Origin of the sequence: Vibrio inusitatus (assembly GCA_024346935.1) — a bacterium.
In the GTDB taxonomy this organism is placed as follows: Bacteria; Pseudomonadota; Gammaproteobacteria; order Enterobacterales; family Vibrionaceae; genus Vibrio; species Vibrio inusitatus.
The window spans coordinates 1,095,439-2,018,184 of record AP024878.1 but is presented as its reverse complement, the minus strand read 5'-3'; the positions used below and the strand labels follow the sequence as shown (position 1 = coordinate 2,018,184).

General features: G+C 42.9%; 823 protein-coding genes, 18 tRNA genes, 1 other RNA gene, 4 pseudogenes, 4 riboswitches and 1 other annotated feature (2 of these 851 cut by a window edge). Of the genes and pseudogenes, 409 read left to right on the top strand and 437 right to left on the bottom strand.

From position 1 onward, the window contains the following. The 10 genes from OCU48_RS19720 to OCU48_RS09230 form a co-directional block, all read left to right on the top strand. On the top strand, nucleotides 1–554 hold the 3' portion of the coding sequence (locus OCU48_RS19720; protein ID WP_371859114.1) for an EamA family transporter. 238 nt of this gene lie to the left of the window's left edge; only the last 554 of its 792 coding nucleotides appear in the window; its start codon lies off the left edge, out of view; its stop codon occupies nucleotides 552–554. A gap of 249 nt (nucleotides 555–803) precedes the next feature. Further along, the gene (locus OCU48_RS09270) at nucleotides 804–2,135 is read left to right on the top strand and encodes an amidohydrolase family protein (RefSeq protein ID WP_208727160.1); all 1,332 of its coding nucleotides are present in this window, start codon (nucleotides 804–806) and stop codon (nucleotides 2,133–2,135) included. A 256-nt stretch (nucleotides 2,136–2,391) separates the two neighbouring features. After that, nucleotides 2,392–3,372, top strand: coding sequence for a Bug family tripartite tricarboxylate transporter substrate binding protein (locus OCU48_RS09265; RefSeq protein ID WP_141346112.1), 981 nt, complete (start codon nucleotides 2,392–2,394; stop codon nucleotides 3,370–3,372). A 97-nt stretch (nucleotides 3,373–3,469) separates the two neighbouring features. Next, entirely contained in the window at nucleotides 3,470–3,925 is a 456-nt protein-coding gene (locus tag OCU48_RS09260) for a tripartite tricarboxylate transporter TctB family protein (protein WP_141346113.1), read from the top strand. 15 nt (nucleotides 3,926–3,940) lie between these two features. Further along, nucleotides 3,941–5,443 carry a tripartite tricarboxylate transporter permease gene (locus tag OCU48_RS09255; protein WP_141346114.1) on the top strand — a complete coding sequence of 501 codons (1,503 nt, stop codon included), beginning with the start codon at nucleotides 3,941–3,943 and terminating at the stop codon, nucleotides 5,441–5,443. A 59-nt stretch (nucleotides 5,444–5,502) separates the two neighbouring features. Beyond that, nucleotides 5,503–6,786: a hypothetical protein gene (locus OCU48_RS09250; RefSeq protein WP_141346115.1), complete on the top strand. Its 1,284-nt coding sequence runs from the start codon at nucleotides 5,503–5,505 to the stop codon at nucleotides 6,784–6,786. 211 nt (nucleotides 6,787–6,997) lie between these two features. After that, the gene (locus tag OCU48_RS09245) at nucleotides 6,998–7,678 is read left to right on the top strand and encodes a GntR family transcriptional regulator (protein WP_208727162.1); all 681 of its coding nucleotides are present in this window, start codon (nucleotides 6,998–7,000) and stop codon (nucleotides 7,676–7,678) included. A 105-nt stretch (nucleotides 7,679–7,783) separates the two neighbouring features. Beyond that, the gene (locus tag OCU48_RS09240; protein WP_141346116.1) at nucleotides 7,784–8,542 is read left to right on the top strand and encodes a TSUP family transporter; all 759 of its coding nucleotides are present in this window, start codon (nucleotides 7,784–7,786) and stop codon (nucleotides 8,540–8,542) included. Nucleotides 8,543–8,809: 267 nt separating this feature from the next. Beyond that, nucleotides 8,810–9,499, top strand: a complete 690-nt coding sequence (locus tag OCU48_RS09235) for a zinc metallopeptidase (RefSeq protein WP_141346117.1) — start codon at nucleotides 8,810–8,812, stop codon at nucleotides 9,497–9,499. A gap of 474 nt (nucleotides 9,500–9,973) precedes the next feature. Next, complete coding sequence (locus OCU48_RS09230; protein WP_141346118.1) at nucleotides 9,974–10,570, top strand: tyrosine-type recombinase/integrase; 597 nt, start codon at nucleotides 9,974–9,976, stop codon at nucleotides 10,568–10,570. Between the two features lie 183 nt (nucleotides 10,571–10,753). Here the strand turns inward: OCU48_RS09230 and OCU48_RS09225 are convergent, their stop codons facing one another. After that, complete coding sequence (locus tag OCU48_RS09225) at nucleotides 10,754–11,077, bottom strand: hypothetical protein (RefSeq protein WP_141346119.1); 324 nt, start codon at nucleotides 11,075–11,077, stop codon at nucleotides 10,754–10,756. Nucleotides 11,078–11,836: 759 nt separating this feature from the next. Here OCU48_RS09225 and OCU48_RS09220 point away from each other — a divergent pair. Together OCU48_RS09220 and OCU48_RS09215 are read left to right on the top strand one after the other, a co-directional pair. Then, nucleotides 11,837–12,133, top strand: coding sequence for a hypothetical protein (locus OCU48_RS09220; protein ID WP_141345740.1), 297 nt, complete (start codon nucleotides 11,837–11,839; stop codon nucleotides 12,131–12,133). After that, on the top strand, nucleotides 12,108–13,046 hold the full coding sequence (locus OCU48_RS09215; protein WP_141346120.1) for a tyrosine-type recombinase/integrase: 939 nt from the start codon (nucleotides 12,108–12,110) through the stop codon (nucleotides 13,044–13,046). The genes OCU48_RS09220 and OCU48_RS09215 overlap by 26 nt, the downstream gene beginning before the upstream one ends. A 311-nt stretch (nucleotides 13,047–13,357) precedes the next feature. On the opposite strand, the gene OCU48_RS09210 is transcribed toward OCU48_RS09215, so the two are convergent. Then, nucleotides 13,358–13,669, bottom strand: coding sequence for a hypothetical protein (locus tag OCU48_RS09210; protein WP_141346121.1), 312 nt, complete (start codon nucleotides 13,667–13,669; stop codon nucleotides 13,358–13,360). A gap of 208 nt (nucleotides 13,670–13,877) precedes the next feature. On the opposite strand from OCU48_RS09210, the gene OCU48_RS09205 reads away from it, so the two are divergent. Continuing rightward, nucleotides 13,878–14,036: a hypothetical protein gene (locus OCU48_RS09205; protein WP_167496198.1), complete on the top strand. Its 159-nt coding sequence runs from the start codon at nucleotides 13,878–13,880 to the stop codon at nucleotides 14,034–14,036. 38 nt (nucleotides 14,037–14,074) lie between these two features. Here OCU48_RS09205 and OCU48_RS09200 read toward each other — a convergent pair whose 3' ends face one another. The 8 genes from OCU48_RS09200 to OCU48_RS09165 all read right to left on the bottom strand — a co-directional run bounded on the left by OCU48_RS09200 (nucleotide 14,075) and on the right by OCU48_RS09165 (nucleotide 19,692). Next, on the bottom strand, nucleotides 14,075–15,187 hold the full coding sequence (locus tag OCU48_RS09200; protein ID WP_167496199.1) for a tyrosine-type recombinase/integrase: 1,113 nt from the start codon (nucleotides 15,185–15,187) through the stop codon (nucleotides 14,075–14,077). 106 nt (nucleotides 15,188–15,293) lie between these two features. Next, complete coding sequence (locus OCU48_RS09195) at nucleotides 15,294–16,586, bottom strand: site-specific integrase (protein WP_141346123.1); 1,293 nt, start codon at nucleotides 16,584–16,586, stop codon at nucleotides 15,294–15,296. An 80-nt stretch (nucleotides 16,587–16,666) separates the two neighbouring features. Beyond that, nucleotides 16,667–16,757 (bottom strand) — tRNA-Ser (locus OCU48_RS09190). A gap of 89 nt (nucleotides 16,758–16,846) precedes the next feature. Next, the gene (locus OCU48_RS09185) at nucleotides 16,847–17,125 is read right to left on the bottom strand and encodes a hypothetical protein (RefSeq protein ID WP_141346124.1); all 279 of its coding nucleotides are present in this window, start codon (nucleotides 17,123–17,125) and stop codon (nucleotides 16,847–16,849) included. Nucleotides 17,126–17,169: 44 nt separating this feature from the next. Continuing rightward, nucleotides 17,170–17,421, bottom strand: a complete 252-nt coding sequence (locus OCU48_RS09180) for a prepilin-type N-terminal cleavage/methylation domain-containing protein (protein WP_141346125.1) — start codon at nucleotides 17,419–17,421, stop codon at nucleotides 17,170–17,172. A 151-nt stretch (nucleotides 17,422–17,572) separates the two neighbouring features. Continuing rightward, nucleotides 17,573–17,649, bottom strand: a tRNA-Pro gene (locus OCU48_RS09175). Between the two features lie 2 nt (nucleotides 17,650–17,651). Beyond that, nucleotides 17,652–19,451: a DUF3413 domain-containing protein gene (locus OCU48_RS09170; protein WP_141346126.1), complete on the bottom strand. Its 1,800-nt coding sequence runs from the start codon at nucleotides 19,449–19,451 to the stop codon at nucleotides 17,652–17,654. A gap of 25 nt (nucleotides 19,452–19,476) precedes the next feature. Beyond that, nucleotides 19,477–19,692: a YejL family protein gene (locus tag OCU48_RS09165; protein WP_102334684.1), complete on the bottom strand. Its 216-nt coding sequence runs from the start codon at nucleotides 19,690–19,692 to the stop codon at nucleotides 19,477–19,479. An 84-nt stretch (nucleotides 19,693–19,776) separates the two neighbouring features. On the opposite strand from OCU48_RS09165, the gene yejK reads away from it, so the two are divergent. Both yejK and asd read left to right on the top strand, forming a co-directional pair. Next, on the top strand, nucleotides 19,777–20,778 hold the full coding sequence (gene yejK / locus OCU48_RS09160; RefSeq protein WP_141346127.1) for a nucleoid-associated protein YejK: 1,002 nt from the start codon (nucleotides 19,777–19,779) through the stop codon (nucleotides 20,776–20,778). Between the two features lie 179 nt (nucleotides 20,779–20,957). Continuing rightward, nucleotides 20,958–22,076, top strand: coding sequence for an aspartate-semialdehyde dehydrogenase (asd, locus tag OCU48_RS09155; RefSeq protein ID WP_141346147.1), 1,119 nt, complete (start codon nucleotides 20,958–20,960; stop codon nucleotides 22,074–22,076). Between the two features lie 272 nt (nucleotides 22,077–22,348). Here the strand turns inward: asd and OCU48_RS09150 are convergent, their stop codons facing one another. Then, a complete protein-coding gene (locus OCU48_RS09150) occupies nucleotides 22,349–23,236 on the bottom strand; it encodes an ion transporter (RefSeq protein WP_208727164.1) in 888 nt (295 codons plus the stop codon). 155 nt (nucleotides 23,237–23,391) lie between these two features. Beyond that, nucleotides 23,392–24,033 (bottom strand): YchE family NAAT transporter, encoded by a 642-nt coding sequence (locus tag OCU48_RS09145; protein WP_141346128.1) that lies wholly within the window; start codon nucleotides 24,031–24,033, stop codon nucleotides 23,392–23,394. Between the two features lie 604 nt (nucleotides 24,034–24,637). Here OCU48_RS09145 and adhE point away from each other — a divergent pair. Further along, nucleotides 24,638–27,310 (top strand): bifunctional acetaldehyde-CoA/alcohol dehydrogenase, encoded by a 2,673-nt coding sequence (gene adhE, locus OCU48_RS09140; protein WP_141346129.1) that lies wholly within the window; start codon nucleotides 24,638–24,640, stop codon nucleotides 27,308–27,310. A gap of 192 nt (nucleotides 27,311–27,502) precedes the next feature. Here adhE and OCU48_RS09135 read toward each other — a convergent pair whose 3' ends face one another. Next, complete coding sequence (locus OCU48_RS09135) at nucleotides 27,503–28,180, bottom strand: SDR family oxidoreductase (RefSeq protein ID WP_141346130.1); 678 nt, start codon at nucleotides 28,178–28,180, stop codon at nucleotides 27,503–27,505. 357 nt (nucleotides 28,181–28,537) lie between these two features. Further along, on the bottom strand, nucleotides 28,538–29,122 hold the full coding sequence (gene sodB / locus OCU48_RS09130) for a superoxide dismutase [Fe] (RefSeq protein ID WP_141273421.1): 585 nt from the start codon (nucleotides 29,120–29,122) through the stop codon (nucleotides 28,538–28,540). 341 nt (nucleotides 29,123–29,463) lie between these two features. Here sodB and grxD point away from each other — a divergent pair, with 341 nt between their 5' ends. Then, entirely contained in the window at nucleotides 29,464–29,793 is a 330-nt protein-coding gene (grxD, locus tag OCU48_RS09125; RefSeq protein ID WP_017027025.1) for a Grx4 family monothiol glutaredoxin, read from the top strand. A gap of 83 nt (nucleotides 29,794–29,876) precedes the next feature. Here the strand turns inward: grxD and OCU48_RS09120 are convergent, their stop codons facing one another. The 11 genes from OCU48_RS09120 to OCU48_RS09070 form a co-directional block, all read right to left on the bottom strand. Next, nucleotides 29,877–31,202 carry a Na+/H+ antiporter family protein gene (locus OCU48_RS09120; protein ID WP_141346131.1) on the bottom strand — a complete coding sequence of 442 codons (1,326 nt, stop codon included), beginning with the start codon at nucleotides 31,200–31,202 and terminating at the stop codon, nucleotides 29,877–29,879. 27 nt (nucleotides 31,203–31,229) lie between these two features. Next, nucleotides 31,230–31,874: a ribonuclease T gene (gene rnt, locus OCU48_RS09115; protein ID WP_141346132.1), complete on the bottom strand. Its 645-nt coding sequence runs from the start codon at nucleotides 31,872–31,874 to the stop codon at nucleotides 31,230–31,232. A gap of 160 nt (nucleotides 31,875–32,034) precedes the next feature. After that, nucleotides 32,035–32,451, bottom strand: a complete 417-nt coding sequence (gene gloA / locus OCU48_RS09110) for a lactoylglutathione lyase (RefSeq protein WP_141346133.1) — start codon at nucleotides 32,449–32,451, stop codon at nucleotides 32,035–32,037. Nucleotides 32,452–32,487: 36 nt separating this feature from the next. Further along, complete coding sequence (gene nth, locus OCU48_RS09105) at nucleotides 32,488–33,123, bottom strand: endonuclease III (RefSeq protein ID WP_141346134.1); 636 nt, start codon at nucleotides 33,121–33,123, stop codon at nucleotides 32,488–32,490. A gap of 21 nt (nucleotides 33,124–33,144) precedes the next feature. After that, nucleotides 33,145–33,837 (bottom strand): electron transport complex subunit E, encoded by a 693-nt coding sequence (locus OCU48_RS09100; RefSeq protein ID WP_141346135.1) that lies wholly within the window; start codon nucleotides 33,835–33,837, stop codon nucleotides 33,145–33,147. Next, nucleotides 33,837–34,466 (bottom strand): electron transport complex subunit RsxG, encoded by a 630-nt coding sequence (rsxG, locus tag OCU48_RS09095; protein WP_141346136.1) that lies wholly within the window; start codon nucleotides 34,464–34,466, stop codon nucleotides 33,837–33,839. Before rsxG ends, OCU48_RS09100 begins: the two co-directional genes overlap by 1 nt. Nucleotides 34,467–34,470: 4 nt before the next feature. After that, entirely contained in the window at nucleotides 34,471–35,520 is a 1,050-nt protein-coding gene (rsxD, locus tag OCU48_RS09090) for an electron transport complex subunit RsxD (RefSeq protein ID WP_141346137.1), read from the bottom strand. Further along, nucleotides 35,520–37,985 (bottom strand): electron transport complex subunit RsxC, encoded by a 2,466-nt coding sequence (gene rsxC, locus OCU48_RS09085; protein ID WP_141346138.1) that lies wholly within the window; start codon nucleotides 37,983–37,985, stop codon nucleotides 35,520–35,522. The genes rsxD and rsxC overlap by 1 nt, the downstream gene beginning before the upstream one ends. A 6-nt stretch (nucleotides 37,986–37,991) precedes the next feature. Further along, complete coding sequence (rsxB, locus tag OCU48_RS09080; protein WP_141346139.1) at nucleotides 37,992–38,579, bottom strand: electron transport complex subunit RsxB; 588 nt, start codon at nucleotides 38,577–38,579, stop codon at nucleotides 37,992–37,994. After that, nucleotides 38,579–39,160 carry an electron transport complex subunit RsxA gene (rsxA, locus tag OCU48_RS09075; RefSeq protein WP_065209629.1) on the bottom strand — a complete coding sequence of 194 codons (582 nt, stop codon included), beginning with the start codon at nucleotides 39,158–39,160 and terminating at the stop codon, nucleotides 38,579–38,581. Before rsxA ends, rsxB begins: the two co-directional genes overlap by 1 nt. A gap of 1,330 nt (nucleotides 39,161–40,490) precedes the next feature. Next, nucleotides 40,491–40,566: transfer RNA gene (locus tag OCU48_RS09070), tRNA-Asn, on the bottom strand. A 498-nt stretch (nucleotides 40,567–41,064) separates the two neighbouring features. Between OCU48_RS09070 and uvrB the strand changes: the two genes are divergently transcribed. From uvrB to OCU48_RS09055, 3 genes are read left to right on the top strand one after another with little or no spacing between them, the layout of a single operon-like run. Beyond that, nucleotides 41,065–43,110 (top strand): excinuclease ABC subunit UvrB, encoded by a 2,046-nt coding sequence (gene uvrB / locus OCU48_RS09065; protein WP_141347343.1) that lies wholly within the window; start codon nucleotides 41,065–41,067, stop codon nucleotides 43,108–43,110. Nucleotides 43,111–43,129: 19 nt separating this feature from the next. Beyond that, nucleotides 43,130–44,533, top strand: a complete 1,404-nt coding sequence (gene luxO, locus OCU48_RS09060; RefSeq protein ID WP_141347344.1) for a quorum-sensing sigma-54 dependent transcriptional regulator LuxO — start codon at nucleotides 43,130–43,132, stop codon at nucleotides 44,531–44,533. After that, nucleotides 44,526–44,885, top strand: coding sequence for an Hpt domain-containing protein (locus OCU48_RS09055; protein WP_141347345.1), 360 nt, complete (start codon nucleotides 44,526–44,528; stop codon nucleotides 44,883–44,885). Before luxO ends, OCU48_RS09055 begins: the two co-directional genes overlap by 8 nt. Here OCU48_RS09055 and yvcK read toward each other — a convergent pair whose 3' ends face one another. Then, a complete protein-coding gene (gene yvcK / locus OCU48_RS09050) occupies nucleotides 44,886–45,770 on the bottom strand; it encodes a uridine diphosphate-N-acetylglucosamine-binding protein YvcK (RefSeq protein ID WP_141347346.1) in 885 nt (294 codons plus the stop codon). Nucleotides 45,771–45,943: 173 nt separating this feature from the next. Further along, a riboswitch (molybdenum cofactor riboswitch) is annotated at nucleotides 45,944–46,111 on the top strand. On the opposite strand from yvcK, the gene moaA reads away from it, so the two are divergent. From moaA to OCU48_RS08985, 13 genes and pseudogenes are all read left to right on the top strand, one after another. Beyond that, nucleotides 46,100–47,089, top strand: coding sequence for a GTP 3',8-cyclase MoaA (gene moaA, locus OCU48_RS09045; protein WP_141347347.1), 990 nt, complete (start codon nucleotides 46,100–46,102; stop codon nucleotides 47,087–47,089). (Overlaps the previous riboswitch by 12 nt.) 55 nt (nucleotides 47,090–47,144) lie before the next feature. Beyond that, nucleotides 47,145–47,657, top strand: a complete 513-nt coding sequence (moaB, locus tag OCU48_RS09040) for a molybdenum cofactor biosynthesis protein B (protein ID WP_141347348.1) — start codon at nucleotides 47,145–47,147, stop codon at nucleotides 47,655–47,657. Between the two features lie 6 nt (nucleotides 47,658–47,663). Next, on the top strand, nucleotides 47,664–48,143 hold the full coding sequence (moaC, locus tag OCU48_RS09035; RefSeq protein ID WP_141347349.1) for a cyclic pyranopterin monophosphate synthase MoaC: 480 nt from the start codon (nucleotides 47,664–47,666) through the stop codon (nucleotides 48,141–48,143). Beyond that, complete coding sequence (gene moaD, locus OCU48_RS09030) at nucleotides 48,140–48,385, top strand: molybdopterin synthase sulfur carrier subunit (RefSeq protein WP_141347350.1); 246 nt, start codon at nucleotides 48,140–48,142, stop codon at nucleotides 48,383–48,385. Before moaC ends, moaD begins: the two co-directional genes overlap by 4 nt. Before the next feature lies 1 nt (nucleotide 48,386). Next, a complete protein-coding gene (gene moaE / locus OCU48_RS09025) occupies nucleotides 48,387–48,836 on the top strand; it encodes a molybdopterin synthase catalytic subunit MoaE (RefSeq protein WP_141347351.1) in 450 nt (149 codons plus the stop codon). Nucleotides 48,837–49,362: 526 nt separating this feature from the next. Then, the gene (locus tag OCU48_RS09020) at nucleotides 49,363–50,991 is read left to right on the top strand and encodes an ABC transporter substrate-binding protein (protein ID WP_141347352.1); all 1,629 of its coding nucleotides are present in this window, start codon (nucleotides 49,363–49,365) and stop codon (nucleotides 50,989–50,991) included. 93 nt (nucleotides 50,992–51,084) lie between these two features. After that, nucleotides 51,085–52,005, top strand: coding sequence for an oligopeptide ABC transporter permease OppB (gene oppB / locus OCU48_RS09015; protein WP_141347353.1), 921 nt, complete (start codon nucleotides 51,085–51,087; stop codon nucleotides 52,003–52,005). Between the two features lie 14 nt (nucleotides 52,006–52,019). Then, on the top strand, nucleotides 52,020–52,922 hold the full coding sequence (gene oppC / locus OCU48_RS09010; protein WP_141347354.1) for an oligopeptide ABC transporter permease OppC: 903 nt from the start codon (nucleotides 52,020–52,022) through the stop codon (nucleotides 52,920–52,922). Nucleotides 52,923–52,942: 20 nt separating this feature from the next. Beyond that, nucleotides 52,943–53,920, top strand: coding sequence for an ABC transporter ATP-binding protein (oppD, locus tag OCU48_RS09005; protein ID WP_141347355.1), 978 nt, complete (start codon nucleotides 52,943–52,945; stop codon nucleotides 53,918–53,920). Next, nucleotides 53,917–54,918, top strand: a complete 1,002-nt coding sequence (oppF, locus tag OCU48_RS09000; protein ID WP_141347356.1) for a murein tripeptide/oligopeptide ABC transporter ATP binding protein OppF — start codon at nucleotides 53,917–53,919, stop codon at nucleotides 54,916–54,918. Before oppD ends, oppF begins: the two co-directional genes overlap by 4 nt. Before the next feature lie 928 nt (nucleotides 54,919–55,846). Beyond that, nucleotides 55,847–56,113, top strand: coding sequence for a hypothetical protein (locus OCU48_RS08995; RefSeq protein WP_141347357.1), 267 nt, complete (start codon nucleotides 55,847–55,849; stop codon nucleotides 56,111–56,113). 346 nt (nucleotides 56,114–56,459) lie between these two features. After that, nucleotides 56,460–57,404 (top strand): glutathione S-transferase family protein, encoded by a 945-nt coding sequence (locus OCU48_RS08990; protein WP_141347358.1) that lies wholly within the window; start codon nucleotides 56,460–56,462, stop codon nucleotides 57,402–57,404. Nucleotides 57,405–57,551: 147 nt separating this feature from the next. Continuing rightward, a pseudogene (locus tag OCU48_RS08985) lies at nucleotides 57,552–57,712 on the top strand (ABC transporter ATP-binding protein); the annotation flags it as partial. A 100-nt stretch (nucleotides 57,713–57,812) separates the two neighbouring features. Here the strand turns inward: OCU48_RS08985 and OCU48_RS08980 are convergent. From OCU48_RS08980 to OCU48_RS08955, 6 genes are all read right to left on the bottom strand, one after another. Further along, nucleotides 57,813–58,967: a BamA/TamA family outer membrane protein gene (locus OCU48_RS08980; RefSeq protein WP_244312393.1), complete on the bottom strand. Its 1,155-nt coding sequence runs from the start codon at nucleotides 58,965–58,967 to the stop codon at nucleotides 57,813–57,815. Nucleotides 58,968–59,421: 454 nt separating this feature from the next. Continuing rightward, a tRNA-Tyr gene (locus OCU48_RS08975) sits at nucleotides 59,422–59,506 on the bottom strand. Between the two features lie 80 nt (nucleotides 59,507–59,586). Then, nucleotides 59,587–59,671 (bottom strand) — tRNA-Tyr (locus OCU48_RS08970). A 79-nt stretch (nucleotides 59,672–59,750) separates the two neighbouring features. After that, a tRNA-Tyr gene (locus tag OCU48_RS08965) sits at nucleotides 59,751–59,835 on the bottom strand. Between the two features lie 80 nt (nucleotides 59,836–59,915). Next, nucleotides 59,916–60,000, bottom strand: a tRNA-Tyr gene (locus tag OCU48_RS08960). Nucleotides 60,001–60,080: 80 nt separating this feature from the next. Continuing rightward, nucleotides 60,081–60,165 (bottom strand) — tRNA-Tyr (locus OCU48_RS08955). Between the two features lie 318 nt (nucleotides 60,166–60,483). Here OCU48_RS08955 and OCU48_RS08950 point away from each other — a divergent pair. Beyond that, nucleotides 60,484–61,548 carry an efflux RND transporter periplasmic adaptor subunit gene (locus OCU48_RS08950; RefSeq protein ID WP_141347377.1) on the top strand — a complete coding sequence of 355 codons (1,065 nt, stop codon included), beginning with the start codon at nucleotides 60,484–60,486 and terminating at the stop codon, nucleotides 61,546–61,548. Continuing rightward, the gene (locus tag OCU48_RS08945; RefSeq protein ID WP_141347378.1) at nucleotides 61,548–64,658 is read left to right on the top strand and encodes a multidrug efflux RND transporter permease subunit; all 3,111 of its coding nucleotides are present in this window, start codon (nucleotides 61,548–61,550) and stop codon (nucleotides 64,656–64,658) included. The genes OCU48_RS08950 and OCU48_RS08945 overlap by 1 nt, the downstream gene beginning before the upstream one ends. A 55-nt stretch (nucleotides 64,659–64,713) precedes the next feature. Here OCU48_RS08945 and OCU48_RS08940 read toward each other — a convergent pair whose 3' ends face one another. Further along, nucleotides 64,714–65,517 (bottom strand): DNA-3-methyladenine glycosylase family protein, encoded by an 804-nt coding sequence (locus OCU48_RS08940; RefSeq protein ID WP_244312397.1) that lies wholly within the window; start codon nucleotides 65,515–65,517, stop codon nucleotides 64,714–64,716. 26 nt (nucleotides 65,518–65,543) lie between these two features. Beyond that, nucleotides 65,544–66,101, bottom strand: coding sequence for an outer membrane beta-barrel protein (locus tag OCU48_RS08935; RefSeq protein WP_141347379.1), 558 nt, complete (start codon nucleotides 66,099–66,101; stop codon nucleotides 65,544–65,546). Nucleotides 66,102–66,265: 164 nt separating this feature from the next. Here OCU48_RS08935 and OCU48_RS08930 point away from each other — a divergent pair, with 164 nt between their 5' ends. After that, nucleotides 66,266–66,583 (top strand): DUF1244 domain-containing protein, encoded by a 318-nt coding sequence (locus tag OCU48_RS08930; protein WP_141347380.1) that lies wholly within the window; start codon nucleotides 66,266–66,268, stop codon nucleotides 66,581–66,583. A gap of 41 nt (nucleotides 66,584–66,624) precedes the next feature. Here the strand turns inward: OCU48_RS08930 and OCU48_RS08925 are convergent, their stop codons facing one another. Both OCU48_RS08925 and OCU48_RS08920 read right to left on the bottom strand, forming a co-directional pair. Then, complete coding sequence (locus tag OCU48_RS08925) at nucleotides 66,625–68,271, bottom strand: VRR-NUC domain-containing protein (RefSeq protein ID WP_244312399.1); 1,647 nt, start codon at nucleotides 68,269–68,271, stop codon at nucleotides 66,625–66,627. A gap of 132 nt (nucleotides 68,272–68,403) precedes the next feature. Further along, nucleotides 68,404–69,468 carry a PLP-dependent cysteine synthase family protein gene (locus OCU48_RS08920; RefSeq protein WP_141347381.1) on the bottom strand — a complete coding sequence of 355 codons (1,065 nt, stop codon included), beginning with the start codon at nucleotides 69,466–69,468 and terminating at the stop codon, nucleotides 68,404–68,406. A 129-nt stretch (nucleotides 69,469–69,597) separates the two neighbouring features. Here OCU48_RS08920 and OCU48_RS08915 point away from each other — a divergent pair, with 129 nt between their 5' ends. After that, nucleotides 69,598–70,065, top strand: a complete 468-nt coding sequence (locus OCU48_RS08915) for an Lrp/AsnC family transcriptional regulator (RefSeq protein ID WP_141347382.1) — start codon at nucleotides 69,598–69,600, stop codon at nucleotides 70,063–70,065. 70 nt (nucleotides 70,066–70,135) lie between these two features. Here OCU48_RS08915 and putP read toward each other — a convergent pair whose 3' ends face one another. Together putP and tesB are read right to left on the bottom strand one after the other, a co-directional pair. Beyond that, nucleotides 70,136–71,569, bottom strand: coding sequence for a sodium/proline symporter PutP (gene putP / locus OCU48_RS08910; protein WP_141347383.1), 1,434 nt, complete (start codon nucleotides 71,567–71,569; stop codon nucleotides 70,136–70,138). A gap of 250 nt (nucleotides 71,570–71,819) precedes the next feature. Continuing rightward, nucleotides 71,820–72,677, bottom strand: a complete 858-nt coding sequence (tesB, locus tag OCU48_RS08905; RefSeq protein ID WP_141347384.1) for an acyl-CoA thioesterase II — start codon at nucleotides 72,675–72,677, stop codon at nucleotides 71,820–71,822. A gap of 163 nt (nucleotides 72,678–72,840) precedes the next feature. Here tesB and OCU48_RS08900 point away from each other — a divergent pair, with 163 nt between their 5' ends. After that, nucleotides 72,841–73,287, top strand: a complete 447-nt coding sequence (locus OCU48_RS08900) for a YbaY family lipoprotein (protein WP_141347385.1) — start codon at nucleotides 72,841–72,843, stop codon at nucleotides 73,285–73,287. A 53-nt stretch (nucleotides 73,288–73,340) separates the two neighbouring features. Here OCU48_RS08900 and OCU48_RS08895 read toward each other — a convergent pair whose 3' ends face one another. Beyond that, nucleotides 73,341–73,643, bottom strand: coding sequence for an MGMT family protein (locus OCU48_RS08895; RefSeq protein WP_141347386.1), 303 nt, complete (start codon nucleotides 73,641–73,643; stop codon nucleotides 73,341–73,343). Between the two features lie 59 nt (nucleotides 73,644–73,702). Between OCU48_RS08895 and OCU48_RS08890 the strand changes: the two genes are divergently transcribed. The 3 genes from OCU48_RS08890 to OCU48_RS08880 all read left to right on the top strand — a co-directional run bounded on the left by OCU48_RS08890 (nucleotide 73,703) and on the right by OCU48_RS08880 (nucleotide 76,155). Continuing rightward, nucleotides 73,703–74,437 (top strand): VP0952 family biofilm-associated protein, encoded by a 735-nt coding sequence (locus OCU48_RS08890; protein ID WP_141347390.1) that lies wholly within the window; start codon nucleotides 73,703–73,705, stop codon nucleotides 74,435–74,437. 113 nt (nucleotides 74,438–74,550) lie between these two features. After that, nucleotides 74,551–74,647: signal recognition particle sRNA small type (gene ffs / locus OCU48_RS08885), an RNA gene on the top strand. Nucleotides 74,648–74,739: 92 nt separating this feature from the next. Continuing rightward, a complete protein-coding gene (locus OCU48_RS08880) occupies nucleotides 74,740–76,155 on the top strand; it encodes a site-specific integrase (protein ID WP_141347387.1) in 1,416 nt (471 codons plus the stop codon). 309 nt (nucleotides 76,156–76,464) lie between these two features. Here the strand turns inward: OCU48_RS08880 and OCU48_RS08875 are convergent, their stop codons facing one another. Continuing rightward, nucleotides 76,465–77,496, bottom strand: coding sequence for an IS110 family RNA-guided transposase (locus tag OCU48_RS08875; protein ID WP_141347421.1), 1,032 nt, complete (start codon nucleotides 77,494–77,496; stop codon nucleotides 76,465–76,467). A 563-nt stretch (nucleotides 77,497–78,059) separates the two neighbouring features. On the opposite strand from OCU48_RS08875, the gene OCU48_RS08870 reads away from it, so the two are divergent. Then, nucleotides 78,060–78,545, top strand: a complete 486-nt coding sequence (locus OCU48_RS08870; RefSeq protein ID WP_141344240.1) for a GNAT family N-acetyltransferase — start codon at nucleotides 78,060–78,062, stop codon at nucleotides 78,543–78,545. A 145-nt stretch (nucleotides 78,546–78,690) separates the two neighbouring features. Here OCU48_RS08870 and OCU48_RS08865 read toward each other — a convergent pair whose 3' ends face one another. Next, the gene (locus OCU48_RS08865; protein ID WP_141344239.1) at nucleotides 78,691–79,020 is read right to left on the bottom strand and encodes a hypothetical protein; all 330 of its coding nucleotides are present in this window, start codon (nucleotides 79,018–79,020) and stop codon (nucleotides 78,691–78,693) included. Between the two features lie 416 nt (nucleotides 79,021–79,436). Then, nucleotides 79,437–79,976 carry a hypothetical protein gene (locus OCU48_RS08860; RefSeq protein ID WP_141344237.1) on the bottom strand — a complete coding sequence of 180 codons (540 nt, stop codon included), beginning with the start codon at nucleotides 79,974–79,976 and terminating at the stop codon, nucleotides 79,437–79,439. A gap of 81 nt (nucleotides 79,977–80,057) precedes the next feature. Here OCU48_RS08860 and OCU48_RS08855 point away from each other — a divergent pair, with 81 nt between their 5' ends. Then, nucleotides 80,058–80,378: a hypothetical protein gene (locus OCU48_RS08855; protein WP_141344236.1), complete on the top strand. Its 321-nt coding sequence runs from the start codon at nucleotides 80,058–80,060 to the stop codon at nucleotides 80,376–80,378. 315 nt (nucleotides 80,379–80,693) lie between these two features. On the opposite strand, the gene OCU48_RS08850 is transcribed toward OCU48_RS08855, so the two are convergent. From OCU48_RS08850 to OCU48_RS08835, 4 genes and pseudogenes are all read right to left on the bottom strand, one after another. Next, nucleotides 80,694–82,553 carry an acyltransferase family protein gene (locus OCU48_RS08850; RefSeq protein WP_141344251.1) on the bottom strand — a complete coding sequence of 620 codons (1,860 nt, stop codon included), beginning with the start codon at nucleotides 82,551–82,553 and terminating at the stop codon, nucleotides 80,694–80,696. 79 nt (nucleotides 82,554–82,632) lie between these two features. Then, nucleotides 82,633–83,667 (bottom strand): annotated as a pseudogene (locus OCU48_RS08845) (IS630 family transposase). 45 nt (nucleotides 83,668–83,712) lie between these two features. Next, the gene (locus OCU48_RS08840; protein WP_141344235.1) at nucleotides 83,713–84,225 is read right to left on the bottom strand and encodes a hypothetical protein; all 513 of its coding nucleotides are present in this window, start codon (nucleotides 84,223–84,225) and stop codon (nucleotides 83,713–83,715) included. Between the two features lie 430 nt (nucleotides 84,226–84,655). Then, a complete protein-coding gene (locus tag OCU48_RS08835; RefSeq protein ID WP_141344234.1) occupies nucleotides 84,656–85,783 on the bottom strand; it encodes a LacI family DNA-binding transcriptional regulator in 1,128 nt (375 codons plus the stop codon). Nucleotides 85,784–85,966: 183 nt separating this feature from the next. Between OCU48_RS08835 and OCU48_RS08830 the strand changes: the two genes are divergently transcribed. From OCU48_RS08830 to OCU48_RS08775, 12 genes are all read left to right on the top strand, one after another. Beyond that, nucleotides 85,967–87,145: a glycoside hydrolase family 88 protein gene (locus tag OCU48_RS08830; protein WP_141344233.1), complete on the top strand. Its 1,179-nt coding sequence runs from the start codon at nucleotides 85,967–85,969 to the stop codon at nucleotides 87,143–87,145. Between the two features lie 8 nt (nucleotides 87,146–87,153). Continuing rightward, complete coding sequence (locus OCU48_RS08825) at nucleotides 87,154–88,887, top strand: DUF2264 domain-containing protein (protein WP_141344232.1); 1,734 nt, start codon at nucleotides 87,154–87,156, stop codon at nucleotides 88,885–88,887. Between the two features lie 81 nt (nucleotides 88,888–88,968). Beyond that, a complete protein-coding gene (locus OCU48_RS08820; protein ID WP_141344231.1) occupies nucleotides 88,969–89,958 on the top strand; it encodes an ABC transporter permease in 990 nt (329 codons plus the stop codon). 12 nt (nucleotides 89,959–89,970) lie between these two features. Next, nucleotides 89,971–90,912: an ABC transporter permease gene (locus OCU48_RS08815; RefSeq protein WP_141344230.1), complete on the top strand. Its 942-nt coding sequence runs from the start codon at nucleotides 89,971–89,973 to the stop codon at nucleotides 90,910–90,912. A gap of 1 nt (nucleotide 90,913) precedes the next feature. Next, a complete protein-coding gene (locus OCU48_RS08810; protein ID WP_141344229.1) occupies nucleotides 90,914–91,915 on the top strand; it encodes an ABC transporter ATP-binding protein in 1,002 nt (333 codons plus the stop codon). Then, the gene (locus OCU48_RS08805; protein ID WP_141344228.1) at nucleotides 91,908–92,903 is read left to right on the top strand and encodes an ABC transporter ATP-binding protein; all 996 of its coding nucleotides are present in this window, start codon (nucleotides 91,908–91,910) and stop codon (nucleotides 92,901–92,903) included. Before OCU48_RS08810 ends, OCU48_RS08805 begins: the two co-directional genes overlap by 8 nt. A gap of 173 nt (nucleotides 92,904–93,076) precedes the next feature. Next, entirely contained in the window at nucleotides 93,077–94,270 is a 1,194-nt protein-coding gene (locus tag OCU48_RS08800) for a carbohydrate porin (protein WP_141344227.1), read from the top strand. A gap of 223 nt (nucleotides 94,271–94,493) precedes the next feature. Continuing rightward, complete coding sequence (locus OCU48_RS08795; protein WP_141344226.1) at nucleotides 94,494–96,137, top strand: ABC transporter substrate-binding protein; 1,644 nt, start codon at nucleotides 94,494–94,496, stop codon at nucleotides 96,135–96,137. Between the two features lie 80 nt (nucleotides 96,138–96,217). Next, on the top strand, nucleotides 96,218–98,503 hold the full coding sequence (locus OCU48_RS08790) for a glycoside hydrolase family 9 protein (RefSeq protein WP_141344225.1): 2,286 nt from the start codon (nucleotides 96,218–96,220) through the stop codon (nucleotides 98,501–98,503). Nucleotides 98,504–98,556: 53 nt separating this feature from the next. Beyond that, nucleotides 98,557–99,714 (top strand): endo-1,4-beta-xylanase, encoded by a 1,158-nt coding sequence (locus OCU48_RS08785; protein ID WP_141344224.1) that lies wholly within the window; start codon nucleotides 98,557–98,559, stop codon nucleotides 99,712–99,714. 220 nt (nucleotides 99,715–99,934) lie between these two features. Next, the gene (locus OCU48_RS08780) at nucleotides 99,935–101,614 is read left to right on the top strand and encodes a hypothetical protein (RefSeq protein WP_141344223.1); all 1,680 of its coding nucleotides are present in this window, start codon (nucleotides 99,935–99,937) and stop codon (nucleotides 101,612–101,614) included. Nucleotides 101,615–101,703: 89 nt separating this feature from the next. Beyond that, complete coding sequence (locus OCU48_RS08775) at nucleotides 101,704–103,962, top strand: GH36-type glycosyl hydrolase domain-containing protein (RefSeq protein WP_141344222.1); 2,259 nt, start codon at nucleotides 101,704–101,706, stop codon at nucleotides 103,960–103,962. 718 nt (nucleotides 103,963–104,680) lie between these two features. Here the strand turns inward: OCU48_RS08775 and OCU48_RS08770 are convergent. Beyond that, a complete protein-coding gene (locus OCU48_RS08770) occupies nucleotides 104,681–105,898 on the bottom strand; it encodes a serine hydrolase domain-containing protein (protein ID WP_141344221.1) in 1,218 nt (405 codons plus the stop codon). Between the two features lie 244 nt (nucleotides 105,899–106,142). On the opposite strand from OCU48_RS08770, the gene OCU48_RS08765 reads away from it, so the two are divergent. From OCU48_RS08765 to OCU48_RS08755, 3 genes are all read left to right on the top strand, one after another. After that, entirely contained in the window at nucleotides 106,143–106,715 is a 573-nt protein-coding gene (locus OCU48_RS08765) for a LysR substrate-binding domain-containing protein (RefSeq protein ID WP_371859070.1), read from the top strand. A gap of 164 nt (nucleotides 106,716–106,879) precedes the next feature. Then, nucleotides 106,880–107,284, top strand: a complete 405-nt coding sequence (locus OCU48_RS08760) for a YgiW/YdeI family stress tolerance OB fold protein (protein ID WP_141344219.1) — start codon at nucleotides 106,880–106,882, stop codon at nucleotides 107,282–107,284. Nucleotides 107,285–107,828: 544 nt separating this feature from the next. After that, a complete protein-coding gene (locus tag OCU48_RS08755) occupies nucleotides 107,829–108,713 on the top strand; it encodes a LysR family transcriptional regulator (RefSeq protein WP_141344218.1) in 885 nt (294 codons plus the stop codon). Nucleotides 108,714–108,950: 237 nt separating this feature from the next. On the opposite strand, the gene OCU48_RS08750 is transcribed toward OCU48_RS08755, so the two are convergent. From OCU48_RS08750 to OCU48_RS08740, 3 genes are all read right to left on the bottom strand, one after another. Then, the gene (locus tag OCU48_RS08750) at nucleotides 108,951–109,679 is read right to left on the bottom strand and encodes an SDR family NAD(P)-dependent oxidoreductase (protein WP_167496153.1); all 729 of its coding nucleotides are present in this window, start codon (nucleotides 109,677–109,679) and stop codon (nucleotides 108,951–108,953) included. 65 nt (nucleotides 109,680–109,744) lie between these two features. Continuing rightward, nucleotides 109,745–111,007, bottom strand: coding sequence for a serine hydrolase domain-containing protein (locus OCU48_RS08745; RefSeq protein WP_141344216.1), 1,263 nt, complete (start codon nucleotides 111,005–111,007; stop codon nucleotides 109,745–109,747). Between the two features lie 110 nt (nucleotides 111,008–111,117). After that, complete coding sequence (locus OCU48_RS08740) at nucleotides 111,118–112,386, bottom strand: serine hydrolase domain-containing protein (protein ID WP_141344215.1); 1,269 nt, start codon at nucleotides 112,384–112,386, stop codon at nucleotides 111,118–111,120. Nucleotides 112,387–112,904: 518 nt separating this feature from the next. Here OCU48_RS08740 and OCU48_RS08735 point away from each other — a divergent pair. The 4 genes from OCU48_RS08735 to OCU48_RS08720 all read left to right on the top strand — a co-directional run bounded on the left by OCU48_RS08735 (nucleotide 112,905) and on the right by OCU48_RS08720 (nucleotide 116,260). Next, nucleotides 112,905–113,243 carry a DUF1840 domain-containing protein gene (locus OCU48_RS08735; RefSeq protein ID WP_141344214.1) on the top strand — a complete coding sequence of 113 codons (339 nt, stop codon included), beginning with the start codon at nucleotides 112,905–112,907 and terminating at the stop codon, nucleotides 113,241–113,243. Nucleotides 113,244–113,787: 544 nt separating this feature from the next. Then, on the top strand, nucleotides 113,788–113,955 hold the full coding sequence (locus OCU48_RS08730; protein ID WP_141344213.1) for a CCGSCS motif protein: 168 nt from the start codon (nucleotides 113,788–113,790) through the stop codon (nucleotides 113,953–113,955). 48 nt (nucleotides 113,956–114,003) lie between these two features. Continuing rightward, a complete protein-coding gene (locus OCU48_RS08725) occupies nucleotides 114,004–114,339 on the top strand; it encodes a TehB family protein (RefSeq protein ID WP_141344212.1) in 336 nt (111 codons plus the stop codon). Nucleotides 114,340–115,318: 979 nt separating this feature from the next. Beyond that, nucleotides 115,319–116,260, top strand: coding sequence for a YeiH family protein (locus OCU48_RS08720; RefSeq protein ID WP_141344211.1), 942 nt, complete (start codon nucleotides 115,319–115,321; stop codon nucleotides 116,258–116,260). Nucleotides 116,261–116,536: 276 nt separating this feature from the next. On the opposite strand, the gene OCU48_RS08715 is transcribed toward OCU48_RS08720, so the two are convergent. The 6 genes from OCU48_RS08715 to OCU48_RS08690 all read right to left on the bottom strand — a co-directional run bounded on the left by OCU48_RS08715 (nucleotide 116,537) and on the right by OCU48_RS08690 (nucleotide 124,461). Then, nucleotides 116,537–117,826: a sensor histidine kinase gene (locus tag OCU48_RS08715; RefSeq protein WP_141344210.1), complete on the bottom strand. Its 1,290-nt coding sequence runs from the start codon at nucleotides 117,824–117,826 to the stop codon at nucleotides 116,537–116,539. After that, nucleotides 117,823–118,512, bottom strand: coding sequence for a response regulator transcription factor (locus OCU48_RS08710; protein ID WP_141344209.1), 690 nt, complete (start codon nucleotides 118,510–118,512; stop codon nucleotides 117,823–117,825). Before OCU48_RS08710 ends, OCU48_RS08715 begins: the two co-directional genes overlap by 4 nt. Nucleotides 118,513–118,678: 166 nt before the next feature. Continuing rightward, nucleotides 118,679–119,239, bottom strand: a complete 561-nt coding sequence (locus tag OCU48_RS08705; protein ID WP_141344208.1) for a hypothetical protein — start codon at nucleotides 119,237–119,239, stop codon at nucleotides 118,679–118,681. A gap of 115 nt (nucleotides 119,240–119,354) precedes the next feature. After that, nucleotides 119,355–120,095: a DUF1499 domain-containing protein gene (locus OCU48_RS08700; RefSeq protein WP_141344207.1), complete on the bottom strand. Its 741-nt coding sequence runs from the start codon at nucleotides 120,093–120,095 to the stop codon at nucleotides 119,355–119,357. Between the two features lie 70 nt (nucleotides 120,096–120,165). Continuing rightward, nucleotides 120,166–123,294 carry an efflux RND transporter permease subunit gene (locus tag OCU48_RS08695; protein WP_141344206.1) on the bottom strand — a complete coding sequence of 1,043 codons (3,129 nt, stop codon included), beginning with the start codon at nucleotides 123,292–123,294 and terminating at the stop codon, nucleotides 120,166–120,168. A 3-nt stretch (nucleotides 123,295–123,297) separates the two neighbouring features. Then, entirely contained in the window at nucleotides 123,298–124,461 is a 1,164-nt protein-coding gene (locus OCU48_RS08690; RefSeq protein WP_141344205.1) for an efflux RND transporter periplasmic adaptor subunit, read from the bottom strand. Nucleotides 124,462–125,173: 712 nt separating this feature from the next. Here OCU48_RS08690 and OCU48_RS08685 point away from each other — a divergent pair. After that, nucleotides 125,174–126,787: a BCCT family transporter gene (locus OCU48_RS08685; RefSeq protein ID WP_208727092.1), complete on the top strand. Its 1,614-nt coding sequence runs from the start codon at nucleotides 125,174–125,176 to the stop codon at nucleotides 126,785–126,787. 69 nt (nucleotides 126,788–126,856) lie between these two features. Here OCU48_RS08685 and OCU48_RS08680 read toward each other — a convergent pair whose 3' ends face one another. Further along, complete coding sequence (locus tag OCU48_RS08680; protein ID WP_141344203.1) at nucleotides 126,857–128,011, bottom strand: amino acid permease; 1,155 nt, start codon at nucleotides 128,009–128,011, stop codon at nucleotides 126,857–126,859. Nucleotides 128,012–128,621: 610 nt separating this feature from the next. Between OCU48_RS08680 and OCU48_RS08675 the strand changes: the two genes are divergently transcribed. After that, nucleotides 128,622–129,212: a murein L,D-transpeptidase catalytic domain family protein gene (locus tag OCU48_RS08675; protein WP_141344250.1), complete on the top strand. Its 591-nt coding sequence runs from the start codon at nucleotides 128,622–128,624 to the stop codon at nucleotides 129,210–129,212. 244 nt (nucleotides 129,213–129,456) lie between these two features. Further along, a complete protein-coding gene (locus tag OCU48_RS08670; RefSeq protein WP_141344202.1) occupies nucleotides 129,457–130,671 on the top strand; it encodes a peptidoglycan DD-metalloendopeptidase family protein in 1,215 nt (404 codons plus the stop codon). A 191-nt stretch (nucleotides 130,672–130,862) separates the two neighbouring features. Here the strand turns inward: OCU48_RS08670 and OCU48_RS08665 are convergent, their stop codons facing one another. After that, on the bottom strand, nucleotides 130,863–131,447 hold the full coding sequence (locus OCU48_RS08665) for a hypothetical protein (protein ID WP_141344201.1): 585 nt from the start codon (nucleotides 131,445–131,447) through the stop codon (nucleotides 130,863–130,865). A gap of 328 nt (nucleotides 131,448–131,775) precedes the next feature. Between OCU48_RS08665 and OCU48_RS08660 the strand changes: the two genes are divergently transcribed. After that, nucleotides 131,776–132,996 carry a multidrug effflux MFS transporter gene (locus OCU48_RS08660; protein ID WP_244312228.1) on the top strand — a complete coding sequence of 407 codons (1,221 nt, stop codon included), beginning with the start codon at nucleotides 131,776–131,778 and terminating at the stop codon, nucleotides 132,994–132,996. Nucleotides 132,997–133,060: 64 nt separating this feature from the next. On the opposite strand, the gene OCU48_RS08655 is transcribed toward OCU48_RS08660, so the two are convergent. Beyond that, nucleotides 133,061–134,059 carry a TerC/Alx family metal homeostasis membrane protein gene (locus OCU48_RS08655; RefSeq protein WP_141344200.1) on the bottom strand — a complete coding sequence of 333 codons (999 nt, stop codon included), beginning with the start codon at nucleotides 134,057–134,059 and terminating at the stop codon, nucleotides 133,061–133,063. Nucleotides 134,060–134,504: 445 nt separating this feature from the next. Here OCU48_RS08655 and OCU48_RS08650 point away from each other — a divergent pair, with 445 nt between their 5' ends. From OCU48_RS08650 to OCU48_RS08640, 3 genes are all read left to right on the top strand, one after another. Further along, entirely contained in the window at nucleotides 134,505–134,984 is a 480-nt protein-coding gene (locus OCU48_RS08650) for a hypothetical protein (RefSeq protein ID WP_141344199.1), read from the top strand. A gap of 136 nt (nucleotides 134,985–135,120) precedes the next feature. After that, nucleotides 135,121–136,146: a LacI family DNA-binding transcriptional regulator gene (locus OCU48_RS08645; protein WP_141344198.1), complete on the top strand. Its 1,026-nt coding sequence runs from the start codon at nucleotides 135,121–135,123 to the stop codon at nucleotides 136,144–136,146. 325 nt (nucleotides 136,147–136,471) lie between these two features. Next, entirely contained in the window at nucleotides 136,472–137,299 is an 828-nt protein-coding gene (locus OCU48_RS08640; protein WP_141344197.1) for a family 16 glycosylhydrolase, read from the top strand. Between the two features lie 73 nt (nucleotides 137,300–137,372). On the opposite strand, the gene OCU48_RS08635 is transcribed toward OCU48_RS08640, so the two are convergent. Then, complete coding sequence (locus tag OCU48_RS08635; RefSeq protein WP_337983890.1) at nucleotides 137,373–138,416, bottom strand: substrate-binding domain-containing protein; 1,044 nt, start codon at nucleotides 138,414–138,416, stop codon at nucleotides 137,373–137,375. A gap of 533 nt (nucleotides 138,417–138,949) precedes the next feature. On the opposite strand from OCU48_RS08635, the gene OCU48_RS08630 reads away from it, so the two are divergent. Beyond that, on the top strand, nucleotides 138,950–139,423 hold the full coding sequence (locus OCU48_RS08630) for a transcriptional repressor (RefSeq protein ID WP_141344195.1): 474 nt from the start codon (nucleotides 138,950–138,952) through the stop codon (nucleotides 139,421–139,423). Nucleotides 139,424–139,493: 70 nt separating this feature from the next. Here the strand turns inward: OCU48_RS08630 and OCU48_RS08625 are convergent, their stop codons facing one another. The 6 genes from OCU48_RS08625 to OCU48_RS08600 form a co-directional block, all read right to left on the bottom strand. Then, the gene (locus tag OCU48_RS08625) at nucleotides 139,494–139,817 is read right to left on the bottom strand and encodes a hypothetical protein (protein ID WP_141344194.1); all 324 of its coding nucleotides are present in this window, start codon (nucleotides 139,815–139,817) and stop codon (nucleotides 139,494–139,496) included. Nucleotides 139,818–139,975: 158 nt separating this feature from the next. After that, nucleotides 139,976–141,199, bottom strand: coding sequence for a dipeptidase (locus OCU48_RS08620; RefSeq protein WP_141344193.1), 1,224 nt, complete (start codon nucleotides 141,197–141,199; stop codon nucleotides 139,976–139,978). Between the two features lie 364 nt (nucleotides 141,200–141,563). After that, nucleotides 141,564–142,061 (bottom strand): nucleotide exchange factor GrpE, encoded by a 498-nt coding sequence (locus tag OCU48_RS08615; RefSeq protein WP_141344192.1) that lies wholly within the window; start codon nucleotides 142,059–142,061, stop codon nucleotides 141,564–141,566. Between the two features lie 14 nt (nucleotides 142,062–142,075). Then, on the bottom strand, nucleotides 142,076–142,975 hold the full coding sequence (locus OCU48_RS08610) for a DnaJ C-terminal domain-containing protein (protein ID WP_141344191.1): 900 nt from the start codon (nucleotides 142,973–142,975) through the stop codon (nucleotides 142,076–142,078). Between the two features lie 265 nt (nucleotides 142,976–143,240). Then, a complete protein-coding gene (gene dnaK, locus OCU48_RS08605) occupies nucleotides 143,241–145,127 on the bottom strand; it encodes a molecular chaperone DnaK (protein ID WP_141344190.1) in 1,887 nt (628 codons plus the stop codon). 507 nt (nucleotides 145,128–145,634) lie between these two features. Then, nucleotides 145,635–146,300 carry a glutathione S-transferase gene (locus OCU48_RS08600; protein WP_167496152.1) on the bottom strand — a complete coding sequence of 222 codons (666 nt, stop codon included), beginning with the start codon at nucleotides 146,298–146,300 and terminating at the stop codon, nucleotides 145,635–145,637. A gap of 364 nt (nucleotides 146,301–146,664) precedes the next feature. Between OCU48_RS08600 and OCU48_RS08595 the strand changes: the two genes are divergently transcribed. The 4 genes from OCU48_RS08595 to OCU48_RS08580 all read left to right on the top strand — a co-directional run bounded on the left by OCU48_RS08595 (nucleotide 146,665) and on the right by OCU48_RS08580 (nucleotide 152,879). Then, nucleotides 146,665–148,233 (top strand): ABC-F family ATP-binding cassette domain-containing protein, encoded by a 1,569-nt coding sequence (locus OCU48_RS08595; RefSeq protein WP_141344189.1) that lies wholly within the window; start codon nucleotides 146,665–146,667, stop codon nucleotides 148,231–148,233. Nucleotides 148,234–148,642: 409 nt separating this feature from the next. Beyond that, nucleotides 148,643–149,734, top strand: coding sequence for a NapC/NirT family cytochrome c (locus tag OCU48_RS08590; RefSeq protein ID WP_141344188.1), 1,092 nt, complete (start codon nucleotides 148,643–148,645; stop codon nucleotides 149,732–149,734). A gap of 13 nt (nucleotides 149,735–149,747) precedes the next feature. Beyond that, nucleotides 149,748–152,198 carry a molybdopterin guanine dinucleotide-containing S/N-oxide reductase gene (locus tag OCU48_RS08585; RefSeq protein WP_141344187.1) on the top strand — a complete coding sequence of 817 codons (2,451 nt, stop codon included), beginning with the start codon at nucleotides 149,748–149,750 and terminating at the stop codon, nucleotides 152,196–152,198. A 141-nt stretch (nucleotides 152,199–152,339) separates the two neighbouring features. Further along, nucleotides 152,340–152,879, top strand: coding sequence for an isochorismatase family protein (locus OCU48_RS08580; protein WP_141344186.1), 540 nt, complete (start codon nucleotides 152,340–152,342; stop codon nucleotides 152,877–152,879). Between the two features lie 96 nt (nucleotides 152,880–152,975). On the opposite strand, the gene OCU48_RS08575 is transcribed toward OCU48_RS08580, so the two are convergent. Then, nucleotides 152,976–153,461: a VOC family protein gene (locus OCU48_RS08575; protein WP_141344185.1), complete on the bottom strand. Its 486-nt coding sequence runs from the start codon at nucleotides 153,459–153,461 to the stop codon at nucleotides 152,976–152,978. A 254-nt stretch (nucleotides 153,462–153,715) separates the two neighbouring features. Here OCU48_RS08575 and mrcB point away from each other — a divergent pair, with 254 nt between their 5' ends. The 3 genes from mrcB to OCU48_RS08560 all read left to right on the top strand — a co-directional run bounded on the left by mrcB (nucleotide 153,716) and on the right by OCU48_RS08560 (nucleotide 158,645). Further along, nucleotides 153,716–155,995 carry a penicillin-binding protein 1B gene (gene mrcB, locus OCU48_RS08570; protein ID WP_141344184.1) on the top strand — a complete coding sequence of 760 codons (2,280 nt, stop codon included), beginning with the start codon at nucleotides 153,716–153,718 and terminating at the stop codon, nucleotides 155,993–155,995. A 214-nt stretch (nucleotides 155,996–156,209) separates the two neighbouring features. Then, complete coding sequence (locus OCU48_RS08565) at nucleotides 156,210–156,620, top strand: hypothetical protein (protein ID WP_141344183.1); 411 nt, start codon at nucleotides 156,210–156,212, stop codon at nucleotides 156,618–156,620. A 117-nt stretch (nucleotides 156,621–156,737) separates the two neighbouring features. Further along, nucleotides 156,738–158,645, top strand: coding sequence for a BCCT family transporter (locus tag OCU48_RS08560; protein WP_141344182.1), 1,908 nt, complete (start codon nucleotides 156,738–156,740; stop codon nucleotides 158,643–158,645). A 76-nt stretch (nucleotides 158,646–158,721) separates the two neighbouring features. Here OCU48_RS08560 and OCU48_RS08555 read toward each other — a convergent pair whose 3' ends face one another. From OCU48_RS08555 to OCU48_RS08540, 4 genes are all read right to left on the bottom strand, one after another. Continuing rightward, nucleotides 158,722–160,161 (bottom strand): DUF1254 domain-containing protein, encoded by a 1,440-nt coding sequence (locus OCU48_RS08555; protein WP_141344181.1) that lies wholly within the window; start codon nucleotides 160,159–160,161, stop codon nucleotides 158,722–158,724. A gap of 102 nt (nucleotides 160,162–160,263) precedes the next feature. Further along, a complete protein-coding gene (locus OCU48_RS08550; RefSeq protein WP_141344180.1) occupies nucleotides 160,264–160,893 on the bottom strand; it encodes a Crp/Fnr family transcriptional regulator in 630 nt (209 codons plus the stop codon). Continuing rightward, nucleotides 160,890–161,918: a metal-dependent hydrolase gene (locus tag OCU48_RS08545; protein ID WP_141344179.1), complete on the bottom strand. Its 1,029-nt coding sequence runs from the start codon at nucleotides 161,916–161,918 to the stop codon at nucleotides 160,890–160,892. The genes OCU48_RS08550 and OCU48_RS08545 overlap by 4 nt, the downstream gene beginning before the upstream one ends. Nucleotides 161,919–161,985: 67 nt before the next feature. Further along, nucleotides 161,986–162,891, bottom strand: coding sequence for a LysR family transcriptional regulator (locus OCU48_RS08540; protein WP_141344178.1), 906 nt, complete (start codon nucleotides 162,889–162,891; stop codon nucleotides 161,986–161,988). A gap of 103 nt (nucleotides 162,892–162,994) precedes the next feature. Between OCU48_RS08540 and OCU48_RS08535 the strand changes: the two genes are divergently transcribed. After that, nucleotides 162,995–163,390, top strand: coding sequence for a CidA/LrgA family protein (locus tag OCU48_RS08535; RefSeq protein WP_141344177.1), 396 nt, complete (start codon nucleotides 162,995–162,997; stop codon nucleotides 163,388–163,390). Then, nucleotides 163,387–164,073, top strand: a complete 687-nt coding sequence (locus OCU48_RS08530) for an LrgB family protein (RefSeq protein ID WP_208727096.1) — start codon at nucleotides 163,387–163,389, stop codon at nucleotides 164,071–164,073. The genes OCU48_RS08535 and OCU48_RS08530 overlap by 4 nt, the downstream gene beginning before the upstream one ends. A gap of 136 nt (nucleotides 164,074–164,209) precedes the next feature. On the opposite strand, the gene OCU48_RS08525 is transcribed toward OCU48_RS08530, so the two are convergent. The 3 genes from OCU48_RS08525 to OCU48_RS08515 all read right to left on the bottom strand — a co-directional run bounded on the left by OCU48_RS08525 (nucleotide 164,210) and on the right by OCU48_RS08515 (nucleotide 167,166). Further along, a complete protein-coding gene (locus OCU48_RS08525) occupies nucleotides 164,210–165,241 on the bottom strand; it encodes a porin (RefSeq protein ID WP_141344175.1) in 1,032 nt (343 codons plus the stop codon). Between the two features lie 372 nt (nucleotides 165,242–165,613). Next, on the bottom strand, nucleotides 165,614–166,867 hold the full coding sequence (yjeH, locus tag OCU48_RS08520) for an L-methionine/branched-chain amino acid transporter (protein ID WP_141344174.1): 1,254 nt from the start codon (nucleotides 166,865–166,867) through the stop codon (nucleotides 165,614–165,616). Between the two features lie 47 nt (nucleotides 166,868–166,914). Further along, complete coding sequence (locus tag OCU48_RS08515; RefSeq protein ID WP_141344173.1) at nucleotides 166,915–167,166, bottom strand: hypothetical protein; 252 nt, start codon at nucleotides 167,164–167,166, stop codon at nucleotides 166,915–166,917. 222 nt (nucleotides 167,167–167,388) lie between these two features. Here OCU48_RS08515 and OCU48_RS08510 point away from each other — a divergent pair, with 222 nt between their 5' ends. Further along, nucleotides 167,389–167,775, top strand: coding sequence for a hypothetical protein (locus tag OCU48_RS08510; protein ID WP_141344172.1), 387 nt, complete (start codon nucleotides 167,389–167,391; stop codon nucleotides 167,773–167,775). Between the two features lie 531 nt (nucleotides 167,776–168,306). Here the strand turns inward: OCU48_RS08510 and OCU48_RS08505 are convergent. The 5 genes from OCU48_RS08505 to ugpB are packed head-to-tail and all read right to left on the bottom strand — an operon-like array spanning nucleotide 168,307 to nucleotide 173,336. Continuing rightward, nucleotides 168,307–169,146, bottom strand: a complete 840-nt coding sequence (locus OCU48_RS08505) for an HAD-IIB family hydrolase (RefSeq protein ID WP_141344171.1) — start codon at nucleotides 169,144–169,146, stop codon at nucleotides 168,307–168,309. Then, a complete protein-coding gene (locus OCU48_RS08500; RefSeq protein ID WP_141344170.1) occupies nucleotides 169,139–170,245 on the bottom strand; it encodes a sn-glycerol-3-phosphate import ATP-binding protein UgpC in 1,107 nt (368 codons plus the stop codon). The genes OCU48_RS08505 and OCU48_RS08500 overlap by 8 nt, the downstream gene beginning before the upstream one ends. A gap of 3 nt (nucleotides 170,246–170,248) precedes the next feature. Further along, nucleotides 170,249–171,097, bottom strand: a complete 849-nt coding sequence (gene ugpE, locus OCU48_RS08495; protein WP_141344169.1) for a sn-glycerol-3-phosphate ABC transporter permease UgpE — start codon at nucleotides 171,095–171,097, stop codon at nucleotides 170,249–170,251. Continuing rightward, nucleotides 171,097–171,978, bottom strand: a complete 882-nt coding sequence (gene ugpA, locus OCU48_RS08490; protein ID WP_141344168.1) for a sn-glycerol-3-phosphate ABC transporter permease UgpA — start codon at nucleotides 171,976–171,978, stop codon at nucleotides 171,097–171,099. Before ugpA ends, ugpE begins: the two co-directional genes overlap by 1 nt. A 50-nt stretch (nucleotides 171,979–172,028) precedes the next feature. Beyond that, nucleotides 172,029–173,336, bottom strand: coding sequence for a sn-glycerol-3-phosphate ABC transporter substrate-binding protein UgpB (ugpB, locus tag OCU48_RS08485; RefSeq protein WP_141344167.1), 1,308 nt, complete (start codon nucleotides 173,334–173,336; stop codon nucleotides 172,029–172,031). A gap of 219 nt (nucleotides 173,337–173,555) precedes the next feature. Here ugpB and OCU48_RS08480 point away from each other — a divergent pair, with 219 nt between their 5' ends. Continuing rightward, entirely contained in the window at nucleotides 173,556–174,278 is a 723-nt protein-coding gene (locus tag OCU48_RS08480; RefSeq protein ID WP_141344166.1) for a glycerophosphoryl diester phosphodiesterase, read from the top strand. Between the two features lie 25 nt (nucleotides 174,279–174,303). Then, nucleotides 174,304–175,059 carry a DeoR/GlpR family DNA-binding transcription regulator gene (locus OCU48_RS08475; RefSeq protein ID WP_141344246.1) on the top strand — a complete coding sequence of 252 codons (756 nt, stop codon included), beginning with the start codon at nucleotides 174,304–174,306 and terminating at the stop codon, nucleotides 175,057–175,059. A 31-nt stretch (nucleotides 175,060–175,090) separates the two neighbouring features. Here the strand turns inward: OCU48_RS08475 and OCU48_RS08470 are convergent, their stop codons facing one another. After that, nucleotides 175,091–176,203 (bottom strand): OmpP1/FadL family transporter, encoded by a 1,113-nt coding sequence (locus tag OCU48_RS08470; RefSeq protein ID WP_141344165.1) that lies wholly within the window; start codon nucleotides 176,201–176,203, stop codon nucleotides 175,091–175,093. Nucleotides 176,204–176,304: 101 nt separating this feature from the next. Beyond that, nucleotides 176,305–176,535: a hypothetical protein gene (locus tag OCU48_RS08465; RefSeq protein WP_141344164.1), complete on the bottom strand. Its 231-nt coding sequence runs from the start codon at nucleotides 176,533–176,535 to the stop codon at nucleotides 176,305–176,307. 161 nt (nucleotides 176,536–176,696) lie between these two features. Between OCU48_RS08465 and OCU48_RS08460 the strand changes: the two genes are divergently transcribed. The 5 genes from OCU48_RS08460 to OCU48_RS08440 are packed head-to-tail and all read left to right on the top strand — an operon-like array spanning nucleotide 176,697 to nucleotide 182,896. Then, nucleotides 176,697–178,004 (top strand): MATE family efflux transporter, encoded by a 1,308-nt coding sequence (locus OCU48_RS08460; protein ID WP_141344163.1) that lies wholly within the window; start codon nucleotides 176,697–176,699, stop codon nucleotides 178,002–178,004. A 57-nt stretch (nucleotides 178,005–178,061) separates the two neighbouring features. Continuing rightward, complete coding sequence (locus OCU48_RS08455) at nucleotides 178,062–178,826, top strand: ATP-binding cassette domain-containing protein (RefSeq protein ID WP_141344162.1); 765 nt, start codon at nucleotides 178,062–178,064, stop codon at nucleotides 178,824–178,826. A gap of 3 nt (nucleotides 178,827–178,829) precedes the next feature. Continuing rightward, nucleotides 178,830–179,636 carry an ABC transporter ATP-binding protein gene (locus OCU48_RS08450; protein ID WP_141344161.1) on the top strand — a complete coding sequence of 269 codons (807 nt, stop codon included), beginning with the start codon at nucleotides 178,830–178,832 and terminating at the stop codon, nucleotides 179,634–179,636. 12 nt (nucleotides 179,637–179,648) lie between these two features. Further along, on the top strand, nucleotides 179,649–181,154 hold the full coding sequence (locus OCU48_RS08445; RefSeq protein ID WP_141344160.1) for an ABC transporter substrate-binding protein: 1,506 nt from the start codon (nucleotides 179,649–179,651) through the stop codon (nucleotides 181,152–181,154). A gap of 5 nt (nucleotides 181,155–181,159) precedes the next feature. Then, nucleotides 181,160–182,896 (top strand): ABC transporter permease subunit, encoded by a 1,737-nt coding sequence (locus tag OCU48_RS08440; RefSeq protein ID WP_141344159.1) that lies wholly within the window; start codon nucleotides 181,160–181,162, stop codon nucleotides 182,894–182,896. 581 nt (nucleotides 182,897–183,477) lie between these two features. Here the strand turns inward: OCU48_RS08440 and OCU48_RS08435 are convergent. After that, nucleotides 183,478–184,494: a LacI family DNA-binding transcriptional regulator gene (locus OCU48_RS08435; RefSeq protein ID WP_141344158.1), complete on the bottom strand. Its 1,017-nt coding sequence runs from the start codon at nucleotides 184,492–184,494 to the stop codon at nucleotides 183,478–183,480. 153 nt (nucleotides 184,495–184,647) lie between these two features. Between OCU48_RS08435 and manD the strand changes: the two genes are divergently transcribed. The 4 genes from manD to fdhF all read left to right on the top strand — a co-directional run bounded on the left by manD (nucleotide 184,648) and on the right by fdhF (nucleotide 193,936). After that, nucleotides 184,648–185,865 carry a D-mannonate dehydratase ManD gene (gene manD, locus OCU48_RS08430; protein ID WP_141344157.1) on the top strand — a complete coding sequence of 406 codons (1,218 nt, stop codon included), beginning with the start codon at nucleotides 184,648–184,650 and terminating at the stop codon, nucleotides 185,863–185,865. A 47-nt stretch (nucleotides 185,866–185,912) separates the two neighbouring features. Then, complete coding sequence (locus OCU48_RS08425; protein ID WP_141344156.1) at nucleotides 185,913–187,046, top strand: Gfo/Idh/MocA family protein; 1,134 nt, start codon at nucleotides 185,913–185,915, stop codon at nucleotides 187,044–187,046. A gap of 188 nt (nucleotides 187,047–187,234) precedes the next feature. Next, nucleotides 187,235–189,517, top strand: coding sequence for a 5-methyltetrahydropteroyltriglutamate--homocysteine S-methyltransferase (gene metE / locus OCU48_RS08420; protein ID WP_141344155.1), 2,283 nt, complete (start codon nucleotides 187,235–187,237; stop codon nucleotides 189,515–189,517). A 219-nt stretch (nucleotides 189,518–189,736) separates the two neighbouring features. Then, the gene (gene fdhF, locus OCU48_RS08415; protein WP_141344154.1) at nucleotides 189,737–193,936 is read left to right on the top strand and encodes a formate dehydrogenase subunit alpha; all 4,200 of its coding nucleotides are present in this window, start codon (nucleotides 189,737–189,739) and stop codon (nucleotides 193,934–193,936) included. A gap of 289 nt (nucleotides 193,937–194,225) precedes the next feature. Here the strand turns inward: fdhF and OCU48_RS08410 are convergent, their stop codons facing one another. Next, nucleotides 194,226–194,621 carry a glycine zipper family protein gene (locus OCU48_RS08410; protein WP_141344245.1) on the bottom strand — a complete coding sequence of 132 codons (396 nt, stop codon included), beginning with the start codon at nucleotides 194,619–194,621 and terminating at the stop codon, nucleotides 194,226–194,228. Nucleotides 194,622–194,812: 191 nt separating this feature from the next. Here OCU48_RS08410 and OCU48_RS08405 point away from each other — a divergent pair, with 191 nt between their 5' ends. Continuing rightward, the gene (locus OCU48_RS08405) at nucleotides 194,813–196,360 is read left to right on the top strand and encodes a cryptochrome/photolyase family protein (RefSeq protein ID WP_141344153.1); all 1,548 of its coding nucleotides are present in this window, start codon (nucleotides 194,813–194,815) and stop codon (nucleotides 196,358–196,360) included. A gap of 241 nt (nucleotides 196,361–196,601) precedes the next feature. Here the strand turns inward: OCU48_RS08405 and kdgR are convergent, their stop codons facing one another. Continuing rightward, on the bottom strand, nucleotides 196,602–197,387 hold the full coding sequence (gene kdgR, locus OCU48_RS08400; RefSeq protein ID WP_141344152.1) for a DNA-binding transcriptional regulator KdgR: 786 nt from the start codon (nucleotides 197,385–197,387) through the stop codon (nucleotides 196,602–196,604). Between the two features lie 215 nt (nucleotides 197,388–197,602). Between kdgR and OCU48_RS08395 the strand changes: the two genes are divergently transcribed. Together OCU48_RS08395 and OCU48_RS08390 are read left to right on the top strand one after the other, a co-directional pair. Beyond that, nucleotides 197,603–198,130, top strand: coding sequence for a YgjV family protein (locus OCU48_RS08395; RefSeq protein ID WP_141344151.1), 528 nt, complete (start codon nucleotides 197,603–197,605; stop codon nucleotides 198,128–198,130). Between the two features lie 66 nt (nucleotides 198,131–198,196). Continuing rightward, the gene (locus OCU48_RS08390; RefSeq protein ID WP_141344150.1) at nucleotides 198,197–198,874 is read left to right on the top strand and encodes a DUF3047 domain-containing protein; all 678 of its coding nucleotides are present in this window, start codon (nucleotides 198,197–198,199) and stop codon (nucleotides 198,872–198,874) included. Here OCU48_RS08390 and OCU48_RS08385 read toward each other — a convergent pair. The 4 genes from OCU48_RS08385 to OCU48_RS08370 all read right to left on the bottom strand — a co-directional run bounded on the left by OCU48_RS08385 (nucleotide 198,866) and on the right by OCU48_RS08370 (nucleotide 202,374). Then, the gene (locus OCU48_RS08385) at nucleotides 198,866–199,690 is read right to left on the bottom strand and encodes an FTR1 family iron permease (protein WP_141344149.1); all 825 of its coding nucleotides are present in this window, start codon (nucleotides 199,688–199,690) and stop codon (nucleotides 198,866–198,868) included. The genes OCU48_RS08390 and OCU48_RS08385 overlap by 9 nt on opposite strands. Before the next feature lie 175 nt (nucleotides 199,691–199,865). Continuing rightward, a complete protein-coding gene (locus tag OCU48_RS08380; RefSeq protein ID WP_141344148.1) occupies nucleotides 199,866–201,320 on the bottom strand; it encodes a vWA domain-containing protein in 1,455 nt (484 codons plus the stop codon). 11 nt (nucleotides 201,321–201,331) lie between these two features. Beyond that, complete coding sequence (locus OCU48_RS08375; protein ID WP_141344147.1) at nucleotides 201,332–201,883, bottom strand: TadE/TadG family type IV pilus assembly protein; 552 nt, start codon at nucleotides 201,881–201,883, stop codon at nucleotides 201,332–201,334. A gap of 2 nt (nucleotides 201,884–201,885) precedes the next feature. Further along, entirely contained in the window at nucleotides 201,886–202,374 is a 489-nt protein-coding gene (locus OCU48_RS08370; RefSeq protein ID WP_141344146.1) for a TadE/TadG family type IV pilus assembly protein, read from the bottom strand. 536 nt (nucleotides 202,375–202,910) lie between these two features. Between OCU48_RS08370 and OCU48_RS08365 the strand changes: the two genes are divergently transcribed. From OCU48_RS08365 to OCU48_RS08350, 4 genes are all read left to right on the top strand, one after another. After that, complete coding sequence (locus OCU48_RS08365; protein WP_167496150.1) at nucleotides 202,911–203,066, top strand: hypothetical protein; 156 nt, start codon at nucleotides 202,911–202,913, stop codon at nucleotides 203,064–203,066. Nucleotides 203,067–203,267: 201 nt separating this feature from the next. Beyond that, nucleotides 203,268–204,149: a LysR substrate-binding domain-containing protein gene (locus tag OCU48_RS08360; RefSeq protein ID WP_141344145.1), complete on the top strand. Its 882-nt coding sequence runs from the start codon at nucleotides 203,268–203,270 to the stop codon at nucleotides 204,147–204,149. 137 nt (nucleotides 204,150–204,286) lie between these two features. Next, entirely contained in the window at nucleotides 204,287–205,180 is an 894-nt protein-coding gene (locus tag OCU48_RS08355; protein WP_141344144.1) for an acyltransferase, read from the top strand. 224 nt (nucleotides 205,181–205,404) lie between these two features. Continuing rightward, entirely contained in the window at nucleotides 205,405–205,965 is a 561-nt protein-coding gene (locus tag OCU48_RS08350) for a sugar O-acetyltransferase (protein ID WP_141344143.1), read from the top strand. A 57-nt stretch (nucleotides 205,966–206,022) separates the two neighbouring features. On the opposite strand, the gene OCU48_RS08345 is transcribed toward OCU48_RS08350, so the two are convergent. The 5 genes from OCU48_RS08345 to OCU48_RS08325 all read right to left on the bottom strand — a co-directional run bounded on the left by OCU48_RS08345 (nucleotide 206,023) and on the right by OCU48_RS08325 (nucleotide 211,107). Then, on the bottom strand, nucleotides 206,023–207,204 hold the full coding sequence (locus OCU48_RS08345; RefSeq protein ID WP_141344142.1) for a multidrug effflux MFS transporter: 1,182 nt from the start codon (nucleotides 207,202–207,204) through the stop codon (nucleotides 206,023–206,025). Nucleotides 207,205–207,315: 111 nt separating this feature from the next. After that, nucleotides 207,316–208,704, bottom strand: coding sequence for a sensor histidine kinase (locus OCU48_RS08340; RefSeq protein WP_141344141.1), 1,389 nt, complete (start codon nucleotides 208,702–208,704; stop codon nucleotides 207,316–207,318). Beyond that, a complete protein-coding gene (locus tag OCU48_RS08335) occupies nucleotides 208,701–209,387 on the bottom strand; it encodes a response regulator transcription factor (RefSeq protein ID WP_141344140.1) in 687 nt (228 codons plus the stop codon). Before OCU48_RS08335 ends, OCU48_RS08340 begins: the two co-directional genes overlap by 4 nt. 12 nt (nucleotides 209,388–209,399) lie before the next feature. Further along, a complete protein-coding gene (locus tag OCU48_RS08330; protein WP_141344139.1) occupies nucleotides 209,400–209,975 on the bottom strand; it encodes a PepSY domain-containing protein in 576 nt (191 codons plus the stop codon). A gap of 229 nt (nucleotides 209,976–210,204) precedes the next feature. After that, nucleotides 210,205–211,107, bottom strand: coding sequence for a 1,4-dihydroxy-2-naphthoyl-CoA synthase (locus tag OCU48_RS08325; RefSeq protein ID WP_141344138.1), 903 nt, complete (start codon nucleotides 211,105–211,107; stop codon nucleotides 210,205–210,207). 221 nt (nucleotides 211,108–211,328) lie between these two features. Between OCU48_RS08325 and OCU48_RS08320 the strand changes: the two genes are divergently transcribed. Further along, nucleotides 211,329–212,765, top strand: coding sequence for a M48 family metalloprotease (locus tag OCU48_RS08320; protein ID WP_244312226.1), 1,437 nt, complete (start codon nucleotides 211,329–211,331; stop codon nucleotides 212,763–212,765). A 62-nt stretch (nucleotides 212,766–212,827) separates the two neighbouring features. Here the strand turns inward: OCU48_RS08320 and OCU48_RS08315 are convergent, their stop codons facing one another. From OCU48_RS08315 to OCU48_RS08300, 4 genes are all read right to left on the bottom strand, one after another. Beyond that, complete coding sequence (locus OCU48_RS08315; RefSeq protein WP_141344136.1) at nucleotides 212,828–213,880, bottom strand: DUF2955 domain-containing protein; 1,053 nt, start codon at nucleotides 213,878–213,880, stop codon at nucleotides 212,828–212,830. Further along, nucleotides 213,870–215,057 carry an HlyD family secretion protein gene (locus OCU48_RS08310; RefSeq protein ID WP_141344135.1) on the bottom strand — a complete coding sequence of 396 codons (1,188 nt, stop codon included), beginning with the start codon at nucleotides 215,055–215,057 and terminating at the stop codon, nucleotides 213,870–213,872. The genes OCU48_RS08315 and OCU48_RS08310 overlap by 11 nt, the downstream gene beginning before the upstream one ends. 97 nt (nucleotides 215,058–215,154) lie before the next feature. Further along, the gene (locus OCU48_RS08305) at nucleotides 215,155–216,291 is read right to left on the bottom strand and encodes a DUF481 domain-containing protein (protein ID WP_141344134.1); all 1,137 of its coding nucleotides are present in this window, start codon (nucleotides 216,289–216,291) and stop codon (nucleotides 215,155–215,157) included. A 97-nt stretch (nucleotides 216,292–216,388) separates the two neighbouring features. Next, a complete protein-coding gene (locus tag OCU48_RS08300) occupies nucleotides 216,389–216,658 on the bottom strand; it encodes a hypothetical protein (RefSeq protein WP_141344133.1) in 270 nt (89 codons plus the stop codon). A gap of 206 nt (nucleotides 216,659–216,864) precedes the next feature. Here OCU48_RS08300 and OCU48_RS08295 point away from each other — a divergent pair, with 206 nt between their 5' ends. Continuing rightward, nucleotides 216,865–217,281, top strand: coding sequence for a CBS domain-containing protein (locus OCU48_RS08295; RefSeq protein ID WP_141344132.1), 417 nt, complete (start codon nucleotides 216,865–216,867; stop codon nucleotides 217,279–217,281). 218 nt (nucleotides 217,282–217,499) lie between these two features. After that, nucleotides 217,500–218,270, top strand: coding sequence for a uridine phosphorylase (gene udp, locus OCU48_RS08290; RefSeq protein WP_141268497.1), 771 nt, complete (start codon nucleotides 217,500–217,502; stop codon nucleotides 218,268–218,270). Between the two features lie 61 nt (nucleotides 218,271–218,331). Here udp and OCU48_RS08285 read toward each other — a convergent pair whose 3' ends face one another. After that, entirely contained in the window at nucleotides 218,332–219,492 is a 1,161-nt protein-coding gene (locus OCU48_RS08285) for a Card1-like endonuclease domain-containing protein (RefSeq protein WP_141344131.1), read from the bottom strand. 224 nt (nucleotides 219,493–219,716) lie between these two features. Here OCU48_RS08285 and hinT point away from each other — a divergent pair, with 224 nt between their 5' ends. From hinT to OCU48_RS08250, 7 genes are all read left to right on the top strand, one after another. Continuing rightward, a complete protein-coding gene (hinT, locus tag OCU48_RS08280) occupies nucleotides 219,717–220,067 on the top strand; it encodes a purine nucleoside phosphoramidase (RefSeq protein WP_141344130.1) in 351 nt (116 codons plus the stop codon). Nucleotides 220,068–220,075: 8 nt separating this feature from the next. Then, complete coding sequence (locus OCU48_RS08275) at nucleotides 220,076–221,470, top strand: COG3014 family protein (protein WP_371859069.1); 1,395 nt, start codon at nucleotides 220,076–220,078, stop codon at nucleotides 221,468–221,470. Continuing rightward, a complete protein-coding gene (locus tag OCU48_RS08270; protein WP_141344128.1) occupies nucleotides 221,470–221,859 on the top strand; it encodes a YcfL family putative periplasmic lipoprotein in 390 nt (129 codons plus the stop codon). Before OCU48_RS08275 ends, OCU48_RS08270 begins: the two co-directional genes overlap by 1 nt. Nucleotides 221,860–221,868: 9 nt before the next feature. Next, nucleotides 221,869–222,459, top strand: coding sequence for a penicillin-binding protein activator LpoB (gene lpoB / locus OCU48_RS08265; RefSeq protein WP_141344127.1), 591 nt, complete (start codon nucleotides 221,869–221,871; stop codon nucleotides 222,457–222,459). Nucleotides 222,460–222,695: 236 nt separating this feature from the next. Continuing rightward, on the top strand, nucleotides 222,696–223,235 hold the full coding sequence (ycfP, locus tag OCU48_RS08260; RefSeq protein ID WP_141344126.1) for an alpha/beta hydrolase YcfP: 540 nt from the start codon (nucleotides 222,696–222,698) through the stop codon (nucleotides 223,233–223,235). Nucleotides 223,236–223,633: 398 nt separating this feature from the next. Continuing rightward, nucleotides 223,634–224,923 (top strand): NAD(P)/FAD-dependent oxidoreductase, encoded by a 1,290-nt coding sequence (locus OCU48_RS08255; RefSeq protein ID WP_141344125.1) that lies wholly within the window; start codon nucleotides 223,634–223,636, stop codon nucleotides 224,921–224,923. 206 nt (nucleotides 224,924–225,129) lie between these two features. After that, nucleotides 225,130–226,008, top strand: coding sequence for an amidohydrolase family protein (locus tag OCU48_RS08250; protein ID WP_141344124.1), 879 nt, complete (start codon nucleotides 225,130–225,132; stop codon nucleotides 226,006–226,008). Between the two features lie 73 nt (nucleotides 226,009–226,081). Here OCU48_RS08250 and OCU48_RS08245 read toward each other — a convergent pair whose 3' ends face one another. Together OCU48_RS08245 and mfd are read right to left on the bottom strand one after the other, a co-directional pair. Next, on the bottom strand, nucleotides 226,082–226,891 hold the full coding sequence (locus OCU48_RS08245) for a peptidoglycan binding protein CsiV (RefSeq protein WP_141344123.1): 810 nt from the start codon (nucleotides 226,889–226,891) through the stop codon (nucleotides 226,082–226,084). A 154-nt stretch (nucleotides 226,892–227,045) separates the two neighbouring features. Then, nucleotides 227,046–230,501: a transcription-repair coupling factor gene (gene mfd / locus OCU48_RS08240; RefSeq protein WP_141344122.1), complete on the bottom strand. Its 3,456-nt coding sequence runs from the start codon at nucleotides 230,499–230,501 to the stop codon at nucleotides 227,046–227,048. Nucleotides 230,502–230,728: 227 nt separating this feature from the next. Between mfd and lolC the strand changes: the two genes are divergently transcribed. Genes lolC through lolE form a run of 3 tightly spaced genes read left to right on the top strand, consistent with a single transcriptional unit; the run spans nucleotide 230,729 to nucleotide 233,866 of the window. Next, nucleotides 230,729–231,937: a lipoprotein-releasing ABC transporter permease subunit LolC gene (gene lolC / locus OCU48_RS08235; RefSeq protein ID WP_141344121.1), complete on the top strand. Its 1,209-nt coding sequence runs from the start codon at nucleotides 230,729–230,731 to the stop codon at nucleotides 231,935–231,937. Further along, on the top strand, nucleotides 231,930–232,625 hold the full coding sequence (lolD, locus tag OCU48_RS08230) for a lipoprotein-releasing ABC transporter ATP-binding protein LolD (protein ID WP_141344120.1): 696 nt from the start codon (nucleotides 231,930–231,932) through the stop codon (nucleotides 232,623–232,625). Before lolC ends, lolD begins: the two co-directional genes overlap by 8 nt. Then, nucleotides 232,622–233,866: a lipoprotein-releasing ABC transporter permease subunit LolE gene (gene lolE, locus OCU48_RS08225; RefSeq protein WP_141344119.1), complete on the top strand. Its 1,245-nt coding sequence runs from the start codon at nucleotides 232,622–232,624 to the stop codon at nucleotides 233,864–233,866. The genes lolD and lolE overlap by 4 nt, the downstream gene beginning before the upstream one ends. Before the next feature lie 89 nt (nucleotides 233,867–233,955). On the opposite strand, the gene OCU48_RS08220 is transcribed toward lolE, so the two are convergent. Next, nucleotides 233,956–234,501: a DUF2062 domain-containing protein gene (locus OCU48_RS08220; RefSeq protein ID WP_141344118.1), complete on the bottom strand. Its 546-nt coding sequence runs from the start codon at nucleotides 234,499–234,501 to the stop codon at nucleotides 233,956–233,958. A gap of 8 nt (nucleotides 234,502–234,509) precedes the next feature. On the opposite strand from OCU48_RS08220, the gene OCU48_RS08215 reads away from it, so the two are divergent. The 5 genes from OCU48_RS08215 to kdsB are packed head-to-tail and all read left to right on the top strand — an operon-like array spanning nucleotide 234,510 to nucleotide 240,477. After that, entirely contained in the window at nucleotides 234,510–236,777 is a 2,268-nt protein-coding gene (locus tag OCU48_RS08215) for a DNA internalization-related competence protein ComEC/Rec2 (RefSeq protein WP_244312225.1), read from the top strand. A gap of 32 nt (nucleotides 236,778–236,809) precedes the next feature. After that, nucleotides 236,810–238,558 (top strand): lipid A ABC transporter ATP-binding protein/permease MsbA, encoded by a 1,749-nt coding sequence (gene msbA / locus OCU48_RS08210; protein ID WP_141344117.1) that lies wholly within the window; start codon nucleotides 236,810–236,812, stop codon nucleotides 238,556–238,558. A 3-nt stretch (nucleotides 238,559–238,561) separates the two neighbouring features. Beyond that, nucleotides 238,562–239,560, top strand: coding sequence for a tetraacyldisaccharide 4'-kinase (gene lpxK, locus OCU48_RS08205; protein WP_141344116.1), 999 nt, complete (start codon nucleotides 238,562–238,564; stop codon nucleotides 239,558–239,560). Next, on the top strand, nucleotides 239,550–239,729 hold the full coding sequence (locus tag OCU48_RS08200; protein ID WP_141268443.1) for a Trm112 family protein: 180 nt from the start codon (nucleotides 239,550–239,552) through the stop codon (nucleotides 239,727–239,729). Before lpxK ends, OCU48_RS08200 begins: the two co-directional genes overlap by 11 nt. A 1-nt stretch (nucleotide 239,730) precedes the next feature. Then, nucleotides 239,731–240,477: a 3-deoxy-manno-octulosonate cytidylyltransferase gene (gene kdsB, locus OCU48_RS08195; protein WP_141344115.1), complete on the top strand. Its 747-nt coding sequence runs from the start codon at nucleotides 239,731–239,733 to the stop codon at nucleotides 240,475–240,477. A gap of 70 nt (nucleotides 240,478–240,547) precedes the next feature. Here the strand turns inward: kdsB and OCU48_RS08190 are convergent, their stop codons facing one another. From OCU48_RS08190 to OCU48_RS08180, 3 genes are all read right to left on the bottom strand, one after another. Next, nucleotides 240,548–242,074, bottom strand: coding sequence for a SpoVR family protein (locus OCU48_RS08190; protein WP_141344114.1), 1,527 nt, complete (start codon nucleotides 242,072–242,074; stop codon nucleotides 240,548–240,550). A gap of 23 nt (nucleotides 242,075–242,097) precedes the next feature. Beyond that, the gene (locus OCU48_RS08185; RefSeq protein ID WP_141344113.1) at nucleotides 242,098–243,369 is read right to left on the bottom strand and encodes a YeaH/YhbH family protein; all 1,272 of its coding nucleotides are present in this window, start codon (nucleotides 243,367–243,369) and stop codon (nucleotides 242,098–242,100) included. Between the two features lie 188 nt (nucleotides 243,370–243,557). Then, nucleotides 243,558–245,492: a PrkA family serine protein kinase gene (locus OCU48_RS08180; RefSeq protein ID WP_141344112.1), complete on the bottom strand. Its 1,935-nt coding sequence runs from the start codon at nucleotides 245,490–245,492 to the stop codon at nucleotides 243,558–243,560. Nucleotides 245,493–245,697: 205 nt separating this feature from the next. Between OCU48_RS08180 and OCU48_RS08175 the strand changes: the two genes are divergently transcribed. Continuing rightward, nucleotides 245,698–246,441 (top strand): MipA/OmpV family protein, encoded by a 744-nt coding sequence (locus OCU48_RS08175; protein ID WP_141344111.1) that lies wholly within the window; start codon nucleotides 245,698–245,700, stop codon nucleotides 246,439–246,441. A 45-nt stretch (nucleotides 246,442–246,486) separates the two neighbouring features. Here the strand turns inward: OCU48_RS08175 and OCU48_RS08170 are convergent, their stop codons facing one another. The 5 genes from OCU48_RS08170 to OCU48_RS08150 all read right to left on the bottom strand — a co-directional run bounded on the left by OCU48_RS08170 (nucleotide 246,487) and on the right by OCU48_RS08150 (nucleotide 253,279). After that, nucleotides 246,487–246,987 carry a YfbU family protein gene (locus OCU48_RS08170; protein WP_141344110.1) on the bottom strand — a complete coding sequence of 167 codons (501 nt, stop codon included), beginning with the start codon at nucleotides 246,985–246,987 and terminating at the stop codon, nucleotides 246,487–246,489. Nucleotides 246,988–247,049: 62 nt separating this feature from the next. Continuing rightward, nucleotides 247,050–247,784, bottom strand: coding sequence for a pyruvate formate lyase 1-activating protein (pflA, locus tag OCU48_RS08165; protein WP_141344109.1), 735 nt, complete (start codon nucleotides 247,782–247,784; stop codon nucleotides 247,050–247,052). Between the two features lie 130 nt (nucleotides 247,785–247,914). Continuing rightward, nucleotides 247,915–248,919 (bottom strand): lipid A deacylase LpxR family protein, encoded by a 1,005-nt coding sequence (locus tag OCU48_RS08160; RefSeq protein WP_141344108.1) that lies wholly within the window; start codon nucleotides 248,917–248,919, stop codon nucleotides 247,915–247,917. Between the two features lie 186 nt (nucleotides 248,920–249,105). Further along, nucleotides 249,106–251,382: a formate C-acetyltransferase gene (pflB, locus tag OCU48_RS08155; RefSeq protein WP_141344107.1), complete on the bottom strand. Its 2,277-nt coding sequence runs from the start codon at nucleotides 251,380–251,382 to the stop codon at nucleotides 249,106–249,108. A 355-nt stretch (nucleotides 251,383–251,737) separates the two neighbouring features. After that, a complete protein-coding gene (locus OCU48_RS08150) occupies nucleotides 251,738–253,279 on the bottom strand; it encodes a DUF3360 family protein (RefSeq protein WP_141344106.1) in 1,542 nt (513 codons plus the stop codon). A gap of 611 nt (nucleotides 253,280–253,890) precedes the next feature. Here OCU48_RS08150 and OCU48_RS08145 point away from each other — a divergent pair. From OCU48_RS08145 to OCU48_RS08125, 5 genes are all read left to right on the top strand, one after another. Then, nucleotides 253,891–254,661, top strand: coding sequence for an ABC transporter ATP-binding protein (locus OCU48_RS08145; protein ID WP_141344105.1), 771 nt, complete (start codon nucleotides 253,891–253,893; stop codon nucleotides 254,659–254,661). Between the two features lie 65 nt (nucleotides 254,662–254,726). Further along, a complete protein-coding gene (locus OCU48_RS08140) occupies nucleotides 254,727–255,503 on the top strand; it encodes an ABC transporter substrate-binding protein (protein WP_307722272.1) in 777 nt (258 codons plus the stop codon). Nucleotides 255,504–255,673: 170 nt separating this feature from the next. Continuing rightward, entirely contained in the window at nucleotides 255,674–256,414 is a 741-nt protein-coding gene (locus OCU48_RS08135) for an ABC transporter permease (RefSeq protein ID WP_141344103.1), read from the top strand. A gap of 3 nt (nucleotides 256,415–256,417) precedes the next feature. Next, nucleotides 256,418–257,101, top strand: coding sequence for an ABC transporter permease (locus tag OCU48_RS08130; protein ID WP_141344102.1), 684 nt, complete (start codon nucleotides 256,418–256,420; stop codon nucleotides 257,099–257,101). Between the two features lie 189 nt (nucleotides 257,102–257,290). Continuing rightward, nucleotides 257,291–257,443: a hypothetical protein gene (locus OCU48_RS08125; protein ID WP_167496149.1), complete on the top strand. Its 153-nt coding sequence runs from the start codon at nucleotides 257,291–257,293 to the stop codon at nucleotides 257,441–257,443. 51 nt (nucleotides 257,444–257,494) lie between these two features. Here OCU48_RS08125 and xthA read toward each other — a convergent pair whose 3' ends face one another. Genes xthA through dinG form a run of 5 tightly spaced genes read right to left on the bottom strand, consistent with a single transcriptional unit; the run spans nucleotide 257,495 to nucleotide 261,932 of the window. Next, nucleotides 257,495–258,301 carry an exodeoxyribonuclease III gene (gene xthA, locus OCU48_RS08120; RefSeq protein ID WP_141344101.1) on the bottom strand — a complete coding sequence of 269 codons (807 nt, stop codon included), beginning with the start codon at nucleotides 258,299–258,301 and terminating at the stop codon, nucleotides 257,495–257,497. A 42-nt stretch (nucleotides 258,302–258,343) separates the two neighbouring features. Further along, complete coding sequence (gene rsmS / locus OCU48_RS08115; protein ID WP_141344100.1) at nucleotides 258,344–258,508, bottom strand: pleiotropic regulatory protein RsmS; 165 nt, start codon at nucleotides 258,506–258,508, stop codon at nucleotides 258,344–258,346. Continuing rightward, entirely contained in the window at nucleotides 258,508–259,056 is a 549-nt protein-coding gene (locus OCU48_RS08110; RefSeq protein WP_141344099.1) for a primosomal replication protein, read from the bottom strand. The genes rsmS and OCU48_RS08110 overlap by 1 nt, the downstream gene beginning before the upstream one ends. Nucleotides 259,057–259,065: 9 nt before the next feature. Next, complete coding sequence (locus tag OCU48_RS08105; protein ID WP_141344098.1) at nucleotides 259,066–259,845, bottom strand: sulfite exporter TauE/SafE family protein; 780 nt, start codon at nucleotides 259,843–259,845, stop codon at nucleotides 259,066–259,068. Between the two features lie 17 nt (nucleotides 259,846–259,862). Then, on the bottom strand, nucleotides 259,863–261,932 hold the full coding sequence (gene dinG, locus OCU48_RS08100) for an ATP-dependent DNA helicase DinG (RefSeq protein WP_141344097.1): 2,070 nt from the start codon (nucleotides 261,930–261,932) through the stop codon (nucleotides 259,863–259,865). Nucleotides 261,933–262,466: 534 nt separating this feature from the next. Between dinG and OCU48_RS08095 the strand changes: the two genes are divergently transcribed. After that, the gene (locus OCU48_RS08095; RefSeq protein ID WP_141344096.1) at nucleotides 262,467–263,492 is read left to right on the top strand and encodes a porin; all 1,026 of its coding nucleotides are present in this window, start codon (nucleotides 262,467–262,469) and stop codon (nucleotides 263,490–263,492) included. 320 nt (nucleotides 263,493–263,812) lie between these two features. After that, nucleotides 263,813–265,261: a glycogen synthase GlgA gene (gene glgA, locus OCU48_RS08090; protein ID WP_141344095.1), complete on the top strand. Its 1,449-nt coding sequence runs from the start codon at nucleotides 263,813–263,815 to the stop codon at nucleotides 265,259–265,261. Between the two features lie 275 nt (nucleotides 265,262–265,536). Here the strand turns inward: glgA and purB are convergent, their stop codons facing one another. The 3 genes from purB to mnmA all read right to left on the bottom strand — a co-directional run bounded on the left by purB (nucleotide 265,537) and on the right by mnmA (nucleotide 268,814). Beyond that, a complete protein-coding gene (gene purB / locus OCU48_RS08085) occupies nucleotides 265,537–266,907 on the bottom strand; it encodes an adenylosuccinate lyase (protein WP_141344094.1) in 1,371 nt (456 codons plus the stop codon). Nucleotides 266,908–267,048: 141 nt separating this feature from the next. Beyond that, entirely contained in the window at nucleotides 267,049–267,666 is a 618-nt protein-coding gene (gene hflD / locus OCU48_RS08080) for a high frequency lysogenization protein HflD (protein ID WP_141344093.1), read from the bottom strand. Nucleotides 267,667–267,683: 17 nt separating this feature from the next. Beyond that, nucleotides 267,684–268,814: a tRNA 2-thiouridine(34) synthase MnmA gene (gene mnmA, locus OCU48_RS08075; protein ID WP_141344092.1), complete on the bottom strand. Its 1,131-nt coding sequence runs from the start codon at nucleotides 268,812–268,814 to the stop codon at nucleotides 267,684–267,686. A gap of 165 nt (nucleotides 268,815–268,979) precedes the next feature. On the opposite strand from mnmA, the gene OCU48_RS08070 reads away from it, so the two are divergent. Further along, on the top strand, nucleotides 268,980–269,243 hold the full coding sequence (locus OCU48_RS08070; protein ID WP_017030351.1) for a hypothetical protein: 264 nt from the start codon (nucleotides 268,980–268,982) through the stop codon (nucleotides 269,241–269,243). Nucleotides 269,244–269,351: 108 nt separating this feature from the next. Here the strand turns inward: OCU48_RS08070 and OCU48_RS08065 are convergent, their stop codons facing one another. After that, nucleotides 269,352–270,029, bottom strand: coding sequence for a pseudouridine synthase (locus OCU48_RS08065; RefSeq protein ID WP_141344091.1), 678 nt, complete (start codon nucleotides 270,027–270,029; stop codon nucleotides 269,352–269,354). A gap of 288 nt (nucleotides 270,030–270,317) precedes the next feature. Between OCU48_RS08065 and OCU48_RS08060 the strand changes: the two genes are divergently transcribed. After that, nucleotides 270,318–272,546, top strand: a complete 2,229-nt coding sequence (locus OCU48_RS08060; RefSeq protein WP_141344090.1) for an NADP-dependent isocitrate dehydrogenase — start codon at nucleotides 270,318–270,320, stop codon at nucleotides 272,544–272,546. Between the two features lie 78 nt (nucleotides 272,547–272,624). On the opposite strand, the gene OCU48_RS08055 is transcribed toward OCU48_RS08060, so the two are convergent. Continuing rightward, a complete protein-coding gene (locus tag OCU48_RS08055; RefSeq protein WP_141344089.1) occupies nucleotides 272,625–274,049 on the bottom strand; it encodes a basic amino acid/polyamine antiporter in 1,425 nt (474 codons plus the stop codon). A gap of 293 nt (nucleotides 274,050–274,342) precedes the next feature. On the opposite strand from OCU48_RS08055, the gene OCU48_RS08050 reads away from it, so the two are divergent. Further along, nucleotides 274,343–274,633 (top strand): putative quinol monooxygenase, encoded by a 291-nt coding sequence (locus OCU48_RS08050; protein ID WP_141344088.1) that lies wholly within the window; start codon nucleotides 274,343–274,345, stop codon nucleotides 274,631–274,633. A gap of 93 nt (nucleotides 274,634–274,726) precedes the next feature. After that, entirely contained in the window at nucleotides 274,727–275,509 is a 783-nt protein-coding gene (locus OCU48_RS08045; protein ID WP_141344087.1) for an esterase/lipase family protein, read from the top strand. A gap of 78 nt (nucleotides 275,510–275,587) precedes the next feature. Here OCU48_RS08045 and OCU48_RS08040 read toward each other — a convergent pair whose 3' ends face one another. Beyond that, nucleotides 275,588–276,244 carry an NAD(P)H-dependent oxidoreductase gene (locus OCU48_RS08040; RefSeq protein WP_141344086.1) on the bottom strand — a complete coding sequence of 219 codons (657 nt, stop codon included), beginning with the start codon at nucleotides 276,242–276,244 and terminating at the stop codon, nucleotides 275,588–275,590. Nucleotides 276,245–276,552: 308 nt separating this feature from the next. On the opposite strand from OCU48_RS08040, the gene OCU48_RS08035 reads away from it, so the two are divergent. Continuing rightward, nucleotides 276,553–276,783 carry a glutaredoxin family protein gene (locus tag OCU48_RS08035; protein ID WP_141344085.1) on the top strand — a complete coding sequence of 77 codons (231 nt, stop codon included), beginning with the start codon at nucleotides 276,553–276,555 and terminating at the stop codon, nucleotides 276,781–276,783. A 57-nt stretch (nucleotides 276,784–276,840) separates the two neighbouring features. Here the strand turns inward: OCU48_RS08035 and cspD are convergent, their stop codons facing one another. Beyond that, nucleotides 276,841–277,062, bottom strand: coding sequence for a cold shock domain-containing protein CspD (gene cspD, locus OCU48_RS08030; protein ID WP_141344084.1), 222 nt, complete (start codon nucleotides 277,060–277,062; stop codon nucleotides 276,841–276,843). Nucleotides 277,063–277,505: 443 nt separating this feature from the next. Between cspD and clpS the strand changes: the two genes are divergently transcribed. After that, nucleotides 277,506–277,826: an ATP-dependent Clp protease adapter ClpS gene (gene clpS / locus OCU48_RS08025; RefSeq protein ID WP_141344083.1), complete on the top strand. Its 321-nt coding sequence runs from the start codon at nucleotides 277,506–277,508 to the stop codon at nucleotides 277,824–277,826. A 56-nt stretch (nucleotides 277,827–277,882) separates the two neighbouring features. Beyond that, the gene (gene clpA, locus OCU48_RS08020; RefSeq protein WP_141344082.1) at nucleotides 277,883–280,147 is read left to right on the top strand and encodes an ATP-dependent Clp protease ATP-binding subunit ClpA; all 2,265 of its coding nucleotides are present in this window, start codon (nucleotides 277,883–277,885) and stop codon (nucleotides 280,145–280,147) included. Nucleotides 280,148–280,279: 132 nt separating this feature from the next. Here clpA and infA read toward each other — a convergent pair whose 3' ends face one another. The 3 genes from infA to aat form a co-directional block, all read right to left on the bottom strand. Next, entirely contained in the window at nucleotides 280,280–280,498 is a 219-nt protein-coding gene (gene infA / locus OCU48_RS08015) for a translation initiation factor IF-1 (RefSeq protein WP_001040192.1), read from the bottom strand. A 70-nt stretch (nucleotides 280,499–280,568) separates the two neighbouring features. Further along, on the bottom strand, nucleotides 280,569–281,267 hold the full coding sequence (locus OCU48_RS08010) for an arginyltransferase (RefSeq protein ID WP_141344081.1): 699 nt from the start codon (nucleotides 281,265–281,267) through the stop codon (nucleotides 280,569–280,571). A 46-nt stretch (nucleotides 281,268–281,313) separates the two neighbouring features. Beyond that, nucleotides 281,314–282,021, bottom strand: a complete 708-nt coding sequence (aat, locus tag OCU48_RS08005) for a leucyl/phenylalanyl-tRNA--protein transferase (protein ID WP_141344080.1) — start codon at nucleotides 282,019–282,021, stop codon at nucleotides 281,314–281,316. Between the two features lie 6 nt (nucleotides 282,022–282,027). Between aat and OCU48_RS08000 the strand changes: the two genes are divergently transcribed. Both OCU48_RS08000 and aroA read left to right on the top strand, forming a co-directional pair. Further along, on the top strand, nucleotides 282,028–282,483 hold the full coding sequence (locus OCU48_RS08000) for an outer membrane lipoprotein (protein ID WP_141344079.1): 456 nt from the start codon (nucleotides 282,028–282,030) through the stop codon (nucleotides 282,481–282,483). Between the two features lie 119 nt (nucleotides 282,484–282,602). Continuing rightward, nucleotides 282,603–283,886 carry a 3-phosphoshikimate 1-carboxyvinyltransferase gene (gene aroA / locus OCU48_RS07995; protein ID WP_141344078.1) on the top strand — a complete coding sequence of 428 codons (1,284 nt, stop codon included), beginning with the start codon at nucleotides 282,603–282,605 and terminating at the stop codon, nucleotides 283,884–283,886. A gap of 68 nt (nucleotides 283,887–283,954) precedes the next feature. Here the strand turns inward: aroA and OCU48_RS07990 are convergent, their stop codons facing one another. After that, nucleotides 283,955–284,758, bottom strand: coding sequence for a glucosaminidase domain-containing protein (locus tag OCU48_RS07990; RefSeq protein ID WP_141344077.1), 804 nt, complete (start codon nucleotides 284,756–284,758; stop codon nucleotides 283,955–283,957). A gap of 170 nt (nucleotides 284,759–284,928) precedes the next feature. After that, complete coding sequence (locus OCU48_RS07985) at nucleotides 284,929–285,174, bottom strand: YciN family protein (protein WP_141344076.1); 246 nt, start codon at nucleotides 285,172–285,174, stop codon at nucleotides 284,929–284,931. A 245-nt stretch (nucleotides 285,175–285,419) separates the two neighbouring features. On the opposite strand from OCU48_RS07985, the gene topA reads away from it, so the two are divergent. Both topA and OCU48_RS07975 read left to right on the top strand, forming a co-directional pair. Further along, nucleotides 285,420–288,053: a type I DNA topoisomerase gene (gene topA / locus OCU48_RS07980; protein ID WP_141344075.1), complete on the top strand. Its 2,634-nt coding sequence runs from the start codon at nucleotides 285,420–285,422 to the stop codon at nucleotides 288,051–288,053. A 180-nt stretch (nucleotides 288,054–288,233) separates the two neighbouring features. Beyond that, nucleotides 288,234–289,538, top strand: coding sequence for an inosine/guanosine kinase (locus OCU48_RS07975; RefSeq protein ID WP_141344074.1), 1,305 nt, complete (start codon nucleotides 288,234–288,236; stop codon nucleotides 289,536–289,538). A gap of 296 nt (nucleotides 289,539–289,834) precedes the next feature. Here the strand turns inward: OCU48_RS07975 and OCU48_RS07970 are convergent, their stop codons facing one another. Beyond that, nucleotides 289,835–290,257, bottom strand: a complete 423-nt coding sequence (locus OCU48_RS07970; protein ID WP_141344073.1) for an H-NS family histone-like protein — start codon at nucleotides 290,255–290,257, stop codon at nucleotides 289,835–289,837. Between the two features lie 457 nt (nucleotides 290,258–290,714). Next, nucleotides 290,715–290,899: riboswitch (Lysine riboswitch) on the top strand. A 90-nt stretch (nucleotides 290,900–290,989) separates the two neighbouring features. Between OCU48_RS07970 and OCU48_RS07965 the strand changes: the two genes are divergently transcribed. The 9 genes from OCU48_RS07965 to hisIE all read left to right on the top strand — a co-directional run bounded on the left by OCU48_RS07965 (nucleotide 290,990) and on the right by hisIE (nucleotide 300,158). Continuing rightward, nucleotides 290,990–292,585, top strand: a complete 1,596-nt coding sequence (locus OCU48_RS07965) for a Na+/H+ antiporter NhaC family protein (RefSeq protein ID WP_141344072.1) — start codon at nucleotides 290,990–290,992, stop codon at nucleotides 292,583–292,585. Nucleotides 292,586–292,801: 216 nt separating this feature from the next. Further along, nucleotides 292,802–292,929 (top strand) — a sequence feature (His leader region). A 44-nt stretch (nucleotides 292,930–292,973) separates the two neighbouring features. Beyond that, nucleotides 292,974–293,870, top strand: coding sequence for an ATP phosphoribosyltransferase (gene hisG / locus OCU48_RS07960; protein ID WP_017030846.1), 897 nt, complete (start codon nucleotides 292,974–292,976; stop codon nucleotides 293,868–293,870). Nucleotides 293,871–293,873: 3 nt separating this feature from the next. Then, complete coding sequence (gene hisD, locus OCU48_RS07955) at nucleotides 293,874–295,169, top strand: histidinol dehydrogenase (protein ID WP_141344071.1); 1,296 nt, start codon at nucleotides 293,874–293,876, stop codon at nucleotides 295,167–295,169. 13 nt (nucleotides 295,170–295,182) lie between these two features. Continuing rightward, nucleotides 295,183–296,226, top strand: coding sequence for a histidinol-phosphate transaminase (gene hisC / locus OCU48_RS07950; protein ID WP_141344070.1), 1,044 nt, complete (start codon nucleotides 295,183–295,185; stop codon nucleotides 296,224–296,226). Between the two features lie 26 nt (nucleotides 296,227–296,252). Further along, a complete protein-coding gene (hisB, locus tag OCU48_RS07945; RefSeq protein ID WP_141344069.1) occupies nucleotides 296,253–297,326 on the top strand; it encodes a bifunctional histidinol-phosphatase/imidazoleglycerol-phosphate dehydratase HisB in 1,074 nt (357 codons plus the stop codon). Nucleotides 297,327–297,329: 3 nt separating this feature from the next. Beyond that, on the top strand, nucleotides 297,330–297,956 hold the full coding sequence (gene hisH / locus OCU48_RS07940) for an imidazole glycerol phosphate synthase subunit HisH (RefSeq protein ID WP_141344068.1): 627 nt from the start codon (nucleotides 297,330–297,332) through the stop codon (nucleotides 297,954–297,956). A 32-nt stretch (nucleotides 297,957–297,988) separates the two neighbouring features. Continuing rightward, nucleotides 297,989–298,726: a 1-(5-phosphoribosyl)-5-[(5-phosphoribosylamino)methylideneamino]imidazole-4-carboxamide isomerase gene (hisA, locus tag OCU48_RS07935; protein ID WP_141344067.1), complete on the top strand. Its 738-nt coding sequence runs from the start codon at nucleotides 297,989–297,991 to the stop codon at nucleotides 298,724–298,726. A 26-nt stretch (nucleotides 298,727–298,752) separates the two neighbouring features. Next, entirely contained in the window at nucleotides 298,753–299,526 is a 774-nt protein-coding gene (gene hisF, locus OCU48_RS07930) for an imidazole glycerol phosphate synthase subunit HisF (RefSeq protein ID WP_141344066.1), read from the top strand. Continuing rightward, a complete protein-coding gene (hisIE, locus tag OCU48_RS07925; RefSeq protein ID WP_141344065.1) occupies nucleotides 299,523–300,158 on the top strand; it encodes a bifunctional phosphoribosyl-AMP cyclohydrolase/phosphoribosyl-ATP diphosphatase HisIE in 636 nt (211 codons plus the stop codon). Before hisF ends, hisIE begins: the two co-directional genes overlap by 4 nt. A gap of 44 nt (nucleotides 300,159–300,202) precedes the next feature. On the opposite strand, the gene OCU48_RS07920 is transcribed toward hisIE, so the two are convergent. The 4 genes from OCU48_RS07920 to OCU48_RS07905 form a co-directional block, all read right to left on the bottom strand. Continuing rightward, a complete protein-coding gene (locus OCU48_RS07920; RefSeq protein ID WP_141344064.1) occupies nucleotides 300,203–300,697 on the bottom strand; it encodes a YchJ family protein in 495 nt (164 codons plus the stop codon). A gap of 52 nt (nucleotides 300,698–300,749) precedes the next feature. Continuing rightward, on the bottom strand, nucleotides 300,750–301,520 hold the full coding sequence (locus OCU48_RS07915) for an EAL and HDOD domain-containing protein (protein WP_244312224.1): 771 nt from the start codon (nucleotides 301,518–301,520) through the stop codon (nucleotides 300,750–300,752). 110 nt (nucleotides 301,521–301,630) lie between these two features. Continuing rightward, nucleotides 301,631–302,350, bottom strand: coding sequence for a UDP-2,3-diacylglucosamine diphosphatase (gene lpxH / locus OCU48_RS07910; protein WP_141344063.1), 720 nt, complete (start codon nucleotides 302,348–302,350; stop codon nucleotides 301,631–301,633). 63 nt (nucleotides 302,351–302,413) lie between these two features. Next, nucleotides 302,414–302,908 (bottom strand): peptidylprolyl isomerase, encoded by a 495-nt coding sequence (locus tag OCU48_RS07905; protein WP_141344062.1) that lies wholly within the window; start codon nucleotides 302,906–302,908, stop codon nucleotides 302,414–302,416. A gap of 155 nt (nucleotides 302,909–303,063) precedes the next feature. On the opposite strand from OCU48_RS07905, the gene cysS reads away from it, so the two are divergent. Together cysS and OCU48_RS07895 are read left to right on the top strand one after the other, a co-directional pair. Continuing rightward, nucleotides 303,064–304,443, top strand: a complete 1,380-nt coding sequence (cysS, locus tag OCU48_RS07900) for a cysteine--tRNA ligase (RefSeq protein WP_141344242.1) — start codon at nucleotides 303,064–303,066, stop codon at nucleotides 304,441–304,443. An 80-nt stretch (nucleotides 304,444–304,523) separates the two neighbouring features. Next, nucleotides 304,524–305,102, top strand: coding sequence for a thymidine kinase (locus OCU48_RS07895; RefSeq protein WP_141344061.1), 579 nt, complete (start codon nucleotides 304,524–304,526; stop codon nucleotides 305,100–305,102). 270 nt (nucleotides 305,103–305,372) lie between these two features. Here the strand turns inward: OCU48_RS07895 and OCU48_RS07890 are convergent, their stop codons facing one another. The 4 genes from OCU48_RS07890 to cmoB all read right to left on the bottom strand — a co-directional run bounded on the left by OCU48_RS07890 (nucleotide 305,373) and on the right by cmoB (nucleotide 309,797). Next, nucleotides 305,373–306,350 (bottom strand): alpha-L-glutamate ligase-like protein, encoded by a 978-nt coding sequence (locus OCU48_RS07890; protein WP_141344060.1) that lies wholly within the window; start codon nucleotides 306,348–306,350, stop codon nucleotides 305,373–305,375. Nucleotides 306,351–306,354: 4 nt separating this feature from the next. Beyond that, a complete protein-coding gene (locus tag OCU48_RS07885; protein ID WP_141344059.1) occupies nucleotides 306,355–307,860 on the bottom strand; it encodes an inactive transglutaminase family protein in 1,506 nt (501 codons plus the stop codon). A gap of 32 nt (nucleotides 307,861–307,892) precedes the next feature. Then, nucleotides 307,893–308,645 carry an ATP-dependent zinc protease family protein gene (locus tag OCU48_RS07880; protein ID WP_141344058.1) on the bottom strand — a complete coding sequence of 251 codons (753 nt, stop codon included), beginning with the start codon at nucleotides 308,643–308,645 and terminating at the stop codon, nucleotides 307,893–307,895. A 177-nt stretch (nucleotides 308,646–308,822) separates the two neighbouring features. Continuing rightward, entirely contained in the window at nucleotides 308,823–309,797 is a 975-nt protein-coding gene (gene cmoB, locus OCU48_RS07875) for a tRNA 5-methoxyuridine(34)/uridine 5-oxyacetic acid(34) synthase CmoB (RefSeq protein ID WP_141344057.1), read from the bottom strand. Nucleotides 309,798–310,134: 337 nt separating this feature from the next. Between cmoB and OCU48_RS07870 the strand changes: the two genes are divergently transcribed. Then, nucleotides 310,135–311,040, top strand: a complete 906-nt coding sequence (locus OCU48_RS07870; protein WP_141344056.1) for a manganese-dependent inorganic pyrophosphatase — start codon at nucleotides 310,135–310,137, stop codon at nucleotides 311,038–311,040. A gap of 87 nt (nucleotides 311,041–311,127) precedes the next feature. Here OCU48_RS07870 and OCU48_RS07865 read toward each other — a convergent pair whose 3' ends face one another. From OCU48_RS07865 to pspF, 6 genes are all read right to left on the bottom strand, one after another. Continuing rightward, nucleotides 311,128–311,916, bottom strand: coding sequence for a peptide ABC transporter ATP-binding protein (locus OCU48_RS07865; RefSeq protein ID WP_141344055.1), 789 nt, complete (start codon nucleotides 311,914–311,916; stop codon nucleotides 311,128–311,130). After that, entirely contained in the window at nucleotides 311,913–312,914 is a 1,002-nt protein-coding gene (locus OCU48_RS07860; protein ID WP_141344054.1) for a peptide ABC transporter ATP-binding protein, read from the bottom strand. The genes OCU48_RS07865 and OCU48_RS07860 overlap by 4 nt, the downstream gene beginning before the upstream one ends. After that, nucleotides 312,914–313,801: an ABC transporter permease subunit gene (locus OCU48_RS07855; protein ID WP_141344053.1), complete on the bottom strand. Its 888-nt coding sequence runs from the start codon at nucleotides 313,799–313,801 to the stop codon at nucleotides 312,914–312,916. The genes OCU48_RS07860 and OCU48_RS07855 overlap by 1 nt, the downstream gene beginning before the upstream one ends. Continuing rightward, entirely contained in the window at nucleotides 313,788–314,750 is a 963-nt protein-coding gene (locus OCU48_RS07850) for an ABC transporter permease (RefSeq protein ID WP_141344052.1), read from the bottom strand. The genes OCU48_RS07855 and OCU48_RS07850 overlap by 14 nt, the downstream gene beginning before the upstream one ends. Beyond that, nucleotides 314,750–316,381: an ABC transporter substrate-binding protein gene (locus OCU48_RS07845; protein ID WP_141344051.1), complete on the bottom strand. Its 1,632-nt coding sequence runs from the start codon at nucleotides 316,379–316,381 to the stop codon at nucleotides 314,750–314,752. Before OCU48_RS07845 ends, OCU48_RS07850 begins: the two co-directional genes overlap by 1 nt. 89 nt (nucleotides 316,382–316,470) lie before the next feature. Continuing rightward, a complete protein-coding gene (gene pspF / locus OCU48_RS07840; RefSeq protein WP_141344050.1) occupies nucleotides 316,471–317,460 on the bottom strand; it encodes a phage shock protein operon transcriptional activator in 990 nt (329 codons plus the stop codon). Nucleotides 317,461–317,736: 276 nt separating this feature from the next. On the opposite strand from pspF, the gene pspA reads away from it, so the two are divergent. Genes pspA through pspC form a run of 3 tightly spaced genes read left to right on the top strand, consistent with a single transcriptional unit; the run spans nucleotide 317,737 to nucleotide 319,022 of the window. Next, the gene (gene pspA / locus OCU48_RS07835) at nucleotides 317,737–318,399 is read left to right on the top strand and encodes a phage shock protein PspA (RefSeq protein WP_141344049.1); all 663 of its coding nucleotides are present in this window, start codon (nucleotides 317,737–317,739) and stop codon (nucleotides 318,397–318,399) included. Nucleotides 318,400–318,411: 12 nt separating this feature from the next. Continuing rightward, complete coding sequence (gene pspB / locus OCU48_RS07830; RefSeq protein ID WP_141344048.1) at nucleotides 318,412–318,639, top strand: envelope stress response membrane protein PspB; 228 nt, start codon at nucleotides 318,412–318,414, stop codon at nucleotides 318,637–318,639. Continuing rightward, complete coding sequence (gene pspC, locus OCU48_RS07825) at nucleotides 318,639–319,022, top strand: envelope stress response membrane protein PspC (RefSeq protein WP_141344047.1); 384 nt, start codon at nucleotides 318,639–318,641, stop codon at nucleotides 319,020–319,022. The genes pspB and pspC overlap by 1 nt, the downstream gene beginning before the upstream one ends. Before the next feature lie 72 nt (nucleotides 319,023–319,094). On the opposite strand, the gene OCU48_RS07820 is transcribed toward pspC, so the two are convergent. Beyond that, nucleotides 319,095–319,757 carry a hypothetical protein gene (locus OCU48_RS07820; RefSeq protein ID WP_141344046.1) on the bottom strand — a complete coding sequence of 221 codons (663 nt, stop codon included), beginning with the start codon at nucleotides 319,755–319,757 and terminating at the stop codon, nucleotides 319,095–319,097. A 509-nt stretch (nucleotides 319,758–320,266) separates the two neighbouring features. Between OCU48_RS07820 and OCU48_RS07815 the strand changes: the two genes are divergently transcribed. The 11 genes from OCU48_RS07815 (at nucleotide 320,267) to OCU48_RS07765 (ending at nucleotide 332,764) form a co-directional block, all read left to right on the top strand. Further along, entirely contained in the window at nucleotides 320,267–320,968 is a 702-nt protein-coding gene (locus OCU48_RS07815) for a VC0807 family protein (protein ID WP_141344045.1), read from the top strand. Nucleotides 320,969–321,168: 200 nt separating this feature from the next. Further along, entirely contained in the window at nucleotides 321,169–322,203 is a 1,035-nt protein-coding gene (locus tag OCU48_RS07810) for an efflux RND transporter periplasmic adaptor subunit (RefSeq protein ID WP_141344044.1), read from the top strand. Further along, nucleotides 322,200–323,294, top strand: coding sequence for an efflux RND transporter periplasmic adaptor subunit (locus OCU48_RS07805; protein ID WP_141344043.1), 1,095 nt, complete (start codon nucleotides 322,200–322,202; stop codon nucleotides 323,292–323,294). Before OCU48_RS07810 ends, OCU48_RS07805 begins: the two co-directional genes overlap by 4 nt. Beyond that, on the top strand, nucleotides 323,291–326,395 hold the full coding sequence (locus OCU48_RS07800; protein WP_141344042.1) for an efflux RND transporter permease subunit: 3,105 nt from the start codon (nucleotides 323,291–323,293) through the stop codon (nucleotides 326,393–326,395). Before OCU48_RS07805 ends, OCU48_RS07800 begins: the two co-directional genes overlap by 4 nt. A gap of 146 nt (nucleotides 326,396–326,541) precedes the next feature. Beyond that, nucleotides 326,542–327,696, top strand: a complete 1,155-nt coding sequence (gene traF / locus OCU48_RS07795) for a conjugal transfer protein TraF (protein ID WP_141344041.1) — start codon at nucleotides 326,542–326,544, stop codon at nucleotides 327,694–327,696. A gap of 110 nt (nucleotides 327,697–327,806) precedes the next feature. Further along, complete coding sequence (locus tag OCU48_RS07790; protein ID WP_141344040.1) at nucleotides 327,807–328,361, top strand: DNA-3-methyladenine glycosylase I; 555 nt, start codon at nucleotides 327,807–327,809, stop codon at nucleotides 328,359–328,361. 321 nt (nucleotides 328,362–328,682) lie between these two features. Next, nucleotides 328,683–329,684, top strand: a complete 1,002-nt coding sequence (locus OCU48_RS07785) for a WD40/YVTN/BNR-like repeat-containing protein (RefSeq protein ID WP_141344039.1) — start codon at nucleotides 328,683–328,685, stop codon at nucleotides 329,682–329,684. Nucleotides 329,685–329,833: 149 nt separating this feature from the next. Further along, nucleotides 329,834–330,073, top strand: coding sequence for a hypothetical protein (locus tag OCU48_RS07780; protein ID WP_244312223.1), 240 nt, complete (start codon nucleotides 329,834–329,836; stop codon nucleotides 330,071–330,073). Nucleotides 330,074–330,079: 6 nt separating this feature from the next. Then, the gene (locus tag OCU48_RS07775) at nucleotides 330,080–330,259 is read left to right on the top strand and encodes a hypothetical protein (protein WP_244312222.1); all 180 of its coding nucleotides are present in this window, start codon (nucleotides 330,080–330,082) and stop codon (nucleotides 330,257–330,259) included. Nucleotides 330,260–330,698: 439 nt separating this feature from the next. Then, nucleotides 330,699–331,682 (top strand): DUF1254 domain-containing protein, encoded by a 984-nt coding sequence (locus OCU48_RS07770; protein WP_141344038.1) that lies wholly within the window; start codon nucleotides 330,699–330,701, stop codon nucleotides 331,680–331,682. A gap of 257 nt (nucleotides 331,683–331,939) precedes the next feature. Continuing rightward, nucleotides 331,940–332,764 (top strand): LysR family transcriptional regulator, encoded by an 825-nt coding sequence (locus tag OCU48_RS07765; protein WP_141344037.1) that lies wholly within the window; start codon nucleotides 331,940–331,942, stop codon nucleotides 332,762–332,764. Between the two features lie 550 nt (nucleotides 332,765–333,314). On the opposite strand, the gene OCU48_RS07760 is transcribed toward OCU48_RS07765, so the two are convergent. Next, a complete protein-coding gene (locus OCU48_RS07760) occupies nucleotides 333,315–334,352 on the bottom strand; it encodes an AI-2E family transporter (RefSeq protein ID WP_141344036.1) in 1,038 nt (345 codons plus the stop codon). Nucleotides 334,353–334,525: 173 nt separating this feature from the next. On the opposite strand from OCU48_RS07760, the gene OCU48_RS07755 reads away from it, so the two are divergent. The 6 genes from OCU48_RS07755 to OCU48_RS07730 all read left to right on the top strand — a co-directional run bounded on the left by OCU48_RS07755 (nucleotide 334,526) and on the right by OCU48_RS07730 (nucleotide 343,277). Continuing rightward, entirely contained in the window at nucleotides 334,526–335,977 is a 1,452-nt protein-coding gene (locus tag OCU48_RS07755; protein ID WP_141344035.1) for a TolC family protein, read from the top strand. Then, on the top strand, nucleotides 335,977–337,170 hold the full coding sequence (locus OCU48_RS07750; RefSeq protein WP_141344034.1) for an efflux RND transporter periplasmic adaptor subunit: 1,194 nt from the start codon (nucleotides 335,977–335,979) through the stop codon (nucleotides 337,168–337,170). Before OCU48_RS07755 ends, OCU48_RS07750 begins: the two co-directional genes overlap by 1 nt. Nucleotides 337,171–337,175: 5 nt before the next feature. Continuing rightward, nucleotides 337,176–340,283, top strand: coding sequence for an efflux RND transporter permease subunit (locus tag OCU48_RS07745; RefSeq protein ID WP_141344033.1), 3,108 nt, complete (start codon nucleotides 337,176–337,178; stop codon nucleotides 340,281–340,283). After that, complete coding sequence (locus OCU48_RS07740) at nucleotides 340,276–340,989, top strand: response regulator (protein WP_141344032.1); 714 nt, start codon at nucleotides 340,276–340,278, stop codon at nucleotides 340,987–340,989. The genes OCU48_RS07745 and OCU48_RS07740 overlap by 8 nt, the downstream gene beginning before the upstream one ends. Further along, complete coding sequence (locus tag OCU48_RS07735; RefSeq protein WP_141344031.1) at nucleotides 340,989–342,395, top strand: ATP-binding protein; 1,407 nt, start codon at nucleotides 340,989–340,991, stop codon at nucleotides 342,393–342,395. Before OCU48_RS07740 ends, OCU48_RS07735 begins: the two co-directional genes overlap by 1 nt. Nucleotides 342,396–342,866: 471 nt before the next feature. Then, a complete protein-coding gene (locus OCU48_RS07730) occupies nucleotides 342,867–343,277 on the top strand; it encodes a hypothetical protein (RefSeq protein ID WP_141344030.1) in 411 nt (136 codons plus the stop codon). 631 nt (nucleotides 343,278–343,908) lie between these two features. On the opposite strand, the gene OCU48_RS07725 is transcribed toward OCU48_RS07730, so the two are convergent. Both OCU48_RS07725 and norR read right to left on the bottom strand, forming a co-directional pair. After that, nucleotides 343,909–344,934, bottom strand: a complete 1,026-nt coding sequence (locus tag OCU48_RS07725; protein ID WP_167496148.1) for a DUF1254 domain-containing protein — start codon at nucleotides 344,932–344,934, stop codon at nucleotides 343,909–343,911. 599 nt (nucleotides 344,935–345,533) lie between these two features. Beyond that, nucleotides 345,534–347,084 (bottom strand): nitric oxide reductase transcriptional regulator NorR, encoded by a 1,551-nt coding sequence (norR, locus tag OCU48_RS07720; RefSeq protein ID WP_141344028.1) that lies wholly within the window; start codon nucleotides 347,082–347,084, stop codon nucleotides 345,534–345,536. A gap of 204 nt (nucleotides 347,085–347,288) precedes the next feature. Here norR and OCU48_RS07715 point away from each other — a divergent pair, with 204 nt between their 5' ends. The 3 genes from OCU48_RS07715 (at nucleotide 347,289) to norW (ending at nucleotide 350,933) form a co-directional block, all read left to right on the top strand. Next, nucleotides 347,289–348,059: a ferredoxin--NADP reductase gene (locus tag OCU48_RS07715; RefSeq protein WP_141344027.1), complete on the top strand. Its 771-nt coding sequence runs from the start codon at nucleotides 347,289–347,291 to the stop codon at nucleotides 348,057–348,059. 259 nt (nucleotides 348,060–348,318) lie between these two features. Continuing rightward, the gene (gene norV, locus OCU48_RS07710) at nucleotides 348,319–349,794 is read left to right on the top strand and encodes an anaerobic nitric oxide reductase flavorubredoxin (RefSeq protein WP_141344026.1); all 1,476 of its coding nucleotides are present in this window, start codon (nucleotides 348,319–348,321) and stop codon (nucleotides 349,792–349,794) included. After that, nucleotides 349,794–350,933 carry an NADH:flavorubredoxin reductase NorW gene (gene norW / locus OCU48_RS07705; protein WP_141344025.1) on the top strand — a complete coding sequence of 380 codons (1,140 nt, stop codon included), beginning with the start codon at nucleotides 349,794–349,796 and terminating at the stop codon, nucleotides 350,931–350,933. The genes norV and norW overlap by 1 nt, the downstream gene beginning before the upstream one ends. A 132-nt stretch (nucleotides 350,934–351,065) precedes the next feature. On the opposite strand, the gene OCU48_RS07700 is transcribed toward norW, so the two are convergent. Both OCU48_RS07700 and OCU48_RS07695 read right to left on the bottom strand, forming a co-directional pair. Then, entirely contained in the window at nucleotides 351,066–351,305 is a 240-nt protein-coding gene (locus tag OCU48_RS07700; protein WP_141344024.1) for an RNA recognition motif domain-containing protein, read from the bottom strand. A 62-nt stretch (nucleotides 351,306–351,367) separates the two neighbouring features. After that, nucleotides 351,368–351,865, bottom strand: coding sequence for a hypothetical protein (locus OCU48_RS07695; RefSeq protein WP_141344023.1), 498 nt, complete (start codon nucleotides 351,863–351,865; stop codon nucleotides 351,368–351,370). Nucleotides 351,866–352,002: 137 nt separating this feature from the next. Here OCU48_RS07695 and OCU48_RS07690 point away from each other — a divergent pair, with 137 nt between their 5' ends. The 3 genes from OCU48_RS07690 (at nucleotide 352,003) to OCU48_RS07680 (ending at nucleotide 352,971) form a co-directional block, all read left to right on the top strand. Then, nucleotides 352,003–352,221 carry a VF530 family protein gene (locus tag OCU48_RS07690; RefSeq protein ID WP_141344022.1) on the top strand — a complete coding sequence of 73 codons (219 nt, stop codon included), beginning with the start codon at nucleotides 352,003–352,005 and terminating at the stop codon, nucleotides 352,219–352,221. Between the two features lie 69 nt (nucleotides 352,222–352,290). Continuing rightward, on the top strand, nucleotides 352,291–352,506 hold the full coding sequence (locus OCU48_RS07685) for a TIGR02450 family Trp-rich protein (RefSeq protein ID WP_141344021.1): 216 nt from the start codon (nucleotides 352,291–352,293) through the stop codon (nucleotides 352,504–352,506). Nucleotides 352,507–352,572: 66 nt separating this feature from the next. Further along, a complete protein-coding gene (locus OCU48_RS07680) occupies nucleotides 352,573–352,971 on the top strand; it encodes a ribosome recycling factor family protein (protein ID WP_244312221.1) in 399 nt (132 codons plus the stop codon). Between the two features lie 231 nt (nucleotides 352,972–353,202). Here the strand turns inward: OCU48_RS07680 and OCU48_RS07675 are convergent, their stop codons facing one another. From OCU48_RS07675 to cls, 5 genes are all read right to left on the bottom strand, one after another. After that, a complete protein-coding gene (locus tag OCU48_RS07675) occupies nucleotides 353,203–353,493 on the bottom strand; it encodes a putative quinol monooxygenase (RefSeq protein ID WP_141344019.1) in 291 nt (96 codons plus the stop codon). Nucleotides 353,494–353,702: 209 nt separating this feature from the next. Next, on the bottom strand, nucleotides 353,703–354,848 hold the full coding sequence (locus OCU48_RS07670; protein ID WP_141344018.1) for a ribosomal protein uL16 3-hydroxylase: 1,146 nt from the start codon (nucleotides 354,846–354,848) through the stop codon (nucleotides 353,703–353,705). Nucleotides 354,849–355,114: 266 nt separating this feature from the next. Next, nucleotides 355,115–355,621, bottom strand: a complete 507-nt coding sequence (locus OCU48_RS07665; RefSeq protein ID WP_141344017.1) for an RNA methyltransferase — start codon at nucleotides 355,619–355,621, stop codon at nucleotides 355,115–355,117. Nucleotides 355,622–355,758: 137 nt separating this feature from the next. Next, on the bottom strand, nucleotides 355,759–356,982 hold the full coding sequence (locus OCU48_RS07660; RefSeq protein WP_141344016.1) for a cystathionine beta-lyase: 1,224 nt from the start codon (nucleotides 356,980–356,982) through the stop codon (nucleotides 355,759–355,761). A 95-nt stretch (nucleotides 356,983–357,077) separates the two neighbouring features. Further along, entirely contained in the window at nucleotides 357,078–358,532 is a 1,455-nt protein-coding gene (gene cls / locus OCU48_RS07655; RefSeq protein WP_141344015.1) for a cardiolipin synthase, read from the bottom strand. 265 nt (nucleotides 358,533–358,797) lie between these two features. On the opposite strand from cls, the gene OCU48_RS07650 reads away from it, so the two are divergent. Both OCU48_RS07650 and OCU48_RS07645 read left to right on the top strand, forming a co-directional pair. Continuing rightward, nucleotides 358,798–359,487, top strand: a complete 690-nt coding sequence (locus OCU48_RS07650; RefSeq protein ID WP_141344014.1) for a TIGR01621 family pseudouridine synthase — start codon at nucleotides 358,798–358,800, stop codon at nucleotides 359,485–359,487. 17 nt (nucleotides 359,488–359,504) lie between these two features. Beyond that, a complete protein-coding gene (locus OCU48_RS07645) occupies nucleotides 359,505–360,434 on the top strand; it encodes a class I SAM-dependent methyltransferase (protein WP_141344241.1) in 930 nt (309 codons plus the stop codon). A gap of 73 nt (nucleotides 360,435–360,507) precedes the next feature. On the opposite strand, the gene OCU48_RS07640 is transcribed toward OCU48_RS07645, so the two are convergent. Genes OCU48_RS07640 through OCU48_RS07625 form a run of 4 tightly spaced genes read right to left on the bottom strand, consistent with a single transcriptional unit; the run spans nucleotide 360,508 to nucleotide 362,180 of the window. Further along, nucleotides 360,508–360,921 carry a GspS/AspS pilotin family protein gene (locus OCU48_RS07640; protein WP_141344013.1) on the bottom strand — a complete coding sequence of 138 codons (414 nt, stop codon included), beginning with the start codon at nucleotides 360,919–360,921 and terminating at the stop codon, nucleotides 360,508–360,510. A gap of 2 nt (nucleotides 360,922–360,923) precedes the next feature. Next, nucleotides 360,924–361,220, bottom strand: coding sequence for a YciI family protein (locus tag OCU48_RS07635; RefSeq protein WP_141344012.1), 297 nt, complete (start codon nucleotides 361,218–361,220; stop codon nucleotides 360,924–360,926). Between the two features lie 11 nt (nucleotides 361,221–361,231). Beyond that, a complete protein-coding gene (yciA, locus tag OCU48_RS07630) occupies nucleotides 361,232–361,642 on the bottom strand; it encodes an acyl-CoA thioester hydrolase YciA (protein WP_141344011.1) in 411 nt (136 codons plus the stop codon). A gap of 4 nt (nucleotides 361,643–361,646) precedes the next feature. Continuing rightward, nucleotides 361,647–362,180, bottom strand: coding sequence for a septation protein A (locus tag OCU48_RS07625; protein WP_141344010.1), 534 nt, complete (start codon nucleotides 362,178–362,180; stop codon nucleotides 361,647–361,649). Between the two features lie 214 nt (nucleotides 362,181–362,394). Here OCU48_RS07625 and OCU48_RS07620 point away from each other — a divergent pair, with 214 nt between their 5' ends. The 5 genes from OCU48_RS07620 (at nucleotide 362,395) to OCU48_RS07600 (ending at nucleotide 365,613) form a co-directional block, all read left to right on the top strand. Further along, nucleotides 362,395–362,904, top strand: a complete 510-nt coding sequence (locus OCU48_RS07620; RefSeq protein WP_141344009.1) for a TetR/AcrR family transcriptional regulator — start codon at nucleotides 362,395–362,397, stop codon at nucleotides 362,902–362,904. Next, nucleotides 362,901–363,944 (top strand): alcohol dehydrogenase family protein, encoded by a 1,044-nt coding sequence (locus OCU48_RS07615; protein WP_141344008.1) that lies wholly within the window; start codon nucleotides 362,901–362,903, stop codon nucleotides 363,942–363,944. The genes OCU48_RS07620 and OCU48_RS07615 overlap by 4 nt, the downstream gene beginning before the upstream one ends. A 64-nt stretch (nucleotides 363,945–364,008) precedes the next feature. Continuing rightward, entirely contained in the window at nucleotides 364,009–364,635 is a 627-nt protein-coding gene (locus OCU48_RS07610; protein WP_141344007.1) for a DsbA family protein, read from the top strand. Nucleotides 364,636–364,721: 86 nt separating this feature from the next. Further along, the gene (locus tag OCU48_RS07605; RefSeq protein ID WP_141344006.1) at nucleotides 364,722–364,967 is read left to right on the top strand and encodes an HP1242/YdcH family protein; all 246 of its coding nucleotides are present in this window, start codon (nucleotides 364,722–364,724) and stop codon (nucleotides 364,965–364,967) included. 148 nt (nucleotides 364,968–365,115) lie between these two features. After that, complete coding sequence (locus tag OCU48_RS07600; RefSeq protein WP_141344005.1) at nucleotides 365,116–365,613, top strand: hypothetical protein; 498 nt, start codon at nucleotides 365,116–365,118, stop codon at nucleotides 365,611–365,613. A gap of 47 nt (nucleotides 365,614–365,660) precedes the next feature. On the opposite strand, the gene OCU48_RS07595 is transcribed toward OCU48_RS07600, so the two are convergent. The 8 genes from OCU48_RS07595 to OCU48_RS07560 all read right to left on the bottom strand — a co-directional run bounded on the left by OCU48_RS07595 (nucleotide 365,661) and on the right by OCU48_RS07560 (nucleotide 375,349). After that, nucleotides 365,661–366,467: an SDR family NAD(P)-dependent oxidoreductase gene (locus OCU48_RS07595; protein ID WP_141344004.1), complete on the bottom strand. Its 807-nt coding sequence runs from the start codon at nucleotides 366,465–366,467 to the stop codon at nucleotides 365,661–365,663. 507 nt (nucleotides 366,468–366,974) lie between these two features. Then, on the bottom strand, nucleotides 366,975–368,249 hold the full coding sequence (locus OCU48_RS07590; RefSeq protein ID WP_208727094.1) for a dicarboxylate/amino acid:cation symporter: 1,275 nt from the start codon (nucleotides 368,247–368,249) through the stop codon (nucleotides 366,975–366,977). A gap of 430 nt (nucleotides 368,250–368,679) precedes the next feature. Further along, nucleotides 368,680–369,486: a tryptophan synthase subunit alpha gene (trpA, locus tag OCU48_RS07585; protein WP_141344002.1), complete on the bottom strand. Its 807-nt coding sequence runs from the start codon at nucleotides 369,484–369,486 to the stop codon at nucleotides 368,680–368,682. Further along, the gene (trpB, locus tag OCU48_RS07580) at nucleotides 369,486–370,676 is read right to left on the bottom strand and encodes a tryptophan synthase subunit beta (RefSeq protein WP_141344001.1); all 1,191 of its coding nucleotides are present in this window, start codon (nucleotides 370,674–370,676) and stop codon (nucleotides 369,486–369,488) included. The genes trpA and trpB overlap by 1 nt, the downstream gene beginning before the upstream one ends. 62 nt (nucleotides 370,677–370,738) lie before the next feature. Continuing rightward, nucleotides 370,739–372,130: a bifunctional indole-3-glycerol-phosphate synthase TrpC/phosphoribosylanthranilate isomerase TrpF gene (gene trpCF / locus OCU48_RS07575; RefSeq protein ID WP_141344000.1), complete on the bottom strand. Its 1,392-nt coding sequence runs from the start codon at nucleotides 372,128–372,130 to the stop codon at nucleotides 370,739–370,741. Between the two features lie 2 nt (nucleotides 372,131–372,132). Continuing rightward, entirely contained in the window at nucleotides 372,133–373,131 is a 999-nt protein-coding gene (gene trpD, locus OCU48_RS07570; RefSeq protein WP_141343999.1) for an anthranilate phosphoribosyltransferase, read from the bottom strand. A 12-nt stretch (nucleotides 373,132–373,143) separates the two neighbouring features. Beyond that, complete coding sequence (locus tag OCU48_RS07565; RefSeq protein ID WP_141343998.1) at nucleotides 373,144–373,746, bottom strand: aminodeoxychorismate/anthranilate synthase component II; 603 nt, start codon at nucleotides 373,744–373,746, stop codon at nucleotides 373,144–373,146. Further along, on the bottom strand, nucleotides 373,739–375,349 hold the full coding sequence (locus OCU48_RS07560; protein WP_141343997.1) for an anthranilate synthase component 1: 1,611 nt from the start codon (nucleotides 375,347–375,349) through the stop codon (nucleotides 373,739–373,741). Before OCU48_RS07560 ends, OCU48_RS07565 begins: the two co-directional genes overlap by 8 nt. Before the next feature lie 381 nt (nucleotides 375,350–375,730). On the opposite strand from OCU48_RS07560, the gene rnm reads away from it, so the two are divergent. The 4 genes from rnm to OCU48_RS07540 all read left to right on the top strand — a co-directional run bounded on the left by rnm (nucleotide 375,731) and on the right by OCU48_RS07540 (nucleotide 378,743). Next, nucleotides 375,731–376,591, top strand: a complete 861-nt coding sequence (rnm, locus tag OCU48_RS07555; RefSeq protein ID WP_141343996.1) for an RNase RNM — start codon at nucleotides 375,731–375,733, stop codon at nucleotides 376,589–376,591. A 23-nt stretch (nucleotides 376,592–376,614) separates the two neighbouring features. After that, the gene (locus tag OCU48_RS07550) at nucleotides 376,615–377,235 is read left to right on the top strand and encodes an L-threonylcarbamoyladenylate synthase (RefSeq protein WP_141343995.1); all 621 of its coding nucleotides are present in this window, start codon (nucleotides 376,615–376,617) and stop codon (nucleotides 377,233–377,235) included. A 156-nt stretch (nucleotides 377,236–377,391) separates the two neighbouring features. Beyond that, nucleotides 377,392–378,282 carry a 23S rRNA pseudouridine(2605) synthase RluB gene (gene rluB, locus OCU48_RS07545; protein ID WP_141343994.1) on the top strand — a complete coding sequence of 297 codons (891 nt, stop codon included), beginning with the start codon at nucleotides 377,392–377,394 and terminating at the stop codon, nucleotides 378,280–378,282. A 119-nt stretch (nucleotides 378,283–378,401) separates the two neighbouring features. Then, on the top strand, nucleotides 378,402–378,743 hold the full coding sequence (locus tag OCU48_RS07540; RefSeq protein ID WP_141343993.1) for a thioredoxin family protein: 342 nt from the start codon (nucleotides 378,402–378,404) through the stop codon (nucleotides 378,741–378,743). Nucleotides 378,744–378,762: 19 nt separating this feature from the next. On the opposite strand, the gene OCU48_RS07535 is transcribed toward OCU48_RS07540, so the two are convergent. Then, nucleotides 378,763–380,682, bottom strand: coding sequence for a hypothetical protein (locus OCU48_RS07535; RefSeq protein ID WP_141343992.1), 1,920 nt, complete (start codon nucleotides 380,680–380,682; stop codon nucleotides 378,763–378,765). A 385-nt stretch (nucleotides 380,683–381,067) separates the two neighbouring features. Continuing rightward, nucleotides 381,068–381,730: an NADPH-dependent FMN reductase gene (locus tag OCU48_RS07530; protein WP_141343991.1), complete on the bottom strand. Its 663-nt coding sequence runs from the start codon at nucleotides 381,728–381,730 to the stop codon at nucleotides 381,068–381,070. Nucleotides 381,731–381,882: 152 nt separating this feature from the next. Between OCU48_RS07530 and OCU48_RS07525 the strand changes: the two genes are divergently transcribed. Beyond that, nucleotides 381,883–382,140: an HP1242/YdcH family protein gene (locus OCU48_RS07525; RefSeq protein WP_141343990.1), complete on the top strand. Its 258-nt coding sequence runs from the start codon at nucleotides 381,883–381,885 to the stop codon at nucleotides 382,138–382,140. Between the two features lie 91 nt (nucleotides 382,141–382,231). Here the strand turns inward: OCU48_RS07525 and OCU48_RS07520 are convergent, their stop codons facing one another. Further along, nucleotides 382,232–382,438, bottom strand: a complete 207-nt coding sequence (locus OCU48_RS07520; RefSeq protein ID WP_141343989.1) for a hypothetical protein — start codon at nucleotides 382,436–382,438, stop codon at nucleotides 382,232–382,234. Nucleotides 382,439–382,525: 87 nt separating this feature from the next. Then, on the bottom strand, nucleotides 382,526–383,128 hold the full coding sequence (locus OCU48_RS07515) for a GTP-binding protein (protein WP_141343988.1): 603 nt from the start codon (nucleotides 383,126–383,128) through the stop codon (nucleotides 382,526–382,528). A gap of 354 nt (nucleotides 383,129–383,482) precedes the next feature. Between OCU48_RS07515 and OCU48_RS07510 the strand changes: the two genes are divergently transcribed. Then, nucleotides 383,483–384,283 carry a PhzF family phenazine biosynthesis protein gene (locus OCU48_RS07510; protein ID WP_141343987.1) on the top strand — a complete coding sequence of 267 codons (801 nt, stop codon included), beginning with the start codon at nucleotides 383,483–383,485 and terminating at the stop codon, nucleotides 384,281–384,283. Between the two features lie 131 nt (nucleotides 384,284–384,414). Beyond that, nucleotides 384,415–385,404 carry a 2-hydroxyacid dehydrogenase gene (locus OCU48_RS07505; protein WP_141343986.1) on the top strand — a complete coding sequence of 330 codons (990 nt, stop codon included), beginning with the start codon at nucleotides 384,415–384,417 and terminating at the stop codon, nucleotides 385,402–385,404. A 50-nt stretch (nucleotides 385,405–385,454) separates the two neighbouring features. On the opposite strand, the gene OCU48_RS07500 is transcribed toward OCU48_RS07505, so the two are convergent. Further along, the gene (locus tag OCU48_RS07500) at nucleotides 385,455–386,579 is read right to left on the bottom strand and encodes an acyl-CoA desaturase (protein ID WP_141343985.1); all 1,125 of its coding nucleotides are present in this window, start codon (nucleotides 386,577–386,579) and stop codon (nucleotides 385,455–385,457) included. A 936-nt stretch (nucleotides 386,580–387,515) separates the two neighbouring features. Between OCU48_RS07500 and OCU48_RS07495 the strand changes: the two genes are divergently transcribed. After that, nucleotides 387,516–388,229 (top strand): YrhK family protein, encoded by a 714-nt coding sequence (locus OCU48_RS07495; RefSeq protein ID WP_141343984.1) that lies wholly within the window; start codon nucleotides 387,516–387,518, stop codon nucleotides 388,227–388,229. A gap of 64 nt (nucleotides 388,230–388,293) precedes the next feature. Here OCU48_RS07495 and OCU48_RS07490 read toward each other — a convergent pair whose 3' ends face one another. Continuing rightward, nucleotides 388,294–388,614: a YqfO family protein gene (locus OCU48_RS07490; protein ID WP_141343983.1), complete on the bottom strand. Its 321-nt coding sequence runs from the start codon at nucleotides 388,612–388,614 to the stop codon at nucleotides 388,294–388,296. Between the two features lie 204 nt (nucleotides 388,615–388,818). Further along, nucleotides 388,819–389,952 carry an SMP-30/gluconolactonase/LRE family protein gene (locus tag OCU48_RS07485; RefSeq protein WP_141343982.1) on the bottom strand — a complete coding sequence of 378 codons (1,134 nt, stop codon included), beginning with the start codon at nucleotides 389,950–389,952 and terminating at the stop codon, nucleotides 388,819–388,821. A 175-nt stretch (nucleotides 389,953–390,127) separates the two neighbouring features. Between OCU48_RS07485 and OCU48_RS07480 the strand changes: the two genes are divergently transcribed. Together OCU48_RS07480 and OCU48_RS07475 are read left to right on the top strand one after the other, a co-directional pair. After that, on the top strand, nucleotides 390,128–391,066 hold the full coding sequence (locus tag OCU48_RS07480) for a LysR family transcriptional regulator (protein ID WP_208727088.1): 939 nt from the start codon (nucleotides 390,128–390,130) through the stop codon (nucleotides 391,064–391,066). Between the two features lie 155 nt (nucleotides 391,067–391,221). Next, nucleotides 391,222–391,578 carry a MaoP family protein gene (locus tag OCU48_RS07475; protein WP_141343980.1) on the top strand — a complete coding sequence of 119 codons (357 nt, stop codon included), beginning with the start codon at nucleotides 391,222–391,224 and terminating at the stop codon, nucleotides 391,576–391,578. Nucleotides 391,579–391,651: 73 nt separating this feature from the next. Here OCU48_RS07475 and OCU48_RS07470 read toward each other — a convergent pair whose 3' ends face one another. Next, complete coding sequence (locus tag OCU48_RS07470; protein ID WP_141343979.1) at nucleotides 391,652–392,191, bottom strand: cytochrome b; 540 nt, start codon at nucleotides 392,189–392,191, stop codon at nucleotides 391,652–391,654. Nucleotides 392,192–392,305: 114 nt separating this feature from the next. On the opposite strand from OCU48_RS07470, the gene OCU48_RS07465 reads away from it, so the two are divergent. Beyond that, nucleotides 392,306–394,123, top strand: coding sequence for an ABC transporter ATP-binding protein/permease (locus OCU48_RS07465; protein WP_141343978.1), 1,818 nt, complete (start codon nucleotides 392,306–392,308; stop codon nucleotides 394,121–394,123). Between the two features lie 118 nt (nucleotides 394,124–394,241). After that, nucleotides 394,242–394,874 carry an SGNH/GDSL hydrolase family protein gene (locus OCU48_RS07460; protein ID WP_141343977.1) on the top strand — a complete coding sequence of 211 codons (633 nt, stop codon included), beginning with the start codon at nucleotides 394,242–394,244 and terminating at the stop codon, nucleotides 394,872–394,874. Between the two features lie 237 nt (nucleotides 394,875–395,111). Here the strand turns inward: OCU48_RS07460 and OCU48_RS07455 are convergent, their stop codons facing one another. After that, nucleotides 395,112–396,287 (bottom strand): MerR family transcriptional regulator, encoded by a 1,176-nt coding sequence (locus OCU48_RS07455; RefSeq protein ID WP_141343976.1) that lies wholly within the window; start codon nucleotides 396,285–396,287, stop codon nucleotides 395,112–395,114. 884 nt (nucleotides 396,288–397,171) lie between these two features. Here OCU48_RS07455 and OCU48_RS07450 point away from each other — a divergent pair. The 4 genes from OCU48_RS07450 (at nucleotide 397,172) to OCU48_RS07435 (ending at nucleotide 403,877) form a co-directional block, all read left to right on the top strand. Next, nucleotides 397,172–398,131, top strand: coding sequence for an efflux RND transporter periplasmic adaptor subunit (locus OCU48_RS07450; protein WP_244312220.1), 960 nt, complete (start codon nucleotides 397,172–397,174; stop codon nucleotides 398,129–398,131). Continuing rightward, nucleotides 398,128–399,222: an efflux RND transporter periplasmic adaptor subunit gene (locus OCU48_RS07445; protein WP_141343974.1), complete on the top strand. Its 1,095-nt coding sequence runs from the start codon at nucleotides 398,128–398,130 to the stop codon at nucleotides 399,220–399,222. Before OCU48_RS07450 ends, OCU48_RS07445 begins: the two co-directional genes overlap by 4 nt. Next, nucleotides 399,219–402,359, top strand: coding sequence for an efflux RND transporter permease subunit (locus OCU48_RS07440; protein WP_141343973.1), 3,141 nt, complete (start codon nucleotides 399,219–399,221; stop codon nucleotides 402,357–402,359). The genes OCU48_RS07445 and OCU48_RS07440 overlap by 4 nt, the downstream gene beginning before the upstream one ends. A 354-nt stretch (nucleotides 402,360–402,713) precedes the next feature. After that, complete coding sequence (locus tag OCU48_RS07435) at nucleotides 402,714–403,877, top strand: MFS transporter (RefSeq protein ID WP_167496147.1); 1,164 nt, start codon at nucleotides 402,714–402,716, stop codon at nucleotides 403,875–403,877. Between the two features lie 90 nt (nucleotides 403,878–403,967). On the opposite strand, the gene OCU48_RS07430 is transcribed toward OCU48_RS07435, so the two are convergent. Together OCU48_RS07430 and OCU48_RS07425 are read right to left on the bottom strand one after the other, a co-directional pair. Continuing rightward, nucleotides 403,968–404,288, bottom strand: a complete 321-nt coding sequence (locus OCU48_RS07430) for an HI1450 family dsDNA-mimic protein (RefSeq protein ID WP_119010333.1) — start codon at nucleotides 404,286–404,288, stop codon at nucleotides 403,968–403,970. Nucleotides 404,289–404,441: 153 nt separating this feature from the next. Beyond that, nucleotides 404,442–406,805 carry a DNA polymerase II gene (locus OCU48_RS07425; protein WP_141343971.1) on the bottom strand — a complete coding sequence of 788 codons (2,364 nt, stop codon included), beginning with the start codon at nucleotides 406,803–406,805 and terminating at the stop codon, nucleotides 404,442–404,444. Nucleotides 406,806–407,178: 373 nt separating this feature from the next. Here OCU48_RS07425 and uvrY point away from each other — a divergent pair, with 373 nt between their 5' ends. The 16 genes from uvrY to OCU48_RS07345 all read left to right on the top strand — a co-directional run bounded on the left by uvrY (nucleotide 407,179) and on the right by OCU48_RS07345 (nucleotide 420,641). Next, a complete protein-coding gene (uvrY, locus tag OCU48_RS07420; RefSeq protein ID WP_119010335.1) occupies nucleotides 407,179–407,823 on the top strand; it encodes a UvrY/SirA/GacA family response regulator transcription factor in 645 nt (214 codons plus the stop codon). Next, complete coding sequence (uvrC, locus tag OCU48_RS07415) at nucleotides 407,823–409,655, top strand: excinuclease ABC subunit UvrC (protein WP_141343970.1); 1,833 nt, start codon at nucleotides 407,823–407,825, stop codon at nucleotides 409,653–409,655. The genes uvrY and uvrC overlap by 1 nt, the downstream gene beginning before the upstream one ends. Before the next feature lie 77 nt (nucleotides 409,656–409,732). Further along, the gene (pgsA, locus tag OCU48_RS07410; protein ID WP_141343969.1) at nucleotides 409,733–410,287 is read left to right on the top strand and encodes a CDP-diacylglycerol--glycerol-3-phosphate 3-phosphatidyltransferase; all 555 of its coding nucleotides are present in this window, start codon (nucleotides 409,733–409,735) and stop codon (nucleotides 410,285–410,287) included. Between the two features lie 303 nt (nucleotides 410,288–410,590). Next, nucleotides 410,591–410,664, top strand: a tRNA-Cys gene (locus OCU48_RS07405). Nucleotides 410,665–410,711: 47 nt separating this feature from the next. Next, a tRNA-Gly gene (locus OCU48_RS07400) sits at nucleotides 410,712–410,787 on the top strand. Between the two features lie 92 nt (nucleotides 410,788–410,879). Further along, a tRNA-Leu gene (locus OCU48_RS07395) sits at nucleotides 410,880–410,966 on the top strand. A 40-nt stretch (nucleotides 410,967–411,006) separates the two neighbouring features. Beyond that, nucleotides 411,007–411,082: transfer RNA gene (locus OCU48_RS07390), tRNA-Gly, on the top strand. Between the two features lie 44 nt (nucleotides 411,083–411,126). Next, a tRNA-Cys gene (locus OCU48_RS07385) sits at nucleotides 411,127–411,200 on the top strand. Between the two features lie 92 nt (nucleotides 411,201–411,292). Continuing rightward, nucleotides 411,293–411,379: transfer RNA gene (locus OCU48_RS07380), tRNA-Leu, on the top strand. A 40-nt stretch (nucleotides 411,380–411,419) separates the two neighbouring features. Further along, nucleotides 411,420–411,495: transfer RNA gene (locus OCU48_RS07375), tRNA-Gly, on the top strand. Between the two features lie 373 nt (nucleotides 411,496–411,868). Then, on the top strand, nucleotides 411,869–412,714 hold the full coding sequence (locus OCU48_RS07370; RefSeq protein ID WP_141345358.1) for a mechanosensitive ion channel family protein: 846 nt from the start codon (nucleotides 411,869–411,871) through the stop codon (nucleotides 412,712–412,714). A 519-nt stretch (nucleotides 412,715–413,233) separates the two neighbouring features. Further along, nucleotides 413,234–416,125, top strand: a complete 2,892-nt coding sequence (locus tag OCU48_RS07365) for a pyridoxal phosphate-dependent class III aminotransferase (RefSeq protein ID WP_141345357.1) — start codon at nucleotides 413,234–413,236, stop codon at nucleotides 416,123–416,125. 13 nt (nucleotides 416,126–416,138) lie between these two features. Beyond that, nucleotides 416,139–417,386, top strand: coding sequence for a carboxynorspermidine synthase (locus tag OCU48_RS07360; protein ID WP_141345356.1), 1,248 nt, complete (start codon nucleotides 416,139–416,141; stop codon nucleotides 417,384–417,386). 71 nt (nucleotides 417,387–417,457) lie between these two features. Further along, on the top strand, nucleotides 417,458–418,588 hold the full coding sequence (gene nspC / locus OCU48_RS07355) for a carboxynorspermidine decarboxylase (protein WP_141345355.1): 1,131 nt from the start codon (nucleotides 417,458–417,460) through the stop codon (nucleotides 418,586–418,588). Nucleotides 418,589–418,742: 154 nt separating this feature from the next. Beyond that, a complete protein-coding gene (locus OCU48_RS07350; protein WP_141345354.1) occupies nucleotides 418,743–419,129 on the top strand; it encodes a DUF4345 domain-containing protein in 387 nt (128 codons plus the stop codon). A 9-nt stretch (nucleotides 419,130–419,138) separates the two neighbouring features. Continuing rightward, on the top strand, nucleotides 419,139–420,641 hold the full coding sequence (locus OCU48_RS07345) for an arylsulfatase (RefSeq protein ID WP_141345353.1): 1,503 nt from the start codon (nucleotides 419,139–419,141) through the stop codon (nucleotides 420,639–420,641). Between the two features lie 172 nt (nucleotides 420,642–420,813). Here the strand turns inward: OCU48_RS07345 and OCU48_RS07340 are convergent, their stop codons facing one another. After that, the gene (locus OCU48_RS07340) at nucleotides 420,814–421,632 is read right to left on the bottom strand and encodes a hypothetical protein (RefSeq protein ID WP_141345352.1); all 819 of its coding nucleotides are present in this window, start codon (nucleotides 421,630–421,632) and stop codon (nucleotides 420,814–420,816) included. Nucleotides 421,633–421,913: 281 nt separating this feature from the next. Here OCU48_RS07340 and OCU48_RS07335 point away from each other — a divergent pair, with 281 nt between their 5' ends. The 4 genes from OCU48_RS07335 (at nucleotide 421,914) to OCU48_RS07320 (ending at nucleotide 426,580) form a co-directional block, all read left to right on the top strand. Then, complete coding sequence (locus OCU48_RS07335) at nucleotides 421,914–422,570, top strand: winged helix-turn-helix domain-containing protein (RefSeq protein ID WP_141345351.1); 657 nt, start codon at nucleotides 421,914–421,916, stop codon at nucleotides 422,568–422,570. Beyond that, nucleotides 422,555–423,040, top strand: a complete 486-nt coding sequence (locus OCU48_RS07330) for a hypothetical protein (protein WP_141345350.1) — start codon at nucleotides 422,555–422,557, stop codon at nucleotides 423,038–423,040. The genes OCU48_RS07335 and OCU48_RS07330 overlap by 16 nt, the downstream gene beginning before the upstream one ends. Before the next feature lie 228 nt (nucleotides 423,041–423,268). Further along, nucleotides 423,269–424,891 carry an MFS transporter gene (locus OCU48_RS07325; RefSeq protein ID WP_141345349.1) on the top strand — a complete coding sequence of 541 codons (1,623 nt, stop codon included), beginning with the start codon at nucleotides 423,269–423,271 and terminating at the stop codon, nucleotides 424,889–424,891. Between the two features lie 75 nt (nucleotides 424,892–424,966). Then, complete coding sequence (locus OCU48_RS07320; RefSeq protein WP_141345348.1) at nucleotides 424,967–426,580, top strand: MFS transporter; 1,614 nt, start codon at nucleotides 424,967–424,969, stop codon at nucleotides 426,578–426,580. A gap of 42 nt (nucleotides 426,581–426,622) precedes the next feature. On the opposite strand, the gene OCU48_RS07315 is transcribed toward OCU48_RS07320, so the two are convergent. The 4 genes from OCU48_RS07315 to OCU48_RS07300 all read right to left on the bottom strand — a co-directional run bounded on the left by OCU48_RS07315 (nucleotide 426,623) and on the right by OCU48_RS07300 (nucleotide 430,098). Beyond that, complete coding sequence (locus OCU48_RS07315) at nucleotides 426,623–427,039, bottom strand: hypothetical protein (RefSeq protein WP_141345347.1); 417 nt, start codon at nucleotides 427,037–427,039, stop codon at nucleotides 426,623–426,625. 61 nt (nucleotides 427,040–427,100) lie between these two features. Next, on the bottom strand, nucleotides 427,101–428,831 hold the full coding sequence (locus OCU48_RS07310) for an amidohydrolase (protein WP_141345346.1): 1,731 nt from the start codon (nucleotides 428,829–428,831) through the stop codon (nucleotides 427,101–427,103). Nucleotides 428,832–429,021: 190 nt separating this feature from the next. Then, the gene (locus OCU48_RS07305; protein ID WP_167496178.1) at nucleotides 429,022–429,198 is read right to left on the bottom strand and encodes a hypothetical protein; all 177 of its coding nucleotides are present in this window, start codon (nucleotides 429,196–429,198) and stop codon (nucleotides 429,022–429,024) included. A 387-nt stretch (nucleotides 429,199–429,585) separates the two neighbouring features. Next, nucleotides 429,586–430,098 carry a glycine cleavage system transcriptional repressor gene (locus OCU48_RS07300; RefSeq protein WP_141345345.1) on the bottom strand — a complete coding sequence of 171 codons (513 nt, stop codon included), beginning with the start codon at nucleotides 430,096–430,098 and terminating at the stop codon, nucleotides 429,586–429,588. A 271-nt stretch (nucleotides 430,099–430,369) separates the two neighbouring features. Between OCU48_RS07300 and fabV the strand changes: the two genes are divergently transcribed. The 3 genes from fabV to OCU48_RS07285 all read left to right on the top strand — a co-directional run bounded on the left by fabV (nucleotide 430,370) and on the right by OCU48_RS07285 (nucleotide 433,093). After that, nucleotides 430,370–431,572 (top strand): enoyl-ACP reductase FabV, encoded by a 1,203-nt coding sequence (fabV, locus tag OCU48_RS07295; protein WP_141345344.1) that lies wholly within the window; start codon nucleotides 430,370–430,372, stop codon nucleotides 431,570–431,572. A gap of 208 nt (nucleotides 431,573–431,780) precedes the next feature. Then, nucleotides 431,781–432,731: a carbon-nitrogen hydrolase family protein gene (locus tag OCU48_RS07290; protein WP_141345343.1), complete on the top strand. Its 951-nt coding sequence runs from the start codon at nucleotides 431,781–431,783 to the stop codon at nucleotides 432,729–432,731. A 215-nt stretch (nucleotides 432,732–432,946) separates the two neighbouring features. Then, nucleotides 432,947–433,093, top strand: coding sequence for a DUF1059 domain-containing protein (locus OCU48_RS07285; protein ID WP_244312291.1), 147 nt, complete (start codon nucleotides 432,947–432,949; stop codon nucleotides 433,091–433,093). Nucleotides 433,094–433,205: 112 nt separating this feature from the next. Here OCU48_RS07285 and aspT read toward each other — a convergent pair whose 3' ends face one another. Continuing rightward, entirely contained in the window at nucleotides 433,206–435,038 is a 1,833-nt protein-coding gene (gene aspT / locus OCU48_RS07280; protein WP_244312290.1) for an aspartate-alanine antiporter, read from the bottom strand. A gap of 191 nt (nucleotides 435,039–435,229) precedes the next feature. After that, the gene (gad, locus tag OCU48_RS07275; RefSeq protein ID WP_141345341.1) at nucleotides 435,230–436,615 is read right to left on the bottom strand and encodes a glutamate decarboxylase; all 1,386 of its coding nucleotides are present in this window, start codon (nucleotides 436,613–436,615) and stop codon (nucleotides 435,230–435,232) included. A 931-nt stretch (nucleotides 436,616–437,546) separates the two neighbouring features. Here gad and OCU48_RS07270 point away from each other — a divergent pair. The 4 genes from OCU48_RS07270 (at nucleotide 437,547) to pdxY (ending at nucleotide 442,589) form a co-directional block, all read left to right on the top strand. Next, the gene (locus OCU48_RS07270; RefSeq protein WP_141345339.1) at nucleotides 437,547–438,398 is read left to right on the top strand and encodes an efflux RND transporter periplasmic adaptor subunit; all 852 of its coding nucleotides are present in this window, start codon (nucleotides 437,547–437,549) and stop codon (nucleotides 438,396–438,398) included. Nucleotides 438,399–438,403: 5 nt separating this feature from the next. Then, nucleotides 438,404–440,215, top strand: a complete 1,812-nt coding sequence (locus tag OCU48_RS07265; protein ID WP_244312289.1) for an FUSC family protein — start codon at nucleotides 438,404–438,406, stop codon at nucleotides 440,213–440,215. Between the two features lie 478 nt (nucleotides 440,216–440,693). Next, nucleotides 440,694–441,704, top strand: a complete 1,011-nt coding sequence (locus OCU48_RS07260) for a phospholipase A (RefSeq protein WP_141345337.1) — start codon at nucleotides 440,694–440,696, stop codon at nucleotides 441,702–441,704. Nucleotides 441,705–441,731: 27 nt separating this feature from the next. Beyond that, a complete protein-coding gene (gene pdxY, locus OCU48_RS07255; RefSeq protein ID WP_141345336.1) occupies nucleotides 441,732–442,589 on the top strand; it encodes a pyridoxal kinase PdxY in 858 nt (285 codons plus the stop codon). 1,059 nt (nucleotides 442,590–443,648) lie between these two features. Here the strand turns inward: pdxY and OCU48_RS07250 are convergent. Continuing rightward, entirely contained in the window at nucleotides 443,649–444,053 is a 405-nt protein-coding gene (locus tag OCU48_RS07250) for a glycine zipper family protein (RefSeq protein ID WP_141345335.1), read from the bottom strand. A 289-nt stretch (nucleotides 444,054–444,342) separates the two neighbouring features. Here OCU48_RS07250 and OCU48_RS07245 point away from each other — a divergent pair, with 289 nt between their 5' ends. The 3 genes from OCU48_RS07245 to OCU48_RS07235 all read left to right on the top strand — a co-directional run bounded on the left by OCU48_RS07245 (nucleotide 444,343) and on the right by OCU48_RS07235 (nucleotide 446,626). After that, the gene (locus tag OCU48_RS07245; RefSeq protein ID WP_141345334.1) at nucleotides 444,343–444,834 is read left to right on the top strand and encodes a sigma factor-like helix-turn-helix DNA-binding protein; all 492 of its coding nucleotides are present in this window, start codon (nucleotides 444,343–444,345) and stop codon (nucleotides 444,832–444,834) included. Between the two features lie 20 nt (nucleotides 444,835–444,854). After that, nucleotides 444,855–446,177: an outer membrane channel protein TolC gene (gene tolC / locus OCU48_RS07240; RefSeq protein WP_141345333.1), complete on the top strand. Its 1,323-nt coding sequence runs from the start codon at nucleotides 444,855–444,857 to the stop codon at nucleotides 446,175–446,177. Between the two features lie 89 nt (nucleotides 446,178–446,266). Next, nucleotides 446,267–446,626 (top strand): HPF/RaiA family ribosome-associated protein, encoded by a 360-nt coding sequence (locus OCU48_RS07235; protein WP_141345332.1) that lies wholly within the window; start codon nucleotides 446,267–446,269, stop codon nucleotides 446,624–446,626. A 277-nt stretch (nucleotides 446,627–446,903) separates the two neighbouring features. On the opposite strand, the gene OCU48_RS07230 is transcribed toward OCU48_RS07235, so the two are convergent. Then, entirely contained in the window at nucleotides 446,904–447,167 is a 264-nt protein-coding gene (locus tag OCU48_RS07230) for a GrxA family glutaredoxin (RefSeq protein WP_141345331.1), read from the bottom strand. A gap of 266 nt (nucleotides 447,168–447,433) precedes the next feature. Here OCU48_RS07230 and OCU48_RS07225 point away from each other — a divergent pair, with 266 nt between their 5' ends. Further along, on the top strand, nucleotides 447,434–448,636 hold the full coding sequence (locus tag OCU48_RS07225) for an iron-containing alcohol dehydrogenase (RefSeq protein WP_141345330.1): 1,203 nt from the start codon (nucleotides 447,434–447,436) through the stop codon (nucleotides 448,634–448,636). A 137-nt stretch (nucleotides 448,637–448,773) separates the two neighbouring features. On the opposite strand, the gene OCU48_RS07220 is transcribed toward OCU48_RS07225, so the two are convergent. The 4 genes from OCU48_RS07220 to OCU48_RS07205 all read right to left on the bottom strand — a co-directional run bounded on the left by OCU48_RS07220 (nucleotide 448,774) and on the right by OCU48_RS07205 (nucleotide 453,156). After that, the gene (locus tag OCU48_RS07220; protein WP_141345329.1) at nucleotides 448,774–449,628 is read right to left on the bottom strand and encodes a MurR/RpiR family transcriptional regulator; all 855 of its coding nucleotides are present in this window, start codon (nucleotides 449,626–449,628) and stop codon (nucleotides 448,774–448,776) included. Nucleotides 449,629–449,865: 237 nt separating this feature from the next. After that, the gene (gene panP, locus OCU48_RS07215; protein WP_141345328.1) at nucleotides 449,866–451,515 is read right to left on the bottom strand and encodes a pyridoxal-dependent aspartate 1-decarboxylase PanP; all 1,650 of its coding nucleotides are present in this window, start codon (nucleotides 451,513–451,515) and stop codon (nucleotides 449,866–449,868) included. A 109-nt stretch (nucleotides 451,516–451,624) separates the two neighbouring features. After that, nucleotides 451,625–452,137, bottom strand: a complete 513-nt coding sequence (locus tag OCU48_RS07210) for a hypothetical protein (RefSeq protein ID WP_141345327.1) — start codon at nucleotides 452,135–452,137, stop codon at nucleotides 451,625–451,627. A 113-nt stretch (nucleotides 452,138–452,250) separates the two neighbouring features. After that, on the bottom strand, nucleotides 452,251–453,156 hold the full coding sequence (locus OCU48_RS07205; protein ID WP_141345326.1) for a LysO family transporter: 906 nt from the start codon (nucleotides 453,154–453,156) through the stop codon (nucleotides 452,251–452,253). Nucleotides 453,157–453,487: 331 nt separating this feature from the next. Between OCU48_RS07205 and OCU48_RS07200 the strand changes: the two genes are divergently transcribed. Further along, nucleotides 453,488–454,093, top strand: coding sequence for a TfoX/Sxy family DNA transformation protein (locus OCU48_RS07200; RefSeq protein WP_244312287.1), 606 nt, complete (start codon nucleotides 453,488–453,490; stop codon nucleotides 454,091–454,093). A gap of 106 nt (nucleotides 454,094–454,199) precedes the next feature. On the opposite strand, the gene OCU48_RS07195 is transcribed toward OCU48_RS07200, so the two are convergent. The 4 genes from OCU48_RS07195 to OCU48_RS07180 all read right to left on the bottom strand — a co-directional run bounded on the left by OCU48_RS07195 (nucleotide 454,200) and on the right by OCU48_RS07180 (nucleotide 456,997). Further along, nucleotides 454,200–455,303, bottom strand: a complete 1,104-nt coding sequence (locus OCU48_RS07195; protein ID WP_141345324.1) for a phosphoribosylaminoimidazolesuccinocarboxamide synthase — start codon at nucleotides 455,301–455,303, stop codon at nucleotides 454,200–454,202. Nucleotides 455,304–455,442: 139 nt separating this feature from the next. Beyond that, entirely contained in the window at nucleotides 455,443–455,817 is a 375-nt protein-coding gene (locus OCU48_RS07190) for a hypothetical protein (RefSeq protein WP_141345323.1), read from the bottom strand. A gap of 131 nt (nucleotides 455,818–455,948) precedes the next feature. Continuing rightward, nucleotides 455,949–456,140, bottom strand: coding sequence for a hypothetical protein (locus OCU48_RS07185; protein ID WP_141345322.1), 192 nt, complete (start codon nucleotides 456,138–456,140; stop codon nucleotides 455,949–455,951). A gap of 173 nt (nucleotides 456,141–456,313) precedes the next feature. Continuing rightward, complete coding sequence (locus OCU48_RS07180) at nucleotides 456,314–456,997, bottom strand: DUF2786 domain-containing protein (protein WP_141345362.1); 684 nt, start codon at nucleotides 456,995–456,997, stop codon at nucleotides 456,314–456,316. A gap of 191 nt (nucleotides 456,998–457,188) precedes the next feature. Here OCU48_RS07180 and ydiJ point away from each other — a divergent pair, with 191 nt between their 5' ends. Then, nucleotides 457,189–460,218, top strand: coding sequence for a D-2-hydroxyglutarate dehydrogenase YdiJ (gene ydiJ / locus OCU48_RS07175; RefSeq protein WP_167496179.1), 3,030 nt, complete (start codon nucleotides 457,189–457,191; stop codon nucleotides 460,216–460,218). A gap of 265 nt (nucleotides 460,219–460,483) precedes the next feature. Here the strand turns inward: ydiJ and OCU48_RS07170 are convergent, their stop codons facing one another. The 4 genes and pseudogenes from OCU48_RS07170 to OCU48_RS07150 form a co-directional block, all read right to left on the bottom strand. After that, nucleotides 460,484–461,485, bottom strand: a complete 1,002-nt coding sequence (locus tag OCU48_RS07170; RefSeq protein ID WP_141345320.1) for a metal-dependent hydrolase — start codon at nucleotides 461,483–461,485, stop codon at nucleotides 460,484–460,486. Between the two features lie 721 nt (nucleotides 461,486–462,206). Beyond that, the gene (locus OCU48_RS07165; protein WP_141345361.1) at nucleotides 462,207–462,413 is read right to left on the bottom strand and encodes a hypothetical protein; all 207 of its coding nucleotides are present in this window, start codon (nucleotides 462,411–462,413) and stop codon (nucleotides 462,207–462,209) included. 695 nt (nucleotides 462,414–463,108) lie between these two features. After that, nucleotides 463,109–463,549, bottom strand: a complete 441-nt coding sequence (locus OCU48_RS07155) for a hypothetical protein (protein ID WP_141345318.1) — start codon at nucleotides 463,547–463,549, stop codon at nucleotides 463,109–463,111. 512 nt (nucleotides 463,550–464,061) lie between these two features. Then, nucleotides 464,062–464,383, bottom strand: a pseudogene (locus OCU48_RS07150) (DUF4144 family protein). Between the two features lie 166 nt (nucleotides 464,384–464,549). On the opposite strand from OCU48_RS07150, the gene OCU48_RS07145 reads away from it, so the two are divergent. Continuing rightward, nucleotides 464,550–465,206 (top strand): HAD family hydrolase, encoded by a 657-nt coding sequence (locus OCU48_RS07145; RefSeq protein WP_141345317.1) that lies wholly within the window; start codon nucleotides 464,550–464,552, stop codon nucleotides 465,204–465,206. A 115-nt stretch (nucleotides 465,207–465,321) separates the two neighbouring features. Here the strand turns inward: OCU48_RS07145 and OCU48_RS07140 are convergent, their stop codons facing one another. Further along, complete coding sequence (locus OCU48_RS07140; protein ID WP_141345316.1) at nucleotides 465,322–466,029, bottom strand: DUF3581 family protein; 708 nt, start codon at nucleotides 466,027–466,029, stop codon at nucleotides 465,322–465,324. Nucleotides 466,030–466,366: 337 nt separating this feature from the next. Here OCU48_RS07140 and thrS point away from each other — a divergent pair, with 337 nt between their 5' ends. From thrS to rplT, 4 genes are all read left to right on the top strand, one after another. Beyond that, nucleotides 466,367–468,295 (top strand): threonine--tRNA ligase, encoded by a 1,929-nt coding sequence (gene thrS / locus OCU48_RS07135; RefSeq protein WP_141345315.1) that lies wholly within the window; start codon nucleotides 466,367–466,369, stop codon nucleotides 468,293–468,295. 3 nt (nucleotides 468,296–468,298) lie between these two features. Continuing rightward, complete coding sequence (gene infC / locus OCU48_RS07130; protein ID WP_082957085.1) at nucleotides 468,299–468,853, top strand: translation initiation factor IF-3; 555 nt, start codon at nucleotides 468,299–468,301, stop codon at nucleotides 468,851–468,853. A 104-nt stretch (nucleotides 468,854–468,957) separates the two neighbouring features. Beyond that, nucleotides 468,958–469,152, top strand: a complete 195-nt coding sequence (gene rpmI, locus OCU48_RS07125; protein ID WP_017027530.1) for a 50S ribosomal protein L35 — start codon at nucleotides 468,958–468,960, stop codon at nucleotides 469,150–469,152. A gap of 41 nt (nucleotides 469,153–469,193) precedes the next feature. After that, nucleotides 469,194–469,547, top strand: a complete 354-nt coding sequence (gene rplT / locus OCU48_RS07120; protein ID WP_004401084.1) for a 50S ribosomal protein L20 — start codon at nucleotides 469,194–469,196, stop codon at nucleotides 469,545–469,547. A gap of 82 nt (nucleotides 469,548–469,629) precedes the next feature. On the opposite strand, the gene OCU48_RS07115 is transcribed toward rplT, so the two are convergent. After that, nucleotides 469,630–470,118 carry a GNAT family N-acetyltransferase gene (locus OCU48_RS07115; protein ID WP_141345314.1) on the bottom strand — a complete coding sequence of 163 codons (489 nt, stop codon included), beginning with the start codon at nucleotides 470,116–470,118 and terminating at the stop codon, nucleotides 469,630–469,632. A 368-nt stretch (nucleotides 470,119–470,486) separates the two neighbouring features. Then, nucleotides 470,487–471,347, bottom strand: a complete 861-nt coding sequence (locus tag OCU48_RS07110; RefSeq protein ID WP_141345313.1) for a LysR family transcriptional regulator — start codon at nucleotides 471,345–471,347, stop codon at nucleotides 470,487–470,489. A gap of 97 nt (nucleotides 471,348–471,444) precedes the next feature. Here OCU48_RS07110 and OCU48_RS07105 point away from each other — a divergent pair, with 97 nt between their 5' ends. The 4 genes from OCU48_RS07105 (at nucleotide 471,445) to OCU48_RS07090 (ending at nucleotide 475,699) form a co-directional block, all read left to right on the top strand. Beyond that, complete coding sequence (locus OCU48_RS07105; protein ID WP_141345312.1) at nucleotides 471,445–472,509, top strand: HlyD family secretion protein; 1,065 nt, start codon at nucleotides 471,445–471,447, stop codon at nucleotides 472,507–472,509. A 9-nt stretch (nucleotides 472,510–472,518) separates the two neighbouring features. Continuing rightward, nucleotides 472,519–473,520 (top strand): DUF2955 domain-containing protein, encoded by a 1,002-nt coding sequence (locus OCU48_RS07100; RefSeq protein ID WP_141345311.1) that lies wholly within the window; start codon nucleotides 472,519–472,521, stop codon nucleotides 473,518–473,520. After that, on the top strand, nucleotides 473,508–474,749 hold the full coding sequence (locus OCU48_RS07095; RefSeq protein ID WP_141345310.1) for a patatin-like phospholipase family protein: 1,242 nt from the start codon (nucleotides 473,508–473,510) through the stop codon (nucleotides 474,747–474,749). The genes OCU48_RS07100 and OCU48_RS07095 overlap by 13 nt, the downstream gene beginning before the upstream one ends. Nucleotides 474,750–474,859: 110 nt before the next feature. Then, nucleotides 474,860–475,699 carry a sulfurtransferase gene (locus OCU48_RS07090; RefSeq protein WP_141345309.1) on the top strand — a complete coding sequence of 280 codons (840 nt, stop codon included), beginning with the start codon at nucleotides 474,860–474,862 and terminating at the stop codon, nucleotides 475,697–475,699. Here the strand turns inward: OCU48_RS07090 and OCU48_RS07085 are convergent. Further along, entirely contained in the window at nucleotides 475,688–476,773 is a 1,086-nt protein-coding gene (locus OCU48_RS07085) for a PQQ-dependent sugar dehydrogenase (RefSeq protein WP_141345308.1), read from the bottom strand. The genes OCU48_RS07090 and OCU48_RS07085 overlap by 12 nt on opposite strands. Nucleotides 476,774–476,785: 12 nt before the next feature. Then, a complete protein-coding gene (locus tag OCU48_RS07080; RefSeq protein WP_244312285.1) occupies nucleotides 476,786–477,793 on the bottom strand; it encodes a DUF3080 family protein in 1,008 nt (335 codons plus the stop codon). Nucleotides 477,794–478,458: 665 nt separating this feature from the next. Here OCU48_RS07080 and pheS point away from each other — a divergent pair. From pheS to OCU48_RS07055, 5 genes are all read left to right on the top strand, one after another. Further along, nucleotides 478,459–479,442: a phenylalanine--tRNA ligase subunit alpha gene (gene pheS, locus OCU48_RS07075; RefSeq protein ID WP_141345307.1), complete on the top strand. Its 984-nt coding sequence runs from the start codon at nucleotides 478,459–478,461 to the stop codon at nucleotides 479,440–479,442. Nucleotides 479,443–479,459: 17 nt separating this feature from the next. Continuing rightward, nucleotides 479,460–481,847 (top strand): phenylalanine--tRNA ligase subunit beta, encoded by a 2,388-nt coding sequence (gene pheT, locus OCU48_RS07070; RefSeq protein ID WP_141345306.1) that lies wholly within the window; start codon nucleotides 479,460–479,462, stop codon nucleotides 481,845–481,847. Nucleotides 481,848–482,033: 186 nt separating this feature from the next. Then, nucleotides 482,034–483,329 carry a DEAD/DEAH box helicase gene (locus OCU48_RS07065; protein WP_141345305.1) on the top strand — a complete coding sequence of 432 codons (1,296 nt, stop codon included), beginning with the start codon at nucleotides 482,034–482,036 and terminating at the stop codon, nucleotides 483,327–483,329. Between the two features lie 89 nt (nucleotides 483,330–483,418). After that, nucleotides 483,419–483,610 carry a YwbE family protein gene (locus OCU48_RS07060; protein ID WP_141345304.1) on the top strand — a complete coding sequence of 64 codons (192 nt, stop codon included), beginning with the start codon at nucleotides 483,419–483,421 and terminating at the stop codon, nucleotides 483,608–483,610. 232 nt (nucleotides 483,611–483,842) lie between these two features. Beyond that, nucleotides 483,843–484,124 carry a hypothetical protein gene (locus tag OCU48_RS07055; RefSeq protein WP_141345303.1) on the top strand — a complete coding sequence of 94 codons (282 nt, stop codon included), beginning with the start codon at nucleotides 483,843–483,845 and terminating at the stop codon, nucleotides 484,122–484,124. 129 nt (nucleotides 484,125–484,253) lie between these two features. Here the strand turns inward: OCU48_RS07055 and OCU48_RS07050 are convergent, their stop codons facing one another. After that, entirely contained in the window at nucleotides 484,254–484,643 is a 390-nt protein-coding gene (locus tag OCU48_RS07050) for a YkgJ family cysteine cluster protein (protein WP_141345302.1), read from the bottom strand. Nucleotides 484,644–484,821: 178 nt separating this feature from the next. On the opposite strand from OCU48_RS07050, the gene OCU48_RS07045 reads away from it, so the two are divergent. The 7 genes from OCU48_RS07045 (at nucleotide 484,822) to OCU48_RS07015 (ending at nucleotide 488,664) form a co-directional block, all read left to right on the top strand. After that, nucleotides 484,822–484,983 (top strand): hypothetical protein, encoded by a 162-nt coding sequence (locus OCU48_RS07045; protein WP_167496177.1) that lies wholly within the window; start codon nucleotides 484,822–484,824, stop codon nucleotides 484,981–484,983. Between the two features lie 36 nt (nucleotides 484,984–485,019). Further along, nucleotides 485,020–485,493 (top strand): GNAT family N-acetyltransferase, encoded by a 474-nt coding sequence (locus OCU48_RS07040; RefSeq protein ID WP_141345301.1) that lies wholly within the window; start codon nucleotides 485,020–485,022, stop codon nucleotides 485,491–485,493. A 78-nt stretch (nucleotides 485,494–485,571) separates the two neighbouring features. Beyond that, complete coding sequence (locus tag OCU48_RS07035; RefSeq protein WP_141345300.1) at nucleotides 485,572–486,174, top strand: flavin reductase family protein; 603 nt, start codon at nucleotides 485,572–485,574, stop codon at nucleotides 486,172–486,174. Nucleotides 486,175–486,233: 59 nt separating this feature from the next. Continuing rightward, nucleotides 486,234–487,019, top strand: coding sequence for a PhzF family phenazine biosynthesis protein (locus OCU48_RS07030; protein ID WP_141345299.1), 786 nt, complete (start codon nucleotides 486,234–486,236; stop codon nucleotides 487,017–487,019). A 29-nt stretch (nucleotides 487,020–487,048) separates the two neighbouring features. After that, entirely contained in the window at nucleotides 487,049–487,519 is a 471-nt protein-coding gene (locus OCU48_RS07025; protein ID WP_141345359.1) for an ASCH domain-containing protein, read from the top strand. After that, on the top strand, nucleotides 487,509–488,192 hold the full coding sequence (locus tag OCU48_RS07020; RefSeq protein WP_141345298.1) for a pseudouridine synthase: 684 nt from the start codon (nucleotides 487,509–487,511) through the stop codon (nucleotides 488,190–488,192). Before OCU48_RS07025 ends, OCU48_RS07020 begins: the two co-directional genes overlap by 11 nt. Before the next feature lie 16 nt (nucleotides 488,193–488,208). Then, nucleotides 488,209–488,664: an NUDIX hydrolase gene (locus OCU48_RS07015; protein WP_141345297.1), complete on the top strand. Its 456-nt coding sequence runs from the start codon at nucleotides 488,209–488,211 to the stop codon at nucleotides 488,662–488,664. 90 nt (nucleotides 488,665–488,754) lie between these two features. Here OCU48_RS07015 and OCU48_RS07010 read toward each other — a convergent pair whose 3' ends face one another. The 3 genes from OCU48_RS07010 to pulA form a co-directional block, all read right to left on the bottom strand. After that, nucleotides 488,755–488,982, bottom strand: a complete 228-nt coding sequence (locus tag OCU48_RS07010; RefSeq protein WP_141345296.1) for a hypothetical protein — start codon at nucleotides 488,980–488,982, stop codon at nucleotides 488,755–488,757. A gap of 404 nt (nucleotides 488,983–489,386) precedes the next feature. Then, on the bottom strand, nucleotides 489,387–489,812 hold the full coding sequence (locus OCU48_RS07005) for a hypothetical protein (protein WP_141345295.1): 426 nt from the start codon (nucleotides 489,810–489,812) through the stop codon (nucleotides 489,387–489,389). Between the two features lie 975 nt (nucleotides 489,813–490,787). Then, nucleotides 490,788–493,985: a pullulanase-type alpha-1,6-glucosidase gene (gene pulA, locus OCU48_RS07000; RefSeq protein WP_141345294.1), complete on the bottom strand. Its 3,198-nt coding sequence runs from the start codon at nucleotides 493,983–493,985 to the stop codon at nucleotides 490,788–490,790. Between the two features lie 414 nt (nucleotides 493,986–494,399). On the opposite strand from pulA, the gene ihfA reads away from it, so the two are divergent. Further along, a complete protein-coding gene (gene ihfA / locus OCU48_RS06995) occupies nucleotides 494,400–494,702 on the top strand; it encodes an integration host factor subunit alpha (RefSeq protein WP_017027221.1) in 303 nt (100 codons plus the stop codon). A 104-nt stretch (nucleotides 494,703–494,806) separates the two neighbouring features. On the opposite strand, the gene purT is transcribed toward ihfA, so the two are convergent. From purT to OCU48_RS06960, 7 genes and pseudogenes are all read right to left on the bottom strand, one after another. Beyond that, complete coding sequence (gene purT / locus OCU48_RS06990) at nucleotides 494,807–495,982, bottom strand: formate-dependent phosphoribosylglycinamide formyltransferase (protein ID WP_141345293.1); 1,176 nt, start codon at nucleotides 495,980–495,982, stop codon at nucleotides 494,807–494,809. 150 nt (nucleotides 495,983–496,132) lie between these two features. Continuing rightward, nucleotides 496,133–497,026: a cytidine deaminase gene (cdd, locus tag OCU48_RS06985; RefSeq protein ID WP_141345292.1), complete on the bottom strand. Its 894-nt coding sequence runs from the start codon at nucleotides 497,024–497,026 to the stop codon at nucleotides 496,133–496,135. A 147-nt stretch (nucleotides 497,027–497,173) separates the two neighbouring features. Then, nucleotides 497,174–497,851 carry a CidB/LrgB family autolysis modulator gene (locus tag OCU48_RS06980; protein ID WP_141345291.1) on the bottom strand — a complete coding sequence of 226 codons (678 nt, stop codon included), beginning with the start codon at nucleotides 497,849–497,851 and terminating at the stop codon, nucleotides 497,174–497,176. A gap of 1 nt (nucleotide 497,852) precedes the next feature. Beyond that, nucleotides 497,853–498,215 carry a CidA/LrgA family protein gene (locus tag OCU48_RS06975; protein WP_141345290.1) on the bottom strand — a complete coding sequence of 121 codons (363 nt, stop codon included), beginning with the start codon at nucleotides 498,213–498,215 and terminating at the stop codon, nucleotides 497,853–497,855. Nucleotides 498,216–498,218: 3 nt separating this feature from the next. Then, nucleotides 498,219–499,634 (bottom strand): exodeoxyribonuclease I, encoded by a 1,416-nt coding sequence (gene sbcB / locus OCU48_RS06970; RefSeq protein WP_141345289.1) that lies wholly within the window; start codon nucleotides 499,632–499,634, stop codon nucleotides 498,219–498,221. 434 nt (nucleotides 499,635–500,068) lie between these two features. After that, nucleotides 500,069–501,438 (bottom strand): annotated as a pseudogene (locus OCU48_RS06965) (L-cystine transporter). Between the two features lie 146 nt (nucleotides 501,439–501,584). Then, entirely contained in the window at nucleotides 501,585–502,244 is a 660-nt protein-coding gene (locus OCU48_RS06960; protein ID WP_141345288.1) for a Rossmann-fold NAD(P)-binding domain-containing protein, read from the bottom strand. A gap of 97 nt (nucleotides 502,245–502,341) precedes the next feature. Here OCU48_RS06960 and OCU48_RS06955 point away from each other — a divergent pair, with 97 nt between their 5' ends. Continuing rightward, nucleotides 502,342–503,367, top strand: coding sequence for a succinylglutamate desuccinylase (locus tag OCU48_RS06955; RefSeq protein WP_141345287.1), 1,026 nt, complete (start codon nucleotides 502,342–502,344; stop codon nucleotides 503,365–503,367). Here OCU48_RS06955 and OCU48_RS06950 read toward each other — a convergent pair. Beyond that, the gene (locus OCU48_RS06950) at nucleotides 503,364–504,536 is read right to left on the bottom strand and encodes an alpha/beta hydrolase (RefSeq protein ID WP_141345286.1); all 1,173 of its coding nucleotides are present in this window, start codon (nucleotides 504,534–504,536) and stop codon (nucleotides 503,364–503,366) included. The two genes, OCU48_RS06955 and OCU48_RS06950, sit on opposite strands and share 4 nt — an antisense overlap. 521 nt (nucleotides 504,537–505,057) lie before the next feature. Between OCU48_RS06950 and glgC the strand changes: the two genes are divergently transcribed. Then, nucleotides 505,058–506,317 (top strand): glucose-1-phosphate adenylyltransferase, encoded by a 1,260-nt coding sequence (gene glgC, locus OCU48_RS06945; RefSeq protein WP_141345285.1) that lies wholly within the window; start codon nucleotides 505,058–505,060, stop codon nucleotides 506,315–506,317. A gap of 27 nt (nucleotides 506,318–506,344) precedes the next feature. Here the strand turns inward: glgC and OCU48_RS06940 are convergent, their stop codons facing one another. The 6 genes from OCU48_RS06940 to OCU48_RS06915 all read right to left on the bottom strand — a co-directional run bounded on the left by OCU48_RS06940 (nucleotide 506,345) and on the right by OCU48_RS06915 (nucleotide 512,526). Then, nucleotides 506,345–507,670, bottom strand: coding sequence for an MATE family efflux transporter (locus OCU48_RS06940; protein WP_141345284.1), 1,326 nt, complete (start codon nucleotides 507,668–507,670; stop codon nucleotides 506,345–506,347). Nucleotides 507,671–507,757: 87 nt separating this feature from the next. Continuing rightward, the gene (locus tag OCU48_RS06935) at nucleotides 507,758–508,834 is read right to left on the bottom strand and encodes a DUF4056 domain-containing protein (RefSeq protein WP_141345283.1); all 1,077 of its coding nucleotides are present in this window, start codon (nucleotides 508,832–508,834) and stop codon (nucleotides 507,758–507,760) included. A 19-nt stretch (nucleotides 508,835–508,853) separates the two neighbouring features. After that, nucleotides 508,854–509,987, bottom strand: coding sequence for a BamA/TamA family outer membrane protein (locus OCU48_RS06930; RefSeq protein WP_141345282.1), 1,134 nt, complete (start codon nucleotides 509,985–509,987; stop codon nucleotides 508,854–508,856). A 43-nt stretch (nucleotides 509,988–510,030) separates the two neighbouring features. Further along, the gene (locus OCU48_RS06925) at nucleotides 510,031–510,993 is read right to left on the bottom strand and encodes a hypothetical protein (protein WP_141345281.1); all 963 of its coding nucleotides are present in this window, start codon (nucleotides 510,991–510,993) and stop codon (nucleotides 510,031–510,033) included. Nucleotides 510,994–511,083: 90 nt separating this feature from the next. Further along, nucleotides 511,084–512,058 carry a Gfo/Idh/MocA family protein gene (locus OCU48_RS06920; RefSeq protein WP_141345280.1) on the bottom strand — a complete coding sequence of 325 codons (975 nt, stop codon included), beginning with the start codon at nucleotides 512,056–512,058 and terminating at the stop codon, nucleotides 511,084–511,086. A 15-nt stretch (nucleotides 512,059–512,073) separates the two neighbouring features. Continuing rightward, the gene (locus OCU48_RS06915) at nucleotides 512,074–512,526 is read right to left on the bottom strand and encodes a dCMP deaminase family protein (protein WP_141345279.1); all 453 of its coding nucleotides are present in this window, start codon (nucleotides 512,524–512,526) and stop codon (nucleotides 512,074–512,076) included. A 224-nt stretch (nucleotides 512,527–512,750) separates the two neighbouring features. Between OCU48_RS06915 and OCU48_RS06910 the strand changes: the two genes are divergently transcribed. After that, the gene (locus OCU48_RS06910) at nucleotides 512,751–513,173 is read left to right on the top strand and encodes a P-loop nucleotide/nucleoside kinase family protein (protein WP_141345278.1); all 423 of its coding nucleotides are present in this window, start codon (nucleotides 512,751–512,753) and stop codon (nucleotides 513,171–513,173) included. 18 nt (nucleotides 513,174–513,191) lie between these two features. Further along, complete coding sequence (locus tag OCU48_RS06905; protein ID WP_141345277.1) at nucleotides 513,192–514,202, top strand: adenosine deaminase; 1,011 nt, start codon at nucleotides 513,192–513,194, stop codon at nucleotides 514,200–514,202. Here the strand turns inward: OCU48_RS06905 and OCU48_RS06900 are convergent, their stop codons facing one another. Next, nucleotides 514,203–515,207, bottom strand: coding sequence for a helix-turn-helix transcriptional regulator (locus tag OCU48_RS06900; protein WP_141345276.1), 1,005 nt, complete (start codon nucleotides 515,205–515,207; stop codon nucleotides 514,203–514,205). A gap of 109 nt (nucleotides 515,208–515,316) precedes the next feature. On the opposite strand from OCU48_RS06900, the gene OCU48_RS06895 reads away from it, so the two are divergent. The 4 genes from OCU48_RS06895 (at nucleotide 515,317) to OCU48_RS06880 (ending at nucleotide 518,621) form a co-directional block, all read left to right on the top strand. Continuing rightward, nucleotides 515,317–515,667, top strand: a complete 351-nt coding sequence (locus OCU48_RS06895; protein WP_141345275.1) for a hypothetical protein — start codon at nucleotides 515,317–515,319, stop codon at nucleotides 515,665–515,667. 12 nt (nucleotides 515,668–515,679) lie between these two features. After that, complete coding sequence (locus OCU48_RS06890; RefSeq protein WP_141345274.1) at nucleotides 515,680–517,281, top strand: DNA recombination protein RmuC; 1,602 nt, start codon at nucleotides 515,680–515,682, stop codon at nucleotides 517,279–517,281. Nucleotides 517,282–517,381: 100 nt separating this feature from the next. Further along, a complete protein-coding gene (gene ssb / locus OCU48_RS06885) occupies nucleotides 517,382–517,855 on the top strand; it encodes a single-stranded DNA-binding protein (protein WP_141345273.1) in 474 nt (157 codons plus the stop codon). Between the two features lie 355 nt (nucleotides 517,856–518,210). Beyond that, a complete protein-coding gene (locus OCU48_RS06880; protein ID WP_244312283.1) occupies nucleotides 518,211–518,621 on the top strand; it encodes an SH3 domain-containing protein in 411 nt (136 codons plus the stop codon). 67 nt (nucleotides 518,622–518,688) lie between these two features. On the opposite strand, the gene OCU48_RS06875 is transcribed toward OCU48_RS06880, so the two are convergent. From OCU48_RS06875 to OCU48_RS06865, 3 genes are all read right to left on the bottom strand, one after another. Further along, nucleotides 518,689–519,765 carry a threonine aldolase family protein gene (locus OCU48_RS06875; protein WP_141345272.1) on the bottom strand — a complete coding sequence of 359 codons (1,077 nt, stop codon included), beginning with the start codon at nucleotides 519,763–519,765 and terminating at the stop codon, nucleotides 518,689–518,691. A 217-nt stretch (nucleotides 519,766–519,982) separates the two neighbouring features. After that, nucleotides 519,983–521,626 (bottom strand): SgrR family transcriptional regulator, encoded by a 1,644-nt coding sequence (locus OCU48_RS06870; protein WP_141345271.1) that lies wholly within the window; start codon nucleotides 521,624–521,626, stop codon nucleotides 519,983–519,985. 118 nt (nucleotides 521,627–521,744) lie between these two features. Next, nucleotides 521,745–522,434, bottom strand: coding sequence for a VV20781 family protein (locus OCU48_RS06865; protein ID WP_141345270.1), 690 nt, complete (start codon nucleotides 522,432–522,434; stop codon nucleotides 521,745–521,747). A 496-nt stretch (nucleotides 522,435–522,930) separates the two neighbouring features. On the opposite strand from OCU48_RS06865, the gene OCU48_RS06860 reads away from it, so the two are divergent. The 6 genes from OCU48_RS06860 to OCU48_RS06835 all read left to right on the top strand — a co-directional run bounded on the left by OCU48_RS06860 (nucleotide 522,931) and on the right by OCU48_RS06835 (nucleotide 530,139). Continuing rightward, a complete protein-coding gene (locus OCU48_RS06860; RefSeq protein ID WP_141345269.1) occupies nucleotides 522,931–523,482 on the top strand; it encodes an outer membrane beta-barrel protein in 552 nt (183 codons plus the stop codon). Nucleotides 523,483–523,843: 361 nt separating this feature from the next. Beyond that, nucleotides 523,844–525,070: an exonuclease subunit SbcD gene (sbcD, locus tag OCU48_RS06855; protein WP_141345268.1), complete on the top strand. Its 1,227-nt coding sequence runs from the start codon at nucleotides 523,844–523,846 to the stop codon at nucleotides 525,068–525,070. Next, entirely contained in the window at nucleotides 525,070–528,741 is a 3,672-nt protein-coding gene (locus OCU48_RS06850) for an AAA family ATPase (protein WP_141345267.1), read from the top strand. Before sbcD ends, OCU48_RS06850 begins: the two co-directional genes overlap by 1 nt. Before the next feature lie 102 nt (nucleotides 528,742–528,843). Then, nucleotides 528,844–529,038, top strand: coding sequence for a hypothetical protein (locus tag OCU48_RS06845; protein ID WP_141345266.1), 195 nt, complete (start codon nucleotides 528,844–528,846; stop codon nucleotides 529,036–529,038). A gap of 23 nt (nucleotides 529,039–529,061) precedes the next feature. Further along, nucleotides 529,062–529,424 (top strand): MmcQ/YjbR family DNA-binding protein, encoded by a 363-nt coding sequence (locus OCU48_RS06840; protein WP_141345265.1) that lies wholly within the window; start codon nucleotides 529,062–529,064, stop codon nucleotides 529,422–529,424. 148 nt (nucleotides 529,425–529,572) lie between these two features. Continuing rightward, nucleotides 529,573–530,139, top strand: coding sequence for an acyl-CoA thioesterase (locus tag OCU48_RS06835; protein WP_141345264.1), 567 nt, complete (start codon nucleotides 529,573–529,575; stop codon nucleotides 530,137–530,139). Between the two features lie 53 nt (nucleotides 530,140–530,192). On the opposite strand, the gene OCU48_RS06830 is transcribed toward OCU48_RS06835, so the two are convergent. Then, nucleotides 530,193–530,969: a hypothetical protein gene (locus OCU48_RS06830; protein ID WP_141345263.1), complete on the bottom strand. Its 777-nt coding sequence runs from the start codon at nucleotides 530,967–530,969 to the stop codon at nucleotides 530,193–530,195. 277 nt (nucleotides 530,970–531,246) lie between these two features. On the opposite strand from OCU48_RS06830, the gene OCU48_RS06825 reads away from it, so the two are divergent. Next, nucleotides 531,247–532,029 (top strand): SH3 domain-containing protein, encoded by a 783-nt coding sequence (locus OCU48_RS06825; RefSeq protein WP_141345262.1) that lies wholly within the window; start codon nucleotides 531,247–531,249, stop codon nucleotides 532,027–532,029. 98 nt (nucleotides 532,030–532,127) lie between these two features. On the opposite strand, the gene OCU48_RS06820 is transcribed toward OCU48_RS06825, so the two are convergent. Next, nucleotides 532,128–532,204 (bottom strand) — tRNA-Val (locus OCU48_RS06820). Between the two features lie 41 nt (nucleotides 532,205–532,245). Continuing rightward, nucleotides 532,246–532,322 (bottom strand) — tRNA-Val (locus OCU48_RS06815). A 241-nt stretch (nucleotides 532,323–532,563) separates the two neighbouring features. On the opposite strand from OCU48_RS06815, the gene OCU48_RS06810 reads away from it, so the two are divergent. From OCU48_RS06810 to OCU48_RS06785, 6 genes are all read left to right on the top strand, one after another. Next, nucleotides 532,564–533,586 (top strand): helix-turn-helix transcriptional regulator, encoded by a 1,023-nt coding sequence (locus OCU48_RS06810; protein WP_141345261.1) that lies wholly within the window; start codon nucleotides 532,564–532,566, stop codon nucleotides 533,584–533,586. 230 nt (nucleotides 533,587–533,816) lie between these two features. Further along, entirely contained in the window at nucleotides 533,817–535,190 is a 1,374-nt protein-coding gene (locus tag OCU48_RS06805; RefSeq protein WP_141345260.1) for a metal-dependent hydrolase family protein, read from the top strand. A gap of 71 nt (nucleotides 535,191–535,261) precedes the next feature. After that, nucleotides 535,262–535,927, top strand: a complete 666-nt coding sequence (locus OCU48_RS06800; protein WP_141345259.1) for a DUF3299 domain-containing protein — start codon at nucleotides 535,262–535,264, stop codon at nucleotides 535,925–535,927. Between the two features lie 85 nt (nucleotides 535,928–536,012). Beyond that, on the top strand, nucleotides 536,013–537,266 hold the full coding sequence (locus OCU48_RS06795; RefSeq protein WP_141345258.1) for a carbohydrate porin: 1,254 nt from the start codon (nucleotides 536,013–536,015) through the stop codon (nucleotides 537,264–537,266). Between the two features lie 130 nt (nucleotides 537,267–537,396). Beyond that, nucleotides 537,397–537,912 (top strand): GNAT family N-acetyltransferase, encoded by a 516-nt coding sequence (locus OCU48_RS06790; RefSeq protein ID WP_141345257.1) that lies wholly within the window; start codon nucleotides 537,397–537,399, stop codon nucleotides 537,910–537,912. Between the two features lie 63 nt (nucleotides 537,913–537,975). Beyond that, nucleotides 537,976–538,443, top strand: a complete 468-nt coding sequence (locus OCU48_RS06785) for an OsmC family protein (protein WP_141345256.1) — start codon at nucleotides 537,976–537,978, stop codon at nucleotides 538,441–538,443. A 175-nt stretch (nucleotides 538,444–538,618) separates the two neighbouring features. Here OCU48_RS06785 and OCU48_RS06780 read toward each other — a convergent pair whose 3' ends face one another. Next, the gene (locus tag OCU48_RS06780; RefSeq protein WP_141345255.1) at nucleotides 538,619–539,791 is read right to left on the bottom strand and encodes a multidrug effflux MFS transporter; all 1,173 of its coding nucleotides are present in this window, start codon (nucleotides 539,789–539,791) and stop codon (nucleotides 538,619–538,621) included. 102 nt (nucleotides 539,792–539,893) lie between these two features. On the opposite strand from OCU48_RS06780, the gene OCU48_RS06775 reads away from it, so the two are divergent. Next, nucleotides 539,894–540,838 (top strand): LysR family transcriptional regulator, encoded by a 945-nt coding sequence (locus tag OCU48_RS06775; protein ID WP_141345254.1) that lies wholly within the window; start codon nucleotides 539,894–539,896, stop codon nucleotides 540,836–540,838. A gap of 834 nt (nucleotides 540,839–541,672) precedes the next feature. On the opposite strand, the gene OCU48_RS06770 is transcribed toward OCU48_RS06775, so the two are convergent. Then, nucleotides 541,673–542,446, bottom strand: a complete 774-nt coding sequence (locus OCU48_RS06770; protein WP_141345253.1) for an SDR family NAD(P)-dependent oxidoreductase — start codon at nucleotides 542,444–542,446, stop codon at nucleotides 541,673–541,675. A 222-nt stretch (nucleotides 542,447–542,668) separates the two neighbouring features. Between OCU48_RS06770 and gcvA the strand changes: the two genes are divergently transcribed. Continuing rightward, the gene (gene gcvA, locus OCU48_RS06765; protein ID WP_141345252.1) at nucleotides 542,669–543,589 is read left to right on the top strand and encodes a transcriptional regulator GcvA; all 921 of its coding nucleotides are present in this window, start codon (nucleotides 542,669–542,671) and stop codon (nucleotides 543,587–543,589) included. Between the two features lie 93 nt (nucleotides 543,590–543,682). Here the strand turns inward: gcvA and OCU48_RS06760 are convergent, their stop codons facing one another. After that, nucleotides 543,683–544,252: a TetR/AcrR family transcriptional regulator gene (locus tag OCU48_RS06760; RefSeq protein ID WP_141345251.1), complete on the bottom strand. Its 570-nt coding sequence runs from the start codon at nucleotides 544,250–544,252 to the stop codon at nucleotides 543,683–543,685. A gap of 144 nt (nucleotides 544,253–544,396) precedes the next feature. Here OCU48_RS06760 and OCU48_RS06755 point away from each other — a divergent pair, with 144 nt between their 5' ends. The 5 genes from OCU48_RS06755 to OCU48_RS06735 all read left to right on the top strand — a co-directional run bounded on the left by OCU48_RS06755 (nucleotide 544,397) and on the right by OCU48_RS06735 (nucleotide 548,266). Then, on the top strand, nucleotides 544,397–545,011 hold the full coding sequence (locus OCU48_RS06755) for a glutathione S-transferase family protein (protein WP_141345250.1): 615 nt from the start codon (nucleotides 544,397–544,399) through the stop codon (nucleotides 545,009–545,011). A 221-nt stretch (nucleotides 545,012–545,232) separates the two neighbouring features. Further along, nucleotides 545,233–545,724: a carboxymuconolactone decarboxylase family protein gene (locus OCU48_RS06750; protein WP_141345249.1), complete on the top strand. Its 492-nt coding sequence runs from the start codon at nucleotides 545,233–545,235 to the stop codon at nucleotides 545,722–545,724. A gap of 17 nt (nucleotides 545,725–545,741) precedes the next feature. Next, entirely contained in the window at nucleotides 545,742–546,587 is an 846-nt protein-coding gene (locus OCU48_RS06745; RefSeq protein WP_141345248.1) for an EamA family transporter, read from the top strand. Next, a complete protein-coding gene (locus tag OCU48_RS06740) occupies nucleotides 546,574–547,146 on the top strand; it encodes a rhodanese-like domain-containing protein (RefSeq protein ID WP_141345247.1) in 573 nt (190 codons plus the stop codon). Before OCU48_RS06745 ends, OCU48_RS06740 begins: the two co-directional genes overlap by 14 nt. A gap of 262 nt (nucleotides 547,147–547,408) precedes the next feature. Continuing rightward, nucleotides 547,409–548,266 (top strand): DNA ligase, encoded by an 858-nt coding sequence (locus OCU48_RS06735; RefSeq protein WP_141345246.1) that lies wholly within the window; start codon nucleotides 547,409–547,411, stop codon nucleotides 548,264–548,266. Between the two features lie 22 nt (nucleotides 548,267–548,288). Here the strand turns inward: OCU48_RS06735 and OCU48_RS06730 are convergent, their stop codons facing one another. Next, complete coding sequence (locus OCU48_RS06730; RefSeq protein ID WP_141345245.1) at nucleotides 548,289–549,659, bottom strand: MATE family efflux transporter; 1,371 nt, start codon at nucleotides 549,657–549,659, stop codon at nucleotides 548,289–548,291. A 187-nt stretch (nucleotides 549,660–549,846) separates the two neighbouring features. Here OCU48_RS06730 and OCU48_RS06725 point away from each other — a divergent pair, with 187 nt between their 5' ends. Further along, nucleotides 549,847–550,458 carry a riboflavin synthase subunit alpha gene (locus OCU48_RS06725; protein ID WP_141345244.1) on the top strand — a complete coding sequence of 204 codons (612 nt, stop codon included), beginning with the start codon at nucleotides 549,847–549,849 and terminating at the stop codon, nucleotides 550,456–550,458. On the opposite strand, the gene OCU48_RS06720 is transcribed toward OCU48_RS06725, so the two are convergent. The 4 genes from OCU48_RS06720 to OCU48_RS06705 form a co-directional block, all read right to left on the bottom strand. Further along, nucleotides 550,455–550,658 (bottom strand): CPXCG motif-containing cysteine-rich protein, encoded by a 204-nt coding sequence (locus tag OCU48_RS06720; RefSeq protein ID WP_102321835.1) that lies wholly within the window; start codon nucleotides 550,656–550,658, stop codon nucleotides 550,455–550,457. The two genes, OCU48_RS06725 and OCU48_RS06720, sit on opposite strands and share 4 nt — an antisense overlap. 29 nt (nucleotides 550,659–550,687) lie before the next feature. Then, nucleotides 550,688–551,560, bottom strand: coding sequence for a fructosamine kinase family protein (locus OCU48_RS06715; protein ID WP_141345243.1), 873 nt, complete (start codon nucleotides 551,558–551,560; stop codon nucleotides 550,688–550,690). 111 nt (nucleotides 551,561–551,671) lie between these two features. Next, entirely contained in the window at nucleotides 551,672–552,181 is a 510-nt protein-coding gene (locus tag OCU48_RS06710) for a C40 family peptidase (protein WP_141345242.1), read from the bottom strand. After that, nucleotides 552,181–552,966: a sterol desaturase family protein gene (locus tag OCU48_RS06705; RefSeq protein WP_141345241.1), complete on the bottom strand. Its 786-nt coding sequence runs from the start codon at nucleotides 552,964–552,966 to the stop codon at nucleotides 552,181–552,183. The genes OCU48_RS06710 and OCU48_RS06705 overlap by 1 nt, the downstream gene beginning before the upstream one ends. Before the next feature lie 78 nt (nucleotides 552,967–553,044). On the opposite strand from OCU48_RS06705, the gene OCU48_RS06700 reads away from it, so the two are divergent. The 3 genes from OCU48_RS06700 to OCU48_RS06690 all read left to right on the top strand — a co-directional run bounded on the left by OCU48_RS06700 (nucleotide 553,045) and on the right by OCU48_RS06690 (nucleotide 555,444). Beyond that, the gene (locus tag OCU48_RS06700) at nucleotides 553,045–553,764 is read left to right on the top strand and encodes a tRNA-uridine aminocarboxypropyltransferase (RefSeq protein WP_244312281.1); all 720 of its coding nucleotides are present in this window, start codon (nucleotides 553,045–553,047) and stop codon (nucleotides 553,762–553,764) included. 149 nt (nucleotides 553,765–553,913) lie between these two features. Then, the gene (nagK, locus tag OCU48_RS06695; protein ID WP_141345239.1) at nucleotides 553,914–554,822 is read left to right on the top strand and encodes an N-acetylglucosamine kinase; all 909 of its coding nucleotides are present in this window, start codon (nucleotides 553,914–553,916) and stop codon (nucleotides 554,820–554,822) included. 241 nt (nucleotides 554,823–555,063) lie between these two features. Then, a complete protein-coding gene (locus tag OCU48_RS06690; protein WP_141345238.1) occupies nucleotides 555,064–555,444 on the top strand; it encodes a MarR family transcriptional regulator in 381 nt (126 codons plus the stop codon). Between the two features lie 166 nt (nucleotides 555,445–555,610). On the opposite strand, the gene OCU48_RS06685 is transcribed toward OCU48_RS06690, so the two are convergent. From OCU48_RS06685 to OCU48_RS06675, 3 genes are read right to left on the bottom strand one after another with little or no spacing between them, the layout of a single operon-like run. After that, on the bottom strand, nucleotides 555,611–555,871 hold the full coding sequence (locus OCU48_RS06685; RefSeq protein ID WP_141345237.1) for a DUF2960 family protein: 261 nt from the start codon (nucleotides 555,869–555,871) through the stop codon (nucleotides 555,611–555,613). 26 nt (nucleotides 555,872–555,897) lie between these two features. Further along, the gene (locus OCU48_RS06680; RefSeq protein WP_371859095.1) at nucleotides 555,898–556,725 is read right to left on the bottom strand and encodes a mechanosensitive ion channel family protein; all 828 of its coding nucleotides are present in this window, start codon (nucleotides 556,723–556,725) and stop codon (nucleotides 555,898–555,900) included. Between the two features lie 58 nt (nucleotides 556,726–556,783). Continuing rightward, nucleotides 556,784–559,129, bottom strand: coding sequence for an ATP-binding protein (locus OCU48_RS06675; protein WP_141345235.1), 2,346 nt, complete (start codon nucleotides 559,127–559,129; stop codon nucleotides 556,784–556,786). Nucleotides 559,130–559,323: 194 nt separating this feature from the next. Between OCU48_RS06675 and cobB the strand changes: the two genes are divergently transcribed. Next, the gene (cobB, locus tag OCU48_RS06670; RefSeq protein WP_141345234.1) at nucleotides 559,324–560,034 is read left to right on the top strand and encodes a Sir2 family NAD+-dependent deacetylase; all 711 of its coding nucleotides are present in this window, start codon (nucleotides 559,324–559,326) and stop codon (nucleotides 560,032–560,034) included. An 11-nt stretch (nucleotides 560,035–560,045) separates the two neighbouring features. On the opposite strand, the gene OCU48_RS06665 is transcribed toward cobB, so the two are convergent. Beyond that, entirely contained in the window at nucleotides 560,046–561,098 is a 1,053-nt protein-coding gene (locus tag OCU48_RS06665; RefSeq protein WP_244312279.1) for an ABC transporter substrate-binding protein, read from the bottom strand. Between the two features lie 279 nt (nucleotides 561,099–561,377). On the opposite strand from OCU48_RS06665, the gene OCU48_RS06660 reads away from it, so the two are divergent. Both OCU48_RS06660 and OCU48_RS06655 read left to right on the top strand, forming a co-directional pair. Next, nucleotides 561,378–562,241, top strand: a complete 864-nt coding sequence (locus OCU48_RS06660) for a DUF2189 domain-containing protein (protein ID WP_141345232.1) — start codon at nucleotides 561,378–561,380, stop codon at nucleotides 562,239–562,241. Between the two features lie 14 nt (nucleotides 562,242–562,255). Further along, nucleotides 562,256–562,903 carry a DUF2987 domain-containing protein gene (locus OCU48_RS06655; RefSeq protein ID WP_141345231.1) on the top strand — a complete coding sequence of 216 codons (648 nt, stop codon included), beginning with the start codon at nucleotides 562,256–562,258 and terminating at the stop codon, nucleotides 562,901–562,903. 124 nt (nucleotides 562,904–563,027) lie between these two features. Here the strand turns inward: OCU48_RS06655 and ttcA are convergent, their stop codons facing one another. From ttcA to ccoN, 11 genes are all read right to left on the bottom strand, one after another. Beyond that, nucleotides 563,028–563,897 (bottom strand): tRNA 2-thiocytidine(32) synthetase TtcA, encoded by an 870-nt coding sequence (gene ttcA, locus OCU48_RS06650; protein ID WP_141345230.1) that lies wholly within the window; start codon nucleotides 563,895–563,897, stop codon nucleotides 563,028–563,030. Nucleotides 563,898–564,213: 316 nt separating this feature from the next. Next, nucleotides 564,214–565,161: a universal stress protein UspE gene (gene uspE / locus OCU48_RS06645; protein ID WP_141345229.1), complete on the bottom strand. Its 948-nt coding sequence runs from the start codon at nucleotides 565,159–565,161 to the stop codon at nucleotides 564,214–564,216. A gap of 170 nt (nucleotides 565,162–565,331) precedes the next feature. Next, nucleotides 565,332–566,081: an FNR family transcription factor gene (locus OCU48_RS06640; RefSeq protein ID WP_119010484.1), complete on the bottom strand. Its 750-nt coding sequence runs from the start codon at nucleotides 566,079–566,081 to the stop codon at nucleotides 565,332–565,334. 111 nt (nucleotides 566,082–566,192) lie between these two features. After that, entirely contained in the window at nucleotides 566,193–566,852 is a 660-nt protein-coding gene (locus OCU48_RS06635) for a sulfite exporter TauE/SafE family protein (RefSeq protein WP_141345228.1), read from the bottom strand. After that, nucleotides 566,849–567,022 carry a cbb3-type cytochrome oxidase assembly protein CcoS gene (gene ccoS / locus OCU48_RS06630; RefSeq protein ID WP_141345227.1) on the bottom strand — a complete coding sequence of 58 codons (174 nt, stop codon included), beginning with the start codon at nucleotides 567,020–567,022 and terminating at the stop codon, nucleotides 566,849–566,851. The genes OCU48_RS06635 and ccoS overlap by 4 nt, the downstream gene beginning before the upstream one ends. Next, a complete protein-coding gene (locus OCU48_RS06625; RefSeq protein WP_141345226.1) occupies nucleotides 566,943–569,384 on the bottom strand; it encodes a heavy metal translocating P-type ATPase in 2,442 nt (813 codons plus the stop codon). The genes ccoS and OCU48_RS06625 overlap by 80 nt, the downstream gene beginning before the upstream one ends. 5 nt (nucleotides 569,385–569,389) lie before the next feature. Next, nucleotides 569,390–569,869 carry a FixH family protein gene (locus OCU48_RS06620; protein ID WP_141345225.1) on the bottom strand — a complete coding sequence of 160 codons (480 nt, stop codon included), beginning with the start codon at nucleotides 569,867–569,869 and terminating at the stop codon, nucleotides 569,390–569,392. An 84-nt stretch (nucleotides 569,870–569,953) separates the two neighbouring features. Then, the gene (gene ccoP / locus OCU48_RS06615) at nucleotides 569,954–570,931 is read right to left on the bottom strand and encodes a cytochrome-c oxidase, cbb3-type subunit III (protein WP_141345224.1); all 978 of its coding nucleotides are present in this window, start codon (nucleotides 570,929–570,931) and stop codon (nucleotides 569,954–569,956) included. Further along, nucleotides 570,931–571,104, bottom strand: a complete 174-nt coding sequence (locus OCU48_RS06610) for a cbb3-type cytochrome oxidase subunit 3 (protein WP_141345223.1) — start codon at nucleotides 571,102–571,104, stop codon at nucleotides 570,931–570,933. Before OCU48_RS06610 ends, ccoP begins: the two co-directional genes overlap by 1 nt. 9 nt (nucleotides 571,105–571,113) lie before the next feature. Continuing rightward, complete coding sequence (gene ccoO, locus OCU48_RS06605; protein ID WP_141345222.1) at nucleotides 571,114–571,734, bottom strand: cytochrome-c oxidase, cbb3-type subunit II; 621 nt, start codon at nucleotides 571,732–571,734, stop codon at nucleotides 571,114–571,116. A gap of 11 nt (nucleotides 571,735–571,745) precedes the next feature. Next, nucleotides 571,746–573,176: a cytochrome-c oxidase, cbb3-type subunit I gene (gene ccoN / locus OCU48_RS06600; RefSeq protein ID WP_167496176.1), complete on the bottom strand. Its 1,431-nt coding sequence runs from the start codon at nucleotides 573,174–573,176 to the stop codon at nucleotides 571,746–571,748. 256 nt (nucleotides 573,177–573,432) lie between these two features. Here ccoN and OCU48_RS06595 point away from each other — a divergent pair, with 256 nt between their 5' ends. Beyond that, nucleotides 573,433–573,801, top strand: coding sequence for a hypothetical protein (locus OCU48_RS06595; RefSeq protein WP_141345220.1), 369 nt, complete (start codon nucleotides 573,433–573,435; stop codon nucleotides 573,799–573,801). A gap of 15 nt (nucleotides 573,802–573,816) precedes the next feature. On the opposite strand, the gene OCU48_RS06590 is transcribed toward OCU48_RS06595, so the two are convergent. Further along, the gene (locus tag OCU48_RS06590; protein ID WP_371859094.1) at nucleotides 573,817–575,004 is read right to left on the bottom strand and encodes an MFS transporter; all 1,188 of its coding nucleotides are present in this window, start codon (nucleotides 575,002–575,004) and stop codon (nucleotides 573,817–573,819) included. A 370-nt stretch (nucleotides 575,005–575,374) separates the two neighbouring features. Between OCU48_RS06590 and OCU48_RS06585 the strand changes: the two genes are divergently transcribed. Then, the gene (locus OCU48_RS06585) at nucleotides 575,375–576,358 is read left to right on the top strand and encodes a polysaccharide lyase family protein (protein WP_141345218.1); all 984 of its coding nucleotides are present in this window, start codon (nucleotides 575,375–575,377) and stop codon (nucleotides 576,356–576,358) included. A gap of 336 nt (nucleotides 576,359–576,694) precedes the next feature. Here the strand turns inward: OCU48_RS06585 and OCU48_RS06580 are convergent, their stop codons facing one another. Together OCU48_RS06580 and matP are read right to left on the bottom strand one after the other, a co-directional pair. Beyond that, nucleotides 576,695–576,994 (bottom strand): DUF3634 family protein, encoded by a 300-nt coding sequence (locus tag OCU48_RS06580; protein ID WP_141345217.1) that lies wholly within the window; start codon nucleotides 576,992–576,994, stop codon nucleotides 576,695–576,697. A gap of 29 nt (nucleotides 576,995–577,023) precedes the next feature. Then, the gene (gene matP, locus OCU48_RS06575; RefSeq protein WP_141345216.1) at nucleotides 577,024–577,473 is read right to left on the bottom strand and encodes a macrodomain Ter protein MatP; all 450 of its coding nucleotides are present in this window, start codon (nucleotides 577,471–577,473) and stop codon (nucleotides 577,024–577,026) included. A gap of 222 nt (nucleotides 577,474–577,695) precedes the next feature. Between matP and OCU48_RS06570 the strand changes: the two genes are divergently transcribed. Continuing rightward, nucleotides 577,696–579,339 carry a S16 family serine protease gene (locus OCU48_RS06570; RefSeq protein ID WP_141345215.1) on the top strand — a complete coding sequence of 548 codons (1,644 nt, stop codon included), beginning with the start codon at nucleotides 577,696–577,698 and terminating at the stop codon, nucleotides 579,337–579,339. Nucleotides 579,340–579,406: 67 nt separating this feature from the next. Then, nucleotides 579,407–579,937, top strand: a complete 531-nt coding sequence (fabA, locus tag OCU48_RS06565) for a bifunctional 3-hydroxydecanoyl-ACP dehydratase/trans-2-decenoyl-ACP isomerase (protein WP_017028980.1) — start codon at nucleotides 579,407–579,409, stop codon at nucleotides 579,935–579,937. Nucleotides 579,938–580,131: 194 nt separating this feature from the next. Here the strand turns inward: fabA and rmf are convergent, their stop codons facing one another. The 13 genes from rmf to OCU48_RS06500 all read right to left on the bottom strand — a co-directional run bounded on the left by rmf (nucleotide 580,132) and on the right by OCU48_RS06500 (nucleotide 601,040). Beyond that, complete coding sequence (rmf, locus tag OCU48_RS06560; RefSeq protein WP_026012689.1) at nucleotides 580,132–580,305, bottom strand: ribosome modulation factor; 174 nt, start codon at nucleotides 580,303–580,305, stop codon at nucleotides 580,132–580,134. Nucleotides 580,306–580,548: 243 nt separating this feature from the next. Further along, the gene (locus OCU48_RS06555) at nucleotides 580,549–582,465 is read right to left on the bottom strand and encodes a DUF3466 family protein (protein WP_141345214.1); all 1,917 of its coding nucleotides are present in this window, start codon (nucleotides 582,463–582,465) and stop codon (nucleotides 580,549–580,551) included. A 6-nt stretch (nucleotides 582,466–582,471) separates the two neighbouring features. Beyond that, nucleotides 582,472–584,385: an ABC transporter ATP-binding protein gene (locus tag OCU48_RS06550; RefSeq protein ID WP_141345213.1), complete on the bottom strand. Its 1,914-nt coding sequence runs from the start codon at nucleotides 584,383–584,385 to the stop codon at nucleotides 582,472–582,474. Beyond that, nucleotides 584,363–584,602: a glutaredoxin family protein gene (locus tag OCU48_RS06545; protein ID WP_141345212.1), complete on the bottom strand. Its 240-nt coding sequence runs from the start codon at nucleotides 584,600–584,602 to the stop codon at nucleotides 584,363–584,365. The genes OCU48_RS06550 and OCU48_RS06545 overlap by 23 nt, the downstream gene beginning before the upstream one ends. Beyond that, the gene (gene rlmKL / locus OCU48_RS06540) at nucleotides 584,602–586,731 is read right to left on the bottom strand and encodes a bifunctional 23S rRNA (guanine(2069)-N(7))-methyltransferase RlmK/23S rRNA (guanine(2445)-N(2))-methyltransferase RlmL (RefSeq protein ID WP_141345211.1); all 2,130 of its coding nucleotides are present in this window, start codon (nucleotides 586,729–586,731) and stop codon (nucleotides 584,602–584,604) included. The genes OCU48_RS06545 and rlmKL overlap by 1 nt, the downstream gene beginning before the upstream one ends. A gap of 533 nt (nucleotides 586,732–587,264) precedes the next feature. Further along, nucleotides 587,265–587,807 (bottom strand): cell division protein ZapC, encoded by a 543-nt coding sequence (locus tag OCU48_RS06535; RefSeq protein WP_141345210.1) that lies wholly within the window; start codon nucleotides 587,805–587,807, stop codon nucleotides 587,265–587,267. Nucleotides 587,808–587,967: 160 nt separating this feature from the next. After that, nucleotides 587,968–588,978, bottom strand: coding sequence for a quinone-dependent dihydroorotate dehydrogenase (gene pyrD / locus OCU48_RS06530; protein ID WP_141345209.1), 1,011 nt, complete (start codon nucleotides 588,976–588,978; stop codon nucleotides 587,968–587,970). A 46-nt stretch (nucleotides 588,979–589,024) separates the two neighbouring features. Beyond that, nucleotides 589,025–593,869 (bottom strand): NAD-glutamate dehydrogenase, encoded by a 4,845-nt coding sequence (locus OCU48_RS06525; RefSeq protein WP_141345208.1) that lies wholly within the window; start codon nucleotides 593,867–593,869, stop codon nucleotides 589,025–589,027. 262 nt (nucleotides 593,870–594,131) lie between these two features. After that, nucleotides 594,132–596,735, bottom strand: a complete 2,604-nt coding sequence (gene pepN / locus OCU48_RS06520) for an aminopeptidase N (protein ID WP_141345207.1) — start codon at nucleotides 596,733–596,735, stop codon at nucleotides 594,132–594,134. Between the two features lie 242 nt (nucleotides 596,736–596,977). Continuing rightward, entirely contained in the window at nucleotides 596,978–597,637 is a 660-nt protein-coding gene (locus tag OCU48_RS06515) for a hypothetical protein (RefSeq protein WP_141345206.1), read from the bottom strand. 175 nt (nucleotides 597,638–597,812) lie between these two features. Beyond that, nucleotides 597,813–599,819, bottom strand: coding sequence for a carboxy terminal-processing peptidase (gene prc / locus OCU48_RS06510; protein ID WP_141345205.1), 2,007 nt, complete (start codon nucleotides 599,817–599,819; stop codon nucleotides 597,813–597,815). Nucleotides 599,820–599,837: 18 nt separating this feature from the next. Next, a complete protein-coding gene (gene proQ / locus OCU48_RS06505; protein ID WP_141345204.1) occupies nucleotides 599,838–600,467 on the bottom strand; it encodes an RNA chaperone ProQ in 630 nt (209 codons plus the stop codon). 99 nt (nucleotides 600,468–600,566) lie between these two features. Beyond that, entirely contained in the window at nucleotides 600,567–601,040 is a 474-nt protein-coding gene (locus tag OCU48_RS06500) for a GAF domain-containing protein (protein ID WP_141345203.1), read from the bottom strand. 178 nt (nucleotides 601,041–601,218) lie between these two features. Here OCU48_RS06500 and OCU48_RS06495 point away from each other — a divergent pair, with 178 nt between their 5' ends. The 3 genes from OCU48_RS06495 to rsmF all read left to right on the top strand — a co-directional run bounded on the left by OCU48_RS06495 (nucleotide 601,219) and on the right by rsmF (nucleotide 606,688). Further along, the gene (locus OCU48_RS06495; protein ID WP_141345202.1) at nucleotides 601,219–602,493 is read left to right on the top strand and encodes a paraquat-inducible protein A; all 1,275 of its coding nucleotides are present in this window, start codon (nucleotides 601,219–601,221) and stop codon (nucleotides 602,491–602,493) included. Further along, complete coding sequence (locus OCU48_RS06490) at nucleotides 602,490–605,132, top strand: MlaD family protein (RefSeq protein ID WP_141345201.1); 2,643 nt, start codon at nucleotides 602,490–602,492, stop codon at nucleotides 605,130–605,132. The genes OCU48_RS06495 and OCU48_RS06490 overlap by 4 nt, the downstream gene beginning before the upstream one ends. A 125-nt stretch (nucleotides 605,133–605,257) precedes the next feature. Continuing rightward, on the top strand, nucleotides 605,258–606,688 hold the full coding sequence (gene rsmF, locus OCU48_RS06485) for a 16S rRNA (cytosine(1407)-C(5))-methyltransferase RsmF (protein ID WP_141345200.1): 1,431 nt from the start codon (nucleotides 605,258–605,260) through the stop codon (nucleotides 606,686–606,688). A 180-nt stretch (nucleotides 606,689–606,868) separates the two neighbouring features. On the opposite strand, the gene OCU48_RS06480 is transcribed toward rsmF, so the two are convergent. After that, entirely contained in the window at nucleotides 606,869–607,705 is an 837-nt protein-coding gene (locus tag OCU48_RS06480) for a CvfB family protein (RefSeq protein WP_141345199.1), read from the bottom strand. A gap of 98 nt (nucleotides 607,706–607,803) precedes the next feature. Beyond that, the gene (locus tag OCU48_RS06475) at nucleotides 607,804–608,673 is read right to left on the bottom strand and encodes a putative PEP-binding protein (RefSeq protein WP_141345198.1); all 870 of its coding nucleotides are present in this window, start codon (nucleotides 608,671–608,673) and stop codon (nucleotides 607,804–607,806) included. 274 nt (nucleotides 608,674–608,947) lie between these two features. Here OCU48_RS06475 and OCU48_RS06470 point away from each other — a divergent pair, with 274 nt between their 5' ends. Beyond that, nucleotides 608,948–610,000 (top strand): 3-deoxy-7-phosphoheptulonate synthase, encoded by a 1,053-nt coding sequence (locus OCU48_RS06470; protein WP_141345197.1) that lies wholly within the window; start codon nucleotides 608,948–608,950, stop codon nucleotides 609,998–610,000. 13 nt (nucleotides 610,001–610,013) lie between these two features. After that, entirely contained in the window at nucleotides 610,014–610,496 is a 483-nt protein-coding gene (locus OCU48_RS06465; protein WP_141345196.1) for a YajQ family cyclic di-GMP-binding protein, read from the top strand. Between the two features lie 52 nt (nucleotides 610,497–610,548). Here OCU48_RS06465 and OCU48_RS06460 read toward each other — a convergent pair whose 3' ends face one another. From OCU48_RS06460 to OCU48_RS06450, 3 genes are all read right to left on the bottom strand, one after another. Then, on the bottom strand, nucleotides 610,549–611,706 hold the full coding sequence (locus OCU48_RS06460; protein WP_141345195.1) for an MFS transporter: 1,158 nt from the start codon (nucleotides 611,704–611,706) through the stop codon (nucleotides 610,549–610,551). Between the two features lie 164 nt (nucleotides 611,707–611,870). Continuing rightward, nucleotides 611,871–612,305, bottom strand: coding sequence for a thioredoxin TrxC (gene trxC, locus OCU48_RS06455; protein WP_141345194.1), 435 nt, complete (start codon nucleotides 612,303–612,305; stop codon nucleotides 611,871–611,873). A gap of 92 nt (nucleotides 612,306–612,397) precedes the next feature. After that, nucleotides 612,398–613,342: a precorrin-2 dehydrogenase/sirohydrochlorin ferrochelatase family protein gene (locus tag OCU48_RS06450; RefSeq protein ID WP_141345193.1), complete on the bottom strand. Its 945-nt coding sequence runs from the start codon at nucleotides 613,340–613,342 to the stop codon at nucleotides 612,398–612,400. A gap of 446 nt (nucleotides 613,343–613,788) precedes the next feature. Between OCU48_RS06450 and OCU48_RS06445 the strand changes: the two genes are divergently transcribed. The 6 genes from OCU48_RS06445 to OCU48_RS06420 all read left to right on the top strand — a co-directional run bounded on the left by OCU48_RS06445 (nucleotide 613,789) and on the right by OCU48_RS06420 (nucleotide 619,254). Continuing rightward, nucleotides 613,789–614,817 (top strand): amino acid ABC transporter substrate-binding protein, encoded by a 1,029-nt coding sequence (locus OCU48_RS06445; RefSeq protein ID WP_141345192.1) that lies wholly within the window; start codon nucleotides 613,789–613,791, stop codon nucleotides 614,815–614,817. Nucleotides 614,818–614,888: 71 nt separating this feature from the next. Further along, nucleotides 614,889–616,091 (top strand): amino acid ABC transporter permease, encoded by a 1,203-nt coding sequence (locus OCU48_RS06440; RefSeq protein ID WP_141345191.1) that lies wholly within the window; start codon nucleotides 614,889–614,891, stop codon nucleotides 616,089–616,091. A gap of 1 nt (nucleotide 616,092) precedes the next feature. Beyond that, entirely contained in the window at nucleotides 616,093–617,190 is a 1,098-nt protein-coding gene (locus tag OCU48_RS06435; protein WP_141345190.1) for an amino acid ABC transporter permease, read from the top strand. Nucleotides 617,191–617,206: 16 nt separating this feature from the next. Further along, nucleotides 617,207–617,956: an amino acid ABC transporter ATP-binding protein gene (locus tag OCU48_RS06430; protein WP_017029007.1), complete on the top strand. Its 750-nt coding sequence runs from the start codon at nucleotides 617,207–617,209 to the stop codon at nucleotides 617,954–617,956. Between the two features lie 208 nt (nucleotides 617,957–618,164). After that, entirely contained in the window at nucleotides 618,165–618,827 is a 663-nt protein-coding gene (locus OCU48_RS06425; protein WP_141345189.1) for a Bax inhibitor-1 family protein, read from the top strand. Nucleotides 618,828–618,924: 97 nt separating this feature from the next. Continuing rightward, on the top strand, nucleotides 618,925–619,254 hold the full coding sequence (locus tag OCU48_RS06420) for a TusE/DsrC/DsvC family sulfur relay protein (RefSeq protein ID WP_141345188.1): 330 nt from the start codon (nucleotides 618,925–618,927) through the stop codon (nucleotides 619,252–619,254). Between the two features lie 183 nt (nucleotides 619,255–619,437). Here the strand turns inward: OCU48_RS06420 and yccX are convergent, their stop codons facing one another. Then, nucleotides 619,438–619,710 carry an acylphosphatase gene (gene yccX, locus OCU48_RS06415; RefSeq protein ID WP_141345187.1) on the bottom strand — a complete coding sequence of 91 codons (273 nt, stop codon included), beginning with the start codon at nucleotides 619,708–619,710 and terminating at the stop codon, nucleotides 619,438–619,440. 129 nt (nucleotides 619,711–619,839) lie between these two features. On the opposite strand from yccX, the gene OCU48_RS06410 reads away from it, so the two are divergent. Next, nucleotides 619,840–621,027 (top strand): class I SAM-dependent methyltransferase, encoded by a 1,188-nt coding sequence (locus OCU48_RS06410; protein WP_141345186.1) that lies wholly within the window; start codon nucleotides 619,840–619,842, stop codon nucleotides 621,025–621,027. 64 nt (nucleotides 621,028–621,091) lie between these two features. Here OCU48_RS06410 and OCU48_RS06405 read toward each other — a convergent pair whose 3' ends face one another. Next, entirely contained in the window at nucleotides 621,092–626,263 is a 5,172-nt protein-coding gene (locus OCU48_RS06405) for a beta strand repeat-containing protein (RefSeq protein ID WP_337983904.1), read from the bottom strand. A gap of 274 nt (nucleotides 626,264–626,537) precedes the next feature. On the opposite strand from OCU48_RS06405, the gene OCU48_RS06400 reads away from it, so the two are divergent. The 4 genes from OCU48_RS06400 to OCU48_RS06385 all read left to right on the top strand — a co-directional run bounded on the left by OCU48_RS06400 (nucleotide 626,538) and on the right by OCU48_RS06385 (nucleotide 629,797). Further along, nucleotides 626,538–627,845, top strand: a complete 1,308-nt coding sequence (locus tag OCU48_RS06400) for a TolC family outer membrane protein (protein WP_141344566.1) — start codon at nucleotides 626,538–626,540, stop codon at nucleotides 627,843–627,845. A gap of 1 nt (nucleotide 627,846) precedes the next feature. Next, nucleotides 627,847–628,443, top strand: a complete 597-nt coding sequence (locus OCU48_RS06395) for an OmpA family protein (protein ID WP_141344565.1) — start codon at nucleotides 627,847–627,849, stop codon at nucleotides 628,441–628,443. A gap of 130 nt (nucleotides 628,444–628,573) precedes the next feature. Beyond that, nucleotides 628,574–628,924 carry a DUF2750 domain-containing protein gene (locus tag OCU48_RS06390; RefSeq protein ID WP_141344564.1) on the top strand — a complete coding sequence of 117 codons (351 nt, stop codon included), beginning with the start codon at nucleotides 628,574–628,576 and terminating at the stop codon, nucleotides 628,922–628,924. Between the two features lie 66 nt (nucleotides 628,925–628,990). Then, complete coding sequence (locus tag OCU48_RS06385; RefSeq protein WP_141344563.1) at nucleotides 628,991–629,797, top strand: Cof-type HAD-IIB family hydrolase; 807 nt, start codon at nucleotides 628,991–628,993, stop codon at nucleotides 629,795–629,797. Here the strand turns inward: OCU48_RS06385 and OCU48_RS06380 are convergent. From OCU48_RS06380 to OCU48_RS06365, 4 genes are all read right to left on the bottom strand, one after another. Beyond that, on the bottom strand, nucleotides 629,794–630,276 hold the full coding sequence (locus OCU48_RS06380) for a GNAT family N-acetyltransferase (protein WP_141344562.1): 483 nt from the start codon (nucleotides 630,274–630,276) through the stop codon (nucleotides 629,794–629,796). The two genes, OCU48_RS06385 and OCU48_RS06380, sit on opposite strands and share 4 nt — an antisense overlap. Next, complete coding sequence (locus OCU48_RS06375; RefSeq protein ID WP_141344561.1) at nucleotides 630,260–630,886, bottom strand: LysE family translocator; 627 nt, start codon at nucleotides 630,884–630,886, stop codon at nucleotides 630,260–630,262. The genes OCU48_RS06380 and OCU48_RS06375 overlap by 17 nt, the downstream gene beginning before the upstream one ends. A gap of 61 nt (nucleotides 630,887–630,947) precedes the next feature. Next, complete coding sequence (locus OCU48_RS06370; RefSeq protein WP_244312240.1) at nucleotides 630,948–631,691, bottom strand: hypothetical protein; 744 nt, start codon at nucleotides 631,689–631,691, stop codon at nucleotides 630,948–630,950. Nucleotides 631,692–631,702: 11 nt separating this feature from the next. Further along, on the bottom strand, nucleotides 631,703–631,861 hold the full coding sequence (locus tag OCU48_RS06365) for a hypothetical protein (RefSeq protein WP_167496159.1): 159 nt from the start codon (nucleotides 631,859–631,861) through the stop codon (nucleotides 631,703–631,705). A gap of 285 nt (nucleotides 631,862–632,146) precedes the next feature. Then, nucleotides 632,147–632,253: riboswitch (glycine riboswitch) on the top strand. An 85-nt stretch (nucleotides 632,254–632,338) separates the two neighbouring features. Here OCU48_RS06365 and OCU48_RS06360 point away from each other — a divergent pair. Beyond that, nucleotides 632,339–633,718 carry an alanine/glycine:cation symporter family protein gene (locus OCU48_RS06360; RefSeq protein WP_141344559.1) on the top strand — a complete coding sequence of 460 codons (1,380 nt, stop codon included), beginning with the start codon at nucleotides 632,339–632,341 and terminating at the stop codon, nucleotides 633,716–633,718. 61 nt (nucleotides 633,719–633,779) lie between these two features. Here OCU48_RS06360 and OCU48_RS06355 read toward each other — a convergent pair whose 3' ends face one another. The 3 genes from OCU48_RS06355 to OCU48_RS06345 are packed head-to-tail and all read right to left on the bottom strand — an operon-like array spanning nucleotide 633,780 to nucleotide 636,501. After that, nucleotides 633,780–634,559, bottom strand: a complete 780-nt coding sequence (locus OCU48_RS06355) for an ABC transporter ATP-binding protein (RefSeq protein ID WP_141344558.1) — start codon at nucleotides 634,557–634,559, stop codon at nucleotides 633,780–633,782. Then, nucleotides 634,556–635,605, bottom strand: coding sequence for a FecCD family ABC transporter permease (locus OCU48_RS06350; protein WP_141344557.1), 1,050 nt, complete (start codon nucleotides 635,603–635,605; stop codon nucleotides 634,556–634,558). Before OCU48_RS06350 ends, OCU48_RS06355 begins: the two co-directional genes overlap by 4 nt. Further along, complete coding sequence (locus OCU48_RS06345) at nucleotides 635,602–636,501, bottom strand: ABC transporter substrate-binding protein (RefSeq protein ID WP_141344556.1); 900 nt, start codon at nucleotides 636,499–636,501, stop codon at nucleotides 635,602–635,604. The genes OCU48_RS06350 and OCU48_RS06345 overlap by 4 nt, the downstream gene beginning before the upstream one ends. A gap of 232 nt (nucleotides 636,502–636,733) precedes the next feature. Between OCU48_RS06345 and OCU48_RS06340 the strand changes: the two genes are divergently transcribed. Then, nucleotides 636,734–637,267: an ATP:cob(I)alamin adenosyltransferase gene (locus OCU48_RS06340; RefSeq protein WP_141344555.1), complete on the top strand. Its 534-nt coding sequence runs from the start codon at nucleotides 636,734–636,736 to the stop codon at nucleotides 637,265–637,267. A 9-nt stretch (nucleotides 637,268–637,276) separates the two neighbouring features. Here OCU48_RS06340 and OCU48_RS06335 read toward each other — a convergent pair whose 3' ends face one another. Continuing rightward, a complete protein-coding gene (locus tag OCU48_RS06335; protein WP_141344554.1) occupies nucleotides 637,277–637,906 on the bottom strand; it encodes a LysE family translocator in 630 nt (209 codons plus the stop codon). A gap of 78 nt (nucleotides 637,907–637,984) precedes the next feature. On the opposite strand from OCU48_RS06335, the gene OCU48_RS06330 reads away from it, so the two are divergent. Next, a complete protein-coding gene (locus OCU48_RS06330; protein WP_141344553.1) occupies nucleotides 637,985–639,466 on the top strand; it encodes a carboxypeptidase M32 in 1,482 nt (493 codons plus the stop codon). A 100-nt stretch (nucleotides 639,467–639,566) separates the two neighbouring features. Here OCU48_RS06330 and OCU48_RS06325 read toward each other — a convergent pair whose 3' ends face one another. Both OCU48_RS06325 and OCU48_RS06320 read right to left on the bottom strand, forming a co-directional pair. Further along, entirely contained in the window at nucleotides 639,567–640,415 is an 849-nt protein-coding gene (locus OCU48_RS06325) for a GGDEF domain-containing protein (protein WP_141344552.1), read from the bottom strand. Nucleotides 640,416–640,797: 382 nt separating this feature from the next. Then, complete coding sequence (locus tag OCU48_RS06320; protein WP_141344551.1) at nucleotides 640,798–641,265, bottom strand: MarR family transcriptional regulator; 468 nt, start codon at nucleotides 641,263–641,265, stop codon at nucleotides 640,798–640,800. A 291-nt stretch (nucleotides 641,266–641,556) separates the two neighbouring features. On the opposite strand from OCU48_RS06320, the gene OCU48_RS06315 reads away from it, so the two are divergent. The 4 genes from OCU48_RS06315 (at nucleotide 641,557) to OCU48_RS06300 (ending at nucleotide 644,629) form a co-directional block, all read left to right on the top strand. Continuing rightward, on the top strand, nucleotides 641,557–642,642 hold the full coding sequence (locus OCU48_RS06315; RefSeq protein WP_141344550.1) for a DUF3179 domain-containing (seleno)protein: 1,086 nt from the start codon (nucleotides 641,557–641,559) through the stop codon (nucleotides 642,640–642,642). 190 nt (nucleotides 642,643–642,832) lie between these two features. Continuing rightward, nucleotides 642,833–643,408: a hypothetical protein gene (locus tag OCU48_RS06310; RefSeq protein ID WP_244312238.1), complete on the top strand. Its 576-nt coding sequence runs from the start codon at nucleotides 642,833–642,835 to the stop codon at nucleotides 643,406–643,408. Nucleotides 643,409–643,559: 151 nt separating this feature from the next. Further along, nucleotides 643,560–644,171 carry a DUF3157 family protein gene (locus OCU48_RS06305; RefSeq protein WP_141344549.1) on the top strand — a complete coding sequence of 204 codons (612 nt, stop codon included), beginning with the start codon at nucleotides 643,560–643,562 and terminating at the stop codon, nucleotides 644,169–644,171. Nucleotides 644,172–644,278: 107 nt separating this feature from the next. Further along, entirely contained in the window at nucleotides 644,279–644,629 is a 351-nt protein-coding gene (locus OCU48_RS06300; protein WP_141344548.1) for an EF-hand domain-containing protein, read from the top strand. Nucleotides 644,630–644,922: 293 nt separating this feature from the next. On the opposite strand, the gene OCU48_RS06295 is transcribed toward OCU48_RS06300, so the two are convergent. The 3 genes from OCU48_RS06295 to OCU48_RS06285 are packed head-to-tail and all read right to left on the bottom strand — an operon-like array spanning nucleotide 644,923 to nucleotide 648,846. Beyond that, nucleotides 644,923–645,768, bottom strand: coding sequence for a dimethyl sulfoxide reductase anchor subunit family protein (locus OCU48_RS06295; protein ID WP_141344547.1), 846 nt, complete (start codon nucleotides 645,766–645,768; stop codon nucleotides 644,923–644,925). 1 nt (nucleotide 645,769) lies between these two features. Continuing rightward, entirely contained in the window at nucleotides 645,770–646,390 is a 621-nt protein-coding gene (locus OCU48_RS06290) for a DMSO/selenate family reductase complex B subunit (protein ID WP_141344546.1), read from the bottom strand. Nucleotides 646,391–646,401: 11 nt separating this feature from the next. Next, entirely contained in the window at nucleotides 646,402–648,846 is a 2,445-nt protein-coding gene (locus tag OCU48_RS06285) for a DmsA/YnfE/YnfF family dimethyl sulfoxide reductase (protein ID WP_141344545.1), read from the bottom strand. 199 nt (nucleotides 648,847–649,045) lie between these two features. On the opposite strand from OCU48_RS06285, the gene OCU48_RS06280 reads away from it, so the two are divergent. Both OCU48_RS06280 and napF read left to right on the top strand, forming a co-directional pair. Then, nucleotides 649,046–649,612 carry a molecular chaperone TorD family protein gene (locus tag OCU48_RS06280; RefSeq protein ID WP_141344580.1) on the top strand — a complete coding sequence of 189 codons (567 nt, stop codon included), beginning with the start codon at nucleotides 649,046–649,048 and terminating at the stop codon, nucleotides 649,610–649,612. A 2-nt stretch (nucleotides 649,613–649,614) separates the two neighbouring features. Then, nucleotides 649,615–650,124, top strand: coding sequence for a ferredoxin-type protein NapF (gene napF, locus OCU48_RS06275; RefSeq protein ID WP_141344544.1), 510 nt, complete (start codon nucleotides 649,615–649,617; stop codon nucleotides 650,122–650,124). Nucleotides 650,125–650,181: 57 nt separating this feature from the next. Here the strand turns inward: napF and OCU48_RS06270 are convergent, their stop codons facing one another. Together OCU48_RS06270 and hrpA are read right to left on the bottom strand one after the other, a co-directional pair. Continuing rightward, a complete protein-coding gene (locus tag OCU48_RS06270) occupies nucleotides 650,182–650,673 on the bottom strand; it encodes an outer membrane beta-barrel protein (protein WP_141344543.1) in 492 nt (163 codons plus the stop codon). A 74-nt stretch (nucleotides 650,674–650,747) separates the two neighbouring features. Continuing rightward, a complete protein-coding gene (hrpA, locus tag OCU48_RS06265; protein ID WP_141344542.1) occupies nucleotides 650,748–654,653 on the bottom strand; it encodes an ATP-dependent RNA helicase HrpA in 3,906 nt (1,301 codons plus the stop codon). A 160-nt stretch (nucleotides 654,654–654,813) separates the two neighbouring features. Here hrpA and OCU48_RS06260 point away from each other — a divergent pair, with 160 nt between their 5' ends. Next, a complete protein-coding gene (locus OCU48_RS06260; RefSeq protein ID WP_141344541.1) occupies nucleotides 654,814–655,065 on the top strand; it encodes a DUF6482 family protein in 252 nt (83 codons plus the stop codon). Between the two features lie 80 nt (nucleotides 655,066–655,145). Here the strand turns inward: OCU48_RS06260 and OCU48_RS06255 are convergent, their stop codons facing one another. Both OCU48_RS06255 and OCU48_RS06250 read right to left on the bottom strand, forming a co-directional pair. Then, the gene (locus OCU48_RS06255) at nucleotides 655,146–656,516 is read right to left on the bottom strand and encodes a MipA/OmpV family protein (protein ID WP_141344540.1); all 1,371 of its coding nucleotides are present in this window, start codon (nucleotides 656,514–656,516) and stop codon (nucleotides 655,146–655,148) included. A gap of 109 nt (nucleotides 656,517–656,625) precedes the next feature. Further along, nucleotides 656,626–657,315, bottom strand: a complete 690-nt coding sequence (locus OCU48_RS06250) for a sulfite exporter TauE/SafE family protein (RefSeq protein WP_141344579.1) — start codon at nucleotides 657,313–657,315, stop codon at nucleotides 656,626–656,628. Between the two features lie 140 nt (nucleotides 657,316–657,455). On the opposite strand from OCU48_RS06250, the gene OCU48_RS06245 reads away from it, so the two are divergent. Beyond that, on the top strand, nucleotides 657,456–657,905 hold the full coding sequence (locus OCU48_RS06245; protein WP_141344539.1) for a tellurite resistance TerB family protein: 450 nt from the start codon (nucleotides 657,456–657,458) through the stop codon (nucleotides 657,903–657,905). On the opposite strand, the gene OCU48_RS06240 is transcribed toward OCU48_RS06245, so the two are convergent. Next, nucleotides 657,902–658,432: a 3'-5' exonuclease gene (locus tag OCU48_RS06240; RefSeq protein WP_141344538.1), complete on the bottom strand. Its 531-nt coding sequence runs from the start codon at nucleotides 658,430–658,432 to the stop codon at nucleotides 657,902–657,904. The genes OCU48_RS06245 and OCU48_RS06240 overlap by 4 nt on opposite strands. A 151-nt stretch (nucleotides 658,433–658,583) precedes the next feature. Here OCU48_RS06240 and OCU48_RS06235 point away from each other — a divergent pair, with 151 nt between their 5' ends. The 4 genes from OCU48_RS06235 to msrB all read left to right on the top strand — a co-directional run bounded on the left by OCU48_RS06235 (nucleotide 658,584) and on the right by msrB (nucleotide 665,289). Beyond that, nucleotides 658,584–659,216, top strand: a complete 633-nt coding sequence (locus OCU48_RS06235; RefSeq protein ID WP_141344537.1) for a DUF2760 domain-containing protein — start codon at nucleotides 658,584–658,586, stop codon at nucleotides 659,214–659,216. Further along, nucleotides 659,216–661,060, top strand: a complete 1,845-nt coding sequence (locus OCU48_RS06230; RefSeq protein ID WP_141344536.1) for an Hsp70 family protein — start codon at nucleotides 659,216–659,218, stop codon at nucleotides 661,058–661,060. Before OCU48_RS06235 ends, OCU48_RS06230 begins: the two co-directional genes overlap by 1 nt. 78 nt (nucleotides 661,061–661,138) lie before the next feature. Then, nucleotides 661,139–663,964, top strand: a complete 2,826-nt coding sequence (locus OCU48_RS06225; protein ID WP_141344535.1) for an Hsp70 family protein — start codon at nucleotides 661,139–661,141, stop codon at nucleotides 663,962–663,964. A gap of 197 nt (nucleotides 663,965–664,161) precedes the next feature. Further along, a complete protein-coding gene (gene msrB, locus OCU48_RS06220) occupies nucleotides 664,162–665,289 on the top strand; it encodes a peptide-methionine (R)-S-oxide reductase MsrB (protein ID WP_141344534.1) in 1,128 nt (375 codons plus the stop codon). An 83-nt stretch (nucleotides 665,290–665,372) separates the two neighbouring features. Here the strand turns inward: msrB and OCU48_RS06215 are convergent, their stop codons facing one another. The 9 genes from OCU48_RS06215 to OCU48_RS06175 form a co-directional block, all read right to left on the bottom strand. Continuing rightward, nucleotides 665,373–666,320: an alpha/beta fold hydrolase gene (locus tag OCU48_RS06215; RefSeq protein ID WP_141344533.1), complete on the bottom strand. Its 948-nt coding sequence runs from the start codon at nucleotides 666,318–666,320 to the stop codon at nucleotides 665,373–665,375. 17 nt (nucleotides 666,321–666,337) lie between these two features. Beyond that, nucleotides 666,338–666,811, bottom strand: coding sequence for a DUF2947 domain-containing protein (locus OCU48_RS06210; RefSeq protein WP_141344532.1), 474 nt, complete (start codon nucleotides 666,809–666,811; stop codon nucleotides 666,338–666,340). 1 nt (nucleotide 666,812) lies between these two features. Then, nucleotides 666,813–667,403 carry an HD domain-containing protein gene (locus OCU48_RS06205; RefSeq protein WP_141344531.1) on the bottom strand — a complete coding sequence of 197 codons (591 nt, stop codon included), beginning with the start codon at nucleotides 667,401–667,403 and terminating at the stop codon, nucleotides 666,813–666,815. After that, nucleotides 667,391–667,984 (bottom strand): ribosomal protein S5-alanine N-acetyltransferase, encoded by a 594-nt coding sequence (gene rimJ / locus OCU48_RS06200; protein WP_141344530.1) that lies wholly within the window; start codon nucleotides 667,982–667,984, stop codon nucleotides 667,391–667,393. Before rimJ ends, OCU48_RS06205 begins: the two co-directional genes overlap by 13 nt. An 8-nt stretch (nucleotides 667,985–667,992) precedes the next feature. Further along, complete coding sequence (gene tyrR / locus OCU48_RS06195; RefSeq protein WP_141344529.1) at nucleotides 667,993–669,537, bottom strand: transcriptional regulator TyrR; 1,545 nt, start codon at nucleotides 669,535–669,537, stop codon at nucleotides 667,993–667,995. A gap of 86 nt (nucleotides 669,538–669,623) precedes the next feature. Then, a complete protein-coding gene (locus OCU48_RS06190; protein ID WP_141344528.1) occupies nucleotides 669,624–670,700 on the bottom strand; it encodes a YcjF family protein in 1,077 nt (358 codons plus the stop codon). 4 nt (nucleotides 670,701–670,704) lie between these two features. Next, nucleotides 670,705–672,075, bottom strand: coding sequence for a YcjX family GTP-binding protein (locus tag OCU48_RS06185; protein WP_141344527.1), 1,371 nt, complete (start codon nucleotides 672,073–672,075; stop codon nucleotides 670,705–670,707). Nucleotides 672,076–672,147: 72 nt separating this feature from the next. Then, nucleotides 672,148–672,333 carry a hypothetical protein gene (locus OCU48_RS06180; RefSeq protein ID WP_119010571.1) on the bottom strand — a complete coding sequence of 62 codons (186 nt, stop codon included), beginning with the start codon at nucleotides 672,331–672,333 and terminating at the stop codon, nucleotides 672,148–672,150. A gap of 110 nt (nucleotides 672,334–672,443) precedes the next feature. Then, entirely contained in the window at nucleotides 672,444–673,958 is a 1,515-nt protein-coding gene (locus tag OCU48_RS06175; RefSeq protein WP_141344526.1) for a fumarate hydratase, read from the bottom strand. A 160-nt stretch (nucleotides 673,959–674,118) separates the two neighbouring features. Here OCU48_RS06175 and pabB point away from each other — a divergent pair, with 160 nt between their 5' ends. From pabB to OCU48_RS06155, 4 genes are all read left to right on the top strand, one after another. Then, nucleotides 674,119–675,480 carry an aminodeoxychorismate synthase component I gene (gene pabB / locus OCU48_RS06170; RefSeq protein ID WP_141344525.1) on the top strand — a complete coding sequence of 454 codons (1,362 nt, stop codon included), beginning with the start codon at nucleotides 674,119–674,121 and terminating at the stop codon, nucleotides 675,478–675,480. 22 nt (nucleotides 675,481–675,502) lie between these two features. Next, entirely contained in the window at nucleotides 675,503–676,102 is a 600-nt protein-coding gene (locus tag OCU48_RS06165) for a CoA pyrophosphatase (protein ID WP_141344524.1), read from the top strand. A 128-nt stretch (nucleotides 676,103–676,230) separates the two neighbouring features. Continuing rightward, nucleotides 676,231–677,631 carry an asparagine--tRNA ligase gene (asnS, locus tag OCU48_RS06160; protein ID WP_141344523.1) on the top strand — a complete coding sequence of 467 codons (1,401 nt, stop codon included), beginning with the start codon at nucleotides 676,231–676,233 and terminating at the stop codon, nucleotides 677,629–677,631. A gap of 191 nt (nucleotides 677,632–677,822) precedes the next feature. Beyond that, nucleotides 677,823–679,013: an amino acid aminotransferase gene (locus tag OCU48_RS06155; RefSeq protein WP_141344522.1), complete on the top strand. Its 1,191-nt coding sequence runs from the start codon at nucleotides 677,823–677,825 to the stop codon at nucleotides 679,011–679,013. Nucleotides 679,014–679,079: 66 nt separating this feature from the next. Here the strand turns inward: OCU48_RS06155 and OCU48_RS06150 are convergent, their stop codons facing one another. After that, nucleotides 679,080–679,724 carry a hypothetical protein gene (locus OCU48_RS06150; RefSeq protein ID WP_141344521.1) on the bottom strand — a complete coding sequence of 215 codons (645 nt, stop codon included), beginning with the start codon at nucleotides 679,722–679,724 and terminating at the stop codon, nucleotides 679,080–679,082. Between the two features lie 175 nt (nucleotides 679,725–679,899). Here OCU48_RS06150 and OCU48_RS06145 point away from each other — a divergent pair, with 175 nt between their 5' ends. Next, nucleotides 679,900–681,768, top strand: a complete 1,869-nt coding sequence (locus OCU48_RS06145; protein ID WP_141344520.1) for a putative nucleotidyltransferase substrate binding domain-containing protein — start codon at nucleotides 679,900–679,902, stop codon at nucleotides 681,766–681,768. Between the two features lie 4 nt (nucleotides 681,769–681,772). Continuing rightward, on the top strand, nucleotides 681,773–682,507 hold the full coding sequence (locus tag OCU48_RS06140) for a 3'-5' exonuclease (protein ID WP_141344519.1): 735 nt from the start codon (nucleotides 681,773–681,775) through the stop codon (nucleotides 682,505–682,507). 650 nt (nucleotides 682,508–683,157) lie between these two features. On the opposite strand, the gene OCU48_RS06135 is transcribed toward OCU48_RS06140, so the two are convergent. The 7 genes from OCU48_RS06135 to OCU48_RS06105 all read right to left on the bottom strand — a co-directional run bounded on the left by OCU48_RS06135 (nucleotide 683,158) and on the right by OCU48_RS06105 (nucleotide 689,765). After that, nucleotides 683,158–684,063, bottom strand: a complete 906-nt coding sequence (locus OCU48_RS06135) for a SphA family protein (RefSeq protein WP_141344518.1) — start codon at nucleotides 684,061–684,063, stop codon at nucleotides 683,158–683,160. A 234-nt stretch (nucleotides 684,064–684,297) separates the two neighbouring features. Beyond that, nucleotides 684,298–684,714: a GNAT family N-acetyltransferase gene (locus OCU48_RS06130; protein ID WP_141344517.1), complete on the bottom strand. Its 417-nt coding sequence runs from the start codon at nucleotides 684,712–684,714 to the stop codon at nucleotides 684,298–684,300. A 3-nt stretch (nucleotides 684,715–684,717) separates the two neighbouring features. After that, the gene (gene yqfB, locus OCU48_RS06125; RefSeq protein WP_208727102.1) at nucleotides 684,718–685,017 is read right to left on the bottom strand and encodes a N(4)-acetylcytidine aminohydrolase; all 300 of its coding nucleotides are present in this window, start codon (nucleotides 685,015–685,017) and stop codon (nucleotides 684,718–684,720) included. A 94-nt stretch (nucleotides 685,018–685,111) separates the two neighbouring features. Next, nucleotides 685,112–686,683, bottom strand: coding sequence for a BCCT family transporter (locus OCU48_RS06120; protein WP_141344515.1), 1,572 nt, complete (start codon nucleotides 686,681–686,683; stop codon nucleotides 685,112–685,114). Between the two features lie 109 nt (nucleotides 686,684–686,792). Then, the gene (locus tag OCU48_RS06115) at nucleotides 686,793–688,082 is read right to left on the bottom strand and encodes a TRAP transporter large permease (protein ID WP_141344514.1); all 1,290 of its coding nucleotides are present in this window, start codon (nucleotides 688,080–688,082) and stop codon (nucleotides 686,793–686,795) included. Further along, nucleotides 688,079–688,603, bottom strand: coding sequence for a TRAP transporter small permease subunit (locus OCU48_RS06110; RefSeq protein WP_141344513.1), 525 nt, complete (start codon nucleotides 688,601–688,603; stop codon nucleotides 688,079–688,081). The genes OCU48_RS06115 and OCU48_RS06110 overlap by 4 nt, the downstream gene beginning before the upstream one ends. Before the next feature lie 67 nt (nucleotides 688,604–688,670). Continuing rightward, nucleotides 688,671–689,765, bottom strand: a complete 1,095-nt coding sequence (locus OCU48_RS06105; RefSeq protein WP_141344512.1) for a TRAP transporter substrate-binding protein — start codon at nucleotides 689,763–689,765, stop codon at nucleotides 688,671–688,673. Nucleotides 689,766–689,971: 206 nt separating this feature from the next. On the opposite strand from OCU48_RS06105, the gene OCU48_RS06100 reads away from it, so the two are divergent. Beyond that, nucleotides 689,972–690,643 (top strand): DUF2982 domain-containing protein, encoded by a 672-nt coding sequence (locus OCU48_RS06100; protein ID WP_141344511.1) that lies wholly within the window; start codon nucleotides 689,972–689,974, stop codon nucleotides 690,641–690,643. 60 nt (nucleotides 690,644–690,703) lie between these two features. Here the strand turns inward: OCU48_RS06100 and OCU48_RS06095 are convergent, their stop codons facing one another. The 4 genes from OCU48_RS06095 to gyrA all read right to left on the bottom strand — a co-directional run bounded on the left by OCU48_RS06095 (nucleotide 690,704) and on the right by gyrA (nucleotide 696,626). Then, entirely contained in the window at nucleotides 690,704–691,357 is a 654-nt protein-coding gene (locus tag OCU48_RS06095; RefSeq protein WP_141344510.1) for an MBL fold metallo-hydrolase, read from the bottom strand. Nucleotides 691,358–691,512: 155 nt separating this feature from the next. Then, nucleotides 691,513–693,096 (bottom strand): L,D-transpeptidase family protein, encoded by a 1,584-nt coding sequence (locus OCU48_RS06090; RefSeq protein WP_141344509.1) that lies wholly within the window; start codon nucleotides 693,094–693,096, stop codon nucleotides 691,513–691,515. Nucleotides 693,097–693,179: 83 nt separating this feature from the next. After that, nucleotides 693,180–693,776 (bottom strand): GTP cyclohydrolase II, encoded by a 597-nt coding sequence (locus OCU48_RS06085; RefSeq protein WP_141344508.1) that lies wholly within the window; start codon nucleotides 693,774–693,776, stop codon nucleotides 693,180–693,182. A 210-nt stretch (nucleotides 693,777–693,986) separates the two neighbouring features. Continuing rightward, nucleotides 693,987–696,626 carry a DNA gyrase subunit A gene (gene gyrA / locus OCU48_RS06080; RefSeq protein ID WP_141344507.1) on the bottom strand — a complete coding sequence of 880 codons (2,640 nt, stop codon included), beginning with the start codon at nucleotides 696,624–696,626 and terminating at the stop codon, nucleotides 693,987–693,989. A 285-nt stretch (nucleotides 696,627–696,911) separates the two neighbouring features. Here gyrA and ubiG point away from each other — a divergent pair, with 285 nt between their 5' ends. The 4 genes from ubiG (at nucleotide 696,912) to yfaE (ending at nucleotide 701,897) form a co-directional block, all read left to right on the top strand. Continuing rightward, nucleotides 696,912–697,628: a bifunctional 2-polyprenyl-6-hydroxyphenol methylase/3-demethylubiquinol 3-O-methyltransferase UbiG gene (gene ubiG / locus OCU48_RS06075; RefSeq protein WP_141344578.1), complete on the top strand. Its 717-nt coding sequence runs from the start codon at nucleotides 696,912–696,914 to the stop codon at nucleotides 697,626–697,628. Between the two features lie 481 nt (nucleotides 697,629–698,109). Then, complete coding sequence (nrdA, locus tag OCU48_RS06070) at nucleotides 698,110–700,392, top strand: class 1a ribonucleoside-diphosphate reductase subunit alpha (protein WP_141344506.1); 2,283 nt, start codon at nucleotides 698,110–698,112, stop codon at nucleotides 700,390–700,392. 70 nt (nucleotides 700,393–700,462) lie between these two features. Beyond that, nucleotides 700,463–701,596, top strand: coding sequence for a class Ia ribonucleoside-diphosphate reductase subunit beta (gene nrdB, locus OCU48_RS06065; RefSeq protein ID WP_141344505.1), 1,134 nt, complete (start codon nucleotides 700,463–700,465; stop codon nucleotides 701,594–701,596). A 19-nt stretch (nucleotides 701,597–701,615) separates the two neighbouring features. Continuing rightward, on the top strand, nucleotides 701,616–701,897 hold the full coding sequence (gene yfaE, locus OCU48_RS06060) for a class I ribonucleotide reductase maintenance protein YfaE (protein WP_141344504.1): 282 nt from the start codon (nucleotides 701,616–701,618) through the stop codon (nucleotides 701,895–701,897). A 91-nt stretch (nucleotides 701,898–701,988) separates the two neighbouring features. Here the strand turns inward: yfaE and OCU48_RS06055 are convergent, their stop codons facing one another. Together OCU48_RS06055 and OCU48_RS06050 are read right to left on the bottom strand one after the other, a co-directional pair. Then, nucleotides 701,989–702,324, bottom strand: coding sequence for a hypothetical protein (locus OCU48_RS06055; protein WP_141344503.1), 336 nt, complete (start codon nucleotides 702,322–702,324; stop codon nucleotides 701,989–701,991). A gap of 218 nt (nucleotides 702,325–702,542) precedes the next feature. Beyond that, nucleotides 702,543–703,802 carry a molybdopterin-binding protein gene (locus tag OCU48_RS06050; RefSeq protein WP_141344502.1) on the bottom strand — a complete coding sequence of 420 codons (1,260 nt, stop codon included), beginning with the start codon at nucleotides 703,800–703,802 and terminating at the stop codon, nucleotides 702,543–702,545. A 213-nt stretch (nucleotides 703,803–704,015) separates the two neighbouring features. Between OCU48_RS06050 and OCU48_RS06045 the strand changes: the two genes are divergently transcribed. Further along, the gene (locus OCU48_RS06045; protein WP_208727100.1) at nucleotides 704,016–704,885 is read left to right on the top strand and encodes a DUF3943 domain-containing protein; all 870 of its coding nucleotides are present in this window, start codon (nucleotides 704,016–704,018) and stop codon (nucleotides 704,883–704,885) included. Between the two features lie 54 nt (nucleotides 704,886–704,939). Here the strand turns inward: OCU48_RS06045 and OCU48_RS06040 are convergent, their stop codons facing one another. The 6 genes from OCU48_RS06040 to OCU48_RS06015 form a co-directional block, all read right to left on the bottom strand. Then, entirely contained in the window at nucleotides 704,940–707,228 is a 2,289-nt protein-coding gene (locus OCU48_RS06040) for an acyl-CoA dehydrogenase (RefSeq protein WP_141344500.1), read from the bottom strand. A gap of 29 nt (nucleotides 707,229–707,257) precedes the next feature. Continuing rightward, entirely contained in the window at nucleotides 707,258–707,884 is a 627-nt protein-coding gene (gene psrA, locus OCU48_RS06035; RefSeq protein ID WP_141344499.1) for a TetR family transcriptional repressor PsrA, read from the bottom strand. A 422-nt stretch (nucleotides 707,885–708,306) separates the two neighbouring features. Continuing rightward, on the bottom strand, nucleotides 708,307–709,491 hold the full coding sequence (gene nhaA / locus OCU48_RS06030) for a Na+/H+ antiporter NhaA (protein WP_141344498.1): 1,185 nt from the start codon (nucleotides 709,489–709,491) through the stop codon (nucleotides 708,307–708,309). 252 nt (nucleotides 709,492–709,743) lie between these two features. Then, entirely contained in the window at nucleotides 709,744–710,859 is a 1,116-nt protein-coding gene (locus OCU48_RS06025) for a lipocalin-like domain-containing protein (protein WP_141344497.1), read from the bottom strand. A 9-nt stretch (nucleotides 710,860–710,868) separates the two neighbouring features. Then, nucleotides 710,869–713,322 carry an ABC transporter permease gene (locus tag OCU48_RS06020; RefSeq protein WP_141344496.1) on the bottom strand — a complete coding sequence of 818 codons (2,454 nt, stop codon included), beginning with the start codon at nucleotides 713,320–713,322 and terminating at the stop codon, nucleotides 710,869–710,871. After that, a complete protein-coding gene (locus tag OCU48_RS06015; protein WP_141344495.1) occupies nucleotides 713,303–713,974 on the bottom strand; it encodes an ABC transporter ATP-binding protein in 672 nt (223 codons plus the stop codon). The genes OCU48_RS06020 and OCU48_RS06015 overlap by 20 nt, the downstream gene beginning before the upstream one ends. A gap of 167 nt (nucleotides 713,975–714,141) precedes the next feature. Between OCU48_RS06015 and OCU48_RS06010 the strand changes: the two genes are divergently transcribed. Next, the gene (locus OCU48_RS06010) at nucleotides 714,142–715,578 is read left to right on the top strand and encodes a DUF2867 domain-containing protein (RefSeq protein ID WP_141344494.1); all 1,437 of its coding nucleotides are present in this window, start codon (nucleotides 714,142–714,144) and stop codon (nucleotides 715,576–715,578) included. Nucleotides 715,579–715,712: 134 nt separating this feature from the next. Here OCU48_RS06010 and OCU48_RS06005 read toward each other — a convergent pair whose 3' ends face one another. Genes OCU48_RS06005 through rsuA form a run of 3 tightly spaced genes read right to left on the bottom strand, consistent with a single transcriptional unit; the run spans nucleotide 715,713 to nucleotide 718,310 of the window. After that, a complete protein-coding gene (locus OCU48_RS06005; RefSeq protein WP_141344493.1) occupies nucleotides 715,713–716,402 on the bottom strand; it encodes a DUF2913 family protein in 690 nt (229 codons plus the stop codon). After that, entirely contained in the window at nucleotides 716,399–717,592 is a 1,194-nt protein-coding gene (locus OCU48_RS06000; RefSeq protein WP_141344492.1) for a Bcr/CflA family multidrug efflux MFS transporter, read from the bottom strand. The genes OCU48_RS06005 and OCU48_RS06000 overlap by 4 nt, the downstream gene beginning before the upstream one ends. 19 nt (nucleotides 717,593–717,611) lie before the next feature. Then, the gene (gene rsuA, locus OCU48_RS05995; protein WP_141344491.1) at nucleotides 717,612–718,310 is read right to left on the bottom strand and encodes a 16S rRNA pseudouridine(516) synthase RsuA; all 699 of its coding nucleotides are present in this window, start codon (nucleotides 718,308–718,310) and stop codon (nucleotides 717,612–717,614) included. A 192-nt stretch (nucleotides 718,311–718,502) separates the two neighbouring features. Here rsuA and radD point away from each other — a divergent pair, with 192 nt between their 5' ends. Both radD and rplY read left to right on the top strand, forming a co-directional pair. Next, nucleotides 718,503–720,239 carry a DNA repair helicase RadD gene (radD, locus tag OCU48_RS05990; protein ID WP_141344490.1) on the top strand — a complete coding sequence of 579 codons (1,737 nt, stop codon included), beginning with the start codon at nucleotides 718,503–718,505 and terminating at the stop codon, nucleotides 720,237–720,239. Nucleotides 720,240–720,416: 177 nt separating this feature from the next. Then, nucleotides 720,417–720,695 carry a 50S ribosomal protein L25 gene (gene rplY / locus OCU48_RS05985; RefSeq protein WP_141344489.1) on the top strand — a complete coding sequence of 93 codons (279 nt, stop codon included), beginning with the start codon at nucleotides 720,417–720,419 and terminating at the stop codon, nucleotides 720,693–720,695. 235 nt (nucleotides 720,696–720,930) lie between these two features. On the opposite strand, the gene iadA is transcribed toward rplY, so the two are convergent. The 6 genes from iadA to OCU48_RS05955 all read right to left on the bottom strand — a co-directional run bounded on the left by iadA (nucleotide 720,931) and on the right by OCU48_RS05955 (nucleotide 727,823). Continuing rightward, nucleotides 720,931–722,103, bottom strand: coding sequence for a beta-aspartyl-peptidase (iadA, locus tag OCU48_RS05980; RefSeq protein WP_141344488.1), 1,173 nt, complete (start codon nucleotides 722,101–722,103; stop codon nucleotides 720,931–720,933). 9 nt (nucleotides 722,104–722,112) lie between these two features. Further along, complete coding sequence (locus OCU48_RS05975; RefSeq protein WP_141344487.1) at nucleotides 722,113–722,976, bottom strand: ABC transporter permease; 864 nt, start codon at nucleotides 722,974–722,976, stop codon at nucleotides 722,113–722,115. A 5-nt stretch (nucleotides 722,977–722,981) separates the two neighbouring features. Beyond that, the gene (locus OCU48_RS05970; protein ID WP_141344486.1) at nucleotides 722,982–723,899 is read right to left on the bottom strand and encodes an ABC transporter permease; all 918 of its coding nucleotides are present in this window, start codon (nucleotides 723,897–723,899) and stop codon (nucleotides 722,982–722,984) included. 6 nt (nucleotides 723,900–723,905) lie between these two features. Further along, nucleotides 723,906–725,411, bottom strand: a complete 1,506-nt coding sequence (locus OCU48_RS05965; protein WP_141344485.1) for an ABC transporter substrate-binding protein — start codon at nucleotides 725,409–725,411, stop codon at nucleotides 723,906–723,908. A gap of 16 nt (nucleotides 725,412–725,427) precedes the next feature. Continuing rightward, the gene (locus tag OCU48_RS05960; RefSeq protein ID WP_141344484.1) at nucleotides 725,428–727,266 is read right to left on the bottom strand and encodes an ABC transporter ATP-binding protein; all 1,839 of its coding nucleotides are present in this window, start codon (nucleotides 727,264–727,266) and stop codon (nucleotides 725,428–725,430) included. 302 nt (nucleotides 727,267–727,568) lie between these two features. Continuing rightward, nucleotides 727,569–727,823: a DUF1289 domain-containing protein gene (locus OCU48_RS05955; protein ID WP_141344483.1), complete on the bottom strand. Its 255-nt coding sequence runs from the start codon at nucleotides 727,821–727,823 to the stop codon at nucleotides 727,569–727,571. 161 nt (nucleotides 727,824–727,984) lie between these two features. Here OCU48_RS05955 and OCU48_RS05950 point away from each other — a divergent pair, with 161 nt between their 5' ends. After that, nucleotides 727,985–728,473, top strand: coding sequence for an META domain-containing protein (locus OCU48_RS05950; RefSeq protein WP_141344482.1), 489 nt, complete (start codon nucleotides 727,985–727,987; stop codon nucleotides 728,471–728,473). A gap of 30 nt (nucleotides 728,474–728,503) precedes the next feature. On the opposite strand, the gene OCU48_RS05945 is transcribed toward OCU48_RS05950, so the two are convergent. After that, nucleotides 728,504–728,890: a hypothetical protein gene (locus tag OCU48_RS05945; RefSeq protein WP_141344481.1), complete on the bottom strand. Its 387-nt coding sequence runs from the start codon at nucleotides 728,888–728,890 to the stop codon at nucleotides 728,504–728,506. A gap of 298 nt (nucleotides 728,891–729,188) precedes the next feature. Here OCU48_RS05945 and OCU48_RS05940 point away from each other — a divergent pair, with 298 nt between their 5' ends. From OCU48_RS05940 to cydC, 5 genes are all read left to right on the top strand, one after another. Then, nucleotides 729,189–730,877: an NAD-dependent malic enzyme gene (locus OCU48_RS05940; protein ID WP_141344480.1), complete on the top strand. Its 1,689-nt coding sequence runs from the start codon at nucleotides 729,189–729,191 to the stop codon at nucleotides 730,875–730,877. 8 nt (nucleotides 730,878–730,885) lie between these two features. Further along, on the top strand, nucleotides 730,886–731,665 hold the full coding sequence (locus OCU48_RS05935) for a SanA/YdcF family protein (RefSeq protein WP_390223115.1): 780 nt from the start codon (nucleotides 730,886–730,888) through the stop codon (nucleotides 731,663–731,665). 360 nt (nucleotides 731,666–732,025) lie between these two features. Next, nucleotides 732,026–732,982 carry a thioredoxin-disulfide reductase gene (gene trxB / locus OCU48_RS05930; RefSeq protein WP_141344478.1) on the top strand — a complete coding sequence of 319 codons (957 nt, stop codon included), beginning with the start codon at nucleotides 732,026–732,028 and terminating at the stop codon, nucleotides 732,980–732,982. A gap of 111 nt (nucleotides 732,983–733,093) precedes the next feature. Further along, nucleotides 733,094–734,866 carry a heme ABC transporter permease/ATP-binding protein CydD gene (cydD, locus tag OCU48_RS05925; protein ID WP_141344477.1) on the top strand — a complete coding sequence of 591 codons (1,773 nt, stop codon included), beginning with the start codon at nucleotides 733,094–733,096 and terminating at the stop codon, nucleotides 734,864–734,866. Further along, the gene (gene cydC / locus OCU48_RS05920) at nucleotides 734,859–736,592 is read left to right on the top strand and encodes a heme ABC transporter ATP-binding protein/permease CydC (protein WP_141344476.1); all 1,734 of its coding nucleotides are present in this window, start codon (nucleotides 734,859–734,861) and stop codon (nucleotides 736,590–736,592) included. The genes cydD and cydC overlap by 8 nt, the downstream gene beginning before the upstream one ends. A gap of 75 nt (nucleotides 736,593–736,667) precedes the next feature. On the opposite strand, the gene OCU48_RS05915 is transcribed toward cydC, so the two are convergent. Then, a complete protein-coding gene (locus OCU48_RS05915) occupies nucleotides 736,668–737,669 on the bottom strand; it encodes a zinc-binding alcohol dehydrogenase family protein (protein WP_141344475.1) in 1,002 nt (333 codons plus the stop codon). A 104-nt stretch (nucleotides 737,670–737,773) separates the two neighbouring features. Between OCU48_RS05915 and OCU48_RS05910 the strand changes: the two genes are divergently transcribed. Further along, nucleotides 737,774–738,676 carry a LysR family transcriptional regulator gene (locus OCU48_RS05910; RefSeq protein ID WP_141344474.1) on the top strand — a complete coding sequence of 301 codons (903 nt, stop codon included), beginning with the start codon at nucleotides 737,774–737,776 and terminating at the stop codon, nucleotides 738,674–738,676. A 19-nt stretch (nucleotides 738,677–738,695) separates the two neighbouring features. On the opposite strand, the gene serC is transcribed toward OCU48_RS05910, so the two are convergent. Together serC and OCU48_RS05900 are read right to left on the bottom strand one after the other, a co-directional pair. Continuing rightward, the gene (serC, locus tag OCU48_RS05905) at nucleotides 738,696–739,778 is read right to left on the bottom strand and encodes a 3-phosphoserine/phosphohydroxythreonine transaminase (protein WP_141344473.1); all 1,083 of its coding nucleotides are present in this window, start codon (nucleotides 739,776–739,778) and stop codon (nucleotides 738,696–738,698) included. A 147-nt stretch (nucleotides 739,779–739,925) separates the two neighbouring features. Next, a complete protein-coding gene (locus OCU48_RS05900) occupies nucleotides 739,926–741,194 on the bottom strand; it encodes a DUF945 family protein (protein WP_141344472.1) in 1,269 nt (422 codons plus the stop codon). A gap of 164 nt (nucleotides 741,195–741,358) precedes the next feature. On the opposite strand from OCU48_RS05900, the gene OCU48_RS05895 reads away from it, so the two are divergent. The 3 genes from OCU48_RS05895 to OCU48_RS05885 all read left to right on the top strand — a co-directional run bounded on the left by OCU48_RS05895 (nucleotide 741,359) and on the right by OCU48_RS05885 (nucleotide 744,522). Next, nucleotides 741,359–743,266 carry an ATP-binding protein gene (locus tag OCU48_RS05895; protein WP_141344470.1) on the top strand — a complete coding sequence of 636 codons (1,908 nt, stop codon included), beginning with the start codon at nucleotides 741,359–741,361 and terminating at the stop codon, nucleotides 743,264–743,266. Between the two features lie 15 nt (nucleotides 743,267–743,281). Continuing rightward, nucleotides 743,282–743,779, top strand: coding sequence for a response regulator (locus tag OCU48_RS05890; RefSeq protein ID WP_141344468.1), 498 nt, complete (start codon nucleotides 743,282–743,284; stop codon nucleotides 743,777–743,779). A gap of 203 nt (nucleotides 743,780–743,982) precedes the next feature. After that, a complete protein-coding gene (locus tag OCU48_RS05885) occupies nucleotides 743,983–744,522 on the top strand; it encodes a hypothetical protein (protein ID WP_141344466.1) in 540 nt (179 codons plus the stop codon). Between the two features lie 58 nt (nucleotides 744,523–744,580). Here OCU48_RS05885 and OCU48_RS05880 read toward each other — a convergent pair whose 3' ends face one another. The 3 genes from OCU48_RS05880 to OCU48_RS05870 form a co-directional block, all read right to left on the bottom strand. Further along, complete coding sequence (locus tag OCU48_RS05880; RefSeq protein WP_141344464.1) at nucleotides 744,581–744,781, bottom strand: DUF4250 domain-containing protein; 201 nt, start codon at nucleotides 744,779–744,781, stop codon at nucleotides 744,581–744,583. Between the two features lie 82 nt (nucleotides 744,782–744,863). Further along, a complete protein-coding gene (locus OCU48_RS05875) occupies nucleotides 744,864–745,556 on the bottom strand; it encodes a hypothetical protein (RefSeq protein ID WP_141344463.1) in 693 nt (230 codons plus the stop codon). Between the two features lie 54 nt (nucleotides 745,557–745,610). Beyond that, nucleotides 745,611–746,801: a BamA/TamA family outer membrane protein gene (locus OCU48_RS05870; protein ID WP_141344461.1), complete on the bottom strand. Its 1,191-nt coding sequence runs from the start codon at nucleotides 746,799–746,801 to the stop codon at nucleotides 745,611–745,613. A gap of 126 nt (nucleotides 746,802–746,927) precedes the next feature. Between OCU48_RS05870 and OCU48_RS05865 the strand changes: the two genes are divergently transcribed. Further along, nucleotides 746,928–749,264 carry a YgiQ family radical SAM protein gene (locus OCU48_RS05865; RefSeq protein ID WP_141344459.1) on the top strand — a complete coding sequence of 779 codons (2,337 nt, stop codon included), beginning with the start codon at nucleotides 746,928–746,930 and terminating at the stop codon, nucleotides 749,262–749,264. Nucleotides 749,265–749,782: 518 nt separating this feature from the next. Here the strand turns inward: OCU48_RS05865 and OCU48_RS05860 are convergent. Beyond that, the gene (locus OCU48_RS05860; protein WP_141344457.1) at nucleotides 749,783–752,236 is read right to left on the bottom strand and encodes an MMPL family transporter; all 2,454 of its coding nucleotides are present in this window, start codon (nucleotides 752,234–752,236) and stop codon (nucleotides 749,783–749,785) included. A 174-nt stretch (nucleotides 752,237–752,410) separates the two neighbouring features. Here OCU48_RS05860 and OCU48_RS05855 point away from each other — a divergent pair, with 174 nt between their 5' ends. From OCU48_RS05855 to OCU48_RS05845, 3 genes are read left to right on the top strand one after another with little or no spacing between them, the layout of a single operon-like run. Then, nucleotides 752,411–753,199: a lipase family protein gene (locus OCU48_RS05855; RefSeq protein ID WP_167496158.1), complete on the top strand. Its 789-nt coding sequence runs from the start codon at nucleotides 752,411–752,413 to the stop codon at nucleotides 753,197–753,199. Nucleotides 753,200–753,258: 59 nt separating this feature from the next. After that, on the top strand, nucleotides 753,259–754,536 hold the full coding sequence (locus OCU48_RS05850; RefSeq protein WP_141344455.1) for a DASH family cryptochrome: 1,278 nt from the start codon (nucleotides 753,259–753,261) through the stop codon (nucleotides 754,534–754,536). Beyond that, nucleotides 754,527–755,243, top strand: a complete 717-nt coding sequence (locus tag OCU48_RS05845; RefSeq protein ID WP_141344453.1) for an SDR family oxidoreductase — start codon at nucleotides 754,527–754,529, stop codon at nucleotides 755,241–755,243. The genes OCU48_RS05850 and OCU48_RS05845 overlap by 10 nt, the downstream gene beginning before the upstream one ends. A gap of 168 nt (nucleotides 755,244–755,411) precedes the next feature. Here OCU48_RS05845 and OCU48_RS05840 read toward each other — a convergent pair whose 3' ends face one another. From OCU48_RS05840 to OCU48_RS05830, 3 genes are all read right to left on the bottom strand, one after another. Next, on the bottom strand, nucleotides 755,412–755,561 hold the full coding sequence (locus OCU48_RS05840; RefSeq protein ID WP_141344576.1) for a DUF2256 domain-containing protein: 150 nt from the start codon (nucleotides 755,559–755,561) through the stop codon (nucleotides 755,412–755,414). 8 nt (nucleotides 755,562–755,569) lie between these two features. Then, nucleotides 755,570–757,195 (bottom strand): peptide ABC transporter substrate-binding protein, encoded by a 1,626-nt coding sequence (locus tag OCU48_RS05835; protein WP_141344451.1) that lies wholly within the window; start codon nucleotides 757,193–757,195, stop codon nucleotides 755,570–755,572. 96 nt (nucleotides 757,196–757,291) lie between these two features. After that, nucleotides 757,292–757,897, bottom strand: coding sequence for a TetR/AcrR family transcriptional regulator (locus OCU48_RS05830; protein ID WP_141344449.1), 606 nt, complete (start codon nucleotides 757,895–757,897; stop codon nucleotides 757,292–757,294). A gap of 111 nt (nucleotides 757,898–758,008) precedes the next feature. Between OCU48_RS05830 and OCU48_RS05825 the strand changes: the two genes are divergently transcribed. The 4 genes from OCU48_RS05825 to OCU48_RS05810 all read left to right on the top strand — a co-directional run bounded on the left by OCU48_RS05825 (nucleotide 758,009) and on the right by OCU48_RS05810 (nucleotide 765,522). Then, nucleotides 758,009–759,088, top strand: a complete 1,080-nt coding sequence (locus OCU48_RS05825; protein WP_141344447.1) for an efflux RND transporter periplasmic adaptor subunit — start codon at nucleotides 758,009–758,011, stop codon at nucleotides 759,086–759,088. Nucleotides 759,089–759,097: 9 nt separating this feature from the next. After that, on the top strand, nucleotides 759,098–762,175 hold the full coding sequence (locus OCU48_RS05820; RefSeq protein WP_141344445.1) for an efflux RND transporter permease subunit: 3,078 nt from the start codon (nucleotides 759,098–759,100) through the stop codon (nucleotides 762,173–762,175). A 413-nt stretch (nucleotides 762,176–762,588) separates the two neighbouring features. Then, nucleotides 762,589–763,806, top strand: a complete 1,218-nt coding sequence (gene sstT, locus OCU48_RS05815) for a serine/threonine transporter SstT (protein ID WP_337983903.1) — start codon at nucleotides 762,589–762,591, stop codon at nucleotides 763,804–763,806. Between the two features lie 324 nt (nucleotides 763,807–764,130). Beyond that, nucleotides 764,131–765,522, top strand: a complete 1,392-nt coding sequence (locus OCU48_RS05810) for a peptide MFS transporter (RefSeq protein WP_141344441.1) — start codon at nucleotides 764,131–764,133, stop codon at nucleotides 765,520–765,522. A 36-nt stretch (nucleotides 765,523–765,558) separates the two neighbouring features. Here the strand turns inward: OCU48_RS05810 and OCU48_RS05805 are convergent, their stop codons facing one another. Further along, nucleotides 765,559–765,939 carry a GtrA family protein gene (locus tag OCU48_RS05805; RefSeq protein WP_141344439.1) on the bottom strand — a complete coding sequence of 127 codons (381 nt, stop codon included), beginning with the start codon at nucleotides 765,937–765,939 and terminating at the stop codon, nucleotides 765,559–765,561. 123 nt (nucleotides 765,940–766,062) lie between these two features. Here OCU48_RS05805 and OCU48_RS05800 point away from each other — a divergent pair, with 123 nt between their 5' ends. Together OCU48_RS05800 and cpdB are read left to right on the top strand one after the other, a co-directional pair. Beyond that, nucleotides 766,063–766,989 carry a 1-aminocyclopropane-1-carboxylate deaminase/D-cysteine desulfhydrase gene (locus OCU48_RS05800; RefSeq protein ID WP_141344437.1) on the top strand — a complete coding sequence of 309 codons (927 nt, stop codon included), beginning with the start codon at nucleotides 766,063–766,065 and terminating at the stop codon, nucleotides 766,987–766,989. Between the two features lie 108 nt (nucleotides 766,990–767,097). Further along, nucleotides 767,098–769,059 carry a 2',3'-cyclic-nucleotide 2'-phosphodiesterase gene (cpdB, locus tag OCU48_RS05795; RefSeq protein WP_141344435.1) on the top strand — a complete coding sequence of 654 codons (1,962 nt, stop codon included), beginning with the start codon at nucleotides 767,098–767,100 and terminating at the stop codon, nucleotides 769,057–769,059. Between the two features lie 260 nt (nucleotides 769,060–769,319). Here cpdB and OCU48_RS05790 read toward each other — a convergent pair whose 3' ends face one another. The 5 genes from OCU48_RS05790 to OCU48_RS05770 form a co-directional block, all read right to left on the bottom strand. Beyond that, a complete protein-coding gene (locus OCU48_RS05790; protein ID WP_141344433.1) occupies nucleotides 769,320–771,197 on the bottom strand; it encodes a propionyl-CoA synthetase in 1,878 nt (625 codons plus the stop codon). A 13-nt stretch (nucleotides 771,198–771,210) separates the two neighbouring features. After that, nucleotides 771,211–772,662, bottom strand: coding sequence for a bifunctional 2-methylcitrate dehydratase/aconitate hydratase (locus OCU48_RS05785; RefSeq protein ID WP_141344431.1), 1,452 nt, complete (start codon nucleotides 772,660–772,662; stop codon nucleotides 771,211–771,213). 12 nt (nucleotides 772,663–772,674) lie between these two features. Then, nucleotides 772,675–773,814 (bottom strand): bifunctional 2-methylcitrate synthase/citrate synthase, encoded by a 1,140-nt coding sequence (gene prpC / locus OCU48_RS05780; RefSeq protein ID WP_141344429.1) that lies wholly within the window; start codon nucleotides 773,812–773,814, stop codon nucleotides 772,675–772,677. Between the two features lie 77 nt (nucleotides 773,815–773,891). Next, entirely contained in the window at nucleotides 773,892–774,779 is an 888-nt protein-coding gene (prpB, locus tag OCU48_RS05775) for a methylisocitrate lyase (RefSeq protein ID WP_141344427.1), read from the bottom strand. An 18-nt stretch (nucleotides 774,780–774,797) separates the two neighbouring features. Beyond that, complete coding sequence (locus OCU48_RS05770; protein ID WP_141344425.1) at nucleotides 774,798–775,463, bottom strand: GntR family transcriptional regulator; 666 nt, start codon at nucleotides 775,461–775,463, stop codon at nucleotides 774,798–774,800. Between the two features lie 347 nt (nucleotides 775,464–775,810). Between OCU48_RS05770 and pepT the strand changes: the two genes are divergently transcribed. From pepT to arfB (OCU48_RS05735), 7 genes are all read left to right on the top strand, one after another. Continuing rightward, on the top strand, nucleotides 775,811–777,040 hold the full coding sequence (gene pepT / locus OCU48_RS05765) for a peptidase T (protein WP_141344423.1): 1,230 nt from the start codon (nucleotides 775,811–775,813) through the stop codon (nucleotides 777,038–777,040). 120 nt (nucleotides 777,041–777,160) lie between these two features. Further along, complete coding sequence (locus OCU48_RS05760; RefSeq protein WP_141344421.1) at nucleotides 777,161–777,709, top strand: hypothetical protein; 549 nt, start codon at nucleotides 777,161–777,163, stop codon at nucleotides 777,707–777,709. Nucleotides 777,710–777,839: 130 nt separating this feature from the next. Next, nucleotides 777,840–778,106 carry a hypothetical protein gene (locus OCU48_RS05755; RefSeq protein ID WP_141344419.1) on the top strand — a complete coding sequence of 89 codons (267 nt, stop codon included), beginning with the start codon at nucleotides 777,840–777,842 and terminating at the stop codon, nucleotides 778,104–778,106. A 145-nt stretch (nucleotides 778,107–778,251) separates the two neighbouring features. Then, on the top strand, nucleotides 778,252–778,842 hold the full coding sequence (locus OCU48_RS05750) for a class I SAM-dependent methyltransferase (RefSeq protein WP_141344417.1): 591 nt from the start codon (nucleotides 778,252–778,254) through the stop codon (nucleotides 778,840–778,842). 3 nt (nucleotides 778,843–778,845) lie between these two features. Then, nucleotides 778,846–781,308 carry a DEAD/DEAH box helicase family protein gene (locus OCU48_RS05745; protein ID WP_141344415.1) on the top strand — a complete coding sequence of 821 codons (2,463 nt, stop codon included), beginning with the start codon at nucleotides 778,846–778,848 and terminating at the stop codon, nucleotides 781,306–781,308. Nucleotides 781,309–781,324: 16 nt separating this feature from the next. Continuing rightward, complete coding sequence (locus OCU48_RS05740; RefSeq protein WP_371859071.1) at nucleotides 781,325–781,462, top strand: hypothetical protein; 138 nt, start codon at nucleotides 781,325–781,327, stop codon at nucleotides 781,460–781,462. Further along, on the top strand, nucleotides 781,455–781,865 hold the full coding sequence (arfB, locus tag OCU48_RS05735) for an alternative ribosome rescue aminoacyl-tRNA hydrolase ArfB (RefSeq protein WP_141344414.1): 411 nt from the start codon (nucleotides 781,455–781,457) through the stop codon (nucleotides 781,863–781,865). The genes OCU48_RS05740 and arfB (OCU48_RS05735) overlap by 8 nt, the downstream gene beginning before the upstream one ends. 101 nt (nucleotides 781,866–781,966) lie before the next feature. On the opposite strand, the gene OCU48_RS05730 is transcribed toward arfB (OCU48_RS05735), so the two are convergent. From OCU48_RS05730 to OCU48_RS05715, 4 genes are all read right to left on the bottom strand, one after another. Further along, nucleotides 781,967–782,389: a hypothetical protein gene (locus OCU48_RS05730; RefSeq protein WP_141344412.1), complete on the bottom strand. Its 423-nt coding sequence runs from the start codon at nucleotides 782,387–782,389 to the stop codon at nucleotides 781,967–781,969. Nucleotides 782,390–782,605: 216 nt separating this feature from the next. Further along, a complete protein-coding gene (locus OCU48_RS05725; RefSeq protein ID WP_141344410.1) occupies nucleotides 782,606–782,902 on the bottom strand; it encodes a hypothetical protein in 297 nt (98 codons plus the stop codon). Nucleotides 782,903–783,070: 168 nt separating this feature from the next. Next, a complete protein-coding gene (locus OCU48_RS05720; RefSeq protein ID WP_141344408.1) occupies nucleotides 783,071–783,883 on the bottom strand; it encodes a hypothetical protein in 813 nt (270 codons plus the stop codon). 634 nt (nucleotides 783,884–784,517) lie between these two features. After that, complete coding sequence (locus OCU48_RS05715; RefSeq protein WP_141344406.1) at nucleotides 784,518–785,147, bottom strand: hypothetical protein; 630 nt, start codon at nucleotides 785,145–785,147, stop codon at nucleotides 784,518–784,520. 264 nt (nucleotides 785,148–785,411) lie between these two features. On the opposite strand from OCU48_RS05715, the gene OCU48_RS05710 reads away from it, so the two are divergent. Further along, a complete protein-coding gene (locus tag OCU48_RS05710; RefSeq protein ID WP_141344404.1) occupies nucleotides 785,412–785,960 on the top strand; it encodes a recombinase family protein in 549 nt (182 codons plus the stop codon). Here OCU48_RS05710 and OCU48_RS05705 read toward each other — a convergent pair. The 4 genes from OCU48_RS05705 to OCU48_RS05690 form a co-directional block, all read right to left on the bottom strand. Then, on the bottom strand, nucleotides 785,950–787,581 hold the full coding sequence (locus OCU48_RS05705; protein WP_244312234.1) for a KAP family NTPase: 1,632 nt from the start codon (nucleotides 787,579–787,581) through the stop codon (nucleotides 785,950–785,952). The genes OCU48_RS05710 and OCU48_RS05705 overlap by 11 nt on opposite strands. Before the next feature lie 140 nt (nucleotides 787,582–787,721). After that, nucleotides 787,722–787,922 (bottom strand): hypothetical protein, encoded by a 201-nt coding sequence (locus OCU48_RS05700; protein ID WP_141344402.1) that lies wholly within the window; start codon nucleotides 787,920–787,922, stop codon nucleotides 787,722–787,724. Then, nucleotides 787,919–788,482, bottom strand: a complete 564-nt coding sequence (locus tag OCU48_RS05695; protein WP_141344400.1) for a hypothetical protein — start codon at nucleotides 788,480–788,482, stop codon at nucleotides 787,919–787,921. The genes OCU48_RS05700 and OCU48_RS05695 overlap by 4 nt, the downstream gene beginning before the upstream one ends. A 104-nt stretch (nucleotides 788,483–788,586) precedes the next feature. Then, nucleotides 788,587–790,236: a recombinase family protein gene (locus tag OCU48_RS05690; RefSeq protein ID WP_167496157.1), complete on the bottom strand. Its 1,650-nt coding sequence runs from the start codon at nucleotides 790,234–790,236 to the stop codon at nucleotides 788,587–788,589. A gap of 60 nt (nucleotides 790,237–790,296) precedes the next feature. Here OCU48_RS05690 and arfB (OCU48_RS05685) point away from each other — a divergent pair, with 60 nt between their 5' ends. Then, on the top strand, nucleotides 790,297–790,659 hold the full coding sequence (arfB, locus tag OCU48_RS05685) for an alternative ribosome rescue aminoacyl-tRNA hydrolase ArfB (protein WP_141344574.1): 363 nt from the start codon (nucleotides 790,297–790,299) through the stop codon (nucleotides 790,657–790,659). Between the two features lie 63 nt (nucleotides 790,660–790,722). Here arfB (OCU48_RS05685) and OCU48_RS05680 read toward each other — a convergent pair whose 3' ends face one another. The 6 genes from OCU48_RS05680 to trhA all read right to left on the bottom strand — a co-directional run bounded on the left by OCU48_RS05680 (nucleotide 790,723) and on the right by trhA (nucleotide 796,392). Next, nucleotides 790,723–791,796, bottom strand: coding sequence for a saccharopine dehydrogenase (locus OCU48_RS05680; RefSeq protein ID WP_141344397.1), 1,074 nt, complete (start codon nucleotides 791,794–791,796; stop codon nucleotides 790,723–790,725). 16 nt (nucleotides 791,797–791,812) lie between these two features. Then, on the bottom strand, nucleotides 791,813–793,312 hold the full coding sequence (locus OCU48_RS05675) for a Na+/H+ antiporter NhaC family protein (RefSeq protein ID WP_141344395.1): 1,500 nt from the start codon (nucleotides 793,310–793,312) through the stop codon (nucleotides 791,813–791,815). Between the two features lie 111 nt (nucleotides 793,313–793,423). Then, a riboswitch (Lysine riboswitch) is annotated at nucleotides 793,424–793,602 on the bottom strand. 269 nt (nucleotides 793,603–793,871) lie between these two features. After that, nucleotides 793,872–794,282, bottom strand: a complete 411-nt coding sequence (locus OCU48_RS05670) for a VF530 family protein (protein WP_141344393.1) — start codon at nucleotides 794,280–794,282, stop codon at nucleotides 793,872–793,874. A 144-nt stretch (nucleotides 794,283–794,426) separates the two neighbouring features. After that, nucleotides 794,427–794,981: a DUF2301 domain-containing membrane protein gene (locus OCU48_RS05665; RefSeq protein WP_141344392.1), complete on the bottom strand. Its 555-nt coding sequence runs from the start codon at nucleotides 794,979–794,981 to the stop codon at nucleotides 794,427–794,429. Between the two features lie 18 nt (nucleotides 794,982–794,999). Next, entirely contained in the window at nucleotides 795,000–795,677 is a 678-nt protein-coding gene (locus OCU48_RS05660; RefSeq protein WP_141344390.1) for a hypothetical protein, read from the bottom strand. 61 nt (nucleotides 795,678–795,738) lie between these two features. Continuing rightward, nucleotides 795,739–796,392, bottom strand: a complete 654-nt coding sequence (gene trhA / locus OCU48_RS05655) for a PAQR family membrane homeostasis protein TrhA (RefSeq protein WP_141344388.1) — start codon at nucleotides 796,390–796,392, stop codon at nucleotides 795,739–795,741. 525 nt (nucleotides 796,393–796,917) lie between these two features. Between trhA and OCU48_RS05650 the strand changes: the two genes are divergently transcribed. After that, complete coding sequence (locus OCU48_RS05650) at nucleotides 796,918–797,079, top strand: hypothetical protein (RefSeq protein WP_167496156.1); 162 nt, start codon at nucleotides 796,918–796,920, stop codon at nucleotides 797,077–797,079. Between the two features lie 62 nt (nucleotides 797,080–797,141). Here the strand turns inward: OCU48_RS05650 and phnE (OCU48_RS05645) are convergent, their stop codons facing one another. The 4 genes from phnE (OCU48_RS05645) to phnD all read right to left on the bottom strand — a co-directional run bounded on the left by phnE (OCU48_RS05645) (nucleotide 797,142) and on the right by phnD (nucleotide 800,608). Then, a complete protein-coding gene (gene phnE / locus OCU48_RS05645; RefSeq protein WP_141344386.1) occupies nucleotides 797,142–797,954 on the bottom strand; it encodes a phosphonate ABC transporter, permease protein PhnE in 813 nt (270 codons plus the stop codon). 11 nt (nucleotides 797,955–797,965) lie between these two features. After that, nucleotides 797,966–798,766, bottom strand: coding sequence for a phosphonate ABC transporter, permease protein PhnE (phnE, locus tag OCU48_RS05640; RefSeq protein WP_141344384.1), 801 nt, complete (start codon nucleotides 798,764–798,766; stop codon nucleotides 797,966–797,968). After that, complete coding sequence (gene phnC, locus OCU48_RS05635; RefSeq protein WP_141344382.1) at nucleotides 798,763–799,578, bottom strand: phosphonate ABC transporter ATP-binding protein; 816 nt, start codon at nucleotides 799,576–799,578, stop codon at nucleotides 798,763–798,765. Before phnC ends, phnE (OCU48_RS05640) begins: the two co-directional genes overlap by 4 nt. A gap of 91 nt (nucleotides 799,579–799,669) precedes the next feature. Further along, on the bottom strand, nucleotides 799,670–800,608 hold the full coding sequence (gene phnD, locus OCU48_RS05630) for a phosphate/phosphite/phosphonate ABC transporter substrate-binding protein (protein ID WP_141344380.1): 939 nt from the start codon (nucleotides 800,606–800,608) through the stop codon (nucleotides 799,670–799,672). 669 nt (nucleotides 800,609–801,277) lie between these two features. Here phnD and OCU48_RS05625 point away from each other — a divergent pair. Next, a complete protein-coding gene (locus OCU48_RS05625; protein WP_141344378.1) occupies nucleotides 801,278–801,796 on the top strand; it encodes an opioid growth factor receptor-related protein in 519 nt (172 codons plus the stop codon). Here the strand turns inward: OCU48_RS05625 and OCU48_RS05620 are convergent. Both OCU48_RS05620 and OCU48_RS05615 read right to left on the bottom strand, forming a co-directional pair. Further along, nucleotides 801,786–802,790: a succinylglutamate desuccinylase/aspartoacylase family protein gene (locus OCU48_RS05620; RefSeq protein WP_141344376.1), complete on the bottom strand. Its 1,005-nt coding sequence runs from the start codon at nucleotides 802,788–802,790 to the stop codon at nucleotides 801,786–801,788. The two genes, OCU48_RS05625 and OCU48_RS05620, sit on opposite strands and share 11 nt — an antisense overlap. A gap of 29 nt (nucleotides 802,791–802,819) precedes the next feature. After that, nucleotides 802,820–804,547 (bottom strand): SgrR family transcriptional regulator, encoded by a 1,728-nt coding sequence (locus OCU48_RS05615; protein WP_141344374.1) that lies wholly within the window; start codon nucleotides 804,545–804,547, stop codon nucleotides 802,820–802,822. A 596-nt stretch (nucleotides 804,548–805,143) separates the two neighbouring features. Between OCU48_RS05615 and ptsG the strand changes: the two genes are divergently transcribed. The 3 genes from ptsG (at nucleotide 805,144) to OCU48_RS05600 (ending at nucleotide 809,786) form a co-directional block, all read left to right on the top strand. Continuing rightward, nucleotides 805,144–806,553 (top strand): PTS glucose transporter subunit IIBC, encoded by a 1,410-nt coding sequence (gene ptsG, locus OCU48_RS05610; RefSeq protein ID WP_141344373.1) that lies wholly within the window; start codon nucleotides 805,144–805,146, stop codon nucleotides 806,551–806,553. Nucleotides 806,554–806,893: 340 nt separating this feature from the next. Next, nucleotides 806,894–808,282, top strand: coding sequence for an SLC13 family permease (locus OCU48_RS05605; protein WP_141344371.1), 1,389 nt, complete (start codon nucleotides 806,894–806,896; stop codon nucleotides 808,280–808,282). A 160-nt stretch (nucleotides 808,283–808,442) separates the two neighbouring features. Next, entirely contained in the window at nucleotides 808,443–809,786 is a 1,344-nt protein-coding gene (locus tag OCU48_RS05600) for a BamA/TamA family outer membrane protein (RefSeq protein ID WP_141344369.1), read from the top strand. Here OCU48_RS05600 and OCU48_RS05595 read toward each other — a convergent pair. The 4 genes from OCU48_RS05595 to OCU48_RS05580 form a co-directional block, all read right to left on the bottom strand. Then, nucleotides 809,770–810,216 (bottom strand): hypothetical protein, encoded by a 447-nt coding sequence (locus tag OCU48_RS05595; RefSeq protein WP_141344368.1) that lies wholly within the window; start codon nucleotides 810,214–810,216, stop codon nucleotides 809,770–809,772. The two genes, OCU48_RS05600 and OCU48_RS05595, sit on opposite strands and share 17 nt — an antisense overlap. A 10-nt stretch (nucleotides 810,217–810,226) precedes the next feature. Then, complete coding sequence (locus OCU48_RS05590) at nucleotides 810,227–811,567, bottom strand: hypothetical protein (protein WP_141344366.1); 1,341 nt, start codon at nucleotides 811,565–811,567, stop codon at nucleotides 810,227–810,229. A 210-nt stretch (nucleotides 811,568–811,777) separates the two neighbouring features. Next, nucleotides 811,778–814,501 carry a heavy metal translocating P-type ATPase gene (locus tag OCU48_RS05585; protein WP_141344364.1) on the bottom strand — a complete coding sequence of 908 codons (2,724 nt, stop codon included), beginning with the start codon at nucleotides 814,499–814,501 and terminating at the stop codon, nucleotides 811,778–811,780. Next, on the bottom strand, nucleotides 814,501–814,914 hold the full coding sequence (locus OCU48_RS05580) for a MerR family DNA-binding protein (RefSeq protein ID WP_141344362.1): 414 nt from the start codon (nucleotides 814,912–814,914) through the stop codon (nucleotides 814,501–814,503). The genes OCU48_RS05585 and OCU48_RS05580 overlap by 1 nt, the downstream gene beginning before the upstream one ends. Nucleotides 814,915–815,283: 369 nt before the next feature. On the opposite strand from OCU48_RS05580, the gene OCU48_RS05575 reads away from it, so the two are divergent. After that, nucleotides 815,284–815,634: a hypothetical protein gene (locus OCU48_RS05575; RefSeq protein WP_141344361.1), complete on the top strand. Its 351-nt coding sequence runs from the start codon at nucleotides 815,284–815,286 to the stop codon at nucleotides 815,632–815,634. A 97-nt stretch (nucleotides 815,635–815,731) separates the two neighbouring features. After that, nucleotides 815,732–816,172 carry a DUF411 domain-containing protein gene (locus tag OCU48_RS05570; RefSeq protein WP_141344359.1) on the top strand — a complete coding sequence of 147 codons (441 nt, stop codon included), beginning with the start codon at nucleotides 815,732–815,734 and terminating at the stop codon, nucleotides 816,170–816,172. Between the two features lie 667 nt (nucleotides 816,173–816,839). Here the strand turns inward: OCU48_RS05570 and OCU48_RS05565 are convergent. After that, entirely contained in the window at nucleotides 816,840–817,760 is a 921-nt protein-coding gene (locus OCU48_RS05565) for a ParB/Srx family N-terminal domain-containing protein (protein WP_141344357.1), read from the bottom strand. Nucleotides 817,761–818,030: 270 nt separating this feature from the next. On the opposite strand from OCU48_RS05565, the gene OCU48_RS05560 reads away from it, so the two are divergent. The 6 genes from OCU48_RS05560 (at nucleotide 818,031) to OCU48_RS05535 (ending at nucleotide 824,088) form a co-directional block, all read left to right on the top strand. Further along, nucleotides 818,031–818,333: a hypothetical protein gene (locus OCU48_RS05560; RefSeq protein WP_244312233.1), complete on the top strand. Its 303-nt coding sequence runs from the start codon at nucleotides 818,031–818,033 to the stop codon at nucleotides 818,331–818,333. A gap of 49 nt (nucleotides 818,334–818,382) precedes the next feature. After that, entirely contained in the window at nucleotides 818,383–820,494 is a 2,112-nt protein-coding gene (locus OCU48_RS05555) for a protein-disulfide reductase DsbD family protein (RefSeq protein ID WP_141344355.1), read from the top strand. Next, a complete protein-coding gene (locus OCU48_RS05550; RefSeq protein WP_141344353.1) occupies nucleotides 820,494–820,988 on the top strand; it encodes a protein disulfide oxidoreductase in 495 nt (164 codons plus the stop codon). Before OCU48_RS05555 ends, OCU48_RS05550 begins: the two co-directional genes overlap by 1 nt. 8 nt (nucleotides 820,989–820,996) lie before the next feature. After that, a complete protein-coding gene (locus tag OCU48_RS05545) occupies nucleotides 820,997–821,722 on the top strand; it encodes a DsbA family protein (RefSeq protein WP_141344351.1) in 726 nt (241 codons plus the stop codon). Nucleotides 821,723–821,792: 70 nt separating this feature from the next. Further along, entirely contained in the window at nucleotides 821,793–822,647 is an 855-nt protein-coding gene (locus OCU48_RS05540; RefSeq protein ID WP_141344350.1) for a DMT family transporter, read from the top strand. A gap of 172 nt (nucleotides 822,648–822,819) precedes the next feature. Beyond that, nucleotides 822,820–824,088, top strand: coding sequence for an NRAMP family divalent metal transporter (locus OCU48_RS05535; RefSeq protein ID WP_141344348.1), 1,269 nt, complete (start codon nucleotides 822,820–822,822; stop codon nucleotides 824,086–824,088). Between the two features lie 55 nt (nucleotides 824,089–824,143). Here OCU48_RS05535 and OCU48_RS05530 read toward each other — a convergent pair whose 3' ends face one another. Further along, the gene (locus OCU48_RS05530; protein ID WP_141344346.1) at nucleotides 824,144–824,476 is read right to left on the bottom strand and encodes a DOPA 4,5-dioxygenase family protein; all 333 of its coding nucleotides are present in this window, start codon (nucleotides 824,474–824,476) and stop codon (nucleotides 824,144–824,146) included. Nucleotides 824,477–824,520: 44 nt separating this feature from the next. Beyond that, nucleotides 824,521–826,518, bottom strand: a complete 1,998-nt coding sequence (locus tag OCU48_RS05525; protein ID WP_141344344.1) for a U32 family peptidase — start codon at nucleotides 826,516–826,518, stop codon at nucleotides 824,521–824,523. 227 nt (nucleotides 826,519–826,745) lie between these two features. On the opposite strand from OCU48_RS05525, the gene OCU48_RS05520 reads away from it, so the two are divergent. Beyond that, nucleotides 826,746–827,702: an AEC family transporter gene (locus tag OCU48_RS05520; protein WP_141344343.1), complete on the top strand. Its 957-nt coding sequence runs from the start codon at nucleotides 826,746–826,748 to the stop codon at nucleotides 827,700–827,702. A gap of 562 nt (nucleotides 827,703–828,264) precedes the next feature. Here OCU48_RS05520 and OCU48_RS05515 read toward each other — a convergent pair. The 5 genes from OCU48_RS05515 to OCU48_RS05495 all read right to left on the bottom strand — a co-directional run bounded on the left by OCU48_RS05515 (nucleotide 828,265) and on the right by OCU48_RS05495 (nucleotide 832,738). After that, complete coding sequence (locus OCU48_RS05515; protein WP_141344341.1) at nucleotides 828,265–828,570, bottom strand: DUF3861 domain-containing protein; 306 nt, start codon at nucleotides 828,568–828,570, stop codon at nucleotides 828,265–828,267. Nucleotides 828,571–828,600: 30 nt separating this feature from the next. Further along, on the bottom strand, nucleotides 828,601–829,092 hold the full coding sequence (locus OCU48_RS05510; protein WP_141344339.1) for a DUF2798 domain-containing protein: 492 nt from the start codon (nucleotides 829,090–829,092) through the stop codon (nucleotides 828,601–828,603). Between the two features lie 145 nt (nucleotides 829,093–829,237). Then, nucleotides 829,238–831,148, bottom strand: a complete 1,911-nt coding sequence (locus tag OCU48_RS05505) for a TRAP transporter permease (protein ID WP_141344337.1) — start codon at nucleotides 831,146–831,148, stop codon at nucleotides 829,238–829,240. 82 nt (nucleotides 831,149–831,230) lie between these two features. After that, nucleotides 831,231–832,163, bottom strand: coding sequence for a TAXI family TRAP transporter solute-binding subunit (locus OCU48_RS05500; RefSeq protein ID WP_141344335.1), 933 nt, complete (start codon nucleotides 832,161–832,163; stop codon nucleotides 831,231–831,233). 161 nt (nucleotides 832,164–832,324) lie between these two features. Further along, nucleotides 832,325–832,738, bottom strand: coding sequence for a GNAT family N-acetyltransferase (locus OCU48_RS05495; protein ID WP_141344334.1), 414 nt, complete (start codon nucleotides 832,736–832,738; stop codon nucleotides 832,325–832,327). 156 nt (nucleotides 832,739–832,894) lie between these two features. Between OCU48_RS05495 and OCU48_RS05490 the strand changes: the two genes are divergently transcribed. Next, nucleotides 832,895–833,371, top strand: a complete 477-nt coding sequence (locus OCU48_RS05490; RefSeq protein WP_141344332.1) for a YehS family protein — start codon at nucleotides 832,895–832,897, stop codon at nucleotides 833,369–833,371. Between the two features lie 2 nt (nucleotides 833,372–833,373). Beyond that, nucleotides 833,374–834,603, top strand: coding sequence for a DEAD/DEAH box helicase (locus OCU48_RS05485; RefSeq protein ID WP_141344331.1), 1,230 nt, complete (start codon nucleotides 833,374–833,376; stop codon nucleotides 834,601–834,603). Nucleotides 834,604–834,866: 263 nt separating this feature from the next. On the opposite strand, the gene OCU48_RS05480 is transcribed toward OCU48_RS05485, so the two are convergent. From OCU48_RS05480 to OCU48_RS05440, 9 genes are all read right to left on the bottom strand, one after another. Further along, complete coding sequence (locus OCU48_RS05480) at nucleotides 834,867–835,295, bottom strand: hypothetical protein (protein WP_141344330.1); 429 nt, start codon at nucleotides 835,293–835,295, stop codon at nucleotides 834,867–834,869. Then, nucleotides 835,288–836,268: a formate dehydrogenase subunit gamma gene (locus tag OCU48_RS05475; protein ID WP_244312242.1), complete on the bottom strand. Its 981-nt coding sequence runs from the start codon at nucleotides 836,266–836,268 to the stop codon at nucleotides 835,288–835,290. The genes OCU48_RS05480 and OCU48_RS05475 overlap by 8 nt, the downstream gene beginning before the upstream one ends. Before the next feature lie 74 nt (nucleotides 836,269–836,342). Next, nucleotides 836,343–836,951, bottom strand: coding sequence for a formate dehydrogenase FDH3 subunit beta (gene fdh3B / locus OCU48_RS05470; RefSeq protein ID WP_017027593.1), 609 nt, complete (start codon nucleotides 836,949–836,951; stop codon nucleotides 836,343–836,345). A 13-nt stretch (nucleotides 836,952–836,964) separates the two neighbouring features. Then, nucleotides 836,965–839,820 carry a formate dehydrogenase subunit alpha gene (locus OCU48_RS05465; protein ID WP_141344328.1) on the bottom strand — a complete coding sequence of 952 codons (2,856 nt, stop codon included), beginning with the start codon at nucleotides 839,818–839,820 and terminating at the stop codon, nucleotides 836,965–836,967. A gap of 12 nt (nucleotides 839,821–839,832) precedes the next feature. After that, nucleotides 839,833–840,033 (bottom strand): hypothetical protein, encoded by a 201-nt coding sequence (locus OCU48_RS05460; protein ID WP_141344327.1) that lies wholly within the window; start codon nucleotides 840,031–840,033, stop codon nucleotides 839,833–839,835. A 15-nt stretch (nucleotides 840,034–840,048) separates the two neighbouring features. Continuing rightward, nucleotides 840,049–840,648, bottom strand: coding sequence for a TorD/DmsD family molecular chaperone (locus tag OCU48_RS05455; RefSeq protein WP_141344326.1), 600 nt, complete (start codon nucleotides 840,646–840,648; stop codon nucleotides 840,049–840,051). 8 nt (nucleotides 840,649–840,656) lie between these two features. Then, on the bottom strand, nucleotides 840,657–842,327 hold the full coding sequence (locus OCU48_RS05450) for a 4Fe-4S dicluster domain-containing protein (protein WP_141344325.1): 1,671 nt from the start codon (nucleotides 842,325–842,327) through the stop codon (nucleotides 840,657–840,659). Nucleotides 842,328–842,469: 142 nt separating this feature from the next. Then, entirely contained in the window at nucleotides 842,470–843,111 is a 642-nt protein-coding gene (locus tag OCU48_RS05445) for a DUF3306 domain-containing protein (protein ID WP_141344324.1), read from the bottom strand. Between the two features lie 21 nt (nucleotides 843,112–843,132). Beyond that, nucleotides 843,133–843,558 (bottom strand): DUF3305 domain-containing protein, encoded by a 426-nt coding sequence (locus tag OCU48_RS05440; RefSeq protein WP_141344323.1) that lies wholly within the window; start codon nucleotides 843,556–843,558, stop codon nucleotides 843,133–843,135. A gap of 131 nt (nucleotides 843,559–843,689) precedes the next feature. Here OCU48_RS05440 and OCU48_RS05435 point away from each other — a divergent pair, with 131 nt between their 5' ends. The 9 genes from OCU48_RS05435 (at nucleotide 843,690) to OCU48_RS05395 (ending at nucleotide 851,818) form a co-directional block, all read left to right on the top strand. Beyond that, complete coding sequence (locus tag OCU48_RS05435) at nucleotides 843,690–844,541, top strand: formate dehydrogenase accessory sulfurtransferase FdhD (protein ID WP_141344322.1); 852 nt, start codon at nucleotides 843,690–843,692, stop codon at nucleotides 844,539–844,541. A 5-nt stretch (nucleotides 844,542–844,546) separates the two neighbouring features. Next, the gene (locus OCU48_RS05430) at nucleotides 844,547–845,404 is read left to right on the top strand and encodes an ABC transporter substrate-binding protein (protein WP_141344321.1); all 858 of its coding nucleotides are present in this window, start codon (nucleotides 844,547–844,549) and stop codon (nucleotides 845,402–845,404) included. Next, nucleotides 845,404–846,102, top strand: a complete 699-nt coding sequence (locus OCU48_RS05425) for an ABC transporter permease (RefSeq protein WP_141344320.1) — start codon at nucleotides 845,404–845,406, stop codon at nucleotides 846,100–846,102. Before OCU48_RS05430 ends, OCU48_RS05425 begins: the two co-directional genes overlap by 1 nt. A gap of 12 nt (nucleotides 846,103–846,114) precedes the next feature. After that, nucleotides 846,115–846,837: an ABC transporter ATP-binding protein gene (locus tag OCU48_RS05420; RefSeq protein ID WP_141344319.1), complete on the top strand. Its 723-nt coding sequence runs from the start codon at nucleotides 846,115–846,117 to the stop codon at nucleotides 846,835–846,837. 1 nt (nucleotide 846,838) lies between these two features. Beyond that, nucleotides 846,839–847,408: a molybdenum cofactor guanylyltransferase MobA gene (mobA, locus tag OCU48_RS05415; protein WP_141344318.1), complete on the top strand. Its 570-nt coding sequence runs from the start codon at nucleotides 846,839–846,841 to the stop codon at nucleotides 847,406–847,408. A gap of 3 nt (nucleotides 847,409–847,411) precedes the next feature. After that, the gene (locus OCU48_RS05410; protein ID WP_141344317.1) at nucleotides 847,412–849,202 is read left to right on the top strand and encodes a bifunctional molybdopterin-guanine dinucleotide biosynthesis adaptor protein MobB/molybdopterin molybdotransferase MoeA; all 1,791 of its coding nucleotides are present in this window, start codon (nucleotides 847,412–847,414) and stop codon (nucleotides 849,200–849,202) included. 186 nt (nucleotides 849,203–849,388) lie between these two features. Then, nucleotides 849,389–849,772, top strand: coding sequence for a lactoylglutathione lyase (gene gloA / locus OCU48_RS05405; protein WP_141344316.1), 384 nt, complete (start codon nucleotides 849,389–849,391; stop codon nucleotides 849,770–849,772). A 17-nt stretch (nucleotides 849,773–849,789) separates the two neighbouring features. Further along, nucleotides 849,790–850,887, top strand: a complete 1,098-nt coding sequence (locus OCU48_RS05400) for an alkene reductase (protein WP_141344315.1) — start codon at nucleotides 849,790–849,792, stop codon at nucleotides 850,885–850,887. A gap of 67 nt (nucleotides 850,888–850,954) precedes the next feature. After that, complete coding sequence (locus OCU48_RS05395) at nucleotides 850,955–851,818, top strand: DMT family transporter (RefSeq protein ID WP_141344314.1); 864 nt, start codon at nucleotides 850,955–850,957, stop codon at nucleotides 851,816–851,818. Nucleotides 851,819–852,034: 216 nt separating this feature from the next. Here the strand turns inward: OCU48_RS05395 and OCU48_RS05390 are convergent, their stop codons facing one another. After that, nucleotides 852,035–852,838 carry a crotonase/enoyl-CoA hydratase family protein gene (locus tag OCU48_RS05390; RefSeq protein WP_141344313.1) on the bottom strand — a complete coding sequence of 268 codons (804 nt, stop codon included), beginning with the start codon at nucleotides 852,836–852,838 and terminating at the stop codon, nucleotides 852,035–852,037. A 325-nt stretch (nucleotides 852,839–853,163) separates the two neighbouring features. Here OCU48_RS05390 and OCU48_RS05385 point away from each other — a divergent pair, with 325 nt between their 5' ends. Both OCU48_RS05385 and OCU48_RS05380 read left to right on the top strand, forming a co-directional pair. Continuing rightward, a complete protein-coding gene (locus OCU48_RS05385) occupies nucleotides 853,164–854,492 on the top strand; it encodes an anaerobic C4-dicarboxylate transporter (RefSeq protein WP_141344312.1) in 1,329 nt (442 codons plus the stop codon). A gap of 10 nt (nucleotides 854,493–854,502) precedes the next feature. Beyond that, nucleotides 854,503–854,754 carry a hypothetical protein gene (locus OCU48_RS05380; RefSeq protein ID WP_141344311.1) on the top strand — a complete coding sequence of 84 codons (252 nt, stop codon included), beginning with the start codon at nucleotides 854,503–854,505 and terminating at the stop codon, nucleotides 854,752–854,754. A gap of 41 nt (nucleotides 854,755–854,795) precedes the next feature. Here the strand turns inward: OCU48_RS05380 and OCU48_RS05375 are convergent, their stop codons facing one another. Further along, complete coding sequence (locus OCU48_RS05375; RefSeq protein ID WP_141344310.1) at nucleotides 854,796–855,827, bottom strand: HlyD family secretion protein; 1,032 nt, start codon at nucleotides 855,825–855,827, stop codon at nucleotides 854,796–854,798. Beyond that, complete coding sequence (locus tag OCU48_RS05370; RefSeq protein ID WP_141344309.1) at nucleotides 855,827–856,291, bottom strand: magnesium transporter; 465 nt, start codon at nucleotides 856,289–856,291, stop codon at nucleotides 855,827–855,829. Before OCU48_RS05370 ends, OCU48_RS05375 begins: the two co-directional genes overlap by 1 nt. Before the next feature lie 292 nt (nucleotides 856,292–856,583). Here OCU48_RS05370 and OCU48_RS05365 point away from each other — a divergent pair, with 292 nt between their 5' ends. Continuing rightward, entirely contained in the window at nucleotides 856,584–858,281 is a 1,698-nt protein-coding gene (locus OCU48_RS05365; RefSeq protein ID WP_141344308.1) for an RluA family pseudouridine synthase, read from the top strand. A 2-nt stretch (nucleotides 858,282–858,283) separates the two neighbouring features. On the opposite strand, the gene recQ is transcribed toward OCU48_RS05365, so the two are convergent. The 5 genes from recQ to OCU48_RS05340 all read right to left on the bottom strand — a co-directional run bounded on the left by recQ (nucleotide 858,284) and on the right by OCU48_RS05340 (nucleotide 863,757). After that, nucleotides 858,284–860,446: a DNA helicase RecQ gene (gene recQ / locus OCU48_RS05360; RefSeq protein WP_141344307.1), complete on the bottom strand. Its 2,163-nt coding sequence runs from the start codon at nucleotides 860,444–860,446 to the stop codon at nucleotides 858,284–858,286. A gap of 85 nt (nucleotides 860,447–860,531) precedes the next feature. Next, nucleotides 860,532–860,903 carry a rhodanese-like domain-containing protein gene (locus tag OCU48_RS05355; RefSeq protein ID WP_141344306.1) on the bottom strand — a complete coding sequence of 124 codons (372 nt, stop codon included), beginning with the start codon at nucleotides 860,901–860,903 and terminating at the stop codon, nucleotides 860,532–860,534. 72 nt (nucleotides 860,904–860,975) lie between these two features. Next, complete coding sequence (locus tag OCU48_RS05350) at nucleotides 860,976–861,269, bottom strand: hypothetical protein (protein ID WP_141344305.1); 294 nt, start codon at nucleotides 861,267–861,269, stop codon at nucleotides 860,976–860,978. 273 nt (nucleotides 861,270–861,542) lie between these two features. Further along, on the bottom strand, nucleotides 861,543–862,757 hold the full coding sequence (gltS, locus tag OCU48_RS05345; protein ID WP_141344304.1) for a sodium/glutamate symporter: 1,215 nt from the start codon (nucleotides 862,755–862,757) through the stop codon (nucleotides 861,543–861,545). 109 nt (nucleotides 862,758–862,866) lie between these two features. Continuing rightward, a complete protein-coding gene (locus OCU48_RS05340; RefSeq protein ID WP_244312232.1) occupies nucleotides 862,867–863,757 on the bottom strand; it encodes a YeeE/YedE thiosulfate transporter family protein in 891 nt (296 codons plus the stop codon). A 499-nt stretch (nucleotides 863,758–864,256) separates the two neighbouring features. On the opposite strand from OCU48_RS05340, the gene OCU48_RS05335 reads away from it, so the two are divergent. Both OCU48_RS05335 and OCU48_RS05330 read left to right on the top strand, forming a co-directional pair. Further along, nucleotides 864,257–864,607 (top strand): hypothetical protein, encoded by a 351-nt coding sequence (locus tag OCU48_RS05335; RefSeq protein WP_141344303.1) that lies wholly within the window; start codon nucleotides 864,257–864,259, stop codon nucleotides 864,605–864,607. Nucleotides 864,608–864,685: 78 nt separating this feature from the next. Further along, nucleotides 864,686–865,276: a hypothetical protein gene (locus OCU48_RS05330; protein WP_141344302.1), complete on the top strand. Its 591-nt coding sequence runs from the start codon at nucleotides 864,686–864,688 to the stop codon at nucleotides 865,274–865,276. 121 nt (nucleotides 865,277–865,397) lie between these two features. On the opposite strand, the gene OCU48_RS05325 is transcribed toward OCU48_RS05330, so the two are convergent. Further along, a tRNA-Ser gene (locus OCU48_RS05325) sits at nucleotides 865,398–865,485 on the bottom strand. Between the two features lie 217 nt (nucleotides 865,486–865,702). On the opposite strand from OCU48_RS05325, the gene OCU48_RS05320 reads away from it, so the two are divergent. Next, the gene (locus tag OCU48_RS05320; protein ID WP_141344301.1) at nucleotides 865,703–866,272 is read left to right on the top strand and encodes a UPF0149 family protein; all 570 of its coding nucleotides are present in this window, start codon (nucleotides 865,703–865,705) and stop codon (nucleotides 866,270–866,272) included. A 94-nt stretch (nucleotides 866,273–866,366) separates the two neighbouring features. On the opposite strand, the gene nadA is transcribed toward OCU48_RS05320, so the two are convergent. The 15 genes from nadA to aspS all read right to left on the bottom strand — a co-directional run bounded on the left by nadA (nucleotide 866,367) and on the right by aspS (nucleotide 880,832). Further along, on the bottom strand, nucleotides 866,367–867,428 hold the full coding sequence (gene nadA, locus OCU48_RS05315; RefSeq protein ID WP_141344570.1) for a quinolinate synthase NadA: 1,062 nt from the start codon (nucleotides 867,426–867,428) through the stop codon (nucleotides 866,367–866,369). Nucleotides 867,429–867,544: 116 nt separating this feature from the next. Further along, entirely contained in the window at nucleotides 867,545–868,324 is a 780-nt protein-coding gene (gene ybgF / locus OCU48_RS05310) for a tol-pal system protein YbgF (RefSeq protein ID WP_141344300.1), read from the bottom strand. A 15-nt stretch (nucleotides 868,325–868,339) separates the two neighbouring features. Beyond that, entirely contained in the window at nucleotides 868,340–868,888 is a 549-nt protein-coding gene (pal, locus tag OCU48_RS05305; protein WP_017027635.1) for a peptidoglycan-associated lipoprotein Pal, read from the bottom strand. 35 nt (nucleotides 868,889–868,923) lie between these two features. Continuing rightward, a complete protein-coding gene (gene tolB, locus OCU48_RS05300) occupies nucleotides 868,924–870,273 on the bottom strand; it encodes a Tol-Pal system beta propeller repeat protein TolB (protein ID WP_141344299.1) in 1,350 nt (449 codons plus the stop codon). A 13-nt stretch (nucleotides 870,274–870,286) separates the two neighbouring features. Next, on the bottom strand, nucleotides 870,287–871,318 hold the full coding sequence (gene tolA / locus OCU48_RS05295) for a cell envelope integrity protein TolA (RefSeq protein WP_141344298.1): 1,032 nt from the start codon (nucleotides 871,316–871,318) through the stop codon (nucleotides 870,287–870,289). Nucleotides 871,319–871,331: 13 nt separating this feature from the next. Next, the gene (locus tag OCU48_RS05290; protein WP_141344297.1) at nucleotides 871,332–871,775 is read right to left on the bottom strand and encodes an ExbD/TolR family protein; all 444 of its coding nucleotides are present in this window, start codon (nucleotides 871,773–871,775) and stop codon (nucleotides 871,332–871,334) included. Nucleotides 871,776–871,778: 3 nt separating this feature from the next. After that, the gene (gene tolQ / locus OCU48_RS05285; protein WP_141344296.1) at nucleotides 871,779–872,462 is read right to left on the bottom strand and encodes a protein TolQ; all 684 of its coding nucleotides are present in this window, start codon (nucleotides 872,460–872,462) and stop codon (nucleotides 871,779–871,781) included. 1 nt (nucleotide 872,463) lies between these two features. Next, complete coding sequence (ybgC, locus tag OCU48_RS05280; RefSeq protein WP_017027640.1) at nucleotides 872,464–872,874, bottom strand: tol-pal system-associated acyl-CoA thioesterase; 411 nt, start codon at nucleotides 872,872–872,874, stop codon at nucleotides 872,464–872,466. Nucleotides 872,875–873,176: 302 nt separating this feature from the next. After that, on the bottom strand, nucleotides 873,177–873,287 hold the full coding sequence (gene cydX, locus OCU48_RS05275) for a cytochrome bd-I oxidase subunit CydX (protein ID WP_141344295.1): 111 nt from the start codon (nucleotides 873,285–873,287) through the stop codon (nucleotides 873,177–873,179). Nucleotides 873,288–873,300: 13 nt separating this feature from the next. Then, nucleotides 873,301–874,437, bottom strand: coding sequence for a cytochrome d ubiquinol oxidase subunit II (gene cydB / locus OCU48_RS05270; protein WP_141344294.1), 1,137 nt, complete (start codon nucleotides 874,435–874,437; stop codon nucleotides 873,301–873,303). 14 nt (nucleotides 874,438–874,451) lie between these two features. Then, a complete protein-coding gene (gene cydA / locus OCU48_RS05265; protein WP_141344293.1) occupies nucleotides 874,452–876,041 on the bottom strand; it encodes a cytochrome ubiquinol oxidase subunit I in 1,590 nt (529 codons plus the stop codon). A gap of 342 nt (nucleotides 876,042–876,383) precedes the next feature. Next, nucleotides 876,384–877,394: a Holliday junction branch migration DNA helicase RuvB gene (gene ruvB, locus OCU48_RS05260; RefSeq protein WP_141344292.1), complete on the bottom strand. Its 1,011-nt coding sequence runs from the start codon at nucleotides 877,392–877,394 to the stop codon at nucleotides 876,384–876,386. A 3-nt stretch (nucleotides 877,395–877,397) separates the two neighbouring features. Beyond that, nucleotides 877,398–878,012, bottom strand: a complete 615-nt coding sequence (ruvA, locus tag OCU48_RS05255; protein WP_017027645.1) for a Holliday junction branch migration protein RuvA — start codon at nucleotides 878,010–878,012, stop codon at nucleotides 877,398–877,400. 451 nt (nucleotides 878,013–878,463) lie between these two features. Beyond that, entirely contained in the window at nucleotides 878,464–878,985 is a 522-nt protein-coding gene (gene ruvC / locus OCU48_RS05250; RefSeq protein ID WP_141344291.1) for a crossover junction endodeoxyribonuclease RuvC, read from the bottom strand. Between the two features lie 71 nt (nucleotides 878,986–879,056). Continuing rightward, nucleotides 879,057–880,832 carry an aspartate--tRNA ligase gene (aspS, locus tag OCU48_RS05245; protein WP_141344290.1) on the bottom strand — a complete coding sequence of 592 codons (1,776 nt, stop codon included), beginning with the start codon at nucleotides 880,830–880,832 and terminating at the stop codon, nucleotides 879,057–879,059. 267 nt (nucleotides 880,833–881,099) lie between these two features. On the opposite strand from aspS, the gene cmoA reads away from it, so the two are divergent. Then, entirely contained in the window at nucleotides 881,100–881,825 is a 726-nt protein-coding gene (cmoA, locus tag OCU48_RS05240; RefSeq protein ID WP_141344289.1) for a carboxy-S-adenosyl-L-methionine synthase CmoA, read from the top strand. A 61-nt stretch (nucleotides 881,826–881,886) separates the two neighbouring features. Then, a complete protein-coding gene (locus tag OCU48_RS05235; RefSeq protein WP_141344288.1) occupies nucleotides 881,887–882,882 on the top strand; it encodes a ligand-gated ion channel in 996 nt (331 codons plus the stop codon). Nucleotides 882,883–883,298: 416 nt separating this feature from the next. Here the strand turns inward: OCU48_RS05235 and OCU48_RS05230 are convergent, their stop codons facing one another. The 4 genes from OCU48_RS05230 to torE form a co-directional block, all read right to left on the bottom strand. After that, the gene (locus OCU48_RS05230) at nucleotides 883,299–883,727 is read right to left on the bottom strand and encodes a glycine zipper domain-containing protein (RefSeq protein WP_141344287.1); all 429 of its coding nucleotides are present in this window, start codon (nucleotides 883,725–883,727) and stop codon (nucleotides 883,299–883,301) included. Between the two features lie 282 nt (nucleotides 883,728–884,009). After that, nucleotides 884,010–886,475: a trimethylamine-N-oxide reductase TorA gene (torA, locus tag OCU48_RS05225; RefSeq protein ID WP_141344286.1), complete on the bottom strand. Its 2,466-nt coding sequence runs from the start codon at nucleotides 886,473–886,475 to the stop codon at nucleotides 884,010–884,012. 19 nt (nucleotides 886,476–886,494) lie between these two features. Then, nucleotides 886,495–887,679, bottom strand: coding sequence for a pentaheme c-type cytochrome TorC (torC, locus tag OCU48_RS05220; RefSeq protein WP_141344285.1), 1,185 nt, complete (start codon nucleotides 887,677–887,679; stop codon nucleotides 886,495–886,497). Between the two features lie 42 nt (nucleotides 887,680–887,721). Next, nucleotides 887,722–887,898, bottom strand: a complete 177-nt coding sequence (gene torE / locus OCU48_RS05215) for a trimethylamine N-oxide reductase system protein TorE (protein ID WP_141344284.1) — start codon at nucleotides 887,896–887,898, stop codon at nucleotides 887,722–887,724. Nucleotides 887,899–888,427: 529 nt separating this feature from the next. Between torE and OCU48_RS05210 the strand changes: the two genes are divergently transcribed. Together OCU48_RS05210 and OCU48_RS05205 are read left to right on the top strand one after the other, a co-directional pair. Further along, complete coding sequence (locus OCU48_RS05210; RefSeq protein WP_141344283.1) at nucleotides 888,428–888,661, top strand: TIGR02647 family protein; 234 nt, start codon at nucleotides 888,428–888,430, stop codon at nucleotides 888,659–888,661. Nucleotides 888,662–888,663: 2 nt separating this feature from the next. Then, nucleotides 888,664–889,497 carry an NAD-dependent epimerase/dehydratase family protein gene (locus tag OCU48_RS05205; protein ID WP_141344282.1) on the top strand — a complete coding sequence of 278 codons (834 nt, stop codon included), beginning with the start codon at nucleotides 888,664–888,666 and terminating at the stop codon, nucleotides 889,495–889,497. 165 nt (nucleotides 889,498–889,662) lie between these two features. Here OCU48_RS05205 and mukB read toward each other — a convergent pair whose 3' ends face one another. The 4 genes from mukB to cmoM are packed head-to-tail and all read right to left on the bottom strand — an operon-like array spanning nucleotide 889,663 to nucleotide 896,933. Continuing rightward, on the bottom strand, nucleotides 889,663–894,117 hold the full coding sequence (gene mukB, locus OCU48_RS05200) for a chromosome partition protein MukB (RefSeq protein ID WP_141344281.1): 4,455 nt from the start codon (nucleotides 894,115–894,117) through the stop codon (nucleotides 889,663–889,665). Beyond that, nucleotides 894,114–894,806, bottom strand: coding sequence for a chromosome partition protein MukE (gene mukE, locus OCU48_RS05195; RefSeq protein ID WP_141344280.1), 693 nt, complete (start codon nucleotides 894,804–894,806; stop codon nucleotides 894,114–894,116). Before mukE ends, mukB begins: the two co-directional genes overlap by 4 nt. Beyond that, nucleotides 894,787–896,139, bottom strand: a complete 1,353-nt coding sequence (gene mukF / locus OCU48_RS05190; RefSeq protein WP_167496155.1) for a chromosome partition protein MukF — start codon at nucleotides 896,137–896,139, stop codon at nucleotides 894,787–894,789. The genes mukE and mukF overlap by 20 nt, the downstream gene beginning before the upstream one ends. A gap of 8 nt (nucleotides 896,140–896,147) precedes the next feature. Beyond that, nucleotides 896,148–896,933 carry a tRNA uridine 5-oxyacetic acid(34) methyltransferase CmoM gene (cmoM, locus tag OCU48_RS05185; protein ID WP_141344278.1) on the bottom strand — a complete coding sequence of 262 codons (786 nt, stop codon included), beginning with the start codon at nucleotides 896,931–896,933 and terminating at the stop codon, nucleotides 896,148–896,150. A 179-nt stretch (nucleotides 896,934–897,112) separates the two neighbouring features. On the opposite strand from cmoM, the gene elyC reads away from it, so the two are divergent. The 6 genes from elyC (at nucleotide 897,113) to OCU48_RS05155 (ending at nucleotide 901,207) form a co-directional block, all read left to right on the top strand. Further along, a complete protein-coding gene (gene elyC, locus OCU48_RS05180; RefSeq protein ID WP_141344277.1) occupies nucleotides 897,113–897,880 on the top strand; it encodes an envelope biogenesis factor ElyC in 768 nt (255 codons plus the stop codon). Nucleotides 897,881–897,968: 88 nt separating this feature from the next. Continuing rightward, the gene (torD, locus tag OCU48_RS05175) at nucleotides 897,969–898,619 is read left to right on the top strand and encodes a molecular chaperone TorD (RefSeq protein ID WP_141344276.1); all 651 of its coding nucleotides are present in this window, start codon (nucleotides 897,969–897,971) and stop codon (nucleotides 898,617–898,619) included. Between the two features lie 148 nt (nucleotides 898,620–898,767). Continuing rightward, on the top strand, nucleotides 898,768–899,784 hold the full coding sequence (purR, locus tag OCU48_RS05170) for an HTH-type transcriptional repressor PurR (protein WP_141344275.1): 1,017 nt from the start codon (nucleotides 898,768–898,770) through the stop codon (nucleotides 899,782–899,784). A gap of 72 nt (nucleotides 899,785–899,856) precedes the next feature. Further along, a complete protein-coding gene (locus OCU48_RS05165; RefSeq protein ID WP_141344274.1) occupies nucleotides 899,857–900,063 on the top strand; it encodes a hypothetical protein in 207 nt (68 codons plus the stop codon). Nucleotides 900,064–900,193: 130 nt separating this feature from the next. Then, nucleotides 900,194–900,880, top strand: coding sequence for a TVP38/TMEM64 family protein (locus OCU48_RS05160; protein ID WP_141344273.1), 687 nt, complete (start codon nucleotides 900,194–900,196; stop codon nucleotides 900,878–900,880). A gap of 12 nt (nucleotides 900,881–900,892) precedes the next feature. After that, nucleotides 900,893–901,207: a putative signal transducing protein gene (locus OCU48_RS05155; RefSeq protein WP_141344272.1), complete on the top strand. Its 315-nt coding sequence runs from the start codon at nucleotides 900,893–900,895 to the stop codon at nucleotides 901,205–901,207. A gap of 9 nt (nucleotides 901,208–901,216) precedes the next feature. On the opposite strand, the gene OCU48_RS05150 is transcribed toward OCU48_RS05155, so the two are convergent. From OCU48_RS05150 to htpX, 10 genes are all read right to left on the bottom strand, one after another. Next, nucleotides 901,217–902,041, bottom strand: coding sequence for an alpha/beta fold hydrolase (locus tag OCU48_RS05150; protein WP_141344271.1), 825 nt, complete (start codon nucleotides 902,039–902,041; stop codon nucleotides 901,217–901,219). A gap of 115 nt (nucleotides 902,042–902,156) precedes the next feature. After that, nucleotides 902,157–902,693: a DUF3833 domain-containing protein gene (locus tag OCU48_RS05145; RefSeq protein WP_141344270.1), complete on the bottom strand. Its 537-nt coding sequence runs from the start codon at nucleotides 902,691–902,693 to the stop codon at nucleotides 902,157–902,159. Beyond that, the gene (locus OCU48_RS05140) at nucleotides 902,690–903,259 is read right to left on the bottom strand and encodes a chalcone isomerase family protein (protein WP_141344269.1); all 570 of its coding nucleotides are present in this window, start codon (nucleotides 903,257–903,259) and stop codon (nucleotides 902,690–902,692) included. Before OCU48_RS05140 ends, OCU48_RS05145 begins: the two co-directional genes overlap by 4 nt. After that, nucleotides 903,240–903,773 (bottom strand): DUF2878 domain-containing protein, encoded by a 534-nt coding sequence (locus OCU48_RS05135; protein ID WP_337983902.1) that lies wholly within the window; start codon nucleotides 903,771–903,773, stop codon nucleotides 903,240–903,242. The genes OCU48_RS05140 and OCU48_RS05135 overlap by 20 nt, the downstream gene beginning before the upstream one ends. A gap of 3 nt (nucleotides 903,774–903,776) precedes the next feature. Beyond that, on the bottom strand, nucleotides 903,777–905,021 hold the full coding sequence (locus tag OCU48_RS05130; protein WP_141344267.1) for an SAM-dependent methyltransferase: 1,245 nt from the start codon (nucleotides 905,019–905,021) through the stop codon (nucleotides 903,777–903,779). 24 nt (nucleotides 905,022–905,045) lie between these two features. Then, entirely contained in the window at nucleotides 905,046–905,780 is a 735-nt protein-coding gene (locus OCU48_RS05125; protein WP_141344266.1) for a DUF1365 domain-containing protein, read from the bottom strand. Beyond that, on the bottom strand, nucleotides 905,777–907,060 hold the full coding sequence (locus tag OCU48_RS05120; protein ID WP_141344265.1) for an NAD(P)/FAD-dependent oxidoreductase: 1,284 nt from the start codon (nucleotides 907,058–907,060) through the stop codon (nucleotides 905,777–905,779). Before OCU48_RS05120 ends, OCU48_RS05125 begins: the two co-directional genes overlap by 4 nt. Then, on the bottom strand, nucleotides 907,060–907,791 hold the full coding sequence (locus OCU48_RS05115) for an SDR family NAD(P)-dependent oxidoreductase (RefSeq protein WP_141344264.1): 732 nt from the start codon (nucleotides 907,789–907,791) through the stop codon (nucleotides 907,060–907,062). Before OCU48_RS05115 ends, OCU48_RS05120 begins: the two co-directional genes overlap by 1 nt. Then, a complete protein-coding gene (locus OCU48_RS05110) occupies nucleotides 907,788–908,210 on the bottom strand; it encodes a nuclear transport factor 2 family protein (RefSeq protein WP_141272194.1) in 423 nt (140 codons plus the stop codon). The genes OCU48_RS05115 and OCU48_RS05110 overlap by 4 nt, the downstream gene beginning before the upstream one ends. Nucleotides 908,211–908,410: 200 nt before the next feature. Beyond that, the gene (gene htpX / locus OCU48_RS05105; protein WP_141344263.1) at nucleotides 908,411–909,286 is read right to left on the bottom strand and encodes a protease HtpX; all 876 of its coding nucleotides are present in this window, start codon (nucleotides 909,284–909,286) and stop codon (nucleotides 908,411–908,413) included. Nucleotides 909,287–909,597: 311 nt separating this feature from the next. Between htpX and OCU48_RS05100 the strand changes: the two genes are divergently transcribed. Continuing rightward, nucleotides 909,598–909,759, top strand: a complete 162-nt coding sequence (locus tag OCU48_RS05100) for a hypothetical protein (protein WP_167496154.1) — start codon at nucleotides 909,598–909,600, stop codon at nucleotides 909,757–909,759. Nucleotides 909,760–909,831: 72 nt separating this feature from the next. Here the strand turns inward: OCU48_RS05100 and bioD are convergent, their stop codons facing one another. From bioD to bioB, 4 genes are read right to left on the bottom strand one after another with little or no spacing between them, the layout of a single operon-like run. Continuing rightward, a complete protein-coding gene (gene bioD / locus OCU48_RS05095; RefSeq protein ID WP_141344262.1) occupies nucleotides 909,832–910,509 on the bottom strand; it encodes a dethiobiotin synthase in 678 nt (225 codons plus the stop codon). Further along, a complete protein-coding gene (gene bioC / locus OCU48_RS05090; RefSeq protein ID WP_141344569.1) occupies nucleotides 910,506–911,300 on the bottom strand; it encodes a malonyl-ACP O-methyltransferase BioC in 795 nt (264 codons plus the stop codon). Before bioC ends, bioD begins: the two co-directional genes overlap by 4 nt. Nucleotides 911,301–911,302: 2 nt before the next feature. After that, nucleotides 911,303–912,469: an 8-amino-7-oxononanoate synthase gene (locus OCU48_RS05085; RefSeq protein WP_141344568.1), complete on the bottom strand. Its 1,167-nt coding sequence runs from the start codon at nucleotides 912,467–912,469 to the stop codon at nucleotides 911,303–911,305. Beyond that, nucleotides 912,456–913,508 (bottom strand): biotin synthase BioB, encoded by a 1,053-nt coding sequence (gene bioB, locus OCU48_RS05080; protein ID WP_141344261.1) that lies wholly within the window; start codon nucleotides 913,506–913,508, stop codon nucleotides 912,456–912,458. The genes OCU48_RS05085 and bioB overlap by 14 nt, the downstream gene beginning before the upstream one ends. 149 nt (nucleotides 913,509–913,657) lie before the next feature. Between bioB and bioA the strand changes: the two genes are divergently transcribed. Beyond that, the gene (bioA, locus tag OCU48_RS05075; protein ID WP_141344260.1) at nucleotides 913,658–914,941 is read left to right on the top strand and encodes an adenosylmethionine--8-amino-7-oxononanoate transaminase; all 1,284 of its coding nucleotides are present in this window, start codon (nucleotides 913,658–913,660) and stop codon (nucleotides 914,939–914,941) included. Nucleotides 914,942–915,030: 89 nt separating this feature from the next. Here bioA and serS read toward each other — a convergent pair whose 3' ends face one another. The 5 genes from serS to lrp all read right to left on the bottom strand — a co-directional run bounded on the left by serS (nucleotide 915,031) and on the right by lrp (nucleotide 921,914). Next, complete coding sequence (serS, locus tag OCU48_RS05070) at nucleotides 915,031–916,338, bottom strand: serine--tRNA ligase (RefSeq protein ID WP_141344259.1); 1,308 nt, start codon at nucleotides 916,336–916,338, stop codon at nucleotides 915,031–915,033. Between the two features lie 84 nt (nucleotides 916,339–916,422). Beyond that, nucleotides 916,423–917,769, bottom strand: coding sequence for a replication-associated recombination protein A (locus tag OCU48_RS05065; RefSeq protein WP_141344258.1), 1,347 nt, complete (start codon nucleotides 917,767–917,769; stop codon nucleotides 916,423–916,425). Between the two features lie 9 nt (nucleotides 917,770–917,778). Then, nucleotides 917,779–918,381, bottom strand: a complete 603-nt coding sequence (gene lolA / locus OCU48_RS05060; protein ID WP_141344257.1) for an outer membrane lipoprotein periplasmic chaperone LolA — start codon at nucleotides 918,379–918,381, stop codon at nucleotides 917,779–917,781. A 32-nt stretch (nucleotides 918,382–918,413) separates the two neighbouring features. Beyond that, a complete protein-coding gene (locus OCU48_RS05055; protein WP_141344256.1) occupies nucleotides 918,414–921,308 on the bottom strand; it encodes a DNA translocase FtsK 4TM domain-containing protein in 2,895 nt (964 codons plus the stop codon). Between the two features lie 114 nt (nucleotides 921,309–921,422). Beyond that, nucleotides 921,423–921,914, bottom strand: a complete 492-nt coding sequence (gene lrp, locus OCU48_RS05050; RefSeq protein ID WP_017027685.1) for a leucine-responsive transcriptional regulator Lrp — start codon at nucleotides 921,912–921,914, stop codon at nucleotides 921,423–921,425. A 157-nt stretch (nucleotides 921,915–922,071) separates the two neighbouring features. Here lrp and ald point away from each other — a divergent pair, with 157 nt between their 5' ends. Then, nucleotides 922,072–922,746, top strand: partial view of an alanine dehydrogenase gene (gene ald, locus OCU48_RS05045; protein ID WP_141344255.1) — the 5' portion only. Its footprint extends 450 nt past the window's final position; 675 of the gene's 1,125 nt are visible here — the first part of the coding sequence; it begins with the start codon at nucleotides 922,072–922,074; its stop codon lies beyond the right edge, outside the window.

Genomic DNA, 922,746 nt, shown 5'->3' with positions numbered 1-922,746 from the left:
TATGCTTTGTTCCTGTATTCCAGCTAGTTTTAAACTTTGTTTTTTACAATGAAGTCCCTTCCTTGTTTGGATTCATAGGAATAATTTCTGCGATCTTTTTTATATTTTATGGTGAGAGTTTAAACCTAATAAGCATAATAAAAGATAAAGCGGTAAACAGCATGATATGTGTCGTTCTGCTTTGGTCACTTAGCTCAATCATTCATAAAGATGGTTCTGGCCAGATTGGAGCTGTTAATTGGACGGCGCACATATGCTTAGTCATGTTCTTATATTATTTGCCTTTTCTGCTCAGAATACAGGCATCGACTATAAGTTTAAGTGACTTTACTTCTTTAATTGTCCCCGCTCTGGCTCACCTACTAACTTTACTGACATTTTATCAAGCTGCTTCGATAGGCAACGTTGCTTTTGTATCTTCGCTAAGGCGATTCTCGACTGTGTTTTCAATTTTGATTGGTTGGTATAAGTACAATGAGACTGTAACAAAGAGACTCTGCATATCGATATTTTGGCTAATAGTGTCAGCTTTAACCATTACACTTTTCGGTTAATCGTATGACAACTATCGGGGAGTTGGTTCTAGGTTGCGGATATCGCTCCTCTAAGATGTATCATTAATGTTTGAAACGCCTAACTCACAATTGTCCAATTTTTTCTAACACAGTTATCTAGATATTACTTACCCAAGTACGGCAGACATCATAATTACTAACAAACCCAATTGTAACAAAAGGTTAGGTGTTGGGTGGATGGCATTAAATTTGCTTTAGATGAAGTATCTAACTAAAACTGAGGCATTTATGAAACTTTCCCTGGGCAAATTACTTATCCCTGCCACTATGTTCATACCAGTAGTGCAAGCTGCACCAATTTTGATCAAAGACGCTTCCGTTATCATGACAATGGAACAAGATGAGGCTGGTAAAACTGGCCTGATTTCGAACAAGGACATCTTGATTGAAGATGGAAAGATAGCCAAAATTGCTCAGAACATTACATATGATGATGCACAAATCATTGATGCTTCGGGTAAAATTGTTATGCCAGGTCTTGTCGATGTGCATAATCATTTATGGCAATCAACTATCCGAGGATGTGGTGCCGATAAGACTGTAACTGACTGGTTAGCTCCTTGTGTGTTTAACAGTCGCTTTTCTGAAGAAGAAGCCTACAACGCTGTTCGTTTTAGCACCTTTGATTTGATTGCCTCTGGGGTAACCACTGTAGTTGATTGGTCACACGCTTTTACTCCCCCTTTTGTTGATGGAAATGTTGCAGCCCTTCAGGACTCTAGAATGCGTTATGTCTATAGCTATAACGTGAACCCAATTTACAGTGACCATATTAGAAAAACTAAAGAAGTGGTTGATGCGGACGAACTGGGAACATTTCAATTGGCATCTCGTCTATCTATGAGCTTTACCGACACACTGACAAAAGTAGTAGCCTTGTCGAAGGAGCTCAATGCAGAGTTGAATCTCCATTATCTTGAAAATGCGAAAGACAGAGATATAGAACAGACACAATCGTTGATTGAATCCGGTGCCATCTCAGTGAGTTTGTTACTCAATCATACTGTTGTAGTCAATGATGAAGAAATCGACATGATGGCTAAAGCAAATGCCAAGATTGCATACAACCCAATGAGTAATATGCGATTGGCATCAGGCATTGCACCAGTTGGAAAGATGCATGAAAAAGGCATTGAGATTGGTCTGGGATTGGATGGGGCTGTTAATGACAATTCTAACTATTTTTCGTTAATGCGTGCTGCGACAGGTTTGCAACGTGTTAAACATCAAGACGCGACAGTATTCCCTACTGTTGAAGACACTCTATATTTAGCTACACAGGGGGGTGCAAGAGTTCTTGGTCTTCAGGATAAGATCGGTTCTATCAAAGAAGGGAAGCAAGCTGACATTATTGTCATCAATCCGAAAACTACAAATATGGGTGCTACGCATGATATTGCCTCTCAGATAGTTTTTACCGCCGAGCCAGAAAATGTGGAATGGGTATTGGTCAATGGTGAAGTATTGAAGCGTGATGGGAAACTAAATTTGCCGGACGAAGAATTACAACGTTTGATCCAATCGAACACGGCTGTTATTGCAAAACAAAAAGCACTTTAATGGACAAGCAGATAACTTGCACCTAATTTGCCCCTGATGGCGGTCATTTGTATTTCTTTACATTATTCCGAATTGATTGGTAGTTGTGTGACCGGTCCTTCAAAGTTTACGCGATACAAAAAATCCTAGTTGCATAAAATGTTCTCAAATGTATACAATCAAGAAAAGTTAAATGTATGTTAAATAAAAAACAGGTAATAGAAAGGAATATCAATTACTTAACGAATTGGTTAGACGTATTTAAGGAGAAAGACACATGATCAAAAAACTAAAATTTGCAGGGTTATCTATCGCTGCTGTATTAGCAGGTTCAATGACCCTAGCAAATGTTGCAGTTGCTGATGACAACTTCCCTCGTAAGCCAGTTTCAATGGTTGTTGCATATTCTGCGGGTGGTGGTACGGATACTGCAGCTAGAGTTATAGCAAAGCACGTTGAACCACATTTAGGTCAACGTCTTGTGATCCAAAATAAACCTGGAGCAGGCGGTCAAATCGGTTTTTCTGACCTAGCTCGCTCAAAGAATGATGGTTACAAAATCGGCTTTATCAATTTACCTTCGCTCTACATGGTGAAGATGCTACGAAACAAGGTCCCATATGAATTCTCTGATTTTGAAGCCATTGCGAACATTCAAATTGATCCAGTAGTACTCGCTGTAAACGCAGACAGCCCGTACAGCTCATTTGAAGAGTTCTTAGCTGCCGCAAAAGCAAACCCTGGCAAGATCAACATTGGTGGTGACGGACCACAATCTAACAACCAACTTCAATTGGTTATCGCACAGAAAAAACTAGGTGCTGAATTTAACTTTGTTGCGTTCAGTGGTTCTGGTCCAGCAGTAACGGCAACCCTAGGTAATCAGGTAGATGCATCTATCCCTTCAGCAACTTCTGTAGCAAATCATGCTCGCAATGGCCGTTTGAAAGTTCTGGCGGTATTTGCAGATGAGCGCTTCGCTTACCTACCAAATGTCCCTACAGTTAAAGAGGTCACTGGTATTGAAGTTCCTGCTGTAGGCGCGTCAATGCGAGGAGTCGCTGTACCAAAAGGCACTCCAGAGGCAAGAAAGAAATCTCTTGAGCTTGCATTTAAGAAAGTAATGGAAGACAAAGAGTTCCTATCTTATGCGGAAGAAGTGGGTATGCCACTGAACTACATGAGCGCTCAAGACTTTGATGAGTACTTAGCGAAAACAGCAGCTTCTGTAGAGCAGTACATAGACCTACTCAAATAATCACTTAAACGTTATCTGGTTAACCAAAGTATTACCTTAATTGGCCGACCAGATAACCCCCAAAATCCCCAAAAACCTGCAGTTCTAGGAGACCTAAATGCCGACACTTAGCCGGGATAAGCTCACAGCATTCGGTGGTGTATTTATTGCCACAATGGTAATTATTGCAACTAAACAATACTCATTTGAGTCGTCTTATTTTCCTATTTCCCTTAGCGTTGCAATCTTAGCTTTATCGACGTTGCTACTTTTGAGAAGAAGCAAGCCAACATCAGACCATAGCCCAGAGCAATCACGATTTTCTGGTGAAGAAGTCATTCAGATCAAATCGGCGATTGGAGTATTCGTTGGCATCATTGCCTACTCTGTGACACTTCGATTGGTTAATTATGAAATTGCTACAGTACTGTTTCTTGGCATCGCGATCTGGACTCTTGGCTATCGAAAAATTGTTCCAGTACTTCTTATTGCACTAGGGCTCAGTGCAGGATTGCACTTTGTGTTCTTCGAACTTCTCTCTGTCAGTAGGCCAGAAAGCCTATTTTTCTACTAAATTTTGGGCACGACTATGTTTGATAACTTAATGTTAGGCTTCGGAGCCTTAATGGATGTCTATATGTTGGCAGCGATCGCTGTTGGCGTGATAGGCGGTGTAATGATCGGTCTATTACCGGGACTAACCAGTACAATGGCTGTTGCACTTTTGATTCCCGTTACATTTTCAATGCCGCCGCAGGTAGGTTTGGGCATGTTGGGAGGTATCTATGTTGCTTCCACCTACAGTGGGGCAATCAGTGCAATACTACTCAACATTCCGGGTACATCTGCTGCGGTGGCAACACTGCTCGACGGGCACCCAATGTCAAAAAGTGGCCAATCAACACGGGCATTGGCTCTCGCCACATTTGCTTCCTGTATTGGTGGCTTTGTTAGCGTTGGAGCGCTTCTGCTTATCGCTCCATCGTTAGCGGAGCTGTCACTGATGTTTGGACCAACCGAATACTTTTTACTAGCAGTTTTTGGTATTACAGTTATCGCCTCTCTTTCTGCTGGCGCAATCGAAAAAGGCTTGATTGCTGGTGCGTGTGGTTTGCTTATGGCAACCGTTGGTGTCCACCCACTAACTGGTGAAATGCGCTTTACGTTTGACTCTCCTGCTTTATATGACGGTATTCCACTCATCGTGTCACTAATAGGCCTCTATTCCATTCCAGAGGTGATCAACATTATTGCGCGCCGTAAGCATCAGTCATCGATGCAAAGCTCTATGGGTAAACGTAATCCATTTGCATACTTGCCTGAGATGCTAAAACAAAAGTTTAACTTGGTTCGTTCAAGCATCATCGGGGTTATTGTCGGTATTATCCCTGGGGTTGGATGTAGTGTTGGGGGGATTTTGTCCTACGATGCAGCAAAACGTGCCTCCAAAACACCTGAGAAATTTGGTAAGGGCTCATCTGAAGGATTAGTTGCTAGTGAAACAGCCAACAATGCTGTGACTGGCGGTACCTTGATTCCACTTCTTACACTTGGTATTCCAGGTAATCCAGTTACTGCGGTTTTACTAGGTGGGTTGATGATCCATGGCCTTCGGCCTGGCGCTGAATTGTTCACTATTAACGCAGACATCACTTATGGGTTTATCTTAAGTCTTTTTGTTGCCAACTTGCTGTTTGTGCCTGTCGGCTTGTTTGTCGCCAAATATTGTTCGCGAGTTATCCATTTGCCACATTCAATCCTTGCAGCTGCAATCTTAGCACTTGCAGTTGTAGGTTCGTACTCCATTCGAGGAGCCATAGAAGATATCTACATTATGCTGTTTGTAGGTGGAGTAGGCTTCTTAATGCAGATCATGCATATTCCTCGAGCACCTATGGTACTTGGCTTAGTGCTGGGCACTATGGCAGAAGGTGAGCTTGCCCGTTCACTGGCACTAGTACACAACGATGTTGGTGCATTTGCGACCCAGATGGTGACTAGACCTATCTCCATTATCATTATTATGCTGTGTGTTTACTCACTATACCAGGGAATAAAACAACATCGAAACGCCACAAAAGCGCTTGAGTAATAAGCTCTTAGAAGCCTTTATAGAAATACAAAATAGAATTTACAATAAGAGAGTAAAATATGAGTGATATACCAGCGGTTAACTTTCCATGCCCGGTACGTAGAGTCGGCAATGGCGATAAGCATTATTTCTTCGGATATTACAACAAGAACGTCTGGGATCGTAGTGGGCGCTACTTTTTGTCCAATCGTGTGGAGATGCTGACAAAAGATCTAAATGGCTCAGAAATTGCTCAGGTTGGCTACTTTGACTTAGATAACAACGATGAATACCATGCAATTGGTGAGACCACCACTTGGAACTGGCAAATGGGCTGCCAATTACAATGGCTTGAAGGTAAAGAAGAGCGTGAAATCATCTATAACGTTCGCTCAACCAATGGCGAAGGAACCATTTATCCTGACTTTTGCTCAAAGATTTACAATGTAGAAACGGGTGAGGAGAGAGCGTTGCCATTGCCCGTTTACGTTGTCGCACCAAACAGCAAATACGCGCTGTGTGTAAACTACTCACGCTTCGAAGTCACTCACAAAACGATAGGTTACCGTGCAACGGATAACGAACCTGAGCTTGAACTGGCACCAGCCGATGATGGCATTCATTACATGGATATCGAAACGGGTGAGTCACATTTGATTGTTAACTTACAGCAGTTAAAAGAATTCAACCACGTACCGTCAATGGAAAAAGCTATCCACTGGGTGACTCACCTTGAAATTAATCCTGGTTCTAGCCGTCTACTATTCCTACACCGTTGGACAGAACGAGTCGAAGATGAAACTTGTTTTCTCCACCGCTTGTTTTCCGTTAACCCTGATGGCTCTGATTTGAGATTATTGGAATGTACGGATCACCCACTGCCTCAGTTAGCAGATGATTTTGACATTCATTCTGTCGGTACATTTGATTATGAGAAGTCTGAGTATCAAATATCACATCCGGTATGGCGCAATGACATTTCTATCATGGTTTGGGGGCCTCATAATGGCAGCATCCATTATCATTTGTATGATGATTTGACTGTTGAAGCTACAGTCGTTGGTCGAGAGTGTCTCACTGAAAATGGTCACATGAGCTATTCAGACGATGACCGCTGGCTATTAAGCGATACTTATCCAGATGCCGAAACTAATGAGCGTTTCCTGATCATTTACGATGCAGAAAAAGACATTCGTTATAATATAGGGAGCTTCTATACATCCCCAGATTTGGGCAAACACAACCGCTGTGACTTGCACCCTCGATTTAGCCCTTGCTACACCAAAGTATGTATGGACTCTGTACATGAAAACATCAGACAACGCTACATCATAGATATTGCAGAACTACTACAACAGGGATAAGCAAGTCTTGTCTTATTTGGAACTACGTCGTAGCAGAACTACCTCACCATATATTTACAGGTGCTTTGTTAAGCGGTACTTAGTGTGCAAGAATTAACCGATAAGCGTAGAGTCCATGCATGTTGTGAATTTATCAGCTACAAGTATTAGAGCTCAAGCGCGACATGTGTACAATAAGACTTAAAAGGACAGGGCTAACAAGGAAACAAATATGAATGAAGTAGCGAATGGTAAAGGTGCTAACGATTCATTGATTAAGGGGGGCTCTCTTAGTGAGACAGTGTATCACTACGTGCTTAGTGAAATTAGGGAAGGCCACTATCACCCAGGAGAGCGGGTTCGGGAATCTGAGATATGTAACTCATTAAACGTAAGTCGCACTCCAGTTAGAGAAGCGTTTCGCCGTTTACAGTCTGAAGGTCGCCTCATTGTTGAACCTCAACGAGGAGCGATAGTTGCTGAGCTCGATCATCAAGAAGTTGCCGAACTTTATGCATTGCGACAAGAACTGGAATCTGTCGCAGCAAAGTTTGCAGCTCAGTTCGCATCAGAATCAGAACTTGCCACGATGGAATACATTCTTCAGCAAAGCGAGAAAGTGAAAGACGACCCTAGAGCACTCAACCAGATTAACTGGGAGTTACATAACGCCATTTACAATGCAGCGCACAATCGATTTTTGACTAAAGTATTTCAGTCACTTTCAGACTCGATGGCGTTACTCCGCGGCACAAAATACATTCCAGATGGTAGGCCGGAAGCGTTAATCGAAGAGCACAGACAGTTAGTTGAGGCAATTAAATCACGTGATGGTGAAAGTGCGGCCACCGCAGCCCGAAATCACGTAAAAAAGTCATTTCAGATTCACTTGGAAGCCAAGTTGAATATCTAGTTGGCTTTTACGGAAGAAATAGATCTGAATCAGGCAATGTGACTTTCACTAAAATGCATCAGGAGAAAAATAAAGTCTGCATTATGCAGTCTCTATCGCTCGATTATGGAAATTTCATTAGAGATTCTGTTAGCACTTTTTGCGGTTGCAGCAGCAGCAGGCTTTATTGATGCAATGGCAGGTGGCGGTGGTTTGCTCACCCTACCTGCATTGTTGGCAGCTGGGTTGCCACCTCTCGAAGCTCTAGCGACCAACAAGCTTCAAGGATCGTTTAGCAGTTTTTCAGCTAGTTGGTATTTTGTCCGGAATGGCATCGTTGACCTGAGAAAAATGAAGCTAGCGATTGTTTGTACCATAGCAGGGTCTGCATTAGGAGCCACACTGGCCCAGTATATTGCCCCAGAGGTGCTAACTAACTTAATCCCTCTTTTACTCATAGCCATTTCGATTTACTTTTTTCTATTACCTAGTTCAATGCCTAATCACAGCCAAGAGTCGAACTCTGAAGCAATGCTTTCATTTTTCATTGGCGGGGGCGTTGGTTTCTATTGCGGTTTTTTTGGTCCGGGTACGGGTTCAATTTTTACCTTTCTATTTGTTTCCTTTGGTGGTCTTTGCCTAGTTAATGCTACGGCACGAACAAAAGTCCTCAACTTTACAGCAAACTTCATTGCTCTAGTCGTTTTTATCCTAGCAGGCCTTCCCATATGGAAAATTGGATTAACAATGGCGGTGGGTGGATTTATTGGAGCTCAGTTTGGCGCAAAGGTTGTGGTAAAGCGGGGACAACGTTGGATAAAGCCACTTGTGATTTTAATGTCAATTCTAATCGCATTGAAGTTACTATGGGATGCGTACCTCTAGCGGGGGTTGCTAATCCGGTAAAGCTAACCCCAGTCTCTAGCATCACCGATATAGGCCCTGCGTTTCTGGTTCGTAGCAGTAATGGTGAACGCTTTATTAAGTGACTTTTAAATACCAAAAGTTCTCAGCTTTTTTCTAATTTAAGTGATTGCTCTAAGAAGGTTTTGTCCATAATCGAGTCAGCTTATTATCGGCAAGCATCTGCTGCTCATTTTTATGCGTATAATGCTTAGTAATCACACAATTCCTCATGGCATACTGATTTAAATGTTTTGGATAGTAATATTACTCATAATCGCGATATGCGTCTTCCTGCCAGGCCTGTGGGTCAAGCATGTGATGGAAAAGTACAAACAACCGGCTGATCGCTACCGCAAGCAGGGAAATGGTGGTGAGCTTGCTCGCCACTTGTTGGACAGCTTCGGCTTGGGTAATGTCGATGTAGAGGAAACCTCTGCCGGTGATCACTATGACCCAGTGGCTAAGGCTGTGCGGCTGACCCCGGATAACTACTCAGGATACTCACTAACAGCAGTGACTGTGGCTGCTCATGAAGTGGGGCATGCCATTCAGGATTCACGTGGAGAGCCCTTATTCCTAGCGCGGCAGAAGCTCGTAAAGACTGCCATGATTGGCGAGCGTATTGCCGGAATGATGTTAGTGGCTGCTCCACTTGTTCTACTGCTAACCCGCTTGCCGCAAGCGGGAGCGATAACGATAGTGATTGGTATTTTTTCAATGGCACTAAGTACCATGGTGCACTTGTTAACTCTTCCAGTTGAGTTCGATGCTAGTTACGGTAAGGCTCTGCCGATTCTACAGAAAGGCGGCTACCTGCATGATGGTGATCTAGAGCATGCGGAGAAAATTCTCAAGGCGGCGGCACTGACTTATGTCGCAGCCTCGTTGACCAGCTTATTAAACTTGGGCCGATGGGTTGCGGTACTCCGCCGGTAGTGGTTGTTTGATGTCCGAGGTTTAGCGAGTACTAAGTCATTGAGTAGGGGGGAACAACTAGTCCTTCGATACAGCCGCTTACCACCCCCCTGAATTTGGCACCGGTATACAACTGACTCCGATGTATTATTTCTAGCATAAAACCTTTTTTGGAGGTGGCCCGAAGGCTCAACGGCGCTATTCGCCGATTGAGATCTAGTCACTGGCCCAAGCGCTAAAATTACATTATCGCCAGCCCATTGTATCAGTAGTAACTCCCGTGAATAGGTCGCAACGCACTAACTATTCGCTTTAGGGGACGCGTAAAAGCCTCGCAGCGTTCGGCACAACTTTTTGTGCCACCCTTGAGCTCAAACGTTATTTTTCCATACCTCATATTATTCGTTCTCTTCTAAATTATTAAAGTGTCCAATACGGAATTGTCCATTTCTCTCTAACTACAATCGTGATGGCCAATTAAATATGGAGGCCATTATGATAATTTTTAACAAGGTAAAACGAAGTGGTGTAAAAAAACCTTTTCGGCTTGAAGAAGTATGGGGAATCAGAACCAGACTTGAGATAGAAAATAATTTGATGCAACTTGCATTATTAAACTTAGCTATCGATAGCAAGCTCAGGGCTAGTGACCTGCTTCCACTTAAAGTTTGCGATGTATCTTCTCAAGATAGAATATTTAACCGTGTAAAGCACATACAGCAAAAAACAAACACTGAAGTTCAGTTTGAAATAACTACAAGAACACAACAAAGTCTAATGAAGTGGATTGTGCTTGCATCTCTAAATTCAAATGACTTTCTGTTTCCAAGCCAAAGACGAAAGCAGAAACCGATTAGTTATTCTTACTATAGATGCCTTGTCAGAAGGTGGGCATTAAATCTTGGATTAGATCCAAATCTGTATGGCACACACTCGATGAGGCGAACCAAAGCAACTTTAGTTTATGCAAAAACTAAAAATATCAGAGCGGTGCAGCTTTTACTCGGGCATACAAAGGTAGACAACACGATCCGTTACCTTGGTGTTGAATTAGAAGATGCATTGCTGCTTTCTGAAAGTATTGATTGTTAGTTGAAAGGAACCCAGATTTCTAGGGTTCCCATTTATTGATACTCAGACATGTTTGCCCAATTATGTGTTTCATAGCTTCAGTGCTCACTGAAGCTAAATTTAAAGAGCCCTCCCAATCGTCATTGCATGCTCCGTATATGGAACATGAAGCGCTCACTCAATCGTGTGAGTGCTTCATGTTCTTTATTTAGGCTGCTTGCGTGACTCCACAACGTCTAACTTCCATAGCCCAAACACTCGATAGCTCATGTCTATATGAGAAATCTCTATAGTTATGACAACAAGTCTCCATTTTTCATTGAATCCATTGTTCTTGAGCCACAGAGCATTGTTGGCTTCGTCTAACGCAATCAGGGGTTTATTCATGGTGTTGGCACTGTTTAATAGCACGTCGCACAGGCTCTCTGGCTGCTTATCGTTCGGTGTTGATGCTGGCAGCAGCATCACAGGATGTCCTTCAATCTGACTCAGGTCAGATAGGAGGATAAGAATGGTTGTTGTGTTCATAATGACTTCCTCTGTTCAAACTATTGAATGGGTTTCGCTGCAACTGTGTTTAACCTATCAAACCCTTTTCCCAGCGAAATAGCCTAGAGGGGACTTTCCTCTATTTTTTTTCGTTCGATATTTCCCTCGCTCGAATACTTCAACTTCGTTATCCCACAGCCATTAAATGCTTTCTCGAGTTAAACCACTTAAAAAACATCACATCGTTTTGAATGCGGATTCGATGGCATATCACAAGCAACCTCGTTGAAGAACGGGCGGATTAAAAGAGGGAACCCCCCTCATGCGCAGATATGCACTTTATGGTGACAACATCACTCAAAGACAGCCCTGACTCACGTCAGACTCGCTGTATCACTTTTTTGGAAATGTCTTCCAAAACTAACTGGACCCTACAGGTAACCAGGGACTGTGTCATGAGCAGACAATCATGAACTTCAAAGCCCAGACTGACATCAGGAACCCGCTTTGACCTGAACTCAACAGGCCACATGAGGTGTGTAATGAGCACGGAATCATCGCTTCTCGCTGTAGTGGAATACCTCGGCATAGGGGAAGCAGAACACCCGATAAGCAACAGAACAGAACTGTATAAATTGGCGTATTTGTCGCATACAAATGGAATAAACCACCTGAAGGTTAATTGTGCTTATCCAGCACGTTGGCGTTAACGCTACTTTCATGAGAAGTCGGAGAGTAGTGAGTCATCAATTGCACGAGTGGGTGTGAAGGCTTGCAACGACAAAAGAGGTAGAAGTGATGGCGAAGAAATTAACGCTGGATGAGCTTTACAAAGTACGAAGACGAGGAAAATTAGAGTTTGGAGACGCGAAGGAAGAGCTTATCGAAGTACGTAAAGCCAAAACCATTCGTCATAAGACGTTAGTGCATATATCAAAACTGGACAAGTATGCGTTTCAGTTGAGGTCACTGATTAAAGTGGGCGCAAGCGTGACTGAACTTCATTTTTGGTTACAGGCGCAGGGCGTTGAATGTGCACGCTCTACCGTCTATCGATGGAGAAAAAAACATGAAAAAAAAGACGAAGAACAATAAGGGCTACCAAGCCAAAAAGAATCGCACGCCCGAGGAAAAACAAAAGCAGCAGGCCATCAATGTGGTCTATCAGCTGAAAAATCGCGGAGATGTAAAATCGGATGGGACCGCACGCAACTATACTGGAGCGCTTAAGCTGTTCGCCGAGTATGTCAATGAGAAGGGAGTGGCATTGAAACACGCCACTAAACAAGATGCCATCGAATACCTAACTGACCGCTCAGTGCTGGTGGGTAATAGCGCTTTGAATACGTTTCGCGAAGTGGCGAATAAGATGTTGGTGATGACCAAAGCCATGCCTAAAGATGAAACGCTGCCCACAGACATCAAATCAGAAAAGATAGAGCTGCTTTCTTCACGAGCGTACTCACCAGAGCAAGTAGAGTTACTTCAGTCTCATCAGGGAGAGAAGAACGCCTTGTCGACATCTCTAGCACTCAGTTGCGGACTGAGGGCACATGAACTGTATACCTTAAGACGACGTGATGAACTAGAGCCAGACGATAGACCCATCTCAGAGGTTAAGTTTTCAGGCTTAGACCTTCAAAACAACCATAAGATGTATGTTGTGAAGGGTAAAGGTGGGTTAAAGCGGGAGGTGGCTATACCGAATGAGTTGGCGGCTTCACTAGAAGCAAGACGCCTTGATAAGCCCAGACGTGTGAAAGACCGTACGGTTGTGTACAAGTCTTATTATGATGTGGGCGGTGGTCAAAGTTGGAGCCAGTCGTTTTCACGCGCATCCAATGTAGGACTTGGCTGGAGTCATGGCGCGCACGGCTTACGTCATAGCTTTGCCCAGAGACGTATGGAAGAACTGAAATGGCATCACGACTACAATGACGCACTAGAAGCGGTATCTCAAGAGTTGGGACACTTCAGACGGTCCATTACACTGGTGTACCTACGATAGACACAACGAAAATCGTCCTTAGATGATTTTCGTTTTTTTGCATTATGTTGTTGCGGGCTGTTTGTGCGCGATAGCGTGAGAGGGCCGGTGTGCTCTAGGCGCTCGCTGTGTCAGATACCCTGACACAGCGAGCGAAGCGGGAAAATTTTTGAGTCACATTTATGTGGCGAGAAGATTTTAAGGCAGCCCAAATTTCGGCAATGACGGAATTTGAGTTAGACAAAACCGTCATTGCCGGAATATCGGAGTACCCGATATCCGGCTTCGAGAAAAGGCTAATAGAACGCTTATTGGTAGGCTTTCCTACTCATCTAGTGAATCTGTCTTTCACTTTTACAAAACAAAAACACGAAGTCACATTCATGTTCGTTATGTACCTCTACGTCCATTAGTGTCCACCATTCAGTTTCACCTTGTTTGTACAGGGCTATAGAAACGCTCTCTACATCGGCTAAGCCAAAATTCATGAATCTCGTCGATTGTTGCAATGAATCGATACAACTGACAAGAAGTTCAGGGATGTATTGGTATTCATATTGACGTATTGTTTTCACACGCACTCGCATAAGAGTTGCCTGACTAAAGTCAATCTCGGTTGGATTAGTTGAGTTACGATTATCCATAGTAATGTCCTTATTGGTGATGTGATAAGCAAGGGTGCTATCACGTAACTCCTACCGTATCAGGAACGAATCCCAGCGAAAGTCCCCCGATAATTGCAGTGCCTTTAGTATGGTACAACGATGTTAGAAGGGAGGTGCGTCCATCACATCACCTGATGACAGGATTTACGAGTATTCCAAAAACTAGACAGCATCAGGTTACTGTCGTATGACACTAGATGATCCTAGCAGTGGTGATTACTGGTTTATGACGGTATACAACGAGAAAGATAATTTGTTCCAGTATTTTTTAGATTACACTTGGGGCAGAGAAGAGCTTGAGCGGACAGTTAGAGAACCTGCTCCAGCTATAGAAAGAGCAAGCTAGGTACAATACCCTAATTTGCTCTTTGTTTTGCGGAGCACCTACGCCTCAAAAGTATGGGTGGGGGCAGATTTACGATTAAATTTGTTTATAAAAGCGTTGATTGCAAACGGTAGGAAGCCGACTGGTGCAGGCTTTGGCAAGGGAACTATTGTGTCAGGCTCATTGATGGTATCAGCATCAAATGCTAATGCTTTGCTTAACTGAGTCCGAGTATCTTCATCTGAAATGGGCAACCACTTCGCATAATGCATCTCTGTTACTTTGGTATCTGCGTGTCCCATCACCACAGAAACTAACTTCACTGGAACTCCTCCACTGATTGCAATGGATGCAAATGAGTGTCTCAGTTGTGACGGACCACTGTGTTTGAGTTGAGCAGATTTTAGAAATGCAGTGAAAAATCGATATGCATAGTCCTTGCTATTCATGAAAGGTTTACCTGTTAAATCATCGATAAATACCGGACGAAATTGGTGAGTAGACTGTGATTTAAAGCTAGAACCTCGAATTTTAACCGGTGTAGGAGGTTGGTTTCCGGTTCTTTGAAATTGATCCAGAAGAAGCTCCATTGGCTCGTCAAATAAGTCTAGAGTTCGCTTTGATTGCTTTGTCTTAGGAACTGTAAACCGCTTCAAGGCACGTGCTCTTCGAATGGTCAGTTTTCGGTTCTTAAAATCAATGTCACTCCAACACAAGGCTACAATTTCTTCCATGCGTAAACCTAACAAGCCCCCTAAAAGTGCTAAAGCTTTTCCCGATGGTTGCTTAGTATCTGTCGCTTTCATAGTTTGGAAGTCTGCCTTGGAGAACGGCTCTTTTTCCTCAACGGCTACGTCAACTTTCAAGTTTGTGATTTTGAGGCAAGGGTCTTTTGACAAATAGCCATCCTCATAAGCCATTTTGGTAAGGTTTCGTAAGACTATCAATCTGTTGTTAATCGTGTGATGTGCGTATTCGTCTTGCCATTTTGTGATCATAGAGATTACGTCGCTATATTTGAGAGAATCAAAGTCGTAGTTTTCTTCAATTTCTTGACATACTTTACGTAGGGATGATTTGTACCCTGCATACGTTGACTCAGATAAACAACGAGCGTAGCTATCTAGCAAGATTGCTGTGTAGTTTTCTAGTTGTGAAACAGGCTTACTCATGAGTATATACTCCATTTGCAGCAACCTTGTGTTGCTGCTTCGGAGCGGGGTAAGCCAACTAAATTGATTAAATTACGGTGTATCTACAGAAAAAAAACGCGACCTATTACGTTTGTGTTTCTGGTGAGAATTCTTCGAGGGAAAATTGCTCTATTACCCCTCTAAGCTTGAAAATAGTTAATTTCTTTCCATACCGTCCATAAGTCATATTGTGATTTGCATGTCCAACGACTTCGGCCACTTGATACTCTTCGATGCCTTTTTGTTTGAGATCATCAATGAATGTATGACGTAACCCGTAAGCGGTAGGCCGCTCACCTGATTGCATGTTAATAGCAGTTTGGATCTTGCCAAACTGAGTGCGAAAGCGCTTTGTCCAGTCGTTGTCAGCACCACTTGGTTTCCAATCAAATAGTTGGAGCTTTTTGTGTTGCTTTTGCTTTCTGACAAAGTCAATGAACCCTAGGTCAATGAGCGTTTTATGAATAGGAAGAGTTCTCAGTGAATGCGAGTTTTTCAGTTTCTGAGAGTCTCCCTTGTCGGTGATAGTCAATGTGAATAGCCCCTGATTAGGTTGAATATCTTTAATCTTGAGCTGACAGACTTCCGAAGGCCGTAATCCCATATAAATCAAAAGTAACGTTGACCACTTCAACGAAGGAGAGGCTTCTCGAAAAAGATGGGATGAGAGTAGGTTGTGTATTTGTTTTTTTGACCATTTCTCTCTTTGTTCAGAAGCGAATTTTTCTGAGCGAAATGTCATGGTTAAGCCTTCAAATGGGTTACGGAGGAGCCGTTCTTTTTGTGTCAGCCATTTAATGAATTGCTTTGCCGCTGACCAGTAGTCTTTTTTCGTTTTTGCGCTCTTATCCCAACTTTGAAGGTGATTCCCATAATCCAGTAAAACAGAGGCACTGATTTTATCTATTGGCGTTTTCTTAGTTTTAAAGTAATTGAGGAAATAGGTGGTTCTAGTGTCCAACTGATGAACCGTCAAGTGAGTAACTTTTGATTTTCGCTTTGTATCAATGAATTCTTTTTGCCACTGAAAGCCTTGAGCGTAATTTTGTCGGGCTTTGGTACTTGACGAGGGGGTAGATTCTGTTGCCAACGGAACAGAATTTATATCAATTCCCGAGTCATTGAACGCATTTCTTAGCACTTCAATGGCCCGAGTGATTTCTGCTTTAGTTTCTCTAACACAATCCCTAGCAGAGTCGATATTATCTAGGGATTTTTGAATCTGCATAATCAGGGGGTGGCTGCGCCTGATTGCTACGGATCGCGACTTTGTTCTTAGGCTGAATTTAAAATCGAACGGGAAGCCTTGCTTAACAAGGGCTTTTGGCGTGCAGACTCGCACGAAATAGACGCTGAAGCGGTTTTTGAATAGATACATTGACTCACCTGATTGACTCACCAGAGCGTTTTCAGGGATTCAGAAATGGAAAAAGCCCTGATAAATCAGGGCTTTAAATGTGGCGGAGAGATAGGGATTTGAACCCTAGAACCGCTATTAACGGTTGCCGGTTTTCAAGACCGGTGCTTTCGACCACTCAGCCATCTCTCCGTGTGGGCGCTATAATATAAAGCTTTTGCTGAGTTGTAAAGTCTATGGAGAATCGTTTGATTGCTTTTTAATCAGAAGTGGCAAAACTCTTAACAGCCGGCAGTTTCTGTTGTGATTAGATATGCTTTACTGTCGGTATTGCTTGTGCCTTCGGCTTCGATATATCGAACATAACACCTAGAGTCGATATTTGCTTCGTCGGTCATGTTGTATCCTACGTGAACATAACTGCTCGTATTACTTTCAGACTTACAGGTTTCGCTGTAACAAATATCAAGTTCATCTTGGTCAATTGTAGTTAGTTCGATAATTCCTAAGCGAGGAATGCTATTAGTTTCGCTATCAAATTTTTCGTCAGTGGATAACATGGCTTCTGGATAGCCATATTTTAATTCTAGATAACCAAGATTAGTCAGTACAGGATCTCCATCATTATCATTACCGTCGGCAGAAGAGCGGGCGGCCCTTCTACGCCTTCGATAGCCGCTTTGGTGTAAGCTAAACCTGCTGCCTCATGCATGGCTGCTTTGACGCTCATGATGGTAGATATACGTGCATCGCGTTGTAGATTAAGAAAGCGAGGCGCTGCCGTTACCGCAAGGATACCAACGATGACAATGACTACTACAAGTTCTATGAGAGTGAAGCCGCGCTGTTTAGCCATTATTGTGCGTCCAAAAATTCAGAACGGAAACAATAGCAAGACATTGCCGATATCTAGTGACCAATTGATGCCAATCGATGATTTATTGGTATGGAGTGATAAGTAAAAAGGCCCTAAACAGTTAATCTCTGTTTAGAGCCTTTTATAAGGTTGGTCGGACTGACAGGATTTGAACCTGCGACCCTCCGCCCCCCAGGCGGATGCGCTACCAAGCTGCGCTACAGTCCGAGTTATTGCTGTTCGTAGAAACGCTTAGTTTCTGACAAACCCTGCATAATAACGGACAGTTTTGGTTTTACATCACGTTGTCTACGGTAATTGTGGTCAAACACTTTGTAGTTGCCATAGCGGTCTAAGACAGTAATTTCATTAGGAGAAATCAATGCAAATTCACGAGCGTCTCCAGCCATCGTCCAACGGCGTTTTTTGTCATTAAACAAGTTTTGACCGCTACTGAAATCTGCTGGGTTGGACGTTACACCAAGTAGATCTTGCATCAAAGTTACTGACAAATCAAAGTGGCTTGATACATGCGTCCATTCTTTTGCGCGTTTATTTGGCCAATGTATCACCATTGGTACCTGCAACTGATACTTGCTGTAATTACTGTTTGAACCCCAACTGTTGGTGTTGGTTTCGTTAAATTCCCAGCCATGATCTGAAGTAATCACGACAATAGTGTTGTTTAGTAATTCTTTATCTTGCAGCGCAGTAAGTACCTGTTCGATTGAGGTGTCAATTTTGCTAGCGGTGGTGTTGTAAGCCTGGCGTAGCACTGCCTCTGCATTTTTTCCAGAGACATCACTTACGTGATCTTCAAACTGTTGCATCTGTGTGAGATGAAGAAGGCTAAACCAGTTTTTGTTACCTTCGTTATCAAGCCACTGTTGCCAGTTGGCCACAGCGGCTTTATCCGACTTGCTGATCTGTTCAGTAAGGTTATCGTCTAAACCGCTTAAGATAACATCGTCATAGATATTCGATGAGAAGTCGTTGCCACTAAAGAAAGCCATATCGTAGTTACGATACTGAAGTTGCTCTACGAATAAGGGTTGAGTCTCGTGATGACGAACATTGGCGGAATATGTCGCAGGGATACCATAAAATAAACCAAACGAGGCGTAATTGTCGTTACCAGAGCTGTAATGATGGCTGAAGTTTTGGTTCTGAGTGGCAAATTCACTCAGTGCTGGCATGGTTTCAGGAGTCATGCTGTCTGAGCGTAAATCTTCAACCACAATCATCATAAGATTGTAGTTCTTACTCTTACTCTTACTTACCTTCAAGGTTTCTAGAGGGTAAGTAAGTACTTCGGTATTTGCTTCACCGCGCTCAACACGCTGCTGATATTCTTCTCTATCGAACCAGCCTTGGCGTTCTAAAAAGGTTTTAGCCGTCATTGGGTACGACAACGGGAAGTTAGCACGTTGATTAGTAATTGGATTGTAGAAGGTAGCGTCAGCCCAGATATAGACTAAGTGACTGAAAATAAAGCTCACAAAGAACACAACAGCAATAGGGCGGCCAATGCGTTTATGTGACAGTTTTCTTTGTTTGCGCCACACCCACTCAGCTAGAGCGAGTTGCACAAAGAAAATGATGGGTACAAGAACGAACAGCGTTTGCCATTTTGCATTAATGGCATTCTTATCATCACTTAACAGCAGCTCCCAAACGATAGGGTTTAGATGCAGGTTAAGCTCTTGATACGCTTGTGTATCAAGTAACAAAACGGTCAGCCCAACTGTGCTCGCGAGCACACCTACTATCCTGAACAGTTTAAAGTTCGGGACAACAAAGGTTATAGGGAACAGGCAGAGTACATAGAGTCCAAATACCAAGAAGCCAAAATGGCCTACCCAAGATGAGAATAAGTACAGTTGCCCAAGTAGGGTTTCTGGCCAAGGGGATTCAGCTATGTATCGCGTACCAATGAGCATTGCAACGATGACATTGAAAAAACTAAACCAATGTCCCCAGCTGACAAGCCTTGATACTCGTTCTGCGTAAGAATTACCGCTATCTACCATGAATGTTCGTTCTTGTTATTAGTTGTTAGTCTTCAACAGATGCGATTAATGCATCTGAAAAAGTTTTGGCGATGGCCTTCCTTTGTCCCTTTGCCACGTTCTGGTTAAGAACGTTTGTCGCGATATTGCCAACCAACATCAAGCTCAGTTCTGGAGTCGATTGGTGTTTTTCAAGGACTGTAGCTATTTCAGCTAACATGGTTTCGACTTTTTCGTCACTGTATTTCGATGTAATAGGCATAGTTACTCTGCTAATGATAGTGGAAACGGCTTATGATAACCTACTATGAATAACAACTGAAATCACAAGAGATAGAAATCTCCTATGAGTTTACAATTATCTAATGTCATTTTGCATCAATTAGTTAAAGATTCTGAGCAACAGCTAACGGTTAACTACCGTGAATCAGCACTAACTAATGACGCATCTACTGAAAGTTTAGTCGCTGAATTGCATCGAGTGTTCAATGCAAAAGCAGGAAAAGGCTTTGGAACCTTCTCAGATGAGAGCGAGTTCAAGGTTTGGTTAGACGACACGTTAGCCGATGCTCTCGACTTTTACACTTTCTCACAAAATAGTGCCAAGCGACTGATCTCTGAGATCAGCAAATACCCTTTTGCTGAAGAAGGCTTCTTAGTGCTAGCTCACTATCAGTCTTTAGCCACTGATTATTTGTTTATTGCGCTTATCCCATCTAACGAAAGTCTTAAAGTTACCGAAGGGCTAGATATTAGTGCTACGGATTACTTAGATATCTCTAAGATGGATATAGCGGCACGTATTGATCTTTCTACTTATCAAACAGACAGGGATTCAAACCGCTCGCTTACTTTTATCAAGGGGCGAGTAGGGCGTAAGGTTTCTGATTTCTTCTTGGATTTTCTGCAAGCGGAAACTGGCTTGGATACCAAACAGCAAAATTTGGTGTTGATGCAAGCCGTGGATGACTTTGTTGCTGATGCTAAGTTAGAGAAAGATGACGCAAATTCTTATCGCAAACAGGTTGCCGATTACTGTAACGAGCAGATCAAAGCAGGTGATGAGGTTGAAGTTCGTGAGTTATCACAAGAGCTACCAAAAAGCGATGACGGCACGAGCTTTTCTGATTTTACTCAAGAGCAAGGCTATGAGCTGGAAGAGAGCTTTCCGGGCGATAGAGCAGCTGTACGCAAGCTAACTAAGTTCGTTGGCGCAGGTGGCGGCCTGAATATCAGCTTTGATTCTATGTTAATGGGTGAGCGTGTTTTCTATGATCCAGAGACTGACACCTTAACAATCAAAGGTTGCCCACCAAATCTACGAGATCAGCTCACTCGAAAGGGTTAACCCTTAAAAACAAGTAGTTAAGATAACGCAACCTTTGAGGTTGCGTTTTTTTTACACTTTATGGATAAAATTTCTTGTCATTCGGCTCAACTTTTTTAAATATGAAGGACAGTAAAAAATTTGATTAGCACTGACGATGATTTCAGTGCATTCCCAAAATTACATGGAGTATAGAGATGATGCGAGTAGGTTTAGTTGGCTGGCGCGGTATGGTTGGCTCAGTTTTAATGCAAAGAATGGTAGAAGAAAACGACTTTGATCTAATCGATCCGGTCTTCTATAGCACCTCTCAGGTCGGTATTCCGGCTCCTGTCTATGCAGGAAAAGAAGCGGGTATGCTACAGGATGCTTTTGATATCGAAAGTCTGAAGCAATTAGATGCCATTGTGACCTGTCAGGGCGGTAGTTATACTGAGAAAGTGTATCCTGCACTGAAACAAGCGGGTTGGAAAGGCTACTGGATTGATGCTGCTTCTACACTGCGTATGGATAAAGACTCCATCATTACTCTTGATCCTGTGAACCTGGCTCAAATTCAGCAAGGCATTCATTCAGGTACTTCTACCTTTGTAGGTGGTAACTGCACAGTAAGCTTGATGCTAATGGCGCTCGGCGGGCTCTATGAGAAAGGTCTTGTTGAGTGGATGAGTGCTATGACTTATCAAGCGGCTTCTGGCGCTGGTGCGAAAAACATGCGTGAGCTGATTGCTCAAATGGGTGTTGTGCAGCAATCAGTTGCGGCTGAGCTTGCCGATCCAGCGACCTCTATTTTAGATATCGATCGTAAAGTTGCAGAAACTATTCGCTCTGATGCTTTCCCTACCGATCAGTTTGGCGCACCTCTAGCAGGCTCTCTTATCCCTTGGATTGACGTTAAACGCGAAAATGGCCAGAGCAAAGAAGAGTGGAAAGCGGGCGTTGAAGCGAACAAGATTCTGGGCTTAGATGGAAACCCAATTGCCATTGATGGTACCTGTGTTCGTATCGGCGCAATGCGTTGTCACGCACAAGCACTGACCATCAAGCTGAAGCAAAACGTACCTATGGACGAAATCGAAGAGATCATTGGAACGCATAACGATTGGGTTAAAGTTATTCCAAATGAGCGTGATATTACAGCTCAAGAGCTTACTCCAGCGAAGGTGACGGGTACTATGTCTGTTCCTGTTGGTCGTCTGCGTAAGATGGCCATGGGCGATGACTTTTTAAATGCCTTTACTGTGGGCGATCAGCTCCTATGGGGGGCTGCAGAGCCACTGCGTCGTACTCTACGTATTATTCTGGCTGAGAAGTCTTAATAGTAGCTTTAAGTGCTTAGTTGATTTGAAGGCGCCCTATGGGCGCTTTTTTTGTTTTTAGAGTGGGGAGGACTCGATCTTTCTAAGATTTAGGATAGCAACCCTGTTGCTTCCTGAATGACGACATAATTTAGTGCAGACAGAGAGCGAACGTCCGATTTTACCGTCATTCCAGCCTTGAGCTGGAATCTTAGGTGGTTCTTGACCTGAGTATGTGCACTCTAAGATACTGGCATTCGCCAGTATGACAACTTCTCACTATGGCAGCTTGGCTAATCATAATCACTAGTGCTACTGGTGATCTTCACGACACGTTCTTCATGATCTGGCAACTCACTGCCACAGTGTTTGCAATGAAACGCATCAGGTTCATGGTCATTCTTCATGCAATTTGGACACATCACTAGATCTCTATGGTCTCGATAGATTTTCTTCTGTTGCTTAACTTCTTGGCTCATCTCTGCGGTGATAATTCCTGTGGGTACAGCCAGAATTGAATAACCCAATAGCATAGTCAGTGACGCTATTGCTCTACCTAGTGTGGTAACAGGGGATATGTCGCCGTAGCCGACCGTGGTGATGGTGACTATAGCCCAATAAATACTGGTTGGAATGCTAGTAAAGCCGTTCTCTGGACCTTCAATAATGTATAGCAGCGCCCCAAAGATGGTCACGAGTATGGCCACCATACTAAAGAAGATAAAAATCTTGCGTCTAGAGTTCCATAGGGAGCGCATGATGACATTGGAATCTTGAATGTATTGAACCAATTTCAGTATTCTGAAGATACGCATTACACGTAGCAGTCTTACCACTCCCAGAAAGTGTGCATTTGGTACTAGTAGCGCTATATAGAAAGGCAAGATGGCCATAAGGTCTACAAAGCCATAGAAGCTCTTCGCGTAAGCCCAAGGCTTAGGTGAGCAATATAGGCGCAATAAGTACTCGATAGTAAAGAGGGCTGTGAATAGAACTTCAAGATAACCTAGCTGTGTTGCCCACTTTTCATTTACTGATTCTACAGAACCCATAATCAAAACCAGCAAAGAGCTGATGATGGAAGCAATCAAGCAGATATCGAACCAACGACCTAGTGGCGTATCGGTACGAAAAATGATCACATAAAGTCGGTATCTAAGAGTATGTTCTGGGTGTGGCATATCAAATTAACTTAAATCAGTAATAACAATAGGATAGCACGTAGATATAAGGTGACCCGAAAAAGAAACCTAAGCACACGTTTTTCAGATTAGAACGAAAAAAGCACCTAAGAGGTGCTTTTTTGTACGGATGTGGATGTGTTTTCTGGTGTCAACTAGCTCATCAACCCAGGGAATAGCGCGCCAATTCCGCTGGCAATAAATTCAATGCCGAGTGCACCCAATATCAAACCCATAATACGAGTGATAACGTTGATCCCTGTTTGCCCTAAAAAACGTACGATGAAAGGTGCAGAGCGGAACAACACCCAGCAACAAAAAGAGAATATGATTACGGTAACCGTGACTGCTACATAATCCATTGGACCCGTGTGATTTGAGCCAAACACGATGGTTGAACTGATAGCACCAGGACCCGCCATCAACGGCATAGCTAGTGGTACTACGCCCACTTGCTCTTTACTAATACTCTCTGCTTTTTCTTGCTTGTTTTGTTTTTGCTCACCTAATTGGCCGTTCATCATGGCAAATGCAATGCTAACTAAAAGTAAGCCACCTGCAATACGAAACGAATCAAGAGAGATACTAAACACATCAAGCAGCATCTGGCCTGCAAACAAGGAAACGATCAAAATTACCGCAACAGCAATATTTGCTGTTGAGGCTGTTTTAATACGTTCTTCTGGGGATAGATGATTCGTCAATGACACGAAAATCGGCATGATGCCCACAGGGTTAACAATGGCAAATAAGCCAACAAAAAACTGTAGATATACAGCAACGTCCATACCTTGCATTAGCGAGCCTTAATAAGAAAAACGGGGTGTAATAAATTTCCGCGCTACTTTAATCAAGGACGAGAATTTACGCCAGTGAAACTTTCAAGTATTCGCCTGAAGTTTTCTAAATGATAATCAATTATGCATTAGAAAAACTAATGCGTAAATCCCAAGGCGCTGAAGAAGAGAATTCGACATATTTCGTATGCCTGACACTAAGAGTAGTACTAGATTACAAAGAGACATCAAAAGTAAATAACTGCGCAAAATTTCTCGTTGTCCTATACAAAACAATGGTTATACTAGGGTCTGGCACGTTTTATATGGCCTACAGGATTTGAAAATTTATGACGTAATGGAATTTTTATTACGTAGTAAAAGGGCTACTTTCATGGATGAGATCAGCATCACAGATTGCACTATTTGTAATACAATATGGCATTTAGAATAAGCTCAGCTAATAACCATTTGGTGGTAGTTCTTTCAAACTAAGTGATCTGAGTCAATTTTATTCGCAGAGTGAAATAATATACTCGTCTGTGAAAGCTATTTACTAAGCTGTGTGGTTTAACTAACAAACCTTACTAAAAAGTTTTTAATTTAAAATATCTAGGAGATAATTATGCCTGTAACTAATATGGCTGAACTGGACGCTCTAGTAGCTCGCGTTAAAGCGGCTCAAGAAGAGTTTGCAACGTTTTCGCAAGAGCAAGTAGACACGATCTTCCGTGCAGCTTCTCTAGCAGCCAACCAAGCACGTATTCCTCTAGCACAGCAAGCTGTAGCGGAATCTGGCATGGGCATCGTAGAAGACAAGGTAATCAAAAACCACTTTGCATCTGAGTTTATCTACAACAAATATAAAGATGAGAAAACCTGTGGCATCTTAGAAGAAGATGACAACCTAGGCACAATGACCATTGCAGAACCTGTTGGTATCATCTGTGGTATCGTTCCAACGACTAACCCTACATCTACTGCAATCTTCAAATCTCTAATCTCACTTAAAACACGTAACGGCATCATCTTCTCGCCACACCCACGTGCTAAGAACTCTACTAATGATGCAGCTAAGCTAGTTCTAGATGCAGCAGTAGCAGCGGGTGCTCCAAAAGACATCATCGGTTGGATCGACCAACCTTCTGTTGAGCTATCTAATGGCCTGATGAAACACGACGGTATCGCTCTTATCCTTGCAACTGGTGGTCCAGGCATGGTTAAAGCTGCTTACTCTTCTGGTAAGCCAGCAATCGGTGTTGGTGCGGGTAACGTTCCAGTAGTAATCGACGAAACTGCAGACATCAAACGTGCTGTAGCTTCTATTCTTATGTCTAAAACGTTCGATAACGGCGTAGTATGTGCTTCTGAGCAAGCGGCTATCGTAGTTGATGAAGTGTATGACGAAGTTAAAGCTCGTTTTGCTTCTCACAAAGCACACGTACTAAGCAAAGCTGACGCGAATAAAGTACGTAAAGTACTTCTAATTGATGGCAACCTAAATGCTAAGATCGTTGGTCAACCTGCTCCAGCAATCGCTGAAATGGCTGGCGTTAAAGTTCCTGCTGACACTAAAGTGCTAGTGGGTGAAGGTCTTGGTAAAGTATCTTACGATGACGAATTTGCTCATGAGAAACTATCTCCAACTCTAGGTCTATTCCGCGCTGACAACTTCGAAGATGCTGTTGCTCAAGCAGTAACTATGGTTGAAATCGGTGGTATCGGTCACACATCTGGTCTGTATACAGATCAAGACACAAACACTGACCGCATTCGTTACTTCGGCGACAAGTTGAAGACGGCTCGTATTCTTGTAAACATCCCTTCTACTCATGGTGGTATCGGTGATCTTTACAACTTTAACGTTGCACCTTCTCTAACTTTAGGTTGTGGTTCTTGGGGTGGTAACTCTATCTCTGAGAACGTGGGTCCTAAGCACCTTATCAACAAGAAAACTGTAGCGAAGCGAGCTGAAAATATGTTGTGGCACAAACTACCTAAGTCTATCTATTTCCGTCGTGGTAGCCTTCCAATCGCTCTTGGCGACCTAGAAGGTAAGAAACGCGCATTCCTAGTAACTGACCGTTTCTTATTTAACAACGGTTACGCAGACAGCGTAGTTAGCCTTCTTAAAGCTCAAGGCATTGAAGTTCAAACATTCTTCGATGTAGAAGCAGATCCAACACTATCTGTTGTTGAGAAAGGCGCTGCAGCAATGCAAAGCTTCCAACCTGATGTAATCCTAGCGCTTGGTGGTGGTTCACCAATGGATGCAGCTAAGATCATGTGGGTAATGTACGAGCACCCAGAAACTCACTTTGAAGAACTAGCAATGCGCTTTATGGATATCCGTAAACGTATCTACAAGTTCCCTAAAATGGGTGAGAAAGCTGAACTAGTATGTATTACTACAACTTCTGGTACAGGTTCAGAAGTAACTCCATTTGCTGTTGTTACAGACGACAAAACAGGTGCTAAATACCCACTAGCAGATTACGAGCTAACGCCTAACATGGCTATTGTTGATGCTAACCTAGTAATGAACATGCCTAAGTCTCTAACAGCGTTCGGTGGTTACGATGCAGTAACTCACGCACTAGAAGCATACGTATCTGTTCTTGCTAACGAATACTCGGATGGCCAGGCTCTTCAAGCACTTAAGATGCTAAAAGAATACCTACCAGCGAGCTACAAGCACGGTGCAGCAGACCCAATCGCTCGTGAGAAAGTACACAATGCGGCAACTATCGCTGGTATTGCATTTGCACAGTCTTTCCTAGGAGTGTGTCACTCAATTGCTCACAAAATCGGTGCTGAGTTCCACTTACCGCACGGTCTTGCAAACGCATTGATGATTTCTAACGTTGTACGTTACAACGCGAACGATAACCCAACTAAGCAAACGGCATTCTCTCAATACGACCGTCCGCAAGCACGTCGTCGTTACGCTGAAGTTGCAGACCACCTAGGCCTAAGCCAAGCTGGTGACCGCACTGCTCAGAAGATTGAACGTCTACTAACATGGTTAGAAGAGCTGAAGAAAGATTTGGATATTCCTTTATCTATTCAAGAAGCGGGTGTTAATGAAGCAGACTTCATCGCTAAACTAGATGAGCTATCTGTTGAAGCATTCGATGATCAGTGTACAGGTGCTAACCCACGTTACCCTCTAATCACTGAGCTTAAAGAAGTACTAACAACGTCTTACTACGGTAAGCCATACGTTGAAGGTGAAACTTTCGAAGGCACTACAGTAATCAAGAAAAAAGCAGACCAAAAAGTTGCTAAAGCGAAGTAATTCGACTCTTGATTAGTGGGCTTGAAAGAGTCCACACCGAATAGAAAAATCCCAGCGCTGAAAGGTGCTGGGATTTTTTATTTTTGATGCTTGGAACATGAACGATGTACGTTCTATCCACAAAGTTATCTGAACTTGTGGGACCATCCATGAGGTTATCCAATAGAAAGATGCTAGCAATTCACTACTGAACTACCATGACATTACTCGCCCGTTAAACGAGTCGTTTGAGACAATGTATTCCGTATTTCTTATCAGTTCTTCGCGAATGTTAGCAAAGCTGTTTTGATAGTCATCATGGCGAGAGTGATGCACGCTAGGCAAGATACCTCCAACACGAATATCAAACGGGTTGAGCTCCTTAGCCCAACTCTTTGTTAGACCACTGACCATAGAACTCGTGCTTTCGGTACCAAGAATAGATTCAGAGCGTTCATTTGTAAGGATATTCACAATCACACCTTGCTGGTGGTTCTTACGCATTTGCTCTGCGCAAGCGTGACCGCAGCTAAACAGTGATTGAACAAGGTGAGAGAATTGCTCGCTAAATTCCTCCGCTGGAGTAGGGCTTACCAAAGTCGGCAGTGGATGGTTTTCCCAATTATTGATCAGAATATCAACGCCACGGTCATAGAAGTTCTCAATATAGTTAAACATATCATCGACATTATGTTGGGTGTCATCAGGTAGCGCATAGGTGCACACATTAAAACCAGATTCTATACATTCTCTGTATGTGCCTTTAAGGAGCGATGAGTTTTTGTCCGTGATGACAACCTTGGCTCCAAGAGAGGCAAAGTGAAGGGCGAGAGTCCTCCCAAGTATTGTTCCTGCCGAGGTAATTAATACCACGGAATTGTGAATAACCATTGTTGACCACCTGATTTTTCTAGAGCTTAAAGAAAACTACTGATCACCGCAGTGACAAATAGAGGGCTTAATAGCCCTCTATAAATGAATCCGCTAGTTGGATCTAAGAGCCATATCTGACTCATAGTTATACGATCGAATATAGTGAATAAGATGTGAACAAGATGGTGATTTCTTGTGTTTATGATATGCAATTACTTGAACTAAGGAGTAGCTCACAGTTTGTATGATAGAGGTAGCAATAACTAAGGAAAATTTGTATGGAATATCATTCCTAATCAACAAGACTGCATAACCATCCGCAAACGACAAAAAAGGCTGCCTAAATAGGCAGCCTTTTCATTATAAATCAGCTAATTATTTAGCTAAGTTTTGTGCAACGAAGTCCCAGTTAACTAGAGCCCAGAAGCCATTCATGTAGTCTGGACGAACGTTACGGTAATCGATGTAGTAAGCGTGTTCCCAAAGGTCAACAGTTAGAAGAGGAGTTACACCTTCTTCTGTTAGAGGAGTCGCTGCGTTTGAAGTGTTAACGATTGCTAGTGAACCGTCTGCATTCTTAACAAGCCAAGTCCAAGAAGAACCGAAGTTGTTGATTGCAGAATCAGTGAATTTAGCTTTGAACTCTTCAAAAGAACCAAATGCTGCGTTGATTGCGTCAGCAACAGCGCCCGTTGGTTCGCCGCCTGCGTTTGGCGCTAGGCAGTGCCAGTAGAACGTGTGGTTCCAAATTTGTGCTGCGTTGTTGAATACACCACCGGTAGAAGTCTTAACGATTTCTTCTAGTGTTTTGCCTTCAAACTCAGTACCAGGGATTAGGCCATTTAGTTTAACAACGTAAGTGTTGTGGTGTTTACCGTGGTGAAAATCTAGAGTCTCAGCAGAGATATGTGGTTCTAGCGCGTCTTTTGCGTAAGGAAGAGCTGGTAGTTCAAATGCCATTTGCTCGGTTCTCCATTTATGAGGGCTAAGCCCTAAGCTTCCAATGTAATAACAAATTACACTCGATGAGAGATTTCTCATCAAATGCATGTGACAGGGTAGGTAGTACTACGAACCGCTGTGCAAATTAGTTCTCTAACTTCGTTTGCATTCTATCAATTTTTTATACTAATAAAAGGTTAGGCAACAAATTTATAATATTTGGTAACCAACAGAGTGCGGTTACGCCAACTTTTGTCTATTTTCGCAACAATAACCATAGTTAGTTTATGGTTTTTATTCTAAGCTAGTAAGGTAAAATAACGGAATACTATATAGCGTACATGGATCCGAGGAACGCAATGGAAACCCTAGACAAAATCAAACAGCAGATCGAACAAAACACTATCCTTCTTTACATGAAAGGTTCACCTAAGCTTCCTAGCTGTGGATTTTCTTCTCAAGCGTCTCAAGCTTTGATGGCGTGTGGTGAAAAGTTTGCATACGTTGATATCCTGCAAAACCCTGATATCCGTGCTGAGCTTCCAGCTTATGCACAATGGCCAACTTTCCCACAACTATGGATCGAAGGTGAGCTAATCGGCGGTTGTGACATCATTATAGAGATGTTCCAAAAAGGCGAACTTCAGCCTCTTATTAAGCAGGCCGCTCAACGTTCAGCTAGCGAATAATCTTCGCAGAGCACTGAGCTCTTATAGAGTGCAGATATTAAAAAGGCTTCCAACTGGAAGCCTTTTTCTATTTTTGAGCGAGGTTAAAGAACCATAGCTGCCACCCAACCGAAAATGATCAGTGGGATGTTGTAGTGGATGAAAGTTGGAACCACTGTTTGCCAGATGTGCTCGTGCTGTCCATCTGCGTTAAGACCAGATGTTGGACCAAGGGTTGAATCTGAAGCCGGAGAGCCTGCATCACCTAGTGCTGCTGCTGTACCTACCAAAGCAACGATAGCCATTGGAGAGAAACCAAAAGCTGTTGCTAGTGGTACATAGATGGTTGCGATAATTGGGATAGTTGAGAATGAAGAGCCAATACCCATAGTCACTAGAAGACCAACAATCAGCATCAATAGCGCCGCAAGAGGCTTATTGTCACCAATAGAAGTAGACAGAGCTTCAACAAGTGTCTCTACACCACCAGTAGCTTTCATCACCGCTGCAAAACCAGCTGCTGCAATCATAATAAAACCAATCATCGCCATCATATGAACGCCACGAGTAAATACATCGTGGGTTTCTTTCCATGCGATCACACCACCAAAGGTGAACACCATGAAACCGGCGAGTGCACCGATAATCATTGATCCTGTGTACAGCTGTACTGATAGTGCAGCGATGATAGCGCCTACGGCAACAATAATGTGTTTTTTATTGATGTGACTAGGCTCTGCATCTACATGCGTGATTTCTGTTTCTTTGTAAGTGCGAGGTTTACGGTAGCTAATAAAGATAGCCACAAGCAGACCTGTGATCATGCCCAGCGCAGGGAGTAACATCGCCATCGGTACATCAGATGCAACGATGTTGTGCAGGCCGTTGTCGTTGAGGTTTTTCAGCAATATGTTGTTCAGGAAAATGCCACCAAAGCCAATTGGCAGAATCATATAAGGAGTAACAAGACCAAAAGTAAGTACACAGGCAATCATACGACGGTCAATGTTTAGTTTTGAGAACACTGCAAGTAGAGGCGGAATAAGAATGGGAATGAATGCAATGTGAACAGGAATAACGTTCTGCGATGACATAGTGATTAAGATAAGAGCAACCAGTACAGCGTATTTAAGACCAGTAGATGCAGTGTCACTCTCTTGGCCATTAATGCGTTTAATGACGCTTTGTGCCAATAGGTCGGTAATACCTGACTTTGAGATAGCAACCGCAAACGTACCCAGCATGGCGTAGCTAAGAGCGATGGTTGCACCACCACCTAATCCACCTTCAAAGGCAGCAATGGTGTCGGTAATGTTCATGCCAGCGGTAAGTCCACCAACAATAGCACTAAAAGTTAACGCAACAACGACGTTAACGCGCATCAATGCTAATAGCAGCATGATACAAACGGAAATGACAACGGGATTCATTATACTTCTCTAATTGTTTAGTTGTGTTTATTCTTCGTCAAGCATTGGCCAGCCACCTAAGGCTTTCCATTTATTGACAATTTTACAAAATAATTCAGCGGTCTTTTGTGTATCGTAAAGCGCTGAGTGTGCCTCTTTATTGTCGAACTCTATCTGCGCTGCTTTACATGCTTTGGCTAAAACGGTTTGACCATAAGCTAAGCCGCTAAGAGTCGCGGTATCGAAAGTGGCAAAAGGGTGGAACGGTACACGTTTCAACTTGGAACGTTCGCTAGCCTGAGAGACAAAGCCATGATCAAAGGCAGCATTATGCGCCACGATGATCGCTCGGCTACAACCGGCTAGCTTTTGTTCTTTGCGAACCAGTTTATAGATCTCTTTCAATGCTTCTGATTCGGGGATAGCGCCACGCAATGGGCTGAAAGGGTCACGCATTCCGATAAATTCGAGTGCTTCCTTCTCTAAATTTGCTCCTTCAAATGGTTCTACTTGGAAAGTCAGGGTGCTTGCTGGATGCAAGTCTCCGTTTTCATCCATAGCCAGAGTTACTGCGCATATTTCAAGCAACGCGTCAGTTGAGGCATTAAAACCAGCGGTTTCTACGTCGATAACCACAGGGAAATACCCTCTAAATCGTTTTTTTAGCGTCAAAGCTTCATTTTCTACAGTCATAACAAGTAAAGCGTATGGATTAAGGCGAGCATTATTACAGATTCATAAGGTTTTCTAAACCCATACATTAATTTTCCTGAGTCTAAATATGACAAAAGGGCTGTAATTATCTTTAGACAATTACAGCCCTAGTAAACGTGTTTACTTATCTGTGAATTGATTAGCCGTTCAAACCAGACGAGGCATTTTCTCGCTGAATAAGTTCTATCTTGTAACCATCAGGGTCAGTGACAAAAGCAATATGTGTTGAGCCCCCTTTAACTGGGCCTGGCTCGCGAGTTACGTTTCCACCAACTGCCTTGATAGCATCACAAGTAGCATAGATATCCTCATACCCAATAGCGACGTGGCCAAAAGCATCGCCAAGATCGTACTCTGTTGTGCCCCAGTTGTAGGTCAGTTCAATGACTGCACCTTGTGATTCGTCGCCAAAGCCGACAAAGGCAAGAGTGTATTGGTATTCTTTGTTTTCGTTCTTACGCAATAGTTCCATACCCATTACTTTGGTATAGAACTCGATAGACTTATCTAAATCACCCACGCGAAGCATGGTGTGTAATACGCGGCCTTGAGACATGATTGATCCTTATTATTTGTGAAATGGAGAGTAGTTTTAATCGATATCCTTATCTTTGTACTCGCACAAGTCTTCTATCATGCAACTGCCACAACGTGGGTTGCGAGCAATACAGGTGTAACGACCGTGGAGAATTAGCCAATGATGCACATCTAGCTTGAACTCTTTTGGCACAACCTTGAGTAGCTTTTGTTCAACATCATCTACGGTTTTACCCATGGCAAACTTGGTGCGATTCGAAACCCGGTAGATATGTGTATCAACCGCAATAGTCGGCCAACCAAATGCAGTATTGAGAACCACATTAGCTGTCTTTCTTCCGACGCCCGGTAGGGCTTCAAGAGCTTCTCTATTTTCAGGGACTTCACCACCATGTTGTTCAAGTAATATCTTACAGGTCTTGATGGTGTTTTCTGCCTTTGAATTGAACAAACCAATAGTCTTTATGTATTCCTTTAAGCCATCAACACCTAAATCTAGTATGCCTTGCGGGGTATTGGCGACAGGATACAGCTTGTCGGTTGCCTTATTAACACTGACATCGGTTGCTTGAGCCGATAATAATACCGCTATCAGTAATTCAAAAGGGGAGCTCCAGTTGAGTTCCGTTTCTGGGTGAGGGTTTTCCTCACGCAATCTCTCAAGTATGAGTCGACGCTTATCTTTATTCATTGAGTCCGTTTTTAAATAAGATTAGTTGTTAGTAACACGAGCCCGTTCAATCTGCTGTTTCTCATGCTTCGGTGCTTGTTGCGCTCGGTAGTTGTCTATCCAGTTCTTACCAGCAATTAAGAAACCCACACCGATAAAAGCACCGGGTGGTAGCATCGCAAGTAGGAAGTTACTGTCAACCTGATACACTTGAATGCGCAATACGCTTGCCCAATCACCCAGTAGCAAATCAGCGCCATCGAAAAGTGTACCATTACCGAGAATTTCTCGAATTGCACCAAGAACCACGAGTACGGCAGTCATTCCTAATCCCATCCAAAGACCATCTAATACAGCCAGTGCAGGTGTATTCTTCGAGGCATAGGCTTCGGCTCGACCAATGATAATGCAGTTGGTTACGATCAAAGGGATGAAAATGCCTAAAGACAGGTATAAGCCATAGGCGTAGGCGTTCATTAATAGTTGAACGCAGGTTACCAGAGCTGCAATGATCATCACAAAGATAGGCAAACGGATCTCTTGAGGTACATGATTGCGAATAAGAGATACGGTTAGATTTGATCCCACTAATACTAACAAAGTAGCTATGCCGAGACCTAATGCGTTGGTCACGGTTGCTGATACGGCTAGTAGTGGACAGAGGCCAAGCAGTTGGACAAGGGCAGGATTGTTATCCCAAAGACCATTCTTTAATAACAGTTTCTTCTCTGACATTATTTCACCTCACATTGTGGTGAGTTACTCAAGATATCTTCCTGATTTTGCGTAAAGTATAGTCCTGTGTTGTAGATGGCTTTCACTACAGCTCGAGGAGTAATCGTTGCACCGGTAAACTGGTCAAATTGCCCGCCATCCTTACGTACTTTCCAGTTGTCTTGATTGTCTGCAGTAATTTCTTGATTAGTGAATGACAAGATCCAATCCGATACACGTAAATCAATTTTATCGCCAAGCCCAGGAGTTTCTTGATGCGACAGTACTCGGGCACCTAACACCTTGCCTTGCAGGTCGACACCCACCAATACACGAATCGAACCGTTGTAACCATCAGGTGCGATAGTTTCAATTGCAACTGAAGTTGGCGTACCGTCGATAGTAGCAATATAAGCAGGCATAATTTCGTGAGTGCCTAAAACTTCATTTTGTAAGTCGATGCAGTTGGCGTAAAGTTCGTTGTCATGCAAATTTGTAGGGATAACTTGATTTAGCTGCCCTTGCAGCTGAGCGATTTGCTGCGCTTTGATCGTATCCTCAGTCAATAGATGGGTGATAGAGACCACACCTGTTGTGATGCAAGCGAACATGGCGAGAACTAAACCGTTTTGTCGTATGGTTTTTAACATGATATTACTTGTGACCGTAGGTTCTAGGTTGTGTGTAGTAGTCGATCAGCGGTACACACATGTTGGCTATAATAACCGCAAAAGCAACGCCGTCAGGAAAGCCGCCAAAGGAGCGGATAATGACGATCAGTGCGCCGATTAACCCACCAAAAATCACTCGTCCTTTAATCGTTGTCGCAGCGGAGACAGGGTCTGTTGCGATAAAGAAAGCGCCGAGCATGGTTGCCCCCGAAAATAACTGGAACAGTGGTGATCCTAGTGTACCTGGGGCGATAATGTACAGTATCAGGCTGGTAAGGAATACGCCGCTAAGCACACCTACAGGGATGTACCATTGAATCACGCGAAGCTTAAGCATTATCAATCCACCAATAAGGAATAAGACATTAATCCATTCCCATCCGTAGCCTGCGATACCTGAAAATAAAGGGCTATTATTGATTTCAGAAAGCGTTTGACCATTACCAAGACCGGTTTTTACGGTATCGAGTGGCGTTGCCATGGTGATCCCATCAACTCCGGTGCGGATCTGCTGTAGTGACATACCATCAAGGTTGTAACCGCTAAAAATAAGCGATAGGGCATCGGTCGCACCCACAGGTGATGATGAGATTTGTGCTGGAGTTAACCAGCTGGTCATCTGTACTGGGAACGAAATGAGCAAAACTACGTAAGCGACCATTGCCGGGTTAAATAGGTTCTGTCCTACTCCACCGTAGAGGTGCTTTGCAACGACAATAGCAAAAAATAAACCTATGACGGTGATCCACCAAGGGGAAAGCGGGGGGATCGCAATGGCGAGTAATACAGCGGTGACGAGCGCAGTATTGTCACGGAGCGCTTGTATTGGAGAACGCCCTCTAGCCAGCATGATGAGAGACTCATATGTCCAAGCCACTAAGATAGCAAACAGTACTTGAATTAGAGTGCCAAAACCAAAGAAGTAGGTTTGCGCCAAAATACCTGGAATAGCACACAGTGCGACCAGAAGCATCATAGTCGATAAAGAGCGACGCTTTTGAGTATGGGGTGAACTGGCGATAAAAAATGCCACTAGTTATTCTCCTTAGAGTCAGTGCTATCGGCTTGTTGAGCCGCCTTTCTTGCTTTTGCTCGGGCTATAGCAGAAGCGACGGCTGCTTTTTTTGGGTCGTCTGACTCTACAGATTCGCTAGTTTGAGGCTCAGTGTCAGCGGTTTGTTGTTGCTGAGCTTTGCGTGCTTTTGCTCGGGCTATAGCAGCAGCGACGGCGGCTTTTTTCGGGTCGTCTGATTCTGCAGACTCGCTAGTTTGAGGCTCAGTGTCAGCGGTTTGCTGTTGCTGTGCTTTACGTGCTTTGGCTCGTGCAATTGCAGCAGCGACGGCTGCTTTTTTCGGGTCGTCTGACTCTGCAGGCTCGCTAGTTTGAGGCTCAGTGTCAGCAGTTTGTTGTTGCTGAGCTTTACGTGCTTTTGCTCGTGCTATAGCAGCAGCGACGGCGGATTTTTTCGGGTCATCCGATTCTGCAGGCTCGCTAGTTTGAGGCTCAGTGTCAGCGGTTTGTTGTTGCTGAGCTTTACGTGCTTTGGCTCTTGCAATTGCAGCAGCGACAGCAGATTTCTTCGAATCATCAGACTCTGTGGTGTTGCTAGTTTGAGGCTCTATATTTGCTTGCGCGGCTTTGCGTGCTTTAGCTCTTTCTATAGCTGCTTTCACGGCATCTTGCTTTTCAGTTTTCGCATCGACATCTGTCGAATTTGTTGATGATACTTGTTCTTTTTTAGCTTTTGCGCGAGCAATAGCAGCCGCAACAGCATCACTTTTCGTCCCTGCTGCTTTTGGTTGATTTTCTGCTTTTTGTTCGCGACGTAGACGCGCTTCTTCCTTGCGTTGTTCACGCAATTTTCGCATCTCAGAATTGTCAGGTTCAGTAGCGTTGTCTGGTTGTGCTTCAGCTTGCTTTGCTTTGGCTCTGGCAATCGCGGCCGCAACTGCCGGTTTAGGACCTTCAGTCTTTTTCTGTTTAACTCTTTCTATCGCAGCAGCAATAGCATCGTCACCGCCTTCAGTTTTCATTTGACTGCGACGTTTTTCTGCGGCTATTTTGTACTTCTGCTCGCGCTCGATTTTATCGCGCTCTAGGCGCTCTTTACGTTGTTCAAAACGAACCTTAGCGCGTTCAGCAGCTTCGGCTTCGGCTGCTTGAATTTTGATTTCTGTTTTCGATTGACGAAAGTAGTTAACTAACGGGATGTTACTAGGGCACACATAGGCACAAGCACCACATTCGATACAGTCTTTAACTTTGTACTCTTCGCACTTTTCGAGGTCTTTATCTTTCGAGTACCAATACATTTGTTGCGGCAGTAGTGAAGCAGGACAAGCCGCTGCACATTGACCACAACGAATGCAGGCCATTTCATCAGCAGTGAACTCTAACTCTTTCTTCGCAGGAGCTAATATACAGTTACTGGTTTTAGTGATAGGAACCTCGGTGTGAGGCAAGGTAAAGCCCATCATTGGCCCGCCCATAATAACGGATTGTTTTTTCCAAGGAGAAAAGTGTGCTTGCTCAAGTAAAGATTGTACTGGAGTCCCGATAGGCACCCACAGATTTTGCGCTTGGCTGACACTGCGGCCTGTCATAGTGACTACACGCTCAACCAAAGGCTCGCCATCTATGACAGCTCGCTTCACAGCAAAAGCAGAACCGACGTTTTGCACCATGATTCCTATGTCTGCAGGCAGTCCGCTTGAAGGCACTTCTTTATTGGTTAAAACTTTGATTAATTGGCGCTCACCGCCCGATGGATACTTAGTTGGAATGACACGAATGACAATATCATGATTCTCTCCAGCCTTACTTAGGGCTTGGATTGCTTCAGGCTTGTTATCTTCAATGCCAATAATGCACAGCTTAGGCTTTAATATGTGGCTTAAGATGTCTATACCTTGGATAACTTGCTCTGCATATTCACGCATTAGGCTGTCATCGGCAGTAATGTACGGCTCACACTCAGCGGCATTAATGATCAATATATCTGTGCGGCCAAAACCCGACTGGAGTTTTCTTGCCGTTGGGAAGCCTGCGCCCCCCATACCTGATATACCAGATTGACGGATGATATTGACCAAATCTTCGGCGTTTAGGTCTTGATAATTGGGAGTGCCACTGTGTTCAATCCACGTATCTTTATTATCTGGTTTGATAACAATGGAAAGCTCTGGCAACCCAGATGGATGGCAGCCTGTTCTTGGCTCAATAGCAGTGACGATACCAGAGGTGGATGCATGTACTGGCAAGCTTAAACTGGTGTGGTACTGAGTGAGAGGTTGGCCTTTTAATACCAAGTCTCCAACTTTGACCAGTAGATCGCCTTCTTTACCAATGTGTTGTTTGACTGGGATGACTATCTCATTCGCAATATTAGCTCGCCCAATTTTATGGGTCAGAGATTGTGCTTTATGTTCTGGCGGATGAATGCCTCCAGGGAAATCCCAGAGATGGCCAGAGCGAATTTGTTCAATAAGTGACAGCATTGGCGGTTATGAATTCTCAGTCGTTGTGCTTGGCACATTGGTATCGATATTAACTACTGGGATGGTGTCGAGTTGCCATTTCCAAGTATCCGGAGTGGTTTTTACCGGAATCATCTCAATGCATTCAGTTGGGCAGGGTGAAACACAGAGATCACAGCCCGTACATTGGTCCGCAATGATGGTATGCATGGCCTTTGTTCCCCCGACAATGGCATCAACGGGACAAGCTTGAATACATTTAGTGCAGCCGATACACATGTCTTCGTGTATAAACGCGACTTTTTTAACATTATCGGAAAGATCGTGTGCTGAGTCGGGTACATCAACTCCCATAAGGTCAGCCAGTTTTTGTATAGTGGCTTCTCCACCAGGAGGGCATTTGTTGATCTCATCACCGTTAGCAATAGCCTCTGCATAAGGGCGACAGCCTGGGTAACCACACTGACCACATTGTGTCTGTGGCAAGATAGAGTCAATTTGTTCAACGATCGGGTCAGCTTCTACTTTGAAGCGGATAGATGCAAAACCAAGTAACCCGCCAAATAGAGCAGCAAGAGCCACGAGGGCGACAACGGCGATAAGAATAGCTTCCATTAGATCTTCACCAAACCTGTAAAGCCCATAAATGCTAGAGCCATTAAGCCTGCAGTGATCATTGCAATAGAGGCGCCTCTAAAAGGCACTGGAACATCGGAAGCTGCAATGCGTTCGCGCATTGATGCAAATAGAATAAGCACCATCGAGAAGCCAACGGCTGCACCAAACCCATAGATGATGGACTCTACGAAACTGTGATTTTCATTAACATTAAGCAAAGCTACGCCCAGCACTGCACAGTTTGTGGTGATCAGTGGGATGAAAATCCCGAGCAGTCGATATAACGTAGGGCTAGTTTTGTGCACCACCATCTCAGTAAACTGAACTACGACAGCAATAACCAGAATGAAACTCATGGTTCGTAGGTATTCGATGCCAAGCGGTTGCAGTAGATAGGTTTCTACTAAATACGCACACACTGATGCCAAGGTCAGAACAAAGGTTGTCGCTAGCCCCATACCTATAGCCGTCTCTAATTTTTTAGAGACTCCCATAAATGGACACAAGCCCAAGAATTTAACTAGCACAAAGTTGTTGACCAGTACGGTACCAATCAACAACAAAAGATATTCGGTCATACCAATTTTTTACTCACCCAGATCGAGCTGAACATTATCCTAATTTGTCAGGTATATAACAACACAACATCTGTAGGGATTTAGAACATTTGTAGAAAATATAGTCGTTTATACGCAGTTCTTTTCAAATAAAGTACATAAAATTGAGGTGTTAGGTGCCATAACGTCGTTTAGTTTTAAATTTGATGACTATTTGTGGAGACTTAGGTTACCCATTTGGGCGGACGAATGGTGTGTAGATTGTACGTTTTTGTAATGCAAGTCTTTATATTATGACGCAAATTTAAGTTAATGCGTTCCCAGATTCCCGCTAAAAGCATGCGGGAATGACATTTCTTATAGCTATCAGCTGACAGCTTAAAGCTCTAAGTTTAAATGCAGTCATTGCCGAAGTGTTTTTTAGGCAATCTTTGGGCGAGTGTGTTGCAAGATTCCCGCTAAAGGCATGCGAGAATGACATTTCTTACAGCTATCAGCTGACAGCTTAAAGCTCCAAGTTCAAACACCGTCATTGCCGAGGTGTTTTATCGGCAGTCTTGGGCGAGTGCGTTGCGAGATTCCTGCTAAAAGTATGCGGGAAGGACATTTTTTACAGCTATCAGCTGACAGCTTAAAGCTCCAAGTTCAAACACCGTCATTGCCGAAGTGTTTTATCGGCAATCTTAGGGCGAGTGCGTTCCCAGATTCCCGTTAAAAGCATGCGAGAATGACATTTCTTACAGCTATCAGCTGACAGCTTAAAGCTCCAAGTTCAAACACCGTCATTGCCGAGGTGTTTTATCGGCAATCTTTGGGCGAGTGCGTTCCTAGATTCCCGTTAAAAGCATGCGGGAATGATATTTCTTAGAGCTATTAGCTGACAGCTTGAAGCTCTAAGTTCAAACACAGTCATTGCCGAGGTGTTTTATCGGCAATCTTTGGGCGAGTGCGTTCCTAGATTCCCGCTAAAAACATGCGGGAATGACATTTCTTACAGCTATCAACTGACAGCTTAAAGCTCCAAGTTCAAATGCAGTCATTGCTGAAGTGTTTTATCGGCAATCTTTGGGCGAGTGCGTTCCTAGATTCCCGTTAGAAGCATGCGGGAATGATATTTCTTAGAGCTATTAGCTGACAGCTTGAAGCTCTAAGTTCAAACACAGTCATTACCGAGGCGTTTTATCGGTAATCTTAGGGGAGTGCGTTGCGAGATTCCCACTAAAAGCATGTGGGAATGACAATTCTTACAGCTATCAGCTATCAGCTGACAGCTTGAAGCTATTTACCCAAACACAAAGTCCAAACGAAAAAAAACCGCATCACTTTCATGATACGGTTTTTTAAAAAAATTTGGCTCCCCCTGCAAGACTTGAACTTGCGACATACGGATTAACAGTCCGCCGTTCTACCAACTGAACTAAGGGGGAATTGCTCTAAAGCGAGGCGAATATTACTGACAAGGCTTCTATCTGTCAATATTAAATCTGAAGATTTCTAGGAAAAATTATACAGAAAGTGCTGTGGGTAATGTTGAGACCAATTGCATTAAGGCTTGGTGACAGTTATCCACTGATTTTGTGGATAAGTATGTTGATGAGTTTGGGGAAACTTTATTTTATTAACATACCGATAACTTTACTTGGTGTAATTGTTTATTGTAAGTACATGCAATACAAGGAGTTGTGTGAAAAATGCGTGCTTCAACAAGATGTGATAGGTGTTTCAGGTATGTTCAAAAAATAATCTAAAAATTAACCATTGACTAAATTCTGGGGAAAAGCTGTGAGTTAATTAGATGTTACAATAGAGAGGGTTTTCTTTCAGGGGAGAAGAATATAGCAAATGTTAAAATCGAGTGCTAGCACTATTGGTGATAAAATTGATATAAATACTCATGAAAATATTTCAAGCGAAGGTAACGCATTGTGGATGAAGAAAAAAGCACCAAAACGTTTGATTTGGTTTCGAGTTATCAACCTTCGGGCGACCAGCCTACTGCGATTAAACAATTGCTTGATGGATTGGACAGTGGTCTAGCCCATCAAACCTTATTGGGCGTGACAGGTTCAGGGAAAACCTTTTCGTTGGCAAATGTTATTGCACAGGCACAGCGACCAGCCATCATTTTGGCGCCGAATAAAACCTTGGCTGCTCAATTATATGGAGAGATGAAAGCATTCTTTCCTAATAATTCCGTAGAGTACTTTGTTTCTTACTACGATTATTATCAACCTGAAGCATACGTTCCCACAACTGACACCTTTATTGAGAAAGACTCTTCGGTGAATGCTCATATTGAACAAATGAGGTTGTCAGCGACAAAGGCGCTACTAGAGCGCAAAGATGCCATCATTGTTGCTTCGGTTTCTGCTATCTACGGTTTAGGTGATCCTGAGTCTTATCTTAAAATGATGTTACACGTTAGACGTGGCGATGTAATGGATCAAAGAGATATCCTACGCCGACTAGCAGAATTGCAGTATTCAAGAAATGATGTGGCGTTTGAGCGTGGGCAGTTTCGTGTACGAGGTGAGGTGATTGATATTTATCCTGCTGAATCTGAACATGATGCAGTACGAATTGAAATGTTTGACGATGAAATAGACTGTATCAGTATTTTTGATCCACTGACGGGCTCTGTTACCCAAAGAGATCTACCCAGATTTACCATCTATCCTAAAACGCACTACGTTACACCGCGTGATCGAATGCTGGAAGCGATTGAGAAGATTAAAGATGAGCTTGTTGATCGCAAGAAACATTTGCTTGATAACAATAAATTACTGGAAGAGCAGCGCATAAGTCAGCGTACTCAATTCGATATAGAAATGATGAATGAACTCGGATTTTGCTCTGGAGTAGAAAACTATTCAAGGCATCTCAGTGGTCGTGAAGAGGGCGAGCCGCCTCCGACCTTGTTTGATTATCTTCCGGCGGACGGTTTGTTGGTTATTGATGAGTCACACGTCACCGTTCCGCAGATTGGTGCTATGTATAAAGGCGACCGTTCTCGTAAAGAGACTCTAGTCGAATTTGGTTTTCGTTTACCGTCAGCTCTCGATAATCGCCCACTAAAATTTGACGAGTTCGAAGCTTTAGCGCCTCAAACCATCTTTGTTTCGGCAACGCCTAGTGACTATGAAAAAGAGATGTCCGGCGACGATATTGCAGAGCAGGTTGTTCGCCCAACGGGTTTACTCGATCCAGAAATTGAGGTGCGCCCCGTAGGTACTCAAGTCGATGACTTATTGTCGGAGATACGCATTCGAAGCGTCAAAGATGAAAGAGTGTTGGTGACCACATTAACCAAGCGTATGGCCGAGGATTTAACGGAATACCTGACCGAACATGATGTGAAGGTTCGTTATTTGCATTCGGATGTGGACACTGTAGAACGGGTCGAAATAATTCGTGACCTACGTTTGGGTGAATTTGATGTGTTAGTGGGTATTAACTTACTTCGTGAAGGTTTGGACATGCCAGAAGTGTCGCTGGTGGCCATTCTCGATGCCGATAAAGAAGGCTTCCTTCGTTCAGAGCGTTCGTTGATTCAGACTATAGGTCGCGCCGCACGAAACCTTGAAGGTAAGGCTATCTTGTATGGAGATCGTATTACTAAATCGATGGCCAAAGCGATAGGTGAAACAGAACGTCGACGCTTGAAGCAGCAACAGTACAATGAAGACAATGGAATTACACCGCAAGCTCTTAAGAAAAGTGTCAAAGATATTATGGAACTCGGAAGTGTTGCCAAAGCGGGCGGCAATAAGAAGTCCAAAGCTGTGCCATTATCTAAGGTAGCGGAAAGCGATGAGCAATATAAGACATTGCCACCGCAAGAGTTGGAGAAGCTTATACTCAAACTAGAGAATGAGATGTACCAACATGCACAGAATCTTGAGTTTGAAGAAGCGGCTGCCAAACGAGATCAAATGGAAGAATACCGAAGGCAATTCATCGCCAATAGCTAGGGGTTAGGTTGTATAGCGAATGTCAAAAAATAAAATAGCAAACAAGCAGTTGAGATTGTTGATGGTAGAGGACACGCTTTCAGTAGCCACCTTATACCAGACATATCTTTCAACACTGAATTTAGATATTCAAATAGTCTCTAGTGGTGAGGCTGCATTGGAACATCTTGAACAGCAGTCGATTGATCTTATGCTGTTGGATCTGCGCCTGCCCGATATGACGGGGATGGACGTATTGAAAAAGGTGCGAGCAAGAGCGCCTAAAGTCCCTGTTATCTTCATGACAGCACATGGTTCTATCGAGGTTGCAGTTGAGGCGATGAGAGCCGGGGCACATGACTTTTTGATTAAACCCTGTGAGGCAGATCAGCTCCGCATAACAGTATCTAAAGCGATACACCAAACCCAAAATGGTAAGCAAGATGTTCTGGGAGAAATAAATCAATATCAAGGCTTTATTGGCTCAAGTTCTAGTATGCAAAAGGTCTATAAAACCATTGATTCGGCAGCATCGAGTAAGGCGAGTATCTTTATTACTGGTGAGAGCGGAACGGGTAAAGAAGTGTGTGCTGAGGCCATTCACTCTGTCAGTAATCGAAGTCCTGAGCCCTTTATTGCATTGAATTGTGCTGCTATCCCTAAAGACCTCATTGAAAGTGAACTGTTTGGCCATGTAAAAGGTGCATTTACCGGCGCTGCAACAGATCGAAAAGGCGCCGCTGAATTGGCTGATGGCGGAACTCTATTTTTAGACGAATTATGTGAGATGGATTTGGATTTACAAACCAAATTATTACGCTTTATTCAGACCGGTACTTATCAAAAAGTAGGCTCATCAAAGCTCAGTGCAGTTGATGTGCGCTTTGTGTGTGCGACCAACAAAGATCCATGGCAAGAAGTGAAGAGAGGTCGTTTTCGAGAGGATCTTTATTACCGCCTTTATGTTATCCCACTGCATTTGCCACCATTAAGAGACCGAGGCGATGACATTGTTGAGATTGCGTACTCTTTACTCGGTTTTACCTCTCTTGAAGAGAACAAACAATTTGGCAAATTTAACCAGGAGGTACTTCGTCATTTCGTCGCTTATCCTTGGCCGGGTAACGTACGCCAGTTACAAAATGTGATTCGTAATATTGTCGTTCTCAATGAAGGCGAAGAAGTGAAAATGGACATGTTACCGGCTCCCTTAGATCGATTTAAGGTCGCTTCATATTCCGAAGACGTTATCGATCAGTTCATAGACCCTGAACAAAATGACGACAGCAAAAAGATCGTGCCGTTGGCTTTGGTCGAACGCAGAACGATAGAAAGAGCCATCGAACTGTGTGGTGGCAGTATACCTGCCGCTGCCACTGAACTGGATGTCAGTGCATCAACACTCTATAGGAAACTAGAAAAATGGGAGAAAGGGCGTGGATGAACTAAATCTGTTGCAAAGCGATAAAATTACTAGCTTGCGTGCACAGGTGGGTGTGGAGGCTATGCCAGCCTTGCTCGATATTTTTAAACAAGAGCTTCAGCAGTACATTGGTCAAATAGAGGGAGTGGCAGTGAGTGCAGAGAGTAGAGAGATGATTGCTCGTACTTGCCATGCGATAAAAGGTAGCGCTCCTAGTTTTGGTGCTACTTTACTTGCAGAAAAGGCCTCTGAAATGGATGCCTTTTACAAGCAGCAACAACTAACCGACTTTGATAAACAATGTGACGAGCTGATTTCACTTTTGCGACGAACAGTGTTTAAGTTGGAGCAATTACAAGACCAACTCCAGTAATTACAGCTGTTCTAAAATGGCTAGGCGCAGTTTCTCGCGGTCGTGGCGCCAGCCTCTGTTTATTGAGGCGAGATCGCGGGTGACTATGTTCCATTTATCTTCCAATTCTGGATGAGGAACACCACCTAATACCACGTCAATTTTTCGCCCGTGGCAAGCACGCTCTATCCAGCTTAGTTTCTGTCTTAAATCCATCCGACCAGCCGGACCAAATTCAGGACTGAGATTTTCGATTAGCAAGACTTTTGCGTTGGTATTGGCCTTAATGGCCCTGCCAATTTCGGGTAATAAAAGAGGAGGCATGATACTGGTTAAGAAGCTACCTGGCCCTAAAATGATGGCATCTGCTAGCTTGATAGCATCGACCGATTCGCAAATAGCAGGAACCTCAGGATCCAGATCAAGCCTTAGCAAATCTTCTTCCATTTCATCAACGTTGGTTTCACCTTTTACCCAACTCCCCTTAGTTGATAAGGCGCGCAGGTCTGAAGGGTGCTCAGTCATCGGCAAGATGTTAACGTCTACTTTAAGTAACTCACGAACCAAGTTGATGGCTTCAAGTGGCCTAACCGATAAATTATCCATTGCGGTGAGGATTAGATTACCTAGATTATGGCCGTCGAGTTCGCCTGCACCTCGAAAGCGATATTCAAACATCATCGAGCTGATCGAGGGCTCTGTAATCAACTGATTAATACAGTTACGAGTATCCCCCCACGCAATTCCACCTTGGCAATAACGAATACGACCGGTAGAACCTCCGTTATCTGTGGTGGTTACAATTCCAGTTGCGTTGCTACCAAAATCTTTTAAAGCCGCCAAAATACGACCAAGACCGTGACCGCCGCCGATGGCAACTACCTTTTTTGATGAGTAAATTTCCACGCTAATCGCTTATTTTTCTTAGAAATACTAGGCAAATGTACCTGAATCTTTAGATTAGACCAAATTTGCCGCGAATGAATTTGATTAAACACGCCTTTTGTAACATTCATCTTGGCAAAAGTTCCTGCATTCCTTTAGGCTTTAGCATTAGCCTACGGAAAATGGTTTATACTGTAGGTGTAAAACTCCGAGTCTCCTTCACTAAGTTTGACGCTATGTTCCAGAAAATGAACGTTTGAGCAGAACAATATGTGATTTAGGCCGTGGCATTTCGCCACCAGGGTTGCTCTAGAAATGGAGTTGCCTCCCGTATTTAGGAAAGGTGTTTTGTGACGCAACAATTCGAAGATAGTTTTCATCGCAAGTTTTATTACTTGCGACTTTCAGTTACCGACGTGTGTAACTTTAAGTGCAATTATTGCTTGCCAGATGGGTATCACCCTGAGGCGAGTAAACGCCCCCCTTTTATCACTCTTCCTGAGATACAGCGTGTGGTGCGAGCGTTTGCCCATTGTGGTACGACTAAAGTTCGTATCACAGGTGGTGAACCCACCCTGCGCAGAGATTTTACGGATATTGTGCATAGCGTTGCCGAGACTCCGGGCATTGAAAAAATAGCCACCACTACCAACGGTTATCGCATGGCTAAACAAGTGTCCGATTGGAAAGAGGCAGGGCTTACTCATATTAACGTCAGTCTAGACAGTCTCGATCCGAAACAATTTCATCAAATTACAGGACAGAACCGATTTCATGATGTCATGGCGGGTATCGATCGTGCCTTTGAAGTGGGTTATGAGCAGGTTAAGGTTAATGTGGTTTTACTTAAAGATCTTAACAGCCAACAACTGCCGCAATTTTTAAACTGGATCAAAGATAAACCTATTCAACTTCGTTTTATCGAGTTGATGAAGACAGGTGAAATGGATGAGCTGTTTGATAAGCGACATGTTTCCGGGGTAGCAATCCGAAATCAACTGATTGCCAACGGTTGGATATTAAAGCTGCGAGAAGTGAATGATGGACCGGCTCAGGTATTTATCCACCCAGAGTACAAGGGTGAGATAGGTCTAATCATGCCATACGAAAAAGGTTTTTGTTCGACTTGTAATCGACTGCGTGTATCCGCAATGGGTAAATTACATCTTTGCCTCTTTGGTGAAGAGGGCTTAGAGCTTCGCGATCTGATGCAAAAAGATGAGCAAGAAGAGGCTTTGATTGCCCGCATATCGCAAGGTCTAAAAACCAAAGACGTTAGCCATCACCTTGATCAAAATAACCCAGGTGCGACACCGCACCTGGCATCGATCGGCGGCTAAACTTCGTCACACTATTATTTATTTTACAACAAACAGTACATAGGAATTGAGAGAAATGGGACACGCTCATAATGATTTTACGCCGGCAAGCATTGCCGTATTGACTGTATCAGATACTAGAACTGAAGAAACCGATACAAGTGGCGGTTACTTAGCAGACCAGGTACAAGAGGCAGGCCATAAACTAGCGGACAAACAAATCGTTATTGATGATGTTTATAAGATTCGCGCGATCGTCTCTAAATGGATTGCCGATGAAAATGTTGATGCCATTTTAGTTACGGGTGGCACAGGATTTACTGCTCGAGATTTTACTCCTGAGGCTCTAGGTCCACTCTTTGATAAGAAAGTTGAAGGGTTTGGTGAGTTATTTCGCGCAGTATCGTACGAAGAAATCGGTACTTCTACTATTCAATCACGTGCCTTGGGTGGTTTTGCGAACCGTACAGTAATTTTGGCAATGCCAGGCTCAACCGGTGCTTGTAGAACAGCATGGACTCGCATCATCAAAGATCAACTAGATTCTCGCCATAAGCCATGTAATTTCATGCCGCATATTGGGATGTAAGAATAGATGAGTGAATTAACCCATATAAACCAGAGCGGTGAAGCGAATATGGTCGATGTGTCTGCTAAAGCAGACACAGTGCGTGAGGCGAGGGCAGAGGCTATCGTCACCATGTCAGAGCAAACGCTCGCATTGATTTTAAGTGGCGATCACCATAAAGGTGATGTGTTTGCTACCGCGCGCATCGCTGGTATTCAAGCAGCAAAGAAAACATGGGACCTGATCCCTCTTTGCCATCCTCTATTGCTCTCCAAGGTAGAGGTTCAATTAACGCCAATAAAAGAAAGCAATCAGGTTCGTATTGAATCAACCTGTAAGCTAGCCGGTAAGACAGGTGTTGAAATGGAAGCTCTAACTGCGGCCTCTGTTGCTGCCTTAACTATCTACGATATGTGTAAAGCGGTACAAAAAGACATCGTGATTTCTCAAGTTCGATTGCTTGAAAAGACGGGTGGTAAATCAGGTCATTTTGAGGCGACGTTATGATCAAAGTGGTTTTTTTTGCACAGGTTCGAGAGCTTGTTGGTGAAGACGAAGTTACTATCGAGAGCTCTAGTAGTACGGTAGACACTATTAGACAACAGCTTATTGAACGTGGTGATAAGTGGGCTTTAGCATTAGAGTCGGGCAAGTTGCTTGCGGCAGTCAATCACACTATGGTTCCATTAGACACGACTGTAAAATCAGGCGATGAAGTGGCCTTTTTCCCTCCGGTAACGGGAGGATAATATGAACAAAGTAGTTGTTCAAAAGCAGGATTTTGATTTGGGTGACGAGTATGTCTTGTTGTCAGAGTCCTCATCTATTGGCGCAGTAGTTACATTTGTTGGAAAAGTACGAGATTTTAACCTCGGTGATGACGTTATAGGACTTAACTTACAACATTATCCAGTGATGACGGAAAAGGCGTTGCACGAGATTTGTGGTGAAGCACGCAATCGCTGGCCTTTGGATAAGGTCACCATCATACACCGCGTTGGTGACCTTGATATCGCTGATCAAATTGTGTTTGTGGGAGTGTCTAGTGCACATCGCGATGCTGCATTTGCTGGCTGTGAATTCATTATGGACTTTTTGAAAACCAAGGCACCATTTTGGAAAAAAGAACGCTTAAATGACTCTTCAAGATGGTTAGATGCGAGAGAATCTGATCAAGCTTCTATGAAACGTTGGTCATAATCGTACAAACCCAGTATCGTGACGTAGATCACAAAAATAATGGAAGCTAAAGCCCCTTGTTATCGAGGGGCTTTTTTGATCTAGATCATAAGTGTTTAGTTGTTTTTATATCTTTATGATTTTCAATGACTAAGTCAAAAGTGAAGCATTTAAAATAACAGTTGGCTTTAGGTGTGACTTAAGTTGCTGATTTGTTAAGGCTGGCTCTTTGAGTTGTGATGCAGGTCACTATTTGGTGATAAATCATGTAACGAAATGTATTGCTTTAATAAAGTGCAGGTTAGATCACTGAATTTTTCTGGTAAAGCCAAATTTAGTTCTAGATTATTGACCTAGGCAGGAATTTAGCAATTGCGTGAATACATTTTTATGGCAAAAACTTTCAAGGATGGTAACTTTGTTTCCAATCTTTATGGTCTTTTAGCTTTTTAAGTTTCTTTCTGGATACAAAGTAACTTAAAAACAACGGCTTCAAGTCAGAATAAAGAGTTCATGGATGCAACGATAAAAAACTGGAGTTTATTGCATGTACAAAAATAAGATCACCCAAGCTCTAATCCTTGGAGCGGGCCTAGCTGCGGCAACCACCTCTTTCACCACTCTTGCTGCAAATGTTCCTGCAGGTACCGAGCTTGCTCCCGTACAGGAATTGGTTCGTGGTAACGGTACAGAGGTTGCTTCGATCGACCCGCATAAAACTGAAGGTGTTCCAGAGTCTCACGTTATTCGTGACCTACTTGAAGGCCTAGTAAACCAAGATGCAGACGGCAACACAATCCCTGGTGTAGCTGAGTCTTGGGAAACGACAGACAACAAAACTTTCATTTTCAAACTTCGCAAAGATGCTAAATGGTCAAATGGCGACCCTGTAACAGCTGAAGACTTCGTTTACAGCTTCAAACGTGCCGTCGATCCAAACACTGCTTCTCCGTACTCTTGGTACTTAGAGATGACCACAATGGTTAATGCAGATGAGATCATTGCTGGTAAGAAAGATAAAGAAACTCTAGGTGTTAAAGCTCTCGATGAGCACACACTAGAGATTCAACTTGAACAAGCTGTTCCATATTTCGTTAAGATGATGGGTCATACAACCGTTAAGCCAGTTCACCGTGGAACTGTTGAAAAGTTTGGTGATCAATGGACTAAGCCTGAAAACTTCGTTGGTAACGGTGCATTCGTTATGGACAGATGGGTAGTGAACGAGCGTATCGAATTAGTTCGTAATACTAACTACTGGGACAACGAGAACACAGTTCTTAACAAGGTAACTTTCTTACCAGTTGAGAACCAAGTTGCTGAAATGAACCGTTTCCTATCTGGCGAGATTCAAATCACCAATGAACTGCCTATCGAGCACTTCAAGCGTCTTAAGCAACAACACCCAGAGTCTGTAGATGTTAAGGGCAACCTATGTTCTTACTACTACGGCTTTAACAACCAAAAAGCACCGTTTGACGATGTTCGAGTGCGTGAGGCATTGTCTTACACTATCGACCGTGAAGTCATCGCGAATCTAATTCTAGGTCAAGGTCAGAAACCAGCTTATTTCCTTACTCCAGAGATCACTGCGGGCTTTAACCCTGAGCTTCCTGAATACGGTAAGTTGACTCAAAAAGAACGTAATGCTAAAGCAAAAGAGCTTTTAGCTGAAGCGGGCTTTGATAAGAGTAACCCTCTAACGTTCACGCTACTTTACAACACATCAGAAAACCACAAGAAGATTGCTACAGCAGTGCAATCTATGTGGGCTAAAGATCTTGGTGTAAAAGTAACGCTTGAGAACCAAGAGTGGAAAACATACCTAGATACACGCCGTCAAGGTGACTTTGACGTGACTCGTGCTGGTTGGTGTGGCGATTACAACGAAGCATCAAGCTTCCTATCGCTAATGCAATCGAATAACAGCTCGAACGATCCTAAGTATCACAGTGAAACTTACGATGCACTTATGGCTAAAGCAATGGCAGCAACTAGCGACGCTGAGCGCGAAGCAATTTACGTTGAAGCTGAAAAACAACTTGCTAAAGACATGCCTATCGCACCTATCTATCAGTACGTTACTTCTCGTCTAGTTTCTGAAAAAGTAGGCGGCTACCCGAGCAACAACGCAGAAGACAAGTTGTTCTCTAAAGATATGTACATCATTAAGTAATTTCTACTTAAAACAATAATAACTATGAAAGACACTGCATGTGGAAACACATGCAGCGTCTAATTTTTTGTCACAGACTGGATGGATGAGTTTATGCTTAAATTCATTATGAAACGGATTTTTGAAGCAATACCAACCTTGTTAGTATTGATCACCGTGTCTTTCTTCCTGATGCGCTTTGCGCCAGGTAACCCATTTTCAAGTGAGCGCCCACTTCCACCGGAAGTTATGGCGAACATTAATGCTAAATACGGTTTAGATAAGCCTGTATTTGAACAATACACGACTTACTTGACCAACATTTTATCGGGTGACTTTGGCCCGTCATTCAAATACAAAGATTTCACCGTAAATGAACTCGTTGCTAACGCACTACCTGTATCGGCTAAAGTGGGCTTTCTTGCCTTTATCTTTACCGTAATCATGGGTGTCACTGTCGGCACCATAGCAGCATTGCGGCAGAACAGTTGGCTTGATTATGGAATAATGGCCACCGCCATGCTCGGGGTGGTAATGCCATCCTTCGTGTTGGCACCCGTATTGATTTACCTATTCTCTATCAACCTTGGCTGGCTTCCCGCTGGTGGTTGGAACGATGGCTCATTCCAGTATATGGCACTGCCAATCATCGGCATGTCGCTACTATACGTGGCGACCTTTGCGCGTATTACTCGTGGCTCAATGATCGAGACCCTTAACAGTAACTTCATTCGTACTGCGCGTGCGAAAGGCCTTAGCTACCGTTATATCGTTATTAAGCACGCACTCAAGCCAGCACTGCTACCAGTGGTTTCATACATGGGGCCTGCGTTCGTAGGTATCATCACTGGCTCGGTTGTTATCGAAACCATCTTTGGTCTACCGGGTATTGGTAAGCTGTTTGTTAACGCCGCATTTAACCGCGATTACTCTCTAGTAATGGGTATCACCATTTTGATTGGTTTCTTGTTCATTCTGTTTAACGCCGTGGTCGATATCTTGCTTGCAGTTATTGATCCTAAGATTCGCTACTAACAAGGACTAACAACATGTTGATTAAAAAAGAAAACCTTGATGCGATCGAAAAGATGTCTGAGAACCTTGAAATTGAAGGTCGCTCATTATGGCAAGATGCTCGTGTGCGCTTTATGCGAAATAAAGCGGCGATGGTCAGCCTAGTTATTTTGGTTCTAATTACCTTATCGGTAATCTTCCTGCCAATGATGGCGGAGTTTGCCTATGACGATACCGATTGGTACGCACTGCACTCTGCGCCATCGGCTACTCACTGGTTTGGTACTGATAGCTTAGGTCGAGATCTTTACGTTCGTACTCTGATTGGCGGTCGCATCTCTCTAATGGTAGGTGTACTTGGTGCATTGGTCGCAGTATTGATTGGTACCTTATACGGTGCAACATCAGGCTTTATCGGTGGTCGTACAGACCGCATCATGATGCGTATCCTAGAGATCCTATACGCGGTTCCATTTATGTTCCTAGTTATCGTACTAGTGACTTTCTTTGGTCGTAACATTGTCCTTATCTTTGTTGCTATCGGTGCTATTGCTTGGCTTGATATGGCGCGTATCGTACGTGGTCAGACATTGAGTCTGCGTAGTAAAGAATTCATTGAAGCTGCGCACGTAAGTGGTGTAAGTAACTGGAAGATCATTACTCGCCATATTGTACCAAACGTTCTAGGTATCGTAGCGGTTTACTCAACGCTGCTAGTACCAAGTATGATCCTTACTGAGTCGTTCCTGTCGTTTCTTGGTCTTGGTGTTCAAGAGCCAATGACAAGCTGGGGTGCACTACTGCAAGAAGGTGCTAACACAATGGAAGTTGCTATATGGCAATTGATGTTCCCTGCAGCCTTTATGGTAGTGACTCTGTTCTGCTTTAACTACGTTGGCGATGGCCTTCGTGACGCGCTTGATCCTAAAGACAGATAAGAATAATAAGGAATAGGATAATGACGAATAAATTATTAGACGTAAAAGACCTGAGAGTAGAGTTTACTACTCAAGATGGCATCGTTACTGCGGTTAACGATCTTAACTTCTCATTAGAGCCGGGCGAAACGCTAGGCATTGTGGGTGAGTCTGGTTCAGGCAAATCACAAACCGTATTTGCCATCATGGGCCTACTGGCAAAGAACGGCATCATCTCAGGTAGTGCTAAATTTGAAGGTCGTGAGATCTTAAACTTGCCAGAGAAGGAACTCAACAAGGTTCGCGCTGAACAAATCGCGATGATCTTCCAAGACCCAATGACTTCTCTGAACCCTTACATGAAGGTAAGCGATCAGTTGATGGAAGTGCTTATGTTGCACAAAGGCATGGGCAAGGCACAGGCGTTTGAAGAATCAGTACGCATGCTTGAAGCGGTGAAAATCCCAGAAGCACGCAAGCGTATTACTATGTATCCGCACGAATTCTCTGGCGGTATGCGCCAGCGTGTAATGATTGCGATGGCATTGCTGTGTCGTCCAAAACTGCTGATTGCAGATGAGCCGACAACGGCATTGGACGTAACTGTTCAGGCTCAGATCATGGATTTACTTAACGAGCTGAAGTCAGAATTTGATACCTCAATCATCATGATCACCCATGACCTTGGGGTTGTTGCAGGTTCATGTGACAAAGTATTGGTAATGTATGCTGGTCGTACAATGGAGTATGGCACGGTTGATGAGATTTTCTATGAGCCAAGCCACCCGTACGCTGAAGGTTTGTTGAAAGCGATCCCTCGTTTGGATACAGAAGGTGATATCTTACCGACTATCCCTGGTAATCCACCAAACTTGCTTAAATTGCCACCAGGTTGTCCTTACCAAGAGCGTTGCCACCGTGTGACGGATCGCTGTATGAGCGAAACGCCAATCCTTACGCCATTTGGCACAGACCGCCAACGCGCATGTTTTTCTGACCACGAGGCTTGGATACGATGAACGCCCCTTTTATTGAAGACAAAAAATTGATGCTGGATGTGAAAGATTTAAAAGTTCATTTCCAGATTGCTTCCAAATCAGCATGGCCTTGGAGCAAACCTACACCACTGAAAGCGGTAGACGGCGTGAACGTACGTTTATACGAAGGTGAAACGCTGGGTGTAGTAGGTGAGTCGGGTTGTGGTAAATCGACTTTTGCTCGTGCTGTTATCGGTTTGGTTGAAGCGACTGAAGGCGAAGTGGTTTGGTTGGGTCAAGACCTAACCAAGATGCAAGACGTTCAGCGCCGCGAAACACGTAAAGATATTCAGATGATCTTTCAGGATCCTCTGGCATCGCTAAACCCGCGTATGACAGTTGGTGACATCATTGCAGAGCCTTTGCAGACCTTCTATCCGAAGTTAAGTAAAGATGAAGTGAAGCTAGAAGTTAAAAAGATGATGGACAAGGTTGGTCTTCTACCTAACGTTATCAACCGCTACCCACATGAGTTCTCTGGTGGTCAATGTCAGCGTATTGGTATTGCCCGTGCATTGATTCTTAAGCCTAAGATGATCATTTGTGATGAGCCTGTATCGGCACTAGATGTATCTATCCAGGCGCAGGTAGTAAATCTTCTTAAAGAGCTTCAGAAAGAATTTGGCTTGAGCTTAGTGTTTATCGCACACGACCTTTCTGTTGTTAAACACATCTCAGACCGCGTTCTAGTTATGTACCTAGGCAACGCAGTAGAATTGGGTGAATCTAAGGCATTGTTCGCGCATCCTAAGCACCCTTATACACGCGCTTTGATGTCAGCAGTACCTATTCCTGATCCTAAGCTAGAGCGTGCTAAGAAGATTGAGATGCTAGAAGGTGACTTACCGTCACCAATGAATCCGCCATCAGGTTGTGTGTTTAGAACTCGTTGTCCAGTTGCGACAGAAGAGTGTGCTAAGAAGAAACCAGTATTAGAAGGTGATGATGTGCACGCAGTATCGTGTTTTCATTCCTACTAGAGAGTTTTAGCCTGTGACTGGCTCGGGCGTGTTGTGTAAACAGCATGCCCTTTTTTATGTCTGATCGAAGTAGACTTGCTTTTGGCGATATAAAAAAGCCAGCATATAAATGCTGGCTGAAATGTAACAAATACATAGAGCAGTCTAGTGATACTCTATTAAAACGAGATAAACAATATAATTATGACTGAAATAACTTAATTGCTAATCTCGTTGTTATTGCTGGTTTAATATTAAACCAAAACAATTAAATAGTACGATATGAATAAAATCACGTACTTGGATAGACTATTCTTATATTATAAGTCGAGTCTGACTATTAGCGGTTTTTCTTTGTAGAAGTAGCTTTAACTTGCGTTACTCTAGTTACTTAATCATCTTTAAAGTCAACAGTAGCGACCTTTGCAATAAGCGTGTTGGCATTTTGACAACATGCAGAAGATTAAATAGCTGTATTTAAAATTAATAATGTAATATTAACTATTCTTGTTGCTGGTAACCTCTTGTTTGTATTGAAATAAGTGACTGGTGCTATTCTGCTTCACCTTGAGTTATGGGCTTGGCTAGTGTTAAGTGTCTGAATTATCAATAAGTCGCTCAATTGCAATTATCATAATATCTGTTTAGGTTAATAATCGAGGAAATTCAATATTTCCATAAAGGAAATTGACTAAAATTAAAGTGATACGAAGTTCACTGTCTAAGATAATATGTTTTTAATGCCAGTTTCATGTTGGTGAATTTTAAATGTGAAGGAACTTGTTGATAAAATTTGTAATATCGCTTATTCCATAATGGTCAATATATTGATGTAATCTAAATAAGTACCTACCAAACGCCTACAAAATGCAGTGTATTAAAATATTTAGAAATAATGTAGATAGTTTGGAACACAGTTTCTATTAGTTGGAATCCAAGAGGTGTTATGATGAAAAATATTATTTTGTTATCTTTATCCACTGTAATGTTTGGATGTGCCATGAGCTCTCCAAGCTCCATTGAAGAAGAAAAAACGGTTCGCTTATGTCAGCAATTTCATCAAGAACTTGGCGCGCATTCACAACATGAACTGTCTATGGAGTTGACTAATCGAGGTATTAACCCTGATGGTCGGGCGTGTATTGACGCCGCCGATAAAGCATTAAAATACGATGAAAGTCGTGAGGATACCGTATTTGCATGGTCTGGTGACTAACAAGATCGCAACTAGAGATGTTAGCTAAGTTTGATTAAACTATCGTGGACCGTAATTGAAGTAATCTCATAAGACGTTCTGGTTACTTGTCATTAGAATTACAGCCGTAAGAGTTCTAGCTTACGGCTTTTGTCTGTGTCACATATCTGATACCACTACTAGTATGATTTTTCTCGGTCAATGTCAGCGAACCGTAGCCTCGTGCATTGAACCAGCATTGTACTCATTGAGTCTTTGGAGGCCATTTTCTTCTTCAACATTTTCGACCAAGATCCTCAACGAGCTTTCCTGTTCATTCTCTCTTCGCCACTTATACTGATTACAAATTAATAGAAAGGATTTAACGATGGGTAAGCTAGTCGAAGGTGTATGGCATGATGTGTGGTACGACACTAAATCCAATAACGGTAAGTTTGTGCGTGAAGATGCAGGGTTCAGACATTGGATAGAAAATGACGACAATGCAGAGTTTAAGCCCGAATCTGGTCGTTATCACCTTTATGTCTCTTTGGCTTGTCCTTGGGCGCACAGAACTCTGATCTTTAGATCTATTAAAGGATTAGAAGAACATATATCGGTGAGTATTGTCAGCCCAGACATGCTGTCCGAAGGGTGGGAGTTTGATACACCTGAGCTTTTGTTCGGACATACCAAGATGCATCAAGTTTATACTCAGGCAAAATCGGATTACACCGGTCGAGTTACTGTGCCAGTGTTATGGGACAAGCAAACTCAGACTATAGTCAGCAACGAGTCGTCTGAAATCATTCGTATGTTCAACAGTGAATTCAATGAGCTTACGGGCAATCACGACGATTATTATCCATTGGCATTGCGCAGCGATATTGACGAATGGAATGACTATATCTATCCGAATATCAACAACGGTGTGTATCGCTGTGGGTTTGCCACAACTCAAGAGGCTTATGATGAGGCATTTGATGCCTTGTTTACGGCTTTAGATAAAGTCGATGAGCATCTAGCAGAGAATCGCTACTTAACGGGATCACAATTAACGGAAGCGGATTGGCGCCTGTTTACTACCTTAGTACGCTTTGATGCGGTGTATGTGGGGCATTTTAAATGCAATAAGAAACGCATTAGTGATTACCGACGAATTCAAGGGTATCTAAAAGAGTTGTATCAGATATCAGGTGTTGCTGAGACAACGGACATTGCGCAGATCAAACGCCATTATTATTTCAGCCACAAGGGGATTAACCCAACTCAGGTTATTCCGAAGGGGCCGGAGCTGGAGCTTGAGTCAGAGCACAATAGAGATTTGATATAGACAAGCAGGGTTACTTTTTACAAAAGGTGCAAGGTTCTTCACACAGTAAAAAGTAGTACATACAAAAAGACCCGCTCAATGAGCGGGTCTTTTTGTATATATGGTGGTGGGAGATGGATTCGAACCATCGAAGGTAAAGCTGTGTAGTTAGGCGAAGCAGAAGCCCTGTTTGCTGAACTAAAACACCCATATACACGAGCTTTGATGTCAGCGCTACCTATCCCAGATCTTAGACTAGAACGCGCTAGAAGAAACCAGTATTAGAAGGTGATGATGTGCACGCAGTGTCGTGTTTTCATTCCTACTAGAGAGTTTTAGCCTGTGACTGGCTCTGGCGTGTTGTGTAAACAGCATGCCCTTTTTATTTTAGAGAAGTTATCTAATTAGTAATTTTTCCATCAATTCGCTTTACCAAGCGCCACCAAATTGAATGTAAGTAGTCGTCTCTTCTGGTCCAACGGCAACATCGAGACCGGCAGTTAATCCTAGTTGACGTGCGATTAGGTAGCGAAAACCCGCGCCTTGTACATTGCGTAGTGTAGCGTCAGACACTTTCTGGTCTTCGTTTACAGCAACACCTGAGCCAACAAACCCCAATACAGTCCAACGGTCATCAATGTCGTAGCTAAGCTCCGCTTCAACAAGACCTGTGCTATCACCTTGATAACGCATCATGGCAATACCCCGCATATCAATCGATGGAGGAGCATAAAATGGATAAGGAGTATCTCCGGTTATTGTTTTAGCATCAGCTCGTAGTCCCAATCCCCACTTATTTGATAAACGAGTGTGATGCATAGCGAAAGCATGCCAGAGTTGATAATCAAATTGCGCTCCGAAGGCTTTATTGTGATTGTTATATTCGATGCCCGCTTTTGTTCCTACCGTTGGAGCAAACTGATTATTTCTATTATCAAACGTTAACTTTAGACCCAAAGCACCATCTCTAAGCTCTGCTGGATTAGTAGGTCCAATTTCAGGGATTATTTTTGACAAATCAAAAGACGTGTCTGAGTCGGTGTAGGCATAGTTAGCACCAATAAAGAAGTTAGACTGCCCAATACGAAAATCAATATCTTGAAAGAAATGAATGGCTTTAGATTTGAACTTGATTGCATCATTCTGATCATAGAACTTCATGTTTATTTCAGCACCAAACAAGCCACCTAGATAACGTATTCTATCGTTATACCAATTGCCGGAATGGAAGCCACCCAGAATTTTTGTTCCATTGCTTGTTGCTACACCAACGACACCGGAAACACTGGTAGGGATGTCCGCTACCAATTCACCGGATAAACGCTTTTGTTTACGATCTTCTGATTCATGAAAAAACAGTAAAGCCGCACCACCGCCAGCGCCAATAGCAGGATCATTAATGATAACAGGTACGGGCAGAAATCCCGTCGCATTATCAAGAATGTATTGGCTTGCATCTAACTTGCCATCTTTTGGATCTGTAAATTGGTCCATAGCACCAGCGTGTGAGAGCAAGGGTAACCCACACATGACGATGAGTGACCACTTCCAGGGAAGCCTCTGTTTTAGCCGTAAATTGCGCATTCTAAGTCTCATTGATTTCGTGAATGCGAAATATAGCGAGTGGGAGTAATGGTAACCAATGAGTATCTATAGGTTTTTTAGATAGATGAGGAAAGGTGGGATTGCACATCACGAGCATAAAATGAATAACGTTACTGCGCCAACGTAATACTGGAAAGTACGGGGTATCTATCCAATATTTTATGAAGCACGAAATCCAGATATGTGCTCACTCAGGTCCTGCTGGGTAGGCATTCCGGTTTTCATCAGGATGAAGATGTCGCTATTCAAGATTTTCGACCAAGATCCTCAACTCACTTTCCTGTTCATTCTTTGTTCACCACTTATACTGATTACAAATTAATAGAAAGGATTTAACGATGGGTAAGCTAGTCGAAGGTGCAAGGCTCTTTCGGACAGTAAAAAGTAGCACATACAAAAAGACCCGCTCAATGAGCGGGTCTTTTTGTATATATGGTGGTGGGAGATGGATTCGAACCATCGAAGGCAGTGCCGTCAGATTTACAGTCTGATCCCTTTGGCCACTCGGGAACCCCACCAGGGTATTTTTATACTTAATTAATGATTTCCCAACCCGTTAATCAAGTTTTTCTCAATTGATAAATCAATCAAGAGAATGTGGTGGTGGGAGATGGATTCGAACCATCGAAGGCAGTGCCGTCAGATTTACAGTCTGATCCCTTTGGCCACTCGGGAACCCCACCAGGGTATTTTTATACTTAATTAAAGGTTTCCCAACCCGTTAATCAAGTTTTCTCAATTGATAAATCAACTCAGAGAATGTGGTGGTGGGAGATGGATTCGAACCATCGAAGGCAGTGCCGTCAGATTTACAGTCTGATCCCTTTGGCCACTCGGGAACCCCACCAGGGTATTTTTATACTTAATTAAAGGTTTCCCAACCCGTTAATCAAGTTTTTCTCAATTGATAAATCAACTCAGAGAATGTGGTGGTGGGAGATGGATTCGAACCATCGAAGGCAGTGCCGTCAGATTTACAGTCTGATCCCTTTGGCCACTCGGGAACCCCACCAGGGTATTTTTATACTTAATTAAAGGTTTCCCAACCCATTAATCAAGTTTGCCTTAACTGATAAATCAATCAAGAGAATGTGGTGGTGGGAGATGGATTCGAACCATCGAAGGCAGTGCCGTCAGATTTACAGTCTGATCCCTTTGGCCACTCGGGAACCCCACCAGGGTGTTTTATACTTAAGTACAGATTTCCCAACACTGTTCTCAAGTTCGGAGCGCATAATATCCAGAGCAGGATTTTCTGTAAAGTGTTTTCTTAAAAAATCAGTCTGTATGCCCGATTTTTGCACGCAATGGCTAAAAAGCGTCATTTCCGTTGGTCAATTGTACGTAAAGCTTAGCTTTATAGGCGATCGTATAACCACCTCAAAACGTATTAATGCTTCTAAATCCCAATACTTTACATTGATTGACGTTATAAGCGCATCGAGCTGATAAAATGAAGAAAGAATAGGAAAATCAACTAACGATCATGAAGATTATGACTCAACAAATGGCTAAACCCCTCTCTATCGCGTCAACACTTTTGCTCAGTGCATTACTTATTGCACCTTCATTTGCAAATGGGCCTCGTGGGCCTTCTCAAGTTGCTGTTACCACACAAGAAGTGGGAGTGCATCAGATCTCTCAAAGTTTAGCATTGGTTGGTAAACTTAAAGCATCACAATCGGTCATTATTGCCCCTGAAGTCAGTGGCACGATAGAGCGCATTGCTGTTAGAACGAATCAGAACGTAAAGACGGGTCAAGTGCTCGTTAAACTCAGTGATGACAAAGCAAAAGCATCGGTTGCAGAAGCGCAAGCTTACCTGAACGACGAACAACGAAAGCTTAATGAATATGAGCGTTTGAGAAAGAGTGCAGCAATCACCTTGACTGAGATTGAAGGGCAAAAATCTAGCGTGGATATTGCAAAAGCTCGTCTAGACGCAGCAAAAGCTGAGTTACAAGACAGAACGCTTAAAGCCCCGTTTACAGGGCAGATTGGTTTCATTGATTTTAGCTTGGGTAAATTGGTCAGTGCGGGCACAGAGTTGCTAACGCTCGATAACCTAGAAAAAATGGAATTGGATCTTCAGGTACCGGAACGATACCTACCATTGCTATCTACAGGCATGTCGGTTTCTGCTATCTCCAATGCATGGGGCGACCAAGCGTTTGAGGGCACGTTAGTAGGCATCGACTCGCGTGTAAACCCTGATACCTTGAACCTTCGCGTGCGTATCGATATTGATAATGACACCGAAAAATTGAAGCCTGGTATGCTGGTTCAAGCGACGATGAAATTTCCACCGATAGAAGCGGCAATTATTCCTGTACAAGCTCTTGAGTACATGGGAACTAAGCGATTCGTGTATGTGGTTGAAGAAGGCAATAAAGCGGTACGTCGCGAGGTCTTTCTCGGCACTCGTGTAGAGAACGAAGTTGTTATTGAAAAAGGCTTAGAAGTGGGGGAAACCATTGTAGTTCAAGGCGTAGTAAATATGCGTGGTGGCGCTTTAGTTAAAGTGGTTGGTGAGGAAGAGAGCAGTGAGGTTGGCCAGTAATGCTGTTATCTGACATTTCGGTTAAACGCCCTGTTGCCGCTATAGTTCTGAGCTTATTGCTGTGTGTGTTTGGTATTGTCTCATTTTCAAAGCTTGCTGTACGAGAGATGCCAGATATTGAAAGCTCTGTAGTTTCTATTAACACTCGCTACGATGGTGCCTCAGCAACCATTATTGAAAGCCAGATAACCTCTGTTATTGAAGATCAATTATCAGGCATCAGTGGTATCGACGAAATTACCTCCACCACTCGAAATGGTTTCTCACGTATTACCGTGGTGTTTGATTTAGGGTATGACCTCAACACGGGAGTCAGTGACGTACGTGATGCAGTGGCAAGGGCTCAAAATCAGCTACCAGATGAGTCTGATACACCGACCGTTTACAAAAATAATGGCAGTGGTGAAGCCTCTATCTACATCAATTTAAGTTCCGACTTTTTAGATAGGACCGAGCTTACCGACTATGTTGACCGCGTCTTACTCGACCGCTTTAGCCTTATCTCCGGCGTCAGTTCGGTGCAGGTTTCAGGCGGTTTGTATAAGGTGATGTACGTTAAGCTCAAGCCCGTCCTAATGGCAGGTAGAGCGGTGACGACAGCGGATATTACCTCGGCATTGCGCTCTGAAAATATTGAAAGTCCGGGTGGTCAAGTACGAAACGATGCCATCGTTATGTCGGTGCGAACCGATCGTACTTATAACAGCGCGGAAGATTTTGATTATTTGGTCGTAAGAAGGGCTGCAGACGGCACTCCAATCTATCTAAAAGATGTTGCGGACGTTTACCTCGGCGCTAAAAACGAAGACTCCACCTTTAGAAGTGATGGTGTGGTTAACGTGAGTTTGGGGATCGTACCTCAATCGGATGCCAACCCTTTGGATGTGGCGACAGCGGTTCACAAACAGGTCGATGACATTCAAAAGTTCTTACCTGAGGGGACGCGCTTGGCGGTAGATTACGACTCGACAGTGTTTATCGATCGTTCTATTTCCGAGGTTTACAATACCTTGTTTATCACTGGCGGCCTTGTGGTGCTGGTGCTGTATATCTTTATCGGTCAAGCAAGAGCGACGTTGATCCCAGCGGTAACGGTGCCGGTATCGCTAATCTCTTCATTTATTGCCGCTTATTACTTTGGTTTTAGTATTAACCTTATCACGCTAATGGCGTTGATCTTATCCATTGGTTTGGTGGTAGATGATGCCATTGTAGTTGTTGAAAATATCTTCCACCATATTGAGCGCGGTGAAACGCCTTTACTTGCGGCCTATAAAGGTACGCGAGAGGTAGGCTTTGCCGTTGTTGCAACTACACTAGTGTTGGTGATGGTATTCCTGCCGATTTCCTTCATGGACGGCATGGTGGGCTTGCTGTTCACTGAGTTCTCAGTTCTGTTAGCAATGTCTGTCATATTCTCTTCACTGATTGCTTTGACCTTGACACCAGTACTCGGCAGTAAAATTCTATCCGCTAATGTGAAACCAAATCGATTCAATCGCGGTGTAGAGTTTTTATTTAAGAAGCTCGAACGAGGCTATCGACGTGTACTTATCGTAGCGTTAAAGCTTAGATGGGCTGCGCCTGTTGTTATCCTTGCCTGTGTAGGCGGTTCATATCAACTTATGAATCATGTGCCAGCACAATTAACACCACAAGAAGATCGCGGTGTGATCTTTGCCTTTGCCCGAGGCGCAGACGCGACAAGTTATAACCGCATGGCAGTCAATATGGACATCATTGAGACTCGCCTGTTACCTCTACTGGGGCAAGGATTGCTTAAATCATTCTCAATTCAATCACCCGCTTTTGGCGGGAATGCAGGCGACCAAACGGGCTTTGTCATCATGATCTTAGAGGATTGGGAAGAACGAGACCAATCCGCAAATGAAGCATTGGGGGTTGTACGAAAAGCCCTTGGCGATATTGCGGATGTACGTATCTACCCATTCTTGCCTGGCTTTAGAGGCGGTTCTAGTGAACCGGTGCAGTTCGTTCTTGGCGGTCCTGATTATAGTGAGCTGGAGAAATGGGCGGAAATCTTAAAGAATGAAGCGGACGACAGCCCGTTTATGGATGGCGCGAGCACCGACTACTCTGAAAAAACACCAGAGCTTGTGGTATCTATTGACAAAGATCGTGCTGCGGAGCTTGGTATTACTCAAAGCGATATTTCCGATACTTTGGAGATCATGCTAGGGGGCAAAACTGAGACAACGTATGTTGACCGCGGTGAAGAATATGATGTCTATCTACGCGGTGATGAGAATCGCTTTAATAACATCACAGATCTGAGTCAGATTTATATGCGCACGGGTAGCGGTGAGTTGGTGACCTTAGATTCCATTACTAAGGTGGAAGAGATTGCCTCCGCCATTCGTTTGTCGCACTACAACAAACAGAAGTCCATCACCGTTAAAGCTAACCTAAAAGAGGGGGCGACTTTAGGTGACGCATTGGACTTTTTAGATCAGAAAGCTATTGAAGTTTTGCCTAGTGACATTTCGATTAACTATTCGGGTGAGTCCAAAGATTTCAAAGAGAACCAATCTTCTATCTTGATTGTGTTTGCGTTAGCACTGCTGGTGGCGTACTTGGTATTAGCCGCTCAGTTTGAGAGTTTCATCAACCCGTTAGTGGTAATGTTCACTGTGCCTATGGGTATCTTTGGTGGCTTCCTTGGGTTAGTGATCATGTCTCAAGGGCTAAATGTATACAGTCAAATTGGCATGATCATGCTGATTGGTATGGTGACCAAGAACGGTATCTTGATTGTAGAGTTTGCTAACCAACTTAGAGATAAAGGAGTTGAGTTTGAGCAAGCGATCATCGATGCCTCGGCGCGCCGTTTAAGACCTATCATGATGACGGCCTTTACTACTCTTGCCGGTGCAATCCCATTGATTTTATCAACGGGTGCTGGCTACGAGAGTCGTATCGCGGTGGGTACCGTTATCTTCTTTGGTATGGCGTTTGCAAGTTTAGTGACCTTGTTTGTTATCCCTGCAATGTACCGACTTCTGTCGATAAAAACTCAGTCACCTGGTCATGTAGAAGAGATGCTAAATCAAGATCTTGAACACGATACCAAGGGACGTATTAGCCACTAAATAATTGAATTTATGACTTAACTAACTAAGCCAGATCCAGAACCTCGGGTCTGGCTTATTGATTCCATAGATGAAAAGTGGCGTAACTCCCGTAGGGGTGTACTGCATCTTCATCAAGCCTAGAAAAATTAGCTAATGCCTTTTTCACCACTAAGTCGCCACTGAGGAAGCAGTCTCGCTCTGACAGTCCACGTAGTTGAACATATTGCACAGTCCAGGGACCAATACCTTTAATTGACAGCCATTCATTGGGCGATACACTTGGATGGTCAACTACGAATTGGGCAAGGGAACTAAGAGAATCTTTCCGACGTTGAGGCATCTTTAAAAAAGATAGGTCTGCACTTGCGACTAATTCGGGACTAGGGAAATGTGCAAAGCCGGTCAGTTGTTTGGTTAATCTGTTTAAGTGAGTAATGGCGGCAGTGACAGAGACTTGCTGCCCAAGTACAGCCCTAACTCCAGCTTCCCATGAACTCCAAACTCCAGGTATGCGAATGCCTGTTTTTTTGACAAGACTAGGCTCAAGAGCATTAAGGTGAGCTTCAATCACGTCGATATCCGCATCAAGATCAAACATCCTCCTCAGCTTGGTAACAAGAGGTTGAAGCTGCGTATCAGTAGCAATATCGTACTCTAGAGTGAGGGATTGAGGATGATTCTGAGTAAGTCGAAACCAAATAGGTTGGTTGTTTATCAAGGCATGCCGAGAGTAGTGGTTCTCATCAATTATCTCGATATGCTCAATGGTTCTTCTTTGGTAAAACCCCAGCATAAAGGGCCAGTCTAAAGGCCCTTTATACTCAAGCTCTATAGTGGGGAGAGGTGTTGAGTTAGGTGGTCTTGGGTCGGTCATCATTTCGCTACTCTTTAGATGCCATATCGCTAAAAATCGAGTCCAAGGCTTATTTGTAAACCATCATAGTCTGCATCGTATTTGCCAACACCAGAATTTGCGTAACCATAAATGTATTCTGCACGTAGCCAGTAATCAGTGTTGATATTCCACTGCAATCCCGCACCAACTGTAAACACACCACCGGTAGTATCGCCAATATCTTCTCTGGACCCATTACTCGTATCATGACCTTGGATGTTGGTCGCAATGGCACTAGTACGGCCAAAGATCTCCAGTGGCGTATCGCCTAATTCGCCGGTTGATAGCAATAAGGATAATCCTAACTCGTAGTAATTAATCTCATAGGTCTCTGCATCATCAGAGGCTTCGGAATAGCGAAAGAAGCCTTCCATGCTGAGGTGCTCGTTGAAGGATTGTCCCCCGCCGATAATAAAGCTTGGACTGGAGAAGCTATCGGTTGAATCACCGTCTGGAGAGAAGCCAACATCTCCGACACCGAGAAAAAATGAATTATTACCCGCAGCGGAAGCAGACAGTGAAAGTAGGGTTGCGGGTATTAAGCTAAAGAGGCGTAGCTTGTTCATAGTCATCCTTGATTACGTGTTAGTATTAACATTATCGATACTTAGCTTAGATAAATAACAAACTGTTCGAAAGTGTATTTACATCATAAGCTTAACAGTTATATTACAACTAGGTTTCTATAAATATCAAAAACGTTATCTAGTGTTGTTTAAGGAGAAGAACATTGACTCAGGTAAAACATCAACAACTGTCTCAAGAAGAGCAGGACAAACTGGATGCTGCAGTATTTCGTCGTCTACTGGCTCATTTAGACAACAATAAGGATGTGCAGAACATCGATTTAATGATTCTGGCTGGGTTTTGCCGTAACTGTTTCAGCAAGTGGTATGTCGCTGAAGCAAAAGATAGTGGCTTAGACCTTGATATCGATGATGCTCGCATGCGAGTGTACGGTATGACTTATAATGAGTGGAAGCAGAATCATCAGTTGCCTGCTACACCAGAGCAACTTGCCGCATTCGAGGCGAAAGACAAGAAATAACAATGCTCATTAGCTCTCTTAGGTAAGGTAGCGTTAGAGAGCTAATGATTTACATAACAAACCTCTGCTTTGATACCGAGTCTTGTAAACTGCTTAAACCAGCGAATTTGGTTGTCTTGCAACTTATCTCCCGGCCCTTTTACTTCAATCCAGCGATAGTCACTGTCTTTAAAAGCAATGAGGTCAGGCATGCCGGTTCTAAAGCTTCGAATATCACCCAGTATTACCTCAAATAACCCTAGTAACTGTTCCATACTAAAACAGAGCTTCACGTGTTGAATTACCTCCATATCAAACATTGACCAATGTACAAAGGGGTTAGTGAGACCTAGCTTATCTTGATAGACTCTTTCTAGCTCAATAAAACCTAACTGCTGTAATTCCTTCATCCGAGTCTTAATTAGGTGCTGCCGTTTTTCGATAAATTGAGGTGTGTAAAGATCCTTTGGCCCAACCTGATAGGCATTTAAAAAGGCACCTTCAATTGGCGCATATATCACGTCCCAAAACGCGAGACCAAACAAGCCTGTTAGAAAGGTATTTTCAAGAAAGTAGGGTTGCCAGCCGGCCTGCTCTAGACTTTGAGCTACAGCGGATTCAACCCTCATGGCGGTGAGATCGAGCTGAATATGGTATGACGCAATGGTTGGTTTAGGAGGCGCTGTCGTCTTGATGCCGAGTTTACGTTTTATCTGTTGATGCAATCGCAGTGCTACCTCATGCTCGGGCTCATCTAGAGGCGTTTCTAGCATTTGCTCTACAAGCTTTTTAGCCTCATTTAACATGTCACGTTTAATTAGCATACGTACTCTACGCTCTCTTGAAGGGGAGAGATTGGTTTGCTCAAATAATGGCAGTGCTTTGTCGTAGTCTTGTAAGCGCTCAAAATCACGAGCAAGGCTATTGGTTAATCGTTGATATTGCCTAACTACATAAGAATGCTCTAGTTCTGTTGGCATAGCGTCAAGTAGTCCCGACAAAAATTCAAGCTTTTGCGCCCTAGAAGCTGACTTGTCTATTTGATAGTAGCGATCGCTAATTTGTGCCAGCGATAGCAATTGTTCGACCTCAACTCGGTGATTAAAAAAGCGCAGTTCTTTGCTTAGGTTGTACTGCTCAAATTGATGAAGCCCTAGGTCGCTAAGAACAAATTGACTTAAATCCTGCCGTGCATTGGCAAAAAACAGTGTGGTTAATGTGCGAAGGAAGACGCTGTGCTCTAGGTGTATCAAGGTAAAATCAAGCGGGTGGGTGGTAAATTCAGTACATTCTTCACAGGCTTGTTTTACAAGGTTTGGTTTAGGTAAGGATTTGCTTAGTTGTGGAAATAACCTAAGAAGCTCTGGCTTTGTGAGTACGGAGTGACACAGAATTTCGGTATTTATGACATCTGGGATGGAGATAAAGCTATGGTTTGCAAGCTTCTCTATAGCTGAGTTTAAATCTGGGATTTCTGCGTAGTTTAATTTGTCACTGCGAAACCATTCTCCCTTTCTTGAATACAAACGAACGAGTAATCGCTGTGCCTCTATATCGAGAGAATAATAATCCTTTATCCACTGCTGCTCTTCAGAGTGCAACAAATCAGGATAGTGTTCTTTGGCATGCTCAATTAGGGTATTGAAATTGTGATGGTAATAACCTTCAGGAAGCTCAATTTGCAGCATTGTACCTTTAGATAAACTCAAGTGTTTGAATCATGGTTTAAGGATACAACAAAAGGATAGGAGCTTATCTATTTCTAGTTAAAATCCTATCCTTTTTGTTCAGGCTTTGTTGCATATAATCTGATATCAGTGGGCTAATGCAAACTGATGAGGTTACGCCAGTAGTGTGAGCAGATGATCACGACTGATGCTGATGTCGCCAATGGTCTCTTTAACCCATTGCGGATTGTAGTAAGTATCCAGATATCGCTCTCCACTGTCACACAATAGAGTGACAATAGAACCGGTTTCACCATTATCTTGCATCTTTCTTGCTAGCTGGAAAACGCCGTACAAATTAGTACCAGTAGACGGTCCGACTTTGCGACCAAGTTTTTCTTCTAGCCATTGCATAGTAACTATAGAGTGTGCATCAGGCACTTTGAACATTTCATCAACCACACCAGGAATAAAGCTTGGTTCGACACGAGGGCGACCAATACCTTCAATGTTGCTGCCACGATCTAAGGTAATCTTCGCATCCCGTGATAGGTAGTAATCGTAGAAAACCGAATGCTCAGGGTCTACAACACAAAGTTTTGTCTCGCATTGCTGATAGCGAATGAAGCGACCAATGGTTGCCGAGGTGCCACCCGTACCCGGGCTCATTACAATCCACTTTGGAATTGGGTGCTGTTCCATTTTCATTTGACCGAAGATAGAGTTGGCGATGTTGTTGTTACCTCGCCAGTCAGTAGCACGCTCTGCATAGGTAAACTGATCCATATAGTGACCGCCTAACTCATTAGCTAAACGATGTGATTCTGCATAGATCTCATCAGAGCGTTCAACAAGGTGAGCCTTACCGCCGTAGAATTCAATTTGCTCAATCTTTTTCTTTGCTGTGCCTTTTGGCATAACCGCAATAAACGGTAGACCTAGTAAGCGTGCGAAATAAGCCTCAGATACCGCAGTGCTTCCTGAAGAAGACTCAATGATTGGTGTTTTAGGACCAATCCAACCGTTACATAGTGCATACAAGAATAGTGAACGGGCAAGACGATGCTTAAGAGAACCGGTTGGGTGCGTACTTTCATCCTTCAGGTAGATATCAATACCGGGAAACTCTTCGACGTCGAGTTTAATAAGGTGAGTGTCGGCAGAGCGTTGATAGTCAGATTCAATGATTTGAATAGCGCGATTGATCCAACTGTTATTACAAGTAGATTCAGTGTTCATGATGAGATTCCTGATGCTTTTGAGCGAATGCAGTTAATTTACCCCTTACTGATGAGAAAAACTTACCCATTAATGCAGCGTTTAATCTAAAATGTAGAAAAATTTTCTCTTTAAGTGGAGTTTAATGAAATGAGTCTGGATAGAATAGACAAAACGTTACTGGCGATGCTGCAAAAAGACGCCACTGTGTCGCTCGCAGATCTTGCCGAAGCGGTAAATTTGACCACAACGCCATGCTGGAAAAGACTCAAACGACTGGAACAAGATGGGGTTATTCAAAATAGAGTGGCACTTCTAGATCCTGAAAAATTGGGGCTCTCCTTTACCGCCTTTGTATTAATAAAAACGAGTGACCACTCTCATGAGTGGTATCAGCAGTTTGTGGATACGGTTTCTGAGTTTGAACAGGTGATGGAGTTCTATCGAATGGCTGGAGACTATGACTATATGCTTAAGGTATTGGCAAAGGATATGCAGAGCTTTGATAATTTCTACAAGACCTTGGTGAATTCGGTCGCAGGAATATCCAATGTGACCTCAACCTTTGCGATGGAATCTATTAAGTACACGACTGAGCTGCCTTTAAGTGGTGTTTAGAACAAAGATTGTTGGTCGCACATAAAAAAAGCGAGACTATTTCAGCCTCGCTTTTTGAGTTTTATTTAGACTAGATTTTCAATTTTTCTAGTGTTTCTTCAGAAGGTGCTGTGGTCATTTTACTGACAGCAATAATGGAGATGAAAGATAGAATAAACGCTGGCAATAGCTCATAGAAATACTCGCCTTCGATTGAGATGTAGTTCTTAACGACGAAGATACTAACTGCACCTACAATCATACCGGTTACTGCACCTGCTTTAGTCGTTCCTTTCCAGCATAGAGATAAGATCATCAATGGACCAAACGCCGCTCCAAATCCACCCCAAGCATAGCCAACCATAGCAAGAATAGAGCCATCATCGTTCGCTGCGATGATTAATGCGAATACAGCAAATCCAACAACACCCATACGGCTGATCCATTCTTTCTTCTTCTCGTCCATCTTGCTAATGAAGCCAATATCTTCTGTTAGCGAAGAGGTCAGGACAAGCAGTTGTGAATCGGCTGTAGACATTACAGCTGCTAATACAGCCGCTAAAATAAAGCCAGCAAATACAGGATGGAATAAAGCATCAGTCAACGCTAAGAAGATACGTTCGCTGTTGCCACCTTCTCCAGTCACAGTTGCCAATGGATGAGCTGCGTCGTAACCAATACCGATAAGACCAATCGATACAGACAATATTAGAGTTAGCACCATCCAAGTGATACCAATTCGACGGGCTTTGCCAATGTTCTCCACTTTATCAATACCAATGAAGCGAGCAAGGATATGTGGTTGACCAAAGTAGCCTAAGCCCCAAGCAACCAGAGAGGCACCAGTAATAAAGCTGGTGGAAAACTTAAATGCTTCAGGTCTCACGTCCGTGATGACAACGCTTGAATCAGAAATTGCCATATAGCCGAGCAACATACAGAAGAACAAGGCTGCAAGCATCAAGATGCCTTGAATAAGGTCAGTCCAACATACCGCCATGTAACCGCCAAGAAAGGTATAGGAAATGACTACGAATGCTGTTACATACAGTGCAACTTCCTCGGTCGCACCAAAGCTATGAGCAAAGAGAAGAGTGCCCCCTTTCAAACCCGAAGCCACGTATAAAGTGAAGAAGAAAAGGATAACGAGGGTTGAAACAGTTTTGATTAGACCAGAGTTGTCTTCAAATCGTTTTGATAAGAAGCTAGGCAGAGTAACGGTATCACTTGCCTCTGTTGCAATGCGAAGACGCGGAGCCACAATAAGCCAGTTTAGGTAAGCACCCATAGTAAGACCAAAGCCAATCCAAACGCCTTCAACCAAGCCGCTTGCGAATACTGCACCTGGCAGGCCCAATAGCAGCCAGCCACTCATATCAGATGCACCCGCACTAACAGCGGAAGTCACAGGTCCTAGTGAACGACCACCAATAATGAAGTCTTGGTTGTCGTGTGTTTTTCTCATGGAGTAATAGCCTATCCCTAGCATAAGAACTAGGTAGAGGCCGAATTGTAAATAAATCATGTTCTGCCTTTACATCTGAGGGAGAAAAGAAATGGAGGATTTGCAATATCAATTGCTAAAAGGATGTTAACAGTGGTGTTGTGAATGTTAACCTAAACAGCCGTTTATAGTCGGCCAGCTCACAAAATCAGCAAGTAATTCTGATGTTTAGGATAGTTATGCGGATAACAAACGGATTAGATCACCATATGTGTAGAAACCTAAAAAGCACACCCAATATGAGTGTGCTTTGCTATGTTTACGACGATGTTTATTTAAAGCGCATTACACCTTCTTGAACCGCACTTGCCACCATGTTACCTGCGCGGTCGAAGATTTCTCCACGCACTAAGCCTCTAGAGTTCGCCGCAGTAGGGCTTTCAATAGCATACAACAGCCAATCATCCATCTTAAATGGGCGGTGGAACCACATGGAGTGGTCGATGGTGGCGACTTGAAACTTAGGAGTGAATAGGCTCACTTCATGTGGATGAAGTGCGGTTACCAAGAAACCCCAGTCTGATGCATAGGCTAAAATATATTGATGGATTAATTGGCTCTCAGGAAGTTCGCCATTCGCTTTTATCCAAAGATATTGTTTAGGTTCTTCTTTATGAGGCTTGAGTGGGTTAACTACTGTAACAGGGCGAACCTCAATAGCTTTCTCACCACAGAAGGTTTGACGAATTGCCTCTGGCAAAAACTCGGCAATCTTAGAAGCGAGTTCACCCTCTGAAGCAAAATTCTCAGGTCCTGGGATGTCTGGAATAGAATTTTGATGCTCAAATCCTGGCTGTTCACCATGATAAGACGCAGTGAGATAGAAAATGGGGCGACCATTCTGAATTGCCTTTACACGTCGAGTGCTAAAACTTCTTCCGTCTCTAAGATTCTCTACATCATAGATGATGCTTTTATTGGGATCGCCAGGGTGTAAGAAGTAGCTATGAAAAGAGTGGACGCTACGATCACTTGGGACTGTATAACGAGAAGCAGAAAGAGCTTGTCCTAGTACCTGACCACCGTAAACTTGCGGCAATCCGAGATGTTCGCTCTCACCACGGAACAAACCAAGTTCTAGTTGCTCTAACTGTAAAAGTGTTAATAGTTTATTTAGTGGTTTACTCATCCGACCTCCGATTCATATGCAACCCGAAAATACCTGTTAACGACCTATTAAACAAGTGCTATTTATGACGGTTCGCTCGCTTTATATTGAGTTACATCAGTAAGTAAGCGTAGGATAGACATGACAAACTAAGCAGAAATAATCCAACAATAAGAGAGAATCAATGACCATGAACTTACGAAATTGGATGTTGGCATCAGCAGTAGGCGTGTTGCTAGTGGGATGTGCGCAAACAGAGAACGAAGCAGTGAAAGAAAACATGGCACAAAGCGCAGATATGGTAGAGGTCACAGGGACTCTTGCCTACAGGGAAAGAATAGCTCTACCGGATAATGCCGAGGTTACTGTGACTCTTGAAGATACCTCCCTAGCAGATGCAAAAGCTGTCGTTCTAGATACTCAAACCTTTACGACAGAAGGCAAGCAGGTGCCGTTTAGCTTTAGCTTAAGCTACAACAGTGCCGATATTGATCCTCGCCACACCTACAATGTTCGTGCTCAAATTCGAGTGGATGGAAAACTTAGGTTCACAACAGATACCGCAGTAAGAGTCATTACTGATATCGAACAGACCCATGAGGTAGCGATTCGATTAGTCGGAGTTCGTTAAATTTTTACATTTATGTAACATTTCAAGAAAAGTGGTTGTCCTGAGCTTTTGGCCTAGGGCTGCCAGCGAAACTGCTTTAACTTCACTTTTCCAGCTGCGCTAAAGGCAATACCTTCTTCAACTAGCCGTGACTTCTGGCGTTGCAGGTTTTCCCCCTTAAGTGAAATTTCACCTTTACTGTTGATTACTCTATGCCATGGAAGGGCTGAGCCATCGGGTAAATTACTTAAAATGGCGCCTACCTGCCTTGCATAACCTGGATAGCCTGAAAATTTAGCAATATCGCCATAGGTACTGACCGTTCCTAGTGGAATTTGGTGAACTAACGCAAAGACTTTGTATTTTAATTGGTGCATAATGTTATCGACTGTTAAATAAATTGAGGAATAAAAACAGTAATCGCAAGGAGGCGAGTCTGATGTTTTCTACAGTTCAGTTCTTTATTACCACGTTGTTGGCCATTATATGTGCTCAGTCCATTGATGTCAGTCAGGGAAATGTTCCCGTTCTGGCTTTGGCTATTCCAGCACTATGGATTATCTCACGTTCGCGCGCATCAGGTATTTTTCTACTTGTTGGTCTTTGCCTATATGGCTTCACACTCTCATATCAACCTACAGCACTCTCGGTATCGATGTGGATCTTATTCCCTCTATTGATGGTAGCGTTTTCTAAGCGTTGCAATATTGGTGCTCGCCTTGGTGTGTTTTCGTTTTTCTTGTTCATGCAATCAGGGATTATATATTCGCAAATCATTGGTGCGCTGAGCGGCGAGGCCATCTACACACTATTGCAAATAGTCAGCGTTGCGATGATATGGTTAGCAGCGGTATCTTGGAAAACTTCGTCTAAGCATGGCTGGTGGGCTCTATTTTTAGTACTCCCTCTACTTGTGGCTGATATGGCTCATGCCGCTCTTATCTCTTTGACGATTGTTGGCATCATGTTCTCTATGGAAAGCATGGTCAAAAGTAAATCGAAGCTTCTTAAATTGCAATGTTGGACATTACCAACAGCAGCGTTTGCTTCATTGGTTGCAATGCCAAGCGGGAATGTACAAGGAATCGTACTACTGGTTTGGCTACTAATTCTGGGTGCAATCTGGATGACAGATTACATCTTGCGCATAAATGAAGAAATTGGCGACTAAACTTTCAACGGTTAGCACCAAAGCAATAAAAAGCGCTTGTATAAACTGTGGGGATGTTGAATAATTCCCTCACTTCTTCGGTAAAGCTATTTATTGAAGTTGAACTATGGAGGCTCTGGTCCTCTCGCAACAATAGTTCGTGAACTCGGTCAGATCCGGAAGGAAGCAGCCGCAGCGAATGACTTGTGTGCCGGGATGTGGCTGGGGCTTCCACCCAACTACTGCTTTATTCTTTATTTTCAACAACTTAATTTCCTTCATATCGCTAAAAAGCAAATTGGTACTAAACACTGGTACTAAACATGCGCTATCTCAGCCGTAAATCATCCGGAATTTGGTACTTTCGTTATCAGATCCCAAAAGCATTTCAAGCCCAATTCTACAACCGAACTGAATTCAAAAGATCCTTGTACACCAGAGATTACCAGCGTGCTGTTTTACTTGCTCTGAAGTTAGAACTTGAACTTAGGCAAAAGATTGCTGAACCCGAAAATCAATTTGACTCCACACATACCAATGTCGAACCTGTATTAGAATCGGTTACGACTAAATCTAGATTACAAAAATCGAAGAGTTCTACAGGTGATCTAAAAGGGTTTGTCTATGAAGATACCAAACAGCCAAGCATTGAGTTAGAAGATGTCTTAGCAAGCTATGCAAAGGAAAAGCGTGCCAAAAATGTTGGTGAGTCGAGTATTAAAGACGTAGCTTCAAATGTGAGATTAGTACATGCTCTCATTGGCACGACAAATCTTATTGAGGTATCCCGTGATGATGTGATGGATGCCATTGAGCTTTTGCGCTCCCTTCCAAAAGATCTAAATAATCCAAGAAATAAAAAATACTTTGGTGACATGACGGTACTTCAAGCCATTGAGAATAATAAAGAGTTTGGGTTTCCTACAATCATTGATGTTACTGCTGCGAGATATATACAAAGGTGTTCCAGTTTATATAGCTGGGCGTGTAGGCACTTGGAACTATCAAAAAATCCATTCGCAGATTTATCGACTTCAATTAAAAATAACGACACTAGAGAAGAAAAAGACCGCAAAAAGCCTTTCTCATTAATAGATTTGAAAGAAATCTTTTCACATGAAGTATTTACCCTCAGTAAGTTAGGTTCTAAGCCCCGTAGTCGGCAGAAGCTGAACTACCAGTACTGGGTTCCACTTATTTGCCTATTCTCTTCCATGCGTCCAAACGAGTGCTGTCAGTTGCGAAATGTCGATGTCCAAACTATTGATGGCGTATTGTGCTTTGTTTTGTCAAACGATCACTCTTCTCAAAGTCTTAAGAACAAAACAGCTAAACGAACTATTCCTGTACACAAACAACTTATTATTCTGGGCTTTGAGCAGTATTTGAACTCAGTGAAGGCTGAAGAGTGGCTTTTTCCTGAGCTTACATACACTGAGAGGGCTAAGTTCTACGGCAAGGTAGATAGTTGGTTCCGTCGTCAATTCACCGAAAAAATGGCGCTGACGAAGCAAGCTAAGTCGTTTTACAGTTTCCGTCATACCTTCATCGACTTTTTCGTAAAGAACGGTGGTATCCATCCTATTCATAGGCAACTGGTAGGACACCTTAATGGTGATATCACTAATGATGTATATGGAAGTAAATTTAGTGTTTTAGAGCTTAAAAAAGAGATAGACCGAGTGAGTTTTGAGCAAGCTATTAAGCATATCAGGCGTTGGAAACATATTTCAGCTTAGAGTAGGGAATGTCTAAGGTCTTTAGAAGCGCTGAGTAATCATAGCTTATTCGTTGCTTCCTAGCTTGAAAGTGCCCCAAAGTGTATATGGAATCCACGTATTTACAAAGCGACGAACCATAAAAGTTAAGATGCGGTCGTATATTCGGTTTCTGTTGGGGGAGCTACCCCCTAACCTTTGATGTTTGCGCACCTACTGACCTATTCAGTTAGGCAGTTTTTGAAAACATTACACTTCGGTCAGGTTCTCAGTAGGTTGGTCTTACCTATTATGCATCATCATTTTGTAAAATTTGGTACTGCGTTACACTTAAACTGTTGCTGGTATTGATTGATATTTTGTCTCATAGCGGAGCATTGCCCACGCGGTTCTAACCGTCTTATTTGCTAATGCAATACAGGCTCGTTTAAAGCCAATCCTCTTGACCAGTTCAATTAACCATGCCTGTTTCTGGGTAGTAGGAACTTCAGGAAGTCTAGCAAGGTAGGACATCGCACCTAAATAGAGTAATGAGCGTAGATCTTTTACTCCACCAGTTTTGTTAATCCCAAGCATTATAGTTTTACCACCAGAGCTATGTTGTTTTGGGGTTAAGCCAACGAACGCTGAGGCTTGCCGGCCATTTTTAAACTGATCGCCATTGCCTAATGTGACATACAGCATTGACGCTGTTGTTTCGGCTATCCCTTCTAACTCCATTAATCTACGACATGGTTCAATCTGTCGAGTAAGAGCGTTTTTGGTTTTTTCTAACTGCTTCAACTCTGATTTTAGATTGAGGTATTGTTGCCACATCATTGTAATCGTCGTAACCAATGGTGTTGGCATTTCGGACTGTCCATCAAGAACTGAGGTAACCGATTTTTTTAGACCGATTTCTCCTTTAGCATTAACAACACCATACTCAAGAATGGTCGCACGAATATGCTGGCCTATGGAAACCATAGAACGAGTTAATAACTGACGACTGGTTTCAAGAGAATGAAGTCCTTGCTGGTCAACTGTTTTGGGCTTACTGTACTTAAGACCAATTTGTAATGCGGCATTCGCTACAGCTAACGCATCATTCGCGTCAGTTTTGTGACCTTCAAGATAGCCTTTAACTTTCTTTGGGTTAATGATTCGTACATCGTGACTAAACTGTTCAGCGAAACGTCCCCAATAATGGCAGCTAGCACATCCTTCAACAGCCACAATAGAAGGTTTAGCCATTGCCAAAAACTCTTTAAGTTTTTGCCTGCTCATAGCTTTGTTACTCAGTAGTTCTCCATGGATACTGATATGACAAACTTGAAAGACATTTTTCGCTAGGTCTATACCGATCACGTTACTATTTAGCATGCTGGAAGCCTCATTATTGAAAACCTTGGCTAAAGTGTAGTTAGCCGCGGAGAGAGTGGATTCCATACATCAGTCAGAGCTAAGTTGAAGTTGAACGAAAGGGTCGCAATTTGACTTAAATTTCCTCATGCAAAGAACTCTAACCAAGTGGCTAAACTTTTCAGTCAACTAAAACCCTCGCATTCCCATATGTCATTGAATTTTGTTCTGAAAAATTGTTAGTTATCTTCAACTTCTACCGCTGTATATTTAAACAGATAATTGGAGTTGAAATCAATTTGAGTATGAAAAATGGCTTTTTTTGTCGAGGGTCTAGTCTCGTTTATTTGATAGAAGCTTGTATAAGCTACTGTTAATCAAAGAGTTAACACTGTTCTTCTTGAGATAACAGGCATTGTTAAAAAGTGATAACACGCGCGCTCGTTTTTACGTAAAGACAGAACTCAAAGTGTGATGTATATGCGTTATATTTCAGTGGTTTATGGTAGTTTGAATGAAAGATAGGCAAGCAGAAAAACGAGCAGGCCTGTTATTAAGAATGTTATGTTCTCGGGAGGGATTTCATGATTAGGGAAATTACAAAGTTAGATTTTGAGTCATTTTGGTCAACATTTTCTATGGTGATCCAAGCTCAAGAAACTTACGCGTTTGAACCAAATATGACACAGGAAGATGCTTATTTTTTGTGGTGTGAAATGCCATTAAAAGCTTATGTGTTTGTTGAAAATGACGTTGTTCTCGGAACTTATTACATTAAGCCAAATGCTATGGGTCCAAGTGGTCATATTTGTAACTGTGGCTATATGGTATCAAGTGAAGCAAGAGGCAAAGGTATTGCTCGCCTTATGTGTGAGCACTCACAAAAGAAAGCAGTTGAATTTGGCTTTGATGCTATGCAATTTAATAGTGTGGTGTCGACTAATAAAGTAGCGGTTAAGCTTTGGGAAAAGCTCGGTTTCTCTATTATTGGCACAATACCCAAGGCATACAATCATGGTCAGCTAGGATTGGTTGATAGCTACATCATGTACAAATGGCTACGAACATAACAAGCAATTTAAGAGTGATCCCCCACGCTTGGCATTTTTGGTTTGGGCCTAGTTCAGTGTTTACGGCATCCAAATTGAGTGCAGTGGTAGTGTGACTCACACCTTGATTGGGCGTTAGTTGGCTCAAAACATTATAAATGATAATTCACTCACATTCGTCAGCATACATCCCTAGAGCATGGTTGCGTTGTGCGGTTGATCTGAGATCTCCATCAGTGAAATGCCCTGAAGCTTGCATCCAGCCTCTAATGCGCCCGGCTTCATGTACGACTTCTTTTTTTGCAAACTCACCTCCGTGAGCTTGAATGGCAAGAACTTCATCAGCTACACCTTTGTTTAAATAGGATTGCATACCATGTTCAAAAATTAGGTACTGAGCTAAGCCAGAGCACATTGCTAATTGATCCCAAGTTTTTTCACTATTTGCATAACTTGAAAGCGGGAGTAGTGCCAAAAGAATAATGTGTTTTTTCATGAAAAGACCACTAATAAATTTTTTAGGTGGCCAATCATGGCAAAAACAAACGGACTAAATGTAATAACGTAAATTCCATTTTGATGATGCCTAAACTATGCAACAATCCAAGTAACAATAAATTTCAGCAGATTCGCAATGCTTGGCATTATTGGTTTGAATCTACTTTAGTGTTTACGGCACAATGGTTTAGGCCATGCGGTGGCGTTGCTCACTACTTAATTTGGCGTTACTTTCCCATAGTTCAGCTAATCCGTTATATCCTAATTTAGAAATAAAGCTAACAAAGTTCTGCCCCTTTATGAGTTTTGGAAGGTATTACCCTCCAATTTAAGCTTTTGTTATTTGGTTTACTTCTCCTAATCATTAGAACTCTAACAATGTGGTCAAATTTGCTGAACCACTACAGCAACCGATTAGTGGGGTAAGTTTTTGTCAATTTCAGCGCATTCTTTAGTATTCGCGTTACAGTATTCAAGATATTTACTGTTTCTCTGTTCAATGACACTTAAAGTCACAAAAGGGTTGTAAGTGTCGTATTTTTTCTTCGACTCATATGACATGTAAAGAATGTAAGCTAATAAAGTTACCACAATACATAAAAGTACGAGTGCTATAGCTCTGTTAGTTAGTTTTGATACCTTAGTAGCAATCTTCTTAGTTCCGATAATTGGGACTGATTCATCTTCAATCTTCAACTCATCTGTTAACGGTTGTATTTTTTTGTAATTGGGCAACTTTGTTTGGTTTTCATCTGAGTTAGAAAGCCACTTACTTAAATTACCTTCACTTATACTCAGTATTCCTGCAATCTCCTTTTGATTAACGTTCAAGTGTTTCTTAGCTAACTCTACAATTTCATTTAAATTATCAACTTTATCACCAGGTAACCTTAACTTAATGTTTCCTATGTATTTTTCTGGTTTTCTATGAGGTGGGTTTCCATTAGTTTCCATTAATTTCCAATCGTTTCCTAGTACTGAAAATTCAAATTACATATAGTGGCATAGACGTTATCAACATAAAAGGAATGACTGATGGATAATGCAAAGAATCCAATAAATAGAGATGTAACTTGCTTGGAAAATACTTATTTTGTTAAATACGGAAAAGGGGGGGTTCTGGTAAGGCTAGAAAGTAGTGAATTGGAGGACGCAGCCAATGAGTTCAACTCAAAGAACGACTACCAATCGTATATTTCAACTAACTTAATTCCTGTAGCAAGCGTGCAGACGACCGAATCTGACGTAAAAGTTACTCTAGTTCAAGAGAATGTACTAATTACTCGGGTCATGCCGACCAGTGAAGTAACGCTAGAAACTTATCAGACAGTAGGGGAAGAAAGTATTAATAGGTGACAATGAGTTTGTCTTCTAAGGATAAGCAAATCATTGTTGATATCCGACAACTATTTTATAAGTTACTTTATATAAAATATATTAGTATTGAGCATTGTCTGTAGTGGCTGACTGAATTTGGCCACTAGATTAAAAGCTTGCCAATACCTAAAGTATTCAGTTAAATGCTAATTTAGCAACACATATAACACGGAAATGTCCAGATCCTTTCTGGTTGGGTTACTTAACCCAGAATTGCCCCGAAATGCGACAGAACAACCAAAAAGAGGCTGATGATCAGCCTCTAGTTCTTGGTGCGTACAACGAGATTTATGTTCAATTTCTACCAACAGATGAATCAAATACTGACTTAAACCCTTTCTTAAATACAAAATCCCAACCGTAAACCGTTGGATGATTGTCATCCTTATACAAAAAATTATCTTTTTCATAAACAACAACATTATCCTGAACAAAAAAGAATGGTGATGATTCAATGAAGTTAACCTTCTTAGAGGATAAGCTTTTTATGAACTCATCAGTATCAGATTGAAACTCTTTATGTTCGTAGAAACTAAGCTTTTGCTCGGGTTGGTCAATCCCTCTTTTAGTTAAGATAGGGTTGCCTAAAAAGATGATTATTTTCTTATTATTTAGAGAGTTAACGGTTTTCTTAAGGTTTCTCTTCATTACATTAAATGAATCATCACGTTCAATATCCAACTCACAATTATCACTACATAGAAAGTGCGTTGCTTTTTGAAGTTTCCCATTCCTTATCCAACCATATCGATACAAAGACCACCGACCAATCATAATTACCTGATCTGAAGCATTGGACTCCTTAATTTTGTTAAAGATGATATCATTTTTCTTCTGGTTACAATTGCCAGCATTACCCATACCGTCATGACGACGAACTCCTTGTATAGGAGGGCAGCCACTAGTTTTAAATACTACAAAATTATAACCCTCATTAGCTAAGTAGTGACTTAATGCTATTGAATGAGAGTCACCCCATAAAAAAAAGTCCACCTTCCCATCTTTACCATAATATGTGCAATGTTTTTCAATGCCATCGCAAAATTCATAACCCTTACCACTAACGTTTAGCTTCAAGGTTTTCTCTTCTATACTATGTTCTTGATATTGATATAATGATGCCGTAATAATCATTAGAGATAATGATACTAGAAGAGTAAATATAACATTTACTTTTTTAGACCTTTTCTCCACAAAAGAAAAAGAAGCAAATGATAGAGTTAAAGTAATGAAAACATATACCGCAAAGTTAATATTTAATTCATATATAAAACAATAAACAAGAATAGGCCAATGCCATAAATAGATAGAGTAAGACCACTTACCAAATATCTGGAATGCTAGATTATTTGTGATTTTGCTATTTTGACGATTAGCCACGATTACAAAGTAGGCGCCTAAAACAGGAATCAACGCTAGATACCCTGGCCAAAGATTTTCTTCAGAAAGGAAAGCGTATGATGACAACACCAAAGCAATCCCTATAAACGCTATAGCCCTTTTATTATTGCATGAGCATTTCCAAGGATATAAGTAGGCAATACCGCCTAACATCATCTCCCAAGCTCTTGTAGGAAGAAGGTAGTAGGAAGAAGTTGGCCACTTGATTGTAGCGACAACGTTTAGAAAAAAACCTAAAACAGTTCCAATAACTATTAACCGCTTTAAATTATCTAAAGACAATATTTTCTTAAACACCAACAAAATCATTGGGTATAAAATATAAAATTGCCATTCAACTGAAAGCGACCATGTATGCAAGAGCCATTTTTCTTTTGATAATTCATCAAAATATCCCGACTCTTTCCAGAAGATAAAGTTAGAAGAAAAAGACAGACTCGATGCTATATGCTTATAAAGAATCGTGGATTTATACTCACCAATAACCAAAAAAGCTAACATTAAGAGCATCAAACACATAGTTATAAGCATTGGTATAATGCGCTTTACTCTGGAAGAATAGAATTTCAGCAGATTAAAATTATCGTTCTCCAATCCCCTAAAAATTATCCCAGTCATTAAAAAACCAGAGATAACAAAAAACACATCGACACCCGCAAAGCCTCCAGGAACCCAAGCAGGGTTGAAGTGGAATAGAACAACACCTATTACTGCTATTGCCCTCAATCCATTAATGTCGTATCTAAAATTCATCACAATTACTCAAAATTTAAACTGCAGGTATTGTAAAGGCAAAGCAAGCCAAGGCAAGAAATTATACCAATCTGGAGAATTAACTGGTCAGGTCTATCCACTCTCTCGTGCACATTTTGGTAACCCTTGTTTTGCACTCTAGAAATTGATTCCAGGCAGCACAAACTTTAAAAACAATGTCGTCGTAACCCTCAAAACATTGGTTGGTAAGATAGTGTTGTCTCAGCCAACTCCATGCCTATTCAATTGGATTCAACTCGGGTGAATATGGTGGTAGTTTGATGATGCTGACGTTCTCAAATTCATTGGCAATGTCTTCAGTATGCCAACCTGCACCATCCATAATGACAACAGCATGTCGCCCTTTGTCGGTCGCAGATGAGATTTGCTTCAAGTGATCTATCATTATCTCTTTATTGACCCAAAGCTCGACCATCGCTTCACCAATACCTCTGGCTGGACAGACTGAACCAAATAGATATGCATAGTCAAATGCTGCTGTTTTACTGCCCTCGGGCGCGTTCCACGCTCAGTCCAAAGGCAAGTTGTTGTGTTCTGTTGACCGAATCGAGCTTCGTCTTGAAACCAGACATCAACATGCTTTAGGTTTATATGACCAGGGATCCTAAGGATCGTTTCTAATTTGAATTTTTTTAAAATCGTCTTGAACTTCAGCAGATTGTTTTGGATGCTTGGAGCGTGAAGTTATCCATGAGAATCCCATGTGGTCGAGTAGATAATAGATGGAATAAGGGTGGTAGTGCTTGCCAAACTCTTTCGATTTATAGGAGTGGATATCAGCACCGGTAAGCCGCCCCCCTTCTGAATTATGGGCTTTATCTTTAATGTATCTGCTTAGATGTTCTCTTTGAGCGGGAATTAAGAATGGTGGTCGGCCGGTTCTTGGCTTTTCCTGCAGCCCTTCTAAGCCTTCTTCAAGAAAGGCTTGAACCCACTTATTAACGCTGGTTCTGCTTACCTTAAGAAACTTGGCAATCTGAGTGCGAGACTGTCGGTCTTTGAAATGAGCAAGAGCCAGCAATCTCATTTTCATCTGGATGGATTTTTGCTGGCTCGCAAGCTTTTTGAAGTCGATGTCGTTAAGGCCTTCCATAGCGTGTTAGTTCTGATTATGATTGACCTTAATTAGATCATATTTTCACTTAGATTGGTATAAGTTCGCAGGGTTGACTTGATCGAGAGTGAGCTTTTTCTTTTTGAGGTAATCAAGAAAATAGAGCGTTCTCTGATTTAGTTGGTGAACCGTAAGGTGAGTGATTTGGGCTTTTTGTTTGGCTTGGATGAATTCTTCTTGCCAGCGATAACCTTGCGCGTAGCTTTTTCGAGCAACTCTCTTAGTCCGGACTTTATTCTTTGTTTCTTGAGAGACCAAATCAAAGTTGATGCCTGTTTCGGAAAAGACACTTCGTAGATGTGCCACAGAGGCTGAGATTTCGGCCTGAATAGTTAGGGAATTTGCTTTGTCTGGTTCGAAAGTATCTAGGGATTTTAGAACTTCCATAACGATTGGCGCACTTCGCCTGATCGCAACAGGCCGAGATTTTGTGTGGAGACTAAATTTGAAATCGAACGGAAAGCCTTGCTCGACAAGGGCTTTGGGAGTGCAGACTCTTACGAAGTACACACAATAGCGGTTTTTGAATAGATACATTGACTCACCTGATTGACTCACCAGAGCGTTTTCAGGGACTCAGAAACGAAAAAAACCCTGATAAATCAGGGTTTTAAATGTGGCGGAGAGATAGGGATTTGAACCCTAGAACCGCTCATCAAAATAATTTTAATACACTGATTTTATTAGACTAAATTATCTCTGAGCCAAGGTGGGCTCTGGGGTTGACTCACCGTATTGATTAATTTAGCAACCCTATCTCTGCCCGTCAATTATTGATGTTAACTATCTAGGGACTATTGGGGCATTCTAGCCACTTTAGATATAATTGGCTCAAAATCCCTAGGTATAAAAGGCGTATTTATCTTTTAAAAAATTAATGTATTAGATTTTTTAGAAGTTTCGCGACACTCCTTGTCGCTATGAAATTTATCCTTAAACTTCATGATCAGTTTTTTCAGGAATTACTTTACAGATAATTACGATTGGCGAAATCACCTAGCGTTACATCTGATTTGTCATCAGCTTCTATCGATTTATTTGGAATGACAGTATTTCGTTCCATTAACTGCATGCGTAATGAAATTCGCTTGCTTTCGGTTGTAGGATCAGCCGCTTCGTGCACGAGTTGGTGCATGCCGCATCGCATAAGTTGTGAGAATTGGCAGTCTATGGTTGTTAGCGGAGGGTAGAAATGCTCTGCGTGCGGTACATTGTCGAATCCAAGTACGGATATTTCATTGGGTACGGAAATTCCACGATCTTCGAGCGCGTGGATTAGTGAAAATGCCATAGCATCACAGCCACAAAAGACAGCGGTAATGTTTTCAAATACACCATGGTCTATCATGTGCGGTACTATTAGACTGGCATTGAAGTCTATATCCCATGATTTTCCGTTGCAGCTTCGTCTTAAATTGGTATCGACGCTATCTTTACCGTACTTAAATATATCGATAAGCTCAAAATCTTCGATTCCATTTTGTTTCATGGCACGCTCAAATCCACGCGCTCTATGGGTAAAAGACAACCTTGTCTCGGCAAAAATCATTTTTATGCGTTTATGCCCTTGTTGGACGAGATAGTTCCCTGCTAACAATCCGCCGAGTTCGTAATCAGGACAAACACTAGAAAATGTCATACTTTCGTCTATTGCGTTGATAAGTACGCAAGGTGTTTTCTCTTTTTTGATTAAATCAAGCAATGCCTTATCGTACTGGCCGACAATAATGACGGCATTAACTGAATTGAGATCTTTTAACAACCGTGACTGTGTATATCGTCGCTTAAGATCGATAATTTTGGTTTGTATTCCGATTTTGTTCGCGACTGTATTTAGGTGAGTGATAACCTCTGCATAGTAATTACCTGGGCTGTCTACAAATTCAGAAGTTAGGATGCCTACACTATTGAGGTTGACCTGAAAATCCAGTTTCGGTTGTTTTCGTTTATAGCCTAACTTGCTGATAGCCGCTTCTACAGCCCTTTTAGCTTCCATACTTACGTTATGGTTCTTAAGTGCTCGCCCAACTGTACTTCTTGGTACTCCGGATTCTTTAGCTAGATCATCAATGGTAATGCGTTTCTTTGTGCCCATTTCTAACTCCCATACGATTTAAATCTCACTTTTTAACAATACTAAGTGAGATATCTCAATCCTCATAGGATATCTCACTTAGTGTGGGAAATCTCGCATTATTTTCAACGTAAAGAGTAATAATGGATATAGAAATGAGGCAGTTAATGTCTTGAAAATGAATCTTACATTTGGAATCAAATAATGACTGAAGTGCTAGCTGTTAAAACAATCAAGGCAGATATTGTCGAGTCAATTCAACGCAATGTATCAAGAATTGGCACTCGTAATCCTATGGTGGGAGACGATGGTCCAGACTTTGAGTATTTATATCCGGAAGATTACTTTTGGACTGACAGTTTCTGGACGGGACAACTTTGGCTGGCATACGGGCTAACGGGTGATGAATCGCTTAAAAACTCAGCACGAACTCGCAATGCTCATTTGGAAACAATCTTAAATACGCCATTATGGATTGATCATGACCTAGGTTTTCTTTTTAGTTTATCTGTTGTCGCGGATTACAAACTTACGGGTTGTGAAAAAGCGAAGTCATTAGGTCTACGGGCCGCCGATGCTCTGCGTAACAGGTTTAACTATTGCGGGAATTATATTCAAGCTTGGAATGCATCATCTGATGACCCCGAGAAAATGTCGATGGCGATGGGCAAGATTATCATCGACTGTATGCAAAACCTAGGCTTGATGCTTTGGGCATATAAGGAAACCGGTATTGAGTCATATCGTGAAGTTGCCTTAGCTCAGGCAGAAACTAGTGCCCAATATCTAGTACGTGAAGATTACAGTACTTATCACACTTTCGACTTTGATCCTAAGACTGGCAAACCTGTAGGAGGGAAAACTCATCAAGGTTTTGCTGACGAGAGTTGCTGGAGTCGCGGGCACTCATGGGCTGTTCATGGGTTTGCAAAACTTGCCGAAACAACGGGTGACATGAAATATGCCGAGCTAAGTGCAAAGTTAGCTGATTATGTAATAGAGAATATCACCCCTGACGGTGTTCCGGTATGGGACTACAGACTTCCATTGGATGAGGTCCAATACAAGGATACATCCGCAGGTGCGGTTACTGCTGCCGGTCTATTCATACTTGCGAATGTGCTTATTAAAGCAGGTCAAGTTTCGCGTGGTACTCGATATCATGATTTTGCATTGAAAATGCTTAAGGGCCTTCGAGACGAATACGATTTGACAGGGATGTCAGATGCACAAGGCTTACTTCGTGGGGCAGCTCAGTTTGTAAAAGAAGGACAAAGAGAAAACAAGCCTCACTTAATTCAAGGCATGTTGCCTTATGGTGATTATTACTATTTTGAAGCAGTACTTCTAGCTTGCGGTCATACCGATTTTTTCTGGGAGTAAGAGAAAATATGCAAAATCCATTTAGCAATAATCCTCTAGAGAGTCGCGCTGATTATCAGCGACTTGTCAATGACATGTACGAACCATTAGTTCCTTACTACGAAAAGCAAGGTGCTAGCATTGACTTTGGTGATGGCAGCGCTCTATTTGATATGAAAGCAAGTTCTCTGGAGGGGGTCGCTCGTCCACTATGGGGGGTAATTCCTTTGGTAGTTGGCGGTGGGGAATTTAAATACTGGCCTTTGGTTCGCGAGATGATTACACAGGGTGTGGATTCTGAGTCGCCTCACTATTGGGGCGCGACTTCTGACATTGATCAACGCAGTGTGGAAATGGCTGTATTTGGATTGCTTCTGGCGTTAATTCCCTCTGAGGGTTGGGAGCCTTTGGATGCGGAAACAAAGGAGAAATTTGCTGTTTGGCTTGCGAGTATTCAGCAATGCATGATGGCGCAAAATAATTGGTTGTTCTTCACATTACTGGTTCAAGCTGGGCTTCGTAATGTAGGTAGAGATGATTTGGTCGATGATGCACTCGAGCAAACATATCTAGATCGTCTTGCGAGCTTTTATAGAGGCGATGGCTGGTACAGCGACGGTGGTTGGGGTGCAATAGATCACTATGGTGGTTTTGCAATGCATTTCTATAGTTTAATCTATGCCACCCTTTTAAAAAATGTAGATGGACAGTATGCAGACTTGTTCAGGGAGCGTAGTAATAGCTTCTTGGAACCATTTGCGTACTGGTTTGCTGAAAATGGCGAATGTATTGCTGTTGGTCGATCGCTTATCTATCGTTTCGCGACAGCAAGTTTTTGGGGAATGGCTGCAGTTGCAGGGCTTGACGAATTGCCTATGTCTAAAATTAAAGGGCTTTGGGCAAGACAGATACGTTGCTGGAAAGACAAGCCAATCTTTTCTAGCAATGGGCTGTTAACTCGTGGTTATGACTATCCAAATGTTGCTGTTGCAGAAGCATACAACTCTCCAACCTCTCCATACTGGGCGATGAAGGCGTTCATTCCCTTATTATTACCAGAGACACATGAGTTTTGGCAGGCCGATGCGGCGCCTTTAAATTTGAACAAGCGTATTTATCCAATGCCAGCAGCGGATTCGATTGTACAACGTGTTGGAGGCCACTCTGTACTCCACTACGGTGCGCACATTATTACTCAGTGGCAACCGGATAAGTACAACAAATTTGCCTACTCGACGAATTTTGGTATGGACGTAAACTCTCTGCAATACAGTCACTCACTTAGCTTTGGGGATAACATTTTAGCCTTTAGTTTCGATCAGGGAACAAACTGGCAGATGCGATTAAGTAATGAAGGGTGCACAGTTTCAGATGATGGTTTAGAGATTCTTTGGAATTCAGGTTCGGTAGATGTTACAACCAATATTATTATATTGAACGGCGGACGGTTTGTTCGTCGACATAAATTTACACTCGAGCAATCTGCATGGGTTGTTGAAAGTGGCTTTGCGATAGATACCTGGCGAGTGGAACATCAAGTTTTAAATCAAACTAATGGTTCGGAATCTGTTATCGATATTTTAGGTAGCAATGGACGTTCAATAATTCGAAGTCTTGACGGATATCAAAAGAGTGCTCAAGTTATTAACCGAATACACACCAATATTCAATCACCAAGAACACAAGTCCCTTATTTACTGTCCAAGTTAGATGCAGGTGAATATGAGCTAATTAGTGAGTTTGAGGTGAACCCTAAAGAATAGAAAAATACAATTAGCAACAATAAACACCCCTTTAATTAGTAAATTATTAATCTCTATTTAATTTAAAATAGGAAATAGACAATGAATTATATTTTGAAGCGAGGCGCATTTTATTTTATTGCGTTTATATTCGCAGTCACGATTAATTTCTTCTTGCCAAGAATGATGCCAGGTGATCCAATTCAATCATTTATTGCACGATTGGCTCAAAATGGTGGCCAGGTTTCAGCCGAAACAGTTATGGCGCTTGAAGCACTGTATGGTTACTCCACTAGTACACCATTATATGTCCAATTCTTCGGTTATTTAAAAAGCATATTAACTCTGGATTGGGGGATGTCGACACGATTCTTTCAACCTGTAGCTGAAGTGCTAGGTAGAGGCGTTGCTTGGACAACACTTCTGGTTGGTGTGCAATTGGTGATTACATATTCCATTTGCACCTTTGGTGGTATCTATGTGGCGTGGAAGCGAGGTACTAAGACAGATAGTTTCATTACGGTTGGTGCTGTTGTGATCTCATCAGTGCCAGGTGTTGTAATGGCTCTTCTTCTTTACTTTGTTTTTGCATCTCATCTAGGTTGGTTTCCGACGGGTTACGCTTATTCTCCTTCACTTGATCCCGGTTTTAACTGGGAGTGGATCAAGAGTGTTATGTACCACATGGTGCTCCCTTTGACTGCGATGGTTTTGCTTAGTCTAGGCAATATTATGGGCATGCGTTCGAACATGATCAACCAACTAGGTGAAGATTTTATTGTCATGGGGTGGGCAAAAGGCGTTCCGGATAAAAAGGTGATGCTTGCCTATGGTGCGCGCAATGCTGTTCTTCCTATGATTACCTCTTTTGCTATGTCTATTGGCATGATATTCGCGGGCTCACTGATTATTGAGATTATTTTTAACTACCCGGGTCTAGGGCAGGTTATGTATCAGGCCATGATGGCTCGGGATTATCCTTTGCTTCAAGGCTATCTGCTTATGATGACTCTTATGGTTCTAATAGCGAACTTTATTGCTGACGTCCTGCTATTTAAGTTGGACCCACGACTTCGTACTGACATGGAATAAGAGAGACTAGGTATGAAAAACAAATTAAACGCGATTAAAGAATTCATGTTTGACAACCCAAAAGCTTTCTCAGGGATTTCTATGGTGTTGCTGCTTTGTGTATTGAGCTTTGGAGCGAACCTGTTTACCAGTTATGAGCCAAATGCCCGTGTAGCAAGGCCACATCAAGAGCCGTCCGTAGACCATATTATGGGGACGACTCGTATGGGGCGCGATGTTTGGTCACAGACGCTATACGGGGGTCGAACCTCTATTATGGTCGGTTTCACTGCAGGCGCTTTCGTGATTTTCATGGCTGTAGTGGTCGGGGTGAGTGCAGGTTACTTTGGTGGAATTGTGGATAACACATTATCCTTTTTCACTAACCTTGTGATGGTTATTCCAAGCCTTCCTCTTATGTTGGTTTTAGCAGCTTTCTTAGACCAGGTTTCACCTTTGGTTATTGCCGTGATTATAGGAGCCACCTCATGGCCATGGGGTGCTCGAGTAATCAGAGCGCAAACGCTATCTATTCGAAACAAAGACTTTGTTCATGCAGCACAAGTAATGGGTGAGAGCAAGCATCGCATGGTCTTCTGTGAAGTACTACCCAACATGCTTTCAATACTGGCTTCAAGTTTTATTGGGACGGTTATCTACGCAATCATGACTCAAGCAACACTTGAATTTATAGGCCTTGGGGACCCGTTATCAAACACTTGGGGCGCGATGTTGTATAACGCGCAGCAGACATCTGCGATTCGTATTGGAGCATGGTGGGAGATCTTGGCCCCTAGTGTCGCGCTAGCAGTATTAGCAATTGGATTAGCGCTGGTTAACTTCTCAATCGATGAAATCTCGAACCCGAAACTGCGTGCCCAGCGAATTATGAGCAAATATAATCGTGAGCAAAAAAAGATGAATAAGCTTCGTCAAGCTCAAGAAACGCAAGTGCCACCGTTAAAAGAGGCTTAGTATGAAAAATCTATTAGAAGTCAAAAATCTGTGTGTTGACTACATCACTTTTACTGGTGCGATTCGTGCTGTAGACGACGTGAGTTTTTGTATCCCAGAGAATAGTATCTTTGGGCTGGCAGGAGAGTCAGGGTGTGGAAAAAGTACCATTGCGTACGCGATGATGCGTCTACATCGCCCGCCTGCAATTATTAGCGGTGGGAACATTTTGTTTGAGGGAAAAGATGTTATTGATTTTTCCGATGAGGAGTTGCGAAAGTTCCGCTGGAAGGATACATCGATGGTCTTTCAGTCAGCAATGAACTGTTTGAACCCAGTTAAAACTATCGAATATCAATTTTGGGATATCTTCCAGGCACATAATGCTGTATCGAGTCGAGAAGAGTCGATTGAGAAGAGCCAGGAACTACTGAGAATTGTCGATATCCCAATAGAAAGATTATTTGATTATCCACATCAGTTTTCTGGCGGTATGCGTCAACGTGTTGTGATTGCAATGGCACTGGCCCTTAAACCAAAATTATTGATTATGGATGAGCCTACCACTGCATTGGACGTTGTTGTACAACGTGAGATTCTGCAAAAAGTATACGACTTGAAAGAACTGTTTGGCTTTTCGGTCTTATTTATTACACATGACTTGTCTTTGATGGTGGAGTTTTGTGACCAAATTGGCGTGATGTACTCAGGAAAACTAGTAGAAGTGGCAAATGCCAAAACTATATTGCGTGAGCCTAAGCACCCTTATACCTATGGTCTAGGTAATTCTTTCCCTACATTGCGTGGTGAAATGCAAGAGATGAAAGGCATTCCAGGTACACCTGTTGATTTATCAAATCTGCCTAATGGTTGTCGGTTCGCTGAGCGTTGCTTTAAGTCCAGTGAGCTCTGCAAGAAACAAGAGCCAGCTTTGAAGCAGCAACAGGATAATACGTTTACGGCTTGTCATATGCCAATGAATACAAGTAGTGAAGAAGACCATAAAGAGGTGGCACATGTATAGCCCAGATTTACAAGATGTGACCATTGAAGCAAAGGATATTACCATCGACTTCAGAAAGAAGAAGACATCGATATTCGGTCCTCGAAACTATATGCGAGCAGTTAACGGTGTCAGTTTTCAGATGCGTACAGGGCGTTGTTTAGCTGTCGTGGGTGAGTCAGGCTGTGGTAAGAGCACAGTAGCAAGATCGATTGCGAAAATTCATGCCCCGAGTGGTGGTCAGATTCTATATAAAGAACGTGATATCCAAACGTTTGATGGGAGTAAAGATTTAGCTCAATATCGCAATGATGTACAAATGGTTTTTCAAGACCCATTTGGTTCACTAAATCCACTTCATACTATTCGGTATCATTTAACTCGCCCGCTAAAGATTTACCATGGGTTAGAAGGAAAGGCATTAGAAGAGAAACTGTGTGAGTTACTTATCCAAGTTGGATTAAACCCTCCATCAGAAGTACTTAAAAAGTTTCCACATCAATTGTCAGGTGGTCAAAGGCAACGTGTATTCCTTGCTAAAACTTTAGCAATAGGTGCCAATGTCGTTCTTGCGGATGAACCGACGTCAATGCTTGATGTTTCTATTCGAATCGGTGTGCTTAATTTAATGAATGAAATGAAGCACGATATGAAGAAATCGTTCATGTATATCACGCACGATATAGCGACAGCTCGTTATTTCGCTGAAGATACTATGGTGCTGTATTGTGGTCACATGGTGGAATGGGGTGATACAGAAGAAATTACCCAAAACCCTCAACATCCATATACACAATTATTGTTAGCCGCAGTGCCTGATACCAGTCGTAGCATTCACGAAAAATTGCCAACGCACAGATCCATGGAAACGCCGATGTGGACTCCGGAAAAGGTTGGATGTCCATATTCAGCACGTTGCCCGAATGCGACACAGGTTTGCAGTGAGGTATTGCCAGAAACCAAAGAGGTGGCACCCAATCATTTTATTAGGTGTCATCTATTTCTCTAAATAAATAAAAATCGAAAATAAAAGATAGCAGATTGTGGGAATTATTTTTCGGAATCTGCTCACCTGTAGATTCTTATATCTCTATTTTTTAGGCTTGCCTTTAATGTCGAAGCTTTGTAAGTGATATGGAATAAATAATATAAACAGCCACTTTTTGTTAAATGGATTAATATATGAAAAGCAAAAAAATACTTCTGTGCTCTGCTATTTTATCTGGAGCAATAAGTCCAGGGATACTAGCTGATGATGCGTTAGTTTTTAATGGATATGCGCGTTGGGGGTTTCATTCACAACTGAATAATCCGAAGTTGGAGAGCCAAGTTGGGCACGAGTACAAATTTGTTGAAACTGATAGTGACTTTGGCAGTTCAGTTGGTCGTTTGGGAAATGAAACAAATGGTGGTGAAATTCAACTGACAAAGTATTTAACTTCAAGCTCTGGTGCTAAATGGGATGTTGGCTTCATGCTTGAGCAGTATTCTGACTCTAGTGAAGAGTGGGATCCTAATATTAAGAAATTATATGCTGGCGTTCGCAATATTATCCCATCGCAGCCAAATGCTTATTTTTGGGGGGGATTGAATCACAACATGCGTTATCAAACCTATCTGACTAACTACTTTATTTATGAAACAGATGGTCAGGGTGGGGGAGTCCGGGATTTGGATGTTGGCATAGCTGATTTAGATTTGAGCGTTGTTGCTGCTGCAAGTTATACCGGCGCCCATGACCGAGATGGTTTGATGGCAGCAACATCAGATTTACATGGTATCCACCTTAATGCAGATTTTTATCTGGATTTATTCATGAATTACGGTTTTGACACAACTGAAACAACGGCGGATACCCATATTCAAGCTCAACAATATGGCTTGCGTCTTCATCATGAAGGGTGGGATTGGAACAACCGTGTTACGGCTATGTATTCGACCAACAATGTCAATTCAGTATTCAAAAAAGCTGAAGAAGTGGATGCGGTACAAGTTTACTTCGAAGGTGATTACACTTTTACCCCAAGTATTGCTCTGGCATACCTTGCTGCATATCACAATGTTGAGAACACAGGCACTAATACTGATGAGCATTTTGCATCTCGTACATCAGGAAATGTAGTGCTTCGACCTATGTTTTTCTGGAATGAAGACCACTCAACTTGGTTTGAAACTGGTTATGAGAACGTTGATTACGACGGTAACGGAGAAGATACAGCATGGAAGATTACGGTTTCTCAAAATATTTCGTTTGGAGCTAGAAGCAAGGCTCGTCCGATGTTGCGTGCTTATGTGACTTATGGACAGGTTGATAAGCGATTAGAAGCAAAATATGACGTGGCTTCTGCGGGCATTATGTTTGAAGGGTGGTGGTAGATACGGTAGGGAGAATTCTGTCCTTCTATAAAACCAATTATCAATTTTTTCGAATTTTAGCATGTCAAATTCTATCTATACGGTTAAGTGAATTATTGGCATGCGAATATATTATGGCGGTTTAAATCCATATTTCCGATTTTTACTGCCTAGATGGTAAGTGATTTGGCTATCAATTTATTGTTTGGAATAAAGAGAGCCGCCATATGAAATGGAGAGCACAATGAAAAAAACAATGTTCGCTGCAGTTATGATGATAGGAGCTACATTCGTACAGGCTGCCGAAACACCAAACTTAAAAGTACTCACAGAATCAACTACAGGATGGGTGCGTAATTTTAATCCTTGGATTGGAGGTCGTTCGGATTGGGCCTATGAGTCGCTCATGGTGTTTGATTTACTAGACAGTTCGAAAGAGCACCCTTGGCTTGCAAGGGGTTATGAACTAGCTGATGACATGATGAGCATTCGAGTTGATTTGCGAAAAGAAGTGAAATGGTCTGATGGGGAAGACTTTTCGGCAGATGACGTAGTGTTTACTATTGAGTACGTTCTTAAGCACCCTGAAGTAGATGTTTCAGGTTTGACAAGTCGTGTTGATTCAGTAACAAAAATTGATGACTATGCGGTACGAATTTATCTAAAAGAGCCAAATGCTTTTGCTGCTTACGATATATTGGGAGAGTCACTTCGTATTGTGCCTGAGCATATTTGGTCAAAAATCGATAGCCCTGCACAAGCTTCAAACATCAATCCAGTCGGTACGGGTCCTTTTACTGAAATCCAAAGATTTAACCCTCAAGTATATATCCAGTGTCGCAATCCATATTATTGGAATAAGAATCTAAAAGTGGATTGTTTGGAGTTTCCTCAGTATTCGAGCAACGATGCGGCTCTTGAGTTACTTGCAAAAGGAGAGATTGATTGGGCGGGAGTTTTTGTTCCAAGTATCGAGCGAACTTATGAAAGAAAGCATCCTAATAACAAATACTGGTTTCCATCTAATAGCGCAGTAAAGATAGCACTGAATTACGATACTAAAAATGAAGGGGCTAGAAAAGCGTTTCATAGTCGTGATTTCAGACAAGCGTTCAATTTAGCCATGGATCGTGATGGAATGATCATGATAGGTGCTTATAACTACGTTGATGGAGGAAATCCAGCTAGTGCTCTTCCAAAGGCATTGTGGAACTGGCGTGACGAAGTTGCTGATTCTGTTTGGAATGAGACTTTTCAGTATGATCTTGATAAGGCTAGAGCAATTCTAAAGTCAGCGGGATTTATTGATGTCACTGGTGATGGATATGTCGAGAATCCAGATGGTTCACGTCTTCGTTTTCGCATTCAAGTACCTAGCGGTTGGACTGACTGGGTGAATAACGCATCTATTGCTGTAGAAGGTCTACGTGAAGTCGGTATTGACGCTACGGTGGTCACCCCTGAAGTGAATGCTTATGCACAAAATTGGCAAACCTCTGATTTTGATGCCACATTTTCATCGGGTTCACTTCAAGCCTCAGTCTGGCGTTTTTATGACTATACAATGCATTCACGTCATGCAAATAGCGGCGCTTGGTGGTCAACCTCTATGCATAACTACAAAAACGCTGAAATTGACGAGCTTATCGATACTCTATCGATAACCTTAGATCCTGAAAAGCAACGCCAGTTGACCAATAAGATTGAACGTATTTACGCCGAGGAAGCGGTACAAGTACCTCTTTATAATAATGGTGTTTGGTATCTCTACAACGACTCTCGTTTCATGGGTTTTGCTAACGCGGACAATCCAATTATATTCCCTGCGCCATTTGAAGGGATGAGCCGAATTGTGCATCTCATGAATATTGAGCCACGCACTAAATAGTTCTACAAATTAGACCCACGGTAACGTGGGTCTAGCCTCTTGTTCTTTACAATAAAAATAACTTTACGTGAGACATAAATATGAAAGAAAAATTTGCATGTTTGGCGATGGCGGTCCTTTCCACTACCGCATTGGCAAATAATCAGATGGTTCGAAATGGTAGTTTTGAAAATGAGCTAAATGGTTGGTGGAGTTCAGGTAATCGCGCGGTAGTAGAAGATGGTGAAGCCTGCATTGATATTAATGAAAGTACTTCAAACCCTTGGGATATTGTTTTTGGTCAAGGTGGGTTTGGCTTAGAGCAAGGTGAGCGTTATCAAATCGAGTTTACTGTACGAGCAGATCAAAACACTCGAATTAGAGCTGTTCTTCAGCATGATGGTGCACCTTATACGACCTATGTTGGTGAAGATGTGCGAGTGTCGAAGAGTGCGAGACGTAACAAGGTTCGCCTCACCCAAAAGCATACTAGTGATGACAATGTAACATTGCAATTTCAAATGGGTGGGCAGAAGCAAACCAAGGTATGTATTAGCGATGTTTCTATTCTTGGAAAGCAATACGTAAAGAAAGAGTTTATCCAGCCAGTTCGAGTAAACCAGACCGGTTACTTGCCCAATGCCAATAAGATAGCAGTAATTCAAACCCATGAATCAAAGCCTATTGCTTGGAAAGTGAAAGATGCAACAGGTCAGGTACTTGCTTCTGGTAAGACAACGGTGTTTGGTGACAATAAAGCCTCCAATGAACATGTTCATCAAGTCGACTTCAGTAACTTGAAAGAAGAGGATACAAATTTAGTGTTGTCTGTTGATGGGAAAGACAGTTTCCCATTTGCTATATCCAGCGATATATATGAGCAATTGACAGAAGATGCGTTCTTGTACTTTTACCACAACCGAAGTGCTATCGATGTTTTAGAACAATATGTCCAAAGACAAGATTTAGCTCGTCCTGCGGGACATGCAAGCGATGTAGTCACGTGCTTTGATAAACGAGACAAAGAAGGCAACATGTGGCCGGGTTGTGACTTTGAGATTGATGTGTCGGGCGGATGGTATGACGCCGGTGATCACGGTAAGTATGTTGTGAATGGCGGCATTTCTACCTGGACATTGCTAAATCTTTACGAGCGTTTCAAGCATATCGAGTCAATAGGTCTTCCCCTAGAGCGCAAGAATAATTTAATTCCTGAGTCAGAAAGTGGTGTTAACAATGTATTAAGTGAGGCTCGTTGGAATCTTGAATTCATGCTGGCGATGCAAATACCGGAAGGCAAAAAAGTGTATGCACCAGTGGGTGACCAAAGTGCGGAAATAGATAATCTTCAACTAACCGAGATTGACGCTGGTGGTCTTGCCTTTCATAAAGTGGCAGATGAACGTTGGGCCAAGATGCCTTACCCTCCACACCTAAGTGATATAAAGCGTTATGTGGGCCAACCTTCTACAGCAGCAACGTTAAATCTTTCGGCAGTAGCGGCACAAGGTGCACGTATCTGGCGTGATATAGATGAAGAGTTTGCGGATCGTTGTCTCCAATCTGCAGAAAGAGCTTGGAATGCGGCACTGAATCATCCAGAAATCTATGCTTATAACAATTTCAATGGTTCAGGCCCTTATGGTGATCTGAAAATATCTGATGAACTTTATTGGGCAGCTGCAGAGCTCTATATAACTACAGGTGAAGACAAATACAAACAGTTTGTAGAATCATCAAATCACTTCTTAGAGACTCCCGTAGGAGATAAAGATTCATCTGGTGATTTTTATTGGCGAGAGATGGCACCTGCAGGCACTATTAGTTTGGCTGTAGTCCCAAATAACTTGGGTGAAGATAAGATTCAAGCTGCGCGCGATAATTTGATAAAAACGGCTAGGGCATACAATGACCAAGCAAAAAGTGAAGGGTATAACCTTACCTATAACCCAGAGAATTACCCTTGGGGTTCTAACTCAAATGTAGTAAACCGCAGTATATTTCTTATCTATGGCTATGACTTTTCAGGAAGTGTGGATCTATTAAAGTCTGCAGCAAGTAATATGGATTATGTGCTTGGTACTAACCCTTTAAATCTTTCTTATGTAACAGGTTATGGAAGTAAGTTCGTTCATAATCCTCACCATAGATTTTGGGCGCACCAAAATGACAACAACTCTCCTCGTCCCGCTCCTGGTGCACTTTCAGGTGGTCCGAACTCCATCAGCTTTAGCGATCCAATTGCCTCTGCGATGAGTCAATACTGTCATCCTCAAACTTGCTTCAAGGATGATATTGGTGCGTGGACACTAAATGAAATTACCATTAACTGGAACTCTCCTTTGGTATGGGTCTCATCTTCGCTCAATCATAGTGAGCTCAAGTAACGTTATAGTGGCGTTGAATATTTATTCGACGCCACAATTCTGAGGTTTAGTATATGTCGGCTATAAAAAAAAGTGCGTTGGCCTTAGTGATACTCTCACTTGTTTCGGGCTGTAACACTCGATATGTCAATTCTGGTAATGATGATACAGGTAGTGATCCTAGTTGTAGTATTGAGTTACCAAGTGAAGAGGTAGCAAGTCTAAAAGCAGTAAATGAAGGGTTAGCATTAGGTGTCGCACTACCAGCAGGTCAGGCCAGCAATAGTATCTTTAAACGTCCAGATCTAGAAACAGTGACAGTTCAGCATTTTAATCAAATTACCGCAGAAAACATTATGAAACCGAGCTATATGCAACCTGAGCAGGATGTATATGAGTTTGATGACACAGACAGATTTGTTGCTTTCGCTGAGCAAAATGGGATGTCAGTACACGGCCATATGTTGGTATGGCACAAACGTATCGCTGATTTTAAACAAAACTGCTCAGGGAGCATTCAGTGCAGTCAATACATGACGGACCATATTGCAACAGTAGTCGGTCACTATGAAGATCGAATTGTCAGTTGGGATGTTGTAAATGAAGCATTTACGGATGACTACGGCTCAGGCTCTGACTATCGAAATTATGATAACCCCGCTCATGGTGTTGAAGGGAGCGTATGGTATCGAGAAATCGGGAAAGACTACATACCCATCGCATTTTTAGCTGCGAATGCGGCTGACCCTAATGCTCTGCTTTACTACAACGATTACCAGCTAGAACGCGACAATGATAAGTTGAGAATCACCTTGGAGATGATAAACGAACTGCAAGTCGAAGATGTTCCTATCCACGGTATCGGTTTTCAAATGCATATCACCCATGATGTACCATCTTCCTCTCAGCTTCGTAGCGCCTTACAGCAAGCGGTTGATACCGGTCTGCTCGTAAAAATCACAGAAATGGATGTTCGCATGAATGAGTATGGAAACGTCAGTTGTTATAACACCACTGTTGCTCAAGCACAGCAAAAAAGGTACCAGGAAGTTGTTACAACTTATTTGGAAATTGTTCCTGAAGGACAAAGAGGTGGTATTTCATTTTGGGGTGTGACTGATGAAGACAGCTGGATCCCTGATTTTTACGAGGTTCCAGATTGGCCTTTGCTTTTTGATGAAAGCTTAAACCAAAAGCATGCTTTAGTAGGGGTCGCCAATGCGCTTAAGTGAGTACAGAATCCATATTTAAATAAAATGGTCTTACTTTCGAAATGATGAATTTCTCAATTCAAATAGAATCAAATGAGATATCTCACCAGTGGTGAGATATCTTTATTAGTGCGGGTCAATTCACATTTCGACTTAGTAACAAATGCATAATGAATTCGTAATTAAAATGAAATCGGCTTCTCTAACTTCTCGAAATGAGACAAAGGGCAAAGGATTAACTATGTTGAAAAATATGCCAAACAAGGTGTTTTGGGCCACGGGTGCTTGCTTGACAGCAACAGTATTGATCGGTTGTGGGACAGATTTTACTAGTGGTAATGACAATACCGGCGGTGGTGATAAACCAACCGACCCGATGATCGTGTTTGACGGCAACTTAAATTCGAACTGGGAATACTATGACTGCTGTGGTGGCGGAAGCATCGTCACCACGTCTGACTCAATGAAAGGTAATGTTCTTAAATTTAGTATTATCGATGGTGAAACAACCGTAGGGCTTGAAGCAGGAAGTGTCGTAGATCATTCGGAAATCGAATCTGAAGGTACTATTGATTTTTCGATGAAAATTGAACGCATGCCTACAGAAAGCGATGATTATAAGTGGTCTTTCACTTTACGTAGTCTGGGCGATGAACAAGTGATGATCTCAATTGAACAGTCCGATATGGATGCGACTGGAGTTTGGTATGACTTCAGCTTCCCACTTAGTGAGCTTGCCAATGAAGGTTTGAATACTTCTACAATAGACCGTATCTCGATGACTCCTTCATGGGGCAAAGGGACGGGAGCCGTATATTATATGACAGATATCATCTTTACTGATGGCTCGGGCAGTTCTGAGCCTGGAGATGAAGATGATCATGCGTTATTAACAATTAGTGATGAGTCAAATGGTTGGTCAGTCTATACCTCCTCTGAAAATGGTCGTGCGTTCTTTGAAGATAGCGGTGATCTCGGTTACGCCAATGCTGTGAAGTACGAAATTTCTGGTGCTGAAAATGCCGGCATGATTGCTCAAGGCATTGAGTATTTTGACGGCTCTGAGCATGTAGATGAAGGTGTATTATCATTTGATCTAAAGGTTCTAACTGAAGCTGTGGACCCTGAATCACTATGGGAAATGAAGGTTCGTAGTAATGCTGATTCGGCTGAAGAAGTAGTCTATGTGAATCTGATAGATATGAGCAAAGATCAAGCGGAACCAGTGGTAGGCGAATGGGTTAATTATACTTTTAATCTATCGGATCTTGGTGACGAAGGTGTTGATCTAAGTGCAATCGACCGAGTTGCTATCTATCCAACTTACGGTAAAGGCGATGGCGCGGTTTATTATGTTGCCAATGTTAGCTTTTATGCAGAAGGAGCTTTCGTTCATGACCCTATAGATCCAGACCCTGCGCCAGAGTTGGTGCATAAAATAACTGATGGGGACGACGCAAATATATTTGCTATCGATGGCAATTCATACTATTGGAGTGAGGAAACAGTTCGCTTTCTATTGACCGGTACAGGTGCTCAAGCTGTATTTAAAATTCCTGACGCACCTTTAGATGTTTCAGCTATTAACAATGAAGGTGTTTTAACCTTTGATCTTCGCTTAAGAGTGGATTCTACGGCATTATCAGATCCAAGTGACTGGGTGATACGCTTTGATCCTACCTCTGGCTGGGAAGATGCAGTTGTGTTGTCGTTGTTGGATTCAGATGAGGGAAGCCTGCCAGTTCGCGATGAATGGGTATCATATACAATCGATCTATCTAAATTTGAATCGGCAGGTCTTGATTTGAGCGATTTATCCCGATTCTACGTTTACCCTGTAGCAGGAGAAGCAGCAGGTATCAATTACGATATATCCTACGTTCACTTCTACGACTCAAAAGTATTGATTAATAACAATTAATTCTATTTTATTCGCACCGTGGTATTGGAAGTACTGCGGTGCTTTGCAGTTCTACCATCGATATTTCGACGGTAATCAGAGGAATAAGCATGCACATTGGCGAATTTGCTAATCTTGGTTCGACTTACCGTATACACACTCCTGATACACCTTCTCAATGGTCTAACCCACTCTATAACGATGAGTATCTTTTAGAGATTGATCAGCGTTTACAAGGAACGAGCTATTACGTCGAGAGCTATAATCGACATCTTTTGTCTCATCAGTATCGTTACTTTTACATAATAGATAACCAGAATAATGTGGTCATTGATGTTAATCATCTGTCATCTGAAAAGGACTTCGATCTTTATCAATGTGACCACTCCATTGCAGGTACAACATTAACGATAGAGAAGTGTGCGATAAGAGTTAAGATCCAGTCTTTTGTTCCTATCGAAGGGAAGCAAGAACATTGGACTATCACCCTATCTGATTTATCAGGTAAAAGGGATTCATTAACCATCATTTCTGCGTTTGGTCTTTATGATCATGGTGTCATGGGGGGCAGTTGTGATTATGATAAGGGTATACAGTCAATAATTAAGTATGCGCATCCCTACCACACTATGTATCATGAAAAAGCCGAAGTTGCGGATCAACCTTCTCACGTTTATTTGATGTCGGATCAGACTCCTTCGAGTGTGGATATGAGTCAAAGGCGCTTCTTTGGCGGAGATAATTTGAATAAATTGCCTGTCGCGGTCAAGCGAGGGCAATGCAGTGGCATTGTAGGGGAAGCAGAAGACTTTATTGCGGCTATGAGTCATCAGGTTTCTGTAAGTGAAGGTAATAGTTCAACAATTCATTTGCAACTTGGCATTGCTAAATCATATGCAGAAATTGAAGCTAAACGTAGCTCTATGACTAGTGATAGGATTGAACAATCGTACAAAGATACGCAGGATTACTGGTTAAAAGAATTTGATCGATTCAGTATCACAACACCTGACGTCAATTTAAACTACCTAACGAATTATTGGTTAAAGAAACAAGTAACTCTTCTATGCCGACAAAATCGCGGTACTACTTATTGCCCTGTTCGAAATCAACTTCAGGATGCAATGGGTTACGCTTTGATTGACCCGTATAAAGCGGAATCCTTTATGCTCGACGTATTGCGGGAGCAACAAAGCGATGGTTTTATTCAACAATGGCACTTTACCGATGATACTTCACCTCGAGGTCTCTGCCTTCTTCATCATACCGATGGTCCTCTTTGGTTAGTGATCTGCTTGATTAAGTTGATCAAGCAACAAGGTGAAATTTCGCTTTTTGAGCATAAAGAATTGAATGTAAGTAAGCGCCTGAACGATGCAATTACTTATATGTATAACCATCGCGGTGATCATGGATTATGCTTGATAGGGGATGGGGATTGGAACGATCCTATTAATGGTGTAGGCCGTGAAGGGAAAGGCGAGTCAACATGGTCAACGATGGCGTTGGTTTATAGCATAAATGAGTATCTCAGCTTAGTTTCTGACAATAAAAACTTTAAAGCTGAAATTGAGTCTTTACTCACAATGCGAGAAGAGTTAGTTAACTGCATTAATCAGCATTGTTGGGATGAGCAATGGTACGTGGCAGGCTTCGATGATAATGGTGTTGCATATGGCAGCCGAGATGACAATAATCGCCTGTTTTTAAATGCTCAAACATGGTCTGTGATTTCTGGTGTAGTTCCGGAAGAGCGATTACCAATCATGAATAAATCGCTTGAGAGACTCGATACACCGTTTGGCCCACTGTTGTTGGATCCTGCTTTTGATGACTGGGATGAGCGTTGGGGTCGTGTAAGTGTTAAAAAATCAGGTACGACGGAAAATGGTTCAATCTATTGCCATGCTTCTATGTTTAAAGCGTTTGCTGATTCAATGGAGCACAACGGTGATGCATTATATGAGGTGATTGCAAAGACACTGCCAACCAATCCACACAATCCGGTTTCGCAATCTTTACAGTTGCCACTGTATATCTCTAACTATTACTACGGCTTAAAAGATTCACCAAACTATGGACGCTCTAGTATGCATTACGGTACGGGTACCTCTGCGTGGATGCTACTAGTGGTGATCGAAGGGTTGCTGGGTGTGAAGTCTGAAATTGAGGGGTTAACGATAGATCCTTGCCTTCCATCAGATTGGGACCAAGCTTCATGTTTTCGTCAGTATCGTGATGCTACTTATAACATTCAATTTACTCGCGGTAATACTCCTTCTATAAACATTAATGGTACGAGAATAGATACAGCTGTTCTTCCTTATGAAGCACACAAACACTATGAGGTAGAGGTCTCGTTTGTTTAAAACTGTAAAACTCTCGTATACCAGTTGGAACTGGGGATCCATAGCTCATTGATTATTTCCCCAATTCCGACAGTAATTGAGTTAGAAAGTATTACTCTTTGGCTCACAAGTGGATAGGTGTTTGAACTCTAATAATTTGTGTAGGCAATATTTTAGTGCACGATTTTCTTAGACTTACATTCTCTATGAGCTCAATAGAGCTTTGGGGGTCGTTTACCTTATTGGGTAAGTTGCCTAGCCCTTAAAATTTATAGTTTTCTTTGTCTAGGGACTGCTGAGGTACTCATGCTTTAAGTGGTGCAGTAAGTTCAAATACAGAGGGCGAAAAGCACTTACACTAGCGTGTGAGTGCTTTGTTTTTTCTGTCTATTATATTTACGAGATTGAACAAGTGGTAACTTCCATAACCCAAACAATCGTTAGCTTCTGCCTATATGTGTAGTGGCACAGTTAATTTGGCCAGCTCATAAGTATTTTTTAGTCCTTGTTCTGCCACTGACCACGACAAACTTCTGTTCAGAACCTTCACAGTTGGCACTTAGTAACTCGAAAGTGCCCCAAAACGAGTTGCAAGCGGTATCAGAGCGCACAGTAGAATTCTGATTTTGGAATACGTAAGCTAATGGTGAGCAAAAGGTGAGACCGGCCCCTGAAGAGCGGGCGATAGAATTACAATTATAACCATCGCCCGATGCGGGCGATGGCTTTTAACTAATGGTTATTGTTGAGCTCGTAGCTCATTAATAATGTCTACCGCATTAATTAATTGCTTTTGTAGGCTTGGTACATCTGTATTAGTGTACCAATCCGATAGATACACTACAGAATAACCAGATTCTATGTCAGCCAAACCAGTTTGGCCAAATGAACCATGAGAATAAATGATGTTTTCAGCTTCCATCGTGTAAGATTGCATGTCATACGTTGTTGGACTTGCTGCAGCAAATACATCTTTAATTGAAGGTGTAACGTTAAGTACATCGTTAGATGAGTCTTTTAATTCTGCATAAAAAGATTTGCCCGCTTTACCTTGCGCAATATAGTTAGTGAACAAAGCATAATCGTATGCACTGGTGTTGATACCATATGATGGTGATGTTGTGCCATCAGATGTTTTTGCGATTTGAATTTCATTATTACCACCGTAGCTATTGTGTAGCTCAGCAAGTAATTGCTCAAATGGCTTACCTTCAACTTTAGCAATGATAAGAGCTAGGGTGTCAGAGTTTTGGTCTGTGTAATCCCAGTTAGTACCACGCTCGTATGGTGTCGCCTTAGCGGCCTTGATTGCATTTAAGTGACCAATTGGCTCACCTGCGTTTTGTAGGCCTATCTCTTTTTCCCACTCGTAACCGTTAGATCCAGGGGTATGATAATCGCTTAGCGGTTCAATGCCTGAGTTCATTGTAGCCATTTCGCTGATAGTGGCCTCACCAATAATAGAACCTTCTAGCTCTGGCAAATAAGTTTTCGCTTTCTTATTAAGAGAAACCTTGCCTGAATCAACCGCGTGGCTTAATAAAACACCAACGTAAGACTTCGCTGCTGATTGCAAGTTATTTAGCATACCGGGCTTAAAGCCATTGTCGAAGTGCTCAGCTAGTACCTTGCCATCCTTCATCACTACGAATGCTTTTACCTGTGTATCGATGAGGTCTTTACGTAGTTCAGGTGAAACTTCAAATCCGCCAACGCGCTCAACTTTAACAGGGTTTACTGATGCAGGTAGTTTGTGCACACCATAACGTAGGAATTGTTCAATATGCGCTGATGCATATGTGTAGTAAGGCCATTGTTGGAATCCGTCAGCTGGGATTTCCGCTACTGTGTAGCCTTCATAAAACTTAGATAGAGGCACTTCATCTGCTGCCGATGCCGATGTGATAGAGCCTATAGTTGTCGCTAATAGAATTGTGGCTAAGATTGATTTTTTCATTGTAAATACTCTTTGGTTGTATAGGCAGCCTGATGTACAGCCTCTGAATTAAGTTGTTTGTGTTGACGTGTTCTATAATCACACCATAATGAGATAGCCCATAGTACGAAGTGACCCATATTTGGAGTGGTTGTATTGCTATGGGAAACCGAGAGAACGAAACAGTGCTAACATTTTCAAGTCACAACCGTGAGTACTTTATCGTCGCTGCTGAAATGGGAACATTTAACAAAGCAGCTCGTAAATTGGGCAATTCTTCGTCTACAGTGACTCTACACCACTTAAATTAGCGATCAGTTTTGGTGAGTTAATAGATGGGAAAGGTATTGCCGATGTGATTAGTCGGTTGAAAACATCATGGCCTAACCTACAGATCTCGCTTAAAAATGTGGATATGACCCATACTCAGTTGGCTCTTGATAACAAACTCGTCGATTTTGCACTTGGTATTGTTGCTGATTCCATTTATCCAAACGTGGGTGGAGCACCGGTTAGTGAAGAAATTACGACTTTGATTGCGCACCCCAATAATCCCTTGTGTGGCGAGTCGAACGTACAATTGGATATGCTGTTGTCGCAAACTTCTATTTGGTCTTCTCCTTATAAACAAACCCATCAATACGATACAGCCTTATTCAAAAGTCTAGAGATGGTCGAGTGTAGTGATGCTAATACAGTGGTGTCACTTAATTTTCATAAAAGAGAAATCGATCCATCATTTCAGCTGATGCTGTACTACAGATTGGACTATCCCCACCGAGAAGTTATTGAAGAGATCGTTCTTGTCCTAAGGAATTGGTTTGGTTACGAGAAATAGCTGAATTACAGTTTTTATCGTATGTAACGTTTTTTATGACTTATTAATTTTTTGAATATGTTCTAATTTAAAAAACTGTTACAGAATTTATTAAGGTAGACCTACATCGCAACTTTCAGGGTATGAAGTGAGTTCATATCTATTTAAATTGAATAAGGTTTATCATGAAAAATAAATTATTGCTTTCAAGTGTGTTAACTCTAGTAACGCTAACCAGTGCTGGTTCATTTGCGCAGGGTGGGTTTTCTTCGGGTCAGGCGAATGTATCTAATCAGCCATCATCGGTTGGTTTTAACGGCAATATTGCTAATCCGGATACGGTTAACGCTGCTTCTGAAGCAAGAGACGATACTTATGTGACTCTTACTGGCAACATCACAGAACAAATTGGTCATGAACTATATACGTTTAGTGATGAGACGGGCCAAATTGTTGTGGAAATAGAAAACGAAGATTGGCACGGTATTAATGTGACAGCAGATACTAAACTTATTGTTCAAGGTGAAGTAGACCAAGATTGGACAACAGTAAAAGTCGACGTAGACCGCATCAGAGTAGTAACTCAGTAATTACCTTCTTTGAATCTATCGATTTCAACGTTGAATTGTTGTGGATATGTAAATTGTCCACAACTTCGTATGCTGTTTATAATAGCTGACATTATTGGAGTTCACTCAGCCCCTAAAAATTTTTTAACAAGTTTTGTCCAGAAGTTTCTCAGGACGGTCATCGTTAGCCCCACTTATAGACAAAAACACTAAACCATTACACATGTGGTCACCAAGCAATTCTGTCGTACTTCAATTGCCAAGCGACGGCGTAATTACACTATCTACCAAGGGAAACTGACGGACTAAACCGGGCACTTGTTTGACCATTTATAGTAAATTCGTGCTTTTGTCTTGCCTGATGATAGCTAGTTCCGATGATGCTTCTTCCAATCTATTTCGCAATTGCACGAAGAATTAAGGATGAAGCGATCGCCCAAGTGGTCGACGAGAGTTTTAAGTAAGCGTTTTTCAAGTTGATGAGAAGTATATATCCAGAATTTCTGTGTGATAACATGTAGCTTATATTGGTGTTACCTATGGGCTTGATAAACAGGGATTCTCTATGATTAATCATGAACTTTTACGCAGTTTTATTGCTGCTGCAGATAGTGGGTCATTTAGTGCGGCTGGTCGCCTATTAGGAAAACATCAAGCAACCATTAGCGGTAATATTGCTCGTCTTGAGGATGAGTTAAACATTCTTCTTTTTGACCGGGTTGGTAAATATCCCCAATTAACAGAGTACGGGCTAGCCCTTTACGACAGTGCGAAGGTGGTGGTTGACAGTAGCGAGCGCTTTAACGCTAATGCGCTTCAACTTGCTAATGGCGCTCCTGTAGCAATTCGCGTGGGTTTTGACCATCATCTTGATATCAATGACTTTGTTAATGTCTTTCAAGTGCTGTATAAGCACTATCCGCTCATTAAAGTTAGTATTATTAATTGTTCTAGTAGTCAATTAATCGAACAAACAAAAGCTGGTAGCTTGGATTTTGCATTGTGCCCCGCACTTGAAGGGCACAGCCAACACTATGAGTTTTGTAATGTGGGTCGATGGCCGATCCGATTTGTCTGTGGTAAAGAACATCCTCTCGCCAATAAAAAGCAAATAAGCAATGATGAATTGCTTGCACATACTCAAATCATGGCATTGCATGACGATCATGAAAATATTCAGTATCAAGGGGAGCGAATGTCACCTTATACCTGGGAATGTCAGGATTATAATACGAGCCTTTCATTGATTCGTGCGAATATTGGGTGGGGTTTTTTATACTCAGCTCAGAAACCATTATCTACTGACCTTGTTGAACTTTTTCCTGAATTTGCCCTCAGTCACATATCTATTGCTTACGATATTATTTGGCCAAAAAGCCAAAGCTTATCGACGGTAAGTAAACTATTAATTGAAGCCGTTCGAGAATGTTTTCTTCAAGTGAAAGTATGATAGGTGCGGTGATAAATTGGGTGTAGATATTTTGCATTAGCTGGCTCGTTTGGCCATTTATTTGAGTTCTATTTACATCTTTAAGGATACAGTAAGCTGAATAGTTATGACGACTTAGCTTACTGTTTACTCACTAGATAACCAGTGATTTATAGGCCACAAGGCTGTGCGGCAGCGACTTCAATTGTTGCACCTGAGACATAGCTCGACTGCGACGAGGCAAGGAAGGTAACCACATCACCAATTTCCATGGGGTTTGCATCCTCTTTTAAGAGCGTTTCGGCTAGCTAATAGGTCATGCGCGGCCTCTACAGTGATACTTTCTGCATCAGCAATAATGCCACATTCAACATCGCACATTTCAGTAAGCACCATGCCTGGGCATACTGCGTTTACACGAATATTTTGCTCTCCAAGCTCGATTGCTAAAGTTTTCGTCATTGCAACGACAGCATGCTTAGACATGCTATAAGCAGAAATGTGTGACTCACAGCCAATGCCTGCGACAGATGCATTATTGATAATGCTACCACCGCCACGTTTCAGCATTTCTTTTACCGCGACCTGAGTGGTGTGAAATGCACCAACAACGTTGATATTCCAAGCTTTATTAAGTTGTTCAAGAGACATATCCATGAATAATTCGCCAAAGCAAATACCTGCATTATTGAACAGAATATCCAAACCACCTAGCTTAGTAACGATATTAGCGATGCCTTGTTCAACTTGCAGACGATCCGTTATATCCATTGAAATGGTGATGCATCGAACACCAAACTCTTCAGCAATGCTTTTGCCTAGTGCGTGAAACTCCGTAAAAGAATCAGCATCAGCAGAGTTAAAAATATCAGCAATTGCAACATCGGCCCCTGCTTTTGCTAGTTGGCGTGCTGATGCGTAACCAATTCCACGTGGAGATCGCGCACCAGTAACTAGTGCGATTTTGTTTTTTAGCGTATTGGACATGATTGTTACCATTTTAGTTAGTGCTAATGGTTATGGAGTCAGTTTATTGACTCCATAGCAAAAGCTTATTTCGTTTCTTTGTCCATCGCACGATGGTAATTAACAACTTCGTGTGATGCGCTTAATAAGCTATTTGCAAACTCTGAGTCTGCTGGATTAGGCCCTTGTAAGCCTGCAAAAATAGCGACAACGGTGTCAGACTCAGGGTCTGCAAAAATCCACTGTCCACCCCAACCTGGGTGCCCAAAACCAAGTGAACTTGTGTAAGAGCTATTGTAATAAGACCAAGACTCCACACCGATTGGAACGCTGCCATTGGTCATCGTATCTTTCATCCATGCTGTACCACCGCCAACAATTTCGCCATTTACGCCGATTCCGCCATTTGCCAATAGCATTCCGTAACGTGCCCAATCACGAGGTGTCATGATTAAACCACCCCCCGTAATAGGAACACCGGTTTTGTCGGTGGATATATAAGTGGTATTTTCACCGCCAATGGCATGCAGAATATTACGCATTGCTGTTTGAGTCGGTATACCAGTGGCACGCTCTACTATCCACGCACCTAGATCTGTATTAGCTGTGGTGTAGAAGTAATGACCGGTTTTATTTATATTTGAGCCATTTTCATGACCGGCTTCGAACGTAGCAATGAACTCTCTACGATTCATGTCAGTATGACTTGAAGGCTCCCAACCTAGGGTCGCTTCTTCAACGTCTAGCATTTTGCGAAGGCGAGTACCCTGCTTAGCGGTATAAGCTGTAAACTCATCAAATTCATGATAAACATCCATTGAAAGGATTTCAGAAACGGTACGTCCACGGTAGCCTGCACCGATCTCAGGAATGTACTTTTCAACTTTATCACTCATATTCAATTTGCCGTCGGCAACTGCTTTTCCGGCCAGTAGGTTTACAGTCGTCTTTGATGCACTCATAGCCATATGAGGTGTGCGCGGTGTTACACCATTGGCATACTTTTCAAAAACAATTTTATCACCACGCAGAATAACGAAAGAGTCAATTGCTCTGTGATTCGCCAATGCTTTAACAATGGGTAACTCGTCAATTACGTAGTCGCTTTCTATTTTCAGTTCACGTACTTTTTCTGCATTTGCAGAAATTAGGTCTCGTGTGATGTGTTGAAAATTTCTTAGGCCGTAACCACGGTTTTGCTGCCAGTTTTCGAGGGTAACACCTGCCGTCACATCAGATTGTAAAGGGTGGTCGATAAGGCTTTGTTCAGCAAATGCGGATGCAACACCGCCTGTTAGTGTTGTGATTATGCCTACAGCAACAAGTTGTTTAGATAGATAATTTTTCACATTGTTTTCCTAATTAAATTAATATCCTAATATATGAGCTGAATGCTCTACAGGGGATAAAAATCTACGGTAAGCAGATGTGCTTACCGTAATATGGAATAGCTTAATGACTATTTAGAGGTGGCTTGTGTTTCTGCTTTAAATTTTTCAGCAATTGCTCGTGCGTACATCCAAGTGTCGTAGCCTTCAACCGTTGCATAACCCGCGACGACTAAGTCAGCCTCTGGCGAAACATACAGTGTCTGTCCATGGTAACCGGCTTTAGCAAAGTCACCATCAGTGGTTACGATATCCCATTGGTAAGCCGATGAGTGCGCATTACCTAGTACGTAGTTGTTCATCACGGGAAATAGCATGCCTGCTTCGTAAGCGGTAGTGTTGCCACCCTGTGAAACCTTTTTAATGTGGCTTTCAGGGATTGCTTTGCTTGGTGCACTCGGGGTAAACATCATGCCGTAACGACCAAGATCACGAAGCGTTGAGCTGATTGCGCCGCTTGCGCCTGGTGCGCCAATATCAGAAACTTGAACTTGACCATTGAACTCTGCACCCATGTGTTTCCAGATACGGTCTTCAAACACTTTGTTGTATGGCTTGTCTTCCATTTTCTCAACTAACCAAGCAAGTACGAATGTATTAACCGATGTGTACTCATGCTTAGTATTAGCGGGTTTCTGTTTCACCAAGGTCTTCATATAATCATACGTTGAGTCCATGGTTTGCTCTGTTTTACCAGTAAAACCAAGGCTTGATTCATACAGTGCATAAGGAGAGTGCATGTTTGTATATGCTTCAGGGTCATCAGCTTCTAAGCCGTTCATCCCAGATGCCATTTCAAGAATGCTTGAAACAGTGATGCCTTCCCAACCTGAGCCTTTAAGTTCAGGTAAGTAAGTTTCAATGTTTTTAGTAATATCAACTTTACCTTCTGCTTCAAGTATACCGACTAACGTCCCCACGGCTGATTTAGAGACAGACCACCAAATGTGCTTATCATCTTCTTCCATACGAGGATATTTCTCGTATACAACGTTACCTTTGTGGATAACAATAACAGCGTCTAAGTGACCTTCTGTCCATTGATCAAGCGATTTCTTACCCGCATGTGTTTCAGCTTCAATTAAACCAAGCTCAGGCTGAATATTCGTCGGCAGTACATGAGTGTTACCGCCTTTTTTGATATCGGCGTGTTTGAAGTATTCAGATGCGTGAGTATAAATGTAGCGTGTTGCATCAACATCTTTACCTAGTTGCCAAGTTTCCATATCAAAACTTGCTTTCATCTCGTGTATTTCAGTCGGTGAGTAGTTAGGAGCATCAGCAAAAACTGACATTGATAAAACACTTAATAATGACATTGCTATTATAGATTTTTTCATAATAACCTCTATTTGGTAGTAAATTTGTTTACGATAGAGAGATTAAATCACGAAAAACTTTGTGGTTGTATGTAGTTTCTATGGGTGAGACCAATAGGTGAGGTAGCCTATACCTTCCCTCTGTAGTGGCACAGTGAATTAGGCCAATCGATTAGAGGCTTTGCTATACTTTAGCTAATCCTAAGATTGAGAACCTAGAAAAACCTCTAGCTCACTTTTATTCAGAAGGAAGTGAATAGTCTGTCTTTGCTCAAAAGATCTTCCGAAAATTGCGAGCGCTATGTTGTGGGTTAGTAAACTCCTTTGAGGCCATAACAGAAAAATTATCATCTGCATATGAGTTGAAACTATATTTAACAGCTCAAGTGGCATAATATCTGCGCCCTTATTGGTTGCCCTTTTGGTAACCGAAATCACATTACTATTTGCGGCTTAAAGATATGCGTCACCGATCAAATACGAGCCTGACAAACTGAGCTATCATCGTTTAAAATCCATAATGAAAGAATCTCATTACTATGTTGATTACATTCAAATGTAAAGCTTATGCTAACGTCATTTTATTTGGTGATATTGGATTAGAATTGCTAAAAATGATGGGGCACTCTAGTACGAACAATGGAGCCATATTGGCTTCGGATGTCCCTGCCGCTCTTAACAGATTAAAAGCTGCTATCGAAATAGAAAGAAGCAGCCCAATTATTGAAGAGCGGGAAGATGACAATGACGAACAGGCGGTGGTTGACCAACCTGTCAGCCTAGTCCATCGAGCTCTGCCATTGATTGAGCTCTTGAGTGCTGCTGAAAAGCAAGCATGCAATGTGATATGGGAAGCAACGGGTGACATTGCTCCTTAGTTTTTTATTTCCTTGTTAGACAAAGGTATGCGATTAGATTATGAAAGTGCAGGTTTAAGACGTTCTTTCTCAATTTATGTTCAGTTGTTGTACATCAGTTCAATATATCGAGAGTTATAACTAGCTTACCATTTAACTCGCTTTACAACTTAAAGCCCAACCCCGTCACTAATTAACGGGTTTGGGCTTTGACCATCGTTTCATACGAAAATAGGGGGCTAATGAAATGTTTAACCCTATCTGTTTCCAGTAATTTATAACAAGACATATCGAATTCTGAATCAGCATGTCACTACTGATGGATTATCTCCTCAAGTTTTTCATCGCATTTAGGTAAGGGATAAGTAGGTAAGTTATTGTTATATAGAGACTAAAATAGATTAAGTTCAATTAGTGCTTACCAAAACGGGCTAAATAAAGCTTGAACTGACATAAATATCATATAACATGCATCTCAAATGCACCTTTTGGTGTTGTAGCATTAACATTCCCTATCGCCACCTTGCGTAATGAATGAAAACCAATCAAAGAAGGGTACCGACTTATGACATTTTCAGTAAAGAATCTATTTGGAAAAAAAGATGATCAATCAACAAACGCTGCACTACGAACGCAACAAAACTCAAATCTAAAAACAGAAGAGAGCATTGAAAAGAAGGCGACTAAGAAAAAGCATGGTGAACCAGGTGTTTGTTGCGGTTCTTGTTCATAATTATTAGCTAGCAACTATTTCTGTAATTGATCTGAATTGGTGACTGGTATGTCGATTCCAAATGATTTTATAAACTATAAAAAAACGGATGTTTTCACAAAAGAAACCATTCCTAAGTTGTTTTTATTCGAACACAATACAAAAGCAGGTGTATACGGAAAAATTAAAGTAATTTCAGGGACATTGCAGTTTACTGGGTTTAAAGGCCGCAGAGGTGAAGTCGATATTCAGAGTTTAATTCAAGCAGATGAATATCTCATTTCCCCGCCGGAATACTGGCATAAAGTTGAGTTCATGACCGAAGATACTCAATTTTATGTTGAGTTCTATGCTCAAAAAGACTCAGAGATCGTGAAACAAAATCTCAGTGAACGAAATGATTAATTGTTAAATCGTAATCTAGATGTAATGAGTCGTAGTTGCTTGGTGCTTTGAAGGAGTAAACCAAAGTCATTGAGCTTTGGTTTACTCCCCAATCTAGATACTACCAATACTCTATTCACTACCATCATAATAAGCCCTCATCTACCAGATATACCCCTTACTTCTATTCGTAAATGACGACTTCTCTCATTAGGCTATCTAAAAACTCCGATGAATTCTTTGATTTGAGAAGGCCGATTTTTTAATTGATGTTGAATATAACAAGATAGAGAAGCGGCTTGCTTGAGAACGAAGTATGATGGATATCTTCATTGCTCTTCCAAGAAATGATGGACAAGCAACGCTCAAATTAGGGCGGTACAACTGATAAGATTTAAACTCAAAATCAGTCAATCAATCAACTATCTACGCCAGGGTAATTTGTAGGTTTGGGGCGACTTTGTTGCGTAAATCGAGTGAACTAAATCAGAATCGTACGATCAGACCAAAGACATTCTCTTATTAACCACGATTTCATGCCCAAACCGCACTACAAAGCGCAAGTCGGTGGAACTTACGCCATGATCAAAGCGTTAAAAAACTTACGAATCTAGGCATGTCTGAAATTCAGTATTTTGTTTAGAAAACACTCGATTTCAAGCCATCTAGTTTCTTTCTGAGTCACGCAAAATAGCTTTACACCAGGATAACTAGCTGGGTTCAAGACATTTATCATGCTCAGATTATCCCAAATAGGCTAGGTCTATGCGACTAAATACATTGAATTATTCAGGCTAACCTTTTGATACGCATCACTTTCTTTAAATATACTTTTGATATGAATCCGAGCGTGCGTTCAGTTTTACTAAACGCTCATTTGAAATGTTTTAATATCGCTTAAATAAAAGCCCTTTTATAGTGTTTGAACATCACGTTCATTCTGAAATTTAATACCAAGGATGAAGTGGCAATCTAATGGTATTAATCTTCAGAGGTAAAAATGATACGTATCGTCAACAAAGGTTCAATCGCTAGCAAACTTATTTTAGCTATTGCAATTTGTTTATGTTTTACACCGCAGGTAAATTCCCCTACTGCATTGCTAATGGGGCTCATTTTATCCAGCTTGAATATTTTACCTCATGGTTTTCATCCAGAGAAATGGACAAAAAAATTACTCGCTTATTCCATTGTGGGCCTTGGTTTTGGTATTAATGGTAAAGAAGCCCTTGCCGTTACTGGGGATGGCATCGAATTAATCATCTCAAGTATTGCTTTTACACTTATAGCCGGCACTCTACTGACTCGGTTTATGAAGCTAGATAAAGTAACGGGTTATCTAATTACGGTCGGAACCGCTATCTGCGGGGGAAGCGCAATTGCTGCTGTTGCTCCGGCAATTAAAGCGAAGGACAAACAAATTGGTCTTGCTCTGGCAACAGTATTCATTCTTAATTCACTGGCGTTATTTATCTTCCCTGTCGTTGGACATGCATTATCACTAGATCAGGTGACATTTGGGCAATGGGCCGCTATCGCGATACATGATACATCGTCTGTAGTGGGTGCTTCACAAGCTTATGGTAGTATCGCACTGACCACTGCGACTACACTTAAGTTATCTAGAGCTTTGTGGATTATTCCAGTCGCTTTGATGAGTGCATTTTTCTTTAAGAGCGAAAGTAAAAAACCTAAAGTTCCTCTGTTCATCGTCTTCTATATCCTTGCCATCATCGCCAGTGATATGTTGCCGCAATTTGATTTCGCATTTAATTCGGTATTTGAACTGTCCAAACAGACAATGGTTTTATGCTTGTTCCTGATTGGTAGCTCTTTATCTTTTGAGCGTCTTAGAGAGTCAGGGCCTAAACCTATTATTCTAGGCGTAGCTCTGTGGGTGATGATTTCAGTAGGCTCGTTGGCATGGTTGCTTATGATGTAACAACTTATTGAACTAAGTATTATGAAATAGACACTTTGTGATTTTAGAGTTTTACGGATGACTTGAAACACCGAAAGAATTGATGCAAAAACGCCCAAAGCGACTAGCCTTGGGCGTATCCTCTAGCAAACTTAGTTGTGTGTTGTGGATAAGTGAATTTGGCCTCTACATTAGAGGTTTTTCTCTACTTCAGTAATGCATTAAATGCTAATTTAGCCGTATATAAAACACGATTTTACTCATAATCGAGTTAGCTAGCATCTGGTTAGCTCAACCTTATCCATTTGGATTACGATCAATAGCTTCTTGATATCTAAAGTCTATCAATACATTTCTCCCTGAAGGTTTTAGAGTGTTTTCATAATACCAACCATATTGCTTGATCAAACGTTCAGTTAACTCGAGTCCTAAACCAAAACCTAATTCCTGCTTTGATTCATTTTCTGAAAGATTGTAATTATCAATTTGTAGTTCTGTTCCAATTTGCTTTATCAAGACTTCACCGTGAGTAGTGTGTTGGAAAGCATTTCGAATTAAATTGGTAATTACTATTCTACATAGACCTAGTGGAAGCTCTAGCTTGGTCTCATCAGATTCGATATAAACGTTAACTTTCTTACCATGCAGAATATAAAGCAGCTCGTGTTTGATCTGTGCCACCAGATCACCAAGTGTGATAGTTGAAATAGGCAAACTTTTGTCTTCTTGACGATTGAGCCATAGCAAGGTCTCTGTTAAATCGGTCATGGTAAAAACAGCACGCTCTATTCGCTCGAGCACCTCTTCTTGTTTGGCTTTATCCACTTCTTTACTGATCATTTTTCTCAGTAATTCTGTGTTTGTACGAGTAACAGCAATTGGCGTTCTTAATTCATGACTGGCGTAACCAAGAAATTGTTTCTCACGACCTAGGCTATCTTGTACTGAACTCAAGCTGGATTGAACAATACTTGCCAACGAATTTAACTCACTGTACTTAAAGTTTGGGATCGGCTGTTCTAGTTTCTCTTTATTCAAAGACTTAGCCCATTCACGAAGGTTCTCAATTGGCTCAGATACGATTCGCAAAATACCAAACAGTGCAGCGCAGAAAAGGCAAAGAGCCCCAAGTGCTGTAAAAATGATATAGAAGTAGTGTGGGGTTTCGTCATTGCGAAAGTGTTTATCGTTTTTTGTATTGGGAAATACAACGCTGACATAAACAACGTTATCTTTATCTATAACCTTCATAACAAAGTAACCCGCTTTTGGCGGAGGCACTAAAGGAATGCCTTCTATGTGTTTTTTCAGTTCGTTCGGAGCTAAGTCAGTTTCTTTAAATAAATCTTGAATAGCTTGAGGCAGATCTTCCCAGCGAGATGCTACTGTCATTTCACCAAGTTTGATCGGGTGGCTATCAGATGGCTTGAACTGAAGGGCTTGAGTACGCATTGAGCCTCTCATTACGGTATCCATACCCGAGAAGAAATAACTTATCGCGACACCTGACATAATAGCGATCGTCATAGTGCCAACAAAGAACATCACGGCTAGAAAGTACAGTCTAAGACTATGCCTGATCTTCACAATTTGCCCTCACGTTTAAAAGCAAAACCTCGCCCGATAATGGTATGAATGAGCTTGCTGTCTGTACTGTTGTCTACTGCTTTACGCAAATTGTGCATGTGAACTTTCAAACTATTGCTGTCTGGCAGTTCGTCCCCCCATACACTTTTCATCAATTTTTCTCGGGATACCGTATTTGGGCTTTCTCGCATTAATATGTTCAATAGTTTAATTGCTATTGGCGTTATCTTAAGTTCAGTGCCGTCTCGAATGACCTTTTGTGCCTTGAGATCCAATTCTACGCCTTCAATTTTAAGGCAAGTTACTTGTCCGCTTCTCCGACGAGATAACGCTTGTGCACGAACTATCAACTCTTCCATTGCAAATGGCTTCACTAAATAATCGTCTGCACCTTTGGAAAAACCCGCCACTTTGTCATCTAAGGTGTCACAAGCTGTAAGCATCAATACAGGAACATCAATGCCTAAAAAGCGCAACTTCTCACAGACTTCTAATCCATTCATTTTTGGCAAATTCAAATCTAATATCACGGCATCGTAAGGGTTTTGAGCAATGAGGTTGAAACCGGCCACGCCATTTGCAGCGTGATCGCATTGAATGTCTTCGAGTTCAAGGTAATCAATAACGGCTGTGGCTAAATCTAAATCATCTTCAACTAACAGCAGTTGCAGCTTTTCTGTGTTCATTCTTACCTCTAGCGGTTCCACATATTCATCTGAGCAAATATGAATATGTGGAACGAGATTTTGCATTCATAAAAATTAAGATTATTGCAAACGTTATGGTTTAGGTGACGCAGGTGAGCCGGTACTTCTCACAACAGTAGCTCTCCTGCCTCATTTGATAATTAATTTATAGAGAAACGACTGTCCACTGCGTGAGTTTCGCTTCTGCTTCGTTACACTGAATCAGTTCGAGTGGTCGTTTCACCCACGGACCGGCTTCTTGAGTGACTGAAGTAACTGCCAAACAATAGCTTGTATCAGCCTTAAGCCTGAATGTTTGATCTTTTTCTTCATAAGCAAAACCTTGATGCTTCGCATCACTACATTCTAGTAGTGCTAACTCGCTCTTTCCTTTCGCCAAAAGCCCCTGCATGCAGAGCCCCTCAAACGCATAAGATTGAATCTTGTTCGTTTCGCTGTTGTATTCAAACCTGACATCATGCCCTGAATAGTCGCGAGGAGAACCTTCTGGGCCTTTAGGTTTGCAAGAGTGTGTTTGCATTAATTCTGATTGACCTGGACCATAGGTATCTATACAGAATCCATAGCCATTTGGCTCATCTAGATTGTCACTTAAAACAATATAAGGTGGCTCTGTAGGTACATTTGGCTCTGCTGCAATGAGTAGTGTAGGTGAAAGAATCAAGCTAGAAGCGATGATAAGCTTGGTGATATTAGTTGGATTCATATTAATTCCTTTTAATAGTAATGGTTGTTGATTTGTAACGTAGTAAAGTCATGGTTGATGGCCTTATATTATAATAGGCTCATCTTGTATCGATGGCGTTAGTTAGTGGTTTCGGTTAGTTGTTAAAAGCTTCTGTGAATTCCACAATCCGCGCAGCATTAACCCCTTTGTCACTGCGGCCGATTCGAGATACGCTGCGAATATCGATGCGACTTCCGTTACTTATCGATGTAACTTCAATGACGACGTCGTCCATAAATCCAAAAAAAACGGTTTGAGCCGTAGCTTCAAAACGTAATGCTTTAGGGTCTTCAGCAACAATGTCCCAACTTGTATCCTTTGCAATATCTAGCGCTCTTGCATACGCATCTTTGGCAGAAAGACTCGACTGGATAGGTTTAATGTATGGGTAGTATTTTTTCTGCATCGTCGCGACGTTCTCGCCAGCATAAATTAAGGAATTTTTAGCACCCGCACGCGTATCATCGAGCACTAAGAATTCAGGCGGATTAGCCGTGTTAGTTGTAATGTCATGTATTGCAGGCGCACGTTTCGTTGGTTGAATGATGCCGTGGATCATTGGTGCAACGAGGCCAAGTCCTATTAATGTCGCAACCAAAGATTTAATTGCTCCAATACGATTACGAGTAACCCATTGAGATATAAATCCTAACGTGCCGAGGCCCAGTAAAGATAAGCCGATTGGATTGAGATAGCTTCGAATATAACCAAAGCCGACAATGGGATCCCAAAAGCTCAAACGGGCACCAAAGATCATCACTGCAACCACTAGTAAAGCGGCAACCGTGATGACCAATAATAATGTTCCAAAGTAAGATGTACGGTTGGTCGTCATTTTCCCTCCTTTGAAAGTTATCAGAGAGCAGTGATGAACCAGAGTTAGGTTCACCATTACTCCTATTTTGTTATTCGGTGCTTTTTTCTGTTAGGGCTTTTTCATCTGACTTAAACAGTTTGCAGATCAAGACAAAAAATAGTGGCGCGAAGTAAATCACTAATAGAGTTGCTCCCATCATGCCACCTAATACGGACGTACCAATAGCATTACGAGCATTGGCACCTGCACCGGTACTAAGAACTAGAGGTAACACGCCTAGCCCAAATGCCAATGACGTCATGATGATTGGGCGCAGTCGCATCTCACAAGCCTGCACTGTTGCATCAATAATGTTGACGCCTTTCTCATAAAGTTCTTTAGCAAATTCAACGATCAAAATTGCGTTTTTGGCGGTTAAACCGATGGTAGTTAATACACCAACTTGGAAGTAAACATCGTTCTCTAGACCTCGTAGCATAATCGCAGCTAGTGCTCCGAGTATCCCCAATGGAACGACTAGAATGATCGCAATTGGGATACTCCAGCTTTCATACAAAGCGGCTAAACAGAGGAATACCATCAAGATGGATATCGCGTATAGGATAGGGGCTTGGTCACCAGCCTCAATTTCTTGATATGACATTCCCGTCCAGCTAACCTGTACATCGTTTGAGATCTCAGCAGCCAATCTATCGATTTCAGCCATCGCTTCACCGGTACTGTAACCCGAAGCGGCTTCGCCAACGATTTCTACCGCTGGATTGCCATTGTAACGTTGTAACTGTGGAGACCCTTGCCCCCAGTGGTAGGTACTGAAAGCCGAAATTGGCACCATTTCACCCTTGTTATTACGTACAAACCATAAGTTAAGGTCTTCTGGAGTCATGCGATATTGAGCGTCAGCTTGAATGTAAACTTTTTTAGAACGACCACGATCGATAAAGTCATTCACGTATGACGATGCCCAAGCAATGGATAGTGACTGGTTAATGTCATTAATCTCTAAACCTAGCACTTTGGCTTTTTCATAGTCGACATCAAGGAACAGTTGCGCCGTATCCTCCAGGCCATTTGGTCGTGTACTTTGCAGTAATGGACTTTGCGCTGCTGCCCCTAGTAACTGATTCCTTATCTCAATCAGTTTGTCATGACCGACAGCCCCAACGTCTTCTAAGTAGAAGTTAAAGCCTGTAGATGTACCAAGTTCTCGAATCGCAGGGCTACTAAAAGCAAAAATCTGTGCATCTTTGTAACTTGAAAACCTTCCCATAACACGACCGATGATGGAATCAACATCGGTACCGGGCTCAGTCCTTTGTGACCAATCTTTCAGACCGATGAATGCCATCGCCGCATTTTGTCCAGAGCCTGAAAAATTGAATCCAGAAACGGTAAACACATGATCTACGGTATTCGACTCGTTCTCCTCAAAGTAGTCCTTTATATCCAGCATCACCTCTTGTGTTTTCTGTAAAGTGGTACCTGTTGGTGTCGTTACCATTACCATGAAGTCACCTTGATCTTCATTGGGTAAAAATGAGCTTGGTAGTACGTTGTATAGATAAGCGGTGCCTGCAAATAGCATTAGGTAAACAAAAACAAAACGCAATGGACGTTGCAATGTGTGCTTAACGGAGCCTCGGTATTTCGCGGATAACTTATCAAATGCTTTGTTAAATAATGCAAATACCTTGATGCTAGATTCTTTGTCGATAGGCTTTAGCAAGGTGGCACAAAGTACAGGGGTCAGCATTAACGCAACCACAACGGATAGAACCATTGCCGACACAATCGTTAGCGAGAACTGTTGGTATATCATGCCGGTTGAACCAGACATAAAGGCCATTGGAATAAATACAACGGATAGCACCATAGTAATGCCGATCAAAGCACTAGTAATTTGCCCCATTGATTTCTTAGTCGCTTCGAGAGGAGAGAGACTCTCTTCGTGCATCAAACGCTCAACATTTTCAACTACAACAATAGCATCATCAACCAGCAGACCGATGGCCAACACTAAGCCAAACATAGTCAGTGTGTTGATTGAGAAACCCAACAATGACATCACACCAAAAGTACCCAGTAGCACAACTGGAACGGCGATGGTTGGAATAAGGGTTGCACGAAGATTTTGCAAAAATAGCAGCATGACAACAAAAACAAGACCAACGGCTTCAAAGAGTGTTTTGATTACTTCGGTGATAGAAAGGCGAATGAATAAGTTGTTATCGGTTGTTTTGACGAGTGCTAGTCCATCAGGAAAACCTTTTGAAAGTTGTTCAAGTTTTGCATCAACTGCATTTTGTGTGTCTAACGAGTTCGCCCCTGTAGCAAGGGTGATCGCAATACCTGAAGAGTCCTTACCCATATAGGTGGGTATGGATGAAGATTCTTCACTGGCTAACTCTACACGCGCTACATCTTTTAGCTTAATCTGAGAACCGTCACTAGCGACTTTGATTAAGATATCCTCAAACTCTTCAACGCTAGTTAATAGGCTTTGTGCTGTGATACTGGCATTAATTAACTGAGAATCAATGGCTGGCGTGCCACCTAGTTGCCCAACTGTCACTTGACTATTTTGAACTGATACAGCGTTAGAAACGTCAACGGGCGTTAAGCTATAACTGTTTAATTTAGCTGGGTCTAACCAGATACGCATAGCATAGGATGGGCCGAAAATGGTTACCTCTCCCACACCGTTGACACGGCTCAGGATGTCTTTGATGCTTGAGTTTGCGTAATCTTGAATATCACCTGCGCTCATGCTGTCATCAGGAGAGTATAAGTTGGTTACTGACATAAAACCTGAGGTGCTTTTAGTCACAGAGGTCCCCTGATTTTGAACCGCTGTAGGCAAGCGATTACTCACTTGCTGCAAGCTATTTTGCACTTGTACCTGAGCGATGTCGGGATCAGTATCGGCACTAAAAGTTAATGTGATACTAGCTTTACCAGAAGAGTCACTTTTAGAGGCCATATAAAGTAGGTTATCTAACCCGGTCATGCCTTGTTCGATGACCTGAGTCACGCTGTCTTCAATTGTTTTTGCTGAAGCACCTGGGTATGACGTTGAGATAGTCACAGCAGGTGGTGCAATTGTTGGATATTGTGCGACAGGCAAGGAGACGATTGCCGCAATGCCTGAAAGCATAATGACAATTGAAATTACCCAAGCAAAAATGGGTCTGTTAATAAAAAAATTCGATAAAGACATAGTTTATTCCTCGCTCGTCAAAGCAGGAGTTGTATTGTCTGTGCTGCTATCGACAACAACGGTAATATCATTTTTCATGTTGATGATATTGTTGATGACAACTTGCTCACCACTAATAAGTCCTTCTTTTACCACCCAGCCGTTACCAACTTCATTACCAAGTACCACTGGTTTTCTCAGTGTTTTATTATTTTGGTTAACCACAAATACCGAAGGTTCCCCAGATTGGCTTCTTACTACAGCAGATTGTGGAACAACGAGATAACCTCGCGCTTCTGGCATAGAGATGTGGGCGCGTACGTACATACCGGTTAGCAATATGTTGTCAGGATTTGGAATAATAGCGCGCAGTGTAATCGTACCTGTTGAGTCTGAAACAAGGGTGTCGGAAAACTCTAAATGGCCCGCTTCCTCATAAATACTCCCGTCTTCTAGTGTGATCGAAACTGGGATCTCAGCATTTTTGTCCTTAAAAGTAGAAAACTCTTTTCTGATTTTCGTTATCGCCAATGAGGATTGTTGCATATCCACATAGACGTTTGCGGTTTGCACAATCGTCGTAAGGTAAGAGGATTGTTCGGCGGTCAATAAAGATCCTTCAGACACCAAAGACAGTCCTGCTTGGCCTGAAATAGGCGCTTTGATTTTGGTATAAGAGAGTTCAATATTGGCATAGTTTAATTCTGCTTGGCGGATCGCAACTTCCGCTTGAGCCTCTTTGTAAGCGGCGTCGGCATCATCAAAAATCTGTTGGCTAGTTAACTTTCTCTTGAGGAGTTGCTGATAACGAACCGTAGTTTTTCTATTTGTTTCTTCACTCGTTAAAGCTTTTGCTAACTGAGCCTGTGCACTATTAACGTTTGATTGATAAGTGGTTGGGTCAATTTCGTAAAGTACATCGCCGGCTTTTACTTGAGAGCCTTCTTTGTATAAACGGCTTTTGAGAATACCCGTCACTTGTGGTCTAACTTCAGCCTGCTTGAAAGCAGCAATGCGTCCTGGCAACTCTGTGGTTAAGCGTAACGTTGTCGGGGTTAAATTTAGGACATCGACATGAATTGGGCCGGGGGCAGGTCGTTGTTCAACAGTTTGTTCGCCACAGCCTAATAATAAAGAACTAGACAGAAGTAAGCCCAAAGGCAATCTTAACGAGTTGAGTAGAGACATTATGGAACCTTATCCTAGAAGCACAATTGCAGATATAGCTATAAGAATAATGGTGCAGTGGTTAAGACAGGGTTAAGGCTCATGGTCACTATTTCAATAACCGAAATTCAAACGTTATATTTACTTGTTTTGTGAATTTTCATGCGTTTCGAACTAGTACTAACCCCTAGTATTAATTCCAACTATTTCTTCTTCGTTCCATTTTAAATTATCTCTTCAGCTATTCGCTTTCTGTTTACCAATCTAATCTCGCTCAGAGAAGCGTTATTAAGGTTATATATGAGCAACGTGAGGAGATACTCCCCAGGCAATACGGTTTTGTTACGTATTTCTTTAGATGCAAATCAAGAGTAGAGATTTTAGTGGGTGACATTCACTTGGCACCGAAGGAACATAATTAAATATCTTTAAAAAACAACTATCTGAAAGTGTTTTGGCTAAGCTTTATTACACTTACTTGCTTGGGGATTTGTTACTTCCGTAATTCTCACTTTTACGTCGAAAAGTGAGCGACTAGGTGCGAAAGCCTCATAAATAACCCTTTTGTGTTATCATGCCGCGGTAGGGGATGAGTTCAGAGCTTATATTTGCGGGCAATTGACAACTATTTTTAATGCTATCAACGCACTTATATGACTCTGCTTATCAAATTATTACTAACATGGAGTTAGTCGTTTTTTATCGTGTTTACGGTAACTAAACCTCATTATTTATGAGTTCAAATTCAAAAAAATATAGTATTGAATCCACCGACTATCAGGTCGGTCAAGATAACGTAACGAAATGGGGCATGGATATCCATAACACCGTTTTTATGGGCTCACTTGCGTTATCACTTCTTTTCATTGTTACACTGCTAGTTCTTTCACCTGCTGAGGCTAAAGCCGCGATTGATTCGGTGAAAGGTGCTGTGCTTTCATACTTTGACTTCCTATTTATGTGGGGAGCAAATCTCTTCTTAATCTTTGCCGTCGTTATCGCTTTTTCACCTTTAGGTAAAATTCGTTTAGGTGGTGATAGCGCAACTACCGACTACTCTACGTTTTCTTGGATAACGATGCTCTTTGCAGCAGGTATGGGTATTGGCTTAATTTTCTGGGGTGTTGCAGAGCCGACTGCGTTCTATACGGGTTGGTATGGTACGCCATTGAACGTTGAGTCGCACACCATGGAAGCTCGCGAGCTTGCTTTAGGTGCAGCGACGTTCCACTGGGGTTTACATGCATGGGCTATTTATGGTGTTACGGCACTTTGTCTGGCTTACTTTGTGTATAACAAAGGCTTACCACTTGCGATGCGTTCTGTGTTCTACCCGTTATTAGGGGACAGAGTGTGGGGGAAAACCGGTGATGTTATCGATATACTCACGGTTCTGGTTACGTTATTTGGTTTGGCGACCTCACTTGGCTTAGGTGGTACTCAGGCAGCGAGCGGTATCAGCCATGTGTTTGGTCTTGAGAATAGCTTACTTCTTCAGCAGTCTATCATCGTACTGATTATGGGCCTTGCTATTATCTCTGTACTGCGTGGTATGGATGGTGGTGTGAAGCTCCTTAGTAATGTGAATATGGCGATTGCTATCCTGTTTCTTGGCTTGATGGCTGTGCTGAATTTCACTACCGTATTTGATTCATTCACAACTGCAGTTGTGGGTTATGTGAAAAATGCATATGCATTGAGTCAAACATCGGGGCGTGAAGACACCACCTTCCTACATGGTTGGACAGTGTTCTACTGGGCTTGGTGGGTTGCATATGCACCTTTCTTCGGGATGTTTGTAGCACGTATCTCGAAAGGGCGTACGGTTCGCCAGTTCCTTGTTTATGTATTGATCATTCCAACGTTAGTCACCACCGCATGGATGTCTACATTTGGCGGTATTGCTATTCAGCAAATGATTGATAATGTGGGCATATTGGGTGCCAAACAAGCACTTAGTGACGTCTCTTTGAGTCTCTTTTATATGCTTGAAGCCTATCCGATAGGTGACATATTGTCAGTAGTAGCAGTGGTACTGATCGTCATTTTCTTCGTGACGACTTTAGATTCAGGCTCGATTGTTATTGATAGCATGACTGCTGGCGGGAAAATGGATGTACCGGTGAAGCAAAAAATCATTTGGGCACTAATCTCAGGCACAATAGCTATGGTCATGCTGTGGATTGGCGGTACTGAGTCGATACAGGCTCTGCAGTCGATTACGATTATTGCAGCGATGCCATTTACTATCATTCTACTGATTGGTTGCTTTAGTTTGGTGAAGGGTTTGTTGACTGAAGTAGGCGCTTCAAAAGAAAGTGCTGACTATGCTGAAGTCAAAAAATAGTTCCTTTCAATAAAGTGAACCAGAAAATAGGCGCCTTAGGCGCCTATTTTGATCTTGTCGCCTGCGAGTTTATACCATCTGGGACATCAGTAAAAAACTGCCAAATATAAGTCCGAACAGCATCATACTATCGCCACCTTCCGCGGCGTAACTATCGCTTAAGGTATTAGCCTTGCGCAGTTTGTACACCATGACTAGAGGAATAAATACGGCGAGGAATACTAAGATTACTCCAGCGTAAGCTAGTACAGATAAGAATTGATCCGCTGCCAAGATCGCACCAACTAGAGGGAATACGAAGGTAAGAACATAGGTGATTACGCGGTTTTGCTTAAAGGTGTCACTATTTTGATTAAACAGCGACATAGCTACGCCGAAAAAAGAGGTAAGCAATGCAAGACCTGTGAAGAGCGACAGTACAGTGCCAATCCAAGGTGCTCCATGTTCAAATCCCGTCATCAACTCGGAAACACTAGAGAACTGCTTTAGTTGCTCTGGTGGCAAATTACCGACTACCGCGAACAACCAACATAAGTAACAGAACAATGGGATTAGAGAGCCGACAATAACCATATTGCGTAGCTGTTTGTCGGTCGCATCGCTGTTGTAGTTGACCAAGCTTGGGATCACTACCATAAAACCAAAACTGGTGAAGAGCACAGCGCTGGTTTTGATAAGCTCAAAATGGTCATGATTACTTACTTGCGCTAGATTTTTAGCTGAAAACTCTGGCAACAGCGCAAACAGAGTCAAGACTAGGCTCGCAATCATGATTAAGAAAAGTGCGCGGTTCAGTTTATCAATGACACCAGTGCCACAGGCTACGATAGCGCCAGCGACTAAGGTGAATAGAACCTGGCTTTGAATGAAACTGATGGAGAACCCCAAAGCGGCTGCGCCTTGTGATAGAAGATCTGCTGCACCCAAAATATAGGCCATTAGTAAGCAGATGAGTAAAGCGTAAAGTAGGCCATTAGTAACCAGTTGCCCACCCTTGCCTAGAGATGCTCTGGCGACTGAATTAAGGCCTAAACTGCCACCGGATTTAATCGTTGCTTCAAGAAGAAGCAATGCAGAGTAGGTAGTGCCGAACCAAATAAAAGCCATTAATAGTGTGCCATACACTAGGCCAAATTGAGCTAATACCATAGGAATTGCAAGCATGCCAGCGCCAAGAGCGGTGCCGGAGACAATAAGGGCGCTACCCAGAAGTTTTGTATTCATTTTCTATAAAACCGTAAATATTAATTAAATTTTGAATTCATGCGCGTGCGCGCAGAGGTATTGATAAGTTAGTGGGAATCAATACGAAAAATAAAATCGAGAAAATGAATATGACGACAAGAGAGTGTTGCAAGCGCAAGGGAGAGCAAAAGGGGATAGGTGATCTTTTGGAGAATGAATTGCTTGGTGTGGTGACCCTTCAGTGGGCTCCATAATGGGTGCTGTGATTTTGAAAATCATAAAGATGTCCTGAATAAAAAGACAGTCCTTTGAAACAAACATAGTAAATCCTGAACTATGCGATCTCGAATTGAGATAGCTTCATCTTATAGAGGAAGATAAGGATTGCAAAGGGCAGGCTGTTGACTGGTCAAATAGTCACCGTAATAACCTCGATCTACGATGTAAACAATGTTTTCACGCCAAGAACAGAGGCTGACATAATTATGACTTGAATTGCTGGTTATTTTATATACAATATCGGTCTAAAAATTAGCCTTGCATATGACGGGAATGAATAACCGAAAGTCATAAGCAAATGATCATACATCTTTATTGGCGAGTAATATAATTGACAGTTAAATCATTATTTGTATTTTTGTCGGCACTCATGTTGTCGAGCGCAGTAACCGCTAAAACAGTCGAAGAATCATCTCAAATTAATAAGATTGAAGACAAGTATCATACCATCGGCTTAGAAGGTGTGATGGACTTTGATTTGTTTAAAGATGCTTATGAAGCCTATAAATCAACAGATACCGCTAAAAAACCAGTACTGACTATTATCGATTACAAGCGTCCGTCAACGGAAAAACGTTTCTTTGTTATCGATCTTGAAAAAGAAGAACTAGCCTTTGAAACTTATGTTGCCCACGGCGTAAACAGCGGTGGCAAAACAGCGACAGAGTTTTCTAATATAATGAGCTCTCGACAAACTTCGTTAGGTGTTTTCGTCACTAATGAAACCTATTACGGTAATCATGGTTACTCTTTGCGCCTTGATGGCGTTAGTGATGGGTTGAATGATAAAGCAAGAGACCGTCATATTGTTGTACATGCAGCAGATTATGCGACCAAAGAGTTCATCAATAAGCATGGTTATCTTGGACGCAGTTGGGGATGCCCTGCACTTTCTCCAGAGGTGAATAAAGAAGTCATTGATATGATCAAGGGTGGCAGTGTTATTTACGCTAGTGCGTAATCACGTTCTCTGAGATACAGCCCTAGATGTGTAAGCCTGTCGATTCTGTCGGCGGGCTTTGTGTTTCTTAGGGTTCTGAATCGGTATTGACACTATGGTTCGATCTAATTGGTGTCTATTTTTTCAGCATAAAATGAGTTTACGAGCAGTTTTAATTCACTTGTTCAATCGAGCTCATAATCAGGCTTTTTAAGTTGATTGTTATGTTATAACATTTTGGCAATTCTACTATGCACGATATTTCATGAAACACTTTAGACTCATTGCTTTGGCTATTGCTATAGTCGCTTTTACCGTTGCGTTCTTATTGCCTGAATCTCTGCAGCAAGAACCCAATAACAGTCAACAGATCGACATATTGATAACGCCAGCACCTGAGAATCTGGCGGAACCAACGCCTATCCGTGTTCATTATTTTGTTAAAGTCGGAGATACTCTCAGTGACATCTTCTCTGCATGGGAATTGCCCTATAGCAACTTGCAGCAGGTGCTATCGGCTGATGAGATCCCACTGCAACTCGATACGATAAAGCCAGGGGATCATCTTGAGTTTGTCATTGATAGTACAACAAGACAGATTTTAACACTGACCTATCATATCAGCTTGGTTGAGCGCGCGGCTTATACTCAAATAGAAAGTGGTGAGTTTGATTACAACTTTATTGAGGAGCAAGGTGAGTGGAGAGAAACCCTATACTCTGGCACTGTTGAGGGTAGCTTTTCTTTATCTGCTCATAAGATCGGTTTGAGCTCCAATCAGATAGCTAATATCACTAGAGTCCTGCACGATAAAATTAACTTTGCTCGAGAGCTTCGAGCGGGTGACCGATTTGATGTACTGATTGACACACAATATCTAGATGGTCATCCAACAGGGAATAGTGAAATTAAGGGGATTTCTTTTAAGTTAGCGAGAAAAGAGGTTGCAGCCTTTTTAGCTAATGATGGTCGTTTCTACGATCGTGAAGGGAATAGCTTGGAGAGGGCTTTTAATCGCTATCCTGTTGATCCACAGTTTCGCAGGATTACTTCGTCATTTAATCCCAAACGAAAACATCCTGTGACGGGTCGTATTAGCCCTCACAACGGAACAGATTTTGCTACACCTATTGGGGCTGCAGTATATTCGACCGGTGATGGTAGGGTTATAGGGGTAAGAAATCATCCTTATGCAGGAAAGTACCTTGTTATTGAGCATAACAGTGTTTATACCACTCGCTATCTTCACCTTGACCGATTCTTAGTCAAGAGAGGTGACTATGTTGAGCGAGGACAGAAGATCGCCATTGCAGGAGCAACTGGAAGGCTAACGGGTCCCCATCTGCATTTTGAAGTGCTCGTGCGAAACCGCGCAGTTGATCCAATGAAAGCTAATTTACCAATGGCGAGCTCGATTTCAAAACAAGACAAATCATCGTTCACTGCACGCATTTCTAGGTTTGATAAGTTAGCTATTTAGTTCACTAGAATATTCAAGTTGTAGAGTAAGGGTTAGCTTTTTAGTTAACCCTTATTTTTTATGATCTGTTCTATCAAAGTTTGATTTCCCTTGATCTAAATCTCTGTCTCACAACATATAAAAAGCAATCGTTAAGAAAGTAAGTAAAACGATTGTTTAAGTAACAAAGTACAGTTTCGAGTATTGAAGATTTAGGATTGATTAACAAAAAGCATTTTTAGCTTGTAAAGCTCTTTTCCTGTTTTTGCTCGGGCATCAGTAGTTAAGTGAGGATATTTATTCATTACTGTACTTTTATCGTAATTTTTGGCGCTATCAAATTCAGTACTTTCTATATCTTCCTCTTCAGGCTGATCTTTATACGAGACGTTATATAGGTTTTCATTTTCCATTTTTTGCAAAATTAATGTGCGATTACCTGTTTTTTGCCCCGTATATTCTACGTAGAACCAATCATCTTCGTTGTGTTGATGCTCGATGGCCTTCGAGTAGTAAGCATGTTTCTCATTGCCATCTTTGAAGGTACTACGAAACGCAATACCATCATTATTCAAGTTTATATACAGCTGACCAGTTCCAGAATCGCAGTAGTCATCAGAGATTTGAAACCAACCTTGCTTTAGGGTTCCTCTGAAGATTTTAGCGATATTAATGTGCTCCCACTGCTGAAAAGATTCCATAGCACATACAAACTCCAAGGAATCATCGTCATCGTCATCAAGTAAGTTGCAAGCCGTAAGCGATAAAGCAACAATCGGTGTTATCCAAAATTTCATTTCTATTTGTATGATTAATCAAATTTGCTACTGATAATGAAGACAGACGCTTAGTATCACAAGCATGTTGGTCTGATAATTGGTACTAGATCAAATCAGTATGAAAGTGCGTTATATGCAAATAATTTCTTTGTTGTATCTATTAATCCATGGGGTTAAAGATCGTAACGAACCACATTCAGCGAGACATCTAGAGAAGCTAAAAATATTAGTATGGAGATTACGATATGATTTTCTTTAGATATGACCCTCGTAAATAAGCGAACACTAGTGCATTTGATGGATTCGATCATACATAAGTGATTAATCAAGATTTGAAGGCTCAGTTATGATCCCACTACCTTCAAACATGTATGTAGATCGCTTAATGGCTGAACTATCAATGACACAGAGGCGCTCAGCCCCGTCAACACTGACCCTAGTGTTGTTGACAGGGTTAGCTGCAATGGCAATAAGTATCTTTTTGCCATCACTGCCACATATGGCGGAGTACTATGGCGTCGAATACCCAATAATTCAGGTCTCTATTTCGGGTTACATTGCTTTGACAGCTGTAGTTCAGCTTTTGGCTGGTCCTTTATCAGATAGATATGGACGTCGACCTGTTGTGCTAGGTGCTATCGTTGCGTTTTCATTAGCAACAGTCGGCTGCCTATTATCCGAAAATATCTGGCTATTCATGCTATTTAGAATGCTTCAAGCCGTGATTGTTACGGTGTCTATTGTTGCGCGTACGGTAGTGCGAGATGTTGACTCTGGTCCACAAGCAACTCGCAGACTGAGCTATATCATGATGGGAATGTCTCTCGTCCCCATGATTTCTCCAACCCTAGGGGGTTTTCTAAGCGAATTATTTGATTGGCATGCCGTTTTTCTTTTGCTGTTGGCATTTGCGATGATTGTTGGTGTATTGGCGTATTTCGACATGGGAGAAACCGCACAACAAATAAACCCTTTCCCCAAGACTCGAAATCAAGGTTTTAGAGTTCTTATTAAGGATAAGCACTTTATTAGCAACACACTGATTTCCATGTTATCCAATGGTGCGTTTCTGATCTTCCTATCTGCTGGGCCATTAATTGCGACTCAGCACTACGGTTTATCACCATCTACTTTTGGTTTGTATTTCGCTCTGACGCCTGCAGGTTATCTGTTAGGAAATTATCTAACAAGTCGTTTAAGTCATACCTATTGTTCAAAAACGTTGATTAAGGTGGGGAGTGTAATTGCTGTTCTTGGTCTAGCGAGCATCATCTTTGTAGTCAATTGTGGCGCAGACATGCCTAGTGTTTTCTTTGGTCTAATGCTTTTCGTTGGGTTGGGGAATGGTCTGATTATTCCTAATGCGACTGTACGTATGTTGAATGTTACTCCGGCACTAATTGGTTCAGCTTCGGGCTTGGGCGGGGCAATTATGACCGCTGGCGGTGCTTTGCTGTCTCTTTCATCAGACATAGCGGTATATCCAGATTCAGGCATATTACCGATAACGAGCGTATTATTAGTCTGTTTTATCGGTGTTCCGTTCATATTATCTATGCAAGATTAATTAAACAAAAGGCTAGCGAGCGGCTAGCCTTTTGTTTGACATGAGTGAGTGTTCGTTTTGCTGGCTATGAATTTGATAATTCGCTCATGCGGTTTTTATACATAGATGCCAGAACCGCACAGCTCATGATGGTCACTAAAAATCCTAAAGACCAAGTTGTCGCAATTGCGTAATCGGTTCCCACTAACACCATCTTTATGCCAATAAAGATCATGATGATCGAAAGCGCGGGCTTGAGATAAATAAACTTATCTAACATTGCTTGTAATACAAAGTACAGGGAGCGCAATCCAAGAAGCGCAAACACGTTTGCAGCCAGTACTAAGAATGGTTGTTGGGTTACAGCAAAGATTGCAGGGATCGAGTCCAAAGCAAACATGACATCCATTACCGCGATGACCCCAACGACAATTAACATTGGGGTCGCAATCCATTTTCCTACTTGTTTGAATATCAAGCGGTTGCCTTGATAGTCATCCGATACAGGTAGGAACTTACGAATGAATTGCTCCGGATAAGGGTTTACTTCTTCCTCTTCTCCCTTGTCGCGCGCTAGTTGAATGCCTGTCCAAATGAGGAATGCCGCAAATAGGTACAAAACCCAGTGATACTCTGCTAGCAATTTAGCGCCGATAACAATCATAACCGCGCGCAATATTAGTGCACCAATAACCCCCCATAACAGAGCTCTAGGGCGCAGATGTTCCGGCACCTTGTATTGGGTAAAGATGATTGCGAATACAAATAGGTTATCAACGCTTAATGACTTTTCTAACAGATAGCCAGTTAAAAAGGCAATCGTTGCTTTCTCTGAAGAGTAGATACTATGTGGTGCATAGAAATCCCAGAAATAGTAGATAGAGACTGCAAACACAAAGGCCAACACAAACCAAAACACACTCCAACCAAGCGCTTTCTTAATTGATACCGCGCCACCGCGCGTTTGATAAATATCTAGCGCAACCAACACAAGGGTCAATAGACCAAAGACGCTATACATGACTAGCGACTCATGCATTAGTACAGATGAACTTAATTGGGTGGAATTTTGAATAGGGGACATACTTCCTCCTGAGCAGAAGGACAGTGTTTAGGTGACCTTCCGCAAAACATAAAAACCAACAGGCATACGGGTATGCTGCTGATCAATGAATGCGTTGGTCTCGTTGGAGTGATCGGATAACAACCAATCACCTTTACTTACCGGTTAAACATGCGCTTAACGGGATGACGATAAGTAAACTTGCGCTAACTACTCCCCAAAACAGGGTCATCATAGGCTTGTTTTGGTCGATAGCCAACAAAAAGTATTAATTGAAGTGATATAAAAATCTATAGCGTGATGCTTCTCAACATTAGCATTGTAGTCATAGCAATCTCAAGAATGATGTTTTATTTGGGGGTAATAAGGTTTGATTACGTGTCACTAAATGGCAATTTCTTGAGGGTCTTAACCGCTAAGATGTCCATTAAGTCGAGGGCACTTAGCCAAATTGAGAGAGTCATGTATGTCTAATGTAGAGAAAAATTATGGTTTCAACACACAGCAACGTTTATTTGTTGGATACACACTCGCGGTATTAGTCGATCTAGTGGTGTTAAACCTATTTGATGAGTACTGGGGGTTTGTCAGTATTGAGTCTTTTACTATTTCACTGACTGCTGCATTACTGCTTCAATTGCTACTAAAACTTTCAATTGGACTGGAACATAAGATTGCTAATCACTTTAAATCTAAATCGGGTAAAGCTCCAAAGGTATACCGAGCAATTTCGACGTATATCATTTTAGTTGGATCGAAGTTCATTATGTTGGAAGCAATTAACCTGTTGTTTGGCGAGAAAGTACAGTTCACTGGCCCATGGAATGGTGTGGTCGCTTTCTTTGGTGTGGTATTCGCTATCTTGATTGCTGAAATGGTCGTATCGAAGATCTACTTTTCATTAGATGATACTGAGAAACAATCAGTGGCAAAAGCCGTAGCTTAGTAAAAGAAATGAACCGCCACTTTATTGATAAGTGGCTTTTTTCTTGTTGTATTAGCCGTAGTTTTAGATCTAGTTAACTGTACCAATCAGAATAATGGGTATAATTTTTTCTCCCTGCTGCAGCACAAAGTCTTGAATGAAAACACCTACCGCAAAAGATGTTTCAGATGTCGCTAATGTTTCTATGAGCACAGTGTCACGCTATCTCAATCGAACAGCACCGGTTGCCAAGAAGAAAATTATTGCCATTGAACAGGCAATATCAGATCTAGGGTTCATTCCTTTGAACGCTAAGCCGCAAGGTATCAGGACGAAAGAGAAACTGATTGGTTTAATGATCCCAACATTTGATAGCTCCTTCATTAGCAGTACTTTAGATGGAATGGATCCAGAGATTCAAAATAGTGTGTATCGTCTTGTTATCGAAACGAGCCATTGGGATAAAACCAGCGAAATAAATGTGATTCAGCGAATGGTAAAGCAAGGGATAGAAGGGCTTATTGTTCTTGTTAATAGCCTGTCGGAAGCAGAAATAAAAGCCATTGTCGGTGAGTTACCAGTATTGGTTGTTGCTGGTGTGAGCGAAGGTATTTACTCACATATAAGCATTGATAATATTGCTGGTGGACGCTTGGCTACCGAGCACCTTATAGGGCTTGGTCATAGAAATATTGTGCACCTTTATAGCAGTGAATTAGGTAATAAAGACTCATTGCAGCGCAGTCAAGGCTATCGCGAAAGTCTTGAAAGAGCAGGAATAAATTATAACGAGAAACTCAGTTTAGACGGTGGTTATCGAGCTACCTGCGCGTCGCGAGCAATGCAATCATTGATTGAGCAAGGTATCGAATTTACGGCGGTTTTTGCAGCCAACGATCTTAGTGCTCTTGGGGCAATTAAAACCTTACTGCAAAATGGTATCAAGGTACCCGATCAGGTGTCAGTTGTTGGCTTTGATGATTCGCCTGCCGCGTCCGTATTCTTACCCAAATTGACCACGATAAAGCAACCCTTACAGAAAATGGGAAGTATCGCCATACAGCAGATGGTGGTCATGATTGCAGGAAAAACCGTGAGCTTACCTTCTTTAGAACTCGAGCTTATTGTTAGAGGAAGTACCGATAAGGTAGTCTTTATAGGTGAGCAATCCTCTCCTTGTTAGCCAGTCTCCGGCGTTAAATTACTGTATATCGACCCTAACCACAAACTCACATCACCCCATGAAACAAATTCCAGCAATTATCAGGTAAAGCATTGTTTTATAAGTATTTATTTCTTGAAAATCGTTAATTGTCATACCTCTCACTATTAATAGCATTCTGCACAAATATTCTTGCAGATAAATATAATGATTTCAGTTAATTAGGATACCTACTGTTAAAACTCTGCATTGTGAGTAGAGCTGAAGCATATTGAAAATAGTGGTCTATTTCATACGGCGGAGTTGCGTGGGCTAGATAATCTTGATGGTTTTAAAGGAAGATACTATGAATCGAGTGGCTAAACTGGGTAGTGCTTTACTAATGAGCTCTGTTCTTATGGGGTGTACATTAGGTAGCAGTGCTACTGCTGAAAATCAAAATATCAATCAAGATACTATGGGGGCGTCGGGTAAGCTAAATACTTCTGAGGTGCCTTTGTATGGCGCTGAAGTTTATAGCAAGGATAAAGTGAAGTTTGGCAAATTTGTCGTTCGAATGAAGATGGTGTCAAACTCAGGAGTGGTTTCATCGTTCTTTACTTATGACAATGAATCTTGGCAGGGTGGCATACCTTGGCGTGAGATTGATATTGAAGTGATAGGTAAGAACCCTAATCAATTCCAAACCAACTTGATTACCGGCGACTCAGCAAATCGAGTCCACTCTGAAAATATTCATCAGTTAGCAAATATGGATGAGTTTCATGAGTTTACCGTTATTTGGACACCAGATATGATCAGTTGGTTGGTCGACGGTAAGGAGGTTTATACAGAGCGTGCTGAGGATTCTCAGCAGGTCATTGATATGCGTTCGTCTCCGCAAAGCTACCGCATGAACCTATGGATTTCAGAGGCAGCAGAGTGGGTTGGTAAGTTTAATAAAGAAGACCTACCGCTTTATCAATACGTTGATTGGATTGAATATCATAGCTACGAGAACGGTGAATTTGAGCTAGATTGGCGCGATGATTTTACCGCCTTTGACAGTGAGCGTTGGGGTAAGGGAGATTGGGGCTTTGATTCGAACTTAGTTACCTTTGCACCAGAGAATGTAATTATCAAAGATGACATGCTAATACTTGGTTTAACGGCAGGTAGCAAGGGCATTAAATAGCGCTGAATCACAACGGTTTATTTAGGTCTATTGAACACCGCTTTGCCCCGTTGGCTAAGCGGTTTTTTTGTACTTAATTGACCGCTTTGGATGTGCTGCCTCTGATAATGAGCTCTACGGGTGGAATAAACGGCGTATCGGCATTGTTGCTCATTATGTCGCATATATGATCCAGTGCTATCGTACCTATGTCATATAATGGCTGACGTATCGTAGTTAAGGCTGGTGTGAATATTGCTGAGGTATAGAGGTCGTCAAAACCGATAACAGATATTTGCTGTGGAACATTAATATTATGTTCTTTTAGAGCTTGAATCACACCATAAGCACTTAAATCATTGGCAGCAAATACAGCACTGAATGGAATATCATCTTTGATAAGCTGAATAACTGCATTGCAGGAAGGCTCGGTATAGTACCCTCCATCGACAATGAGTCTTGGATCAATTTGTAATCCGGCTTCTAGCAAGCTCTGTTTGTATCCCTCAAGCCGGTCCTTGGCATCTGGTCCTTCGTTCAAACGGCCATATGCATGAACAATTTTGGTGTGCCCTAGCTGTATTAAATGATTTGTAGCAATCTTTCCTGCAATCACATTGTCAATCTTGAGTATCGGCAGAGAGCCTTTATCTGAGCCTGCGACAATGAGTATGGGAAGATGCCCGACTAATCGCTTTATTTCATCTTCATTGAGCAAGCTGACCACCAGTACAAGAGCATCTACATCTAAATCGAGCATTTGTTTAATGATCTTCTGCTCTCGGATTTTGCTAAAGCGTGAGCTCTCAATTCGCAAGCTGTAGGCACTGCCTTGAGCGCAATGACTCATGCCGTTTAAGATGCTCGCAAAGTATGAATTATCGAAGGTGGGCACTATCACTCCGATCTTCATGCTACGAGCCTTGTTTCCGTGGTGCTTGGTTGTTTTTGCATTAAAGCCGAGTGCTGAGATGGCTTGTTCTATAGCTTGGACTTTTTCTCTTGTGATATATCCCGTTTGGTTGTTGAAGCGAGAAACTGTGCTTACGGAAACGCCTGCATGACGTGCAATATCATAAACGGTAGGCTTTTTCATACAGATAGATAGGTTGTGGAGATTGAATTGATAGTGACGCAATAATGTATCTTATTACAGAATAGAAAGTCTTTGATTTCGTAGGTTTTTGTCTTATTTGCGAAGCTCGTTCGATCTACTAGTGCAGATAAAGAGCACCAGAGAATTTTCTCTAGTGCTGTGCTGATAATGAATAGATGTCTCATCAAAATCAGTGACCGTATTATCTCGGTCAACACTCCCAAGAGAATTGGTTTCATAACAATAGAAGGTTGGGGCGGGATTTTCCGCTTTGTCGTCGTCCAAGTCATTTTGCAAGATCGGAGCCTCACTGGTCACACTTAATGGAAATTGAATACTATTCTAGCATGGTCAATTCCACGCATTTTTGGTGTGTTCAGCCTTGTTCTCAAGTGTTTTTCCAACGCTATTTCTGACTATTTACTTACTATGATTGTTATAAGTTGATAGACCTTGAATGGTATGTGTATTTTTTTGGAGAGTGCAGTGTCGATGTAAAGAGCGAGAAAATGGTTGGGTTTTAGAGTAAACTAACCAACCATATGTACGCTAAATAAGCAGATCTTAAGATATCTATGCAAGACCCTCACGAAAGTTCTAACACGAAAGCCATCATTGAACATGCGACTACAAAGTGTAAGCAAAATGGTGGACAGTTGACTGAAAAACGAAAGAAGATTCTTCTATGTCTAATTGGAACACCTAAAGCATTATCGGCTTATGAGGTCGTTGATTTATATAAAGAGCGGTTTGGTCAAAGCATGTCGGCGATGTCGGTTTATCGCATATTGGATTTTCTGCAAGAACAAGGGTTAGTGCATAGGCTGCAAATTGCTAATAAATACATCTCATGCATGCACATTACCTGTGCTCATAGCCATGAAACAGCGCAGTTTTTGATTTGCTCTAATTGCTTTAAGGTAAAAGAAGTAAGTATTGATTCAGCGCTTATCAATGAGCTAAGACAAAATGTCGCTGATGCTGGCTTTGTCTTTGCCAGCGAGCAATTGGAAGTCAATTGTCTTTGCGAGGATTGCAAAGAGCAATAAAGGTCGGTTCAACCGTTTTAAGTCCTGATATTGACCGACGTGTCGATATTGTCCCTTAATGTTGAATAAACTATTCGCAGTGGATGCTATCTTTTACGCCAGAGGGTACAGACAAGTTGTCACACTTAGGAATTGAGCGTGTGTTGCTTTCTTGTGTATTGTTAGTCTCGATGTAGTGGTCCACATCGCCAGTACCTTCTAGTTCAATTAGAGCTTGGTTGTGTTCTACTGCGTTGATGGTAGCTTGCTGATCAGAAGAGACAGTTGCTACGTGTGCTTCGCTTCTCATTACGTCTGTTGATTCTACAACATCCTTGGCATTAACTGCCGCTGCACCAGCGATAAGTGCAGAAGTAATGATGCTCAGTTGAATAGTTTTGATGATCTTATTCATGGTTTCTCCTAGTTAAACTTCAACCGCCTGGCAAATGATTTGCAGCGTATTGGTATTCACAGAAGATTACCCGGTTGCTCATAAATAAGTTAATCGTTGACGTAGGATACCATCCTACAAAAAACGGCCCGAAGGCCGTTTAGTTGTTGCTATTTTGATTATTTCCACGTTTGCTGATAAACACGAATTAGGTTTCCACCAAATAACTTACGCAGATCTTCGTCCGTATAACCCATTTTCCACAACTCATCGACCGTCGCCGCTAGGTGTTTAGAAAGTTCTGCACATCCTGTAGCGCCTTGATCGAATGCGTAAATCATATAACCGTTGTCGGTATATTTATCCGCATGCTTTTTGGCAAATGCGACTACTTTTTCTGTCTTCATCATATCGTCGGTAGCAATACCAACATGATCAATACCTACTACTTTTACTGCACCATCGATCATTTCGGCATATTGTTTTGGTGTAATGTCCTCTGGCCAAACACCGTCCATCATCCACTCTGTACCAGTGACGGATATGACACCTCCCATATCGGCCACTGCTTTAGCTTGCTCATCCGATATTAGGCGATAACAAGGTGCAAGGCGGTAGTCCTCATCACCTTTCTTCAATCCATTGCTTGCCATGCGTTCTTGAGTTTCAGGTACAGTTTCATGAGGCTCACAACCATAGGTAGAGGCTAACGGTGAATGTGAATAAATAGCGGGGATACCCTTATGATATTTCTTCATATAGTCGGTGATGTCTTTGGTTGTTTGATTCGATGTATGTGACAGGTCAACAGTGATGCCGTGTTCTACCATCTCATCGATAACCTTCTTACCAAAATCAGTCAAACCTGATTTGTCCCCGCCCATGCTAGAAATTACACCTACACCGGTTTGTTCTTTACCGTTATAAACAAGCTGCATGGTTTTGATGCCCATGTTCTCCAGTTCTTTTACCTTGTTGGCATCACCCTCAAGCATCATGGTAGTTTGGGAGTTCCACATGATAGCGTATTCACCATTCTTGTGTGCTAGCTCGAAGTCTTCAGGTGCATTGATTATACGGACTTTGCTGTCTGCTGCTTTTATTGCATGATTCCACTTTTGATATTCCGACTGGAATGCAATCCATGTTGGAGTGTGTGGTGCGCCTAAGGTAATAGAAGCGCCAGTGATACCTCTCTGATGTGCTAAGTCGATGTACTGAGCAACTTCTGAATCTTTATCCCAACCAGTTTGGAAAGGGGATGCGTAAAAATCGATAGCGATATTATCTATGACAAACTGCTGAGCTTTAGGTGTCGCTTGATCGTGCCAGTCCTTGGTTTCTATGGACGCGAATGCAGAGGTTGATGCCAAGATGAGGGATGCAAGAAGTAGTTTTTTCATATCTGAGTACACCTATTTAATTGGGCTGCAATGTCGTGTTGATGTGGTTACTATAAAGGCTTAGTGATCGTCGGATGCCCATTTTGCGCCATCCGTAAAGGTTTATAATCAACAGATGAAAAAGCGCTTATAGCACCAACTAACTTGATGATTTTTAATAGATTAGACTATATTGTTGTTTTAATGAACTAGGCTGTTCATTTATTTACATTGATTAGCATCAATGGGCATTAAATTGTATTTGCGCTCAGAGCGTGGCCGTCAATGCCAGCAGAACTGGCAGCGATTATCTGGCCTTTATTTATATAAGTGATTGATATTTAATGAATGCATGATCTCTACACAACGAGATCTTGTTGAACAGCTAGTGGGTGACAATCACTAAGGCGGGACGAATAACCCGATCGTTCAATAGGTATCCTTTTTGAAGGACATTTTTCACAATATGTTTCCCATTGCTAGAGTGGCCTGATTCGGTCGCTATAGCGTCATGATATTTAGGGTCAAACGGTTCGCCCAAAGGGTTGATACTCACCAGGCCAAACTTTGCTACTGTAGTAATTAACATGTCATAGGTTATCTCTAAGCCTTGATAATTATAATCATTTTCCTCAGATAGATTGGATAATGCTAGTTCTAAACTATCAATTACTGGAATTAATGCCTCGTTGTACTTAGTCAGAGAGTATAAGCGCACCTTTTCAAGCTCTTTTTCTGAACGCCTACGGGTATTTTCTAGATTTGCCTTGGCTCTCAATATGTCTGTCTGTTGTTCTCTATTTTTTAATTCCAATGCTAGAATTTCATTTTTCAACATGGCTATATTTTCAGTGACAGTTGCTTCTAACTCATTGTCTTGCATAACGTTCTCTTAATTTAAATGCTATTTTTTAACGCGGTTAGCGCTGATAATTGTTCTGTAGATGAACATTTAGGAATGTGAATATTCACTTTTATATAGAGATCACCACCTTCAATGCCTTTGCTTTTTAGCTTAAATAACTTTCCATTTTGAGTACCAGCAGGAATAGTTATTTTATAAGCTTGATCAAGTGGCTTAACATTGATTACACCACCGCCCATCGCAGTAAATATATCAATGGTTTCTAAGTAGGTTAGATCATTCCCATTAATGCGTAATTGTTCATCTTCTATAGTGTGAATGTGAATAATTAGGTCGCCATTTTGCCCGCCACTAGCACTAGTCTGCCCTTTACCGGCATACCGGATTTTCCTTCCGGACCTAGTGCCAGAAGGTATTTTTACCTTTATCTTTTTGTTTTCATTTCCTATTGGAAGATGAATGATTTTTTCTGTCCCAAGGAGTGCGTCCTTGAGTTCAACTTGCAGTGTGAACTCAAGATTTTCGCCGGCTATTGGACCTCTATTTCCTCGCGTTCCTGAGAAGATATCCTCGAAGTTGAAATCGCTGGTTCGATTTTGAGAAAACATACCTTCAAAACCGCCAAACCCTTGATGTGTCCCGGAACTATGAGCAAAACCTGAGCGATTAGGGTCGCGTTGATACTGTTGCTGTCGAGAATGAAATGAGTCATCAAATGCAGCATGGCCATATTGATCATATTGAGCTCGTTTATCCTGATCAGACAGAGTCTCATAGGCTTCTTTTACCGCTTTAAATTTTTCGCTCGCGGAAGGGGCTTGATTTTTGTCGGGATGATATCGACTTGCTAGCTTCTTATATGCTTTTTTTATCTCTTTTTTTGAGCTTCCTTTGCCCACGCCAAGGATGTCATAAAAATCTCTTTTAGCCATGTTGTGTTTACTTCTATTGTTATCTTCTAGATATTAAGCTTACTTTTGAGCACTAGGTTTCTTTATAGTAGTGATGTGTTTTAGTTTGTTCGCCATGCTTTTATAAAGGGATTGCTTGTGTATTTGCTTAAATAAAAAAAGATCCCAGAAAACTACAGCAATTAACAATAAAACAGCACTCGATACGATGAATAGGTCATACATGTTATTGATCCATATTAATAATTTAAGATAGGCGCCATTGCGCCTATCTTAGTGATTGCTATTATTCGACTTCTTCAAAATCAGCATCAACGACATCTTGGTCGTCTTTAGCTTTGTTCGATGAAGTTGCATCTGGTGATTCACTATTACGTTGCGCTAGGTTTTGCGATTGCTGTAACAGGGCTTGGGTTGCTGTTTCAATTTCAGATTTATTATCTGTATCTTTAACGGCTTCAAGCGCGACAATGAGTTTGTCGGTGGTTTGCTTCTCTTCTTCTGAGAGCACACTTGCAGAATCTTCCATTTGTTTTTGAACAGTGTGGATTAGGTGATCAGCTTGATTTCGCAATTGAACTAACTCTGCGAACTGCTTGTCAGCATCTTTATTCATTTCTGCTTGTTGAACCATTTCCTCAACTTCATCACTACTCAGACCAGAAGAGGCTTGAATGGTGATTTTCTGCTCTTTACCGGTTTGCTTATCTTTTGCCGATACGTTCAAAATACCATCGGCATCAAGATCAAAAGTTACCTCGATCTGAGCAAGGCCGCGTGGTGCTGGTTGAATACCTTCTAGATTAAATTGACCAAGAGATTTATTAAATTGCGCCTGTTTACGTTCACCTTGAAGCACATGGATGGTTACTGCGCTTTGGTTGTCTTCAGCGGTGGAAAACACTTGATTGGCGTTGGTTGGGATAGTGGTGTTTTTTTCAACAACGGTTGTCATTACGCCACCCATGGTTTCAATACCCAGAGATAGAGGAGTAACGTCGAGCAAAAGTACGTCTTTGATGTCACCAGAAAGGACAGCGCCTTGAACTGCAGCACCCATAGCAACGGCTTCATCAGGATTAACATCCTTACGTGCTTCTTTGCCAAAGAACTCAGCTACTTTTGCTTGTACAAGTGGCATACGAGTTTGACCACCAACCAAGATAACGTCAGTAATGTCTTTTGCTGCGAGTCCAGCATCCTCAAGTGCAATTTTTAAAGGCTCAATAGAGCGTTCAACTAGGTCTTCAACAAGGGCTTCTAGTTTAGCTCGGGTGATCTTAATGTTTAGGTGCATTGGCCCTGTCGCATCGGCGGTGATATAAGGAAGGTTTACATCAGTTTGCTGAGCCGAAGAGAGTTCTATTTTTGCCTTCTCTGCAGCCTCTTTAACGCGCTGCATTGCCAAAGGATCCTTGGTAAGATCGATACCTTGCGATTTTTTGAATTCATCAGACAAGTAATTAATTAGGCGGTTGTCAAAGTCTTCACCACCTAGATGGGTATCCCCATTTGTAGAAAGAACTTCAAAGGTTTTTTCGCCCTCCACCTCATCGATTTCAATGATAGAGATGTCAAAAGTACCGCCGCCAAGATCGTAAACGGCCACTGTTTTATCTTTGCTGTTTTTATCAAGACCGTAAGCAAGAGCTGCAGCTGTAGGCTCATTGATAATGCGTTGAATATTTAGACCGGCAATTTTACCTGCGTCTTTAGTTGCTTGACGCTGCGCATCGTTGAAATAAGCTGGAACCGTGACAACAGCATCAGTGACTTTGTGACCTAGGTAATCTTCAGCCGTTTTCTTCATTTTTTTTAGGATTTCAGCAGAAACTTGAGGTGGTGCCATTTCTTTGTCTTTTGCTTCAATCCATGCGTCACCATTGTTTGCTTTGATAATCTTGTAAGGCATGATGTTAAGGTCGTGCTGTACTTCCTTATCTTCAAATCGACGGCCAATCAATCGCTTGATTGCGAACAAAGTATTTTGAGGATTGGTAACTGCCTGACGTCGTGCAGGCTGTCCAACCAAGGTATCTGTGTCTGTATATGCCACAATAGAAGGTGTTGTACGGTCGCCTTCTGCATTTTCAAGAACGATAGGCTTATCGTTTTCTACTACTGATACGCAAGAGTTAGTTGTGCCTAAATCGATACCGATGACTTTATTCATTTTCATTTCCTGATTTGTAATATTGAAGACCAATCTTCCAAAGAAAAGCCAGCAACTAAGGACCGGGCGAAACACTTTATGTGTCAAAAAGCATGTTCTTTGGAATGTTAATCTTGAGATTACAGCGATACAGAGCACTCAATTAAGTAGATAGAGTGAGACGATAGGTGAAAAAACACCATGGCTATAAAGTTGAATCTCGTTAGTGATATTCAGGTTAAGAAAAATTAGAAACAAAGAAATCAATCAATGCTAAAGAAGGAATAAAAAAGCCATAAACAAAGTGATAAAGAAAATATAAGCATTTATATATCAGTGAGTTATTGATTTTCCTTTGGAGAGGGATTCATTTGCTTAGTGTAACTATTGAGAATATTTTTCGTTTTTTTGCGTGCTTTATTGAAAGTAATACCCATTGCTTTTTAGCTAATTCTAGTTGGGATAATATCGCCTTACTTGTTAGCCAATTTCAAGTGCTGAATGACATTGCCAATGTATGTTTGTCTATTATTCAAAATAACAGTCTTTTCGATCGTCGAGCCAGAGTTCGTGGTGTCGCATGACCTTAGAAAAGAAAGTACTTTGTAGATAACTATCTAGCCATTGTCGTAGATTAGGGTAGGGGTTCTGTCGAAAGCGTTGTTTTTCAACTTTGGCGAATTTTCGTATAAAAGGCAACAACGCAATATCCACTAGACTTTCATTTTCTGAAAACAAATAGTTGTGCTTGTTCAGCCTTTCCTCAAGTGAATTTAAATAGTCTTCACAAGCCTGACGGCATTGAGGAAGGTTGTCGTTGTGATAGCGTTTAGCACAGCTATACGCGTTAAATAAAGGAATGAAACAGTCTTCAAACTCGGCAATGAAAGCCATCATCAAAGGTAATGTATGAGGGGTTGCGTGGTGCAATAAATTATCAGGATCATCTAGCGTTAAAGCCCACACCATTATCTCTAAGCTTTCCTCTAAGACGACTATTTGGTCTGTCTCGTTATTTGATAGAACCAATACCGGTACACTGCCTTTAGGGGAGGCGAGTAGCATCTCTTCAGGCTTGTTGTCGAGCTTAATTGCTCGAATGAGAACCCTCTGGTTAGCTTTAATAAGGGCGCTTCTAGCTCTCATAGCATAGGGGCAGTGTTGCAATGAATAGAGTATTGGTATTTTTTTCATATGTTTAAGCTTAGTAAGTAAATTCCTCAAGCTACCTTTGGTGGTAACCTTTTGGCTTTGTTTTGAATGCAGAGGAAATTCTCCAGCAAGAGAACTTGACTAACTATTCGCCAGTTCGTTATTATTGCCGCTTCATTTCTTTCGGAGCTTACGCCAATATGAATAACTAAACCTGTCATCCATTTCTCATTTTATTTTTGGATTTACAGGGTTAGTAGGCGTAGCTCACTTATCGATATTTCGTTGCATCAGACTTTATTCCGTCTCTTAGCGCTTTGCGTGTGTTGGCATCGATCTCATCTCAAAACTGCATTTATTATTGCACTTGCTACGGCTGTTGTCCCTGTCATACAGGAGGCAAATTATGCCAGTATTACAGGCTTACGATATTAGCCATCAATTTGATAACGGCGATATACCGTTTCAGCACATCTCTTGCTCTATGAACCAGCGCCGAGTTGGATTAGTCGGTCGAAATGGCGTCGGAAAATCGTTGTTTGCTTCTATATTAAGTGGTGAGGTAGTGCCATCTGATGGCAATATTATCTTACCCTCTTCATTAGCAGTTTATCGCCAGCAACCTTCAGAGTTACTGCTGAGTGGCAGCACTATCGCGCAATTTTTGGGTAAAGATAAAGTGCTTGAAGCACTTGGCAAGATTGAAGCAGGTGATAGCTCAGAGCACTGGTTCGAACTTGCTGCAGATCAGTGGGATCTTGCTATTCGACTGCAGAGCCAGTTGCAAGAGATAGGTTTGCCCCCTCGGGCGGATGCACTTTGCTCTGATCTCAGTGGAGGGCAACTGGCGCGATTACAGCTTTGGCAATTGTTTGAGCAAGATGTTGAGCTGCTCATTCTCGACGAACCCTCAAATCACCTCGATGCAAATGCCAAACAATGGTTGATTGAATCTATGCGCTCTTTTAATGGGGCTATTCTACTCATTAGTCACGACCGTGAATTGCTTCGTGAAATGGAGGAAATCTGGGAGCTATCTGGCCTAGGTCTTACCGTGTTTGGTGGTAATTATGACCACTATGCTGAGCAAAAACGCACGGAGTTAAAGGCTGTAGAGCGTCATCTAGCGAACGTGCACAAGCAAACTAAGCGTCTAGAGGAACAAGCGCAGCGCAATAGAGAGAAGGCAGAACAACGCGCGGCGCAAGGCAATAAACAGCGTAAAGAGGGGAGTCAGTCAAAGATCTTGCTAGATGCGAAAAAGGATCAAGCAAGCGCACGAGCCTCAAGTCGCAGTAAGAATGAGCAGCTAAGGCAAGCTCACTTGCACGATAAAACACAAACATTGAAATTGAGAAAAGAGCAACTGGAGAGTCAAAGGTTATACCTTGCCGATAGACAAAGTGGCTCACGGAAGGTGATTTCGCTGCTTGATGGAATACTGCCATTTGGTTGTGAAAAGCCTATTACACTGCAGATTTGTGCAGATGATAAGGTTCATCTCATGGGGGGGAATGGAAGTGGTAAGTCGACATTATTGAAGACATTGCTTGGTGATTTAGCACTTAAACAAGGAGAGCTGCAGATTAATACGCCTGTGTATTATCTCGACCAGCACTTTGGTGGTATTGATGTCGAACTTTCTATATTTGACAACTTAATGCAGCAATGTGCGGGTATGCAGGAAAGCGATGCTAGAACCTTACTGGCAGGTATTGGGTTTCGCCGTGATAGCGTATTTCGCTTGGGCAAGTTGCTTAGTGGTGGTGAGAAGATGAAGCTTGCTATGCTGATTGTGAGTCACCAACCAACGCAACCGTTGCTCTTACTTGATGAGCCTGATAACCACCTAGATCTTGATTCCAAGGTGATGCTAGCTACCGCACTACAGGGTTATAACGGAGGGTTTATTTTGGTCAGTCATGACCAAGACTTCTCTAAAGAGTCTGGGATAACTCGGCAGATCCGCCTTTAAGAAACGATAAATATAAGTTTATCTGATGGTGAGCCAGCGAGAACAACGCTGGCTCACTTATATATCATAGGTGTCACTATTTCATGCTTCCAAACACAATTAAAATGGTTTAACGCAATCGACTTCATCCCAAGAAATTGTTCTAGGTTATCAATACTTTAACTGCTAAATATTCTTACCAAATAACATCTTTAATTCACATTCTTATTTTCATTTCTTTGATACAACGTAATTCACCTACTAGAGTTGTGGGAATTACGTGCCCTACTGCTAAATAGAACGTTTATTTGGTGATTAGAGGTCAAAGTGGCGCTCATACACTTAGTTGTAGAAATATTCACTCATGCCGATGGTTTAGTTTCGGTCTTTTAGAATGTGCAAAAAGTACCGCTAAACAAAGGAAACTACTATGAAGAAACGTTATATCGCTTTGATTGCACTAATCGGTGTCGGTATTGGTTGGCTGAGCCTAGGTGGTACAGCTGCAATACTGCACTATACCTCTAGCACTGAATTTTGTGTGTCCTGCCATACAATGGAAAAACCTTTTTTAGAGTACCAAGGCTCTGTGCATTTTAGTAACCCCAAAGGGATTCGCGCAGAATGTGCTGACTGCCATATCCCTGAAGAACCATTGGATTACTTGATTACTAAAATTCGTGCCTCGAAAGACGTTTACCACGAGTTTGTTACTGGCAAAATTGATACCGAAGAAAAGTATGAGCAACATCGTTTAGGCATGGCTGAAATGGTGTGGGAACAGATGCGTGAAAACGATTCAGCGACCTGTCGTTCTTGTCATAGCTGGGAAGCAATGGAAACCTATGACCAATCTGCAAGTGCGCAAGATATGCACGCTTATGCACAAACAAGTGGTGAAACTTGTATTGATTGTCACAAAGGGGTTGCTCATTTCCCGCCACAAATGGAGCTCGATACTTCAGAGTTTGATCATCTATTTGACCTAGCTAAAAATACTCAGCCAAGCGCTGAAAATGTTTATCCGATTGAAAGAATTCAAATGGGTGAGCTTGCGACTATTAACCCAACGGTTAAATTGGCAACTGTTGAGAGTGATGGTGACAAGCGCACTGTTAAAGTCTCTGGCTATCAAATGAAAGGTGCTGAGACGGTCATTTATATGGGTGAAGGGCAACGTGCAATTCTGGCGACACTAACAGATCAAGGCATTGGGGCTCTTAAACTGGGTGAACCTAAAACAGATGCATACGGCAATGAGTGGCGCAGTGCTGAGCTTACGGGCTCCATTGAGGCTCCTGTGCTGGATTCTGCAGAACCACTTTGGGCATACGCCGAACAGTTAGACAATGTTTATTGTGCAACCTGTCACGCCAAGATTGCACCACATCACTTTACTGTTAACTCATGGGGACCCGTTGCTAAGAGCATGGGAGACAGAACTGATATTTCTGAATTAAACCTTGAGATCTTAACTAAATTCTTCCAAAACCACGCTAAAGACGTGGCAAATCATGAATAAGGACGATGTGACTATGACTAATATTTCTCGTCGCGGTTTTTTGAAAGGTGCAGGTGCCTCTGCAGGTGCGCTGGCAATTTCATCGATTGCCCCGTTGCCTGTTAGCGCAGCGACTGGTCGTTCTGACGCATTGATTCTAACCGCCAGTCGAATGGGACCATTATTGTGTGAAGTAAAAGATGGTCAGTTGGTTTCCACCAAAAGTGGCTTAGCTCAGACTGTTCCAAATAGTTTGCAGCTTACAGGACCATCACAGGTGCATACCAAAGCACGTGTTAAATACCCAATGGTTCGTAAAGGCTACCTAGAAAGTCCGAATAATCCGAAGGGCGTTCGTGGTCGTGATGAATTTGTACAGGTATCTTGGGATAATGCTTACAAGTTAATTCATGAACAACACATGCGTATTCGCAAGCAGTATGGACCAGCATCCGTTTTTGCGGGCTCTTACGGCTGGCGATCAAGTGGCATTTTGCATAAAGCACAGACTTTGTTGCAACGTTACATGAGTATGGCTGGGGGTTACTCTGGTCACCTAGGTGATTACTCTACTGGGGCTGCTCAGGTGATCATGCCTCACGTTGTTGGCTCTATCGAAGTGTATGAACAACAAACTACTTACCCTGTGATTTTAGAAAGTAGTGAAGTTGTGGTGCTTTGGGGGCTTAACCCTCTTAACACTCTTAAAATTGCTTGGTCTTCTACTGATGGACAAGGGCTCGAGTTCTTTCATCAACTGAAAAAGTCGGGCAAAACTATCATTATTATTGACCCAATGCGCTCAGAAACGGCTGAGTTCTTTGGTGATGCGGCTCAATGGATTGCTCCTAACCCTCAATCTGATGTTGCATTGATGATGGGCGTGGCATATCAACTGATAGCCAATAAACAACACGATACCGAGTTCCTTGATAAATACACCGTAGGCTTTGATAAGTTCGAAGCGTATTTGATGGGCAAAGAGGACGGCGTCAAGAAAACACCGCAGTGGGCTGCTGAAATCAGTGGTGTATCGGTGAAACAGATTGAGCTACTGGCTAAAATCTTTAAAGAAAACCGCACCATGCTTATGGGTGGCTGGGGAATGCAGCGTCAACAATATGGTGAGCAGCGCCATTGGATGCTTACTACATTAGCCTCAATGCTAGGGCAAGTAGGTTTACCTGGTGGAGGCTTTGGTTATTCTTATCATTACTCGAATGGGGGTAACCCGACGCGCGATGCAGGCGTACTACCTGCAATATCACCTACATTAGGCGGGGCATCTGCTGGTGGTAATGACTGGGCTGTTCAGGGCTCGGTGACTGCATTTCCTGTAGCTCGCATTGTCGAGTGTCTCGAGCGTCCTGGAGCTCAGTATCAACATAATGGTCATACACTTACATTCCCAGAAGTGAAGATGATTTGGTGGGCAGGTGGTGCCAACTTTACTCATCACCAAGACACCAATCGTTTGATTAAGGCATGGCAAAAGCCCGAATTAATCGTTATCTCTGAACCGTATTGGACGGCTGCGGCTAAACATGCAGATATTGTTCTGCCAATTACGACATCGTTTGAGCGTAATGATTTAACCATGACCGGAGACTATTCAAATCAGCACTTGGTTCCTATGAAGCAAGCAGTTGCGCCACAGTTTGAGGCTCGTAGTGACCTAGATGTCTTCTCTGATATGGCTGAATATCTAAGACCAGGCGGTAAAAATGTCTATATGGACAATAAAACAGAAATGGAGTGGTTGCGTGACTTCTATAAATCGGCTCAGCAAGGTGGACGTAATGCCCGTGTACCTATGATGAACTTCTCCAAATTCTGGGAAGCGAATGAGTTGATAGAGATGAAATGGAATGAGAAAAATGCACAATTTGTTCGTTTTGGTGATTTTCGCGAAGATCCGGTGATGAACCCATTGGGTACACCAAGCGGCAAGATAGAGATTTTCTCTAAAACCATTGAGGGCTACAAATTAGAAGATTGTCCTCCCCATCCAACATGGATAGAGCCTACTGAATGGGCAGCCAACTATAAACAGGGTGAGTTGCAGTTAATGACTTCGCACGCGGCGCATCGTCTGCATAGCCAGTTTAATTACGCTGACATTCGTAAGGAGTATGCGATACAAAATCGCGAACCTATTACTATTCACCCAGAAGATGCGAAAGCCAGAGGGATAAGTGATGGCGATCTTGTTCGTGCCTTCAATGACCGAGGACAGGTGCTTGTAGGTGCTCATGTTTCCGATGGAATTAAACAGGGTAGTGTGTGCATACACGAGGGCGCATGGCCTGATCTAGATCCTAAAACCGGTATGTGTAAAAACGGTGGGCCGAATGTGCTAACTATGGATATTCCAACCTCTCGTCTTGCTAATGGTAACTGCGGTAATTCTGGGGTGGTGAAAATTGAAAAGTTTGTCGGTGAAGCGCCAACGCTAACGGCATTTACACCACCTAAGAATGGGTAATTCAGCTCTAAAGTAGAGTGCTAGTAATGATAGAGGCAGCAGGAAATGTTGCCTCTTTTTTATTGGCTCTTACATTTACCTAAAGGAACGATTTTCCGTAGTGGTAGTTAATAGGATTGGCAATCTAAGCAGAGGGTGCGCATGCTAAAAAAGGACAATACAGGGCTTATCGTCGTTGATGTTCAGGGGAAACTAGCTCGGCTGGTACATGATAGTGAAGCTTTGATTTCTCATTGCATGAAGTTAATCAAAGGTGCGCAGATATTAGGTTTACCCATAATAGTCTTAGAGCAAAATGCTAAGAAGTTAGGCCCTACTGTGGATGAAATTGCGTCACTTATTGATGACCTAAAGCCCATAGAAAAGTGTACTTTTAATGGCTGTGGATCAATTCGCTTTATGGATGCAATTAAAGCTAATAACGTAACGACATGGTTGGTTTGCGGTGTTGAAGCGCATATTTGTGTGTATCAAACAGCAACAGGGTTGGCAGGGCTTGGTTATAACGTTGAACTAGTTGGTGATTGCGTGTCTTCCCGCACTCTAGAGAATAAGCAATTAGGGATAGCTCGGACAAAAGAGAGTGGTATTACAATTACAGGGTTAGAGATGTGTTTGTATGAACTCGTTGGTGATTGTAGAGCGTCAGAGTTTAAGGCAATCTTGGACCTGATTCGTTAGTTGCGCCCCTTCACAGTCGAGTTACGTCAGTATTCATTAGACATGCAAAAAGGATTGGCCGAAGCCAATCCTTTAATATTCAACTTATGCTTTAGATTAAGAGTAATCAGACGCGTAAGTTTCTTCATAAGTGTGTGAGTAAAGCTCAAACAAGTTACCAAACGGGTCTTCTAGGTACACCATTTTTTGAGGCTTGTTATCGTCTTCTGGGTGGTAGCGCATGATGTCCATACGCACCTTACCGCCGTACTGTTCTGTGCGAGCGATAGCGCCTGCAAAGTCATCAGTTTGTAGACAGAAGTGGAAGATGCCTAGGCGAGAGAAGTCAACTTCGTGACGCTCTTGACGCTCTTTCATTTCAAACATCTCAACGCCGATACCATCTGAAGTCACTAGATGCGCGATGTTAAAGCCTTTAAAGCCTTCGCCGAATACAGCGATACACATACGACCGATAGCGGTTTCGCGCTCTTCAATAACTTTAGTGTTGTTCATAACGATTTTTAGGCCTAGCGCTTTGGTGTAAAATTCAACCGCTTTGTCCATATCGCCAACCATGATACCTACGTGATTCATTTTCATAATCTGCTCCAATCTCTTAGTAATTAGTTTCGTGTTTTGCGTCGATGGAGAGAGTATATGGAGAAACTGTAATTAATTAAAATTATCAAAAATTATGCTTATGATAACGTTTCATTTGAGGTGTTTTTCTGCGATGAGTTGCTGATCGTTAAAAGTAATAAATAAAGCGAAACAGAGGGTTTTAACTCCATTCTGACATTCCTTTTTGTAGGGTAAGTATGTTGCGCCGAGACTGAAATCGATAGCATAGAAACATGACCAACACTGCCTCCAACAAGGATAGAAAGCGCTTGTCACCCAAAAAACTTATTGGGTGTGTTTTATTTTTAATAGTAATCAGCTGGGGGATATTTCACTACAGCGTTTCTTCAATGGTAGAGCAACGCTTTTCTGGTCCCTTATTTGAATTACCGACTGTGGTCTATGCTCGACCAATGACTCTCAATATTGACTTGGCGATGAAACACAAAGAAGTCGTCGATGAACTCAAAACCCTTAACTATCAATTAGTGAAGAAGCCGACACACAGTGGTGAATATAGTGTTGCAGGGAATAGCATTACTCTGGTGCGCCGTCCATTTGAATTCGCTGATGGTTTTCGCGATCTGCAACGGGTGAAGCTGACGTTTAGTCGTTCACATATTCAATCGATGATTGATGTTGATAGCGGTATGGGATTAGGTGTGTTTCAACTTGAACCTAAGATGATGGGTTTAATAGGGGAGGATGGTAATCAACATCGACTCTATCAATCTTGGAAAGATATGCCTGAAGGTGTGGTGAAAGCACTACTTTTAACAGAGGATAGGGCGTTTTTCGAGCATGATGGTATCTCAGTCACAGCCATAGCTAGGGCATTTTTTACTAACATTAAAGCGGGACGAACCGTGCAAGGTGGTAGCACTTTGACTCAACAATTGACTAAGAATCTGTTTCTTAGCAGTGAGCGCAGTTGGAGTCGAAAAATACGAGAAGCCTATATGGCAGTGCTTATAGATTCTCGTTATACCAAAGATGATATTCTTGACGGCTATGTGAATCAGATTTACCTAGGTCAACAAGGGCGAGATGCGATTCATGGCTTTGAATTAGGTGCCCAGTTTTATTTCAATCGACCTCTACAGGAACTAAGAATAGATCAGCAAGCCTTGCTGGTGGCTTTGATAAAAGGCCCTTCTTATTATAACCCGTGGCGGTTCCCTGAGCGCGCTAAAGCAAGGCGTGATACCGTGCTTAAGTTATTGGCTGATGACGGACATTTAGAGCAAAGTGAATATGAAGCTGCGATTGTACGGGAGCTTGATATTCAAGTGCGCGGTCATATTACCTTAAGTCGCCCAGCTTATTTTGATCACGTTTCCTACGAATTAGAAGCGCGGCTACCCAGTCACAACATTAAAGGCTCACGTATATTCACGACCCTTGACCCAGTATCTCAAGCAAAAGCCGAAAGCAGTCTTTTATCAACACTGCCAGCATTAGATGCTAAAGCGGGTGTCGAATTGGAGGCGGCGTTTATTAGTCTGGATTACAGTGACGGGGCGATTCGCGCGATCGTAGGTAATCGTAATCCTAGTTTTGCAGGTTTTAACTATGTGCGCCACGGTAAACGACAGGTGGGCTCAGTGATAAAACCTGCAGTAACTATGGCAGCACTCCGCACTCCCGAGAAATATAACCTCGCCAGTGTTCTAGAAGATAAGCCACTTACCATTACGCAATCCAACGGAGATAAATGGCAACCTCGCAATTACAGCCGAGAATTTTGGGGAGAAGTGTCCCTGTACTCTTCTCTTGCTCACTCCCTTAATGTTCCCATCGTTAACCTAGGTGTAGACTTGGGATTGGAGAATGTAGCTGATTTTATTAACCAGCTGGGTGGGCTGGATAGTGAGGTGACGCCTCTTCCGTCCATGTTGCTTGGGGCTTTTGAGATGACGCCGCTCGAGGTAGGAGCGCTATATCAACCTATCGCAAACCACGGTAAGCGGCAACAGACGTATCTTATTAACACGGTCGTTGATGCAAAGAGCAAGTTATTGTATCAGCACGAACTTACTCCAGTGCAGGTTACAGCTGAGCAAGCTGCGGATTTGACGGTGGCAGCAATGCAGGGCGTTGTCCAAGAAGGTACGGCTAAATCTTTGGGTTCTTTAGGCACTCAGTATCAGCTTGCAGGGAAAACAGGAACCACTAATAACAACCGAGATAGTTGGTATGTGGGCGTCGATGGGCGTGAGCTCGTCACTATTTGGCTTGGAAGAGGGGATAATGGCAATACAAAGCTTACCGGTGCAACAGGGGCGTTGTCGGTATATCAACATTACATCACACAGCGTGGCGCGATAAAAATTAGCCCTCATTTTTCTGATGATGTAGAGATGGTTAATTTTAGCCGCCGAGGGAAAGGTAAGTTGTCGGCAAGTTGCGGTCGTGGCTCAGTCAGTTTGCCTATATGGGGCGCCAGTCAATATACTTCTTCTGGATGTGTTGGGGATGAAATAACAAACTTTTTCAAGAACTTGTTTAACTAGCTCTGATATCTATAGCTTTTAAAAAAACGAAGTAAAGAAGCGATGTTTGACCGAAGTAATGTCATGCACCATATCAAAAGTGAATAGTTGTTATTGTGTAAAATAATTCTCATGAATACCAAGGTTGCCCTATAGTTATCTTTAAATCAGAGACCATTTACTTACTGTGATTGGTACAAGCATTCTCGTTAAATTAATGTAGAGGTATGAATAAATGAAAGTTGTATCAATAGTGACTTATCTTTTTAGCTTGGTGTTTATTGCTGGTGAAACCCTACGCCGAGGAATAGGATATTTTTCTATCAATGCTACTACTATGATTGAAGATTATGTGTGCGGGGTATTATTACTTGTGGCTGCACTCTTGTGGTCAAAGAGAAGCAAGAATGCCTACAAGTTTATGGTTGGTGCATGGGGGTATGCCGCAGGCGGAATGCTTGTCCCTTTTTTTGCTCACTTAGAGGCTTACCTGCGCGGCGTACAAATTCGCTCAGACCACCCTGTAGATGATTTAAATTCGGTGATTCTAAAGGGGGTAGTCTGGAGTGTCTGTGTCATTTGTTTTATCGTGACGCTTAAGACAAAGCAACACCTTAACTTTAATGAGAAAAATGTACCTGCCTAATCCTAGCCTTTGTGTTTAAGCTCAATCAAGAGACTTAATCGTCACGACAAATAGCCTGAATTGTTAAAAATCAAAGGGCAAGAGACTATGCCCTTTGATTTTATTAGGGTATTTGCAATGCAAAAGTCGTTCTCTCTTATCGATAAGCCAACTTTCTTTGGCGCTTTATTTTTACTGTTGAGTGTGGTTGTTCCTCTCATACTGTTTCCTGTTCAAGGTGCGGACTGGATAGCGTGTGCCAAGTCATTTATGACAGATAAGCTTGGTGTTTTATACCTTGCGCTTGGTATAGCCGCTATGTGCTTTATGATCTACACCATCTTTAGTGATCTTGGGCAGATAAAACTCGGGGACGCTGATGAGTTGCCCGAATTTAGCAATGCGTCTTGGGCTGCAATGCTATTTTGCGGTGGTATTGGTGCTAGCATTCTATATTGGGGCTGTATTGAATGGGCTTATTACTATCAAACGCCTCCTTTTCAACTTCAAGCAGGAAGCGAAGAAGCTATACGCTGGGCGGCTACTTATGGTCTTTTTCACTGGGGACCCATTGCATGGTCTATCTATCTTATTCCTGCTCTGCCGATTGCCTACTTCTACTACGTTCGCAAGCAACCAGTATTAAAGATTTCTAGCGCTTTGATGCCAGTATTAGGCGAAAAGCGAGCTAATGGCAGTATCGGTAAGTTCATCGATGTGTTGTTTATCTTTGGCATGCTCGGCGGTGCTGCCACAACTTTAGGTTTAGCTGCACCGCTTATTAATGGTGGTTTACATCATATCTTTGGTATTCCTAATAATACGCTAAGCCAGGTAGCTGTTTTACTTTTGTGTACCGCTATTTTTGGTTACTCAGCTTACGCAGGACTGGAGAAAGGCATTAAGTTTTTGAGCAACATTAATTTCTGGGGTGCAATGGGACTACTTCTGTTTGTGTTAGTCGCAGGGCCTACTGTGTTCATCTTGGAAACAGGCTTAGATTCTATTGGTCGAATGCTATCGAACTTCTTTATGATGGCTTCTTGGGCGGAACCTTTTGGTGGTTATGGTGAATTTACTGACACTCACTTTCCGCAAGACTGGACTATTTTCTACTGGGCTTGGTGGTTAGTGTTTGCGCCTTGCATGGGGTTGTTCATTGCACGCATCTCTCGCGGCAGAACGATCAAGCAAATGGTAGTAGGTTCTATTTTTTATGGTTCTTTGGGCTGCTTCCTATTCTTTATCGTTCTGGGTAACTATGGATTATCTTTGCAGCTTACTGGTGAGCTTGATGTGGTCAGTATCCTCAATGATTCAGGTGCTCCAGCGGCGATCTTTGCAACTTTAGACACTTTACCCATGGGTACCATGGTTATTGGGGTTTTTACGTTGCTGTGCATCGTCTTTACTGCTACCTCATTTGATTCTATCTCTTATATCCTAGCGTCTGTGGTGCAAAATAATGTGACTGAAGAGCCAATGCGTTGGAACCGTTTGTTTTGGGCTTTTACTTTGTCATTCCTACCGACTGTGTTGATGTTTATGGGCGGTTTATCGACCCTGCAAACTGCCGCCATTGTCGGTGGTCTACCACTATTGGCTATCTCTGTTATGTTAATGGTTTCTTTTGTACGCGCAGCGACACTAGATATCAGACATCAGCCAGAGTATGAAGAACCCACTATCAATATCGAAGATCTTCCCGAAATTGATCCATGGTCAGCAGAAGGTATGGCACTGGCCCAATTTGAGCGCTTCAAAGATTTAGCTCAACAAGCGGCAGAAGGAGAACGTGAGGCGATGACTAGCTTGATGAGTATGCGCAAGCAGATTCGTGCTTATGCATTGGAGCATCACAGCAATGCTCATTGTGCAGCAAACTCTCTACCTCTAGAGATGCAAGCTGAATTGCAGCGACTGATGGACGACCTGGTAGCGGCAAAAGAGAAGAAGCTAGCCATGTCAGAGCAAGCTCAAGAATCAAGGATGACGTTTAATGCGATCATCTCGGAAGATATATCTGCAAATATGGCAACTTCCTAGGCACTGTGCAGATGTTAGAAAGCCGAGTCATAAGACTCGGCTTTTTTTTAAGCACCTAGCCAGTGCATTGTTTTTATTAGTTAATACGCTCAATTGACGGTGGTACAAATGTGTACCACTGTTCACTTGGACCGTACATGCGGAATAATGAGAACCATTCTTCACCTGCATTGAGTGGCATGCAATTGGTCATTGTTTCAGTACAGTTTGCTGACCAGTGAATATCAACAGAACCATCTGGGTTAATTTGAAAATCAGATTGATTTGATGCAATACCAATTTCGGTACCCGTGCCCTTTAAGTAAGCGCCTGTTTCCATTGAATAGGTCAAGAATGAGTAGAATCGTTCAGCGGGCACCTCACTCGAATCTCTAATGTGTATTTTATAGTCATGATCACCAGAGAGTGGCTGACCTTTGCTATCTAAAACACCTTTGATGTAGGTCGTTGATTTAGACTCAGCAAGTGACGCTGGCGGTGCAAAGTAATAAGTAAACGTAGTTCCTCGACCGGAGTAATCGTTCCAATTGGCATCTACATAAGTAGCATTAGTGGTCATCATCTCTTGGTTTACAGGGATGGTCCACTGAGAAGCTTCACCCCATAGACGCGGTGCATAATAGGTAAAGTCATGCTTCATCTCATCTTTTAGTTCAACAATTGCAGCATTTAACATGATGATTTGGTCAGTCGTTGGCTCGAACGCTTTTCCTTTTTCGAAACCGATCATTTTCATCATTCCGTAGAAAGCTTTTTCATCAGCCTTGATACGCTCTTCTTGAATCGCTTTATTGGCCGATTCCCAGAATGACATATCCCACTTAATATGACCGTCATATTGAACATTGTCTAAAGTAACAAACTCTGTAGTTGGCTCTGAATTTAGAGGATAGATCTTCATTTTTTGGACGTACTCAGAGTGACCTTTCATGTCTTTTTCTGATGTGGTTTCTGTTAGTGAGCGAATAGAGATATAACCACGATCGGTCGGTTGCTCAACCACTATATAACCGTCGGTATTGCCTTCATAACCTTCAGGGACAATCAAATATTTTCCACCATTACCTTTGTCTTCTCCGCCTGGACCCACATCCAAAATCGGCTGGTGCCAAGACGTCAGAAAAGTACCAAAGAATGCGTTGCTATCTGTTGCCGGTGGGATCTCTACCACAACAGGGCCATCAGCAATGTTGTGATAAGTATGAACATAAGGAGAGTTGTTGTTTCCCGTTACCATAGCGGCTTCAGCAGTCATTGGACGTTCGTAGTAGTAGATAGTGTTGTTGCGTTTGTCTTCGTTACCAAAAGTATCAAAAGCCACTTGTGCCATTCGCTCATACATCACCTGAGGCATTATCCAGATTCCTGCTTCAAGAGCGCGTCGGTTAAAACGTTTTTCATCCACATTAATGGCTTGTGTTTCTGTCTGAGGTGCAGATGAAGTTGAAGCGATAGCAGTAAAGCTAACTGTAGAGAAAATAGCAGAGATAGTGAGCGATAATACAGTGTGTTTCATTTGCGATACCTTGATTACTAAACGAATAATGAGACGCCGTTGCTAACAACGAGGCGCTATAGTAACCGTCACAAATAACTAAGATTTCGCATAGTGCGAAATCTAGCGAATTATTTTTACTTTTCGATAGCTTTGCTTAATCACACCTTGTTGATCAAGTGCTTTCATCGCACGTGATACCTTGTGGCGGCTGACTCCCAAGTAAGAAGCAAGGTCATCGTGAGATATTTGCACTATTTGGTCGTTGCCACTCAGTTGTTTTATTCGGTCGATGAGACGTTCGCTTAATGGGCGTGTGGCGAGATTATCAAACTTGCCATACATAATTCGTAAACGAGCAACAATGGAGTGGGCAACAAACCGATAAACTTCGTTAAGAAGGTACGGCTCCGTTCGTATATGGGAATGAGGAATACCGATAACACTGACATCTGTCAGTGCGACTGCTGAATAAGGAAGGGCTCCACCATCCACAAAAGCGGCATCCCCAAACCAAAAACCGGCAGAACATTTCTCAATGATCACATAGTTGCCTTCTTCATCGATATAAGAGACTTCGACCTCACCGGTGATTGACAGAGCTAGTTGATTGGGAATGTCACCTTGTCGAAACAAATGTTGTCCTGCTTCTAGTGAGTAGGTTTTAGCCTTGGCAAATACGTTATATAGATGCGGGTATTCTTCGTGATTAATAAACGACTCTATAAGTAACGCAGAATTAGTTTTAGTCATCGATTGTAACCTAGCGTCTGCTTCGTCAGATTTGCATCGATAGATTGGTCACCCATTAGTCGCTCCCACAAGGTATTTAGATGCTCAAATCCTCTCGGACTGGGGAAGCGTTTCGGCGCATCGATCAATACCCAATCTCCAGAGTCATCACGTTTGGCATAGATAAACTCAAACGCAAGGTTGTTGGCCATGCCAAGTCGTAAGTCTGAAACAATTAACTCATCGTTCTCTTCACGGTAGTTTAAATAATTATGAGAGAACGCTTTGAGCCCTCTTAATGTGTCTGGCTTTTCTTCCAGAGGCCATGCGCCTTTCGGGCGTGCAATAAACTCTATGTCCTTATCTTCGTCTAGCAATGACGCCAATCCTTCCCAATAGTAGTGCTCATCCATAACTACAATTCGCCAAAGAACGGTGTTGAAGGGAGTAGGAGTGATCATGACCTGCTTGTTTGGTAGTCCTTGCTGGGCTAGGTTTTGGTCTACTCGGTTTGCAATGTATTGCTGCGCGGTAAAACCCCAACCTAGGTATAGTGTGGAGAGTACCAACACGCTTTGACACCACTTGGCACCGTTTGCATTTGAAAATAGAGCAACAATAATGGCAATCAAGAGAGGCACGGTATAGAGCGGGTCGATGATGAAGATATTGCGAAGTTCAAAGTAACCTTCGAACGGCCAAATAAGCTGTGTCCCATAAGTGGTCATAGCGTCTAGGAGTGTGTGAGTAACCAGTACACTCAGGGTGAGCACAGATACTCGTTTGAAATTCCAGAAAGCATCGGGACGAAATCGACAATAAAGCCAAGACAATAACAGCGCAAAAGGAGGTAGCAGTAACAGTGAATGCGAGAACCCGCGATGTTTGATGGTGTTGCTTACAGCGTCCCCATAATCGAGCACTACATCAAGATCAGGCAGTGTGCCAAGGGCTGCGCCAACCAGTAGTACCTTTGCGTTACATTGTTTGCCTGCAACAGCGCCAGCAATGGTTGCGCCTAGCGCAGCCTGAGTAATGGAATCCATTGATATCCTTTTTATAGTTAAAACATGTTTGCTGTGTTGAATTGTACTCTAAAGAACGGCACTAAGATCAAGCAGAAACATTGGGTGAGTTTGTGCCTAATTTGTTGGTGTTGCGAATAACGTTCAACATAGCTTCACTGGCTTTAGACACGTAATGTTCTTTGCTCCAGATGGCCGCGAGCTCCCATCGAATATTTTGTTTTATAGGAACAAAACAATAATCTTGGTTGTTTAATCGCCTACAGATAGGCTCTGGCATAAAACTGACGCCCATTCCACTTTTTACCATAGCGGCAAGAAAGTCCCATTGACTGCTTCTTACACCAATCTTAGGCGAGAACCCATGCTCGAGACACATCTCAGTAATCACCTCCGAAATAATAAACTCGGGATTATAGAGATAAAACGGTAACTCCTTGAGTTCAACAATATCGAGTTCCTTTCTATCGCTCCATTGCTGAGTGTTAGGCAGTACAGCAAGGATGGGATAGTTGCCAATTGGCCAGCTATTAAATCGAGAATCGGGTTTGGTTAACATGGTGATTGAAATATCAATCTTTCCCTCTAATACAGCACCTTCTAGCTTGCGACTGCCATTTTCTACAATAGACACTTCAATGTTTGGATATTGAAGGGAGAATTCTTGAATGAGGTGAGTATATAAATGACCCACCATTGGCGGGATACCTAAAGTGATCTTGCCCTGCTTTAGCTGTTGCAAGTCGCTGAGTCGCACCTCTAGCTCTTTTTGTTGAAAGAGTATCGACTGCGCATACTGGAATACGATTTCACCGGCATCCGTTAAGGTTAACTCCCTGCCGTTGCGATAGATCAGCGCTTGTGCATATGCACTCTCTAGAGACTTGAGAGCCTTGCTAATGGTCGGCTGAGTAACAAAAAGCTGCTCTGAGGCCTTAGTAAAGCTTTTAGTGTGAACAAGAGTGACAAAGTACTGAAGCTCTTTCATTGTCATTTCTACATTCCTTTTTGGAATACTTTGTTGGTATTTTATTCATTGGAGTTTAGTTGAGTAATCTTTGATAATTCAACTAACAAAAGAGATTAAGTATTTTGCAATGAACATTTTAAAACTAAAACACATTGGTATCACTATCGGGCAAGTTATGATCTTGTGCTTTATCTGGCTATTTTCTGATTGGTTTGTAACGGCTTGGCATATTCCTTTGCCATCGAATGTGTTTGGAATGTTCTTTCTATTACTGTTGCTGTTTACCAAAGTGGTTAAGGTGCAGTGGCTCAAAGCGGGTTCGAACTGGTTGATTGCCGAAATGCTGCTGTTTTTCATTCCAGCGGTTATCGCTATTGTCAATTATCGAAGTCTATTTCAGCACCAAGGGTTGAAGATTGCGCTGGTCATTGGTGTGAGTACTATTTTTGTTCTTTCGGTGACGGCAATAGTGGTTGATGTTGTTTATCGTTATGAACTTAAAAAATTAAGAGGAAATCGATAATGCACACCTATCTCGCTATCTTCTGCTTTATTTTCACGGTACTTGGGTACTACTGCACAAAATCATTGCATGGTCGATTCAAAAAGGTGTGGCTAATTCCTTTGGTCTCTGTACCTGTGTTGATTGTTGCGATGCTTTTAATAGTGGATATCAGTTATCAAGACTACATTCAAGAATCCCATTGGTTAATTTGGATGTTAGGGCCTGCCACTGTCGCCTTTGCTATTCCAGTGTATGAAAACAAAAGATTGATCAAACATCATTGGCTATCGATTTCTATAGGTGTTGTTGTTGCCGTTGTTGCGGCATTGCTCAGCACCATATTGTTGAGCAAAGGGTTACATCTTTCTGAATTGCTTCAGAAAAGCCTTGCGGTTCGTTCAATTACTACGCCTTTCGCGGTGGTGGCTTCTAAAGCGATAGGTGGTCAACCTGACCTCACGGCAATTTTTGTCGTTATGACCGGTATTGTGGGTATTGTGGTAGGAGAGAGCATGTTGAGCTTGTTTCGAGTTCGCTCACGTCATGGTAAAGGAGCGGGGCTTGGTGCTTGTGCTCATGGTTCTGGTACGGCGATTGCCTACGGTATCCATTCTAAAGCAGGCACCATCGCAAGTTTAATTATGTTGTTTTCAGGTGTCGCAACGGTCCTTATGTCACCGGTTATTGCTTTGATAGTGTAGAGTTTTTAATTTAATCGAAATGAATTTTAGGGTCATTGCATATTAAGGATAGAGTGAAAGAGTGATTCGGAAGTGTTGCTTTCGTTAAGTGATGGGAAGAGCCTTACATATTTTGTAGGGCTCTTCGCAAAGCCACTTAGAAGCTGTAACGCATACCTAGCATTACTTCATCTTGGTCGTTGTCACCGATGCCACCTTGACCTTCGTCAAGTAGATTGATCTTGTAGCTACCGAAAAAGGCTACATCACCCATGTAACGTGCGTATTCGATACCAACGAAATTAATATCAAGATCTTTGGTATCTTCTGCATGGAAGTAGCTGTAAGTTAGATTCACGTTGTTTTCGCCAAATGCATAACCTAAGTAAGCATCTGCAGCATTGTAATCAGAGCCTTTGACAAACTGATTATTTGTTGTGGCTGTAGAAATAGTACCGCCTTGATATAGCGCAGCTACCCAAAGGCCGTTTTCATGGGTGTATTTTGCTGCTGCCATAAACGCATCGGTGGTATCAGTATCATTGCCGTTACCGTACGTCTCATCACTTGCGGCGTAACCTACACCAATATCTAGACCAAAAGGTAGCGCATAGGCAACAACAGCGCCGTAACCATTACTTTTTGCAGATTCGCTGTCTGAATTAAAGTTACCGTCTACTTGTACTGTCAGACCTGAGCTTGTCGTCCACTCATAGCGTAGTACGTTTTTAGCTCTATCTGCTGTAGCGACAGTATATTCGTTAATGTAGCCACTGTAGGTTTCTGCAGCATCGGTCCAATCCGTTAGGTATGTCACTGCGTTGTTCTGATGTCCGTAGTAGAAGTTACCCATGTTGGTTTCTACACCGGCATATAAGAAACGAGTGTTAACAGCTACATCGTCTTTAAGGCCATCGTCATTTTCAGTCAGTTCGAATTCATATTTACCAAAAAAAGCGATATCTTCATTTAGCTTTTGAGTACCATCAACACTAAGACGAACGCGAGACGCATCAGAATAGGCACGACCGTTGTCGTCGGTTTTGTTGGCATCAGAGAAGTTGCCTCTAACTTCAGCGCGGCCGCCAAAGTTTAAAATAGTATCATCGCTCTGATAAACGGTGGCTGCTGAAGCGAAAGTGGAGGCGAAGATGCTAGACACTGCGATAACTGATAGTTTTAATTTCATAATAAAACCAATATTTCCTTTTCGTAAAAACACTCATGTAATATTCATGGGAGTCATTCATTATTATTTTCAAATAGCGTTAACTATTTATTTTTATAGGACTTTTAAATCTTGTTGAACGTTAAAAGTACGAAGCGGATTTTTTAATAATGAAGCGGATTAGTACAATCGCGTTTGAAGGACTTAATCCTCATATCTTGGTCTACATAAGGGAAATAAAGGGGAGCTGGGTGGTTTGGTTAACGGAATGAATCAAAGTGGACAAGCGAAATCGCGCTAGATGGTAAGAGCCTGATCAGCTATTTACTTTGTTCTAATTAATCGCTGTGGCATTGACCTGTAAGGCACATAAGAGATCTGTGAATAGAGGCGTTAACCTGTGATATTTTTGCTCTTAAATTTTGGTATTAATAGCCAGATTAATACTAAAAGAATAATGGCATAGCTCATGGCAAGCCCTATAGAAAATAATACAAGGACACACAAAAGAGTCGAAAATATCGCGAGAGCTCGACCTTTACCTTGCAGTAGTTTTACAGCACTGAGCATAGCGAATAGGTAAATCACTACAAAGATGCCATTGGCCAAGGTCAAAAACACTTCAATATCGATATTTGAAAGCTCGCCAAAAACACACGATATTGCCAATGTTACCCCAACAATAATGGTGGCAGTGCTAGGTATACCTTTAGTGGATATACGAGCAATAGGGCTAGATGGTTTATATTCTCGAGCCAATGACCAAAGCATCCTAGCCAAGCTCTGTGTATAAAGATTAATGGTGGCAAAGCAGGCCAAAAAGCCAGTTAAACTGATCAGCCAAGTGAGTCCCGGTCCAAACAGTAAGTTGGAAAGATAAGGGACTGAGGTGGTATTGAGCTCTTGTGTTCCAAACGCTTGATGCTTGAGTACAACAATCGAAAATAGGTAGTAGACGGTTCCTGCGATGAGGCAACCCACCAAGATAGCGATAGGGTAGTCTCGTTCCGGTCGCTTAAATTCTTCGCCCATGTGTGCAAAGGCTTCGATTCCGACAAAACACCAAAACATGACGGCAACGGCACTTCCAAGCTCGGGGAGCTTATCTAGTGGTGACGAGGTAGGAATACCATCACTAATGGAAATATCACCAAACCATACAAAAAGGCCGACCAGTACCAATATGCCAAGGGCAATACCAGTTTGAAATTGGCTGGATATTTTACTCCCTGAAAAGTTAACTATCATCAGAAGTACGACAACCAGTAGTTGAGCGATGATGGGCTGTGCTAGGACGTTAGGAAGGAATTGTTGAGCAAACCCTCCTGCAATGGCAATGGCAGCAGGTACACCTACGGGAATAACACTGATAAACAGTAGAGCAATGGCTTTTTCTAGGCGAGAGCCGAAAGCTTGTTTTACGAAGTAAGATGCGCCTCCCGCATTAGGATAACGTTTACCTAGAGCTGCAAAGGTGAAGGCAATAGGGCACACCGCAAAGATAAGTAACCACCAAGCCCAAAGCATATCTTGCCCGGCAATACTGGCGGCGATAGCTGGTACCATAAAAAGTCCAGTACCAAGCAGGGTGGTGGACATCTGACCTATGCCACCAATCAATGTGATCTCTCGTTTTAACCCTGACATAGTCATCCTTGATATGCATTTCTAGAGCTTAAAATAGAACAATAGTCCTAGTGTATAGCGTTGACACGATCAAGTAGCATACCTTGCGTGTAGTCTTCCGCTACTTTACCTTCCGCAATTAAATCAAGCACCTGATAATCACTAAGATCAGAGAATTCTTTGTTCAGATAGTCTCGAAAAGCCTGCTCGTTGGGCCACTTACCGCGAACGATATAGCCATCATCCTTATCAAAATCTTCCGTCTCAAAAAACGAAAAATCTGTCATACCAATGTTGTGGCAATACAATACTAGATACACAGTGAATCCTTTAGAAAAGCTTGCTAGGACCTGTATTTAAAGTGAATAGGTCCTGATTTGCAAGAGCTTCTAAGGTTCTTGAGTTTTGGATTGTCCGGCTTATGTCTCAACTAGAATAAATCCTAAACAGAACTGTAAGAGAACCGTGAATTTTCTTTGTCATTAACAACTTACACATTTTGAAGATTTACTATCCCTGCAAATTGTTGCAGTGGAAGTAGTATGAAAAAATTAGTAAGTCTTTTGTTGGCAGTGGGTCTGTGTGCGTCATTGGGTGTTAAAGCTGAAACTGGGATTGGTGTATCGGTTGGTAAGCCTTTTTGGGGTTTGGATGTAGCGCACAATGGCTTTCGAATGAATGTGAGTTTAGATGACCAATTTGGTATTGGAGCGAACAAGACCTTTGCTGTCTCAGGCACGCCAATGTATTTTTTCATTGGAGGCCAGTATGTGGATAGGGATAGACATTATATTGCGGTGACTCCAGGTATTGGTGCGGAGTTTAGAGTTAAACCTGTTGGCTTTTATATAGATTTGACTCCCGCAATCTACTTGGATGAGATGGATCTTGAGTTAGAAGCAAGGGCTGGGATTAAGGTATATTTCTAACGGAGTCTTACTTTATCCTTGGGCTAATTTGAACTTAAGTATGGGTATAACGTAACAGTTGTCATTGTCGCTTCGAGGAAATAATGATGAGAACTGTTATTTTAACCGCTTTGTTGAGCCTTTGTTTTGTTTCAACTTCGTTTGCTGGCACAACACCTTGGCTGCCCTGTTATGTCAATGGCGAGTATATTGGGAACATTATGATCACGAAGTGCCGCAAACAAAACGGAAAGATTTATAAAAACGAAAAGTAGCTAAACTGCAAGAATCTAGAGCATTCCTCGCTCTAGACTCTTGTGTTTATCACATCAATGCATATCAGATGTCAGCCTAAGTCATTGGTCTAGACAGGCATACTTCGGCATCCTCTATAGTCACTCATAAACTGGGATATGCGGCTTTGAGCTTACTGGTTGTCGTATTATTACTATTGCTTTGGTCTCCAACGCGACATTTCCTTATTGGTTTCTTTTCGCCGATCATCTTCATGATCGTGTTATGCCTAGTTGTTTTGTTGTTTGACTAAAAACCTCAAGCGGAGCGATATAAATGCTCTTCAATGTGGCTTTGTTTTGCTTCAATAATAGTGCGCGCAAGTTGTGCAAAACCAAATCCCCCGTCTTTATCCAACAGTACGCTTGGTTTGTGCGTCAGTTGAGGCAACACTTTTTGAATGTTACGTACGCCAAATGTTGTGGGTAACCAAGCGAACATGGCTTCATCATTTTGAGAGTCACCGATATAAATCAGCTTATCTAGGTCGATATTACGACAAGAAGAATGAGCCTTAACGTAGGCTTCACTTGTTATGCGTTTACTGTGTTCACCGATCCATACATTAAGATGAATAGAGCTAAGAGACGCATTGACATTGTGACCATCGATAACCAAAGCCTTCGCTCTTGTGAGTAACTCCTTCGCTAAGTGTTCACTAACTGGTTCTCTGTCTTGGCTGAGATTAATAGCGACATCGCAAAAACGAAAGGGTTGATCTGTTGCAAACTCAATACCGTCATACTCTTCCAATATGTTGGCGAGAGCCACTTTGAGTTCACCTTGCAGAGCATGCATTTGAGGTAGAGGGACCTTAGAGGTCGTCTCGAAGCCAGATTCGTTTTGGCTCATCCAAAATGCGCCATTTTCTCCAATAGCACCATGAACGGGCCAGACTTTCGCGATTTGATCGCACCATCCGGCGCACGCTCCAGTGACCGCAACCACTTTAATGCCGACATCCTGTAGATCGTAGAGAGCTTTTAGGGTGACATCAGGAAGTTGCCCTTCCCACGTTAAGGTATCGTCTACGTCAGTGAGTAGCCACTCGATGTTCGCCAACTGCTGCAACTTAATGGAGTGTAGTGAATTAAGCATTAACCACCTCTTTTATACACTCTCGAAGAGAGGGGGACTCTAGGCGTTTTTCACTGGTTGAATCAAATAGATGCAAGTTCTGGTGGCTAAACGTGAGGCCTAATACATCGCCTGGCTTAATGTCTTCGTGACCATCAACTCGAACGACGAGTCTTTGTTCATTGCCATCTAACGTGTTGCAGTAAAGTAAGAGATCGGCGCCCAATGCCTCTATAAGTTCGACCTTAACGGAGAACTTCGGATTATCTTGCTCAACCAATAGATGCTCGGGACGCAGCCCAACTTTAACGTGTCCTAACGCGAGATTTTCAGTTGCTATAGTCGTCAGTGAGTCGGCAACATGCATACCAAATTCGCTGATCTGCCCGTCTAAGATATTCATGGCGGGAGAGCCCATAAAGGTCGCCACAAATAAAGAGGCAGGGGCATCATAAATCTCTAATGGAGAGCCAACCTGCTCAATATTGCCTTTGTTCAATACAACCAGTTTATCAGCTAGAGTCATGGCTTCTACTTGATCATGGGTAACGTAGACAGAAGTTGTATTGAGACTTCTTTGTAAACGTTTGATCTCTAAGCGCATTTGAACACGCAATTTAGCATCTAAGTTAGATAGGGGTTCATCAAACAGGAACACTTTAGGCTTGCGAACAATCGCACGGCCCATTGCTACGCGCTGCCGTTGTCCACCAGAAAGCTGTTTAGGCTTACGGTCTAGTAAATGAGCAAGCTCAAGCATCTCTGCCGCTTGGGTAACTAACTCATGGATTTCCTTCTTGGGTGTTTTTCGGTTTCGCAGTCCATAAGCCATGTTGTCGTAGACCGACATATGGGGATACAGTGCGTAGTTTTGAAAGACCATTGCAATATCACGCTCGCCAGGCTCTCTGTCATTGACCACCTTGTCATCAATGCTGAGCTCGCCACTTGAGATTTCTTCAAGGCCGGCGAGCATGCGAAGCAGGGTAGATTTACCACAGCCACTTGGACCTACGAGCACAACCATTTCACCATCATCAATAGATAGGTTAAGGCTATGGATTGCTTGATATCCGTTTGGATAACACTTTGCGATATTTGAAAGAGTTAGGGTAGACATAATTTATTTCTCCGAGTCCACTAGGCCTTTAACAAAGGCTTTTTGCATCGCAATAACAACGATAACAGGGGGTAGCATGGCAATAATGGTGGTGGCCATGATCTTGTTCCATTCAATCACGCCATCGACGACGCCAAGCATCTGCTTGATACCCATAACAATGGTGTAATAGCTAGCGTCAGTCGTGATGAGCAATGGCCATAGATATTGGTTCCAGCCATAGATGAAGGTAATCACAAACAGAGCTGCGATATTGGTTCGCGACAATGGCAGTAAGATGTCAAAAAAGAATTTGATAGGACCTGCACCGTCAATGCGGGCAGCTTCTACTAGTTCTTTAGGTACAGTGAGGAAAAACTGCCTAAACAAAAACGTGGCGGTTGCACTGGCAATCAATGGAATGGTCAGTCCGTAGAAGGAATTGAGCATGTTGAGATTGGTCACTACCTCAAAGGTAGGCATGATTCTCACTTCTACAGGCAACATTAGGGTGAAGAAAATCATCCAGAATGCGAGCATTCTTCCTGGAAAGCGAAAGAACACCACAGCGTAGGCTGATAAAATTGAAATAGTCAGCTTGCCAATGGTAATGCACATTGCCATCACAAAAGAGTTCAGCAGCATTTGTGGAATAGGCAGGGTACTGTTGTTGTATGCCTCTTTGCCTGACAATAGGTCTGTGAATACACTGAAACCTAGATCTCCAAACCACAGTGGTGTGCCGGTTGCAAACGCGGTATTGCTATGTGTCGTCGCCACCAGTGCAATCCATACCGGCAGGGCGATGGAAATGATGCCGAGAATTAAGACTAAGTGACAAAAGAGTTTGAATAGCGGTCGTCTTTCTACCATTAGTAAGCCACCTTCTTTTCTACATATTTAAATTGAATCACAGTCAGCAGGGCAACAAGTGCCATCAATATCACAGACTGCGCTGCAGATGAGCCTAGATCTAGGCCAATGAAACCATCGTTATAGACCTTATAAACCAGCGTTGAGGTGCTGTTACTTGGTCCCCCTTGCGTCATAGCATGAATGACGGCAAAGGTGTCGAAGAAGGCGTATACGAAATTAACCACTAGCAAGAAGAAGCTGGTGGGTGAAATAAGGGGAAAGCTGATACTAGTGAAGCGCTTGATCGGTCCGCTTCCATCAATTGCAGCGGCTTCGTGTAGCGATTTAGGCACAGACTGCAACGCAGCTAAGAAAAATAAAAAGTTGTAGCTGATCTGCTTCCAAGTAGACGTAATCACTACCATCCACATTGCATGATTTCCATTTAGAGTCGGATTCCAATTCACTCCCAAAGCTTTTAATACCTCAGTGATGACGCCGATCGTAGGATCAAAGAGAAACAGCCATAGGGAACCTGCGACAACGGGCGCGACAGCGTACGGCCAGATCAGAAACGTTCTATAAAAAGTCGCACCACGAAGAATTTGCTCTGCAAATGCCGCTAGCACCAGTGCTGATACTAAAGCCAGTACAGCAACAGATACGCTAAACATAATGGTGGTCGAAAAAGAGTCCCAATACAGTTGATCACTGAATAATCTAATAAAGTTTTCCAAGCCCACAAACTCGCGACTGATGCCAAAGGCATCTTCGAGTTGAGTGGATTGGAAAACCGCCTGCCCTGCAGGCCAGATAAAAAACACTAAAGTGATAATCAGCTGCGGAGCGATCAAGGCTACGGGTAGCCACTTGTGTTTAAACACAACTTGAGATGACATAGTGGTAAATCCAAGAGGCGCCACCCGCGTTAGGGTGGCGCAGTACTAAATTATTTCTGTGTACGCTCGAAACGACGCAGTTGCTGATCGCCACGTTCAACAGCGGTGTTCAAAGCGGTTTTTGCTGATTTTCTACCAGCCCAAACTGCTTCTAGTTCTTCGTTGATGATGTCGCGAGTTTGTAGGAAGTTACCAAAGCGAATACCCTTAGAGTTTACAGTTGGCTCACTTGAGGTCATTTGTAATACAGCAACATCCGTGCCTGGATTATTGGTGTAGAACCCTTGTTCTTTTGTTAGCTCGTACGCTTCTTTTGTGATGGGTAGGTAGCCAGTAAACTGATGCCAATCAGCCTGAATCTCTGGACTAGATAGGTAATTAAAGAACTTAGCTACACCTTTATATTCTGCATCTGAGTGACCGCGCATTACCCATAAAGAGGCTCCGCCAATAATGGTGTTTTGTGGCTCGGAGACGAGAGTGTCGTCGTAAGGAAGCTCAGCGACACCGATGTTAGTGTCTTGCATGTTTTCTTGGATTCCAGCTAGACCGGCTGAAGAGCCCATAGTCATGGCACATTCGCCAGTGTAAAACAGCGGCATTCCGTCAGACTGGCGACCACCATATTTGAAGATGCCTTCTTCCGACCATTTCCCTAATTGTTCAATGTGCTTAACAAATGGTTCTGAGTTAAAGCGATAGTCAGTATCAAAGCCATCGAAGCCATTATTATTGGTCGCAACAGGGATGTTGTTACGAGCGCCAAAGTTTTCGACCTGCACCCAAGATTGCCATGTCGTCGTAAAGCCACATTTTTCACCTGAAGCGATCAACTTGCGAGAGACGGCTTCCATCTCTTTCCATGTTTTTGGTGCTTCTTTGATGCCAGCTTTCTCAAACATATCTTGGTTGTAATACATCACAGGAGTAGAGCTGTTAAATGGCATTGACAGCATTTTGCCATCATTAGAAGTGTAATAACCTGTCACAGATGGCAAGTAGTCATCTGCATCAAAAGGTTCTTTTGTATCTTCCATTAATTGGTAAACAGGGTAGATGGCTTGTTGTGCGCCCATCATAGTGGCAGTGCCTACCTCAAAAACCTGCACAATAGCAGGTTGCTCTTTTGCCCGAAAAGCCGCAATAGCCCCCGTCATGGTTTCAGCATAGCTGCCTTTGAATACAGGCTTAATTTCATAATCAGATTGGCTAGCATTAAAGTCAGCGGCAATCTCGTTTACCTTTTGACCTAAAGCGCCACCCATGGCATGCCACCATTCAACTTCTGTTTTAGCTTGAGCATGAGCACTTACTAGTGCAGTTGCGAGCATAGCGCCGGTTAGGTGCTTGATAGACATAACGTTTCCCTTTTTCGTTGGCTGAAAGAAAGCGAATGTTCGATTTGGTTCATATCCGCTTTTTCGTGTTCAAGTGAAAACTAAACGAGATAAATGACGCTTCAGTGACAGAAAAATGAACTTAATTGAAACGTGCTAAGTTAAAAAAAATGACATATTTCAGTCATAAAGCACTGACACTCTGCAAGTGAATAAATATGAACAATAGAGTGAACTCAGATGAAAAAAGAATACAAAACGACCGCCCATCGTGGTGTTTCTCGCCTAGCTCCCGAGAACACAATGGCGGCTTTTAAACTAGCGAAGGAACATGGAAGTCAGTGGATTGAAATCGACGTGCAATTATCGGCAGATGGAGTACCTATGGTTATCCATGACAATACGGTAAATCGTTGCACTAACGGGCGTGGCAAGGTCGGTGAGATGAGCTTGTCACAACTAAAGATCTTGGATGCTGGTGGGTGGTTTGACGACACTTTTGTTGGTGAACGCATACCTACGCTAAGAGAGACACTTTTGTATGTTAAAGAGGCAGGAATTTATCTTAATATCGAACTTAAGGTGTACCCTGAGGATAATGTGTTCGCTCTATGCGATAAAGTGAAAGAGGTCATTGAAGAATCAGGAATAGTGCTTTCACAAATTTTGTTTTCGAGCTTTGACAGTCAGGCGCTATATCAGATGAAACGCACATTGCCTTTAGTGCGAAGGGGGCAGTTGTGGCAGAAAATCCCAGATGATGCATCTCAGATACTAAATAACATCGACGCCTACAGTGTTCATTGCGATTATCGTTTTTTGGTCAAGCAAGAGGCAAAGTGGATAAAAGAAGCGGGTTATCAGCTGTATTGTTACACGCCCAATTTCCCTGAATTAGTAGAAAAGCATTGGCAATGGGGTGTAGATATGATGATAACAGACGATCCCAAAGCCTATGCGTGAACGATGGAGAGTTGATATTACTGATATGCAGAATTTGAGCTTGCGCCAACGACAAATGATAGAAATGATCTCCTCTGAAGAATACTGTGGTGTGGAGGCGCTCTCAGAGCACTTTTCTGTCACGACTCAAACCATTCGTCGAGATATTAACGAGCTTTGCGCCTTGGGATATGCACAGCGCCATCACGGTGGAGTAGGTTTGCCTGTGACGCTTGCAAACCGCAGTTATATGTCGAGAGTGAGCACCAACAAAGATGAAAAACGAGCAATCGCTCGTGAGGTGGTCCAAAGAATCCCTGATGGTAGTACTGTATTTCTTGGAATAGGTACAACCATCGCAGCCATTGCTGAGCAACTACTTAATCATAATCAACTGCGCGTAGTAACCAATAACTTTCAAGCAGCTCATATCCTCTCGCAATACGATCACATTGAAACGTGGATGCCCGGTGGAAGATTACGCAGCACCGATGGAGATGTTGTCGGTGAAGATGTCAGTCGATTCTTTGAACAGTTTGTTGCCGATATAGGGATAGTGAGCTGCGCATCTGTATCTCGCGTGAGAGCACTCTCTGGTACTAATTCGACGAATGAAAGTGACATTGCAATGGAGCATGAGCTTCGTGAAGCGCTGGTTAGTCAAGCGATCTTGGCCAACGCCCAGCAGAGATGGCTAGTAGCGAATAGCAGTAAATGGCACAGAAAGGCCACTGCCCGCGTAGCCGAATTCCATTATTTTGACCATGTGTTTGGTGATAGAACTCAGAGTGAGTCGTCGTAATGCTAATCTCATTTACTGACTGTGGTTGATATTAGAAGGTATAGGTCAGGCCTAAACCCGCAGCGAATCCTTCATTTTGTACCGCAACAAGCGCGTCACCAGCACTCGTATTGTATTCTTTTCGTGCGTAATCTTCGAATACAAAGCTGATGTCGGTACGCCAGTTCGTATTGAACTGGTAACCAGCGCCCACTCTATATCGAATATCATTGCCACCAAAGGCATCAATAGCTTCGTCTAGGCTTAAACCGACTCTTAAATCCCAACTCGCAATGTGATAGTTCAATGATGTTGCGAATCTTTGACTGTCAGATGCTCCCACTAAGAGTCCAATAACATCATTGTAATCGGTATATCTGATGCCTTTACCTTGCCATTGGGTGTAACTGTAACTGGTGTGCCAGTCAAGATTCTTAAGAGGAGACCATGTGGTATAAAGTGATGTAATGTCAGGTAAGTCGAATTCGATATTGGCATCAGAGTATTGGCTAGCAAGCCTATGCGTCGCGGCAATGGCAAAGGTTGGGGAAGCTTGCCATGTCGCACTTATTGCGCCACTCCAACCGGATGTTGTGCCTTCAATCTTGTTGTCCCGACAGCGTATTGTGCAAACCTCCTGCTCCAAGAGATATTGAGATTGTAGCGACTCAACCGTCAACCCGATGCTCACATCATTCCAGCGATATGCCAGTGTAGGTGCTATAGAGACTGTAATTGGTCTTACTCTGGTTTCTGGAGAGAGAACTATCTGCGGCACACTAATATCAGCAGCGGTTCGGCTATATATGGCAAGACCGAGATACCAGTTATCACTAACGGGCATGGAGAAGAAACCGGCTGGAATAGGGTCTGCTTGTTTATAATCTGTTTCTGAACCAAACAAGTAATAGTCTGTTGATACCTGATAATAGGTAACATTAGCGGTTACTGTAGGGTTATCTAGTTGAGTAATGCTTGAAGGCGCCAGTGCAAGTACTGATGCATCAGATGCTTTTGCCCCATTGGCAGATGCTAGGGCAGAGTTACTTGATGAAGACTCCCAAAAGTTCAAGCCTGTCGCTTGAGCAGACAAAGACAATGCAGATAGAAAAAACGGAAAAACAAACGGTGTTACTTTGTTTGAGTGTTGCTTAATTTTATGCATCTACACTTCGTTGTTCGCAAAAGTTGGAGCGCCGATTCTAATGAGAGCAGTAATATATTGACAGATAAAGATGTGACAAAAAGATAGTACTGTGTAACAAATTAATAATGTCCGGTTGTTTGCCAAATAGTTAGGTGACTGTCTTCTTCTTTCTGACAATGAAGTTTACACATCTTTTTTCCACAAATATTAAGGCACATTTGCCAGATTTTTTGCTTTGATTCGCTGTTTAAGCAGTTGATATGAGCTGCGCATAGATGGCCGTCTAATATCAATCTTTCCAGAAGTTCAGCACTGATCTCTACTTGCACTGTGTTTTGATTTTGATCCATAATACGCGCTTATGTTTAATGATAATCATTCTCAACTGTATCATAATAATTAGTAGTGAAAAACCATCGAATTATTAATGAAAAGAAAATGCTCACTTTGAGTGTTTGCATCGGTTTTGGTTGTTACTTCTCAGATGTTATGTTTCGTGGATTTTAGCTAGATGAACCTGTCCCACAAAGATTATTTAAAGATTGCTTTTCCTTTTATTGTTTCAACAGTTACTCAACCCCTGCTAGGCGCTGTGGATACAGCAGTAGTAGGGCAGATGGGAATTACGGAACTCATCGGTGGCGTTGCTATCGGCACCGTGATCATGAATACCTTGTATTGGTTATTTGGTTTTTTCAGAGTCAGTACCACAGGTCAAAGTGCCATTGCTCTGGGTAAAAATGATGATCGCGAGTTGGCTAGCAGTTTACTACGACCATTTACGCTCGCATTGATTGTTGGTTTGACTTTTATTCTGCTTCAACCCTTGATATGGAACGGGGCAATGTGGGTGATCTTACCTGATGCAGAAGTAGCGATGCACGCCAAAACCTATTTTAGCATCATGATATTTGGCGCACCTTTTGTGCTGTTAAACTATGTGCTCATTGGCTGGTTGATGGGACAAGCAAAAGCCAAGGCTACCTTGTTTACTCAGGTATTTGGCAACGTATTGAACATTGTCTTGGACATAGTGTTTGTCTATTACTTTGATCTTGGTGTTGCAGGAGTGGCGTACGCCAGTCTAATTGCACAAATTACTACGTTCGCGATTGGCGGTTACCTAGTATTGGCAACTTCGAAAGTGTCTCTATTAAGTCAACTTTCTTTAGTCAAAATGTCACGTATTGATCTCAAAGTAATAGTTAGCTCCAATATGGATCTGCTGCTGCGCACAATATGTATTTTGATTTTTTTCAATATGATGGCCCGTGTAGGCTCGCAGTTAGGAACAGATGAACTGGCAGCTAATGCGATTATGATGCAGGTGACCTTTCTTGTCAGTTACATGTTTGATGGCGTTGCCAATGCCTCCAGTGTATTTGCAGGCAAAGCGGTAGGCAGAAAAGACATTCGATTGCTAGATGATGTTTTAAGGCTCAATATGCAGTGGACAACGGGCTTTATTGTTGTATTAAGCCTGCTGACCTTATTGTTTAAATATGAAATTGTGATGTTATTTACCGACATACCTAACGTGGTGAGTATCTATCAAGATATGTCGGTTTGGTTGATCATTTTCCCTTTAGTTGCGGGCTATGGTTTAACTATTTACGGGATTTTCACTGGTACAGGTACTACGAGGCCGGTACGAAATTCGAGCTTCATTACCCTACTGGTGTTCCTAGTGGTTCAGTTTATTGCAGTGAAACTTTGGGGTAATCATGGGTTGTGGTTGGCATTCACTTTATTCTACGTTGGACGATTTGCTTTTCTGTATCCGTATATCGGACAAATTAGAGTTAGATGTTTTAAATGATATGTTATATCATCCGCGAATATTTCGAGACCTAATAACCTTGCTAGCTAAAACACAATGAATAATGACTTACCTCTACTTGAGGTCAAAAACCTCACGATTGGTGATTCAACAAGAGCTATCTTTGAGGATTTGAGCTTTGCCATTGACCCTGGACATACCTTAGCGGTTATGGGGCCATCGGGTATAGGGAAGTCTATGTTATCTAAGGCCATAGCGGGTTTTACGCCCACTGACATTAAGGTCTCGGGCAGCATAAAAGTCGGAGGGGTAGAGGTATCTTCGTTACCATTGTTGGCACGACAGGCGCCTCAAAGGCCAGCGGTTATCTTCCAAGATGCACTGCAGGCGTTAAATCCTTTGGCCAAAGTAGGTGCGCAACTTAGCCTAGCACTGAGTTCGACAAGCACTAAAGCTAACCCTCAACAGCTTCAACAAATAATCCAACTTTTACAAAGCCTAGGTTTCGATTACCCAAAAGAAACACTTGCCAGTTATCCGAGTCAACTTTCAGGCGGGCAAAGGCAAAGGATCTGTATTGCGATCGCACTATTGGGGGATGCTAGCGTTCTCATCGCAGATGAACCTACCAGTGCTCTTGACCCTGTCTCTGAGAATGAAATCCTAAGTTTGTATCGTCAAGCGATTAGGCAAGAACAGCTGGCCGGTATTTTGATTACCCATGATCTTCAAGCTGCATTGGCTTGCGATAAACTTCTTGTTATTGATGATGGAAAGATGATTGCCTACGGCCAACCTTATAAAGCATTACATGAAAGTGAGCACAGGTTTTGTTCCCAAGTACGAGAGTTGATGGCATAACGTATGACACATCAACATAACTTATCGGCACAAATCCAGTTTGATGGGGTTTGTGTTCATTACACGGCTTCTAAATGGTTCAAGAAAGCTCCTTTTCGTGCGCTTCATGGTCTAGATTTGACTATTGGCACAGAAAACCTGGCTGTAGTGGGACCGTCAGGAGCAGGGAAATCCACGCTGATTGAGCTGTTGTTTGGGCTTCGAATGCCAACTTATGGCGAAGTGACTATTTGTGGTTTACCGCTTTCTACGTCATCAAAAAAACAAAGAATGGAACTGTGCAAGCACATTCAACTCATTCCTCAAGAGCCGCACACTAGCCTGAACCCATATTATACCGTACGCAAGATCTTACTCGAGCCTATGAAAAATGTAGGCATCCTTGATGATCAAGAAAAGCGAATGGTAAAGGCTTTGACTGCTGTGGGTTTAGAAATCAAGCATCTGGACTATCTGCCAAAACAACTGTCTACCGGGCAAGCCCAGCGAGTAGCCATTGCTCGAGCATTGGTGGTCGAACCTTGTGTGCTGGTAGCAGATGAGCCAACAAGTAGCCTGGACCCTATTAGCCGAAAGCAGGTTCTCGATTTGTTGAGGCATCTTCAGCAGACACGCCATATGCGACTTATCCTTGTTACCCATGACTTACAGGCCGCTCAAGCGCTGTGCAGTCATGTATTGGTATTAAGCAAGGGTAGGGTGGCCGAATATGGTGTGCTTGATAGTGTACTTACTGCTCCTAAGCATACGACGACACAAGCCCTTATTCAGGCACAACACGTTTCTACAACGACACAACCATTTTATTAAAAGAGTAATTCCATGCGCTTAAATATGAGTAAAATTGCGGCATCAATCGCTTTGATTCTTCCCCTTTCAGGATGCTTTGATTCAGGTTCAGAACAAGCGACAGCAACTGAGTCCAAGGGCGAGGCAACTGAGCTACATGTGGCTATGATGCAGCCTCCAAGAACGGGCCTTTCGCCATTATCAGATGATGCATTTAAGCTTTCTCGTTGGAGCACAGCAGAGACCTTGATTAACCTGAACGACCAATCTATTGCAGAGCCAATGCTTGCAACAAATTGGGAGCAAGTAGACCCTATGACTTGGCATTTTACTTTGCGTAAAGGAGTCAAGTTTCATGATGGTTCGGAACTGAATGCAGATATGGTGGTGAACTCTCTAGAGCGTGCATTACAAGCAGCGCCTAAACCTCGAATACTAGATAGTATTGACTGGGAAGTGAGTAAGCTGGCGGACGATAAGGTTGAGATAAAAACAAACTTCAATGATCCATTGCTCCCAAGTCGTCTTTCGAGCCCTCAATTGTCAATCCTTTCTGCTAGTGCTTATTTGGATAATGGACGTGTAGACCCAACTCGCGCGGGTTCTGGTCCGTTTGTTTTGACGAATATCAATGGTACAACTAGCGCAAACTTAGAACGCTTCGATGGTTATTGGGGAGAGAAGGCTAAGGTTGAGAAAGTATATGCAGAATATGTTCCTGATGGTTTTGCACGAGCAGCTGCACTACGTACAGGTAAAGCAGACATTGTCGAAGCAGTGCCTGTTTCACAAATCGCAATGATCGATGCTGAGCTTCTTCATGAAGTCGCAATGCCGCGTACTAACACGCTGTACCTAAACAGCAAATCACCTGTGTTCAAAGATATTGAAATGCGTAAGATTGCCTCGAGTGCCGTTGACCGAGACCAAATCATCAACATGGTTTATGAGAATCATGCTGATAAAGCGCAAGGTCTGCTTGGACCTGCATTGGCATGGGCTGCACCAATTCGAGGTGAGGCCGCACCTATTGACAGCACATTGAAAGCTAATGGCGAGACCATCACTATTGGTACTTTTACTGATCGTGCTGAGCTTCCTGAGGTTGCTGCATTATTGAAACAGCAACTTGAGGCCTCTGGGTTCCAAGTAGAGCTTGATATTCGTGAGTACGCACAAATTGAGAATGATGCCTTAGCGGGCAAATTCGATGCCTTCTTACTGTCGCGCGCAACCGTTTTGGATTCTGGTGATCCAGTAGCCTATATGCAGAGCGATTTTAGTTGTGAGGGTTCGTTTAATCTTGGTTTGTTCTGTTCAGAAGCCGTTGATCAAGCCATTGAACATGCAGATCTTCAACAACTTGGAGAGCCTCGTCAGCAAGCGATTATTGATGCAGAGAAACAAATTTTAGCTGAATATGCTGCGATTCCATTGTTGCACGAGCGTGTCATTCAAGGTGAAAGTATCCGAGTGAAACATGCACAGCGTGATCCTCGCGAGCGCCGTCTCGTTGATCAGCAAACAGAGGTAAATTAAACACTATGCTGTCTGCTGTAGGGGGGCGTATAAGTCTAGAACAAGCGATGCCTTGGGTATCTCGTGTCTTCTTCTTGGCTTTTGTGGTTGTATTAGTGGGACTGATGCCAGAGTTCGCTGGCATCGATCCAAGCCAATCAATCCTCCGCGCTCGTTCAGGTCATCAACAGTTGCTTACTGCAGAGGCATTGCAATCTATTCGTGATGAGTTGCAGTTGGATCGCTCTAGTGGTGAGCGTCTTTGGGACTGGTTATCAAATGCGATGCACGGCGATCTCGGAACCTCATGGGTTGATGGTTCGCCGGTTGTTGATGGAATATGGCACACAGCTTCAACTTCATTTACATTAATGGCAAGCGCATTGGCGCTCACTGTCATCTTTTGTTCAATAGCGTTTTTGTACACGATTTTAAGTTGGCGTCGCGGACGATTGGCATCCTCACATAATAGTTTGAGTTCGGTATTGGTGGCCTTACCTGAGTATGTGATTGCATCGATGCTTATCTTAGTGTTTGCCATCTGGCTTCAGTGGTTACCCCCTTATGGCTGGGTAGAATGGAAAAACCTTTGGCTACCCAGTCTAGCCCTTGCATTGCCCGCTAGTGGTCTTCTTAGCCGTTTACTTAGTGATAGTCTAAAACGCGTCCTCAATGAACCTTGGGTGATCACTTGGCTCAGTGCGAACGTCTCTATTTATCAGATCACATTGTTCGCTCTAAAGAGAGCAATGAGCAATTTGATCCCGCAGTTCTCGATGGTGATTATTGGCTTAACCGGCGGCGCGGTTGCCGTTGAAATGATCTTTTCCATTCCGGGGATTGGGCGACTGCTGTTAGGTGCAACTAAATCACAAGACCTTCCTGTTTTGCAGGGTGGATTGTTAGTACTTTTGGTATTTTCAATTGCTATTAGCTGTATAGGAATATTGCTGCAGAAAATAGTGTTGGGTAAGGCACTTTCTAGTGGCAAACTTATTAGTTCACAATCATCGTTTCGCTTTACTCGAAATAAGTGGAAACGACTGGGCAGTGTTTCTATTTTCTTGTTTATTATTGTCTTTGTTGGACTTGCAACACTCTATGATCCGTATACCAGTCAGTTTGGGCGCTTAGTATCGCCAAGTTTGGGCATTCCTCTTGGCTCCGATGCCATCGGGCGAGACCTTTTTGCTCGCGTGGGAACCGGGATGCTATCAACACTGCAGGGGGGCATACTGGCCACAGTACTGAGTTTATTGGTAGGTATTGCATTAGGTTTATACACTCGATATAGCCAGGGCCTAATAGAGATTACTAAAGGCTTGCCTTATATTATCGTGGGTCTATTGGTCGCGGGTTTAACTGGTATGAGCCCTCATAGTGCATTGATTGCAATTGTAGTAACTTCTTGGGCTCCGCTGGCCGCTCATTGCTCAAGTTTGTTGTTAGAAGCCAAAGCTCAGCCATATGTTCATCTTGCTCCTACATGGGGAGTAAGATCTTGGGATATGTACAGGCATTACTTGCTTCCGTACGTATTACCCCCTTTGCTTCGACATGCGCTACTTCGCCTACCTGTAATCACTTTGAGTCTTACGTCGTTGAGCTTTATTGGTTTAGGTGTCAAACCACCTGAGCCGGAGTGGGGGCTTTTGATAGCAGAAAACCTGCCCTATATTGAGCGTTCTCCTTTTGGCGTTATTGCACCTATTTTAGGATTAGTGTTACTCGGGATTGCTGTAAATTTGATGTTTGATGATTAACTGAGAGCGGATAGTTGCGAGCTTAAAGACTGATTTTTATACACAAGTTAGATGAAATCGGATGTTAGGTTCTGGGTAAGCATTGAATACCTATACCAAACAAATCGTCGTCCGCGAAAGCTTTTATCAGGGACCTCTCGATTGTGTTGTTTAGAAAAAGATTCCCGATAAAAACACTCGGGAATGACGCATACCGCAGAGCCTGACTTTCATACATAAACTAGATGAAATCGGATGTTAGGTTCTTGGTAAGTATTGAATATCTATACGAAACAAATCGTCGTCCGTGAAAGCTTTTATCGGAGACCTCTCGATTATATTGTTTAGAAAAAGATTCCCGATAAAAACATTCGGAAAAGACGCATACCACAGAGCCTGACTTTCATACACAAATTAGATTAAATCGGATGTTAGGTTCCTGGTAAGTATTGAATACCTATACCAAACAAATCGTCGTCCCCGAAAGCTTTTATCGGGGATCTCTCGGTTGTATTGTTTAGAAAAAGATTCCCGATAAAAACACTCGGGAATGACGCATACCGCACAGCTTGACTTGTAAGCAAGAGCTAGGCTTAAAGCTTTCAGCTGTCAGATATTTGGCGTACAGAGTCTCTTTTAATCAATGTGCTAGGGACAATCACTCGTTGAAATTCTTTATGTTTACCCATTATCGACTCTATGGACAGCTTGGCGGATTCTACGCCAATCTGATAGGCATCCTGACGAACAACTGAGACTGGCACTTTAAACAGTTCCACCATAGGTATTTCATCAAAGCCAAGCACAGATGCCTGCTCTGGTACTTGAATATTGGCGGCATTAAACGCCTGCAATAGCTCTGCAGTAATCGCTAAATGTTGCGTGAAGAAAGCGGTAGGTGCTGTCTTCATATCTAACAACTCAATAGGGCTTCTTTCAAACCCTTGTTCTCGATCCCAGTAGAGAACAAAATCTGAATTCGTTTCGATTTTGTGCTTCTCAAGTGCGTCGACATACCCTTGATAGCGCGCTTGACGAGACTGACTCTTTGAAAATTCTTGAGCGACAAAACAGATATTGCGATGTCCCATTTCAATCAAGTGTTCCGTAGCTTGAAAAGCCGCCTGTTGATAATCGGAAACCACTAAGTGGCTATAACAATCTGGATAGTCCAATTGGAATTGCACTATAGGCATGCCACCCTCAATAAATTGATTGATGAGCTCAGAGTTTTGTCCTGATGAAGTAATGATGATGCCATCGACACACATTTGTTGTAGTGATAATAATGCACCTTTCTCGGCTTCTGCATCAAAATCACTGTTGTAAATCATCACATTGTAATTATGTTTTTTGCAGTAATCGTCTATGCCTCGCATCACTCGACTGGTATTGAAACCTGCAATATCACGCACAACTACGCCGATGGTTTTGGTTTTCTCTACCTTGAGACTACGTGCTATAGGGTTTGGTACGTAATTGAGGTCTTTGATCGCCGACTCTATCTTTAACTTGGTTTGTGGTGACATATGGCCAAAGCGACCATTTAGATATTGGGAGACAGTGCTCTTTGATACACTTGCCTGTGCCGCTACATCGACAATTCTTACTTTTTTCATATTTGCTTTTAAATTGTTAACCACGTCAAGCGGGAGAGTTGACATTCTATTCTGAGATCTAGATGATAGCAAGTAAACCGATTTACTAAACCCGGTAAGGTAAACCGATTTACTTAAATTGAAAATCGAATAATAACTGAATGAGAGATTAAGATGATAATCCAAGATGTAAAAGTATTTGTAACCAACCCAGGAAGAAACTTTGTCACCGTTAAGGTGGTTACCGATGAAGGTGTGTATGGGTTGGGTGATGCGACAGTTAATGGCCGTGAGATGGCCGTGGCGGCTTATCTGGAAGAACATGTAAAACCGTGTTTAATCGGGCGTGACCCGCATATGATTGAGGATATTTGGCAATATCTATACATGGGCGTGTACTGGAGACGTGGTCCAATTACCATGGCTGCAATTGCTGCGATTGACATGGCGCTTTGGGACATTAAGGGTAAGGTTGCAGGCTTACCTGTTTATCAATTACTCGGCGGTAAATGCCGTAACGGTGTAAAGCTATACGCTCATGCAAATGGCGAAACTATTGAAGATACATTAGACAAAGCAGAGCAATGTATCGAGCAGGGGTTCAAAGCGGTACGTCTGCAATCGGCTATCCCAGGGTTGTCAGAAACCTATGGCGTTCTTGGGGACAAGAAAGATTACTTCGAATTACAAGGCAATCGCCCATTACCACCAGAACAAGATTGGTCTACGAGTAAGTACTTTAAACTGGTACCAGAGCTATTTGAAAAAGCCAAGGAGCGCTTCGGTGACCAAGCAGAATTCCTGCATGATACACACAGTCGCCTAACGCCAATTGAGTCGGCAAAACTGGGCAAGATGCTAGAACCGTACAACCTTTTGTTCTTGGAAGATGCCTCTATTGCTGAAAACCAAGAAAACTATAAGTTGATTCGTCATCACACCACAACGCCTCTTGCTTTGGGCGAAACCTACAACACCATTTGGGACTGTAAGGACTTGATTCAGAATCAGTGGATCGATTACATCCGTACCGCAGCAACCCATGCTGGTGGCATTACAGGGATGAAGAAGATTTCAGATTTTGCCGCTGTTTACAATGTAAGAACAGCGCCTCACGGTGCGCCAGATCTATCGCCAATCTGTTTTGCTGCTCATATGCATCTTAATATCTCTACTCACAACTTTGGTATTCAAGAGTTTGTTGGCTTTGGCAACGAAGTGTGTCAGACCATCTTCAAGCATGATATGAAGCTAGATAACGGAATGATTTTGGTCAGCGATGCGCCAGGATTAGGAGTGGAGTTTGATGCAGAAGAAGCTGCGAAATATGAATACAAACGCTCATACTTGCCAGTAAGTCGACTAGAAGACGGCACTCTTTGGCATTGGTAATGCCTCGTACCATTTAGCATTTATTACACAAGATTATTGGAGAAGAAATGAATCAGAAAGTATTGGTATTCGGTACGGGGTTTGCAGGTCAAGGACATGCCAAAGCATTTAGAGATGCTGGCGCAGATGTGGTCGGCATTGTTGGTCGTACTGAACATGTCGTAACTCAGGTAGCCGCAGATCTTGCTATTCCGTATTCAGGAACAAATTGGGCGTTAGCATTAGAGATGTGCAAGCCTGATATCGTTTCTATTGCCACGCCAGGTGGGGCGCATGTAGAGGCTATTAAAGAAGCAATTTCATTTGGTTGTCATATTTTATGTGACAAGCCGCTTACCGAAAGTGGTGAAACAGCATTAGAAATTTACCATCTGGCAAAAGAGAAAGGCGTTAAGACGGCATTCGCATCAAGTTTTCGCTACATGCCTGAGATCATGCACGCCAAGCAATTAGTTGCAGAAGGTGCGATTGGAGAGCCGACCGAAGTTGAGTGTATTTCTCATTTCAATCTAGATAGGAATATTCCATTTGGTTGGTCACACCGTACAGAGGCAGGTGGCGGTCGCTTAAACAACAACTTTACACACTTGCTGTCAATTGTCACTTCTGTTGTCGGCGACAACATCCTATCTATTAACGGTGAGGTGCGTAACGATATGCCAAAAGCACCTGTCGTTGAAGGTGTGCATAATTTTACTGAGCGTCGAAACTTTATCCCTAAAGATATTAACGATCCAAATCTTGAATGGCGTGACTGTGATGTAGAGTGGTCCTATACGGTAATGGCTCAAATTGAAAGCCGTATACCTGCGACCAACCCTGTATCTGTGTTGTTTAAGCACGGTGGCCTAACGCCTCGTTTTAACGAAGATCATATCGTGTTCCATGGCAGTCAGGGCTCTATCTATATCAAGGGACACTATGGTGATGGGCCTTTGTACTTGTGGAAAGAAGGGCAGTGGCAAGAGGTTCCGTTACCTACCGATATTACTGAACAGCTTCCTGCGATAGAGTGCGAAACGCAACGCAGCTGGACGCATCTCGCTACGCAGTTGGTGAAGGATGTGAGTGGTATAGAAGTGGAGCCGTACCAGACATTTGAAGACGGTTGCAGATATCAGCTGATCATTGATTTGATTCGCAAGAACGATCGTTGGGTGGATGTGAAAGATCTACTTTAATCGATTGATTAATTTGTACTATTTCTAACGCAGAGCAGGCTTGCTCTGCGTTTTTTCATTCTACGTTACGTGAATTAACGCAATTTCTATACTGAAATTTCTTCATACCCTATATGAAGCATTCGGTGTTGTTTCCTACGGTCATCTAAGAGATATTTTAGACGTCCAGACATCTCACGAGGAGCAACATCATGACAACAACACACATTCTTGGCTACCCACGAGTTGGCGAAAAACGCGAACTTAAATTTGCACTAGAACAATATTGGAATGGAAAATCCGACGTTAAAGCACTGCAAGACGTTGCTTCGGATATCCGTAAAAACAACTGGGCACTTCAGCAAGATAATCAATTGTCGTTTGCTACAGCGGGCGATTTTGCATGGTACGACCATGTATTGGGTACTAGTTTATTGCTTGGTCATGTGCCAAAGCGTCATCGTAATGGCTTTCCGGATCTTGATACGCTATTTCGCATTGGTCGAGGTCAATCTCAAGCAAGTTGCGGCTGTTCTGGAGAAGCCGCATCTGATATGACTAAATGGTTTAACACTAATTATCATTATATTGTTCCTGAGTTCTCAGCTGATGATAAATTTGAGCTAAGTTGGACTCAGTTGTTTGATGAGATTAATGAGGCGCAAAAGCAAGGTCACAAGGTTAAGCCTGTCTTATTAGGACCTTTGAGTTACCTTTATTTAGGTAAAGAGACAAAAGAAGGCTTTGACCGTCTTACGCTTTTACCTAGATTGCTTTCGGCTTATCAAGCCATCTTTGCAAAGTTAGAAAAACTCAATGTTGAATGGGTTCAAATCGATGAGCCAATCCTATCTCTAGAGTTGGATACAAAGTGGCTTGGTAGCTTTAAGCTGGCATACCAAGTCATAAGAAGTGACGTTAAAGTGCTTCTGACTACTTACTTTGATTCTGTTGTAGACGCTCTGCCTACTATAACTGAGCTTGCTATTGATGGGCTACACGTTGATTTAGCCAGTTCACCTGACCAACTAGCAGAGGTAGTTGAAGCGTTACCTGAAAACTGGATACTTTCGGCGGGAGCTATTAATGGCCGAAATGTATGGCGAGCTAATCTTGTAGAAAAGATCGAGAGCCTAACACCGGTAAAAGAGAAGTTGGGAGACCGCTTGTGGGTCGCGACCTCTTGTTCGCTACTGCATAGCCCTGTTGATCTTGAACTAGAGACAGGATTGTCCAACGAAACTCAGTCTTGGTTTGCGTTTGCCAAACAAAAAGTGGCGGAGGTGAACTGGCTTGCTAAAGCATTGGATGGCGATACGGCAGCGATAGAGTATTGTGAAAGATACAGTCAACCTATCATCGAGCGTCAACAATCGACGTCGGTAAACAAGGCCAGTGTTCAAAAACGCTTGGCGAATTTAACGCTCGCAGATGCCGAGCGTAGTGCAAAATATGCTGAGCGCGCGCACCACCAAAAAGAAGTCATTAAGCTTCCATTACTGCCAACCACCACCATTGGGTCATTTCCACAGACAAGTGAAGTAAGAAAAACCCGAGCAGCCTTTAAACGAGGTGAATTGACTCAAAGCCAGTACCGCGAAATTATTCAGGGTTTTATAAAAGATACGGTTGAGCGTCAGCAGGAGATTGGCCTAGATGTGTTGGTGCATGGTGAAGCAGAGCGTAACGACATGGTCGAATACTTTGCTGAAAACCTCGCGGGCTTTCAAACCACACAGTTTGGCTGGGTGCAAAGTTATGGATCTCGTTGTGTGAAACCTGCCATTGTGGTGGCGGATATTGAGCGAGAACAACCGATCACCGTAGACTGGACTCAATATGCGCAATCCCTTACTGATAAGCCGATGAAAGGCATGCTCACCGGGCCTGTGACTATTCTTTGTTGGACCTTTCCTCGTGAGGATATTCCGCGTGAGACGATCACCAATCAGTTGGCGTTCGCTTTGCAAGATGAGGTTGCGGACCTGCAATCGGCAGGCATTAATATTATTCAGATTGATGAGCCAGCAATACGTGAAGGATTACCGCTAAAGAGTAGGGATCATCAAGAGTATCTCAACTGGGCTGTGAATGCGTTTAAGGTGTCAGCAGCAAGCGCTAAACCTGAGACACAGATTCATACACACATGTGTTACAGCGAGTTCAATGAGATTATTGACTCGGTGGCAGCATTAGATGCGGATGTGATCACCATAGAAACCTCGCGCTCAAACATGGAACTTCTGAACGCATTTGAAGAGTTTAATTATCCCAATGAGATCGGCCCTGGAGTTTATGATATTCACTCACCAAACGTGCCAAGCGTTGAATGGATAGAGCAGTTGATTGAAAAGGCAGCAACACGTATTCCTGTAGAGCGTTTATGGGTAAACCCAGACTGTGGGCTCAAAACGCGCAACTGGCAAGAAACAGAGCAGTCGCTCAAGAACTTAGTTGAAGCGACTCACCGCCTGAGAGAGAAACTTGCTTAGGTAACTTTTGCAACTAATTTAAATCTAGGGTTGGCTTCGGCTAACCCTTTTTTGTTACACGTCAAATCCTCCTACCAGTCACATTATTTGTATGACAAATAGCCAATTGGAGTAATTTCATAGTAAGATGAGGAAATAAATAACCCTGTCTTATGAGTGGTTATTCATATTTTAATAATAAAATTCCCGCGAGATGGGGTGAGTGCTTAGGAGTTGGCTATGGTTCAGATTGTCATTGATGGAAAGTATCGAGTAGTAGAGCAGGGGATGACTTTGCTTGAGGCTGCGAATGTGTGTGGTGTGGAGATACCCTCATTATGTGGTGCTAACAAAAGTGGCGAGAAGGTACCTTGTGACTTATGTGTGGTCGAAGTGGAAAGCGGTGGAGTACAGCGCTCATGTGAGCTAGAGGTGTACAATGGACTTAATGTCGTCACCCAATCTGAGCATTTGAGTGAACATCGTCGCCAAGCCCTCAACCGCATCATGACTGACCACTATGCTGACTGTGAAGCGCCGTGCAAAACAGCTTGCCCAGCGGGTGTGGATATCCAATCTTATCTGTATCACATTGCACAAAATGATCATCAAAAAGCCATAGAGGTGATCAAGCGTACTTTGCCTATGCCTCTTTCTATTGGGCGTGTTTGCCCTGCATTTTGTGAAACAGAGTGTCGCCGTGGTTTAGTGGATGACTCTATAGCAATCCGCCAATTGAAGCGACATGCAGCTGATGCGGACCTTGAGGCTCAAGAGGCCTATATTCCGCCTAAAAAAGACGATAAAAATAAGCGCATTGCTGTTGTAGGCAGTGGCCCTGGCGGCCTCACCGCTGGATACTACTTATCAAACGAGGGTTATGAAGTTACCGTATTTGAATCAATGCCCCATGCGGGTGGTTGGCTTCGCTATGGTATCCCTGAGTATCGACTGCCTAAAGATATCCTAGACAAAGAAATTGAACTGATGTGCCGTAATGGCATGTCAGTAGAGTGTGGTAAGAAATTGGGTGAAGACTTTACTTTGTCGTCATTGAGTGAAGAATACGACGCGGTCTGCCTTGCTGTGGGAGCGTCTAAAGCGGTTGAGATGCATTATACGGGTAGCGAACTTGAAGGTTGCTATCTAGGTGTTGACTACCTAAAGGACTATGTCACCGAGCAAAACTACGCCACAGGGCAAAAAGTAGCCGTTATTGGTGGGGGTAATACCGCTATAGATTGTGCAAGAACTGCTGTGCGTGATGGTGCCGATACGACTTTGATCTATCGTCGTACTCGAGCCGAAATGCCAGCCGAAGACTACGAGATAGAAGAAGCCGAACACGAAGGTGTGAAGTTCCACTTTCTGACTAATCCAGCAGAAAACATTGCGGGTGAAGATGGCCGAGTGAGCGCCATTCGCCTTGAAAAAATGGCACTAGGTCCAGCAGATGCATCGGGTCGTCGCAGTCCTAAAGCGACCGGTGAATTCTTCACTGAAGGTTTTGATACGGTTATTGCTGCGGTTTCTCAAAAGCCAGATCTAAGCTTTATGGACGATGAGCAACTCGAGATCCCATTGACTCGCTGGAACACAGCAGATGTGAATCCAGAGACTATGCATACAGGTACGGGAAATATCTTTAGTATTGGTGACTTTCGCCGTGGCCCTGCGACAGCAGTAGAGGCTGTAGCGGATGGGCGCATTGTTGCAGCGGCCATAGATCGCTTCTTTGAAGGGGATATGGATAACGTTCCGGCTGCACCCTTTAACTCTCGTAAGGGTAAAGCCGTTAAACAGGTTGACCCTCTACATTTTCAAAATATCCAGAAAGTTGCTCGCAGCATTATGCCAGAGCTGACCAACTCTCAACGTGAACAGAGCTTTGCAGAGGTAGAGCTAGGTTTTGATAATGCAGAAGCGATGGCGGAAGCGGCTCGCTGCCTTGAGTGTGGCTGTCAGGCAAATACTGACTGCGATCTTCGTGACTACTCGACAGAATATGGCGCAGAGCAGTCATTTAAAGGCATTGTAGAGATTAAGTCTGACGCTGATTGGCAGTCAATGCGTAGCAGTGACAGCCGTAGTAAATTTTGTGTTGATAATAGCTCCGAGTTTATCGTTTTTGATGCCAACCGTTGTATCAGTTGTGGTCAATGTGTTCAGGCATGTCGTGAGCAGTCGGTGCACGGCGTCCTTAGTTTTATGACGAATCAAGATGGTCGGCCAGCGGCACGTCCTGAATGTCGTCCAAATTTCGGTCCGAATCAAACATTAATGGGTGATTCTGCCTGCGTTCAATGTGGTGCATGTATTCAGGTGTGCCCAACGGGTGCAATGATGGATGGGCGAGACCGAGCTCAAGGTCGGATAGAACATCTTAAGGTTGTTGATACCATCTGTACCTATTGCGGTGTTGGTTGTAAGGTCAGCATGCATGTCGATGAAGAAGCCAATACTATTCGCTATGTTAAGGGCGGCGATTCGCCTGTTAACGAAGGAATGTTGTGTGTGAAAGGCCGTTTTGGCTTTGACTTTGTAGGCAGTGATGCCCGCCTAACTACACCATTGATTCGTAAAGATGGGTGGCTACAACCTGCGACTTGGGATGAAGCAATAGAGCTGATTGCAAGCAAGTTTGGCTCGATTAAACAGACCTTTGGTGGCAATGCATTGGCTGGGTTTTCTTCGGCAAAAACCACCAACGAAGACAACTACGCCTTCCAGAAATTAATCCGTCGTGAGTTTGGCACTAATAATGTGGATCACTGTGCACGCTTATGCCATGCCTCAACAGTTACGGGCTTAGAAGCTTCACTGGGCAGTGGTGCGATGACCAATGACATTCCGAGTATTAAACACTCCGATGTTATCTTTGTTATTGGATCAGATACGACCGCTGCGCACCCTATTATTGCCTCCCACATTAAACAAGCAATTAGACACAACGGTGCTCGCTTGATCGTTGCTGACCCTAAGCGCATTGGACTTGCTGATCATGCAGAGCTCTACTTAGCACAACGTCCTGGTACAGATGTGATGCTTCTTAACGGAGTGATGCAACAGATCATCAAGAACGGCTGGTACGATATGGACTATATCGAAGACCGCGTTGATGGCTTTGATACCTTGTTGCAAGAGGTGATGTCTCCAAACTATGCCTTAGACAAGGTGGAGTTGGTGACCGGTATCAAGGCTGAGGATGTCTACGCTATGGCCCGCACCATAGGCACAGCAAAACGTACCGCTGTTTATTACGCTATGGGTATTACTCAGCACACAACAGGACATGAAAATGTACGCTCTATTGCTAACCTGCAATTGTTGTGTGGCAACATCGGTATAGAAGGTGGCGGTATTAACCCGTTGCGCGGACAATCTAATGTTCAAGGCGCGTGTGATATGGGTGCTCTACCAAACAACTTCCCAGGCTATCAAAAGGTGTATAACCCGCTTGTTCATCAAAAGTTCGCGATTGAGTGGAATGCGCCTAATCTACCTACTGAAGCAGGTTTAACTCTAACAGAGATCATCGATGCGGCCTGTAAGCGTGAGGTTCGCGGCTTATATGTCATGGGCGAAAACCCAGTATTGAGTGATCCAGATCAGGCTCACGTACTTGAAGGACTAGAGGCGCTAGATTTCTTAGTAGTACAAGATATCTTCTTAACCGAGACTGCAGAATATGCTGATGTGGTGTTGCCATCGTGCTCGTTTGCTGAAAAGTCAGGTCATTTTACCAACACTGAGCGACGCGTTCAGCGCTTGAATCCAGTGGTAAATCCACCTGGAGAAGCGCGTGAAGACTGGGTAATCATTCAAGATATTGCCAATGCTATGGGTGGAGCTTGGGACTATAAACACGTCAGTGATATCACCTATGAAATCACTCGAGTGACACCGCAATATGCAGGGCTAGGTTGGGATGCAATCCCTGCAGTAGGCAAGCATTGGCCTAGCAACAAGAACAACCCTCAGGGAACTCGTATCATGCACAAAGAGCAATTTACGCGTGGTAGAGGGCAGATGGAGGCAATTCCATTTAGGTATGCTGCAGAGCTTCCTGACGAGGATTATCCTCTTATTCTGACAACTGGTCGTATTTTAGAGCAGTTCCATACTGGCACCATGACACGTAAGACCAAGGGATTGGACAACCTAGCCGGTCCAAGAGCGATGATCAGTGTGGCAGATGCAGAAGAGATGGGGATAGGCAACGGTGAGATGCTAAGTGTCTCTACCCGTCGTGGCACCATTGATATTGCCGCTTTTGTGACTAAGCGTATTCAAAAAGGAGTGGTGTTTATTCCATTCCATTTTGCCGAGTCACCTGTTAACCGCTTAACCAATACAGCAAAAGATCCCCACTCAAAAATCCCAGAGTTTAAGGTGGCTGCAGTGAAAGTGGTTAAGAAGAGTGAAGCAGCCGTAAGCTGATAACGAGCGATGGTTTAAAGTCGGTTTCTTGAGCACAAGTCGAGCCCTTTGAGTATGTCATCGGGCTCGATTAATCGCATGGGCTGTGACCGCCTATTTTATAGTGCATCTAAAGGTTTTATAGGTAAGCCAAGGAAAACCCGAAGGTTTAGTCGTGCTTTAACGGGAATCTATTTTTTACGCAATACGATTGATAAGATCGCCGATCAAAAACTACGGGGACGACGGTTTAACTAAGGCATTAATGCATTTCATTAATCTCAATTACAATGAGTAACTATCGGTTGAATTAGTTAAGTACCGTATATCCTCGACCCATCATGCAGTTTCGCATAATGTCACGCTCGGCAAGTTCGTGTTGTTCTGCATTATATTTCTTCTCTGCACTATGGGATAACGCACCGCCTATAATACCAATACCAGCGCCAACCTTCGCTCCCTTGGAACCACTCCCTCCGGAAATAGCACCACCTGCAGCCCCCAATGCTGCCCCTTTAGCCGTTGAACTCACTAGGTCATGGCCGAGCGAGTCGGTTTTTTTTTGTTCGGCTTGCTGGCTATAGGTTTGGCATTCGTATAAATCGGCATGGTATTTTTCTTGATCTACGTCTTTGGTGTCGACGATGATATTTGCATAGGTCGCTAGTGGTAGAGTCGCTAGGAGCATTGTCGCCACTTTTGTTATTCGCTTCACATTAACTGTCTCGATTAAAACTGATGTGTATAGGTTAAGTGCGGATAAGCGCTTTTATAAATCGTCATTGATGGACTTAATCATGCAAACCTAAGGGTTGAGGTGCTATTTTTACTGTGATCAATTAGTGACGTATGTGAGTATCTAATTTGATAGGGAAATAATCAGATAAGGAAATATGGATGAAATATGGCTGCGTGCGACTGATACTTGGTGATCAATTGAATATCCAGCACTCTTGGTATGAGCAAATCGATGACGATATTTTGTATGTGATTGCTGAGCATCAACAAGAAGCGACGTACGTTCATCACCATATTCAAAAGGCTTGTGCTTTCTTTTCAGCAATGGCGGTCTTTGCAAAAACATTGCGCGACAAAGGTCATCACGTTTTGTACCTGACACTTGATGACACAATGGATTTCTTAACATTCAGTGAACTACTTACTCACCACATCAACGAGGTGCAGGCGTCTCGTTTTGAATTTCAAAGACCTGACGAGTACCGTCTTCTTTCGCAATTACTTGCACTAAGATTGCCCAACTGCGTTAGCAAGATGGTGGAGAGCGAGCATTTCTTGCTACCTTTTGATGACATTGCTGATCAGTTTCCTGAAGGTAAGCATGTACTGATGGAGCACTTCTACCGCCGTATGCGTAAGCGTTTTAATGTTTTGATGGAAGAGGGGAAACCGGCAGGAGGGCAGTGGAATTTTGATAAAGAGAACCGTAAAAAACTGACCGCGAAAGACGTGGTTCAGGTACCTGAGCCTTTGATGTTTGCAACAGATGTTCGGGATATTGTGCAGCGTTTAGAAAGGCACAGAGTAGCGACCATTGGGCATTTGCAAGGGGAATTGCTGTGGCCAGTTTCTCGAGAGCAAAGCCTGCAATTACTGGCTTATTTTTGTCAAAGGTGTCTACCTAACTTTGGACGTTTTCAAGACGCAATGACTGAAAAAACAGATCATGCTTGGAGTCTTTATCACAGCCGCCTTTCTTTTTCTATCAATTGTAAATTGCTCTCACCCTCAGAGGTCATTAATGCTTCGATAGAGGCGTTCTCACAATCTAGGGGAGAGATCGATATAGCTCAGGTAGAAGGCTTTGTACGCCAAATACTAGGGTGGCGTGAGTATATTCGCGGAGTGTATTGGGGCAATATGCCAAACTATTCGAAGAAGAATGCTTTGAGCGCAAATAGTACCTTGCCTGATTATTTTTGGACGGGGGAAACACGACTGTCTTGTCTTCGAAGCAGCATTACCCAGTCTTTAGATTATGCATACGCACACCATATTCAACGTTTGATGGTTACTGGGAATTTTTGCCTGCTTACGGAGATAGACCCAGACCAAGTAGACCAATGGTACTTAGGAATATACGTCGATGCTATTGAGTGGGTTGAGATGCCAAATACTCGGGGAATGGCACTGTTTGCCGATGATGGGGTCGTAGCGACCAAACCATATGCTGCGAGTGGCGCTTACATTAACAAGATGAGTGACCACTGTAAGGATTGCTACTATGATGTCAAAATCAAAGTAGGGGAGCGAGGTTGTCCGTTAAACAGTTTGTATTGGCGCTTCATGAATAAGCACAAAGATAAATTGTCTAAGAATCCACGTACACGCATGATTTTCAGCTCGTGGGAGCGAATGGATAATGAGCTAAAACAGCAAACTTTACAGCAGGCAGAAACCTATCTTAATCAACTTGAAGATCTGTAAGTATGGCTCTAACCCTTCCTCAACTTATGGACTAATGGTTTAGCTCGTGGAGCGTTTTACAATCTCAGGACTATAAGAGCCATCTTAATTGAGAAGAATAATTAAGATGGCACAGTAGTATTTTACAGCGATCTGTTAGGCTTTTTATGCACACCACTTGCAACACGCCATTGTCGAGGTCTTTTATCGGCAATCTTTTAGTGGTGAAGATCCCCGATAAGACCGGGGATGATGCGAACCACTAGGCAAGTGGATAGTCGTGGTAACCCAGCTGTTCTGAGATTCGCTTACCTGCATTTTGCAACATCTTCACGTACTCAGGCTTGCGGTTAATATCGAAACGAATAGTAGGGAAAGACACCGATACCGAAGCAATAATATTGCCAAAACGATCATAGATAGGCGCAGCAAAACAGCGTAACCCTGGCTCTTGTTCTTCGTTATCTTCACCAAAGTGTTGCTTAGCAACAAGCTCCACTTCACTCATCAACTGTTGCGCATTTTCATGAGTTTTGTCGGTATGCTTAATGAACTCTACATTTTCTAGAATAGCTAATGCTTCTTCATGACTTTTACCCGCTAATAACACCTTGCCTATGGCTGTACTGTAAAGAGGGTTACGTCGACCGACACGAGAATGCATACGCAGATTGTAGCTAGAGTCTATTTTATGAAGGTAAATGATTGCGCCTTCATCCAGAGCACCAAGGTGAACCGTTTCGTTGGTTTGATTGGATATCTCACGCATCTCTTTGTCAGCAATATCAATCAAATCAACGTACTCTAGAGCTTTCGCGCCAAGTTCAAATAACTTGAGCGTCAGTGCGTATTTGTCAGCCTCTCCTTCCTGGGAGACAAAACCAAGCATCTTCATCGTTTGCAAGAATCGATAGGTGGTTGCTTTTGACATCATTAAGCGTTGTGAAAGCTCAGATACACCAATCTCTTTTTGCTCAGCTAGAGCTTGTAAAATATTGAACACCTTAAGTACCGATGAGACGGCTTCAGGCTGAGTGGATTTTTCCATCCTAGTCCTTGTTTTTTGTTACTGCATTTTTCGCAAAGTATACAGATAAAAATTGGTTGAGTCAGTTATTTCAAAAATGCTTTTCATTATTTTGAAACCGAACGGATTTGCAGTGATTTTTGTGTGACCTATTAGTAATAACTTGATGAAACGCCGTTTTAAAAATGTATAATATTGAGCAGTTAGATTTATTTATAGTGTTGGTAAGAGAGTCGATGTCAGAACTTCATTTTTGGGGGCAAGTATTAGGGTTTGTGAGTTACGCCATTGGTGTGTCGACGTTTTATCAGAAAGACGATAAGCGTTTGAAGATCATGATGATGGTATTCAACATCAATCACCTATTTCACTATTTGCTGCTGGGGTCAATGATGTCAGCTCTAAGTGCCTTGCTCTCTGCGATGAGAACAACGACGGCGCTTTTTACCTCTTCAAAGCTAGTCGCGTTTATCTTTATCTTCGCTTCAGGTTTGCTTGGTTACACACTCGCTGATAGTTGGGCGGATGTTTGGCCAATCTTAGGAACGGCTATCGGCACTTATTCAGTATTTGTCCTCAAGGGGATTCCTATGCGTATCGGATTCTTGTTGGGGGCATGCTGTTGGTTGACTAACAATATCATCATTGGCTCAATTGGCGGAACGCTATTAGAAATGACCCTGATTGGCTTTAATCTGTTTACTATGTTTCGTCTGTATAAAGAGGCGCGGGTATCGAGTACCGCAGTAGAGCAAGTTCAATAGACTCGAGTCTTAAACATCGATATAGTCGATGAAAAGGAAATAACCTATGGCCTCTTGGGAATAGTAATGAAAATTAGTAGCTTGTTTGCAATTGTATTCGTCGGCAGCATGCTAATTAGCCCCACTGCACTTGCACAGCTAAACATTACTGATATTGCTCAAGGCGGAATGGAGGCATGGAAAACCAAAGATATTGCCACGCCTACTCGTTACAATGTCACTGATTATCAAAATAGACCTGCAATTCATGCCCGCAGTGATAATGCTGCTTCAGGTCTTGTCCTTAACAAGCGTATCGACCTCCTTGATACTCCCTATATGAACTGGTCTTGGCTGGTAAAGCAGTCTCTACCTGAGCTTCAAGAAACCACCAAGCAAGGCGATGATTTTGCAGCGCGAGTTTACGTCGTAATCGATGGTGGAATGAGATTTTGGAACACAAAATCAATAAGCTATGTTTGGTCGAGTTCTCCTATAAGCGATAAGGTTTGGGATAACCCCTTCGCCGGCGCTAACGTAAAAATGCTCGCCGCCCGAGGTAGCGAGTCAATTTCTAAGCAATGGTATGACGAGAAACGCAATATCTATCAAGATCTGATTGATTACTTTGGTGACAAGGGAAGCGATAAAGCCAATCAAAAAAGCTATCGCTACATTGATATGGTAGCGATTATGACTGATACCGATAATAGTGGTACACATGCAGAGTCTTATTATGGTGATATCGTTTTCTCATCACGATGATTGGGTTGTCATCTGCAGTTGGCTGTTCACTTTTTTGCTCAGAGAAAATATGATTACCAGCGTAGAGGTGTAGACGATCAACTGCATTAAGCTTGGTTTCTCGGTATAGCCAAACACTACATGCATGACCAACGCTAGCCAATTGCTATGGTGGTCAAAGTAGGGGGTCGTATTCCAAACTTGTGGAATGAGTGAAGGAACCAGACCGATTGAAGATAGCTTTGATACGGCATTTGCTGCCATACCGGCTGATAAAAAGGTCATGATCACAGCAAAGACATCAAATACTTTCCCAATATTGACCTGAATAAGGCCAAAGTACATCAACACACCTATGACAATAGCCTCAAGTGCACCAAATGCACTCCCCAGCACTATAGAGTGAACAGAGACGGACGATTGGCTTACCAACCCTAGTAAAAAAAGCACAACCTCACTGCCTTCTCGAACTACAGTCAGAAATGCCACCAAAGAAAGAGAAAACAAAGGTGAGGTAGCGTCGGAGACATCAATATTAGAGATTCTTTGACCTATCTTTTTACCCTCAGACTTCATCCAAATGACAGTCCAAGCGATAAGCAAACAAGCAAGAATAAGGATGATGGCGCCTGTAAGTTTTGCTTTTAGTAGTGAAGCAATAAAAGGGTTGAACAGAGCTACACTCGCAAGTAAGACAGAGAAACAGACGCCTCCAATACTCCCTAAGAGTATCCATTTACTTGCGCCCTTTATTTGATTTGTTGCCGCTAAAAGTAAGGTAATGATGAGAACCATCTCGAAACCTTCCCTCGAGACTATCGCCATACTGGCAAACATAACAACTCCGTTTATTAATGAAATGTGTTCTCATTATCAACACAATGAGTGTTAAGTTATAGATGGAAAAAATAGAACTAAGATGCAGATTTTGAATAGAGAAAATAGTCGATGAAAACAAGATAAAGAAAAAGCACCGAATTGCAGATTCGGTGCTTGAGGGATATAGAAAGGGTTAAAGAGTCAATCGAATGATGACCTCGAGCATTTTATCGAAACAGGGACCCAAATCATCTTCAGTTTCAGCAAAGCAATAAACACCTTGCTTTTGGTCTGGATCAAAGTCAGCGGCTAATGGTGTTCCTGATTCACCGGGAAAAGTCGCCGTCAGCATAGCTGGGTCGTTAGCCATTCGGTAGAGCAAATATTCTCCTCTTTCATCATCATCCTTCCCTGACTCTTCCTGTAGTGCATCCCCTAGACCTAAGGTGAACACAAATATATTATTTGAGCGAGCTGTCGATGCCATCTGTTCGGGTAAGTTTCGCGATGCCTGCTGAATATTCCCCCACAAAATGCTACTGTTATCGTCGCTTGGGCCATCAAAATTGGTGAGAGACCTTTTTACTGGAGTAACCTCATCAACCTCGAATAAATTAACGTTCCCGTGATTTAGGCCTGTGCTGTTTCCTAAAGTGCTAGTCATGGTTATTTTGCTTTCTATATTTCCACCCTCATAGTAATCACCATCACTATTATCTAGTTGTGCATATACTTTATCGGGGTCCCAAAGCCCGTGAGCGCCACTACCCCCTGAGATACGCAATACCCCTTCAACGAGCTCATCTGTTGCACTAGAACCGGAACCTGTTCTATAGCCAACTTCTGCAGTCATTGCAGTTGGCGTTCCATCCGTAAAAAATACGATTACTTGTAAGTCGGCAGGTGTATCGACATTAGATATTTGCGAGTAGCCTTTGTAAAAACCTTCTGCTGTGTTGGTATATTGCCCACTGCTAATGTCGAAATTATCAATTTCATCTATGACGCCATTGCTACCATTCGTTAGCGTAAATCCACGACTGTCGCTAAAAGGTACAGGTACTTCCGCCCCGTTTGCGTATTTGACAATGGATACTCTGTCAAAGCTTTCACTAAAGTTGGAGACGAAAGATTTGGATCTTGCGATCACAGTATCCGCTTCGTCAGAGAGCGAACCACTGTTATCAACGATTAAAACGATATCAACAGGTCTTCGTATTGCTTCGGCTTGCGCACCAACGGCCCAGGTATCAAACCCCAATAGACCAATAAAAGCGGTTGGCATATTTGCAGTCGCAGATAGACTTATAGAGATATATCCGGTTCCTCCTGACCCATCATCAACTTGGGTAATGACAGGAGTTCCTAATATAGGGCTAGCCGTTTTTAGTGCTTCAGAGAGATTCACATCAAAGTATTTTTGTGCTGCATCTTCTGCAGCAGTCTCACCCTGTGCCACTGCTCTTGCTGCCGCAATAGCGGCCGCATCAACTGCGGAAAAAAGCTTGGCTTGCATACTGTATGCGCGTCCCGAGTCAATCGCTAAGCCTGCCATAATAAGCAGAAATGGTAGCGCAATCACCGTAAGCAACACCGCTAGTCCTTGTGACTCTTTCGTGTTGCGATGGAATTTTTGAGTCATATCCATATAGACCCCCCTTATAAATAAGTTAGTTCCTTGATGGTGAAATCACTATCAAAGATATATGTAGAAATGGGGGAATAACGATAGATCACTTCGACAACGTAAACGGCTTCCCCTTCGTCTAAATCCAGTGGGAAGTTATTTAGCTCGGGTTCGGATTCGGGAAGGTCACATTCACCATTTGAGTCCCAAGTATCGCATCCATTCCAAGTGCTGCTGTCAGCGGAGTAGCCGAAATTGGTCCAGCGATACTGCTCAAGCAACTGAGGATTCTCACCTTCAGCACGACCATAAACAAGATTGACGTAGATTATCCCATCGGTTTTTAAATCCAGTGGATCTGCTGTGGAAGCCACAGTATCCATGACCTGCTCTGGAGTTTGAGTCGTGTTGCGTGAAATAAGGTTCGCCCCTTCACGACTGATACTAATGATGATGTTATTCGCTTGAATAACCTGAGTTAATTCGAAAATACCCATCATAATAATCAGAAGGATCGGTACAATCACAGTCATCTCGACTGAGGCGAGTCCATTGTCTTTCTTTAGAGAGATGAAGTGCTTCATTATTAAAACGCCTCATTTTTCATTGCTGTTTTAACTGTAAACGTGTATTTACCGTCGGTGAGTAGAGGGTAAATGATTGGACTTACTGTCGGCCATTCGCAGGCAACCTCTAATACAATAGCCTCTCCTGAAGCTCCAAAAGTTCCATCATTGATGTAGGTACCGTTTGAACTGACTTTTATGCCGTCTTGGATAACAACTTTTGAAAGTAGACCATCCGATGACTGATCTATTTTCTGTAAGATGGCTTTTGCTCGCTCTTTAGTCCCATCTTCATCTTCATCAGGGTCTAGGTCGCTGCGCCCAGTGATGGCATATCTCGCACCCTCTCGAACAGCATGCTGCATAGTTAATTTTACATAACCAAACATAGCGAAATCTACGATTGTAAAGAGCAACGCGAATAACAGAGTCGCAACGATTGAAAACTCAATTAAAGCGACACCTTTTTGTCTTTTTCGAAGATACTTGCACTTTGTTTTTTTCAACATAATCGCTGATTCCCAACTAGGGACTGCCCACAAGCATTTGCTGCAAAATTTAGAGACATAAACCTCAAGTGATGACTTTTTTTGAGCAACAATTTCCAACATCGCATTGTAATTTGATAAGCGTCCATTGCTTTGTCCTCAGATACTAAACCCCTATATTGAGAACAATCCAATCCCATCATAAGGTTAAAATATATACAATCCTGAGGTAGGGATAGTTGAAAGCAAGTGGTAATTCAAGTCTTCGGAACGATATTCTGTAAACTGTGGGAAGGTGTTTCTAGAAAACACTATTAACTACAAAAGGTTACTAGCTTATGATTTCTGATTCATATTGCACCTTTATTAATAACATTTCCGTATAAGTATCGCCCCAAGTGATTGGGCTTATAAATGATATTTTTCTGATTTTTTAGAAACTATGAAGCGTTACTTATTTTAGTCGTTAAGGGTGACTTACATCGCTGTTATTGAATCATTGTTAATGTATTGTAACTTATAATGTTTAAGGCTATTACGGATAAAAAGGATGTACCATGATGGTGATTAAAGAGAACTTCAAGAATGATAGTAAGAATCAAAGTCTTTCTAAGTCGACAGGTAAGGAAGGAACCCTACCTAAATTTCTTGCGTTTTATGCTTTGCTAATAGGTTGGTGTTCACTCGTTATCTACTCGATGGCGACGAGTTAATATCAATTTTGTTAATACAAAGGAGCGAAAGCTCCTTTTTTGATTCTGCTTGCTATATTTGCCTCTCTTCCTCTCTCACATGTTTATTTACAGTTTAATATTCTCGTTTTCATTCCGCTGCTGATGATTTTAGCCATCTAGACGTTTACACACCATTACTAGGTGAGTATGTTAGTAGGATAGAAATGGTTAGGATGGATGATGTTAGAGCTAAAACATTTAAGGACAATGCAGGGACTCGCGAAATTTGGCTCTATTGCCAGTTGCGCCGAAAATTTGCACATTACTCAGTCAGCGATTTCCCATCAACTTAAAGAGCTTGAGGTAAGAGTTGGCGGGCAACTGTTCTATCGCAAGACAAAGCCGATACGTTTTACGGCCCAAGGGCAGGTTATTATTGAGTTGGCAAATCAAGTTTTGCCACAGATCTTGGCGACGGAACAGAAGTTGAGCCAGCCACAAGAAAATACACGGTTTACTTTAGCCATTGATTGTCACTCCTGTTTTCAGTGGCTATTACCGACAATTAAGCGCTTCCAAAACCAATATACAGAATTGGACGTAGATCTTGAGTCTGGGTTTCATCAGCACCCGCAAGAGCGGTTGTTAGCGGGCGAGATCGATCTTATGATTACCTCTGATATAGAAACTCGCGGCGATATCCATTTTCTGCCACTGTTCGGTTATGACTTGCAATTAGTGATGAGCCACGATCATCCGTTGAATAGTAAACGGTTTATTGAACCTACCGACCTTGCCTCTGAAGTGTTGCTAACTTATCCAGTAGATAAGCGCCGTATGGACGTTTACAATCTATTCCTTAAGCCTCAGCAATGTGAGCCACTTAAGTGGAAGAAGGTAGATAATACATCCACATTATTGCAGATGGTTTCAGGTGGCTTTGGGGTTGCGGCGTTACCTGATTGGGCAGTGCGCACCTTTGAAAATCAAGATCTTATTATGACTAAGCCATTAGGTGATGGAATACGACGTCACTTATATGCTGGGGTACGTGTAGCGGATAGTAAGCTTGAACATATTCAAGAATTTACCGAAATGACCCAGGCACACCATTCTAACTAAAGCTGATCGGAGGTGTTTCTGTTTTACCCCTATTTATGTGCGATGTTTAGTATTGATTAAAGAAAATGTACTTTTGAGATTAATCTGCAGTTAATTCTGATATATGATGACGCCTTCACATGCTACGGACTCAGCAAATGCTTAAAAATCTTCAGATGATCATGAATATTTTCTTGGTCATGTTAAATACTGCTTACACCTCACTTGTAGTTAGTATTCTGGCAATTATTAAAATCGTCTTACCATTCGCTGGTGTTAAAGTCTCAATGAGCAAACTGGCAAACAAGCAGATGTGGTTGTGGGCAACAATTAACCTCTGGCTACTCAACGTAAATAACAAGATTGATTGGCAGATCGAAGGCGGAGAAAATCTTTCCACCGAGCAATGGTATTTGTTGATCTCTAATCATCTTAGTTGGGCTGATATCGTTGTCTTATCCTCGGTGATGAAAGATAAGATTCCTATGGGCAAGTTCTTGCTTAAGCACAGTCTTTTATACGTTCCCTTTGTTGGTTTAGCTTGCTGGGGGCTGGACATGCCGTTTATGCGTCGCCACTCTCATGAGTTTTTGGTGCGCAACCCTGAACGTCGTAACGATGATTTTGATGCAATTAACAAGGCCTGTGAGAAATTTCGACGGGTACCTACCACTATGATCAGTTTTGCTGAAGGTACGCGTGCTAGCCAAGAAAAAATGGCGACGGCGAAGACACCATATCAACATTTATTGAAACCGAAAACTGGCGGAGTAGCCTTTACGCTCAACGCTATGAATGAGTTACTCGATGGAGTAGTAGACGTTACTCTTGCTTATCCTGAGAATCGTGAAGACCCATTTAACGATCTATTGAAGGGACGCTTAACTAAGGTAGTAGTCAATATTCGAGTATACGATATTGATGAGAATCTTCGCGGCGATTATTTTAACGACAAAGTGTTTAAACGCGGCTTTCATCGGTGGTTAAACACTGTTTGGCAAGAGAAGGATGAATACTTAAAGGGTGTTTATTCAACAAATAAAGACCAATAGTAAGAGGCAGCATTAGCTGCCTTTTTTGCGCTGCTTTATCCTAATTGTTTAAATACCTTATCCATGCTCGCCATCCTTCCTATTATTCTTGAATGTCCACATTTGTAGCTTCACAGTTCATAACGACGGAGCGTGACCTTGTTCGTTTTTTTGTCATTCTAGTCTCGCATTCATAGCCTACTTTTTGCATATTGCTGATCCGAACTATTTCATCGGTAGTAGTAATGAAAACTGAAAAAGAAAAGATGCTGGCTGGAGAACCTTATGAAGCATGGGATGAGGTTCTGCTTGCAGAAAGAACCCATTGTCGTAAGGCTGTGAAAAAATTTAATGAGACTCTGCCAGGAACGCCAAACTGGCGCGCCACAATGGAGGATATGATTCCAGGTAGTGGTAATGCGTATATTGAGCCGTCGTTTCGTTGTGACTATGGTTCTAACATCAAATTAGGCAAGAATTTCTACGCTAACTTCAACTGTGTGATTCTAGATGTTAATACTGTCGAGATCGGCGATAACGTTATGTTTGCACCTAACGTTCAAATTTACACTGCGGGTCACCCGGTTGATCCGGTCGAGCGCATTGAAGTCGGAATCGAATTTGGATTGCCGATTAAGATTGGTGACAACGTATGGCTTGGGGGGGGGGTGATTGTTTGCCCAGGTGTGACTATTGGCGAAAATACGGTTATTGGTGCAGGAAGTGTGGTCGTGAAAGATATTCCGGCTAACGTAGTTGCAGCGGGTAATCCGTGTAAAGTGATTCGTTCGATTGACGTAAAATAACTACTGCGCATTGAGTGCAATACAAAGAGGCGCTTTTAGCGCCTCTTTTGTTAACCATTAACCGTTGGGTACTTCGCTCTTAAAGCCTCGGTGGATGTTGGCATAGGTGATTATCGAAAACAGAGCAATAACACAGCCCAGTTGCCATGCTTGACTCAAGCCTATCGCCATTAGTCCCATACTGACAACGGAAGAGATTATCATCTGTCCGCCACCAGACATTGCAGCCGCCACTCCGGCTTTACGTCCATAGGGTTGCATGATCATTGCTTGTGCACATGGTAGTGCTAAACCATTGCCCAGCACCATGAATAGTTGACCAATCATCAACCACAATGGTTCCACTGGGCAGAACATTAACCAAATAGCTCCGATCATCTGTAAGAAAGGAGTGATCCTTAGTGTTTTATGAATACCTATTGTCGGGCGTAATCGATTACTTAACGTGGTGCCAATCAACATGCCCGCGGTTGGAATCAAAGCCCACAATGCGTATTGATCTGAGGTCATGCCAATCTCATCTTGCATGATGAAAGGCATTAGTGAAACTGTGGTGACCACCAAACTAAAGTTGAGCCATGAAATACTTGAAAAGCTAATGAAATAGCGCGAGTTGAGAAGCTCTTTATACTGCCCCAGCATAGTACTGACAGTAGGGAGTTTACGCTTATCTAGCATGGTTTCTTTGAAATTCATCATCAGCACAAGCCACGCGACTGCAACGTAACAAAGCAAAGAAATAAAGACCATTCCCCAGCCAAAGTAATGGTTAATAAAGCCGCCTATAACTGGAGCGACTAGTGGGGTGAGTGAAGCCACCATCGCGATATAAGATAGCGCAGTAGGAAGCTGAGAACCGGTATAGCTATCTCGTGTGGAGGCCCTAGCGAGAACCGCGCAACATCCAGTGCCTAGACCTTGCAGGAAACGACCTAAGACCATAGCTTGGAACGAATCCGAGTAGAGGATGATCGCTCCAAGCCCCATCATGGCAATTAATAGTCCACATAGCAGTACTTTCTTTCTACCTAGTGCATCTGAAATAGGGCCGTAGATGAACTGTGAAGGGCCAAATCCAAGTAAGTAAATACCCACTAGTAGCTGTGCCTGATCCAAAGTAATGGAGAAGTCTTTAGCAATCCAAGGAAGAGATGGAAAAACGAGGCCCATACTCAACTGACCAATACTGATGATCAAACAGGCAAGAAAAATAGGCTTTTTACGAAATAGTTGAGTCATGGGTGTCCAGCTTGGTGTACGCGATAAGCGGCAAAAGGAGAGTTATCGCGCTAAGTTAGAAATTGAACCATTGGTTCATCTGCCAGTATATCAAGCTTGTATGACTTTTTCTCAGCCTTTTGGTTTGGGGAGATGTAAGGTGATCTTAAAACCCGTTTCTTGCTCTAGTTGACTGAACCCCACATCAATACTCATGTCATGCAATTTTGCTACAACCGCAACCAACGCCAGTCCTAGCCCATGTCCGGGTGTGTTTCGCGATTTATCGGCACGATATAGCCGTTGCATGATTTTCTGTTGCTGATTCTTAGGTACACCAGGACCATTGTCTTCAATAATTAGCGTATTTTGCGATAGTTGGATCTTTACTTTGGCATGCTCAGGGCAGTACTTATAAGCATTGTCCAACAGGTTATAGATCAAACGAAACAATAAAGAAGGTTCACCTCTCATAGTCACAGGTGAAACATCTATAGACAGTGTTTGTTGCTTTTCTTCTAGTTGTGCCTCGGCAAGTTCAGCAGCATCTTGAATGATACGCGACAGGTCTAAATCAACAAATTGAGTCTTATCACCAATATTCTCAAGCTTACTGAGCTCTAGCATGGCATTGAAGGTTTGCAGCAGATCATCAAAATCTTGTTGGATCTGGGCAATTTGATCATTAGTTTGCTGTGTGTTTTCAGTTGCATTTTCTAGAATCGAAATTCGATTTTTAATGCGAGTCAGTGGCGTTCTTAGATCGTGAGCAATAGCGTCCGTTACGCCTTGTATCTGAGTGATTGATGACTCTATCTCATCTAGCATAGCATTGATGTAGTGAGCAATATTGTCCCACTCATCATGAGAATTATTAGTTTGAATTCTGCTGTCAAAACGGCCTTGCTCTATCTGAGAAACCACAGAGTGAATTCCCGATAATTGTGACTTCATCTTACGGCGAACTATCCAGCTTGGGATAAGAGCAATGAAAAAGGTACAAATCAGTACAACGATAGCTGCGTTTTCAAAGTTTTCGCGTACTTGCCATAGGTATTCGCTATCGGTCGCAACAAGGACAGAATATCCGTCCATTTCAAACTGACAGCCTTCTAATAAAGAAAGGTTGGCGCTATTTCCACGAACTACAGGAAACGGCTTGAGTTCGGGACACAAGGGCAAAGTGCTTGGAAATTGATTAAGGGAGCCATAGATCTCCCCTGCGTTGCTTCGCAGTACTGTGAGAATACCTTGTGGGTCGTAAAGGGTGTCATCAAGAATCTCGGGAAGAGCACTAGAGGCATTGGTTTCACTGGCGCTTTGTAAATGCTGAGCGTGCTGTAGCAGGATTTGCTGACGCGACTGTATCAGAGGTTGTATGCTCAATTGGTAAATAGTAAAAAGTGCTACTGCTACGGCAAGCCAAAGCATTACGGCTACAGACAAAGACAGCCGCCACAGAGAGTGACGACGCCATGTGCTGGTCAAAAGTGCCTTGCCTTGAGTTAGCAGATTGCTCATGTTGCTTTTACCATCCGATAGCCAGCACCGCGCACCGTTTCAATGAGATTAGGTTGCCCCTCAACCTCTAGTTTTTTTCTAAGGCGTGCAATATGCACGTCGATAACATTGGTTTGCGGGTCAAAATTGTAATCCCAAACCGCTTCAAACAGCAGTGAACGAGTCACTACTTGACCTGCATGTTCTATTAAGTAGCGCAGTAACTTAAATTCTTTTGCTTGTAGATTGATTTTTTGCGATGCAACGTAGACCTCTTGAGATAGGAGATCTAATTGAATATGGCCATTTCGAAGTTGGCTTTGCATTGAAGGTGTGGTTGAAGCTGATCCACGGCTTGCCAAAATTTCAACACGAGCAATTAACTCAGCTAAAGCAAAAGGCTTGGTGAGATAATCATCCCCACCTTGTTTTAGTCCTTTCACTCTTTCATCGACACTGTCTAGTGCGCTCAAAATGAGTACACGAGCCGCCGTATTGGCTGCTCGCAATGTTGAAAGTACAGTGAGGCCATCAATGGAAGGCAGCATGCGGTCGAGTATGATCACTTGATAGTCTCCCTCTAAAGCGAGAAACAAACCGTCTTGCCCATTATCTGCGCTGTCTATCTCATAGCCTTGCTGTTTGAGTGACTGACAAAGATACTCACGGGTATCTTTGTCGTCTTCGATCACCAGTACTTTCACTTAGACTCAACCTTATTTATGTTTCTTATTCTTCATCACAGGGATCTCTTCGCCCGTTGCGACATTAATCAACAGCTTTTGCTTGCCTTGTTCGGTGCTGACAAGTTCAACCTCGTAAAAGACGATGCCTTTTTTGCTGTCAAGTTCTACCTCTAGTGCCTTGGCGGAGTATTTGTCTTCAAGTACAGTTAACTTTGCCAAAATATCGAAGTTGGCTTTCTGTACTTGCTCAATAGCATATCGTTCATCGTCGTCTAAATCGCTGAAACCAAAGGTAGTTAAGCTCTCTGATTGGTGTTCTAGTAGCGCACCATCTTGAACAGAGTAGCTCATTTTGTGCTTGTAGCCCTCAGTTAAATCCACCACCTTAAATTCATAAGCAAATAGGGTGTCTTTGTAATCATCAAGCTCAACTTCGGTAATAACACCAGTAGATATACTGCGAATCTCGGGAGCTAAATTAACTAAGCTGGCTGACCCAGAGTTAATCGCCATTAGGCTTAGAGCTGCATCGTGTTGGTCGTCTGCGTGTACAAATGGAACAACAGCAAGCAGGCTGGCAATGAGTCCTGTTTTAAGTAGTTTCATGTTTGTTTCCTCGGCTAAGTCGTGATTGGAAAATAATGAGCAAGAGCATGGGTAATGGAAAATAAAAACGCATAAGCCGTTGCACATACTAATAGTCCGCGCTTGTTCTTGTGTTTCACTTTCTTTTTACTCCCTGTCTCTCGATATGCAGTTACTATAAAGTGCCGAGATAAAGCCAAGATGGAGAGAAGATTAAATTTAATTAATCTTCTCTAAAGATTAACCGGCTCTAGTAGTGCCAAGGGAACTTGGTGAAATCTTTGGCGCGTTTCTCTAAGAACGCATCGCGACCTTCTTGCGCTTCGTCTGTGCCGTAGGCTAAGCGAGTGGCTTCACCAGCAAATAGCTGTTGCCCAACCAAGCCATCATCAGGCAGGTTGAAACCGTATTTAAGCATACGCATAGCGGTTGGCGACTTACTGTTGATTTCGCTAGCCCAGCGCAATGCTTCAGTTTCAAGATCAATATGATCGACAACCTTGTTTACCATGCCCATGTCATAGGCTTCTTTAGCCGTGTAATCAAAGCCACAGAAGAAGATCTCTCGAGCGCGCTTTTGCCCAATCATTTTAGCGAGATAAGCTGAGCCATAACCAGAGTCAAAGGAAGCAACATCTGGGTCAGTTTGCTTAAAGACGGCGTGTTCTTTTGAGGCAAGTGTAAGGTCACAAACCACATGCAGACTATGCCCTCCACCCACGGCCCATCCTGGAACGACTGCAATCACTACTTTGGGCATAAAGCGTATTAAGCGCTGAACCTCTAGGATATGCAGGCGACCCATGCGAGCAACGTCCGCTACATTCTCGCCATCCCCCTCATATTTATAGCCATCTTTGCCACGAATACGTTGATCACCGCCCGATGAGAACGACCATTGTCCTTTTTTAGAAGGACCGTTACCGGTCAATAAAACACAGCCTATATCTGACCACTGTCTTGCGTGATCAAGAGCTGTATACAGTTCGTCTACCGTTCTTGGGCGAAAAGCATTCAGGCAATCGGGGCGGTCAAAGGCAATGCGGACTGTGCCTTGGCCCTTACTTCTGTGATAGGTAATATCTTCAAAGTCAAAACCGGGTACTGTTTCCCAAAGCTCGGGATTAAAAATAGGTGAATTGATGTCAGTCATGATAATTCTCACTGGATGTTTCTATTAGGCTAGGAATTTGCTCGGTGTCAGTCAACATGAGTCTATGATTTGTTTGAATTTTTTCGTTACCTGCGTGGTTAATTTCAGCAATATCATGATATTTCGGCCATGGATTTAGAAATAGTGTATTGAACCGCTATCTTGATGATGAAGTTTTGTTATTATCAAGAGATATGAAACAAAATGTAAGCAAGGAAGATATGAATATTTTTGTAGAGAAGAATGTAGCCAGAACATTCATAGTTTCAGCTGTCGCTCTTGGTTTAGCTGCATGCAGTGTCAGCACTGATTATGACAAGCAGGTTGGCGCACAAAATGCTGTTGCAGTAGAAATGCAGATGGGCGTTTATGATAAAAACCAGATGGAAGCTTATGTTCAACAAGTCGGTGCTCGTCTTGTTAGCCACATTGAAAACCCTGAGTTTGAATTCCAGTTTAAAATTGTTGATGATGCCATTCCCAATGCGTTTGCGCTTCCTGGGGGATACATCTTTGTCTCACGTGGCTTGCTTAGCCTAGTGAACAACGAAGATGAGCTAGCCTGTGTCATGGCTCACGAAATTATTCACGTTACTGAGCGTCACTCGGTGCAGCAGATGCAATCGAGTGTGTTGCCTGGCTTAGTGGAGTTGCCGGGCAATATCGTTGGAGGAGTGATCAACGAAGATCTGGGTAATCTCATTAATGCGCCAATTTCTACCGGTAACAGCCTACTTATGGCGGGCTACAGTCGCGGGCATGAGAGTGAGGCAGACAAGCTTGGCATTCAACTTGCCGCTAAGGCGGGTTATGACCCTCTTGCAATGAACAGCATCTTGAGTCGCTTGAATAGGTCGGTGGAGATTAAAACCAAGCAAGAATCAGAAAGAAGCTATTTTGATTCTCATCCATACACACCTGATCGGGTTTCGGATGTGACAGAAGAAGCTAAGAACCTGAATGTGGCAGTGCTCGCACCCATTCATAAAGATTTTATTGCTCAAATAGATGGACTTTTGGTGGGACAAAATCCTGGCAAGGGATTATTTAGAGAGCAAACATTCCTGCAACCTGATATGAAGTTTGTGATCGACTTTCCAGAAGAGTGGCAAACCGTTAATCAACCCACTGCAGTTGCAGCGATAGATAAAGAACAAGATGCTGCTGTCGTATTAAGCATTGCGTCAAATGAGTTCAGTGCAAAAGAGCACGCACTTCGTTTCCAGAACGAATTGAAACGTCGCTATGGTATGGAGCTAGACGTTGATGAGAAGAAGCTCAATTGGGATAGTTCTTTGTACAGTATTACGCTGTCAAACAAGGACAAAAAAGGCACCAGTTACATGACCCGAGGGTGGGTGAATATGGGCATCGATACCTATCAGATTGTGACTATTTCTACTGAGAATAAGCAAAAGACAGCGAATGATAGCGCGGCTACTTTCCGCCCGATGACGGATAAGGAACTGGCATCTATTACTCAATTAGAGCTCAAGGTTATTGAAGCTAACCAAGGTGAGACCATCGATTTGATATCTAAAGAAACGCACAGTAAGGGTTCAGCTGAGTTCTTGGCGGTAATGAATGCAGTCGATGAAACCGAGGCGCTTAAAGCGGGTGAAAAAGTGAAAGTGATTGTCGAAGCACCATATAAGTAATGGGCACTCTATAATCAAACGAAGGGAGGCGAAATGCTTCCCTTTTTTAGTTTGGCTCTAGTTTATAGTGGTTTGTTTTTGTTAAATACAAAGGCATCGAGTACTCGAAGTGCCACAACAATGTAAAGAATTGCCAATGAAATAAAGAAAATCCGAGAAATTAAAGCACTGACAAAGTCCGAGTCAGCCCCCATATTACCGTTAATTAACACTATGATGCAGGTCATTGCTGAGCCGTAGTACTTGGCGTTTGGGTTACTGGAGTAGATATTCACTCCCACATACAGAGCAATACCAAACATCAATATAATAAAGAACGAGAACAGCGGAATAGCTACCAGCGCCCAATAAAAAACAAAGGCAATTAGTCCACCTAGCACGGTAGAGATAAGGGAATTTCTTCCCGCTTCCTTGCCTGCACTTAGTTCAGGTTTAAGTGTAAACATAGCGGCAAAAATCATGGTCAGCAGCAAATCAACTCGCGCAAAGGTTATGCAATAAGCCACGATAGGAAAGGCAACGAGAGTACTTTTAAGAGCAAGTTGCGCGGCAACTGGAGAATAGACATTTTTAAACGGCGGTGGTGACGGTAGTGTGATCTTTTCGGTATCAGGCAGTATGAAGTAAATGAGATAGACGAATATCATTGCTGCCCACGCCGACGCTACAAACCCCAATGAGAAACCAATAGCCAGTCCATCTGACATATAGGAAAGCATTGGCAGTATCAAAGTGGAAAGCATGGTCATTAATGTCAACCAAAATGATCCGCCTCGATTTAAGTAATAGTAAATATTAAACAGTGCAACAAACATCAAGATCAAAAAGATCGGTGGGAACTTTAATAAGGCTAATGAAAAAATTAACCCAAAACAGAACCCCTTTACAGTGTTTAGTAACCCTCTTGCCAATTGTTTTGGCGTCATTTGAGGCACTGGCATCGACAGAAGCAAGGTGGTAAAAATAGGGAATAAAAATGATAGTGACCAATTGAAGATATAAGCGATGGCCGCTGATATAGCGACCCCAACGCCAAATCTGAGCTGTCTTACCATCATGGCATCTTGCAGTGCAGATTTTATGTAAAGTGTGTAGGTGCGTCTGTTAGTAGACATAGGAGATCCAACTCAACAGACGAATATAAGCCTTAGCAATGCCATTAAGAATAAAGTTGTCACTGGTATAGAACTGCACGTCTGCTTGCCCACCAACGCGACGAAGTCCTGGAGCAATAGGCTCATCAAATGAGATGATAACAGGGAATCTTTGAGGCTCTCGTAACCAACCAGTACTGGATTTAACCGTCACTAAACCACCTACGGCATCATTTGAACCACTTGCTACAGCAAAGCCTATGCTGCGTACGCTCCCTTTATAAATCTTTCCTGGAGTAATATCGAGTGAGATATCAACGGGGTCGCCAACCTTTAGGTTTGCAAGGTTGTTTTCTTTTAGGTTAGCCTCAATCCAGACATCATCGGCATCAACAAATGTCATCACAGGTGCCCCAAGGTTTGCATAGTAGCCTACGTCAACTTGCAAGTTTGTTATCCCGCCTGACGTTGGCGCTACAACGGTAGTACGACTGAGGTCTAGCTGAGCTTGTTTTAGCTTTGCCATTGCTGTTCTTATTCGCGGATTCGATTCTCCTTGAGGCCCTAAAGATTGCTTAGCTTTATCGAGGTTCGCTTCAGCGCTGCGAACCTGAGCTTTAGCTTGCTTTATGGCAGCGCGAGCTTTGTCACCATCAGATTTGGAGTAGAGTTTTCTTTGTTCTAATTCGAATACTCGCGCACTTTGCACATTGACATGCTCAAGGTTGGTTTGTGCTTCAACGAGACCGGCTTGTGCCGTCACCACACTCGCCATACCCGCGCCAATCTCTTGCCCTGCAATTTCGAGCTCGGACTCTGCGAGTTCAATATTCAACTCATAGTCAGCAGGATCAATTTGAAACAATTCGTCGCCGCGCTCAATTGCACCATCTTGAACTACGTTGACGCTCATTATCTTGCCAGAAACTTGAGGGATAATAGGGATCACATAGGCTTGAACTCGAGCCTCATCGGTCCATGGTGTATGTCTGTCAGCGACCAAATACCAAACAAATATGAGAGCAACGACAATGAATACGTTACGGGTGATTTTTTTTACGGGATCAGGCTGAGATTGAGAATCTTGACTGTTAGCGTTTTCAGCCGCAGTGTCCTTTTCTGCTTCTATTTGCTGTGCAGGTTGTGAGTCATTTTCAGAGGCTTCTGTTTTAGGTGTATTTTCTTTGTTATCGCTCATGTGTTACCTCAGACATCCATTTTTGGGTAATTATTATGTTGCTAGTCAGTAAATATCTTTACATTTTATATACTTATGACCTGAGTGTATAGCTAGATCAAAATTCATATTCGATACCCACCGTAAATACAATATCGGTGGACTCAGGTTGAACACCATCTTCATCAGCAATGGGATTAACAGTATTATCAATTACCGTAATAAGCTCTAAGTCAAAATCATCAATTAATTCGATATCAAAACCGGTTTCAATGCGTTGAATAAACTGTCCAGATTCCTCGTTTACAATCTTGGCATCGTAGATTAAGAAGTACTCAATGTCCGAGGTGATGTCGTATTCAAAATCAAGACCAAATGCCAGTGCAGGGGAGAGAACCTTGTTCTCTTCACCAGGCTCTACGTTAACAAACTCTGTGTGCTGAGCACTTGGGCCAGCATACACTTCAAGGTCCATGCCTTTTATGTCGATAACCTCATAACCTACGGCAACACCCAATGAGGTTTGATGTTGAATGTTTCGAAACTTATCAATAATTAAGTCGTAGCTTGGCAGAGTGAAATACAACTTGTGTGAATAAAAGTAGTCGTATTTGGCGGTGAATCTGTGATTGTCCTCGGTGGTGACAGTGCTACCCGTCGCGGTTTCTCGGACTTCTTCATAAACACCTCGATAGCTAACCGTAAAGCGCCCCGTAGTAATGAGATAGCGAAGATCCAAATTGGCGTAATAATCAAAACTCTCCGTGTTACCGGATTTAAAATTCAATCCAGCACTTATTTCACCGATCCAAAGGCTTTCGCCACTTTTTTCAGAAGGCGTAATAGACAGAATGTTTTCTCTAGGGTAAGTCACTGAAGGGAGCTCCATCAGGTAAACACTGTCTTCATCAATGACAATGTGTCCCTCAATAATAGAGCCATCAAGAAAGCGCAACTGCATAATGTCTTTGGTACGCAGCTCTTTGATATCTTTCATTTTAACTTTATGAACGCCCACTTCATCACTATCAAATTCAACACGTTCATCGTACATTGCAATGATATCACCGCCGAGTAACTCGCCTTTATTCACTAGCAACCAGTCAAATTTGCTTGGTACGGACGGTATTTCAACAAACCATGCGGGGGCGGTGAGTTCGGGACTTTCTGTACCTGACTCAGCATCGCAGGTAAAAGAGATAGCAATGGCGCAGAAAGCGACGCAAATTTCCTGTTTTTTAGACGTCATTGTCATAATGAAACCAAATCCTTGTGTTCCATTAAAATTAGACTATTTCTCGTTAAAAAACAGTGAGTTTGTTAAATAGATTAAAGCAATTGTGTGAGGGTGGTTATTTTACTCTCATTAGTTGATGCTCAGCATGTGAGAGCTTAAAAACGCGAACTTGTGAGGGCTTCATTTTATCAACAGATTCAAGCATCTCTGTTGTGTACTCTCTGCGCTTCATCCATTCGAGGTCTTGGGTAAAGTTATCCTCGTTTATGACAAAAGACTCGTCCTTAAAACGGCTTTCCTTCACGTGAACAACCCAAACTCTCGATTGAAATTCGCTGAGTTCTGAAAACCATTGCTTAACGGAAGAAAAGAGGTGATTCAACATGATATAAAACCTAAGGAAATAGACTAGCACAATAACAGATTGCGCCTGTGTGAACACTGAGATCTGTGAAACCTTATACGCTAAGTGATTGTCGTATTTCCTGAAAGGTATGAGTTATTACTGAAATAGGTAAAAACAATTTAGTAAATTCTCAAATTTGGTCGACACTTAACAGGTAGCGTGACGTTGTGTGGAAGGAGTCCAGAATGCAGTCATTAAAAGTTAAAGATTATATGAGCCATCAAGCAGTTACATTTACCCCAGGTATGTCATTGTCTGCAGCACTGGAAAAAGTTTTGCGCTCCGAGCATGTCGGGGGCCCTGTGATTAATGAACAGGAAGAAGTCGTGGGATTCTTGTCGGAGCAAGATTTGCTCGATAAGTTGATAAAGGTGAGTTACCACTGCCAAGACACGCATATTGTTAGTGATTGTATGTACAAAGAAGTCCTATCAGTGACCCCTGAAACCTCAATCATCGATTTAGCGTCAATGATGCAAGTAGGCAAACCGAAAGTGTATCCAGTGATTGATAGTGGAAAATTGGTCGGTATTATTTCACGTAGCGATGTTCTTAAAGCCGTAGGGGCATCTATTGATTTGTGCTTTAAAAATCCGATTTAGCTTTTGACGTTATTAGTGGAAATCAGATAAGCCTCGATTGTTCGAGGCTTTTTGAGTTTTAGGATATTGTTTTTCGTAATCTAGAATGTGATAGCAACCGTTTAACCTTGAAACCACTCCAATAAGGTAATTAATAATCGTGACCATAGTCACAATCGGTCGTGATTATATTGTCTAGAGTGGTCGCTAAATAATGACCACATTAGAAGGGTATTGTGATGACTACTGAACAAAACGTGTTTCACTTGGGTGTAAATAAGAATGATCTGCAGGGCGCAACATTAGCTATTATTCCGGGTGATCCGGATCGTGTTAAGCGTATTGCTGAATGTATGGACAATCCAGTGTTTCTTGCCAGTCATCGAGAATACACCGTTTATCTAGCGGACCTTGCAGGTAAAAAAGTGGTTGTGTGCTCTACGGGTATTGGCGGGCCATCAACCTCTATTGCGGTAGAAGAGTTGGCTCAACTTGGCGTAGATACGTTTTTGCGAGTAGGAACAACGGGTGCAATTCAACCCCATGTCAATGTGGGTGATATGATTGTGACCACCGGGTCTGTGCGTTTAGATGGTGCTAGTTTGCATTTCGCCCCAATGGAGTTTCCTGCAGTAGCCGATTTCAATATTGCTCTAGCGATGAAGGAAGCTGCACTTAGCGAGAAAGCGACTGTGCATACCGGCGTAACTGCATCGAGTGATACATTTTATCCAGGCCAGGAACGCTATGATACTTTTAGTGGCCGCGTTGTTAAGCGATTCCAAGGTTCAATGCAGGAATGGCAGGATATGGGGGTTCTAAACTTTGAGATGGAATCTGCAACTTTACTTACTATGTGTGCAAGTTCGGGGCTACGAGCAGGCTGTGTTGCTGGGGTTATTATCAATCGAACGCAACAAGAGATCCCTGATCAATCGAAGATGAAAGAGATTGAAGGCTTATCAATTCGTACCGTAGTCGAAGCTGCTCGGCGTGTATTAGAGTCTTAGTTCTGAGATTTGACTGATAAAAAAGGCCTGATTTAATCAGGCCTTTTACTTTTAAGGAAGATTAGATCAGGTCTGTTCCACCTGCTTTGATTAACCATTCTCGCAAATGGGTTCTCAAATCTTTTAGTTCTTCAGGGCCAATCAAACCCAGTCCAAGATCCATCGCACGGGTAATGTCGTTGTAGCGTAGCGGCCTGAAACTGACTAGCATCGCTCGAGCTTGCAGTCCGCCAAGTAGGTCACGTAAGGATTCGAGCTTATAGAGTGTATCGTCACCATCATCACGCATACCTTTGGTTTTACACTCAATGATATGCAGTTTGTTATTCACAACAGTTGCGACGTCCAGTTCATTGCGAACTTCTTTTTCGCCAATCTTGCGCGTGACTTGAACATTCAAAGAACAGTCTTGAATGGTTGTCAATTCTTGTTGTACAGACTTTACCTGCCTATGAACATATGACTCCAACCACTCACCATTTGAGAAACGCCTTGCCTGCTCTGAACGGAAGGTCAATACACCGTTGCTGTATGCTGCCAATTCTGAGTCAACCAAATCTTGAAGCAGGATATTGAGCTCTCGGTAACCTTGCTGCTTCTCTGACAATGACACATCGAGCTTTTGCTCCTTGCGGCAGGTGGTAGCCAAGAAATTGAGAGTGGCAAGGCCAGGGCCAAGTTCCAGAGCGTTACTTGCCCACTTTTCACAAATTTTAAGCAGCGTATCGTCAATTTGAATAGCGTCATTGGGATCGGGGAAGTCCGCATGAGCACCAAAAATCGTCAGATAATCGGCAATCGTAATATGGTCTTGCACTTGTGCGTCTTGAAGGTCGTCAGGGTATAACCAACTAAGACTATCAGTATTAGGCTCAACGACGAAAATAGGCCATTTATAACTACGCACAACTTCATAGACTGAGAGTAAACGGTGGCGAAGTCCGCAGCTTGCATTAAGTTTGATTTCTTCACCGGTGAGCTTGAGACGCTCAGCTAACTGGATGATTTCTTTTTTTATGATGGCAGTGTTGGAGACGTTGGGGATTTCAAAAAACTCACTCTTAATGCCGCGCATACCAAGTACAACGCTCAGTTTATCGAACATAGGTTTTTGAGTTGAATCGCCTATAAAGATCGTGTGACGACTTGAGGCTCTATCATCGAGTAAAGGGGTGACCAGTCTGATCGGGTCTTTATCGATAATACCAATTTGAATTGGCATAAGGGGTCCTTCTTTTAATTGTTATAAGATTCGTCGGAACGAATGCAACCGACATCTTATCTCTATAGATAGCGAGGATGTCTAAAAATTACAATTGCTTACAATAATATTAGTTTCCAAATTTGAAAAGACACGCCTTTATTATTTTACGCTTAAGGAAGTTTGCATTTAGCTAGGTAATGATACAATCTTGATATAACTACGGAACAGGCTAGAGACATACCATGGCTGAAGAAACTATTTTTAGTAAAATCATACGTCAAGAGATACAAACCGACCTCATTTATCAAGATGAGTTGGTTAGCGCTTTCCGCGATATTAACCCGCGTGCTCCTTCGCACATTTTGATTGTTCCAAATCATGTTATCCCAACCGTAAACGATGCTACAGAAGAAGACGAACGCGCGTTAGGTCGACTGTTCACCGTTGCTGCAAAGATCGCTAAAGAAGAAGGCATAGCAAAAGATGGTTATCGCCTCATTGTTAACTGTAATTCGTTCGGCGGCCAAGAGGTTTATCATATCCATATGCACCTTGTAGGTGGCAAGCCACTAGGTCCTATGTTGGTTGGTTAATGTTGGCGTTGAATAAATCAATTCGTTTTTGTTTGATTATGATGAGCAGCGCAGTGATCACTGCCTGTTCTTCGTTTTCTGCAGGCAACTTGTTCAGTCATTATACCGCTCAAAACAAATCCGTTTATCAAGCGATTCAGTCCGGTGATTATGTAACAGCGCAGGAAAAACTGCCTGACTATCGAGCGGGCGACATCTTAGATAATATGGAAAAAGGTCGCGTAAATTTCTTGGCCTCCACGTACCCTGCAAGTAAAGCTTCTTTTGAATTGAGCGATAGAGCTGTTCGTGAATGGCAAGACCAGGCGGTAATTTCTATCGGTGACACTGCAACCAGTGTTGGGGCTTTGGCTGTCAATGACAACATCACCAATTATGAACCTGCGGACTACGAACTGGGCTTTTTGCATTTGTATCTGGGGTTAAATTACATCCAGATTAATAGCCTTGAAGGGGCATTGGTTGAAATGCGCCGTGCCAACCAAGTGCAAGAACGGGCAAAACGACAAAGAGAATCCGATCTTAAGTCAGCGGAAGCGGACATGAAGAAAAACGGCTTGAGTCCGAACTTAGGAAGTGTTTTGTCACGCTACCCTGATGCAGGGGACAAATTAAAAGCGGTCCAAAATGGCTATTTGCTGTATTTGTCAGCATTGTTATATGAAACGCAAGGTGATCCTAACAGTGCTTATGTTGATTACCGTCGTGCTCTGGCAGTGGCGCCGGATAATAGACAAGTGATTGACGGAGCGTTAAGAGTTGCGACCTTGTTGGGGATGCGACAAGATTTAGAACTGCTAACCAAACAATATGGCCCGTATCAGCCCCTACCTAAGGGGGAAGGGCGCGTGATCATTCTCGATGAGCGAGGGGTGGTCAAAGCCATGGATGACTGGCGAATCACCATTCCTGTTAAAGACAGTCGTGGTGATGTTGGCTTCTACTCGGTAGCACTGCCGTATTACAATAATAACTCGAGTCAAAGATTTGGCACATTACAACTAGATGGTAAAGGGCTTGATGGTGATGAATTGGTCGATGTGAATCTCATGGCCAGCAATCAACTGACGGAGCAAATGCCTAAGATACTGTTGCGTCAGGTTTTACGCACAGTAACAAAAGATAGGTTGCGTAAAGAAGCGGCAAACGGTGATGATGTAACCAATGTTTTGTTTAACGTTTTTAATACCCTAACGGAGCAGCCGGACACTCGCAGTTGGCAGTCGTTACCAGCAAAGGTGTATAGTTCAGGTGCTACACTAGAAGTAGGTTTTCACCAGTTAACAGTGGCAGGGACGAGTCACGAGTTTTCTGTACGAGAAGGAGAGACTACCTTAGTATGGCTATCAAGACAGGGTAGTAACGTGACAATATGGCACAAACAATTGGGAGCGATACAATAATGAAAAAACTGGCGCTACTATTCGTAGCTCTTGTAGCACTAGCGGGCTGTTCTCAAAACACGGCAGGCTTAAGAGTGGATGGAAAGAGTCAAAAGGTGCTCTTCGGCGATAACGTATTGGGCAGTCGACTTATCGTTGATGATATTGCGACGGTAGAGAAAGAAGGCCGCACTAGAGGCATAGTGACGGTAAGCAGTGCTTATAAGGCTGATTTGCGTATCCAGTATCGCTTTTATTGGTACGACGACAATGGGCTAGAAGTAAATACCAAGCCTTCGGCTTGGAGACAAGATGTAGTGAGAGGTTTTGAAACACGAACTTTCTCTGAGATTTCAATCCATCCGGAAGGGACTCAGTTTAGAGTACAAATCCGCGAGTCGGACAACTAAGGAAATAAGATGAAAAAAAGTGTAGTTGTATTATTAGGCCTAGCTGTCATTCTTGGTGGCTGTTCAAACAAGGTAAACTATGGTGACGCGCAAGCTGTTGAAACAACCACGGTTGATTTTGGGTCTACTGATTTGCAAAAAATTGCCGCTGAAATGGTAGATAGCATGCTTAACTCAGGTTCAGTAGCGGCGATTACTAAAGACCAACGCCCAATTGTGTTTGTAGAGCGTATTAAAAACAAAACCAGCGAGCATATTGACACAGAATCTATCACCGATTCAGTGAGCACTAAAATGTTGAATTCTGGTAAGTTCCGCTTTGTGGACATGGATCGTGTTGAATCTGTACGCAAGCAGCTTAACTTCCAAAACAATGATGAGCTTGTTGATCAAAGTAGTGCGATTCAATTTGGTAAAATGGTGGGCGCACAGTACATGCTTTATGGCAACCTATCGAGTATCGTAAAAGATGCGGGTAGCGACAAAGATGTCTACTACAAAATGACGATGCGTTTGATGGATCTTGAAACGGGCTTGATTGAATGGGCTGACGAAACTGAGATTCGTAAACAGCAATCTAAGAGCTTGTTCGGACTGTAATTTAAGTTCAAGTGTTAGAGGCCAGCAATTTGCTGGCCTTTTTTATTTTTCTCAGCTTGGTTTGTTGTTATCAATAATTTCTTCAATACTTGATGTGGCTCAAGAAATGACAGCAACAATTTCTATTCGATAACTTCTTATTGTCTGAATACGTGTTAGATTTAAATGAGTAGTGACTATTTTCGGCAGCTAATATTTCTCAACCAGTGGCTGTCAGCATTTACAAGGAAGGCTCCATGATTATCTATCTTCACGGCTTTGATTCAACTAGCCCGGGTAACCACGAGAAGGTACTGCAACTTCAGTTTATCGATGAAGACGTACGCTTTATAAACTACAGTACGTTGCATCCTAAGCATGATATGGCTCACCTTCTAAAAGAGGTGCACAAAGCCATTGAATCATCGGATGATAAGAACCCTATTATCTGTGGTGTTGGTCTAGGTGGATTTTGGTCTGAACGCATTGGCTTCTTATGTGGCATTAAACAAGTGATATTTAATCCTAATTTGCATCCAGAGCGTACGATGCAAGGTCGAATTGACCGACCAGAAGAATATGATGATATTGCGACTAAATGTGTAGAGCAGTATCGAATCAAAAATAAAGATCGCTGTATGGTAATTCTGTCGAAACATGATGAAATTCATGACAACTCAGTGACCGCTGATGCGCTGGAAGATTACTACCAAATTGTTTGGGATGAGCATCAGACGCATAAATTCCAAAAGATCTCTCAGCACCTACAAACGATTAAAGCGTTTAAAAATGTTTAGTGGTAGAAGCTGCTAAGTATACATTTTGACAAGGCCTGCTTATGCAGGCCTTTTTTATTCTGGCAGTGTTTAATATCAATCGACTATTTTTCTTGCGCTATCTCTGAATATTTACTGAGTGTGATTGGTATAAATCGCGTGCTTTTAAGCAAGATAATGTCAATTTCATTACAGAAATTAAGGTTATATGGAGATTGTTGGTTGCTCAGTTAGTTGATTTGGATATAATGCGATTAAAAATAAATTGATTTAGATCAAAAAAAATTGAGAGGCGAAAATAGAATCGCCCCATAAAACTTAACGTGAACAACAGTGTCTATTGATACTCAGCCAAATTCTAACAGGTACGCATTAGCGGACTTGAAATCAAAAATTATCATGTATCAAGGAGTGTTGAAATGACACGAATCATTATTGTAGGCGGTGGCGCTGGTGGATTAGAGCTAGCAACCAAGATGGGTCACAAGTTTAAACGCAATGAAAGTACTAGCGTAACCCTAGTGGATCGTAAGGCGAGTCACCTTTGGAAGCCTCTTCTGCACGAAGTTGCAACAGGCTCTCTGGATGCGGGTGTAGATGCCTTGAGCTACCGTGCTCACGCTAAGAATCACGGTTTCGATTTCCAGATGGGCAGCCTTTGTGATATCGATCGTGAACGTAAGGTGATCATTCTTGATGAACTAAAAGATGCCCACGGGGAGTTATTGATTCCTAAACGTGAACTTGAGTACGACTACCTCGTCATGGCGATTGGCTCTACTTCTAATGACTTTAATACTCCAGGCGTGCGTGACAATTGCATCTTCCTAGATAGCCCTGAACAAGCGCATCGTTTCCGTGAAGAAATGAACAATCAGTTCCTTAAGTTACACGCACAGTCTGGTCAAGGTCAGGTCGATATCGCTATCGTTGGTGCGGGTGCTACAGGCGTTGAGTTGTCAGCTGAACTGCACAATGCGGTGAAAGAACTACGTAACTATGGTTTCGGTGATTTAGACTCAAGTAAGCTAAACGTAAGCCTTGTAGAAGCAGGGGAGCGCATCTTGCCAGCTCTTCCTCCACGTATCTCTCAATCGGCTCACCAAGAGCTGACTAAGCTTGGTGTTAATGTTCGTACTGCCACTATGGTGACGCTGGCAGATGAAACTGGCCTAACGACTAAAGATGGCGAAAAGATCCCTGCACAAATTATGGTGTGGGCGGCAGGTATCAAGGCTCCTGATTTTATCAAAGATATTGCAGGCCTAGAAACAAACCGCATTAACCAACTAGTAGTTAAAGATACGCTGCAAACTACGCGTGATGACCATATTTTTGTCATTGGTGATTTAGCCCAGTGCACGCAAAAAGACGGTAAGTTTGTGCCCCCTCGCGCTCAAGCCGCTCACCAAATGTCTAGCCATGCATTCCGTAATATCTTGGCGATGATGAACAATAAATCGCTGTCTGCGTATGAATATAAAGACCATGGTTCATTGGTATCACTGAGCCGTTTTTCTACTGTAGGTAGTTTGATGGGGAACCTGACTAAGGGTTCGATGATGGTTGAAGGTCGTATTGCTCGTGTTGTGTACATTTCTCTGTATCGCATGCACCAAATGGCGTTGCACGGTATCTTCAAAACGGGCTTGATGATGCTAGTAGGTAGAATTAACCGAGCATTGCGTCCAAACTTGAAACTCCACTAAGTTGATTACTCAATAATAAGAATAGGGGGACTTGATGTTCCCCTTTTTTATGCCTCCGAATAGGTTGATTTTTGACCATGCAGATTTGCCGTTGCCTCATTTTGATAAAAGTAAGTGTACACTTTGTTTGTTGGCATTGATGTCAGTCGATTTGGACGCTGCAATGTCTCTATCTATGGATTTAGATTAATGGAGGTTTATCCGACATGACCCATACCATCCCTGCGCAAATTCCTTTTTCAGCAGGTAGAAACCGACCGCAAATTTCAGTCCCAGAAGGAGCTTGTGATTCGCATCATCATATCTTTGACCCGGTAAAATTTGAGTATAAGAAAAGCGATACGACTAATATCCCGCCCGCGACGGTAGCGTGCTATCGGATGCTGAAGAAACGCTTCGGATTTGAGCGAAATGTGATTGTTACTCCTTCTGCTTATGGGTGTGATAATCAGTGTACTTTAGATGCCCTCGCGCATATGGGCGAAAGTGCTAGGGCGGTTATCGCCTTAGAACAGTTGCCATCAAGACCGGAGCTCAAGGTGATGCATAACCTCGGCGTACGTGGTGTGCGCTTTGCGGTTACAGCTGCTAAGGATTTTGATGAAATCTTTATTCGACTTTGCGCCAAAGAACTGGCCTCAATGGGTTGGCACATCTGTTTTTGGATCAGCGCTGACTTGATTGTGAAATTTAAATCCGTTTTTGAATCATTAGAGTGTCAGGTCGTTTTCGACCACAGAGGACAATTGCCAGCGCAAGCGGGAGTTGAACATCCTGCATTTGAGATTATGAAGCAGTTAATGCAACAGGGTAAAGGCTGGGTGAAAATTTCCTCTGCGTACCAAGGTTCTTTAAGTGGTGCTCCACATTATAGGGATAATATTGCCATTGGTCGGGCGTTAGTCGAAGCCTGTTCAGAGCGAATACTATGGGGTTCTGATTGGCCTCATCCTAGCGAGTATATTAATAAGCGAGATATGCCCAATGATGTTGCAGTGCTTGATCTTTTGGCTGAGCAGGCGAGCTCACAACGGGTCATTGATCAAATACTGGTGGATAATCCTGCTCGATTGTACGGTTTCTAGCTTTTGCACTCCAAGCAAAAAAAATGGCTTCCAGAGAGAAGCCATTTTTATGTTTGAATATAGCTAGAGGCGTTTAGTCTTCAACCCTTCTTACCTGAATAATCATACCCATAAGAGGGTGGTCTAGGTAATGAGTCTCGCTACTGCGCATGCGACGCTTTTGTTCCATGCGGTAGCTCTTTAAGAATTGCTCTTCTACTTTTTCTGGAGACACTTCTTGCAGGTTACCCGCCTGTACATTGTCATTCCCAGTTTCAGTATCGGCTAGTACAGCAAAGTTTTCGCTGTCTTTGAGTTCCTCTGGTGTTTTTTCTGTAAAGGTAACGTTACGAACACTAGGCTCACGAAGATCCAATTCGGTCTCCACAAATAGGTAGTGCTGAACATAAACCTGAATAGCTCCGTCTAATTCATACAAAGGCTGCGCGATGGTTTTCTCTTGAATATCATCGCCCAAATCGACATCACTGCTTTGAGAGCCTATCTTTGAACCGTCAGGATTAAAGGTTTTTGAATAATCTTTGCCTGCTTGAATATGGAACTTAGGAGCACTTGCTCGACCTTGATCACCTTGACGCCATGCTGTGTGCAGTAGAACTTCAAAACCGGCGTGTTTCTTTAGTACATCACGTTCTTTAAGGAGCTTATAGCTGTCGTAAGAAAGCATTTGTGCACCTTTCTTTTGACGATAAGCGTGATTATTGAAAGGCTCTACCCCCTCCATATCAATTTGGGTTAGCTCATTTGGCCATGATTCCGTTGTTTTTTCAGGATCGATCGAACGCTTGAATATCAGGACTTCAATGTCAAATTCTCTCTGTTGTGCTTGTGCGAGTGTAGGAATCAGCAGCAGCATCATCAATAGAGGAATAATTTTTTTCATTCTGGCTCCATGGCTTATCAAAAGGCCGTTTATCTTTATGAATACTTTGAGATTATTTAAATTAGAGTGTGCGTATTTTTAGCACGAAAGGGCAGTTTACCCTAGTTTTAGGCAGTATAGCAGATCTCATGTGAATGCTTTTACTGCCTAACACTTATGCGACTCTATTTTTTGCGAAATCTTCAATTAATTGCTTAACATAGGAGACGCGATCTCGTCGGTCTACTAGGCTCTGGGTAAATTTAATCTTGGTCGGCCCATCCATAGCAAATTTGTTAGGCTGTGACTGTAATAGCTTAACTAAATACATTGGATTTATGTCAGCATCGGGATAAAACTCGATGTAACCGCCTTTATCATGAGCTTCGACTTTGTCGACTTTGATAGCCGCGGCAGCAAGCTTAATTTCTGAAACTTGCAGTAGATTCTTGGTGGCATCCGGAAGCGGGCCGAAACGGTCAATGAGCTCTACCTTCATTTCGGTAAGCTGATCATCGTTAGCCACACTCGCGATACGCTTATACAGAGACAACCGCGTATTGATATCAGGGATGTAATCGTCAGGCAAGAGTGCAGGAAGACGCAATTCCACCTCAGTTTGTTCACGCAACAAGTCATCCAAAGAGGGCTCTTTACCTTCTTTTAAGGCTTCAACGGCTTGTTCGAGCATCTCCATGTATAGAGTGAAGCCAATAGAGTGGATTTGACCACTTTGCTCATCGCCTAATAACTCTCCTGCGCCACGTATTTCAAGATCGTGTGTGGCGAGCGTAAAGCCAGCCCCAAGGTCTTCTAGAGATGCAATAGCTTCTAGTCGCTTAGCGGCATCTTTAGAGATAGCTTTAGGATGTGGAGTGAGCAAATACGCATAAGCTTGGTGATGAGAACGACCAACACGACCACGCAATTGGTGAAGCTGCGCTAAACCAAAGTTGTCTGCTCGGTTCATAATGATGGTATTCGCGGTGGGTACGTCGATACCCGTTTCTATGATGGTGGTACACACTAATAGGTTGAAGCGTTGGTGATAGAAGTCGTTCATCACCGATTCTAACTCTCGTTCTCGCATTTGTCCGTGGGCGGTTGTTATACGAGCCTCTGGTATCAGTTTTTCGAGATCTTGCGCCACCTTATGGATGGTATCAACTTGGTTATGTAAGAAGTAAACCTGCCCACCACGCATGATTTCACGCAATACAGCTTCCCGAACAATGGCATCATCACTTTGACGAACAAAGGTCTTGATCGCTAAGCGACGAGCTGGAGGAGTGGCGATAATTGATAGATCTCGCATTCCACTCATTGCCATGTTTAGCGTTCGAGGTATTGGTGTTGCGGTAAGCGTGAGGATATCAACGTCCGCACGCATTGCTTTCATCTTCTCTTTTTGTCTTACGCCAAATCTGTGTTCTTCATCGACGATCAGTAGACCAAGATCAGCAAACTTGATGTCGTCTTGCAGAAGTTTGTGTGTACCGACAATAATATCAATCTTACCCTCAGCCACATCAGCCAGAATTTGTTTCTGCTCTTTCGCACTCTTGAATCGGGATAACACCTCAACGCGTACCGGTAAGTTGGCAAAGCGGTCACGGAAGTTTTCAAAATGTTGCTGAGCGAGTAGGGTGGTTGGCACAAGCACTGCAACTTGCTTAGCATTATCAGTGGATACAAACGCGGCGCGCATAGCGACTTCGGTTTTACCAAATCCAACATCGCCACAGACCAGTCTATCCATAGCTTTTGCTTGGCACATATCTGAGAGTACCGCATTGATTGCTTGGCTTTGATCATCGGTTTCTTCAAATGGGAAACCAGCTTTAAATTGAGCGTATTGCTCTCTGTCTAGCTTAAATTTATAGCCAGGTTTAAGCTCACGTTTTGCATAGACATCAAGGAGTTCAGCGGCCACATCGCGTACTCGCTCGGCGGCCTTACGGCGAGCTTTACCCCATGATTCGCTCCCAAGCTTATGCAGCGGGGCGGACTCTTCCGCACCGCCAGAGTATCGGCTAATGAGGTTGAGTGAAGAAACGGGAACATACAGTTTGGACTCATTGAGGTATTCAAGAGTCACGTATTCGGTTTTGATGCCTCCCGCTTCTAGGGTTTGCAGACCAATATAGCGACCAATACCATGGTCTAGATGCACAACGGGTTGACCGGGTTTTAGCTCCGCTAGATGGCGGATAACAGTGTCACTGTTGACCGCTCGTTTATCTTTTTTACGCCTTTGAATAACACGATCGCCGAGTAAATCACTTTCACAGATCAGCGCAAAATCAGGGCTAGTATTGATAAACCCATGCTCTGAAGCACCAAGGATGAAAGTAAACTTATCATTATTTGCTAAAGCATCCTCAAGACTAGGCATCGCTTTTGGTGCAATTTTAACTGGACTTAATAACTCTAGCAGAGCCTCGCGTCGACCTTCAGACTCTACAGAGAACACTATTTTACCGGTATAGCCTTCGCTGAACTGACGTAGCGCCGACATTGGCTCTTTGGTTTGTGGGGCTGCTGCCAATGCCGGTAATGGTTCTATGCTTAGGTTGAAGCGACCAGCTTTAGTCTCAGTACTTTCTTTATTCAGCTTTACCTGTGGCCATTGCTTTATCGCGGCAAATAACTCGTCTTTCTTCATCCAAAGCTCAGAGGGCTCGAGTAGTGGACGTAAAGGGTCTACACGTCGCTGATCAAAACGATAATCAACGTCAGTAAGGAATGTGTCGATAGCCGGCTCTATTTCGCCTACCGAGAGTAGTAAGGTGTTTTGTGGGAGATAATCAAACAGGGTCTCTGTGTTCTCAAAAAACAAGGGCTGCCAATATTCGATCCCCGCAGGCCAAGTGCCCTTTGATACTTGCATATAAACTGACTCAGGTTCGCGTCTTGCATCGAACTTTTGTCTCCAACGAATACGAAAGTCTTCGATTGCTTCTTCATTGGTTGGGAATTCATGGGCAGGCAGCAGCCTAATCTCATCGATGTCGGTGATAGAGCGCTGATTTTCAGGGTCAAAGGTACGAATGGTATCGATCTCGTCATCGAAGAAGTCAACACGATATGGGTCAGAGCTTCCCATTGGGAATAAATCTAATATAGAGCCACGACTGGCATATTCGCCAGGTCCAAATACTTGATCAACGTTGCGATAGCCTGACTTTTCAAGTTGCATCCTGAGCTTTTCTAGAGAGAAAAGATCGCCGGCTTTGACCATTAAAGTGTGTTGTAGGAGAAACTCTCGAGGAGATTGCCTCTGCAGCAGAGTGCTAATCGGAACAATAATGATGCCTTGGTCAAGTGTCGGCAATTGATAAAGTGTTGAGATGCGATCGGAAATAATATCTTGGTGAGGAGAAAAGCTGTCGTAGGGCAATGTTTCCCAATCTGGAAATAACGAAACAGGTACTGAACTAAATTGCTCTAATTCCATCTGCAACTTTAGCGCTGTCTGCGGATCACTCACGATTAACAGTGTTGGTCCTTGGTGTTGTTTGTTCAACTGAGCTACTGCGATAGCTAAAGATGCACCTTGCAGGTTGCCTAGCTGTTTTCTATCACCAGCGGTGGACGCAATCGGTAGAGCAAAAAGCGAGAGGTTATCCATAAGAGTGTGAGTTTCCAAGATAAATTGATCAGCATGTAATGTATCTGATTATCGTAAACCCAGGCGGGTTTATCTATCAATAAGTGCTCAAAATTGGCTGATTGATGATGTGATTGCTCAATTATTGACGTTTTATGGAGATTTCCAAATAAAAACAGAGGCAAACACTACTCGAAAAGCCGATTAGTGGTTACATTAGGGGCATTGTTATCATTTTTCGGTTGGTTATGTTTCGACCCGTTTCGCTTTATATTGGCCTGCGTTATCTCAGAGGACGTTCAGGCGATCGATTTAGTCGTTTTGTGTCCTATATGTCTACTGCAGGCATCACCATAGGCGTGTTGTCTCTCGTCACAGTTATGTCAGTGATGAACGGTTTTGAAAGTCAGTTGAAGGGACGTATTCTCGGAGTGCTACCTCAAGCTATTGTCGGTGATGCTTCTGGAACAACCGCCTTAACTGAACAACCTCCACAGTTCATATCTTCTCTTCCTCATGTCATCGAAAGTGTTCCGATTGTATCCAGTGAGGCTGTGTTGCAAAGTCCGGCGCAACTTACGGCCGGTCAACTTATTGGTATAGAGGGCAGTGTGGACGAGCCTTTGCGTCAATTTATGCTGTCAGGAAGTGTTGATTCTTTGCAGCAAGGAAAATACCGAATCATTATTGGTCACACCCTAGCGCGCAAGCTCAAGGTGAATCAAGGCGATAAAGTTCGACTTATGGTTACTAGTGCCAGCCAATATTCTCCTCTTGGACGAATTCCTAGCCAAAGAAACTTTACCGTATCCGGGATCTTTAATACGGGCTCTGATGTCGACGCTCAGCTTATGGTAACCAATATCGAAGATGCCGGTCGCTTATTGAGAATGAACAAGGAGCAAATATCTGGGTGGAGACTGTACCTAGACGACCCCTTTGCCGTGAGTACTCTCGCTGCAATTCCGTTGGAAGATGGTTGGGCTTGGCAAGATTGGCGTGCACAACGAGGTGAACTGTTTCAAGCAGTTAAAATGGAAAAGAACATGATGGGCCTTATGCTCGGTCTCATCGTCGGTGTAGCCGCATTTAACATTATCTCTGCGCTGATTATGGTGGTCATGGAGAAGCAATCTGAAGTGGCTATTCTAAAAACACAAGGAATGACCAAGCAACAAGTGATGGCGTTGTTTGTGGTTCAGGGCGCAAGTAGTGGTGTGGTTGGCGCTGTATTTGGTGGCTTGCTCGGAGTGTTGCTGTCAAATAATCTAAATTTAATACTGCAAGCTATGGGGGCTTCTCTCTATGCCTATGGTGGTCAATTACCTGTATCAATAGAATACGGGCAAGTACTCCTTGTGGTTGGATTAGCGGTGTGTTTGAGCGTCGTCGCAACCCTATACCCTTCCTACAGAGCTGCATCCGTTAAACCCGCTGAGGCGTTAAGATATGAGTAATTTACTAGAGTGTCAGAACCTAAAAAAAACCTACACAGAGGGCAGTGTTGAAACACAGGTTCTCAGAGGTGTGAGCTTTACGGTAGGACATGGAGAGCTTGTCTCTATTATCGGTAGTTCAGGTTCTGGTAAGAGTACCTTGTTGCATATATTAGGGGCGTTGGATGATGCAACTGTGGGCGATGTACAGTTCAATGGACAAGATTTAGGCGCCCTATCAAGCAATCAGCAAGCAAAACTGCGCAATCAACACCTAGGCTTTGTATATCAGTTTCATCACCTGCTAGCCGACTTCTCTGCGGTAGAAAATGTGGCAATGCCTTTATTGATCGGTGGCGAAAAGCCAGCAAAGGCGAAACAAGCCGCGAAAGAATTATTGACTCGTGTTGGATTAGACCACCGTTTGGAGCATCGTCCATCCGAACTATCAGGAGGAGAGCGCCAGCGTGTGGCCATCGCTCGAGCTTTGGTCAATAACCCTTCGTTAGTTTTAGCCGATGAGCCTACAGGTAACTTAGATCATACTACCGCTCTAGGTATTTATGATTTGATGCGTGAGTTGAACCAGAAATCAGGTACGGCCTTTTTAGTCGTTACCCATGACGGTGAATTGGCTGCAAAAATGGACAGGAAGATGCACATGCAAGACGGCCTTTTGGTTCAAGTAGCAGAAGAGGTTACCCAGTGATCAACTCGTTATCACTGTTTATTGGTGGACGCTTTAGTCGCGCTAAGCAACGGAACAAGATGGTGTCCTTCATCTCGCTTTCATCAACCTTGGGGATCATGGTGGGTGTTGCAGTGATCATCATCGGTCTTTCAGCGATGAACGGCTTTGAAAGAGAGCTGGAAAATAGAGTGTTGTCGGTTGTGCCCCATGGTGACTTTTCAGCGGTGAACAAACCTATTCAAGATTGGCCTCAGTTGGTAGAGCATATTAATAAGCAACCACAAGCAGTGGCAGCTGCGCCTTTTGTTAAATTCACCGCATTGGCAGAGCGTGGTACACACCTCAAGGCAATACAAGTCAAAGGTGTTGATGCCACATTAGAAAGTGAGGTTTCGAGCTTATCTCAGTTTGTAGAAGGGGATGCGTGGCAACACTTTGCACCTGGATCAAATCAGGTAGTGTTAGGCAAAGGAGTGGCAGATCAGTTGGGCGTCGAAGTCGGAGATGGCATTTCTCTAATGATTCCTGTCGCTTCAAAAAATGGCCGTACACAAGCACCAAAACGTGTTCGCTTAAAAGTCAGTGGCGTTTTTTCTTTAGGCGGACAATTAGATCATGGCTTGGCGATGATCCCACTTGAAGATGCTCAGTCTTATCTTGGACTTGGTGATACGGTTAATGGTATTTCGGTAAAGACAACCAGTGTGTTTGAAGCTCCAGACTTGATGAGAACACTGGGTAGTAGCTTACCAATTTATGTGTATATCAATAGCTGGAAACAGGAATTTGGCTTTATTCATCGAGATATTCAGATGGTTCGAACCATTATGTATTTGGTGATGGTATTGGTGATTGGGGTTGCTTGCTTCAACATTGTTTCAACCTTGATGATGGCAGTGAAAGACCGTTCTGCTGAAGTCGCTATTTTGCGCACTATGGGGGCTCAAGACTCCCTGATCAAAGCGATTTTTATGTGGCAAGGTGTATTGTCGGGCGTTATGGGTGCCGTAGCCGGCAGTGTACTTGGGTTGCTTGTCGCGCTAAATCTGACTGCTCTGATCCAACTGGTTGAAAGGATTATTGGGCACAAGTTTTTATCTGGAGATGTCTATTTCGTAAATTTCTTGCCATCTCAAGTAAATCCGATGGATGTGCTTATTGTATCGGGGACAGCAATTCTATTGAGCTTGGTTGCGACTTGGTTTCCTGCAAGTAAGGCGAGTAAATTGAATCCAGCAACGGTGTTGAGTGCTAAATAGCGTTCTATCGGTATGAATAAAGAATTAAAAAAGCGTCGCTCAATGAGCAACGCTTTTTTTATGTCTAGGATTTTTGTGCTGGGCTTAGTTTAGCTCGCGTCTTTCTTGGCAAATGGGTTTAGCTTGAGTTTCAGCTTCCTCTTTTGCCAACTGCGTACTACAGAATATCGCCATAGAGCGCGAATACCGAAGTAGCCCATTGCAGAAAAGGCGACCGCACAGATGGCACAACCGAGTAGGAATGGAGGACCAATCGTCGACATTTGAGACAGTAAATAGTCCCAAGAGAGTTCAAAATGAAAAGCTTGTGCAGGCAACTGCATAACCCAAGCGCCAAGTTTATAGGCTAGGTAAAACATGATTGGCATAGTTACGGGGTTGCTGATCCATACCAAGGCTACCGAGAGTGGCAGGTTGACTCCAAACATGATGGCGAGCCCCGCAGCCATAATCATTTGGCTAGGAAGGGGAACAAAACACATGAAAAGACCTACAGCAAAAGCTCCTGATGCGGAGCGTCGATTCAATACCCACAAGTTTGGGTTGTAGAGAACATTTCCAAATATTCTAAGCGCTTTTTGACGTTTGATCAGTTCATGGTCCGGCATGAAGCGTTGAATAAATTTTCTAGGCATAAGGGAATATGGCTCTCTTACTAGGTAACTGGAATCTTATTTCATTCTCAGCGACGATTGTCGCAGCAATGTATTGGCACACTCTTCCTAATTTAGGCTGGCTTGTCCCGATACTTGCCATAGTGTTGCTCTGTTGCCGATTTAAAGTGCTAAGGATAGCACTTGGGGTCTTATTGGCATCAGTGGTTAGTCTAGTACAGAGTCATGTTTTTGTAAGAGACGTCAACACCTTATTCAATTGTGCTGAGAATATTACCATAAATGTTGAGTTGAACAGCACATTTAGATCAAATCTTTATTTTTCAAATTCGATAGTGAGTGCTCGTCATATTGTTGGTTGTGACGCCGACTTTTCAGGTTCGCTACTGCTAAAAGTGCCGTTGGAAATGGCACAACAGATGACGCTGGGCGAAGTGTGGCAAGTTTCAGTCAAGATCCAACCTATTGTTGGGCTATTCAATGAGGCTGGTTTTGATGCTGAGCGATTCTATTTTGGACAAAATGTCATCGCCGAAGCAAAGGTTAATAAAGTTTTGCATCGGGTTGATGAGGCTAACCTCAGAGGACGTTGGTACTCAGCAGTTCATGAGCAAACAGAATCACTGATTTCTCAACCAATAATGTTGGCGTTATTGTTTGGTGAGCGTTCTTTAATCAATCCCCAGCAATGGAGCGGCCTTAAACAAACGGGCCTGGCACATCTTATCGCTATTTCAGGTTTACATATTGGACTAGCGTATATGCTAGGTTGGTGGATAGGCCATAGCATTCGTATTGTTGTGCCTCGATGGATATGGGCGCCTATCATTGTCGCTGTGGCTTTGGCGTTATTTTATGCATGGCTAGCGGGATTTAGTTTACCCACACAGCGCGCACTAATTATGTGTCTAATCACCTCTATTGCCTTACTTATCGGTATTCGACTCAGTCGATGGCGAATACTGTGGCTGACGTTAGCTTTAGTGCTTGTTTTTTCCCCTATGTCAGCCGTTTCTGCGAGCCTTTGGCTCAGTGTTGGGGCTGTCATTATTATTTTTCTTGCGCTTGCAAAAAAGAACCTAGAAAACGAAGAGCAGGGCATAACAATTCAGGGTAGTCAGTTGAGATGGCCTATGTGGTTAAGAATCCAGGTTTATCTTAGTCTTGGGCTAGCGCCAATTTCAGCATGGGTATTAGGTGGTGTTGCTTGGCTATCTATCGCATTTAATACCATTGCAATACCTATGATTTCTATGTTTGTTGTCCCGGCATTACTCGCGGGTATCATGATCCATCCTCTGTCTGAGTCCATGAGTTATGCACTCTTCCACTTGGCTGATATCGGATTAAGATTGCTGTTACGTTTGATATCAGAAGCTCAGCACTATCCTGACTTATGGTTTCAGGCCTCCGTAGGGCAGATATTGGGTATGGTTGGAATTTTTTGCTTGGTGTGCCTTCGTAACTACTGGCGAATAGTGACGCTTTGCATTTCCGCCGGTCTTTCCTTGTTTTTGTGTCTCAGCAATGACAATACAAAGTGGCGTATAGATGTCATGGATGTTGGACATGGCTTGGCTGTGTTAGTGGAGTCAAATAACAGAGTGGTTCTTTACGATACTGGGGCTAATTGGGGCGAGGGAAGCATTGCTCAAATGGTGATCGAACCATTGATTGTACGTCGCGGGGCGAGCCTTGATGCTTTGTTCATTAGCCATTGGGACAATGACCATCAAGGTGGAATGGATTACTTAGTCTCCCGTTTTTTGCCGAAGCACGTATTCACGCCTCAACAGAACGGAAAAACACTACCTTGTATGCAAGGACAATTTTGGTGGTGGCAAGGGCTTAAGTTTGAAATAATCTGGCCACCACGAAGGGTCTACCGTGCGTACAACCCGCACTCTTGTGTCATTAGGATCTCTGATGACCAATATTCCGTTTTGCTGACCGGCGATATTGATGCGTTAGCGGAGTATCAAATGACGGGTGCTATTCGTAAATCGGATGTGATTATTGTCCCTCACCATGGCAGTAATACTTCTTCAACAGGGCCACTTGTCGATAAAGTTAATGCAAAGGTCGCTATTGCTTCTGTGGCAAACAAAGGGCGTTGGTTACTTCCTAGCCAAGACGTTGTCAAACGCTACCGTGAATCGGGAGCTCAATGGCTAGATACCGGGTCTAATGGGCAGGTATCTGTACATTTTTTGAGTGATGAGGTGAAGGTTATGACTCTGCGCAACCCACAAACTGCTGCTTGGTATAGGCAGATTTTGCGTAAGGGAGTAGAATAACTATTAACTGAATAAAAAATAAAGCATTTCTTATGTCACAACTTGAAGATGAGTCTACGTGGAAAACCTTTAAACGCCTGTGGAAATACATTCGTTTATACAAACTAGGACTCTTCGTCGCAGCATTCGCCCTGATCATCAATGCTGCTGCCGATACCTACATGATCTCGCTACTAAAACCATTGCTTGATGAAGGTTTTGGCGATGTAGAATCCAATTTCCTGAAGATTTTACCTATGATAATCCTAGGTATGATTGTGGTGCGTGGCCTCTCTGGCTTTGTCTCTACCTATTGCTTAAGCTGGGTTTCAGGCAATGTGGTTATGCTAATGCGACGTGCTATCTTTAATCATTTCATGCATATGCCTGTGCCGTTCTTTGATAGAGAATCTACGGGGGGATTGCTGTCTCGTATTACCTACGACAGTGAACAGGTGGCAGCAGCCACTAGTAAAGCACTGGTCAATCTGGTCAGAGAGGGTGCAAGTATCATTGGCTTGCTTACCTTGATGTTCTGGAATAGTTGGCAACTGTCTTTAGTTCTTCTTGTTGTCGCTCCCGTTGTAGCATTTGCTATTCGCGTAGTGTCAAAACGCTTTCGTAAGATAAGTAAAAATATGCAAACCGCGATGGGTCAGGTGACCTCGTCTGCGGAGCAGATGCTTAAAGGTCATAAAGTCGTATTGAGCTATGGTGGTCAAGACGTAGAAAGTGGCCGTTTTGATCAAGTCAGCAATACGATGCGCCAACAAACCATGAAGATGGTGACGGCGCAAGCGGCGGCTAACCCCATAGTACAATTGATTGCCTCTTTTGCCTTAGTCACAGTGCTCTACTTAGCAAGCTTTGAGCAAGTAAGAGCCGATCTTACTCCGGGTGCATTTACGGTAATCTTCTCTGCCATGTTTGGTATGTTGAGACCGCTTAAATCACTAACTAATGTTACCTCTGAATTCCAACGTGGTATGGCCGCAGCGCATACGTTGTTTACTTTGATGGATTTAGATACAGAGAAAGATACGGGTGAGAAAGAGATTAAGCGCGCTAAAGGTGTGGTTGAAGTAAAAGATGTGACATTTACTTACCACGGCAAAGATAAGCCAGCACTCTCTCACGTTGATTTCACGATCCCACAGGGTAAAACCGTTGCTCTTGTTGGGCGTTCGGGATCAGGAAAAAGTACTATTGCTAATTTATTTACCCGTTTTTATGAGGTAGATAATGGCGAAATTTGCCTTGATGGTGAGAATATTAACGATTACAAGCTTACTAATTTGCGAGAGCAATTTGGCCTTGTTTCGCAAAATGTACACCTGTTTAACGATACTATTGCCAATAACATAGCGTATGCAGCTGAGGGTGAATACACTCGCGAGCAAATAGAGCATGCAGCGAAACTCGCTCACGCAATTGAGTTCACTAAGAATATGCCAGATGGCTTAGATACTATTATCGGTGAAAACGGTGCGAGTCTATCGGGTGGTCAACGCCAAAGGGTGGCTATAGCTCGCGCGCTATTGCGTGACGCTCCTGTATTGATTCTAGATGAAGCAACCTCCGCTCTTGATACAGAGTCAGAAAGAGCGATTCAGGCGGCGCTAGATGAGTTACAGAAGGATAAAACGGTTCTCGTGATTGCACATCGTTTGTCTACGATTGAGAACGCGGATGAGATCTTAGTTGTGGATGACGGCGAGATTATTGAGCGTGGTACACATGCTGAGTTGATCGCGAAGGGCGAAGCCTATGCACAACTGCATAAAATACAGTTTGGTGACTAGCTGGTGATACATCTACTCTGGTTTAGCACCAATCCTCTACGATGGTTGTTTTGGCCACTGCTGTGGCCTTTAAGTCAGCTTTTTAAGGTGATTAGCCAAGGGCGTAGGAGTGATTACCTGCAAGGGAAGAAACAAAGTTACCGCGCCCCTGTTCCTGTCGTTGTGGTGGGCAACATCACAGCGGGCGGCAATGGGAAAACGCCTGTTGTGGTTTGGTTGGTTGAAAACTTGCAAGCGCAAGGTTTAACCGTGGGTGTGGTTTCTCGAGGGTATGGAGCTAGGGCCCCATACTATCCTCTATTGGTAGGTCAAGATACACCAACCAAACATTGTGGTGATGAGCCGAAACTTATTGCTCAACGCACTGGTGCGATCGTTGTCGTTGATCCGGTACGCGCGAATGCAGTTAAGCATTTGCTACAGCACAATGTTGATATTGTGGTGACAGATGACGGATTGCAACACTACGCTCTGCAGCGGGATATAGAGTTTATTGTAATTGATGGTAAGCGACGATTTGGTAATGAGCACTTGATTCCTCTAGGTCCCCTTAGAGAGAAAATGAGCCGCTTACAAACGGTGGATTTTCGCATTACCAATGGCGGAGAGGCACAATCAGACGAAATTGGCATGACCCTGCAACCCTCGCTGGCAGTCAATCTCGTTACTGGAGAGAAAAAAGCCGTTGATCAGTTGGGAGCATTGACCGCGATAGCTGGTATAGGTCACCCTCCACGGTTCTTTGATACTTTAGAAGCGATGAACGCTAACGTAATTACAACTAAGGGCTTTGCAGATCATAAGGCTTTGTTAAAGGCGGATATAATGCCGCTAATTGCTGATGGCCAGCAACTCATAATGACAGAAAAAGATGCGGTTAAGTGTCATGATTTTGCAAATGATAATTGGTGGTATCTACCGGTTTCCGCAAAGATTAGCGACGATAACCGCCACAAAATAATGAATAGAATTCAAGAGGTTTTAAAGGAATATGGATCATAGATTGTTAGAGATCGTTGCATGCCCAGTATGCAAAGGAAAGCTGACTTTTGATAAAGACAAGCAAGAACTAGTATGTAAATTAGATCGTCTTGCTTATCCAATCAAAGAGGGGATTCCTGTACTCCTTGAGCCCGAAGCTCGTTCAATCTCTATGGATGAGGGACGTTAATATGTCATTTTCGGTCATTATTCCTGCTCGGTATCAGTCAACTCGTCTGCCAGGCAAGCCACTGGCGGATATCTGTGGAAAGCCAATGATTGAGCACGTGTACCGACAAGCGATTCAAGCCGGTGCTGATCAAGTGATTATTGCTACCGATGACCAGCGTGTTGCCGATGTAGCTGCAGAATTTGGTGGCACGGTATGCATGACTTCACCTGATCACGAATCCGGTACAGAACGCCTAGCAGAAGTAGTAGAGAAAATGGGCATTGCACCTGACCATATTGTGGTTAATGTGCAAGGGGACGAGCCATTGATTCCACCCGTCGTGATTGCTCAGGTTGCAGATAATCTTGCGGCTTCTACAGCGCCAATGGCCACGCTTGGTGTTGCTATCGAGAATGCAGAAGAAGCATTCAACCCCAATGCGGTGAAGGTGGTAACAGACAGTCAAGGCTATGCACTCTACTTTAGCCGTGCAACCATACCTTGGGATAGAGATCAGTTTGCTGTAGATAAGACTCAGCTCAAGCAACCTCTAATGCGTCATATTGGTATCTACGCTTATCGTGCAGGTTTTATTAGTAAGTATATCAATTGGGCGCCTTCTGCCCTTGAAAAGATAGAAAGCCTAGAGCAGTTGCGAGTACTTTGGTACGGAGAGAAAATCCATGTGGCTTTGGCTAAACAAACCCCTCCACCGGGTGTTGATACGCCAGAAGACCTAGAGGCAGTTAGAGCGCTGTTAAGTTAGGTTCTAGGGAGTCTAAAAAAGGGAAACAGCTGGCTGTTTCCCTTTTACATTTTACTGGAGTCAATAGGCTCTAGATACTCTTACCAAAATCAGTGCGTTTAGGGCAAGTGGCGAGCACATCTCTATGACCGGATTCCTTTAGCTCTTCTAGAATGACATCAAAACCCCATAATCGATAGAGGTGCTTCATAACATCATCATAGCTCTTATCTAACGGAATACGTTGATGGGGGACGTGCTGTAAGGTTAAGGAGCGATCACCGCGTACATCGACATTCCATACCTGAATATTAGGTTCCAGATTACTTAGGTTGTACTGGGCGGCTAACTTTTCTCTAATTTCCTTGTATCCCATTTCATCATGTATGGCATCAATCTCGATATAGTTCTTTCGATCATCGTCTTTTATGGCAAAAAACTTAAATTCTCTGATTAGCTTTGGAGATAAATACTGGCTGATAAAGCTCTCATCTTTAAAGTTCTGCATCGCAAAATGCACAGCCTCAAGCCAGTCACTGCCAGCTAAATCTGGGAACCATTCCTTATCTTCATCGGTGGGTTCTTCACAAATACGACGAATGTCCTGGAACATTGCAAAACCCAAAGCATAGGGATTAATACCACTAAAGTACGGGCTATTGTAAGCAGGCTGAGCAACAACGCTGGTATGGCTATGCAAAAACTCCAGCATAAACTTGTCGGAGACTAACCCTTCATCGTACAGGTGATTGAGAATGCTGTAGTGCCAGAAAGTTGCCCAACCTTCATTCATGACTTGTGTTTGTTTCTGCGGATAGAAGTATTGGCTTACCTTACGCACAATACGCACTATTTCTCGTTGCCAGGATTCAAGTAGCGGTGCGTGTTTCTCTATAAAGTACAGGATGTTCTCTTGAGGTTCGGAGGGGAAGCGCTTCTTTTCAATTGCAGCACTATCGGTGGATTTTGGAACGGTCCTCCACAGTTCATTGACTTGTGATTGTAAGTACTGCTCACGCTCTTGTTGTCGGATAGTCTCTTCTGCGATGGAGATCTTTTCAGGACGTTTATATCTATCAACACCGTAATTCATCAATGCATGGCAAGAGTCGAGTAGTTTTTCTACTTCATCAACGCCGTATTTTTCTTCACAATTACTGATGTAGTTTCGAGCAAATATAAGATAATCGATGATTGAACTTGCATCTGTCCATGTTTTAAACAGGTAGTTACCCTTGAAAAAAGAGTTGTGGCCGTAGCTTGCGTGAGCCATAACCAACGCCTGCATCGTGACAGTATTCTCTTCCATCAAGTAGGCAATACAAGGGTCTGAGTTGATGACGATCTCGTAAGCAAGCCCCATCTGGCCATGTTTATAGTTTTGTTCAGTTTGAATGAATTTCTTTCCGAACGACCAGTGATGGTAGTTAATTGGCATGCCTATGCTGGAGTAGGCATCCATCATCTGCTCTGCGGTGATGACCTCAATTTGATTGGGGTAGGTGTCTAGCTTGTAGTGCTTAGCGACACGCTTGATATGCTGGTGGTATTCTTCCAGCAAGTTGAAGGTCCAATCTGGACCATCGGGTAATGTCTTGGATTTAACGTCTGCTGTCATTGGGTATCCTTACTCGTATTCCCTTAGCTATGTTCCTTTTGGAACAGCTCCCTAAATACAGGGAAGATATCTTCCACCGCTCGGATATTTTTCATAGCAAAATTGTCAAATTCAGATTCAAGCTTCTCATACTCATGCCACAGCGTTTGGTGGCTTCTACGAGTGATCTCGATATATGAATAGTATTGGCAAATCGGCAATAATGCTTCGGTGAGTAATTTCTTACATCTTGGAGAATCATCAGCCCAGTTATCGCCATCGGAGGCTTGTGCTGCATAGATATTCCATTGATTAGTGGGGTAGCGATCTTTGACAATTTCATCCATGAGTTTCAATGCGCTGGAGACTATGGTTCCACCGGTTTCTTGTGAATAGAAAAACTCGTGCTCATCAACTTCTTTAGCTTGAGTATGATGACGTATAAACACCACTTCTACATTTTCGTAAGTGCGATTTAAAAACATATACAACAATACATAAAAGCGTTTCGCTATATCTTTGGTCGCTTGATCCATTGAACCGGATACATCCATTAAACAAAACATTACTGCCTGACTCGAAGGGATGGGGCGCTTTTCGTAGTTTTTGAAACGCAGATCGAAAGTGTCAATGAACGGAACTCGCTTCATTTGAGCGCGAATTTCTTCGATTTCTTGCTTAATGCTTTTTTCTTGTAATGGTTTGGCAGGTTCACTGTTTCTCAGCGACGTCAGTTCTTCTTCTAACTCTCGTAGTTTGCGTTTCTTACCCGCGGACATAGCAGTGCGTCGTGCTAGAGATTGCTGTAGTGAACGAACAACCGCTATATTGGAGGGAATGCCTGCAGTCTGATAGCCTGAACGATGTGTTTTCCATTCAGTGATACGATTAACTTGATTTTTCTTGAGGTTAGGAAGCGCGAGATCCTCGAATAGAATGTCTAAATACTCGTCTTTCGAGATCTGGAATATAAATTCATCTTGCCCTTCACCGTCAGGGCTAGCATCTCCCTCACCTGAGCCACCTTGCCCCCCTCCACTTGGAGGACGCTCTACCTTATCTCCTCTAATAAATTGGTCATTACCGGGGTGAACGCGCTCACGATGCCCGCCTTGACCTTGATGAAAGGCAGGTTCCGTAATGTCACTTTTCGGAAGTGTAATATCCTCGCCGTTATCTGTGTCTGTAATCGAGCGACGATTTACCGCGTCAGATACCGCTTCCTTTATTTTTTGCTTATGTCGGCGAATAAAACGCTGTCGATTAACGGTGCTTTTATTCTTGCCATTCAACCTTCGGTCAATAAATTGAGCCATGCGCCACCTCAATCAGTCCTACAGAGTGATACTCATATAACTCACCTGTTGAGTGGTGATGACTTATAGAGTCATACGAGTAAAATCCTTGCGCCGCAACCTAAGTTGCATCAATGCCCTCAACTGCTATTACGCAAGAAAGAGGGCATAGTGTCCAGCGAGTGACGGGGTTAGCGCCACTCGGTTTACTAAGAGGACTTACGTACTCGCAAATACCATTCAGAGAGTAAGCGAACCTGTTTCTCTGTATAGCCTTTTTCCATCATGCGATTAACAAAGTCATCGTGTTTCTTTTGATCATCAGTAGAGGTTTTCGCGTTAAACGAGATAACAGGCAGCAGTTCTTCTGTATTAGAGAACATTTTCTTCTCGATAACAGTGCGAAGTTTTTCGTAGCTTGTCCAAACAGGGTTTGTGCCGCCATTGTTAGCGCGCGCCCTAAGAACAAAGTTAACAATCTCGTTTCGGAAGTCTTTCGGGTTACTGATACCTGCCGTTTTCTCGATTTTTTCTAACTCTCCATTGAGTGATGAACGGTCAAACAATTGTCCTGTTTCAGGATCGCGATACTCTTGATCTTGAATCCAGAAGTCAGCGTACGTGACATAGCGGTCAAAGATATTTTGACCATATTCAGAGTACGACTCTAGGTAAGCGGTTTGAATCTCTTTACCGATAAACTCTACATATCTAGGGACTAAGAAACCTTTCAAAAACTCTAGATAACGCTCGGCCTGTTCTTGTGGGAACTGTTCTCTCTCTACCTGCTGTTCTATGACATAGAATAAGTGCACAGGGTTGGCTGCGACCTCAGTTTGGTCAAAGTTAAATACTCGAGACAGGATCTTAAAGGCAAAACGGGTTGAGAGCCCTGACATCCCCTCATCGACACCAGCAAAGTCTTTGTACTCTTGATGGCTCTTGGCTTTCGGATCGGTATCTTTTAGAGTTTCACCGTCATAGACGCGCATCTTACTAAATACAGAAGAGTTCTCTGGATCCTTCAAACGTGAAAGGATGCTAAATTGTGCCAGCATATCTAGAGTGCTTGGTGCACAAGGTGCGTTAGTTAACTCACTGTTTTCCAGTAACTTTTCGTAGATCTTAACTTCTTCAGACACTCTCAAGCAGTATGGGACCTTAACGATATATACACGGTCTAGGAACGCTTCATTGTTTTTGTTGTTGCGGAATGTTGTCCATTCAGATTCATTGGAGTGAGCCAAAATCATGCCATCAAATGGCAACGCAGATAGCCCCTCAGTACCGTTAAAGTTTCCTTCTTGCGTTGCTGTGAGAAGTGGATGCAACACCTTAATCGGTGCCTTGAACATCTCAACAAATTCCATCAAACCTTGGTTTGCTTTACACAATGCACCGGAGTAACTGTAGGCATCTGGGTCATCTTGAGAAAAATGCTCAAGCTTGCGAATATCAACCTTACCTACAAGGGAAGAGATATCTTGGTTGTTCTCATCACCGGGTTCGGTTTTGGCGACACCAACTTGGTCTAAAATTGAAGGACGTAACTTGATGACTTTAAATTTTGATATATCGCCACCAAACTCGTGCAGACGTTTCGCCGCCCAAGGTGACATGATGGATCGTAGATAGCGTTTATCGATGCCATATTCACTACGCAGTATTTCGGCGTCTTCTGATGGGTCGAATAGGCAAAACGGGTGATCGTTGACTGGGCTGCGCTCGCCGTCGGCGGACAACACGTAAATAGGCGCATGCTGCATAAGCGCTTTTAGCTTCTCGGCCAGAGATGACTTACCACCACCCACAGGGCCAAGTAGGTACAAGATTTGTTTTTTCTCTTCTAAGCCTTGCGCCGCATGCTTTAGATAAGAAACGATCTGTTCAATAGCATCTTCCATGCCATAAAAGTCTTTAAAGGTTTTATACCTTGCTATGACGCGGTTTGAAAAAATGCGACTTAAGCGCGGATCCAGAGCTGTATCAATGAGTTCTGGTTCACCTATAGCATGCAAAAGACGCTCAGCAGAGTTGGCATACGCCATCTTGTCTTCGCGACACAATGACAAAAACTCTTGAATCGAGAGCTCTTCTTCCTTTGCAGCTTCGTATCTGTGCTGAAAATGTTCAAAAATACTCATAACAAAAATCCCCTTTAAAATGTTACAAGACCCAAGCCAATCGTTACGCTTATCCCAACCTTAAGCCTAGACACGAAAGAATAGATTTGCTTGAAATATAATAACTTTTTCATCATTTATCACTAAACCGACTATCAAAATACGTGTATTATAAGACCCGCAAATAAGTAACAAAATTACAACATTGACGCAAAAGGATTTGCCTTTGAAAAGGATTGGATTTTCGGCAGCGCTGCTCATTCTGTCATCTAGCCCTGCAGTAGCAGGGTGGTCTTTGGGTGTGGGTGCATCCTATTCTCCTGCAGTTTATAAGGATACCCCCTCAAATCAGGTAGTGATCCCTATCATTGGTTATGAAGGTGAGCATTTGTATCTACGTGGTTTTACGGCTGGATATCGAATCTGGGAGCGTCGCTCACCACACAACATTATTTTTCGACTCGCTTACGATCCCCGCACGCTACAACCTTCGGATTCTGATGACCCTATTATTCGTCAAGTCGATAAGCGAAAGAGCACCGGGCTAGGTGGTGTCACTTATCAGTATGCGAATCGATCTATAGGACAATTTCAGGTGACATTTGCAGGTGATATTGCTGGAGTGCATGATGGAATGTATGCCGAGACTGTATACAGCGTACCTATTCGAACGAAAAAATGGATGCTGACACCGTCCATAGGCTATTCATGGAATTCTTCGAAGTTGAATAATCATTTGTACGGAGTTTCTGCAGAGGAAGCAGCGCGTATCAGTGGTTTGGATGAATTTACTCCAGACGGAGATGGACAATTCTTCTTAGGATTAAGAGGTTTATATAAGTTTACTGATCATATCTTGGCAACGGCGGGCGTGCGCTATACAAATTTGGAAGGCGATTTGGAAGACAGTCCGTTGCTTGAAAAAACTGACTCGTTCGGTGTGAATATAGGCTTGGTGTACGCTTTTTAAAGTCTGACAGCTGAAAGCTTAGTGCTTTCAGCTGTCAGTTTATATTTATGCGTTAAAGATCTGAGTGATCTCAGTAGCACATAAGTGGTATTGACGTGGGCAGTTACGCCACGTTGTCAGCATGCGACGATACTTTTCTAGCATCGGCATTTGGCTGTTAAAGTGGTGGTCCGCTTTATCGAATTGAGGGTACAGACCCTCTGATTCAGTTAGAAAGCGTACGTAGTTTACTATGCTAGCTTCAGTAGCAATATCGAAGCCTAAGAACATTAGGCGACGCTTGTCCACGTTTGCTTGCTCAGCAGTAGCAAGCATATTGAACGACTCTTGCATCGCGTGGTACATCTCCATAATGTCGATGACTTCACGACATTCGCTCTCACTGATTGCACCAAAGTCTTTGTCTAGTTCACGCATTTGCAGACCGTAGCCACGCTCAACGATTTTTTGTAGACGCTCGTACTTGTCTTTGTTTTCAGGAGAAAGCTTAGACATTAGGTAATATTGGTTCGAAAGGATCAAACGCTGTGCGTTGGTCATTTCCATAGATAGGTTTCCTTAATTATCGCTAAATGTACTCTAGTGCCACTTATTGGCTGAGTACGAAGTTAGTATTTAACGTTGTCGTTGTATTGGCTAAGAATACCGACAATCTTGTCCATTGTTTCTTTCGATGGTGGCTGTGTTCCCTCTAGAGGGTAATCATAACCGAGCGCTTCCCACTTGTGGGCACCGAGTTTGTGGTAGGGTAGTAGTTCTACCTTCTCGATGTTGTCCATATCTTTAATAAATTCGCCCAGCATGTGTGCAGATTCATCATCGTCCGTGTAACCAGGAACAATAACGTAACGAATCCAAGTTGTTTGACCAATTTTATGCAAGTAGCGAGCGAAATCTAGAGTACGTTTGTTGGATACACCAATAAAATCCTGATGGATTTCATCTTTCATATGCTTCAGGTCGAGCATTACAAGATCGGTCGCTTCTAATACTTCATCGACTACATCTGTGTGTTTGCGGATATAACCATTGGTATCTAGACAGGTGTGGATGCCTTCAGCTTGCGCTCTGCGGAAAAAGTCACGAACAAACTCAGGTTGAAGCATCGCTTCGCCACCGGAACAGGTGATGCCGCCGCCAGATGCGTTCATAAAGTGGCGGTATGAAACTGCCTCTGTGATCAGGTCATCGACTGAGACCTCTTTACCATCATGAGTGTCCCATGTATCACGGTTGTGACAATACATGCAACGCATCAAGCAACCTTGCAAGAATACGATAAAGCGAATGCCTGGGCCGTCTACAGTACCACAAGACTCAAATGAGTGAATTCTGCCTTTCATAGATGTTCTCAATTCTGATCATTTTGCGAATGTGATAAGTGTATTACAAACAAGGATCATTACCTAGACCAGAGACTAGATAAAGCCGTGAATATTCATAGATTTTTACTTATTACACCCAAGGCTTAATTTAGAACAACAAGAACAGAGCAAGTGAACCGTTGGTGTGCACACCTTTATCATCTTCTTTGTAATCTCGGCTCTTAGTCGACAAGGACAAACTTGCGCCCCAACCTCGATAATAACCTGTAATACCGACACTTGCAGTACCTTGTAAATGTTCTACTTCGTTGGCTGTAATCCCGTCATCTGGACGATCACCATCAATAGTAATATCGTTGAAGCGAACTCGTCCCTCAACACCACCGAACATGTACCAACCAGTGTTAGTTCTTACTATTAGACTAGGGTCTATCGTTGATTCGTTGTTTACTTTAGCACTGCCGAAGCTTCGATTAAGATCGGTACCCCAGCGCCACATTAAACCGGAAGCGATTTCACTTTTATAGTTACCCACAAGCACTCGACTAGGGATACTAAACTCGTGAGTTGTTGAGCCACTAAGTTCTGTTTGATGCCATTTGTCGGTTCTGTTATAACCAAAATTCATGACAAATTGATTATCGATTTGGTTATCCCAACCTTGCGGGTCGTCGGATTTTATAATGCTGTGAACATATTTTTGTGTTTCTTCTGCATAGGCATTTGGACCAACAGTGCCCATCATTAAACTATAAGAGTTAATGGTTTCAGGTGAGATGGAATATAAGGTCGAGGATAGGTATAACAACCCAGCATATGGACGTTCGTCAGCAATGGGATCTGGATTTTCTATGTCTTCTGGTGTCCACATTTTCTGACCCAATTCCAAACTATATTTGTGTCGGGTATTACCCGTCGGGTCTGAACTAAAATGTGTGCCGGGTAAAGAATCAAAAAAACCATTAGGTTCAACAGTAAATTCACTAGAGTAAACGAAAAATAATCCATTACTGTAGTCTTTATCTGTGGTGACAATACTATCGTTATCGATACCGATATAAAAAGAACTATCAGGCTCTTCTGAAGCGAAAGAGGGTATAGCGGTAAGTGAGGCAGTAATTAAAATACTGGCCATCTTTGGGTAATGGGACATACAACTCCGTGTTTTAATCAACATCCTGTCTCGTTTATCTCTACAAAGTGTCTTTATTGTTCTATTTGATTAGAACGACAACTTATACAGACCCTCCGGAAATTTTATTACAATTTTAGGTAATAAAAAACCCCGCCAAGGCGGGGTTTTCGTTATAACTTGCGACTCAGTCTAAAGTTTTAAAACTTATAGCGACTCAGTGAAAGTACGAGCGATAACGTCTTTCTGCTGTTCTGCAGTCAGAGAGTTAAAACGCACAGCGTAACCCGATACACGGATAGTTAGCTGAGGGTACTTCTCTGGGTGCTTAACTGCGTCTTCTAGAGTTTCGCGGTTAAGAACGTTAACGTTAAGGTGTTGACCACCTTCAATGTCAGACTCATGGTGGAAGTAACCATCCATTAGGCCTGCAAGGTTAGCGCGTTGGCTGCTTTCTTCTTTACCTAGTGCATTAGGTACGATAGAGAAAGTGTAAGAGATACCGTCTTGTGCATCAGCAAATGGTAGTTTACCTACTGAAGTTAGAGACGCTACCGCACCTTTTTCATCGCGACCGTGCATTGGGTTAGCACCAGGAGCAAAAGGAGCACCTGCTTGACGACCGTCTGGAGTGTTACCCGTCTTCTTGCCGTATACCACGTTTGAAGTGATAGTTAGGATAGACTGAGTAGGACGTGCATTACGGTAAGTCTTAAGCTTACGGATCTTGTTCATGAATACAGAAACAATTTCACAAGCAATGTCATCTACGCGAGCGTCGTTGTTACCGAATTTAGGGTAGTCGCCTTCGATGTTGAAGTCGATAGCAATACCATCTTCGTCACGAACTGGGCTTACTTTAGCGTACTTAATAGCAGCTAGTGAGTCAGCAGCAACAGATAGACCAGCAATACCACAAGCCATTGTACGAGCAACGTCACGGTCGTGCAGCGCCATAAGAGCAGCTTCGTAGCTGTACTTATCGTGAGAGTAGTGGATAGCGTTTAGAGCAGTCACGTATTGCGTAGCTAGCCAATCCATGAAGTGATCCATCTTGTCCCACACGTCTGCGTAGTCTAGAACTTCGTCAGTGATCTTAGGCATCTTAGGACCCACTTGGATCTTAAGTTTCTCATCCACACCACCGTTGATTACGTAAAGTAGTGTTTTAGCAAGGTTTGCACGAGCACCAAAGAACTGCATTTGCTTACCAACAATCATTGGAGATACACAACATGCAATTGCGTAGTCGTCAGATTCTAGGTCAGGACGCATTAGGTCATCGTTTTCGTACTGGATAGAAGAAGTATCGATAGATACCTTCGCACAGAAACGCTTAAAGCCGTCAGGTAGTTGCTCAGACCAAAGAACAGTGATGTTTGGCTCTGGGCTTGGACCCATAGTGTATAGGCTGTTTAGGAAACGGAAGTTAGAACGAGTAACTAGCGTACGTCCATCAATACCCATACCACCCATTGATTCTGTTGCCCAGATTGGGTCACCAGAGAACAACTCATCGTATTCAGGAGTACGTAGGAAACGAACCATACGTAGCTTCATTACGAAGTGGTCAATCATTTCTTGAGCTTCTACTTCAGTGATTTTGCCTGCAGCAATATCACGCTCGATGAAGATATCAAGGAAAGATGAAGTACGACCAAGAGACATAGCCGCGCCGTTTTGAGATTTAACAGCTGCTAGGTAACCGAAGTAAGTCCACTGGATAGCTTCTTGAGCAGTTTGAGCTGGCTCAGAGATATCACAGCCGTACGTAGCTGCCATTTCTTTCATTTGACCAAGTGCACGGTACTGCTCTTGCAGTTCTTCACGCAGTTGCATGGTCAATTGTAGATCTTCACCGCTTTCCAGTTTCTCTTGAGTAGAGTGGAACTGTGCTGCTTTGTTCTTCAATAGGAAATCAATTCCGTAAAGAGCAACGCGACGGTAATCACCAATGATACGACCACGGCCGTATGCATCAGGAAGACCAGTTAGAACACCAGACTTACGACATTTTAGGATGTCAGGAGTGTAAACATCGAAAACACCAGCGTTGTGTGTTTTACGGTATTCAGAGTAAATCTTCTTAACTTCTGGATCTAGTTCGCGATCGTAAGCTTTGCACGAACCTTCAACCATACGGATACCACCGTTAGGGATAAGTGCGCGCTTAAGTGGTGCTTCAGTTTGAAGACCAACGATAGTTTCAAGATCTTTGTTGATGTAACCAGCGTCATGAGACGTGATGGTAGAGATAACAGAAGTATCGAAATCTACAGGAGCGTGGGTGCTGTTCTCTTGCTTGATACCTTCCATAACTTTAGCCCAAAGCGCGTCAGTCGCTTCAGTACCTTCAGTTACTAGGAAAGACTCATCGCCTTCATATGGCGTGTAGTTCTTTTGAATGAAATCACGAACGTTTACGTCGTTTTGCCAGTCACCTGCCGCAAAACCTTCCCAAGCTTTAGCAAATTGCTCTGCCATGATGTACCTACCTTATTAGTAGCAAAAACACGTGCCGTCACACTGCCCAAAATTGAACAGCTAAGTGTCGCAAGCGACACAGCACACTTAAGATTAATAACAATATGGATAAGTTTAGTATCAACCTAATACTTATTCATATTGGTACGAACCAAACAACAAACAAGTTAACTCTCAAAAATAATTATAAGTTTTAAACTAAATTAATAAAAGCGTTTTTTTGCAATCTTTGAACTCAGTTTCACATTGTTGACATTATTCAAAAGTACTAAAGATTTTTAGACGACTTTTACTCAGTAATCAAACTCTAATTTGCAACAAAGGGTAGCGCGTTAGCACTACCCTTGAATATGCATTATAGGAACGCTTTCAAACCGTATTGTGATTCAAGCATACCTACAGCTAACATCGCCACTAGACATACTACGAATACGCCAACAGGGATGATAATTTTATCTGCGAACGAAAGACGTGAAGAACGCTCTTTGTCACCGATAAGGCCGTTGTTATCCAAGAACATAGTGAGAGCCCAAGCAAGAACTGGGTTTGTCACTACAGCAGCGAAGATACAGATACCTGCAGCTTGTGAGTCTTTGGTTTCTCTAACCATTTGCATCCCAGCTTCAAGAAGCGGTAGGAATACACCTACAAGCAACGCGATACGCATCACTGGAGGCCATACCGCAACATCCATTGGGAAACCAAGGATCGCAACGATAATACACATAACACCTAGCAAGATTGCGCCGCCTGGAATAGGACGTTTAGCAATCGCGGCTGGAATCATGTATGTCCCCCAAGATGAAGTGATGTTACCACCACCTACAGCTGTACCTACAATCTGACGAACAGAACACATAGTCATTGTGTCATCAACATCCATCAGTACTTTTTCAGTCTTTCTAGGGTAGTTTAGTTCTTGGAAGATACGGTGACCTAGGAAGTCAGGTGACCACATCGCTACTGCAAGAATTGCAAACGGTAGAGACGCTACAAAGTGAGAAACATTAGGAAGGCCTAGTTGCCAACCTTGTTCTGTGCTGCCCCACCAATATACAGGGTTTAGATTCGGGATACCCATCTGTGTTTCGAACGTAAGGTCAAAACCTGCGCCTAAGCCAAGTGCAATAATAAGGCCTGCGATAGCACAAACAGGGATAGCCAACCAACGCATACCAATCTTAGCTAGGTAAGCATAGATAGCGATGTTGATACCCAGTACGACAAGACCAATGTAACCAAGGCTACCCGCTGCAACGTCAGCAGACTGAAGACCTACAGCCCATGATTGGATATCGCCAATCTGACTCATGGTTCCGGTAAAGCCAAGGAAAATCAATAGACCGCCGGCGGTACCCTCTGAGGTGAGATTAACGAGTTTCGATCCCCCCTTAAAGAAGCTTAGTAATAAGCCGAAGATACCAAGAAGAATAGCTAACGCTAGAGGGTGGGCACCAGCAAGTGCAATAGAACCGATGAGAGGAATCATTGGGCCGTGGTTACCGGCCAAGTTTGCTCTAGGGTTAAAGAAGCCAGACGCAAGAATACAGAATAGAAGCGCAGGGATAAGCATTTCTACACGAGCTACTTCGATAGCGAACTCTTTGCCTAGGTTAACGTGGTCCCATGCTTGAGTTAGACCATCAGCCCACGACATCATTACTGCAGAGTACATAGCAATAATGCCGATAGTACCTGCTAGAGCTGGAACTAAATCTTCTAGTTCAAAGCGAAAATCACGACCGGGAAGGTTCAAACGGAAGCGGCGAGGCTTCATGATTTGGAGTTCATGATCTAGGTAATCAGAACGGCTTGCGAATTCAGAGGCTGGTTTATGCAGTTCTGAATAACTTTTTTCTTCAGCTTCAGACTGCTTGTTGTTGACAGCGTCGGACATAAAATCCTCGTTAACTTAAAGGTAGAAATAAATCTGGGTTAATTTGACACGTTCGCGTTAATTTTTTTGCGACGGCGTAATTTCTCATATTTAATAAAATGTAGCACGTCGTTTCCGAATAATCTTAGGCGAAAATTTGAAAAATACTCGTCAAATTTGAATTAGTTGGCCGGAGTGTAACAAGGTCGCAACTTAGAACAATTGATCTTGATCAGTTAAAGAAAATTACTGAAATAAAAGTACACAAAGGGATTTGGGCTGATAACCATGATAAAAGTGTGGTAATTACACTTACATTTACAGGGGTGGAGTTACTTTTGGTTACATAATGTCCAGGTTTGTGCAAAATATGCTCAAAGCCACAAAGTTGTTGCTAATTTGTAAAAATGTGTGGTTTTTTTGCCTGTTTCATTTACATTTATAACCCGATAACGTGCTGTTGTTAGTGCGTATATTCGCCAATTATAACGTCATTTGTATATATAGGCGGTAAATGTGACTAAATATCCTAGAAATTCACTATTGTTGAACCATTGCTAATCGTTTGCGCAAATGGTACCTTTCTTTCATCAACATAGCCTGACATTAGGATTACAGGGAGAAACAAGCGCATGACGGATGTACCCGCGCTAAGAATTAATAATCTGCATAAAACCTTTGGACAGAACGAAGTACTTAAAGGCATCTCGCTTGATGCACATAAAGGCGACGTGATTTCTATCATTGGTAGTTCAGGCTCAGGTAAAAGCACATTTCTTCGTTGTATTAACCTTTTAGAGACGCCAACAGCCGGTGAAATCTGGGTCAATGGAGAGTTAATCGAGATGAAAAATAATCGTCTTGGTGAGTCTCTACCATCAAATGCAAAGCAAGTTCAAAGAATTCGTTCGAGACTGGCAATGGTATTCCAAGGATTTAACCTTTGGTCACACATGACGGTTTTAGAAAATGTGATTGAAGCTCCTATACATGTATTGGGTGTCCCAAAGGCTCAAGCTATCGAAAATGCGAAACAAATTTTGCAAAAGGTTGGCTTGTATGAGCGTAAAGATTATTACCCAGGGCACCTTTCGGGAGGCCAACAACAGCGAGCAGCGATTGCACGTGCCTTAGCCGTCGATCCTGAAGTCATGTTATTTGACGAACCAACATCCGCTTTGGATCCAGAGTTGGTAGGCGAAGTGCTTGGCGTGATGCGAGATCTTGCTGAAGAAGGTCGTACCATGTTGGTAGTGACGCACGAAATGGCATTTGCTCGCGATGTGTCCAATCACGTTATGTTCTTACATCAGGGTTTAGTAGAAGAGCAGGGTAATCCAGCTACGTTATTTACTAATCCAGAATCAGAACGACTACAACAATTTATCTCATCAATTTATTAAACGAAGTGCTTTAAAGCGCTCACTTAAACACAACAAAAAAACACTTAAATCACAGGAGTATGGATATGAAAAAGTGGTTATTGGCTGCAACACTAGCAGCAACAGCACTTTCTGGCGTAGCACAAGCGAAAGAATGGAAACAAGTTCGCTTTGGTATTGAGGGTGCGTACCCTCCATTTAGTAAAACAGAAGCTGATGGCTCATTAACTGGTTTTGATGTTGATATGGCTAATGCACTTTGTGAAGAAATGCAGGTCAAGTGTGTACTCGTAGCGCAAGATTGGGATGGCATTATTCCTTCTCTACTAGCGCGTAAGTACGATGCGATTATCGCAGCAATGTCTATTACGGAAGAGCGCAAGAAGAGTATTGATTTTACTGGTAAATACGCTTTAATCCCGAACAAGTTTATCGCTAAAAAAGGCGCTGACATCGATTTCTCTAAAGCGGGCTTAAAAGACGTTAAGATTGGTGTTCAACGTGCAACAACCCATGACAAATACCTTTCAGACAACTATGGCAAAGATGTAGAGATCGTTCGTTACGGTTCGTTTGATGAAGCTTACCTTGACCTTGCAAACGGCCGTATTGCAGCAGTATTAGGTGATGCATCAGCGCTTGAAGAAGGTTTACTTAACTCTGCGCAAGGTGACCAGTATGAATTTGTTGGTCCTTCTCTAACTGATCCTCAGTGGTTCGGTGAAGGTTTTGGTATTGCGACTCGCAAGCAAGATAAAGATCTAACAGCGAAACTAGACGCTGCAATCCTTGCTCTACGTGAGAAAGGTGTTTACGACGAGATTGCTGCTAAATACTTCAACTACGACGTATACGGCGAGTAAGTCGCTAGGCAATGCTTATGGCCCGAGAATAGAGTCACTATTTTCGGGCTATTTTTCACCGCCTCATCAGATGTTCTTTGATGAACGCATCAACGGTTTGACCTGTTGTAAACAGGCAACTGTCATCAACAAGGACGCCAACATAGCCGTAATAGTGTTGGAAGATAATTATGTTAGATTTACAGGGATATGAAGCCTCGATTCTCAGTGGAGCGTGGCTGACATTACAGGTAGCGGTGCTGTCACTGCTTTTAGCTGTCATCCTCGGCATGTTAGGCGCATTAGCAAAACTATCGTCTAACCGTGTGGCTCGAGGAGTTGCAACTCTTTATACCACCATTATTCGTGGTATCCCGGACTTAGTTCTTATGATGCTGATCTTCTTCGGAGGCCAGATCTTACTCAATAACAGCTTGTACGGAATTAATGAGTGGTTAAATAACTACTTTACGTCTAGCGATCCTGGCCATGAGTGGACCACATACGTTCCAGATTATATTGATGTTAGCCCATTCGTGGCTGGCATTCTTACCATAGGATTTATTTTCGGTGCATACATGGCCGAGACTTTCCGCGGCGCAATCTTAGCGGTAGACGCAGGAGAGTTAGAAGCGGGAAAGGCTTACGGTATGAGCCCAGTACTTGCTTTTAGACGCATCCTTTTACCACAGATGATCCGACATGCACTGCCTGGCTTTGGCAACAACTGGTTGGTACTGCTAAAAACCACCGCGTTAGTGTCCATTATCGGTTTAGAAGATATGGTACGTGTAAGCGCAATGGCAGCTGGAACAACAAAAATGCCATTCACTTTTTACATGGCGGTTTCGATCATTTTCTTATTGTTTACTGCGGTATCGACTGGCTTACTAAAGCTTGTTGAACGTAAATTCAGTATCCAAGCGAGGTAGATCATGGACTTTTCAATCATCCTCGACAGCTTTGATGTCTATCTGGAAGGTTTATACACCACCGTCTGGTTAGTCGGCTTAGCGCTTATTATTGGCTTGTGTATTGCCATTCCATTGGCGATAGCACGTAATAGCAAAAATTGGCTATTGATTGCGCCAACGTGGTCATTTATCTATTTCTTCCGCGGTACACCATTGCTGGTGCAGCTGTATCTGATTTATTACGGCATGGATCAATTCTACCCAGTAAAAGATACTATGTGGGAGAATGCGTGGTTTTGTGCTTTGGTCGCCTTTATCCTGAATACTTCAGCGTACACCTCTGAAATCATTCGTGGTGCAATAAATGGCTTACCTAAGGGTGAGGTAGAAGCAGCAAAGGCGTATGGCATGAGTCCGTTTGCTACTTATCGTCGCGTCATTTTGCCAAGTGCTCTTCGACGTGCGTTACCGGCATACAGTAATGAAGTCATTTTCATGTTGCATGGTTCGGCTGTGGCAGGCATCGTCACTATACTCGACTTAACGGGCGCTGCACGTCTGGTAAACTCTCGTTATTATGCACCGTTTGAATCCTTTTTAGCGGCAGGCATGTTCTACATGTGTTTGACCTTCATTATCTTGTTTGTATTCAAACATGCCGAGAAACGATTCTTAGCTTATCTAAGACCTTTAGAGTCAAAATAAACGACCGTTAAAATGAAGCCGGCTTATGTCGGCTTTTTTATCTGCGCTATTAACTTACTGTGACTAGTCTTTACCTCGATAAAATTTCTTCATCCTTACGATAACTAACTTGATTAGTTAATCCTATGGCTATCTGATTCAATACGACCCAAGAACATTATCTGTTCTACTTATCAATTGGGTGTATAAATGTTCAATATTGAAGATGTGGTTGTAGCAAATAAAGGCATTGATTTAGGGCAAATGGTAGTTACAGGTTTGAGTGCTGGTGGTTACTATGTTCACGTTTTAGTGGATGGAATGGTGCTTACTTATCCAGCGCGTGATTTAAGAAAAGCATAATGTGAAAAAGGTAGCCTTAAGGCTACCTTTTTATTGTCAATTCGTTTGTAGCTATTTAAACGTCGCCCAAATAGGCGCGTGGTCAGAGGGTTTCTCGATGCCACGCAATTCGTAATCTACTTCCGATTCCACACACTTTGCAGCAAGTGCAGGTGTTGCCAATACGACATCAATACGTAAGCCTCGGTTATCAGGGAAGCCTTTTGAGCGATAGTCGAACCAAGAAAAACGGTCGTTAATTTCTGGCTGCAACTTGCGGAACGTATCCTCGAAGCCCCAATCCATTAAGGTTTTTAACCACTCTCGCTCTTCTGGCTGAAAAGAGCATTTTCCGGTCTTGAGCCAGCGTTTACGATTAGGTTCACCAATGCCAATGTCCGCATCGATAGGGCTGATATTAATGTCTCCCATCACGATTAACTGCTCATCACTTGTGTGGTGATCATTTAGATAGGTCATTAGGTCTTTATAGAACTGGCGCTTATAAGGGTACTTAGTTTCGTGGGCGATATTGTCGCCTTGTGGGAAGTAGCCGTTGAGAACTGTCACCGGTTGACCGTGTTCATCTTCGACAGTCACCATGATCATGCGCTTTTGATGTTCATCATTATCCGTTGGGAAGCCTTTTTGTACTGAAATAGGCTCTTTCTTACAAAGCATGGCTACACCATAATGGGCTTTTTGCCCGTGGTGATAGACTTTATATCCCATAGCTTCAACATCTTCGATAGGGAAAGCTTCGTCGTGAACTTTGATTTCTTGTAATCCGATAACGTCTGGTTGATGTTTATCTATGATGGCTTGCAGTTGATGAAGACGAGCACGAAGGCCGTTTATATTGAAACTAATTACTTTCATTATTCAATTCCGTTGATTGAGCAGAGTTAGGGCCAATAAGCCTTAGTCTTGTTGCTTCTTTTTACTGATAAGATCGCTTTTAACAATCTCTAGGGCAGAGAGTGCAGTATCGATATCAACCTTGTTTGATTCAAAGAGATAAATAAGGTCGACGGCGAGCTTTATATCATCTGGTGCATTATCTAAGGGTGATTTAGGCTCACTCATTATTGATGTTGCTCCCTAAAGGTTATCTGTTTTTCGATTTTGATAATGGCATCTTTACAACGTTGCAGACGCTGCTCCGCAGTAATTAACGCTTTTTGTGCGTGGCTTTGATTAAAACCTACCGCCGTGTCTAGCGCGCGCTGCTTGTCCATCACCATCTCCATGAGTTGGCGTTCCCATTCTTTGTGTTTAGCGAGATCTTGATAGATCGCGTTGATAGGTTTTCGGTAATAGCTTTTATGTTTAGGCTCATTCTTTCGAAAATAAGCAGTGGAAAGCTCGCGTGTTATAGCGCTTATCTGTGCTAGTAGTCGTTCCGTTAAATACTCGGCGCGCTCCGCAGTCAGCAAACCATGCTGCTTTTCGCGGTTGATGGCTTCGTAGGTATTGGTGGCTTCTTTTACACAAGGTAGCAATATTTTTGCACGGCAATTAAACAAACTGCTGTCAAACAATGGCAAATGATGCTCGCCACGTTGCTTATCTAGTTGCTCTGCGCTGTACGCCATTTGTGTTAGCTTTTCTTTTATCTGTGAAAATTGACTCATCAAAGTTCCTTACAAAGTGACGAACCAAGCGTCATAAGCAAGCTTAGCAGCGAGAATAGTCACTACAGTGACAAACACTGGGCGGATGAATTTCGCGCCAAATCGAATCGCAGAATGCGCACCAAAATAAGCCCCAAGCATTAGGCAGAAGCCCATAGTGAGACCTAATAGCCAATCGATATGCCCTAAAATGGCAAAGGTAATTAAGGAGGTGAAATTACTGGTGAAGTTCATTGCCTTCGCAAGACCTGACGCGAGCAGTATATTTAGGCGATAGAGCGCCATACTGCTTACGGTCCAAAACGCGCCGGTTCCAGGGCCTGCAACACCATCATAAAAACCGAGACTAAAACCTTGCGTGACTTGGGTAATGTTGTGCTTTCTACCCGGCTCTGGCATCAGGTTTTTATTAGCATCGGGGGTTTTATGGATGATGGTATAAAGAGCTGCCGCCAAGATGACCAAAGGAAGTACCTTTTCTAACCACTGCGTAGAAATCGAATCTACGAACAGGGTGCCACACGTTGCGCCAATTAAAGTGGCAATGAACGTAGGCAACCATAACCTTGGTTTAAACAGTTTCTTTTTGTAATAGGTAAACGCCGCAGTGGAAGAGGCAAATGAGGCGGCTAATTTATTGGTACCCAAAGCAATGTGAGGAGGTAAGCCAATAGAAAGCAACGCTGGGACAGTCAGCATTCCACCGCCGCCAGCCACCGCATCAATAAAGCCTGCTACAAAGGCAACGAGCGCCAAAATGAGCAGCATACTTGGTTCTATGTATTCCATTGAGTAGTGAATTAATCCTAATCGATGCGACGTTTAAAAGGTGGTAAAGAGTCTAATAGTGCTTTGCCGTAGCGCTTGGTCACAATACGGCGGTCGAAGATGATTACTCTACCAGAATCTTGTTCCTTACGCAGTAATCTCCCTACAGATTGGATAAGCTTTTTGCTCGCCTCTGGGACTGCAATTTGCATGAATGGGTTACCACCACGGCTTTCTATATATTCTGCATGAGCTTCTTCGACAGGAGAGGTTGGCACAGCAAATGGGATCTTGGTGATCACAAGGTTTTCTAATAGGTTCCCTGGCAAATCTAAACCCTCCGAAAAGCTACCAGTGCCAAATAATATGCTGGTTTTGCCTTTTTTTATGGCGGATTTATGATTTTTTATGATTTCAATGCGAGAACTGTCACCTTGAACCTGCAGTTGCCAGCCTTTTTTGGTCAGATCCTTTTGCATTGCATCGGCTACTTGATTCATCTGCCAGTATGAAGCAAACAAAACAAGATTTGCCTTATCCGGTACCAACCAATTAATCAGCTCCTCGCTTAGATAGTCGGTAAATTGCGGTACTTGAGGCTCATACTTTGTTTTAGGCACTATTAATTCAGCATTGTTTTGATAGTCGAACGGCGAGGCTAGGGCTAAAAATTGCGTTCCTTCCTCTTTATCATAACTAACGCCACTTTGTTGGCAGAAGAACTGGAACGAGTTAAGTGCTCTTAGTGTGGCCGAGGTTAATACTGCGCCAACACATTTGCTCCAAAGCTTCTGATCGAGAGACCAACCCACCTCTAAAGGTGAAACACTGACGATGAAGTCTAGCTCTCGCTCTGGGTTAGTTTCTATCCAGCGAGCGAGGGGAGCACCTTTATCTCGTGATGGTTCAGCCATTAATTGCCAAACCTTGGCGAGGTTTTCGAGACGCTGCAAAAAGAAACCAGCTTCAGCCAATGCAGGTTCTGCCAAGCGAGGGGAAACCTCTCCGTCTTTAACGCGTTCACTAATAAGGTCTGTTATCTTGGCCAGAGCTTGTGCTGCTTTATTGCAGACTGTTTTTAGCTCTTTACTTTGCTCTACTAGCCAATGAGGCAATTCGCCATGCTCAAATCTCAATCTATTTTCTTTAAAGCCTGCAGGGTCGAGCTGACGTGCAACATTGTTAAGGCTTGGGATAATCTCGGAGATAGAGTTTTGTAACTCAGTAAGAAAGCGATCGACTCGTTTAGCATCACCGAGAGAGGATATCTTGCTACTGCTTTTATTTAGGGTTTCTAGCCATGCCGCTGCGCCTTTTAAGCTCGCGGAAGCAGAAGAATGATCTCGAGCCACTTTTGGTAAATGGTGCGCCTCATCGAACACATAGATGGTATTTTCCGGTTCGGAAAGAATAACGCCACCGCCTAAGTCTAAATCAGCCATAACCAAGCTGTGGTTAGCAATCACTACATCGGCTTTATCTAGCTCTGAGCGTGCCTTTTGGAAGGGGCAGCTTCTATGAGCAGGAAGCCCGTTATTGCAGCTGTGCTTGTCACTAACGATGCTTTGCCACACCTCATCCTTAATAGGCTTCGGCCAAGAGTCTCGATCACCATCCCATTTATTCTCGGACAATGCTTTGTGCATTCTCTCCAGTAAATCGATGTCTGACTTTTTCGGTTTTGATTCGAACATCGCAATCTGAGAATCATCGGCGCCGGTGGCGGCTGCGAGTTTTTCGGCGCAGCAATAGCGCTGCCTTCCCTTAGCCAATATAAAAGAGAACTCAAAATCCACGAGGCGACGATATAGAGGAAGGTCTTTATTGATCAACTGTTCTTGCAGGGCGACAGTGGCAGTCGAAATCACCACCTTTCGGCTATTAAACTTTGCAACTGGAATTGCTGCCATCAAATAGGCCAATGACTTACCAATGCCTGTTCCAGCTTCTGCCACGATCAAGCGATTTGACTTATGGTAATCACCGCACAAGGTCTTGGTAATCTCGGCGACAAGGTAATTTTGGGCACGACGAGGAATAAAGTTATCCAGCTGATGATGCAGGTTTTTATAGCTGTGGCGTATCGCGTCTTGGATTTTTCTATTCATTTCTTTTCAAACAGTTAGATGCTTCGTTCATGATAACACACCTAATCAGCACAAAGAGTTTCTCGGAAAATCTTATTAATCTAAAGTTTTTTGTGATCACCCTCTCATAATGCTCATTGCGCTCTCTAAGTCACTGAAACTTCTCTATCAATCCATTGTCGCGAGCACTTGGTTAATTATTTTAAAAGTGCTTTTAGAATGTTGAGTGTCAATAAATTAAATCCTAAATGTTAAATTAAAATCAGTGAATAACTCTGCATAATCGCCACTTTGCAAAACTGTTAATTGGTGGTGAAATTCCTGTAAAAAGTGTGATCTGCGCATTTGAATCTCAATAAGTTATTGATATTAATCGTTTTTTATATCTTTATTTGTAAATTTTAGATGGTTTGACACTGCTTTATAAAAATTGCAATGTATCACCAACCTCAGGAGAACGTAGATGTAGAAGCATTTTCGCCTGATGATTATAAAAATAAAACTATTTCAGAACCGACATAGGGTTCGAGTTAAAAGAAAAGGACGTAAATTAACATGAAAAAGACACTATTAGCGCTAGCAGTAGCATCTGTAGCTGCAACTTCTGTAAACGCAGCAGAAATCTACAAGTCAGAAGACGGTTCAGTTGAGTTTTATGGTCAACTACGTCAAGAACTTAAATTTCTAGACAATAACGACCATGATGCAACATTGAGTTCTGGTTCGTCTCGTACAGGTGTTAAAGGTCAATACGCAATCTCAGATAGCGTAGACGTATTAGGCCTTGTTGAGCTAGGTATTCGCGACAACACTGACGTGAATGTTCGTCAGCACTATGTTGGTTTCGCTGGTGACTTCGGTACAATCAAATTTGGTAAGCAGTGGACGACTTCGGATGACGTGTACGGCGCTGATTACTCTTACTTCTTCGGTGGTTCAGCACTTCGTTACTCAACGCTTAACGGTGCTCAACACGAATCTCAAATCAAATACACTATCGACTTCGACAACCTTTGGGTTAAAGCAGGTTGGGGTCTAAACGATTCTGACACTGAAAACGATCTATATGAACTATACGTTGGTGGTAACGTTGGTGACTTAGCTCTACATGGTGGTGTAGGTTACACTGGTGAAACAGCGGGCACTGCGACTGGTGGCTTTGAGCTAGAAAACACATACGCAGAGTTCACAGCAGAATACGGTATCGGTGCTCATCTAATTGGTTTCACTTACTACTGGGCTGAACTAGCTAATCAAAATGGTTCAGAGAAGATTGATGAAAACGGTATCTCGATTGCTGGTATTTTCCAAATGATGGAAAAAACTGCGCTTTACGGTGGTTACGAATACACAAAGCAAGACGCTAGCGGATTCGCATTTGGTAACGGTGATGAAGACGGTACGGTTATTTATGTTGGTGTAGAGCATAAGTTTAACTCTTGGGCGCGTGTATATGGTGAATACGGCTACGGTGACGGTACAACTCTAGGCTACAACAACCAAGGTTCTGACTCTCAGGTTGATCCCCAAATGGCAGATGCTGAAAGCAACTTCGCAGTTGGTGCACGTTTCTACTGGTAATATCTAGTTAAAATAGATTATTCAATGCCCAGCCCCAGTGCTGGGCATTTTTGTATCTGAAACAACAGATTCAAGATGTAAATTCCTACTTTATCTTTTTTGATATTCGGCTTAGTTTAACAAAATCAGATGGTTATGGTTTTATCATGGCTTTTGGGGTACCAACGGTGTGAACACAGAGTGTGTATGAGACCCTAGTCCCCTGACACTAGCGCAATCGTTTGTTTTTTATGTTAATATTGCGCAGAAATGACGCGAGTCAAATCTATCAAAAACAGAAGCTGTCAACAGCTCTAATGAAAAACAGGATTTCCCCAAAAATGTCACAATTAAAAGTTTGGTTTACAGTTTCCGAAGCTGAAGGACTAGTGAAAAGCGGAGGTTTAGCTGACGTTGGTAAGGCGTTACCTAAAGCGATGCAAAACCTTGGCACTAACATTGCGATCGCAATTCCAGGCTATACAAAGTTACCTAACTTTGAGCAAAGCCCAGTTGTTCTATCTACTACTTTAGACCATCACCCCCACACTCCGTATCAAGTTCGTAAGTTAGAGCTTGATGGTGTACCGGTATACGCATTCGAATGTGCGCAATACTTTGATCGCCCAGAACTTTATGCTGAGCGCAACCAAGCATACGCGGATAACGGCGAACGTTTCGCTTTCTTTGCTGCTGCAAGTTTGGATGCACTGCCAAAGCTTAACTTTAAGCCGGATGTAGTTCATGCGAATGATTGGCACACTGGCTTGGTGCCTTTCTTGTTGAAGACTCGATTTGCAAATAACGACTTCTATAAAGATATCAAAAGCGCACTGACCATTCACAATGCACTGTTTAAGGGTATCTACCCATACAATGAAGTGAGCATCATTCCAGAGCTAACTCAAGTAGAAGCAAGCACTGTGAACTATGGTCATGACTGCATCAGTATGCTTCGCGCTGGCATCCAGTACGCGGATAAACTGAACGCAGTAAGCCCTAACTACGCTGAAGAGCTAAAAACACCGCTGGGCTCTCATGGTCTGGTCAATGACTTTGTTTCTCGCTCTGTGGATTTCTCAGGCATTGTTAATGGCTGTGATTACAGCGAGTGGGATCCAGCGACGGATAAATACCTAGTTAAGAAGTTCAAGCCAACTAAAGCGAGCTTTAAAGCAGGAAAATCAGCAAACAAAACAGCGCTTCAGCAAGAATTTAATTTGCCTGTCGCTAAGCTGCCTATGTTTGGCATGGTGTGTCGTCTGACCCATCAAAAAGGTTTCCACTATATCTTGCCGATCCTAGACCGTTTCTTGAAGAACGATGTACAGCTCGTGATCATTGGCACAGGTGATCCTGATATAGCCGCGCAATTGCGTGAAGTATCAGAGCAATACGGCGATAAGTTTGCCTTTGTCGAAGCTTACGATAACCGTCTGGCTCACCTTGTAGAAGCAGGCTCAGATTTCTTCCTAATGCCTTCAGAATTTGAAGCGTGTGGTTTGAATCAGCTTTACTCTATGGCTTACGGCACTCTTCCAATCGTTCGTGATGTAGGTGGCTTGAAAGATACTGTGAATGATTATGATACAGACCCAAGCGTGGGTACTGGTTTCTCATTCCACGACCCAATCCCAGACGAGTTACTGGTATGCATGCAACGAGCGTTGATTTTATATCTTCAGCAACCAACAGAGTTTGCTGAAGTTCAGCTTCGTGCGATGAAGCAAGACTTTGGCTGGAACGTAGCAGCAGAGAAGTACCTAGAGATGTTTAAGAGCGCGATGTAGGGCAGAGCCAACGAACTCAAATTGAGTTCGAGGTTAATATAACGCACCGTCGTCATCCTAGAAAGTTCGAAGAACTTATCTAGGACCTTGGAGGGTGCGTTAGCTCGATATTGGTACTCTCTAAGATCCTGACTTTCGTCAGGATGACGAGCATAAAAAAAGCCTGAATCTTTCGATTCAGGCTTTTTAATATCTAGCTTGTAGCTTGTAGCTTGTAGCTTGTAGCTTGTAGCTTGTAGCTTGTAGCTTGTAGCTTGTAGCTTGTAGCTTGTAGCTTATAGCTTATCAGTCAACTCAATCGCTTGACCGATGTAGTTCGCTGGAGTCATTTCTTTCAGGCGAGCTTTCTCGTCTTCTGGAAGCTCAAGGCCATCGATGAAGTTGCGCATAGCTTCGCCATCAACACGTTTACCGCGTGTTAGCTCTTTTAGCTTCTCGTAAGGTTTCTCGATGCCGTAGCGACGCATTACTGTTTGTACTGGTTCAGCCAATACTTCCCAGTTTTGGTCTAGTTCTTTAAGTAACGCTTCACGGTTCACTTCTAGCTTGCTAATACCTTTAAGAGTCGAAGTATAAGCAATGATTGCGTAGCCTACACCGACACCAAGGTTACGAAGAACCGTTGAGTCAGTCAGGTCACGCTGCCAGCGAGAGATAGGCAGTTTCTGTGCTAAGTGACCGAATATAGCGTTAGCTAGACCTAGGTTACCTTCAGAGTTTTCAAAATCGATTGGGTTTACTTTATGCGGCATGGTTGAAGAACCAATCTCGCCAGCAATCGTTTTTTGTTTGAAGTGACCTAATGCGATGTAACCCCAAATATCACGATCGAAGTCGATCAAGATAGTGTTGAAACGCGCAACCGCGTCAAAAAGCTCAGCGATGTAATCGTGTGGCTCGATTTGAGTGGTGTAAGGGTTCCAAGTTACGCCAAGAGATTCAGTGATGAACTCTTCAGCAAACTGGTGCCAGTTTACTTCAGGGTAAGCGGATAGGTGAGCGTTGTAGTTACCTACTGCACCGTTAACTTTACCTAGAATCTCAACACTTTCGATCTGCTTGTATTGACGTTCCATACGGTACACCACGTTTGCCATTTCTTTACCCATCGTTGATGGAGAAGCAGGCTGGCCGTGCGTACGAGATAGAAGTGGAATGTCACGGTACTCGACAGAAAGTGCTTTTAGAGCATCAATGATGTTCTTGATTTCTGGAAGAATCACAGTTTCACGCGCTTCTTTAAGCATTAGCGCGTGAGAAGTGTTGTTGATGTCTTCTGAAGTACATGCAAAGTGGATGAACTCGTTAACCGCGTGAAGCTCTGGTACGCCAGCAACTTTCTCTTTTAGGAAGTACTCAACCGCTTTTACGTCGTGGTTAGTCGTGCGCTCAATGTCTTTGATACGTTGTGCGTCTTCTTCACTGAAGTTAGCCGCTACGTTATCAAGAAATTGGTTTGCTTCAGCGCTAAACGCCGGTACTTCTGCGATTGCATCTGTTGCTGCAAGCTTTTGTAGCCAGCGGATTTCAACGATAGTGCGGTACTTTAGGAGGCCATACTCACTAAAGATGCTACGAAGTGCAGTGGTTTTGCTACCGTAACGGCCGTCTACTGGTGAAACAGCAGTCAATGCTGACAGTTCCATGTTGTTCTCCCGAGTTGAGTTTCTTAAATTTTGTGAGGTTTATACCAGTAACAAGAGTAATTGTCACTAGTGTTGCGCAAACGATTGCGTTAATTTTCTGTGCGCAAAAAAATTAGCTCGCGACAATGCGCGAGCCAATATTTAAATTCGTGCTAAAAGTATCTCAGCCTGTTCAATCATTTTCTTGCGGCCAAAGATTAAGTGACGGCGTTTACCACCGACCTGACGCCACAGTACGGCACTACGAATACCAGAGAGGAGTAGGGCTCGTACCTTGCTTTGTACTGAGGTTTGCTGAAGCATCGCTGGATTACCGGTTACTTGAATGCGAGGGCCAATAGGGCTGACCACATCAAGATAAACGCTAGCAAGGTTACTGATCATTTGCTCTTCAAACAGATCAAAATGCTCAGTTTGGCGTTCAATTTGCTGAAGGCGATCGCCCAGTTGTGCCATAGAGTCGCGGCGCTGGCTTAACTTGCGTTCAAGTGCCATTAAGCTGATCACGTAGCGAGTTAATTCATTGCCCGTCGCTGAACTATCAATGCCTCGAGATAGGCACTCAAGACCAATTTTAAGGTCACGTTCATTACCAAAGACGCTAATAGTATCAGCAGGATTGGTATTGATAATTGCGGCAACTGAGGTTTCAAACGCGGCAGAATTACAATGTCCGTCTTTTGCCACTTGTTGAACTAAAGCGACAGCCTGGCAAATGCCAGCAAAAGCAATGGTACGGTCATAATTGGTATTTGCCACGTAAGAACTCCTTTGTATTAAGCTTTGATTCGTTTTTCGATGATTCCGCCACCCAAGCATACTTCGTCTTTATAGAAGACCGCAGATTGACCAGGGGTAACGGCGACTTGTGGTTCGTCGAAGATCACTTTGATGTTCTCGTCGTCCACGGGAATAATGGTACATGGAATATCGGTTTGGCGATATCTTGTTTTCACTGTGCAAGTCATTGGCTCACGAATAGGATTACGGTCGACCCAGTGTAATTGAGCCGCAAGCAAGCCTTCAGACTTAAGTAATGGATGATCTGCACCTTGAACCGCAATCAATACGTTGCGCTTCAAGTCTTTTTCCGCAACATACCATGGGTCTTCGTTACCACCGCCACCTTTTTGGCCACCAATATGTAGGCCTTTACGTTGACCAAGGGTGTGGTACATCAAGCCCATATGCTCGCCAATTTCTTGACCTTCAGGGGTTTCAATTTTACCCGGTTGAGCAGGCAAATAGCGAGAAAGAAAATCTGTAAACTTGCGCTCACCGATAAAACAAATACCCGTTGAGTCTTTTTTCTTCGCTGTGATTAAGCCTTGCTCTTCAGCAATGCGGCGAACTTCTGGCTTTTCGATATCGCCCACAGGGAATAAGCTACGGCCGACTTGTTCATGGCTTAGCGTGTACAAGAAGTAGCTTTGATCTTTATTGCCATCTAGACCGCGAAGCATGCGAGGCTTTTCACCTGCAGCAATTTCTTCTGCACTAGGGAATGTACGGCGTACGTAGTGACCCATTGCGATGTAATCGGCGTCCAGAACTTCGTCAGCGAATTCTAAAAAGGCTTTGAATTTGATTTCTTTGTTGCAAAGGATATCAGGGTTTGGCGTACGACCTGCTTTGTACTCCTGGAGGAAGTACTCAAATACGTTGTCCCAATATTCTGCAGCAAAATTTATCGTGTGCAAATGAATGCCCAGCTTGTCACAGACCGCTTGCGCATCGGCAAGGTCTTCTGCAGCTGTACAATACTCTTCGTTGTCGTCTTCTTCCCAGTTCTTCATAAACAGGCCTTCAACTTGATAGCCTTGTTGTTGAAGCAGGTACGCAGAGACCGAGGAATCAACCCCACCGGACATGCCGACGATGACTTTCTTTTGGCTGTTGTCAGACATTCAAAATTACCACTAGATAAACACGGTCGCAGATTCTAACAGAAACAAACCCAGTGTGACAGATCCATGAGATGAATCACACTTTCAAATTGACTGAAAAGTGTAAACATTTTCTGTCATACTATGTGCCACTATTTCGTTGCTCCCACAATAGGGTTAAAGACCATGCAAGACCAACAAGAAGTTCAAGACCAACTGATCGAAATCGTTGAAAATCAGATTGAATCAGGCAACCCAAAGAAAGTAAAAGAAACGCTGATGCGCTTGATGATGACAGGCAATAGCCGCGACGATGCTATCGCTATGATTGGCTGTGCGGTAGCGATTGAAGTGTTTGATGTTGTGAACAACGGTGCAGAATTCAACGAAAAGCGTTACGCAGAGCACCTTGATCGACTTCCAGACCTAGGGTTTATGGAAGGCGAGTAGCCAAATTCCCAATAAGTGTTGAGCCTTGCTCGGAAAGACCACCGTCATCCCGGAATTTGCGCGAGCAAATATCCGGGATCTTAGAAAGCTCAGAGCAGGCTCAGTACACTAAACCTCTTTCCATTCTCCATTTGGCAAATCGCCTAAGCTGTATTGACCAATGGAATAGCGGATTAGGCGCAAAGTGGGGTAGCCAATATTGGCGGTCATTCGGCGTACTTGTCTGTTGCGGCCTTCTATGATGGTAATTGCTAGCCAAGTGGTTGGGATGGCTGCACGAAAGCGCACGGGTGGGTTTCTGTCCCATACTGTTGGCTCTGGCATGATCTCTACTGTTGCGGGTAGCGTTATACCGTCTTTTAGTTCTACACCCTTACGCAGCTTATCTAAATCGTGCTCTGATGGCGCGCCTTCCACCTGTACCCAATAGGTCTTTGGCGATTTTGAATCAGGCTGGGTCAATTTAGCTTGTAAAATACCATCATTCGTCAGTAATAATAGTCCTTCACTATCTCTATCGAGCCTTCCTGCGGCATACACCTCTTTTACTTTAATGAAGTCCGCCAGAGTTTGTCTGCCGTCACCGTCAGTAAACTGGCTTAATACATCAAAAGGTTTGTTAAACAGCAGTACTCTTCGTTCTTCGGCAGAAACGCGTTTAACGGTGCGCACAGGGTTCCTCCTATTGGAAGAGCTAGAGTGCTTTTGGTTGAATCTGTTGTCGGGCTTCGAAGAAGATTGAGAAGTTCGAGCCTTATTTTGAGGTCGGCGGTTGCCGCTAGACATGTTAACTACCTTGCATTTTTGTAAACAAACTGTATGAGTTCATTCTCAGGAAACAACATTTGCTTTATGATACGCGCAGCAAACGGGGTAGGTTAATCATAACACGATTGCTAACAGAGCCGATTATTTGATAGGTTAAACAGTAACGCCTTGTATGACTTATGGCGTTTTAGGCTATTTAGAGCCAAGAATTGGTAAAACCCAAGACACAACATCAATTGCTATAAAATCGACTGACACTAGAGCTGAATATAGCCAGTGAACAAATAATAACGATAGGGAAATTTCATGTCTGCACAAAAGCCCACCATTATTTACACCATTACCGATGAAGCTCCAGCGCTGGCAACATACTCGTTTTTGCCAATGGTACAAGCATTCACTGCATCATCTGATATTGCAGTTGAAACTCGCGACATTTCATTAGCGGGTCGTATTATCGCTAACTTCGCTGAGTACTTGAAACCAGAGCAACGTATTGGTGATGCACTATTAGAGTTAGGTGAGTTGGCGAAAACACCAGAAGCGAACATTATTAAGCTTCCAAACATCTCAGCGTCAATCCCACAGCTAAAAGCGGCAATCAAAGAGCTACAAGCAAAGGGCTATGCTCTACCTGATTACCCAGCAGAGGCAAAAACTGACGAAGAGAAAGCCATTCAATCTATCTATGACAAGATCAAAGGCAGTGCGGTAAACCCAGTATTGCGCGAGGGTAACTCAGATCGCCGTGCTCCTGCTTCTGTAAAGAACTATGCTAAGAAAAACCCGCATTCAATGGGTGCATGGTCTAAAGAATCAAAGTCACACGTAGCGAGCATGGACGGAAATGACTTCTTTGGTAGCGAAAAATCGGTCACCATTGATGGTGCAACTGAGGTTCGTATTGAACTGCGTGGTGATGACGGTAGCGTTAACACATTGAAGTCAGCTTTCGCACTAAAAGACCAAGAAATCATTGATACTTCTGTGTTGAATAAGAACGCATTGGTTGCTTTCTTTGAGAAAGAAATCGAATCTGCGAAAGAGCAAGATGTACTGCTTTCATTGCATATGAAAGCGACCATGATGAAGGTTTCAGACCCAGTTATCTTTGGTCATGCGGTTAAGGTGTACTACAAAGACGTATTCGAGAAATACGGTTCTTTGTTTGACGAGTTAGGTGTAGACGTAAACAACGGTATTGGTGACGTTTACGCTAAGATCGAATCTTTACCTGAAGCACAGAAGCAAGAAATTGTTGCCGCTCTTAACGCGGTTTATGAAACTCGTCCAGAACTTGCGATGGTAGATTCGGACCGTGGTATCACTAACCTTCATGTTCCATCTGACGTCATCGTTGATGCTTCTATGCCAGCAATGATCCGCACCTCTGGTCAAATGTGGGGTCCAGATGGTAAGCCGAAAGATTCGAAGGCGATGATTCCAGATCGTTGCTACGCTGGGGTTTACCAAGCTGTCATCGATTTCTGTAAGCAGCATGGCGCGTTTGATCCTACGACTATGGGTAGTGTGCCAAACGTGGGTTTGATGGCGCAAAAAGCAGAAGAATATGGCTCTCACGATAAGACATTCATCTTGTCTCAATCAGGCAAAGTATGTGTTGTTGATGCTAACGAGAAGGTACTTCTGGAGCAATCGGTTGAAGAAGGCGACATCTTCCGTATGTGTCAGGTAAAAGATGCACCAATCCAAGATTGGGTAAAACTTGCCGTTAACCGTTCACGCTTATCTGCTACTCCTGCAGTATTTTGGTTGGATTCAAATCGCGCACACGATGCAGAGCTTATCAAGAAAGTTGAAGCCTACCTGCCTCAGCACAATACTGAGGGCTTAGATATTCGCGTATTGTCTCCAGTAGAAGCGACCTTATTTACGTTAGAACGCATTGCTAAGGGCGAAGATACGATCTCTGTCACAGGTAACGTACTGCGTGACTACCTAACAGACTTGTTCCCAATCCTAGAACTGGGTACTTCAGCGAAGATGTTGTCTATCGTTCCTCTAATGAATGGTGGTGGTTTGTTTGAAACGGGTGCTGGTGGTTCTGCGCCGAAGCACGTTCAGCAGGTGGAAAAAGAAAACCATCTTCGTTGGGATTCTTTAGGTGAGTTCCTAGCACTAGCGGCATCCCTTGAGCACCTGAGTGAAGTGACGGGTAATGAAAAGGCACGTGTACTTGCTGAAACATTAGATGCGGCAACCGGTAAATTCCTTGACGAGAACAAATCCCCATCACGTCGTGTAGGTGAACTTGATAACCGTGGTAGTCACTACTTTCTGGCTCGTTTCTGGGCAGAAGCATTGGCAAACCAAAACAAGAATGCTGAACTCGCTGAGCAATTTACTGCGGTAGCGAAGTCTCTTGCGTCTAATGAAGATAATATCGTTAATGAACTTAACAGTGTGCAAGGCGTGGTAGGTGAGTTGGGTGGTTATTACTCCCCAGTAGATGCGATTGCCTCTGAACTCATGCGTCCAAGTGCAACGCTAAATCAGATTATCGACAACGTATAATGTAATCTAGATATTAAAACCCCGAGCTAAGTGATTAGTTCGGGGTTTTTTATGCTTTGAGTATTCGCTGGTTTTCGATTATGCGTGAAGATAGCCAGTAAACATCAGATAAACAGAAAGTCCTGCCAACGCAATCAGTGCCCGTTCTATCCAAGTATCCATTACTGAATACACTTTTTCACCCGCCTTGATTCGAGATGCGTGGGTATATCGGAAGAATGGAATACCAATGGTGTATAAAATCGTCGCCATTAATTGATACTCCAGTCCTGCCGCAGCAATTAACCAAGCACAAAATAACGCCGCACTTGCTGCTAAAGCGATGTGTCCGTAATTGCGTTTATTTAAGCCAACCGACTTAGGATCTAGCGAGATTTTTAGAAGAAAGAGACAGCTGAGCAAATAACAAGGCAGAACCATTACCGATGCGATGTTAATCGCTGCCAGATACACATTCTCAAACATCACTACCAGCAAGACACACAGTTGCATGAATAATGTAGACATATTTAATGCATTAATTGGTGCTTCATTTTTGTTGGTATGGCTGAAGAAACGAGGAAACTCACCGACTTTTCCAGCCTCATACGGCACTTCTGCAACCAACATAGTCCATGCGACTAGGGCTCCAAATACTGAAACCAGCACGCAGATGTTCACGAGTATACGGCCATAAGGACCAATGGCGGCTTCGAGAAGAGAGGCTGCAGATGGGTTTGCCAGTTGTGATAATTCTTGCTGAGGTAAGATGCCGAATGCCAAGATAGAGATCAGGCTGTACATACTAATCGCGACTAAAAAGCCAATTAATGTTGCTTTACCCACATCGGATTTCTTTTTGGCTCTGCCTGATAGTACGACTGCGCCTTCAATACCGACAAAACACCAAAGGGTGACCATCATAGTACTTTGGATTTGAGAGACCACTGAGCCTAGCTGTTGCTCTTCTCCCCATACATCGAGAGAGAGGTTCGCAGGTTCAAAGCTGTACATGATGATCGCGATAATAATAATCAAGCCGATCAACTTACCTACTGTAGAGATAAGATTAATAAATGATGAACTGGCAGTGCCTCGCAATGCAATGGCATTCATCCCCCAGAGCAATGCTGAGCATAGGAATACAGTCTCGACACCATGCTGCAATAATACAGGAAAGAACAATCCTAAAGAGTCATTGATCATAACGGCAAGGGCGACGTTACCCATACAGGTCATTAACCAATAACCCCAAGCAGACTGGAAGCCAATATATTCGCCAAATCCTGCTTTTGCGTATGAGAAAATACCAGAATTAAGGTTCGGCTTTTTTTCGGCTAGTACCCTGAAGGTTTGCACCAAAAGAAGCATGCCGATACCAGTGATCAGCCAAGCGAGGGACACAGCACCAATAGAAGCTTGCTCTGCCATGTTTTGCGGAATACTAAAGATACCGCTACCGATCATTGAACCAAATACGATGGCGATCAAGCCAACTAAGCCCACAGAATTCTTATTGCTCATTACATGCTCTAGACTGCTTCAGTGGTCATCCCAAAAGTGAGATAACCAAAATTATGTGAAGTAAATTGATAAGTGAGTGTTAATTAACCACCACTCATCATAAGGGGGAGGGATTATACTGATTGATGTGTTGAATAAATAGAGCTAATCGTAACGAGAGATTAAAACTATTATTCCACCGATGATCGGTGCTCTTTAGGCGATGTAAGGCAGAGACTTCAAACGCAGTTTATTATTTAGATAGCGCATTGAGTGACACATTTATTTACAAAATAGAATGGAGGGATTTAAGAATGACGAAGCTAACTATAGTAGCCAATATTGTTGCCAAACAAGACAAGACGGAACTGGTAAAGTCGGAGCTGAAAAAACTCATTGCGACAACACGTGCTGAAGAAGGGTGTGTGAACTACGATCTTCATCAAGACAATGATAATCCAGCACATTTTCTGTTCTTTGAGAATTGGGAAACACGCGAGTTATGGCAAAAGCACATGGAAAATGATCATTTAGCGTCTTATATAGCGGCAACCGAAGGGGCGGTAGAGTCTTTCGTTGTGCATGAAATGACTCAGATAGGTTAGCCTGCATATCGATGTGAACTTGAACAAAATTTGGTGAGAGTTTGATTCCTGTTTGATATTGTAGTGATAGTCGAAATAGGAGTCATTTAGTCAATGAGAAAAAGCCTGATCACTGTCGTTTTTGGTGTGTTAGCCACGGGTTGTAGCCAATCTGAAGCACCCAAAGAGAGCAGCGATTATCATTCCCATGAAAACCAACAAGTGATCATTGTTCATGGTCTTGCTCGCAGTGCGTCTTCAATGGAGGAGATGTCAGAAAGGGTAGAGCAACATGGTTATCAAGTTTGTGTGGTGGATTATCCAACTGTCGGTAGAGAGCTAGATTACACATTATATAAAAGCGGTTTGCAGATAGATGAGTGTGTTTATCAGTTTGATCGTGAACTGTCTCAAAGTCGCGGTAGTAAAATACATTTTGTTGGGCACTCTCTAGGAGGGTTGGTTATTCGTGATTATCTTGCTAAAAAACCAGCAATGACGTATTCCCAGCACTTAGGCGAGGTGGTGTTTTTGGGCACCCCAAACCATGGCAGTGATGTAGCAGATTTTTTCTCTAGTCTTTGGTTACTGCCACTTGCGGGTGGTACAGCCGCCTCATTGACGACTGATCCACAAAGCTTACCTAATTCATTGCCACAACCGAACTATCCTTTTGGAGTCATAGCTGGGACAGATACATATCCGGTCTTAAGGCACATGTTCGAGAACTCGAACGATGGTCTAGTCTCGGTAGAGTCTGCGCAATTAGAGGGTATGCAAGATTTTATTGCTGTAGATATCAAACACGACAGTTTGAGAAGCGATCCTATGGTAACGGACTTGGTACTCAATTATCTTAGTCATAGACGCTTTGCTGTTGCAGAAACAATGCAATAAACAGAAATAAAACGGCTGACTTATTAAATGAGAATTAATGAGTCAGCCGTTTTGGTTTTTAGGAAGGCTTTGCTTGTACTACAGAATCTTTACGACCTTATCGAGGTCTAGGCGAGATTTAGGAAGATTGGCATTGTAATCTTCTTCTTTGTGATGGTAGCCGATGGCTAGAGCAACGTTACATACGTAGCCGTCTAGTTCTTCAGCAAAGACTTCACCAATCAATTCACTGTCCACCCCTTCCATCGTTGTTGAATCGATACCAAGTCTAGCAATGACGTGCAGAGCGTTACCTAAGGCTAGATAGGTTTGTGATTTCGTCCAAGTCGAAGTATCCCCATTTTCGTCGGTATTTAGCTCAACAAATGCAAATGCCCCAAACGCCGCATCGCGCTGCTCTTTTGATGTACGACCATCTTCGATGCCTTTGTCCACGACTTTTGCATAATCTTCTTTCGTGTACTTAGGATTGTGCGCGAATAAGATTACATGAGAAGCTGACTTTATATGGGGTTGGTTAAATTGGTGCTTAATTGCAAACGTATCATGCATACGCTGCTTGGCTTCATCGCTTTCAATTACGATGAATTTCCAGGGTTGTGAGTTGATAGACGATGCGGATAGGCGAAGCGCCTCGTAGATCACATCTAAATCTTGTTGTGGTATACGCTTTGATGGATCGTAGCGTTTTGCGGTGTAACGATTTTCTAGGTCAGTGATGATTGGATGAGCCATGGCTGAGTCCTTCGATAGTTGGAGTAAGGTGGCAGGTGAACGCGACCAATAAAGAGTAAGTACTGTGAATAAATCTAGCCTATTTGATTGTGTGTCACGAATAAACAGCAATCCATGCAAATTACTTTTAAATACTATTCAATAATCATAGTGACTCAATGAGTCTTAACTTTTGCTGTTGTTCATCCTAACTGATTGAATATAAAGAACATGCAATGTTAGGTCACAAAAAAACGTTGTTCCAACTATTTGCGATTTTATCTGTGATCTCGCATAATCGGCACAAATATCATTGCTAGGTTTTACGCATGAAGAGATTAGTTCTATACGTGAAGGATAAATGCGCACATTGCAAAGATGCCCAGCGCTATCTTGACTCTAAGGGGTATAAATACCGCTTAACCAACGCTAAGATGCAAAGAGGACGCAAGGAACTTGATGCGATCGGAGCTCGGTCTTTACCTGTCCTGAAGATTGGCGATCAGATCATGATTGGTTGGAATCCAAAGAACTTCGAGCGAATGTACAACAGCGATTAAGCTGGTGATTAAAACGAAAAAAGAGGCTCAATGGCCTCTTTTTGCTATCCAGTAACGTTATTTTGCAGCATCAGTTTCTATGGGTACCACAGCGCTAGCATGGGAGCCTTTTGGCCCAGCTTCTACTTCGTAGGTGACAGTTTGACCCGCTTTTAATGTTCTGTAACCATCCATTTGGATAGTTGAATAGTGAGCGAATACATCGCCATCTTCTCCTTCTGGGCATATAAACCCAAACCCTTTGGCGTTGTTAAACCACTTAACTGTACCTGTTGCCATGCTTTACTTCCTTATGCATTTATTACTTATTGTGCGCTGTGTTGCAATAGTCTGAATGATCAAATTACTTCAGTTAAACCAACATCCTCAGCCTACTTTGTTTGATTAGAAAATCTGAAATGATAATTTTCTAATCAAACAATAGAATAATTTAGACAAAGAATCATCATGATCAATACATTTCATTCGATTATTTAACAGAATAATAACGATTGCTTTGAGATTAAACAACGCGGATCACTGAATATGTGGTGTAAGGTCAAGGTATGAGCAACATGTTGTAATAAATAGCGGGATTCGTGGCAAAAGTAGGCGAAAAAACCCTCGTCCGATACTGATAGCAATCTTTTATTTGCAGGGATACAATTGCTCTATTAGTCTCTAAAGTAGCTGGAAAAAATTCTGCTACAAGAGTGATTGTTTTTTCTACTAAAGACGTAAAAATGAGTAAATTTTTTGAATGGGTGACTCCAGACTCTGACTTGCTGGAGAAAGAAAAAACCGAGGTAAAACCACCACCTATGTATCACGTTATTTTGAATAACGATGACTACACCCCTATGGATTTCGTTATTGAGATCCTTGAGCGCTTCTTTGGTATGGATGCCGACAAAGCGACTCAGACCATGCTTCAGGTGCATTACCAGGGGAAGGCACGTTGTGGAACGTACACAGCTGAAGTTGCAGAAACAAAGGTTGCTCAAGTTACAGTCTACTCTAAAGAGCAAGAGCACCCTTTGTTGTGCACCATGGAAAGAGCATAACCACATCGCGGTCAAACAGGACTAAGTGGTTGTTTTGAAGTTTTGGGGAGGCCTGTATGCTTAACAAGGAATTAGAAACGAGTTTGAATGGCGCTTTTTCTCAAGCGCGAGATAAACGGCACGAGTTTATGACAGTAGAGCATCTACTGTTGGCGCTTCTGGATAACCAATCTGCTCAAGAAGCTCTCAAGGCTTGCGGGGCAAACATTGACACTATTCGTCAAGAGCTTGATACCTTTATTGAGCAAACCACACCATTGATTGCCGTTGACGATGCCACGCGAGAAACTCAACCCACTCTGAGCTTCCAGCGAGTATTGCAACGAGCGGTTTTCCATGTGCAATCTTCGGGCCGTAATGAGGTTTCTGGTGCAAACGTACTAGTCGCCATCTTTAGTGAGCAAGAATCTCACGCAGCCTACCTTCTGAAAAAGAATGACGTGAGCCGACTTGATATCGTTAACTTTATCTCCCACGGCATCACGAAAACACAAAAAGATGAACCCTCTGAACTGTTTGGCAGTACCGAGACAACGGAAGAAGTTGCGCAAGAAGATCAGTTAGAAAATTTTGCAACCAACCTTAATATTGTCGCTCGTAATGGCAATATCGATCCGCTTATTGGTCGTGACCAAGAACTTGAACGCACCATTCAGGTATTGTGTCGTCGTCGCAAAAACAATCCGCTACTTGTAGGTGAAGCAGGTGTAGGTAAAACCGCAATTGCTGAAGGCCTGGCGTGGAGAATTGTTGAAGGTGACGTCCCTGAGGTGATTGCAAACTCTGTTATCTACTCGTTAGATATTGGCTCTCTACTTGCGGGAACCAAATATCGCGGTGATTTTGAGAAACGTTTTAAGAACATACTCAAACAGCTTGAGAAAGAAGATGACGCTATTTTATTCATTGATGAGATTCATACCATCATTGGCGCAGGCGCTGCATCCGGTGGCCAGGTCGATGCTGCCAACTTGATCAAGCCGCTATTAAGCAGTGGTAAATTGCGTTGCATTGGTTCAACAACCTATCAAGAATACAGCACAATCTTTGAAAAAGAGCGTGCGCTTTCTCGTCGTTTCCAAAAGATTGATGTCGTAGAACCCTCTTTAGATGATACCACTAAGATTTTAATGGGGCTTAAATCGAAATACGAAGAGCATCATGAGGTTCGTTATACCAATAAAGCCCTTCGTGCTGCGGTAGAGCTTTCTGCGAAATACATCAACGAACGTCATTTGCCTGATAAAGCCATCGACGTTATTGATGAAGCAGGAGCCAAAAGTCGATTGGTCCCTAGCAGTCGTCGTAAGAAGACGGTAGGCGTGGGTGATATCGAAGCTATGGTAGCGAAGATGGCACGTATTCCTGAGAAGTCGGTTTCTTCTTCGGATAAAGACATTCTTCTAAATCTAGACAAGAAAATGAAGATGTTAGTGTTCGGACAAGACGAAGCTATCGATGTATTGAGCCAGTCTATCAAATTGTCTCGCGCTGGTTTAGGCGCAGAGAACAAGCCTGTAGGTTCCTTCTTGTTTGCGGGCCCTACAGGGGTGGGTAAAACAGAAGTTACCGCACAGCTTTCTAAATTAATGGGTATTGAACTGCTTCGCTTTGATATGTCTGAATATGGTGAGCGTCATTCTATCAGCCGCTTGATTGGTGCACCTCCTGGTTACGTTGGGTACGATCAAGGGGGTCTATTAACGGACGCCGTCATCAAACAGCCTCACTCTGTGGTACTTCTTGATGAGATTGAGAAAGCACATCCAGATATCTTTAACTTGCTTCTGCAAGTAATGGATAACGGGACGCTAACGGACAATAACGGCCGTAAAGCAGATTTCCGCAATATCATTTTGGTTATGACTACCAATGCCGGTGTCGTTGAGACAGAAAAGCAATCAATTGGCTTGATCCAACAAGATCACGCTCCTGATGCAATGGCAATTATTAAGCGTGTGTTTACTCCAGAGTTTCGTAACCGCTTAGACAACATCATTTGGTTCAATAGCCTAGACGAAGTGGTTATTCATCAAGTGGTTGATAAGTTCATTGTTGAACTTCAGGCGCAACTTGATACACGCGGCGTGTCGCTAGAGGTTGCAGATAGTGCTCGCCAATGGTTGGCAGTGAAAGGCTATGACAAGTCGATGGGCGCAAGACCTATGTCTAGAGCAATTCAAGAGAACTTGAAGAAGCCACTGGCTAATGAGCTGTTATTCGGTGTATTGGTGAATGGTGGTACTGTGACGGTTGATCTTAAGAATGACGAGTTGCAATTCCACTATGCGAATACAGAGGAAGAAGCGGTTCATCATTAATGAGTGAAGAGTGGGTTCTTAAAGAGCCCAACTTAACGCCAGCGAAGATTATTTCAATTAGACTAAATTAATCTTCAGCCAACAAAAAACGGAGCATAAGCTCCGTTTTTTTATGCATAGTTAATAGAGATATTAACGAGCACGGAAGACGATGCGGCCTTTACTTAGGTCGTATGGAGTCATCTCTACAGTCACTTTATCGCCAGTTAGGATACGGATGTAGTTTTTGCGCATCTTACCAGAGATATGTGCAGTCACAACGTGACCGTTTTCTAGTTCTACACGGAACATAGTGTTTGGCAGAGTGTCCAGGACAGTGCCTTGCATCTCAATTACGTCTTCTTTAGCCATTTAATCCTCGAATCAGAATAAGGGTAATATTGGTAACCCATTTAGTTACCTATTAACATTGGGCGATATTCTACCCTTGCCACCGGTGATTTACTAGCTTTTGATGCGAATCAAATCGGACTTTATAATTCATGGCTGGACATTCATCGATTTGATAGCCCAGATAGAGCCACTTTTTGCCTTGCGAACGGGTGTATTGGATTTGGTAGAGCACCGACAGTGTACCCAATGAAATAGGGTGCTCCGGGTCGTAAAAGGTATAAAAAGCACTGTTCGCATCGTTCACTTGATCTGTAACGGCCACCGATACCAATTGCTCTTGATAATAAATTTGTAAAAAGGTGGTTGGAATCGTACTTGAGCCGATAAATCTGGCAAAGTCGTCCTGCTTTGGAGGGTACATACTGCCTTCAAAATGCCGTGCTTCGATATATTTCTCGTAAATATTAAACCAATTTGGGTTAATTTTCGTGGTGACTTCCCACGTATAGTGTTTACCTTTGTTGAGCAGGCGCTTCTGACTTTTTGAGGGTTTGCTGTGCTCAACATCTACTCGAATGGCGATACATTTACTGCACCCTTCACAATGAGGCCGGTAAATTGTATCTCCACTGCGCCTAAATCCATTAGCTAACAACAGTTCATAGCCTTGCAAGCTTTGCAGATGATTATCTAATGCAATCGCGACACGCTCTTGCTTGTCCTTCAAATAGCTACATTGATGGCTTTGGGTGAAGCCCACTCGAATTTGTTGTAACTCGGGATTCATTTACAGATAGATTCCTTTTTAATATGGATTGAATAGTAGACAGTCGTTAGGAGATGAACAATTGCTGACTGTCGTAACAGCTAGAAACCATCGACGCATCTCGACTCTCTAAAAGATAGTCTTGAAAGGTGGTTCTTGGTATCTCTATTGCGCCTAAAGAGGCCAAATGAGGGTTCATAATCTGGCAATCAATCAGTTTCCCTCCATGGCTGATAAAGTGTTGGCAAAAATACCACAATGCTATTTTCGAAGCGTTTGGCTTAACACTGACCATAGATTCTCCGCAAAATATCTGACCAACAGCGACGCCGTACAGGCCACCCACCAGATCTTCGCCATCCCACACTTCTACAGAGTGGCACGAGCCGGCTTGAGCTAAAGATTTATATGCCGAAAGCATTTGCTTTGTTATCCATGTTTCTTCATTTGGGCGAGTGTCCGCACACAACTGAATAAGCGTTTCAGTCGCGTGGTTGAGAGTGACCTTATAATTATGTTTTCGTTGAAATTTCACTAAACTTTTTGCTGGTTTGAAAGTCTCAGGGATAAATACCGCTCTTGGTGATGGACTCCACCATAAAATGGGTTCACCATAGCTATACCAAGGGAATATACCTTGTCTGTAGGCGCTTCGCAGCCTGTCTACGGAGAGATCCCCTCCAAATGCCAACAGCCCATTAGGTTCAGCCAGTGCTAAACTAGGGTTAGGAAATTGGGTATTACTGAGACTGAGTTCTGGAAGATATAAGGTCATTATTAAATGAGAGTTCTGATTACATTTTTGCTACTGATTCCATTTTTAGCACAAGCGGCTTATCAAAGAAATACTGCTCGTCCAGTTAATGAGGTGGTTTATGGTCAAGTCGAGACTGTTCGTTATATTTCTCAGCAACAAATTGTGGAGTCCGAAGCTAAGGGATGGCAAACCTTATTAGGTGCTGTTGTGGGTGGCGTGATTGGTAATCAATTTGGCGATGGCACAGGTAAAGAAGTGGCGACTGCACTTGGGGCAGTTGCGGGTGCAGGTGTTGTTCAGCACTATGGCAATCAGCAGTACCGTGTCGAACATAAGCTGGTGGAGATACTGATCAAGACCGATGACAATCGATTGATTGATGTCATTCAGGATATCGATAGAAACATGCTTTTCTCTGCTGGGGACACGGTTCGTATCTTGTATTTTGACAATGGTGTGCGAGTAGATTTGCATCAATAAAACAAAATTCTCATATTTAGTGTCAATTGAGCCTGTTTTTCTTGGCGCAATTTAGATAGTCTGAAATCATCTTCATTATCACGACTTAGCATCAAATTGCTTTCAAGGAAAAGACGTCAATGGAAAGCTTAACTCTACAACCTATCTCTAAGGTCAGCGGCCAAGTTAACTTGCCGGGTTCTAAGAGCGTATCAAACCGCGCATTATTGCTTGCAGCTCTTGCAAATGGCACTACTCGTTTAACTAATCTCCTCGACAGTGACGATATTCGTCATATGCTGAAGGCACTTGAGCAACTAGGCGTAAAATATCGCCTTTCTCAAGATAAAACAGTGTGTGAAGTTGAAGGCCTCGGTGGTGTATTCAATGCGCCTAAAGCCCTTGAACTGTTTTTAGGCAATGCAGGTACAGCGATGCGCCCGTTGGCTGCGGCACTTTGTGCTAGCCAAGGAGAATTCGTACTAACGGGTGAACCACGCATGAAAGAACGTCCAATCGGTCACTTAGTTGATGCTCTGCGTGAGGCAGGTGCCGAGGTTACGTATCTTGAAAACGACGGCTTTCCACCACTTAAAATCCAAGGCACAGGGCTAACTTCTGGTGAAGTGTCTATTGATGGGTCAATTTCTAGTCAGTTCTTAACGGCATTTTTGATGACGGCACCTTTAGCCGATGGCGATATCACTATCAATATCGAAGGTGACTTGGTGTCTAAGCCATACATTGATATTACATTGCATATCATGGAGCAGTTCGGTGTTAGTGTAGAAAACTACGACTATCAACGATTCATCGTACGTTCTGGCCAAAGTTATGTAGCCCCAGGAGATTTCTTGGTAGAAGGTGACGCATCGTCCGCATCATACTTCTTAGCTGCAGCAGCAGTGGGTGGGGGTGAAATCAAGGTCACGGGTATTGGTAAAGACAGTATCCAAGGTGATATCCAATTTGCTGACGCACTGCAGGCTATGGGCGCGGAAATCGAGTGGGGCAGTGATTACATCATTGCTCGCAAAGGAAACTTGAAAGCTGTCGATATGGACTTCAACCATATTCCAGATGCGGCCATGACGATTGCGACTGCTGCACTATTTGCAGAGGGCACAACCGCCATTCGCAACGTATATAACTGGCGTGTGAAAGAGACAGACCGTCTAACGGCCATGGCAACTGAATTGCGTAAAGTGGGAGCAACGGTTGAAGAGGGTGAAGACTATATTATTATCACTCCGCCGCAGCAGCTAATTCATGCTGCGATCGATACCTATGACGATCACCGTATGGCGATGTGTTTTTCGATTGTTGCATTGAGCGATACTCCAGTAACGATAAATGACCCTAAGTGCACGTCAAAAACTTTCCCTGACTACTTTGATAAGCTTCAAGGTCTAGTTGTAAGCTAGGTTGACGTATTAGCAGTGAAATAAAAAACGGGCTCCCTATAGGGAGCCCGTTTTAGTTGTAGTGAGTCTTAGTTGACTTGAGAGGAGTGTTCAAGGAGTTCCTTGTTATGACGCAACATAGCCAAGATATCATTAATGTAGTCATCAGAGCGTTCAGAGTAGCTCCCTAGACCATGAATGAGTTGTTCTGCAGTTGGCGTTTTATGTTGTGCGCGAATATTCGCACGAAGCTCTCTAAAGCTGCTGTAGGCCTGGTTGGTGTTTAGGTTGTCAACGTAGGCAGACACTGAGTCTCCTACAGAATCAAATTTAGCCACTTCGTGAGTCATTCCTTCTTTACGTTGGTTTGGCACAACGCCACAGCCTTTTGTAAAACACCACTGCCCAAAGAAGTTATTGGCTTCTTTAGCAAAACGAGATGTTCCCCAACCACTTTCATTAGCCGCTTGGATCAACACCAACTGCTCTGGAATTACATCGACATGCACAAGCAGTGCATCGACTTCATTTAGACTGAAATCTTTTACTTCAACACGATACTGACTGGCAATTTGAGTTAGTGTGTTTTGCTCTGCTTCAGACAATACTTGACCATTGACAAGCGCGCTTTGCAGCGTTACTAAAGTCTGACGTTGCTGCTGTACAAAGGCATTTTTCTTTTGAACGTACGGCTTTATGAAGGCAAAAAATTCACTCTTTTTCTGATTTACGTCGCTTATGGCAGCGAAATCGGGCACCGATGTTTTCTCAAATTGTAGAGAGTTTTGGTCATTAGCCATACCTAGATGGTAATAGATTGAAGCCATCAATATAATAGCCATGCTACCTATAATAATAGCGCCATTTGTTGGTATATATCTGCGTAAACTCACCGTAATTCCTTGTCTCTATCGATTGAAAAATGTGAAGTTGGGCATTATATGTGAGAGTGAAGCGCTTGGATACACGCGTAACCTTATGTTTCGTGTTTTATATGGCATCTAAGGGAAAGGGGCGGTAAAGGGACGTAAAAAAAGCTCCTAGATAGGAGCTATTTTTAAAATTAACGAACCGTAAATTCTTTTGAAAGGTGGTGCGCTAAGTATTTGAACATGTTGAAAACAGCGGTAGTGTTAGGCGTGGGTATACCATTGTCATCAAGGAAGTATTCGCCCTTGAAAATCAATACTTCATCCTTTTCAACAACTGAGGTTGCGCGCATCCCCTCTATATAGTCATCGTGTTCTTGGATAATGTTGTTTGCAATCATCAGCAACTCAAGCTCTGAGATAGGCTTCTTATCACTCATCTTGTTACCTATAGTTCAATTAAATTTTAGCGCTAAGTGTACCGTTAATAACAAACAAAACAAAAGCAGATTCGTGTAAATCCGTCTATGGTCTATTCTGACTAGACTGGTCATTAAGCGCACAATTAGCACTAAAAGAGCAGAAATGGGTTGATTTTGAAAAAATATCGCTCAATAGTAAAAAAAGAATCAAAATTAGAGTTCGCACGTTTGCGGGCCAAAAACATAGGACAGAATGTTCAGTTATGGGTAAGTCTCTCGTTATAGTGGAGTCACCAGCTAAGGCAAAAACGATCAATAAATACCTTGGCAAAGACTTCATTGTTAAATCTAGTGTTGGTCACGTACGTGATCTACCTACTGCGGGTCAATCCAGCGGTAAAAAGGCTACGCCTGTATCCACCAAAGGATTGAGCGCGGAAGAAAAAGCGCGCATTAAGAAAGAAAAAGATAAGAAATCACTGATTAAAAAGATGGGCATTGACCCATACCATGGTTGGGAAGCTAATTATCAAATCCTTCCAGGTAAAGAGAAAGTGGTTTCTGAACTACAAAAACTCGCTAAAGACGCTGACTACGTTTATCTCGCAACCGATTTGGACCGCGAAGGAGAAGCTATCGCATGGCACCTTCGTGAGATCATCGGTGGCGATGAACAGCGATACAAGCGTGTAGTGTTTAACGAGATTACTAAAAATGCTATCCAGCAGGCGTTCGAGACTCCAGGTGAGTTGAACATGGATGGTGTTAATGCTCAGCAAGCGCGTCGATTTATGGATCGCGTGGTGGGCTTTATGGTTTCACCACTACTTTGGAAAAAAGTGGCTCGTGGTCTATCTGCGGGTCGTGTGCAATCCGTTGCGACTAAGCTTGTGGTTGAGCGTGAACGTGAGATTAAGGCATTCATACCTGAAGAGTTTTGGGATATTCATGCTAATACGCTAACTAAGAATAGCGATGACTTCCGTTTAATGGTTGCTCAACGTGACGGACAGGCGTTCAAGCCAAGAAATGAAGCAGACACTAAAACCGCTCTTAACGTTTTAGACAAAGCAGAATACGAGGTCTGTAAGCGAGAAGATCGCCCAACGAAGAGCAAACCTTCCGCGCCTTACATCACATCAACGCTACAGCAAGCTGCAAGTACTCGTTTGGGTTACGGCGTTAAGAAAACCATGATGCTGGCTCAACGCTTGTATGAAGCGGGTTACATTACCTATATGCGTACCGACTCGACTAACTTGAGTAGCGAAGCGGTTGAAAACCTGCGTAGCTACATCGGTAGCGAATATGGTGATAAGTATCTACCAGCAAAGCCTATTACCTATGGCAGTAAAGAGGGCGCGCAAGAGGCGCATGAGGCCATACGTCCTTCTAGCGTAGAAGTGAGGGTCGACGACCTAGCAGGTGTTGATGCTGATGCTCACAAGCTGTATGCACTTATTTGGAATCAGTTTGTAGCGTGTCAGATGACACCTGCGCAATATGACTCTACAACCATTAGCGTGAAAGCAGCAGAATTTACGTTAAAGGCGAAAGGTCGAATCCTTAAGTTTGATGGTTGGACTCGCGTTCAGCGCCCTATGGGCAAAAACGAAGACCAGATCCTTCCAGAGGTTAAATTAGGCGATAAACTTGCGCTGAAAGAGCTAGAACCAAAACAACACTTTACCAAGCCACCGGCACGCTTTACTGAAGCCGCTTTGGTTAAAGAGCTTGAAAAACGAGGCATTGGTCGCCCATCAACGTACGCATCAATCATCTCAACGATCCAAGACCGTGGTTATGTGAAGGTAGAACAGCGCCGCTTCTTTGCAGAGAAAATGGGTGAGATTGTTTCTGATCGTTTGGATAAGAGCTTCTTAGACTTGATGAACTACGATTTCACTGCTCGCATGGAGCAAAAGCTCGATCAAATTGCGGAGGGTGATGCAACTTGGACTCAGGTTTTAGATAGTTTCTTCAAAGACTTCTCTTCAGAGCTGGAAACCGCAGAGCTTGATGCAGACGAAGGTGGTATGGAGCAAAACCATATCGTAATGACTGACATTGAGTGTCCGACTTGTTCTCGTCCTATGGGGATAAGAACGGCATCAACGGGTGTTTTCTTAGGTTGTTCAGGCTATGCCTTACCACCGAAAGAGCGTTGCAAAACGACGATTAACCTTGGTGACGAAGATGGGGTCATCAACGTTCTTGAAGAAGATCCAGAAACGGCAGCACTGCGTGCTAAACGTCGTTGCCCGATCTGTGAAACTGCGATGGATGCTTATCTAATTGATGATAAGCGTAAGCTTCATGTGTGTGGTAACAATCCAAACTGTGAAGGTTACGAGATCGAAAACGGCGAATTTAAGGTCAAGGGCTATGATGGTCCCGTTGTTGAGTGTGATAAATGTGGTTCTGATATGGTGTTGAAAAACGGCCGTTTTGGTAAATACATGGATTGCACAAGCGAAACCTGTAAAAACACCCGTAAGATTCTGCGTAATGGCGAAGTCGCTCCACCAAAAGAAGATCCAGTACATCTCCCTGAGCTACCTTGTACTCAGTCGGATGCGTATTTTGTTCTTCGTGATGGTGCTTCTGGTCTATTTATGGCAGCAAGTAACTTCCCTAAATCTAGAGAGACTCGAGCTCCGTTAGTAGAAGAACTCGCTCGCTTTAAAGATCGTCTCTCCCCTAAATTCCAGTACTTGGCGGATGCTCCAGTTCAAGATCCAGATGGAAGACCAACAGTGGTTCGCTTTAGCCGTAAGAGCAAAGAGAATTATGTTCGAACTGAAATCGATGGCAAGCCTTCTGGGTGGACGGGCTTATTCATTGACGGTAAGTGGGAAATTACTGACAAGCGTAAGAAACCAAAGGCGGAGAGTTAATCGTTTGAAGCCTGAATGAAAAGAGCCAGTGCCGTTAATCGTGCGCTGGCTTTTTTGTATAAAAATTGACCGAACGAGTAATTTAATTCTGAGTTAACCGTTTGCGTTTTCATAGTGTGTTGAAGGTCACATTTCTAGCGTCTACAATTTGCAGTTCTATTCCCTTAACATAGAACTCGAATGAAATTTCCAGGCCAACGCAAATCTAAGCACTACTTTCCAGTTAACACCTCTGATCCATTAGTTCCGAAAACGCAAGCTGATGAGGGGGCTCATAGCACCTATGTTGTGGGAATCGATCAGACGTTAGTAGATATAGAAGCCACGGTTTCTGATGACTTCATTAGTAAGTTCAATCTTAGTAAGGGGCATTCTTTGGTCATTGACGACCAAACAGCAGAGTCTTTATATAACGAGCTTAAACAGCAACAACTGATCACTAACGAATATGCAGGTGGTACCATAGGTAACACCCTACATAACTACTCAGTATTGGCAGATGATAAATCGATCTTGCTAGGTGTGATGAGTGCTGATATCAAAATCGGTAGTTATGGTTTTCGTTATTTGTGTAATACCTCTAGTCGAATGGACCTTAACTACCTACAAGGTGTGGATGGCGCTATTGGGCGTTGCTTCACCCTTATTTCTGATGGCGGAGAACGTACGTTTGCAATTAGCGAAGGTCAGATGAACCAACTTCGTGCAGAGAGTATCCCTGAGTCTATTTTCCCTGATGCAGCTGCTCTTGTATTGACCTCATATCTCGTTCGTTGCAAAGAAGGTGACCCAATGCCGAAAGCAACGATGAAGGCAGTTGAGTATGCGAAGAAGCACAATGTACCTGTTGTGTTAACCCTTGGCACAAAGTTCGTTATTCAGGATGACCCACAATTCTGGGTTGATTTTATTTCTGAAAACGTTTCTGTTGTGGCAATGAATGAAGAAGAAGCGGAAGCACTGACAGGCTTAAGTGACCCTCTGCTCGCTGCTGATAAAGTCTTGGACTGGGCTGACTTAGTTCTATGTACTGCAGGCCCTGTAGGGTTGTTTATGGCAGGTTATACTGAAGAGAGCGCTAAACGTGAAACCTCACTGCCACTGCTACCTGGTGAAATTGCAGAATTTAACCGTTATGAATTCAGTCGCCCGGCTTTAAAAGCGACGTGTACTACCCCTATTAAGGTTTATTCACACATTGCGCCATATATGGGCGGGCCAGAGAAGATTAAGAATACAAATGGGGCAGGTGATGCCGCTTTATCTGCTTTATTGCATGATTTGTCCGCAAATAGATTCCATAGGCAGAATATTCCTAATTCTAGTAAACACGAGTATGAATATTTGACTTACTCTTCTTTCTCGCAGGTTTGTAAATACTCTAATCGTGCCAGTTATGAAGTTTTAGCGCAGCATTCACCTCGTTTATCTCGAGGGTTGCCAGAGCGAGAAGATAGCTTAGAAGAGGCATACTGGGAAAGATAATACCCTACAGTTAAATAAAGGCTCCTATGGGAGTCTTTTTTACATTGGACTGACAATTAGTTCTATTTGTTCTTATAAGACCTAACGTTAAAAATACCTAAAGGCATAGACTAGAACAAAAGCGTACAAAACGAACGACTTTGTAGGCGACATAGATTTGTCTAATAACGCTATATTAGGCTTTTATAGGGTGTTATTTTTTGTGCCAAAGATTGCATATATTGGTTTAACTAACAGCATAAAAAAAGCTCCCTGCTTGGGAGCTTAATTCAATCTAATGCAAATCTAGTATTTAATTATGCTTTGATTAGGAAAGAGTCTAGAGACTTACCTGCATCAAGTTGTGTTTGGATTGCAGAAGGCGTGCGGCCTTGACCAGTCCAAGTTTTAGTTGCGCCACTTTCATTTACGTATTCATATTTAGCCGGACGTGGAGCACGTTTAGATTTTGCTTTACCACTTTTAGCTGAAGAATCACCAGCAACTGCTGCTACTAGATCTTCGATATCAATTCCTTCTTTAAGAAGTTGTTGAGCATATTCTGCTAGTTTCTTTTCTTTTTCTTCACGTGCTGCGATTTCTTCAGCTTCGTTTTCACGACGCTCTTCTACAACAGTTGTTAATTTATCTAACGCTTCTTCTAGTTGCTCTAGAGTTAGTTCACGAGAGAAAGCGCGAAGGCTGCGGATATTAAGAAGTGTTTTAGTGATTTCAGACATTTTATGATCCCATCAGATTTATACAGCAATCAAATATTGCTTAAGTAAGGTGCACAATTGTGCTACAGAATAAGCCAATTATATAAGAGCTTTTCTAATAGTTAAATATAAAATAAATAAAATTCCGAAAATAATAAGAAACAAAACATAAGAAAATAAAAGGAACTTTATACTTTCTTAAATTATTTGCTTCTACTCAAAATAAACGAGCCCAACTTAAATTCCTTTATAGAGTATTCACGCTATTCATTGCATAGCAATGATTCTCTTGCTAACTAACTGATCTTCAAAGCTAAATCATGATAGCTAGGGGTAATCAAACAGATTATTTATGCTTGAATACTGTTTATGAATCTAGTGCTGCCACTTTATGTTGCAATTTCGGTTTAACTCAGTAGAATGCGTCGCTCCTAGATCATCTAGTAGCATATTACATTTTGTAAATTGCCTAACTAGGGGATGAGGTAGAGGCGCAGATACTATCAGTAGCTAACAATAGAGTGATGTCGTTGTAATTGTTAGTGAAAGGAGTACCTGCCGAAATGAGTAATCCAATCAAGATTGCTTGTTGGGGTTATTTCCGAAAGGAGTAACACTGCCATAGTCTATTGTGTTGTTAAACTATGGAGCGCTACTGTGGAGTAACCTGTCGCCTGATGGGTTGCTTATTCAACATCATGTCGAATACCTATCTACAGTAGATCTCTTACCAAATTTGGTATTAAGAAGATCATGAATTTAATGGATTTTGCTACATCGCCTGTTTCTTTATTGCCGCCATTATTGGCTTTAGGACTGGCTATTATTACTCGTCGCGTACTACTGTCTTTGGGTACCGGTATCGTCCTTGGCGGTTTCCTTTTAGCTGATTACTCCGTAACTGGAGCAGCAGGTTACATTTTTGACACCGTGTATGGCGTATTCATCGAAGACGGCAGTATCAACTCATGGAACATGAGTATTGTTGGATTTCTGTTACTCCTAGGTATGATGACAGCATTGCTGACCTTGTCTGGTGGTACTCGTGCATTTGCCGAGTGGGCTCAGACTCGCGTTAAAAGCAAACGTGGTTCTAAGCTTCTTGCCGCTTTCTTAGGTGTGTTCATCTTTATTGATGATTACTTCAACAGCCTTGCTGTTGGTGCGGTTGCTCGTCCTGTGACGGATCGTTTTTACGTTTCAAGAGCTAAGCTTGCCTACATTCTTGACTCCACAGCTGCACCTATGTGCGTGTTAATGCCAGCATCTAGCTGGGGTGCATACATCATGACGATCATTGGTGGCATTCTTGTTAGCCACAACATGACCGAATATTCAGCGCTTGGTGCTTACGTTCGTCTAATCCCAATGAACTTCTATGCAGTATTTGCACTACTTATGGTCTTCGCAGTCGCCTGGTTTAAGATTGATGTGGGTGCAATGCGTCGTCATGAAATTGAAGCATCTCAAGGTCGTGGCTTCGAAAAAGACGAAGAGACTGAAGGTTCGCATTTAATTGATGAAGAACTGGACATTGAGCAAAGCTCTCGCGGTTCAGTAGCCGATCTTATCCTTCCTATCGTTACTTTGATTGTAGCGACAGTCGCTGCAATGATGTATACCGGTGGCTTGGCTCTAGCCGAAGATGGTATTGCGTTCAATATACTAGGTGCGTTCGAGAACACCGATGTGGGCACCTCTCTAATCTACGGTGGTCTAGTGGGTATTGTTGTTGCTCTTGCAACGGTATTACGCCAAGGCTTGCCAGTCGTTGATATTAGTCGTGCGTTGTGGATTGGTGCTAAATCTATGTTTGGCGCAATTCTAATCTTAGTTTTTGCATGGTCTATTGGTAGCGTTATTGGCGATATGAAGACGGGGTCTTACTTATCATCTATGGCTCAGCAAGCGAATATCAATGCGGGCTGGTTGCCAGTAATTCTATTCTTGCTAGCGGGTGTGATGGCATTTTCTACCGGTACGTCTTGGGGTACATTCGGTATTATGCTTCCAATCGCAGGTGATATGGCTGGGGCGACCGATCTGGCATTAATGCTTCCTATGTTAGGTGCAGTACTTGCAGGTTCAGTATTTGGCGACCACTGTTCACCTATTTCGGATACGACAATTCTGTCATCAACGGGTGCGCGTTGTAATCACATCGACCACGTTTCAACTCAGTTGCCGTATGCGCTATCTGTAGCGCTCATTTCTTGTGTGGGCTTTATTACATTAGGTATGACCACTTCAGTGGCGATATCGTTTGCAGCGTCAAGTGTGACGTTTGTGGGGGTATGCTTTGTGCTTTCAGCATTGTCTCGCTCTAAGATGGCGTGTCAAAAGGCATAGTACATCTATTTCTATCTTGAAATGATGATTAAAAAGGAAGCATTGCTTCCTTTTTTTGTAAAGGGTGTTTTACGTTTAGGCCTCACTGTGAGTAAATTTGGCCTGAAAACGAATTTTTCATAACGAAACGGTTGCAAAGTTTGATCTGCTTAGTTAGTGTGTTTGTAAGCCAATTGAATAAGCCTTTAAGAACATGCGCCGACAAGATATGAACATTCATCATCACCATCACCCACACTAGTCTTTCGGGCGAGTTGCGCGTATCCGGGAGACAATGCTCTCGGAGGTTGAATCAAGAATTCAGATTTAAACCCTTGGGAGCCTAGCCCCGAGGGTTTTTTCATTTTATACGATTAACAAATTAGAATATCAGCACAGGGAATCTGCAATGCAAACACAACGTCTAAGAATTGCTATTCAAAAGAAAGGTCGACTTAGCAAAGAATGTCAGGAATTGCTCAAGAAGAGTGGCGTTAAATTCAACATTATGGGAGAGCGTCTAGTCGCTCATTCGTTAAACACACCAATCGACCTTCTGTTGGTGCGTGATGACGATATCCCAGGTCTTATCATGGATGGAGTTGTTGATTTAGGATTCATTGGTGAGAACGAATTAGAAGAGGTTCGTCTTGATCGTAAAGCTCAAGGACAACCTAGTACATTTAAGACTCTGCGTCGCCTAGACTTTGGCGGTTGTCGTTTATCTATCGCTGTAGATAAAGAGATGGAATATGCAGGCCCTCAAGACCTAGCAGGTAAACGCATTGCAACAAGCTACCCACACTTGCTAAAAGCGTATATGGATACGCAAGGTATCGATTTTAGTACCTGTATGCTCACAGGTTCTGTAGAAGTTGCTCCTCGCGCAGGTCTAGCGGACGGTATTGCTGATTTGGTGTCCACAGGCGCTACGTTGGAAGCAAACGGGCTAAAAGAAGCTGAAGTTATCTTCCGCTCAAAAGCGACGCTTATCCAGCGTGATGGTGAGTTTGACCAAGAAAAACTAGACCTAATCGACAAGTTGCTGACTCGCATGCAAGGTGTACAGCAAGCGAAAGAATCTAAATACATCATGCTTCACGCACCACTTGATCGCTTAGAAGAAGTCACCGCGTTACTTCCTGGTGCGGAAGACCCAACAGTGTTGCCGTTATCTAACGATAAATCTAAAGCCGCTATCCACTTGGTAAGCTCTGAAAACCTGTTTTGGGAAACCATGGAGCAGCTAAAAGAGTTGGGCGCGAGCTCAATCCTAGTGCTACCTATTGAGAAAATGATGGAGTAGGTGATGAGAACGGTTACTTGGCAATCATTAAGTGAAGAACAACAAGCGGCAGTCCTTCAACGCCCCGCTATTGCAGAGGGTGCAAATATTACCGCTGCAGTATCTGCGGTAGTAGATAGCGTTAAAAAAGACGGTGACAAAGCACTGTTGGAACTGACTGAGAAATTTGATGGCGTTCGTCCTAACTCTATTCGAGTATCTAACGAAGACATCGATGCGGCCTCAGAGCGTTTGTCTGAAGAGATGAAGGCGGCGCTTAATCAAGCGTATAAAAATATCGCAAAGTTTCATCAAGCTCAAAAGCCTGTGCCACTTAAGGTAGAAACTCAGCCGGGTGTTGTATGTGAGCAGGTCACGCGTCCAATTAATACCGTTGGCTTATATATTCCGGGTGGCAGTGCGCCATTACCCTCTACGGTGTTGATGCTTGGTGTTCCAGCACAAATCGCAGGTTGCAACAAGGTCGTACTGTGTTCACCTCCGCCGATTGCTGATGAAATCTTGTATGTCGCTAAGCTGTGTAATATCGATGAAGTCTATAACCTAGGTGGCGGACAAGCGATTGCTGCTATGGCCTACGGTACTGATACGGTGGCTAAGGTTGATAAGATTTTTGGTCCGGGCAATGCGTACGTAACCGAAGCTAAACGTCAAGTGAGCAATGATTTTCGCGGTGCAGGGATTGATATGCCTGCAGGACCGTCAGAGGTATTGGTGATTGCAGATGAAACGGCTGATGCTGATTTTATTGCTGCGGATTTATTGAGCCAAGCTGAACACGGCCCAGACTCTCAAGTTGTTCTCGTGACGCCTTCAGTGCTGATTGCCGATCAAGTGACCGATGCGGTTCAGCGCCAGCTTCAACAACTCTCTCGTAAAGATATTGCTCAGCAAGCTCTAGCTTCTAGCTTAATCATTATTGCGGAATCAGTAACACAGGCTATTGCTATCTCGAACTACTACGGCCCAGAACACTTGATTGTTCAGACTAAAAATCCTCGTGAATTAGTGCCGCTTCTTGATAATGCAGGCTCTATCTTTCTAGGTGACTGGTCTCCAGAATCTGTAGGTGACTACGCATCAGGCACCAACCATGTATTACCAACGTATGGCTATACGCGCACTTATTCTAGCCTTGGTTTGGCAGATTTCAGTAAGCGTATGACTGTACAAGAGCTAAGTGCAGATGGCCTACGAATACTAGCACCAACGGTTGTCACTATGGCAGATGCGGAAGGCCTTGATGCCCACAAACGCGCTGTGACAATACGTATAGAAAAACTGCAATCGGCTGAGTAAGGAAAGGTTGAACATGGAAAAGTTAGCTCGTAAACAAATTCAGGCTCTTACACCATACCTCTCTGCCCGCCGTATTGGCGGCTCTGGTGATGTGTGGCTAAATGCTAATGAATCACCATTTGATAACGCTTATACGTTAGAAGCCTCTCGCTTGAATCGTTATAGCGAGTGTCAACCGCCACAGTTGATTGAGGCGTATGCCGCCTATGCGGGAGTTTCACCACAGCAAGTATTGACCTCTCGCGGTGCCGATGAAGGTATTGAGCTTCTTATCCGAGCTTTTTGTGAGCCGGGTGAGGATGCGATTCTATATTGTCCACCAACCTATGGTATGTATGCGATTAGCGCTGAGACTATTGGGGTCGAACGTAAAACAGTGCCGCTCACTGAACAATGGCAGCTAAACCTTGAAACCATCGAGCAAAACCTCGATGCGGTAAAATTGGTCTTTGTTTGCTCTCCTAATAATCCAACGGGTAACTTAATCAACCGTGAGGATATTGTCTCTCTGCTTGAAATGACAAAAGACAAAGCGATTGTCGTGATGGATGAAGCATATATCGATTTCTGTCCAGAGGCCTCTACCGTTGATCTTCTTAGCCAATATCCAAATCTTGCCATTTTGCGTACCATGTCTAAAGCCTTTGCTCTTGCGGGTTTGCGCTGTGGATTTACGTTGGCAAATGAGGAGTTGATACAAGTATTATTGAAGGTGATTGCGCCATATCCAGTGCCCGTGCCGGTGGCGGATATTGCCTCATCTGCCTTGTCCAAAGAAGGGCTAGAGCGCGCCATGACGCAAATTGCAACACTGAATGACAATCGTACTTTCTTGGAAGTTGGCCTAAAGACGTTATCAGGTGTCACTGTGTTTGCCGGATTCGGTAACTATTTACTAGTACGTTTTAACGATGGCGATGCCTTATTTAAAGCCGCTTGGGATGCAGGTATTATCTTGCGTAATTCCCCAATTAAAGATTGTGTGCGTATTAGCGTTGGCAGTCGTGAAGAGTGCGAAAAGACTCTGAATTTTATTAAGCAACAATTGGCAGCGTAGGACGCTCGATTAAAAAAGGAACCATAATGAGCAACTCCCAAAAGATTTTATTTATCGACCGTGACGGCACCTTAATTGTTGAGCCACCGGTAGATTTTCAAGTAGACCGCCTAGATAAACTAAAGTTTGAACCTTTGGTGATCCCAAGCCTTTTAACTCTGCAAGATGCAGGATACCGCCTTGTTATGGTAACCAATCAAGATGGTTTAGGCACGGATAGCTATCCTCAGGCTGATTTTGATGCGCCACACGATTTGATGATGCATCTTTTTGAGTCTCAGGGTGTGCTGTTTGATGATGTCCTTATCTGTCCGCATTTTGAAGAAGATAATTGCTCTTGCCGCAAGCCAAAGCTTGGTATGGTGAAAGAGTACCTACAATCCGGCAAGGTTGATTTCAAGACATCTGCTGTGATTGGCGATCGTATGACTGATCTTCAACTTGCCGAAAATATGGCGATCAAAGGTATTCAATACAACCCAGAAACTCTAGGTTGGCCGGCTATCGTGAAAATGTTGACGACTAATCCTCGCATCGCAGAAGTCGTTCGCACCACCAAAGAAACGGACATTCGCGTTAAAGTAAACCTTGATGAAGCGGGTGGTAACAAGATTGAGACAGGTCTTGGTTTTTTTGACCACATGCTAGATCAAATTGCCACACACGGCGGGTTCCAACTTAAATTATCGGTTGATGGTGACCTTCACATTGACGATCACCACACCGTTGAAGATACCGCCCTAGCGCTAGGCCAAGCTATTAAAGAGGCTTTGGGCGATAAGCGTGGTATCGGTCGTTTTGGCTTTAGCCTACCAATGGATGAGTGTTTGGCTCAGTGTAGTTTAGATCTTTCCGGTCGCGCCTATCTGAAGTTTGATGCCAAATTTAGTCGCGAAGAGGTGGGTGGTTTCTCAACTGAGATGGTTGTTCACTTCTTCCGTTCTCTGGCTGATGGTATGGCGTGTACCTTACACTTGTCGTCAACGGGTGATAATGACCATCACATCATTGAGAGCCTGTTTAAAGCATTTGGGCGTACTTTACGCCAAGCGATCAAGGTTGAAGGTACAGAGTTACCAAGTAGCAAAGGGATGTTGTAAAAGATGAGTGTGGAAAATCAATCGCAAGCTGTTGTGATCATTGATACCGGTTGTGCCAACGTATCTTCAGTGCGCTTTGCTATCGAACGTTTGGGTTTTGATGTGTCAGTGTCAAAAGATCCAGACGTAGTGTTAGGGGCTGACAAACTGTTTTTGCCTGGAGTTGGTACAGCCAGTGAAGCGATGCAAAACCTTAAACAGCGCAATTTAATTGAGTTGGTTAAGCAGGTGGAAAAACCGATGCTAGGCATCTGTTTAGGTATGCAACTCCTTGGAAAACTCTCTGAAGAGAAAGGTCAGAAAGCTGACGAAATTGTACCGTGCCTTGGCCTTTGTGAAGGCGAAGTCCGTAAGCTCGACAGTAAAGATTTACCACTGCCACATATGGGATGGAACACTGTCTCTGCGACAGAAGGACACCCTTTATTCAAAGGGATTGAGTCCGGCGAATACTTCTACTTTGTGCACAGCTTCGCGATGCCAGTAGGGGGCTACACCATCGGTAGTTGTGATTACGGCACTCGCTTTAGTGCCGCTATACAAAGCGGTAATTACTATGGTGTTCAATTTCATCCAGAGCGCTCTTCAAAGGCTGGCTCACAATTGATTAAAAACTTTTTAGAGCTGTAAGGCTTTAACTATTTCGACTTTAGGGACTAGAAGTGATTATTCCAGCATTAGACTTAATTGAAGGTCAGGTAGTCAGATTATACCAAGGTGACTACGGACAAGTAACAGAGTACAAGGTAGACCCAGCAGAGCAGTTCAACCTTTATCACCAAGCTGGAGCCAATTGGTTACATTTGGTCGATTTAACAGGTGCAAAGGATACCAATGCACGTCAGCTTGATCTTATCGGTCGACTTCTGAAAAGCACTCCTGCCAAGATTCAAATCGGCGGTGGCGTTCGTACAGAGCAAGACGTGATTGATTTGTTAGATGCCGGCGCAGAGCGTGTTGTTGTAGGTTCAACTGCGGTCAAGCAGCCTGAGCTAGTTAAAGGCTGGATGGCAAAATATGGCCCTGAGCATATTGTTCTCGCTCTTGATGTAAACATCGATACAGAGGGTAACCGTAAGGTTGCGGTATCAGGGTGGCAGGAAGATTCAGGTGTGACAATAGAAGCGCTTATTGAAGACTTCCTAACGGTTGGCTTAAAACATGTACTTTGCACTGATATCTCAAAAGATGGCACGCTTACTGGCTCCAACGTAGAGCTATATGTAGACCTTTGTAAGCTGTATCCACAGGTGCACTTTCAATCATCCGGCGGTATCGGAAGCCTTGCGGATATCGAAGCATTGAAGGATACCGGTGTACGAGGTGTTATCGTGGGACGTGCCTTGCTTGATGGCAAGTTTACGGCTGAACAAGCATTTGCAAGCTGGGAAACAGCCTAGTCATTTTAAAAAGGATTACAGGTATTATGTTAGCGAAGCGAATAATTCCTTGTTTAGATGTCCGTGACGGACAAGTTGTAAAGGGTGTTCAATTTAGAAACCATGAAATCATCGGAGACATTGTTCCTTTGGCTCAGCGCTATGCTGAAGAGGGTGCTGATGAATTGGTGTTCTATGATATTACCGCCTCTAGTGATGGTCGTGTAGTCGACAAGAGCTGGGTTGCTCGTGTTGCTGAGGTGATTGATATTCCATTTTGTGTGGCTGGTGGCATAAAGTCTGCAGAAGATGCGTCTCGAATTTTGGAGTTTGGTGCCGACAAGGTCTCAATTAACTCTCCAGCGCTGGCTAATCCAGAATTAATTACCCACTTGGCAGATAAATTTGGCGTGCAGTGTATTGTTGTCGGTATTGACTCTTACTTTGATAAAGACACGGGTAAGTATCAGGTATATCAATTCACCGGTGACGAAGCTAGAACTAAGGCAACCAAATGGGAAACCAAAGATTGGGTGCAAGAGGTTCAAAAGCGTGGTGCGGGTGAAATCGTGTTGAACATGATGAATCAAGATGGCGTTCGAAATGGCTACGATGTCACTCAGCTGAACATGATGCGTGAAGTCTGTAAAGTACCTTTGATTGCATCAGGTGGAGCAGGCGCTATGGACCACTTTGCAGAAGCTTTCAATAAAACCAATGTGGATGGTGCGTTAGCCGCTTCTGTATTCCACAAACAAATCATCAATATTGGTGAATTAAAACAATATCTTAAGACCCAATCAGTAGAGGTGAGAATATGAGTTTTGCAGCAGCTGAAGTAACGACATTAGCTGAAAGAATTGACTGGGATAAGGTTGATGGTTTAGTGCCTGCCATTGTTCAGGACTTCACTTCTAGCCAAGTTTTGATGATGGGTTACATGACTCCTGAGGCATTACAAAAAACCGGCGAAACAGGTCAGGTCACCTTCTTCTCACGTACTAAGCAACGCTTGTGGACCAAGGGTGAAACTTCTGGCAACGTACTGCAACTTAAAAACATTGCGCTAGATTGTGACAATGACACTTTGTTGGTAAAAGTAGCCCCAATCGGTCCTACTTGTCATACTGGCACAACGACCTGCTGGGATGCGGATTCTCAAGAAGAATCGCAAATGGTGTGGCTTCATCAGCTCGAGACTCTATTGGCCGAGCGCAAATCAGCCGATCCTGACTCTTCCTACACCGCCAGCTTATATGCCCGTGGCACCAAGCGTATTTCGCAAAAAGTGGGCGAAGAAGGCGTTGAAGTTGCGCTTGCGGCGACGTCGGGCGATAAGGCGGAATTAGTCTGTGAATCTGCTGATCTGATTTATCACTTAATTGTGTTGCTTCAAGACCAAGGCTTATCGCTAAATGATGTGGTAAATAAGCTTAAAGAGCGCCATAAATAGTCATTTTCAGTTAAAAGGCCATCTCAAACGAGATGGCCTTTTATTTAACTGCCGCAGCACTTTTTATATTTCTTACCACTACCGCAGGTACAAGGGTCATTACGACCTATCTCTCTTTTCTTAACTGGAAGCGGGTAGTCATACATTTCACCATCTATATAAAACCACTGGTCATCTTCTCTAACGAAGCGTGACTTTTCAGTGAAACTATATTGACGTTTATCTTCGATAAAATACGCGTTAAAGGTGACGTAGCCTTCATTGTCATCTTTACCTGGCTCTGTGCTTACAACCTCTAGCTTTTTCCATTCACCATGTACAGATTCAGCAATAGCATCAGCTTCTGTTATAGCGTTGCAACTGGAATGGTAGGTATGCACCACAAAGTCCACCAGTCTTAATTCATGAGCACAATAGCGAGCGCGCATGAGTTGTTCAGGCGTAAGGGCACACTTGGGATCAGTATGGATAGGTTTGCAACAGTCTTGATAAGCCTTTTGGCTATGACAACGGCAAAGGGAAGTGGCTAATTCGCTCATTAAATCTTCATAATTGATATGTTTGTAGCAATTATAACACCGTTACTTGAGATTATTTATTGCTGACTGACGAAGGTTTATCCGTAAACGCAATAAATTGATGTTGCGGATTTTGCAGTGCTTCATTGGCCGCAATCGTGTTCGGCAATTCATAATATCTTGCTGAGCTAAGGGCTTTATGATTCAGTTCATCATATATCTGACTATACCTAATTGGATAATATTCATCCAATATGTGCTTCTCAAACATCTCAGGCATTGCGAGATAATAACCTTGAAATAGATCGAAACCGGCATTTAATGCCTGTAAGTACTGATGTTCATGTTCAATTTTTTCGGCAACGAATTGTATATTAAGATGGCTGTGTGCTTGAATAAATAGGTGAGAATCAAGCAGTGAGTATTGCTTTATATCTATTTTGATAATGGATACAAATGGAATAACTGCATTCCACTCTTCAGATGGGACAAAGTCATCTAACGCGATTTGATAACCTTTTGAGTGTAGGTCTTTAATAGCTTCGATTAGCTCAACACTTGGAAGATCTCCTTCTAATACTTCGATAACAATATTTTCGGGCGGAAGACAGAGTGGAAGACCATTTACTATACAATCATGACTAAAGTTAATATAACCCGTGACATTGTTCAGCAGTAACCGAGAGTGATCCAATAAAAGATCAACCATTATGGATCGAGTTGCATAATTGGCGTTGACGTTTGGATAACGATTTAAATGGCTCTTCCTGTACAGCAGCTCGTAGGCTACTGTATTACCATCACGGTCAGAAATAGATTGTCGAGCAATAAATGAACTGTACACAAATAATTATCAGCTATCACAAAAATGTCTATATAGATAATAGACATAAATTATAACTTTAAAATTACTTCGAGCCAAAAATGCTTGTTTGGCGGTACTAATAATTCAGTTTATAGAGGTTGATTGAATAAATGAAGGTTATTCGGGGTCACTTCTAGGATAGAGTTTTCGGCAAACCAGTCCCCAAGAACAATGCGCTTTTTATTTTCACCGACGTCGAGTTCATGGATATCTTGACGATGAGTATGACCATGAATCAGCCATTGTGCTTTGTGGCGTTGCATCGCATCAATAACGGCTTGTTGATTTACATCCATAATGTCATAGGATTTGGACTGCTTGTCATCATTGGCGTTATTTTGCACTTTCTTCACGAGCTTTCGACGCCAAGACAAAGGTGTTCTGTTGTAAATCCACTGCAACCATTTTAAATGCATCTTCTTGCGAAACTCTTGGTACTTGACATCATCAGTACAAAGGGTATCGCCATGCATTATTAAGGTTGGCGTACCATAGAGGTCAATTAAGGTTTCATCGCCTAGCAGCTTAGCACCACTTTTACGTTCAAATCTTTTGCCTACCAAGAAATCACGGTTGCCTTGTACAAAAAAACATGGGGTTCCTGAGTCAACAAGCGTTTTTATCTCATTAGTTACTGTGTTGTTTAGAGGAGACTCATCATCATCTCCAACCCAGAATTCAAAAAGATCACCTAGTATATAAACCCCATCTGAGTTAGGCGCTTCTTCACGCATAAATCGTACGAAAGCGTCCGTCATATCATTACGATTAGGGGTAAGGTGTAGATCTGAGATAAAGAGTGTGCGCATTGGGAGAGGGTTCCATTAGAGAGAATAAACCGCCTAAGAGGTGCTTAGGCGGTTTGAAAACTATTACTCAGCGATAGTAGTGCCAGTAATAATAACTTCTTCTAGAGGAACATCTTGGTGCATGCCCATGCTACCAGTGCTCACGCCTTTGATTTTGTTTACGATATCCATGCCTTCGGTTACTTTACCAAATACACAGTAACCCCAACCGTTCATGTCTTCTGATTTGAAGTCCAAGAAAGTGTTGTTGTTAATGTTGATAAAGAACTGCGAGCTAGCAGAATGCGGTTCCATAGTACGCGCCATTGCAATCGTACCAACAGCGTTACTTAGACCGTTGTTTGCTTCGTTCTTGATAGTGTCGCGAGTTGGTTTTTCACGCAAGCCAGAAGTCATACCGCCGCCTTGGATCATAAAACCATCGATTACACGGTGGAAAAGAGTGTTGTCGTAAAAACCATCTTTACAATACTGAGCGAAGTTTGCCGCCGTAGCAGGTGCAGCTTCGTGGTTCAGTTCTAGAGTGATGTCACCGTGATTGGTGTGAAGGGTGATCATAAGAGCGTCCTTAACGTTTATTTAGTAGATAAATCGAATCAAATTCTAACCAAACTCTCAGCACAATCAACTGCTATCGGACTTTTATGTTACTTAACGGGTTATGTGTTGGTATACTAACCGCATTATTGCCACCAAGAAGTAAATCAGAAGAAATGCTCAAGATATACAATACACTGACGCGCCAAAAAGAAGAATTCAAACCTATCACTGCTGGTAAAATAGGCATGTATGTATGTGGGGTGACCATTTATGACTTGTGTCATATTGGGCATGGCCGCACTTTTGTTTCTTTTGACGTAGTGTCTCGTTACCTTAGGTATCTTGGTTACGACTTGAATTTTGTACGCAACATTACTGATATTGATGACAAAATCATCAAGCGTGCGGCAGAAAATGCTGAAAGCTGTGAGTCTTTGACAGAGCGCCTTATTGCAGAAATGCATGCTGACTTTGATGCACTCAATATGAAGCGCCCTGATGTTGAACCTCGTGCAACCGAATTTATTGATGAGATTATCGAGCTTGTTGAAAAGCTAATTGAACGTGGCTTTGCGTATGTTGCAAGCAACGGTGATGTTATGTTTGAAGTGAGCAAATTTGATGAATACGGACGACTATCAAAGCAAGATCTAGAGCAACTTCAAGCGGGTGCTCGAGTGGACGTAGAAACGGCAAAACGAAGCCCACTGGATTTCGTTCTTTGGAAAATGTCCAAACCAGGTGAGCCAACATGGGAATCACCATGGGGTGCAGGTCGTCCGGGTTGGCACATTGAATGCTCAGCAATGAACTCGTCTATTTTAGGTAATCACTTTGATATTCACGGCGGTGGTTCGGATCTACAATTCCCTCACCATGAGAATGAAATTGCTCAGTCTTGCTGCGCCCACGGCACCCAGTATGTAAATACTTGGATGCATAGTGGCATGGTAATGATCGATCAAGAGAAAATGTCTAAGTCTTTGGGCAACTTTTTCACTATCCGTGACGTGTTAGCTCATTATGACTCTGAGACCGTTCGTTATTTCCTAATGTCGGGGCACTATCGCAGTCAGCTAAACTACAGTGAGGACAATCTCAACCAAGCTCGTGCTTCTCTTGAGCGTTTATACACTGCGCTTCGTGGCTTGGATGCTTCTGCTACGCCAGCGGGCGGCGAAGACTACGTGTCTCGTTATACTGCGGCAATGAATGATGACTTCAATACCCCTGAAGCTTACGCTGTGCTGTTTGATATGGCCCGTGAAGTTAACCGTTTGAAGGGTTCTGAGCTGGAAAAAGCGAGTCAACTGGGTGCTTTGATGCGTGAATTAGCAGATGTGATTGGTATTCTTTATCAAGACCCTGATGCTTTCTTGAAAGGTGATCAAGAAGATAGTGAAGTCGCAGAGATTGAAGCGTTGATTAAGCTTCGTAATGACTCTCGCGCTTCTAAAGATTGGGCAAATGCCGATCTTGCTCGCGACAAGCTCAATGAACTGGGCATTATCTTAGAGGATGGCGCTCAAGGCACCACTTGGCGTCGCAAGTAACCCTCAACCTTTGAATAATTAGGGCTGATTTTATCGGCCCTTTTCTTTATGTAACTTAGAACGATAATAAAGGCTTTAACGTGGCTCAGATGTACTTCTATTACTCAGCGATGAACGCGGGTAAATCCACCACACTTCTACAATCCTCTTTTAACTATCAAGAAAGAGGTATGAACCCACTTATTTTTACTGCTGCACTCGATGATCGCTATGGTGAAGGGAAGGTGACGTCTCGAATTGGTCTACAAGCGGATGCGCATCTGTTCCATAAAGAGACTGATCTGTTCAAAAAAATGAGTGAGCTCAATCAACAAACACAACACCACTGTGTGTTAGTGGATGAATGCCAGTTCTTATCCAAAGAGCAGGTCTACCAACTGACGGAAATCGTTGATAAGTTGCATATCCCAGTGTTGTGTTACGGTTTGCGCACCGATTTCTTAGGTGAATTATTTGAAGGTAGCCTTCATTTACTTGCGTGGGCCGACAAATTGGTTGAGCTAAAAACTATTTGTCATTGTGGTCGCAAAGCAAACATGGTGATCCGTACTGATGAGGAAGGTAATCCTATCGCAGAAGGGGATCAGGTGGCGATTGGCGGTAATGACAAGTATGTGTCGGTGTGTCGAGTACACTATAAAGAAGCCTTAGGGCGATAAGGGTAAAGTCCTCAGCTTTGTTTCTTTCGTTCACAAGGCAGCAAGAAGTTTCGGTCATGCCCGAATGCTTTTATCGAGCATCTGCTCCTATAACAGGTCCTCGATAAAACCACTCGGGGACGACGATACGTGATAGCAAAGCATTAACTAGTGAACTATTTGCTAGAGTTCACTTAGGTGAATTATCAAAATTTCCAGAACCCAGTATCCTTTCCCCCAGACACAAAAAAGCCCTCATTCGAGGGCTTTGTTATTTCTAGCAGGTAGAAACTATTTTTTCACGTTATCCAAGTGTGCTGCAAATTGCTTAGCGGCATAAGCTACGCGCTCTGCAGGTCTAGGATACTCAGCGGTTTCGCCAAGGTTTTCAATGTGCTGCAGTCTCGGAAGTAGACCAGTACCGTTAGCGATCTGAATCGCTAGACCTGGACGGGCGTTAAGTTCTAACACCATTGGGCCTTCTTCACTATCAAGTACCATGTCGGTGCCCATATAACCAAGACCTGTCATTTCCCAAGCACTTGATGCTAGGGTCAGCAAACGTTCCCAGTGAGGAACCTGAAGCTGCATAAGGTCTTTGCCTGTATCAGGATGGTGTGTTACGGGTAAATCGTATTGAACAGCACGCACAGCCTTGCCCGTTGCTATATCAACACCCACACCCACGGCACCTTGGTGCAAGTTTGCCTTTCCGTCAGAGTTAGACGTTGATAGACGCATCATTGCCATAACCGGGTAACCTTTAAATACGATGATGCGTACATCGGGTACGCCCTCGTAACTGTAACCCTCAAAGCAACTGTCGAACTTAATTAAGTTCTCTACGACTGCAACGTCGTTCTTACCACCGAGTGAAAACAACCCCGCCAATGTGTTACTGATATGGCGCTCAACATCTTGCTCGTTAACGGTATCGCCAGACGGCTTAGTGTATACGCCGTCTTTGTGCGAAATGATGACCAAGATACCTTTACCACCACTACCTTGAGCAGGTTTGATACAGAATCCCGGCCATTCTTTAACCATTTTATGGATGCGTTTTACTTCAGCTTGTTGACCAATAACACCAATTAGCGCTGGCGTTGTTGCACCGTGAAGCTCTGCAATCTTTTTGGTTTTTAGCTTGTCATCCACAAGAGGGAATTTACTACGGTCATTGTATTTACCAATGTAACTGTGGTTACGCTGGTTCATGCCCATAATCCCTTTTGAGCGAATCTTAAATGGCGAAGTAAACTGACTCAACATAGGCTTAGTCCTCCGCCAGTGGCTTGAAGCGACGTAGCTCAGTTAAGCGATATCCAGTGTAGTTACCTAACATTAGAATCAGCGCCAAGATAATTAGCTGAACACCGATAAAGTTGAAAGTTAGGTGCTGGATGTACATGTTGGTCATCGCTAGGTAAACCAATACTGCAGTCAATAGCGAACCGCCACCTTGTAGAACGACTTCTTTCGCGCCTTCTTCTTCCCAAAGAATCGACATACGTTCGATAGTCCAAGATAGAATAATCATAGGGAAGAAGGTGATAGATAGACCTTCTACTAAGCCGATATTAAAGGCAACGATAGTGAATACAGAAATAATCAATATAACGGTGATGATAACCGCGGATATCCTGGCAACCAGTAACAGGTTGAGCTTGGATAGATAGCTACGAATGACCAAACCTGTACCGACTATGAGTAGGAAACCGACGATACCTGTCACTAATTGCGTTTGCACAAAGGCTACAGCAATAAGCACTGGCATGAAGGTACCGGACGTCTTAAGACCAATAATAATTCGCAAGAACACTACGATTAGCGCACCGATAGGAATAAGCATGATGGTTTTGAACATCGATTGCTCTTCTAGAGGTAAGCTGTGAATCGAGAAGTTCAGTAGGTCATCAGCATCCACTTTACTTGCGGTTGCAGCGCGAGGCGTAATGTCCTGCGCAATCATAGAAAACAGGACTTGACTGTTTCTGCCTCCGGTAACGTCAAGCAGAGAAACATTTGACTGGTCCCAGATAAGCGTATTTTCACTTCTACCTTGGGTGCCGGTTTCAGCGTCAAACAATAGCCAATCCTTTCCGTCCCAAACTTGGACCGTTGGATTGATAGATTGACGGCGGCGACCATCTTCTAGCTGAACAACACCTACCGTTTTATTAGGCACTTTGGCATAAGAGAGCAGGGCAGAAAGCGCTTCTTGTTTGGTAAATTGATTTAAAAGTAGTGCCGCGTTTTGGCTGTTGCTATCGTTTAGCTTGCGAACGATTTCACGTGCGAGCGTCTCGTCGTTTGCACTTCGCTTAGTCGCTTCATCCACAATAGCTTGAGCTGCTGCTTCTTGAGGACCATCAAACGTTGGAGCTTCAATTTCACCTTGGGGTGGAACTGATTCGACTTTGGCATACGGATCTACAAGGAATTGAGCCTTGTAGTAGATGGTTTGTGGCCCCTCAGCATAGCGGATCGTCCATTCCGCGCGTCGACCAATATCAGAATTCACATAAGCTACGCCATACCCAGGCGATGATGTAGATTCGTCAACTAGGGTGTAACCGTTTTGAGTCCCTGGTGCTGCAAGAGAAACCGTTACAGGTTCACCTTGTGCAACAAGCTCAACTCGAGCTTCAATATCCCAAAGCTCTCGGCTTTCACCTGGTGTCCAAGGTACCCCGTAGGAGTCATGGCGCAGTATAGATAACGCTGCGCCAGCAACTATGAGCAGGGCAATAAAAATATAAAAAGGCACTCGTGAAGTCATAACAATCCTTATTATTGAGGCGACCTAATCTGTCACTGCTGTTTGTCTGTTTGAATGTATTCTTTACTCACATCTACTAGGGCTATGTCCTTGATGAACTCTCTGCCTAGTAGTACTGGGTGCGTCATGTGAGAGCGATCGGCTAGCGTGAACTGCGCCTTTTCTCTCACGTCACCTAAGCTAATCCACAGTTCAATGACTGCGCGTCGGTGCGTTTTCGTTGTATTAGATTGACGAACCTTTGCATATCGAATTAAAGGAGCTTCAATCCATGTTGGTTCAGCATCTTCGGCTTTATCAGTGGATAAGTTAAATTTAACCCATGTATTGCCGTTTCGTTCGAATTCTTGAATATTAATTGCATTAAGTGACGATGTTGCGGCACCTGTATCAATTCTTGCTTCAAACGTTTGATTTATCTGTTCAAATTTGACTGTTTCGATTGAACCTAAAACAATCAGATCACCATTTGATGCAACAGTCTTAGGTTTAGGTTGTTGTTGCTCCGCTTGAGGAGCAAGTAAAACTCGAGCGTTTTGCTTAGCCAGATTATCCACACGATTCGACATGATAGTCAGTTGCCCTTCTAAGCTAGCAATATAATCATTTTGATTATCAATTGAAAGCTTTAGGGTATTGATCTGATTAGATAAATTCTCTTCAGAAGATTTTACTGCTTGCATAGATTCCGTTCTATATTGTCTCGTTTCTTCTTGAGTTGCTTGAGACGTAGCACACCCGGATAAAAGTACCGCTCCGGATAAAGCGACAATAAGCTTGAGCATCTTAGACCTATTATTATTTGTACTTAGCTCGACAATCTACTTCAACTAGTCAGATTCACAATGCTAAGTGTAGAACACATATTCCATATTTACGGTAGTTAAATAAAAAAACATTGATAATTTTCAATGTTTTAACTGATGTTCATTAAGTGACCAAACTTACATCAGTGAATCCAGTTAACTTGGATTTTTTGCAACCAATATTGCTCTGCGAGGAGCAGGATAGCCTTCGATAGTTTTCGTCGGATCTTCTGGATCAAGATACTCAGGTAGCGAGTTGTGTTTCATCCATTCTGTTGATCTTTGTTCACCAACTGAAGTACAGTTTTCGTCAACGATTCTTACATCCACTAACCCGCATTTTTCCATCCATACCTTAAGAGCTTTCGCTGAAGGGAAAAAGTACACATTGCGCATTTGGGCATAACGATCAGCAGGCACTAAAACCGCATTCTCATCACCTTCAATGACCAAGGTCTCTAAGATCAACTCTCCACCCGGAAGAAGTTGATTTTTCAACTGTAAGATATGATCTAAAGGAGAACGTCTATGGTAGAGAACGCCCATACTGAAGACTGTGTCAAAAGCTTTTAGTTCAGGTAGTTGTTCAATTCCAAGTGGTAGAAGGTGGATTCGCTGGTCATTGTTCATCAACTTGCGCACGGCTTCAAACTGCACAAGGAAAAGATGTGATGGATCTATCCCTACGCACAATCGTGCACCTTCTCCAAGCATGCGCCACATGTGGTATCCATTGCCACAACCAACATCCAGCACAGAACGGTTTTTTAAAGGGGAGATGTGCGGAAGTAAGCGATCCCATTTCCAGTCTGAACGCCACTCGGTATCAATGTGAATGTCGTGTAGGGTAAATGGGCCTTTTCGCCATGGGTGGAACGTTTTTAGAAGGCTTTCTAGTTTTTTCTTTTCACCGTCAATGAGCGGGTGAGAATTAGAAACACTGACTTCATACTGCAATTCGATGTTGTCCGGCGCTAGCGCAGGTATCTTATTGAGAGCTCGTAACCAGCGGTCAAAATCACCGTGTTCGGCGCCTTGCCAGTCAGCAAGCTGTTTAGGTAGAGTCTCTAGCCACGGCTGTAAGCGCGTGTCTTGAGCGATTAATTGATAAAAATTGGCAAAATTAAACATGCAATTCAACTTGTTACTGGACATTGTTTTGAGCGAGCGAAACGATACACTGCATCAATAAAAATTGATAGCTTTTATCCGGCAATCGTGTCAAATCTAAGTTAAATGACGGTTGTTTGTGCCTTTGTTAACAACCATTAAAAATTGCTTAGAGCGGATGTTGAGTAAAGCCCTTAAAACACGCAAGGTTTTCACATAGGACTAACGCACTTCCAAGCGAGACGGATAACAGTTTAACCCAAGTAGATAACTAGAAACTTGAAACTGATTGGGTATAATGTTCGCACTATAACGTCTAATAGTAGACGTAACATTGGATAACATTATAGGAACAGTGATGATTTTAGTTGTTGGTCATAAAAACCCAGATAGCGATAGTATTTGTTCAGCTTTAGCAGCTACTGAACTTCTTAAGGCTCGCGGTCTAGACGCTAAGCCAATTCGTCAGGGAGAAATTAACCGTGAGACTCAACACATTCTTAATGTAGCGGGTCTAGAGCAACCAGAATTTTGTGATTCAGTTGCAGGTGAAAAAGTATGGCTAGTTGATTACAGTGATCTGGCGCAAGCACCTGATGATGTGAATGAAGCAGAGATCGTTGGTATCGTTGATCACCACCGTTTGGGTGACGTGATGACAATCAATCCACTTGAAGCGTGGATCTGGCCTGTAGGCTGTACTTGTACGGTTCTTTTCAACATGTTCAAGATTGAAGGTGCCGAGATTGCTCCAGAAATCGCTAAGCTAATGATGTCAGCTATCTTATCTGACACAGTAGGCTTCGCTTCTCCTACATGTACTCAAAAAGATAAAGACGCAGTACAAGAGCTAGCAAAAATTGCCGGTGTTGAAGACATTGATGCTTTCATCAAAGCGCTTCTAATTGCCAAAACAGATATCGAAGGTCTATCTCCAGCACAACTAGTAGAAAAAGATCTAAAAGCATACCCATTCAATGGTCGCGATGTGGTTGTTGGTCAGATTGAACTTGCAACGCTTGAGCAAGTTGATGGTCAGATTGATGCTCTTGAGCAAGACCTTGTGCGTCGTTGTGATGAAGAAGGTCTGGCGTTTGCAGCGGTTATGCTAACAGACATTACTTCAGCAACAACTCGTCTTCTTTACAAAGGTGAGTGGGCTGAGAAGCTAGACAAGCACGCAGACAACGGTGTTCTGATGATGGAAAACACGCTAAGCCGTAAGAAGCAAGGCTGGCCTTGGCTACAAGCTGAGCTAGTTTAATCTTATAAGGTTAAGACAAAATAATAAGGGCAGGATGAGTAATCATCCTGCCCTTATTCGTGATGGGTGCTAAACCTGCATCACATGCTACTTAGAGTAATTTGGCGCTTTGTAAAAGTGGTTATCAACTAACTTCTGCGTAATCGAGTGCTGAGGATCTGACAATACTGTTTGCGTATCGCCTGCTTCTACTACTTCGCCGTGGGACATCACCATGACTTTATCTGAAATGTGCTTAACGATCCCAATTTGCTGAGATACATAGATAAAAGACAAGCCCATTTCATCTTGCAACTCTAACAAGAGATTTATGATCTGAGATCTCATTGCCATATCTAGACCATTGAGCGCCTCGTCAGCAATGATTATGGAGGGTTGCAGTATCAGTGCTCTTGCAATACAGACTCTTTGTTTCTGCCCAGCAGCCAACATTTGAGGATAGAAATAAGCATGCTCTGGAAGCAACCCCACACGTTTAAGCGTATCAATGACACGTCGCTTACGAGCCTCAGGTGGCATTGCCGTATTTCTTTTTAGCGGACCTTCTAAAATTCGACCAATTTGAATACGTGGATTCAAGGATGAGTTAGGGTCTTGGAAGATCACGCGAATTAATTTACAGCGAGTTGCATAGTCTTTGTGCTCTAGCTTTTCACCATTAACAAATATCTCTCCTGAGCTTGGCTCAATGACCCCTGCTAGCATCTTTGCCAAAGTTGATTTGCCAGAAGAGTTCTGCCCAATCAGTGCTAATGTTTGGCCCGGCTCGAGGGTAAAGCTGACAGGTTTTACAGCATCAAAATACTGCTTTCTAAAGAGTCCGTAACGATTAACGAAGGTTTTGCCTAGGTCCTTAACCTCTAGTAATGAGCTCATTCACTAACCTTAACCTTGGTGTTGAGAGGGAAATGACAATTGTATTTATGGCCTTTTTCTTTTTTAGAGTAGGGAGCCTTTACACATTTGTGTTGTGCATAGGGACAACGAGGTCCGAGGCGGCAACCAATCGGCAAGTGTTGGAGCGGAGGAATGCTTCCTGGTAGTGACTGCAGTTTTTGTTTATGCGGAAGCCAACCACTAAAGTCGGGGAGGGCTTCGAGCAGTGCTTGCGTGTAGGGGTGTTTTGGTGCTGCCATCAATTTTTCTGTTGGTGCAGACTCAACACTTTGTCCGCAATACATCACAGTGATCTTATTGGCCCACTGAGTAATAGCAGCAAGGTCGTGTCCAATAAGCAAAATAGTGGTGTTATTGAGCTGATTCATTTTACTCAATAATCGTAATATTTGAGTCTGAGTGATGGGGTCAAGGTCGTTAGTAGGCTCATCCGCAATTAAGATCTTCGGCTTAGCCGCAATCGCCATAGCGATCATCACCTTTTGGCACTCTCCGTCTGTGAGTTCGTAGGGATAGCTGCGCATAATTCGAGTGTGGTCTTTGATACCCACTTTATGAAGCAGTGCAATCGAGGTCTTTTTCCGCCAGCCCCAGCGCTGCCACAATTTGCCTTGAAATGTTCGAGAGGGAATGGATTCGGCAAGTTGGCGACCGACGCGTTCACTCGGGTCTAAGCAGGTGGATGGTTCTTGGAAAATCATGGCAATCTCTCGCGCAATGATTTTTCTTCGTTCTTTAGGCTTAAGTGCCAGTAAGTCAACATCTCCGAGGCGCATTCGGTCTGCGGTGATCTTCCAATTTTCTTTTTCCAGTCCAACAATGGCCTTTGCCAATAAACTTTTACCTGAGCCTGATTCGCCTACTAGCCCACGGATTTCCCCTTCGTTGATGGTCAAGCTCATACGGTCAACCGCTTTTACCATCCCTTGAGGGGTATCAATCTCTATCGTGACATGTCTAAAGTCCAATACAGGCATTATTCAACTCCTGCATTAAGAGCATCACGAACACCTTCGCCAACCAGGTTCATGGTGATTACGCTATACATGATGGCAAGTCCCGGCAGGACGACGGTCCACGGGGCGAGATAGATAAGTTCAACGGAGTCTCCCAAGATTGCTCCCCATTCGGGACTAGGCGCTTGTGCTCCCAGACCAAGAAAACCAAGAGCGGTAATATCTAGCAGCGCTATGGTTAAGGCGAAGGTAAATTCGGCGGCAATAGGCGCCAACACGTTAGGTAATATTGAGACGGTGAGTAGATACCATTTGTCAGCACCATCAAGCTTTGCCGACATAATGTAGTCTTTCTCAACTTCCGCGTGAATGGTTTGATAGACACTACGGATAAATCGAGGGATCAAGGCAAGACAAATAGCCATCATAATCGATGTCATACCTGTGCCTAAAAATGCGACAAAAATAAGTGCAAGTAACAACGACGGAATCGACATTACCGTATCGAGTAAGTGGTTCAGAATGCTCGATAATAAGCCTTTAGTCATACCGGCAAGCGCGCCAATGATACAGCCAATGAATGCCGCAATTAGGGTAATAAAAATTGCTGAGCCGATGGTAATCTGCGAACCACTTAACAGGCGTGACAATATGTCTCTGCCTAGATCGTCTGTTCCCAAAAAATAATCGATACTGCCTTCTTTTACCCATGACGGTGGCTGGAGCAGTACTGATGATTGTGCAAGAGGGTCATGTGGTGCAATTAGCGGAGAAATCAATGTGATAATGAGAATAACACCGAGATTCCATAGGCCAAACATCGCTAAATTGTTGCTACGAAAATGTCGCCAAAAGCGTTCGCGTTGAGTGGGTATACTCTCTTCGAGGTAGACACTAGTATTTAGCATACCATTCCTTCCTTGCTAATGGGTTAATCAAAGTGCCGACAAGTTCTGATAAGATCTGTGTTGCCAATACAAAAGTAGCAACCACCATGACTCCTGCTTGAATAGAAACGTAATCACGATTGCTAACGGCATCAAGTAGCCAACGTCCTATCCCTGGCCAATTAAAGATGGACTCGGTAATGATGGCAAAAGTCAGCATACTCGAGAGCTGTACTCCGATAAGTGGAATGATCGGTGGAATTGCGTTACGCAACACGTGCTCGAAAATAATCTCGACTTTTGATAGACCCTTGATTTTCGCCACACGGATGTAGTTATTTCCTATCACGTCAGCCACAGAAGCGCGCATTAGTCTGATGAAATGTGTGGTAGGGGCAAGTGCCAGTACTAAAGAGGGTAATATGAGATGCATCACTACGCTGGTAAAAGCTTCTTCTCGATTTGGACTGTCACTTAGCCAAGCGTCAATCATTGCAAAGCCGGTGATCTGCGGAATATCGTACAGCAGGTTATAGCGACCAGAGATAGGCAGCCACTCAAGTCGCAATGAGAATAGCATTACTAATAATAGGGCGACCCAAAATAGCGGCGCTGAATATCCTGCCATAGAAAAGAATGAGATCAATCGATCTGACCATTTGTTCTGGCGCATTCCTGCAAGCGTACCTAAAGGAAGACCGATACACAAAGCGAGAATAAAGGCAAAAAAGCACAGCTCTAGTGTGGCGGTAAAGACGACCTTAACTTCGTCAAAAACGGGAGTACCTTGAGCGGTAGAACCGAAATCAAGCTGACTAATTTCGTGAAGGTACTGCATCCACCCTTGCCAAAAATCAGATATGGCCCAAGGTGAGGTTGGATCTAACCGAAGGATACTGTAGCCCACTAAGGTCAAGATCATCAGTGTAATGACGAATAGATTGAAACGTCGAATGGCGTATATAAACACTATTTGCTCCTCTCAACGTTTTCAAAGCTCAAGGTGTTAAACGGACTAGCATCGAATCCTTGCAGAGACTTATGCTTGGCCTGAAATTGCATACCGTGAGCAATGGGAATGATGGGTACTTCTTCGTTGAGCAGGTTTTGTGCTTGGCGATATAAGTTAAAGCGATGACGCTTTTGGTTTGTTTCTTTGGCGATATCAATTAAGGCATCAAAATCTGGGTTACACCAAGAAGCAATGTTCAATCCAGCTCGATCCGCTCCGCAAGACAGCAATGGACGAAAGAAGTTATCTGGATCACTGGTATCGGCATTCCATCCAGTCAAAATCATGTCTGCTTCCGCAACACTTTGGAAGGTTGAGCGAGATAAGCGTTCATCAAGATAGATGTTCAGTTTTACCCCAATATCGGCAAAGTTTGATTGTAGCAGTTCAGCCACTTTTCTCGGGCTTGGATTATACGCTGTAGGCTCTAAGGCTACCCACAAAGACAGTTCCAGCCCAGTGCCATAACCAGCTTCACGAATTAGTGCTCTTGCGTAATTACGGTCGTAACGTACCTGACTAGAGTCATTTTGATAAGCCCATGATTCTGGGGGTAATATCGAATATGCTGAAGTCCCATATCCGTAGTAAACCGAATCGATAATCGCGTCACGATTAATGGCTAGATTTAGCGCCTTTCGCACTCGGGCATCGTTGAGTGCAGGGTTTAGCGTACGAAGCGCTATAAAGGCAACGTTCATACTTGGGTATGCCTGCAACACTAAATCTGGATGTGCCTGAATTGTCGGGATCTGGCTAGAACGAGGCGAGAATAAAACGTCACATTCACTGCGCAGAAGCTTTGCTAAGGTACCTGTACCACGGGAAGTAATGTCGAGCACGACTTGCTCCATTTTAGCCGGGGTACCCCAAAAGTCCGGATTGCGGCGCAAACGAATGTAATCGTTGACGCTAAATTGGTCTAAATAAAACGGTCCTGTACCGACTGGGAATTGGTCAATGTCTTGCTTCTGATCTCGTGCTACTAACTGATTGGCATATTCAGATGAGTGTATGCTTGAATAAGTCGTAGAAAGGTTAGTTAGAAATGTATTGTCTGGCTTAAAGAGTTCAAACTGAACCGTATGTTCATCTATTGCTTTAACCTGTTTTAAGATTCGTTTGAATCCAATAGCCTCAAACCAAGGATAAGTCCCTCCACTCACATAGTGAAATGGATGGCGACTATCGATAATCCGCTCAAAGGTAAAGACGACGTCTTGTGCACTTAGTTGTCGGGTTGGGGTAAACCAGTCTGTAGTTTGAAAAGAGACATCTCTACGAAGGTCAAATTGATAAATAGTCCCTGACTCATCCACGGTCCACTTGGTAGCTAGCATAGGTTCTAGCTCCAAATCTTTATTGGATAAATGCACTAAGGTATTGAAGATCTGTGGACCTAAGGCTTCTGCCGCGATGTCGTTGTCGACTAATTGAGGATTAAAGGAACTGGGTGTTCCTTGACCACAAAAGATAAACCCATCTTGTTTGATCTGGTCCGAGACTTCAATATCACCACAACCGGATAGTATGAGGGTAAACAGACCCACAAATCCGAGTTGAAGAGTTCTCCAGGTGTTCGCCTTCATAGATTAAGGCACCATTGATTGTTTCTTTAGAATGATCTGCATAATCTAACACTTATCGCCTTTAAGCTCCATTGGGTTAATCATTGATCCTAAACCATTTTATACTTTCTAAGCATTCCTCTAAATTGGTGATAACTCAATCCTAGCAGACCTGCGGCTTTCTTCTGATTATGTTGTGCTTCTTGTAGAGCTCTATTGAGCAATTCAATATCTTGATCATGCTGCCACTTCTTATAATTAAGGGGCAAAGACGCGATGGGTGTTTCGGCGGCTTGTTGTACGGGTGATTTGTCTACTGGTTCATTGGTTAGGTTAGGTTTAGCAAAGGGGTCAAACACCAATTCTTGGATAGGTGCGTCTTGTTCAGGGTTGAGATAGATGGCTCGTTCAACAACGTTTTTTAGTTCCCTGACATTACCGGGCCAAGTATAGTCTAATAGTTGCTGCTGACATTGACCGCTGAAACCACTGAACAATGGTAGACCTAGTTCTTGGCACATGCGCATAGCGAAATGTTCAGCCAATAACGGGATATCGTCTTGTCGGTCTTTTAAATTTGGCAGTAACACTACATCGAATGCCAACCTGTCTAATAGATCCGCGCGAAATTTTTGTTGCCCAGCAAGCTGAGGAAGATCGGCATTGGTGGCGCATATTAACCTCACATCGGATTGTAAGATGCGGCTGCCGCCGACACGTTCATATTCACCATATTCTATGACCCTTAATAGCTTCTCTTGCACTGATAGAGGAGTTGTCGCCAGTTCGTCCAAAAATAAACTGCCACCTTCAGCACGCTCAAAGCGACCTTGATGTTTGCCTGTCGCGCCAGAAAAAGATCCTGCTTCGTGACCAAACAATTCAGAATCGACAACACCTTCACTTAATGCTGCACAATTTAGATTGATTAAGGGCTTATCCCATCGCTTAGAGAGGTAATGTAAACGCTGAGCAATTAATTCTTTACCGGTTCCTCGTTCACCAATAATCAATACAGGACGCTCTATAGGTGCAAGTCGAGAGACCTTATCTAATACAGCAAGGAATGGACTAGATTGACCGATCAGTGTCTGTTGCATGATATTCCAGTTGGTATTTTTAACCGATTAGTGGTTAATAATTTACTATTCACAGTTAATGTCAAACATTTTGACGGTTTGAAATCGACTTCATATCACTAATCGTGACTACAAATAACAGCGTGGACATTCTTAACTTATTGTTTATAAATGCAATTGTTATTTTAATTTCTCTAGGTGAGATTGACTACGCAAGTTTGGCATGTAATTTGGATAACACTAGCAAGTAGGCGCGAAATACGCGGCCACAAACAATACCGATACAGGAGAAATCAAATGGGTATTTTTTCTCGATTTGCTGACATAGTGAACTCAAACATTAATTCGTTGCTGGATAAGGCAGAAGATCCAGAGAAAATGATCCGACTTATTATCCAAGAAATGGAAGACACATTAGTCGAAGTGCGCACTAGTTCTGCTAAAGCTTTGGCTGAACGAAAAGAACTTCAGCGCAAAGTGGCTCAGGTTGAAGAGCAGGTAGAAGACTGGCAACAAAAAGCGTCACTCGCATTAAGCCGTGGTAGAGAAGAGTTAGCTCGTGCAGCCTTGATAGAAAAACAACGTATTACTAAGGTGATGAAATCGTTACATACTGAGCAAACCTTGGTTGAAGAAACCATCACTAAGCTGAGCGACGAGGTAGGTAAATTAGAGAGCAAGATTAACGAAACTCGAGCTCGCCAATCGGCATTAGCAATGCGCCAAGATGCGGCTAAAAGTCGAAAAGATGTTCAGCAACACCTGCACAACAGCCGTACCAAAGATACGCTGGCTAAATTTGAGCAATATGAACAGAAAATTGATCGATTAGAAGCCGACGCAGACAGTTATCAAGTTGGTAAAGAGGCAAGTTTAGATGATCAGTTTGCCGAGTTGCAGGCCGATGATGAAATAGAACAAGAGCTGCAAAAAATGAAAACTACGATGAATAAAGACTAATAAGGGGGCGAAATGTCTACAGCATTGATCACGGTACCACTCAGTGTTTTCTTAATCTTTGTTGCCCCGTTATGGTTGATTCTGCATTACAGAAGTAAGCGTAAACTAGGGCAGGGGTTATCTGGAAATGAGAGGGAGCAACTTCAGCAACTTTCAGCGAAAGCGGTGCAGATGAAGCAACGAATAGAGACATTGGAAAAGATTTTGGATGCGGAGTCACCAAATTGGAGGTCTAGTTAATGAGAGGCTTATATCGAGACACGCACAATGGAAAGCTGACAGGTGTGTGTGCAGGTATTGCGGCACGCTTCGGCATTGAAGTCTGGGTGGTTAGAATCTTGTTTGTGTCGGCAGCTTTACTAGGTGGCGGTTTTGTTATGGTGTTGGCGTATTTTGCTGCAAGCTTGATGCTTGAAAAACAATCGCCTCAAATCTTTCAGACTAGACAGCAGCAGTTTGACCATCAAATGAAACAAAAACCGTGGCAGTCGGGCAAGGCACCGAAAGAATTGCTTACCGTGATGGAACAAGACTTTGAAGAAATGGAAATAAATCTCAGGAAAATGGAAGCTTATGTGACCTCGGATACGCGAAAAACAAACACAGCGTTTCGAAATCTGTAGTGTTTATTGAGGTTCATAAAAAATGCCGCTCATACATCATGATCGGCATTTTTTTGAATCGTCTTTACAGCATTACTTTTTAGTTAAAGAGAATGCATCAACGCGAATTTCAGTTTCTTTACCGATATCGCCACTGATCGCAGAAGCATCGTCTATTTTCAGTTTAGCGAAAATAGTCGCTGTAGTATTGCTACCAGAGTTGAACTCTACTGCTACCTGACGGAAAGACTTTCTGTCTGCCTGAGGTGCATTAGTCATGCTCGCTACATGGAAAGTTTGTTCTACTAATTCTTTACCTGTTGCGTCTGTCGCACCAACAACCACTGATGTTGGAGAAGCTGCACCTTTCTTGTCTTCAACATAAAGAGACAAGGTGTAATCTGTGTTTGCCTGTAAGCCGTTTACTTGTTGGCTAAGACCTGGCATAGCTGAGAAGTCATCTGAAGACGCTACAAAGCGGATGCGCACAGAACCTTCATCTTCAAATGCAGATACCTTTGAGCTACCTACATCACCTAGACCATTGTTTTTGTCTGCAAGCTTGTTCCAAACATCGCTTGTACCGCTATTAGCGCGAAACTCAACAATATTTGGATCTGCTATTAGGTTGCCTGTAGCAACGGCCATAACTTTGCCGGTTTCTTTTGCTTCTGGAGTTGTAGTTGCATTATCACTTGGTGCCGCACAACCTGCTAGTAAGCCAGCAACAACTAGACCTAGATACATCTTTTTCATAATCTTTTTTCCCACGTTAAATTAGTTTGTATTCCTTTGTAGAATGAGGAAGAGCATACAATAGTATTGTATTATTTAACGTGATTGGTTAGACAGTTTTGTTGGTTCAGGTTAACGGAATGTTGATCAGTCACTCACTTTTGAATCAACGCCCCATTAACTCATCAAATTCAGCGTCTCGATAGATGTTTATGCTAACAAAGCAACTTCTACTAGTTTCATAATCTTGTTCGTGTTTGTTCTCTAGTTACAATCATTTATCAATGTATCGCCGTTACAGCGCATTCTTGCGTCATTTTTTATGCGACTTTCTAATTGGTAATTGAGAGATGTGTTGAGGAATGAATGTCTTGACGTAAAAAATCAAAGGTGGTGTTCATTAAGGCATTAGATGTGATTTTGAACTCTCTTGTCATGATTGCTAAACTATAAGGACTTTACATTTTGCGTTTCGCAAGGAACAATCCCCATCCAATAAAGACAAATATAGCGCGTAATACTGGAATACTATGAGTAACACCACTACCAAGAAAACCAACCCTCTGTTTGAGATACTGTTCAACGTATTTATCCCTTCACTCATTTTGATGAAGTTTAGTGGGGATGAGCATCTGGGCACAGTACTGTCTTTGGTTGTCGCTCTGTCTTTTCCGGTCGCTTATGGTGGTCTTGAGCTGATTCGCCATAAAAAATTCAATTTTATTGCTGCGCTGGGTTTTGTCAGTGTGCTTCTAACTGGCGGTATCGGCTTACTAGAATTAGATACTCGTTGGTTAGCTTTAAAAGAAGCGCTGATTCCGGGCCTGATTGGTATTGTGGTATTGGGGTCAACGTTTACCCGTCATCCATTGATGCAAAAACTTATCTTCAATAAAACCGTCTTAAACTTGTCTCTAATTGAAGAACGCTTGAAAGAAAGTGGTAATGAGAAAGCTTTTGATCGCTGTCTTATGAATTCAAATTATTTATTTGCAAGTACGTTTGCATTCTCTTCAGCTATGAATTACGCCTTAGCCACCTATATTGTGACGAGTCCTGCAGGCACCGCAGCGTTTAACGAAGAGTTAGGTAAAATGACGCTGTATAGTTATCCAGTCATTGCTATACCAAGTATGCTAATGATGCTCGGTATCTTTTACTATGTGTGGCGTCAAATTCGTTCTATGACGTCTTTAGAGACTGAGCAAATATTTCACCTCAAAGAGTCTTAGAATCATAATACTCGTCAGGTTTTTTACTTTCAAAGGGCAGCGTAGGCTGCTCTTTTTTGTGCCTAAAATTATGTTGAGTAAGATATTGGTTTATTAAATGACCGCCAACAAGAAAGCGCGCTAAAAATACCAGATTAACGTGGCTATAACATCTTGAAACATCTATGATTAATCCTAAAGTCGCTGAATAAGGATATCATATGCGTACTCATTGGTTTGTTGTGCTTTTCGCAACACTCGGCTTAACAGCTTGTGGTGAGAAGCAAGCAACCGTTTCTGAACCTGAATCTCGTCCAGCAAAATTCCTGACGGTTTCAGTTGGAGACAAAAGCTTTGAGCGAGTTTTCCCTGCAGGATCTGCTGCAGGTGATAGAGCAGTACTCGCTTTTCGAGTCCCAGGCGAGCTGTTAGAGCTTCCAGCCACTGCGGGACTTGCTGTAAAAAAAGGAGATCTTCTTGCTGTTCTTGATGATCAAGAATATAAGTTATTGCGCTCTCAAGCCAAGGCCAATTTTGATTTAGCGGCAGTACAATTTAACCGTAGTAAAAAGCTGATTGCGGATAAGGTTGTCTCAGAACAAGACTTTGATCAGGCAAGAGCAAAGCATAAATCTGCAAGAGCTGAATACGATCAAGCACTGGCAAACTACAGCTATACAAAATTACTCGCACCATTTGATGGCACCATTTCGCTCGTCAATATTGATAATTTTGAGTACGTTCAAGCCAAACAAGGCGTAATGAACATACAGTCCAATGAATTACTAAAAGTTATCTTTCCGCTTCCTGACTCACTGCTCAACCGCTTTCGTGGTTATGATGCGGTAGAATCCTATATGGTATTTGATTCTTTTCCTGATCATCAATTCCCACTGACCTTTCAAGAAATAGATACCGAGTCGGACAACTCAACCGGTAGCTACAAAGTTACTATGGTCATGCAACGCCCTGAAGACTTAGGCATTTTACCAGGTATGTCCGGTAATATTCATATCAAACTTCCAAGATCTGAGCCAACTAAATTACCTAAGACCGCTCTTTTTAAGTGCGATAGCGGTTCGTGTGTGTGGAGAGTAAAAGAAGATTTTACCGTAGAGCAGGTAACTATTGAGCTTAGTAACTTGAATGAAGTCAGTTCGGGTCTTGATGACGGAGACCAGATTATTGTATCCGGTGTACAAGAGTTAGCAGCAGGGATGAAGGTAAGAGAATGGATCAAGGAGAGAGGTCTATGATGTTGACTATGAAGCAGCTCTCCCGCTGCGTATTGTTATTCGGGCTTACAACGCTAATTACGGGTTGCGAAAGGCCAGTTGTTGAGCCTACGGAACATATTTCTAAAGTAGAAGTATTGCAGCTAGGTGAACCAGAAATTACAGACAGAATCTTTTTTCCGGCCGTTGCACAAGCCGCTCTTCGCTCTCATCTTAGTTTTAGGGTTGCGGGTGAAGTCACTGAACTCGTGGTCAATGAAGGGGACCGAGTGAAGAAAGGTGATCTTCTTGCTCAGCTTGATACACGTGACTTTAAGATTGCCGTAGACAATGCGAGAGCAAGCTACGCTGCGATTAACAGTCAATATAAACGTTCGGCGCCGTTAGTGAAAAAAGGGCTACTGGCTCAATCGCAATTTGATGAAATTGCAGCGCAAAGAAGCATTGCGCTTGTGGATCTGCGATTAGCCGAGTTATACCTGAAGTTCACTACATTAACCGCCCCAGCGGACGGCATTATTTCTCGTGTAAATGTGGATAGATTTGAAAATATCCAAGTAGGACAACAAATCGTCAATATTCACAGTACTGAATCCGTTGAAGTACTCATTCAAGTGCCTGATCGTTTGTTTATTCATCAACCGAGTGATCTTGATTTGCGCCGAATTGTTGCCAAGGTAAAAGTAGACAGTGGCAATATTTATGATGCGAAGATAAAAGAGTTTACAACAGAGCCAGATCCAGCCACTGGAACTTATAACGTCACCCTAATTATGCCAATGCCTGAAACTGAAGTGATTTTGGATGGTATGGCTCTTGAGGTAACAGCAAAGAGCAGTGAGACTGGTTTAAATGTAAGTTCTGGAACTAATATTCCTCTCAGCGCTGTGATTAACGCCGATGGCGATACGCTCGATAAAGGGGAGACGTACGTTTGGATTCTAGAAGGCGATAAGGTACGAAAGCGCCTGATTGTTTTAGGGAAAATGTACAGCAAAACGATCAAAGTAATCAGTGGTCTAGAAAGTGCAGAAACGATAGTAACTAAAGGCTTGTCGCAACTGCGAGAGGGAGCTCAAGTGGAAGTAATTAAGAAGGAGGCTGTTCAATGAGTAAGGAAAATCAAGAGCAGCAAAATGATGACGGCACAACTGGAATTGCTGCCTATTTCATCAAAAATAAAGTAATCAGTTGGATGATTGCACTGATCTTCTTTATCGGTGGTACCGCTTCGTTTTTCGAATTAGGTCGACTAGAAGATCCCGCTTTCACGATTAAAGATGCGATGGTGGTGACCAGTTATCCGGGAGCAACACCGCAACAAGTCGAAGAGGAAGTGACCTATCCCCTCGAAAAGGCTATCCAACAACTTACCTACGTAGACGAAGTTAATTCGATTTCAAGTCGTGGTTTATCACAGATAACCGTTACGATGAAAAACAATTATGGCCCGGATGATCTGCCACAAATTTGGGATGAATTGCGCAGAAAGGTGACGGATCTAGAAGGTACGCTTCCTCCGGGGGTCAATACACCTGCTGTCATAGACGACTTTGGTGATGTATATGGAGTGCTACTTGCTGTTACAGGTGAGGGCTACACCTACAAAGAGCTTCTTGATTATGTCGATTATTTGCGTCGAGATCTCGAGTTGATTGATGGGATTAGTAAAGTTGCGGTCTCCGGTGATCAGCAAGAGCAAGTCTTTATTGAAATGTCGATGAAGCGCTTAAACACCTTAGGCATTTCTCCTTCAACTGTTGCAGACCTTCTTAATACACAAAACATTATTTCTCCTGCAGGGGCTGTTCGATTTGGTGACGAATACATTCGTATACATCCAACGGGTGAGTTTCAGGATGTTGAACAATTAGGTGATTTAATCATCACCGATTCCGCCAAACAGGATTCAGGTTTAATTTATTTGCGTGATGTAGCTGAAGTTAAACGCGGATACATTGACGTGCCAACCAACCTTATTAATTACAACGGCAACTTTGCGTTGAATGTAGGTATTTCATTTAACGCAGGTGTGAACGTTGTCAGTGTTGGGAAAAAACTTGATCAACGCTTAGCTGAGTTGAAATATCAACAACCAGTAGGCGTAACAATTTCAGAAATTTACAGTCAACCAAAAGAAGTCGACAAGTCAGTCAGTGGCTTTGTCATCAGTCTTGGACAAGCGGTAGCGATCGTAATCGTTGTACTACTGTTCTTCATGGGGCTTCGTTCTGGTCTGTTAATTGGTTTAATCTTACTAGTGACAGTTTTGGGCACGTTTGTGTTCATGAAATATCTAGCCATCGATTTACAGCGCATCTCTCTTGGTGCTCTGGTCATCGCGCTTGGTATGTTGGTAGATAACGCCATTGTGGTCGTTGAAGGTATACTCGTTGGGACCCAAAAGGGACGGACGAGAATGCAAGCTGCGACCGATATCGTAACCCAGACTAAGTGGCCGCTGTTAGGTGCTACCGTTATCGCTGTTACTGCGTTTGCGCCTATCGGTTTGTCTGAAGATTCGACAGGTGAATACTGTGCAACGCTGTTCTCGGTATTGCTTATATCGTTAATGTTGTCTTGGTTTACTGCAATATCTCTAACGCCATTTTTTGCAAATATGTTCTTTAAAGGACAAAAATTTAAAGGTGATGCGGATGCGGACCCATACAACGGTTTTGTCTTTGTTACCTATAAAAAGTTCTTAGAATTTTGCATGCGTAATGCTTGGGGAACGGTTGTCGTTCTTGTTGTAGCGCTTGGCGTTAGCATGTACGGTTTTACCTTCATCAAACAAGCCTTCTTCCCATCATCGACAACGCCAATATTTATGTCCGACATATGGTTGCCGGAAGGTAGCGATATTCGTGTTACTAATACCAAAATGCAGGCGATTGAAAGCTGGCTTCTTGAACAAGACGGTGTTGAAGCTGTAACGACTACTGCGGGTAAGGGGCTAGAGCGCTTTATGCTGACCTATACTCCGGAGAAAAGTTATGCTGCTTATGGAGAGATAGTGACTAGGGTGGAGAGCTATGAAGTGCTTCACGACATCATGGACAAATACCGAAAATATGTCTCAACGCACTTTCCTGAAATTGATTATAAATTAAAGCAGATCGAACTTGGTCCTGGTGGTGGAGCGAAGATTGAAGCAAGGATTATTGGCTCTGATCCTACTATTCTTCGTGGCATAGCCTCTCAGGTTGTCGATATTTTGAATGCTGATCCCGGCGCAACAGGTGTTAGACATGACTGGCGTGAGCGAACAAAAGTAGTTGAGCCGCAATTTAATGAGAGTCAAGCACGCCGATACGGTATCAGTAAAAATGACATGGATGATTTCTTACAAATGTCATTCTCTGGATTAACAGTTGGTGTGTATCGAGATGGTACGACTTTAATGCCAATTGTGACCCGCTTGACGGAAGAGGAACGTGTTGATTTTCGAAATATCGAAGGTATGAAGATCTGGAGCCCTGTGCTGAATGACTACATTCCACTGCAACAGATTACTTTAGGCAATGAGGTACGTTGGGAAGATCCTCTTATTGTTCGTAAAAACAGAAAACGTATGCTTACTGTGTTTGCCGATCCTGATCTGCTAGGTGAAGAGACCGCAGCAACACTGCAAGCACGTATACAAAGTAAAGTCGAAGCTATTGAGATGCCACCGGGTTACAGCTTAGAGTGGGGTGGTGAATATGAGTCTTCTAACGATGCTAAAGGTTCTTTGTTCGCCAGCATGCCTATGGGCTATTTATTCATGTTCTTGATCACTGTATTCCTGTTTAATTCCGTGAAAGAACCATTGATAGTATGGCTAACTGTGCCTCTTGCTCTTATTGGTGTTACCAGTGGATTGTTACTGCTCAACACACCATTTGGTTTTATGGCGTTACTTGGTTTCTTGAGTCTATCCGGAATGCTGTTGAAAAATGGTATCGTATTGATCGATCAGATTGAATTGGAAATACGTTCTGGTAAGGAACCTTATACTGCGGTTGTAGAAGCGGCATTGAGTCGTGTTAGACCTGTGTGTATGGCGGCAATTACGACTATTTTGGGTATGATTCCACTATTGCCCGATATTTTCTTTAAGCCAATGGCGGTAACCATCATGTTTGGTCTGGGCTTCGCTACAGTACTGACTTTGATAGTGGTGCCTGTTCTCTATCGCCTTTTCCATAGAATTGACGTGCGCGCGGCGTAATTGTTGAAGTAGCACCTGCAACACGGTGCTATTTTAATATATGTAACTAAATGTAACACTTCTAACTTATTGAGTTACTTTAACTTTTATTGAAATATTTCACATATAGAATGACGTTTTGTTAATTGAGGCAATAAGGATACGTCATGCATTCAATCAAAAAGGCTGCCATTGTGTGCAGCCTTTCTTTTACTACTCTCTCATTTCACAGTCATGCTCACAGTGACGCACGTGGTATTGCCATGGCAGGCACTGGTGTGGCTTCTTCTAATTTTGTTAGTGCGAGTTTTTACAATCCTGCTCTAGCGGCATCAGGAGAATCTAAACACAGTTTCGGCATGATTTTGCCAGTAGTGACGGCGGGTGTTCATGATGGGCAGGGCGTTCTAGATAAGCTCGATGTGTATTTTGATGCTGAAGATGACTGGCTTGATAATCCAGCCAGTGGTGAAGCTCAAGAAGCGTGGAAAGCAGCGCTTAGAGATCTTTCTAATGGTGATATCGCCGCGAACGCCTCAGCAGGTATGGTATTTGCGGTTCCAAATAGCTTCATCAATACCAATTTCTTTGTTTCTACTCACGCAACAGCATTAGCGACAATGGATATTGATGACCGAGATTTTGATAATACAAGTCCTGATGACGAAGTGCGATCAACCGTCACTGGTTTAATCGGTGGTACGCTGGATATTGGTTTCACGTTTGCTCAAAACTATGAAGTTTATGATAGAAACCTCAGCGTTGGTTTCTCACCTAAAGTTCAACAAATCTACACGACCTATTTCCAAGAAAGGTTGAATGAAGATGAACTAGATGATGCTGAATTCTTTGATGATCTTGAAGAAAAAACAGCATTTAACCTAGATATTGGTGCCAGCTATGAACTTATCGAACACTTAAATATTGCCTTCGTAGCTAAAAACATCTTGTCTCATAGCTTAGAAACTAACGTTCAGATGGGGAAAACAGCAACCTTTGTTGTTGAACCTGAATATAAATTAGGCAGTGCGTATTCAACCAACTGGTATACCCTGACCGCTGATATCGACTTGAACTCAACACGTTATTTTGAAGAGCAAAGCTACAAAACTCAGTTTACTCGAGTTGGCGGAGAGGTAGATCTTTGGAAGTGGGCTCAGTTTAGAGCGGGCTATATGCATAGCATGACTGATTATGCTGAAAACATGGTTACCGCAGGTTTTGGGTTTAGACCATACGGCGTGTTTGGCTTTGATCTGGCCGCTCAATATGGTGATGATGACAACTATGTGGTTTCCGCTCAATTAACCATGATCATCTAGCATCAGCTTCACTTTAACACGGTACTTTTCTATCAATTGATGATGGGTCTGCTATTCTGACTATCACGTTATGCAGATAGAAGAGTGCTGTGAGCACTGAAGGTATAAAGATGAAGCGATGCAACTGGCTTGATGTTAGCAAACCAGATTATGTGGAATATCATGATAAAGAATGGGGCGTACCAGTTCATGACGACAAGGTGTTCTTTGAGTTTCTAATCCTTGAATCAGCGCAAGCTGGCCTAAGTTGGTACACCATCCTTAAGCGACGAGAAGGTTATCGCCGTGCCTTTGCGAACTTTGACCCTGTTGCTGTTTCTAAGTTTGATGCAGATAGGGTAGAAGAGTTGATGCAAGATGCGTCAATTATCCGTAATAGAGCAAAGATTGAAGCAGCGATTAATAATGCCAAGTTGTTTTTACAGATCCAATCTGAATACGGCAGTTTTGATTCATTCATCTGGGCTTATGTTGATAACACACCACTCGACAACAGAGAAAAAGGCGACTACCCAGTGGCAACGACAGAACTCTCTGATCGCCTTGCCAAAGATCTAAAGAAACTCGGCTTTAAATTTCTAGGCAGTACAACCTTATATGCATTTCTGCAAGCGACCGGTTTAGTTAACGATCATGATTTGGATTGTATTTGTAGAGTCCCATAAGCTTGCTAGTAGAGAGCTATCTACGTTTTTTTTGCAAAAAAATGAAGGAGTCCCAGTGGGCTTCTTTATTTTATTGCGCATTAACTTAGTATTTAAGTTAATGATTGAACTGTGACTCTGAGTACTTTGGCATGTGCTAACGATAAACTTGTTATATCTATAGGTTGAAAGTAGGTATTAGTGTTATTGCCACGTTGCTGCACTACTATCTAAATCGTAATTCATTACATTTTTAAACAATAACCATCTGATTTATAAGCTATTCTCCTGTTTATTAGTAGAGCGGAAATCTCTGTAGTACTAACAAATTTGAGGTAAAGAGTGAAAACGAGAAGTTTATTGTTACTTGCTATGGCAACAACGCTGTTAGTCGGATGTGATGATGATGGTGATGAAAATTCCTATCATCGATATAAGGACTGGAACACGGTTAGAGGTGTAAACCTAGAGCATGCATCAGAGTTCAAATTTAACTACGATGTAGAAAATGACTATATGTACGTGATCTCTGAAACCCCACTAACCATAGGCTCTTACCTAAACCGCGAGGAAACTTACTATACCTCAGAAGGAGCAATAGGTTTCACTTCAGATAATGTACATCAGGATTGCGACTGGTCTGAGGGGAGTTGCAATGGAAGAGAACGATTTGAGTTAGCGAAAACTAATGGTGATATGATTATTGCCTATCACAGCGCTAGTTTAGACGGTGGACAAAGTTGGTTTAGAGACCCACTTCATACCGATGCATTTGGTGATGAGCAGTATGTTGTTGCAGGAACGAAATATGAGAGTCGCGACTTTGGTCAAACATGGCAAACAATGCCAATGGCTCTAGATACTAACTACCGTTTTTTTAATGGTAGAGATGTTTATGCAGGGACAGTGACAACTCAAGACTCCACTTCTTTTTGGATCACAACAGATAAAGGTAATAACTGGGAAGAGCACACAGAAGTATCAGGGGTGCTATCAATGCATCCTCTAGGCGATCTTGTCGCCCTGTATGATGAGAATGAGTCTGTGATTCACTATAGCGAGGACCTAGGTACAACTTGGCATTCTATAGATGCTAGTGACATTGAGCTAAAATCTTTGTGGACTGATGGTAGCAAATTGTATTTCCTAGGTGAAAATAATGTTCGATATGCATCCATTCAAGATGATGGCACATTAAGCGATTTGGTTCAGCTTGGAAGTACGTTTGACCGCTTCACAGGCATTCAAGATGCACCAATCGAAACCAAGTCTATGGAATTTATGAAGCATATGACTTTTGTTACATTCGCCAATACAAGGGTGGGGATAGTTAATCCAAACTAGAAGTTTGGGACGCTAATACTAAGTCGGTGTCATCATCCCTTAATTAGCGTCCCTCAAGCTAGGTATCAACTTGCAATTATATAGTGAGCCTAAACCTGGCACGGGTAACACGTCTTTGCCCCAAAATGAGCTACGGACAGAATTTTTGCTTGGCGTCACTTGCTAGTTTTGAGATACAAAAAGTATTGACTGGCATAAAGCAAGACCTGACCCCACTGCCGCTGACTCTGTATGACACGCGAAACTTTGTTGAGAACACTGAAAAAGGCACATTGCTCCATGCGGATTTTGGTGCCTACGCAATGCGTGGTTATATTCTAGGGCGTCATAGAGATGAACAGATGGCAATGGCTCAACTTGAATACCGCTTACCTATCTATCGTCGTTGAGGCAGTGTGTTCTGGGGTGGTGTTGGGTCTATTGGTGAAGATGCCAGTGAACTGACTGATGATTTGCTAACAACTTTTGGCGCAGGCCTACGATACCGATTAAAAGGGCGCATAACCTTACGCGCCGATCTTGGTTTTAGTGAAGATGAAACCCTGCTTTATTTTAATGTGAATGAAGTCTTCTAACTCAACCTCTATTGACCTCAATGCTGTTTCATTGGTGTGGTTAAAATAGATCCCACACTAATGAAATGGCGATAAATGCCATGGTAAATCCAACCACAAACTCCAAAATATTCCACGCTTTAGGATTAGCAAAAAATGCTGCTAATAGTTTTGACGCGTAACCCAAAGAGAAAAAGAACAAAAGAGAGTTAGTTAATAATAGAAATTATATCTTCGCATTATTTCTATATCAGCGTGAATGAAAATTAAGAGTTCTTAAGCTTTGTGGCGGGTGATACTTATAATTATCCATTTCAAAATGCATTATCTACAACTCTTTCAAATTGCCAATACATCACTGCTAGTGATGTTTTTTATCATTGATAGTCTATATTTTCCTCTCTAGATTCTAGCCATACTAACGGGGTACCTAAAATCCTAAACTAAGTTGAGACTACTTATGAAAAAATCTATCCTTGTTACCTTGATGTCATTGGTATCAGCATCTGTTTTGGCAACTGAAGTGACCAAAGACAACTATGTTGAAGCTGAAACAGATTGGTACTTCTCTGGTGTTCAAGAAAAGTCGGGCGTAAACAGTTGGATGCACGATGCTCCGGTGAGTATTGAAAATCAACAAGTAATTCGCTCAAATCGTGATGTTGTCTACTCAATCGCTATTGTCGATGTTTCAGAGGGAGCGACATTCACAGTGCCTGAGTCTGAGCACTATCAACTCATCCATATAATGGATGAGTTGCACCTTTCTCATCAAGTTGTCTCACGTGGTGAATCATTAACTATCAGTGCTAATGATATTAATGGTGAGTATGTTTATGTCCTTGCTCGTACAAAAATTGCAGGAGATGATACGGCGCAACGTCAACAGCAGCTTAAAATAGTGGCCAATGCTGCTCGTCCATACCCCTCAAAAGGTTTTGCTGAGGATGATGTGAAAGCCTTGCGTCAAGCGTTGGTAATGGAGTTCATTGAAGGCAAAGCGAAGATCTTAGAGCACAAGTCTTTTGTAAAAGAGCTTGAGCAAGCTGATCCTATCTCTTATCTATACGCCACTGCTGTTGGTTACGGTGGTCTTCCTTCTTACGAAGCTCAATACCTACCTTACGTTGTAGGCGGTGGGTCTGCAAAAGAGTGTCAAACATTCAACATGCCTAAACCAGAGTTAGACTATGAAAATGGTGGCTTTTTCTCTCTCACTACGTACGACACGGCTGGCTGGATTGTCGAAGATAACTTTTACATCGGGCATGAAAATATGAAGGATAACGGCGAAACGTTCGAAGTGGTGTTCAACTGCCCAGACGTTGCACACTCTGTGGATGTTCAAGAAGGCTGGACTGGCGTTTGGCGCTTCTACAAACCCAGTAACGAGATGGCATTTATCGAATTCATTGACAGTATCCGTGGTGTAAGTGTGCAGTAAGCACATACCTACTATTGTTTTTTCTTAACTTAGGTTTCTATCTGCATCTTTGATGTTGATTAGTTGATACAAATTAGGTGGCCAAATTCGCTACTAAAAGTACGTGGTGTGTTAATGACGGGTTTTAATGCGCTACCAGATACGTACGTTTGGTTAGTAAAGGTCGGCTCGGTTTAATAACTAGTGCTTCACTATCCTAAGGTGGCATATTAAGATTATCCTCCTACTTTGTTAGGAGGTTTTTTTAAGGAGAGTGAATGGACTATAACCTAATAAAAGTGTTTGTCGTATTAAGCCAAACTTGTTCATTGACGAAAGCGGCAGAAGTACTTGGCATGACTCAACCTGGAATTAGCATGGCATTAAAAAAGCTCAAAGCAGAAGTTGGTTATGAGCTCTATGCGCGTAAAGGTAGGGGAGTTGAGTTGACTGCCGAAGGTTTGTATTTGGCGGAGCGCTTTGCGCAGGCTGAGTCTCTGTTGGATATTACTCGAACCAATGTTAAGCCTGTCATTCATTGTAGCGAGTCGTTACTATATCAGCTTGAAGGGAAGATAGATGCTCATTTTTTAGAATCACCTTTAAGCGATGAACAATTGGTAGGGGACTTAACCTCTAGAAAAGTCAATTTGGTTATTGATCATTTACCGCGGCAGTCGACCGCACTGATTTCAGAAGAAATATATCAAGACCAAATGGTGGTTGTGTGTCGGAAAGACCATCCCAGAATTCACTATACTTTGACGGCAGAACAATATTATTCTGAACAACATATAGCACTTAAAATGAAGCGACAGAGTATGTCTGCCTTTGAGTACTTACAAGTAGGGCAAAGTGCACAGCGAAATGTCGTGGTTGAAACCGGTTCGATTGCTAGCATGATGTTGTTGGCATCAGAAGGAGATAAACTAGGAAGCGTATCTCGAAGTATGTTTGATCGGTGGGGAAATAAGCTCGGTTTAACGTGCTTTGATTTTCCATTTAAATTTAGCCCTGTTGAGTATCATTTAATTTATCATCGTCGTTATCTAAACGATCCCGTACACCGTGAACTGCGCTCCAAGGTGAAAGCTTGCTTTTAAAACTGTAGCAGCTATATCTCAGCTAATACGTGACATGGCAAAACTGATAGTTATATTTTCTATAAATATTAAGGGGCTCTTCGACGTTTTGTGTGGATTTGAGTTAAAATATGGACCTCCTAAATAGACTCCAATATAAGGTCCAGTCACGTTGAATTCTTCTGATATTTTTATACTCGGATTGGGGCTACAAGCAGGGTGACCGCATGAGTGATCTGTCCCAGTGATACTGGACATTCACGTAAGCGACTTTTACTATACTCTTAATAATTCATGCTTTGCTAAAACGGAAATGTCCAGATCCTTGCTGGTAGGGTGGCGTAACACGAAAATGCCCCTTTCCTTGTTAGAGTAAATACTCATATCCATTCTGTTAATGCTAGCTACCCATAAGAGCACTTATCCGAGATAAGATCGTCGAATTGTATCGAGATTATGGTTTACCTTTTAATTGCAATATCTTGAGGTTAAAGATAGACGAAGTTTACCCCAAAACTGTGTCAGGCTTCGCTAAGTTGAAATGACCTCTGTCATTCACTTTAACTATCCTTTACCCCATAACCTCTGAAAGGTGTTGATAGTGACTCGAACTCTCAAAGCAGATTTTCACCGCCATCGTTAATGGAACGGAAAGAATCAAACCTACCGGTCCTAATAGCCAACCCCAGAATAGTAATGACAAGAATACGATAAGTGGCGATAGCCCTAGCTTACTTCCCAATAGTTTCGGTTCGACAAAGTTACCAACAACAAAGTTGATGCCAAAATAGAGCGATATAATCACTAGGGTTTCGTTAATCCCTGTCTGCAGTAACACACATACCGTAAGCGGTGCTGCTGCCAATAGTGGACCAATGTTCGGGATAAAATTAAGTAAGAACACCAACACAGCAATGAGCACGTAATACTCAACCTCAAAGCCCCATAAGATCCCACCGACTAGCACTGCTTTACCTAAGCTAATCGTAGATTTAGCAAGCAAGTAGCGGTTCATTGAGTGCACAAACTTATCAATACTGACTAACATTTTTTCTGAGTGTATATGGCGATGCAGCTTGCGGTGAAGAACGGGCGCTTCTGTCACAATAAATCCAGTCGTCACCAATATAATCATAAAGTTACTCATGGTGTTGCCAGCTTTGGAGGCCACATTGAGCATTGATTGTTCCGTAGTGGCAAATAACGACTCAATATTCACCAAGCTTAGGTCGATGGGTAAGCCAACACGGTTGGCGTAAAGGTTTATGCGGCTAAGCGTCTTTTGCAAGCTTAATTGGTAACTGTCGATATTAACCAAAATGTCACTGGTTGAATTCCCCAATACGCCACCTAACGTGCCAAGCTCTGCCAAGAAAAACAGCATAACAAGTAAAGAGGCTGCGACATGTGGAATTTTCACACGCTTAACCAAAGTAATCACAGGGTAAACCGCAAACGCGATAAAAACCGAAACAAGCAGTGGAGCCAGTACCCCATCAAAAAACTTCACAGCTGTTAATACGATGGTTATTGCTGCAATATTTACCCATGTCAGGGATTGTGGGTCCACATTGATGCTGTGTGATGGGTTAGGCTGACTCAAAGGCATGGGGTTACTCAGTGATTAAATTGAGCCAATATCGTGGCACAAAATTGAGTAAAAAAACGGCTTTGATACAAACCTCGACAATTTAGCGAAATTGATACAATTTGCGACAAACTGGTGATTGCTTGGCAAAAAATATCAAGGCTTGAGTCGTATAGTGGCGACACTGTTTATCAATGAGCCCACCACCTATGCAGCGTTCATCCATTTTAATTGCGAGTTTAAGTACGATATTGGCAGGCTGTGCCTCGAAGTCGATGCCTACTGAACCAATGCCTGTTTTGACGGAGTCACTTCCTCAGCAATTTACTGCGAAGACAACTCAAAATAGTCATAGTGAAGCTAATCGCAGTGAAATGGCGACAGAGTGGTGGGCATCATTCAATGACCCGCAGCTAGAGAGTTTAATCTCCCAAGCTTTAAGCAATAACTTTAGCTTTCAGGCGGCAATTAATCGTTTACAACAGTCGGCAGCAAAAGCAACGCAAGCGGGCGCGAATTCGTCACTAACGCTTGATGCAACCTTCGATGCTGACCGCACGATGCAATCTTCTGATTCCACTAGTACATTTCAATTTGGTGTGATGGCGAGCTATGAGATCGATTTATGGTCGCGCTTGTCTGCAACCAAGCAAGCTGCGGAATTTGATTACCTTGCAAGCCAGCAAGAACTGGATGTCATAGCGATTACATTGAGCTCTGAGATTGCGCTTAACTGGTATCAAGCCGTCACTCTGAACGGGTTGATCGAGTTATATTCACAGCAATTAACCGTGCTTGATAAACAGCTAGAGATGCTGACGCTCCATCACCAATATGGACAAAACAATATTGAAGATATCTGGCAGCAGCAACAGTTACAGCGAGCGCAACAAGCTAAGTTACTGACGGCTCAAAGTGAGTTAAAAGTGATCGAGCAGCAGATCAAGGTACTTACTGGCGATCTCTCTTTTACTCTAAAAGACTTACCTCCTTTATCAAGGTTACCTTTGATGCCAAACATTGGTGTTCCTGCGCAGTTACTCAATCAAAGACCTGACTTGAAGCAAGCGTGGTTTGCGGTGCAAAGTCAGCAACAAAACGTTGTGGTGGCAGAGGCGGATCGTTACCCACAAATTCAAATTACCGCTTCACTGCTTTCAAACTCAAACAACATTTCGAACTTAATGAGTGATTGGGTAAGCCAGTTAGCAGGCTCAATTTTAGTACCGATCATTGATGGTGGGGCACGAACTGCTGTGATTGAAGAGCAACAAGCTGTGTTGAATGAGAGTCTAAATAACTACACCCAAAAAGTCATTCAAGTCGTCAGCGAAGTCGAAACCGCGTTAACCCAAGAGCAGAGCGAACACGTTCAGTTAAATAATATTGAACAGCGTTTAGCGCTAGCTTCAAAAACGGCGCAAATCAAACAACTTCGCTATCAAAACGGCAGCGTGGACTTTCTGCAAGTGCTCATCGCGCAGCAATCGCAGCTTGATTTACAGCAGAGTCAAGTTGAGAGCCAGGGAAACCTGTTTGCTTTGCGTATCGCGTTGCACCGTTCGATTGCGGGCAATCTAAATACATTTGAACCAAACCCAGCAGATAACCAAACCACCCAATCAGTAGCACAGGACATGGACTAATGAAAATCACCACCCCCGCACTTAAAAAAGTTGTTACACCCATTCTTGTTCTGTCACTTGCAGGAGGTGGTGCGTGGCATTTGATGGCATCGACGCCAAAAAGTCAGCGCGCAAAACCAGTGAAAGTTGAGCGATTGGTTGATACCTACCTTGTTGAAAAAAACACAGTCAATATTGAGTTGAATGCATTGGCTACCGTGAGTGCCGATAAGATGATTTCGATATACCCTGAGGTTGATGGTCAAGTGATTGCAATCAAACCAAACCTTGTTGCGGGGAGTCAGATCAAGCACCACGAAAATTTAATTGAGCTGGATAATGCCGAGTATTTGATTACGTGCCACGAGATGAAAGCGGCTGTGGTTGAAGCTGAATCTGAGTTAAAACTCGAACTTGGGCGTCAAAGCATTGCTAAGAAAGAGTACCAACTTACGGGTCATAAACTTACGGAAAATGAGCGCGCTTTAGTGATGCGTTTACCACAACTAGAAGCGGCAAAAGCCAACCTAAATCGTGCCAAAGCGAATCTTGCGAAAGCCGAATTAAACCTTGCTCGCACCAAAATTCGAGCACCATTTTCTGGGCAGGTAATCCAAAGCAACGTTCATATCGGCAGTCGAGTGTCTACCAGTAGCGACTTACTCCAGTTAGTCTCTACTGACCGTTTTCTATTGACGGTTGAATTGTCAGAAGCTGGTGGACAGTGGCTTGAGTATGCCAATCAAAGTGGTAAAGGCAGTTCGGTTTCAATCACCAGCTCACACTGGAATGGCCAAACTCGCAGTGGTGAAGTGCTCTCGATTGCACCAAATATGGATAGCCAGTCTCGTATGGTTTCAGTGGTGGTTGCGATTGCCGATCCATTGGCGCTGTTACCTGAAAACCAAGGCAAACCGCGCGTAATGATCAACGACTTGCTCGATACCACCCTTAAGGGAAAGGCGTTAGATAACGTGAGTGTGCTACCGGATGAACTGATGCGAAGTGATAACCACGTCTGGATCATGAATCAAGCCAACAAGCTTGAACTGCGCAGTGTAAAGCCCGTGTTCAGAAATGCCACCTTTGCCTATATTGGCGATGAGCTAAAAGCAGGGGAGCGAGTGGTGAGCTCTTACCTTGGCTCTCCTGTTTCGGGTATGCCACTGAGAACAACGATTAAAACTATCCAGAATTCCCAACAAGAGAACTAAGCCTGATGAGAAGTCCAATTGCATGGATGGCCAAAGATAAGGTGACGCCAAACTTATTGATGTTAATGCTTATCTTTGGCGGTTTGCTCGTGAGCTGGAATATCAAAAAAGAGATCACTCCGGCATTTGATCTAGATGAAGTTATCGTTGATGTTGAGTATTCAGGTGCAGCGCCAGATGAAATCGATTTGAGCGTTGTGCTTCCTATTGAGAATGCGATTCGCAGTTTAGAAGGGATTGATGAACTGACGTCGACATCAAAATCAGGTAAAGCGTCTGTCTCAATGACGGTGATTGATGGCTTTGATGTCAATTACTTGCTGCAAGAAGTGGAGCAAGCGATCAACCGCTTATCGACTTTGCCCCTAGAAGCCGAAAAGCCGCGTGTTTACATTAAGAGTCGCAAAAAAGATGTGATGGAGATTGTTTTGCATGGCAATGTCGATAAGAGAGCTTTGCACACTTTGACGGAAGATGTACGTCAGCGCTTATTGCAAGAGTCGGGCATTACCCAAATCGATCTAGAGCAAGACCTCGATCATGAGATTCAGGTCAACGTCGATCATCAACAGTTGCAAAAGCTTAACCTCACGTTAAACGACATCTCAAACGCCATTAAAACACACGCATTTGACTTTGGTGCTGGTGAAATTGAAACCGTGTCGGGTGATATTAGCGTGCGAGTGCATGGACGTTTAGAGACCGCGCAAGACTTTGTCGCTATTCCGGTTAAGTCGACACAAAGCGGTAGCACTGTGCGCTTAGGCTCTGTTGCGACGGTTGAAGATGGACTGAATGATGATGATCACCAGATGCGTTATAACGGTGAGCCTGCGTCAGGGTTAACGGTATATCGAGTGGGTCAGCAAACGCCAGTTGGGGTTTCTCAAGCAGTACGTGACGTGTTGCCTGAAATCGAGACGAACCTGCCTCCGGGTGTGAGCATCGTGATTGCCGATGATGACTCTATCAACTACTACAACCAGATGAGCATCCTACTAAAGAACGCGTTCTTAGGCTTGGTGCTTGTGTTGGTGATGCTGAGTATTTTCTTGGAGTATCGCCTCGCATTTTGGGTGACGATGGGTATCCCAACCTCGTTCCTTGGCGCAATGCTACTGCTACCAGGTATGGATGTCTCTATCAACACCGTATCTATGTTCGCCTTTATTATGGCTTTGGGTATTGTGGTTGATGACTCGATCGTTGCGGGTGAAAATATCTATCACCGTCGCCAGCAAGGGATGAGCTTTATGAAAGCGGCGATCCTTGGTGCGAAAGATGTTGCCGTGCCTCTGACCTTTAGCATCTTAACCAACATGGTGGCGTTTTTGCCGATCCTGACACTGCCGGGGCAAATTGGCAAACTTCAAGCGGCAACACCTTTAGTCGTAATTAGTGTGTTTGCCATCTCATGGGTTGAAGCGCTGTTTATTCTGCCTGCTCATTTAGGTCGAATGAAAGACAAACCAAAAGGAGAAATCGGTCAGAAACTCGATAGTTGGCAGGGTTCGGTGGATAGACGACTGCAACATTTCATCCACCAAATGTACAAGCCAACACTACAATCGGTGATTAATCGTAAGTATCTATCACTCTCTGTGGCGATTGCCGTGATGGTGTTAGTCGGTGCATGGCTAGCCAGTGGTCGTTTAGGGTTCTACCTCATGCCTCGCTTTGAAGTGAATGGGGTACGTGTGGTGGCAACCATGCCTTATGGAACCGCAGAGTCACGCATGGAAGAGGTTGCAAAACTATTAGAGCAGAGCGCTGAACGTATCGTTGAACAAAATGGTGGTGAGGAGTTTGCAACGGGGTTAACCACGTCGATAAAAGGCACGACACTGAGAGTTTCACTTTACTTAGGCGATCCTAGCCTGCGTGCACTCAGCACAAGAGATATCGCAAAACTGTGGCGCGCAGAAAACAGTGATATTACTGGTGTAGAGAGCATGCGCTATACGACATCGGGAGGTGGTCCCGGTGGTGGCCCTGCATTAACGGTGCAAATGAACCACTCAAATACCCAAATTTTGCGTGAAGCGAGTCAGCTATTAACCTCTGAGCTGCACGCTTTTTCGGGCGTAAGTGAAATCTCAAGCAGTTTTTCTAGTGGTAACAGCCAGTTAGACGTCAGCATTAGTTCGGTTGGTTTGGCGATGGGGCTTACCGCTGATGATATTTCGCAGCAACTAAGGCATGCCTTTTTTGGTGCAACAGCACTGAAACAGCAGCAAGGTATCCATGAGGTTGCAGTGAAAGTTCAGCTCGATGAGCAGTATCGGCAGAGTGAGTTGGATTTATACAATTTAATGATTCAAATACCGAATGGTCAGTATGTACCGCTTTCTCGTGTGGCAAATGTAGCGCACAGTGTTGCACCTTCTGAAGTGACTCGCCGTGATGGTCGTCGCTCTGTTGAAGTGACCGCAGATGTCGCTGACCGAAGTAAGACACCACAACTAGTGGCATCATTACAGCAAGGGATTTTTACTGAACTTGAGCATCGCTACCCAAGCCTCAAAATCAGCTTAGGTGGCCAGCAAAAAAATGCCGCGAATAGTTTGAGTGCTCTAAGCAAGTCCAGCTTGCTTGCGTTGATTGTGATTTATGCGCTATTAGCAATACCGTTTCAGAGCTACACCCAGCCACTGCTTGTGATGGCGGCGATTCCATTTAGTGTAGTGGGTGCGGTTTTAGGGCATATGATTCTTGGTCATCCGCTGAGCATCATCAGTATTCTTGGGGTGATTGCGCTCTGTGGTGTGGTTGTGAACGACAGCTTGATGTTGATTACCACTTACAACCGCAACCGAGCTAAGGGAGAAACGTGGCGCGAGGCGATCGTTAATGCGGCAACAAGGCGTTTCAGACCGATTTTTCTAACCACCGCGACCACGTTTTGTGGATTGGCACCGATGATTTTTGAAACATCGAAAGAGGGACAACTGATGATCCCAATGGCAATTTCGCTTGGGTTTGGCATTTTGTTTGCGACAGTGATTACCCTTGTCATCATTCCTTGTATGCTTGGGGTTGGACAAGACATAAAGCAGTGGTTATCGCCACTTTCAACAGGCGCGATAACAAACCAAAGAGTGTGCAATGAATAAACAGATACTGGTGGTTGATGATCACGACGATATTCGAACCCTATTGGGGCGTTACCTCTCTCAACATGATTACACCGTAGTTGAAGCCAATGGCGGTGATGAAATGAGAGCCGCGATTGCCAAGCAAAAGTTTGACTTGGTGATCCTCGATATCATGATGCCTGGTGATGACGGTTTAACCCTGTGTAAAGAACTGCAAGAGAAAAAGAGCACGCCTTTTATCTTCTTAACCGCCATGAGTGAAGATGCAGATACCGTGGTTGGCTTGGAGTTAGGTGCAGATGATTACCTCACTAAGCCGTTTAGCCCTCGGGTGCTATTAGCTCGTGTGAAAGCTGTACTGAGACGGGTAGAAAAAAGTGCCGATGTTGAAATGCCAAAGCAGCAGAGTTCCATGATTAAGTTTGCCGGGTGGCAACTTGATATTCATCAGCATCAGTTAACCCGTGATGATGGCTTGCTGGTGGCGTTAAGCGCAGCAGAATTTCGTTTGTTAAAAGCGTTCTTAGCCCATGAAAGACAAGTTCTCAGCCGAGATCAGCTCATGGACTTAACCAAAGGCGCAGAAGCAAACCCGTTTGATCGTAGCATTGATAACCAAATCAGTCGCTTACGTAAGAAAGTAGAATTAGATCCGAAGAGCCCGACGTTAATAAAAACCGTTTGGGGTGGTGGATACATGTTTACCGAGAAGGTCGAGTCTTAATGTTAAACCCTGCTAAAAATCTTGTCCTAAATTTAATCAGTCGCCTTAGCCAAAAGGTAGGGCGTAGCCTGTTTTCTCAAATGCTGCTTGCAATACTCAGTGTGCTGTTACTCGCTCAAATTGTTACCTTTGGCATTTTGAGCGAGATCTATAGCGGTGCAATTTCCGAAGTTAATGAGAGCCAGCAGATAGAAAAGTTTGTCACGGTTGTAGAGACAGTTGAGCAAGTGGAAGGAGAACAAGACTTTGGCTCGATTCTCAACCCGCTCAATAATGATTATGCTCGCCACAGCATTCAAAAGCGTATGGATTTAAGTAGCGTGACCATGAATGGTTCTGAACAGGCTGTAGTCAACAAAATTACGGCTGAACTTGGTCAAAGCTATCAAGGTCGGGTGTGGGTCAAGCAAGAGCGTCAGCCTATGTTAATGTCTAGCGCACCCCAGAACGTTAATGAGCGCAACGATAAGGCATTAACAGAATTAAGAGTTGTCGTGCATCTACAAAACGATCGCTGGCTACAGCTCACTGCCACTTCTTCAACGCTGAGTGCAATTGCAATAAAGCAGGGGATGACCTTTTTTGCCCTTGCAACACTGCTGACACTGGTTTGTATTGCGGTGATGATTAAAAAAATCACCACGCCATTACAGCTCTTGTCTCAGGCATCTCAACAATTAGGGCGAGGTGAAGTGGTTGAGCCTATCGCAGAGCAAGGAACAGATGACATCACCGAGACGATTCGTGCCTTTAACCAAATGAACCAACGAGTACAGCGCTTTGCTGAAGATAGAGCGAGATTACTTGCCGCACTATCTCATGACTTACGCACACCTATTACCAGTATGCTGCTGCGTGTAGAGATGATGCCAGAAAGTGATGACCGTGATGCACTGCTAAAAACACTCGAAGAGATGCAGTTAATGTCGGAGTCAACACTTTCGTTTATGAAGCTATCCTCAGATACCGAAGTGACAAAGCCCGTTGAGGTGAATGCCTTTTTAGGCAGCTTATGTGAAGACCTAGTCGAAGTCGGTTACTCTGTTGAATTTAATGAATCTGACTTAGTGACACTAGCATGCCGCCCGGTAAGCCTTAAGCGTGCATTAAGAAACCTGATTGAAAACGGTGCTAAGTATGGTTCTCACGCCGAGGTGTCATTCTCGACGCCTGCTCAAAGTTCGTTGGTTATCGAAATTCAAGACAGTGGCGATGGCATATCAGAAGATAAGTTTGAACAAGTATTTGAACCGTTTTATCGTTTAGAAACCTCACGCAACAGAGAAACAGGCGGAACAGGTTTAGGAATGGCGATAGCTCGAAACATCATCCGCAGTCATGGTGGCAATGTTGAGTTAAGCAATCAACAAACGGGGTTGTTAGTGCGGGTTGAGTTGCCGACATAAGCCTATAACAGTGGGGCTCATCGTTATAGGCTTAAGCTAAGGTTGTTAGTGTAGTGGCTGTGTAAATTATGTCACTGCACTAGAGGTCTTGTAATACCAAAAATAATCCATTAAATGCTAATTTAGGAAAGGCGCTGATACGTTTTTGTCCAAAACCGTTACAGCAGGGCAATTCTTAACCCAGTGCCGATGCCTACGCATTATAGTAATGAGCACTAAAGCGCTGCGAGGTGCTGAGCATCGCGCAAAACAATGGCCGCAAGTCAAAAGAATAGGTCAAATTCGACGGCGAGCTCTTCGAGTTTGTGCGCAACAGGTATGCTGAAAAATAGGTTTAGCAGGATTTTTAATGCTCGCGCATCACACATTTAGCAAGTATACCTCGCCTATATGAAACTAAGCCAGTTTCTAGGGATATTCGCCTTTGTTAGCATGCTTCGACTCAATCAAGGCAACAACAAAGGCAAAAAAGTGAAAAAACTATTAATAGGAGTCGCCATCACGGTTAGCATTAGCGCATCAGTATCAGCCCAAGTGCCTGACCACGCTGCAAAAGCTGAATTTTGTACTAGCTTCAGTGAATTGGCCCGCGACGCCATGCGAGCCCGCCAAGACGGCAAGCCAATGAGCCAAGCGCTCAAGCCCATGCTTGCTGATAACGCAAACGCACTAAACGAATTAGATGCCCTAGCGGCAGAGACCCCCGAAGCTGCAGAATTTGCCCACCTTGCGGCTGACCTAATGCGGAGGATGCGCGACTACACTGTCGAGGTTTATGCCGAAGCTTATCGCAAGCCTGTGGGCTACTCTGACAACCTAAAGGCACAATATGTTAATGATTTTGAAAATGCTGTATTTTCAGAGTGTATCACTGATTACTAATCCGCGAGAGTTTGTGAGAGCCGTCCAGGTTATGCGGTTTTTTTGTGCTCAAATGCTTGAGGTTTTAAGTAGATGGGAGGCGAACTTATGACAATTATTTTTGACTGTGAGATAAGAGCAAGGGCAATCAACCACCCATGCGTACGAACCTGAGGCCATCAAGCGGCAAAGAAAGAGAGAGAACCATACTGATAGTATGGGATATTAAAGCTCAAAGACATGGCCACTATAGAATGGCGCCACGACAGATGCCACAGGCCTCACGAGGGTACTTTTCTGGTAGGAGCAAAGTTGAGAGCAAGCAAAAGCGAGAGGGGGTAATACTTGTTACCAACAATGATTAGCATTTCGTTAAAGCAACGTAACCGTTGAATCAGTGAGCTTGATCTTGCTACCTTTGGAGTTTTTTCAATACTATAAGTAATCCGTTAATTGCTATTTTAGTAAAACAATTAACAAGCTTTTGTCCAGAACCTTCACAGTTAGTTGGCTATAACTTGGAAGCGGCCTTGTGTGAAATTGAACTTGATTTGAATTTCCGCAATTAGACTTACTCCAACTACCTATTACTACCTAGAATGGTTTTTCCACAAGGAGTAATTCTATTGCCTTGATTCAGAGTTTAAGATCTTTAGGCGATATTCATCTCGCAGAAAGTCTCCTTTGCTTTAAAATATATCCACACCATGGCAGTATTCATTGGTATCCATGAGGTCACCACCCAAGCAGTAGCCTTACGTAGTCTGCTAATTTTACAAGCTTTCATTTTCTCAAACACAAACGGGTTGCGGTGCTCACTGGAAAGGCTTTTAACCTTCGATTCGATGCTGTAACTGCGTATCAAAACGTTCCATCTGTCTGTATTTAAGCCTACTAGAGAGAGGTTGTTTCTCTGGTGTTTAGTATCTTCACAACCAAAGCTTAGGGTGAAGGTTCCATCTTCGTTTTTTACCGCGTTGTTACTACTGATATAAGCATCGTCGTTAAAGAGCATTCCGTCTTGGTTGTAGACGGTAGCCGACCAATAACCACTATGGTTCGGCGCTTTCATGGTTACCGTGCGGCACATAGACGCGTCAAAGTCTTGAGAGTATTGGTATACTCTATCTTGGTATGGAGCGCCGCCCCATCCATACACAGAGCCAAACAATCTTTGTTCGCTACTAGTAGCATCTTCAGCGCCGAAAATATGCTCAATATTCCTGAAGTTCTTTGGCGTTACTTCGTTCAGAACCTCTTGTCTCCACAATTTCAAATGAACATCAGAACCATTGAACTCGGAATGAGAATAGGTTTTATAGGAGTCACTAGAACTGGCTTGAATTACAAATTTATCTTGCAGATGATTCACATCATTTAACCCCATCTTGTCCACTTGAGCAGGGTGAAAGATACGAACAAGGACAAAGCTATATTTAGTCGTTTGCGGGACATCAACCACGTTTTGCCCGCTAGTTAAATGGGAAAGGCGCTGGGTTTGATGGTTCTCATCGATGAACTGCACAGTGACATCACGGTTACCAAAATCGGGAAAAGTGATAGTGGCTCCACCTTCAGTATCAATCACTGCTGTTGAATAGATAGTATCGCGGTCCATACGCAGAAATGGTTGGTGATCCGAAGTTGGAGCTAAACGGAAATGTTGCCATGAATTCACGCTGTGATCAGTTGAATTATTTATTGTTTGTAAAAAATAATGTGAGGTCTCAGCTCTTATAAAAAACCTAGGTTCGACTTCACTCTCTGCAAAAGAATAAACAGAAAAGATAGAACAGAAAGTTAATATTATTAGTAACTTTAATATTGTGAAATTTTGAAAATGCATGAAAATAAACCAACCATGAAATACAACCTAAGTGCTCATTAAATGAGCAGAGGTTATTTTATTCATTACTAGTTAAGTTTCTAATGAGTTAGCTCTATAGTTGGTATCCACTTCATGCATATCAACCAGGTGGTTAAATGCCTCGTGGTTATGATGGCAAATATGTACCTCTATGCCTAACCCTCATTGGTATGTCGTGGATAAGAGAATTTGACCAGCCACATTTAAGTTTCCTGCTTCGTTACGATACTAGGAGTAATGCAAACAATCAGAGTGCTTAATGGATCGTAACTCGGAATTGTCCAGAACCTTCTTAGCGCGATAATCGCTAACAACTCCAGATTGTAGTTACAAAGAACAAACTCTTGTTCCTGAAAAACTGCTCCAATAGAGCGAGATAATTGGGTTCTAAAGCCGCATATGTATTCTTATCATTTCAGTCCCAAGCGCTTCATCAATCGATGTAAGTTACCAGGATTGAGCCCTAGCTGTTTTGCTGTGGTGCTGAGTTTTTTGTCGTTATTTAAGTAAACGGATTGTATAAGCTCGATTTGAAATTGTTCAGTGGCCTCTTTTAAGCCTAGGTCTTGCCAGTGCACGATAGAGTGGTGTGCGTTAGATGGTTCTGGATTAGCGGCCTTATTTGTATCGGGCATTTCCGTATGGGTAAACTGGAAGTGGCTTGGTTTTAATACAAGATGTGTGGCGTTGCTTTGTGCTTTGGCGATGACACTGGCTCGGTTTATGGCATGCTCAAGTTCTCGTACGTTCCCTTCCCAAGGGTTGTTTTGGAGTAGGGTTAGTACCTCAGCATCCAGAGTGATGCTAGATACATTGAGTTTATGCTGGCACTGCTCTGCAAAAAATCCCGCCAATAGAATAACGTCTTTGCCTCGCTCTCGAAGTGGCGGAACAAATAAGGGGAACACGCTTAGCCTGTGGTAGAGATCGGAGCGAAAATGGCCTTTTATCACCTCTTCGTGCATTACTCGGTTTGTTGCGGCAATAATGCGAACATCTACCTTGATATTACTATCATCTCCTACGCGCTGTATGTCGCCGTATTGTAGTGCTCGCAGCAGTTTAGCTTGCAAAGCTAGCGACAGTTCGCCAACTTCATCAAGAAAGAGTGTGCCGTGATTGGCCAGTTCAAACTTACCTTTTCGGTCGCTGATTGCGCCGGTGAAAGCCCCCTTGATATGCCCAAAAAGCTCACTTTCTGCTACCGACTCGGGTAGGGCAGCACAATTTAGGTACACAAAGGATTTATCTTTGCGGTCAGATTGAGCGTAGATGGCATGTGCAACAAGCTCTTTACCGACCCCTGTTTCTCCCATGATCAGCACGGACAGATCCGTATGTGCGACCGCTGAAATGTGAGATTTAAGCTCAGTGATTCCTGGAGATTGGCCGATAAAATCTAACTGATTGTAATTAGTACGCTTGGAGTTTGATGTGCTCGACACGCCTACATTTTTTTCAAGCTTTGCCACTAATAGAGCAGTATGCAAACTATTAGCTGCTAGCGCGCTGATCAATCTAAAGTCGTCATCGGCAAAACCATCAAATAGGGTAGGGTCAAAGGCATCAATGGTTACTGCACCAATCAGGTGATCTTCTTGAAATAGAGGAAGCCCAATACAAGAGTGAACCTCTAGTTTTTGATCATGGTTGGGGATCAGCGCATCGTAGGGGTCGGGAAGATCACTGTCAGAGGGAAAGCGAACAATATCGCCAGCTCTGGCAATGGCCTCAAGACGAGGGTGCTGCTCAATGTTAAAGCGACGGCCCAATACATCCTCGCTCAGGCCATTGATTGCGAGTGGAATGAAGTTTTGCTGTTGGAATAGCAGTAGCGCAGCCGCATCACAATGCAGCATGTTTCGAATTGTGGTGAGTAGTCGTTGAAAACGATCTTGTTCGGAGATACCCGATGTAATGTCTCGAGCAACCTGTATCCACTCTCCCTTATACTTTTTCATAAACTGCTCACTATCAATTGATACTTTTGTCAGTGTAACAAAGCTTTGTCATAAAGATATGAAATCTGACTTTGTCGTAATGATAATATCCAGTGATTACTATGCTATAAGGATCTGAATTATAATAAATAATTGCTATTGGCATGCCCATTGCATTTAATTGAACTAAATTAAATGTATTGGCAAATTAAGAGGTTGAGCGATATGACTCCGCATGTTGGGTTTGTTTGTGGTTTAGTAATTTCTAGGGTTGATTGGACTGATATTTTATTTTCTATAAGAGTAAAGGTGCCGGATATTTCATTTACCGCCGGCCAGTTTACTAAGTTAGGTTTGTACAACGCTGAGGGTGACTTTCTACGTAAGGCTTATTCAATAGTGAATTCCCCAGAGGATTATCAGGAAACGGGAGAGTTGGAGTTTTTAATTATCTCAGATCCTGATGGAGCGCTATCGCCTAACCTGCATACCCTGCATCCAGATGATGAAGTCATGGTGGGAGAGCAGTGCGCTGGGTTTATGACGTTAGATGAAATCCCAGACAATGCGACAGAGTTGTGGATGATGGGAACAGGAACAGGTATTGGCCCGTACCTATCCATTCTGCAATCAGAATCGTTTCCTGAGCACTATACCGATATCATTTTGGTACATGCGGTGCGCTTTAAACAAGATCTTGTGTATAGCGATTTGATTGAAAGCTTTCAGGAGAAATTTGGCAACAGGTTTAAATACGTTCCTATAGTGTCTAGAGAAGAAGTACCAGGGAGCCTCTCTGGTCGAGTGCCACAACTCATAGAAAAGAGAGTGCTAGAGTCTCATACTGGTGTGCGTCTTGATATGGAGAAAACATTTGTTTACTTGTGTGGTAATCCCTCCATGGTTCGCGAGAGTGGGCTGACTCTGACCCAAAGAGGCTATCACAAACATCTGAGGCGAAAGCCCGGTCATTATAGCTCTGAGAATTATTGGTAAGATCTCACAAACGTCTTTTGCCAACAACGCAGCATCCTGAGGTAATTTCAGAATGCTGCGTTTTAGTTTGAGGGCGCATGATTTTTGTTTTATCTATATGACAAAATTGTCTTTGTGATTATGAATTGACGTTATCATATTCACAATATCAATGAATCTATTTACCTAACTTCCTTTTAAAACAGTCGGTTAAAAAGTTGGCACGCTTGATGCTATGCAAGAGGTAATTCTTATTTGCACAAGTAGTAAAGGCAATACAATGACGATTCATGTTAAAAACAATATTCACTGGGTAGGACAACGCGATTGGGAAGTTCAAGATTTCCACGGTACAGAATTCAAAATGACAAAGGGCACAAGCTACAACAGCTACCTTATCCGTGAAGAAAAGACGGTACTTATTGATACCGTTGACCATAGATTTAGCCATCAGTTCTTACAAAACCTAGAAATGGAAATCGACCTTAAAAGCATCGATTACATTGTCGTAAACCACGCCGAAGAAGATCATTCAGGCGCTTTAGCGGCTCTGCTTGAGCGTATTCCGAACACACCAATCTATTGTACTGAAGCCGCCATTGACTCAATTGTTGGTCATCACCATCATCCAGAATGGAACTTTAAGACAGTTAAAACCGGTGACAGCTTAGATATTGGTAACGATAAGCAATTGGTGTTTGTTGAAGCACCTATGTTGCATTGGCCAGATAGCATGATGACCTATTTGACCGGAGATGCTGTGCTGTTTAGCAACGATGCCTTTGGCCAGCACTACTGTGATGAGCATTTGTTCAATGATGAAGTTGATCAAACAGAACTTATGGATCAGTGCCTTCGTTATTACTCAAATATTCTGACGCCATTTAGCAACCTAGTAACGGCAAAAATCAAAGAAGTACTCAGCTTCAACTTGCCTGTAGATATGATTGCGACTTCACACGGCATTGTGTGGCGCGACAACCCAGCACAAATTATTGAGAAATACCTAGAGTGGGCCGACGATTATCAAGAAGACCGCATCACTATTTTCTATGACTCTATGTCTAACAATACTCGAATGATGGCAGATGCTATTGCTCAAGGTATTTACGATGTTGACCCTGCTGTTGCGGTTAAAGTATTCAACGTATCGCGTCAGGATAAGAATGAGATTCTTTCGAATGTATTTCGCTCTAAAGGTGTGCTCGTAGGCTCGTCGACCATGAACAATGTGATGATGCCTAAAGTCGCGGGTATGCTAGAAGAAATCACTGGGCTGCGTTTTAAACAGAAAAAAGCCGGTGCCTTTGGCAGTTACGGTTGGAACGGAGGTGCTGTAGACCGAATTCACTCTCGTTTAACCGATGCTGGCTTTGAAACTGTAGCTGGCCTAAAAACGAAATGGCGCCCTGACGGTAAGGCAATGAGGATCTGCCGTGCTCACGGTCAGCAGATCGCCAAGCAATGGGCTTTGCATGAATTGAATGTTCAACCTTTTCAAGTAGTGGAAGCAGAGGCTGCTCCGGCTCTGTCGGTTGCGGTTCCAGAAAAGCAAAAACCACAAGCTCACGGGGCGGACTGTGATTGCATGATCTGTACCGTGTGCAACTGGGTATACGATCCAGAAATAGGCGAACCTAACCAAGGTGTTGAACCTGGAACTGTATGGGGCGACGTGCCTGACTACTTCTTATGTCCAGAATGTAATCTTGGTAAGGATGTATTCGCAGTACACACTCGTTGCGAGGTAGCGTAATGAATCCAGTGACAATTATTGGTAGTGGCTTTGCTGCTTACCAACTGGTTAAAACCTTGCGCAGAATGGATCAGCAGGTGCCTATTCGTGTTATTACCGCTGACAGAGGGCATGACTACAATAAGCCGGATCTCAGTCATGTAGTATCACGACAACAAACTTCACAACAGCTGATATCTACCGCCGCTGAGATATTTGCCAGCGAACAAAACATAGAGCTGTGCACAGAACATAGGGTAGAAGACATTGATTTAGATAAGAAAGCTGTGTTCGCCAATGAACAGCGCTTTGATTATTCAAACCTTGTTTTGGCAACAGGCGCTATGCCTTTCATTCCTCCTATACAAGGCTTGAGAGAGAGCGGTCCCATCACTCTCAATAGCCTCAAAGAGTTTGATGCGTTTAGTGAACGTCTTACTAAAGCTAATTCGATATTGGTGATTGGTGGTGGCTTGATTGGGGTTGAGATCAGTATGGATCTTGCTTTAGCAAACAAGCAAGTAACCGTTATTGAGGCCGGTCAGCGCCTCATGGGAAACCAGTTGCCAGAGCTAGTAGCGCTAAAGTTAGAGCAATCTTTTGATCAGCTAAATATTGATACTCGCTCGGGAGAAACCGTCACTAAGGTCAGCCCATCTGAAAGCGGTTACCAAGTTAAGCTTGGTAATGGTGAACAGTTGAATGTTGATGAAGTGTTGGTTTGTGCTGGCTTAGTTCCTAACACTACCTTAGCAAAGCATACAGGTCTTGCTGTAAACCGTGGCATTTGTGTTGATGAATCAATGCAGACGTCAGAGAACAATATTTATGCTTTAGGTGATTGTGCTGAGTTTGGTGGTCAAGTGAGAGCCTATCTTCAACCTACAGTTGTGAGTGCGTCGGCATTGGCTAAGACCTTATTGGGCGAGCTTACCGCAGTGGTGCTACCGAAAATGATGGTGAAGGTTAAAACGCCCAAGTATCCTATTCAGATCGCAGGCACTACCTCAGACAGTCAAGTGCATCGTTGGAATCTGGATATCCAATCTGACGGCATAGTTGCTAAGGCCTATAACAAACAAGAAGTGATGATTGGTTTTGTTGCGACACAGGATAAAACCAAGCAAGCCTTTCCTTTACTACGAGAGTTATCCGCTTAAGGTTTGGAAATTAAATTTCCTGCATTTACCTTATGTAAGCGCTGCCTGCTTACGAGTAAATGAAACTGTCAATAAATAACAGTATAGAAACAACGAAGCCAGCTCAATGAGTTGCTGGCTTCTTAGTATTGGCTAGCTCTTAGCTAGTTTTACTCGTATCTTGCTTTTTTGCACATCAGCTTGATCTAATGCAGAGATGGCGGCTTTCGCTTCAGTTGTGTTTGGCATTTCAACAAAAGCAAAGCCCTTAGATAGGCCTGTCTCTTGGTCTAGCACTAGGTTACACACCGTAACGTCACCGTGCTCAGAGAAAAGAACACGAATCTCATGTTCAGTCATTTTGCGTGAAAGGTTGCGAACTAAAAGTTTCATCTTTGACCTTGATAGATAAATTCGGGGCTAATTGTCGCAGTTTAGGCTCCCAATACCAAGCATTAAAATCCACCCGCCCATGTGTCATAGTCATCAATCGTTTGTTTCTCCTCTTTTGTAAGAGGGGCTGGGTAATAAGGAAGAGCCAGTAATTTTTCCGAAGGGAGCAGTTCCCAATCAGGCGTGATTCTATAGCGATGTAATTCTTCAGCTATACGCACATACATATAATAACCATCGGCGTGAGTATTGGCATAGCTGGCTATAGTTGCGATATCGCCTGAAGGTATCTTAACCTTGCGACCAAGCGGATAGAGTTGATGTAAGGCGAAGCTCACGGTGGCATCTTGCAAGATACCTTGTTTAAACCTTTCCAAACCTATGGCGGTTGAAGTAGAACGGTGGGTCCAACCTGTAAGATACAACCCCGTTAGTGAATCTTTGAATGGCTTGCCCTTACGAATGCCTTCATTTGAGATGAATTGCACGCTAAGCACATCGCCTTGCTGGTCTAGAATCTCTAGAAATTGCTCGCCGGTTTTATCTGCTAGGAGTCTCATGTTTTTTTCTTAAAGTAGAATGATTCATACTGCGAATTGGTCACAAAAACTAAATAATGCGCGAATTTGTTTGCATCATCTTTGATTTAGAGTCACATTGAGCACAATTTTTGTCAATTCATAAGTAGAAGTAAGTTATGACTCAACAGCAACCCAATAATCCTTTACACGGTCTCTCTTTAGAGAAGATCTTAACGCGTTTGGTGGAGCATTATGGTTGGAGCGGTCTGCATGCTGAAATTCGAGTGAACTGTTTTAATAGTGACCCTTCTATTAAATCATCATTAAAGTTTTTAAGAAAAACGCAGTGGGCAAGAGATAAAGTGGAAGCGCTTTATATCAGCACCTTCAGTTAAAATAAGTAAGTTAGCACAAATTGATGGTTGTTCTCGTACAAAGCAGGGTGTTTATAGCGAGGTACAACAATGAATCAAATTAATCCCAAAAAATTGCTACGAAGTAAATGGACGGCCGTAAACTGTCATAATAAAGAGAAGCACTTTATTGTCACAGAAGTAGAATTCGATGAAGAAGGGCTGGTTGAGCTCTGTATTATAGAGCCTATCGTCACCAAGCGAGCTCGCTCTATTGATTGGATGGTATTGAAAGATCCAAAACAGTGGCTACATGGATGGAAGTAGTTAGTGTGCATCAATCATCGTTCACTAACTATTAACCTAGTTACACCGTAACTCAATGAAATAAAAATGGACCAAAGTATCACCGTCGCATTGCCTTCTTTAATTCATAGAGTAGGTAAAGAAACCGTACAGTCGGTAAAGCAACTTGCACTCAAACATGAGTGTGAGCTAAAGAGAGTACGCCGAAGTCGACACTGGCAAGTGTCAGGAAATGCATTGAATGTCCAGGCGCTCTGCTTGGCATTAACGCAAGAACCAAAGGATGTGTTATTTATTCTCAAAAAGCTGGATCTCGCCCTGCAACTTCATCAAGATAAACTAGAGTTACCTGCGGATCGCTTGAAGCGTTTACTGATTGAAAATCCGAACATGACTTTGTCAGAGTTGATGGAAATGACACGCTGCTCTGTTGCTGAGGCGAGAAGAGCACGATTCGAAGTAGACGGGTTTGAATCTTTAGATTAACCCTTATAGATTTAAAGACACCTTAATATTGGGTTCATTGCTTTTTAAAACCGCTCACTCTGTTTTTGTATGCCGATATGCGTATCAAATTATGGTGCTGATTTCTTTGTGTCACTCCAGAAATATGTCGCTCAATGTTACTTTAGATAACCACTCAAATGCTCAATACCTTTTAGACGAAAAGCCCCAACAACGGTGGCGTTGTTGGGGCTTTAAAAAAGGGTAGTTGCGTTAAGCGATTTGTGTCATTTCATTAAGGATGAATTGATCAACCGCACCCTCTGTCGCTACCATATAATCAGCTAGGTGTTGGTTACCCATATGCGTCTGCCATAGTTCGCGAGATACCCAGTTTTCATAAAACATAAAGTGCGCAGGATTTTCATTGTCTTGGTGCAGGTCGTAGTTGATACAACCCTCCTCTACACGAGTCACATCGATGAGTTTAAGTAACTCAGCTTTTACCAATTCAATTTTGTCGTCTTTAGCAATGATGTTCGCAACGATTGTTAGCTTAGTCATGTGATGTTCCCCTTGGAATGTATTTGCGTTGATGGGGGAATAATAGTCCGATATTACTCACATATAAACAGCGATATATTTGATTTATTCTCAAATTTAAATTGATAAAAGAAGCAGGAAATAGTCTACCGTGTTTGGTGAGCAAAAAAATGGCTCCAATAAGGAGCCATAGAAAACTATCGTCAACGGGTATTAGTAATCGAGGTTATTTATTCGGTATCGATATACCAGTAACCTTTGTTGATTAATTCGCACAGTAGCGATACGTTTGCCGCGGCAATACCACTTGGGAAATCATCAACGCTAAGCTGTTGTTTTCCGCAAAGTAGCTTGATGATTGAGTTGTCTTCTTCGGAGACTTTTATAACTTCTCCGTTTATATAGGCAATGCATTCATCTTGCTCATGATATAGGGCGCGCAAGCCTGATACTTTTTCTATGCTACCGCCGGAGAGTAGGTGGTTAGCGACTTCTTCACTTTCCCATAAAGGCTCAGGAGTTATGATGTTCAATTGATGGCGTGATTGACTCAGTAAACACCCCATAAAGTCATTCACGCGATGCTCATCTTCCATCGATGACAAGAGCATCTCTGTTAAAGAATTTAGGTCGCTAGTGCTAATCTGACCAAAATTATCCTGTGTCTTCATTTTTGGTTTATGCAGGTGAACATCACCAACATCATTGGCCAAGATGTAGTCTGCAAAATTACTGATTAATTCTTGCTCTTTCGGAGAACGAAAGCCAATTGAGAAGCTCATGGACGGCTCAAGTGCGAATCCATCATGAGGAAATCCTGGTGGAATATATAAGATGTCACCCGGTTCAAGAACTTGATCAATGATAGCCTCAAAGCCTTCGATTTGACGCAAGGCACTGTGTTGGTTGGTTTCAACATATTGCCCCTCATCTTTTGCGCCTACACGCCAATGACGTTTACCACTGCCTTGTACAATAAAGACGTCGTATTGGTCAATGTGCGGACCCACACCACCATCCTTAACTGAGTAGCTGATCATTAAGTCATCGAATAACCACTGCGGCATAGCTTTAAATGGTTCAACAAGCTCCGCTGCACCTTGATGCCAGTGGTTTGCAGCTTGAACGATGATAGACCAGTTAGTCTCTTCTAGTGAGGCATATTTTTCCTCAGTAAAAGGCCCATGCTCAGCAATCCACTTGCCATCTTTATTAGAGACATAACGCGAGTCGACTTCTTCTTCCATTGTCAGTCCAGCAAGTTCTTCGGCTGTGATAGGGTCTTGGAAGTTTGCAAAACCACCCTTAATAATAGTGGGTTTCTTTTGCCAGAATTCAGTTAAAAACTGTTCCAGTGAAATCGTTAATTGATACATGTTAAACCTTGATATTGTAAGCCAAACTTGTGTTTGGCTATGGGTATAAATTTGGTGGTTTGTTTGGGCTCTAGATTCCCGCTAACGGCATGCGGGAATGACAGTGTTTTAACCACGCCAGAAGTGACAAGATCCCCGCCATGCGCGAAGCAACAAGGCCTTCGTCATGTACGAAGTGACAGGTTTTTTTGTCATGTGCGAAATGATATGATCCTCGTCATGCCCGAAGTCTTTTATCGGGCATCCCAACACAATAACGAATAAAGCTAAACCTTGAGGCGATTGTTCACATCTCGGCTTTGGATAACGCGCTCGGCATGGTCAATCTCTTGATTAGACTTTGCTAGGCGATCATAAAGAAGCACGTTAACCGTTGCTGCAAGGTTCATACATCCTATCGTTGGCACGTAGACAACCGCATCCGCTTTGTCGACAACTTGTTGTGGGATAGAACCGTCTTCAGGTCCAAATATGTATATGGCTTTCTCTGGATGCTGAAATTGAGGTAACGGCGTTGCACCTTCTGCAAGTTCAACACAGACAATCTTTGTGTCTTGGTCGAGTTCTCCAGTAAGAGATTCCATCTGTCTTAAATCTATTTTACCTGCCATATCCTTAGTGTCGGTATGGTACTTGGCCGCTTGCGCAAAGCGAGTTCCGGTAAAGCGGACTTCACTTGCTTGGTAACATCCTGCTGCACGCATAACTGCGCCGACATTGGTTGGACTTTTAGGGTTACATAGGCCAATCATGGAAATAGAATTTTTAGACATTGTTGCTCCGCGCTGCTGAATGTTCGCCAAAAATGGCCGAACCTGCTGTTTACTGCGGGCAGTATATAGGTCTAGCGAAGAAATAGAAGAGTAAAAATAATAGACCTCCCTCGAGTGGGGAGGTCTAACAATAAAAATTAGCTGACCGCGCTTTCTTCGGCTTGAAGAACAGCATTGTAGCGAGCAAAGCCAACTTCGAGATCCTTGATAAGGTCGTCTACGTTCTCAAGACCGATATGAAGTCGGAATAGAGTACCAGTGAAGTTAGGATTTGCTACCGTTCTTAGGCTATTGAAACTTCTCGGCTCGTTGGCCAGAATCAAGCTTTCATAACCCCCCCAAGAGTAACCCATACCAAACAGTTCCATTCCATCGAGCAGAGCTGTGGTTGCTTTGATGTTTTGACTTTTCATTACAAATGAGAACAAGCCATTGCCACCGGTAAAGTCTCGTTTGAAGTATTGGTGACCAGGGCAGGTTTCAAGTTCTGGATGACGAACATGATCAACTTCTGCTCTAGTTGCTAGCCAGTTAGCGACCTTTAAGCTGTTTTGTTGATGCTGTTTGAGGCGCAGATCTAGGGTGCGAATGCCGCGTAGGCCCAGATAAGCATCATCAGGTGACACGCATTGTCCCATCAGGTAGCTATTTTCGCGTAATTGATCCCAATATTTTTCGGTAGCGATTGCGGTACCTAGCATGACATCAGAGTGTCCCACTATGTATTTAGTCGCAGCTTGTATGGAAATATCGACGCCAAACTCAAACGGTGAAAAGTGCAGACCTGCGGCCCAAGTATTATCCAACATAACGATCATATCGTTTTGATGTGCAATTTTTGCAAGTAGAGGTACGTTTTGCACTTCCATGGTAACGGAACCAGGAGACTCTAAGAAAAGAAGCTTGGTATTTGGCTGGATAAGATCTTGTATATCTTCGCCAATGGTTGGTGTGTAGTAGGTGGTTTCAACCCCAAGGCGCTTTAACATAGTGTTGCAGAAATCACGTGTGGGTTCGTAGCAGGTATCCACCATTAGAATGTGATCGCCTGTTTCTACAAAAGATAAGATTGCGTTTGAGATAGCGGCAGTGCCACAGGGATAAAGAGCGCAACCAAAACCACCTTCAAGCTCAACCATTGCATCTTGGAATGCAAAGTGAGTTTGGGTGCCACGGCGACCATAAAAAAGAGCTTTGTTGGTTCGGTTTATGGTCGCTTGGTTTTTCTCAGCGACGGTATCAAACAAGATAGTTGATGCGCGCTGTACGGGTGGGTTGACCACGCCATGGGTGTACTTTTTATCTCTACCCGCACTGATAAGTTGCGTAGTCTTTGTCACTGGAGATTTACTCTTTGCCATCGGCCTTCCCTGATGTAATTGCTATAAGGTTATTTAAACCATGAGCAGGGCAGGCAGTGCAAGGAAAATTACGTTTAATCAAGTAAATCGAATGTTTATAGAACCGGGCTAAATAAGTAAAAAGTACGTTCTAAGAAACGATGTAACATACTTCGCTCACGCCAACGCTCTTCGTCTACCGTTGTTGATTGTTGTATGTAGGTTTGTTGTAACCAATAAAGTTGCTGAGTAAACTCGGCATCATCTACCACTAATGTTACTTCGAAATTAAGCCATAAACTCCTTACATCAAGGTTTACTGTTCCTATCAGGCAGTATTGCTGGTCTATGACGACTGACTTGGTATGTAGCAGCCCACCTTCAAACTCATGAATAATGACTCCTGCAGACAACAGTTCTGCATAGAAGGCTTTGGATGCCCAACCTACCATAATAGAGTCGTTTTTCTTGGGAATAATGAGCTCTACTTTAACGCCACGTTGTGCCGTAGTACGAAGTGTTTGTAGCAGTTCTTCGCTTGGAACAAAGTAGGGTGTTGTAATGGTGACAGACTTACAGGCACGACTAATTGAAATAGTCAGTACTTGCTGGATAAGGTTCTCAGGCATGCCTGGACCAGATGGAACAACCTGTATTGGGTGTAATAGATTATCTTGGTCAATATGACACTCTGGCGACGCAGGGAAAGAACGCTCACCTGTTTCAACTTCCCAATCCCAGCAATGAATAGCAGAAAGAACATTCACTGTTGGACCTGTTATACGCACCATGACATCGACCCACATTCCAACCCCTGCATTCTGCTTAAAATACGCAGGGTCGACAAGGTTCATTGAGCCGGTGTAGGCGATGTTATCATCGATAACGATAATTTTTCTATGTTGCCTAAGATCAAGGCGACGCAGGAACATACGCCATGGATTGACTTGTAGTGCTTGAACAACCTCGACACCCGCATCAAGCATCATTTTGCACCAGGAAGAGGCGAAGAATTTCCGGCTACCTGCGGCATCAATGAGGATTTGACATCGCACACCTCGTTGAGAGGCTTTAATCACAGCTGAAGACACAGCATTAGCTAAGCCGCCTTCATTCCATATGTAGAACTCCATCCGAATAATACTTTGCGCCTGCTCAATATCTTCAACAATCGACTTTAAAATTTTCTCTGGAGTATCTTGTAGAGACAATGTGTTACCACAAAGGGCTGGGATACCCATGCGGTTGGTACATAAATCATCGATATGGGTAATGTGTGTTGGCGTTTTTTCTGGAAGATGGGCATTACAATCGAGTAGCTTTAAAAACCAAGCTTCATAGGGATTAAACATCGCTTTTGCGCGTTCAGCTCGTTTTTTGCCTAGATTCAACTCTCCAAACAGGAAGTAACAGATTACGCCTATTATTGGCAGAATATAGATAATCATTAGCCAAGCTAAAGAGACGCTAACAGAACGCCTTTTGATGACCACCCGAATAGTGACACCTGCTACTATTATCCAATACAACGCGATCCCGATAAGGGTCAGCGCCTGATAAAATTCTTCCATTTCTCTCAGTTAATAATCAATCACTTATAGTTGTAGTGTATACGCAAAAAGCCTCTTTGTACGTCTTTTACTAAAGAGTGTCGTAATGGGCTTAGTTTTAAGGCGAGTTATTGCTGATGGGTAATCGAAGTGTGAATAAAGTGTATGAAAACACATTGGCTTAATGGTCTCAATACGTCAATAGTGACAAAGATAGGATTCACCCAGCGCACACGATATACTTAGGCTTCAATCTCAGTTACCAATCATTCATCTAGAGCCGTTCATGTTTGACATAGTAGATAATCAACCCGATTTCATTCTGATCAACAAGCACCCAGGCGTTAGTGTCCATAAAGATGACAACGATACGGCCTTATTACAAGAAGTCCAAAACACTATCGATAGTGCGCCTCTTTATCTTATCCATAGACTCGATAAGATGACCTCTGGACTGCTATTGCTGGGAAAAAATCAACAGACGGCAAGTGAACTTTCTCAAGCGTTCGCCAAGCGTGAAGTAGAGAAATTTTATCTCGCAATCTCAGATAAAAAGCCAAAGAAGAAGCAGGGGTTAATAAAGGGCGATATGGCAAAGAGTCGCCGCTCTATGTGGAAGCTTATACTAAGTAATGAAAACCCAGCTATTACTCAATTTTTCTCAGCATCTGCTGACGGTTATCGAGTTTTTATATGCAAGCCTCGTACCGGAAAGACCCACCAAATACGTGTAGCATTAAAGTCGGTGGGTAGCCCTATTGTGGGTGATCCAATTTATACGCCGACTAGCAAAAGTGATAGGGGCTACCTACATGCGTTTGCCCTCGCTTTTGAATTTAATGGCAAATCCTACCGTTATCAACTTGACCCTAGCAATGACACAAAGCTTGGTGATTTATGGCAACGACCCGCTATCAAACAACAGATTACAGACTGGCAACAACCACAATTACTGAACTGGCCTAAAATAAAATGACAGAAATACCCCAACCAATGAACCCACAAGCGCTTTTTGTATTCTTTTCTAAATTAAAGGAAGGGCTAGTTTTAGCACCCACCGAGGTAAGACGACTGTTCCACGGACGAGGTCGCACCTATGAGGGGCTTGAGCAGATCACTTGTGATTGGATTGGCCAGCATCTGGTAGTGCAATTATTTAGGCCCGTAACGGATGAATTTCTTGCTGAGCTAACCAAAGGCTTAGAATCACTGGCCTCTGAGCCTGATTACGTATCTATTCGTTCCATCTCAATTCAGCATCGTTATGAGCAGGGTGCCCCAACACAGTTTCTTCTAGGTGAGCAACCAGACAAGGTTGAGGTGGTTGAGTCTGGTCTTAAGTACTGGATGAATATCTCATCCAACCAAAACTCTGGTTTGTTCTTGGACATGCGCCTAGGGCGAGATTGGGTCAGAGCAAACGCTAAGGGCAAGAATGTTCTTAATTTATTTGCTTACACCTGTGGGTTCTCTGTTGCGGCAATTGCTGGTGGAGCGACTCAGGTGGTGAATGTAGATATGGCGAGTTCTTCGCTCAATCGAGGTCGTGATAACCATCACTTGAATAACCAAGAGGTGAGTCGAGTTAAGTTTCTTGCCCATGATATCTTTAAATCTTGGGGGAAAATAAAACGCATGGGGCCTTACGACTTAATCATCTCTGATCCACCTTCATTCCAAAAGGGCAGTTTTGCACTGACTAAGGACTATCAGAAGATCCTGCGTCGTCTGCCCGATTTACTAACTGAAAATGGCCAAGTATTAGCTTGTGTAAACTCGCCATCGGTCACTTCGGATTTTGTCATTGAAGGAATGGCTGAGCACGCCCCAACGCTCAATTACTTACAACGTTTGGACAATCCACCAGAATTTGCAGACGTGGATTCAGAAGCCAGTTTAAAGGTTCAATTGTTTAGCCGTTAGCGTAAAGCTGAAAGCAACAAAAAAGGCCAAATTAGAGTATTCTATTTTGGCCTTTTTTTATCTGAATAAGCAGTTATTCAGTCGATTTTTCTTCACTCGAAGAGCAAGTTTTAGAGGTGATCATTTCTTCAACAACTATTTGACCTCTATTATTGCGAACCTTTATTAGATAGCCGATACCTTCATCCATGGTCGCTTTAACATCTTCTGAGCTGCAATAATAGTTTTTCGCGCTTGCTACTAATTGATCGGCAGGTTTGCTGCCCGATTGATTATATAGCATTTCAATGATGACAATATTTCCTTTTGATGACGCTCTGGTGATGGTCAACGGGCCATATTCTATTGGAAGACTGGAGGCCAATATCCCTGCACGACGGTCTGCTTTGAGTTCTAGTTCTCGTTGTTTGTCACCATTTGATGAACAACCGGCAAGAATAAGCGTGGTCAGTGTTGCGATAAACAGTGTTTTAAGTGATGAATGCATAGTTAGAATACTTTTTTAAAGGGTTTGACGATAACGTTTTGATAAACACCAGCTTCGATGTATGGATCGGCATCAGCCCACGCCTTGGCATCTTGCAAGGATTCAAATTGTGCGATGACGGTAGAACCAGTGAACCCGGCTTCACCAGGATTATCACTATCGATAGCTGGCATTGGACCTGCGGTAAGCAAACGTCCTTGGTCTTGTAAACTTTGCAAACGTTCTAGGTGCTGCTCTCGCACACTAAGGCGTTTTTGCAATGAATCTTCGACATCCTGAGAAAAAATAACATACCACATAGTCAGTCCTTTTACTTTTCAATTGTGCGAGGGCGCCCATTTTCATCAATTGCAACATAATGGAAGGTAGCTTCGCAAACAAGATCGCGCTCACCTGTGCGCTCTCCCATAACTTTTTTGTTCCATACTTGTAATTCAATAGACATTGATGAGTTACCAATGCGACTGCACTCTCCATGACAGCATACTATATCTCCCACAGAAACAGGGCGTTTAAAGGTGATACTTGATACAGATACTGTCGCAATACGTCCTTTTGAGATCTCTTTAGCAAGAATACCTCCTGCCAAATCGAGTTGAGACATAATCCAACCACCAAAGATATCACCATTCGCATTAGTATCTGCTGGCATAGCGAGGGTTCTAAGTAGCATCTCGCCTCTAGGGGTGATTTGGTTTGGTTGAGATGATGGGGAAGTCATTACGTTATTCACTCTCTTTTTGCATATGTTTGTAAATATAAATACCGGTCAACAAGGTGAAAATTAGTGTTGCAGCAAGCAAACCGAAGACCTTGAAGTTAACCCAAGTATCAAGGGGTAAATTGAAAGCGATGTAAATATTAAGGACTGCACATCCGGTAAAAAACAGTACCCAAGCCCAGTTAATCTTACTCCATGCACTATCAGGCAAAGTTATCTCTTTGCCAAGCATCCCCTTAATAACCGGTTTTCCGATTAACTGTGTCACGATGAGTCCTACTGCAAATACAGTATAAACTAGGGTCACCTTCCATTTTATGAAATTGTCATCATGTAGAAATAGGGTCATGCCACCAAAAAAGGTGACCATAATGAAAGTGATGATCTGCATCTTTTCAACTTTTTTGTACATTACATACGTCACAATGAGTTGAAGTGCAGTGGCAACTATTAATGCCCCTGTCGCGGTATAGATGTCGTACGTTTTGTACAACACAAAAAATATTATTAGGGGAATAAAATCGAGTAATTGCTTCATTTTTCTGATTGAAATTAGCGTTTGAATCAGTCTACCTAATTGAACACATGAAATATAGCGTTGACCACCGTTACACGCCTATTAGTCCCCTTTAAATGCTTTTTGTCATAACAATTTTATTTCAGACGATGCCTAATTATTCGAAAATGATTGACCTAGGTAGAATGTTTGCTCTACCATTCAGGTAGAGTAAGCATTCTACCTAGGGGATATTATGGTAAAAGATGAAATTGCGGGTCGTTTAGAGATCGCGTTCAGCCAACACGGTTTTGCACAAATGAGTGTCGCTGAACTTAAAGTCGCCTCTGGAGTGAGTTTAAGAACTCTGTATCGCTACTACCCATCTAAAGAATCTATGGTTATCGGTGCATTAGAGCATCGCCACCAACGCTATCTCTCTTTATTAGATGAAGAGCAATCTTCAAACCCAATGGACTCTGTTATTGCTATTTTTGATGGCCTAGGCCAATGGATGGAAAATAACGCGCCTAAGGGGTGCCTATCAATGAATGCGTTAGCCGCGTTCCCTCACAATGAAGAGGTGAATGAAGCGGTGCAAGAACATAAACAACAAATAGTTCAACTCTTAGCGCGAAGAAGTGCAAGCCCTGAATTGGCGATGGAGTTGTTTTTAATACACGAAGGCGCTTCGCTGGCATGGCCTACTATGGGTGATCAAGCAATCGTGGCAGCCAAAAATGTGGTAAGGAAAATTTTGGAATGAACAAGCAAACGATGTATGGCGTACAGATGACGGGCCATGGTGATTTTGACCAATTGCAATACAGTACAGATATTGAACTGCCTCTCCTTTGCAGAGGTGATGTATTAATTAAAGTATCTGCCGCAGGGGTTAATAATACCGATATTAATACTCGAATAGGCTGGTATTCAAAGAATGATGCAGACGGCGATGATGCCTCTTGGTCCGGTGAAGCTTTGCGCTTTCCTCGTATTCAAGGTGCCGACGTTTGTGGGGTTATTGTTGCAACAGGCGAGGGTGTCGATGAATCGAGAGTAGGGCAACGAGTCATTATCGAACCGTGCTTGAACGAAGCCAATGGTGAGCAACTTTCAAGCCCGTGGTATTTCGGCTCTGAGTGTGACGGTGGGTTTGCTGAATTTACTAAGGTAGCATCACGTTACGCTCATCATCTATCTACACCGCTTTCGGATGTGGAGCTTGCGTCATTTCCTTGTTCTTACTCAACCGCAGAAAATATGCTCACTCGCGCCAAAGTAGGTCCATCCGATACAGTTTTGGTGACAGGGGCAACGGGGGGTGTAGGGTCGGCCGCTATTCAGTTAGCAAAGGCACGCGGCGCTAAAGTGATTGGTGTAACAAGCCCTTCTAAAGAAGCGCTCTTAAAGAGCATAGGAACAGATGAAGTCGTTTTTCGAGATGAAGATCTAGGATCTCGCTTAGGGTTCAATAGCGTTGATGTAGTGATAGATTTGGTGGGTGGCAAGAGCTGGCCTACATTGCTTGATGTGATGAAGCCCAAAGGTCGTTATGCAGTTTCAGGAGCCATTGCGGGCGCGGATGTAACATTGGATCTTCGCACCTTGTATTTAAAAGATTTAAGCTTCTTTGGTTGTACAATTATCGAGCCAGAGGTCTTTCCAAATTTAGTGAAGCGTATTGAAAGCGGGCAGATAAAGCCTCTTGTTGCTATGACATTTCCATTACAACAAATCGAGCAAGCACAGCGGGCATTTATGGAGAAAAATCACTTAGGAAAGATAGTACTAACTCTTGATTAGCCCCTTGCGCTAATCTTGTCATGATGATTAACTGACTAAATAAATCAGTGCGTTAGGAGTGACAATGAGTAAGGATACAATGCGACTTTATCACGTGTATGACCCTATGTGTGCATGGTGTTGGGGCTATAAACCAACATGGCTTCAATTAGAGTCAGCACTAAAAGGCAGACTTGAAATAGTGTATCTAGTCGGTGGGCTAGCCCCAGATACAGATGTGTCTATGCCAATGGAGATGCGTCATCAAATTGCCTCTTATTGGAACAAAATTGAGTCCTTACTGGGGACTCAGTTTAACCACGACTTTTGGTCTTCGAACACGCCCCGTCGTTCCACCTATCCCGCCTGTAGAGCTATGCTTTGTGCAAGACTACAAGGTGCTGAAAAAGAGATGCTTTCCGCAGTTCAACAGGCTTATTATCTTCAAGCTAGAAACCCAAGTGACTTATCTACGCTCATTGAACTTGCAGGTGAGATTGGACTTAATACAGAACAATTTGAGAGAGACTTAGGTTCGTCCGAAATAGAACAAACATTGATGCAAGAACTCAGATTTGCTCGTTCCATAGGGGGTAATAGCTTTCCCTCACTATTTATTGTTAAAGGGGAATCGATTATCGAGCTACCGATAGACTATAAAGATGCCGATGCTACTCTTAGTCAGATAGAACAAGTTTTAGGAAAATTTTAAAGTAATTTTTAGGGAAACAGCGAGTACGTCAAAATAGCATGCTACATTTATTGTGAATCCAACGGCAACTTTATAAAGGAGTAACTATGTTAGGTGAGAAACACTCTCTTGAGAATGACTTTCCGGAGTTACAAGATGTTATTAAGCAATTGGTTGAAAGCAATGAAACCTTTGCTCAGGACAACAAGACCTATACAGCATTAGATAAAGAAATTCGTGTGCTAGAGTTGAACGGTGATCCCATTACCGATGAAGAAATGCATAAGATGAAACACGATAGAGCAGTGTTAAAAGACTCCCTATACCAACGCCTAGTTGTCGCTAAAAGCTAATTTCAAGATCTCTAGATAAGGCCACCATTTCAGTGGCCTCTATTGTTGCGTTGATTACATATTGGGTTACAAACATTCCACATTTTCGCGCCTTAGTGGCTTCTCGCAATTAATGGTTAGGTAAGAGTTAATTGTTTAAAGGAGAGTTATGTCTGCTGCTTACTCGAGTTTTCTCAATTCATTGACAGCATTACAAACAAGCTTAGAAAAACACTCCAATGAATCCGATAAGATTTTGGTGTCTGCGTTGGTTGCATGGGATTGCTACGTTAAGGTTTTAGCACAAGAAGTGTTAGTAGAAAAATATGGAGAAGTACTTTCAACGGACCTTGGCTCAGTAATGCAAACTCGATTGAATAACGACCTCGCAGACTATGACTTCTTTGATTCACAAACGGCACAAGTGCTCTTCAACAATTATTTTTCGGTAGACATCACTCAGCATTGGTCAATCGTTGGTGTTAAAGATGTCGAAGAAGCCTGTCAAAAACTAGACCGATATCAATTCGAACGCTATCAGGTTGAGCATTGCTCGGAATGCACCATTACATCACTACACGGCTTTACAGATAATCCCTTGTGTGTGCTGTTATTGATTAAAAACCTAGGGAAAGCGACGCAAGAGTTCGTTGAACATTGCAGATAAAAAAAGTCCCACTGGGTTGTTTCAGCAGGACTTATACATCGCTTGATCTAGCTATATTTCTCAAGCATTTTATCTAATGTAGAGACAACAGCATGGCACTTGTCGCTGTTGAGTGCATCGCGATGAGGGTCATTAAAACGACCAATATCATTGTCAAAATACTTTCCCGATACGTCAGAAAACTCTTCTGATAACGCAGCATGAACTAGGATATCGGCACCTATCGAGAGGTCACCTCCCGCAACTCCATACGCATCTTTGACCATTTTGCTACCAAGAAATGAGGCCGGATTTACCGCTATGATAGCAGGTCCGTCAGCGCCAAGGGATTGAGCGAGTGTTCTTGTCCACATGGTAATCGCAAGCTTGCTCTGCGCGTATGCTTCACCTTCAGAAAGTGATTTCTCACCTAGTAGCGCGTTGGTATCAACAGTAGACTGAGCTGCTGAAGATAAGTTAACCACACGACTTTCACTGTTCATTAGTGGGAGTAACTTTTGCGTGAGCAAGTAGGGTGCAAGCGTATTTACCACAAAGCGCACATCTAGATTATCGGCTGTTATTGCGTTTGGCACACTGTAAACACCCGCATTATTGATTAATGCATCAAGGTATGAATGATTTTGAGCAATTTTACCCGCTAGCGTTTTAACATCAGATAAACGAGAAACGTCAGATTCGTAGGTCTCGATTTTACTTGCACCCGGAAGCTTAGAAAGCTCATCTTGTACTTTTTGAAGCTTGTGAGGATTACGACCGTGAATTAATAAGTGGTGCCCTTGCTTGGCAAGTGTTTTGGCAGTCTCAAGGCCAATACCATCGGTAGCGCCAGTGATGAGTATGGTTTTCTGCATGGTGACTATCCTCGAATTAAGCGGTGTTACTTATGATAAGTTAGGTATCGGTTGTTAGATCAACAAGATAACACCTTGAATCAGCATTTTAATTAGCTGCACTCACGAAACAGTTTAAAGAATTCATTAATAATTAGTGCAGATCTCCGAGGGAAAGATTTTCTTCGACCGGCGAGGTGATCTCAATAATCTTCAAAAGAGACATTGGAGGATATAAATTGAGCACTTTAGCGAAGTAAATATTTGCGGTATAGGCAAAGTCTTCCACCTGCAGGACGGGCAGTTGCACTGGCTACCATCTTGCGTTGAAAACTCACCACAAATCACCGAACGTTGATGGAGCGAGCGATACTTTTTACGACGAGTACGCGAGAAAAATGAGCTGGTTAATTTTTGAGCACTAACGAAGGTTAGTTCGCAATAAGAATAGAAACAAGTCTTGGATACATTTGAAATAAAAAAGCTGGGTGTTATAGCCCAGCTTGATATAGAGTTTTTCAGTTTTGGTTACGCTTGTTGTTTCTGAAGCTCAACTTGCGCTTCTTCTTCAACTAAAGCATCAACGATTACGGCACATGCTGCATCACCTGTAATGTTCAGCGCTGTACGAATCATGTCAAAGATACGGTCTAGAGCGAACAGTAGCGGTAGACCTTCAATTGGAATCCCTGCCGCTAATAGTACAGCAACCACAAGGAACGACGGTCCTGGTACACCCGCTTGACCAACAGCACCCAATGTAGACGTCGCGATGATAGCGATGTATGCACCTAGGCTTAGATCGATACCGAACATTTGTGCGAAGAAAATAGCAACCAAGCCGTAGTAGATTGCATTACCTGACATGTTAATGGTCGCACCAAGAGGCAATACGAAAGAAGCAGTCGAATTCTTGACACCAAGCTCATTCTCTACGGTATTCATCGTCACAGGAAGTGTCGCCATTGAAGAAGCTGTTGATAGAGCAACGGCTTGAGGCTTCTTCATAGCCATAAGGAACTTCTTCGCAGAAGTCTTAGTGAATACGTGAACTAAAACAGGGTAAACGACGAAACCGAAGATCAAAATAGCCGCAACGTATACAAGGAACAGTTTAAACACTACCATCAGTGCGCCAAAACCGAATGAACCAACCGCGTCCGCCATTAGGCCAAATACGCCTAAAGGAGCGATCAGCATCACCTTGTTGATCATCCAAACCATTGCATCAACGATAGCATTTACGCCATTGATTAGAGGGTCGCGACGCTCTTTTTCAAGACTAGAAACAGCAATACCAAAGAAAAGACAGAACACTAAGATTTGCAGTATGTTTGCTTCGTTCAAAGACTGGAAGAAGTTTGTTGGAATCATGCCTGTAACAGTATCCCAGAAACCTGGAAGTACGCCTTGGGCTTCGTATTCTGCAGAAAACATGCTTTCTACAGAGGCAACATCGATGCCAGTACCAGGTTGGAATAGGTTACCCATTACCAAAGCTAGTGCTACAGCTAGCGCAGAAGTTAATCCGAAAAATCCAAGCGTTGTAAGGCCAACTTTACCTGCGTTAGAGCTGTTACCTAAGCCGGCAGCACCAGAAATTAGAGCAACTGCGACTAGAGGGATAACCAACATCTTGATTAAATTGATGAAGATAGTACCTAGGGGAGCGAACACTGTTGCGCTCTCACCCATCATTGCACCCACAAGGGTACCGACAATCATAGCAATAACAACTTGCACACCAATATTGCCGAGTAAACTTTTATCTTTTAACACTTCCTTTACCTTTTGTGCTGACAGTTTTAAGTATTACCGAATATAAGAACTTATATATGGCTCAATGCCCTATATTTAAGGGCGCTTATTTGTACTTTTATCTGACCGTATGTGGCAGGGGTAGCGATAATAAATGTGATGTAGATCACGCTAGTTTTAGGGCTATTGATAAAAACAGGAAATTGAACGTGTCGCTTATTATCTTTTTGTATAAATATTGCACAAGGCAAACGTTTGCGCAGTGTGATATTTATACAGATGTTAGGCTCGATTATGACTGCAGTTGTAATGAGTATGTTGCATATAGGATTAGGTAATTGGGCAAGTGACGCCCAACGTCTAATTTTTCCAAGTTAACTATTGGCACTTTCGAATACGAATCACTGAGTACCGATCAAAAAAAACCACACTCTATTTTCATAAAGTGTGGCTCTATCTATTCATTAAAACAGATTTATTTTTGAGTTGCTGCCTTCATGTTTGTTACGAAGGTCGCCAGTTCGCTAAGCATCTGCTGGGCATTATCAACATTGTTCTCAATGATTTTTACTACCGCTGAACCAGAAATTGCGCCTGCAGCACCTGCTTCAATCGCTGTTTTTACTTGTTCAGGTTGGGAGATACCAAAGCCTAATAGTGCTGGTGGAGCGTCAAATTTGGCTAATCGTTCAAGCATGTGATCAACTGGCATGTTTGCTTTAGTCTCAGCACCAGTTACACCTGCGCGAGAAAGTAGGTAAGTGTAGCCACCGCCTAGCTCAGATACTTGCTTAAGTGTTTCATCGGTTGCGGTTGGCGGAGCGATGAAGATGGCATGTACACCTGCTTTTTTAGCCGCAATGTTGAACTCTTCGCTTTCACCGGTTGGTACATCAGCAATCAGCACAGAATCAACGCCTGCTTTCGCACAGGCTTGATAGAAGTAGTCAATGCCATTAGCAAACACTAGGTTTGCATAAACCAGAAGACCGATTGGAAGATCTGGATGTTGTTCACGAATTTGAGCGATCAATTCAAAACAGATAGTCGGAGTTGTCTTTGAATCTAGGGCCCGAATATTTGCGCCTTGGATTGTTGGGCCATCTGCCAATGGATCTGAGAATGGAATACCGAGTTCAAGGGCATCAGCACCAGAGTTGGCTAAGGTTTGCATAATTTGCAAAGACAATTCTGGATTAGGATCGCCAATGGTAACGAAAGGAACAAATGCACCTTGTTTTTTAGCTTCTAAACGCTCAAATAGCGCAGCGTAACGATCCATTACATCTCTCCCTTTTCTTTCAAAATATCGTGCACAGTAAAGATATCTTTATCACCGCGACCTGATAGGTTAACCACAAACAGTTGTTCTTTTTCTGGCTCTTCAAATGCCAACTTCAATGCATAAGCAAGTGCGTGTGCAGACTCTAGAGCAGGGATAATACCTTCTTTACGAGCCAAAATTTGGAAAGCGTCTAATGCTTCATCATCAGTAATTGCGCCGTATTCTGCGCGACCTGTCGCGTTAAGGTGAGCGTGCTGTGGGCCCACTGATGGGAAATCAAGACCTGCTGATACAGAGTAAGACTCTTCAATCTGACCGTGAGTATCTTGCATCAATGGTGCTTTCATACCAAAGAAGATACCCAGCTTACCGTGTTTTAGTGGTGCGCCGTGCATGTCTGTATCCAGACCTTTACCCGCAGGCTCTACGCCAATAAGACGAACGTCAGATTCTTCGATGAAGTCAGAGAACATTCCAATAGCGTTTGAACCGCCACCAACACAAGCGATAACAGCGTCAGGTAAACGGCCTTCGCGAGCCATAATCTGATGCTTAGTTTCCTCACCAATCATATGCTGGAATTCACGTACGATAGTTGGGAATGGGTGAGGACCTGCAGCTGTACCTAGTAGGTAGTGCGCATCTTCGTAGCTTGCAGACCAATCACGCAAGGCTTCGTTACATGCATCTTTCAATGTTGCAGAGCCAGAGTGCACCGGGATAACTTCTGCGCCCATTAAACGCATACGGAAAACATTAGGGCTTTGACGTTCTACGTCTTTAGCGCCCATATAAACGCGGCACTTAAGACCAAGAAGTGCACATGCTAGTGCTGATGCAACGCCGTGTTGGCCTGCACCAGTTTCTGCGATGATCTCTTTCTTACCCATGCGTTTAGCAAGAAGTGCTTGGCCCAACACTTGGTTGGTTTTATGCGCACCACCGTGAAGTAAGTCTTCACGTTTTAGGTATAACTTGGTTTTCGTGCCTGTTGTCAGGTTACGAGTTAGAGTTAATGCGGTTGGGCGACCTGCGTATTCTTGCAGTAATTGCATGAATTCAGCGTGGAACTCTGGGTCTTCTTGCGCGTCAATAAAAGCTTGCTCAAGTTGGTCAAGCGCTGGAACGAGGATCTGTGGAACGTATTGTCCTCCAAACTCTCCAAAGTAGGCGTCTAGTTTTGCCATCGTAATATCCTTAAATTCGGTATCGCTATCTCAGTACATACTCAGTGAGATAGGCGTTGTAATCAATAATTTCTGATCGTGGCAAAAGCTTGTTCTAGCTTTTCACGAGATTTCTTACCAGGTTCAATTTCTACGCCGGAGTTCAAATCAAGACCCAAACAGCCAAGCTGTGCTGCCTCGGCAATATTTTCTGCATTCAAACCACCTGCCAGCATTACATTAGGATTGTCTATTTTTGACCAATCAAATGCTTTACCAGTACCACCGCTTTGAGTGCCTACTTTTGAATCGAGAAGGTGACGGTCAACGTTTCCTACAAAAGAAGGCACTTCGTCCATTACGCCGTAGGCTTTCCAGATTTCAGTATCATCATCGAGTTGATCACGCAGATCAGCGACAAAGGCCTCGTCTTCATCACCATGCAATTGAATCGCATTTAACTCTAAGGATTTTGCCATCTCGCAGATGTAATCTGTGCTTTGGTTCTGGAAAACACCTACATAGCGAAGAGGAGCACCACTCATGGTAAGGCGTGCGCTTTCTTCATTTACCTTACGTTTTGACTTGTCGGCAAAGATAAGCCCGCCATAAACAGCACCTGCATTATAAGCCTTTGCTGCATCATCGGCATGAGTCAAACCGCAAACCTTGTTTTCACCCAGCAATACCTTACGTACTGCTAGTTCAATGTTGTCTTCTGACATCAATGAACTGCCAATCAAGAAGCCATTTGCGAACTTAGCGAGATCACGTACTTGTTGATGGTTGTAGATACCCGATTCAGATATTACCGTGGTGCCTTCTGGTAATTTTGGTGCCAGTTGTTTGGTTCGGTTTAGATCAATAGTAAGGTCGCGCAAATTGCGATTGTTGATGCCAACCACTTTTGCTTTCAACTCGATAGCACGTTCAAGTTCTTCTTCATTGCTGACTTCGGTAAGAACGCCCATATCTAATGAGTGCGCAACTGTTGCAAGTTCGCGATATTCGTCGTCATTAAGAACAGACAGCATTAACAAGATTGCATCCGCTTGATAATGGCGAGCCAGGTAGACCTGATACGGCGAAATCATGAAGTCTTTACATAAAATAGGCTGCTTGGTTTGTTTCTTTATCTGAGGTAAGAAATCAAAGCTACCTTGAAAGTATTTCTCGTCCGTCAGTACCGAAATGGCACTTGCGTGGTTGTTATATACCGAGGCAATGTAATCGAGATCGAAGTCTTCACGAATCAACCCCTTTGATGGAGAAGCCTTTTTGCACTCAAGGATAAACGCGGTGTTGTCTCCAGAAAGCGCATCATAAAAACTGCGGTCAGATTGAGTCAGCGACGACTGAAATGACTCCAGTGGTTGCACGTTTTCGCGCTCTTCCACCCAGATTGCTTTGTCGGCAACAATCTTAGCCAGTACTTGCGCCATGTCTTTGTTTTTCTGAGAAATATGCTCTGACATGATTAACCTCTAGCTGCCAGTTGTTCTACAAGTTGGTATGCCTTTCCACTGCGCATCGCAGCAATTGCCTGCTGTGCATTAGCTTTAAGGTCTTCGTGACCAAACAGTTTCATTAACAGTGCAACGTTAGCCGCTACCGCTGATTCTTGTGCTTCTGTGCCTTTTCCGGTTAAGAGATTGGTCACAATAGCGCGGTTCTCTTCGGGTGTACCACCTTTTAGCGCCTCTAACGGATGCGGGTTAAGGCCAAAGTCTTCTGCCGTTAGGGTGTAATGTTCTATTTTGCCGTCTTTGATTTCAGCAACGGTTGTTGTGCCGTGAATTGCTACCTCATCAAGACCACTACCATGGACAACCGCCGCTCTCTTCATGTCCATCTGTTGCATGGTTTCAGCAATAGGCGCGACTAAGCTTTCATCGTAAACACCCATTAGTTCGATGTTCGGGCGAGCAGGGTTAATCAGAGGGCCAAGAATATTGAAGATAGTGCGTGTCTTCAGTGCCTGACGCACAGGCATTGCGTGACGCACACCTTGGTGATATTGAGGAGCAAACAAAAAGGCAACACCAATATCGTCTACTGCTTTAGCCGTGTCTTCTGCGCTCATCGCCAGATTAATACCAAAAGAGTCCAACAGATCCGAAGAGCCAGATTTGCTTGATACACCGCGGTTGCCATGTTTTGCCACTTTAAGGCCAACGGCCGCTGCAACAAACGCTGCAGTGGTGGAGATATTGAAGGTATTTGAACCGTCACCACCTGTGCCGACGATATCGGCAAAGTCGTAATCTGGACGAGGGAAGGGCTGTGCATTAGCGAGCAGTGCTTTAGCCGCACCTGCAATCTCTTCTGGAGTCTCGCCTTTAATTTTAAGAGCAGTAAGAACTGAACTTAATACAATCGGCTCTACTTCACCTTTAATAATTTGGTCAAACAAGGTTTGACTTTGCTCTTGGCTCAAGGCTTCTTGGCGATAAAGTTGTTCAAGAATTTGTTGCATTGTTCTTCCTTGTTATTGTTCTTGTGAAAGTTCAATAGACCCTAATGCCCACTCAATCGAGTTGGCTAGAAGAGTGGCTCCATAGGTGGTCATAATAGACTCAGGGTGGAACTGAAATCCACACACTTTGTCTTGTTCATGAACCACTGACATGACTAAATCGTCTACTTGCGCGGTGATGGTCAAATCATCAGTCACTTTTGTTGCCACTAAAGAGTGGTAGCGTGCAATCGCAAACGGAGACGGTAAGCCTTGGTAGGTTGCATGATTATCATGTTGCATCATGGACACTTTACCGTGAATGATTTCGCCTGCACCCGCAACTGTTCCACCGTAGGCTTCAACAATAGCTTGGTGACCAAGGCAGATACCAATCATTGGCACTTTGCCCTTAAAGCGGTCGATAATTGCTGGCATGTTGCCTGCTTCACTTGGTGCACCCGGGCCAGGAGATAGGACAATGACGGGGTTCTCAAGTTCATTCAGCGCGTTACCTAACAGATCGACATCTATGTTGTTTCGGTACACGGTGACATGGTGGCCAAGAGTACGGAACTGATCGACTAGGTTGTAGGTGAATGAATCGAAGTTGTCGATAAAAAGAATATTAGCCATGCTTCACCTCAGTATGTGCGGCTTGAATTGCACTGATTACAGCTTGCGCTTTACCGCGAGTTTCGTCGGCTTCTGCTTGGGGGTCAGAGTCAAATACAACACCCGCTCCGGCTTGAACCTTAGCAATGCCGTTTTCAACATATGCAGAGCGAATAACGATACAGGTGTCTAGATCGCCACGTCCGGTCATATAGCCGACAGCGCCGCCGTAGGTGCCTCTGCGTTGCTGCTCAACATCACGAATCAACTGCATTGCACGAATCTTTGGAGCGCCAGTTAGCGTTCCCATGTTCATGCAGGCTTGATACGCATGTAAAGCATCTAGGTCATTTCTAAGTTGTCCCACAACACGCGATACAAGGTGCATAACATGACTGTAGCGGTCCACTTTCAGAAGGTCTGCAACGTGGCGAGTTCCGGCTGTAGCAATACGAGCAACATCATTGCGAGCGAGATCCACTAGCATCATGTGCTCTGCGTTCTCTTTTCTGTCAGATCGAAGCTCTAGTTCAATGCGACTATCAAGGTCATGGTTGATAGTGCCGTCTGGGTTCTTGCCTCGGCGTCTTGTGCCCGCGATGGGGTAAATCTCAATCTGATTGCTTTGTGTCTCGTATTTAAGAGCACTCTCAGGAGAGGCACCAAATAGAGTAAACAGCTCATCTTGCATGTAGAACATATAAGGGCTTGGATTGCTCTTCTTTAGATGCTTATAAGCAGCAAGGGGAGAAGGGCACTCAAGAGAGAAATGCCTTGAAGGCACTACTTGGAACACATCGCCTCGAACCACAAATTCTTTTAGGTCACGTACGGTTTGGCAAAATTCTTCATCGCTGATATTCACCGATACATCACAGCTTTCTAGCTTGACTGAATCGGGTGTTGGTTCAACTACCTTCATCTCCGCTTCGATGGTTTGAAGACGGCTTTCTAATGTTGAGCGAGTGCTTTCGCTTGCATCAAATAAACTACCGTACAGATGTGCTTGCTGCTGCTGATGGTCAATAACAATCAGGGTTTCTGCTACGTAGAATACATAGTCTGGGCAACGGCTATTTTCAGCAGCATCACCTAATGGTTCAAAGTTGGCGACCAAGTCATAAGCAAACAGTCCGCCGATGAACAGTGCCATTGGGTCGTGTTCGTCGCAATTGAAGCTCTTTTTCACTAAGCGCAACATATCAAACGAAGAAGGCTGGCGAAGTCTGCTGTCTTCATCAAGGTTGGTATCAGGAGCAGTGAAGCTAACGGTCAGTGCGCTATCGCTCTTTTCAGATACAAACTCTGAGTTAAGGTTTGAGGCGATGCGAGCAAGCAATGCACGTCCATTATCAGAGTTGGCCGTTAATACTACTTGGTGGCCACGACACTCAATACGCATGGCAGCATCAACAAGCAATAAGCTCTTGAGATCTTCTTTGGAGTCAATCTCTGCAGATTCGAGTAGCAGGGTATCCGCTTTGTCTTTACACAAATGATGGAACAGCTCCGTTGGATCTTGTGTGTAGAAGACATCGCGTTGCAGAAGCTCTAGCTGGCCCTGCGCAGTCAGATTAATGGTCTTATTCACAAGACCTCCTTGTAAGCTTGAATTTCTTTGCATCACATACTCTCATATTCTGTTGCTCCACCCAAAAGTGATTGCGTAAAAGCGGGTCAAAGTTTGCGCACTTAACTCATTTTTGCGAGGCAATTTGTTGTAGTTAGTTTACGACGCGCCGGATTGTGTAAAAAAGGCATAAAAAAAGCCCGCACATTAATGCGAGCTTCAGAGTTGTGTAGACACACTCAATGCTTAGCTCGCTTATGTCTCGAGCCACCAACGCCATACGTTAGATACTGCGCATACACAAACTCTACCGAATTCGGTACAGATTAGTGTTTGCTGTTGTATCATGATTGTATTCATAGCGATTTGCTAAACATCCTTAATTAATCTAGGTGTACTAGTTAACTAGTACGCGAGTGGAAAGTCAAGCCTTTTATGATATTTGATCTGCATTCTCACACTACTGCGTCTGATGGCCGTTTTAGTCCGCAAGCTCTTGTTGATAGAGCGATTGAGCACCGTGTCGCCGTGCTTGCTATAACTGACCACGACACCATCGAGGGTATAGAGCCTGCTTTGGAGTACATACGAAACTCTGAAGTGGATATTCAGTTGCTACCTGGCATAGAAATCTCTACGGTTTGGTCGAATAAAGATATCCATATTGTTGGACTGAATATCGATATTCACAGTCCAAAGCTCACAAAACTTATAGAAGAACAACAAGCAAGGCGCATAGAGCGTTCAGAGTTAATTGCACTTCGCTTATCAAAACATCTTAAAGTTGACCCCTTGCCTGAGGTGAAGGAGATAGCAAATGGTGCTCCGGTGACACGTGCTCACTTTGCTAAGTGGCTGGTAGACAATGGTCATGCTAAGAATATGCAGCAAGTATTCAAACGTTTTCTGACCAGAGATAAGCCGGGATATGTACCTCCCATTTGGTGTTCAATGGCCGATGCGGTTGATGCCATTCACGCTGCTGGAGGTTTAGCTGTGCTGGCTCATCCAGGTCGTTACGATCTCACCGCTAAATGGCAAAAAAGATTACTATCGGCATTTGTTGAAGCCGGCGGAGATGCTATGGAAGTTTCTCAACCTCAACAAAGTCAACAAGAGCGACGCAACCTAGCTGATTATGCTATACAATACAATCTATTAGCTTCTCAAGGTTCCGATTTTCATTATCCATCACCGTGGATGGAATTAGGGAAGAATTTGTGGCTCCCGTCCGGAGTGACTCCCGTGTGGGAACAATGGCCACCGTTTTCTGATCCTAAGGCATCGACTCTATAGATGCCTGCTCATAAGGAGATATGATGAGTCAGTATTTTTATGTTCATCCAGATAATCCGCAAGCGCGCCTTATCACACAAGCCGCTGCTATCATTCGCAATGGTGGGGTAGTCATCTATCCTACAGATTCGGGTTATGCTCTTGGGTGTCAACTAGAGAACAAATCCGCATTGGATCGCGTATGTCGAATTCGTAAAATCGATGACAAGCACAACTTCACCTTGCTATGCCGAGATCTCTCAGAGCTTTCCTTGTACGCACGTGTAGACAATAGTGCGTTTCGTCTATTGAAAAACAATACGCCGGGTGCATATACATTTATCTTCAAAGGAACAAAAGAGGTGCCTCGTCGTCTCATGAATGCGAAGCGTAAAACTATAGGTATTCGTGTTCCGGATAACAAAATTGCGCTGGATTTATTGGAAGCTTTAGGCGAACCCATGATGTCGACAACCCTTATTTTGCCTGGGAATGATGTGACTGAATCTGATCCAGAAGAGATCAGAGACAAGCTAGAGCACGCGGTAGATTTGATCATTAACGGTGGTTACTTAGGTGAGCAACCGACTACGGTTATCGATTTTAGTGAAGATGACGCAGTTATCGCACGTCGTGGAGCAGGGGATACAACTCCATTTGAATAGCAAGCATTTATTAGCAAAATCAACGACTTGTTAAGTATGAAAAATGCAATAAATATTGGGTGATTTTCGGTTGAGTTTTTGAGATAATGCGCGACCGCAATTTCTGCGAAACACTACTTCATCCGACGTCTGAGAAGACGACATAAAGGTAACTAAATGAGCGAAAAATTACAGAAAATTTTAGCACGCGCTGGTCATGGATCTCGCCGCGAACTTGAGAGTTTAATTAAATCAGGTCGCGTAAGCGTTAATGGTCAGGTAGCCACGCTAGGAGAGCGCTTAGAAGACGACATCGCGGTTGTCCGTATCGATGGTCATCAAGTGTCAGTCAAAGCTCCTGAAGAAGTAGTGTGTCGTGTTCTTGCTTACTACAAGCCAGAGGGTGAATTGTGTACTCGCCATGATCCAGAAGGTCGTCGTACGGTATTTGATCGTCTTCCTAAAATCAACGGTGCTCGTTGGATTTCTGTAGGTCGATTGGACGCAAATACCTCAGGCTTGTTGCTGTTTACTACCGATGGTGAACTTGCAAACCGTCTAATGCACCCTAGTCGCCAAGTTGAGCGCGAATATTTAGTACGTGTATTTGGTGATGTAAACGAGCAAAAGGTGCGTAACCTAACTCGTGGCGTGCAACTTGAAGACGGCATGGCTCGCTTTGAAGACATCGTTTATGCTGGCGGTGAAGGTATGAACCATACCTTTTACGTGGTAATTAACGAAGGCCGTAATCGTGAAGTTCGTCGTCTTTGGGAATCTCAAGATACCACAGTGAGCCGTCTTAAGCGTGTTCGTTACGGTGACATCTTCCTAGAGAAGAAACTCCCTCGTGGGGGATGGATGGAAATGGACCTAAAACAGGTTAACTACCTTCGTGAACTTGTTGAGCTTCAACCAGAGAAAGAAACAGTAATCGACGTGCGAAATACTTCGCGCAACCGTGAGCGTTCTCGTTCTCAAAAAATCCGTCGTGCAGTACGTCGCCACGAGGAACGTATCACCTCAAATGGCCCAGCTAAACGCAAGCCAAAGAAAGCGCGCAAGTAGCGTTTAAAAACAGATTCAAGAAGCGACTCGCATGAGTCGCTTTTTTTATCTCTAAAATATGGTTTTAAAAGATACACTGTACGTATGAGTCACTAAGAGGATCTTAAAAGGGACTGAAAATGAATGGCATTCAACTGGGGTTTAATAACGAGTATTCAGAAATTGCGCCAACAATTGAAGAGGTACAGTTTCTTTCAGGGTATGCGATTTTAGAATTCGGGGCGCCTTGGTGTCCTCATTGTCAACTTGGAGAACCAGTTGTACAGCAAGCACTAGAAGAGCTCCCACCTCAGCTTCATATTAAGATCTTCGATGGTAAAGGTAGAAAGCTTGGGCGCCTATTTTCTGTGAAGCTTTGGCCTACGTTAATCTTGCTAAAAGACGGCAATGAGGTAGACAGAGTTGTGCGTCCAACCACGGTTGAAGACGTACGCAAGCTCACTGCGCTTATTGAAGAGTAACATGCCCTAATAGCCTAAATTACTCTGGTTGTATGGACTCCAGATTTCCCCAAGGCTGAAGCGCTATACTTTGACCGCCGAGCCAAACAACAATAGGTAAAGGTTTGGGTTTAACATACTCGGCAAATGTTGTGTCGTGAATAATATCCTCATCTGTTGCTTCAAATACCATGATATCTGCAAACATTACTTGGCGGTCATATTTTAGAATATCGGCTACTTCCCCCCAGTACACATAGTCATTTGCTTCCATCCATGATGTAAGTGCCTTTGTATACAACCGTCTAGATTTTTTAGGATAAGCGATATCGACAGAAAGTACGGCGTTGTTGTCACCTTGCAAAGAGGCTTGAATCCCCTGTTTCTTATTAAATTTATAAATAAAAGAGTCGTTAGGCGTTTCTAGAAATGCAGGTATGTCATTGAGTGGTGGAGGCGAATCACTTCTCAGCAATTCAAGGACATGAGAAGGGTCCAGTCCATCAATATTCGTCTGTGCCTCTAATACCGAAAAACGAGGCTTGGGGTTCTCCTCAAGTGGGTTGATTATGTACGTGGACCATTCTGCTCTTATTCCATTGAGGTTGGCACCACGAGAGAGGTATAGATTGAGGGACACAGCGTATACCGCTTTTTTTTGCTCAGGGTAAAAACGGGTCTTTGCCAACTCAAAGTGCGGTGGTAGGTACTCTTTTTTAAATGCCTTTATCTTATCCGGTTTTATTTCAAAATTAATGAATATTGTCTTGGGATCGGTTTGCAACTCAAAGAATAGAGTTGATTTAGCTTGACCCGCAAAGGTTGATAAGCCTTGATAGAGGTCCTGTAATGCGTAGTAAAAAGTGGGTTGATATTCAGGGGGCGTCTGGGCAAACATTTGACCAAATATAAGTATAGGGTCCACTGGCGCGATACCGAATTGAGGTGATCCTAATGCAGGAAGTACCAAGCAGGCATATAGCTCGGATAGTGAAGTTGGCGATACGGGATTAATGCATGGTACGGGCTCAAGGGATGGAGCCGGTGTTTCAACCGCCAATGTCACAGGCTGTGCTAGAAATGACATGTCATGTTTTGGCACAATCACGTTCGTCAGTGTGTGTGCGAATTGAAACCAAGGGAGTGAGGAGCTTACTGTGACCTTATTGAGATTCACTTTGTGCAATCGAGCGCTTACAGAACTTCCATCATAATAGTAACGAGTTTGAGCGCCTAATGGACTTAAAACTTTTTCTGCCGCATCAAGGTAAGACTGAGAGAAGGTTCTATTTGTTGATGATTCACCTAAGGTAATACTCGCGTTAAATTCTTCGCCATGTTCTGAAATTAGGGTTGTCTCAATTTGATGATGAGATCTATTTAGCGAGATATAGGAAGAAGATAAATTGGTCAGCTCCAACAAGTCGTTTCCAGGAATCTGCTTGAATGATGCGAGTCTATACAGGTGTGTCTCTTCGCTACCTAGCACCGTGACAAAGGTTTTCCATTCTACTTTTAGACCTTGTTCGGCTCCTGCTGTATGCGCAATATCCGCGATTAAATAATACTGTTGTTTAGAAGAAAAAAGGCTAAAGGAAGAGAAACTTTGTTTACTCAGCCACGCCGAAAACCGTCTATGAAATTCAGACTCAGTCAAAGGTGTAGTTTTGCTCACGCTAAGGTAATTCGGCAAGTTGATTTGAGATGAGAATGCATCTATATCGCTTGGTTTTATTTTCCAAGCCATCAACACTCTGTCCTTTAAATGGTAGGGGAAAACAGGCGGTGTTTCGCCAGAAATTGTTGTTTGTGTCAGTGCCGCATTGATAGTACTGCCACCAAAAACTTGGCTTCGAACAGTCATCAACTGCTCTTTTTCTAGAGCCGTGATGGAAAGTGCGCTAATGGGTAGTAACGCGGTAAGCAGAGTGATGAATGAAATAATGACAACTTTCGGCATAGTAATTCCCTTAGTTCGCTAGTAACTAGACGGGACACTGAATACGTCTTGGTCTCGTAGGTGTAGATTGAGAACCGCCTATAAGGTTTAGTCTGTTACACGTGAATTACAAGATACAAGCGGCTAATCAAACGCCAAAAACTCTCAGATCCGACCTGTTGTATCATCGAATAATGACGGTCATGGCCTAGTGATTTGGCAATTTAAGTAATGATTATCTGTTGATTAGCAGGCGCGATATTGTATTGCGCAGAAAAGAGCAGGCTTATTTTCTTATTATATTAACGGGGACACTCAGTGGCGCAGTATGTATTGAAATAGACATTGGCTAGTGGACGTTTGAGCACTAGCCTTTTTTGATTACGCATCGATAACCGTATTATCACTAACGGGGTGCATTTCTTTGTGAAGGCGAGTCAGTGAATGCTTTACTGATCGTTACTGGATTCACGCTACTTCTTTGCGTTTGGCAAGCCTGAGCCCACCAAATCAATTGAGCGAGTGTTCGGTATAGATACTCATCCCAATGTGTTTGTTCATCTGGATTGATAGTGTGCCCATCTTCAGCAAATACATTTTGCACACCAGGAAGGTGAACCATAGCTGATACAGGAAGGCAACCAAGCTCAGAAAGAAAGGTTCGCATAGAGACAGCTGCTCTCGCGCCACCCCATTGTCCTGCAGAGTAGGTGACAATAGCGCTGGGTTTGAATGAGAACAATGAGCTACCAAAATGATTGAGAAGGTGTGCAAGTGCTGGGCTCATCGAGTGGTTATACTCGGGGCTAACCATTACATAAGCATCAGCGAGTTTTATTTTTTCAGCAAGAGTCGCTAATTGCTGGGGGACTTGTTTACGACTGTAGGCAAACTCAGGCTTAAAGATCCCGCCAGTCTCGTAATCTAATGGGTCAATGATTTCAATGGTATTGCCTGGAAATGCTTTGTTTAAAAGCAATGAACAAGCTAGGCTCACTCTTTCACCCAGCCGCTTAGGTCGTGGTGGACCACTAGTGCGACTAGAGCCCAAAAATATAAGTATGTTCAACGTAATTCGTCCTTGTCGATACTGATTTCTTCTCAGTCATATTATCGAATATGACTAATGAAACCCATCTTTTCTTACTTTGGGGACTATGCCACGTTTCTTCATTTAGCTTGGTTCTATACTGAAAGGAATCGCACTAAAAGGAGATGCCGATGCTCAATGAAAATCATGCTTTTATCCTAGATTTTCCTGAACTAAAACTCGATATAGTTCAGCTAAATCATGATGATCTAACCTTTAGAGCCACCATGCAGAAGTATCATGAATTAGACTATGACATTCGAGAGCTAGAGGTATCAGGAAGCCCTATTGATGATGCCAATATGCATGATCTCAAGTTAAAGCGTATGGAGCTTAAAGACGAGCTATATCAACAACTGACAAAGCATCATCAACAAACCACTAGCTAATTTTCTATTTTAATATCGAATGGAAAGGGCTCTGTAACCTTTGGGAAGCTAGAGTCCTAAACTGTCTGAAAGCAATGCCCTGGCTCTTTGTTTAATATTCTATTTGATGTTCGATTAAGTCAGCATCACTAAACCAAACTACCGTCCCTTTATAATCGTTCTCTTTTAATATGCTATCTATCTGGGCGGCGATTCGAGCGGTCATCTTAAACCAGCCATTATCACATTCTAATTCGCTAAGGTAATTTTTTGCGATGGAGAGTGCAGCTTCATCAAGTTGCAAGTTCGTGTAATTCATTTTGAGTTCCAAGGTATAGGAAACGCCTGGTTGATTGGCACATTCCATATTGAGACAAGGATTCTAACACACTCATACACGATACTTTTAAGCCTTTGCTTTTGTATCAGTGGTTTCAATGAAATCCATAATTTGCTGCTGTTTTTCTGTGCTGGCTTTAAGCGCTTCTGCAGTTATTTGTATGGACTGAGCCATTGAGGAAATATTACCGGTGGCTCGAACTAAAGTTTGCTGCATTGGTTTTAGGATCAAAAGGTAAATCGCTATTAAAGCGAGCACGATCACTAACACTACGGCGCATAACACCACAATTAATTTGAACTGAAGGTCATCCATTAACGTTTGGCTAGTTTGTTTAAAAGCAACGCGAGATTGCTCTAAGGTAGTTGGCAAGCGTTGCAGTGACTGTGTTGTTGATAAGGTGAGTTGATTGACGCTATTGATGGTATCATCTAACGCTTGCTTCTGATCTTCACTTAAATTGGGATTATCGACGATAGCTTGTAGGGATTCGGAAATAGACTCTAGTGACTGTGTCGCTTGCCGAGCATACTGCTCCATCCCATCGAGTTCGAGCGTCATATCAACATTGATCAATGGCTGCTGTTTTTGTTCGGTGATGGCTTCGTCAGCCATGCTAATAAATGGGCTACAAACTAGAATTAATGTGGCTAAGCAATGCTTTAACATGAGATTTCCTTTCTCAGTATTTGATTACCCTACTGTAGAGAACAACGCTTGGTATTGCTAGTGGATTGGTTAGAGCTTCAAGCAATACGTATAATTTTCAAAAAATAGTCATTTCATGATCTTAGGGGCTTCATTTTAAGATACCTCTTCGTCTGTAGGTGCATAATGATACAAAGCAGGCAAACAGGTTCAGATTATGAATGATTTCAATGTTTCCAATTCTACAGAACTACAGCAAATTAGTGCACTCTACGTAGACATCAAAATCTAGTATTCTCTTTTTAATGACTTTCGCTCCAGCATAATCTCTGTTTATGCTCCATAGGGCATAAGTGGTTGCAAATAAGGATAAAAATGGAATTGAGCATTTACCAAGTTGATGCCTTTACATCAAAGGCATTCACAGGGAATCCCGCAGGGGTCTGCATCACAAATGAATCACTGTCAGATGACCTTATGTTATCGATTGCAAGAGAAATGGCCGTTTCCGAAACCGCTTTTTTGTCTCTTGAGGATATGACTCTTCGCTGGTTCACACCTGAAGTTGAGGTGGCCTTATGTGGTCATGGAACACTATCAGTTGCACACATATTGGTTGAAACAGGACAGGCAAAGGTCGATGAAGTTATTACCTTCAATACCTTATCAGGTGTCTTGACCGCGAAAGTAACCCCAACGGATATCCAGCTTATTCTTCCAACAGCTCAATTGACAGCCGCACAAGCAATAGATGATCAGCTACTGAAAGCGTTAGGGCTTAGAGATGATCAGATCGTTTCATTGGCAAGCTTTGACTCGAAACAACTCATAGAGGTCGCTGATGAGCAGGTTGTAATTAACCTTTCCCCTGATTTTAATGCCATGAAAAAACTGGAAGGGCGAGGGGTTGTTGTTACCTCTATTTCCAGTAAGCCGAACCTAGATTTCATGTCTCGATATTTTGCGCCGTGGGTGGGAATTAATGAGGACCCAGTGACGGGTTCTAATCATTGTGCATTAAGTCTATTTTGGAGCGAGAAGCTTGATAAAACCGAGCTTAAGGCATATCAAGCCTCTGCTCGAGGTGGTTATATTGGCATGAAACTGATGCCAGATAATCAAACCACTTTAATCGGGAAAGCGCTCACTACCATTAAGGGAGTAATGCTTGTTTAGTTGCTTTCTAATTCAAAAATTAAAGAAGGGTGTATCACATCTATCTTCTTTTCTATTTCTTTCATCACTGATATTGCTTACTCAATTATCCGTATACTGGTTGGGTTGAAGCGTATCCTAAGGGACCAGAAATGATCAATATAGCGTTTTTTAGTACTAAATCTTATGACGAACAAGCATTTAAAACAGCTAAAGGAGGTCGTGATTTTCAATACCATTTCTTTGATTTTCAATTGACTGAAAAAACAGCGGAGCTAGCAAAGGGTAGTGAAGTCATTTGTGCTTTTGTAAACGATGATTTGTCCAAGCCAGTGTTGGAGCAACTTGCTATGCGTGGCGTTAAAATGATTGCTATGCGTTGTGCAGGTTTTAACAATGTAGATCTTGATGCAGCTAAAAAACTAGGTATTCAGGTCGCGCGTGTTCCCGCCTACTCACCTGAGGCTATTGCAGAGCATGCGGTGGGTTTGATGATGACACTCAATAGGCGCTTTCATAAAGCCTATCAACGCACTCGTGATGCTAACTTTTCTTTAGAAGGATTGGTCGGCTTTAACTTTCATGGCCGCACTGCTGGGATCATAGGAACAGGAAAAATTGGTATTGCAACAATGCGAATTCTAAAAGGGTTGGGGATGGATCTGTTGTGCTATGACCCATACCCTAGTGATGTGGCTAAGGCGCTAGGAGCACATTATTGCGACTTAGACACGCTTTTTAAGCAGTCGGATGTGATTTCTTTGCACTGCCCGATGACAAAAGAGAATTTCCATCTTCTTAACGAAGAAGCATTTAGCAAAATGAAGGATGGAGTGATGATCATCAACACAAGTCGTGGTGAACTTGTTGATTCCAATGCTGCAATAGAAGCGCTCAAGCATGGAAAAATAGGAGCACTAGGATTGGATGTTTATGAAGGGGAGAAAGATCTGTTCTTCAAGGATAAATCTAATGACGTGATTGTTGATGATGCTTTTCGTCGCTTATCTGCTTGTCACAACGTTATCTTTACAGGTCATCAAGCCTTTTTAACGGTTGATGCCTTAAAAAGTATTGCCTCTACAACACTCGAAAACATAGACAGTTTTAATGCCAATCAAAGTACTGCTAACTTTTTGTAAATAGCATAGCTAAACGACAAGCTGAAGAACACCAGCTTGTCATTTTTTGATTACGCAAATCGCTTTACGTTGTCCATCCATATTTGTTGTTGATACTGAAATTGTTCTTTCAACTGCAGGTGGCGGATCTTAAGAACCTCAAGCTCATGGCTCTTTAGAACTTGTTGTTTTTTGTTTTGTAGCAAATGCATTTTACTGTCGTAATAGTCGCGCATGCTTTCAATTAAGGACTCGAACTCTTGTTCCAGTTTATTGGTTAACGAAGGGCTAGCATCCATTTCATTGAGCTTTTGATGTGCGTTTTGCAGCATCATAGTCGCACGCGCTTTTTCAATTTTGAATTGCGGTGTGACACGCAGTTTCTCTGTCAATCCTACCCATGAACAGGCCTTGATTAACCATTTCGTAGGGTCGTAGTGCCACCAATCGATGCCATTGCGATAGTCATTTTCAAACAGATGATGGAAATTGTGATAACCCTCGCCAAAAGTGAAAAACGCCAAAATTCCGTTATCTCGAGCAGAGTTTTTATCGGTGAAGGTTTGTTTGCCCCATATGTGCGCAAGAGAATTAATGAAAAACGTGGTGTGATGACTTAATACCAATCTTACTGCGCCAATAACCAAGAACATGCCAACAATGTCGTTGTAAATCACCCCCAATAGAATTGGAAATCCAAAGTTAGTGATTAGAGCTAGTGGCGCGTAATATTTATGCTGCCATTGTACGACTTTGTCTTTCTTTAGATCACGGCAGTTTTGGTAGTCGGAATAGGTGGATTGATTGTAATCACGTAGCATCCAGCCAATATGTGAGTACCAAAAACCGCGAGATGCGGAATAAGGGTCTTTAACATCGTGGTCAACGTGCTTGTGATGCTCGCGATGATCTGAAGACCAATGCAATGCACTGTTTTGCAATGAGAATGCGCCGCCGATGGCAAAGATCGCCTTGAGGATAGGGCTAGCTTGATAGGTTTTGTGACTCCATAGACGATGATAACCCGCAGTAATGGATAAGTTGGTAAAACTGAATGCGATAACGAACCAAATCAGATGTACCCAGCTTAAACCATAGTTAAACGCATACCAAGGCGTAACAACAGCGGCTAACAATAGGCTAGAGACAAAAATAAAAATATTAAACCACAGTAGTGGTGGACGTTGAGGGCTCACAATGACTCCATATTTTAAGTTTCAGCTTACAACTGTTCGCTAGAATATCAGCTTATGTTTATAAAGCAAACAGCTTGGTCACACAGAGGTAACAAAACGTTGCAAAAGAGTGTTGTGAGTTAATCAGGGGCGCTGTTGAGAGACGGCCAAATCGAAGGAGGTTAGAGCCTGAAGTGAGATTGATGAAGGACTTGTTTACACAAATAGATAAGAGAGTGAAGAAAAGCATATAAGCTAAGTAGTTCTTTTTCTACAGTGTTTATCCTGCGCTGTTTCTGAGCATTTACTTATTGTGATTCGTCATACTGCTCAGGGCTAGCAACTCCTGATGGTATTTCTACTTTATCAAACCAAAGTTGAATTCCTCAAACATTCGGTTAGGTATAATGGAAATATAAACTTGGAATAGTGAATAATTCTAAGTTGTTGATTAATATTATTTATTTTTTCTTTATGCAGTGTGGTGTCGACTAGGTTTATGCATGAACTAACCCTGCAAATTTGTAGTGACATGCTTCAAAATGGTTATTTTAGGTATAAATATCGCTACCTGTCTCTCAATGAATGGTTCCTATGACTAACAATAAAGAATCAGCTGTTTTATTAGCGATGTTTTATTTTATGTTTATGTATTTGACTTCCGATTTGACAATAATTCCTCTTGACCTAACCGAACTCGATATCATCCATGTAACAAGCCGCTTTATTATTTAAAACCTGATTTCCTAGGTTAGATATTAAGCTGCCCAATGGGTTTGTGTGGAGGTTGCTGCTCGTCTAGAAGCTGTAAGCTTTAATGGAGGGTGCAGTCCATCAGTAGCGATTAGTCTAACGATGGGTAATTGATAATATACCTTCTGATAGGCGTGATTTGTTCCTCACTTTTATCATTGATTTTCTTTAAGCTCTTTTTCTAATCAGTTGAGATCTGTATCTATGCCTCACGTCTTTTCTAATCGTCGACGTATCATGAATCTAACCGCGAATAAAAAGGAACTCGCTTCCCAGTTTCGTTGGGAAACGATTAATGCTATTGCCTACAAGGTTGGCGGTGTTCTTTTTGTTATTGGTAGCTATTTCTTTTTTCCAAATCAAGCTCAATATTCTCATATTGGCGGGGTGCTGTTCCTGACTGCTTCTTTGATTTATCTAGTGGTGAATGTTCATGACATGGCGGAGATACGACGATACTGGAAAAGCAATACCTCTCATAATCAACAAGATAGACTCGAATATTTCGCGGGTGCCACCTACATGACGGGTACACTGTGTTTTGTATTGGGGCGAATTGTTGGTTTTGACGTAGTAGGGCAACCTATAGCAAGTGCCTGGCTGTTTATTATTGGTAGTTTATTGTTTGTGTGTGGCGCATCGACTAACGTCTTTTTAATCATAAGGGCAGAATCGGTACAACTGTTGCAGTTGATGAATCTTACATCCATTACCTTTATCGTAGGGTCAGTATTATACGCTATTGCGTCTGTACCGTATCTTTGGGCCTTTGAATCTCGGGTTGATCACTTACTTATTCTTAATTTTCTAGCATGGCAATATATGATTGGAAGCCTATTCTTTTTGCTTGGTGGTGTGTTTAATTACTGGCGAGCGTATTTACTTGTGGAACGAAAGATTAAAAATATAGGGGTCTGAGTGCTCAATTTGGCCTAGCACAAGAGAAATTGTTTCATCATTTAATCTGGCTCTTGCTTACCAATTAGAGGGTTTTCCAATCCAGCATATCGTATACCTCAAAGGCGACCTCTTCATAAGGATGAGCTTCTAAAAGCGCTTTAACACTTTGCTTTATATATCGGTCATCACAAACTAACTCTATTTTCAGCTCTTTGAGACGCTCAACCTCTCCTTGGGTACCTATATGTGGATTAGCATTAGCTAATGGGCGAAATTGGCCCTGACCTTGCGTCTCAAAGCAGCAGCGATCGTAGTCTCCAATTTTTCCTGCACCAGCATCGAACAGGACATTTTTTACCTCTTCGGCATTGTTGACGGGAACAAAGAAAATGATTTTTTTCATCTAAGTACTCAGAAATTAAGCCAATCAATACCAAGATTGTAGGGCAAATATCTTGTGTGTTATGAAGAATAGGATTGATTTGAACACTATTGTTTTGCAGACGGGCTTTGCGGACAAAATTAGTTTGGCTAAGGGATACTTTGGGTAAAGACTGGCCTATTGTGTGAGGCAATAGGCCAGTAAGCCATTATGAAAGGTTGTTTTCTATAAGTCGATGACGGAAAGGTTGAACGGTGCTTCTACTTCGGTATTCACCGCAACACCCTTAGGGGTAATCCAAGCGATATCCATGTTGACCACAATCAGTTGGTCATTGCGAAGTAACAGCACTACGGGTTGGTCTAGGGAACCGTCGGCACCAGAGGTATCAGCATTTTGGTGCAGGGTCTCCACACTTGCATCAATACTTACTGAGTGCACCGCATTATTTAGGATATCGGCAACATAGAGTTTTTGTCGGTTGCTATCCCATAGGATTCCATCTGATGAAACCATTTTATCGCTAGCGGTAAATATTTTGGTACTTAGGATGTTGTCGTCTTGATCAAATTGGGTTTTATAGATAACGCCGTCTTCCATGATAGAGGTGTACAGATTACCCTCATCATCAATCGCAAGCCCATCAGCACCAAATCCCACACGATTACTCGAAACCATCTGCGCGACTAGGTGTGGGTCTTTGGCTTCACTATAAGGGGATAATGTCACTGTGCCTTGTTGCAATTCTTCTAATGAGAATGCATAGACGCCACTTCGTAGGGGAGCTTTTTTCTCACCTTCGGCGGGCGTAGCTTCGTGAACTAAGATGGATTCGGTGACAAACAAGGTATCGTCTTTCCAAGTAAGACCATTGGCGACGATAAACCCTTCAACAACCACGTCCATATCAACAGGCTTACCATCGACTATATTGATGCGAAGTACGCGTGAGGCATTATTCCCGTCCCACAATACTTGCATATCGGCGATATACAGATTGCCATCAGGGCCAAAGGCGCACTCCATAGGACCAATCTTGCCTGTGCCTTGGTGCATGTCTTCTGGTTTAAATTGGTACCAATCGCTGACTTGATTATCTTTGGTAATGATTGCCATTACGGGTGGGGCCGCTGTTTCAATGGTGCCGTTTTTTATTAAGTAGTCGTTATTGAAGTTTGGCACTGAGGCAATGATGTTGCCTTGTTTATCTAGGGTAAGCCCATCTAAGGTGTTGTATTTGCTGGTATGATCCAAAAACACCTTAGGTGAATATTGATTATTTTCTGTAGATGCTGCGAAGGTATAGCTACTGACTAAAAACACACTAAGCAAACACGCCATGGTTTTTAAGTTGTTCATTGTATGTTCCTTCTTATTATATTGATGCGCTAAACGCTCATATAAAAGTCTAGGTTTAGTTGAACTTTTAACAATGCGATTAATCTAGAAACATTGTTAAGGTTTTCTTTACAGCTACACTTCTAGCTACAAATCAACGGACGTGTGGCCACGATCAATGCATAGATCAAAGCAAGTGTCTCGATTATTGGTGTTTGGAGAAGTTGCCAAGCAGGGCAGTTTCACTGATGCCGCTGAGGCACTTGGGATCAGCAAGTCCGCTGTTAGTCAGCAGGTGAGGGCGCTTGAAGATGACCTCGCGGTGCAGTTGATTATTCGGACCACACGAGGCTTAACACTCACCGCCATTGGCGAGAAAATATTAGTACGCAGCCAGATGATTCAAGAGCAGGTAAACTACGCTTTTACTGATCTTGTCGATGCGCAGCACAACCCCAAAGGCCCCTTTAATATTACTTACCCTCACTCCATCGAGACGGCAGTGGTGTTGCCTGCAATGCGCAAACTATGCAGAGAGTATCCAGGATTAGAGCCCGGCCTTAATGTCAGCGACTGCCAGATAGATTTGGTGAAAAATAATATAGATTTGGCCATTCGTGGTGGGGAATTGCAGGACAGTGGGTTTAAGGCATTGCCATTGGCAAAGATCACTGAGATATTTTGTGCCACGCCCCTCTACCTGCAAAGACATCGCAAGACGGCAAAAAATTTTAGCCTGCGCGACTTAGAGCAACATCCCTGGATCTCGTCGAGTTGGCAAAAAAGTACCATGTCTATTCTCAATCTGAAAAGCCAACAGTCTCATACTATTAAACTGAACCCCTTTGCTAAAACCAATACATTGCCAACTGCGCTGAATATGGCGCTCAATCATATGGGCATAGTGTCTTTGCCTGACATATCGGCCATCCCTTATCTAAGAAGCAGTGAACTAGTCCATATAGCACCTGATCTCTATGGCAAAGTATGGCCGCTGTATGTGGTACATACTTATCAAAACGATAAACCGGTGCATGTCAGTCGCTTTTATGAGCTGCTAAAGCAGTTGTTTGCCAATCAATCCGTGTACAGCGCAGGCATGACTTTTGCGTTCGAGAGCGTGATTAAAAGGTAGTGCTACTCTGAGTTAGAGAATGTTAAGAGTGGAATTTCAGGGTATGAAGAACGATAGAATAGACCTATAGAAACGACAAAAATTATTTGATTTTCAATCGCTACTTTTCACTCTATTTTCAGCGTGTTCTAACAACAAAAATAATAGAGGTCATTGTGGCTGAGACATTGATTCGTTTGGGTGAAAAACGCTTCTACGACGATAAAGCTTTTCCTCGTGGTTTCGCTAAATCAGGCAACTTTACAATCTTAGAAGATGAACTATTGATGTATTACGGTGATACCTTGTCGGGGCTAGAAACTGGCAGACTAGAGCCGATGAATCAAGAAGAAAAGCATTTTCTAAAAGCGCTTAAGGATCCGAAAAAGGCGAATACTAAACTTGAAACAACGTGGTTGAAATACATCAAACATTCACGCACTAGAAAATGTTTTTACACCTTTAATAGTAAGAAAATATCGACTAATCATGCCGCTTTTGAGCAAGAGTTAGCTTACGCTTACGAAGACTAATCGCATAAAGAAGTTGTCTATTGAGAGGTATTATTTAGTAAATAATACCTCTCGTTGTTTTAAGTTTCAGTGGTTAAAACTTCTTTCCTAGCATGCGATTGATGGTGCCGTCTTTATCAATTAATTGATGCTTTAATGCCCCAACGATATGTAATATCAGCATTGCAACGATAATGTTCACGGCACTATGATGAATAGTGCTACCCAGCTCTTGCAACCACTCAACCTTTTTACCCTCACTAATAATCACCCAACCGAAGACATCAACGGCTCTGCCGCCACCTGCGCTCATGATGACGCCAGAGATAGGCATAGCTATAGTCGCTAGCATTAAAATGCCATGTACAGCGTGTGCGATTTTTTTTTGCCACGCAGGACTGCTGCCTAAGCTTAATAGATTGCCTTCCTTGAGTCGCCATAGTATGCGCAGTGCTGCGACAACAAGAATCAACACGCCAATGGATTTGTGGTAACCCATCAGCTCAAACTTGTTTGGGCCTCTGTCCATTTCAGACATAATCAGACCGACGATAAATACACCAATGAAAGACACACCGGTAAGCCAGTGCATTACAATGGTAGTTAGTGAAATTTTTTTAGTGTTGGTTGCCATGGTTCAATATCGAATACAGAATTTATAAGCGTATTATCTATGAACTTTATGAAACTAACAGGTGATTTACTGTAAAGTAACGTAAATGGGCTCTCAATTACATAAGGCATTGAAATGCAAAAGCAAAATATAGTAGAACAGCAAGATATGCCTGATAAAGAATTGAAAAATGATCGGAAAAGCTTGAGTATTTTACTTGAGTTATTCAAATTTGTGGGACCGTATAAGGGAAAGGTATTTGCCGCTCTAGTCGCTCTATTTTTTACGGCAGGATTGACGTTATCTGTTGGTCATGGTGTTCGCTTGCTTATTGATGAGGGCTTTTCCCAGCGTTCACTTAGTGATCTAGCCAGTGCGATTCAATTCATTGTTATTGTGACTATCTGTATTTCCATAGGAACGTTTTTTAGATTCTATTTGGTTTCCTCTGTTGGAGAAAGGGTGAGTGCAGATATACGCCTTGCGGTGTTTAATCACGTTGTGACCTTGCACCCTAGCTATTTTGAAACCAATGGCAGTGGCGACATTATGTCACGGCTAACCACCGATACTACGTTACTACAAAGCATCATAGGGTCGTCTTTTTCTATGGTGATGCGCAGTGCTTTAATGTGTATTGGCGCAATCATTATGTTGTTTGCAACCAACGTAAAGCTGACCTTGATTGTACTCGCATCAGTCCCTTTTATCTTAGTTCCTATATTGGTCTACGGTAGGCGAGTTCGTGCACTCTCTCGTAAGAGCCAGGATTCGATGTCTGACGTGGGAAGTTATGCTGGAGAAGCGATTGAGCATATAAAAACTGTGCAAAGTTACAGCCGTGAGTCTGAGGAGAAAGCCTCTTTTTCTGCAGAAGTGGAACGAGCCTATGAGATAGGAAGAGAGCGAGTAAAGCAAAGAGCCGTTCTTATCTCGGGAGTTATTGTGATTGTTTTTGGCGCAATATCGGGCATGTTGTGGGTTGGAGGCAGTGATGTTATTCACGGTAAGATGTCAGCAGGCGATCTAGGTGCGTTCGTGTTTTATGCGATTATGGTGGCTTCATCGACGGCGACCATCTCTGAAGTCTTTGGAGAGTTGCAACGTGCGGCTGGGGCTACAGAACGATTGTTCGAGATCCTCAATGTAGAAAGCCATATTGTGGCACCGCAAAATGATGTGCTTTCAACCAAGGGATTGTCAGCTGAGATGGTCTTTGATGAGGTGTCTTTCTTTTATCCCTCAAGAAAAGACACCGCTGCCATTAGCCACCTAAACTTGACTGCCGCAGAGGGCAGGGTACTTGCGCTGGTGGGTCCGTCTGGTGCGGGTAAAACGACCCTATTTGAGTTACTACAACGCTTTTATGATCCTCAGCAGGGAGCGGTTAAATTAGGTGGAGTGGATGTGCGCCGTTTTGACCCGAAAGAACTGCGCGATACCATGGCACTAGTACCTCAGCAACCAGCGCTATTTAGTCATGATGTATTCCATAACATTCGCTATGGCAAACCAAACGCCACAGATGAAGAGGTGATAGAAGCCGCTAAGAAAGCCCATGCTCATGAGTTTATTGTGAATCTTCCTCAAGGTTATCAAAGCTTCTTAGGGGAAAAAGGGGTTCGATTATCGGGAGGACAGCGTCAGCGAATCGCTATTGCCAGAGCTATTCTTAAAGACCCAACAATATTGCTATTGGATGAAGCTACCAGCGCACTTGATAGCGAAAGTGAGCATCATGTACAAAAGGCTTTAGAAGCGCTGATGAGAAATAGAACCACCATTATTATTGCGCATCGCCTTTCTACGATTCAACACGCCGACCAAATTGCAGTATTGGATCATGGCAAGCTAGTCGATGTGGGAAATCATGCAGCATTGCTACGGAGCTGTGATTTGTATCAACGACTGGTAGAACTGCAATTTAAACAAGGCTCGAGAGAGACGACTTAGCTGCTAGATAATAAATGGGGCGATTCATATCAATCCTAGAGTTATATGTACGACACTAACAGTCTACCTCTTATTTATAATACAATTGAATCAAATTCAATAAACTACAGCAATATTCATGAAATCAATTTTATGTTTTGGCGACTCGAATACTTGGGGTTGCTCGCCTGATTTACCGCGTAGGTATAACTCTGAAGAACGCTGGACAAAGCTACTTCAAAAACAACTACCTTCAGAATATGTCGTAATTGAGGAAGGGTTAAACAGCCGAACTACCGTGTTAAATGACCCTTACGAAGCGGGTAAAAACGGGCTAGATTACCTTTATCCGTGTATAGAAAGCCACCATCCAGATCTCGTTGTGATTATGCTTGGGACAAATGATCTAAAGTCTCGATTCAATTTGACGGCTAGCGATATATCCAAAGGTGCAGGAAGGCTTGTTCAATTGGTGCAAAACTATAAGCATAGATTCATGGTGAAGCCTCCTGAAGTATTACTCGTATCACCAACACATGTCCTTGAAGTCGATCCGCTGAAAGAGGGCTTTACGAACGCTGAACCTAAGTCAAAAGAGCTTGGCTACTACTTTAAACTTCGTTCTGAAGAGTTGGGTTGCCATTTCTTTGATGCGGCAACTGAAATTCAACCATGTCCAAAAGAGGGTATACATTGGCAAGTTGATCAGCATAAAAAATTTGCTAAGATACTAGCAAAACGTATCCCTGAAATATTTGAAGGCAACATTTAAGTGTTTTTCATTGTGAGTAATGAGCTCTAGAAGAACTAGTAAAGTTGAGACAAAAAGATGATGCCTATGGGACTTGTTAGCTTTAAATGCAATCTTCATCCAAAGGCTAATCTCAGATCTCTCTATAGGTAATCTACATAGTTACTTTCCATAGTTACATCATTGAATGAAACGAAGGCATCAAACATCCTCTATGATGTCTTCGTTTCCGTTTAGATGCATTAGGTTAGCTTGTAATTATTTGGTCGTCTTTTGGATGATAAACATCTCGTAGCCAAATTCATCCAAATATCGTTCATAGATGCTGATCTCTTTTCTAAGATCGTTTAATGCATTGGAGTTGGGCATATTTGGTGTTAACTCAGTAACCCTGTGTTTTAAAGGTATAAAGTAATTCTCCCAGGCTTGCTGGCTGAGTGGAAAGTGCTCAATTACTGTATAGCCAGCCGCTTTTATTTGTTCCAATCGTGTATCAAGACTATGCATGTCGGGGTATTCGCCCTTCCAAAATGCTTGTGCTTCTGGGCTACGGGTATCAGTAAACCACACCAAATCGCTAAACATCATGACGCCATCGTTTTCAAGTAATGGTCTCCATTGTTTGAGGGCACTTTCTACGCCCATAATATAAGCGCTACCTTCAGCCCATATTAGATCAAAGCTTCTACGATTAAAGGGTAGCTCGGTCATGCTTGCGCACACAGGGCTGATACGATCGTTTAAACCATCTTCAGTAAAACGTTCGCTCAAACGGTCTAGTGCGGACTGTTCGTTGTCCACTACGGTGATTTGTGCTTGAGTGTTGTTTGCCAACACGGTTGTCGCTAACCCTTTTCCCGAACCAATCTCTAGGATGTTGCGGCTACTGAGCGGCACTAAATTGAGTGCATCTAGGGTTTGTTGTTCGCTTCCTGGACCCCAGCGGTCGAGTGTTTCGTAGACCTTCATAAAGTCGGTCATGTAATCTTGATGTTCGTTCATGTCTTTTGATAACCATTTTAATCTTAGGGCTTCTTTTTCATCGAAACCTTGTTTAATAAGCCAATCCAAGTGAGCATCTGGCGCTACTTGATTAGCAGTCTCATGCCAAGCTCTGTGGTCACCTTCGCCAAGAAGTGCCGCTAACACGCCTCTAGAGTGTTGCTTTTGTTCGATCTCTTTATCAAGTTCACCAAGGCGGCTAAGCAGTAGCGTTCTATCTATTTTTGCTTCTAAGCAGCCCTTGCATTCCTTTAAGGTTAACCCTGCGGCTTGCAAAGTTTGAATTAGCAGTACTCTTTGCACGTCTTTGTCGCTGTATACGCGATAGCCATTGTTCAACCTAACGCCGCTAATCAACTCTAATTTCTCGTAGTAGAGTAAAGCGGTGCGTGATAAGCCGACCTTCTGAGCTAGCTCTGATATACGGTACATAGGATAAACCCTTATTTGGATGCCTCTAACATAAACTATAAAGCAATAGACAGGTCAACATGAAGTATAGATTTACAATCGTTGATTGGTGTAGAGAAAATACAATAGGTTTGCGTGAAGTAGGATACTACCTATTTTGCCATCGCCACTGAGTCTGTTAAGTGCCGCTGTAAGGATTAAATCTGGAAATGTCGTACTTCGGGTTTGAATTCGAGAGTATTTTCCACGTATGGAGAGTGCTTGAAATGTGATTTTTAAATATAGGTAAAATAATCATTAAATTGTAGAGCAAATAAAAACTTAAAATTACTTCGTCTTTAATTGCTCTTATATTGCGTAAATAGATGTAATATTTAAATGTAGATTGGTTGTTATTTTTTGATATTATATTTTCTCGTCATTACTTCATCGAGTTTAATCTTAATTCATTAAGCCATATAGATACATAAAGCCATGTTTGGTTATGAAATAAAACTGATTTATATAAAACAAAAATAATACTATAAACAATGGCTTACTGATATTTTCCTGCGTAAATATTTCGTATCAATACATTGGATAAATAAAATAGCATAGCAATATATAGTTTAGAGTGGTTAAATACTGTTGATCTTTGACTAAGTAGATTAATGAATTTTGAATTAATTACTTAGATCACTGTCTCAAAACAAGTATTTGGCTTAGTTTTATTTTTTGTGTTGATGTTAATCATCTTTAAATAAGTTGAGTGCTACCTTTATCTTCGTGCCTATGACTCAGTTATAGGTCAGTTCTTTAATGTGAATTAGATGAGAAATAGAGTGTTAGGATCTTATTTTACTCGAGCCTGGGTTCTTCCTGTGTGCTTATTCAGTATAACTGCCTGCGATAATCAGCAGGCGCTTGTGGCAGAACCAGAATCGAGACCAGCCAAACTTATTACAGTGTCAGCGGGTAGCGATCGTTTTGAGCGTGTTTTTCCATCCTCCACGCTTGCGGGCGATAAAGCTGTTTTGGCATTTCGTGTTTCAGGGCAGGTGGTCAATCTACCAGCCAAAACCGGACAAAAAGTGAAAAAAGGTGATTTGCTTGGGCTGTTGAACCAAGAAGAATACGCGTTGTTTTTAGCTGAAGCAGAAGCTGAGTATGCATTAGCTAATGTGCAGCTTGACCGAGCTAAGAAACTTATCGCCGATCGCGTTATATCAGAACAAGATTACGATCAGGCGGTTGCTGCTGAGCAAGTGGCAAAATCAGCATATCAGCAAGCGAGAGCAAACTTTCAAGATACGCGCTTGGTCGCTCCGTTTGATGGCACTATTTCGATGAAGCACATCGATAATTTTGAGTATCTTGAAGCCAAACAAAGCGCGATGAACATTCAGTCGGATTCATTGTTGAGGGTCGTATTTCAGCTTCCAAACTCGATGGTGAATCGAGTGAAAGGCACCGATGCACAGTTCTATATGGAATTTGATTCGTATTCTGGCGAGACCTTTCCATTGGTGTTTCAAGAAATAGATACTGAGTCAGATTCCACTACCGGTAACTATAAAATGACCATGGTAATGGAAAGACCTGATGATATCGGAATCATGCCTGGTATGTCAGGAGACGTCACCCTTTCGCTTCCACGGGCTAACCCGTCGACCTTGCCTGATTCGGCTTTATTTGTTTGCGAAGAGAACTGGTGTGTTTGGCGCATTGATGATGAATCTCGCACAGTGAAAACTCCAGTTATTTTGGCGGAGGATGGACAATTGATTTCGGGTTTAGATGATGGCGACCAAATTGTATTGTCAGGTGTAAATCAACTGTCAGATGGGATGAAAGTACGCGAGTGGATTAAGGAGAAAGGGTTGTGAGTACATTCAAATTCCAGTCTTTAAAGTGGTTATTTGTGTTGACCACTCCTTACTTTCTTAGTGGTTGTGAGCGCCCAACCGTCGAGCCCACAACGCGATTGCAAAGTGTTGAATTACTTCAACTAGACGCTACATCTACCCCTGAAGCATTGATGTTTCCAGCTATCGCTGCTGCCGCTGAGCGTGCTCATTTGAGTTTCCTTGTTTCTGGTGAAGTAGAACATGTATTAGTGAAGGAGGGAGATCGGGTATCAAAAGGTGACGTCATTGCCAAATTAGACCCTCGTGACTTTAGGATTGCAGTGCGCAATGCCCAAGCAAGCTACAGTGCCATTAATAGTCGATACCAACGATCAAAGCCGTTACTTGAAAAAGGGTTACTGGCTCAATCAGAATTTGATGAACTGTCTGCTAAGCGCCAAATGGCGAAGGTTGAGTTAGATTTTGCTCGCCTGTATTTGGAATATACCGAATTAAAATCGCCTATAGATGGCATGATTTCTCGAGTCAACGTAGATCAATTTGAAAGTGTGAAGCTAGGCCAGAACATAGTGAATATTCACAATATTAATGAGGTGGATGTACTGGTTAAAATTCCAGATCGTTTGTTTATCAATAAGCCATCTCAGACAGAGATTTGGCAGGCAATAGCCGGTGTTCAATCGCCAACGGGACAACGCTACGATGCGACGATTAAAGAGTTTACTACTGAGCCAGATCCAACATCAGGGACCTACACCATTACGTTAACCTTACCCATGCCAAAAGATGAACTTATCTTGGACGGAATGGCAGTTGAAGCCATAAAACCAGATAACTTATCCAATATGGAATTAGGCCCAATTTCTACCGTGCCCTTTCAAGCATTGATCAATGCAGATGGTGACACTCTTAGTCGAGATGAGAAATACGTTTGGGTGTATGACAACAATACAGTGAGAAAACAGAAAGTAACAACGGGAGCGGTAACCGGTCATTCAGTGCAAGTTATTGCTGGATTAAAAGGTAATGAAACCATCGTTGTCAAAGGCTTATCGCAATTGCGAGAGGGTGCTGAAGTGAAAGTGATAAATAGTGGGGCAGTACAGTGAGTTCTACCAAGAGTAATCAAACTACCGCGCAAGAAGATAAGCAAATAACGGGTATTGCTGCGTATTTTATTCGGAATAAAGTGATCAGCTGGATGATCACTTTGATCTTCTTTATTGGTGGTACTGCTGCCTTTTTCGACCTAGGTCGCTTGGAAGACCCTGCATTTACAATTAAGGATGCAATGGTTGTCACTAGCTACCCAGGAGCGACGCCAGAAGAAGTGGAAGAAGAAGTTACCTATCCATTGGAAAAAGCGATTCAACAGCTGACCTACGTGGATGAAGTTACGTCTATATCCACTCGTGGACTGTCTCAGATCACTGTGACAATAAAGCGAAATTATACTTCGGAAGATCTTCCACAAATATGGGATGAACTCCGCCGAAAAGTCACCGATATCCAAGGTTCCTTGCCTCCAGGAGTAAACACTCCGGCGGTAATTGATGATTTTGGTGATGTGTATGGGGTGTTATTTGCGGTTACTGGTGAAGGCTACTCTTATAAAGAATTACTTGATTATGTGGATTATCTGCGTCGAGAGTTAGAACTCGTTGATGGTGTGAGTAAAGTGTCTGTTTCTGGAGAGCAACAAGAGCAAGTGTTTATCGAGATGTCGATGAAGCGTATGAATGCTCTTGGTGTCGCACCTGAAACGGTGTTCAACTTACTGAATACCCAAAATACGGTTTCATCGGCAGGTGCGGTGAGGGTTGGGGATGAATACATCCGAATCCAACCTACAGGGCAGTTTGATAGTGTAGAAGAGCTAGGCGATCTGATCATTACAGATGAGAGTTCGTCAGGTTTGGTGTATTTAAAAGATGTGGCAGAAATCAAGCGCGGTTACATAGATGTTCCGACCAATGTGCTGAACTTTAACGGCAATATGGCGCTCAACATGGGCATTTCATTCAACTCAGGCGTGAATGTGGTCTCTATTGGTGAAGCGCTTGACCAAAAATTATCAGAGTTGGAGTATCAACAGCCAATTGGCATCAATATTGATGAGATCTATGCTCAGCCTGGCGAAGTGGAAAAATCGGTAAATAGTTTTGTGGTCAGTTTGGGTCAAGCCGTTGGCATTGTGATTGTGGTGTTACTGTTTTTTATGGGCATCCGATCTGGGGTATTGATTGGTCTGATCCTACTACTGACAGTTTTAGGCACGTTCGTGTTTATGAGCTACCTTGGCATAGAACTTCAGCGCATTTCTCTTGGCGCATTGGTTATTGCATTGGGGATGCTGGTGGACAATGCCATCGTTATTGTTGAGGGCATATTGGTCGGAATAAAAAAAGGGCGTACCCGACTGCAAGCCGCCACGGATATTGTTACCCAGACCAAATGGCCTCTATTGGGCGCGACTGTGATTGCTGTGACAGCGTTTGCACCTATTGGTTTATCCGAAGACTCAACGGGTGAGTACTGTCGTACCTTGTTTACTGTACTGCTGATCTCCTTGATGTTGTCGTGGTTTACTGCAATTTCATTGACGCCATTTTTTGCGAATCTTTTCTTTAAGGGGCAGAAAGTCGAAGTTAATGAAGAAGGCAGTCAATACAATGGTTTTGTGTTTGTCATCTATCGTAAGTTTCTTGAGTTTTGCATGAATCGTGCTGGGCTGACTGTTTCAGCGCTTGTTGTGATGTTCTGCACAAGCTTATATGGATTTAGTTTTATCAAGCAGTCATTTTTCCCAGCGTCGACCACGCCTATTTTTATGTCGGATATTTGGTTACCTGAAGGAACGGATATTCGTACCACCAACGCTAAGTTGCAAGAGCTCGAAGAATGGTTACTTGAGCAAGAGGGAGTAGAAGATGTGACAACCTCTGCAGGTGAAGGCTTGCAACGTTTTATGCTTACTTACACTCCAGAGAAAAGCTATGCAGCCTATGGTGAAATAACCACTCGAGTGGCAAGCTATGAAGTGCTTCATGACATTATGGCCAAGTACATTGACCATTTGGATACTAATTATCCAGAAGTAGACCATCGTATGAAGCAAATTGAGTTGGGGCCAGGTGGCGGAGCAAAAATTGAAGCACGAGTAATCGGTTCGGATCCTACGATATTACGCGAGTTGGGTGCTCAAGTGGTTGATATTTTGAATGATGACCCAGGCGCTCGCAATATTCGCCATGATTGGAGAGAAAGAACTAAGGTTTTAGAGCCCATTTTCAATGAGAGTCAGGCTCGTCGATATGGCATTACAAAATCAGATATAGATGACTTCTTACAAATGTCATTCTCTGGAAAAACAACAGGTCTGTATCGTGACGGTACAACGTTAATGCCGATTGTAGGGCGCTTAACAGAAGAAGAACGCGTTGATTTTAGAAATATCGACAGTTTGAAAGTCTGGAGTCCTGTGCTCAATGATTATGTGCCTTTGCAGCAAATATTGATGGGGTATGAGACTCGCTGGGAAGATCCTATTATCATGCGCAAAGACAGAAAACGTATGTTGACCGTCTTTGCTGATCATGACCTTCTAGGTGATGAAACCGCCGCGACTTTACAAGAGCGTGTGCAAGAAAAAGTTGAAGCGATTGAGATGCCTCCAGGTTATAGCTTGGAGTGGGGCGGGGAGTTTGAATCTTCCAACGATGCTAAAGGTGCTTTGGCTTCGAGCATGCCAATGGGCTATCTGTTTATGTTCTTAGTCACTGTGTTCTTATTCAGTTCTGTGAAAGAGCCATTGATTGTGTGGTTAACTGTGCCATTGGCGATTGTAGGAGTGACCTGCGGGTTGCTGTTGTTTGATACGCCATTTGGGTTTATGGCTTTGCTTGGCTTGTTAAGTCTATCAGGGATGCTACTGAAGAACGGGATTGTATTGATTGATCAAATTGAACTTGAAATGCGCTCAGGAAAGGATCCTTATCTTGCGGTAGTTGAAGCTGCTATGAGTCGTGTCAGGCCGGTGTGTATGGCGGCGATTACAACCATACTGGGCATGATTCCATTGCTGCCGGATATCTTCTTTAGACCAATGGCGGTAACCATTATGTTTGGTCTGGGCTTTGCGACTGTACTGACCCTGATAGTCGTACCGGTGTTGTATAAAGTGTTTCATAACATTAAATACAATAATGAACCGGGCCAAGAGGATGAGCTTATCAACGACGTTTGATGGCCACACAAGCAGTAATCAAAGTTCTTTGAGGGCTCTCGGGAACTAGAATTATCGGTAGTGAGTGATTGAATTACATAGATATTCGTAATCAGTCACAAGCTACCGTTTTTTGTGCTTATACTGAAGAACTTCCCGATAGTCTCCTGCTAGCCTAACCTCGGCACAAGCATTACTTAACGCAAACAAACGCAGCTTATTTATCACCTATATGTGGTTAACTCGAAAAACAGACATTTCGGTTTGAAATATTATTTTTCAATGGGTTTCATTGCAATTCGTTGTCCGATAGGAAAATATCAGTTAACGACATGTACCAAGATGCATAAATAGTGAAATTGGATGAAGAAGTGTATGGAACGAATTTATAGGCGAAATTTAGCGATATTAATGTATGTATTGATTGCCCTTGGTGGGATTGTCGTCGATATCATTGTACCGTCACTTCCCTCAATTCAAACTGCATTAGCAACCAACGAATCCTTGACCCAGTGGGCGTTTACAGCCGCGATTCTGGGGTTTGGTTTAGGACAAATAGCCGCAGGCTTTATCGTCGATGCCTTTGGTCGGAAAAAACCAATGTTGGTGGGGTGTTTTGTCTTAGTGATCGCACTTTTTGCTGCTGCCAATGCGTCATCTATATTGGTGTTGGTAGCACTTCGTCTAATGCAAGGTCTTGCTGTTTCATTGGTTGCGGTTGGTGGTAGGGCGGCTATAAAGGATATGTTTCATGGTGAAGAATATTTGCGTGCTGTAAATTGGATAACCATATCTTTTGCGTTAGGACTCACTCTGTCTCCATTTGTTGGTGGTTACCTAGAATCTCATTTTGGATGGACCATGGTGTTTTATGCCTTGATGGGATGGGTTGCCTTGGGCGGATTTTTGCTTCTGGTGTTTTTCAAGGACTCGCATACACGAACTCGTCTTAATGTGAGCTTTGTTAAAGGGAGTCTGTTGGAAATAATTGGTAATGCAAGTTTTCGTCGAGTAGCGATTATTTGTGGGATTCTTTACTGTATTTTACCTGCATTTAATACCGTGGCACCTTTTCTAGTGCAGGGAACTTTGGGTCATTCACCGGTTTTTTATGGCAACATCGCTTTATTTCTTGGTGCATGTTGGTTGATGGGTAATCTCTGCAATCGCTTGTTTTTTTCGATTGCCGCAGAAACAAAGGTCAAAATATCAGTTAGCTTTGCGATAATTTCTGTTGTGTTGGGTATTGCGTATCAGTGGTATTTTGGACTGAGTTTATTGGCGCTGGTTTTTCCGGTAGCGATTGTGATAGTAGCGCTTGGTGTGCTTTTCCCTTTATTTTTAGGTCAGGCATTGTCGCCGTTCCCACACCTTGCAGGTATTGCTAACGCCTTGGTTTTTTCGGCTTGTTGGTTATGCACTGCGTTGGTCTCGTTTATTGCATCAAGTCTATCAAGCTCATCAGCATTACCCTTGCTAATCATGTATGCAGTGCTGCTGCTAGCAATGGCTTTGATCTATCGTCTAGGTCGAAGGTAATATCTAAACATCGAATACAAAAAAGCCAGATGGACTAGTATCTGGCTCTTGTTTGTTTAAGTTTGTTTTTTGAGTTTACTGACGCAAAATTTAGTCGCGCTTCCATAAAATATGGCAGAATTTGTGGTCAGGGTCGCGCGATACTAACAGTCTTGCGAACACGTCATCCAACGTATCATCTGCTTCGTTTACTAAACCGATTTTGATTTCGGCATAGGTTTCTTTATCAACTTCAAACCCTACGTGTTGAACCCAATCATCGCCTGTTTCGACTAATTCAGCTGCGCCTCTATCTTCGAATTGAAGGGTGAATAGTGCCACATCAGCAGCTTCTAGGTTATCTGGGGCCATCTCAAGAAAAATGTCGTAAGCGGTATCGATGGTGTCATCGTAAGACAAAAGTTCAGTCATTAGATTTCCTTAGCGGTATCTTTGATAATTAGCGCGATTGTACGCTTTAATTGTATTAATACCAATCGTAGTAAATAGCGGCTCATCCTAGCGGGTTATTCAGCGTTTTCCAACGCTACTTCTGAGCGCAGTTACTCGCTGTGATTGGTATAATTAGAACAGCCCAAGCTGAGGAGCATTGATATCATCAAACTTTAGCCCAACGAAGGGCAAAATGGCATCGGCAATCGGTTTTATCTGTTTATCTATATAGTGCTCGTAGTCTATTTTATTCTTAACGTATTCAAGGGGTTCCGGCCCAATGATTGTCATCATATAGGAGATTCGCCCGCGGTTTTGATATTGCAGTGGCCGCCCAAGTTGTTGGTTGATTTCATCGGCTAAGCGAGCAGCGCGCACCTGTGGTGGTATGTTCTTTTGATATTCGTGTAGCCTTCGGCGAAGTCGCTTTCGATACACTAGTTTATTATCCAATTCTCCGTTCTCAACTTGTTCGACCGTATCAACAATAAATTGTGTGGGATCGGAACCGTCAAAGATGAGCTTGTAGAGGTGAGCCTGAAAATCTCGCGCCAGCTCAGTCCAGTCACTTCGTGCACTTTCTAAGCCTTTAAACACAATACGTGAGTCCGAACCCTCAGTAATCAAACCGGCATAGCGTTTTTTTGACCCTGTTTCTGAACCTCGTATGGTAGGCATGAAAAATCGTGAGAAGTGGGTTTCATATTCCAGTTCAAGTAGAGAGGTGAGGTTATATTCTTCGGTTAAGTGTTGCGTCCACCAGCCATTAATGTGCTTGGTCAGTGCATTACCAATTCTATCTGCCTGCTGTTGAGAGCACTCATTTTTGAGGGATACAAACGTCGAATCAGTATCGCCATAGATCACTTCATAACCTTGTTCCTCGATAAGCTTTCGTGTGGTCTTCATTATCTCGTGACCACGTAGGGTAATCGATGATGCCAATCGCGTATCAAAGAAGCGACAACCGGAAGAGCCCAATACACCGTAAAAGGAATTCATGATGATCTTAATGGCCTGAGAAAAAGCCACTTCTTTGTCTTTCTTTGCCTTATCTCGGGCTTGCCAAAGCTCTTCAATGAGGTTGGGTAAAAAGTGTTTTTCTCTATGAAATTGCGCTTTGCGAAAACCAGGTACTGCTTGGTCTGGTTCATTGCCAATTTCTAGCTTTAGCCCTTCTATTAACCCCATAGGATCTATCAGAAAGCTACGAATAATAGCGGGATACAGGCTTTTAAAATCAAGCACAAGAACAGAATCATATAAGCCGGGGCTTGAGTCCATAACAAATCCGCCAGGACTGGCAATCCAATCGTTTGGCGTTAGATTAGGTGCCACATAGCCACCCCTATGAAGGCGTGGAAGGTATAGGTTAGAGAATGCGGCAACACTGCCACCAATACGATCAAGGGCTAGACCTGTCAATTTACTGCGCTGAATGAGGTAGTCGAGTAGATGGGTCTTCTCAAATATCTTGTTTACTAACACACAATCTTGAAGGTTGTACTTAGCAAGAGCCGGCTTATCATGATGGAACATGTGATTTATCTCTTCCATTCTGTCCTGCACGTTGTGTATTGCTTTGCCTTCATGAAGCAGTTCTTGAGAGACAGACTCCAATGACCAAGAATCGAAAGAATAAGTCGCCGATTTGAGACCATCGATACCGTCTATCACCACCCGTCCTGGTATGGTAATAAAGCCTTGTTGGCTTTGATTAGATTGTCGATAAAAACAGGCTTGTTTGCCTCGGCCAAGTGTCAGCCGCAATTTGTTCTGCTCTGCTCTCTGTACTAAAAGTCGCATGTCAAAACCAATCACATTCCAACCTACGATGATGTCAGGATCAAATTGACTAAACCAGTTAATCAAGGCAACAAGAAGAGCGCGTTCATTCTCTACCCATTGAATGGGAGTGTCTTGTTTTGGTTGTACTTCGCCAATCATGATGACGCGGCTATCGAGCTTGGAATCTAATCCCACAGAATAGAGAACGCCTTTGGCGGAACATTCTATATCCAAAGAAACAACGGTTAAGCGTGGTGAGTATTCTTTAGCGGCTCGGCATTGTGCATTCCCTACTTTGGTAAAACCATGGACTTGCTCCTCGACACCATCAAATTCTATTTGCCCCTGAATAAATCGCTCCATTAGGTAACGATCTACAAGTCGTATATCGGATTCATAGATGGGAATAGAGTGATCAATTAATACGGTTTCAAAATCTGAGGCATGCTTTCGAGTATGGAAGTAGCAGGCAGTAGTTGCCTCTAACTGAAAGGTTTTTAGAGGAAGTGATTTAGTCTCACAGGGAATATTACACTGTTTTGCTAATTGCTTAACCTGTGCCTCGAAAGAGGTGTTTATAAAGTAGACAGACTTCTGCTCTGGGATTTGTAGCAAAGTAGGACCTAGATCTGTAGATACCCAAAGCTCAATAAGGCTAGAAAAACCTAAATCTTTACTTTGACGAGTTAGTATAAATCCTGAACGCAATCTGCAAACCTTTTTGCTACTCTTACTAAGGGCTATGATATCAAACCCTTACTTAGGCCGTTATATGAATTTAGTTGCTATCAACAATGTTTTTCAATTTACTGATTTTATTGGATAAAAAATGGACCTTTATCCTTAGTTAACGCTTATGATTTTTATTGCACAAGATCGAGTTTGGTACAAAAAACGAGCGAACGATCTGTTTAATGCAACAGTACATCATAATAATTGAACTAAATTGTTGTAAAAATGGCGAATAGTAAGCATATTTGGATGTTGTTGGCTACAGCATTAACGTAGAATAAGGACCGCATGTTATGATTCATTCATGACGAACTTTGCGGCCAAAAAATAAAAGTGTGGAGATACAAGTTTGATTAATGTTTTCCTTGTAGATGATCACGAGCTTGTACGCACAGGGATAAGACGTATTATTGAAGACGTCCGTGGAATGAACGTAGCAGGGGAAGCTGAAAGCGGTGAAGAATCTGTAAAATGGTGCAGGAATAACCATGTTGATGTAATCCTTATGGATATGAACATGCCCGGTATCGGTGGTCTTGAGGCCACAAAGAAAATCTTACGTTTTAACCCAGACGTTAAGATTATTGTATTGACTGTTCATACAGAAAATCCATTTCCTACTAAGGTAATGCAAGCTGGTGCTGCCGGCTATCTTACTAAGGGAGCGGGTCCTGATGAAATGGTTAACGCAATTCGAATGGTGAACAGCGGTCAACGCTACATTTCACCTGAGATCGCTCAACAAATGGCTCTGAGTCAAGTGTCACATTCTTCTGATAATCCTTTTAAGGACCTCTCGGAGCGTGAGCTACAAATTATGTTGATGATCACCAAAGGTCAAAAGGTAACCGATATTTCGGAACAACTGAGCCTTAGCCCTAAAACTGTAAATAGTTACCGCTATAGACTGTTTAACAAGCTAGATATCAGTGGTGATGTTGAATTGACCCACCTAGCTATTCGTCACGGAATGTTGGATACAGAGACACTTTAGTGACAACAGGGTTCGACTCAGCCGCATTTCTAAAAACGGTTACCGACCAGCCCGGCGTTTATCGTATGTATAACGCCGAGGCTGTTGTTATTTATGTCGGCAAAGCCAAAGATCTAAAAAAACGCCTCAGCAGTTACTTCAGAAAAAAACTCGATAACGAAAAAACACGTGCTCTGGTCAGTCACATTGATCATATAGACGTGACAGTGACCCATACTGAAACTGAAGCTCTTATCCTTGAGCATAACTACATTAAACAGTACTTACCCAAGTACAATGTTTTGCTTCGAGACGATAAATCTTACCCCTATATATTCATCAGTAATCACAAGCACCCACGCTTGTCCCTTCATCGTGGTTCTAAAAAGCGTAAAGGGGAGTACTTTGGGCCTTATCCTGATTCTGGCGCAGTAAGGCAGACCTTACATCTGCTGCAAAAAATACTGCCAATGAGACAGTGTGAAGACACGATTTACGCCAATCGCACTAGACCGTGTTTGATGTACCAAATTGGACGATGTGCAGCGCCATGCGTCACTAGTGTAATTTCTGATGAAGAATATGCAGACCTTGTGCAATGGGTTCGCCTGTTTTTACAAGGTAAAGACAAACTGGTAGTAGGCCAACTGATTGAAAAAATGGATGAGGCTAGCCGTACTCTGAAATTTGAGCAGGCGGCTAAATTTCGCGATCAAATTCAGGCAATAAGACGCATTCAAGAACAACAATTTGTATCTGAAGATAGCTTCGATGATATTGACGTACTGGGTTATGCTCAAGAGTCCGGCGTGGCGTGTATCCACATTTTGATGATCCGTCAGGGCAAGATTTTAGGCAGTCGCAGTTTCTTTCCAAAAATCCCCAATAACAGCCAGCAAGACGAAATTTTTTATAGTTTTATTAGTCAGTATTACCTAAATCAGTCGGAGGGTAGGGCACTGCCTAGTCGTTTGATATTTGCTGCGGGCCTATTGGTTGAGGAACAAGCTTTTCAAGATGCGTTGACACAGATGGCGGGAAGACGCGTCTCCTTTCATACAGATCCAAGTGGTAATCGTGGGCGCTATTTAAAATTAGCAAATACCAATGCATTAAGTGCCATTACCACTAAAATTAATCACAAAATGACCATTTCACAGCGCTTCAAGGAGCTTCAAGAGGTTCTGAATATGGAGTCTATCCGGCGTATGGAATGTTTTGATATCAGCCATACGATGGGTGAGAGCACCATCGCTTCCTGTGTCGTGTTTAATCATGAAGGCCCGGTAAAACCAGAATATCGTCGCTACAACATAACTGGCATTACCGGTGGTGATGACTACGCGGCTATGGGACAAGTCCTTGAACGTCGCTACTCTAAGCAACTCGATGTTGATAAGATCCCGGATATTATTTTCATCGATGGTGGTAAAGGACAACTCAATCGAGCCATAGAGATTATTTCTCAATATTGGGATCAGTGGCCAAAACGACCTAGACTTATCGGTATTGCTAAAGGTGTTACGCGTAAGCCAGGTTTAGAGACTATGATCACAGCGGAAGGTGATGAGTTTAATTTGGCAAGTGATGCGCCAGCCCTCCATTTAATGCAGCACATACGCGACGAGAGCCACAACCATGCAATTGCAGGGCACCGAGCCAAACGCGGTAAAACAAGGCGCACCAGTGCTCTTGAGGGCATTGAGGGAGTCGGCCCTAAGCGCAGACAAGCATTGTTGAAGTATATGGGCGGTTTACAGGAGCTAAAGCGTGCCAGTGCTGAAGAAATAGCCAAAGTACCCGGTATCAGTGATTCTTTGGCAGAAAAGATTGTTCAGGCGTTGCAACACTAACTAAAATCCCGCAACATTGGGGTTAAATTTAAAGTCAGATAAGCGCGTTGTCTTAACGTGCCTTCAGAGTAAATAAAATGCGATTGACTATCCCAAACATTCTTACCATGATCCGCTTATTCTTGATCCCAGTGTTTGTCATTGTGTTCTATTTACCAACCTCATGGGCTCCGTTTACTGCCGCTATGGTGTTTTGGGTTGCCGGGTTTACCGATTGGCTTGACGGGCTTGCTGCTCGCAAATTGGGGCAGACCTCGCGCTTTGGTGCGTTTCTAGACCCTGTGGCGGATAAAGTCATGGTGGCTACAGCGCTATTGCTGATTGCTGAGCACTTCAATACGATTTGGATTACAGTCCCTGCGATTATAATGATTTCTCGAGAAATCATTATTTCAGCTCTCAGAGAGTGGATGGCAGAAATTGGTAAGCGATCTAGTGTAGCGGTATCTTGGATCGGTAAAGTAAAAACGTTTTCGCAAATGTTTGCGTTGTGGGTTCTTATCTGGCGCTACGACGATTGGATGGTGTGGATAGGCTACTTGTCCTTGTATGTGGCAACAGTCCTCACTCTGTGGTCTATGGTCCAGTATTTAATGGCAGCCAAAGACGATCTACTCCATTCAGAAGATTAAAATAGATTTTGGAAAACCAGCGAAAGCTGGTTTTTTTGTATTTGCGACAACCAATTGCAAATATTTTATGTCTAAGCGTCTTCACGCCAACACAAACAAAGAGTTAGTAAAAATTGCAGTGCAGAAAAACACCTCAAATTAAGCGTAATTTGACCAGTATTTGATACTTATCTAACCACTTGCATGCGGTTTGTTTGTAAAGCGAGCAAACGAATCAAAATTATAAAAATTTTATTGACTCAACGGGGTGAATCCGTAAAATGCCACCCCGTACCGAAGAGAAACATTCTTCAGTAACACAGAGGCGCCTTGGCAGAGTGGCTATGCAGCGGATTGCAAATCCGTGGACCTCGGTTCGACTCCGGGAGGCGCCTCCATTATTTTATATTACAGCTGGCAGCTTAAAGCTAGCAGCTGTAAGTATGCGACACTAGCTCAGTTGGTAGAGCGCAACCTTGCCAAGGTTGAGGTCACGAGTTCGAACCTCGTGTGTCGCTCCAAATAAAACCTTATAGCTATTAGGCGTCAGCTTAAAGCTCTAAGAAGATGGTGTTTTACTTTTCAGTAATTGGCATCGCAACAAGTTTTGCGTGCCCTGGTGGTGGAATTGGTAGACACAAGGGATTTAAAATCCCTCGGCGTTCGCGCTGTGCCGGTTCAAGTCCGGCCCGGGGCACCATCTATAAAGCTCACAGCTTCAAGCTGTCAGCAGTAAGAAAGCGACACTAGCTCAGTTGGTAGAGCGCAACCTTGCCAAGGTTGAGGTCACGAGTTCGAACCTCGTGTGTCGCTCCAAAAAATTATAGCTTTAAGTTAAATGCTTACAGCTCACAGAATATGGCGCCTTGGCAGAGTGGCTATGCAGCGGATTGCAAATCCGTGGACCTCGGTTCGACTCCGGGAGGCGCCTCCATATTTAATCTTATAGCCGACAGTTCAAAGCTGTCAGCGGTAAGAAGATGGTGTTTTACTTTTCAGTAATCGGCATCGCAACAAGTTTTGCGTGCCCTGGTGGTGGAATTGGTAGACACAAGGGATTTAAAATCCCTCGGCGTTCGCGCTGTGCCGGTTCAAGTCCGGCCCGGGGCACCATCTATAAAGCTCACAGCTTCAAGCTGTCAGCAGTAAGAAAGCGACACTAGCTCAGTTGGTAGAGCGCAACCTTGCCAAGGTTGAGGTCACGAGTTCGAACCTCGTGTGTCGCTCCAAATACAAAAAGCCCTAGCAGTCATGCTAGGGCTTTTTTGCATTTTAAAGATACCTTAGCCTATAGATAGAAGGCTCTATTTCTTTGCTGTCTTAGATAGAATTCAATAAAGTTATTTTTTGAGCCTTTAATACCAATCGTAGTAAATAACTGTTCACCCTAGCTTGTTAAAACACTCGATAACGGCGTTAGAATTTTTGATTGTAGAATAACTACTTATTAAAAAGTTTTCGTTTTGTTCTCAAATGTTTTTTCTGCGCAATTTCTAGCCATTTACTTACTGTGATTGTATAACTCGTGTTAAAGTATTTGTTCTCTTTTTAAGAGTAGATCCTTTATTCTCAATCACTTATATACCTATTAGGGAGTAACTCGTGGAGAAACTGCAACCAATTGTCGATTTTCTTCTTACGTATAAGAGTATCTTCAGTGCATTAATTTTGCTCGTCATTTGGCTATTGCGCCGCTTCTTATTGTCTATGATTCGTGGCAATGATGCGTTTATTTCGGAAAAACAGCGCAATTGGATGTCAAAGACTAAGAATGGCAGTTTTGCGCTTATCCTTATTATTCTGTTTATCTTATGGCAGTCAGAGATTAATCAGTTTGCTCTAAGTGTCACCGCAATTGCCGTCGCTATTGTTGTAGCTTCAAAGGAAATTATTCTTTGTTTTACTGGTTCAATACAAAGAGCCAGTTCTCGTTCATTTCGTATTGGTGATTGGATTGAAGTTGGAAAACTAAGCGGAGAAGTGTTAGAACACAATATGATGGCGACCGTGATTCAGGAGATCGATCTTCATCATGGGCAATATCATTACACGGGTAAAACAGCGACACTGCCAAATAGCATGTTCTTTACCTACCCAGTGAAGAATCTCAATTTTATGAAAAGGTATGTTTATCATAACTTTCACATTGTAGTGAAAGACTTCGTCAACCTATACCCGATGATTCCTGATTTAACAGTAAAAATTGAAGAGCATTGCGCCTATTTTAGTGATGTTGCGATTCGCTATAACGCTATGATTGAAAAGCACGCAGGCTTGGATCTGCCTGGTGCGGAGCCTCACATTCATATAACGAGTAACCTCAATGCAGAGCAGATTGTTCACTACATGATATTTTGTCCGACAGACAAGGCGAATCATCTAGAAAACTTAATTCGTAAAGATTTTATGGATATGTATGAACAGCGCTTTCCAGTAAAGTCTGACTGATACACAGACACGCATCTAGCCTCAGAGGAAATACTGAGGCTTTTTTATCTGTGAAATTATCATTTGATATGCATGTAACATTTTGAAATGAATTTACGGTTATAAATAGCAGGTTTCAAACGTTTACTGTTGATAAGATCACGTTTTCTTGCTAAATTCCCGCGCAATCTCAGAGCACTCTGAGGGACACGCGTAATAAACTTTCAAGCTGATAGTGATATTACGTAGGGTAGGTATCAAACGGCCTTCGTTTGATAGATGGGAATAAGATGCCGAAGATGGCATTGAGAAAGGCACCCAACATGTATCATCAATCTAATTTGACAATCAGCTTCGTTCTACCGGCTTACACTATAATTACTGAGCCTTGATCCGTCACATCTGACAGTTCATCCCTTTTAAATACTATTTTTCTAAGCAGCACTTTTTAAGTGGTGTTTGCATACTATATATCCTTAATGTTAATCCGTTGTTCTGAATATGAACAAGGAAAACCATTACTCTAATTTAGGTAAATCTATGAGCTCTGCATTTGAATTTGAGATGGCAGCCACTGGTGCTGTTTTTTCAAGTGATGTCCCTGTTGTTGAAGGCATTTATGACCTAACTCCAGATCAAATGTTAATTGACCAAGCTGAGCACGAATCTGAAGTTCGTTCTTATCCACGTCGTCTCCCTCTTGCTATCAAACGTGCTTATGGCGCGTTAGTTGAAGATACTCGCGGCCAAATGTTTTTGGACTGCTTGGCAGGTGCGGGCACGTTGGCCTTGGGTTACAACCATCCTGAGATTAATCAAGCGCTGAAAGAGCAGCTAGAAAGTGGCTTGCCTTATCAAACACTGGATATTACGACTCAGGCTAAAGATACCTTTATTAAACGAGTAAAAGCGTTTCTTCCGGAAGAGTTTTCTAAAAACTCTGCAATTCAGTTCTGTGGTCCTTCAGGCGCAGATGCTGTTGAAGCTGCGATTAAGTTGGCTAAGCAGACTACAGGTCGTAATACTGTATTTGCATTTAGAGGTGCCTACCATGGCATGACCAACGGTACTATGGGCATGATGGGTAACCTTGGCACAAAAGCGCGTCGCACCGGACTTATGTCTGATGTTCACTTTATGCCGTTCCCGTATAGCCTACGTTGCCCGTTTGGTCTTGGCGGTGATGCAGGGGCTAAAGCCAGCATTCGTTACATTGAGCGTCTTCTTTGTGACGATGAAGCCGGCATCATGAAGCCAGCAGCTATCTTCGTTGAACCTGTTCAAGGTGAAGGTGGGGTTATCCCAGCGCCAGCTTTCTGGTTACGTGAACTACGCCGTATCTGTGATGAACACAATATCCTTTTGGTGCTGGATGAAATTCAATGTGGTGTGGGTAAAACAGGTTACCGTTTTGCATTTGAAGAAGCGGGCATTTCTCCTGACATCCTATGTCTATCTAAGGCAATTGGTGGCGGCCTTCCGATGTCTCTACTTGTATTCAAGAAAGAGAACGACACATGGAATGCGGGTGAGCATACTGGCACTTTCCGTGGAAACCAATTGGCAATGGTATCGGGCGCTAAAGCGCTAGAGATAATTGAGCGCGATGGTTTGGTTGAGCATGCTGCAAAAGCAGGTCAGTACCTAAGAGAAGGTCTTGAAGCGATTCAACGTCGTGTTAACTGTATTGCAGAAGTACGCGGTAAAGGCTTGATGCTTGGCGTCGAGATCGTTAAGCCAAGCGGTGAGTGCAATAAGTTTGGCGAGCGTGTTGCTGATGGAGAGCTGACTCTTGCGATTCAACGAGCGGCGCTTGAGCGTGGCTTGATGGTAGAAAAGGGTGGTCGTGACGGCAGTGTGATTCGTTTCTTGCCACCAATCATTATCTCTTACGCGCAGATTGATTTTGCTCTTAAAATCATGGAGCAAGCTATCCTTGCTGCAGGTGGTTCTTTACTTGACCCAGAGCCAACCAACAAACAGTGGCAAAAACACTTTATTCATACTGGCGCACAGGGCGCAGATGAATTTGCCAGTGTAATGCATCACACCGTTGATGCAATGAAGTCTGTATTTGAAGCGGTAGATAAGCCGTATTCTGGTATGGATCCCAAAGCGCTAGAAGAACAAATTAATCATGTTAATTTAGATTCAGGAAATCAAAATCTGACTGAAGTTATCAATGACGCTTCAGATTTAATTGCCAAAAACTCGATTATGGTTCAACACCCTAACTGTATTGCGCACCTTCATACTCCACCTCTCATGCCAGCGGTTGCAGCGGAAGCGATGATTGCGGGTCTTAATCAGTCAATGGATTCATGGGATCAAGCTTCAGCTGCGACTTATGTCGAGCAAAAAGTGGTTAATTGGCTTTGTCAGCAATACCAGATGGGTGAAAACTCAGATGGTGTGTTTACCAGTGGTGGTACTCAAAGTAACCAAATGGGCCTACTGCTCGCACGTGATTGGTTTGCTGATATTACCAGCAAGCACTCCATCCAAAAGCTAGGCAATCCAGATTACGCAGATAAGCTTCGTATCATCTGCTCAGATAAATCCCACTTTACCGTGCAAAAATCTGCAGCTTGGATGGGGCTGGGTGAAAAGTCAGTGATCTGCGTGAACACCTTTGATGACGGCACAATGGATACAGAAGCTCTGGCTGAGACTATTGCTAGTGCTAAGGCCGAGGGTTTAATGCCGTTTGCTGTTGTGGCAACTGCAGGGACGACAGATCATGGCGCTATTGATGATATTGAAGTGATGGCAAGCATTGCTGAGCGCGAAAACCTTTGGCTTCACGTAGATGGTGCTTATGGCGGCGCTCTCATTCTGAGTAGCCACAAAGATCGTCTAAAAGGCATAGAGAAAGCAGATTCAGTATCGGTTGACTTCCATAAGCTGTTCTATCAAACAATCAGCTGCGGTTCGTTGTTGGTTAAAGATAAAGCCAACTTCGATTATCTGTTACACCACGCAGACTATCTGAACCGTGAACACGATGAGCTACCCAATCTTGTCGACAAAACTATGGCTACCACCAAGCGATTTGATGCGCTTAAGGTGTATATGACCATGCAAAATGTCGGCCCGAAAGCGCTAGGTGCAATGTACGATCATCTGCTAGAACAAACTCAGCAAGTGGCGAAGATGGTACAAGGACATGAGATGTTTGAGCTCTTGGCGGCCCCTGCATTGTCGACAGTTTTGTTCCGTTGCAAGCACCTTGATGCGTGTCGTTTAGACAAGCTAAATCAGAAAGTACGTATCGAAGCCTTAGTTCGTGGCGTCGCTGTATTGGGCGAGACGGTGGTAAATGGTCATTCAGCACTGAAATTTACAATTTTGAATCCGTGTCTGACCCTGTCAGATTTCGAAAAACTATTAAATGACATTGATAAGCTAGCGGTAGAGCTAGCGGCACAATAAAGGAAAGAAACAAATGGCAGTTTTGCAAATTGGTGCAGGTGGTGTTGGTTGGGTTGTTGCGCATAAAGCAGCACAAAACAACGACGTTTTAGGTGACATCACTATCGCTTCTCGTACCGTGGCTAAATGTGACAAGATTATTGCTTCGATCAAGGGTAAAAATAATCTTAAAGATCCATCTAAGAAGCTCGAGTCTCGCTCTGTAGATGCTGACGATGTTGCAGCTCTTGTTGCGCTTATCAATGAGGTAAAACCAGACCTAGTTATCAACGCGGGTCCTCCTTGGGTAAACATCACCATCATGGAAGCGTGTCTGCAAGCTAAAGTCTCTTATCTAGATACTTCTGTAGCGGTTGATTTGTGTTCAGAAGGTCAGCAGGTTCCTCAAGCTTATGACTGGCAGTGGGGCTTCCGTGACAAATTTAAAGAAGCGGGTATTACTGGTATTCTGGGTGCGGGCTTCGATCCTGGCGTAGTAAGCGTATTTGCTGCACACGCTGTGAAGCACCTATTTGATGAAATCGACACTATCGATGTGATGGATGTAAATGCCGGTGACCATGGTAAGAAGTTTGCAACTAACTTTGACCCTGAAACCAACATGCTTGAGATCCAAGGCGACTCTTTCTACTGGGAAGATGGCGAATGGAAGCAAGTAGGCTGTCATGAGCGCATGTTTGAGTTTGATTTCCCGCTAGTAGGAAAGCACAAGGTTTACTCTATGGCGCATGATGAAGTGCGTTCTATGCAAGAGTTCATCCCTGCAAAGCGTATTGAATTTTGGATGGGCTTCGGTGATGCATACCTGAACTACTTCAACTGCATGCGTGATATCGGTCTGCTTAGCCCAGAACCGCTAACCTTGCATGATGGTACTGTTGTACAGCCGCTACATGTGCTTAAAGCGCTACTACCAGACCCAACGTCACTAGCACCGGGTTACACAGGTAAAACCTGTATTGGTACCTGGGTTCGTGGTACTAAAGATGGTAAGCCACGTGGTGTGTTCATCTACAACAACGCAGATCATGAAGTGGCATATGAAGATGTAGAGCACCAAGCTATCTCTTACACTACTGGTGTTCCTGCAATTACCGCTGCACTGCAATACTTCCGCGGTAAGTGGGCAGAAGCGGGTGTGTTTAACATGGAGCAACTAGACCCAGATCCGTTCCTAGAGACAATGCCTGAGATTGGTCTAGATTGGCACGTTCAAGAGCTAGATCCAGAGCAAGCACCAGATATTCAAATCTTGAAATAATCCTGCAAAAATAACGTAATTAAAAGCCGGTTCTAATACCGGCTTTGTTCGGTTAAAAAGTTAGAGAAACTATGAATCATTCTGAACAGCAAACTCCTTACTTCATGATTGATGAAGCGAAGCTTATTCAAAACCTTGAGACAGCACGGAAGCTCAAAGAGTTATCGGGCGTGAAACTGGTTTTAGCGCTTAAATGCTTCTCGACTTGGGGCGTGTTTGACATTATCAAGCCTTACCTTGATGGGACGACAAGTAGTGGTCCATATGAAGTGAAACTCGGTTACGAAACCTTTGGTGGTGAAACGCATGCTTACAGCGTTGGCTACACCGAGCAAGACGTACTTGAAGTGGCTGATATGGCTGACAAGCTAATCTTTAATTCTCAAAGTCAACTTGCCCATTATCGTCATTTAGTGGAAGGAAAGGCCTCTCTTGGCCTGCGTCTCAACCCAGGTGTCAGCGTCGCGGGACAAGACTTAGCAAACCCAGCTCGTAAATACTCTCGTCTAGGTGTGCAAGCTTCTAATATTGATCCACAAATGTTTGATGCATTAGATGGCGTGATGTTCCACATGAACTGTGAGAACAAAAGCGCTGATTCATTTATTGAATTACTCGATTCGATTTCAACGCAATTCGGTCAGTACCTAGACACAATGCAGTGGGTAAGCCTAGGTGGCGGTGTTTTCTTTACATGGCCTGGGTACGAACTTGAAAAGCTTGCGCAAGCACTAAAAGCCTTTTCTGATAAGCACAGCGTTCAGCTGTATCTTGAACCAGGTGAAGCCATCATTACTAAGACTACCGATCTTGTTGTTACAGTGGTTGATATTGTTGAGAATGAAAAGAAAACTGCGATTGTTGATTCTGCTACAGAAGCGCATCGATTAGACACGTTAATTTATGATGAGCCAGCATCTATCCTAGAAGCTACTGATGGAGCTGAACATCACTATGTAATTGGTTCTTGCTCTTGTCTTGCAGGCGATCAGTTCTGTGAGACTCAGTTTGATAAGCCACTAGAAATTGGCCAGCGCTTGCACATTATAGATAGTGCAGGTTATACCATGGTAAAACTAAACTGGTTTAATGGCATTAAAATGCCTTCTATCTATTGTCAGCGTGCAAATGGTGAAGTCGTTAAACTCAATGAGTTTGATTACACTGATTTTAAGCGCTCACTGTCGCAGTGGACAGTCTAGTGCAGAAGATTTTAAATAGAGCTGTTATCAGCTCTATTTTTTCTAACTATCTCCAGCATCCTTAAAAAACACACAATTTCAATGAGTTCAATTGGTTAAGTTTTAAATTCTTGTCTACGCTTTCATTTTAATTGAGACAAAATGAGGACGTCAGATGAAGGTACAAAGTCTATTCTTGCTTGCCGCTTCTGCTGGTCTATTACCCATCGCCCTTTCTTATGGTCTAGTCCCAACTCAATCTTTGTCGTTTCTATTCGGTATTGATGCCACTCCAGTTAATGTTAGTCATATCTTTCGCGCTGTAATGGGGCTCTATTTAGCGCTTTTATTATTTTGGATATTAGGTGCGTTTCGGGATAAATATCAGTTAGCCGCGCTTTATAGTTTAGTCGTATTTATGTTGGGTCTTGCTGGAGGGCGCCTCATCAGTTTTTTGCTCGACGGAATGCCTCATTGGCTACTTGCCATTTATTTCGCTCTAGAAGTCGCTTTTGGTGTGGTGGGCATCGCCATGATCAGAAAAACAGAAAGTAATATTTAAGGATAAAATATGAAAAGGAAACTTCAATGTTTGTCATATTTACTGTTGGGTTCGCTGTCCACAGCAGCACATTCGGCACAAGACAAACCTAATATATTTGTTATTTTTACCGACGATATTGGCATCTCAAATTTAAGCGCTTATCACAATGGCGTGATGAGTAGTGAAACACCCAATATTGATAGCATTGCTGAAAAGGGAATGCTTCTAACCGACTATTACGCCCAACCATCTTGTACCGCAGGGCGTTCAGCCTTTCTTACGGGGCAATTTCCAGTTAGAACAGGAATGCATTCAGTAGGTCTTCCTGGTGGTCCAGTAGGGCTGCACCAGGACACACCAACACTCCCTGAAGTATTGAAAACTATGGGGTATGTAACTGGTCAGTTTGGAAAGAATCACTTAGGAGATAGGGACGAATTCTTACCAACGATGCATGGCTTTGACGAGTACTGGGGTTGGTTGTATCACCTTAATGCGATGGAATATACAGAGGATCCTGATTGGCCAAAAGATCCTGCGTTTAAAAAGTTTGCTCCTCGTAATGTGATTCACGCCAAGTCAGATGGCAAGGGCAGTCAAACCATCGAAGATGATGGTCCTTTGACTATTGAGAGAATGCGAACCTTAGATGATGAGGTTAATAAGCATGCTATTGATTTTATTGAACGTGCGGTGAAAGCCGACAAGCCATTTTTTACTTGGTATTGTCCATCAAGAGGACATGTGTGGACTCATCTTTCACCTAAGTATGAAGCGATGCTCGGACAAAATGGTTGGGGACTACAAGAAGTCGTCATGAAAGACTTAGATGATCATGTAGGGGAAATGCTAGATAAACTGGAAGAGTTGGGAGTAGCAGACAACACCATTGTGATGTTTACTGCTGACAACGGTCCAGAGATCATGACCTGGCCTGATGGTGGCATGACACCATTTAAAAGTGAGAAGGGCACGACATGGGAAGGTGGCGTTCGCGCTCCTGCATTGGTTAGTTGGCCAGGAAAGATCCCTGCAGGGAGTGTAAATAACGGTATCTTTGATGGTATGGACTGGTTGCCCACTTTTGTTGCTGCAGCGGATGGCCCTCAAGATCTAAAAGAGAAGATGTTAACGGGATACGATGGTTTTAAGGCTCATCTTGATGGTTACAACCAAATAGAAATGCTAACCAAAGATGGCGAATCGAAACGCAAAGAGATCTTTTATTACGAGCGTGATACTTTGCAAGCCGTTCGTTATCAAGATTGGAAAGCACACTTTATTGTACAAAACGAAGGGTGGAGTGGTCCAAAAGAGAAACTCAATGCTCCATTGCTTTTCAACCTCAGGCGTGACCCTTATGAAAGAGCTGCAGAAGAATCGGGAATGTACCTAAAATGGATGGGTCAGAAAATGTGGGCATTTGGCCCAGTTCAGGCCGCTGTTGCCCAGCATCAAGCCACTTTTAAGGAGTGGCCTGCTATAACCCCTGATACACCAGCAGAAAGAACAGGTGGTGTAGGGAACTAGCCTCAAAGACAGACAAAGCTCGCTTAATCAGCGAGCTTTTTTTAATCTCAACACTTTGGAGTTATTTCTTTGTGTTAGACAGTAAGATCTTTTAAAACAGAGCTGCCAGTGAGCAGCTCAAGGGGAACGGGGGAATGTTTACTTTTAACAGAAGCAAGTCAAAAGAGCATTTTTAGAAGTAGTAGCTATAAGTGAATTTAACTTCTGTACCCTGTCGGTTATGACCAAAGCTTTGGTCTACGTCATCAAAAAACTCGGTGTAAGTGAACTTACCCCAATGCTTACGATTATTTGTTAGTGGCATTTGTAGCGCAACATCGAGCTGTAACTGATTTATTGTGCCTAGATGCCCACCAAAATCTAATGAACTAAACTGGGGGTTGACCTGAATATGCGTACCATTCGAGTTTAGGTAAATGGAGTTTAAGTAATTGAATTGAACACCGTAAGTCCAATCATCAACGTAACCCGTCTTGGCAATACTGTCGTTATTTTGGCCAACCGCAACAGCTAAAATAGGGAACGAAAGCCAATTGCTAAAAGGCATTTCCAATTTAATTAAGCCACCTAGGGCAAACAAACGATCTGACAAAGCATCAGTAAAGCTGGTCTCTATATAATCGACAGACACACCGAGCATTGGCGCTATCTCAGAATCGATACGAGTTACTTCAAAATAACGTGCTCGTACTTGTGATAGGTTAAAATCATCACTTCCAACCTTACCATTGTCTTGGCCTTGAACAGTAAGTTGCCCTAGAAATAGGTTACCGTTTTGTTTGGCACCAGATATTTGTCCCTGTATTTGAACTAGGTCGTTGTCATCTTCTTTGTAGCTTTGTTTACCATAGGTCACACTAACCACTGAAGATACTTTAGTGTGATCACCTGGATCAGGGGCATTTTCATTATCGATATGATCATCAGCAAAGGTATTGAGGGAGGTCAGAATTAGAGCACTGCTTAATGCGCATTTTTGTAAGGTGGTCATGGGCAACTCAATTTTTATAGTAGAAATTGAAAGTCACTCTAGGCGTACCGGACCTATTTAGATAACCAAATTAAAAGATATAAAGTAAAAAAAAACACCCGGAGAAATACTATTTTTTTGAGGGGGCAGTTACAAAGTAAAAAGACCTAATAAGACTGTGCTCCAGTTCATTCTTTTCTAATGTATGTCATCAGTTTTTATGAGGATTTGTATAAAATAGTGCAGAATCCCCTCCTATATTGTTTACCTCGCTGTATTGTACTTATGCTTAAGGAGCACCAATGACAGAACCTTCTCTTGAACCTCCAGTTTATAAGATAGGAGAGCTTAGATTTTCTCCTTTATCTGGAGTTCTCGAACTCTCGGGAGAGAAAGTTGTGCTTAGAGCAAGAGAAGCGAATTTACTTAACGCGTTGATTCAAAGCTTTCCTGAAGTACTAAGCCGGACTGAGATTGAAGCACAGCTGTGGAAAGATTCGTATGCGACCAATGCAACAATTAACCAAACTATTAAATCTTTGCGTTTTTCCTTAAAAGACGAAGAACGGATCATTATTAGAACGATTCCAAAACAAGGTTACTTACTTTCCAAGAAACCCGCAGTGGAGGAGACGAGCGACCATCTCCAGACAAAAGACGCTAAGGTCGAACTTCAAAGGCCGATTTTAAATAAAACGAACCGTATCTACTTTTACATCGCAACGCTTGGATCTATCTGTGCATTTGCATTAGGTGTTCTAGGTATTGGAAATCCACCTGATACACAGATTAGTCAAAAAATAGACCATGCGTGGTATTTAATGGAAGAGGTTCCTGCAACGCTACAGTCACAAGTTGCTGCGAAGTATGACAGTAAACAAGTGGTTGTGATGCACTCAGGTATGGGCTACCAAGTGTGCCAATTAGACAGTGAGGTATTACTATGCCAAAAACTTTAGGGTTTAAATGGTTAGCTGCACTTATCTTTATTGTTTTGGCCTATTTTTCAGGGCGTTACATAAACCAAGAATATATTGTCAACCACGAACGTGTTTTCAAGGGTATTTGGGAAGGAACGGGCGTTTTCACCTCAGGTAATACTTCAATTAATAGTAGCTCGGTTATGATTATTGAGCCTAATGACACTCGAGTTGCTATTAAAGTAGAGCACAATGGATATGCTTTCACGGTCGATGCTAATGTGACAATGAGGCATTCTCTAAATCAGCATGTGTATGGTGAGTTAAACAACCGAACAGTGACAGGCTTAGACAAATTTGTGAAGAATACCGGGTTGCTAGTGCCAAGAACACCTTCTTTATTAGTTGCAGAAGTATGGCGTCTAGATGAGGGACGCTTATTTATCAATATCATGGATTCGGGGGTTGTTATTGCTTCTTTTCCCTTGCAGAGAAAACATGCTCTTTAATGAGCATAGAAACTTATAACACGTTTTTCGTATAACTAGTGTTGATTAAAAGCCAATAAAAACAGTGTTTTGACTTTTTTTATTGGCTTTTTTTATATCTATTATTTTTTTTATTTCAAAACTACTTTTTTTGGTTGGAGGTGAACAGGTAAACCTATTTAAATATCGACAACATTCCCTATAACTTTAATAAAAGAGCATCATGCTCAAACATAAAAGGTAAGAAATATGTCGGTATCAACACCCTCTATACCCATTCAACAAGAGCACAATGGTCTCGCTAAGTGGTTTCCACTTATTGTTCTTCTCGCGGCTCAATTTTCAACTATGGCTGATAACTCGGGCTTGGCTATCTCAACGGATGCACTGATAGCACTGCACGGTGCCACTATGCCTCAAATTCAGATGGCAAATGCTATGTACCCACTGATTGCAGGTGCAGGTATGATTGCTGGTGGTTTGATTGGCCTCATCATCGGTTGGAAACGACAAATGATCATAGGCTCAGGCATGCTTGCAATAGCATCTTTTGGTGCGGCATTTGCGCCTAGCATGGAGGTGCTGAACTACGGTGCTCGTGTTGGTTCCGGTTTAGGTGCCTGTTTGTTAATTCCAGCCGTACTTGCCAATGTTGCAGGTATCTATAAAGGTAAAGATCAAGCGATTGCGTTCTCCGCAATTGCCGCATTGGTTGGCTTAGCAAGTGCTATTACGCCACTTTTATTTGGTTTCATTCTTGATTTTGCTAGCTTCAAAGTCGCTTTTATGGGGTTAGGTGTTTATTGCTTACTAGTGATGTTTGGTAGTATGAAGCTTCCTCAGCTAGAAGTTGCTCCGTTTAAAGGTAAACTGGATGTAATAGGTATTGCGTTAGCAGGTATCGGTTTGCTGCTATTCGTAACAGGTCTATTAAAGATCTCCGAGTGGGGCTTGGTAGCACCTTTGACGGATTTCTCAATTGTTGGTCTTTCTCCTGCTATTCCTACCGTATTACTTGGTGGCGCGGTTCTAAAAGCACTCATGATTTGGGAGCGTCGTTTTGAAGCGAATGGTGGTACGCCACTACTTCCACAATCTTATGTGAAAAATCCTCAGGTCGTTGTCGGCCTCGTATTGTGCGCAACAATTTTCTTGTTGTTCGGTGCAACTGGCTTTATTAACGTTTCTTACATGCAATTAGTGGCAGGCATGAGTGCACTTGCTTCGGGTATGGCTCTGTGTGCATTTGCATTGGGCATGATGATTGGCTCTTTAGGTGCCCCTGCTAAACTTTCACATTTGTCGTGTCAGCGTATATGTCAACTTGGCTTTATCGTTGCTGCCGCAGGTACTGCTCTTATGTTCCTTGGCTTTACAGCGGAAGGCATTACATTCTGGCAATACATCTCACTATTGATTTTTGGTATCGGTGCAGGTCTGTTGGCTTCTCAAGCGTCAATCGTTGTAACTTCGGCTCTTAGTGATCGTGAAGCTCAACAATCGGGCGGTATCCAAGCGACCTCTCGTAACGTTGGTCAAGCATTTGGTGTTGCTATTCTAGGTTCAGTGATGCTGTTCTCCCTAACAGGGGCGATTAAATCAAACATCTCTGAGCATGAGGCACTGAGTGCTGAAACAAAACAAATTATCGTTGAACAACCTTCATTACCGTTTGTTTCGAACGATATGGCGCTGGGTTTGATGGAAGATTTGATCGTTGATAAAGAAGAGCAACGTATTGTGATTCAAGTAATGGCTGAATCTCGCTTGCAGTCAGTTCAATATGCATTGATGACGTTGATCTTACTGATGATGGGGGGGCTTGCTCTTTGTTCTAAGTTACCTCAAAGATCGTTGATGAATAACGAATAATCTCTCTATAGTTAAGCCTCGGACTTGTCCGAGGTTTTTTAATTTTTACTCTATTAAATTATAGAAGAGGCCCTGATGATAAAAGCTTTCAATCAAAAACAGGGATTAGTGTTATACGTTCTTTGCATCGCGCAATTTACCCTATCGGCAGATATTGCTAATCTTTCTATTTCTACCTCAATTCTGGTCGATGTGCTGCAAACCGATGTGGCATCTATTCAAGTATTGGGTAGTGTTCAGCCTCTAGTTGGAGCTGCTCTCATGTTATCAGCCAGTATGCTCGGGCTGAAATTGGGGTGGAGAAAACTCTTAATTACAGGCTCAGCGTTAGGCTTTATTTCAACCTTTGCTTTCTTACTGTTCGATTCAATCAACACAATCACATTATTTATCAGACCACTTACAGGCTTGGCTTCCGCTCTTATATTGCCTTCTGTTTTGGCGCTTGTTGTTGCACATTGTCAAGGAAAGAGCAGGGCGATCGGCTTTGGTTTAATTGCGGCATCTACAGGATTAGCAGCCGCTATCATGCCCTTGTTAAGTGGCTGGTTGTACGATAATGTTGCCTGGCAATGGCCCTTTGTTATTATTGCATTGTGTTACGGCGTCACGCTTTTGGGAGCTCTGTTTCAAGTCAAACCTCTTGATACACAAGTTGATGTTAGATTCGATTATTTAGGTTCAATGCTTGTAGCAATAAGCATCGTTTTATTGTTTGTTGGTATACTGAAAATGCCAACATGGGGCGTTTTACTCGCTCATGATAACTATGATTACCTACCTTGGTTCCAGTTTGTTTTACCTCTTAGTCCAGCGTTGTTATGCACTGCCTTAGGTGCGTGTTTGTTGGCGTTATTCATTTATCAGCAACGCCATTTTGAAAAAGTAAATGGACGCTCGATTCTACCTATCAACTGGTTTAATAATAAATCCTGCCGCCATGGGTTTATGATCCTTGCGCTGATGTATCTGGCTTTAGGGGGAAGTAGTTTCGTCATCGTGACGTATCTACAAGTAGCGCTCTCCTTATCGGGTGCACACTCTGGCATGGTTATTCTCATTTTTTCAGTGTTTATGATCGCATTATCAATATTGACGCCTCTATTATTTAAATCCTTGTTACCACCACAAATTTGCCAGCTTGCCTTTATCGTCATTTCTTTGTCAGCGAGCTTACTTTTGATGGCAAGTGATTCTAGACAAATTGGTTACCTGTTTTATATAGGAATGGTGTTGCTGGGTTCTGCAATGGGAATGTTGGCGTCACAATGCCCGGTGATAATTACTGGTGCACTTGGTGAGCGAGAAGCAGAACAGTCTGGAGGACTACAAGCTACATTGAGAAATGTCGGTATGGTGTTGGGTTTAACCCTGTTTGGTGGCATCAACCAACATTTAATGGAAATGGAGGTACGTCGTACCTTACCGAGCAATATGGCGACTGAATTGCAAATTGAGCAAACTGCGACTATTCCTTATCTTTCTAATCAGCAAGTAGACGCTATTTCACAGCATTTTTCTTTATCTGAAGGTGAATCCAATCAATTGAAAGTGGTGAAATCTAGCGCCAGAGAGAAGGGATTCAACGGTGTAATGTATCTATTATTATTCATTGGGCTTGTTGGCTTTGAACTGAGTCGTCGGCTTGGTCGTGAATCTATTGAGGTTCGAAACATCATCCCTAGATGACGAAAAAAGGCCTAAATCACTCAAGATTTAGGCCTTTAAAGATTAGTTTGTGATTGAAGGCAACGGTTTATTACGCTTTTTAAACAGCAATGACTCAAATACAACAATAGAAACAATCGTGATATAGAATGCAACTACACCACCAAATGGACCATCAAATTGTACGCGTTCTCCGAACAAGAAAAGGATTGCCCCCATTGCGACAACTTTGGAACCGATTAATATAAACCAAGACGCAAAAAAGCGTTTAATTTTCGGTAATCTTGGTTGGCGAAGGCATAAATTGGCGGCGAAACTCTCAAACCAAACAGAAGTCTTGAGAACGAATGCCATAATTACAGCGGCTCCAAGAGCAAGCAATAACCCTTCAACGACCACCCAATTCCAAAATTGTCCATACATAAGCATGGCTATAGTGCCTATCACGCTACAGATCGTGATTTCTTTGATTATCTTCATTTTAATCCTTGTAAAAAGCCCTCTAAAGATTTGCTCTTTAGAGGGCTTAAATTGCAATTGATTAAGCGAACGCAGGTTCAGCTTTATCCGTTATTTGTGTTGTATGTACGGAAACATCACCACCTAACATTGTGGCATGAACTTTGATTTCTTTTACGTCTTGCTTCATCACTTCAAGTGGGTTTTTGTCGAGAATGGCCATGTCTGCTAACTTACCTACTTCAATAGAGCCGATCATGTGCTCTTGTTCCATTAAATACGCGGCACCTAAGGTGACAGCGTGTAGGGCTTGTTCAGCAGTCAGGCATTCTTCTTCTCCGTATACTTTTCCTGAGAATATACATTGACGATTCATTGCACCCCACATCATGAACAGTGGATCGACTTGTGTTACCTGATCATCACTATGAAGCGAAAACGGAATCCCTTTTTGAATCGAAGTCTGGAATGGATTTAACGTATTGACACGGACAGGACCTACAGTCTGTGTAGCGTGTACATCACCCCAAACAGGGATATGGGTAGCAAATAGGTTGTGAATCACACCTAAGGTTTTCATTCGGTCCATCTGCTCAGGAGTAACCATTTGATTATGTTCTAAACAGTGGCGTACATTTGGCTGAGGACATTCGTTTTGCAAACGTTCAATGATATCCAGTAGAGCATCAGTACATCCTTCTCCGTTACAGTGGAAAGAGATGCTATAACCGAGTTTGTGGGAAGCTAGTACGCTTTCGTACATAGTATCCATGCAGTACTGGAAGTGACCACTTTCACGACCGTTGTAGTATTTCTCGCCTTTTTTAAGAACCGCGGTAAATCCCTGAATAGAGCCGTCGGTAGCAATATGCTTTACTTTAGTTGCAAATAAACGGTCATTGCTTTGCGCTTTGAATTGCGCTAATTCTTCTTCGTTAAACTTAGGTACTAATGGAAAAGCGGCCATGCGAGCTTTGAATGCAGGCATCGTAGATAATGCTTGAAACAATGCAAATGGATTTGCTGGAATGCCCATGCCACAATCAGAAACAGTTGTTACGCCTAAGCGAGTGGTAATGTCAGAATATGCGATCATTGCGGCGATAGCATCTTGTGGTGTGCCCAAATCAAATGCTCCTACTTGAACAGCACGCATCATATCTGGAAGCTCAGCTACTTCACCTGTTAAGCGATCGTTTTTGCGAAATACAAATGCTGGATTATCGTCAAGACTAAAGCCAGTTTTCTCAATAGCGAGTGAGTTAAATGCTGCAACATGACATGAAGTGTGCATGAAGAAAATTGGGCTATCTGCACAGATATTATCTAGGAAATCACGATCTACTGTAATGTCACCTTTGAGTAGGAGAGGATCAAGACCCCATAAATTTAACCATTCTCCTTTTTTACCGGCTAAATTGTGCTCCTCAACATAACGTGAAACCGTGGCGATAAGCTCTTCTTTAGTCACGCTTGCTGCTAGTGTACGACCACCTTCAGCTTTACGCTCGATTTGACCTGCATAACCCAAACGTGCTGTAAAAAGTGCTGCAGTCAATGCATGCATGTGAGCTTCGATAAACCCAGGGACAATAGTTTTGTCTGAAAACTGAGAGTCTAAGCGATATTCTACGTTTTCATTGTTTAAGTAAGTTTCCGCTTGGTCTTTAGTACCGACAAACTGAATTTTGCCATTAGCTACCACAACGGCGTTACCGTGAGGTTGCACTTCATTAACGGTAATAAAATTGCCCGTGTAAAGAACGGTTTCTTCACTGTAATCGAGACCAGGTTTAAGAGTGTTATTGTTCATTATTTTTACTCCACAAATTAGTAGGGGATGAAATTAGGTTTGCCTAATCTCTTTAATGTGCCGAAATTGTTCTTTAAGCGCTAACCACAAAAAGTAGTTAAATATATTGAAAAATAGTTGAGGTAAGAAAATCTAAATCAATATAATTTATGATGATATATTCTTTAAATATCATTGGCTTATGCTTTTTCTATCCTGTTTGAATTTCAAACAACGCACCGACCTCATGAGTGCCAACATCCGCCTCTTCAATTAGTGGGACTCGCTCTTGTCTTAACTGCGCCAATTTAAGGGTAAGAACTATCAGTAAAACAATTAAAGTAAGAAACAAAAGAGGTCGATAACGTTTGTGGGTAGTTTCAGGCATGGTAATGACCTTTAGAATGATTAGAGGCCCCTTTATAGCCAATAAATCGTGGATATTCTGAAAGCTATAAGGCGTTAATACCCAATTTTATTTTTTGTCATCATTATTCATTTTAAGCTGATGCGTAGTTGGTTGATTAGTAACCGAGGGTAATACAGTATTAGCGATTGAGGCCCATTGGCTAGGCTGGAATCGAACACAGTGGATGGGGGCAGTGTGTAATTTTGACGACGAAAATTTAGAGCTAAAGAGTCGTTATAGCACTAGCTTCTTAGAGTTGGTCATAAAGAAAATCAGACGGGTATTAATGATTTTTATAGCAAAATGAAAAACTCGCCGAGTAGGGCGAGCTTTAGTGAGTAATAGGCTTTAACTAAGCGTTGCTGTTCAAGCTTCGACGACTACTCGAGTATCTTCACTCAGCGATTCTAGCTCTCGTGTGACATCTTCAACGGCAAGCTCAGCTGGAAGTTTAAGAGCAAGCTCTGCTGTAAACAGACTTGAACTCACACCACCACCACCGGCTAAGAATACTCGATGACAGTCCATATCTAGAATGCTGATACCTTGCCCATCTAATACTTGAGTAATTTCATTGACGATACCGGCTCGATCATTGGAATCGACTCTGAGGCTAAAGATTTCTTCTTTGTCATGTAGTGAGGCATCGGCATCAGTAAATTGGCAAACGAGCGCTTCGGTATTTTTGAAAGCGTTTTTGACAACGTCTTGATTGTCTTCAGGCAGATCCACTTTGATCACGCCTGCTACTTGGTGATCAATAAAGTTTACCTTACTGATCAGCCACTTTCCGCCGTTCTCATGAGTGATTGCGGAGAGACGCTTGATTGTCGATGGCGATGCAGTGCCGATAAAATTCACTATAAATGTAGTGTGCATGGTGTTTTCCTCCACAGTTTTGATAAGTCTATGAAAATTCAAAACTAAATGATTGATGTCTCTAGTTTAGAAAACATTACCGAGCCTTGCATGATATTGGTCAATAATTCATACAACACGTTGATTTTAATGTGAGAACTTAGATCTCAGATGTGTCTAGTTCGCTTATAAGTGCTCCAACCACTGGCGATTAACGGCAGATCTTCTATAAATAGGGTGAGATTTTGTAGAGAACCTTTTATGCTACGCAAGTTTATTTAAGGAAGTGAATATGATTATAAAACCTCGAATTCGTGGATTTATTTGTACCACAACACACCCAGTGGGCTGTGAAGCTAATGTAAAACAACAAATCGCTTACACTAAAGCGCAAGGACCAATTGCGAACGCACCTAAACGTGTTCTAGTCGTAGGTTCGTCAAGTGGCTATGGTCTATCTTCTCGTATCGCCGCGGCTTTCGGCGGTAATGCTGCGACTATCGGTGTATTCTTCGAGAAACCGGCAACAGAAAAGAAACCAGGCACTGCAGGGTTTTACAACGCAGCTGCGTTCGACAAGCTAGCTCATGAAGAAGGCTTGTACGCAAAAAGCTTGAATGGTGATGCGTTCTCAAACGAAGCAAAACAAAAAACCATCGAGCTTATCAAGGAAGATTTAGGTCAGATCGATATGGTGGTGTACTCACTGGCTTCTCCAGTGCGTAAGTTGCCAGAAACTGGCGAGCTGATTCGTTCATCTCTTAAGCCAATTGGTGAAACTTACACCTCTACTGCTGTAGACACTAATAAAGATCAAATTATCGAAGCAAGCATCGAGCCTGCGACTGAAGAAGAGATCGCCGATACCGTTACTGTAATGGGTGGTGAAGACTGGGAATTGTGGATCAATTCTCTTTCTGACGCTGGCGTATTAGCTGACGGTTGTAAGACTGTGGCTTACAGCTATATCGGTACTGAATTGACTTGGCCAATTTATTGGGATGGTGCTCTAGGCCGCGCTAAGATGGATCTAGACCGCGCTTCAACAGCATTGAATGAAAAACTATCGGCAACGGGCGGCACCGCTAATGTTGCAGTACTTAAGTCTGTTGTGACTCAAGCGAGTTCTGCCATTCCGGTAATGCCACTGTACATTGCAATGGTATTTAAGAAGATGCGAGAAGAAGGTGTACACGAAGGTTGTATGCAGCAGATCTATCGCATGTTTAGCCAACGTTTATACAAAGCAGATGGTACCGCAGCAGAAGTAGACGAAAGCAATCGTCTACGTCTAGATGATTGGGAACTTCGTGACGACATCCAGCAACATTGTCGTGATCTATGGCCTCAAATCACCTCTGAAAACATCAGAGAGTTAACGGATTACCAAGAGTATAAAGACGAGTTCTTAAGCTTATTTGGTTTCGGTGTTGAAGGCGTTGATTATGAAGCCGACGTTGATACGCTTGTCGACTTTGACGTTATTGATATCTAATTAACTCGTATCAATCATTTTTGTTAAGCCCTAGCAGTTCAACAACTGCTGGGGCTTTTTTTTGGTTTAGAGAATCTTGGCCTCATGCATTAATGCTTTAGTATCTTCTGGTGAAGTGGGTAGGCTAGGGACTCTTGGCTTTTCTGCAAATCTGCTTTTGAGCTTTAAGCTATCCTTAGAGTGGGCTTATACAAAGCAGGTGCAGAGTATGAAAGTCAAAATAGCAATATCACAGAAGCCACCAGTTCTATTAGAGTTAGAACCGAGTATTGAAGTGGCTTTAGATATCATCGAAGAGGCGGCGAAGCAGGGAACTCAACTGCTGGTCTTTCCTGAAACCTTTTTACCTGGTTATCCGACATGGGTATGGAGGCTGAAACCAGGAGGAGATATGGCGATCGGAAATGAGATTCATAGTAAGTTGCGCCAAAACGCAGTTGATTTGCACAATGGAGGATTAGATAAGATTTGTGGCGCTGCAGCAACACATAACATGGTTATTGTGATTGGATTTACAGAGCTTGATTCTATATACAGTGGGAGCAGTTTATATAATTCAGTTGCTGTAATTGATGCGGACGGAACGATAGTCAACAGACACCGAAAACTGATGCCAACTAATCCCGAGAGAATGATTTGGGGAATGGGAGATGCGTCAGGGTTACGGGTCGTCGATACCGCTGTAGGCAGGGTAGGCGCTCTCATATGTTGGGAGAACTATATGCCAATGGCGCGATATGCATTGTATGCACAAAATATTGATATTTATATCGCTCCTACATGGGATAGTGGTGACACGTGGCTAGCATCAATGAACCACATAGCACGTGAAGGCGGTTGCTGGGTATTATCAACAGCGACAGCGCTTCATGGCAAAGACATACCAGAGAGTTTCCCCAATGGTGAGGCTCTATTTAGTAAAGAGGAATGGATTAACCCTGGCGATGCGGTTGTGGTGAAACCATTTGGCGGCATATTAGCGGGCCCTTTACATGAAGAGCAGGGGGTACTGTACGCCGACATTGAGACCGAAGATTCAGCTAAGTCACGGAAAACCCTAGATGTTTCCGGGCATTATCATAGACCTGATATTTTTCATTTTGAAGTGGATAGGCGATCTTCTCCCCCATTTGTTTTTTGGGACGATGAAGACTTTTAATGGACTATAATTATATAAACAAAAATACGTTTGTTAGGAACAAAGTAAAGGTTAAGAAAGGATTTCTCAATAGGCCTCGTATTTAAGTATGCCTATGATTTAAGAAGTGCAAGATAGAATTGGGTACCTTGCCTTGTTGTATAAATCTCTTCGACCTAGGACTTGATTATGTCTAGATACTACATCGATTGTCGAGATTACCCTGGAGAAATAAAATGTCTGTAGCTTTAGCAGCTGACACCAAAGAGGAATTACTGCTAGCGGTGGTTGAGCACGGAACTAAGGTGCACGGATACGACGACACACCCGAGTTTCGCGAGCAAATAATGAAAGAATTCAAGCAAGGAACACCTCCAGTGTAGGTATTTTAAGTTTTTTAGCCGCCTATTTAAGGCGGCTTTTTTGTGCCCCTTTAAAGTAAAAAAAGCCCCTTTCCGAAGTAAGGAGCTTGAGTTAAGGGAGTGCTTATTATTCTTAGTAGAACAACACCATAAACATACCCATCAGAGTTAGTAGTGTATTGGATACCGCGTAAGGTACTGTGTAGCCAAGCATTGGAATGTTGCTTTGTGCTTTTTCGCCAACCATAGCAACAGATGCTGTACTTGTGCGAGCTCCGCCACAAATACCTAAGTTAATAGCAGGGTGGAACTTAAAGATGTATTTGCCAATCAGTGGTGCAAGTATCATTGGGATAGCGGTTGCTGCTGCGCCAATAACAAACAAGCCTGCCCCCGCACTTTTTAGACCAGCTATGAAGCCTGGACCAGCTGAGATGCCAACGATAGCGATGAATACATTCAAGCCAACTGAGTTCATAAACCATTGAGTTGGTGCTGGTAAGCGAGCAAACGTTGGGTGGATAGAGCGTAACCAACCTAAGACTAGACCACCAATTAACACACCACCGGATACAGACAGAGTAACTGGAGCGCCATCAATATTTACAGCTAGGGCGCCTAATAGACCAAAGATAACGATGAATAGACCTACCCAAACCATATCAGTTTCAGTAGATGTTCTATCAACATGGCCCACTTCTTTTTCTAGGCGCTCAGTGTGTGTTTTAGTACCAGTGATGCTTAGAGTATCACCACGATGAACTTCAGTTTGAGCGAGTAGTGGAATTTCTTGTCCCGCTGCTCCACGAGTGATTTTATTAAGGAATACACCACGAGTGTAGTCTTCCTCAGCAAGGGCTACTAGTGTGCGATCTGCAAACTTTTTGTTGGTAACAACGAGTTCTACCGTTTCTAGAGGCAAGTTATCCAGTTCATCATCAACAACTTCAGTTAGGAACTGCTGAGCGTGTACAAGCGCATCTGAGTGGCCAGTTAAAGCAATGATATCGTGCGCACGAAGTTTGGTGCTTGGTTCGAAATCGATGGTTTCGCCATCACGTTTAATTTTCTCAATGAATAGACGTTCTTCATTATGTTGAGATTCGAAATTCGCTACTGTTGTATCATTGATGCTTTCGTTGATTTCATAAGTGCGTGATTCAGTACGATGCCATACACGAGAAATACCGTCTTTAGGAGTGCCTTGAGACATTTCTTTCTCGTAGTCTTTACAAGCTTCAACTAGGTCAACACCAAGAAGCTTAGGACCTAAATACGCCAGAATCATACCAGTACCGATAGTACCAAACAGGTAACAGATTGCGTAGGCTACAGGAATTTGGTCTAGTAGTTCTTTGCTGTTGCTGAAACCAGATGAGTTAATAGCGTCTGTTGCAAGACCAATAGAAGCTGAAATAGTTTGTGCACCAGCCCAAAGACCAGCAGCTAAACCAACATCGTAGCCAGCGATCTTTGCGCCCGCATAAGTTACAGCAAAACATAGGAAAGAAATAAGTACTGCAAATATTGCTTGTGGTGCACCATTTTTTGCCACACCTCGCACAAACTGAGGTCCAACGCCATAACCTACAGCAAATAGGAACATAGTGAAGAACATAGACTTAACTTGCGAAGATATAGCAATATCGAGTTGTCCAACAAGTACACCAACAATTAGGGTACCTGTTACTGCGCCAAGGCTAAAGTGACCAAATTTGAGAGCACCTATCCAGTAGCCAATACCTAATGTCAAGAATATTGCTAGAGATTGATGCTCACGAAAAACCTTTACGATCCACATTGGTTCAGATTGTGGTTGTGCTTTTACAACAGTAGTATCAGTGCTCGCTGCACTTTGAGTGTGTTCTTGTGCTTGTGCTGCGTTGAACAAGCTAATTGATTGCGTGCCTTGCCCTGCATCAATATTGACAGTACCGGCCAACATAAATACGGCTAGAAAGCTCATGAATAGATGCTTTACAAATTTAGACGGACATAGTTTCGTAAAAAATGCCATTTTAACCTCTGATTGGATAAATGTTTAACTGCAAATCAAGCAATGACCGAACTGAATTAGTTGCTGTAGAGCCAATATTTGATGTGCTAAATGTTTATGAGTTATGGGGCTAGCAAACTAGCCCCGCTTGTTATTTTTGATTATGAGTGGTTGAAAGTGCTTGAGCTCTCTTCGTCAACTGAGTTAACGATTGGGAACTTTTCAAACTTCTCAATAGTGCGTTTCAAGTCTTGAATTAGAAGATCTACCATGTCGTGACTTACGCCGTGACGAATTAGGATTCGCATGATGACTAAGTCTTCGCGGTTAGAAGGCATAGAGTATGCAGCGATCTGCCATCCACGAGCGCGAATTGCGTCACTAAGGTCAAATAAGTTAAAGCCCGCATCTACGTCTTTTTTCAAGCTAAAGCTCATTGCTGGAATACCACCACGGCCGTCATAGATAATGTCAAATAGACCTAACTTAGCGACTTCGTCTGATAGGTATTGTGCTGAGTGATAACAAGCATCATGAATGCGTTTGTAACCTTCTTTACCAAGGCGTAGGAAGTTGTAGTACTGCGCTACAATCTGACCACCTGGGCGAGAGAAGTTAAGTGCAAACGTAGGCATATCACCACCTAGGTAGTTCACACGGAAGATAAGATCTTCTGGTAGGTCACTTGCTTCACGGAATACAACCCAACCCACACCAAGAGGTGCTAGACCGTATTTGTGACCAGATGCGTTGATTGACTTAACGCGTGGAATACGGAAATCCCATTCTAGCTCTGGGTCACAGAAAGGTGCGATGAATGCGCCGCTTGCGCCATCAACGTGCATAGGAACGTCAAGACCAGTTTCAGCTTCTAGCTTGTCTAGTGCATCAGCAATTGCTTTTACTGGTTCGTATTGACAGGTAAAAGTTACGCCTAGAGTTGGAACGACACCAATAGTGTTTTCGTCAACACGAGCTAGTACTTCTTCGGGAGTCATAAGCAAACGATCACCTTCCATAGGGATCTCACGAAGTTCTACATCCCAGTATTTAGCAAACTTGTGCCAGCACACTTGAACAGGACCACAAATAAGGTTTGGTCTATCTGTAGACTTACCTTCTTTGCGACGCTTTTCACGCCAGCGCCATTTCATTGCCATACCACCAAGCATTGCTGCTTCACTAGAGCCTGTAGTTGAACAGCCCATTGTGTTTTCAGCGTCTGGAGAGTTCCAAAGGTCGGCTAGCATGCGTACACAACGATTTTCAATTTCAGCAGTTTGTGGGTATTCATCTTTATCAATCATGTTTTTGTCGATGCACTCATCCATGATTTTATGAATATTGCCATCTACCCAAGTTTGACAAAAAGTCGCTAAATTCTGACGAGAATTACCATCTAGGATTAATTCATCAGAAACTAATTGATAAGCAGCTTCAGGATTTGATTCATTACTAGGAAATGTATTGTTATCAACAGAAGAATCTAGTAATACATCTGCAAATACATCATCAGTCGCTTGGTTTTTCTTTTCGTTAAGTAGCATTCTAAGCTCCGCTAGTTTAAGTAATGAGACAAGTAATGATTAATTTGTTTAACCTGTCTCGGTTAGGACGAGATGAATTATTGATGATTCACGTTACTAAAACATAAACACCTAATAAAAAAGTGCTAATAAAAACATCATTTAAGAAATTAGATGAATAGTTTATTTAAATTATTATTATGTTATTCATCATAAGAAAACAATTTGAGATATTTTTTTCGATGAGATCGGTTAACTTTCAATTTTTCACGTCAATAATTAGATAATTCCTATGTGAAAAACCATTTCCAACTATAGGTAAAGACAGAAAAACCAGTTATTTGGCTATGAACACGAGATTTTTTTCTTTTGTTCATCAATACGGCTTTTATGGTAAATCAAAAATAAACCATTAAATATCAATGAGTTGAATCATTTTGTTATGTTGAATTTATGGTTTTATTATTGATGCTTAAGTACTTTATCTAATTAATTGAATAATATTACGTCAAATGTTGAGTTACATAATCACAAGATTCATAGCAAGTATGGTTCTAGTCATTAATATGTGGTTTCTAACTTTAAGTCCCTATTGAACTTAATGAAAGGTGTAGTAATGCAAGACTACTTATTATTTGGACATATTTACATACCAGCTTTTATGGTTAATGTGATCTTTGGTCTATTTCTTTTGTTTACCATAAAGTACGTAACAAGAGATATTCTTATAAAATTAAACGTTGTTAACCCTTCTTTATGCCAGTTATGTTTAGTTTTATTAATCACAGGACAGTTATTATTACTGCAGATTAGTGGTTGAAATGATAAAAAACTTAATGTTAACAATGCAATTTTTTGTCACGTTAACTTTATTTCCTGCAATGATCGGTTCTGTGCTCGTACTTAATAGTACGATTTGATATTTAAATATAATTATTACAAGTGAGTTAATATGAAGTTTTCTAGAGTTTTATTACCTGCGGTATTAGTTGTGGGTGCAGGTGCTACTTGTTATTCATCGTGGCTAGCCTATACAGAGTCTCTTTGGACTCGTGATGCCAAGATACATGTTGAGATTGCAGAGATATCCCCAAAGGTTTCAGGTGAGATTGTGTCTATTAATGTCCAAGATAACCAGTATGTCAAAGAGGGTGATTTGCTCTTTGTCATTGATGAAGCTGATTACAAGAATGATCTGTCCCAAGCTAAATTTGAAATGATGAAAGCAGAGGCAGAATTAAAGCAGTCGAAAAGTGTCTACAGACGAGATTCAAAGCTGCTTCCACGAAAGCTCATTTCTCAAGAGCAAGTAGTAGGCGAGCAACTGCAAATGGAAGCAAACAAAGCAGAATACGAACAAAGTAAAGCGAAATTGGCAAGAGCTGAATTGGATCTGAGTAGGACTAAGGTTTTTGCACCCAAAGATGGCTATGTTACAAACCTCAAACAAAGAGAGGGTAACTACATTAATGAAGGTGAAACTTTCGTGGCATTGGTAGAAAGTGATACTTACTATGTGTTGGCCTATTTTACTGAAGCGAAAATAGAAGGTATTAAAAAAGGCGCCACTGCTGTTGTTCATACATTTACATCTGACAGTCAGTTCAAAGGAACAGTGGAAGGTGTAGGTCGAGCGATTACCGATCAAAGTGCCGATAATTCGGGCTTGATTTCAGACGTTGACCCTACGGTTCCATGGGTTCGATTAGCGCAACGAGTTCCAGTCCGAATCAGTATTCCAAAAGAAGTCATCAGCAATAAAAGACTGATTGCGGGTACCACTGTTTCTGTGGACATAGAATAATGCTGATGTCCTGGCTTCGACAATGGACTAACCCTGAATCGGCAACATTTGCTCTTCGGTTAGCACTGGCATTATTGCTCACTTGGACCTTGTCTCTACTCATGGATTCTCGATCTACAGGCACGGCGATGATGACGGCCGCGATTATTCAGATTACGGGAAGTAGCGGAGCTAGTTTTAAAAAATCGTTAGCGCGATTCACTGGCACTATTGTCGGTGGCATCTATATTGTGCTGGTTGCTAGTGTCACGCTTATTGATGCGTGGTTATACAATTCATTCATCATCTTGGGGATTGTTGTTAGCTTAGGTATTGCATCATATTTTCACCGTAGAATTTCCTACATGTTTGCTGTTGTTGGGATCACCTTGTCATTGGCGGGGTTTCCTGTAGCGACAGATGCGAATATGAGTAGTTTATTTGATCATGTCCAACTACGTTGTGTAGCTATTTCATTTGGCATATTAATGTCGATGATTGCAGGGTTTATCATTCCATATGCTGATGATGCCAAAGAACTTCGTTTTATAAAGTCATTAACCCAAAAATTCATAGATGACATTTTTGTGGCCGAAGAATCAAAGGTAACTAAGCTGGTGCGGGGCTTTCTGAGTTTAGTCAGTAAGAAATGGCTTGCAGTGGATGATGAAATCTATGGAAGCTCGGCCAGTAAAGAACACAAAGATAAACGTCGTTCTGCGTTTTACGATTGTATCAATCTCGCGGTTCAAGCGATTGAACTTCGCAAACTAGGTGATGCGCTTGGTTTGACTCAGGATGCATGGCAAGAATTAAAAAGGCAGCGTTTCAATCTTAATGATACGTCTGACTTTGTGTCTCATTTTGAGTTATCGGAATATGAACTCTTAATCGAAAAAGCATTTGAGTTTTCTAAAAATCTCGACGCTTTCAATAACAAGGAAACTGTGTTTGATTATAGTCAGCGTAAATACATAAATAATATTGACCACTTTACTGATGGCTACCTCGTTCTAAATAATATGTTTAGAGCGACACTCGCATTGTTTTTGCTCTCGTTTATGTGGATTGAACTCCAATGGAGCGATGGTATGGGTGCCATCATTATGGCTGGTATGGTGATTTCAGTATTTGCAGCAAATCCAGGGGCAGAAGGGGTATTTAGCCCTAATATTTACGCGCAATTTGTCGCGGGAGCTTTCGCATTCTTTGTGAATTTTGTTGTCATGCCGATTGGCTCGCCAGTACTCACATTTGCTATAGGTTTCATCGGATATTATGTTATGGCCTATTGGTTTTGGCAGAGCAAGTCACTACTGAAAATCGTACTGATGGTGTCGTTGTTTTCATGGAGTAATATGGTGCCATTGGGAGCATCTCCAAGCTTTGATTTTGCTCATTTTTTAAATACCTTAGTGGCCAACCTAGTCGGGTTGTTCGCATTGTGGATAGGCTATCAAATTGTCCCATCGCGTAAGACATCAGCGGTGGTGAAGAAGCGTTTTATGCAACTGATTAGTCGATTAAAAAACAAATCGCCGAAGGAGGAAGCAAAGATAAACGTGAATAATTTGGTTCTCTCGTCCTATTCATACCTTACTGATGAGTCTGATAAAGAATCAGTATTTACTCTTTTGTACACTAAGGCACTAGTTCGTTTACTAGAAGAGGAAAAAGTAGATGGTAAGGAGCGAGAGTTATTGCTTTCAACGTTAGATAGTGGTGAAGAATCGCTTAAGACGAATAAAGAACTAATGGCCTTGATGGACTCCAGGTATAAGAGTGGTGCTAAGTTAAACTACAACTGGTTTAACATTAAAAATTTGCTAGTTTCGTAGAGCATCTTTTGTTTAGATGGCTAGGCAGCAAGCGTTTTGTTTTAATTAAATGACTTCTGGTCAAACAAAATTTAATCGCAAAAGTTCAATAGGCCCTAGCTAATATGCAAAATATTAGATACTTCTCACCATAAGCACTTTTCAACATGAAGGTGCTTATGGGATAGAAGGGTACTTGGGATCTGCTTCGCACTTTCTTTGTCATAGGTAATGTGTTTTAGGAGGTGGCTCATGGTGAGATGTCATACCTATACTAAAATCTAAATTTTATTTTGCTCTGATGGAAAGATTGAAATTGCTTTAACTAATTGTTATATATGTGTTTTTATATTTATTTTATCGTTTTTTGTAGTGTGTTCTTAACCAATAAATCAAAGATTTAATGATTACCTAAGTTTGTTTTTTAGATTATTCATCAATGAGAATTATTGAGCATAATCCATATCGAAATTTACTCTTACTTAACGGAGCATCCGATATGAAAACTACACACTCTTTACCTTCTTCTTTGCATATTAAGGGCTTAGCTCTTGTTCTTGCTCTGGGCGCTGGCCAAGTATGGGCAAATGAAGAAGCAACAAATTATGAGACGACATTTGATAATTGTCTGCTCCGTAATATTCATATGGATACAAACCAAGGCAATGTAGAAGAGATAAAGCAGTTGTGCCAACAAGAACAAACGACTAAACAAACGGCAGCGAAAAAGACAACAACAAGGCACTCTTTAGAAAAAGAAATTGAATACAACCCTTTTGTAATAACACCGTACAGACAGAACTACATTTTACCATTTACTTCAATGAATGAGGTCAATACGCAGCCTTTCTCTTCTGATATTTTTGGTGATTCTGCTGATGGATTAAAAGACCAGGAAATGAAGTTTCAGATCAGCTTCAAAGTGCCTATTTGGACGGAAGGAATTTTTAATGAAAGTGATGAATTATATTTTGGCTTTACACTGAAATCTTTCCTACAGGCTTTCTCCAAGGATATATCGTCACCATTTCGTGATAATAACTATCGACCTGAAGTGTTCTATGAAACGCAGCTCCCTATTGATGTTGGTGAAGGAGTTTGGTTTACAAGAGTGGGTTTTGAGCATGAATCTAATGGTCGAACGGATGAATTGAGCCGCAGTTGGAACCGAGTATTTGCTGGTATCGGATACGAAGAACAAGATTTTACGGTCTATCTAGAACCTTACCACAGCATTGGCGAAGAAAGTGATAACAAAGATATTACAGATTACATGGGGCACTTTGAGCTAACCGCAGCATACAAATACAATGTGTTGGAATTTAGTGGTGTGGGTCGTTATAACTTCGATACTGGATATGGTGGCATTGAAGCCGGTGTTAGTTTTCCTTTGTTACCTCGAGTTAGAGGTTACGTACAGTATTATCACGGCTACGGTGAAAGCTTAATCGATTATGACTACAACAATCAGCGAATTGGCGTTGGTATTCTACTAACAGATGTTATTTAAATAAATTTATTTTGGAGAACAACTAAGATGGCAAACATTATTTCTATTCAATCACATGTCGTGTTTGGTCATGCAGGCAATAGTTCTGCAGTGTTTCCAATGCAAAGAATGGGCGTTGAAGTATGGCCGATTCATACTGTGCAGTTTTCTAATCACACGCAGTATCAACAAGGTTGGACTGGTAGAGTGTTTGATTCATCAGATATCACTGACCTTATCGCAGGTCTGAATAATATTGATCAGCTCAAACATTGTGATGCGCTGGTGTCTGGTTACCAAGGTAGCAGTACTCAATGTGACTCAGTGGCGTATGCTGTGAAGCAGATGAAGCAACAGAATATGGATTCATTGTACGTTTGTGACCCTGTAATGGGCGATCCTGAGAAAGGCTGTATCGTACCAGAAGAAGTTACCAATAAATTGGTTAATCATTTAATGCCAATAGCAGATGTTATCGTACCAAATCAATTTGAACTAACCCAATTTACTGGGTTGCCAATCAGTTCACTAGAAACTGCAGTAAAAGCATGTAATTTAGCGTTGAGCAAAGGCCCAAAAGTGGTCCTGGTAAAACATCTTCACTCCTTGTCTGATGACTGTTTCTCAATGATGCTTGCTACAGAAGAGGGCGTTTACTTAGCTCAGCGACCTCATCTTAAGTTTGATAAACAACCTGTAGGAGTGGGAGATCTGATCTCTGGATTATTTACTGCAGGTTTGGTTAATGGCATGACCGCTCAAAATGCTTTTGCTCATGCTCACAATGCGGCTTATGGCGTTCTAAAAGTAACGCAAGACCAAAATTCGTGGGAATTGCAAACGATTAAAGCTCAGAATGAATTTGTTGAACCAACCTCTTGTTATGCGGTGACGAAAGTCGCGTAAGGATCTATTTTTCATTTAAGTACAAGACTAATCAAACATTAGCCTAGCTATAATTATTGCCAGTATCACGATGCTGGCATAGTTTTTTCTAGTAAATAGCATCATTCTTTAACTATTGAATGTCCCTATTTTTAACTAAATACAGATCTGATTACCTAGACATCTTCTCTTGTTCAACTATCGCTACATATTCATATTTGGTTAGATGACTTAGTTTGTCATGACCGGGCTTTCATTGCATTTCACCTTAGTGAGTGACCGCCTAACCCTACTTAAATCTACTTAAATCTACTTAAAATACCTATCGAATAGTCCAGAATGATTGAGCTACCCCATTAACATGTTCAATTAAGGGATAGTATTGGAATTACGTGTCCTAGCCATTCTTACTTCACTCGCAAATTCATACAAAGTTTACTGCTTCTACAAATTCAATGTCGATGCTATGCCCATGTATCCTAGTGTTCGGTTAGCCAATGCATTTGTCAGTGCTCTTCGATAATAGCCTCCTGGATACTGAGTCGGTTAAAGAGGGGGCATTGTTTATGCCCAATGAACTAACTTGCATTGAGATACTCTGGTACTAAAGATAGCTCGCTGTCCTTTTTGTGGTAATTTTGCGACTACCTACTCACCATAAATACAACCATTAATGCCAACAGTATCAAAGACCCATCTGCTTAATCATCGAAGTGGGTAAATGCTTTCTACAGAGAGATTAGAGAGGTCTTATTTATGAATGCCTTTAATATTGTGGTTGAATTCAGTCAGTTTAGTCGACATTCAATGCTGACTAATTTTAACAACAAGGAGCTTGATACTGAGCCATTGTAATATTCGGACAGAGAAAATTTGTATTATTAGCAGATAGGGTGAAGAATGAGTAATGGCATATATACTTAATTCTTGTTGATATAATGCGATTTTTAAATATTGATTATGACTGAAATGATTAAAGTAACGATACATTTAAACGTAAAAAGGGCTCTGAAGTTATGATTCAGAGCCCTTTTTAATGTTTTTAACGTAGCCATTTTAGTAAGTACTGGCGTTAGTGAACTAGTTTAAAATTGTATAACCTCTCTCTGTCATACAATTACGCATTACTTTATCTTTTTCACCGTTATAATTAGCCGCTACTTGTTGCTTCTCGGCCGAACTGCCAAGCACCCCGGTGACTAAGCCTACGCCTGCACCAATCTCTGCTCCTTTAGTTCCAGAACCACCCGCAATAGCAGATGCTCCCGCTCCTAGCACTGCAGCTCTACCCATATGTCGAACAGCGGTGCGCCCTGTGCCTTGAGTGGTCTGCATTTGAACCTGATCACTGAGTTGTTCGCACTGATACATATCAGCACTGTATTTCTCTTGATCTAAACCTTTAGTATCGACAATTAAGTTCTGGCTCATTGCGAATGGTGAAATTACAATGCTAAGTAATATTGTAGATGTAATCTTTTTCATTTTAATACCTGTCTATTTATTGTTGAAACTAAGATAACTTCTTTTTTTTATAAGATACTAAAAAGTAAATAATGCTTGTATAAAACTAATGAGATCGGATAAATGAAATATAAACCCTCAGATGATAGCCATCTCTCACAAGATAAATAAAACATAAAACTGATAGGTAAGTTATTGATTTTTATGCATTATATAAAAAATAGAACAGTATAATCGATTTCTGATAACAAAGTTTAACGAATGCCATAAAATTCACTCCAGTTAATCAATGACACTAATTGGAGAATCCATGTCAGCCTCAATGTCTTTATATAAAACAGAAGTCTTTGACAGTCTTTCATATTACGTTGGCGCTGTTAATCAACGTGAATCACTAACTAATGAAGAAGACTTCTATTTAAGTAACCAATGTTTTGATAATAATTACTTTGATAAAGAAAGTAATGAATTGTTTTCTAATCGATATGAAGATGAACATGTAACGAGTGAATATATAGAGGATAGCGCTCTTGAGTCCTATAAAGATGACTTTACCGATAGTCACGAAGAGGGTAACTGGAGGGACTTTGTCTCACTAGAATTAAAATCAGCACTTAAGAAACTCGATGTAATCAGTCAAGATATTATATTTAATCGTTGGCTCACTCACGAAAAGAAAACAATTAAAGAACTTTCAGATAAACATAAGCTCTCTGTTGATTATATATATCAAATAGAAGCATCGACATTAAAAAAATTAAAGTCTCTACTGGGGCATATCCCAGCTGCGAATGTCATTTAAAATTAATACAGAGTTATAAAATGAAAAATGTACTGACAATGACACCACTGCTTTTGTTATCAATTAGTGGTTCTGTAATGGCTGATTCACTAAGTGAAGTGTATGGCCTTGCAAAAAAGAATGATCCACAACTATTAGAAGCAGCAGCGCAAAGAGATTCAGCCTTTGAAGCAATCAATTCAACAAGAAGTAGTTTGCTACCAATCCTCGATTTGACTGCTGGATATGCTTATGAAGATAGTGATCGTCATACAAGCGATGGTAGTACGACTAATGTGACCTTAGGGCTATCTCAATCTATTTATGATCGAAGCAGTTGGATATCTTTGACGATCGCAGAAAAAAACGCTCGTCAAGTTGATGCAAACTTCGCTGTTACCCAACAGGCGGTGATATATAGCGTTACTGAAGCATATTTTAATGTTCTCAGAGCAGAAGATGATCTCAGCTTTATACAAGCAGAAAAGAAAGCGGTTAAAAAGCAACTTAACCAAACTGAACAACGATTTGAAGTGGGTACAGCGCCTATTACTGACGTTCAAGACGCTAAAGCTCAATACGACAGCGTAGTCGCACAAGAGATACAAGCCATAAACTCTGTTGAAAATGAGTATGAAGAACTTAGAGCCATTACAGGACAAGAAGTATCAGACCTCGCACGTTTAGATACAAAACGATTTTCTACGTCGGAACCTTATGTGTCAGCTAATCAATTGGTAGAACAAGCGATAAATGAGAACTTGCAGCTATTAGCTGGAAGAATTCAAAAAGATATTGCCAAAGAGCAAATATCATTAGCTAATTCGGGGCATTTACCGACGATTTCTCTTACATCGGGTTATAGCTATCTAAAGAATTACGATGAACCTAACGATCCTGCTACTGGTAAAAGAATGGATGATGATGAGAATCTATTTAATCTTGGTGTGACCATTGCGCTACCTGTTTACTCTGGTGGACGTGTGACATCAGAAGGAAAACAAGCTGAGTATCAATACATTGTTGCAGGGCAGCAGTTGGAAGAAACTTTTCGTGATGTGCAAAAGAATGTTCGTGCTTACAACAACAATATTCATTCATCTATTGGCTCAATCAAAGCATACAAACAATCTCTTGTGTCCGCAAAGTCTGCGTTGGATGCGACAGAGGAAGGTTTCAATGTAGGAACTCGCACTATGGTGGATGTGCTAGAGAGTACACAAAATGTATATCAAGCCGAAAAAAATCTATCAGACGCGCGTTATCAATACATATTGTCACAGGTTCAGTTGAAGCAAGCGTTAGGAACGTTAAGCGAACAAGACATCTTTGATGTTGATGCTGGATTAATCGCCAATCAGTAATTCAGGTTTTTCATTGAAAGCAGCGCTGTTCGTATCATTGGGCAGCACTGAATCACAAAAATCTAATATAGCTATCTAAAGAGATCATTATGCAAATTACAACTCACAACCTTGAAATTACACCAGAAACAAAACGTATGATTGAAGAAGGGTACATGAGCGTTCATCAATTCGACTTGAACATACTGTTGCTGCGATGCGATGTAAAATTTAACCAAAATTTCCAAGACTATGAAGTGAAACTCAAATTGTTTTTGGACGAACAAACCTTTTATGTATGTGACTCTGATCAGGACATAGAAACGGCCATTGATAATGCATTTCTTTCTCTTCAAGTAAAAATGATGAAGTATCAAGATTTTCTAGGGGTAAAGCGTTTTCTAAAACTTAAATTTATGCAACTTTGCGATGTGTTCAATTTCAACGCAGGTAGAAACGTAAAGTTATAGTCAATAAGGCGTTGCACCTAACAAAAAAGTTCATTATTTGTGCATTCAAAGTCATTCAAAGTCATTTAAAGTCATTTAAAGTCATTTAAAGTCATTTAATGCAAGTTGTGTTGGCAGTGTCTCGGGAGTGTTTTCTATGGTTTTGGTTTTGGTTGTGTTTGGAGTGTGAGTGAGTCGGCTCCGAGTTATTGTTATGGCATAAAAAAACCCTCGCCTAGACTGAGGGTTTTTATATCTAAATTACTCACATCCTAAGTTTAGAGTGTGGGCAATAAAATTAGGCGTAAAGATCCAGGTTTTCTTTCGCGTAAGCTTCAAACTCTGTGCATCCGCCAACGTGGTCTTGGTCGATAAAGATCTGAGGCACTGTGTCGACAGGTTTACCAACAGTCTTCTCTAGGTCAGCCTTTGAAATGCCTTCTGCATGAATATCAACGTAACGATAATTAAAATCTTCACGCTTCTCTTTGAGCTCTTCAGCAATGTCTTTTGCGCGAACGCAGAATGGGCAACCTGGGCGACCAAAAATAACTACAAACATAAAATTCTCCTTTTTCGTTGCTGAAACTATGCCTTAACCCCTCAATGAAATAAAGAATAAATTACCTGTTACTGTGATAGGGAACACCTATCAAAACTAAGTGGTGACTGATTAATCAAAACTAGAGGTAAAACTAAGTGTGATCTGATAGGTAATGTAAACTGTTTGTAGGTCTTTTGAAAAAATTGATTGAAGTAAATCAATAAATTAGTACCAAATAGGGTGCATGCTAATGTTTACCCCAGAGACTAACAGAGGATGTTTCTATGTTTCAGTTCATGACTACATCAAGGATCGTATTCGGCGAAGGAGCCCTTCAATCATCGCTCTCAATCCTTAATCAATTTGGCTATAGTGTTTTGCTTGTAACAGGGAAGGATCTTAGTCGCTCGCAGGTGATTACTCGTTATCTCAAAAGTCAGTCAATGCGCTATCAACACATATCAGTGACCAATGAACCCAACATTACCATGGTTGAGGAGTCAGCTGTTGTTGCGCGCCGCTTTAAACCCGACATGGTGGTGGCTATTGGGGGAGGAAGCGTTATTGATATGGGGAAAGCGTTAGCGGCAATGGTGACCAATAATGGTGACCTGTATGACTATGTTGAAGTAGTTGGAAGAAATGTTCCGATCAAAGCGGCTCCTCTTCCTATGATTGCTATTCCAACGACGGCAAGTACAGGGGCCGAAGTCACAAAAAACGCAGTGCTAAAGTCGGGGCAAGACAAGGTTAAAGTCAGTCTTCGCAGCCCAGAAATGCTACCTAACGTAGCCATTGTGGATCCTACATTAACCTATGGCACTGATGCTCAGACTTCTGGGCGAGGCGCTATGGATGCATTTACCCATCTGATGGAAGCGTATGTTTGTGGGGAGCCTAACCCTTTAACTGATATGATTTGTGAAGAAGGTCTAAGGCGTTTAGCTCGCTCTATCATTGCAGGATGCCGTCAAGATAACCCAAGAGCACGCTCGGATCTCTCGTTTGCTGCTATGTTAGGTGGAATGGCCATTACCAATGCAAAATTGGGAGCGGCACATGGCTTGGCCTCTGCTTTAGGTGGCAAGATCAGAGCGCCACACAGTGTAATAACGGCCAGACTTGCTCCTTTTGTAATGAATGAGAATATGAGAGCAGCTAAACAAAGTGGACGAAACGACCTTTTGACTCGTTATCGAAAGATAGCTCAGTTTGTTACTGAGAATGATGATGCACACATCGATGATGGTATACATTGGGTAAATACTATGCTCGATAAGCTCGAGTTACCTACCTTATCTCATTATGGAATATGCGATGTTTCGTTTGATTCAATTGCTGCAGATGCGTTGAAATCGGTGGCAATTAAGGGTAACCCATTGCCATTAACTCAGGATAGATTGGTTGAGGTTTTAAACCAAGTATGTGCCTGTGACCACAGACAGAATAGAAGAGAGCAGGGCGACGATTTACCTGAAATGGCCTAATATCAACGACTGTAAGTCAATGGTTAGAAATAGCGCAGCTACTAAGTGTTTAACTCACTATTTACTACGATTGGTAGAAGTATTCGGAATAAAAAAAATGCGCGATAAATCGTGCATTTTTTCTTTTTATTAAGGTACTAAAATTGTTCGTCTTTACCGAAACGCGATTCTCGCAATGATTCTTTTACGCGTTTTAGGTTGTCTCTAAAACCGCTGCCGCGTCGCAATGTAAACCCGGTGGCCAGTACATCAATAATCGTCATCTGCACGACACGACTCGCCATTGGCATGTATACATCGGTATCTTCTGATATATCGAGAGTGATCGTCAGTGATGCAGCTTTATCCAACGGAGAGTTTTTTGACGTTATCGCTATAACCGTTGCACCGTTGTCGCGGGCTAGGTGTGCGATTTCAATTAGGCTTTTGGTTCTACCTGTGTGCGAAATCAATACTACCACGTCATTATCAGTACTATTGATACAGTTCATGCGCTGCATAACAGGATCGTCAAAGCAAGTGATTGGGATGTTGAAGCGAATGAATTTATTTTGAGCGTCTTTTGCTACCGCAGAAGATGCGCCTTGTCCGTAGAAGGAGATGCGTTTTGCTTGAGTAAGCAGATCAACAGCTCGATTAACTTGTTGTGCATCTAAACTGTTTTTGGCGACATCAAGACACGCCATTGTAGATTCAAATATTTTATGGGTGTAAGCGTCAGGCCCATCCGTTTCTTCAACGTTTCGGCTAACGTATGGAGTGCCATTCGCTAAGCTTTGCGCCAAGTGCAATTTAAAATCAGGAAAACCCTTAGTGTCTAAGCGACGGCAAAAGCGGTTCACTGTTGGTTCGCTGACATCAGCCAGTTTGGCTAGAGTTGCGATACTAGAGTGAATTGCTGTTTGGGGATTAGCCATTATTACTTCAGCAACTTTTCTTTCTGACTTACTGAAGTTCTCTAAATTTTTTTGTACTTTTTCTAAAGTATTCATGAAGTTGGCTTATTGAATAATTTGACTACGTGAACTCAATAATGAGGACGACGGGCGCGAAAAAACGAATGAAATCAGTATATACCGTTATGTTCTAGCGGTGTAACAAAACCGAAATTTAATGACAAATAATGCGTTAGAATATGACAAACTTCAAACTTGAAGCGGTAAATTACTCTTAATTAGCCACTAAATGACCCAATATTTAGCGGGTATTTAGTATTGTGAGTAAAAAAATTACAGCTCAGGGTCGATAGTATTGACGAGGACGTCTATTTGCTTGTTTAGGGAAGGTGCCATCTTAGCAATCTCACGTTGTTCATTGAGCACATTAGTTAGTATATCGTGGGTGGTAAGCGGATTAGCCAATACCACTCTAAATACGATAGTTGTCATGCTATCCCATTGCTTTGGAGTAAGTGTTGTACGTGAGACAAATGACAAACCATTTTCACGCTGGCGCTTTTGAATAAATTGCGTTAAACCATTGAGCAATTCGTTTAGCTTATGCTTGTTCTTATCGGTAGACTTTTCTAGAGCCAAACGAACACGCGCTGGGATATATCGATAAGTAAGTAAACACAATTCTGGGTCGGTGATAAGTTCAAAATCTTCTTGCTGACTGATTAAGTCTGCAAAATATCGTGCCTTATCTAGCCCTGCGTTGATTAACAGTTCATACCCTGGTCGGCTAATAATGTGCATGCTTGAGTAGACCAGCATTGCCATACCGGAGCGTGAGCCCTCCAGCGAGTGACTGCCAAGGTCTTTGGAGCCTTTTCGTAAGATATAAGCGGCGTGATGCTCAACATTTGCCATAGCGTGAGGGTCTTTGAATAAAACCATGCCCGCACCCATTGGAATGTATAGCTGTTTATGTGCATCAATGGTGACCGAATCAGCCAGTTCAATACCCGCTAGCAGGTGTCTGTGCTCATTAGACATCAGAGTCGCTCCGCCCCATGCTGCATCAACGTGGAAGTGGCATCCATGTTGTTGACATTGCAGTGCGATATCCTTTAGTGGGTCAATGTTACCTGTCTCTGTGGTACCAGCAATACCCACTACTGCGATAGTTTTAATACGGTTCGATTCAAGCTCTACCAATTTAGCATCTAGATCGTTTAGACAGATCTTATTGTTCTCATCAGTCTTAACGGCAATCAGGCTTTCTCTGCCTATACCCAAGACGTCTGCCGCTTTCTTCAGTGAATAGTGACCACGCTCAGACACCAGTATCGCAATGCCTTCATAGTCGTAATGCTTGAGAGCTTTGAAAATACCTTGTTGCTCGATGCCTTTGAACTCACCGTCAGCAGGGAATGCATTGTTTCTTGCAACCCACAAAGCGGTAATATTAGCTATCGTGCCCCCAGAACAAAATGCGCCTAAAGAGTGCTGTGCACTATGCATCCATTTACCGTAGAAGTCGTCAGTCTGTGCATAAATTAGATTATGCAGCATACCCAAGACTTGGCGTTCCAATGGAGTGAATGCTTTAGAGGTTTCTATCTTCACCAAGTTTTGATTCAACGCAATCATGATCTTTGATAATGGCATCAAAAAATAAGGCAATGCGGAAGTCATATGACCAATAAAGCTTGGCGATGAGGTATGTACCGAATGAGAAACGAGCGTGTCTAACAGATGCTGTGTGTGCTCTGAGACGAAGGTAGGTGACTCTGGTAACAGAGAATCATTGAAGTCTTTTTCGATTTCTCGAAGCGGTTTTTCTTCAGCAACAATATGTTCTTTAAGAAATTCATTCAGGTTTAGTGAAAGCCTGTCTTCGATCTGAGTCAGTGTAGATTCTGGCCCTTCTGGAACAGTAAATATTCTGAGTAAGCTTTCGAAATCAACTTTCGCTGTTTTATCCTGTGAAACCATATTGAATGCGTTTGTATTGCTGAAACTGCGAGACAATGTAATAAATAAATGAAGCAAAGTCTCGCATTATTTTTCATGTGTTGTTTTTATAAACAGCGTCAATGAATGATTAAGATTTGCAGTCCATAGCAACAACGTCTTGAATTGACTGGTTGTAGGTGTCGAGTGCATCTTGAATTTTATTTGGGTGACTGAGTAAATCAGCAAGGGCTGAGCGGAATTCATAGTTCTGCGGATGTGGTTTAGCCTGGCGATATTCGAAGCTTTGTTTAGCTATGTTGCCTAGGTCATCGTCACGAGTGGCCAGTTCTTTAATATCGCTTTGAGACAGCTGTAACCAAGATTCAACATCCAGCTCAGTAGAGACTTTATTCGGCTGAGATTCTAAAAAGGTATGTACGGCGAGGCGATTTAATTCAAAATGCTTTTTACGGCCCTCAAGGAACCATTCACTGACTTCTTTAAGCTCTGGTGAGTCTTGGCTCGTCATAGTAGCAAGATCTTGATACCAATTGATTGAGGCATCGATGTAGGTATCGTACTTTTCAATCTGACATTCCGTGTTTGCTGCAAATGCAAAAGTTGGTAAGGCTGACAACAGTAAAACCAGCGTTTTGTTCATCTTATTATTCCCTAGGTTGATATACCCTACGAGTGTAGTGTGGGTAATCTAGCAAATCTCATATCAATAACCAAAGCGTTCAATGATTGAATGTGAGCGATAGCGCCTTATCTTTATATTCCCAATCCTGAAAATGTAAGGATCATGATAGGGACAAGTAGGCTAAGGATAAAACCGCTAACAATAGCGACCGGCACACAACGTATCCCACCGGTTTGTTGTATGACTGGTAATGTAAAATCCATAGCCGTTGCGCCTGCGTAGCCAATGGCTGTACAAGGACGGGTTTTTATTAGCATTGGAATAAAGATAAGTGCGACTAACTCTCTGAGTAATTCGACGATTAGAGATGCACTGCCATACAAGGGACCATAATTGTCGGTGATGAGGATACCTGTTAATGAATACCACCCGAAACCAGACGCCATAGCAAGCCCCTGCGTAATAGGTAAGTCTAACAATAGGGCAGAAACAATACCGCCTAACCATGATGTAATCACGATAGCACTAGCGATAATAAGTCCGTGTTTATTGATGATAATTTCACGAAGAGTCAGGCCACTGTTTCTGAGTTGAATACCAATCAAGAACAGCAACATAAACAAGGTCCATTCACTTGCTGTATGTACCCATGCCCAATAACCTGGAATAACCAGACCAATAATTACCCCAAGAGCAACGACCACCACCAACTTCAGTGACTCTGATGCCATTTGTAATAATGGCAATTTATTTTGTTTTGCTTCAACTGCCAATGGCAATTTTGCGTCAATCAATGGTAGAGCAATTAGATTAAACACACTCATACTGACAAAAAAGCAGGCAGTAATAGTCAGAATCTGCTTAATGTTGCCACCAAGGTTATCCATCCCAGCAATACTGAGGCCCATAAGGAACAAGATAAATAAAACAGTGTGCGAGCAAAACTGATTAATCTTGTCGAGAATAAGTGTGTTTTTTACTGAAATAAGATACCCAACAATTAAGGGTATAAAAATGAATAACAATCCTGAAAACATATTTTAGTGAGGCTCGTAATGTGTATATGCAAGTGAATTATCTGAGCTTGCATGAATCCTTTCGAAGATGGACTAGCTTACACCAAGCCTATTCAAGAAACGAATAACTATTCGTTTCTTTCACCATGAAAATTTCAAATAATACAAATTCTTGTGCGAATGTTAGGTGCGATTTATCTCGCAGTTAGTCACACTTTTCGCCATCGTTATAGTACCAGCCGGTGGTAGACAAGCGTATGCCTGCCCTTAAAAATTTAAAGGTACAGCTTACATACTGATTATTTGTGTATGTTAGTGCGGCAATGAAATGGAATTTATGGAGAATCGTGTTATGGCTATATATGGAGTTGAGGCTGTAATTGGTGACATTGAGTACTTTGAAGGACTTTATACTCGCCCTATGTTTGGGGGCACGGGATATTTTGTTGAGGATGCAATGTTTCTACTAGTGGATGATGGTAAGGCGTTTTTAAGAGGAGGGCCAACGCTTACTGAGGAGCTGGTTAATTGGGGCTGTGAACAGTACAAATATAAAAAGCGAATAGGCTGTGCCAAAGTACAGTACTACAACATTACTGATATGCATGCACAGGAGAGATCTCGAGTTCAACTATTGTTTTTTCGGTCTATTGAGATTGCGAAGCAAGATAAAATCAAATGTAACTGCCATGATCGAATTAGAGACTTACCCAATTTACAGCTCAGTATTGAGAGAATGCTAGCTCGAATAGATATCGTTGATATAGCGCAATTAAAGAAAGCAGGTTCAAGTGAGTCTTTTGCAAGATTACAGCAAATATACGGCTTAGATCTAAATGTTAACTTGCTATGGAAATTGGAAGGAGCGATTAGGGGAATCCACTTCTCCTTACTAGAGCATAAAATTAAAAATAGTCTTCTGTCTAAGATTGCTTCTAGAGGGCATCCTCGCGCATAGTAAGACTTTGCACTTCCATGCATGATGCGATTTTATAAAAGCGAAAGACCCCCAATTGTTGGAGGTCTAATAGATTATAATTGAGCTTTAAAAACAGACTCTATGCCTAATCAATCAAGCCATACTCTTTGCCTAATACTTCAACAATCTCAGACTTTGGATTAGAGCTTAGTTGGATGGCGTTGCCAGTGATTTTTTCGGCAATAGTGGTATAGGTTTTAGATAGATCCATCATTGAAGCGAGAGGAAGTTCATTGTTGTTTGCCAATGCTTCACGCTCATTCATGCGATCTTTATTTAAAAGGATATCTGGATCAGGGAAGTGATTTAGCAAGAATTGGCGGAAACCTTCTTTAGAGTTTTCTACAACTTCGCCATTATTATAGGCTTGCTCATCCCAAATACGAGACGAATCTGGCGTACCTACCTCATCCATGTAGATCAGCTTTTCATTGCCCTTGCTATCTGTAACGTAACCGAATTCAAATTTGGTATCGACAAAGATTTGTCCAATTTTGGCAAGTTCTCTATTGATAACACTGAAGCCTTCTTTAAGTAGTACTTCATATTGGTCTACATCTTCCTTAGCTTGGAAGTTGAACGCTGTGTAGTTGTTGAGTAGATCTTGTCGAGTGATATTAACGTCATCAACTTCAGGCACGTTTGGTATGCCTTTTAAAATGCCTTTAGTAGAAGGAGTAATGAGCAGATCTTTTAGCAAGCCATCTTTAATAAGGCCTTCTGGTAAATCGATACCACAGAAGTTGCGTTCGCCTTTATCGTAAGCACGCCACATCGAGCCTGTAATATATTTTCTGCAAATTGCTTCTACCATTACCGGTTTAGCTTTTTGTACTATCCAAACCAACGGGTGAGGGATATCGAGAATGTGGCTATCTGCTAAGCCATTATCTTTAAACAGTTTGAACCAGTGATTTGATATTGCGTTTAAAGCTGCGCCTTTACCAGGAACGCCTTTTAGGTTCTCTTCACCGTGCCAAATACAATCAAAAGCTGAGATACGGTCGCTAATAACCATGATAGCTAAGGGCGCATCATGAGATACGTCATAGTTTTTTTCTTTGATTAAGCGACGGCTATCTTCATCAGTTAGCCAATATACAGAACGTACCTTACCACTGTGAACAGGCTTGTCCGTGCGGATAGGCAGGTCATCGTTAACGTCTAATACTTGGTCAGCAAGATTCATAATTTATACCTAATAGGGGCAAATACTGATGCGAATAATACACAGATCATTTTCACTATTCCAATAGAAAAGCAAACGATTGCGCCTAGGGTATTTGTTAGGAGGGATTTTCCCTTTAGTATCTTAAATTATTGTTAACTTAGTGAAGATATTGAGTATTTGACGTTGAGAAAAAGACATCACAACTATGTTCTCTCCCTAATTGCTGGAGTTGTTTCTGAGCGACTGCATCAATATTACCACTAGCAACGACTGCACTTGCGTTACCTGAAGTGATAGCTTTGATTACGACTTCCATCTCGTTACTTTTATTAGAAGGCTTTAGCTGAATGATTTTTTCGCAGTCTACACTGTATGTTTGAAGCTCTTTTAGCTCAGGTAAATGTGTTTGTGCTGTAAACAGAATCCATTTGCGAGCAGAGGATGCCTTAGCCAATCGCTTTAGGTTACAGGGCTGATAAGCGCAATCTGAAAGACTTAAAGTATTGCTGTTATTCATATTTTGAAAGTGCATTTACTGTATCTCCATACATACTGTATAAATAAACAGTAATACTGATTCGGTTAAAGATCAAGCTCAACTATCAAAATTTGTGCATAAAAAAACCCAGCGCTAGGCTGGGTCGTTTTAATTGCTAGAAAAACTTAAGCTCTATGTCCGCTCAGAGATTCTTTCTGCGGAGTGACGAGTTCTTCATGGTTGTAGCGTTTCACATCGATTAGAGCAACTTGCTTACAGGAGTCGCAGCAAGAGTTGACGTAGCCATCCATATAAGTCAATTTTTCTACAAAGGCTAACTTTTTGCACCAATCGCAATGTGAGAAGGTTTTTTGCATACTGTTAATTACTCCATAAGTATTTGCATATGTACTACCTTGCTTAATTTCGAGACAAGCTAGCACCGTTATTACGATCCTCGCTACAAGGTTAGGTGTATAATATTACACTACGAATGCATAAATGTTAAATTATTGTTTAATTTTGTAACATTTAATTATTATTGAAGAGCTTATTTGAGCAACTTCTTGGCTTGTGCACCTTCCACAGGACGGCTGACCGATAAGGTTCTACCTTTCTTCAATCCCACTTCATAGTCAGCGGTTAGATTTTTCATTGCTTCCTGAAGTTGCTTTTTAAAAGTCTCGCGATCGATGTTTTTGAATTCTTTATCGATGTAATTTTTAATTTTGTTATCTGACTCATCATCAGGAGCAATGAGTGGCAGTTTCTCTAATGCGCCTTCTATCCAACCAGATAAAAACGAGTTTACGCGCTTGGTCACCTCAGATGCGGGAGTACCAGAACCAGCAAAACTGTTTCTGAATTTGCCTGTATGCTCATTCATTTCTCGATAAACGACATCGAAAGCAAATGCAGCAAATATAGCGCGATCAGCTTCACCGATAAACTCAACTCGCTTTAGTCCTTTGTGATTGAGTAGCACCGCTTCAACACCAAATCTGGTATTAATCCCACGAATGATTCGTAAGATGTTACTACCAACATTTGCAGGAAGTAGATGAGAGGATTGAGTTTTACCCATTTTGATGAACTCAATATCATCTTTTTCAAGACCGTATTTGAGCATAAGGTTGTGCGCCATCTTAATGGCATTAGCCGCCTCATTAACATTGGCTGAATTACCCAACTCAAGACACTTTGCTATTTTTTTCAACGCTTTTTGCTTGTTCATGCTTTCTCGGTACGACCAAAAGGGGGACACATTTTACTCCTTTTTTAGCGACTCTGGAAGCCCAATTTATGACCATAGTTTCAAGTGGTTTTTATGCATGAATAAATCATGTAAAGTGTTAGAAAATCGAACGAATTATTAAGATCATGCCGAGCACAATGGAGTAGAGCGTGATTATCGCAGGAAGCATTATGTTACCAAGACTCAACCAAGACTCTTCTATTAATTCAATTGTCGAACGTTATCTATCTGAACTGCAACAAAGAGGGTTCCAAGGTGATATCGAGACTCAGTATGCAAGTAGGCTAGCTGTAGCTACTGACAACAGTGTTTATCAACAATTGCCACAAGCAGTAGTGCTCCCTAAAACCCAACAAGATGTCGAATTGCTGGCACAGCTTGGTAATAAATCTGAATTTGAAACTGTTCGATTTTCTCCACGTGGTGGCGGCACGGGCACCAATGGCCAATCGTTGACGGAGCATATCGTTGTAGATCTTTCTAGACATTTGAATCAGTTAATAGAAATCAATGTAGAGGAAGGGTGGGTAATAGTAGAAACAGGAATGGTCAAAGATAAGCTCAATGACCTTGTTAGGCCACACGGCTTTTTCTTTTCTCCTGAACTTTCCACCAGTAATCGCGCCACTGTTGGTGGCATGATCAATACAGACGCATCAGGGCAAGGCTCACTGCGCTACGGAAAAACCTCCGATCATGTCCTTGGGCTCACTGCTATTTTAGCTGATGGCTCAGTGCTCGATACAGAGCAATGGAAGAGTGTTGAAGAGGGCACCTTCGCTGCATCTGCTGTAAGTGAAACTCAAAGAATCTGCAGAGAGCACCGCGCTGCTATTGAAGAGCGTTTCCCTCCTTTAAACCGCTTCTTAACGGGCTACGATTTAAAGAACTCCCTAAAAGATAATGAATTTCTGCCGGAGAGAGTATTATGCGGCTCTGAGGGTTCGTTAGGTTTTATTACACGAGCAAAGCTTAATCTAACACCTATTCCTAAATCTCGAGTGTTGGTTAATGTAAAGTACGACAGTTTTGATTCTGCGTTACGGTCTGCATCTATGATGGTTGAAGCGAATGCGCTGTCTGTTGAAACCATAGATTCAATTGTTCTTAACTTGGCAAAACAAGACATTGTTTGGCATACAGTAAGCGACCTGTTAACCGAAGTACCAGGGCAAGAGTTATTAGGCGTCAATATTGTTGAGTATGCAGGTAATGATGTTGCCGAAATCGACGATCAAGTGAGTGCGCTTTGCTCTCGACTCGAATCGATGATTGAGAACGAGGAAGGCGGCATTATTGGCTATCAGATTTGTCGAGACTTAGGCAGCATTGGTAAAATTTATGGGATGCGTAAAAAAGCCGTGGGTTTGTTGGGCGCGACAAAAGGCTCAGCTAAGCCGGTTGCTTTTGCCGAAGATACCTGTGTACCCCCTGAGAATCTAGCAGACTTCATTGTCGAATTTCGAGCACTGTTAGATGCACATAATTTGCGTTATGGAATGTTTGGTCACGTTGATGCTGGTGTACTTCACGTCAGGCCAGCACTTGATATGTGCGATCCTAAGCAAGAAGAACTCATGCATCAAATTTCCGATCAAGTGGTTGCTCTAGTGGCCAAATATGGCGGATTGATGTGGGGCGAACACGGAAAGGGATTTCGTTCTGAGTACGGTCCAGAGTTTTTTGGCGAGCATTTATTTGAGCAATTGCGCCGTGTTAAGAGTGCTTTTGATCCATTGAACAAGATGAATCCAGGCAAGATCTGTACGCCACTTAGTTCTGATGATGAATTAGTGAAAGTGAAAGGCGTTAAACGCGCTCATTTTGATCGACAGATCCCAGTTAACGTTCGTGATAGCTTCAATGGTGCGATGGAGTGTAATGGCAACGGTTTGTGCTTTAACTACGATGTTGCTTCACCTATGTGTCCTTCAATGAAAATACTTGCCGATAGACGTCATTCTCCCAAGGGAAGGGCTGGCATTGTGCGAGAATGGCTACGTCAGTTATCGGAACAAGGCATTGATATACTGGATTTAGAAAGTAAAACCCTCAAGGGTTCTGCGTCTTTGAAGAATATGCTTGACCGAATGACCAACAGTTTTAATAAGCGACATCATTATGATTTTTCGCACGAAGTGTATGAGGCAATGCAAGGTTGCTTAGCGTGTAAAGCCTGTGCTACTCAGTGTCCTATCAAAGTAGATGTGCCAAACTTCAGAGCACGTTTCCTTAATGTGTATCACTCTCGTTATCAAAGACCTATCAAGGACTATTTTGTAGCAAATATAGAGTCGTTATTGCCATTGATGGCACTGTCACCAAAAATAGTAAATACAGTGCTCGATACGGGTTGGGTTCAGTCTTTGGTATCTTCAACTGTGGGGTATGTTGATGCTCCTTTGCTATCTTCCCCGACATTGAAACAACGCCTGAAAAGCCAACATGTTGAAAAGTACGATCATCAAAAGCTTTCAAGCTTGAGCGACGAGCAAAAGCAACGCTATGTGATTGTGGTGCAAGACCCGTTTACCAGTTACTACGATGCGAAAGTCGTTGATGATTTTGTATCTCTAGTGGTGAACCTTGGATTCATTCCAGTCATGCTTCCGTTTAAGCCCAATGGCAAAGCCCAACACATCAAAGGCTTTTTAAAGCAATTTACCAACACTGCGCAAAATACCGCACAGTTTCTTGCTGAGGCAGCCAAGCTCAAGATGCCTATGGTGGGTGTAGATCCTGCGTTGGTGCTTTGTTACCGCGATGAATATAGAGAAACCCTGAAAAAAGATTGTCCTGATTTTTCCGTAAATACAGTACATGAATGGCTACTGCCACAACTGGATTCGCTTCCTTCTCGTAATAATAACAATCAGGAACCATGGTATTTGCTAGCACACTGTACAGAGAAAACCATGCTACCTAACGCTGAAAAAGAGTGGGGAGCTATCTTCATGCATTTTGGTGCTTCGTTAACTGCTGTGCCTGTTGGGTGTTGTGGTATGGCGGGAACGTTTGGGCATGAGGCAGATAAACTGCAGTGGTCAAAGGATATCTACGGTTTAAGTTGGAAGCCAAGCTTTGAACGTTTACCGATAGAGCGTTGCCTAGTTACGGGTTATTCGTGTCGAAGCCAAGTGAAGCGCTTTGAAGGTAGTGTAGTTAAGCATCCACTACAAGCTCTGTTAGAAGTGTTGTAATGACAATCGTAGCCAATAACAGAACAGTCTAGCGTGTTAAAATACTGAATATCTGCGTTGGAGTTTTTGATTGTAGAATAACGACTTATCAAAAATTTTTGCCTTATTCTCAAGTATTTGTCTTGCGCTATGTCTGGTCATTTACTTGCTGTAAATGGTGTTAATCAGAATAAAGCGAGGTTTACCTCGCTTTATTCTTTAATGATGCCGTTTTTGCATCAGTAATGACAGACTAAAGCGGGTTCAGTTCAAATTATGACTTTCTTTAAAAGTCAGTGAGCATATCCCAAAACGGCTGCCTTGATTCTGGTGTGTTATTACGATGAGTTGTGTACTTAACGTGTGTGTTTTTATCATTTGATGGTGATAGATTGATACTCCACAGGGCCCGTATTTCATTGGGGATCATAGAGTAACGCACATCAATAACTTTGAATTTATCGACAGGATCTTGTGCAAGAAAGCCATTTGAAAACTGGCTAAAACGTTCGATGTCTTTCGCTTGTTGATAGTTAGGGTCAAGCCAAGGGAAATCTCTATTCATGTCTAGTTTAGCGATAGATTCACCAGAATACATTTTTACCGACGTCCCCATCCTGACGGCATCTACGTAATACCGACCATCGGTTTCGTAAATGATCTTCCAGACTAAGATATTAGCGAAAGTAGGTTTTGCTTCTATCCGTATAGGCACATGCTGCCGGCTGTTGGCTAATAACAATCCGTTAGTTTCTGCTCTGTCTCGTTGGACCACCCCTAGAGTGAGGTAGATCAAGCCCCACAAAATTGCAAAACGTGCAAACAAAGGGTTTTTCTTTAACGTTGCAAATATCAGTAAAATCAATATAGGAAGGGTAAATGCAGGATCAACCACTGAGATGGCGTTCCATGCAAAACGTTCATTGGAAATAGGCCAAAATAGCTGAGTGCCATATGACGTGCAGGAGTCAAGAAGCCCGTGAGTACCATAACCTAAGGCGCAAGCTCCCCAACTTTGTTTAAAGGAGAAATGGTGTTTTTTTGCGATTAACCAATGCAAAACCAATGCGCAAATGAAACTACCCACAGGGATAAACAGCAGTGAATGAGTAAATTGCCGATGAAACTGCAAAAATAGCAATGGATCCCTTGATGAACGAATAAGTACATCTAAATCTGGTGCCATTCCAGCAAGTAGCCCCAATACACCTGCGACAACTATATGCTGCTTCTTATACATTGACTGAGGCACAGACGCCCCTAGCAATCCTTGCGTTAATGGATCCATTACTCACTCATTAATAGGGTATGTTTGAAATACTTGACGTGGGATCTTCAGAATTACGTTGACCTTAATAACAAATGTTCCAAGAAGTATAGGGTAGTTGTATTCAGTGGGATGGAATTATCATGGAACAAATTGTCTCAAATGTTCATCCCACAGGATTATAGGCTCTACAGGGACAAGTAGGCGGATAGACATCACCTGCAAAGGATGAAATGTCGTGTATAAATAGGGTTTATATATGACCACAATTGAGCTAAATAGGAACTTTTAAAATCCGATAGTAGAATATGCTCATCAATCATCTCAGAGAGTTATAGCACATCCTATGCCGGTAATTTCTCAGTCGTTACGAACCCATGTAACAACACAAAGAGTCTCGTCACAATGAAGCCTAAAGAAGGTGACAAGACCAAGAATAATCTCATGGTTATTAGGGTCACAGACGAATTGATCCCTGATCATCTCAACAATGGCATGCCAATACTCTTAGTTAGGGTGGTGTGTTTAGAGTGTGCGCATTTCTTTTATATTGCGTCTTGTGAGCTTCATCAATCTCAGTGCTTATCTTGCAGCGCTCTGGTATAAGGATTTACTGCAAAAACCTAGCTGAATAGAAGTGCTGTAATGACATGGATTGCAATAGTATGCGTTGTCTTTGCAGTGTTGCTCTTTACTTGAGTTTATTTCGTGGTTAGCCAAACTAAAACTAACCTTTAAGGTTTTACAAAATATTTTTTGAATCAGCAGCTTTGCTCTTTTTGATGTATTTAATTGCAGCCCAAACAACATAACCTGTAACGCCAACGATGAGAGCTGATCGAATAAGGATAGGAGCGTCATGTTCTAGTTCATGAACGTGCGGGACTATACTTGCGTACAGGCGGCTTGTAAAAAGCAGCCCCATTACCAGCATAAAAACTTTATTCATTTCGCCTGCCTCGATATCAATGCTTTTCACAGAACAAGCAATTAGTGGGTTGCCATAATAATGAACGCACGTTTTGTCCTGTTTGGATTTAGAAGAATGCGCTTCTTGAGCATGCTCGTCAATGTAGCCCCCAGTTTTAATCAGTAAGCTAATATTCCAGATTTGAAAGTCTTCATTTGTGAGCTGTGAACGCTCGGTCTGGGTTGAGATTGCATGCACTATTCGGCAAGCTATCATTAAAATTCGATTTATTGTATGGCTTCTTCAATGGCTATAAATTGAATTTTCGTTAGACACATTACTGCTTTGGAAAATTCATATTCTTGATTCAATTGAGTCACGGATTGAAACGGTAGCGGATCTTCACCAGGTTCGGCTAGATACGTGTCTATCTTTTGACTGATGGCATAACTTTGGCCCGTATTATCATTAATGTCGGGATATTTATGCCGAAGCCAGGTAAAGCGCTTTGAAGCTACCGTGGTCAAGCACCTTCTACAAGCGTTGTTAGACATAGTTTAAATGTAGGGTAACGACAAAGTAAAAAGCGGTTACACACCGATTGCCATTTTTCTGGCCACCGGTAGATACGGTGTATCTTTATACCACTTTTGAAGTGTTCTAGTGATTACCCTAACTACTATTTACCGAGATGTTTTTTGATGCAGAATGAGAACAGACAGTAGTTTAGGTGCTTACTGAATAAGCTTGGTAGTTGCAACTTCAGCGGGTAGTGCTCTAATCTTTACTGCAACCTTAACATCAATTGGATCACCATATTGATTGAAAGCAACATCGACAATATCGCCCTCTTTCAACTTATCAGTAACAGTGGGCATTTTAATGTTAATTACACGATTGTCTTCTAAACGGATTACAAGTTCTGATGTGACTGATAATGAACCTTCCTCAATCGCATCACCAACTAAACCACCAATTAGAAAGCCAGCTAGACGAGAGTCCGAGTCCGATGCAACTAAACCACCGAGATTGCCTATTGCCTCTCCTGCGCCCGTATTGTCGTTTTTAGTAATTTGATTAGCGAGCACTTCACCTTGCTGTAGCATCGCAGTTTCGTTTGAAGCACAACCAAACAGCATGAGGGACGTGATTAAGATAGTGAAAATTGATTTCATAGGTATTTCCTTAGTTAGAACGCTTGTGTTTTTACTAAGGCTATTTTCTATTTGAAATGCTATTTTCACTAAATTGGATACTATTCAATTTGTTGATACATGCTAATTGTGCCCTCGTGACAAGAAGTCGTGAGTTATTTTGTATGATACGAATTTTTCACCTCGTTCTTTTGTTAATGGATATCTTTGTTGATGAAACGCTCCTCGATAATAATGCTTGGAGATAATGGCAGAGTTGCTGGCTGTTAAAACGACAGATTGCGAAAGATACGCATGAATATGTCACTCTCACAGGTATAGAGTCTCCTGCGTTAATGGCGAAGTGTCACATTTCGTATTTGAATTCGAGAGCATAGAAAAATGACCATTAGAGGCTTTACTAAAGTTCATTGGAACTGGAAGCTTTTCTTAATGTAATTTACTGCTTCGCAAACAACATAACCTGTAACATCAACGATGAGTGCAGAGCGAGTGAGGGTAGGGGCGTTATATTCAAACGTTTATACTGCCAGCTAGCTTTTAACCTCAAGTGATTGTACTGCTTCTTCAATCGACATGAATTGAATTTTTGTCAAACACATTTCTGCTTTGGAAAACTCATGCTCTTGAATTAATTGAGTCATTGATTGAAGCGATAGTGAAGCTTCATTCGGTTCGAATAAATACGTGTCATCGTTCGGACTAATCGCATAACTTTGGCCAAAGCTATCAATTTAAACAGTCAGTACTTCCCATAATTAGGCCCTCTAATTCTTCATCTAGTTTTGCCTCTGAAGCGACAAATATTAGCTCGGAATCACCGTCTAACTTTAAAATACATGGCCATTGAATCATCGTCTTTCCTACGTACAAACCTGCAATCTTGATTTTCTACCGTAACACTAATGATTAAAGGCTGCTATTTATCAATATGTGTGAATATAGATGATGGGCAGTTTGAATATTTGCTATATGAGATAATTTTAGTAGTATCACGATTCCTGATCATCGAGACAGAACTATGACTTTTAAAGCCGCAATTTTTGATATGGATGGGTTGCTTCTTGATACCGAGCGAGTGTGTATGAATGCTTTTGAAAAAGCATGCCATACTCTAGGGCTTGAGTTTTTGAAGCCAGAGTATCTTGCGATCATTGGCCAAAATGCACAAGGAGTGGAGCGCACCATACGTGCCGGTTATCCTGATGATTTGGATTATCCTGCACTTCGTAAAGTGTGGATGGAGTATTACCATGATGTTACGCATCATCAGGCAATTCCCATTAAAGAGGGAGTACTTGAGCTTCTTGATTGGCTGAAGGACAATAACATACCGATAGCGGTCGCTACATCGACAGACTTAAGCTTAGCTAAAACAAAGTTGAAACTAGCAGGGCTAGACGCCTACTTCGATATTTTGGCTTGTGGATGCGAAGTGACGCATGGCAAACCTGATCCGGAAATCTATTTATTGGCCGCTAGCAGACTTAATATAGAGCCACAGCAATGCTTAGGTTTCGAAGACTCAAACAATGGTGTGCGTTCTGGTATTGCCGCAAACTTGCAAATGTATCAAATTCCCGATCTCGTATTTCCAACTGATGAGATAATTTCATTAGGGCATCAAGTTCTACCTTCAATGATTGATGTGTTGAAGGTTCTTAAGCAAGGACATTAGGTCTCTACTTGATTGGAGAATAATGACTAATCAAAAGTTACTTTCTTTTGTATTAAGCGAAAAAAGGGCCCAATTGCTTGGACCCTTCTTTAGACAATTTATAATAATGGCGCTTCTACTTACTAAAATTTGTTTTAGCTGCGTTGAACTTATCTACGTACGCCATCATGTCTTCTTCTACCCAAGGGATAAGACCGCTAGCAATCATACGCTTACTGCCAGTACCTATTACTTGGCCGTCTCCCTTAAACTCGAAGTTTAGGGTTACTACGCCACGCTTGCCGTTAACATCGAAAGTGGCGCTAGATAACTCTACCGTCGGTTCTTTGATATCAAAGCGATTAAACTCAAGCTTCATGTTTTCATAAATGATAAGAGGGCGTTTAGTGTTGAACATCATTTGTTCTTCTTTCATAAGAGGAACCATGATGTGAGGGAAGTTCATGCCTGAGAACTTTACATAGCCACGAATAACATTCTCGATTAACTCAGCATCGGTGCAGATGTCTCCACGACGCTCCATGCTTAGGTATTCTTTGCCTTTTTCATCCACAACAGCGCTGTTTTCATCACATGCGTGGTTTAACTGCAATTCAACGCCATCACTTACCATTCCAGAGAAGGTAAATTTCATGTTCTGGCTTAATCCCTCGTTCTGCAGTAATACAGCGAATAACAGGTCGCCTGGTACGCAGAAACGCTTGTTGTCTTCGTCATGAATAGGGTTAAAGTCACCTGCAATACCCTTAGCAAAATCGCTAGCTTGTTTGCGAGTAAAATGAATCGATGAATTTTCACTTACGAAGTATGGGGATAGAAACATAGTTACGGCTTAAAATCTTTGTTATTAGTAGATATGTGATCGGAGTATATCAAAGTGTAAAAACTTAATGGTCTATCCAGTGTATATATTTTCGCATAACTGTGTAACTTAACGTGTTGATATACCGAATTAAAGCCGTGTAATCGGGCATTTTGGTTGTTATTTGAGTGATTTTGGTTACAATGCTCAGCCTGTTATTATTTGAATCCAATCACATCAGTAATTGTGAAGGACATAATAGCCATTTCTTTGGCTCTTGTATTCTAGGCATTGAACGCAAGAGATTAACTTAAACATGTGTTGCTTCGTATGTAACACCACTGGAATAGGACTTAAAATGCCTGTAATTACTCTTCCTGACGGCAGTCAGCGTCAATTTGACAACCCTGTATCAACTCTAGACATCGCAGCTTCTATTGGCCCTGGTCTTGCAAAAGCAACCATTGCTGGTCGTGTAGATGGCGAGCGCGTTGATGCTTGTGATCTTATCGAACAAGATGCAAGCCTAGAAATCATTACTGCAAAAGATGAAGTTGATGGTCTTGAGATCGTGCGCCACTCATGTGCTCACCTTCTCGGTCATGCTATTAAGCAACTTTACCCTGATGCAAAAATGGCTATCGGTCCAACTATCGACAATGGTTTCTACTATGACATCGATATGGAGCATCACCTTACGCAAGAAGATTTAGATAAAATCGAAAAGCGTATGAAAGAGCTTGCTAAAACCAAGTATCAAGTTGTTAAGAAAAAAGTCAGCTGGCAGGAAGCTCGCGATGCATTTGAAGCTCGCGGAGAGACCTACAAGATTGAAATCTTGGATGAGAATGTTTCTAAAGACGATCGTCCAGGACTTTACCATCACGAAGAATACATCGACATGTGTCGTGGTCCACACGTACCGCACATGGGCTTCTGTCAACACTTTACGCTACTTAACGTGGCGGGTGCATACTGGCGTGGTAACAGTGACAACAAGATGCTTCAGCGTATCTACGGTACTGCATTCCACGACAAGAAAGCACTTAAGGCGCATCTAACACGTCTTGAAGAAGCGGCTAAGCGTGACCACCGCAAGATTGGTAAGCATTTAGACTTATTCCATATGCAGCAAGAAGCACCAGGTATGGTGTTCTGGCACCACAATGGTTGGTCTATTTTCCGTGATCTAGAAGTATTCATTCGTGAAAAACTAACTGAATACGATTACCAAGAAGTAAAAGGTCCTCTAATGATGGACCGTGTTCTTTGGGAACGTTCAGGTCACTGGGACAAATACGCTGATGCGATGTTCACAACGAACTCAGAAAACCGTGAATACGCAATTAAGCCAATGAACTGCCCAGGTCACGTTCAGATCTTTAACCAAGGTCTGAAATCGTACCGTGATTTACCGCTACGTATGGCTGAATTCGGTTCATGTCACCGTAACGAACCATCAGGTGCTCTGCACGGCATCATGCGTGTCCGTGGCTTTACTCAGGATGATGCGCACATCTTCTGTACTGAAAGCCAGATCCAAGATGAAGTGATTAGCTGCATTAAGATGGTTTACGATACGTACCAAACCTTTGGCTTCGATAACATCGTAGTTAAGCTGTCTACACGTCCTGAAAAGCGCGTAGGTTCTGATGAAATCTGGGATGAGTCAGAGAAAGCACTAGAGCAAGCGCTGCAATCTATGGATATTCCTTATGAGATCCAAGAAGGCGAGGGTGCGTTCTACGGACCGAAAATTGAATTTACTTTGTATGATTGTCTGGATCGTGCGTGGCAATGTGGTACAGTGCAACTCGATTTCAACTTACCAGGCCGTTTAGGTGCAACTTATGTAGGTGAAAATAACGAACGATTAGTTCCTGTTATGATTCACCGTGCTATCCTAGGGTCACTTGAGCGTTTCATCGGTATCTTAATCGAAGAATACGCTGGTTTCTTCCCTACGTGGTTGGCACCAGAACAAGCGGTAATTTTGAACATTACTGACAAACAAGCAGAATATGTTCAAGAAATTGCACAAAAAATGCAAAAAAGTGGAATTAGAGCCAAAGCGGACTTGAGAAATGAGAAGATTGGCTTTAAAATCCGCGAACATACTTTAAAACGTGTTCCGTACATGTTGGTGGTGGGTGACCAAGAAATGGAAGCCGGCGAAATCGCAGTACGTACTCGTAAGGGCAAGGACTTAGGCAAGTTCAAAGTGGATGATTTTATCTCTTATATCCAAGCCGAAGTTTCAAGCCGTAAGCTCAATCTGGAGGAATAAGCTATTAAAGGCGGAAGACGTGGCCAACAACAACCGGCCAAACAAAACCAGCACCGTTTAAACGGTGAAATCCGAAGCGTTCGTGAAGTTCGTTTAACTGGCGCCGATGGCGAACCAGTAGGTATCGTATCTTACCAAGATGCGCAAACTGCAGCTGACGAAGCTGGTATGGATCTCGTAGAGATCAGCCCTAACGCCGAGCCACCGGTCTGTCGTGTGATGGACTATGGTAAATTCCTCTTTGAAAAGAGCAAGGCTCTTAAAGAGCAGAAGAAGAAGCAAAAGCAGATTCAGATTAAGGAAATAAAATTCCGACCTGGAACTGATATTGGAGACTATCAGGTAAAACTACGCAACCTGACCGGTTTCCTTGAAGACGGCAACAAAGTGAAGGTAACAATTCGCTTCCGTGGCCGCGAAATGGCTCACCAAAACATCGGTGTTGACGTTCTAAATCGTTTGAAAGCAGATACTGAAGAATTTGCAGTAGTTGAATCTTTCCCATCGAGAATAGAAGGTCGTCAGATGATTATGGTACTGGCCCCTAAAAAGAAGTGATTATCGGCCTGCAAGTAATTTAACCTTGCTGCTTTAAAGTGGCAGGGTTTCATTCGCCCTAATTACTATGTTATTAACAACTCAACAATGCGGAGTTATTCATCATGACTAAGATGAAAACCAACAAAGGTGCTGCTAAGCGTTTCAAGAAAACTGCTGGTGGTATCAAATTTAAGCACGCTGGTAAACGTCACATCTTGACTAAGCGTACTACTAAGAACAAGCGTCAACTACGTCCTAACGCAATCCTTCCTAAGTGTGAAGTGGCTGCTGTTATTCGTATGATGCCATACGCTTAATTCTTTTTAGTTTATAATTCGTTTAGTTTAGGAGAAGCATAATGCCTCGCGTAAAACGTGGTGTACAAGCTCGTGCACGTCATAAGAAAGTTCTAAAACAAGCTAAAGGTTACTACGGAGCACGTTCACGTGTTTACCGCGTAGCTTTCCAAGCAGTTACTAAAGCTGGTCAATACGCATACCGTGACCGTCGCAACAAAAAGCGTCAGTTCCGTCAGCTATGGATCGCTCGTATCAATGCTGCATCTCGCCAGAATGGTCTATCTTACAGCCGTTTCATCAACGGTCTTAAGAAAGCATCTATCGAGATCGACCGTAAGATCCTTGCGGATATCGCGGTATTCGACAAAGCTGCATTTGCAGTTCTAGTTGAAAAAGCAAAAGCTGCTCTATAATTTTTAGAACACAAAGCTTTATTTAAAGGAGACCCTAGGGTCTCCTTTTTTATTGGCATCAATTATTGCTAAAGTAAGTTGGTTACTTATTAAGATCTTTTAACATCCATACGTCGCATAAATTGTGTAACGTACCTTCCAATGGTTTCGCCAAGTGTTTAAACCCTAGATTTTCATAAAGCTTAATTGCTGAGTCCATATTCGATAGAGTATCTAGATAGCATTGAGTGAACCCTTGTTGTTTAGCGAAGTCTAAGCACTGGTTGGTCAAAGACTTGCCTAGTCCTAACCCTCTTGCATCTGGAAGCAGAAAGAGTTTTTTTAACTCGCAAATAGAAGAGCCTTGCTTGAATGGAGCAATTCCACAACCACCAACAATTTTGCCATCTTTTAAAGCAACTAAATAGCGACTGCGATTTTCTCGCGTGTAATAGCGACTCATGTTGTAAACCTCAGGGTCTGATGGCCCGTAACCCTCACCAACAGCGCCGAATTCTTCTCCAACACGTTTAATGATTTCTTTTATCAGTGGGTCAAACTGGGGTTGGATACTAACGATCTCAACAGACAAATTGTGCTCCTCGTGTTTAATACCAATAGTGCGAAATAACTGGTCATTCTAGCTTGTTAAATGCTCGATAACGGCGTTAGAATTTTTGATTGTAGAATAACTACTTATCGAAAAATGCAGCCTTGTTCTCGAACATTTTCCCAAAGCTATTTCTGATCACTTGCTTAGTGTGATTGGTATAAGTTATCAGAAATCTTGGCTTTATAGGCTATCAATACTTATAGGATATACAAGTATTACAACTCTATGTATGCAAAAGAAGCACCCTTAACGGTTTGTCATCTCCTATGACGCATTTAAATTGTTCCTTTTTGAACTGATCGCATTTTCTAGTTCGTTTGTTGGGCGATAAGTACGTCGTCGTATTCTTATGCAATCTTTTCTTTAAATATGGATATTAAAGCTCTAGTTTTCTTCGATAAATTTTTAGATGAAGGATAAATCAGGGTTAGGTTAAGGCTGGGAAACTTGGCGTTTGGTAGCACTTGTATCAAAGGACTGTATCCAATAGAAGTAAGCGAGTGATTTTTAGGAAGAAATGCGATGCCCTTATCCTTTAAGGCTAATGAATACATTAAGTTTAAGTCATCAGATTTGAGGTGAATTGGGATGTCTTTGCCCAACAATTTTGCATTGTAACGGTTCGCAAATATTCTATGAGATTTTAGATCGGCGAGCGTTTCACATGGTGGGTGAGAGTCTAAATATTTTTGGGAGGCGACTAGATGAGATTGGTAGGGTTGTAGACTGAATTGAACATAGCTTTCATCTGTAATAGTAACAACTTCTGGCAAAACCTGAAGGTCAAAGCCTTGCCGTTTTAAATCAATGCTACCTTGATGATTCTCTACTTCGAGCTGAACATTAGGAAATTTAGATGAGTATTCAGTGATAATTGAATTAAATACTTGTGATGTCATTAAAGCAGACGGTACAGCAAGGCGTAACACACCAACATAATCTTGATGTGACTCTTTCATCGCTTTAATCCCTTGTTCGATATTATACATTTGCTCATAGGCAAGTTGGTAAAGGTGTTTCCCCGGGCCCGTTAATTCAATGGTTCTAGTGGTTCTAATTAACAGTTCACAACCTAATGACTCTTCTAGTGTTTGTATGCGACGACTCACCTTTGAGCGTTGTAAACCATTTGCGTTTGCCGCAGCACTAATTCCGCCGTGCAGAACAGCCTGTGTAAACATCCATAAATCATCAAAATGCGTCTTCATTGTCCTATTTATAGCTCCTAAATGGCTGATTTTATAGTCTACCAGAAAGAACTCATGATCTTTATAATCTATTAACTATTAAGGTAAGGAGCTAATAATGAGAGAGAAGCAGATGTTTTTACGCTGTATGACCTTTTTTACTGCAATGTTTTTTGTATCATTTATATATCTAATTGTTTCAGACCGACGAGCACCATTTACTACAGAGGGTCGTGTTTATGGGCAAGTGGTTCAAATTGCATCAGAGGTGACAAGTAGGGTTACTGATGTGCTTGTTGAGAATAACGAAGAAGTAAAAACGGGAGATATTTTATTTATTCTCGATTCTCGTAAATTTGAAATCGCTTTGGATCAAGCTGAGCTTGCCTTGCAGTCTGCGAAAGAAAGTGAGTTAGCACTACGTGCTAAAAAAAGCGCAGCTATCGCCAATATTTCTCGTGTAAAAGCTTCTTTGAATAATGCTAAATCGGAATATCAAAGAATATCTAAGTTAGCAAAACACCAAGCGGTATCAGTTTCTGAGTTAGAAAGTAAAAAAAAGCAGTATCAAATTGCTATTGCAGATCTTGAGATTGAGAAACAGAACCTAAACAAATTAAACGCGCAACTTAATACAGGTCAGGGTGTTACTACTGATGTACTTGTTGCTCAAAGTCGTTTAGAAAAGGCGAAACTAGATATAAGTAATACTGTAGTGCGTTCCCCAAGTGATGGCACAGTAACCAACCTCAGACTAGAAGTAGGAACAATAGCCAATGCTAATATGCCTTTGTTGACGTTTGTTACCGATGATTCTCTTTGGGTTGCTGCGGATTTCAGAGAAAAGTCCGTATCTAAAGTCACTAATGATTATCATGCTTTAGTTACCTTTGATGCTTTTCCTGGAAAAGTATATCAATATCATGTGGATAGTCGAGACAGAGGCGTCTCTTCGGGTCACCAAAACCCGAATGGAATGCTTACACAAATAGAGGTAAATAATCGCTGGGTCCGTGATGCCCAGAGAACAAGGATCAATCTCGAAAGTAATGAGTTATTACCGGATTCCCTGTTTATCGGATCACGAGCATCACTTGCGTTATATTCGGGAGAAAGTAGGTTTTGGCAACTTATTGCCAAAACACGGATACGGTTAATTAGTTGGTTCCACTTTATTTACTAGGTGGTTTGAATGAAAGCTTTTCGTATCTGGTTTGCATGCTCATTGGGTTTAGCTCTTAGCATGGTATTAGGTTGGAACTATGGATTTCTAGCCATCGTGTTACCTATGTTTGTTCTTAGCAATACTGAACATTTTCATCTACCTCTGCTTTTGATGATATTTGTTTCAGCTTTGGTAACCATATTGGAATTTAACGTAATGTGGGGGGTACTGAAAAACACTCCATTGTTATTGACAATCGTTGTTGGAATTTCCTTTTTTATCAAATGTGTAGCAATGACGGATAGGAAAACGTTCTTATTGGGCTACATGGGTCTTATCGTTGGCTCTATTCTACTCAACTTTAGTAGTTATTCTTTTATTGATATAGAAGAGTTTAGCATCACTATTTTGATGTATTGCTTACTCAATATCGTGATTTGTGCATTAGCTTATAGCTTATTTCCAACTGCTAATTCAGAGTATCTCGAAAAGGGAGAGGGCAATCAACAACAAGCTCCTTATCAAAATTATCAGCTGGTCATGATGTGGGTGTTGCCAATGATTGCATTCGTTATATTTCAACTCGCCGATCTCTATGATTCAGCTGCGGCACATGCATCAATATTAATTATCTTGGCCCCCATGACTTATACAGGAGCGCTTAAAATGGCGAAAGTCCGTATTATTGGAACAGGCTTAGGGTGCGTGTTGGGATTGGTAATGCAATTAACTCTTGGTCTTTGGTTTGAAAGTGCATTTTTGTATTGGCTATTATTTACCATCATCTTAGGACCGCTGTGCTATATGCAAACACAAGGTATAGCGAAGTCAGCTATATCATTTTCGGCTACAGCGGCTTTAACTGTTCCTATGACAACAGCGCTAACGCCCGGTGAAACAGATGCATTCTTTGCTCTTTTATACAGATTTAGCTCAATTTTCATAGCTGTAGTACTGAGTGCGTTACTTATATTTTTAATGCAGCAGATTGCGGAAAATAGAAGTCGAGAGCGACTATGCAAAAGCTAACGGCTTCGGAAGTTACTCTTAATTGGCAAAGAACAATACAACTTGGATATAAAGTTGGAAAGGTGATTTCATGTATTACCACGTCATCTTGTTTGTGTCTCTTGCTGTTAATTCAGGGCTGTGAAACAACACAAAAAAGAAGCGCTTCGATTGATTCTGAGTATATGAACCCTCTTAATACCCCAGGACTTAGGTTTTGGGATGAGAACCTTTCTTATGAGGGGAATCTGAGTATTGTGCAAGATTTGAATTCGTTAGTTGAAAATAGACCGGATACAGATGAAATCAATCATTTAGCTCTTTCCGGTGGCGGTGTAAATGGGGCATTTTCAGCCGGTATTCTAAATGCTTGGAGTGAAGAAGGAACACGACCTGATTTTGACTTAATTACAGGTGTATCAACGGGCGCCATTGTTGCAGTATTTGCTTATTTGGGACCAGAGTACGATGAAGATTTGAAACGATATTATACGGAAATCCCCGTAGGAGATATGTTTCAACGTTACTCGATATTAAAGCTACTTTCGCAAAACTCTTTTCTTGATACATCGGATTTTGAACGAAAAGTACGCAGTACTATAGATAAAAGCATGCTTGACAGAATGAAGCTAGAACGAGAGAAAGGACGGATATTGCTCATTGGGACAACCAATTTAGATAACCAAAAAATGGCGTTGTGGGATATAGGAAGAATTGCTCAATTAAGTTCATCAGAGGCTCTACAGCTAATTCAAGATATTATAATCGCAAGTAGTTCAATTCCAGGGGCATTCCCTGCTAAGTTAATTTCTATGTCTCATATGGGAGAGGAATACAATGAGCTACATGTGGATGGAGGAGTGTCTCGACAAGTGTTTTTGATCCCGCAATGGATTAATGGGACTATTGAGAGTAGTGGACATGTACATAATATTTATGTCATACGAAATGGAACGTTGAAAGCAAGATTTAATGAAGTCGAGAATGGTATATCGTCCGTGTCAGCAAGTGCGATATCTACTTTGCTAAGGCGACAAGGCATAGGTGATGTAGAATACATCTATCATTTTAGTGAACGGAATCGCTACCCATTTAATTTGGCCCACATTGATAACGATTTTAGACCTACTAAGTTAGATGCTCTTAGTTTAGATTATATGAATGCTGTGTATGAATACGGCTTTAATAAATTTAAAGATAGAACGCTGTGGCTAGATGCTCCCCCAAGCGTAAGCGCTAAAATAGAATAGTCTAATCTAGATCTTAAGGTAGTGCAGTGAGCAAACCTTGTGAGCACTATTCAAACAATCCAATCAAAAATAGAGAATCAAATGTTGTTTAATGCAATTAGGAGTCAAAAATGAAGAACGATGAATTGGTTGATTGCCAATGGCTTAGTGAGCATTTGCTTGATGATAACTTAGTTGTGCTAGATGCATTTATGTTGAAAGTGGTAGGCAAGGAGCCTATTGAGTACCCAAGCTTCTCAACTATTTCTGGTTCACGACCTTTTGACATAGAAAACGACTTTTGTGATAACGAATCGACGCAATTGCATGCTCTACCGACGCAAACAGCTTTTACTGAAAAGGTTCAAAAGTTAGGGGTGAATAAACACAGCACCATCGTCATCTTTGACAATCAAGGGATCTATAGTGCACCTCGAGCCTGGTGGACGTTTAAAGTTATGGGCTTTGACAACGTTAAGGTTTTAGATGGTGGTTTGCCAGAGTGGATAGCACAAGGTTACCCAACGAGTTCAACATACGATGAAACGTCAATCAAAGGGGATTTTGTTGCTTGCTACAATCCAGTCAAAGTGACAGATTACCAAGTTTTACTTGATCGCTTAAATGACACTTCGCAATTAGTTATCGATGCACGGGGAAGCGCTAGATTTAATGCTGAAGTTGCCGAGCCTAGACCTGGTGTCAGGGCGGGGCGAATTCCCCATTCTGTGAACTTGCCTTTTTCATCACTAATGGAGGGGCACCGATTTAAATCGAAACAGGCGATAGAGCAGCTGTTTATTAGTGTTGGAGCGTTAGACTCACGGTGTCTTGTTTTTTCGTGTGGCTCAGGAATAACCGCTTGCATTCTTATCCTAGCGGCACATCACATTGGGCTCTCAGAAACCATCTTATACGATGGTTCATGGGCAGAGTGGGGAGCTAATGAGAAACTCCCTCTAGCGGATTAGTCGCATCACTTTTCCACTATCGGTTGTGATATACAGGTAGTCATCGGGCGATACCTGTATATCGCGAATTCGCTCGCCTAAGTCTTCAAACAAACGCCTCTCTTCAATCAGTTTGTTACCGTCTATCTTGATAACGTTGATATGAGTAAGCTTTAAGGCTCCGGCTAGGAGTTTGCCGTTAAGATCAGGGTAGCGTTCGCCACGGTAGATAATAAGCGAGGAAGGTGCAATAGATGGAGTATAAACGAGCGAAGGCGCGGTAACACCTTCTTGGTATTTAGAGTCTCCCACCATTAAAGGGCCCCAATACTCTTTGCCATGAGAAGTCATCGGCCAACCGTAGTTATGCCCTTTTTCTATTTTGTTTATTTCATCGCCGCCACGAGGGCCATGCTCTATTGCCCACAGTGTTTTCGTTTCTGGGTCAAAGGTTATCCCTTGGGTATTTCTATGCCCATAACTCCATATCTCAGGTAGAACATCGTTGTTGGTCACATAAGGGTTGTCTTTTGGTACTGAGCCATCAGCGTTAATGCGTACAATCGTGGCTGCATGATTAGAGGTATCTTGGCCATTATCTCTATCGCCCCTATCACCAATGGAAAAATAGAGCTTATTCTCATCATCAAACACAATGCGGCTGCCAAAGTGTCTTCCTGTATCTGAGTGAGACTGCGTTGCTAATACTTCTTTGAAGTTACTGAGCGACCCTTTGATATAGGTTGCAGAGGCCAGGACAGTGCTCGCACCTTGTTTATCCGTTTGGCTGTAGGTGAGGAACAAACGGCTAGTGTCTTGCGGGTGAAAAGCTAAGTCTAGCAACCCTCCTTGACCACCAGCGTATACATCGTCAGGTTTAAACAAGGCTTTGTATTTTCCTGATGGTATATCCAGTTCCACAATAGACCCATTGCGCTCGCTAATTACGGCAGTTTCACTATCAGAAAACGCTATTGACCAAGGTACTTTCAATCCAGTTGCTACGGTTTGCAAATTGTAGGCGTGGCTTAGGTTCGCATATCCCACTGTTGCCAATGCAAGTGCGAGTAGATGAGTTTTCGTCGATCGAAGCATGCCTGTTTCCCTTTAGCTGGACTGTCCAACCTGATCGCCACAACGTTTGAATAAAATCATCCAGTATTGTGCGTGACTGATTGTTGCTTGTGTGTATTTATTATATGCACTTTGTACAGGATGATGGTATTGGTTGTCGAGATTGACGGTATAAAGAATTTCGATGTGTGGAGACAGCGTATGGTAGGCCGAATTAAGATCTGCGAGGTAAGGCTGAATTTCCCCAATATAGTACTTATGAAATACGTTTTTTAATCTGCGGTACTTTGTTGTATCTCGGTTATTTCCACAAAATATAATGTTATCGTACTGCTGAAGCTGTTGTGTGGTTGCTTGTAAATAGACGGTCGCTGATTGAAGCGAATGACTTATACGACCAAGTTGGTCGTACTTTTCTATCTCTTCTTGAAAGCTAAGAATATCAAAGTAACTAGGTAGTTCTCCCTTGTGGTAAAGCGCGTCTAGCATAGACAATTGTTGAAGCACATTTTGCAGGCTATATAAGCCTTGGTTAGTTTCTTTTGTGTACCAGTCCGTTGAGAATAAATTAGCGTAAAACGCGTCGCTACTGTAGAGAGTATTAGTGATATGTAACGGCAATTCTTGCCACTTAATGCTATAGATGTTTTGCAAGTCTTCGTTGAGTGTAGCGCTCAATTTATTGGTGTCCAAACACGATTTTAGTCCACTCAACAGTGCAATTTCATACTCTAAGTTTCGGAACTGATCTTGCACCTTACCAAGCACTGTGTTCCTCTGGGCAACCAGTTCCATAAGATTACATTTGGACAGTTGTAATGCGTCGACTACGCCAACGGTTTGCCTAGAAGTTTGCTGGAAGAGTTCTCGTTTTCTTGGGTAGTCAGGTGTTGGAATAACCACTTCAATCGCGTTTTTTTGTTGAACGTTTGCAAGACGATTAAGATAGTTCTCAAATCTATTTTCAACATTAGGTGCTTGGTCACAACCAAGTAGCCCTAAGCATGCGCCAATAATGATTGCGTATTTTGCTTCCGTCACAAATAGCCCTCGATTAATACTTACAGTCACGTATACGCAGTGGGAGAGTAGATAGTCTAAGTGGGCTTGTTCATCGCATTGTCATCATGTTTTAAGCGCTGGAAAAGCGAACCCATTGCCACTAGGTAAAACCCTATCCCTAAGAAAGAACTCCATTAGCTGAGACATATCAATGACAAATGCCTTAAAAATAACAATGAAAATAAACCTGCGACTCCAAAAAGAAAATGCGAATACTTGCACTGTTAACGCAACGGCAAGCGTTCCTGCCTTTAGAAGCATAGTAAATATCAAACAGAGGTTAGCATTAGCCAATAGCCAGCCGGAAATCAATATATGAGGCTTTTTATACCGTTTTGTAATGTGCATTCATAGAAGTAAACAAAAAAGCATCGCGTGACTCTACTGTACTGGCAACCATGCTTACCCGTTGTATCAACAAATACGCTTACAGTGGTTATAATTTATAGGATAGCATTGGCAACTTACCGATTGTTTAGTCGACAATATGTACCCATTTGCACCCGATCTTGCCAAAGATTTAATAAATCTTGAATTTCCTCCCAATTAGGTTTGGCTTTGTGTCTGCCTTTTATTACTATGTGTAGCTATTCAAAATACCCGAAATCCCGAAGGATACTGTCAACTAGGCAGATGAGGAAACAATGCAACATCTACAAGAGATTATTGCTAACGCGACTGCTGCTATTGAAGCCGCACCATCGCTAGTCGCACTGGATGAAGTGCGCGTTCAGTTTCTAGGTAAAAAAGGTGAGCTAACGCTTCAGCTTCAAAGCCTAGGTAAACTACCACCAGAAGAGCGTCGTAGTGCTGGTCAAGAGATCAACAAAGCGAAAGGCGCAGTTCAGCAAGCGATTGCAGCTCGTAAAGACGGCCTGCAGAAAGCTGAGCTAGAAGCAAAGCTAGCGGCTGAAACTATCGATGTGACCCTACCAGGTCGTCGCATTGAAAACGGTGGTCTGCACCCAGTTACTCGTACCATCGAGCGTATGGAGCAGTTCTTTGGCGAGCTTGGCTTTGCAACAGAATCAGGTCCAGAAATTGAAGATGCATTCCATAACTTCGATGCGCTGAACATTGCAGATGATCATCCGGCTCGTACTGACCACGATACTTTCTTCTTTAACCCTGACTTGATGCTACGAACTCACACTTCTGGTGTGCAGATTCGTACAATGGAAAACGGTAAACCACCGTTCCGTTTCATCGCTCCAGGCCGTGTATACCGTAACGACTACGACCAAACACACACGCCAATGTTCCACCAGATTGAAGGTCTATTGGTTGACGAGAACGTAAACTTTGCCCAGCTTAAAGGCATCATTTCTGACTTCCTTGTTGCTTTCTTTGAAGAAGAAGTTGAAGTACGTTTCCGTCCTTCTTACTTCCCGTTCACAGAACCTTCTGCTGAAGTTGATGTTAAGCGTAAAGACGGCAAATGGTTAGAAGTTCTTGGTTGTGGCATGGTTCACCCGAACGTACTTCGCTCTGTAGGCATCGACCCTGAACAATACCAAGGTTTTGCTTTTGGTATGGGTGTTGAGCGCTTGACTATGCTTCGTTACGGCGTAACGGACTTACGTGCGTTCTTCGAAAACGATCTTCGTTTCCTTAAACAGTTCAAGTAATCCAGGGGCACAATTAGATGAAATTCAGTGAATCATGGCTTCGTCAGTGGGTTAGCCCTGCGGTTACTACTGACGAACTAACACACCAAATTACAATGGCTGGCTTAGAGGTAGACGACGTTCTTCCTGTAGCGGGCGAATTTACTGGCGTTAAAGTAGGTAAAGTTGTTGAATGTGGTCAGCATCCAGATGCTGACAAACTGCGCGTAACAAAAATAGACGTTGGCGCTGAAGAATTGCTAGATATCGTATGTGGCGCTTCAAACTGCCGCCAAGGTATCTTAGTTGCTGTTGCAACTGTCGGTGCTGTTCTACCTGGCGATTTCAAAATCAAAAAAGCAAAACTGCGTGGCCAACCGTCAAACGGTATGCTGTGTTCATTTACTGAGCTAGGTATCGACATCGAGTCTGATGGCATAATGGAACTACCTGAAACTGCGGTAATCGGTACTGATTTCCGTGAGTTCCTAGATCTAAACGACGTAACAGTAGATGTTGACCTAACAGCTAACCGTGCGGATTGCTTTAGCATCCGTGGTTTAGCTCGTGAAGTAGGTGTTCTTAACCGTGAAGCGGTAAAAGAGCCTGAGTTCACATTCGTTGCTGAAAGCATTCAAGACACTGTTTCTGTTGAAGTAAAAGCTCAAGAAGCATGTCCACGTTATCTTGGCCGTGTGGTTAAGAATGTAAACGTTAAAGCTTCTACTCCAATCTGGATGCAAGAAAGACTTCGTCGCTGTGGCATTCGTTCTATCGACCCAATCGTTGATATCACCAACTACGTGATGCTAGAGCAAGGCCAACCAATGCATGCATTCGATCTAAGCAAGATTGAAGGTGGCATTGTGGTTCGTATGGCTGAGCAAGACGAGAAACTGACTCTTCTTGATGGCAACGAAGCGAAGCTAAACGCAGATACACTTGTTATTGCTGATCACAACCAAGCACTGGCTATTGCAGGTGTATTCGGTGGTGAAAGCTCTGGCGTAACGACAGAAACAACAGATGTATTACTTGAAAGTGCATTCTTTGCACCGGATCATATCCGTGGCCGCGCGCGCGCTTACGGTTTGCATACTGATTCTTCTATGCGCTTTGAGCGTGGTGTGGATTTCGCACTGCAGCATAAAGCAATGGAGCGTGCGACACAGCTTCTTGTTGAAATTTGTGGTGGTGACGTTGCACCAATCGCTGGTGTTGAATCTGAAGCAGATCTTCCAAAAGCAAACACGGTATCTCTGCGTCGCTCAAAGCTAGACAGCCTACTAGGTCACTCTATCTCTGATGCAGACGTAGCTGAGATCCTTGAGCGTCTTGGCTGCACAGTTGAAACTACTGATGCTGGCTGGAACGCAATTGCTCCAACATGGCGTTTTGATATCGCTATCGAAGAAGATTTGATTGAAGAAGTTGGCCGTATCTTCGGTTACAACAACATTCCTAATCAAGCGCCAATGGCGGCACTTACAATGAACGATCATAAAGAGGCGAACCAGCCACTTAAGCGTGTTCGTGATTTGCTAGTAGACCGTGGTTACCACGAAGCAGTGACTTACAGCTTTGTAGAGCCTGAGCAGCAAAAGCTAATTGAACCAAACATTGAACCTTTGATTCTGCCGTTCCCTATCTCTGCTGATATGTCAGCGATGCGTGTGCAGTTGATTCAAGGTCTTCTAAACACTGTTGTTCACAACCAAAAGCGTCAGCAACCACGTGTACGTCTATTTGAATCAGGTCTTCGTTTTATCCCTGATGCAAATGCTGAAAACGGCATGCGTCAAGAATCGATGCTTGCGGGCGTTATTGCGGGTACTCGCTCTGAAGAGCACTGGGATATTGAAACCAACACCGTTGATTTCTTTGATCTTAAAGGCGACCTAGAAGCGGTTCTTGAACTCACATGTGACGACAAAGCATACAGCTTTGCGGCGACTAAGCACCCAGCACTTCACCCAGGACAAGCTGCGGCTATTATCCTAGACGGTAAAGAAGTGGGCGTGATTGGTACTGTTCACCCTGAGCTTGAGCGCAAATTTGGTCTTAACGGCCGTACTGTTGTGTTTGAACTTGAGTGGTCATCAATTGCGACTCGCGTATTGCCTGAAGCAGTAGCGGTATCTAAGTTCCCTGCAAACCGTCGCGACATCGCGCTAGTTGTTGATGAAGCCGTGGCTTCTGGCGACGTAGTAGCTGCATGTCTTGCAAACGGTGGCGAGCTAATGACAGATGCGAAACTGTTCGACGTTTACCAAGGTAAAGGCGTTGAAGAAGGTAAGAAGAGTCTTGCGATTGCTCTTACTCTTCAATCAGTTGAGCGTACACTGGAAGAAGCTGACATCTCTGGCGCTGTAGAAGCAACAGTCAACGCTGTATCAGATAAGTTTGACGCTGTACTGCGTGACTAGTTTTATAACGAGTACTGAGTAACACTAGATGAACTAGGGAGCCTGATGGCTCCCTATTTTTTTAGCTATCTTCTGCGAAATTGCGTGTATTTGCACTGAGAGCGGGCAGAAAGTCGTTAGTACTACTTCAACGAGCCGAAATACGCTAGAATGCGCCTCACTATTTAAGTCTGAGCCAAATTATCTATGACCAATGCTACAACCCCTAACAGCTTTGCTGATCTTGCCTTAATTCAACCTCTTTTAGCACGACTAGAGGAGCTGGAATATCAACAGCCTACACCTATTCAAGCGCAAATCATTCCTAGTGTACTAGCGGGTCGTGACGTCATTGCCGGTGCGAATACTGGTTCAGGCAAGACAGCCGCATTTGCATTGCCGATGCTACAAGAATTGTTCACCAAACATGATTTGGTAAAATCTAGCGCAAGCAAGGGCAATTTTGTCTCTGGTTTGATCTTGGTTCCAACGCGAGAGTTGGCAAAACAGGTTGCTGATAACATTAAATCTTACGCGGTCCACTTTAACGGTGAGATCAAAACAGTAGCGGTGTTCGGTGGTGTATCCACTAATGCACAAATGCAAACGCTGCGTGGTGGTGCGGATATCTTAGTAGCAACGCCAGGTCGTCTACTTGATCTAATTTCTAGCAATGCCATCAAGCTTGATAGAGTGAAGACGTTAGTACTTGATGAAGCTGACCGTATGTTGAGCCTAGGTTTTACCGAAGAGTTGTCGGATCTTTTGGCAAAACTGCCTAAGCAAAAACAGACACTTTTGTTCTCAGCAACTTTTCCTGAACAAGTACAGGCGCTAACTCAAGAACTGCTAAATGATCCCGTTGAAGTTCAGCTACAGAGCGATGACGAGAGTACTGTGGTTCAGCGCGTATTCAACGTCAACAAAGGCGAAAAAACAGCGGTATTGGCTCACCTAATCAAGAAACATCAATGGCGACAAGCGTTAGTGTTTGTGAATGCAAAAAACAGCTGTGAACACTTAGCGGACAAGCTGTACAAGCGCGGTATTGAAGCAGACGTATTCCATGGTGATAAAGGTCAAGGCTATCGTACGCGTATTCTTGATGCGTTTAAGTCAGGTGAGATTGAAGTACTTATCGCAACGGACATCGCAGCCCGTGGCTTGGATATTGAAAAACTACCAGTGGTTATCAACTTCGACCTCCCAAGAAGCCCATCAGATTACATGCACCGCATTGGACGAAGTGGTCGTGCAGGCGAAGTAGGTTTAGCTCTATCACTTATCGACTATGAAGACTTGCATCACTTTAAGGTAATCGAAAAGAAAAACAAGATTCGTCTTGAGCGCGAGCAAGTTGCAGGGTTTGAAGTGGATGAAACCATTACTCAAGAAATGATTGAAGCCAACAAGCCAAAGGCGGCACCTGCCGGTACTGGCAAGAAGAAGCGCAAGAAAAAAGGACAGGGCGGCTCCGACGATATCTGGTTAAGAAACTCTTAATCGAAACTAATAAGTGCTAGTCCGGCGTTTTTCAAGCTAGCTAGCTGGCACTTTTTTATGATTCATACTGTAGCAATAAGGAAAAGAATATGGACGGAACTCAAAGATCGGATATTCACGCTGGCTTAGAAGTGAAAATTGTCCTTAAGAAAGATCAGCGCACTGGAACCCTCACTTCAGGCGTAGTTAAAGATATTCTGACTAAGTCACCCAATCATCCGCACGGTATTAAGGTTCGTCTCGAAAGTGGTGATGTGGGTCGGGTAAAGGAAATCGTCTAAACACCGGTTTTTCAGTTCAACCAATGGAACATTATAAATCGTTGGTTAACTGACGCTTCTAGATCAGGTTTGAGGCAAACCTCTTAGGTAATTTTAACAACGCATGTAACAAAACCATCAACACGATACTCATAACATTCGTCGTTTGTGGTTTATATGGAAAGTTGGTCGTCAGTACGTGTTATGGTGGCGTTATATTTCTCTTGAATATCAGCCTTGAAAAGGAAGTTGTATGAATTTGGATAAAGCTAAAAAACGTATCGCAAAGCAGGTTAAAAAAGGCTTCAATGGTTATCCAAAAATCACATTAGCGTACTATGGAGTTACCAAGGATTGTGCAACTGAAGTAGCAGTTCAATTTGTGTTAGGTGAAGGGGATGGCGTTCAAGAGGAGCGTTTCTGTTGTGAAACTGAAATTAGGGACAACGAGCAAATCCAAACGACTTTGCTGAAAATAATCGAAAGAGCTAATGCCAATTCGGTAATTGAAATTGAAGGTGTTACTGTTCTCTAATTTTTTGATTTGCGTTCAAAAACAAATGGCTGGGTATAATCAGCGCGTCGCTTTAGGTTCAGGCTTGTGTCGGTCTGGAACTTAATTGGACGCAATATACAAGCGCAAGAATTAACCTCAGGCATAGCTCTATGGTCGGCTTGAGCTCATTAGTTTGTCTAGTTGCTTCTGAGCTTTGTTTGGGTTCTCTAGATCGTCAATTTCAATCATTTCACATTCATCTCTAACCATCTCGTCGATAAGGCTAGGGTAGAGGCGACAATCTTCTGGCCGGTCTTGGTAAATACTACAGGTATATTTGTCTTTCTCTTCAACTTTGATTTTTGGTACTAACTCTAAAAATGGGCAGCGATCTAATTGCTCTCTTGTTTCGGGATCAAACCAGATCTTTCCATCTTTCACATATTCAAAGATATCTGGATTAAATATCTCCCACAGATCTATTTCTTCTTGTGTGGCAGCTAAATCGCCATTTCCATATTTGATGCAGCATTTCCCACATTGGTTACAGTCTTTCATAGTGTTTCCGCTGAGTCATGACTATTGAGTGAGTCTATCATCAATAGTCATTAGGAGAACGTGCAAATCACAAGCGCTTAATTTAGGCTCGCTTCACTCCACGTTGAAAATCTTTCTCAAACCCTTTTAGTATTTCGTTATAATTCTGTTAGTTATCAAAAAATTAATAAGATAGAACATGAGAAAATACTACATCGTTGAAGGTGACACTTCTTCTAAAAAACAAAATGTCGCTTACCCAAAGATGGCATTGTGTGAGAAATGCGTGAGTGATTTCGCGGTTGTTAATGAAGGAGAGAGAACGTATCAGCCGTGTCAAAAATGCGGTGATGACGACTAGTTAGCCTTTAAAGAACTACGAAAATAGGGATGTTTTATGATTGAAATTGAGCGATTAAACTCCTCGCATGTTCCTTGTGTCAAAGATATTCAACTCTCTGAGCAAAGCGTCAGGTTCGCTTCTACAACCGATGACTTCCTGCTTGATATAAGTAGTACCACACACCGGTATGTGATAAAGCAACATCATTTAGTGGTTGGTTTTTTTAAGCTAGACCTCGCTTATGAGTCTACCTACCATTTCTGCTTTAAAAACAGCATTGGCTTGCGAACCTTTGCTTTAGACCAAAGACAACAAGGCAAGGGGCTGGGTACCAAAACAGTAGAGGCTTTGCTTTGTTATCTTACTAATCATTATCAGGCTTACGACTTTGTGTATTTGACGGTCAATTGTAAAAATGCTGCTGCGATTTCGTGTTATCGAAAGGGTGGCTTTGAAGACACGGGGGAAATCTACCTTGGTGGTCAAGCAGGCCCGCAGCATGTCATGCGTCGTAAAATCACAGTGTAATGATTTATATCCTTCGAAAAGAATAGAACTTGCTAGGATTACGGTGCACATTGATGAGTGCCAGTTAAAGGATGAACAATGGACTTTGATATCTCTGACTTAGAAAGCCAAGACAATTACCGCCTTCTTAATGGTGGCGTAACCCCAAGACCGATAGCGTGGATCAGCACACGATCACAAGCAGGTGTCGATAATCTTGCGCCGTATTCGTTTTTTACCGTCGCGAGTTGTAACCCTCCTGTACTTCTCTATACCCAAGTGACTCAAAGAAGTGGCATCGAAAAAGATACCCTTCAGAACTTAAAAGAAACGGGCGAATGCGTTGTTAACATTGTGGGTTCGAGCTTACTAGAAAAGATGAACAGCACCAGTGCACCTTTAGATTCTGATGTGAGTGAGTTTGAGCACGCAGGAATAGAGCATACTGCTAGTAAAAAGGTTAACGCCTTGTCGGTCAAACACTCGCCAATACGTTACGAGTGTCATCTAAGGGAAGTCATATCTTTAGGAGGCCTTCCTGCTGGTGGAACGATTGTTCTGTTGGATGTTAAGTCTGTTTATGTTCGAGATGATTTGTATGTTGATGGCGTGATTAATCAACAACTTGTTGATACGGTAGGAAAAATGGGTGGTAATGACTTTAATGTTGATGCGAATATTGTTGAGTGCATTCGTCCCTAAAACATAAAACTCAATCAGTAACTGTAATACTTTTTAACTGCAAGGGAGCGCAACAGCGTATGGATATTAAGATTTATCAGGTGGATGCCTTTGCTGAGCGGGTATTCAAAGGTAACCCTGCAGCAGTTTGCCCACTTGATGAGTGGCCTTCAGATGAGCTACTGCAAAATATTGCCCAAGAGAACAACCTCTCTGAAACCGCGTTTTTTGTCGCGGAGGGTAAGGGTTACTCACTGCGTTGGTTTACACCGGGTGGAGAGGTAGACCTTTGCGGCCACGCGACCTTAGCTGCAGCTCATGTATTGTTCAAGCACCTAGGCTATTCTGATGATGTAATAGCATTTCACACAATAAGTGGTGCATTACTGGTTGGGAAATCAGGTACAGGGTATAGCATGAGTTTCCCAGCTAGCAATATTCAACCCATTGATGCATCGAGCGACCTAATTTCAGCCTTAGGTGTTACTCCCGTCGAAACATTGTCTGATTTTGATTACGTGGTCGTTTTAGAGAATGAATCCCAAGTAGCGTCAGTGTCACCTGATTTTGCAAAACTTTCAAATCTGGGGTTACGTGGCGTTGTAGTAACAGCACCTGGGGAAAGTGTTGATTTTGTGAGTCGCGCTTTCTTTCCAAAGTATAACGTGAATGAAGATCCTGTTACCGGTTCTGCGCATTGTGAATTAGCTCCCTATTGGGCGAAAAAGCTAGGTCGCACTCAGTTAGTGGCTAAACAGCTTTCTAAAAGAACGGGAATCGTTCAATGCGAGGTAGTGCATGACCGCGTTATTCTTTCAGGCAACGCGGTAGATTACTTATCAGGGACAATAACTATAGAAACATAGTGAATGATTTATATATGAGAGTTATGCCTATGGATGACAAGAGCCAATCTTATTTAAATGAGTACCTAGAATCCTTACCTAGGGAACAAGCAGAAAGATACTCTTCTTTTAGTAGCGATTATTTTTGTGCCGATGAGTACAACGCCAATTTGTGTGCGCAGTTGATCCAAGGCGGAGAAAAACGCGCTTCATGTAGTATGGAGTATTGGTACAGTCATGAAGGGGAGACTATGCCTGTGGTTGGGCATTTACAGGTTGTGACTAACTGGCATGGTGACCCCATCTGCATTATTGAAATCACTTCCGTGAGTACCTGTAGATATTGCGACGTTACTACAGAGTTTGCTGAGGAAGAAGGGGAAGGTGATAAATCTTTAGACTGGTGGCGTGAAGCGCATTGGGCGTTCTTTCGCTCAGAGTGCCAAGAGCTAGGTATTAATCCTACTAAGGAGATGCTGTTAGTTTTAGAGCGCTTTAAGGTTGTCTACAGTGCGTCTTGATAGATTTGTGTGTAAAAGCACCGAACTCACCAAAGAAGAAGCGACCCAGCGTATTCATCAAGGAATGATCAGTGTTAACGGTGAGGCGGTGACAAATGAAGCTTTGCAAGTTCATGAAAACAATAAAGTCACCCTTGCTGGCGACACTTTAACGGCTCGCGCATTTCGATATATTCTCATGCATAAAGAAGCGGGTACCATTTGTTCTAATAAAGATGAAGCCTATCCGTCACTATTTAATCAAATCACTGTTGATCGGGTTTCAGAACTTCATATTGCGGGACGTTTAGATGTTGATACAACCGGTATGGTACTGATAACCGATGATGGGCGTTGGTCATTTAACATCACAACGCCCAGCAAAAAGTGTGAAAAGGTTTATCGAGTTGGGCTACGTCGTCCTATTGCTGATGATGCTGCGGCTAAATTTAGTCATGGTATTAGTTTACAAGGTGAAGATAAATTGACCTTGCCGGCGGTGTTGGAGGTGCTGGGCCCTAAAGAGGTGCTACTAACAATCACAGAAGGCAAGTTTCATCAGGTGAAGCGTATGTTTTCCGCGATTGGCAATCGAGTGGTGTCATTACATCGGGAAAAAATTGGAACAGTCGTATTGGATGTAGACGTCGGTCAGTGGCGATATCTGACTGCAGAGGAAGTAGAGTCTTTTTAAGTTTATAAGGATGAATATGATTCCAGTAAATACCTCCATCGTTTCCGGTGTGGCGCTATCTGAGATTGATGGCGAGATGAGACTTTTACTGATGAAAAGAGTAAAGGGAGAGTTCTGGTGTCATGTGGCAGGTTCCATTGAAGGCTATGAAACGGCAGTTGAAGCTATCCTTCGTGAGTTTGAAGAGGAAACTCAAATCCAAGTATCTGAGTTGTATAACGCCCAGTTTCTAGAGCAGTTTTTTGAGCCCAGTGTAAATGTAATTGAACTTATCCCGGTGTTTGTCGTGCTTTGCCATCCACATCAGCAAGTAGAGTTGAACGATGAACATACGGAATATAAATGGTGCAATTTAAGTGAGGCGCTAGAGTTGGCACCTTTTCCCAATCAACATGCGGTCTATAAGCATGTGTGGTCATATTTTGTTGATAAACCAATAAACTCGCTTTATCGAGTTCCTTATCATACTTGAGCAACCTATAGGCAGGGAGTGACTCTCTGCCTACTTGCTAGTTGTTGCATCGCATCCACTTACCAAGGCAAATGGATGCTATAAGGTGCATTAGTGATAGCGCTGTTTGAGTTCACGGTAGATGCAAGAGGGATGATCTTTACACTCTTCACGAAGCTGATCCCAAGCTGCACGTTTCTCGCGTTGCTGTTTAGCCTTGACAGTGATGGTTTGCTTTTGCAAATCATCAATTAGGCTAGAGTCCAACCCAAAACCTCCTGACGCCAATGCGCCAGACGAAATACTTACTAATGCTAGCAGGGTTAATAACTTCTTCATGGTGACTCCTTAGAACGTGTAACTGATGTTGAATGTCGCCATTGCATCGAAAAATGCTAGAGAGATTAGCGTCAGAGCGATGATGTTTTTTTCATCGTTGTATTTCGTTGCTGTGCGTGGTGTGAGGGCATTTAATCACTGGCATTGAAAAACAAACAGTTAGCTACCATCGACATATTGGATAGATGGATAAGAATAGGGAATTGATAGATGATATTGAGAAAGCAATTTTGCACTGCTAAATTCTAGTTCTGTAGTTTTTAGTTAGGACAATGAGCCTAAATTTGCCCAGGATTTGAACAGTTGGTGTTGGTGTTTTAAAAACAAAAACGTGAGCCATTTGGCTCACGTTTTCGGAAAGACGGACTTTCTAACATTAACGACCTTCCCCCCAATATTAGGGATTAACGGTATTCAATCACTCGAGCAACGTAGCGGAATACGCCTGAGTCACCGTAGTAATCTTTATAAAGATCGACAGAGAAGAAATCAGGTTGGTCCTTTTCGATATGCTTTGCGATGTCTGCACTCAACTTGTCGATGTCATGCTGGTTGTATACATGGAACGTATGTACCTTTTCTAGCCCCATTTTCTTCGCATCGTGATGTGTCACGTAGATGTCTTTGTACTCAGAGATCACGAAACCTTTGTACTCAACTTGTTGAGCATTAGTATCGATGTCTTTTTCAATGTGAACGAGTACTGGTACAGCGGTTTCTAGTGAGGCCATATCAGCATCAATTTTTTGCTGCTCTTGGCTAATGTTCTTTGCCACAGCGCCAGTAGAAAGAAGTGTGACTAGGCTTACTGCAATAAGTGTTTTTTTCATGAGATTTTATCCTATTTATACAGCGTGTTAGATGGCCGTACTGTGTGTTGATGAAGGTAATTTAAGACTGTTTTTACTAATCACCAACACGGGTATGTAGGATTGAACCCATCGAAATTAAGTGGCTGAAAGCCTTAAGCCTGACTTTCATACACAAGTTAGAGAAAATCGGCAGTTAGGCTCCTGGTAGTGTTGATAACTTCTGCCAAACAAATTGTCGTCTCCGAAGGCTTTGATAGAGGACCTTTGATTGTGTTGCGTAGAAACAGGTTCCCGATAAAAGCACTTGGGAACGACGCATACCGCAGAGCTTGATTTGAGACCAAGAGATAGGCTATTAGCCTGGCTTTCATACGCAAGTTAGAGTAAATCGGCTGTTAGGCTCTTGGTAGTATTGATAACTCATGCCAAACAATTTGTCGTCTCCGAAGGCTTTTATCGGGGACCATTGATTGTGTTGCGTAGAAACAGGTTCCCGATAAAAGCACTCGGGAACGACGCATACTGCAAAGCTCGACTTGTGACCAAGAGATCGGCTACTAGCCTGACTTTCATACGCAAGTTAGAGCAAAACGGCAGTTAGGATCTTGGTAGTATTGATAACTTATGCGAAGCAAATTGTCGTCCCCGAAGGCTTTTATCGGGGACCTTTCGAAATTGTTGTGTAGAAACAGGTTCCCGATAGAAGCACTCGGGAACGACGCATACCGCGGAGCTTGATTTGAGACCAAGAGATAGGCTATTAGCCTGGCTTTCATACGCAAGTTAGAGCAAAACGGCAGTTAGGCTCTTGATAAGAATTTAGAACTTATGCCAAAAAAATTACCGTCCCCGAAGGCTTTTATCGGGGACCATTGATTGTGTTGCGTAAAAACAGATTCCCGATAGAAGCACTCGGGAACGACGCATACCGGGGAGTTTGACTTGAGGCCAAGAGACAAGGCCTCAAGCTTGAAGCTTTCACTTTGGTTTTAGCTATCTTTCCTCAAATACAACAGCGCTCCATGGAGAAACAATAGCAACGTCATCGACCATCTCCGCCCCATTGGCTAAGGAAAATGGTCCAAGTTGTGAATGGAAGCGATGAGGCTTAAATTGACTCATGTTGAGTTGGTTAATGGTTTGAATGTCATTACGAGCGTTAATTACGACAACAATTCGCTTTCGTTGTGTATCGATGTCTTCAAATGGGGCCCTATCATCAATGCTCATAACGATTAAACCAGGGATCTGAGTCGAACCCGTATTGTGGAACTTAACGCGCTGACTGATTTCTCTACCATCTCCTAAAGTAAAGAGTGGACTACTGGTTCTGATTTCCATCATTTCCTTGAAGTAGCGTTCCATGGTGGCAACATCGCGTGGTGAAACCTCTATACTACCTTCTGTATTTTTGTAGAGTTCTTCGATTACAGGCCAGTTTTGTTCATCTTCATCGGCATTGGGTAAGCCGATGTTCCAGTTATTGGACTGCTTAGTGAAGTCGACACGATTGTACCAATCGCCTGAATCATAGGAATTTCGTTCCATTGATTTAGAACGAAGCAATTCACTGCCCATGTGATGGAAAACGACATTTTGCCCATACATGATGGTTGCGAGACTAGTCGCGTGCATTCGAACTCGAGTAGCAACGTCGGCATTGTACGGGGCTTTATACTGATGGTTATCCCATAGTGTTTGATTGTCGTGTTTCTCCACGTAGTTTATGGTTTCCCACGCATCTTTTGCATACCCTGCAGGTTCATCGTTGTACGATAGTTCTGAACCTTTTATCAGACGATCTTGACTATCGGTAAAAGAAAAGTCTCTCAAATTGCCTGCCATACCAAGGCGCACAATGTCAGCCAAATGCTTCGCCTGAGCCTCATCTACTTGATTGAGTTCATTGGGATACACAAAAGCGCCATTGCCAAAGCCTTGGGAGGCTCTAATTTGTTCGCTCTTATCAAACGGTGAGCCACCACGTACTGCGTCTCGCATCCGATCTGAGAAGGTGCCTATACCGGTACCATATAAATTAAGTTGAGACGCTTGCTTAAACTGACTGTCGCTTTTCACCTCACCAAAGTCCCATCCCTCACCATAGAAATAGACCTCTGGGTTAACTTTTTTTGCAGCGTCTAAAGTCGCTAAAATTTGTGATTTTGGATGGTGACCCATTAAGTCCCAACGAAATGCATCGATCTTATAGTCTTTGGCCCACACGATAATAGAATCGGTGATGAGTTTTTCCATCATTTGGCGTTCTGGAGCGGTGTTAGAACAGCAGGTGCTGTCCTCTATGTCACCGGTCACCGGCTCTAAACGGTGATAATAGTTGGGAACTATTTTATCTAATACGGATTTGTCTGCGATGCCTGAACCATTGGTGTGGTTGTAAACGACATCCATTACCACATTCATCTTGATGTCCGATTTAATGGCTACGATCATTTTGCGAAACTCGATAATACGCTGCATTCCATTAGCTTCTGTAGCGTAAGAGCCTTCGGGTGTTGAATAGTGGTATGGGTCGTAACCCCAGTTATAGCTATCGTTTTGGCTAATTAAACGACTCAACTCCTGAACAACGGGTGCTTCAAGAGTGTCTTCGCGAGAGAATTGCTCAAATACTTTTTCACCAGATAATTCACCATCGCAGTACAAGCCAAATTTGGGATGGCGTATTAGACTAGGATTCATTTGGCACAGTTTCCTAAACGACTCATTGATATCAGCACGCTCTGTTAACTCTTCGTTGACTGTTGCAAAGTCAAATACAGGCATGAGGTGCAAGTGCGTCGCTCCACGTCGTGAGAGTGATTTAAGGTGGGTTACAGGTAATGAATCAGCTTCTGTAAAGGCTAAGTATTTGCCACGATAATGGTCTGTAGTAGATTCATCCAGTGCGGAAAAATCGCGGACATGAGTCTCGTAAATCATGAAGGTTGCGGGATTCTGCTGAGACACTGGGGAAGAAACATCACCCCAACCAGTAGGTGTTAATTCAGGGTTATCTAGATCGACGACTTGGCTGTGTTGCGAGTTTGTCGACAAACTAAGAGAGTAGGGGTCTGTCACTTGTAAATTTTCTATTCGACCGGTCTCTGGGTGATACAAAGTGACTTCATAGCGGTAAAAGTCGCCATGACTTAACTCTGTATATTCTGCAAGCCAACTGCCCGAGGCGTTGTCTCGTCGCATCAAAATGGGTGTCTTCGCTCTTAGGTCTTCATCGAAAGGTATAAGTGTGACCTGCTGAGCAGTAGGTGCCCAAAGTCTGAATGTAGTGGTTTCTGAGTCATGATTGATAACTGCGCCGTATTCAAACTTGGTCGCTTCATCCGCGTATAGATTGTCTAATAATTCTGCAGTTTGTACTCGCGTCACTGAACTTAGCACACGCGAATCTTCCTTCTTGGCATAAGAAACTAGCCATATTTGACCACGAATCATGTTAGCAACAGTGTTGCTATCCCCCTCATTGATTTCGAAAGCAACAAACTCATCGGAGAGATGAGGATAATCTTTTTGCCACGCAGAGTTGGTAGAGGGTGAAAGTGATAACCTAGTCGTCGCTCCTTCTATGACGTTATCTCTGTCATTGATACTCATTCCGCCTGATGTGGACATTACCAATTCACCCTCAATGGTATTTTTGGGTACTAGTATGACTGAAGAAGATACCCAGTGAGCATTAGCATCTTTTAGGGCAACAACCGTCTCTGGAGGGGTTGTTGAAGGGGTATAAAATACACGATTAGTATCTTTAAACACGTATCCTACCTTAGCGCCTTTGTTCACATTGTCAGAAAAACTGAGCTTCAAGTTGGAAGTTTGATAATCAGGATTGAAGCGATGAGGAGTAAAATTGACACAATCAGCACTAGGATCAATCTGTAAATCCCAGTACAGACCAAAATCTGAATGTTGACCACTAGGCTCTAACCCTGCTTCCCAGTCTGTATTGTCACCCATATAACCATCACAGGTTTGATCGTTCCACACATGCAGCAAGTAGTCAGGCTTAGTCTCAGCAGAATTGAAATAGATTCGGGCAATGTTGGGATTGCTCAAGGCAGTGTCTTGGCCAGCGTCTTCTTGCGTGGCACAACCCGTACTAGAGAATGCGAGAGCAATTGAAATAGCCAGTTTGCACCTAGGTGCAGACATAGAAAAAAAGGTAGGCATGAAATTCCTTTTCAAGCGAATGTTATTTAGACAAGTGTACGTAAAATTTAAAAAGTTCCGTGTGAGCCTGTTCACTTTGCTCAACTATTACTAATAGTGATATTAGAACAAGTGACTGAATTTGCTATATAAAACTTACGTTTTTGTAAACTTTACTCATCAAATGATCTTGTTTGTTTATAAAAATTAACGTAAAAACACTTGAATTATCTAAGTGTCTAATTCTTATAAATATTATTTAGAAAAAAGTTGGCGAAACTGAAAGCCTTGTCATACACTTTCGATCGAGTCATCAATATGTAGTTGATTGTAGAGACAAATTTTAGGAGCTATCGTTGGTTTCAATTTAAGTGAAGCCTAGGAGTGACAAACTCTAGCGTAGCAATTGGTTTATCTAGCTTTGAGGAAAGTTTTATGGCGCTCACCAAGGCCGATTTGGCTGAAAACCTGTTTGAAAATCTTGGATACAGTAAACGGGATGCCAAGGAAACCGTGGAAGTGTTCTTCGAAGAAATTCGAAAATCACTTGAAAGTGGCGAACAGGTAAAACTGTCTGGTTTCGGCAACTTTGATCTAAGAGATAAAAAAGAACGACCTGGTCGTAACCCGAAGACAGGTGAAGATATACCTATTTCCGCACGTCGCGTGGTCACGTTTAGACCTGGGCAAAAGCTTAAAGCACGAGTAGAAGAGCTTAAGAAAGACGACGTTAAATAAGACACCGGTTGAACAAAACACAAAAAGAGGTCTCAAGACCTCTTTTTGATTTTTGGAAACGAAGGAAACATCAATTTAGTATGTTCCTATCGAGCAGAATTCAATTAGTAATGAATCTTAACCTTTTTTGCAGCATCAATAGCGGCATCAACTGCGAGTGTCGTATCTTTAGCTCGCGTCAAAATCACACCTAAGCGACGGCGACCATCAATATCAGGTTTACCGAACAGTCTGATTTGTGTGTCAGAGCTGCCTACAGCATCTTCAATACCAGTGTATGACAGGTTACTTGACGTACCTTGCCCTAGAATGACAGCAGAAGCAGCAGGACCAGTTTGACGGATCTTGTTAATTGGGTTTCCTGTGAATGCGCGAACGTGCAGAGCAAACTCAGACATATCCTGAGAGATCATTGTGACCATACCCGTATCATGCGGGCGAGGAGAAACCTCGTTAAAGATAACTTTGTCTCCTTTGATGAACAGCTCAACACCAAACAAACCATAACCGCCCAGTGCATTCACAATTTCTTCTGCAACGTATTCTGCCGCTTTTAGTGCAACACCAGACATTTGTTGTGGTTGCCATGATTCGCGATAATCGCCATCTTCTTGACGATGTCCGATAGGCGCACAAAAGTGCACGCCATCAACAGCACGCACAGTTAGCAGGGTGATTTCATAGTCAAAATCAATGAAACCTTCAACAATAACGCGGCCTTCACCGCTGCGACCGCCTTCTTGAGAGTAATCCCAGGCTTTTTGAACATCTTCTTGTGAGCGAATAACGCTCTGTCCTTTGCCGGATGAACTCATCACTGGCTTAACCACACAAGGCATGCCAACTTCGATTACAGCAGTGCTAAAGTCTTCAAAACTGTCAGCAAAGCGGTAGTTTGAAGTGTTTAGGTTTAGTTCTTCTGCAGCTAAGCGGCGGATACCTTCACGGTTCATGGTTAACTGAGTAGCGCGTGCATTTGGAACAACCGTTGTGCCTTTTTTCTCAAGCTCTACCAAGGTATCAGTAGCAATTGCTTCGATTTCAGGAACGATGTAGGTGGGTTTTTCTTTATCGACAATGTTTGCTAGTGCTTCACCGTCAAGCATATCCAAAACATAGCTGCGATGCGCTACTTGCATAGCGGGTGCATTTTCATAACGATCGCAAGCAATAACTTCGATACCCAAACGCTGACACTCAATGGCCACTTCTTTACCCAGTTCGCCAGAACCTAGTAATAAAACCTTAGTTGCACCTGATGCCGTAGCCGTACCCAACATAGTATTTCCTTTAAGAAGATGATTTTTTTCAGCAGATAATACTCAAATTTTCGCGTAGCGCAATCGTTTGCATGGCGATTTTGATGAATTTTTTGTGAGAACATCACAGACAAAGTTGTGATGTTCAAATATGAAGAGGTTCTGTAGATATTATTCGCTAATCGCAACGTAAGTGACAGGGATATCTGGATTAATCGCTTCTATGGTGCTTTGGGTATCTGCTAGGTGAGAAATAGAGCCTTCATTCATTTCAGCTAGACCTACTTCTGCAATTTCAGAGAAGGCTATGCCAGCCATCTGTAATTGCACTAGTGCTACCTGTAGTGGAGGCAGGCTAGGATTAAATGCTGCGTTTTCTGCATAACTTCCACAAAATAGCATGCCATCTTTGGTCTTTATAGACACGCCACTGTGGTCTTTTGTGTAAGGCGCATGGCTACGATTTAATGCATCGATGGCCTTTTCAAGCAGCGGATCATTTTCAACAAAATGATAGCCATGATTAACTGGAGACATTAATCCAGACTCAATACCTAGGTCTTTTGGACCAAAGGACTCTGGCAAATATTGCTGTAACGTCATTTCGTCACGCTGCGGCAACTGTACTGAAAGGTGTTCTGCGGTAGACAATTCATTCATGAACTGACGGCAGTGACCACAAGGGCTGAAGTTAATGGTGATATCAGAGATGCCTTCTTCACCTTTCATCCATGCGTGGCTAATGGCGGATTGCTCAGCATGTACTGTTTGTCCGAGTTGGGCACCTGCAAATTCGAGGTTTGCTCCAAAATAGAGTTTACCTGAAGTCCCTTTAACAATGGCTCCAACATAGAACTTTGAAATAGGCGCAACAGAGTAGGCGGCAGCAAAAGGAAGTAAAGCTAACTTTAACTCTTGTTCTTCGAGGTTGGTGATCTGCTTAAGCATTTGAAACTGTTCATTGCTTAGCTCACCAGCAAATGAAATCGAATCAAAGATAGATTTGAAACCATCTACGTATTCGGTTGGGAGGTCTTTGTAGAGGTCAATAAAGCGCTGGCTCATTGCAGTTCCTATTAGAATATTCATTGCAAACAGCATAGTGCAACTGGCTTTGAATAGGGAGTCTAATCGGTGACGTAAACGGTTTCGTTCACACTGAAGGGCGTTTGTTTGCTTGTTTTGGAGTCATCATTGTTAATAGAAAAACATTCAAGAACTCAGGTTAAGCATTAGCGCCATTACAAAGGGCGCTAATAGCGAAGTAATAACGCCACACAGAACCAATGCGAGTGAACTAAAAGCGGCATCCTTTTGGCTGTGTTCAAACGCTGTAGCTGTGCCAAGAGCATGGCTGACGGTGCCCATAGTCAAACCTTTTGCGATAGGGTGCTTTATCTTTAGTAGTTGATAGACAGGATAAGCCAACAGTGAGCCTGTCAATCCAGCCAGCAATACCAAAATGGCAGCAACGGCGGGTTCTCCACCCAGTTCAGAAGAAACTTGCATAGCTATCGCTGTGGTCACTGATTTACCCATAATACTGGCAAGTAATTGCGAGTCGGCGCCAAGCAATACGGCTAAAAGACCCGACGATAGCATAGCACCAAGACTACCGATAACGCATGTGGTGAGGATTAGTTTCCACTTTGCACGTATCTCGTTCAACTGTTCATATAGAGGATACGCTAGTGCTACCACCGCAGGTTGTAAGAGGTGTTGAATGATTTCATTACCGTCATAGTAGGTTTGATACGGCACTTTAAAAAACAGCAAAAAAGGGATAATAATGGCTAGACTAATCAGTAATGGGTTTGCCAGTGGGTGGTGAGCTTTCTTCGCGATAAATCGAGCGATGAAGTAGACAACGATACTTAGCAGTAACCACATATTATTTGTCCTCCGCGAGCAGCTTATCCAACGCTAAAGAGAGGACAATTAAGATAAATAGGCTACCTAGTACGATACTCACCACGATAGCGAGGGCATTGTCCAACAACATGTGATAGTGATTCATAAGACCAGCACTGATGGGAATGAACAACAAAATCATGTATTTAATCAATAGTGAGGCACTAGGTTGTACCCAGTGAGGCTTTACAATACCGCTCACCAAACCAAGAAATAGAATCAACAGACCAATCACGCTTCCTGGTACAGAAAGTGTAAAAAAAGTCTGAATCCAATCGCCCATAACAAGAGAGAGGAAGATTAAACCTGCACTGAGTAGATAAAAAAATACCTTGCTGATCATTAACTAAGAGACCAATTGTTCAACGTAGTGATAGATTGCCTTGAGGATCTTCATCTTATGTTCATCGCCTTGATGTTGTGTACCAAGACTCTCTAAATTCAACAGATAATTAGGCACTTCTTGCTCAAATTTATCTCGGCAGTGTAGTAACCAACGTTTTTGTTCTTGATCGGTCAGGGTGTGAAAGAAGTTTCGAGCTCGATAGTTAAAGAGCAAAGGAGCGATGCGAGGGTCAGTGACCTGAATATCAAGAGAACCTAATACCTCTGGTTTAGCTTCACGAATAATCCGCATTTGCGCTTTATCCGCCGGTGAGAAGAAGCCATTGTAGAGTTGCTCTTCTATGTTTGGACTCACTGGAAATTGTCTATTTTCTAAAAACACAGTATCAAGTTTTTCTCGAATCTGCGGATGTTGCAGAAGTAGTTGTTGCCTCTGTAAACATTTGTCTTTATCGATCTGTGTATGTTCGATAGCGTCAGTTGTCAATACACCAAGAGGAGCAAGAATAGGGCACTTGTTCAGATGAACGAGTTTTACAGGAATAGGTAACTGTCCTTCTTCAAGATCACTACGCTTGGTATAAAGTCTGTCTTTGATCTCATCCGCTGTAAGCTCTATTAAGGGCGTAATGTCTTGCGTCAGATCGACAGTAATTAATGCTTTTATCGGGGTCCAACCAATAGGCGCAATTAGAGCTGTTTTTTGATGCTCTGTACTAAGCATACCAGATACATGAACCAGAGGTGTCATGTTTACGATATCGACAAGAGAGTTTAGTTTTTGCTTTCCTCGGTGTTTAAAGAAAAAATCAAATAACTTAGGCTGACTCTGTTTAATCTTTTTTGCCATCTCAATAGTGGCGTAAACATCAGCCATAGCATCATGAGCATTACTGTGTTCAATGCCGTTCGCTACCGATAAATGTTCCAATCGAAAACTGGTATTTCCTTCATCGTTTTTTGGCCAGTTTACCCCTTCTGGTCGCAGTGCATGACAGGCTCGCATAACATCCAGTAGATCCCATCGAGAGTTACCGTTTTTATAACTCCACTCATAGGGTTCGATGAAATTGCGATAGCAGGTGTAACGAGTGACTTCATCGTCGAATCGTACGCTGTTGTATCCAAGGGTGCAGGTATTTGGGCGGCTCATTTCATTGTGAATCGCGGTGATAAACTCTGGTTCGGATAAACCTTCTTTCATCGCTTTTTGCGGTGTAATACCGGTAACGAGCGCGGCTTCGGGGTTTGGTAGATAATCTGCAGGAGGTCTGCAATAGATAACGAGCGGCTCTCCAATGACGTTTAAGTCGGCATCGGTGCGCACACCAGCAAACTGACATGGTCTATCTTTTGCAGGACTGACTCCCCAAGTTTCGTAATCAAAGAAAAAGAATGTGGGTTGGTCCGTGTGCATAAAAAATGTCCAAATATCAGTGTGTTGTCAGTCATTAGACCATTGCCGATTGCGGATAGCAAACCCCTTGAGCATTGTAGCTATTCAAAGTTTAACTCAAGGAATAAAATTTGTGTTGGCTCGTGAGAAACAATACATAAATAGCAAGGATAAATATGATTCAATTCAGAATCTTATGATTATTTTAGGTTGGAAATTACCAGGAAGTATTAATTTCTATAAAATGTGAAAGAGGTTCCTAGAGGTCAGTCAAAAACTCATTACTTTTTAATGGGGAGGTTGTTGGCTCAATACTTATTAAGACTCTTGCTGTGCAGAATATTTACGTTCAAAAACCAGGCGATATCGTATGGTTATACGAACTGCCAATGATGATATAAGAAAACCGAGGCATGGCCTCGGTTTGTTAGGGTAAAACAGTTCTTTTTAAAAGTTTAAGCGTTGGCTTCTTCTAACTGCTCTTGCTTCTCTTTGCCTAGGATACGTGAAGTAATTGTACCGGCTGTCATTGCACCTGAAACGTTTAGGGCAGTACGCGCCATGTCAATTAACGGTTCGATAGAAATAAGAAGCGCCGCAATCCATACAGGCAAACCCATTGCTGGTAATACAATTAGAGCAGCAAAGGTTGCGCCGCCACCAACACCGGCAATGCCAAATGAACTTATGGTGATGATAGCCACAAGCGATAAAATGAAGCTGAAGTTCATTGGATCAATACCTACTGCCGGAGCGACCATAATAGCAAGCATTGCAGGATAGATACCGGCACAGCCATTTTGACCAATGGTTGCACCAAATGATGCTGATAAGTTAGCAATCGCTGGTGGTACTTTAAATTTGTAATTTGCGCTTCTACATTAAGCGGAATCGTTGCTGCTGAACTACGAGATGTGAAGGCAAACGTCAGTACTGGCCAAATTTTCTTGAAATACTCTTTTGGACTAACGCCAACAAGAGAAACAAGCAAACCATGCACAACAAACATTAGGGCGATTGCCACGTAAGAAGCAACGATAAAGCCTAGCAGATTCAGAATGTCTGATGCACTAGAGGTTGCTACGACTTTTGCCATTAGTGCAGCAATACCGTATGGAGTTAGAGCCATAATCATTTTAACTAGGCGCATAACCACAGATTGAGCTACTTCCACGAAGGTGCGAATTGGTTGCTCAAGTTCTTGTTTTTCGATCATTACTTTACGAGCTGCGATGCCCATAAGAACGCTGAAAATCACAACAGCAATGATTGAAGTAGAGCGAGCGCCAGTCATGTCGCTAAACGGATTTGTAGGAATGAAGCTAACTAGCATTTGCGGGATAGACAGATCTGCAACGCGATCAATGCGGCTCTCTAGTACGGCGATACGTGCTGTTTCCCTAGCGCCTTCTGCTAGCCCTTCAGCGGTAAGACCAAATACATGAGTAACAGCAATACCAATCAATGCTGAGATGGCGGTCGTAAATAGCAATACGCCGATAGTGAGTCCGCTGATTTTGCCAAGGGAGCCTGAATTGTCCAGCTTAACGACAGCAGAAACCATTGATACCATGACCAATGGCATAATAATCATCTTAAGAAGCCCAACATAGCCACTACCGACCACTTGGACCCAATCAAGAGTTTGAGCAATAGCGGTGTTACCTTCACCATAGATAAGCTGAAGTGCTAAGCCAAAACCACTACCAGTAACTAAGCCTAAAAGTACAAGGCGAGAGAGTGTATTTTGTTGTTTTTGTTTAGAAAATAGAAAATAGATGATACCAACAAAGACCGCTAAGTTGGCAAAGACAGCAACTGACATAGTTATTCCTTTAAAGTGTAAATCCGTATGTTTTTATAATCAGATCTTGAAAGAGAGCATAGATTATCGAATTTTCCACCCAGCCATAAGTTCAAAAAGGAATAACATATTCTTTTTGTGGAATTATACCGTTCAAATTGAACGAATTAACGAGTCATTTCGCGATAGTTTGCGATGGTTTCTCCACTGTCATTAACATCAATACAGAGGCTATCAACAAGATAGTTTGCAACATCTTGCGCATGGATAGGACGCAGATTTTTTATTGGGCCAAGCATCATAGGTTTAATGACACTAAGAACTTGCTGTAGCACAACCTCATCCCACCTTGGTGCCGTTCGTTCTCCTTGTAGTGGACCTGGTCTTGCAAAGATTAGTCTCTCAAAGCCGAGTTGTTGCAGATCTCGTTCCATCTCTCCTTTACATTTTAGGTAGTGAGATGGTGATTCGACCTTAGCACCATAGCTAGAGACCACACCTAATCTCTTTACACCAAGGTTCTTCATTGTTTTTGCAAATGAAACAACTAAGTCGTGGTCGATACGATAGAGTGCTTCATTGCTTCCAGCCTGTTTTTTAGTGGTACCTAAACAAATAAGACCGATACTGGCATTGATTTCCAACGAACTGTTGAACTCGTCATTAGATAGGGAAATTAGTGAATCTGCGGAGAGGGTTAACGGACGTCTCGTTGGAGCGTAGATTTTGTCAACATATTCAGGGTGCTGAAGAAGGTAACGAATGGCGAGTTGGCCGATAAGACCCGTGCCTCCGGCAAGAATGAGATTTGGCTTTGTGATTTCCATAAAGAATGCCTATTAATCTTCTGTCACTAGGACTGAGTTTCGGTATGATGTTATCCCCATGTTACATCTAGATATAAGGCTTAGGAAGGGAGAGTCCATGCCAGCACCATTATTTGAGTCTTCATTTTTACAAGAAACGCTACAAGCATCTGCGTCTTCGCCTCGCTCCGTTACTCTGAGTAATGGCGTACAAATGAGTTTGTTGCAAAAGGGAGTACTTAAAATTTCTCCGCCTTGTGAGGCAAAGCAAACTAGACACATCGTGATTTCGAGTGCGGTTCATGGCAATGAAACAGCGCCTATTGAAATGGTAGATGATCTTGCTTCTCAAATTGCAAGCGAATCTATCATTCCTGGGCACCACTTACTGCTGATTATTGCGCACCCTAACGCAATACTGGCGGAAGAGCGATTTGTGGAGACAAACTTGAATCGTTTATTCGGTGATGCTGATTACCCGCAGTCTCAAGAACTCACTTTAGCCGTTTCTCTAAAAGAGCAGGTGACTTCTTTTTGGCAAGGTGTCCCAATAGCAAGTCGTTGGCATTTGGATATGCACTGCTCTATTCGAGCATCTAAGCACTACACGTTTGCTATCAGCCCACAATCGACCTATCCAACAAGACAAAAAGAGTTCATCGACTTTATGCGTAAGGCTGGTATAGAAGCGGTTCTACTGTCAGAAGAGCCTTCAAGTACATTCAGCTGGTTTAGTTCGAGTAAATTTGGCGCGCAGGCGGCAACGTTAGAGTTAGGGCAGGTCGCAAAGTTTGGTCACAACGATATGCATAAGCTAGCGAAGTTTAACAGGGCGTTTCTAGAACTTGTTGAATCAGCAGAATTTAGTACCGATGGAGATATGATCACCTACCAAGTAGACAGTTCAATTTATCGACAAAATATGGACTTTGAATTCTACTTTGACAAAGCATTACCTAACTTCTCAAGATTTACGAAGGGAGAGGAATTAGGCAAAGACGGAGAAAAGGTGTTGACCATGCCGGTAGAGCAGGGAGGCATTGTCTTTCCTAATCCAGACGTAGAACTCAACCAACGAGCCGCACTGATTGTAAAATCCTGTGCGACTCGTTATGTGGACAATCAACTTACTGTATTAGATTAATTGCTATTGTCCGCAAGGAAGCGATTCATCTTTTGCATGCTTTGGTCAAAATAAGGGTTCCAACTTATTCTAGCTCTTACTTGAGATTCTTCACCATCACCAAATGCGGCAAACCAAACTTGGTCGCTATCTACTTCTGAGCAATCTTTGGGCATTCCCTCTGGTTGCTCATTAAAACACAGCCTTATTTCACCATCGCGTTTGTAGATCGGATTCTCTGGAGAGAACATTAAGGATATATGTGACGCGCTTAATATCTTCTGCTGAGGTAGATTCATGCTGTAGCTTGTGATGCGCTGGTCTTTAAACTGAGTCTCGCCGAACCAAAGAAGCTTACTGTTATTATTAGTAAACTTGTTGGAAAATTGCTCAACTGCGTATTGTGAGTCAATCGTTTCGTCTGCTTCACTGAGCATAACAAAAGTAGGTTTATCGTAACTTGCATCGTCTATGAAATCTCTGACCACTTCAGACGTCTTGTAATAGGTTGCCGCTCCATTCATATGTAGAGAGTTGTAACGGGTATAATTATCTTCTTCTTTTTGGCTCTCCCAATCGATAAACCAGCTAGCATAAGGTGAAAATTTTGCTAGAGAGTCGCGTGGCTTAAATGCTGGAGAGAATAACAATAGACCCTTAACGGTAGGTTGTTGATAAGCTAAAGCAGTCACTAGGTTTGCGCCAGTAGAGAATCCACCTAACCAAACTCCATCGACTTTGTCATTCAATAACTGATAATGATGAGCGACTTTTTCTTGCCAATCCTCAAGCTCAGGAAGAGACAAATCTGCAGCTCGTGTTCCGTGGCCAGGCAATAAAACGACGCGAACTAGATAGCCTTGAGCCGCAAGATCCGGTGCGATATCGATATAAGAAAAGGGAGAATCGCCAAGCCCATGGACTAACAGAATACCTTGTCCATTTGGATTTTGTGGCACGAGTTCAAATGGTGCAACAGCACTTAGCTCGATTTCTTTGTTGTCTGTTAAGAATATGCGATTCTCAAGTATCCACTCTTGAGTCTCGGCAAGGTAAGTTTGATAGTCTTCTTGCATGTAAGGATGTAGCGATTCTGAAGCGATGAATTGAGGGTTTTCAGGTTCACAGGCACATCCAGTGAGAGTTAAAGCAATAACGGGTAATAAAACTAGTTTATTGCACTTTGGCATCATTAATATCCTTATAAATGGTCGTTAATCTAGTTTATATATCTAATGAAGTCACACATATTGTAAATTATATTCTGTGGCGTTGCTCCATTGCGATTTTTCTTACATCAGTCACTTGAATGTAACTTAAATTTATATCAAGCATAGGCATACTGTAATAAATACTCAGCATTATTCAATTAGATTGAAAGACTGGTTTTATGTTTGGTATCTATTTTGCATTTTCTGCAAATTTCTAACAGGAAGCCATAGATTTCAATGATGATTGATAATGAAACGATTGTTTGAGATTTGTACAATCTGTGACATTATTCACCAAACTGCATCTTGCTCAGACATTAACGTGATTCAACTCTCATTATCATAATGTTGAGATTTGATCTTTTTAAAAGTGTGAGTTTAAGCAGATATATTTTGCAGGATTAATTTATTATCCCTGTAATGACGAGCAAAAGAGCTTTTTAAAAGCCGTATTCGTTTATTTTTTTAATTATATTAGTTCAATGTTAGAGGCCCCCAAAATGACGGAACATAATAATAATTACTCGCATTTGTCGAGTAACAAATTAGTACGTAACACAGTTGCATTAGTACTAGCAGGCGGGAAAGGTACTCGCCTTAAGGGATTAACCAAAGAGATCGCAAAGCCAGCTGTTTCTTTTGGTGGCAAATATAAAATTATCGATTTCACGCTTTCAAACTGCATCAACTCAGGTATTCGTCGTGTAGGCGTACTGACTCAGTTCATGGCACATGATCTTATCGATCACGTGCAAAAAGGCTGGGGCTTTATGACCAACTCAACGCTTGATGAGGGTGTAGCAATTATCCCAGCACAACAGCGTGTTGGTGAATCTTGGTACCGTGGTACAGCAGATGCTGTATACCAAAATCTTGATTTGATTCGCAGACGTAAGTGCGAACAAGTTCTGATCCTTGGTGGCGATCACATCTATAAGATGGATTACTCTCGCATGCTTAACTTCCATGCTGAAAGTGGTGCAGACGTAACAGTTGCATGTATCAAGAAGCCTCTCGAGCAAGCTTCTTCTTTCGGTGTGATGTCTCTAGACGCAGATGGCCGTATTGTTCAGTTTGACGAGAAACCAGAGAACCCAACTCCACATCCAAAAGATCCAAGTCAAGCACTTGTATCTATGGGTATCTACATTTTCAATGCAGATATCTTGGACAAAGAGTTGAACGATGCTCTACTTGACCCAGAGTATGGTCACGATTTCGGTCACAACATCATTCCAAATCTATTGGAACGTGCACGCGTAAACGGTTATGTATTTACTGAGCGTCACCCAGGAAACAACGGTTACTGGCGCGATGTAGGTGATTTGGACGAGTACTATGCAGCTAGCATGGATCTTGTAGCACCAGATCCTGAGCTTGACCTGTATGACCATTCTTGGCCGATCATTACTCAGCAGCAACAACGTCCGGGCGCAAAATTCGTGTTTAACGAAGAAGGTCGCAAAGGTTTCGCTGTAGATTCAGTTCTTTCTGCGGGTACCATCATTTCAGGTGCTGAGATTAATCACTCACTTGTTGCCGGTAACTGCCGAGTTGAAGAAGGTACAGTGCTTCAAGACAGTATTATTCTTCCAGAATCAGTAATTGGTAAGAACTGTCGCTTAACTAAGGTTATTGTGGGTGAGAGCACTATCATTCCTGATGGCACGGTTATCGGTGAGAACCTAGAAGAAGATTCTAAACTGTACGAAGTTACTAAAGGTGGCGTTGTACTAGTGACTGAAGCAAGCTTCCAGTAAGCATAGCTAAAGTGAATGAAATGGAGCCTATTGGCTCCATTTTTTTTGTAATCGAGAAATAGTCACGCGGTAATTATTCCAAGCGAAAATACCGGCTAGGGTGTTGCCAATGGCTGCACCAATAAACAAACCTTGCAAGCCACCAAGATAAGCGCCCGCATACAAACATGGCAAAAAGAACACGAACAAACGGCAAGAAGAGACAAGTAATGCTTTCATTGGCTTACCCAAAGCATTAGAAACAGAAACTAACAAGATACATACGCCCAGTGGTGCAAGACTAAATGGGACGATAATCAAATGCATGTCTAAAATGCGCTCTACACTTTGCTCTCCGGACATCAACATTGCCAGTTGCCCAGAGCTCATTAAAGTAATCAGAGCCACCACCACTTGAGAGCAAAGAATATACACGCAGGCAATATTGACTAATTTAATGATTTTGTCGCTGTCTTTTGCACCAACAAATCGACCTATCATAGGTGGCATAGACATAGTTAAGGCGAGTACGCAGACAATGGCGAAAAACTCATAACGACTGCCTAGAGCCCAAGCCGCCACTGCTGCTGTACCATATGATGCCAAAAGCTTAGTTGATAGCATTGCCGCGAGGGGAGGCATCAACTGACTGGTCATCGCCGGCATCATAATGCCAAACAAAGAACGAATGCTTTGCCCAATCTTTAGATTACTCCAGTCAAAAGAGTAGTAATGTTTAGATTTGATACGATAGATTACGTAAAGAATACCGCTACCAAAGGCAATGATAGTAGCTACTGCAGCCCCGTGGATTCCCATATCAAAATAGAAAATGAAAATAGGATCGAGTACTAGGTTTAATATACTGGTCACCACCATCATGATGCCTGGCAGCATAGTATTACCATTTGCACGACAAACACTGTATAGAAAATACAGCACAGCACCTACCCAAGAACTGATCAGCCAAACTATCCAGTAAGTATCTATGATAGGGAATACTTCTTCAGTCGCACCCAACAAAGACAACAGTGGTGAGCGAATCAAATACAAAAGCACGCAAATTGCGCCGCAACCAATGCTACCGAGTGCTAACACTAACCCACCTAGTTGCTTGGCATACATTTCGTCGTTTGCACCCAATGCATGGGCAATGACAGACGTTGTTGCAATGCCAAGGCCTACTTGTACTCCAATGATTAGTTGGCCAATAGGCAGGGTAAAACCTTGTGCTGCAAGAGGTAAAACACCGAGTTGAGCGATAAACGCGGAATCGATGAGCTGAAAACTCATTAAAGAGAGCACGCCAAAGATCATCGGCCAAGTCATTTTAAAGAGTTCTATACCTAGGATTCGGCTAGTTTGTGATTTCATTAATATCAGTTTGATTCTTAAAGGAATTGATGAACAGTAAGAGTAGTTGCTAACTGGCCTCACAGCGAGCGAAGCCAATGCTGAGGCTTAGTATGGTGGTAACAGTTGATTATTATTTAACTCGTGTTGGTCGTCTTCTTTTTTTGCAAATTGGCCAATTTCAGAGAACTGTTTTTTTGTCCAAACATGGCGCTCTTTTAGATAGCCCGGTAGTGCACTAAAGCTTTTCTCAGAGTCGGTTGCAACCAGAGTAAGATGCCCTAACGCTTCAAGATATTCATATTGAGCTAGTGACGTTGTCACTCTATTGTCGGTATCTCCCCAGTGCGGTGTTATTGTTAGTCTAGGTGTATAGTCACGCGTTTTAACTACCCACTTATTTGGTAGTCGTTTATCGCTGTCCCACCATTTTCCATCAAGGTTATCCATGATTTCTTCGGTTCGGTCTTTGTCTTGAGCACCTAACTCTTGCAGTTTACGCAAAAATATACGGGAAAACGCACCTTGGTATTGTTCTTTGGTTGGGTTGCTATTGTGCTCGAGGAGCTCTATGACGATAAGAGAACCTAGCATATTAGAATATAAGTCTTCAGGAGAATAAGCAGAAGGGTATTCTTTAAAGCCTGCAACCGATGTAAATCCAAACCATTGAGCAATTTCATGCCATTGAGCTAACCTGTACGCGAGTAAAGCACTCAGTTCAATTTCGGCTTGAGCTTGTTCTTTTTTGGACATGTCCAAAGGCTGTTCTTTGAGTTCTATTACTCGACTTCTTAGCTCATCCTCTAATACGATCTGTTTGCTTTTGCCAAGCTGACCTTTTATCTGAGTGTACAAATAGAGGCTGTAATCGGCAGTATCTCGCACATGTGCAGTGTCTATGATCCCGCCTTTTGAAGTGTAAATAAGGCCATTTGATTCATCACCTGTCCCCATTAAACTACTCGCAACTCCTTGCTCTCCATCGTTATAAAGGTGAACTTTAAGATCTGATAGATCAACCATGTTGTTGACACGGAAAAAGGGAACCGGCACGACACCGAGTTCTGACTTCATGTTTATACCAAAGGCGCAACAAGGGCGAACACCGCTTGGTGTATCAATGGCAAAACTGGAGGTTGAGAACAGGAAAATGCCTGCTGCAAGTAGTGATTTCAATTTCATTAAATACCTAATGGATTATTTAGAATGCTTCGTGAATATTGAAGTAAACAGTGGTTTCATCGCCAAATCCTAAATCTAACCTGACGTTTACTCTTGGTTTAAAGGCGAAACGATAGCCGACACCGTAGGTCGGAAGCCAACTGTCTTTAAAAAGCTCATCAAAGTGTGAGGCTATGTTTCCCGCGCCACCCCATACGACAGCGCCATGTCGATCAGTGAATTTATGTCGATATTCTAATTGCGTAGCCATTTGATATCGATCTCGGTAGCGACCATAGTAGTAGCCACGCATCCGGTTATCTCCACCCAGTTTACTCATTGCAAACCAAGGAAGATCATCATCACTTAGCCCTTGTAAAAAGTAGTCGAATGCCAAGACATTTTCATCATATAGGGTCCAATATTCACGATAATTTACAGTGTATTCTTCGTATTTATAGTCAGCACCAAAGGCTTCTATAAACCAGCGATGCTCCAAACTAACAAGTCGCCCAGTATACGGATTGGTTTCGTAATCGCGGGTGTCATATTGGATGCCAAGAATAATGCCAAGATTAGTCTTGTTTTTAAGTTGCTCAGGCTCTAGTGCAGTTCCATCTGCGCTTTGGTGATATAGAAACTCCGCAGTAAAGCCGGTTTTGATAAAGTAATTGTCAATAAATTGATAGGCGACTGTAGGCTCAACGCTTAGGTAGAGTGCTTCGTGCTCGGTTTCGTTGCCTTCTTTCTCGGCGTTCTCTTTACCAATGCCCCAAACTTTACTTGGGGTTTGCGAAAGTCTGGCCATTAAGCCTAATTTCCATTGGTTTTCGTTTAGAAAGGTGGTGTTGTCGACACCAATACCGTAAGTCCCTTCTGAAGAAACATAGCCACTTAAGGTTACTGTGGATATTTGATTTTTTTCTAGCCCCTGTGGTGCATACAAACCAACGGCAGCAACACCTATACCTACACCTTGTTCTGGGTTTGCAAATGGACCGGGCAAAATTCCCCAGTCCATACCGTTTGTTAGGTCTATTTCATTGCTTGAACCGAAAAATTCCAATACATCTTCAAACCAACCTGTACCTTCATCAGTAAGGTTATGATTTTGCGCATATGCACAGGTAGAGGCGCACAGAAAAAGCAATGGAGATTTGGAGATACCTTTCATTGAATGACAGCGGTACCAAAGCTTGGCGAGAAAGTATGAGTCATTAGAAACGGGTGTCCAAAGAAATGAATGAACTTTGACGATCACCAAAGCCAAATTCACCGATGATATTGAAAGTTGGATTAATTACGTAGTTGAAACCGACAACGGTGTTCCACTCGTTCTCCAGTTCTTGTTGAACAACAAAACCTGCTGTTTCACCATCTGCTTCGATCATGTTTACAAACTCAGCAGGGAAAATATCACGCAAATCCCCTTTCAAGGTTTGTTGGATATTTTGATACTGACCACCGACCCAAACACGGATTGGATGACCATGATTTGTAAAGTCATAACCAACACGAGGAGTAACTACGATAGAGTCTATACCACCATCAATTACCGTAAGATTTGTCTTAGTGTAGCTTGCATCAATAATGGTGAACCATTCTTCGTATCCACCCGCGACTACGAAACCGCCACCATACATATTGCCATCTAAATCCAACTTGAACGGAAGTTGAGGTAGGGTTAAGTTGCGATCGTTTCCATAATTCACGTTTACTATGATATCCGTTTCAGAATATCCAGAAATCTTTCCTGCAATGGCATAAAAATTTAAGAATGGGAACAACCACATATCCGCACGAACAGTCCAAACTTCACTTTCTTGGTAACCACCAATAGTCTCAATGTCTATGCTATTAATTGGAATATCAGCAGGAATTCCAGGAATTGGTGGAATTAGGCAGTCACCAGTAATTGGATTGCAAACACCAGGGAACCCTGGTGTACCTTCGTTGCCAAGACTATCTTTAATGCCATGTAGATCTATCGACGTGACATTAATCCCTTGTTCAACTTTCATGTATCCAACGCTAAGTCCAAACGCTTTAGGTAGAATGTAACCACGCTCTTCTGCTTCTGACTTCCAAATAGGCAGTTCAAATGATGAGGCATATGAATAGGTGGGAGTGAAAGCAGTGCCAATAATGGCGGCGGCAGTAGAGAAACGTCTAAGTTCCATTCAGAAATCCAAAAGGTAGAAAATTGTGATACGGATAACGCAATTATATACCTTTTGAACAAAAAAGTGAGAAATTACACAGATTTAGAATTAACTAAATGGGTGTTTTATATGCACCTTGCCTAGTATTTCATCGATAAGGTGTAAAGTTGCAATTGTTTGCTCAGGAGGTATCACTTTGCTGAATAATTTGCCTTCTCGCAAACAGCTTTGAACTTCACGAATTTGATACTCAAAGCCTGAACTTTCATGAGGTAAATTAAGCTTAACTGGGTCTTTACCATATACCTCTAGTGTTGCTTTCGTCGCATCCCAAAAAGCCCCATCAATGGTTATTTTTCCCTCGCTACCATAAATGGTCATGCTGTTATCTAGATTTGATCTAAAAGAGCAGGTGAACTGACTTGTGAAGTCACCGTAATCTAAAGTGGCAGAGCAGCGTTCATCAACCTTTGTTTCGCCAACAAACACATGGGACGAGACACTTTGGGGCTCTCGCTTAGCTAAATACTGGGTCAAAGAGATATTGTAAATTCCTGCATCCAACAACACGCCACCAGCAAGTTTAGGATTAAATAAACGGTCTTCGTAATTGCGCTCTGCCTTGAAACCAAAAGTAGAGTGGATATTTTCCAATTTTCCTATTTTTTCCTCTTCTACCCAGTGCTTAACTTCAAGCCAAGTAGGAAGAAACCGACTCCACAACGCTTCCATTAGAAAGACGTTATTGTCTTTAGCAATTTGAAATAGCGCTTTAGCTTGGGTGGCATTCACAGTCAGAGGCTTTTCACACAGTACAGCCTTGCCCGCTTCAAGACATTGCTTAGCAGTGTCAAAATGAAACTGATGGGGGCTGGCTATATAAATGACATCAATCTCTGGGGAGTTAATGAGCTCTGCATAACTATCGAACACATGCGTTATTTTGTGCTGCTCGGCAAAAGATTCCGCGTTAGTGCGATTACGACTCGCAACACCATACAGAGTGCCATCATTGATAGCGGTAAATGCTTCCGCGAAGCGATTAGCAATGCGCCCCGGTGCGATAATTCCCCAGTTGATCATCCGTTATCCTATTTGTTAGTCATCAGACTTGAGTTCTTTTAGTGGCAACCAATCAATAGTAACGCCTGCTTGGTTAAACATATCTTCACTGACTTTGATCTTGTCTCCCCAACGAGAGAGAAAATCAGGTTCTTGTTCTGGACAGTGTACCGCAGAGATGCCTGTTTGAATGATCTTCGCTGCACAGTTTGGGCAAGGAAAATGCGTTACCCAAATCTCACAACTATCTAAATCACGCTTTGCGAACAAAATTGCGTTTTCCTCAGCATGCAAGGTTTTCAAGTACTTCATATCACGCTCGTCAGTTTCGGCGCTGTCTGTAATACCGTGGGGATATCCGTTAAAGCCAACAGAGACAATACGGTTGTGTTTGGTGATTACGGCTCCAACTTGAGTGGAGGGGTCCTTGCTCCAAGAGGCAACTAGTTCAGACATCTGATAAAAGCGCTTTGCCCATTTCGTTAGCATGTTTAATTCCTTGATTTAACTGAAAGTACAACGTTAATCTAATGGGTTTTAGCTTAACTGTTATTCCTTGTAAGCCAAAACGTTTTTGTTTGATCAAGCGTATCTGTTTGTAATCTACCCAAGAGATTGGTTAGCTTAGCTTAGGTGAATCTTTGCATCGAGGTTGACCTGTTGGTTTGTTTGGGCCAATAGTTAATGATTAATATCATAGGTAATGTATAAATTTGTTAGTTCTCATTCGTGGATTGCCTGGTTCAGGCAAGACCACTTTAGCCAAAAAGATAACGCGAGAAGATGGGTTCGTTCACCTAGAAGCAGATATGTACTTCACAGATGAGAAAGACGAAGGGTATCAATTTGAACCAAGTCAGCTTGGAGTCGCTCATCTTTGGTGTCAAAAACAAACGCTTATGCATCTCAAACAAGGGCATTCTGTGGTGGTATCTAATACCTTCACCCAAGTATGGGAGATTAGACCGTACCAAAGAATGGCTAAGCAATGCTCTGCTAAATTGGATATCTATGAATGTGGAGGGACATTTGACAATGTTCATAATGTTCCGCTAGACAAGATTGAAGCAATGCGCAAGCGTTGGGACGTCTTACCACGAGATCTAAAAAAGCATCTAAAATCACTTAAGAACTAATACACAAGGAGAGTGGTATTGCGACAGTTTATCGAAGGCCTACCGAAAGTAGAGCTTCATTTGCACATTGAGGGTACGTTAGAACCTGAACTGATGTTCGAACTAGCAAAACGAAATAATATTGAGATCCCCTTTGCTTCACCTGACGAGGTTCACAAGGCTTATCAGTTTAATAATCTGCAATCCTTTCTTGATATTTATTATCAAGGGGCAAATGTACTGATTTCAGAGCAAGATTTCTTTGACTTAACTTGGGCCTACTTACAAAAGTGTCATCAAGATAATGTAATGCATACTGAAATCTTTTTTGACCCCCAAACCCATACTGCCAGAGGTATATCGTTTGATACGGTTGTGAACGGTATCCATAGTGCTCTTATCAAGGCTCATGAAGATCTAGGGATAACTAGCCATTTAATTATGTGTTTTTTGCGTCATCTTGATGAAGAATCAGCAATTGAAACACTGCAATATGCTTTAACTCACAAAGATAAAATCATTGCAGTAGGTCTTGATTCTTCTGAATCTGGACATCCTCCAGAGAAGTTTCAAAGGGTATTTCAATTGGCACTAAGCGAAGGGTTTCTTACGGTTGCTCACGCTGGAGAAGAAGGGCCTTCAAGCAATATTCAAGATGCGATGACGCTGCTTGGAGTATCTCGTATTGATCATGGAGTCCGTTGTGTCGATGACCCAAAACTTATCGAGACGCTACAAGTACTGCAAATGCCGTTGACGGTCTGCCCGTTGTCCAACGTTAAATTGAAAGTATTTGATAGTATGGAAGAGCACAACATCGTTGAGTTATTACATCAAGGTCTTTGTGTGACTATTAATTCAGATGATCCTGCGTATTTTGGTGGCTATATGACGGACAACTTTCACCAAATAGCGCTGACTCATCCAGTGGAATCAAAAGAACTCGCCCAATTTACTCGTAATGCAATTAAGGCAAGCTTTGCTAGCGAAAGTCGCAAACAAGATTTGTTGCGGCATTTAGAGGGTTATCTTGTTCAAGGAATCCACTGACTATTGATATTTGCCGAGAGCCAAGGTCAGGTTACTGATGACCTTGTCTCTGATGTGCGAAGGCTGAATCACCTCAACAAGGTTAGCATTTTTCATTAACCACCATTCAAAGCCTAAACTATCACGAACCTTTGCTTTAATAGTGGTGTGCTTTTCATCGGATTCAACAATAGATTGGCACTCAGAAATCTGAGTTTCTTCAATGAGATGTAAGCCATCATAGTTATTGATTTTGAGTATGACTTCAGTGTATTTTCCTCCAGAAAAGTGCGGCACATGTTCTTCAATGTATTGCTTAGCACTAAAGGATTTATGGGGTTTTAGAACAGTAAAGCCTAGCTTCATATCTGTGATTCTATGGATTGCAAAGGTGCGGTAATCTTGACTGTTCTCTTTAACTGCGAGTAGATAAAAACTGCGTCCGTGCAGAGCAATACCGAGTGGTTCAACATTGTACATTTCATCATTTAGGCTACCTCGTTTTCTGTATTTCATTTTTAGCAGTCGTTTTTCTAATATGCCTTGTTCGATAGTGTCTATTAGGGATTCATCAAAGCTAGGTGAGGTAAGCTGGAATTCGATGGGTGCGTAGCTAAAGCGCTCCTTCCAAAGCTCTATCCTTTTGTCTCTTTCTGCTTTACCTGTACTAATAAGATTGGAAACTTCTTTACGCATGGTAGGAGGTAACATTTCTAATACCTCATGCTCAATGATTTGCAGAGAAAGGACACTGCTCATGGCGGCAGGATTAATGGGGTGATGCTGGCCTTGAGCTATTTTTATCTGATGAGGGCGTTTGTCGGTATCTATATCAACGCAGTAATAATCTGAAGCGACTTTATTAATAACTCTCTGTACTGTTTTCATCTGACTTTTATCATCAAGGGTTGAATCAATAAGATCTTTTGAAAGCAATATTTGGCGCAGCTCAAGGCTAGTAACATAATCTGGGTGGCAGGGGATATTTTGTAGAACGAGTTGATAGCGCTCAAACGTTTTGGACATTGCTTTACACCTTCTCATCAGATAACGTTGCATATTCTAGTTAAAGAGACAGTTTTTGTCTCTATATCGACCATAATTAACAATGTAATCGTTAATTGGAACAGAAAATATGCGATCTGCTCTCGCAATAAACATGCTTGTATTGGTCACCGCATTTAGCGCACTAGCCGATAACACTTGTCGAACAGACTCACTAGGTACTACTCGTTGTAGCGATGGCACGACTTATCGTACCGATTCATTGGGTACGGTAAGAGACAACAAGGGTAATACATGGCGCACGGACTCTTTAGGCACAGTAAGAGGCAGTGACGGAACAACTTACCGTACTGATTCGTTAGGGACAGTAAGGGATAACAAAGGCAATAGTTGGCGCACAGACTCTCTGGGAACAGTTCGGGGAAGCGACGGTTCTACTTGTCGCAAAGACTCTCTTGGCACGGTTAGATGCACTAATTAACAAGGAATTATAATGACATTAACCTATGTGATTTTTGGCTTAGTAGTATTGCTGACATCAGCTATCGCGTATTGGATAGCACAGCGTCCCGTTGGACAGTTGAGGCTTGAATTGGAACTAGCGAATGCAGAGTTAGCAAATCAATCCGAACTTGCACAGAGTGCACAGAAAAAACTAGATCATGCTCAAGAAGACGTGAGCGACTTAGAAGTACGTTGTGCTCAACTGGGATCTGAACTGCAATCTGTACGAGTTTCTGAGCATACCTATAGAAAACAGCTTAGTGAGAGAGAGCAAGCTTTGCGTCAAAACTCTGAATTACTGAGTGCTGCAAAGGTGGCAGAAAGTTCAGCAACGGCCAGTTTCAAAGCTAAATTAGAAGAACTGCAGGTCGAAAGTCAAAGAAGTTTGGCACTTAACAATGAGCTTCGTGAGTTAAATGATAAGTACTCCAATGCCATGGGTAAGATTGGAGAACTTAACATGGAGATTGAGACCAAGCAGTCGCACTTTGATCAGCAAATTGCATTGCTCAAAGAGAGCAAGCAAGAACTCAGCAAAGAGTTTGAACGTTTAGCCAACGAAATATTAGAGCGCAAAGGGCAGGCGTTTAAGCAGCTTAATACCGAAAGCATGAGCTCAATCTTGAACCCGATTCATCAAGAACTTCGAGGATTTAAGAGCAAGGTTGAGGACATTCATAGCAAAGAGACTGAGCAGCGAGTGCAATTGCGTACAGAACTGCAGAACCTACAAAAGCTGAATCGAGAAATCACAGACCAAGCGGATAAACTCACCACCGCTCTCAAAGGTGAGAAAAAAGTGCAGGGCAACTGGGGCGAACTAATGCTTGAGAATGTTCTGGATAACTCAGGTTTGCGCCTTGGTACAGACTACAAACGAGAGGTCAGCATTGATAGTGAAGAGGGACGCTTTAGACCCGACGCTATTGTCTATCTTCCGCAAAATAAACACTTGGTTATTGATGCTAAGACCTCACTGAATGCCTATACGCGCTATGTGAACTCTGAAGATGTGAATGAACGAGAGATTGCGCTGCGAGAACATGCATCAGCAGTGCGAGACCGAATTAATGAACTGGCGGCAAAAGAATACAGTAAGTTACCGGGTATAAACTCACCAGAAGTTGTGATCATGTTTATACCAATTGAATCTGCATATGTAGAGGCTTTAAAAGCAGACTCCAACTTGTTTCAGTCTGCGTTAGAAAAAAATATTCTTGTGGCGACTCCGACCACCTTGTTAACCAGTTTGAATATTGTGAGACAGCTGTGGCGATTTGAAGAGCAAAATAAACATACTGCCGAATTGGCGAATCGCGCTGAGAAGTTTTATTCCAAGCTCAATACCTTTTTAAATTCAATGGAAGGAGTAGGCAAGCAATTAGATAAAGCTAAAGAAACGTATGACAGAGCGCTTGGGCAGTTGCATACAGGTAAGGGTAACCTTATTAAGCAAGCGTCGGAGTTTAAAGAGCTTGGTGTTGCAGTTACTAGAGAGCTGCCAGCGGAATTAGTCGAAAAGGCGAACTTAGAGCTTGAGTACCCCCATTCGGCTCCCGAGCTCACAGTGATTGATCACAGTAATAACTAAGTCAGCGGTTAAAACCGCACACACTATACTTAAGACAATCAGTAATAAAAGCATCGGTCTCATATCTCCAACGAGATAAGCAAATAATAAAGGAACAACAATGGCATCACGTGGCGTAAACAAAGTAATTATCGTAGGCAACTTGGGCACTGACCCTGAATTGCGTCATTTCTCAAACGGTAACGCAGTGGCGAATTTTACAGTAGCAACGTCGGAGACATGGCAAGATAAAGCGACTGGTCAGCAGCGAGAAAAAACGGAATGGCACCGTATTTCTGTTATGGGAAAGCTTGCTGAAATTGCTGGGAATCACCTTCGCAAAGGCTCTCAAGTCTATATTGAAGGCCAATTGCAAACGCGTAAGTGGCAGGATAAGTCGGGCCAAGAGCGCTATACCACAGAGGTGGTTGTGCAGGGTTTCAACGGTACGATGCAAATGCTTGGTGGTCGCCAGCAAGGCGAGCAGAGCAATTCAGTCAATCAATTTGACCGTGGAAATACTACTACTAATCCATCTACATCGAATAGTGGGTTTACGCCAAGCCCTGATGATTACGACGATATACCGTTCTAATTTTTTGAACACGATTTTTACTCATTGAGCTCAACGTTATGTTGAGCTTTTTTAGTTGCTGTGATTGAAAGTTACAGACACTTTATGTCTCTATTGTCGCTATCTTGTACCGATTAGCAACAAGGCATGGCACTTACTGCTGTGCACGAATAGAAACAATTATGACGTCAGCTTTATTGCTAAAGACTGGAAATCAATGAGGAACAAACATGTGTGACGAAGAGTGTGGCAGTATTTTTGAGGATATCTTAGTAGGTTTAAGTTTCTTCTTTTTAATAATGGGATTTATTAAATTATTGATCATCGCTATTGAGGCATTTCTTGCTCTATTACGCTTTGTTATCAATGGTATTTTATGGGCTTACTACAAAGCGAAAGGGCTGTACTCAAGAATTCACAACTCGATAAGCGTGCGACAGCTCACAGACAGAATCCATATGGGCACGGGTTAGCGGTTGTCGTGATGATAGGCGGTGGCTTATCTCTATTCATAGGTAATGATGCGAGCACAGTGTCAGCTGATGAGTATTATTCTGCGAACACTAAAGTAGTTCAAACTGAGCCGACTGAAACGCCAATGCTACAGGCTAAGGTGCTCGCGACAAAGCTTAATGCACGCTTAGAGCCCAATGCAAAAGCAAAGATCTTGTATAAACTGAAGCATAACCAGATTGTTGATGTTTACATGAAGCAGAATGGCTGGTGGTTAGTTGAAGTAAATGGGGTTAGGGCTTGGTCTCACGCCGATTATCTCTCTGCTCGATAACGAATGTACTCAGGTGAAACACCCAAGAGGCAACCCAATTTCTCGAGATGAAATTGGGCACTAGTGTTTAGTGAGCTTTGCTTGATAACCAATCTAATATTGCAATCAATCGTGAGTCCTCTAGATTGAGTAGGGTATCGCCAACATACCACTCAATCATTGACTGGTGAGGGTTTCCTGTTACTTGTGGACAGCCTAACCATACCCCTTGCTCTTGGGCGAGCTGATCTCTAAGTTCAATCGCTGATTCATAATCAAAGGGTAAAATCAGATGCAGCATATTCGCTTGAGGTTCTATAGGGTTAAGTGTGAATTCTGGGTATTGGGAGATGAGTGAATAAAGTGCTTTTGTACGCTTATACAATAAGGGCATTTGTTCTAAACGCTGATCAAATTGCATGGCTGCTGAAACTATATAAGGGGTTCTGTGGTACACATTGCCCCCCTGACGTTGCATCCACTTCTTTGCCAACGAAATAAATGCTTCATCACCCAGTAAAATTGAACCGCCAAGTCCGCCTAGTCCTTTGTAAAGAGAGACATAGGTAGTATCAAAACCGGATGCGATTTCGTGGTAGGGCTTATTATAGAACGCGGCAGACTCCCACAAGCGAGCCCCGTCCATATGTAAATGTATCTGGCTGTCTTTGCAGTAAGCTTTGATGGCTTGCAGTTCCTCCCAAGGCAACAATTGTCCACCAATTTCACGCATAGGCAGTTCATAAAGTACGGCGGATAATTCATCTGGGCAGGATGCTAGATCTTCGACGGTCCAAGGGCGGTAACGGTTACCTAAATTTAGAATATTGAACCGCTGTTGCAGTTGATAGTTTTGATTCTCATGGCGCAAAATATGACTCGTTTCGTGCATGCCAACAAGCTTATTGCGTTTTTGTCTGCAGACGAGATCCAATACGGTTGGTTGGGTCAGTGTACCTGTCATGACAAATAGACCCGACTGATAGCCAAGAAGCTTTGCAATTTTGTCTTCAAAACGCTGGATTAAGTCGCCTTCACCATACACATCATGTTGAATGTTATTGTTTTCACACCACGTAGCCATTTGAGAGAAAAGCTCCGCGGGGGAAGGAGTGTTGTGGCCAGAAATGATAAGGCTACATTCGGCTCTAAGGTTTTTTGTCATTTTTTATCTTTCCTGTGTGTTTAATACCAATCGTAGTAAATAACTGTTCACCCTAGCTTGTTAAAATACTCGATAACGGCGTTAGAATTTTTGATTGTAGAATAACTACTTATCAAAAAATTCTGCCTTGTTATCTAGCGTTTATCCTGCGCTATTTATGATCACTTACTTACTGTGATTGGTATAATTATGCATGCCAATGGCGCAACTATTTGTCTCAACTTTCTCTTTTATCAAACCAAATCTGGGTGATATCCATAAAGCCGAGACTATTTATAATTGTCCCTCTTAGGGTTTGATGACCGCGAAAAGCATAGGACTTTGTCCACAGTGGGATGACCCTATATTGTTCCAAATAACGTCGCTCAATGAGTGACAGTGTATCTTTTAGGCTGTGTGCCTTCTGCACTTCCGTAAGCCATTGCTGCTGCTTGAAAGAAGAGACCATTTGCTTAGCGGATGCACTGAGCAAAAGCCAATAATAATGGTCAAAAATTGGGTCGGCGCCAATCAAGAAGTTTTCAATCCACACATCAGCATGGGAGAGGTCATCGACATATTCTATTTCTATGTTTTGTTCAGTGAGTTGATTCCATAGGTGTTGCAATACCTCACTGTTCGTGTTGTGGACTTTTAATGAGTTAGGAAGTTCTAATGGCTCACTACTGTATGGACGTTCGCTCGATTTAAGTGCGACAGAACTATTGAACAGAGACGAGGAAAGAGAATGACGCGTTTGATAGTGTTGCTGCAAGACATCTTGCACAACAACCGCGAGGGATTTTCTAATTCCATCATCGAGTTTTTGACTCATGCATAGACCTTTACAACCTATACTGGCCCCTAACAATGATGAGGCATTGTCTATTCGTGTTTCTGAAGCTTCAAACTCTAACAGATGCCCTACAGAAGTTTTATGGGTTTCTAATACATGCCAAAATTCTGCAGATTTAAGAATGCCATGCTGAGCAAAATATCCCGTGTTCTTTATTAATGTCCAATGATCAATGGTTTTTGTGCCCCAATGATAAGCTCCGGTGCCGAAAGGAAAATTCGGTTCTGCAGGATTATCTAAGTATATTGACGCATGGATATCGGCGACAGTGTGCAGAAACATTGGGTCGTCAAAGCTGAGGGTAACTTCTACCCATTGACGATTCACTTTGACACTTTCAATACTTTGATAAAATTCACTACCGACTATATTAATCTTCTTATGGGCAAGCAGTACCTGCTGAACGTGATCAGGTGTTAGTCGTTCTCCATTATGGAAATGTACATCGGGACGGATGCGAAAGTAGTGTGTTAGACCTTCTTGATAAAATTGATGAGCAAGGCGAGGGGTAAAATCACCACTCAAAGGTTCGAAATCGATGAGTGTATCAAACATAGCTGATACCGTTATCCCTGCGTTTCGATCCACCATATGCATAGGGTGAGCGTTAGGAAGTGAATAAGGCACTAGAGATATAAGTTTATCGGAACTCTGATTCTCGTTGGATAACTCGGCAATCCATTCAGGTAAATTTTGCTTGAAGACTTTTTGATAGTGGAAAATATCCGCATATCGAGCCGCTTCATTGAGTTCACCCGCAGCGATGTAAGTCTTGATGACATCGATTAGAACAGTATCAAATGAACGCACTATTTGAAGTTGAGTTTTAATTCCTCTCCCTCGTCCTGGTTGCCAGTCTATCCAGCCTAATTCTGCTAGATTTTTCATCGTTTTGGCTACATTCCGAGTGGAGCAAGACATAATTTGAGCCAAGGTTTGGCTGTCCACTACAGAAAGAACCGTTCCAAAGTGACGGTCCAGTTGCTTGAGGCGATTGAGTTGAATGGTGTTTGGTGATTTTACCATGGTGGCGCCTATTAAGATGAACAATAAATAATCATACTGAGAATATAGTTCACCTTTAATGAGGGTCAACCTATAGGGGGGAGGTTGACCCGCATTAAACCGGTAATCGCTGATTGGCTTACGAATCGCTATCGGGTCTCCAACTCAACGCACTTGCGATACTTCCCACAACGATGGCGTCTTGCTGTTTTTCGGTAATCTTTGGCAGCATCTGTAAAGTCATAGAACCATTGGTTTGAGTCGCCGCCACTTCTTTTCCGTCTAGCGTAAAACTGTATCCAAGCGGTTGTCCTGCTTCAAATGCTGAGCCTTCAGCGTGTTTGACTGTTGCAAGTTCTACTCTGGTTCCATTTAGAGTAATAAAGCCAAACTCTTTACTTGCCCCGAGCATGCTTTTCTCTGTTTTGATTTGGTAATGACCTACAGAGGTGCCGTCTTGAGTAATCTCACATTGGAATGGGTCGCTATCGGACATGGCAATTGAACCGAGATTAAAGCTGGACTGCTCGCCATTGCATTGTATTTTCCAGTGAGAACCGCTCTTGCTGTCAATCGTAGCAACCATATTGCCATCACTTGAACCTACAACACCAAACCAACTTGATTTTGTAGCATCTCGGGAGAATCGGCCAGTGTACAGCTCAGAAACCGCGAAAGTACCCTGATCTCCAAAGCCGCCAAATTTGCCATTCACTGTGATGGGTAAAACGGGTTGTGCAGCAACAGCGTCAGATTTAACCATCATAGCAGTAGAAGCGCAGCCAAAAAGACTGCTAGTAATAAGTAGAGCTAACGTAATTTTTTTCATAATCATCCACGCAATGTTTGATTGATGGAAGGATTCTATGAAAACTTAATAGGAATAAAGAGGAATAGAGGTTTCTAAGTTGTTCTGCTTTTATGGATATGAAGAGATGAAAGTTTATCTATTATCGAGCGAAGTTTTTAGTTCTAGTATAAACAACGGCGAACAAAGAAATGTCGCCATAACAGGCGACATTTAGGTTTGATATATAGTCTTCACTAAACTGGTAAGGATTACAGTGCAATTAGTCTTTTTTCTGACTCCAAGCGTGAAATGCATTGCGGTGCTGTTTCTGCTGCATTCTCTGCTTATGTTTACATTGTCGGCCAATACGAGCTCTTCGTGTGCGGCTAAGGCGGTTCATTAGGTTTACCAAAATGTGTGGTCTATTGCATTATGCAATAAACAAAAAGGTGAACAGTTGTGCAATAACTGTTCACCTTTTAAGTATGTATCCAATTGTAGAATCTTTCCTAATTATTTTGCAGGAGAGATCACAATGAAGCACATTAAATGGGCAGTCTTAAGTGTCGCGTTAGTTGCGGGTTTAGCTAACGCAAGTGAAGCAGGTAATGCTTCTTCTGATGAAGGTACAGGTTTCTTCTCTGGCATCACATTGGGAGCGGGTTACGCACAAGACAATGTTGATGGCAAAAGCCTGAATGGTTATAGCGTATTTTCAAGAGGTTATTTGGTTCGCTCTTGGAAAGAGTATTTGTTTACAGACTTCCGCGTTAGTACAACATCAAAAGATGATGCTGTAGGTCATTATGATGCAGATCTTGAGCGTTATCAGGCAAGTATAGGTGTTGATTACCCCTACCATGCTTCTGAAAGCATCACAATAAAACCCTATCTGACTTCAGGTTGGTCTTGGGACAAATTGGAAGCAGGGAAATTCAAAGAGCATGATAATGGGTTCTTAGCAGCCGTCGGTGTAGAAACTCAGTTTGGCGACCACGTTGTAACGAATCTTGGGTATTCAGAGCAGTTCTCTGGGGACTTAGACGCGAATCAGTTTATGCTAGATGTAGGTTACAAATTTAAATAGCCCTTTCTAAGACCCACTAATAAAAAAGTGGGTTTTTTGTGATACATAATCGTACTAAGTACCTTAATAGTAATTAGGGACGATAAATGTCGCTAATAACCAGTATGATGAGCACAACTTAACCAACAAAGTACAGCGTTATGTATACACAAAGCGATTTATGCCCCCATTGCGGTATTCTTATCATGATGCCAACAGATTTAGAGCCAGTCTGTCTGTGTTGTGGTAAAACTATTAATGAAGACGATGATGAATAGCTAAAAGCGCCACTCTTGGTTCGACTAGTCTTCTTTCTCATAGAGTTAGCTATCAAAAAGATTTTAACATTGAATTATAAAACTACTTTCTTACGTTGGTTTTGATGAAAATATTGCACACCTCCGATTGGCATTTAGGCCAGAATTTTTTTACCAAAAGTCGCTTGCCAGAACACGAGAAATTCATCCAATGGCTATTGAAAACAGTTGAATCTGAGCGGGTTGATTGCGTGTTCATTGCAGGAGACGTGTTTGATACCGGTACACCGCCAAGTTATGCAAGAGAGCTCTATAATCGCTTTGTTGTGGACATGCATAGCATAGGGTGCCAATTGATTGTGCTTGGAGGTAATCACGATTCGGTCGCCATGCTTAATGAATCAAAACAGCTTCTAAAGCAGCTTCATACTCAAGTGATAGCCAGTGTTGGTATTGATACCTCGGAGCAACTACTAGAGATAAAAAATAGCAAAGGGGAAGTGGGGGCTATCGTGTGTGCAGTGCCTTTCATCAGGCCACGAGATGTAATTAAAAGCATCTCTGGTGAATCGGGTAGTGAGAAACAAAAAGCCCTTGGTGAGGCAATCAAGGCTCATTATTCCGTTCTTTATCAGCAAGCTGTGGAGTTGCGTTCACAGCAAGGGTTAGATGTACCGATCATCGCGACAGGGCATTTAACCGCACTGGGAGTAACCACCTCCGAGTCGGTGAGAGACATATACATTGGCACCCTAGATGGTTTTTCCGCCGATGGGTTTCCACCAGCGGATTACATAGCTCTAGGACATATACATCGACCGCAAAAGGTCGCTAAAAGTGAGCATATTCGTTATAGCGGTTCGCCCATCTATTTGAGTTTTGATGAATTAAAATCTCAGAAGCAAGTGGTACTAGTCGAATTTTCTTCAAGTGAAGTTGTAGGCATCGATCCCGTTGCTGTGCCTTCATTTCAGCCCATGTTTTCCTTGAAGGGTGACTTAGCAAGTTTGCAGCAGCAACTGGATAGTATCGAGGTAGATGAAGGCACATCAGTTTGGGTGTCTATAGAGGTTGAGGTACAGGACTACTTAACGGATCTGCAGCAAGCCGTACAGAAAATGATTGGTGATAGGGAGATTGAAGTATTGCAACTTCGCCGTTCGAGGGCGCATAGAGAGCGTACTTTGAATCAAGAACAAACCGAAACCTTGTCTGAACTGAGCCCAATAGAGGTGTTTAGCAAGAGATTAGCCATTGAGGCCTTTGACACCGAAGAAGACAAAGCGCGAGAGCACAGAATAACCACACGCTTTAAACAGATTGTTGAAGATGTCGAAGGGGGGAAATCATAATGAAGATCCTCAACCTAACCTTCGAAAACCTAAACTCACTCAAGGGTAAATGGCATATTGATTTCTCAGCGCCTTCTTTTATTGAAAGTGGTTTGTTTGCAATTACCGGTCCTACTGGTGCGGGAAAGACAACCATTCTCGATGCCATTTGCTTAGCCATCTACCATGAAACACCAAGGCTTGGGGGCATCTCAACCTCAAACAATGAGATCATGACTCGTGGCACAGCGAGTTGCAGTGCGGAAGTTGAATTTGAAGTGAAGGGTAAAGCCTATCGAGCACACTGGAGCATGCGTCGCTCTCGCAGCAAGGCTGATGGTAATTTGCAACCTGCCACGGTTGAACTAGCCGAAGTCGACTCAGGCACTATTATTGCCGACAAGGTAAAAACGAAGAACGAGCAGGTTAATGACATAACTGGGCTAGATTTTTCTCGTTTCACGAAATCTATGATGCTTTCGCAAGGGCAATTTGCTGCATTTCTCAATGCCAATGCCAACGATAGGGCTGAGTTATTAGAAGAGCTTACTGGCACAGAGATCTACGGTTTAATCTCTGAACGTGTTCATCAACATTACAGTGATGCGAAAATCGCCTTAGGTCAGCTGAATGCACGCGCTGAAGGAGTTGCACTGCTGTCGCAAGAACAGCTTAAAGAACTGCATGAACAACAACAAACACTGACTTCTTTGAGCTCTAGTCAGCAGTCGAAGCTAGCTTTATATCAAATGCAGTTGAATTGGTGGGGACAGCAACACACTCTAGAACATAAAGTGACAGTGCAACAAAACACACTCACTTTGGTACAGACAGAACACCAAGCATTACAGCCAGATATTGAAAAACTGCAACGCAGTACTCCTGCTGAAAGTCTGCGTACCAGTTTCGAGCTTTGGACCAGTACTAAGACTGAAAGTGAACGACTAGAGTCGCAGATTGTTGTTAAACAGCAATCCATTGATGAACAAAATAAAGCTATTGAGCCGCTTCAAGATAGCGTACATCAAACGCTGCAGAGCTTTAATCAAGCCGTTGAGCAACAAACTCAATTGCGAGAGTTAGTGCAACAGAAAATTGTCCCCTTAGATACTCGTATTGCAGAGCAGAAAAAATCCGTGACACAACAAAGCGCTGCGACATCGGAGTCTGTTCAAACGTTACAAGACCAAAATAAAAAGAAGCTTGAAGTGTCTGCCGAGATTGAGTCTGCATCTAAAGCGGTGACTGAAGGGAAAATATACCTAGATGCGCATGCTAAGGATGAATGCCTACAAGTCGCTTTACCTTTGTGGTTGCAGAGCTACAAGCAATATTCGCAAGCGAAGACAAACTTTAAACTGACAACAGAGTCGGTAACTTCTCTGGATGGCGAGTACAACAAGGGTAAGCAATCTTTAGATTTAACACAGCAAAAAGTAGAAGAACTAAAGCGCGTTTTACTAGAAAAATCTAAACATCATTCTAATACACAACAACAATTAGAATCGGCTGTTAAAGAAGGTGACGCAGCAACTCTGCATGAACAGCTACAAGCTTTACAAAGCAGTCAACCGAGCTATATAAGACTTGAGAATGGCAATGCAAAGTATGCGGAGAATGGTAATGCAATACATGAGCTTACACAGCTAATAGATCAACAAACAATCCTGACGGCACAGAAGCAGCAACAGGTGACTGAACTTCGCAACAAGCAAATACAACGTGAGCAAAGTGTATCGGACATTAGTCAGCTTCTTGATCAGGAAAGTGAACTGGCCAAGTACAGAGCGCAATTAGATAACCACTCTCCATGTCCGTTGTGCGGATCTGCAGAACATCCTGTGTTGCAGACGAGTAGCAATCTTGATGTTAATAACTTGCTGACGCGACTAACAGAGACAAAGAATCAGCTCGCTCACACAAACACAGAGTTAAAGCAGCAAGAAGCACACTTAAATACCCAGCTTAGCCACTTGCAGCATGCTCAGAGTAGACACCCCGCTCTTTTACAAGAAAGAGAGAAGATACAAGAAGGGTGGCGCACTTTTACAGCGTCACTGGACTTGGTTTTAGAATTAGGTGACAGCCAAACTGTTGAGCTCTTGCTTGACGAAAATAAAGAGCAGCAACAGGTAATCAATACGCAACTTAAGCGCTTGGTACATCTGCAAACAAGCCGAGATGAAGCGAATAAGGCGGAGCAAGAATGCCAAGCCTCGGTTACTTCTATGACTGACAATCTAAATACTCAATTCAATGCACTTGCACTGATTAACAGCAAACTGGAGTCAGCGCAAAATGAAGCAAAACAATGGAGTGATGCTGCAAACACGGTTTGGAGTGAATTGGCGGCACAGGTTAAGGAATCAGGATTTAATTTACCGCTGGCAGATACCGAGCAGTGGTTTAAACAAAAGCAACAAGACCTTTCTTGTTGGCTGAAATTGACCTCTGAAATACAGCAAACAGAGCAGCAATTAGATAGATTGTGCACTCAACTGAACGCTATAGATGAGTCACTGGTATCAGCAAACACAAGATTAGTACAAGAGCAGGCTCGCCTACAAGAAATGGAGTCAGCTCTGTTAAACAATGAGAGCCAACGCAGAGAGCTATTTGCTGATAAATCGGTAACACGTGAGTCTGAAAAAATGCGTGTAGAGGTGGAACAAGCTGAGAAACGCTACAAAATCGCTATGGATAATAGAGACGCGTGTAAGAGCAAAATTACCACGCTAACAGGCGAGTTAACGTCAATGCACAAGCAGAAGCAACTTATTGGCGATAATCTTAAGCTGCGCACTCAGACTTGGGAGCGGGAATTGCAGTCGAGTCCTTTCTCTACGATTAATGAATTTCAAATGGCTTTACTCTCCAAGGAAGAAAGGGATGTGCTCACTGCCAAAATTGAGGACAGTAAACAACGTCTAGAGTATGCAAAAGCAACGCTGAGCAGCGCAAACTTAGCTTTAGTTGCACATAGACAAGAGATCGAAGACAAAGGCTGGGAGTTACAGCCTCAAGCTGCACTCGAACACGAATTTTTCTTAGTAAAACAGCAGTCCGACCAAACGCTAAAACAACAGGGGGAGATTACTCAGCAAATCGCCTCTGATGAGGTTAATCGCCAGCGTCTAAGCGGATTGCTGGATGAAATAGAGAAGTTTGAGCAAGAATACAATGATATCTCACACTTGAACTCGCTGGTGGGTTCGGCGAAAGGAGACAAGTTTAGAAAGTTCGCTCAAGGCCTGACATTAGAGAATTTAGTGTACTTAGCGAACAAGCACTTGGCGCGTTTCCATGGTCGATATGAACTGCAACGTAAGTTGGATGATGGACTTGCTCTTCAGGTATTAGATACCTGGCAAGGGGATGCGGTGCGTGACACCAAAACCTTATCAGGCGGAGAGAGTTTCTTGGTTAGCCTCGCATTAGCCTTATCCCTTTCTGATTTGGTGAGCCATAAAACCAGTATCGATTCTCTCTTTCTTGATGAAGGCTTTGGTACTCTAGATGCCGAGACTCTTGATATGGCGCTCGACGCACTTGATAACTTGAATTCGTCGGGCAAGATGATCGGTGTTATTAGCCATGTAGAGGCGATGAAAGAGAGAATACCATTGCAAATCAAGGTCTCGAAACGAAGCGGCCTTGGTGTGAGTGAATTGAGCCGGGAATACGCAGTGTAATTGCAAACAGGTAACCGAACAGTCGCTTTCATAGCGACTGTTTTTGTCTTGAATGTCGCTATTATAGAACCAGATTTTTAGTTGATTGTTTAAGGTGTGGTGATGGTTAAGTGGGGTATGGGTATAGCGGTTGTATTGGCTCTGCTTAGCTATTGGGAGTTGGCATTACTGGCCGTTATTTGCATTCCAATTATCATGGTGGCTATCCCTACCATGGTTATTACAGCAGGTGCTATGCTAGGTGTACTGCTCGCCAAAGGGCTATTGATATTATTGCTAATCTTGATCTTTGGGTAAAATGTAAGTGGCGTGGGGTGTGTATGGATTACCAAGACTTCAATCAATTTTGTAGCTCATTTAAGGCAACTGATCATGTTGTGCAATGGGGTAATGCTGATGTTTGGAAGGTGGGTGGCAAAGTATTTGCTATTGGTGGGTGGAGTAAAGACAAAACACCTGCGTTCACATTCAAAACCTCCGACCTGAATTTTCAGTTTCTAAGTGATCATGAAGGATACATACCTGCACCGTACTTTGCCAGTCGCGGAATGAAGTGGATTCAACAGGTGGATACCAGTGGCCATTTGGATGAGGAGCTCAGATATTATCTGTCTGAATCTTATCGCTTGGTTGCCCTTGGCCTAAGTAAACGTAAGCGTGCTGAGCTAGGCATCGACATCTAGTATGTTTTATTTATTTACTTCTACATCTCACTAAGACAACTTCATTGTGCTTGTCTCTATCAACTTGTACTAAACTAACTCATCTGACCACCCTTGAAGCTTGCTATATGTTTCTTAGCGTGGTTATACAGTTAAAGGAGAACCAAGCATGTACCCATTTTTGCGCCTTGCCAAAGTGTATTGGCAAGCACGAAAACAATCGTCACTAAAAATAAGTGATAAAACCACCACTTATTTTTCTTGTCGTCCATGGGATCTTGATATTTTCAACGAACTAAACAATGGCCGAGTGTTAACCCTTTACGATCTCGGGCGAACTGCGCTGGGTATTCGTTGTGGGCTGATGAAGGTATTAGCAAATAAACGCTGGGCATTGGTCGTAGCAGGCAGTTCGGTACGTTATAGAAAGCGAATCCACATGTTCAACAAGATCACTATGCATACCCAATGTGTTGGTTTTGATGATAAGTGGCTTTATGTAGAACAATCTATGTGGGTAAAAGGACAGCCTTGCTCTTCGGTACTAATACGAGCCGGTGTGACATCTAAACAGGGTATTGTGAGTCCAAGCGAGGTGCTAGAAGCGATGGGCGAATCCAACTTGTTTGGCGAATTGCCACTTTGGGTTAATGAGTGGGTAGATTCAGAGCAGCACCGTCCATGGCCACCACTCGATGGTGATATTGAGGTTGAACCGCAAGCAGAGAAGGCGTGATTATATTTGGAAGTTGCTACAATAAAGCTTCCAAGTACTACCTTCGATGAATACTAAAAATGCGCAGCCCATCCCAGCAAGAAGCCTTGTGATGCGGTGTTGTAAGCAAAGGTATCACCGTTGTCGTAGTCAACCCATGTGGATTTGTATCCTAGATTTAAGTTTGACCAATCGTTGATGGCGTAGCGCACGCCAGTTTGTATTGAGCTAGTAAAGTTTGTATCGCCACTCAACCCGATATCGCCATTGAAATAGAAATCCCAACTCGCGCTCAGTGGTGTAGTGAGACGCGCCCCAATTAAATAATCAACCCAATCTACGTCTAAGCTTTTTGAGTTATCTATTAAGCCGTTTTCAGATCGAACTCGTGAATCAATATCATTGTCCCACCAGCGAATACCAGCCATATAATCTACAAAGCCAAAATCATACTGATAGCGCCTGAAGACCTTAGCTTCTAAAACACCTTGTCGAATGTCCATACTCCCACTAACAACATTTAAATCTTTTTGCAGTAAAGAATCAGTTTTTCCTGACAGTTTCATAAAGCTGTAGTCGATATAAAACCCCCATGTATTCTTATAAACACTTTCCCAGTGTGCCATTGCCCCCATATCAATCTTATCCATGATGAATTGGGGGTCGACATCCACGTCTGCAGAGAGGTTATTAATCTTACTGTCGCCACGAATATTCAAAGCAAGAGCATATATTTCAATTGAGTGTTGCCAATTGGAATTGGGAGTATCTGAATCGTTAGCGAAAGCATCTGAAGCAAAGGTTAGAGCGAACGGTAAAGCAAACATTGAATGATAAGTATATTTTTTCATTGGTCCACGAATCCCTGTGTATGAAAAATAAAAACTAGTGTTGTGAGTATCTTAGTGAATTTCAATTATCGACATTAGCTAAGTATGGCACAGCCTAATAAAAGCAAAGGAGGAAACGATTATTTCAACTAAAGAGAGATAAGGATATGAACAAAGCAAGAAGTCTTGGTATAGAAACAGAAACTAGGAATACTTGCTTATTGGCGTAATATGGTACGAGAATGGACTATATGTTCGCATATACTTTGCCTCCAAATTTTATCTTTACTAGGTCTGTATGAGCGATTGTGATGATTCGGGTATTTTTGAAGACATACTCAATTTTGTCGGCACTATGTTTTTATTTTATGTGTTTTTCAAAGTCGTTGAGTTTGGAATAAAGCTAGTCATAATTGTGATAGCGATGTTATTCAAATTACTTTATTTATCAATGAACGGTGTCTTGATTACAATTGATCACATTATTTATGATAAAAAAGATCGCGCGCTTGGTATTTCCTATGACTTAAAAGCACATCCACGCAATTCTAGGTGGTTAGTTAATCCAGTTAAAAGAAACATAATGGGTTTAATGATTGGTGTTGTTATCGGTGGTGGAGCTTTTATTGGCTCGCTACATTCTTTAGATTCGCCATCTGCTAAAGAACATCCCCCGTTTGTAGCAGCTCAAGTTAATGCAAAGTTGCTCAATGCAAGAACAAGTGCGACTACTCACAGTGATGTGCTTTTCCAAATTCCCGAATTACATGTCGTCAATGTATTGAAAAACAAAGGTACATGGAGCTATATAGAGATCAAAAACGACAGAGGGTGGGTGGCTACGCGCTACCTTTCGCAATCTCGAACCAAACCCTCAGAAGAACAAGCTAAATTACCCCAGTTTGTGTTGGCGACCAAGATGGCCAATGTTCGAGCCAAACCATCAATGAAGGGTGAAGTGTTGTTTAAACTCGCGGGAGACGGGCCAATTTTTGTGCTTAAAAAGAAAGGTAATTGGTCGTTTATTGAATCAAGAGGGTTTAAAGGCTGGATTGCTACGAATCTTTTAACAGCAGCTTAGTCTGGATATAGAGTTGCCTAGGTAACTCGCTATCAGCTTCATTTATTACTCTTATTGCCAATAAAAAAGCCCGCTATAAAAGCGGGCTTTTTAAAATTTGGTGGGTCCGGGCGAATTCGAATCGCCGACCCCTACCATGTCAAGGTAGTACTCTAACCAACTGAGCTACGGACCCAAATTTTTTGTTCAATACGATTACATGTTAATGCAAAAGGATGGTGGGTCCGGGCGAATTCGAATCGCCGACCCCTACCATGTCAAGGTAGTACTCTAACCAACTGAGCTACGGACCCATCTTCTTGAACGAGAGTGATGTTATCGATAAGCGGGGTAGGGTTCAAGCACAAATCTTGTGTTTGTGAACTGTTTGCCGTTTTTGTAATCGCCTAGGGTTGTTTTTGATTGAAATACGCTCGATAACGGCTTGCGAGTTACGAATGGCGGAGATAGCTCATAGAAGAGTTCTAAGGTGTTTGAATTCTGCTTCGATTTTGCCATCCTGATATAAGTGATTGTAACTATGTAGGAAAAGCAATGAGTCAAGCACAACAGTCTATCAATCTTGTTCGGATAGAAGACGTTAGATTTTTCGTTGATCTTTTAATGCAAATTGATTCAGATGCGTATCAACTTCTTCGTCAGGCGACCATCCCCAACGATATAAATAGTACTAACAGTTACGAGTGCCTGCCTGAAAGTGCTTTAATGAATGCGGTTGAGGTGCTAGGAGGGCATTATACGCCACAAGACCTTTCCGTTATTTTCTGGGAAGGTATTCGTAACAGTTATGTCCCTAACTTTATTGCCAACTTGGGTAAACATGAATCGGTCTTGGACGCTTGTCACCAATTAACCGAATTGGTCAAAGCGTCTTCACCTAATTCTTCAGTCTACCCTGCATTTATTGCAGGTTCATGGTGGTTAGTAAGAGAAAAGCAGGGACAGCATGAGTCTTGGTATCAAGATGCGGAGATTTTCTCCGTATTGTTTATGGTGGAGTTTGTTCGCGCAATTACTCAAGCAACTTGGACACCTGAACAAGTGACGTTGGTGTCCGAGCACAATGATGTTTATAGTCAGTTGCCTACATTACACAACGTGACTTTCATTTATCAACGCTCCGTGACAGCGATAAAGATCCCTGAATCTGTGATGCAGTCTCAGCCAACCTATCGATACTCTGCGTCTCACCTATCTAGTTCACTGCCTATTACTTACAAAGAACCCAACTTCATGGGGATTTTTAAGTTAGCCATTACTCCTTATTTATCTATGGGAAAACTGCCGATTAAGATTGCAGCAGAAATATTGAGAATACATGTACGAACCTTACAACGACGTCTTGAAAAAGAAGGTTATGTTTATCAACAGCTTATCGAGGATATGACCTATGAACTTATTATTGACGCCATGCAACACACGACCGATTCAATTACAACGATAGCAAATCGATATGGTTACTCTGATGCAGCGCACTTTACTCGGGCCTTTAAGCGACGTTATAAGCAAACACCGAGCGTTTTTCGAAAATCCCTCCCTATAAACAAGAAATCATAGTTATTCGCTTTGGTGTCATCAAATGGCAATCATGAAAAGTGGAATAACCCTAATATGTGTCCTAAGTTATTAAGTGTTACGCAACTTAACTTGTTGATTTTAAGTTTGAAAAGGTAACGGTAGGTATTCAGAACACCTACACAATAGCTTCATCGATAAAAGGATAGACCGCCACCCAAACAGGCGAACCACGATGGACAAATGAGTATGACGCTTTATAGGAAACTAAAATGAAAAACGTTTTGAAACTTACCGCAGTTGCTATGTCTTGTTCGCTGGCGTTCTCTGCCTCTGCAGCTACAACGATTTTTAAGAATGTAGATATCTTTAATGGTACAGAAGAAAAGTTGTACGAAAACCATCATGTAATGGTGGTAGACAACAAGATTGCTCAAATCTCATCAAAAGAAATTACCGCGGAAGATGCAACAGTAATTGATGGCGAAGGCAAAACCTTGATGCCAGGTTTGATTGATGGTCACGCTCATATCATGATCAACTACAACTTCAGCGACATTGAAACAAACAAAGATTTAACGGACATTTCTATTCATTCAGTTCAAGTGGTAGAACGTTACCTTAATGACGGTTTTACAACGGTCCGTGATATGGGCGGTCCAGCATTTGGCCTAGCTCGTGAGATTGAAGCCGGTAATGTAGAAGGTCCTCGACTTTATCCGTCGGGTGCGTTTATTTCTCAAACATCGGGTCATGGTGACTTCCGTGACCGCAATGATGCTGGCTTCTCTCCAAAAACAGCTGGTGATCTTTCTAACTTTGAACGTATGGGAATTGGCGCAGTAGCCGACGGGGTACCTGAAGTTCAGAAAGCGACACGTACTAATCTGAGAAATGGTGCAACCCAAATTAAGATCATGGCAGGTGGCGGTGGTTCATCACGCTTTGATCCAATTGATACTGTTCAATATTCAGTAGAAGAAACCTGTGCCATCGTAGAAGCCGCCAAGGACTGGAACACTTATGTGGCAGCCCACACATTCAATGATCGTTCAGTGAATCGTCTTTTAGACTGTGGCGTTAAAACATTCGAACATGGGTTCTTTATTAATGACGACACAATGAAGCGTATCTCTAAAGAAGGGGGATATGTAGTACCGCAAATGTGGGGCTTATCTCCAGACTTAGCCAAAAACCCATTAATGCCGAAAGACAAGCTTCCTCTGGTTGCTAAGTTGCAAGAAGCGTACGGTGATTATGGTGAGCGCTTGATCAAGAACGATGTAAAAGTAGTGTTTGCGTCTGATTATGTGGGTGCTGATGCGGACGCAGAGCGAGCTCGTCGCTATGAAATCTACTGGCGTACACAGGCCTTTGGCAGCAACTATGAAGTACTAAAACAGATGACCTCGATTGCAGGAGAAATGTTAGCTCTTTCAGGGCCGCGTGGCACGACTCAAGGCAAGCTAGGTGTTATCGAGAAAGATGCCGTTGCCGATATTATTCTTGTTGATGGTAACCCACTAGAAGACATGTCAGTAATTGGCGCGACTGAGAAATGGTTTGATGCAGACCCTGAGTATAAAGAGATTGAAACGATCAAGTTAGTAATGAAAGACGGCAAGATTTATCGCAACAAGCTGTAATTCATCGTAGTTACTTAGATCTAATAAGGCAGGGATAATTCCCTGCCTTTCATTTCCAGAGGTGGTTGTAAATGAAGTTATTGAAACGAATTTTGCTAGGAAGCGCATTGTTATTATCGCTAAATGTTGTGGCTCAGGACATTGAACCCACTTATTGGCAGGACCTTGTTCCACAGTTAGAAACGGTTCAGGACCCATTTGCAAAATTGGATTCAAACCAACTTTATGATCTAGGTACGATAGCTCGCTTTCGCGATGCTAAAAAAATAGAGGGCTTTAAACCTTCTAAAGAATCGATAAATGAGATCAAAGCGCTAGAGTCGGATTTAAACAAGTCCGGTATTGATGTGGATGAGTTATTTTTCCAACGAGAAATGATTATGCAGCAGCGTAAAAAGTTGGCAACGTTGCCAAATGAAAACGTGTTGGATAAACAACATCGTATTCCGGGATTTATTACTCCTGTGGAAATGGAAGGCACTAAAGTCACTAAGTTTTTCTTAGTACCGACAGCCGGTGCGTGTATACATACGCCACCACCGCCACCGAATCAGATCGTGCTGGTGGAGTACCCAGAAGGGGTAGAGCTCGTCAGCCTACAAACTCCAGTTTGGGTAGAAGGTGAGCTATTTAATCAAAGCGTGAAAGCTGACGTAAACTACAGCGATGGAGCGAGTAATGTGGAAAGCGTTTATCACATGTCTGCGCAAGATGTGGAAATCTACCAAACTAACTAGTGTTTATTGCGTGGCGCATAAAGGGCGTCATGGTTTAAGAAATTAATTAAAATAGCATCAAATCAAAAAGTTACTAAGGTGTATCATGTTTAAGATTTCTCGACTTTCTCAATCTTGTTTAGCCGTTTTAGCCGCAATAGTGACAACCTCTGCTGTTGCCAGCGGAGCAAATTTTGAAGGACCAGATTCTGTAGAAAACACCATAGCCGCGCAAAAGGCTGACCAAAAACATTGGCGAGAAGTTCTATCTGATAAAGGCTTTACCTTTGGTGCTGACTATTTTGCGCTTGGAATGGCAAGTAGTAATGGTTCAAGCGGCGATGATGTCAGTGCTTCATCGGGTGTTGCTCGTTTGTACGGTCAATGGAACCTTGTTGGTCGTGACAGCGGTAATACAGGTAGTTTGGTGTGGAAAATCGAGCATCGTCATGCTTATTCTGATTATGCACCTAAAGATTTTTCTGGCATTACTGGCTCTCCTTTCAATCCCGATACATTGGGATATATGGGGTTAATGTCTCCTGCATTTAGTGAGCAAGGTTTTCGTGTTACTGACCTAAACTGGAAACAAAAAATAAATGGTGGTCGAGGTACCATTCAAATTGGTTGGCAAGATGTGACCAACTATGTGGATACCTATGCATTAGCGAGTCCGTGGACGGGCTTTTCTAATTTAGCATTCTCAACTGGTTCTGGTGTAATGGGCTTACCCGATGATGGTGTTTTAGCTTTGTCGGCAGGTCATATGGTAGGTGACAACTTCTATGTAGTTGCTGGTATTGCTGATGCTAACGGTGATTCTAGCGATATTTTTGACGGTTTTAATACTGTTAGTGATGGTGAATACTTCAAAACGCTAGAGTTTGGTTGGACTGCATCTCAAGAGCAGATTTATACGGAAAACTTCCATATCACTCTATGGCAAATGGATGGTGGAACTCGTCATAACATCGATGTGGATGGTGACGATGGACAAGGCATTAATTTCTCGTACAGTACGTTTGTGACACCACAGATTATGCCGTTTGTTCGTGGTGGTTTTTCCGAAGGTGGTGTCGCTCTGTATGATAAGTCAATATCAGCCGGTTTTGGTTATTTCGCTCTAGGTGGCGCTAACAATAATTTGGGTTTTGCGTTGAATTGGAGTGAGATCAATGATGAGTATTTCCTTGCCTCCGCAGCTAACAGTGATTCACAGGTTACCGCTGAACTGTACTACAACATGCAATTTGGCGATCATTTTCAAGTAACACCCGATATCCAGTTCATTGCTGATCCTGCATTCTCTACAGAAGATACGGCATTGGTGTTCAGTATTCGTGGGCGAGTGTTCTTCTAACGGGACAAATGAAAACATGCTTAAAAGGGCTCTGACTTGTCAGGGCCCTTTTTGCATTTTAAGTTAACTGGCTTTTCTTATTCGACTTGTTATATTAAATCAATCACTTGGTGCGATATGGATAAAAAGCATGACAGTACACATCAGACGTTCAGAGCCACAGGATGCAAAAGCAGTAAAAGCAATTTATGAATGTACCAATGCTTATAGAGGTACGTTGCAACTCCCATGCCCATCCTTGGCATCATGGGAGAGTCGACTGTCTAATGTCCCTGAGAATGTATTCTCTTATGTCGCACTACTAGACGATGAAATCGTCGGTAATTTAGGCTTAGAGATTTGCACTAATGCGAGGCGCAGGCATGTGGCCTCGTTTGGAATGGGAGTCAAGGATCACTATCAAAGTAAAGGGGTAGGTACAGCATTATTGAGTCAAGTCATCGATCTTGCCGACAATTGGTTGAATCTAAAGAGATTAGAGCTGACCGTTTTTACCGACAATGAAAAAGCCATTGGTTTGTATATGAAGCATGATTTCATCATAGAGGGAGAATCTCATGCCTATGCGTTTCGAGATGGTGAGCACGCTTCGGTATATCATATGGCGAGAATTAAAAGTGAGTTGAAAACCCAAGTGAACTCGTAAGCTCAGTTTGTTTATCCATTTACCTATTGTTTGGTCACAATTGTCAACATTACGGAGTATCAAATGTCAGAACACTCAGCAATTGTCCGATGGAGGCGTGGTGAAACCGAAGTTTTCAGCGACAATAAGTACAGTAGGGGTCATATTTGGGAATTTGATGGTGGGATATCGGTTTTAGCTTCTGCATCACCTCATGTTGTCCCTTTACCACTTTCGGTTGAAGAAAATGTTGATCCAGAAGAAGCCTTTATTGCTGCATTATCTAGTTGTCATATGCTTGTCTTTCTCTCTGTTGCAGCTAAGAAGAACTATGTGATTGAAAGTTATACGGATAACGCCGTAGGTACGCTAAGTGAAAATGAAAAGGGCAAAATGGCAGTAACTCAAGTAATCCTACGCCCTAAAGTCGTATTTTCCGGTGAGCGTATTCCAACAACTAAACAGCTAGAAAAAATGCACCATCTGTCTCATGATAATTGTTTCATCGCCAATTCAGTAGCAACAGAGGTAATCACAGAAATTATTGCTTAGCAAAGCATCATACGCTTAGCGAAAACGATACATTGAGAGTCAATGGCAGTATACGGGTCGGTCAGAAGAGAATTTATAAGCGCAGATTGGTGTTGTGAAAATTTGACAACATCTTGCTCTAAGCTTAAACAGAATAAGAGGCGAACTTAGGTTCACCTCTTGAAGTGTTCTTGTTTTAGTTCTCACAAGCTTCGTAATTGGGCTTACGTCTATTCATTGCATACCAAATTAACGGCAGAGACATAAACAATGCCATTAATTGCAATGAACCGATAGGCAAAAAGTTGAGAATACCGATCAGCATTGATGCCCCTGCCATTTGGAAGAACCCGAGTAAGGAAGCTGCAGTACCTGCTCTCTCAGAAAAGGGAGCTAATGCCGCACCACAACAGATTGCTAAGGTAAGACAAAAACCAGTACTTGCAATAAACACCGGGCCCATGAAAGCTATAGGGCTTTCAACATCTTGTAATAGCAATATTGAAGCCGCTGCGATTGTACACATACTAATTGCGAGCTTTAGCGCTCTCGCTTGACCTAAGCGACGTATGATCAAAGGCGCAGTAAAAGAACCTAATATGTTGATAATCGCATTGCTACCAAACCATAGAGAAAATGTGCCTGGATCTAAATCAAGTTCAACCATTAAACGTACAGGAGCTATGCTGACAAACGCAATAATGATGGCCATTGCTAGCATGACAAGCCCAGTGTTAAACCTGAATGTTTGGCTTTGTAAAATAGGTTGGTATTGTTTCCAATTGATCAACTTGGGGCTAGATATGGTATTCGCAGGTCGCGTTTCCGGTAAACGCAACAAAGCAATTAGGGTAATCAATAGCGCATAGCCCGCCATGAAATAGAACGTTGCTCTCCAGTCCCATGTTTCACTCAACCAACCCCCTAGCATTGGTGCCAGTGCGGGTATGACACAGATAACACCATTAATGTAGCTGTAGATATTCGCTGTTTTTTTGGCGCTGTAACTATCTCGAACGCCAGACATGACGCCAACAGAGACTGCGCAGGTACCTAAGCCCTGTAAAACTCGCGCTAGCCATAATATTTCTATTTGCATTGCTAGAGATGCGACAGCGGAACCAAGGATGTAAAGCAATAAACCACTTAAAATGAGTGGTCTACGTCCATAACGATCAGCCAAAGGGCCTGCTAGTAATTGACCCAAACCTAAAGCTGCAAGAAAAAGTGTGATAGTGGTTTGAATGTTTGCCATTGGCGTTTGTAGATTGTTAGCCATTTGCGGAAGAGCAGGGAGATAGATATCTATTCCCATAGGGCTTACGACGATCAGTAGTAAAAACAAATAAAGAGGTGCTTTCTGTTTCATGTGTATCTTTGTTTGTGTGGTGTAGGGCGGCAGTGTATCAATGTTGCGATATGACTAATATTGAATTATTGTCATCAAATACTTTCTTAAATGGAATATCTAGTGAAGCTAGACCATATCGATTTAAATCTTCTGAGATTGATGCTAATTCTTTTAGAAGATGGGAGTGTTAGTCGTGCGGCAACGCGATTGAACCTCAGTCAGTCTGCCGTCAGCAAGCAGTTAACAAAATTACGAGAGCAGCTGGGTGCTGTACTGGATGATCCACTGTTTATACGTACAGGTAGAGGCTTAACGCCAACGGCGAGAGCCTTAAAGCTGGAAACACCGCTTCGTCAATGGTTAAGAGATTCTCACATTATGTTGCTTCCTGAATCCTTTGATGCGACCAATGATGAGCGTACCTTTACTATTAGCATCTGTGAGACTGCGTTCCCTGTTATAGTCCCTAGACTTATGCCCAAACTGACTCAGCTTGCACCAGGCATGCAACTTAGCATCGTCCCAAAATCTAAGGCAAGTTTGAATCATTTGAATCAAGGTGACTTGGATTTACTTATAGTGGCAAGAGACACGGACCAACGTGTAGAGGCGCCTTATCATGTTTCTGATCTTGATGAACAGCCTAATCTCGAACTCTATCGAGACAATCATGTCTGCTTGGTTAGCCAATCACACCCGATATGTTTAAATGCATGGGACGAACATGCATTTTTGGACTCGGACATTATTCGAATCTTTGTAGAGGAGAGTGAATTTTGGCTGTTAGACCGTGTAGCAGCCGAACAGGGTCAAAGATTGAAAGATAAAGCTAAAGTACCTGATTTTCATAGTGCAGCGTTATTGGCACAACACACCAACATGTTATTTGTCTGCACCTCTATCTTTGCGAAACAATTGGCTCAAAGATATACCCTTAGACCGTTACCTCTACCGTTTGAGTTAAAGCCTGTAAGTTACCGTATGTTATGGCCGAGTATGTTAGAACGAGACTCCGCACACCAATGGCTTAGAGAGTTAATTTCAGAGTGCTGTCATGATCTCTGATAGTAGGTGTTTAAGGCCATCTTTAAAAAATGCAGTCATAACAGATAGCAGTGAGTTCAGTAACTTTGTCTGTCTGCGTCTTGAGTATAAATCGAGAATTTGCAGCTATGACCAAGAATAGCTAAGTACAACTCTAAACAACGAGTTATTCCTGATGCCTTCTATCGGGAATCTCTTTCCACTCTGTATGCTTGATAAGGTCCCCGATAAAAACTTCGGGGACGACGGCTTATTTGGTGTGTCGATGTAGTCTCTGTCCCGTTTAAGCTGACTGAGGGGAGGACATTCGAAGTTAAAGTTGTGATTAAACAATAGTCTAGTGGTATTCCATCTTTGATTATTCTCATCACTCCAAGAAACAAGTCATTCCCGAGGGCTTCTATCGGGAATCTGTTTTCACTAAGCAGACTTTGTAAGATCTCGAACAAAAACTTCGAGGATGACGGCTTATTTGGTGTGTCGATGTAGTCTCTGTCGCGTTTGAGGTGACTGAGTGGAGGACATTCGACGGTAAAATCTTTATTAAACAATAGTCTAGTGGTTTTCCATCTTTGACTATTCTCATCACTCCAAGACACAAGTCATTCCCGAAGGCTTCTATCGGGAATCTATTTTCATTAAGCAGACTTGGTAAGGTCCCTGATAAAAACTTCGGGAATGACGGCTTATTTGACATATCACTGCACTTATAGCGCCAAGCTTAAGCCGACTAAAGGGATTCGAAATAGTAATTATCGCTATAGATGAATCATTAGCGATTTTGAATCAAAAAGGGTTGTTGTAAGAAAAACAGTCGCCCATCCAATAGTTCTAGATGGGCATTTGACTTGTAGATTAGTTACGGCCTGCCATCACGCCGCCATCAATATCCCACACAGCACCAGTAACCCAGTCTGTTTTTTCTGATAACAAAAATACGATTGAATTCGCCACATCATGAGCAGTACCAAAGCGTCCGATAGGATGAAAATCGTTGAATCCTTGAAGAGCGGTAGGAACTTCTTCTTTGGGAATAAATCCTTCATAAATCGGAGTGTGCACAACAGCTGGAGACACAGCATTTACACGGATGTTATGTTGTGCCAACTCCATAGCTAGATTCTGAGTCAGCGAATGTAAACCTGCTTTTGCCATTGAGTAAGCGGAAGATGGAGTTGCTGCAATAGCTTGTTTAGCCCACATTGAACCAACGTTTACGATTGCACCTGTGCGCCCATTAGCAATTAGATTAGACGCTACTTTTTGAGTGATGAAGAAAGTTGCTCGGTTGATCTTCATATATTGATCGTAATCTTCTTCCGAGTGTTCCAAGAAAGGTTTAGGGAAAAATACACCTGCCGCGTTTACGAGGAGGTCTACATCAGAATGTTTTTCATCGATAGCTTTTAGTAAGTTATGTACTCCATCTTCTGTTTTGAGGTTTGCAGTTAAAGCTTCTACTTCACCAAATTGTGAAAGTTCTTTTCGAGATGCCTCAGTTTTTTCAGGGCGGCTTCCAACAATAATTGCTTTACCGCCTTCTTCTAAGATCATCTTAGTTGTTTCATAACCCATACCACTAGTGCCACCAATAACAAGAAGTTTCTTACCAGAAAATTGTTTGCTCATTTGTCTATCTCTCTTTTTACGTTCAATAATAAAAATCTAAGGTGCACGTACTAAGGTGCTGCAAAGATAAAATTCATTGCCGATTGCTAAGTTGCAACCGACATTAATTGGTATGACATGACTTTTGGAGAGACCATGTCTTGTTGGATGGATTTTTGAACAATTTGATTAACTCTACAAACGAGTTAATCTGTTAGTACGATAAAGAAAAAATTTAGCGCTATGAAAATACCTGTACATCTGAATGCACTTAAAGCATTTGAAGCGAGTGCAAGACATCGAAGTTTTTCTGGAGCTGCAAGTGAGTTATATGTCACTCCTGCGGCGGTAGGGCAGTTAGTCCGATCATTAGAAGATTGGGTAGGGGAACCACTTTTCTATCGCTCTAACAGTGGCAAGTACCGTCTTACACTTACTGAGACTGCGCAAAGGGCTTTACCTGATATTCAACTTGGGTTTGAAAAACTATCTCTCGGCCTTGAGCATATGCAAAAAACCACGACGGTTGGTGCGTTAAATGTGACAGTAAGTCCTGCGTTCGCGGCAAAGTGGTTGCTACCTAAGCTTCATAGATTTCAAAGCCAATGGCCTGATATTGATGTGCGCTTGGATATGAGGCTGAAATCTGTGGATTTTTCTTCTCAAAATATTGATATTGGTGTCCGGTATGGACTGGGGAAATGGCCAGGACTTGATGCTGAGAGATTGATGACGGAAGAAGTATTTCCAGTGTGCTCTCCCATATTATTGGGAGGAGAAAAACAATTGTCGAAACCTAAACAAATACTTAAGCACACTTTAGTTCATGATTTATCTGTCGCTTCTCATAAAAGTTTTCCAACTTGGGAGCAATGGTTAGATAAAGCAAGCGTTTCTAATACTGTAGCGGAGCATAATTTAAGAATAAATAACTCTGCTGCTGTGCTTCAGTCTGCTATTGATGGGGTAGGCGTTGCTTTAGCTCGTAGTGTTATGGTTCGAGATGACCTGGTTTCTGGGCGTTTAGTACGTTTATTTCCCGATATTACGTTCGATTCCCCTTTGGCATATTATATTGTATATCGTCGAGAGAGCTTTGAGCTATCGAGGGTGCAAGCATTTAGACAATGGCTACTCAATGAAGTTAATGCTAATCATTATTAAACCTTGCGAAGCGCATTTTTGTACTTTTCTAGTAGCTTTTCGATATATATAGACATGCTGGAAGTGCTCAAATCACCTCGTTTTTTTAGCTACTTAGCGTAATTTTTCTTTTTGTTCGATAATCTGCAATACCATAGCTTTGGCTGACTGAACCATCCTAATATCCTGATAAACCAACAGCTTAGACATAAGTCCTTCGTAAATAAGTTCTATGTGAAATAGCTGGTCTGAATCATAGCAACCTATCAATTCCAGCCTAGACAAAAGCTCATGTTGTACTGCTTGTTTGTGTTTCTTTGCCGCAATGTGTATGTCATGTTCGAGCTCGGGATACTCACGACACATGTTTACAAAGATACATCCATGAAACAAACCTGCGTTAATGACCTCTTCAAGTTCTGTAAAAAACTGCAAAAAGAGCGCTTTAGGGTCTGTAATATCAACTCTATCTTGCTCCCAGTTAGCTTGCACTCTATTACTAAATCTAGTTAGAGCTTCCACTGCTAAGGCTTCTTTACTGCCAAATTGATTATAAATCGTCTTCTTGGAAACATTGGCGTATTTTGCTATCGAATCCACACCCGAAGCACTCATCCCTTGTTCAGATACCAATGCGATAAAGCTATCAATTAAATGTTCACGTTTAGTTGTACTCATACTCATCTACGGATTGTTTTCCTTAAATTCATCATAACACGTAAATCTAAGATTACACAGATCGGTATAAAAGCGCCTTGTGCTTTTATACCAATGCTCATAACATTCAATTACACCGACCTGTGTAATATTTACTAACGAGGTTTAATAATGGATATATATAGTTTCCCATACTCACTTCCTTCATACCGTGCTCGCTTAGCCGCCTCAATGCTAGGTTTTGAATTTAATACCATTAATATTGATTTAATGGCAGGTGAGCAAAAGTCTGAGCATTACCTAGCAATCAACCCAATCGGAAAGATTCCTACTCTAGTTGACAGCTATAAAGGTGAAAAGCTTGTTGTTTCTGATTCAATGGCCATTCTTCGTTACCTGACTCGCATTAGTGAAAGCAGTGCTTGGTACCCTGAAAAACAATTGGATGTTGCAGCGAAAATCGACGTTTACTTATCTATGGTTGCAAATGAGCTATTCGAATCTGTAGAAAAAAGCCGAATCATCAAGGCATTCCAAATGATTGATGAAGCTGAATATCCAGCATGTTCATCTCTCGCTTATCAGTTATTTACTCAAATCGATACTGATCTTTCTAACTCTAAATTCTTGGCGGCTGATTACATCACCCTTGCTGATATTGCAGTTATTTCTACATTGATTTACTTCGAAGAAGCTGGTTTATCTCTAGATAATCATCCAAATATTCAACGATGGATGGCAGATATGAAGGGTGCTGAAGGCTTTGTTGCACCTACATTGTTGTAAGCCTACAGAGTCATTGCTCATAAGAGAAATGACTCCCTTTAACTTATCGGAATTATTATGAAAAGAACTCTAGCCGCAGATGTCGCTGTTATTGGTTTTGGAACCGCAGGCTTGAGTGCCTAGCGTGCAGCAAAGCTCAAAACGCCTCACTGTCAACAAGAGGACTGCAGTAGCTGTACTACAGGTTGCTAATTAATTTTAAATTTTTACGAGGTAATATTATGTCTAACGTTGATGAATCAAGAGCCGATCAAGTCGCTCTACTAAAAAATCTATTGAAAACAAATAACCGCGCTGTTTCTTATGCCGCATGGGCCGCCGCTTTTACAACAGGTAGCTCTTATGTTCGCGATCTTGTTGCAAATGAAATTGATGCTCTCTCTGAACTAGAAAAACGAGATGTAGAGTTCGCAATTGCGCGCATGGGCGTCACTAACCCTTATTTTGTCGCACGTCAGTTTGTATCTGTTGGTGCAGGAGGTTCATTGACGGCACTTAACTTCCGTGGTTTCCCACAACTTGATGTCCAAGATGATGCGGCTTATCATCACGCGTGTGTTGCTGTGTCTCTAATTAACGGTGGTTACGTTTGTCTTCGCTCACACGTCACTCAATTACAAGCAGCAGGCATTTCTGACCAGGATATCGATGTCACTATGCGTATTGCGGCAGCGTGCCACTCACTAAAAATCTTAGGCACTCTACCAGAGTAACCCTTAGGAAGTACATTATGTATGGATTCTTAGGAGCACTCGCATTTGTAGTCTGGGGATTAGTCCCCATCTACTTTCATGAATTAGGCCCTCACGAACCACTATTGATTCTTGCTCATCGTGTATTTTGGTCAGCACTCATCCTCGTTATTATTGGATGTGTTAAAGCTGAATGGATACCGAGTAAAAAAGAGCTCACTAGAAAAAGCATTGGATTGGCTGCGTTATCTGGCTTTTTCATGAATATATCTTGGTGTGGCTTTGTTTACGCTAGTGTTAGCGATAATTTAATGGCAGCGTCATTAGCCTTTTATATTACTCCTATTTTTGTATTTACAATTGGTTATGTGTTTTTTAAAGAAAAGGTCAAACTAAACCAAATTATCTCTTTAGTACTGATGGTTTCGGCTGTTGCTATCTATGCATTCTCTGACGGTCATTTCCCTGTTTTAAGCTTATTTATAGCTTTGTCTTTTGCTGTCTACATAGCATTGAAGAAAATGATGAATACAGGGACTTTCGGGAGTTTGTTGTTGGAACATATTTTGTATATGCCTTTTGCTTTATTTTATATCGTTATGCATTCCCAAAATCTAGGGTTTAATTTTGATTTATTAACGCTAGCGGGTACCGCACCACTACAGTTGATTCCTGTATTGCTAGTGACTATCTCTTTATTGAAAACCTCTCTAAGTAAAATGAGTTTGCTTCAATATATTGAACCTACACTCCATTTATTATTAGCGATGTGGTTCTTTCATGACCCTGTCTCTAACGGACAGAAGTACGCCTTGAGCATCATCTTTGTCTCAATTTTAATATCTTCGTTTAAAAGGGGATCTTTTAATCATGCTCACCATTGATACTCGAAATACAGAATATTTTATTCAAGCTCATATTTCCGACAGTGTTTTTGTTGGCTATGCAGAAGGCAACTTTGAATACTGGTTCAAGCAGGTAGTTTCAGACCCAACTACACAGTTCCGTCTAGTTACTGAATTGAACAAGCGCAATGAAATTTGCCGTAAGTTGAGAGAGATGAATTATGAAGGGTTTACTGTAGTTGATGACTCAAGCTTGTTCACGCAACGGACGACTAACATTAAGCCTACTGATTTAAAGAAAAAGCTTAAACAATGTCGGATCTTAGACGTGCGTGAAAGGGCTGAAACACAGAAAATTAAATTGGTAAGGTCTCAAAATATGCCTCTATCAGAAATCTTAAACGGAAAAAATCCAAAGCCAGATCTTGAATACTATGTACATTGTGCGGGTGGGTATCGTTCTTTGATCGCTATATCTTGGATAAACCATAGTAAACCTTACAACCTCATCAATATACAAGGCGGTTTGGAGGCTCTAAGGGCGACATTACAAGAAGATCTTTTTGTTATCTCTCATCAGGAATTTGATAAAAAGTGACACACTAAACAAAATTCTAGTTTCAACTAAAATTTAATCGTAGGTTGACCATATTGACGATTAGATACCGACCCATACGATAGCAGAGTACGCTAAATACTGACTACAGATACTGTTGGCACGGAGCGTACGTCATATTTTGATGAAAGCTTTAATCACTTGCATTGTGTTTGATCGAGATATCCCCTAAAACCACACCTAACTTGCGCATGTAATGCGCTCTCCTTCCATCCTATAAGTTTCCCGATAGCGGAGGCTAATTATGTCGTTACGAAACTCTGTCACTTTAATTACATTTGTGTGTTCTGTAATTGAGTCTGAAGCAGCCACCTCTAACGAGGTGTCAGTATCATTGATGCTAGCTAAGTCCTATCAAGGGGAAGAGCTTAATAGTCATTATCTTGTGAGTGAGAAATTTGATGGTGTTAGGGCTATATGGGATGGGACTAGGTTACGTACTCGTGGTGGCATAACATTAACAGCGCCTAGTTCTTTTACTGACCAGTTGCCTAAGTTTGCTGTTGAAGGAGAATTATGGGCAGGTCGAGGCAATTATAACCAAGTTCAGAAAACGGTATTGGATGCGATACCCAATGATTCAGACTGGGGCACTATAACCTATTTGGTGTTTGATGAATTAGATAGCCTGGCTACCTTTGAAGACCGTTATGCCGAACTTTTATTATGGAAGACTAACGCGGGTGCTAGTGCTCATCAGATACAAATAATAGAACAGCTTCCGTTTCAATCTAATGCCCAGTTAAAGCAACAGTTACAACAGGTGACTGAACTCGATGGAGAAGGGCTGGTGGTTCGTCATAAACAAGCGGTGTATGTTGCAGGTCGTAGCGATCTGCTGTTCAAGATAAAGAATCACCAAGATGCTGAGGCGAGGGTTATTGGGTATAAGCTAGGCAATGGGAAATATCAATCGCTGGTGGGGGCACTTCATGTCGAATCCCCATCAGGTATGCGGTTTTATATAGGCAGTGGGTTAACGGATGAACAGCGGAAACATCCGCCTAAGCTTGGCGCCGAGATTACATATCGTTATAACGGCACAACCGAAAATGGTGTGCCGCGTTTTGCTCGCTTTTTAAGAGAGCGAAAGGTGCATTAGCGTAAAGTACTAGCAAGAAGTATTAACGAGATGCAAACTCTAGCTGAACCTCTGGGCTTTGACGGTGCATCCACTTAATGCGCATAGACAGCAACACTGCTGCAGTGGTTAATCCTATGATAAAGCCATACCAGTATCCATGTGCGCCCATAGGTTCAAATAGCCAATTTGTAGAGCCAAGTACATAGCCGATAGGTAATCCAATCATCCAGTAAGAGATAAACGTTCGGTTGAAAATGGATTTCATGTCTTTGTAACCACGAAGTGCACCTGCGGCAACGACTTGAACGGTATCGCTAAATTGATAAATCGCAGCAAGAAATAATAGTTGCACTGAAAGTGCAGTAACGGCTCTGTTATCAGTGTATAGGTTAGCGATGTCTTCTCTAAACAACACCGTCAGTATCGCAGTCACAACGGCGATGGCCAAACCTAAAAAGATACCTACACGGGTAGCGATACGAGCACCTTCAGTATCCTCTTCGCCAAGTTTGTGCCCAACACGAATACTGACAGCACCACCGATACTCATGGGAATCATAAATACCATACTTGAGACGTTTATGGCGACTTGGTGGGCGGCAACGATAATAGGGCCTAGTGGGGAAACTAATAGTGCAACAACTGCGAATAGGGTTACTTCAAAAAATATCGCCAGTGCAACAGGCAAGCCCAGTTTGAATAATCGATATTGTGCTTTTAAGTTAGGCTTGTGCCATTGTTCGAATAAGCCAATTTTAGCAAGGCGTTTAGAGGTAATGGTGTAACAAAGCAGCATGATAAACATTGCCCAATACACTATGGTTGTTGCTACGCCACAACCTATACCACCTAAAGCCGGTGCCCCCAGTTCTCCATATACAAAGATGTAGTTCAGTGGAATGTTGATCAGCAGACCGGCAAAGCCAATAAACATAGCTGGCTTGGTGAGTGACATGCCGTCGGTAAAGCTTCTCAGAGTTTGGAAAAATAAAAATGCAGGTACAGCAGGAAGCATTGCATACATGTAGCCAGTAGTAATATCTGCCATAGTCGCGTCAACATCCATAAAGCTAAGGATGGTGCTTGTTTGCAACAATACAAATGCGATAGGAAATCCTATCAATACGGCAAGGCTAGCACCTTGTTGTATCTCGTTGGCAATCTTGTGTTGGTGCCCTCTACCGTTTAACTGCGCCACGATTGGTATCAGAGCCATTAAGATCCCGATACCAAATAAAATAGAAGGTAGCCAAATGCTTGAGGCGATTGCGACTGCTGCCATATCTGTTGCACTAACGCCGCCAGCCATAATGGTGTCTACTACACCCATACCTGTTTGAGCAACCGACGCAATTAAGATTGGGGTTGCTAACTTTATTAGGTTTTTGGCTTCTTTTTGGTAACGATGCACGGCGCGTTCCTGTAGTGATTTAGGGAAGGCATAGTAATACCAAACTGTTGAGCGTGCTATGGTTTTTCTAAGATTTGTTTCGTTAATCAAAAGTAAAGGTACGTGTGTGTTACAAGGCTTTCACTACATCTTGAAACAACGCACATGATATACTTCTGAAAAACTAAATAAGTTGTTAAGGGAAAGTATGTTTACAGGTATTGTTCAAGGAACTGCTCGCGTTATCTCAATAGAGCAGAAGCAAGATTTTCAAACTCATATTATTGAATTGCCTGATTCGCTTAGCGATAACATAACGGTCGGTGCCTCTATTGCTCATAACGGGTGTTGTCTTACCGTGACCGACGTAAATGGCGTTAAAGTCACATTTGATCTTATGAAAGCAACATTAGATCTGACTAATTTAGGTGAGCTTAAATCAGGAGATTACGTAAACGTAGAGCGCGCAGCGCGGTTTGGAGACGAGATTGGCGGGCACAATATGTCTGGTCATATTTCTGGGACCGTTCTGATCACCAATATTGTTAAGAGTCCGAATAATCAAACCATTTGGTTTGAGGCAGATTCAGAGAGTATTCGTTATATCTTAAAGAAAGGCTATGTAGGCCTTGATGGGTGTTCATTAACGATTGCAGAAGTAGAAGATTATCGGTTTAGCGTTAACCTTATTCCAGAGACTCTTACTCGTACCTTGTTTGGACAACGCAAAGTAGGCGACAGAATAAACCTCGAGGTTGACCCTCAAACACAGGCAATTGTTGATACTGTAGAGCGAGTGTTAGCTCAAAAAACGCTTTAGAATATTTGCTCGTCGTCCGCATCAATCCGTAGTTCTACCTTATCTCTGACCTCGTCCAACTCCATACTGAGATGGATAGAGTGGCAACACGCAGGGCAATCATCGTAGAAGTCTTGATTGCCCTGAGTTGTATCTAAGGGAACCGTAATATGTTGGCCACAGTGTGGGCAAGAAACGTGTCGTTCTGCATATTCTTTCATAATTGTGCTCCTGACGCTGGGTCCAGTATTCACGCATATTGTTTGATTAGCTCGTCTATCCTCAGTTGAGCATCATTTAAATAGTGTCCGCCAAATAGGTTGCAATGATTTAACACATGATAAAGGTTATAGATATTTTTGCGTTCTTCATATCCTTCCAATAGCGGTTTAATGCTCTTGTAACCTTGGTAGAAGGCATCTGGGAACCCCCCAAATAACTCAGTCATTGCAATGTCACATTCTCTATCGCCCCAGTAGCATGCTGGGTCATAGCAGATGGGGCCAAAGGGAGATTCAGCGCAGTTTCCATGCCAAAGGTCACCATGCAACAACGCCGGTTTCGGGTGATGATTGGAGAGGGAGAACTTAACGCTCTCTATGATCTCTTCGAGGCTTCCGAATTCTATGCCTTTTTCTTTCAGCAATTGCAGTTGCCACCCAATGCGTTGCTCTGCGAAAAACTGACACCATTTTTTATGCCAGCGATTTGGCTGTACGGTTGCGCCAATATAATTGTCGTTGTCAAAGCCGTACTCTTGTTGATCACCCCAAGAGTGTAACCTAGCGACATCTTGACCAAATTGATAGCTGGCTTCGTGATTAGATAATGGATGGGTAGGGAGGTAATTGAGAATCAAGAAAGACGCTTCTTTAGTTGAACCAAAGTGAACAATCTCAGGAGTAGCGACTGTATTCGACAGTCTCAATTCGTTAAGGTTATCAACTTCGGCAGAAAAGCTATTTAGGAAATCCTTGCTATTGAGCTTAATAAAATAGCGCTGCTCCCCGTCGCTGATCATATAGCTTTCGCTAATATCACCAGAAGTAATGCGGATCTTTTCTTCTATTTTGAATTCAAACATCAATACGTCTGAAAGTTGTTGGGTTATCGCCTGCCACATAATTTACGCCTCAGCTGATCCTCACGTAATTAAGTTTAGGCTAATTCTTGTGCAGTAATAGCAGTAGAGTGGCATTACCTTGTCTAGATCAAAAAGTTTTTGTTGAAGTTGCTAGTTTACACGGCGAATTTGCCAGAATGCATCCGCCCAGTATGGTGAATCCAGTCTAGAGATAATAACTCCGCGAGACGTCGAAGCATGCATGAAGCTGTTGTCTTCGACGTATATTCCCACGTGACGTGTATTGAAGCCTGTTTTGAAGAACACAAGATCACCAAAACGTCTGTCTTTGTAGTCCACCTCGATACCGACTTGGCTCTGCAATTGTGTTGTTCTTGGGAGGGACTGATTAAACAGTTGTGAATACGCAGTTTGCGTGAATGCAGAGCAGTCTATGCCATTTTGTGTTGTCCCTCCGAATCGATATGGGGTTTGGTGCCATGCGTTGTAAAATCGAAACAGTTCATCACTTTTTGCTGCCGATACTTTTTCGTCAATTTTTTGATCAATTTGTGTCGTGCTGACTTGTGCTTGCGAATTAGTTTCGGGTCCAGAAGCACACGCTGTTAACAGCGACGTTAATGTGAACACGAGTATTTTTGTTCTATCTAAGTGTTTCATTAATTCTTCCTAAAAGGCTGGGTCAGCATTTTATCGATTCGTTGTTCTTGAGGTTGTCGGAAAACACTTATGCCAATATTCATTTGCTTATGGCCTAATTTTGGTTGTTCTATATAACTTTGGAACATGCGATCCCAAATAGATAAGCAAAATCCATAGTTAGAATCTGTTTCTTGTCTTATCGTCGAATGATGAACCCTATGCATATCTGGAGTCACTAGCCACTTACGAAGCACTCTGTCTGCAGGCAAAGGTAGTCGCATATTACTGTGATTAAACATGGCGCTGGCATTAAGAACGATTTCAAAGATGATAACTGCAAGAGGTGGGACACCCAGCGAGATGACTAAGGCGATTTTTATCCACATAGATAACCAGATTTCAATGGGATGGAAACGAGCGCCGGTGGTCACGTCAATGTCTTGGTCTGCGTGATGGACTTTATGTAGGCTCCACAATGCAGGTATGCGATGAAACAAACGATGCTGCCAATAAATAGAGCAATCAAGCGCTATCACAGCGATGACAGTAGCTATCTGTGTAGGAATTGACAACCAATACAGCAGCCCGATTTGGTTTTGCTCTGCCCATAACGCAGCCTCCACAGCCAGAAGAGGCATGGTGATCATTAAAATCACAGAGTTTAAGCCGGTTAGACCAAGATTATTTGCCCAGCGAAAACCTTTTGGCTGCGTCAGTGGTCGCTTGGGTTTTATCGCTTCGATTAGTGCACAAATACACAGCACGATAATAAAAACACTCAACCTGATGGATGCAACGTCCATTAAATATTTCTCTCCAAGGTGATGACAATTCTGTTGTGCTTCATTACTCTTACTTCCTTTTACGCAATAGGGCTAAAAATGCGTGTACATGCCGTTCATAAACTCGTTGAGTACAGACTGAAACAATCTACTAAGCCCTTTAGCGCGAGAGGCTCAAAGGTAGATCGCTGCCCACATTGCCGTATTGCGCAGCAGTATTGTATCTGTGCTCATCAGCCAAAAGCTCATGCTGATTTTGCATGCCTGTTGATTTACTCAGACAACGAAGTGCTAAAACCGAGCAATACGGGACGACTCATTGCTGATATTTGTGATGATTCACATGCCTATCAATGGAATCGTACTGAGCCTGATCACAAAATGCTGTCGCTATTACAAGATACAAGGTATCAGCCCATATTGATATTTCCAGAAAATTATCTGTTTGATTCCAATGAACTAGTTCCTGATGATAGACAAAGCTTTGTTCAGAATAAGATACCGCTATTTATTTTCTTGGATGCGAGTTGGCGTGAGGCACGCAGAATCTATAGAAAATCAGAGTATTTACACCATTTACCTGTTGTCTCTATTCAACCAGAAAAAATCTCTGAGTATGTAATGAGAAAATCAGAACATGAACAACATCTGGCCACCTGTGAGGTAGCGGCTCTTGTTTTTCAAGAGTTTGGTCTAAACACACCGAGTGATGAGTTGCAATCGTGGTTTGCGGTGTTCAGAGAAAGCTATATGTTGAGCAAAACAAGAGAAAAGAGAGATTTTAGCCGTCCAGTGCTCAATCAATATCTATCAAAATAGAGCTTTTAGTTACATCAGCGAACGTAGTTTGACCGAATAGACTGAGCAGACTTTGTTTTATGGCAGTCATCACGGTATGTATGCCATAAGTTCTGGATAATACGAATTATTTTTCAACGAATTATACGGTTTAGTTTAGGAGATAACTGATGTTTTATGGCTTTGATGTGGGCGGCACTAAGATTGAATTTGGTGCGTTTAATGAGAGTCTGGAGCGTGTAGCGACAGAACGAGTGCCAACACCTGGTGACGACTATGCAAAGCTGGTTGAAACATTGGCAAGCTTAGTAGCAAAATACGATGCTCAATTTGGTGTGGAAGGTTTGATCGGGTTCGGTCTTCCTGGAATGGAAGATGCTGAAGACAATACGATTTTGACAGTAAATGTACCAGCAGCAAAAGGTAAGCCTTTACGAGCGGATCTTGAGGCGCGTATTGGACGCAGCGTTAAGATTGAAAATGATGCGAACTGTTTTGCCTTGTCTGAAGCATGGGATGATGAGTTGAAAGATGAAGAGTCTGTAATGGGCTTGATTCTTGGTACTGGTTTCGGTGGCGGTATTATTCATGAAGGCAAGGTTTTCTCTGGTCGCAACCACGTAGCTGGAGAGGTGGGACATACTCGTCTTCCTATTGATGCATGGTTCCACTTAGGCGAGAATGCGCCGTTGCTAGGATGTGGCTGTGGTAAGAAGGGGTGTTTAGACAGCTACCTTTCTGGTCGTGGTTTCGAGCTGATCTACGATCACTACTATGGTGAGAAGAAGAAAGCTATCGACATTATTACCGCTTATAACGAGGATGAAGAAAAAGCAGTAGAACACGTTGAGCGCTTTATGGAGCTACTAGCAATCTGTTTTGCGAACATCTTTACTGCTTACGACCCGCATGTAGTGACCCTTGGCGGTGGGCTATCAAACTTTGAATTGATTTACGAAGAAATGCCAAAACGCATTCCAAAGTACTTAATGCCAGTGGCTAAGTGTCCTAAGATCATTAAGGCAAAACACGGCGATTCAGGTGGTGTGCGTGGTGCTGCATTCTTGAATATTAGCTAAGCTTTCGCTTAGACAGTGATATAAAAAAGAGAGCGCTACGGCGCTCTTTTTTTTGTCTAAAGATTGGGTCATAGATTGATCAGATGAATACAAATTGTTAAGTATCCTGTTCTGTTTATTCAATAAATGTAATTTCCGGTTCTTTGAACAGCAAAGATCTACAAATTCGGGTGCTAGTTTGCTATAAACACGCTTCAAATTTTCATGCCTGCTGAGAAGCAGTGAACAGGGGAATCATTTAATGAGACTTGCACATAAACGTAACGTGCAGATGAAGCTGCAAAAGCGCATCAGAACGAGCACGACAATGGCCTCTTCTGAGCCAGTAGTTAAAGTTGAAACAAACCCAGCAGTACCTACTGAAGCCGTTAAAGCTAATGTTGAAAATAAGGTCGAAGTGAAGGCTTCTGACATCGCACTTACTCCAAAGCAACAACAGGTACTGGATATCGTTATTGCTAACGCTGAAGGCATCAACCCTAAAGGGATCGGTCTAGAAGCGGGCCAAGAAGAGTCTAAAGCGGCTTCTTGGGCAACAGGTGCACTAAAAAAATTGCTGACTGAGAATCTTGTTCAAAAAGAACAGTTGTCAGGAAATAAGGTTATCTACAAGGCGCTTTAACTAGACCTTATGATAATAACAATGCCTCGATGATTCGGGGCGTTGTTGTATCTGGGGAAAGGTAATTTGGCTTGAGAAGAAAAATAAATATAATACTGTATGAATGCCCAGTATTATATTTAATTTAGATAAAATCCAATAAAAAGGGGCCGTTTGGCCCCTAATGTTATTTTTTGCCTATCGGCTTATTTTCTTTTGGTTTTAGCGTAATTTTGCCAAACCCCAGTTTTCTGAAGTAGTTGTCACGATAATCACGAACAGCCTTAGTATCAGAAACCGCTTCGATTTGCTGTTCCATTTTAAGGAACTCTTTCAGATCGATCCCTTCCGCTTCCGCTACTGCTTCATGAATATTGAGGTGTTCTTGATAAGAGAACAGGAGCTCTTTATGTTGTTTGTTGTATACGTATTGAATCGTTCTTGCCATTGTAATCTCTGTTTAGTATTCCGCGGTTAAGCAGGTTGTGAACTCACAGCAATGCGCGGTGGAGTAATGCCGTTCTTCTTGAACTCTTTCATTACACGCAGTGTGATATCAGTTTCGAATAGTTTCTCATATCCCGTATCAACAACATAGGCTTTACAGGTCAATTGTATCGCTAAATAGTTCTCGGTGATGGTTTGTTTGACCAAAACAACAACAGGTTTGGGAAGATGTATATAACGACTGGATGAAGCGGCCTCCTGAATCAGGTTTCTTGCCAGATCAATGTCTTGATCCATCCCGATAAAGAAGGGGATAACCACTTGCATATCCAATGCGCCATAGTTACCACTAACGGTGACCTCATTAAGAAACTTGTTATTAGGAATGGTAATGATGTCATCATTTAGGGTACGCATTCGAACGGAACGCAGTCCGATGGTAATAATGTCCCCGTAGTTCCCCTCAAACGTGACGCGGTCACCTACCTGAAAGGGGCGATCTATCATTACCGTTAAGCCTGCTATAAATGAAGCCGCGAGATCTTTTAGCGCAAAGCCCACGGATACGGCAAGTGTGCCACCAATCAGAGCCAATATATGGTCGTTGATTCTGAAGCTGATCATGAACACAACAATACCGGCAGTGATGTAGATGAAAAACTGCAGGAACGATTGTGCTTTTTGTAAAATCATTCGGTACTGAACGAACTGCGTACTGACACTATTGACTAGGGAGTCAATGAATCTCAGTAGCAACCAGGTACAGGCGATGATCAGAACAGAAAATAGCACACCGCCCCAACGTACAAGACTTGCGAAGTCTTGAATAGCCTCAACATCAGGCACTTCTTGCATTGCGAAAGAGAGAGTACTGAATGTAGCGATGAAAATAAGAAATACAATTCTTAGCATATTATTTTACCAGTAGATGCTGACGGTGAAGGACATTAGTGACGTGGCGATACCAGTGATCAGAGACTTTGGCTTTGTCATCACTCCACTCTATATAACCTCGACTTTGGAAGTAACGCAGCGTGCCTAATACTTCAGAGAGGCTAAGCTGTGTACACTCAGCAAGTTCTTCTTGGTTTGCTATTTCTAGCTGTACAATTGAACGAAGCACAGCCAGCATTGGTTTGGGCATTTTTTCTAGCTCCTCAGATTCTGGTGCTCTAAATAGCCTAACCACGATGCTATCGTCAGTTTTATTGCGACGTAAAGACAATCTGAAGAACCTTAACGCTACTGTTGGATTTCCATCGGCATAGTGCCATAGGATGCGATAAAAGCCATTTCGAGCACGATCTTCTTCACTGATATTTTCATGGTCCCATTGCTTTGGAACCACAAGACCTTCAAATGAGAGTCGATACTCGTCTGATTGGTTAATGCGAGACTCAAGCAGTTCGGAGACTTGCGCTTCGTTCCAATTGGGTAGGAAAGAAACCCAATCAAACAGTAATCTTTCACCACGAGCTCTATCAACAAAACGCCAACTGGCTTTTTCAATGGCTAATACTGCGCGGTGATTTTTCTTGGATCGGCGCAATAGGTTAGTAAATCGAATCAAACCGTTAAGTCCACCTACCATCGGCTTAACCAAACGTTGACCGTTATCGAGCGCTATTAGATAGCTTTCGTTGCTTTTTCTCAGATGATTAAGGATTTGAATCTCACCCGCTTCTCTTTCTAGGCCTAACTGCTCGGCAAACTCCTCTATAAGTTCAGGATAACCAGAATAAGGACAGTTTAGATAGATTGGGGTGGCATTCTTGACTTTGTGAAGCAACTGCTTAAGGAAGGTAGTAGTGCCAATACCTCGCTCACCAGAGACAACACAGACAGCAGGGTTGTTGGACAGCACATATCGAGAGACTTGCTTGAATTCGTCTGTGGCGTAGTCAATCAAGGTACTGTCTTCATGCCCTGGGGTTATGTATTTAAAAGTGTCATCTCCCTTGATTCGAACAAAGTTTTGAGACTGTGCTTCATTTTCGTTCTGTTTTGCCACTTCAATCTTAAATAAGTAGGCGAGTCCCTGACTAAAGAAGGTGAAATGTGACAGTTTAGAAACCAACATGCCTTGACATGTAGCGGTGAAAATCCAAAAAATCCCGAGAACCGTCGCGATGATATTGAGTAGGAAAGTATTTTCATTCTTGACTGCCCATACAACCCATAGAGGCTTGTCTGGCATTTTAGCGATACGTTGGAAAACAATTGGTCGCCATTTGCGCAACACATTGATGGTAATAAATACAAACCAGAAAAAGACCAGGCTAGATATCCAGTAATAAATAGTGCCTTTACCCACCATTCGCTGTGAAATCTGTAGGATCACGCCAACAAAGATAAAACTCCATACATACCAACGTATTGTAGACAGTCGAAGTGCAACGATTTCTTTGCTGGAACTGCGACTGTTACGATACGTGAACTCTAGAATGAAACTAATTGCAATAGAGCCACCTAAAATCCACCAGGTGAAGATCTCGAGTACGATAAGCTGACTTAAACTCGGTATCGTTGAGAGAACACGTAACGATAGGGTGATAGCAATTAATACGGCGATAGCACGATTTGCACGGCTGATGTACCAAACGAGACGCATCCAAAGTGGTGGCCGAGTGCCATGCTCCAACTGAGCGTTTTTGAAGGCTTCAATAAATCGCTTACTGTTTGCTAGCCACCAAGTCAGTACAAAATAGATGAATAGAACTTTGATCACCGCCCACATCAGAGGGATAGGGGAGATAAAAATATCTTTGATCAGCGCTTTAAAGCTACGAATTTGTAGAAGAATCAGAAATTCGCCATTTAAACGAGTGATGTACCACTCTTGCTTAAACTGAATCACGCCGCTCGGACCGAATCCTGCCACCATGTCTTTGGTTGAACTGCTTGCGACCTTTAACAAATTAGCTTTGCTTTCGCCTAAACTACTTAAGGTCAGCCATGAACGCTCAGCTGTTTTCCAGTTTTCGTCACTACTATCATCACCATAGGTGTCGATTTGCTGTGCAAACTGATCAGCGTGTTTGCGTTGCTCTCCAATGACAGCTTCCATTAACTGATTAACTTTATCTTTGTCTGCTCGCGACATAAACAGAGGCTCTGGTAGCTTGTCTATTTCTTTAGCAATACTGGTAGACACTTTGTCGACATTCGGTTCATCGGCTAAGTCGTACTTCCAATCGGCGTTGGCGCCAAAAGAAAATAAAACTAAGAGCAGAGGAAGGAAGAATAGTTTTGAACGCATGATTCTCTCTTGTCCGTTTGATTCCCTGAAAAGTTTAGTGCAGAGAATGTGTTTCACGAAATTTTTTGTGAAAAAACATTGAATTAGATGTAAAACATTTCACTTAAAGATGGGATCTCAGTCTCTTTATTTTCCCCTTGTATGAATGTTAATCTTTATTAACAATTCATTAGCAATTGCTTTGGAGCCTTAATATGAAATTTCCATACAAGAACATTGTCGTGTTAACGGGTGCGGGTATCTCAGCAGAATCGGGAATCCAAACCTTTCGGGCACAAGATGGACTTTGGGAGAATCATCGTATCGAGGATGTTGCTACGCCAGAAGGCTTCGCCAAAGACCCTGTGTTAGTGCACTCATTTTACAATAAGCGCCGGCAGAATCTGCTGTCTGAATCCATTCAGCCAAATGCGGCACATAAAGCCTTGGGGCGTCTTGAAGAGATGCTGGATGGGAATGTCACTGTAGTAACTCAGAACATCGATAATCTGCACGAAAGAGGCGGCACCAATAATATAGTGCACATGCATGGTGAATTATTGAAAGCTCGTTGTAGTGAGTCAGGTCAAGTAGTTGAACAATTGACGGATCTTAATGATGGTGATCTGTGCCATTGTTGTCAGATACCCTATCAGATGAGACCTCATATCGTGTGGTTTGGAGAAATGCCACTGCAGATGGATAAAATCTATGCTGCAATTGAAGAAGCCGATCTTTTTGTCTCAATCGGCACTTCAGGGGTAGTTTATCCAGCGGCCGGCTTTGTACATGATGCAAAAATGCATGGTGCACACACCATAGAAATCAACTTAGAACCGAGTGCAGTACAAAGTGAATTTGCAGAAAAACGTTATGGCCCTGCAGGTATTGAGGTCCCTAAGTTAGTTGAAGAACTGCTTTCATAGTATACCGGGTATTAGGGTTTTTTAACTTGTAGCAATATCTGTTCATACTTTTGACGACTTTCAGGCGAATTTAATTTGAAGTGACCTTTTTCAATAGTCTGCGCAGAAAGCAGTTGCAGCCGCTTGCTGTTTGTCGACAGACCAGAGAGCACAGGCGTTAAACCAGAGTGATATGTAAGTTGTGACTGAATAGTTTTACTCATGAGAAAGTTTATAAGCAATAAGGCATCTTTCTCTTTATCACTATTCACGTTTATCGTTAGGGCGTAGATATCTAGAATGGCCCCTTCAGAAGGCCATTCAATTGCAATTTCAGCTTCTTCCAAACTTCCAATATAGGCATGATTACTGCTTAGTATACCAACAGAGACTTGTCCGGATAGAAAATGCATTTCTGGGTCTTTTTTTGACAAAAAGGCTGCGTTGCCTTTCATGCCAATGAGCCATTGTTTTGATTCTTCTAGTTGTTTATCAGTGGCGTTATTTATCGGATAACCCATGCCAAGAAGCGCAATAGAGATAAGTGTTTGAGCATCATCTAAAATGAGAAGTTGCCCAGTCCATTGCTCATCATGAAAATCAATCCAATGAGAAAGCATAGAAGGTGGTAACATTTTGGCGTTTATCGCGATCCCAGTTCCTTGGATCATCAATGGGGCAGAGTAATGGTAATACGGAGCAAGTTCGTCTTGATTTAACTCGGGCTTAACCAAGCTTGCGTTGGATAGCTGACCTTGAGTTATTGGCTTAAAGTGGGTAGCAAGTTCTGTTTGTACAGGGAAGTAGCTGTAAGGTAATAGCGAAAGATCAACAGCAGAATAATCTCGGCTACTGATGAACTCTGGTAAATCGATATCATAGACTCGCTGCTCAACAATGATACCCGTTTGCGTAGTGAACTCAGTTAGTACAGATGGTGGAATTAGGTTACTGGGTAGATAGATACTGATGGCGCGTGGAATGACCGTATCCACGGTTTCGTTCTCAATCACTTGGTCTGTCTCGGCAAAAACAGACAAGCTAGAGAATAAGAATAGAAGGCTAAAGGTCTTGGTGATTCGCATTAATAGAGCCATAGTTTTAATGTTAGCTTTCTCTAGAGTATCTTTAAGGGCGCGAGTATATCAGAAGTGAAAGCGTTTGCACTTAAAGAGGTTTCTTAGGGTTTTCTTGCGGTGTTACTTGTTGGAAAATCATACGTAACTGGGTTCAGAAGGTTTAATTGATAAGTAAAAACAGGGCTAAGTGATACGACCTTATGCTTAACACTATGCTGGAATGCCAGTTTACAGGTATACTTGCGCCAGAATATTTTCTTTTAAAGGCAAGGACCTAAAGATTCAATGAGCGATCCGATAGAGAAAAACTTCAACCTTGGTGGCAGCGTAGAAAAGGCACTTGCAGGGGATTTTGAACTAAAGCCTGTTAGTGTGATTAGCGAAGCATGGCAGCTGACGATGCGTAATTTTTTGACATTTTCACCCGCTGTTATTCTTCTTATCGCCATCCAAGCCGTCATTTTCATCTTTGCACTCAAACTGCAAATTGGTGACCTCTCAGCAATATTAGTTATGTTCCAAGACCCTGAGTCCGTTCAGCCTGGTATTTTTCAATCAATATTCGTCGCCAACTTCAGTTATGAAGTGGTCGCAGCTCCCATTTATGCTGGTGTTGCACTAATGGCAATGAGTCATGCAGCAGGCTTACGAACAGAAACTCGGCACATCACTAAAGGTTTACCCTTCATGATGCCGGTGATTCTTGTCACTATGCTTAATCTATTGTCTCAAGCTATTGCTGGCGCATTACTGCCGTTCTTATCGCTTTATCTTTCTCTTGCATTTAGTAATGCAGTTTTATTGGTGTGTGAAAAGCGCCTCACTCCAATCAAAGCGCTATGGACATCGTTGCGAGCAGTAAACAAACGCATCTTCTCTATTGCGGTTATCTACCTTGTGACAATGTTGGCATTTGTTGCTGGCATGATGATGTATGGTCTAGGTCTTGTTATCGCAGTGCCATTTTTCTTCCATGCAAAAGGCATTATCTACAGAAATATGTTTGGTGTTCGTTTGCAAGTTGTTGCGACACAAGACGCATCCAAGCAAGAGTCGAACAAAGACGATCACTTCGATGATTCTGACGATGACAATACTCCTCCAACATCGAGTACCCCTCGAGGTGGCTCAAATACATTTGATGCATAGGATAATCGCTTAAGATGAAATGTCGTATATTGACCGCGGCGCTATTGGTCATGGGCCTAAACACAGCACAGGCCGAAGAATATATGTTTACCTACAGTAAGTTATATTCGCCGTTAAAACATAATCTGAAAGAACCACAACAAGACGTCAAAGTAGGGCTATTTTTTACAAACTTCAAAACCAAACAACCTTGCTCAATCGAAAAAGCATGGATGGAAAAAGAAGAGCACTATGAAAAATTATCTATTAGTGAAAATGGAGAGGTAAATGTACCTTTAGATAGCAATCTTAAAAGTGCGAATCCTTTAGTTTACATTTACACCGAAAAAGAAGCGCGTTGTGATTACTCTTTGGTTGTTTTAACTAAAGAGCCTTTAAGTGGTGAGGTAGGGTATTTCGAACTAGAGAGCAAAACCTTGCAAATGAAATCAGTGCTTGGTGGTCTTGGTGGCATGTTTTCGAGTTGGTTTACCCCTGATATAGAAGGCGTAACGTTAGAGTTCACTCCTGATACCGTTAATCAAATATCGCTTTCTAACGGCAAGTCTATTCCGGTGAACGAGCAAGGCAAAGCAATACTTAAATTGACTGACCTTAGTGACGGTGTCACGGCTGATATTTCACAGGAAACTCAACGGGTTATGCCGTATATTGAACAATAAGCGGGATAAAAAAAGCCGGAGAAAATATCTCCGGCTTTTTTATTGTTGCTAACGTTAGAATAGGCCTACAGATTAAAAAAACCGGTAGCTAATTCCTACTGGCTTTTCATGCCCAGACTTAAATTTAGACTTCGTAGAACATTTCAATTAAATTCGAATGAGATATCTCAGGGCCTTGGAATTCATATTTAGCACGATTTCCGGAACGGTCAATGGAAAGCTCTTTAAAGTTAAACAGATCTTTATCTGCCAACTGGGAAGGGCTAACGTTTTGGATGCTATTGAAAATATTCTCTACGCGACCTGGATTTGTCTCATCCCATCCTGCGAGCATGCCTTTGATCACTTTTCTTTGTAGGTTTTCCTGAGAGCCACACAAATTACATGGAATAATTGGGAACTCACGGATTTCAGCATACTTTGCAATATCTCTTTCACGACAATACGTTAATGGTCTAATAACAATGTTGCGTTTATCATCGCTAAGTAATTTTGGCGGCATTGCTTTGATTTTTCCATTATTGAACATATTCATGAACAAAGTTTCTACAGCATCATCCATGTGGTGCCCTAAAGCGATCTTTGTTGCATTGATTTCTTCGGCAAAGGTGTAGAGTGAGCCTCTACGAAGTCTCGAGCAAAGTGAGCAAGTCGTTTTACCTTCAGGCACTTTCTCTTTAACAATAGAGTAAGTGTCTTTGTCGATAATATAGTAATCGATGCCTTGTTTTTCTAGATACTCAGGAAGAATGTGCTCTGGAAAGCCGGGCTGTTTTTGATCAAGATTTACAGCAACAACATCAAAATTGATCGGAGCGACCCGTTTAAGATGAAGCAGAATATCAAGCATTACAAAACTGTCTTTGCCACCTGATATAGCTGCCATCACTTTGTCACCTTCTTCGATCATATCGAAATCTACTACAGCTTTACCTGTTAGGCCTCGTAGACGTTTTTGAAGTTTCAGTTGGTTGTTAGATATATCAGTGGTCATTTATTGGAAATCCTATGCTCTTAAAAAGCGCAATTACTACTTAAAATCGCTACAAGCACCGTATCGGTGATATGTAGTATCTAGAAAATGGTGCATTCTACAAAAATAACGCTTTTAATAAAACTACTATTTACCTAGATCGTTATGGATGCTTTGAGTTCAAAAATTGCGATAAACTGATGATAGATACGAATGTCTCATGGGGTTTATCTGAGTGTTCTTGTGTTAGTTGGTGAGATTTGTTTCGGTCAATCCCAATAAAAAAAGCGGTGTTTCCACCGCTTTAACTACAAAGATTACTGAGAAATGCCAGCTATTAACTCCCGTGCGGGTCTAATGGACTTACGTAACCACTAGGCTTGAGAGCCAGTACGTCACAGTTAATTTCATCGATGATATTCTCGGCAGTATTGCCTAAGAATACGGCGGACAAACCTGTTCGACCAGAGGTGCCAAGTACGACTAACCCTGCGCCTAAGTCTTTAACCGCTTTTGGTATTACATCTTGTGGCAAGCCTTGTTCCACAATTGTTTGCTCTTCAGCGATACCATACTCTTGCCTTAATGCCTTCATGCTTTTTAGATGATGTCCACGAACGGAATCCGTATAGATGGTTGGATCAAACTCAGGCAATTCGACGGTGATATTTGGCGGAGTGATGGGGTAGGAGTTCACTAAGTGCAATTCGGCATCTAGGCGGCCAGAGAGATCGATCGCCTGTTCAACCATTCTATGATTAAGTTCAAGGTGAGCCTCATTCTCAGAACCTACGTGAACCGACACCACAACATGGCCTTTTTCTGGCCAATCATGGTTTTTAACCAGTAATACGGCGCATGGACATTTTCGAAGTAGATGCCAATCTGTTGGGGTAAATAATACAGATTCTAGAAGGTCATGTTGGCGCGTCGTTTTGATCACGAGCTCATAGTCTTTGGCAAATACTTCGCTGATGATGGCTTCATAAGGCCTGTTGTGCCAAACAACCTTTATATCTAGCTCAATGTGGTCATCATCTCGGTAGGGTTCTGCGACTTCGTTCATCCACTGCTCACGTTGATGTATAACACCAGCGCGCATCGCATTTCGTTCATCAGGGGAGAGCATAGATGTCATTTCGTAAGAAAAGTCATATATTGCGAGGAAAAAAGTAATCTTGCTTGGTGACTTGCTTTTTTTTCCGATTTGCATGGCTCGAGCCAAAGCTGGCTGCTGCTCTGCGTCGATATTGGCAACAACCAGAATGTTGTTGTATATACTCATAGACCACCCGTTTCATTCTATTGACGATAAGTACAATATAACTCTACTGTAAAGAAAAGTGTTAGATTGTAATCTAAGATTAGACGAAAAAAGAGTGACTTATTAGTGATTTAGAAGAAATAAATGAAGAATTTGAAGTGACTCTATTAAGAGTCACTTCTAGAAGTAGTTTAGCTACGAGAAGCGCCTGCTAATTTAGCTAGAGCGTCATGGTCATTGATAGTGATGTATTTACCTTTAACTGCAAGAATATCAGATTTTTGGAAGCGACCTAATAGACGACTGATCGTTTCAACGGTTAAACCGAGATAGTTGCCAATATCACCACGTGTCATGGTTAATCGGAATTCTCTTGGACTGAAACCACGCTGAGAAAAACGTTCAGACAAGTTATATAAGAAAGCTGCCAAGCGCTCTTCTGCATTCTTTTTAGACAGAAGTAAAATCATATCTTGATCGCCTTTGATTTCACTACTCATCAAACGCATAATTTGTTGGCGAAGTTTCGGCATTTTCCCTGATAAATCATCAAGGATTTCGTAAGGGATTTCACACACCATTGAGGTTTCCAAAGCTTGTGCAAAGCTTGGATGTGATTGCGTATTGATCGCATCGAAACCAACTAGATCACCGGCCAGGTGGAACGCAGTAATTTGCTCATCACCTTGTTCAGTAATAGTGTAGCTTTTAATTGTGCCTGAACGGATAGCATACAAGGATTTCAGCTCGTCGCCAGCTTTGAAAAGCTCTTGGCTTTTCTGTATTGGCTTCTTACGCTCTATAATCTGGTCGAGTTGATCGAGCTCTGTGTCATTCAGCGTAAACGGAATGCAAAGTTGCGAAATACTGCAATCTTGGCAGTGGATAGCACAACCACCGGACTGTATGCGTTTTGTTGCTGGTTTCTCAATATTAATCATATTTAATAGATATACATATAATTGATTTACGTCAATATATTAGCACTTTCAACTCTAAATGGGTAGTCATATAAACATTAGTTATATCAGACGGTTAACTAATTCAATTGTCTACTTAACCAACAAAAATATAGAGTAGATTGAATAGACGATCATCAAGCTACCAATCACCCGGCGAATGATTTGAGAGCGAAAAAATTGAGAATACTTAGCTGAACCTGCGCCAACAAGAATCATTGCAGGCAGGGTGCCTAGTCCAAAGCATCCCATAATTAGCAAGCCATTTGTTGCGCTGCCAGCTACAGCAGCCCAACTCAACATTGAGTAGACCATCCCACAAGGAATCCAACCCCAAACCATGCCAACAGGGAACGCATACCAAGGAGAACGTAAAGGAATCATTTTGGCTGCAATAGGGGACAGATACTTCCATAAGTGCTGTCCCATTTTTTCAATTTTTAACAGCCCATTCCACCATTGCGCCAAATATAAGCCCAGTAACAGAATCATTACAGCGGCGATTGCACGTAAAACGGTTAAAAAATGGGATGAGTCAAAGACAGTTAAACTACTGGCTACGGCGCCACCAACTAATGCTCCTATCAAGAGATAAGATGATATACGTCCAAAGTTATATAACAGTGTGATTTGGAAGGAATTTTTGCGTCCGTTTAATGCGACCGCACTTGCTATTCCACCGCACATTCCCATACAGTGACCAGCGCCGGCAAGCCCAATGAGAAAAGCACCTAGCCAATCAATATTGTTCATTTGTCTTTATTGTTTTTATCAGAGGGAACGTCATCTTCTTCGAACAGGATGTTATGTCCCTGACGATCGAGATCTTCAAATTGTTCCGTCTTAACTGCCCATAGAAACACGGCTACTGCTACGGCGACCAGTACGATTGCTATGGGAATCAGAATGTATAGACTTTCCATGTTTATTTAGTAATCTCAGTGAGTTAGTAACTACGATGATAGAGCTTGCTGACATGCCCACCACAGCAATATAAGGCGCAACTAATCCGCAAACCGCTAATGGAAGAATAAGTAGATTGTATCCTAACGACCAAGCTAAATTTTCTCTAATAATCTTACGGGTTTTAAGTGCTAGTGTTCGTGCTTCGATCAATTTGTCTAGCTTATCTCCTAAAAGTACCATGTCAGCAGACGATTTTGCGACATCTGTCCCTCCACCCATAGCAACAGAAAGGTGAGCGCCAGCAAGGGTTGGGGCATCATTAATGCCATCACCAATCATGAGCGATACGTCTTTTTTAGGTAAACTATGAAAATAGTTAAGTTTACCTTCTGGGCTTACCCCAGCTTTTAGTTCATCAATACCGAGCTGTTTAGCGACAGGCGCAGCGTTAATTTCATTATCACCCGTTAGCAGAGTGGTGCGAATACCCAAGTTATTAAGAGCTTGGATAAAGCCTTGGCTGCTCTCTCGTATTGGGTCGCTGTAACTAAAGGTGGCAGCCAACTCACCGTTGATAGACAGATAAACAGTATGCGGCGTATTTGGAACTGTGTTATCACAAACAAATTTAAAGCTACCAATTTTACAATCTAGATTATTCACTGTACCGGTGAGACCTGAACCAATATGATTTTCAACCTCGTCCGCCGTTACCGATTCATCGACATGCGGTCGGAATGCGACGGCAATGGGATGATTAGCGTGAACTTCTAGGGCCGATGCGATTGCGAGTACTTGGGTTTCTTGCCATTGACCAAAGGTGCTCACATTGGAAAGAGACACTTTTCCTTCAGTCAATGTTCCGGTCTTATCTACGATAACGTGATTGATCTTGCATAGGGTTTCGATTGCATGAGACTTTCTTAACAATATGCCTAGGTCGCCCATTCTAGAAGTAGAACAAGTAATGGCTGTTGGTGTTGCTAAAGAAAGGGCACAAGGACATGTGGCGACTAATACCGCTAACATTATCCAAAATGCGTCTTCTGGCTGATTTTGCAGCCAATAAAAGTAGGTACAAGCAGAAATGATTAAGATAGCTGCTACGAAATAACGCGCCACAATATCCGCTATTTCGGCGATCTTTGGTTTGGTTGCCTGTGCCTCATCTTGAAGTCTTACAATATTAGCAATCATGCTTTCTTGTTTGCTACAGGCAACCTCCAAGGTAAAGGTTTGTTCACCGTTAATCGTGCCAGCATAAACAGTCTCGCCTGTATTTTTTTTCACGTGCAAGGATTCGCCAGTCAACATCGACTCATCAACGAATATGGCTTTATCCATGACATAACCATCAGCAGGGACATGCTCACCAGCAAGAACGCGAACACGATCTCCTATGCTTAACGTTTTAACGGGAATCTGATTGCCATCTTCCAGCGTTGCCATTGCCGGCACCAGCTTGAGCAAGTTGGCACTGGCAGCTGCTGCTTTACGTCGAGCACGCATCTCGAGAAACCTTCCAAGTAATAAGAAGAAGGTGAACATAGAGATAGATTCAAAAAAGACTTCTCCGCTTTGTGTGAACGTTGCGATTAAACTTGCGAAGTAAGCAAAAATTAAAGCAATAGACACGGGCACGTCCATGCCAAGTGTTCTTGCTTTTAGGCTTCTCCATGCATTCATATAAAACGGCAGAGCAGAGTAAAGAAGAACAGGGGTGGCAAAAATGAGGCTGACAATACGGAAGTAATGTTTGAATTCGGGCTCTAAGTTGCCAAAAACTTCAAGATATAACGCCACAGCTAACATCATGACTTGCATGGTCGCCAAACCTGCAATACCTAATTTATAGAGGTATTGTTTCATTGCTCGATAATAGGTTTCTTCTTGTTTATCGGCTTCAAAAGGAGCGGCTTTGTACCCTAATTTGTGTATAACGCTGAGCAGTTCACTCAGTTTGGTTTCCGTTTTATCCCAAGATAGTAGAGCTCTATGAGTAGCCGTATTGACGCAAATACGAATCACACCTTTGTGTGCATTCATTTGCTTTTCTATCAACCACGCACAAGCAGCGCAAGACACACCATCTAGTGACAGTGTCACTTCTGAGGTGTTTTCGTTATTTCGCACAAATTCAGATTGAACTTGTTCATTGTCGTAATGGATCAATGACTGCAATTGTTCGGGAACGAGGTCAATACGTTCCGCTTTCTCTGTACGGTACTGATAGTACGAACTTAAACCACTATCTACGATCGTCTGTGCCACTGATTCACAACCAGGACAACACATCTCTCTAGATTCTTTTAGAATCGTGACGCGATAGTTCGTGTTCTCTGGTACTTCTTCACCGCAGTGATAACACGAGTTTTCCATAATAATCAGTTCATTAATGGTGCTGGAGTGGAGCTAGGGAAGGTCATACGACCTTGAATTAGCCATTGTTTGTCATGAGGTCGCAGTTCAATAAACCAAGGGCCTTGTAGCGGTTCTTCTAAATGAATCTTATAAGTGCCAGAAGGATTGGCTGTCGCTAGGTAGTTAAAGTCTCTATCTGGAAGTGTACGATGTGAAAACTCAACGTTGAGTGCTGGGAAGTTTGTTAGGTCACCTTTGTTCAGCTCGATCACAATATCAGTATCGTTAGAGTATACCTTTGCAGCTAGGTTAAGATCTTGTGCCACACTAACTTTGGACAAATCAATGTTAATGCCTTTGCCTTTTTTATAGTAATCCTCGGTAACTAAGGAGACGGTATGTTGAGACAATATATACACCCGAAATAACGTGCCGAACACTGTGGTTAGGATTAACAGGAGTATGAACCAAGCCCAAAAATGCTTATACCAAGGCTTTACCATAAAAAAGTTCTCTAATTGAAAGATGAAAGAATGATTGTAAAGAAAAGTCAGCCCCTATGGGTAGGGGCTGTTATTGAGTTGTTACTATTTATCTTGGTTGCTCAAGCTCCAAACGTAAGCAGAAACTAGCTGGACTTTCTCATCGCCTAGAATGTCTTTCCAAGCTGGCATAACGCCCATACGACCGTTAGTCACTGTTTCAGTTACGGCAGCTCTCGAATCGCCATACAGCCAATTGTTATCAGTCAGATCTGGTGCGCCAACAGCAGGGTTACCTTTACCGTCTGTACCGTGACATGCGGCGCAGACAACAAAGCGAGATTTACCTGCAGCTGCTTCTCTAGCATTAACCTTACGACCGGATAGTGAAAGGGTGTAGCTAACGACTTCTTTAACGCCGTCTTCTCCTAACACATCAATCCAAGCGGGCATTTCGCCAATTCGTCCGTCCATTACCGTTGCAACGATTGCTTCAGGTTCACCACCGTATAGCCATGCATTGTCAGTAAGATTAGGAAAGCCGAGTTGACCGCGAGCATCAGAACCGTGACATTGAGAACAGTTTTGTAGGAACAAGCGTTGACCCACTTTGACTGCCTCTTCATTGGCTGCAATTTCAGGGATAGGGCGCAAAGCGCTACCATCATCTGTCATTGCCAGTTTTCTGAACGCTTCGCCGAAGTAGGCATCCGCGTCTTCTAACTCTTTAGCGTATTGAACCAATTGCTTATTTTCTTGAGCACGAGCAATCGATGCTCTTGATTCTTCAATACTGGTTACCGTTTGGTCTGAACTCTGCCAGCCTAAAAGGCCTTTGTAGTTACCAAGTCCCGGGTAAAGCGCAAGATAAACGATCGCAAAGATAAACGTAGAGATAAACAGATAAGTCCACCATTTAGGTAGGTCATTGTTGATCTCTCGAATACCGTCGTATTCGTGTCCCATGTCTTCACCTGGAGCAACACCCATTTTGTCTTTTACACACCAGCGAAGGATGATAGCAACACCTACCAAGGTCCCTATGGTGATGAAAGTAATCCAAAGACTCCAAAATGTAGTCATTATTTAGGCTCTCCTTGCTGGTCTTTCTTTGAGCTTTGTTCGTCCGCAAATATAAGATTTGCGTCCTCTTCGAAGCGTGCTTTACGGTTTTTGCCGAAAGCCCACCACACAACGCCGCCAAAGCAGACAAATAGTAGAATTGTCCAGATGCTGTGAATAACACTGATATCCATATTCACTCCTTACTTCATCGCATGGCCGAGAGACTGAAGATAAGCAATCAGAGCGTCCATCTCTGTTTTACCAACGACATCTTGCGATGCAGAAGCAACTTGCTCATCAGTATATGGTACGCCAAAGTTGTTCTTGAAGATCTCAAGTTTCTTCTGGGTCAATTTGCCGTCCAGTACGTTTTCTTCTAACCAAGGGAAGCCCGGCATGTTTGATTCAGGCACAAGCTCACGTGGGTTAATTAAGTGAACGCGATGCCATTCGTCAGAGTAACGACCGCCTACACGAGCCAGATCAGGGCCAGTACGTTTAGAGCCCCAAAGGAAAGGGTGTTCCCAAACGCTTTCACCAGCGACTGAATAGTGGCCGTAACGCTCTGTTTCAGAGCGGAATGGACGAATCATTTGGCTATGACATACGTTACAGCCTTCACGGATGTAAACGTCACGACCTTCCATTTCAAGTGCAGAGTACACTCGAAGGTTCTGCACGGGTTCTGTGGTTTGTTTTTGGAAGATCAACGGAGTGATCTCAACCAATGCCCCCAGACTGATTGCAAATACAATCAGAATTGCCAGTAGCCCAACATTCTTCTCAACTAGCTCGTGGCGATTTTTTGAATTTTTAGCCATATCAAAATCTCCTATTGTGCTGGTTGAGGAACAGCTTTAAGACTGTCCTTTGGTGCAGCAAGGGTCTTGTAGGTGTTGTAAGCCATTAGGAACATACCTGCCAAGAAGATAGCACCGCCGATGAAGCGAACCGTGTAATACGGGTAAGACGCTTGCACAGATTCAACGAAGCTGTAGGTTAGGGTGCCATCTGGGTTAACGCTGCGCCACATAAGGCCTTGCATTACGCCAGAGATCCACATTGCTACGATGTAAAGTACGGTACCCACTGTTGCTAACCAGAAATGAACATTGATTAGGCTTACTGAGTACATACGCTCTTGGCCGAATAACTTAGGTACAAGGTGGTATACCGAACCAATAGATACCATTGCAACCCAACCTAACGCACCTGAGTGCACGTGGCCGATGGTCCAATCCGTGTAGTGAGATAAAGCATTAACCGTCTTGATCGACATCATTGGTCCTTCAAAGGTAGACATACCGTAGAAAGACAAGGAGACGATAAGGAATCTCAAAATTGGGTCATAGCGCAGTTTATGCCAAGCCCCAGACAACGTCATGATGCCGTTGATCATGCCACCCCAAGATGGAGCAAACAGTACAAGAGACATCACCATACCTAGAGACTGAGTCCAGTCTGGCAGTGCTGTGTAGTGTAGGTGGTGAGGACCAGCCCAAATGTAAAGAGAGACTAGGGCCCAAAAGTGAACGATAGAAAGACGGTATGAATAAACAGGTCGTTCAGCTTGTTTTGGTACGAAGTAGTACATCATACCAAGGAAACCAGCAGTCAAAAGGAAGCCTACGGCGTTGTGTCCATACCACCATTGAATCATGGCATCGACTGCACCGGAGTACATTGAGTATGACTTCATTGGAGACACTGGAATGGCCATACTATTCACGATGTGTAACACCGCAACAGTGAGTATAAAGGCTCCAAAGAACCAGTTGGCTACGTATATATGCGATGTTTTACGCTTAACCATAGTTCCGAAGAATACGATAGCATAAGCCACCCAAACGATAGCGATGGCGATATCGATTGGCCACTCTAATTCTGCATATTCTTTGCCGGATGTGAATCCTAAAGGCAGTGATATAGCAGCGGATAAAATAATCGCTTGCCAACCCCAGAAGGTGAATGCCACTAGTGGACCACCAAATAGGCGCGCTTGACAGGTACGCTGAACCACATAATAAGATGTGGCAAAAAGGGCGCTTGTTCCAAACGCAAAAATAACCGCGTTCGTATGAAGCGGTCTTAGACGAGAGTAGGTTAACCACGGCGTATCAAAGTTAAGCTGTGGCCAAACCAACTGAGCGGCAATCAAAACACCCACACCCATGCCGACAATACCCCAAAGAATGGTTACTAGGGTAAATTGACGAACAACGGTGTAGTTGTAGTTTTGTTCAAGCTGCTTTTCTTGGCTCATTTGCATGCTTCCAATTTATTATTAACTACACTTTTCCAACACAACGCCAACAAGTTGACGCAACGACAAATACCAACAAAATCCGAGGAAAATGAGTTAAAAACGCTCGACTTCCTAAAATCCATTTTAAAGATGGTATTAACAGCATGAATTATACGGAATTAACATTTGAATGACAGGGACTTAACTATAGGAATGAATAGAGTTTTCCTATTTAATGTAAAAAGTTTGAAGTTTGTAACAAAGGAGTCATTTAATGGCCGCAGAAAAATTGACCAAAGGGCGTTTAATTCAAATTATTGTTACATTTACTGTGCTTATCGTCGCATTCACTTGGCGAACATTTGAACATAGCGATAACAAATCCGTAAATGAAACCAGTTGTATAGCCGTGAATTCGTGTCGATTTGAGTTTAATCGTAATGACTATTTGCTTGAATTGGACACTGAAAAAGGGGCGTTTCGTGTGATTAGAACGTCAAAATTAGAAAACGATGACTTCGTAGAATTTAAGGGTGAAAGTCATCATATTTCAGAGTTTATTAGTCTTGCTAGCAGTCGTCAGTTTTCTTTTACTATGATAAACGGCGAGCAAATATTGCAGGTTTATGTTAACGACAAGTAATATCTAGCAGGTGGTCTATGAGGATAGATTTATTTTCACATCTCTTGCACTTAGCGCACCAAACAAAGCACAAAACGCACCTGCAATTACGATTACCATTAAGGATGCAGTCCAGTTTCCTGTAACTTGATGTAAGTAGCCAAGCAGTGGTGGTCCCATTGTTGCTATGCCATAACCAAAGCTTTGAGACATTGCAGATAAAGCCGCTGCTTGGGATGCATTGTTACTTCTCAGGCCAACAAACGATAAACCAATGACAAATGTTGAGCAGTTGCAAAAACCAAACATCAGTGTCCAAAAAATCGAATATTCTGGTAGCACGATCAGCCCGAATGTTGCCGCTACAGTCCCTATTGCAGTGAACAAAAACAGGACTTTGGTGCTTTTAAGTCTTGATAAGAAAGGAATGAGTACAAGGCCTGGCCAGATAGTGGCGAACTGCAACAATCCGTAAATATAGCCCGCCTCAGTCTCAGTCATTCCTTGGTCTAGTAGGATTTTGGGCAACCAACTTGCGAACGAATAGAAAGTAAACGAGTTTAAACCTAGTGCTAATGTTACTTGCCACGCTATACCACTCGTAAGAAGTTGCTTAATGCTGACTCCTTTATGTTGGCTATTTTCCTTTTTTACTTCCTTAGTCCGAAACCAGAAAACCAATGCTAAGGTTACAAAAAGCAAATTAAACAAAAGTGCAAATTGCCAACCCGTAAGAGGACTCACTGTTAGATGTGACAGTGGAACCATGGAGGCAGAAGAGAGTGTCGAGCCAATACCCATGGTAAAGGTATATAAAGACGTGATTACGGCAATACGTGTAGGGAAATTCATCTTAACGGCTACTGGCAATAGTACATTGCCAATAGCGATACCCGCGCCAATAAACACGGTTCCCAAGTATAAGGTGCTAATAGTTCCAAAAGAACGAAGACAGATTCCGAAAAAAAGAGAAAACAGTGCAAGACAGACACTCTTTTTCAAGCCAAATCGTGTGAGTACGGTCAAGGCTAAAGGAGAAATCAATGCGAAAGAGAGTAGTGGTAACGAAGAAAGCATACCTAATACAGTGGAGCTTAAATGAAGCTCTACCATGATTTGATCAAGTAAAGGCGCAAGACTTGTAAAGGGACCGCGTAAATTAGCGGCAAGCAGTAATATTCCACCTAGGGCTAGGTAGTGTTTGCGTGTAAGAGACACAGATATTCTCATCTTAAAGAGCAAGTCTGAGATTATAAAGGAGTAACGTTTTGTTGTAGAGCATTGATTTGTCGTTATTTATAATTTGAGTACTTTAGTTTCTTATTGCTTTAACGCACTATAACTAAACCATAGAGATCACTAATAAATAAAAAATGACTCACTGTTAACTAAGAGAAACGAGATTCTATTAGGGAGCACATATAAAGTGAAAGGGCTAACTGTCTGAAGTTCTACACCTAGATCTAGATCGACCTTCAAACAAGGTAAAGCATAGAAATTGTAATCTATGTAACACTGTGAAAATATGATGAGACAATAAATTGCACTGAAATGATATCTTACATTTCCATTTCATACTCTAGAAAGTACCTTAATGTTAAGAACTATTGTGGCGAGTACTATTGTATTGGTCTTAGCTGGCTGTGGAACAAACAGCGTTAATCCTCCTCAATCAAGTAACCCCAATCAATACGCGGACTATCCAATTGATGAATCAGGTCGCTACAGAGTCATTAGTTCTACAGAACTTAACTCAGACGGACCGCAAGGCATGGAAACCTATGCACTGATCGAGAGCGTATTGGGTAAAGGTGCTATTGAGGCGCCAGATCTCTATTCGAACAATGACCCCGATGGCGGAAGACATATTATCGAAGAATACGACGAAATGGTTGGCAATCACTTTAAATTCATCATGCATTTTGAAGATGGTGATCGTGATAAAGGGCGTGTTGATCGACAGAGAAATGAGATAAAGGCGTATAATAAATCACCTGATGAATTGAAGGGATACTTAGGTAAAACCTTTGAGTACAGCTGGAAATTTAAAATTGATGATGACCTTAAGGTAACGAAGCAGTTTACGCATTTGTTTCAACTCAAAGCTGTAGCGCAGAAGGATAGCGAAGACTTTGTCATTACAAGCAGTCCAATACTCACAATTACAGCCAATGTACGCAGTAATCAAAGCGGGCTTGAAGTAAGGCATGTTCATTACAATAAAGAACGTACAGGTACTGAAAACAACACTCTAATTCACACGACAAAGATGAATGACGTAGATTGGAGTCGTGATATTAAAGGACAGTGGATTGAAGCTTTTGTTCGAGTCAATTATAACGAAGCCGGCAATTTATATATGACGCTGACACCACTAGGTGACTCTAAGCCAATGATTGAAATCAATGAAAGCAATATAGAAATGTGGCGTTCGGGGTTAGATGGTCGAGACGGAAACTTTGTACGACCAAAATGGGGTATATATCGGTCACTTAAATCTGAACACCTGTTAAACCAGGAACAAGATGAAGTTGACTTTGCAGACTTTAAGATAAGAGAAGTCACGCTTATCGAATAAGCATACTCAGTTAACACTCGTGTACATTTAAAGAGCCAAGTCGTAGTAACGTGGCTCTTTATCATCGAATAGTTTCTGGGATTACAACTAAAGATATGAAACATAGATTGTAATGAGTGAACCAAAAATTGAATTGGCGACAGTAAATGAAGAAAACCAAACAATGCGTAAATTCCCAAAGCATAAACAAACGAGAAAAAGTATAAGTTGATAGATGAGATAGGGACGAGATAGTTAGTTAGATTGCTTTCAATAAATCTCATTTAACATAATATACATAATGCGCACTTATTGTAAGGGTTAGAAAGCTCGTATATATTGCGTTAAACCCAATGTCTAACGCTTATGTGTGTGACTTTTTGCTCCTGGCAACGCGCTACGTAAAATGTGACGTGTTTTGTTTGGTACGCTCTTTGAAAATTTAACTCTGTACTGTTCTTTAGACTTATAAACTTTCATCGTACCGTTAAACGGATTTTTACGAGCAATGTCTTTGCACCTGTGAAGAAATGACTTGTCTACTTGTCCTGCATGGGAGCAGATTTCGCCTTCCTTAAAAGTCAGTTTCATTTGCGGTTTATCATAAAGCACGATCGCAAAGATAAGTGCGGCAGCAATCAAAATGACATATAACATTTATGCCTCCTACATCGAGTGCAGATTAATTAATTTGATAACAGTTTATTGAGATCTTCTTTTAGCAAATTGACCTTTTCGTTGGCCTTTTCGCTGCGCTGAGCTTCACTAAGTAGATACTCAATGGCATCAGACAAGGTACAGCCCAATTCATTGGCTCTATGAGATAGTTTCTCCCAAACTCGATAATCCAAATCTATGGATTTTTTACGCGTATGTACTTGCTCTGCATTAAAATGACGTTTTCGCTTCGCTCTTATGGCTTGTTTGAGCTTGTTATCTAACTCAAGGGACATGTGACTATCAATCCATTCCAACACTTGAACCGGTTCATGCTCAATAGCACGAAGCAGTTCTACTGCTGCAGTGTCGGCACTGCTGTCCAGATGACGAGTTATTTTCTCACCTTCTTTCCATTTTTTGACCAAGTAGTTCCACTTCCAACCACATTCTAGATTTTCAAGTTGCTGATATTTCATGATTGTTAATCTAAGTCCATTTAAATTTAAGACATACAGTGACAGCGTAACCCTAGTCGTTCATTTTGACAATGCACAGACCTAGCATATTTGTTGTAAAGCACAATTTGATGTAACCAAGTCTAAAAATAGCGCCTCTAAATGCATCAAGTACACTATTTTTCGGGTTATCTGTTAATAGCTTAGGTATACTAAGCCGATAGTATATTTTAATAAGATTTTATGAAATCGATAGATTGGCAACTCGCAACTCCACAGCACGACCACGTTATAGACTCTAGTCTATCTCTGTTTCAATACCAAGAAGCCCCTTTTATCTCATTGCAGCCTCGACTAGACGCTAGTCTACGACGATTTGTTGCCTTAGCAGATGATGCGCCTTTATTGGCGATCAATGGCTCGGATACCGTGTCAGTGAAGAAAGATGTCGCCTCTATCCTTTCACAGTTAACAAATAAGAATGTACAGCATACAGAGTCTATTGTAGCTGAAGAATTATTAGGAAGTTACATTGTCACTGACTCCGGTGATGTTCAATCATCTGTGGGCCTGTTTGAGAAACACAGTAACGGGTATCTTATTATTTCAGCTAATGCGGTGTTGTCTCAGCCAACGACGTTGTTGGCAATTCGCGCACTACTGGCCGGTGAAGACGTTGCTAGAGTGGCAGCAAGCAAAAATGGTTTTTCTCCTAAGCAACGATTTAAGAGCTCAGTTAAGCTGATTATTGTTGGTGACCGAAATCAACTTGCTGATCTTGATTATCTAGACCCAGCCTTTTCCTCTTCGCATACTATGTTTACCGAAGTGGAAATGGATATTCGTATAGATACTGCTACCGCCCCAGTCTATTTGGGCTACGTTGCGAGCTTAGTTCGTAGCGCTGGATTACCTGATATCTCTGCCGAAGCTATACATAGCTTCTTAACTGCGGGTGCACGGGTATGTGAAGAACAACATTTCGCGCCACTTTCCGCCTCTTGGGTCAAAGCATTGCTGCGAGAAGCCGCACTCGAGTCTAACTCAGAAACGATTGAAGCTAAGCATATAGACGCCGCACTTGAAGCTCGCTATTACCGAGAGTCTTATTTACCTAATAGAGCGCTCGACGACATTCTTGATGGTCAGGTTTTAATACAAACGCAAGGCAATGAAGTTGGTCAGGTAAACGGCTTAACGGTGATTGATATCCCTGGGCACCCTGTTTCTTATGGTGAGCCTGCTCGAATTTCCTGTGTTATTCATTTTGGTGATGGTGATGTATCAGATGTTGAACGCAAGGCGGAGCTAGGTGGCAATCTGCATGCTAAGGGAATGATGATCATGCAAGCTTTCCTCAGTAGCGCGCTTAATCTCGATGAGCCTTTACCTTACTCTGCTTCTATCGTATTTGAGCAATCATATAGTGAGGTGGATGGAGATAGTGCATCATTAGCAGAACTGTGTGCTTTTGTTAGCGCTTTGTCGGGCTATGAAATAAAACAAAACATCGCAGTAACCGGTGCTGTCGATCAATTTGGGCGCGTTCAAGCAGTTGGTGGACTGAACGAGAAAATAGAAGGTTTCTTCTATGTTTGTGCCCATCAAGGTTTAACTGGCGAACAAGGTGTTATTTTACCTAAGTCGAACCTAAGACACCTTTCTTTGCACAGAGATGTTGTCGACGCAATTAAGCAAGGCAAGTTCCATATTTGGAGCGTAGAGGATGTAAACCAAGCTTTACCTATCATCACAGGACAAGCATTTAGTGGCGATAGTGATGATACGATTTTAAATAAAATCGCCGAACGCATCGATCGACTCAATCAGCACGATATCAGCGAAAGTTTACTTGATCGCTTAAAAAGAGTGCTGTTTAGAGACTGATCGGAGTTGTAAGTACTATACTGCATCACATAAGATGCAGGTTCAAAAAATCTGGAGACTCAATACAATGCAACAAAAACCTTGCGATATCGCAAACTCATACGATCGTGACGACCTATTAGCATCAAGCCGTGGTGAGCTATTTGGCCCTCAAGGTCCTCAATTACCAGCTCCTAACATGCTGATGATGGACCGAGTGACTAAAATGTCACAGACTGAAGGTGAGTTTGGCAAAGGTCTTATTACTGCAGAACTAGATATTACTCCAGACCTTTGGTTTTTCGATTGTCACTTCCCAGGTGACCCTGTAATGCCCGGCTGTCTTGGTCTGGACGCTATGTGGCAATTAGTTGGTTTCTTCCTTGGCTGGATTGGCGGCGAAGGTAAAGGTCGTGCACTTGGTGTAGGTGAAGTTAAATTCACAGGTCAGATTCTTCCTACTGCGAAGAAAGTAACCTACGAAATCAATATGAAGCGCGTAGTTAATCGTAAACTGGTTATGGGTATGGCTGATGGCCGCGTACTAGTAGACGGTAAAGAAATCTACGTTGCTAAAGATCTAAAAGTTGGTCTTTTCCAAGACACTTCTAAGTTCTAATAAGACTTAATCAATTTATCCCTATAAAGCCATGGCCTAGTGTCATGGCTTTTTTATGCCCTTCTGTTGTTCTATTAGATATAGGTTAGTGTTGCATTATGTATAGTGACAAAAATTATTTGATTCAGCGTATTTAGTTATAGTGCGCTAAGGATTTTAAAACAAGACCCCAATCGGGGCCTGTTTGTATGAGGTTATTTATATAGACCGGATTCCATGTCACCTTTCGCGTCTCTCCAACCCCCCAACCATTGCGATTTGGCATCGGTTTGCTGATATGGGCAAGTATCGCTTGAGCGACCATTAAGCCCCGCTTTGTAACCTTGGGACTGTGCTCTCTCAAGACGGTCGCGTTTTTGTCTCTTCATAGTTAAATCCTCTAACCTTTCAATACATAAACTCAAGGTGCAAAAGCTTCTTTGTTGGTGGGTAGTGGACAGCTCAGCCTGTTATTGTTTGCTGAAACATCTACGTTCAAAGAATCTCAAAGCACCCATATAAGACTCGTCTATAAATTGCATTTTCTCAAGGTGTAAAAAAGGACAACCCACAATTTGTGATGTTGTCCTTCACTATCAAGGCTTATTTAACGCTTAAGACGACTTAAATAACTATTTCTTTAACCGTCTACGAAGAGCTACTAGACCGAGCAAACCTAACATCCAAGGTGCAACACTGCCCCCCTGACGTTCAACTGGTTGTTGTTCTACACTCCGTGGCGTAATTGTTGCAGTTGCATCAGGCGCGTCAAGATCCACCGTAGGTACTAATTTAACTGCTACTATAGCTTCAGTTCCAGATCCACCGTCACAATAAGCGTTATGACCAGTATTATCATAACCACCGGCACAATAAAGCGCGGTTGCAGCGATTTCGCCTTTATCGTTAATATCTGATGCAGCAATAATACGGTACTGGTTATTTCCGTCTTCCTTACCATCGTTGGTTAAGTCATCAAGCCACCATGCACGATTTTGAAACAAAGCTCGACGAGTAGCATGTGTGCCTACATCAAAATCATATGGGTTGATAAATCCACGATGCCTACGCTGCTTACCGTTGTATTCACGTGCCGTTTCAGCATCGATTATACCGACAACTTCGTTGTAGTTATTTACTGCTTTAGCTTCGCCACCAGAACCTCTAAAGAAAATAGACTCTCCGGTTTCTGAAAAATAGGTCGCTGAAGGTGAATCTGCATTTGCATCTGCAACAAATATGCGATTTGCTGCTGCACCGTTTTCAGGATAGAACCCACTACGCTTTGATTCACCAATAACCATCAAGTTGTTATTGATGTCAGTAGCACGGGTATTAGCGTAAATGTAATCACCATCGTCTTCAACAACGGCTCTAGTAATAAACTTAGAAGTCCATTGATCGTCTTGAGTAAGATCCAAGCTATCACTTGGATAGAAAACAGCAGCCTGCATCAGTAAGTTATTATCATCACGCAACGTGTTGTAACCAACAAGGACAGGCTTTCCATCGTACGAAGTTGGATCTGCTTCGCTACCATCTTCATTTGGTATCAGTGTACTGTCTGGCACTACTGCACCACGAACACTAGACATATATGATTTTTGGTCGCGTGTTGCTCCGGTATCAGATGTACTCCATGGAGCTACAGATACTCCCGTTGCACCATCACTACTCCAAATAAAACCTTTGGTAGAAAAAGCGAAGTTTTGACAATAATCTTCCGCTGCAGGATCGGCAATCGGTTGGTCACCGCTAAAGCACTTCCCTACATCACGACCATTATAATCTTTATCACTATCTCCATAATCAAATGGGGCTACTGATGCGCTACCAACGATATATGTCACGCTGTTAAAACTAAATGAATCAAATGCCATCGTGCGACCCATCTGGGTGACAATGTCACTTACAGGCTCACCATTAAAAGTCGTTGCCGGTGGCAATATAGTCGTGCCAACAAAGCCACGTTCGCGATAGGCAAGGCCGTAGTTTCCAAAGTTATAATAACCACTACTTGTGGTACCCAAGACTTGGTCATTAACACTGTACTTATTGACGATTACATTGTTAGAGCCCGTAACAAGCGTGCCGCCACCAGGTACATAAGCACTGGTTGGCGAGGTCATTATCTGAGCGCCATTAGCAAATCCGTTAGCATTGGCAGTATAGCCATCGTAATAGGCTTCACGCTCTCGCTCTAAACCACCGGCGTTATTGATTCCTTCCCATTGACGAGTAGCCCAGTTCTCACAACTGTTATAGCCAAGTTGGCGATAACAGTAGCTTTCGATATCGTCAAAATCTTGGTAGATAAAGGTGTTATCAAGGCCAAAAGGGGCTTCATCGCGAAACGGAATTCCGTCGGTACCGGTTCTAGTATCACCGGCAACATTACCTGTTTCGTCAATGGCACTACCATAAGATTCAAGACCAAGACCATCTGGTACAGTAACCGGTACTACATTGTAAAGGTTGGCACTTGCACTATATGACGCCATAACCAAAGTGGCTACGGCTGAAAGTTTAAAGATACGACTGCAATTCAAAATATCTTATTCCTGCTGCATTGCTTCGAGCTCTTCCCAGCGCTCAAATGCTATTTCTAGTTCCTGTTCCTTGGAGGCTAACTCCTCTAGCACAGGCTGTGTTTCCTCTACTGGAAGTGCAAAAAATGCTGGGTCATTAACCCTTTCCTGTAGGCCTTCTAATTGTTCTTCAAGTTGTTCAAGAAGCTGTGGTAGCGATTCTAACTCACGTTGCAACTTATACGACAACTTTTTACTGGTATTGCGACTTGGTTTACTTGTTGCTTTGTCTTTAACCACAACATCAGACGTACTCGCAACAAACTCCTGCCTCGTAGCCTTAACTTGAGCTCGTTGCTGCTGAGCGTCATGGTAACCACCGACAAACTCTTCGATACGGCCGTTGCCCTCAAAGATCCAACTCGCCATTACTGTGTTATCGACAAATTCACGATCGTGACTTACCAAAAGTAATGTTCCCTGATAGTTGGCAAGCAAATCCTCTAAAAGTTCCAAAGTTTCGATATCTAAATCATTGGTTGGTTCATCGAGAACCAATAAATTGTTCGATCTTAGGAAGATTCGAGCCAATAACAGGCGGTTTTTCTCACCACCAGAGAGGGCTTTAACCGGAGAACGTGCACGGCGTGGCGAGAACAAAAAGTCCTGAAGGTAGCTGAGTGCATGACGCTCCCTGCCCCCAACCATGACTTCTTGTTTACCATCAGCTAAGTTATCGATTACGGTTTTTTCTGGGTCTAAAGCTTCACGATACTGATCAAAATAGGCAACTTCAAGCTTAGTGCCGCAATGCAAGCGACCCGAGTCAGCTTCTAATTGGCCTAACATCAATTTAAGTAACGTACTCTTTCCACAGCCGTTAGGACCAATCAGAGCAATCTTGTCGCCGCGCATCACGGTGAAGCTAAAGTCATCTACAATCTGCTGGCCATCGATCTGATAGCTAAGATTCTGAGCTTCAAAAACAATCTTTCCACTGCGCGCTCCATCATCAATTTGAATGTTGGCTTTGCCCTGCACTTCAATACGCTCTGTACGTTCACGGCGTAACTGTTTAAGGGCTCTTACGCGACCTTCATTACGGGTACGTCGCGCTTTGATGCCTTGACGAATCCATGTTTCTTCTTGTGCTAGCTTTTTATCAAACTCTGCATTTTGTGCTTCTTCAACACGTATTGCTTCTTCTTTATCAATAAGATATTGCTGATAGTTACCAGGAAATGACGACAGTTTACCCCTGTCGAGATCGACAATTCGGGTCGCCATAGACTGTATAAAGCTTCTATCGTGCGAAATGAAGATGATAGAGCCACGAAAATCCTTCAAAAAAGTCTCTAGCCACTCAATTGTGGTGACATCTAAGTGGTTGGTTGGTTCATCAAGAAGCAATACGTCAGGATCACACACTAGTGCACGAGCCAGAGCGGCTTTACGCTGCCAACCACCGGAGAGATCTGTGAGTAAAGTGTGACCGTCTAAGCCTAACGCCTCTAATACATTGGTAATACGGCTTTCAAAGCGCCACGCACCACTATGTTCCAGTTGTTCTTGTATCTTTGCCAGACGATTAATGTTTTTTTCACTAGGGTCTTCAGTAACAAGATCCAACTGATCTTGGTAGATCTTAAGCTGCTTTCCTATTTCAGCTAGCCCTTCTGCCACATAATCAAGGACCGTACCCTCTTGGTTTCTTGGTGGATCCTGTTCTAGGCGTGATACGACCACATCTTGAGTAATTTGCATATGGCCATCGTCCATTTGCACGTCACCCGCGATGACCTTCATCAAGGTAGATTTACCGGCACCATTTCGGCCGACTAGACAAACGCGTTCTTTTTCTTGAAGTTGGAAGTCGGCGTTATCCAATAACGGGATATCACCAAATGCCAATTGACCATTATGAATGGTAAGTAATGCCATTATTCTCTAACCATTGTTGTAATTGTTGTAAATTGAAGGGCCAGTTAAGCTCAGAATTTGCGTTACCAACTACAGGTATTGTGACCCCGTAACGCGAAAATAACTCATCATTGAATGCTATATCAACCACTTGTGGTTGTACTCCAACTGTGAGCAATAGCTTGTATGCCTGCTCACAGAGGTGGCACCCTTCTGTGCTGTATAAGGTGACGCTCACTAAGCGTTGTTCTCTAATGAGACTAACCAGCAATTGTGAATGTGCTTATTACGAGCAAAATCCAGTGGCAACGTCTTGTCAGAAATGTTCTGCGCTCTAAGGCCTAGCTCTTTGATGGCATCAAGGTCCATTTTGAATTGACGTTTATTGTTAGAAAATACAATTGTCCCTTCAGGGCGCAGCAATCTCTTTAGGTGTGTCATTAACTGAATATGATCGCGCTGGATATCAAACGTTTGCTTCATTCTCTTCGAATTTGAGAATGTTGGTGGATCAATAAAGATAAGGTCGTATTGGCCCGTAGCAGTCTCAAGCCATTGCAAGCAATCCGCTTGCACAAACTGGTGTTGCTTACCCTTGATACCGTTAATGGCAAGGTTCTCTTTCGCCCAGTCTAAATAAGTATTAGACATATCAACCGTTGTCGTTGATTTAGCGCCGCCTACCGCTGCGTGAACTGTTGCACTACCGGTGTAAGCAAATAGATTCAGGAAGTCGCACCCTGCAGCCATCTGACCAATCTTACGACGAGTCAATTTATGATCTAGGAATAGACCTGTATCTAAGTAATCAAACAAGTTTACTTTTAATTGAACCCCATATTCGTTTACCTGCATCTGATGGGATTTCTGCGCTAATTTTTGATATTGGTTTGTCCCTTTTTGTCTCTGACGCACCTTAAGAACCACATTATTGGCTTCTACACCTGTGACTTGAATAGATGCTCGAATGATGTCAGTAAGTCGGCGTTTAGCCACTTCTGGGTCAATAGTCTTGGGCGCTGCATATTCTTGAATAACAAGGTGCTCTGGATATACATCTATAGCAACGTTGTAATCAGGAAGATCAGCATCGTAAATTCTGTAGCAATCTAGGTGTTCTTTTTTCGCCCACTTACCAATTTTGCCAATATTCTTTTTCAAACGGTTTGCAAAATCTGGTGCTACGACAGCTTCAGTCTTCGGCGTATTGGTATTTGCTGCCGCTTTCACCGAAATTGCATAGTTCTTCTGTAAACAGTTCAAAGCGCCGTTATTTACTTTGTATTGCTTATCGGCGCGCATACGCAAACAGCTAAGCAGTTCATCGGAGCTTGAGAAGATCGACGCATTCCAACCTCCAAACTGTGTCTTCATCTGAACACCAAATTCAGAATAAAGCGCAATCAAACCAGGTTCAGTGCTAAGACGCTCGCCATAAGGCGGGTTACAAATAATCGTACCGGCTGTGGCGTCTTTTGGTGCTTCAATTTTCGTAGCATCGCCTAAACGAAAATCAATCAATCCTTCAATGCCCGCTCTTACCGCATTCTTTTTTGCTGTTTCTAGTACACGTGGGTCGTTATCGTATCCGATCACAGGGATTTCGAACTTGTTGATACCGCGACGCCCTACAACTTTGGCTTCGGATTTCACTTCAGTCCAGAGCTCGTAATCGAAATCTTTTAGGTTCTCTAAGCTCCAACTAGTGCGAGCATGACCAGGAACAACATTTGCAGCCAACATAACGGCTTCTATCAATAAGGTACCTGAACCACACATAGGGTCGATAAGCGGTGTTTGCTTGTCCCAACCACTTCTCATCACTATCGATGCAGCTAACGTCTCACGCAATGGCGCACGACCTGCTTCAGTACGGTAACCGCGTTGGTTGAGCCCTTGCCCAACCATATCGATACCTAATATGGCATCTTCTCTATGCAGACGAACATGAATACGAAGATCTGGACGATCTTTGCTGATCTCAGGTCTTGGCAGGTTAGCTTTGGTAAAGGTATCAACAATGGCGTCTTTAACCTTCATTGCACCATACTGACTATTGCGGATTTCACGGTTCGTACCGTTGAAGTCCACAATAATAGATTTGTTTGCATCAAATAGGTTCGGCCAACGAATGGACATGCACGATAGATACAGGTCCATATCATCCTGGCATTTGAATTCAGCAAGAACACGTACGAAACGAGAAGCGGTACGGCTAGACAAACAGGCTTTATATATCTGCTCTAAGTCTGCTTTAAATCGAACTCCTGCTTGCACAGGTTTTGGGTCTTCAATTCCCAAGTTCTTAAGTTCTTCTACCAATAAATTTTCTAAACCATTGGCCGTTACCGCAAGGTATTGATGCATGTTAATCACTAAGCTGCTAATAAAATGGCGTTAATTATAAACCCTTCTAAGTGTAAATTCCGAAATTTCTCCCTTTATCAGCTCTAATTGTTCATTTCTACAGCACTCCTTAGTGTTGGTTAACTTTCAACAAGCTCATCTCAACAACCAAACACTTTTCCCTGTTCTACACACAAAACTAAGGCTTAAACGCATAGTGAATACTTATTCACGCATAAATTGGTATATACCAGCGGTATTTTTAGTGTGAAAGTTACTTACAAAAGGAACGAAACAGGGAAATAAAGTAGGTTTGGACCTGCCCAATTGATACATTGCGGCTTAAATGACGACAAAAAAGAATTTAAAAAATGTGCACTTGCAACACTTAGCCTCACATTAATAATGATTAATTGAAGTGACTTAGTGAAATTGTGAGATTGGAACACTCAATATGATGGGTATTTAAACAAAGAAAAAGGCCGCTTTAGAGAGACTCTAAAACGACCTTGGGGAATACAGTGATGTTTAAATGCTAATTATTAGCGAGAGAGCTAAGAAACCATTTGAATGTCGCTTTGACAGAACATTGCATTGGAGGAACGCATTCGGTCGTGCATGACTTTAATGGGTTCGCAGAACGACATAACTTTACTGCCTGTAAGATAAAAATCTTCGGTGCTCACTGATATAACAATGCTTGCGGTTTCCGACGATTCAACCACCATAAAATGTCCAGTATTGAATTCGTTTTGCAGCTCAACAATCTCCCCTTCCTCTGGCAAGTATCCTGCAGACTGGGTATTAAAAAACCAGCTTTTTGGCTGCACAGGCTTGTGGAAGCGTTTAACTGTTACTGCTTTGAGTACAAGTTCAGCTTGTCGTGGAATAGATAAAGGGAGGCCTTTAACAGAGTCTTGAAATACATGATAGATATCTGCGTCTTCAACAGAAAACGGCTGTGGTGTAAATGCAGATTCGATAAGAACTTTTCGAGGGAGATCAGAGCGAAATACCATATCTTCGCTAATCTCAAGCATCAGAGAGGATTTGTCCTCATCGTAGTACCAATTCCATGTATCGCTTAGCTTAAGCATAACTCTGTCCTGTTTTAAACTCGGTTTAAGTAAGGCGTTACACCATCCCTTTAAAGGGTCCACGTTACTTTCCGATAATTTTACTAACAGGAGACGAAAAAAAAAGGGGAAAACAATTCCCCTTCTCATTTGCTAAACAATTGGTTTTAATGCAAATTGATTACAGATTCTTAACGATATCTTTAACCAAGTTTGGACCTTTATAGATAAAGCCCGAGTAAACTTGCACCAATTTAGCACCAGCTTGCATCTTTTCTTTTGCTGAAACATAAGAATCGACACCACCAACACCAATAATTGGGATCTCATCGCCCAATTCATGATGCAGCTTAGCAACTACTTCTGTACTACGCAGTTGCACTGGACGACCACTCAAACCACCCGCTTCGTCGGCATGCTTCATACCAGAAACAATCGTACGGTCTAACGTAGTGTTAGTAGCGATTACCCCGTCAAAGCTGTGCTTACGTAATGAGTCACAGATCTGAACAATTTCATCATCATTCAAGTCTGGAGCGATCTTAAGTGCCACAGGTACATAGTTACCGTGTAACTCATTAAGCTCTTTTTGTTTGTTTTTCAAATCACCTAATAGTGAATCTAGAGCTTCACCATACTGAAGCGAGCGAAGATCTGGTGTATTAGGTGACGAAATATTTACCGCGATATAGTCAGCATACTGATACACTTTTTCCATACAAATTAGGTAGTCACTGTTACCCTCTTCGATAGGTGTATCTTTGTTCTTGCCAATGTTAATGCCAAGAATGCCATCAAATTTAGCCTTCTTAACATTTTCAACTAGCGCATCAACACCTTGATTATTAAAGCCCATTCGGTTGATGATACCTTCCGCTTCTAACAAGCGGAACATACGAGGTTTATCATTACCTGGTTGTGGACGTGGTGTTACTGTACCCACTTCTACGAAACCAAAACCCATCGCATCGAAAGCTTCAATACATTCTGCATTTTTGTCTAGACCTGCAGCCAAACCCACTGGGTTTCTGAAAGTTAAACCCATGCATTCAACAGGACGATGTGGCAGTTTTTGACGATAGAAAAGATCGAGAGGAGTGCCGGTAATTTTTGGAAGATAATTAATTGCGAGATCGTGCGCCGTTTCGGCGTCGAATTGAAATAAGCCAGTTCTGGCAAGACGGTAGAGCATTGTGCCTCCGATAAAAAAAAGCCCCGTGTAAACGGGGCTGTATTATTTACTTTGTAGCTTCACAATTCAAGTTTAAAAGCATCAACTCTCTTAAAGCAACGGAAAATTTAGCAAATTCATGCACATTACCTACCTTAAACTCGTTCAAGGTATTCTCCCAGCGTTGCAATGCAATACGATTGTTAACGATCCAATTTTCTATGGTCTCTTCTTCTGAAAGAGGTGTATCACCGCAATTGCATTTCAAAACTTGCACGGTCAGTTGGCGTTGTTGCCAATCAAGATCTTCTCTAAAGGCGGCACGTGCTAATGCTTGCCAGTTGTTATCAACTACTTGATTATTGATTTGATCAAGGAACCAATGTAGTGACAATCTATCTCCCAAGTAAAAGTAGAGTTTTGCTGTACGCTCTATCGATGTACCACACTCTTTAGCAGCCAGAGAAATATCATAACAACAATAAAGACTTGAAAGCCTCGCTAAGTAATTCGCCAATGACTTATCAACACCCTTCTCAACCCATTGCTGCGCTGTACTTTGATGTTGTTCAACTTCACTTGGCACTAAGAATTGATCAAGTTTTTTCACGATCACTTCTACATCAACTTTAAAACGCTCAACCAATTGTTCAACACTACTATTGTGTGAACGGTTTCTTAGCATCCAGCGTGTTAATCGTCTCAACGTACGACGTATCACTACCATCAACTGATATTGGACACTCGTTTCAATGCGATTATCATGTTCACGAATTTTGCTAAACACCTCTGAGAACTTAAACAGTTCTTTAGACGCAGCAAAAGCATTTGCTATATCCACAACACTTGCACCCGTTTCTTCTTGAAGGCGAGTAACAAAATTGCAGCCCATTTCGTTGACTATCTCATTAGCAAGTGCCGTTGCAATTATTTCACTGCGTAGTGGATGCGAGTCCATACTAGAAGAATAGTTACGTCGTAACCTATCAGGGAAATACTCTACCAGCATACGAGAGTGATATTTGTCATTTGCAATTGCATCTGTCGCAAGCTGCTCTTTCAATACCATTTTTCCGTAAGCCACCAGCACAGAAAGTTCAGGCCTACTTAGCCCAACACCCTGCTTTTCGCGCTCTTGCAGTTGTTCATCGTCAGGAATGTATTCAAGTTGCCTGTCTAGATGACCCGCTTTTTCCATAGTATGAATGAAGCGCATTTGCTCTTTCATACCATTGACGCCTTGCTCTTCTGTTACAGAGATTGACTCGGATTGGCAATACGCATCGTGCAAGACTATCTCAGATACGTCTTGTTCCATTGAATCAAGAATCTCGTTTCTTTGTTTTAAGGTAAGATCGCTATTTTGCACCAAACCATTGAGTAAAATCTTAATGTTTACTTCATTGTCAGAGCTATCAACCCCACCCACATTATCAATGAAATCGGTATTTACACGGCCGCCGTTAAGCGCAAATTCAATACGTCCAAGTTGAGTCAATCCAAGATTACCGCCTTCACCTACTACTTTCGCCCGTAATTGATTGCCGTTTATGCGAAGTGAATCATTGGCTCTATCACCCACCTCTGAGTGACTTTCTTTGCTCGACTTAACATAAGTGCCTATGCCGCCATTCCATAATAGGTCGACCTGCATCTTTAAAATGTGTTTGATAAGTTCATTTGGCGCCATAGCATCTTCATCAACGCCTAGCATAGCTTTTATCTCAGGTGACAGCGTCACAGACTTTGCTTTTCTCGAGAAAATGCCACCACCCTTTGATATCAATGACTTATCATAGTCATCCCAGCCGGTTCTTGGGGTGTTGAATAAACGCTCACGCTCTTTGTAAGAGCTTGTCGCATCTGGATTAGGGTCTATGAAAATATGAAGATGGTTAAACGCCGCTTGTAGCAATATATGCTTTGATAACAACATACCATTACCAAACACATCACCTGCCATGTCACCAACACCAATAACCGTAAAGTTAGTCGTTTGACAGTTAACACCTAGCTCACGGAAATGTCGTTTAACTGACTCCCAACCGCCTTTTGCTGTAATCCCCATGACTTTATGGTCATAGCCGTTTGAACCACCAGAAGCAAATGCATCCCCTAACCAGAAGTTGTATTCTTCAGACACGCTGTTCGCTATATCAGAAAACGTAGCCGTCCCTTTATCAGCAGCAACGACAAGATATGAGTCATCTTCGTCATGGCGAACAACATTCGTTGGCGGTACTAGGTTACCGTCTACAATATTGTCAGCAACATCTAGCAACGAACTAATAAACATACGGTAGCAACGCTGACCTTCAGCAAAGATTTCGTCTCTTCCTGTTAGCGTATGTTGCTTCTTACAAACGAAACCGCCTTTTGCACCAACAGGCAAAATCACCGTGTTTTTTACTTGCTGTGCTTTAACCAGTCCAAGTACTTCGGTTCTAAAATCCTCTTGTCGATCTGACCAACGTAGACCGCCACGCGCTACTTTCCCCCCGCGAAGATGCACACCCTCAACGTCTGGAGCGTATACGAACATCTCAAATTCTGGCACCGGTTTAGGGATCTCTGGAATTTTCTTAGGACTGAGCTTTAGTGCCAAACATGGCTTACGGTCACCTTCATTGGTTTGCTGATAGTAGTTAGTACGCAGAGTTGCGCGAATCATCTCTACATAACGACGCACGATTCGATCGTCATCCAAGCTTTCTACTTTCTCCAGTTGATCTTTGATCTGTTTGATCACTTTTAACTGAGAGGCATCATCCCCCTTATTTTTAGGAAGGAAGCGTTTTTCGAACAGTGTTACCAAGTTATTAGCAAGCTTAGGATGCGCCGCTAACGTATCTCCAATGTAGTGCTGGCTAAATGGGAAGCCGACTTGACGCATATACTTAGCGTAAGCTCGAAGAATGGTGGTCTCCACACCGGTAAGCCCTGCGCCTAAAATTAGTCGGTTAAAACCATCGTTCTCTAATTCGCCTTTCCAGACACCGGCAAACGCTTGCTGGAAACGATCCCTTACCTTATTAAAATCAACGGCATTACTGCCTTTATGCAACATAGAAAAGTCTAAGATCCAATAAGTTTCACCGTTACTAGTTTCTACTTGATAAGGTGACTCGCCAATGACTCGTAGATCAAAGTTCTCTAGCATAGGCATAACGTCTGATAAATGAATCGGCGAGTGCTTATGATAGAGTTTGAGATGGACAACCTTAGAATCTATTAACTCTTCTTGCGGTCTATAGAACAGCATTCCTAACTGATTGAACCCATTAAGAAGCTCTAATCGTTCTATATCCGCAACGGCAGCATTAGGTAACACCGCTTCTTGATAAGATCGTGGAAAGGCTTCCATATAGCGTTTAGCCAAAGGCAAGCCCCTGCTTTCCCCCAGACTAGATACCACTGCTTGTTCTAATCTATCACCCCAAGTAGATGAGGCTTCCATTAAGTCTTGCTCAATACTCTTAATATCAAAGGTAAGATTGCTGTCCTCAACACGGACAATGTAGTGAGTTCGAGCAAGGGGGCTTTCAGAGAAATACGTTGTAAACTCAACTTCTTTGTCTGTATTAAAGGCACGCTTAAAAATGCGTTGAGTTTGACGACGAAGTTCGGTGTTATAGCGCTCTTTAGTCACGTAAACCATGCAACTCAAAAAGCGTCCAAACGGGTCTTTACGTACAAATAGTCGGATCATATCGCGATCTTGCATCTGTACGACACCCATCCCAATATGCAAAAGCTCATCTTCGCTGGCTTGTAGCAGTTCATCTCTAGGATAGGTTTCTAAGATATTATGTAGGGCTTTAAACGCATACGATCCCTTCAAAAAGCCACTGCCTTCTAGAATACGAGCGACCTTATTGCGTACGAGGGGAATGCTTTCAACACTTTGGTTATAGACCGCTGAAGTATAGAGACCGGTAAATCGGTGCTCTCCAATAACCCTCCCTTGTTTGTCAAAGGTTTTGATACCTATGTAGTCATTGTAAGCAGGCCTATGGATACGAGATGGGCGATTGCCTTTGGTTAAGATCAGGATATATGGCTTAGTCGCCTCTTCTCTAGCCGATTCAGAAAAATTAGAAAGCTTAGTTGCACGAACTCGAGACTTATCTGTAAATAAACCTAGCCCTGCATCTTCGGTTGGTTCCAAGATTTGTTCGTCATTGACCTCTACAAGTCGATACTCTTTGTACCCCATCAAGGTAAAGTTATGATCGCCTAACCAATTTAAAAACTCGAGGGACTCTTCAATATGTTTGCTATCAATGCCTTTGACTTTTTCAAGTCCTTTCACTTGCTTGACGACTTTCTTTAAGGCGTCCGTCATTGGTTGCCAATCATTCACAACCGAATGGGTATCACGAACTACACTCTCTAGTTCTTGTTGCAGATCATCCATCTGACTTTTGCTAGAAAGTCTATCCACCTCAATATGGAATACTGACTGCAACTGGCCATCCAAAGCTTTATTATTAATATCAGATACTTTGCCATTACTTAAATGTAACTTGGCAGGCCCGTGTAACATTATGTGGCTCGATAGCCCCATACGTGACAGTGTCATTTTAATTGAGTCAACTAAGAAGGACATATCCGGCAAGATGATCTCAACAATGGTATGTGTTGACTGCCAACCATGTCGACTTAGAGTTGGGTTAAATACCTTTACCGATAAGTCATCTAAATTCTTCTCTTTCATATGTTGCCACAGGCTTACTACCGCGCCATACAAATCTGACTCATTTCGGGACACTAAGTCATCATGAGAGATATTACTAAATAGATGTTGCGCAAGCTTAGTCACCACTGTTTGGTGTTTAGGATCAAGCTTGTCTTCAATCAGTTGATAGACTTTTTCAAGTAGTACAGGGACTAAGGGTTCACGTGCATTCATGGGGCACACTCCGTCAGAGATTTTTATTGTTATGTTAATGCAAGGCTAGTAAATCACGTCTCACAAGCAGATAAATCTGCCTATTGGCGCTATTGTAGGTTTTTTATTTCATCATCGTTACATAATTAAAGCCGCATTCTCTAAAAATCTTCAATATGTGACGAAACTGTTAATAAGCAAATCTTTCCCTTGAATATAGAACAAAAAAAGGCTTAGCGTCATGCTAAGCCTTTTCGTCTGTAAGCGTTTGTTTGTTATCTAATTACTTGAGTGCAGCTTCCACTTTTTCATACAGATCTTTCGCCAAGTTAGGCGTATCACGCAATAGTTCTAACTCCCGACGCATTAATTGCTTTCTTTCTTCATCGTATCGAGCAAATTTTAACATTGGATCGATTAAACGTGAGGCCACTTGAGGGTTAGTCGTATTCAGCTTTGTTAGCATCTCCCCTGCAAACTGATATCCACTGCCATCTAACGCATGAAAACCGAAAGGGTTATTAAAAAATGAACCCAGAACACTGCGAACTCGATTTGGGTTTTGCATGCTAAACGCACTGTGTTCCATCGCCAATTTCACTTTAGAAAGAGCATCCGCACTGGGTTTTGAACCCTGCAACATAAACCACTTATCCATCACCAATCCATCGTGACTCCATCGTTTGCTAAATACATTCATCAGATCTTCGCGACTTTCTAGATCAGATTGATTTGCCGAAGAGAGCGCCCCTATGGTATCAGTCATGTTATCACTGACATCAAATTGTTGTTGTGCAAGTCTGTGATGTTGTTTCAAACACGATAAGTACCCGAGACAGGTATTGCGCAGAGCCCGCTTAGCAATGCTTTGATGAGAAATGTCATACTCACTACCGCCTAGTGATTGATACGTCATTAATAATTCACTTTCTAGTCCTTTCGCAAGCGCTAGCTTTAATTGTGTAAGGGCTTTTGAAATACCATCAACATCGATGGTATCAAACCACCCGCTCACTTCGCTATGAGGAGGCAATGTTAACGCTTCAGCGACAAACGCTTTGTCCAGACTTTGATCAACCAACAAAGCTTTAAAAGAATTAATCACCTCTTTAGAAAGGTCTATATCGACTCCCTTGGAGACCGCCTGCTTTATATATTGTGATAACAGTGTCTGACCGGCATCCCAACGTGACACTTCGTTGGTTGAACACTTCATCAACTGAACTAGTTGAGATTCTTCGTAATCGTACTCAAGCTTCACTGGCGCTGTAAACTCACGAAGTAGCGAAGGGATTGGTTTTTCATCGACAGCCTCAAACACAAAGCGATGAGATTCTTGTGTAATGTGCAATAGTGAGCCGACAGACTTGGCGTCAATAACTAACGGTATAACAGAACCGTCTTGTCGATACAGCTCAATGTCAAACGGGATATGTAAAGGCAACTTATCTGCTTGCGTTGCCGTAGGCGCTGTGTATTGACGAACATTTAGTGTGTAGGTTTTTAGATTAGCATCGTACTCATCGGTCACAGTTAAAATAGGAGTACCTGATTGACTGTACCAACGCTTAAACTGGTCCAAATCAATCCCAGATGCCTCTTGCATAGTAGCAACAAAGTCATCACATGTCGCTGCTGTGCCGTCATGGCGCTCGAAGTATAGTTTCATGCCTGATTGGAAAGCTTCTTCTCCCAACAAGGTATGAATCATTCGAATCACTTCACTGCCCTTTTCATATACCGTTAAGGTATAGAAGTTATTCATCTCTATTACCTTATCAGGACGAATTGGGTGTGACATCGGGCTCGCGTCTTCTGCAAATTGTGGCCCGCGTATAATACGCACATTATTGATTCTGTTTACCGGACGAGAGCCTAGATCACTCGAAAACTCTTGGTCTCTAAATACCGTTAACCCTTCTTTCAAACTCAATTGAAACCAATCACGGCAGGTAACTCGGTTACCAGTCCAGTTGTGAAAATATTCATGACCTATAACCGCTTCGATGCCTAGGTAATCTTTGTCCGTTGCAGAAGCCTGGTCGGCGAGGACGTACTTAGAATTGAAAACGTTAAGTCCTTTGTTCTCCATCGCCCCCATATTGAAAAAGTCGACCGCGACGATCATGTATATATCAAGGTCATACTCTAAGTCGAAACGTTGTTCGTCCCACTTCATTGAGTTTTTGAGACTTAGCATGGCATGATGAGCTCGGCTTAGGTTCCCTTTATCAACAAATATCTCCAAGTCTACTTTTCGGCCAGAGCGTGTAGTAAAACTATCCACCAGTTGATCAAAATCACCTGCGACCAAAGCAAACAAGTAACTCGGTTTTGGGTGAGGGTCTTGCCACTTCACCCAGTGACGTCCATTCTCGAGTTCACCCTCTGCAACCTTGTTACCGTTACTTAGCAGGAACGGGAAATCACTTTTGTCAGCTTCTATCGTGGTCGTGTATTTGGCTAATACATCTGGTCTATCAAGGAAATAAGTAATGCGCCTGAAGCCTTCCGCTTCGCATTGGGTGCAGAACGCCCCATCTGAAAGATACAATCCCTCAAGGGCAGTATTCGCAGATGGGTCGAGTTCTGTGGTGATCATCATGTCAAACTCAGGAGGTAGGTTGGAAATCACTATACCTTCATCATTTAACTCATAATCACTCCAATCAACGCCGTTGATGTGCAGTGCCTTAAGTTCAAGATGTTCTCCAACCAAACTTAATCTCGACGCACCATCACTTGCCAAGACCTTAGATGTTGCAGTCACAACCGTTTGCGTTTGATGCAGTTTAAAAACTAGATCGAGGGTCTCTATATTGTGAGAAGGTGGCGTGTAATCTTTGCGGTACTTAGCGACAGGCTGAACAGGAGTTGCGTCTTTCATTCCTACTTCCTATGTAATGATATTGTAGAGGGATTAGAGTCCATCTTTATTGCAATAATTTCAAGTGTTACCCACATTCGATGTTGATATTGTGCCGCTTATTACCAACCTAGGTAGCCTCTTGTTTATTTAGCGCACTATCTATGCCTCATTACCCAGCCGTTCTCACGTTTAATGGCCGATAAGGGAAATTCAAAGCATAAAAAAGGCACCTCAACGGTGCCATCGTCTTACCCTTGAATTCATCGCATCCGAGCTAATTCAGCGTACATGTCAGTACCTGTACCTGACAGGGTTAAAGTATCATCGTTTAGACTATAGCTAGATTGCGTTTCGCCGTTTTCATAAAGCAGCACCAAGTGATCGTTTTCAATGTAATAGATGCCGCGCTTAATCGACTCTTGACCTTGTTCACCACTAGCGCGAAACATAAACACGAAATCAGGCTGAAGAATAAGATCGAGCTTTTGGACATTGCTAGCAAGGATATCTTCGCCTGAAAGTACTTGGCTCGACCAAATGCCCGCTAACGGCTTCGATAGTGCTTTGTGAAAAGTAATCCCGTTGAGGTTTAGACGATTGTGCGTCGTTTCGTACGCGTAGATTTGGGGAGTTGAAGTGTTCAGACCAAGAACAATGGTGTCGTCACTGGCGTTGTACAAACCTTCCCAGCGCTCCACAGAATAGTCTTTCTTCTGAATGTCTATCGTAAAGTAGTAGTTTGAGGCAAAGCTCAAACGGATGGTTAAAAAGTTATCCTGAGTGGACTCTGGGGCCGGATTGGTTATGAACCACTCTCCCAGTAAAAAGGGATAGTCAAAGCTCGGTTCTTTATTTTCATTAGCGCTGACACCAAACGAATGTATCGCGACCAAGAAGAAGACAAACAAAATTCTGCGCATCATTATTCCTTAGTTTTCCCCAAACAATTAAAGCTTAGGTACTCTTCTACGATTATGCGAAGAATTTTGATCTAAATCACATTTATAATTTATGGGGTTAATGTCAAAAATACTATCGAACGGCATAAAAAAAGGCGGCTATTAAGCCACCTTTTCTTCGTATGTTTTGCTAAAACTAGCTACTTGAGGTATCAGACAACATATCAACCATTATTGAAATTGATTCATCGAGATAAGCATCAGGAGCCTTATAATCACTTGGTACGTCATCTAGTGACTTAAAGGCCTCTTCATCATTTGCTTTTTGACGCTCGTTGATTCTCTCAAGACGCAATGCTTCGCGTTTCTCCGACTCTTGTTCACGTGTCTTAAGATTCAGAGAAAGCGCATTTGAGTCCTTCTCTTCCTTATAGCGAACAATATCCTCTTCGATGAAACCGAATTCCATGTCACCTTGAATACGCTTGACATGTTGGTCAGTCAATTTCTTGATCAGAGCTGACTCATCGCTCAGTTTAGTGTACTTAGCAGGTTCAATGCTATCCCAAGGCAAAGCGTTATCTTCCACACTCTCACCTGTTTCAGCAGGGTCGATCGGCGTTGGATAATGGATGTCTGGGATCACGCCTTTGTTTTGCGTACTACCACCGTCAATTCGATAGAATTTTTGAATGGTGTATTGTACATAGCCCAACTCGTTGTCAAACAGATCGTAGATATGGTTTAAAGAGCGATGCTGCTGCACCGTTCCTTTACCAAACGAATTCTCGCCAAGGATAACCGCTCGGCCATAATCTTGCATAGCGGCAGCAAAGATCTCAGACGCCGATGCACTATATCGATTGACCAATACCGTTAATGGACCGTCATAGCTGATAGCGTTACCGTTGTCTGCATTGACATTGATACGACCATAGCTGTCTCTTACCTGAACCACTGGTCCACTGGTAATAAATAGACCAGAAAGTGCTGTTGCTTCACTTAGTGCACCACCGCCATTATTGCGTAGGTCTACTAATATGCCATCAACGTTCTTCTCTTTAAGTTCAGTAATCAACTTGTCTGTATCTTTTGATAGTCCCACATAAAAACTTGGAACTTCAAGAACGCCAAACTTCTTACCGTCCTTTTCTATGATTTCAGACTTAACTGCTCGATCTTCCAAGCGAACTTTATCACGAACAATGGTGACTACGCGCGATTTCGCATCTTTACCATCAGGCAAAATTTGCAAATTAACCTTGGTACCTTTTGGTCCCTTTATTAGGTCAACGACATCGTCAAGACGCCAGCCAATAACATCGACTATATCTTTACCGTCTTGTCCTACACCAACGATTCGATCGCCTTCTCCTAACTCCTTGCTACCAGCAGCAGGACCACCAGCAACAAGTGAGCGAATTACCGTGTAATCATCGGTCATTTGCAGCACCGCACCAATGCCCTCTAAAGACAGGTTCATCTCGGATTGGAAAGTATCGGCATTACGTGGAGAAAGGTAGCTTGTGTGAGGATCAACTTGTCTGGAAAATGCGTTCATGTACAACTGAAACACGTCTTCGCTTTGAGATTGTGAAATTCGCTTCATCGCATTGTTGTAGCGCTTCGATAAAATCTCTTTAATCTCTGGCCATTCTTTGTCAGTCAAAGCCAAATTAAGTGCGTCGTATTTTACTCGTTTACGCCATAGCTCATCAATTTCTTTTGAATCTGTCGGCCAGGCTTCTTCGCTACGATCTAATTCAATTGTTTCATCAACATCAAACTTGATTTCATCGTCAAGAAGGTCGAGCGCATAAGCATAACGTTCAAAGCGCTTTCTCATCGAAATGTTATACATTTCAAACGCAATGGTGTTGTTACCCTCTTTTAGGTCATCATCAAGTTGAGTTCTATAGGTATCAAAGCCATCCACTTCAGATTGAGTAAATAGGTTACGACTAAAATCCAACATATTGAGATATCGATCGAAAATCTCTGCTGAAAACTGGTCATCTAATTTGAATTGCTTGTAATGAGAGCGAGTAAAGCGTGAAGTCACTCGTTTGGCAGCAGTTTGATGCTGAACTTCAGGGGTGAGAACGGGTAAATCTTTTACCGTGAGATTTGCTTCGACAGCATTTGCAGAGGCAGCTAGCATAACGCTAGCTGCAATCAGCGTAATCTTTGAACGCATTTTCATTCGCAGGATAAACTCCTTTTAAGCGCGAAGATGCTCCACCTTAACGACCATTTGAAGGCCATTATTGAGTTGCACTCGCACATCATCCTTGTTTACTTCAACAATGGTCGCAGCCATGTTGCCTTTACCCATGTTCACATTTACATTGTTGCCAACGGTGATTTCATCGCTGTTCAATGTGCGTGTTTCCACTGGGGCTTGCTTTGGTTGCTCTGCTCTTGGCTTAGGTTTGCGAGCCGGAGCTGCTTTTTTAGCTTGAGCACGTTTTGCTTTTTGCTCTTCACGGGCTTTATCAGCCTGTTCTTTTCTGCGAGCCGCTACGCGAGCCTTGCTTTCTGCAAGTGCTTCTTGCGCATGATCCACATGTTCTTGCTCTAGTACGCCACAGTCGTTGCCATCTAGATCAACACGTACCGCACCAGCTTTAACGCCGTGTAGGTAGCGCCAAGATGAAGTGTACTGTCTTAGTGCCGCTCTAAGTTGAGTCTTGCTCACTTTAGCATCTTCACTTAGACGTTCTGCTAAATCCTGAAAAATACCAATTTTCAGTGGCTTAGCTTCGCCTTCTAAAGTAAAGCACTTAGGGAAGCATTCGGCAATATAAGCAATCACTTCTTTACTGGTTTTTAATTTTTCGGTGTTTTCCATGCGGGTTCCTGATTAAACGCGACTCTTGCGCGAGATTCTCAATAATATTCAGCGCTATTATAAAGACATGACAAGTAAAAACCACTCCCGAGTGGTACTTTACTTAGAGTTAATTGGCTCATTGAGCATTTTTTCGACCATATCCATCAACAATACTAACCCTTGTTCATCAATTTCGCTAAAGCGGTCATGGAGTGGACTGTCGATATCTAACACACCCACCACTTCTCCATTGATTGAAAATGGGATGACAATTTCTGAATTGCTGGCCGCATCACAGGCAATATGCCCTTCAAATTGGTGCACATCTTTAATACGCTGGACGGTATTCGTGGCAGCTGCTGTACCGCAAACACCTTTACCCCAATTGATACGAACACACGCAGGGTTCCCCTGGAAAGGACCTAACACTAATTGGTCACCCTCTTTTAAATAGAAACCCACCCAATTGATATTCGCCATTTCCATATTGAGTACGGCGCTAATGTTCGCTAAGTTTGCAATCAGGTTCGTTTCACCGCTAATTAATGCCTCAACCTGAAGCGTGACTCTTTGGTAGTCTTTGATGTCCACTTTTTGTTACCTATATTAAAATTGTAACCAAACTCTTTTAAACCCTTCACAATAGGATTCAATATCTAATATTGCGTATATACTGCAAACTGTAACTGATAAATCATTGAATCTAAACCATCTACGGCAATAAATATGCTAGCTTAACGGTCGACATAACCTAGGTACGATAAACTGCATGGCAACAACTCATAATGCAATCACTACTAATTCCGAGCTGCGCCTGTGTCAGGGTTGCGGATTAGCAGTGTCTTCGATACCTATCAACGACAACCAGGACGCTTATTGTCCCCGCTGTGAAACGCAGCTCTATCGTGGGCACAGGCACTCTTGCTCCGGAGACGTTGCGCTTGCCACTGTCGGGCTTTTACTTTTCATCCCTGTTGTCCTTTATCCTTTTCTATCTATCCGTCTTTTTGGAGAATACATCAGTGCCACACTGCTCGACGGTGTGTTCTTACTCATAGATGAAGGCTTTGCGTTTGTTGGATTTCTAGTTCTTTTTTGTGGTTTCTTAGTGCCACTGGCTCACTGCGTTTGCGTACTCACCGCCAATTTGGCTCTTAAGCAAAATAATACCCCGCTAATGCGTTGGAGTATGTACGGCATTCATCACCTTAAGCATTGGATGATGATAGACGTGTACATTGTCAGTATCGCCATCTGCTGTTTTAAACTTACCGATTACAGTGATCTTATCTTTGGCTTAGCACTGCCTGTTTTAGTGGTACTGCAACTCGTTTGCTTAGCGTTAGTAATGCGAGTAAGTCCAAGAAAATACTGGCAAAGGCTAGATGAGACTCAAAGCCTAGAGCGCTCAATTAACGAGGCAGTAAATCCCAATGAATTACATGATTGCCCGCAATGCCATTTAATACAAACCCATACAGAACATTGTGTCCGTTGCCAAAATAAAATGAAGCGCACTGCCAAACAGTCTCTTCAAGCCACATGGGCCTATCTTATCGTGGCCACTATCGCCCTCATTCCAGCGAACGTAATCCCAATATCGATTTTGTTCACCAATGGCGCTCGACTAGAGGATACGATTTTCTCTGGAGTCATCTCGCTAATAAACAATGACATGCTGGTGATTGCTATCATCATATTTATCGCCAGTATCGTCGTGCCCGTTGCCAAGATACTTGGCATCTTATATTTACTACTTTGTATTCACTTCAAGCGTACCGTTTTCCATAGACAGCGTATGATGCTGTTTTATATAGTAAAATGGATAGGTAAATGGTCTATGGTGGATCTCTTTGTTATGTCGATCATGCTAACCTTGGTAGACAGAGGACAAGTACTTAATTTCACACCGGGCTTTGGTGCAGTCGCATTTGGCATCGTCGTCGTATTTACCATGTTTTCTGCGGATGCATTAGACCCGCGTTTAATTTGGAAAAACCATACTCACAAGAATTCAACCTCAATTGGTGACACTTTTTCATGACAGAGCAAAATCAATCATCCTTACCTACTCCAAAAGTTAAGCGCTCAACGGGACTCTCACCACTTTGGGCACTGCCTATCGTCGCGCTACTGCTTGGTGGTTGGCTAATGTACAAAAGTGTCAGTGAAGCAGGACAGCAAGTTCGCATTCATTTTGCTAATGCCCAAGGATTGATTGCTGGAAGAACGACTATACGCTTCCAGGGATTGGAAGTCGGAATGGTGCGTAAGCTTGAACTCGCAGAAGATCTCAATGGGATCTATGTTGATGCAGAACTCTATTCTGATGCACTGCAACTGTTAGGCGAAGACACTCAGTTTTGGCTTGTTAAACCAACAGCAAGTTTATCCGGTGTATCAGGATTGGACGCTCTTGTCTCAGGCAATTACATCGCCATACAAAGTGCGACCAAAGGCTTTAATACGCCACCAAAGAGTTTCAATGCACTGTCTAAAGCCCCTCAAGACCTACACAGCAGCAGCTCTGAAGGTTTGAGACTTACTCTTAGAAGTAAAGACCTTGGCTCCGTTAACGTAGGCTCTAAGATCCTATTTAGAAAAATACCGATTGGTGAGATTTATAGCTTCAATCTCGATGAAGATGGTAAATCCGTTGTTTTGCGAGCTTACATAGACGAAGAGTATGACCACATCATTACCAGTGAGAGTCGTTTTTGGAATGTATCAGGGATCAATGCAAAAGTAGGCTTCGATGGCGTTGACGTCCGGGTTGAGAGTCTTGCTGCATTGATTGGAGGAGGAATTGCCGTTGACTCACCCGCTCAGGGCAGCCGTGTAGAATCTGATACAGAGTTTAGGCTCTATCCCGATCTGGCTACCGCAGGCCGCGGTATTCCCATTAAAATAACGCTTCCAGATGACAATAATATCAATCCAACAGGCGCACCTCTGGTTTATCGAGGCATTGAGGTTGGTCAAATAACCAATGTCCAACTTAGCAAAAACCGGCAGGACATCATCGCCCAAGCAACGGTTGAGCCTGCTTATCATGACTTGTTGAATTCGGGTTCTCAGTTTCTTCTTGAGGAAGCATCGCTGTCATTGGTTGGGGTTGAAAACCTAGGCAACTTTGTCACAGGCAACTTCTTGACGTTATTACCCGGAGAAGGAGAAGCTACTCGCTCATTTAAAGCGGTCAAGCAAGATGAACTGAATACTCAAGACAGTGGGAACTTGGCATTGTCGTTGATGGCCGAACATAGCTTTGGATTGGCTAATGGTTCAGCAGTACTTTATAAAGGTATTCAAGTTGGACACGTTACGTCGTCACAATTGCATGATCATGGCGTTAAAGTTAATGTGCTGATTGACGCTAAGTACCGCGCATTAATTCGTTCTAAAAACCGTTTCTTTGTATCAAGCTCAGTGTCTGCAAGTTTCGATGCTAGTAATCTAAATGTTAATGTGCCTCCCCTGCAGCATCTGTTAGCAGGAAGCATTAGCTTTATTCGAGAAGGCAACGAATCCATAAGCCCGAACTATACGCTGTATTCAAGTGAGGCTTTGGCTGAACTCGCCAAACACACTAAATCGGGTAGCCAGGTGATTTCCCTTTTATCGTCTGAAATGCCTCCGGTGAATGTGGGTACCCCTATTTTCTATAGAAACCTAGTAGTGGGACAAGTACTGGATTACAAGTTGGGTCACTCGGGAATGGAAGTGATAATAAAGCTCGATAATCAGTACCGTCACCTCATTGATTCTAATACTGTGTTTTGGAATCATTCTGGTGTAGAAATCGACGCAAGCCTGTCTGGTGTTTCAGTTAAAGCAGCGCCTTTATCTAGAGTGTTACAAGGGGGAATTGCCTTCGATACGCTACCAGGTGTTGAGAATAAACTTGGTAAACACTATAAGCTCTATCCTAATCAAGATGATGCACGCCAATTTGGAAAAATCATTCACATAAATGCCACCGATAATAGCTCTGTAACCAAAGGAACCAAGCTCAAATATCAAGGTGTGGATGTGGGTGAAATTACACTAGTATCGCCTTTGTTCGAAAAGTCAGGTGTCGAAATGCTTGCGCGTATCTACCCTCAATATGTCTCCAAGATTGCTGTTCAAGGAACCCAATTTTGGTTAGTGAATCCTGAGATTAGCCTCAATGGCGTTAAGAATTTAGCCAGTGCTATTATCCCTATAATTGAAGTGAAGCCAGGCAAAGCAAGTGCCAGGAAAAATCAATTTACCTTATTAAAGAAGGCGCCACTTGAAGACGGTGTGACCTTTTATTTGCAAAGTGAAGTCAAAGGCTCGGTATCAAAGAACACTCCAATCCTTTATCGTGAAATGGAAGTGGGCTTCGTTAGTAACGTTCAGTTAGGAGAACTTGCGGATAGAGTCATTATCACTATCAAAGTGGACAAGGATTACGCCTATTTAGTACGACAAAACTCTCTGTTCTGGAATGTCTCTGGCCTTGATGTTTCTATAGGCCTAAGCGGCGCTAATGTGAAAGCGGGCACAGTAGACAGCCTTCTAAGAGGAGGAATTGCATTTACTACACCGGAAGAGCAGGAATTGCTACCAATAGCAGAAGCAGAACGCTCCTTCTACTTGTATAAGCAAGCAGATCCTACTTGGCATGAATGGCGAACTGCTATTCCAAAGCCATAAATACAATCGAAGCGATTAAGCAGTACAACAAGCCTCTGTCTTCTTCTAGTTAACGCTAATCACTTTCATGATAGGGCGAGCATTGCTACACTTCGCATGCTCGCCTTTCTCATAGGAACCCTACCTTGCATCAAAACGTATATATCCCTGAGCAGTTTGTTCAACTAATGAAAGAACAAATGCCTAAACATCTAAACCTAGATGAATTACTAGAGGCCTGTAAGCGCCCTCTCAAACGCAGCATTCGGGTCAATACTCTTAAGATCTCCGTTGAGGATTTTACAGAACAGGCATTAGCAATGGGGTGGCAATTAACACCTGTACCTTGGTGTAATGAAGGTTTTTGGCTTGATAATGTCGATGAGTCCAATACATCACTTGGCAATACAAGCCAACACCTTGCAGGGCTGTTCTACATTCAAGAAGCCAGCTCTATGATGCCAGTCACTGCGCTATTCGATGGTCTCAGCATCAATGCTGAAAGTCGAGTGCTAGATATGGCAGCGGCTCCTGGTTCAAAAACGACTCAAATCGCTGCCAATATGGCTAAACAAGGTTTAGTGGTTGCCAACGAATTTTCTGCGAGCCGAGTAAAGATTTTATTTGGTAACTTAATGCGTTGTGGTATCGGCAATATGGCAATGACCAATTTTGATGCCCGAGTATTCGGTCCTTGGCTTCCCGAAAAGTTTGATGCTATTTTGCTCGATGCGCCTTGTTCTGGTGAAGGCTCTTTGCGTAAAGACGCAGACGCAATGAAAAACTGGAGTTTATCCTCTGTTGAAGAGATTGCTAATACTCAACAAGACTTAATAGAAAGTGCCTTCCATGCCTTAAAGCCAGGTGGGACGCTTGTTTATTCTACCTGTACGCTAAACCGTCAAGAAAACCAACAAGTCGTCGACCACTTGTTAGAAACCTTCGACGGCAATATTGAGGTTGAATCCTTAGATGGCCTTTTCCCTGAAGCTTCTTTGTCACTAACCGATGAAGGGTATATTCACGTATACCCTCAAATCTATGACTGTGAAGGTTTCTTTATTGCCAAGTTCAAAAAAACCGGTTCAGTAACAGCACCAAAAGTGAAAAAACGCTTAGGTACACTCCCATTTCAGCGAATGTCTAACAAAGATGGTGACACCGTCACTACTTCATTAAACCAAGCCCTTGGAATTCATATATCGGACAATTACTCGCTATGGCAGCGAGATAATGAAATATGGTTATTCCCCGTGCTAATAGAACCCCTACTCGATCAAATGCGTTTTCAGCGTATTGGTATCAAACTCGCTGAGGCCCATAAAAAAGGGTATCGCTGGCAACACCAAGGCGTTGTCGCAATGAGTCAACACACCGAAAGCAATGCTATTGACCTAACAATCGATGATGCTCGTGAGTGGTATATGGGGCGTGATATCCGTCCAGAGATCCCATCTAGTAAAGGCGAGGTACTGGTTCGCTACGACGGTGTGACTATAGGTATTGGAAAGTGGGTAGGCAATCGCATAAAAAATGGACTGCCAAGAGAAATGGTTCGAGACAATAACTTGTTCTAATTCATAGAGATGAACTGTAAGCCTGCAGTTTTGTGTTTGGCGGTGAGCGCTCTTGTGTGGCAAGAGTGCCTCAGTGTACTAAACTTATTCCAACTAATCAGTTAGCGCAGGCTCTTACACAGAGCCATTCCCCAAAGCCTAGGTCAGGATAGCCTAGGCTATTTTTTGGCAAAGATTACCCTATTTTACTAGGTGAATTCCATCAGACTCAATGGTGATAAGTCCGGCTTTATACAGCCCACCAATAGTCTTTTTAAATGTACCTTTACTGGTTCGGAAAACCTTAAAGATTGCATCAGGAGAAGACTTGTCATTAAGTGGTAAGAAGCCTTCTTTTTTATTCAGTAGATCGATCACTTTTTCACTAAGATCATCCATCTTAGCTACACCTACTTTCTGTAGAGACAAATCAATCTTGCCATCTTCACGTACTTGCTTAACGTAACCCTTAAGACGTTTGCCAATAAATAGCTTACCAATAACATCAGAGCTAAAAATCATTCCCCAATGTTCACCGTTAATGATGGCCTTGTATCCTAAGTCACTGCGCTCAGCGATCAAGAGCTCTACTTGATCATTTGATTTGTAGTGATGTGGGGTTTTATCTAGCCATTTATTGAATTTAGTGGTGCCCACGATACGACCACTGGCATTGTCCGTGTACACGTATACCAAAATGGTTTGGCCTTCACTAAAACGCGCACGCTGCTCGCTGTAAGGGACAAGTAAGTCTTTCTTTTCGATCCCCCAGTTAACAAATGCACCTGTGCTGTTGATACTGGTAATTTCCATTAAGCCCCACTCGCCTACTTCTGCGATTGGGTTTTCGCGCGTCGCACAAAGCTCGTTGTCGGAATCAAAGTAAAGGAAGGCTTTAACTAACTGACCAACTTCAGGCTCCTCACTAAGCTGTTTTTTAGGCAAAAGAACACTTCCGTAATCATAAGCGTCTAGAAAAACACCAAAGTCAGTGATTTGGGTGATTTTAAGTGAGTTAAGTTGGCCAATTTTAATCATATTATTACTCGAGTTTGACGATATCGCGACGATTGTATTGCCTTACCCCGACAATACAAAGCCTTTTCTAGTACTTTGCTAAATACGAAGAATTATATCTAGTCAAGATTGATAACATCACATTTCGGGTGCTCGACCAAAAACTCCTGAAGTTTCCCTTTAGTTACTAAGTCTTCAGTAATCAAAATCGCAGGCTTACGGGCTGCATTAGCTTGTGTTAGAACCAATGACAGCAACTCAATTACGGACTCATGTTCCACATTGTAACCCGATGATACCGCTTCGTTATTTCTGTCCAAGCCTAGAGTGAGCTGTGTTAGAGAAGCCAGATCAATACAGACACCGTCAAAGTATTTTAATAGACGTTCTGAAAGTAACACAGAAGATGGCGTGTCTGCGCCAAATAGAACCTTAAGACCGTTTAATCCACGAGGTAACCCTTGCTCTGCAAGGTTATCAATGACCTTAGCAGCGTCGCTTAAGCTACGCACAAACGGAACGACAATTTCTACATCAATACCCTGTTCTCTAAGATCTTTAATGAACTGACATTCAACCGCAAAGCTTGCTTTATAAAAGCCAGAGGCGTAACGCGATACGCCGCGCATTCCTAGCATAGGGTTTAGCTCTTTCTCTTCTAAACTGCCCGCAATTAATGCTGATAAAGAACTGCTATCACAATTGCTTAGTTGTACTCGTACACGCTTATGCTCATTTAACTTAAGGTCTTTTGCCGTTTCGTTTAAAACTTCTAGATAGAACTCTCTTAGGTCTTGCCCGTTCACAACCGCTTCCAAAGCCATTGTATCTGCATCACTTAACGGAGAATCTTCGCTAATAAGTGCCGGATGAAAGAAAACGCGCTCTTGAATTACGTCCCCAATCGACAGCAACACATGCTCTGATCCATCGTTAACTTGTTGTAATGAAGTGCCTAAAAGAATTTCCGAGTTTAGCGTGTTTGGCATTTGCGTCCCTTTCTAGATCTAAGTAGCTATTATCTGATTCAAAATACCACCTCGCACCGACGATTCAAATACTTAACCTAAAATTTTGACGAAGAAAAATGGTAACTTGCCTCTTAAGCCAACTAAAGATGCAGCTCACTCTGCTTAAGCCCATATAGCGTGCAATTCTTAGACAAATAACTAGGTATTTCTCGATTTTTGGGTAATGAAGTTTATTCCCTGTCGTAATTCCGCTATCTTTAGCCCAATTTCGCTATAAGAAGAAAACAATATTATGTCTCTAAAAACCGATGAGTTGCGCACTCAACCGCTCGGCCCAATGCCAACACCAGCAGAGTTATCTCAAAATCATCCTCTTACCGCTGATGTTGCAGCGCGCATTGCGGAGTCTCGCCATCAAATTGAAGCTATCTTAAAAGGCGAAGACAAGCGATTACTTGTGATCGTGGGGCCTTGTTCTATCCATGATACTGAAGCTGCTATGGATTACGCAGGGCGTCTTGCTGCTATTCAAGAACAATACAAAGATCAGTTGTTTATTGTTATGCGTACGTACTTTGAGAAACCTCGCACCATCATCGGTTGGAAAGGTCTGATTACGGATCCTAATCTAGATGGCTCATACGCATTAGAAACGGGCTTGAACAAGGCGCGTAAATTGCTGTTGGACATCAATAAGTTGGGTTTAGCGACCGCTACTGAATTCCTAGACATGATCACAGGTCAATACATTACAGACCTGATTTCATGGGGCGCCATTGGTGCTCGCACAACTGAATCTCAAATTCACCGCGAAATGGCGTCTGCTCTGTCTTGTCCTGTAGGCTTTAAGAATGGAACTAATGGCAGCGTGAAAATTGCTATCGACGCTGTACGCGCGTCAAAGGCATCACACTACTTCTATTCACCAGACAAAAATGGTCGTATGACGGTATACCGTACTTCGGGTAACCCTCATGGTCATGTGATCCTACGTGGCGGTGATACAGGTCCAAACTTTGATACACAATCAATAGAGAGCGCTTGTAACGCTCTAGGTGAAGTAGGCTTACCTAAACGTCTTGTTGTAGACTTTAGTCACGCAAATTGCCAAAAACAGCACCGCAAACAACTCGATGTAGCAAAAGAAATCGCAAACCAGATAAAATCCGGTAGCACCTATGTCGCTGGCATCATGGCAGAGAGCTTTATTGAAGAAGGCAATCAGCCAATGGACGATCTTTCTGCACTGCAATACGGAAAATCCATCACTGATCCGTGCTTGAGCTGGGCACACACAGTGGAAATGCTGGATATTTTATCTGACGCTGTTAAAACACAACTTTAAGGAGAAGAAGTAAATGCCTTCATTTGATATTGTTTCAGAAATCGAAGTTGTCGATGTACGACACGCGGTAGAGAACGCGAACCGTGAGCTTGCTACTCGTTTCGATTTTAGAGGTGTACAAGCTAGTTTTGAATACAAAGACGAACAAGTAAAAATGTCTGCTGAAGCCGAGTTTCAACTTCAACAAATGCGCGATATCTTACGTGGTAACTTAACGCGACGTGGCGTTGACGTAAACACGATGGATGCACAAAAAGAAGACGCATCTGGCAAAAACTGGTACCAAACCGTACTGTTTAAGCAAGGTATCGATAAGGAAATGGCTAAAAAACTGGTCAAAGCCGTTAAAGATGCCAAGCTTAAAGTTCAAGCGAGTATCCAAGGGGAAAAAGTTCGAATTACGGGTAAAAAGCGTGACGACCTACAGTCGGCTATCGCACTGATCAAGAGCTCAGATCTTGGACAACCGTTCCAGTACGAAAACTTCAGAGACTAACCTACTGCAGCTTATACATTTTAACGAGGGCTTATGCCCTCGTTTTTTATATCTAGCCTGTCACCATCTGCTGTTTGGTTCTACTTGCTGCCACAAGCATATAAATACAGGTTGCGAGAAGAGCGGCAAACAAATAGCCAAGTAGCCCATGCAATTGAGAAAGAAATCCGTCGGCCACAACGGGGCCTGCAACAGAGCCAATACTGTAACTAAATAGCATCACCTGTGTTGCAGAGACAATAAAACGCTCATCTAACTTCTCGCATCCAAGGTTTATTGCCACTGGGTAAATACCAAACGTCGCCATGCCTAACACAAATAGCGCTCCAGCCAACACAGCTAGCGATGATGAAACAAACGTCAAGCCAATAGCAAACATACCCAGCATACACAGTGTCGCCATAAGCATAATTCGACTCATAAATTTGTTAAGCTTGCTAACTAGAGGTTGAACCAACATCCCACCTAAAATCACTAACGCCATCAAACTGCCTATATCAGTATGTTCAATTTTACGATTAGCCAGTTCAACTGGCATTAATCCATATATCGCCCCCAAAGTAAGGCCCGAGACTATGCACCCTATAATGGCCGCATGGTTGAGTCTTGAAATTTGCTTTATTGAGAGTGATGCCGATGCCTGGCTATTCGGTTGTGTGCAGGCAAAAAACTTCAATACCAAAACAGCCACTATTATTGGTGAAACAATCAAAATAAAAGGCATAACACCATTAATGCCAAAAACCGAGATACCAAGCTGGCCGCACGCTGAACCTCCATACAAAGACAACATATACACGCTCAATCTCTTCATTCGAGACTCTTCATCTCCAGTCATTAGCCAAGATTCCACAATGACGAAAATACCAGCAACCGCTACACCCGCAATAAAACGTGCTACGAGCCATACCAAGCCATTGGCGAACACAGGTAGCGCTACAGCCGTTACGGAAAATGTCACCAAACATCCGATAAAAGCATTTCGATGCCCTAGTTTATGAATAATATGTTCAATAATGACGGCGCCAAATAATAAGCCTGAATAAAAAGCACTCGCAAGCCAACTTGCATAATGCAGTGGAATATTAAATTGACTCAAGATTAGAGGAATCAAGCTCATTAAATAGCCCGATGCCACTGCATAAAATGTCAATGCGATAACAGGTACGGTGATTCGAGATACACCTTCAGGAAGAAGTGCTTTTTCCAATGTCGTGCGCCTAGGTTGATTATTAATTTGAAAGAATTTAAGGCGCGAATATGAGATTTTTATATGGATTAGTAAAACAACTAATTTTTACAGTATCGATAAAAGCTTTTGATAGTGTTCTAGCGAGAAGAACGCCCGTAAAACGATTTTACGGACGCTAATAATTACTTGGTAAGTGCTTGATTTAACCATTGATCAAATTGCGATTTAGGTAAGGCTCCACTTAACATGTCGACGCGTTGACCTTTGTTAAACACCATGATGGTTGGAATGCTCCTGATTTGAAACTGAGCCGCTAATTGTTGCTGGGCCTCTGTATCAATTTTGACACAACGAACCACACCTTCACGCTCTTTAGCCACATCCAAAAACACTGGGGCGAACCCTACACATGGATTACACCAAGGTGCCCAGAAATCAACAACGATCGGAGTGTCGCCTTGAAGCAAGGCTGCAAAGTTGTCGCTAGTGCCTTCGATTGGTGCTCCATCGAGTAATGCGTGTTTGCATTTACCACATTTAGCTCCGTCTGAAACTCGTTCATTAGGAATTCGGTTTAGACCACCACACGAAGGACAGCGGGTTTTAAATGATGACATAACTTTCTCAGTTCTTTTGATAGTTGGATTGTTTAAAGGCTTTCATTTTTAATTGTTAAACCAGTTAATGATAACGTTATCTGAGTAATACACTACCTCGCGTAACCTAACACTTCTATACGTCCGCAACATAAAGAAAGCTCTGACTGTAGCGCCTTGCTTACTTCCGGCAGCAATACCACCACAGAGCGGTTTTGTTGCTGTTGCTCCTCGAGTTGCTTTTTCAATTCAGCGACCTCACACCACGAGGTTCGCTCTGCGTCTCTTCGGCAACTATCAGCAAATACTGCATCTAAATCATGATAGAACAGCACCATTTCCGTCGATTGCATTAGACGCAATGCCTTGAGGGTAAGCATTTCAAAATCGCTGCCCGTTTCAATCCAACTTACGGAGTAACTAGGCTCAAACTGTTTACTCTCTAACATATCTTCATAAGAAAGATTCAACTGGGATATTGACTGTGATGATTTAACATCAGGTGCGTCAAAAAAATATTCCCAGAACAATCGTCTACGAGTTACATCAGGCAGTCTCACCTTAATATCACCACGCTTAGACGCCGCAAAGTCAGCCAATAAGCCCAAATTTTGCGGTAATACAGCCTCAAAAGTACGCCTTAGGTTACGAATAAGTACAGGCGAACTTCCCCCGCTTGAAAACGCGACCTGAATTCGTCCGCGATTTATCATTGAAGGCGTAATAAAGTCGCAATACTGTGTGTCATCCACCACGTTGACCATGATGCCAGCCCTTTTCGCATCATCATGCACTCTATGGTTCAGTTCTGGATTATCTGTTGTTGCCCAAATCTGTACAAATTCTTCTATGAGTTCTTGTTGATAAAAACCTTTTATCCAACTGAGCCTCTCTTCCTCAAATAATGATAATAAAAAGGGCTCTAATGTAGGTGAGACTACAGAGACAAAAGCCCCCGCTTTAAGTAGGCTTTCTACTTTTCGGCTTGCTACTTCCCCCCCACCGACAACCAAAACCGGTTTGTGACAGAGATCATAAAACAGAGGAAAATATCGCATCTTGTTCCTTAAATGTTAATGAAGAAAATAAAATGTGAATCACTATTTTGGTGCACGCAAAAATTTACGCTTTTGATTGTGCCACCTTAATACTCTGTAATAATAAAATTCACAGAGCATCACGCTTAAGTACCGAGCATTTACAATCGATATAACTGGTCTGACCGTATTTATAAGCAATAATATCCGATTCACCAAATTCACGCAGCACTGCACTATTTACAAATTGACAACATTTGGTCATTCTTAAGTGGTTAGTTAAGAGTAAATCACAATTTGTAATTAATTGAGATACTTAGCAACCTCAACTACTTTGTATACGGGTGTAAAAAATATGCCCCAATTTAGTGAATCGTACAATCGAATTCACGTTTAATGCAGAAATGCAAAGTCGTACTAGGTGAAACCTCATCACCCATGGATTTTAAAAGAAAGGATACGAATAGATGGCGAATAAACTCACAATTCTAGCTTCAGTAATAGCTGCTTCGACAGCTGTAGTAGCGACGTCTGCGTCGGCAGCAGATAGCACGCTAGACAAAGTATTAGCTGCAGGCTCTCTCACCTGTGGTGTGAGCACCGGCCTTCCAGGCTTTTCGAACCCTAACTCTAAAGGCGAGTGGGAAGGTATCGATGTTGAGTACTGTCAAGCTCTTGCTGCCGCGGTACTAGGCGATAAAACTAAGGTTAAGTACGTACCTCTTACCGCTAAAGAGCGTTTTACAGCGCTTCAGTCTGGTGAGATCGATGTACTATCGCGTAACACTACTTGGACTCAGCACCGTGATACTGCCCTAGGTCTAAACTTCGTAGGTGTTAACTACTACGATGGTCAAGGCTTCATGGTTAAGAAAGAACTAGGTGTTTCTAGCGCCAAAGAGCTTGATGGAGCCGCGGTATGTGTGCAATCAGGTACAACAACCGAGCTAAACCTTGCCGATTACTTCCGTGCAAGTGGCATGGAATACAAACCTGTAGTATTTGATACAGCGGCTCAGACTTCTGCAGGTTTTGATGCGGGACGTTGTGATGTTCTGACTACTGACCAATCTGGCCTTTACGCACTTCGCCTAAATCTTAAAGATCCCTCTTCTGCTGTCGTATTACCGGAAATTATCTCGAAAGAGCCACTAGGACCAGTTGTTCGTCAGGGTGACGACAAGTGGTTCAATGTAACGAAGTGGACGCTTTCAGCAATGATCAATGCTGAAGAGTATGGGGTTTCGTCTAAGAATGCAGATGAAATGCTGAAATCTTCAGATCCAAACGTGAAACGTATTCTTGGTGTTGACGGTCCTAAAGGCACTGCATTAGGACTGAAGGACGATTGGAGCTACCAAGTTATTAAGCAAGTAGGTAACTACGGTGAAAGTTTCGAACGTACTGTTGGTACAGGCTCTCCGCTACAGATTAGCCGTGGTGTGAACGCACTATGGAATGCGGGCGGTTTTATGTACGCGCCACCGATGCGTTAATCCTGAAGTTGTAACCTAAGGGCGGCCTCGCCGCCCTTTTGTTTAAATGGATTTAATTAAAGGTTAGTTGTATGACGCCACCGAAAGTAAACCCTGCCGGAGCGAACTCGGCATCAAAAAGTTCAAACCTCCTCTACAATCCCACCTTCCGAGCCATCGCCTTCCAGGTTATTGCTGTACTTGGCTTAGTTTGGTTCTTCTATACGATTGTCAATAATGCATTAAGCAATCTAGATGCACGTGGTATCGCAACGGGATTTGATTTCTTATCAAAAGAAGCCGGATTTGGCATTGGATTGCATCTCGTTGAATATGATGAGACTTACAGTTACGGTCGAACTTTCATTGTCGGCCTTTTAAACACTGCCTTGGTTGCAGTATTGGGTATCTTTTTCGCCACAATACTTGGTTTTGTCATGGGTGTTGCTCGCCTATCGAGCAATTGGCTAGTAAGTCGCTTAGCTGCAGTGTATATCGAGATATTTCGCAACATTCCTTTACTGTTGCAAATTTTCTTTTGGTATTTCGCTGTATTACAAGCACTACCATCTCCTAGACAAAGCCTGAGCCTAGGTGAAGTTATCTTCTTGAATGTTCGCGGCTTATTCATGCCTGCGCCCGTTTTCAATGAAGGTAGTGGCATCGTTATCGCGGCCCTTGTCATAGCGATAATTGCATCACTCGTCATCGGAGTTTGGGCTAAGAACAAGCAAAAACTTACCGGCCAACAAACACCTACGGGGCGAATTTCTGTCGGTCTAATTATTATTCTGCCTTTGATTGCCTATTTCTTCGCAGGAATGCCGATCAGCACTGAATACCCAGAACTTAAAGGTTTCAACTTTAAGGGTGGGATTAGTATCATTCCGGAATTAGCCGCACTTACTCTTGCATTGAGTATCTATACCGCTTCATTTATTGCAGAGATAGTACGCTCAGGTATCAACGCAGTTAGCCACGGTCAAACTGAGGCGGCGATGTCTTTGGGTTTACCTCGCACTCGTACGTTGCGTTTAGTCGTCATTCCCCAGGCATTGCGTATCATCATACCGCCACTGACTAGCCAATACCTCAACCTAACTAAAAACTCTTCTCTCGCTATGGCCATTGGTTACCCAGATCTTGTTTCAGTCTTTGCAGGAACGACACTTAATCAGACTGGCCAGGCTATCGAGATTATTGCAATGACGATGGGTGTCTACCTGACATTAAGTCTACTGACCTCTCTAATCATGAATATCTACAACAAAAAAGTAGCGCTGGTGGAGAGATAATATGAGCATACATCAATTTCAACCTGACCTTCCGCCACCATCTAGCTCCGTAGGTGTTGTGGGTTGGTTCCGTAAAAACTTATTTAGTTCTCCATTAAACTCTATCGTTTCGGTTGTACTAGGCTATCTAGCCTTCTTACTTATAAGTAACATTGTCAGTTGGGCATTTGTCAACGCTGATTGGGTTGGCACTACTCGTGATGACTGCACCAGTGCAGGGGCATGTTGGGTGTTTATTAGCGTACGTTGGGAGCAGTTCATGTACGGCTTCTATCCTCAATCAGAGCTTTGGCGCCCTCGCCTCTTCTACGCGACACTCGCCATATTCGTTGCCGCTCTAATCTATGAAAGAACACCGAAGCGTACTTGGATATTTTTATTTTTCGTCAATATCTATCCGTTTATCGTTGCGGCATTACTGTACGGCGGTGTCTTCGGACTGGAAGTAGTAGAAACGCATAAATGGGGCGGACTGCTTGTTACGCTGATTATTGCACTCGTGGGAATAGTGGTTTCTCTTCCTATCGGTGTTGTATTGGCGTTAGGGCGTCGCTCTGAGATGCCAATCATTCGCAGCATGTGTACCATTTACATTGAAGTATGGCGTGGTGTACCTCTAATCACCGTTCTGTTTATGGCTTCAGTGATGCTACCTTTGTTCCTTTCCGAAGGAATGGAGACAGACAAACTGATTAGAGCCCTAATTGGTGTGGTGCTGTTTAGTGCTGCTTATATGGCAGAAGTCATTCGTGGTGGTCTACAAGCTATTCCAAAAGGGCAATATGAAGCAGCTGATGCGTTAGGGCTCACATATTGGAAGAAAATGCGTTTAATCATTCTTCCACAAGCGCTTAAAATCACCATTCCTTCGATTGTAAACACCTTCATTGGATTGTTTAAAGACACCAGTCTAGTACTCATCATCGGTATGTTTGATGTTCTAGGTATTGGTCAATCTGCAAATACCGACCCTGAGTGGCTTGGTTTTGCTATCGAAAGTTATGTATTTGTCGCGTTAGTGTTCTGGGTATTTTGTTTCGGCATGTCGAGATATTCGATATGGCTAGAAAACAAACTTCACACCGGTCACAAACGATAATTATCAAGGACGTATTATGACGCAACAACAAGATTACATGATCCAGTTGAAGGACATGAACAAGTGGTACGGTGAGTTTCACGTACTAAAGAACATTAACCTCGAGGTTAAAAAAGGCGAAAAGATTGTTATTTGTGGCCCATCTGGCTCGGGTAAATCCACAATGATTCGCTGTATTAACCGTCTAGAAGAGCACCAACAGGGACATATTTTTGTCTCTGGTACTGAGCTTACTGAAGACCTTAAAAACATTGAAGCGGTACGCAAGGAAGTAGGTATGTGTTTTCAACACTTTAATCTATTCCCTCACCTCACCGTTCTAGAAAACTGCACATTAGCACCAATTTGGGTGAAGAAGATGCCCAAAGAAGAAGCTGAAAAAGTAGCAATGAAGTACCTAGAGCGCGTTAAGATCCCAGAGCAAGCAGACAAATATCCAGGTCAGCTTTCTGGCGGACAACAGCAACGCGTAGCGATCGCTCGTTCTCTTTGCATGAACCCTCAAGTAATGCTGTTTGACGAACCTACGTCAGCACTTGATCCAGAAATGGTGCGAGAAGTGTTAGACGTAATGGTAGAGCTTGCTGATGAAGGCATGACAATGCTTTGTGTAACGCACGAAATGGGCTTTGCAAAAGAGGTTGCCGACCGGGTTATCTTTATGGATGCGGGGGAGATCATAGAAGAAAACAATCCTGTTGATTTCTTCGAAAACCCTCAATCGGATCGTACTCAAAACTTCTTATCGCAAATACTGCACCACTAAAGGCAATTTTAACGTAGAATAAAGGGTAGCTTAGCTGCCCTTTTTTACTTTTACTTACTAAGCGAGTTACCATCTGTTACATATTACAGTTCACTCGGTAACACTATTTGCTTAATATCAAGTTGGCTTAGGCGAACGCCCTACTTGAAAAATGGAACTTTTCGCCACATATCTATACTAATTATTTAAAAGGTCTTTGAGGAACTCTATGAACAGTCCAATGGTATCACGCACTCGCACGCAAGAAAGTGTGCTGCAAACCAACAAGGTTTTGCGTAACACCTACTTCTTGTTATCACTAACACTACTTTGGTCTGCTATCGTTGCGGGCTTCTCTATGGCAATGAACCTACCTCGTCCAGGTTTGATCATCATGCTAGTTGGTTTTTACGGCCTACTCTACCTTACTGAAAAGAACCGTAATAACAGCATGGGTCTAGTGTTTACATTCCTATTCACTGGTTTCTTGGGTTACACAACAGGCCCAATCCTGAATGCATACATTGGCGCTGGCATGGGTGACACCATAGTTACTGCTCTTGGCGGTACGGCTCTAGCATTCATGGGTGCATCAGCTTACGCATTAACCACTAAACGCGACCTATCTTTCCTTGGTGGTGTGCTAATGGCTGGTTTCGTTGTTTTGCTAGTTGGTATGGTTGCAAATATCTTCCTGCAAATGCCAATGATTCATCTTGCAATGAGTGGCATGTTCGTTATGTTCTCTACTGGTGTAATCTTGCTAACGACACAGCAAATCGTACGCGGTGGTGAGACGAACTACATCTCAGCAACAGTAAGCTTGTACGTATCTATCTACAACCTATTCATCAGCCTACTTAGTATTCTAGGCATCATGAATAACGATTAATTTTGATTAATCTATGAATTGTTAAGCCCGCACTAGTTGCGGGCTTTTTATTTTTTATTGATAATTCAATGAATAAAATCCAAATTAGGAACAGACTATGTTTGAATTTAACGGCAAAAACATAGAAACAGACGCGCAAGGCTATCTTCTTAACTTTAAAGATTGGGAAGAAGGCATGATTGCGATCTTAGCCGAAGAGGAAGGTATTGAGTTGACAGAGGCTCACCTAGAGGTAGTACATTTCGTACGTAACTTTTATATAGAGTTTAATACGTCTCCTGCCGTGCGAATGCTGGTAAAGGCGATGGAAAAAGCGCACGGAGTCGAAAAAGGAAACAGCAAATACCTCTTCAAGCTTTTCAAAAAAGGTCCTGCAAAGCAAGCGACCAAACTAGCAGGTTTACCAAAGCCAGCTAAATGCTTATAGGCTTGCTATTGTTCACCCTTGCCATGCCCGATTGCTTTTATCGGGCATCTCACTAGAGTCGAAATCTTATCTAAGCTTTGCACTTGAAAAGGTCCCCGATAGAAACACTCAGGGACGATGGTTGTCAATCAAACAACACAAAAGCTGTAATCTAGAGACCTGTTAGAGTGCATATAAGAGAGCTTAAAGGATATTAAAGCCTGAATAGTGCTTGAATTCGGTTTCTGAAGAAATACAGCTTTCTACAGAAGCCGTTCTTGGCCCTTGCTTTAGCCATTCGCCTAGTTGGTCTACTCCCGACATAGATCCGCAAGCCATTACCTCTACATTGCCATCATTGAGGTTTTTCGCATACCCCGTCAAACCAAGCTTTATCCCTTCATGAGCAGTGTGATAGCGAAAGCCGACCATTTGCACCCTACCCGACACTAAAAACTTTCTACAAATTGACAACATATAATCTCCTGTCAGTTTCGATTCAATTCACAGTAGTCGTTTATCTGAAAGTATAAGCCCTTCTGATTTGCTTTTAGCCGATGCTTACACGACAATGTCACAAAATTTCCTTTGAGACTTACATTTCCTATGAGTGCATCTATAAAACTTGCCAAAGGCAGAGATAAATCTGTTCGCCGTCGTCATCCGTGGATCTTTTCTAGAGGTATAGAAACGGTTTCAGGTGACCCTCAACTTGGCGATACTGTGGATGTATTCGCGCACAACGGACAATGGCTAGCAAAAGCGGCCTACTCACCTAACTCTCAAATTCGTGCTCGTGTATGGAGCTTCATCAAACAAGATATCGACACTCAGTTTTTCATAACGCGAATCGAACAAGCACAAATGTTGCGAGATGAAAGTATTGCTGAGGGTGGACTTACGGGTTATCGCCTTATCGCTGCAGAGTCAGATTCAATGCCTGGAGTCACCATTGACCGCTACCAAGATTATATGGTGTGTCAATTTCTAAGTGCTGGCGCAGAAAAGCATAAGCAAGAGATTGTAGATGCTCTCGTACACTGCTTCCCTAATTGTTCTGTTTACGAACGGTCGGATGTTGCCGTTCGCAAAAAAGAAGGCTTAGAAGAGAGTACAGGGCTTCTACACGGCACAGAACCTACTGAGCCGGTAGTGATTGAAGAGAATGGAGTTAAAATACAAGTCGATATTAAGACTGGGCATAAGACAGGCTTTTACCTTGATCAAAGAGACAGTCGCCAACACTCAATGAAGTATGTCAAAGGTAAACAAGTTCTTAACTGCTTCTCCTACACTGGTGGTTTTGGTCTTTATGCGTTAAAGGCAGGCGCTGAGCGTGTCATTAATATTGATGTTTCACAGCCTGCTCTTGATATTGCGAAGAAGAATGCAGAAATTAATGGTTTTGACGTCAAAAAGGCGGTATTCCTGAATGCGGATGTCTTTAAGATTCTTCGAGAGTATCGAGATCAAGGTACTCAATTTGACGTTGTTATTATGGACCCGCCAAAGATGGTAAGCTCCAAAAACAACCTCACGAGTGGCGCTCGTGGCTATAAAGATTTGAACATGCTTGCAATTCAAATCCTTAAACCGGGAGGCACACTACTCACTTACTCATGCTCAGGGTTAATGGAGTCGGGCTTGTTTCAAAAAATTGTCGCCGATGCTGCCCTTGATGCCGGACGCGAGGTCAAGTTTGTCGAGTCATTTACTCAAGCAAGCGACCACCTGTTTGATACTGCTTACCCTGAAGGGCTTTACCTTAAAGGCTTTGCGGCTAAAGTAATCTAATAAACACCAAATAATAGAGGCTTGCAAGCGCAAGCCTCTATTATCTTGAGTACAATTTGCAACGTTAGTCTTGTACCACCAACTGATTCAGAATATCAGCTGCATTAAAACCACCTGTATCAGAGATCAATTCTCCAAACTGCTCTCTACTGTCTTCTATCACAATGGTTTGTTTTCCAGAGTCATGAGTAATATCCAAAGATATGTCATCTCCGACGACAAATACTTCAATAGACGCTAATAACTCATCTAAGTTGTTACTTCCCGTATCTTCCAGAATATTATTCAGATTGATGCTGTCCTCACCGACAGTAAAGTTTTGTATTACATCGGTACTATCATCTAGTTGGCCATCAACCCAGACAAACGATTCAGCATCATCAGTTGCCACTAAGATATCTTCACCTAAGCCTGCTAGAATTGTGTTTAACTCACCTGCGGCAAACAAATTCGCGCTGACTTCGGGTTCAACATCTATTATCTCTACATTAATCTGATCCTGAGATGATTTAGGCTGGCCAATATTCACATCAACTAAGTTAACGGTAAATGTTTCATTTCCCTCAACCTCATTATCAGCTGTCGCAAATATCTCCATAGAGACAATATCATCATCTGAAGCGCCTCTAGCGACGATCTTATCAACGTCTGATGTGTTTGTAATGATCACATCTATTGTTCCATCGTCCCTTTCTACAAAGGTTGAATTAAACCCGTCAGCAGTGTTAATTAACACATCATAATCGGATAAAGTTAGCCCTGCAGCCATATTAGCAATAGCAAAAGAAAATACTAACGATGCACCAGCCCGAATTGTAACGTTACCGCCCTCTAGCAATTTGACATTAATAGAATTACCAAAATTCCCTTCTGTCACTTCATTGAGCTTCTTAGGAGTAAGACCCCACGCAGCGTCATTATCTTCACCACCGATGAATGCCACCGTGACTGCAGTCACATCGATAAGCCCATTTGGGTCTGTTACCAAAACATTGAACGTATGGGTGCAATCAACGTCGTCAGCAAGCCCTTGTTTAAGCGTTATAATCCCTGTTTCCGAATCTATACTAAACAACTCATTGGACTCTTCGAAACTAAAGGATAATACATCTCCATCAGCATCTTCTGCTATTACAGCGCCTACCGTATCACCGGCATTAGCACCCTTACTCAATGCTACGAAGAAGTAGCTATCGTCATTAGGAACATCACCAGGTTGATCATCACCTGAGATAAACTCTGGCGCTTCGTTCACATCCAAAGTCACCGTATCTGTTATAGTTGCTTTGTTACCATCAACATCGGTGCTTTTCGCCGTTACGGTAAGAGTACCTTCATTAAGTTGACTCACGTTGATATCTTCAAACAGATAGTTCCCGTCTACTAACGTAAAGCCACTTACGTCAATAACTAACTCATTATTACTGCTGTCTGTGATAATAAGTGAATCAAGGGTTTTACCTCCCTCACCAACAAAACCAGTAATAGTGGCAGTTTCAGTCCCGCTATTAATCACTTCTTCGCCGTTATTATCGGTTATTGCCACCTCAGGTTGCACAATCTCATCATCGTTGTCCTCATCATCGCCGTAGATAAAGTCTTTTTCTACCGTATCGGTTACCTCAATGGTGTTGCCGTCTACGTCAGTACTACCGGCGGTCACCGTCAGTTCGCCATCCAATAGGTCTGTTACATCAATGCCAGTCACTTCGTAACTGCCATCCGTCAGGGTCACGCCACTCACATCAACCACTATTTGGGTGCCTTTGGTATCCGTGATGATGAGAGAGTCTAAGCTTTCTCCACCTTCTCCGATAAAGCCGGTAATGGTTGCGGTTTCCCCTTCGCCGTTGATCACCTCTTCGCCATTGTTATCCGTCAAAGACACCTCTGGCGGCGCAATATCTTCGCCGTAGGTAAAGTCTTTCTCCACCGTATCGGTGACGGTCGCTGTGTTGCCGTCCACATCGGTGCTGCTTGCCGAGACCGTCAAAATGCCATCATCAAAGCCCGATACATCAATGTTCTCAACCGTGTAATAGCCGTTTTCATTTACTGTCACTTGGCTAACATCAACGACTATCGGCTCTCCACCAGGGCCGGTGATGATCAAACTGTCTAGGGTTTTACCCCCTTCCCCTAAGTAACCATTAATGGTCGCTTGTTCATTCTCGTTGATGACCTCATTCTCAGCGGCATCATCACCTTCGGTATTGTCCGTTAGTGATACAAACGGCGGCGCTATGTCACCGCCTTCGTCATCACCATCATCGCCGTAAGTAAAGTCTTTCTCCACCGTATCGGTGACCGTCGCTGTGTTACCGTCCACATCGGTGCTACTTGCGGTCACTAGCAACTCACCATCATCAAAGCCCGATACATCAATGTTCTCAACCGTGTAGTAGCCGTTTTCGTCTACTGTCACTTGGCTAACATCAACGACTATCGGTTCTCCACCGGGGCCGGTGATGATCAAACTGTCTAGGGTTTTGCCGCCTTCTCCTAAGTAACCATTAATGGTCGCTTGTTCATGCTCATTGATGACCTCATTCTCAGCCGCGTCATCACCTTCGGTGTTGTCCGTTAATGATACAAACGGCGGCGCTATGTCACCGCCTTCGTCATCACCATCATCGCCGTAGGTAAAGTCTTTCTCCACCGTATCGGTAACGGTCGCTGTGTTGCCATCCACATCGGTGCTGCTTGCGGTCACTAGCAACTCACCATCATCAAAGCCGGATACATCAATGTTCTCAACCGTGTAGTAGCCGTCTTCATCTACCGTCACTTGGCTAACATCAACGACTATCGGCTCTCCACCAGGACCAGTGATAACTAAACTATCGAGGGTTTTGCCCCCTTCCCCTAAGTAACCATTAATGGTCGCTTGTTCATTCTCATTGATGACCTCATTCTCAGCGGCGTCATCACCTTCGGTGTTGTCCGTCAACAATACAAACGGCGGCGCTATATCACCACCTTCGTCATCACTATCATCGCCGTAGGTAAAGTCTTTCTCCACCGTATCGGTGACGGTCGCTGTGTTGCCGTCTACATCGGTGCTACTTGCGGTCACTAGCAACTCGCCATCATCAAAGCCCGATACATCAATGTTCTCAACCGTGTAGTAACCGTTTTCATCTACTGTCACTTGGCTAACATCAATGACTATCGGTTCTCCACCGGGGCCGGTGATGATCAAACTGTCTAGGGTTTTGCCGCCTTCCCCTAAGTACCCATTAATGGTCGCTTGTTCATTCTCGTTGATGACCTCATTCTCAGCGGCATCATCACCTTCGGTGTTGTCCGTCAACAATACAAACGGCGGTGCTATGTCACCGCCTTCGTCATCACCGTCGTCGCCGTAGGTAAAGTCTTTTTCCACCGTATCGGTGACGGTCGCTGTGTTGCCGTCCACATCGGTGCTACTTGCGGTCACTAGCAACTCGCCATCATCAAAGCCCGATACATCAATGTTCTCAACCGTGTAGTAGCCGTTTTCGTCTACTGTCACTTGGCTAACATCAACAACTATCGGCTCTCCACCAGGGCCGGTGATGATCAAACTATCGAGGGTTTTACCCCCTTCTCCTAAGTAACCATTAATGGTCGCTTGTTCATTCTCGTTGATGACCTCATTCTCAGCCGCGTCATCACCTTCGGTATTGTCCGTCAACAATACAAACGGCGGCGCTATATCACCGCCTTCGTCATCACCGTCGTCGCCGTAGGTAAAGTCTTTCTCCACCGTATCGGTGACGGTCGCTGTGTTGCCGTCCACATCGGTGCTACTTGCGGTCACTAGCAACTCGCCATCATCAAAGCCAGATACATCAATGTTCTCAACCGAGTAATAGCCGTCTTCGTCTACTGTCACCTGGCTAACATCAACGACTATCGGCTCTCCACCGAGACCGGTGATGACTAAACTGTCGAGGGTTTTGCCCCCTTCTCCTAAGTAACCATTAATGGTCGCTTGTTCATTCTCGTTGATGACCTCATTCTCAGCCGCGTCATCACCTTCGGTATTGTCCGTTAGTGATACAAACGGTGGTGCTACGTCACCGCCTTCGTCCTCACCGTCGTCGCCGTAGGTAAAGTCTTTTTCCACCGTATCGGTGACGATCGCTGTGTTGCCGTCCACATCGGTGCTACTTGCGGTCACTAGCAACTCGCCATCATCAAAGCCCGATACATCGATGTTCTCAACCGTGTAGTAGCCGTCTTCATCTACTGTCACTTGGCTAACATCAACAACTATCGGCTCTCCGCCGAGGCCGGTGATGATCAAACTGTCGAGGGTTTTACCCCCTTCCCCTAAGTAACCATTAATGGTCGCCTGTTCGCTTTCATTGATGACCTCATTCTCAGTTGCGTCATCACCTTCAGTGTTGTCCGTTAGTGATACAAACGGCGGCGCTATGTCATCACCTTCATCATCACCGTCGTCGCCGTAGGTAAAGTCTTTTTCTACCGTATCGGAAACTGAGACTGGATTTCCATCTGCATCACTGCCTGACGCAACAACAGTAAGCACGCCATCAGCTAACGACGTGACCTCGATACCGGTCACTTCGTAGTTGCCATTTCCGTCAAATACAATCTGGTTAGGATCAATCTCTATTTGTTGACCCATACTGTCAGTGATAGTCAGTGTTTCGAGTGTTTCACTATTTCCACCAAGGGACCCTTTTATCGTTGCTGTTTCTCCCTCTCCGTTGATTACCTCTTCCCCATTATTATCTGTTAGCGACACTGTACTTACTGTAAGTAGGGCAACCGTTTGAACGATAAGCTCAGTGACAGCGTCACTTTGCTCAGCAGTAAAAACTGAAGGGAAAATACCTTCTGTTTGAAAATCTGTGGTTGCAATGGTTTGTGCTCCATCACGCTCAACTGCTCCCGTCGCAGTTAAACTAGAGCCTTCATCTTCGCCGGATTGAGGATCGTTTCCTTCTTCTGCAGTAGGATCACCATTTTGTGCAAGTGAATCTAAAACACTTTGTATGCCAGACTGAGCGTCTACTGATTGGATTGAGTTTTGCTGAGCAACTGACACTCGGAGTTCAGTGACTATATCTTCAGGTACAGTCAAAGGGTTCTCGCCTACGGAAAGGATGACATCACCGTCTTGCGGTACATAATCTAGAGGGGCTATTTTTAGGTTGCCTTGTGCATCAACGATCAACCAAGCTTCGCCAGCTACAACGTCTTGAGCAAATGAGATACTGTCCATGTGTTCTCCTTGGCTAGTGTGTTCAGAGCTAACCTGTAATCTACATATATATTTTTTTTCGCTTCTGTTTAAATTTTATACTATTTTTAAGTAAGTGTGATGCTAATGTAACAACGAAAAACAAACTAACAATAAGAAACAATTTGCTTACAAAGGGATTGTAAATAGTTTTGTTTTAACTATTATGTACTTAAAGATCAAAACGTCGTATTGAAAGCAAATGAAGGCTTCAGTTTTGGTTAAAAAATAGTAATGGAATACTAGGGAGTACACCTTGAAAAGGATTAAGCTAAGCGCAATCGCTCTAGCTACGATGCTGTGCAATCCAGCCTCAGCCCAGTCGTTAGAGCAAGCTATCTCATACACTCTGCAAACCAATCCGACGGTTAAGAGCTCTTATAACGAATTCATGTCTTATGTTTATGAAAACAAAGCAGCAGTCCGCGAGTACTATCCGAAACTGGATTTATCAGCAGGAATTGGTTGGGAAAACTATCAAAACGACTTAACTAATCGAGACGATGATTATACAGCCAAAGATGCGTCATTAACTTTCACTCAGTTAATTTGGGATGGCTCCAATACTCTAAACAACATGGACAGAACAGCAGCTGAAGCAGAGTCACTAAGATATAAGGTGCTCAGTGACGCGTCTGACATTTCATTGGAAGTTGCCAAAGTTTATCTTGATGCGCTAAAAGCCTACGAGATTCTAGCCCTATCTGAGAGCAACCTGGCCACCCATAAAGAAATCTTTAAAGACATCAAAAAACGAACTGATTCGGGTATTGGCTCAACAGCCGATTTATCCCAGGTAGAGGCACGTATTGCCAAAGCACACGGCAACCTGCTTGCTGCTCAAAATAATCTTTTTGACACACATACGCAGTTTACCCGTCTCGTTGGTCAAAGCCCGCAAGGACTTGTTTTTCCGCGCGCGGACGAAACCACTATACCTTTCACATTGTCAGAGGCGATTGATACCGCACTTGAAAAGCACCCTGTGATTAAAACCGCTAAAGTCGACGTTGATGCGGCTAAGTTTCAATATAAACAATCTAATAGCCCAAACTTACCTACCTTTACCGTTGAAGCGGGATACAACTACTATGACGATGCTGAAGGAGTCGGCTATCAACGTGACGAAATGAACGCCACGCTAAGAATGAAATACAACTTGTTTAATGGTGGTGTTGACAGCGCAAACAAAGACAGAGCCGCTTATCAGATGAATAAATCTAAAGATCTGAGAGACAGAGCGTATCGTAATGTTGAAGAGAGCCTTCGATTATCTTGGAGTGCGCTGGATTTAACGTTGCAACAAAAAGAGTTCCTTGCTGACCATGTAGATGCCGCATCCGATACCGTAGTTGCTTACGACAAGCAGTACAAAATTGGTAAACGAACCCTACTTGACTTGTTGAACACAGAAAATGAGTTGTTTGAGTCTCGCAAAGGGTATGTTGATGCATTATATGCAGAGCAATATGCTAAGTTCCGCGTACTTAATGCAACCGGCACATTGCTTGAGTCTTTGTTAGTAGACGTTCCAGAAGAGTGGAACGAGGCGGTGGAGTACTAATATGAAAAAGATATTACTAGCCTCAGTAGTTTCACTAGCACTATTTGGCTGTGCTAACGATACCGAAGAGTACATTGAAGCCCCGCTTCCAGAACAACAAGCCGACCTTAGAGATTTCGATGGTGATGGCGTTATTAATGCTCGTGATAAATGTCCAACAACGCCAAAAGGGGCTCGAGTCAACAATGTTGGTTGTGAAGAACTGATCGAAGTTTCACAAGAACAAACCTTGAAAATCCTGTTTGAGAATGATTCCGCTGAGGTTAATCCTGTGTTCTCCGGACAGATACAAGGAATGGCTGAGTTCTTAAAACAATATCCTGAAACCTCAATAGAGATCCAAGGTTTTGCCAGTAACCCAGGTGATAGAGAATACAATCTCGAATTATCACGCAATAGAGCGCTGTTTGTTCAAGACAAACTTATTGGTTTTGGTGTAGAAGCAAATCGCGTCACCATTATTGGTTATGGTGAGGACGATGTTGAAGATGATACACCAACAGATGAGGCCTTAGAGCGCAGAGTAGAAGCTACTGTTGTTGGATTCAAAGGTGACTTCATTAAAGAATGGACCATCTTTACCAAACTACCTAAATAGGTAAGGTAGCCCCGATTCAAATACTAGCCGAGCATTTGCTCGGCTTTTTTATTTACTGAACGCTAAATTGTGCCATGCAAAGAATAAGCATGCTAAAATAGCCCGCATATCACACTGTTAGGAAATAACCATGAGCCAATTGAACAACGATATTCAGCAAAACCTAGAATTATTTGTTGAACAAAGCAAAAAAGACAATCGTGTTTGGGGTCTAAAAAACGAAGATGGTTGGCTAGCTTGCGACTCTAGCGAATTTGCTGAAACTGAAGTTATGCCATTTTGGTCTGACAAAGCAGATGCACAATACCATAACGTTGAAGAGTGGGCAGATTTTGAAGTAATGGAAATCCCTTTGGATATCTTTGTTGAGGATTGGCTAATTACCCTATCAGAAGATGGCGTTCTTATTGGTACTAACTGGAATGCTGAACTAGAAGGCAAAGAAGTAGAGCCTGAAGCACTGGCTAAACTCTACATCTAAATACGTTTCATTTGATCCCTGCCCGTTATTTGGTGGGGATTTTTGTTTTTAGGTAGGTTATAAACAATGTATAAACTCATCGCTATCGATATGGATGGCACACTGCTTAATACCGACAAGGTTATCTCTGAACAAAACAAGCAAGCTATTTCAAAAGCAAGAAAAAAAGGCGTAACTGTCGTCTTAGCTTCAGGTCGTCCCTTGCAAGGTATGGTAGATAGCCTAGAGCAATTGAATATGAACAGTAACGAGGACTATGTTCTCTGTTACAACGCTGCAATGATTAAAAATATTGGCACCGATGAAGTCATTCGAGAGTGTTTAGTTTCTGGAAAAGATGCTAAGCGTGTCGCCAAATTTGCAGAAGAACAAGGCTGTAATTATCATGCGTTCAGTAAGATCCATGGACTGATTACACCTCGCGATAGTCACTACACGCAGCATGAAGCACAAATTAACAATCTAACTGTTACTGTAATGGATTTTGATACGTTGGAAGACGATCATCCAATCGTCAAAACTATGCTGGTAGACCCTGTTGAGATCTTACAACCTATCGTAGAGAATATCCCACAGACGCTGAAGAATGATTACTCTGTTGTGCGAAGCGCACCTTTCTTTTTAGAGTTTAATAACCCGCTCAGCAATAAAGGTGAAGGCGTAAAGGCACTTGCTAAGCACCTTGGGATTGAACAAAATGAAGTGATGTGTATAGGTGATGCGGGCAATGATCATGATATGTTGAAATATGCTGGTCTTGCCGTTGTTATGCAAAATGCCGATGAAGAAACCAAATCTTTAGCGGACTATGTTACCGATAGCAACAATGACTCTGGTGTGGCAAAGGCAATTGAAAAATTTGTACTCGCTTAGTTTTCTAGTGCTTTGGTCATACAACGAATATGCGTTTGAAAGCCTTTCTTCTTGTAGGTTTCAAGCGCATTATGATTAAAATCCCACACCTCTACATTCAATCTTTTCGCACCATAATCTAAGAACTCTTGTTCGATACGATCAAACAAAGCTTTCCCTAGCCCATTTGATCTGTGCTCTTTAGCGACATACCACTGATCTATACTGCCTATTAATTCAGTTTTCACTAGCGGCGAAGCCAACTCATAAAGTTGCCCTGCAATGAATCCACACACAACATCCCCTCGCATTGCAACGAACACAGCGCATTGTGGTGTATTCAGATAGTTGTCTATTTCATCTTCCAGTTCTATTCGACATGGTTTTTTTATTAAATCAACGCATTGTTCATGGTGCCAAAGATAAAGAGCGCACCATAAATTAAGCAGTGGTGTCCGTTGTGCTTGTTGCGCCCTTGCAACTCTATAAGTATTCGGCATTTTGCCATACCACCCTAATAGCCAATGCAATCAACACGACACCAGAGATCTGGTCAATAAGCTTGCCCTTATTGCGTAGTCTTTCCAGGAATATAGGACTTGAAAGTACCAAGGTAATAAAGGTGTACCAAAGACCATCAACGATTAAAGGGGTCATTACGACCGTTACTTTTGCTCCAGCACTCTCTCCTACCGCGACAAACTGACTAAATAAGGCGATAAAGAAAAGCGCAATTTTCGGGCTAAGAAGCGAAATTAACAGCCCTTCCTTTGCCGATTGTTTTATGCTCACGGCCTCACCTTTTTCTAACGTGCTAGCGATGCCATCTGTAGCAGTCAAAGATTTGTAACCTAAATACGCAAGGTATCCTGCACCGCAGAGTGAAATGGTAGAAAATAGCGCTTCTGATTTATGCAGTACAACCGCTAAGCCAGTGACCGTGATGAAAGCATAAAAGCCTATGCCTATAGAGTGAGCCCATGCAGCTGCGAGGCCGTTGATCCTTCCACCAGCCAATGTATGCTTAGTAACAGTAGCAAGGCTTGGGCCTGGAGACATAGCTCCAAGCAAGCAGATAACAAACAGCGAAAGCCAGAGTTCGAGTGACATTAGGTTTACCAATAACGAAAGTAGGACTCTATGCTATTGATTTATTTTGGTAGGTAAAGCCCTATTGCGATTTTTTCTGCAATCCTATTGCTTCAGTAGTTAAATCTATTTTCACAATCTTGGCTTGCTTCGCGTCGATACTCTCATCAATTTTCTTAAGTCTATCGGAAGCAACCTTCTTACGATCACATGAGTCTGATTTAGCTTCCCAGCTAGTGCCATCTAAATAAATCTGACATTCTTTAACAAGGCTATTAAGAGTGCTAATGAGTTTCGCTCTCTGCGTGTGCAGTTCATTGACTTCCTGTTGTAGGCGCAGCTGGTCTTGAAAAAAAACTTTAGACGTTTCTAAAACTTCATTTTGTATTTCAGTTCGCTCTACAAGCGCTTCATTGCTTGCAGTAAGCTCTTGAACAGCTACTTCCTGTTTCTCAAGTGTTTTCTTTAGTTGCTTAAGATCATTTGAAAGCTTTTGATTTTCGTTCTGTAATTTTGCTGACATATCCTGATATTCAGTCACAGATTGTGCAGTTTCTTGCTCACGCTCGTTAGTTGTGGTTAGAGTTTGCTCTGCATCAGATAAATCAGAGCGAAGTTGATTGTTCTCAGAAACTAAGGTTGAGTGTTCCTGAATGATCTTCTGGTGACTTTCTCTTTCTACAATAATTTCTTGATTGGCATTGTGTGACATAAACGCGTTCCCAGCTACCACTCCAAGGGCAAAACAAACAATGCCGGCTAAAACCGTCGTTTTTGTGTTACCTGTTCGAGCTATCATGCTGGATACATTTTTCTTATCAATCACACACTTCTCCATCAGTGAACCAATTCAGTAATCATCAAAACCGCAGTGTAGACTACGAACGCACCAGATAACACTATAACAACCCATTTTTGCAGCTTTTCATTAGTGTTATACCGAACAAACAAAAAAGCTAGGGCAATCAATATAACGATAGCCAGTAAACGTGTCATTTTACCCCCTTGAAATCTGTTTTATATCAGTTCTACGTTAAGTCTATCAGTTAAGTCTTTGTTTTATTTATTCTAGGACAAAAGAATTTCTTATTATTCCCTTGAAACCGTAATGATTTATGTTAATTTAGCGGCCTGTAAGTAAATTACTTACACACCTAGCGTTTATAGCGCTAGTTCCGATGAAAACTGCAGGAGAGTGACGTTTTATTACGTCCACCGAAGAAGTAAATCTTTCAGGTTCTTGTTTATACGTTCTTGTTTAAACGAGTGAGGACTGCAGTTGGAGGAATCTCTGGAGAGAGCCGTACTACTTTGATGTAGCAATCGGCCGCCGAAGGAGCAAGCCCTTTTAGGGTGAAACTCTCAGGCAAAAGGACAGAGGAGTGAAATTGCGTTTAACCATTTTGCTGTTAATTTTGTTCTATTGATCCGCGTTCACTCTTCTCCTTATATGTTGTTTATTAAGGGGAAAACATGCCATTTTCACAATCTTCGTTACATTCAGTTTTACAATCCATCGACAATTTTGTCTGGGGTCCGCCTCTTCTGATCTTATTGGTCGGCACTGGGGTTTACTTTACCTTTAGTCTAGGTCTAATTCAGTTCAGACATCTTCCCACTGCGTTAAAAATGGTGTTTACCAAATCCGGAGACTCCAAATCTAAAGGCGATGTTTCAGCCTTTGCCGCACTGTGCACTGCGCTTTCAGCAACTATCGGTACAGGTAATATTGTCGGCGTTGCTACCGCGATTAAACTGGGCGGCCCGGGTGCTCTTTTTTGGATGTGGCTCGCAGCTTTATTTGGTATGGCGACCAAATATGCTGAGTGTCTACTTGCAGTCAAATATCGCACTACTGACGACAAGGGAGGTATGTTAGGTGGTCCGATGTACTACCTTAGAGACGGTGTTAAGTCGCCTCTTTTAGCTACATTGTTCGCCGTATTCGCATTAGGTGTAGCGCTATTCGGTATTGGTACGTTCCCCCAAGTCAATGCAATCCTAGATGCCTCAGAGGTGACTTTAGGCGCTGATAGAACCATCGCAGCGGTGATTCTAACTATGCTAGTTGCAATGGTTACCTTGGGTGGCATTAAATCCATCTCACGTGTCGCAGGAAAGGTGGTTCCCACTATGGCAGTGATATATATCATTTCCTGCTTGGGGATTCTGGTGAACAATAGCGATCAGATATTGTCTGCTATTGAGTTGGTTATTGTTTCTGCCTTTACGCCAACAGCGGCGAGCGGCGGTTTCTTTGGTGCAAGTGTGATGCTTGCTATCCAATCTGGTATTGCTCGAGGCGTATTCTCTAACGAGTCTGGACTGGGAAGTGCTCCAATGGCAGCCGCAGCCGCTAAGACTGATTCTTGTGCTCGTCAGGGACTTATCTCCATGACCGGTACCTTCTTTGATACCATCATCATTTGTACGATGACCGGTTTAGCGCTAATCATTACCGGTGCTTGGCAAACGGATCTGGCGGGCGCAATGATGACTACTCATGCATTTGCTGTTGGTCTAAATGCCGATACGCTTGGCCCTATTTTGGTATCTGTCGGCTTACTGTTCTTTGCTTTTACTACTATTTTGGGTTGGAACTATTACGGCGAACGCTGCGTGGTTTACCTATTTGGTACCAAAGCGATACTTCCATATAAGGTGCTATTTATTGCCTTGGTCTTCTCAGGCGCATTTATGAAGCTGGATATGATTTGGCTTATTGCCGATATCGTTAATGGCTTAATGGCTGTACCAAACCTCATTGGTCTGATTGCGTTAAGGCAGGTGGTTATTGCTGAAACTAAATTGTTTTTCAGCAAGCCCCTGCCCTCTAAGGTAGCTACACATTAGGTATAAACAATTTAGGCCACTATCAAAATAGTGGCCTATTTTTTAAAGCTGAAACTACCTGTTATCTTTGTTTTTTCACCGCTAGGATATTGGGATTACCTGTCAGCGTATTAGTCGATACTTGAACCTGGTATGGATATATAGACTGAATCAACTCTTGAGTCAGTATTTTCTCAGGGATTCCATCCGCTACCAATTTTCCGTTCTGCAATAGCATCAAACGGTCACAAAACTCCGCCGCCGTATTTAGGTTATGAAGTGCAACCACAACGGTCTTTCCTTCGTTTACCAGACTGTCCAAGATATTCATTAACTGAGATTCATGACCAATATCTAGGCTAGCACTAGGTTCATCAAGCAATATAATCGGTGTGTCTTGAAGTAAAATACGCGCTAAATGAACCAGTTGCTGTTCACCACCAGACAATTGATCCACAGTTCGGTCAGCCAGTATCTCTATATTCAGTCGTTTTAAAACTTGTGCTATTTTTTCTTTCTTTTGTTCTACATTTAGGTTCGGATTATTCACCAAACCAAGGGACACCAATTCTGTGACTTTATAAGGGAACTCTACCCGGTTAGATTGAGGCAAATAACTAATCAGTGATGCACGCTCATTCGAATTGAGTTCAACTATCGATCGCCCTTGTATCAAGATATCACCGGAAGATGCGGTCAAATAACCACTTAAGTGCTTCAACAAGCTCGATTTACCCGCTCCGTTTGGACCTATAATACCGATCAAGGCCCCGGCGCTTACCTCAAAGTTAATCCCATACAAGATCGACTTACCGTTGATTTGAGAGCATAGTTTAACAGTGGCAAGACGAGATTCACTCATAATAAACGACCTTGTTTTTGCACTCTAACCACTAACCATAGGAAATAGAGTCCACCTAATACTGCTGTGATGATACCCGCTTTAATCTCATAAGGAGCGATCACATATCGCCCTAACAAATCACACACTAACAACAGAATGGCCCCTACTAGAGCGGATAACGGCAACAGGCTGATGTGGTTCGCGCCCGTCAACATTCGAACAAGATGAGGGACCATCAAACCAATAAATCCTATGGGTCCAGCTATGGCAATAGACATAGCGGTAAGTAACGACGCACAAAGCAATAAGGTAAAACGACTTCTTTGTACGTTCATTCCCAATCCATGAGCCGCTTCATCACCGATAGATAACGTGTTGAGCCAACTTGCGTGTTTTAAGAGCCACACTGACGCCACTATGATTACCGGTAAAGGCCAGGCAATATGTTGCCACAAACGCCCTTCTAAGCCACCCATCGTCCAAAAAACAAATTGATTCACCTCGTATTGTCTAGCAAACAGAAGTACTCCTAGTGTCGCACCGCCTAATAGGGATGAAAGAGCTAATCCCGCTAAAATAAGATAAAGGGTTTGACCATTACCTGAGTTTTTTGCCAGTACATAGACAAACATGGCGCAAGCTAAGGCCCCTATACTTGCTATTACAGGTGTCCACAATGGATTAGACAAAGAAAGTCCAGTCGCTATAGCAATTACCGCACCAAAACTACTACCAGCACTCACACCTAAAACATCAGGACTGGCTAAAGGATTTCTAAATAAACCTTGCGTACACGCCCCCGCAAGCGCTAATGCACTGCCCGCGGTAATTGCAGCCACAACACGAGGTAAACGGATATGTACCACAATCGCTGATAAGGTCGGATATTGTTCGCTCGCAAACTCTTGTCCTTCGAACAACCAAAGTTTTAAAAACGCAAACAGATCCGACAAAGCAATATCGACAGCGCCTAAAGTCAATGCAAACCAAATTGAAAGCAAAAGCACTAGCAAAGAGCCATAACTATACAAACGTATTTTAGGCAGGCTCGAATCTGCAATCATGGAGCTGGCGCTCCTAATACCGCTTTATTTACAAACAAAATGGTCTCAACGATATGTTGACTGTAGGTGCCACGCAGATTTTCAGGTATTGGGTAGACGTAACCACGCTTAATGGCATCAATACTTCTTAGGGCAGGATCTGTCATTACCTGATTCATGAAGTTATCAGCGCCCTGTTCATCGCCATAAATCCACCCTGGGACAAACAATACTTCAGGATTTAGCGCCACCATCATTTCTTTAGACATAGGTGTTTGCCCAAATTTATCGGCCTGTAAATCAGAGACTACGTTTTTAAAACCAGCCTTATCAACAATGAGTTGCCAAGTCGATTGACGCGTGCTCGATGTACCCCAACTGTTATAATCAAGCACCTTATATCGATGACTAGTGAATATTAGCTCTTCTTCCAATCGACGGTCCATTTCCATCACCATCGCTTCCGCCTTATTTTGCTCACTCACCATCTTACCCACCAGCTTGATTAGCGCTTTTATTTCTTCATAGGTTGATGGTGTGGGTAGTAGAAAAACCTTAATTCCAGCAGAGCGAAGCTGCTCTACACGACCAGCATCACTCCAACTTGCAGCGAAGACAAGGTCTGGCTGATTAACCAAGATCCGTTCTACGTTGAGATCGAGACGTGGTATCGTAATCGGCATTTTTCCTGCCACTGCAGAGAAGTGTTCATCATCCACTAAGTTAGTGACTGAGCTGAACTGTTCAGGTTTAATCAAATCCAGCAACACTTCATCACTGAATAGTGATTTAGATGAGATTTTTGTTGGTGCTGAAGCAAGATTAACCTTAGTGCCACTAGCATCAGTGACCGTCATCGGGAAACTCGCCCATGCAGTTGGAGCACACAAACAAGCAAGTAACAAAAAGACGCGCATAGTACTTTCCATAGTCTATGTTATTCGAAGTTTAATTCGCCCTGTACGTTCAAACTCCAGCAATACTAAATAGACTTGGAGTCATCTTCCGGTTCTCAGCAAAGAAAATTGAAGTAATCCGTGATTTTATCGAATAACAGTGATTAGATATCAGATTGGGACATAGAGTAACAATGTTTCTCTACTAACGCATTGAAACATAGCCTAATTGTAAGCCGAAAAGGACGATTAAATGAAATTCAGTGGCAATATCGATGAATTAGCTTATCCATTCATCTTTGAGGAAAGCCCACTTTGTGATTTTGAAATTCTCACAGATGAACTTTGCACCGTAGTCGGATTAGCTCTTACCGCAATAGACAACACGCAGATACGTAACTCTTTAGAAGAACTGCAACCAAACATATTTCATCTCAATGGGTCTATTCGGGGTAAGAATGGCATATTTGAAAGTGATATAGAACAACTCACTAAAGAGTACCATACCTTTAGAAACAGCGTAGCCGATGATCAAAAGCGTTTCGTATTGCCAAGAGGGACAGGTCCGGTAGTACAGTTGCATTATTGCCGCAGCCTTTCAAAAAAGGTGGTAAGACAATTGGTATTAGTAGAAAAATCTGGGAAAAATGTTCCCCAGACTTTACCTCGATTTGCCAACCTTCTAGTTAATTACTTTTTTGCCTTAACTCGAGTGCTAAACCAAGAGATGGGTATTGATGAGCCTGAGTACGTCAGTATCAATTACCCTGCGAAGCCCCAGCCTTAACACTTTAGGTTAGAAACTGCTCATCATGAGTTGTGCGCCTAACGCAACCAGAACCACGCTAGTACACATCTGCAGGCGGTAATTTGTTTTACCGTTTGCCAGCAATGCTTTGGCCCTATCGAGCATGCTAGCAAGCCCGCACTGCCAAATCATAGCCAAGACAAAGTGTATTGAAGCAAGAAGCATAGATTGAAGCCACAGGTTACCATTTTGATCGATGAACTGTGGCAGAAATGCGAGATAAAACACCGCTGTTTTTGGGTTTAGTACATTAGACAAAAACCCTTCTCTAAGAGAAATGTAACGCGGTACCCCTTGTTGACTGCTGTCGATGTGTAATGCACTAACGCCACGACGTAACGAACGAACCCCAGACGCGCCTAGATAAATTAAATAAGCTGCACCTATAATTTTGATACCATTAAACAAGTCGGGACTTTGACTAATAATGGCAGCAACACCAATCGCAGACCAAGTCGCGTGAAGGTATAACCCTAAGCAAATCCCTAAACTTGTAGCGTAACCATCCCACTTACCACCTCGACTGGTGTTTCTTATCACCAAGACAGTGTCTAACCCCGGTGTAATAGTCAATAAGGTCATTGCTGCGATAAAAGTGTATAAGTCGTTAATCTGCATTGGATTTTCTATTGCTGACTAGGTTGGAAGCAGGAAGTTTGCTAGTCTAAACCAATTCAACACCCTTAAGGAAGAGATATGTCTGCATTTCAATCACTCAAAGACCATTTCCAAAAGATTGATAATTTTAACCACCTATCGGCTATCTGCGGATGGGATGCGGCGGCGATGATGCCAAGTGGAGGCAATAAAGCTCGCTCACGTGCTATGGCTGAGCTATCTGTTCATGTGCACAGTCTAAAAACGGAGCCTCAACTCGAGGAGTGGTTTGGTAAAGCCTCAGAGCAATCCCTATCAAAGCAAGACACCGGGATACTGCGAGAGATGAAGCGTAGCTGGCTTATGTCCAACGTACTTCCAAGCAAATTAGTAGAGGCTAAGTCTTTAGCTGGCTCTAAATGCGAGCACGCATGGCGTACCCAAAGAGGCAATAATGATTGGCTTGGTTTTGCGAAAAACTGGCAACTGGTGGTTGAATTGTCTCAAGAAGAGGCGCAGATACGCTCAGATGCTACTGGTCTCACCCCCTACGATGCCATGCTTGATATCTTTGAGCCAGGTACAAACAGCGAATCCCTTACCCAGACCTTTGATGACGTAAAATCTTGGCTTCCAAACTTAATCGACACTGTTATTACCAAACAGAGTGCTGAAGCCATGATTGAGTCGACAGGTACCTTCGACACCTCAAAGCAAAAAGCACTAGGTCTTGAGGTAATGAAACTATTGCAGTTTGATTTTAAGCACGGTCGCCTTGATGAAAGTGTCCATCCTTTTTGTGGGGGCGTGCCAGAGGATGTAAGGATAACCACACGCTATGACGAGAAGGAATTCATGCAGTCCCTAATGGGCATTGTGCATGAAACAGGCCATGCTCGCTATGAGCAGGGCTTACCTTCAACTCTTTCAGGTAATCCGAGCGGTGAAGCGCGTTCAATGGGGATTCATGAATCCCAGTCCCTATTTTTTGAAATGCAGTTAGGACGCAGTGCCCCTTTTATTGGTCATCTAAGCCAGATGGCGACTAAGCAATTCACCTCTCACGATCCTGCATTATTTGAGCCTAACAATCTAAATAAACTATACACTCGTGTAAAGAAGGACTTTATCCGCGTTGATGCTGATGAACTGACTTACCCTGCCCACGTTATCCTTCGCTTTGAGATAGAGCGAGATCTAATTAATGGCAAGATCAGCTACAAAGATGTTCCAGAGTTATGGGATACCAAGATGCAGTCTTACCTAGGGTTATCTACTGCTGGAAATTATAAAAATGGATGTATGCAGGACATTCATTGGACTGATGGTGCTTTTGGGTATTTCCCGAGTTATACACTGGGCGCAATGTATGCAGCGCAGTTTATGGCTGCTATGAGACAAACCGTCGATGTCGATGGAGCACTACATGCCGGAGATCTATCCCCCATATTCACTTGGTTATCAAATAACATTTGGAGCAAAGGAAGCTTGCTAACCACCGATGAGCTCGTTAAGCAAGCCACTGGCGATACGCTCAACCCTATTCATTTTGAACAGCATTTACGAACTCGTTACTTGTAATCTGGTAAGTAGAGGGCGCCTAGTTTTAGGTGCCCTTTGGTGCTTTTTTAAAATAAACCTGTATTTTCATCTAACGAATAGACACATTTATTAGAGTCGCTTATACATCAAATGAAAGATCATGAAAATGGCATCGGTTATTACGTCCATTATTTTTCACTTTGTATAACGCTTTGTCTGCTTGAGAGAATAATCGCTCGAATTGATTTTCAGCCAAAGGTGGGACTGTTGTACCACCGATACTGAGGGTGACATCAAAAGGTGCGTTTTCCATCGGCAATGATAAGGCTTTTTGTAACCTCGTCATTACTTCTTTAACTTCTGATTGTGAAGTACTCGGGCACAGAATAATAAACTCATCCCCCCCCCAGCGAGCCAATAAGTCATAGCCGCGGGTCTGCTTACGCAAATGCTCAGCAACGATGACTAGGACTCGGTCACCAATCTGATGTCCAAAAATATCATTCACTTGTTTAAAATGGTCAATATCCACTAGGATCATTGATGTTTCTGTCATATATCGCAATGACCGCTCTAATTCCTTTTTAGACAACTGCTCAATAGCTCGTTTATTAAAGGTATTCGTTAATGGTTCTATTTCAGCCATTCTCCTTTGCCTGCGAAACATATTGTGAATACCATAAGCGATAAGCGCTAGTCCAAGTAAAGACAGTACATCACCGACAAGCATATCCACCATTGCATTACTATTGATGACCGTTTGAAATTGATAAACCTCTTCTAAAAACTCATACGATTTGCAAACCATTAATGACAGCAGACCCAACTTTACTGTGTATTCAAGTGTGGTTCTGCCAAACACATATATCGTAGCCAGCAAAATTAAAGAAGCAGACTCCAAAAGAAAGTTTGTTTTATCCAAAATTTGAAAACTAAAGAATAAATAGGTAGGAAACAGTGCACTAATAGCGATTAGCAGATAGTTCATAGTTGGAGTAACCCTAGCCAATACAAGATGAAAGCACCGGTTTAAAGATATTTGTTGTAAATAGCGGGATATCACTTAATTTGGTCATTTCGAAATGCTGAGATCTCAATTGGTTAAGAAAAACAAGCTTAACGCCTTGTTATAATTATCGCAAATCACCCGTCACACTTCTTATGAAAACTAATTGCCTTTAGTGTGATGGCCCATGGGGATAACCTTTGAAGTGAATATTCCATCGATACCTAATTGTCGTTTTCTCTAATTAATCAGGGGTTAACACTAAAGAAGTTATCTCAATCGAAAAGCAAAACTAATCGCTGGCAAGCATGTTCTTTATTAGATTGGCATCACGGTTGGCCTACTCTCCTGCCTACATGCGGCATTATTTATGATGGGCAAGTAAGGCTTTTGTACACAAACGAGTTAACTCTTTATTCTCTTCTTCAGTCAAGCAACCCATAAACTCTGTTCGAGTTTCAATAACGACTTTACTGCACACCTGTCTGATCTCCTCTCCACTGTCAGTCAGAGCAAGTAGCTTAGTTTTTTGATTATTGTCATCTTTCATGGTTTTTACCCACCCACGCTTAACCATATTGTCTACCGTGCGTTTTGCGGTGCTTCTATCGTACATTAGGTAGTCCGCTACGCTTTGTTGCTTAATCGGTTGATTTTCAAAAATAATATACATGGCCAATAACATCTCCAGAGTGATGTCGGCATGCACACGCAACCTCCCATGAACTAAATTTCTGTGAAGCCTAGTCAGCACGGTCATCAGGAACAATGGACTGTTTTCTAGAACCGACATTCGGCGTAGATCTTTTGCAAAAATAGTGTCCGTTGGCATAGTAAGTTCTCATTTCTAAAAGAAAGTCATCAACATTCTTTTTATTGTTGTTTCTACAACATTAGCAAAGTTACAAACGAAAGTCTTTCCGCTAACACCAGTAAACATGAATGCCCTATGCGCTATTAACTCCTAAATGGAATTTCTCTCCGGTAAAACAGAGATCTATTTTTGTTTAGTTCTCGAACACTTTATGTTGCATATGCAACATAAAGTGTTTATAGTGAGCATATTGTTGAGGGTGCAACATAAAGTGCAGGACGCAAACATAATTAACTAAGAGAGACTTCCATGAAAAAAGTAATCTTTAATGTATACGCTGCGACACTCGCTTCTATAGCTGTATTTTGTGCCGTATTAATGACCGAACCGGGTCAGTCTTTGGCAGTACCAAGAGACTGGGTTTTAGGTTATTACAACAACTTTTATCTATTTGTTACCCTACAAACGATAGCCTTAGTTGGCCTATGGGTTCTCAGTGAAAAGTGGAGAATGTGGAACCGAAAATTGATGTCGCTCGCTACTATCGGCGTCTTCATCACTTTCTGGGCAGAATCCCATGCGATGCCAACGGCATTCCCTACCGAGCAATTTAATGCTGCATATTATTCTATTGAGGAAGCAGAAGAGAAAATCCCAGCGGAAGATCAACGTGTCTATGTCGTAGAACAGGGTGATGAAGTGCGAATCTTCCCTCGCTATCATATCCAAGTACCTCATGTGGCAGGTTGGAAACATGAAGACACTGACTACGCAATCACTTATTGCGGTCTATCTAACCTACCTATGGTTGTAGAGACAGACTACGGTTTGGGAGAAGCTGACTTACAAGTATTAGGTCAAACTCACAACAACTTAGTATTTAAAGATGTGAACAACGGCACCGCTATTCAGCAAGCGACCATGCAATCTGAGTTTACTGAACACAGCCCTACTGTTATCCCTAACACCATGATGGATTGGGAAGAAGCTAAGGCGCTATACCCTGATGCGAAGGTCTACCTATACGGTATGGATCGTATGATTGATGGATTGCTACTAGATCTGTTTGAGCAGCCCCTCATTGACCAACGTGATCTAGAAAATGAGAAGTTTATCTTCCCGACACTGGCACTGACAGATCAACGCATGAACCCTAAAACAGAGATCTTTGGATACGATAACGGTCAAGGGCAACAAATTGCAATTCATCCTGAATTTGCGCGTGATAACGATGGTTATCAATTCGATTTGGGCAACGAAACACTTGAAATTGAATCTGATGGGAATATCGTCCGCTTGGTAAATGCAAAAACAAGCCAACAAGTACCGACCCACAACGGATTCCATTTTGGGATTTGGGCTGAATACTTCCCTGAATCCGAAGTTCTTCAGTAAGCAAAACGAAATAGCCACTCACAACAGCCTAACTACTTAATAGGCTGTTGTATATTTAACGATAAATTGTCGCGCCTTACAGAGAGTCTATTTGGCTCTGAATTAAATAAGCTTTACTTGAAAAGCACTAACAATACGCATGCCTACACTGACAAGATGAACTTTTCAGTCGTGCGTCTCTGGAGAAATCATGAACAAACACTATTCCATCATCGCTTTAACTTTCTTATTATCAGCTTGTAGCACGGCCCCACAAAAAGGGGACACTGTGCTTGAATCACGTGTCCTTGAATCCAATACCATCACTACTACAGCCGCTGTTATTGATATCGATTACGAAGAACGATCGGTCACTATTGAAAATCAAAACCGTATTGTCGTGTTATATGTAACACCTGAAGTCAAACGCTTTGATGATATAAAGGTTGGGGACTTTGTGACAACTGAATATACCGAATCGGTCGCAGTGCATGTACAAATTCAAGATGGAGAAACACGTATTCAAACCTCTGGAGATCTAGATCAGGCTCGAGAAAGTGTTGATGCAATGGAGCAAATCCAGGTCGTATCAGATATTTTGGCCATTGACACCACATTAGATACCGTCACCTTAAAACAACCCCACGGTGGTGAACTGACTCTACCCGTAGAATACCCAGAAAACTTAAACAATGTCTCTGTTGGCGATCAAGTAGTGATGACCTATACCAAAGCCATCGTTATCTCAATTGAACAACAATCCGATGAGGCACCTCTTTCTAGATAATAAAAGAAGCTGAATCGACCTTTCATTAGCTACAGTCTAACTTAACCGTTAGGCTTTTTTGTTTCCATCCTTTCTATGCAACTAGCAATGTACTGCTAAAATGGAACAGCCGATTTCAACTTTGAAGTTCTACACACCTTAGGATGTCTAAATGAAGTTATACCGCTGGAGTTCTTTTCTCGGTTTAGTATTTATCAGCAACGTTTTTGCTGGTCAACAGATCGTTCATTTAGAGGATGGTCGACAAGCTGTACTCAACGACGACTTTACTTGGCAGTACCTAGATTCCTCTGCAAATGAAGGAGTAACAGAGCACGCTTCTGTGGTTTCAACACCGGAGAACGAAACCCCTACCACACCGTTAACCAATGCTTCTATTGCCGCCTCTACTCCAATAATTACTGGTGCCAGCATAATAATTGTTGGTAGTGACAAGACCAAAATCGTGGTGGAGCACTCAGGTGTAGAGATAGACCTTGCGAAGCCTCAGTGGATTGACGGTCATTTAGTCGTTGAAAGTGAAATCACTAACAATGGTCTGCAACCCGTTATAAAAGCTGATCTCAAGATTGATGTTTATGATCTGCAAGGTAACTTACTGGCTAGTGAAGAACACGCTGCGTTTCGTTCTATAAAACGTATGGCAGACACCTATCTGCGACCACAACAAACGAAACAAGGTTCGACAATTAAGATTAAGGTACCAAAACAAGAACAATATCAAATTATCTCTGAAATCAGTGAGTTAGACCATCGAGGATAATCTAACGTCAGATGGAAACTGTGTCTTTGCATTACTTTACATTAGCTTACACTAATGTTCATTCAGAGTCCTATGTTTAAGGTGTAAAAACAAACGAGGACACGATCATGAAAAGCAAATTAGCACTATCAGTCCTAGCGATTCTCGGCTTATCCATTGCACTTGGTGTTAATGCGGCAGACCAAGGTCGAGGAGTACAAAGCGCCAGTCCAATGCCAAACTTTACTGCAATGGATACCAATAGTGACGATAAAGTAAGTGCCGAAGAGTTCAACACCTTTAGAGCAGAGCGCATGGAGCAGCGTGCGAGCGAAGGGAGACAAATGAAAAACGTCTCAAAAGCGGCAACCTTTGATTCTCTAGATACAAATGGTGACGGCTATATCGACCAAACAGAGTGTCAAAATCAACCTTGCGATGGAGGTCGTAAAAGAGGAGGCCAAGGACAAAACTCCTAAACTACGCGTAAAAAAAGTGAGTGCCGAATAACTCGCGCACTCACTTTTTTAGCCTATAGCTGTCAATCTAACTCTTAAACACTCCGAGCACCTATGTCGCTCCTATCATCCCCAAGGGATCGCCCCTGCCATCGCCAAGTGGTCGCCCCTGTCATCCCCGAGTGCTGTTATCGGGGATCTCATAAACCCAACCATTGCCGATAAAAGCACTCAGCAATGATGGGCATGATGATGTGGTGTATTCAAGTCAGACTGTCAGGTTTTAGCTTTTAGCTTTGACCGTTCAGTGACCACTAAAGACCTGTGGTCATGTGCAAGCTGTAAAATAGACCACGGCCGATTAGCTCTGAGATCCAGATGAGTACCAGAGCAACGCCAAGGTTAATTGGGTTTACTGACGCTTTATTGATTAATGGCATAATCCAAATCAGCAAGCCAAACACCAGCAGTGCAACCTGCAATATCAAGTAGAAGCCTAAGCCCTCTACTAATTCTGAAGCCTTCACTACTGACGATTGAATATCACCAATTAGGGTCATCTTACCTACTGTTGCCAGCAAGCTAATACCAATGGCAATAACCGCAAGGATCGCAATGTTACGATCTACCGTGAACCGACTGTCATTAGCAAAGACAATAACCCACTGTGAGAACAGCAAACCCGTGACAACCATAGTCATCACAAAGCTCATTGGCGTATAGATGTTGTTCCAAGTCGGTACAGTATCAATCATGTATACACTGATCATCGAATACATGAAAATAACACCCAAAGCCATAGCAACTAGCATCAGCAGTTTCTGAACACCAACGCCACCTTTTTTCAGCACAGAAAGCAGCCATTGCAGACCACCTACAGCAAAGAATGCTGCGCCGAAAAAGACTTCATTTGATAGCCACGCTGAGCCAAGCATATTAAATGCATTAAATGCTCTTAATGGAGAACCAAGATGCGTGGTAGAGAACAGAAAGCCAATCCCCATTATCGCCCAAAGGAAAAACATTGGCACTTTGTAGCTGTTTATCTTCTCTTCGTCATAACCTTTAGCTAGAGCACGCGCACTGACTAGCAGATATCCGCCCACAGCAGTCTGTGCAAGAACGGTAAAAAAGATCAAAGACCATTCGTGGAAAATCATCTTACACCTCCTTAGGGTTAGCTAGGAAACCGCTAGTATCACCGGTTGCTTTCGCATTCTTGTTAAGCTTGATAACGATGTTTGGTAGGGTTTGTGTTGACGATGGTAAAGGTGCCACATCGGCATTTGCACCATATTTCTCACGAAGAATATTAATCTCACCAAACTCCAATGCGCGAAGAGGACAAGACTCAACACACATAGGTTGCATCCCTTGCCCCACACGTTCATAACAACCATCGCACTTAGTCATATGACCTTTTTTCGCGTTGTACTGTGGCGCGCCGTATGGACAAGCGTTCGCACAATGTTGGCAACCAATGCAGACATCTTCATTTACCACGACTAAACCGTCTTCATCACGCTTGTGCATTGCACCAGATGGGCACACCTTAACGCAGGCTGGATTGGTACAATGGTTGCAAGCGATAGAAAGATAGTAAGAGAACACATCTTTCTGTATCCAGGTATCACCGTCTTGAACAAAACCACCACCTGCATACTCATAAATCCGACGGTAGTTGCTCTTAACATCTAGGTCTCGATAATCTTTACAAGCAAGTTGGCAAGTCTTACAACCTGTGCATTTACTTGAGTCTATGTAAAAGCCGTATTGTTTCATTACTTCCTACCTTATGCTTTGTTCAGTGCTTTGATTTGAACGAGATTCGTATGTTGCGGATTACCCTTAGCCAATGGACTTGGTCTTTGGGTTGTAAGCACGTTGATAGAGCCCGCATGATCAATCTTTTGACCGTCAGGGGCATACCAAGCGCCCTCGCCTAACGCAACAACGCGAGGCAGAATTCGAGGCGTAACCTTAGCCGCAATATGCACTTCACCACGGTCGTTGAAAATACTGACCATGTCGCCATTCTTAATTCCACGTTCCTCTGCATCAATTGGGTTAATCCAAATTTCTTGAGGAGCCGCTGCTTTTAACAACGCAACATTACCATAGGTTGAGTGTGTTCTTGCCTTGTAGTGGAAACCTGTCAACTGCAATGGATAGGTAGCAATTTTCGGGTCATTGTGCCCTTCAAATACATCAGCGTAGATAGGAAGCGGGTGAATAACATCCCCTTCTTTTAGCTCCCAAGTTGCCGCTATTTCAGCAAGCGCTTCTGAGTAGATCTCAATCTTCCCACTTGGTGTATTAAGTGGGTTTGCTTGTGGATCTTTACGGAAGTCTTCATAAGCAATGTAATCATGATTGTACTGACGCTTATAGATACCGATGTCTTTCATCTCTTCAAAGGTAGGTAGCGTTGGATCTTGTTTACGAGTTTCAGCATATAAGTGCTCTACCCACTGCTCTTGAGTGCGCCCTTCAGTAAACTCTTGTTCTACTCCCATGCGCTTCGCGAGTTGCGAACACATTTCGTAGATACTCTTAGCTTCAAACTGTGGCTCAATCGCTTTTTGCGCATAGATAAAATACGGCGCATTTGCCGCTTTACCGTCCATCGCCCAGTCATCTTGCTCTGACGTAGTTAAATCGGGAAGAATAATATCCGCGTATTTTGCAGATGAAGTCATATGGTTATCAATTACCACAATCATTTCACATGCTTTATCGTCTTGTAGAATATCGTGTGTACGGTTGATATCAGAGTGCTGATTAATCAAGCAGTTACCAGCATAGTTCCAGATCATTTTGATTGGATTTTGTAAACGCTCTACGCCACGCACACCATCAGTCTTATCTGTCATTTCTTCATGACGATAAATAGCATCTGTCCATAAGAACATAGAGATAGAGGCGCTAACCGGATTTGGTACCGTAGGGAAACGTACGAACGGGATATTAATGTCACTCTCTCGTGCACCCGTCGAACCGCCCGCAACACCCACAGAGCCCGTTAGTAAAGAAAGCATCGCAATAGCACGGCAAGCTAACTCACCATTTGCTGTACGCTGTAATCCCCAGCCTTGGTGAATAGCACAGGGTTTATTTGTTCCCATTTCACGAGCTAGTTTAACGATGGTGTCAACAGGAATACCGGTGATCTTAGATGCCCACTCAGGCGTTTTTACAATACCGTCTTGGTCATTACCTAGGATGTAAGATTTGTAGTCACTGTTCTTAGGCGCTGAAGCAGGCAATGTCTTCTCGTCAAAGCCCACGCAGTATTTGTCCAAGAACGCTTGGTCTACTAAATCTTCGGTGATCATCACATAAGCGACACCTGCAACCAAAGCAGCATCGGTTGATGGGCGAATCGGAATCCATTGATCTTCACGGCCACCTGCAGTGTCAGTGTATCTTGGATCAATGATGATGGTTTTGGCGTTAGATTTATTTTTGCTCTCAACGTAGTGATGGATTAAACCTCCACCTGACATACGAGTCTCTGCCGGGTTGTTACCAAACTGAACATTCAGTTTCGTGTTTGCCAAATCAGAAAAAGAGTTATTGTTTGCCCAACCGCCGTAGGTGTAACTAAGGCCCTTGGCAATCTGCGCAGTAGAATAGTCACCATAGTGGTTTAAGTAACCACCAGAAAGGTTCATCAAGCGAGCAATGAGCGTTTGCGCTGGTGGCCACGACTTAGTCACTGTGCCACCTAAGGTACCGGTACCATAGTTTAGGTAGATTGAATCATTACCGTAATCTTTGATAAGGCGCTGCATTGTACCGGCGACTTCATCGTAGGCTTCTTCCCATGTAATGCGCTTAAATTTACCCTCACCACGTTTACCTACGCGTTTCATTGGATATTTCAAACGGTCAGGGTTGTATACGCGACGACGCATTGAACGACCACGCAAACAAGCGCGCACTTGCGTACTCTCGCCGTATACATCACTGCCTGTATTATCTGTTTCAACGTATTTGATTTCACCATCTTGTACGTGCATACGCAATGGACAGCGCGAGCCACAGTTTACTGTACATGCACTCCATACCACTTTTTCATCAGAACTTTGTTTGACAGCAGCTGATACTGGGCTGGATTTAAATGGAAGGCTGATACCACTAGCCAACGCTGCGACACCCCCTACTGCTGAAGACGCTTTAATGAAGCCTCTTCGAGTAAGGTTCATTACACCTGACTCTTGATTATTCTTTGTCATTCTAAGATGCCTTTGTTCTAATAATTACTACTACTTTATAGTTAGTCGGATAAATGACAGCTATAGAAAAGCCGTTGATTGATTGATATCAAGAACGGCTCAAAAATAGTTTTTACGTGCTAGAACTTAGAAGCTACTCATAGACAGTAATATGGATTTGAATATACTTAGCCGTCATCACTTATGCGGAATTTTACGAATGATTCTCAATACAGCTAAGCTTGTCGGTTCACTCTTTTACGAACGTTGGAAAAAACAAGAGCTGATCCAAGTGTTAGTCGCTTTGGCTGAAGAAAATATCGTTTCTCAACAATGCGTTGATGCCCTTGAGGTGCAATCAGAAGAAAGCTTAGAGCATAGTTTCTCTCATCTTTTTGAGGGACTAGGTGACATGCCCGCGCCTCCGTGGGGATCAGTATATCTTGACAAAGATCGCGTAGTATTCGGTGAATCCACCGTTGAATATCGTGCATTTCTTAAAAGCCATGGAATATCGCTCGACACGGGTTTAAGAGAGCCAGAAGATCAATTTGGTTTAACCTTGTATGCCTTTTCTCAACTCCTTGCTGAAGAAAAAGAACAAGCAGCAAATCACCTACTTGAATATCACCTTTTACCCTGGGCAATTCCTTACTTAGAGTTACTTAGTAAAAAAGCCGATAATGTTTTTTACAGTGCACTGGCTGTTGATATCAAGACGTGGTTGGTGGGGATTGCAAGTGACTTACAATTAAACATTGTAAATAGAAAATTGTATCTAGATTAACTATGTCCGAAGCAATTGATTCAAATCGCAGAGGCTTCTTAACCCGTTTATCTAAACCGGTTAGTGAGTTAAGTGGTGAAACTGAGGCGACACCAAGAACAGCGGCCCGTCCACCACAAGCGGTTGATGAAGCTCTATTTGTACGCCTATGTGATGGATGTGGAAAGTGTGCAAGGGCTTGTCCAAACAGTATCGTACACATTCGCGAAAACCTAGCGCGTATCGATATGGACTACAACGAATGCACCTTGTGCCAAGAATGTACCAAGGCTTGCCCTACCGGTGCCCTGAATTTAAGTGTCAAAGCTCACATAGACCTTACCCCAAGCTTTTCACAAAGCTGTAATAACTATCTTCAGCTCTCTTGTAATCTATGCCAGTCTAGTTGCACGTTAGGCGCTATTTATATCGAAGAAGACGAGCTACCAAAAATTGATACCGACCGATGCAATGGCTGTGGTCAATGTCAGTCCTCTTGCTACGTCAATGCTATAAGTATGGTAGCAAGCTAAATCTAGAGATAAAAAAAATGCTCCTAACTAGGAGCATTTTAAATTCTAAATGGGGTATTACAAAAAGTGGAATGTTGCGTTTAGCGTGAACGAATCAATGTTGCCAGCATCACCAACTTCAAAGTTTTGATAACCCGCACCTACTGAAATCATATCAATGATGAAATATTCAACACCTACACCGTACATTAGATCATAACCATCATCGCTATCAGTTCCGGCTTTACCACTAAGATCATAACGGTTTGCACCAAGGCGGCCGTAAATATGCACAGGACCTAGATCTACACTTGGTTTGATGCCCACATAGAAAGAGTCAGCATCGTACTCTAGCCCACTGAACTTAAACTTACCATGATTCCAATAACCCGCTTCAATACCGATGATCGGCAAAATGCCCGTACCTACATGTAAACCAAATGTAGTGTTGTCATCGCTACCAAAAGAAGACTGACCTACTGCACCACCCGCGTACAACCATGAGTCTGCAGCTGCCATAGACGAAACACTCATCAGACCAATGGCAAGAGCATGTTTAACGTACTTCATTCTAACTTCCTGTTTTAGTTGTGGTTTTACTTTGTCACATTATGAACCATAAATGACAAAATCACAGCATTGATTTACGCATTATCAATTGCATTTCGAATACGTTTATCAGAAATTGGATACGGCGTGCCTAATTGTTGAGCAAAATAGCTCACGCGCAATTCCTGTAACATCCAATGGATCTCTTTTACTGATTCAGGTACTACTGCACCCTTCGGTATTTTATTTTTCAGTTCTTGGTACTGTTTCGCCACCGCTTCAATCTTAAGAAGTTGCAATCGGTCACGATTTGGATCGATAGGTAATTTTTCCATACGTCTTTCGATAGCACGCATGTAACGTAAAATGTCAGGTAATTTCTTCCAGCCACACTCAGTAGCAAAACCTTTATAGATAAGCCCTTCTACTTGTGCCTTTATATCAGACAATGCAAAAGCCATGCTAAGGTCGACACGCCCTTTAAGCTTTTTATTGATATTAAAGGCCGTTGTCAAAATCGCCTCTACTTGCTTTGCAATATCAACGACAGTGTCACCAAGCTCACCTCGCACATGCTCTTTCAACGATTCAAACTTATCGGACTCCCAAACAAGACCGCCCTGACCTTCTATCAGCTTATCAACACCGCAAGCAATACAATCATCAATTAGATCTAGAACCTTACCAAAAGGATTAAAGTACAGCCCCAGCTTAGACTTGTTAGGCAGATTCTGGTGCAAATACTTAATTGGAGAAGGGACATTAAGCAGTACTAAGCGACGCTGACCGGCTTGCATTGCTTGTTGCTGTTCATACTCAGTCTCAAAAAGCTTAATCTCAACGCTTTGCTTCGCATCTACAATGGCTGGGTATGCCTTAACCTGGTACCCGCCGCGCTTTTGTTCATACACGCGTGGAATTTCACCAAAACTCCAAGTATGAAGATCTTTTTGTTCAATATCATCATCAGCCACCTTAGAAAGTGTTTGTTGTACCTTCTCTTTTAGGCTGTCTTTAAGCTCATACAGATCCGCATGTTCTTTCAATTTTCGGTTTCGATGGTCGACGGCGCGAAAAGTAACCTTGAGATGATCCGGGATCTGTTCTAGCTTCCAATCTTCTCTCAATACCTCGACTCCCGTCATACGTCGAAGCTCTTTCTCAAGGCTATCAAGCAATGGCGCTTCCATTGGCGTGACTCGAGACAAGAAAGCATCCGCGTAATTAGGTGCAGGCACAAAATTTCTGCGCAATGTTTTAGGCAGTGCTTTAATTAGGCTTACCACCAGCTCATGTCGCAGACCTGGGATCTGCCAATCAAATCCTTCGGGTTGAACTTGGTTTAGAACTGGTAATGGGATATTCACCGTGACACCGTCACTATTGTCACCTGGTTCAAACTGATAGCTAAGTTTGAGCTTAAGGCCATTTTGATGCCAAAAATTGGGATAGTCTAACTCAGTGACATGCGAGGCATCGCCACGGAATAACATCTCTTTTTCAAAGTTGAGGAACTCAGGGCTGGCTTTACGTTCTTTGTTCCACCACGCATCAAAGTGACGACCCGAGATAGCATCGGTTGAGACTCGCTGATCATAAAAATCGAACAACTCATCATCATCCACCAAAATATCGCGGCGACGAGACTTATGCTCCAGCTCTTCGACTTCTTTCAATAACTTACGGTTTTGCTTAAAGAAACTGTGCTTGGTTTCCCAATCTCCCTCTACCATGGCAGCGCGAATAAACAATTCTCGACATAATGTTGGATCAATAGGTCCGTAGTTCACTGTGCGTTTAGGAACGATCGGAATACCATAAAGCGTTACCTTTTCGTGAGCCTGCACTGCCGCTTGTTTCTTCGACCAATGGGGTTCACTGTAGCTACGTTTAATTAGATGTTTAGCTAAAGGTTCAATCCACTCAGGCTGTATCTTGGCAACAATACGTCCCCATAAGCGCGAGGTCTCTACCAACTCTGCTGTCATCACCCATTTAGGCTGTTTTTTAAATAGCCCCGATGCTGGAAAGATATGAAATCTTGCGTTTCGCGCACCTTGGTATTCATTCTTTTCTTGGTCTTTCATACCCACATGAGAGAGCATACCGCTTAGCAAAGCACAGTGCACAGACTGATAATCTGCAGGTTCATCGTTAACCTTGATGTCCAATTCACGTAATGATTGGCTAAGTTGAAAGTACAAATCTTGCCACTCACGAACACGCAAATAGTTGAGATAGTCTTGCTTGCACTGACGACGGAATTGGTTACCCGTTAACGCTTTTTGTTGGGTTTTAATGTATTCCCAAAGGTTAACAAAGCTTAAGAAGTCTGAATCTTTATCGAAGAATCGACGATGCTTATCATCTGAAGATTGTTGCTTGTCACTCGGACGTTCACGTGGGTCTTGAATTGAAAGCGCAGAAGCAATAATCATTACCTCTTTTGCGCACCCTAGACGAGGCGATTCAATCACCATGCGGCCAAGACGAGGGTCGATTGGTAATCGTGCTAACTTGCGGCCAATACCCGTTAAACGCTTGCGTGGATCTGTTTCGGTTGGATTGATAGCGCCAAGCTCTTCAAGCAGTCGTACACCGTCTTGAATATTACGACGGTCGGGTTTTTCCACAAATGGGAAAGCTTCGATATCACCAAGCCCCAACGCCGTCATCTGCAAGATAACCGATGCTAGGTTAGTTCGTAGGATTTCTGGATCGGTGAATTCAGGGCGAGACAAAAAGTCCTCTTCTGAATAGAGCCTAATACAGATACCCTCTGCAACACGGCCACAACGCCCTTTACGCTGGTTGGCACTTGCTTGTGAGACCGCTTCAATCGGCAGTCTCTGTACTTTAGTTCGATAAGAGTAACGACTAATCCGCGCTGTGCCTGGGTCAATAACATAACGAATGCCCGGCACAGTTAAAGAGGTTTCTGCAACGTTAGTCGCCAAAACAATGCGACGACCACTGTGTGACTGAAAGATCCTATTTTGCTCTGACGATGAAAGCCTTGCATACAAAGGGACGATTTCAGTATCTCGTAGATTTCGTTTACTCAATGCATCAGCGGTATCACGTATTTCTCGTTCACCGTTCATGAAGATTAGGATATCCCCTAGCCCTTCATCACAAAGTTCATCAACCGCCTCAAAGATACCTTCTAATTGATCTCTATCGACATCGTCTTCTCCAGACAAAGGACGATAGCGTGTATCAACTGGATAGGTTCGCCCTGATACCTCAATAATAGGAGCATCATTAAAGTGCTTGGAGAAGCGCTGTGGATCAATGGTCGCAGAGGTGATAATAATTTTAAGATCAGGACGTTTGGGTAATATGTTTCTCAGGTAGCCCAGAATAAAATCGATATTAAGGCTTCGTTCATGCGCTTCATCGATAATAATGGTGTCGTATTGATTCAGGTAGCGATCATGTTGAATCTCTGCCAACAAGATACCATCAGTCATCAACTTAACTTGTGTATTTTCACTGATCTTATCGTTAAAACGGACTTTATAGCCGACAAATTCGCCAAGCTGTGTTTCCATCTCTTCTGCAATACGACTTGCCACGGAGCGCGCAGCAAGACGCCTTGGTTGAGTATGACCAATTAAGCCTGCTTTCCCTCGTCCTAATTCCGCACATATTTTAGGTAACTGAGTTGTCTTACCCGACCCCGTTTCACCTGCTACGATCACCACCTGATTCTCAGCAATTGCTTTGGCAATATCATCTCGCTTTTGACTTACCGGCAAGATTTCAGGGTAATTAATAGTCGGTGTATTCGATTGGCGCGCCTGTACTGTCATCATGGACTTAGCAATATCTAACGCTATTTCATCGAATACGGTATTTCTAGCGCTCTCATTCTTGATCCGACTTGCGCCTTGAATGCGTTTAGATAGGCGAAAGCGATCCTTAATCATGCACTCTTTAAGAGCAGCTTTAAGAGAGGTAGCGGTGTTTGTCTGTTTTTGAGGCTGAGATTGGGTCAAAACGATTCCGAACTGATAACTGTGAAAGGTATAACTCACTAAATTGTATCACAATAGGCATAAAAAACGTCTAATTGGTTCATCGATAATTACCGTTCAATGATCGATTTAGCCTCGGTTTCGTAAGTGTTTTTACTCTTATTTGACTAGTGAGAAACAGATGGAACTTTTAATCGAATCATTGGAAGGTGATATTTACTTAGCATACCAGGTACAAGGAAAGCGTAAAGCGCCACTATTAGACCGCCACAATAATCCAAGAACTTTTCGAAGCCTTGAACAAGTTCGTGAGTACTGCTCAAGTGAAACATATCAATCCGCCTCTCTATTACAAGCAACTGCATACGATGAGATGTGTGGCATTAGTAATGCAGAACAAAGCTCTGCGGTGATGAATCTCAACTGGTTCTAACTTCTCTCACCTGTCGTGACGTGGAGATAAAAAAGAGGCTCGAAACCGAGCCCCTTGCCTTTTAAGCGCCACTTCTTTCTCTAGAAATCAAACTGCAAATAGACGCTGTTGTAGTTACTGCCGCCCTTTATACGCCCATATTGCGACGATTTTTCAAAGATTGCTGAGCGATGGTGAATTGAATACCCCAACCAAACGCCGTCCATAGGACGATAGTTGAGCATTGAGCCAAGGTTTACATCAACAGAAAAATCCAGATAGTTTAGGAAATTGTTGGGCTCATAACCTTTCTCATCAAATTCGTTTTGCTCCAACGAGTTGATCTTTGAGGTATAAGACATACCTTCAGCAACACCAAGACGCCAGTCAAACGGCCAAGGTACCGTATAGTAAGCCTTGATTGCTAGGATGTACTCTTGACTTGACGCTTGGTCTTCATTACTCCAATGCCAACCAAAACCGGGGGTTAGATAAATATCTAATGGCAATCCAAACAAGCTATCCGTCAATGGGTGACCATAAAAGACTGTCGTGATTTGGCTATTATATGGGTCATCTTCAATATCGCCGCCAAGAATATCACCTAGGTTCGATGGCGTTCCCCAGCCGTGCGCAATGCGTACATAAGGCTTGTTGGATAGATGAGACTTGCGGGGTTTTTCTGGATCGTTAAAGAATCCGATGCCTAGGTAATATTCGGTCTGTATGTTGTCATCGATAACCACAGCATCTTTGGCACTACCATCGAGTATTTGTACGCTCGCCGAACCGAGTAGATAAAAGTTCGATATGACGTGGTAATTTGCACGAACACCAACGAACGTATCGACACCGCCATCGATATCTTCACCTAAGCCATAATAGTAAGAGTTAAAATCACTGCTCTTCAAACGCAACGTACCATAAGGCTGTAAAGTCAAAGAGCCATACTGATACTCGCCCTCGGTGCCTATCGTTCCGTACCAATTGCCATCGGTATCCGTCATTAATTCTGAGTAGGCAAACCATTGATCAGTATATTGATACTCACCCCGAATACCCAGATCCAGAGCATCCGCTCCATATTCGTTCTGGATGTCTGCAGGAATATCTATGAACCGAAGTCGTCCCAAAGCCGAAACGTTCCAATCACTCTCTTTAGGGTTGTAAAGATATCCCCCTAGAGTTAAGCCTTTGACATAAACGTAATCGTTTTCGAAATACAGCATGGGGATAAAAGTACTAACACGTTCGGCGTCATCAAGATCCAGACCGTTTACATAAGGCACAGATGCACTTCGCACCACCCCAGCTAAGCCCCAAGTCTGCTCTGGATTTTTAGAGGTATTTCCGCTGAGTTCTGTTTCTTCTGATTTGGCAGGTTCAGTCACCGCTCTTTCTTCTGCTACTACGTCTGTCGATAGGCAGAAAGCGATCGATGCAGCCAGCATCGTTGGTTGAAATTTGTTCATAGAGTCCTTTCAAAGCATAAACAAGCGACAAAACTAAAAGTCACTATTTATTATAGGCTTACAATCCTAAGAAAGGTAAATATAGTTTTCATCTCTGGTCATTTGTCTGTCAAGACAAGCCTTGCCAGATTGCACTCGAGCCGCTTACTAGACAAAGTACTAGCGAAATACGCCTCATCCATTCTTTTGAAAGGTAGTTTACTGAGCGCATCGCCACCCAATAACCCAGTATTGCTGCGGGGATGAGAGGTATGGTCAGCAACAGATGCTTCATCGTAAACAAGCCCATAGCCATCAGTACTATCAAGGATAAGATAGAGCTAAAGACAAAGAATGCTGACAAATTGCCTCGCAGATTATTCGCATCTTGGTGCTGAAGCAAAAGTGCCATTGGCGGCCCGCCAATACTAGAACTTGTCCCCATAAAACCAGACAAAAACCCTGCTATAAACATGCGCTTGGGGGTGGGTTCGAGTCGAAATGGCAATGCGCTGACTAGAACGGCAAGTAACACAAATAACCCAAGGCCTAACGACAGCATGCTTGCGGATACGTAAAGTAGAATCGCGCCTCCTGCTAATGAACCGGGTATTCGCCCATACAAAGCGAGCTTTAATCCGCCAATGCTGATATTGGAACGAAATTTAAATGCGTTAATGAGTGATACAACCAACGCGACTAAACAAATAGGCGCCGGTACATAATCAATTGAAATTTGAAACAATAAGGGAGCAGCAACAATCGCTAATCCAAAGCCGATAGCCGTTTGAACAAAGGCGCCAACAAAGATCAATAGCATGGCGATAAGAGATGAGCTTTCAAATATACCTAGCTCAGTCATTACAACTCCAAAGTGTTTTTTTTAGATTCACTATTGACTTCATTCCCTATAGTCCTGCATATAATGGACAAACGATAAAGAATCATGAGGTCGATCACATGTTCAATAAAATCCATTCTTTGTTTAAAGAGCTTTTAGATGGCAACGATCTTGCCACTCACACACAAGAGCAACCAAAACTCGCTATTGCCGCTTTACTGTGTGAGGTAACTGCCGCTGACCATGAACAAACACCACAAGAGTTAGCAGCAGAGCAGCAAATGCTGCAAAAACTGTTAGATGTCACATCTGAAGACGCAGCAACCTTGCTTGAGAGCGCTAGAGAACAAGCAAACCAGTCAGTGTCATTGTACGACTTCACTTCTCAGTTAAGAGACTTGCCCAGAACTGAACGAAACGAACTCATTAAAGCAATGTGGACAGTCGCCTATGCCGATGGAGAGCTTGACCCTATCGAGGAATCCGTCATTCGCAAAGCTGCTGACCTTATCTATGTTGATCACAGCGACTTTGTAAAAACAAAACTAAAGGTACAAGGCAGTAATTAGAGCATGACTAACGCAAGTTTCGCTAGATTATACGCATCGGTATAACCTGAATGCTGTCTACCTTCCCACTCAATGTTTAGCGCTTCTTGTGCCGCTCTATGACCAATTCGTTTTTCTCTGAGGCGATGTTGCATGCGGTATAAGGTAGCAAGATTTACAAACTCAACAAAGGGAAAATCAATCCCTTTGTCTTTGCATTCATTGCGAAAGATAATGTCATCTCGCCCCCAACTTGCATAAATTTTGTTCGCACCGCCAAAGTTTTTGATCATTGACTTCATCACCCCTTCAAGAGGCCTTCCCTGCTTTTCAATTTTACGTGCACTGATACCCGTCAACTGAGTACAAAATAAAGAGACTTCATCTTTTTCGGGCTTCACATAATATTGCGCGCGCTTAACGATTTCTTGCTTAGCTAGATCAATCTCCGCTAAACCAATTTCTATGATTTCACCTGTAATGCCCTTGCCGTTTTCATTCCAGCAACACATTTCTAAATCAAAGCAAACAACTCGGTTATAGTTCATTAAATCTTGTTCATGAGCGATATTAATTGTCGTTAAGTTTACCCTAATTTGACATACTCAAACACTAACTAAATGTATTTAAGTACTTGAATTTCTATTCAAGCGCCCGCACATTTAGAGCAATTACATTATACCTAATGAGACTCTAATCATGATCATCGACCTATCCGTGTTACCTAACACGTTTGATATGCTTCATGCAGGTTTAGCTGCGTCAAGTGTCGTCCTTCTGGCTATTGCTATCGCTCGTAAGCCAAAAACTATTGAAAAGATCGTCGAAAAGCCAGTCGAGAAACGTGTAGAGGTTGAAAAGCCTGTAGAAAAAATCGTTGAAGTCGAGAAAATCGTCGAAGTCGAAAAAGTGGTAGAGAAAGTGGTAGAAGTAGAGTCAAAACTCAAGACTGCCTCTACCGACTCTGCCCTGCAACTGCTATCACTTCTACAACAAGAAGCTCGCTTAGTTGACTTTCTGAAAGAAGATATATCTTCCTTTGCAGATGAAGAAGTTGGCGCTGCTGCTCGCGTTATTCATAGCGGCGGACAAAAAGTTCTTAAAGACTACGTTACGCTAACACCCGTTCGCAACGAAACGGAAGAGACACAAATTCAAGTTGCCGAAGGGTTTGACGCTCAAGAGATTCGCCTTGTGGGTAATGTTACTGGCAAAGCTCCTTTCACCGGTACACTTATTCATAAGGGTTGGAAAGCCGATCAAATCGAGCTTCCAAAGCTTGCCGAAAACTACAACGCGAACATCATCGCACCTGCGGAGGTTGAGCTGTAATGAGTGAATCTGCAAAATACATTGTCGGTATCGATTTAGGTACTACACACAGCGTATTATCCTTTGTTGATAAGCACCAAGAAGATGCCACAGTTGAAGTGATGCCAATTCCTCAGCTTAGTGCGCCGGGTCAAGTCGAGAGTCTCAATCAATTAGGGTCTTTCATTTATCAACCTAGTGAACACGAAATGGGTGCAGGCTCTCGAACTCTACCATGGACAGAGTCTCCAGAAGCTCTTGTGGGTTCTGTTGCGAGAAAGCTTGGAAGCAAGACCCCTATTCGATTAGTGGCGAGCGCTAAGTCTTGGCTTGGTCATGCGGCAGTAAATCGCCGAGAAGCATTTCTACCAGCAGGAAGCCCAGAAGAAATCAGCAAGGTTTCTCCTTTGCGCGCCACTGAGCTTTACCTAGAGCATTTAATGCAAGCATGGAATCACGCACACCCAGAGCAGAAGCTTCATGAACAAGACGTGACTATCACTGTTCCTGCCTCTTTTGACCCTGCCGCTCGCGATCTCACAGCAGAAGCGGCTCGTAATCTTGGGCTACATCACCTAACGCTATTAGAAGAGCCACAAGCGGCCTTATACAACTGGATTGAGAAAACCGGTGATGACTGGCGCAATCAATTAACGATTGGTGATGTTGTATTAGTTGTCGATGTGGGCGGTGGTACTACTGATTTATCTCTAGTTGCAGTTACAGAAGAGGAAGGTAACCTTACACTAGAGCGTGTTGCAGTTGGCGAGCACATACTGCTTGGCGGTGACAACATGGATCTCGCCCTAGCCTATCGAATTAAGATGAAGATGGCTCAAGACGGCAAAGACCTGCAACCATGGCAAATACAAGCCATCGTGCATGCTTGCCGCGATGCTAAGGAAGCCCTTCTTAATGATAAAGAACTGCAATCTGTACCGATTGTTATTCCTAGTCGCGGTTCTAAGCTTATGGGGAGCACACTAAAAACCGAACTGACTGCAGAAGAAGTTCAGCAAACCCTTGTGGATGGTTTTTTCCCTGTAGTAGATATCGACGAACATCCTAAGCAAGCGAGACGCGGCGCATTAACTCAAATGGGTCTGCCTTATGCACAAGATGCCGGTGTAACAAGGCACATCGCTGCTTTCCTAAGCAAGCAAGCAGAATCCACCTCTGATGTTTTTGGTGGCATGTTCGGCTCTGATAAACCGGATTTCGTTAAACCAACCGCTATTTTATTCAACGGCGGTGTCCTCAAGGCAGAAACGCTAGCTGAGCGATTGTTTGAGGTGATTAACTTATGGTTAGCCGATGCCGATGCACCAGAGGCTAAACAGTTACTCGGCTCAGACCTAGATCTTGCAGTATCATCAGGTGCAGCTTATTACGGTCAAGTTCGTCAAGGCAAAGGCGTACGTATCCGTGGTGGTATCGCTTCGAGTTACTATGTCGGTATAGAAAGCGCTATGCCTGCGATCCCTGGTATGGCTCCTCCAATGGAAGCGCTGTGCGTAGCGCCCTTTGGCATGGAAGAAGGCTCCTCAGCTAATGTTCCAAGTCAAGAATTTGGTCTAGTGATCGGTGAACCTGTCCACTTCCAGTTCTACGGTTCTACCGTTCGCCGAGAAGACAATGCCGGTACGCACCTAGACTATTGGCAAGACGGCGAATTGGATGAACTTCCTGAAATTCAGGTCACCTTAGACGCAAAAGAAGGCCGTCAAGTAGGTGATGTCGTTGCTGTTAAACTAGCGTCTCGAGTCACAGAGCTTGGTACTCTCTATCTTGAAGCTATTGCAACAGACAACGGTCAAACATGGCACGTTGAATTTGATGTAAGAGAAGACAACGCCCAAAGCTAATCTATAATTCCATAGACTCTAAACAGCACTGATTTCTTCAGTGCTGTTTTTCTTCACCTTTGTTGCTCCGAGTTAACTATGACATCCTCAAAGACATCTGTTCCTTCAAAAAAACCTCGATTTCTCGTCGGTATTGACCTTGGTACCACCAATACTGTGGTCGCTTTTTGTGAAAACACAGAGCCTCTTAAAGAGTCTTCTCTGCAATTGTTTGAAATTGACCAACTCGTAGGACAAGGTGAAGTAGCGCGCAGACCGCAACTTCCTTCCTTCCGGTTTCATGCGACAAAAGAGCAGTTTTCTAGTGAGGCCCTTCAACTGCCGTGGACACAGCAACACGTTACAGGTGACGTTGACAATGTCATTATTGGAGAGTGGGCACGAGAATTGGGCTCTTTAGTCGAAGGAAGACAAGTTTCTAGTGCAAAAAGCTGGCTGTCCCATACCAATGTAGACAGAGAATCAGACATCTTGCCGTGGGCTGGTGCAGATGATGTTGAAAAAGTCTCGCCAGTTATTGCCAGTGCCAGCTATCTAAATCACATACGGCAAGCATGGAACCATCGCAATCCTATCAATAGACTTGAAGAGCAAGAAGTTGTTATTACAGTTCCTGCGTCTTTTGATGAAATCGCCAGAAACCTAACCTTAAAGTCAGCCTCTCTCGCAGGTTTAAAGAATGTGCTACTTCTAGAAGAGCCTCAAGCGGCGTGTTATGACTGGTATGCTCGCTTTGAACAGCAACAGAACACCGATCTTTCAGATATTCCTTTGATTTTGATTTGCGATGTAGGGGGCGGTACAACCGACCTTAGTCTTATTCAGGCAAAATATACAGACGGCGAGCTTAGCCTTAATCGCATTGGTGTTGGTGATCACCTCATGCTTGGCGGAGATAACATTGACCTTGCCCTTGCTCATATTAGTGAGCAAAAGCTAAATAATAAAGCGCCCATGAAGGCACAAGCCCTAAGCAAACTTATTTCACAAACTCGTCGCGTGAAAGAAAACTTGCTAAGTGTGGATGCGCCAGAAGAAGGCAAAGTCACCTTATTAGGTGGTGGCTCGCGTCTTATTGGCGGTGCTCGCAGTGTGGCAATAACGCGAGAAGAAGTTCAACAACTTGGACTTGAAGGCTTTTTCCCTCTAACTGACTTTGATGACCTGCCTAGCAGTAAGCGAAGTGCAGTTGTGGAATTTGGCTTACCCTATGTATCAGATCCTGCCGTCACCAAACATGTTGCCCAGTTTTTAAACCAACATCAGTCGGCATGCCAAGACGCTTTAGGGAATGATCAAGGCAAAGCTATCCCTGTCGCTCTCTTAGTTAATGGTGGCGCGTTTAACAGTCCTTTGATTAAAAAACGTATCCAAGATGTCCTTGAACTATGGCGTGATGACTCTGTTACTCTATTGGATAACCCCCACCCAGATTTTGCAGTGGCGTATGGCGCTGTGGCATACAGCAAAGCACGACGCGGTGCTCAACTAAAGATCGGTGGTGGTAGTCCACGCTCCTACTTCTTACATCTAGCCGGAAAGAATAAAAGCCAAGCACTATGTTTACTGGGTAAAGGCGGTGAAGAAGGTACCGAAGTGCGCTTAACTGGGCGTCGGTTTGCACTCACTCTTGACCAACCTGTTCGCTTCAATCTACTGACAACAACCATGGACAATTTAAGTGATGGGTCAATCCCAAGTAATGGGACACTTCACACGGTAGACAGCGATCTTATGCAAGCACTCCCCCCTTCTATCGCCTCGCTTGATAGTGGCAGTAACAAGCAACTCGACGCTAATCAAAAGCGAAAGGTGGAGGTGCAGCTGAGTAGTAAATTAACGGAAGTTGGAACGTTACAACTTGAGTGTGTGGACATTGAGCATGATAACGACCGTTGGCAGGTTGAATTTGAGGTTCGAAATCAAAAAACTGTTCAAGAACAAAAAATCCCTGAAAACCTAATACAATCTAAACAACTCATTTCTAACCTTTACAGTGGCAGTAAAAAGCAAACTGATGCTAAAGAAATCAAAATGCTCGCTAAGCAGCTAGAGCGCAAATTGGGTAAACGTGATAGCTGGGACTTAACTACCTCTCGGCATTTATTTGATGCCTTTGCACTCGGTAAGAAGCGTCGCCGCCGTTCAGAGCCCCACGAGAAAAATTGGCTAAGATTAGCAGGTTACAGCTTAAGGCCCGGATTTGGCGATCCTGTTGATTCTTGGCGAATGGAGCAAGTTTGGCCACTTTACCAGCAAGGTATTCAGTTTAAGAACCAGCAAGGGTGGAGTGATTGGTGGATTTTTTGGCGAAGAGTCAGTGGAGGGTTGAATCAAGAACAACAAGAAAAAATTCTTGCTGATATCGCCAAATACTTACATCCGGGAGCATTAAAAAACCCGCAAACTGCCAAGGTTGCGCATGAAAATGGCTATGAGGCAATGGTGCGCTTATCTGCGTCCTTAGAACGACTGCATTTTGAAGATAAAACGTTGCTCGCCAATTGGTTTATGACGAAAGCATGCCACTTAGAAAACTACCGTGATGCGCACTGGTGGGCACTGGCACGTCTCGGTAATCGCAGGCCATTATATGGAAGTCAGCACAATGTTATTCCGGTTAAAGAGATCAATACTTGGCTACAAATTTTGCTTGAACTTGATTGGAATAAACAAAGCATGGCGGCCTTTGCCGCAGTCATGATGGCTTGCAAGACTGGTGATAGAACGCTTGATGTCACAGAGATTACCAGACAGCAAGTAATAGAAAAAATCACAAGCAGTAAAGTGCCGCAAACATGGTTGCACCTTCTAACCACTGAAGAGGCATTTAACCAAGAAGAAGCTCAAAAAGCCTTCGGCGATACCTTACCTGCAGGCTTGCAATTACTACAAGATGATTAAAGTCTAGCCATCACATTAAACCCGCTACTGCCCCTGTGCCTCAGGGGCAACATTCTCTTTATTTTGAACCATACCCTCCTATCTTTCGTATCACTATTGTTAAATAAAATCGCTATTTAATAATAAAGCGTGAAATTTTTTCTCCGTTTGCACTTTCTTATTGAGGGACTATTCAACAAAGAAAGACGAGGTCTCAAATGAAACGACTGTCTACCGCACTTTTTACCATTGTCATCGCTTCTCCTTTCGCATGGATGATGTCGGGCAGTTCTATGGCTGACGATGCGACAATGTCTGACGCAAGCAACGTCAAAGTTGCCACACTTGCGGGAGGATGCTTTTGGTGCACCGAGGCTGATTTAGAAAAACTACCTGGAGTCATTGAGGTTGTCTCTGGCTATGCAGGGGGCGTCGAGGTTAACCCTACTTACAAGCAAGTTGCTGCGGGTAAAACCGGTCACATTGAGGCAATTCAAGTTACTTATGACGCGGATTCAGTGACGTATGTAGAAGTGCTTGACCAGTTGTTTCGCCATATGGACCCTACCGACGATCAAGGCTCATTTGTAGATAGAGGGAGGCACTACCGCCCTGCTGTGTTCTATCATAATGAGCAACAGCTAAATATAGCCACTGGTTTCATACAAGATATCGAACAATTGGGTGTATACAAAAAACCCCTCAAAACAGAACTGATCGAATACACGACTTTTTACAATGCGGAAGACTATCACCAGGACTACTACAAGAAGAATCCAATTCGATACAAATATTACCGACACGGCTCAGGGCGTGATCGCTATCTAGATAGCATATTTGGTAAAGATCGTGAAGAATCGGGCATGACATTGATAGCAATGATTGATGCGGACAAAGGCGTAGATACTCAGCGATATTCAAAGCCGAGTGCCCCTGAGATAAAGGGTATGCTGACGGAACTTCAATACTACGTTACGCAAGAAGAAGGCACCGAACGTCCATTTAAAAATGAGTACTGGGATAACAAAAAAGAAGGCATTTACGTCGATATCGTTTCGGGCGAGCCCCTGTTTAGCTCCACCGATAAATACAAATCAGGCACAGGTTGGCCCAGTTTTACAAGGCCTATCAATGAGAGATTTATCACCGAGCATAAAGACAGCAAACTTTTTTACACGCGCATTGAAGTAAGAAGTCGATTTGGTGATTCCCATCTCGGACACGTATTTGAAGATGGACCGCAACCTACAGGTTTAAGATATTGTATAAACTCGGCCTCACTGAAATTCATACCGAAAGAACAATTGGATAGCATGGGATATGAAGAATTTTTATCACTGTTTTAGAGAGCTAAACATTAGTGTATTATTTTCTTAGCGGCTAAGTTAACCACGTTGCAATGGATAACCAACTGCTTAGATAACCGGCCCTAGGGCCGGTTTTTTTTATCCGGTAATCCCCGAAGAAAAGAGATCAACGCCTTATTCACAATTTCTGACTTTTCATACTGAAGAGCATGACCGGCATCTTCGAGTGCGACAAATGTGTGATTAATAGGCAAGTAAGAACGCACATTATCTGATTGTTCGAAACTCAGCAGTTTGTCTTTCCTTCCCCAGATTAAAAGTGTCGGTATTTGATTTCTGTTGAGACTTTCAAAAGCCTGTTGGCTTGATTGCTGAAGAGCATGGTTTGCGGTTAAATAGATAGCATTACGAAAGCCTTTTATTCTCATCTGATCCTGATAACGCTGTTGCCAATGCTCAAGCAACTCAGGTTCTACAAGGTCTTTAAGTTGCTTTTGAATCATGTTAGGTAAATAAAAAGCGTACGTGAGATAGCGACCAATAACAGGCAATTTAAGCGGCCCAATATTCACAGGTTCGTTCAATGGTGCAAAGAGACTTACACTGGCAACTCGTTCGGGATGCAATTGCGCATAGTTAGATACAATAGCACCACCCAACGACAAGCCAACTAAATGTACTGTTTGGTCTAGGTGTAAATGGTCTAGGAGTTGGTTTAGCTGGCTGGAAAATAACTCTAGATTATATCGCCTATTTGGGCGGGCAGAATAACCTCTTCCGTATAAATCAAACGTTAATACTCGAAAGCCAGAATGCTCAATAGCCTTTGCATTTCGCTCCCATGCAAAGCTAGGAACAGAAAACCCATGGACGAGAACCACTACGGGTAAATCACAACCACCCGTTAACCGATAATTAACTATACCAAGTGGAAGCTGCGCAGTCGTGAGTTCGGGATGCTTTTTTAACTCTTGGGTTAAATAGTAACGTTCTACGTTTCGCCAAACCGGCAGCATGGTCAACAATAGAATGAGTACAAAAAGTGCTAATAACCCTAACTCAAACCACACATGCCACCCCTCAAATTTTAAGGACGATTACCCAATTTTACCTGTCCGTCAGTGGTAAACCATAGCGCTTGTTTGCGTCGTCGGCCAATCAATATTGGGCCGTCATCAAAAAACAGAAAGTTCTTCCAGTGTTGTTTGAATATCGACCAGGTCGTTTGTACTACATTGTATTTCTCATAACAGAAATAAACTGTGACATCATCTTGCCAGTCAATGTGTTCAAGTACAGCTTCAGGCAATCCCTCATTATCGGACTCCCAATTGCTCATCCAATTTACCGAGTCAGACCAATTTACCTCTGATGTCGGCCAATCTTGGCTGCTCATTCGCTCTGAGTCAGGGCTTTGTTTACTGACGTTATCCTTCCAGAACTGAGCACTTTTAGCCTGTGAAAAAGGTTTTATTCCCGCTAAGTCTTCTGATGGAATCGGCATGGATTGGTGGGTAAAAATCCACTTACGTGAATACTCATCTAACGATATATGGTCCATATTACTCATCTTTTAGCCAGCCGTTTTCTACGGCTTCATCTATGATCTGTAACGCCTTCTGCCATAAGGTTTCTGAACCTTGCTGAATGCGACTGTTGATAGCAATAACTTGGCTGCGTTTCACTTGATGTTCAACCCAACTTTGTCCTTGATTATGATAGTTCAATAACATCGGGATGAAACGATCTAATGCCTTAGCGAACCTCGCATCGTCTGTTTTAGCCGCTTCAAATTCATCCCAAATAGCACGAAGCTCTTCTCTTTGCCCTTCTGGAAGATAGCCAAATAGACGATCCGCAGCTTTGAGTTCTTTTTGCTCTTGTTCTTTTGAAGCCACCGCGTCGTAAACAAAGGTGTCTCCCGCGTCAATTTCAACTACATCATGCAATAACAACATCTTTAAAACTCGAGCTATATCGACTTTTTCATTGGCATGCTCTTCAGTCAGCATGGCCATTGTTGCTACGTGCCAACTATGTTCTGCGCTATTTTCAAGGCGGCCGTCAGCACTCTTTACACGAGTTCTTCTTAACACATTCTTAAGTTGGTCAATCTCCATCAACATATCTAGTTGTTGGTTTAATCTTTGCATGCTTCAATCCAATTTTTGTTAGTGAGTGACGTCAGAACATGATCTTGCCAACGCCCATCAATCAATAGGTAATCCTTCGCGATACCTTCTTTTACAAAACCCATGTTATCTAGAACCTTAGCGCTTCTCTCATTGTGTGGAAGGTAAGATGCTTGGATTCGGTGCATATTAAACTTATCAAAAAGAGTGTGGCAGGCTTCTTTTAAGCTAGAGTGCATAAGTCCCTTACCCTGCTCTCGCTCATCAAGAGAATACCCAAGATTGCACGCATGAAACGGGTAAGCGACAATGTTACTAAAGGTTACTACACCTAGTACCTTGCTCTCATCATGATTCAACAACAGAAGATATAAGCCTTGCCGAAGTTTCTCTAATTCCTCCAGACGGGCTATTTTATATTTCCATCCTGTTACGGTGTAAAACCCTTCATCTCTAATGGGATCCCAAGGCTTCAGAAACGCTTTATTGCGAACAAAATAGTCACACAATATTTTTGCATCCGCGCGGGTAACAGAGCGAATCGTCGGCTCTGATACAGAAGTACTTTTCTTAACCACCAAAGGCTTATGCGTGAAAAACATCTCCAAACCTATTTCTTCCCAATTTCGTAGTCACGTAGCTTATTAGCAATTGAGGTGTGAGACACATTCAGCCTTTTCGCAAGTTTTCTGCTCGATGGGAATGCTTGATAGAGTTTTGATAAAACCTGAGATTCATGTCGCTTCATTATATAGTCCAGCGAACCATCAAGATCGAGCTTTACTTCTCCTTTAGACAACCCATCAAGGGTAGGAAGATGGAAGTGCTGGGTGGACAACTCTGTGCCTTCAAGCTCTGTTAGAGCGCGCAAAACTGCATTATCGAGCTCTCGTATATTACCTGGCCAGCTATAGCTAATTAAAGCGTCCATTAAACTTGCCGAACAGGTTGGTTTATCTATGCCCAACTGTGCGCAGTGTTTTACCAGCAGCATATCCAGCAAAGGAGCAATATCTGACGACCTGTCACGTAACGACGGAATTTTCAGATTGAGTACGTTAAGACGGAAGTAGAGATCCTGACGGAAAGTTCCCGACTCTATCAGTTGTTCCAACGTATGCTTAGTAGAAGCGATTACGCGCACACTGACACTCACCTCTTTGTCTTCGCCTACTCGTCTAAAAGTGCCATCTTGTAAAAATCTCAACAATTTACTTTGCAGGTGTGCTGACATCTCACCAATTTCATCAAGGAACACTGTTCCCCCATCCGCATTTTCAAAGATGCCTTTGTGGGGTTTTCCTTGATTAGAAGCACTTTGAGCATGACCAAACAGCTCCGTTTCTGCCACATCATCGGGCATTGAAGCACAGCTCAGCACTATAAATGGGTTGGCAGCTCTATGAGAGCGAGCATGACACGCGCGCGCGAGCATTTCTTTACCTGTACCAGTATTGCCTTCAATCAATAGCGGTTGCTCTAGCATTGAAAGTTTTTTGGCTTGTGTGATCAGTGCTTTGTGTCGGTTGGATATCCCCACAAAGTGCTCAAAACCAAGTGGGTCACTATCGGCAACCGGTTCCGAGTGTCCATGCTCTTGACGAGTTTGCCTAAGCTGAAACACGGTACTTGCATGCACTGAGGTATCACTGCTTTGCATCAAATGAATAGGAATAACTTCCATCTGATAGTCGATACCACCAACAACAACCGTTTGTTTAAGCCTTGTTGATGAGTCCTCTAACCAAGATTGGTAAGAGAATTTTGGTAGCAGTTGGCTGATAGAAGTGCCTAATAGAGCTCCTTCGTTGCTATGAAAAAGCTGCTTGGCTTTTTGATTAGCCATGTCAATCTGACCATTGAGGCCAACGGAGAGAAGTGCTTCTGATAGGTTATCAAGTACAGCCGTAAGTTCTGTGTTTTTTCGCTCACTAGGCATAAATTGAATACGCCTAACATCAGAAACACCATCGATTCGCCTGATTTGTGCCATCAAGCCACTAAAAGATTCAAAATCTAGTTCAGGACAATTAAGATAAATGATGCCGATAGGGTCAATTTCTATCCCTCGCAAATCTAGATTTTGCGAAGTTAATATATCCAGCAGTTCGCGGGTTAAACCTAAGCGATCTTCACACAATACTTGTAAGCGCACGTCTGATTCTCAAGTGTTCAATAATGTTTACATGAGTGTCTAGCAGAAGCGCAATTCAGTCAAGTATTATCAGGGATTAGAGCAAGTTAAGCTTGTTCTTTTTCTTCACTATTTTGTAAACGTTGTTTAACAGATACGAATACTTGATCACGAACATCTCGTAGTCGCAAGCGATTCTCGTCAGAGAAAGCGATCGGCCTCATTAGTTGCGCCGCTTTAATACCCAAACGCGCTGTCAGTAAGCCAACACCCACTCCTTGCGCAGCGCGAGTCGATAACTTGGCAGTGAGATCCATAGACAACAGGTCCATGCCAGCATCCATGGCCAATTCCGTACCACCTGCCGCTGCCATATTAATTAACGTCAGTCTCAGCAATTGAATTCGAGACCAGTAACCAAGCTCGACGCCATATTCTTTAGCTATACGATTGATAAGTGATATGTTTCTCCAAGCCACCAGCAACATATCAGCCGCAGCGAGAGGACTCACCGCGACCATTACCGCCGCCTCTGATGAATACTTGGCAATGGCTTTGTTGATTTTCTGATCCACAGGAGACAATACATAACCCTGATATAAATCCAGCATGTCACGATCAGAATGATTTGCGCTTTTATGTTGTGCCCACTTAGACAGACCGACATTCTCAACACCTGATGCGGTCATAGTCTTAGAAAGAGCGTCACAAAACTTCTCGGCATTACCATAATCGTTATTGTCATAGAGTTCTTGAGCCTTCATTTGCACGTCACCTTGATGACGAAGACGTCTCATTTTAAGTAACTCACGCAATAAAGCCCCTGCTCCAATAACGCAACCGGCGGTTAATAACACCGTCCATGATAAACTAAGGAAGTCGTTTGCTTGAAATGCACCAACAAACGAGTCGACAAGTTGCCACACGCTTAACCCTCCTAAGGTGGCAAACAATAGCTTCCAGCGTAATGGAACTCTACGTCGGTTAAATAGCGTTTCAACCTTCTCTTCGATCGGCTCATCTTCTGTTGTAGCAATAGATTCTGCCTTGATAAATTGGTGCTGTTCAAACGTTTGTTGAGCGCCAAGATCAGGCTGATCATTTTTATAATGAGCAGCGCTATCATCACGCTCTTTTTCGTCATCTAAGTGCGTAAAAACCTGTTTTTGTTTGTATTCGTTCAAAGCATTACCTTAATTTATCACCCAATAAGAATTGCATCACTTTATCCATACCGATATGCGGTAGTGGTGTTGCTTCTACATAATTCTGTGGTCTAAAGTTAACGAAATCGAACCCTTGTTTTCCCCAAAACTCAGGCTTTGGTAGTGTTGCTGGCACTTCTCCTGGATACAAAGTAAGCTCATTTCCATCTATGGTTGTACCATTAATAACGGGAATAGATTTTCCCTTCTGTTCGACAACCCCCGCATCTGTCGATTTTATCGACGCAAAAGGCATACACTCCATCGAGACACTTTCAAAAGAAACATGTTGCCAAATCGGCTGCACCAAATGACGAAGTAATAGATTCAAGTTTGAGTACTGATCTGGCGTAATGTGGTCCGCTTTAGTCGCTGCAAACAGTAATTTATCTGTTCTTGGGGAGAACAAGCGACGAATTAGGCTGTTTTTCCCATAACTGAAACTCTTCATAATTTCGGTAAGCGCAACCTGCATATCGCTAAAGGCATGCTCCCCCTGATTCAGAGGCGTCAGCACGTCGACCAATAAAATTTGTCTGTCAAACGAAGAGAAATAATGTCGATAGAAAGGTTTGATCACTTGTTGCTGATATTCTTTGTAACGCTTGGACAACAAATTTATAGCGCTATTCTTTGCAGGTTTGTTCTTAGACGTATAGGGAAAAAACAGCACTACAGGGGCATCGGCCAGTTCACCTGGCAATACAAATCGTCCCGGCTGTATGAGTTGATACCCCTTTGACTTGAGATCGAGTAGTAGCTTAGTGTATTGCGCTGCAACTTCATTCAATAATTTATCGTCATTAGATTCATCGTAATCAAGATGTTGACTACGAGCTAACCACGCCTCTACTTCAGGAAGATCTATCTGCTGAAGACGCAAAATTTGCTGCTCAGACCATGCTTGAAAGTCCATCTCCAACATTGGCAGATCCAGTAGCCATTCTCCTGGGTAATCCACCAAATCCACGTATAAGGTGGCATGACGACTTATCAACTTTCGTGCTTTGCTGCTTGGCTTATATTTAATGGCGATACGAATTTCACTCACATCACGCGTTGGTGTTGGCCATTGCGGGGAGGCAAGTGTCAGTGACTCATAAGAACCGTCTAGATTAAATCTAGGCGTAAGGAGGTTTTTTTGTGGCACCCTTCGTGCGCCTAGAACCCTAGCATCTCGCTGCGCTGCTAATAAAGGCAGATTGTCATGAGTTGACGTATGGAGGAGTTGGTCCACAAAGGAGGTAATAAATGCAGTCTTACCCGCACGAGAAAGGCCGGTCACACCAATTCTCAGGTGTGCATCCAGCCCTCTATTAAGTAGTTGTTTTGCTTCGTTTGTTATTCTGTTCATATCACGCTCCTAAGCTCAAGATATTGAATTACTCTCCAAATATCCAGCGTTAGAGCGCAACATTAACAAGATTTAATCATCTACAATGAGCTTAAAAATAACAAACAGAGCAAGTTCCAAAAGCAGTGTCAGTACTATCGTGATAGTAATATACTTCTCATGGAAAATGGCAATACCATTGAGAATAAGGTCATAGCAAAGGAAACCACCGATAACGACGGCAACGATGATCTGAAGAATTTGTACAAAGCGTGGCATAACATCCCCTGTTAAATAAAGTCACAGCATAAGTGTATCAGCTATCTCGCTGAATTTTCGATAAAAAGCGCAATCTTTGATTACGCTTCTTCGATTTTGATTAACTAAAGTTAATCCATTTCAGCAATTTTCACCTTCCAGGTCTCAGGTCCAATTTGATGTGCATTGGCACCCGTTGAGTCGACCGCAACGGTGACTGGCATATCTTCAACATCAAACTCGTAGATCGCTTCCATTCCAAGCTCTTCAAAAGCGATGACCTTCGCACTCTTGATCGCCTTAGATACAAGGTATGCTGCGCCCCCTACGGCCATTAGATAAACTGCCTTGTTCTCTTTAATTAGCTCAACCGTCTGCGACCCACGTTCGGCCTTACCGATCATGCCTGCAATACCTGTTTTAGACAGCATCATTTCGGTAAATTTATCCATACGAGTTGAAGTCGTAGGGCCAGCAGGTCCTACTGCTTCGTCACCCACCGCATCTACAGGGCCAACGTAGTAAATAAATTTACCTTTAAAATCGACACCCTCTGGCAGGCCTTCACCACTGTCTAAAAGCTGCTGAATACGTTTATGGGCTGCATCACGACCAGTCAACATTTTGCCTGATAGCAATAACGTCTCACCCGTTTGCCAAGTTTCGATATCCGTCTGGGTAACAGAGTCAAGATTCACTCTTCGCGCTTTTGCTCCTGCATCCCACGAAATTTCTGGCCAGTCTTCTAGCTTAGGTGGAACCAAGTTCGCTGGACCCGATCCATCTAGAGTAAAATGCACATGGCGTGTAGCGGCACAGTTTGGAATCATGCACACAGGCTTAGACGCTGCGTGAGTTGGCGCTGTCTTAATTTTCACATCCACCACTGTCGTTAAACCGCCAAGACCTTGAGCGCCAATACCTGTTTTATTCGCTCGTTCGAAGATCTCTAAGCGCATCTTCTCTTCTGTGGTTTGTGCCCCTCGCTCCATCAACTCATGAATATCAACGGGATCCATCAAGGATTCTTTCGCCATCACCGCTGCTTTTTCTGCAGTACCACCAATACCTATACCCAGCATGCCAGGTGGACACCATCCAGCCCCCATTGTTGGCAATGTTTTTTCTACCCATTCTGCTACGTCATCCGATGGGTTTAACATCGCCATTTTGGTTTTGTTTTCTGAACCACCACCTTTAGCGGCAATTTGCACCTCAACCTTGTCTCCAGGCACCATATTAATGTGTACAACAGCAGGCGTATTATCTTTGGTATTGATCCGTTTTCCTGCTGGATCTAACAAAATAGAGGCACGAAGCGGATTGTCTGGATTGGTGTAGGCTTGTCTAACGCCCTCATCAATCATTTCTTGCACTGTAATATCGGTGTCTTCCCACTGCACTTTCATGCCAATGTTCACAAAACAAGTCACAATGCCAGTATCCTGACATATTGGTCTATGGCCTTCTGCTGCCATTCGAGAGTTGATGAGTATTTGTGCAATCGCGTCCTTTGCTGCAGTACTTTGTTCAGCGTGGTACGCTTTTTCTAGCGCTTGCACAAAATCAAGCGGGTGGTAATAAGAGATGTATTGAAGTGCATCAGCGACACTGCTGATAAGATCTTGCTTACGAATTACGGTCATTCGCGGAGCCCCTTTTGGTCAGTCTGAATCCGTTTCAAGCACGATTAAGCCTATGACTGCACGTGCGTTCTGAACTTGAGATAAATCTATGATACTCTTGAGGCGATTCTCAAACCACACTCACCTTTACGGTGTCGTCACATTTCAAGCAATTTGATAGATGTCTGATTTAAAAATTGAAACTGAGCAACTTGTTTACCGAAAGGATCTTGCCTTAGATCTGTTCGAAAAAATACAACAATACCCTTACGCCATGCTGCTGCGTTCCGCATCTGATAATCACCCAAACAATCGGTATGATATTTTGGTGCATTCACCAATAATTACGGTAGAAACCTATGGTGGTATAAGTAACGTAACAACAAATCGCGAACGTTCTCAAGTCACAGAGGATCCTTTCGAACTCCTGCGAAGTCTGCAACAGCAATATTTACCCCATTCACATACCGATACACATCTACCTTTCATCGGTGGTTGGTTAGGTTATTTTGCCTATGATTTAGGTAGACGCATCGAAGCATTCAAAAACATTGCTGAACACGACCTTAACGCGCCAGATATGGCTGTAGGTTTGTATGAAAAAGCATTGGTGATTGATCACGAACTCAAACAAGCCTATTGGGTTGGGCAAAATCTCAACAGTGAGAATATGCCTGAGAGAAACCATCAACAGGTCGAGATTCAGCATCCTTCATTTCAGCTAGAGTCTCCATGGTCAGCTAACATGACCAAGGCGCAATATCAGAGCAAGTTTGAAACTGTTCAAGATTACCTGCTAGCGGGTGATTGTTATCAAATCAATCTCGCGCAACGCTTTAGCGCCGATTACTCTGGCAGCGAATGGAAAGCATACAAAATACTAGAAAATGAGAATAAGGCTCCGTTTTCCGCGTTTTTGCGATTGCCACATAATGCAGTGATAAGTGTATCTCCGGAGCGTTTTTTACTTGCGCACGATAAGAAAGTAGAGACCAAACCCATCAAGGGAACTAGGCCGCGCTTTAACGATCCCTTAAAAGACAAACAGCAAAGGGACGACTTACAAACAGCGGAAAAAGACCAAGCTGAAAACCTGATGATCGTGGATTTATTACGTAACGACATAGGGCGGGTATCCGCTCCGGGTAGCGTAAAAGTTCCACACTTATTTGAAATTGAGAGCTTCCCTGCCGTTCATCACCTTGTGAGCACTATCACAGGGGTACTGGATGAACAGTATGACGAATATGACCTGCTGCGCGCTTGTTTTCCAGGAGGCTCAATTACTGGCGCTCCAAAAGTGAGAGCGATGCAGATCATAGAAGAACTGGAGCCGCATCGTCGCAGTGTTTATTGCGGCAGCATTGGCTACATTAGTCGATGTGGCAATATGGACACGAGTATTACAATAAGAACGCTAATAACAGAAGATCATAAAATTCACGCATGGGCAGGCGGTGGATTGGTCGCTGATAGTGAATGCGAATCAGAGTATCAAGAAACCTTGCATAAACTTGGTAAAATTCTGCCAGTATTAGAATAATGAAAATTTCGGAGAGGAAGGCATGACCAAAGACGATTTCTTATTAAGATTTAATCTGAGTAAGCCCTCTTCTTACGATACGCAAAGCCTGCAAAGACTGGCTCATTTTGATCAAGACGTTCTAAGACCTGCTGCTGTATTGATCGGCCTTGTTGAGCGAAATAATCGTCTTCATGTCATTCTTACTAAGCGGGCGGCGCATCTTAAGCACCATCCAGGACAAGTGAGCTTCCCTGGAGGCAAGTATGAGCAAGATGACTTACTGCTTAGCACTACCGCAGTAAGAGAAACCCATGAAGAAGTGGGAATCGACCCTTCATTAATTACGATAGCGGGTGCCCTGCCTCCTTTGCCCACGCTCAGTCAGTTTGCCGTTACCCCATACATTGCTTTTATTGAACCGAACTACCAGTCAACGCTTGATCCCAACGAGGTAGACGAAGCATTTGAAGTACCTGCTGAGTTTCTTTTTGCAAGCCAGAACCTTTCAAGTTTCCATTTCCAATTAAAAACCGTGACACACAAAGTGTTTGCTATCCCCTATCAAAGACACTTTATCTGGGGAGTAACTGCGCAAATTATCGATGCAATGCAAAGACAGCTCACTAATTTGATGGATTAAACACCGCTTAAAAAAAAATACTCATGAAATAGGCACTCTTTACTTGATGCAAATTTATTGGTGGGTAAACTGAGAAGTTCTATTTAATTTTCTATTTCTCGATAGCATCTATTGGAGAGTAATACCAAATGACTTACGCGCCTGTAACAGACGTTCTTAGCGGAAAGCTCGAAGTAAACAGTGAAATCACTGTTCGTGGCTGGATCCGTTCACGTCGTGATTCCAAAGCTGGAATCTCTTTTCTTGCCATCTATGACGGCTCTTGTTTCGACCCGATTCAGGCCGTGGTCCCAAATAGCTTAAATAATTATGACGAAGAAGTACTGAAACTGACTACAGGCTGCTCTGTAGAAGTAACCGGTACCGTCGTAGAGTCGCCAGCAAAAGGTCAAGATTTTGAACTAGCGGCAACGGCTGTAACAGTGGTTGGTTGGGTTGAAGATGCTGACACTTACCCTATGGCTAAAACGCGCCACTCTATCGAGTACCTTCGTGAAGTAGCTCACCTTCGCCCACGTACAAACGTGATTGGCGCAGTAGCTCGCGTGCGTAACTGCTTATCACAAGCAATTCATCGCTTCTACCACGAACAAGGTTTCTTCTGGACTTCCGCTCCGCTAATCACCGCATCTGATGCTGAAGGTGCAGGCGAGATGTTCCGCGTATCTACATTGGATATGGAAAACCTGCCACGCACTGACAAAGGCAACGTAGACTACAACGAAGATTTCTTCGGCAAAGAAACGTTCCTTACTGTATCAGGTCAGTTGAATGCAGAAGCATACGCCTGTGCCCTAAGCAAGGTTTATACCTTTGGTCCAACATTCCGTGCAGAAAACTCAAACACCAGCCGCCACCTAGCGGAGTTCTGGATGGTAGAGCCAGAGATTGCATTTGCTGATCTTGACGATGCTGCGAAACTGGCTGAAGACATGCTTAAATATGTGTTCAAGGCCGTTCTTGCAGAGCGCCGTGATGACCTTGAGTTCTTTGCTCAGCGTATTGACAAGCAAGCTATCTCTCGCCTTGAGCAGTTTGTAGACGCTGATTTTGCACAAGTGGACTACACCGACGCAATTCAAATCCTACTCGATTCTGGTCGTAAGTTTGAATTTGACGTTGAGTGGGGCATCGACATGTCATCTGAGCATGAACGTTACCTTGCTGAAGAGCACTTTAAAGCACCGGTTATCGTTAAAAACTACCCGAAAGACATTAAAGCTTTCTACATGCGTTTGAACGACGATGGCAAAACGGTTGCTGCGATGGACGTTCTAGCACCTGGCATTGGTGAAATCATCGGTGGTGCTCAGCGTGAAGAGCGTTTAGACGTTCTAGACGAGCGCATGATCGCTATGGGCATCGACCCTGAGCACATGGGCTGGTACCGCGACCTCCGTAAATACGGCACAGTGCCACACGCAGGTTTTGGCCTTGGTTTTGAGCGCTTAGTGTCGTATGTCACTGGTATGGGCAACGTTCGTGACGTTATTCCATTCCCACGTACACCTCGCAGTGCGAACTTCTAAGTCGAACACTGTTATTAAAAACCGCCTAATGGCGGTTTTTTTGTGTCTAGATTTCAGGAAAAGTTGATATCAGACAGGTGTTACCGATTACATTGCTAAATTAATTACAAATCTGTTGTTTTGGCGTTTTTCTACAGGTATAAAAGAAGACAGTCACATTCCATTAATTCACTTTAACACGGACGATTCTCATGTTTGAAAAAGTAGTAGCTGCCCCTGCCGACCCTATCCTAGGTTTAACTGAAGAGTTTAAAAAAGATGCTCGTGATACCAAGATTAATCTTGGTGTAGGTATTTACAAGAATGAACAAGGTACAACCCCAGTTCTCGCCACTGTGAAAAAAGCAGAACAAGCCATTCTTGAAACCGAAACCACTAAATCTTACCTAACGATTGAAGGTACAGCTGAATATGGCCTAGCGGTACAAAAGCTACTATTTGGTGAGAACAGCACTATTGTTTCAGAAAAACGAGCTAAGACGGCTCAAGCACCAGGTGGCACAGGCGCACTTCGTGTTGCCGGTGAATTTATTAAACGTCACCTTAACGGTGCAAAAATTTGGATCAGCAACCCAACTTGGGCAAACCATAAAGGCGTGTTCACAGCTGCGGGTATCGAAATTGCGGAGTACCGTTACTACAACCCCGAGACAAAATCGAAAGACTTTGACGCTATGCTCTCCGATTTAGAGCAGGCAAATGCCGGAGATATCGTTCTTCTTCACGGCTGCTGCCATAACCCTACGGGTATCGATCCAACGGCTGACGAATGGCAAACACTAGCGAAACTTGCAGCTGATAAGCAATTGATTCCACTGTTTGACTTTGCTTACCAAGGTTTTGCTAAGGGCGTAGAAGAAGACGCTGCGGGTCTGCGTGCATTTGCTGAGAAAAATCGTGAAATTCTAGTTGCGAGCTCTTTCTCTAAGAACTTTGGACTATACAACGAGCGTGTTGGTGCATTTACTCTGGTAGCTACGAATTCAGATGTCGCACAAACTGCATTTTCTCAAGTAAAAGGCATTATTCGTTCAATTTACTCTAACCCTCCAGCTCATGGGTCAGCAGTAGTGACCCATATCCTAAACAACGCTGAACTTCGTAAAGAATGGGAAGCAGAAGTACAAGAGATGCGTGATCGTATTCAAGAGATGCGTACTTTGTTTGTTGAAACCCTTAAAGCTCAGGGCGTTACTCGTGACTTTAGCTTTATTGAGCGCCAAAACGGTATGTTCTCGTTCTCTGGCCTAACCAAAGAACAAGTCTCACGTCTTAAAGATGAGTTTGCTATTTATATTGTAGGTTCAGGCCGTATCAGCGTTGCTGGCATGACCAAAGAAAACATGTTGCCACTGTGCAAAGGCATCGCTGCTGTACTTTAGTTGACGTTCATATCTCTTTAATCCAAAGGCTGGTGTTACCAGCCTTTTTCATTTATATCGCCACCATCAAAAGCGAAGTTTAGCCACCACACCACCTTGATCTAAGGTAGAGTCATCATTCCAAATGGTTCGGCCATACGCTCCTAGAGAAAAATGCGTCGTAAAATAGTAGTCCAGTGAGAGTTCAAAAGAAGATTCATGAGTAATGTCGTACTCAAGATACTCGAATACCATATTTCCCTCTAACGCATCCGTAAAAGCATAGTTAGCACCGGCAAATACACCCATCAAAAAATCTTGTTCTGTCCTTATGGTAGAGCCAGTGTCGTTGCGTATTTTCACACTAGATCCACCTAACTTAATACCCGCGTATAGGTCCCCTTTCTCCATCACAGCAAAACGTCTTGCTCCTGATATCGTTATGTAATCGGCTCTATCATTCTCATCACCGTGATGGGTGAAACGGCCTTTGTATTGAATATTGGTGATCCAATGCTCATTGACCAACCACCTCAGGTTGATATCACTGACAGTCACTCCATCCCTACCTTCTAATAAATCGGAATTAAGTTTTCCGCCCCCGATCGCAAAACTAAGAAAGTTGTAGTTTACCGGCGTATCGTATGAACGAAAATCCCAGCTAGAAGCATGGCTATCAGCGGCAAACAATGAACCTAAACCAAACAATGCAATCGACGAGTATTTGTTCATACGTTCTCCATGTCATGAAAAAAATCCAACTAATCCCTATATTCAACCATAATAGTAGACAATAAATGATGATAGTTTAGTGACTTAACAATGATTTAGCGCCAAACTACTGTTTACACCCTCTTTTTCGTTTTACGATGAAAGAAGCATAAAATAGCGATGATTAAGGCGCCTCATGGAAGTTGAACTACTCGAAATAAAACAGTTTCTCACTCAGTACCCTCCATTCTCTGACTTGCCTGAAGAGATGGTGAGTCAGGTCGCGTTTGAAACTGAGATTTCTTATATTCGTAAAGGCGAAGTAGTCGTTTCACTCGGTGAAGCCATCTCTGACTTTTTTGTTGTACGCAGTGGCGTAGTCGAAATATCTAAACGTAATGGTTCGCTGTTTAATCGATTAGATGAAGGGGCAGTGTTTGGACAGTTGGCTTTGCTCAGTAACGGCAAGGTAATGTTTCCAGCTACAGCAATAGAAGATTGTCTTTTATATTGTATTCCTGCTGACACCTTTCAAACACTGTATGACAATTACGATTCATTTGCTGATTTTGTTGCACTCGACGACAGCACAAGACTACGCCGAGCCATGGCTAACACTGACGATAACGACCTGACCACGGCCAAGATCACCGCGATGATTAATCGCCCTGCATCCACTATCTCTGAGTTCTCTTCTATCAGAGATGCAGCAGTCCAGATGGATGATGAAAATACCTCTTGTCTTCTTGTTGTCGACGATGAAGCGCATAACAGCGATAAACTGCGTGGGATTCTTACCGACCGTGATTTATGTACTCGTGTTATAGCGCAAGGCGTATCACCAGACGACACAGTGAAATCAGTAATGACCCAAGACGTTATCACACTGGACAGTAACGCCTACGTCTATGAAGCAATGTTAACCATGCAACGTTTCAACGTTCACCACTTACCCATTGTGAGAAAAAGCAAACCTATAGGCGTTATTGAAGCCAGTGATATCGTTCGTTATGAGTCTCAAAACTCTTTGCTATTAGTGAGTTCTATCTTCCAACAAAACAGTGTGGATGATCTAGTGACTCTCTCTGAGCAAGTCAGTGATAGTTTCGTCAGGTTAGTCAACGAAGATGCCAACTCACACATGGTGGGCAGTGCTATGGCTATCATAGGAAAGAGTTTTAAACAGCGAATCATAGAATTGGCCGAAGAAGAACTTGGCCCCTCGCCTGTTCCTTATTGCTTTCTTGCTCTTGGTTCAATGGCACGTGATGAGCAACTGATTGTAACCGATCAGGATAACGCCATTATTTTGTCGAATAGTTTTGATAAAGAAAAGCACGACGAATATTTCGCTACCCTCTCTCAGATGGTCAGTGACGGCTTAGACCGTTGTGGTTATCCATATTGTACAGGCGATATTATGGCAACGAACCCTATTTGGCGAATGACGCAAACCGAATGGGAAGAATGCTTTGCCGATTGGATTGATAACCCTAATGCTAAAGCGTTGTTAAACGCCTCCATATTCTTCGATTTGGTCGGTGTGCACGGACAAATTAAATGGGCAGAGAAGCTCAATCGTTTTATAACAGAACGTGCTAAGAACAACTCTAAATTCTTGTATTGCTTGGCGAGAAATGCCTTAAACCGTACTCCTCCTCTGGGCTTCTTCAAGAGCTTTGTAATGGAAAAAGACGGTAAGCACAAAAACTCCATAAACCTAAAACGACGCGGAACAGCGCCATTGGCCGATTTAATTCGTGTGCATGCACTGGCTGTGGGTTCAACTCAGCAAAATTCCTTTGAACGCCTAGATGACATTCTTGATTCAGGAATATTACCTCGAGGACGAGCGCAGGATCTTAAGGATGCACTCGAATTTATTTCTTTAGTGCGTATACGACACCAAGCAATCGATATCAGTGAGGAGAGAGAACCAGATAACAACATAGAACCAGAAAACCTTTCCGATTTTGAAAGACGTAACCTTAAAGATGCTTTTCAGATCTTAAGTAATGCTCAGAATTTCTTGAAGTTTCGCTATCAAGGCACAGCGCTGAAATAATATTATGTTTAAAAAAACAAATGAAAGCCAGATACCTGTCGCGCCAACTAAAGACTGGCAAACACATTTCAATGCGTTAATGGAAGACAGTAAACACGGGCATATAAAACGCTTTTATTCTACTGGTACTATTGACCAAAACACGCCACTTAAAGATGTGCCTTTTTTAGCCTTGGATTTTGAAACTACTGGGCTAAATTCTGATAAGGATGAAATCATTTCAATAGGATTGGTCCCTTTTGATTTAAAGCGAATCTACCTGAGGCAAAGTAAACAGTGGCTTATCAAACCTCAAAAAGCGCTGAACGCTGACTCGGTAGTGATCCATGGTATTACACACTCAGAGCTTCAATACGCACCCGATATCATGAACGTTCTACCGGAGTTCCTTGATGCTATAGCAGGCAAGGTATGTGTGGTGCATTACCGTCAAATAGAGCGAAGTTTTTTGGATAGTATTCTTAAACGCCGAATCAATGAAGGCATTCAGTTTCCCGTCATCGATACGCTGCAGATCGAATGGGAAGTACAGCAAGAGTACGCTGCTGGCTTTATGAATCGTTTGAAGGGCAAAAGGCCTGGCTCAGTGCGTCTTGCCAAGAGTCGTAAGCGGTACAATCTACCTACCTATACGCCTCATGATGCCTTAGTCGATGCCATTGCTACAGCTGAGCTCTTGCAAGCACAGGTTGCTCATCACTTCAGTCCTGATACAGCAATAGAAGAGTTGTGGCTATAGTTGCAAGCTTTAAGACGTGACGATCGAGTTTCGACGATGGTTACGTCAATGGCAGACCAGTATCCAAATGAGTATCATCAGATTAACAACGGCACCTAATGAATAAGACTATCCCACTAATCCACAAGTCGGCTGCGATAGCACAAATAGAAGCACTCAAGCTTTACGTTAAAGACATGTGACCCATCGTCAGTGATGCTCAACTTCCCATATACCTAGACTCACATCGGCTCAATTTATGCCCTTCCACTCTCTTTGCCGATTATTGCAATCGGTGTTAAAACACCGCACAGCAAAAGAGTTTATCGAATTTATCCACTGTGGCGCAAAAAGCTACTCACAACATATCGCAGGGGTTTGTTTATCGGACAAAGGAGTACAGTGCAAACTAGTACACTATCTGTCGATTCAAGAAATGGAGTTTACATCGTCTAATGGGACTGCGTTAGACTGCTCATTAACAATGACATTAGAATAGGTTGAGCCTTACATCTTTATCAGTGAACGATACGTTATCTCCGTTGCTCATCATTGCTTAACCCAGCAGTACCCCGCTCTTATAGAGCCCATTAAATATCATTTGGTAACTCATGAAAAATCTGGGTTAGATACATTAAAGGCAGGTTGTTTGAACACGACTCAGTTAGTGATTAAAACACTGCCTTAGGTGAGTAGGTTACGTTGAGGGAGTACGTTTCCCCTTCTAGGCGGGATTCTGAATAGTATTCTTTGGCAACGTTTGCGGTAACGTTCCAGTTCCCATTGATCCAGTACCCCACTGATACCCCAATACCATGAACTTGTGATTGGGAGCCTATGGACGTATTCAATCGCTCATTAACCAGTACATGGGTATCTGTTATCTCATCACTTTCGGTTTGCCATTGGCTATAGCCGCGGATACCCACTTCCAATTGTTGGGTTAAATATTGGCTGTAGCCATATTCTAAGCTGAGATGATCGCCAGGTGTTACGTTTGTAGAATCAGACTCAGTATGAAATTCATAGGTTGCGGCTAGCATCAAAGCTCCTGCGCCATCCATAAGGTAGTAATACCCTGCAGTTTGTAACTGTGTGGTCCATAAATCGAGAGTCACGTCACTGTCTCCCGCAGGGATATAAACTCCAGCACCAAAGTTGATATCATAGTTGTCTTCTTGCCAACCTAGCCAAAGAGGTTGAATAAAAAGATCACCGACACCTGATGATTCATTGTTAACTAATAGGGGGTTAAAAGAAAAAGCGTATCGAGCACCGAGGAACTCCTTTTCAGTCGTCCAGACAAACGAAGGCGCAATTGCAAATACGCTGTAGTCGATATCTGAACCATTCGGCTTCAGTGACTCACCAGAGGAGTTGGTGATTTTATCTGCGGAGTAGTAAATATTGTACTGTTCATAAATAAAACCCGCATCTCGGGGAACGGAAAGGTCTCTAATATTGGCGATACCAGGTGAGTAGTGTCCAGAACCAAAAAGACCATCGGCAAGTACGTGCCCGTTAGCTAATAGAGCAAAACTCAAAGGAAGCAGTCTGATTAATGATGTTAATTTCATAAGTCGTCTTTCTCATAAATAACCTCAAGAAACATTCACCGCTTCATTGGGCTATTTTTGCGCATCAATTGATGCTTATAGTAACCACCTAATGCTATTACTATAAATGACTTAATTTTATTTGTGATATGCTTGTATGTAATGTAATAAATTCACATAACAAGTATGTTGTTCTAACAAGATCAATAAAAAGCGATCTGCGATTCCGCCTAACTAACGTGAATTAATGGAAAACTAGATATTTAGCACAGTTTTAAGAACCCAGTGTTCTGGTTCAGCATTTGCGTTATAAACAGGTTCCCAACCTAGTCGAATGTATAGATTAGGACGATTGGTGTAAACGTAGAGGTAGCTTTGATTTAAATGAGCGCAGACTTTAACTGCTTTTTCGGCCAGCAATGAAGCTACGCCTTGACTTCGATATTCAGATTTGACGTAGATTGCGTTGATCCAGACTACTTGCTTATCCGTTAGAGGCTCTGCGAACAAAGAGAAAGCTACGCCTCCTACTAATCGCTCCATATCAACCGCAAACAACGGCGCAGGGAAATCAGTAGAGTGCAAGTTTATACACCCCCCCCACTCAGCCTCACACCATTGTTTAAACAAAGAGCAATAAGGCAAGTTGGACTCAACTAACAAAATAGTCATAGGTCAATCTGCAAGTTGATAATCGATCACAAATAACTGAGACGTATTAGGATATATCTCCGAGATCACGTCTTTTAATTGTTGCAGGCTCATATTCTCTTGCTGTGCATGAAAGTCGTTCAATTCTTTAAATTGGATGGAGGTGACAGATTTGATCTGCAAACGGCAAAACCAACGCCCATCTTCATAGGTAGATACGTCAACCGTAGAGCCTGGTGTGTAGTCATACTCACTCTCGTCACGTATGGTGATGGTTTTCTTTCCTGCTAAGATGTCACTTTCAAAACGTTCAAAGAACGTCATTGTTAATAAACTCATATTTATATTTCCTATTGTTCATAAAAAAGGCCTGATAAATCAGGCCTTTGACTAATACTTAGACTTTCAACTATTAAGCTTAACGCTCTTCAGTTGCCATACCCATTAGTAAGCTTACACACATGGCGAGCAATACAAAGGTAAATGGTAGAGCGGTTGAAATTGCACCGGCCTGTAGGGCCTGTACTGCTTCTGAACCACCAACCCAAAGCATAGCAACCGCAATTGCGCCTTCCATGAATGCCCAGAATACACGTTGTGGCATTGGAGCGTCTAGCTTACCACCAGCAGTGATACTATCGATAACAAGAGAACCTGAGTCAGACGATGTTACAAAGAACACCATAACTAAGATAATCGCGATAATAGACAGCATATTTGCCATTGGCATAGCGTCAAACATCTCGAACATTGCTAGAGATACGTCGGTTAGGCCTTTAGTACCCAAAATACCCACGTTATTGACCACTTGGTCAATAGCCAAACCACCAAAAGTAGACATCCAAATTAGAGTTACCGTTGTTGGTACAATTAATACTGCAGTCATAAACTGACGAACTGTACGGCCTTTAGATACGCGAGCGATGAACATACCTACAAATGGGGACCATGAAATCCACCAAGCCCAGTAGAACACAGTCCAACCTTGGAACCACGCTTCGTCATCACGACCGTGCGGATTACTTAATGGGATGATATTCTCAACATAAGATATGAAGGTTGTAGAGATGCTGCTGAAAGTAACGTGATAGCCAATGAACAATACAAACATCAATAGCACAAATGCAATGATCATGTTGATGTTAGAAACTAGCTTAACACCACCATGCATACCGCGCATTACCGATACAATAGCTAGCAACGTAACAAAACTGATCACTGCTACTTGCATGCCAAAGCCTGCTTCAACACCAAATACGTGTTGAATACCACTAGCCGCCTGCTGTGCACCAAGACCAAGCGATGTTGCAAGGCCAAATAGTGTCGCTAGAACCGCCAGAATATCAACAATGTGACCAGGCCAACCCCATGCGCGATCGCCTAAAATCGGGTAAAAGATAGAACGAATAGAAAGCGGTAAGCCTTTGTTATACGCAAAGAACGCTAGAGAAAGCGCTACAACACCGTAAATAGCCCAAGGGTGAAGACCCCAGTGGTACATAGTTGCACCAAGAGCAAGCTTAGCTGCTTCTGGAGTATTCGCTTCCACATTAAGTGGAGTCTCATACCAACCAGTGAAGTAAGCAACAGGCTCAGCCACACTCCAGAACATAAGACCGATGCCCATGCCTGCTGCAAATAGCATCGCTATCCAAGACATGACAGAATATTCTGCAACTGCGTCTTTACCACCTAAGCGAATTTTCCCGTAAGGCGAGACTATTAAAGCTAAGCAGAAGACCACAAAAATGTTACCCGCCCAGATAAACAGGGCATCAAAAGAGCCAATGATCTGCCACTTTAAACCGTCCAGTGCGCTCTTTGCGGTATCCGCATCGAGAAACACCATTGCCAGTAGAAAAAGAATCGTTAGACCTGCACTCGCGGAAAATACCGCATTGTGCACATCAAAACCCCATTTTTGGACATTATCTTGTCCGATCTGATAGTCAGTACTGTCAATACTGTACTTATCAATTCCCTTGGTCATTCGACCTCCTATAAATGTACAAAAAACGTACCAATTACGATTACATCATGTAATTAACTTTCAATTATAATTGATTCAGCAGGTTTTTACGATAAATCAAGAAATTATGTTACATACTTAACCCATACATAGCAGGAAACAATAGTAACGTTGCTAACACCACTACTTGAATTGCAATAAACGGCATAACACCAGCGTAGATATCTCTCGTTGTGACTTCTTTAGGTGCCACCCCTTTAAGGTAAAATAAACTGAAGCCAAATGGAGGGGTTAAAAAGGAGGTCTGCAAGTTCATAGCGACCAATATCGCAAACCAAACCATATTGATTCCAAGCAGTTCAGCAACCGGCGAAATCATAGGGACGATGATGAAACAGATTTCCACGAAATCAATAAAGAAACCAAGTACAAGAATGACCAACATTACCAAGATTAAGAAGCCCCACTTTTCTCCAGGAAGTTTGAGTAGCCACTCTTCGACCAAGTAATCACCGCCAGTGTAGGTAAACGCCATAGAGAATGCAGTGGCACCTAATAAGATAGCAAATACCATCGCCGTAACTTTGACCGTCTCTCTAGATGACTCGTACAACAATGTCCAACTAAACTGTCGATACAGAAGAGCAAGTACGATTGCGCCCGCGCCTCCCAAAGCAGCAGATTCAGTAGGCGTCGCAATCCCCGCAAAGATAGAACCAAGCACAACAACAATAAGAGCTAAAGGAGGCACTATTGCTTTCAAGGCAGCAATGACTTCTTCTTTGCGACTTTGGTCATCGAGCTTAGGAATAGATTGAGCCGCTTGTGGATTAAAAAAGGCGTAGATCGCGATATACAAAACATAAGCAATCACTAGCACTAAACCTGGCCAAAGCGCTGCTTTAAATAAATCGCCAACAGGAACGCCTAATACATCACCTAACAATATAAGAACAATTGATGGGGGGATAATCTGCCCTAACGTTCCCGAGGCACAGATGGTGCCGCAGGCAAGTTTTTTATCGTAGTTGTACTTGAGCATTACAGGAAGAGAAATCAACCCCATAGCAACCACTGACGCTCCCACAACCCCCGTGGATGCGGCAAGAAGCGCTCCAACCAAAACGGTGGAAATCGCTATTCCCCCTCGAACGCCACCAAACAATCGTCCCATAGCCTCCAGTAATTGTTCAGCTAAACGCGTTTTTTGAAGAACCAACCCCATGAAAATAAACAGAGGTACTGCCATTAAAACGGTGTTTTGCATAATGGATTCGATGCGATATGGCATGAAGGCAAACATATCCCAACCTTCTGACCACACACCAAATATCAGAGCGATACCACCAAAGGTAAAAGCAACCGGAAAACCAAGCAATAGCGCAAACAAGGCTACCGCAAACATAACAATCCCTATCATGCTTGTTCCTTATTATTAGTATCCGCGTTGAGTAATTGACGGAAAGACTTACACAACATCCCTAAACCACTTGTAGCAATGAAGAAAAATGAAATGGGAATAACAGCCTTGATTATCCAGCGATAAGGTAAACCGCCTGGATCTCCTGACTGTTCACCGATATCGTAAGCTTGATACGCAAAATCGATACCATACCAAGCCACTAATAAACTGAACGGCAGTAGCCAAACAAAAATACCGAGAATATCAATAATGGCCTGTACCTTTGGAGAAAAACGCTCGTAGAAAATATCCACACGAACGTGGCCATTGGTTTTGATGGCGTAGGGAACGCCAAGCAAGAATACCGCAGAAAATAGATGCCACTCTAACTCTTGAAAAGCGATAGATACGTCATTAAACACATAACGCATTACAACATCGTAAACAACGTTTGCTACTAAAAGCAAAAACAACACACTGGAAATATGCCCCAATGCGTTGCTAATTCTATTAAAAAATCCCTCGAATGCAGTCAGCAATTGACCTCCCTGTCTGCAGCAACTAAAGGTATCTGTGGACTCTCAGCCGAAACTGAGAGTCCGTTATTTATTCCTGAAGCGTTGTTGAACTATTTAGGTAAGCACGTTTAGAAATGTCACTCCAAGAACGTGTTTGCTCTAAATACTGAGCTTGAGACATTTGAATTTTCTTCGCCATCTCATCTTTAGCCGCATGTTCCGCAAGCAAGCGGTCATTCACTGCGCGAAGTTCCTTCATCACTTCTGGTGGGAAGTTTTTCACCTCTACATCAGGGTATTCCGTTCTGATACTTGCCCAGTTCTTACCACTTTCATGCGTAGATTGAATATACATATCGTAGGCAGCGGTGCGCATAGCAACGCGTAAGATCTCTTGCAGATCGGCCGGTAACTTATCCCATGTTCGCTTATTTACTAAGAATTGAAGTTCGGTTGCTGGTTCATGCCAACCGGTGTAGTAGTAAGGTGCAATCTTGTGAAAGCCCATACGAAGATCAAGAGATGGACCTACCCACTCTAGTGCATCAATCGTTTTTCTTTCTAATGCTGTATACAACTCCCCTGGGGCAATGTTAGTCGGTTTAGCGCCAAGTTCAGCGAGCACTTCTCCGGCAAAGCCTGGGATACGCATTTTTAAACCTTGCAGATCATCAACACTGTTGATCTCTTTTTGGAACCAACCGCCCATCTGGACGTCGGTGTTCCCCCCAGGAAAGGACATTAGATTGTGCGGGGAGTAAACCTCTGCCATCAGTTCCATACCACCACCGTGATAGAACCACGCGTACTGCTCTTCTGCTGTCATGCCAAATGGCATAGTTGTGAAATAGAGAGTATTTGGAACCTTGCCCTTCCAGTAATACGACGCAGAATGCCCCATGTCATACTGGCCCGATTTAACCATATCAAACACGCCAAAAGGGGCTTTATGTTTGTTTGAAGAGTCGACACGAATCTGCAGCCGACCGTTAGACATTTTTTCAGCCATAGCGGCCATATTTTTTGTAGCATCGCCGAATATTGGAAAGTTAGGTCCCCAAGTTTCCGCAAGCTTTAACTTGTATACTTTGTCTGCTGCAACGGCAGTACCTATGCTCGCAACCCCAACTAGGACCGCTAAACTACGTACACATGCCTTTGCCCACTTTGATTTCACTACCATGTTATTTGCTCCTTGTGCAGTCATAAATGTCTACAAAATCAACTAAATATGGACCAGTTTTATTTGGGATGCTAAATAGTTGTTAAAAATGTGTGTCACTCGATCTTCTTAAGGAAGTTATTACATTTTTTATCAATTAATGTCTAAGCTCAATGATCAGCTAAACATGGACTCTCGTAGATGTGTTAAACCTCAGTTTGGTAGCTATGTCTTCACTTCAATTAACTAATGAAAAATTTATACTAGGGAAAGTCAGTCGAGGTCTATTACTGACCTTTTATGTATTGTTCTCAGTTTGGCTAAGTACCTTCTCTAATGGTACTCAAGGAAGTATTGGTATCCTTCTAATATGTGGTTGTGCCTTGTTGATGGTGATCTACACCTACAAACGGGGCGTGGTGCGCTTCACTATTACCGATACCCACCTTCAGCAACATACTTTTAAAGGGGGATGGGTTGTACAATGGCAGAACGTATCCTCTTTAGGACTCTGTCGCAGTCATCAACCTACCCACAACCTCGAACTTCCATGGATCGGCATAAAGCTCAAAGACCCAAAGCCGTTTATAAAACAAGCCTGCCCGCGACTGATCACTAATTTATTATTGGAGCAAAGATCTCTTTTACACCTAGGTGCGCGAGAAACGGAAAAAGAGCACTTGTTTCAAGACCAAGTTCTAGATTCATCTCGAGTTGAATTAAAAGATGGCGAAACCATCAAAGGATTGCAGGCAAGCCTATATCATAGGATGTGCTATCAAAGAGAATACTGGGGCTATGACATCTTTATCTCAACGGCCGATTTAGATAGGGATGCAGAAGAGTTTGTCGGTCTATTGAGAAAGTATTGGGCAGGATCACGCCATACCAGTGATTAGGGAGACGTTGACAGGAAAGCGAAGAAGCTAGGACTGCAAGCCCTAGCTCCCTTAAATACTCTAATATAAAGGCATTTCGTCTGCTACAAACGGGTTACTCACTCGCTCAGAACCAAACGTTGATTCAGGACCATGACCAGGAACAAAACGAGTTTCGTTTCCTAAAGGCCATAGTTTGCTCTTAATAGAGTCAATCAATGTATTGAAATCACCCTTAGGGAAATCGGTACGCCCAATCGCCCCCTTAAAGAGCACATCACCTACGAACGCAAGGCTTGCTGATTCGCTATGCAGAACTACATGACCGGGAGTATGCCCTGGAGTATGAATGACATTTAAAGATTGCTCACCAAAAGTGACAATGTCACCTTCATCTAACCATTGACTAGGCTCAAATGCTTCCGTTAAAGGAAAGCCGAACATTTGGCTTTGCCCTTCTAAGCCTTGTAGCCAAAAATTGTCATCTTTGTGTGGGCCAACAATAGTCAGGTTCAAAGCTCTAGCCAACTCTACACTGCCCCCTACATGATCTAGATGACCGTGTGTGAGCACTAATTTCTCTACCTGAACTTTCAACTCTTCAATCATCATCAAAAGCTGCTTAACATCACCACCTGGGTCGATAACGACGCCTTTCATCGTCTCATCACACCAAACGATTGAACAGTTTTGTTGGAAAGGGGTTACCGGAACAACTTGATACTGCAACGCCATGAAAAACCTTTTATTTTAATGGATATTTTATTCGATACACTTCAGCAGAATATGACAGTTTCTAACACTAAACTCAAGCCTAGGCGAGCTAAGAGCTCACCATCCGTATTTATAAAAACAACCTGACATCCTTTAATCATTATCAATTAGATAAGCTATCGCTTAATCGCTAAGCTAGGGGACTTTGGGCGTGTGTCATATCCGTAAATATCATCCCTAAAAAAGATACGTCCTGACTCAACCCAAGATGTTTTATAAATAAGATGCACCGGAAGCCTTCTCTTTAATGGAATACGCGCATTCGCCTGTTGCCCTACTGGTGAAATATTATTTTTTTTAAAGCCCTGTGTTTTGGACAAGGTGTAGGCAAACTTATCGGCATGCTGTACCCGAATACACCCAGAGCTAAATGCTCTTGATGGTTTATCAAACAGGTATTTGGCAGGGGTATCATGTAGATAAATTGCGCGGCGATTTGGCGTATTGAACTTGTATATACCTAACGCGTTGTAGTTACCCGATAACTGCCGCATACGAAACGGAAATGTTTTAGGATTGACTCGACTCCATTGAATAGCACCATGATCAATCACTACAGGATCAGCCCACCCTTTAATAACTTGAATCCCTCTTTCACTCAGATATCCAGGGTTGTATCGCAATATAGGGATAATATCTTCACGCATGATTTTAGGCGGAACGTTCCATGTTGGGTTCAACACCAACGAATCCATCTTTATTTCAAGCATCGGTGTTTTACGCGCTTGCTTGCCGACAATGACCTTAGATGAGAAGGCAACCTTACCTCGAAAGTAATAGTTCAAATCGAAACTCGGTAGGTTCACAACAACGAGCGCACTTCTTTGCATTGGCCATAAGCGACTTCTTTCTGCGTTTAAAGCCAGTCTATGAATGCGATCTTCAATGGGATAATTAAGCCATTCAATAGTCTTAGACCCTATAACCCCATCGGCGTTTAAACCGTGTTGCCTTTGAAACCTCTTAACAATGCTTCGCAATTCATTCCCATACCAATCTTTTTCTTTTATCGACAATGGGATGACCAGCCCTGAAAGCTCAAGGCGAGAGAACAAAATATGTTTATCCGTAATAGGGTCTCCCACCCTAATAAGAACATCAGAGGAATACAGCACAATTTCGTCGTTAATCGCTAATTGCATTTTGTCTATTGCCGATTGGTAATCACGATAGCTCTGAGAGTTTGGACCCAAGGTCATTAAAAAATCAGTTAAAGAACTCTTTTCTAGCGCGTTTTCAAATTCAGCAACGATATTTGGAGGAGGCTCCGCCCAGTCTGAAGGCAATCCTTGTCCGTATAACCACGTATCTTTATTCTCTCTCAATAGTTCGCGATAACTGAGAAACGCGAGCATTAAATCCGTCGCGAGTAAGTCGTACTGGTAATATTGTTCAGAGCGCCTTAGTTCATGAAGTGTTTGCAATCGCTGTTCGAAAAACGGACTGAGCTCGGCTAATACCACCAATTCAATAATGTCTTCAAACACTTGTCTATCATGAGATTGCAGCCATATAAGCTGATGGCGATGGGTAGAGTAAATAGATTCTGTGAGTTGTGGATAGCGAAACGTCTGCTCTACGGACGATGCAGAGCCAATCCACCCCAAGGTATGGAACATACTTTTAGAATAGGCTGGGTATAAAAGGACGAAGTAGACAAGCAAACCTGCCCATATCGTCCCTTTCTTGCACAAGGTCATAGCGAACACTCAATACCAAAACTGGTTTAAGTATGGCAAACAACCCTTATTTTAACGAAAAATTTTAGTGCCAGAAATTGTAGCTATACATCGAGGTTGTGTTTACCGTGGGAGGCTTTGGCTTTCAGGTAGTCTTCGTTACCATTTTTTAGATGCGCCATAGTATTAATCACTTCATCGATGCCAATACCATGTTCTTTTAATTCTCGGATTTTTTTTGGGTTGTTAGTCACCAAACGGATACGTTCAACGCCAAGTGCAACCAACATTTGAGCCGCTTCTTCAAAGTCACGCAAGTCATCAGCGAAACCTAGGTGGTTATTCGCTTCGTAGGTATTTAAGCCTTCACTTTGCAACTTGTATGCATCAATTTTATTGTACAGCCCAATACCGCGGCCTTCTTGACGCAGATACAAAAGGATACCGCCCTGCTCTGCCATCTTATTAATCGTTTCATCTAACTGCTCACCGCAATCACAACGAGACGAGTGAAACACATCACCGGTTAAACATTCAGAGTGCATGCGAACAATAGGCGCGTTTTGAGTCTTATCAGCCGACTGAAAGATCATGGCTACATGTTCTTTCTCCGTTTTTAAACCACTAAAAGAAAGGAGTTCAGCGTCAATATCGCTTTTGGTTCCAACTTTTAAATGTACGCGGGCTCTTACTTCTGCCATAACTCTGTCTCTATCTAGATATGTGGTCGATCCTAACCTTAGGATCAATAACTATAGATTTTATATTGGGTTAAATGAAATCTTTTCAAGCCTTTGACCTGCATCAATTTTTAAATCCATATGCAAGAAGCATAAAAGATCATCCTGTATGCGATAGGCATAAAAAAACCGAGCTATAAAAACTCGGTTTTTCTCTATACAAAGAAAACGTTATTCTTCGCTAGTTTCAGAATCGTTAGAATCTGTTGGTGCCTCTGTCGCTTCTGAAGATTCAATAGTTTCGGACGTAGCGCCCTCAGCATCTTCTTCAGTTAGCTCTGCTTCTTCGATTTCATCGATGCGCTGCAGTGCTACAACATTCTCACCTTCTACGGTGCGGATCAAGGTAACACCCTGGGTATTACGTCCCACTTGGCTCACTTCAGATACACGGCTTCGTACAAGCGTGCCACCGTCTGTGATAACCATGAACTCGTCGTTTTCTTCAGTTTGAACTGCGCCAACAACACTACCGTTACGCTCAGAAACCTTAATAGAAACGACACCTTGAGTTGCACGACTCTTCGCAGGGTACTCAGAAATAATCGTACGCTTACCATAGCCATTTTCAGTGATGGTTAAGATGTCACCTTCATTATGAGGAACAATCAAAGAAACCACTTGATCACTGTTAATTAGCTTAATACCGCGTACACCTGCTGCTGTACGACCCATGCCACGTACTTGTGATTCGTTAAAGCGAACGACTTTACCTGATTTTGAGAACAACATGATGTCGCTATCGCCGTCAGTAATGTCTACGCCAATCAAAGAATCTTCCTCACGTAAGTTAACAGCGATCAAACCGTTGCTACGAACGTTAGAGAATTGGTCTAGTGACGTTTTCTTAACCGTACCGTCTGCTGTTGCCATGAAGATAAACTTATCTTCACTGAACTCTGATACAGGAAGAATTGCAGTGATACGCTCACCTTCTTCCAATGGTAAGATGTTCACGATCGGTTTGCCACGAGCGGTACGACTTGCCAACGGTAATTGGTATACCTTCAAGCGATAAGTTTTACCGCGAGTTGAGAAACATAAGATGTTGTCGTGAGTATTCGCCACTAGAAGACGTTCGATATAATCTTCGTCCTTCATCTTCGTTGCACTCTTACCACGGCCGCCACGGCGCTGTGCTTCGTAATCACTTAGGATCTGGTATTTCACGTAACCTTCATGAGAAAGCGTAACCACTACGTCTTCTTGAGTGATAAGATCTTCCATGTCGATGTCATGGATAGCCGCTGTAATCTCAGTACGACGTTCATCGCCGTAACTTTCACGGATAGCTTCTAGCTCTTCTACAATAATTTCCATTAAACGTTCAGTGCTTGCAAGAATGTGCATTAGCTCTGCAATTTCGTCTAATAGTGCTTTGTATTCGTCTAAGATCTTCTCGTGTTCAAGACCCGTTAGTTTTTGTAGACGAAGATCTAGAATGGCTTGTGCTTGTTGCTCTGTCAGGAAGTACTGACCGTCACGGATACCAAACTGTTCTTCTAACCACTCAGGACGTGCAGCATCAGTGCCTGTGCGCTCTAACATCGTTGACACAAGACCTAGATCCCAGCCACGTGCTACCAAGCCCGCTTTTGCTTCCGCTGGTGTCGGTGCTTTACGAATAAGCTCAATGATTTCATCGATGTTAGCCAGTGCTAAAGCAAGGCCTTCAAGAATATGAGCACGATCGCGTGCTTTACGCAGTTCGAAAATAGTACGGCGTGTGACAACTTCACGACGGTGATCAACAAACGCCTTCAACATTTCTTTAAGGTTGAAGTGTTTTGGCTGGCCTTTATCAAGAGCAACCATGTTAACGCCGAAAGTCGTTTGCAGCTGTGTATGCGCGTAAAGGTTATTTAGAACAACTTCGCCCACCGCATCACGCTTACATTCAATAACGATACGCATGCCATCTTTATCAGACTCATCACGAAGCGCACTGATGCCTTCAACTTTCTTGTCTTTTACAAGCTCGGCAATCTTTTCGACTAGACGAGCCTTGTTAACTTGGTAAGGGATCTCAGTAACGATGATAGTTTCTTTGCCTTTGCTATCTGATTCGATATCAGTTTTAGCACGCATGTAAACCTTACCGCGACCCGTGTGATACGCGTCAACAATACCCTTGCGACCGCTAATAAGCGCAGCTGTCGGGAAGTCTGGACCAGGAATGAATTCCATCAACTGATCAATAGTGATGTCTTCATCTTTGATGAACGCCAGACAACCATCAATAACCTCTGTTAGGTTATGCGGTGGAATGTTGGTCGCCATGCCCACTGCGATACCCGAAGAGCCGTTAACCAAAAGGTTAGGTACACGAGTTGGCAGTACTGCAGGAATTTGTTCTGTACCATCATAGTTAGGTACGTAATCGACTGTCTCTTTCTCAAGATCTGCTAGCAGCTCATGAGCAATTTTAGACATACGTACTTCGGTGTAACGCATTGCCGCTGCAGAGTCACCATCGATAGAACCAAAGTTGCCCTGGCCATCCGCTAGCATATAACGCAATGCAAAAGGCTGCGCCATACGAACGATAGTGTCGTAAACCGCACTGTCACCGTGTGGGTGATATTTACCGATTACGTCACCAACGACACGCGCTGATTTTTTGTAAGGCTTGTTCCAATCGTTACCCAATACATTCATCGCGAACAAAACGCGGCGGTGTACTGGTTTCAAGCCATCTCGTACATCAGGCAATGCACGGCCCACGATGACGGACATCGCGTAGTCAAGGTACGAGCCTCGAAGCTCGTCTTCAATATTTACCGGTGTGATCTCTTTCGCTAGATCGCTCATAGAGCCATTATCCCTCTATTATTAGATCGTCTTTTCGATTCCTATAAGAATAAAAAAATATAACACAAATTTCGAGGATTCTGCATTACTTTCACTATCAGATCCCCCCTGTGTGACGTACGTTCGTGCCTAGATGGACATAATTTAAACTAATCATCAATTATGGTTTAAAAAACAATCAGTTCGACTTGTAGATGGCCACAGACATCTCATCGACGTTAATGCAAATGCATTAGATGAATAGTTGGGGTTATAATGTGGAAAATTTCTAAAAGCGTAGTGACTATGGAACAAGGAAAAAACGTCGATCCTGCCGAGATCAAAAAATTTGCGGACATGGCGTCTCGTTGGTGGGACAAAGAGGGGGAATTCAAACCACTGCATCAAATTAACCCTCTTCGATTGCAGTACGTTCAAGACTCTATTGGCGGCTTGTTTGGAAAGAAAGCACTAGATGTCGGTTGTGGTGGTGGAATTCTTGCTGAGAGTATGGCTCTTGAGGGTGCCCAGGTTACAGGCCTTGATATGGGACGTGAGCCACTGGAAGTCGCCAGACTCCACGCGTTAGAAACAGGCGCCAAGCTTGACTACATCCGTATGACTGTAGAAGAGCACGTTGCTACCCATGCAGGACAATACGACGTCGTCACCTGTATGGAGATGATAGAGCATGTGCCAGACCCCCAATCGGTGATCGCTTCCTGCGCAGCCCTTGTGAAACCAGGTGGTCATGTTTTCTTTTCTACCCTCAATCGCAATCTGAAATCTTACTTGTTCGCGATTGTTGGCGCAGAAAAGGTATTGAAGTTACTCCCACAAGGCACACACGACTACAACAAGTTCCTAAAGCCTTCTGAACTAATAAAAATGGTGGATACCACTCCACTTCAAGAAAAAGGGATTACGGGCCTGACCTACAACCCACTATTCGATACTTACGCTTTAGGGCGTAATGTGGACATTAATTACATTGTGCATACTCAAAAAGCGGATAAAGCGTAGCAGTTTACTCTGATTTGCTCTCCGGTTTGATGCTTGATTAAACGGAGAGCATTTTGAGCAGAAGTAACCCGACTTTTATTCAGTTTTTAAGCAAGTTGTTCTTCGTTTGAGCGGAGCATTTTTTCAGCAGTAATCGATCCAATTCTTTGATAAAGATCAAGCAAATTTTTTTTTAACCCTGTTTGATTTTAAGTCACCCACAAGCTGTGCAAAACCCCAAGCCAATTTCCCTATAAACTCATAAGTAAGTGAACGCTAACAGAGAAAATTCCATACACGGTTTATCCACAGAAGATTCTTGCGCTTAAACTTGAAAACTCCCCCCAACCGCACTATCTTGTAAGTCGTTAAAGGGAACACCCCTATATGTAGTGTTTCTACCTCACGAAAGAGGTAGATATGGATCACAAAGCCGTTAATATTTTTCTGCCAAAGTTTAAAAATGTGGCTTTAACCATTGATGTTATGGATATCTAACAGAATGAATCAAAAACTTACCGTCACAAAGCGTCACGGACGCAAAGAAGCGATAGATCTAGAAAAGATCCACCGCGTGATCACTTGGGCTGCAGAAGGCCTAGATAATGTCTCTGTTTCTCAGGTTGAGCTGAAATCACAGATTCAGTTCTATGACGGAATCACCACCTCAGATATCCACGAAACTATCATCAAAGCAGCAGCCGATCTGATCTCTGAAGAGACTCCTGATTATCAGTTCCTAGCAGCGCGTCTATCTGTATTCCATCTACGTAAGAAAGCGTATGGCCAGTACGAGCCACCGACACTATTTGACCAAGTTTCTAAAATGGTTGATGCGGGTAAATACGACAAGCACCTAATAGAAGATTACTCTCGCGAAGAATTTGAATTAATGGATTCGTTCATCGATCACAGACGCGATCTCAACTTCTCTTACGCCGCTGTAAAGCAGCTTGAAGGCAAATACTTCGTACAAAACCGCGTAACTAAAGAGATTTACGAGAGTGCACAGTTTCTGTATATGCTGGTTTCTGCATGTCTGTTCTCAAAATACCCTAGAGAAACTCGTCTAGATTACATCCGTCGTTTCTATGACGCGGTATCTATGTTCAAGATTTCACTACCGACACCAATCATGGCCGGCGTTCGTACTCCTACTCGACAGTTCAGCTCGTGCGTTCTAATTGAGTGTGGCGATAGCCTTGACTCTATTAATGCAACAGCAAGCTCTATTGTGCGTTACGTTTCTCAACGTGCAGGTATTGGCATCAATGCAGGTCGTATTCGTGCATTAGGCTCTGAAATCCGTAACGGTGAAGCATTCCACACAGGTTGTATTCCATTCTACAAATACTTCCAAACAGCCGTTAAATGCTGCTCTCAAGGTGGTGTGCGTGGTGGTGCGGCAACTGTTTTCTACCCGTTGTGGCACGGTGAAGTTCAAAACCTGATGGTTCTTAAAAACAACCGCGGCGTTGAAGAAAACCGTGTTCGTCATATGGACTACGGCGTTCAACTTAACAAACTGATGTACCAACGCTTAATTGAAGGCGGAAACATCACCCTATTCTCTCCTTCGGATGTCCCTGGCCTTTATGATGCCTTCTTCGAAGACCAAGATGAATTTGAGCGCCTATACGCTAAATACGAAGGCGACCCTAGCATCAAGCAAGAGCAAATTAAAGCCGTTGAGCTTTTCAGCATCTTGATGCAAGAGCGCGCTTCTACTGGCCGTATCTACATTCAAAACGTTGACCATTGTAATACACATAGCCCATTTGACTCTAAAGTCGCGCCGGTACGTCAATCAAACTTATGTCTTGAGATTGCACTACCGACTAAACCTCTTGCTAACGTCGATGATGAAAACGGTGAGATCGCGCTTTGTACACTGTCTGCGTTTAATCTAGGTGCTATCAACGAATTAGATGATCTTGCTGAACTTTCAGAATTAGTGGTTCGTGCACTTGATGCTCTGCTTGATTATCAAGACTACCCGCTACCTGCAGCTCGTATTTCAACGATGAATCGCCGTACGTTAGGTGTGGGTGTAATCAACTACGCATACTATCTAGCGAAAAATGGCGTCAAGTACTCTGATGGCTCAGGTAACGCGCTAACGCACCGCACATTTGAAGCCATTCAGTATCACCTATTGAAAGCATCTGTAGTACTGGCGAAAGAGCAAGGAGCATGCCCGTCGTTCCATGAAACGACATATGCTCAAGGTATTCTACCTATCGATACTTACAAGCGTTCTCTAGATAAGATTTGTGAAGAGCCTCTTCACTACGACTGGGAAACATTGCGTAAAGAGATCAAGCAATTTGGTCTGCGCAATTCAACATTGACTGCCCTGATGCCATCTGAAACTTCTTCTCAGATCTCAAACGCAACCAATGGTATTGAACCCCCACGCGGTTACGTTTCAGTTAAGGCATCTAAAGATGGCATCCTGAAACAAGTCGTCCCTGAATTTACACAATATAAAGATAACTATGAGCTACTTTGGGATATCCCAAATAACGATGGTTATTTAAATCTTGTAGGTATCATGCAAAAGTTTGTAGACCAATCAATCTCTGCAAACACTAACTACGACCCTAACAAGTATGAAAGTGGCAAGGTACCAATGAAGCTATTGCTTCGCGACCTATTAAACGCGTACAAGATGGGCGTTAAAACTCTGTACTATCACAATACCCGTGATGGCGCTAAAGACGACCAAAAAGATGTGGTTGTTGAGCAAGATGACGACTGCGCAGGCGGCGGTTGTAAGATTTAATTTTTTAAGCTGAAGGGGTGCGCACTCACCCCTACTTTGCTGTTTAACTTATGGAATAATTGAGGTTCTGATGACCTATAGTACTTTTACTCAAAACAAAAATGACCAGCTTAAAGAACCTATGTTTTTGGGACAGCCGGTTAACGTTGCTCGCTACGATCAACAAAAATTCGAGATCTTCGAGAAGCTAATCGAGAAACAGCTGTCGTTTTTCTGGCGCCCAGAAGAAGTGGATGTATCAAGCGATCGCATCGACTACAACAAGCTTCCTGAGCACGAAAAACATATATTTATCAGTAACCTGAAGTACCAAACATTGCTTGATTCAATTCAAGGTCGTAGCCCAAACGTAGCTCTGCTGCCATTAGTATCTCTACCAGAAGTTGAGACTTGGATTGAAACTTGGTCATTCTCAGAGACGATTCACTCGCGTTCATACACGCACATCATTCGAAATATTGTGAATGACCCTTCTACTGTCTTTGATGACATTGTTGAAAATGAGCACATCCTAAAGCGTGCAAAAGACATTGCACACTATTACGATGACCTCATTCAAGCTACCAATGACTACCATCGTTACGGCGAAGGCAAACATGAAATAAAGGGTGAAATCGTAGATGTAAATCTTCATACATTGAAGAAAAAACTCTATCTATGTCTTATGTCAGTTAACGCTCTAGAAGCAATTCGTTTCTATGTGAGTTTCGCTTGTTCATTCGCCTTTGCAGAACGTGAATTAATGGAAGGTAACGCAAAAATCATCAAGCTGATTGCTCGTGATGAAGCCCTTCATTTATCCGGTACGCAACATATGATCAACTTGCTTCGCAACGGACAAGATGATTTTAGCTTCATGCAAATCGCAGAAGAATGTAAACAACAGTGTTTTGACCTGTTTAAAGAAGCGGCAGAGCAAGAAAAAGAATGGGCAGAATATCTATTCAAAGATGGCTCTATGATAGGTCTTAACAAAGATATTTTGTGCCAATACGTAGAATACATTACTAACATTCGCATGAATGCGGTTGGTTTGGATGCGGCTTACCCTGAAGCAACCAGCAACCCTATCCCATGGATCAATGCTTGGTTATCGTCTGACAACGTTCAGGTGGCACCACAAGAGGCTGAAATAAGCTCTTATCTTGTAGGGCAAATTGATAACGAAGTGTCTGCAGACGATTTTGAAGATTTTGAACTTTAAGGTAGCAACGGCTTAAGCAATGCATAAGGTTACGATAAACAAGGTTACTAGCTTAGTTAATTCAAAGAATACAACGCTTCTTGAATCTATGGAAATGTCAGGGTTAAAACCTGAATACAACTGTAGGGACGGCCATTGTGGCGCATGTCGCTGTAAGATTAGCTCTGGCGAAGTGGAGTATGTTGGCTTTGCTATGGCTTATCTTAAAGAAGATGAGATCCTGCCTTGTATTTGCAGAGCCAAATCAGATCTTAAGCTTGAAGATGTCAACGTACATAAAGAAATACGTTCAGCATCTTAGATAGCTAGTAATAGTAAAAAGCCCCAAACATAAAAATGTTTGGGGCTTTTTTGTATTTTAATATTAGGCGCTTCAATTTTCAGGCAGTTACTTAACCTGCAACAACAGGTACCCATGTATAAGGCGTTTCTGTATTGTCAAAGCGATTGCGACTTTGACGAACCATCCAGTGGTTATTTCCTAGCACCGTCTCTGCGTCATTTTCGCTAACATCTTTACTACCCATTAAGTGGCCGTCGTTATCAAACAATTTGAGCCTATAATTAGCGGTTTGTTGAACTCTATTATTGAGATTTGCACGGTTGAGAATAGAGACGCTTCGCCACATAGTCAGCAAATTGATTTGATCAGAGTGATCGACTTCTCCGAGCAACACCTGATCCGTACCTACTTTGTACCAGATCTCAATCCTTGATTGGTTTTGCATAATACCCTCCCTATCCGTTAGTGAGACAACTCTTTTTAAAGAGCGAGCCACCATTATAAACCTCGTGACACAGTAGAGAAGTAGTGAATTATTCTGAATTAGAAACACCTCAATATTTCTATAATTTACAGACACTTAGCCTTTAGAACAAAACGTTATATTGTAATCAGACCGTCAGTCATACTGGTTGTATCAGTTCGTCATATATAGAGAAAAGATCACAACGTAGTTATGTTGGAAGAGACTCTAGTCACACTACCGTAGTCTGCGAACATCTCATCATTATTTAAGTGACGGCGTAGCATATCGATAGCGATAGCAGAAATCACTATATTGCGGGCGTTAAAACTGTAATCTCTTTTAAATACAACCGATTGGGATAGGATCTTATCCTGCACCTCTAGTATAAACTGTACGCCACCTGACTGAGTGTTAGTAATAATTAGCGTGTTACTGCCTGATCTTTCGAGAGAAAACTGCTCATACAAGCCATCAAGTGTGATTAAATAATCATCACCCTTGAAATGATTCAGCACAGTAGGAATATTCACTGAGTTAATCGTAACATCGTGCTTGAGCGAAGATTCTGCAATCCAATGATGGAAATATCCTTGAGTCGCACAGTCAAACACATTAAGTCCGCGCCCCTGCTCTTTCATCAATGAAGCCGCAAAGTCGCGTACGTCTTGATTTATTGAGATCGTATTTAAAGACAACTCTTGTTCCACACTAGCAATGAACTCACTAACCTGTTCTGAACTGTCACTATAGAAAATCTTAACTTCAATGAAGGGCAACGCCGAACGATAGCCTAAAGACACATCTGCAGGCAGTTTTAAAGCTTCAATTCGATTGGCTATACCTGACTCTGACAAACCGAAAGTATAGATACGATGAACTTGTTTTTGACTCACCGAAGAGAAACGTTGAGAAATATCAGGAAGGATCTGCTCAGCTACCATCGTCTTGAATTCATGAGGAACGCCAGGAGTAAAATAACAAAGTGCACCATGAATATTCACCATAAAGCCACATGCTGTGCCTCTTGGATTATCTAGAATCTCACTGCCCTTGGGTAGCATAGCTTGCTTAATGTTCGATGAAGGCATAGGTCTTTGCCACTGCAAATACATAAGCTCTAAACGTTCGATCCACTCATCATAAAGCTCTAATTCAATCTCTGCGCATAAAGCAGCCGCTTCAGCCGTTAAGTCATCACTCGTTGGTCCCAAACCGCCATTCACGATGACTATGTCATGGTTTGTCGCTAGCGATGAAATTCCCTCAGAAATTGCTTGTAAAGAGTCTCCTACCGTCGTGCGAGTTGTCATTTGAAAGCCACGTTCAAATAAAAAGGCAGACAGCCAACTCGCATTGGTATCGACTATGTCACCAAACAGCACCTCTTCACCCGTACTAAGCATTGCGATTCGAGGCGCTTGCACTTCACGTGCCTTGTCATTTATTTCTTGAGTCATGATCAATGTCTTTATTTGGAGATTAAAATTGAATATAAACCGTTTTGGATTAACAAAAAGTTAACTACACTTCGTATTGTTTACGTCGTGCTGTAAAACAAAAATGTAATAATCGTAAGTCACTGTTTTATTTAGCCATAAAATAATAGATAATTGTGAAATGGATCGAGATATTTTGCATGGGAGCATCTAGTGCAGTTTAAAAAAATTGCCATGTCGTTGTTAGGCCTTTTTAGCACTACCGCTGTTGCTGAGTATGACACAAATAAACATATTGAGTTCTCTTATGTGCCAAGCTGTGAGAGCTCATATCAATATTGTGCCAATAAGTCTGTCAATTATGCAGCATTATCATTAGATGATCACGAGCCAGACTTGAAGTTGGACGCGAATACTAGGCCTATGCACTTAACTATCTCTGATGGTCGTGACTGGGACTATCTTGCGGAACAAACCTACACAATTTTAGGTTTGAGTGTAGCGACTGTTGGCCTTATGACACTTCTTCCCGAAAGTATCACTAAATGGGAAGATGATGATAGAGACCTCAGTAAATTAGGCGAGAAGTGGGTCGATAATGTAAAAGCGGGTCCAACATGGGACAGAGATGAACATTTTCTAAACTATGTTATGCACCCATACTTCGGCGGTGTGTACTATACCGCGGCAAGACACGCAGGATTTAATGAGTTTGAATCATTTGCCTACTCTTTTACTATGTCGACTTTCTTTTGGGAATACGGTGTAGAAGCATTTGCAGAAGTACCATCATGGCAGGACCTTTTTGTAACACCCGTTTTTGGTGCTGTGGTCGGTGAACTTATGCTGCAGGGCGAACAAGATATCTTAGCAAGTGGAGGCCGTGTTTTGGGCTCTGAAACTATGGGTAACATTTCTCTGTTCTTCTTAAACCCTGTAGGTAAAATTCACTACTGGATAACAGATGCGTGGGGAGGAGACACAGAAGCAAACTTTGTAACCAATCCATGGTTTGGTTATCAAGACGCCGCTGTCTTTGCCTTAGATGCTGGCGCACCATACGACAGACAGTTTATTGGTATGCAAGTCAGCTTAAAATTCTAAGCTAGAACCCAGATAAAAAAATCGCGCCTAGGCGCGATTTTTTTATGCTTTAAATTACGCAGCGTCGTTATTTACTGGACGAATGCCCGAAGGTCTATCGGTAAGTACCTCCTCAAAGTCATGACTAAAGTGATCGACTTGTATAGCGCGGTAACGCAACTTATCGGCTTCAAGCACTTTATTCACCTCTTCTTGAGATAAAATCCCTAACTCTTTAGCTAAGCTAAGCTTTTGCAGCAAGGGTTGTTTCTTATCAATACGTCCATCACGAATCGCTTTGGTAACCTTTTTCTCTATAGGAGCAACAGACAACATTGCGTCAAATGCTCTCTCCATAATACCAACGGCATCGTCTTCTTTATCACTCACATAGCAAAGCTTAGTTAAGCGCTCTCTATGTTCGCCCTGCTCCATTAACAGCTGAGCCACTTTCAGCGTCACTGCATCACTAGGTGGCTGAAAATGATTGCCAATAGGGAATACCAACGCCTTCATCGCATATTTTGCCCAACCCACAGGGAAGTTATTATACGCCTGTTGCAATGCCTTCGCGCCGTTGTGCAAACAGTGTTCTACAGCATACTGAACAAACGCTAGATCTTTTTCCTGTTCACCCTCGTCATGATATTTCTTCAACGCAGCAGAAGCCAAATATAAGTAACTCAGCAAATCACCTAGGCGCGCTGAGATCAATTCTTTGCGTTTGAGGTCTCCACCTAAAGTCAGCATCGCAAAATCAGAACTTACAGCAAGCGCTCTACTTAATCGCGTCATGTGTTTGTAGTAGCGTTTTGTTTTACCGCTTACAGGAGAAGAAATAAGGTGAGAACCCGTTAAGGCTGCACCTAAAGCACCTAAACTGTTTTTGGTAGCGTGGGTTATATGCTTGAACAGCAAAGTATCAAATTTACCTGCCGCTTTATCTGTATCTGCCTCTGAAGCCAACTCCATCTCGCTTAATACATAAGGATGGCAACGTGTTGCCCCTTGACCAAATATCATCAGGTTCCGAGTTAGGATATTGGCACCCTCTACCGTTATCGCAACTGGGATACCGTAGTAATGGTGTGAAAGGTAGTTCATTGGCCCTTGTTGAATAGCACGACCCGAATGGATATCCATAGAGTCATCTAGAATAGTGCGAGCCATTTCGGTCATATGATACTTAGCTATTGCCGTCACAATGCCCGGTTTCTCTCCGCTATCAAGAGCTGTAGTAGTTAAGGTGCGACTTGCCTCTAGTAAATACGTTAACCCGCCTATTCGACCTAGACTCTCCGCCACGCCTTCAAAACGGCCGATAGACAAACCAAATTGCTTACGCACCAGTGAATATGCACCTGTTGTTCTAGCCGTTAAGTGTCCCACAGCCGCCCCAAGAGCAGGCAATGAAATACCTCGACCTGCTGATAGACATTCAACTAGCATACGCCAGCCTTTACCGGCGTAATCTGCGCCACCAATAAGCCAATCAATCGGAATAAATACCTTTTCACCACGGGTCGGTCCATTCATAAACGCAAGCCCAAGAGGATCGTGTCTTTCGCCATTTTCCACGCCTGGGTGAGAGGTTGGAATAAGTGCGCAAGTAATGCCAAGATCCGTGCCCTTACCCAATAGGTTTTCTGGGTCTTGGAGCTTAAATGCTAAACCCAATACGGTTGCGACCGGTGCTAAGGTGATGTATCGCTTATTCCAGCTTAGCTCAATGCCCAATACTGTCTCACCATTATGCTCCCCATAACAGACATGGCCACTATCAGGAATCGCTCCCGCATCGGATCCAGCTTCTGGTCCCGTCAATGCAAAGCATGGGATATCTTGGCCATCGGCGAGTCGCGGAAGCCAGTAATTTTTTTGTTCATCAGTACCATAATGTGACAGGAGCTCACCAGGTCCAAGGGAATTAGGTACCATGACCGACACAGCAGCACTTAGGCTTCGAGAAGCAATTTTGGTTACTATGGTAGAGTTAGCAAGGGAAGAAAATGCTCGACCTCCATAGTCTTTCGAAATGATTAAAGCGAAAAACCTCTCTTTCTTGAGGTAATCCCATACTTCTTTAGGAAGGTCTCTGTCTTTTTTGACGACTTGGTAGTCATCAATCATATCCAAAAGAGTCTCTACTTGGTTATCGACAAAACTTTGCTCTTCGGCGGTTAAGGTTGGTTCAGGGTAAGCGTGCAGTTTTTCCCAATCTGGCGAACCGGAAAACAAGTCGCCTTCCCACCAAACACTCCCCGCTTCCATTGCCTCTTTTTCTGTATCTGATAGTGGTGGCAATACTTTCTTGAACATTTTAAACGCTGGATCACTAACCCATTTCCTTCTATATGAAGTCATAACCTTCCCCTTCCCTTAATGGTTAATCTTTAATCTGCACACATTCCCGCGGCCAAAAATGGCACAATCTGGTCGAACATTGCTTCGACATCGGTATTTATTTCAAACTCACTATTGGCGATATCTAATAGAGCTTCACTTGAGGCCATAGTGAAAACACAGGTGCCTAAGGTAAAATGCAATCGCCAAAACAACTTCTCTTTATCTAGATTCGGATTGGCTTGAATCACAGCCTGGGTAAACCTGTCTAAAACATGCCCATAACGCGTTGTAATAAACCACCTAAGGTGACCTTGCACATCGCTATAACCTCTCCCTACCAGTAGCAAAAATCGACTAGCTCCCCGATTAAACTCTTTATCAAGATTGGTTAAGGGGCTTTTTAGCGCATAAAAAACATCGGTCATTGTTACCTGCGAACGTAAATCTAATGATTCAAGTTCACGGTCCAGCAACGGCATGAATTCCTCTAAATACCGATCTAATACTGCCCTGATCAGCGTTTTTTTATCGCCGAAGTGATAGTTCACCGACGCAAGGTTGACGTTAGCTTGGCTGGTAATAGCACGCAAAGACGTATCCTTGAAGCCTTTCTCTGCAAACAAAGACTCAGCGACCTCAATAATCTTTTGTTTTGTGTCAAGTCCTGCGCCCATATTCAATCACCCGTATTAAACGTGCGTTTGAATTTAACAAGAGCGCAACATGAAAGCAACAACAAAAATCAAAGAGATCTGACCAGATCACAATTTGAGCGCATCGAGGAAGATTTACGTCTTAAAAAACAGTGTGTTAAGAAACTGAAGGAAATAATTAGAAATGATCAGAAGAAAAATAGAAATTTAATTGAACTCTTTTGGTGAGTCCCAGTCTTATATTATGTAAGCAACAGAGCAGTATGGATTAGCTTGAAACAAATTCGATTTTTTACTGTTGATTACGACCACTGTTATTTCTTTTGACTCCTATGTTTTGTATAAGCCCAGTCCGACTTGATTGGGCTTTTTTTTATCCAAAATTTACCCATAAAAAAAGGGAGAGCTTTACAGCTCTCCCTTTCTACTTATCAATTTTACTATTAAGACTGAGCTTCCACTGTTGAAGCGTTATTCTCAGCCTCTACCTTCTTTGGGAGCGATATGCTCAGCAAGAAGTAGCCAATCACAGCAGCTAGAGTTGAGCCCATCAGGATACCCAATCGTGCGTGAGTATTGAAGTCTGCATTAGCGCCAGTAAAGGCAAGTGATGCAATAAACATCGACATAGTGAAGCCGATACCACATAACACTGATACTGCGAAGATATGGCGGAAATCAATACCTTCAGGAAGCTTAGCTACACCCGCTTTAACCGCTAACCAGCTAAAGCTAAAGATACCTAGAGGCTTACCAATAAGCAGACCAAGAGCGATACCCATTGGTAGTGCAGTGCCTAATGTCGACAGTGAAATACCTTCTAGTGATACACCTGCATTGGCAAAAGCAAAGATTGGTAGAATCATAAACGAAGACCAAGGATGTAAAGCGTGTTCTAGATGTTTCAATGGAGAGCGCTCACCCTTTTTACCTTTAAGAGGGATAGCAAAACCAATTACAACACCGGCTAGTGTCGCGTGTACACCAGACTTAAGAACCGCGAACCAAAGAATCGCACCGACTAATAGGTACCATTTCAGTGGAGTCACTTTCTTGTGGTTCATGTAGAACAGCAAGCCTGTCATCGCAAAGCCGATAGCCAAGGCTGTTGTAGAAAGATCACTGCTGTAGAACAGAGCGATAATAACAACAACACCCAAATCATCAATAATAGCTAGCGCTAGTAGGAAAACCTTTAGGCTTACTGGCACGCGTTTACCAAGCAATGCCATGATACCTAGAGCAAAGGCTATATCTGTAGCTGCTGGGATAGCCCAACCTGCTAGAGCATCCGCATTACCCATGTTAAACAGTACGTAAACTAAAGCGGGTGCAACCATACCACCTACCGCTGCAATAGCAGGGAAGATAGCGGTTTCACGAGACTTTAGAGCTCCTTCTAGGAGTTCACGTTTTACTTCCAAACCGATCAGTAGGAAGAATAGCGCCATTAGACCGTCGTTGACCCAATGTTCAACAGACATCCCTAACACGTAAGAATGCAGAGCGCCTTGATAAGCTTCGTTAAGAGGAGAGTTCGCCACAATCATTGCTAGCGCAGCTGCGATAACAAGAATTATGCCTCCAGCTGATTCCAGCTTAAAAAAATCTTTTAGCATTTGACTCATATTTAAACCTATACATTTGTGATTAGAATCACACAACTAAGTGGCAGATAGTCTACCTATTACTACCATAAACAAAATTCGATTCTATATACCAATTACTTCGGAATATACGAACTATCAGGCAGAATTATCATAGTTGAACCATAATTAAAGGCAAAATAAAGCCCCTAAGATACTAAAATAATACAAAAGTAATCTAGCAAAACTAGCCTTAGTCTAGGCAGGCTAGCCTATACAGCGTAGACCAATAACTCAGTAGCCGATCAACTGAAGGTAACCGGTAGCGTTGATACTCCCTGAGGCTTCAACTCGACCTGACCATGACGGTATTGACAGATTTACCCACTGCTCAAGACGCGAAGTCTTAGCCGTTAGAAAAATATTATAGTCAGGCACATTCACCACCCATTGCAAAGGTAGGGTTTTGCCATTGCTTAAGGTGCTACTGCCTATTGCATGGATCTCTATTTCATCAGTCTTAAGTGCCACATGACCGCCGTCAGGTGTATAAATATTGCCATAGTGATAGGAATCCATATCCCCTTGATGACGAGTTTTAGTAACGGATAACACTCTTCCATCTTGAAGCCTAAACATAAACTGGTTATAGCCTTTTTGGTCCTGACCAATGATGTCTGTCCCCCATACCTGATTAAACACAGCACTGCCTGACACCTCAATAGTTTGAGTGCCTATAGTCAATGTACCAGTACTTTGAACATAGGGGGCTGTGTATCCATAGAACGCTCTCGACATCAGCTCATGTGTTACCTGATATCCATTTTCTCCCAGCGGGACATAGGGCGTGTCGAGTTCATTGGCAAGGTTAATATCAAATTGATCCGATGAAATAGACAGTTGACCCGGCATTGGAGAACCAGAAAAAGAACGTAAAGACCAATTATCAATAGAGAGCTGATACGGGCGCTGGCGCATGCCAACCAAGCCTATCCCACCTCTTGCAAATCGTTGGTCACGGAACACTTGATCTGGTGTGGTAACAATCGCTTGAGAAGTGTAGATTTGTGGCGACTCCCAGCCAGTTCCCTCATCTTCAGACATAGAGATTCGAAATAAAAACCACTGCACGAGGTATTCATTCCCTTCGCTATCATCAAGCATGGCAATATATCGCCAAACTTCATGCTGAAACTTTGGGTGTACCCTAAAGTCGTCGGGGAAATTAATTCTGGGTCCAGGCAATACCGGCTCAAAAGTATCATCAACCTCACTTTTGAGAACGTCTATGGTCAATAGAGGTTGCTGTTCTGCACTCCACAGTTTGTATACCAGTATCCCAATACCAGAAGACAGTGCCACAAAAGCGGTGATTATCAGCAGTAGACGTTTATTAAAAAATATTTGCATTATTCTGCTCTATAACGCGTCACGCAGTGATTTCATCGGAGTACGACGAATAACTTGCAACACTGGTATGGCTCCCGCCAACATCAAGGCACCTACGGTGAGTGCCAATGTCCCTAAATAATCCCATGGCACCACATGCAACTGCATACTCCAGCCAAAGGTTTTCTTCAAAATAAGTTCTACAACATTACTCGCAAGTGCCATGCCAAGTGGAATTGCCACGCAAGACGCCACCAAGCCGAATGCGAACAGCTGTGCTCCGCCAATAAACACTAATTCTTTTCCTGATACCCCCAAACAGCGAAGCAAGGCAACATTACGCAATCTCGACGCCTCACCCGCAAGAGTAGCAAAGAAGATACCAAATACGGCCACAATCAGGGTTAGGTTGCCTAACGTGTCAGTGATACCAAAGGTTCTGTCAAAAATCTTCAATGCATGCTCATGGATAGTGTTGTTGTTGACCACCCGCTCAGCCGGCGTTCGATAGATAGAGATCAATTTAGAAGTCAGACTTTCGGCTTGAGATTTATCATTGAGCACAACCCCTAGTCCTATGCTTCCTTGCCCAGGCAGCAACAAGCGCCAACTATTCTCAGATAACAAGACCTGATCATAAGGATTGCCATAATCGTAGTAGACCCCCACCACACGCCATTGCTGACCTATAGGTGCAGGCAGTGAAATATAATCCCCCACTCTAATGTTCCGTTTTAGAGACATAGATTCGCTGATCATAACGCTACGAGAGTGATGCAGGTGATGCCAATAGTCAGGGATGGTTACTTTCTCGGACAAAGAGCCCTCTTCTCCAGCACTATTACCTGTACTCACCAGATTAATATTACCATCGAGCGTCACCAGTTCAGTTTCCCAGCGTTGCCAAACTTCTTTCACTTCTGGCTGTTTTTCAAGCCAAGACGTCATTCTAGGCGCCGCATTGACCGTAGGGTGAATATAAACATCTGCGGCGAGGCGTTGTGAAAGCCATTTGTCAGTGGTTTCTCTAAAGCTTCCCACCATTGTTTCGACGCCGACGTTCGCTGTGATCGCCAACATAAAGGCCATTAACGCCACACCTCGGTAACTCATTGAAGCTGCGGCATCTGCAAAGAACCAACGTGCTCTTACCCAGCGTAATCGATACGATAGATAGGTAAATAGCTCAAATATGATGTACGGCACCACTAAAGCAACGCCCACTAGCATAAAGCCTAGAATACTAAACCCAGCATAAACTCCTTCTCCAAACTGAAGAATGAACACCGCGGCAAATAAACAAAACGCAGATAATACCGCTTGCCAAAAAAACTCTTTACCTGCAAAACGAACTAAGGATAAACGTGCAGTCAGACGAATAGGCTGAGAACGTACTAGACGAACTAAAGGCCAAGTGCATGAGAGTAAAACTCCCAAGATCGCCATGCCTAAGCTCTTGAGACTCCAAGTCCAACTCCAGTTGATCACAAGATCAATACTTGCGTTATAAATAGCGCCAATACTCATAGACACAGCAGGCAATAATTGATTGGCTAGCATTAAGCCCAAGACATTACCTGAAAGCCAACTGACAACAACTAGAATAACCAACTCTAAACTTAGAGCCGCCACCAACTGCCCACCCGAAACGCCTACTTGACGCAACACACCAACAACGGTTTGTCGTTGAATGAACGAGAGTGACATTGCTTGATAAAAGATAAACAAGCCAATTAAGAATGACAGCATTCCCATTGCGGTGAGGTTGAGATGGAAAGCTTCTGTCAGAGAGACCAATTCAGCACGAGTATTTTTGCGTAAACTCATCCCCTCAGGGAGCATGGAGCGAATCTTATCGAGTTTTTGTTGGCTCAAATTTCCGCAGCCAATTAAAGAGAAGCCTGTGCCTCTTCTTAAATTGCGAGTTACCGCCATATCTACGATTAAGTTTGAACCCTTTACTAGCTTTTGATTATCGACCACAAGAGGGCCGAGTTCCTTGCCATCTTGCAATTTAAGGCGTTGTCCCTCTTCCCATCCCATGTACTTCATATAGGTGTGATTGACCAAAACAGGATAAGGAGGCTGCATCATTTTGAGTATCGGATTTTCTAGAATATCAGATCTAAAAAACACCTCAGCTGTTGCTAAAGCATCAATACCTAGTAGCTGAATTTCGCCGCCCTCATCAGTACGAGAGCGAAAAATATCAAACGGAATACATTGATGGAATCCTTCGCGGCGCATCTGTACATAGAAGCCCTGAGGAATAGTATTTGAACTGCTCTTGGATTGGATTCGGTAAGGCAAAGGGTTTGCGAAAAGGCGCTCACCGTGTGTGTAAGAGAGCTTTGCATGCTGGTTAATGGCCAATACACCAACCAGAACCGAAATGCCAAGGGACAGCCCCAGCCAGACTAAAATCATCTGTAATGGGTGCCGCTTGTAATGACCGAGTAGCGCTTTAGCTATTGGCCATAACATGCAGTTGCCCTCCTTGCAGGCGCACGGTTTTTTCCATATAGGCAGCGACTTTCTCACTGTGTGTCACGAGCAGTAACGTGCAGTTAAATTCTTTAGTCAAAGACGTAAACAAACGCATTACCGCTTCTGCATTCTTCTCATCGAGGCTACCTGTTGGTTCATCCGCCAAAAGAATCGACGGTTCCATATACAGAGATCGAGCAATGGCAGCACGTTGTTGCTGTCCACCAGACAACTCTTCTGGATATCGGCCCAATAGAGGCATAAGGTCCAGGGTTGCCAATATCTGACGCCACAATTGGCTATTTTCAGGTAGACCTTTTAACTGGCGAGAAAAACGAATATTGTCGGCAATGTTCAGCGTGGTCAATAAGTTATATTGTTGAAAAACATGACCAATATGATTTCGACGATAGCGAGTACGATTGTTCTCTTTGAAGTTATGCATATCATAATCGCCAAACCAGATTTCACCAGAATCGACTTTATCTAGGCCTGCGATCAGATTAAGAAGCGTACTCTTACCTGCGCCAGATTCTCCCATAAGTGCTATTTGTTCACCTCTGCCAATCGTTAGATCAGCACCCTGTAATACCGGATGAAATTCTCCACCGTCAACAAATCCCTTGCTAACACTTACCAGTTTCAACATTAATGGTTACCTTTTACCCATCTTAAGCTCACCTAATTATTCAATCTCGATAATGAGAGGACTCTTTTGAAAAATGTGCTGTATTATTCAGCAAGATTATGAAAAAGTGAGGGTTTTCAGCAAATAGTATACTCTTATCTATAGGATAGAACCAAGTAGGAATCAGGATGAACTCAAAAAAGGTATTGGTCGTTGGCGCATCTGGCTATGTTGGCTCGCAACTTGTACCACTGTTGCTGGAAAAGGGGCATCGAGTTACTGCTAGTGCTCGCAACTCCACACTATTAGAAAGTCGAATTTCCAACCACGCTAATCTCACATTTAAAGAACTAGATTTATCCGACAAACTACAAACTCTAGAAGTGGTTGACGATTATGATTTAGTGTTTTTCTTGGTGCATGGTATGAATCATGGACATGACTTTCTTGAGTATGAGTTATCACTGGCTCATCACTTCGCCGAAGCACTAAACCAAAACGCTATTGGTCAGGTTATTTACCTAAGTTCTCTACAACCACAAACTGGCGACTCAGAGCATCTTAAAGCTCGTCGTGAAACAGGTAATATTTTACGCCATACCCAAGTGCCGATTATCGAACTTCGTGCAGGCGTCATTATCGGTCCAGGTTCTGCAGCTTTTGAAATAATGCGCGATTTTGTCTACAACCTTCCCGTACTTATTACGCCAAAGTGGGTAGATTCACAGGCCAATCCGATAGCCCTGCAAAACCTCAATCATTATCTCCTCTCTTTAGTCGATGAAACGCCAACAAACAGTGAATTTTACGAAGTAGGTGGCGCTGATACCCTTAGTTATAGAGAACAGTTTAAAGTGTTATGTAAGGCCACCAATAATCAATATCGCTTATTTTCCACTCCCCTTCTTACTCCAGCTATGGCGTCAGTATGGCTAGGTCTCGTGACTTCAGTGCCTAGTAACATTGGTCGCGCTTTGCTATCTGGCTTGAGTCATGATTTTGTTGCTGACTCCCAAGCAATACGTACCCGCTTTCCTCAGCCTCTTCTTTCTTACCGAGAAATGATTACCGAGACACTCGATCATGAAGATGAGTTTGCGCGTGGTAAAGTTTGGGGATTCGACCCTGCCGCTCTTAAAAGATGGCAGCCCGGCTATGGCTACTACCCTAAGCAAGCAGGAGCAAGCATCACCACTGAAGAGAGCTCTGAAGATTTATGGAACGTAGTCAAAACGTTAGGGAGTCCTAAAGAAGGCTACTTCTACGCCAATATTTTATGGCGTACTCGAGAATGGCTAGATTTATTTGTTGGTGGTGGTCGTCCGAAACGACGAGTACCCGAAGGCCCAACCTTAAAGGTGGGTGACAAGATAGATTCTTGGAAGGTGATTCGTATCGAAGAAAACCAGTTTCTTTCACTACTATTTGGCATGAAAGGCCCCGGATTAGGTCGTTTAGAATGCACTATTATTGACCATGGCGATCACCGAGAGTTAGACGTTAGAGCGTGGTGGCATCCAAAAGGTTTTTTGGGGCTGCTTTACTGGTATGCGATGTTCCCAGCGCATCTGTTTATTTTTAAGGGAATGGTAAAAGCCATTTGCCGTAAGGCCAAAAAAAGCTAGAACCTCGATTCTAAGCTACAAGCTACAAGCTACAAGCTAAGTTTTACGGTATGCGTCATCCCCGAGTGCTTTTATCGGGGATCTATACACGAGAAAGATACCCACAACTAATAGCCTTCGAGAATGACTGTTTTTTAGCTGTCAGCTTTAGGTTGATATTCTTCCAACGAAAATCCAAGCGGTATCTCAGCGAGAATTGGGCCTTGGTTGCTCGGATAAATTAGGTATTCTCCGTGGTATTTAACCTTAGATTTATAATCTGTCTGCTTATGCAACATCATGCCACAGCGCAGAGCTTGTTGAATAAATTGTGCGTGGTTGCCACGAACAAAAAAGCTCATTGGGCGTACTAATTCTTCCCCACCATCAAAGCACGATTCACATTGATTGGCGCACAAGACAAACGAACTTTCACCATCGGTAAATACTTGGCTTTTTACAGATTCAGTTAGGTCATATTCATTGGTAACGCTCCAACCTAACCCTTCCATATCGTCCATTAACTGTTCGATCTGCTTGTCTAAAACAGGTGTCACTTCTACGTTTGTTCCAAAAAACATTCCATAGAAATCTGATAGCGTTTGAAAACGAGCATAAAGGCCAGTTTTACTGCCTTGGCTTCGCCCCATCTTCTGCCATGCAATCAAATCTTTTGCCATCAAAGTCGCAAAGCGTTTTTCTTTAATACTTTTAGTAATCCAACGCAGCAGAGAGTTAGTATTACTTACTGGCGTATCAGCCAATTTCCCAGATTTATGTTGTTGGTCTATGTCCAACAAAGCAGAATCGACTAACTCAAGCATTTGTTCAGCGTAGCTTTTCACTGTTTAGATTCTCCGAATACTTTATAGATTACGATAGATAACACGGCACAAAGTGCCATCATAGTTAGCATTGGCCAGCTTTTATCGCCGGGTAAATGAGCCACAATAAAGCCCATTAAAGAGCCAATACCAAAACGCATGGTACCGGCAATAGATGAGGTTGTTCCGGCCATGTTCGGGTATTTATTTAGCAGTAGTGCCATACCATTACTACCAATGGTGGAAATGGTACCCACGTAAAACATGACACAAGGCACAATAAACACCAACCCTAGATCAGCCACCCAACAGATGAACAAACCGAAGCCCGCCAGAAGCTGAATAGTCAATCCAAACATGATCATCTTGTTTGAACCATACTTCTTTACTACCCTGCCATTTAGCGTAGTAAACATCACCAAGGTTAATACATTCAGGCCAAACAAGTAGCCAAAGTCTTGGGGAGCAACACCGTAGATATCAATATAAACAAAAGCACCAGCAGTTAGGAATACAAACATACCCGAGAATGAAAACGCACCACACAAAACTAGGCCCATGGCTTGTTTATTTCTAAGTAAACCGGCATAGTTTCTCAATGAGGTCCGTAAATGGAGCGGCTGCCGATTTTCTTTAGCCAACGTCTCCGGGATCTTATAATAAATAGCCACCAGCATGATGACTGAAAATACAGCAAGGATACCAAAGACCGCTCGCCAGCCCGCAATCACAGATACATGACCACCAATAAGCGGTGCTACCAATGGTGCAACGGTCATTACAAGCGTAATAAATGACATGGTTCGAGCAAAGTCTTCTGCCTCAAACATATCTCTAACCACCGCTTGAATCACCACAGCAGCAGCAGCACCTGCAAACCCTTGCAACAATCTAACCCACACCAACATTTCAACTGAGTGGGTAAAGGTACAACCAATAGCGCCAGCTAAAAACAGCCCAACACCGCCCAGTAATACAGGCTTTCGACCAATACTATCGGCTAATGGGCCGTAAAATAACTGACCTACCGCAAAACCTAATGTGTAGATCGTCAACGTGATCTGCACATCCCCTGGTGTAACACCAAAATCTTCGGCAATCGCAGGCATTGCGGGTAGGTACATGTCTATAGCAAGGGGCGTCAATGCGGAGATCGCCCCCAAAAGCACAAACATCATGAAACTCAGCTGGGCCGCTGATTGTTTCGTCATAATATTGTTATCCTAGTGATTATTTTTTGAAGATAGAGTCGATCTCTAGCTGAGTCAGATCGCGATACTCTCCAAGCTCCAGTGTGTCATCGAGTTCGATAGCGCCGATGCGCTCTCTATGAAGTCCCACCACTTTGTTACCTAAAGCAGCAAACATACGCTTCACCTGATGATATTTACCCTCGTGGATAGTCAACAGTACTTCTTTCTCATCTACTACTTCCATTTGAGCCGGCAAGGTTGGCTCACGCTCATTGCGAAGTAGGATTCCCTCTGAGATTTGTTGTTGATAATGCTCTTGCACAGGATCGGCAAGCCAGACTCGGTAGGTTTTATCACATTTGTGTTTAGGCGAGGTAATACGGTGTGACCATTGGCCATCATCAGTAATCAATAATAAACCCGTAGTGTCCACATCTAATCGGCCCGCAAAGTGCAAATCTTCGTAACGAACTTCATCAATAAGAACGAAGACTGTATGGTTGAAACCGTCTTCATGAGAACACACCACACCCTCTGGTTTGTTCATCATCAAGTAACGTGGTCCTCGAAGGAGAATAGGACGCTCTTGCCATTCAACGCTTTGTCCGTCTTTGACTTTAACAGAGCCAGATTTGACTACAATGTCATCAATCGTTACATCACCACTTTTGATCAACTTAGTAGCATCTTTACGGCTAATGCCCAATCCATCACACAAATACTTATCTAAACGCATCTTAACCTAGGAGTTTTTAAGAGTTTGAAATATCGCCCTACTGCGTCACAGCGAATCTAAGACCCTTGGTATGAATACCAATAAAGAAGAAAAGTTAAGCCTAGTGGGGATATTCCTTTTTAAGGAAGTCAGATAGTATAACTGTTTTGAATGATTCAAACTTCAACTTTTTTCAGGAAATAGTATCCAGTCATGTACCAACTGAGGCCCTATCAAGCCGATTCTGTTAAAGCGGTTGTCCACTACTTTAGAAAGCGTAGCGAACCGGCTGTCATCGTCTTACCGACTGGAGCAGGCAAAAGCTTAGTCATCGCAGAGCTTGCTCGCCTCGCCAAGGGAAAGGTATTAGTACTGGCCCACGTAAAGGAACTCGTAGAGCAAAACCACGCCAAATATGAAAGTTATGACCTTACTGGTTCTATATTTGCTGCTGGATTAGGCCGCAAAGAAACTGAGCAACAGGTGGTTTTTGCATCTGTGCAGTCCGTTGCACGAAACCTAGATGTCTTTAATGATCCCTTTTCTCTTTTAGTGATAGATGAATGTCATCGAGTACCAGAAGATAAAAGCAGCAGTTATCAAAAGGTCATCAGCCACTTAAAAGCGCTTAACCCTAATCTGAAAATATTAGGCCTAACGGCGACGCCATATCGCTTAGGCCTTGGCTGGATATACCAATACCACACTCGCGGTCAGGTGCGCTCTGATGAAGGCAGGTTCTTCAGGGATTGTGTGTTTGAATTGCCAATTCGCTATCTATTGGACCAAGAGTTTTTGACTCCGGCGAAGATCATTGATGCTCCGCTATTTAGTTATGACTTTTCTGAAATATCTCCCACACATATGGGACGATATCGAGAATCAGATATGGATTTAGTCATTGAGAAGTCAAAGCGCGCTACTCCTCAGATACTCAACCAAATAATAACGCTCGCAGACAAACGCAAGGGTGTGATGATATTTGCCGCCACCGTCAAGCACGCGGAAGAAGTGTACGCATTGTTACCTCAAGGCGAAGCCGCCATCGTTATTGGTGATACCCACACCAAGGAACGAGACCGAATCATAGAAGAATTCAAACAACAACAAATCAAATACCTTGTGAATGTCTCGGTACTGACCACCGGATTTGATGCACCACACGTTGATCTTATTGCCGTGCTTCGTCCAACCGAGTCTATAAGCCTTTACCAACAAATCATTGGTCGTGGTCTTCGACTTGCAGAAGGTAAAACTGAATGTTTGGTACTTGAGTATGCAGGAAACTGCTATGACTTGTATCAACCAGAAGTAGGTTCTCCCCAACCCGATCCTGACAGTGAAATTGTCACCATACCCTGCCCAGCTTGTGGCTTTAACAATAACTTCTGGGGTAAGACAGCCGAAAACGGCTTTGTCATCGAACACTACGGCAGAAAGTGTCAGGGTTATCTTGAAGATGATGAAGGCAACCGTGAACATTGTGATTATCGTTTCCGGGCGAAATACTGCAGGGAGTGTGGTGCTGACAATGATATTGCTGCGCGAATTTGCCACGAATGCGACGCGGTATTGGTCGACCCAGATAAAAAACTCAAAGAAGCGTTGAATCTCAAAGATGCACTGGTGTTTGAATGCACTGACCTTGAATTCAATGTCATTAAAGACAGTAAAGGAAAGAATTTTTTAAGAGTGATTTACCTAGGGGAAAGTGGTAATAAAGTCGGCTTGAATTTCTATCTTAATACCCCAGCACAAAAGAAAAGCTTTTACTCTCAGTTTGTCAGACTTCACCTAGCAGACAAACATCAAGAGTTTGATGGACTATCGCCAACTAAAGTCGTTAATCAGCAGCATCGATTTAGGCTACCTAAATTTGTCATCGCTCGAAAAGAAGGCAGATTTTGGAAACTCAGAGATGTGATATTCGACAATGAGTTTATGCTGTAACTATTCACGGTTCATCGGGTAAAATCAGGCAGAATCCTATTGCTCGTTTTCGTCTTGAATGGTAGTATCCGCGCTCGCTTTGACGATTTCTCGTTTTAAAGCGAATCCCATCAAGGACTAGGTCGCTAAGACTTTGATGAAAATCCTTTTTATTTTACTAATTTGAGAGTAAATACTATGAAATTTGAAGCAGTAGTACGTACTGAACTAGGTAAGGGTGCGAGCCGCCGCCTACGTCACGCTGGCCAATTCCCAGCAATCGTTTACGGTGGTGAAGCAGCGCCAGTATCTATCGCGCTAGTTCACTCTGACGTGATCAACCAAATGGACAAACCAGAATTCTACGAAACAATCACTCTTGTGATTGATGGCGCAGAAGTTAAGGTTAAGCCACAAGACGTTCAACGTCACGCGTTCAAGCCAAAAGTTGAGCACATGGATTTCATCCGCGTTTAATTCCCTACCAAGGAATTAACTAGGATAACATCCACCTTTTGCATATATAAAGAACTCGGTCTTACCAACTGTAGATTCTTAAAAATTAGAAAGCCCGATTGCTACCAACAACCGGGCTTTCGCCATTTCTGAACTTTGTGAATGGGTTCTTTGGGAAGTGCTATAAAACGAAAACCCGACCTTAAGTCGGGATTTTAGAAGCAGTAGAGTGTAACGTCGAGAAACGGGCAAGCAGTTATTCGAACGTCCCCTTAACCACAGCCTCACCGTCACAAACCATCACCTGCCCCTTTGCCACAGTATGAGTCAAGGCTAACTCGTCATCACTCAGTAATAAGATATCCGCATCATAGCCGACAGCTAACTCACCCTTAAATGCACTAAGCCCTAACTGCTTTGCCGCATTCTTAGTGATAGGCACGAGCATGTCACTTAAACTAAGCGCAAATTGGTTCACACCTCGCCGAATCTCTTCAAGTAGAGAGCTTGGCGTGCCGACTCCCATACCTACAATGTGCGTACGATCTTCATTCCATTTAGGTAAAGAACCACCCGCATCAGAGCTAAAAGTAAAGTTATCCTTAATGCCGAGCTCAATGGACAGCTTAGTTGCCTCAGCACAAGACATTGCCTTGCGACCTGAATCTAACATCTCTTGAGATACTGCAGTGCCATCAATGGTAGCGCCACGTTTTGCTAGCTCCACCGCCTGTTCCCATACATCTTCACGGTTTATATGAGTAGGGACAAAGCGTTCCGCTTGATAATCGGTTTCATCAAGTACATCCAAAAGCTGAGTTAACCCTTTTTTACCTGCACCAGAATGAACGGTAATAATACCGGCTTTACCCGAAACAAGCGCCGCATTGCGGACCTGCGCAACTAATTCTGCTAAACCTTGATGAGTAATGTACGGGCCACGATGATCAGAGACGGCCAATTTCACACCTACAACAGGATCAATAAAGGCGATATCTCGCATCACTGAACCAGTGATAGTAGGGGAAGGTAAAAAATAAGATCCGGTTATCATGTAGGTACTGATGCCTTCATCTCGAAAGCCCATAGTCTTGGCAAACAAGCTTTCTACATGACGAGATAAATCATCAGTGCCAAGCAAACCCAATGCCGTTGTAACACCATTCAAAGTTTGGTCGGTCAACTTCAATTCAGGGGTACGAGTTGCATAACCGCCCTCGCCTCCACCGCCAATAAAATGCTGATGAGTGTCTACAAACCCGGGCACTACATTTGCGCCCTTAGCATCAATGACTTGATATTCACCAACCAATGCAGATTCATTGATAGTGTCTTCAATCGCAATGATTTTACCTCCCGCACACAACAGGTCTTTGCTACCTAAACACTGCGGGGCATACACTGAACCATTTTTGATTAATAGCTGCATGATTGTTCCTTAATTCTTAGGGTCAAGTGCGGAGCGAATACCATCGCCCAGTACATTACAAGAGAGCACGGTCAAGAAGATACACAGCCCTGGGAAAAGAGTGAGGTACATATAACCGTCAACGGCCATAAAGTCTCGACTTGATGCCAACATAGCTCCCCACTCTGGTGAAGGCGGTTGAGCCCCAAGCCCTAAAAAGCTCAAGCTCGCTGCTGTCAATACAGAGGTGCCAACACGCATAGTGAAATACACCAGCACACTGCTCACTGTGGATGGAATAATGTGCTTAAACATGATTCTTGGCGTACTTGCACCCATTGTTTTTGCCGCGCGAACGTATTGAGAGTTCATCACTGATAGAGTCTGTGAGCGCACGATACGTGCAAACATAGGCGTACTAAAGATGGCAATGGCAATAATTACATTCACAATACCTCCACCAAGCACCGCAACAATACCGATAGCCAATAAGAAGCTTGGGAACGCAAACAGCACATCTGCTGCGCGCATAATGATGGCATCGGCAATGCCGCCGTAATAGCCACTGATTACCCCAAGAACCGTACCCACAATCACGCCGATGGTGACTGACACAAAACCAACAGAGAGCGAAATGCGAGCACCATACACAAGGCGGGCAAAGTTATCGCGACCATACAAATCGGTGCCCGCCCAATGCTCCCATGAAGGTAAACTTAAAATATTGTTGTAATCAACATCTGTTGCCGTGTAGTGCAAAAACATTGGCGCTGCAATCGCCATTACTACCATGGTCAATAGGATGCACAAGGCGACAATCGCTGTTTTCTCTCGCTTGAAGCGAATCAAAAACATCGCAAAAGGAGAAAGAGTTTTATTCGAATTAGTATCCATGATTCCTACTTCATTTTGATCTGTGGGTTCACGACGGAATACAAGACATCAACCACAAAGTTGATCAGCACGAAGTGAAACGAATAAAGGATCAATAGTGCCTGAACCACTGGGTAGTCCCTTGCGTTCACGCTGTCGATTAAGAATGAACCTAAAGCAGGCAAACCAAAGATGCTCTCAACCACAATTGAACCGCTCAATACGAAACCAATTTGCAAACCAATAACGGTAATGATCGGCAGCATCGCATTGCGAAAAGCATGTTTAATCAGTACTTGGCTCTCCATCAAACCCTTAGCTCTCGCCGTTTGAATATAGTTTTCAGACAAGACATCTAAAAATGCAGAGCGAGAAAAACGAGCAATGATGGCTGTACCCACAGTACCCAGTGTTAGCGACGGCAACACTAAATCGTGGAGGCCCTCATAGCCTGTCGGATTAAACCAACCGAGTTTGACTGCGAACACCTGAATCAAAATCAAGCCTAGCCAGAAATCGGGGACAGAGATCCCTGAAACGGCAACGACCATACTCACTCTGTCAGGCAGGCGAGATTGATAAACCGCTGCAATAACACCCAGCAAGATACCAACAGGAATAAACCACAATGATACCAAAGCAAGAGTAGCTGTGACCTTGTAACGTTCACTGATCAGGCTGACAACTGAGTCACCATTAATCATTGATTTACCGAGGTCAAAATGAACAAGGTTAACCAAAAAGTGCTGAAACTGAACCAACAAAGGAAGGTCTAGACCCAGTTGATGACGAACGGCTGCAATGTCTTGACTGCTGGCATCTAAGCCAGCAATCATTTTCGCAGGGTCGCCCGGTAACATGTGAACGAATAGGAATGCAATCACGGCAATGAGGAACATTACCCCGATCATGCCCAATAGTCGTTTTACAATATACTGCGACATGCTTTATTACTCGTAGTGAACATCAGTGATTGCTAGAGAACCGTCCGGCAACATATTGATGCCCTTAACGCTCTTAGATTTAGCCCATAGTTGGGTATCTACTGTTGTCCAAATACCAGCAGCGTCATTCCACACTGTCGATTGAACATTTTGATAGATCTTCGCTTTTTCTGCTTTATCTAATGTTTTTTGACCATCAGCTAACCATTGGTCAACGTTAGCGTTTTTGTAGTAGCTGTAGTTAGACGTACCCTGTGAACCAAATAGAGGACGGATAGCCCAGTCAACCGTACCTGATGAAGATGACCAGCCAGAATCAAAGATCACAGGTGGAGTACCATCGTTATTAATACCGTCACCCGCCGAGTAGTGGCTTGCTACATCGCGAGGAACAATCGTTGTATTCACGCCAATCGCTTTTAACTGCTGTTGAATAAACTCAGCACTGCGCATACTAGTTGTTACGTTTTTCGCCCAGATCACGGCATCAAAACCATCGGCATAACCCGCTTTAGCTAAAAGCTCTTTCGCTTTTTCTGCGTCATAGGTGTAAGGCGTTTGCGCAGCAAATGTTTCAATCTTCTCAGGGACGATTGAGTTCAGTGTGCTTGCGTCACCACCATAAACAACCTTCTTATAGGCATCCTTATTGATGGCATAGTTCAGAGCTTTTCGTACATCAGCGTTGGCCAATATTTCATTTTGGGTATTCAATGCATAGTAACGAGCGATGATAGATGGAGAAGCCACAGCATCGAGTTTTTTATCATTGGTAACCGCTGGCTTCATCGTATTTGGCAGTTGAAGCATCACTTGAGCTTGACCACTTTTTAGCATCGCAAGACGAGAACCGGCTTCTGGTACAGCGCGAAATTCTAAGTGCTCCACCTTAACGGGTTCACCCCAATAATTAGGGTTTGCATCCATAGTGATTTTTGAGCCACGAATCCATTTGTTAAGCACATAACGACCAGTGCCTACTGGATGCGCTTTGATATCTTCACCATATTTTTCAATGGCTGCAGGACTGATCATCCCCTGACTTGGGTGTGTAATATTATTGATAAAGGTGTTAGAAGGCGTTTTAAGCTGAACTTCTAATACATTTTCTGACACTACGTTGAAGCTTTCTACGTTTGACAATAGCGATGCACGACGTTGTTTTTTATCAATTTCGTCTTGGAAATTGTATTTTACTGCTTCTGCATTGAATGGTGTGCCGTCGGTGAATTTTATGCCTTCACGCAGTGTAATTGTGTATGTTTGACCGTTGTTACTTACCTCATAACCTGTTGCGAGGTTAGGCTGTACCTGCATGTTGTCATCAAATTTGAACAGACCATCATAGATAGCGTTTGCCACACTCATATCAAGTGTTACGCCCGCGTTATGTGGGTTTAATGTCTGCACTGTACTCGTGGAAGCGACAACCACTTTATCTTGTGCGGCAAATACATTGGCACTTAAGCCTAATGCAACGGCGAGAACTAAAGTTTTCTTTGTTGTGTTCATGATCATTCCTTTGTAATTATTCAGTAGCGGAAAAATGCGTTGGTGTATGTTCAACCAATAATATTGGCGAGGGAAACTCTCCCACGGGAAATATAGGGTCAGGGATATCGTCCGTTAAAAGTTCAAATTGCTTAGGCACAGAACGTTCTGTATCAATGGACGGGATTGCAGCTAGTAGCTTTTGTGTATAGCTATGTTTTGTATCCTCAAACACCTCTTGGCGATGGCCAATCTCGACAAGTTGGCCCTTTGTCAGAACCGCAACTCGATGACATACACGTTCAATAACCGCCATATCATGAGAGATAAAAATAAATGAGATACCAAATTCGTTTTGTAGCTCAAGCATCAGGTTCAAAACCGTAGCTTGAACGGAAACATCTAGCGCAGATACAGATTCATCAGCAACGATGATCTTGGGTTGTGTGGTCAGCGCTCGGGCGATATTAACGCGCTGCAACATGCCACCTGAGAATTCATGCGGATAATGGCGATAGAGTTCGGATTTAATCCCTACCTTGTTAAGCAATGCCTTTGCTTTTTGCTCTCTCTGAGCTTTAGACATTTCAGGGTGGTGTATGATGAACGGCTCTTCGACACACTCCCCTATCGTCATCTGCGGATTGAGAGACGCTAATGGATCCTGGAAAATAAATGAGATATCTCGCTTCACCAACTTTCTCTGTTCACGAGTTGGATCTAAAAGATCGATGCCTTTGTAAGAAATGCCACCACTTGCCTCTTCCAGAAGACCAAGAATCGCATTACCTATCGTAGATTTACCTGATCCCGATTCCCCTACAATACCTAAAGTTTCTCCCTTCCAAAGTTGGAAACTGACATCATTCACTGCGTGAACTTGATGGGTTACTTTGCCAAAGAAGTTGTGCTTTCTCGGAAAAACAACATGTAAACTATCAACATCGAGTAGCGGAGCTTTGCTGTAATCAACAGGACATCCTGGTATTTCTACAGAAGTCGTTTTTCCCTTCAGTTCTTCTTCCATTGTTAAAACAGGAAAAGAATGTGGCACTGCGCGTCCACGCATAGAACCTAATTTAGGGGCCGCCTTCAAAAGCGCTTTGGTATAAGGGTGCTGCGGAGAAAGAAATACTTGATTAAGCGTACCGGTCTCAACGATATCACCGTGATACATCACTGCAACACGGTCAGCGACCTCATGTACAACACCCATATCATGAGTTATGAAGATCACGCCCATACCGAGCTCGGTTTGCAGTTCGCGAATCAAACCTAAGATTTGCGCTTGAATAGTAACGTCGAGAGCTGTTGTCGGTTCGTCAGCAATAAGAAGCTTTGGCTTACAGGCCAGTGCCATTGCAATCATCACGCGCTGACGCATGCCACCGGATAGTTGGTGTGGATAGACACCTAACACCTTACGTCCTGATGGTACACGCACTAGATCAAGCATACGGCTGGCTTCTTCTATCGCTTCTGCTCTAGAGGTTTTTTGGTGTATTTGTACCGCTTCAGCTATTTGATTACCCACGGTCATAAGTGGATTTAGCGATGTCATTGGGTCTTGAAATATCATTGATATTTCGTCGCCGCGAATTTGTTGAGCCTGTCTACGACTCATAGACACCATTTCTAATGGTTCATCGCTTAACTTGCTGTCATGAAGGTAGATTTGACCTGATTTAGTCGCCTTATTGCCAAGTAGTCCCATAATGGCTTTGCTCATTACGGATTTTCCTGAACCCGATTCCCCCACTACAGCAAGAATTTCATTCTTGCTAACATCAATATTGACGTCGTGAAGTACGCCTTTTTTACCCTGCATGGTTTTAAAAGAGACATTAAGATCGCTGATCTGCAGTAGTTGGCTCATTTTTCCCTGCCTAGATTGTTCAATAAGAACACCTAGCATAAGGATTTACAGCGTCAGGATTAATATGAAAAAGTGGAAACTATCTTTTCAACAGAGAACTAGACATCAATATTCAATGCATTATTTACGTGAGAATTACGGGGTTTTCTATTTATTATCAATAACTAACAACAATAAAAAAGAATTTAAAATCTAAAAATCAACAAGTATTAATAAATAATACAAGAACATTAAAATAGAGAAATGAGAATGGAATTGTTCCGGTTATTTAAGACGTTATACGTTTCGTCTATTGAACTTCATTAAAACAGGTCACCTTGTGAGTTTGTCACCTCTTCTTCATTAAATAATTTAGGGGGCTGCTTTTCTTTTAGCATCTTACGTCTGTATCGTTGACGACAGAGTTTAATAATGTGTTTCTTCTCTGTCGACGAAAGGGTTTGCCAAGTAAAGCGTTCATCACGATTACGCATGCATCCCTTACAGTACCCTCGCTCATCAGAACTGCATACGCCAATACAAGGGCTAGGTACATCAAAAAAATCTAATTGTTCCATTTACGTGCCCATATTCAACCCTTGAATTAATACCCAACAGTATTCATCAAATAGGTCTATTATTCAATAAATGTCACTGCAATTACTGACGTATCACTGACATATTTCTCTTTATTTGTTATACACTTGGACCATATCAATTAAATATTTGGAGTCTTTAAATGTACAAAAAATTAACGGCAATATCAGCAGCTCTGCTAATTTCAGCTTGTTCAAGTATGGGCAGTAATGATGCAGATAAGCAAGCTATGGATAATAAGGCTGAAATGGAAATGAGCGCTGAAACTTTGCAAGTAAACGAGCAAGCTTTGCAGCATCACCATTGGCTATTGACTCACATAGACGGTCAAGCAGTTAAAGTTGAAGAGAACTTCAAAGCGCCAACGTTAGAAATTGGCGAGAAGATGACTACAAACGGCAACGCTGGTTGTAATAACTTCTTCGGTCAAGGTGAGCTTAAAGACGGTAAGTTCCGCATCCAACAGATAGGAATGACGATGAAAATGTGTCCAGAAGGTGTGATGAACACTGAAATGGCTTATTCAAAGGCACTGTCTGAGTGGAATAACGTCACTCTTACTAAGCAGACAATGGAACTTAAAAGCACAGAGCATACGTTGACGTTTCAACTGAAAGACTGGGTAAACTAATCCAAAGTGTGTGAGTCGTCTATTGACGACTCACAACGTTACCTTCCACAACTCTTCATCAACACAGTCAATAGTCACTTCTGCGCGATTACAGATAGCTTCGATTTGTTCTTGTTCAAATGAGTAAGGCAAAGAAATCTCAAGAGACGCTATTTTTTCCTGTTTAGCAATTTTCAATAGCTTAACTAAATTCTTTTCATCACTGTGTGTCGACGATAATTGATTAAGCGCACTTTCCCACAGTTTTTGTTCTGAATTCTGTGCCTTATCTATTTCTTGTTGCCACAACGTGCCGAAGATAGGCGCAATGCTGTGAATGACATCGACAAAACGCCAGCGATGGCCACGACTACTCTCACCCAAGAAATGGGTGTAGTCGAAGCGAACAGCGTTATTTTGTATTTGGCTACTAGTCATTATTCCAACAGAATATGCATTAAAATCAGCCAGAAAATGGCTATGTTATTGATAACTATCAGCTGAATTCATCAACAGTACAAGTCTGTATGAAATAACGTTCCACTACATCAGCAATCCATTCCTTAAAAGCATATATGTAACTAGTTGTTAACAGACCAGTTAACTATTTCAATACTTAATTGTTAGGTGGGGAAACATTTGACAAAAAATGATCACTGCGTCATTCATTTTACAAATGGGATAACTTACAATGCCCTACGCTGAACTCTTCTCTATTCTCCAACTAGGTTAAACAATGAAAAACGATAAAAGACCGCTTTATATCCCTCACGCTGGGCCTGCACTTCTGAGTACCCCATTACTCAACAAAGGAAGTGCATTTACTGCCTCAGAACGGTCCTACTTTAATCTAGATGGTTTGTTGCCTGAGACAACAGAAACAATTGCAGAACAAGTAGAACGAGCCTACCAACAATATCAACAGTTCGACAACGACATGGATCGTCATATCTACCTGCGAAATATCCAAGATACCAATGAGACTCTGTTCTACCGATTAGTACAAAACCATATTTCCGAAATGATGCCTATCATCTATACACCAACCGTTGGCGCTGCGTGTGAGAAGTTCTCTAATATCTATCGACGCGGTCGCGGCCTTTTCATCTCTTACTCTAATAGAGACCGTATCGATGACCTTCTCAACAATGCCTCTACGCATAATGTAAAAGTTATCGTCGTCACCGATGGCGAGCGCATACTAGGTCTCGGTGACCAGGGTATCGGTGGTATGGGTATCCCTATTGGAAAACTTTCTCTCTATACCGCCTGTGGTGGTATTAGCCCAGCTTACACATTACCGATTGTTTTAGATGTCGGTACTAACAACCCGCAGCGTCTAGCTGACCCAATGTACATGGGATGGAGACACCCGCGCATTACAGGGGCTGAATACGACGAATTTGTTGAAGAGTTCATCCAAGCAGTTCAACGTCGCTGGCCTGATGCTTTGATCCAATTTGAAGACTTCGCACAAAAAAATGCAATGCCACTATTGAAGCGTTACAAAAACCGTATCTGCTGCTTTAACGATGACATTCAAGGCACTGCAGCGGTTACTGTCGGCTCGCTAATTGCAGCATGTCATGCTGCAGGCAGTAAGTTGTCAGATCAACGCGTCACCTTTGTTGGTGCAGGTTCTGCTGGTTGCGGTATAGCAGAGGCTATCGTCGCACAAATGCAGGCGGAAGGTTTACCTGAAGACGAAGCTCGCTCACGCATTTATATGGTGGATCGTTGGGGTCTACTCCAAGAAGGTATGCATAACCTTCTCGACTTCCAGAAGTCATTGGCTCAAAAGGCTGAAAATCTAAAACTATGGCAGGCAAAAGGACAAGACTACTCGTTACTAGATGTCGTAGAAAACGCTAAGCCTACGGTATTGATTGGGGTATCTGGCGCGCCAGGCATCTTTAGCCAACAGGTTATTGAAACTATGCATAAACATTGCCCTCGCCCAATCGTTTTTCCTCTATCGAACCCAACGAGTCGTGTAGAAGCGGTGCCAAAAGACGTTCTTGATTGGACAGATGGTCAAGCCTTAGTCGCGACAGGTAGCCCGTTCGAGCCTGTGTTGGTTAAAGGCAAACACTTAGAGATTGCCCAATGTAACAACAGTTATATCTTCCCTGGAATCGGCCTTGGCGTACTGGCTGTTTCTGCATCACGTATTACCGACGAGATGTTGATGGAATCCAGTCGAGCACTTGCTGAATGTTCACCACTGGCTATTAAAGGTCACGGAGCGCTACTGCCACCTCTAGAAGAGATTCATTCGGTATCGAAGAAAATCGCTTTCGCTGTGGCAAAACAAGCGATTAAGCAAGGTGTTGCGCTAGAAATCACCGATCAAGCGATCAAAGAATCTATAGACAACCACTTCTGGCAGCCCGTTTACCGTCGTTATAAGCGTACTGCCTTCTAGTGAGTAAACTGAGCTGGACGAATATTAAGGATCACTATCGCCAAACCTCGGTTTGCCGCATAGCCCTTAACACTGTGAAAATACTGCTACTGCTTGGTAGCGGTATCACGCTGTGTATTATCCTGCTACTAAGCTCAGTGGATTTTTGGATGAGCTACCAAGCCAATGGACGAATCTACAAAGACGTGGAATCAGCACCAGCAAGAGACATCGCACTGATCCTAGGCACCAGCAAATACATAGGTAGAACCCTAAATCCTTACTACACCTATCGAATAGACGCAGCCATCGAACTGTACAAACAGCAAAAGGTGCGTGGCTTCTTGCTCAGTGGTGATAATGCCCATCGCTCATACAATGAGCCTTGGACAATGAAGCGAGATCTTTTAAGGGCAGGAATACCTGAAGAGCTTATCTTTCTTGATTATGCAGGTTTTAGAACGCTCGACTCCATTGTTCGCGCTAAACAAATCTTTAACCTCAATGACTTTACGGTTGTAACTCAAACCTTTCATTGTGACAGAGCACTATTCATCGCTAATTACTACAAGGCAGATGCCACCTGCCTTGGCGTCCCCTCCCCCAAACCAAAATCTTGGTTCAATGTTAGGGTTCGAGAAGTATTTGCACGAATTAAAGCAATGCTCGATGTGTACATCATGAACACCCAGCCAAAATTCTTAGGCCCGCAAGAACCAATATTGGAGATGTTACCGAAATACAACTACGGCCCCATCATGCCAAGGTTTGTGCCACAACCTTATAATGAGCCGAAATCTAATAGCTGATAGCCAGTCTCTAAATCACAAGTCGGACTTCAGGATCGTCGTCACGCTCGAGTGTGTTTATCGCGCATCTATTTCTATAAAAGGTCCCCGATAAAATCCCTCGGAGACGACGATTATAAGTCACACCTGTACTAAACGTAGTGATCTACGAAGCGATACAATCAACTAGATCACATTTAGGTGAATTGCCAAGACTTGCGTAGAAAGTAAGGCTAACAGCTTTAAGAGGGTCTTAGACTCTCATTTCGTGCCCCATCCTTGATTTCTTTACTTTCACACCAATATACCTTTAATCATCATCTTCAATTCGTCGCCTGAATTACTTACAATCGAGGCAGAATTAAAAAGGATCAAACAGTTATGAGTAATGTTAAGCACTGCAAGCTACTTATTTTAGGATCAGGCCCTGCTGGATATACGGCGGCTATCTATGCCGCTCGAGCAAATCTTAATCCAGTTATCGTTACAGGGATGCAACAAGGTGGTCAGCTAACCACTACCACCGAAGTGGAGAATTGGCCAGGCGATGCTAGTGACTTAACAGGCCCAGCATTAATGGAGCGTATGCAAGCTCATGCCGAAAAATTCGAAACTGAAATCATTTTTGACCACATCAACAAAGTCGATCTTAGCCAAAAACCTTACCGTTTATTTGGTGACAGCACAGAATTTACTTGTGATGCATTGATCATCGCAACAGGTGCCTCTGCAAAATACATTGGTTTAGAATCTGAAGAGGCCTTCAAGGGACGTGGAGTCTCGGCTTGTGCTACTTGTGATGGTTTCTTCTACCGCAACCAAGAAGTTGCGGTTGTTGGTGGAGGTAATACAGCGGTTGAAGAAGCCTTGTATCTTTCGAATATCGCCTCAAAGGTGCACCTAATTCACCGTCGCGATTCATTCCGCGCAGAGAAGATCTTGGTAAAACGTCTGATGGATAAGGTTGAGTCAGGCAATATTGTTCTACATACCGACCGTACTCTCGATGAAGTTGTTGGCGATGATATGGGCGTCACTGGCGTACGCGTTAAGGATACTCAATCCGACACAACAGAAGTAATTAATGTAATGGGTGCGTTTATTGCCATTGGTCATCAACCTAATACAGGCATTTTTAAACAGCAGCTGAAGATGAATCACGATTATATCGTGGTAAATTCTGGACTTGAAGGTAATGCGACACAAACCAGTATACCTGGAGTGTTTGCCGCCGGTGATGTTATGGATAATCAGTATCGTCAGGCCATCACATCAGCAGGTACTGGTTGTATGGCAGCGCTAGATGCTGAGCGTTATCTCGATGAGATTGATGCATAAACAAAAATAATTGCCGCTCATATTGAAATCTTAGCGTCCACAGAGTACATCTGTGGACCTTTTTCGATATACTCCTCCCAAATCAAAATTATTCGCATTTAAATCATATTCATGGATAAGAAAACCCAAGGCGAGTTGAGTCGTTGGCTTAAACAGCAAAGCAAGCTAGCAAAACGTTGGTTGACGTTAACCGTTATCGCTGGCGTCGCTTCTGCTATAGCACTCATCATTCAAGCCTCATTAATTGCTCAAATCCTACATAGCCTCATTATTGAACATGCTGATAAGTATGATTTAGTGCCCCTTTTCATTGGCTTAGGTGTGACCGTGATACTGCGCAGTGCTCTTGCATGGTGTAGAGAGATTGCGGGCTATAGAAGTGGCGAGCAAGTTCGCATCTATATCAGGGGCTTGGTGGTCGATAAAATGCGTCGTTTGGGACCTGGTCACATAAAAGGTAAAACGGCAGGTGCGTGGGGAACAATGCTGATCGAGCAGGTAGAAGAGATGCAAGATTTCTTTGCAAAATACCTACCGCAAATGGCTCTCTCTGCATTGGTTCCACTGATGATCTTGGTTGTGGTATTCCCACTTAACTGGGTCAGCGGACTGATTTTTTTAATCACGGCACCACTTATTCCCTTTTTTATGGCACTGGTTGGCAAAAAAGCCGCCGATGCCAATCGTAAAAACTTTAAGGCACTGCAACGCTTGTCTGGACATTTTTATGACCGTTTGCAAGCAATGACAACTATTCGTTTATTTGATCGTGCAAGAGATGAAAAGGAACAGTTACACGCAGCATCAGAGGTATTTCGCGAGCGAACAATGAGTGTGTTGAAAATCGCATTTTTATCTTCCGCTGTACTCGAATTTTTCACCTCTATTTCCATTGCACTTACCGCTGTGTATTTCGGTTTCACCTTTATTGGTGAGCTTAACTTTGGTCACTATGGCACTAGCGTTACCCTCTTTACCGGCTTGTTCATCTTGATACTCGCTCCGGAGTTCTATCAACCTCTTCGCGATCTTGGCACCTTTTATCACGCCAAGCAGCAGGCGATAGGTGCTGCGGAAAGCATTGTTGATTTCTTAAATATTGAAGAACCTAAACAAGAGAGCAATAAGCAGGTTATCAATAGTGATACCAAGTGCGTAATAACAGCCACTGATTTCATTGTTACCAGCACAGAAGGTAAGGTATTGGTGGGACCTATCAGTTTCACCCTAGACGCCAGCAAGAAAACCGCTTTAGTTGGCCCAAGTGGCGCTGGAAAAACCTCGATTATGAACGCGCTTCTTGGGTTCTTACCTTATCAAGGCAGCCTCACCATTAATGGCATAGAGCTATCCGAGGTTGATCTCAACAGCTACCGCTCAACGGTGAGCTGGGTAGGTCAAAACCCATTGCTGGTTCATGGCACCATTGCTGAAAACCTTAACCTTGCTGAGAACTCAGTGAGCGAGCAGGAGCTAAAAGATAAAATCAAACAGGCTCACGCCGACGAATTTATTGATAAGCTAGGTTTAGACCATGCAATTTCTGATCGCTCAGGCGGCCTATCTGTAGGCCAAGCTCAACGTATCGCCCTAGCCCGTGCTTTATTGCAAGATGGGCAATTTTGGCTTTTGGATGAACCTACTGCCAGTTTGGATGCACGTAGCGAATCGCTAATCAATGAGAGCCTGCAATCGGTGCTAGTGGGTAAAACTGCGCTTATGGTTACTCACCAATTAAGTAATCTGCAATTAATGGATCAAATCTTAGTATTGGAAAATGGCGCTCTCACTCAGCAAGGTCGCTACAGTGAACTTCAACATCAAGGCACCTTCAAAGCCATGTTGAACCAGCAACAAACACTAGGAGGCGATATCGATGCGTGAGTTACTTCCCTACCTAAAACTGTATAAAAAGCATTGGTTTGGTCTATCTCTAGGCATGATACTGGGCTTTCTCACTTTATTTGCCTCTATTGGCCTGCTGACGTTATCTGGTTGGTTCCTTTCAGCCGCGGCGGTAGCTGGGCTAACCATAGCCAGAGAAACCTTTAACTACATGCTTCCAGGCGGTGGCGTACGCGGTCTTGCTATGGGCCGCACTGCGGGTCGATGGGGAGAGCGAGTCGTATCACACAATGCGACCTTTAAGTTACTGACCGATTTGCGTGTTTATTTCTATGAGAAACTAACTCCGCTGATCCCTGGCCGAGTGGGTGGATTACGCGATGCTGATCTACTCAACCGCCTTGTCGCAGATGTATCGGCAATGGATCACGTTTACCTACGCCTTGTGAGCCCAGTAATACTGAGTATTCTTGGTATCACTTGCCTGACAGGTTTCCTAGTGTGGTTCGACAGTGATATCGGTCTAACACTTGGCGCTATCTTAATGGCTCTAGTGGTTATCTGGCCTGTACTTTTCTATAAATTAGGTAAAGGCAACGGACATAGACTAACGCAAAACCGTGCAGATCTTCGTATTCAAACCCTAGATTGGATTGAAGGACACAGTGAGCTACTGCTGTTTGGCGCAGAAAAACGCTACCGAGAAAAGATAGAGCAAGCGCAAATGGCATTGATGAGCAATCAGGCGATCAATGCTCATATTACAGGTCTTGCCAACGCATTGCTGTTACTAGCAAATGGTATGACACTATTATTGATTTTATGGATGTCCGCAGACGGTATTGGCGGTTCAGTGCCTAGCCCTCTTATCGCTCTAGTCGTCTTTGCCACTCTCGCCAGTGTTGAGCTATTAATGCCTATAGCTGGCGCATTCCAATATCTAGGGCAAACGCTGGCTTCTGCAAGGCGTCTAAATGAAGTCATCGGCGCTGAACCTGAGGTGCAATTCCCAAGTTATGCCGACAGAAAAGTAGTCAACACTGATAATAAAATTTCGGTTGAATTTAACCATGTATCGTTTGCTTACGAAAGTAATGCCCCGCTTGCCGTCGACAATTTGTCTCTCAACATAGCTGCAGGGAGTAAGCTTGCCATTCTTGGGAAAACGGGGAGTGGTAAATCAACATTACTTCAATTACTTACCCGCTACTGGGATGTACAGCAAGGGAATATCAACATTGGTGAACAAGCGTTGACCGAGCTCTCTGAATCAGAGCTTCGTAGCCTTATTTCCGTCGTGAGTCAGCGTGTTGATGTGTTAAATGGCACTCTTCGCGACAACCTACTCATTGCGAAACCGGATGCCAATGACAGTGAACTTGCAGGAACTCTTTCTAAAGTTGGACTGGATTATTTAATGGATGCACCTGGGCTTGACCAATGGCTAGGCGATGGTGGCAGACAGTTATCCGGTGGCGAAAAGCGCCGGATTGGCATTGCTCGCGCCATCCTGCATGATGCCCCTATCCTTTTGCTTGACGAACCAACAGAAGGCTTAGACCGTTCTACAGAGTCACAAATAATGTCACTGCTAGAGCAGCACTACCAAGATAAAACCGTGATTTTTGTCACTCACCGTCTGGTAGGGCTAAGTAAGATGGATAACGTTGTCGTGCTAGAGCAAGGTAAACTAGTGGAGCAAGGTGAGCATAGTGATCTTCTTAAACAAAAAGGTCGTTATTACCAACTGCATCAAGCGATCTAGTGCTAGGTTAGTTGGCAATAAATAGCAGAAAGCCCCGCAACGAGAATACGTAGCGGGGCTTTTTACGTATATCAATTAATCGTTAAAGCCTTCTAATACTATCTTCCCGCGTGCCGTTTGCGACTCTAAAAGCGCATGGGCTCGCTTGAGGTTAGTAGCGTTAATGCGACCAAAGTGTTCTCCTAAAGTGGTTTTCACCTCTCCCGAATCAATCATTTTTGCCACTGTAGCCAAAATTTCATGTTGCTTTTGCATATCATCAGTTTCAAACATCGAGCGGGTATACATAAACTCCCAGTGCAGAGACACACTCTTTTGTTTAAGTGATCGAATATCAAAAGACGTTGGATCATCAATCAAACCAAATTGGCCTTGTGGCTTAATCACCTTCATGACCTCGATCATATGTTGCTCGGTGTTATTAAGGCTCACTACATAATCGACGCAATCATTCATCCCAAGCTGTTCACTCATAGACTGGTTATGATCGATAACCTGGTCAACACCTAGCTGTTTTAACCATTCAACGGAGGCAGGTCGAGACGCCGTCGCGATAACCTTCAAATTAGTTAGCTTTTTCGCTAGCTGAACCATAATTGAGCCTACCCCGCCGGCGGCTCCAATAATAAGAATACTTTGATTTGCTTGGCTATCGACACGCAATCGGTCAAACAACATTTCCCACGCCGTTAACGTAGTCAATGGCAGTGCAGCAGCTTGAGAAATACTCACAGAAGTAGGAGCAAGACTCACAATACGCTCGTCTACCTTTTGATACTCTGCATTGCTGCCAGAGCGCGTAAGATCCCCTGCATACCAAACAAGATCGCCAACCTTAAATAAGGAAACTTGATCTCCTACCTCTTCGACAATACCAACTGCATCCCAACCAATCACTTTATAACCCAAATCTGCAGCCACATTAGAGCGTATTTTTGTATCAACTGGATTAACAGACACCGCCTGAACTTTAACCAATAAATCCCTGCCGGTAGCATTAGGTTTATCGAGTGTAATGTCTTGTAGTGAATATTCATTCTCGATAGGTAGGTTAATTTGATATCCAACTGCCTTCATTGTTTGCTCTCCAGATTGACGTCGTTATATACAACCAGTTTAATTGACACGTTTAGTTTGAAAAACTAAGCTTCGATCAAAATACTTTATACAAAAAGTTAATAATGAAATCATTACATGATATTAAAGTCTTTCTTGAAACTGCAAAGCTTGGCAGTCTCTCTGCTGCTGCTCGTAGTTTAGACCAAACCCCAGCGGCCATTAGTCGCACAATTCAAAGATTAGAGAGAGAACTCGAGGTTCCTCTGTTTATTCGTTCGACAAGAAAGCTAAGACTGTCTCCTCAAGGCGAATTATTTCTTCCCAGATGTCAGCAAGCCATACTCATCTTTGAGCAAGGTATTGATGAGTTGACGGAGAAAGATCAAGAATTGGCAGGTAATATAAATCTTTCCATGCCTTCAGATACGGGTAGAGGCGTAGTTATGCCACTCATAGATGAATTTTTATCGCTACACCCAAAAGTATCGGTGCATGTGCATCTTTCCGATAGTTATGCGGATCTCTACGAACAAAATGTTGATGTTGCACTGCGCATTGGAAAGCCAGAAGACTCCAATATGATTGCCATACCTTTGTACAAAGAGAACTACCGCATTTTATGTGCCTCTCCTGAATACATAAAATCCCACCCAAAAATTACAGATCTAGAGGATCTCAAACAGCACAACTGTTTATGTTTCGCCCTCAATCAAAAGTTGCACAATCGTTGGCACTTTATTCATCATCATTCCAAACAACAATTGGTGATTAAGGTAAACGGAAATCGAAGAACCAGTGATGGGCAGATGGTACGTCAATGGGCACTGAATGGACACGGTATCGCTTATAAATCACGATTAGATGTATTGGAAGATATTAAAGAAGGTCGCTTAATGACTCTAGCGCAAGAGTGGCGTGGCGAGCACGCCCCTTTGTATATGATTTTCACTGACCGCAGTCAGTTCAGTGGCTTAGTAAAAACGCTGAAAGAGTTTCTACAAACACGTCTTCTAGCTGTCAGCTAAAAGCTGACAGCTTTCAGTTTTAACTATTTGATTGTTCAAATTCAGCCATAAATTCAACAAGAGCGTTCACGCCCTCTTCTGACATCGCGTTATAGATAGAAGCACGCATGCCCCCCACCGCTCTATGGCCTTTTAACGCAACCAGGCCTTTCGCTTCCGCTTGCTCTAGGAATAATGCATCAAGCTCTGGTTTAACCAACTGAAAAGGTATGTTCATCAATGAACGATTTTCTGGGTGAACATTGTTCTTGTAAAAATCAGAGTCATCAATCGCTTTGTAAAGCGCAGCTGCTTTGTTACGGTTGCGTTTTTCCATTTCAGCGATACCGCCGATTGATTTTAACCACTTAAACACCAATCCAGACAAATACCAAGCGTACGTGGGTGGCGTGTTATACATAGACTCTTTTTCATCGAGCAACTTGTAGCTCAGAGTACTCGGTAAAATATTACTCGCAAGATCAAGTAAATCGTCTCGAACAATCACCAGTGTGATGCCTGCAGGTCCAATGTTTTTTTGCGCTCCGGCATAGATAACACCAAACTTACTCACATCAATCTGACGAGACAGAATCGTCGACGACATATCTGCAACGATAGGTTTGTCGGTATCAGGAAGATCATTAATCTCGATACCGTCAATGGTTTCATTTGGGCAATAATGCACATATGCAGCATCATCATCGATCGACCAGGATGTTGCAGGAGCAATCGCGGCCTTACCATCACGTTGCGTTTTAGCCTCAACAACCTGAACCTCACAATACTTATTAGCCTCCGCTATAGCACTGTTTGCCCAGTAACCGCCGTCAACATAACATGCTTTGGTAGAGTAACCGAGAAGGTTCATCGGCACGGCTGAGAACTGAGCACGAGCCCCGCCCTGACAAAATAGAATCTTATAGTTGCTTGGTACTTGAAGTAATTCGCGTAAGTCACGCTCGGCGGTTTCCGCTACTGCGATAAACTCTTTGCTGCGATGACTAATTTCCATCACAGAGCGGCCCATACCGTTCCAGTCGACAAACTCTTTCTGAGCTAATTCCATCACGGCTTTTGGTAGGCCAGCAGGTCCGGCGCTAAAGTTATAAATGGCGTCCATTTCGTTTACTTACTCCAAGTGATTAAATCAATGTTTTCAATGACTATACCCCAGCTTAAAACAAGATTTAAGTCTCATTTTGATATAAAAAAGCCATAGTGGGTATAAAGGACCCAACTATGGCTATTTTTTCTGTCGGTGGTAGGTTTACTGTGTTTGTTGTGGTAGCAACATTGGCAGTAACAACGACATTACTGGTACTTCCTTTCCATTAGAGAATAGTATCTTCCCATCCTCTAACTGCAACGCCATGCTGTAACCATCATTAGTCTGCGAAGCGACTTCCATAATCAATAATTCATCTAAGTTTTCTTGAATGAAAGGATAGGCCATCACTAAATCGCTAGAGACAAAGGCATTCATATCCCCTTGTAGCAGTTCGATAAGCTGTAGGAAGTCTTTAGAAGAATTCGCTTCACCCGAAGGTAGAGTCATATTCCAATTTGATTCAAAGTGCCCCTCATCTACATCAACACTGAACTTATTCAAGGACATAAAGAAACCCTTAGCGAGTAGTTCATCGACTTTAGGCAGTGCTTTAGCAGTATCTTGCTCAGTCCATACAGGGCTATTTTGATACATCTCAGACAAATCTAAGAAAGCAGATTTATCAAAACCACCAGCGGTAAAGCTTAAACTCAGATTTTCAGCCTCTCCATCATGATTTTTAAACTCTTGTAGGGTCAGTTGATAATCACCTTGCAGGGTTTGTGCGGTTTCATCTTGGCTAGTTTGGAATTGATAGCTCAAGCCCCCCATTTCGACTAGGTTGACACCTTCATAGTCATTGACTAAAAAGCTTTCTAGCGAAAGGGTTTGTTCACCCATCCAAATACCTTGTTCTACCTTACCTTCACCGTTGCTTGTTAGGCCATCAAAGCGAATCATAGCGCCGCTTTGATAGTCCAACTCAAGTGAAGGCATCGTTAATTGATATTCTAATTCGCCTAGTACTGTCACCGAGCCTTCGATATCCAACGAACCCAATAGAGCCTTCATTGGTTCGCGACCATCAATTTGAAATTGTTGCGCTTTCAAATTGGTCGAGAACTCAGTATTGCCATTGAGTTGTGTCTTCGTGAGGAGCTTAACTTCCGGCATTTGCGCATAGAAAGTTTCGCCGCTTAAGCTAAACATTCCATGATCAATATGGTGTACTAGCTCATACTGCGTTGGCCAGCCGTAGGCGTTTAATTGGGCCACCGCCTGAGGGTCAGTAACGGTAACTAATGTTTTGGCAACAGAGCTTAGATAACCTCTATCGTATTCTTCTAATTCTACCTTGATATCTTGATTGTCAAAATTTTCGATACCGTCTGTCACTATGGTTTGTCCAATATGACCTACGGCCAAAGGCCAGATACCAATAAGGGCTACTGCGCCGCCTACTGCGGCTATAGATTTTAATTGTCGCATATTCTTATAATTTCTGTGTTTGCACGTCTACTTTCTTTTATACAGATAAAATTGAGATAAATCAGTATTTTCTAGGATATTTTCTCTTTACTGACATAACTTTAACTGGCTCTCATTTGAGTGAGATTAAAATTGGTACAGTGCGATAAAAAGATGGGTTAATTATGACTCAATATTGCGTTCTTACGATCGAAGACGATCCAAGGTCACTATCAATACTTAAGCTTGCTCTCAATCCCTACGAGCGCAAGTTTAGACCTCTTTTCGCGAAAAACGTTCGCGAAGCGTATGCATGCCTAGAAGAAATTCGTCTTGAACGTCAAGAACTCGCTATGGTTATCGCAACGGAATCGTTTAATACTAGCGCGTCTCAACTGTTGGTCGATCTCGAGCCACACTACCCAAACTGCCGCAAGATATTGACCTGTGATGTCAATCAATTAGCTAGTGTGATTACGGCGGTGAATGAAGGACGTTTGGATCATTGTTTTACCCACCCTCTACAACTTGAAAATACCACTCAAGCAATTAAAAAAGAGCTCACTGAATTCATTCTTGATCAACCGAAAATTGATTGGTTACCTTACGGATCCGTTTTAGATAGCCAAAAAATCATCAGAGCTCATATAGATAAGCGCATCCACGCCTACCGCAGTGATTTTATTCGCGATTATCACTCAATAAGCGATGACGAATTATCAGAAAAAGTGTGTAACGCCCTAGAAGCTTTCTTTGCAAAAAGCGATGAATCACGCGCTATCCGACGATACTCACCCTCTCACCTTTTAACTAAAGAGGGAGAGCCAAATCAATATCTATGGTTTATCACCAAGGGTGAAGTGGCTTTATATAAACGAGACGAACATGGCAAGCGACGTGAAGTTGTACGTCATGGAAAAGGGGCGATTATCGGCGGTATGTCATTTGTTACCGGAGAAAAGTCATTCTCAACAGCTCTTACTCTAAGCCAAACTCATGTAATCAAACTCAGCAAAACGACCTTTACTGAGGTTATGCATTCAAACAGTGCCCTTCTTCCCTTATTTACCAACTTGTTGCTTCGTCACTTCAACCGTCGGTTGCAGCGCAGCATTCATACTAAATTACAGTTGCAGCACACCTTCGAGTCCCTCGAAGCTGCACAAAGTCAACTAGTTGAAAATGAAAAAATGGTAGTTCTAGGGCAATTGGTCGCAGGTGTTGCCCATGAACTAAACAACCCTATCGCAGCAATTTTACGCAGTTCCGATACCCTAATTCACGAAATTAGCCAAGATACAGAGGGCTTTAATCCAACGAGCAAATCCCTTGGCAAACACGTACTTGAGCGAGCATTGCGCTCAAACCCCATATCTACCTCTGAGCTAAGACACAAATCCAAATCAATAGCGAATAAACTGCAAACAAAACAGCAAGCTAAGCTAATAGTGAATATGGGGCTTGAACAACACTTAGATCGCATTTTAGCCCATCAAGACGTTGATGAAGTACTCGATCAGCTTGAGCATTATTACACTGCAGGCACCACTTTACGTTCTATAAATGTTTGCTCACAACGCATTGCCGACATGGTAAAAAGTCTAAAGAGCTATGCGCGTTCTGATGAAGAATCAACACAAAAAGTCGATATTCACGAAGGTATAGAAGATACGCTGGTCATTTTTGAGAATCGACTAAAAAACATCAGTGTCGAGCGCGATTATCATCCAATCGCTGAAACCTTTTGCCGTCCTATTGCCTTGCAACAAGTATGGACAAACCTGATATCAAACGCACTAGACGCTATGGATAATAATGGACAGCTCAGTATTCACACTACACTCGATGCAAATGAGCAAGAAATTGAAATCGTATTCCAAGACAACGGTTCAGGAATAGATCCTGAACAGCTCGAGCACATTTTCGAACTTAACTTTACCACCAAGAAACAAGGGGATTTTGGTCTAGGCATAGGTTTATCCGTTTGCCAGCAAATAGTCCACCAGCACCAAGGGACTATTTCAGTAGCTTCAACCATCGGAGTAGGAACGCAGATGGTTGTTCGTCTGCCGTTTAAACCGCAATCAACGTAAACAATGAGGGAATGAATGAACAAGCTATTAATTTTATGTGTCGACGATGAAAGAGACGTCTTAGAAAGTGTGGTTCGTGACCTTAAACCCTTCACAGAGTTCTGTGAGATCGAAGCGGCCGAATCTGTCTCTGAAGCGCGTGAAGTCATCGCAGAGTATCAAGCAGAAAGCACCTCTTTAGCCATGATTTTATGCGACCACATCATGCCAGAAGAAACGGGGGTCGATTATCTTATAGAGTTACATCAGCATGATGCTACCAAGCCCTCTAAAAAGCTACTCCTCACAGGGCAGGCTGACCTCAACGATACTGTCAATGCAGTCAATCACCACTGCTTAGATTTCTACATTGCTAAACCGTGGAAGAAAGAAGAACTCGTTGATATTGTCACAGAGCACTTAACGCGTTTTGTAATTGAAACTGAAGACGACCCAATGCAATGGGCTCGTTTCCTAGATACAGCCAAAATATTGCAGGCCGTTTCGGAAAAACGCACTCAATTTGGTGAATAAACGTGCGAAAGCACTAGCTTTGTGAAAATTGACAGAAATTTAGCGTATATAAGCCCCTGTTTTAGTGGAGGTAATAGTCTGCTTACATTAATATGGTCAGCATTATAAAAGGCCAATCATACACTCTGTGCATGAAGATTAAGGGAATAGACCCCCTAAGTGCCAAGGACTAACAATTTCCACTAAGTAGGTTATCAATAATTATGCGTAAATTAGCCTGTGCTGCACTTGCTGTAGCAGCGACTTTTTCTGGCGCCACCTTTGCAAACAGCCCAACAGTTATGAGCAACTTTAATTACGATTATTTTGAAGCTCGCATCGGTATGGCTCCGCTTACCTTTGGTGCTGGTTTTAGCAAAGCAATTCACCCAAATGCACACTTTGTAGCAACCATCGACTCTGAGTTTGAAAGTGACTACAACCTTCGCACAGGTCTAGGGTTCCATGCTCCAGTGACAAACTGGGCAGACATTACAGGTCAAATGCTACTTCGTGTTGTTGATAACGATAAGTTTGACAACGATCTGGGTATGGAAGTAAACCTTGGCTGGCGTCAATGGTTAGGTCCACAATTTGAGCTAGGTGGTAACGTTGGCTACGTGACTATCGACAGCAATGACGACTGGATTGGTAGCGTCTATGGTCGTTTCCACGCCACTGAGCTGTTTTCTTTAGGCCTAGAAGGCAAGATCAACGATTTCTACGGTGATCAGTTAATGCTGACGACACGCTTTGTATTCTAAAAGCACGCAATACAAAAAAATGGCTACCCTAGGGTAGCCATTTTTATTATTAATCATCTCAGAATTCGTGAGATTTGAACTGATTAGTCAATGGGTCATATTGATAACCCACACCGCTTAACTTATCTGCCAAGCTACTTGCGTCAATTTCGTACATACTCGCTAATTCTTCAATGCTGTCACACTCTAAGCGCAGCTTCTCATTAACGATACTCAGAAGAATGTTACTGTCCCAACGCTTGATGTTACTTAGATCCATATATCACCTCTTCGCCCCAAAACCTCTCTTACAAGATTAGTTGCAAACCTGCCGATTGACAGTGATCAAGGGCAAAAACTCTTCAAAACAGAGGAAGGAGTAGATAACTGCCACTGATTCCTAATACACTCGCCACCAATACTTGATACTGATTAACGGTAGAAGAGCGAAATAGGTGCCAACTCCACACAAGAATTGCCGTTAGCAATAGCGGAAAGGCAAAACTGATCACCGAGATAACCATTTCGCTTTGTTCATTCCAAGCCCAATGAGCCTGAATCAATACCGATAATACGAGCAGCATTGCCGAAGCAATACCGGCAACCGGTAACAATGTATGGAATGCTTGAAGCCGAGTTTTTGCTCTGATCAGAAGAAGATGGCCCAAAGCCGAACCTAAGAAGAACACCTCACCTAATGCGATACTCAATGAGCCAACAACAAATCTAGGCTCACTGTTCACAATAGATACTATCCAGAATAGGCACGCTGATACGCCTGCCAACATCAATAAGAATAACGGACCACTGTCTCGCGTTTTACCCGTTTTAGTTTGCACCGAAAAATACACTAGAAGCGCAGCAGGAACGATAAACGCAGGCATAGCACCGCCACTGATAAAGAACAAACAGGCAATAATAGGTAATTGTTTATGCAACCGACCTCTTTGCCCGGGGCAAATCTCACCCTTAGTTAAAGCAAGAATCAAGATCGCTAATGCGCCAATCGCCATAGGCAAGAAAAGTTGTATCGATAGCTGAGCGTAAGTGTCCATAGTGTTATCAATCAAAAGCAGTGAGGGCAAGTAGTGTAACCTCCCCTAGCCTGATTACAATCCCGTGCCTACATTAAAATAGAACGCACTGTCTTCTTCACTAAAGCCAAAATCCATTCCCATATGTACGCCATAGCGTCTGGCAATTAAATAACGAAATCCAGTGCCGTAAGCCCACTTCATATCATCGAACATGGCCGATGCGCCTTCATTAGAGCGGCCGACGCCACTGTTTCCCCCAACGCCACCAAACACTGATAAACTCCACCTTGGGGTGAATTGCCACATAACTTGTGTTTGATAAGAGCTAGTGTAGTTGCCTTGGTAGCGGTTCACTGGGATGCCTCTGAGGGAAATATCAGGATAAGCCAATGGCGGTAACGTAGTCTCATCCGTTGTCAAAGAGTTGTATTCAACCGCAAATGCCAAAGTCCAATCCGTTGCAATGGGCACATAAGCTGTACTTGAAGCTAAAAAAGTCTCATAGTCATTGTCACTGCCTATGCCTTCTCTATACCAAAGATACTCAGCAACAAAATCCCAACCTGCAGTGGGATAAAAGAAGCTATTTTTGGCGTCATATTCTAGATTAAAACCTAAGCCTGATGAGCGAGTCTCTGATAGAGTAAAACTATCAGAGCCGATGCCAGAGTTATTCTTGAGACGCACTTCGCTATCGGCGTAGAACTGTTGTATACCTAGGAAGACCTTAGTGTCTGCGACTCTAAACTGCAGTTTTTGCATTCCGCCAAATCCCTCAGTTTCAAGCTCAACACCGACGTCTTGCAATGGTCCTCCACTATTCGAGAACGGGTAAAACTCCATAATCGCCGTACCAAAGCCTACTCCCCCCATGTAACGAATAGAGTCTTGCTTCCATACCCGTCTATGCCCTAGTAGTGCAAACCAAGTTCCGTTCTCAGTGGCTGCGCCACCAACAACAGTAACTGCCGGAGGAATAAGCCGTGCGCCACCATCGATAGACTCCATCGCGAGTTTACGACGCTTTTCCTTTTGTTCTTCTGTTTCATGCAGAAACATTCCTGCCACACCGAATCCATAACCCACTGCAGGCTCGGTTATAATGATAGGAATAGGTAGGAACCCATAGGCATTTTCTGCAAGGTATTCTCCCATATCAAACATATCGTCAACAGGGTCAGTGAAACTGACTGCATCAGCAGTATTGAAAACAGAGCCAGTGAGAGCCAATAAATAGGAGACATGACGAATAGGCTTACTCATAAAAGGGACTCTTATATATCTGAAATTAAAGGACTATTTATTGAGTATATATAAAATTCTGGCTTCTGCTAGCTAACCTTAACACTAATCGCTATAATGCACCGCTTGCTCAAAAGAGGTCAAAAAATGCACAACACTATTACTCCAATCCACCAATATAAAAAATATTGGGCTGAGTGTTTCGGAACCGCACCATTCTTGCCAACCAGTCGCAAAGAAATGGACGCTCTAGGATGGGACAGTTGTGACATTATAATCGTCACGGGCGATGCCTATGTGGACCATCCAAGCTTTGGTATGGCTATCATCGGGCGACTTCTAGAGGCTCAAGGTTTTCGTGTTGGTATTATTGCCCAGCCGCGCTGGAATAATAAAGACGACTTCATGACCCTAGGTAAGCCAAACCTATTCTTTGGCATTACCGCTGGCAACATGGACTCAATGATCAACCGCTATACAGCGGATAGAAAATTGCGCCACGATGATGCTTATACACCCAACAACGAAGGCGGAAAACGTCCGGATCGTGCAACGTTAGTCTATTCTCAACGCTGTCGTGAAGCCTTCAAGGGAACACCGATTGTTCTGGGTGGCATCGAAGCAAGTCTTCGCCGCATTGCGCACTATGACTACTGGTCGGATAAAGTTCGCCGTTCAGTAATTTTCGATGCAAAAGCAGACTTACTTCTATTTGGGAATGCTGAACGTGCGCTTATTGAAGTCGCACACCGTCTTGCTGACGGTGAAGACATTGCCGAAATGACCAACATCCGCGGCACTGCAGTCACTCTAGCAGAAGTGCCCGATCAGTTTAAAATCATTGACTCTTCTCGCATTGAAAAACCGGGCAAAGCTTTCGTACCCACTAATCCATACGAAGTCGAAACCAATTGTAGCGATAAAACTTCAGAACAAACCGAAGTTAAAGCTGAGCCAGTCGTCGTACGCCCTAGCCGTCATGACTCGGAAACTACAGCTATTCGTATACCTGCGTATGAAAAACTGCATAACGACAGAATCTTATATGCCCACGCAAGCCGCGTAATGCATTTGGAAACCAACCCTCACTCTGGCCGAGCTTTAATTCAGCGTCATGGCGATCGTGAACTCTGGGTAAACCAACCTCCTATTCCTTTGACAACTGAAGAGATGGATTACGTGTTCGGTTTATCGTTTGCACGTGTACCCCACCCTATGTATGGCAAGGCAAAGATCCCTGCCTATGACATGATCAAAACCTCGGTCAACATCATGCGTGGTTGTTTTGGTGGGTGTTCATTCTGCTCTATTACAGAGCATGAAGGGCGCATTATTCAAAATCGCTCTCAAGAATCAATTATCAACGAACTAGAAGAGATCAGAGATAAAGTTCCTGGATTTACCGGCACAATTTCTGATCTTGGTGGGCCAACGGCGAATATGTACCGACTTGGCTGTAGCATTCCAAAAGCCGAGGCAACCTGTCGTCGCCCATCCTGTGTGTTCCCTGGGATCTGTAGCAAGCTCAACACAGATCACAAACATACTATTGACCTCTATCGCGCTGCGCGTAAGGTGCAAGGCGTGAAAAAGGTAATGATTGCCTCTGGCGTACGTTACGATCTGGCCATTGAATCTCCTGAATACGTGAAAGAGTTAGTGACTCACCACGTTGGCGGATATCTGAAGATTGCCCCAGAACACACAGAAAAAGGCCCCCTGGATAAAATGATGAAACCGGGCATGGGCACCTATGACCGTTTCAAAGAAATGTTTGAGAAATACAGCCAAGAAGCAGGTAAAAAACAGTATCTGATCCCTTACTTCATCTCTGCCCATCCAGGCACAGAAGACGAAGATATGGTGAATCTTGCACTGTGGCTAAAATCAAACAGCTACGAGTGCGATCAGGTTCAGAACTTTTACCCTTCACCTATGTGTAACGCTACAGCGATGTACTACTCAGAGACCAACCCTCTGAAGCGCGTTAAATATAAAAAGCGTGAAGATGTGCCTGTTGCGAAAGGTGAGCGTCAACGTCGCCTACATAAAGCATTACTTCGCTATCACGATCCAGCTAACTGGCCGGCGATCCGTGAGGCTCTGATCAGTATGGGTAAAAAGCACCTTATTGGTGACAAACCAAACTGCCTTGTTCCAGAAGAAGATTTAGATAAACAAACCCCTGCACAGCGTCGCAAGTCAGGACGCCACGGTGCGCATCGCTTTGCGACTAAACATACCGACAGCCAGCCTGACATTCGCAAGCCAAACCAAAGAGGCAAAGCAAAGCCAGGGCAAAGTCGCAACGGAAATAGCAGTAGCACACAAGGCAATGCTGGCCAAGGGCGCAATAGCCAAGGCAACAGCACCAAAGGAAATAATGCCCAAGGTAAAGCAGGTGCGAACAACAAAGGCGGTCAGCAAAACCGACCACATGCCGGTAAACCAAAAGCAGGGAAGAAGCCTAGCCGACAAAGGTAAGTCATTTAGATAGGAACTAGAAAGCACAAGGTTCTAGTTCCTTAAGCTTTAAGGTAGCTCAAAAAATGTACTTAAAGGTTTTTATACCAGCTAAATAGAGTTTTAGGAAAATCTGTCATTCCCGAACACTTCTATCGAGAATCTGGTTCTGCGCAATTACCTTGATAAGGTCCCCGATAAAAGCACTCGGGGACGACGGTAAGTGTGACACATCATTTGCCACTACCCGTGCCACTTCATAATGCAACCTGAAGTTAATAGATCAATCAAATAGGACTGTAGAAAACCTGTCATTCCCGAACGCTTCTATCGGGAATCTGGTTCTGCGCAATTACCTTGATAAGGTCCCCGATAAAAACACTCGGGGACGACGGTCAATTTGACACATCATTTACCACTAACCGTGCCGATTCCATAGCCTTTCGCTCTAACTACTCACTCCATTATACAACCCGAAGTTAGATTAGGTCAGCAGAATAAGACTGTAAGAAACCTATCATGTAAGTCAGGTATATAACCTACCTTTTAGGCTCAAATCTATGCAAGAACGCCGGCAGGATTAATAAGCTGAAGCAAAGTATTGCACTAAGCGCTATGGTCAGCAAAAACCCAATAGAGTACATCCCTTGATGCTCAGCTAAGGTCAAAGCGCCAAAGGTCGCAATGGTAGTTAAACAGCTGATCAAGGTTGCTTTAGGCGTAGATGATGAGAAGAAACGTGTAATTGTCTGCTCATGTCTAAATCGTTTCACTATATGAATACCATTATCCACACCAAGCCCAAAAATCAGTGGTATAACGATGATATTGGCCATATTTAGTGACTGACCAAACCAATGCGCGACCGCAAGTGTTGTCGTTGTCGTGAATAACAATGGAATGAATATAAACAAAATATCGAGTTTGTAACGAACGCTGAATAACAAGATAACGGTAATGCTGACAATCGATATCGCTATGGCGGTATAAAACGCCTTAACAATGATCTGTCCCACTTGCTGCTCTGCTACTGCACGACCAGTAGCTAAAGGGGCCACTCGTTGCACAGTTTCAATAAACGCATTCACCTGGGCTACATCACGCATATCACCTGATGGCGTTACCGACACCAGCCATTGCCCATCATCGGCAATATACTTATGAGCGATTTCATATGGCAGCATGTCAACGTTAGGGTCTTCAACAACTGATGCTTGAGCAGTCAACGCCTGCATTAACGGCTGAATATTGGCCGTTAAGTGATGCTGTAGAATGTTTTCGTCGAGATCTGTTTCTGAAGCACCTTTTAAATTCAGTAATTGTTGGTACTTTTTCGAAAATCCTGACCACGTCATCATTGTCGGACGTTTACCTTCTGGAGTAGCTGACTCTTTTAATCCATCCACTCGCTCAGAAAAATCTTTTGGCAAAAATGAATTCGCACTGATGGTTGCCGCAACCTCAGGGCTATCCTGTAGCTGGCTTTCCCAATTCATTGCTTGTTGGCGATCTTTTGCCACAGCGAATAACTGATAACTAGAACCAAGCTTATTATCTTGTAGCCATTGCAAGGCTTCGACTGACTCAGAATTTTTGTTCTTTAACACCAAGGTCGAGAAATCAAACTGAAACTGCATTGCTCCATAGCCCGTCACAACGGCGCCAATCAAGGTCAATAAGATGATCTTTCTATGCTGGGCAACAATGAATTCGCTGAGTTTCAATGCCATCTTTGAACGCTTTGCATTGCTTCGCTTTACCTTCGGGTAACCAAAGAACTGGAAGAAAAGTGGGATCACCCAAAAAGTAGCTACGAGTCCCAATATCATGCCGGCTGCCGAAATGACACCAAGCTCACCTAGGCCATTGTAGGCGGTTGGATAGAAGCTCAAAAAGCCGATAGCTGAGGACAATGCGCACAGTCCTAATGGTGAGATACAGTGCTGAACTGAGAGCGCTAAACTGTCGCTATTATTATGCCCTTTCAGCCTCTGTTCATACACATGCAAGCTAAGATGAACCGCAAAATCAATACCTAAACCGATGAAAATAACCATGAAAACAATGGATATGGTGTTAAACGAACCCACCAGCAATAAACCGGCAGCAAAGGTCCAAACTAAACCCACGATTACCGCAAGGTAGCTTGCAACGATAATTCTCAAAGAGCGAATACCTACCGCGAGAATGAGTATCAAACTGACCAAGGACACCGTCCCCGCAAGCGCTACGCTATCGTTGGCATCTTGAATTTCATCATAATCTAACGCGGTTTGGCCGGTTACTCGCACCATCACATCTGCAGGCATACCTACACTAGAAATGACTTCACGAACGGTATTCATGATCAGCTTATTCGGTTCAGTTTCCGAATAATCAGGAACGGCTGTTAAACTAATGACATAACCATTGGGTACAGCTACATCTGTAAATAACATACTCTGCCAGTCCACATCTTGGCCTTCCATTGCCTCCAGCAATGGTTGAATCAGTGAACTAATCTCATCAGAAGAAAGGTTGGTTTCAGAGAGCTTTTGGTCCAAAGCACCAAGATAAGGCTGTAAACTATTCATCTGCGCCGAGACCATGATTTCGGGCAATAGCAATGCTACCTTCTCCCTAAGGGATTGGTATTCTTTACCACTCAAAAAACCTATCGCGTATTGCTCGAACCACTGTAATGTTGATGGGGCGAATACATCTGCAAACAGCTGACGCTTCTTAAATGCCTCTGCCAGTTTCTCGGTTGCTATTTTGGCTTGTTCACCATCTTTCGATGAAACCGCAATGATAATGTTCCCAGAATCGGGGAATACTGCTTCTACCGCATCAAGGTTGTCACGCCACTCTCCTTTTTGCTCAACGAGGTCACTAAGATCCGCATTCATAGAAAAATGTGTCGAACCATAATAGCCAGCAGTCATCGTAACTAACACGAGAAGCATCAGAAGGGTTTTAGGAAAACGGATAATAGTGTCAGTGAAACGTTGCACAGTAGATGCCTCAACAAAGCGACGGTCGAAAAATTAGGCAGATTATTGAACAAGAGACTACTTTAAGCAATCTATACAGCTGCTTATAAGTCATTCATCGCTTAGATGGTCACATAATCGTCACTTTTCCGCGACACAATGTACTTTTGCTCCAAAGATTATTCGGTTTAATCATTGAAAAGCCTCAAACGATATCAATACGAACGCTACGCTGTGCTCTGCCGGTTGGCTTATCCTCGTGTATTCAAACAAACCGCCTTTGGTTTCGATCCCAATGGGCAACGTATTATTCGCAACACCCAAGGCAATATTATGATACGGGTGCTTTGGAACGTAAAACGTGAAGAAGTCGTTCTGGTTATTAAGGGGTCACACAGTATTAAAGACTGGCTATTGAACCTTGGGATCTGGCACAAGAGTTGCAAAAATATTGGTCTCAACTACTCAATCCATGCGGGCTTTCACTATCTACTTACTCAAGAAAGCCCCCCGTCTCATCGAGACGACAAACTTGGGCTATCGGTATTTGAGCGTGTCTTAGCTATTATCGAGCCACATCTTCAACAAGGACACCGCCTCGTTATCACCGGTCACTCCTCTGGTGGTGCGATAGGGTGTGTCATCGGAGATTATATTGAGCAACATTATCCTAAAGCGATTAAACGTATCGTTACCTTTGGTCAGCCAGCTGTGGGTTGCTGGCGTTTTAAAAAACAATATCGACTTCCCCACAAAACCTATCGTGTCTGTTGCGACTTAGATGCGGTCACCTTTATGCCCTTGATTCCACTAGCTTACTGGCACGTAGGGAAACTGCTTTGGCTATACAATGGGCGCATCTATGAAAATACGCCGACTTTCATTCGCCTAGGGCGCTCTCTAGTGAGTTGGCTCATTCGACCTTTCTCCTATCATCTAATGAGTAAATACATTCGAAACAAAGATTTCTTTGATGAACATTAGATCGTACTAACCGATATCTCCGTAGTAACACACATCAGGAAGCAATAGGCGAGTTCAGGATGAGTGACAAAAAACGAGGGTTGATATGGTTTGGTAACGACTGTCGAGTCAGTGACAACAACCTACTCATTAGAGCCAATTATGAAGTAGACGAATTGATTTGCGTTTATCTTCCCTACTACAAACTAACCACCTTAAAAGACGAGCCACCTTCGTATTCAAAATCTGAACATCTTATATCGTTTGAACAACAATCACTGTGTGATTTAGCCACATCTCTCACCCCTTATGGCCACAAGCTATACGTACCGAAGAACCTAAATCATCTGTACCAGATTCTTGACGTATTTCAGGTCGACACATTGTATCGAGCGTTCCACCCCGGCTTGTACGAACAAGATGCTGAGAGCGCTATAGCTCAGGCATTTCCTAACCTATATATTTGCCGTGCCTATACTGGGTCTTTATTTCATCAAAGCCAGCTTCCATTTACATCAAACAATTTACCTGCGACATTCACCCAGTTTAGAAAGCACATTGAGATGCTTACTATCGTAAAACCTCTAGAAAAACCTGAGACACTTCCGAAGTCCGTTGTTTTAGACTGCTCCTTCGTGGAAGCATCGAATGCAATGTGCTCAGATGAAAGCTTCATTGGGGGCGAGAGTGCGGGTCATCAGCACCTTTTTCAATATTTTTCTTCCCAGCTCCCGCATAGTTATAAGCAAGTTAGAAATCAATTGGACGGCTGGGAAAACTCAACAAAACTCTCCCCATGGCTTGCCTCTGGAAACCTATCTGCCAGACAAATCTGGCACAGCATAAATCAATTTGAGCAAGAGTTTGGCTCAAACGAATCTACTTATTGGATTAAATTTGAGTTGCTTTGGAGAGAGTTCTTTCATTGGTACAGTGCTTGGCATCAAGAAAAGCTGTTTCAATCAGGAGGGATAAAAAAAGCACCTCAGTTATGGGACGACGATGCAGAAACGTTGGAGGCTTGGATCAACGGAGAGACTGGTTTTGATATTGTTGATGCTTGCATGAGGCAACTTAAGAACACTGGGTTTATGTCTAATAGAGGCAGACAGTTAGTAGCCAGCTGTCTGATACACGATCTCGGTTTGGATTGGAGGCTTGGTGCGTTGTATTTCGAACACAACTTAATCGATTATGACGTAGGCTCAAACTGGGGCAATTGGCAGTATATAGCGGGTGTGGGCGCAGACGCAAAGCCAGTTCGACGCTTTGATCTAGATAAACAAACTCAAATTTACGACCCGTCTCGAGTATTCATTAATCGTTGGTTAGACAAAGGGTGGCAAAAATGCGGATAATGATCGTGGGTGCAGGAGGAGGTATTGGGTCAGCCCTCCTTGAAAAATGCTTGGAAGCCTACCCTTTTGCCACAATCGAAGCTACGTACCTTAGTACAAAGCCCGATCTTGAGGCTAAGAAAGTCTCGTGGCATCGCCTTGATGTAACTGACGAGGATCAAGTCGAACAATTCAGCCATCGGATTTCTCAGATAGATTGGATGATCAACTGCGTGGGCCTTTTACACTGTCAGCATCACGGTCCAGAAAAGAGCATTAAACAACTCGATACAGACTTCTTTATTGAAAACTTTCGCCGTAATACTTTGCCTTCATTACTTCTCGCCAAGTACTTTCAAGACAAGCTTATCCCCAGTAACCAAACTGATATCGCTAAATTTGTTACTTTGTCCGCAAGGGTGGGCAGCATTGAAGATAATCGGTTAGGTGGATGGTACAGCTATCGCGCTTCAAAGAGCGCTCTCAATATGACACTCAAGAATCTGTGCAATGAATGGCAACGCTCTCTCAAGCCCATCGCTGTATTAGCGCTTCACCCCGGCACGACAAACACTCCCCTGTCTAAACCGTTTCAAAGGAATCTGCCCGAAGGGCAATTAATGACACCAATGCAAACTGCGCAACTCTTACTTGAACAAATAGACAGGCTAGATGCCACTTCTTCGGGTTCATTTAAGGATTATGCGGGACAAACTATCCCTTGGTAAAAAAAAAGCTAAGCCTATTGGGGGTCTAAAGACCTGACTTAGATCCCTCGGCCTGATTCTCAAAGCTTTTATCGGTAACCTTTTTATTAACGCATCCCTTTGAATGTAACTAAAAGCTTGCGAGCAACCACTCAGTACGGCATCCTATATTCATATATAAAAATGGATTCAATTAGAACTTTCATTCTTCACCTTATTTCTACGGCACCGCTCCGAGCAATACAGCACCTCATCCCAACATCTTTGCCATTTCTTTCGCCAAATGAACGGTAAGCCGCAAGTGCGGCATACCTTCGTGGGTAGATCTCGTTTGTCGATGCGTTTACTCACAATTTCTTAATATAAATATCTTTAGAGTAGATACGCCCTTCAGCATTGTGTTTAGGCACACCGCCGACATTCGGTCGCACCAAGCGAGCTTGCATAAAGTAATAGATCGGAGCAATAGGCATGTCAGTTGCTAGAATAGATTCAGCTTCATCATACAATGCACTGCGTTTCGTTTGATCCGTTTCTGTTTGTGCTTTATCCAACACCGCGTCGTAATCAGGATTCGCATAGAAGGCAAAGTTTCTGTCATTGTCTGAGGTAAATAAGCTTAAGAAGGTGGAAGCTTCATTGTAATCCCCGCACCATGAGGCTCGCAGCACATCAAACTCTCCTGCCTTTCGTGAATCAAGATAAGACTTCCACTCTTGATTCTCCAACGTGACGTTCACGCCCAACGTCTTATTCCACATAGAAGCAATACCTACCGCGATGCTCTTATGGCTCTCGGAAGTGTTATATAAAAGATTAAGCGTGAGTGGATTTGATTGATCAAAACCTGCTTCTATCATTAGCGCTTTTGCTTTGTCGTCACGCTCTTTCTGAGTGAGATTTGCATAATCTGGCAAGGATGCGCTAAAGCCTGCGACATCTTTATGTGCGAAGGTATAAGCGGGGAGATGTCCACTATTTGTGATGCCTGTGGTTACCACATCACGCATAATGCTGTACGACAATGCTTGCCTTATTTTAGGGTCTTTAAGTGCTTCTCGCTCAGTATTAAATGCATAGTAATAAGTACAGAGTAACGGTGATACTTGGTATGCATCTGGTAGCTCCTTGGCAAGTTTATTAGCCATTTGCGCTGGTACATCTGACGTAATATCTACTTCTCCACTACGATATCGATTGTAAGCCGCCATCTGGCTTTCAAATGGAATGTAGGTGACTTTATCTAAACGTGTATCCTGATTATCCCAGTAGTTAGGGTTACGCTTTAAAGTGATTTTTTCATTCACTACCCAACCATCTAAGATAAAGGCGCCATTTGATACTAAATTCCCCGGTCTAGCCCATGAGTCAGGGTTTGCCAGCACACTCGCTTTATGAATTGGCATCATTGCTGTATGACCCGTCATCGCCAAAAAGTATGGCACCGGCTTAGATAGCCTGATCTTGAGTGTGTGATCGTCTATCGCCTGTACACCGAGAGTATCAGGAGATTTTTTACCCTCAATAATCTCTTCAGCATTGACCATTTCTGTTAGCTTCAAATACCATGCATTTGGTGATGCCGTATTAGGGTCTACCGCTTTGCGAAGGCTATATACAAAATCATTCGCAGTGACAGGGTCACCGTTAGACCACTTAGCGTTCTTTCGAAGATAGAAAGTAAACTCCTGGTTGTTTTGATTGTCCCAACGCTCAGCAACGCCTGGAATCACATTACCCTCAGCATCTTGAATCACCAATCCCTCAAAAAGATCACGAACGACGTGCATCTCTGGGAGCCCTTCAGCTTTTATTGGATTAAGGGTCGCTACCTCTGCATCATTTGCGCGTACCAACTCTTGCGTAGAAGCTAGCACAACGTCTTGAGGCAATGGATTTGCCAACACTTGAGTTGAGAATTGGCTAGCGATGAGTATTGAAGCCGCGAGCAAGTTGAGTGAAGGCAGTGTCATGAAATATCCTTATCTGCAAAAAAATCTACCGTGACTTCAATTGTTGCATAACTCTTTGAAATTTCGATACGAATTATTCTTCTGATATCACACAATTTACACTCGGTGACCATTTCCTTTTAAGAACAGATCAACACAACTTTCAATGTAATCTGCACGCTCCTCAGGTGTTTCGCCACTGTCCTCCCCTAGGTTGGCCCAATACACAGATCTCCCATGGAATAACAGTAGCAGTTGCATTGCCCCGTCTTCTGCTGAGCCTTGCAGAGACAACTCTCCAGCCTCGACTTTCCTAGATAAATAATCGCTCAAGATACGATTAGTGGTTTTAGGTCCAGACTCAAGATACAGCGCGGCAAGATCAGGGTGTAACTCCAGTTGGCTAATAGCATTGCGATAGGTTTGTTGTACGCCTTCATCCAGCAACATGTTTTGAAAGCGAATACCAAACTCAAGCAACACATTCCTCAGCGGCGCATCAGTATTAAACGCGTTCTCGTCAATTCGGTTGCTCACACACTTAGACTGTATACAGGTTTCAAATAGCAGGTCTTTAGTTTTGAAATGAGCATACACTGTCTGCTTTGAAACATTAGCCGCCTTAGATATCGCATCCATACTCACTCCATAGCCGTGCTCTGCAAACAGCTTGCCCGCGGCTTGAAGAATTTGCTCTCGTTTACGTTCGGTTCTGCTAACCATGCCGCCCCTTAACTAATTAACATTTTTTACAAATATAACCTAATCAAACTGGACAGTCTAGTTTGATTGAGTTTAAATAGAATGATCAACGTTGCATCAAGGATGCCTGTCATGCGGTACACATCAAAAGTCAAAATCGTTTCTCTATTGTCATTATCAGTAGTACTCAGTGGCTGTTTTGATTCAAAGGCCCAACAAGAAGAGTACGTACAAACCGTTTCCGTACAAACCTATACTCTAAAGCAAAGCAAGCAATACCAAGTGAAGCGCGAATATGTAGGTACCGTTCAGGCAGGACAAAAAGCACGTCTTGGATTTGAGTTTGCAGGAAAGGTGTCCAACATATTAGTTGATGTGGGAGATCAAGTGGACAAGGGTACTCCTCTCATTACCCTAGATACACAGTTATTAGAGACGGATGCTAAACAGCTAAAAGCACAGCGAAATGAGATACGTGCACAGTTAAAACTGGTCGATGCAAACCTCAAACGCCAGCAATCACTAAAATCAAAAGGATTTAGTGCTGAAGCTGAAATTGACGCTCTGAACAGCCAAAAAGGCGTATTACAAGCCAATACCGTCAGACTCAACGCTGTGATTCAAGCCAACAACCTGAAACAAACCAAGTCAACGATTAAAGCTCCGTACTCCGGCACTGTTAGCAGACGCCATGTTTCCCTCGGTGATGTTGTGAATGCAGGTTCACCAACGCTAACCCTACTCTCGGATAATGACAAAGAAGCGTTTATCGGTATTCCTACCATTCAACTGCAAAAAGTCAGTCAAATATCAGATCCTAGAATTCGTATTGGGAAGAATCAGTATGAAGCGAAGTTGATCAACCCCGGTGGGACTGTCGATCTTAATTCTCGCAGCATAGGCTTACGCTACCTTCTACCTGATAGTGCACCAGTACTGGATGGGCAACTTGCTTATCTTACTTACACTGAAGATATCCCTGAAACTGGATTCTGGGTACCTAACACCTCATTAACGGATGGGATTCGCGGCGTTTGGAACGTCTTTGTACTCACTGAAGACAACATTGTCGAACGACGAAGTATTCAAGTGTTGTTTGCGGATAATGAACAAGCCTACGTAGCAGGGGCCATCTCTGAGGGCGAACGTATTGTTGAAAATGGGCTTCACCGAGTCGTACCAGGCCAAGTTGTTTCCCCAAAACAGGGCTAAGGATAGAATATGAAAATTGCAAATATCATATCCAACACCCGTTTACTTGTATTAATGACTACATTTTTGCTGGTCAGCGGTTTTTCGGCTTTAAATACCTCACCAAGAGCAGAAGACCCGATTATTAGTAATCGCTTTGCCAATGTCACAACCACATTCCCAGGTGCCAGTGCAGAGCGTGTTGAAGCACTAGTGACAGAAGTAGTAGAGAATAAACTTCGCGAACTCAGTGAAGTAAAACTGTTGTCGTCTACTTCTCGTCCTGGCGTTTCTATTATTAACATTGAGCTCAATGACGACATCACTAAGCCTGATGCTACCTGGTCAAAAGCTCGCGACAAGCTCTCTGACGTTACTCCTTTTCTTCCAGACGGCACTTTAGCGCCAGAGCTTGATAGCGACCACACCTACGCATTTACTCTAATCACTTCATTGACATGGGACGGAGAAGGCGAAAGCGACCTACTGACTTTAGGTCGTTATGCCAAAGAGCTAGCTTCCCGTTTACGCTCGCTCTCTGGTACAGAGTTTGTTGACGAATACGGCATGCCACAAGAAGAGGTATTGGTAAGCCTTGATACCAATAGCGTGGTCGCTATGGGCGGTTCTAGTGCTAGCATAGCTGATAGCCTTGATGGCGCAGATGCAAAGAACTCTGCTGGCGAACTGGTAAACGGTAATTCACGTTTTGGTCTAGAAATCGCGTCCGAACTCAACTCCCTCGAACGTATTCGGCAAGTCCCTATTTCTATTGATGAACAAGGGCATAGAGTACGACTTGGTGATATTGCAACGGTAAAACGCACTCAAAAGTCCCCTGCCGATCAAATTGCCGTCATAGATGGTGCGCCGGGTGTCATTGTCGCCGCACGTATGCAATCTCACCTGCGAGTGGACAAATGGACCCCTCGTGCGCAAGCCCTTATTGAACAATATCAAGCAGAGCTGCCTAGCAACATTAAGGTCAATATCCTCTTCAATCAGCAAGGATATACAGAAACTCGACTATCCGAATTAAGCGGCAGTTTACTACTCGGTTTTAGCATTATTTTGATAGTGCTACTGCTCACCCTTGGTTTTAGAGCCGCAATCATGGTTGCTATCGCTCTCCCTCTTACTTCTATGCTTACGTTAGTATTGATGAAGTTCACTGGGATCCCGATCAATCAAATGTCAGTAACAGGACTGATCGTGGCATTGGGCATAATGGTTGATAACGCAGTGGTTATGGTAGATACCATTCAGACTTACCGATTGCAGGGTAAAGCAAAACTCGAATCAGCACTCAAGGCTATTGAGCACCTATGGGTACCTTTATTAGGCTCCACCCTAACGACAGTATTGGCGTTCGCTCCCATTTTCTTAATGCCCGGCGCGAGTGGTGAATTCGTCGGCGCTATCGCGATAACAGTTTCGTTCTCGCTAGTGGGTTCATACCTTATTTCCCATACTATTATTGCCGGTTTCGCAGCTCAAATATTACCGAGTCACACATCGTCTAATCGCTGGTATCAAACAGGTGTGCACTTTCCTGCACTAACTCGCTCTTTTTCAAAAACTGTGGCATTTGCCATTCGCCGTCCGTTAATCGCCATTGCCTTAGTCATTACGGTTCCCGTTGGTGGCTACCTCAGCATGTCACAATTAACTGAACAGTTCTTCCCACCATCGGATAGGGATATGTTTGAGGTGCAAGTGTATCTCTCTCCTCAAGCAAGCATATACGCTACCGAAGAGGCTGCGAAGAAAGTCGATGCCATTATTAGAGAGTATGAGGGCGTCGAACAAGTCAACTGGCTACTAGGAGCTAACTTCCCTTCTTTTTATTACAACCTGCAAGCCTCACAAAGCAAAGCACCTTACTTTGGGCAAGCGATGGTGAAGATGGATACGTTCCAATCGGCGAACAATGCTATTGTGAAGTTGCAACGTCAACTTAGCCAAAGCGTACCTAACGCTCAGATTTTGGTGCGTAAGCTAGAACAAGGCCCTCCGTTCAAAGCGCCGATAGAACTGAGAATTTACGGTGAGAATCTAGATAGACTTAAAATGATTGGTGAAGATATCAGATTAATACTTGCCAATACCAATCATGTTACTCACACCAGAGAAACACTTCAGCCAGGCACACCTAAGGTATGGCTTGATGTTGATGAAGATACTGCAAAGCTCAATAACCTCGCGTTAAGTGATTTTGCCAATCTTTTGCAGGCTACCCTAGTGGGTAGAGAGAGCGGAAGCATTATTGAAGCGAGCGAGTCTATTCCAGTACGTGTGCGCGTGGGAGATTCCAATAGAGAAAACATTACTCATTTGAGTAATTTAAGACTACCGGTTGTCTCGGAGATGTACACTACCGGAATCAGCATCTCGACCATTGCCGAACTGAAACTCACGCCAAGTCGAGGGGCAATCCCAAGAAGAGATGGGCAACGAGTGAATACCATTGAAGGTTATCTTGAGTCTGGAGTGTTGCCACAGACCGTACTCAATGAATTTCAAAAATCTCTAGAAAGCTATTCTTTACCCTCCGGGTATCGGATGGAGTTTGGTGGTGAATCGGCAGAGCGCGATGAATCCGTTAATAGTCTGATTGCAAACCTATCGATGGTGATCACCTTGATGATCTTGGTGGTGGTGATTTCGTTTAACTCGTTTAGGTTAAGTGGCATTATCTTCGCTGTTGCAGGGCTTGCGGCAGGCCTTGGAATACTATCGGTGTTCCTCTTCAACTACCCGTTTGGCTTTACCGTCATCATTGCCATGCTAGGCATCGTCGGCTTGGCGATTAACGCTGCTATTGTTATATTAGCCGAGCTTAAAGCCAGCCCAGAAGCATGCGCCGGTGACAAAGACGCAATACTGACAGCAGTGATGAGTTGTACTCGACATATAACCTCAACCACCATCACTACAGTAGGGGGCTTTACCCCACTCATTATTGGAGGAGGCGGTTTCTGGCCACCATTTGCCGTCGCTATCGCTGGAGGAACAACACTGACAACGCTTATTTCATTCTACTTTGTGCCAGCAATGTTTAAATTGATGGTAAAAAAGCCTAAAGCTGAGGCAGTAACATCGCACTAAGCTAAGCCGCATGCGATATACAATGTGCTCAGCTGCTAACCGTCATTCTAATGAAAATCAGAATGACGGTTAGCGCAAATAACGGTCTCATCGCTTTTCGTTTAATAATCGCCTGGGAGCTTATGCACCTATCACTCTGCGCACCACACCTTACTTTTTATCCCGCCCCACCCTCTAAATGTTACAAATAAACCTAAATTGTTAACGACCTGCATTACAGAAAGCTAAAAAACCACCAATGCAAGCGATTATCCACTAGACATTGAGATTCATCGTTTTATACTAGGTGTTGCTGACCTTTAATTACAATTACTCTCAAGAGGTCAGCAAGTCCCAAAAGCGTTTAAGCCAACGTTTTATAACTTATAAAAAATCTGGGAGTGGCTTTCTCATCCCAGTTATATGGATATATTATGCAAAACACATTCATCGCCCGTATGGCCAAGGGCAACCTTGTCATGCAAATCTTAGTCGGTATCGTTGCCGGCGCCCTTCTAGCTGTTGCTTCTCCTTCTACTGCCACCAGCGTAGGACTGCTCGGTAGTCTGTTTGTTGGTGCTTTAAAGGCTGTTGCTCCTATATTGGTATTTATCTTGGTGGCAGCGTCTATTGCCAACCAAAAGAAAAACCAACATACCTACATGCGTCCGATCGTCATTCTGTATTTAATTGGTACCTTTTTGGCTGCGATCACCGCTGTTCTGCTTAGCTTTGCTTTCCCAACGACCTTAACTCTTGTTGATAGTGCGACAGGTGCGACCCCTCGTCAAGGAATTGCAGAGGTTCTACACACGCTTCTCTTTAAAATCGTCGACAACCCAGTTCATGCACTAATGGATGCCAACTACATTGGTATTCTTGCTTGGGGTATTGGTCTTGGCCTTGCGCTTCACCATGCTTCTGACACGACTAAAGCAGTCTTTGAAGACCTTAGTCACGGCGTATCACAAATTGTTCGCTTTATTATCCGTCTAGCGCCATTTGGTATCTTCGGTCTGGTTGCTGCAACATTTGCAACTACCGGCTTCAGTGCACTTTTGGGCTACGCGAATCTACTATTTGTTCTATTAAGTGCAATGGCAATTATCGCTCTAGTGGTTAACCCAATCATCGTTTGGGTTAAGACTAAGCAAAACCCATACCCACTAGTGCTTCAGTGTTTACGTGAAAGTGGCGTTACAGCCTTCTTCACCCGTTCAAGTGCGGCAAACATTCCTGTAAACATGGCGTTGTGTGAAAAGCTAAAACTAGACGAAGATACTTACTCGGTATCAATCCCACTAGGTGCAACCATCAACATGGGTGGCGCAGCGATCACTATCACAGTGCTAACGCTTGCAGCAGTGCATACGCTGGGCATTCAAGTAGATATCCTATCTGCTATCCTGCTTAGCCTTATCGCTGCCGTTTCTGCATGTGGTGCATCAGGTGTTGCGGGCGGTTCACTACTGCTTATCCCTCTAGCATGTAGTCTATTCGGTATTCCAAATGAAGTTGCAATGCAAGTTGTAGCAGTAGGCTTCATTATCGGTGTGATCCAAGATTCTGCAGAAACTGCACTAAACAGTTCAACAGACGTGGTATTCACTGCCGCTGTTTGTCGTTCTGAACATGCTAAAGAACAAGCTTAACCAATCACAGCGCTGATGCTGTATAAGTTAGAGCTATCAAAGGCCGGTTAATCCGGCCTTTCGTTTGTCTAAAATCACACTAAATGAATGCAACACCATGATATTTCAGCTATTTCCCAAAAATAGTGAATATTGACCGTCAAAAATGGAAAATTACTTTCCAGCACGTGATTTGCGTGCTATTTACGTAAATTAATCTCTCTAAAACAATAACTTAATCAGTAAATGTGCATATTTAATGCAATTTACAGTCATTGATGTGAAAGCTTCATCCCTGTATACCTAACCGCGTTCATACTAAAACAACTATATACAGACACAACAATGACTATTCAAAAAAACATTTTAGGCCATCCGCGCGGTCTATTTCTCCTATTTAGCACCGAGCTATGGGAACGATTTTCTTATTACGCAATGCGTGCAATTCTTGTTCTTTATCTTACAGATACCACTCTTAATGGCGGTCTCGGCTGGAGTACTAAAGAAGCGCTTGATCTTTATGGTATCTATACTGGCCTAGTTTACATTACCCCTCTTATTGGTGGCTGGATTGCAGATAACTTCTTAGGACAGCGTAAATCTGTTCTCATTGGTGGTGTGTTAATGGCACTCGGTCAGTTTTCTCTGGCATTACCTAACCATGCATTTGGACTGGATATCCATACCACATTCTATTTTGGTCTTACGCTACTCATCTTAGGTAATGGCCTATTCAAGCCAAACATCTCAACTATGGTTGGTGACCTATACGAAGAAGGTGATAACCGTCGTGATGGCGCATTTACTATCTTCTACATGGGTATCAATCTTGGTGCACTTATCGCAGGTGTTGTTGCAGGTAGTGTTGCGAACTCTTACGGCTGGAACGCAGGTTTCCTTGTTGCCGGTATCGGTATGATACTGAGCGTGGTGCTTCAGATCAGTCTTGGGCATTCTTGGCTTGGTAAGATAGGTACTGTACCCGCGGCTAAACTTGCACAACAAAAAAATAGCAAAAACCAAAAAGCCCCTTTGACTAAACAAGAGACTGACCGCCTCAAAGTAATCATGGTGTTGGGCCTTTTTGTTATCGTATTCTGGGCAGGTTTTGAGCAAGCTGGTGGCTTGATGAACATCTACACTCAGCAATATACAGACCGCATGTTAGGTAGCTTTGAAGTCCCTGCTGCTTGGTTCCAATCTCTCAATCCATTCTTCATCATGTTACTCGCACCACTTTTGGCAGCGATATGGGTGAAACTTGGAAAGCGCGAGCCTAGTTCCCCGGTAAAATTCGCTCTAGCTCTGTTCTTCCTAGCCGTTGGTTTCTTATTTATGGTAGGTGCCGTATTACAGCAAGGTGGAGATGAGACCGTAAAGACCTCGATGTTCTGGTTGGTAGGCGCATTCTTCTTCCACACCTTAGGTGAACTTTGTATCTCTCCAATCGGCTTGTCTATGGTGACAAAACTTGCTCCGCTTCGTTTAGCATCATTGTTAATGGGCGCATGGTTTGGCTTTAACGCAATTGCTAACTACGTTGCAGGCTTTATTGGGTCTCACGTGGGTGATTATGGTGCTATGTCTATCTTTGGCGGTATTGCAGTAGCGGCAACCATCTCGGGCATTATTTTACTGTTTATGTCGAATACCCTTGTTAAATGGATGCATGGTGCAGAAAGCAAACCTGACACTACGAAAGACAAAGTACAAGACGTACAAACTATTCCAGCATAATCTATCGATTCTAGGGTCGCATTTTGCGACCCTTTTTTATCTAAATACCCACCTAGCACTCAACAAATAATTGCTCACTAGGCCAGCGGCTACTCCACAGACAAATGCAATAATATGAGTGAATGGGCTTTCACCGAGAAAAAGTAATATGCCTTTGAACAAAATAAGGTTAGGCAACATGGAGATGCAAGCCGCGAGAAAGAAACGCTTCCATTGACCAAAACGTGCTGAAGTACTCTTGAATGTATACAAGCGATTACCGAGCCAAGTAGTGGTGGCAGCGACGATAAATGAAAGCACTCGCGATAGCATGGTAGGGAAGCCAAACCCGTAAACTAATATCGAGAACACTAAAACATCTATCACAAAACCTACGGCCCCTACTTTAGCAAAACGCCAAAAGCGTCCGTTTCTCATTCCATACCCTTATATAAATTCGTATTTATGTGAGCAAATCATCTTGGTTTAAGTGTCAAATAACACTAAGATGACCGACTTTTTCTGATTCGACTAGCCGTATAACGATCGCTAAGCAGACCTATGAAACTTGATACTAGTCCAGTTACACAACATATCTTTCGCGACCATTGTTTTTATTTAAAACGCGATGATCAACTACATCAACATTTTTCTGGCAATAAAGCGAGAAAATTCATGCAGTTGTTACAAGGAAACTATGCTGGTATCGATACCCTTATCGGTTACGGATCCATACAAGCAAACTCTCTCTACTCTTTGGCCGCACTATGTAAAATCAAAAAGTGGAAGTTGGAATTCTACGTTCAACGTATTCCTCAGTGGCTAAAAGACAATCCCCAAGGTAACTATAGAGGTGCTTTAGAGTTGGGTGCTCACATCATTGAGTGTGACAATGCCTTTTCAGAAGATATGCATCCTGCACAATACATTCAACAGATAAGACAACCCGAGGCGAACTGCTTAGTCATACCCGAAGGCGGCCGCTCTTATCTATCAGAGGAGGGCATTAAAGGGCTCGCCAGCGAATTGCTCACCTGGACGCGCTATCGCCCTAATCAAAAGTTTGCTATTGCCCTTCCCTCTGGCACAGGCACTACCGCACTCTATCTACATAAGCATCTGAAACAACATGAAATTCCAGTGCTCACATGCGCCTGCGTTGGCGGTGAAGAGTATCTTCAGGCTCAGTGGGAAGAACTTGGCGCAACGGACTTTCCTACCGTCTTGTCTACCCATTACAAACACCATTTTGGCAAGTTGTATGAAAGCGAATTCCGCATTTGGCAAAAACTAGAGAAGGCTACCCATGTCGAATTTGACCTTTTGTATGATCCTTACATGTGGAATTGCCTACTGCCGTGGATGGATGAGAATCCAGAAATCAGCGTGCTGTACGTTCATCAAGGTGGCATTTTAGGCAATGAAACTATGTTGCCTAGATACTTACGTAAGTTCGACGTTCAACACGCTGAGCGAGTCGTGAGATAGGTCGCAGAATTGCAATAAGATGGCGACCTATCAACGCTAATTTACACTCAGTTCCTTTCAATTTGTTACATTTAGCGCGTTTATCACTCTTTTGGCGTGGAGCGCACAATGAGAACCTCAATCAAACCAATTTCACTGGCCGTTTTAGGTGGCATGCTAGCAATGGCTGGCCCTGTTATGGCAGACACCATTAAGCTTCGTATTATCGAAACGACCGACATTCACACCAATGTCATGGATTATGACTATTACAAAGATTCTCCATCTCAAAAAATCGGTCTGACACGCGCTGCAACTCTGGTAAAAGAGGCTCGAGCCGAAGTAAACAACAGTGTGTTGGTTGACAATGGTGACCTTATTCAAGGCAGCCCTATGGGCGACTACATGGCCTCAAAAGGCATTAAAGTGGGTGAAGTACACCCTGTCTACAAGGCCATGAATCAGCTTGATTACGACGTAGGTAACATTGGTAATCACGAATTCAACTACGGCCTCGAGTTTCTATTTGAAACCATCAATGATGCTAAATTCCCTTATGTCAGCGCTAACGTGTTTGACAAAAAAACAGGTGAGCACCTATTTAAGCCATACATCATCAAAGAACATACCTTTACTGATGTCGATGGAAAGGCGCATAAAGTTAAGGTCGGTTACATCGGCTTTGTACCACCGCAAATCATGGTGTGGGATAAGAAGAACCTAGAAGGTCGTGTTTACGCTGAAGACATCAAAGAAACCGCTGAAAAGCTGGTTCCTCAGATGAAGAAAGAAGGCGCTGATATCATCGTTGCTATCCCTCACTCTGGCGTATCACAAGACCCGTATAAACAAGGTGCTGAGAATTCAACTTACTACCTATCCGAAGTTAAAGGTATTGATGCCATTGCCTTTGGCCACTCTCATGCGGTATTCCCAGGCAAAGGCTTTGACAACATTCAAGGCATTGATAACGAGAAAGGTACAATCAACGGCGTAACAGCAGTAATGCCAGGCCGCTGGGGAAGCCACGTCGGTGTTATGGATCTGACTCTGGCACAAAAAGAGGGCAAATGGGTAGTGACTGATGGTCAATCCCAAGCGCGTCCAATCTTTGATGTTGCAAACAACAAGTCCTTGGCCGAGCCTGACGCTGATATTGTTAAAGCACTAGAAGAAGATCATAAAGGCACACGTGAGTTTGTTAACCAACCTATTGGTAAAGCAAACGACGTGATGTACAGCTTCCTTGCTCTGGTGCAAGACGACCCAACGATTCAAATCGTCAATCTTGCACAAAAAGATTACGTTGAGCGCTTTATTCAAGGCGACCCAGATCTAGATGGTACGCCAGTACTTTCAGCGGCAGCACCGTTCAAAGTAGGCGGTCGCAAAAACGACCCAGCGAACTTCACCGAGGTAGAATCAGGCCAGCTAACCTTCCGTAACGCAGCTGACTTGTATCTATACCCGAACACGCTTGTAGCACTTAAGGTGACAGGTAATGAGGTTAAAGAATGGCTGGAATGTAGTGCAGGTCAATTTAATCAAATCGATATGAATAGTACTGAACCACAAGGCCTTATCGATTGGGATAACTTCAGAACCTATAATTTTGACGTGATTGATGGTGTTGAATATCAGATTGATGTAACACAGCCTGCTAAATACGACGCAAGCTGTAAAGTAATCAACCCTGAGTCTGAACGTATTGTTGGCCTTAGTTACCAAGGTAAAGCAATCGATATGAAGCAAGACTTCATCATTGCGACCAACAACTACCGCGCCTACAGCAACAGCTTCCCAGGCACTGGCCCTGACTTTATCGCGTTCGATTCACCTGATGAAAACCGTACTATCGTTGCCAACTACATTTCACAAGTAAGTAAAGACAAGGGTGAAGTCACACCAAGCGCAGACAACAACTGGCGTTTTGCTCCAGTTAAGACGTCGACCAAACTTGATGTTCGCTTTGAAACCTCACCAAGTGACAAAGCCGCGAAGTTTATTAAAGACAAAGGCCAATACCCTATGAAGCAAGTCGCCACTGATGAAAGCGGCTTTGCTTTGTATCAGATTGATCTGACCAAGTAGGATAAAGTAGCCAAAACCCCGTCATCCTAGAATTTACACAGTAAATATCTAGGATCTTAGTGAGCACATTGTTGGCTTGGGCACTTCCTAAGATTCCGGATATTTGCTGTGCAAATTCCGGAATGACGGTTATGCGTGAGGTGTGGAGCTATAAGCGTAGTTTTCAACTTCACACCGTGTTCATACCGATACGTCATCCCGGAAAGTTCGAAGAACTTATCCGGGGTCTCATAGTGCACCCTGTCAGCTATCCAGGTACCCTATCTCTCCAACACCCTCTCAATCTCAGTAAGACTACTTGGGTCATCAATCGTAGATGGCACCACATACTGCTCGCCATCGGCTATTTGACGAATCACGCGACGCAGTATTTTACCCGAGCGCGTTTTAGGAAGCCTATCCACCACCAAAGCCTGATCAAAGCAAGCCACGGCGCCGATTTCAGCTCTGACCTTTCCAACTAGCTCAGACGCAAGGGCCGCATCTTCTACCGATACGCCATCTTTAAGCACCACCAGCCCTAGGGGTATTTGGCCTTTGAGATCATCATGAATACCCACCACCGCACATTCAGCAATCGCAGGGTGCCCTCCTACGACTTCTTCCATCTCTCCCGTTGATAGTCTGTGTCCTGCTACGTTAATCACATCATCAATTCGACCCATGATGAATAAGTACCCCTCTTCATCTACATAGCCCCCATCGCCTGATAGGTAGTACCCTTCAAAGTGGCTAAGGTACCCAGACTGAAAACGGTCATGATTGCGCCACACGGTAGGTAAGCAACCAGGAGGCAAAGGACGTTTCAACGTCACATAACCTTGTTGATTAGCCTTAGCTTGCTCACCAGACTCATCCAAAATTTCCACCTGATATCCCGGCACAGGAACCGTAGCCGAGCCTGGTTTTACCGTCATCATTTCAATGCCGATCATATTGGCAGCGATCGCCCAACCCGTCTCAGTTTGCCACCAATGATCGATAACCGGTTTATTGGTCATTTCAGAGACCCATTCTAATGTCGGAGGATCTAATCGTTCACCGGCCATAAAAATAGTCTCAAGCTTACTTAGGTCATATTTTGCCAGTTCGATACCTTGCGGGTCTTCTTTCTTGATCGCTCTAAACGCCGTTGGTGCAGAGAAAATAGCTTGAACCTGATACTCCTCGCATACTCGCCAAAATGCCCCTGGATCTGGCGTTCTTACAGGCTTTCCTTCAAATAATAACGTAGTACAGCCATGAATTAGCGGCGCGTACACAATATACGAGTGCCCTACTACCCAACCAACATCTGAAGCAGCCCAAAACACACGGTCTTGGTCGATATTGTAGATACTGCTCATCGAGTACTTCATCGCAACAGCATGTCCACCATTGTCGCGCACCACCCCTTTAGGTTTTCCTGTAGTGCCAGAGGTATATAAGATGTATAGCGGATCTGTTGCTTTAACAGGAACACACTCATGTGGCTTAGCGGCAGTCACTACGGTTTTCCAGTCCAGATCTCGTTCATGCCCTAGATTAGCTAAGCCTTGCGAACGCTGAAATACCACTACATTAGAAGGTTTCCAACGACTGTCCATGATCGCCTTATCCACCAAAGGTTTATACGCCAACACCTTATTCACTTCTATGCCACACGAAGCGGTCAAAACGACCTTAGGCTCAGCATCCTCAATACGCACAGCCAGCTCGTTTGGCGCAAACCCGCCAAACACCACAGAATGAATAGCCCCCAATCTGGCACAAGCAAGCATGGCCATCGCCGCCTCTGGGATCATTGGCATATAAAGAACAACTCTATCCCCTTTTTCTACCCCTAGATTGCTGAGCATTCCTGCCACTTTTGCAACCTCATCACGCAGCTCTACATAGGTGTAACGCTTTTTAGTGCCCGTCACCGGCGAGTCATAAATTAATGCGGTATTATCTGCTCGGCCATTGGCTACGTGATAATCCAAAGCCAGCCAGCAGGTATTGAGTTCGCCATCAGCAAACCAACGCTCAATGCCATTTTCATCATCAGACAAGATTTGAGTCGGAAAGGTAAACCAATCTATCTGCTGAGCCTGTTCTTTCCAAAACTGCTGGGGATTGTTTGCAGCCTTGTTGTATTCATTCTGATAGTTCGACATAACCTGCCTCCATTTAGTTAATGACCAACAGGTTCATAAACTCTTGAACTGGGGTTTGCTCTAGGCGCTTCGCATCCTTACATAACTTAAACACTTTCTGGCAACTTGCTTCCGGATAACGAGTACGTAGATTGCTCAAAAACTTTTGCTCAAGAACTGGAATGCCCTCTTCTCTACGACGACGATGGCCAATCGGATATTCAACCTCAACTTTCTGTGTTGAACTGCCATCTTTAAAGAACACCTGAATCGCATTGGCAATAGAGCGCTTATCTGGGTCAAGGTACTCTTCGGTATATCGAGAATCCTCGACAATGCTCATTTTCGAGCGGAGCTCGTCAATGCGTTTGTCCCCTTTATGAAAACTATCTTCATAGTGCTCCGCGATTAAGTCGCCGTGAATCAATGGAACGGCAATCATGTATTGCAAGCAATGATCTCGGTCTGCTGGATTAGCGAGATCACCCACCTTAGAAATAATTCGAATAGCGGACTCGTGTGTTGTCACCTCAATACGCTCTATCTCCTCTAGGCGATCTCTCACTTCGCTATGCAAGGTTACGGCAGCCTCTACTGCAGTTTGAGAATGAAACTCGGCTGGAAAGGAGATCTTAAATAAGACATTTTCCATCACGTAGCTGTCAAAGGGCTGATTCACCTTAAAGTGTTCGCCTTTAAACAACACATCAAAATACCCCCAGCCCGGGGCCGATAGAACTGTTGGGATCCCCATTTCTCCTTTCATCGTGATCATCGCAAGGCGCACGGCTCTTGACGTCGCATCCCCTGCTGCCCAAGATTTACGAGAGCCCGCATTCGGTGCATGACGATAGGTGCGCAACGCACCGCCATCGGCCCAAGCATGGGAAAGCGCATCAATGACCTGATCTCGATTACCACCAAGCATTTTGGTCACTACCGCCGTCGAGGCAACGCGCACTAGGAGTACGTGGTCAAGTCCTACACGGTTAAAGCTGTTTTCTAACGCTAGCACCCCCTGAATTTCATGGGCTTTGATCATGGCAGTTAACACATCACGCATAGTCAAAGGTGCTTTGCCTTCTGACACCGCCACTTGGCTTAGATAATCCGCAACCGCCAATATTGCACCAAGGTTATCCGATGGGTGCCCCCATTCTGCCGCTAGCCATGTGTCGTTGAAATCAAGCCAGCGCACAATACAACCAATGTTAAACGCCGCAGTGATAGGGTCTAGCACGTGCGATGTGCCCGGCACACGGGCGCCATTAGTCACCTGTGTCCCTGGAACTAATGCGCCTAAGTGCTTTGTACATTCCGGGAAGCGCAATGCCAGCAACCCACATCCAATCGTATCCATTAGACAGTTTCGCGCGGTGTCATAGGCTTCACTAGATTCGATGTCGGTATTCATTACATAATCGGCGATGGTCACCAATAATTCATCGGGTGCTTGGCGTTCATTAATATCTACATTGTGACTCATGTTAAATTCCTTTTAGGTTCGCTTCTCAATTGGCAACCAGTCTTGATGTTCAGGACCTGTGTAATCAGCACTAGGTCGAATGATTCGATTATTTTCACGTTGCTCGTAAACGTGTGCAGCCCAGCCCGTCAAACGGCTCATCACAAAAATAGGGGTAAACAATTTGGTGGGAATATCCAAAAAGTGATAGGCCGAAGCATGGAAAAAATCCGCGTTACAAAACAGACCTTTTTCTCTTTTCATTACAGACTCAACCCGCTCTGATACGGCGTAAAGGCTAATATCATTGACCGATTCAGATAACACTTTTGACCAGTGCTTAATCAGCGCATTTCTCGGATCTGATTCGCGATAAACGGCATGCCCAAAGCCCATGATCTTATCTTTCGCCTCTAGCATTTGTAGGATCTTCTGCTCTGCTTCATCGGGGCTCTGCCAATCTTGAATCATGGCCATTGCAGCTTCATTTGCACCGCCATGCAGTGGACCACGCAAAGTACCAATAGCGGCGGTAATACAAGAATGAATATCGGATAAGGTTGATGCACACACACGGGCGGCAAAGGTTGAGGCATTAAACTCGTGCTCAGCATATAAAATTAATGAGCAGTGCATCACTTGCTTGTGAAGTTCAGAGGGCGATTTGTCGGTCAACAACTTTAGGAAGTAACCACCAATGCAAGGTTCAGATTGGTCTTTTGTGTCCACTCGCACGCCATCATGACTAAAGCGGTACCAGTAGCAAATAATGGCGGGAAACAGCGCTAACATTCTTTCTGTAGCTTGCTGCTGCTCGGAGAAATCTTGTTCTTGTTCAAGATTACCAAGTACAGAACAACCTGTCCGCATCACATCCATTGGATGCGCGCTAGCAGGAATCAGCTCAAGGGCTTTCTTTAGAGCGTCTGGTAAACCACGTTGTGCTACCAGTGCTGTTTTGTACTGATCAAGCTCTGTTTGATTGGGCAGATGCCCGCGCAACAATAAATGCGCTACCTCTTCAAATTCAGCATGTTTAGCTAAGTCTGAAATATCATAACCTCGGTAAGTGAGACCGGTACCTGATTTACCCACGGTACATAACGAGGTAACACCGGCAGATTGGCCTCGTAACCCTGCACCTCCAATTGGTGCGGCAGTTGCTGATGACATAATCACTCCTTGTATCCTGTCTACGCAGTTACTACAGCCCCATGTAAACGCGCTTCAGGCTCTTCATTCATCGGGTATCACGATTGACGAAATAGCTTGTCCAACTTGTCTTCAAAATCGTGATAATTTAAGTAGTCGTACAATTCTGCTCGGGTTTGCATATCGCCAAGCAACGCTTCTTGATTTCTTTGCTCTAATAAATGCAGATAAGTCATTTCTGCCGCCTTATTCATCGATCGAAAAGCAGAGAGTGGATAAAGCACCATATCCACTCCGACCTCGGCAAGCTCATCACAATGGTACAAAGGCGTTTGACCAAACTCGGTAATATTGGCCAAGATAGGCACGGTTTTTCCTGTCGCCGATTGTAATGCCTGCGAAAAATCTCGATATTGACTCAGCTGATTCATTGCTTCGGGGAAGATCATGTCTGCTCCAGCTTCAACACAAGCAATCGCTCGCTCAATGGCTTTATCCATGCCTTCTACTGCCAGAGCATCTGTTCGCGCCATAATCACAAAATCAGGGTCAACGCGCGCATCTACACACGCCTTGATTCGGTCCACCATCTCCAACTGCGTGACTATTTCTTTATTAGGACGATGGCCACAACGCTTTTGCGCCACCTGATCTTCAATGTGCACCGCCGCCGCACCCGCTTTTTCCATCGCTTTAATGCAACGTGATATATTAAATGCGCCGCCGAACCCTGTATCGATATCTACCAGTAACGGCAAATCACAAGCATTAGTAACGCGCTCTACATCCACCAAGACATCATTTAAATCGGTGATGCCTAAATCTGGTAAACCGTAAGAGGCGTTTGCAATTCCGCCACCAGACAAATAGATAGCCTGATGCCCTACTTGTTTTGCCATCAGAGCGCAGTATGCGTTGATAGTGCCTACGATTTGCAGCGGCTCATTATCGGCTACGGCTTGTCTAAATTTCTTTCCTTGGCTCATGGTGTTGTCCTCTTAGGCTCAATCAATTTCAGATTCAAGTAAACGACGACTGCCCGAGATATGCCGACGCATTAAGATCTCGGCAAGCTCTTCATCACGATTTCGAATCGCTTCTAAGATAAATTGGTGCTCTAGCAGTGCTTTATGAGGGTCATTATGTCGTCTTGGCGACTGGTATCGGTACATTCGAATTAGGTGGTAAAGCTCACCACACAACAACTTAACCAAGTAGGCGTTGCGGCTTGCATGAATAATTTGATGATGAAAGTCGAAATCGCCTTGTTGCAACGCATATGATTGACCGTCTCGATTACTTAAGTGCTCTGCATGTGCCTCTAGCAACAAGCTCAATCGAGCCAGTTCTTCTTCAGTAATGTATTTGGCGGCAAGTCTTGCAGCCATCCCTTCCAACGACTCTCTTACGTTATACAGCTCAATTAAATGCTGCTTAGATACGCTAATCACTCGTGCGCCTACGTGTGGGATACGTTCTATCAACCCTACCCCTTCTAAACGCATTAAGGCTTCACGCAATGGTCCGCGGCTCACCTCAAAACGTTTTGCCAGCTCAGGCTCTGAGATCTTGCTGCCCTCAGCCAGATCACCACTGACCACGGCTTCAATAAGAAACTCGGTAAGATTTTCTGATTTTGTAGAATCTTTAACTAACTGGGGAATATTCATTTCCACTTCACATTGTCGACAATAATCAATTTATGGTTAAAATTTAAGCTCAATTGATAGCATATACAATAAAATTGTTTACAATTTAGACTAAAGGATAATATGAAGTGCTCAAAGAAATGCGTTAGATCACACTATCGAATCATGATAATACGAAGCTTACATGGAAGGTTTGAAGAGCCGCTTTATTCCGCAATGTTCTCTCAAATAAGCCAATACTAGATTTACACCATCAATGCCTTAGTTGTTAATTACTCAAAACTTACTGAAAACTGATATATCGCAACTCAATTTACTGCCAGTAGATCGATACTGTTGGGCTAAAGAACGAATAAGGTACTAGAACAATGGACAACTTAGTCGAGCGCTTCTTGCGCTATGTAAGCTTTGATACTCAATCTAACGGTGCAAACAAGCAGTGCCCAAGCACAGAAGGACAGCGTGTTCTAGCAAAACAGATCAAAATTGAACTGCTAGAGCTTGGTCTTGATGATGTCATTCTCGATGAAAATGGCTACATTTCAGCTCTCCTTCCTTCAAATGTCGACTTTGATGTTCCTGCCATTGGTTTTGTTGCTCACATGGACACCGCGCCGGACGCTTCAGGTAAAGAGGTAAAACCGCAGCTCATCAATAATTATCAAGGTGGAGAAATTGTCCTTGGCGATTCAGGAGAGGTGCTCATTCCTGCGCAATATCCAGATCTCGATAAATTGCATGGTCAAAGCCTTATCACTACTGACGGCACTACCCTACTTGGCGCAGATAACAAAGCTGGCATCGCTGAAATTATCACAGCGGTCGCTTACCTTAAGGCGAACCCGTACATTAAACATGGTGATATTTGCATTGGTTTCACTCCAGATGAAGAGATTGGTCGTGGTGCTAACTTATTTAATATAGAGAGATTCGGCGCCGATTGGGCCTACACCATAGACGGCGGGCCTGTTGGTGAACTTGAATATGAAAACTTTAACGCAGCCTCGGCAAAAGTGACTGTTCACGGCGTAAACGTGCACCCTGGCACAGCAAAAAATAAAATGGTAAATGCCATCAACATTGCTGCGCAATTTCAGATGATGATGCCCAGTGAAGAAACGCCAGAGTGTACCGAAGGTTATGAAGGCTTCTATCATCTAAATTCAATGACTGGCGCTGTGGCGAAGGCTGAACTGTCTTATATCATTCGTGATTTTGACCGAAACGGACTGCAAAGCCGCAAAGCCTTCATGCAAGCACAAGCTGAAGCGCTTAATAGCCAGCTTTCTAACGGGCATGTTGAACTACAAATCACCGATAGCTACTACAACATGCGCGAGATGGTAGAGCCGCACCCACACATTATCGAACTTGCCAAGCAAGCAATGATAGATTGTGATGTTGAACCTAACATCAAGCCAATACGCGGTGGTACAGACGGTGCTCGTTTATCCTTCATGGGTCTGCCATGCCCAAACATCTTTACCGGCGGCTATAACTTCCATGGCATTCATGAGTTCGTCAGCATCGATGGTATGAAACAAGCCGTTAATGTGATTGTGAAGATAGCTGAAAACGCAGCCCAAAACGCCAAGTAGCCTACCCTTACAAACTTACGAAATAATGCCCAGATCTCTGGGCATTTTTTGGAATAAAAGACACTCTTCGTCGCTTTAATGGCTAATCTCACTGTATACAAATCACGACAATGTAGATCTATGACTCGAAACTCCCAGCTAATTGAAAAGCTCATCAACTGGCATAAACAAATACATCCTGATTACTGCGGTAGCAACACGCCAAGTGCCGATTCAAAGTCGCAATTGGATGATTTAGTTTTTCACATCTTAAAGCCCCTCGAAGAGCAATTTAACGAAGTGATTATCAGCTATGGATTTAATAGCAGTGAACTCAATCGCTATGTGCAAAGGGTCAACCCAAGAGATACGGGACCGAGAGAAGATCAACACGCTGCGAGTGAGTTGAACTTAGCTGGAAATCGAATCTGCATCAGAGACGGCGCTGCTTGTGATCTATGGGTGAAAGGCTTTGAACATAAGATGCACTTGGTCGCCAAGTTCATCACCGAGCACCTCCCATTCGACCGACTTTACTATTACGGAAATGATAGACCCATACACATTAGCTTTGGCCCAGAACACAGTCGCTATATTCAATATCGTCGAACTCGAACAGATGGTAAACGAGTATTAGGTAAGGTCATCAAACTCGCAGAAGCCAGTGATTATTTTGCAAGCTTAGATTGAGCCATTTTTGTTCCAAGTTGGCGGGTAATGGTAAGCAAACATTTGAACTCTTCGATATTATAACAATCAAATTAACATGACTTGCGAACTCGCTCGTTCATGCTTTCAGATTTATAGAGAGAGATTAATTATGTTTTCAGTAACCTTATTGCCAAGCGACTATAACTCTCAGCTTTGTTCAGACCTAAAGCGCACACTGTCTCAAAAGCTGTATGCCTACTTCGATACTTCATGTGTAAAGTTTTGGGAATCAAACAAAGACCAAATCATCTTCATTAACGATACTGCCAAAGAAAGCCAATGGGGCATTACCATCAACGCCAACAACCGCGTAGTAATTGAAGAGTTCTTAGATAACATGGAAAGCTCAGTAGAGTTTGATGTGTTAGAGGCGTAAATGCTCATCTAATATTGATTAAGCCAAGGCTAGAATGCCTTGGCTTTTTAGTTTCTGGACAATAATCTTCCAAATAACATAGGGTTATCTCCCCCTTACCTCTCCTTAATTTGCTACCATTAGAACACTAAATAAAGGATTGCCGATGAACAGTACGACCCAATATTACAACCAAAACGCCAAACAGTTTTTCGACTCTACTGTTGATGTGGAAATGAAGTCTTTATATGAGAAGTTTCTACCACTGATTCCAACTGGCGGTAGAATTCTAGATGCAGGTTGTGGTTCGGGTCGTGACAGCAAAGCATTTCTAGATAAGGGTTTCCAAGTTGATGCATTTGATGCCAGCGCGGAACTCACAGAGCTCGCTTCGAGCCTCACAGGACTCCAAGTCAAGCAAACTACTTTTCTTAGATTTCACTCGGAACCCGTTTCTTATGATGGTATCTGGGCATGCGCTTCATTATTGCATGTGCCAGAGGAAGATCTTGCAACCACATTTTTGCATTTGAGTAAGTGCCTCAAACAAAGTGGCGTTATGTATTGTTCCTTCAAACTTGGAAATTCGGAACTTGATCGTAACGGGCGGTTTTTTCGTGATCTCAATGTAGAACACTTAGAAGACATTTTACAAAGCACAAAGACATTAAAGATTAAAGAGTGGTGGGAAACCTCGGATCTACGTGCTGGCCGAGAAAACGAAAAATGGTTAAATGCTATATTGGAGAAGCACTAATCTATGCCTATGCAAAAGCTGACACTCAAAGAAGATCTTCTAACCACCGGTGGCGACGACCAATTACTAGAGCAACTTCTTTATGCCATTAACCATGCCAATGAAATTGATATTGCTGTTTCATTTATACGAGATTCTGGGTTAAGGCTATTGCTCCCAGCACTTCAAGAAGCGCTCGAGCGATCTATCAATGATAACTACTTTTTAAAAATCCGAATTCTTACTTCTGATTATTTAGGTATTACAGAACCTATTGCGCTTCGCGCTTTAATGGCACTAGTCTCTGCAAAAGTAGAGATTAAAGTCTTTGAAACTAAAAATCACAGCTTCCATATGAAGTCATACATTTTTGTTCGTTCAGATTCCGAAGCTAACTATTTTCGTGGTTCAGCATTTATTGGCTCAAACAACATCAGTAAAGCAGCCCTAACCAGTGCTCATGAATGGTGCTTAAGATTCGATTACAACCCGCCATCTGATTCATTTGAAGCTAAACAATTTAATAAGATCCGAAATGAGTATGAAAATATTTTCAATCATGCAAATGGCGTTGAATTAAATGATAGATGGATAGATGAATACATAACCCGCAGATCAATATCCCCGGCACTTAATCTAGTAAATTCTTTTGATGATGAACCAGAAGATCCTTACATTCCAAACTCTGTGCAAATTGAAGCCTTAGATGCCTTATTAAAAACACGTGAATCAGGCAACGGAAGAGGTTTAGTTGTTCTAGGGACAGGAATGGGCAAAACATGGCTGTCTGCATTTGACGCTAAGCAGTCAAAAGCAAAAAGAGTTCTGTTTGTTGCTCATAGAGAGGAAATATTAACTCAAGCTCTTAATACATATGCCAAACTATGGCCTCAAAAATCGTCTGGCTACTTCAATAGTGCTGAAAGGTCTATTGATAAACAAATGGTGTTTGCCTCAGTACAAACACTTGGTAAAGAAACACACCTAGCCTCATTCTCTCAAGATCATTTCGACTATATTGTTGTTGATGAATTTCATCATGCAAGTGCGAATACTTATCTCAATATTCTCAACTATTTCGAACCAAAGTTCTTATTAGGGCTCACTGCTACGCCAGATAGAACCGATCAGGCTGATATTCTATCACTATGTAACAATAACTTAGTCTTTGAACGTAACTTAGTTCATGGGATCGATACCGGAATTTTAGTCCCTTTTCACTACTTTGGAATTTGGGATGACACACTCAATTATCAGGAAATCCCTTGGCGAAACGGAAAGTTTGACCCCAAATCATTAGATGCGGCTTTCGCAACGCAAAAACGGGCTAAGCATATTTTCAAACATTGGGAAAAACACCAACAAAGCAGAACATTAGCATTTTGTGTCTCTGTTTCTCATGCTGATTACATGACAGAACAGTTTAATCTCAAGTATTCAGAAGAAGGCTACAAAGCACTCTCTGTTCACAGTCAATCTAACATCAGACGTAATGAGGCACTTAAGCAATTATCAGATGGAGAAATACAGGTACTGTTCTCTGTCGACCTGTTTAATGAAGGCACTGATTTGCCATCAATTGATACGATATTGATGATTAGACCAACACAGTCGAACATCATTTTCTTACAACAACTAGGTCGAGGATTAAGAACCGCACCTCACAAATCTCATGTAATCGTGCTTGATTTTCTTGGGAATCATCAATCATTCTTATCCCGTACAGATCTATTTCAACTACCAGAAGAAAATATAGAAACCCAAGTACGAGAGAATCAAGGTGCATACACGGGTCAACCTTCAATAGCGAAAGGTTGCTATATAAACTTTGACCCTGAAATTGTTAACTTTTGGAAGGACCTCAAAAGTCGCTTCAAGCATACTTCGAGCGAAGAGTTCAAATTGCTTGAATCCAAGCTAGGGCACAGGCCAACTGCTACCGAATTTTTTCATGAAAATTATGATCATGCCAAAACAAGGAAACAACATGGTAGCTGGTTCAACCTCGTTGCACAGCACATCGAAGACCAAACAGTCATTAATATCATAAACAAATTTGATTCGTTTCTTTTAAATACAGTACAAATGACGAGCATGACAAAATGCTTTAAACCAATATTACTCGAAGCATTAATTGAATTAGATGGATTCAATGAACCACCGACTTTAGAAGTATTAGCTGAAAAAAGTTGGCACATATTGAAATCCTACCCAGCTCTGTTTGCTAACGAACTCTCTGAAAAGAACAAACAGTTGTCACCCACTGATGTGGAATGGATTAAGTATTGGAGGGGAAACCCGATTAAAGCCTTCATTACTAAAGGGAAGAAAGAACCCTCAGCCTCATTTACTATCGAGGACAATCGTTTCAAAGCGAATATAAAAGCATCGAAGTCTGAAACAAGGATCTTGCATGATTTAGTGAAAGAACTTCTGGATTATCGTCTAGCTAAGTACATTAAATCGAAGTACCCTAGCCACTCATGATTCTAAAGGCTAAACCATGCTCCAAATCTCCAACACAGTATCCCTAGCCGACTGGGAAATTGAAATGACCGCTATCCGTGCGCAAGGCGCGGGTGGTCAGAACGTCAATAACACATCTTACACACTAGAACCACATGGAAATCCCAATGCTTAAGATCTCAAACAACGTTGAATTAGCAGATTGGGAAATAGAACTAACCGCAGTTAAGTCAATGGGCGCTGGTGGGCAAAAAGTAAATAAAACAAGTAGTTGCATTCATCTTCGTTTTGACATAAAGCGCTCTACACTACCTCAGTTCTATAAGGAAAGGCTTTTAACTTTAAAGGATTCTCGTATCACTAAAGAAGGTGTCATTATCATCAAGGCTCAACAGTTCCGAACCCAAGAACAGAACCGAGAAGATGCACTAGAGCGCCTCAAACAACTCATATTGTCAGCTACAGTAGTACAGAAAACTCGTAGACCTACGAAGCCCACAAGAGCCTCACAGAAGCGCAGAGTAGATGCAAAGAAGCGCAAAGCACAAACCAAGTCCCTAAGAGGCAAAGTCCAGTAAAAAGAAGCGCTTGCTCTAAAAATCCAAGCCTAACGGAATCATGGCTATAACGAGCATACGTATCCATCAACTAATTGCACAAAGTTCTTTCAGAACAGAGTTTATTCTAGGTTAGCTTTTAAGTAATCAGTTAGAGCATAACTCACTGATGTAGCAAGTTGATTTGAAAAGTACCTAGCAGACTCCGCATTTTTGGGCCCAGTAAATAGACGTCCATATGACGGTGCATCGTACAGAACAAATGTTCCATCCTCCAGTCTAGTACCGAACCTAATATCGTATGCAACAGATATTCCAGTAACACGGTCAGAAACACTAACTTGATCTGCGCAAGAATAAACAACATCAATATGTAGATCTGTATGAAGATTCACTTTGACACTTGCTCTAACTAGCTCTCCTTCAATTTTCCGCCTAACTTCATCTTTACTAAAGTGACATGGACTTCTCTCATGAAGAAAGAGCCCAAGCTCTCTATAGTTTTCTCTTTGCATCCAAGGGGCTGCTGAAAGTGAAGTTGACATGATTAGCCCTATTATAAGGATGCTGATTTTTTTCATTTAATACCTTTAATTTAGTACGAGCAAGAAGGCTCCCATATACTTCATACAAATATCATACATATGCAGTTATGCGCATTTCTACTCAGAATTTTATTCCTGAAACTAACAGTTATTACTTATTTTTAGGGCTTCTATTCTAATATCTATTTTGCGCTTCTTCAATTAAAGGTAGAGCTCTTATATATTTTTGGTTTGCATAACCCACTGACTGGCAAAGCCATTTCTTAGCTTTACTTGCCCTTGTGAATTAGGCTTTAAAACACGCTTCGTATTCTTGTTTCTGATTGTTCCAGTGACTCTATGGCGTTCATAGTTAGGGAAGTCTGAATAGCTCTCATAATCCTCTACAGAGGCTTGTAGAACTAACAGCATGTCTTTAATTGTTAGCTGATACTCTTCAGCTAGGTCTTTAATTAACTTGATAAACTTAGGGCGATCACCTTCTATCAAGTCATTGATATTATTAGTATTCATATATACTCCTGCCTCACGGCGTTAGTTAATTCATTATTGATTTCATTCCTTATAGGTACTCTGGAAGTTGTAACCAAGAACGCCCTCCATCCCCTATGTATCAAGGGCTAAAAGCATATTTAGCTGTTACAAACCAGCCTAAATCCATACCCAGAGTAGAGCCATAGGTTATCTACATGCTTCGATAACTCGAAAGAACATTTCATTTTCTTTTAGTTCAAAGGGGCAAAGCTCATCAGCCAATTGCAATGCTTCTGGTGTACCCAATTGCTCCTGTGCTTCTAGTTCCATCAATCTCTCTATCACATCTCTCCTTTCATAAATCTCAATCACCTGATCCACACTTAAACTCAAACTCTCAGTTGAGCTTGCATTTTCTTTACTAAACATTTCCACTTCTAAATCCTCCATATACTTCAGATACATACAGTTCATATCTTCAAGTTCTGCCTTGTCTTCAAATTGAGTTAAACCACCGCACAACTCAGCGAACTTACTCGCAGTAACCAAATAGTCTTTAACATTAAGCAGAGTCCCTTCAGGACACTCTCCAAGCCTCTCTACTTCCCTTTCCAGCACACTATCAGCATCTAATCCATCTCGTTCAAAGTCATTGATTGTAGAACCATTGACATAGCTCTTCAGTTGGCTCATATCGTACCTAGAGCAAAACTCCTTAAATCCTCTTAAGCTATTGAAATTATTAGCACTAACCAATTTGTATTCTTCTAATCCCAACCCATGTTCATCTCCGAGCTTCCAGTTAATCCAAGCAGGCATAACAACAAGATTCTCAGCTACCAACATACCGCCCTTGCTTGCAGGGTATCTATGACCGACATGGTAGTTGTAGCTGCTTCCAAGTTCTCCATTGAATCGATACATGCCTTTGGCACGGTTAGCAAACCTTCGTACTTCTAGGACTTCTACTAGTTCTTCAGTTGACTCAGGCATAGCCTCTGGACTTGTACGCTGTGCCATACTCCATAGCCATTCAAAGCTACTCGATCTAAAGAAGTCATTAGTCCTACATTCAGTACAGACCTTATTTCTAACTGGTATTCTCTTAGGTCTGCCACACTGAGAACACCGTTTAAGCTTTGTTTTCATTTTTGATTTCACTCCTCATAGGTACTCTGGAACATGTAACAGCAATACCTCACCAACCCTTGGTATATAAGGGCTAGAAGCGAATCAGAGTGCTACAGATAAATTAAATTGTTTAATATCAGTTAGTTAATAACTGATATATCAACTGATAAATAGGAAAGTAGTAGATAGATTTATCCTTAAACCATAGGAACTCATAAAAGAGCCAACACCTATGGTAGCCCGAAGTGAAGTAAACCTAGGTGGCTGGTTAAACCAATCCCTCAAACCTTCAACATCGTTTAGAAGGTCAGTAGCCACCCCTTCTCAGCTTTAAAATCTATCTAATTGTATTTGCTACATTGCATAGTATGCAGTTAGTCAGTGAATTGTGACCATCATCTACCATCTTTATATAGACTCCACTACAAGCCAAAATGTGACTCTAAGAACACCAGCTTTCCTGAAGTAATGTGATAGTACGTTAGTTATCTGAGCAGAATAACTACGTAACTATAAAGGACAGTCAGTTACTAGATTGGCCTTTGGTGATATTTTTCAGAATGCCTATATCCTTTTTCCTTCCACCAGATCCGTCACCTCTACCTTTAATCTCTAAAGTGCTTGCTTCACTCCTTCGATATTCAATCACTAATCTGACGTTTAGGCGCTCACCATCTGCTGAATGATCGCTAGAGACTATGGCAAATACACCTAGATCGTGCAGAATACTATCCAAGCGTCCCTTCAAGGCAGCACCAATATCTTCTGCTGTAATCTTTCTTTTATTTTTTGCTGCTAAGGCAACAAGAGAATCTAGAGATTTTCCGATAGCCCATCCACTCATGATTTCCGAGAATTGTGCAGCTACAGGGGCAACAGACTCAATAAAATGAAAAACAATGCTACCTTTTCGAACATCTTCGATATAAAGAGTCTGTAGGTTTCCCCTCCCTATCTCGCTTTTCAATTCTTCCAGATTGTTTAAAACTTCAATTGGGATGTCAGGTAAGGTAGCCCTGTAATACTCAATATCGTTCCGAATAAGCTCGCAGATATAGTCAGAGATACAGTCAAGTGCCTTTACTGTAGGTCTCATTGGTATTTTTCCATTTTCCTCTGTCGCAAACCTTACATCCAAGCTCAATTGACGCATAGTGATTCCTTATCGCTTAAAAGAGAACAGACCATTCTTAAAGCACAAGCTTATCGAGTGCTTTTTACTGATTAAAATGGCTACAAAGAAAATGTAGCAAATCACTCAAACTTCACTGCTTTCTTTAAGGTAAATCCAACATAGCTTTGCCTTATCTCAAAAGTATACTTTTTGACACAAGCCACAAATCCTATCTCAAATACTTTAATTTCTAGTTTTGATATAGCAACATACAATTATTCTAAGACTTTATGAGATAGGCCAATGGCAAACGTAGGCTACAAACGAGTATCAACAACAGACCAGAACACTGATCGTCAGCTGGTGGATATTCAGTTAGATAAAGTATTTGAAGAGTATTGCAGTGCATCAACCATAGACCGCCCTGTGTGGCGTCAGACAGTTGATTACCTAAGACAGGGAGACAAGCTATATATCCACTCATTAGACCGTGTGTGTCGCTCTGGTGCTGGTGATGCTGTTGCTATCGTTGAACAGCTAACATCAAAGCAAGTTGCTGTAGAATTCGTTAAGGAAGGTCTTTCGTTCAGTTCTGAGATGACTGCAACCCAGAAAGGCATGCTAGGTATATTGGCTTCAGTTGCTCAAATGGAGAGAGAGTTAATCAAAGAGCGTCAAAGAGAAGGCTTGGAGCAAGCTAAGCTCAAAGGTAAGAAACTAGGGCGGCCAAGTAAGGCCACCCCAGAAGAGGTTAAGCAATTAAGAGAGACCTTATCAATAGCAGAAACAGCCAAACAGCTAGGCATATCTCCAGCTACCGTAAACAGACTTCAACGAGCTTCTAGTACCTGAAGAACAATGGATGTATACGGAACTGTTTGTTTAAATCTGTTATATCCAACTCATGCTTTTCATAAGAAGAATAAATTGTAAGAGCTTGAGATTTCCTAAACCCAATAACCCCAATGGTAAACCAAAGCTTCAATAGCTCTTCAAAATTTAATAATCGATTATTATGGAATTCATCATCAGGGTGTTCATTTGGCCTTTCTAACAAATAGATAGAAACTTTATCTTTACTATCTTGATTTAGCTGCGCGTTACTAAACTCTTCCTGATCGACATAGGCTAACGCATCTAGGTAATCCTGGATGTATGGAAATATACTTTTCCATTCTTTAACTAGCGCTTTTTTTCGCTTAGCGTAATACTTTTCTTCAGCTTCTAAAACTATATCTTCATTTAGCTCAATACCACCGTTACACTCGGCTAAGCAAGAGTTGACAAAGTCTATCGCATCGCGGGGACGGAGCATTGTTCTATCAAGGATAAACTCATCAGCTTTTATTCCATTTACCTCAAAATTAAATACGTCAGATAGTAAAACTTGTTGACGCCCTTGATATTGATCTTGAATCAGTTGGTTTACCCTTAAATCTAGAATCTCCCTTATCTCTTGTTTGTTCCATGAAATAGCATAGATTAAAGATTGGTCTTTTTCGTCTTGCCTTAGGTTTCGGTGGTAGATACCCAGTAATATATCGGTTCTAATTGATATAAGAACTTTCACTGACTTAATATCAAGTAGCTCTTTAAAAGCCTCAAGCAATGCATTTATGAAATCATGTCGAATGCCACTTGCGCTAAGCCATGATTTATCAAGATCATCTATGCTTATGATCACGCGGTTCTGTTGTCGTTCGTCAGAAAACTCTTCCTTAATAACTTTTATCAGTTCTTTTTGCTTTCTTATCAACTCGCGGCTTACATAGCTAGAAGTTTCTCGCTGGACTTTTTGTTGAGACTCCCCCGAAATTTTCCCGCCCACTTCAGCAAATTCAAATCCTGCTTTCCCTGATAATTCATGTTGCATTTTCTCAGTGATTTCGGTAACAACATTATCATTGAAAAAATTATCTTTGTAAGATTCTAAATAATCTTTGGCAATGGCGGGAGTGTATGGTTTCTTTGTTTCATTATTTAGGTTGCTGATAAAATCAAAAAATCCTTTATATGAAGCTCTGTAAAGCTGATTAATAACTTTAACCAACAGTACATGTAGCCATAAGGATTTATAGAAAGCCCTCAAGTCTATTCCATTCGCAATTAAATCTGAGACGAATTTATTATTGTTAATATGTTCAAAAACAGTATTTTCAGCCTCAATTGTATCATGAACTTTTACGTTCCCATGAGCTACTATCTGTTTTAGAAGTGCCGTTTTGCCACTTCCAGTGCGACCAACTATAACTCTTCTCGGAAAATCAGGATTATTGTTACTTGGATCAAAATTCACAATGCCTCGGAAAACATCCGACTCATAAAAACAATCATCCAAAAAAGAATCTGTTTCGGCATCTAGATTTCCAATAATCGCATTTTTTCTAAACTTATAGTTTGACATACTGCTTTGTAACCAACTGTTTTTGTTATTCTTTAACTCTCCATCATACATATGGATTAAGTCTTCCATTCAATTATTTTTTTGATAGTAATCCCACTAATGCAATAAAAATGGCACGATAGCTATCTATTCCCCTTTCTCAAATGAAAGAAAAGCCCCATTAGGCAAACACCTTGGGGCTTCAAGTTTAATCAGTTGGTAAAAGATGGTTAGTCTATGAGGTCTTCCATTCCTTCGACCCCTTCTCCTGTTTCCGTATTTAGGCAAGAAGCTGAGATACTGTTAAAATCGAAATCTACGGTCAATTGCTTTGCACCCTCAATACAAGCTTCTTTTGACTCGAACTCTACTTGACCATTCACCATTCCATGACTGCCATTGCTTAAGACAAACAACAAAACCCATTTCACGAATCAATCTCCTGTAACATTTTAAGCAGCTCTTCCCTCTGCTCATCTGAGAGGTTGATCAAATCCTTTTTGATACCAACAAACAAGTTATCTTGTTGCTTAAGGTATTTACTTGGGTTCAGCTTACGGTCTAAGTCTTTGGCCTCAACAGCGCCATTTTGAAACTCACCTAACAAACCTTTATGTTCTTCTTTCACCAACTTATAGACATTGGTAAAACCAACATCTAAACACCTTTTGAAACGCTCCTCAAAGCTATCCAAATCCTCAGTGAACTTGGCAAGCTGTTGATACCTATAAAGAGTTTGTCGAGTAGGTTTCTTTATTCCAGTGTCGCATTTCTCAATAATGTTACATTTAACCCAATCACCATATAGCTTATCGCTACTGAACTCGGCTCTTGCCCTAACCAACAAGATCCCAATCTCTAAGGTCGCTCGTTTCTTATCAGCAGGCTTTGGGGCTTGATGATGAGCAATAATCAATTCTTTATGAACATCTTGGAGCAATTTACTCAATTCAGTTTGGGTTTCATCAGGTTTAATTTGTGTAGCAATCATGGGAACTCCAAATAATTAAGAGCATCCTTGCGAGTCCAATCCTATCGTAAAGATACGCACTTCTTATTATTGAACCCAATGCAAATTTAGCATTTCCGATATGCTTACGGATAATATCTAAATTGTTCTATCACAGCTCGTTTCTGCTCTTCTGTCAGTTTAATCCTAGGCTTATCGCTCCAAGCAAACCAAATCTCTCTCTTGTTGGCATTCTGCAAAGCAGTAGGCGCATCAATACTCTTATACTTCAGTGGCTTACCGTTGAAGCCCAGCTCAATAAAGTAATACAGAGCCTTTCCGTTATCAGAATCAACCCTAGTCATCTCAAAGTAATCAAACGTAGCATTAAGCAATTGTTTTAACTTAACCCTTGCGGTCAAATTCTCAGGCTCATCTTCAATAGCATAAGCCAAATCAATTAGCTTTGATGTTTCATATAGGCTTTGTTGCTTATTACCAGTTCCTTTGCTTTCTTCTAGTTCAGCAATAGTCTTAGAACGCTCTGTAATCCGTTCTGACAGCTCTGAAACCTTCTGTAATATCAATGGGTTAGAATTGGTTTCAATAACGCTCAATAACCCTCGCAAGGCTTTGTTAGACTCATCTTGCTCTAGCTTTAACTTATTGATTTTAATGTCAATATCAGCATTAGCCTTATCGGCTGAAACCCAATGATTGTGAAAAATAGGACTCATAAAATACTGTCTAAGAAACTTCTCAAAAGCATCCATTTGAATAGCTCTAATCGAACATAGGCCTGACCTACTACCAATACACTGTAGGTAGTACCTTTGCCTTTTCTTAACTAGGCTCAAATACTTACCACAACTACATCTCCCAACATCCCTAAGCACATTCCTGTGAGTTGTAGTAGAGCCACCAGTATGGGTTTTATACTTCTTTAATCTTTGATTAATACCCAATTGAACCTTGTTAAAAAGCTCTTTTGAGATAGCACTAGGGTAGTAATCTTTGATTGTATCTCCAATAGGGGTAGCAACCTTATTCTCCACAGTACAAGGCTGGTACTCACCTATTACCTGCCTATATCTCAATAGCTTAGACACACTTGAACCATTCCAGTCTCTTGCAGTTGGACTAGGAACTTGCTCCTTATTCAGAATGCCTGTAATCGTATAGTGCCCCAAGCCATCAGAAGCCATTTCAAAGACTCTCTGAACTGTTGCTTGATGTTTATTCAGATAATAACCATCAGGTCTATCAGGGTCACCCTTAATCCTGTCTAACCAAAACGGAGCTTTACTGTGCATATCTTGATTGGAACGCTTCTTTGCCCAAGCTGCTTTTAACCTCTTACTCTTTGTCTGACTCTCTTCATGACTACGCTCCATAATAAGGCCAGCCATAAGGAAATCAGTAAAATCCATGTCCTTGGTATAAGTTTTCTGATCTAGCAAAGTAACAACCACCACATCATAGTCAGTTATTCGCCACAGTTGATTCATGGCTACCTTAATTTTTGCCCTACTGAGCCTATCCAAGCTTTCCACCAGCAAGTAGCAAGGTGTTTTAATTGCTCCTGACTCCAGAACAGAAAGGAACTGACCCAAACCTGCATCTTCTTTGGTATTAGCTTCAGTCCAAGCACTTACCCCAAGGTCTTCAAAACTCAATGTACTAAGCTCTAAGCTATTAGATTTACAGTAATCTTCAGCTAACTTGGTCTGTCTTTCTATTGAATGACCTTGGGCTTGGTGCTTGCTACTAAATCTCTTATAAGAATACGCTAACATAGAAATACTCCCTCGAAACAAGCAGGTTTTATAGCACATTGACTAGAGCGATATTTATCAATTTGCGCCACCTTCTGCTATTGGGGCTCTAGTATCTCAGAGATTAAAACTTCATCGGCAATACATCTACGCTTTGATATCAAGCGTTCTACTCTGCCCTCAGTTTATAAAGAAAAGCTGTTAGCCCTCTCTGATAGTCGTGTTAGTAGTGATGGTGTAATTATTATTAAAGCGCAGAGCTATCGCACTCAAGAGCAGAATCGTCAAGATGCGTTGGATAGACTGGTAGAGATGATAAAGAAGGCAATGGTTGTACAGAAAAAACGCCGCCCAACTAGGCCAACAAAAGCATCTAAAACCCGACGCCTTGAAGGTAAAAAGAAGCGCGCAACCACGAAGTCGTTACGAGGCAAAGTTATTTAGACCCGAATAAAAAAAAGGTAGGCTCATTGCCTACCTCTTACTATAGAAACGACATAAGTTTCGTTATTTTCTGTCCAAAACAGACTGTTCAGCAGAATCGTAATAATCCGCGGCTCTAGCCCAGATGCCCTGAGGGTCATTACCCTTAGTCAAATCAACTAAATGTGGCAGAAGTTGACCTGCAAAATCTTCACTGCTCTCTTTTGGCAGTACAGTTGGCAAGTGGTCAACGGCTTGTACGCGAACGCCTTCAACAATAGAGTCAATGATTGGCTTGGTTAGCTTAGTGCACTGGTTATAGATTCTGATTGGATTATCAGGATTGTTTGGATCGCAACTCACATCACTGATCATGCTTAAGCGTGGTGATTCACCTAGGCTTTCTTTAGTAAGGAATGGTGGTGTACCTTCAGCAAGATATGCGCAGTTCACCAAAATATCGAAGTCATTAATTGCGGTGAATGGACCACCCGCTTTAGTTTCTTCTATATCCCAGCCTTGCGCTTGAAGACCAAGATCTGTGAACAAATCCATTGCACCTTTACCACAACGACCAAACTGACCTATCACTAACACTTTCGGTGCTTGTTGAGCGCTCTTTAACTGCTCACTCAATACCGCTAGGTACGCAGAACGATCAGCATAGCTTTCAACCGCCGGATAGGTCTCTTTACTTTGTGTGTGATGCACATAAGCAGACAGACCGATTGCCGCACCCACATACCCTGCCCAGTAACCAAAAGCACATACACGGCGACCTTCTTCATCACGCAAGAATTCAAGGTCTAGAACCTGACCACTGCCCTCTTTGAAACGTGACAGGATCTGAACAGCTTCGTCTTGCCCTTTAAACGCGTGAGCAAAGTAAATGTGCTTATGCTTAAGAGCAAAGTTTTCTTCTGCTAGCTCTTTAAGGCCAAGAATGTAAGCGTGCTCTGGAGCATCAACCCAAGAATGTGTGTCCACCAACTGACAACCCACATCTGCATAAGCTTGATCTGGGAAAATACGCGTTTCGCTGTGCTCAACAGCGATCTCCGCACCGGCTTCAATCAACGCTTTTGCGCCAGACGGAGTCAGTGCAGTGCGACGTTCTCCTGGTTTTACTTCATCGCGAAGCCAAAATAGTGTTTTCATTTATTAAAATTCCTTCTTAAACAGCAGGTGCGACACGCTGGATTTTACCTTGTCGACGCACCATAAAGGTAATCAGTGCAACCTGAAGTATTGCTACCGCTAGAATTGTGTATGGGCTACGAGTTATCTCTGCCAGCATAAAGCCAACCGATGCTGTAACACCAGTCAAAATTGCGTATGGGAACTGAGTGCGTACGTGAGAGACATGATCACACCCTGTCGACATAGAGCTCAAAATCGTCGTATCAGAGATAGGCGACGTATGGTCACCTAGCATACCACCGCTTAACGCCGCGCCAATACAGATAATTGGGTCAGCACCTAACGCAGACGCTACCGGTACCGCAATAGGAATCAAAATAGCAAATGTGCCCCACGATGAGCCCGTCGCTACCGAAATAAAGCTACCAATAATGAAAATAATCGCAGGTAACAAGAATACTGGCAGGCGATCATTCATCACTTGGCTAATGTAGTCACCTGTCCCTAATGTTTTACAGATATCACCCAATGTCCAAGCCAATAGCAAGATCATCAAAATCAGCATAATGCGCTGCATACCCGCGACAAAGGTGTTGAACGCGGTGGAAGCCGTCATTGTCTTGGTGTAGGCGTAATAACCAATGGCAGTAATTGAAGCAATCAGATAACTCGTACCTAGACTTGCGCGAATCACTGGTCCATTAATAGTGCCATGCAGGTGGTAATTGTATGTGAACAGAGCAATCAAAGAACCAAACAGTACCCCTAGCGGAAGAATAATCAACGTCATAGATGCTGACTTGCCCTCAGTGCTTTGCTGTTGTACTTCTTCAACTTCTAAAGACATGCGTGCTTTGGCTTCTGCTTCTGCCATTGGGCCCCAGTCTTTTTTGAGCATCGCATACACAGGTACGCTGAACAGCGCCAATAAAGCATAAAGCTGATACGGAATCACTTGCAAGAAGGTAGTGAAGCCGTCCACTTGTTGGCCCATGTTGCTATAAGCATTTTCAATCAAGCCTTGCGAGTATACTCCCCAGCTGATGATTGGAATGAGCACACACACAGGTGATGAGGTGGAGTCGATAATAAAGGCAAGTTTTTCTCGGCTTAGCTTTAGCTTGCTAAAGATGGGTGAGAACATCGGGCCTAAAATTAGTGAATTACCAGAGTCGGTAAAGAACACGCCGATGCCTGTTGCCCAAGTTGCCACTTGCGCCTTTAAAGGGGATGAAATATAGCGTGTAGCCATTGTTGAAAATGCAGTCATCCCGCCACTTTGTTCTACTAGGTAGATAAAACCAGAGATGATGGTAATCACAATAATGATTTGCGCATTAGTCGTTTGGGCGAGTTGAGCAAACGGACCGTCTGTTAGGAACATTAACGCCGTATCTACTGGGTTTCCCTGGGTGATAATCAACATGCCACTAATCACGGCAACCCCAAGGGCCAAAACAACATGGCGCGTAGTGAACGCCAGAATCAATGCCAATATAGCGGGAACGATGGATAACAATCCATAATCAGCCATTCGTAAAATACTCCAAAAAAAGAAAAATAATCGATTTAGAGGAAGGCTGTATTAGTGAGCACTGCTGGACAATAGACGGGCGTTAAAGCAATAGAAAAGATGCAAGCGCATGACTGTTGTAGCTCCCCATCCCGACCGGAGTCAAAGATGACAGTGTTATTCTTATTAAGAACAACCCCAGCAATGCGAGTGACCATCAACATTGCTTCGGCATCGGCTCCTTTCATTAAGCTTCGAAGGATGTCACCCTCCACTTAACTACTCTTAGGCGATGCGCCTCTACGTATCAGCGAAGAACACTATTCTTCGTGACCGCAGAATAAAAACATATATTAAGGCCTAACAATTATTTTCAATCCAGAAACGTGCGATAGATCACATTGCTATTCCGCGTTCGCATATGGAATAACCAACACACGCAAACGATTGCGCTATATGGTTTAGTTAAAAAATTCAGAAATACGTGCTACAAATGCAAAAATAGCACCCATAGAGTGCTATTTTGTGTTTATTCTCAGGCATCTCGTCACAAGAAAAAAACCGAATACCGCTGCGTCACCTATCGGCGAGAGCGATTTCTGCGCTCTTGCGCTTTTTTCTCTTTGAACGCTGATGCTGCTTTTGCTTGTGATGCCAAAATAGAATCTACTGTCAGTTCCATTGGCTCTTTAGGCTCAATACCATTAGCGAAGGTACGCATTCTTGGTGGCATTTCTTTCTCTTCTTCTGTTGGACGTGGCATACGTTTGAAGCGAGACAAGTAAAACGCCTCTAACTTCTCTCTCGCCCATTCACTTTTGCGAAGATACTTAACACTGCTGGCTACAGATGGGTTGGTATGAAAGCAGTTAAAACGCATCGCAGTATCCAGAATGTTCCAACCGTAATGATCAACCAGTTCTTGAACCATGTCTTCCAGTTTAAGACCGTGTAATGGATTGTTTTGTAGCTCTTCTCTGTTAATGCTCATGTGCTGCTTGCTCTGTTTGGTTTGGCTCGATTATAGCAATGAGTGCGTGTTGTTGTTAGGGAAATATGCGCACTACTGGTGTTATTGGACTTACAAATATGCTCTGAAGATACTCCAAGATAAACTTAACCAATCCTACTAGTGTCAAATCTGATAATTGGCTTTTTTACCAATATCGAAATGCAGTGGCATCTTCCATTTTTCTATGGCTAGTAAGGCATAAATTAGACCACTAAGACCTGCTAATGGCGCTAGTATCGTAGGCTCTTTCATCCAAAGTACTAGAACAGATAAGATTAATAACAGGGGTATAAGGTTAAGCCCTTTGACTTTAAAGCAATAGGATTCTTTCAAGGCTATGCCAGAAAAGGTAATGAACATAAAGCCAAGATACAGCCATTCTTTGGTGGGTATAACAATAAATAGGGTTAAACCTATCCAACTCGACCATGTAATGATTGAGCGAATCTTCTTGTCATAAACATGAATATTAGCGGCACTAAGAGCGGCTGACACTGCAATGAGATTAAGGCTCCACTCTCTTAAGAATGGAGCAAACTTCACCTCAAGTACACACAGCAATTCTGCGCTAAACAAAGAGAGCAATGACAAAGCAAATAACGTAATGCCCAGCCTATAGGACACTACGCTTATCTTATCTAACCCATCGAGTTGTTCTTTATGTTCAGGATTCGCCATCAGTTTAGTCTGTGTGATTTATTCCTTACTAAAAAAGATATCACTTGTTAGCGTGTTTACGTTAACTACAAATACACTATCGGGATCAGATTCACGCTTAAACTGAAAACTAAACTGATCTATGGGCGTAAAAATGGGAAGGTCGGTACGTTCTGTTAATTCATAGCCGCCATCAAGATAGAGATCGCTTTTCACTGCAAGATCATGTGCCATTCGCTTTCTTGCATCACGATTAAATATTGGCTGAGTTGAAGCGTTACTTGGATAGGACTCACCATCGTATTGCAACAAACGCAAAGACCCATCACTCCACACCGTTATACTCTTCCAACCATTGGTATCGGTATGCGAAATCAATACTGGTTTTTTGACAACGGTAAACTTGCTCATTTTTTCAAACGAAGAATTGAAGAGGTATGCAGAGCAACCTCCTGTTCCGCAAAAGTATGGGTCTTGCATCAATACAAAAACCTCGTCTTCCGTGTCTCCATTAAGATCGGCATAGCCGTATTCAAATGGATAGCTTCTATCCGTCAATCCTTCCGGTTCTAATATTTGTTCAAACACCATTTTTTGAATAGGATCGCTGGGCACTTCCATAGCTGCTTGTTGATTAGGCTCAGATTGACAGCCTGATAACAGAGCAACAATAGAAAGCGTGGTCAGCGCTGTAATCTTGTTTTTAGCTTTCGACATAGTGATTCCCCCTAATTAAAAACTAGGATAAAACACTATATTGATCAATAACGTATGACGATTAGACGGGCTTAACGTAGTAATAGATAGCTAAGAAGTGACACACAGCACCACCTAACACAAAACAGTGCCAAATAGCGTGATTAAAAGGAATTCGTTTGTTGACATAAAAGACAATGCCTAGCGAGTAGATCAATCCACCAGCCGCCAACAATGCCAAACCGCCGGAATGCAAGGTTAGAGCCAATTGGTAAACCACAATTAGCGATAACCAACCCATAACTATGTAGCTAATCAGAGAGAAACGCTTAAAGCGATAGACAAACGCAAGCTTCATTACGATACCAAGAATGGCAATGCTCCAAATGACAATCATCAATCCGATGGCCAAAGGCGTTCTTAAACTCACCAATAAGAAAGGAGTGTAGCTACCGGCAATCAACAAATATATCGCACTGTGATCAAAGGTTTTAAGCCAACGCTTGGCACCCTGATGAGGTACTGCATGGTACAAAGTTGAGGCAAGAAACAGCACTATCATGCTGGAGCCATAAATTGCCATGCTGGCTATGGTCATGGTATCTGCCTGATGAGACAGAGATTTTTGTAACAACAACACAAGTGCGACAATGCCAAAGATCATCCCTGCCCCATGAGTGACTGAATTAGCGATCTCTTCATTTTTACTGTACTGATTGCTTGCTACATTAGACATGACACAACACTAGTTAACTTCTCGGATAATGAGTATGCCATTTTTAGCGTACACGTGTAAGCTTAAATGTTAGTTATCGAAAAACAGAGCTAAGATTGCCGATAAGAGACCTCGGCAATGACGTGGTTTGGGAGAATTGTAGACGCATAAAGTAAAACGTGTCATCTCCGAGTGCTCCTATCGGAGATCTAGGTTCGCACCCCGCTCAGATTGCCGATAAAAGACCTCGGCAATGACGCCTTTTGGGACATTCTGAGACACAGAGAGTAAGACCTCCGCAACAATGTGGTTTGCAAGAGTCATGGACACAAAGAGTAAAGCCCGTCATCTCCGAGTGCTCCTATCGGAGATCTAAATTCGCACACCGCTCAGATTGCTCATAAGAGACCTCGGCAATGACGTGGTTTGCGAGATGTAGCATGCTATGCAATAAACTTCAGTTCCTAAACCTTTGTTTTCATATGAGGTTATTAGGAAAGTTTGGGCTATCCTTTAAACAGATTTCATATAAAGCGGAATAAATACATGAAAAAACTGATCATTATCGCAGCGGTAATCATTGTTGGCGGGCTATTCATCTGGAATAACAATACTGCATTAGCAACAGTGTGTTCATCTATTGATGCAGTACAAAATCAATTCCCAGCAGATTGTACCAAGGCTCGTGCATTGTCAGTGTTTGAGTAACAGCATTTCATTAGTGGGCTATTCCAAAAAGTAGCCCACTAATAGTTCATATCCTCTCAAGATTAAATCAAAGCATGTCTCGCTTTAGCTGAGATCCATTCTGATATGACAACCGTAACCAAAATTGCGCAGAAAATTACCGTGACCTGCGGCCAAGCTAATACTGCCATAGATTCTTGAAGCTTCAGGCCTATGCCCCCTGCTCCCACTAATCCTAGTACTGTTGATTCTCTAATATTAATATCCCAGCGAAATAAACTCGTGCCGATAAAACTAGGCATCACTTGAGGTAACACGCCGTAATCAAGCACTTGCAAAGGGGATGCACCTGTTGCTCGAATAGCAGATACCTGTGTGTCATTCACCTCTTCTATTGCCTCGTACATAAGTTTGGATACAAAGCCAATTGAACGAAGTGCAATGGCAATAATACCAGCAAGTAATCCAGGCCCTAGAATAGCGACCAAAAGTAACGCCCAAATTAGTGAGTTTATCGAGCGGCTCGCTGCAATGATAAACAGCGCAATGGGTCTCACGAAGGCCACACTCGGCGTGGTATTTCTTGCCGCCATGAACGCAACGGGGAACGCGAGCACAATACCGAGTAAGGTTCCTAAGGTTGCTATGTTAAGCGTGTCCCATAACGGTAGCCAAATCTGTTCTAAGTAACTCCACCTTGGTGGCCACATGCGAGAGCCAATATCAGCAATTTGATTTGGAGAGTCAGTAATAAAGTACCAAATGGTATCTTGATTCATTACTTGCCAAGCAAACACTACCAAAGCAACAAATGCCAACCAGCACACCCATTGCGTGATGGTCTGTTTCTGATCGTACTTTTGCCAAACAGTAGGCATCGAATGTAAGTTTTTCATTGTATTCTCTCCTACTGCACGCGTTGACGAATGATGGTTGAGATGTATTCACAAACCATCACGATGCCAATAATGATCAAAAGGATGGCCGCTGCAGCACTGTATTCATAACGATCCATAGCTGTGTTTAAGGTTGCACCAATGCCACCCGCACCTACGATGCCGATTACCGCTGATTCACGGAAGTTGATATCCAATCGATACATGGATAATCCAATAAAACGAGGCATCACTTGAGCTTGGACTGCATAGTTGACCTGCTGTAACCAACTCGCTCCTGTTGCACGCATCGCTGTTAAAGGAGCGGGGTCTATTGCTTCGATCTCATCTGCGAATAGCTTGGCGAGAAAGCCAATAGTCGCGAACGTTAGGGTGACGAAACCGGCAAATGTGCCAAAGCCAAACAACGCCACACACAAGATAGCTACGATGATTTCTTGAAAGCTTCTTGCGATCGCCACAAATCCGCGACAAAAGAAATACACGGGTTTGGGTGCTAGATTCTTTGCCGCTCCCAGCCCAAAAGGAATAGACAGGATCACACCCGCTACCGTTGAAGTTAGGGTCATGGTTAAGCTTTCAACTAAGCCTTGCCAAATATTGTCCCAGCGCCCAGCAAAATCGGGATTCATGAACGCTACAATAAACTGCCAGCCTCGTTCGCTTCCCTCATAAATACGTATCCAATTAATATTGATGGATTGCGTCGACAGATATAAGTAGATAACTACAGATGCCGTGATGCCATAGCGAACCCAAGCATTTGAAATTAACGGAGGCTTCTTCCACTGACTAGGGTAACTCCGGCTCATGCTATAGCCTCAGTAAATATCGCTGTATTCATCGAAGGCTCAGCTTCTTGCTCCGTGGTCGCATTCCAGTCTTCTTGACCATAGATATTGGTCAATACCCTTTCATCAAGCTCTTGAGGCTTTCCATCAAACACTACCTGACCTGCATTAAGCCCAACAATGCGCTGTACAAATCGTTTGGCCAATTCAACATCGTGAATATTAATGATGGCTGGAAGTTGCTGCTCTTCGCAAATCTCACTGATCAAGCGCATGATCTGACGAGCCGTTCTTGGATCAAGTGCAGCGGTAGGCTCATCAATAAGCAATAACTTAGGTTTTTGAGCTAACGCTCTTGCAATCCCTACCCTCTGGCGCTGACCACCTGAGAGCGCATCTGCTCGTTTATTAGCGTGCTCTAACAAGCCTACGCGATCTAACAGTGCATAAGCTTCTTGTATGTCTTTGCTTGGATAACGACGCGTGAAACTGCGCCAAAAGCTCACATAACCTAGGCGGCCTGACAGCACATTCTCCATCACGGTAAGACGTTCAATTAATGCGTATTCTTGGAATATCATCCCAATTTCTCGGCGAGCGTGCTTTAAGTTTGATGCTGAGAGTGTGACTAGATCTCTATCAGAAAATAGCACTTGCCCATCAGTAGGTTCAGTAAGTCGGTTGATACAGCGAATCAGGGTAGATTTACCCGCGCCTGACGGGCCAATTAAACCCACAACCTCACCGGGTTCAACGATAAGATTGACGTCAGTGAGCGCCTTATCAGACGAAGAGTAGTGTTTGGTTAAGCCTTTTAGAGTTAGTGTAGACATGACCTTCCTTTGGGGAGGTTGGATGGAAATTATAGAGTGCGAAGCAAGACCCAGTTCTATACTGGGCCCTATAGTTGGACGTTATATTGGATTAGCTACAGGTGTATGAAACCTGATTTGCGGTATCGATGGTGCGAACGACTTCCCAATGCTCTTGGTATGTAATTGGAACAAATTGTGCTTCACCATTGCGCTCAAACTCTTCTTGCAATTTAGTCCCTTGCCAGTCGAAAGAGAAAAACGCTTGTTGAATCTTTCCTTGTAGCTCTGGATCTAGGTTGTGGGCTGTTCCATAAGCAGTGGTAGGGAATGTTTGTGATTTATAAATTGATTTGACTTGCTGATCATTCACTACATCACGAGAGAGCATGCGATTTAGTACTGAGTTAGCAACCGCAGCTGCATCATAATCTTTATGTGCCACGCCTAGGATAGAGTTGTCATGCGCTCCAGAGAACGCAGGCTTAAAGTCTACGTCCGGCTTCATGCCATATTCTGCATCTAATATTGCTGAGGGAGCCTTAAAGCCAGAGTTCGAAGTTTGAGCTGTAAATGCTAGATTCTTACCTTTTAAGTCTTCAACTTTCTCAATCCCAGATTCAGGGTGAGTAATGATTTCCATCTCGTAGCCAAAAGAACCGTCTTCTGCTGCCATCATAGTGAAGGGAGCAAAACCAGCACAATTAACCGCAAGCGGCGTAGAACCAGTATTGAAACCAGCAATATGCAGACGACCAGAGCGCATTGCCTCAATTTGAGCTGCATTGCTCTGCACAGGGAAGAACCGGATATTCTTACCCGTTTCTTTCTCTAGATGCTCAAGAAATTCGCTCCATACATCAGCATAAACCGCAGGGTCTTCAACCGGAGTGTAAGCAAAGATAAGAGTAGAAGGGTTTACCCATTCAGCTTCGTTTTGAGGAACATCCGCGACTAAGTTTCCTGTGCGGTCTTGATAGCGTGAATCCATTGCTGAAACGGCTGCAGAGAACATTAACGCAGTAGCTACTGCAGTCTTAACTAGTTTCATTTTACTTTCCTGTTGGCTAATAAACTGCGAAGAAAGTTAATCAAATTAGATGACAGTTAGGTGCAAAGTAGATGAAACATTTATTTATTAAATGAATCTTTCATGACTAATTCATTCCTTTATATTCAAAAATTCACACCGAAATATTTTGTAACAAATATTTAGTGGAGAGGGGCATTCTAAAAGCACCACCTGAGAAAGCGCATTGCATCCTGAATATTATGTCGGTAAATGTGAAAGTTTACCCATCGTAATGAGCAGTGCACGTTATCATTAATCTTAATGGGCTTTAGGCCCGTCTAATGACAAATAGCCAAAGTACCTATCTACTGATAAGCCGTAATAGATAGCCTCGCTCAACTACAAGGCATTGTTCGTTATAATATCTATAAACAAATGACGGACCTTCATTACTGCATAATTGCCCCTATGATGTCACAAGATATTAATTCATACCGCAATGAAAATTAGGAGTAATTGAATGTGTATACTATTTAATTGATGAGATAAAACGAGTTGCATATTGGCTAGGTAATATTTTGTAAGTCTTTGTTATTCATTCGGCTTATGAATAGATATTCTAACTTACAACGTTTAGCATTAACGCAATTCATTTATTTTGCACTACGATCTAAGTAGGGCTATTTTACATGGTAGTTTGAGAACACAATGAAAACCGCTTGTCAGTTCATGCTCGGCTTAAAAGCTGACCATAAAGGAAGAAGAATTGAACAAATCTGGGCATTGGACTCATTCTGGTTAGAGTACGACCATGAATACATTCAATGGTTGTTTCCTATTGATACCCCAAGTCGCTTTCACCCCCATAGCCCTATTGTCTGTCAATCAACGCAGGATTACTTCAGCACTTGTGAAGTGCTACGTGAGGCGCAGCTTCATTCACTAGGCATGATGCTCGACTTTTTTGGTATGCGATTTTTTGGGAACTCTATTGTTCCTAAACAAGACCTCAACATACGCGACCATGCATGGTTAAAAGCCACTGACCATAATCACCTTCGAATCAGCCGTATCATACGAAGCCTAGCACTCTTAGACCAAATAGAACTCAGTCAAGCCTTTCAAACAGCGATGCTTAGATGTGCTCGTGAGCATGGGGAAGTCAATGAAAAGACGCTTAGCTATTGGCGCCAAGCGAACCTCATAAAAGAGTTGGTTAGTGGATAAGGCGAACAATAAGAGCACCGGTTGCTCTCATAGGTTCGACATTCAAACTCAAAACCACCCCCGACCTTGGTGCATAGTACCGCTTAACCTCTTTACCGAACGAGTCTGTTTGGATGGATAGAAGGTCTCCTTCTTTTACCGGCTGAAGTAACTCTACCTGGGGCTGATAGAATCCACCGGTTTCTGCGCGAATGCTGATAAGATCTTTACCTTCAAGGAATGGTGGTTCCATTTCCATCGCTGCACCGTCGTCTATCAATACCTGATAATTGTTCAGTACATTGAGCACACCTTTTGTAGTGCGATCAATTAATGGATAGTCACTGTACCGACCGACCCCAACCTCAACCGTGATGGATGGAATGTTATGTCGATTCCAAACGGTCTCTAAGATTCCCGGATCACCAGGATCATCAAAAATGACATCAGGATTCATTAGACGCGCCATCTTGAGCGCATCAGTGAGACGATAATCGGCAAATACGTATAATGGGTAAATCGTGCCACTGGTCTGAGTATGAAGATCTATGGCGAGATCGGCATTCGGCTTTAACAAATGATTCCATAGCTGATAAACATAGCGCTGTGCCTCGTTGCCATTCTTATCCCCTGGAAAAAATCGATTGAGATTGGCTGTAGAGTGATCAGGATCGTTTGAACTGTAATCTCGGCTATGACTAAGCATCCCTGACAAATTCACTGTCGGAACAATCACCACCGAACCTGAGATATCAGCCGTCGCCAATTGAGAAGCTACCTTTTGCGCTACTAGCACCCCATTGTATTCATCACCATGTACACCAGCGGTTATCATGAAACGCTTACCGGGCTTGCTGCCTTTGTATACCATCACCGGTAAATGCAACCATTGACCTAATGCATTACTGCATATCCTAAACCAAAAGGTATGCTCTCCCTCGCTCAAGTCAGATACGTCCAAGCGCTGAATAACTTTTTTTCCATCAATAACATCTGCTAGGTATTCTGTTGCCATAATCTTCGCTTCACTCCTTCTTGTTGGTGTTAATCTTCTAACCAGATTTGTTGAATATCAGGCCAACCCCAAGGGGTCATATCAACACCACTAAACATGTCCTGAAAGCTCATAGACTGCATGTGATGAAACAATGGCTTGGCTATTGCTTCACTGATCAGGTAATTGCCAATTGATTCTAACCGTTCAAGGTAGTGCGTCGATTGAGCATCAGCACACAGTTTTCTTAAGTTTGTGTCCAGCCAATCACTTGTTTTAGCATCCAGACAGCTTCTAAATGCAATATCACTTTGAAACGCCAACAAAGCTGACGTTGGCAGATTGTCATCCAACAACAAATTCATTAACACGATGTCTTGAGTAAAGCCATCACCCTTAGCCAGTTTGGCGTAGGTTTCAATCGGTACCTCTTCAATGTCCACCTCAATGCCATGTTTAGCAAGTACGTTACTTATGGCTTGTGCACATACCTTAAGCCCAAAATGATTGTAAATAAGAATAGATAAACGATTTATTTCTGCAGGTTTCGTTGCTGCTACTGAATTCCATGGTTTCCAAAAAGGGTAGAAATTCTCAGCGGCCACAAGATTAATTGGCACTTTGTTTTTAGTTATGTCTTTCCAAAGCGCTTCGCCTTGCATCACATGAACTAACCAACGACGTGTTTCTGTAGGTAGCTTTTTAGCTGCATTTTGATTAAATACCGTGAGCAAACATCCATCTTCAACACACAACCGCTTTGTGGGTTGTACCGCTGTTTCCTCTTCATCTTCACTTTGTTTAGACAACAGTTTATGACTGTACGATTCACCGCCATTTTGGGACTTCACATGCCAAATTGTCAGTTCATCAGTGAGTGAACGATAACCATGAAATGCCTCATTAGCCCTTAGCTTTAGCCATTTATCACTTTGTTCGAGCAACTTAAAAGGACCAGATCCAATCACCGCTGTCTGCTTTGAAATACTCTTGGTGACTTGTTTCACTGGCTGAATAGAATATTTCACGTCCGCCAATTTTGATACAAAATCTATATCCTCGGAACTTAAGTAGAATTTAACCACTCTAGGTTGAGGCGATTCTATTCGCAAAAGATGCCATAAATCTCGCTTGTAGCCATCTCGTTTTTTGTAGGCATTGAAAAGATCGACAATCGCTTGTCCATGAATTGGGCTGCCATCATGAAATTGAACCTTGGGCCTTAGATAAAATGACCATACCTTGCCGTCTTCACTCATTTGCCAATGATGCGCAATATCGGCTGTAGTGTTCCCTTTGGCATCCTGTTTAACCAGGCAAGAATAGAGTTGACGTACAAAGAAGCGTTCACTGTTTCGTAAAATGTTGTGAGGATAAAGAGCGCTAAAAGTACGATTGTAAGTCAGTTGTACGTGCAACAATCCGTTATGCAAGCCTGCGCCTGAAGATTGTTTCAGTAATTCACCAAATATTTGCTGATTATCCTGCAAGGCCTCTAAAGCCTCTTCAAACTGCTTTTGAGAAATAAAGTTTAAGGCGATTTGACGGCGTACTTCGGCTTCGGAATATAGTTTTTTAAGAATTGAACGCTGATTTCTTCCGGTTTTTGGTGTCCATTGTAACCAACCATTTCTTTGCATATCACCTAGCAAAGTGCGCGCATAACGCGTTGTTGTATATAAGAGTTCTGATACTTCATCGAGTAGTACCGCGTTCTCTTCATGTACTGAATACGACTCAAGTCGAGCGAAAAATCTCACAAGTTTTATCGGCTTCATGATACATCCATATGATTAACATTCCTTATTTACACTAAAAATAGCGTAATCGAGCCATAAATGAAGGCAATTACACAATATAAGGAACATTTTTTTAGATTCCTATCTGTTTTAAAATTCTCTAGAACAGCGATACTGAATGTGTTCACTAACAACGCAACCTCTGAGGTGACGGTTATGAAAGCAATTCGACAAAAAATTATCACACTCGCTTTTAGTCAAATAGAAGCACAATTAAATAATAACCGTGATTCTAGAGTCGTTTGTCTATCGTCATTATCAAGTTATCGGCTGCATTACGGCTAACCAGTTTAAGGTGATAATTAATTTATCTGTGTTTTTATGTTCCATCCCCCCCCCCCCCTTATAAAACGCAGATAGTCTAATTATCACCTCCCTTTTTAGAGCTTGGTTCTTCTTCAAGGATTGAAGATAACCGGCTCTCCCCTATTTGAAAATTCAATTTATAATCGTTATCAACAGAAACTATAAGCATATAAAATTCAGAGAGTTAGTTTTCATTAATACATTTTGAGTTATGGTATTGAACACGTTACTTTTCGATCCCTAAAAATAGAAAATATTAGGGTAATCACATGTTCAGTAACTTTTTCGCCAACCTTTCCAAGGTTGGTAAGGCACTTATGCTGCCTATAGCATCCATGCCAGCAGCCGGTATTTTACTAGGTATTGGCTCAGCTAACTTTGACATCATTCCACCAATAGTTTCACAGCTTATGGCTGAAGCCGGTGGGGCCGTATTTGGAAACCTGCCGCTCATTTTTGCTTTAGGTGTCGCAATCTCCTTTACCGATAATGACGGTGTAGGTGCGGTCGCCGCAGGTATTGGCTACTACGTTTTGATCGCGACCTTAAAGGTTATGGCTGGCGTATTGGGAGTCGACCACATAGACATGGGCGTATTAGGCGGTATCATTTCTGGTGCTGTTGGTGCCTATATGTTTAATCGCTTCTATACCATTAAGATGCCCGCTTATCTGGGCTTTTTCGCGGGTAAGCGATTCGTTCCTATCATCACCTCATTTGCGATGTTATTACTTGGTATTGTTCTAGCCTTTATTTGGCAGCCCATCGGTTTAGGCATTGATGCCTTTGGTCATTGGGCAACAGAGCAGAACCCAGTAATGGCATTCTGGGCTTATGGCACTGCAGAGCGCGCACTGATCCCATTTGGTTTACACCACGTTATTAACGTTATTATTCAGCTTCAGGCTGGTGACTTTACCAATGCCGCCGGTCAAGTATTCCATGGCGAGATCCCTCGATTCTTCGCTGGTGACCCAAATTCCGGTAACCTAGCAGGCGGTTATTTATTTAAGATGTTTGGTCTTCCTGCGGCTGCTATTGCTATTGGCCGTGCATCTAAGCCAGAAAACCGCGTCAAAGTTATGGGAATCATGGTATCTGCTGCTCTCACCTCGTTCCTAACCGGAATTACCGAGCCAGTAGAGTTTGCATTCTTGTTTATCTCACCTGCTCTTTATGCAGTACACGCTATCTTAGCAGGACTGGCATACCCGCTTTGTATCATTCTTGGTATTAAGCACGGCTATAGCTTTAGTGCGGGTCTTATCGATTACGTTACCTTCTACGGCATTTCAACTAAAGGCTGGATGATCATCCCTCTTGGACTAGGTTATGCCGCAGTTTACTACGCAGTATTCACATGGTTTATTAAGTACTTCGATCTGAAAACACCAGGCCGTGAAGACGTGACTGAAGAAACGCAAGACGCACTGCAAGGTGATGACTTCACCAAAGAATTGGTTGCAGCCTTTGGTGGCAAAGGAAACATCGTTTCTGCTGATGCGTGCATTACTCGATTGAGAATGCAGGTGAAAGATCAAGACCAAGTTGACGATGCAAGACTAAAAGCGTTGGGTGCGGCAGGGGTAGTTCGTGTCGGCACAGGCGTGCAAGCCATCTTTGGTGGTAACAGCGATGTCTACAAAACACAGATGCTCGACTACATGAAAAATAGCTAAAATAAAATAACTGAGTAAACAGTTTGTCCGTTTGGAGTGGAAGCCTGTCCGTGGGAACCACTCCTTTTTTATCACGGGATATCTAGAATGGCGACTCTGTTCCTCCATCATTTTGCAATAAATTCAGCTTGTTACACCTCTATTGTGACGCCAATCCGATGTAGCACAATAAAATAACCACACCATTGATGTGGTTAACATTCCAGCAATAACTTCATTTCAAATCCCAACAAAACGTGTGACCATTTATTAACCCAAAAGTGGTAATCCCTACTCTTCGTTCTGCAACGAATTCTTGTTCATAATCGAAACTAGAATGCGCTATTGAGGAAATAATAATATGAATAGAAATGATAGTGTCCCTCTCCCTACGAACACTCGGGAGTGGTTTTTTAACCGTAACAGCCTGATTATCCTTGCCGATATTGTACTCTTCTTTGCACTATACAAGTCTTTACCCTTTGAGCCTCAAGTAGTATTAGGTATCAGCATTCTGGTATTCATTGCCGTTCTTTGGCTAACCGAAGCTTTGCACGTTACCATTACCGCTATTTTGGTACCGATACTCGCTGTCGTATTTGATATCTTCAATACACAAACGGCATTAAGCAATTTCTCAAACCCCATCATATTTTTATTTCTAGGTGGTTTTGCCCTCGCTGCAGCTATGCATGTACAAGGCTTGGATAAGGTCATCGCGGATAAGGTACTCATTCTGGCAAAAGGCAAGATGAGTGCTGCGGTATTCATGCTGTTTGGTGTGACTGCAGGCTTATCTATGTGGATCAGTAATACTGCAACAGCAGCTATGATGTTACCCCTTGTATTGGGCGTTCTTAGCAAAGTGGATGCTGATAAAGAACGCAATACTTATGTGTTTGTGCTACTTGGTGTGGCTTACAGTGCCAGCATTGGCGGCATTGCCACTATCGTGGGTTCGCCTCCGAATGCTATCGCAGCCGCTGAAGTAGGGCTCACCTTTACTGAGTGGATGGCATTTGGTATCCCTGCTGCCGTGATCATGTTACCACTGGCTGTCGTTACCCTTTATTTTGTCCTAAAACCTAACCTTGAAGGCACCTTTGAGCTTAATAAAGAGCCGGTAAACTGGGACAAAGGCAAAATCGTAACACTGGCTATCTTCTCGTTGACCGTATTCTGTTGGATTTTCAGCAAGCCTATCAATGCAATGCTTGGCGGTATTTCAAGCTTCGACACCGTAGTGGCGCTAGCAGCAATTGTTTTGGTGAGTTTTGCTCGAGTCGTTCATTGGAAAGATATTGAAAAAACCGCTGATTGGGGCGTACTCATCTTATTTGGCGGGGGTATCTGTTTAAGCAACGTACTTAAAGCAACAGGCACTAGCGTGTTCTTGGCTAACTCTTTAAGTAGCTTAATTTCTGATTTTGGTATCTTGTTCATCATCGCTATTATTGCACTATTTGTTGTGTTCTTGACCGAGTTTGCGAGTAATACCGCCAGTGCGGCGCTTCTGATCCCTATATTTGCCACAGTTGCAGAGGTGTTTGGCATGTCACCAGTGGTGCTTTCGGTGCTTATCGCGGTCGCTGCATCTTGTGCATTTATGTTACCAGTTGCGACTCCGCCAAATGCTATCGTGTTTGGATCTGGCCACATCAAGCAACAAGAAATGATGCGTGTTGGTATCATTCTTAACATCGCTTGTATTGGCGCTTTAACCTTTATTGCTTCAATATTCTGGCTGTAAACCTTCATCAAAAGAGAAGTGATCTCTCAGACTGCTTCTCTTTTGTCCAAAAACAGCTAAAAACTCTTCGTTTGACCACAGTCTACTGATACATATCTTTAACATTTTGTAAATTCTTTGTAAGCTAGCGTTATTACGAACAATTTCTATAAAGAGCAGGATGCTCAGTCAACAAATGTTAAAGCCTTTCTTAAAACGAGTACCTAGTTTGGCTACTCACTCATTGATTGCAGTTAGTGTTTTTTCTAACTGTGCCTATGCCGCTACCCCAGTTGGGATGAAGTACACCATCACTCGAGCAGAGAATGCGGATAGTACTAAGAATGCGATGGTTCTCCCCTACTTTTTCTCTACCGATACCATGGGATTTAATGTCGGTGTGGGTGGTGTCGTTCAGGGTATTGGACAAGAACAAATGGTGCTAGGTGGGACAGGTTGGACTGGTGCTGACAGCTATGGTGTCTCTGCAGGACTGTGGAACTACCGTCCTTGGTTTGCAGATCGCGCATTTATTTCGATAGCCGGTATGTACGCTTACTTTCCTGAACAAAGAGCCTATACCAACGGCAACATTGCTTTTGAAGACCCAAGATGGGGCAGTTCAGGATCCAGTCCTGATGATTATATTGTTGGGGACGGATACTCCAATTGGTTGGATATCAAGGTGGAATACGTTCTACCAATGGGCTCAGCAAAAGAAAAAGCCACCAGCGATTATCATTTAAGAAACGGCCTGTTAGTCAATGGGCCAACAAGTACCTATTGGAACCCATTAGAAACGGGAACCACTATCTTATTGTTTCGCCAGTTTAACCGCTATCAATCTTATGAAGATGAAAATGGGGACGAGCGAGAAGGTGATATGAGCGCTTTCGAGTTTGGCGTTCAATACGACAACACCGATTTTGCTCCTAACCCGTCAATGGGTAGTCGCCAATATATCGGTTACTCCTATGAAGGACACATTATATCTCCCGACAGTACTTGGGATTTTGTAGAACTGGATATCAGCAAATACTTGTCAATCGGCGAAAGTGATTGGGCGAGGCAGCGTATCTTTGCGTTTAACTTCTGGACGGGCTACTCACCATCTTGGAATTTAGTAGACAGTGATGGGCAAAGAAAGATCGTTGAAGACGCGCCACCTTATAACGAAGGCGCAACCTTAGGTGGCCATGACCGCATGCGGGGGTTCGACTCGAACCGTTTTCATGATAAAGCCAGCTTATATGGTACAGCTGAGTATCGATACACCCTTCGTTATAATCCGGTTCAAGACGTATCTTGGCTTAGGTTCTTAAATATCGATTGGTTTCAACTTGTCGCATTTGCCGAAGTAGGTCAAGTGGCACCGAGCTACGATTTAGGCGACCTCACATCGGATATGAAAGTTGATGGGGGCGTTGCAGTAAGGGCTCTAGCAGCCGGTTTAGTAGTTCGACTCGACTACGCTGTGTCTGAAGAAGGCTCTTACATGTGGTTTATGGTTAATCAACCGTTCTAGAAGGTGATTTTTCTCTAGTGCCAAAGTGTAACCAGCTAACCCAAAACAACGGAAGCAAGTAGATGGTAGTGGACATCATATCTAGATAGGTATGGTAATCCTGATGATTCATCAGTTGCAAATAAGCCAGCAAAGAACCCACAGCTATCAACTTTCCTCGTACTCCAACCTTTATTGCTATATGCACCACTAACGCCAATGCCACTGAAGTATGCGTGCTGTAATCAGAGCCAAATGTAGGCCAAATTCCTAGCCATTCATCAATAGCTCTTGATACATAGACAATACAGATAGTCACCATTAACGCAGTTAAACTTATCTTTCGAGATTGTGCAGGCTCACGAAGGATTAAGCGTACACTCCACAACGCAAGTAATGGAGTGTAAATATCCGCAATAAGCGCCCACTGTTCAAAGGTAAGATCTAGCATGAGTTGCTTATTATTGTAGAGGTTCTAGCTTAATGATTTTAGTTCGATCAAAAGTGACACGGTAACGTGCGGTTCGTTCCTTAACTCCACTTGGCTCGATTTTCTTTTCATGAATCTTCACTTCAATACGGCCTCGACGAGAAATACTCACCTTGCGTGATTTATTGCCTGTTGAATACACGTACATATCTCTATTTTCACTTGGAAAACAGCGCATAATCGGTCCAAGATCGATGGTAGTATTGGTTTTGATCTTCTTAAACCCATTGTACTCAAAGTTTTTAAGGCTCACGATCTCTCTGAAGAACAAAGAAATGTTTTCACGGTTAGCAATCGCGACTTTCGAATTAGGTTGAGAGTTGAACCAAGTTTCGCCTGTTCCAATACCGGTTTTTTTATCCGGCATGCCAAACCAAGAAACAACCCTTGGCTTATTGCGAATGATTTTCTCGAACACCCACGCCTTGATACTTTCCTTAAATACATCTCTAACTACATAAAGGGCGGCAAATGCCAGAACAAACTGCAAGTCGGTATCTAAGCCCATTAAGCGGAATTGGAAGATAACCACACTAAAGCCCAACATGATTAAGCCTGTCGCTATCGCAAGAGAAAGGTAACGCTCTTTTTCCCCTACTCTCTTACTGCTACTGTGCACACGAAGCGGAAGCTCTAGCAATTTCTTTTGCAGATCAGTTTGGTTGAATACACGGGTCAATTTCTCTTGGTCTTCAGCCTCTACGCTTTTAACCGAGTATATCCCCTCATACATCTGCGTTACGCGATACTCATCTTCTGACATTGAGAGCTGGGCAAGATAATCTCTTGCTGCTGTAGCGCCTTTGATATTCTGTAAAGTGGCAGTCTGACGAAGAAGATATTGTTCAAACTCGTAGGAAAGAATCGCATCGACTTTGCGAAAGCGCTCAAATTTTTGGTCATCTTCAAGAGAGAAACGACGAAATGAGGTCAGGATGTTAGAGTGCCCCTTCGCCTTCTCGATGATCTCTTCTACAGCCTGCTCTTCTTTTTCTTGATTGGTTTTAAATGAACGAATGTCATTAATAAACAGATAAGCAAACAAACTGATCGAGGTCTTGTAGGATTCGTAAGGAAGCTGTTCTTTTTCCAAGATCTTAATGTAGAGCAACATTAAGCTAATGCTTTTACCTTTGTGGAAACGGCGAATCTGAGTAAATGATTTATCGAAGAAATCCCCAGCCGAAAAGGTGTCGCCCAGATCTATACTGCTGGGTATGACAAACTCTACTTTAGTTTCAGACTGCGAGTCGGCTGAGAGTGTTTGTTGCAGTTCAATACTCTTTTTAGCCGTTACCTTCAGATCCAACATTTATGCACACCATCCTTATTGTGACACTTTTATTACACGCTATTGTATCATTGTTTATGTAACAAAGAGTATGTCAATTTTCAGCAATAGGCACTTGAAATTACTAATAAAAAAAAGCTGACACCGTCAGCTTTAATGAATATTTTATAATTCGACTATTTTAGCCAAAACCACCACACAATAAAGGCGATCAGAAATAAGCCAATAATATTAACCATGATGAATACCTGCTGATGATTTTGGTGTGAATAATCTCAAGCGATTGGCATTACTCACTACTGTAATAGAAGAAAGCGACATGGCGACACCTGCAACAATAGGGCTCAATAACATACCCGTCAGCGGAAATAATACGCCCGCTGCAATTGGAATCCCTAGTGAGTTGTAGATAAAAGCACCCCATAGATTCTGTTTGATGTTCTTCATAGTCGCTTTACTGACTTCTATCACTTGAGATACTCCAAATAGTGAACCTCTCATCAAGGTAATATCGGCGCTTTCAATAGCGACATCCGTGCCATGCCCAATAGCAAAACCCACATCAGATTGTGCCAGCGCTGGTGCATCATTGATTCCATCTCCCACCATAGCAACAACCAAACCTTGTTGCTGAAGCTTTGTCACCCATTGCAGTTTGTCTTGAGGCATAAGCTGCGCATGGACCTCATCAACTCCCGTCGAAGCCGCCACCGCTTGCGCAGTATATTCATTATCTCCTGTCAGCATAACCACTTTTATACCTAGGGATTTAAGCGCATCGATTGCTTGCAAAGACTCGCTTTTTATTGGGTCGCTGATAGACAATAAAGTCGTAAGCTGATTATCAATAGCCAAATAGATCACGGTATGAGCCTGACGCTCCCATTCATTAGCTATGGATTGAGCACTATCGATTGCAATACCGTGTTCAGCCATCAGTCTTTCGTTTCCAAGTAGCACTGCACGGCCGTCAATTTCAGCTTGAACTCCTAGACCATTCAACGACTGGAATCCCACTACGTTATGACCATCTAAGTCTTGTGAGTTCTCGCGACAATAATTGACCACTGCAGACGCTAATGGATGTGTAGAGCCTTGTTCTAGAGCATGTAGATAGCCCAATGCAGCAGTGTTTTCTTGGAAAGTTCTTACATTCACCACACTCGGCTTTCCTTCAGTGATAGTGCCGGTTTTATCCAGTACTACCACATCAATATCGCTGGCTTTTTGCAAAGCATCACCGTTACGAATAAGGCCGCCAAACTCCGCTGATTTTCCGATGCCTATCATGGTAGAAATTGGCGTTGCCAAACCAAGAGCGCAAGGGCAAGCAATAATCAACACTGAGGTTGCACTCACGAGCATATTAATCACTGTTGGCGCAGGTCCAAAGTTGTACCACATTAAGGCAGTAATGATTGACAGTATCATTACTGTAGGCACAAACACACTGGAAACACGGTCTGCTAAATGACTGATTGAAGGCTTAGAGTTCTGAGCATTAAAAACCATCTCAATGATCTGAGCCAACATAGTGTCACTACCCACCTTGCTAGCCATTATAGTAAGATTTTGATCGCCATTTATCGTCCCTGCAGACACACTGTCGTCTTTTGTTTTCGTTACAGGAATTGGCTCACCCGTTAGCATAGATTCATCGATAAACGATTCTCCATCTATTACCTTTCCATCTACTGGCACTTTTTCGCCTGCACGAATCAACAGAGTATCGCCAATAATCACCTCTTCTACCGGTAAAGTGATCGTTTTACCTTCTCGAATCACTACCGCTGTTTTGGTTCTTAGATCCAGCAGACGCTTGATTGCTTGAGACGTTCTGCCCCTAGCTTTTAACTCCAAAGCTTGCCCCAGATTAATTAAACCTATGATCATCGCTGAGGCTTCAAAATAAAGATGACGGGCGCTTTCAGGAAGTAAGGATGGCATAGCTACGACCACAATAGAGTAGAGCCACGCCGAACCGGTTCCCAATGCTATCAAGGTGTCCATGTTCGCGCTTCGGTTAACAAAGGCTTTGCTAGCACCGACAAAGTAATGGCGACCACTAAAATAGAGCACCGCTAGAGTTAACAATCCGACACCCAACCAGATGAGCTGCTCTGAGGTCGTATTCACTGTCATGGAGCCGCCAAGTAAGCCGTAGAGCATCAGCGGGACGCCCAGCCCTAAGCCAACAATAGTATGGCGAATTTTATCCCGGTACTCTTGTTGCTCTGCTTGCTCACGCTCCTGCTCTGCTTGGGTTTCATCTAGGATAAGTGATGCGCCATAACCGGCGCCTTCGACCGCTTCAATCAAGCTATCAGCAGGCAGGTTGGAGTAGATACTTGCTGTTCGATTGGCAAAGTTAATATTCACCGATTCCACACCTTGCTTACCCGTTAACGCTTTTTCTATAGTCGCTACACAACTGGCACAAGTGAGGCCTGACAGGTTAAGACGAGTTAAGCCAGCTTCAGTACTTGCCTTTGTTAAGGTCGGCTCCTCCAACGTTGGATTTTCAATAGCAGGCTCTTCGACATCTAATACCTCATCGAATGAAGCATAACCTAAAGTTCGCAACACAGATTGCAACTGCTCAATGGACAATAGGCTATTTACATCAATAGTTTGAGCTTCAACATCGACAGCAATCACTGCATCTTTATCGAGTTCAATCAATGCGTTGGTGATTTTCTTTACGCAGCCTTGGCAAGAAACCTTAGTTACTTTGCTGTGAATCTGTGGCAATGGATGCTCACTCGCTTTGTAGCCAAGTTCCATAATCACAGCCAAGATGTTATCGATACTCAGGCTAGTGGCAACGCGAGCCCACTTTTTATCTTCACTGCTGTCGATGGTAAATTGAGGATCTTGTTCAAGAGCGGCGCGTTTTATTTTGTTAATACACCCGCCACAAGAAACACCCTCAAGTTGAAGGCTAAACTGGTTCATTACTTGTGCTCCTCAGTCCAAGATTCAATCAGGCAACAAATAGAGTCACCTGTTGGCAAACTGTCTGGCAGTTCACCCCATTGATCAAAGGTCTCTTTTAACATTGCAACATGTTGCTGTAGCTTGATGATCTGCGCTTCTGTCTCTACGATCTTCTCAGCCATCATTTTGCGCACCTTAGGACAAGGTGAACTACCATCTTGTGTGGACGCCAGAATTTCCTCAATTTCTTTCAAACCAAAGCCAAGTTCCCTTGCTTGATGGATGAACTTCAACCTTTGTAATGCATTTAGGTCATACTCTTTGTATCCATTGTCAGGATTTCGAGTCGCACTAATTAATCCACGCTTGGTGTAATAGCGCACCGTATCAGGGGAGACATTGGCTGATTTAGCAAGTTTTGAGGTAATCATTGGCTACTTCCTAGAGTTCTATTTCTAAACTATAACCTTAGTGTAAAACCTAGGAGCTACACACAGGTCAAGAATTTAATTTGCAAACAACGCCAGAATAAAAATCGCGACGAATAAAAGTGCGACTAATTTAAGCAATGGTCCTAGCGAACGCGTGCCTCCCTCTGGTGCTTTGTTACAACATCCCATGTAAATTATCCTCGTTAAATTAAGTGTCGCACTAGTCTAAAACCTATGAGCAGCTCACAGGTCAAATAGTTTAAGGTATTGATTTATGGATATTTAGGTTTCATCACTGAAACGAAAATTTCTATTGACGAGAAAATTTAATATGAGCTATAACGAATAGGAACTTTAGGGATACCGACAATGCTAAAACGATTTCATTCACACAGCATAATTGCAATAGCACTGGTACTGGCTTTGCTAGTTTCAGGTGTTTATCCGTCGGTAGCTCAAACCGTTTCTATTGCTCATCATCAGGTAGCAAAGACATCTATGACCGCAGATTGCTGCGGAGAATCACACCAACAAGTTGCAAGTGGGTGCTCTAGCGCCGCTCATCAGTGTTGCGATCAAGCTTGTGGCAGTTTAATTAGTTTACCGTCATCTACACTGCACCTCTCCAGCATTAGTCGTGATAAAACAAGTTACTCTCTACCCTCTTCAGATATTCTACCGCCCTACAAACAAGCCGTATTGCGACCTCCTATTGTTTAGCGTTCTATTTAGCTAAATCGAATCATCAAAAAGTGTCTTACACTTTTCTAAACAATATAAATTTGCCCAGCAAGATGCTAGGCAATGGAGTAATACAATGAAAACGTTTAATAAAATAATCCTTAGCACATCCCTTCTATTTAGTGGCCTAAGCTTCGCATCGAGCAATATAGAGATGTATAAATCTCCGAGTTGCGGATGCTGTACAGAATGGGCTGAGATCATGGAGCAGAAAGGGTATCAAGTTGATATCCAAGAGCAAAAAGATTGGACTAATGTTAAACGAGAGTTTGGCATGCCAGCCAAACTACAGTCATGCCACACTGCGATTATTGACGGTTACTTAATTGAGGGACATGTGCCAGAAAAAGAGGTAGCACGCCTTCTCAAAGAACATCCACAAGACATTAAAGGACTCGCAGCACCAGGAATGCCAATGCACTCTCCGGGTATGGCTAAACCAGGCGAAGCGTATAAGGATTTTGACGTGATCGCCTTTCATGCAGATGGCACGACAAGTGTTTATGCTGAGTACTGATTGAGCTCACTGCGTCATCTTAGAATTTGCACAGCAAATATCTAGGATCCTAGCGTGTACATTGCTAGCTTGGGCACTAGCTAAGATTCCGGCTAAAAGACTGCCGGAATGACGAGAAGCGGACACACTAGGAGAACCATGCCCCCGTCACCCTAGAATTTGCACAGCAAACATCTAGGATCTTAGCGTGTACATTGCTAGCTTGGGCACTCCTAAGATTCCGGCTAAAAGACTGTCGGAATGACGGTAATCGGACACTGAGCATATCGGAGGCATGGAGTCTACTCGAGACACCGTCATCCTGGAATTTGCACAGCAAATATCTAGGATCTTAGCGTGTACATTGCTAGCTTGGGCACTACCTAAGATTCCGCTGGGCCGGCTTCCGGCTAAAAGACTGCCGGAATGACGGTAATCGGGCACCGAGCGTATCGAACGCATGGAGTCTACGTGAAACACCGTCATCCTAGAATTTGCACAGCAAATATCTAGGATCTTAGCGTGCACATGTCTGGCTTGGGCACTCCCTAGGAATCCGCTGGGCCAGATTCCGGCTAAGAGACTGCCGGAATGACGAATTACGATGACTTGATAGAACCGTATCCCAACAAACCCACCGTCATGGCCGAGTGCTCTTATCGGCCATCTTTCATTCATGCCCAAAGGCTTAAAGCGCCTGCTTATACCCCAACATATAATCAAGCTTGCTAGTTTTACGAGTCATCTTCTGGAAGCTTTTCTCATCAAAGTTATCAAACTGCCCCATTGATTTGGCAGACAAACCAGAACCACCTAGGTTCTCAGTATCCAGAGATAAAATCACTTCACCGGCTTCCTTCACCGCTTTCATATAACCTTGCTCTGTTGTTAGGTCGTATTGGTTTAGGTCAAACACTGGTTTCAGTTCTTTAGCCCAATAAAACTCAAGGAATGGCACTGGTTGCTTTGGTTTATTCCAGCTTACGTCTCGTGAGTAATACATCAACGCGCGATATGGGTCATTAGCAAAATTAGTGATACCCATTTGCAGCGGTAGCTCATCATGAGTAATCGCTTTATTGTTTAGATCGAACAACCATGCATTCTTGTCGGCCTCTAGCTCAGACCAAAATGCCTGCATGTTTTCTAGATGACGATAGTCTTTATCCACAATAACATGCACTTTGAAATCACTGCCGCCACCCGACATATGCCAGAAGGTATTGAAGGTATGGTGTCCGTCTGTTAGATAAATTTCATTATTCGGCGCAAGTACTATCGTTTTCATGTCCTTACGTTTTTCACCAACGCTTTGTTCACAGACAAAGGACTCTGGATTTGAAGGCTCTGAACTATCATCAAATGATGCTAAACCTTTCTGACCATTGGCTTCACAAATTTCATCAAATTGCTTTTTTACATCGTGTTGATAGCGACCTAACTTGTAGTAAATTTGATCGTAACCTACGGAAGGCTGTGTCGGCTTAAGCTCAGACAAAGTCACTTGATAGACATCTCCCGCTTTTACTGACGCTAAATCTTGAGCCCATACTGAGGTTGCACCTATCATCGTTGCCAGAGCAATAAGAGACTTATTGAGACAGTTCATTGTATTCCTTCATTTTTATGCCTACGTTGTTGTGCAAGTACACTAAAATCCGAGCATTACGAACTTATGACAATTAAGTTTCATTTACATTATTGCAGTAGATGCTCACACCATTAACTGATAAGCATTTGTATTTCAATGCCTGCCTAGACTGTGCTAAGTTACGCCTAATGGACTCAACAAAGTTTCAATAACCCTATCGTGAAGCCCAAGCAGAAAAAGCATCTAACCGCAAAATACTCCCTACTATTGGTGTGGTGGGTCATATTGGTGTGCCTGGTCAAAAATGTTGGTTTTATTAATCTTTGCCCCATTTCTACCGAACAATCTGCAGTAGCTGAAATAAGCCAACAACAAACCCATCATTCATTGACTGAAAAGCCCTGCTCCCTATCCGAAAAGCTATTGAGCTTTCATCAAGTCAGTATGGAAGACCTTGCTGTTGCACTGTTACTGATTGCGTTAATTGGCATCTTCACAGTTAGCCACTCCTTTAAGCCAGTGCGTTTCTTTGCACTGCCAACAGGACCTCCCCCACGACTTTATCTTCGGCTTTGCGTATTTCGTGAATAAACAAAAGATGGTTTCGAACTATTATCACTTTGTTATTTATGGAAAAACTATGCTTAAAACAAAATTTATAACTCACACTCTACTCAAGCCTCTATTGAGTGGATTGCTATTTTTATGGGCTACCAGCTTTGTGCAAGTCGTCTTTGCATCCGAAGTCAGTTCTGGTTGGATTACCTCTCCCGATCATCCTCCTGTTCAAGTACGGTTTGATCTTACAGGTCAAACTAACAGTGACATGCACACTGTTGAAGGCTTGCTGGAGGTTAAACTCGATGATGGCTGGAAAACGTATTGGCGCACCGCAGGCGAAGCCGGTGTTGCACCCAGTATCGATTACACTGCATCAACCAATATTGAATCCCTCAAATGGCACTGGCCATTTCCAGAGCGATTTTCTCTACTTGGCATCGAGACCTTAGGCTATCAATCTGATGTGCTCTTTCCTATCACACTGCATTTGAATGACTTCTCACAGCCAACGACGTTGAATGCAACATTGACGCTTCCGTCATGCACGACAATTTGTGTGCTCACCGATTATCCCATCTCGCTTTCGTTTGTGGCCAATGACCTCAATACAAACGATCAGGCAATGCTCAGTTATGCCAAGGCTATTAGCTCTGTGCCAAAGGATTCACCTTTGCTAAGTTACATAGATGCGACATGGGATAAGGCCAGCTCTAAGTTAGAAGTCAACGTGACCAAGACAACCCCTTGGCATGCTCCGGATGTATTAATTGATGGTAAAGCCGAAAATGTAGAAGACGCCAGCTTTAAGAAACCAAGCCTTACTGTAGATGGCAATACGCTGCATGCTGTGTTTGAAGTAACCAGTTGGTTGGGTACGCCATCTCTCGAAAACGAAATCGTTTCGATCTCTTTCTCAGACTCCGACTTTCTCGCCGAAGAACAAGTAGCAGTTAGCACGGGAGTAGTAAGCTCCATTACGCCAAGTTTATTGCAGATGTTTATATTCGCGGTTATTGGTGGTCTTATTCTCAATATCATGCCGTGTGTGTTGCCTGTTTTAGGCATGAAGCTTAGCTCAATTGTGAGTATGCAAGGACAAGAGAGACGTAAGATTCGATGGCAATTTATTGCATCTGCGCTCGGCATTTTAGTTTCGTTTTGGTCGATTGCACTGTTTTTGGCCATAGTAAAACTGTCAGGCGGCGCCTTGGGTTGGGGCATTCAGTTTCAAAGCCCGTGGTTTTTAAGCTTCTTGTTTGTGGTCACCGCACTGTTTGCGATGAATATGCTCGGGTTGATGGAGGTGCGCTTGTCTTCTGGCATTTCGACTTGGCTTGCAGGAAAAGGCGATAATTCATATTCCGGACACTTTATTCAGGGGATGTTTGCAACCCTACTCGCGACTCCCTGCACTGCGCCATTTCTGGGAACCGCTGTTGCGTTTGCCCTAGGTGCCGATATAAGCACACTGTTTGTGATTTTTTCAGCCCTAGCTTTAGGTATGGCGCTTCCGTGGCTACTGGTCGCTACTTTCCCTTCAATAGCAACCAAATTACCCAAACCCGGGCCGTGGATGAATAAGATGAAGCTCTTGTTTGGTTTGATGATGCTGGCGACCAGTATCTGGTTGCTCTCTTTACTAGGAAATCATCTATCGTTGCTGTGGATCATTCTCATAGGGTTAAGTCTGTTTTGCATGCTTATCTTTAAGTCTCAGTCGGCTTATGGAAAGAACGTGGCCGCAGTCGTTGCGGTTATAGGGATTGTAGCTTCGGGTGGTGGCCTAATTACCGCTAGTGTGACCGCCGATAATTGGGCTACGCCCTTGCCTGTTGAGCGTCAATGGCACCTACTATCCACGCCAGACATAGAAAAATACGTTGCTGAAGGTAAAGTCGTTTTTGTGGATATCACTGCTGACTGGTGCATTACCTGTAAAGCCAACAAGATAGGTGTTTTATTGCAAGAACCGGTCTACTCGACACTAGATAATACCAATGTGATTCGAATGAAAGGAGATTGGACAAGACCTAGTGACAGAGTGACCGGATTTTTAAGAAGCTACAACCGCTATGGCGTGCCATTTAATATCGTATATGGACCCAATGCCCCACAAGGCATTGCCCTGCCGACGGTTCTTAGCACTGCACCTGTGCAAACGGCGATAGAAAAAGCAGGAGGAGAGTTTTGATGAAGACAATTCTAAACATCTTTAAAAAATCTCTGCTTTATATCTTAATATTTACCGTGATTTCAGTAGCAGTCGATCTTTGGCGTACTCGAGATTTCACTTCTAGCGAAAGCCCAACCACACACGCTATGACGATCTCTGGAAACCTCATAGACCTAAATACCGTTAGCCAAGATAAACCGGTAGTGGTTTATTTCTGGGCAACGTGGTGTGGCGCGTGTAAGTTTGTGACTCCCACAATTAATTGGCTTAGCCAATATTATAACGTTGTCGCTATCAGCGCCTCATCTGGAGAAGCTCGTCGGGTGCAAGCTTATCTCGATAGTCATGACTACCAGTTTGAGAACATTAATGACCCTAAAAGTCAGATAAGCTCTCGCTGGAATCTCAAAGTGACCCCGACCATAGCGATTGTTGAAAATGGTCAAATTAAAAATATTACTACTGGAATTACTACGCCTATCGGTCTACTCGCTAGACTGTGGCTTCTTTAAGGCATCTCATGAACATTAAAACTCTATTTATTAGCCTCGTTGCTTCACTGCTTGTTTTTATCGCGCCAGTGAATGCCAATCAAAATACGACAACACAGAAGATACAAGAAATTGCAGACATGTTGCAGATGCACCCTGAATTAGTGGATAGCCTGCATGGCAATCTGCAGACATACATAGAACAGCAAGATCAGCTGAAATCCGTTCTATCGCAAAGTCATGATTATCTTTACAACAATGACCTACAGCCTTCCATAGGGAATAAAGAAGCTCCCTTAACACTGATTGTATTTACTGATTACAGTTGCCCTTGGTGTAAGAAATTTGACCCAGAGCTGTACAAACTTGTCGAAAATAATCCAGATACCGTTCGTGTGGTTAATCTCTATGTTCCCCTTAAAGAGCAAAGTAGCGTGAACTCAGCCTCTTTTGGATTGAACGTATGGCGTGAAAAACGCAGTAGCTATGAAGACGTTCACCAGTTAATGGTTGGCAAGCCTGGTGCTCATAATCTCAACTCTATCAGTAAGGTAGCAAAAAATACCGACACCACTGCATTTGTGAATCCGTCAATGAAAAGTGATGAACTCATCAATAAAAATCTAGCGCTTTTTAGCGATCTAGGACTGCGAGGCACGCCAGCAATGCTCGTCGATGGCGAGATAATCAGCGGTTATCTTACCTACGAAAAACTCCAAGCATTAGTTGACGACAAACTGTCCAACCTTAACTAAGGTTATCCGACATTAAGGGCTCTTTGAGCCCTTTCAATTATTGCGAGAAGCATAAGAAAAGGAATAGTTAGTGCAGATACTCTTTTTAACTGGACTTGCAATGATAGCCTTTGCTGCCAATTCTTTGCTATCTCGCTTAGCACTAGTTGATGGGGCTATTTCCGCAGAAGCCTTCACCTTGGTCCGTATCGTCTCTGGAGCCTTGACTCTTAGCGCAATCTTACTGCTATCCCAGGGAGCCAAAGGCTTTTACCATCAATGGCGTATTGGCTTCTATTCAGGCATCTGTCTGTTTCTTTATGCTTTACTTTTTTCTCTGGCCTATACCGAGCTCACAACTGGCTTCGGCGCTCTGATTTTATTTGGCTCTGTACAGTTTTCTTTACTAGGCATGCATCTGTTTCAAGGACATCGTTTTAGCTCTATCGAATGGCTTGGCATCTTAGTGTCTTTTTCAGGCTTTGTTTGGCTAGTAAATCCGTCCTCATCAACCCTTGTTCTATGGCCAATATTAAGCATGTTGCTATCAGGTATCAGTTGGGCGGGATTTACTCTTCTAGGCAAACAATCCGGAGCCGCACTTCCAGCAACCACTAAGGGCTTTATTGTTGCTGCGGTGATCTCTATCTCACTCATCCCCTGGGCATTTGATACAAAGAGTATAAGCTCTCAAGGGCTTATCTATGCTGTAATCTCGGGGGTTATTACCTCTGGTCTGGGGTATGTGCTTTGGTATGCTGTTGTTCCAAAAATATCATTACTCAGCGCATCACTTTCACAGTTATTAGTCCCTGCTATCGCCATGATAATGGGTGCCTTCTTCCTTCATGAATCCATAACCACTGAAAACCTATTAAGTATGGGACTTATTTTAGGTGGAATAGCATTAACACTCTATCAGCAACATCGCCAATCGAGTCACTAATTCCCTGTAGGGCTTAGCTCACAGTTCCCGCAACAATAGTACATTTAAAAGGCGCTTAACACGTCAAAGCGCACATTTGCCTTTATGGGTGTATCTAATTATTGACACCTTATGGTTATATGATATTTATAGTTCGTATTGACAATGGATAAATAAACATACGGATGTAGTAATGGACAACGCAATCCCCTCTCAAGCTTCCCCAACGAGGTTAGGTACATTAGCGCGCTCTTTAGGCCCTGGCGTAATGGCTGCCGCAGCAGCTGTTGGCGGTTCTCACCTTGTAGCTTCAACCAAGGCGGGGGCTATCTACGGATGGCAACTGGCTATTTTGATCTTACTGGTTAACCTTTTTAAATACCCTTTTTTTAAAGCCGGTGTTCAATATACGATTGGGACGAAAACAAGCCTTGTTGAAGGGTATTCAAACCTAGGTAAGCCTTATCTGATCTCGTTTGCACTGCTCAGTGTGATCTCTGCCATCGTCAATACAGCCGCACTGCTCATGTTTAGCGCAAGCTTACTGGCCTACTTTATTCCCGTTGATCTTTCTATGCCAGTCTTATGTATGATTGTACTGGCAACCTGCCTTGCTATCTTATTTGTGGGGCACTACAAGGCACTGGATACACTGTCGAAGGCTATTATGGCAGTGCTTACCGTGACGACTCTTATTGCGGTCGCAATTGCCTTTGGTAATCCTGTTGAACCTCAGCCTGACTTTGTATCACCTTCACCATGGACACTCGCGGCCATTGGCTTCATTGTTGTGACTATGGGATGGATGCCCGCCCCTATTGAGATCTCAAGTTTGACTTCAATGTGGTTGAAGAGTCAGTGCCGTGGGCAAGAAGTGACCGCAAAATCGGCTTTGTTTGATTTTAACGTTGGTTACATTGGTACCGCGGTATTGGCTATGGTGTTCGTGGCTTTAGGTGCACTAATGCTGCATGGCTCAGGTGTGCAACTTCAGGCATCTGGCGTGGGTTTCTCACATCAGCTAATCAGCCTTTATGCTGCAACTATTGGTGAGTGGTCTCGCTACCTTGTTGCCGTCATTGCCTTCTTCTGTATCTTTGGTAGCACCATCACGGTTATCGATGGCTACTCTCGCGTTATTACCGAATCTCAACGCTTACTTCGCAAAAAGAAAACTATCCATCCAGCAGCAAATCAAGCTTGGATGTTGATCGTATCTCTATCAGCGCTGTTTATTGTGGTATTCCTAGCAAAAGCGCTACTGCCTATGCTGGACTTTGCGATGGTGCTTGCCTTCATCACAACACCATTCTTTGCACTGTTAAACTACATCCTAGTGACACGTACTCCACTACCTGCTGAATTGGCAGTAGGACCAAAACTAAAAGCACTGTCTATCGTTGGATTAATTTACTTGTTTGGCTTCTTAGCGCTGTTCGTGTGGTGGAAGTGGTTCATGTAATCTACGCAAATTAAAAAGAGAACCTTTATGGGTTCTCTTTTTGTTTGGAAATAACTTAAGTCAGGTTAAGTTCTATTGGCTCACCAAGCCAGCCCGCTCTTTGCGTATGGTCGATAAGAAAATTGCCTGCTTCTGGGTGAAGAAGTACCGTTAAATCTTGCCTATGGGCATCCAACCAAGCAATGATCTCGTCAAATTCCTCTTCCAAAAACAAGATTTGATAGCTCCAGCAAGGATGCGGCCCTACTAGTTTGGTATTTACTCGGCCAAGCTCAACATTAAATTTGTTTGAAACAGGCTCTCGCAAGCTCTGCGCAAAAATCAGGCTAGTTTCGTCAAAATACACATGTGCATGGTAACGCTCAAATCCGCGACTCGGTAAAATCATCTCTTTCGATATCCTTATCTAATGCCAATCGACCAATTAAGGGATTATACACCCTTGAAGTATTGCTTATTGGCTGTTGGCGCAACCTTGCTTTGAATAAGCTGAATAGCATTTGAGTCCGTCATATTATTTTGCAGTGCTTGTTCGAACAGTGTAATCAACTCTTCTTTCTCTACGAGCAATTGAGTCTCTGTCTGAATATCTCGCAAATCAATCAGCACATCGGTAAACAGCTCCGGATAATCTGTTAACAGTTCTAGATTAAGCACGTTGTGCTCACTGTAGATACTATTATGGCTGCCTTTATGTTTCTGAACCACGTAAGGATTATCTTTAAGATTAATGATCGAGGTGCGCTTCTCACACTTTCTTAAACAGCCTTTGTTCACCTTAATCTTCTTACATCCTTCTGTTTGTTGGAACAAGCACTGGCGACTGGTTAGCAGGGTATTTGGATGATAAATACTGTAGAAGGTCCTGAAATTTTCCGGCCTCTTAATATGGCGGATCTGCTTCTTACTCAATTCGTTAGAAATAAAGGCACCTGAAGCCAAGAACTCTTGCTGTTGGCAGTACATTGCAAACGAGTTTGTGGTGTTCATATGCGGACCCGCAATCCAGCCAAGGCCAAGCTGCTTGGCTTGATATGCGATGCCGGAATTATTGGTAATCAACAAGTCAGGTTGTACCGCTTCCATGAACTCAATGGCAGCGTCAAAATCATCGCCAATCAAAATTGCAGGGAAATACGGCTTCAGCATTGGATGTTCAGTGAATAGCTCAACCAAACTACTAAGTTCAGACTTCATTCCCATTGGAAGTTGATAATAGAAATCAGCATTGCCGTTGTTAAGTAGCTCTAGATCTTCTTTTGAAGAGATAAGTACCGACAGATTAGGTGTCGCGCTCAAAGGTTGATGATGAGAAAGCTTTTCTATCTGCGGCGTGTCGATAGCGCCTTTTAAGCTCGAACCATTATGATTTGATCCTGTAATATCAAAATCAGCGGTTTCTTTAGCAACACGCTGAATAATATCAGTTTTGTCATCATAAAGTTTGGTTTTCACCCGCTTTATCTGCTCTTCAGATGTCGCACCATAGACCTTAGAAAAATGCGTTACCGCATTGTCTCTAGGGTTATCGATGTACATGCTCTTGCCAAAATCAGCTTGCAAAAATGCATTAGAGAAGTCGCGATTAAATACCGTATACAGCTCTGTAGTGTCACTCGATAATGTTTCACCATCACACAGTCTATCGATTTGCTTGCGCCAATTATCGACAACCGTAAACACGTAATGAGACTTTTTAATACGCCCTTCCACCTTGAGCGAATACACCCCCGCATCCACTAGCGCTTCTAGATCACCAAACGCAGAATTGTCTTTTAGATTCAGAGGGTAATCATTGCCTGTTTGCGTCGTTTCATACTGCTCACGACACGGTTGACTGCATCGGCCTCGGTTACCAGAGGCACCATTACGCGCAGAGCTGATATAACACAAACCTGAGAAACCAATACAATATGAACCGTGTACAAACACTTCCATCATTACATCGTGCTTTAGACCAAACTGAGCCAAATGTTTAATTTCTTTGATGTTCAACTCACGTGAAAGGTTCACCCTACTTGCGCCTAACTGGTTTAAGAACAAGATTTGTCCTTCGTTATGGGTGTTTAGCTGGGTTGAGGCATGTACATCAAGTTCGGGGAAGTAATGCTTCAGTAGATAAGCTAGTCCCATATCTTGCACAATTACGCCATCAATCTTAGTGGTATTAAGCTGACTAAGAAGACGCACTATGGCAGGGATCTCGCTCTCCAAAATAAGAACGTTGAGCGTCAGGAAGATCTTACATTGATGCTGATGAGCAAGTTCAAGTACCCCATTAAGGTTATCTAGAGTCAGGTTAGTGGCTCTATTGCGCGCATTAAAGCGGTCAAGACCACAATATATTGCATCTGCTCCGGCCGCGATTGCCGCCTTTATCGAGTCTAGATCGCCACCGGGTGCTAATAACTCAAACTGTTCTCTTTTCACAATGTCTTCCCGAGAAAAATCAGGCGCACATCTTACGTGATTAAAAGTAAAAAGTAACCTTAAGTGATGAAATAGTAATCAAGAATTATTGCGCATTCACGCCCACTTCCTCTGATTTAACTTTGCCAAGCATGTGAAAAACATGGCATTATAGACCACACTGCATATTTGTATTACAAATCAACAGTAATCGGTGCTCTCTTAAAATTTTATCTATGTAGGCTGTTATGGGACTTATTGACCAACTCGCTTTCTCTATCTCTGTTACCGGACCAATCTGTCTAATTTTGGTGATGGGGGTTGTTCTTAAGAAGATTGCCGTTATTAATGATGCCTTTATAGAAAGTGCCTCTAACCTCGTATTCAAAGTTACCCTACCGACAATGCTATTCCTAAGCCTAGTTGAGGCTGATCACGACTTTGCTACCAGCGCTTCACTGGTAGGGTTTAGCGTAGGCAGTAATGTTTTGTTTTTCGCATTCTGCACTGCTTTAGTGGGCGTACTGCTCAAAGGTAACAAAGATAGTGGCGTAATCGTACAAGGGGCATTTCGTGCTAACACTGGCATTATTGCCTTAGCTTATGTTGCCAACATGTATGGTACAGAAGGACTCGCAACCGCAGCTATCTATGTTGCCGCTACCACCTTGCTTTATAATGTTCTTGCTGTGATCTCCTTAACACCAAAGGGGGCGCAGACGGGGGCAAGTGCACTAAAAACCATGACAAAGAGCATTACCAGCAATCCATTAATCATTTCAATTATGGCTGGATTTGCATACTCGTTTATCGGACTGCCCATCCCTAAAGTCGCCTCTGATGCAGGTCACTACTTCGCCAGCATGACTCTCCCTCTGGCACTATTGTGCACCGGTGGTTCATTAAATCTTAATTCGCTAAAACATGAAATCACGCCCACTTGGATTGCCACGACATTAAAGCTCATTGCTGCGCCTATTGTCAGCTGTCTATTGGCCTATGTGCTTGGCTTTCGCGGCGAAGCGCTCGGTATCATCTTTTTCATGACGGCCTCACCTACCGCTGCTGCAAGTTACGTTATGGCACGTTCAATGGGCGGAAACTCAACACTCGCTGCCAATATTATTGCGCTGACAACGATTTTATCGGTGGTCACTACCACTATTGGCTTGGTCATTCTTAATAGTTTGAATTTGCTGTATTAATGCCCACAACGCCTTTTTGGTTGTGTTTCTTATTCATCAATTCAACGTTGCCTTAACCGAAAAAAGCCCCAACCTCTTTAAAGTATTTCAACTAAAAAGAGACTAGGGCTTTTCGTTATCCAAGTTGTGATTACGAGTTATCACAACCGCAACGAGAGCAAACACTCGGACGGTTCATCAAACCCCTCCATAACCAGATAATGCCCCAAAGCCCACCAGTAAAAATGGTCATAATCAGGTGGACCCAATGCATAGGGTGTGATGTTTCATGTGTTGTCCCCTCATTACATGCTGGACAAAACTTGGTTACTAGCGCCACTAATACTCTCCCAAAACGTCTGTTTTTCTGACTAAATGTGTCAAATCATCCGCTATATATACCGCAATTAGTGGGTATATCGCCATATTAAACTCGTTTACACAGACAATTTTGTTACCTTAATGTGCTATAAAGCCACAATTTTATTCTCTAAGGCCTTCTCAGAATTTAAACAATCAGTTCGATTAGTACTACGGTAAAAAGGCAAGGTACCTTTAACTTTTGTACCTTGCTTATTGGTTTCTAGGCTTTTACCGTAGCCTTAATAGTACTTTTTAGGTTCTGCATAAAAGTTTTAAAATGTGGCATAAAGTCAGCAAACAAGGGATGCTTTCTATTTTGCATCATCACGGGACCTAATAAGCGAAGGGCGACTGCCAACCTAGTTGCTTCTTGTTTAGGTAATTCACTGCCTTTATTTATCATTTCAACCACTTTGAACATATCTTCTCTGTCTTGAAACTCAAATTGCAGCGTTTTGCTTTCTTCTTGCGAAATTTCTTCAATGGTAATGCGATAGTTGTGATTTTGTCTTATTTTACGAATCATAGGGATACCTCATTGTTCTAATTACTAATTTCAGTTTTTTAAAAAGCGTTCAACTTTTGGTTTCAGCGTTATGGATACCACAGCCATTAACAGCAATGCTAAAGGAAGGGCTGATATCAATGTCTCTAGCCAAATATTTACTAGCCTCGATGTGTCGATAACACCAACACTGTTAATGGCGGTGCTAAATGCCATTCCTGACTCCATAACCATTGCCATGATCACGCCAATCAATACATTTCGTACTTTTTCACTAGAGTTAGGTAAGTAGCGCTCAGCAAGCTTCGTCAGTAACGCCATTAACGCAAAGCCCAATGGCATCACTGTTACCGCTGCCGTAAGAAAGGCTCGTATCCACTGGGCAAAAAACAACTCGCTATAACCTTGATTTAGATAAGTCATCAATCCGGTGATAGAACCGCCCATTAATATCATTATCCCGATTACAGCTAACACCTTCAGAAATAGAGGTGTGCTCTTTTCTTCAGAGGTTACTGTTGGCATTACAGCGATTGTATTCATAGATTGTGCGCCCTCTCATTTAGTTGATATACACAACTATAATTACATAAGTTGACAGTGTCAACTAGTTTTCATGTAGCAACAAAAAACCCCGACTCAAAGAGACGGGGCTAAATAACGTTTACTAAAAGCGATTGAATGTTAGCTAGCGTTCATTCTTGTGTGAGCGCCACTGCAACACTGCAATTCCAACAATAATTGCTGCACCTAATACTCCTACATTAAATGGATTAAGAAGCAGCAAAGGAATAGCAACAGCAGAAGCAATTCGCTCCACCTTGTTAAGTGCCCCTAATAAGTAGCCTTCTATGGTGATCGCAATAGCCACGATAATAGCTAGAGTCTGTCCCACTGACACCATAAGCGTAAGTATCCCCTCATTAGGATTTACCAAGTTAGTGTATGCCATCATGATTGGGATGATGAATAAACCACCAGCCAACTTAAACGCCTCTACTGAAGACTTCATAGGGTTAGCATTCGCCACTCCAGCTCCAGCAAACGCAGCGAGTGCGATTGGCGGAGTAACATTTGAGGTTTGAGATAACCAAAATACAATTAAGTGAGCGGTCAAAAGCGGCAATCCAAAGTCGGTCAACATAGGCACAGCCATAACTGCCAATACAATATAGGCCGCTGTTACAGGTAAGCCCATCCCTAAGATCAGCGCCACAATACTGATTAACCCAAGAGCGATAATCATGTGACCGCCAGAGAAATCCATTACAAACTGAGTAAACTGAAGCCCTATACCCGTTTGTCCTACAACCCCAACAATAATACCAGCTGCGCCACACGCAGCCGAAATAGGCAGAGCCAATAACGCTCCATTTTTCATACCCTGAAAGAATTTCTTGAAACCAATCCGGCTGTGCTTACGCATACTTGCTACAACTAAGATAGCAGCACATCCCGCTACACCTACTAACAGTGGAGAGTAAGCCATCATCAACAGCGTAGTGATCAACACAAGAGGAATTAGGTGGTGAGCACCATGTTTCATTACGGCAATCACTGCCTCTGTTTTACTCACGGCCTGCAGATTCAATTTACAGGCCATAAGATGTACATACAGCAAGGTACAGAAGAAATATATAATCGCCGGTGCGATTGAGGCAAACATGATTTCGCTATAAGGTACGCCCGTAAACTGAGCCATGACAAATGCACCCGCCCCCATTATTGGTGGCATGATTTGTCCGCCGGTAGAGGCCGCTGCCTCTATTCCTGCAGCTTGCTCCGATTTATAGCCAAGCTTTTTCATCATTGGAATGGTGATAGAGCCTGTAGTTACCGTATTGGCAATCGCTGAACCTGAAATAGAACCCAAACCTGCTGAGGCAAGTACTGCCGCTTTGGCTGGGCCGCCTCGATACTTACCCGCAATAGCAAATGCAAGATCAATAAAGAACTTTCCAGCTCCTGTCACCTCTAGAAAAGCGCCAAATAGAACGAAGATAAATACTGTAGTTGCCGCAATTCCAAGTGCTGAACCAAATACGCCGTTAGCGGAGAATATCTGAAACTGTATCAGCTCTTGCAAAGAGTAAGTTTTAATTGAGATTGCACTTGGCAGCATGTCACCAAACATACTGTAACTAAGGAATATCACCGCAATGAGCACCATCACCCAGCCAACGGTACGGCGACAGCCTTCCATTAGCAGCGCAATCAGTGCCCCACCGGCAAACATATCTGCTGGCTGTAATCCATAGAACAGATAATTAATATCGTTGTAGTCAAAAATTGACATGCGGTAGCCCGCGAACACAACGACAGTGCACAAAATGAGGTCAAAACCACGACCGACCAAGTAAAATTTACTTCTGCGATTACTGATTAACGGAAAGTGGAGAAAAATAAGTACCAACACCCAACATAGGTGAATGGGTCTAAAATAAGTGGCTGAGATAGTTGAGCTTATTCCCTGCCAGATTTGAAACACTGATAACGCAACAGCAATCAGTAATATTGAATAGCCAAAGAATGTTGTCATTCTTTCATAGGGCAAGTTAGCACTAAGATCTTGGTTATTTTCGTTATTAGTTACATCCATAACGGCGCCTGAAAGAAAAAAATAGATAAGAGTTGTAAGCACAAAAAAGCAAGCATCACGCTTGCTTTTTTATTAGATGATTTTACTTAGAAACAGAGTCTAGGTACTTTTTCGCACCAGGGTGTAGAGGCACACCTTGCAGGCGAGACGCGTTCTCTGGAGTCGTCATTTCAGCCATCTTAACTACCTTACGAATATCACCCATATTCTCATAGGCCGCTTTCGTTAGGTTGTACGCCATATCATCATCCATATTTGCGTTAACCACCAATACGTTCCAAACACTTAGCGTAGAGACTTCACCGACGTTATTGTAAACGTCCGCTGGAATATCATAAGAGCTGTATGCAGGGTTAGCCGTTACAAATGCTTGGCTTTCTTCATCCGTGATAGAGAGGACTTTGATTTTATGCGTTAAAGCTACTTGCGTTACCGCACCAACACCTTGACCGCCAACGATAAAACCTGCATCTACCTGGCCATTAGCCAGTGCATTTGTGGTTTCTGAATAGTTTAGGTATACCGCATTAATGTCTTTTTTAACATCAATACCAATAGACTCAAGAAGTGCTGCTGACGTTACTGCCGTGCCACTGCCCGGAGCACCTAAGGATACACGCTTGCCTTTTAGATCAGATAGAGAGTTGATGCCAGATTTTTCTAGAGTAAGGGTATGAACTAGATTTGGGTAAAGAGCAAAAAGCGTCTTCACTGGCATTTTTGAAGGGAATTTACCCTGACCATTGTAGGCATCTAATACCACGTTACCCATTGCAATCCCTGCAATCATATCGCCGCGTACAACCTTGATGGTATTTTCTACTGAAGCCGCTGTGACTTCTGCTTTTGCATTCACATCTGCCACATGCTCAGACCAGACTTTTGCTAATGCACCGCCAAATGGATAATAGATACCGCTTTGACCTCCGGTACCAATTGAATAGTTTGCAGCACTTACTGATAGGGGCAGTAAACACGCTAAAGCCAACATTAAGTTTCGTTTAAACACAACCATCTCCTTGATTAATAGTCCAAAACGACTGGGTTATTATTGTTCATATTTACCCATATCGTCGCATATACCTTACTAGTGGACTATCACAAGTCAAAATATTGATTGGCTGAATGTGACGCTAGTTTTACTAAATGTAGCTTTAGACAGTTTATGTGGAAATTTTAGTTTAAACTCAACTGCATCGTTTGGTGTTCTATGCCTACCTCTTCGTAGCGCTCTCCTATCGATTCAAACCTCAATTTTTGATAGAAATCCAACGCATGTACCTGAGCACCTAGATACACTTTTGTAAAATTCCTATTACGAGCTTCATCAATCATAGCCTCCACTATGATAGTGCCCAATCCCTTGCCTCTATGACTGATAAGCACAGCGATACGACCTATGTGACCATCTTCTAACATGCGCCCAGTTGCGACGGGTTCATCGTTATCATAGATAATTGCATGTATCGCTGACTCATCTTGACCATCAAAATCTAGATGAGTATCTATGCCCTGCTCTGCGGTAAACACGGTATTTCGAACAAGAAAAATCTCATCTTTTGATTGCCAATTTACAATCTCTACTCGCATTGGTTTGTTACCTCTTTATCTTCGATTGCTCATTACACGTCACTGGTATTTTTTACACAATAACCATAATCACAAACTAATATTTATATTGATTCAATTGTCTGTGTTAAGGTGCACGCCATTTGCACCCTTAACTTAACTCCATTAGGAACTATTTTGACTAACAACGATATTTTGCGCCGTATCCGCTACACCTTCGATTTCAATGATGCCGATATGATTGAGGTGTTTAACGCAGCTGACCTTACGGTCTCCCGTGAACAGGTGATTAATTGGCTAAAGAAAGAAGAAGATGACTCTTTTTGCAAAATCATCGACAAAGAACTAGCTCAATTTCTTAATGGCCTTATCAATCAAAAACGCGGTAAACGCGAAGGGGCTCAGCCAGAGCCAGAGTCTCGTCTTACTAACAACATGATTTTTATGAAGCTTCGTATCGCCATGAATATGAAGGCTGAAGACATTCTTGATACATTAAAACTTGTCGACTTTAGACTCAGTAAACACGAGTTAAGTGCTTTTTTCAGAAAGCCTGACAACAAGCATTACCGAGAATGCCAAGACCAGATCCTGCGCAATTTCTTAATGGGTCTTCAACTTCAACTGCGCCCGAACAGCACTACCCAAGATTGATTATGTCGTTTTCACAGTTATCCCTATGCTCTGAGCTAACTGAAACTTTGCAGGCCAATTTCACTAAGCCTACCGAGATTCAAGGCCAAGCCATCCCTGCAATCATAGGACGTCAAGATGTGCTCGCTATTGCTCAAACAGGCAGTGGTAAAACACTGGCGTATGGACTTGCCATACTTGAGCAGGTAAAGCTGCAACCTTGTAGTACTCAAGCCATCATTCTTGTGCCTACTCGAGAGCTTGCAGCTCAGGTGTGCGAAACCCTTGAACCGTATGCCAACACCGTCGATATCACCGCTCTCTCTTTGTGTGGCGGAATTGATAAAGAGTGGCAAAAAGAGCAACTGCTCTTAACACCTGAAATATTGGTTGCGACTCCAGGAAGACTGCTGGATCTATTAAACGATCATTCAATTAACGTCAGCAGACTTACCTCATTAGTGTTAGATGAAGCAGACCGATTATTAGATATGGGCTTTTGGCCTGATATTCAAGAGATCGTATCTCTTCTTCCACCAAAGCGTCAGACCTTGATGTTCTCAGCTACCTTCTCGGAAAAGCTAGAAACGCAGGCAAAGGGATTACTGCATACGCCACAACGTATACAGACCAACGTAGCCAATAGTGTTGTTCAGGGTATTGAAGAAACGCTCTATCTAGTTAACAAAGGCAATAAGACCAATGCTTTGATTTCTCAATTGAAGCAACATAACTGGTCGCAGGTCTTAGTGTTTATCGGTGCTAAAGATAACGCTGACGCATTGACTAAAAAGTTAACGAAAGCAGGAATTTCAGTTGCGGCTTTGCATGGTAATAAATCTCAGCAAGAGCGCGAAGAGACGTTAGAGCTGTTTAAACAACAAAAGGTCCATGTGCTCATTGCGACTGATTTGCTAGCGCGAGGCATCCACGTGCAACGCCTGCCAGTTGTCATTAACTTTGAACTACCTTCAAACGCAGAGGTTTATGTTCACCGCGTTGGACGCACAGCACGTGCAGGCGAACACGGTGTCGCTATCTCTTTAGTGTGTCATGGCGAAACCGAATACTTGAGCGCTATACGTCAGCTGACTCAACGCGAGCTTCCTCTTGAAGACCTAGAAGGCTTCCCTGTTACAGACAAGCCTTCTTCTGGACAAAGTAAGCGCACACCAAGAGATAAAAAAGCGAATCGACGTACCAATAGTAAGAAGAGTATCAAGCAATTTCAGAGGAAGCTGAGAAGCGCTTAAGTGTTGCTGAGTCTTAGGATGTGCCTAAGCCAGGAATGTCTTCTCTAAGATCCTAGATATTTACTACGTAAATTCTAGGATGACGGTGTGTAGTCTGTACGATATGCCTGACCCTCGTCATTCCGGCAGTCTTTAAGCCGGAATCTAGCTCTTCGAAAACTTGGATACTGCCCAATCCTTCAATAGGTACTGTCACCGTAAGCATAAAAAAACACCAGTGAATTGCACTGGTGTTTTTGTTTTTTAGCGTTATCAATTCAATGTTAAGTCTGAGAAAACTGGTGAAGCGACTTTGCTTGAACTACAGGCTTATTCTCTTTCAATAAACGCATGCCTCTGAACATTCGAACAAACCATACCGCAATCGCTATGGCTGAAATGACGCCACCCGCAATTGGGATAAAATGCGCGATCTCAACCAGTGCACTGTTCCGAGCCCAATAATCGTTAACCCCGATAAGCACACCGTTTGAAGTCGCGACGGTAACAATCAACACCACAAAAAAGGTCAAAAACAAAAAGAAGTTTCTGATCAAGCTGTAGTAGTGAGAGATCACCACATCGCTGTCTTCATCCTTATCTAAACGATATCCAGCATACACAATTGCGATAACGCCCGACAATAACAAGGTAAATGGAGTAAGAATACTGCCTATATAAGCCCACCAAATGCCTTTATGATGATCATTCATTGCTCACCCCATCCTTCTTATTGGCTCCCTTAACAGGGGCATCTTCCAATTGATCTTTCACCTCTTCATACCATAAGTCATGGTGCTCTTTAGCCCAGGTTTCATCAACTTTACCGGTAACCATGCCTTCAAGTGCACCTTCCATACCAAACAAACCAATATAGATATGGAACACAAAACCACAAATCAGTATTAAGGCTGAGATCATGTGGACTAGATTGGCAATCTCCATATCGCGACGGGTTTGGTCAAAGATTGGAAAATCTAGAATAACGCCACTGGTTGCCGCTACTGCGCCAAAAACAATCAACAGCCAATAGATAACTTTTTCACCGGCATTAGAGAAGCCCGCCGATGGATGAGTTCCTTTATGCTTGCCTACCATGCCCCCCATTTTCATGAACCATTGCATATCGGTTTTATTGAAAATAGATTTACGCCACCATTTCACTAAGATGAAAATAAGTAAGATATAGAAAATAGGTCCTATGTAGTTATGGTATTGCTTGGCCGTCATAATGACCAACCCCCATAACTCCGTCGGGATAAACGGCTTCAAAAAGTGCTTGCCATAAACCAGCATTAACCCACTAAATGAGAGCGTCAAAAAGGTAAATGCCATTGTCCAGTGAAGCGCCCTATCCATTCGAGACCAGCGGTTAAGCTTTCTGCCCGTACGCGGCTTACTTAACATCAATGGCCCAACTAGGAAGTATGCTAATACCACCATCATGATACTGCCAAAGATAGCGACCGCCGCCGCTGGAGACATCCACTTCTCTTTTAAAATAAACCACGTTTGTCCAGGCACACTAATTAGCACACCATGTTCAGGAGACTTTGAGGTTGTTGTACCCTCAACGCCTCCTTTCACATCTCGCCAATAGTCTGCACCAGCCAATTGCACTATTTCTTTTTCTGCTGCGGTGTTGGCTTTTTGCTCTGCTGCATAGCTCGATGTACTCACTAGCATCAAAACACTGGCGAACACTGTTAACAGCAACAAAGTCCATTGTTTCGCTAACTGCATCTGATTGCTCCCTCTACCTAGCTTTTGGTCGCATCAAACGCTATATCTTCACCATCGCTCCATCCAGCGCCTTTTGCTCCGCGCTCAACAACACGTTGACGGAAAATGTCTGAGACCACTTCAGCATCACCAGCAAGCAATGCCTTGGTAGAACACAACTCAGCACACATAGGCAACTTGCCTTCTGCGATACGGTTTGCGCCGTATTTCGCGCGCTCTTCTTCAGAGCCATTTTCTGTCTCAGGACCGCCCGCACAGAAAGTACACTTATCCATCTTGCCACGCTCACCAAAGGCTGAGGTGTGCGGGAATTGTGGTGCACCAAATGGGCAAGCAAATAGGCAATAACCACAACCAATACAGAGGTCTTTGTTGTGCAGTACAATGCCATCTTCAGTGTACTCAAAACAGTCTGCAGGACACACTGCCATACACGGAGCATCGGTACAGTGCATACACGCAACAGAAATTGAGCTTTCACCCGGTTCACCGTCGTTCAGTGTTACTACGCGGCGACGTTGAATGCCCCATTCTAGCGCATCATCGTTTTCGTTCTTACATGCAGTGACACAACCATTACATTCGATACAACGCTTGGTATCACATAGAAATTTCATTCTAGCCATAATTCAGGTTTCCTTACGCTTTTCGAATATTACACAGAGTTACTTTGGTTTCTTGCATCTGAGTAACTGGGTCATAACCATAGGTTGTTGCCGTATTTGCAGCTTCACCTATGACATAAGGAACCGTGCCTTCCGGGTAACGTTCAGTAAGATCTTCACCTTGGAACTTACCACCGAAGTGGAATGGCATGAACGCAAGCCCTGGAGTCACTCGTCGAGTCACCATAGCTTTTACATACACTTTACCTTTCTCGGCGCCTTCAACCCAAACCATGTCACCGTCTTTGATGCCTAGGTCATTCGCGTCTTTAGGGTTCACCTCAACAAACATCTCTTGTTGAAGCTCAGCTAGCCATGGGCTAGAACGTGTTTCTTCGCCCCCTCCTTCGTACTCAACCAAGCGACCCGTTGTAAGAACAATAGGGTATTCCTTCGACTTATCGACATCCTGAATACTCTTGTAGAGGGTAGGCAAGCGATAAATGGATTCACTGTCGTCCCAAGTTGGGTAGTCCTTCACAAGATCTCTTCGAGGCGTATACAACGGCTCACGGTGCAATGGCACTCTGTCAGGGAATGTCCATACGACGGCACGAGCCTTAGCATTACCAAATGGAATACAGCCATGCTTAATTGCGACACGCTGGATGCCTCCAGACAAGTCAGTTTTCCAGTTTTTGCCCTCCGCAGCGCTTTTCTCTTCTGCAGTAAGATCGTCCCACCAGCCTAAGCTTTTGAGTAGCTTATCGCTAAACTCTGGGAAACCATCTTGTAGTTCACAATCTTTAGAATAACTGTCTTCTGCCAGAAGGTTTTCACCCTCAAACTCAACGCCAAAGCGTGCGCGGAAGTTACCGCCCCCCTCAGCAACCGGCTTAGATGTATCATACAAAATATGAGTGCCTGGGTGCTTCATCTCGGCTGTGCCCCAACAAGGCCAAGGTAGACCATAGGTTTCGCCGTTCGCAGGTCCGCCTTCAGCAGCCAATGTGGTTTTATGGAAGGTGTGCCAGTTTTGTTGGTGTTCTTTGAGGCGTTCTGGGCTTTGTCCTGTATAGCCAATTGTCCACATGCCTTTATTGAATTCTCGGGTAATGTCCTCAACAACAGGCTGGTTATCTTTAACTTCAATGTTTTTGAACAGCTGATCAGAAAAACCAAGCTTTTTAGATAAGAGATACATGATCTCATGATCAGGTTTTGATTCGAATAGTGGTTCTATCACCTGATCTCGCCATTGCAACGAACGGTTTGAAGCGGTTACTGAACCATGAGTTTCAAACTGAGTCGTCGCGGGTAGCAAATAAACGCCATCGGTGCGGTCATTCATAACACCTGCTACCGTTGGGTATGGGTCAACGATAACCATCATATCCAGCTTTTGCATCGCTTTACGCATCTCTGGACCACGTGTTTGCGAGTTTACTGCGTGCCCCCAATAGAACATGGCGCGAATATTGTCATTTTGTTCAATATTCTCTTTGTTCTCAAGAACACCATCTATCCAACGGGATACTGGGATACCCATGTTGTTCATTGGCAGTTTGCCGCGGTATTTGTTTTGGTCGAAGCGCTCTTCAATCCACTTGTAATCGAGATCCCACACCTTAGCCCAATGTTTCCATGAACCGGGTGCAAGGCCGTAGTAGCCTGGAAGTGTGTGCGATAATACGCCAAGGTCTGTTGCACCCTGTACGTTATCGTGACCACGGAAGATGTTTGCACCCCCACCCGATTTACCCATGTTACCCAGAGCAAGCTCAAGTACACAGTATGCGCGAGTATTGTTATTACCGGTGGTGTGCTGAGTCCCCCCCATACACCAAACAATACAACCCGGGCGGTTGTCCGCTAAGATCTTCGCGGTTTTGTACATTTGCTCTTCAGAGGCGCCAGTCACACGCTCAACCTTGTCAGGAGTCCAGTTAGCTACCTCAGTACGGATTTCTTCCATACCAAACACACGCTGACGAATGAATTCTTGGTCTTCCCATTTGTTCTGGAAGATATGCCACAACAAGCCCCAAATAAAGGCAACATCGGTACCTGGGCGAAGCGAAACATAATGATTTGCCTTAGCTGCAGTGCGCGTACGCCTAGGGTCAGCAACCACTATTTTGCAGTTGTTCTTTTCTTTGGCTATCAAGATATGCTGCATGGCTACTGGGTGAGCCTCTGCAGGATTCGAGCCTATAAATAGCATCGACTTACAGTTGTGCATGTCGTTGAAAGAGTTGGTCATCGCACCATAACCCCAAGTATTGGCTACCCCAGATACAGTAGTGGAGTGACAAATACGAGCTTGATGATCAACGTTGTTAGTACCCCAAAGCGACGCCATCTTTCTAAATGTGTAAGCTTGTTCGTTGTTGTGCTTTGCACTACCCAGCCAATACACTGAATCTGGTCCAGATTCTTTGCGAATTTGTAGAGCTTTATCGCCAATTTCATTGATGGCTTCGTCCCAGCTCATTTTCTTCCACTTACCGCCCTCAAGCTTCATCGGATACTTAAGGCGTTTCTCACCGCGACCATGTTCGCGCAGCGCCGCACCCTTGGCGCAATGTCCGCCAAGGTTAAATGGATGGTCAAATGCAGGCTCTTGGCCTGTCCATACCCCATTTTTCACTTCTGCATAGATACCACACCCAACAGAGCAGTGAGAACAGATAGTACGTTTGATTTCGACATTAACGTCTTCATTTTCAGTGCTGGCTTGTGCCTTTTTCATCATACCTGGAGCAAAGATCCCGGCTCCCACTACAGCACCACCTGCGGCGAGCGATGAATTTTTCATGAAGGTACGACGGCTAACACCGAACTTTTGATCAGGATTTGAGGTGCTTTCAGAGCGCTTGGTTAGTTTCATAGTTTTAGGCTCCTAAAGTGAATCATAATAGTCACGGATATGTTGGGTTTCTTTGTACCCCGGTTCATCTTTCGATTGTTCGTTATTCACATCAATCGGGTTCGCCTGAGCTGCTGTTGTCGCGGTGCTAAGCACTGCTCCTGCCACAACACCACCCCCTAAAGCCTTTAACGCTTTACGACGATGACTATCAATTTCTTTGTTGTTTTTCATGACTCCATCCTCAACCTAATCCAGTTCACTAGAACGAACAGCAATGCTCTGCTCACTCAATGCTACGGCTTCTAACTCTAAAAAAGCAGCTAGAAGACTTGCTACAACTACGTAAAACTCAGCCGCTTTTGCGTTCTGAATTTGTTTCACTAAATCTTTATACCAAGTTGCAATGTGCCGATTAAAAAAAACGCCTTGCTGCGGTGAGTTTTCTTCTATCAACATCGCCATCACCTCGCAAATCGCTGCAATGTGATCCTCTGGCTCTTTCACGCTATTATTTCTCTCATAACCCAGAGCGGAAAGATCTTGCCTCAGCGCTATTAAAGGCTTCTCCATTAAAGCGCCGCTTAGGTGCCAAGAAGCAAAGGGCATCACTTCCCCTCGCCCAACCCCTATAAATAAATCTTGGTATTCTTCTTCTATCTCTTGTTGCGTTGTTTGGCTTGCTACCTGCTTAAGTGCTTGCCAATCAGCGCTCATTTGACTGTTACCGGCTTCTGTTTCTATTTCAGATAGCCATTGAAGCAAACCGCTGCTTGGTGGCTGTCTAAACAAGGTAGCAAGTAACAAATAAATATCGGCACGCGGTGCCTGTAGTGCTTCTTGATTCATGCTTACCTCTAATATTTTAGCTGTTTTGTAGGATCTTTCGCCATTTCTTCAAAAACATCCGCAACTCGGCAGTCTTCACACATGGCAATTCGACGTATCGCGTTGTCATCAGAAAAGTGAGAATGACCTTTTAACTTACCTTGAAGCATGGTAATCATTGACTTGGGAGCGAATGGTTTTTCACAACGTAAACAAAGTGCTGGCTCATCTTTGTGTAAGACAGTGGCATTAGTGCGTTGTTCCTGATCCCAGTTCATTCTTGGAGTCAAAGAGAGAGCGTCTTCAGGACACGCTCCCTCACACAAGCCACACTGAACACAATCTTGCTCGATGAAATTAAGTAGTGGTAGCTTACCTTCATTGTGGATAGCCATGGTTGGGCATACTGCAACACACGCCATACACAAGGTGCACTTGTCTGTATCGCACTCTACAGTGCCATAAGGTGCCCCTGCCGGAAGTGCGACTTGCGACTGAAGAGGTGAAAAAGATTTCGCTAATCCATCTAATGCTTGGAAGAGTCTTGAGCGTTTATCGCCTTCAAGTTCCCCAACAGCAACGCCTAAAGGTTTTTCAATCAAGGTAGGCGTTTGGGATCTCAAATCTTCCAGATACAAGATATCAACACAGCTTGCATTGATGCCGAGCTGCCTTAACAAGGTCTGAGCGACAGTGACTTCTTCACTGAGCACTCGGATTATAGTGGCAGGCATCCGACGACTTGCAGCAAACAATACCTGAGTTGCACCATTGGCTAGAGCCGCAAACCAAGTATCTATGCCTACAGAAGGAAGCTCGTTCACCACAATAGGGATGACATTATCTGGCAGTGCTCTCAGTGCCATTAGGTTATAAGTTTCATGCTCTTCACTGCAAAATAGGATAATTGGCGACTCGCCACCCTGTTTTTGGTAATTCTGCAGCGTTCTCTCGATATAACCCTGAGTTTCTTGAGGGTATGGCAGTGCGTATTCAATAGCGCCTGTTGGACAAGAAGTCGCGCAGGTTCCCACCCCTTGGCAGAGGTAGGGGTTGATTTCAATTTTATGCCCAATTTCGTCGCTCCCCTCACTAGACAGTGCTCCAGCAGGACAGGATAAGATGCAACGTTCACACCCTTTAACGCCACGTGAACTGTGAGCGCATTTATCAGTATCTAACCGAAAAAATTTGGGCTTATCGAAAGTGCCGACCAAACCATTAATTTCTTCTATGGCATCTTCTAGTTTCGGATAACCTCTTCCCACAGGGAAATAACCAACCGGAGGTACTTCCGCGTCAATAAGCGCCTGTGAACTCAAATCTAAAATGAGATCAAAATGTGCTTGTTGAATAGCAACGGTTGCAAGATCTATCTCTAATAAAGCGTCTGGCTGTGATAGTTGAAATGAAAATCGGCCCATATATCCGCTAAGAGAAGCCGATGAGAAATAATAAGGGGTTATTCCACCTTGTACTGGTGAATTCGCTGGTGTAGCGAAGGTCACCGAACTTAACCCAGAAAATTGCTGCTGAAGTGATTCAAGCTCTTCAGTTGCAGCAATTACCAATAAGGCACCCTGACTTTCATAACTGACGGTGGGTGGAATAAGATTTGAGAGCTCTAACGTGTTGTTAAAAGCATAATTTCGCGCTTGGCCATTGCTTGAGGTCGATTGAGCCAAAAATTCCTTTAGCATTCGCATCCTGTGAGTTAGTCAATAAGCTCAGCTTACTGCTGTAAATAGTTTGCTTAAGGATTGCAGATAATTTGTAGAATAATGTTAAACCCATAGAGATTTTGAGGCATTACGCAGGAAAAATTGTTAACTATGTGATTTTCTAAACATTTTTATTTGAATCTTCTCTAAAGTCGAGGAGTTCAGCCTCATCGGAGTTATTCTCTTTACTTGAATATGTTTCTTTTTTGTCAACAGATTGAGACTCTACAGACTTAATGTCCGCATCACTCTCTTGTGCCTCAATCTCCTTTGTCTGAGCTTCATGAGCCAGCAATTGCGACTCATCTGTAGGAGACATCTCCTCAGCTAATTCCTCTAATTGCTCGACTTTCTCATGGGTCCAATGACGAAGCTTACTTGCCACATCAGCAGATAACGATTTCATCTGACTAAAATCTTGGTTGTAATCATTGAGCTCATCAACTTCACTAAACTGGCCGCTTAAAAAGAGGCTACGAAGCGCTCGCTTCTTTAATTCAGGAGCGGCATCTGATGCCAGCAGCGCAGACATGGCATTGCCCTTTTTCTGCTCCTCTGTGACCTCCACATCCGAGTCTTGTGCGCTCTCGTGCTCAGCAAAATCGCTAGACTCTAACTGACTCAAGTTCTCTTCGTTGAGATCTAAGTCCTCTTCGGCTATCGCATCAGGCTCTACTTTATGCAGAGAGCTTTCTATTTCCTCTTCCTGCTCAACTGGCGCTGAATGCTTATGTAGCAATCTTTCAAATAAGCCCCTGCTCATAATGACACTCCTAACCTACTACTATCGACTGGCACGGCCCGCTCCTTTGCGTTTTTTACGTTTGTGTTCAATTAACTCACCGTGACGAGCAAGATACGCTTCCATCCATGCCTGAACTGCCAAAGGCATATCTACTGATAGCACCAGATAGTCGCCATCCAGAAAACTGCCTGCTACGCTTTGCGAAACAGTTACAGAAACAAGACTCAATGATTCAGTATCGTTTTCCAACACCACGAACAGTTTTGGCGTTTGTGAATTGAGGTTGAAACGGTAGTCGGTTCTTTCATCTCTAAACAATTGTATTTCAGCATCAATACCCATTTCACACTTCGAAGGGTCTAAAAATATCTCTTCGATAATCCAATTGCTGGTTTGCCATTTGGAGTTTTGTGTTTGATGTAGAATAATCTGACATCTAATGGGCCAATTATCTTCCGTTTTCATTGGTACCTCGTTAAGCTAAGTCATTATTATTTAAATGGTTCTACTCGAGCTTGCTCGAGTAACAGAAAGAAGGGCACTGCCCACTCACCTTTCTACACAACACTGTTCTAGTATAGAAAAAGGATTTTTTAATGCCTAAAGCGCCCCATATCGTAGCTGTTGGTCAACCTCCGTCACAGACACAAAGTGTGACCGTTTTTGATGAATATGGGGAGCCACTAAGCAAAGATATTGCTTGTGAATGTCCCTTAACCATCCTGCTCAATTGGCGAGAAATAGTCACATTGATGACGCTAGGATCCCACCCTGGTGCTCTAGTACTCGGTTACCTTAAAAATCAAAGCTTTATATCAGACCCTACCCAACTTGATTCGGTGTTGATAGATTGGGAGACAAACAGTGTGGCAGTGGTCACCAAAGAAAACACTGACTTCCTAGAAAACGCCTTAAAAAAGAAAACCGTCACCTCGGGCTGCGGGCAAGGCACTATGTATGGCAATGTCATGAAGAGCCTCGAAAATTATCAAGTGCCGCAAACAAAAATCAAACAAAGTGCGCTTTATTCCACACTGATGGCGCTGACCCACTACAACGATACCTATAAAAAAGCCGGTGCTGTTCATGGTTGTGCTGTTTGCAGAGAAGGAGAAGTGGTTTCTTTTGTTGAAGATGTTGGTCGTCACAATGCAGTGGATACGCTAGCCGGCGAGATGTGGCTTAACCAAGATACTGGTGACGATAAGATATTTTATACGACAGGCCGACTCACCTCAGAAATGGTGATCAAAGTGGCTCAAATGGGTATCCCCACTCTGCTCTCTCGTTCAGGCGTTACTCAAATGGGGCTAGAGTTGGCAGAGCGCTTTGGTATCACTATCATCGCTAGAGCCAAAGGGCTTCGCTTTCAGGTCTATCACGGGGTAGAAAAAATCGAATTCGATGGCAAGCATGCCAATAACGAAGACATCACAAAGGATCGATAAGACTCATGTTTCTCAAACCATTGTTGCAACGCATTCACACATATATTCAAAAACATACAGCGCTACTGGTTGCGCTATCTTTCCTATTTATTATCACCACTCCAGCACATGCCGAATCACAATCGTTACGCATGGCAACCACGACCAGCACTTATCACTCTGGCCTACTGGTCTATCTGTTACCGACCTTTACCAAGGACACGGGTTACGAAGTGCAACTGCTGGTTACCGGATCAGGGAAAGCTCTAAAAATGGGTGAGATGGGTGATGTTGATATCGTTCTTACTCATTCTCCAAAAGCTGAAAAAGCCTTTCTTGATGCGGAATTTGGCATCGACGCTCGCTCGGTAATGTACAACGATTTTATTCTAGTAGGCCCCAAAGATAATCCAGCCAAGCTTACCGAAGCCGACACGGCTGCAGGTGGCCTAACTAAGATCGCAAACAGCAAGTCTGTATTTATTTCTCGCGGGGATGACTCCGGTACCCATAAAAAAGAGCTGTCATTGTGGGAAGCTGGCAATGGTGTTCAAAATTGGAATAACTACCGCTCTATCGGCCAAGGCATGGGCCCAACTTTGAACATGAGCTCCGAATTACAAGGCTATACTTTGACTGACAGAGGTACTTGGCTTGCTTATCAAGAAGCACTTGATCTGGCGATTTGGGTACAAGGCGATCCTGCTCTATTTAATCAATACCAAATTATTCGCGTTAATCCAAAACGCTATCCTGACCTAAACATTGATGGCGCTAAAGCGCTCAGTGATTGGATAGTGAGCAATGAGGCTCAAGACTTGATCGATCAATTTCAAGTCAAGGGGGAAAAACTGTTTACTGCTGATGCGAAAACGTCTAACTAATGGATATTGGTGACACCACAATAGAAGCCATTAAACTGCTTCTTAGTCTTGATCCCGCGCTGTGGAAGATAGTATCTATCTCCTTCAGCGTGTCACTGTTCGCCCTCAGTTTATCATTACTGCCCGCCATTGCCATCGCACTGTTACTGGCCTACACGCCATTTCCAGGGCGAAATATTGTCACTTCCGTGGTTAATACACTTCAGGCGGTGCCTACCGTAGTCATCGGTTTATTGCTGTACATGACGCTATCTCGATCAGGCCCAATGGGCGATTGGCAATGGTTGTTCACACAAAGGGCAATGATACTTGGACAGATACTTATCGCAATGCCTATCCTTATCTCTATGCTTCAAGCTGGGTTTCAAAGCGTCGATATGCGCAATGTCGAAACCTCCATTACCTTAGGAAAGTCCTATCCTCAGGTATTTAGAGCACTACTATGGGAAACACGGTTTGCGTTAATTGCTGCTATCGTGACCGCATTTTCACGAATAGTCACAGAGGTCGGATGTTCAATGATGGTCGGTGGGAATATCCTAGGCCATACGCGTAACATACCAACAGCCATTGCCTTAGAGAGTTCAAGAGGCGCATTTTCACAGGGTGTCGCGTTGGGTATTGTATTGTTGCTACTAGCACTAATACTCAATTTTGTCTTAACGTCTTTGCGTGGGCAAAGCCATCTTCGAGTCTAGAGGCGAGAATCAATGTCAATACAACTAAGAGCCCAAGATTTGTCTAAGCGCTATGATGATCGGGTTCTGTTTCACATTCCTAGTCTAACTCTAGGCCCTAGTGATGCCATCTATTTGAAAGGCCACAATGGCGTGGGCAAAACAACCCTATTGAAGATTCTTGCGGGTCTCACTACCCCTAGTAGTGGTTCCATCAACGGCGATGAGATTTCCACATTTCACCGTCTATTTAAACGAAAGCTGTTTAGAGATGTAGTGTATCTTCATCAGTCACCTTATATGTTTGATGCAAGCTTAGTGGATAACATTCGCTATGCGTTGCCTGTTACATCGCAGAAAGGTTTAAACAGTCGCACTCGGGCTATTCACGCTCTAAGACAAGTAGGCTTAGAATCCTTGGCTGATGAACACTGTTCTGTGCTCTCTGGCGGTGAGAAACAACGTCTAGCTATGGCTAGAGCTTGGATTGTCAATCCATCGATATTGTTGATGGATGAGCCTAGTGCATCACTGGATATAGAGTCTACGCAAGGCATCGTATGCCTTGCTAAAGACTTACTAGACCGAGGTTCAAGTATCGTTATCACCAGCCATCAACAAAACGGACTCACTAATCTCTGCGATACTCAATGGAGCATTGAAAATCAAGGGCTAACCGTAACTCCACATCTTCGAATCATCGACGAAGAAATCAAGCAAATCGAACCTATTACCCACAATATTTTAGGGAACTAATATGAATTTAATAAGCTGGGTCGTCCTAGCCGGCGGCCAAGCCACTCGTATGCAAGGTCAAGATAAAGGGTTAGTGGAACTCAATAATAAACCACTGATCGAATACGTTCTTGAAGTTCTCAAATCGCATACCGACTCTGTTTATATCAACGCCAATCGCAACCAAGAACGTTATCAAGAGTATGCACCGGTTTTTGCAGATCAGTATCAAGGGTTTGTTGGTCCGATGGGGGGTATTCATGCTGGTTTAACCCATGTAGATAGTGATTGGGTTGGATTCGTACCCTGTGACTGTCCACAAATTTCTCCTACTTTAATTTCCCGCATGCAACAAGAAATCAGCGATGAAGATGAGATTTTAGTGGCGCATGATGGCGACTTTATACAACCCGTATTCACGGTATTTCATCGCAGCGTATTAGAGAGATTACAACAATTTCTCGATGATGGTGAACGCAAGATTATTCTCTTTTACGATCGCTGTAATACCAGACAGATCGACTTTAGTGATGTCAAAGACAGCTTTGTGAATCTTAACTCGAAGCAAGAATTACTTAAATTTAAGCAGTAACCCATGAAGATGATTTGTAACACGCCAATTCTTGGCTTTGCCGCGTTTAGCGGCACAGGAAAAACAACCTTACTCGAGCAGCTTATTCCTTTGCTAACTAGCGCAGGGCTCAAACTTGGAGTGCTTAAACACGCCCATCACAACTTTGACATCGACCAAGAAGGCAAAGACAGCTATCGATTGCGAAAAGCGGGAGCGACACAGATGTACATCAGTTCTCGCTATCGCAATGCCATGATTACTGAAACCCCAGACGAAGAAGCGACCTTCGAGCATCTTCTCATGCAATTTAAGCATGATGAACTCGACTTGATTCTCATCGAGGGTTTTAAGAGCCAATCATTTCCCAAAATCGAATTGCGACGAGAGGCCCTGCAAAATCCTTGGATGCATCCAAATGATGAAAACATCATTGCTGTCGCGACAGATATTGCACTAGATTGCTCACTCCCTAAATTTGAAATCAACGACCTTGATGCGATCGCGGAGTTTATTAGCACTCGAGTCAAATCTGGCGATCTTGCAGGTAAGAAGCAAAGCGAAGACAGCGTTGCAGCGTGCTGCGATACCCTGTCCCCTGCTTTCTTATCTGTTGAGCAAGGTATAGAACGCATATTAGATGCTGTTTCTGAGATCGAAGGGGAAATCCGTGTAGAGGTAGATCACGCCCTCAAGGATATTTTAGCTGAAGATGTAGTGTCAAATATTAATGTACCGCAACACACAAACTCAGCAATGGATGGCTTTGCTATCCGAGATGAAGATGTGTCTTTAGAGCGCTTTAAGCTCGTTGCCGAAGTGATGGCGGGTCAAAACTATCCACACCCTCTGCAGCTAGGTGAGGCAGTTAAGATAATGACCGGGGCTCCAGTGCCTAGCAATGGCACAACGGTCGTGATGAGAGAGCAATCTGATACCTTCAGCGAAGCAGGGATTGATTTTGTCACCTTCAATGGCGCTACAATCAAAGCCGGACAAAATGTTCGATCTGCTGGAGAAGATCTTGCAAAAGGGCAAAGCGTGTTCGAAAAGGGGTGTAAAATAGGCCCTGCTGAAATGGGAATGATTGCCTCACTAGGTATAAACCAATGCTTGGTTAAGCGTAAGCTAAAAGTGGCCATATTCTCTACAGGCGATGAGGTTCAGCACCCAAGTCAATCGCAAAAAGAAAACTGCATTTACGATTCAAACCGCTATTCGCTTATCGGTCTACTGACACAACTCAACTGCGAAATCTTAGACCTTGGTATTCTTGAAGATGATCACCACCAAATAGAAAAGGCCGTTTCAGAGGCCGCACAGAATGCTGATCTGGTACTGACAACCGGCGGAGTCTCAGTGGGTGATGCGGATTACATCAAAGATGTGCTGGAACAAAACGGTAACATCGATTTTTGGCGCATCAACATGCGCCCAGGCAGACCCCTCGCCTTTGGTAAGATTGGTGAGACACCTTTCTTTGGTCTTCCCGGAAACCCGGTTGCCACTATGGTTTCGTTTATTAACTTTGTAGAACCGGCTATCCGCAAGATGCAAGGTGAAGAGGAATGGAAACCGACAAAACTACGTGCATTGGCAAGTGAGTCATTGCGCTCACGTCATGGACGCACTGAGTTTACTCGAGGAGTCTATAGTCTAAACGAGCAAGGCCAACTTGTCGTTCGCTCAACCGGTAAGCAAGGTTCAGGGATATTACGCTCTATGAGTGAAGCCAACTGTTTGATTGAAATAGAGCCTTTGTATGCCAAGGTTGAACAAGGAGAGTTGGTTACCATCATCCCTCTGACCGTTTAATTCCTTTTCTCTAAAGTCATTGCTTAAGGGTTTCGATTTATCGAAACCCTTATTTTTATAAATTTTCATTATGATGAGGATAAGCAATGATAATTTCTTATCTGTAATGCCTATAGGTATAGTAAGCCTAATCGAATTCCACTCATACCACGCATTGGAAGACACCAATGCCAGCGAGGATATGCCATGAAATTTCTACATACGATGCTTCGAGTTGCTGACCTAGACAAATCAATCGAGTTCTACACCAAGGTTCTTGGCATGAAGGTCCTTGAGCGTCACGAAAACACTGACTACCGTTACACCCTTGTATTTGTCGGCTTTGATGACGTATCAAGCTCAACCACTATTGAGCTTACCTATAACTGGGATACTGACGCGTACGACCACGGTAATGCATTCGGTCATATCGCTCTTGGCGCTGACGATATTTACGCTGCGTGCGACAAAATCAAAGCACTAGGTGGCAATGTATCTCGTGAACCAGGCCCAGTAAAAGGTGGCGAGACTCACATCGCATTTGTTAAAGACCCTGATGGCTACGCAATCGAACTGATTCAACTAGGTTAATTTGAGAGAGAATAATAATGATTAACGCACTATTTCAACCGATTCAACTAGGTCCACTGTCTCTTAAAAACCGCATTGTTATGCCACCAATGACTCGCTCTCGCGCAAGCCAACCAGGTAACATCGCCAATGACATGATGGCAAAATACTATGCACAACGCGCAGAGGCAGGCTTGATTGTCGCTGAAGGCACACAAATCTCAGCAATGGGACAAGGCTACGCTTGGACTCCAGGTATCTACTCTGCCGAGCAAATAGCTGGCTGGAAGAAAGTAACCGATGCGGTACATGCTAAAGAAGGCAAGATCTTCGCACAGCTTTGGCATGTAGGTCGTGTAACCCACCCTGACAACATCGGTGGCGAGCAACCTATTTCGTCTTCTGCAATGAAAGCGGAAAATGTAAAGGTATTCATCGATAACGGTACTGATGCACCGGGTTTTGTTGACGTTGTTGAACCTCGTGAAATGGCGAAAGCAGATATTGAAATGGTGATTGAGCAATACCGTCAAGCGGCGCTGAATGCTATCGAAGCAGGCTTTGATGGTATCGAACTGCACGCAGCAAATGGCTACTTGATCAACCAGTTTATTGACTCGGAAGCCAATAACCGCACTGATGAATATGGCGGCTCAATTGAAAATCGCCTGCGTTTCCTTGGTGAAGTGGTTACGGCGATGTCAGAAGCAATTGGTTCTGATCGCGTTGGTGTTCGCCTAGCACCGTTTACATCATTAAACGGCACGGTTGATGCAACACCGGTAGAGACTTACGTTGCAGCAGCAGCACTACTAAATAAACTGAACGTGGTTTACGTGCACATTGCCGAAGTAGATTGGGAAGATGCACCGGAAACACCAAAAGCATTCAAAACTGCTGTTCGTGAAGCCTACAAAGGTGTGCTGATTTACGCAGGTCGCTACGATGCAGAAAAAGGCGCTGAAGCTATCGAAGAAAACACCACCGATATGGTAGGTTTTGGTCGTCCGTTTATTTCAAATCCAGACCTTCCTAACCGCATCAAGAAGGGTTATCCTTTAGCTTCTCATAACCCAGAAACGTTATTTGGTGGTGCAGAGCAAGGCTTAACAGACTACCCAGTCTACCAAGCTTAATCATCGCTCAACACAATCAAAAACCCTGCGCTCTCGCAGGGTTTTATCGTTCTAAATTAGGATAACCATGAATCTGAAGGCTCTCAAAGGTGAGTTGTTTCTTGTATTGGCAACCATTTTAGCCGCAATAGGTTGGATTGCCTCTAAACTCGTTATTCTCGAAGTCCCTGGTGAAATCTTCATCACTAGCCGTTTCCTATTAGCAAGTTTAATTCTCTTTCCCTTTTGCTATAAAAAAGTCCTCGCACTTAAGCCAAAACAGATTATCTCTTTGCTTGGTGTAGGCTTCGTGTTGGCTCTGTCTATTCAAGTTTGGGTCTACGCGGTCTCTATCTCAACCACTCTGGCCGAGGGAGCCTTTATCATGAGCCTTGCTATGATAATCGCGCCATTCGTATCACTGATTTTGTTTCGAGTTAAACCCAACCGAGCCTTTTGGATTGCCTTGCCGATTGCTATCTTAGGTATGGCTCTACTCACCCTTGCCAATGGTTGGCAAGTAGACAGAAGCCAATGGTATTTCTTATTAGCTTCTGGACTGTTGTCGCTACATTTTGTACTAAACAAACGTGTGATCACCAATCTAAATCCATTAACCTCTATCTGTGTACAATTGTTTGCTGTGGGATTAGTTGGAGCCATCTCTGTGGGCATTACCCAGCCAGATGCGTTCGAGCTTAACCGCCATATATTATTTTGGTTTGCAGTATCAACCCTTATTGCCACTTCGATTCGCTATCTAGCGCAAACGGTGGGTCAATTCTCAGTGAAGATGGAAACGGCATCTCTGATTATGATTTTAGAGCCCGTATGGACACTCATGCTCAGTATCAGCATGCTTGGAGAGGTCGTCGGTACGCAAAAGTTGTTAGGGGGAGGTGTTATCTTCTTATCGCTTTTGGTGTATATCAAACTGTCGAAAAAGAGATAAATTGGCTGCAAGCTATAAGCTATAAGCTGCAAGCTATCAGCTATCAGCTATCAGCTATCAGCTATCAGCTGCAAGCTATCAGCTATCAGCTATCAGCTATCATTCTGCATGTTGTTAGCAGGAATTTGGGGATGCACTCCTTCAGATTGCCGATAAGAGACCTCGGCAATGACAACGCTTAACCTGATGGCTTATGGCTTAAAGCTATCAGCTTCTTTATTTAAACTTCCTCGGCAAATAATCAGGCTTATTATCTGGATTACGTTCCCTTTTGGCTGCAATAGTTCTGTTCTTCCCAATTCCAACTTTAATTTGGTACCAAGTCTCTAGCAATAACGCTTTACCTTGGCTAGACCACCACGTGTTGTGATAGAGCTTCTTGTTCGCGGCTAATACATCTGGAGAGCGATTGATGCACTCCAGAGCAAGTTGGTAGGCACAATCATAAGGATCGTCGGCGACCTTAGTGACTAGCCCATACTCTTTGGCTGTTTGGCTGTCGATCTCCTTGGCTGTCATCGCCATTTCTAGGGTATGGTCTTTACGCATTAACTCACGAAAGGCGATAGCACCTCCCATATCAGGAATAAGTCCCCACTTGGCTTCCATAATGGAAAAAGTAGCATCAGGACTTGCTATACGAAAATCACCTCCGCTAGCCAACTGCAACCCCCCGCCCCAACAACGACCGTGAATGGAAAATATCACAGGACACGGAATATCTCGCCAACCCAAGGAAAAACGCTGAGCATCATTGGCACGAGTTGGCCACCACTTGAACAGCAAAGAGAGCGCCCCGCTTTTACTGGTTAATAGAGACTTCACATCGAGCCCAGAGCAAAAATCACTACCCTCGCCTCGAACGATCACAGCCCTCACTCGTTGATCGTTTTTCAACTCACGCGTGATGGCATTCACTGCTTTGAACATCTCCATATCGATGGCGTTGAGCTTATCAGGACGATTAAGGCTGACTATTGCAATCTGATTCTCATCAATAGTGCAGATCACTCGAGACATATTCCTTCACCTTTGATAGTGGTCAAACCACTAAGCTATACAAATAATTAACATTTTAAAAGGTTTCTATATTAGTTTTCGTACATAAGGCATTAGCTTTATATGCTTTTCCATTTCAATAGTATCCTAACTACAACCGTATTGACTCTCAAAGAACACACATAATTCACAATGCGTTTACTTCTTAAGTAAACCCTGTGATCAACTCGATAAATAGCGAATTTCTCATTTTAATCATGGTGTTATGTGATGAGAAAAACAAATAACCCTGATGAATAGGAGGATAATTTTGTCAGACATTCGTAATTATCAATGGTGAACAATAATGCTGTATTTTGAGTTTTTGTTCCTTCTGATTGTGCTCTACATTGGCTCACGGAAGGGTGGTATTGGACTGGGGGTTGTCTCGGGCATTGGCCTAACCATTGAGGTATTCATCTTTAAGATGCCACCTACCTCTCCTCCTGTAACCGTTATGTTGATCATTTTAGCGGTGGTGACCTGTGCTTCCATATTAGAGGCTGCCGGTGGTCTAAAATACATGCTTCAGGTCGCCGAGCGTGTGCTTCGTAAAAATCCCAAACGCGTTACTTTAATTGCCCCCTTTGTAACCTACAGCATGACATTTTTGCTTGGTACTGGTCACGCTGTATATTCAATTATGCCCATCATCGGAGATGTGGCACTGAAAAATGGCATTCGCCCTGAGCGCCCTATGGCTTCTGCCTCCGTCGCTTCTCAGATAGCGATTACTGCCTCTCCAATATCGGCTGCAGTCGTTTATTACCTTGCACAGCTTACCGATATTCGCCCTGACATTAGCTTACTTTCTATCTTAATGGTCACAGTGCCTGCCACTTTGTTTGGTACTCTTCTTATGGCCCTGTACAGCATGAAGCGTGGTAAGGAATTAGATGACGACCCAGAATACCAAAATCGCTTAAAAGACCCAGAAATGCGCGATCGTATACTCAATACTACAGCCACATCTTTGGACGAGACCTTACCCACTTCAGCTCGTAACTCAGTATTGCTGTTTTTACTATCGATTGCGGTCATTGTGGTGATTGCGATGGTACCTGAGATCCGCACCATTGGTGAGGCGACCAAACCCATCAGTATGGCTGTAGTCATTCAAATGATGATGCTCTGCTTCGGCGGTATTATTTTGTTAGCCACTAACACTGACCCTAGACTCGTTCCTAATGGGGTCGTGTTTAAATCGGGTATGGTAGCCGCAATTGCTATTTTTGGTATTGCATGGATGTCAGACACCTATTTCCAATACGCAATGCCACAATTCAAATCAGGCATCGTTGAAATGGTGACCACTTACCCATGGACCTTCGCTCTTGCGCTGTTCATTGTTTCAGTAGTCGTGAACTCTCAAGCAGCAACCGCGCGCATGATGCTACCTGTAGGCTTAGGTCTTGGCTTAGAACCTGCGCTCTTAATAGGTTTGATGCCCGCTGTATACGGTTACTTCTTTATCCCTAACTATCCATCTGATATCGCGACGGTCAACTTCGACTCTTCAGGTACCACAAAAATAGGCAAATGGTACTTTAACCACTCCTTTATGAGTGTTGGCCTTATTGGGGTGATCAGTGCCTGCTGTGCAGGTTATATGTTGGGTCAGGTAATCATTGGCTGAGGTTGATAAAATGAAAATTTTCTATGAGACCAAACGAGGCAAGCATAAAGGGCTTATTCAACAGCCTCATAGGCACAGAAATGGTAAATTTGCGGTTAGTAAAGCAAGGTTTGATGAAGGCTATACCTACGTAGAGAGTACCGAAGAACTCTATAAGTACTTACGACAAGGCTATAAAGTAAAAGTGAGTAGCGTTCAGCCACTCACCGCTCCTAGTCTAGTAGGACTCGCCTCTTTGACAATTGAAGAAGCAGCCATTTAAGCAAAACGCCCCAAGGAATCACTCTTGGGGCGTTCATTTAACTACAGGGCACTAAGATAAGCTTTCAACGATTTAAGTCTAACCGTCGCTCCGCCAATAATGTCCATAAAACCTAGAATTGGGTGTGGCTTAGTGGCTGAAATCCACGCCGAACCTGTTGCCCCAATAGGGATGTTGTACCCTTTAGGCTCTTCAAATTCAATGATGACAGTACGACCATGTGCACCCGCATTATTTGCGACGTGTTGATTTACACTTTGCGTGCCATTTTTCACCGACACTGTTGCCTCACCGGTACCGCTAGTAATACTGTGAACCTTACCTCGGAATACTTCACCAGGGTGAGAATTCACATAGAACTCTGCAAACTGACCTTCTTTGATGTAACGATAAGTTTGGTCACTAACACGCATCTCCATAAACTTTTTACTCGTGTCATAAATATGCATGTTACCGGTACGAGTGCCTTTAGAAATGTTCACAACACCAATCTGACCATCAAACGGCGCTATCACTTGGTTCATTTCATTCTGCCACTGACTCTCAGAGATCTGAGCTTTAATGGTAGCAATCTCAGCGTTCAGCTCTGACAAGTGAGAGTATCCTTGCTGGATAGCGTTTCTTACATCATCACGCTCGGCTTGACTGCTGTATTCTTCTAATTTCATCAAACGTGCCATTGTGGTTTCATCTGTTTCAATTTGCATTTTAGTTGCTGATATTTGATGTTTAACCGCTTGGATTTGCGCTTTTAGACCTTTAATTTCTTCGATAGAATCCGTTGCTTCTAAGGTATATAGCAATTCACCCTTTTCTACGACTTGGTTGTGATTGACCAGAACACTTTCTACTTTTTGTCCCACTAGAGGACTTAGAACAGCGTGAGGCGCCTTAACCGTGCTGCTATCTGTCAAATCCACAGGGGCCCAAAAACGGCTCACAGTAAACAAAGTCATTGCTAAGAAACAACCGACAGCGGTAATCATAGTTGCATTGCGAAGGTTCCATTTAATGACGCCAGCTTTAACTAGAATCCACATAATAAAAACGTAAGGAAGCATAATCTCTTTCATTATTTAGACTCCTGCGCTGATGATTCTTTACCTTGCTCTACACCGCGGCGAATGACACCGCTCAATGAATTCCCAATAATGTCCCAACGAGTAAATGCGATGACAATGGCCACTACCCACCATGTTTTGCTAATGAATAAGCCACACAACGACAAGGCAAATACGATAGTGGTGTGTGCACTATTACGATGCTCACTCTCGTGAACCGCAACCTCATGCAATTGCCATAACAAATAAGCAACGTAAGCAAAAATAGAGAGGGTTACAACGAAGATGAGACCCATAAAGATTTCAGAGTTGAGCAAGTTGATTATCGAAGGGTTGCCATCAACAAACTCGCTGTCTGGCATAGACTCGCCATGAATGTTGGACAAGGTAGAGAAAAATAGGGAAGTTGCAGCTGCAGCACCAAGTACTCCAATTGCTTTCATTAACCACTTTAAAACACAGAACAGTCTTTTCATTACGTACTCTCACTTTAGTTGGGCTCTAACAAAGAATCGTATGGTAGCGACTACGTATGGCGCCCTAACTTCAAAGAGTGTTTGGCCATCTCCCTATTCCGCAATCTCTACAACACAGTGAGAATAAATAACTTAGATGATTACCTCCAATCATTAATTCTTATACCCGATATGCGCGAGGGTTATATCGAATAGAAAACCGCGCTAAACTAGCAGATAAGGCAAGTATTCAATACAATCAGCCTAGCGACTCTAAATCCGCGCCGTTTTGCATTAAAGGTATTCTTAACACATGAGCATCGACCCGCTTTTTACCCAATTTGAGCAACCTATCTCACAGCCGATACCAAAGCGGTTCACCTTTCCTTTTTATTATGATCCGCACGCGCTGACGATCATCGCCTGCGAACTGCTACAGAAAAATTTAAGTTCAAATACACGATTTAATAAGCTGTTTAGCCTTCGAGACGATCAAAGTATCAATACAGAAATTAGCTCACCCGATAGCGGTAAAATGTTTGGTGTTTTAGTTGTGAAAAATGCGGCTGGAGAGCTTGGGTTTTTAAGCGCTTTCTCAGGAAAAATTGATGATAGTAACCATCATCAAGGGTTTGTACCGCCGGTCTACGATATGTTGGATGATGACAGTTTTTTTAGAAGTGAGTTAGAAAAGATCAACGATGTTTCAACAGAACTCAACGCCTACATAAGTAACTCCAACATCGAACAACTGAAGTCACTACTCTCGGTAATAATTGAAGAAGAATCATCTCAAATACAGCATCTGCAAGCTGAAATCGCAGACAGCAGAAAACAACGTAAGCTAGCGCGTATTCAAGCACAGAACACTTTGCCAGAGCAGAAATATCAAGAAGTTGAGAAAAGCTTGGCCAAGCAAAGCGTAGCGCAAAAAAATCAGCTCAAATGGCTCAAGAAAGAATGGGCAGATAAGCGAACTCTACTGGCAGAGAAAATCACCCAAGTAGATCAAGCCATCGCTGATTTAAAAGCTAAGCGTGCAGGGTTGTCCAATCAACTTCAACATAAAATCTTCGCCCATTACTCTTTCTTGAATGCCGAAGGAAATCGTCAAGACCTAAACCAGATATTTGCTCTAACCGCCTATAAAGTACCACCCGCGGGAGCAGGAGAATGTGCGGCCCCTAAGCTAATGCAATACGCTTATCTCAATGATTACGAACCCGTCGCAATGGCAGAGTTTTGGTGGGGCCATTCACCAAAATCAGAAATTCGTCAGCACAAACAATTTTACCCGTCGTGCATGAGTAAGTGCCACCCTATCCTATCGCACATGTTAGTAGGTTTAGAGGTAGACCCAAATCCACTACTCGAGAATCCGGCAGAAGATAAGCCTTTGCCTATCATCTATGAAGATGAACATATTGTGGTGGTAAATAAGCCAGAAGGGTTTCTTTCTGTACCCGGTCGACACATTCAAGACTCAGCGTTTTATCGCATACAACAAATGTATCCAGATGCTGAGGGGCCCTTTGCTCTGCATCGCTTAGACATGGCAACCTCTGGTTTACTGGTGTTTGCTCTCACTAAGCGTGCAAATAAATCACTACAAAAGCAGTTCATCTCGCGTGAAGTAAAAAAGCGTTATGCTGCTTTAATTGATGGGAATCTGCAGCAGAAAGAAGGGAACATTACCCTCCCTTTGTGCGGCGACCCTTACGATAGACCAAGGCAAATGGTGTCTTATGATGAAGGTAAGCCAGCGCATACTCGTTATCAGCTTATGGAAATTGTCGAAGGGCACAGTAAGGTTATGCTATATCCAGAAACCGGTCGTACCCACCAGCTACGCGTTCATTGCGCCCACGCAGAGGGTCTAAACATGCCCATCATTGGAGATAGCTTATATGGTCGCAAAGACGTTAGGTTGTATTTACATGCACAGCAACTCAGTTTTACCCACCCCATCAGTAAAGAGTGGGTCACTTTTGAGGCTGATATTCCGTTTTAATACTAACTCGAGAGTATTGCCAGTTGTTGCTGGTAAGCAAAATGGCCCACGATACAGCGCAGAGTGCCATAATCGTATTTAGCTTCAAAGTGCTCAAACAAAGGCTTAAGCTTACCCTCAGATAGAATATTGAGCTGTTTAATGGCGGCATCGAACGGTTCTAGCTCTGAGGGCTCGATGTCAATCACTTGAGCAAGTTGGCACGCTCCAAGCTCTATTGCTGAGGCGAGATGGTTCATCACTGTGTTAAGTGCAATTTGGCGCTCTTTCGCCACCAAATCAGCCTCTTTCAAAGACTGAAATAACTCTAGTGTTGTTTGCTCTGTAGCGCTCAATGCAGGAAGTGGTTTTGGCTGAAGCTGCATCAGTTCGATAATTGGCTCGCCATATTTAGCAACTTTGGCTTCCCCAAAGCCCGATATTTCGCCCAGTGCATCTAATGTGGTTGGCCTCTTTAAAGCGATGTCTGCCAAGCTAGCATCGTGACAAATCACATAAGCAGGCACATTTTGTTCTTTGGCTAGGCTTGCCCTAAGCTCTCTAAGTTTCTCAAACACTTCAGCATCTTGGGCAGAAAGCACATGACTTTTTTTCGCGCTACTGGACTTTTTCTTCTTGGCCTTACGAAGTTCACGCAGTTCTATGGTTTGCTCACCTTTAAGTACAGCGCGGCATTGTTCGGTTAACTGTAGATTATTGTACATACCCTCAACGGTTAAGTAATTCATAGCAATCAACTGCCTGAATACACCTTTCCATTGCTCTGCTGTAAGCTCTGTACCTATACCAAAAGTAGATAGGGCGTTGTGACCAAAACGCTGGATCTTTTCATCACTTTTACCAAGCAACACATTCACTAAGTGAGTCACGCCAAAACGTTGGCCTGAACGATACACAGTAGAAAGCGCCTTTTGTGCGGCTTGCGTGCCATCCCATGTTTTAGGAGGATTTAAACAGTTGTCGCAGTTCCCACAACCCTGTGCCAGTGACTCACCAAAATAACCTAGTAAGGTTTGACGGCGGCAGGCACTCAGTTCGCAATATCCAAGCAGAGAATTGAGCTTACCTACCTGTACTTGCTTGTATTCTTGATTGCCATCAGAGTTTTCTACCATTTGTTTTTGCATCACTAGGTCTTGCAAACCATAAGCCATCCACGCATTTGCGGGTAAGCCATCACGCCCTGCACGTCCGGTTTCTTGATAGTAGGACTCGATACTTTTTGGCAAGCTAAGGTGTGCCACAAATCGTACATCGGGTTTATCTATACCCATACCAAACGCAATTGTGGCTACAATGATGACCCCTTCTTCACGTAAGAAGCGCTGTTGGTTTTGATTCTTTTGCTCAACCGACATACCAGCATGATAAGGCAGAGCCATGCGCCCCTTATCAGAGAGCCAAGTGGCCGTTTCCTCAACCTTTTTGCGTGATAGACAATAGATTACTCCTGCATCTTCGGCATGGTTATTCTCGATAAAATCCCAAAGCTCATTCTTTGCATTGGCTTTCTCACTCACGTGATAACGAATGTTGGGACGATCAAAACTATGCACGAATACTTTGGCATCAGAGAGATGAAGCTGCGCGATAATCTCTTGCTTTGTGCGTTCATCTGCCGTTGCAGTTAAGGCAATACGAGGTACGTTCGGAAATCGCTGAGGTAGAATAGACAGTTTTTGATATTCAGGACGAAAATCATGCCCCCACTGACTAACACAGTGAGCTTCATCGATGGCAAACAATGAAATGTTCGATTGTTCAAGAAGGTTTAAGGTACGCTCCATGAGTAAACGCTCAGGAGAGACATAAAGCAATTGTATCTCGCCACGCATTACCGAGGCTTCGACTTCCAATTGTTCATATTGATCTTGAGTGGAGTTTAGAAAGGCGCACGCCACGCCCACTTGCCTCAGAGCATCCACCTGATCTTTCATCAAGGCAATTAGAGGTGAAACCACTACCCCAACACCAGATCGCACCATTGCGGGGATCTGGTAACAAATAGATTTACCGCCTCCAGTCGGCATCAAGGTCAGAACATCTTGCCCTTGTACCACACTCTCGACTATAGCTTGCTGTTGGTGACGAAAATTGTCGTAACCAAAAACAGAATTTAATACATCTATGGGCTGTGGTTTACTCGTGTGCTCGAACTGACTCAATGCTGAAAATCCTGAGGGTTAAGTGAATAAAAAGGATAGCGAAGAGTCAGCAGCCAAGTAGCGGATAATAGTATTAAATGTCCTATTATTTAGAAGTCGAATCTGGCTTCACTGACAGCATCATTTGCAATCCGCCGCCATTATGCACGTGTTTATACCCTTTCGTCAGCAGTATTTGTTTCGCATTTCCAGAACGGTTACCACTGCGGCAATACACCACGATATGATCGTTCTTTTCCACAAATGAAAGATCGGCTCTAGATAAATCAGCAACAGGAATATTCACCGCATTGTCGAGATGCCCACCGTTGAACTCTTGCGACGTTCGCACATCAATGACTACTGCACCAGAATCAATCCATTCCCATGCCTGCTCTGCACGCTCTGTTGCAAAAGATCCCGTTGAAAAAGCCATACTAGGAATGAGAAACGCCAGCGCCATTAATTTTTTAATCATAAAGCTCTCCTATCCAAAATAAGGACAATAAGCTTCAATCTACTTTCCGATTCCACTCATCATCAATGAAATCTAGTAAATCTCCATCACCCATGAACCAAGCTTTTTCTCTTGCCACAATTCAATAATCATTGGTTCAAGTGCTGAAATCACACGTTGCAGATCGTCGGCGGTCTTAGAGGTATTGAACCAACCATTGATAGAGTCCAAGTTGAATGCAAGTTGCTTCAAATTGCCCGAATTAGTTAAAAGCTCCTCGCCATTGGTCGCTTGTTCTTGCTCCGATAGCTGGATACTAGATTCAAAATACTGATCTCCAGCTCTATACAGGTTCCAACCATCTTCTCTTGTGGCTAAAAGTCGCATATTTAATTCCTATTTTTTGCTCATAATAAGCCTAATCACAACACACCTGTGTTTCTAATCAAAGGATGTACTTCACACACTGAAGGTTCAAGATACGAAAAATATCGATGTCACAACCGAGCGCAAGTTTTACGTTACGATAAAATAGGAAAGGTAAAATACACAATCAACTACCTTAGCAATCGAGCGAAAAATCGTGTACTTACTGTGGGCATTACAATCAAAGAAAAACAAACAAGGCAGACCTGTGATTACAGCTCTGCCTTGTTACGGTTATAAACCAACGAAGAAGCTGATCACTATCGCATTAACAATATCGATAAAGAAACCACACACCAATGGCACGACAATAAAGGCTTGCGGACTTGCACCGTAACGACTCGTTACTGCGGTCATATTTACAATCGCCGTCGCGGTAGAACCTAAAGTTATCCCTCCAAAGCCTGAACAAATAACTACTGAGTCGTAGTTTCTGCCCATCAAGTAGTAAACCACTAAGACAGTGAACACTAGAGAAAGCAGGATTTGAGCTGACATGATGACAGAGATATAACCAAACATTCCGTCTAAATCCCAAATATGAAGCCCCATCAGTGCCATAGTTAAGAACATGCCAAGACAAATGTCAGAGATCATCGCGAGTCCCTTACGACCTTGTTCTATTTTTGCTTTTGTTTGGCGTTTCTGGAATAAAGCTCGGCCAATATTACCAATCAAAATACCCGCAATTAGACAACTCACGAATAAAGGAAGCTTTATACCTGCCGCCTCAATAGACTCGCCAATACTGTAGCCAAGCATTAGAGTGACATTTAACACTAGCCACGCCCACAGCACACCAAAGTGGCTCAATTCAATCGTAGTTTCATGATCTTTATAAGCACCAACGGCCACATCTTCTTGTTCAGACGGCGCCACTTTATGCTTATTTAACAGATAATTAGCGATAGGACCACCAATTACACAGGCAGCAATCAAGCCTACTGTGTTAGATGCAACTCCCAACTCCATCGCATTACTTATGCCATACTCTTGAGCAAACGTTGGTGCCCAGGCTAACGTAGTCCCTACACCACCAATCAGACTGACCGAGCCAGATAGTAGACCGGCCTTAGGATCTAAGCCAAAAGCACTGGCCACAGACATACCAACGACGTTTTGCAATACGATAAAGGTGCCAGCAAGCACCAACAAGATAAATAATGGACGACCACCTTTTATCAATGTCTTAAGGTCAGCTTGAAGACCGATCCCTGCAAAGAAGTACAGCAGTAAAAAATCTCGGACTTCGAGGCTAAAGGTTATTTTAGTTTTAAAGACATAATAAAGAACTGCAACTGTTGCTGCACAAACAAAACCACCAATAACAGGTTCAGGTAGGGAATATTTTTTCAATACATCTGAGCGTTCAATAATGGCTTTACCAATAAAGAGCAGTGCAATGGCGATGGTGAAGGAGACGAGCGGTGGTACTAATACTTCTGACATAAATTAATCTGTTCCTAGGCAGTGAATGCGATGGTATATGCAATACAACGTTAAGCTACCAGTGTAATGTAAACCTCACGAAAATCATTATTTTATCGACAGCAACAGGCTAACGTTTAACCAAGCCACCAACAAAAATCCCCACAATAATCGAAAGCACGGCAATAGTCCCCGCTGGGGAAAGAGCAGGAAGCGCGACTAAAAGCTGAGTGTCATTTCCTCCTCCGGCTAGCACTGCACCAAGCCCCATTAAACAGCCTGAGCCTAAGTGCCATAAATATCGTTTAACACAGGCAATCTCAAGACGAAAAGAACGAGTTGTGATGGCCGCAATCAGCATCCCTAACACCAAGCACGCAATGAGCATAAAACGCTCAATGCCTGGCCAAAAATGGTCAGTGTCATTCCATATATAAAAACTCACATCTTTGAGCAAGCCACTCGGTGTCCAGTGTGGTTCAAACACAAAAATGCAGCCGCCCATGAAACCAATAGCTAACATCAACAGCCATAGTGTTTGGTTCTCTTTATTCAATTTAAAGACAAACAACCCGACTAATATTGAGCCTATAAAAAGAAAACCTAATTGCATCACTATTGGCATTTCATATCGATTTGGTTTGATATCGATCATCAAAGTCGAGAAAGCAACCCAAGCGACAATCCAGCCTATGATCGTAGCCAGCATTACTAACTGTCCGCGAGCTAAGCGACTGATTGTAGACACCCCACAACCTTGGTTAAACGCAGCACCCAAGCCAAATAAAAAACCGCCGACCACGAAATGCCAACTCGGTAAATAAGCCGTGAATAAGTTCTGCTCAGTGTAGATATAAATAAAGCCAATAGAGAGCCAAGAGAATGTCCCACTAAAAATAATCGCGATGAGAAACATCGGACTTCCAGCACGAGCTTCCTTAACACCTCGCACCATACACAAGCCGGTAGTTTGTGCGAGATATCCAAGTATTCCAATCATCACCAAAGATAGATATAACACTCACTTCCCTCATGAAACACGCAAAATTTGAACTCAAATTACACGTTTATGAATGAGGTAAATATAGTTGAAAGCCATCAACTAGAACGATGAACTGAATGTATTGCTCCATTGATTGAGGATGTCGCAAACAGCGAATATCAGGTGCAATGGCTAGACCTTTTCTATCAAGCCTGCAGTTTCAGCGAAGTAACGTCTACTTGTTAGCAAACAAGTAAAGCGTTAAAGATCTTTAATTTGTTTTATCACGACTCGTGATAAATGCGTAGATGGCTGAAATTATAATCACAAAGCAGAAAATATTAATAAGTGTATTCACGGCGTGCTCCTCATGACCTGACATTACATTTAGACTAATCAATCACAGTGACAAGAAGAATCAACGACGTTTATTTACACCATCAATCCAATTGAGGTTTACGCCGATAGAGAGCACAAAACGCATAGTGTTAGTCGTGCCACTCTTATATACTGGGCTTCTTTCAAAGGAATACCTATTATGGAAATGCTCATTGTTTCTTCAGAGCAGCAAAAACGTCTCATCATGCTTTTTATTCGCAAAAAAGCGTCAATGTCAGACAAAGCCCTGTTAAAAAATCTCGATGCTTACTCGGTAAACTCTTCGGTTTACCCTGCATTTAAGAAGGCATCAGACTTACTAGTAGAACGAATTGCTCTGCCTTTTGCCGATGAAAAGACAGGAAAATTACTAGGTGGTGATTTCCTATACCGATACTTATCGAAAGGTTACATTTGTTTAGGTAACTATACTGGACAGCCAAAACCTGACCTAACGCCTTATGGTGTTCGATCAGTGCGTATGTTACCCAAGGTAGGTTTTGGGCTGTAAACTTTCACCACACATTTTAATTGCCTGCTTAATCAAGCCATAAAACAACACCGCATCACAGTAAAGGATCAACAGAAAATGAGTGAGCTAACCCCTCAACAAGAACAAGCCATTGCCACATTTAAAGCGAATATGCATTTCCCAGAAAATGGTTTTCATAACTTGATCATTGAACTGTGCAAGGCCTATCAACTGCCTTTTCAAAAAGTACGTAAGGTGTTGATGAGCTCGCAAGTAAAACTAGAAAAGAAGATTCGCCTTCAATTCGATAATCTGCAAAGTAGTGAACTCACCCAGCAAGCTTGGCTAGAAACTGTTAATGCTGAGTTGAACGAAATGGCTAAAGAAAACATCCCTGCAATGAGCGCATTGCAGGCGAATAATAACTACCTCAAAGCAACTACTGCTTTAAAAACTGTCATTCAAAATGAAGGTGAGCGCGAAGAGGTATTAGAATATCTATTCTTAGCCTATGAAAAAGAGGTATTTAAACCTCTACTGGCAATGCTACGAACCACTCCAGTTTACTGGAAGTTAATGCGCGCCGAAGAAATTTGCAAAATGACTCCTGAGTATCAGCAGAATTTCAGTGAGTATCCGCAACATGTGGATGCCGCTAATCATTTATTTGAGTTAGAGATGCAAGTAAAAGCCTTGAATCTTGAGTAGGCATACAAAAAACCATTGGATAGCAATGGACATCTAAAGGTGGATGTCCGTTGTAAATAATGGTTTTTGTTATATCTCAGGCATAAAAAAAGACGTCCTAAGACGTCTTTTTTTATGAATGTGGCGGTGAGTGAGAGATTCGAACTCTCGATACGTTGCCGTATACACGCTTTCCAGGCGTGCTCCTTCAGCCACTCGGACAACTCACCGTATTTGAAGTGTTGACTGTGTCGGTCAACGAGGCGCTAATTTAATGATTTGTCGGCGGTTGGTCAAGTAGAAATCTGGGCTTTTTCTATAGTTTGCGATTGTTTGAACAATTATTGTGTAGTTCGATGAAATTTGAGGCATTTAGGGCAATTTAGCAGTGCAGTTGGATTTAAAGGCTTGCTACACTATGCAAAACCTTTTTTATGGATAGCCATTTTGGATTTAGCACAAATTATTGCTCAGCCTGAGCTCGAAGATCGCCTTCTTCCTTACCATCAAACCCTCGGATTTATTACTGCAATGGCGGCGGCGCCGAATGTGCTTGATCCTGCTGAATGGATTGCCTACCTATGGGGTGGCGAAGAGAGCGCTCCTTTTACTGATGGTGAACAGTTAGAGTCTTATTTGGAAGCTATTATCAATGCTTGGAATGCGGCGCGTCCTGCGCTGTTTGAAGGCACTTGGCAGTGGCCAATTGAATGTGACCTGAGTGACCAAGAAATAGTGACAGAAGCAACTAAAGAGTTCTGTGAAGGCTTACTACAAGGTTGGCAACTGGCTCAGGATGATTGGCAGACGCTTATGCCTCAAGATAGTCAAGATAACGCTCTACTGGGCGGAGTATTACTATCAATTAGCATGCTTTATGACCCAGAAACCTCACTTACGACGCTTTCTGAAGAAGGTATGAATGGTCTTGACCAATTTGCTGAGATCTTTAATGCCATGCCTGCAATGTTGTGTGGATTAACACAGCGTGGGGCGAGTTTGGCGGAAGCGCAGTAAAAAAAAGCTGTCAGCTGCAAGCTATCAGCTATCAGCTATCAGAAATAAAAAACCTCGGCATTTGCCGAGGTTTTTTGTGAGCGTCACATTTTGGTTAGGCGTTGCCTTTAACCTTAATGTTTAACTGCTCTGCGAAATCCAACATGCGATTTAGTGGAATAAGTGACTTCACACGCACAGCCTCATCAACGAAGATTTCGTGCTCTGCTCCACCCTCTTTCAATGCTGATTCAATCGCTTTAAGACCATTCATTGCCATCCAAGGACAATGTGCACAGCTGCGACATGTTGCGCCTGCACCTGCTGTTGGTGCTTCAATAAGCTCTTTCTCTGGTACCAATTGTTGCATCTTAAAGAAGATGCCTTTATCGGTCGCTACAATCAGTTGCTTGTTAGGAAGCGCTTTTGCCGCTTTAATCAACTGGCTAGTAGAGCCAACGGCATCGGCTAGCTCAACAACACTAGCCGGAGACTCAGGGTGCACAAGAACAGCTGCGTCTGAATAGACCGCTTTCATGTCCCTTAATGCTTTTGCTGAGAACTCATCGTGTACGACACATTCGCCATTCCACAGCAGCATGTCAGCGCCTGTTTGGTTAGCAATGTAGGAACCAAGGTGACGATCTGGGCCCCAGATAATCGGCGTACCTTCAGCGTCTAAATGCTCAACGATCTCTAGTGCGATGCTTGATGTTACCACCCAATCCGCGCGCGCTTTAACAGCCGCAGAGGTATTCGCATAGACAACGACTGTGTGATCTGGATGTTCATCGCAAAATTTGGAAAACGCATCTTCTGGACAACCCAAGTCTAGAGAACACTCTGCTTCTAGGGTTGGCATCAAGATGGTTTTCTCTGGGGTCAGAATCTTCGCAGATTCCCCCATAAAGCGTACACCCGCAATGATCAACGTCTTCGCAGAATGGCGGTTACCAAACTTGGCCATCTCTAGAGAATCTCCAACAAAGCCACCGGTTTCTTCGGCTAGCGCTTGGATCTCTGGATCGGTGTAGTAATGGGCGATCAATACCGCATCTTTCTTTTGAAGAAGGGTCTTGATGGTCTCCTTGTAAGCCTGTTTCTGATCTTCACTCAGAGGTACGGGCTTAGGAGGAAATGGGTAAATTGTTGGTGCTGTTTCTAATATTTGGCTCATTGCAATGCTCGGGCAACTTCCTTTAACTTCGGGCATTGTACACTGCTTTGAGTGCGCTTGCCAAAAGCAAAAAAGCTCAGCAAATAAATGCTGAGCTTAGAGATTATGAATTGATGCTACTTCAAGTTAGACAGCTTTTTCTTAGCTGAATTAGCAGAAGAGGTATTCGGGTACTCATCCACCGCTTGCTGGTAGTACTTCTTCGCTGCGCTAGTGCTGTTATTTCTAGTAGCAATATCCCCTAACTTAACTAATGCATCTGCACGCTTGTTAGAGTCTTTATAGGCAACGACTGCAGCAAATGCTTTTGCTGAATCTACGTCTTTCTTCTTCGAAAAGTAGAGCTGTCCTAACCAGTAATTCGCGTTAGGCGAATACACTGATTCAGGGAAATCTTTCTTAAACTGCTCCAAGGCAACTGTGGCTGCGTCGTAGTCCTTATTCTTCAAGATCAGATCAACCGCGCTTTGATACGCTTTTTGCTCGTCTTGGTTTGAAGAATATTTACCGGCTGGGGCTGACTCGGCAGGTTGTGCTGGGGCTTGTTTGGCTTTGGCAACTTCAGAACGAACTTTGTCTAATTCAATAAACAACTCTCGTTGCCTATCGATAAGCTGACGCATTTCGTGGTTGTTACGTTCTAATTCGCCACGCAACTCACTGACATCAAGAGACATTTCATCGACTTGTTGTTGCAAATTGGCTTGTACTCGGTTGCTGTTTCGTAGCAGACGCTCCAAGCGCTCTGTCTCGGATTCTTTAGCGCTTGAGGACGACTTAGATGTCGAAGCACTGTTTGAGTTGAGATCAGAAACGGGAGCCGGTGCGGCGAATGAAACACTCGCCGCACTTGCTAGTAACGTAAGCGCAACTGCTCGCTTGTAGTTACTGATCATGTTTACTTCCTAAGATTAGTAAACTAGAACCGCACGACGGTTTTTCGCGTACGCTTCTTCAGATTGACCAAGCTCTAGAGGCTTCTCTTCACCGTAGCTTACGATAGAAAGTTGGTCAGCTTGAACGCCAGATGCTTGAAGGTAATTAGAAACTGCGTTAGCACGACGCTCGCCTAGTGCGATGTTGTACTCAGGAGTACCGCGCTCATCAGCGTGACCTTCGATAGTTACTTTAACGTCTGGGTTTTCGCTTAGGAAAAGAGCGTGAGCTGATAGCATCTCTTCGTACTCAGAACTGATAGTAGAGTTATCGTATGGGAAGTATAGAGTTGTGTTTTCGCGTAAAGCTTTCTCAGCCATTTCACGCTCTTCAGCTAGTTTCTCTTCTTCTGTCATTGGAGAAACAACAGTTGTGTCTGTAGTTTCAGTTGCGTTTGCTTGAGCTTCTTGATTAGTAGTTTGTGCATCAGAAGCGTCAGTTGCTTCGTCAGTAGAACTACAAGCTGTAACAGCTAGAACAGGTAGTGCGATTAGCAGCCCTTTAAAAACCTTGTTAAGTTGCATATTAAGTTTTCCTTATTGTATAAAAAGTAACGTCGTTACAAAAACGGTGACCAGGCGGGTGCTCTTACACGCCCATTGGTTGCTGGTAGTCTGGCTTTAAACCGTCCATCAATTGAAACCATCGATAGCACATTGTTTTTATTATACATTGAGCTGTATATCACCATTCCTCCATTTGGAGCTATGCTCGGAGACTCGTCGAGTAGTGTTTTTGTCAACACTTGAACGGCCCCGGTCTCCAAATCCTGTTTTGCCAAATTGAAACCTGAAGAAGACTGATTCACCATAATCATGAAACGTCCATCAGGCGTAATTTGACCACCCAAATTTTGGCTACCCTGCCATGTCAATCTCTTCGATGCTCCGTTATCTAAATTTACTTGATAAATCTGAGGCTTACCACCTCTATCAGAGGTGAATATAAGAGATTGACCATTAGGGTGCCAAAATGGTTCTGTATTATTTGATCTACCACGAGTTATCTGTTTCAACTTACGTGATTGCAAGTCCATAGTGTAAACCTGAAGGCTGCCTGTTTTTGACAATACCAATGCGATTGACTTTCCATCAGGAGAGAATCTAGGTGCACCATTGTGACGAGGGAACGAGGTTAGCTTCTCTCGTTTGCCCGTGTAGATATTCATTAAGTAGATTTCAGCTTGGCCATTCTGGAAGCTTACATAAGCAAGCTGTCTTCCATCAGGAGACCATGCAGGAGACATCAGCGGCTGTTTGGAGCGTAATACTAAACGCTCGTTATAGCCATCGTAGTCAGCGATGCGTAGCTGATATGGATAGTTGTCTTTATCATTGACCACAACGTAAGCAATACGTGTCAAGAACGCACCGCGATCTCCAGTTAATTGCTCATACACTAAATCAGAGATACGGTGAGCGTATTCACGTAAGCGTGGTCCAGGCACCGTTGCTTGCTTGTTGAACAAAATATGGTCTTTAGACAATACCAAAGTACCATCTTGCAATGATTTAGCCTGACCATCTGTCAATGAGCCACGAACAACATCAATGAGCTTGTACTGTACTTTGTATTTGCCATCACCCGCATCAGTAATCGTACCGGTCAGGAGCGCATCTACGCCCATTGAGGTCCATGCTGAGTAATCAACGTCCTTATCTTGATAAGGCGTCTGTGGCATTTGATTGGTTGCTACTGGACTGAACTTGCCACTACGCTGTAGATCAGAGGCAATGACCGCTGACACATCGTGCGGCAGTTTTCCGGGACCTTCCCACTTGAATGGAACAATCGCGATTGGGCGTGCAGAATTGACGCCTTCTGTAATGACCAATTCTAGTGAAGCATGGGCAACAGACACCCCCATGCTACATATCATCAATAGACTTACAAATAATCGTTTAATCACCAGGTTTTCCTTCTTAAGGTGCAACGGTTAAGTTAATGCTCTTCAATTTATCTATAGCAGCCTTGTCGCTAGGTAGTGGGAAACTACCCACTTTTGATACGGCTACTTGTGCAGCGCGACAGAGCCCTGAATCTCCAGATAGGGTTCTTAGGTCGCTTACAATGAAGTTAGAGCCTGTGTTGAGCAATCGCAAATTCACTCGGCACTCTTTTCCTCTAAAGGAGTCATCTAGCAATAATTCTCGTTGAATCATTTGCTTATAGATTTCGCCCATTCGGGTTACTTCATCGGTAATGGCGCGGCTACGAGCCGTTGAGTTCGTTTGTTGCTCCGCTTCAAGACCAGAGAATATATCGCTGAGTGCTGCTTCTTGCTCTTTACGCTCGCGCTCAAGTTGTGCAAGGCGAGCTTGCTCTTTCTTGGCTTTCTCTGCAGCCTCTTTAGCCGCCTTCTCTTGAGCCAGTTTTTCTTGCTCTGCTTTACGTGCTTTTTCAGTGGCTTCTTTAGCGGCCTTTTCTTTGGCTACCCTATCCGCCTCTGCTTTCGCAGCTTTCTTGCTTGCTTCTGCAGCAGCTTTGACCTTAGCTAGACGCTCTGCTTCTGCTTTCTTCGTTGCTTGTTCTTTTTTCTTGCGCTCAGCTTCAGCAACTTTAGTACGTTGCTCTTCTTCTTTACGTTGCTTCTCTTTCAACTGGCGCTGCTTTTCAGCTTCGCGTGTTTTCTTCTCAGATTCTGCTTTTTCTTGGGCTAAACGACGAATACGTTCTTCTTCAAGCTTCCGGTTTTTCTCAAGTTGCTTACTTTGCTCTTTCAACTTGCGAATACGCTCTTGCTCTGCTTTTGAAGCAGCCTCACGCTCTTGGCGAATCTGCTGAGCCTGCTTTTGAATAGCGTTGGGGTCAATCACCACCGCCTCTACCATATTTGGCATAGGTTCTGGTTTTGACATATTGAAGTTAGTTCCCCAGATCAAAGCAATGACCAATAGCAAATGCACTGCTGCTGATATGATGAGCGATCTAGTGAACTTTTTATCTTGTTTCATCGGTTATTGGAATCTATCCCTTGATATCCGTCAGCAAGCCAACCTTGGCTATACCCGCTTGTCCTAGTTCATCAAGAACCAGCACTACATCTGCATAAGGTGTGGAGGCATCACCGCCCACCGCAACAGGTGCATCGGGTGAAATAGCGCGCTCTGCTTTGACTCGAACAATCACATCTTCAATGCTCATGCCACGTTGCACTTCTTCATCATTAACGCTAAGGCCAAGTTCACCTTCAGCTGTGATTTCAATAATGATAAAGCTTGCTTCGCTGTCACCTGCAAGCTCTGACGCAGGCGTGGCGCTATGTGTTTTTGGCAACTCAACATCCACACCCTGTGTGACAAACGGCGAGGTCACCATAAAGATAATCAGCAACACTAACATTACATCAATGTAAGGAACGACGTTGATCTCTGCCGTCAGTTTGCGTTTTTTAGGTTGATAACCCGCCATTGACTAGTTCCTATCACTCATCGCTTGACGGTGCAAAATAGCATGAAACTCTTCAGAGAACGTTGCGTATGAGTGCTCTAGCTTACCAACGCGGTTGCTAAGGCGGTTATAGAACATAACTGCTGGAATTGCGGCGAATAGACCCATAGCCGTCGCAATCAAGGCCTCTGCAATACCTGGCGCCACCATCGCAAGTGTAGCTTGCTTTACCTGACCCAATGCAATGAAGGCATGCATAATACCCCATACCGTACCAAACAGACCGATATACGGACTGATAGAGCCGACCGTGGCCAAAAATGGCAGATTCGTCTCTAAGTTGTCGACTTCTCTTGCCACCGATACTCGCATCGCTCGTCCAGTGCCTTCCATAATGAAGTCAGGAGAGCCTGCGTTGGTGCGGCGTAGACGAGCAAACTCAGTAAAGCCTGAATAGAAAATTTCTTCTATGCCTGATAGGCGATCTTTACGCGCTTTTACTTCTTGATATAACTTGCCCAGATCTTTACCTGACCAAAATTTATCTTCAAAACGCTCAGTATGAGCATAGGCCTCGGAGATAACCTTACTGCGACTTATGATCATCGCCCATGAGGCTACCGACATGCCAACCAAAGTGAGCATCACCAGTTGAACTAATAGGCTTGCCTCTAGGATAAGATCAATAAAATTGATTTCTGCGGACACTTTACGATAACTCCGTGATCATGAAACTGGGTATGGCCTGAGGCCTCATATTGGCGGTATTAATACATGCTACCTTAACCATAGCTTTGCACAATACTCTGCCTTCTAGATTGACTATCTCCTGACAAAAATCGAGAGATACGCGCTTTAATTGAGCAATATGTGTTTGGACCGTCAATTCTTGGTCGAGTTTCGCACCTTGCAAAAAATCGATATCCATATGGCGAACCACAAAACCTAAATTCTCTTGCAACAATACCTCTTGTGACACTCCAATGCTTCTAAGCATTTCCGTTCGTGCACGTTCGAAGTACTTCAAATAATTAGAATGATAAACAATACCACCCGCATCCGTATCTTCGTAATAGATTCGTATTGGCCAAGTGAACGGTGCTTTATCGGTAGACGACATGCCCTAGGTCCCTGATTTCTTTGCCTGTAATATACACAATGTATCTTTTTATTTTTTATGCAACACGTTTTTTTTGATGGATGCACCGCTTTCGTGAGCTAAGTGGTTAAAATTTAACTAATATCGCAATGTTTGGATACATTTTTGGCGGTTTGGCTGGTGATCGATCTGGGTTTGTGCGAACTAAGGTCCTGACTTTTGTCAGGATGACGTTTATCACCTTTAACATAGATAGAACAAATCCCTTATAAAAAAGGCCAGCGCTGTAAATCAGCTCTGGCCTTATTGAATGTCAGTTAAGCTTAGTCTTGCTTATCTTCATCCATCATTTCTGTGTGCTCTAGCCATAGAGCATTGATAATGCCAAAAGCACAAGCTAGCAACACACCCAAAATCCAAGCGAAATACCACATATCTTGCCCCTTCTTAGTAAAGTGAATTCTTATTTTCTTCGATGAACTTGTCATCTAAACGACCGAACATCTTGTAATAAGTCCAGCTGGTGTAAGCCAAGATCACTGGAACCATCACGAAGGCCACTGCCGTCATGAGATTAAGGGTCAATTCGCTAGAGGTTGAATCCCACATTGTTAAGCTGTGTGCCGGATTAAGGCTTGATGGCATAACGAATGGGAACATCGCTAGTCCCGCAGTAAAAATAACGCCAGCATTGCCCAAGCTTGAGAATAAGAATGCAAAACCACCCTTCTCTGCACGAGATGCAAGTAGTGCTAACAATGGCATAGCCACGCCAAGTGCTGGCGCTATCCAAAATGCAGGGTACTCAGCAAAATTCTTCATCCAAGCACCAGCCTCTACTACTACTTCTTTTGTAAGAGGGTTCGAAGCGCCATTGTGGTCCATTTGACTCGTAATGACGTAGCCGTCCATGCCTTGAACCCAAAAACCGCCAACAACAAACAGCACTGCAGTCGCAATACCCGCTAATTGAGCCAAGTTACGAGCACGCACATGAATGTCCGATGTGGTTTTCATCTGTAGCCATGTCGCGCCTTGCAGTAGTATCATCGATAAGCTGACTAGACCACATAGCAATGCAAATGGATTTAGTAGCCCGAAGAAGCTGCCGTGATAGCTAGACATCATGAACTCATTCAGCTGGAATGGTACGCCCTGCAATAGGTTACCAAAAGCGACACCGAAGATTATCGGTGGTACAAAACCACTGATAGAGATACAGATATCCCAAGTCTTACGCCATTTTGGTTCTTCAATCTTAGAACGATAATCCAAGCCAATTGGGCGAAGCCACAATGCAGCAAGAGCCACAATCATCGCGAAATAAAAGCCAGAGAACGACGTTGCGTACACTAGAGGCCATGCTGCAAACAAAGCACCACCCGCTGTAATTAACCATACTTGGTTGCCATCCCAATGGGGAGCAATAGAGTTGATCATTACACGACGTTCGGTATCAGTTTTGCCTAAGATAGGCACAACCGCACATACGCCCATATCAAAGCCATCAGTCACTGCAAATCCGACGAATAAAACGCCGATCAGCACCCACCATATAAGTCTTAAAACTTCGTAATCAAACATAATTACACTCCCTATTATGCGTCAACTTGACGACCGATTTTTGCTTTCGCTTCATCGTCGTTGTTTTGTTCAAAGTGGTAGCGGCCTGTTTTCAGACTGCTCGGTCCCTTACGTGCAAATTTCACCATTAGATAAACTTCTGCAATCAGGAACACAGTGTAAAGTGCCAGAATTGCTGCTAGTGACGCCCATAGCTGACCCATGGTTAATGCTGATGCTGCTACGTGTACAGGCAAGATCTCACCTACAGCCCATGGCTGACGACCAAATTCGGCAACAAACCAGCCTGCTTCAATAGCAATCCACGGAAGTGGCATACTAAATAGCGCAGCTTTAAGTAACCAAGGTTTTTGTTCAATCTTTTGACGACAAGTTTGGTAGAACGCCATACCGAAGACAAACAGCATAATGAAGCCACACGCAACCATGATGCGGAACGACCAGAATAGAGGCCAAACTGTCGGGATAGAGTCATCAGCTGCAGCTTGAATTTGCGTTTCTGTTGCATCAACGACATTGTCGGTATAACGCTTAAGAAGTAAGCCATAACCAAGGTCGTCTTTCACTTCATCAAAAGCGGCCACATTGGCATCAGACTTGTCACCTGCGCGAAGCTTTTCAAGAAGATCGTAAGCATACATACCGTTACGGATACGATCGACGTGCTCTTCACGAAGATCACGAAGACCCGTTACTTGCTTATCAATAGAACGCGTGGCGATAATACCCATGACATAAGGGATCTTAATCGCGTAGTCCGTTTCCATAGTCTCTTGATTTGGAATACCAAATGCGGTGAAGGCAGCAGGTGCTGGCTCGGTATGCCATTCAGCTTCAATCGCGGCAAGCTTAACTTTCTGTACATCACCAAGCTCATAGCCTGACTCATCGCCAAGAACGATAACAGATAGAATTGCAGCCATACCAAAAGAGGCAGCGATAGCAAATGAACGACGCGCGAAAGCCACATCTCGTCCCTTCAATAGGTAGTATGAACTAATACCAAGAACGAACATTGCGCCAGTTGTATAACCAGATGCGACGGTGTGAACGAATTTCACCTGAGCAACAGGGTTAAAGACAACCTCAGAGAAGCTCACCATCTCCATTCGCATAGTTTCAAAGTTAAACTCAGCGCCCACAGGGTGTTGCATCCACCCATTTGCGATAAGGATCCACAATGCAGAGAAGTTAGAACCCAACGCAACTAGCCAAGTTACCGCCAAGTGTTGACGCTTAGACAGTCTGTCCCAACCAAAGAAGAATAAACCAACAAAAGTAGATTCTAAGAAGAAGGCGACCAAGGCTTCAATGGCAAGAGGAGCACCAAAGATATCGCCTACATAGTGAGAATAGTAAGACCAGTTTGTTCCGAACTGGAACTCCATGGTAAGGCCTGTTGCTACACCTAGAGCGAAGTTAATACCGAATAACTTACCCCAGAACTTGGTCATATCTTTATAAATCTGCTTGCCTGTCATCACGTAAACGGATTCCATAATCGCAAGCAAGAAAGCAAGACCTAAAGTTAATGGTACAAACAGGAAGTGGTACATTGCTGTCAACGCGAATTGCAATCGCGACAGATCAACGACATCTATCATAAGAACTCCTTGGGTGTCTTCCTAGACACTGGCTCAACCTAAAGCGCAAAGTTAAAAATTAACAGGAGCTGTTAAATAACTGTATTAATCGTTAATTCCCTGAAAACTAACAGTTAAGCAGTTGTTAAGCATCCTCTAATATATCTGTGGGTTATATTATCGGTTTAATTTGTTGGTTTCAAAGGCTTTATTTCAGAAAGTTTCCTTGATTTGAATCAAGAATAATGAATTGAGACAGGTCTTTTATTGAACAAAAGGAGAGTGATATGTAACCAAAGTTAAAGGTTTTACGAGATTATTGTCAGACAAATAAAAGGGGCATTACACCCCCATAACTATTCATCAATCTTTTAGATCAAATCCAAAATGTAAGTAGGCACGGTCTGTAACAATTCGGCCTCTAGGCGTTCTTTGTAGGTAACCTTGTTGAATTAAATAAGGTTCAAGTACATCTTCAATCGTATCTTTTTCTTCACCGATAGCAGCGGCCATATTATCGAGACCTACAGGACCACCGTTAAACTTCTCTATAATAGCCAGCAGTAATTTACGGTCCATATAGTCAAAGCCAAGGCTATCGACATCTAACATGTCCAAGGCTTTATCCGCGATATCTGAATCTATGTGGCCATCCCCCTTCACTTCTGCGTAGTCTCGTACACGCCTCAGTAAACGGTTAGCAATACGCGGAGTACCACGAGCACGTCTTGCCACTTCTAGAGCGCCCTCTTCTTCCATCGACAGGTTCAAGCAATCAGCACTGCGCTGAACAATGTGTTGCAAATCGTCAATCTTGTAATACTCAAGACGCTGCGTAATACCAAAACGGTCACGCAGTGGCGAGGTTAATGAACCTGCTCGTGTGGTTGCGCCGATCAACGTAAAGGGTGGTAGGTCAATCTTGATAGAGCGTGCCGCTGGGCCCTCGCCTATCATGATATCTAATTGATAATCTTCCATCGCAGGATAGAGAACCTCTTCGACCATAGGACTCAAACGGTGTATTTCATCAATGAACAACACATCGTTTTCTTCTAGGTTAGTAAGAAGTGCCGCCAAATCACCAGCTTTTTCTAATACGGGCCCAGAAGTAGTGCGAATGTTAACGCCCATTTCATTGGCAACAATATTAGCCAGTGTGGTTTTACCCAAACCAGGAGGACCGAAGATAAGCAAGTGATCCAAAGCTTCATTGCGCATTTGAGCGGCTTTGATGAAAATCTCCATCTGACCACGCACATGGTCTTGGCCTCGATAATCTTCAAGTTTCTTCGGACGAATAGCACGATCTATCGCTTCTTCATCTCTAAAAGTAGGGTTTTCCGGTGCAATGAGTCGGTCAGCTTCAATCATCGGTTACACCATCGCTCGTAGAGCTTCTTTGATCAGGGACTCGCTAGTCATATCGGGTTTGGCAATCTGAGAAATTGCTTTTGACGCCAGTTGCGGTTTGTAACCCAATGCTAATAGCGCACTTACCGCTTCATCAATGGCGCTTTCATCACTAGAAAGCCCTTTATCCATTGGCGCGGCATCCGTAGCAGGAGTAAAGAGATCTCCTGCACCCCAACCTTTAAGACGATCTTTCATCTCCACGACTAAGCGTTCGGCTGTTTTCTTACCAACACCTGGTAGTTTAACTAACGTAGAGATATCTTCATTTTCAACACAGCTAACAAATTGACCCGCTGTCATACCCGATAAAATACCTAGGCCTAGTTTAGGACCCACGCCATTGGCTTTAATAACCTCGCGGAATAGAGCACGCTCATTGACGCTATTGAAACCATACAAAAGCTGCGCGTCTTCTCGCACCACGAAGTGAGTATAAATAATCGCTTCTTGACCAATTTCAGGTAGCTCATAAAAACAACTCATCGGCATCTGTACTTCGTAACCAATCCCACCCACTTCAATCAATAGTTCTGGGGGCTGTTTTTCGATAAGGGTTCCACGTAAGCGTCCAATCACTGTTTATTTCCAATCACTGTTTACAATGTTATTGATGATAATAAATAACTGGACGGATAGCCAGTACTCCGGATAAATAGCCAAGCTAGTATTGAGAAGTGTGAAGATGTCTATATATAAAGATTGCCGATTAAAGACTTCGGCAATGACGGTGTTTAGGTGAAGGCTGATAGTTGTAAAAATGTCATTCCCGCATGCTGTTAGCGGGAATCTTGAGACGTACTAAGTGAAAGATTGCCGATAAAAGACCTCGGCAATGACGGCGGTTGGGTGAAAACTGATAGCTGATAGCTGATAGCTGATAGCTGCAAAATGTCATTCCCGCATGCTATTAGCAGGAATCTTGGGACGTACTAAATGAAAGATTGCCGATAAAAGACCTCGGCAATGACGGCGGTTGGGTGAAGGATGAAAACTGACAGCTTATAGCTTAAAGCAGTCAGCTATCTAGCTAACGATATCGTCCACGGCGTGCTGAGGTAGCCCTGCCTGCGAGCGCCACCAGCGTTTTATTGGTGTTGGCATGGCATATCGCTACGCCTAGTGCATCGGCAGCATCGGCCTGAGGTTTTGCTGGCAACTTAAGCATTTGTTGAACCATGTGTTGTACTTGCGCTTTGTCTGCACCGCCGGTGCCTACTACTGCTTGCTTGATAAGCCTAGCCGCGTACTCATACACTTCTAAATCAGCATTCACTGCGGCAACAATAGCACTGCCTCTCGCTTGTCCTAGTTTTAATGCAGAGTCAGCATTTTTCGACATAAAGACTTGCTCGATAGCAAATACGTCAGGCTGAAACTGAGTGATGATTTCACTCACACCTGCATAAATTTGTTTTAGCCTGCCTGGCAGTTCTTTTTCTGACATGCGAATACAACCACTGCCGAGATAATATAGATGTCTGCCATTTTGACGAATAACCCCATATCCGGTGATTCTAGAGCCTGGGTCTATTCCTAAAATAATCGTCATTGATGTTTTCTATCCCTCAAACAAAAACTCCCGCGATATAAGCGGGAGTTTAGACTAGTTAGACACGAATGTTATTCGCTTTCTTTCTTCGCAATATTCACTGCAATAGAAAGCTCTTCTAGCGCAGCTGGGTTTGCAAGGCTAGGCGCGTCTGTTAGTAGACAAGATGCATTGGTCGTTTTAGGGAATGCAATTACGTCACGGATATTCTCTGTGCCACATAGCAGCATCACTAGACGGTCAAGGCCGAATGCTAAACCAGCATGTGGAGGCGTACCGTACTTAAGTGCTTCTAACAAGAAACCAAACTTAAGTTGCTGCTCTTTTGCATCAATACCTAGGATGTCAAACACTGCTGCTTGCATCTCTGCATTATGAATACGTACAGAACCACCACCAACTTCATAGCCGTTAATAACCATGTCGTATGCATTAGAGTTTGCCGCTGCAGGGTTCGCTTTTAGCTCCTCTGCTGTTACACCAAGAGGAGATGTGAACGGGTGGTGCATCGCGTGCAGGTTACCTTCACCATCTTCTTCAAACATTGGGAAATCAACAACCCAAAGTGGTTTCCACGCTGCTAGATCTGTCAGCTCTAAATCCGCACCTACTTTAAGACGCAGTGCGCCCATCGCTTCTGAAACTACATTAGCTTTATCAGCGCCAAATAGGATGATATCGCCACTTTCAGCGCCTGTGCGCTCAAGAATACCGTTAATAACGTCTTCGTTTAGGAATTTAGCTACTGGAGATTGGATACCTTCCATGCCTGCTGCACGGTCGTTCACCTTCATCCATGCCAAACCTTTCGCACCATAGATACCAACAAACTCTGCGTAGCCATCGATTTGCTTACGAGTTAGCTTAGCGCCACCTGGTACACGAAGTACTGCTACACGACCTTTCTCATCGTTTGCAGGACCAGCAAATACCTTAAATTCTACATCTTTAAGAATATCAGCAACATCAACCAGCTCAAGAGGGTTACGTAGATCTGGTTTATCAGAACCAAAGCGACGAATTGCCTCTGCAAATGGCATGACAGGGAACTCACCAAGATCAACGTTCAGTAGTTCTTGCCACATGTCGTGAACCATTTTCTCTGTGGTTGCACGCACTTGGTCTGCTGACATGAATGAAGTTTCAATATCAATCTGAGTAAATTCAGGTTGACGGTCTGCACGCAAGTCTTCGTCACGGAAACATTTAACGATTTGGTAGTAACGATCAAAGCCAGACATCATCAGAAGCTGTTTGAACAACTGAGGAGACTGAGGAAGTGCGTAGAAGCTGCCTTTGTGAACACGACTTGGTACCAAGTAATCACGAGCACCTTCAGGGGTTGCTTTAGTCAAAACTGGGGTTTCGATATCTAGGAAGTCGTTGTCATCTAGGAAACGACGAACAAAGCTTGACGCTTTTGCACGTAGTTTAATACGATCGCTCATTTCAGGACGACGCAGATCAATGTAACGATATTTTAGGCGTTGTTCTTCAGAGTTTTTTTGGTTGAAATCCAGTGGCAACACATCTGAACGGTTGATGATTTCTAGACCTTTAGCGATGATTTCTACTTCACCAGTCGCCATATCTTTGTTTACTTGGCTGTCAGGACGAACACGAACTTCACCAGTCAGTTTAATGCAGAATTCGTTACGTAATTCGTTTGCCACTGCATATGCTTCTGCCATATCTGGGTCAACAACTACTTGAACGATACCTTCACGATCTCGCATATCGATAAAAATAAGACCGCCTAGATCACGGCGACGGTTTACCCAACCGCAAAGTTCTACAGTTTGTCCTGCTAGGGACTTGTTCAGTTGACCACAATAATGGCTACGCATATTGAATTTCCCGACTCTTTTTTAATAACTAATAAGGTTCTATCGAGACTAAAAGATCTCGACGCAATTAACCGATATTTATACTCGGAAATGGCCTTAAAATCGACAGTCAAAGCAACTTTTTATGCATGAAAGGTTGGCTTTGCTCTGTTTTTGAGCAAACAAAGGAGAAAACAACAAGCTTAAACGCAATTGAGCTAGATTAATGACAGCTCGGTGCCTTTTCTCTAAACTTACACTTGTCATTACTTACACACCTAGATTCCAATGAGCACAGATAAGATTTTTTCCGCTCCAATCGAAAAGATTGGCGACTTTACCTTCGATGAACGCGTAGCAGAAGTGTTCCCAGATATGATTCAGCGTTCTGTACCTGGATATAGCAATATCATCTCGGCTATTGGCATGTTAGCTGAGCGATTTGCTACAGAAGAGTCGAATCTATATGACCTTGGCTGCTCTCTTGGAGCCGCTACCTTATCTATGCGTCGCAACATCACTGCAGATAACTGCAAAATCATTGCGGTAGATAACTCTTCAGCAATGGTAGAACGCTGTAAACTACACATCAACGCCTATAAAGCGAAGACTCCGGTTGATGTTCGCGAAGCTGATATCCGTGAAATCATGATTGAAAACGCCTCTGTTGTGGTATTGAACTTCACACTACAATTTTTATCTCCAGATGACCGTCAGACACTTCTTGAAAAAATCTATAAAGGATTGTTACCAGGTGGCATTCTGATCCTTTCTGAAAAGTTCATCTTTGAGGATAACACCTCACATGAACTTCTTATCGATTTGCATCACGACTTTAAACGCGCCAATGGATACAGTGAGCTGGAAATTAGCCAGAAACGAAGCGCCATCGAGAACGTGATGCTCCCTGATAAGATTGATACTCATAAACAAAGATTTGCTGACATTGGCTTTAGTAGCAGTGAGGTTTGGTTTCAATGCTTTAACTTCGGTTCCATGTTCGCTATCAAGTAAATCCGACGTTACACGGTAATCGCTCTATAATTTGAAGATCAAGTTGATGGAGCGACTGCCGATGCGAACAATTGGAATTTTAATATTAACGCTATTTTTTTTAGTCCCTACCACACTCGCCTCTAAGGGTTTACCGCCTGGTGATCTCCCTTTAAAAATTAATACTGCCCTATTTGTTGCTGACGTAGATGGTATTGATACTTCATCACAGAGCTTTGATATTCGTCTTTTCTATCGCTTAAGTTGGAAAGATAGTCGTGAAGCGCACCCTGGCCCAGAGCCGATTACAAAAGACTTAGATGAGGTTTGGCACCCTCAGTTCCAGATTGTAAGTCAGCAAAAGATCTTCTTTCACAACAAAGACAGCGTTTCTATTACTCCTGAAGGGCAAGTATCATTCTTGGTGGCTAGTTGGGGAAGTTATTCGCAAGCAATGCACTTAAACCGTTTCCCATTTGATATACAGGACTTCAACTTTCATTTGGTTGCCCCTGGATATAATCCGAATGAAATTGAAATGGTCGATATACAAGAATTCTCTGGCATCGCGAGCAGTTTATCCCTTGCTGACTGGCGTATCCTAGATTGGTTTGCTGAAACGAAAGCCTATCGTCCTTATCAAAATGACACCATCAATGTCGCAGGTATCAATTACGGCTTTACTGCAGAAAGACTCAGTAGTTACTACATTCTAAAGATGATCTTGCCATTAGCACTGATTGTCGCAATGTCTTGGGCAGTATTTTGGATGGACCCGCTTAACGTTGCGAGCAATGTGGGTATTGCTATAACGTCGATGTTGACTTTAATAGCGTACCGATTTTCTGCCGATACCATTTTACCCCGTCTGCCTTATTTAACTAGCCTAGACTATTTTATTTTGGCATCGACTATCTTGGTGTTCGCAAGCTTATTGCAGTGTATTGCAACATCTGCACTAGCCAAGGATGGTAAATTAGAGCTTGCCCATAGATTAGATATCATTTCGAGAATTGTCTTCCCTGCCCTATTTTTCATAGTGGCACTAGAAACCTTAGTGTTTAGATTCTTTATCTAATTTCAACATATGATTACAGGTGCATTTAAATTAAACGCTGAAAATATGCACGGGCACACATATGCAAAAGTCTAATTTTCTTTGCATTATGAAAATGCAATTTGCAAATATAGTTAAACTTTAAAGTTTAATCTTTAAATAACAAAGACTTAATAATTAATCCAGAAAGTTGGCACGCATAGTGCATTAGCTATAGTGATCCTTTTAAGCCAAGGATCACCTAGCCAACTGACGTTGTTAGTGAACGTAGTTTTTTGTTCACAAGAATACAAGCCGATCGCACGTTTTTTCGTGGTCGGCTTTTTTTTTGCCTGTCATTTAACCTCATAAATAGCAGAGACAAAAAAGCCACCAAACTTAAGTTGGTGGCCATAGACTAAAGACTATTTTCTTTAACAAACCGTTAGCTCAAAGCACTAGCTCGCCGGCAATTGCTCCACTTCATCGTGATCGGCTAACTCTGCGTCCTCGTATTCGGCTAGCTTCGCCTCTAGCTCTTTGATTCGAATTTCAGCTTCTAGCTCAGCAAGACGCTTTTCTGCATCGCTACGGTTGTCCTGACTGATACCATCAGCAAGCACCTGGTTTTGGTCTGCTGAACGAGAGTCTTCTAAGTCTTTCATAGAACCAGCAACACCACCAGTCACGCCACCAGCAACAGCTCCCATGACCGCCAGTTCCGGTTCACCAGTCAGAGCACCTAGTGTTGCCCCAACTAGAGCACCACCGGCTGCACCTCGGTTGCGAGCTGCATTTTCATTTTCAGCATCAAATGCAGGTGATGAGCACCCTACCATAACCACAATACTTAGTACGCTACTTAACTTTATTAGGCTTGTTCTCATTGTCTTTCTCATCATCAACTGAAATTGTACGCAAGATACAATCACACCTTTTGATAAAGAAATTAGTTGTTATTATTTCGGTTATAAGTACAGCAAATCATCGCATCTACACCTCATTAGTAAAAGCATAAAAAAACCACCGAGTTTAAGCGGTGGTTTTAGATTACAGCTTAAATGTTCAGCCGAACACTTATCGTCGTCCCCGAGTGCTTTTATCGGGGACCTTTTATTAAACAAGATGCTCGATTAATGCACTCGGGCATGACGAGAGCCAAAAGAAGCTTAAGAAACCTCTAGTGGTCCACCAAAGGCAGTAACCGGAGGTACTTCACCCTTGAATTTCTCAATATTCACCAAACAAGTATTGGCTGATGTAGCTTGCGCCAACTCTGATGAAGGAATGTCTTGAGTTAGAGTGTTTGGATCGCCATAGGTATCTATTGCGCCTATTTTCTCGTTGAGAGGTCCATACCATGCACCCTCTTCAATTCGAATCACACCTTCAGGGTAGTGGTCACTCACCACGGCCCCTGCAAGAAGCTGCCCACGATCATTAAATACGCGAATCAAATCACCATCTTTAATTCCTTTGGCTTTCGCATCTTTAGGGTTTAGGTAACACGGTTCGCGCCCCTGTACCGCATACGTTGCTCGGAACTCTTCAGATTCGCACATCTGTGAGTGAAGGCGCTTGTCTGGGTGACAAGATTGCAACCAATAGGGATGTTTATCAGAGCCTGGTCCACCATGTGAGCGTTCTGACTTCTCAAACCACATAGGATGTTCTTGGCAATGCTCGTAACCATAACGCCCTATAGTACGACTGGTAATTTCGATAAAGCCCGATGGAGTACCTAAAGCACTGATCTCTGGATCTTCACGGAAATCCGCATGACGAGTCCAAGGCTTACCCTTACCGAAGTCTAAGAAGCCTTTTTCCCAGAATTCTTCAAACTCTGGAAGGTTGAACTTCGCATTAGATGCCTTACAGCCATCGTATAAACTCTTGACCCATTCCATTTCTGACATACCGCGAGTGTAATCTTTGTCTCGCCCCCAACGAGCCGTAAGCTCTGTCATGATGTCAAAGTCAGTTTTAGACTGGAACAGTGGGTCTACCAGTTTATGCATCGCAACTAGACCACGGCCTGAATACGCACCATAACCATCAATATCATTGCGCTCAAACTGGGTACAAGCGGGCAAAACGATATCTGAGAATCGACAGGTAGCAGTCCAAGCAAAGTCGATGGTCACCATGGTTTGAAGGTTCTGGAAAGCCTTCTTCATATTGTTACGATCTTGATGGTGATGCCAAGGGTTGTTACCACTGATCACCATCATTTTGTAGGCAGGGAGTGTCACTTCACTACCATTAGCTTGAATTTTTTTGCCAGGCTCCAAGAGACAATCAATCCAACGGGCAACAGGAATCACACTGCTGTAACCGTTATAGTCCTTGTTGGTGTATTTAGGCTCCTGACCCGTATCAATATTCAGCGGGTAAGAACCTGGCGCACCAAAACCTGTAGAGGAGACGCCAATACCTGAGTAATGGTGACCGTAGGATACACCACCGCCTGGCAAGCCAATTTGACCAATCATAGAGGCTAATACAGCACCCATCCAATAGGGTTGTTCACCATGCTCTTGACGCTGTATACACCAACCAAACAAGATCTGTGTGCGACCGCTCACTAGCATGCGAGCAAATTCACGAATCTTGTCTGCAGATACACCACAGATTGCCGCCGCCCATTCTGGAGTTTTTTCTACCTTATCTTTGGTTTCACCCATCATATAAGGCACAAATTCTTTGAAGCCGAGACAATACAGTTCGATAAATTTCTTATCGTACAGATCTTCGGTATACAGCGTATGCGCCATACCTAACATGAACGCCACATCAGTTTGTGGATTCACATACAAGTGTTCATTGCCAAGGTATTGCTGAGTCTTATTTTTAACCGGATCTACCGAGATCACATTGATCTCTTTCTTAGCGACTTTCTCTTTTAGTTGCTCAAGATACTCAAACGATTCATGGGTTTCACAGGTCCAACCTACTTGAAGGTTCTTCACGGGGTCATTTGCCCAGATAATGATGTTGTCACTGTTCTCTAAGATAAGCTCCCAGGAAGTACCTTGTGCATACACTTCGGTAGAACCTAGAACATAAGGTAATATGGTTTGACCAGCACCTGTAGAGTAGTCCCCTACCTTCTTAACTGAGTAACCATGCAAACCAATAGCGCGCTGCATATGGTTGTTACAGCTGTGCATTTGACCTGTTTGACGCCAACCTGTTTGGCCTGCATGCAGTGCCCAAGGACCATAATCTTTTTGAACACGTTCAAGTTCTCGATAGAAGAGGTCAAGCGCCTCATCCCAAGTCACACGAACAAAGCGGTTATTACCCCGTGTATCTGTCGCGTACTTATGTTTCTTCAGCCAATCTAAGCGAACCATTGGATAGCGAATACGCGATGGGCTGTAGATAATGCCCTTGATACCATTTAGCATCTCGGTCGGGTACTTATCCGCTTCCAGTGGTTTTATCTCTTGAACTTTACCGGCCCATACTCGAGCGCGAAAAGCGCCCCAGTGAGATCCTGACGTCTTCCATACACCTTCTGTTTCTGAGGCAGCGCTAGCAGAGCTTGAAACTAATAAACTGGGACCGATCACCGATGCCGCAGCACCTGATGCGCCTAACCCTTTCAGAAAGCTTCTTCTTGATAATGACATTTTTTCTCTCCGTCCAGAATTAGTGATGCTCATCTGAAAAATCAGATGAATGTTTCTGTAGGTATTTCAATACCAAGGCTTCACTATCAGTATCTAGGTTTACGAATGCTGACATACCATTAAACATTCCTGGCCATGCGTTAGCACTAAAGTGTGCTGGTGCTGGCTGTGTATGGCAAGTCGAGCAGTTTACGGTGTATGACTCACCCGCACGCTCCCAAATCGGCCCGTAACCTTCTACTAGTGCTTCTGGTTTCATCCAAACCGTTGCTACCACTCGACTCCATGGTAAACCGGTCAGCTCATCTTCTTTTTCTTCAAAGCTTTGCACAATAGCATCGCTTTGCGCAGCTTCTTTAAGTAGGGAACCCACTGGGATATTCATGCCAAAATCTTCTTGAATAACTCGACCAAAGCCTTTGTCTTTACGCCAGCCGCTAATTTCAACTTGCAGAGCTTTGTCAGTAACCTGAAGAACCTTAATCTGAGATGCAGGATTTAATAGACCCGCTTCAACAGAAAGGTCTTTGTCTTCGTATAGAGGAAGGTGACGAACAGACACATAAGAAGAGTCTTTAGAGTAAGAGGTTGAGTGTGCAATCTGTTCTAGCTCACCAACCATACCACCGGAAGTATCCATTTTTTCAGGCAGTTTATGAGCAATACCTTTATGACAATCCAAACAGCTTTGATCTCGCTCAGCCGCTTGCTTCATTTGAATACGAGCTGTTGGAGACATCAACTCGTAATCCATCGAATCGTAGTTGTGGCAGTTTTTACATTCCATAGATTGGTTAGCAGAAAAGCGGTCCCATTCATGGCGTGCTAGCTCAAAGCGACGTGCTTCGAACTTTTCAGGTGTATCTAAATCCCCAAAAATCTGGGCATACACTTCTTTGGAAGCCTGGATCTTACGCGCTATCTTAGCCGTCCATTCATGAGGGACGTGACAATCTGGGCAGGTTGCACGGACACCCGAATGATTTTTCCAGTGAACCGTTGTTTGAAGTTCTTCGTAAACGTTGTCACGCATGGTGTGACAGCTGATACAAAACTCTTCAGTATTGGTCGCTTCAAGTGCAGTATTAAATCCGCCCCAAAAAATAACCCCTGCTAAAAAGCCGCCCAGTGTGAGCACGCCCAAACTTATGTGCTTTGCTGGACGCCCCATCGTTTTCCATAATTTGACGATTAGTGACTTCATCTTGCTCTCGCTCTTAATTCAGTTGTCTGAGTTGCATCTAGCTTAGCCATGAACGCCAGGTGGGCCCCACACAAACACTTGAAGCATCCAGACTACAAAACCATACCCGCCCACAAATACCACGCTCAGGATTGGAAATAGAACGACTGCGATGAAAAAAAACGCTTTCCATTCAAGCGAGCGCTTTTCTTCTTCTTGGATATTATTCATATCACTCATACATATTGCCTTGATTATTGTTATTCATTCACCACAGCGATGCCACGATGAGCCAATACTAAAAACTTAGACCATATCCTTGATCTATCCAGTTGTTGCCGTTGATATTCCCTATTAAAACGAGTTATTCACAGCTTGAATAAGCCTCAGGATCACTGATGAAATGTTTAAAGTGCACAATTTGCCGAAACTCGATTTGAACATAAATGTAAATAGCTAATTTCATTTACTTTATCACGCCTAGTGATGCTTTTTTGAACACCTCTATTTTTTAAACTCTACCGCGGTTATCCACAATAATTGTGGATAAAAAGTGTAAAGTCTTGTCGGGTCTGGGCTGACAGAGAGTCAATGTTAAATTTGACTTTTTTTACGCGATAATGACAAATCTTTTAAATTTCCTTAAAAATACTCTTTAGTGATGAACAATTGAGCGAGCGTAGGATATAGATAACGTTTTTTACTGTTTGTTGTTGATTCACTGCTATTCCGGTCCTACTGTGGAAGAAAGTATCAAAAAGGAAAAAGCATGAAATTCAACCAACTATTGATCGATGAACTTAATCTACTTCTTCAATTCGATTTAAGCAGCGCTGCAACCGGTATCAAAGTACACAGTGACGCAGAAGAACATATACAACTTGCAGTCAAAAGGCTGTTCGACAAAAATTTATGTACTCTAAGTGATGGTGGTTATCTCACGGATGAAGGCATTGAAATCGCAGAGCATGCCGAAAAAGTATTGAGAGCACTTAGTCACTAAATATGACTGCTGTCTTAATTATAGGCGCAGGTTGGCTTGGCCGCCCACTAGCCAAACAACTTAGCGCCTCAAATCATACTGTTCATGTGACCAATTCTAGTCATGAGAGCATCAAAGAAAGTCTTGAGTTGGGCCTATCTGCTCACCAATTACAACTCCCTTTACCCTCCATACAGTCCCTAGCATCACTCATTAAGCAATCACAAATAGAGGTTGTTATTGGGTGCATTACGCCGGGCTTCAGACGCAGTGCGACTCCTGATTGGGACAGTTATGCCAATAACTGGCAACAAGTGTGTGAAGCGGCCAAACAAGGTGGGGCTAGCAAAGTCATAATGATTAGCTCGACCGCAGTCTACCCTTCTGAATCGAAAGATATGAAAGAGGAAGATGCCAGCCTAGAGTTGGCTGTTGGCAAAAATGAATTTTCCGATAAAAGTCGTGCTCTGTTGCAAGCTGAGCAAAGAGTCATAGATAGTGGAGTTGATTATGTGGTGATCCGCTGCAGTGGACTAGTCGATGAGATACGCCACCCTTCACGCTTTGCAACCCGACTACGCTCGGTAAGTCGCCATGCTCCTGCAAACATGTTACATAGGGTCGATGCGGTAGGTGTGATTGAGTTTGCCATGAACCATATCAAGCTGGACATCATTAACGCCTCGACGCCCAACACTTGTGATAAAGCTCAGTTTTATCAAGCGGCTATAAAATCACGAAATCTTGATGCTGTTTTACCTGAAGTTGTTGATACGCCGGATAAGCGTATTGATAGCTCGAAGTCGGTAAAGCTGGGGTATCAATATCGCTATCAGCATACGTTGGATTTGCTGTAGAGGGTTTGAAAATATACTAGGTTGGGCACTCGCCAAGATACTGGATAACCACTATGTGGTTTCCAGTATGACGATCTTGCTATTGTGTTTCATTTTAAGGCAACGTCATCCTGGAAAGTTCATAGAACTTATCCAGGATCCTAGGACGCACATCTCTCACCAGTACTACACTACCTCAGCCTCATCAATAGGCTCTGAGCCTACCGATTGTTGACCAAAGCCACGCAAACCAACCACATGCACGTGTTCATGGTCTTTGAATACCTTACGTACTAGCTTGTAGGTGGTTCCCTTTTCTGGGCTGATATTTTCAGGAGCGGCAATCAACAATTGCATATTCAAACGATCACACAGCTCGAACAGGGTCGCAATAGACTTCGCATCAAGACGGGCTGCTTCATCCAAGAACAGCAGGCGACACGGAACAATATCTTTGCTACGTAAGCGTCGTGATTCTTCTTCCCAGCTCTGAACGACCATCAACAAGATAGATTGACCAGTACCGATCGCCTCACCCGTAGATAGTGCTCCAGATTCCGCCTGTAACCAGCCCTCTGAGCCACGGTTTACCTCAACACCCATTTCTAGGTAGTTACGGTAATCTAACAGCTCTTCACCCATCACCTGTGGTGAGCGCTGTCCCATGTCGATGTGAGGGTTCACACGTTGGAATAACTTCGCCATAGCTTCGGAGAAGGTCAGCCTTGAGTTATCAAACAACTGTTGATGTGTTTTATCTGGACAAGCTAAGCTGCTTAACAAGATTTCATGACTCTCACGGATCTGTACGTTAAGTCGTACGCCCTTAACCTGACCAAAGTGGATATTCGACAAGCCTTGGTTCAAGATGCGAATACGATTTTGCTCACGCTGTATGGTTTTCTTGATAATACTCGATACCGATTCCGAGCTGATTGCCAAACGGTTCTCTCGTTGGTTCAACTCTTCAGTCAGACGTGCAAGTTCCACTTCCATTTCTTCGATCGCTTCTACAGGATCATCAGTGTGAATGATATCCTGACGAATACGCTCTCTTAGGTACTGATAAACTGCAATGTAGAATAAAACCTTACGCTCCGGATACGCCGTATCTTCCGATGCTCGCAGTGAATCTCGCAGGTCTTCTTCATTAGCCACAGCCAAGCGAAGCGCACCTAGTGATTTATCAGACATGGAGCGAAGCTCACCCTCTGAAAGATACGCCAGTTCACGTTTGTGCAATCTGCGTTCAACGTCATGCTCTCTTGCAAGCTTAAGAACCGAACACCAGCCAGCTTTTGCCGTCACAACGAAGGTACGCAGTTCTGAGTACTCTTTTTGTTGCTTCTTCAGTGCTTTAGTTGACGTTCGAAGTTCCATCTCTGTAGCGGTCAGTGTCTTTTGCATCTGCGCTTGAGCAGTTCGAGAGGTTTCAATACGCTGATGCAAGCTTTCTTTGCGCGTTTGAGCGCGATCAAGGATGCCTTCATCTAAAGTAATGCCTGCTTCTGTTAGCTCTTGGCGGAACTCTTGAACGGTTTCCGATTTCGCTTGATGCGAACTCTTCAATGTTGCAAGTAACTGATTGTATTGTTGGAACTGTTGCTGTGCTTGTTTAAAACCTTCACGAGCTCGGTCTTTCTCTTGTTCTGCTGTGGTGAGTTTCAGCTTTAGCTGCTCACTCAATTCACTGCTTTTATCTAATAGCTTTACTGAGTCAGCATAAGCAAAGTGAGCTTTTCGTCCCAAGACATTCGAAAGTGCGAAAGCCTTCTGTTTGTTGAGTTGAAGTGCTTGGTCCAAAGCTTCATATTCTGCTTGAATAGCGTCAAACTGCTCAGGATCAGCCTCAAGTGCATTGGCAATCGGCTCCAGTTTTTGTAACGTCTGACCAAATTGGTCAAGGTAGCGTTTGCTCTCAGACAACAATTCTAACTTCTGCTCAATTTCCTCTAAACGTTCGCTTAACGACTCGTCTTCAAGCAAGTGCAGAGACGGCGTAATCTTATCTAGCGCAGACAATGCTTTCTTCGCTTTCGCTAATGCGGCCTTGTACTCTGTTTCTGCAGATTGTGTTGTTGATAGCTTTTCAATCAGAGTATTACGTTGGTTTCGCAATGAGCTAATGCTTTGCTCTGGATCGTCTTCAAATGCCACTTGAGCATGATTTGCCACAAAATCGTTAAATGCTTGGTATAGACGCTGCGCTTTTTGCGCATCAAAAGAAGCTTTAGCGTAGTCTTCAATTAATTGGTCACGCTCTTCTCGAAGTATTTCTAAACGAGATTCACGTGCCGCTCGCCCAAATAAAGGAACTTTAGGGAAGCGCGAGAAACGCAACTGTTGTTCGCTTACTTGAACGCATACTGCGCCTTCGAATTCTTCTACCTCAAACTGACTTTCATCAAAGGCATCTACGTCACCTTCTAAGATATATACATCATCAGGGCAGTCATCAAACTCAACTAAACGCTCTTTCACGCCGCTCATATCTGATACCACGATAGCGTGACGAGCCGGACCATACATTGCGCTAAAGTACGGTGCATCTTCTAAGGTAATATCGTCGTAAATCTCAGAAAGGAGAACACCACCTAGACTATCCGCTAATGCCTTAAGACGAGCGTCGTTTGCACCACCTGGTGTGCCTAACGCTTCAATTTCCTTCTCAACTTGAGTGCGACGAATCGCCAATCCATCCTTAGTTGACAATAAGGCTTTTTCTGACTCCAACACTAGCTGCATTGAAGCCATCACCGAATGCGCATTGTTAAGATCTGCGTCAGTCTGCTCACTTAGTTGATTGAGAGCATCATTAGCTTTAATCCAGCGAGGTGCTATCGTTTCGAAACGTTGGATCTCAGAATTGATTTGCTGTTCATTGCGACGCATCTCAATCAAGTTTTCACGACCCGATTCAATGCTTTGCTCCGCCGTCTCAATGGTTTGAGATTGACGTTCATATTCCACTTCAAGATCCGCTTCATCAACAAGCAAAGTAGCAAATTGCTGCTGATAATCGCTCACCAATGAGCGAACGGCTTGTTGTTTAGCTACTGCTTTGGTTAGGTCTTGTTTTTGTGACTGCCAATGCGTCAGTTGCTGAGCATCATTGTTAGCGGTAACCGCTTTTGCCAACGCATTCTTGGCAAAAAGTGCTGCATTACTGCGCTCACAGTCAGGGTCAAGATGCTTAACCAATTCAAAGGCTTTGTTGAACTGCTCTACACCTGCAGAATTAATATCTAGCTTGTGCTTTAGCGATAGAATTTGCTGGGTTTTCTTTTGCTGCTGCGTCGTTAGCTCTGCAATTAATGCTGGGATCTGGTCTACAGATTCAATATCCAAATCACACAGCACTCGAGTTTCTTCAAGTGCTTTGACCGCTTGTTGATATTGCAAAGCGCGGGTTTGCTGAACATCTAGTGCTTGTTGATAATCAGCGAGCTGAGATTTAAGACTATCTACCTCTTGCTCAGTCAGTTCGCTTTGCTCTTCCGCCATGATAAGGGCCTCTTGAGCCTCTTCCACAACCATGATTTGCTCTTCAAGACGCTCGCTTAGTTCAATTAAGTCTTCTTCATAGCGAGCAATTTTCTGTTGCTGCTGAAGTGCATTTTGAACTAACTGCAAGTAATCAATAGCCGACTGATGGTCTTGCTCTAATGCAGAGTGCTCTTCTAGCACCGTTTCAAGTTGCTGCTGGGTTGTATTAAGCAGCGCATTGTTATCAATAATTTGCTGGCGGTTGCTAAACAGTTCTGCTCGTAAACCTAAGGTCGCTTCTAGCTTTGAACGACGCTGATTAGCATGGCGCATGTAATCTGCTGCCACGTAATTGGTCGATTCAGTGAGTAGATGCTTAAATAGATCACGATCTGCCTGAGTATTTTTAATCGCCTCTAGAGTGATACGGTTTTCACGCAGCGCCGATTCCATATCTTGGAATGCTTTCTTAACGCCGCCATTTTGAGGCAATAAGTAGTCACGTAAAGAGCGAGTAATGGTACTTGAGATACCGCCGTATAATGATGCTTCAATTAGGCGATAAAACTTCGAGCGGTCACTCGAGTTACGCAACTTCTTCGGTACAACGCCAAAATCAAACATCTGAGCATGGTAATCAGTAATAGAGTTAAAGGCCTTAAATTGAGCACCTTCTATTTGAGCAACACGCTCTTTTACCTCATTTAACTGACAAACCTTAGCCTGAGTCTCATTCACCGTCTCGATAAACAACTGCGAGGCCTTGATTGAACTCGGCAGTCCTTGAATAACAAACGGTTTGATATCGACTTTCTTGTCTCGACCTGCTATTTGCTGCAATTTAACCGCAAATACCAGACGCTGATTACGAGAGTTAACAACCTCTAGCGCTGAATAACACACACCCGGCTGTAATTTACCGTACAAGCCCTTATCTCTAGAGGCTTGCGAACTACCCGCTTCAGTAGTGTTTCTAAAATGCAGTAGGCTTTGATCTGGAATTAAAGTGGTGATAAACGCCGCCATAGTGGTCGACTTACCCGCACCGTTACCACCAGAAAGTGTGGTTACAAGACCATCGATGTCAAAGGTACGCGCGAAGAAACCGTTCCAGTTCACCATCGTCAGTGATTGATATTTTCCTCTTTCAATCATGCTTGTTCCTCACTCTCAGACTCATCTAGCAGGGTGCCTTGTTGTACTTCTTCTGAAGGTACGGCTTCACCATCTCTAATTAAACGCATTTGTGCTTGCTGAACATCGTCACCAACTCGAACATCAGCACCAAAACGGAATACCGCTTCACTGATGCGGAATTTATCACCCTCACCAATCGGTAGAAGCATCCCTAGACGCTTCAAACGACGCAGTGACGTACGAACCTTGTCGTACAGCTTTTCTTTATCCAGATCAGTACCGGTTGCTTTGTTGGTTACAAACTTCATTAAAGTCTGGTGATCCGCAATAGACAGCAACTCTTCAAACATCTCTTGGTTACTAAAGATGCCTTCTTGAGCCAAGCGCTCTGGACTGAGATATAAGAAACACAACACTTTGCCCACTAGCATATCTAGTTCAGATAGCACGCTACGGTTAATCAAAGTTGTTGAACGTGGGCGCAGGTAGAAAAAACCTTCTGGCGCGCGCACTAATTCAGTGTTGTAACGCTGATAAAACAGCATTAGATCGGTTTCGAAATCACACAAGAGTGCATGGTTATCCATATCGTCTTGAGTAATGTGACGACCTGAGCGAAGCAGGCTATCCAATACAGGAAACAGCGGATTTGCAATCGCTCGTACTAGGTTCTCTGGCATATACATATCAGAATTTGTTGATGACATTTGCTTGTACCTTTGCACCATATTCGTTAATCGACTGCCAATCTGGCTGAATGGCTGCGTAGTCTTGTTCTGAGTAACCCAAGCGCACCGCTTGGTCGACTACCATTCGAGCCAAATCAAAATGACTCGCTTGTGGGTGAGTGGCAAGATAGTTGCGCAGTACCTCACCAAGGTCGATTTTCGCTCCCTGGTTTTTATGATTTTTCAGCATACCTTTAACTTGCTCGGCCAACTCATTGGTTACCTGTAGCATCTCTTGATACTCGACCTCTGGTGGCAATTCGCCTAACGCTTCATCATTTTTAAGCACCATAGATTCATCTCTTAGGTCTCTTAAGCGTTCAGCATCCGCAAAGGTCAGCAGCCATGAGTTGACTCCAAAGTCTTGAATAGACTGACGAAGCCTTTGGCTAAAGGCACGGTTTTTATCCATATCAATCGCGGTACGAATAAATTTATGCACGTGACGGTCGTAACCGATCCATAAATCGATGGATTGCTGGCCCCAGCTAATAATTCGGTCGAGTTTTACTTGCAAGCTAAACAATACCGCATCGATATAGTCCAGGTCTTCATTGCCGTACACGACTTGTTGTAAAGTCAGAAGCTGAGACTGCAACTCATCGCCGGCAGCCTGCAAGGAGGATTGCAGCTCAGTTAAGGTATTTGAGGTTGCAGATAGCAAGTTTTCACATTGACTGATGGCCTCGCGCCAATCTTGATTCAACAGTTCTGCTATTTGCGTTTTTACTTGACCTTGCTCTTCGTCCATTACCCTTTGGTTTAGGTCGATCTGGTCAAAGATCTCAGCCACAGAAAACTTAAGCGTGCCATAAATATCTCGGCGCCAGCCTTCAACAGTCGGATCATCTTCTGCAATAGTCACCACATTCGTTAGCTCTTTACCGGCTAAGGTCAGCTGAATGGATAACTTAAGCTTCGAAAATTGGCGATGCCTCAAATAATACTCAGAAATACCCACAGCCAAAGGAGACAGGCGATAGATACTGCTGCCTTCTTGTCCTTCACTGGTAAATCGACTGAGTAGTCTTTGTGCCACCAAACTGTTAATCGCATTATTGGCCTTGAACGTTGCATTTCCTGAGCTTTCAGTACCACTAAACTCGCGCTGAACAATGTTAAATACATCGTGCAGTTCGCCTTCACCCAGTTCTTCATCAAAACGCTCTTGACTTAACAGGGCGATACCGACCAAAAAGCTCAAGTGTTCGCTGCTTAAATTAAGGGAAAAATCATGTTGTTTAACCCACCCGACCAACTCATCTACGGTGACTTGATCGTTTTGTTGCCCTTCTTGGGAGAGTTGACTCATCCAGTTCCCTACTGTTGTTCCTTCTGAACCCATACATGAATGTATCTTCCTAACGAAAGGTAGGGCTCAGTTCTGCATAATTGCTGTTCAAGTTGCATCAATTCTTGTTGACTGTAATCACCCACATACTGGGTAAATCCAATGTAATCATGAAAAGATCGGATTCCTGATTTACCACAAATGCGTAAATCACATTGCTGTAACCATTGGTATACATCTTCAGGTAACAACCCTTTCTGAGGTTGCAACTTAAACCGTTTACGATGGGGCATTCCCTGCAATACATGAGGTATGTTGCCGCAAATTACGTTTTTCATCACCAATCCGTGGTGGTTATAAAACATAATCGATGCCATGCCACCAGGGGCGACGTGACTCATTAATTTCTGAAGCGCTTGTTTGGGATTTACTAGCCATTCCATTACCGCATGAAACAGTATTAAATCCACGGGATATTCGATATGTTTATCCAACTCTTGAACCGGCGCGTGTATAAACTGATACTGCTCTAGCAAACCTTTTTGTGCAATATCTTGCTTAGCTAACGAAAGCATTTCGTTAGACACATCACACAAAATAATTTTATGACCTTGCTGTGCCAACTTTTGTGACATTTGAGCTAACCCACCTCCTGCATCAAGTACGGTCAGGGGTTTCGAGTCGCCACCAATCTGGGTTATGATTTGCTGCAAATCTTCCCAGACGATAGTCTGACGTATATTACCTTTGTCCGAACCATAAATATTTTCGGCAAATTTATGGGCAATGTCATCGAAATTACGATCTTGTGTCACTTTTATTTAAGGTATGATGTTATTTAAGAGTGTTTCGTATTGTGTCACAAGGACGTCAAGAATAAAGCGCTGTCGTTGATTTGACTCTTCGATCGACTAAAAAAACGGCCAAATGCGGAGCATTTATTCCCGTGACACATTTTTTGCCTCACTTAACCTAGGAATTGGTTTATCTCAACATGTTTGAACTGAAAAAAATCATCACAGCTTTTCTTATGCCACTGCCCGCAATGTTGTTGGTTGGCTTTGTGGGATTAGCGCTCGTTATGTTTACACGAAGGCATAAAGCTGGCTGTATCTTCATCTTTATCTCGCTGATGTCGATCTTTGCTATTTCATTCCAACCAATCTCAACCTCACTCCTTAAGCCTTTAGAACGAAAATACACTGCCTTTTTACCGCCTTCAGAGAGCCTAGATTATGTCATGGTGTTGGGCAGTGGACACGTAGTAGACCCTGAGATTCCGCCTACTTCAGAGCTCAGTCGTACTGCATTGATGCGCTTAAGCGAGGGTATCCGTATTTTACGTATGTACCCAGGAGCCAAGCTTATCTTGTCTGGGTACGACGGAGGCTCAGAAATGAGTCAAGCACGCATGATGGCGACGGTAGCTTTAGCATTGGGTGTCGCAAAATCTGACATCATTCTTTTAGAAACAGCGCAAGACACATGGGAAGAGGCAAGACAAGCGGCTGGATTTGTCGGTCAAAAAAGCCTAGCCCTTGTGACTTCAGCTAGCCATATGGACAGAGCTTTAGGGGAGTTCCACAGTGCCGGTCTTGAGCCACTGCCAGCACCGACCAATTACTTAGCACAATCGAATATCAATCAGGCATGGGTCAAATATACGCCACAAGCTCGTTATCTCGAACAAACTGAGCGTTATTGGCACGAAACCATGGGGATTTGGTGGCAGAAGATACGAGATCTTGTCAGCTCCAACTAACTGATTCATAATTTAAGACTATATCTAACACGTTAAGGCTATCTACACAGGTAGCCTTTTCATTTGTGTCAAGGAAGTGGATTTATCTATGCAAGAACTAAAACAGTTCAACGAACAGCGTGCTGAAATCTATTGGTGGTTTTCAAGTCTGTTCTCTAAAGAACTGACCGAAGAAGATTTAAAGGCCTACCAATCTGCCGAAGTCCGAGGATTTTTAGGCGGGCTTGCTGAAAATGAAGAATTGGTTAAGTCGGTAGAACGCGTAATTGATGCACTCAATCGTCTTCAAGTGAGAGAGGATGCTCAACTTGAATTAGCGGCCGATTTTTGTGATTTATTTTTGACGTCAGATAAGTATGCCGCACTGCCCTACGCGTCTATCTATCTGGATGAAAGTAAGCTTCTTAATGGCAAGCCTGCTCAAGATATGGCGCAGCTAATGCTTGAAAAAGGCATTGAAGTGGACAAAAATTTCAACGAACCTGCCGATCACCTAGCGTTAGAGTTGGACTTTCTGGGTAACCTGATTATCCGCTGCAATGAGCTAGAACAAGAGTCTCATCTTGAAGAGGCACTGGCAGAGCAAAAGGCGTTAATAGAAGAACATATTCTGTCTTGGATTCCGCAGTTTTCGGAAAATTGTGCACAGTACGACGAGTTTGGCTTTTATTCTTCAGTCGCCGAACTGCTTGTTAACTTCTGTGAATTAGATTGTCGCTATCTTGGCAATCAACAATAGATTCACATTATGGCCATAAATGCATTGTCAGCACTTGTATTTATGGCTAGACTGCCCGGCGCAATCGTTTGCAGTATAGGGCTAGAGTGCTAACCTCTTCCTAACATTCTATTTTCAATAACCCTCGGTTTTCTTTACAAGGTATCGCATGGCAACCATTAAAGACGTCGCAAAGCTAGCTGGTGTGTCCACTACCACTGTTTCCCACGTTATTAACAAAACCCGCTTTGTTGCAGAAGCAACCCAAGAGCGTGTGATGGAAGCAGTAAAAGAGCTTAATTATGCACCAAGTGCAGTGGCTCGTAGTCTTAAATGTAACACCACCCGTACCATAGGCATGTTGGTAACTCAGTCAACGAACCCATTTTTTGCCGAAGTGGTTGATGGCGTAGAAAGCTACTGTTACCGCCAAGGATATACCCTTATTCTGTGCAACACTGGTGGGCTGTATGAGAAGCAACGTGACTACATCCGCATGCTTGCCGAAAAACGTGTCGACGGTATTTTGGTCATGTGTTCTGATCTGACTGAAGAATTACGTGGAATGTTAGACTCTCATCCTGGTATCCCAAAAGTCGTCATGGACTGGGGTCCTGAATCTTCATCTGCGGACAAGATCATTGATAACTCAGAAGAAGGTGGCTATTTAGCGACTAAATATCTTGTTGAGCATGGTCACAAGCGCATTGCGTGTTTAACTGGTCAGGCAGAGAAGCTTGCTTGTATTGAGCGTATTTCTGGCTACAAGCGTGCATTAAAAGAAGCGAATATTGCTTTTGACGAGAAGCATGTTTTCGAGGGCAATTTTGAATGTGATACTGCTGTTGAAACTGCCGACAAGCTATTCGCTATCCCAGAAGAGCAGCGCCCTACTGCAGTGTTTTGTTTTAATGACATCATGGCATTAGGCTTAATCAGTCGTCTTCGACAACATGGCCTGTTAGTTCCAGAAGATATTTCGATCATTGGATACGATAATATCGACCTTGCTGCTTATTTTGCTCCGCCACTGACTACGGTCCACCAACCTAAACGTCGTGTGGGTAAGACTGCATTTGAAATTCTTCTAGAGCGAATTAAAGACAAAGATCACGAACGTCGTATCTTTGAAATGCATCCAGAGCTGATTGAACGTGCGAGTGTGCGTAACCTCAATGTTGAATAAGTCGTAGAATCTTTGAAAACGGCAGTCCTTGGGCTGCCGTTTTTGTTTTATGTGAGAAATAACAGATGTGCATTGAGCTTACTCTGGGCTCAAGTAGAGTGCATATTGCTAGCATGGGCACTCTCTAAGGTCCTGAATCAAGTTCAGGATGACGGAGGTTGTAGCTGGCTACTGTGCGCCATTGAAGCGAACAATAGCGTCATACTGGAAACCGCAGCGCGGTTATCCAGTATCTTGGAGAGCGGTAATGCCGAGATTAAGCACTCTCCAAGATACTGAATCAAGTTCACGATGACGTATTAACAAATAATCTACGTATTGAATTATTAGTCGGCGAGATAAATTAATTTGAAAGTTTTTTATTGTTTGTCGTGTCTCTATACTTACTCAGGATGATAAGGGCGGAATCATGAATAAGAAACTGATAATCGGACTAATTTTAGTCATTGCCATCGTATTACTTGGTGCTAATTTTGGTCAATACCTGACCCTAGAAAATGCCAAGGCACAGCAACTGGCATTGAATGTACAAATCGAAGAAAACTTCGTGCTTTCTGCGGCTCTGTATTTTATTGGTTATGTATTCATTACCGCCTTTTCTATTCCTGGTGCCGCAGTAGTAACGCTGCTAGGAGCTGCCTTATTTGGATTTTGGACTAGCTTATTATTGGTGTCTTTCGCAAGTACCATTGGTGCAACCTTGGCTTTCTTGAGTAGCCGTTACTTACTGCGCGATTGGGTACAAGCGAAATTTGGTTCTAAACTTGAGACAATAAACAAAGGTGTCGAAAAAGATGGCGCATTTTATCTGTTTTCATTGAGACTGATTCCTGTATTCCCATTTTTCTTGATTAATTTGCTAATGGGGCTCACACCGATTTCTATCGCTAAGTATTATGTGTTTAGTCAATTAGGCATGCTTGCGGGGACAATGGTGTATCTTAACGCGGGGACACAATTAGCAGAGATAGACAGTTTGTCTGGGATCGTTTCACCTACCGTATTAGCTTCATTTGCCTTGTTAGGACTATTCCCACTGATTGCCAAATGGGTAATGGGCAAAATCCGCCCGCAAAATGGTTCACGCACAGCATAACAGAGGAAGACAATGAAATTATTTGTCGCACAAAATCCCCCACAAGCTCACATACTTTGTGAGCTTTTGCTTAGTCATAACATCCAGGTCGAGGTCCGAGGAGAAGGTATGTTTGGTCTACAGGGCGAACTGCCAATGGACGATTCTAGTTTGCCGTACTTATGGCTAATTGATGAACATAAGCATAAACAAGCTAAAGCTGTGATTACAGAGTTTGAACAAAACGTGAGCACTTCTGCAAACAGCGAATGGCGCTGTGCAGAATGTGATGAAGTCAATGAAGGGCAATTTGGGTTGTGCTGGCAATGCGGACATTCAGCCAGCTAAATCGCCAAGTTATGCTGTTTTGCTATCCACCATTGATTGGATGAATGCAATAGATTGTTGATTAAATTCCACAGGGCGCTCGACATTACACACATGGCCACAGTCTTCAATCTCAACTAACTGGCTGTTTTGATGAACAGAAACCATCTCTTTAACCGGTTTAATGAACATATAGTCCTTATCGCCCATCAAGTAGAGTGTTGGTATATCAAGTTCTTTGTCCTTGAAATAACGCATGATTGGGTTGACGTCTGATGCCAGTTTAAACCAACGCTTAAACTCTTTCTGGCATAACTTTCTCGCTTCTCGAACAAACATTAAACGAGATTCAACCTGACCTTTTTGTGGCATTACGATCCAAGCGAACAAGCTATACAGCCACATATAAGGGATAATGTTCTTAAACATTCCTCCCAGCTTCACCAAAATCTGTGAACGAGTATCAAAACGGGTTACCGCGCCACCGAGCACCATAGACTTAACACGCTCTGAGGCCATCTCTGCTAGGGTACGCACAATAATAGTACCAAGCGACATACCCACAAAGTGTGCTGACTTAATCTTCAAATGATCCAAGACGTTTACAATGTCTTTGGTCACTGACTCGAAAGTATAGCGTTTGCTAATGATGTCTTGAAATAAGGTGTTTGATTTGCCGTGACCGCGTAGATCTATCAACAAAATATTGAAATGCTCTTTATACGCTTTAATTTGCTTAAACCAAATAGAAGAACTGCCACCCGCACCATGCACAAACACCACCCATTCCTTAGATTCAGGATGGCGGTAAGTTTTATGAAATAAGATAGGGTTAGATTCAGCTATTGCAGTCATTAATCACATTATAAATAAGGCGTATAGTGCTTCGATAGTATCATAATCGGCCATAACACTGGGGTATCAGGCTGCGCAATTTGTAACAAACGGTGATCTACTGCACAAGTTCGCTCTAATCATTACGTTGGAAAAACAGCGTCAAAGTACCGAACTCAATGCCGAACTTCCTTATAGAGGTTAAGTTAAACAGATGCTTATCATCTTGGCGATAAAGCCAATCGTCGAAACCCACCACTACTGTTGAATCACCACGAGGAAGCTCGAAATCATAAGTCCAACGAAGTGCATTACCTACCTCTTCTCCCGTGGCAACACCGATGATGTCATCAGCTTTACCTTCATAAGTCCCGTCTTCCAAGCGAGTAATGACCCAAATCCGCGTCGACTCTTCGCCATCATCAAACACAAAACCTTCGTTAAGGGTCAACACGTTTCCTTCAACGCTACCGTTTAACTCCACTTCAAACCGACGGGTTTGCTTGCCACTGCGGTCTTGAACCATTCCCCAAGCAGTTACACTGCCTTCAAAATACTCAAACAGATCGAATCGAGGGCCTTCCTGCTGATAATCACTAAGATCTGCGCTGCACCCCAAAAGGTACAAAGCCCCAATGAGTGCACCGAAAGCTCTAAATGTTCGACTAATCATCGTTGTTTCATTCCTATAAGTTGTTGGCGGTGCTTCGGATATTCAGTATTTGGCGAGAGCCAGATCGCAAGAAATGCATCATTTAAGGCCTCATTAGTAATCGTGCCTCTCAGCTGAGTTACACCATCTTGCGTAATGTACAAAAACGAGCCTGTTTGACCGTCAGTGATATAAACCAGCTGCTCGCCTGTAGCGACATCAGGATAGATAGCGTCAAGTATCTGCGTCCATCGAACAGAATCAGCCGATGAATAGCCAAGATGAAGCCATTGCTTTTTTGTCTCTTTCAAAAGGTGTTTTTTTGAGATATTTCTCTCGTAGGTAATAGCAAGAGCGATAGGATGAGGTGTAATGTCGTTATCAACAGTATAAACCCCATTAGGGGCGCGAAGCTCTGAGGTGTATACATCAAAGAACATAAAATTAAGGTCTGCTGACCCTACCGTTGGCCAGTGTGTCCACCCGCTAAGAGCTTCCGTAGTGCTGGAGTTTTGGACCTCTGAGGCCGCCGTGCCATAAGAGGCTATGCAAGCAAACAGCAAGGTCTTAAGTGTGATGAGTCTCATGCTGATTATGTCCCTTTCCTCGTTTATCTAACGCTTTAAGGGAGTAGATGACAAGTGCAAAAAGTAAGAACCATTCTATGGTTAGAACCACAAAGGTCATTTCGTCAGAATATGGCCATTGCACCGCACCTAGTTTCAACCCTGCAAAATAACTGCCGGCTGCTCCGAGCGCTCCTATCATACTTACGATAGGCAGAGGAAAACGGGTCAAAATTGTTTTCATTTGATACGCATACCAAATGAAAATCACCCATAACAAAATCAACCATGCTGGAATCCATGACTGTGGAAACAAGAACAAGCCGATAAAACCATGGAAGGTATCTAAGACTATACCAATGAGAACTAACGTGGCTAACCAAGCGAGATTAATCTGCTCTTTCTTTACCGAATAAACAAGAGTTGCCCCCACAGCGAGTAGCAGTAGAAAAAAGGTGCTGTCTCGACCAATGACGGCTAGAAACCAAAGGCCTTGGAACCAGATAGATTTGACCAATAGCTCCTTGTTCATCATCAGTTACTTTGGATTGCGAAAGGTTAAGTGAACGGTACTGATTCGCTGCGCAAGGAAGCCACCTTCACAGTAACATAGGTAATAACGCCACATACGTATAAAGCGTTCATCGTAACCAAAGCTCGCGAGCTCTTTCTCCGACAAATTGAATCTATGCAACCACTCACGAAGTGTCTTAGCGTAATCCAATCCTATGTCATGAAGATCATTCAAAACTAGCTGGCTGTGTTTTGTGGTTTGTTGCAATAAATGGGTTACGGACGGTAGGAAGCCACCAGGGAAGATGTATTTTTGAATGAAATCAACGCCCTTGCTGTAAGATTCGAATCTTTGGTCGGCAATGGTTATCGCCTGAATCGCCATAAGCCCTCCAGGTTTAAGTAGGCTCTGACATTTATTGATATAAGAAGGTAAAAACTCTCTCCCCACCGCTTCTATCATCTCGATAGACACTAGTTTATCGTACTGCCCTTCAAGGTCCCTATAATCTTGTTTCAAAAGCGTGACTTGCTCAGAGAGTCCCTGCTCCTGCACTTTTTGCTGCGCAAAGGCAAACTGCTCTTCTGAAATCGTAGTGGTAGTCACTTGGCAGCCATAGGTCTTAGCCATGTATATCGCCATTCCCCCCCAACCTGTGCCTATCTCAATGACAGAATCGCCGGGTTGCAGTTCCAATTGCTGACAAAGCCTGTCCATTTTATTAATTTGCGCTTGCTCTAATGTGTCATTGCTATTGTTATAGACCGCTGCTGAATAGAGCATGTTGCTGTCGAGAAAACGCGTGTAGAGATCATTTCCCAAGTCATAGTGGGCGCCAATATTTTTCTTCGAATTAGTGTGAGTGTTCCTGTTTAGCCAATGACCCATCTTGTATGCGAGTTTCTTAACCAGGCTTTGCTTGCGGTTCATGTTATCCAGTGAGTTGAGATTCAACGCCATCAACCTCATCACAGCGGTAAGATCGCTGCTCTCCCACCAGCCATCCATGTAAGCTTCTGCCGCAGCAATACTGCCACCGCTTAGCATTCTAGAGTAAAAATCGGGATGACAGATCTCTATAGAAGCGTGAAAACTCTCGGATGCAGGACCGAAATCTAAAGATTCGGCAACAGATTGAGACTCAAAACGCTCAATTATGGTTAGTCTGCCATGCTGAAGTTTTTGTAAGTGATTTAGAAGAAGCGCTCGAGCGGAGCGCTGCAGAGGCGAAAGATCCTTTTCTATAACTAAAGATTGTGAATCGTACATTGTGAAAAGCCTCCTGCTTTCTCATTATTTATTTTTTGCTGGATGCGGGTAGATGGGTACTTTCTTAATCCACAACTTCAATGCGTGCCAGTAAATGCCTGTGAGTACTTTTACTGTCAAAATCGGAGTAGAGATCAACTGTTTAAGAAGATTTCTACTATTGAAGGCCCTCGCCTTCATGGATAAGGTAGCATCAAACTCTTTGTTCTCCCTGTGGCACTCCAGATGGACCATCAGCTTTTCTGAAAGTGGCTTGAGTCGCCACACATATTCCTGTTCAACTGGGTTAAAAGGCGACACATGAAACGCCTTATCATGTTTCCAGTTTTCGCCATCTTCGCCTTCGTCAGCATCAATGGCATAATAGTGTCGCTCGTTCCAAGGCGTGTTGCTTACTTCAGCCAATAACATCTGCCATTGCCCTTTACTATCATAAACATAGTAGAAATTAACCGGGCTGAAGTAGAGGCCAAGATAGCGAAGGTGTACTACCGCGACGACTTTGCCACTAAAACGCTTTCCAGTGAGTTCGTATACCTTTTCTTGAACGGCGGATTTTAGACAGCCTTCACCCACATAATCACGGCGATTGAAACGAGCCCAGTGCCACCACTTTTCTCCAAATCCCCACACTGTATTTGTTAGAAACTGAAGCTCATCCACATCAATACTAGGCATAAATAATGGGTAATTAAGCGCATGCTCTACTGGAGAGAAACGCCTATGCCTTACCGTACCAACTAAGATTGCGCTATTCATGCTGCGCCTTTGCGCTGAAGACGCTCTTGCATTGCATCAATGCCTTTCACCACTTGCAACGCACTATGTACACCATCTTCATGGAAGCCATTACGCCAATAGGCACCGCAGAACCAAGTCGAGTTATTGCCCTGAAGCTCAGTACTGCGTTCCTGTGCGGCGATAGATTCCCTAGTAAAGACCGGATGATGGTAGGTAAAAATGCGCAAAATTTTGTTTTTATCTATATTCGGACTGTTATTGAGTGATACGCAAAAGGTATGCTGTGACTGAATATGCTGCAAGATATTCATATCATAAGTTAAGGTGGGTAAGCGGTTTTCTTGGTCTTGATCACCGGATAAATAATAGTTCCAAGAAGCCCAGGCTTTGTTGCGTTTTGGCAAAAGGTTTGTATCCGTATGCAAAACCACTTCATTAGCTTGATATCGCATATTTCCCAAAATATCGGCTTCTTGTTGTGTTTGTTCTTCACCTAAAATGTTCAGCGCCTGATCGCTATGACAAGCAAAAATCACGTGGTCAAATTGCAACCAATCGCCATTCACTAATAATCGGACACCCACAGGCAATCGTTGAACCCGTTCAACAGGAGAATTGAGTAAGATCTTATCTGAGAACCCTTTGGTTAACGGCTCTATATAAGCTCTAGAACCTCCATCTATCACATACCATTGTGGTCGATTTTTAATGTCAAGCAGGCCATGATTTAGGAAAAATCTTAAGAAAAAAGAAAGGGGAAATACTCGCATATCTGCAAGGGTCGATGACCATATGGCCGCGCCCATGGGCAAAATGTAGTTTTCACTGAAATAGTCACTAAAATCGTGCTCTTCAAGGAGAGATCCTAGTGTCTGCTCTTTGGTTAAATCGGCGCCCGCCAAGGATTTAGCCAGCTTGTTAAAACGAAGGATCTCAGATATAAACGAGTAGAATTTTGGATTAAACCAATTGCGCTTCTGAGCAAACAACGTTGAAAGAGCATGACCGTTGTATTCCAGTCCGTTACCGTCATTTCGTACGCTAAAGCTCATTTCTGTCGGATTGCCACGCACGCCGATCTCGTTCATCATCTCGATGAAGTTTGGATAGGTGCGATCGTTATAAACAATGAACCCTGTATCAACGCTGTAGGGCTTACCCTCAACCTCAACATCCACAGTCGCAGTGTGACCGCCGATGTAGTTATTTGCCTCAAACAAGGTTACGTCGTGTTCTTTATGTAAACGGTATCCGCAAGTGAGTCCAGATATCCCTGTACCTATAATCGCAATCTTCATTACTGTTTTTCCTTAATCAGTTTCTTGGCAAGACGATGCTGCAGTGAGTACGGCAAACTTCCCAAGATTCTCAATATCCATGTAAAACGTTTGGGAAAGTAGATGTTAGTTTTACCAGACTCGATTCCTTCTTTTATCGCCTTGGCCGCCTCGTCTACTTCAATCATCATCGGCATCGGAAAGTCATTTTTGTCTGTCAGTGGGGTTTTAACAAATCCTGGAAAAACGGTGCTTACTTTAATTCCTTTCGGCGCGAGGTCTACCGCCAGTGTTCGGGATAAATAACTCACTGCTGCCTTTGAAGCGCCATAAGCTTCGGCGCGAGGAAGCGCCATCTCGCTGGCTATGGAGCCTACTATCACGAGTTGGTGCCCTGAAGAAAAATGATGCTGCGCCCCTTCAATAGCATTGGCGAGTCCAATTACGTTTATCGTGAACACTCGTTTAATCAACGCTGCATCTACAATCCCATCGTCAATATATTCGCAGTCTCCTGCATTAAATACCCAAGTTTGTGGAATCGGATCTAAATTTTGAAGAGCTTCCTTGCATGAATCAAGGTCGGTAAGATCAAATTGAAGTGGCTTTACATGTTTTCCTAGAGCGACTAGTTCGTGAAGCTTTGCTGAGTTTCGTCCGCAAACATAAACAGTCTGACCTGACTGCGCATAATCTTTGGCAAGCTGCTCCCCTATTCCTGAAGTTGCTCCGGTAATCAAGATTGGATTCATGATTGACCCAACCTTTTCTTGATAGTTTTAATCACCGAACCTAATACAGGAAGATTCTCATAAAGCATCTCACCCATATCGAAGTAATCACGATGGTGTATCACCTTGCCATCGCGAAACTCGAGATGGCTGATTCCCTGAACCGCGACCTCACTGCCACCCTTCAACTTTGGATGACGCAATCGCATCGTCCAGATGATGAAACCTGCATCACCGGCTTGGTGCTTACTGAGAATGTCAAAACGACAATCAATCACGTTCTGATATAAGTTATCGAAATAAGATGACAGCTCTGCCCAGCCATTTAACTTATGAGCCGAATCCTCAAAAATTACATCTTGATGATAGATTCGAGTCAGACTGTGTAAGGTGTCTTTGCTCAGGCTTTGATATACATCTGCAACAGTATCAATGTTCATCGTCCATTTCCTAATGGCTACGACAGGGCTTCCCTCCCCATCTGGTTTATTCAACCTTTATGACCAGAACGTTACTAGGTCTAGTTAAAGGTAGTGTATTTTATTAAAACTTACTTTAACTACGTGTTTTACAAAGCATTAGATCAAAAAAAAGCTTGGTTTTTACACCAAGCTTTTTCATCAAAAATATTGTTAGTAAATTAAAACTGTTGAGTGTTTCGCAATGCTTCAATTCGTTTGTCTAACGGTGGGTGAGACATAAGCAACTCTGTTAATGCGCTCTTACCGTTGATACCTAAGGCCATCATTGAGCCTTCTAGCTGAGGTTCATGACTTGTTTTGAGGCGCTCAAGAGCGGCAATCATCTTATGCTTGCCCACTAAATGTGCTGCACCTGCATCTGCATAAAATTCGCGCCTGCGGCTGTACCACATGGTGATAAAGCTTGCTAAGAATCCAAACACTAACTCCAAAACCATAGACACACCGAAATACACCATCATATTCGTGCCACCTTCGCCCTCGTCATTATTGTTGTTGGCAACCATGTTGGCAATGAAACGAGATAAGAAGATGACAAAGGTATTCACTACGCCTTGCATTAACGTCATTGTGACCATGTCACCATTCGCAATGTGGCTAACCTCATGTGCCAGTACCGCCTCTGCTTCGTCTTGAGTCATGCTGTTTAGCAGTCCAGTAGACACCGCGACTAATGAATCGTCACGCTTAGCACCGGTCGCAAATGCGTTAATATCTGCCGAGTCATAGACCGCAATCGTTGGCATACCAATACCTGCTTGCTGTGCTTGACGAGATACCGTTTCTAGCAACCAGTGTTCTGTTTGGTTGCGTGGGCTTTCTATCACCTGTCCACCAACAGAACGCAGCGCCATGCTCTTGGACATCATCAATGAAATGAAAGAGCCGCCAAAACCAAAGACTGCGGCCAACACTAGTAGACCTGATAGGCTACCGGATTGTATGCCTGTAAAAGCATAAACAAGGTTTAACACCACACTCAATACTGCGATTACAGCAAGGTTGGTCAGTAAAAATAACGCTACGCGCTTCATTCATTTTCTCCAAAGTAAGAAGCTAGAACAGTGTAATTATATTTCCAATCGAAGGCTGTAGACAAAGAAAAGTGTTCTTTGCTCCCAGAGGGGAGTCGCCATTGGGTTAGCCATTTTTTTGCTATTACATTCTATATATGAGGACGCGAAGCGAAAACTCAATAGCAGTAACAATTTGCGACAAAGTGAGAGTTCTGTTCGTAATTGACTATTTTTTTAACAAAGTGTCTTGCGTTAAATCAATGAATGGGTGTAAATATTAGCCATCGCATAGTTTTATTAACCAAGCATTAACAAAAAAGGAGTGAGTTATGGCTGATGGTACTGATCACGAAATGGCGTTGGACATACTTCGTTGTCACCTTGGAATGAGCAAAGAGGAAGCACTCAAAGAGTTGGGAATTTCTGATACAAAATCTGTAGAGCAACAGGTGTTAAGCGTTCAATCTCAACTGGCTCGAGACGCGCAGTAGTTTTAAGTAAAACATCAAAGAATGCCCTCTTCACAAAGAGGGCATTTTTCTTTTTAAACAATACCGATGTATTTATATGATCGAATCAAGATTAATATAATTACTGAGGTCTTTTTTCTTAACGCCTCGCATATAGGGAATTTCACCAATCTTAGGAGCGCCAATCTGCGACTCTAAAAATGTAATAATATCGCGATAATGCTCTTCACATGGATTCACTCGGTTAGCTACCCAACCGACAACGTCTAAACCGTCATTTCTGATTGCTTCTGCGGTCAAAATAGCATGACTTAAGCAGCCCAATTTGACACCTACCACTAGAATTACAGGCAGCTTCTCATCTGCAACCCATTCAGATAAGTAACGGTCGCCAGTGATAGGCACTCGCCAACCACCGGCACCCTCAACGAGTACAAAATCGGCATTTTTCTGATGTAGATGCAGTGTTTCAGATAACGCCACAGTATCGATAGGTTTATCATCGATTTCCGATGCTATATGAGGAGATGCAGGAGTCATTAACGCGGCAGGGTTCACTTCATCATAAGCAAGTTCAATGCTAGCGGCAGCTTGCAGATACAGGGCGTCTGAATTGCGAGCGCCATCTGTGGTCATTTCACAACCCGCAGCAACAGGCTTATAACCGACCGTCGAGAAACCTCTTGCATTAAATGCTTGCAACAAAGCTCGTGAAACAACCGTTTTACCTACATCAGTATCTGTTCCGGCAACGAAAATTGTCTTATTCATTTCTTTATTAACCCTAGGCAAACTTGGTAGGTTGCCGGTAATTTGAGATTGGTCTGAAATAATTTTTGATAGACCTGCTCAACCTTAACCAATGAGCTCTTTTTGGTTAGGCCATGTGAGCGGCCACCTATTTGAGTCGCACCTATGCCTTTTAAATCTTTCATCAGCTCAAAGGCGCTACGGTACCAATAGGTCATTTTTGCCAAGTCTACTTGAGAGCCATCACACTTCGATTGAGCCAACGCAATTTTTATTGCCTTTTTAGAGACAAACTCCCTTACATGTTGATACTGATCAACATAGCTCCATGCCTGCTTTAATTCGTCCAATGACCCTTTGGTCAATGTTGAGAACAGCACATGCCCCCCTACTTTACACACACGCCTCATTTCACGAATAGGAACGCTTAAATCCTCACACCATTGCAAAGCCAAACTTGAGACAACGTAGTCAAACTTGTCGTCTGTAAAAGGCAACGCTTCAGCATCACCTAAATAATAAGTCGCGTGGTCTCCACAACGTAATTTCGCTTGCTCTAACATTTTGTCAGACAGGTCTAAGGCAACCACCGTTGCTCCTCGTTGGGCGAGTTTTTCTGTGAGATAGCCCGTGCCACAACCTACATCCAAAATACGCTTACCTAGCAGGCTTATTGGCATCCTTTGCAGTAGCTTATCTACCACATCTCTTTGAAACTGAGCATGCTGATCATAACTAGGAGCAGCACGACCAAACGCACTCGCAATAGCCTGTTTTTCTGGTGTAGAAATCAATTCTCCCTCCAAGCCCATCACTAACCGCCCTCTTTGGCATGTTGATATTCAAACTGCTTAAGTGATTGAGCAAGTTTACTGACCTCTTCAACCGTATGATTCGCAGACAAAGTCACTCGAATCCGAGCTTTCCCTTGAGCCACTGTAGGCGGCCTAATCGCAGTTGCCCAAAGCCCTTGCTGACGCAAATAACAAGCCAAAGACATCGCTCTGTCTGTAGAGCCTGCTAAGTAAGGCTTTATGGGTGTTTGCGTATCGATATACCCAGGAAGATCGCCAAGCAGGCTCGAATAAGTATGTTGTAGTTCCGATAATTGATCGCGACGCCATTGTTGAGTGCGAGTAAGTTCTATTGCCTTGGTCACAACCACTGCCTGTGCTGGTAACATCGCCGTTGAATACACAAAATTGCGTGCATATTGTCGTAAATATTCAGCCGTAGATGAACTGCATAGAACCGCAGCACCATGCACGCCCAATGCTTTTCCAAAGGTAACCATCAGTAGTTGCGGCTTTATCAAAGATTCTTCGCAGCTGCCTTTGCCTTCCTTGCCTAATACGCCGATGCCATGGGCATCATCAACCATTAGCCAGCAATTTTGCTTTTGACACTGTGCTTGGATATTAGCAAGCGGGGCCCTATCCCCATCCATACTGAACACACCTTCGGTCACCACCAAACCTGCGCCATTGCGCTCAATCAGGTCATGTAAACGTTCAGTATTGTTATGAGGAAATCTAAATTGGGTCGCAGGGCTTAGTAGACCCGCTTCAATTAAAGAGGCGTGATTGAGTTTATCTTGGTATATACAGTCACTTTTCTCGAGTAACGCAAAGAGGACCGCTTGATTGGCACTAAATCCTGAATTAAATAATACCGCCTGTTCAAATCCAAGCCAGTCACATAGAGTGTCTTGTAACTCGTGATGTGCATAGGAGAACCCAGTCACCATAGGAGAGGCTGCGCTACCGATACCATAACGATCCACCGCTGTTTTCCATGTTGCTTTCAAAGCGTCATGATTCGCCAAACCAAGATAATCATTGCTAGAGAAATTCGTAAAACTTTGCTTAGCGACTTTGATTTGGGTCGTATTTCCGCCGTGAACAGGACTTAGAGTTCTAAGCAACCCCTGTTCACGTCTTTGCTGCAGAGCGCTAGTGATACGTGATTCAAACAGTGGCATCGTAAAAAATGTCATCTTTAGTGGGTCTAGCCGCCACCCTTTCATTCACCTTTTCAAGCAACTCATGCTCTTGGATCTGATCCGGTTTCTGGCTAGTTGCGAGTGTATTAATACCCAGCTTTTTGAATAACTGCATATCGCTATCTTCATCAGGATTAGGCGTTGTAAGCAGCTTACACCCATAGAAAATCGAGTTTGCACCCGCCATGAAGCACAGTGCTTGCATCTGCTCGTTCATATTTTCTCGACCTGCCGATAAACGCACAGCCGATTCAGGCATCATGATACGCGCAATGGCAATCAGTTTGATGAACTCAAAGGGATCGACATCCTCTACATCTTGCAGTGGCGTACCTTTCACTTTAACCAACATATTGATAGGAACGCTCTCAGGGTGAACGGGTAAGTTAGCTAATTCAGCCAAGAGGCCTGCACGATCTGCTGTTCCCTCGCCCATACCTATGATACCTCCAGAGCAGATCTTCATTCCGGCATCACGCACATGCGATAGGGTATCTAAGCGGTCTTGATAGGTTCGTGTAGTGATGATGTTGCCATAATACTCTGGCGAGGTGTCCAGGTTGTGGTTGTAATAATCTAGCCCCGCAGTAGAAAGCTCTGATGCTTGCTCAGGCGTTAACATGCCCAAAGTCATGCAGGTTTCTAAACCTAGAGACTTCACACCCTTGATCATATCTGTCAGCAAAGGCATATCACGCGCTTTAGGGTTCTTCCAAGCAGCTCCCATACAGAAACGAGTAGAGCCTGAGTGTTTTGCCTTCTCTGCCGCTTCTAATACTCGCTCTACTTCCATCAATCGTTCTTTATCGACATCTGTACGATAGTGAGCACTTTGCGGACAATACTTACAATCTTCCGGACACGCCCCTGTTTTTATCGAAAGTAAGGTACTGACTTGCACATAGTTGTGTTGTTGGTGCTTACGATGAATGGTCTGTGCTTGATACAACAGATCCATAAATGGGAGATTGAGTAATTGCTGGACCTCTTCAACTGTCCAATCATGACGAGCTTCCACACTGTTATCCTTTTCTAAATGCATTGTACAAACGGCATTATTTTTAATGCTCTGTTGCTTGGCTAGTCTAACCTGAAGCGTTACACTGTCAACATCGCAAGGATAACTTTGTTTACTAACGTACAATAATTATACAATTTGGCTCTTTTATGGATTTAAGCTTCGATAAGAAACACCTTTGGCACCCGTATACCTCAACTCTCAACCCTCTCACTTGTTACCCCGTCTCATCCGCATCCGGCGTTGAATTGACATTAGAAGATGGCACCCAACTTATTGACGGTATGTCGTCGTGGTGGTCTGCAATACATGGCTACTCACATCCAAAATTAAATGCAGCGGCTCATCAACAAATAGAGGCTATGTCTCATGTTATGTTTGGCGGTATTACTCACGAACCTGCAATTCGGTTAGGTAAAAAACTCCTCGAACTTGCACCAAAAAACCTTCAGCACATCTTTCTCGCTGATTCTGGGTCTGTCGCCGTTGAAGTGGGCCTTAAGATGGCACTGCAGTATTGGCACTCGTTGGGTGAACCTCGTTCCAAGTTTCTTACTTTAAGGCACGGATATCATGGAGACACTTTTGCAGCAATGTCGGTGACGGATCCGAATAACTCAATGCATTCGCTCTACAAAGGCTTTTTGCCCGAGCACATCTTTGTAGATTCTCCTCTGTGTGGCTTCTTTGATGATTGGGATGAATCAGATATAGCACCAATGCAAGATGCCCTTAAAATCCAACATCACGACATAGCAGCTATCATTCTAGAACCAATAGTCCAAGGCGCAGGAGGCATGCGTCTCTATCATCCAACGTACTTAAAGCGTGTCCGAGAGCTCTGTAACCATTACGGTATCTTGCTCATCATTGATGAAATTGCGACTGGCTTTGGGCGAACAGGGAAAATGTTTGCTGTTGAGCATGCCGCTATAGAACCTGATATTTTATGTGTGGGTAAGGCTTTGACAGGGGGATATATGACCCTCTCTGCAACGCTCGCTACACCCACGGTTGCCAACACTGTCTGCGGTGGCGAGGCAGGTTGCTTTATGCATGGCCCTACCTTCATGGGTAACCCGTTAGCTTGCGCCGTGGCATCCGCAAGTTTAGAAATACTGCAGTCTGGAAAATGGCAGCAACAAGTTACCGTAATTGAGAAGCAACTATCCCAATCACTCCCCCAGTTATCTAACTATGAACTTGTGAAAGAGATACGTTACCTAGGTGCTATCGGAGTGGTAGAAACACATAAACCGGTAAATATGGAGAAGATACAAGCGCACTTTGTTGAACAAGGAGTGTGGATACGTCCATTTGGTAAGCTTATTTATATTATGCCGCCTTACATTATCACACCGAGCGATTTGCAAAAGCTGATAAGAGCTATTGAAAATGCAGTGCAAGATGAGCGCCTATTTCACAACAATTAACTCACACCATTTACCCTTAAGACCGACCGATTTCTGATAGGCATAAAAAAGCCGGCTAACAAGTAGCCGGCTTTTCATACAATCAGCGATTAACCAATGTGGGTTTGACCACCCATGTATGGTTGAAGTGCAGCAGGGATCTCGATACGACCGTCCGCTTGCTGGTAGTTTTCTAAAATAGCCACCATGGTACGACCTACCGCTAGGCCTGAGCCATTCAGTGTATGTAGAAGCTCTGGCTTCTTCTCACCCTTACGACGGAAACGTGCTTGCATGCGACGTGCTTGGAAATCCCAAGTGTTCGAGCAAGAAGATATTTCACGGTACGTTTTCTGCGCTGGTACCCAGACTTCTAGGTCATAAGTCTTGCGAGCGCCAAAGCCCATATCGCCAGTACAAAGAACCACTTTACGATAAGGAAGTTCTAGCAGCTGAAGTACCTTCTCAGCGTGTCCTGTCAGTTCTTCCAAAGCATTCATAGAATCTTCTGGACGAGTGATCTGAACAAGCTCAACTTTGTCGAACTGATGCATACGGATAAGGCCACGTGTATCACGACCATAAGAGCCAGCTTCAGAGCGGAAACATGGTGTGTGTGCTGTCATCTTGATTGGCAGATCTGCTTCATCAACGATGGTATCACGAACCATATTAGTCACTGGAACTTCTGCAGTTGGAATAAGAGAAAGCTTACGAGGCTCTTCGTCATTCACTTTTTCTGTTAGTGGTTCAGTGTGGAATAGGTCTTCACCAAATTTAGGTAATTGACCTGTGCCAAATAGGCTGTCTGAATTCACTAGGTAAGGCACGTACATTTCTGTATAACCGTGCTCATCAGTGTGCAGATTCAACATGAACTGTGCGATAGCACGATGAAGACGAGCAAATTGTCCCTTCATCACGATAAAACGCGCACCTGTGATTTTAGTGGCGCTAGCAAAATCTAAACCACCGGCCATCTCACCAAGATCTACGTGATCTTTTACTTCAAAATCATACTCTCTTGGCGTGCCCCAACGAGAAACTTCTACGTTCTCATTTTCGTCTTTGCCATTTGGTACAGAGTCGTCCGGAAGGTTAGGTACAGAAAGCGTAATGTCTTCTAGCTGAGCTTGAACTGCTGCTAGTTCCACTTTCTTAGCGTCTAGATCTGAACCAAGAGTACCGATTTGTTTCTTGATCTCTTCAGCGCCCTCTTTATCGCCAGCCGCCATTTTTTGGCCTATTTGCTTGGAGATAGAGTTACGTGAGGATTGCAAGTTTTCAACATCAACTTGAATAGCTTTACGCTTTTCTTCTAGTTGGCGAATGGTATCAACGTCTAAGGTAAAGCCTCGACGCGCTAGTTTTGCTGCTGTTTCGTCCAGCTCTGTACGAAATAATTTAGAATCTAGCATTGCTAATCCTGCGTGTAGTTAACGATAACTCTCAAGGAGCTAAAAAGGGTAAAATTTCAATCGAACAAAGATATCTAAAAAACACTACTTTTTGTAGCGCTTTCGTGTGCTTTTTTCGTCTAAAGAATGGAGATAGTTCAGCTTTTCAGCAATTTTTGTTTCAAGACCACGATTTTCTGGAAAATAGTAGCGAGTCTCACTCATTTCTGGAGGAAAGTAGCATTCCCCTGCAGCGTAGGCTCCGGGTTCGTCATGAGCATAACGATACTCCTCACCATAGCCAAGCTCTTGCATTAATTTCGTCGGTGCATTGCGAAGATGATGTGGTACTTCTAATTCGGATGTATCGTCGGCATCTTGCAGTGCTTGTTTCCACGCTTTATAAACAGCGTTACTTTTTGGTGCACATGCTAAATAAACGACAGCCTGCGCCAATGCCCTTTCGCCTTCTGCTGGGCCTATGCGAGTGAAGCAATCCCAAGCACTAATAGCCACTTGCATAGCACGCGGGTCGGCATTACCAATGTCCTCTGATGCAATAGCCAGCAGACGACGGGCAATATACAAAGGGTCACAACCGGCCTTAATCATACGAGCACTCCAATACAACGCCCCATCAGGATTCGAGCCTCGAATTGATTTATGCACTGCAGAAATTAGGTCGTACCAAATATCACCTTTGTTATCAAAGCGTGCCACCTTAGATCCTGCTACTTGTGCAAGCAATTCAAGGTCTATTTGTTTGACGCCATTTTTTTCTGGCGCCATATCAAACAGTAATTCTAAATAGTTCAGCGCCATACGCGCATCACCACTAACAAGCTCAGCTAATCTCTGGTCGCTCTCTCCGACAAACTCAGCCTTAAGCTTACCGAAACCACGCTCATCATCACTTAAGGCCTGCTGAATCACTTGTTCGATATCTTGCGTGTTTAGAGAGGCAAGCTTATACACTCGTGCTCGCGATAGCAGTGCGTTATTTAGTTCAAAGGATGGGTTTTCGGTGGTTGCTCCGATAAAGGTAACCGTTCCGTCTTCAATATGTGGCAAAAAGGCATCTTGCTGGCTTTTATTAAAGCGATGCACCTCATCAACAAACAAGATGGTGCGATGGCCTGCCATCTTGTTGTCACGAGCCTTTTCAATAGCGGCTCGGATATCCTTTACACCGGAAGTAACCGCAGATACGCGCTCTACCCTAGCATCGGCATAACTTGCAGCTACCTCTGCTAATGTCGTTTTCCCTGTACCCGGTGGGCCCCACAGAATCATGGAATGCAGTTGCCCTGCCTGCAAAGCTCGATACAAGGGCTTGTCCGAACCTAAGACATGTTGTTGACCTATATACTCCTCAAGGGTTCTTGGGCGCATACGCGCAGCAAGAGGACGAAAATCCTCACCCGTAGAGAAATCAAATTGCATATTGCTCATGATATAGGTTTAGTTACGTTGATCGTCAACTTCAACCCCATTAGGGATCTCAAACACAAAGCGCGACTTAGCGGGAACTTCTGAGCGATAGTCATTAAACGTAAACTTGCTACGCTGACCATCTTGCTCCACTACATTAAAGCCAGAGATCGCTCCCGCGTCATTAATGTCAATCTGAAACTGCCCCTGTGTTGAGGTTTCATCCGTTGGCGTTAAAGTGAAGCGATCGCCATTTTGAATAACGTTGTATTTGTCCCAATCACTCGCTTTATTGCGTGTTAGCAGTACAAACGGCGTTTGCTCGGTCGCTTGCTCTTGCCAATAGATACTCACTTGCTCAATAAACGGGCTGTAGTACCACAATGTTTCACCATTGGATACCAACACATTTTCGTCAGGCGTATTGGTCGTCCAACGAAATAGGCTAGGCCTAGCAATCTCAACGGAGCCTGTCCCTTCCATTACCACGTCATCATCAGGGCTTATCACAGTTTGTGAAAACTGCGCGGTAAAACCATCAGTTTTATCTAAGCGTTGAACTAGTTCTTGTTGAGGGTTGGCAGACACAACGCCCGATACCAACACCAATAAACTCATTACTAATTTTTTCATACTACTCTCAAAATATCGGGCCAAAAGCCCTATTACATATCTTTAATTGGCGGCGGTGCGAGCACTTCTCGGTTACCATTATGCCCTGGGGCCGACACGATACCTTGTGCTTCAAGTTGCTCTACTATACGAGCTGCTCGGTTGTAACCGATCTTAAACTTGCGCTGTACACCGGAAACAGAGCCACGGCGAGTTTCCGTAACATGCTCAACCACTTGGTCAAACAGTGGATCAGTGTCCTCTTCCCCTTCCATTTTTTCACCTGGAAGTAAGGTTTCTGGTGAAGGGTCACCCTTGGTAATTTCATCGATGTATTGCGGCTTACCCCGCGCCTTCCAGTCATTCACAACCGCATGCACATCATCATCAGAAGCAAACGCACCATGCACACGAATGGTGTGGCTAGAGCCAGGTGGTAGATACAACATATCACCCATGCCTAATAACGACTCGGCACCACCTTGATCGAGAATGGTTCGAGAATCTGTTTTTGTCGATACCGTAAACGCTACACGAGTTGGGATGTTTGCCTTAATCAGACCTGTAATCACATCCACTGATGGACGCTGAGTTGCCAGAATAAGGTGAATACCCGCTGCACGAGCCTTTTGCGCTATTCGAGCAATAAGCTCTTCAACCTTCTTACCTACAACCATGATGAGATCGGCAAATTCATCAACCACAACCACGATGTAAGGCAGTTTTTCAAGAAGTGGCGCTTCTTGATCCATACTGTCACCAGGCTGCCAAAGAGGATCGTGAATTGGATGCCCTGCATCTGCAGCCATTTTCAACTTCTCGTTAAAGCCTTTAAGGTTTCTTACGCCTAGGGCGGACATCAGTTTGTAGCGACGCTCCATCTCACCTACACACCAGCGCAGGGCGTTCGATGCATCCTTCATATCGGTAACCACTTCGGATAACAGATGAGGAATGCCCTCGTAAATAGAAAGCTCCAGCATTTTCGGGTCAATCATGATGAAACGCACATCATCTGGTGTTGATTTGTACAACATACTCAGAATCATGACGTTCACCCCTACAGACTTACCAGAGCCTGTAGTACCTGCCACTAATACATGGGGCATCTTAGATAGGTCGGCCACAACGGCTTCGCCGGCAATGTCTTGACCAAGAACCACTGCAGTTGGTGACTTGTTTTCAATAAATTGTGAGCTACAAATTACATCAGACAAAAATACAGTCTGACGGGTCATATTAGGTAGTTCCAAACCTACATATGGCTTACCCGGTATCACTTCAACAACACGCACCGCCAATGCAGACAAAGAACGCGCAAGGTCCATAGACAAGCTAGAGATTCTTGATACTTTGACCCCTGGCGCTAGGTCTAGTTCAAATCGTGTAATTACTGGACCTGGGAAAATGCCCACAACCACTGCCTTAATTTTATAATCGGCCAGTTTGGATTCAACAAGTCTCGCTATGTTTTGCAATGCTTCTCTATCGATGTGATTTTCACGTTTTTCAGGATGATATAACAGTTCCAGTGTCGGCATTGGACTGGTTGGCACAGGAAGGTCAGCATCTTTGCGAATCAAAAAAGGATTTTGAGAAGCTGCCTGCTTAGCCTTTGCATCGGCGACCTGTTTAGCGAAAGCCTCAGCGTCTGTTAACTCTTCAACAACGACTTCCTCGCTATTTTGCTCTTGCTCTGAGACAGTATTTTTATCTTCCACCTGTTCAAGTGACTCTATAGAGATGCTTGGCTCTGGTTTTTCTGATTCTTCGACAATATCAAAATCAGAAGAGTCTCCAACAAGCTCTACGTCATGATTGTGTGAATGCTCATGATTCTCTTCAAGTAAGGGATCACTTTCCAGCGTCGGTGGCTGGAAGCTTGGTTTATCTTCTACTAACTCTTCTGTTGCAGAAAAATGCTCTTCCACCTCAGGAATCACCATTTCTGGTGTTGGGTCTTGGCTCAACTCAGGAGACTGTGCAACGGTATTGATTACCGGCTCTTCCGTATCTGCATAGTCATTGGCTAACTGCGCATCACGCTCAAGTTGATCAATAGGCGCATTGAGATTGCTGGTTCTATCGAAGGTAAAGCTTTCTTCTTCGCTATCCTCTGGCATATAGATCTTGTACGGGGTTTCTTCTGTTTGAACTTCGTCAGATGACGCAAATAATGGATCGTCTGATGTCGTAGCTTCAATATTTCCAGACAGAGGCTGTGCCGTTTCTGGGGAAGTATCCGCGTAAACCAATTTTTGATCGTCAAGGCGTGTAGGTTCAAGCACTTGCTCTTTATCACCACGCACAAAGTTCAAACAATAGGTAACACACCACAAGGTTCCCTGACCGATTCTTTCAACAATCGAAAGCCAAGAAATACCGGTGAACAAAGTGAAAGACGCTCCCCAGAAAAACAGTAGAGCAAGTGTGCTACCTAGAGTGTTTAGCGTAGGCAACGCCAGACTGGTAATCACATCACCCACTACGCCACCTGATGAGAAATACCAGATGTCATCAAAGTTTAAATCTGCTAAACCACAACTGGTTACGATAAGCAGTGCACCGCCAAGCAGTCGCGTGCCCCACAGCATCAAGTCCACAGGTTCAGTGTCCGTACGTTTACGAAATACAATCCAAGAAAGTAGAACGACTATAGCGGGAACAAAATAGGCAAGCACACCAAAGATGAATAGCAATGTATCGCCTATCCAAGCACCCATTAAGCCACCCGCATTTTTCACCTCTCCGCCCCAGGCGGTTTGAGACCATGAAGGATCTGCTGGATTAAAGGTGATCAGTGATACTGCCATAAGGACGGCAAGCAATACGCCAATGATAAGACACCCTTCTCGAAGGCGTTGAATGCCGGTGAGATTGGGTTTGGCTTTGTGAGGAGACTTGTGAACTATTGTTCGAATTTTGAGATTTCTTTTCAACATATCCATTGCATGCGGGTCTTAGTCTGATAAACGACACGAGCGACTAATGTCGCCCGTGATTATTTTCATTTAAACACATGCTGAGGTAAAGCCCAAATAGAACCTCGGTGAATCAGCAATTTAGCGAGTTTTTATCACTAGGTTATTGCTCTGCTTCACTTCTTCCATAACAACATATGTACGAGTGTCGTTAACACCCGGTAGACGCAGTAGCGTGTCGCCTAACAGTTTGCGATAAGCGCCCATGTCAGATACACGTGTTTTTAACAGGTAATCGAAATCACCAGAAACAAGATGACACTCTTGAATATCATCTAATTTTTGCACAGCAGTATTGAACTGCTCAAATACATCAGGCGCTCCACGATTTAAGGTGATCTCTACAAATACTAATAGAGAAGCATCCAAATATTGTGGGTTAAGTTGCGCAGTGTATCCTAAAATATAACCTTGACGCTCAAGACGTCTTACCCTTTCCAAGCAAGGGGTTGGCGACAAACCAACACGCTTAGACAGTTCTACGTTAGAGATTCGGCCATCTTTCTGCAGTTCATTGAGAATATTTCTGTCTATACGGTCCAGTTCCTTGGACGGTTTACTCGCTTCTAACATAGTTTTGTTCCACCTTTTTACTTCCTTGCAACAACATACACTACAATATAAAAATATTCAGCATCAAATTTTGAATAAACAGCTTTATACTAGTTTATAACACCCCACATAAGCAATTTATGCAGTTACTATAACTAGAAAACAACAAGGAGTCAGGATGATCATTGGTATCCCTAAAGAGATTAAGAACCATGAGTACCGAGTTGGTATGGTCCCAGCCAGCGTGAGAGAAGTTATCTCTAACGGACACCAAGTTATTGTCGAAACGCTAGCCGGCAGCGGCATAGGTTTCAGCGACGATGATTATATCGCAGCAGGTGCATCCATTCTTCCAACCGCAACGGAAATTTTTGCTCAGGCAGAAATGATCGTAAAGGTAAAAGAACCTCAGGCCATTGAGCGAGCAATGCTTCGCGAAGGGCAAATATTGTTTACTTATTTACACTTAGCTCCTGATTTTCCACAAACTGAGGAACTAATCAATAGCAAAGCGGTATGCATTGCGTATGAAACCGTGACCGACCGCTTAAATCAGCTACCTCTTCTTGCTCCAATGTCAGAAGTTGCTGGCAGAATGTCCATCCAAGCCGGCGCACAAGCTTTAGAGAAATCGAATGCTGGAAGAGGCCTTTTACTAGGCGGCGTACCCGGTGTTGAGCCTGCAAAAGTAGTAGTGATTGGCGGTGGTGTCGTTGGCTCCAACGCAGCACGAATGGCTGTAGGTATGCGTGCTGACGTGACTATTCTTGACCGCAACATTGATACTCTTCGCACTCTTGATGAAGAATTTCAAGGCCGAGCAAAAGTCGTCTATTCCACTGAAGAAGCGCTA

Bases quoted from the DNA above. Each gene is read 5' to 3' on its own strand.
- moaB (WP_141347348.1), top strand. From the start codon at position 47,145: ATGGGACACGCTCATAATGATTTTACGCCGGCAAGCATTGCCGTATTG.
- OCU48_RS07510 (WP_141343987.1), top strand. From the start codon at position 383,483: ATGGAATTGAGCATTTACCAAGTTGATGCCTTTACATCAAAGGCATTC.
- rmf (WP_026012689.1), bottom strand. From the start codon at position 580,305: ATGAAGAGACAAAAACGCGACCGTCTTGAGAGAGCACAGTCCCAAGGT.
- OCU48_RS07650 (WP_141344014.1), top strand. From the start codon at position 358,798: ATGTTTGACATAGTAGATAATCAACCCGATTTCATTCTGATCAACAAG.
- OCU48_RS09145 (WP_141346128.1), bottom strand. From the start codon at position 24,033: ATGCAAGGTATGGACGTTGCTGTATATCTACAGTTTTTTGTTGGCTTA.
- OCU48_RS08190 (WP_141344114.1), bottom strand. From the start codon at position 242,074: ATGACAGCAGACGTTAAATCCAAGACATTACCCGATGGTCCAGATTGG.
- OCU48_RS08900 (WP_141347385.1), top strand. From the start codon at position 72,841: ATGACCATGAACTTACGAAATTGGATGTTGGCATCAGCAGTAGGCGTG.
- fabV (WP_141345344.1), top strand. From the start codon at position 430,370: ATGATTATAAAACCTCGAATTCGTGGATTTATTTGTACCACAACACAC.
- OCU48_RS08035 (WP_141344085.1), top strand. From the start codon at position 276,553: ATGAAGAGATTAGTTCTATACGTGAAGGATAAATGCGCACATTGCAAA.
- manD (WP_141344157.1), top strand. From the start codon at position 184,648: ATGATAATCCAAGATGTAAAAGTATTTGTAACCAACCCAGGAAGAAAC.
- sodB (WP_141273421.1), bottom strand. From the start codon at position 29,122: ATGGCATTTGAACTACCAGCTCTTCCTTACGCAAAAGACGCGCTAGAA.
- OCU48_RS06900 (WP_141345276.1), bottom strand. From the start codon at position 515,207: ATGTCCAAAACGTTTGAGCGCTATCAACTCGTTCTACAAAATATCCCC.
- OCU48_RS06280 (WP_141344580.1), top strand. From the start codon at position 649,046: ATGATTCTCAATACAGCTAAGCTTGTCGGTTCACTCTTTTACGAACGT.
- OCU48_RS07685 (WP_141344021.1), top strand. From the start codon at position 352,291: ATGAATCAAATTAATCCCAAAAAATTGCTACGAAGTAAATGGACGGCC.
- cydX (WP_141344295.1), bottom strand. From the start codon at position 873,287: ATGTGGTATTTCGCTTGGATTTTGGGTGTGTTGCTAGCTTGTGCTTTT.
- trxB (WP_141344478.1), top strand. From the start codon at position 732,026: ATGAGTAATGTTAAGCACTGCAAGCTACTTATTTTAGGATCAGGCCCT.
- OCU48_RS06595 (WP_141345220.1), top strand. From the start codon at position 573,433: ATGGCCGCAGAAAAATTGACCAAAGGGCGTTTAATTCAAATTATTGTT.
- OCU48_RS07560 (WP_141343997.1), bottom strand. From the start codon at position 375,349: ATGCAAAGAAATTCAAGCTTACAAGGAGGTCTTGTGAATAAGACCATT.
- OCU48_RS06225 (WP_141344535.1), top strand. From the start codon at position 661,139: ATGACATCCTCAAAGACATCTGTTCCTTCAAAAAAACCTCGATTTCTC.
- sstT (WP_337983903.1), top strand. From the start codon at position 762,589: ATGCAAAACACATTCATCGCCCGTATGGCCAAGGGCAACCTTGTCATG.
- OCU48_RS08585 (WP_141344187.1), top strand. From the start codon at position 149,748: ATGACTAATATTTCTCGTCGCGGTTTTTTGAAAGGTGCAGGTGCCTCT.
- OCU48_RS08740 (WP_141344215.1), bottom strand. From the start codon at position 112,386: ATGAAAAAATCTATAATAGCAATGTCATTATTAAGTGTTTTATCAATG.
- rluB (WP_141343994.1), top strand. From the start codon at position 377,392: ATGAGCGAAAAATTACAGAAAATTTTAGCACGCGCTGGTCATGGATCT.
- hisG (WP_017030846.1), top strand. From the start codon at position 292,974: ATGCAAACACAACGTCTAAGAATTGCTATTCAAAAGAAAGGTCGACTT.
- OCU48_RS07770 (WP_141344038.1), top strand. From the start codon at position 330,699: ATGAAAAAATCTATCCTTGTTACCTTGATGTCATTGGTATCAGCATCT.
- OCU48_RS06655 (WP_141345231.1), top strand. From the start codon at position 562,256: ATGAAATGTCGTATATTGACCGCGGCGCTATTGGTCATGGGCCTAAAC.
- OCU48_RS06700 (WP_244312281.1), top strand. From the start codon at position 553,045: ATGCGTGTACATGCCGTTCATAAACTCGTTGAGTACAGACTGAAACAA.
- OCU48_RS06760 (WP_141345251.1), bottom strand. From the start codon at position 544,252: ATGAGTATGAGTACAACTAAACGTGAACATTTAATTGATAGCTTTATC.
- OCU48_RS07715 (WP_141344027.1), top strand. From the start codon at position 347,289: ATGACTCCGCATGTTGGGTTTGTTTGTGGTTTAGTAATTTCTAGGGTT.
- OCU48_RS05665 (WP_141344392.1), bottom strand. From the start codon at position 794,981: ATGGCGAATCCTGAACATAAAGAACAACTCGATGGGTTAGATAAGATA.
- OCU48_RS06470 (WP_141345197.1), top strand. From the start codon at position 608,948: ATGTCTCTAAAAACCGATGAGTTGCGCACTCAACCGCTCGGCCCAATG.
- OCU48_RS08480 (WP_141344166.1), top strand. From the start codon at position 173,556: ATGAAAAAAGAATACAAAACGACCGCCCATCGTGGTGTTTCTCGCCTA.
- hisIE (WP_141344065.1), top strand. From the start codon at position 299,523: ATGAGTTTTGCAGCAGCTGAAGTAACGACATTAGCTGAAAGAATTGAC.
- ugpA (WP_141344168.1), bottom strand. From the start codon at position 171,978: ATGTCATCTCAAGTTGTGTTTAAACACAAGTGGCTACCCGTAGCCTTG.
- norV (WP_141344026.1), top strand. From the start codon at position 348,319: ATGACGATTCATGTTAAAAACAATATTCACTGGGTAGGACAACGCGAT.
- OCU48_RS05145 (WP_141344270.1), bottom strand. From the start codon at position 902,693: ATGATTAGTCGAACATTTAGAGCTTTCGGTGCACTCATTGGGGCTTTG.
- OCU48_RS06830 (WP_141345263.1), bottom strand. From the start codon at position 530,969: ATGAAAAAATATACTTATCATTCAATGTTTGCTTTACCGTTCGCTCTA.
- ubiG (WP_141344578.1), top strand. From the start codon at position 696,912: ATGGAACAAGGAAAAAACGTCGATCCTGCCGAGATCAAAAAATTTGCG.
- OCU48_RS05375 (WP_141344310.1), bottom strand. From the start codon at position 855,827: ATGAAAGAGATTATGCTTCCTTACGTTTTTATTATGTGGATTCTAGTT.
- pal (WP_017027635.1), bottom strand. From the start codon at position 868,888: ATGCAACTTAACAAGGTTTTTAAAGGGCTGCTAATCGCACTACCTGTT.
- yejK (WP_141346127.1), top strand. From the start codon at position 19,777: ATGAGTTTACAATTATCTAATGTCATTTTGCATCAATTAGTTAAAGAT.
- fdhF (WP_141344154.1), top strand. From the start codon at position 189,737: ATGGTTCAGATTGTCATTGATGGAAAGTATCGAGTAGTAGAGCAGGGG.
- tolC (WP_141345333.1), top strand. From the start codon at position 444,855: ATGAAAAATGTACTGACAATGACACCACTGCTTTTGTTATCAATTAGT.
- OCU48_RS06255 (WP_141344540.1), bottom strand. From the start codon at position 656,516: ATGAACAAATTTCAACCAACGATGCTGGCTGCATCGATCGCTTTCTGC.
- ptsG (WP_141344373.1), top strand. From the start codon at position 805,144: ATGTTCAGTAACTTTTTCGCCAACCTTTCCAAGGTTGGTAAGGCACTT.
- OCU48_RS08150 (WP_141344106.1), bottom strand. From the start codon at position 253,279: ATGTCCGACGCTGTCAACAACAAGCAGTCTGAAGCTGAAGAAAAAAGT.
- OCU48_RS08655 (WP_141344200.1), bottom strand. From the start codon at position 134,059: ATGTCCCCTATTCAAAATTCCACCCAATTAAGTTCATCTGTACTAATG.
- OCU48_RS05455 (WP_141344326.1), bottom strand. From the start codon at position 840,648: ATGAATCAAGAAGCACTACAGGCACCGCGTGCCGATATTTATTTGTTA.
- OCU48_RS07600 (WP_141344005.1), top strand. From the start codon at position 365,116: ATGTCTGCTGCTTACTCGAGTTTTCTCAATTCATTGACAGCATTACAA.
- OCU48_RS08250 (WP_141344124.1), top strand. From the start codon at position 225,130: ATGACCCATACCATCCCTGCGCAAATTCCTTTTTCAGCAGGTAGAAAC.
- OCU48_RS07090 (WP_141345309.1), top strand. From the start codon at position 474,860: ATGAAGAACGATGAATTGGTTGATTGCCAATGGCTTAGTGAGCATTTG.
- OCU48_RS08000 (WP_141344079.1), top strand. From the start codon at position 282,028: ATGAGAGTTCTGATTACATTTTTGCTACTGATTCCATTTTTAGCACAA.
- OCU48_RS05425 (WP_141344320.1), top strand. From the start codon at position 845,404: ATGGATATTGGTGACACCACAATAGAAGCCATTAAACTGCTTCTTAGT.
- OCU48_RS09210 (WP_141346121.1), bottom strand. From the start codon at position 13,669: ATGGATAATCGTAACTCAACTAATCCAACCGAGATTGACTTTAGTCAG.
- OCU48_RS08050 (WP_141344088.1), top strand. From the start codon at position 274,343: ATGACGAAGCTAACTATAGTAGCCAATATTGTTGCCAAACAAGACAAG.
- OCU48_RS07350 (WP_141345354.1), top strand. From the start codon at position 418,743: ATGAAGGTACAAAGTCTATTCTTGCTTGCCGCTTCTGCTGGTCTATTA.
- kdgR (WP_141344152.1), bottom strand. From the start codon at position 197,387: ATGGAAAAATCCACTCAGCCTGAAGCCGTCTCATCGGTACTTAAGGTG.
- hisH (WP_141344068.1), top strand. From the start codon at position 297,330: ATGAGTGTGGAAAATCAATCGCAAGCTGTTGTGATCATTGATACCGGT.
- OCU48_RS06705 (WP_141345241.1), bottom strand. From the start codon at position 552,966: ATGGACGTTGCATCCATCAGGTTGAGTGTTTTTATTATCGTGCTGTGT.
- OCU48_RS08185 (WP_141344113.1), bottom strand. From the start codon at position 243,369: ATGGCTCAATTTATTGACCGAAGGTTGAATGGCAAGAATAAAAGCACC.
- OCU48_RS05680 (WP_141344397.1), bottom strand. From the start codon at position 791,796: ATGAAAACACTATTTTGGCTTCGCGATGAAGTAAAACCAGGAGAACGT.
- OCU48_RS05670 (WP_141344393.1), bottom strand. From the start codon at position 794,282: ATGAGCATTAACAGAGAAGAGCTACAAAACAATCCATTACACGGTCTT.
- OCU48_RS08130 (WP_141344102.1), top strand. From the start codon at position 256,418: ATGGACTTTTCAATCATCCTCGACAGCTTTGATGTCTATCTGGAAGGT.
- nagK (WP_141345239.1), top strand. From the start codon at position 553,914: ATGTTTTATGGCTTTGATGTGGGCGGCACTAAGATTGAATTTGGTGCG.
- OCU48_RS07270 (WP_141345339.1), top strand. From the start codon at position 437,547: ATGAAGTTTTCTAGAGTTTTATTACCTGCGGTATTAGTTGTGGGTGCA.
- OCU48_RS06550 (WP_141345213.1), bottom strand. From the start codon at position 584,385: ATGGCATTACTTACCATTCATAATGGTCAATTGGCATTTGGTGATATC.
- OCU48_RS08300 (WP_141344133.1), bottom strand. From the start codon at position 216,658: ATGTTGAATCACCTCTTTTCTTCCGTTAAGCAATGGTTTTCAGAACTC.
- OCU48_RS08460 (WP_141344163.1), top strand. From the start codon at position 176,697: ATGAACCTGTCCCACAAAGATTATTTAAAGATTGCTTTTCCTTTTATT.
- OCU48_RS08160 (WP_141344108.1), bottom strand. From the start codon at position 248,919: ATGTCCCATTACCCAAAGATGGCCAGTATTTTAATTACTGCCTCACTT.
- hinT (WP_141344130.1), top strand. From the start codon at position 219,717: ATGGCTGAAGAAACTATTTTTAGTAAAATCATACGTCAAGAGATACAA.
- yfaE (WP_141344504.1), top strand. From the start codon at position 701,616: ATGCATAAGGTTACGATAAACAAGGTTACTAGCTTAGTTAATTCAAAG.
- phnE (WP_141344384.1), bottom strand. From the start codon at position 798,766: ATGAGCCGGAGTTACCCTAGTCAGTGGAAGAAGCCTCCGTTAATTTCA.
- ccoS (WP_141345227.1), bottom strand. From the start codon at position 567,022: ATGGAAAGTCTATACATTCTGATTCCCATAGCAATCGTACTGGTCGCC.
- OCU48_RS08690 (WP_141344205.1), bottom strand. From the start codon at position 124,461: ATGTCTCTACTCAACTCGTTAAGATTGCCTTTGGGCTTACTTCTGTCT.
- OCU48_RS06800 (WP_141345259.1), top strand. From the start codon at position 535,262: ATGAAGTTATTGAAACGAATTTTGCTAGGAAGCGCATTGTTATTATCG.
- OCU48_RS08270 (WP_141344128.1), top strand. From the start codon at position 221,470: ATGAAAAAACTGGCGCTACTATTCGTAGCTCTTGTAGCACTAGCGGGC.
- OCU48_RS07985 (WP_141344076.1), bottom strand. From the start codon at position 285,174: ATGAGTGATAAGAAGCCTATCTCAGAGCTTGAGTTGCTGATGATTGCA.
- OCU48_RS08285 (WP_141344131.1), bottom strand. From the start codon at position 219,492: ATGCCAATTCAAATTGGTATTATCGATAAAGACCCGATCAGACTGGTC.
- OCU48_RS07675 (WP_141344019.1), bottom strand. From the start codon at position 353,493: ATGACTAAGCTAACAATCGTTGCGAACATCATTGCTAAAGACGACAAA.
- OCU48_RS07330 (WP_141345350.1), top strand. From the start codon at position 422,555: ATGCCAAAAACTTTAGGGTTTAAATGGTTAGCTGCACTTATCTTTATT.
- OCU48_RS06450 (WP_141345193.1), bottom strand. From the start codon at position 613,342: ATGCGATATTTTCCTCTGTTTTATGATCTCTGTCACAAACCGGTTTTG.
- OCU48_RS06040 (WP_141344500.1), bottom strand. From the start codon at position 707,228: ATGACTTCATATAGAAGGAAATGGGTTAGTGATCCAGCGTTTAAAATG.
- mfd (WP_141344122.1), bottom strand. From the start codon at position 230,501: ATGGATAACCTCTCGCTTTTTGCTCTACCGATTGCGTCCACCGCTGGT.
- OCU48_RS05155 (WP_141344272.1), top strand. From the start codon at position 900,893: ATGAAATTATTTGTCGCACAAAATCCCCCACAAGCTCACATACTTTGT.
- OCU48_RS07300 (WP_141345345.1), bottom strand. From the start codon at position 430,098: ATGCACACTACATTTATAGTGAATTTTATCGGCACTGCATCGCCATCG.
- OCU48_RS06290 (WP_141344546.1), bottom strand. From the start codon at position 646,390: ATGAAACAATACGGCTTTTACATAGACTCAAGTAAATGCACAGGTTGT.
- OCU48_RS08540 (WP_141344178.1), bottom strand. From the start codon at position 162,891: ATGACAATGAAAGAGCTTCAGTACTTTGTCACTCTTGTTCACACTAAA.
- OCU48_RS08650 (WP_141344199.1), top strand. From the start codon at position 134,505: ATGTCTAATGTAGAGAAAAATTATGGTTTCAACACACAGCAACGTTTA.
- OCU48_RS06770 (WP_141345253.1), bottom strand. From the start codon at position 542,446: ATGAGCAAACAATTTTCTGGTAAGAAACTTCTTGTTATTGGTGGCACT.
- OCU48_RS08610 (WP_141344191.1), bottom strand. From the start codon at position 142,975: ATGGCTAAAAGAGATTTTTATGACATCCTTGGCGTGGGCAAAGGAAGC.
- OCU48_RS07245 (WP_141345334.1), top strand. From the start codon at position 444,343: ATGTCAGCCTCAATGTCTTTATATAAAACAGAAGTCTTTGACAGTCTT.
- OCU48_RS07680 (WP_244312221.1), top strand. From the start codon at position 352,573: ATGGACCAAAGTATCACCGTCGCATTGCCTTCTTTAATTCATAGAGTA.
- OCU48_RS05850 (WP_141344455.1), top strand. From the start codon at position 753,259: ATGAGTGACAAAAAACGAGGGTTGATATGGTTTGGTAACGACTGTCGA.
- OCU48_RS08125 (WP_167496149.1), top strand. From the start codon at position 257,291: ATGTTCAATATTGAAGATGTGGTTGTAGCAAATAAAGGCATTGATTTA.
- uspE (WP_141345229.1), bottom strand. From the start codon at position 565,161: ATGAGTATATACAACAACATTCTGGTTGTTGCCAATATCGACGCAGAG.
- purT (WP_141345293.1), bottom strand. From the start codon at position 495,982: ATGTTGGGTACGGCTACGGCATCAGGTGCAACTAAGGTTTTATTACTA.
- OCU48_RS07025 (WP_141345359.1), top strand. From the start codon at position 487,049: ATGGATGACAAGAGCCAATCTTATTTAAATGAGTACCTAGAATCCTTA.
- OCU48_RS08305 (WP_141344134.1), bottom strand. From the start codon at position 216,291: ATGACAATGACGTCTAAAAAACAGGAAATTTGCGTCGCTTTCTGCGCC.
- rsxG (WP_141346136.1), bottom strand. From the start codon at position 34,466: ATGTTAAAAACCATACGACAAAACGGTTTAGTTCTCGCCATGTTCGCT.
- OCU48_RS08940 (WP_244312397.1), bottom strand. From the start codon at position 65,517: ATGATGACCGACCCAAGACCACCTAACTCAACACCTCTCCCCACTATA.
- OCU48_RS05390 (WP_141344313.1), bottom strand. From the start codon at position 852,838: ATGTCTCGAGTGATCTGCACTATTGATGAGAATCAGATTGCAATAGTC.
- yqfB (WP_208727102.1), bottom strand. From the start codon at position 685,017: ATGACGTTCTTTGAACGTTTTGAAAGTGACATCTTAGCAGGAAAGAAA.
- OCU48_RS08200 (WP_141268443.1), top strand. From the start codon at position 239,550: ATGGATCATAGATTGTTAGAGATCGTTGCATGCCCAGTATGCAAAGGA.
- OCU48_RS07315 (WP_141345347.1), bottom strand. From the start codon at position 427,039: ATGAAGATAATCAAAGAAATCACGATCTGTAGCGTGATAGGCACTATA.
- OCU48_RS08525 (WP_141344175.1), bottom strand. From the start codon at position 165,241: ATGAAATTAAAACTATCAGTTATCGCAGTGTCTAGCATCTTCGCCTCC.
- OCU48_RS07005 (WP_141345295.1), bottom strand. From the start codon at position 489,812: ATGAAAAAAACACTTATTGCAGTAAGCCTAGTCACACTTCTTTCTACT.
- pulA (WP_141345294.1), bottom strand. From the start codon at position 493,985: ATGCCTACCTTTTTTTCTATGTCTGCACCTAGGTGCAAACTGGCTATT.
- OCU48_RS07195 (WP_141345324.1), bottom strand. From the start codon at position 455,303: ATGAATCTTGCTGACCAAGTATTAGACGTTAACGATGACCTGCCTATC.
- OCU48_RS06840 (WP_141345265.1), top strand. From the start codon at position 529,062: ATGGATTACCAAGACTTCAATCAATTTTGTAGCTCATTTAAGGCAACT.
- torD (WP_141344276.1), top strand. From the start codon at position 897,969: ATGCAAGAACTAAAACAGTTCAACGAACAGCGTGCTGAAATCTATTGG.
- rlmKL (WP_141345211.1), bottom strand. From the start codon at position 586,731: ATGCATCAATACCTTGCGGTAACGGCCAATGGTTTAGAAAATTTATTG.
- OCU48_RS07495 (WP_141343984.1), top strand. From the start codon at position 387,516: ATGCCTCACGTCTTTTCTAATCGTCGACGTATCATGAATCTAACCGCG.
- OCU48_RS08895 (WP_141347386.1), bottom strand. From the start codon at position 73,643: ATGCACCAATTAAAATACAAAGTCTTTGCGTTAGTTCACCAAATTCCA.
- OCU48_RS07260 (WP_141345337.1), top strand. From the start codon at position 440,694: ATGAAAACTACACACTCTTTACCTTCTTCTTTGCATATTAAGGGCTTA.
- OCU48_RS08835 (WP_141344234.1), bottom strand. From the start codon at position 85,783: ATGGGCACAAAGAAACGCATTACCATTGATGATCTAGCTAAAGAATCC.
- OCU48_RS09205 (WP_167496198.1), top strand. From the start codon at position 13,878: ATGACACTAGATGATCCTAGCAGTGGTGATTACTGGTTTATGACGGTA.
- OCU48_RS05380 (WP_141344311.1), top strand. From the start codon at position 854,503: ATGAAAATTTTCTATGAGACCAAACGAGGCAAGCATAAAGGGCTTATT.
- glgA (WP_141344095.1), top strand. From the start codon at position 263,813: ATGTCACAATTAAAAGTTTGGTTTACAGTTTCCGAAGCTGAAGGACTA.
- OCU48_RS07885 (WP_141344059.1), bottom strand. From the start codon at position 307,860: ATGACTTCACGAGTGCCTTTTTATATTTTTATTGCCCTGCTCATAGTT.
- OCU48_RS08105 (WP_141344098.1), bottom strand. From the start codon at position 259,845: ATGGAATACATAGAACCAAGTATGCTGCTCATTTTGGCGCTCGTTGCC.
- OCU48_RS06570 (WP_141345215.1), top strand. From the start codon at position 577,696: ATGAAATCGATAGATTGGCAACTCGCAACTCCACAGCACGACCACGTT.
- OCU48_RS07310 (WP_141345346.1), bottom strand. From the start codon at position 428,831: ATGAACAATAACACTCTTAAACCTGGTCTCGATTACAGTGAAGAAACC.
- OCU48_RS07015 (WP_141345297.1), top strand. From the start codon at position 488,209: ATGATTCCAGTAAATACCTCCATCGTTTCCGGTGTGGCGCTATCTGAG.
- OCU48_RS07105 (WP_141345312.1), top strand. From the start codon at position 471,445: ATGAGAGAGAAGCAGATGTTTTTACGCTGTATGACCTTTTTTACTGCA.
- lolD (WP_141344120.1), top strand. From the start codon at position 231,930: ATGAGTAATTTACTAGAGTGTCAGAACCTAAAAAAAACCTACACAGAG.
- phnC (WP_141344382.1), bottom strand. From the start codon at position 799,578: ATGTCTACACTAACTCTAAAAGGCTTAACCAAACACTACTCTTCGTCT.
- cmoB (WP_141344057.1), bottom strand. From the start codon at position 309,797: ATGTTTAATTTTGCCAATTTTTATCAATTAATCGCTCAAGACACGCGC.
- OCU48_RS06390 (WP_141344564.1), top strand. From the start codon at position 628,574: ATGAGCCAATTGAACAACGATATTCAGCAAAACCTAGAATTATTTGTT.
- OCU48_RS08350 (WP_141344143.1), top strand. From the start codon at position 205,405: ATGAAAACTGAAAAAGAAAAGATGCTGGCTGGAGAACCTTATGAAGCA.
- bioD (WP_141344262.1), bottom strand. From the start codon at position 910,509: ATGAATAAGACAATTTTCGTTGCCGGAACAGATACTGATGTAGGTAAA.
- OCU48_RS08505 (WP_141344171.1), bottom strand. From the start codon at position 169,146: ATGCTTAATTCACTACACTCCATTAAGTTGCAGCAGTTGGCGAACATC.
- OCU48_RS06960 (WP_141345288.1), bottom strand. From the start codon at position 502,244: ATGGAAATCACAAAGCCAAATCTCATTCTTGCCGGAGGCACGGGTCTT.
- OCU48_RS08665 (WP_141344201.1), bottom strand. From the start codon at position 131,447: ATGAAATTTTGGATAACACCGATTGTTGCTTTATCGCTTACGGCTTGC.
- aspT (WP_244312290.1), bottom strand. From the start codon at position 435,038: ATGAGCTTTCTAGCCGTATTTATGTTGGCCGGTACTGTCAATATTGAT.
- ugpB (WP_141344167.1), bottom strand. From the start codon at position 173,336: ATGTCTATCAAGCACCTAACCGGCGCTATGCTCGCAACTGCACTAGTA.
- OCU48_RS08575 (WP_141344185.1), bottom strand. From the start codon at position 153,461: ATGAAAATGAATCACGTAGGTATCATGGTTGGCGATATGGACAAAGCG.
- OCU48_RS06580 (WP_141345217.1), bottom strand. From the start codon at position 576,994: ATGTTATATGTCATTTTGATTGCTGCCGCACTTATCTTTGCGATCGTG.
- OCU48_RS07905 (WP_141344062.1), bottom strand. From the start codon at position 302,908: ATGATCACCCTTCACACCAATCACGGTGACATCACTCTAGAACTGAAC.
- OCU48_RS06325 (WP_141344552.1), bottom strand. From the start codon at position 640,415: ATGAACTATCTGCTAATCGCTATTAGTGCACTGTTTCCTACCTATTTA.
- gltS (WP_141344304.1), bottom strand. From the start codon at position 862,757: ATGTCAGAAGTATTAGTACCACCGCTCGTCTCCTTCACCATCGCCATT.
- OCU48_RS09165 (WP_102334684.1), bottom strand. From the start codon at position 19,692: ATGCCTATTACATCGAAATACAGTGACGAAAAAGTCGAAACCATGTTA.
- rplY (WP_141344489.1), top strand. From the start codon at position 720,417: ATGAAATTTGAAGCAGTAGTACGTACTGAACTAGGTAAGGGTGCGAGC.
- OCU48_RS05110 (WP_141272194.1), bottom strand. From the start codon at position 908,210: ATGAACATTGATACTGTTGCAGATGTATATCAAAGCCTGAGCAAAGAC.
- sbcD (WP_141345268.1), top strand. From the start codon at position 523,844: ATGAAAATATTGCACACCTCCGATTGGCATTTAGGCCAGAATTTTTTT.
- OCU48_RS07920 (WP_141344064.1), bottom strand. From the start codon at position 300,697: ATGAGCGAATTAGCCACTTCCCTTTGCCGTTGTCATAGCCAAAAGGCT.
- OCU48_RS06740 (WP_141345247.1), top strand. From the start codon at position 546,574: ATGCTCACCATTGATACTCGAAATACAGAATATTTTATTCAAGCTCAT.
- OCU48_RS08760 (WP_141344219.1), top strand. From the start codon at position 106,880: ATGAAAAATAAATTATTGCTTTCAAGTGTGTTAACTCTAGTAACGCTA.
- pflB (WP_141344107.1), bottom strand. From the start codon at position 251,382: ATGGCAGAGCAATTTGCTAAAGCTTGGGAAGGTTTTGCGGCAGGTGAC.
- OCU48_RS09135 (WP_141346130.1), bottom strand. From the start codon at position 28,180: ATGGTTATTCACAATTCCGTGGTATTAATTACCTCGGCAGGAACAATA.
- OCU48_RS05395 (WP_141344314.1), top strand. From the start codon at position 850,955: ATGAATCTGAAGGCTCTCAAAGGTGAGTTGTTTCTTGTATTGGCAACC.
- OCU48_RS06825 (WP_141345262.1), top strand. From the start codon at position 531,247: ATGAGCGATTGTGATGATTCGGGTATTTTTGAAGACATACTCAATTTT.
- OCU48_RS06940 (WP_141345284.1), bottom strand. From the start codon at position 507,670: ATGAAATCACAAACTAGCCGAATCCTAGGTATAGAACTCTTTAAAATG.
- OCU48_RS06045 (WP_208727100.1), top strand. From the start codon at position 704,016: ATGTCGTTGTTAGGCCTTTTTAGCACTACCGCTGTTGCTGAGTATGAC.
- phnE (WP_141344386.1), bottom strand. From the start codon at position 797,954: ATGAAAAACTTACATTCGATGCCTACTGTTTGGCAAAAGTACGATCAG.
- nhaA (WP_141344498.1), bottom strand. From the start codon at position 709,491: ATGAGTCAAATGCTAAAAGATTTTTTTAAGCTGGAATCAGCTGGAGGC.
- OCU48_RS06430 (WP_017029007.1), top strand. From the start codon at position 617,207: ATGACGCAACAACAAGATTACATGATCCAGTTGAAGGACATGAACAAG.
- OCU48_RS06745 (WP_141345248.1), top strand. From the start codon at position 545,742: ATGTATGGATTCTTAGGAGCACTCGCATTTGTAGTCTGGGGATTAGTC.
- OCU48_RS07465 (WP_141343978.1), top strand. From the start codon at position 392,306: ATGCAAAAGCAAAATATAGTAGAACAGCAAGATATGCCTGATAAAGAA.
- OCU48_RS05945 (WP_141344481.1), bottom strand. From the start codon at position 728,890: ATGACTAGTAGCCAAATACAAAATAACGCTGTTCGCTTCGACTACACC.
- OCU48_RS08445 (WP_141344160.1), top strand. From the start codon at position 179,649: ATGCGCTTAAATATGAGTAAAATTGCGGCATCAATCGCTTTGATTCTT.
- pspB (WP_141344048.1), top strand. From the start codon at position 318,412: ATGTCTACAGCATTGATCACGGTACCACTCAGTGTTTTCTTAATCTTT.
- OCU48_RS05235 (WP_141344288.1), top strand. From the start codon at position 881,887: ATGCGAACAATTGGAATTTTAATATTAACGCTATTTTTTTTAGTCCCT.
- topA (WP_141344075.1), top strand. From the start codon at position 285,420: ATGGGTAAGTCTCTCGTTATAGTGGAGTCACCAGCTAAGGCAAAAACG.
- OCU48_RS08750 (WP_167496153.1), bottom strand. From the start codon at position 109,679: ATGTCCAATACGCTAAAAAACAAAATCGCACTAGTTACTGGTGCGCGA.
- OCU48_RS06680 (WP_371859095.1), bottom strand. From the start codon at position 556,725: ATGCAAGAAGTGCCTGATGTTGAGGCTATTCAAGACTTCGCAAGTCTT.
- OCU48_RS07595 (WP_141344004.1), bottom strand. From the start codon at position 366,467: ATGCAGAAAACCATACTCATCACTGGCGCTACCGATGGTATTGGCCTT.
- OCU48_RS08695 (WP_141344206.1), bottom strand. From the start codon at position 123,294: ATGTCTTTATCGAATTTTTTTATTAACAGACCCATTTTTGCTTGGGTA.
- OCU48_RS06710 (WP_141345242.1), bottom strand. From the start codon at position 552,181: ATGAAACACTTAGATAGAACAAAAATACTCGTGTTCACATTAACGTCG.
- OCU48_RS07880 (WP_141344058.1), bottom strand. From the start codon at position 308,645: ATGCTCAAGCTTATTGTCGCTTTATCCGGAGCGGTACTTTTATCCGGG.
- OCU48_RS08555 (WP_141344181.1), bottom strand. From the start codon at position 160,161: ATGAAACACACTGTATTATCGCTCACTATCTCTGCTATTTTCTCTACA.
- OCU48_RS08660 (WP_244312228.1), top strand. From the start codon at position 131,776: ATGATCCCACTACCTTCAAACATGTATGTAGATCGCTTAATGGCTGAA.
- OCU48_RS05055 (WP_141344256.1), bottom strand. From the start codon at position 921,308: ATGGATATGTTGAAAAGAAATCTCAAAATTCGAACAATAGTTCACAAG.
- OCU48_RS06610 (WP_141345223.1), bottom strand. From the start codon at position 571,104: ATGGATATCAGTGTTATTCACAGCATCTGGACAATTCTACTATTTGTC.
- cobB (WP_141345234.1), top strand. From the start codon at position 559,324: ATGAAATTTCCATACAAGAACATTGTCGTGTTAACGGGTGCGGGTATC.
- OCU48_RS07365 (WP_141345357.1), top strand. From the start codon at position 413,234: ATGAGCTCTGCATTTGAATTTGAGATGGCAGCCACTGGTGCTGTTTTT.
- OCU48_RS08820 (WP_141344231.1), top strand. From the start codon at position 88,969: ATGAATTATATTTTGAAGCGAGGCGCATTTTATTTTATTGCGTTTATA.
- OCU48_RS06155 (WP_141344522.1), top strand. From the start codon at position 677,823: ATGTTTGAAAAAGTAGTAGCTGCCCCTGCCGACCCTATCCTAGGTTTA.
- OCU48_RS08450 (WP_141344161.1), top strand. From the start codon at position 178,830: ATGACACATCAACATAACTTATCGGCACAAATCCAGTTTGATGGGGTT.
- rsxC (WP_141346138.1), bottom strand. From the start codon at position 37,985: ATGCTGTCACTTATTGAACAAATTCGCTCTGGCCATCTCTGGGATTTC.
- OCU48_RS05810 (WP_141344441.1), top strand. From the start codon at position 764,131: ATGACTATTCAAAAAAACATTTTAGGCCATCCGCGCGGTCTATTTCTC.
- OCU48_RS05510 (WP_141344339.1), bottom strand. From the start codon at position 829,092: ATGAATACAATCGCTGTAATGCCAACAGTAACCTCTGAAGAAAAGAGC.
- OCU48_RS08815 (WP_141344230.1), top strand. From the start codon at position 89,971: ATGAAAAACAAATTAAACGCGATTAAAGAATTCATGTTTGACAACCCA.
- OCU48_RS08255 (WP_141344125.1), top strand. From the start codon at position 223,634: ATGACACGAATCATTATTGTAGGCGGTGGCGCTGGTGGATTAGAGCTA.
- tesB (WP_141347384.1), bottom strand. From the start codon at position 72,677: ATGAGTAAACCACTAAATAAACTATTAACACTTTTACAGTTAGAGCAA.
- OCU48_RS08360 (WP_141344145.1), top strand. From the start codon at position 203,268: ATGTTAGAGCTAAAACATTTAAGGACAATGCAGGGACTCGCGAAATTT.
- glgC (WP_141345285.1), top strand. From the start codon at position 505,058: ATGACGGAACATAATAATAATTACTCGCATTTGTCGAGTAACAAATTA.
- ccoP (WP_141345224.1), bottom strand. From the start codon at position 570,931: ATGACTACATTTTGGAGTCTTTGGATTACTTTCATCACCATAGGGACC.
- OCU48_RS08590 (WP_141344188.1), top strand. From the start codon at position 148,643: ATGAAGAAACGTTATATCGCTTTGATTGCACTAATCGGTGTCGGTATT.
- lolC (WP_141344121.1), top strand. From the start codon at position 230,729: ATGTTTCGACCCGTTTCGCTTTATATTGGCCTGCGTTATCTCAGAGGA.
- OCU48_RS06135 (WP_141344518.1), bottom strand. From the start codon at position 684,063: ATGAAATTAACATCATTAATCAGACTGCTTCCTTTGAGTTTTGCTCTA.
- mnmA (WP_141344092.1), bottom strand. From the start codon at position 268,814: ATGTCTGACAACAGCCAAAAGAAAGTCATCGTCGGCATGTCCGGTGGG.
- lrp (WP_017027685.1), bottom strand. From the start codon at position 921,914: ATGTTAGAAGCGAGTAAACCGTCCAAGGAACTGGACCGTATAGACAGA.
- iadA (WP_141344488.1), bottom strand. From the start codon at position 722,103: ATGCAGCTATTAATCAAAAATGGTTCAGTGTATGCCCCGCAGTGTTTA.
- OCU48_RS08385 (WP_141344149.1), bottom strand. From the start codon at position 199,690: ATGTTTGCCAGTATGGCGATAGTCTCGAGGGAAGGTTTCGAGATGGTT.
- lolA (WP_141344257.1), bottom strand. From the start codon at position 918,381: ATGAAAAAATTAGTAATGAGTTTATTGGTGTTGGTATCGGGCGTTGTG.
- OCU48_RS07540 (WP_141343993.1), top strand. From the start codon at position 378,402: ATGAATGGCATTCAACTGGGGTTTAATAACGAGTATTCAGAAATTGCG.
- OCU48_RS08095 (WP_141344096.1), top strand. From the start codon at position 262,467: ATGAAAAAGACACTATTAGCGCTAGCAGTAGCATCTGTAGCTGCAACT.
- OCU48_RS05585 (WP_141344364.1), bottom strand. From the start codon at position 814,501: ATGAACCAGTTTAGCCTTCAACTTGAGGGTGTTTCTTGTGGCGGGTGT.
- gyrA (WP_141344507.1), bottom strand. From the start codon at position 696,626: ATGAGCGATCTAGCGAAAGAGATCACACCGGTAAATATTGAAGACGAG.
- OCU48_RS06385 (WP_141344563.1), top strand. From the start codon at position 628,991: ATGTATAAACTCATCGCTATCGATATGGATGGCACACTGCTTAATACC.
- OCU48_RS07225 (WP_141345330.1), top strand. From the start codon at position 447,434: ATGTTTCAGTTCATGACTACATCAAGGATCGTATTCGGCGAAGGAGCC.
- OCU48_RS05410 (WP_141344317.1), top strand. From the start codon at position 847,412: ATGAAGATGATTTGTAACACGCCAATTCTTGGCTTTGCCGCGTTTAGC.
- OCU48_RS09225 (WP_141346119.1), bottom strand. From the start codon at position 11,077: ATGAACACAACAACCATTCTTATCCTCCTATCTGACCTGAGTCAGATT.
- radD (WP_141344490.1), top strand. From the start codon at position 718,503: ATGTACCAACTGAGGCCCTATCAAGCCGATTCTGTTAAAGCGGTTGTC.
- OCU48_RS05725 (WP_141344410.1), bottom strand. From the start codon at position 782,902: ATGAATACTAATAATATCAATGACTTGATAGAAGGTGATCGCCCTAAG.
- OCU48_RS08220 (WP_141344118.1), bottom strand. From the start codon at position 234,501: ATGCCTAGAAAATTTATTCAACGCTTCATGCCGGACCATGAACTGATC.
- OCU48_RS06675 (WP_141345235.1), bottom strand. From the start codon at position 559,129: ATGCGTTCAAAACTATTCTTCCTTCCTCTGCTCTTAGTTTTATTTTCT.
- OCU48_RS06410 (WP_141345186.1), top strand. From the start codon at position 619,840: ATGAGTGCATCTATAAAACTTGCCAAAGGCAGAGATAAATCTGTTCGC.
- OCU48_RS07515 (WP_141343988.1), bottom strand. From the start codon at position 383,128: ATGTTAAAGCATTGCTTAGCCACATTAATTCTAGTTTGTAGCCCATTT.
- OCU48_RS07110 (WP_141345313.1), bottom strand. From the start codon at position 471,347: ATGAAGACGCATTTTGATGATTTATGGATGTTTACACAGGCTGTTCTG.
- OCU48_RS06360 (WP_141344559.1), top strand. From the start codon at position 632,339: ATGCCATTTTCACAATCTTCGTTACATTCAGTTTTACAATCCATCGAC.
- fabA (WP_017028980.1), top strand. From the start codon at position 579,407: ATGCAACAAAAACCTTGCGATATCGCAAACTCATACGATCGTGACGAC.
- ssb (WP_141345273.1), top strand. From the start codon at position 517,382: ATGGCATCACGTGGCGTAAACAAAGTAATTATCGTAGGCAACTTGGGC.
- OCU48_RS05910 (WP_141344474.1), top strand. From the start codon at position 737,774: ATGAAATCATTACATGATATTAAAGTCTTTCTTGAAACTGCAAAGCTT.
- OCU48_RS06440 (WP_141345191.1), top strand. From the start codon at position 614,889: ATGACGCCACCGAAAGTAAACCCTGCCGGAGCGAACTCGGCATCAAAA.
- OCU48_RS07760 (WP_141344036.1), bottom strand. From the start codon at position 334,352: ATGCCTTTGAGTCAGCCTAACCCATCACACAGCATCAATGTGGACCCA.
- OCU48_RS06685 (WP_141345237.1), bottom strand. From the start codon at position 555,871: ATGGCAAGAACGATTCAATACGTATACAACAAACAACATAAAGAGCTC.
- OCU48_RS08070 (WP_017030351.1), top strand. From the start codon at position 268,980: ATGCAAGACCAACAAGAAGTTCAAGACCAACTGATCGAAATCGTTGAA.
- OCU48_RS05615 (WP_141344374.1), bottom strand. From the start codon at position 804,547: ATGAAGCCGATAAAACTTGTGAGATTTTTCGCTCGACTTGAGTCGTAT.
- aroA (WP_141344078.1), top strand. From the start codon at position 282,603: ATGGAAAGCTTAACTCTACAACCTATCTCTAAGGTCAGCGGCCAAGTT.
- OCU48_RS06380 (WP_141344562.1), bottom strand. From the start codon at position 630,276: ATGCCGAATACTTATAGAGTTGCAAGGGCGCAACAAGCACAACGGACA.
- lpoB (WP_141344127.1), top strand. From the start codon at position 221,869: ATGAAAAAAAGTGTAGTTGTATTATTAGGCCTAGCTGTCATTCTTGGT.
- pabB (WP_141344525.1), top strand. From the start codon at position 674,119: ATGTCTGATTTAAAAATTGAAACTGAGCAACTTGTTTACCGAAAGGAT.
- OCU48_RS08880 (WP_141347387.1), top strand. From the start codon at position 74,740: ATGCGCTATCTCAGCCGTAAATCATCCGGAATTTGGTACTTTCGTTAT.
- OCU48_RS06660 (WP_141345232.1), top strand. From the start codon at position 561,378: ATGAGCGATCCGATAGAGAAAAACTTCAACCTTGGTGGCAGCGTAGAA.
- OCU48_RS07055 (WP_141345303.1), top strand. From the start codon at position 483,843: ATGAATTTGGATAAAGCTAAAAAACGTATCGCAAAGCAGGTTAAAAAA.
- hisC (WP_141344070.1), top strand. From the start codon at position 295,183: ATGGAAAAGTTAGCTCGTAAACAAATTCAGGCTCTTACACCATACCTC.
- OCU48_RS05975 (WP_141344487.1), bottom strand. From the start codon at position 722,976: ATGGATACTAATTCGAATAAAACTCTTTCTCCTTTTGCGATGTTTTTG.
- OCU48_RS05690 (WP_167496157.1), bottom strand. From the start codon at position 790,236: ATGTTAGCGTATTCTTATAAGAGATTTAGTAGCAAGCACCAAGCCCAA.
- OCU48_RS07860 (WP_141344054.1), bottom strand. From the start codon at position 312,914: ATGCCTGTATTGGACTTTAGACATGTCACGATAGAGATTGATACCCCT.
- OCU48_RS07855 (WP_141344053.1), bottom strand. From the start codon at position 313,801: ATGCTAAATACTAGTGTCTACCTCGAAGAGAGTATACCCACTCAACGC.
- OCU48_RS08465 (WP_141344164.1), bottom strand. From the start codon at position 176,535: ATGGATCAAAATCAAAACACAGTGCAAGTAGAGATCAGTGCTGAACTT.
- ybgF (WP_141344300.1), bottom strand. From the start codon at position 868,324: ATGATCAGTAACTACAAGCGAGCAGTTGCGCTTACGTTACTAGCAAGT.
- OCU48_RS07755 (WP_141344035.1), top strand. From the start codon at position 334,526: ATGAGCCCACCACCTATGCAGCGTTCATCCATTTTAATTGCGAGTTTA.
- pspA (WP_141344049.1), top strand. From the start codon at position 317,737: ATGGGTATTTTTTCTCGATTTGCTGACATAGTGAACTCAAACATTAAT.
- mobA (WP_141344318.1), top strand. From the start codon at position 846,839: ATGAATTTAATAAGCTGGGTCGTCCTAGCCGGCGGCCAAGCCACTCGT.
- OCU48_RS07010 (WP_141345296.1), bottom strand. From the start codon at position 488,982: ATGAAGAAGTTATTAACCCTGCTAGCATTAGTAAGTATTTCGTCTGGC.
- trpB (WP_141344001.1), bottom strand. From the start codon at position 370,676: ATGGCAAAACTAGACGCCTACTTTGGAGAGTTTGGAGGACAATACGTT.
- OCU48_RS06490 (WP_141345201.1), top strand. From the start codon at position 602,490: ATGACAGAGCAAAATCAATCATCCTTACCTACTCCAAAAGTTAAGCGC.
- OCU48_RS09235 (WP_141346117.1), top strand. From the start codon at position 8,810: ATGTTTTGGATAGTAATATTACTCATAATCGCGATATGCGTCTTCCTG.
- OCU48_RS08920 (WP_141347381.1), bottom strand. From the start codon at position 69,468: ATGAACACTGAATCTACTTGTAATAACAGTTGGATCAATCGCGCTATT.
- OCU48_RS08730 (WP_141344213.1), top strand. From the start codon at position 113,788: ATGACATTTTCAGTAAAGAATCTATTTGGAAAAAAAGATGATCAATCA.
- norR (WP_141344028.1), bottom strand. From the start codon at position 347,084: ATGAAAAAGTATAAGGGAGAGTGGATACAGGTTGCTCGAGACATTACA.
- OCU48_RS07695 (WP_141344023.1), bottom strand. From the start codon at position 351,865: ATGAGACTCCTAGCAGATAAAACCGGCGAGCAATTTCTAGAGATTCTA.
- OCU48_RS06955 (WP_141345287.1), top strand. From the start codon at position 502,342: ATGCCAGCACCATTATTTGAGTCTTCATTTTTACAAGAAACGCTACAA.
- OCU48_RS05555 (WP_141344355.1), top strand. From the start codon at position 818,383: ATGCTTAAAACAAAATTTATAACTCACACTCTACTCAAGCCTCTATTG.
- OCU48_RS07505 (WP_141343986.1), top strand. From the start codon at position 384,415: ATGATCAATATAGCGTTTTTTAGTACTAAATCTTATGACGAACAAGCA.
- OCU48_RS08850 (WP_141344251.1), bottom strand. From the start codon at position 82,553: ATGAATTTTAGATACGACATTAATGGATTGAGGGCAATAGCAGTAATA.
- OCU48_RS06205 (WP_141344531.1), bottom strand. From the start codon at position 667,403: ATGCAAAGATTAAACCAACAACTAGATATGTTGATGGAGATTGACCAA.
- OCU48_RS05755 (WP_141344419.1), top strand. From the start codon at position 777,840: ATGTTTTCAGTAACCTTATTGCCAAGCGACTATAACTCTCAGCTTTGT.
- OCU48_RS06845 (WP_141345266.1), top strand. From the start codon at position 528,844: ATGGTTAAGTGGGGTATGGGTATAGCGGTTGTATTGGCTCTGCTTAGC.
- OCU48_RS07815 (WP_141344045.1), top strand. From the start codon at position 320,267: ATGAGTAACACCACTACCAAGAAAACCAACCCTCTGTTTGAGATACTG.
- OCU48_RS08620 (WP_141344193.1), bottom strand. From the start codon at position 141,199: ATGAAAAAACTACTTCTTGCATCCCTCATCTTGGCATCAACCTCTGCA.
- rsxB (WP_141346139.1), bottom strand. From the start codon at position 38,579: ATGGAAGCTATTCTTATCGCCGTTGTCGCCCTCGTGGCTCTTGCTGCT.
- OCU48_RS06270 (WP_141344543.1), bottom strand. From the start codon at position 650,673: ATGAAGTACGTTAAACATGCTCTTGCCATTGGTCTGATGAGTGTTTCG.
- elyC (WP_141344277.1), top strand. From the start codon at position 897,113: ATGTTTGAACTGAAAAAAATCATCACAGCTTTTCTTATGCCACTGCCC.
- OCU48_RS08680 (WP_141344203.1), bottom strand. From the start codon at position 128,011: ATGAATACAAAACTTCTGGGTAGCGCCCTTATTGTCTCCGGCACCGCT.
- torE (WP_141344284.1), bottom strand. From the start codon at position 887,898: ATGAGTGATATGAATAATATCCAAGAAGAAGAAAAGCGCTCGCTTGAA.
- OCU48_RS05290 (WP_141344297.1), bottom strand. From the start codon at position 871,775: ATGGCGGGTTATCAACCTAAAAAACGCAAACTGACGGCAGAGATCAAC.
- OCU48_RS08500 (WP_141344170.1), bottom strand. From the start codon at position 170,245: ATGTCTACCCTAACTCTTTCAAATATCGCAAAGTGTTATCCAAACGGA.
- OCU48_RS09240 (WP_141346116.1), top strand. From the start codon at position 7,784: ATGGAAATTTCATTAGAGATTCTGTTAGCACTTTTTGCGGTTGCAGCA.
- OCU48_RS05085 (WP_141344568.1), bottom strand. From the start codon at position 912,469: ATGCCACTGTTTGAATCACGTATCACTAGCGCTCTGCAGCAAAGACGT.
- OCU48_RS06810 (WP_141345261.1), top strand. From the start codon at position 532,564: ATGAGTCAAGCACAACAGTCTATCAATCTTGTTCGGATAGAAGACGTT.
- oppB (WP_141347353.1), top strand. From the start codon at position 51,085: ATGCTTAAATTCATTATGAAACGGATTTTTGAAGCAATACCAACCTTG.
- OCU48_RS07100 (WP_141345311.1), top strand. From the start codon at position 472,519: ATGAAAGCTTTTCGTATCTGGTTTGCATGCTCATTGGGTTTAGCTCTT.
- OCU48_RS07210 (WP_141345327.1), bottom strand. From the start codon at position 452,137: ATGAACAAAACGCTGGTTTTACTGTTGTCAGCCTTACCAACTTTTGCA.
- OCU48_RS06140 (WP_141344519.1), top strand. From the start codon at position 681,773: ATGTTTAAAAAAACAAATGAAAGCCAGATACCTGTCGCGCCAACTAAA.
- OCU48_RS05800 (WP_141344437.1), top strand. From the start codon at position 766,063: ATGAAACTTGATACTAGTCCAGTTACACAACATATCTTTCGCGACCAT.
- OCU48_RS06000 (WP_141344492.1), bottom strand. From the start codon at position 717,592: ATGACGAAACAATCAGCGGCCCAGCTGAGTTTCATGATGTTTGTGCTT.
- OCU48_RS07455 (WP_141343976.1), bottom strand. From the start codon at position 396,287: ATGTACCGTATATCAGAGCTAGCTCAGAAGGTCGGCTTATCACGCACC.
- pheS (WP_141345307.1), top strand. From the start codon at position 478,459: ATGCAACATCTACAAGAGATTATTGCTAACGCGACTGCTGCTATTGAA.
- OCU48_RS07095 (WP_141345310.1), top strand. From the start codon at position 473,508: ATGCAAAAGCTAACGGCTTCGGAAGTTACTCTTAATTGGCAAAGAACA.
- OCU48_RS07665 (WP_141344017.1), bottom strand. From the start codon at position 355,621: ATGTCTAAAAATTCTATTTCCATGATTGGCCTATGTAACCCTAAAAGT.
- OCU48_RS08725 (WP_141344212.1), top strand. From the start codon at position 114,004: ATGTCGATTCCAAATGATTTTATAAACTATAAAAAAACGGATGTTTTC.
- pspF (WP_141344050.1), bottom strand. From the start codon at position 317,460: ATGCAACAGACACTGATCGGTCAATCTAGTCCATTCCTTGCTGTATTA.
- OCU48_RS05100 (WP_167496154.1), top strand. From the start codon at position 909,598: ATGGCTGATGGTACTGATCACGAAATGGCGTTGGACATACTTCGTTGT.
- OCU48_RS05785 (WP_141344431.1), bottom strand. From the start codon at position 772,662: ATGAGTCACAATGTAGATATTAATGAACGCCAAGCACCCGATGAATTA.
- OCU48_RS06100 (WP_141344511.1), top strand. From the start codon at position 689,972: ATGTCTTCACTTCAATTAACTAATGAAAAATTTATACTAGGGAAAGTC.
- OCU48_RS08630 (WP_141344195.1), top strand. From the start codon at position 138,950: ATGCAAGACCCTCACGAAAGTTCTAACACGAAAGCCATCATTGAACAT.
- lpxH (WP_141344063.1), bottom strand. From the start codon at position 302,350: ATGCGCACACTCTTTATCTCAGATCTACACCTTACCCCTAATCGTAAT.
- OCU48_RS06780 (WP_141345255.1), bottom strand. From the start codon at position 539,791: ATGAAACAGAAAGCACCTCTTTATTTGTTTTTACTACTGATCGTCGTA.
- yjeH (WP_141344174.1), bottom strand. From the start codon at position 166,867: ATGTCAGGGTTAAAACGAGAGATCACATTGATTGGTGGCATAGGTCAG.
- OCU48_RS06750 (WP_141345249.1), top strand. From the start codon at position 545,233: ATGTCTAACGTTGATGAATCAAGAGCCGATCAAGTCGCTCTACTAAAA.
- OCU48_RS06525 (WP_141345208.1), bottom strand. From the start codon at position 593,869: ATGAATGCACGTGAACCCTTAGTCCCTGTACTACTTGAAAAAGTCTAT.
- OCU48_RS06230 (WP_141344536.1), top strand. From the start codon at position 659,216: ATGAGTGAATCTGCAAAATACATTGTCGGTATCGATTTAGGTACTACA.
- OCU48_RS05160 (WP_141344273.1), top strand. From the start codon at position 900,194: ATGAATAAGAAACTGATAATCGGACTAATTTTAGTCATTGCCATCGTA.
- OCU48_RS05710 (WP_141344404.1), top strand. From the start codon at position 785,412: ATGGCAAACGTAGGCTACAAACGAGTATCAACAACAGACCAGAACACT.
- OCU48_RS07470 (WP_141343979.1), bottom strand. From the start codon at position 392,191: ATGGCAACCAACACTAAAAAAATTTCACTAACTACCATTGTAATGCAC.
- OCU48_RS07670 (WP_141344018.1), bottom strand. From the start codon at position 354,848: ATGTATCAATTAACGATTTCACTGGAACAGTTTTTAACTGAATTCTGG.
- OCU48_RS07750 (WP_141344034.1), top strand. From the start codon at position 335,977: ATGAAAATCACCACCCCCGCACTTAAAAAAGTTGTTACACCCATTCTT.
- pheT (WP_141345306.1), top strand. From the start codon at position 479,460: ATGAAATTCAGTGAATCATGGCTTCGTCAGTGGGTTAGCCCTGCGGTT.
- OCU48_RS07520 (WP_141343989.1), bottom strand. From the start codon at position 382,438: ATGAATTACACGAACTTGCAACTTGATGAAGCTGCACTCTCCATCGCA.
- OCU48_RS06515 (WP_141345206.1), bottom strand. From the start codon at position 597,637: ATGCGCAGAATTTTGTTTGTCTTCTTCTTGGTCGCGATACATTCGTTT.
- OCU48_RS08600 (WP_167496152.1), bottom strand. From the start codon at position 146,300: ATGAAAAAAATACCAATACTCTATTCATTGCAACACTGCCCCTATGCT.
- OCU48_RS05720 (WP_141344408.1), bottom strand. From the start codon at position 783,883: ATGGCACAGCGTACAAGTCCAGAGGCTATGCCTGAGTCAACTGAAGAA.
- mukF (WP_167496155.1), bottom strand. From the start codon at position 896,139: ATGAGTCAACTCTCCCAAGAAGGGCAACAAAACGATCAAGTCACCGTA.
- msbA (WP_141344117.1), top strand. From the start codon at position 236,810: ATGTCACAACTTGAAGATGAGTCTACGTGGAAAACCTTTAAACGCCTG.
- OCU48_RS08685 (WP_208727092.1), top strand. From the start codon at position 125,174: ATGAGTTCAAATTCAAAAAAATATAGTATTGAATCCACCGACTATCAG.
- phnD (WP_141344380.1), bottom strand. From the start codon at position 800,608: ATGAAACTAGTTAAGACTGCAGTAGCTACTGCGTTAATGTTCTCTGCA.
- OCU48_RS08560 (WP_141344182.1), top strand. From the start codon at position 156,738: ATGCAAAAGTCGTTCTCTCTTATCGATAAGCCAACTTTCTTTGGCGCT.
- OCU48_RS05355 (WP_141344306.1), bottom strand. From the start codon at position 860,903: ATGATTAAAAAATTAATGGCGCTGGCGTTTCTCATTCCTAGTATGGCT.
- OCU48_RS06535 (WP_141345210.1), bottom strand. From the start codon at position 587,807: ATGCTTAAGCTAAGCGATACATGGAATTGGTACTACGATGAGGACAAA.
- OCU48_RS05435 (WP_141344322.1), top strand. From the start codon at position 843,690: ATGCCTAAAGCGCCCCATATCGTAGCTGTTGGTCAACCTCCGTCACAG.
- OCU48_RS08405 (WP_141344153.1), top strand. From the start codon at position 194,813: ATGAAATATGGCTGCGTGCGACTGATACTTGGTGATCAATTGAATATC.
- OCU48_RS08325 (WP_141344138.1), bottom strand. From the start codon at position 211,107: ATGACTGACATCAATTCACCTATTTTTAATCCCGAGCTTTGGGAAACA.
- aspS (WP_141344290.1), bottom strand. From the start codon at position 880,832: ATGCGTAGCCATTATTGTGGTCAACTGAACAAGTCCCTAGCAGGACAA.
- OCU48_RS08915 (WP_141347382.1), top strand. From the start codon at position 69,598: ATGAGTCTGGATAGAATAGACAAAACGTTACTGGCGATGCTGCAAAAA.
- OCU48_RS06920 (WP_141345280.1), bottom strand. From the start codon at position 512,058: ATGATCAACTGGGGAATTATCGCACCGGGGCGCATTGCTAATCGCTTC.
- OCU48_RS06870 (WP_141345271.1), bottom strand. From the start codon at position 521,626: ATGGTAAAATCACCAAACACCATTCAACTCAATCGCCTCAAGCAACTG.
- OCU48_RS05590 (WP_141344366.1), bottom strand. From the start codon at position 811,567: ATGTTGGATCTGAAGGTAACGGCTAAAAAGAGTATTGAACTGCAACAA.
- OCU48_RS05385 (WP_141344312.1), top strand. From the start codon at position 853,164: ATGCTGTATTTTGAGTTTTTGTTCCTTCTGATTGTGCTCTACATTGGC.
- rsmS (WP_141344100.1), bottom strand. From the start codon at position 258,508: ATGAGTGAGCCTAAATCACCCTTAGATAATGCACCAGATGATATAAAG.
- OCU48_RS07235 (WP_141345332.1), top strand. From the start codon at position 446,267: ATGCAAATTACAACTCACAACCTTGAAATTACACCAGAAACAAAACGT.
- trxC (WP_141345194.1), bottom strand. From the start codon at position 612,305: ATGTCATCATTTAAAACCCGCTGTCCTTCGTGTGGTGGTCTAAACCGA.
- moaD (WP_141347350.1), top strand. From the start codon at position 48,140: ATGATCAAAGTGGTTTTTTTTGCACAGGTTCGAGAGCTTGTTGGTGAA.
- OCU48_RS06150 (WP_141344521.1), bottom strand. From the start codon at position 679,724: ATGAACAAATACTCGTCGATTGCATTGTTTGGTTTAGGTTCATTGTTT.
- OCU48_RS09230 (WP_141346118.1), top strand. From the start codon at position 9,974: ATGATAATTTTTAACAAGGTAAAACGAAGTGGTGTAAAAAAACCTTTT.
- OCU48_RS05970 (WP_141344486.1), bottom strand. From the start codon at position 723,899: ATGTCGCAGTATATTGTAAAACGACTATTGGGCATGATCGGGGTAATG.
- OCU48_RS05915 (WP_141344475.1), bottom strand. From the start codon at position 737,669: ATGAAGGCAGTTGGATATCAAATTAACCTACCTATCGAGAATGAATAT.
- OCU48_RS07620 (WP_141344009.1), top strand. From the start codon at position 362,395: ATGGTAAAAGATGAAATTGCGGGTCGTTTAGAGATCGCGTTCAGCCAA.
- OCU48_RS07745 (WP_141344033.1), top strand. From the start codon at position 337,176: ATGAGAAGTCCAATTGCATGGATGGCCAAAGATAAGGTGACGCCAAAC.
- OCU48_RS09265 (WP_141346112.1), top strand. From the start codon at position 2,392: ATGATCAAAAAACTAAAATTTGCAGGGTTATCTATCGCTGCTGTATTA.
- nspC (WP_141345355.1), top strand. From the start codon at position 417,458: ATGAATCATTCTGAACAGCAAACTCCTTACTTCATGATTGATGAAGCG.
- OCU48_RS05430 (WP_141344321.1), top strand. From the start codon at position 844,547: ATGTTTCTCAAACCATTGTTGCAACGCATTCACACATATATTCAAAAA.
- OCU48_RS06795 (WP_141345258.1), top strand. From the start codon at position 536,013: ATGTTTAAGATTTCTCGACTTTCTCAATCTTGTTTAGCCGTTTTAGCC.
- prpC (WP_141344429.1), bottom strand. From the start codon at position 773,814: ATGTCATCAGCAACTGCCGCACCAATTGGAGGTGCAGGGTTACGAGGC.
- ruvC (WP_141344291.1), bottom strand. From the start codon at position 878,985: ATGACGATTATTTTAGGAATAGACCCAGGCTCTAGAATCACCGGATAT.
- OCU48_RS07975 (WP_141344074.1), top strand. From the start codon at position 288,234: ATGAAATTTCCAGGCCAACGCAAATCTAAGCACTACTTTCCAGTTAAC.
- OCU48_RS07170 (WP_141345320.1), bottom strand. From the start codon at position 461,485: ATGGATCCATTAACGCAAGGATTGCTAGGGGCGTCTGTGCCTCAGTCA.
- OCU48_RS08565 (WP_141344183.1), top strand. From the start codon at position 156,210: ATGAAAGTTGTATCAATAGTGACTTATCTTTTTAGCTTGGTGTTTATT.
- OCU48_RS07060 (WP_141345304.1), top strand. From the start codon at position 483,419: ATGGACGGAACTCAAAGATCGGATATTCACGCTGGCTTAGAAGTGAAA.
- luxO (WP_141347344.1), top strand. From the start codon at position 43,130: ATGTCAAAAAATAAAATAGCAAACAAGCAGTTGAGATTGTTGATGGTA.
- OCU48_RS07490 (WP_141343983.1), bottom strand. From the start codon at position 388,614: ATGAAAAAAATCATTTTCTTTGTTCCCGTCAACAATGCCGAAGAGGTA.
- OCU48_RS06320 (WP_141344551.1), bottom strand. From the start codon at position 641,265: ATGCCAACGGACACTATTTTTGCAAAAGATCTACGCCGAATGTCGGTT.
- OCU48_RS08640 (WP_141344197.1), top strand. From the start codon at position 136,472: ATGAATCGAGTGGCTAAACTGGGTAGTGCTTTACTAATGAGCTCTGTT.
- OCU48_RS06015 (WP_141344495.1), bottom strand. From the start codon at position 713,974: ATGTTGAAACTGGTAAGTGTTAGCAAGGGATTTGTTGACGGTGGAGAA.
- OCU48_RS05950 (WP_141344482.1), top strand. From the start codon at position 727,985: ATGTACAAAAAATTAACGGCAATATCAGCAGCTCTGCTAATTTCAGCT.
- OCU48_RS07690 (WP_141344022.1), top strand. From the start codon at position 352,003: ATGACTCAACAGCAACCCAATAATCCTTTACACGGTCTCTCTTTAGAG.
- OCU48_RS05695 (WP_141344400.1), bottom strand. From the start codon at position 788,482: ATGATTGCTACACAAATTAAACCTGATGAAACCCAAACTGAATTGAGT.
- OCU48_RS08370 (WP_141344146.1), bottom strand. From the start codon at position 202,374: ATGTTGAAAAAAACAAAGTGCAAGTATCTTCGAAAAAGACAAAAAGGT.
- OCU48_RS05790 (WP_141344433.1), bottom strand. From the start codon at position 771,197: ATGTCGAACTATCAGAATGAATACAACAAGGCTGCAAACAATCCCCAG.
- OCU48_RS07735 (WP_141344031.1), top strand. From the start codon at position 340,989: ATGTTAAACCCTGCTAAAAATCTTGTCCTAAATTTAATCAGTCGCCTT.
- OCU48_RS05620 (WP_141344376.1), bottom strand. From the start codon at position 802,790: ATGGCAACAGAATACCTAGCAGATGTTATTGATGGAAAAAAAGTTATT.
- OCU48_RS06165 (WP_141344524.1), top strand. From the start codon at position 675,503: ATGACCAAAGACGATTTCTTATTAAGATTTAATCTGAGTAAGCCCTCT.
- OCU48_RS08795 (WP_141344226.1), top strand. From the start codon at position 94,494: ATGAAAAAAACAATGTTCGCTGCAGTTATGATGATAGGAGCTACATTC.
- OCU48_RS06145 (WP_141344520.1), top strand. From the start codon at position 679,900: ATGGAAGTTGAACTACTCGAAATAAAACAGTTTCTCACTCAGTACCCT.
- OCU48_RS07145 (WP_141345317.1), top strand. From the start codon at position 464,550: ATGACTTTTAAAGCCGCAATTTTTGATATGGATGGGTTGCTTCTTGAT.
- OCU48_RS08435 (WP_141344158.1), bottom strand. From the start codon at position 184,494: ATGAAAAAAGTAAGAATTGTCGATGTAGCGGCACAGGCAAGTGTATCA.
- putP (WP_141347383.1), bottom strand. From the start codon at position 71,569: ATGATTTATTTACAATTCGGCCTCTACCTAGTTCTTATGCTAGGGATA.
- OCU48_RS07485 (WP_141343982.1), bottom strand. From the start codon at position 389,952: ATGAACAACTTAAAAACCATGGCGTGTTTGCTTAGTGTGTTTTTAGTC.
- nadA (WP_141344570.1), bottom strand. From the start codon at position 867,428: ATGAGCCAAATATTAGAAACAGCACCAACAATTTACCCATTTCCTCCT.
- OCU48_RS07360 (WP_141345356.1), top strand. From the start codon at position 416,139: ATGGCAGTTTTGCAAATTGGTGCAGGTGGTGTTGGTTGGGTTGTTGCG.
- OCU48_RS07230 (WP_141345331.1), bottom strand. From the start codon at position 447,167: ATGTTTGTAGTTATTTTTGGTCGCCCAGGTTGCCCATTCTGCGTTCGC.
- OCU48_RS06335 (WP_141344554.1), bottom strand. From the start codon at position 637,906: ATGCAGATTAACGACTTATACACTTTTATCGCAGCAATGACCTTATTG.
- cpdB (WP_141344435.1), top strand. From the start codon at position 767,098: ATGAGAACCTCAATCAAACCAATTTCACTGGCCGTTTTAGGTGGCATG.
- bioA (WP_141344260.1), top strand. From the start codon at position 913,658: ATGGATTTAAGCTTCGATAAGAAACACCTTTGGCACCCGTATACCTCA.
- OCU48_RS08675 (WP_141344250.1), top strand. From the start codon at position 128,622: ATGTTGTCGAGCGCAGTAACCGCTAAAACAGTCGAAGAATCATCTCAA.
- OCU48_RS05495 (WP_141344334.1), bottom strand. From the start codon at position 832,738: ATGCGAGTAGAGATTGTAAATTGGCAATCAAAAGATGAGATTTTTCTT.
- cydA (WP_141344293.1), bottom strand. From the start codon at position 876,041: ATGATAGATGTCGTTGATCTGTCGCGATTGCAATTCGCGTTGACAGCA.
- OCU48_RS07610 (WP_141344007.1), top strand. From the start codon at position 364,009: ATGAGTAAGGATACAATGCGACTTTATCACGTGTATGACCCTATGTGT.
- OCU48_RS06790 (WP_141345257.1), top strand. From the start codon at position 537,397: ATGACAGTACACATCAGACGTTCAGAGCCACAGGATGCAAAAGCAGTA.
- OCU48_RS06665 (WP_244312279.1), bottom strand. From the start codon at position 561,098: ATGCGAATCACCAAGACCTTTAGCCTTCTATTCTTATTCTCTAGCTTG.
- mrcB (WP_141344184.1), top strand. From the start codon at position 153,716: ATGACCAACACTGCCTCCAACAAGGATAGAAAGCGCTTGTCACCCAAA.
- OCU48_RS08340 (WP_141344141.1), bottom strand. From the start codon at position 208,704: ATGAGCAATCTGCTAACTCAAGGCAAGGCACTTTTGACCAGCACATGG.
- serS (WP_141344259.1), bottom strand. From the start codon at position 916,338: ATGCTAGATTCTAAATTATTTCGTACAGAGCTGGACGAAACAGCAGCA.
- OCU48_RS07190 (WP_141345323.1), bottom strand. From the start codon at position 455,817: ATGCACTTTCAAAATATGAATAACAGCAATACTTTAAGTCTTTCAGAT.
- OCU48_RS07800 (WP_141344042.1), top strand. From the start codon at position 323,291: ATGAGTAAGGAAAATCAAGAGCAGCAAAATGATGACGGCACAACTGGA.
- OCU48_RS06880 (WP_244312283.1), top strand. From the start codon at position 518,211: ATGGGCTTACTACAAAGCGAAAGGGCTGTACTCAAGAATTCACAACTC.
- clpS (WP_141344083.1), top strand. From the start codon at position 277,506: ATGAGTAAATTTTTTGAATGGGTGACTCCAGACTCTGACTTGCTGGAG.
- OCU48_RS08735 (WP_141344214.1), top strand. From the start codon at position 112,905: ATGTTGATTACATTCAAATGTAAAGCTTATGCTAACGTCATTTTATTT.
- purR (WP_141344275.1), top strand. From the start codon at position 898,768: ATGGCAACCATTAAAGACGTCGCAAAGCTAGCTGGTGTGTCCACTACC.
- OCU48_RS08365 (WP_167496150.1), top strand. From the start codon at position 202,911: ATGATGGTGATTAAAGAGAACTTCAAGAATGATAGTAAGAATCAAAGT.
- OCU48_RS08395 (WP_141344151.1), top strand. From the start codon at position 197,603: ATGTCAGAACTTCATTTTTGGGGGCAAGTATTAGGGTTTGTGAGTTAC.
- OCU48_RS06635 (WP_141345228.1), bottom strand. From the start codon at position 566,852: ATGAACAATATTGATTGGCTAGGTGCTTTTCTCATTGGGCTTGCCGGC.
- OCU48_RS07320 (WP_141345348.1), top strand. From the start codon at position 424,967: ATGATAAAAGCTTTCAATCAAAAACAGGGATTAGTGTTATACGTTCTT.
- OCU48_RS08320 (WP_244312226.1), top strand. From the start codon at position 211,329: ATGAATATTTTTGTAGAGAAGAATGTAGCCAGAACATTCATAGTTTCA.
- OCU48_RS08935 (WP_141347379.1), bottom strand. From the start codon at position 66,101: ATGAACAAGCTACGCCTCTTTAGCTTAATACCCGCAACCCTACTTTCA.
- OCU48_RS05515 (WP_141344341.1), bottom strand. From the start codon at position 828,570: ATGATTCGTAAAATAAGACAAAATCACAACTATCGCATTACCATTGAA.
- proQ (WP_141345204.1), bottom strand. From the start codon at position 600,467: ATGGAAAACACCGAAAAATTAAAAACCAGTAAAGAAGTGATTGCTTAT.
- rpmI (WP_017027530.1), top strand. From the start codon at position 468,958: ATGACTAAGATGAAAACCAACAAAGGTGCTGCTAAGCGTTTCAAGAAA.
- OCU48_RS06250 (WP_141344579.1), bottom strand. From the start codon at position 657,315: ATGCTATTGATCTTTGTTGGCGCCTTTGTTCAAACGGCTATCGGCTTT.
- hisF (WP_141344066.1), top strand. From the start codon at position 298,753: ATGTTAGCGAAGCGAATAATTCCTTGTTTAGATGTCCGTGACGGACAA.
- gad (WP_141345341.1), bottom strand. From the start codon at position 436,615: ATGCTACTTAACGAAAAGAAAAACCAAGCGACTGATGATGTATTTGCA.
- OCU48_RS06850 (WP_141345267.1), top strand. From the start codon at position 525,070: ATGAAGATCCTCAACCTAACCTTCGAAAACCTAAACTCACTCAAGGGT.
- OCU48_RS05660 (WP_141344390.1), bottom strand. From the start codon at position 795,677: ATGTCGAAAGCTAAAAACAAGATTACAGCGCTGACCACGCTTTCTATT.
- OCU48_RS05805 (WP_141344439.1), bottom strand. From the start codon at position 765,939: ATGAGAAACGGACGCTTTTGGCGTTTTGCTAAAGTAGGGGCCGTAGGT.
- OCU48_RS09260 (WP_141346113.1), top strand. From the start codon at position 3,470: ATGCCGACACTTAGCCGGGATAAGCTCACAGCATTCGGTGGTGTATTT.
- OCU48_RS08595 (WP_141344189.1), top strand. From the start codon at position 146,665: ATGCCAGTATTACAGGCTTACGATATTAGCCATCAATTTGATAACGGC.
- nrdA (WP_141344506.1), top strand. From the start codon at position 698,110: ATGAATCAAAAACTTACCGTCACAAAGCGTCACGGACGCAAAGAAGCG.
- OCU48_RS07325 (WP_141345349.1), top strand. From the start codon at position 423,269: ATGTCGGTATCAACACCCTCTATACCCATTCAACAAGAGCACAATGGT.
- OCU48_RS07565 (WP_141343998.1), bottom strand. From the start codon at position 373,746: ATGGCTAATATTCTTTTTATCGACAACTTCGATTCATTCACCTACAAC.
- OCU48_RS08645 (WP_141344198.1), top strand. From the start codon at position 135,121: ATGAAAACACCTACCGCAAAAGATGTTTCAGATGTCGCTAATGTTTCT.
- OCU48_RS05955 (WP_141344483.1), bottom strand. From the start codon at position 727,823: ATGGAACAATTAGATTTTTTTGATGTACCTAGCCCTTGTATTGGCGTA.
- OCU48_RS06050 (WP_141344502.1), bottom strand. From the start codon at position 703,802: ATGACTCAAGAAATAAATGACAAGGCACGTGAAGTGCAAGCGCCTCGA.
- OCU48_RS06305 (WP_141344549.1), top strand. From the start codon at position 643,560: ATGAAGTTATACCGCTGGAGTTCTTTTCTCGGTTTAGTATTTATCAGC.
- OCU48_RS07430 (WP_119010333.1), bottom strand. From the start codon at position 404,288: ATGACTGAACTTTTGTCTTACGATGACACCATCGATACCGCTTACGAC.
- OCU48_RS05600 (WP_141344369.1), top strand. From the start codon at position 808,443: ATGCTCAGTCAACAAATGTTAAAGCCTTTCTTAAAACGAGTACCTAGT.
- OCU48_RS08170 (WP_141344110.1), bottom strand. From the start codon at position 246,987: ATGGAAATGACCAACGCACAGCGTTTGATCCTTTCGAACCAATATTAC.
- OCU48_RS05125 (WP_141344266.1), bottom strand. From the start codon at position 905,780: ATGAATAGCGCAATCTTAGTTGGTACGGTAAGGCATAGGCGTTTCTCT.
- OCU48_RS08865 (WP_141344239.1), bottom strand. From the start codon at position 79,020: ATGAAAAAACACATTATTCTTTTGGCACTACTCCCGCTTTCAAGTTAT.
- OCU48_RS05465 (WP_141344328.1), bottom strand. From the start codon at position 839,820: ATGAAACTAACCAAGCGCTCTGAAAGCACCTCAAATCCTGATCAAAAG.
- kdsB (WP_141344115.1), top strand. From the start codon at position 239,731: ATGTCATTTTCGGTCATTATTCCTGCTCGGTATCAGTCAACTCGTCTG.
- OCU48_RS05210 (WP_141344283.1), top strand. From the start codon at position 888,428: ATGAAATTCAACCAACTATTGATCGATGAACTTAATCTACTTCTTCAA.
- OCU48_RS05730 (WP_141344412.1), bottom strand. From the start codon at position 782,389: ATGTCAACTTCACTTTCAGCAGCCCCTTGGATGCAAAGAGAAAACTAT.
- gloA (WP_141344316.1), top strand. From the start codon at position 849,389: ATGAAATTTCTACATACGATGCTTCGAGTTGCTGACCTAGACAAATCA.
- OCU48_RS05895 (WP_141344470.1), top strand. From the start codon at position 741,359: ATGACTCAATATTGCGTTCTTACGATCGAAGACGATCCAAGGTCACTA.
- OCU48_RS09250 (WP_141346115.1), top strand. From the start codon at position 5,503: ATGAGTGATATACCAGCGGTTAACTTTCCATGCCCGGTACGTAGAGTC.
- panP (WP_141345328.1), bottom strand. From the start codon at position 451,515: ATGGTTTCACAGGATAAAACAGCGAAAGTTGATTTCGAAAGCTTACTC.
- xthA (WP_141344101.1), bottom strand. From the start codon at position 258,301: ATGAAAGTAATTAGTTTCAATATAAACGGCCTTCGTGCTCGTCTTCAT.
- ugpE (WP_141344169.1), bottom strand. From the start codon at position 171,097: ATGGTAGAAAGACGACCGCTATTCAAACTCTTTTGTCACTTAGTCTTA.
- OCU48_RS05875 (WP_141344463.1), bottom strand. From the start codon at position 745,556: ATGGACACTTACGCTCAGCTATCGATACAACTTTTCTTGCCTATGGCG.
- OCU48_RS08825 (WP_141344232.1), top strand. From the start codon at position 87,154: ATGCAAAATCCATTTAGCAATAATCCTCTAGAGAGTCGCGCTGATTAT.
- gloA (WP_141346133.1), bottom strand. From the start codon at position 32,451: ATGTCTCAAGGCCGCGTATTACACACCATGCTTCGCGTGGGTGATTTA.
- hisB (WP_141344069.1), top strand. From the start codon at position 296,253: ATGAGCAACTCCCAAAAGATTTTATTTATCGACCGTGACGGCACCTTA.
- ttcA (WP_141345230.1), bottom strand. From the start codon at position 563,897: ATGACCACTGATATATCTAACAACCAACTGAAACTTCAAAAACGTCTA.
- OCU48_RS07180 (WP_141345362.1), bottom strand. From the start codon at position 456,997: ATGAACAAGCAAAAAGCGTTGAAAAAAATAGCAAAGTGTCTTGAGTTG.
- OCU48_RS06300 (WP_141344548.1), top strand. From the start codon at position 644,279: ATGAAAAGCAAATTAGCACTATCAGTCCTAGCGATTCTCGGCTTATCC.
- OCU48_RS08995 (WP_141347357.1), top strand. From the start codon at position 55,847: ATGAAAAATATTATTTTGTTATCTTTATCCACTGTAATGTTTGGATGT.
- OCU48_RS05965 (WP_141344485.1), bottom strand. From the start codon at position 725,411: ATGAACACAACAAAGAAAACTTTAGTTCTCGCCGTTGCATTAGGCTTA.
- OCU48_RS06295 (WP_141344547.1), bottom strand. From the start codon at position 645,768: ATGATTTTCCACGAATGGTCTTTGATCTTTTTTACCGTTCTTGCACAG.
- pepN (WP_141345207.1), bottom strand. From the start codon at position 596,735: ATGAAAGACGCAACTCCTGTTCAGCCTGTCGCTAAGTACCGCAAAGAT.
- trpCF (WP_141344000.1), bottom strand. From the start codon at position 372,130: ATGTCAGAGCATATTTCTCAGAAAAACAAAGACATGGCGCAAGTACTG.
- OCU48_RS08770 (WP_141344221.1), bottom strand. From the start codon at position 105,898: ATGAAAAAATCAATCTTAGCCACAATTCTATTAGCGACAACTATAGGC.
- OCU48_RS06025 (WP_141344497.1), bottom strand. From the start codon at position 710,859: ATGCAAATATTTTTTAATAAACGTCTACTGCTGATAATCACCGCTTTT.
- OCU48_RS06890 (WP_141345274.1), top strand. From the start codon at position 515,680: ATGACATTAACCTATGTGATTTTTGGCTTAGTAGTATTGCTGACATCA.
- OCU48_RS06375 (WP_141344561.1), bottom strand. From the start codon at position 630,886: ATGTCACTCGAACTCTGGCTTTCGCTGTTTGTTATCTGCTTGCTTGGA.
- OCU48_RS08755 (WP_141344218.1), top strand. From the start codon at position 107,829: ATGATTAATCATGAACTTTTACGCAGTTTTATTGCTGCTGCAGATAGT.
- OCU48_RS08470 (WP_141344165.1), bottom strand. From the start codon at position 176,203: ATGCATAAAATTAAGCAACACTCAAACAAAGTAACACCGTTTGTTTTT.
- OCU48_RS06310 (WP_244312238.1), top strand. From the start codon at position 642,833: ATGAACAAACACTATTCCATCATCGCTTTAACTTTCTTATTATCAGCT.
- rsuA (WP_141344491.1), bottom strand. From the start codon at position 718,310: ATGCGTTTAGATAAGTATTTGTGTGATGGATTGGGCATTAGCCGTAAA.
- OCU48_RS07165 (WP_141345361.1), bottom strand. From the start codon at position 462,413: ATGAATAAAGTTTTTATGCTGGTAATGGGGCTGCTTTTTACAAGCCGC.
- OCU48_RS08840 (WP_141344235.1), bottom strand. From the start codon at position 84,225: ATGTATCTATTCAAAAACCGCTATTGTGTGTACTTCGTAAGAGTCTGC.
- ihfA (WP_017027221.1), top strand. From the start codon at position 494,400: ATGGCGCTCACCAAGGCCGATTTGGCTGAAAACCTGTTTGAAAATCTT.
- OCU48_RS05115 (WP_141344264.1), bottom strand. From the start codon at position 907,791: ATGAATCCAATCTTGATTACCGGAGCAACTTCAGGAATAGGGGAGCAG.
- OCU48_RS06620 (WP_141345225.1), bottom strand. From the start codon at position 569,869: ATGGTAAAGCCTTGGTATAAGCATTTTTGGGCTTGGTTCATACTCCTG.
- OCU48_RS09170 (WP_141346126.1), bottom strand. From the start codon at position 19,451: ATGGTAGATAGCGGTAATTCTTACGCAGAACGAGTATCAAGGCTTGTC.
- OCU48_RS08990 (WP_141347358.1), top strand. From the start codon at position 56,460: ATGGGTAAGCTAGTCGAAGGTGTATGGCATGATGTGTGGTACGACACT.
- OCU48_RS06260 (WP_141344541.1), top strand. From the start codon at position 654,814: ATGGAACTTTTAATCGAATCATTGGAAGGTGATATTTACTTAGCATAC.
- OCU48_RS05530 (WP_141344346.1), bottom strand. From the start codon at position 824,476: ATGATTTTACCGAGTCGCGGATTTGAGCGTTACCATGCACATGTGTAT.
- OCU48_RS05460 (WP_141344327.1), bottom strand. From the start codon at position 840,033: ATGAAAAACAACAAAGAAATTGATAGTCATCGTCGTAAAGCGTTAAAG.
- napF (WP_141344544.1), top strand. From the start codon at position 649,615: ATGTCCGAAGCAATTGATTCAAATCGCAGAGGCTTCTTAACCCGTTTA.
- OCU48_RS06330 (WP_141344553.1), top strand. From the start codon at position 637,985: ATGTCTGCATTTCAATCACTCAAAGACCATTTCCAAAAGATTGATAAT.
- OCU48_RS07250 (WP_141345335.1), bottom strand. From the start codon at position 444,053: ATGAAAAAGATTACATCTACAATATTACTTAGCATTGTAATTTCACCA.
- OCU48_RS08580 (WP_141344186.1), top strand. From the start codon at position 152,340: ATGCTAAAAAAGGACAATACAGGGCTTATCGTCGTTGATGTTCAGGGG.
- OCU48_RS07290 (WP_141345343.1), top strand. From the start codon at position 431,781: ATGAAAGTCAAAATAGCAATATCACAGAAGCCACCAGTTCTATTAGAG.
- OCU48_RS06495 (WP_141345202.1), top strand. From the start codon at position 601,219: ATGGCAACAACTCATAATGCAATCACTACTAATTCCGAGCTGCGCCTG.
- OCU48_RS05365 (WP_141344308.1), top strand. From the start codon at position 856,584: ATGAGCATCGACCCGCTTTTTACCCAATTTGAGCAACCTATCTCACAG.
- OCU48_RS07460 (WP_141343977.1), top strand. From the start codon at position 394,242: ATGAAATCAATTTTATGTTTTGGCGACTCGAATACTTGGGGTTGCTCG.
- OCU48_RS07030 (WP_141345299.1), top strand. From the start codon at position 486,234: ATGGATATTAAGATTTATCAGGTGGATGCCTTTGCTGAGCGGGTATTC.
- OCU48_RS07645 (WP_141344241.1), top strand. From the start codon at position 359,505: ATGAACCCACAAGCGCTTTTTGTATTCTTTTCTAAATTAAAGGAAGGG.
- OCU48_RS07870 (WP_141344056.1), top strand. From the start codon at position 310,135: ATGATTTTAGTTGTTGGTCATAAAAACCCAGATAGCGATAGTATTTGT.
- OCU48_RS07065 (WP_141345305.1), top strand. From the start codon at position 482,034: ATGACCAATGCTACAACCCCTAACAGCTTTGCTGATCTTGCCTTAATT.
- OCU48_RS08710 (WP_141344209.1), bottom strand. From the start codon at position 118,512: ATGAACACAGAAAAGCTGCAACTGCTGTTAGTTGAAGATGATTTAGAT.
- OCU48_RS05760 (WP_141344421.1), top strand. From the start codon at position 777,161: ATGACTCGAAACTCCCAGCTAATTGAAAAGCTCATCAACTGGCATAAA.
- dnaK (WP_141344190.1), bottom strand. From the start codon at position 145,127: ATGAATAAAGTCATCGGTATCGATTTAGGCACAACTAACTCTTGCGTA.
- OCU48_RS06115 (WP_141344514.1), bottom strand. From the start codon at position 688,082: ATGATAGGGATTGTTATGTTTGCGGTAGCCTTGTTTGCGCTATTGCTT.
- OCU48_RS06085 (WP_141344508.1), bottom strand. From the start codon at position 693,776: ATGGCAGAAGTAAGAGCCCGCGTACATTTAAAAGTTGGAACCAAAAGC.
- OCU48_RS06720 (WP_102321835.1), bottom strand. From the start codon at position 550,658: ATGAAAGAATATGCAGAACGACACGTTTCTTGCCCACACTGTGGCCAA.
- OCU48_RS08330 (WP_141344139.1), bottom strand. From the start codon at position 209,975: ATGAAACTACTTAAAACAGGACTCATTGCCAGCCTGCTTGCTGTTGTT.
- OCU48_RS08800 (WP_141344227.1), top strand. From the start codon at position 93,077: ATGAAAAGCAAAAAAATACTTCTGTGCTCTGCTATTTTATCTGGAGCA.
- rnt (WP_141346132.1), bottom strand. From the start codon at position 31,874: ATGACTGTAGAAAATGAAGCTTTGACGCTAAAAAAACGATTTAGAGGG.
- OCU48_RS07525 (WP_141343990.1), top strand. From the start codon at position 381,883: ATGCTCAATGAAAATCATGCTTTTATCCTAGATTTTCCTGAACTAAAA.
- OCU48_RS08950 (WP_141347377.1), top strand. From the start codon at position 60,484: ATGACTCAACAAATGGCTAAACCCCTCTCTATCGCGTCAACACTTTTG.
- OCU48_RS07140 (WP_141345316.1), bottom strand. From the start codon at position 466,029: ATGTTTCTATCCCCATACTTCGTAAGTGAAAATTCATCGATTCATTTT.
- OCU48_RS08870 (WP_141344240.1), top strand. From the start codon at position 78,060: ATGATTAGGGAAATTACAAAGTTAGATTTTGAGTCATTTTGGTCAACA.
- cspD (WP_141344084.1), bottom strand. From the start codon at position 277,062: ATGGCAACAGGTACAGTTAAGTGGTTTAACAACGCCAAAGGGTTTGGG.
- purB (WP_141344094.1), bottom strand. From the start codon at position 266,907: ATGGAACTGTCAGCATTGACTGCTGTTTCACCAGTAGACGGCCGTTAC.
- torC (WP_141344285.1), bottom strand. From the start codon at position 887,679: ATGAAGTCACTAATCGTCAAATTATGGAAAACGATGGGGCGTCCAGCA.
- OCU48_RS05705 (WP_244312234.1), bottom strand. From the start codon at position 787,581: ATGGAAGACTTAATCCATATGTATGATGGAGAGTTAAAGAATAACAAA.
- OCU48_RS07890 (WP_141344060.1), bottom strand. From the start codon at position 306,350: ATGTTGAGTCAGTTTACTTCGCCATTTAAGATTCGCTCAAAAGGGATT.
- OCU48_RS06285 (WP_141344545.1), bottom strand. From the start codon at position 648,846: ATGACAAAGAATAATCAAGAGTCAGGTGTAATGAACCTTACTCGAAGA.
- OCU48_RS08945 (WP_141347378.1), top strand. From the start codon at position 61,548: ATGCTGTTATCTGACATTTCGGTTAAACGCCCTGTTGCCGCTATAGTT.
- OCU48_RS08380 (WP_141344148.1), bottom strand. From the start codon at position 201,320: ATGGATATGACTCAAAAATTCCATCGCAACACGAAAGAGTCACAAGGA.
- moaE (WP_141347351.1), top strand. From the start codon at position 48,387: ATGAACAAAGTAGTTGTTCAAAAGCAGGATTTTGATTTGGGTGACGAG.
- OCU48_RS07625 (WP_141344010.1), bottom strand. From the start codon at position 362,180: ATGAAGCAATTACTCGATTTTATTCCCCTAATAATATTTTTTGTGTTG.
- OCU48_RS05420 (WP_141344319.1), top strand. From the start codon at position 846,115: ATGTCAATACAACTAAGAGCCCAAGATTTGTCTAAGCGCTATGATGAT.
- OCU48_RS08510 (WP_141344172.1), top strand. From the start codon at position 167,389: ATGAAAAAATTAGTAAGTCTTTTGTTGGCAGTGGGTCTGTGTGCGTCA.
- OCU48_RS05575 (WP_141344361.1), top strand. From the start codon at position 815,284: ATGCTAAAACGATTTCATTCACACAGCATAATTGCAATAGCACTGGTA.
- OCU48_RS07765 (WP_141344037.1), top strand. From the start codon at position 331,940: ATGGACTATAACCTAATAAAAGTGTTTGTCGTATTAAGCCAAACTTGT.
- OCU48_RS06105 (WP_141344512.1), bottom strand. From the start codon at position 689,765: ATGGTAGTGAAATCAAAGTGGGCAAAGGCATGTGTACGTAGTTTAGCG.
- OCU48_RS08670 (WP_141344202.1), top strand. From the start codon at position 129,457: ATGAAACACTTTAGACTCATTGCTTTGGCTATTGCTATAGTCGCTTTT.
- OCU48_RS09270 (WP_208727160.1), top strand. From the start codon at position 804: ATGAAACTTTCCCTGGGCAAATTACTTATCCCTGCCACTATGTTCATA.
- OCU48_RS09150 (WP_208727164.1), bottom strand. From the start codon at position 23,236: ATGCCACACCCAGAACATACTCTTAGATACCGACTTTATGTGATCATT.
- OCU48_RS08440 (WP_141344159.1), top strand. From the start codon at position 181,160: ATGCTGTCTGCTGTAGGGGGGCGTATAAGTCTAGAACAAGCGATGCCT.
- OCU48_RS06585 (WP_141345218.1), top strand. From the start codon at position 575,375: ATGTTAAGAACTATTGTGGCGAGTACTATTGTATTGGTCTTAGCTGGC.
- OCU48_RS05475 (WP_244312242.1), bottom strand. From the start codon at position 836,268: ATGCTAGTGAGTACATCGAGCTATGCAGCAGAGCAAAAAGCCAACACC.
- OCU48_RS06420 (WP_141345188.1), top strand. From the start codon at position 618,925: ATGTTTGAATTTAACGGCAAAAACATAGAAACAGACGCGCAAGGCTAT.
- OCU48_RS07635 (WP_141344012.1), bottom strand. From the start codon at position 361,220: ATGTGGTATGTTATTTTTTCTCAGGATGTCGAAGATTCATTGCAAAAA.
- OCU48_RS05370 (WP_141344309.1), bottom strand. From the start codon at position 856,291: ATGAAAAGACTGTTCTGTGTTTTAAAGTGGTTAATGAAAGCAATTGGA.
- OCU48_RS06130 (WP_141344517.1), bottom strand. From the start codon at position 684,714: ATGACTATTTTGTTAGTTGAGTCCAACTTGCCTTATTGCTCTTTGTTT.
- OCU48_RS08010 (WP_141344081.1), bottom strand. From the start codon at position 281,267: ATGAATCCCGAGTTACAACAAATTCGAGTGGGCTTCACCCAAAGCCAT.
- OCU48_RS09020 (WP_141347352.1), top strand. From the start codon at position 49,363: ATGTACAAAAATAAGATCACCCAAGCTCTAATCCTTGGAGCGGGCCTA.
- OCU48_RS08425 (WP_141344156.1), top strand. From the start codon at position 185,913: ATGAATCAGAAAGTATTGGTATTCGGTACGGGGTTTGCAGGTCAAGGA.
- OCU48_RS05485 (WP_141344331.1), top strand. From the start codon at position 833,374: ATGTCGTTTTCACAGTTATCCCTATGCTCTGAGCTAACTGAAACTTTG.
- OCU48_RS06805 (WP_141345260.1), top strand. From the start codon at position 533,817: ATGAAAAACGTTTTGAAACTTACCGCAGTTGCTATGTCTTGTTCGCTG.
- oppF (WP_141347356.1), top strand. From the start codon at position 53,917: ATGAACGCCCCTTTTATTGAAGACAAAAAATTGATGCTGGATGTGAAA.
- OCU48_RS05940 (WP_141344480.1), top strand. From the start codon at position 729,189: ATGAAAAACGATAAAAGACCGCTTTATATCCCTCACGCTGGGCCTGCA.
- htpX (WP_141344263.1), bottom strand. From the start codon at position 909,286: ATGAAGCGCGTAGCGTTATTTTTACTGACCAACCTTGCTGTAATCGCA.
- OCU48_RS07640 (WP_141344013.1), bottom strand. From the start codon at position 360,921: ATGCATTCATCACTTAAAACACTGTTTATCGCAACACTGACCACGCTT.
- cydC (WP_141344476.1), top strand. From the start codon at position 734,859: ATGCGTGAGTTACTTCCCTACCTAAAACTGTATAAAAAGCATTGGTTT.
- OCU48_RS09200 (WP_167496199.1), bottom strand. From the start codon at position 15,187: ATGAGTAAGCCTGTTTCACAACTAGAAAACTACACAGCAATCTTGCTA.
- OCU48_RS09120 (WP_141346131.1), bottom strand. From the start codon at position 31,202: ATGAATCCCGTTGTCATTTCCGTTTGTATCATGCTGCTATTAGCATTG.
- OCU48_RS08475 (WP_141344246.1), top strand. From the start codon at position 174,304: ATGCAGAATTTGAGCTTGCGCCAACGACAAATGATAGAAATGATCTCC.
- traF (WP_141344041.1), top strand. From the start codon at position 326,542: ATGCATTCAATCAAAAAGGCTGCCATTGTGTGCAGCCTTTCTTTTACT.
- OCU48_RS08145 (WP_141344105.1), top strand. From the start codon at position 253,891: ATGACGGATGTACCCGCGCTAAGAATTAATAATCTGCATAAAACCTTT.
- OCU48_RS08545 (WP_141344179.1), bottom strand. From the start codon at position 161,918: ATGGATTCCATTACTCAGGCTGCGCTAGGCGCAACCATTGCTGGCGCT.
- moaC (WP_141347349.1), top strand. From the start codon at position 47,664: ATGAGTGAATTAACCCATATAAACCAGAGCGGTGAAGCGAATATGGTC.
- OCU48_RS05580 (WP_141344362.1), bottom strand. From the start codon at position 814,914: ATGATTACCTCAAAACTTGCTAAATCAGCCAATGTCTCCCCTGATACG.
- OCU48_RS08375 (WP_141344147.1), bottom strand. From the start codon at position 201,883: ATGAAGCACTTCATCTCTCTAAAGAAAGACAATGGACTCGCCTCAGTC.
- OCU48_RS08805 (WP_141344228.1), top strand. From the start codon at position 91,908: ATGTATAGCCCAGATTTACAAGATGTGACCATTGAAGCAAAGGATATT.
- OCU48_RS05830 (WP_141344449.1), bottom strand. From the start codon at position 757,897: ATGGTTAGCAGAACCGAACGTAAACGAGAGCAAATTCTTCAAGCCGCG.
- OCU48_RS07040 (WP_141345301.1), top strand. From the start codon at position 485,020: ATGATTGAAATTGAGCGATTAAACTCCTCGCATGTTCCTTGTGTCAAA.
- OCU48_RS07550 (WP_141343995.1), top strand. From the start codon at position 376,615: ATGAGTCAGTATTTTTATGTTCATCCAGATAATCCGCAAGCGCGCCTT.
- rplT (WP_004401084.1), top strand. From the start codon at position 469,194: ATGCCTCGCGTAAAACGTGGTGTACAAGCTCGTGCACGTCATAAGAAA.
- OCU48_RS08135 (WP_141344103.1), top strand. From the start codon at position 255,674: ATGTTAGATTTACAGGGATATGAAGCCTCGATTCTCAGTGGAGCGTGG.
- OCU48_RS09220 (WP_141345740.1), top strand. From the start codon at position 11,837: ATGGCGAAGAAATTAACGCTGGATGAGCTTTACAAAGTACGAAGACGA.
- OCU48_RS05330 (WP_141344302.1), top strand. From the start codon at position 864,686: ATGAGTGAGCTAACCCCTCAACAAGAACAAGCCATTGCCACATTTAAA.
- OCU48_RS08830 (WP_141344233.1), top strand. From the start codon at position 85,967: ATGACTGAAGTGCTAGCTGTTAAAACAATCAAGGCAGATATTGTCGAG.
- OCU48_RS05595 (WP_141344368.1), bottom strand. From the start codon at position 810,216: ATGCTAGATCTTACCTTTGAACAGTGGGCGCTTATTGCGGATATTTAC.
- OCU48_RS07810 (WP_141344044.1), top strand. From the start codon at position 321,169: ATGCGTACTCATTGGTTTGTTGTGCTTTTCGCAACACTCGGCTTAACA.
- ycfP (WP_141344126.1), top strand. From the start codon at position 222,696: ATGATTATCTATCTTCACGGCTTTGATTCAACTAGCCCGGGTAACCAC.
- OCU48_RS05445 (WP_141344324.1), bottom strand. From the start codon at position 843,111: ATGAGCAGGGGCTTATTTGAAAGATTGCTACATAAGCATTCAGCGCCA.
- OCU48_RS06895 (WP_141345275.1), top strand. From the start codon at position 515,317: ATGCGATCTGCTCTCGCAATAAACATGCTTGTATTGGTCACCGCATTT.
- nrdB (WP_141344505.1), top strand. From the start codon at position 700,463: ATGACCTATAGTACTTTTACTCAAAACAAAAATGACCAGCTTAAAGAA.
- torA (WP_141344286.1), bottom strand. From the start codon at position 886,475: ATGTCATTATCAAGAAGAAGCTTTCTGAAAGGGTTAGGCGCATCAGGT.
- OCU48_RS05900 (WP_141344472.1), bottom strand. From the start codon at position 741,194: ATGCGACAATTAAAATCTATAGCCGCAGTAGGCGGCGCAGTAGCCCTT.
- pgsA (WP_141343969.1), top strand. From the start codon at position 409,733: ATGCGATTGACTATCCCAAACATTCTTACCATGATCCGCTTATTCTTG.
- OCU48_RS06785 (WP_141345256.1), top strand. From the start codon at position 537,976: ATGTCAGAACACTCAGCAATTGTCCGATGGAGGCGTGGTGAAACCGAA.
- cdd (WP_141345292.1), bottom strand. From the start codon at position 497,026: ATGAGCCAGCGCTTTATTGACCTCTACAAAGACCTCCCAACCGAATAC.
- OCU48_RS06010 (WP_141344494.1), top strand. From the start codon at position 714,142: ATGAACTCAAAAAAGGTATTGGTCGTTGGCGCATCTGGCTATGTTGGC.
- OCU48_RS08455 (WP_141344162.1), top strand. From the start codon at position 178,062: ATGAATAATGACTTACCTCTACTTGAGGTCAAAAACCTCACGATTGGT.
- cmoA (WP_141344289.1), top strand. From the start codon at position 881,100: ATGAGCACAGATAAGATTTTTTCCGCTCCAATCGAAAAGATTGGCGAC.
- OCU48_RS05625 (WP_141344378.1), top strand. From the start codon at position 801,278: ATGAAAACCGCTTGTCAGTTCATGCTCGGCTTAAAAGCTGACCATAAA.
- ccoN (WP_167496176.1), bottom strand. From the start codon at position 573,176: ATGAGCCAAGAAAAGCAGCTTGAACAAAACTACAACTACACCGTTGTT.
- OCU48_RS06865 (WP_141345270.1), bottom strand. From the start codon at position 522,434: ATGAAAAAAATTACGTTAGCTCTACTTATTACTAGCAGTCTTTTTGGC.
- OCU48_RS08705 (WP_141344208.1), bottom strand. From the start codon at position 119,239: ATGAATCCAACTAATATCACCAAGCTTATCATCGCTTCTAGCTTGATT.
- nth (WP_141346134.1), bottom strand. From the start codon at position 33,123: ATGAATAAAGATAAGCGTCGACTCATACTTGAGAGATTGCGTGAGGAA.
- ybgC (WP_017027640.1), bottom strand. From the start codon at position 872,874: ATGTCGTCTACCGATAAAGCACCGTTCACTTGGCCAATACGAATCTAT.
- OCU48_RS08390 (WP_141344150.1), top strand. From the start codon at position 198,197: ATGAAAATTAGTAGCTTGTTTGCAATTGTATTCGTCGGCAGCATGCTA.
- tolA (WP_141344298.1), bottom strand. From the start codon at position 871,318: ATGAAACAAGATAAAAAGTTCACTAGATCGCTCATCATATCAGCAGCA.
- OCU48_RS08355 (WP_141344144.1), top strand. From the start codon at position 204,287: ATGCTTAAAAATCTTCAGATGATCATGAATATTTTCTTGGTCATGTTA.
- asnS (WP_141344523.1), top strand. From the start codon at position 676,231: ATGACTTACGCGCCTGTAACAGACGTTCTTAGCGGAAAGCTCGAAGTA.
- OCU48_RS08060 (WP_141344090.1), top strand. From the start codon at position 270,318: ATGTCTGCACAAAAGCCCACCATTATTTACACCATTACCGATGAAGCT.
- OCU48_RS06120 (WP_141344515.1), bottom strand. From the start codon at position 686,683: ATGACCAAGGGAATTGATAAGTACAGTATTGACAGTACTGACTATCAG.
- OCU48_RS07035 (WP_141345300.1), top strand. From the start codon at position 485,572: ATGGACTTTGATATCTCTGACTTAGAAAGCCAAGACAATTACCGCCTT.
- OCU48_RS05065 (WP_141344258.1), bottom strand. From the start codon at position 917,769: ATGAGCAATATGCAATTTGATTTCTCTACGGGTGAGGATTTTCGTCCT.
- OCU48_RS08785 (WP_141344224.1), top strand. From the start codon at position 98,557: ATGTCGGCTATAAAAAAAAGTGCGTTGGCCTTAGTGATACTCTCACTT.
- OCU48_RS07965 (WP_141344072.1), top strand. From the start codon at position 290,990: ATGAATTTAATGGATTTTGCTACATCGCCTGTTTCTTTATTGCCGCCA.
- OCU48_RS05520 (WP_141344343.1), top strand. From the start codon at position 826,746: ATGGGACTTATTGACCAACTCGCTTTCTCTATCTCTGTTACCGGACCA.
- serC (WP_141344473.1), bottom strand. From the start codon at position 739,778: ATGGACGCCATTTATAACTTTAGCGCCGGACCTGCTGGCCTACCAAAA.
- OCU48_RS09180 (WP_141346125.1), bottom strand. From the start codon at position 17,421: ATGGCTAAACAGCGCGGCTTCACTCTCATAGAACTTGTAGTAGTCATT.
- OCU48_RS05890 (WP_141344468.1), top strand. From the start codon at position 743,282: ATGAACAAGCTATTAATTTTATGTGTCGACGATGAAAGAGACGTCTTA.
- OCU48_RS08625 (WP_141344194.1), bottom strand. From the start codon at position 139,817: ATGAATAAGATCATCAAAACTATTCAACTGAGCATCATTACTTCTGCA.
- thrS (WP_141345315.1), top strand. From the start codon at position 466,367: ATGCCTGTAATTACTCTTCCTGACGGCAGTCAGCGTCAATTTGACAAC.
- OCU48_RS08790 (WP_141344225.1), top strand. From the start codon at position 96,218: ATGAAAGAAAAATTTGCATGTTTGGCGATGGCGGTCCTTTCCACTACC.
- OCU48_RS05740 (WP_371859071.1), top strand. From the start codon at position 781,325: ATGCTCCAAATCTCCAACACAGTATCCCTAGCCGACTGGGAAATTGAA.
- OCU48_RS05880 (WP_141344464.1), bottom strand. From the start codon at position 744,781: ATGGATCTAAGTAACATCAAGCGTTGGGACAGTAACATTCTTCTGAGT.
- OCU48_RS09215 (WP_141346120.1), top strand. From the start codon at position 12,108: ATGAAAAAAAAGACGAAGAACAATAAGGGCTACCAAGCCAAAAAGAAT.
- OCU48_RS07045 (WP_167496177.1), top strand. From the start codon at position 484,822: ATGAGAAAATACTACATCGTTGAAGGTGACACTTCTTCTAAAAAACAA.
- msrB (WP_141344534.1), top strand. From the start codon at position 664,162: ATGAAACGACTGTCTACCGCACTTTTTACCATTGTCATCGCTTCTCCT.
- OCU48_RS08615 (WP_141344192.1), bottom strand. From the start codon at position 142,061: ATGCAAGACAATGAGTTAGAAGCAACTGTCACTGAAAATATAGCCATG.
- OCU48_RS05870 (WP_141344461.1), bottom strand. From the start codon at position 746,801: ATGAGTAAGCCTATTCGTCATGTCTCCTATTTATTGGCTCTCACTGGC.
- pflA (WP_141344109.1), bottom strand. From the start codon at position 247,784: ATGAAAGGCAGAATTCACTCATTTGAGTCTTGTGGTACTGTAGACGGC.
- OCU48_RS08860 (WP_141344237.1), bottom strand. From the start codon at position 79,976: ATGGAAACTAATGGAAACCCACCTCATAGAAAACCAGAAAAATACATA.
- OCU48_RS07865 (WP_141344055.1), bottom strand. From the start codon at position 311,916: ATGAGCTCATTACTAGAGGTTAAGGACCTAGGCAAAACCTTCGTTAAT.
- oppD (WP_141347355.1), top strand. From the start codon at position 52,943: ATGACGAATAAATTATTAGACGTAAAAGACCTGAGAGTAGAGTTTACT.
- OCU48_RS06185 (WP_141344527.1), bottom strand. From the start codon at position 672,075: ATGAACAGAATAACAAACGAAGCAAAACAACTACTTAATAGAGGGCTG.
- OCU48_RS06365 (WP_167496159.1), bottom strand. From the start codon at position 631,861: ATGACACGTTTACTGGCTATCGTTATATTGATTGCCCTAGCTTTTTTG.
- OCU48_RS06835 (WP_141345264.1), top strand. From the start codon at position 529,573: ATGTACCCATTTTTGCGCCTTGCCAAAGTGTATTGGCAAGCACGAAAA.
- OCU48_RS06180 (WP_119010571.1), bottom strand. From the start codon at position 672,333: ATGCCACGCTTTGTACAAATTCTTCAGATCATCGTTGCCGTCGTTATC.
- OCU48_RS07700 (WP_141344024.1), bottom strand. From the start codon at position 351,305: ATGAAACTTTTAGTTCGCAACCTTTCACGCAAAATGACTGAACATGAG.
- psrA (WP_141344499.1), bottom strand. From the start codon at position 707,884: ATGGGCGCAGGACTTGACACAAAACAAAAGATTATTGAGGTCGCTGAG.
- rimJ (WP_141344530.1), bottom strand. From the start codon at position 667,984: ATGTTTTTCACGCATAAGCCTTTGGTGGTTAAGAAAAGTACTTCTGTA.
- asd (WP_141346147.1), top strand. From the start codon at position 20,958: ATGCGAGTAGGTTTAGTTGGCTGGCGCGGTATGGTTGGCTCAGTTTTA.
- fdh3B (WP_017027593.1), bottom strand. From the start codon at position 836,951: ATGGCTAGAATGAAATTTCTATGTGATACCAAGCGTTGTATCGAATGT.
- OCU48_RS07435 (WP_167496147.1), top strand. From the start codon at position 402,714: ATGGAACGAATTTATAGGCGAAATTTAGCGATATTAATGTATGTATTG.
- OCU48_RS06950 (WP_141345286.1), bottom strand. From the start codon at position 504,536: ATGCCAAAGTGCAATAAACTAGTTTTATTACCCGTTATTGCTTTAACT.
- OCU48_RS07740 (WP_141344032.1), top strand. From the start codon at position 340,276: ATGAATAAACAGATACTGGTGGTTGATGATCACGACGATATTCGAACC.
- OCU48_RS05230 (WP_141344287.1), bottom strand. From the start codon at position 883,727: ATGAGAACAAGCCTAATAAAGTTAAGTAGCGTACTAAGTATTGTGGTT.
- OCU48_RS07615 (WP_141344008.1), top strand. From the start codon at position 362,901: ATGAACAAGCAAACGATGTATGGCGTACAGATGACGGGCCATGGTGAT.
- cysS (WP_141344242.1), top strand. From the start codon at position 303,064: ATGCTCAAGATATACAATACACTGACGCGCCAAAAAGAAGAATTCAAA.
- OCU48_RS05605 (WP_141344371.1), top strand. From the start codon at position 806,894: ATGAATAGAAATGATAGTGTCCCTCTCCCTACGAACACTCGGGAGTGG.
- OCU48_RS06435 (WP_141345190.1), top strand. From the start codon at position 616,093: ATGAGCATACATCAATTTCAACCTGACCTTCCGCCACCATCTAGCTCC.
- arfB (WP_141344414.1), top strand. From the start codon at position 781,455: ATGCTTAAGATCTCAAACAACGTTGAATTAGCAGATTGGGAAATAGAA.
- pyrD (WP_141345209.1), bottom strand. From the start codon at position 588,978: ATGCTCTACCGTCTTGCCAGAACTGGCTTATTTCAATTCGACGCCGAA.
- OCU48_RS08980 (WP_244312393.1), bottom strand. From the start codon at position 58,967: ATGCGCAATTTACGGCTAAAACAGAGGCTTCCCTGGAAGTGGTCACTC.
- OCU48_RS07335 (WP_141345351.1), top strand. From the start codon at position 421,914: ATGACAGAACCTTCTCTTGAACCTCCAGTTTATAAGATAGGAGAGCTT.
- OCU48_RS05140 (WP_141344269.1), bottom strand. From the start codon at position 903,259: ATGAGACTCATCACACTTAAGACCTTGCTGTTTGCTTGCATAGCCTCT.
- OCU48_RS06020 (WP_141344496.1), bottom strand. From the start codon at position 713,322: ATGTTATGGCCAATAGCTAAAGCGCTACTCGGTCATTACAAGCGGCAC.
- rsxA (WP_065209629.1), bottom strand. From the start codon at position 39,160: ATGACCGAATATCTTTTGTTGTTGATTGGTACCGTACTGGTCAACAAC.
- OCU48_RS06465 (WP_141345196.1), top strand. From the start codon at position 610,014: ATGCCTTCATTTGATATTGTTTCAGAAATCGAAGTTGTCGATGTACGA.
- OCU48_RS05745 (WP_141344415.1), top strand. From the start codon at position 778,846: ATGCCTATGCAAAAGCTGACACTCAAAGAAGATCTTCTAACCACCGGT.
- OCU48_RS05505 (WP_141344337.1), bottom strand. From the start codon at position 831,148: ATGGATGTAACTAATAACGAAAATAACCAAGATCTTAGTGCTAACTTG.
- OCU48_RS06725 (WP_141345244.1), top strand. From the start codon at position 549,847: ATGTTTACAGGTATTGTTCAAGGAACTGCTCGCGTTATCTCAATAGAG.
- OCU48_RS06935 (WP_141345283.1), bottom strand. From the start codon at position 508,834: ATGAAATTGAAATCACTACTTGCAGCAGGCATTTTCCTGTTCTCAACC.
- OCU48_RS05650 (WP_167496156.1), top strand. From the start codon at position 796,918: ATGAAAAAACTGATCATTATCGCAGCGGTAATCATTGTTGGCGGGCTA.
- OCU48_RS09100 (WP_141346135.1), bottom strand. From the start codon at position 33,837: ATGTCAGAGAAGAAACTGTTATTAAAGAATGGTCTTTGGGATAACAAT.
- OCU48_RS09255 (WP_141346114.1), top strand. From the start codon at position 3,941: ATGTTTGATAACTTAATGTTAGGCTTCGGAGCCTTAATGGATGTCTAT.
- OCU48_RS08215 (WP_244312225.1), top strand. From the start codon at position 234,510: ATGGCTCTCTTACTAGGTAACTGGAATCTTATTTCATTCTCAGCGACG.
- OCU48_RS07050 (WP_141345302.1), bottom strand. From the start codon at position 484,643: ATGAAAGACTGTAACCAATGTGGGAAATGCTGCATCAAATATGGAAAT.
- OCU48_RS07345 (WP_141345353.1), top strand. From the start codon at position 419,139: ATGAAAAGGAAACTTCAATGTTTGTCATATTTACTGTTGGGTTCGCTG.
- OCU48_RS06975 (WP_141345290.1), bottom strand. From the start codon at position 498,215: ATGATCAGCAAGGTATTTTTTTATCTACTCAGTGCAGGTTTAATCTTC.
- OCU48_RS06915 (WP_141345279.1), bottom strand. From the start codon at position 512,526: ATGCTAACGAAATGGGCAAAGCGCTTTTATCAGATGTCTGAACTAGTT.
- OCU48_RS07970 (WP_141344073.1), bottom strand. From the start codon at position 290,257: ATGTCTGAAATCACTAAAACACTTCTTAATATCCGCAGCCTTCGCGCT.
- OCU48_RS08780 (WP_141344223.1), top strand. From the start codon at position 99,935: ATGTTGAAAAATATGCCAAACAAGGTGTTTTGGGCCACGGGTGCTTGC.
- OCU48_RS08065 (WP_141344091.1), bottom strand. From the start codon at position 270,029: ATGTCTAGCGGCAACCGCCGACCTCAAAATAAGGCTCGAACTTCTCAA.
- clpA (WP_141344082.1), top strand. From the start codon at position 277,883: ATGCTTAACAAGGAATTAGAAACGAGTTTGAATGGCGCTTTTTCTCAA.
- OCU48_RS08720 (WP_141344211.1), top strand. From the start codon at position 115,319: ATGATACGTATCGTCAACAAAGGTTCAATCGCTAGCAAACTTATTTTA.
- OCU48_RS06340 (WP_141344555.1), top strand. From the start codon at position 636,734: ATGAAATTCAGTGGCAATATCGATGAATTAGCTTATCCATTCATCTTT.
- OCU48_RS08295 (WP_141344132.1), top strand. From the start codon at position 216,865: ATGCAGTCATTAAAAGTTAAAGATTATATGAGCCATCAAGCAGTTACA.
- OCU48_RS06925 (WP_141345281.1), bottom strand. From the start codon at position 510,993: ATGGAACTTAGACGTTTCTCTACTGCCGCCGCCATTATTGGCACTGCT.
- OCU48_RS08180 (WP_141344112.1), bottom strand. From the start codon at position 245,492: ATGAGTATTTTTGAACATTTTCAGCACAGATACGAAGCTGCAAAGGAA.
- OCU48_RS07085 (WP_141345308.1), bottom strand. From the start codon at position 476,773: ATGCTTCGATCGACGAAAACTCATCTACTCGCACTTGCATTGGCAACA.
- OCU48_RS08810 (WP_141344229.1), top strand. From the start codon at position 90,914: ATGAAAAATCTATTAGAAGTCAAAAATCTGTGTGTTGACTACATCACT.
- OCU48_RS07605 (WP_141344006.1), top strand. From the start codon at position 364,722: ATGTTAGGTGAGAAACACTCTCTTGAGAATGACTTTCCGGAGTTACAA.
- OCU48_RS05135 (WP_337983902.1), bottom strand. From the start codon at position 903,773: ATGATGAACAAGGAGCTATTGGTCAAATCTATCTGGTTCCAAGGCCTT.
- OCU48_RS05550 (WP_141344353.1), top strand. From the start codon at position 820,494: ATGAAGACAATTCTAAACATCTTTAAAAAATCTCTGCTTTATATCTTA.
- OCU48_RS05675 (WP_141344395.1), bottom strand. From the start codon at position 793,312: ATGGCTGATTATGGATTGTTATCCATCGTTCCCGCTATATTGGCATTG.
- OCU48_RS06755 (WP_141345250.1), top strand. From the start codon at position 544,397: ATGGATATATATAGTTTCCCATACTCACTTCCTTCATACCGTGCTCGC.
- OCU48_RS06690 (WP_141345238.1), top strand. From the start codon at position 555,064: ATGAGACTTGCACATAAACGTAACGTGCAGATGAAGCTGCAAAAGCGC.
- OCU48_RS07805 (WP_141344043.1), top strand. From the start codon at position 322,200: ATGATGTTGACTATGAAGCAGCTCTCCCGCTGCGTATTGTTATTCGGG.
- OCU48_RS05770 (WP_141344425.1), bottom strand. From the start codon at position 775,463: ATGAATATTCCCCAGTTAGTTAAAGATTCTACAAAATCAGAAAATCTT.
- OCU48_RS06475 (WP_141345198.1), bottom strand. From the start codon at position 608,673: ATGCCAAACACGCTAAACTCGGAAATTCTTTTAGGCACTTCATTACAA.
- OCU48_RS08875 (WP_141347421.1), bottom strand. From the start codon at position 77,496: ATGCTAAATAGTAACGTGATCGGTATAGACCTAGCGAAAAATGTCTTT.
- OCU48_RS08700 (WP_141344207.1), bottom strand. From the start codon at position 120,095: ATGACGACCAACCGTACATCTTACTTTGGAACATTATTATTGGTCATC.
- OCU48_RS08110 (WP_141344099.1), bottom strand. From the start codon at position 259,056: ATGAGTCAATTTTCACAGATAAAAGAAAAGCTAACACAAATGGCGTAC.
- OCU48_RS08040 (WP_141344086.1), bottom strand. From the start codon at position 276,244: ATGGCTCATCCAATCATCACTGACCTAGAAAATCGTTACACCGCAAAA.
- OCU48_RS05885 (WP_141344466.1), top strand. From the start codon at position 743,983: ATGCGTAAATTAGCCTGTGCTGCACTTGCTGTAGCAGCGACTTTTTCT.
- OCU48_RS07660 (WP_141344016.1), bottom strand. From the start codon at position 356,982: ATGGCAAAGAGTAAATCTCCAGTGACAAAGACTACGCAACTTATCAGT.
- OCU48_RS05835 (WP_141344451.1), bottom strand. From the start codon at position 757,195: ATGACACTGCCTTCACTCAACTTGCTCGCGGCTTCAATACTCATCGCT.
- dinG (WP_141344097.1), bottom strand. From the start codon at position 261,932: ATGAATAGAAAAATCCAAGACGCGATACGCCACAGCTATAAAAACCTG.
- ccoO (WP_141345222.1), bottom strand. From the start codon at position 571,734: ATGGCTAAAAATTCAAAAAATCGCCACGAGCTAGTTGAGAAGAATGTT.
- OCU48_RS05865 (WP_141344459.1), top strand. From the start codon at position 746,928: ATGCACAACACTATTACTCCAATCCACCAATATAAAAAATATTGGGCT.
- OCU48_RS05750 (WP_141344417.1), top strand. From the start codon at position 778,252: ATGAACAGTACGACCCAATATTACAACCAAAACGCCAAACAGTTTTTC.
- OCU48_RS05570 (WP_141344359.1), top strand. From the start codon at position 815,732: ATGAAAACGTTTAATAAAATAATCCTTAGCACATCCCTTCTATTTAGT.
- OCU48_RS07285 (WP_244312291.1), top strand. From the start codon at position 432,947: ATGTCTGTAGCTTTAGCAGCTGACACCAAAGAGGAATTACTGCTAGCG.
- trpA (WP_141344002.1), bottom strand. From the start codon at position 369,486: ATGGATCGTTACGCTGCGCTATTTGAGCGTTTAGAAGCTAAAAAACAA.
- hisD (WP_141344071.1), top strand. From the start codon at position 293,874: ATGAGAACGGTTACTTGGCAATCATTAAGTGAAGAACAACAAGCGGCA.
- OCU48_RS06715 (WP_141345243.1), bottom strand. From the start codon at position 551,560: ATGTGGCAGGCGATAACCCAACAACTTTCAGACGTATTGATGTTTGAA.
- OCU48_RS05545 (WP_141344351.1), top strand. From the start codon at position 820,997: ATGAACATTAAAACTCTATTTATTAGCCTCGTTGCTTCACTGCTTGTT.
- OCU48_RS05450 (WP_141344325.1), bottom strand. From the start codon at position 842,327: ATGCTAAAGGAATTTTTGGCTCAATCGACCTCAAGCAATGGCCAAGCG.
- OCU48_RS06355 (WP_141344558.1), bottom strand. From the start codon at position 634,559: ATGAGTGAATCTCGTCTTGCCACTGTTAAACTATGCTCTCAAATCAAC.
- OCU48_RS09245 (WP_208727162.1), top strand. From the start codon at position 6,998: ATGAATGAAGTAGCGAATGGTAAAGGTGCTAACGATTCATTGATTAAG.
- OCU48_RS05130 (WP_141344267.1), bottom strand. From the start codon at position 905,021: ATGTACGATTCACAATCTTTAGTTATAGAAAAGGATCTTTCGCCTCTG.
- trhA (WP_141344388.1), bottom strand. From the start codon at position 796,392: ATGTCTAATGTAGCAAGCAATCAGTACAGTAAAAATGAAGAGATCGCT.
- infA (WP_001040192.1), bottom strand. From the start codon at position 280,498: ATGGCTAAAGAAGACGTAATTGAGATGCAAGGCACTGTCCTGGACACT.
- OCU48_RS06095 (WP_141344510.1), bottom strand. From the start codon at position 691,357: ATGGCGTTGCAGTATCAAGTTGTTCCGGTAACCCCTTTCCAACAAAAC.
- yciA (WP_141344011.1), bottom strand. From the start codon at position 361,642: ATGACTTCCCCATCATCTCAACCAAACCAAATCACCCCTAGAGGCGAG.
- OCU48_RS05205 (WP_141344282.1), top strand. From the start codon at position 888,664: ATGACTGCTGTCTTAATTATAGGCGCAGGTTGGCTTGGCCGCCCACTA.
- prpB (WP_141344427.1), bottom strand. From the start codon at position 774,779: ATGAGCCAAGGAAAGAAATTTAGACAAGCCGTAGCCGATAATGAGCCG.
- OCU48_RS08045 (WP_141344087.1), top strand. From the start codon at position 274,727: ATGAGAAAAAGCCTGATCACTGTCGTTTTTGGTGTGTTAGCCACGGGT.
- OCU48_RS06640 (WP_119010484.1), bottom strand. From the start codon at position 566,081: ATGATTAATATTGAGAAACCAGCAACAAAACGCATACAGTCCGGTGGT.
- OCU48_RS06315 (WP_141344550.1), top strand. From the start codon at position 641,557: ATGAAAAAAGTAATCTTTAATGTATACGCTGCGACACTCGCTTCTATA.
- OCU48_RS08310 (WP_141344135.1), bottom strand. From the start codon at position 215,057: ATGAGCGATAACAAAGAAAATACACCTAAAACAGAAGCCTCTGAAAAT.
- OCU48_RS07790 (WP_141344040.1), top strand. From the start codon at position 327,807: ATGAAGCGATGCAACTGGCTTGATGTTAGCAAACCAGATTATGTGGAA.
- OCU48_RS06395 (WP_141344565.1), top strand. From the start codon at position 627,847: ATGAAAAAGATATTACTAGCCTCAGTAGTTTCACTAGCACTATTTGGC.
- oppC (WP_141347354.1), top strand. From the start codon at position 52,020: ATGTTGATTAAAAAAGAAAACCTTGATGCGATCGAAAAGATGTCTGAG.
- OCU48_RS05565 (WP_141344357.1), bottom strand. From the start codon at position 817,760: ATGAACTGTCTCAATAAGTCTCTTATTGCTCTGGCAACGATGATAGGT.
- OCU48_RS07185 (WP_141345322.1), bottom strand. From the start codon at position 456,140: ATGCAAAAAACCTTCTCACATTGCGATTGGTGCAAAAAGTTAGCCTTT.
- OCU48_RS06735 (WP_141345246.1), top strand. From the start codon at position 547,409: ATGTCGTTACGAAACTCTGTCACTTTAATTACATTTGTGTGTTCTGTA.
- cydB (WP_141344294.1), bottom strand. From the start codon at position 874,437: ATGTTTGATTACGAAGTTTTAAGACTTATATGGTGGGTGCTGATCGGC.
- mukE (WP_141344280.1), bottom strand. From the start codon at position 894,806: ATGTCATCAACAAATTCTGATATGTATATGCCAGAGAACCTAGTACGA.
- OCU48_RS07265 (WP_244312289.1), top strand. From the start codon at position 438,404: ATGTCCTGGCTTCGACAATGGACTAACCCTGAATCGGCAACATTTGCT.
- OCU48_RS05820 (WP_141344445.1), top strand. From the start codon at position 759,098: ATGAAAATTGCAAATATCATATCCAACACCCGTTTACTTGTATTAATG.
- udp (WP_141268497.1), top strand. From the start codon at position 217,500: ATGACTACTGAACAAAACGTGTTTCACTTGGGTGTAAATAAGAATGAT.
- OCU48_RS05500 (WP_141344335.1), bottom strand. From the start codon at position 832,163: ATGGTTGTGTTTAAACGAAACTTAATGTTGGCTTTAGCGTGTTTACTG.
- OCU48_RS05715 (WP_141344406.1), bottom strand. From the start codon at position 785,147: ATGCGTCAATTGAGCTTGGATGTAAGGTTTGCGACAGAGGAAAATGGA.
- OCU48_RS06345 (WP_141344556.1), bottom strand. From the start codon at position 636,501: ATGCGCGTCTTTTTGTTACTTGCTTGTTTGTGTGCTCCAACTGCATGG.
- prc (WP_141345205.1), bottom strand. From the start codon at position 599,819: ATGAAAATGCGTTCAAAGATTACGCTGATTGCAGCTAGCGTTATGCTA.
- OCU48_RS08855 (WP_141344236.1), top strand. From the start codon at position 80,058: ATGGATAATGCAAAGAATCCAATAAATAGAGATGTAACTTGCTTGGAA.
- ruvB (WP_141344292.1), bottom strand. From the start codon at position 877,394: ATGATTGAAGCTGACCGACTCATTGCACCGGAAAACCCTACTTTTAGA.
- pepT (WP_141344423.1), top strand. From the start codon at position 775,811: ATGGACAACTTAGTCGAGCGCTTCTTGCGCTATGTAAGCTTTGATACT.
- OCU48_RS07845 (WP_141344051.1), bottom strand. From the start codon at position 316,381: ATGAAGGCGAACACCTGGAGAACTCTTCAACTCGGATTTGTGGGTCTG.
- OCU48_RS08775 (WP_141344222.1), top strand. From the start codon at position 101,704: ATGCACATTGGCGAATTTGCTAATCTTGGTTCGACTTACCGTATACAC.
- OCU48_RS07820 (WP_141344046.1), bottom strand. From the start codon at position 319,757: ATGAAAAAGATGTATCTAGGTCTAGTTGTTGCTGGCTTACTAGCAGGT.
- OCU48_RS05480 (WP_141344330.1), bottom strand. From the start codon at position 835,295: ATGAATGATCATCATAAAGGCATTTGGTGGGCTTATATAGGCAGTATT.
- OCU48_RS07205 (WP_141345326.1), bottom strand. From the start codon at position 453,156: ATGTTTTCAGGATTGTTATTCATTTTTATACCCTTAATTGTTGGGTAT.
- adhE (WP_141346129.1), top strand. From the start codon at position 24,638: ATGCCTGTAACTAATATGGCTGAACTGGACGCTCTAGTAGCTCGCGTT.
- grxD (WP_017027025.1), top strand. From the start codon at position 29,464: ATGGAAACCCTAGACAAAATCAAACAGCAGATCGAACAAAACACTATC.
- OCU48_RS06245 (WP_141344539.1), top strand. From the start codon at position 657,456: ATGTTCAATAAAATCCATTCTTTGTTTAAAGAGCTTTTAGATGGCAAC.
- pspC (WP_141344047.1), top strand. From the start codon at position 318,639: ATGAGAGGCTTATATCGAGACACGCACAATGGAAAGCTGACAGGTGTG.
- OCU48_RS09195 (WP_141346123.1), bottom strand. From the start codon at position 16,586: ATGTATCTATTCAAAAACCGCTTCAGCGTCTATTTCGTGCGAGTCTGC.
- OCU48_RS08245 (WP_141344123.1), bottom strand. From the start codon at position 226,891: ATGAAAAAAATTATTCCTCTATTGATGATGCTGCTGCTGATTCCTACA.
- bioC (WP_141344569.1), bottom strand. From the start codon at position 911,300: ATGGGCTTGGAGGGAGAATTGATTTCTACACCAGAAAAACAGGCTATT.
- OCU48_RS06235 (WP_141344537.1), top strand. From the start codon at position 658,584: ATGATCATCGACCTATCCGTGTTACCTAACACGTTTGATATGCTTCAT.
- sbcB (WP_141345289.1), bottom strand. From the start codon at position 499,634: ATGCACACGGACCAACCCACATTCTTTTTCTTTGATTACGAAACTTGG.
- OCU48_RS08550 (WP_141344180.1), bottom strand. From the start codon at position 160,893: ATGACTAAAACTAATTCTGCGTTACTTATAGAGTCGTTTATTAATCAC.
- gcvA (WP_141345252.1), top strand. From the start codon at position 542,669: ATGAAAATACCTGTACATCTGAATGCACTTAAAGCATTTGAAGCGAGT.
- OCU48_RS05350 (WP_141344305.1), bottom strand. From the start codon at position 861,269: ATGCGACTTTTAGCCACAAGAGAAGATGGTTGGAACCTGTATAGAGCT.
- OCU48_RS07535 (WP_141343992.1), bottom strand. From the start codon at position 380,682: ATGCCGAAAGTTGTCATTATTTCATTCATCACTCTGCTTACCGCGTTA.
- aat (WP_141344080.1), bottom strand. From the start codon at position 282,021: ATGACCTTATATCTTCCAGAACTCAGTCTCAGTAATACCCAATTTCCT.
- OCU48_RS06405 (WP_337983904.1), bottom strand. From the start codon at position 626,263: ATGGACAGTATCTCATTTGCTCAAGACGTTGTAGCTGGCGAAGCTTGG.
- OCU48_RS08055 (WP_141344089.1), bottom strand. From the start codon at position 274,049: ATGAGCAATAAGAATTCTGTGGGCTTAGTTGGCTTGATCGCCATCGTA.
- OCU48_RS07340 (WP_141345352.1), bottom strand. From the start codon at position 421,632: ATGACCACCTTACAAAAATGCGCATTAAGCAGTGCTCTAATTCTGACC.
- yccX (WP_141345187.1), bottom strand. From the start codon at position 619,710: ATGTTGTCAATTTGTAGAAAGTTTTTAGTGTCGGGTAGGGTGCAAATG.
- OCU48_RS06875 (WP_141345272.1), bottom strand. From the start codon at position 519,765: ATGACAAAAAACCTTAGAGCCGAATGTAGCCTTATCATTTCTGGCCAC.
- trpD (WP_141343999.1), bottom strand. From the start codon at position 373,131: ATGCAACAAATTCTTGAACAACTTTATCGCCAAGAAGCCTTGAGCCAA.
- OCU48_RS06210 (WP_141344532.1), bottom strand. From the start codon at position 666,811: ATGGACCATATATCGTTAGATGAGTATTCACGTAAGTGGATTTTTACC.
- OCU48_RS06090 (WP_141344509.1), bottom strand. From the start codon at position 693,096: ATGACCTTGTGCAAGAAAGGGACGATATGGGCAGGTTTGCTTGTCTAC.
- cls (WP_141344015.1), bottom strand. From the start codon at position 358,532: ATGGAAGAATTTTATCAGGCGCTGACCCTTATCGGGATCGCGTTGTAT.
- matP (WP_141345216.1), bottom strand. From the start codon at position 577,473: ATGAAATATCAGCAACTTGAAAATCTAGAATGTGGTTGGAAGTGGAAC.
- OCU48_RS08140 (WP_307722272.1), top strand. From the start codon at position 254,727: ATGAAAAAGTGGTTATTGGCTGCAACACTAGCAGCAACAGCACTTTCT.
- OCU48_RS06980 (WP_141345291.1), bottom strand. From the start codon at position 497,851: ATGTGGTTACTGCTAAGTATCGTTGTCTACTTCATCGCTCGATTTATC.
- OCU48_RS06425 (WP_141345189.1), top strand. From the start codon at position 618,165: ATGAACAGTCCAATGGTATCACGCACTCGCACGCAAGAAAGTGTGCTG.
- OCU48_RS07200 (WP_244312287.1), top strand. From the start codon at position 453,488: ATGGCTATATATGGAGTTGAGGCTGTAATTGGTGACATTGAGTACTTT.
- OCU48_RS06055 (WP_141344503.1), bottom strand. From the start codon at position 702,324: ATGCAAAACCAATCAAGGATTGAGATCTGGTACAAAGTAGGTACGGAT.
- OCU48_RS05440 (WP_141344323.1), bottom strand. From the start codon at position 843,558: ATGAAAACGGAAGATAATTGGCCCATTAGATGTCAGATTATTCTACAT.
- OCU48_RS05845 (WP_141344453.1), top strand. From the start codon at position 754,527: ATGCGGATAATGATCGTGGGTGCAGGAGGAGGTATTGGGTCAGCCCTC.
- OCU48_RS05960 (WP_141344484.1), bottom strand. From the start codon at position 727,266: ATGAGCCAACTACTGCAGATCAGCGATCTTAATGTCTCTTTTAAAACC.
- OCU48_RS08345 (WP_141344142.1), bottom strand. From the start codon at position 207,204: ATGACTCAACTATTTCGTAAAAAGCCTATTTTTCTTGCCTGTTTGATC.
- OCU48_RS07220 (WP_141345329.1), bottom strand. From the start codon at position 449,628: ATGAATACTTTAGAAAAAGTACAAAAAAATTTAGAGAACTTCAGTAAG.
- OCU48_RS06350 (WP_141344557.1), bottom strand. From the start codon at position 635,605: ATGATTGCAGATTCGAGCCTGCCTAAAATACGTTTGTATAGTTATGGC.
- OCU48_RS06175 (WP_141344526.1), bottom strand. From the start codon at position 673,958: ATGACCGTAATTCGTAAGCAAGATCTTATCAGCAGTGTCGCTGATGCA.
- rnm (WP_141343996.1), top strand. From the start codon at position 375,731: ATGATATTTGATCTGCATTCTCACACTACTGCGTCTGATGGCCGTTTT.
- OCU48_RS05335 (WP_141344303.1), top strand. From the start codon at position 864,257: ATGGAAATGCTCATTGTTTCTTCAGAGCAGCAAAAACGTCTCATCATG.
- OCU48_RS06480 (WP_141345199.1), bottom strand. From the start codon at position 607,705: ATGATTAAAATTGGCCAACTTAACTCACTTAAAATCACCCAAATCACT.
- mukB (WP_141344281.1), bottom strand. From the start codon at position 894,117: ATGATTGAAAGAGGAAAATATCAATCACTGACGATGGTGAACTGGAAC.
- OCU48_RS08315 (WP_141344136.1), bottom strand. From the start codon at position 213,880: ATGTCTACTAACAGACGCACCTACACACTTTACATAAAATCTGCACTG.
- OCU48_RS07305 (WP_167496178.1), bottom strand. From the start codon at position 429,198: ATGCCTGAAACTACCCACAAACGTTATCGACCTCTTTTGTTTCTTACT.
- OCU48_RS06930 (WP_141345282.1), bottom strand. From the start codon at position 509,987: ATGAAAGGTATCTCCAAATCTCCATTGCTTTTTCTGTGCGCCTCTACC.
- ydiJ (WP_167496179.1), top strand. From the start codon at position 457,189: ATGTTACCAAGACTCAACCAAGACTCTTCTATTAATTCAATTGTCGAA.
- pdxY (WP_141345336.1), top strand. From the start codon at position 441,732: ATGGCAAACATTATTTCTATTCAATCACATGTCGTGTTTGGTCATGCA.
- OCU48_RS08535 (WP_141344177.1), top strand. From the start codon at position 162,995: ATGAACATTTTAAAACTAAAACACATTGGTATCACTATCGGGCAAGTT.
- OCU48_RS09185 (WP_141346124.1), bottom strand. From the start codon at position 17,125: ATGTTATCCACTGACGAAAAATTTGATAGCGAAACTAATAGCATTCCT.
- OCU48_RS05825 (WP_141344447.1), top strand. From the start codon at position 758,009: ATGCGGTACACATCAAAAGTCAAAATCGTTTCTCTATTGTCATTATCA.
- OCU48_RS06860 (WP_141345269.1), top strand. From the start codon at position 522,931: ATGAAGCACATTAAATGGGCAGTCTTAAGTGTCGCGTTAGTTGCGGGT.
- OCU48_RS06625 (WP_141345226.1), bottom strand. From the start codon at position 569,384: ATGGAAAACTCGTGTTATCACTGCGGTGAAGAAGTACCAGAGAACACG.
- OCU48_RS05120 (WP_141344265.1), bottom strand. From the start codon at position 907,060: ATGAAGATTGCGATTATAGGTACAGGGATATCTGGACTCACTTGCGGA.
- cydD (WP_141344477.1), top strand. From the start codon at position 733,094: ATGGATAAGAAAACCCAAGGCGAGTTGAGTCGTTGGCTTAAACAGCAA.
- OCU48_RS07155 (WP_141345318.1), bottom strand. From the start codon at position 463,549: ATGAAATCAATTTTCACTATCTTAATCACGTCCCTCATGCTGTTTGGT.
- OCU48_RS06445 (WP_141345192.1), top strand. From the start codon at position 613,789: ATGGCGAATAAACTCACAATTCTAGCTTCAGTAATAGCTGCTTCGACA.
- OCU48_RS05400 (WP_141344315.1), top strand. From the start codon at position 849,790: ATGATTAACGCACTATTTCAACCGATTCAACTAGGTCCACTGTCTCTT.
- OCU48_RS05150 (WP_141344271.1), bottom strand. From the start codon at position 902,041: ATGACTGCAATAGCTGAATCTAACCCTATCTTATTTCATAAAACTTAC.
- norW (WP_141344025.1), top strand. From the start codon at position 349,794: ATGAATCCAGTGACAATTATTGGTAGTGGCTTTGCTGCTTACCAACTG.
- OCU48_RS05535 (WP_141344348.1), top strand. From the start codon at position 822,820: ATGGACAACGCAATCCCCTCTCAAGCTTCCCCAACGAGGTTAGGTACA.
- OCU48_RS06240 (WP_141344538.1), bottom strand. From the start codon at position 658,432: ATGAACTATAACCGAGTTGTTTGCTTTGATTTAGAAATGTGTTGCTGG.